This window comes from Citrobacter sp. Marseille-Q3906 (assembly GCF_916618775.1).
Taxonomy (GTDB): domain Bacteria; phylum Pseudomonadota; class Gammaproteobacteria; order Enterobacterales; family Enterobacteriaceae; genus Citrobacter; species Citrobacter murliniae.
This window is the reverse complement of the sequence record NZ_CAKAKA010000002.1, coordinates 692,060-1,614,805: the sequence shown is the minus strand read 5'-3', so window position 1 is coordinate 1,614,805 and position 922,746 is coordinate 692,060. Positions and strand designations below refer to the sequence as shown.

829 protein-coding genes, 8 tRNA genes, 1 other RNA gene, 22 pseudogenes and 1 other annotated feature (2 of these 861 only partly in view) are annotated in these 922,746 nt (G+C 50.2%); of the genes and pseudogenes, 355 read left to right on the top strand and 505 right to left on the bottom strand.

Features of this window, described 5'->3' with window-relative positions:
• Positions 1 to 2,128, bottom strand: the 5' portion of a protein-coding gene (locus LG384_RS11820; protein WP_225760942.1) for a virulence factor SrfB. The gene continues 854 nt to the left of window position 1, outside the view; only the first 2,128 of its 2,982 coding nucleotides appear in the window; its start codon is at positions 2,126 to 2,128; the stop codon falls past the left edge of the window.
• A gap of 4 nt (positions 2,129 to 2,132) precedes the next feature.
• A complete protein-coding gene (locus LG384_RS11815) occupies positions 2,133 to 3,452 on the bottom strand; it encodes an SrfA family protein (RefSeq protein ID WP_225760941.1) in 1,320 nt (439 codons plus the stop codon).
• Between the two features lie 282 nt (positions 3,453 to 3,734).
• Here LG384_RS11815 and LG384_RS11810 point away from each other — a divergent pair, with 282 nt between their 5' ends.
• Together LG384_RS11810 and LG384_RS11805 are read left to right on the top strand one after the other, a co-directional pair.
• The gene (locus tag LG384_RS11810) at positions 3,735 to 5,333 is read left to right on the top strand and encodes an ABC transporter substrate-binding protein (protein ID WP_200010847.1); all 1,599 of its coding nucleotides are present in this window, start codon (positions 3,735 to 3,737) and stop codon (positions 5,331 to 5,333) included.
• A gap of 17 nt (positions 5,334 to 5,350) precedes the next feature.
• Positions 5,351 to 5,584 (top strand): YdcY family protein, encoded by a 234-nt coding sequence (locus LG384_RS11805; protein WP_048221418.1) that lies wholly within the window; start codon positions 5,351 to 5,353, stop codon positions 5,582 to 5,584.
• A gap of 78 nt (positions 5,585 to 5,662) precedes the next feature.
• Here LG384_RS11805 and LG384_RS11800 read toward each other — a convergent pair whose 3' ends face one another.
• Entirely contained in the window at positions 5,663 to 6,112 is a 450-nt protein-coding gene (locus LG384_RS11800; protein WP_048221419.1) for a DMT family transporter, read from the bottom strand.
• Positions 6,109 to 6,627: an L-methionine sulfoximine/L-methionine sulfone acetyltransferase gene (mddA, locus tag LG384_RS11795; RefSeq protein ID WP_045443085.1), complete on the bottom strand. Its 519-nt coding sequence runs from the start codon at positions 6,625 to 6,627 to the stop codon at positions 6,109 to 6,111. The genes LG384_RS11800 and mddA overlap by 4 nt, the downstream gene beginning before the upstream one ends.
• 37 nt (positions 6,628 to 6,664) lie before the next feature.
• Here mddA and LG384_RS11790 point away from each other — a divergent pair, with 37 nt between their 5' ends.
• On the top strand, positions 6,665 to 7,240 hold the full coding sequence (locus LG384_RS11790; RefSeq protein ID WP_200010845.1) for an XRE family transcriptional regulator: 576 nt from the start codon (positions 6,665 to 6,667) through the stop codon (positions 7,238 to 7,240).
• Positions 7,241 to 7,309: 69 nt separating this feature from the next.
• Positions 7,310 to 8,344, top strand: a complete 1,035-nt coding sequence (locus LG384_RS11785) for an NADP-dependent oxidoreductase (protein ID WP_045443080.1) — start codon at positions 7,310 to 7,312, stop codon at positions 8,342 to 8,344.
• A 154-nt stretch (positions 8,345 to 8,498) separates the two neighbouring features.
• Here the strand turns inward: LG384_RS11785 and LG384_RS11780 are convergent, their stop codons facing one another.
• Entirely contained in the window at positions 8,499 to 9,401 is a 903-nt protein-coding gene (locus LG384_RS11780; protein ID WP_225760940.1) for a hypothetical protein, read from the bottom strand.
• Positions 9,402 to 9,463: 62 nt separating this feature from the next.
• A complete protein-coding gene (locus tag LG384_RS11775; protein ID WP_225760939.1) occupies positions 9,464 to 9,910 on the bottom strand; it encodes a hypothetical protein in 447 nt (148 codons plus the stop codon).
• Positions 9,911 to 10,756: 846 nt separating this feature from the next.
• Here LG384_RS11775 and LG384_RS11770 point away from each other — a divergent pair.
• Positions 10,757 to 11,818: a YncE family protein gene (locus LG384_RS11770; RefSeq protein ID WP_200010839.1), complete on the top strand. Its 1,062-nt coding sequence runs from the start codon at positions 10,757 to 10,759 to the stop codon at positions 11,816 to 11,818.
• Between the two features lie 136 nt (positions 11,819 to 11,954).
• Positions 11,955 to 12,176: a YgdI/YgdR family lipoprotein gene (locus LG384_RS11765; RefSeq protein WP_045443071.1), complete on the top strand. Its 222-nt coding sequence runs from the start codon at positions 11,955 to 11,957 to the stop codon at positions 12,174 to 12,176.
• Positions 12,177 to 12,223: 47 nt separating this feature from the next.
• On the opposite strand, the gene ansP is transcribed toward LG384_RS11765, so the two are convergent.
• Positions 12,224 to 13,666 carry an L-asparagine permease gene (gene ansP / locus LG384_RS11760; RefSeq protein WP_045443068.1) on the bottom strand — a complete coding sequence of 481 codons (1,443 nt, stop codon included), beginning with the start codon at positions 13,664 to 13,666 and terminating at the stop codon, positions 12,224 to 12,226.
• A 304-nt stretch (positions 13,667 to 13,970) separates the two neighbouring features.
• Entirely contained in the window at positions 13,971 to 15,512 is a 1,542-nt protein-coding gene (locus tag LG384_RS11755) for a PAS domain-containing methyl-accepting chemotaxis protein (protein ID WP_048221422.1), read from the bottom strand.
• A gap of 530 nt (positions 15,513 to 16,042) precedes the next feature.
• On the opposite strand from LG384_RS11755, the gene LG384_RS11750 reads away from it, so the two are divergent.
• From LG384_RS11750 to LG384_RS11725, 6 genes and pseudogenes are all read left to right on the top strand, one after another.
• Complete coding sequence (locus tag LG384_RS11750; protein WP_225760938.1) at positions 16,043 to 17,041, top strand: MsnO8 family LLM class oxidoreductase; 999 nt, start codon at positions 16,043 to 16,045, stop codon at positions 17,039 to 17,041.
• Positions 17,041 to 18,162: an amidohydrolase gene (locus LG384_RS11745; protein WP_225760937.1), complete on the top strand. Its 1,122-nt coding sequence runs from the start codon at positions 17,041 to 17,043 to the stop codon at positions 18,160 to 18,162. Before LG384_RS11750 ends, LG384_RS11745 begins: the two co-directional genes overlap by 1 nt.
• A 26-nt stretch (positions 18,163 to 18,188) precedes the next feature.
• A pseudogene (locus tag LG384_RS11740) lies at positions 18,189 to 20,461 on the top strand (NtaA/DmoA family FMN-dependent monooxygenase).
• Positions 20,462 to 20,471: 10 nt separating this feature from the next.
• On the top strand, positions 20,472 to 20,981 hold the full coding sequence (locus LG384_RS11735; RefSeq protein WP_045443040.1) for a GNAT family N-acetyltransferase: 510 nt from the start codon (positions 20,472 to 20,474) through the stop codon (positions 20,979 to 20,981).
• A gap of 9 nt (positions 20,982 to 20,990) precedes the next feature.
• A complete protein-coding gene (locus tag LG384_RS11730; protein ID WP_225760936.1) occupies positions 20,991 to 21,917 on the top strand; it encodes an amino acid ABC transporter permease in 927 nt (308 codons plus the stop codon).
• Positions 21,901 to 22,677 (top strand): amino acid ABC transporter ATP-binding protein, encoded by a 777-nt coding sequence (locus LG384_RS11725; RefSeq protein ID WP_045443034.1) that lies wholly within the window; start codon positions 21,901 to 21,903, stop codon positions 22,675 to 22,677. Before LG384_RS11730 ends, LG384_RS11725 begins: the two co-directional genes overlap by 17 nt.
• A 65-nt stretch (positions 22,678 to 22,742) precedes the next feature.
• On the opposite strand, the gene LG384_RS11720 is transcribed toward LG384_RS11725, so the two are convergent.
• Positions 22,743 to 24,053 carry an MFS transporter gene (locus tag LG384_RS11720; RefSeq protein ID WP_048221427.1) on the bottom strand — a complete coding sequence of 437 codons (1,311 nt, stop codon included), beginning with the start codon at positions 24,051 to 24,053 and terminating at the stop codon, positions 22,743 to 22,745.
• Between the two features lie 74 nt (positions 24,054 to 24,127).
• A complete protein-coding gene (locus LG384_RS11715; protein ID WP_225760935.1) occupies positions 24,128 to 25,324 on the bottom strand; it encodes a mandelate racemase/muconate lactonizing enzyme family protein in 1,197 nt (398 codons plus the stop codon).
• A 387-nt stretch (positions 25,325 to 25,711) separates the two neighbouring features.
• On the opposite strand from LG384_RS11715, the gene LG384_RS11710 reads away from it, so the two are divergent.
• Positions 25,712 to 26,647: a LacI family DNA-binding transcriptional regulator gene (locus tag LG384_RS11710; protein ID WP_370637148.1), complete on the top strand. Its 936-nt coding sequence runs from the start codon at positions 25,712 to 25,714 to the stop codon at positions 26,645 to 26,647.
• 36 nt (positions 26,648 to 26,683) lie between these two features.
• Positions 26,684 to 26,911 carry a tautomerase PptA gene (gene pptA, locus LG384_RS11705; RefSeq protein ID WP_045443023.1) on the top strand — a complete coding sequence of 76 codons (228 nt, stop codon included), beginning with the start codon at positions 26,684 to 26,686 and terminating at the stop codon, positions 26,909 to 26,911.
• A gap of 39 nt (positions 26,912 to 26,950) precedes the next feature.
• Here pptA and LG384_RS11700 read toward each other — a convergent pair whose 3' ends face one another.
• A complete protein-coding gene (locus LG384_RS11700) occupies positions 26,951 to 28,927 on the bottom strand; it encodes an alkyl/aryl-sulfatase (RefSeq protein ID WP_225760933.1) in 1,977 nt (658 codons plus the stop codon).
• Positions 28,928 to 29,130: 203 nt separating this feature from the next.
• A complete protein-coding gene (locus LG384_RS11695; protein WP_225760932.1) occupies positions 29,131 to 29,703 on the bottom strand; it encodes a flavin reductase family protein in 573 nt (190 codons plus the stop codon).
• Positions 29,704 to 29,849: 146 nt separating this feature from the next.
• Here LG384_RS11695 and nhoA point away from each other — a divergent pair, with 146 nt between their 5' ends.
• Positions 29,850 to 30,695: an N-hydroxyarylamine O-acetyltransferase gene (nhoA, locus tag LG384_RS11690; RefSeq protein ID WP_045443015.1), complete on the top strand. Its 846-nt coding sequence runs from the start codon at positions 29,850 to 29,852 to the stop codon at positions 30,693 to 30,695.
• A gap of 58 nt (positions 30,696 to 30,753) precedes the next feature.
• Here nhoA and LG384_RS11685 read toward each other — a convergent pair whose 3' ends face one another.
• From LG384_RS11685 to LG384_RS11655, 7 genes are all read right to left on the bottom strand, one after another.
• On the bottom strand, positions 30,754 to 31,647 hold the full coding sequence (locus tag LG384_RS11685) for a PhzF family isomerase (RefSeq protein WP_225760931.1): 894 nt from the start codon (positions 31,645 to 31,647) through the stop codon (positions 30,754 to 30,756).
• Positions 31,648 to 31,746: 99 nt separating this feature from the next.
• Positions 31,747 to 32,427 carry a respiratory nitrate reductase subunit gamma gene (gene narI / locus LG384_RS11680; protein WP_045443008.1) on the bottom strand — a complete coding sequence of 227 codons (681 nt, stop codon included), beginning with the start codon at positions 32,425 to 32,427 and terminating at the stop codon, positions 31,747 to 31,749.
• Entirely contained in the window at positions 32,424 to 33,119 is a 696-nt protein-coding gene (gene narW, locus LG384_RS11675; RefSeq protein ID WP_225760930.1) for a nitrate reductase molybdenum cofactor assembly chaperone, read from the bottom strand. The genes narI and narW overlap by 4 nt, the downstream gene beginning before the upstream one ends.
• Positions 33,119 to 34,663, bottom strand: coding sequence for a nitrate reductase subunit beta (gene narH, locus LG384_RS11670; protein ID WP_045443002.1), 1,545 nt, complete (start codon positions 34,661 to 34,663; stop codon positions 33,119 to 33,121). Before narH ends, narW begins: the two co-directional genes overlap by 1 nt.
• A complete protein-coding gene (locus tag LG384_RS11665) occupies positions 34,660 to 38,400 on the bottom strand; it encodes a nitrate reductase subunit alpha (RefSeq protein WP_048221432.1) in 3,741 nt (1,246 codons plus the stop codon). Before LG384_RS11665 ends, narH begins: the two co-directional genes overlap by 4 nt.
• Positions 38,401 to 38,546: 146 nt before the next feature.
• Positions 38,547 to 39,932, bottom strand: a complete 1,386-nt coding sequence (locus LG384_RS11660; protein WP_045442996.1) for a NarK family nitrate/nitrite MFS transporter — start codon at positions 39,930 to 39,932, stop codon at positions 38,547 to 38,549.
• Between the two features lie 216 nt (positions 39,933 to 40,148).
• A complete protein-coding gene (locus LG384_RS11655) occupies positions 40,149 to 40,727 on the bottom strand; it encodes a TetR family transcriptional regulator (RefSeq protein ID WP_225760929.1) in 579 nt (192 codons plus the stop codon).
• A 117-nt stretch (positions 40,728 to 40,844) separates the two neighbouring features.
• Between LG384_RS11655 and LG384_RS11650 the strand changes: the two genes are divergently transcribed.
• Positions 40,845 to 42,332, top strand: coding sequence for an MFS transporter (locus tag LG384_RS11650; RefSeq protein ID WP_045442990.1), 1,488 nt, complete (start codon positions 40,845 to 40,847; stop codon positions 42,330 to 42,332).
• Here LG384_RS11650 and LG384_RS11645 read toward each other — a convergent pair whose 3' ends face one another.
• From LG384_RS11645 to yddG, 3 genes are all read right to left on the bottom strand, one after another.
• The gene (locus tag LG384_RS11645) at positions 42,333 to 42,713 is read right to left on the bottom strand and encodes a GFA family protein (protein WP_136345515.1); all 381 of its coding nucleotides are present in this window, start codon (positions 42,711 to 42,713) and stop codon (positions 42,333 to 42,335) included.
• A gap of 142 nt (positions 42,714 to 42,855) precedes the next feature.
• Positions 42,856 to 43,938, bottom strand: a complete 1,083-nt coding sequence (gene ompC / locus LG384_RS11640; RefSeq protein WP_045442984.1) for a porin OmpC — start codon at positions 43,936 to 43,938, stop codon at positions 42,856 to 42,858.
• 449 nt (positions 43,939 to 44,387) lie between these two features.
• Positions 44,388 to 45,269, bottom strand: a complete 882-nt coding sequence (gene yddG / locus LG384_RS11635) for an aromatic amino acid efflux DMT transporter YddG (RefSeq protein ID WP_045442981.1) — start codon at positions 45,267 to 45,269, stop codon at positions 44,388 to 44,390.
• A 287-nt stretch (positions 45,270 to 45,556) separates the two neighbouring features.
• Here yddG and fdnG point away from each other — a divergent pair, with 287 nt between their 5' ends.
• From fdnG to LG384_RS11615, 4 genes are all read left to right on the top strand, one after another.
• On the top strand, positions 45,557 to 48,604 hold the full coding sequence (gene fdnG, locus LG384_RS11630) for a formate dehydrogenase-N subunit alpha (RefSeq protein WP_136345514.1): 3,048 nt from the start codon (positions 45,557 to 45,559) through the stop codon (positions 48,602 to 48,604).
• Between the two features lie 12 nt (positions 48,605 to 48,616).
• A complete protein-coding gene (fdnH, locus tag LG384_RS11625) occupies positions 48,617 to 49,501 on the top strand; it encodes a formate dehydrogenase N subunit beta (RefSeq protein WP_045442976.1) in 885 nt (294 codons plus the stop codon).
• The gene (gene fdnI, locus LG384_RS11620) at positions 49,494 to 50,150 is read left to right on the top strand and encodes a formate dehydrogenase-N subunit gamma (RefSeq protein ID WP_045442973.1); all 657 of its coding nucleotides are present in this window, start codon (positions 49,494 to 49,496) and stop codon (positions 50,148 to 50,150) included. The genes fdnH and fdnI overlap by 8 nt, the downstream gene beginning before the upstream one ends.
• A gap of 129 nt (positions 50,151 to 50,279) precedes the next feature.
• On the top strand, positions 50,280 to 50,882 hold the full coding sequence (locus LG384_RS11615; protein ID WP_045442970.1) for an inorganic diphosphatase: 603 nt from the start codon (positions 50,280 to 50,282) through the stop codon (positions 50,880 to 50,882).
• A 56-nt stretch (positions 50,883 to 50,938) separates the two neighbouring features.
• Here LG384_RS11615 and LG384_RS11610 read toward each other — a convergent pair whose 3' ends face one another.
• The 6 genes and pseudogenes from LG384_RS11610 to sra all read right to left on the bottom strand — a co-directional run bounded on the left by LG384_RS11610 (position 50,939) and on the right by sra (position 55,777).
• A complete protein-coding gene (locus LG384_RS11610; protein WP_045442967.1) occupies positions 50,939 to 51,223 on the bottom strand; it encodes a HigA family addiction module antitoxin in 285 nt (94 codons plus the stop codon).
• Positions 51,223 to 51,501 (bottom strand): type II toxin-antitoxin system RelE/ParE family toxin, encoded by a 279-nt coding sequence (locus LG384_RS11605; protein WP_048221433.1) that lies wholly within the window; start codon positions 51,499 to 51,501, stop codon positions 51,223 to 51,225. Before LG384_RS11605 ends, LG384_RS11610 begins: the two co-directional genes overlap by 1 nt.
• Positions 51,502 to 51,736: 235 nt before the next feature.
• On the bottom strand, positions 51,737 to 52,561 hold the full coding sequence (locus LG384_RS23395) for an ATP-binding cassette domain-containing protein (RefSeq protein WP_370637147.1): 825 nt from the start codon (positions 52,559 to 52,561) through the stop codon (positions 51,737 to 51,739).
• 495 nt (positions 52,562 to 53,056) lie between these two features.
• A pseudogene (locus LG384_RS23390) lies at positions 53,057 to 53,451 on the bottom strand (ATP-binding cassette domain-containing protein); the annotation flags it as partial.
• Positions 53,452 to 53,759: 308 nt separating this feature from the next.
• Positions 53,760 to 55,457, bottom strand: a complete 1,698-nt coding sequence (gene maeA, locus LG384_RS11595) for a malate dehydrogenase (RefSeq protein ID WP_048221435.1) — start codon at positions 55,455 to 55,457, stop codon at positions 53,760 to 53,762.
• 179 nt (positions 55,458 to 55,636) lie between these two features.
• The gene (gene sra, locus LG384_RS11590) at positions 55,637 to 55,777 is read right to left on the bottom strand and encodes a stationary-phase-induced ribosome-associated protein (protein WP_045442952.1); all 141 of its coding nucleotides are present in this window, start codon (positions 55,775 to 55,777) and stop codon (positions 55,637 to 55,639) included.
• A gap of 228 nt (positions 55,778 to 56,005) precedes the next feature.
• On the opposite strand from sra, the gene osmC reads away from it, so the two are divergent.
• Entirely contained in the window at positions 56,006 to 56,437 is a 432-nt protein-coding gene (osmC, locus tag LG384_RS11585) for a peroxiredoxin OsmC (RefSeq protein WP_048221436.1), read from the top strand.
• A gap of 42 nt (positions 56,438 to 56,479) precedes the next feature.
• On the opposite strand, the gene LG384_RS11580 is transcribed toward osmC, so the two are convergent.
• From LG384_RS11580 to LG384_RS11555, 6 genes are read right to left on the bottom strand one after another with little or no spacing between them, the layout of a single operon-like run.
• Positions 56,480 to 57,250, bottom strand: coding sequence for a 3-hydroxybutyrate dehydrogenase (locus LG384_RS11580; protein ID WP_136345509.1), 771 nt, complete (start codon positions 57,248 to 57,250; stop codon positions 56,480 to 56,482).
• 11 nt (positions 57,251 to 57,261) lie between these two features.
• The gene (locus tag LG384_RS11575; protein ID WP_225760928.1) at positions 57,262 to 58,656 is read right to left on the bottom strand and encodes a GntP family permease; all 1,395 of its coding nucleotides are present in this window, start codon (positions 58,654 to 58,656) and stop codon (positions 57,262 to 57,264) included.
• Positions 58,657 to 58,693: 37 nt separating this feature from the next.
• Entirely contained in the window at positions 58,694 to 59,617 is a 924-nt protein-coding gene (locus LG384_RS11570; RefSeq protein WP_225760927.1) for a 3-hydroxyacyl-CoA dehydrogenase family protein, read from the bottom strand.
• Positions 59,607 to 60,812 (bottom strand): acetyl-CoA C-acetyltransferase, encoded by a 1,206-nt coding sequence (locus LG384_RS11565; protein ID WP_225760926.1) that lies wholly within the window; start codon positions 60,810 to 60,812, stop codon positions 59,607 to 59,609. The genes LG384_RS11570 and LG384_RS11565 overlap by 11 nt, the downstream gene beginning before the upstream one ends.
• Before the next feature lie 10 nt (positions 60,813 to 60,822).
• On the bottom strand, positions 60,823 to 61,479 hold the full coding sequence (locus LG384_RS11560) for a CoA transferase subunit B (protein WP_045442935.1): 657 nt from the start codon (positions 61,477 to 61,479) through the stop codon (positions 60,823 to 60,825).
• 2 nt (positions 61,480 to 61,481) lie between these two features.
• Complete coding sequence (locus LG384_RS11555) at positions 61,482 to 62,189, bottom strand: CoA transferase subunit A (protein WP_048221441.1); 708 nt, start codon at positions 62,187 to 62,189, stop codon at positions 61,482 to 61,484.
• A gap of 142 nt (positions 62,190 to 62,331) precedes the next feature.
• On the opposite strand from LG384_RS11555, the gene LG384_RS11550 reads away from it, so the two are divergent.
• Positions 62,332 to 63,222, top strand: a complete 891-nt coding sequence (locus LG384_RS11550) for a LysR family transcriptional regulator (RefSeq protein WP_045442929.1) — start codon at positions 62,332 to 62,334, stop codon at positions 63,220 to 63,222.
• Positions 63,223 to 63,255: 33 nt separating this feature from the next.
• Here LG384_RS11550 and LG384_RS11545 read toward each other — a convergent pair whose 3' ends face one another.
• From LG384_RS11545 to LG384_RS11515, 7 genes are read right to left on the bottom strand one after another with little or no spacing between them, the layout of a single operon-like run.
• Positions 63,256 to 64,197 carry an ABC transporter ATP-binding protein gene (locus LG384_RS11545; protein WP_045442926.1) on the bottom strand — a complete coding sequence of 314 codons (942 nt, stop codon included), beginning with the start codon at positions 64,195 to 64,197 and terminating at the stop codon, positions 63,256 to 63,258.
• Entirely contained in the window at positions 64,190 to 65,176 is a 987-nt protein-coding gene (locus LG384_RS11540) for an ABC transporter ATP-binding protein (RefSeq protein ID WP_045442923.1), read from the bottom strand. The genes LG384_RS11545 and LG384_RS11540 overlap by 8 nt, the downstream gene beginning before the upstream one ends.
• On the bottom strand, positions 65,173 to 66,069 hold the full coding sequence (gene ddpC, locus LG384_RS11535; protein WP_045442920.1) for a D,D-dipeptide ABC transporter permease: 897 nt from the start codon (positions 66,067 to 66,069) through the stop codon (positions 65,173 to 65,175). The genes LG384_RS11540 and ddpC overlap by 4 nt, the downstream gene beginning before the upstream one ends.
• The gene (locus LG384_RS11530; RefSeq protein WP_045442917.1) at positions 66,066 to 67,088 is read right to left on the bottom strand and encodes an ABC transporter permease; all 1,023 of its coding nucleotides are present in this window, start codon (positions 67,086 to 67,088) and stop codon (positions 66,066 to 66,068) included. The genes ddpC and LG384_RS11530 overlap by 4 nt, the downstream gene beginning before the upstream one ends.
• A 44-nt stretch (positions 67,089 to 67,132) precedes the next feature.
• Complete coding sequence (locus tag LG384_RS11525; RefSeq protein ID WP_048221444.1) at positions 67,133 to 68,695, bottom strand: ABC transporter substrate-binding protein; 1,563 nt, start codon at positions 68,693 to 68,695, stop codon at positions 67,133 to 67,135.
• 15 nt (positions 68,696 to 68,710) lie between these two features.
• Positions 68,711 to 69,298: a D-alanyl-D-alanine dipeptidase gene (ddpX, locus tag LG384_RS11520; protein ID WP_045442911.1), complete on the bottom strand. Its 588-nt coding sequence runs from the start codon at positions 69,296 to 69,298 to the stop codon at positions 68,711 to 68,713.
• A gap of 14 nt (positions 69,299 to 69,312) precedes the next feature.
• On the bottom strand, positions 69,313 to 70,179 hold the full coding sequence (locus LG384_RS11515) for a MurR/RpiR family transcriptional regulator (RefSeq protein ID WP_225760925.1): 867 nt from the start codon (positions 70,177 to 70,179) through the stop codon (positions 69,313 to 69,315).
• A gap of 399 nt (positions 70,180 to 70,578) precedes the next feature.
• Between LG384_RS11515 and hdeB the strand changes: the two genes are divergently transcribed.
• From hdeB to LG384_RS11500, 3 genes and pseudogenes are all read left to right on the top strand, one after another.
• Complete coding sequence (hdeB, locus tag LG384_RS11510; protein ID WP_045442905.1) at positions 70,579 to 70,908, top strand: acid-activated periplasmic chaperone HdeB; 330 nt, start codon at positions 70,579 to 70,581, stop codon at positions 70,906 to 70,908.
• 155 nt (positions 70,909 to 71,063) lie between these two features.
• Positions 71,064 to 73,007 carry a methyl-accepting chemotaxis protein gene (locus LG384_RS11505; protein WP_200013278.1) on the top strand — a complete coding sequence of 648 codons (1,944 nt, stop codon included), beginning with the start codon at positions 71,064 to 71,066 and terminating at the stop codon, positions 73,005 to 73,007.
• A gap of 81 nt (positions 73,008 to 73,088) precedes the next feature.
• Positions 73,089 to 73,658, top strand: a pseudogene (locus LG384_RS11500) (type II toxin-antitoxin system HipA family toxin); the annotation flags it as partial.
• Positions 73,659 to 73,677: 19 nt separating this feature from the next.
• Here the strand turns inward: LG384_RS11500 and LG384_RS11495 are convergent.
• The 7 genes from LG384_RS11495 to ogt all read right to left on the bottom strand — a co-directional run bounded on the left by LG384_RS11495 (position 73,678) and on the right by ogt (position 85,988).
• Entirely contained in the window at positions 73,678 to 75,045 is a 1,368-nt protein-coding gene (locus tag LG384_RS11495; protein WP_200013277.1) for a glycoside hydrolase family 10 protein, read from the bottom strand.
• A gap of 12 nt (positions 75,046 to 75,057) precedes the next feature.
• Complete coding sequence (locus LG384_RS11490; RefSeq protein ID WP_045442897.1) at positions 75,058 to 75,345, bottom strand: VF530 family DNA-binding protein; 288 nt, start codon at positions 75,343 to 75,345, stop codon at positions 75,058 to 75,060.
• Positions 75,346 to 75,488: 143 nt separating this feature from the next.
• On the bottom strand, positions 75,489 to 76,823 hold the full coding sequence (locus tag LG384_RS11485) for an HlyD family type I secretion periplasmic adaptor subunit (RefSeq protein ID WP_052369278.1): 1,335 nt from the start codon (positions 76,821 to 76,823) through the stop codon (positions 75,489 to 75,491).
• A gap of 2 nt (positions 76,824 to 76,825) precedes the next feature.
• Positions 76,826 to 78,565 carry a type I secretion system permease/ATPase gene (locus LG384_RS11480; RefSeq protein ID WP_225760923.1) on the bottom strand — a complete coding sequence of 580 codons (1,740 nt, stop codon included), beginning with the start codon at positions 78,563 to 78,565 and terminating at the stop codon, positions 76,826 to 76,828.
• Positions 78,566 to 78,575: 10 nt separating this feature from the next.
• Positions 78,576 to 83,900, bottom strand: coding sequence for a peroxidase family protein (locus LG384_RS11475; RefSeq protein ID WP_225760922.1), 5,325 nt, complete (start codon positions 83,898 to 83,900; stop codon positions 78,576 to 78,578).
• A gap of 625 nt (positions 83,901 to 84,525) precedes the next feature.
• On the bottom strand, positions 84,526 to 85,278 hold the full coding sequence (gene fnr / locus LG384_RS11470; protein ID WP_003020397.1) for a fumarate/nitrate reduction transcriptional regulator Fnr: 753 nt from the start codon (positions 85,276 to 85,278) through the stop codon (positions 84,526 to 84,528).
• Positions 85,279 to 85,472: 194 nt separating this feature from the next.
• Entirely contained in the window at positions 85,473 to 85,988 is a 516-nt protein-coding gene (ogt, locus tag LG384_RS11465; RefSeq protein WP_045442884.1) for a methylated-DNA--[protein]-cysteine S-methyltransferase, read from the bottom strand.
• A 200-nt stretch (positions 85,989 to 86,188) separates the two neighbouring features.
• On the opposite strand from ogt, the gene smrA reads away from it, so the two are divergent.
• Positions 86,189 to 86,752, top strand: coding sequence for a DNA endonuclease SmrA (gene smrA / locus LG384_RS11460; protein ID WP_045442881.1), 564 nt, complete (start codon positions 86,189 to 86,191; stop codon positions 86,750 to 86,752).
• Positions 86,753 to 86,763: 11 nt separating this feature from the next.
• Here smrA and LG384_RS11455 read toward each other — a convergent pair whose 3' ends face one another.
• Positions 86,764 to 87,996, bottom strand: coding sequence for a sensor domain-containing diguanylate cyclase (locus tag LG384_RS11455; protein WP_048221451.1), 1,233 nt, complete (start codon positions 87,994 to 87,996; stop codon positions 86,764 to 86,766).
• A gap of 162 nt (positions 87,997 to 88,158) precedes the next feature.
• Positions 88,159 to 90,273 (bottom strand): bifunctional diguanylate cyclase/phosphodiesterase, encoded by a 2,115-nt coding sequence (locus LG384_RS11450; protein WP_225761303.1) that lies wholly within the window; start codon positions 90,271 to 90,273, stop codon positions 88,159 to 88,161.
• 406 nt (positions 90,274 to 90,679) lie between these two features.
• On the opposite strand from LG384_RS11450, the gene LG384_RS11445 reads away from it, so the two are divergent.
• The 4 genes from LG384_RS11445 (at position 90,680) to dbpA (ending at position 94,839) form a co-directional block, all read left to right on the top strand.
• Positions 90,680 to 91,846 carry a methyl-accepting chemotaxis protein gene (locus LG384_RS11445; RefSeq protein WP_225761302.1) on the top strand — a complete coding sequence of 389 codons (1,167 nt, stop codon included), beginning with the start codon at positions 90,680 to 90,682 and terminating at the stop codon, positions 91,844 to 91,846.
• A gap of 149 nt (positions 91,847 to 91,995) precedes the next feature.
• A complete protein-coding gene (zntB, locus tag LG384_RS11440) occupies positions 91,996 to 92,979 on the top strand; it encodes a zinc transporter ZntB (protein WP_045442872.1) in 984 nt (327 codons plus the stop codon).
• Between the two features lie 275 nt (positions 92,980 to 93,254).
• Positions 93,255 to 93,437 (top strand): hypothetical protein, encoded by a 183-nt coding sequence (locus tag LG384_RS23315; protein ID WP_071828929.1) that lies wholly within the window; start codon positions 93,255 to 93,257, stop codon positions 93,435 to 93,437.
• Between the two features lie 28 nt (positions 93,438 to 93,465).
• Entirely contained in the window at positions 93,466 to 94,839 is a 1,374-nt protein-coding gene (gene dbpA, locus LG384_RS11435; RefSeq protein WP_045442869.1) for an ATP-dependent RNA helicase DbpA, read from the top strand.
• An 87-nt stretch (positions 94,840 to 94,926) separates the two neighbouring features.
• Here the strand turns inward: dbpA and ttcA are convergent, their stop codons facing one another.
• The 5 genes from ttcA to nifJ all read right to left on the bottom strand — a co-directional run bounded on the left by ttcA (position 94,927) and on the right by nifJ (position 101,951).
• Positions 94,927 to 95,862 (bottom strand): tRNA 2-thiocytidine(32) synthetase TtcA, encoded by a 936-nt coding sequence (ttcA, locus tag LG384_RS11430; RefSeq protein ID WP_225760921.1) that lies wholly within the window; start codon positions 95,860 to 95,862, stop codon positions 94,927 to 94,929.
• A 199-nt stretch (positions 95,863 to 96,061) separates the two neighbouring features.
• The gene (gene uspF, locus LG384_RS11425; protein WP_045442862.1) at positions 96,062 to 96,496 is read right to left on the bottom strand and encodes a universal stress protein UspF; all 435 of its coding nucleotides are present in this window, start codon (positions 96,494 to 96,496) and stop codon (positions 96,062 to 96,064) included.
• A gap of 81 nt (positions 96,497 to 96,577) precedes the next feature.
• Entirely contained in the window at positions 96,578 to 96,790 is a 213-nt protein-coding gene (locus LG384_RS11420; RefSeq protein WP_071828928.1) for a KTSC domain-containing protein, read from the bottom strand.
• A gap of 144 nt (positions 96,791 to 96,934) precedes the next feature.
• Positions 96,935 to 98,062 (bottom strand): porin OmpC, encoded by a 1,128-nt coding sequence (gene ompC / locus LG384_RS11415; protein WP_045442858.1) that lies wholly within the window; start codon positions 98,060 to 98,062, stop codon positions 96,935 to 96,937.
• A gap of 364 nt (positions 98,063 to 98,426) precedes the next feature.
• Positions 98,427 to 101,951, bottom strand: a complete 3,525-nt coding sequence (gene nifJ / locus LG384_RS11410) for a pyruvate:ferredoxin (flavodoxin) oxidoreductase (protein ID WP_045442856.1) — start codon at positions 101,949 to 101,951, stop codon at positions 98,427 to 98,429.
• A gap of 273 nt (positions 101,952 to 102,224) precedes the next feature.
• Here nifJ and LG384_RS11405 point away from each other — a divergent pair, with 273 nt between their 5' ends.
• Positions 102,225 to 102,491, top strand: a complete 267-nt coding sequence (locus LG384_RS11405; RefSeq protein ID WP_045442854.1) for a DUF333 domain-containing protein — start codon at positions 102,225 to 102,227, stop codon at positions 102,489 to 102,491.
• A 13-nt stretch (positions 102,492 to 102,504) separates the two neighbouring features.
• Here LG384_RS11405 and hslJ read toward each other — a convergent pair whose 3' ends face one another.
• A complete protein-coding gene (hslJ, locus tag LG384_RS11400) occupies positions 102,505 to 102,924 on the bottom strand; it encodes a heat shock protein HslJ (protein ID WP_045442852.1) in 420 nt (139 codons plus the stop codon).
• A 112-nt stretch (positions 102,925 to 103,036) separates the two neighbouring features.
• Positions 103,037 to 104,026, bottom strand: coding sequence for a 2-hydroxyacid dehydrogenase (locus LG384_RS11395; protein WP_045442849.1), 990 nt, complete (start codon positions 104,024 to 104,026; stop codon positions 103,037 to 103,039).
• A 497-nt stretch (positions 104,027 to 104,523) separates the two neighbouring features.
• Between LG384_RS11395 and LG384_RS11390 the strand changes: the two genes are divergently transcribed.
• From LG384_RS11390 to LG384_RS11350, 9 genes are all read left to right on the top strand, one after another.
• A complete protein-coding gene (locus LG384_RS11390) occupies positions 104,524 to 107,163 on the top strand; it encodes a YdbH family protein (protein ID WP_200013272.1) in 2,640 nt (879 codons plus the stop codon).
• Positions 107,160 to 107,351: a YnbE family lipoprotein gene (locus LG384_RS11385; RefSeq protein WP_045442846.1), complete on the top strand. Its 192-nt coding sequence runs from the start codon at positions 107,160 to 107,162 to the stop codon at positions 107,349 to 107,351. Before LG384_RS11390 ends, LG384_RS11385 begins: the two co-directional genes overlap by 4 nt.
• Before the next feature lie 7 nt (positions 107,352 to 107,358).
• A complete protein-coding gene (locus LG384_RS11380) occupies positions 107,359 to 107,682 on the top strand; it encodes a YdbL family protein (RefSeq protein WP_045442844.1) in 324 nt (107 codons plus the stop codon).
• Positions 107,683 to 107,792: 110 nt separating this feature from the next.
• On the top strand, positions 107,793 to 108,398 hold the full coding sequence (locus tag LG384_RS11375; RefSeq protein ID WP_225761301.1) for a CDP-alcohol phosphatidyltransferase family protein: 606 nt from the start codon (positions 107,793 to 107,795) through the stop codon (positions 108,396 to 108,398).
• A complete protein-coding gene (locus LG384_RS11370) occupies positions 108,395 to 109,312 on the top strand; it encodes a phosphatidate cytidylyltransferase (protein WP_045442839.1) in 918 nt (305 codons plus the stop codon). The genes LG384_RS11375 and LG384_RS11370 overlap by 4 nt, the downstream gene beginning before the upstream one ends.
• A gap of 3 nt (positions 109,313 to 109,315) precedes the next feature.
• Positions 109,316 to 109,957, top strand: coding sequence for a 1-acyl-sn-glycerol-3-phosphate acyltransferase (locus tag LG384_RS11365; RefSeq protein ID WP_200013269.1), 642 nt, complete (start codon positions 109,316 to 109,318; stop codon positions 109,955 to 109,957).
• On the top strand, positions 109,950 to 111,710 hold the full coding sequence (locus LG384_RS11360) for a bifunctional alpha/beta hydrolase/class I SAM-dependent methyltransferase (RefSeq protein ID WP_225760920.1): 1,761 nt from the start codon (positions 109,950 to 109,952) through the stop codon (positions 111,708 to 111,710). The genes LG384_RS11365 and LG384_RS11360 overlap by 8 nt, the downstream gene beginning before the upstream one ends.
• The gene (locus tag LG384_RS11355) at positions 111,700 to 113,004 is read left to right on the top strand and encodes a phosphatase PAP2/dual specificity phosphatase family protein (protein ID WP_225760919.1); all 1,305 of its coding nucleotides are present in this window, start codon (positions 111,700 to 111,702) and stop codon (positions 113,002 to 113,004) included. The genes LG384_RS11360 and LG384_RS11355 overlap by 11 nt, the downstream gene beginning before the upstream one ends.
• Positions 112,980 to 113,381, top strand: a complete 402-nt coding sequence (locus tag LG384_RS11350; protein ID WP_225760918.1) for a hypothetical protein — start codon at positions 112,980 to 112,982, stop codon at positions 113,379 to 113,381. Before LG384_RS11355 ends, LG384_RS11350 begins: the two co-directional genes overlap by 25 nt.
• Positions 113,382 to 113,727: 346 nt before the next feature.
• On the opposite strand, the gene azoR is transcribed toward LG384_RS11350, so the two are convergent.
• The gene (gene azoR / locus LG384_RS11345) at positions 113,728 to 114,333 is read right to left on the bottom strand and encodes an FMN-dependent NADH-azoreductase (protein ID WP_045442827.1); all 606 of its coding nucleotides are present in this window, start codon (positions 114,331 to 114,333) and stop codon (positions 113,728 to 113,730) included.
• Between the two features lie 201 nt (positions 114,334 to 114,534).
• Here azoR and hrpA point away from each other — a divergent pair, with 201 nt between their 5' ends.
• From hrpA to aldA, 3 genes are all read left to right on the top strand, one after another.
• A complete protein-coding gene (gene hrpA / locus LG384_RS11340; RefSeq protein ID WP_225760917.1) occupies positions 114,535 to 118,437 on the top strand; it encodes an ATP-dependent RNA helicase HrpA in 3,903 nt (1,300 codons plus the stop codon).
• A 63-nt stretch (positions 118,438 to 118,500) separates the two neighbouring features.
• A complete protein-coding gene (locus tag LG384_RS11335) occupies positions 118,501 to 119,298 on the top strand; it encodes a YdcF family protein (protein WP_167493959.1) in 798 nt (265 codons plus the stop codon).
• 199 nt (positions 119,299 to 119,497) lie between these two features.
• Complete coding sequence (aldA, locus tag LG384_RS11330) at positions 119,498 to 120,937, top strand: aldehyde dehydrogenase (protein WP_048221466.1); 1,440 nt, start codon at positions 119,498 to 119,500, stop codon at positions 120,935 to 120,937.
• 47 nt (positions 120,938 to 120,984) lie between these two features.
• Here the strand turns inward: aldA and gap are convergent, their stop codons facing one another.
• Positions 120,985 to 121,986 carry a type I glyceraldehyde-3-phosphate dehydrogenase gene (gene gap, locus LG384_RS11325; protein ID WP_045442819.1) on the bottom strand — a complete coding sequence of 334 codons (1,002 nt, stop codon included), beginning with the start codon at positions 121,984 to 121,986 and terminating at the stop codon, positions 120,985 to 120,987.
• Positions 121,987 to 122,175: 189 nt separating this feature from the next.
• On the opposite strand from gap, the gene cybB reads away from it, so the two are divergent.
• The 11 genes and pseudogenes from cybB (at position 122,176) to LG384_RS11270 (ending at position 133,881) form a co-directional block, all read left to right on the top strand.
• Complete coding sequence (gene cybB / locus LG384_RS11320) at positions 122,176 to 122,706, top strand: cytochrome b561 (RefSeq protein WP_200013197.1); 531 nt, start codon at positions 122,176 to 122,178, stop codon at positions 122,704 to 122,706.
• A gap of 532 nt (positions 122,707 to 123,238) precedes the next feature.
• Positions 123,239 to 123,796: a fimbrial protein gene (locus tag LG384_RS11315; RefSeq protein WP_225760916.1), complete on the top strand. Its 558-nt coding sequence runs from the start codon at positions 123,239 to 123,241 to the stop codon at positions 123,794 to 123,796.
• Positions 123,797 to 123,846: 50 nt separating this feature from the next.
• A complete protein-coding gene (locus tag LG384_RS11310) occupies positions 123,847 to 124,524 on the top strand; it encodes a molecular chaperone (protein WP_225760915.1) in 678 nt (225 codons plus the stop codon).
• Complete coding sequence (locus tag LG384_RS11305; protein WP_225760914.1) at positions 124,511 to 126,991, top strand: fimbria/pilus outer membrane usher protein; 2,481 nt, start codon at positions 124,511 to 124,513, stop codon at positions 126,989 to 126,991. The genes LG384_RS11310 and LG384_RS11305 overlap by 14 nt, the downstream gene beginning before the upstream one ends.
• Positions 126,988 to 128,331 carry a fimbrial protein gene (locus LG384_RS11300; protein ID WP_136345505.1) on the top strand — a complete coding sequence of 448 codons (1,344 nt, stop codon included), beginning with the start codon at positions 126,988 to 126,990 and terminating at the stop codon, positions 128,329 to 128,331. Before LG384_RS11305 ends, LG384_RS11300 begins: the two co-directional genes overlap by 4 nt.
• The gene (locus LG384_RS11295; RefSeq protein ID WP_225760913.1) at positions 128,303 to 128,995 is read left to right on the top strand and encodes a molecular chaperone; all 693 of its coding nucleotides are present in this window, start codon (positions 128,303 to 128,305) and stop codon (positions 128,993 to 128,995) included. The genes LG384_RS11300 and LG384_RS11295 overlap by 29 nt, the downstream gene beginning before the upstream one ends.
• A gap of 41 nt (positions 128,996 to 129,036) precedes the next feature.
• Complete coding sequence (locus tag LG384_RS11290) at positions 129,037 to 129,801, top strand: winged helix-turn-helix domain-containing protein (protein WP_223306991.1); 765 nt, start codon at positions 129,037 to 129,039, stop codon at positions 129,799 to 129,801.
• Positions 129,788 to 130,258, top strand: coding sequence for a hypothetical protein (locus tag LG384_RS11285; RefSeq protein ID WP_225760912.1), 471 nt, complete (start codon positions 129,788 to 129,790; stop codon positions 130,256 to 130,258). The genes LG384_RS11290 and LG384_RS11285 overlap by 14 nt, the downstream gene beginning before the upstream one ends.
• Positions 130,259 to 130,404: 146 nt before the next feature.
• Positions 130,405 to 131,118, top strand: coding sequence for a YnfC family lipoprotein (locus LG384_RS11280; protein ID WP_225760911.1), 714 nt, complete (start codon positions 130,405 to 130,407; stop codon positions 131,116 to 131,118).
• Positions 131,119 to 131,645: 527 nt separating this feature from the next.
• Positions 131,646 to 131,988 (top strand): annotated as a pseudogene (locus LG384_RS11275) (ISNCY family transposase); the annotation flags it as partial.
• A gap of 1,041 nt (positions 131,989 to 133,029) precedes the next feature.
• Complete coding sequence (locus LG384_RS11270; protein WP_225760910.1) at positions 133,030 to 133,881, top strand: MarR family transcriptional regulator; 852 nt, start codon at positions 133,030 to 133,032, stop codon at positions 133,879 to 133,881.
• A 73-nt stretch (positions 133,882 to 133,954) separates the two neighbouring features.
• Here LG384_RS11270 and LG384_RS11265 read toward each other — a convergent pair whose 3' ends face one another.
• From LG384_RS11265 to LG384_RS11250, 4 genes are all read right to left on the bottom strand, one after another.
• Positions 133,955 to 135,130 carry an HlyD family efflux transporter periplasmic adaptor subunit gene (locus LG384_RS11265; RefSeq protein ID WP_200013202.1) on the bottom strand — a complete coding sequence of 392 codons (1,176 nt, stop codon included), beginning with the start codon at positions 135,128 to 135,130 and terminating at the stop codon, positions 133,955 to 133,957.
• A complete protein-coding gene (locus tag LG384_RS11260) occupies positions 135,127 to 137,319 on the bottom strand; it encodes a type I secretion system permease/ATPase (protein WP_225760909.1) in 2,193 nt (730 codons plus the stop codon). Before LG384_RS11260 ends, LG384_RS11265 begins: the two co-directional genes overlap by 4 nt.
• A 178-nt stretch (positions 137,320 to 137,497) precedes the next feature.
• The gene (locus tag LG384_RS11255) at positions 137,498 to 155,557 is read right to left on the bottom strand and encodes an Ig-like domain-containing protein (protein ID WP_225760908.1); all 18,060 of its coding nucleotides are present in this window, start codon (positions 155,555 to 155,557) and stop codon (positions 137,498 to 137,500) included.
• A 123-nt stretch (positions 155,558 to 155,680) separates the two neighbouring features.
• Complete coding sequence (locus tag LG384_RS11250; RefSeq protein ID WP_045449606.1) at positions 155,681 to 156,964, bottom strand: TolC family outer membrane protein; 1,284 nt, start codon at positions 156,962 to 156,964, stop codon at positions 155,681 to 155,683.
• Between the two features lie 851 nt (positions 156,965 to 157,815).
• Here LG384_RS11250 and LG384_RS11245 point away from each other — a divergent pair.
• The 6 genes from LG384_RS11245 to LG384_RS11220 all read left to right on the top strand — a co-directional run bounded on the left by LG384_RS11245 (position 157,816) and on the right by LG384_RS11220 (position 168,869).
• The gene (locus LG384_RS11245; protein WP_223306990.1) at positions 157,816 to 157,980 is read left to right on the top strand and encodes a YnfU family zinc-binding protein; all 165 of its coding nucleotides are present in this window, start codon (positions 157,816 to 157,818) and stop codon (positions 157,978 to 157,980) included.
• Between the two features lie 153 nt (positions 157,981 to 158,133).
• A complete protein-coding gene (locus tag LG384_RS11240; protein WP_225760907.1) occupies positions 158,134 to 166,722 on the top strand; it encodes a GH36-type glycosyl hydrolase domain-containing protein in 8,589 nt (2,862 codons plus the stop codon).
• Positions 166,723 to 166,940: 218 nt separating this feature from the next.
• Positions 166,941 to 167,117 carry a YnfU family zinc-binding protein gene (locus LG384_RS23385; protein ID WP_223306989.1) on the top strand — a complete coding sequence of 59 codons (177 nt, stop codon included), beginning with the start codon at positions 166,941 to 166,943 and terminating at the stop codon, positions 167,115 to 167,117.
• 36 nt (positions 167,118 to 167,153) lie between these two features.
• Positions 167,154 to 167,426: a hypothetical protein gene (locus LG384_RS11230; protein WP_045442764.1), complete on the top strand. Its 273-nt coding sequence runs from the start codon at positions 167,154 to 167,156 to the stop codon at positions 167,424 to 167,426.
• Positions 167,427 to 167,570: 144 nt separating this feature from the next.
• Positions 167,571 to 168,329 carry a trans-aconitate 2-methyltransferase gene (tam, locus tag LG384_RS11225; protein ID WP_048221472.1) on the top strand — a complete coding sequence of 253 codons (759 nt, stop codon included), beginning with the start codon at positions 167,571 to 167,573 and terminating at the stop codon, positions 168,327 to 168,329.
• Between the two features lie 162 nt (positions 168,330 to 168,491).
• Positions 168,492 to 168,869: a GFA family protein gene (locus LG384_RS11220; RefSeq protein WP_045442757.1), complete on the top strand. Its 378-nt coding sequence runs from the start codon at positions 168,492 to 168,494 to the stop codon at positions 168,867 to 168,869.
• An 8-nt stretch (positions 168,870 to 168,877) separates the two neighbouring features.
• On the opposite strand, the gene LG384_RS11215 is transcribed toward LG384_RS11220, so the two are convergent.
• The 7 genes from LG384_RS11215 to sad form a co-directional block, all read right to left on the bottom strand.
• On the bottom strand, positions 168,878 to 169,792 hold the full coding sequence (locus LG384_RS11215) for a bestrophin family protein (RefSeq protein ID WP_045442753.1): 915 nt from the start codon (positions 169,790 to 169,792) through the stop codon (positions 168,878 to 168,880).
• Positions 169,793 to 170,006: 214 nt separating this feature from the next.
• A complete protein-coding gene (locus LG384_RS11210) occupies positions 170,007 to 171,458 on the bottom strand; it encodes a tagaturonate reductase (protein WP_225760906.1) in 1,452 nt (483 codons plus the stop codon).
• Between the two features lie 106 nt (positions 171,459 to 171,564).
• Positions 171,565 to 172,092 (bottom strand): GNAT family N-acetyltransferase, encoded by a 528-nt coding sequence (locus tag LG384_RS11205; RefSeq protein WP_045442748.1) that lies wholly within the window; start codon positions 172,090 to 172,092, stop codon positions 171,565 to 171,567.
• A gap of 80 nt (positions 172,093 to 172,172) precedes the next feature.
• Positions 172,173 to 172,532: a DUF4186 domain-containing protein gene (locus LG384_RS11200; RefSeq protein ID WP_225760905.1), complete on the bottom strand. Its 360-nt coding sequence runs from the start codon at positions 172,530 to 172,532 to the stop codon at positions 172,173 to 172,175.
• Entirely contained in the window at positions 172,532 to 173,458 is a 927-nt protein-coding gene (glsB, locus tag LG384_RS11195) for a glutaminase B (protein WP_045442746.1), read from the bottom strand. Before glsB ends, LG384_RS11200 begins: the two co-directional genes overlap by 1 nt.
• A 62-nt stretch (positions 173,459 to 173,520) precedes the next feature.
• Positions 173,521 to 175,098 carry a methyl-accepting chemotaxis protein gene (locus LG384_RS11190; protein ID WP_225760904.1) on the bottom strand — a complete coding sequence of 526 codons (1,578 nt, stop codon included), beginning with the start codon at positions 175,096 to 175,098 and terminating at the stop codon, positions 173,521 to 173,523.
• A 102-nt stretch (positions 175,099 to 175,200) separates the two neighbouring features.
• Complete coding sequence (sad, locus tag LG384_RS11185; RefSeq protein ID WP_225760903.1) at positions 175,201 to 176,589, bottom strand: succinate-semialdehyde dehydrogenase; 1,389 nt, start codon at positions 176,587 to 176,589, stop codon at positions 175,201 to 175,203.
• A 105-nt stretch (positions 176,590 to 176,694) separates the two neighbouring features.
• Here sad and LG384_RS11180 point away from each other — a divergent pair, with 105 nt between their 5' ends.
• Both LG384_RS11180 and LG384_RS11175 read left to right on the top strand, forming a co-directional pair.
• Complete coding sequence (locus tag LG384_RS11180) at positions 176,695 to 177,570, top strand: LysR family transcriptional regulator (protein ID WP_200013210.1); 876 nt, start codon at positions 176,695 to 176,697, stop codon at positions 177,568 to 177,570.
• A gap of 292 nt (positions 177,571 to 177,862) precedes the next feature.
• Complete coding sequence (locus LG384_RS11175; protein ID WP_045442742.1) at positions 177,863 to 179,056, top strand: sugar transporter; 1,194 nt, start codon at positions 177,863 to 177,865, stop codon at positions 179,054 to 179,056.
• Positions 179,057 to 179,093: 37 nt separating this feature from the next.
• Here LG384_RS11175 and LG384_RS11170 read toward each other — a convergent pair whose 3' ends face one another.
• On the bottom strand, positions 179,094 to 179,759 hold the full coding sequence (locus LG384_RS11170; RefSeq protein ID WP_045442735.1) for a MarC family NAAT transporter: 666 nt from the start codon (positions 179,757 to 179,759) through the stop codon (positions 179,094 to 179,096).
• 257 nt (positions 179,760 to 180,016) lie between these two features.
• Here LG384_RS11170 and marR point away from each other — a divergent pair, with 257 nt between their 5' ends.
• Genes marR through marB form a run of 3 tightly spaced genes read left to right on the top strand, consistent with a single transcriptional unit; the run spans position 180,017 to position 181,103 of the window.
• A complete protein-coding gene (gene marR / locus LG384_RS11165) occupies positions 180,017 to 180,451 on the top strand; it encodes a multiple antibiotic resistance transcriptional regulator MarR (protein ID WP_045442733.1) in 435 nt (144 codons plus the stop codon).
• An 18-nt stretch (positions 180,452 to 180,469) separates the two neighbouring features.
• Positions 180,470 to 180,853: an MDR efflux pump AcrAB transcriptional activator MarA gene (gene marA / locus LG384_RS11160; RefSeq protein ID WP_138140554.1), complete on the top strand. Its 384-nt coding sequence runs from the start codon at positions 180,470 to 180,472 to the stop codon at positions 180,851 to 180,853.
• A 31-nt stretch (positions 180,854 to 180,884) separates the two neighbouring features.
• Entirely contained in the window at positions 180,885 to 181,103 is a 219-nt protein-coding gene (gene marB, locus LG384_RS11155; RefSeq protein WP_045442728.1) for a multiple antibiotic resistance protein MarB, read from the top strand.
• A 31-nt stretch (positions 181,104 to 181,134) separates the two neighbouring features.
• Here marB and eamA read toward each other — a convergent pair whose 3' ends face one another.
• Positions 181,135 to 182,034, bottom strand: a complete 900-nt coding sequence (eamA, locus tag LG384_RS11150; RefSeq protein WP_225760902.1) for an O-acetylserine/cysteine exporter — start codon at positions 182,032 to 182,034, stop codon at positions 181,135 to 181,137.
• A 198-nt stretch (positions 182,035 to 182,232) separates the two neighbouring features.
• Between eamA and ydeE the strand changes: the two genes are divergently transcribed.
• Entirely contained in the window at positions 182,233 to 183,420 is a 1,188-nt protein-coding gene (gene ydeE / locus LG384_RS11145) for an efflux MFS transporter YdeE (protein WP_045442723.1), read from the top strand.
• A 42-nt stretch (positions 183,421 to 183,462) separates the two neighbouring features.
• Here ydeE and urtE read toward each other — a convergent pair whose 3' ends face one another.
• The 5 genes from urtE to urtA are packed head-to-tail and all read right to left on the bottom strand — an operon-like array spanning position 183,463 to position 188,932.
• Positions 183,463 to 184,161: an urea ABC transporter ATP-binding subunit UrtE gene (gene urtE, locus LG384_RS11140; protein ID WP_045442720.1), complete on the bottom strand. Its 699-nt coding sequence runs from the start codon at positions 184,159 to 184,161 to the stop codon at positions 183,463 to 183,465.
• A gap of 9 nt (positions 184,162 to 184,170) precedes the next feature.
• Positions 184,171 to 184,968: an urea ABC transporter ATP-binding protein UrtD gene (gene urtD, locus LG384_RS11135; protein WP_225760901.1), complete on the bottom strand. Its 798-nt coding sequence runs from the start codon at positions 184,966 to 184,968 to the stop codon at positions 184,171 to 184,173.
• A complete protein-coding gene (gene urtC / locus LG384_RS11130; protein ID WP_225760900.1) occupies positions 184,968 to 186,041 on the bottom strand; it encodes an urea ABC transporter permease subunit UrtC in 1,074 nt (357 codons plus the stop codon). The genes urtD and urtC overlap by 1 nt, the downstream gene beginning before the upstream one ends.
• Positions 186,041 to 187,615 carry an urea ABC transporter permease subunit UrtB gene (urtB, locus tag LG384_RS11125; RefSeq protein ID WP_225761300.1) on the bottom strand — a complete coding sequence of 525 codons (1,575 nt, stop codon included), beginning with the start codon at positions 187,613 to 187,615 and terminating at the stop codon, positions 186,041 to 186,043. Before urtB ends, urtC begins: the two co-directional genes overlap by 1 nt.
• A gap of 45 nt (positions 187,616 to 187,660) precedes the next feature.
• A complete protein-coding gene (gene urtA, locus LG384_RS11120; RefSeq protein ID WP_225760899.1) occupies positions 187,661 to 188,932 on the bottom strand; it encodes an urea ABC transporter substrate-binding protein in 1,272 nt (423 codons plus the stop codon).
• 552 nt (positions 188,933 to 189,484) lie between these two features.
• Here urtA and mgtS point away from each other — a divergent pair.
• A complete protein-coding gene (mgtS, locus tag LG384_RS11115) occupies positions 189,485 to 189,580 on the top strand; it encodes a protein MgtS (RefSeq protein ID WP_000901362.1) in 96 nt (31 codons plus the stop codon).
• Positions 189,581 to 189,852: 272 nt separating this feature from the next.
• Here the strand turns inward: mgtS and LG384_RS11110 are convergent, their stop codons facing one another.
• Entirely contained in the window at positions 189,853 to 190,779 is a 927-nt protein-coding gene (locus LG384_RS11110; RefSeq protein ID WP_048221483.1) for a diguanylate cyclase, read from the bottom strand.
• A gap of 152 nt (positions 190,780 to 190,931) precedes the next feature.
• Entirely contained in the window at positions 190,932 to 191,564 is a 633-nt protein-coding gene (locus tag LG384_RS11105) for a CatB-related O-acetyltransferase (RefSeq protein ID WP_225760898.1), read from the bottom strand.
• Between the two features lie 236 nt (positions 191,565 to 191,800).
• Here LG384_RS11105 and LG384_RS11100 point away from each other — a divergent pair, with 236 nt between their 5' ends.
• Both LG384_RS11100 and LG384_RS11095 read left to right on the top strand, forming a co-directional pair.
• Positions 191,801 to 192,079: a hypothetical protein gene (locus tag LG384_RS11100; RefSeq protein WP_045442700.1), complete on the top strand. Its 279-nt coding sequence runs from the start codon at positions 191,801 to 191,803 to the stop codon at positions 192,077 to 192,079.
• 127 nt (positions 192,080 to 192,206) lie between these two features.
• Entirely contained in the window at positions 192,207 to 192,521 is a 315-nt protein-coding gene (locus tag LG384_RS11095; RefSeq protein ID WP_045442697.1) for a PTS sugar transporter subunit IIB, read from the top strand.
• A 177-nt stretch (positions 192,522 to 192,698) separates the two neighbouring features.
• Here LG384_RS11095 and LG384_RS11090 read toward each other — a convergent pair whose 3' ends face one another.
• Complete coding sequence (locus LG384_RS11090) at positions 192,699 to 195,854, bottom strand: autotransporter outer membrane beta-barrel domain-containing protein (RefSeq protein ID WP_225760897.1); 3,156 nt, start codon at positions 195,852 to 195,854, stop codon at positions 192,699 to 192,701.
• A 1,132-nt stretch (positions 195,855 to 196,986) separates the two neighbouring features.
• Here LG384_RS11090 and LG384_RS11085 point away from each other — a divergent pair.
• Positions 196,987 to 197,520 (top strand): LuxR C-terminal-related transcriptional regulator, encoded by a 534-nt coding sequence (locus LG384_RS11085; protein ID WP_045442694.1) that lies wholly within the window; start codon positions 196,987 to 196,989, stop codon positions 197,518 to 197,520.
• A 285-nt stretch (positions 197,521 to 197,805) separates the two neighbouring features.
• Here LG384_RS11085 and dcp read toward each other — a convergent pair whose 3' ends face one another.
• Positions 197,806 to 199,848 carry a peptidyl-dipeptidase Dcp gene (gene dcp / locus LG384_RS11080; protein WP_225761299.1) on the bottom strand — a complete coding sequence of 681 codons (2,043 nt, stop codon included), beginning with the start codon at positions 199,846 to 199,848 and terminating at the stop codon, positions 197,806 to 197,808.
• Between the two features lie 140 nt (positions 199,849 to 199,988).
• Between dcp and ydfG the strand changes: the two genes are divergently transcribed.
• The 3 genes from ydfG to ydfZ all read left to right on the top strand — a co-directional run bounded on the left by ydfG (position 199,989) and on the right by ydfZ (position 201,902).
• The gene (ydfG, locus tag LG384_RS11075; protein WP_045442692.1) at positions 199,989 to 200,735 is read left to right on the top strand and encodes a bifunctional NADP-dependent 3-hydroxy acid dehydrogenase/3-hydroxypropionate dehydrogenase YdfG; all 747 of its coding nucleotides are present in this window, start codon (positions 199,989 to 199,991) and stop codon (positions 200,733 to 200,735) included.
• A gap of 86 nt (positions 200,736 to 200,821) precedes the next feature.
• Positions 200,822 to 201,508: a DNA-binding transcriptional regulator rspR gene (rspR, locus tag LG384_RS11070; RefSeq protein WP_045442691.1), complete on the top strand. Its 687-nt coding sequence runs from the start codon at positions 200,822 to 200,824 to the stop codon at positions 201,506 to 201,508.
• 190 nt (positions 201,509 to 201,698) lie between these two features.
• Positions 201,699 to 201,902, top strand: coding sequence for a putative selenium delivery protein YdfZ (gene ydfZ / locus LG384_RS11065; protein WP_045442690.1), 204 nt, complete (start codon positions 201,699 to 201,701; stop codon positions 201,900 to 201,902).
• Between the two features lie 76 nt (positions 201,903 to 201,978).
• On the opposite strand, the gene LG384_RS11060 is transcribed toward ydfZ, so the two are convergent.
• The 5 genes from LG384_RS11060 to LG384_RS11040 form a co-directional block, all read right to left on the bottom strand.
• Positions 201,979 to 203,445 (bottom strand): mannitol dehydrogenase family protein, encoded by a 1,467-nt coding sequence (locus LG384_RS11060; protein ID WP_225760896.1) that lies wholly within the window; start codon positions 203,443 to 203,445, stop codon positions 201,979 to 201,981.
• A gap of 102 nt (positions 203,446 to 203,547) precedes the next feature.
• Positions 203,548 to 204,915, bottom strand: coding sequence for an MHS family MFS transporter (locus LG384_RS11055; RefSeq protein WP_071828925.1), 1,368 nt, complete (start codon positions 204,913 to 204,915; stop codon positions 203,548 to 203,550).
• A 57-nt stretch (positions 204,916 to 204,972) separates the two neighbouring features.
• The gene (locus tag LG384_RS11050) at positions 204,973 to 205,992 is read right to left on the bottom strand and encodes a Zn-dependent oxidoreductase (protein WP_225760895.1); all 1,020 of its coding nucleotides are present in this window, start codon (positions 205,990 to 205,992) and stop codon (positions 204,973 to 204,975) included.
• Between the two features lie 14 nt (positions 205,993 to 206,006).
• Positions 206,007 to 207,221 carry a starvation-sensing protein RspA gene (rspA, locus tag LG384_RS11045; RefSeq protein WP_048221489.1) on the bottom strand — a complete coding sequence of 405 codons (1,215 nt, stop codon included), beginning with the start codon at positions 207,219 to 207,221 and terminating at the stop codon, positions 206,007 to 206,009.
• 107 nt (positions 207,222 to 207,328) lie between these two features.
• Positions 207,329 to 207,655: a YnfA family protein gene (locus LG384_RS11040; protein WP_225760894.1), complete on the bottom strand. Its 327-nt coding sequence runs from the start codon at positions 207,653 to 207,655 to the stop codon at positions 207,329 to 207,331.
• 141 nt (positions 207,656 to 207,796) lie between these two features.
• Between LG384_RS11040 and LG384_RS11035 the strand changes: the two genes are divergently transcribed.
• Complete coding sequence (locus tag LG384_RS11035) at positions 207,797 to 208,138, top strand: DUF1283 family protein (protein ID WP_045442681.1); 342 nt, start codon at positions 207,797 to 207,799, stop codon at positions 208,136 to 208,138.
• A gap of 36 nt (positions 208,139 to 208,174) precedes the next feature.
• Positions 208,175 to 208,735 carry a spermidine N1-acetyltransferase gene (gene speG, locus LG384_RS11030; RefSeq protein ID WP_045442679.1) on the top strand — a complete coding sequence of 187 codons (561 nt, stop codon included), beginning with the start codon at positions 208,175 to 208,177 and terminating at the stop codon, positions 208,733 to 208,735.
• Between the two features lie 6 nt (positions 208,736 to 208,741).
• On the opposite strand, the gene LG384_RS11025 is transcribed toward speG, so the two are convergent.
• Complete coding sequence (locus LG384_RS11025) at positions 208,742 to 209,452, bottom strand: YnfC family lipoprotein (protein WP_081918235.1); 711 nt, start codon at positions 209,450 to 209,452, stop codon at positions 208,742 to 208,744.
• A gap of 106 nt (positions 209,453 to 209,558) precedes the next feature.
• On the opposite strand from LG384_RS11025, the gene LG384_RS11020 reads away from it, so the two are divergent.
• From LG384_RS11020 to clcB, 6 genes and pseudogenes are all read left to right on the top strand, one after another.
• Positions 209,559 to 209,864, top strand: a complete 306-nt coding sequence (locus LG384_RS11020) for a DUF1161 domain-containing protein (protein ID WP_045442674.1) — start codon at positions 209,559 to 209,561, stop codon at positions 209,862 to 209,864.
• Positions 209,865 to 210,013: 149 nt separating this feature from the next.
• A pseudogene (ynfE, locus tag LG384_RS11015) lies at positions 210,014 to 212,451 on the top strand (selenate/tellurate reductase subunit YnfE).
• 10 nt (positions 212,452 to 212,461) lie between these two features.
• Positions 212,462 to 213,079, top strand: a complete 618-nt coding sequence (locus LG384_RS11010; protein WP_045442670.1) for a DMSO/selenate family reductase complex B subunit — start codon at positions 212,462 to 212,464, stop codon at positions 213,077 to 213,079.
• A 1-nt stretch (position 213,080) separates the two neighbouring features.
• The gene (locus tag LG384_RS11005) at positions 213,081 to 213,935 is read left to right on the top strand and encodes a dimethyl sulfoxide reductase anchor subunit family protein (protein ID WP_048221492.1); all 855 of its coding nucleotides are present in this window, start codon (positions 213,081 to 213,083) and stop codon (positions 213,933 to 213,935) included.
• A gap of 42 nt (positions 213,936 to 213,977) precedes the next feature.
• Entirely contained in the window at positions 213,978 to 214,592 is a 615-nt protein-coding gene (gene dmsD, locus LG384_RS11000; protein ID WP_045442664.1) for a Tat proofreading chaperone DmsD, read from the top strand.
• Between the two features lie 119 nt (positions 214,593 to 214,711).
• A complete protein-coding gene (gene clcB, locus LG384_RS10995; RefSeq protein ID WP_225760893.1) occupies positions 214,712 to 216,001 on the top strand; it encodes a voltage-gated ClC-type chloride channel ClcB in 1,290 nt (429 codons plus the stop codon).
• Here clcB and bioD read toward each other — a convergent pair.
• The 3 genes from bioD to LG384_RS10980 form a co-directional block, all read right to left on the bottom strand.
• Entirely contained in the window at positions 215,957 to 216,652 is a 696-nt protein-coding gene (gene bioD / locus LG384_RS10990; RefSeq protein WP_045442660.1) for a dethiobiotin synthase, read from the bottom strand. The genes clcB and bioD overlap by 45 nt on opposite strands.
• A 124-nt stretch (positions 216,653 to 216,776) precedes the next feature.
• On the bottom strand, positions 216,777 to 217,997 hold the full coding sequence (gene mlc / locus LG384_RS10985) for a sugar metabolism global transcriptional regulator Mlc (protein ID WP_045442657.1): 1,221 nt from the start codon (positions 217,995 to 217,997) through the stop codon (positions 216,777 to 216,779).
• Between the two features lie 128 nt (positions 217,998 to 218,125).
• The gene (locus tag LG384_RS10980; protein ID WP_048221494.1) at positions 218,126 to 219,025 is read right to left on the bottom strand and encodes a LysR family transcriptional regulator; all 900 of its coding nucleotides are present in this window, start codon (positions 219,023 to 219,025) and stop codon (positions 218,126 to 218,128) included.
• Between the two features lie 106 nt (positions 219,026 to 219,131).
• Here LG384_RS10980 and LG384_RS10975 point away from each other — a divergent pair, with 106 nt between their 5' ends.
• Positions 219,132 to 220,385, top strand: coding sequence for an MFS transporter (locus tag LG384_RS10975; protein ID WP_045449601.1), 1,254 nt, complete (start codon positions 219,132 to 219,134; stop codon positions 220,383 to 220,385).
• Positions 220,386 to 220,432: 47 nt separating this feature from the next.
• Here the strand turns inward: LG384_RS10975 and LG384_RS10970 are convergent, their stop codons facing one another.
• The gene (locus LG384_RS10970; RefSeq protein WP_370637145.1) at positions 220,433 to 221,059 is read right to left on the bottom strand and encodes a lysostaphin resistance A-like protein; all 627 of its coding nucleotides are present in this window, start codon (positions 221,057 to 221,059) and stop codon (positions 220,433 to 220,435) included.
• Positions 221,060 to 221,298: 239 nt separating this feature from the next.
• Here LG384_RS10970 and LG384_RS10965 point away from each other — a divergent pair, with 239 nt between their 5' ends.
• From LG384_RS10965 to LG384_RS10955, 3 genes are all read left to right on the top strand, one after another.
• Positions 221,299 to 222,786 (top strand): carboxypeptidase M32, encoded by a 1,488-nt coding sequence (locus LG384_RS10965; protein WP_225760892.1) that lies wholly within the window; start codon positions 221,299 to 221,301, stop codon positions 222,784 to 222,786.
• A gap of 137 nt (positions 222,787 to 222,923) precedes the next feature.
• Complete coding sequence (gene asr / locus LG384_RS10960; protein WP_225761298.1) at positions 222,924 to 223,319, top strand: acid resistance repetitive basic protein Asr; 396 nt, start codon at positions 222,924 to 222,926, stop codon at positions 223,317 to 223,319.
• Positions 223,320 to 223,589: 270 nt separating this feature from the next.
• The gene (locus LG384_RS10955) at positions 223,590 to 224,411 is read left to right on the top strand and encodes a serine protease (RefSeq protein ID WP_225760891.1); all 822 of its coding nucleotides are present in this window, start codon (positions 223,590 to 223,592) and stop codon (positions 224,409 to 224,411) included.
• Between the two features lie 35 nt (positions 224,412 to 224,446).
• Here LG384_RS10955 and mdtI read toward each other — a convergent pair whose 3' ends face one another.
• Positions 224,447 to 224,776 (bottom strand): multidrug/spermidine efflux SMR transporter subunit MdtI, encoded by a 330-nt coding sequence (gene mdtI / locus LG384_RS10950; RefSeq protein ID WP_225760890.1) that lies wholly within the window; start codon positions 224,774 to 224,776, stop codon positions 224,447 to 224,449.
• A complete protein-coding gene (gene mdtJ / locus LG384_RS10945; protein ID WP_190284577.1) occupies positions 224,763 to 225,128 on the bottom strand; it encodes a multidrug/spermidine efflux SMR transporter subunit MdtJ in 366 nt (121 codons plus the stop codon). The genes mdtI and mdtJ overlap by 14 nt, the downstream gene beginning before the upstream one ends.
• Before the next feature lie 422 nt (positions 225,129 to 225,550).
• Between mdtJ and LG384_RS10940 the strand changes: the two genes are divergently transcribed.
• Entirely contained in the window at positions 225,551 to 226,585 is a 1,035-nt protein-coding gene (locus LG384_RS10940; RefSeq protein ID WP_225760889.1) for an AI-2E family transporter, read from the top strand.
• Positions 226,586 to 226,766: 181 nt separating this feature from the next.
• Here LG384_RS10940 and pntB read toward each other — a convergent pair whose 3' ends face one another.
• Together pntB and pntA are read right to left on the bottom strand one after the other, a co-directional pair.
• Positions 226,767 to 228,155 carry a Re/Si-specific NAD(P)(+) transhydrogenase subunit beta gene (gene pntB / locus LG384_RS10935; RefSeq protein ID WP_225760888.1) on the bottom strand — a complete coding sequence of 463 codons (1,389 nt, stop codon included), beginning with the start codon at positions 228,153 to 228,155 and terminating at the stop codon, positions 226,767 to 226,769.
• A gap of 10 nt (positions 228,156 to 228,165) precedes the next feature.
• Positions 228,166 to 229,695 (bottom strand): Re/Si-specific NAD(P)(+) transhydrogenase subunit alpha, encoded by a 1,530-nt coding sequence (pntA, locus tag LG384_RS10930; RefSeq protein ID WP_048222692.1) that lies wholly within the window; start codon positions 229,693 to 229,695, stop codon positions 228,166 to 228,168.
• A gap of 531 nt (positions 229,696 to 230,226) precedes the next feature.
• Here pntA and ydgH point away from each other — a divergent pair.
• The 3 genes from ydgH to folM all read left to right on the top strand — a co-directional run bounded on the left by ydgH (position 230,227) and on the right by folM (position 233,569).
• Entirely contained in the window at positions 230,227 to 231,171 is a 945-nt protein-coding gene (gene ydgH, locus LG384_RS10925) for a DUF1471 family protein YdgH (RefSeq protein ID WP_045442630.1), read from the top strand.
• 255 nt (positions 231,172 to 231,426) lie between these two features.
• Positions 231,427 to 232,809, top strand: coding sequence for an amino acid permease (locus LG384_RS10920; RefSeq protein ID WP_225760887.1), 1,383 nt, complete (start codon positions 231,427 to 231,429; stop codon positions 232,807 to 232,809).
• A gap of 37 nt (positions 232,810 to 232,846) precedes the next feature.
• Positions 232,847 to 233,569: a dihydromonapterin reductase gene (gene folM / locus LG384_RS10915; RefSeq protein ID WP_045442625.1), complete on the top strand. Its 723-nt coding sequence runs from the start codon at positions 232,847 to 232,849 to the stop codon at positions 233,567 to 233,569.
• On the opposite strand, the gene LG384_RS10910 is transcribed toward folM, so the two are convergent.
• The gene (locus LG384_RS10910) at positions 233,566 to 233,901 is read right to left on the bottom strand and encodes a GlpM family protein (RefSeq protein WP_045442622.1); all 336 of its coding nucleotides are present in this window, start codon (positions 233,899 to 233,901) and stop codon (positions 233,566 to 233,568) included. The genes folM and LG384_RS10910 overlap by 4 nt on opposite strands.
• A 126-nt stretch (positions 233,902 to 234,027) precedes the next feature.
• Here LG384_RS10910 and rstA point away from each other — a divergent pair, with 126 nt between their 5' ends.
• On the top strand, positions 234,028 to 234,762 hold the full coding sequence (gene rstA, locus LG384_RS10905) for a two-component system response regulator RstA (protein WP_167493968.1): 735 nt from the start codon (positions 234,028 to 234,030) through the stop codon (positions 234,760 to 234,762).
• Positions 234,763 to 235,051: 289 nt separating this feature from the next.
• Positions 235,052 to 236,392: an L-cystine transporter gene (locus LG384_RS10900; RefSeq protein WP_225760886.1), complete on the top strand. Its 1,341-nt coding sequence runs from the start codon at positions 235,052 to 235,054 to the stop codon at positions 236,390 to 236,392.
• 70 nt (positions 236,393 to 236,462) lie between these two features.
• On the opposite strand, the gene LG384_RS10895 is transcribed toward LG384_RS10900, so the two are convergent.
• Both LG384_RS10895 and LG384_RS10890 read right to left on the bottom strand, forming a co-directional pair.
• Positions 236,463 to 237,491 (bottom strand): HoxN/HupN/NixA family nickel/cobalt transporter, encoded by a 1,029-nt coding sequence (locus LG384_RS10895; protein ID WP_048221500.1) that lies wholly within the window; start codon positions 237,489 to 237,491, stop codon positions 236,463 to 236,465.
• A gap of 132 nt (positions 237,492 to 237,623) precedes the next feature.
• Positions 237,624 to 238,442, bottom strand: coding sequence for an aminoglycoside phosphotransferase family protein (locus LG384_RS10890; protein ID WP_225760885.1), 819 nt, complete (start codon positions 238,440 to 238,442; stop codon positions 237,624 to 237,626).
• A gap of 181 nt (positions 238,443 to 238,623) precedes the next feature.
• Between LG384_RS10890 and rstB the strand changes: the two genes are divergently transcribed.
• Together rstB and tus are read left to right on the top strand one after the other, a co-directional pair.
• Positions 238,624 to 239,925, top strand: a complete 1,302-nt coding sequence (gene rstB / locus LG384_RS10885) for a two-component system sensor histidine kinase RstB (RefSeq protein ID WP_045442610.1) — start codon at positions 238,624 to 238,626, stop codon at positions 239,923 to 239,925.
• A gap of 73 nt (positions 239,926 to 239,998) precedes the next feature.
• A complete protein-coding gene (tus, locus tag LG384_RS10880) occupies positions 239,999 to 240,928 on the top strand; it encodes a DNA replication terminus site-binding protein (protein WP_200013018.1) in 930 nt (309 codons plus the stop codon).
• On the opposite strand, the gene fumC is transcribed toward tus, so the two are convergent.
• Both fumC and fumB read right to left on the bottom strand, forming a co-directional pair.
• Positions 240,925 to 242,328, bottom strand: a complete 1,404-nt coding sequence (gene fumC, locus LG384_RS10875) for a class II fumarate hydratase (protein ID WP_048221503.1) — start codon at positions 242,326 to 242,328, stop codon at positions 240,925 to 240,927. The two genes, tus and fumC, sit on opposite strands and share 4 nt — an antisense overlap.
• A gap of 142 nt (positions 242,329 to 242,470) precedes the next feature.
• Positions 242,471 to 244,117: a class I fumarate hydratase gene (gene fumB, locus LG384_RS10870; RefSeq protein WP_225760884.1), complete on the bottom strand. Its 1,647-nt coding sequence runs from the start codon at positions 244,115 to 244,117 to the stop codon at positions 242,471 to 242,473.
• Between the two features lie 264 nt (positions 244,118 to 244,381).
• Between fumB and manA the strand changes: the two genes are divergently transcribed.
• Together manA and LG384_RS10860 are read left to right on the top strand one after the other, a co-directional pair.
• On the top strand, positions 244,382 to 245,557 hold the full coding sequence (gene manA / locus LG384_RS10865; RefSeq protein WP_045442602.1) for a mannose-6-phosphate isomerase: 1,176 nt from the start codon (positions 244,382 to 244,384) through the stop codon (positions 245,555 to 245,557).
• Between the two features lie 107 nt (positions 245,558 to 245,664).
• Positions 245,665 to 247,173: a YdgA family protein gene (locus tag LG384_RS10860; protein WP_225761297.1), complete on the top strand. Its 1,509-nt coding sequence runs from the start codon at positions 245,665 to 245,667 to the stop codon at positions 247,171 to 247,173.
• A 56-nt stretch (positions 247,174 to 247,229) separates the two neighbouring features.
• Here LG384_RS10860 and LG384_RS10855 read toward each other — a convergent pair whose 3' ends face one another.
• Entirely contained in the window at positions 247,230 to 248,255 is a 1,026-nt protein-coding gene (locus LG384_RS10855; RefSeq protein ID WP_045442599.1) for a Mal regulon transcriptional regulator MalI, read from the bottom strand.
• A gap of 170 nt (positions 248,256 to 248,425) precedes the next feature.
• Here LG384_RS10855 and malX point away from each other — a divergent pair, with 170 nt between their 5' ends.
• The 3 genes from malX (at position 248,426) to LG384_RS10840 (ending at position 251,536) form a co-directional block, all read left to right on the top strand.
• A complete protein-coding gene (malX, locus tag LG384_RS10850; protein ID WP_045442589.1) occupies positions 248,426 to 250,018 on the top strand; it encodes a maltose/glucose-specific PTS transporter subunit IIBC in 1,593 nt (530 codons plus the stop codon).
• Positions 250,019 to 250,028: 10 nt separating this feature from the next.
• Positions 250,029 to 251,201 carry a MalY/PatB family protein gene (locus LG384_RS10845; RefSeq protein WP_225760883.1) on the top strand — a complete coding sequence of 391 codons (1,173 nt, stop codon included), beginning with the start codon at positions 250,029 to 250,031 and terminating at the stop codon, positions 251,199 to 251,201.
• A 164-nt stretch (positions 251,202 to 251,365) separates the two neighbouring features.
• Positions 251,366 to 251,536, top strand: a complete 171-nt coding sequence (locus LG384_RS10840; RefSeq protein WP_223306988.1) for a YnfU family zinc-binding protein — start codon at positions 251,366 to 251,368, stop codon at positions 251,534 to 251,536.
• Positions 251,537 to 251,730: 194 nt separating this feature from the next.
• On the opposite strand, the gene cspG is transcribed toward LG384_RS10840, so the two are convergent.
• Complete coding sequence (gene cspG / locus LG384_RS10835) at positions 251,731 to 251,946, bottom strand: cold shock protein CspG (protein ID WP_045442583.1); 216 nt, start codon at positions 251,944 to 251,946, stop codon at positions 251,731 to 251,733.
• A 301-nt stretch (positions 251,947 to 252,247) separates the two neighbouring features.
• Here cspG and cspH point away from each other — a divergent pair, with 301 nt between their 5' ends.
• Positions 252,248 to 252,460 (top strand): cold shock-like protein CspH, encoded by a 213-nt coding sequence (gene cspH, locus LG384_RS10830; RefSeq protein ID WP_071828923.1) that lies wholly within the window; start codon positions 252,248 to 252,250, stop codon positions 252,458 to 252,460.
• Between the two features lie 137 nt (positions 252,461 to 252,597).
• Here cspH and LG384_RS10825 read toward each other — a convergent pair whose 3' ends face one another.
• On the bottom strand, positions 252,598 to 253,410 hold the full coding sequence (locus LG384_RS10825) for a bifunctional 2-polyprenyl-6-hydroxyphenol methylase/3-demethylubiquinol 3-O-methyltransferase UbiG (protein WP_225760882.1): 813 nt from the start codon (positions 253,408 to 253,410) through the stop codon (positions 252,598 to 252,600).
• A gap of 492 nt (positions 253,411 to 253,902) precedes the next feature.
• Between LG384_RS10825 and add the strand changes: the two genes are divergently transcribed.
• A complete protein-coding gene (add, locus tag LG384_RS10820) occupies positions 253,903 to 254,904 on the top strand; it encodes an adenosine deaminase (RefSeq protein ID WP_045442580.1) in 1,002 nt (333 codons plus the stop codon).
• Between the two features lie 81 nt (positions 254,905 to 254,985).
• Here the strand turns inward: add and LG384_RS10815 are convergent, their stop codons facing one another.
• Positions 254,986 to 256,026 carry an oxidoreductase gene (locus tag LG384_RS10815; protein ID WP_048221507.1) on the bottom strand — a complete coding sequence of 347 codons (1,041 nt, stop codon included), beginning with the start codon at positions 256,024 to 256,026 and terminating at the stop codon, positions 254,986 to 254,988.
• A 241-nt stretch (positions 256,027 to 256,267) separates the two neighbouring features.
• Between LG384_RS10815 and blr the strand changes: the two genes are divergently transcribed.
• The 12 genes from blr (at position 256,268) to gstA (ending at position 266,530) form a co-directional block, all read left to right on the top strand.
• Positions 256,268 to 256,396 (top strand): division septum protein Blr, encoded by a 129-nt coding sequence (blr, locus tag LG384_RS10810; protein WP_045442577.1) that lies wholly within the window; start codon positions 256,268 to 256,270, stop codon positions 256,394 to 256,396.
• A gap of 295 nt (positions 256,397 to 256,691) precedes the next feature.
• Positions 256,692 to 256,907, top strand: coding sequence for a transcription modulator YdgT (gene ydgT, locus LG384_RS10805; RefSeq protein ID WP_045442575.1), 216 nt, complete (start codon positions 256,692 to 256,694; stop codon positions 256,905 to 256,907).
• Between the two features lie 90 nt (positions 256,908 to 256,997).
• On the top strand, positions 256,998 to 257,438 hold the full coding sequence (locus LG384_RS10800; RefSeq protein ID WP_045442573.1) for a DUF2569 domain-containing protein: 441 nt from the start codon (positions 256,998 to 257,000) through the stop codon (positions 257,436 to 257,438).
• Positions 257,439 to 257,514: 76 nt separating this feature from the next.
• Complete coding sequence (rsxA, locus tag LG384_RS10795) at positions 257,515 to 258,096, top strand: electron transport complex subunit RsxA (RefSeq protein ID WP_005121199.1); 582 nt, start codon at positions 257,515 to 257,517, stop codon at positions 258,094 to 258,096.
• Complete coding sequence (rsxB, locus tag LG384_RS10790; protein ID WP_045442568.1) at positions 258,096 to 258,674, top strand: electron transport complex subunit RsxB; 579 nt, start codon at positions 258,096 to 258,098, stop codon at positions 258,672 to 258,674. The genes rsxA and rsxB overlap by 1 nt, the downstream gene beginning before the upstream one ends.
• Positions 258,667 to 260,688 carry an electron transport complex subunit RsxC gene (gene rsxC / locus LG384_RS10785; RefSeq protein ID WP_225760881.1) on the top strand — a complete coding sequence of 674 codons (2,022 nt, stop codon included), beginning with the start codon at positions 258,667 to 258,669 and terminating at the stop codon, positions 260,686 to 260,688. Before rsxB ends, rsxC begins: the two co-directional genes overlap by 8 nt.
• Entirely contained in the window at positions 260,689 to 261,741 is a 1,053-nt protein-coding gene (gene rsxD / locus LG384_RS10780) for an electron transport complex subunit RsxD (protein ID WP_045442563.1), read from the top strand.
• Between the two features lie 9 nt (positions 261,742 to 261,750).
• A complete protein-coding gene (gene rsxG, locus LG384_RS10775; RefSeq protein ID WP_225760880.1) occupies positions 261,751 to 262,371 on the top strand; it encodes an electron transport complex subunit RsxG in 621 nt (206 codons plus the stop codon).
• 3 nt (positions 262,372 to 262,374) lie between these two features.
• Positions 262,375 to 263,067: an electron transport complex subunit E gene (locus tag LG384_RS10770; RefSeq protein WP_225760879.1), complete on the top strand. Its 693-nt coding sequence runs from the start codon at positions 262,375 to 262,377 to the stop codon at positions 263,065 to 263,067.
• Complete coding sequence (gene nth, locus LG384_RS10765; protein ID WP_045442555.1) at positions 263,067 to 263,702, top strand: endonuclease III; 636 nt, start codon at positions 263,067 to 263,069, stop codon at positions 263,700 to 263,702. The genes LG384_RS10770 and nth overlap by 1 nt, the downstream gene beginning before the upstream one ends.
• A gap of 611 nt (positions 263,703 to 264,313) precedes the next feature.
• A complete protein-coding gene (dtpA, locus tag LG384_RS10760) occupies positions 264,314 to 265,819 on the top strand; it encodes a dipeptide/tripeptide permease DtpA (protein WP_048221511.1) in 1,506 nt (501 codons plus the stop codon).
• Positions 265,820 to 265,924: 105 nt separating this feature from the next.
• Positions 265,925 to 266,530 carry a glutathione transferase GstA gene (gstA, locus tag LG384_RS10755; RefSeq protein ID WP_045442550.1) on the top strand — a complete coding sequence of 202 codons (606 nt, stop codon included), beginning with the start codon at positions 265,925 to 265,927 and terminating at the stop codon, positions 266,528 to 266,530.
• A gap of 41 nt (positions 266,531 to 266,571) precedes the next feature.
• Here gstA and pdxY read toward each other — a convergent pair whose 3' ends face one another.
• The 5 genes from pdxY to anmK all read right to left on the bottom strand — a co-directional run bounded on the left by pdxY (position 266,572) and on the right by anmK (position 271,152).
• The gene (pdxY, locus tag LG384_RS10750) at positions 266,572 to 267,432 is read right to left on the bottom strand and encodes a pyridoxal kinase PdxY (protein ID WP_045442547.1); all 861 of its coding nucleotides are present in this window, start codon (positions 267,430 to 267,432) and stop codon (positions 266,572 to 266,574) included.
• Positions 267,433 to 267,496: 64 nt separating this feature from the next.
• Positions 267,497 to 268,771 carry a tyrosine--tRNA ligase gene (gene tyrS / locus LG384_RS10745; RefSeq protein WP_045442543.1) on the bottom strand — a complete coding sequence of 425 codons (1,275 nt, stop codon included), beginning with the start codon at positions 268,769 to 268,771 and terminating at the stop codon, positions 267,497 to 267,499.
• Between the two features lie 126 nt (positions 268,772 to 268,897).
• A complete protein-coding gene (gene pdxH, locus LG384_RS10740; protein ID WP_045442541.1) occupies positions 268,898 to 269,554 on the bottom strand; it encodes a pyridoxamine 5'-phosphate oxidase in 657 nt (218 codons plus the stop codon).
• Positions 269,555 to 269,613: 59 nt separating this feature from the next.
• A complete protein-coding gene (mliC, locus tag LG384_RS10735) occupies positions 269,614 to 269,943 on the bottom strand; it encodes a C-type lysozyme inhibitor (RefSeq protein WP_136345584.1) in 330 nt (109 codons plus the stop codon).
• An 87-nt stretch (positions 269,944 to 270,030) separates the two neighbouring features.
• Positions 270,031 to 271,152 carry an anhydro-N-acetylmuramic acid kinase gene (gene anmK, locus LG384_RS10730; protein ID WP_045442529.1) on the bottom strand — a complete coding sequence of 374 codons (1,122 nt, stop codon included), beginning with the start codon at positions 271,150 to 271,152 and terminating at the stop codon, positions 270,031 to 270,033.
• A gap of 275 nt (positions 271,153 to 271,427) precedes the next feature.
• On the opposite strand from anmK, the gene slyB reads away from it, so the two are divergent.
• Positions 271,428 to 271,895, top strand: coding sequence for an outer membrane lipoprotein SlyB (gene slyB, locus LG384_RS10725; RefSeq protein WP_045442526.1), 468 nt, complete (start codon positions 271,428 to 271,430; stop codon positions 271,893 to 271,895).
• A gap of 46 nt (positions 271,896 to 271,941) precedes the next feature.
• Here the strand turns inward: slyB and slyA are convergent, their stop codons facing one another.
• A complete protein-coding gene (slyA, locus tag LG384_RS10720; RefSeq protein WP_019076732.1) occupies positions 271,942 to 272,382 on the bottom strand; it encodes a transcriptional regulator SlyA in 441 nt (146 codons plus the stop codon).
• Positions 272,383 to 272,574: 192 nt separating this feature from the next.
• Between slyA and LG384_RS10715 the strand changes: the two genes are divergently transcribed.
• The 3 genes and pseudogenes from LG384_RS10715 to LG384_RS10705 all read left to right on the top strand — a co-directional run bounded on the left by LG384_RS10715 (position 272,575) and on the right by LG384_RS10705 (position 275,747).
• Entirely contained in the window at positions 272,575 to 272,811 is a 237-nt protein-coding gene (locus LG384_RS10715; RefSeq protein ID WP_045442519.1) for a DUF1656 domain-containing protein, read from the top strand.
• Between the two features lie 2 nt (positions 272,812 to 272,813).
• Positions 272,814 to 273,677, top strand: coding sequence for an HlyD family secretion protein (locus LG384_RS10710; protein ID WP_045442517.1), 864 nt, complete (start codon positions 272,814 to 272,816; stop codon positions 273,675 to 273,677).
• Positions 273,674 to 275,747: pseudogene (locus tag LG384_RS10705) on the top strand (FUSC family protein). Before LG384_RS10710 ends, LG384_RS10705 begins: the two are co-directional and overlap by 4 nt.
• Here the strand turns inward: LG384_RS10705 and sodC are convergent.
• The 3 genes from sodC to LG384_RS10690 all read right to left on the bottom strand — a co-directional run bounded on the left by sodC (position 275,690) and on the right by LG384_RS10690 (position 277,479).
• On the bottom strand, positions 275,690 to 276,211 hold the full coding sequence (sodC, locus tag LG384_RS10700) for a superoxide dismutase [Cu-Zn] SodC (RefSeq protein WP_045442513.1): 522 nt from the start codon (positions 276,209 to 276,211) through the stop codon (positions 275,690 to 275,692). The pseudogene LG384_RS10705 and the gene sodC overlap by 58 nt on opposite strands.
• A gap of 81 nt (positions 276,212 to 276,292) precedes the next feature.
• Positions 276,293 to 277,189 carry an aldo/keto reductase family oxidoreductase gene (locus LG384_RS10695; RefSeq protein ID WP_045442510.1) on the bottom strand — a complete coding sequence of 299 codons (897 nt, stop codon included), beginning with the start codon at positions 277,187 to 277,189 and terminating at the stop codon, positions 276,293 to 276,295.
• 50 nt (positions 277,190 to 277,239) lie between these two features.
• Complete coding sequence (locus LG384_RS10690) at positions 277,240 to 277,479, bottom strand: DUF1289 domain-containing protein (protein WP_045442508.1); 240 nt, start codon at positions 277,477 to 277,479, stop codon at positions 277,240 to 277,242.
• A 101-nt stretch (positions 277,480 to 277,580) separates the two neighbouring features.
• On the opposite strand from LG384_RS10690, the gene LG384_RS10685 reads away from it, so the two are divergent.
• The 4 genes from LG384_RS10685 to rnt all read left to right on the top strand — a co-directional run bounded on the left by LG384_RS10685 (position 277,581) and on the right by rnt (position 280,640).
• Positions 277,581 to 278,180 (top strand): TetR/AcrR family transcriptional regulator, encoded by a 600-nt coding sequence (locus LG384_RS10685; RefSeq protein ID WP_045442505.1) that lies wholly within the window; start codon positions 277,581 to 277,583, stop codon positions 278,178 to 278,180.
• Between the two features lie 58 nt (positions 278,181 to 278,238).
• On the top strand, positions 278,239 to 279,336 hold the full coding sequence (locus LG384_RS10680; RefSeq protein WP_045442502.1) for an alkene reductase: 1,098 nt from the start codon (positions 278,239 to 278,241) through the stop codon (positions 279,334 to 279,336).
• A gap of 154 nt (positions 279,337 to 279,490) precedes the next feature.
• Complete coding sequence (gloA, locus tag LG384_RS10675) at positions 279,491 to 279,898, top strand: lactoylglutathione lyase (protein WP_045442499.1); 408 nt, start codon at positions 279,491 to 279,493, stop codon at positions 279,896 to 279,898.
• 94 nt (positions 279,899 to 279,992) lie between these two features.
• Positions 279,993 to 280,640 (top strand): ribonuclease T, encoded by a 648-nt coding sequence (gene rnt / locus LG384_RS10670; protein WP_045442497.1) that lies wholly within the window; start codon positions 279,993 to 279,995, stop codon positions 280,638 to 280,640.
• A gap of 149 nt (positions 280,641 to 280,789) precedes the next feature.
• Here rnt and tyrR read toward each other — a convergent pair whose 3' ends face one another.
• The 4 genes from tyrR to pspE all read right to left on the bottom strand — a co-directional run bounded on the left by tyrR (position 280,790) and on the right by pspE (position 285,400).
• Positions 280,790 to 282,334 carry a transcriptional regulator TyrR gene (tyrR, locus tag LG384_RS10665; protein ID WP_225760878.1) on the bottom strand — a complete coding sequence of 515 codons (1,545 nt, stop codon included), beginning with the start codon at positions 282,332 to 282,334 and terminating at the stop codon, positions 280,790 to 280,792.
• 146 nt (positions 282,335 to 282,480) lie between these two features.
• Positions 282,481 to 283,542 carry a YcjF family protein gene (locus LG384_RS10660; RefSeq protein WP_048221519.1) on the bottom strand — a complete coding sequence of 354 codons (1,062 nt, stop codon included), beginning with the start codon at positions 283,540 to 283,542 and terminating at the stop codon, positions 282,481 to 282,483.
• On the bottom strand, positions 283,539 to 284,936 hold the full coding sequence (locus LG384_RS10655) for a YcjX family protein (RefSeq protein ID WP_200013047.1): 1,398 nt from the start codon (positions 284,934 to 284,936) through the stop codon (positions 283,539 to 283,541). The genes LG384_RS10660 and LG384_RS10655 overlap by 4 nt, the downstream gene beginning before the upstream one ends.
• Positions 284,937 to 285,082: 146 nt before the next feature.
• A complete protein-coding gene (pspE, locus tag LG384_RS10650) occupies positions 285,083 to 285,400 on the bottom strand; it encodes a thiosulfate sulfurtransferase PspE (protein ID WP_048221520.1) in 318 nt (105 codons plus the stop codon).
• Positions 285,401 to 285,749: 349 nt separating this feature from the next.
• Here pspE and uspE point away from each other — a divergent pair, with 349 nt between their 5' ends.
• Positions 285,750 to 286,700 (top strand): universal stress protein UspE, encoded by a 951-nt coding sequence (gene uspE / locus LG384_RS10645; RefSeq protein WP_005126626.1) that lies wholly within the window; start codon positions 285,750 to 285,752, stop codon positions 286,698 to 286,700.
• A 48-nt stretch (positions 286,701 to 286,748) separates the two neighbouring features.
• Here the strand turns inward: uspE and LG384_RS10640 are convergent, their stop codons facing one another.
• On the bottom strand, positions 286,749 to 287,009 hold the full coding sequence (locus LG384_RS10640) for a DUF2534 family protein (RefSeq protein ID WP_045442483.1): 261 nt from the start codon (positions 287,007 to 287,009) through the stop codon (positions 286,749 to 286,751).
• A gap of 249 nt (positions 287,010 to 287,258) precedes the next feature.
• Between LG384_RS10640 and LG384_RS10635 the strand changes: the two genes are divergently transcribed.
• Complete coding sequence (locus LG384_RS10635; protein WP_045442480.1) at positions 287,259 to 288,290, top strand: mechanosensitive ion channel family protein; 1,032 nt, start codon at positions 287,259 to 287,261, stop codon at positions 288,288 to 288,290.
• A gap of 160 nt (positions 288,291 to 288,450) precedes the next feature.
• Here the strand turns inward: LG384_RS10635 and LG384_RS10630 are convergent, their stop codons facing one another.
• On the bottom strand, positions 288,451 to 288,834 hold the full coding sequence (locus tag LG384_RS10630; RefSeq protein ID WP_225760877.1) for a VOC family protein: 384 nt from the start codon (positions 288,832 to 288,834) through the stop codon (positions 288,451 to 288,453).
• 122 nt (positions 288,835 to 288,956) lie between these two features.
• Between LG384_RS10630 and LG384_RS10625 the strand changes: the two genes are divergently transcribed.
• On the top strand, positions 288,957 to 289,727 hold the full coding sequence (locus tag LG384_RS10625) for a DeoR/GlpR family DNA-binding transcription regulator (protein WP_048221521.1): 771 nt from the start codon (positions 288,957 to 288,959) through the stop codon (positions 289,725 to 289,727).
• 121 nt (positions 289,728 to 289,848) lie between these two features.
• Here LG384_RS10625 and LG384_RS10620 read toward each other — a convergent pair whose 3' ends face one another.
• Positions 289,849 to 290,079 carry a glutaredoxin domain-containing protein gene (locus tag LG384_RS10620; protein WP_200013055.1) on the bottom strand — a complete coding sequence of 77 codons (231 nt, stop codon included), beginning with the start codon at positions 290,077 to 290,079 and terminating at the stop codon, positions 289,849 to 289,851.
• A 116-nt stretch (positions 290,080 to 290,195) separates the two neighbouring features.
• Here LG384_RS10620 and LG384_RS10615 point away from each other — a divergent pair, with 116 nt between their 5' ends.
• Complete coding sequence (locus tag LG384_RS10615; RefSeq protein ID WP_200013057.1) at positions 290,196 to 290,759, top strand: MarR family winged helix-turn-helix transcriptional regulator; 564 nt, start codon at positions 290,196 to 290,198, stop codon at positions 290,757 to 290,759.
• Between the two features lie 45 nt (positions 290,760 to 290,804).
• On the opposite strand, the pseudogene LG384_RS10610 reads toward LG384_RS10615, so the two are convergent.
• The 8 genes and pseudogenes from LG384_RS10610 to mppA form a co-directional block, all read right to left on the bottom strand.
• Positions 290,805 to 291,088: pseudogene (locus tag LG384_RS10610) on the bottom strand (terminase small subunit); the annotation flags it as partial.
• Positions 291,089 to 291,163: 75 nt separating this feature from the next.
• Entirely contained in the window at positions 291,164 to 291,412 is a 249-nt protein-coding gene (locus LG384_RS23380; protein ID WP_075261778.1) for an HP1 family phage holin, read from the bottom strand.
• Between the two features lie 676 nt (positions 291,413 to 292,088).
• Positions 292,089 to 292,622, bottom strand: coding sequence for a hypothetical protein (locus LG384_RS10600; protein WP_136345581.1), 534 nt, complete (start codon positions 292,620 to 292,622; stop codon positions 292,089 to 292,091).
• Between the two features lie 259 nt (positions 292,623 to 292,881).
• Positions 292,882 to 293,117 (bottom strand): annotated as a pseudogene (locus tag LG384_RS10595) (bacteriophage antitermination protein Q); the annotation flags it as partial.
• A 2-nt stretch (positions 293,118 to 293,119) separates the two neighbouring features.
• Positions 293,120 to 293,218 (bottom strand): annotated as a pseudogene (locus LG384_RS23375) (bacteriophage antitermination protein Q); the annotation flags it as partial.
• Positions 293,219 to 293,494: 276 nt separating this feature from the next.
• On the bottom strand, positions 293,495 to 295,723 hold the full coding sequence (locus tag LG384_RS23310; protein ID WP_304522404.1) for an autotransporter outer membrane beta-barrel domain-containing protein: 2,229 nt from the start codon (positions 295,721 to 295,723) through the stop codon (positions 293,495 to 293,497).
• Between the two features lie 401 nt (positions 295,724 to 296,124).
• Positions 296,125 to 296,199, bottom strand: a pseudogene (locus tag LG384_RS23370) (DUF4102 domain-containing protein); the annotation flags it as partial.
• A 225-nt stretch (positions 296,200 to 296,424) separates the two neighbouring features.
• Positions 296,425 to 298,038: a murein tripeptide ABC transporter substrate-binding protein MppA gene (gene mppA, locus LG384_RS10580; RefSeq protein ID WP_225760876.1), complete on the bottom strand. Its 1,614-nt coding sequence runs from the start codon at positions 298,036 to 298,038 to the stop codon at positions 296,425 to 296,427.
• A 184-nt stretch (positions 298,039 to 298,222) separates the two neighbouring features.
• On the opposite strand from mppA, the gene mpaA reads away from it, so the two are divergent.
• Complete coding sequence (gene mpaA, locus LG384_RS10575; protein ID WP_225760875.1) at positions 298,223 to 298,951, top strand: murein tripeptide amidase MpaA; 729 nt, start codon at positions 298,223 to 298,225, stop codon at positions 298,949 to 298,951.
• On the opposite strand, the gene ycjG is transcribed toward mpaA, so the two are convergent.
• Entirely contained in the window at positions 298,926 to 299,891 is a 966-nt protein-coding gene (ycjG, locus tag LG384_RS10570) for an L-Ala-D/L-Glu epimerase (protein ID WP_045442448.1), read from the bottom strand. The two genes, mpaA and ycjG, sit on opposite strands and share 26 nt — an antisense overlap.
• A 114-nt stretch (positions 299,892 to 300,005) precedes the next feature.
• On the opposite strand from ycjG, the gene tpx reads away from it, so the two are divergent.
• Entirely contained in the window at positions 300,006 to 300,512 is a 507-nt protein-coding gene (gene tpx, locus LG384_RS10565; RefSeq protein ID WP_045442444.1) for a thiol peroxidase, read from the top strand.
• Between the two features lie 210 nt (positions 300,513 to 300,722).
• Here tpx and grxD read toward each other — a convergent pair whose 3' ends face one another.
• Positions 300,723 to 301,070, bottom strand: a complete 348-nt coding sequence (gene grxD, locus LG384_RS10560) for a monothiol glutaredoxin 4 (protein WP_045442441.1) — start codon at positions 301,068 to 301,070, stop codon at positions 300,723 to 300,725.
• 333 nt (positions 301,071 to 301,403) lie between these two features.
• Here grxD and LG384_RS10555 point away from each other — a divergent pair, with 333 nt between their 5' ends.
• Positions 301,404 to 302,231: a C40 family peptidase gene (locus LG384_RS10555; protein ID WP_045442439.1), complete on the top strand. Its 828-nt coding sequence runs from the start codon at positions 301,404 to 301,406 to the stop codon at positions 302,229 to 302,231.
• A 127-nt stretch (positions 302,232 to 302,358) separates the two neighbouring features.
• The gene (sodB, locus tag LG384_RS10550) at positions 302,359 to 302,940 is read left to right on the top strand and encodes a superoxide dismutase [Fe] (RefSeq protein ID WP_005127188.1); all 582 of its coding nucleotides are present in this window, start codon (positions 302,359 to 302,361) and stop codon (positions 302,938 to 302,940) included.
• 40 nt (positions 302,941 to 302,980) lie between these two features.
• Here sodB and LG384_RS10545 read toward each other — a convergent pair whose 3' ends face one another.
• Both LG384_RS10545 and cydH read right to left on the bottom strand, forming a co-directional pair.
• On the bottom strand, positions 302,981 to 304,150 hold the full coding sequence (locus LG384_RS10545; RefSeq protein ID WP_200011777.1) for an MFS transporter: 1,170 nt from the start codon (positions 304,148 to 304,150) through the stop codon (positions 302,981 to 302,983).
• A gap of 177 nt (positions 304,151 to 304,327) precedes the next feature.
• The gene (cydH, locus tag LG384_RS10540; RefSeq protein WP_072036634.1) at positions 304,328 to 304,417 is read right to left on the bottom strand and encodes a cytochrome bd-I accessory subunit CydH; all 90 of its coding nucleotides are present in this window, start codon (positions 304,415 to 304,417) and stop codon (positions 304,328 to 304,330) included.
• Between the two features lie 297 nt (positions 304,418 to 304,714).
• Here cydH and purR point away from each other — a divergent pair, with 297 nt between their 5' ends.
• Positions 304,715 to 305,740: an HTH-type transcriptional repressor PurR gene (gene purR / locus LG384_RS10535; RefSeq protein ID WP_003832757.1), complete on the top strand. Its 1,026-nt coding sequence runs from the start codon at positions 304,715 to 304,717 to the stop codon at positions 305,738 to 305,740.
• Between the two features lie 5 nt (positions 305,741 to 305,745).
• Here the strand turns inward: purR and punR are convergent, their stop codons facing one another.
• Positions 305,746 to 306,669: a DNA-binding transcriptional activator PunR gene (gene punR / locus LG384_RS10530; RefSeq protein WP_045442431.1), complete on the bottom strand. Its 924-nt coding sequence runs from the start codon at positions 306,667 to 306,669 to the stop codon at positions 305,746 to 305,748.
• Positions 306,670 to 306,781: 112 nt separating this feature from the next.
• Here punR and punC point away from each other — a divergent pair, with 112 nt between their 5' ends.
• Entirely contained in the window at positions 306,782 to 307,987 is a 1,206-nt protein-coding gene (gene punC / locus LG384_RS10525) for a purine nucleoside transporter PunC (RefSeq protein ID WP_225761295.1), read from the top strand.
• 285 nt (positions 307,988 to 308,272) lie between these two features.
• A complete protein-coding gene (cfa, locus tag LG384_RS10520) occupies positions 308,273 to 309,421 on the top strand; it encodes a cyclopropane fatty acyl phospholipid synthase (RefSeq protein ID WP_225760874.1) in 1,149 nt (382 codons plus the stop codon).
• 42 nt (positions 309,422 to 309,463) lie between these two features.
• Here cfa and LG384_RS10515 read toward each other — a convergent pair whose 3' ends face one another.
• Positions 309,464 to 310,111, bottom strand: coding sequence for a riboflavin synthase subunit alpha (locus tag LG384_RS10515; protein ID WP_200011775.1), 648 nt, complete (start codon positions 310,109 to 310,111; stop codon positions 309,464 to 309,466).
• A gap of 335 nt (positions 310,112 to 310,446) precedes the next feature.
• Between LG384_RS10515 and mdtK the strand changes: the two genes are divergently transcribed.
• Complete coding sequence (gene mdtK, locus LG384_RS10510) at positions 310,447 to 311,820, top strand: MdtK family multidrug efflux MATE transporter (RefSeq protein WP_045442423.1); 1,374 nt, start codon at positions 310,447 to 310,449, stop codon at positions 311,818 to 311,820.
• 43 nt (positions 311,821 to 311,863) lie between these two features.
• Here mdtK and LG384_RS10505 read toward each other — a convergent pair whose 3' ends face one another.
• Positions 311,864 to 312,562 (bottom strand): RluA family pseudouridine synthase, encoded by a 699-nt coding sequence (locus LG384_RS10505; protein WP_045442422.1) that lies wholly within the window; start codon positions 312,560 to 312,562, stop codon positions 311,864 to 311,866.
• A gap of 295 nt (positions 312,563 to 312,857) precedes the next feature.
• Between LG384_RS10505 and LG384_RS10500 the strand changes: the two genes are divergently transcribed.
• The 5 genes from LG384_RS10500 to fos all read left to right on the top strand — a co-directional run bounded on the left by LG384_RS10500 (position 312,858) and on the right by fos (position 318,338).
• A complete protein-coding gene (locus tag LG384_RS10500) occupies positions 312,858 to 313,148 on the top strand; it encodes a Bor family protein (protein WP_048221530.1) in 291 nt (96 codons plus the stop codon).
• 509 nt (positions 313,149 to 313,657) lie between these two features.
• Complete coding sequence (locus tag LG384_RS10495) at positions 313,658 to 314,719, top strand: FUSC family protein (protein WP_370637143.1); 1,062 nt, start codon at positions 313,658 to 313,660, stop codon at positions 314,717 to 314,719.
• Between the two features lie 177 nt (positions 314,720 to 314,896).
• Entirely contained in the window at positions 314,897 to 316,006 is a 1,110-nt protein-coding gene (locus LG384_RS10490) for an AI-2E family transporter (protein ID WP_045442417.1), read from the top strand.
• Between the two features lie 117 nt (positions 316,007 to 316,123).
• On the top strand, positions 316,124 to 317,908 hold the full coding sequence (locus tag LG384_RS10485) for a diguanylate cyclase (protein WP_225760872.1): 1,785 nt from the start codon (positions 316,124 to 316,126) through the stop codon (positions 317,906 to 317,908).
• A gap of 31 nt (positions 317,909 to 317,939) precedes the next feature.
• Positions 317,940 to 318,338 (top strand): fosfomycin resistance glutathione transferase, encoded by a 399-nt coding sequence (gene fos, locus LG384_RS10480; RefSeq protein WP_045442412.1) that lies wholly within the window; start codon positions 317,940 to 317,942, stop codon positions 318,336 to 318,338.
• Between the two features lie 22 nt (positions 318,339 to 318,360).
• On the opposite strand, the gene LG384_RS10475 is transcribed toward fos, so the two are convergent.
• The gene (locus tag LG384_RS10475) at positions 318,361 to 319,401 is read right to left on the bottom strand and encodes a hypothetical protein (protein ID WP_045442410.1); all 1,041 of its coding nucleotides are present in this window, start codon (positions 319,399 to 319,401) and stop codon (positions 318,361 to 318,363) included.
• Positions 319,402 to 319,469: 68 nt separating this feature from the next.
• Positions 319,470 to 319,661 carry a hypothetical protein gene (locus LG384_RS10470; RefSeq protein ID WP_045442408.1) on the bottom strand — a complete coding sequence of 64 codons (192 nt, stop codon included), beginning with the start codon at positions 319,659 to 319,661 and terminating at the stop codon, positions 319,470 to 319,472.
• A gap of 223 nt (positions 319,662 to 319,884) precedes the next feature.
• On the opposite strand from LG384_RS10470, the gene LG384_RS10465 reads away from it, so the two are divergent.
• Positions 319,885 to 320,268: a cupin domain-containing protein gene (locus LG384_RS10465; RefSeq protein ID WP_048221534.1), complete on the top strand. Its 384-nt coding sequence runs from the start codon at positions 319,885 to 319,887 to the stop codon at positions 320,266 to 320,268.
• 731 nt (positions 320,269 to 320,999) lie between these two features.
• Here the strand turns inward: LG384_RS10465 and LG384_RS10460 are convergent.
• A complete protein-coding gene (locus LG384_RS10460) occupies positions 321,000 to 321,452 on the bottom strand; it encodes an SgcJ/EcaC family oxidoreductase (protein WP_045442394.1) in 453 nt (150 codons plus the stop codon).
• Positions 321,453 to 321,998: 546 nt separating this feature from the next.
• Between LG384_RS10460 and LG384_RS10455 the strand changes: the two genes are divergently transcribed.
• From LG384_RS10455 to LG384_RS10445, 3 genes and pseudogenes are all read left to right on the top strand, one after another.
• Positions 321,999 to 322,256, top strand: coding sequence for a YjhX family toxin (locus tag LG384_RS10455; RefSeq protein ID WP_045442392.1), 258 nt, complete (start codon positions 321,999 to 322,001; stop codon positions 322,254 to 322,256).
• Between the two features lie 7 nt (positions 322,257 to 322,263).
• Positions 322,264 to 323,903 (top strand): annotated as a pseudogene (locus tag LG384_RS10450) (methyltransferase domain-containing protein).
• A 362-nt stretch (positions 323,904 to 324,265) separates the two neighbouring features.
• Positions 324,266 to 324,841, top strand: coding sequence for a hypothetical protein (locus LG384_RS10445; protein WP_045442383.1), 576 nt, complete (start codon positions 324,266 to 324,268; stop codon positions 324,839 to 324,841).
• A gap of 186 nt (positions 324,842 to 325,027) precedes the next feature.
• Here LG384_RS10445 and LG384_RS10440 read toward each other — a convergent pair whose 3' ends face one another.
• Complete coding sequence (locus tag LG384_RS10440) at positions 325,028 to 325,327, bottom strand: hypothetical protein (protein ID WP_045442380.1); 300 nt, start codon at positions 325,325 to 325,327, stop codon at positions 325,028 to 325,030.
• Between the two features lie 164 nt (positions 325,328 to 325,491).
• Between LG384_RS10440 and LG384_RS10435 the strand changes: the two genes are divergently transcribed.
• The 7 genes from LG384_RS10435 to LG384_RS10405 all read left to right on the top strand — a co-directional run bounded on the left by LG384_RS10435 (position 325,492) and on the right by LG384_RS10405 (position 328,939).
• Entirely contained in the window at positions 325,492 to 325,836 is a 345-nt protein-coding gene (locus LG384_RS10435) for a DUF1294 domain-containing protein (RefSeq protein WP_045449584.1), read from the top strand.
• Positions 325,837 to 326,737: 901 nt separating this feature from the next.
• Entirely contained in the window at positions 326,738 to 327,145 is a 408-nt protein-coding gene (gene ndhC / locus LG384_RS10430; RefSeq protein WP_048221539.1) for an NADH-quinone oxidoreductase subunit A, read from the top strand.
• A gap of 132 nt (positions 327,146 to 327,277) precedes the next feature.
• Positions 327,278 to 327,478 carry a hypothetical protein gene (locus LG384_RS10425; RefSeq protein WP_225760871.1) on the top strand — a complete coding sequence of 67 codons (201 nt, stop codon included), beginning with the start codon at positions 327,278 to 327,280 and terminating at the stop codon, positions 327,476 to 327,478.
• Between the two features lie 148 nt (positions 327,479 to 327,626).
• Positions 327,627 to 327,944, top strand: coding sequence for a quaternary ammonium compound efflux SMR transporter SugE (gene sugE / locus LG384_RS10420; protein WP_045442376.1), 318 nt, complete (start codon positions 327,627 to 327,629; stop codon positions 327,942 to 327,944).
• 139 nt (positions 327,945 to 328,083) lie between these two features.
• Positions 328,084 to 328,596 (top strand): GNAT family N-acetyltransferase, encoded by a 513-nt coding sequence (locus LG384_RS10415; protein ID WP_048221542.1) that lies wholly within the window; start codon positions 328,084 to 328,086, stop codon positions 328,594 to 328,596.
• Positions 328,597 to 328,773: 177 nt separating this feature from the next.
• Positions 328,774 to 328,850, top strand: a tRNA-Val gene (locus LG384_RS10410).
• A gap of 12 nt (positions 328,851 to 328,862) precedes the next feature.
• Positions 328,863 to 328,939: transfer RNA gene (locus tag LG384_RS10405), tRNA-Val, on the top strand.
• A gap of 166 nt (positions 328,940 to 329,105) precedes the next feature.
• On the opposite strand, the gene arsC is transcribed toward LG384_RS10405, so the two are convergent.
• The 8 genes from arsC to dgcJ (LG384_RS10365) all read right to left on the bottom strand — a co-directional run bounded on the left by arsC (position 329,106) and on the right by dgcJ (LG384_RS10365) (position 346,418).
• Entirely contained in the window at positions 329,106 to 329,537 is a 432-nt protein-coding gene (arsC, locus tag LG384_RS10400) for a glutaredoxin-dependent arsenate reductase (RefSeq protein WP_225760870.1), read from the bottom strand.
• Between the two features lie 12 nt (positions 329,538 to 329,549).
• Positions 329,550 to 330,839 (bottom strand): arsenic transporter, encoded by a 1,290-nt coding sequence (locus LG384_RS10395; protein ID WP_225760869.1) that lies wholly within the window; start codon positions 330,837 to 330,839, stop codon positions 329,550 to 329,552.
• Positions 330,840 to 330,885: 46 nt separating this feature from the next.
• Positions 330,886 to 332,637 carry an arsenical pump-driving ATPase gene (gene arsA, locus LG384_RS10390; RefSeq protein ID WP_225760868.1) on the bottom strand — a complete coding sequence of 584 codons (1,752 nt, stop codon included), beginning with the start codon at positions 332,635 to 332,637 and terminating at the stop codon, positions 330,886 to 330,888.
• Between the two features lie 17 nt (positions 332,638 to 332,654).
• Positions 332,655 to 333,017, bottom strand: a complete 363-nt coding sequence (arsD, locus tag LG384_RS10385; RefSeq protein ID WP_200042171.1) for an arsenite efflux transporter metallochaperone ArsD — start codon at positions 333,015 to 333,017, stop codon at positions 332,655 to 332,657.
• Positions 333,018 to 333,064: 47 nt separating this feature from the next.
• The gene (gene arsR, locus LG384_RS10380; RefSeq protein WP_045449582.1) at positions 333,065 to 333,418 is read right to left on the bottom strand and encodes an As(III)-sensing metalloregulatory transcriptional repressor ArsR; all 354 of its coding nucleotides are present in this window, start codon (positions 333,416 to 333,418) and stop codon (positions 333,065 to 333,067) included.
• A 161-nt stretch (positions 333,419 to 333,579) separates the two neighbouring features.
• Positions 333,580 to 343,320 carry a retention module-containing protein gene (locus tag LG384_RS10375; RefSeq protein WP_225760867.1) on the bottom strand — a complete coding sequence of 3,247 codons (9,741 nt, stop codon included), beginning with the start codon at positions 343,318 to 343,320 and terminating at the stop codon, positions 333,580 to 333,582.
• Between the two features lie 421 nt (positions 343,321 to 343,741).
• The gene (locus tag LG384_RS10370; protein WP_225760866.1) at positions 343,742 to 344,764 is read right to left on the bottom strand and encodes a hypothetical protein; all 1,023 of its coding nucleotides are present in this window, start codon (positions 344,762 to 344,764) and stop codon (positions 343,742 to 343,744) included.
• A 136-nt stretch (positions 344,765 to 344,900) separates the two neighbouring features.
• A complete protein-coding gene (gene dgcJ / locus LG384_RS10365; RefSeq protein WP_223306986.1) occupies positions 344,901 to 346,418 on the bottom strand; it encodes a diguanylate cyclase DgcJ in 1,518 nt (505 codons plus the stop codon).
• Positions 346,419 to 346,687: 269 nt separating this feature from the next.
• Here dgcJ (LG384_RS10365) and LG384_RS10360 point away from each other — a divergent pair, with 269 nt between their 5' ends.
• From LG384_RS10360 to LG384_RS10350, 3 genes are all read left to right on the top strand, one after another.
• Entirely contained in the window at positions 346,688 to 348,211 is a 1,524-nt protein-coding gene (locus tag LG384_RS10360; protein ID WP_045442358.1) for a cyclic diguanylate phosphodiesterase, read from the top strand.
• A gap of 98 nt (positions 348,212 to 348,309) precedes the next feature.
• A complete protein-coding gene (locus LG384_RS10355) occupies positions 348,310 to 349,917 on the top strand; it encodes an FAD-NAD(P)-binding protein (protein WP_225761294.1) in 1,608 nt (535 codons plus the stop codon).
• Between the two features lie 100 nt (positions 349,918 to 350,017).
• Complete coding sequence (locus tag LG384_RS10350) at positions 350,018 to 350,758, top strand: substrate-binding domain-containing protein (protein ID WP_225760865.1); 741 nt, start codon at positions 350,018 to 350,020, stop codon at positions 350,756 to 350,758.
• Here the strand turns inward: LG384_RS10350 and LG384_RS10345 are convergent.
• The 4 genes from LG384_RS10345 to puuE form a co-directional block, all read right to left on the bottom strand.
• A complete protein-coding gene (locus tag LG384_RS10345; RefSeq protein ID WP_225760864.1) occupies positions 350,727 to 351,479 on the bottom strand; it encodes an ABC transporter ATP-binding protein in 753 nt (250 codons plus the stop codon). The two genes, LG384_RS10350 and LG384_RS10345, sit on opposite strands and share 32 nt — an antisense overlap.
• Positions 351,476 to 352,480, bottom strand: coding sequence for an iron ABC transporter permease (locus LG384_RS10340; protein WP_225760863.1), 1,005 nt, complete (start codon positions 352,478 to 352,480; stop codon positions 351,476 to 351,478). Before LG384_RS10340 ends, LG384_RS10345 begins: the two co-directional genes overlap by 4 nt.
• Positions 352,467 to 353,522 carry an ABC transporter substrate-binding protein gene (locus LG384_RS10335; RefSeq protein WP_045442346.1) on the bottom strand — a complete coding sequence of 352 codons (1,056 nt, stop codon included), beginning with the start codon at positions 353,520 to 353,522 and terminating at the stop codon, positions 352,467 to 352,469. The genes LG384_RS10340 and LG384_RS10335 overlap by 14 nt, the downstream gene beginning before the upstream one ends.
• A gap of 217 nt (positions 353,523 to 353,739) precedes the next feature.
• Entirely contained in the window at positions 353,740 to 355,005 is a 1,266-nt protein-coding gene (gene puuE / locus LG384_RS10330) for a 4-aminobutyrate transaminase (protein ID WP_045442343.1), read from the bottom strand.
• Between the two features lie 106 nt (positions 355,006 to 355,111).
• On the opposite strand from puuE, the gene LG384_RS10325 reads away from it, so the two are divergent.
• Positions 355,112 to 356,584: a PLP-dependent aminotransferase family protein gene (locus LG384_RS10325; protein WP_225760862.1), complete on the top strand. Its 1,473-nt coding sequence runs from the start codon at positions 355,112 to 355,114 to the stop codon at positions 356,582 to 356,584.
• A gap of 53 nt (positions 356,585 to 356,637) precedes the next feature.
• On the opposite strand, the gene LG384_RS10320 is transcribed toward LG384_RS10325, so the two are convergent.
• From LG384_RS10320 to LG384_RS10305, 4 genes are all read right to left on the bottom strand, one after another.
• Positions 356,638 to 357,825, bottom strand: a complete 1,188-nt coding sequence (locus LG384_RS10320) for a cytochrome c (protein WP_225760861.1) — start codon at positions 357,823 to 357,825, stop codon at positions 356,638 to 356,640.
• A 3-nt stretch (positions 357,826 to 357,828) separates the two neighbouring features.
• Complete coding sequence (locus LG384_RS10315) at positions 357,829 to 359,721, bottom strand: FAD/NAD(P)-binding protein (protein WP_225760860.1); 1,893 nt, start codon at positions 359,719 to 359,721, stop codon at positions 357,829 to 357,831.
• Positions 359,722 to 359,801: 80 nt separating this feature from the next.
• Complete coding sequence (locus LG384_RS10310) at positions 359,802 to 360,275, bottom strand: ester cyclase (RefSeq protein WP_082138877.1); 474 nt, start codon at positions 360,273 to 360,275, stop codon at positions 359,802 to 359,804.
• Between the two features lie 11 nt (positions 360,276 to 360,286).
• Complete coding sequence (locus tag LG384_RS10305; protein ID WP_200042167.1) at positions 360,287 to 361,714, bottom strand: gamma-aminobutyraldehyde dehydrogenase; 1,428 nt, start codon at positions 361,712 to 361,714, stop codon at positions 360,287 to 360,289.
• Positions 361,715 to 362,006: 292 nt separating this feature from the next.
• Here LG384_RS10305 and LG384_RS10300 point away from each other — a divergent pair, with 292 nt between their 5' ends.
• Both LG384_RS10300 and LG384_RS10295 read left to right on the top strand, forming a co-directional pair.
• Entirely contained in the window at positions 362,007 to 362,732 is a 726-nt protein-coding gene (locus LG384_RS10300; protein WP_200011713.1) for a FadR/GntR family transcriptional regulator, read from the top strand.
• A 24-nt stretch (positions 362,733 to 362,756) separates the two neighbouring features.
• Entirely contained in the window at positions 362,757 to 363,455 is a 699-nt protein-coding gene (locus LG384_RS10295; RefSeq protein WP_045442326.1) for a cache domain-containing protein, read from the top strand.
• Between the two features lie 20 nt (positions 363,456 to 363,475).
• Here the strand turns inward: LG384_RS10295 and LG384_RS10290 are convergent, their stop codons facing one another.
• Positions 363,476 to 364,957: an APC family permease gene (locus LG384_RS10290; protein ID WP_200011710.1), complete on the bottom strand. Its 1,482-nt coding sequence runs from the start codon at positions 364,955 to 364,957 to the stop codon at positions 363,476 to 363,478.
• Between the two features lie 247 nt (positions 364,958 to 365,204).
• Here LG384_RS10290 and LG384_RS10285 point away from each other — a divergent pair, with 247 nt between their 5' ends.
• Positions 365,205 to 365,345, top strand: coding sequence for a hypothetical protein (locus LG384_RS10285; RefSeq protein WP_003832695.1), 141 nt, complete (start codon positions 365,205 to 365,207; stop codon positions 365,343 to 365,345).
• Between the two features lie 180 nt (positions 365,346 to 365,525).
• Here the strand turns inward: LG384_RS10285 and LG384_RS10280 are convergent, their stop codons facing one another.
• Positions 365,526 to 365,705 carry a hypothetical protein gene (locus LG384_RS10280; protein WP_045442302.1) on the bottom strand — a complete coding sequence of 60 codons (180 nt, stop codon included), beginning with the start codon at positions 365,703 to 365,705 and terminating at the stop codon, positions 365,526 to 365,528.
• Between the two features lie 248 nt (positions 365,706 to 365,953).
• Here LG384_RS10280 and LG384_RS10275 point away from each other — a divergent pair, with 248 nt between their 5' ends.
• From LG384_RS10275 to LG384_RS10260, 4 genes are read left to right on the top strand one after another with little or no spacing between them, the layout of a single operon-like run.
• Entirely contained in the window at positions 365,954 to 366,787 is an 834-nt protein-coding gene (locus LG384_RS10275) for an ABC transporter substrate-binding protein (RefSeq protein ID WP_048221560.1), read from the top strand.
• A 1-nt stretch (position 366,788) separates the two neighbouring features.
• The gene (locus tag LG384_RS10270) at positions 366,789 to 367,607 is read left to right on the top strand and encodes an amino acid ABC transporter ATP-binding protein (RefSeq protein WP_045442296.1); all 819 of its coding nucleotides are present in this window, start codon (positions 366,789 to 366,791) and stop codon (positions 367,605 to 367,607) included.
• Positions 367,607 to 368,392 carry an amino acid ABC transporter permease gene (locus tag LG384_RS10265; RefSeq protein ID WP_045442293.1) on the top strand — a complete coding sequence of 262 codons (786 nt, stop codon included), beginning with the start codon at positions 367,607 to 367,609 and terminating at the stop codon, positions 368,390 to 368,392. The genes LG384_RS10270 and LG384_RS10265 overlap by 1 nt, the downstream gene beginning before the upstream one ends.
• Positions 368,382 to 369,059, top strand: a complete 678-nt coding sequence (locus LG384_RS10260) for an amino acid ABC transporter permease (protein WP_225760859.1) — start codon at positions 368,382 to 368,384, stop codon at positions 369,057 to 369,059. The genes LG384_RS10265 and LG384_RS10260 overlap by 11 nt, the downstream gene beginning before the upstream one ends.
• A 9-nt stretch (positions 369,060 to 369,068) precedes the next feature.
• Here LG384_RS10260 and ydhT read toward each other — a convergent pair whose 3' ends face one another.
• From ydhT to ttrS, 9 genes are all read right to left on the bottom strand, one after another.
• On the bottom strand, positions 369,069 to 369,881 hold the full coding sequence (gene ydhT / locus LG384_RS10255; RefSeq protein WP_045442287.1) for a protein YdhT: 813 nt from the start codon (positions 369,879 to 369,881) through the stop codon (positions 369,069 to 369,071).
• Positions 369,882 to 369,884: 3 nt separating this feature from the next.
• Positions 369,885 to 370,670: a thiosulfate reductase cytochrome B subunit gene (phsC, locus tag LG384_RS10250; protein WP_045442284.1), complete on the bottom strand. Its 786-nt coding sequence runs from the start codon at positions 370,668 to 370,670 to the stop codon at positions 369,885 to 369,887.
• Entirely contained in the window at positions 370,667 to 371,335 is a 669-nt protein-coding gene (locus LG384_RS10245; RefSeq protein ID WP_045442282.1) for a 4Fe-4S dicluster domain-containing protein, read from the bottom strand. Before LG384_RS10245 ends, phsC begins: the two co-directional genes overlap by 4 nt.
• 64 nt (positions 371,336 to 371,399) lie before the next feature.
• Positions 371,400 to 372,077: a YdhW family putative oxidoreductase system protein gene (locus LG384_RS10240; protein ID WP_225760858.1), complete on the bottom strand. Its 678-nt coding sequence runs from the start codon at positions 372,075 to 372,077 to the stop codon at positions 371,400 to 371,402.
• Positions 372,078 to 372,087: 10 nt separating this feature from the next.
• A complete protein-coding gene (locus tag LG384_RS10235) occupies positions 372,088 to 374,190 on the bottom strand; it encodes an aldehyde ferredoxin oxidoreductase (RefSeq protein ID WP_048221565.1) in 2,103 nt (700 codons plus the stop codon).
• A 120-nt stretch (positions 374,191 to 374,310) separates the two neighbouring features.
• Positions 374,311 to 374,937 carry a ferredoxin-like protein gene (locus tag LG384_RS10230; protein ID WP_003029338.1) on the bottom strand — a complete coding sequence of 209 codons (627 nt, stop codon included), beginning with the start codon at positions 374,935 to 374,937 and terminating at the stop codon, positions 374,311 to 374,313.
• Between the two features lie 481 nt (positions 374,938 to 375,418).
• Entirely contained in the window at positions 375,419 to 375,628 is a 210-nt protein-coding gene (gene fumD, locus LG384_RS10225; protein WP_045442274.1) for a fumarate hydratase FumD, read from the bottom strand.
• 92 nt (positions 375,629 to 375,720) lie between these two features.
• Positions 375,721 to 376,305, bottom strand: a complete 585-nt coding sequence (gene ttrR, locus LG384_RS10220; protein WP_045442269.1) for a tetrathionate respiration response regulator TtrR — start codon at positions 376,303 to 376,305, stop codon at positions 375,721 to 375,723.
• Positions 376,280 to 378,061 (bottom strand): tetrathionate respiration histidine kinase TtrS, encoded by a 1,782-nt coding sequence (ttrS, locus tag LG384_RS10215; protein ID WP_225760857.1) that lies wholly within the window; start codon positions 378,059 to 378,061, stop codon positions 376,280 to 376,282. The genes ttrR and ttrS overlap by 26 nt, the downstream gene beginning before the upstream one ends.
• 179 nt (positions 378,062 to 378,240) lie before the next feature.
• Here ttrS and ttrB point away from each other — a divergent pair, with 179 nt between their 5' ends.
• From ttrB to ttrA, 3 genes are read left to right on the top strand one after another with little or no spacing between them, the layout of a single operon-like run.
• Positions 378,241 to 378,975 carry a tetrathionate reductase subunit TtrB gene (gene ttrB / locus LG384_RS10210; protein WP_048221568.1) on the top strand — a complete coding sequence of 245 codons (735 nt, stop codon included), beginning with the start codon at positions 378,241 to 378,243 and terminating at the stop codon, positions 378,973 to 378,975.
• Positions 378,976 to 379,998, top strand: coding sequence for a tetrathionate reductase subunit TtrC (ttrC, locus tag LG384_RS10205; RefSeq protein WP_225760856.1), 1,023 nt, complete (start codon positions 378,976 to 378,978; stop codon positions 379,996 to 379,998).
• Positions 379,991 to 383,056, top strand: a complete 3,066-nt coding sequence (gene ttrA, locus LG384_RS10200; RefSeq protein ID WP_225760855.1) for a tetrathionate reductase subunit TtrA — start codon at positions 379,991 to 379,993, stop codon at positions 383,054 to 383,056. The genes ttrC and ttrA overlap by 8 nt, the downstream gene beginning before the upstream one ends.
• Before the next feature lie 43 nt (positions 383,057 to 383,099).
• On the opposite strand, the gene LG384_RS10195 is transcribed toward ttrA, so the two are convergent.
• The 4 genes from LG384_RS10195 to LG384_RS10180 all read right to left on the bottom strand — a co-directional run bounded on the left by LG384_RS10195 (position 383,100) and on the right by LG384_RS10180 (position 386,008).
• Positions 383,100 to 383,912, bottom strand: a complete 813-nt coding sequence (locus LG384_RS10195) for a MetQ/NlpA family ABC transporter substrate-binding protein (RefSeq protein ID WP_045442239.1) — start codon at positions 383,910 to 383,912, stop codon at positions 383,100 to 383,102.
• A gap of 21 nt (positions 383,913 to 383,933) precedes the next feature.
• The gene (locus tag LG384_RS10190) at positions 383,934 to 384,602 is read right to left on the bottom strand and encodes a methionine ABC transporter permease (protein ID WP_048221571.1); all 669 of its coding nucleotides are present in this window, start codon (positions 384,600 to 384,602) and stop codon (positions 383,934 to 383,936) included.
• On the bottom strand, positions 384,595 to 385,617 hold the full coding sequence (locus tag LG384_RS10185) for a methionine ABC transporter ATP-binding protein (RefSeq protein ID WP_225760854.1): 1,023 nt from the start codon (positions 385,615 to 385,617) through the stop codon (positions 384,595 to 384,597). The genes LG384_RS10190 and LG384_RS10185 overlap by 8 nt, the downstream gene beginning before the upstream one ends.
• A 154-nt stretch (positions 385,618 to 385,771) precedes the next feature.
• Entirely contained in the window at positions 385,772 to 386,008 is a 237-nt protein-coding gene (locus LG384_RS10180) for a hypothetical protein (protein ID WP_045442231.1), read from the bottom strand.
• A gap of 184 nt (positions 386,009 to 386,192) precedes the next feature.
• Between LG384_RS10180 and pykF the strand changes: the two genes are divergently transcribed.
• Positions 386,193 to 387,605, top strand: a complete 1,413-nt coding sequence (gene pykF / locus LG384_RS10175; protein ID WP_045442228.1) for a pyruvate kinase PykF — start codon at positions 386,193 to 386,195, stop codon at positions 387,603 to 387,605.
• A 309-nt stretch (positions 387,606 to 387,914) separates the two neighbouring features.
• Complete coding sequence (lpp, locus tag LG384_RS10170) at positions 387,915 to 388,151, top strand: murein lipoprotein Lpp (RefSeq protein ID WP_003029373.1); 237 nt, start codon at positions 387,915 to 387,917, stop codon at positions 388,149 to 388,151.
• 69 nt (positions 388,152 to 388,220) lie between these two features.
• On the opposite strand, the gene LG384_RS10165 is transcribed toward lpp, so the two are convergent.
• The 8 genes from LG384_RS10165 to LG384_RS10130 form a co-directional block, all read right to left on the bottom strand.
• Positions 388,221 to 389,225 carry a L,D-transpeptidase family protein gene (locus LG384_RS10165; protein WP_225761293.1) on the bottom strand — a complete coding sequence of 335 codons (1,005 nt, stop codon included), beginning with the start codon at positions 389,223 to 389,225 and terminating at the stop codon, positions 388,221 to 388,223.
• A 123-nt stretch (positions 389,226 to 389,348) separates the two neighbouring features.
• Complete coding sequence (gene sufE, locus LG384_RS10160) at positions 389,349 to 389,765, bottom strand: cysteine desulfuration protein SufE (RefSeq protein WP_045442222.1); 417 nt, start codon at positions 389,763 to 389,765, stop codon at positions 389,349 to 389,351.
• 12 nt (positions 389,766 to 389,777) lie between these two features.
• Positions 389,778 to 390,998 carry a cysteine desulfurase SufS gene (gene sufS / locus LG384_RS10155; RefSeq protein WP_225760853.1) on the bottom strand — a complete coding sequence of 407 codons (1,221 nt, stop codon included), beginning with the start codon at positions 390,996 to 390,998 and terminating at the stop codon, positions 389,778 to 389,780.
• Positions 390,995 to 392,266 carry a Fe-S cluster assembly protein SufD gene (gene sufD, locus LG384_RS10150; RefSeq protein ID WP_200011688.1) on the bottom strand — a complete coding sequence of 424 codons (1,272 nt, stop codon included), beginning with the start codon at positions 392,264 to 392,266 and terminating at the stop codon, positions 390,995 to 390,997. Before sufD ends, sufS begins: the two co-directional genes overlap by 4 nt.
• Complete coding sequence (gene sufC / locus LG384_RS10145; protein WP_045442214.1) at positions 392,241 to 392,987, bottom strand: Fe-S cluster assembly ATPase SufC; 747 nt, start codon at positions 392,985 to 392,987, stop codon at positions 392,241 to 392,243. The genes sufD and sufC overlap by 26 nt, the downstream gene beginning before the upstream one ends.
• Before the next feature lie 16 nt (positions 392,988 to 393,003).
• The gene (sufB, locus tag LG384_RS10140) at positions 393,004 to 394,491 is read right to left on the bottom strand and encodes a Fe-S cluster assembly protein SufB (protein WP_045442211.1); all 1,488 of its coding nucleotides are present in this window, start codon (positions 394,489 to 394,491) and stop codon (positions 393,004 to 393,006) included.
• Positions 394,492 to 394,499: 8 nt separating this feature from the next.
• On the bottom strand, positions 394,500 to 394,868 hold the full coding sequence (gene sufA / locus LG384_RS10135) for a Fe-S cluster assembly scaffold SufA (protein WP_048221575.1): 369 nt from the start codon (positions 394,866 to 394,868) through the stop codon (positions 394,500 to 394,502).
• Positions 394,869 to 395,343: 475 nt separating this feature from the next.
• The gene (locus tag LG384_RS10130) at positions 395,344 to 396,219 is read right to left on the bottom strand and encodes a LysR family transcriptional regulator (protein ID WP_048221576.1); all 876 of its coding nucleotides are present in this window, start codon (positions 396,217 to 396,219) and stop codon (positions 395,344 to 395,346) included.
• Positions 396,220 to 396,343: 124 nt separating this feature from the next.
• Here LG384_RS10130 and LG384_RS10125 point away from each other — a divergent pair, with 124 nt between their 5' ends.
• A complete protein-coding gene (locus tag LG384_RS10125) occupies positions 396,344 to 397,195 on the top strand; it encodes a Vmh family MBL fold metallo-hydrolase (RefSeq protein ID WP_225760852.1) in 852 nt (283 codons plus the stop codon).
• A gap of 67 nt (positions 397,196 to 397,262) precedes the next feature.
• Here the strand turns inward: LG384_RS10125 and LG384_RS10120 are convergent, their stop codons facing one another.
• The 3 genes from LG384_RS10120 to LG384_RS10110 all read right to left on the bottom strand — a co-directional run bounded on the left by LG384_RS10120 (position 397,263) and on the right by LG384_RS10110 (position 400,992).
• Complete coding sequence (locus LG384_RS10120) at positions 397,263 to 397,451, bottom strand: YdiH family protein (protein ID WP_045449579.1); 189 nt, start codon at positions 397,449 to 397,451, stop codon at positions 397,263 to 397,265.
• Between the two features lie 77 nt (positions 397,452 to 397,528).
• Positions 397,529 to 397,939 carry a 1,4-dihydroxy-2-naphthoyl-CoA hydrolase gene (menI, locus tag LG384_RS10115; protein WP_045442199.1) on the bottom strand — a complete coding sequence of 137 codons (411 nt, stop codon included), beginning with the start codon at positions 397,937 to 397,939 and terminating at the stop codon, positions 397,529 to 397,531.
• Positions 397,936 to 400,992, bottom strand: a complete 3,057-nt coding sequence (locus LG384_RS10110; RefSeq protein ID WP_225760851.1) for an FAD-binding and (Fe-S)-binding domain-containing protein — start codon at positions 400,990 to 400,992, stop codon at positions 397,936 to 397,938. Before LG384_RS10110 ends, menI begins: the two co-directional genes overlap by 4 nt.
• A 211-nt stretch (positions 400,993 to 401,203) precedes the next feature.
• On the opposite strand from LG384_RS10110, the gene ydiK reads away from it, so the two are divergent.
• The 9 genes from ydiK to LG384_RS10065 all read left to right on the top strand — a co-directional run bounded on the left by ydiK (position 401,204) and on the right by LG384_RS10065 (position 411,111).
• Positions 401,204 to 402,313, top strand: a complete 1,110-nt coding sequence (ydiK, locus tag LG384_RS10105) for an AI-2E family transporter YdiK (protein WP_045442195.1) — start codon at positions 401,204 to 401,206, stop codon at positions 402,311 to 402,313.
• Positions 402,314 to 402,497: 184 nt separating this feature from the next.
• Positions 402,498 to 402,605: antisense sRNA RprA (gene rprA, locus LG384_RS10100), an RNA gene on the top strand.
• 587 nt (positions 402,606 to 403,192) lie between these two features.
• The gene (locus LG384_RS10095; protein ID WP_045442192.1) at positions 403,193 to 403,549 is read left to right on the top strand and encodes a YdiL family protein; all 357 of its coding nucleotides are present in this window, start codon (positions 403,193 to 403,195) and stop codon (positions 403,547 to 403,549) included.
• Between the two features lie 143 nt (positions 403,550 to 403,692).
• Positions 403,693 to 404,913, top strand: coding sequence for an MFS transporter (locus tag LG384_RS10090; RefSeq protein WP_225760850.1), 1,221 nt, complete (start codon positions 403,693 to 403,695; stop codon positions 404,911 to 404,913).
• 241 nt (positions 404,914 to 405,154) lie between these two features.
• A complete protein-coding gene (locus tag LG384_RS10085) occupies positions 405,155 to 406,390 on the top strand; it encodes an MFS transporter (RefSeq protein WP_048221580.1) in 1,236 nt (411 codons plus the stop codon).
• Positions 406,391 to 406,411: 21 nt separating this feature from the next.
• A complete protein-coding gene (gene ydiB, locus LG384_RS10080; protein ID WP_225760849.1) occupies positions 406,412 to 407,278 on the top strand; it encodes a quinate/shikimate dehydrogenase in 867 nt (288 codons plus the stop codon).
• 35 nt (positions 407,279 to 407,313) lie between these two features.
• On the top strand, positions 407,314 to 408,072 hold the full coding sequence (gene aroD, locus LG384_RS10075) for a type I 3-dehydroquinate dehydratase (RefSeq protein WP_225760848.1): 759 nt from the start codon (positions 407,314 to 407,316) through the stop codon (positions 408,070 to 408,072).
• A gap of 278 nt (positions 408,073 to 408,350) precedes the next feature.
• Positions 408,351 to 409,946, top strand: a complete 1,596-nt coding sequence (locus tag LG384_RS10070; RefSeq protein ID WP_225760847.1) for an acyl CoA:acetate/3-ketoacid CoA transferase — start codon at positions 408,351 to 408,353, stop codon at positions 409,944 to 409,946.
• A 13-nt stretch (positions 409,947 to 409,959) separates the two neighbouring features.
• Positions 409,960 to 411,111 carry an acyl-CoA dehydrogenase gene (locus tag LG384_RS10065; RefSeq protein ID WP_045442178.1) on the top strand — a complete coding sequence of 384 codons (1,152 nt, stop codon included), beginning with the start codon at positions 409,960 to 409,962 and terminating at the stop codon, positions 411,109 to 411,111.
• 54 nt (positions 411,112 to 411,165) lie between these two features.
• Here LG384_RS10065 and LG384_RS10060 read toward each other — a convergent pair whose 3' ends face one another.
• The gene (locus tag LG384_RS10060; RefSeq protein WP_045442176.1) at positions 411,166 to 412,056 is read right to left on the bottom strand and encodes an AraC family transcriptional regulator; all 891 of its coding nucleotides are present in this window, start codon (positions 412,054 to 412,056) and stop codon (positions 411,166 to 411,168) included.
• A gap of 508 nt (positions 412,057 to 412,564) precedes the next feature.
• Between LG384_RS10060 and LG384_RS10055 the strand changes: the two genes are divergently transcribed.
• The 5 genes from LG384_RS10055 to fadK all read left to right on the top strand — a co-directional run bounded on the left by LG384_RS10055 (position 412,565) and on the right by fadK (position 417,641).
• A complete protein-coding gene (locus tag LG384_RS10055) occupies positions 412,565 to 413,329 on the top strand; it encodes an electron transfer flavoprotein (protein WP_045442173.1) in 765 nt (254 codons plus the stop codon).
• A 21-nt stretch (positions 413,330 to 413,350) separates the two neighbouring features.
• A complete protein-coding gene (locus tag LG384_RS10050) occupies positions 413,351 to 414,286 on the top strand; it encodes an electron transfer flavoprotein subunit alpha (RefSeq protein ID WP_225760846.1) in 936 nt (311 codons plus the stop codon).
• Positions 414,287 to 414,342: 56 nt separating this feature from the next.
• Positions 414,343 to 415,632 carry an FAD-dependent oxidoreductase gene (locus LG384_RS10045; RefSeq protein ID WP_045442169.1) on the top strand — a complete coding sequence of 430 codons (1,290 nt, stop codon included), beginning with the start codon at positions 414,343 to 414,345 and terminating at the stop codon, positions 415,630 to 415,632.
• On the top strand, positions 415,629 to 415,922 hold the full coding sequence (locus LG384_RS10040; protein WP_045442166.1) for a ferredoxin family protein: 294 nt from the start codon (positions 415,629 to 415,631) through the stop codon (positions 415,920 to 415,922). The genes LG384_RS10045 and LG384_RS10040 overlap by 4 nt, the downstream gene beginning before the upstream one ends.
• Before the next feature lie 81 nt (positions 415,923 to 416,003).
• Positions 416,004 to 417,641 carry a medium-chain fatty-acid--CoA ligase gene (gene fadK, locus LG384_RS10035; protein ID WP_225760845.1) on the top strand — a complete coding sequence of 546 codons (1,638 nt, stop codon included), beginning with the start codon at positions 416,004 to 416,006 and terminating at the stop codon, positions 417,639 to 417,641.
• A gap of 52 nt (positions 417,642 to 417,693) precedes the next feature.
• On the opposite strand, the gene ppsA is transcribed toward fadK, so the two are convergent.
• A complete protein-coding gene (ppsA, locus tag LG384_RS10030; protein ID WP_045442162.1) occupies positions 417,694 to 420,072 on the bottom strand; it encodes a phosphoenolpyruvate synthase in 2,379 nt (792 codons plus the stop codon).
• Between the two features lie 329 nt (positions 420,073 to 420,401).
• On the opposite strand from ppsA, the gene ppsR reads away from it, so the two are divergent.
• The 8 genes from ppsR to LG384_RS09990 all read left to right on the top strand — a co-directional run bounded on the left by ppsR (position 420,402) and on the right by LG384_RS09990 (position 428,487).
• The gene (gene ppsR, locus LG384_RS10025; RefSeq protein ID WP_045442159.1) at positions 420,402 to 421,235 is read left to right on the top strand and encodes a posphoenolpyruvate synthetase regulatory kinase/phosphorylase PpsR; all 834 of its coding nucleotides are present in this window, start codon (positions 420,402 to 420,404) and stop codon (positions 421,233 to 421,235) included.
• 126 nt (positions 421,236 to 421,361) lie between these two features.
• Complete coding sequence (gene aroH, locus LG384_RS10020; RefSeq protein ID WP_045442157.1) at positions 421,362 to 422,408, top strand: 3-deoxy-7-phosphoheptulonate synthase AroH; 1,047 nt, start codon at positions 421,362 to 421,364, stop codon at positions 422,406 to 422,408.
• A gap of 169 nt (positions 422,409 to 422,577) precedes the next feature.
• On the top strand, positions 422,578 to 422,766 hold the full coding sequence (gene hemP / locus LG384_RS10015; protein WP_071828921.1) for a hemin uptake protein HemP: 189 nt from the start codon (positions 422,578 to 422,580) through the stop codon (positions 422,764 to 422,766).
• Positions 422,767 to 422,840: 74 nt separating this feature from the next.
• Positions 422,841 to 424,826: a TonB-dependent hemoglobin/transferrin/lactoferrin family receptor gene (locus tag LG384_RS10010; protein ID WP_225760844.1), complete on the top strand. Its 1,986-nt coding sequence runs from the start codon at positions 422,841 to 422,843 to the stop codon at positions 424,824 to 424,826.
• Positions 424,827 to 424,873: 47 nt separating this feature from the next.
• A complete protein-coding gene (gene chuS, locus LG384_RS10005) occupies positions 424,874 to 425,905 on the top strand; it encodes a hemin-degrading factor (RefSeq protein WP_225760843.1) in 1,032 nt (343 codons plus the stop codon).
• Entirely contained in the window at positions 425,902 to 426,723 is an 822-nt protein-coding gene (locus LG384_RS10000; protein ID WP_225760842.1) for a hemin ABC transporter substrate-binding protein, read from the top strand. Before chuS ends, LG384_RS10000 begins: the two co-directional genes overlap by 4 nt.
• Positions 426,723 to 427,715 carry an iron ABC transporter permease gene (locus LG384_RS09995; RefSeq protein WP_045442149.1) on the top strand — a complete coding sequence of 331 codons (993 nt, stop codon included), beginning with the start codon at positions 426,723 to 426,725 and terminating at the stop codon, positions 427,713 to 427,715. The genes LG384_RS10000 and LG384_RS09995 overlap by 1 nt, the downstream gene beginning before the upstream one ends.
• Positions 427,708 to 428,487, top strand: a complete 780-nt coding sequence (locus LG384_RS09990) for a heme ABC transporter ATP-binding protein (RefSeq protein ID WP_225760841.1) — start codon at positions 427,708 to 427,710, stop codon at positions 428,485 to 428,487. Before LG384_RS09995 ends, LG384_RS09990 begins: the two co-directional genes overlap by 8 nt.
• Here the strand turns inward: LG384_RS09990 and selO are convergent.
• From selO to thrS, 14 genes are all read right to left on the bottom strand, one after another.
• Positions 428,484 to 429,926, bottom strand: a complete 1,443-nt coding sequence (gene selO / locus LG384_RS09985) for a protein adenylyltransferase SelO (protein ID WP_225760840.1) — start codon at positions 429,924 to 429,926, stop codon at positions 428,484 to 428,486. The genes LG384_RS09990 and selO overlap by 4 nt on opposite strands.
• Before the next feature lie 61 nt (positions 429,927 to 429,987).
• Entirely contained in the window at positions 429,988 to 430,701 is a 714-nt protein-coding gene (locus LG384_RS09980) for an EAL domain-containing protein (protein WP_225760839.1), read from the bottom strand.
• 316 nt (positions 430,702 to 431,017) lie between these two features.
• The gene (locus LG384_RS09975) at positions 431,018 to 431,482 is read right to left on the bottom strand and encodes a C40 family peptidase (RefSeq protein ID WP_045442137.1); all 465 of its coding nucleotides are present in this window, start codon (positions 431,480 to 431,482) and stop codon (positions 431,018 to 431,020) included.
• Positions 431,483 to 431,559: 77 nt separating this feature from the next.
• A complete protein-coding gene (gene btuD, locus LG384_RS09970) occupies positions 431,560 to 432,309 on the bottom strand; it encodes a vitamin B12 ABC transporter ATP-binding protein BtuD (RefSeq protein ID WP_225760838.1) in 750 nt (249 codons plus the stop codon).
• Positions 432,309 to 432,860, bottom strand: coding sequence for a glutathione peroxidase (locus LG384_RS09965; RefSeq protein WP_048221591.1), 552 nt, complete (start codon positions 432,858 to 432,860; stop codon positions 432,309 to 432,311). The genes btuD and LG384_RS09965 overlap by 1 nt, the downstream gene beginning before the upstream one ends.
• Before the next feature lie 74 nt (positions 432,861 to 432,934).
• Complete coding sequence (btuC, locus tag LG384_RS09960) at positions 432,935 to 433,915, bottom strand: vitamin B12 ABC transporter permease BtuC (protein WP_045442126.1); 981 nt, start codon at positions 433,913 to 433,915, stop codon at positions 432,935 to 432,937.
• Between the two features lie 222 nt (positions 433,916 to 434,137).
• On the bottom strand, positions 434,138 to 434,437 hold the full coding sequence (gene ihfA / locus LG384_RS09955; RefSeq protein ID WP_003030571.1) for an integration host factor subunit alpha: 300 nt from the start codon (positions 434,435 to 434,437) through the stop codon (positions 434,138 to 434,140).
• Between the two features lie 4 nt (positions 434,438 to 434,441).
• The gene (gene pheT, locus LG384_RS09950; RefSeq protein ID WP_200042161.1) at positions 434,442 to 436,829 is read right to left on the bottom strand and encodes a phenylalanine--tRNA ligase subunit beta; all 2,388 of its coding nucleotides are present in this window, start codon (positions 436,827 to 436,829) and stop codon (positions 434,442 to 434,444) included.
• A gap of 15 nt (positions 436,830 to 436,844) precedes the next feature.
• Complete coding sequence (pheS, locus tag LG384_RS09945) at positions 436,845 to 437,828, bottom strand: phenylalanine--tRNA ligase subunit alpha (RefSeq protein ID WP_045442121.1); 984 nt, start codon at positions 437,826 to 437,828, stop codon at positions 436,845 to 436,847.
• 165 nt (positions 437,829 to 437,993) lie between these two features.
• Positions 437,994 to 438,118 (bottom strand) — a sequence feature (Phe leader region).
• Positions 438,069 to 438,113 carry a pheST operon leader peptide PheM gene (gene pheM, locus LG384_RS09940; protein ID WP_001386830.1) on the bottom strand — a complete coding sequence of 15 codons (45 nt, stop codon included), beginning with the start codon at positions 438,111 to 438,113 and terminating at the stop codon, positions 438,069 to 438,071. It overlaps the preceding feature by 45 nt.
• Before the next feature lie 120 nt (positions 438,119 to 438,238).
• On the bottom strand, positions 438,239 to 438,595 hold the full coding sequence (rplT, locus tag LG384_RS09935) for a 50S ribosomal protein L20 (RefSeq protein ID WP_045442118.1): 357 nt from the start codon (positions 438,593 to 438,595) through the stop codon (positions 438,239 to 438,241).
• Between the two features lie 55 nt (positions 438,596 to 438,650).
• A complete protein-coding gene (gene rpmI, locus LG384_RS09930; RefSeq protein WP_003030583.1) occupies positions 438,651 to 438,848 on the bottom strand; it encodes a 50S ribosomal protein L35 in 198 nt (65 codons plus the stop codon).
• A gap of 96 nt (positions 438,849 to 438,944) precedes the next feature.
• Entirely contained in the window at positions 438,945 to 439,487 is a 543-nt protein-coding gene (infC, locus tag LG384_RS09925) for a translation initiation factor IF-3 (protein WP_071828920.1), read from the bottom strand.
• A gap of 3 nt (positions 439,488 to 439,490) precedes the next feature.
• Positions 439,491 to 441,419, bottom strand: coding sequence for a threonine--tRNA ligase (gene thrS / locus LG384_RS09920; RefSeq protein WP_045442112.1), 1,929 nt, complete (start codon positions 441,417 to 441,419; stop codon positions 439,491 to 439,493).
• Between the two features lie 305 nt (positions 441,420 to 441,724).
• Here thrS and yniD point away from each other — a divergent pair, with 305 nt between their 5' ends.
• Positions 441,725 to 441,832, top strand: coding sequence for a small membrane protein YniD (yniD, locus tag LG384_RS09915; protein ID WP_136345516.1), 108 nt, complete (start codon positions 441,725 to 441,727; stop codon positions 441,830 to 441,832).
• Positions 441,833 to 441,964: 132 nt separating this feature from the next.
• On the opposite strand, the gene LG384_RS09910 is transcribed toward yniD, so the two are convergent.
• Positions 441,965 to 442,723 carry a YdiY family protein gene (locus LG384_RS09910; RefSeq protein ID WP_225760837.1) on the bottom strand — a complete coding sequence of 253 codons (759 nt, stop codon included), beginning with the start codon at positions 442,721 to 442,723 and terminating at the stop codon, positions 441,965 to 441,967.
• Positions 442,724 to 443,010: 287 nt separating this feature from the next.
• Here LG384_RS09910 and pfkB point away from each other — a divergent pair, with 287 nt between their 5' ends.
• Complete coding sequence (gene pfkB / locus LG384_RS09905; protein WP_045442107.1) at positions 443,011 to 443,940, top strand: 6-phosphofructokinase II; 930 nt, start codon at positions 443,011 to 443,013, stop codon at positions 443,938 to 443,940.
• Positions 443,941 to 444,210: 270 nt separating this feature from the next.
• Positions 444,211 to 445,071, top strand: coding sequence for a fructosamine kinase family protein (locus LG384_RS09900; protein WP_225760836.1), 861 nt, complete (start codon positions 444,211 to 444,213; stop codon positions 445,069 to 445,071).
• 75 nt (positions 445,072 to 445,146) lie between these two features.
• Here LG384_RS09900 and LG384_RS09895 read toward each other — a convergent pair whose 3' ends face one another.
• Positions 445,147 to 445,683 (bottom strand): YniB family protein, encoded by a 537-nt coding sequence (locus LG384_RS09895; RefSeq protein ID WP_045442103.1) that lies wholly within the window; start codon positions 445,681 to 445,683, stop codon positions 445,147 to 445,149.
• Between the two features lie 169 nt (positions 445,684 to 445,852).
• On the opposite strand from LG384_RS09895, the gene hxpB reads away from it, so the two are divergent.
• From hxpB to tcyP, 3 genes are all read left to right on the top strand, one after another.
• Complete coding sequence (gene hxpB, locus LG384_RS09890) at positions 445,853 to 446,521, top strand: hexitol phosphatase HxpB (protein ID WP_045442101.1); 669 nt, start codon at positions 445,853 to 445,855, stop codon at positions 446,519 to 446,521.
• 145 nt (positions 446,522 to 446,666) lie between these two features.
• On the top strand, positions 446,667 to 447,266 hold the full coding sequence (locus tag LG384_RS09885) for a metal-dependent hydrolase (RefSeq protein WP_136345517.1): 600 nt from the start codon (positions 446,667 to 446,669) through the stop codon (positions 447,264 to 447,266).
• A 135-nt stretch (positions 447,267 to 447,401) separates the two neighbouring features.
• The gene (gene tcyP / locus LG384_RS09880) at positions 447,402 to 448,793 is read left to right on the top strand and encodes a cystine/sulfocysteine:cation symporter (RefSeq protein WP_045442098.1); all 1,392 of its coding nucleotides are present in this window, start codon (positions 447,402 to 447,404) and stop codon (positions 448,791 to 448,793) included.
• Between the two features lie 64 nt (positions 448,794 to 448,857).
• On the opposite strand, the gene cedA is transcribed toward tcyP, so the two are convergent.
• From cedA to osmE, 8 genes are all read right to left on the bottom strand, one after another.
• The gene (gene cedA / locus LG384_RS09875) at positions 448,858 to 449,121 is read right to left on the bottom strand and encodes a cell division activator CedA (RefSeq protein WP_225760835.1); all 264 of its coding nucleotides are present in this window, start codon (positions 449,119 to 449,121) and stop codon (positions 448,858 to 448,860) included.
• 166 nt (positions 449,122 to 449,287) lie between these two features.
• The gene (gene chbG / locus LG384_RS09870) at positions 449,288 to 450,046 is read right to left on the bottom strand and encodes a chitin disaccharide deacetylase (RefSeq protein ID WP_045442084.1); all 759 of its coding nucleotides are present in this window, start codon (positions 450,044 to 450,046) and stop codon (positions 449,288 to 449,290) included.
• A gap of 12 nt (positions 450,047 to 450,058) precedes the next feature.
• Positions 450,059 to 451,414: a 6-phospho-beta-glucosidase gene (locus LG384_RS09865; protein ID WP_045442082.1), complete on the bottom strand. Its 1,356-nt coding sequence runs from the start codon at positions 451,412 to 451,414 to the stop codon at positions 450,059 to 450,061.
• 122 nt (positions 451,415 to 451,536) lie between these two features.
• Positions 451,537 to 452,379 (bottom strand): transcriptional regulator ChbR, encoded by an 843-nt coding sequence (gene chbR, locus LG384_RS09860; protein WP_225760834.1) that lies wholly within the window; start codon positions 452,377 to 452,379, stop codon positions 451,537 to 451,539.
• Positions 452,380 to 452,389: 10 nt separating this feature from the next.
• Positions 452,390 to 452,737, bottom strand: a complete 348-nt coding sequence (gene chbA / locus LG384_RS09855) for a PTS N,N'-diacetylchitobiose transporter subunit IIA (protein ID WP_045442078.1) — start codon at positions 452,735 to 452,737, stop codon at positions 452,390 to 452,392.
• A 54-nt stretch (positions 452,738 to 452,791) separates the two neighbouring features.
• On the bottom strand, positions 452,792 to 454,150 hold the full coding sequence (chbC, locus tag LG384_RS09850; RefSeq protein ID WP_045442068.1) for a PTS N,N'-diacetylchitobiose transporter subunit IIC: 1,359 nt from the start codon (positions 454,148 to 454,150) through the stop codon (positions 452,792 to 452,794).
• An 86-nt stretch (positions 454,151 to 454,236) separates the two neighbouring features.
• Positions 454,237 to 454,557 (bottom strand): PTS N,N'-diacetylchitobiose transporter subunit IIB, encoded by a 321-nt coding sequence (gene chbB / locus LG384_RS09845; RefSeq protein ID WP_003832547.1) that lies wholly within the window; start codon positions 454,555 to 454,557, stop codon positions 454,237 to 454,239.
• Positions 454,558 to 454,855: 298 nt separating this feature from the next.
• The gene (osmE, locus tag LG384_RS09840) at positions 454,856 to 455,197 is read right to left on the bottom strand and encodes an osmotically-inducible lipoprotein OsmE (RefSeq protein WP_045442064.1); all 342 of its coding nucleotides are present in this window, start codon (positions 455,195 to 455,197) and stop codon (positions 454,856 to 454,858) included.
• 336 nt (positions 455,198 to 455,533) lie between these two features.
• On the opposite strand from osmE, the gene nadE reads away from it, so the two are divergent.
• Both nadE and cho read left to right on the top strand, forming a co-directional pair.
• The gene (gene nadE, locus LG384_RS09835; protein WP_048221600.1) at positions 455,534 to 456,364 is read left to right on the top strand and encodes an ammonia-dependent NAD(+) synthetase; all 831 of its coding nucleotides are present in this window, start codon (positions 455,534 to 455,536) and stop codon (positions 456,362 to 456,364) included.
• Between the two features lie 139 nt (positions 456,365 to 456,503).
• Positions 456,504 to 457,391 carry an excinuclease Cho gene (cho, locus tag LG384_RS09830; RefSeq protein WP_225760833.1) on the top strand — a complete coding sequence of 296 codons (888 nt, stop codon included), beginning with the start codon at positions 456,504 to 456,506 and terminating at the stop codon, positions 457,389 to 457,391.
• On the opposite strand, the gene ves is transcribed toward cho, so the two are convergent.
• The 7 genes from ves to LG384_RS09795 form a co-directional block, all read right to left on the bottom strand.
• Entirely contained in the window at positions 457,351 to 457,926 is a 576-nt protein-coding gene (gene ves, locus LG384_RS09825) for an environmental stress-induced protein Ves (RefSeq protein ID WP_045442055.1), read from the bottom strand. The genes cho and ves overlap by 41 nt on opposite strands.
• Before the next feature lie 342 nt (positions 457,927 to 458,268).
• Positions 458,269 to 458,754 (bottom strand): ATP-independent periplasmic protein-refolding chaperone Spy, encoded by a 486-nt coding sequence (spy, locus tag LG384_RS09820; protein ID WP_136345519.1) that lies wholly within the window; start codon positions 458,752 to 458,754, stop codon positions 458,269 to 458,271.
• 366 nt (positions 458,755 to 459,120) lie between these two features.
• Complete coding sequence (astE, locus tag LG384_RS09815; RefSeq protein WP_225760832.1) at positions 459,121 to 460,086, bottom strand: succinylglutamate desuccinylase; 966 nt, start codon at positions 460,084 to 460,086, stop codon at positions 459,121 to 459,123.
• 3 nt (positions 460,087 to 460,089) lie between these two features.
• Entirely contained in the window at positions 460,090 to 461,421 is a 1,332-nt protein-coding gene (gene astB, locus LG384_RS09810; protein WP_048221604.1) for an N-succinylarginine dihydrolase, read from the bottom strand.
• Positions 461,418 to 462,896 (bottom strand): succinylglutamate-semialdehyde dehydrogenase, encoded by a 1,479-nt coding sequence (gene astD / locus LG384_RS09805; protein WP_225760831.1) that lies wholly within the window; start codon positions 462,894 to 462,896, stop codon positions 461,418 to 461,420. Before astD ends, astB begins: the two co-directional genes overlap by 4 nt.
• Positions 462,893 to 463,927 (bottom strand): arginine N-succinyltransferase, encoded by a 1,035-nt coding sequence (astA, locus tag LG384_RS09800; protein ID WP_045442043.1) that lies wholly within the window; start codon positions 463,925 to 463,927, stop codon positions 462,893 to 462,895. Before astA ends, astD begins: the two co-directional genes overlap by 4 nt.
• Entirely contained in the window at positions 463,924 to 465,144 is a 1,221-nt protein-coding gene (locus LG384_RS09795) for an aspartate aminotransferase family protein (RefSeq protein WP_225760830.1), read from the bottom strand. The genes astA and LG384_RS09795 overlap by 4 nt, the downstream gene beginning before the upstream one ends.
• 444 nt (positions 465,145 to 465,588) lie before the next feature.
• On the opposite strand from LG384_RS09795, the gene xthA reads away from it, so the two are divergent.
• The 7 genes from xthA (at position 465,589) to LG384_RS09760 (ending at position 472,721) form a co-directional block, all read left to right on the top strand.
• A complete protein-coding gene (xthA, locus tag LG384_RS09790) occupies positions 465,589 to 466,395 on the top strand; it encodes an exodeoxyribonuclease III (protein ID WP_045442034.1) in 807 nt (268 codons plus the stop codon).
• A gap of 210 nt (positions 466,396 to 466,605) precedes the next feature.
• A complete protein-coding gene (locus LG384_RS09785) occupies positions 466,606 to 467,277 on the top strand; it encodes a TVP38/TMEM64 family protein (RefSeq protein WP_225761292.1) in 672 nt (223 codons plus the stop codon).
• Positions 467,277 to 467,984 carry a TVP38/TMEM64 family protein gene (locus LG384_RS09780; RefSeq protein ID WP_370637141.1) on the top strand — a complete coding sequence of 236 codons (708 nt, stop codon included), beginning with the start codon at positions 467,277 to 467,279 and terminating at the stop codon, positions 467,982 to 467,984. The genes LG384_RS09785 and LG384_RS09780 overlap by 1 nt, the downstream gene beginning before the upstream one ends.
• Positions 467,985 to 468,016: 32 nt before the next feature.
• A complete protein-coding gene (locus tag LG384_RS09775; RefSeq protein WP_225760828.1) occupies positions 468,017 to 469,186 on the top strand; it encodes an ABC transporter substrate-binding protein in 1,170 nt (389 codons plus the stop codon).
• Positions 469,159 to 470,694: a thiamine ABC transporter permease gene (locus tag LG384_RS09770; protein WP_225760827.1), complete on the top strand. Its 1,536-nt coding sequence runs from the start codon at positions 469,159 to 469,161 to the stop codon at positions 470,692 to 470,694. Before LG384_RS09775 ends, LG384_RS09770 begins: the two co-directional genes overlap by 28 nt.
• On the top strand, positions 470,694 to 471,326 hold the full coding sequence (locus LG384_RS09765) for an ATP-binding cassette domain-containing protein (RefSeq protein WP_045442020.1): 633 nt from the start codon (positions 470,694 to 470,696) through the stop codon (positions 471,324 to 471,326). Before LG384_RS09770 ends, LG384_RS09765 begins: the two co-directional genes overlap by 1 nt.
• 87 nt (positions 471,327 to 471,413) lie before the next feature.
• Positions 471,414 to 472,721: a sulfurtransferase gene (locus LG384_RS09760; RefSeq protein ID WP_048222712.1), complete on the top strand. Its 1,308-nt coding sequence runs from the start codon at positions 471,414 to 471,416 to the stop codon at positions 472,719 to 472,721.
• A 7-nt stretch (positions 472,722 to 472,728) separates the two neighbouring features.
• Here LG384_RS09760 and LG384_RS09755 read toward each other — a convergent pair whose 3' ends face one another.
• Both LG384_RS09755 and LG384_RS09750 read right to left on the bottom strand, forming a co-directional pair.
• Positions 472,729 to 473,352, bottom strand: a complete 624-nt coding sequence (locus LG384_RS09755) for a CDP-alcohol phosphatidyltransferase family protein (protein ID WP_045442017.1) — start codon at positions 473,350 to 473,352, stop codon at positions 472,729 to 472,731.
• Positions 473,345 to 473,914 carry a carboxymuconolactone decarboxylase family protein gene (locus LG384_RS09750; RefSeq protein ID WP_045442014.1) on the bottom strand — a complete coding sequence of 190 codons (570 nt, stop codon included), beginning with the start codon at positions 473,912 to 473,914 and terminating at the stop codon, positions 473,345 to 473,347. Before LG384_RS09750 ends, LG384_RS09755 begins: the two co-directional genes overlap by 8 nt.
• A 76-nt stretch (positions 473,915 to 473,990) precedes the next feature.
• Between LG384_RS09750 and LG384_RS09745 the strand changes: the two genes are divergently transcribed.
• Positions 473,991 to 474,407, top strand: coding sequence for a pyrimidine (deoxy)nucleoside triphosphate diphosphatase (locus tag LG384_RS09745; protein ID WP_136345532.1), 417 nt, complete (start codon positions 473,991 to 473,993; stop codon positions 474,405 to 474,407).
• On the opposite strand, the gene LG384_RS09740 is transcribed toward LG384_RS09745, so the two are convergent.
• Positions 474,367 to 474,642 (bottom strand): YnjH family protein, encoded by a 276-nt coding sequence (locus tag LG384_RS09740; protein WP_045442011.1) that lies wholly within the window; start codon positions 474,640 to 474,642, stop codon positions 474,367 to 474,369. The genes LG384_RS09745 and LG384_RS09740 overlap by 41 nt on opposite strands.
• A 237-nt stretch (positions 474,643 to 474,879) precedes the next feature.
• On the opposite strand from LG384_RS09740, the gene gdhA reads away from it, so the two are divergent.
• Complete coding sequence (gene gdhA, locus LG384_RS09735) at positions 474,880 to 476,223, top strand: NADP-specific glutamate dehydrogenase (RefSeq protein ID WP_225760826.1); 1,344 nt, start codon at positions 474,880 to 474,882, stop codon at positions 476,221 to 476,223.
• Between the two features lie 39 nt (positions 476,224 to 476,262).
• Here the strand turns inward: gdhA and topB are convergent, their stop codons facing one another.
• The 3 genes from topB to LG384_RS09720 form a co-directional block, all read right to left on the bottom strand.
• Positions 476,263 to 478,212 (bottom strand): DNA topoisomerase III, encoded by a 1,950-nt coding sequence (gene topB / locus LG384_RS09730; protein ID WP_045442006.1) that lies wholly within the window; start codon positions 478,210 to 478,212, stop codon positions 476,263 to 476,265.
• A gap of 4 nt (positions 478,213 to 478,216) precedes the next feature.
• On the bottom strand, positions 478,217 to 479,260 hold the full coding sequence (selD, locus tag LG384_RS09725) for a selenide, water dikinase SelD (RefSeq protein WP_045442004.1): 1,044 nt from the start codon (positions 479,258 to 479,260) through the stop codon (positions 478,217 to 478,219).
• 116 nt (positions 479,261 to 479,376) lie between these two features.
• A complete protein-coding gene (locus LG384_RS09720) occupies positions 479,377 to 479,928 on the bottom strand; it encodes an NAD(P)H nitroreductase (RefSeq protein WP_045442001.1) in 552 nt (183 codons plus the stop codon).
• Between the two features lie 175 nt (positions 479,929 to 480,103).
• On the opposite strand from LG384_RS09720, the gene sppA reads away from it, so the two are divergent.
• From sppA to yajD, 5 genes are all read left to right on the top strand, one after another.
• Positions 480,104 to 481,960 (top strand): signal peptide peptidase SppA, encoded by a 1,857-nt coding sequence (gene sppA, locus LG384_RS09715; RefSeq protein WP_045441999.1) that lies wholly within the window; start codon positions 480,104 to 480,106, stop codon positions 481,958 to 481,960.
• 57 nt (positions 481,961 to 482,017) lie between these two features.
• The gene (gene ansA / locus LG384_RS09710; RefSeq protein ID WP_048221612.1) at positions 482,018 to 483,034 is read left to right on the top strand and encodes an asparaginase; all 1,017 of its coding nucleotides are present in this window, start codon (positions 482,018 to 482,020) and stop codon (positions 483,032 to 483,034) included.
• 14 nt (positions 483,035 to 483,048) lie between these two features.
• Positions 483,049 to 483,687 carry a bifunctional nicotinamidase/pyrazinamidase gene (pncA, locus tag LG384_RS09705; protein WP_370637081.1) on the top strand — a complete coding sequence of 213 codons (639 nt, stop codon included), beginning with the start codon at positions 483,049 to 483,051 and terminating at the stop codon, positions 483,685 to 483,687.
• Between the two features lie 232 nt (positions 483,688 to 483,919).
• Positions 483,920 to 485,173 (top strand): glycoside hydrolase family 18 protein, encoded by a 1,254-nt coding sequence (locus LG384_RS09700; protein ID WP_225760825.1) that lies wholly within the window; start codon positions 483,920 to 483,922, stop codon positions 485,171 to 485,173.
• 97 nt (positions 485,174 to 485,270) lie between these two features.
• Positions 485,271 to 485,615, top strand: coding sequence for an HNH nuclease YajD (yajD, locus tag LG384_RS09695; protein ID WP_003832478.1), 345 nt, complete (start codon positions 485,271 to 485,273; stop codon positions 485,613 to 485,615).
• A gap of 43 nt (positions 485,616 to 485,658) precedes the next feature.
• On the opposite strand, the gene LG384_RS09690 is transcribed toward yajD, so the two are convergent.
• Together LG384_RS09690 and msrB are read right to left on the bottom strand one after the other, a co-directional pair.
• Positions 485,659 to 485,934, bottom strand: a complete 276-nt coding sequence (locus tag LG384_RS09690) for a YeaC family protein (RefSeq protein ID WP_045441989.1) — start codon at positions 485,932 to 485,934, stop codon at positions 485,659 to 485,661.
• Positions 485,935 to 485,975: 41 nt separating this feature from the next.
• The gene (msrB, locus tag LG384_RS09685) at positions 485,976 to 486,389 is read right to left on the bottom strand and encodes a peptide-methionine (R)-S-oxide reductase MsrB (RefSeq protein ID WP_045441986.1); all 414 of its coding nucleotides are present in this window, start codon (positions 486,387 to 486,389) and stop codon (positions 485,976 to 485,978) included.
• Positions 486,390 to 486,730: 341 nt separating this feature from the next.
• On the opposite strand from msrB, the gene gapA reads away from it, so the two are divergent.
• Together gapA and LG384_RS09675 are read left to right on the top strand one after the other, a co-directional pair.
• Positions 486,731 to 487,726, top strand: a complete 996-nt coding sequence (gene gapA / locus LG384_RS09680) for a glyceraldehyde-3-phosphate dehydrogenase (RefSeq protein ID WP_045441983.1) — start codon at positions 486,731 to 486,733, stop codon at positions 487,724 to 487,726.
• Positions 487,727 to 487,994: 268 nt separating this feature from the next.
• Complete coding sequence (locus LG384_RS09675) at positions 487,995 to 488,879, top strand: D-hexose-6-phosphate mutarotase (protein ID WP_200011581.1); 885 nt, start codon at positions 487,995 to 487,997, stop codon at positions 488,877 to 488,879.
• Positions 488,880 to 488,937: 58 nt separating this feature from the next.
• Here the strand turns inward: LG384_RS09675 and LG384_RS09670 are convergent, their stop codons facing one another.
• Positions 488,938 to 489,792, bottom strand: coding sequence for an aldo/keto reductase (locus LG384_RS09670; protein ID WP_048221616.1), 855 nt, complete (start codon positions 489,790 to 489,792; stop codon positions 488,938 to 488,940).
• Positions 489,793 to 490,083: 291 nt separating this feature from the next.
• Complete coding sequence (locus LG384_RS09665) at positions 490,084 to 490,827, bottom strand: MipA/OmpV family protein (protein WP_045441974.1); 744 nt, start codon at positions 490,825 to 490,827, stop codon at positions 490,084 to 490,086.
• A gap of 433 nt (positions 490,828 to 491,260) precedes the next feature.
• Between LG384_RS09665 and yeaG the strand changes: the two genes are divergently transcribed.
• Both yeaG and LG384_RS09655 read left to right on the top strand, forming a co-directional pair.
• Positions 491,261 to 493,195, top strand: coding sequence for a protein kinase YeaG (gene yeaG / locus LG384_RS09660; RefSeq protein WP_045441971.1), 1,935 nt, complete (start codon positions 491,261 to 491,263; stop codon positions 493,193 to 493,195).
• Between the two features lie 123 nt (positions 493,196 to 493,318).
• Entirely contained in the window at positions 493,319 to 494,602 is a 1,284-nt protein-coding gene (locus tag LG384_RS09655; protein ID WP_045441968.1) for a YeaH/YhbH family protein, read from the top strand.
• A 39-nt stretch (positions 494,603 to 494,641) separates the two neighbouring features.
• On the opposite strand, the gene LG384_RS09650 is transcribed toward LG384_RS09655, so the two are convergent.
• Positions 494,642 to 495,412 carry a class I SAM-dependent methyltransferase gene (locus LG384_RS09650; protein WP_045441965.1) on the bottom strand — a complete coding sequence of 257 codons (771 nt, stop codon included), beginning with the start codon at positions 495,410 to 495,412 and terminating at the stop codon, positions 494,642 to 494,644.
• Positions 495,413 to 495,587: 175 nt separating this feature from the next.
• Between LG384_RS09650 and dgcJ (LG384_RS09645) the strand changes: the two genes are divergently transcribed.
• The 3 genes from dgcJ (LG384_RS09645) to LG384_RS09635 all read left to right on the top strand — a co-directional run bounded on the left by dgcJ (LG384_RS09645) (position 495,588) and on the right by LG384_RS09635 (position 498,222).
• Positions 495,588 to 497,078, top strand: coding sequence for a diguanylate cyclase DgcJ (gene dgcJ / locus LG384_RS09645; RefSeq protein ID WP_045441963.1), 1,491 nt, complete (start codon positions 495,588 to 495,590; stop codon positions 497,076 to 497,078).
• Between the two features lie 45 nt (positions 497,079 to 497,123).
• Positions 497,124 to 497,627, top strand: a complete 504-nt coding sequence (locus LG384_RS09640) for a YbaK/prolyl-tRNA synthetase associated domain-containing protein (RefSeq protein ID WP_225760824.1) — start codon at positions 497,124 to 497,126, stop codon at positions 497,625 to 497,627.
• 148 nt (positions 497,628 to 497,775) lie between these two features.
• Positions 497,776 to 498,222: a DUF441 domain-containing protein gene (locus LG384_RS09635; RefSeq protein WP_045441958.1), complete on the top strand. Its 447-nt coding sequence runs from the start codon at positions 497,776 to 497,778 to the stop codon at positions 498,220 to 498,222.
• Here the strand turns inward: LG384_RS09635 and LG384_RS09630 are convergent.
• Positions 498,151 to 498,997: pseudogene (locus tag LG384_RS09630) on the bottom strand (helix-turn-helix transcriptional regulator). The gene LG384_RS09635 and the pseudogene LG384_RS09630 sit on opposite strands and share 72 nt — an antisense overlap.
• Before the next feature lie 99 nt (positions 498,998 to 499,096).
• On the opposite strand from LG384_RS09630, the gene LG384_RS09625 reads away from it, so the two are divergent.
• Complete coding sequence (locus tag LG384_RS09625; protein WP_225760823.1) at positions 499,097 to 500,284, top strand: CynX/NimT family MFS transporter; 1,188 nt, start codon at positions 499,097 to 499,099, stop codon at positions 500,282 to 500,284.
• 36 nt (positions 500,285 to 500,320) lie between these two features.
• Here LG384_RS09625 and LG384_RS09620 read toward each other — a convergent pair whose 3' ends face one another.
• Positions 500,321 to 501,028 carry a CTP synthase gene (locus LG384_RS09620; RefSeq protein WP_225760822.1) on the bottom strand — a complete coding sequence of 236 codons (708 nt, stop codon included), beginning with the start codon at positions 501,026 to 501,028 and terminating at the stop codon, positions 500,321 to 500,323.
• Positions 501,029 to 501,238: 210 nt separating this feature from the next.
• Here LG384_RS09620 and LG384_RS09615 point away from each other — a divergent pair, with 210 nt between their 5' ends.
• Positions 501,239 to 501,586, top strand: a complete 348-nt coding sequence (locus tag LG384_RS09615) for a DUF488 domain-containing protein (protein WP_225760821.1) — start codon at positions 501,239 to 501,241, stop codon at positions 501,584 to 501,586.
• Between the two features lie 7 nt (positions 501,587 to 501,593).
• Here LG384_RS09615 and LG384_RS09610 read toward each other — a convergent pair whose 3' ends face one another.
• Positions 501,594 to 501,842 carry a DUF333 domain-containing protein gene (locus LG384_RS09610; protein WP_045441944.1) on the bottom strand — a complete coding sequence of 83 codons (249 nt, stop codon included), beginning with the start codon at positions 501,840 to 501,842 and terminating at the stop codon, positions 501,594 to 501,596.
• 187 nt (positions 501,843 to 502,029) lie between these two features.
• Between LG384_RS09610 and LG384_RS09605 the strand changes: the two genes are divergently transcribed.
• From LG384_RS09605 to yoaJ, 3 genes are read left to right on the top strand one after another with little or no spacing between them, the layout of a single operon-like run.
• On the top strand, positions 502,030 to 503,055 hold the full coding sequence (locus LG384_RS09605; protein ID WP_225760820.1) for a sensor domain-containing diguanylate cyclase: 1,026 nt from the start codon (positions 502,030 to 502,032) through the stop codon (positions 503,053 to 503,055).
• A gap of 47 nt (positions 503,056 to 503,102) precedes the next feature.
• Positions 503,103 to 503,204: a YoaK family small membrane protein gene (locus tag LG384_RS09600; protein WP_144243066.1), complete on the top strand. Its 102-nt coding sequence runs from the start codon at positions 503,103 to 503,105 to the stop codon at positions 503,202 to 503,204.
• Positions 503,204 to 503,278 (top strand): protein YoaJ, encoded by a 75-nt coding sequence (gene yoaJ, locus LG384_RS09595; RefSeq protein ID WP_099530266.1) that lies wholly within the window; start codon positions 503,204 to 503,206, stop codon positions 503,276 to 503,278. The genes LG384_RS09600 and yoaJ overlap by 1 nt, the downstream gene beginning before the upstream one ends.
• 49 nt (positions 503,279 to 503,327) lie before the next feature.
• Here yoaJ and LG384_RS09590 read toward each other — a convergent pair whose 3' ends face one another.
• Positions 503,328 to 503,576: a GlsB/YeaQ/YmgE family stress response membrane protein gene (locus tag LG384_RS09590; RefSeq protein ID WP_045441938.1), complete on the bottom strand. Its 249-nt coding sequence runs from the start codon at positions 503,574 to 503,576 to the stop codon at positions 503,328 to 503,330.
• A gap of 360 nt (positions 503,577 to 503,936) precedes the next feature.
• Between LG384_RS09590 and fdhF the strand changes: the two genes are divergently transcribed.
• Entirely contained in the window at positions 503,937 to 506,084 is a 2,148-nt protein-coding gene (gene fdhF / locus LG384_RS09585) for a formate dehydrogenase subunit alpha (RefSeq protein ID WP_225760819.1), read from the top strand.
• A gap of 54 nt (positions 506,085 to 506,138) precedes the next feature.
• Here the strand turns inward: fdhF and LG384_RS09580 are convergent, their stop codons facing one another.
• From LG384_RS09580 to leuE, 4 genes are all read right to left on the bottom strand, one after another.
• Positions 506,139 to 506,783 carry a hypothetical protein gene (locus LG384_RS09580; protein ID WP_045441932.1) on the bottom strand — a complete coding sequence of 215 codons (645 nt, stop codon included), beginning with the start codon at positions 506,781 to 506,783 and terminating at the stop codon, positions 506,139 to 506,141.
• Positions 506,784 to 507,009: 226 nt separating this feature from the next.
• A complete protein-coding gene (locus tag LG384_RS09575; protein WP_045441929.1) occupies positions 507,010 to 507,192 on the bottom strand; it encodes a DUF1869 domain-containing protein in 183 nt (60 codons plus the stop codon).
• 3 nt (positions 507,193 to 507,195) lie between these two features.
• Entirely contained in the window at positions 507,196 to 507,558 is a 363-nt protein-coding gene (gene yeaR / locus LG384_RS09570) for a DUF1971 domain-containing protein YeaR (RefSeq protein ID WP_045441926.1), read from the bottom strand.
• Positions 507,559 to 507,733: 175 nt separating this feature from the next.
• Entirely contained in the window at positions 507,734 to 508,372 is a 639-nt protein-coding gene (leuE, locus tag LG384_RS09565; RefSeq protein ID WP_045441923.1) for a leucine efflux protein LeuE, read from the bottom strand.
• A 250-nt stretch (positions 508,373 to 508,622) separates the two neighbouring features.
• On the opposite strand from leuE, the gene ycaC reads away from it, so the two are divergent.
• The gene (gene ycaC / locus LG384_RS09560; RefSeq protein ID WP_045441920.1) at positions 508,623 to 509,249 is read left to right on the top strand and encodes an isochorismate family cysteine hydrolase YcaC; all 627 of its coding nucleotides are present in this window, start codon (positions 508,623 to 508,625) and stop codon (positions 509,247 to 509,249) included.
• Positions 509,250 to 509,319: 70 nt separating this feature from the next.
• On the opposite strand, the gene zinT is transcribed toward ycaC, so the two are convergent.
• From zinT to LG384_RS09525, 7 genes are all read right to left on the bottom strand, one after another.
• Complete coding sequence (zinT, locus tag LG384_RS09555) at positions 509,320 to 509,964, bottom strand: metal-binding protein ZinT (protein WP_370637140.1); 645 nt, start codon at positions 509,962 to 509,964, stop codon at positions 509,320 to 509,322.
• A gap of 83 nt (positions 509,965 to 510,047) precedes the next feature.
• Positions 510,048 to 510,557 carry a phospholipase D family protein gene (locus tag LG384_RS09550; RefSeq protein WP_225760817.1) on the bottom strand — a complete coding sequence of 170 codons (510 nt, stop codon included), beginning with the start codon at positions 510,555 to 510,557 and terminating at the stop codon, positions 510,048 to 510,050.
• Positions 510,558 to 510,616: 59 nt separating this feature from the next.
• Positions 510,617 to 511,222: an ATP-binding cassette domain-containing protein gene (locus tag LG384_RS09545; protein WP_045441915.1), complete on the bottom strand. Its 606-nt coding sequence runs from the start codon at positions 511,220 to 511,222 to the stop codon at positions 510,617 to 510,619.
• On the bottom strand, positions 511,206 to 512,000 hold the full coding sequence (locus LG384_RS09540; protein ID WP_045441912.1) for an ATP-binding cassette domain-containing protein: 795 nt from the start codon (positions 511,998 to 512,000) through the stop codon (positions 511,206 to 511,208). Before LG384_RS09540 ends, LG384_RS09545 begins: the two co-directional genes overlap by 17 nt.
• Positions 511,994 to 512,806 carry an ABC transporter permease gene (locus tag LG384_RS09535; RefSeq protein ID WP_200011542.1) on the bottom strand — a complete coding sequence of 271 codons (813 nt, stop codon included), beginning with the start codon at positions 512,804 to 512,806 and terminating at the stop codon, positions 511,994 to 511,996. Before LG384_RS09535 ends, LG384_RS09540 begins: the two co-directional genes overlap by 7 nt.
• Positions 512,796 to 513,770 carry an ABC transporter permease gene (locus LG384_RS09530; protein ID WP_225760816.1) on the bottom strand — a complete coding sequence of 325 codons (975 nt, stop codon included), beginning with the start codon at positions 513,768 to 513,770 and terminating at the stop codon, positions 512,796 to 512,798. The genes LG384_RS09535 and LG384_RS09530 overlap by 11 nt, the downstream gene beginning before the upstream one ends.
• Complete coding sequence (locus tag LG384_RS09525; RefSeq protein ID WP_225760815.1) at positions 513,770 to 515,356, bottom strand: ABC transporter substrate-binding protein; 1,587 nt, start codon at positions 515,354 to 515,356, stop codon at positions 513,770 to 513,772. Before LG384_RS09525 ends, LG384_RS09530 begins: the two co-directional genes overlap by 1 nt.
• A gap of 434 nt (positions 515,357 to 515,790) precedes the next feature.
• Here LG384_RS09525 and LG384_RS09520 point away from each other — a divergent pair, with 434 nt between their 5' ends.
• Complete coding sequence (locus tag LG384_RS09520; RefSeq protein WP_048221626.1) at positions 515,791 to 517,878, top strand: TonB-dependent receptor; 2,088 nt, start codon at positions 515,791 to 515,793, stop codon at positions 517,876 to 517,878.
• An 88-nt stretch (positions 517,879 to 517,966) separates the two neighbouring features.
• Here the strand turns inward: LG384_RS09520 and LG384_RS09515 are convergent, their stop codons facing one another.
• From LG384_RS09515 to LG384_RS09475, 10 genes and pseudogenes are all read right to left on the bottom strand, one after another.
• Entirely contained in the window at positions 517,967 to 518,269 is a 303-nt protein-coding gene (locus tag LG384_RS09515; RefSeq protein ID WP_225760814.1) for a putative quinol monooxygenase, read from the bottom strand.
• A gap of 178 nt (positions 518,270 to 518,447) precedes the next feature.
• Positions 518,448 to 518,621, bottom strand: coding sequence for a GnsA/GnsB family addiction module toxin (locus tag LG384_RS09510; RefSeq protein ID WP_045441900.1), 174 nt, complete (start codon positions 518,619 to 518,621; stop codon positions 518,448 to 518,450).
• A gap of 332 nt (positions 518,622 to 518,953) precedes the next feature.
• A complete protein-coding gene (locus LG384_RS09505) occupies positions 518,954 to 519,181 on the bottom strand; it encodes a hypothetical protein (RefSeq protein WP_045441897.1) in 228 nt (75 codons plus the stop codon).
• A 77-nt stretch (positions 519,182 to 519,258) separates the two neighbouring features.
• Positions 519,259 to 519,447: a cold-shock protein gene (locus LG384_RS09500; protein WP_071829076.1), complete on the bottom strand. Its 189-nt coding sequence runs from the start codon at positions 519,445 to 519,447 to the stop codon at positions 519,259 to 519,261.
• Positions 519,448 to 519,457: 10 nt separating this feature from the next.
• Positions 519,458 to 519,670 (bottom strand): cold shock domain-containing protein, encoded by a 213-nt coding sequence (locus tag LG384_RS09495; protein ID WP_045441895.1) that lies wholly within the window; start codon positions 519,668 to 519,670, stop codon positions 519,458 to 519,460.
• A 494-nt stretch (positions 519,671 to 520,164) separates the two neighbouring features.
• Positions 520,165 to 520,419 carry a membrane lipoprotein lipid attachment site-containing protein gene (locus LG384_RS09490; protein WP_045441892.1) on the bottom strand — a complete coding sequence of 85 codons (255 nt, stop codon included), beginning with the start codon at positions 520,417 to 520,419 and terminating at the stop codon, positions 520,165 to 520,167.
• Positions 520,420 to 520,443: 24 nt separating this feature from the next.
• Complete coding sequence (locus tag LG384_RS09485; protein WP_045441890.1) at positions 520,444 to 520,824, bottom strand: hypothetical protein; 381 nt, start codon at positions 520,822 to 520,824, stop codon at positions 520,444 to 520,446.
• A 728-nt stretch (positions 520,825 to 521,552) separates the two neighbouring features.
• Positions 521,553 to 521,666: pseudogene (locus LG384_RS23365) on the bottom strand (hypothetical protein); the annotation flags it as partial.
• 133 nt (positions 521,667 to 521,799) lie between these two features.
• On the bottom strand, positions 521,800 to 522,516 hold the full coding sequence (locus LG384_RS09480) for a YebC/PmpR family DNA-binding transcriptional regulator (RefSeq protein WP_045441888.1): 717 nt from the start codon (positions 522,514 to 522,516) through the stop codon (positions 521,800 to 521,802).
• Positions 522,517 to 522,828: 312 nt separating this feature from the next.
• On the bottom strand, positions 522,829 to 523,770 hold the full coding sequence (locus tag LG384_RS09475) for a LysR family transcriptional regulator (RefSeq protein WP_045441878.1): 942 nt from the start codon (positions 523,768 to 523,770) through the stop codon (positions 522,829 to 522,831).
• Positions 523,771 to 523,906: 136 nt separating this feature from the next.
• Here LG384_RS09475 and LG384_RS09470 point away from each other — a divergent pair, with 136 nt between their 5' ends.
• Entirely contained in the window at positions 523,907 to 525,337 is a 1,431-nt protein-coding gene (locus LG384_RS09470; RefSeq protein WP_225760813.1) for an aspartate ammonia-lyase, read from the top strand.
• Between the two features lie 107 nt (positions 525,338 to 525,444).
• A complete protein-coding gene (locus LG384_RS09465) occupies positions 525,445 to 526,743 on the top strand; it encodes an anaerobic C4-dicarboxylate transporter (protein WP_225760812.1) in 1,299 nt (432 codons plus the stop codon).
• Between the two features lie 332 nt (positions 526,744 to 527,075).
• Here LG384_RS09465 and LG384_RS23360 read toward each other — a convergent pair.
• Together LG384_RS23360 and LG384_RS09455 are read right to left on the bottom strand one after the other, a co-directional pair.
• Positions 527,076 to 527,231, bottom strand: a pseudogene (locus tag LG384_RS23360) (NADP-dependent isocitrate dehydrogenase); the annotation flags it as partial.
• Between the two features lie 403 nt (positions 527,232 to 527,634).
• Positions 527,635 to 528,615, bottom strand: a complete 981-nt coding sequence (locus LG384_RS09455) for a hypothetical protein (RefSeq protein WP_156184445.1) — start codon at positions 528,613 to 528,615, stop codon at positions 527,635 to 527,637.
• A gap of 98 nt (positions 528,616 to 528,713) precedes the next feature.
• On the opposite strand from LG384_RS09455, the gene LG384_RS09450 reads away from it, so the two are divergent.
• Positions 528,714 to 529,601: a LysR family transcriptional regulator gene (locus tag LG384_RS09450; RefSeq protein ID WP_045441863.1), complete on the top strand. Its 888-nt coding sequence runs from the start codon at positions 528,714 to 528,716 to the stop codon at positions 529,599 to 529,601.
• Positions 529,602 to 529,910: 309 nt separating this feature from the next.
• Here LG384_RS09450 and LG384_RS09445 read toward each other — a convergent pair.
• Positions 529,911 to 530,084 (bottom strand): annotated as a pseudogene (locus LG384_RS09445) (isocitrate/isopropylmalate family dehydrogenase); the annotation flags it as partial.
• Positions 530,085 to 530,183: 99 nt separating this feature from the next.
• Between LG384_RS09445 and LG384_RS09440 the strand changes: the two are divergent.
• A complete protein-coding gene (locus tag LG384_RS09440; protein ID WP_225760811.1) occupies positions 530,184 to 531,176 on the top strand; it encodes an alpha/beta fold hydrolase in 993 nt (330 codons plus the stop codon).
• A 293-nt stretch (positions 531,177 to 531,469) separates the two neighbouring features.
• Here the strand turns inward: LG384_RS09440 and LG384_RS09435 are convergent, their stop codons facing one another.
• Complete coding sequence (locus tag LG384_RS09435) at positions 531,470 to 532,264, bottom strand: helix-turn-helix transcriptional regulator (RefSeq protein ID WP_225760810.1); 795 nt, start codon at positions 532,262 to 532,264, stop codon at positions 531,470 to 531,472.
• 105 nt (positions 532,265 to 532,369) lie between these two features.
• Here LG384_RS09435 and LG384_RS09430 point away from each other — a divergent pair, with 105 nt between their 5' ends.
• Both LG384_RS09430 and LG384_RS09425 read left to right on the top strand, forming a co-directional pair.
• A complete protein-coding gene (locus LG384_RS09430; RefSeq protein WP_225760809.1) occupies positions 532,370 to 533,497 on the top strand; it encodes an MFS transporter in 1,128 nt (375 codons plus the stop codon).
• A 145-nt stretch (positions 533,498 to 533,642) separates the two neighbouring features.
• Positions 533,643 to 533,724 (top strand) — tRNA-Pro (locus LG384_RS09425).
• Positions 533,725 to 534,097: 373 nt separating this feature from the next.
• Here LG384_RS09425 and LG384_RS09420 read toward each other — a convergent pair.
• A pseudogene (locus LG384_RS09420) lies at positions 534,098 to 534,603 on the bottom strand (S24 family peptidase).
• Positions 534,604 to 534,633: 30 nt separating this feature from the next.
• Here LG384_RS09420 and LG384_RS23355 point away from each other — a divergent pair.
• Together LG384_RS23355 and yibB are read left to right on the top strand one after the other, a co-directional pair.
• Positions 534,634 to 535,049: pseudogene (locus LG384_RS23355) on the top strand (DinI family protein).
• 486 nt (positions 535,050 to 535,535) lie between these two features.
• Entirely contained in the window at positions 535,536 to 536,393 is an 858-nt protein-coding gene (gene yibB, locus LG384_RS09405; protein WP_225760808.1) for a protein YibB, read from the top strand.
• A 64-nt stretch (positions 536,394 to 536,457) separates the two neighbouring features.
• Here yibB and LG384_RS09400 read toward each other — a convergent pair whose 3' ends face one another.
• From LG384_RS09400 to LG384_RS09265, 28 genes and pseudogenes are all read right to left on the bottom strand, one after another.
• Complete coding sequence (locus tag LG384_RS09400) at positions 536,458 to 537,042, bottom strand: tail fiber assembly protein (RefSeq protein ID WP_225760807.1); 585 nt, start codon at positions 537,040 to 537,042, stop codon at positions 536,458 to 536,460.
• Positions 537,042 to 538,811 (bottom strand): phage tail protein, encoded by a 1,770-nt coding sequence (locus LG384_RS09395; RefSeq protein WP_225760806.1) that lies wholly within the window; start codon positions 538,809 to 538,811, stop codon positions 537,042 to 537,044. The genes LG384_RS09400 and LG384_RS09395 overlap by 1 nt, the downstream gene beginning before the upstream one ends.
• On the bottom strand, positions 538,804 to 539,367 hold the full coding sequence (locus tag LG384_RS09390) for a phage tail protein I (protein WP_057101676.1): 564 nt from the start codon (positions 539,365 to 539,367) through the stop codon (positions 538,804 to 538,806). The genes LG384_RS09395 and LG384_RS09390 overlap by 8 nt, the downstream gene beginning before the upstream one ends.
• Positions 539,357 to 540,277 (bottom strand): baseplate J/gp47 family protein, encoded by a 921-nt coding sequence (locus tag LG384_RS09385; RefSeq protein WP_225760805.1) that lies wholly within the window; start codon positions 540,275 to 540,277, stop codon positions 539,357 to 539,359. The genes LG384_RS09390 and LG384_RS09385 overlap by 11 nt, the downstream gene beginning before the upstream one ends.
• Positions 540,261 to 540,614, bottom strand: a complete 354-nt coding sequence (locus tag LG384_RS09380) for a GPW/gp25 family protein (protein ID WP_032943848.1) — start codon at positions 540,612 to 540,614, stop codon at positions 540,261 to 540,263. The genes LG384_RS09385 and LG384_RS09380 overlap by 17 nt, the downstream gene beginning before the upstream one ends.
• 39 nt (positions 540,615 to 540,653) lie before the next feature.
• A complete protein-coding gene (locus LG384_RS09375) occupies positions 540,654 to 541,772 on the bottom strand; it encodes a contractile injection system protein, VgrG/Pvc8 family (RefSeq protein WP_225760804.1) in 1,119 nt (372 codons plus the stop codon).
• Position 541,773: 1 nt separating this feature from the next.
• Positions 541,774 to 541,989 (bottom strand): tail protein X, encoded by a 216-nt coding sequence (locus tag LG384_RS09370; protein WP_016150410.1) that lies wholly within the window; start codon positions 541,987 to 541,989, stop codon positions 541,774 to 541,776.
• Entirely contained in the window at positions 541,964 to 542,434 is a 471-nt protein-coding gene (locus LG384_RS09365; RefSeq protein WP_079813807.1) for a phage tail protein, read from the bottom strand. Before LG384_RS09365 ends, LG384_RS09370 begins: the two co-directional genes overlap by 26 nt.
• Complete coding sequence (locus LG384_RS09360) at positions 542,431 to 544,356, bottom strand: hypothetical protein (protein ID WP_225760803.1); 1,926 nt, start codon at positions 544,354 to 544,356, stop codon at positions 542,431 to 542,433. The genes LG384_RS09365 and LG384_RS09360 overlap by 4 nt, the downstream gene beginning before the upstream one ends.
• 102 nt (positions 544,357 to 544,458) lie before the next feature.
• Complete coding sequence (locus LG384_RS09355; protein WP_032943852.1) at positions 544,459 to 544,758, bottom strand: phage tail assembly protein; 300 nt, start codon at positions 544,756 to 544,758, stop codon at positions 544,459 to 544,461.
• A 58-nt stretch (positions 544,759 to 544,816) separates the two neighbouring features.
• Entirely contained in the window at positions 544,817 to 545,323 is a 507-nt protein-coding gene (locus LG384_RS09350) for a phage major tail tube protein (RefSeq protein WP_016150414.1), read from the bottom strand.
• Positions 545,320 to 546,789 (bottom strand): phage tail sheath C-terminal domain-containing protein, encoded by a 1,470-nt coding sequence (locus LG384_RS09345; RefSeq protein ID WP_225760802.1) that lies wholly within the window; start codon positions 546,787 to 546,789, stop codon positions 545,320 to 545,322. Before LG384_RS09345 ends, LG384_RS09350 begins: the two co-directional genes overlap by 4 nt.
• 37 nt (positions 546,790 to 546,826) lie before the next feature.
• Positions 546,827 to 547,444, bottom strand: a complete 618-nt coding sequence (locus tag LG384_RS09340; RefSeq protein ID WP_225760801.1) for a phage baseplate assembly protein V — start codon at positions 547,442 to 547,444, stop codon at positions 546,827 to 546,829.
• Complete coding sequence (locus tag LG384_RS09335) at positions 547,437 to 547,991, bottom strand: hypothetical protein (protein WP_225760800.1); 555 nt, start codon at positions 547,989 to 547,991, stop codon at positions 547,437 to 547,439. The genes LG384_RS09340 and LG384_RS09335 overlap by 8 nt, the downstream gene beginning before the upstream one ends.
• Positions 547,992 to 548,002: 11 nt before the next feature.
• Positions 548,003 to 548,659, bottom strand: a complete 657-nt coding sequence (locus LG384_RS09330; protein WP_200013377.1) for a hypothetical protein — start codon at positions 548,657 to 548,659, stop codon at positions 548,003 to 548,005.
• Position 548,660: 1 nt separating this feature from the next.
• On the bottom strand, positions 548,661 to 549,017 hold the full coding sequence (locus LG384_RS09325) for a head-tail joining protein (RefSeq protein WP_101743205.1): 357 nt from the start codon (positions 549,015 to 549,017) through the stop codon (positions 548,661 to 548,663).
• The gene (locus tag LG384_RS09320) at positions 549,017 to 549,352 is read right to left on the bottom strand and encodes a capsid cement protein (RefSeq protein ID WP_040230734.1); all 336 of its coding nucleotides are present in this window, start codon (positions 549,350 to 549,352) and stop codon (positions 549,017 to 549,019) included. The genes LG384_RS09325 and LG384_RS09320 overlap by 1 nt, the downstream gene beginning before the upstream one ends.
• Before the next feature lie 72 nt (positions 549,353 to 549,424).
• Positions 549,425 to 551,527: a ClpP-like prohead protease/major capsid protein fusion protein gene (locus LG384_RS09315; protein WP_193134148.1), complete on the bottom strand. Its 2,103-nt coding sequence runs from the start codon at positions 551,525 to 551,527 to the stop codon at positions 549,425 to 549,427.
• Positions 551,484 to 552,230: pseudogene (locus LG384_RS09310) on the bottom strand (phage portal protein); the annotation flags it as partial. The gene LG384_RS09315 and the pseudogene LG384_RS09310, both read right to left, overlap by 44 nt.
• A gap of 144 nt (positions 552,231 to 552,374) precedes the next feature.
• On the bottom strand, positions 552,375 to 553,061 hold the full coding sequence (locus tag LG384_RS09305) for a hypothetical protein (protein WP_148373941.1): 687 nt from the start codon (positions 553,059 to 553,061) through the stop codon (positions 552,375 to 552,377).
• Between the two features lie 71 nt (positions 553,062 to 553,132).
• Positions 553,133 to 553,621: a DUF1441 family protein gene (locus tag LG384_RS09300; protein WP_148373940.1), complete on the bottom strand. Its 489-nt coding sequence runs from the start codon at positions 553,619 to 553,621 to the stop codon at positions 553,133 to 553,135.
• Between the two features lie 206 nt (positions 553,622 to 553,827).
• Entirely contained in the window at positions 553,828 to 555,648 is a 1,821-nt protein-coding gene (locus tag LG384_RS09295) for a ClpP-like prohead protease/major capsid protein fusion protein (RefSeq protein ID WP_200005811.1), read from the bottom strand.
• Between the two features lie 12 nt (positions 555,649 to 555,660).
• On the bottom strand, positions 555,661 to 555,864 hold the full coding sequence (locus LG384_RS09290) for a hypothetical protein (protein WP_148373938.1): 204 nt from the start codon (positions 555,862 to 555,864) through the stop codon (positions 555,661 to 555,663).
• Positions 555,865 to 556,112: 248 nt separating this feature from the next.
• On the bottom strand, positions 556,113 to 556,493 hold the full coding sequence (locus LG384_RS09285) for a hypothetical protein (protein ID WP_148373937.1): 381 nt from the start codon (positions 556,491 to 556,493) through the stop codon (positions 556,113 to 556,115).
• A 306-nt stretch (positions 556,494 to 556,799) separates the two neighbouring features.
• On the bottom strand, positions 556,800 to 558,599 hold the full coding sequence (locus LG384_RS09280) for a primase-like DNA-binding domain-containing protein (RefSeq protein ID WP_200005810.1): 1,800 nt from the start codon (positions 558,597 to 558,599) through the stop codon (positions 556,800 to 556,802).
• On the bottom strand, positions 558,596 to 558,919 hold the full coding sequence (locus LG384_RS09275) for a DUF4222 domain-containing protein (RefSeq protein WP_181688728.1): 324 nt from the start codon (positions 558,917 to 558,919) through the stop codon (positions 558,596 to 558,598). The genes LG384_RS09280 and LG384_RS09275 overlap by 4 nt, the downstream gene beginning before the upstream one ends.
• A 4-nt stretch (positions 558,920 to 558,923) precedes the next feature.
• Positions 558,924 to 559,124 (bottom strand): hypothetical protein, encoded by a 201-nt coding sequence (locus LG384_RS09270; RefSeq protein ID WP_096940677.1) that lies wholly within the window; start codon positions 559,122 to 559,124, stop codon positions 558,924 to 558,926.
• Complete coding sequence (locus tag LG384_RS09265) at positions 559,117 to 559,359, bottom strand: host cell division inhibitor Icd-like protein (protein ID WP_199969859.1); 243 nt, start codon at positions 559,357 to 559,359, stop codon at positions 559,117 to 559,119. Before LG384_RS09265 ends, LG384_RS09270 begins: the two co-directional genes overlap by 8 nt.
• A gap of 190 nt (positions 559,360 to 559,549) precedes the next feature.
• Here LG384_RS09265 and LG384_RS09260 point away from each other — a divergent pair, with 190 nt between their 5' ends.
• Together LG384_RS09260 and LG384_RS09255 are read left to right on the top strand one after the other, a co-directional pair.
• Positions 559,550 to 559,855, top strand: coding sequence for a YlcI/YnfO family protein (locus LG384_RS09260; protein WP_199969862.1), 306 nt, complete (start codon positions 559,550 to 559,552; stop codon positions 559,853 to 559,855).
• A 2-nt stretch (positions 559,856 to 559,857) separates the two neighbouring features.
• Positions 559,858 to 560,742 carry a restriction endonuclease gene (locus LG384_RS09255; RefSeq protein ID WP_160438531.1) on the top strand — a complete coding sequence of 295 codons (885 nt, stop codon included), beginning with the start codon at positions 559,858 to 559,860 and terminating at the stop codon, positions 560,740 to 560,742.
• Between the two features lie 51 nt (positions 560,743 to 560,793).
• Here the strand turns inward: LG384_RS09255 and LG384_RS09250 are convergent, their stop codons facing one another.
• From LG384_RS09250 to LG384_RS09215, 8 genes are all read right to left on the bottom strand, one after another.
• The gene (locus LG384_RS09250; protein WP_160438529.1) at positions 560,794 to 561,030 is read right to left on the bottom strand and encodes an AlpA family transcriptional regulator; all 237 of its coding nucleotides are present in this window, start codon (positions 561,028 to 561,030) and stop codon (positions 560,794 to 560,796) included.
• 1 nt (position 561,031) lies between these two features.
• Complete coding sequence (locus LG384_RS09245) at positions 561,032 to 562,267, bottom strand: site-specific integrase (RefSeq protein WP_199969864.1); 1,236 nt, start codon at positions 562,265 to 562,267, stop codon at positions 561,032 to 561,034.
• 104 nt (positions 562,268 to 562,371) lie between these two features.
• Positions 562,372 to 563,208: a phage portal protein gene (locus tag LG384_RS09240; protein ID WP_225760799.1), complete on the bottom strand. Its 837-nt coding sequence runs from the start codon at positions 563,206 to 563,208 to the stop codon at positions 562,372 to 562,374.
• Between the two features lie 8 nt (positions 563,209 to 563,216).
• On the bottom strand, positions 563,217 to 563,432 hold the full coding sequence (locus tag LG384_RS09235) for a hypothetical protein (RefSeq protein WP_225760798.1): 216 nt from the start codon (positions 563,430 to 563,432) through the stop codon (positions 563,217 to 563,219).
• Positions 563,429 to 565,546, bottom strand: coding sequence for a phage terminase large subunit family protein (locus tag LG384_RS09230; protein WP_225760797.1), 2,118 nt, complete (start codon positions 565,544 to 565,546; stop codon positions 563,429 to 563,431). Before LG384_RS09230 ends, LG384_RS09235 begins: the two co-directional genes overlap by 4 nt.
• Positions 565,547 to 565,549: 3 nt before the next feature.
• Positions 565,550 to 566,056, bottom strand: coding sequence for a DUF1441 family protein (locus tag LG384_RS09225; protein WP_016150425.1), 507 nt, complete (start codon positions 566,054 to 566,056; stop codon positions 565,550 to 565,552).
• 348 nt (positions 566,057 to 566,404) lie between these two features.
• Positions 566,405 to 566,572: a YnfU family zinc-binding protein gene (locus LG384_RS09220; protein ID WP_225760796.1), complete on the bottom strand. Its 168-nt coding sequence runs from the start codon at positions 566,570 to 566,572 to the stop codon at positions 566,405 to 566,407.
• Positions 566,573 to 566,771: 199 nt separating this feature from the next.
• Positions 566,772 to 566,918: a hypothetical protein gene (locus LG384_RS09215; RefSeq protein WP_225760795.1), complete on the bottom strand. Its 147-nt coding sequence runs from the start codon at positions 566,916 to 566,918 to the stop codon at positions 566,772 to 566,774.
• A gap of 243 nt (positions 566,919 to 567,161) precedes the next feature.
• Here LG384_RS09215 and LG384_RS09210 point away from each other — a divergent pair, with 243 nt between their 5' ends.
• Positions 567,162 to 567,410, top strand: coding sequence for a CsbD family protein (locus LG384_RS09210; protein WP_225760527.1), 249 nt, complete (start codon positions 567,162 to 567,164; stop codon positions 567,408 to 567,410).
• 168 nt (positions 567,411 to 567,578) lie between these two features.
• Here the strand turns inward: LG384_RS09210 and LG384_RS09205 are convergent, their stop codons facing one another.
• The 4 genes from LG384_RS09205 to LG384_RS09190 all read right to left on the bottom strand — a co-directional run bounded on the left by LG384_RS09205 (position 567,579) and on the right by LG384_RS09190 (position 569,396).
• Positions 567,579 to 567,716: a hypothetical protein gene (locus LG384_RS09205; RefSeq protein ID WP_181631352.1), complete on the bottom strand. Its 138-nt coding sequence runs from the start codon at positions 567,714 to 567,716 to the stop codon at positions 567,579 to 567,581.
• Positions 567,717 to 568,046: 330 nt separating this feature from the next.
• On the bottom strand, positions 568,047 to 568,574 hold the full coding sequence (locus LG384_RS09200; protein ID WP_225761290.1) for a hypothetical protein: 528 nt from the start codon (positions 568,572 to 568,574) through the stop codon (positions 568,047 to 568,049).
• A gap of 23 nt (positions 568,575 to 568,597) precedes the next feature.
• A complete protein-coding gene (locus LG384_RS09195; protein ID WP_225760794.1) occupies positions 568,598 to 569,146 on the bottom strand; it encodes a lysozyme in 549 nt (182 codons plus the stop codon).
• Positions 569,118 to 569,396 carry a phage holin gene (locus tag LG384_RS09190; RefSeq protein ID WP_225760793.1) on the bottom strand — a complete coding sequence of 93 codons (279 nt, stop codon included), beginning with the start codon at positions 569,394 to 569,396 and terminating at the stop codon, positions 569,118 to 569,120. Before LG384_RS09190 ends, LG384_RS09195 begins: the two co-directional genes overlap by 29 nt.
• Before the next feature lie 304 nt (positions 569,397 to 569,700).
• Here LG384_RS09190 and uspF (LG384_RS09185) point away from each other — a divergent pair, with 304 nt between their 5' ends.
• Complete coding sequence (uspF, locus tag LG384_RS09185) at positions 569,701 to 570,135, top strand: universal stress protein UspF (RefSeq protein ID WP_225760792.1); 435 nt, start codon at positions 569,701 to 569,703, stop codon at positions 570,133 to 570,135.
• 266 nt (positions 570,136 to 570,401) lie between these two features.
• Complete coding sequence (locus tag LG384_RS09180; RefSeq protein WP_225760791.1) at positions 570,402 to 570,614, top strand: KTSC domain-containing protein; 213 nt, start codon at positions 570,402 to 570,404, stop codon at positions 570,612 to 570,614.
• A gap of 24 nt (positions 570,615 to 570,638) precedes the next feature.
• Here LG384_RS09180 and LG384_RS09175 read toward each other — a convergent pair whose 3' ends face one another.
• The 3 genes from LG384_RS09175 to LG384_RS09165 form a co-directional block, all read right to left on the bottom strand.
• Complete coding sequence (locus LG384_RS09175) at positions 570,639 to 570,779, bottom strand: putative holin (protein WP_225760790.1); 141 nt, start codon at positions 570,777 to 570,779, stop codon at positions 570,639 to 570,641.
• 157 nt (positions 570,780 to 570,936) lie between these two features.
• Entirely contained in the window at positions 570,937 to 571,125 is a 189-nt protein-coding gene (locus tag LG384_RS09170) for a hypothetical protein (RefSeq protein WP_225760789.1), read from the bottom strand.
• A 286-nt stretch (positions 571,126 to 571,411) separates the two neighbouring features.
• Positions 571,412 to 572,464 (bottom strand): site-specific DNA-methyltransferase, encoded by a 1,053-nt coding sequence (locus LG384_RS09165; RefSeq protein ID WP_225760788.1) that lies wholly within the window; start codon positions 572,462 to 572,464, stop codon positions 571,412 to 571,414.
• Positions 572,465 to 572,806: 342 nt separating this feature from the next.
• Here LG384_RS09165 and LG384_RS09160 point away from each other — a divergent pair, with 342 nt between their 5' ends.
• A complete protein-coding gene (locus LG384_RS09160; protein WP_225760787.1) occupies positions 572,807 to 574,141 on the top strand; it encodes a P-loop NTPase fold protein in 1,335 nt (444 codons plus the stop codon).
• Positions 574,142 to 574,166: 25 nt separating this feature from the next.
• On the opposite strand, the gene LG384_RS09155 is transcribed toward LG384_RS09160, so the two are convergent.
• From LG384_RS09155 to LG384_RS09120, 8 genes are all read right to left on the bottom strand, one after another.
• Positions 574,167 to 574,532, bottom strand: a complete 366-nt coding sequence (locus LG384_RS09155; RefSeq protein ID WP_225760786.1) for an antiterminator Q family protein — start codon at positions 574,530 to 574,532, stop codon at positions 574,167 to 574,169.
• 17 nt (positions 574,533 to 574,549) lie between these two features.
• Positions 574,550 to 575,329, bottom strand: coding sequence for a DUF968 domain-containing protein (locus tag LG384_RS09150; protein ID WP_225760785.1), 780 nt, complete (start codon positions 575,327 to 575,329; stop codon positions 574,550 to 574,552).
• Positions 575,326 to 576,012 carry a phage antirepressor KilAC domain-containing protein gene (locus LG384_RS09145; protein WP_225760784.1) on the bottom strand — a complete coding sequence of 229 codons (687 nt, stop codon included), beginning with the start codon at positions 576,010 to 576,012 and terminating at the stop codon, positions 575,326 to 575,328. Before LG384_RS09145 ends, LG384_RS09150 begins: the two co-directional genes overlap by 4 nt.
• 13 nt (positions 576,013 to 576,025) lie before the next feature.
• Complete coding sequence (locus LG384_RS09140; RefSeq protein WP_003034741.1) at positions 576,026 to 576,412, bottom strand: RusA family crossover junction endodeoxyribonuclease; 387 nt, start codon at positions 576,410 to 576,412, stop codon at positions 576,026 to 576,028.
• A 76-nt stretch (positions 576,413 to 576,488) separates the two neighbouring features.
• Positions 576,489 to 577,346: a conserved phage C-terminal domain-containing protein gene (locus tag LG384_RS09135; RefSeq protein ID WP_225760783.1), complete on the bottom strand. Its 858-nt coding sequence runs from the start codon at positions 577,344 to 577,346 to the stop codon at positions 576,489 to 576,491.
• Positions 577,336 to 577,515 carry a DUF4222 domain-containing protein gene (locus LG384_RS09130; protein WP_225760782.1) on the bottom strand — a complete coding sequence of 60 codons (180 nt, stop codon included), beginning with the start codon at positions 577,513 to 577,515 and terminating at the stop codon, positions 577,336 to 577,338. Before LG384_RS09130 ends, LG384_RS09135 begins: the two co-directional genes overlap by 11 nt.
• Before the next feature lie 172 nt (positions 577,516 to 577,687).
• Positions 577,688 to 578,239: a YmfL family putative regulatory protein gene (locus LG384_RS09125; protein WP_225760781.1), complete on the bottom strand. Its 552-nt coding sequence runs from the start codon at positions 578,237 to 578,239 to the stop codon at positions 577,688 to 577,690.
• Between the two features lie 28 nt (positions 578,240 to 578,267).
• Positions 578,268 to 578,519 carry a DNA-binding protein gene (locus tag LG384_RS09120; protein ID WP_181517282.1) on the bottom strand — a complete coding sequence of 84 codons (252 nt, stop codon included), beginning with the start codon at positions 578,517 to 578,519 and terminating at the stop codon, positions 578,268 to 578,270.
• A 68-nt stretch (positions 578,520 to 578,587) separates the two neighbouring features.
• On the opposite strand from LG384_RS09120, the gene LG384_RS09115 reads away from it, so the two are divergent.
• Positions 578,588 to 579,310, top strand: coding sequence for a S24 family peptidase (locus LG384_RS09115; RefSeq protein WP_225760780.1), 723 nt, complete (start codon positions 578,588 to 578,590; stop codon positions 579,308 to 579,310).
• A gap of 435 nt (positions 579,311 to 579,745) precedes the next feature.
• On the opposite strand, the gene LG384_RS09110 is transcribed toward LG384_RS09115, so the two are convergent.
• Complete coding sequence (locus LG384_RS09110) at positions 579,746 to 580,000, bottom strand: hypothetical protein (RefSeq protein ID WP_225760779.1); 255 nt, start codon at positions 579,998 to 580,000, stop codon at positions 579,746 to 579,748.
• Between the two features lie 448 nt (positions 580,001 to 580,448).
• Here LG384_RS09110 and LG384_RS09105 point away from each other — a divergent pair, with 448 nt between their 5' ends.
• Genes LG384_RS09105 through LG384_RS09095 form a run of 3 tightly spaced genes read left to right on the top strand, consistent with a single transcriptional unit; the run spans position 580,449 to position 582,412 of the window.
• Positions 580,449 to 581,006 carry a hypothetical protein gene (locus LG384_RS09105; protein WP_225760778.1) on the top strand — a complete coding sequence of 186 codons (558 nt, stop codon included), beginning with the start codon at positions 580,449 to 580,451 and terminating at the stop codon, positions 581,004 to 581,006.
• A gap of 37 nt (positions 581,007 to 581,043) precedes the next feature.
• Positions 581,044 to 581,280 (top strand): excisionase, encoded by a 237-nt coding sequence (locus tag LG384_RS09100; protein ID WP_087878718.1) that lies wholly within the window; start codon positions 581,044 to 581,046, stop codon positions 581,278 to 581,280.
• On the top strand, positions 581,270 to 582,412 hold the full coding sequence (locus LG384_RS09095; protein ID WP_225760777.1) for a phage integrase Arm DNA-binding domain-containing protein: 1,143 nt from the start codon (positions 581,270 to 581,272) through the stop codon (positions 582,410 to 582,412). Before LG384_RS09100 ends, LG384_RS09095 begins: the two co-directional genes overlap by 11 nt.
• A 113-nt stretch (positions 582,413 to 582,525) precedes the next feature.
• Here LG384_RS09095 and icd read toward each other — a convergent pair whose 3' ends face one another.
• Positions 582,526 to 583,776 carry an NADP-dependent isocitrate dehydrogenase gene (gene icd, locus LG384_RS09090; protein ID WP_198904455.1) on the bottom strand — a complete coding sequence of 417 codons (1,251 nt, stop codon included), beginning with the start codon at positions 583,774 to 583,776 and terminating at the stop codon, positions 582,526 to 582,528.
• Between the two features lie 201 nt (positions 583,777 to 583,977).
• Between icd and rluE the strand changes: the two genes are divergently transcribed.
• The 9 genes from rluE to roxA all read left to right on the top strand — a co-directional run bounded on the left by rluE (position 583,978) and on the right by roxA (position 592,783).
• The gene (gene rluE, locus LG384_RS09085; protein ID WP_225760776.1) at positions 583,978 to 584,601 is read left to right on the top strand and encodes a 23S rRNA pseudouridine(2457) synthase RluE; all 624 of its coding nucleotides are present in this window, start codon (positions 583,978 to 583,980) and stop codon (positions 584,599 to 584,601) included.
• 43 nt (positions 584,602 to 584,644) lie between these two features.
• The gene (locus LG384_RS09080) at positions 584,645 to 585,574 is read left to right on the top strand and encodes a hypothetical protein (RefSeq protein WP_225760775.1); all 930 of its coding nucleotides are present in this window, start codon (positions 584,645 to 584,647) and stop codon (positions 585,572 to 585,574) included.
• A gap of 10 nt (positions 585,575 to 585,584) precedes the next feature.
• The gene (locus LG384_RS09075) at positions 585,585 to 586,046 is read left to right on the top strand and encodes an NUDIX hydrolase (RefSeq protein ID WP_225760774.1); all 462 of its coding nucleotides are present in this window, start codon (positions 585,585 to 585,587) and stop codon (positions 586,044 to 586,046) included.
• Between the two features lie 53 nt (positions 586,047 to 586,099).
• Complete coding sequence (mnmA, locus tag LG384_RS09070; protein WP_045441850.1) at positions 586,100 to 587,206, top strand: tRNA 2-thiouridine(34) synthase MnmA; 1,107 nt, start codon at positions 586,100 to 586,102, stop codon at positions 587,204 to 587,206.
• 35 nt (positions 587,207 to 587,241) lie between these two features.
• Positions 587,242 to 587,883, top strand: a complete 642-nt coding sequence (hflD, locus tag LG384_RS09065; RefSeq protein ID WP_045449571.1) for a high frequency lysogenization protein HflD — start codon at positions 587,242 to 587,244, stop codon at positions 587,881 to 587,883.
• A gap of 3 nt (positions 587,884 to 587,886) precedes the next feature.
• Positions 587,887 to 589,257, top strand: a complete 1,371-nt coding sequence (purB, locus tag LG384_RS09060; RefSeq protein ID WP_045441847.1) for an adenylosuccinate lyase — start codon at positions 587,887 to 587,889, stop codon at positions 589,255 to 589,257.
• A gap of 181 nt (positions 589,258 to 589,438) precedes the next feature.
• Positions 589,439 to 590,110: a two-component system response regulator PhoP gene (phoP, locus tag LG384_RS09055; protein ID WP_045449570.1), complete on the top strand. Its 672-nt coding sequence runs from the start codon at positions 589,439 to 589,441 to the stop codon at positions 590,108 to 590,110.
• A complete protein-coding gene (gene phoQ, locus LG384_RS09050; protein WP_045441845.1) occupies positions 590,110 to 591,573 on the top strand; it encodes a two-component system sensor histidine kinase PhoQ in 1,464 nt (487 codons plus the stop codon). Before phoP ends, phoQ begins: the two co-directional genes overlap by 1 nt.
• Before the next feature lie 88 nt (positions 591,574 to 591,661).
• Positions 591,662 to 592,783: a cupin domain-containing protein gene (gene roxA / locus LG384_RS09045; RefSeq protein ID WP_225760773.1), complete on the top strand. Its 1,122-nt coding sequence runs from the start codon at positions 591,662 to 591,664 to the stop codon at positions 592,781 to 592,783.
• A gap of 56 nt (positions 592,784 to 592,839) precedes the next feature.
• Here roxA and pepT read toward each other — a convergent pair whose 3' ends face one another.
• Complete coding sequence (gene pepT / locus LG384_RS09040) at positions 592,840 to 594,066, bottom strand: peptidase T (protein WP_225760772.1); 1,227 nt, start codon at positions 594,064 to 594,066, stop codon at positions 592,840 to 592,842.
• 249 nt (positions 594,067 to 594,315) lie between these two features.
• On the opposite strand from pepT, the gene potA reads away from it, so the two are divergent.
• The 5 genes from potA (at position 594,316) to LG384_RS09015 (ending at position 598,785) form a co-directional block, all read left to right on the top strand.
• Complete coding sequence (gene potA / locus LG384_RS09035; RefSeq protein ID WP_045441837.1) at positions 594,316 to 595,452, top strand: spermidine/putrescine ABC transporter ATP-binding protein PotA; 1,137 nt, start codon at positions 594,316 to 594,318, stop codon at positions 595,450 to 595,452.
• Complete coding sequence (gene potB, locus LG384_RS09030) at positions 595,436 to 596,293, top strand: spermidine/putrescine ABC transporter permease PotB (RefSeq protein WP_045441829.1); 858 nt, start codon at positions 595,436 to 595,438, stop codon at positions 596,291 to 596,293. Before potA ends, potB begins: the two co-directional genes overlap by 17 nt.
• A complete protein-coding gene (potC, locus tag LG384_RS09025; protein ID WP_003030794.1) occupies positions 596,290 to 597,069 on the top strand; it encodes a spermidine/putrescine ABC transporter permease PotC in 780 nt (259 codons plus the stop codon). Before potB ends, potC begins: the two co-directional genes overlap by 4 nt.
• A 23-nt stretch (positions 597,070 to 597,092) precedes the next feature.
• Complete coding sequence (gene potD / locus LG384_RS09020) at positions 597,093 to 598,139, top strand: spermidine/putrescine ABC transporter substrate-binding protein PotD (protein ID WP_045441827.1); 1,047 nt, start codon at positions 597,093 to 597,095, stop codon at positions 598,137 to 598,139.
• Between the two features lie 139 nt (positions 598,140 to 598,278).
• Positions 598,279 to 598,785, top strand: coding sequence for a methyltransferase (locus LG384_RS09015; protein WP_045441825.1), 507 nt, complete (start codon positions 598,279 to 598,281; stop codon positions 598,783 to 598,785).
• A 37-nt stretch (positions 598,786 to 598,822) separates the two neighbouring features.
• Here the strand turns inward: LG384_RS09015 and cobB are convergent, their stop codons facing one another.
• From cobB to lolC, 5 genes are read right to left on the bottom strand one after another with little or no spacing between them, the layout of a single operon-like run.
• The gene (gene cobB, locus LG384_RS09010) at positions 598,823 to 599,644 is read right to left on the bottom strand and encodes a Sir2 family NAD+-dependent deacetylase (protein ID WP_045441822.1); all 822 of its coding nucleotides are present in this window, start codon (positions 599,642 to 599,644) and stop codon (positions 598,823 to 598,825) included.
• A gap of 15 nt (positions 599,645 to 599,659) precedes the next feature.
• On the bottom strand, positions 599,660 to 600,571 hold the full coding sequence (gene nagK, locus LG384_RS09005; protein ID WP_045441811.1) for an N-acetylglucosamine kinase: 912 nt from the start codon (positions 600,569 to 600,571) through the stop codon (positions 599,660 to 599,662).
• 18 nt (positions 600,572 to 600,589) lie between these two features.
• On the bottom strand, positions 600,590 to 601,834 hold the full coding sequence (gene lolE, locus LG384_RS09000; protein WP_048221640.1) for a lipoprotein-releasing ABC transporter permease subunit LolE: 1,245 nt from the start codon (positions 601,832 to 601,834) through the stop codon (positions 600,590 to 600,592).
• Positions 601,834 to 602,535 (bottom strand): lipoprotein-releasing ABC transporter ATP-binding protein LolD, encoded by a 702-nt coding sequence (lolD, locus tag LG384_RS08995; protein WP_045441805.1) that lies wholly within the window; start codon positions 602,533 to 602,535, stop codon positions 601,834 to 601,836. The genes lolE and lolD overlap by 1 nt, the downstream gene beginning before the upstream one ends.
• Positions 602,528 to 603,727 (bottom strand): lipoprotein-releasing ABC transporter permease subunit LolC, encoded by a 1,200-nt coding sequence (lolC, locus tag LG384_RS08990; protein ID WP_200042088.1) that lies wholly within the window; start codon positions 603,725 to 603,727, stop codon positions 602,528 to 602,530. Before lolC ends, lolD begins: the two co-directional genes overlap by 8 nt.
• A gap of 260 nt (positions 603,728 to 603,987) precedes the next feature.
• Here lolC and LG384_RS08985 point away from each other — a divergent pair, with 260 nt between their 5' ends.
• The 3 genes from LG384_RS08985 (at position 603,988) to LG384_RS08975 (ending at position 609,729) form a co-directional block, all read left to right on the top strand.
• Positions 603,988 to 605,052 (top strand): acyltransferase family protein, encoded by a 1,065-nt coding sequence (locus LG384_RS08985; RefSeq protein WP_225760771.1) that lies wholly within the window; start codon positions 603,988 to 603,990, stop codon positions 605,050 to 605,052.
• 117 nt (positions 605,053 to 605,169) lie between these two features.
• Entirely contained in the window at positions 605,170 to 608,616 is a 3,447-nt protein-coding gene (gene mfd, locus LG384_RS08980; RefSeq protein ID WP_048221643.1) for a transcription-repair coupling factor, read from the top strand.
• 147 nt (positions 608,617 to 608,763) lie between these two features.
• The gene (locus tag LG384_RS08975; RefSeq protein WP_045441794.1) at positions 608,764 to 609,729 is read left to right on the top strand and encodes a L,D-transpeptidase family protein; all 966 of its coding nucleotides are present in this window, start codon (positions 608,764 to 608,766) and stop codon (positions 609,727 to 609,729) included.
• Between the two features lie 85 nt (positions 609,730 to 609,814).
• On the opposite strand, the gene bhsA is transcribed toward LG384_RS08975, so the two are convergent.
• Positions 609,815 to 610,072 (bottom strand): multiple stress resistance protein BhsA, encoded by a 258-nt coding sequence (gene bhsA / locus LG384_RS08970; protein WP_045449568.1) that lies wholly within the window; start codon positions 610,070 to 610,072, stop codon positions 609,815 to 609,817.
• 242 nt (positions 610,073 to 610,314) lie between these two features.
• Here bhsA and comR point away from each other — a divergent pair, with 242 nt between their 5' ends.
• The gene (gene comR, locus LG384_RS08965) at positions 610,315 to 610,950 is read left to right on the top strand and encodes a TetR family copper-responsive transcriptional repressor ComR (protein ID WP_045441792.1); all 636 of its coding nucleotides are present in this window, start codon (positions 610,315 to 610,317) and stop codon (positions 610,948 to 610,950) included.
• Positions 610,951 to 611,199: 249 nt separating this feature from the next.
• A complete protein-coding gene (locus LG384_RS08960; protein ID WP_225760770.1) occupies positions 611,200 to 613,386 on the top strand; it encodes a TonB-dependent siderophore receptor in 2,187 nt (728 codons plus the stop codon).
• 61 nt (positions 613,387 to 613,447) lie between these two features.
• Here LG384_RS08960 and LG384_RS08955 read toward each other — a convergent pair whose 3' ends face one another.
• The 10 genes from LG384_RS08955 to LG384_RS08910 all read right to left on the bottom strand — a co-directional run bounded on the left by LG384_RS08955 (position 613,448) and on the right by LG384_RS08910 (position 620,148).
• Positions 613,448 to 613,987, bottom strand: a complete 540-nt coding sequence (locus tag LG384_RS08955; protein ID WP_045441787.1) for a glycine zipper 2TM domain-containing protein — start codon at positions 613,985 to 613,987, stop codon at positions 613,448 to 613,450.
• 140 nt (positions 613,988 to 614,127) lie between these two features.
• Positions 614,128 to 614,283, bottom strand: a complete 156-nt coding sequence (locus LG384_RS08950) for a hypothetical protein (protein ID WP_190284556.1) — start codon at positions 614,281 to 614,283, stop codon at positions 614,128 to 614,130.
• A gap of 96 nt (positions 614,284 to 614,379) precedes the next feature.
• Positions 614,380 to 615,684, bottom strand: a complete 1,305-nt coding sequence (gene ndh, locus LG384_RS08945) for an NADH-quinone dehydrogenase (RefSeq protein WP_045441784.1) — start codon at positions 615,682 to 615,684, stop codon at positions 614,380 to 614,382.
• A gap of 237 nt (positions 615,685 to 615,921) precedes the next feature.
• Positions 615,922 to 616,464 (bottom strand): alpha/beta hydrolase YcfP, encoded by a 543-nt coding sequence (gene ycfP / locus LG384_RS08940; protein ID WP_003030817.1) that lies wholly within the window; start codon positions 616,462 to 616,464, stop codon positions 615,922 to 615,924.
• 21 nt (positions 616,465 to 616,485) lie between these two features.
• Positions 616,486 to 617,511 (bottom strand): beta-N-acetylhexosaminidase, encoded by a 1,026-nt coding sequence (gene nagZ / locus LG384_RS08935; protein WP_225760769.1) that lies wholly within the window; start codon positions 617,509 to 617,511, stop codon positions 616,486 to 616,488.
• A gap of 10 nt (positions 617,512 to 617,521) precedes the next feature.
• Entirely contained in the window at positions 617,522 to 618,346 is an 825-nt protein-coding gene (gene thiK, locus LG384_RS08930; RefSeq protein ID WP_225760768.1) for a thiamine kinase, read from the bottom strand.
• Positions 618,327 to 618,968, bottom strand: a complete 642-nt coding sequence (gene lpoB, locus LG384_RS08925) for a penicillin-binding protein activator LpoB (protein WP_045441778.1) — start codon at positions 618,966 to 618,968, stop codon at positions 618,327 to 618,329. Before lpoB ends, thiK begins: the two co-directional genes overlap by 20 nt.
• Positions 618,969 to 618,981: 13 nt before the next feature.
• Positions 618,982 to 619,356 carry a YcfL family protein gene (locus LG384_RS08920; RefSeq protein WP_045441772.1) on the bottom strand — a complete coding sequence of 125 codons (375 nt, stop codon included), beginning with the start codon at positions 619,354 to 619,356 and terminating at the stop codon, positions 618,982 to 618,984.
• A gap of 2 nt (positions 619,357 to 619,358) precedes the next feature.
• Entirely contained in the window at positions 619,359 to 619,718 is a 360-nt protein-coding gene (gene hinT, locus LG384_RS08915) for a purine nucleoside phosphoramidase (RefSeq protein ID WP_045449566.1), read from the bottom strand.
• Between the two features lie 354 nt (positions 619,719 to 620,072).
• Positions 620,073 to 620,148: transfer RNA gene (locus tag LG384_RS08910), tRNA-Asn, on the bottom strand.
• Between the two features lie 160 nt (positions 620,149 to 620,308).
• Here LG384_RS08910 and LG384_RS08905 point away from each other — a divergent pair.
• The 5 genes from LG384_RS08905 (at position 620,309) to LG384_RS08885 (ending at position 626,872) form a co-directional block, all read left to right on the top strand.
• Positions 620,309 to 621,796, top strand: a complete 1,488-nt coding sequence (locus tag LG384_RS08905; RefSeq protein ID WP_286493689.1) for an EmmdR/YeeO family multidrug/toxin efflux MATE transporter — start codon at positions 620,309 to 620,311, stop codon at positions 621,794 to 621,796.
• 99 nt (positions 621,797 to 621,895) lie between these two features.
• A tRNA-Asn gene (locus tag LG384_RS08900) sits at positions 621,896 to 621,971 on the top strand.
• A gap of 217 nt (positions 621,972 to 622,188) precedes the next feature.
• Positions 622,189 to 623,505, top strand: a complete 1,317-nt coding sequence (shiA, locus tag LG384_RS08895; protein WP_200011873.1) for a shikimate transporter — start codon at positions 622,189 to 622,191, stop codon at positions 623,503 to 623,505.
• Positions 623,506 to 623,623: 118 nt separating this feature from the next.
• Complete coding sequence (locus tag LG384_RS08890; RefSeq protein WP_045441737.1) at positions 623,624 to 625,078, top strand: AMP nucleosidase; 1,455 nt, start codon at positions 623,624 to 623,626, stop codon at positions 625,076 to 625,078.
• Between the two features lie 15 nt (positions 625,079 to 625,093).
• Entirely contained in the window at positions 625,094 to 626,872 is a 1,779-nt protein-coding gene (locus LG384_RS08885) for an aminopeptidase P family protein (protein ID WP_225760767.1), read from the top strand.
• Positions 626,873 to 626,924: 52 nt separating this feature from the next.
• Here LG384_RS08885 and ptsG read toward each other — a convergent pair whose 3' ends face one another.
• The 14 genes from ptsG to yceD form a co-directional block, all read right to left on the bottom strand.
• The gene (ptsG, locus tag LG384_RS08880; protein WP_225760766.1) at positions 626,925 to 628,358 is read right to left on the bottom strand and encodes a PTS glucose transporter subunit IIBC; all 1,434 of its coding nucleotides are present in this window, start codon (positions 628,356 to 628,358) and stop codon (positions 626,925 to 626,927) included.
• A gap of 293 nt (positions 628,359 to 628,651) precedes the next feature.
• Positions 628,652 to 629,449 (bottom strand): metal-dependent hydrolase, encoded by a 798-nt coding sequence (locus tag LG384_RS08875; protein ID WP_225760765.1) that lies wholly within the window; start codon positions 629,447 to 629,449, stop codon positions 628,652 to 628,654.
• Between the two features lie 10 nt (positions 629,450 to 629,459).
• Positions 629,460 to 630,464 carry a DNA polymerase III subunit delta' gene (holB, locus tag LG384_RS08870; RefSeq protein ID WP_045441728.1) on the bottom strand — a complete coding sequence of 335 codons (1,005 nt, stop codon included), beginning with the start codon at positions 630,462 to 630,464 and terminating at the stop codon, positions 629,460 to 629,462.
• Positions 630,461 to 631,102, bottom strand: a complete 642-nt coding sequence (gene tmk / locus LG384_RS08865) for a dTMP kinase (RefSeq protein WP_045441726.1) — start codon at positions 631,100 to 631,102, stop codon at positions 630,461 to 630,463. The genes holB and tmk overlap by 4 nt, the downstream gene beginning before the upstream one ends.
• Positions 631,092 to 632,114: a cell division protein YceG gene (gene yceG, locus LG384_RS08860; protein WP_048221652.1), complete on the bottom strand. Its 1,023-nt coding sequence runs from the start codon at positions 632,112 to 632,114 to the stop codon at positions 631,092 to 631,094. Before yceG ends, tmk begins: the two co-directional genes overlap by 11 nt.
• Positions 632,115 to 632,116: 2 nt before the next feature.
• On the bottom strand, positions 632,117 to 632,926 hold the full coding sequence (gene pabC, locus LG384_RS08855; RefSeq protein WP_225760764.1) for an aminodeoxychorismate lyase: 810 nt from the start codon (positions 632,924 to 632,926) through the stop codon (positions 632,117 to 632,119).
• 138 nt (positions 632,927 to 633,064) lie between these two features.
• Positions 633,065 to 634,306 carry a beta-ketoacyl-ACP synthase II gene (gene fabF / locus LG384_RS08850; RefSeq protein ID WP_045441718.1) on the bottom strand — a complete coding sequence of 414 codons (1,242 nt, stop codon included), beginning with the start codon at positions 634,304 to 634,306 and terminating at the stop codon, positions 633,065 to 633,067.
• Positions 634,307 to 634,392: 86 nt separating this feature from the next.
• Positions 634,393 to 634,629, bottom strand: coding sequence for an acyl carrier protein (gene acpP / locus LG384_RS08845; RefSeq protein ID WP_000103754.1), 237 nt, complete (start codon positions 634,627 to 634,629; stop codon positions 634,393 to 634,395).
• Between the two features lie 154 nt (positions 634,630 to 634,783).
• Positions 634,784 to 635,518 carry a 3-oxoacyl-ACP reductase FabG gene (fabG, locus tag LG384_RS08840; RefSeq protein ID WP_005129017.1) on the bottom strand — a complete coding sequence of 245 codons (735 nt, stop codon included), beginning with the start codon at positions 635,516 to 635,518 and terminating at the stop codon, positions 634,784 to 634,786.
• A gap of 12 nt (positions 635,519 to 635,530) precedes the next feature.
• Complete coding sequence (fabD, locus tag LG384_RS08835; RefSeq protein ID WP_225760763.1) at positions 635,531 to 636,460, bottom strand: ACP S-malonyltransferase; 930 nt, start codon at positions 636,458 to 636,460, stop codon at positions 635,531 to 635,533.
• Between the two features lie 15 nt (positions 636,461 to 636,475).
• The gene (gene fabH / locus LG384_RS08830) at positions 636,476 to 637,429 is read right to left on the bottom strand and encodes a beta-ketoacyl-ACP synthase III (RefSeq protein ID WP_045441710.1); all 954 of its coding nucleotides are present in this window, start codon (positions 637,427 to 637,429) and stop codon (positions 636,476 to 636,478) included.
• 77 nt (positions 637,430 to 637,506) lie between these two features.
• The gene (gene plsX, locus LG384_RS08825; protein WP_071828916.1) at positions 637,507 to 638,586 is read right to left on the bottom strand and encodes a phosphate acyltransferase PlsX; all 1,080 of its coding nucleotides are present in this window, start codon (positions 638,584 to 638,586) and stop codon (positions 637,507 to 637,509) included.
• Positions 638,587 to 638,709: 123 nt separating this feature from the next.
• Positions 638,710 to 638,883 (bottom strand): 50S ribosomal protein L32, encoded by a 174-nt coding sequence (gene rpmF / locus LG384_RS08820; RefSeq protein WP_003036242.1) that lies wholly within the window; start codon positions 638,881 to 638,883, stop codon positions 638,710 to 638,712.
• Positions 638,884 to 638,899: 16 nt separating this feature from the next.
• The gene (gene yceD, locus LG384_RS08815) at positions 638,900 to 639,421 is read right to left on the bottom strand and encodes a 23S rRNA accumulation protein YceD (protein ID WP_003036239.1); all 522 of its coding nucleotides are present in this window, start codon (positions 639,419 to 639,421) and stop codon (positions 638,900 to 638,902) included.
• 197 nt (positions 639,422 to 639,618) lie between these two features.
• Between yceD and LG384_RS08810 the strand changes: the two genes are divergently transcribed.
• On the top strand, positions 639,619 to 640,203 hold the full coding sequence (locus tag LG384_RS08810) for a nucleoside triphosphate pyrophosphatase (protein ID WP_045441703.1): 585 nt from the start codon (positions 639,619 to 639,621) through the stop codon (positions 640,201 to 640,203).
• A gap of 80 nt (positions 640,204 to 640,283) precedes the next feature.
• On the opposite strand, the gene rluC is transcribed toward LG384_RS08810, so the two are convergent.
• The gene (gene rluC, locus LG384_RS08805) at positions 640,284 to 641,237 is read right to left on the bottom strand and encodes a 23S rRNA pseudouridine(955/2504/2580) synthase RluC (protein WP_225760762.1); all 954 of its coding nucleotides are present in this window, start codon (positions 641,235 to 641,237) and stop codon (positions 640,284 to 640,286) included.
• Positions 641,238 to 641,809: 572 nt separating this feature from the next.
• Here rluC and rne point away from each other — a divergent pair.
• Positions 641,810 to 645,058 (top strand): ribonuclease E, encoded by a 3,249-nt coding sequence (gene rne / locus LG384_RS08800; protein WP_225760761.1) that lies wholly within the window; start codon positions 641,810 to 641,812, stop codon positions 645,056 to 645,058.
• A 40-nt stretch (positions 645,059 to 645,098) separates the two neighbouring features.
• Here the strand turns inward: rne and LG384_RS08795 are convergent, their stop codons facing one another.
• Positions 645,099 to 646,124: a LysR family transcriptional regulator gene (locus LG384_RS08795; protein WP_045441694.1), complete on the bottom strand. Its 1,026-nt coding sequence runs from the start codon at positions 646,122 to 646,124 to the stop codon at positions 645,099 to 645,101.
• A gap of 21 nt (positions 646,125 to 646,145) precedes the next feature.
• Here LG384_RS08795 and LG384_RS08790 point away from each other — a divergent pair, with 21 nt between their 5' ends.
• Positions 646,146 to 647,345: an MFS transporter gene (locus tag LG384_RS08790; RefSeq protein ID WP_225760760.1), complete on the top strand. Its 1,200-nt coding sequence runs from the start codon at positions 646,146 to 646,148 to the stop codon at positions 647,343 to 647,345.
• A gap of 78 nt (positions 647,346 to 647,423) precedes the next feature.
• On the opposite strand, the gene flgL is transcribed toward LG384_RS08790, so the two are convergent.
• The 11 genes from flgL to flgB all read right to left on the bottom strand — a co-directional run bounded on the left by flgL (position 647,424) and on the right by flgB (position 657,350).
• Positions 647,424 to 648,377: a flagellar hook-associated protein FlgL gene (gene flgL, locus LG384_RS08785; RefSeq protein ID WP_045441687.1), complete on the bottom strand. Its 954-nt coding sequence runs from the start codon at positions 648,375 to 648,377 to the stop codon at positions 647,424 to 647,426.
• A 14-nt stretch (positions 648,378 to 648,391) separates the two neighbouring features.
• Complete coding sequence (gene flgK, locus LG384_RS08780; protein WP_225760759.1) at positions 648,392 to 650,050, bottom strand: flagellar hook-associated protein FlgK; 1,659 nt, start codon at positions 650,048 to 650,050, stop codon at positions 648,392 to 648,394.
• A 64-nt stretch (positions 650,051 to 650,114) separates the two neighbouring features.
• A complete protein-coding gene (gene flgJ, locus LG384_RS08775; RefSeq protein ID WP_045441680.1) occupies positions 650,115 to 651,065 on the bottom strand; it encodes a flagellar assembly peptidoglycan hydrolase FlgJ in 951 nt (316 codons plus the stop codon).
• Positions 651,065 to 652,141 carry a flagellar basal body P-ring protein FlgI gene (locus LG384_RS08770; RefSeq protein ID WP_233617170.1) on the bottom strand — a complete coding sequence of 359 codons (1,077 nt, stop codon included), beginning with the start codon at positions 652,139 to 652,141 and terminating at the stop codon, positions 651,065 to 651,067. Before LG384_RS08770 ends, flgJ begins: the two co-directional genes overlap by 1 nt.
• 33 nt (positions 652,142 to 652,174) lie before the next feature.
• Positions 652,175 to 652,873: a flagellar basal body L-ring protein FlgH gene (flgH, locus tag LG384_RS08765; RefSeq protein WP_032939885.1), complete on the bottom strand. Its 699-nt coding sequence runs from the start codon at positions 652,871 to 652,873 to the stop codon at positions 652,175 to 652,177.
• Positions 652,874 to 652,930: 57 nt separating this feature from the next.
• Positions 652,931 to 653,713: a flagellar basal-body rod protein FlgG gene (gene flgG, locus LG384_RS08760; protein WP_045441663.1), complete on the bottom strand. Its 783-nt coding sequence runs from the start codon at positions 653,711 to 653,713 to the stop codon at positions 652,931 to 652,933.
• Between the two features lie 13 nt (positions 653,714 to 653,726).
• Complete coding sequence (locus LG384_RS08755; RefSeq protein WP_048211227.1) at positions 653,727 to 654,482, bottom strand: flagellar basal body rod protein FlgF; 756 nt, start codon at positions 654,480 to 654,482, stop codon at positions 653,727 to 653,729.
• 20 nt (positions 654,483 to 654,502) lie between these two features.
• Positions 654,503 to 655,789, bottom strand: coding sequence for a flagellar hook protein FlgE (gene flgE, locus LG384_RS08750; protein WP_045441659.1), 1,287 nt, complete (start codon positions 655,787 to 655,789; stop codon positions 654,503 to 654,505).
• Between the two features lie 26 nt (positions 655,790 to 655,815).
• Positions 655,816 to 656,514, bottom strand: a complete 699-nt coding sequence (flgD, locus tag LG384_RS08745; RefSeq protein WP_045441657.1) for a flagellar hook assembly protein FlgD — start codon at positions 656,512 to 656,514, stop codon at positions 655,816 to 655,818.
• 11 nt (positions 656,515 to 656,525) lie between these two features.
• Complete coding sequence (gene flgC, locus LG384_RS08740) at positions 656,526 to 656,930, bottom strand: flagellar basal body rod protein FlgC (RefSeq protein WP_045441655.1); 405 nt, start codon at positions 656,928 to 656,930, stop codon at positions 656,526 to 656,528.
• A 3-nt stretch (positions 656,931 to 656,933) separates the two neighbouring features.
• Positions 656,934 to 657,350 (bottom strand): flagellar basal body rod protein FlgB, encoded by a 417-nt coding sequence (gene flgB, locus LG384_RS08735; protein WP_048221659.1) that lies wholly within the window; start codon positions 657,348 to 657,350, stop codon positions 656,934 to 656,936.
• A gap of 157 nt (positions 657,351 to 657,507) precedes the next feature.
• Between flgB and flgA the strand changes: the two genes are divergently transcribed.
• The 3 genes from flgA to flgN all read left to right on the top strand — a co-directional run bounded on the left by flgA (position 657,508) and on the right by flgN (position 658,979).
• Positions 657,508 to 658,167: a flagellar basal body P-ring formation chaperone FlgA gene (flgA, locus tag LG384_RS08730; RefSeq protein ID WP_045449563.1), complete on the top strand. Its 660-nt coding sequence runs from the start codon at positions 657,508 to 657,510 to the stop codon at positions 658,165 to 658,167.
• 92 nt (positions 658,168 to 658,259) lie between these two features.
• The gene (gene flgM, locus LG384_RS08725) at positions 658,260 to 658,553 is read left to right on the top strand and encodes a flagellar biosynthesis anti-sigma factor FlgM (protein ID WP_045441651.1); all 294 of its coding nucleotides are present in this window, start codon (positions 658,260 to 658,262) and stop codon (positions 658,551 to 658,553) included.
• Between the two features lie 3 nt (positions 658,554 to 658,556).
• Positions 658,557 to 658,979, top strand: a complete 423-nt coding sequence (flgN, locus tag LG384_RS08720; RefSeq protein ID WP_045441649.1) for a flagella biosynthesis chaperone FlgN — start codon at positions 658,557 to 658,559, stop codon at positions 658,977 to 658,979.
• A gap of 44 nt (positions 658,980 to 659,023) precedes the next feature.
• Here the strand turns inward: flgN and murJ are convergent, their stop codons facing one another.
• The 4 genes from murJ to rimJ all read right to left on the bottom strand — a co-directional run bounded on the left by murJ (position 659,024) and on the right by rimJ (position 662,991).
• On the bottom strand, positions 659,024 to 660,559 hold the full coding sequence (gene murJ, locus LG384_RS08715; RefSeq protein WP_048221661.1) for a murein biosynthesis integral membrane protein MurJ: 1,536 nt from the start codon (positions 660,557 to 660,559) through the stop codon (positions 659,024 to 659,026).
• Between the two features lie 239 nt (positions 660,560 to 660,798).
• On the bottom strand, positions 660,799 to 661,722 hold the full coding sequence (locus LG384_RS08710) for a Gfo/Idh/MocA family protein (protein WP_048221662.1): 924 nt from the start codon (positions 661,720 to 661,722) through the stop codon (positions 660,799 to 660,801).
• Position 661,723: 1 nt separating this feature from the next.
• Entirely contained in the window at positions 661,724 to 662,371 is a 648-nt protein-coding gene (locus LG384_RS08705) for a YceH family protein (protein ID WP_200011897.1), read from the bottom strand.
• A gap of 35 nt (positions 662,372 to 662,406) precedes the next feature.
• Positions 662,407 to 662,991 (bottom strand): ribosomal protein S5-alanine N-acetyltransferase, encoded by a 585-nt coding sequence (gene rimJ / locus LG384_RS08700; protein WP_045441640.1) that lies wholly within the window; start codon positions 662,989 to 662,991, stop codon positions 662,407 to 662,409.
• Positions 662,992 to 663,250: 259 nt separating this feature from the next.
• On the opposite strand from rimJ, the gene mdtH reads away from it, so the two are divergent.
• From mdtH to LG384_RS08655, 9 genes are all read left to right on the top strand, one after another.
• The gene (gene mdtH, locus LG384_RS08695) at positions 663,251 to 664,459 is read left to right on the top strand and encodes a multidrug efflux MFS transporter MdtH (RefSeq protein WP_045441637.1); all 1,209 of its coding nucleotides are present in this window, start codon (positions 663,251 to 663,253) and stop codon (positions 664,457 to 664,459) included.
• A 115-nt stretch (positions 664,460 to 664,574) separates the two neighbouring features.
• Positions 664,575 to 665,135: a lipoprotein gene (locus LG384_RS08690; protein ID WP_045441634.1), complete on the top strand. Its 561-nt coding sequence runs from the start codon at positions 664,575 to 664,577 to the stop codon at positions 665,133 to 665,135.
• A 104-nt stretch (positions 665,136 to 665,239) separates the two neighbouring features.
• The gene (gene pyrC / locus LG384_RS08685) at positions 665,240 to 666,286 is read left to right on the top strand and encodes a dihydroorotase (RefSeq protein ID WP_200011899.1); all 1,047 of its coding nucleotides are present in this window, start codon (positions 665,240 to 665,242) and stop codon (positions 666,284 to 666,286) included.
• 75 nt (positions 666,287 to 666,361) lie between these two features.
• Positions 666,362 to 666,607: a DNA damage-inducible protein I gene (gene dinI / locus LG384_RS08680; RefSeq protein WP_045441628.1), complete on the top strand. Its 246-nt coding sequence runs from the start codon at positions 666,362 to 666,364 to the stop codon at positions 666,605 to 666,607.
• 340 nt (positions 666,608 to 666,947) lie between these two features.
• On the top strand, positions 666,948 to 667,202 hold the full coding sequence (gene bssS / locus LG384_RS08675) for a biofilm formation regulator BssS (RefSeq protein WP_003036154.1): 255 nt from the start codon (positions 666,948 to 666,950) through the stop codon (positions 667,200 to 667,202).
• Between the two features lie 114 nt (positions 667,203 to 667,316).
• The gene (gene solA / locus LG384_RS08670; RefSeq protein ID WP_045441622.1) at positions 667,317 to 668,435 is read left to right on the top strand and encodes an N-methyl-L-tryptophan oxidase; all 1,119 of its coding nucleotides are present in this window, start codon (positions 667,317 to 667,319) and stop codon (positions 668,433 to 668,435) included.
• Positions 668,436 to 668,485: 50 nt separating this feature from the next.
• Positions 668,486 to 668,599: a YceO family protein gene (locus tag LG384_RS08665; protein WP_003846814.1), complete on the top strand. Its 114-nt coding sequence runs from the start codon at positions 668,486 to 668,488 to the stop codon at positions 668,597 to 668,599.
• A gap of 262 nt (positions 668,600 to 668,861) precedes the next feature.
• Positions 668,862 to 669,428 carry a cytochrome b gene (locus tag LG384_RS08660; RefSeq protein WP_048221666.1) on the top strand — a complete coding sequence of 189 codons (567 nt, stop codon included), beginning with the start codon at positions 668,862 to 668,864 and terminating at the stop codon, positions 669,426 to 669,428.
• 1 nt (position 669,429) lies between these two features.
• On the top strand, positions 669,430 to 670,005 hold the full coding sequence (locus LG384_RS08655; RefSeq protein ID WP_045441607.1) for a YceI family protein: 576 nt from the start codon (positions 669,430 to 669,432) through the stop codon (positions 670,003 to 670,005).
• Positions 670,006 to 670,082: 77 nt separating this feature from the next.
• Here the strand turns inward: LG384_RS08655 and LG384_RS08650 are convergent, their stop codons facing one another.
• Entirely contained in the window at positions 670,083 to 671,135 is a 1,053-nt protein-coding gene (locus LG384_RS08650) for a rhodanese-related sulfurtransferase (protein ID WP_045441604.1), read from the bottom strand.
• A 220-nt stretch (positions 671,136 to 671,355) separates the two neighbouring features.
• On the opposite strand from LG384_RS08650, the gene LG384_RS08645 reads away from it, so the two are divergent.
• The 3 genes from LG384_RS08645 (at position 671,356) to LG384_RS08635 (ending at position 674,111) form a co-directional block, all read left to right on the top strand.
• Entirely contained in the window at positions 671,356 to 672,276 is a 921-nt protein-coding gene (locus tag LG384_RS08645) for a Kdo(2)-lipid IV(A) acyltransferase (protein WP_225760758.1), read from the top strand.
• Between the two features lie 155 nt (positions 672,277 to 672,431).
• Positions 672,432 to 673,652: a multidrug efflux MFS transporter MdtG gene (gene mdtG, locus LG384_RS08640; protein ID WP_045441598.1), complete on the top strand. Its 1,221-nt coding sequence runs from the start codon at positions 672,432 to 672,434 to the stop codon at positions 673,650 to 673,652.
• A gap of 81 nt (positions 673,653 to 673,733) precedes the next feature.
• Entirely contained in the window at positions 673,734 to 674,111 is a 378-nt protein-coding gene (locus LG384_RS08635; protein WP_225760757.1) for a MysB family protein, read from the top strand.
• On the opposite strand, the gene LG384_RS08630 is transcribed toward LG384_RS08635, so the two are convergent.
• From LG384_RS08630 to mdoG, 3 genes are all read right to left on the bottom strand, one after another.
• On the bottom strand, positions 674,112 to 674,339 hold the full coding sequence (locus LG384_RS08630) for a YceK/YidQ family lipoprotein (protein WP_045449561.1): 228 nt from the start codon (positions 674,337 to 674,339) through the stop codon (positions 674,112 to 674,114).
• A gap of 74 nt (positions 674,340 to 674,413) precedes the next feature.
• Positions 674,414 to 676,942 (bottom strand): glucans biosynthesis glucosyltransferase MdoH, encoded by a 2,529-nt coding sequence (gene mdoH, locus LG384_RS08625; RefSeq protein ID WP_045441593.1) that lies wholly within the window; start codon positions 676,940 to 676,942, stop codon positions 674,414 to 674,416.
• Positions 676,935 to 678,470, bottom strand: a complete 1,536-nt coding sequence (gene mdoG, locus LG384_RS08620) for a glucans biosynthesis protein MdoG (protein ID WP_136345533.1) — start codon at positions 678,468 to 678,470, stop codon at positions 676,935 to 676,937. Before mdoG ends, mdoH begins: the two co-directional genes overlap by 8 nt.
• A gap of 271 nt (positions 678,471 to 678,741) precedes the next feature.
• On the opposite strand from mdoG, the gene mdoC reads away from it, so the two are divergent.
• The gene (gene mdoC, locus LG384_RS08615; protein WP_200011903.1) at positions 678,742 to 679,902 is read left to right on the top strand and encodes a glucans biosynthesis protein MdoC; all 1,161 of its coding nucleotides are present in this window, start codon (positions 678,742 to 678,744) and stop codon (positions 679,900 to 679,902) included.
• A gap of 15 nt (positions 679,903 to 679,917) precedes the next feature.
• On the opposite strand, the gene LG384_RS08610 is transcribed toward mdoC, so the two are convergent.
• The 6 genes from LG384_RS08610 to csgB form a co-directional block, all read right to left on the bottom strand.
• Positions 679,918 to 681,408, bottom strand: a complete 1,491-nt coding sequence (locus LG384_RS08610; protein WP_136345534.1) for a phospholipase D family protein — start codon at positions 681,406 to 681,408, stop codon at positions 679,918 to 679,920.
• Positions 681,341 to 681,883 (bottom strand): O-acetyl-ADP-ribose deacetylase, encoded by a 543-nt coding sequence (gene ymdB / locus LG384_RS08605; protein WP_045441582.1) that lies wholly within the window; start codon positions 681,881 to 681,883, stop codon positions 681,341 to 681,343. Before ymdB ends, LG384_RS08610 begins: the two co-directional genes overlap by 68 nt.
• 100 nt (positions 681,884 to 681,983) lie before the next feature.
• Positions 681,984 to 682,304 (bottom strand): type 1 fimbrial protein, encoded by a 321-nt coding sequence (locus tag LG384_RS08600; RefSeq protein WP_045441579.1) that lies wholly within the window; start codon positions 682,302 to 682,304, stop codon positions 681,984 to 681,986.
• 150 nt (positions 682,305 to 682,454) lie between these two features.
• Entirely contained in the window at positions 682,455 to 682,787 is a 333-nt protein-coding gene (gene csgC, locus LG384_RS08595; protein ID WP_075261783.1) for a curli assembly chaperone CsgC, read from the bottom strand.
• A 60-nt stretch (positions 682,788 to 682,847) separates the two neighbouring features.
• Positions 682,848 to 683,300, bottom strand: coding sequence for a curli major subunit CsgA (csgA, locus tag LG384_RS08590; protein WP_045441577.1), 453 nt, complete (start codon positions 683,298 to 683,300; stop codon positions 682,848 to 682,850).
• A 40-nt stretch (positions 683,301 to 683,340) separates the two neighbouring features.
• Positions 683,341 to 683,796: a curli minor subunit CsgB gene (csgB, locus tag LG384_RS08585; RefSeq protein WP_045441574.1), complete on the bottom strand. Its 456-nt coding sequence runs from the start codon at positions 683,794 to 683,796 to the stop codon at positions 683,341 to 683,343.
• A gap of 761 nt (positions 683,797 to 684,557) precedes the next feature.
• On the opposite strand from csgB, the gene csgD reads away from it, so the two are divergent.
• Genes csgD through csgG form a run of 4 tightly spaced genes read left to right on the top strand, consistent with a single transcriptional unit; the run spans position 684,558 to position 686,903 of the window.
• Entirely contained in the window at positions 684,558 to 685,208 is a 651-nt protein-coding gene (gene csgD / locus LG384_RS08580; protein ID WP_045441572.1) for a biofilm master transcriptional regulator CsgD, read from the top strand.
• A gap of 4 nt (positions 685,209 to 685,212) precedes the next feature.
• Positions 685,213 to 685,605 (top strand): curli production assembly/transport protein CsgE, encoded by a 393-nt coding sequence (csgE, locus tag LG384_RS08575; protein WP_225760756.1) that lies wholly within the window; start codon positions 685,213 to 685,215, stop codon positions 685,603 to 685,605.
• Positions 685,606 to 685,630: 25 nt separating this feature from the next.
• Positions 685,631 to 686,044 carry a curli production assembly/transport protein CsgF gene (gene csgF / locus LG384_RS08570; RefSeq protein WP_048221671.1) on the top strand — a complete coding sequence of 138 codons (414 nt, stop codon included), beginning with the start codon at positions 685,631 to 685,633 and terminating at the stop codon, positions 686,042 to 686,044.
• Positions 686,045 to 686,069: 25 nt separating this feature from the next.
• Positions 686,070 to 686,903, top strand: coding sequence for a curli production assembly/transport protein CsgG (gene csgG / locus LG384_RS08565; protein WP_045441566.1), 834 nt, complete (start codon positions 686,070 to 686,072; stop codon positions 686,901 to 686,903).
• A gap of 45 nt (positions 686,904 to 686,948) precedes the next feature.
• Here the strand turns inward: csgG and LG384_RS08560 are convergent, their stop codons facing one another.
• From LG384_RS08560 to ghrA, 4 genes are all read right to left on the bottom strand, one after another.
• Positions 686,949 to 687,431, bottom strand: a complete 483-nt coding sequence (locus LG384_RS08560) for a DUF1097 domain-containing protein (RefSeq protein ID WP_045441564.1) — start codon at positions 687,429 to 687,431, stop codon at positions 686,949 to 686,951.
• Between the two features lie 101 nt (positions 687,432 to 687,532).
• On the bottom strand, positions 687,533 to 688,087 hold the full coding sequence (locus LG384_RS08555; RefSeq protein ID WP_045441562.1) for a molecular chaperone: 555 nt from the start codon (positions 688,085 to 688,087) through the stop codon (positions 687,533 to 687,535).
• A gap of 22 nt (positions 688,088 to 688,109) precedes the next feature.
• Entirely contained in the window at positions 688,110 to 688,847 is a 738-nt protein-coding gene (locus LG384_RS08550) for a phosphatase (protein WP_045441550.1), read from the bottom strand.
• A gap of 281 nt (positions 688,848 to 689,128) precedes the next feature.
• On the bottom strand, positions 689,129 to 690,067 hold the full coding sequence (ghrA, locus tag LG384_RS08545; protein WP_200011911.1) for a glyoxylate/hydroxypyruvate reductase GhrA: 939 nt from the start codon (positions 690,065 to 690,067) through the stop codon (positions 689,129 to 689,131).
• A gap of 236 nt (positions 690,068 to 690,303) precedes the next feature.
• Between ghrA and LG384_RS08540 the strand changes: the two genes are divergently transcribed.
• Positions 690,304 to 690,391: transfer RNA gene (locus LG384_RS08540), tRNA-Ser, on the top strand.
• 105 nt (positions 690,392 to 690,496) lie between these two features.
• On the opposite strand, the gene torD is transcribed toward LG384_RS08540, so the two are convergent.
• From torD to torC, 3 genes are read right to left on the bottom strand one after another with little or no spacing between them, the layout of a single operon-like run.
• On the bottom strand, positions 690,497 to 691,108 hold the full coding sequence (gene torD, locus LG384_RS08535; RefSeq protein WP_045441544.1) for a molecular chaperone TorD: 612 nt from the start codon (positions 691,106 to 691,108) through the stop codon (positions 690,497 to 690,499).
• Entirely contained in the window at positions 691,109 to 693,652 is a 2,544-nt protein-coding gene (gene torA, locus LG384_RS08530; protein ID WP_225760755.1) for a trimethylamine-N-oxide reductase TorA, read from the bottom strand. It abuts the gene before it with no gap.
• Positions 693,642 to 694,820: a pentaheme c-type cytochrome TorC gene (torC, locus tag LG384_RS08525; protein WP_225760754.1), complete on the bottom strand. Its 1,179-nt coding sequence runs from the start codon at positions 694,818 to 694,820 to the stop codon at positions 693,642 to 693,644. The genes torA and torC overlap by 11 nt, the downstream gene beginning before the upstream one ends.
• 129 nt (positions 694,821 to 694,949) lie before the next feature.
• Between torC and torR the strand changes: the two genes are divergently transcribed.
• Positions 694,950 to 695,642, top strand: a complete 693-nt coding sequence (gene torR, locus LG384_RS08520; RefSeq protein WP_045441535.1) for a two-component system response regulator TorR — start codon at positions 694,950 to 694,952, stop codon at positions 695,640 to 695,642.
• On the opposite strand, the gene torT is transcribed toward torR, so the two are convergent.
• Positions 695,615 to 696,628: a TMAO reductase system periplasmic protein TorT gene (torT, locus tag LG384_RS08515; protein ID WP_370637139.1), complete on the bottom strand. Its 1,014-nt coding sequence runs from the start codon at positions 696,626 to 696,628 to the stop codon at positions 695,615 to 695,617. The two genes, torR and torT, sit on opposite strands and share 28 nt — an antisense overlap.
• 105 nt (positions 696,629 to 696,733) lie before the next feature.
• Between torT and torS the strand changes: the two genes are divergently transcribed.
• Complete coding sequence (torS, locus tag LG384_RS08510; protein WP_200042081.1) at positions 696,734 to 699,490, top strand: TMAO reductase system sensor histidine kinase/response regulator TorS; 2,757 nt, start codon at positions 696,734 to 696,736, stop codon at positions 699,488 to 699,490.
• A 139-nt stretch (positions 699,491 to 699,629) separates the two neighbouring features.
• Positions 699,630 to 699,923: a YciI family protein gene (locus LG384_RS08505; RefSeq protein ID WP_045449557.1), complete on the top strand. Its 294-nt coding sequence runs from the start codon at positions 699,630 to 699,632 to the stop codon at positions 699,921 to 699,923.
• A 51-nt stretch (positions 699,924 to 699,974) separates the two neighbouring features.
• Here the strand turns inward: LG384_RS08505 and phoH are convergent, their stop codons facing one another.
• The 6 genes from phoH to putP form a co-directional block, all read right to left on the bottom strand.
• Positions 699,975 to 700,763: a phosphate starvation-inducible protein PhoH gene (gene phoH / locus LG384_RS08500; protein WP_045441531.1), complete on the bottom strand. Its 789-nt coding sequence runs from the start codon at positions 700,761 to 700,763 to the stop codon at positions 699,975 to 699,977.
• Between the two features lie 521 nt (positions 700,764 to 701,284).
• A complete protein-coding gene (efeB, locus tag LG384_RS08495) occupies positions 701,285 to 702,568 on the bottom strand; it encodes an iron uptake transporter deferrochelatase/peroxidase subunit (RefSeq protein WP_048221677.1) in 1,284 nt (427 codons plus the stop codon).
• Between the two features lie 5 nt (positions 702,569 to 702,573).
• Complete coding sequence (gene efeO / locus LG384_RS08490) at positions 702,574 to 703,701, bottom strand: iron uptake system protein EfeO (RefSeq protein WP_045441524.1); 1,128 nt, start codon at positions 703,699 to 703,701, stop codon at positions 702,574 to 702,576.
• A gap of 57 nt (positions 703,702 to 703,758) precedes the next feature.
• On the bottom strand, positions 703,759 to 704,592 hold the full coding sequence (efeU, locus tag LG384_RS08485; RefSeq protein WP_045441522.1) for an iron uptake transporter permease EfeU: 834 nt from the start codon (positions 704,590 to 704,592) through the stop codon (positions 703,759 to 703,761).
• A 418-nt stretch (positions 704,593 to 705,010) separates the two neighbouring features.
• On the bottom strand, positions 705,011 to 706,186 hold the full coding sequence (locus LG384_RS08480) for a DUF2920 family protein (RefSeq protein ID WP_225760753.1): 1,176 nt from the start codon (positions 706,184 to 706,186) through the stop codon (positions 705,011 to 705,013).
• A 342-nt stretch (positions 706,187 to 706,528) separates the two neighbouring features.
• Complete coding sequence (putP, locus tag LG384_RS08475; protein ID WP_225760752.1) at positions 706,529 to 708,037, bottom strand: sodium/proline symporter PutP; 1,509 nt, start codon at positions 708,035 to 708,037, stop codon at positions 706,529 to 706,531.
• A 422-nt stretch (positions 708,038 to 708,459) separates the two neighbouring features.
• Here putP and putA point away from each other — a divergent pair, with 422 nt between their 5' ends.
• Complete coding sequence (gene putA / locus LG384_RS08470; protein WP_045441515.1) at positions 708,460 to 712,422, top strand: trifunctional transcriptional regulator/proline dehydrogenase/L-glutamate gamma-semialdehyde dehydrogenase; 3,963 nt, start codon at positions 708,460 to 708,462, stop codon at positions 712,420 to 712,422.
• A 756-nt stretch (positions 712,423 to 713,178) separates the two neighbouring features.
• The gene (locus tag LG384_RS08465) at positions 713,179 to 713,574 is read left to right on the top strand and encodes a lysozyme inhibitor LprI family protein (RefSeq protein WP_225760751.1); all 396 of its coding nucleotides are present in this window, start codon (positions 713,179 to 713,181) and stop codon (positions 713,572 to 713,574) included.
• Here the strand turns inward: LG384_RS08465 and rutR are convergent.
• From rutR to LG384_RS08450, 3 genes are all read right to left on the bottom strand, one after another.
• Positions 713,571 to 714,209, bottom strand: a complete 639-nt coding sequence (rutR, locus tag LG384_RS08460) for an HTH-type transcriptional regulator RutR (protein WP_045441513.1) — start codon at positions 714,207 to 714,209, stop codon at positions 713,571 to 713,573. The two genes, LG384_RS08465 and rutR, sit on opposite strands and share 4 nt — an antisense overlap.
• A gap of 58 nt (positions 714,210 to 714,267) precedes the next feature.
• Positions 714,268 to 715,182 (bottom strand): DMT family transporter, encoded by a 915-nt coding sequence (locus LG384_RS08455; protein ID WP_045441512.1) that lies wholly within the window; start codon positions 715,180 to 715,182, stop codon positions 714,268 to 714,270.
• A 160-nt stretch (positions 715,183 to 715,342) separates the two neighbouring features.
• Positions 715,343 to 715,516, bottom strand: coding sequence for a general stress protein (locus LG384_RS08450; protein WP_045441510.1), 174 nt, complete (start codon positions 715,514 to 715,516; stop codon positions 715,343 to 715,345).
• Positions 715,517 to 715,901: 385 nt separating this feature from the next.
• Between LG384_RS08450 and wrbA the strand changes: the two genes are divergently transcribed.
• Positions 715,902 to 716,498, top strand: a complete 597-nt coding sequence (gene wrbA, locus LG384_RS08445) for an NAD(P)H:quinone oxidoreductase (protein ID WP_045441508.1) — start codon at positions 715,902 to 715,904, stop codon at positions 716,496 to 716,498.
• A gap of 20 nt (positions 716,499 to 716,518) precedes the next feature.
• Positions 716,519 to 716,746: a YccJ family protein gene (locus LG384_RS08440; protein WP_003036015.1), complete on the top strand. Its 228-nt coding sequence runs from the start codon at positions 716,519 to 716,521 to the stop codon at positions 716,744 to 716,746.
• A gap of 36 nt (positions 716,747 to 716,782) precedes the next feature.
• Here the strand turns inward: LG384_RS08440 and agp are convergent, their stop codons facing one another.
• The 16 genes from agp to LG384_RS08360 form a co-directional block, all read right to left on the bottom strand.
• Entirely contained in the window at positions 716,783 to 718,024 is a 1,242-nt protein-coding gene (gene agp / locus LG384_RS08435; protein WP_045441506.1) for a bifunctional glucose-1-phosphatase/inositol phosphatase, read from the bottom strand.
• 87 nt (positions 718,025 to 718,111) lie between these two features.
• Positions 718,112 to 718,819 carry a helix-turn-helix transcriptional regulator gene (locus LG384_RS08430; protein WP_045441504.1) on the bottom strand — a complete coding sequence of 236 codons (708 nt, stop codon included), beginning with the start codon at positions 718,817 to 718,819 and terminating at the stop codon, positions 718,112 to 718,114.
• Between the two features lie 68 nt (positions 718,820 to 718,887).
• Entirely contained in the window at positions 718,888 to 719,643 is a 756-nt protein-coding gene (locus tag LG384_RS08425; RefSeq protein WP_225760750.1) for a sulfite exporter TauE/SafE family protein, read from the bottom strand.
• An 86-nt stretch (positions 719,644 to 719,729) separates the two neighbouring features.
• Positions 719,730 to 720,218: a hypothetical protein gene (locus LG384_RS08420; RefSeq protein ID WP_045441500.1), complete on the bottom strand. Its 489-nt coding sequence runs from the start codon at positions 720,216 to 720,218 to the stop codon at positions 719,730 to 719,732.
• A 24-nt stretch (positions 720,219 to 720,242) separates the two neighbouring features.
• Positions 720,243 to 720,728 carry a TlpA disulfide reductase family protein gene (locus tag LG384_RS08415; protein ID WP_048221684.1) on the bottom strand — a complete coding sequence of 162 codons (486 nt, stop codon included), beginning with the start codon at positions 720,726 to 720,728 and terminating at the stop codon, positions 720,243 to 720,245.
• Positions 720,715 to 721,410, bottom strand: coding sequence for an ABC transporter ATP-binding protein (locus LG384_RS08410; RefSeq protein WP_045441496.1), 696 nt, complete (start codon positions 721,408 to 721,410; stop codon positions 720,715 to 720,717). Before LG384_RS08410 ends, LG384_RS08415 begins: the two co-directional genes overlap by 14 nt.
• Before the next feature lie 4 nt (positions 721,411 to 721,414).
• Complete coding sequence (locus LG384_RS08405; protein WP_225760749.1) at positions 721,415 to 722,545, bottom strand: ABC transporter permease; 1,131 nt, start codon at positions 722,543 to 722,545, stop codon at positions 721,415 to 721,417.
• Positions 722,535 to 723,818: an ABC transporter permease gene (locus tag LG384_RS08400; RefSeq protein ID WP_200011931.1), complete on the bottom strand. Its 1,284-nt coding sequence runs from the start codon at positions 723,816 to 723,818 to the stop codon at positions 722,535 to 722,537. Before LG384_RS08400 ends, LG384_RS08405 begins: the two co-directional genes overlap by 11 nt.
• A gap of 2 nt (positions 723,819 to 723,820) precedes the next feature.
• Entirely contained in the window at positions 723,821 to 725,200 is a 1,380-nt protein-coding gene (locus LG384_RS08395; RefSeq protein ID WP_225760748.1) for a Fe-S-containing protein, read from the bottom strand.
• Positions 725,201 to 725,401: 201 nt separating this feature from the next.
• Positions 725,402 to 725,929, bottom strand: a complete 528-nt coding sequence (locus tag LG384_RS08390; protein ID WP_045441492.1) for an iron transporter — start codon at positions 725,927 to 725,929, stop codon at positions 725,402 to 725,404.
• A gap of 29 nt (positions 725,930 to 725,958) precedes the next feature.
• Positions 725,959 to 727,908, bottom strand: coding sequence for an FTR1 family protein (locus LG384_RS08385; protein ID WP_370637075.1), 1,950 nt, complete (start codon positions 727,906 to 727,908; stop codon positions 725,959 to 725,961).
• A gap of 272 nt (positions 727,909 to 728,180) precedes the next feature.
• The gene (gene nqrC / locus LG384_RS08380; protein WP_045441490.1) at positions 728,181 to 728,933 is read right to left on the bottom strand and encodes an NADH:ubiquinone reductase (Na(+)-transporting) subunit C; all 753 of its coding nucleotides are present in this window, start codon (positions 728,931 to 728,933) and stop codon (positions 728,181 to 728,183) included.
• A 195-nt stretch (positions 728,934 to 729,128) separates the two neighbouring features.
• The gene (locus tag LG384_RS08375) at positions 729,129 to 729,635 is read right to left on the bottom strand and encodes a protein disulfide oxidoreductase (protein WP_045441489.1); all 507 of its coding nucleotides are present in this window, start codon (positions 729,633 to 729,635) and stop codon (positions 729,129 to 729,131) included.
• Positions 729,625 to 730,248 carry a DsbA family protein gene (locus LG384_RS08370; RefSeq protein ID WP_048221688.1) on the bottom strand — a complete coding sequence of 208 codons (624 nt, stop codon included), beginning with the start codon at positions 730,246 to 730,248 and terminating at the stop codon, positions 729,625 to 729,627. Before LG384_RS08370 ends, LG384_RS08375 begins: the two co-directional genes overlap by 11 nt.
• Entirely contained in the window at positions 730,245 to 732,125 is a 1,881-nt protein-coding gene (locus LG384_RS08365) for a protein-disulfide reductase DsbD (protein WP_225760746.1), read from the bottom strand. The genes LG384_RS08370 and LG384_RS08365 overlap by 4 nt, the downstream gene beginning before the upstream one ends.
• A 48-nt stretch (positions 732,126 to 732,173) precedes the next feature.
• Positions 732,174 to 732,536, bottom strand: a complete 363-nt coding sequence (locus tag LG384_RS08360; protein ID WP_045441486.1) for a hypothetical protein — start codon at positions 732,534 to 732,536, stop codon at positions 732,174 to 732,176.
• A gap of 412 nt (positions 732,537 to 732,948) precedes the next feature.
• Here LG384_RS08360 and dsbA point away from each other — a divergent pair, with 412 nt between their 5' ends.
• The 4 genes from dsbA to LG384_RS08340 all read left to right on the top strand — a co-directional run bounded on the left by dsbA (position 732,949) and on the right by LG384_RS08340 (position 735,844).
• Positions 732,949 to 733,572, top strand: coding sequence for a thiol:disulfide interchange protein DsbA (gene dsbA, locus LG384_RS08355; protein ID WP_225760745.1), 624 nt, complete (start codon positions 732,949 to 732,951; stop codon positions 733,570 to 733,572).
• A gap of 216 nt (positions 733,573 to 733,788) precedes the next feature.
• Complete coding sequence (cbpA, locus tag LG384_RS08350) at positions 733,789 to 734,709, top strand: curved DNA-binding protein (protein WP_048221691.1); 921 nt, start codon at positions 733,789 to 733,791, stop codon at positions 734,707 to 734,709.
• Positions 734,709 to 735,014, top strand: a complete 306-nt coding sequence (gene cbpM, locus LG384_RS08345; protein ID WP_045441483.1) for a chaperone modulator CbpM — start codon at positions 734,709 to 734,711, stop codon at positions 735,012 to 735,014. Before cbpA ends, cbpM begins: the two co-directional genes overlap by 1 nt.
• 143 nt (positions 735,015 to 735,157) lie before the next feature.
• Positions 735,158 to 735,844 carry a Crp/Fnr family transcriptional regulator gene (locus tag LG384_RS08340; protein ID WP_045441482.1) on the top strand — a complete coding sequence of 229 codons (687 nt, stop codon included), beginning with the start codon at positions 735,158 to 735,160 and terminating at the stop codon, positions 735,842 to 735,844.
• A 46-nt stretch (positions 735,845 to 735,890) separates the two neighbouring features.
• Here the strand turns inward: LG384_RS08340 and LG384_RS08335 are convergent, their stop codons facing one another.
• From LG384_RS08335 to LG384_RS08315, 5 genes are all read right to left on the bottom strand, one after another.
• Positions 735,891 to 736,727, bottom strand: coding sequence for an outer membrane protein OmpK (locus LG384_RS08335; protein WP_045441481.1), 837 nt, complete (start codon positions 736,725 to 736,727; stop codon positions 735,891 to 735,893).
• 95 nt (positions 736,728 to 736,822) lie between these two features.
• Positions 736,823 to 737,977 (bottom strand): MFS transporter TsgA, encoded by a 1,155-nt coding sequence (tsgA, locus tag LG384_RS08330; RefSeq protein ID WP_045441480.1) that lies wholly within the window; start codon positions 737,975 to 737,977, stop codon positions 736,823 to 736,825.
• Between the two features lie 38 nt (positions 737,978 to 738,015).
• Positions 738,016 to 738,723, bottom strand: coding sequence for a purine-nucleoside phosphorylase (gene deoD / locus LG384_RS08325; RefSeq protein ID WP_048221692.1), 708 nt, complete (start codon positions 738,721 to 738,723; stop codon positions 738,016 to 738,018).
• A 186-nt stretch (positions 738,724 to 738,909) separates the two neighbouring features.
• The gene (locus tag LG384_RS08320) at positions 738,910 to 739,266 is read right to left on the bottom strand and encodes a YcgJ family protein (protein WP_045441478.1); all 357 of its coding nucleotides are present in this window, start codon (positions 739,264 to 739,266) and stop codon (positions 738,910 to 738,912) included.
• Between the two features lie 78 nt (positions 739,267 to 739,344).
• A complete protein-coding gene (locus LG384_RS08315; protein WP_048221693.1) occupies positions 739,345 to 740,001 on the bottom strand; it encodes a FadR/GntR family transcriptional regulator in 657 nt (218 codons plus the stop codon).
• Positions 740,002 to 740,146: 145 nt separating this feature from the next.
• On the opposite strand from LG384_RS08315, the gene LG384_RS08310 reads away from it, so the two are divergent.
• Complete coding sequence (locus LG384_RS08310) at positions 740,147 to 741,463, top strand: anaerobic C4-dicarboxylate transporter family protein (protein ID WP_081918197.1); 1,317 nt, start codon at positions 740,147 to 740,149, stop codon at positions 741,461 to 741,463.
• Between the two features lie 89 nt (positions 741,464 to 741,552).
• Here the strand turns inward: LG384_RS08310 and LG384_RS08305 are convergent, their stop codons facing one another.
• From LG384_RS08305 to LG384_RS08135, 35 genes and pseudogenes are all read right to left on the bottom strand, one after another.
• Complete coding sequence (locus LG384_RS08305; protein WP_045441476.1) at positions 741,553 to 742,869, bottom strand: anaerobic C4-dicarboxylate transporter family protein; 1,317 nt, start codon at positions 742,867 to 742,869, stop codon at positions 741,553 to 741,555.
• Positions 742,870 to 742,931: 62 nt separating this feature from the next.
• Entirely contained in the window at positions 742,932 to 744,308 is a 1,377-nt protein-coding gene (gene argH, locus LG384_RS08300) for an argininosuccinate lyase (RefSeq protein WP_045441475.1), read from the bottom strand.
• Between the two features lie 674 nt (positions 744,309 to 744,982).
• Positions 744,983 to 746,230: a VasL domain-containing protein gene (locus LG384_RS08295; RefSeq protein WP_225760744.1), complete on the bottom strand. Its 1,248-nt coding sequence runs from the start codon at positions 746,228 to 746,230 to the stop codon at positions 744,983 to 744,985.
• 78 nt (positions 746,231 to 746,308) lie between these two features.
• Entirely contained in the window at positions 746,309 to 746,764 is a 456-nt protein-coding gene (tssE, locus tag LG384_RS08290; RefSeq protein WP_045441470.1) for a type VI secretion system baseplate subunit TssE, read from the bottom strand.
• Entirely contained in the window at positions 746,764 to 747,309 is a 546-nt protein-coding gene (gene tssJ / locus LG384_RS08285; RefSeq protein ID WP_045449551.1) for a type VI secretion system lipoprotein TssJ, read from the bottom strand. Before tssJ ends, tssE begins: the two co-directional genes overlap by 1 nt.
• Complete coding sequence (gene tssG / locus LG384_RS08280; protein WP_225760743.1) at positions 747,287 to 748,372, bottom strand: type VI secretion system baseplate subunit TssG; 1,086 nt, start codon at positions 748,370 to 748,372, stop codon at positions 747,287 to 747,289. Before tssG ends, tssJ begins: the two co-directional genes overlap by 23 nt.
• The gene (tssF, locus tag LG384_RS08275; RefSeq protein WP_048221696.1) at positions 748,336 to 750,090 is read right to left on the bottom strand and encodes a type VI secretion system baseplate subunit TssF; all 1,755 of its coding nucleotides are present in this window, start codon (positions 750,088 to 750,090) and stop codon (positions 748,336 to 748,338) included. The genes tssG and tssF overlap by 37 nt, the downstream gene beginning before the upstream one ends.
• A 26-nt stretch (positions 750,091 to 750,116) precedes the next feature.
• Complete coding sequence (gene tssA, locus LG384_RS08270) at positions 750,117 to 751,709, bottom strand: type VI secretion system protein TssA (protein WP_225760742.1); 1,593 nt, start codon at positions 751,707 to 751,709, stop codon at positions 750,117 to 750,119.
• Positions 751,709 to 751,972 (bottom strand): annotated as a pseudogene (locus tag LG384_RS08265) (hypothetical protein); the annotation flags it as partial. The pseudogene LG384_RS08265 and the gene tssA, both read right to left, overlap by 1 nt.
• A gap of 590 nt (positions 751,973 to 752,562) precedes the next feature.
• Positions 752,563 to 752,982 carry a DUF6708 domain-containing protein gene (locus LG384_RS08260; RefSeq protein WP_200011972.1) on the bottom strand — a complete coding sequence of 140 codons (420 nt, stop codon included), beginning with the start codon at positions 752,980 to 752,982 and terminating at the stop codon, positions 752,563 to 752,565.
• A gap of 323 nt (positions 752,983 to 753,305) precedes the next feature.
• Positions 753,306 to 754,352: a DUF6708 domain-containing protein gene (locus LG384_RS08255; protein ID WP_225760741.1), complete on the bottom strand. Its 1,047-nt coding sequence runs from the start codon at positions 754,350 to 754,352 to the stop codon at positions 753,306 to 753,308.
• The gene (locus tag LG384_RS08250) at positions 754,349 to 754,636 is read right to left on the bottom strand and encodes a hypothetical protein (protein ID WP_200011976.1); all 288 of its coding nucleotides are present in this window, start codon (positions 754,634 to 754,636) and stop codon (positions 754,349 to 754,351) included. The genes LG384_RS08255 and LG384_RS08250 overlap by 4 nt, the downstream gene beginning before the upstream one ends.
• Before the next feature lie 297 nt (positions 754,637 to 754,933).
• Positions 754,934 to 755,197 (bottom strand): annotated as a pseudogene (locus tag LG384_RS08245) (type VI secretion system tip protein VgrG); the annotation flags it as partial.
• A complete protein-coding gene (locus tag LG384_RS08240; protein WP_200012095.1) occupies positions 755,194 to 755,337 on the bottom strand; it encodes a hypothetical protein in 144 nt (47 codons plus the stop codon). The pseudogene LG384_RS08245 and the gene LG384_RS08240, both read right to left, overlap by 4 nt.
• Positions 755,334 to 758,744: an ImcF-related family protein gene (locus tag LG384_RS08235; RefSeq protein ID WP_225760740.1), complete on the bottom strand. Its 3,411-nt coding sequence runs from the start codon at positions 758,742 to 758,744 to the stop codon at positions 755,334 to 755,336. The genes LG384_RS08240 and LG384_RS08235 overlap by 4 nt, the downstream gene beginning before the upstream one ends.
• A complete protein-coding gene (locus LG384_RS08230; protein WP_225760739.1) occupies positions 758,741 to 759,865 on the bottom strand; it encodes a hypothetical protein in 1,125 nt (374 codons plus the stop codon). Before LG384_RS08230 ends, LG384_RS08235 begins: the two co-directional genes overlap by 4 nt.
• 140 nt (positions 759,866 to 760,005) lie before the next feature.
• Positions 760,006 to 760,356 carry a hypothetical protein gene (locus tag LG384_RS08225; protein ID WP_225760738.1) on the bottom strand — a complete coding sequence of 117 codons (351 nt, stop codon included), beginning with the start codon at positions 760,354 to 760,356 and terminating at the stop codon, positions 760,006 to 760,008.
• Entirely contained in the window at positions 760,341 to 761,120 is a 780-nt protein-coding gene (locus LG384_RS08220; protein ID WP_225760737.1) for a hypothetical protein, read from the bottom strand. The genes LG384_RS08225 and LG384_RS08220 overlap by 16 nt, the downstream gene beginning before the upstream one ends.
• A 3-nt stretch (positions 761,121 to 761,123) precedes the next feature.
• Positions 761,124 to 761,693: a PAAR domain-containing protein gene (locus LG384_RS08215; RefSeq protein WP_225760736.1), complete on the bottom strand. Its 570-nt coding sequence runs from the start codon at positions 761,691 to 761,693 to the stop codon at positions 761,124 to 761,126.
• Positions 761,694 to 761,757: 64 nt separating this feature from the next.
• Positions 761,758 to 762,849 carry a T6SS immunity protein Tli4 family protein gene (locus tag LG384_RS08210; protein ID WP_225760735.1) on the bottom strand — a complete coding sequence of 364 codons (1,092 nt, stop codon included), beginning with the start codon at positions 762,847 to 762,849 and terminating at the stop codon, positions 761,758 to 761,760.
• 79 nt (positions 762,850 to 762,928) lie between these two features.
• Entirely contained in the window at positions 762,929 to 764,017 is a 1,089-nt protein-coding gene (locus LG384_RS08205; protein WP_225760734.1) for a T6SS immunity protein Tli4 family protein, read from the bottom strand.
• 79 nt (positions 764,018 to 764,096) lie between these two features.
• Entirely contained in the window at positions 764,097 to 765,188 is a 1,092-nt protein-coding gene (locus LG384_RS08200) for a T6SS immunity protein Tli4 family protein (protein WP_225760733.1), read from the bottom strand.
• Positions 765,185 to 766,852 (bottom strand): GPI inositol-deacylase, encoded by a 1,668-nt coding sequence (locus LG384_RS08195; RefSeq protein ID WP_225760732.1) that lies wholly within the window; start codon positions 766,850 to 766,852, stop codon positions 765,185 to 765,187. The genes LG384_RS08200 and LG384_RS08195 overlap by 4 nt, the downstream gene beginning before the upstream one ends.
• Positions 766,853 to 766,956: 104 nt before the next feature.
• Complete coding sequence (locus tag LG384_RS08190; protein WP_225760731.1) at positions 766,957 to 769,458, bottom strand: type VI secretion system Vgr family protein; 2,502 nt, start codon at positions 769,456 to 769,458, stop codon at positions 766,957 to 766,959.
• A complete protein-coding gene (gene tssH / locus LG384_RS08185) occupies positions 769,455 to 772,109 on the bottom strand; it encodes a type VI secretion system ATPase TssH (protein ID WP_200012011.1) in 2,655 nt (884 codons plus the stop codon). The genes LG384_RS08190 and tssH overlap by 4 nt, the downstream gene beginning before the upstream one ends.
• A gap of 303 nt (positions 772,110 to 772,412) precedes the next feature.
• Positions 772,413 to 772,904: a type VI secretion system effector Hcp gene (gene hcp, locus LG384_RS08180; protein WP_045441440.1), complete on the bottom strand. Its 492-nt coding sequence runs from the start codon at positions 772,902 to 772,904 to the stop codon at positions 772,413 to 772,415.
• A 4-nt stretch (positions 772,905 to 772,908) separates the two neighbouring features.
• Positions 772,909 to 774,621 carry an OmpA family protein gene (locus tag LG384_RS08175; protein ID WP_225760730.1) on the bottom strand — a complete coding sequence of 571 codons (1,713 nt, stop codon included), beginning with the start codon at positions 774,619 to 774,621 and terminating at the stop codon, positions 772,909 to 772,911.
• Complete coding sequence (tssL, locus tag LG384_RS08170) at positions 774,618 to 775,307, bottom strand: type VI secretion system protein TssL, short form (RefSeq protein ID WP_200012021.1); 690 nt, start codon at positions 775,305 to 775,307, stop codon at positions 774,618 to 774,620. The genes LG384_RS08175 and tssL overlap by 4 nt, the downstream gene beginning before the upstream one ends.
• Positions 775,304 to 776,644, bottom strand: a complete 1,341-nt coding sequence (tssK, locus tag LG384_RS08165) for a type VI secretion system baseplate subunit TssK (protein WP_045441435.1) — start codon at positions 776,642 to 776,644, stop codon at positions 775,304 to 775,306. Before tssK ends, tssL begins: the two co-directional genes overlap by 4 nt.
• A gap of 17 nt (positions 776,645 to 776,661) precedes the next feature.
• Positions 776,662 to 778,209, bottom strand: coding sequence for a type VI secretion system contractile sheath large subunit (tssC, locus tag LG384_RS08160; RefSeq protein ID WP_045441434.1), 1,548 nt, complete (start codon positions 778,207 to 778,209; stop codon positions 776,662 to 776,664).
• Positions 778,210 to 778,241: 32 nt separating this feature from the next.
• The gene (gene tssB / locus LG384_RS08155; RefSeq protein WP_045441433.1) at positions 778,242 to 778,739 is read right to left on the bottom strand and encodes a type VI secretion system contractile sheath small subunit; all 498 of its coding nucleotides are present in this window, start codon (positions 778,737 to 778,739) and stop codon (positions 778,242 to 778,244) included.
• Between the two features lie 726 nt (positions 778,740 to 779,465).
• Positions 779,466 to 780,668, bottom strand: a complete 1,203-nt coding sequence (locus tag LG384_RS08150) for a MalY/PatB family protein (protein ID WP_045441431.1) — start codon at positions 780,666 to 780,668, stop codon at positions 779,466 to 779,468.
• Positions 780,669 to 780,680: 12 nt separating this feature from the next.
• Positions 780,681 to 782,132, bottom strand: a complete 1,452-nt coding sequence (gene nhaC, locus LG384_RS08145) for a Na+/H+ antiporter NhaC (RefSeq protein WP_045441430.1) — start codon at positions 782,130 to 782,132, stop codon at positions 780,681 to 780,683.
• A gap of 140 nt (positions 782,133 to 782,272) precedes the next feature.
• Positions 782,273 to 783,283 (bottom strand): LacI family DNA-binding transcriptional regulator, encoded by a 1,011-nt coding sequence (locus tag LG384_RS08140; RefSeq protein WP_048221711.1) that lies wholly within the window; start codon positions 783,281 to 783,283, stop codon positions 782,273 to 782,275.
• Between the two features lie 215 nt (positions 783,284 to 783,498).
• Positions 783,499 to 784,335 carry an alpha/beta fold hydrolase gene (locus LG384_RS08135; protein WP_045441428.1) on the bottom strand — a complete coding sequence of 279 codons (837 nt, stop codon included), beginning with the start codon at positions 784,333 to 784,335 and terminating at the stop codon, positions 783,499 to 783,501.
• Between the two features lie 1,545 nt (positions 784,336 to 785,880).
• On the opposite strand from LG384_RS08135, the gene iroB reads away from it, so the two are divergent.
• The 4 genes from iroB (at position 785,881) to LG384_RS08115 (ending at position 793,173) form a co-directional block, all read left to right on the top strand.
• A complete protein-coding gene (gene iroB / locus LG384_RS08130; protein WP_045441427.1) occupies positions 785,881 to 786,996 on the top strand; it encodes a salmochelin biosynthesis C-glycosyltransferase IroB in 1,116 nt (371 codons plus the stop codon).
• Between the two features lie 144 nt (positions 786,997 to 787,140).
• Positions 787,141 to 790,797, top strand: a complete 3,657-nt coding sequence (gene iroC / locus LG384_RS08125) for a salmochelin/enterobactin export ABC transporter IroC (protein WP_225760729.1) — start codon at positions 787,141 to 787,143, stop codon at positions 790,795 to 790,797.
• Positions 790,798 to 790,901: 104 nt separating this feature from the next.
• Entirely contained in the window at positions 790,902 to 792,143 is a 1,242-nt protein-coding gene (locus LG384_RS08120) for an esterase family protein (RefSeq protein WP_045441426.1), read from the top strand.
• 82 nt (positions 792,144 to 792,225) lie between these two features.
• Complete coding sequence (locus tag LG384_RS08115) at positions 792,226 to 793,173, top strand: alpha/beta hydrolase (RefSeq protein ID WP_225760728.1); 948 nt, start codon at positions 792,226 to 792,228, stop codon at positions 793,171 to 793,173.
• Positions 793,174 to 793,229: 56 nt separating this feature from the next.
• Here LG384_RS08115 and iroN read toward each other — a convergent pair whose 3' ends face one another.
• From iroN to LG384_RS08095, 3 genes are all read right to left on the bottom strand, one after another.
• Positions 793,230 to 795,404, bottom strand: coding sequence for a siderophore salmochelin receptor IroN (iroN, locus tag LG384_RS08110; protein ID WP_225760727.1), 2,175 nt, complete (start codon positions 795,402 to 795,404; stop codon positions 793,230 to 793,232).
• A gap of 546 nt (positions 795,405 to 795,950) precedes the next feature.
• Positions 795,951 to 796,038: transfer RNA gene (locus LG384_RS08100), tRNA-Ser, on the bottom strand.
• Between the two features lie 143 nt (positions 796,039 to 796,181).
• Entirely contained in the window at positions 796,182 to 797,810 is a 1,629-nt protein-coding gene (locus LG384_RS08095; RefSeq protein ID WP_225760726.1) for an ABC transporter substrate-binding protein, read from the bottom strand.
• A 270-nt stretch (positions 797,811 to 798,080) separates the two neighbouring features.
• On the opposite strand from LG384_RS08095, the gene yccA reads away from it, so the two are divergent.
• Complete coding sequence (yccA, locus tag LG384_RS08090; protein ID WP_043015806.1) at positions 798,081 to 798,740, top strand: FtsH protease modulator YccA; 660 nt, start codon at positions 798,081 to 798,083, stop codon at positions 798,738 to 798,740.
• Between the two features lie 88 nt (positions 798,741 to 798,828).
• Positions 798,829 to 799,158, top strand: coding sequence for a sulfurtransferase TusE (gene tusE, locus LG384_RS08085; protein ID WP_045441362.1), 330 nt, complete (start codon positions 798,829 to 798,831; stop codon positions 799,156 to 799,158).
• Here tusE and yccX read toward each other — a convergent pair.
• From yccX to LG384_RS08070, 3 genes are read right to left on the bottom strand one after another with little or no spacing between them, the layout of a single operon-like run.
• On the bottom strand, positions 799,155 to 799,436 hold the full coding sequence (gene yccX, locus LG384_RS08080; RefSeq protein ID WP_045441361.1) for an acylphosphatase: 282 nt from the start codon (positions 799,434 to 799,436) through the stop codon (positions 799,155 to 799,157). The two genes, tusE and yccX, sit on opposite strands and share 4 nt — an antisense overlap.
• Before the next feature lie 58 nt (positions 799,437 to 799,494).
• Positions 799,495 to 800,283, bottom strand: coding sequence for an AraC family transcriptional regulator (locus tag LG384_RS08075; protein ID WP_136345459.1), 789 nt, complete (start codon positions 800,281 to 800,283; stop codon positions 799,495 to 799,497).
• A 15-nt stretch (positions 800,284 to 800,298) separates the two neighbouring features.
• Complete coding sequence (locus tag LG384_RS08070) at positions 800,299 to 800,847, bottom strand: kinase inhibitor (RefSeq protein ID WP_200042401.1); 549 nt, start codon at positions 800,845 to 800,847, stop codon at positions 800,299 to 800,301.
• A 212-nt stretch (positions 800,848 to 801,059) separates the two neighbouring features.
• Here LG384_RS08070 and rlmI point away from each other — a divergent pair, with 212 nt between their 5' ends.
• Together rlmI and hspQ are read left to right on the top strand one after the other, a co-directional pair.
• Entirely contained in the window at positions 801,060 to 802,271 is a 1,212-nt protein-coding gene (rlmI, locus tag LG384_RS08065; protein ID WP_045441358.1) for a 23S rRNA (cytosine(1962)-C(5))-methyltransferase RlmI, read from the top strand.
• 57 nt (positions 802,272 to 802,328) lie between these two features.
• Entirely contained in the window at positions 802,329 to 802,646 is a 318-nt protein-coding gene (gene hspQ, locus LG384_RS08060; RefSeq protein ID WP_045441357.1) for a heat shock protein HspQ, read from the top strand.
• A 105-nt stretch (positions 802,647 to 802,751) separates the two neighbouring features.
• Here hspQ and LG384_RS08055 read toward each other — a convergent pair whose 3' ends face one another.
• Positions 802,752 to 803,165: a CoA-binding protein gene (locus LG384_RS08055; RefSeq protein ID WP_045441356.1), complete on the bottom strand. Its 414-nt coding sequence runs from the start codon at positions 803,163 to 803,165 to the stop codon at positions 802,752 to 802,754.
• A 172-nt stretch (positions 803,166 to 803,337) separates the two neighbouring features.
• On the opposite strand from LG384_RS08055, the gene LG384_RS08050 reads away from it, so the two are divergent.
• Both LG384_RS08050 and mgsA read left to right on the top strand, forming a co-directional pair.
• Positions 803,338 to 804,000 carry a DUF2057 family protein gene (locus LG384_RS08050; protein WP_045441355.1) on the top strand — a complete coding sequence of 221 codons (663 nt, stop codon included), beginning with the start codon at positions 803,338 to 803,340 and terminating at the stop codon, positions 803,998 to 804,000.
• A gap of 93 nt (positions 804,001 to 804,093) precedes the next feature.
• Positions 804,094 to 804,552, top strand: a complete 459-nt coding sequence (gene mgsA, locus LG384_RS08045) for a methylglyoxal synthase (protein WP_045441354.1) — start codon at positions 804,094 to 804,096, stop codon at positions 804,550 to 804,552.
• Positions 804,553 to 804,584: 32 nt separating this feature from the next.
• On the opposite strand, the gene helD is transcribed toward mgsA, so the two are convergent.
• A complete protein-coding gene (helD, locus tag LG384_RS08040; protein ID WP_225760725.1) occupies positions 804,585 to 806,639 on the bottom strand; it encodes a DNA helicase IV in 2,055 nt (684 codons plus the stop codon).
• Positions 806,640 to 806,764: 125 nt separating this feature from the next.
• Between helD and LG384_RS08035 the strand changes: the two genes are divergently transcribed.
• Both LG384_RS08035 and yccS read left to right on the top strand, forming a co-directional pair.
• Positions 806,765 to 807,211, top strand: a complete 447-nt coding sequence (locus LG384_RS08035) for a YccF domain-containing protein (protein ID WP_045449541.1) — start codon at positions 806,765 to 806,767, stop codon at positions 807,209 to 807,211.
• 18 nt (positions 807,212 to 807,229) lie between these two features.
• Positions 807,230 to 809,383, top strand: a complete 2,154-nt coding sequence (gene yccS / locus LG384_RS08030) for a YccS family putative transporter (protein WP_225760724.1) — start codon at positions 807,230 to 807,232, stop codon at positions 809,381 to 809,383.
• Here the strand turns inward: yccS and LG384_RS08025 are convergent.
• A complete protein-coding gene (locus LG384_RS08025) occupies positions 809,361 to 809,975 on the bottom strand; it encodes a TfoX/Sxy family DNA transformation protein (RefSeq protein WP_045441352.1) in 615 nt (204 codons plus the stop codon). The two genes, yccS and LG384_RS08025, sit on opposite strands and share 23 nt — an antisense overlap.
• A 216-nt stretch (positions 809,976 to 810,191) precedes the next feature.
• Between LG384_RS08025 and sulA the strand changes: the two genes are divergently transcribed.
• Entirely contained in the window at positions 810,192 to 810,701 is a 510-nt protein-coding gene (gene sulA / locus LG384_RS08020) for an SOS-induced cell division inhibitor SulA (protein ID WP_045441351.1), read from the top strand.
• A 355-nt stretch (positions 810,702 to 811,056) separates the two neighbouring features.
• Entirely contained in the window at positions 811,057 to 812,115 is a 1,059-nt protein-coding gene (gene ompA / locus LG384_RS08015; RefSeq protein WP_045441350.1) for a porin OmpA, read from the top strand.
• 86 nt (positions 812,116 to 812,201) lie between these two features.
• On the opposite strand, the gene matP is transcribed toward ompA, so the two are convergent.
• Positions 812,202 to 812,654, bottom strand: coding sequence for a macrodomain Ter protein MatP (gene matP, locus LG384_RS08010; protein ID WP_045441349.1), 453 nt, complete (start codon positions 812,652 to 812,654; stop codon positions 812,202 to 812,204).
• Between the two features lie 185 nt (positions 812,655 to 812,839).
• Between matP and LG384_RS08005 the strand changes: the two genes are divergently transcribed.
• Together LG384_RS08005 and fabA are read left to right on the top strand one after the other, a co-directional pair.
• On the top strand, positions 812,840 to 814,600 hold the full coding sequence (locus LG384_RS08005) for a Lon protease family protein (protein ID WP_225760723.1): 1,761 nt from the start codon (positions 812,840 to 812,842) through the stop codon (positions 814,598 to 814,600).
• A gap of 68 nt (positions 814,601 to 814,668) precedes the next feature.
• Positions 814,669 to 815,187: a bifunctional 3-hydroxydecanoyl-ACP dehydratase/trans-2-decenoyl-ACP isomerase gene (fabA, locus tag LG384_RS08000; RefSeq protein WP_010429339.1), complete on the top strand. Its 519-nt coding sequence runs from the start codon at positions 814,669 to 814,671 to the stop codon at positions 815,185 to 815,187.
• 107 nt (positions 815,188 to 815,294) lie between these two features.
• On the opposite strand, the gene rmf is transcribed toward fabA, so the two are convergent.
• The 6 genes from rmf to rlmKL form a co-directional block, all read right to left on the bottom strand.
• Positions 815,295 to 815,462: a ribosome modulation factor gene (gene rmf / locus LG384_RS07995; protein WP_003035871.1), complete on the bottom strand. Its 168-nt coding sequence runs from the start codon at positions 815,460 to 815,462 to the stop codon at positions 815,295 to 815,297.
• Between the two features lie 256 nt (positions 815,463 to 815,718).
• Positions 815,719 to 816,282, bottom strand: a complete 564-nt coding sequence (gene pqiC / locus LG384_RS07990; RefSeq protein ID WP_048221746.1) for a membrane integrity-associated transporter subunit PqiC — start codon at positions 816,280 to 816,282, stop codon at positions 815,719 to 815,721.
• On the bottom strand, positions 816,279 to 817,919 hold the full coding sequence (pqiB, locus tag LG384_RS07985; RefSeq protein ID WP_045441346.1) for an intermembrane transport protein PqiB: 1,641 nt from the start codon (positions 817,917 to 817,919) through the stop codon (positions 816,279 to 816,281). The genes pqiC and pqiB overlap by 4 nt, the downstream gene beginning before the upstream one ends.
• Before the next feature lie 4 nt (positions 817,920 to 817,923).
• The gene (pqiA, locus tag LG384_RS07980; protein WP_048221747.1) at positions 817,924 to 819,177 is read right to left on the bottom strand and encodes a membrane integrity-associated transporter subunit PqiA; all 1,254 of its coding nucleotides are present in this window, start codon (positions 819,175 to 819,177) and stop codon (positions 817,924 to 817,926) included.
• 14 nt (positions 819,178 to 819,191) lie between these two features.
• Positions 819,192 to 821,099 carry an ABC transporter ATP-binding protein gene (locus LG384_RS07975; protein ID WP_045441344.1) on the bottom strand — a complete coding sequence of 636 codons (1,908 nt, stop codon included), beginning with the start codon at positions 821,097 to 821,099 and terminating at the stop codon, positions 819,192 to 819,194.
• A 12-nt stretch (positions 821,100 to 821,111) separates the two neighbouring features.
• Positions 821,112 to 823,220, bottom strand: a complete 2,109-nt coding sequence (gene rlmKL / locus LG384_RS07970; RefSeq protein ID WP_225760722.1) for a bifunctional 23S rRNA (guanine(2069)-N(7))-methyltransferase RlmK/23S rRNA (guanine(2445)-N(2))-methyltransferase RlmL — start codon at positions 823,218 to 823,220, stop codon at positions 821,112 to 821,114.
• Between the two features lie 98 nt (positions 823,221 to 823,318).
• Here rlmKL and LG384_RS07965 point away from each other — a divergent pair, with 98 nt between their 5' ends.
• The gene (locus LG384_RS07965) at positions 823,319 to 824,428 is read left to right on the top strand and encodes a YcbX family protein (protein ID WP_045441342.1); all 1,110 of its coding nucleotides are present in this window, start codon (positions 823,319 to 823,321) and stop codon (positions 824,426 to 824,428) included.
• Here LG384_RS07965 and zapC read toward each other — a convergent pair.
• Both zapC and pyrD read right to left on the bottom strand, forming a co-directional pair.
• Complete coding sequence (gene zapC / locus LG384_RS07960; protein ID WP_045441341.1) at positions 824,425 to 824,967, bottom strand: cell division protein ZapC; 543 nt, start codon at positions 824,965 to 824,967, stop codon at positions 824,425 to 824,427. The genes LG384_RS07965 and zapC overlap by 4 nt on opposite strands.
• A 166-nt stretch (positions 824,968 to 825,133) precedes the next feature.
• A complete protein-coding gene (gene pyrD / locus LG384_RS07955) occupies positions 825,134 to 826,144 on the bottom strand; it encodes a quinone-dependent dihydroorotate dehydrogenase (RefSeq protein ID WP_045441340.1) in 1,011 nt (336 codons plus the stop codon).
• 244 nt (positions 826,145 to 826,388) lie between these two features.
• Between pyrD and ssuE the strand changes: the two genes are divergently transcribed.
• Genes ssuE through ssuB form a run of 5 tightly spaced genes read left to right on the top strand, consistent with a single transcriptional unit; the run spans position 826,389 to position 830,640 of the window.
• The gene (ssuE, locus tag LG384_RS07950) at positions 826,389 to 826,964 is read left to right on the top strand and encodes an NADPH-dependent FMN reductase (protein WP_045441339.1); all 576 of its coding nucleotides are present in this window, start codon (positions 826,389 to 826,391) and stop codon (positions 826,962 to 826,964) included.
• On the top strand, positions 826,957 to 827,931 hold the full coding sequence (locus LG384_RS07945) for a sulfonate ABC transporter substrate-binding protein (protein ID WP_225760721.1): 975 nt from the start codon (positions 826,957 to 826,959) through the stop codon (positions 827,929 to 827,931). Before ssuE ends, LG384_RS07945 begins: the two co-directional genes overlap by 8 nt.
• The gene (gene ssuD, locus LG384_RS07940) at positions 827,928 to 829,073 is read left to right on the top strand and encodes an FMNH2-dependent alkanesulfonate monooxygenase (protein ID WP_225760720.1); all 1,146 of its coding nucleotides are present in this window, start codon (positions 827,928 to 827,930) and stop codon (positions 829,071 to 829,073) included. The genes LG384_RS07945 and ssuD overlap by 4 nt, the downstream gene beginning before the upstream one ends.
• Before the next feature lie 11 nt (positions 829,074 to 829,084).
• Positions 829,085 to 829,876: an aliphatic sulfonate ABC transporter permease SsuC gene (gene ssuC, locus LG384_RS07935; RefSeq protein ID WP_225760719.1), complete on the top strand. Its 792-nt coding sequence runs from the start codon at positions 829,085 to 829,087 to the stop codon at positions 829,874 to 829,876.
• Positions 829,873 to 830,640 carry an aliphatic sulfonates ABC transporter ATP-binding protein gene (gene ssuB / locus LG384_RS07930; RefSeq protein WP_225760718.1) on the top strand — a complete coding sequence of 256 codons (768 nt, stop codon included), beginning with the start codon at positions 829,873 to 829,875 and terminating at the stop codon, positions 830,638 to 830,640. Before ssuC ends, ssuB begins: the two co-directional genes overlap by 4 nt.
• A gap of 37 nt (positions 830,641 to 830,677) precedes the next feature.
• Here the strand turns inward: ssuB and pepN are convergent, their stop codons facing one another.
• Positions 830,678 to 833,290 carry an aminopeptidase N gene (pepN, locus tag LG384_RS07925; RefSeq protein WP_225760717.1) on the bottom strand — a complete coding sequence of 871 codons (2,613 nt, stop codon included), beginning with the start codon at positions 833,288 to 833,290 and terminating at the stop codon, positions 830,678 to 830,680.
• 265 nt (positions 833,291 to 833,555) lie between these two features.
• On the opposite strand from pepN, the gene pncB reads away from it, so the two are divergent.
• The 4 genes from pncB (at position 833,556) to aspC (ending at position 839,361) form a co-directional block, all read left to right on the top strand.
• Positions 833,556 to 834,758, top strand: a complete 1,203-nt coding sequence (gene pncB, locus LG384_RS07920; RefSeq protein WP_200013115.1) for a nicotinate phosphoribosyltransferase — start codon at positions 833,556 to 833,558, stop codon at positions 834,756 to 834,758.
• A 166-nt stretch (positions 834,759 to 834,924) separates the two neighbouring features.
• Positions 834,925 to 836,325 (top strand): asparagine--tRNA ligase, encoded by a 1,401-nt coding sequence (gene asnS, locus LG384_RS07915; protein WP_225760716.1) that lies wholly within the window; start codon positions 834,925 to 834,927, stop codon positions 836,323 to 836,325.
• Between the two features lie 588 nt (positions 836,326 to 836,913).
• Entirely contained in the window at positions 836,914 to 837,987 is a 1,074-nt protein-coding gene (gene ompF, locus LG384_RS07910; RefSeq protein ID WP_045441278.1) for a porin OmpF, read from the top strand.
• Positions 837,988 to 838,170: 183 nt separating this feature from the next.
• On the top strand, positions 838,171 to 839,361 hold the full coding sequence (aspC, locus tag LG384_RS07905; protein WP_225760715.1) for an aspartate transaminase: 1,191 nt from the start codon (positions 838,171 to 838,173) through the stop codon (positions 839,359 to 839,361).
• Between the two features lie 55 nt (positions 839,362 to 839,416).
• On the opposite strand, the gene LG384_RS07900 is transcribed toward aspC, so the two are convergent.
• The 7 genes and pseudogenes from LG384_RS07900 to cmoM all read right to left on the bottom strand — a co-directional run bounded on the left by LG384_RS07900 (position 839,417) and on the right by cmoM (position 850,084).
• Positions 839,417 to 840,064 (bottom strand): MBL fold metallo-hydrolase, encoded by a 648-nt coding sequence (locus tag LG384_RS07900; RefSeq protein WP_225760714.1) that lies wholly within the window; start codon positions 840,062 to 840,064, stop codon positions 839,417 to 839,419.
• Positions 840,065 to 840,092: 28 nt separating this feature from the next.
• Complete coding sequence (locus LG384_RS07895) at positions 840,093 to 840,641, bottom strand: YcbK family protein (protein WP_016152461.1); 549 nt, start codon at positions 840,639 to 840,641, stop codon at positions 840,093 to 840,095.
• A 175-nt stretch (positions 840,642 to 840,816) separates the two neighbouring features.
• Positions 840,817 to 842,568 (bottom strand): L,D-transpeptidase, encoded by a 1,752-nt coding sequence (ldtD, locus tag LG384_RS07890; protein WP_225760713.1) that lies wholly within the window; start codon positions 842,566 to 842,568, stop codon positions 840,817 to 840,819.
• A 265-nt stretch (positions 842,569 to 842,833) separates the two neighbouring features.
• Positions 842,834 to 847,294: a chromosome partition protein MukB gene (mukB, locus tag LG384_RS07885; RefSeq protein ID WP_225760712.1), complete on the bottom strand. Its 4,461-nt coding sequence runs from the start codon at positions 847,292 to 847,294 to the stop codon at positions 842,834 to 842,836.
• The gene (gene mukE / locus LG384_RS07880; protein WP_045441273.1) at positions 847,294 to 847,998 is read right to left on the bottom strand and encodes a chromosome partition protein MukE; all 705 of its coding nucleotides are present in this window, start codon (positions 847,996 to 847,998) and stop codon (positions 847,294 to 847,296) included. The genes mukB and mukE overlap by 1 nt, the downstream gene beginning before the upstream one ends.
• Positions 847,979 to 849,301 carry a chromosome partition protein MukF gene (gene mukF, locus LG384_RS07875; RefSeq protein WP_045441272.1) on the bottom strand — a complete coding sequence of 441 codons (1,323 nt, stop codon included), beginning with the start codon at positions 849,299 to 849,301 and terminating at the stop codon, positions 847,979 to 847,981. Before mukF ends, mukE begins: the two co-directional genes overlap by 20 nt.
• A pseudogene (cmoM, locus tag LG384_RS07870) lies at positions 849,294 to 850,084 on the bottom strand (tRNA uridine 5-oxyacetic acid(34) methyltransferase CmoM). Before cmoM ends, mukF begins: the two are co-directional and overlap by 8 nt.
• A gap of 135 nt (positions 850,085 to 850,219) precedes the next feature.
• Here cmoM and elyC point away from each other — a divergent pair.
• On the top strand, positions 850,220 to 850,999 hold the full coding sequence (elyC, locus tag LG384_RS07865) for an envelope biogenesis factor ElyC (protein ID WP_045441270.1): 780 nt from the start codon (positions 850,220 to 850,222) through the stop codon (positions 850,997 to 850,999).
• On the opposite strand, the gene LG384_RS07860 is transcribed toward elyC, so the two are convergent.
• The 13 genes from LG384_RS07860 to LG384_RS07800 form a co-directional block, all read right to left on the bottom strand.
• Complete coding sequence (locus LG384_RS07860; RefSeq protein WP_045441269.1) at positions 850,976 to 851,869, bottom strand: YcbJ family phosphotransferase; 894 nt, start codon at positions 851,867 to 851,869, stop codon at positions 850,976 to 850,978. The two genes, elyC and LG384_RS07860, sit on opposite strands and share 24 nt — an antisense overlap.
• Positions 851,870 to 852,022: 153 nt before the next feature.
• On the bottom strand, positions 852,023 to 852,769 hold the full coding sequence (gene kdsB, locus LG384_RS07855; protein WP_045441268.1) for a 3-deoxy-manno-octulosonate cytidylyltransferase: 747 nt from the start codon (positions 852,767 to 852,769) through the stop codon (positions 852,023 to 852,025).
• Positions 852,766 to 852,948 carry a protein YcaR gene (gene ycaR / locus LG384_RS07850; RefSeq protein ID WP_045441267.1) on the bottom strand — a complete coding sequence of 61 codons (183 nt, stop codon included), beginning with the start codon at positions 852,946 to 852,948 and terminating at the stop codon, positions 852,766 to 852,768. The genes kdsB and ycaR overlap by 4 nt, the downstream gene beginning before the upstream one ends.
• A gap of 51 nt (positions 852,949 to 852,999) precedes the next feature.
• Positions 853,000 to 854,232 (bottom strand): winged helix-turn-helix domain-containing protein, encoded by a 1,233-nt coding sequence (locus LG384_RS07845; protein WP_225760711.1) that lies wholly within the window; start codon positions 854,230 to 854,232, stop codon positions 853,000 to 853,002.
• 41 nt (positions 854,233 to 854,273) lie between these two features.
• Positions 854,274 to 855,251, bottom strand: coding sequence for a tetraacyldisaccharide 4'-kinase (gene lpxK, locus LG384_RS07840; RefSeq protein ID WP_200010749.1), 978 nt, complete (start codon positions 855,249 to 855,251; stop codon positions 854,274 to 854,276).
• Positions 855,248 to 856,996 (bottom strand): lipid A ABC transporter ATP-binding protein/permease MsbA, encoded by a 1,749-nt coding sequence (gene msbA / locus LG384_RS07835; RefSeq protein WP_048221756.1) that lies wholly within the window; start codon positions 856,994 to 856,996, stop codon positions 855,248 to 855,250. Before msbA ends, lpxK begins: the two co-directional genes overlap by 4 nt.
• 36 nt (positions 856,997 to 857,032) lie before the next feature.
• The gene (locus tag LG384_RS07830) at positions 857,033 to 859,297 is read right to left on the bottom strand and encodes a ComEC family protein (RefSeq protein ID WP_225760710.1); all 2,265 of its coding nucleotides are present in this window, start codon (positions 859,295 to 859,297) and stop codon (positions 857,033 to 857,035) included.
• Between the two features lie 204 nt (positions 859,298 to 859,501).
• Positions 859,502 to 859,786: an integration host factor subunit beta gene (gene ihfB / locus LG384_RS07825; protein WP_003035780.1), complete on the bottom strand. Its 285-nt coding sequence runs from the start codon at positions 859,784 to 859,786 to the stop codon at positions 859,502 to 859,504.
• 161 nt (positions 859,787 to 859,947) lie between these two features.
• Positions 859,948 to 861,621, bottom strand: a complete 1,674-nt coding sequence (rpsA, locus tag LG384_RS07820; RefSeq protein ID WP_045441262.1) for a 30S ribosomal protein S1 — start codon at positions 861,619 to 861,621, stop codon at positions 859,948 to 859,950.
• Between the two features lie 113 nt (positions 861,622 to 861,734).
• Positions 861,735 to 862,418, bottom strand: coding sequence for a (d)CMP kinase (gene cmk / locus LG384_RS07815; RefSeq protein ID WP_045441261.1), 684 nt, complete (start codon positions 862,416 to 862,418; stop codon positions 861,735 to 861,737).
• Between the two features lie 182 nt (positions 862,419 to 862,600).
• A complete protein-coding gene (gene aroA, locus LG384_RS07810; RefSeq protein WP_225760709.1) occupies positions 862,601 to 863,884 on the bottom strand; it encodes a 3-phosphoshikimate 1-carboxyvinyltransferase in 1,284 nt (427 codons plus the stop codon).
• Between the two features lie 70 nt (positions 863,885 to 863,954).
• Entirely contained in the window at positions 863,955 to 865,043 is a 1,089-nt protein-coding gene (gene serC, locus LG384_RS07805; protein WP_200010745.1) for a 3-phosphoserine/phosphohydroxythreonine transaminase, read from the bottom strand.
• 213 nt (positions 865,044 to 865,256) lie between these two features.
• Positions 865,257 to 865,949 carry a DUF421 domain-containing protein gene (locus LG384_RS07800; protein WP_045441258.1) on the bottom strand — a complete coding sequence of 231 codons (693 nt, stop codon included), beginning with the start codon at positions 865,947 to 865,949 and terminating at the stop codon, positions 865,257 to 865,259.
• Positions 865,950 to 866,085: 136 nt separating this feature from the next.
• Here LG384_RS07800 and ycaO point away from each other — a divergent pair, with 136 nt between their 5' ends.
• The 6 genes from ycaO (at position 866,086) to LG384_RS07770 (ending at position 873,560) form a co-directional block, all read left to right on the top strand.
• The gene (gene ycaO, locus LG384_RS07795) at positions 866,086 to 867,846 is read left to right on the top strand and encodes a 30S ribosomal protein S12 methylthiotransferase accessory factor YcaO (protein WP_225760708.1); all 1,761 of its coding nucleotides are present in this window, start codon (positions 866,086 to 866,088) and stop codon (positions 867,844 to 867,846) included.
• Positions 867,847 to 868,250: 404 nt separating this feature from the next.
• Positions 868,251 to 869,108, top strand: coding sequence for a formate transporter FocA (gene focA, locus LG384_RS07790; RefSeq protein ID WP_003831909.1), 858 nt, complete (start codon positions 868,251 to 868,253; stop codon positions 869,106 to 869,108).
• A gap of 59 nt (positions 869,109 to 869,167) precedes the next feature.
• The gene (gene pflB / locus LG384_RS07785) at positions 869,168 to 871,450 is read left to right on the top strand and encodes a formate C-acetyltransferase (RefSeq protein ID WP_045441256.1); all 2,283 of its coding nucleotides are present in this window, start codon (positions 869,168 to 869,170) and stop codon (positions 871,448 to 871,450) included.
• A gap of 180 nt (positions 871,451 to 871,630) precedes the next feature.
• Positions 871,631 to 872,371, top strand: coding sequence for a pyruvate formate lyase 1-activating protein (gene pflA, locus LG384_RS07780; RefSeq protein WP_045441255.1), 741 nt, complete (start codon positions 871,631 to 871,633; stop codon positions 872,369 to 872,371).
• 88 nt (positions 872,372 to 872,459) lie between these two features.
• Positions 872,460 to 873,254, top strand: a complete 795-nt coding sequence (locus tag LG384_RS07775; RefSeq protein ID WP_225760707.1) for a hypothetical protein — start codon at positions 872,460 to 872,462, stop codon at positions 873,252 to 873,254.
• A gap of 96 nt (positions 873,255 to 873,350) precedes the next feature.
• Positions 873,351 to 873,560: a PTS sugar transporter subunit IIA gene (locus LG384_RS07770; RefSeq protein WP_081918189.1), complete on the top strand. Its 210-nt coding sequence runs from the start codon at positions 873,351 to 873,353 to the stop codon at positions 873,558 to 873,560.
• Here the strand turns inward: LG384_RS07770 and LG384_RS07765 are convergent.
• The 9 genes from LG384_RS07765 to lrp all read right to left on the bottom strand — a co-directional run bounded on the left by LG384_RS07765 (position 873,500) and on the right by lrp (position 887,230).
• Positions 873,500 to 874,651, bottom strand: coding sequence for an MFS transporter (locus LG384_RS07765; RefSeq protein WP_225760706.1), 1,152 nt, complete (start codon positions 874,649 to 874,651; stop codon positions 873,500 to 873,502). The two genes, LG384_RS07770 and LG384_RS07765, sit on opposite strands and share 61 nt — an antisense overlap.
• Before the next feature lie 309 nt (positions 874,652 to 874,960).
• Positions 874,961 to 875,824, bottom strand: a complete 864-nt coding sequence (locus tag LG384_RS07760) for a dimethyl sulfoxide reductase anchor subunit family protein (RefSeq protein ID WP_225760705.1) — start codon at positions 875,822 to 875,824, stop codon at positions 874,961 to 874,963.
• 1 nt (position 875,825) lies between these two features.
• Positions 875,826 to 876,443, bottom strand: a complete 618-nt coding sequence (gene dmsB, locus LG384_RS07755; protein ID WP_225760704.1) for a dimethylsulfoxide reductase iron-sulfur subunit DmsB — start codon at positions 876,441 to 876,443, stop codon at positions 875,826 to 875,828.
• A 10-nt stretch (positions 876,444 to 876,453) separates the two neighbouring features.
• Positions 876,454 to 878,898, bottom strand: coding sequence for a dimethylsulfoxide reductase subunit A (dmsA, locus tag LG384_RS07750; protein WP_200010735.1), 2,445 nt, complete (start codon positions 878,896 to 878,898; stop codon positions 876,454 to 876,456).
• Between the two features lie 236 nt (positions 878,899 to 879,134).
• On the bottom strand, positions 879,135 to 880,427 hold the full coding sequence (serS, locus tag LG384_RS07745; protein WP_045441250.1) for a serine--tRNA ligase: 1,293 nt from the start codon (positions 880,425 to 880,427) through the stop codon (positions 879,135 to 879,137).
• Positions 880,428 to 880,519: 92 nt separating this feature from the next.
• Entirely contained in the window at positions 880,520 to 881,863 is a 1,344-nt protein-coding gene (rarA, locus tag LG384_RS07740) for a replication-associated recombination protein RarA (RefSeq protein WP_225760703.1), read from the bottom strand.
• 10 nt (positions 881,864 to 881,873) lie between these two features.
• On the bottom strand, positions 881,874 to 882,485 hold the full coding sequence (gene lolA, locus LG384_RS07735) for an outer membrane lipoprotein chaperone LolA (protein ID WP_040233939.1): 612 nt from the start codon (positions 882,483 to 882,485) through the stop codon (positions 881,874 to 881,876).
• Between the two features lie 111 nt (positions 882,486 to 882,596).
• Entirely contained in the window at positions 882,597 to 886,601 is a 4,005-nt protein-coding gene (ftsK, locus tag LG384_RS07730; RefSeq protein ID WP_225760702.1) for a DNA translocase FtsK, read from the bottom strand.
• A 134-nt stretch (positions 886,602 to 886,735) separates the two neighbouring features.
• Positions 886,736 to 887,230 carry a leucine-responsive transcriptional regulator Lrp gene (gene lrp, locus LG384_RS07725; protein WP_002439523.1) on the bottom strand — a complete coding sequence of 165 codons (495 nt, stop codon included), beginning with the start codon at positions 887,228 to 887,230 and terminating at the stop codon, positions 886,736 to 886,738.
• Positions 887,231 to 887,777: 547 nt separating this feature from the next.
• Between lrp and trxB the strand changes: the two genes are divergently transcribed.
• The 6 genes and pseudogenes from trxB (at position 887,778) to infA (ending at position 893,602) form a co-directional block, all read left to right on the top strand.
• On the top strand, positions 887,778 to 888,746 hold the full coding sequence (trxB, locus tag LG384_RS07720) for a thioredoxin-disulfide reductase (protein ID WP_225760701.1): 969 nt from the start codon (positions 887,778 to 887,780) through the stop codon (positions 888,744 to 888,746).
• 114 nt (positions 888,747 to 888,860) lie between these two features.
• Entirely contained in the window at positions 888,861 to 890,627 is a 1,767-nt protein-coding gene (cydD, locus tag LG384_RS07715) for a cysteine/glutathione ABC transporter permease/ATP-binding protein CydD (protein ID WP_048221767.1), read from the top strand.
• Positions 890,628 to 892,349 (top strand): cysteine/glutathione ABC transporter ATP-binding protein/permease CydC, encoded by a 1,722-nt coding sequence (gene cydC, locus LG384_RS07710; RefSeq protein ID WP_225760700.1) that lies wholly within the window; start codon positions 890,628 to 890,630, stop codon positions 892,347 to 892,349.
• A 44-nt stretch (positions 892,350 to 892,393) separates the two neighbouring features.
• Positions 892,394 to 893,098, top strand: a complete 705-nt coding sequence (gene aat, locus LG384_RS07705) for a leucyl/phenylalanyl-tRNA--protein transferase (protein WP_225760699.1) — start codon at positions 892,394 to 892,396, stop codon at positions 893,096 to 893,098.
• A pseudogene (locus LG384_RS07700) lies at positions 893,099 to 893,456 on the top strand (hypothetical protein).
• Complete coding sequence (infA, locus tag LG384_RS07695) at positions 893,384 to 893,602, top strand: translation initiation factor IF-1 (RefSeq protein WP_002211347.1); 219 nt, start codon at positions 893,384 to 893,386, stop codon at positions 893,600 to 893,602. Before LG384_RS07700 ends, infA begins: the two are co-directional and overlap by 73 nt.
• Positions 893,603 to 893,680: 78 nt before the next feature.
• Here the strand turns inward: infA and LG384_RS07690 are convergent, their stop codons facing one another.
• On the bottom strand, positions 893,681 to 894,592 hold the full coding sequence (locus LG384_RS07690) for a LysR family transcriptional regulator (protein WP_045441243.1): 912 nt from the start codon (positions 894,590 to 894,592) through the stop codon (positions 893,681 to 893,683).
• A gap of 108 nt (positions 894,593 to 894,700) precedes the next feature.
• On the opposite strand from LG384_RS07690, the gene LG384_RS07685 reads away from it, so the two are divergent.
• From LG384_RS07685 to LG384_RS07675, 3 genes are all read left to right on the top strand, one after another.
• The gene (locus tag LG384_RS07685; RefSeq protein WP_045441242.1) at positions 894,701 to 895,561 is read left to right on the top strand and encodes a pirin family protein; all 861 of its coding nucleotides are present in this window, start codon (positions 894,701 to 894,703) and stop codon (positions 895,559 to 895,561) included.
• A gap of 16 nt (positions 895,562 to 895,577) precedes the next feature.
• Entirely contained in the window at positions 895,578 to 896,255 is a 678-nt protein-coding gene (locus tag LG384_RS07680) for an isochorismatase family protein (RefSeq protein ID WP_045441241.1), read from the top strand.
• A 148-nt stretch (positions 896,256 to 896,403) separates the two neighbouring features.
• Positions 896,404 to 896,491: transfer RNA gene (locus tag LG384_RS07675), tRNA-Ser, on the top strand.
• Between the two features lie 288 nt (positions 896,492 to 896,779).
• Here the strand turns inward: LG384_RS07675 and rlmC are convergent.
• From rlmC to LG384_RS07625, 10 genes are all read right to left on the bottom strand, one after another.
• Entirely contained in the window at positions 896,780 to 897,907 is a 1,128-nt protein-coding gene (gene rlmC, locus LG384_RS07670; RefSeq protein WP_045441240.1) for a 23S rRNA (uracil(747)-C(5))-methyltransferase RlmC, read from the bottom strand.
• 40 nt (positions 897,908 to 897,947) lie between these two features.
• Positions 897,948 to 898,475, bottom strand: a complete 528-nt coding sequence (locus tag LG384_RS07665) for a YbjO family protein (protein ID WP_225761289.1) — start codon at positions 898,473 to 898,475, stop codon at positions 897,948 to 897,950.
• A 20-nt stretch (positions 898,476 to 898,495) separates the two neighbouring features.
• Positions 898,496 to 899,341, bottom strand: a complete 846-nt coding sequence (gene potI / locus LG384_RS07660; RefSeq protein ID WP_045441238.1) for a putrescine ABC transporter permease PotI — start codon at positions 899,339 to 899,341, stop codon at positions 898,496 to 898,498.
• On the bottom strand, positions 899,338 to 900,291 hold the full coding sequence (potH, locus tag LG384_RS07655; protein WP_045441237.1) for a putrescine ABC transporter permease PotH: 954 nt from the start codon (positions 900,289 to 900,291) through the stop codon (positions 899,338 to 899,340). The genes potI and potH overlap by 4 nt, the downstream gene beginning before the upstream one ends.
• A gap of 9 nt (positions 900,292 to 900,300) precedes the next feature.
• Positions 900,301 to 901,434 (bottom strand): putrescine ABC transporter ATP-binding subunit PotG, encoded by a 1,134-nt coding sequence (gene potG, locus LG384_RS07650; RefSeq protein ID WP_048221773.1) that lies wholly within the window; start codon positions 901,432 to 901,434, stop codon positions 900,301 to 900,303.
• A gap of 140 nt (positions 901,435 to 901,574) precedes the next feature.
• Entirely contained in the window at positions 901,575 to 902,687 is a 1,113-nt protein-coding gene (gene potF / locus LG384_RS07645; protein ID WP_045441235.1) for a spermidine/putrescine ABC transporter substrate-binding protein PotF, read from the bottom strand.
• A 430-nt stretch (positions 902,688 to 903,117) separates the two neighbouring features.
• On the bottom strand, positions 903,118 to 903,594 hold the full coding sequence (locus LG384_RS07640; RefSeq protein WP_045441234.1) for a YbjN domain-containing protein: 477 nt from the start codon (positions 903,592 to 903,594) through the stop codon (positions 903,118 to 903,120).
• Between the two features lie 90 nt (positions 903,595 to 903,684).
• Positions 903,685 to 904,587: a 30S ribosomal protein S6--L-glutamate ligase gene (gene rimK / locus LG384_RS07635; protein ID WP_045441233.1), complete on the bottom strand. Its 903-nt coding sequence runs from the start codon at positions 904,585 to 904,587 to the stop codon at positions 903,685 to 903,687.
• Between the two features lie 59 nt (positions 904,588 to 904,646).
• The gene (nfsA, locus tag LG384_RS07630) at positions 904,647 to 905,369 is read right to left on the bottom strand and encodes a nitroreductase NfsA (protein ID WP_045441232.1); all 723 of its coding nucleotides are present in this window, start codon (positions 905,367 to 905,369) and stop codon (positions 904,647 to 904,649) included.
• The gene (locus LG384_RS07625) at positions 905,353 to 905,643 is read right to left on the bottom strand and encodes a DUF1418 family protein (RefSeq protein ID WP_048221774.1); all 291 of its coding nucleotides are present in this window, start codon (positions 905,641 to 905,643) and stop codon (positions 905,353 to 905,355) included. The genes nfsA and LG384_RS07625 overlap by 17 nt, the downstream gene beginning before the upstream one ends.
• A 263-nt stretch (positions 905,644 to 905,906) precedes the next feature.
• Between LG384_RS07625 and LG384_RS07620 the strand changes: the two genes are divergently transcribed.
• Positions 905,907 to 906,170 carry a GrxA family glutaredoxin gene (locus LG384_RS07620; protein WP_045441230.1) on the top strand — a complete coding sequence of 88 codons (264 nt, stop codon included), beginning with the start codon at positions 905,907 to 905,909 and terminating at the stop codon, positions 906,168 to 906,170.
• A 34-nt stretch (positions 906,171 to 906,204) separates the two neighbouring features.
• On the opposite strand, the gene LG384_RS07615 is transcribed toward LG384_RS07620, so the two are convergent.
• On the bottom strand, positions 906,205 to 906,585 hold the full coding sequence (locus LG384_RS07615; RefSeq protein ID WP_045441229.1) for an inner membrane protein YbjM: 381 nt from the start codon (positions 906,583 to 906,585) through the stop codon (positions 906,205 to 906,207).
• Between the two features lie 270 nt (positions 906,586 to 906,855).
• On the opposite strand from LG384_RS07615, the gene LG384_RS07610 reads away from it, so the two are divergent.
• A complete protein-coding gene (locus LG384_RS07610) occupies positions 906,856 to 908,541 on the top strand; it encodes an aspartate:alanine antiporter (RefSeq protein WP_045441228.1) in 1,686 nt (561 codons plus the stop codon).
• A gap of 288 nt (positions 908,542 to 908,829) precedes the next feature.
• Here the strand turns inward: LG384_RS07610 and LG384_RS07605 are convergent, their stop codons facing one another.
• Positions 908,830 to 909,000: an ogr/Delta-like zinc finger family protein gene (locus LG384_RS07605; RefSeq protein WP_225761288.1), complete on the bottom strand. Its 171-nt coding sequence runs from the start codon at positions 908,998 to 909,000 to the stop codon at positions 908,830 to 908,832.
• Between the two features lie 204 nt (positions 909,001 to 909,204).
• On the opposite strand from LG384_RS07605, the gene LG384_RS07600 reads away from it, so the two are divergent.
• Positions 909,205 to 910,992: an LTA synthase family protein gene (locus LG384_RS07600; protein WP_225760698.1), complete on the top strand. Its 1,788-nt coding sequence runs from the start codon at positions 909,205 to 909,207 to the stop codon at positions 910,990 to 910,992.
• 284 nt (positions 910,993 to 911,276) lie between these two features.
• Complete coding sequence (locus tag LG384_RS07595) at positions 911,277 to 912,074, top strand: SDR family NAD(P)-dependent oxidoreductase (RefSeq protein WP_225760697.1); 798 nt, start codon at positions 911,277 to 911,279, stop codon at positions 912,072 to 912,074.
• A 15-nt stretch (positions 912,075 to 912,089) separates the two neighbouring features.
• On the opposite strand, the gene LG384_RS07590 is transcribed toward LG384_RS07595, so the two are convergent.
• Positions 912,090 to 913,004: a DMT family transporter gene (locus LG384_RS07590; RefSeq protein WP_225760696.1), complete on the bottom strand. Its 915-nt coding sequence runs from the start codon at positions 913,002 to 913,004 to the stop codon at positions 912,090 to 912,092.
• Positions 913,005 to 913,106: 102 nt separating this feature from the next.
• Between LG384_RS07590 and LG384_RS07585 the strand changes: the two genes are divergently transcribed.
• On the top strand, positions 913,107 to 914,021 hold the full coding sequence (locus LG384_RS07585) for a LysR family transcriptional regulator (protein WP_045441225.1): 915 nt from the start codon (positions 913,107 to 913,109) through the stop codon (positions 914,019 to 914,021).
• A gap of 5 nt (positions 914,022 to 914,026) precedes the next feature.
• Here LG384_RS07585 and LG384_RS07580 read toward each other — a convergent pair whose 3' ends face one another.
• Positions 914,027 to 914,575: a TetR/AcrR family transcriptional regulator gene (locus LG384_RS07580; protein WP_045441224.1), complete on the bottom strand. Its 549-nt coding sequence runs from the start codon at positions 914,573 to 914,575 to the stop codon at positions 914,027 to 914,029.
• Between the two features lie 85 nt (positions 914,576 to 914,660).
• On the opposite strand from LG384_RS07580, the gene LG384_RS07575 reads away from it, so the two are divergent.
• The 3 genes from LG384_RS07575 (at position 914,661) to LG384_RS07565 (ending at position 917,073) form a co-directional block, all read left to right on the top strand.
• On the top strand, positions 914,661 to 915,869 hold the full coding sequence (locus tag LG384_RS07575) for an MFS transporter (RefSeq protein ID WP_045441223.1): 1,209 nt from the start codon (positions 914,661 to 914,663) through the stop codon (positions 915,867 to 915,869).
• A complete protein-coding gene (locus tag LG384_RS07570; protein WP_200041977.1) occupies positions 915,869 to 916,684 on the top strand; it encodes a Cof-type HAD-IIB family hydrolase in 816 nt (271 codons plus the stop codon). The genes LG384_RS07575 and LG384_RS07570 overlap by 1 nt, the downstream gene beginning before the upstream one ends.
• 107 nt (positions 916,685 to 916,791) lie before the next feature.
• Positions 916,792 to 917,073 (top strand): hypothetical protein, encoded by a 282-nt coding sequence (locus LG384_RS07565; RefSeq protein WP_045449517.1) that lies wholly within the window; start codon positions 916,792 to 916,794, stop codon positions 917,071 to 917,073.
• 44 nt (positions 917,074 to 917,117) lie between these two features.
• On the opposite strand, the gene LG384_RS07560 is transcribed toward LG384_RS07565, so the two are convergent.
• Positions 917,118 to 918,350: an MFS transporter gene (locus LG384_RS07560; RefSeq protein WP_048221778.1), complete on the bottom strand. Its 1,233-nt coding sequence runs from the start codon at positions 918,348 to 918,350 to the stop codon at positions 917,118 to 917,120.
• Between the two features lie 319 nt (positions 918,351 to 918,669).
• Between LG384_RS07560 and ybjG the strand changes: the two genes are divergently transcribed.
• Complete coding sequence (gene ybjG / locus LG384_RS07555; protein ID WP_200010699.1) at positions 918,670 to 919,278, top strand: undecaprenyl-diphosphate phosphatase; 609 nt, start codon at positions 918,670 to 918,672, stop codon at positions 919,276 to 919,278.
• Positions 919,279 to 919,344: 66 nt separating this feature from the next.
• Positions 919,345 to 920,103 carry a DNA-binding transcriptional repressor DeoR gene (deoR, locus tag LG384_RS07550; RefSeq protein WP_045441219.1) on the top strand — a complete coding sequence of 253 codons (759 nt, stop codon included), beginning with the start codon at positions 919,345 to 919,347 and terminating at the stop codon, positions 920,101 to 920,103.
• Between the two features lie 45 nt (positions 920,104 to 920,148).
• Here the strand turns inward: deoR and dacC are convergent, their stop codons facing one another.
• The gene (dacC, locus tag LG384_RS07545; RefSeq protein WP_048222747.1) at positions 920,149 to 921,351 is read right to left on the bottom strand and encodes a serine-type D-Ala-D-Ala carboxypeptidase; all 1,203 of its coding nucleotides are present in this window, start codon (positions 921,349 to 921,351) and stop codon (positions 920,149 to 920,151) included.
• Between the two features lie 319 nt (positions 921,352 to 921,670).
• Between dacC and LG384_RS07540 the strand changes: the two genes are divergently transcribed.
• Positions 921,671 to 922,297, top strand: a complete 627-nt coding sequence (locus tag LG384_RS07540) for a glutathione S-transferase family protein (RefSeq protein WP_048221779.1) — start codon at positions 921,671 to 921,673, stop codon at positions 922,295 to 922,297.
• 20 nt (positions 922,298 to 922,317) lie between these two features.
• Here the strand turns inward: LG384_RS07540 and LG384_RS07535 are convergent, their stop codons facing one another.
• Positions 922,318 to 922,746, bottom strand: the 3' end of a protein-coding gene (locus LG384_RS07535; protein WP_225760695.1) for a PQQ-dependent sugar dehydrogenase. The gene runs 681 nt beyond the window's last position; 429 of the gene's 1,110 nt are visible here — the last part of the coding sequence; the start codon falls outside the window, past its right edge — the gene reads right to left on this strand; its stop codon occupies positions 922,318 to 922,320.

Here is a 922,746-nt window from a genome sequence, read left to right as displayed (position 1 = left end):
CAATAGCCTGTTGAATGTAGTTCATCACATTGCGCGTTGGACGTTGAGACAGCAATTCGCCAAAAGTGGCATGCAGTCCTGCTACCGGATCGTTAATGTCGCTCTGCTCCCAGGCGGAGAGCACAGCATGACCGAGCGGCATAAAGAGCTGTAACGCCGTTTGCTGGCGTAAAATTGCCTGGGTGTCGATGCGCCCCGAATCGCCAAACAGCGTAGCCAGCAGTGCGGCGGCATCGGTGACGCCCGCCTGCTGTAACCGGGTTTGCAGAGCAGGTAACACACAGCGCTGAATCACATCCAGCAGCATGTCATCGCCGGCAACCTTGAATCCTTCACGAAACAGCAGGTGCGGCGTAATTTTGACATTCGCGCCAACGCCATCATCAAGCTGATAATGCACGACGGCCATATCCGTTGTGCCTCCGCCAATGTCGATTGATGCGACGCGCAGCGCGCGACCTTTGACTTCATCAGGCTCCGGCTGGCGATCCGGACGGGAGAGAGCGTTAAAGAATGATTCGGTGTGCCCGTCATAATGCGAAATGGCTTCGTTATACAACCACACCAGTTGTCCGCAGCTGGCTTCATCCCATTCCATCTGGATCTCCGGGACGGGAACCACGCTCTTTTCCTGCTGTTTGCGCGTGGTGAAATCTTCATCCTGCGGGTGCCAGCCCATCGCTTTCCAGACCAGGGCAATCGCTTCAAACATGCGCAGGCGGAAGATCTCGCGCTCCTGTTTTGGCATCGCAGAGGGCAGGGTGAGGATCAGCGTGCGCAACTGGCGTGGAGAGGCCGGGAATCCGAGGCGCAGACGTGTTGCCACGCTGTTAATTTGCCCCAGAGCCTGAGCCAGAATCTCGCACAGCATATGCGTCATCAGCGTACTGCGGCTGTACTGCGGGGAGAAAACTGGCAGCCGGTCATCCTGTGGCAGACTAAACAGCGGTTGTCCGTCATCGTTCATCAGATTCATTAACGGAAAGGCCGTGGCAAGCGGTTCGCGCTGGGTTTTGCCATTCATCTGACTAAAGCGCCAGTCATGTAAAACGGGCGTTTCATCCCATAAATAACGGCGTGGGCTGGAGATCCCGCTGCTGCCTTCCGTTCCCAAACGCTGCATTGCCAGTTTTCGGGCTTCATCGCCGACGCGCACGATAGACGGCCAGATAAAGGCGTCATCGCGGCCACTTTCAACGGAAAAGTGCTGCTTACCAAAGCGCGCTTCGGAAAACTCCAGTCGGCTGGTGAACAGCGGATCGTTAAGAAACTGAGGTTCGCTTAACGAACGGACCTGCAGTTCAGCAGTCTGGCGCAGACCGTCATTGGCATCCCCGTGATCTTCAATCAATACACCGCAGGTATGGGTATTGCCGATATCTAAAATGAGATCGACAGGAATAGCGGGGGTGCTGAGGGTATGCGTGACTAACTTCACTTCCGGGACAGATAACTGTTCACCTAACAGTGCCAGCAAATTCAGCCAGTGTGCCTGATATTCGAAGTTACGCAGCGCCAGTTGGATCTCCTGTTCTGAACGGCTCTCTTCCTGCGTGACATGATGCAGGAAGGACTCTCGCAACCAGCCGTCAATCCAGGTCTGGTCGAGGAAATCTGCAATTTCGTTATCCTGCCAGGCCAGCGCAAATCGCGTTCCGTTAAGCAGATCGTTTTCGTTTGGCGTCAATGCGGCTGGTGCGTGTTCGGCAAGCTGACTGTCCAGCGCGATAGTGACGCGGTGGGTGTTGCCTGCGCTGTCTGGCTGCGCCAGTTTTCGCACTTGTACGCGCGCCCAATTATCCGGGCCTTCGACAAACGTGCGGGGTGGGTTAAAACGCAGGAACGGCAGGGGTAACCAGACACCATCGAGTACGTCCAGCGAATAATGTAACGTCTGGGTACTTTCCGGCTTCACCACCTCAGGTTGTCCGCCGGTGTTACCTGGCAGGGTATAGCGTCCCGTTGTGAGATCGAAATCCAGCCTCAGCAGTGGGCCGTTTGCCGTTTTGCGAACGAAACGACCGTGGTGAGCGGATTCCTGCGGAGTCAGTCCGAAATCGAGAAACTGCACGCCGCTATTAGCGATGAGCGTTACGCTCTGTTTGTAATCACACAGATTGACCAACATAAAATCAGGCACCTATTTTTTTGATAGTCAGTGGGATCTCAGCGTGATCGTCATAACGCGCGGTACAGGCCGCAACATCGTTGGTTCCCGCTTTACAGGTGATTTCAGGCATCGGATAACGCGAGCCGTCAGTGCATCGTGCATTCCCGCGACTCTTAATCATTAATTCGCCCGACTGGTGCAGGCCAGAGAAAATCTCTGCACGACACACAATATTGTCGCCATGGACAACCCGTGCAGTGCCTTTATTAGTCTGGATCTGATAACGCAGTGATGGCGCTTTGCCGCTGACCGGATCTTTAACATCGACCATTACGCGCCAGTTTCCGTTGAGGAAACGTGTGGTACCCGCTTTCATCTGGTTGGCGTCCATGACCAACGCATCTTTTGGGATGGCGGCAATAACAACGGGACCGTCAACGGGCTTTTCTTTTTTGGCTGCTGGAGTGGCTTCCGCCCGATGCAACGGCAACACCGATCTCAGTTCTGGCAACGGTTTACTGTCAACTCTTGCGACCTCAACAGGTGTCTCAACAGCCGCTACAGCTGGTGCTGGAGCTTGTTGCTTCCACAACAGTGGAGCGGCTATGGCAGCGACAATCACCGCAGCAACGGGAAGGCTCCACAACGGCAGACGGCGTGTCGACTTACTCTGTATTTGTGCAGTTGGCGGTGTAACCTTGGGTTCGCTAATGATGACCGGAGCTTGCGGTTCTGGTTCGGCAGGTTCAGGCAATTCAACGACCGGCGTCAGCAACGGTGCATCGGCCTCGGCAAAGGTGATTTCCGGCGTGACATCTTCTTCAGCCTCTGGCTCCGGGGCAGGCACGACCGGGGGAACATCGCTGACTCGCAGGCAATCGAGCACATCATCACGGGTATTTTCGTTTAGATTGACGAAGCCCCAGAACGTAATGACAGGCTTACCATCAACCAGAAAAACGTGGTTCTCTCCCGGAAATTGAATCGCTTTTTCGAGCAGTGAACCAAACAGTTGCAGTGCGGTTTTACCCGATTGCAGGCTTTTGCGACTCAGGGCCGCCGCATTTTCCAGGGTGCTTCCCAGATAACGCATTGCCCGCAAACGTGTGTCTTCATCCGCGGCTTTCCACGCGACAGCTTTTCCCTCGATCGGGGAATACCAGTCAACCCGATCGCCGTTGTCGTTAATTTGTGGAATTGCCAGACAATCCGCCATCGCCTGCTGTTTACGCAAACGAAGCGTTTCACGAATTTGCAATGCTGAATCAAAAACGGCCTGACCGCCGCCGCCCACGGCCTGATAGTCATCCAAATTGCCGCTGCGCAAGAGAGTTTTTGCCACGTTGTTATCCCTTAGACTTCTTCACACATCTACTTTACGGGTTATGAAAACAAGCAAACGTCAGAAGAGAGGCAAAAAGGGGCGAATTTTCATGGCATAGAGTATTGGGAAAAATCTTGACGTCCTGAAAAAGACTTAACGGAAATTATTCCACCTGTGCTGTCGAATTTATCAGCGAAATACACCGGATTAGAATAACCTGATAGTGATTTGTTATTAGTCAGTTTTTGTCAGCTATGCTCTGATAATCGTGTTAATAATAAAATAAGAAGGCTTATAACCATGACTGCAAGGAAAACGTTGCTCGCGCTGGCACTCAGTGCAGTATTACCAACCGGCGCTGCATTCGCGGCCAGTACTGACACCATTATTTACTGCTCTGAAGCGTCGCCGGAATCATTTAACCCGCAAATCGCCAGTTCCGGTCCATCGTTTGTGGCCAGTTCGCAGGTGTTGTACAACCGGCTCATCAATTTTGATCCGGTAAAAAATACCCCTGTACCGTCGCTGGCAACCGACTGGACAATTTCACCGGACGGTAAAACGTACACCTTTACCCTGCGTCAGGGCGTAAAATTCAACAGCAATAAATTCTTTAAACCCACCCGCGATTTCAATGCTGATGATGTTGTTTTTTCTGTGTTACGTCAGAAAGATGCCGATCATCCGTACCACAAAGTATCGCAGGGCAACTATGAGTACTTCAACGATGTCGGGCTGGACAAGTTGATCAAAGAAGTGAAGAAGGTCGATGATTACCATGTCCAGTTTGTGCTGAATGAACCAAACGCGGCATTTCTGGCCGACTGGGGGATGGACTTCGCATCCATTCTTTCCGCTGAATATGCGGATGCAATGCTGAAAAAAGGCACCCCGGAAAACGTCGATAACTGGCCGATTGGTACCGGACCTTACGTGCTGCAACAGTACAAGCAGGATTCACAAATCCGCTATCTGGCTAACCCGAACTACTGGGATGGCGAGGTGCCGACGAAGCATCTGATCTTCTCGATTACGCCAAACGTACAGACGCGACTGGCAAAACTGCAAACCAACGAATGCCAGATTATCCCCGCGCCTGCGCCAGTGCAGTTTGAGGAAATTAAGAAAAATAGCGACCTGACACTGCATTCTGTCGATGCGCTGAACGTCGGTTATCTGGCGTTTAACACCGAGAAAAAACCGTTTGATAACGTGCTGGTTCGTCAGGCGCTGAACTACGCTACCGATAAAAAAGCGATTATCAATGCCGTCTTTTTAGGTTCTGGCACGGTGGCAAAATCACCAATCCCACCGAATATGATGGGCTTCAATAAAGATTTGAAAGATTATGATTACGACCCGCAGAAAGCGAAAGCGTTGCTGAAGCAGGCGGGGCTGGAGAGCGGTTTTGAGGCGACGCTGTGGTCAATGCCGGTTCAACGTCCGTACAACCCGAATTCCCGTCGTATCGCCGAGATGATCCAAAGCGACTGGGCGAAAGTCGGCGTAAAGGCGAAAATCGTTTCTTACGAGTGGGGAGAATACCTTTCTGGAATGCGCAAGGGTGAGCATGACACCGCGCTGTTTGGCTGGATGTCTGACAACGGGGATCCTGATAACTTTGCCGATGTACTGTTGGGTTGCAACAGTATTAAAACTGGATCAAACGCCGCGCGCTGGTGTGATAAAGAGTATAATTCCCTGGTTCAAAAGGCGAAACTGGTGAGCAAACCGGAAGATCGCGCCGCGCTTTACCAGCAATCGCAAGAGATATTCTACCAGCAGGCACCATGGATAGCGCTGGCAAACGGTAAGACGTTTTATGCTACGCGCAGCAATGTCAGCGGATACAGCGTGAGTCTGATGGGCAGTGATTTTTCAAAAGCAAAACTAAATTAATGTGTTAAGGAGAAAGTATGTCGCACCTGGATGAGGTCAGCGCACGTGTCGACGCCGCCATTGGAGAGAGCGTTATTACGCATATGAATGAACTGCTGATTGCGCTCAGCGATGATGCAGAGCTAAGCCGGGAAGAGCGTTACACCCAGCAGCAGCGTTTGCGAACGGCTATCGCGCACCATGGGCGTCAATATAAAGAGGATATGGAAGTTCGTCGTGAACAACTGACCAAAGGCGGTACTATCCTTTGATACCCTGACGAACAGAGTGGTTCCGGCCTGCATTTTCGTGTTATTTGTAGGCCGGAACGGCGTAGTGCCATTCGACAGTTAAAACGAACGTCTCGCCACTAACCAGGCGCCAACTACCAGCATCACCGCACCACAAACCGGCCCCACCAGCGCACGCAGCGGTACGCCGTGGCTGCGCAGTATATCCAGTACCAGACCGCCTATCAGCTGGCTGGCAACCAGTACCGCAATGGTGGTGGCTGCGCCCACGTTCTGGTATCCGCTAATACTGGCGAAGACAAAAAACGACCCCAGCAATCCGGGAATTAACGTCCACCAGCGCACACTGGAGGCCAGCTCGCCAAATCCGGCCACACCTTGTTTAAACCACAGAATGCTGACAAACAGCACGATCCCCACCAGCGAGTTGAGCAACATGGCGATAAGGATTGTCGATGAGGTCTGAGTTATACGCACCATTAAGGTGTTTTGCACCACCAGACCGATGCCTGCAGCAATCAGAAAGGAGAGTGTCAGCGTCTGGTTCATTCGCGCACATCCGGTTCGCTACGATCGTCCAGTTGTAGTTGCATAAAAGTCAAATCCAGCCAGCGACCAAATTTGGTTCCGACCTGCGGCATTTGCGCGGTCAGCTTAAAACCTAGCGTGCTGTGCAGGTGCAGAGATGCCTCGTTCTGTGACTCAATTCCCGCCACCATCACGTGTTTGCCACATGCGCGGGCTTCATCAATTAACCTGCTGAGTAGCGCCCGTCCCAGACCCTTTCCCTGATGATCCGGATGCACATACACCGAGTGTTCGACGGTATGGCGGAATCCGTCAAAATTACGCCAGTCGCCAAAGGAGGCATACCCCGTGACCACGCCATTCTCTTCACTCACCAGCACTGGATATCCCATCAACTGTCGGGCTTCGTACCATGAGATCCGGTTTTCGGCATCGACCGTCTGATCGTTCCAGATAGCTGCCGTATGGAGTACTGCGTGATTATAGATTTCTGCAATAGCCGTGCAGTCTTCTTTGCTGGCGAATCGAATTGACATGTTGAACCTCAGGCGTTGTTCACTATAGTATTACGATATGAATACTATTGAAGACAGTATAAATCAACGGATCAGTGCAAGAATTCGCGTTGAGCGGGAATCTCGCGGCTGGTCGCTGACCGAGCTTGCTGAGCGCGCAGGCGTGTCGCGGGCGATGATCCATAAAATTGAGCGTGGAGAAAGCAGTCCAACAGCAACGCTGCTGGGACGACTGTCCGGCGCTTTTGGCATCAGCATGTCTACGCTGATTGCACGTGCTGAAATGCAGGAGGGGAAACTACTGCGTTTCGCCGATCAGCCTGTCTGGCACGATCCGCAAAGCCACTATTTGCGCCGCCATGTCTCCCCGCGAAGCGATCTGCCCATTGATCTGGTGCAGATTGAATTGCCCGCCGGCAGTGATATCCCGATGCCAGCCTCTTCCTATGTGCAGGCCAGACAGCTTATCTGGTTGCAGCAGGGGGAGTTAGTGTTTGTGGAAGGAGACACGAGACATGAAATGAAAGCAGGTGATTGCCTGGAACTCGGTCCACCGAATGACTGCCGCTTTATCAATGAAACCTCGCAATCCTGCGTTTACCTGGTTGTGCGGTTAAACCATGCAGGCAATTAATGTGAAAGCATCTCCACCGGAGGGGAACTACTATTGATGGATTCATGCCAAAAGCTGAGGAGAACATCAATGGGTCAACAAATGCAACGCAATCGCCGCTGGGTACTGGCTTCACGTCCGCATGGTGCGCCAGTACCGGGTAATTTCCGGCTTGAAGAGGATACCGTAGCGACTCCTGGTGCAGGGCAGGTTTTACTGCGCAACGTTTTTCTGTCTCTTGATCCCTACATGCGTGGCCGCATGAGCGAGGAACCGTCGTACTCTCCTCCGGTTGAAATTGGTGCAGTCATGGTAGGAGGCACCGTAAGTCGGGTGGTCACATCGAATCATCCTGACTATAAAACGGGGGAATGGGTCCTGAGCTACAGCGGTTGGCAGGACTTCGATATTTCCGATGGCAGTGGACTGGTAAAATTAGGCGACAACCCTGAACATCCTTCATGGGCGCTGGGCCTGCTCGGCATGCCGGGATTTACGGCATATATGGGCCTGCTCGATATCGGACAGCCTAAAGCCGGAGAAACGCTGGTGGTTGCGGCGGCGACCGGACCTGTTGGCGCAACCGTTGGGCAAATCGGTAAGCTCAAAGGATGTCGGGTAGTGGGTGTCGCTGGCGGAGCGGAGAAATGTCGCCATGCGACAGAAGTCCTCGGGTTTGATATTTGTCTCGATCACCATGCGCAGGATTTCGCAAAACAGCTGGCGCAGGCTTGTCCGCAGGGGATCGACATTTATTATGAAAACGTGGGTGGCAAAGTTTTTGACGCAGTTCTGCCGTTACTCAATACCTCAGCGCGAATCCCTGTTTGTGGCCTGATCAGTGGGTATAACGCGACGGCGTTACCGACTGGTCCTGACAGGTTACCGCTGTTGATGGCAACAATATTGAAAAAACGTATTCGGATGCAGGGTTTTATCATTAGTCAGGATTACGGCCATCGTATTCATGAATTTCAGCAAGAGATGGGGCGGTGGGTTAAAGAAGGCAAGATCCAGTATCGTGAACAAATAACCGACGGTCTGGAAAATGCGCCGGAAACGTTTATTGGCCTGCTCACAGGGAAAAACTTTGGCAAAGTCGTAATTCGCCTTGCTGATGAATGATACTTAAGGTAGGTGATTGGGCGCCTACGGCATTGAAAATATTGCCTCTGCTGGAACGAGTTATAGGCGCCCTAAATCCAGCCTCTCGTGCTGGCTATATTGTCAGGTATAATGCCCCTGTTTCTGCGTACTTAACTAGGGGTATCCTGGATGTTTATAACTCTCTATTCGATAATACTCCTGCAGAATAGAGTTTTTCCCGAAATTTTATAGCTCCATTAATATTTAAATGATGGCCATCAGTAAACTCTGTGTAGTTAAAGTCTTTATCGGCAGAAAAATCAAAGATATGAAAATGTTTTGACTCTATGGAAGAGAAAAAACGTTTGCATTCATTTTTTATCTGTTCATCAAGATTTTCTATATAGGCTACTGATACGGGAGGTATTATCATGTAAACATGATTTTTATTATTTTCTGCTGCATTTTTAATATCCATGATTCTTTCACAGTTTAACTTGAAAGAGTCTGCATGTTTTTTGTATTTATTATGTTGTGCAACAATACCGAGTCCGTCAAGATAGTGTTTATCTGCATTTAGAAATTTTTCAGTGTTTATATCACGTTGCATTGTTGATAGTTTTTCTGCAATACTTTCTGTACTATGACAAGAACATTCACTAATGTTCCTTTGATTAATGTAGATACTCTCAATGAAAACATCTATAGATTCCGTGTTGAATTTATGCATTAATGTATCATTTGAGTCACTTATTTCTGTTTTTTTATTTGAGTTATAGTATCGATCATTGAATTTATTCATGCTTTCTTTTGCATATGTATAGACAATTGATTTCCCTTTACTAATCTCCTTGTAAAGATCATATAATCCAAAGCATAATATTGTTTTGTTTATAGGGTTGATGGTGTTTGTTTTAAAGTAAAGATCGTGTGCGTTTGTTATATCCAGACCTGGAATAGAAAGGCTTGTCGAATGTATTGAATTTATATCTGTTAATGCATGGAAGGCATATGATGAACCGAAAATGACAGTGTTAAATTTTTGATCTATAAATCTATTATATTGATGTGAAAGGAAATCATACCAGATGGACAACTCTCTTGGTTTTATTGCGTTTTCATGTAAATGACAGGAAAAAGGTTTTCCAATCCCGCCTTTTAAAAAAACAGTACTTCCTGAATAATCATATGCAAAAATTGATAACTTACTCTCTGATAATTCTTTTTGATAACATTCTTATCAAAAGAATATGTTTTTATATCATGGAATATAAAGTTTGCATTTTTTTTGCTTATCTTTTTCTTAAATTCAACGAAACTTTCTTGTTCACCTAAAAAGTAAATATCCATGATTGTATTGTCTAAAATAGAAACATATAAATCATAGCAAATGATGTAAAATGATTTTATATTTTCACGTTTAAAATCCTCACACAGATAGAATAGCGCATCAATAAATCTTATGGTTTCAGGTGTGCCAGTGAAATATTTTGAGTTAGTTAATACATATTCTTTTAAAATCATGACATCGAGGTCGGTTTTATTTTTATAGAGTTTTAATATTAAAGTTCGCAAACAAAGAAGGAAATTAACATGGTCGTTCATATTGTAGCCTTTTATGTTAAAATTTTTACATTAATGTTGTTATGGTAGTGTCGGATTTGTCGATGAATATATAATGCGGTAAAAAACAAAAATTCTTAAATTTTATAGTGATTTCAATTTTAGAACAGGTGTTCATCATGATAATGAGCTTCATTTCATGAGCTAATTGCTTACAGTAACAGCATTCCATATTCGTCTTACACATCTCATTAACTGTGATTGTATAAATTTTGTTTCACTTTCAACATTCGGCTTACAGATGCGGCGAAACTAAAGAAAATCAGTAAAGATGGCTGTATTTAATACATTGATTTTTCGACGAGATTTGCTGAGAACTCATCGTATTATCTGTGCAAGATAACAATATTAAAAATATCGAGATCGATTTTGCGCGCCCGTCAAAATCAGCGTGATACGCGCTTGAGAGCAAAAGCCGACAGGATTTAACACTGGGTCGTATGCGTCGTGTACAAAATTGCGCTATGCCAGAGATGAATCTCCATTGGTTAGGCCGCCACTGACGAATGAATTGCGCAACGATGATTTTCCGCGCCAGGAGCCAGAGTTGTAATGGAGGCGACAATGAGCCTCCATTACACGTAGAGAAGCAGTGGATATGAGGTGAACGTCATCATGTATCCTGGCAAATTGTTCTCTGTTTCATAAAAGCATAACCTGCAATCATTCATGGAGAAATTAAGAAGGTTGTAGCCAAAAAGTGAATTAACACTCCACTTTGAGATAAATAATGATTACTATTCTCATTCTTAAGAAGAGCAAGACCATGATTTTGCTCATTGAGGCTATGTGAAGCAGTAACATACGAATTTATCAAAGGGAGTCGTCATGTCTTTACGTCATCTGTTTTCACCGCGTCTGCGTGGTTCTTTACTGTTAGGTTCACTGCTCGTTGCATCGTCATTTAGCACGCAGGCTGCGGAAGAACTGCTGCGCAAAGCCGTGGGCAAAGGCGCCTACGAAATGGCGTACAGCCAGCAAGAAAATGCGCTGTGGGTTGCCACATCGCAGAGCCGCAAGCTGGATAAGGGCGGGGTGGTTTATCGTCTTGATCCGGTCACGCTTGAAGTGACCCAGGTTATTCATAACGATCTCAAACCGTTCGGTGCCACGATCAACAATGCCACTCAGACATTATGGTTTGGTAACACCGTCAACAGCGCGGTAACGGCGCTGGACGCCAAAACTGGCGACGTGAAAGGGCGTCTGGTTCTGGACGATCGTAAACGTTCTGAAGATGTCCGTCCGCTGCAGCCTCGTGAACTGGTCGCTGATGATGCTACCAACACGGTGTACATTAGCGGAATAGGCAAAGAGAGCGCTATCTGGGTTGTGGACGGTGAAACGATCAAACTGAAAACCACTATTCAGAACACTGGTAAAATGAGCACCGGTCTGGCTATCGACAGTAAGGCCAAACGCTTGTACACCACCAATGCCGATGGCGAGTTTATTACCATCGATACTGCAGATAACAAAATTCTCAGCCGTAAAAAGCTGCTTGATGACGGGAAAGAGCACTTCTTCATCAACCTGAGCCTGGATACGGCGGGTAACCGCGCGTTTATCACCGATTCTAAAGCGGCAGAAGTTTTGGTTATCGACACCCGTAACGGCAACGTGCTGGCTAAAGTTGCCGCGCCGGAATCTCTGGCCGTACTGTTCAACCCGGCGCGTAACGAAGCCTACGTGACGCACCGTCAGGCAGGTAAAGTTAGTGTGATTGACGCGAAAAGCTACAAAGTCGTCAAAACATTCGATACCCCAACCTTCCCGAACAGCCTGGCGCTTTCAGGTGATGGCAAAACCTTGTATGTCAGCGTGAAACAGAAATCTTCACGCGAGCAGGAAGCGACTCAGCCGGATGATGTTATTCGCATCGCGCTGTAATTGCCCGGAGGGGGAAACCCCTCCAGTCATTTATCCACACCCCACGATACGCCTCGTTACACCCCATCTCTGGCCTGACAAACATCAGGGACTTACACTACGTCCTCTACGGCTAACTGAATAACACGGGATTACCATGAAAAAGCCATTTATCTGCCTTTGTGCGGGTGTGATGTTGTTTACACTGGCGGGCTGTACCACTGATTACGTCATGACGACGAAAAGCGGACAAACCATTGTCACCCAGGGTAAACCGAAGCTGGATAAAGACACAGGGATGACCAGTTATACCGATCAGGATGGGAACGCGAGGGAAATTAACAGCAATGATGTTGCTCAGTTAATTGAAGCTAACTAAGCGCCAGAAAAAAGGGGAGGACGGATATCCGATCTCCCCCGCAAATGTTACGGTGCGGTGCGGTGGATTTCTGCCACGCGCTTACGCACGCCAAACCACCCGGCAACCAACAGAATGGCAATCAACGGTAATGACGCGATAGTCCAGGTACCGTTCGGATAATCAAATGCCATCAGCACCAGCACAGTCAGCAGGAACAAGAGCGTTAACCACGAAGTAAACGGCGCGCCTGGCAACTTGAAGCTGACGTCTGCCGCTTTGCCTTCTTTAATCGCCCGACGCAAACGCATCTGACATACTACGATGAATCCCCATGACGCAATGATGCCCAGCGAGGCGAAGTTAAGCACGATCTCGAAAACCTGCGAAGGCACCAGATAGTTAAGGAAAACCCCTACGACATACACGACCAGCGTGGCGAGGATCCCGGCCCAGGGCACCTGTTGGCGGCTCATTTTAGCCATAAATTTAGGTGCAGAACCGCCCATCGACATCGAACGTAAAATGCGTCCTGTGCAGTACAGTCCGGAATTAAGACTGGAGAGCGCCGCAGTGAGCACCACAATATTCATAATGCTGCCGATATACGGCACGCCGAGCTTTGAGAAGAAAGTGACAAACGGGCTTTGACCTGCCTGATAAGCATTCCAGGGCAACAGCAATACCAGCAGGACGACCGAACCAACATAGAACAGACCAATTCGCCAGATAACGCTATTAATCGCTTTTGGTACCATTGTTTGCGGATCTTTGCATTCGCCGGCGGCTGTACCCACCAGTTCAATGGAGGCAAAAGCAAAGACGACGCCCTGCACCAGCACCAGAGCAGGCAACAGACCATGCGGGAAGAAGCCGCCATTGTCGGTGATCAGATGAAAGCCGGTAGTGTTACCATCCAGAGGTTTTCCGGTACCTAAAAAAACCGTACCGACCACCAGAAAAATGACAATGGCCAATACTTTCACCAGCGCAAACCAGAACTCCATCTCCGCGAACCATTTTACGCCGATCATGTTCATGGTACCGACGATCGCCAGCGCGCCGAGGGCAAACACCCACTGTGGCACGTCGCCAAAAGCGCCCCAGTAGTGCATATACAGTGCCACCGCAGTAATATCGACGATCCCGGTCATTGCCCAGTTGATGAAGTACATCCAGCCTGCCACGTAGGCTGCTTTTTCGCCCAGAAATTCACGAGCGTAGGAGACAAAGCTACCGCTGGAAGGGCGATGCAATACCAGTTCACCGAGTGCGCGAAGGATAAAGAACGAAAAAATGCCGCATACCAGATAGACCAGCGCCAAAGCGGGACCGGCCATTTGCAAGCGTGCACCCGCCCCTAAAAATAACCCGGTTCCGATGGCGCCACCGATGGCGATCATTTGTACCTGCCGGTTGCCCATCGCTTTGTGATACCCCTCTTCGTGAGCATTCAACCAGCGTCGTTTTGCCGCATGTTGTTCCGCGGCTTGCGTGTTGTGTGTGTTCATTACTTTTCCTGTTGGCCTGGTAAATTCACAAAATCCTTTTTGCCGCACCTGCAGCGACCATACGAAAGTCAGCTCGCGGCGAAAACAGCGTTACCCTTCATTGTGTTACAGGGAGAAAACTGTCGGCCGAGCATCCTACATTCAATTGATAAGTGACGCAAAGCCTGACCAGCCAGAAAGCGCTTTTTTCTGCGGCCTGAGTTGACGGGCTGTGGTCTCGATTCAGCAAAATTAAGGGACGGGGACTGTGAGGGGATAAAAAATACGCTCATCGTGATTGTCACCATGATGAGCGTCATACCTTTTATGCGGATATGCCAAAGACCTGGACGGCCTGTTGTAAACGTGACGAACGCTGAGTTAAATCAGCGGTGGCGTCGGTCACGCGCTCCACCATTTCGGCATTATTATGGGTCATGATACCTACGCGCGATATTGAATCATTAATCAGATCCAGCGCCTGAGTTTGTTCCCGTGTCGCCAGGCTAATGTCTTTGATCATCATCGACATCTGTAACACATCGCCAATCATGCCTGTCAGATGCGTTTCCGTCTGTTCCACCATTTTCACGCCGGAGTTAACGTTCGCGACGTTTTTCTCGATAAGCAACTTGATCTCTTTGGCTGCAGACGCAGAATGCTGTGCCAGATTTCGTACTTCAGCCGCCACCACCGCAAAACCGCGTCCGGACTCTCCGGCGCGCGCAGCCTCGACGGCAGCATTAAGCGCAAGAATATTGGTCTGGAAGGCAATACTGTCGATAACGCCGATGATATCGACGATCTGGCTATTGTCGCGTGAAATGGCCTGCATCATGGCGATAGTTTGCTTCATGATATCGCCGCCTTCTGTCGCATTAACGCTGGTCTTATCGGCCATTGTCATGGTTTGAGCTGCGGTATCTGCGGTTTGCTGTACCGCACTGCCAATCTCTTCAATGGCGGCCGCTGTTTGCTGCAGATCCGCAGACGTTTCTTCGGAACGCGTATGCAGTGCAATGCCTTCTTTTGACACGCGCTGGCTAATAGAGCGAATACCGGCTATCTGCATACTGACGTCATCAACCAGGGAATTCAGATTCAGTCCGGACTGATTAACCAGTCGCATCAACATCCCGATTTCATCCACACGATTTAAATGGCAGTTATCGGGTTTACGTCCGGAGACCACTTTCTTCATTTGGCTGAGCAAAGTATTAACTGGCTGACAAATTTGATACTTAAGGTAAATACCAAATAACACAAACAATGTCAGCATTCCACCTGCCTGAATAAACGCGTTCACTGGGGTAAAGATTAATAATGCAGAGAGCAGGGCAACGAAAACTAGAGCATAATTGACGCGTTGACTAATACTCAACCATTTAAACATAGAGGCCCATGCCATTGCGCCACGGCGAATAACAATGCCTTTAAAAAGACGAAAGCCTTTAAATTTCTGGTTATTTATTTTTTCATATAGTTGTTCACTCGCCGTTATTTCTTCTCGCGAAGGAACTGTGCGCACTGAGATGTAGCCGGTTAATTTTTCATGGTGCCAGACGGGAGTGACGTTTGCACGGACCCAGTAATGATCGCCATTTTGTCGGCGGTTTTTCACCATGCCTGTCCAGCTATCCCCCTGCTGTAACGTGTACCACATGTCAGCGAAGGCCGCAGGGGGCATATCGGGATGGCGAATAATATTATGCGGCTCGCCCATTAGCTGGTTTTCGTTAAAGCCACTGGCATCGATAAAGGCGGAGTTGGCATAGGTAATATGGCTCTCTTTATCCGTCGTCGAAAGCAGCGTCGCTTTAGCGTTAAGTTCGTGCTCAATTTGTGTAACGGGCGTGTTACTTTTCATAAAAGCCCCATGATGTTATGTATAATTCATACAAAGATCCCCGCATTAATACCAGGGGATATTAAAAAGCCGTTTTAAACCATTTTAATAAGAAACGCTGCATTCTCTACTAATCATCAGTTCTGCGAAAGTATCTCAAATAAAAATTTTAATGCAGGTGATTAGTGTCCTGTCATAAATATGAAACAATAAATACAAATGCATAACCTGAAAAGTCACTTAAACTGACTTAAATTAAATTAGGCCCCGGCGAGTTCCGCAAAAATAAAATTGATAAGCAATGATGTCGCTGAATTTTCACCCTCAATAGAGACCCTATTATATTTTGTAGTCAGTAAAAACAAGACATTTTTTCTGAATCGTGCCATCGCCTGTGCAGGAATGACCAAACCATTCTGAAGCGATCTTACCCATGCCGGGAACAGGGGTGGTTATCTGTTTTTTAGCTGAGCAAATGTGAATTAAATGTTTCTATATGGTTATTTGATAATTTAATAATAAAGACATGTTAACAAATATGGGTCTGCAACATGTCATATCGCCTGAGCATTCTTGATAAAAGCCCCGTAGGGGAAGCTGAAACCGCCGCCATTGCCCTTGCCAGGACGCTTCATCTGGCGCAACTGGCAGAAGAGTGGGGATATCACCGCTTCTGGATAGCGGAACACCACAATACGCCGCAGCTCGCCAGTCCGTCGCCGGAACTGGTGATTGCGTGGATCCTCGGGCAAACACAGCGGATCCGCGTGGGGTCCGGTGGGGTCATGCTACAGCACTACAGTCCGTATAAAGTGGCAGAAAATTTCAATCTTCTGGCGTCACTGGCTCCGGGTCGCATTGACCTCGGTGTGGGGAAAGCGCCTGGAGGATTACCGCTGTCAACGCAGGCGTTACAGCAGGGCATCAACCAGACAGAAAAGGGAACGTTTGCTGATCAGCTGTCTCAGCTTAATGGCTGGCTGTCGCTGACCGGTAAGGAAACTGCGCAAACGGTGTTCCCGACACCGCTTCCACCCACACCCCCGGAAGGATTTGTTCTGGGAGCCAGCGTTCAAAGCGCGCAGTTGGCGGCAGACTCAGACTGGAACTTTATCTTCGCTGCACATCTTAATGGTGACAAAGCACTACTGCGAGATGTTCTGACGTACTGGCAAAACAACAGCTCGCGCCCAACGATTGTTGCGGTACAGGTGATAGTGGCAAACAGTGCCGGGATCGCCGCGCAACTGGCGGAAAACGTGCAGATCTGGGGCGTGGAGCTGGAAGATGGCCAACGCGTCACGGTTGCCAGCGAAGAACAGGCTCTGGCTTTTGCCGCACAAGCGGGAAGCGCGCCGCGAAAAATTGCCCGACGCGAGCAGGCGTTGTTGCACGGTACTGCGCAGGAAGTGATCGAAAAACTCACTGACCTGCATACGCACTACGGCATTGATGAGTTCATTATCGATACCCCGGTGGCGGAAGGTCATGCGCGTCTGACATCTTTGCGCTTATTAGCAAAAGCCCATGCAGCCGTGGAGGTCGCCTGATGTCGCTCGCCTCACAGCTTATTAACTGGCGTCGCGAACTGCACCAGCATCCGGAGCTTTCCCTCCAGGAGGTGGCGACGACGGCCCGTATTCGCGACTGGTTGCACAGTGCGGATGTCACTATTTTACCGTTTGAACTGAAAACGGGTCTGGTCGCAGAAATTGGTCAGGGAGAAGAGGTTATCGCCCTGCGAGCGGATATTGACGCATTGCCGATAGAAGAAAATGCCGATGTTCCGTTTCGCTCGCTGACACCTGGCGTGATGCATGCCTGCGGACATGACATCCACACCAGCGTCATGCTCGGTGCGGCAATATTGCTGAAGCAGCATGAATTCCATTTGCCGGGGCGAGTACGCATTTTGTTTCAACCCGCGGAAGAAAATTTTGGTGGTGCGAAAACGTTGATCCGTGCCGGAGCACTGCAAAACGTGGCGGCAATTTTTGGCATGCACAATGAACCCGGCTTGCCGGTAGGCGAGTTTGCCACTCGGGGCGGCGCTTTTTACGCCAACGTTGATCGCTTTGTGCTGCGTGTTACGGGTAAAGGCGCACATGCCGCACGTCCACACGAAGGTAAAGATGCCATTCTGCTCGCCAGCCAGTTGGTGACGGTATTGCAAAGCGTTGCCAGTCGGGAGGTTAATACGCTGGATTCAGTGGTACTGAGCGTGACCCGGATTCAGGGCGGAAATACGTGGAACGTCCTGCCAGAATTTGTCGAGCTGGAAGGGACGCTCAGGACACATCGCACTGAAGTTCAGCAGCAGGTCAAAAAGCGAGTGAGCGATATCGCCGCCGGATTTGCTCACGCTTTTGGCGCACAAATTGATGTTATCTGGCATGCCGGACCGAGTGCGTTGGTCAACGACACATACTGGGCCGATATTGCCACCAACGTGGCAAAAAAGTCCGGCTATAACACGCACAAAGCCGATCTCCATATGGGGGGCGAAGATTTTGCGGTCTATCTACAAAATACGCCTGGCGCATTTGTCAGTATCGGTAGCGCCAGTGAATATGGACTACACCATCCGGGATTTAATCCGGACGAACGATTAATTGAACCCGCCGCGAATTATTTTGCCCATTTAGCAAAAACGGCATTCGAACATCTTTAATTTTACCTGTTGGGTAAGGGGCTACTATGGCTAAAAATCGGCAACTACGGCTGGGCACTATTCTGCACGGTGCGTCAGGTAATATGTCCGCATGGCGTCATCCGGCTGCACAGGCCGATGCCAGTATTAATTTTGAATTCGTTAAAGAAACGGCGTTAATTGCTGAGCAAGGTAAGCTGGACTTTATTTTTGTCGCCGACGGGCTGTATATTAATGAAAAATCTATTCCGCATTTTTTAAATCGATTTGAACCGTTAACGGTATTATCTGCGCTGGCCAGTATTACCCGCAATCTTGGGTTGGTCGGGACGGTATCGACATCATACAGCGAGCCTTTTACCACCGCGCGCCAGTTTGCCAGCCTCGACCACCTCAGCCAGGGGCGGGCCGGATGGAACGTGGTGACATCGCCACTGGAAGGATCGGCAAAGAACTATTCCCGTGCACAGCATCCTGAACATGCCCAGCGTTACCGCATTGCTGACGAATATTTGCAGGTGGTGAAAGGTCTGTGGGACTCATGGGAAGACGACGCGTTTATCCGTAATAAAGCCAGTGGTGAATTTTTTAATCCGCAGAAACTGCACACGCTAAATCATCACGGCGATTATTTTCAGGTTGCCGGCCCGTTAAACATTGCCCGCACACCGCAGGGACGCCCAATTATATTTCAGGCTGGTGCTTCTGCAGATGGCAAAAAATTAGCAGCGCAGCATGCTGATGCTATTTTTACCCATCAGGATTCACTGGCCGAGGCCAAAGCATTTTATCAGGATGTAAAAAACCAATTAGAGTTCACCGGGCGTCATCCTGATGAGTTGCATATTTTTCAGGGCGTCAGCGTTATTGTTGGCGACAGTGAACAGGATGTTGAGCAGCAATATCAAACCACCGCCGCGTTGGTTTCTGTTACCGACGCACTGAATTACCTGGGTCGCTATTTTGAACATCACGATTTTGCGCAATATCCACTGGATGCGCCATTCCCGGATATCGGCGATCTGGGTCAAAACAGCTTTCGTAGCACCACCGATGAAATCAAGCGTAATGCGCGGGAACGCGGGCTAACGTTGCGGCAGGTTGCGCTGGAGGCTGCCAGCCCTCGTCCCCGTTTTAGCGGTACGCCAGAACAGGTAGCAGATGGCTTACAGCAGTGGTTCGACGAGAAAGCGGCAGACGGTTTTATCATCCAGGGCGGAACGCCGGATACCTTCCCACGCTTTGTTGAGCAGGTGATTCCGGTGCTCCAGGCGCGTGGCCTGTTCCGTTATGAATACCCTGGCACAACCCTGCGCGAAAGTCTGGGGTTAGCGGCACCGGCAAATCAATTCACACAATAAACTCACACAATAAGAGAAAAAACGCTATGCAGAAAAAATCATTACTTCTCGCGCTGTCACTGGCTTTCAGCGCCTCAGTCTGGGCAAATGACGTCACGATTAATGGTACTGGCGTCAGCCTGGAAGCCAATAAAACCCCTATCAATACGGCGAAAAACCCGCAGGCGATCGCGCAATTACCCGCCAACCTGCGCCTCGCTGTACCGGGCAAATTCACCGTGGCGATTGCCGGGCTGAGTCAGCCGCCGCTGACCGTTTTTGCGGATGACAATAAAACGCTAATCGGCAGTGAAGCCGATATTGCCCGCCTGGTTGCCGACAGTCTGGGACTGGAGTTGAACGTCGTGCCGACGTCGTGGGAAGACTGGCCGCTGGGCGTGACATCCGGCAAATATGATGCCGCAATCAGCAATATTACCGTGACCAAGGCGCGCAAAGAGAAGTTTGATTTTGCTACCTATCGCAAAGATTCCCTCGGTTTTTATGTCAAAACCGGCAGCCAGCTGACAAAAATTGAGAAAGCAGAAGATATTGCAGGTCTGCGCATTATTGTCGGTTCCGGCACAAATCAGGAAGCCATTTTGTTGGCGTGGAACGAAGAAAACCTGAAGAACGGATTAAAGCCGTTTACTCCGGTGTATACCAAAGATGATGCCGCCCAGACGCTGGCCCTGCAGTCAGGCCGTGCTGATGCCTATTTTGGTCCTAACGTCATCGGTGCCTGGAAAGCCGCTCTCAACGGTAAAACGCAACTGGTCGGCAGCGTGGATGGAGGATGGCCGAAGGCGGCGCATATCGCGGTAACGCTGAAAAAAGACAGCGGTTTAGTGCAGCCGGTACAAACCGCGCTTAACGGTGTGATTGGCAATGGTGACTATGACAAAGTGCTGAACCGCTGGGGAGAAGGGGTTGAACGTATCCCGCAATCCGAAATTAATCCGGCGGGTTTAGGCGATTAAGGAGACCTGTATGAGCGATGAATTCCGCGTGGTGTCGCCAGAAGCTGCGGAGCTGCAGCCGATCCTTAACGGTCTGTTTGGCGAATATGCCTCACGCTATGGTGACTATTTTTCCCGTGATGCCGAAGTGGAGTTAACCGAATGGTATCTGGCACCGCAGGGGATTTTTGTGGTGCTGGAACGCGACGGCGAAATTATCGCTACCGGCGCTTACAAACCCTACAACGCTGATACCGCAGAGATTAAGCGCATATGGACCAAAAGTACCCTGCGTAAGCAAGGGCTTGCGGGCCGAGTTGTGCAGGAGCTGGAACGCAGGGCATTGCTCGCGGGCTACAGCCGCATCTACCTGACGACGGGGTTTCGCCAGCCGGAAGCCGTTCAGCTCTATTTACGCCAGGGCTACGATCCGCAATTCGATATTGCGCGCGATCCTGAAGAGTACAGTCAACCGCCATTCGATGGACGACTGCGCTTTACCAAACTGTTGACCATCGCAGGTCAGGCAAAAATAGCCTGAGGAGAGAAAATGAAAACGACTGAAACCATCAAAGTCGTACCCGCGCGTTATCCGCTGCGCACCGCTGGCGCGATAGTGGCTCTGTTTGTGCTGGCGGTGATTATCCAGTCGGTGGCGTTTAATCCCCGTTGGGAATGGAGCGTATTTGCCCGCTGGTTTTTTGATCCGGTCATTTTGTCCGGCCTTGGGCAAACGTTATTGCTAACGCTTATCGGCACGTTGTTGAGCATTTTTTTTGGTGGTTTACTGGCACTGGCCAGACTTTCATCGTCCTGGCTATTGAACGGACTGGCATGGGGATATATCTGGTTGTTCCGATCGTTGCCGCTGATCGTGGTGCTGATTATCCTGTACAACTTCTCTTATCTGTACGACACGCTGACGATTGGGATTCCCTTCACCGCTGTTCAGTGGGGCAGTTTTGAAACCATCAATGTACTCGGTCAGTTTTCCACCGCGGTAGTTGGCCTGACGCTGGTGCAAAGTGCCTATACCGCCGAAATTATCCGTGGCGGTTTTCTCGGGGTTGATCACGGTCAGTATGAAGCTGCCGCCGCGCTGGGACTTCCAGCCTGGCGTCGGACACTGCGTATCATCCTGCCACAGGCATTGCGAACCATTTTACCCTCAGGATTCAATGAAATTATCAGTCTGGCAAAGGGGACTGCGATGGTTTATGTGCTGGCGATGCCGGAGCTGTTTTATACCATCCAGATGATCTACAACCGCACGCAGGAAGTGATCCCGCTGCTGATGGTCGGGGCCGTGTGGTATCTGGTCATTACCAGCGTCCTGTCGCTCATTCAACATCTGGTCGAGCGCGCACTGGCACGCAGCGAGCGACGTTCAGCAATAAATACCACTCGCGCGAGCCGTGCGGTTAAACGTAGTCGTCAAATCCCGTCGCAGGAGGCTGTCCATGTCCCACTCGCCTGATGGTCATATTTCAATTACCAGCGTCAGTAAATACTTCGGGCGCCATAAAGCGCTGGATAATGTTTCTCTTGAGATCCTTCCAGGTACGGTAACGGTTATTCTCGGACCTTCAGGGTCGGGAAAATCAACGCTATTGCGGGCAATTAACCATCTCGAACGCGTCGACGAGGGATTTATTCAGATTGATGGCGACTATATTGGCTACCGCCGACAGGGCGACAGGTTGTATGAACTTAAAGAGGCGGAGATCCTGCGCCAGCGCATCAACGTCGGCTATGTCTTCCAGAACTTTAATTTGTTCCCACACTTAACCGTACTGGAAAACCTGATTGAAGCGCCGATTGCGCACGGGCTGGCGTCGCGTAAAGCCGCCACTGAGAGGGCATTGACATTACTGGATGCGGTTGGGCTGCGTCATAAAGCCGATGCCTGGTCTCGGCACTTGTCTGGTGGGCAGCAGCAACGTATCGCTATTGCCCGCGCGCTGGCGTTAAATCCACGTGTAATGCTGTTTGACGAACCAACCTCTGCGCTTGATCCTGAGCTGGTAGGCGAAGTGCTTGATGTGATTAAAGCACTGGCGCAATCGGGAACCACACTGGTCGTTGTGACCCACGAAATTGGTTTTGCCCGGGAAGTGGCGGATCAGGTCGTGTTTATGGTCGATGGCAAAATCGTGGAGCAAGGGAGCAGCGAGCAGGTACTGAACCATCCTCGTCATACGCGAACACAGCAGTTCTTGTCGAAGGTGTTATCGTAAAAAAACGCTGTTCCGCAGGAGTGCAAATCCCGGAACAGCGGGCGAAATATCGCCATACGGTTAAATTAAGCGGCAGATGGTGCCAACGTTATGCGATCCAACGGCCCTACGATAAACAGATAAGAAATCAGGCCAATCAGTCCCATTGAACCAACGTACAGAATGGCGTAATCAAATGACTGGGTATTAGACAGAATAATGCCGATAACCAGCGGGGTAATAATACTGGCCATATTGCCACACATATTGAACACCCCTCCGGCAATGCCCAGCACCTCTTTTGGCGAGGTATCGCTGAGTACGCACCAGCCAAGATTGCCAAAGCCTTTGGCGAAAAAGGCCAGACTCATTGCAGCGATAACCACAAATTCTGAAGAGGTATAGTTGGCGATAACGATGACGCAGGAGAGTAACATGCCGCAGATGACCGGCAACTTACGGGCGACAGTCAGACTGTAGCCGCGTTTCAAGAGCCAGTCAGAGAAGACCCCGCCCAGCAATCCACCAATGAATCCGGCAATCGCGGGGATACTGGCGATAAATCCCACTTTGAGGATCGACATCCCTTTAGCCTGATACAGATAGGTCGGGAACCAGGTCAGGAAAAACCAGGTTATCGAGGTGACACAGAATTGACCAATATAAACGCCAATCATCATCCGGTTGACACAGACGCTTTTAATTTGCGCCAGGGTGATTTTTTGCGGTTCCTTTTTATTTCCCAACGATGGTTCGCCACCGCCAGCACGAATATAATCAATTTCCTGTTGGTTCACTTTAGGATGGTGCATAGGGTCTTTGACTTTAACCAACCAGAATATGCCAAGAATAACGCCAATCGCCCCGATGTAATAAAAGACAAAATGCCAGCTCAGATTATGCAAAATAATGGTCATCAGCGGCGTAATAATACCTAGCGAAATATATTGTGCGGCCTGGTAGACCGATGTGACAAAACCTCGCTCGCTATTGGGAAACCACTGCACGCTTAAACGACTGTTGGCCGGGAATGCAGGCGCTTCGATGGCTCCCATCATCAGACGCAGGATAATCAGTACAACAAGCGGACTTGCATAGAGATAGATAGTGCCCTGAAACATGGTCACCAGTGACCAGCCGATCAATGCACATCCATACACCACGCGGGAACCGTAACGGTCCAGTAACCAACCGCCGGGTAATTGCATAATAACGTAAGAAATACCAAAGGCTGAGAAGGCCAGCCCCATGGCTTCGGGATCAAACCCGAGTTCCTTACTCATAATTGGCGCGACGACGGATAACGTCGCACGGTCAGCGTAATTAAATACTGTGGCAAGAAATAGAAATATCAGGATGCTGTAACGCACTTTAGTGCGCTTTATTATTGTATTCATCACCCACTCCTGTCATTAGGTTTGAGAGCGTATATGTAGGGAAGAGGGCGGGTTTTTATTTCCCGCCAGATACGTTACGGGCGTTTGCCAAACTCGCAGGTTAATTGCGTCCAGCGTCGCGCCTGTTCGCTAATGCTGAAGCCCAGACCATGACGATCGGAAACCCACATACGGCCATCGCGCAGTTCAAGTTGTTCATTAAATAACGGATTCAGCCATTCGAAATGTTCCAGCCATGGCTCCAGCGGGTAGGCGGCAGACAGATGCAGGTGAACTTCCATTGCAAAGTGTGGGGCAAGCTTACGGCCATGCTTGGCGGCCAGATCCATAATTTTGAGGAAGGGTGAAATACCGCCTACGCGTGGCGCATCTGGCTGTACAAAGTCGCTGGCGTTACCGAGGATCAGCTGTTCATGCTCACGAAAACTGGTTAACATTTCACCGGTGGCAATAGGGGTATCAAGCGCGGCGGCAAGCTGTGCGTGACCTTCTACATCGTAGGCATCCAGCGGCTCTTCAATCCAGATCAGATTGAATTGTTCCATTTTACGACCCATGCGGATAGCCGTTTCGCGATCCCACTGCTGATTCGCGTCCACCATCAGCGGGAATTCATCGCCCAGTGCTTCACGCACTGCGGTTAAACGGCGAATATCCTCGGCACAGTTAGGTTGTCCGACTTTCAGCTTGATACCGCCAATACCGTTTTCACGAGAGATAACGACGTTTTTGAGCACCTGATCCAGCGGTGTATGCAGGAATCCACCAGAGGTGTTGTAACACTGGACGGAGTCGCGGTGTGCGCCCAACAGTTTTGCCAGCGGCAGGCCTGAGCGTTTGGCTTTCATATCCCACAGAGCAATATCGATAGGGGAGATGGCCTGTACCGCCATTCCACTACGACCTACGGAAGCGCCTGCCCACAGTAACTTGGTGTAGATCTTGTCAATATCGTTTGGATCTTCTCCCAGCAGGTTATCGGCAATTTCTTTCGCGTGGGCATAAATCCCCTGGCCACCCGCACGCTTGGAATAGCTGAATCCTACGCCCTCGAAACCATCACGACTGCGGATCTCCGCGATGATAATCGCCACTTCAGTTAACGGTTTCTGGCGACCCGTAAGCACTTTGGCATCGCTGACTGGCGTTGCCAGCGGAAGAAATGCCAGAGATAGCTTAACCCACTCAATACGATCGCCGGTTTCAGCAGCGGTTTTAGTATTCACCGTTTTGGCATAGGTTACGGCGTCGGAATTAGCACTTAAAGACATATTATTCTCTCCTGGTGATGAATAAATGATTGCGCTAACATTTTTAATGGTGGCGCAATCATTAAGCCAGCGAATTGCTTTTGATTTGAACAATTGATCACAAACCAAGAGATAAAAAGCCTTCCTATTGTAAGTAATGTCACATTCCAATACTTTGTGTGAAAATGCACAAATACAAATGATTGCGTTAACATTTTAAGTGATGAAGCTATGCTAAGCCGCTGTTTTCTCAGCGTAAAAAAGAAGGCCGCTGGCATTGGTCGATTTCATGATGAATAATGCACAACTTAATCGGCGATTTTTACAAGGGCATCGACAGTGAAAAACTCCAGACCTTCGCGCGCACCCACGCTGGAAGATGTTGCTCGTACCGCTGGGTTGTCTCCTATGACGGTGAGTCGGGCACTGAATACCCCGCAACTGGTACGGCCGAAAACGGTAGAAAAAGTGATGCTTGCCGTGCGCGCTACGGGCTATATTCCTAACGCTCTGGCAGGGGGGCTGGCGTCACGTCGAAGTAAACTTATTGCTGTGGTGGTGCCGCAAATAAACAACAACATGTTTGTTGATACTATCCAGTCGTTGAGTGATGAACTGGCTGAGCGTGGTTATCACATATTGTTGTGTGTGGCCGGATACACGCAGCAAACCGAAGCCGAACTGGTGGCTGCACTGTTATCACGTCGGCCTGATGGCATCGTACTCACCGGGATCCATCATACTGCTGAGCTGAAAAAAGTGATCCTGAATGCTGCCATTCCGGTGGTGGAAATCTGGGATTTAACGCCAACGCCTGTCGACATGCTGGTGGGGTTCTCTCACGAAAAAGTGGGGCAGGCAGTGGCGGAATACATCATTAAGAAAGGCTATCGTCGTCCCGGTTTACTGTGGACGGCCGATCGTCGGGCGGGTCAGCGTAAACAAGGGTTGTGCGATGTTCTGAGCCGACATGAGATTTCCTCTGTCCCACAAGTGGATGTCCCGCTTCCGGCCTCTTTGTACCTTGGCCGTAGTGGCCTGACCCAGCTTTTTACCGAGGGTGAGTTTGACATCATTGTCTGTAGTTCAGACACTCTCGCACAGGGGGCTATCATGGAGTCAGAAAGCCGTGGTTTGAAGGTCCCGCAAGATTTAGCGGTGATTGGTTTTGGCGATCTCGATTTTGCCGCCAGCAATCGGCCCTCGATTACCACAGTCAGCGTAGACCGACGCGCTATCGGACAACGTGCCGCCTCGCTGCTTGCCGACCGTATTGAAAATATTGCGCGTGATGACGATATTATTGATGTTGGCTTCCATCTGGTAGAACGAGAGTCCGCATAAGATACCTGCCCGAATACAGACAATAAGGAACCTGCTATGCCGCACGTGGATATTAAATGTTTTCCCCGCGACCTGAATGACGAACAAAAATCCGCGCTGGCTGCGGATATAACCGAGGTCATCATTCGCCATCTGCAAAGTAAAGAGAGCTCGGTGAGCGTGGCGCTCAATGAAATTGAGCCGGATGCATGGCAAATTGTGTGGGATGAGCAAATCGCGCCCCAGATGGCGACGCTGATAAAAAAACCGGGCTACAGTATGTGAGATTAAACGGGCGGGAAGGCCGCCCGTTTAATAATATATTTACGGTGTGACAATATTGAACCAGAATTCGAATTTATCCATATAGCCAAGCATAGCCTCGAGTTTGGCACTGTCGCCGGTTATCTTCACATCACCGCTTTCTTCAGCCTGCTTTAGGGTTATGTCCTTGAGGATGATTTTGTTCAACGTATCGCGGCTAAGAGTGATAGTCGTGTCAGCCTCTTTCGCTTCAGCATTGGCGGTATGATTCAGAACGCCATTTTCCAGCTCCAGCTTGTATTTTCCTCCGTCGTTACCGAGATCTATGTTGAATACGGATTTCGCATCACCAGCTTTCTGTCCATTAATATGTACCGCCAGGTAGTCGAAAAACATTTCTGGCGTCATCGCCCGTACGGTATCCGGGCTGGCGGTATTCGGGGTTGGTCCTTTAACCACGCCGTTACGTAACTCTTGCGCACCGGTGAGATAGAAGTTACGCCACGGGCCGGACTCTGCCTGATATCCTAATTGTTCAAGCGCGTCAGCTTCCAGATTGCGGGCCGCCTGATTGTTCGGATCGGCGAACACCACTTTGCTCACGACCTGTGCCACCCAACGATAGTTACCCTGGTCATAGTCGGTTTTTGCTTTCTGCAGTATGGCATCCGCACCGCCCATATAATCGACGTACTTTTTCGCGGCGTCTTCCGGCGGCAGTTCATCCAGCGTCGCCGGGTTACCGTCAAACCAGCCGAGATAAAGCACATAGGTAGCTTTCACATCATGGCTGACAGAACCGTAGTAACCGCGGTTAGCCCATGTATGCGCCAGTGAATCAGGCAGCTTGAAGTTAGCGGCTATTTCGTCGCGGGTCAGGCCTTCGTTCGCCATACGTAGCGTCTGGTCATTGATGTATCGATACAGATCACGCTGGCTCTTGAGCAGCTTCACCACGTTGTCATTACCCCAGGTTGGCCAGTGGTGTTGGGCCATCAGGATTTCCGCTTTGTCTCCCCAGCGAACGATGGCTTCATTGATGTATTTAGACCAGGGCAGTGGTTCACGTATTTTTGCGCCACGCAAAGAGTAGGTATTGTGCAGGGTATGCGTGACATCCTCGGCCGATTCAATAAGTTTTTTCTCTTCGATAAACCATAACATTTCTGATGGAGCTTCTGAGCCTGGCGCCAGCATAAAGTCATAGGTTAAACCGTCTATAACCTCTTTTTGCCCGTCTTTCTCGATGATATTAGTTGGTGCAATCAGGGTGACTGTACCCGCAGATGTTGTGGTACCCAGCCCGGCACCAACCTGGCCTTTGGTATCAGGTTTCAACAGGTTGCCATACATATAGCTGGCTCGACGGCTCATCACGTTCCCGGCCATTATATTTTCGGCAACTGCGGCTTCCATAAAGCCCGAAGGTGCATAGATCTTCACTTTTCCTGATTTTACATCCGCTTCGTCGACCACACCGCGTACGCCACCGTAGTGATCCACATGACTGTGAGTGTAAATGACGGCGACGACGGGCTTATTACCGCGATTTTTAAAATAAAGATCCATACCGACTTTAGCTGTTTCAGCTGAGACCAGTGGATCGACAACAGTTATGCCTTCTTTACCTTCGATAATCGTCATGTTTGAAAGATCGAGGTTACGGATCTGATACACACCCTCGGTTACTTCAAACAAGCCACTGATGTTGATTAACTGAGCCTGCCGCCACAGGCTGGGATTCACTGAGTCCGGGGCTTTGTCACCTTCTTTAATAAACGTGTACTGCTGCGGATCCCAGATCACGTTGCCTTGTTCGCCTTTAATCGTTTCCTGGGGGATAGGGGCGATAAAGCCTTTATGGGCATCGGTAAAGTCAGTGTTATCGTCAAAAGGAAGTTGGTTGTAGAGCGCATTGTTAGCTTGTTGCGTGGATGCAGTAGCGTCTTTTGGTGCTTCTGCGGCCATAAGAGGAACAGAGAAAGATGTTAATAACCCAGTAAGAATAAAACATTTCGCGATTCTATTAAGTTGCATCGTAAAACCTCTCTGATACTTCACGAAGTACAGTGTTAAGGGGGATGCTGCTTTTACGGATAGTGTTTTGAATAGATATTTGGGTTAGTGCAAGATTAACTATAACTGGCGTTAATGAATCGGCAAGGAAGGGTGGGATTATTAGGCTTTAGATTAAATAAGACCAGGATGGCAGTCGTTCACTGCCATCGGTAAATGCACTATTACTCGCCTGCAGTGATACGTTTCCCACTAATAATAAACGTGCCTGCACCCAGATGATGCAGGGTATTGAGTTTGTCATCATCAAACTGCCAGCGACCGTCGATGAATACGCGCTCGTCCGCTGCGGCTGAAACCACTTCGCCAAACAAGGTGTCGTATTTCTCCTGTGCAGATGTGGCTGGCAGCAGGCGACACTCCATCCAGGCCAGACATTTTGTCTCTATCACCGGTAAGCCAAGCACTGGACCATTTATCACCGGGATACCGTAGCAGTTGAATTTATCTTCCTCACGACCGGACACGCTTCCCACGGCGTAGGTCCAGTTGGTTGCCGTAACGCCCGGGATAACAATGCCAAACATGCCGCTGCGTTCAATGAGTTCGCGCGACCAGGCAGTCTTATCCACCACAATGGCTATGCGTGGTGGCTCAAACTCAACGGGCATTGACCATGCTGCTGCCATCACATTACGGCGTTCTGTCGTCGAGTCCCGACTGGTAATCAAAATGGTTGGGCCGTGATTCAACAGCCGACTGGCATGATGCAATTCAACTGGATGAAAATGACTCATGGCGACTCCTCTGAAAGATAAAAACAGCGTCATAATTAACGGTATTAGCGATTTTGTCATCCCACAACAAGACCCAGCGCACAAAATCGCCGGCGTAAAATTAAAAATGCGTTATAAGTACAACATTGAACAAACAGGAACGCTATATGACGCCTTTTTTAAAAGCCTATTTTTCCCGTATTGGCTGGTCAGGTACGCCAGCAGTCGACATTAACACTTTGAAGAGACTGCATTTACTGCACAACGCCGCTATTCCGTTTGAAAATCTGGATGTGTTGCTACCGCGAGAGATACAGCTCGACGATCTGGCTCTGGAAGAGAAGCTGGTGAACGCTCGTCGTGGCGGGTATTGCTTTGAACAAAACGGAGTACTTGAGCGAGCACTGCGGGAGACAGGTTTTACGGTGCGCAGTTTACTCGGACGTGTGGTGCTGGCGAATCCATCAACCCTGCCGCCACGTACTCATCGCCTGCTACTGGTTGAGTTGCAGGGAGAGCAGTGGATTGCCGACGTAGGATTTGGCGGACAAACGCTGACGGCGCCTATTCGGTTGCAGGCTAACCTGGAACAGCAGACACCGCACGGTGAGTATCGCCTGATTCAGGAGGGGGAGGACTGGATCCTGCAGTTCCGACACCATGAACACTGGCAATCAATGTACCACTTTGATCTCGTCATGCAGCACCAGAGCGATTATGTGATGGGCAATTTTTGGTCAGCACACTGGCCACAATCGCATTTTCGTCATCATCTGCTGATGTGCCGCCATCTGCCGGACGGGGGTAAGCTGACGTTAACCAATTTTCACTTTACCCATTACCAGGACGGTCATGCGGTCGAGCAGATGAATGTACCCGATGTCGCCAGCCTGTATATGCTATTGCAGGAACGCTTTGATCTGGGTGTTGACGATGCAAAACACGGATTTACTGAGGCAGAACTGGCCACGGTGATGGCTGCGTTTGATACCCATCCGGAGGCAGGAAAATAGCGCGAAGCGGAATATAGCCGGATGACAGGGTAACACCTTATCCGGCTTATCTGTTTCGTCAGAGATTAATCGCCCATTCGGCATGAAACAGGATCACCGCAGCACCAGAGATAGTCACTTTTTCTGGTTGGTTATCGCGGATGGTCACCGCAATATCGACGATGCCGTCGCGTCCCAGCGCGCGACCCTGATGCCCCTGGACGCGCAATAATTTTCCGTCATGCACCATCAGATTATGATGCACCAGCCATGCTCCCATCGGACCGTTGGCATTGCCCGTCACTGGATCTTCCACAATACCGATCGCGGGTGAAAACATGCGACCATCAGTTTCGTATTTCCCAGGGCGGATCTGGAACGGGAAGAAACCGTTGCAGCCAATTTGCTGGCTGAGTGCTGTTAATGCCGACAGGTTCGGGGACAAGGCATCGATATCGACCTCTGGCTTCAGTGCGATCATTACTTTTGAATGACCAGTGGAGGCCACCTGAACAGGTACCCCTGGCAGCATATCGCTTTCAGTCAGGTGCAGGGCGCTGATGATTGCCGCACGCGTTTCGCCTTCCAACGGAGGCTCGAAAACCGGCGCACCCTGTTCCAGAGTGATACGGTGATCGCCGCCTTCAGCGTGAATTTCAACCCGATGACGACCGGCCAGAGAAGTCTGCCAGACGGTGGTATCTCCCAGACCGAGCACTTTCGCCCGCACATAGTGAGCCGCGACGGTGGCGTGTCCGCAGATGGGTACTTCGATTGTGGGGGTAAAGTAGCGAATCCGGACATCACTGTCATCGCTGGAGAGCATGAATGCCGTTTCTGAATGACGCAACTCCCGCGCGATCAGCTGCATCTGCGTATCGCTCAGGCCATCAGCATGCAATACAACCCCCGCTGAATTGCCGCGAAAAGGTTCAGAGGTAAAGGCATCGACGTGATAAATCTGTGGTTTCATTGATGTTCTCCCTGGGATGGAGAAGCATCATAGCGTGCAAAAATTCGTATGGCTAACGTATGCCCGGTTAGTGCAAGCACCACCGGGCATCGCAGAGCATTAGCGGCGAGAACGAACGATCTGATAGCGACGGGTAAAATATTCAACCGGCGCGCTCCACACATGGACCAGACGGGTGAACGGGAACAGCAGGAAGATGGTCATGCCTAATACCAGATGTACACGGAAGATCAATGCGACACCATCCAGATGCGCAGACGCGCCCCCCTGGAAGGTCACCACTGACTGTGCCCAGCCTACCAGTTTCAGCATTTCACTGCCGTCAGGATGTTGAGCGGAGAACGGTATAGTGGTCAGGCCGAGAATACACTGAATCAGCAATACGCACAGGATCAGAATATCGGCTGTGGATGAGGTGGCGCGAATTCGCGAGTTTGTCAGACGACGAACCAGCAAACCAGCTCCACCAACCAGCGTCAGCACACCACAGAGGCCCCCTGCAATCATTGCCATTTGCTGTTTGACTGCAACAGGCAGGAACCAGGCGTACATCCAGTGCGGGGTTAGCATGCCGAACAGATGACCGAAGAAGATCCCCAGAATGCCGATATGGAACAGGTTCGACCAAAGCACCATGCCGCGCTTATCGAGCATCTGGCTGGAGGAGGCGCGCCATGTATATTGCCCGTAGTCGTAGCGTAGCCAACTGCCAAGGATAAACACCGTGCCGCACAGATACGGATAGATGTCGTAAAAAAAGACGTTCAGATACTGTATCATTTCGGGCCTCCCGCACTGACGTCGACATACTGGGGGGCGACGTCCTGGCTAAAGCGTCGTTGATAGTTTTGTAACGGTGAACTGTCACAGGCAGTGGCGTTATCCTCAATGAACTTCACCTGTTCTTCTTCCCAGACCGCATCCAGCGCCTGACGGGTATCATCCCGGGATTCCGCACCCACCTGCTTGGTGACACTGTCACTTGAAAGCGGACTTCCTGCTAAAGTCAGCAGGGCGTCAAACAGCTGATACCATGGTGCCTCTCGCTGCTTCAGGCGACCGCCAAGCAACGCCAGGATTGGCGCCACATTCTGTAATCCCTCTCTGGCTTCGGCTTCAGGCAAAACGCTTAAATACTCCAGATACAATGGCAGGTGATCCGGCAGTTCCCGACAGTCGAGTTGTAGCCCCACCTTTTCGTACTGAGCCAGCAGGTCAACCATCGCCTGGCCGCGATCGCGAGATTCAGCATGCACATGTTCAAACAGCAAAAGCGAGGTGGCGCGGCCCCGGTCAAACACCTCGCACCATTCAGCTTGTTTATCGAGTAACGGAGCGTTTAGCAGTTCCGTTGTAAACCTGGTAAGCACTGGCGCATCGCTGGCGATCAGTTGTAGAGCATCGTCTTTGCATTCCCATAGCAATTCGTCCGGATACTCCATCAGCAGTCCGATAATCTTAAGGATTTGCATTATTCACCCTCCGCTTTATCGCGCACTTCGGTGATATCGATAGCATCAATGCGGCTGCTGTTGAACAGGTTGAATTTGGTGTCGGAACCGTGACAGCCGTCGCCAAAGGTAAAGCCGCAGCCGTTTTTCTCCGGGAAGGCATCGCGAGCCATTTCACGGTGGCTGGTTGGGATCACGAAGCGGTCTTCATAGTTAGCAATAGCCAGATAGCGATACATCTCTTCGACCTGCTCAACGCTTAAACCCACTTCTTCAATAGCGCGGGTATCCGTTACGCCTTCTACTGTTTGCGAACGCATATAGTGACGCATTGCCATCATACGTTTCAGCGCGCGCAGTACCGGGCCGGTATCTCCGGCGCTGAGCATATTGGCAAGGTACTGCACCGGAATACGCAGCGACTCGACGGCCGGCAGAATATTGCCATTGTGCGGCAGGCCACCGGCGTCTGCGACTGACTGAATCGGTGACAACGGCGGCACATACCAGACCATCGGCAGGGTGCGGTATTCAGGGTGCAGCGGCAGTGCCAGCTTCCAGTCCATCGCCATTTTGTAGACCGGTGACCGCTGGGCCGCCTCGATGACGTTGTGTGGGATCCCCTGTTTCAGTGCTTCCTCAATTACCGCCGGATCGTTAGGGTTGAGGAACACATCGCACTGGCGTTCATAGAGATCGGTCTCATGTTCAGTGCTAGCCGCCTCTTCAATACGGTCTGCGTCGTACAGCAGTACGCCGAGATAGCGAATACGTCCGACGCAGGTTTCCGAACATACCGTTGGCTGACCGGATTCAATACGTGGGTAGCAGAAAATGCATTTTTCTGACTTGCCACTCTTCCAGTTAAAGTAGATTTTTTTGTATGGGCAGCCGCTGATACACAAGCGCCAGCCGCGACATTTATCCTGGTCGATCAGCACAATGCCATCTTCTTCACGCTTGTAAATCGCGCCGCTCGGGCAGGTTGCCACGCAACTGGGGTTCAGACAGTGTTCGCACAGGCGCGGCAGATACATCATGAAGGTGTTTTCAAACTGACCGTACATTTCTTTTTGTATCGCCTTGAAGTTACGGTCACGGGCGCGTTTTTCAAATTCCCCGCCAAGCAGTTCTTCCCAGTTTGGCCCCCAGATAATTTTGTCCATTCGTTTGCCATCAATTAGCGAACGCGGGCGGGCGGTGGGCTGGTTTTTGCTCTCTGGCGCGCTATGCAAATGCTGATAGTCGTAGGTGAACGGTTCGTAGTAATCATCGATTTGCGGAATGACAGGGTTGGCGAAGATTTTAGTGATGACGCCCATCTTACCGCCCAGACGCGGTCTTATCTTACCGTTAACGTCGCGAACCCAGCCGCCTTGCCACTCGTCCTGGTCTTCCCAGTTTTTCGGATAACCAATACCCGGTTTGGTTTCGACGTTGTTGAACCACGCATATTCCATACCTTCACGTCCGGTCCAGACGTTTTTACAGGTGACGGAGCAGGTGTGGCAGCCAATGCATTTATCCAGATTAAGAACCATGCCTACCTGTGAGCGTATTTTCATTTTTTCGCCTCCTGTACCTGATCGCGACCTTCATCATCCAGCCAGTTAATATTTTTCATTTTTCGAATCATGATGAACTCATCGCGGTTAGAGCCGACCGTGCCGTAATAGTTGAAGCCGTAAGCCAGTTGCGCATAGCCGCCGATCATGTGCGTGGGTTTCGGGCACACGCGGGTCACGGAGTTATGAATGCCGCCGCGCATTCCGGTAACTTCAGAGCCAGGAATATTCATGATCCGCTCCTGAGCGTGGTACATCATCGTCATCCCGGGCGGCACGCGCTGGCTAACCACCGCGCGGGCAGTCAGTGCACCGTTGGCGTTAAAGGCTTCAATCCAGTCGTTATCCTCAATACCCAGCTCTTTAGCATCGGTTTCACTGATCCAGACAATCGGACCACCGCGCGACAGCGTAAGCATCAACAGGTTTTCACTGTAGGTGGAGTGGATACCCCATTTCTGGTGTGGTGTCAGGAAGTTCAGCGCTTTTTCCGGGAAACCGTTTGGTGGAATTTCGCGCATTTCACTCACGCTGCGGGTGTCGATTGGCGGACGGTAGGCCACCAGACTCTCTCCGAAGGCGCGCATCCACGCGTGATCCTGATACAACTGCTGGCGGCCAGACAGCGTGCGCCACGGGATCAGCTCATGAACGTTGGTATAGCCGGCGTTATAAGAGACATGCTCGCTTTCAAGACCTGACCAGGTCGGGCTGGAGATAATTTTGCGCGGTTGCGCCTGAATGTCGCGAAAACGGATCTTTTCGTCTTCTTTGTTTAGCGCCAGATGCGTATGGTCACGCCCGGTCATTGCGCCCAGCGCTTGCCAGGCTTTCACCGCCACCTGACCATTCGTTTCCGGCGCAAGCGCCAGGATCACTTCGGAAGCATCCAGCGCGGTGTCAATCAGCGGGCGACCTTTTGCCGCGCCTTCACGCTTGGTGTAGTTGAGCTTGCCGAGGAAATCGACTTCCGTCTGGGTGTTCCAGGAGATACCTTTTCCGCCGTTACCCAGCTTGTCCATCAATGGCCCAAGCGATGTGAAGCGTTCGTAAGTGGCGGGGTAGTCCCGTTCCACGACGGCAATATTGGGTGCCGTTTTACCCGGAATAAGTTCGCATTCGCCTTTGCGCCAGTCCTGAATATCAAACGGTTGCGACAGTTCTGCCGGGGAGTCATGCAGCAGTGGTTGCAACACCACGTCGGTTTCTTGTCCCAGATGTCCAACACACACCTCTGAGAACACTTTGGCGATGTCCTTATAAATCTCCCAGTCGCTTTTTGATTCCCAGGCGGGATCAACCGCCGCCGACAGCGGGTGAATAAACGGATGCATATCCGAGGTGTTCATATCGTCTTTTTCATACCAGGTGGCGGTAGGCAACACGATGTCTGAAAACAGGCAGGTGCTCGACATCCGGAAATCCAGCGTCACCAACAGATCGAGCTTGCCTTCGATAGCCGCCGATTGCCACTCCACCTCTTCAGGTTTAATACCCTCGCTTGAGCCAAGCGCTTCACCCTGAATACCGCTTTCCGTACCAAGCAGATATTTGAGCATGTATTCATGCCCTTTACCTGAGGAGCCGAGCAGGTTTGAACGCCAGACGAAGAGGTTACGAGGATGGTTTTTACCGCTGTCTGGTTGCTCGCAGGCCATGCGGATATCCCCCGACTTCAGTGCCTGTGCGGTGTAATCCGCAGGTGACAAGCCTGCCTGTTCTGCCTTCGCTTTTACGGTTAACGGATTTAGGTTGAGCTGAGGCGCGGAGGGCAACCAGCCCATGCGCTCGGCGCGTACGTTGAAGTCAATCAGATGTCCGGTAAACTTCGACGCATCAGCCAGTGGGGAGAGCAGTTCCTGAGCAGTGACTTTTTCATAACGCCACTGGCTGGAGTGATTGTAGAAAAACGAGGTGCTGTTCATCTGACGCGGTGGACGGTTCCAGTCCAGTGCAAAAGCCAGGGGGAGCCAACCGGTTTGCGGACGTAGCTTTTCCTGACCAACGTAGTGCGCCCAGCCACCGCCGCTTTGACCGACACAGCCACAAAACACCAGAATGTTAATCATCCCACGGTAGTTCATGTCCATGTGATACCAGTGGTTGACGCCGGCACCGAGGATAATCATCGATCGACCGTGGGTTTTGTGTGCGGTATCCGCAAACTCCCGGGCGATTTGTTCGATATGGCGGGCTGGCACACCGGTAATTTGTTCGCCCCAGGCCGGGGTATAGGCTTTGATTTCGGTGTAATCATGAGCACTGTGAGCGTCATCCAGACCGCGATCGAGGCCGTAATTTGCCAGCACCAAATCGTAAACGCTGACTACCGGACAAAGTGTGCCATCGGCAAGCGTAAGGTGTTTAACCGGCAGCTTACGCACCAGTATCGGCTCCTGCTTGACGCTACGAAAGTGTGGGTTTTCATTACCGCCAAAATAGGGGAAGGCCACCCCGGCAACTTCGTCGTGCTGACCGAGCAACGACAAGGACAGTTCGGTTTCCGTGCCTGCAGCCAGCGCCTCGAGGTTCCACTTACCTTTTTCTCCCCAGCGAAAACCGATCGAACCGTTTGGCACCACCAGTTCACCGGCGCTGTTAAAGGCAACCGTTTTCCATTCCGGGTTATTGCTTTCACCCAGTCCATCGACGAGATCGGAGGCACGCATCATCCGGCCCGGGACATAGCTACCGTCTTCACGGGCATTCAACAGTACCAGCATCGGCATATCGGTATAACGACGGCAGTAATTCAGGAAATAGTCGCTGGGTTTGTCGAGGTGGAATTCTTTCAGGATCACGTGGCCCATCGCCATCGCCAGCGCGCTGTCGGTACCTTGCTTCGGAGCCAGCCACTGGTCGCACAGCTTGGCCACTTCCGAGTAGTCCGGCGTAATAGCAATTGTCTTGGTGCCTTTGTAGCGCACTTCCGTGAAGAAGTGTGCATCTGGCGTACGGGTCTGCGGGACGTTGGAACCCCAGGCGATAATGTAGCTGGAGTTATACCAGTCGGCGGATTCCGGTACATCGGTCTGCTCTCCCCAGGTCATCGGCGATGCGGGAGGCAAATCGCAATACCAGTCGTAGAAGCTCAGACAGGTCCCGCCGATAAGCGAGAGATAGCGCGTTCCGGCTGCGTAAGAAACCATCGACATAGCCGGAATTGGCGAAAACCCAACGACGCGATCCGGGCCGTAAGTTTTCACTGTCCAGACGTTGGCGGCAGCAATAAGCTGATTTAGCTCTTTCCAGTTTGACCGGATAAACCCACCGCGTCCACGTACCTGTTTGTAGCTCTGGCACTTTTGCGGGTCGTTCATAATGGATTCCCAGGCCAGCACAGGATCCGGCTGGCGGGAGAGGGCATCGCGCCACAGTTCAATCAGGCGTTTACGCACCAGTGGGTATTTCAGACGGTTAGCGCTATAGAGATACCAGGAATAACTTGCCCCACGAGGGCAGCCTCGTGGCTCATGGTTGGGCAGATCAGGACGGGTGCGCGGATAGTCGGTCTGCTGTGTTTCCCAGGTGACCAGTCCGTTTTTTACGTAGATTTTCCAGCTGCATGAGCCGGTGCAGTTGACGCCGTGGGTTGAGCGTACGATTTTATCGAACTGCCAGCGCTGGCGATAGCTGTCTTCCCAGTCCCGGTTGCTGTGCATCACTTGTCCGTGACCATCGGCAAACGTATCGCCCTTTTGTTTAAAGTAGCGAAAGCGATCCAACAGTTTACTCATGACATTTCTCCTGCTCCGATAATTTTGCCGACAGTGAACCGAGCTGCTGGCCTGATGAGTCGCGAGAGCGTTGCTATCAGGAAATTGTGGGCGGCTAAGGTCTTATCCGGCCGACAAAAGCATTCGATCCTGCGGTATGTACGTTGTTATTTTTTTTGTGATTTGCGGCCATAGACCAGCCAGGTCACCAGCACGCAGACGATGTAAAACACTAAAAATATTTTCATAGCGCCAACGGGAGATCCGGTCAGCGCCAGGGATGAGCCAAACGCTTTTGGGATGAAAAAACCGCCAACCGCGCCAATAGCGGAGATAAACCCAAGCGCGGCGGCGGTATCTGTTACCGCTTCACGCTGGGCCTGTTCTTCAGTGCCTCCGCGCAGTTTCACCCGGTAAATTGTGATTTTGCGAAAGATCACCGCAATCATCTGGAAGGTCGATCCGCTCCCCAGTCCTGCGGTCAGGAACAGTCCCATAAACACGAGGTAGAAGGCGGTGAAACTCCCCGATCCTGAACCGGGCAAGGTGAGAAACAGCAGGCCGCTAAACAACGCCATAAACATGAAGTTGATTAATGTCACCCGCACGCCGCCAAATTTGTCAGAAATAACGCCGCCTGCAGAACGCGCCAGAGCGCCGATAAACGGGCCGAAGAACGCCAGTTGCAGAATATTCACGTCGGGGAACTGGGTTTTTGCCAGCATGGCAAATCCTGCTGAAAAGCCGATAAATGACCCGAAGGTGGCGAGGTACAGCAGGCTTAACAGCCAAAGATGAAAGCGCTTGAGGACCGGTAACTGAGAGGCGATAGAAGCCTTTGAGCTGGCGATGTCATTCATCCCCATACCTGCCGCCAGCGTTGAGAGCAGCAGCAATGGAACCCAAATCCACGCTGCGTTAGCTAGCGACAGTAATGAGCCATCAGGCTGTGGTACGCCCTGTACGCCCAAAAAGGTAAAAATGGGCAGAAAAATAACCAGTGGCGCGATCAATTGCATTACGCTGACGCCCAGGTTACCGAGACCGCCGTTAACGCCTAACGCGCTGCCTTGTTTGGCTTTTGGGAAGAAAAAACTAATATTGCCCATGCTGGAGGCAAAGTTGGCGCCAGCAAATCCACACATCAGTGCAATAACAATAAATACGCCAAACGGAGTAGATGTGTTTTGCACGGCAAATCCGAGCCACAGACAAGGAATAACAAGAATTACAGTGCTGAAAATCGTCCAGCGGCGACCACCAAATATAGGCACCATAAAGGAGTAGGGGACGCGTAATATTGCACCAGAGAGGGAAGGTAATGCGGTTAATAAAAAGAGTTGATCGGTAGTGAAATTAAAGCCAATTTTATTTAAATTCACTGCCACGGCGCTAAATAACATCCAGACGCAGAAGGCAAGCAGCAGGCAACTTACTGATATCCAGAGGTTTCTCCGGGCTATATGTTTACCTTTATTATCCCAAAATGCGGGGTTTTCAGGTTTCCAGTCAGTTAAAAGATAACGATTATTTTTCTCATTTTGTAGTGCCATATTGTCCTCACATGCACACGTCGTTCATGAAAAAAAGAAATAGGCAGAGGAAGAGCCGCGCGAGCTCTTTTTAGAAACTATTGAAAAGTTTTAGGAATATTGACTGAAAGAATAGATAAAAAAGTGCAATAGCGCGGTGTGATGGGGAAATAACGCGTTGTTTAAGTGTTACTAATTGTAAACTTAAAAAGATGTATTGTTAACTCATCTATTAATTCAGCTAAATAGTTCCAGAGTTATCATACGATCCAGATGCCGCGTGAAGGCGGGATCGGCCATTTCCGCAATACCCAGCACATACATGCCATCAAGACCACAGACCAGACCGATTAAACGCCAGGCGACGTCAGCGGCATCCGGTGCGCAGGAAAATTCGCCGGCCTGCTGGCCGCGGATAATGATAGCCGTTGTCTCTTCGTGCCACATTCGCATCGTCAGTAGATAGGCGCTTTTGATTTCAGGATCTTTATCCGCCAGGATTTGCGCTTCGCGCCAGAGCTTGATGTAAGGCTCGAACCCACCTTCCTCGCTGCCGAGCATCGAATGCAGTCGTTCGCGAAAACTAGCGTCTTCACTCACCAGTTCAGCATCGAGCAGAGTACGAATCAGTCGAACAAAAGCCTGGGATTTGAGTTCACCAGCGGAGGTAAAGTGGTGGTGTAACTGACCAGTTGCCACGTTAGCCTCTGAGGCTATTCGTCGCACCGTCATGGCAGTAAAACCTTCTTCCAGCGCCACTCGCATGGCTGCCTGCAGGATCACTTCCCGGCGTTCATCTCGATTCAAATAGCTCATACACCCTCCAGTACCTGTGTTGTTCGCAGTCTAACAAAAAAAGTTGGACATGTGTTCAATTTTCCGTAGGATCGCCAAAGCTGGACATGTGTCCAGTTTCAGTTTGAAGGGATTTTTATGTTTCGTCAGTGGTTAACGTTAGTGATTATTGTGCTGGTCTACATCCCTGTTGCGATTGATGCAACGGTGCTGCACGTTGCCGCGCCCACGCTAAGTATGACGCTGGGTGCCAGTGGTAACGAGCTACTGTGGATCATCGATATTTATTCCCTGGTAATGGCAGGGATGGTCTTGCCGATGGGGGCTCTGGGCGATCGCATCGGTTTTAAACGCCTGCTGCTATTGGGTGGAGGGTTATTTGGTCTGGCGTCGCTGGCCGCAGCGTTTGCACCTACTGCCGGCTGGCTCATCGCCACCAGAGCGGTGCTGGCCATCGGTGCGGCGATGATCGTACCGGCGACGCTTGCCGGCATTCGTGCGACCTTTGCCGAGCAACGCCACCGCAATATGGCCCTCGGTGTCTGGGCGGCAGTGGGTTCCGGTGGTGCGGCATTTGGTCCGTTAGTCGGCGGCATGCTGCTGGAGCACTTCTACTGGGGATCTGTATTCTTAATAAATGTCCCGATTGTTCTGGTCGTGATGGCATTGACCGCGCGTTACGTTCCGCGCCAGGCAGGACGTCGCGATCAGTCGCTAAATTTCGGTCATGCGATAATGTTGATTGTCGCTATCTTGTTGCTGGTTTATAGCGCCAAAACTGCGTTAAAAGGACATATCGCGACCGGTGTGATTGTACTGACGTTGTTGGTTGGCGCCCTGTTGCTGATGCAGTTTGTTCGCATCCAGCTTGCTGCTTCGCGCCCAATGATTGATATGCGTCTATTTACGCATCGCATTATCCTTAGCGGCGTTGTGATGGCCATGACTGCGATGATAACGCTGGTAGGTTTTGAGCTGTTGATGGCTCAGGAGTTGCAGTTTGTTCACGGTTTAACACCGTATCAGGCGGGGCTGTTTATGTTGCCGGTGATGCTGGCGAGCGGATTCAGCGGACCGATCGCCGGAATGTTGGTATCACGTCTGGGATTACGCTGCGTAGCAACGGCAGGTATGGCGCTGAGCGCAGTCAGCTTTTACGGCCTGGCAATGACAGATTTCAGCTCCCAGCAGATACAAGCCTGGATTTTAATGGCCTTACTGGGTTTCAGTGCCGCCAGTGCGCTATTGGCTTCAACCGCAGCTATTATGGCGGCAGCCCCGGCTGAAAAAGCGGCAGCAGCAGGGGCGATCGAAACCATGGCCTATGAACTGGGTGCCGGACTGGGGATCGCTATTTTTGGTTTGTTGCTGAGTCGCAGTTTTTCCGCATCGATTCTGCCACCTGCCGGACTTAATCCGCAGGAACTGGAGCGCGCTTCATCATCAATGGGCGAGGCGGTGCAATTAGCGCATTCGCTTCCACCTTCCCTGAGTGACGCGTTGCTTGCAGCTGCCAGAGAAGCGTTTACCTGGTCTCACAGCGTGGCATTGAGCAGCGCTGGCAGCATGCTTATCGTGTTAGCGGTAGGGATGTGGTTCAGTCTGGCGAAGGTGAATAGTCAATAACTAGTGGGCTAGATGACAGGGGTAATCCATCTCTTCGACTTCTTTTCCACTCAGACGAGCATATTGCCCCGTCAGTCTCCAGAACGCAGGTTGTGTTTCAGTATAGATTTCTGCCGCTAAAATCAGGCGGCGGCGATCTACCTCGTTAAGTTCGAGTAACGTCCACGGAATAAAATAGCGATCGCTGTCGGTCAGCGTAAACCACAGTGGGCAGCCGCAACCTGAACAGAAAAAACGTTCTCCACGCGTTGAAGAGGGAAAGTGCGAAGGTTCGATTGACTCTGGCGACATCAGCGGATGACCACTGGCTTCCAGATACATGGCGATGCCTCCTGACCACTTCTGGCACAGCGTGCAGTGGCAGGCATAGACATCAAGCATTTCGACGTTAACGGTAAAATGACTTTGTCCGCAAAGACAACGACCTGTGAACGTCTGCACGGCATACTCCTTATGACCGAGTCTACTTCAAGAGAAAAGCCAGCCCGAAGTGGACTGGCTTTGCATTCAGACTACAACAAAATTAGAACTGGTAGTTCAGGCCAACAGCCACAACGTTGTCGGTGCTTACACCAGCAATACGAGTGAAGTTGTTGTCATCCAGCAGGTTGATTTTGTAATCAACGAAGGTGGACATGTTTTTGTTGAAGTAATAGGTAGCACCCAAGTCTACGTATTCAACCAGATCCTGGTCACCGAATACAGCGATGTCTTTACCTTTGGATTTCAGGTAAGCAACGGACGGACGCAGACCGAAGTCGAACTGGTACTGAGCAACAGCTTCAAAGTTCTGAGCTTTTTCAGCGATACCGTTAACATTGGAACCGTAGGTGGTCATGTTGCGGGTTTCAGAGTAGGTGGTTGCCAGGTAGATGTTGTTCGCATCATATTTCAGACCAGCAGCCCATACTTCAGCGTTTTCACCGTTAGCTTTGAAAATGCTGCTACGGTTGTTCTGAAGGTCGGTACGGTCAGATTTCGCATAGGTAGCACCTACGCCAAAACCTTCGTATTCGTAAGTAGTAGACAGACCAAAGCCGTCGCCGTTAGCTTCTTGTACGTTGCTACGGTCGTTTTTGCCCTGGTACTGAGCTGCGAAGTTCAGACCTTCAACCAGACCGAAGAAGTCGGTGTTACGGTAGGTTGCAACGCCGGTAGTACGGCTGGTCATGAATACGTCAGTCTGGGTCCAGGTATCACCACCGAACTCAGGCAGAACGTCGGTCCATGCGCCGATGTCGTACGCTACGCCGTAGTTACGGCCGTAGTCGAAAGAACCGTATTCAGCGAATTTCAGACCAGCGAATGCAAGACGGGTTTTATCGCTGTTAGAACCACCGGTGGATTCAGCACGGTTACCTTTGAATTCATATTCCCACTGACCAAAACCGACCAGCTGGTCATTGATCTGAGTTTCGCCTTTGAAGCCCAGACGCGCATAAGTTTTGTCACCATCGCTTCCGTTATCATCAGAGAAGTAATGCTGAGCGTGAACTTTACCGTACAGATCCAGTTTGTTTGCGTCTTTGTTATAAATCTCAGCTGCGTTTACCGCACCTGCTGCCAACAGGGAAGTCACTGCCACTGCAACTAATTTAAGTTTCATTCTAAATAATCCTTATAATTTTTTCTTGGTGTGATTCCTAAACCATTGCTAAACGAAGGTGTTCGTCAATGGCAAACCATTTTTAAATGACGTTGTGGTATGAGTTCAATAATAAGTTTCATAATATTACGGAATATTTGAATTTGTGTGATCCAGATCTACATAATACAACTGATTGTATTAGTCGATATATGTGACTTGTCTGGATATATATATTTACCTGGGGGACTATTGAGGAGCGTATGGTTTAATTAACGTTAGTTTCGGTTGTGTAATATATGCATGCGAAAGAATATTGTTCATATTGCAATACTTTCGGCTATTGATTAATAAATCACATATTTAACATTTAATTAAACAAATGCAAACATTAAATGCAAGCTAAATGAACGTTAATTATCCATAATTTGATTATAGTGTAGCCGGGTTCTGAAAGCCCAGCTTCTTTTTCAGGCGCGACGTGTTGCTAACCAGCAAAGCAAGGAACCAGCACAGACCATCAGTGCGCCTTGCCAGAACGAAAACGAAAGTGGGGCGCTGAGTAATACGGCCGCGAGTGCAGACGACAGTACCGGGGTGAAATATGAACCAACGGCCATCACCGTCACGTTGCCGTGTAAAATACCAATATTCCACGCTGCATAGGCAAATCCTAACGTTAATGCTGCGGTAAACAGCTTAATGGTCACTGGAGTGCTGAAAACCATTTCTGGTTGAGGAGTGATAAAATAATAAACCCACAAACTCGTTGCCGTAAGTAAAACGAACACGGTAATACCATTAAAACCCTTCGCATATTTATTGGTCACTGTGCAATATGTTGCCCAGATAAATGCACCGAGAAAAGCGAGGAAATAACTGAGTGGGCTGGTCGCAACATTGTTGATAATTTCACCAGGTTTGAGTCCATTATCACCACCTAATACCCAACAGACTCCGGTCAATGCGACAATTAATCCAGGGATTACCAACCAGGTTGTTTTTTGACCATTGAACAATATGGCAAACAATATTGTCAGGCTTGGCCAGAGATAATTGACCATTCCTACCTCGATAGCCTGGTGTCGGGTTGCGGCATATCCTAATGCCAGCGCCAGACATATTTCATAGCTGACAAAAAGTACGCTACCGGCGATTAAATAACGAACAGGGATTTTGCGGATATTTGGAAATCCGACAGTAAAAATAAGCAGGAGACCACTTAATGAGAAGATCATCGCGGCACCACCTGCAGGCCCGAGTCCTTCGCTAACCCCACGAATCAGTCCTACCATCGTGCTCCATAACACAATGGCAATGAGCCCAATTAACGTTGCTTTTTGTTTTGTCATGCTGAATGTCAGTCCACGGTACTGGCGAAAATGAAGCTGAAATTTATAGCACCATTACACTAAAGCACGCCAACTAATTACCTTTTGCCTAACCCCTTGGGGGTACGAAGGTTAAACAAACTGCACTATTTAGTAGCGGAACCGTTTCGTTATTGATTTGACGCAAAAAAATTATGGATATAGCTGATAGTTTCGTCGCGAAGTTGTACACGCCATCTTCCTGGTTGCCGCTTTCAGTGCAACTTGAGGATGTCAGTGTACGCATCCCTGCAAAAAAGAGGAAAGCAATGGACGTCAGCCGCAGACAATTCTTTAAAATCTGCGCGGGCGGTATGGCGGGAACAACAGTTGCTGCATTGGGTTTCGCACCCAAGATGGCACTGGCTCAGGCACGAAACTATAAACTGTTACGTGCGAAAGAGATCCGAAACACCTGCACATACTGTTCCGTAGGTTGCGGGCTATTAATGTATAGCCTGGGTGATGGAGCAAAAAACGCCAAAGAGTCGATTTACCATATCGAAGGGGATCCGGATCATCCGGTAAGCCGTGGGGCACTCTGTCCTAAGGGCGCAGGATTACTGGATTATGTGCACAGCGAGAATCGTCTGCGCTACCCGGAATATCGCGCTCCGGGCTCCGATAAATGGCAACGCATTAGCTGGGATGAAGCATTCTCCCGCATAGCAAAACTAATGAAAGCTGATCGCGACGCCAACTTTATTGAGAAGAATGAGCAGGGCGTAACGGTAAACCGCTGGCTTTCAACCGGGATGCTGTGTGCATCTGCGGCAAGTAATGAAACCGGCATGCTGACGCAAAAATTTGTGCGCTCACTCGGCATGCTGGCTGTAGACAACCAGGCGCGCGTCTGACACGGACCAACGGTAGCAAGTCTTGCTCCAACATTTGGTCGCGGTGCGATGACCAACCACTGGGTTGATATCAAAAACGCTAACGTCGTAATGGTGATGGGCGGTAATGCCGCTGAAGCACATCCGGTGGGATTCCGCTGGGCGATGGAAGCCAAAAACAACAATGATGCCACGCTGATTGTTGTCGATCCCCGTTTTACACGTACAGCCTCGGTTGCGGATATCTATGCGCCGATTCGTTCCGGTACGGACATTACGTTCCTTTCCGGCGTGTTGCTGTACCTGATTGAAAATAACAAAATCAACGCTGAATACGTTAAGCACTACACCAACGCCAGTCTGCTGGTGCGGGATGATTTTGCTTTTGAAGACGGTCTGTTCAGCGGTTACGACGCGAAAAAACGTCAATACGATAAATCGTCCTGGAACTACCAGTTCGATGAAAACGGCTACGCTAAACGTGATGAAACATTAAGCCATCCGCGCTGTGTGTGGAATCTGCTGAAACAGCACGTTTCCCGCTACACGCCTGATGTGGTGGAAAACATCTGCGGAACGCCGAAAGCCGACTTCCTGAAAGTGTGTGAAGTGCTGGCCTCCACCAGTGCAGCCGACCGTACCACGACCTTCCTGTACGCGCTGGGCTGGACGCAGCATACCGTAGGGGCGCAGAACATCCGCACCATGGCGATGATCCAGTTGCTGCTCGGTAACATGGGGATGGCCGGTGGTGGCGTAAACGCCTTACGTGGTCACTCCAATATTCAGGGGTTAACTGACTTAGGTCTGCTCTCTACCAGCCTGCCAGGCTATCTGACGCTGCCGTCAGAGAAGCAGGCGGATCTGCAAACCTATCTGGCGGCGAACACACCAAAAGCAACGCTGGCCGAACAGGTTAACTACTGGGGCAACTATCCGAAGTTCTTCGTCAGCCTGATGAAATCTTTCTACGGCAATGCAGCGCAGAAAGAGAACGACTGGGGCTTTGAGTGGCTGCCGAAGTGGGATCAGTCCTACGACGTCATCAAATACTTCAACATGATGGATAGCGGGAAAGTTACCGGCTATATCTGTCAGGGCTTTAACCCGGTTGCGTCCTTCCCGGACAAAAACAAAGTGGTTCAGTCGCTGAGCAAACTGAAATATCTGGTGATTATCGATCCGCTGGTAACTGAGACCTCAACGTTCTGGCAAAACCACGGCGATTCTAATGATGTCGATCCGGCATCGATCCAGACCGAAGTGTTCCGTCTGCCATCAACCTGCTTCGCAGAAGAAGACGGCTCAATTGCCAACTCCGGTCGCTGGCTGCAGTGGCACTGGAAAGGTCAGGACGCACCGGGCGAAGCCCGCAATGACGGAGAGATTCTGGCCGGTATTTATCATCGTCTGCGCGAGATGTATCGCACTGAAGGTGGTAAGGGCGTCGAGCCTGTGCTGAAAATGAGCTGGAACTATAAGCAACCGGACGAGCCGCATTCTGAAGAGGTGGCGAAAGAGAATAACGGCTATGCGCTGGAAGATCTTTATGATGCCAACGGCGTGCTGGTTGCGAAGAAAGGTCAGTTGCTCAACAGCTTTGCGCTCCTGCGTGATGATGGTACTACGGCATCTTCCTGCTGGATTTATACCGGTAGCTGGACTGAGCAGGGTAACCAGATGGCTAACCGCGATAATGCCGACCCGTCAGGGCTGGGTAATACGTTGGGTTGGGCATGGGCATGGCCTCTGAACCGTCGCGTACTGTATAACCGCGCCTCGGCGGATCCGCAGGGTAAACCGTGGGATCCAAAACGCATGTTGATCAAGTGGAACGGGACGAAGTGGACAGGCAACGACATCCCCGACTTCAACAACGCAGCACCGGGCAGTGGTACCAATCCGTTTATCATGCAACCGGAAGGGCTGGGTCGTCTGTTCGCCATCGATAAGCTGGCGGAAGGGCCGTTCCCGGAACACTACGAGCCGATGGAAACGCCGCTGGGAACTAACCCGCTGCACCCGAACGTTATCTCCAACCCGGCTGCGCGTCTGTACGAAGCGGATGCGTTGCGTATGGGGAATAAACAGGACTTCCCGTACGTCGGTACGACCTACCGTTTGACCGAACATTTCCACACCTGGACTAAGCATGCCTTGCTGAATGCGATTGCCCAACCAGAGCAGTTTGTGGAGATCAGCGAAACGCTGGCGGCAGCAAAAGGTATTGCCAACGGTGACTATGTGAAGGTCAGCAGCAAACGCGGATTTATTCGTGCAGTTGCGGTAGTCACGCGTCGCCTGCGCACCTTGCATGTTAATGGTCAGCAGGTCGAAACGGTGGGGATCCCAATTCACTGGGGCTTTGAAGGAGTCGCGCGTAAAGGCTTTATCGCCAACACCCTGACGCCGAATGTCGGTGATGCAAACTCGCAAACGCCGGAATACAAAGCGTTTTTAGTTAACATCGAGAAGGCGTAAGGGGGCGAACATATGTCTATGGAAACGCAGGACATCATTAAAAGGTCCGCAACAAACTCCATCACGCCGCCGCCTCAGGCACGTGATTACAAAGCAGAAGTCGCGAAACTGATCGACGTTTCCACCTGTATAGGCTGTAAAGCCTGTCAGGTGGCATGTTCAGAGTGGAACGATATCCGCGACGAAGTGGGTCATTGCGTCGGGGTGTATGACAACCCCGCCGATCTCAGCGCCAAGTCCTGGACGGTGATGCGGTTTACCGAAACTGAACAGAACGGCAAGCTGGAATGGCTGATTCGTAAAGACGGTTGCATGCACTGTGAAGATCCGGGCTGCCTGAAGGCATGCCCGTCTGCCGGAGCAATCATCCAGTACGCCAACGGGATTGTTGATTTCCAGTCAGAGCATTGTATCGGCTGCGGGTACTGTATTGCCGGGTGTCCATTTAATATTCCGCGCCTCAATAAAGAGGATAACCGCGTGTATAAATGTACGCTGTGCGTGGATCGCGTCAGCGTTGGGCAGGAACCTGCCTGCGTGAAGACCTGTCCGACCGGGGCGATACATTTCGGCACCAAGCAAGAGATGTTGGAAATGGCCGAGCAGCGTGTGGAAAAACTGAAAGCACGTGGTTTCGAACATGCTGGTGTCTACAACCCGCAGGGTGTGGGTGGAACACACGTTATGTACGTTCTGCATCACGCCAACCAGCCGGAGTTGTACCACGGTTTGCCGAAGGATCCGCAGATTGATACTTCTATCAACTTGTGGAAAGGTGCGCTGAAACCGCTGGCAGCCGCCGGATTTATCGCCACCTTCGCCGGACTGATTTACCACTACATTGGTATTGGCCCGAATAAGGAAGTGGACGACGACGAGGAGGATCATCATGAGTAAGTCGAAAATGATTGTGCGCACGAAATTTATCGACCGCGCCTGTCACTGGACGGTGGTGATCTGCTTCTTCCTGGTCGCACTGTCGGGGATTTCGTTTTTCTTCCCGACGTTGCAATGGCTGACGCAAACCTTCGGTACGCCGCAGATGGGGCGCATTTTGCACCCGTTCTTCGGTCTGCTGATCTTCGTCGCGTTGATGTTCATGTTCGTTCGTTTTGTTCACCACAACATCCCGGATAAGAAAGACATTCCGTGGCTGAAAAACATTGTGGAAGTGCTGAAGGGCAATGAACACAAAGTGGCGGACGTCGGTAAGTACAATGCCGGGCAGAAAATGATGTTCTGGTCAATCATGAGCATGATTTTTGTGCTGTTGATCACCGGTATTATTATCTGGCGTCCGTACTTCGCGCAGTTCTTCCCGATGCAGGTTGTGCGCTACAGCCTGCTGATCCACGCCGCGGCAGGCATTATTTTAATGCACGCCATCCTTATCCATATGTACATGGCATTTTGGGTGAAAGGATCGATTAAAGGCATGGTCGAAGGGAAGGTCAGCCGCCGTTGGGCGAAGAAGCATCACCCGCGCTGGTATCGCGAAGTTGAACGCGAAGAGGCGAAAAAAGAGAACGAGGAAGGGTTGAAATAGCCTATTAACGTTCTGCTGATAAAAATGGCGCTACCGATGTAGCGCCATTTTTTTGCCAAAAAAACGTCATGTTTGTGTCATCTGTGAAACGTAAGGTGTTGTCTTTCCAATAATAGAGAGTAAAAGACAATGCTTCTGGTAAAAAAATTACTCGCAGTTAGCCTGTTTCTTTGTGCGTCAGCTCAGGCGCAGAACATCCTTGAATTTCCTCAGCCGGAAAATAACCCGCAAGAGTTTTATGCCGTGACCGAAATCCCAGCAGGCGGGATCATTAAATATGAAACCGATGCCAAAACCGGCTTTATTGTTGCCGATCGATTCCAGTCAATGCCGGTTGCCTATCCGGCTAACTATGGCTCACTTACCCAGTCTCTGGCGGGTGACGGTGACCCACTGGATGTTATTTTCTATACCCGTGCGCCGCTGGCACCGGGAACATTGATTAAGCTGCGTGCCATTGGCGTGTTGAAGATGATCGACGGCGGTGAGAAGGACGACAAAATTGTCGCGGTACCGGCCAGTAAAATTGACCCGACTTATGACGACATCAACGAACTGAGCGATCTGCCAAAAATCGAAGTGCAACGGCTGGAGTCATTCTTCCGCGTGTACAAAGAACTGCCGGAAGGGCGCAAGAAGGTTGAGCTAAACGGTTTTAACGACGCCGCCGCGGCGAGGCAAGAAATCAAACAGGCCTGGGATGCCTGGAAAGAGAAAAAACCTCAGCAATAATGCCATGCCGGATAGCGCAAGCTTATCCGGTCTGCTGTTGCAGCATAAAGCGTGCATTATTGAACGGTAAGCTTGCGCAGACGTGAAATATCCACGCTTTTTTTTGCTTGTGCGAGGCTCCAGGTATTTTGCAGGTTGAGCCACATTTCCGGAGAACTGCCGATCACGACAGAAAGTTTGATCGCCATTTCAGGTGTTAACGTTGCTTTTCCGGTTAACAACCGGCTTGCAGTTGAAGGTGCAATCCCCATTGCTCTGGCAAACTCGCGCAGACTGACGTTCAGCTCGTCCAACGCTTCCTGAATAATATCTCCCGGACGGGGATGATTTGCCATTTTCATCAATGATAGTCCTCGTAGTTCAGTATGTACGCGTCGCCATTGACGAATTCAAACGTAATGCGCCAGTTGCCTGAAACAGAAATTGCCCATATTCCACCACGATCGCCCGTCAGGGGATGGAGTCTATAACCGGGCATATTGATGTCTGTAACCCTGCTTGCCGCATCAATAACAGCGAGCCGGTGCCGTAATCGCCGGACATGCTCTGCCATAACGCCTGATGTTCGCCCATGAAGAAACAAGTCGCGCAATCCTTTGTGCCTGAAGTTCACGATCATTCATGCCTTCCTTGTTCCTTCTGGAGGAACGCTATCATTAGTGTTCCATTAAACGCAACATTACGGGGCGCTATTTTGTAAAATAGTGCCGTTAACGGGTTAAAAGGAAAAGCAGGTCAGGGAATATCTGGAAAGCACTACGCAGGAATAACCGGATGGTGGCTTACTGCCTTATCCAGCCTACACGAGCATTTGCACATGTAAGCCGGATAAGTTTGCTTATCCGGCAATATGTTTACTCAAGTTGTGAATTCAGTCGTTCAATCTCCTTACGCCATTGCGCCTGAAGTTGCGGCTTCTGGTGTTTTGGCTTGCGCGCGAGATCGTCGGCCAGTCGTTGTTCCAGTTCCAGAAGCTGTTCCAGTACAGCATCGCTGTCAGGACTCATTTCTGGCACCACTTTTACCCGGGTTTTACTGGCGCTTATTTCATCAGCGGTTTCCTGAATGCGTGCGCTAATCGCTTCCAGATCGTGCCATTCGCTGAGTTCACCATCATCGATAAACCAAAACCGGTTACAGCTTTGGCTGATAAGGTGACGATCATGACTGACCAGCAACACGCCACCGCTAAAGCTCTGCAGCGTTTTTGCCAGCGCCTCTTTGCCTTCCATGTCCAGATGGTTGGTCGGCTCATCAAGCATCAACAGGCTATAGCGGGCGAGTGTCAGCCCGACAAACAGCAGTCGAGAACGCTCGCCACCGCTTAACGTGCTGACTAACTGCTGGTGACGGATCCACGGAAAGCCCGCACTAATCAACGCCATCTTGCGAACATCAGGCTGTGGGGCAAACGGCTCCAGCGCATCAAACAACGAATCGTCATCCGCGAGCTGATGCAGTGTCTGGTCGTAATACCCCAGCGTGACACGAGGGTGCAACACCAGTGAACGGGACGCCATCTGCGACTGGTATTGCTGCCAGATAAGTCGTAACAGCGATGATTTTCCACAACCGTTACGGCCAACAATCGCCACGCGGTCACCGCTTTTGATTCTGATACCTTCGATAGAAAACAGCGTTGCAGCATCTGGCGCCGGCGAGACCGACAGGTGAGTCATCTCCAGCAAACGGTCTGCACGCAAAGCATCCCCCTGTAATGTTAGTGTCCACTGACTTCCTGCAGTCACTTCCGTCTGACTGTCTTTCAGGCGCAGCACCTGTTTTTCCATCTGTTTGGCTTTGCGGGACAAATCTTCGTTGTCGTAAACCCGTCCCCATGTGGCCAGCCGTTTGGCGCTGGCGGCGACCCGGTCAATCTCTTTTTGCTCAGCTTTATAGCGTAGTGCATCGCTGACGTCCCGGTCGACAAGGGCCTGGCGCGCCGCGCTACAGGGCAGATCAAAAGCGTGCAGGGTGCGATCGCGCAGGATCCAGGTTCCATGGGTAACGGCATCCAGTAACTGCGGATCGTGAGATACCACCACAAAACTACCGGACCACTTCTGTAAGAACTGCTCCAGCCATAGCAATGTCGGTAAATCCAGATGGTTACCCGGTTCATCCAGCAACAAGAGATCAGGATTACGCATCAGCGCACGCGCTAACAGCAGCCGCGTGTGCTGCCCACCACTTAGAGTTCGCGTTGTAAGATGCAAATTGTCCGGTGTAAAGCCCATTTCAGCGAGAAGCGATTCAACCCGCCACTGCTGAGCTGCGCGCTCATGTTCGGGAAGCTGGGCAAGAACCGCCTCCTGTAGCGTTAGCGGGAGAATGTCGTCCGGCAAATGTTGTTCCACGCGGGCTAGATGGCAGTGGTTGGCCTGCGCAATTAATCCGCTGGTGGGCGTAATTGTGCCATCCAGCAGTTTTAATAACGTGATTTGCCACAGCCGTTATAGCCAATTAGCCCGATGCGGTCGCCTTTTTTAAGGGTAAAGGTGAGATCGTCGAAAAGCGCGCCGAATGCCGTATCAACGTGTAAGGATTGTGCGGTTAGTAATGTGCTCATTGTTGCTTACTCAAGAGTTACAGGCGTGAAAACGCCTCGTCAAACATCGCTGACGATAACCCGGTAAGCCCGAGAGAAGGGGATTTAGAAGTTAGCTTCGCTCAAGCAGAAGTTATCGCAGCACGATACCGATAACGCTTGAGCTCTGGCGATCGCCAAATGTATGTGAAGCGATGAAACGTTCACAGTACAGCATAATTACCTCCTTTTATTTTTCAGAATGTTAATCGATGATGAAAGTGTAATCGTAAGTTATGGATTCGCGCAAGCTTTGAACACCCGGCGGCAGGCGCCGCCGGGTAAAACCGTCAAATAGAAGTACGACGGTAGTCGCGATATTCTGCCTGCCAGAAATTCTCGTCAATCGCCTGTTGCAGCGCTTCGGCAGACGTTTTCACCGCCACACCTTGCTGCTGGGCCATTTTCCCGACGGCAAACGCAATAGCGCGAGAAACGGTCTGAATATCTTTCAGCTCCGGCAACACCAGACCTTCGCCGTTCAGTACCAGTGGTGAGTACTGCGCAAGCGTCTCACTGGCAGACATCAGCATTTCATCGGTAATACGCGATGCGCCGGAGGCAATGACGCCAAGACCGATACCCGGGAAGATATAGGCGTTATTACACTGGGCAATTGGGTAGGTCTTATCTTTCCAGACTACCGGAGCAAACGGACTACCGGTGGCGACCAGGGCATTACCTTCAGTCCAGGCAATAATATCCTGCGGCGTGGCTTCCACGCGCGACGTCGGGTTAGACAGCGGCATGACGATCGGGCGCGGACAATGCTTGTGCATCTCGCGGATAATCTCTTCGGTAAACAGACCCGTTTGCCCGGAAACACCGATCAGAATGTCCGGCTTAACGTTGCGAACCACGTCGAGCAGCGACAGCACATCTTCTTGCGTATCCCAATGCTGCAGATTCTCGCGTTTTTGCACCAGTTTGGTCTGGAAGGAAAGCAGGTTCGGCATTTTGTCAGTCAGCAGACCGAAACGGTCAACCATAAATACGCGCTGGCGGGCCGCTTCTTCGCTTAATCCTTCACGCTGGATTTGTGCGATGATCTGTTCGGCAATCCCGCACCCGGCAGAGCCTGCGCCGAGGAACACAATATTTTGTTCACTCAACTGGCTTCCTGCCGCACGGCTGGCGGCAATCAGCGTCCCTACGGTTACCGCAGCGGTACCCTGAATATCATCGTTGAACGAACAAATTTCATCGCGATAGCGGTTCAGCAACGGCATGGCGTTTTTCTGTGCGAAGTCTTCGAACTGCAGCAGCACGTCCGGCCAGCGGTGCTTCACGGCCTGGATGAACTCGTCGACAAATTCGTAGTATTCATCGTCAGTAATACGCGGATTGCGCCAGCCCATATACAGCGGATCGTTCAACAGTTGCTGGTTGTTGGTACCGACATCCAGCACTACCGGCAAAGTGTAGGCCGGGCTAATGCCGCCACAGGCGGTATACAGCGACAGTTTACCGATAGGAATGCCCATCCCGCCGATACCCTGATCGCCAAGACCCAGAATACGTTCCCCGTCAGTAACGACGATGACTTTAATATTGTGGTTTGGGACGTTTTGCAGGATATCGTCCATGTTGTGGCGGTTTTGGTAAGAGATAAATACACCGCGAGAACGGCGATAGATCTCAGAAAAACGCTCACAGGCAGCACCTACCGTTGGGGTGTAGATGACGGGCATCATCTCATCAAGATGGTTATTCACCAGCCGATAGAACAGGGTTTCGTTGGTGTCCTGGATATTGCGCAGGTAGATATGTTTGTCGATTTCCGTTTTGAATCCCTGATATTGGATCCAGGCACGATCGGCTTGTTCTTCAATCGTCTCGACGACTTCCGGCAGTAACCCCAGCAGGTTGAAGTTACGTCGTTCTTCCACACTGAAAGCACTCCCTTTGTTTAGCAGGGGAAACTCCAGCAGTACCGGGCCAGCGTAAGGGATATAAAGGGAACGCAGTTTTTTAGTTTCGTTTTCCATGTCACTCACTCTTTTTTGAATAACCGTCCCTGGCACTCTTTATGATCGTATGTGGCCTGTCTGCCAGGGAAACGGGCGAAGTATAAAGCATTGTGAATGGGTTAAGGGGTTTTATAAGCAAAAACACCACTGCGGTTGCAATGGTGTTTATCTCGTTAATCCGTATGTCGTGCAGGAAATTACTTGCTGTCAGCGCGGCGTTTTCTTCCGGTTGGAGCATTGACCACGCTGGATTTGTCGCCTTCGGTTACGACTTTACGTTGATTGGAGATTTTGTGGTCCAGTCCAAGAATATGACGGGCCTGACGGTTCGATTTCATTCTAACTCCTTAATCCTGTTACTGGTTTCAAGGGCGAGTCCGCGTAAGATCGGACGAAATACAACCTGATAGAAAGCCGATGTATAAAAAAACGGCTTTCTGGATGGTCGGTCATTTTCTCTGAAAGGTCAATGCTTAAGCAGGGAATGCAGAACATTCCAATCTGACACATGCTTTTGCCTCAGCGTCCTATACTTGTAACTCCGACGACAACACAGGAGAGCAGTAATGACTATCCATAAGAAAGGTCAGGCGCACTGGGAAGGCGACATTAAGCGTGGGAAAGGAACCGTGTCTACCGAAAGTGGGGTGCTGAACCAGCAACCCTATGGGTTTAATACGCGATTCGAAGGCGCGAAAGGCACCAACCCGGAAGAACTGATTGGCGCTGCACATGCTGCCTGCTTCTCAATGGCGCTTTCGTTAATGCTGGGCGAAGCGGGTTTTACGCCAGACGCTATTGATACCACTGCCGATGTTTCTCTGGATAAAGTGGATGCGGGTTTTGCGATAACCAAAGTGGCATTACACAGTGAGGTTGCCGTGCCAGGGATCGATGCAGCAACATTTGACGGCATCATCCAGAAGGCGAAAGCCGGATGTCCGGTGTCACAGGTTCTGAACGCAGAAATTACCCTGGATTATCAGTTGAAGTCCTGACGGATGCAGGCCGGATGCGACGCCGCATCCGGCATACATAACTTACTGTGCCACCCAACCGCCATCCATATTCCATGCCACACCGCGAACCTGCGCCGCAGCATCTGAACACAAGAACAGCGCGAGCTCACCCAGTTGTTCGGGCGTGACAAACTCACGTGAAGGCTGCTTCTCCGCGAGCAGCGCGTTACGTGCCGCTTCCGGATCTGCGCCTTCGGCAATGCGCTTGTCTATCTGCTGTTGTACCAGCGGGGTCAGGACCCAACCAGGGCACAGCGCATTACAGGTTACGCCAGTCTGCGCCGTTTCCAGTCCTATGGTTTTGGTTAGACCGACTACGCCGTGCTTCGCCGCGACGTAGGCCGATTTTTCTTTTGAGGCCACCAGCCCATGCACCGAGGCGATATTAATAATGCGTCCCCAGTTGCGTTCACGCATACCGGGAAGCGCCAGGCGCGTAGTGTGAAAAACGGAGGACAGGTTGATGGCAATGATTGCATTCCATTTGTCTACAGGGAATGTCTCGACCGGTGAGACATATTGGATCCCGGCGTTATTGACCAGAATATCCACGCCGCCAAACTCGCTTTCGGCGTAGTGCATCATCGCGGCAATTTGCGCTTCATCGCTGAGATCAGCACCATGATACCCTGGTGTTTTGCCATACTGCGCCACGGCGTCTTTTGCCGCCTCAACATCACCAAAGCCGTTGAGAATCAAAGTGGCCCCGGCTTTCGCCAGAACCTGCGCAATACCTAATCCAATACCGCTGGTCGATCCGGTAACCAGGGCTGTTTTTCCCGTTAAGTTCATGGTGATTCTCCTTAAACAATTCCGGTGGTGTAGAAGACGCCGATCACAAACAGCACGGCCAGACTTTTGATCACGGTGATGGCGAAGATCCCGCCATACGCCTGGCGATGGCTCAAGCCTGTGATGGCCAGCAGCGTAATTACCGCGCCGTTATGCGGCAGGGTATCCATGCCACCGCTGGCCATAGAGGCGACGCGGTGAAAGACTTCCAACGGAATGTTGGCAGCATGTGCGGCAGCGATAAAGGTGTCTGACATTGCCGCTAATGCAATGCTCATCCCGCCGGATGCCGAGCCGGTGATCCCGGCGAGGGTGGTGATACTGATGGCTTCATTGAGCAGTGGATCAGGAATGGCCGCCAGCGCTTTGGACAACACCAGAAAACCAGGCAGGGCGGCGATCACCGCGCCAAAACCGTATTCTGATGCGGTATTCATTGCCGCCAGAATCGCGCCGCCGACAGCCGTTCTGCTTCCTTCGGCGAGGCGGCCTTTGATGTTGCGATAACCAAAAATCACTACTAACAGGATCCCTGAAATCAGCGCGGCCTCTACTGCCCAGATAGCGGTAATTTTCCCGACTTCAGTCGTGATTGGCTTGGCCAGGCCAGGAAGCTCCAGCTGATGACTGGTGCCATACCAGACCGGGATCCAACGGGTAAACAGCAGGTTAAATACACCCACCAGAATCAGCGGGGAAATCGCAATGACTGGATTAGGCAGGTTAATGTTATCCGGTGTTTCCGGTTCGTTAAGCAGCTCGGTGCCATAGCCTTCGTTCTTTGCCTGTGCTTTGCGCCGCTGGCGCTCGAGATAGACCAGGCCGACAAAGATGATAAATAGCGAACCTATGAGCCCCAGCCAGGGTGCGGCCCAGGCGTTAGTACCAAAAAAGCTGGTCGGGATAATATTCTGGATCTGCGGCGTACCGGGCAAAGCATCCATAGTGAATGAGAATGCGCCCAGCGCGACGGTTGCCGGGATCAGACGCTTGGGAATATTGCTCTGACGGAACAACTCAGCCGCAAACGGATACACCGCAAAGGCCACTACGAACAGCGACACACCGCCGTAAGTCAGCAACGCACACACCAGTACAATCACCGGAATGGCGTGACGACGGCCCAGAATGTTGATCGCGGCGGCGACGATAGATCGGGAAAAACCAGATAACTCGATTAACTTGCCAAATACTGCTCCCAGTAAGAACACCGGGAAGTAAAGCTTCACAAAACCGACCATTTTTTCCATAAACAGGCCGGTAAAGGCGGGGCCGACGGCGCTCGGTTCGGTGAGCAGGACAGCGCCTAATGCCGCGATGGGGGCAAACAGGATGACACTGTATCCGCGATAGGCTGCCAGCATCAGCAGGCCCAATGCTGCCAGGGCGATTAATACACTCATCATGACTCCTTATTATTATAGTGGGGTACAGAAAGAGACGTTATGGCTTCAGCGCAAAGCGCAGCTGATGTTCCCGGCGTTTCTGGATGTACTCCTTGCGCGAATCATCCCAGCGATAGAATCCCTGACCGCTGCGCAAACCGGTATCACCGCGGGCAACCTTGTCAGCGACAAGTGACATCATGTCACTGCCGGTGGCCAGTTCCGGTAGCAGGTGACGACAAATGTCCTGCACGGTGGACAGCCCGGTCATATCTGCGGCTTCCAGCGGACCGACCATCGCATAGCGGCGTCCGAGTGAGGCTCGCATTACCTGATCCACTACCTCTGCGCTGGCAATGCCGCTCTTGACGATATGCAGCGCTTCACGCAGTAAGGCAAACTGCAGGCGGTTGCCGACAAAACCTGGCGCAGCACGATCGAGTACCACAGCCTCAAGCTGCATCGAGACCAGCAGTTGTTGTAATTCGCTGAGATATTCTGTCCTGGTTGCCGAGCCAGGAACGATTTCAACTAAGGGAATAAAGTGTGGTGGGTGCCAGAAATGGGCGATCAGCAATCGCTCCGGGTGATTAAGGTTCTCTGCCAGGGTATCGGGCGGCAGGCCACTGGTGTTACTGGCAATAATGGCATCTGGTGCTATTAGTGCTTCCAGTTGCGCATACAACGCATGCTTGAGTTCAATCCGTTCAGGGATAGCCTCAATCAGTAATCCCGATGCGGCGATATCCTGTAGAGAGGTAGTTCCGTGCAACCGGCTGAGAACCTGCTCTTTGTCATCGGCGGGAAACTGGTCGGTCGCAATCAACTCATCCAGTATGCCGTTGGCAACAGCGGTAATTTCATTAATCCTGCTGTTATCAGTATCGAAAAGCCAGACATCATGGGAAAAACGGGCGAAGTGGGTAGCGATGCCGACACCCATTAAACCGGCACCCAATACGCTGATGTGATTAGTCTGCATGCTGTGCTCCTGTCGGACGTTCAACCGTCAGCGCCACACCCTGACCACCGCCGACGCACAGCGTCGCCAGACCTTTGGTCGCATTGCGGCGAGTCATTTCGTGCAGAAGGGTTACCAGAATGCGGCACCCGGATGTGCCAATCGGGTGACCAAGCGCAATTGCGCCACCGTTGACGTTCACTTTGTTGCTATCCCAGTTCAGGGATTCGCCGACTGCCAACGCCTGCGCGGCAAATGCTTCGTTGGCTTCGATAAGATCCACGTCATCCAGCGTCCAGCCTGCGCGTTTCAAACACTGCAACGATGCCTCGACCGGACCAATACCCATGATTGACGGATCAACGCCCGAAACGGCATAGCCAGTAACCCTGGCAAGAATCGGAAGGTTCAGTTGCGCGGCTTTGGCTGCACTCATCAGCATCACCGCCGCCGCACCGTCGTTTAAGGATGACGCATTGCCTGCCGTCACCGTGCCATTACCGGGACGAAAAGCCGGTTTAAGCTGCGCCAGTTTGTCGGCCTGGGTATTCGGGCGAGGCTGCTCATCGCTATCTACCAGACGCGGTGTGTTTTTTCCTTGCGGGACGCTGACCGGGGTAATTTCTGCGGTGAAACGACCAGCCTCGATAGCCGCCGCTGCTTTCTGCTGGGAGAGCAGGGCAAAGGCATCTTGCTGCTCACGGCTGATGGCAAATTTATCGGCCAGGTTTTCAGCAGTAATCCCCATGTGATAGTCATTGAACGCATCCCACAGTCCGTCATGCACCACGCTGTCTTTCAGGCTGGCATGGCCGAGACGTAAACCTGCACGAGCGCCATCGAGAAAATAAGGGGCATTACTCATGCTTTCCTGGCCTCCGGCGATCACGATTTCCGCATCGCCACAGCGTATGGCCTGTACAGCCTGATGTACCGCTTTCAAACCTGAGCCGCACAGCAGATTAATGGTTATCGCGGGCGTGGTAACCGGCAATCCGGCGCGTAACGCAGTCTGCCTGGCCGGATTCTGACCGCAACCTGCGGTCAGTACCTGGCCGAGGATAACTTCGTCAATCTGATCTGGCGCTACGCCGGTTTTCTCCAGCAGGGCACGAATGACGACGGTCCCTAGATCAACGGCAGAAAGCGGAGCCAGCGCGCCATGAAAACTGCCAATCGGCGTACGTGTTGCTGCGACAATAACAACATCCTGCATGGTCAGTTCCTCAGTTAAATTGCATTTCAGGCACGTGATCGGGGACGACCAGTTTGCCTGCGGTTCTGGCGACAATGTCGTCCACGCTGACGCCAGGGGCACGCTCGCGCAGAATGAACGCGCCGTCAGCGATTTCCAGCAGAGCCAGGTCGGTCAGCACGCGTTTAATACAGGCAACGCCGGTCAGCGGCAGGGTACAGGCAGGAAGCAGCTTGGATTCGCCACTTTTGGAAGCATGCGTCATCACGACAATGATGTTTTCTGCGCCAGCCACCAGATCCATCGCGCCGCCCATGCCTTTCACCATTTTTCCGGGGATCATCCATGACGCAATATTGCCGTTGGTATCCACTTCAAATGCACCGAGCACCGTCAGGTCGACATGACCGCCGCGGATCATGGCGAAGGATTGCGCCGAGTCGAAAATCGCCGCGCCTTTACGCGCCGTAACAGTCTGTTTCCCGGCATTGATCATGTCGGCATCCAGTTCATCTTCGGTGGGAAACGGCCCCATCCCGAGCAGACCATTCTCCGATTGCAGCATCACGTCCATACCGTCGGGGATGTAATTCGCTACCAGGGTCGGAATACCAATACCCAGATTGACGTAATAGCCGTCGCGCAGCTCGCGGGCGACACGCATCGCCATTTGTTCACGCGTTAACATGGTCAGGCTCCTTTGTGCCGTAGGGTGCGTTGCTCAATGCGTTTTTCAAACTTGCCCTGAATAATGCGGTTAACAAAAATTCCGGGGGTGTGAATTGCCGCGGGATCCAGCTCTCCGGGAGGAACAATCTCTTCAACTTCGACGACCGTGATGCGCCCGGCAGCCGCCATCAACGGATTAAAATTCTGTGCGGTATGGCGGTATATAACGTTGCCGTACCAGTCGGCTTTCCAGCCTTTTACCAGCGCGAAATCTCCGGTTATCGCCTGTTCCATGATGTACGGACGTCCGGCAAACTCGCGAACTTCTTTACCTTCAGCCACGGGAGTGCCGTATCCGGTTGCGGTGAAGAAAGCCGGGATCCCCGCGCCGCCCGCGCGTAACTGCTCTGCCAGCGTACCCTGTGGCGTCAGAATCGCTTCCAGCTCACCGCTGAGTACCTGCTTCTCAAACAGCGCATTTTCACCAACGTAGGAAGCCACCACTTTGCGTACCTGGCGGGTTTCGAGCAGTACGCCGAGGCCAAAACCATCTACGCCACAGTTGTTAGAAACGACCGTGAGTCCCTGAACCTCCCGACGACGAACTTCAGCGATCAGATTCTCGGGAATACCACATAAGCCAAACCCGCCAGCCAGCAGCGTCATGTTATCGGTCAGTCCTTCCAGCGCCTCTTGCCAGGTGGCGACCCGTTTATCCAGTCCAGCCATACACTTGCCCCTCCAGTTGTCCTTGCCGACATCATTGGGGGTGAAAAATGATTTGTTAATTTTAAATTTGTGACTCACTCATTGGGTTTTTTTATCAATTTAATGTTAATTAAAGGTATTCAACAAGTTAAGGGAATGAGAAATGAGAATGAGCATCAAACAGTTACGCGCGTTTTTAGCGGTAGCTCACACTCTGAATTTTGCTCATGCCAGCGAACGGCTGAATATGTCACAGCCAGCCTTAAGTCTGGCGATTAAAGGACTGGAGGATTCGCTGGGAGGAGCTTTACTGCTGAGAACTACCCGTAAAGTGACCCTGACGCAGGAGGGAGAAACACTACTAACGATGGGGCGGCAACTGCTTGCAGACTGGGAAAATACGGAAGAAGCGATGCGTCAGCGCTTTACGCTGCAACGTGGCAAAATTTCTATTGCGGCAATGCCATCGTTTGCCACTAATGTGCTGCCACCGGTACTCAAAACCTTTCGTGACTGTTATGGCGGTATCAATGTGACGGTTCACGATGTTATTAACGAGCAGGTCATCGAAATGGTGAGTGAAGGGCGGGTGGAAATGGGGATCGCCTTCGAACCGGACTATTCAGGTCACCTCCATTTCACGCCGCTCGGTATGGACAGGTTTATCGCTATTGTGCCTCCGACGTGTCGGCTTGCAGGCCGGGAGCGAATTACATGGAAGGAACTGCTGACGCTGGATTTCATTACACTGCAACGACCTTCAGCCGTACGTCTGATGCTGGAAGAACAACTGGTACAAAGTGGTCATTCGCTGGAGGTTGCACTGGAGAGCCATCAACTGGTGACCATCGGACGACTGGTGGCGAACGGACTAGGCGGCAGCGCAGTACCCGCGCTCTGCCGCACGCAGATGACCGAACTTGGCGCAACCTGTATTGAGCTGGACAGCCCGGTTATACAACGACGCATCGGCATTCTTCGCTCTGCGCATCATAAATTGTCGACGGCTTCCGAGGTGTTAGTGGACTCGCTGAAAAAAGCGTACCGTGCCTGATATTGTTGTCAGGCATGATACGCGTGGTGGATCTTATGTGGCCCGCCAGCAGCGGACTTCACTTCCGCTTTCACTTTTGAGCAATGACTGCTTCTGTTCACACCCGCTGGTTGCAAGCGGGCACCGGTCGCGGAAATAACATCCCTGGGGTAAGGTACGATTTCCCGGCAGTTCGGTTTTACGTAATAGCAAATCTTCTGCCAGTGGCGCGCCCGTTTTAGGAACTGAATCCAGCAATAAACGGGTGTAAGGGTGGGCCGGATGCGTCAAAACCTGCTGCGCGTCGCCCAGTTCGACAATTTGCCCAAGGTACATTACCGCTACCCGGTCGCTCATATGCCGGATAACTGACACGTTATGTGATATCAGCACAAAGGTCAGCTTTCTGCGCGCCTGTAGGGATACCAGCAGGTTAAGAATTTGCGCTTGTACGGAGATATCCAGCGCCGAGGTGGGTTCATCGAGCACGATCACATCCGGCTTTGATGATAATGCCCTGGCAATGGCAATACGCTGACGCTGTCCACCGGAAAACGCGTGGGGCAGACGGTCCAGATATTCAGGACGGATGCCAACCTGCTGGGCTAAATCTTCGGCAAGCGCGCGACGTTCTCGTTCGGGACTACGTTTCTGGATCCATACCGGTTCAGTAATGATTCGCCAGACGGGCAGGCGAGGATCCAGCGACGAAAGCGGGTCCTGAAACACCATTTGCATACCGCTGCTTGCGCCAGTTTGTTGCTCCTCGCTGCGGATATATTGCCCCTGAGTCGGCTTGAGCATACCCATTAACAACTGCGCCAGAGTGCTTTTCCCACAGCCTGATTCGCCGACAATACCCAGCGTTTCACCCTGACGGATCTGTAAGTCCATACCGTTGAGCGCATGCACGCGTTCAGTCACCTTACCAAGCCAGTTTTTACGGGCGGGAAAGTTGACATGGACATCCTGTAGTGCCAGTAAAATGTCAGACATGCGTTGCCTCCAGTTGCGGATACCAGCAGGCGGATTGCTGATCTGATAGCCCCTGACTGCGTAACGCAGGGTTCTCATCACACCGTGATCCCGCAGCAAAACAGCGCTCACGGAATGCACATCCTGCGGGTAAACAGGTCAGGTTTGGTACCGTCCCCGGAATAGCGGGTAACAGGGTGCGTGGTTGGCCGTGTTCCGGCGCACATTTCAGCAGACCAATGGAGTAGGGATGTGTTGGATGCTGAATGACGGTTTGCGTCGGGCCGCTTTCGATGACACTTCCGGCGTACATGACGTACAACCTGTCGCACAGTTGCGATACCACCGCCATATCATGGCTGATAAACAGCACAGCCGTGCCGCTGGCCCGCGCTTTATGCCTGAGCAAACGCAGCACTTGCAGTTGTACCGTCACATCCAGCGCTGTCGTTGGTTCATCAGCGATAATCAGATCCGGTTCGCAGGAAAAGGCCAGCGCAATCATCACGCGCTGGCGCATTCCACCGGACAGCTCAAACGGGAAGCGCGACATCACTTCAGGGGCGTCCGGGATTTGCATTTCCTCCAGTAAAGCGATGGCTTTCTGGCGGGCATCACCACGACTGACTGATTGATGATGACGGATCACTTCCACCATTTGCTGGCCGATACGCCGGGTCGGATTCAGCGCCGTCATTGGCTCCTGGAAAATCATCGCCACGCGCTCACCACGCCATTTACGCATTTGCTTCTCAGTGGCGTTCAGAACATCTTCACCGAGCAGCGACACGCGTCCCTGATGAATTCGATAACTTCCCTCCGGCAGCAGGCGCATGGCGAGCATGGCTGTCACTGATTTACCAGAGCCGGACTCACCGACCACGCCGACAATCTCCCCGCGGTTGATATGTAGCGAGACATGGTTTAGTGCATGAACGTCTGCTTTATAACCGGGGAAGCTCAGGTGTAAATTCTCAATTTCCAGTACAGGCCGTGTCATGACTGTTTTCCTCCGGCTTTCGGGTCCAGCAGATCGCGGATACCGTCGCCAAAGAGATTAAAACCGACGGCAGTAATCAATATGGCGGCTCCGGGGAATGCGCAATACCACCATTGATCAAGTACATAGTTGCGACCTATCGCCACCATCGCCCCCCATTCTGCGCTGGGCTGTTGCGCCCCCAAACCGATAAACCCAAGCGTGGCAGCCATCAGGATCGCACTACCTATGTCCAGCGACGCCTGCACGATAAGGGGCGGCAGCGAATTGCGTAATATATGCCAGCTAATCAGATGCCAGCGTGATGCGCCGTAAGTGCGGGCGGCCTGCACATAAGTAAACTGGCGAACCACCAACGTTTGCCCACGGGCCAGTCGGACATAGAAAGGGATACGTACAATCGCAATCGCCAGCATCGCGTTAAACAGGCTGGGTCCCAGGGCGGCGGCCAGCGCCATCGTCAGCACCAGCGAAGGGATCGACAGCATGACATCCATGATGCGCATGATAATCGCATCAGCACGTCCACCCATCACACCCGACAGGCAGCCAACCAGCGAACCGACGCCTCCGGCAATACCCACCACGACCAGTCCGGCGACGATCGATTGCTGGCTTCCCACCAGTACGCGACTGAACAAATCACGGCCCACCTCATCGGTACCAAACCAGTGTGCTGCAGACGGGGGAAGCAGACGTGCAGTCAGGTCGATTGCATTGGGATCGTGAGGCGTGATCCACGGCGACAACACCATCATCAGCAGCATCAACACAATGATCGCGCCACCAATCAGCGTTAGCGGACTGCTTTTCATCATCCAGAACAGTTTTGCCCAGTCAACGCGCTGGCGCGCTGGCGGGGATGGGGCTGGTGTTTCTTGCGTAAGCATCATTCAGCGCCTCCTCGTCCGATTCGCGGATCAATCCACAAATACAGTAAATCCACCACCAGATTCACCAGTACGTAAGCCAAAGAAACCACAACGGCAAATCCCATTACCGCCGGGAAATCAAGCGCCTGAATAGAGGTCACCACCCAGGCCCCCATTCCCGGCCACGCAAAAACCGTTTCGGTTAGTACTGCGCCGTAGAGCAGATCGCCCAGCGCGAGGCCAAGAACGGTTATTGATGGAATAAGGGCATTGGGCAGTGCATAACACAAAATGATGTACCAGCCCGGTAAACCACTGGCGCGGGCGGTGCGAATATAATCTTCGCTAAGCTGTTCCAGCATGGCTGAGCGAATTTGACGGGCGACAATCCCCAGATGTACAAAAGCCAGCGTCAGAGACGGCAGGATCAGGTGCTGGAGAGCATTGAAAAAGACCTCGCCATTACCTTCGAGAAGTGCGTCTATCAGGTAGAACCCGGTAACGTGCGTGGGGGGATCCAGCCAGTCATCCAGTCGTCCGCCACCGGGCAAAATCTGCAGATGGCCGTAAAACAGTACGATGACGCCCAGACCCAACCAGAACGCGGGTGTTGATATGCCGGTGATAGCCATCAGGCGTACGATATGGTCGAGCCAGCGGTTACGCCAGACAGCCGATAAAATGCCCAGCGGGATGCCAATAATGAGCGCCAGCAGCAGAGAGCAGAAAGCCAGCTCAAGCGTGGCGGGGAAAAAGACGCGCAGTTCATCCATTACCGGACGCCCGGTACGGATAGATGTCCCTAAATCCCCCTGAAAAATATCGCTGACGTAGCGAAAAAATTGTACATACAGCGGCTGATTCAACCCTAATTGCTGGCGAATATTTTCGACAATTTCATCGCTGGCGCGATCGCCTGCCAGCAGCCGCGCGGGGTCACCTGGGATCAGGTGCGAAATAATAAAAGTGATCACACAAACACCGGTGACCACCAGGATAAGTCCCCAGCAGCGCTGGCGTAAAATGCTCCAGAAAGTCATTGGCTTCCCCTTGCGGAGCCAATTTGGCTCCGCATAAACGTGGCTTATTTACTCATGGTGGAGATATTGAAGACCTGTTCCAGCATGGGGTTGAATACAAATCCTTTGACGTCTTTGTTCATCGCCAGTTGGTAGTTTTTCTGGAATAAATAGACGTAGGCAGCTTCATCAATAACGATGTTTTGCGCCTGCTGATAATCCTTCGTTCTGGCGACCTGATCGGTGGTTGCCAGCGCGCTCTGGAGCAGCTTATCGACCTCGCTGTTTTCATAGAATGAACGGTTGCCCGGTAAACCTTTCTTATCTGACTCAAACCAGTAGTTCATGAACATGTACGGATCAGCGAAGTCCGGGCTCCAGTTGCCGATAGCAATGTCGTAATCTCCTTTGCCTACACGGTCACGCATGGTGGCATTCGCCAGCTTTTCGAGCTTCACTTTTATACCCAGCTTGCCGAGGCTGGCTTGTGTGGCGAGGGCAATTGGCTCCCAGTTAGGGTCATTATCAGAGTAGAGAAAACTCAGACTGTCGGGCTTCGTCGCAACTTTATCCCACTCGGCTTTTGCTTTGGCTTCGTCAAAATTGTACTGCATCGCCTTTTCATCAAAGCCCCACATGCCTTCGGGGATCGGGCCGCGCATCTGTTTACCGTTGCCGCTCAAAATGCCTTTCACCATGCCCTTATAATCAGTTGACCAGGAGATAGCACGGCGCAAGTCCACCTGATTGAGCGGCGCTTTACTGTTGTTCAGATACAGATAGGTGACACGCAGAGAAGGGTAATCCGCCACGTTGACCTTTCCTTCCTGTTTTAAGGCGGAAAGCTGGTCAACGGGCAACGCATCGGCAATGTCGATATCGCCGCGCGACAATTGCAACCGGCGGGAAGCGCTCTCACCGATGATTTTTACTGATACGCGTTTAAACGCTGGCTTGGGACCCGGATAGTGGGGATTCGGAACCAGTACCAGTTGCTGCCCTTTTTGCCAGCTCTTCAACATGAAGGGACCGGAACCCGCTGTGTTTTGCGCCAGGAACCCACGGGCATCATCAGCGGCGTGCTCTTTTAAGATAACCGGGTTGATAATCGACGCGCCGTCATTCGCCAGCGTATAGAGGAATGGCGCGAACGGCTGGCTGAGGATAAATTTCACCGTACTGGCATCAATGGCTTCAATCTTCAGATCTTTCGGGAATGCCTCAGCAGGTCCCTGACCAATTTTGAGTAAACGCTCAAAGGATTGCTTCACCGCCTCAGCCGTAACGGGAGTACCGTCGGCAAATTTAGCGTCGTTTTTCAGGGTAAACGTCCACTCTTTATGATCGTCAGATGCTTTCCAGTTGCTGGCCAAATCACCTTCAACCTCTGTGGAACCTTTGCCACCTGCTGTTTTGTACTGGACCAGACGCTGATAAGAGGGATAGGTGACCGTCCAGTCGTTGTTATCTATCGTCACGGCGGGATCCAGCGTTTGTGGGTCGGCTGCTTTACCAATGACCAGCATGTCCTTAGGTACGGCGGCCTGGGCGGCGGGCAAGGCCACCGACAGTGCGACGGCAATCAGAGCGGGGCGAAAAAACGATCTCAATGCAGGTGTAGTCTTCATAACCAGGCTCCAGAATCAAAGGGGATGTTGTGTTGTTATTTGTGGGGCAGTAAAACAGGAAAAATAATCATCAAGCAGCGGATAGCGTGCGGCATTGGGCAATTCAAAATGCCACCACTCGCTGCTTATCCCGACAAAACCGCCGCCAGACATAATGGCGTTGAGCAACAGTCGGTTACGCTGCGCTTTCGGGGGCACAGAAGGATGCCAGGCATGGGAACGATCGTGCATTTCATCAAAACCAGCTCCCATATCGAGGACATTGCCGCGTTCATCCATCAGCGTGACGTCGATGGCCGTTCCACGGCTATGATTGGAACCAATCGCCACGTCCACGACATATTGAGGATCGGGACAGGCATTCCACAGTAGCGCCTGAGCCTGCTGCGGGCGATACGCGTCGTATACCACCAGGGATAACCCCGCCAGTTGCGCAATGCTGATGCTTTTGGCCAGCCCAGCGACCGCATCGCTGTGTAACAGGCAACGCGCTTCCCGATAGATAGGCGCGCCGGTAATGTTATCGGTCGTGGCATATTTGAGATCTATATGCAGTGACGGGAATATCACTGACAGATCGACCAGTTCTGGGGTCTCTGACATAGCACGGTTCCTGTTTATTGTTCGAATTGACCAAATTGTTGTTGTAACTGACGATTGGCTTGCAGGCGCTCCGCCAGGGAGTCGCCCAGTTGCGCCACCACTGCGGAGAGTAATAAGTTGAACAGACAACTTACCGGGGCAAGGGAATCCCAGAAGTGTCCGGTGTCGGTTTTTACCTGTATTAAATCAATGGCATAGTCTCTGGCCCAGGGGCACCAGACATCGGTTATTAGTGCGATCGGGATGCCGCGTTCGCTGGCTACCCGGCAATATTGTCGCGACATTGCGGCGTAGGCACGCGTATCGGTTATCACCACATAAGGCCGTTTGAACCCTGAATTCAGCGACTCAACCCAACTTCCGGAAAGCCCTTCGGAGTAACTCACTTTTGGGCGCAGGTATTCCAGATGACTAAAAAAGGCATTGGCGATCCCTCTGGTGGACTGGATCCCGAGGATATACACGGCTTCTGCGTGGGCCAGTTGCTGTGCAATGCGTAAAAATGTTTCGCTTTGCGCCAACTGGTAAACATGGGTAATGGCGTCAATCTCAAGCAGCAGTGACTGATGTACGCGATCGGGAAGGCTTTGCTGTTGATGCCAGGAATCCAGGCGTTCATTCATTCCCCAGGGTTGATAGGGGATTAGTGGCAACTCTCGTAGACTGGTTTTGGCATCTTCCAGGTTGCGAAAACCCAGTTTGCGTAGATAGCGACCTACGGTGATGCCGCTGGTTCCTGTCGCTTTTGCGATACCATCAGCCGTCTCAAAAGGGATCTGTGCTGCGTGCGCTAACAGCCAGCCGGCAACGCGCTTTTCACTGGGCGTTAGCTGACTAAACGTCTTTTCAATACGGGCAAATAACTCAGGTTTTGATGTCATCACCGTCTCGCTGTTAGTTGTTTGTCAGATGCTGTTTCGTTGTTACTTGATTAACAATGCAGGATGCGTGCCATGTCAGCGACAACGGTACGCTGCGTTTTTTTGTTAAAAAACACTTATATTTATTAACCAATGATCAACATTTGTGCAGCGTAGTTCAGTTTTGGTGCAAAGGCAGGGGAAGTGGGGGATCAATCTGTTGATTTCGTCGGAACGATCACATTGTGCGCAACATTTTCCTCCAGACATCAGAATTAGTAATGTGAAATATAAATTTCAGCCATATCAATGATGACCATCTTTATTCTTCTAACGGTAGGGGTATTATTTTTTGCGAACTACATTAACGGTTTAAAGCGCAAGTGTAGATATTATCTATATTATAAATGGAGTACTACAATGAATAAATTCTCCCTTTCTACAGCAGGTGTTCTGGTCGCAGCGCTGTTAACCAGTGTAAGCGTCAATGCAGCAACTGATAACGCTAAAACTGAAGTGACTCCGAAAGGCATGAGCTGCCAGGAGTTTATTGATTTGAACCCGCAAACTATGGCTCCGGTTGCCTTCTGGGTACTGAATGAAGATGAAGACTTCAAAGGCGGTGACTTCGTCGACTATAACGAGACTATCACCACTGCGGTGCCTCTGACCGTTGAACTTTGCAAAAAACATCCGCAAAGTGAATTAAGCAAAATAAAAGAAGAAATCAAAAAAGAATTATCTAAATAAGATTAAGCATGTATTAAAGCCCAGCCAAAGTGCTGGGTTTTGCTATTCGTGACAACGTCACTAATTTGTTTTGTAATACTTAAGAAAACTTTATAAAGATATAAACTCCTGTGCCGATACTGGGTAAAAGTTAGCCTTTTACAGAAGGAGTTTGTATGGCCTGGTATCCTACTCGTATTTCAACGCGCTTAACCATTGGTGGCATTCTGCTGCTTGCAGTTACCACTCTGGTTATTGTTGCGATTATGCTCTGGCGCGGTCAGCCGCGCGTCGTTGAAATCAACACCGACCTGATCGAAGAAACGGGGCAAGGTTTAACCCGTCAATTGAGTACCGTTCTCTCTCGTATCGAGGGCGAAACCGTCAGCCTGTCACGGCTGGCTGAAGTTCTGCCCAACGATGAATCTTTGTATCAACGTGTCGTACCGCACCTGATTGGTGAAGATAACAATTCTATTATTACCGGCGGAGGGATTTGGCCAGAACCTGATGCGTTTACCGCTGGCGTGGAGAAGCGTAGCTTTTTCTGGGCGCGAAATGCTGAGGGTAAACTGGATTTTTCCAATGATTATAATGCAGAAGGATCTGCTGGTTATCACAATGAAAGCTGGTACCAACATGCGAAAGGTCATTCGCAAAACAGTTGCCTGTGGTCTGATGTTTATCAGGATTCAAGTTCTGGTGTAAATATGGTGACCTGTAGTATCCCGTACCAACTGTCAGGCAAGTTCGCCGGGGTGGCTACCACCGATATTCGTCTGGATAATGTCGCCACGTTTATGCAACAGCAGGGAAACAGCACTGGCGGTTATGCGTTCGTGGTGGATAAGCAAGGGCAGATCCTCTACTTCCCACAAGCTGATAATTCGAAATTTAAAACTTTCAGCGAGCTGGCGCGCAGTGCGGAATGGCTCGCGCCGGTGGAAAATGGTCTGAAGTCACTTCGCGCGGCTGACGGCGTGAAGACTATAACGCTTGAAAACGATAACGTGCTGAATACGCCATCACGGGTGATGCTGTTTCCAATGGCAGATACCGGCTGGGTTGTCGGCCTGGTGACGCCGGAATCACGTATTGTTGGTTTAGCCAAAGTGATGATGCAGGACGTGCTGGAGGTATTGATCCCTGTTATGACGATCCTGTTGGCAGGATCCTGGCTGGTGGTTCGCAGGCTGATCTCGCGTCTGGATGATACCCGCCGTGCGCTTGATGACATTGCACAAGGGGAAGGTGATCTGACCCGCCGACTGGATGTTCGCGGTAAAGATGAGATATCGGCTATCGCAGAGGCGTTTAATCTGTTTGTTGATAAAATTTCAGCCATCCTGATCACCGTCAGAAGCAGTAGCGTGGTGGTGGCAAATAATGCGGTCAGCCTCGCGGACAGCAATATGGAACTCTCTTCACGTGTGACGCAGCAGGCTGCGGCACTGGAAGAAAGCTCTGCCGCGATGGAACAACTTAATGCGACCGTTCATCAAAATGCAAGCAACACACAACTGGCAGATGAGTTATCTGATAGCACCGCGCAAACGGCTAACCGCTGCGGAGATGTCATGCAGGGAGTTATCTCTACTATGGATAATGTCAGCAACTCTTCAGGACGAATGGTGGAAATTGTCGCGGTCATCGACAGTATTGCATTCCAGACAAACATCCTTGCTTTGAATGCCGCAGTCGAGGCAGCCCGGGCAGGCGATGCGGGCAGAGGATTTGCCGTTGTTGCATCGGAAGTTCGCACGCTGGCGCAGCGCAGCGCGACAGCCGCCCAGGAGATTAAGGCGTTGATTGATGAGTCGGTTTCTCATGTTGGCAGCGGTAGTCAGCAAATCCATAATGCCGGTGAGCGTCTGGAAGAACTGGTCAATAATGTACGTCAGGTGCGGCAATTGATGGGTGAAATTCGTGTCGCAGGCGAAGAGCAGCGAAAAGGGGTTTCCGAAGTCACGCTCGCCGTTACCGAAATGGACAGCACCGTCCAGCAAAACGCATCGTTGATTGATGATGCTGCCGCACGAACTCAGGTACTGAAAGAAGAGGCGGAACAGCTGGCCACGCTGGTTTCTTCGTTCAGATTGCCCGAGCCGGTAATTGCCTGATAACGACAATAAGAACGCTCTTTCGAGGGCGTTTTTATTTTATGGCACGCCAGCATAGTTAAATCCTTTATAACGTTGCTTAATCTGCCGGATGGGCAGGCTGCTTTTGCGACCCGCCGGTTTGACCGTCAGCAGGAGATGCGTATTCCTATGCAAAGTCTGGCGGCACTTACCGGAGCCAATTACCAGATACCTGGTGCTCTCGATTACCGGAGTTTTTTACGTGCGACCCAAATTTGCACCAATGATGTCCGGGAGAAAGCAAAAGCCTTTGAACGGGGTGTCTTCAATGTGGCATTCAACAACCGGGACGATCATCCGAAAAACTTTGCTTATTTGATGTCGGCAGATGGCAACTGGACCCTGGCTCAGGCGTACGATGTTACATACTGTGAAGGACCAGGTGGCTATCATCAAATGGATATGATGGGAGAGGCGCTGGATATTGAAAGAAAACAACTCCAGAGACTTGGCGAAAAAGAAGCCGAACTATCTACCGAAAGAGTGAACGAGATTATCGACAGGGTCAGTGAGTATGCCGCGGCATGGAGTGACACAGCCAAAGACAAATTCCCTGAGCAGATCACACCGGCCACCCTGAAGACTATTCAGAAACAAATTAATGAAATTATCCGCCGCTTAACGGTGTAGCGCCAGCGACGGACAACACCTAACGCCCCCAGCGGTCGCGAATATAGGTGACCGCATCCTGGGTTTGCGGCTGGTTAAGGTAATCTTCTCTGAACAGGATCGTGCCGTTAATGTGCGGGTCAGACTCGTTTAAATCGAGCTGTTTCTTCAACTCCGGTACGCCACCTTTCACAGCCCAGTCTGGCTCTTTCGATGACCGTTCTCCGACTTTATACAGTGCTACCCCAATATACAGACGCGTATTGGTTGATTTCACGACATCAGCCCACCATTTTGCCAGCACATCATAACGCGCTGCATCGCGGGCGAAAGGCCAGTAAAGCTGTGGTGCGATGTAATCCAGCAATCCTTGTTGCACCCAACGGCGCGTATCGGCATAAGACTCATCATATGCTGCTGCACCCCGAGTGTCGGAACCTGCCGGATCGTGCGAACGGTTGCGCCATACACCTGCCGGACTGACGCCAAATTCCACTTCAGGTTTCAGTTTTTTGATAGTCTGCGAAACCTGCTCGATTAACCGTTGCGTGTTATACCGCCGCCAGTCGGCTTTAGAGTCAAATCCCTGGCCATACTTTCTGAAAGTCTGAGTGTCGTTAAGCGCAGAGCCAGGTGACTCGGTGTAGAAATAGTCATCGAACTGCACGCCATCGACGGGGTAGTTCTCAACGACTTCCGCCACGATACCGGTGATCCAGTCTCGTACTTCCGGAATGCCTGGGTCGAGTACAAAACGTTCGCCAGACGTGCGGATCCAGTCCCGGTGCAGGATATAGACGCTGGATGGATGTTGGGTCAACGTCCGGTTTAATTCTGCTACCGTTGCGGGTTTGGTGTTGACGGATACGCGATAGGGGTTAAACCAGGCATGCACTTTCATGCCGCGTTTATGCGCTTCGTCGAGCATAAACTGCAGCGGATCGTAACCAGGATCCTCACCAATATTCCCTGTCAGAGTGTCTGACCAGGGTAAGATTTTAGATTTCCAGAGCGCGGTGGCGTCCGGTTTTACCTGGAAAAAGACGGTATTGATCCCGAGGCGTTTCAGATTATCCAGCTTATCCGTCAGGGCTTTCTGCTGCTGACTAATGCGCACAGCAGGTGAACTAATGTTCACCGAGGATATCGGCGGCCAGTCCAGACGGGAAACGGTCGCCAGCCAGATGCCGCGCACGGGTTCCTGGCTGCGTTGCGGTGTTGTCACCGGAGGTTGCAGAGTGGTTTTCTTCCCGGGAGGTTCTGAAGAACAACTGCCGAGTAAAAGCATACTGCCAACGAGCGCAGCAAACCATTTTGCGTTGGATACCGGTAGCATATTGCGAGAACGGGCGATGAGTGTCGCCAGCTTTTTTTGATGATTACCTGAAAAAAAACCGGGTGCTGACATCTGATATGGCTCTTATTTCTTATTAATACGGCTGTTAGCCCAGGGATCAATAGCAGGCGCTGTGGTGTTTTTTGGGGCTACATCGTGTAAGGAATCAAGATACAGCGCTTCAACTTCAGCGCGGGCCCACGGCGTACGACGCAGGAATTTTAAACTGGATTTAACGCTCGGCTCGTTTTTAAAACAGTTGATATTAATAAGTTGGCTCAACTCAGCCCAACCAAAGCGCTCAACCAGCGCATTAACCTGCATTTCAAGCGTTACGCCATGTAAAGGGTCTTTAGATAGATGAGCATTCATATGAAGTCCAGTTCAGTAGTTCCAGATTGAGTGATTAGCGCAGCAGGCTTGCGAAGCGAAAGGTTACAAGAAAGCCGGGCAACCAGCAATGGCATAAACAGGCATGGTGCTTGCTAATGAACACCATGCCTCCTTACGCTTAATCAATACTCTTTAAATGCCAGTTCCAGGCGGGCGATCAGCGGTTTGAACAAATAGCTTAAAAATGTCCGCTCTCCGGTTTTTATCGTCACGCTGGCGGGCATCCCCGCTTTAATTTTGTAATCGCCCAACAATCGCGCACCTTCAGAAGAAACCTGCACTTCTGCAAGATAATAGGGCTGCTGAGTGGCTTCATCGATTAGTCGATCAGCCGAGATGGTCAGAACACGGGCAGGCACTGACGGCAAAAGTGCATGGTTAAGGGCAGGGAACAGAACATCCACTGTTAATCCCGGCGCCAGCTTATCAATGGCATGCACCGGTATTTTGGCATCGATTTGCATCGGTTGTCCGGCGGCGACAATATCCATCAGATGTTCGCCAGGCTGAATAACTCCTCCGACGGTACTGACTTTAACGTCCAGCACGATGCCGTTAATCGGGGAGCGAATTTCCGTGTTATCCAGCTCATGTCGGGTTGAAACCAGTTCATCTTCCAGCATGGCCACTTCTTTCTGATTCTCGGTAAGTTCAGACTCTACTTCCCGCAGATATTGATGACGCACCTGATAGGCTTTAATTTTCAATTCATTTTGTTGTGATTTGAGCCTGGCAATGTTCAGAATGTCTTCTGAGACACTACTGGATATTTCAGCGGCCTCGCGCTCAAGCACCAGCAATTGCGCTTTGGGATAATAATTTTTTTCACTCAGCGCACGAATAGCGCCTAATTCCCGGCTAATCAGATTGAACTGGCGATCGCGATAGCCTTTTATTTTATTTAAATTATCCGTTTGTCCCACCAGGCCATCGAGAGTTTCCTGAATCATCGATAATTCATCCTGGATTGTTTTACGTCGCGTATCAAAGAGTTTGGCTTGCAGGTTTCTGACATCAGCCAGACGTTTATTGCCGGAAAATTGTTGTGTCAGTGCCTCATTAAAAGCGATCGCCTCCAGACCATCTCTTTCCGCCAGTAACCGGTCTTCAATACTTTTTGCTGAAATATATTGGGCATTTAATGCGCTGAAGCGCATATCAAGCTGCATTTTATCCAGACGCACTAACACCTGGTTCTTTTTAACGACGTCACCTTCCTTAATAAAAATATCGGTTACCCGTCCGCCGCTCAGATGTTGAATTGTCTTCCTGTTGCTCGAGACCGTCACCGTGCCGTCCGCGACCACACCAGCATCAAGAGGAGCTTGTATCGCCCACAGTAAGAAGCCACCTACACCGAGGGCAATGACAATTATCCCGCGAATAATCGGCGTCCAGATATTAGTATCAACACCGGCAGCGTCAGTATGGTCAGCAATTTTGTCTTTATTTTTCATCTTCATGCCTCGCGTTTTTGTTCATTGTTGGATGAAGAAGACGTTGCAACCGGTTTTAATATATTGGCCTGCCGTAGATTGGCAAAAACCTGGTCGCGGGTACCAAATTCCTGGATGGCTCCGTCATTAAGAAGCAATACCTTATTGACCACGCCGAGTAGTGTGGGTCTGTGTGAAATAATGACGGTGGTTTGCCCTTGTGTACGCAAGGTATTAATAGCTTTGACGAGGGCGAATTCACCGGCGTCGTCAAGATTGGCATTCGGCTCATCAAGTACAATAAATGCAGGGTTATTGTAGACTGCGCGCGCCAGCCCAATGCGCTGGCGTTGACCGCCAGAGAGCTGGTGCCCGCCAGCACCCAGTAACGTGTCGTATCCCTGGGGCAGACGCAGGATCATCTCGTGTACACCTGCCAGTTGCGCCGCAGCGACAATCAGTTCGCTATCATTTTTCGTGAAGCGGGCGATATTTTGCGCAATAGAGCCATCAAACAGTTCAACATCCTGTGGAAGATAGCCAATCGAGGGGCCGAGCAATTCTTTGTCCCACTGGCAGATATCTGCGCCATCCAGCCTGACTTTTCCCGATAACGGTTTCCAGACGCCAACCAGAACTTTAGCCAGCGATGTTTTTCCTGATGCCGAGGGGCCAATAATCCCCAGCACTTCCCCTTGTTCGAGCTGAAATGAGATATTACGCAATAGCGGAGCATGCTGGCCTGGTGCCGCTGCGAATACGCTCTCAACGCTGATATTCCCTTTGGGTCGCGGCAGGGGCAGTACGTCTTTGGGCGCCGGGTATTCTTTAAGCAGGTTTGATAACTGGTGCCACGCACTGCGAAATTGCACAAACTGTTTCCAGCTTCCGATAACCTGTTCGACCGGGTTCAGGACTCGCCCAAGAATAATGGACGCGGCAATCATCAGGCCCGGAGTAATATGGCCGCCGATGACCAGTAAGGCACCGGCACCCAGCGCAATAGATTGCAGCAGTACCCGAACAAAACGACTCAGACTGCTTAATCCCGCCGTTTTATCTGCTATCTGTGTTTGCAGTACCAGTACTTTATTATGCTGCTCCTGCCAGTTGGATTTCAGGGTGGAGAGCATTCCCATAGCTTCGATAGCATCGGAGTTTTGCAACTGTTTATTCAGTTTACTGGCATTAGTGATAGTTAACGCATGGGCTTGCTGGATAGGGCGTTTGGTGGCAATTTCTGATACCAGCGTCAGAATAAATAACAGGGTTATTCCACCGAGTGAAAGATATCCCAACAGGGGATGGACAATAAAAGCGATAAATAGATAAACCGGCGTCCAGGGAATATCCAGTAACGCAAACAAGCTATTGCCGGAGAGAAATTGCCGGATCTGGTCAAGCTCCGCTAAAGACTGCGCGGGGTTGTTGTCACCGGTGGCAACTTTTCGTTTAAAGGCCGAATTAAAAATCAGTTGGCTCAATTTCACATCAAGCCTGTTACCCAATCTGACCATAACCTTTGAACGGGCAGATTCGATCATGGCAATGATGATGTATAAGCCGACAATCAATAAGGTTAACATTAACAATGTGGTGGTGTTTTTACTCACCAGAACACGGTCGTAAACCTGTAGCATATAAATTGCCGGCGCCAGCATAAGCATATTAATCACACAACTAAAAAATAACAGTACAAGAAAAGTGGGTTTCGTTCCTTTTAATGCATCATTCAGTTCTGTTGGCGTATGCTGGCGCGACATGGTCTTCTCCTTATACGATCAATGAACTATTGCCATTATTACTGGCAAGTGTGGTTGGGAGTTCCAGGTAAAAATCACCGATATTAACGGTGGTTGAATTCACGCCCACTAACGTAATGGTGTCAGCGCCGATGGTCACGATGGTGTTGCCATTGCTTCCGGTGATGGCAACGCTGCTGGCAAAATTACCCGCGTTGATACCAAGGAATACCAGATCAAGATAGTCCTGGCCGCCATTTGGGTTACTGTCAAAGCCGGTAATGCGGTCTTGCCCAAAGTTTGATCCGAAGGCAAAAATGTCATTTCCGGCACCGCCATCCAGATTGTCATTTCCTTCCTGGCCATTGAGAATATCGTCGCCGTTCCCACCGGAGAGCGTATCGGCACCAGCACCGCCAATCATGACGTCGTTACCGTTTCCACCCTGCAGGTTATCGGCGCCATCTCCACCATCAAGGAAGTCATTTCCGACGCCACCAAACAACTGGTCGTTGCCCCCCATACCAAACAGTTGGTCATTACCGGCCCCACCTGTGATGATGTTGGCAATCCCGTTCCCGGTACCGATAAAACTGCCGGTTCCGGTAAATACCAGTTCTTCAACGTTATCGCTCAGGTCATAACTGCTCAGACTGGTTCGGACAACATCCGTCCCGCCATTAACACCTTCGATAACTACGTCACCAAAATCATCGACGATATAGGTGTCATCTCCGGCTCCGCCCGTCATGCTGTCTGCACCCAGACCACCATCAAGCATGTCGTTTCCTGCATCACCTTGCAGCGTGTCTTGTCCTGCTTCACCAGAGAGCGTGTCGTTACCAGCCCCGCCAACTAACAGGTCATCACCCGCACGTCCAAGCAGGGTGTCATTACCGCCTTCACCGCGCAGAATGTCACTCCATGCAGTACCTGTCAGTGTGTTACCGGCGTTAGTCCCCACAATGAGGTCGCCAACAGGCTGAGTAGTTGTTGATGTCAGAACAACAGGGGGGTTACCTTCGTCATCAATGACGGTGACAACCACTTGTAATGTCCGTCCAACCATCGCCTGACCGGGTGTGTAGGTGGCCGATGTCGCGCCGATAATATTGACGAATCCGGTCGGGGAACTCATTCTCCATTGGTAGGTGAAATTGCCTCCGCTCAGGCCGTCGGCATCAGCGATGCCTGATACTACGGCGGTAAGCGTCAGGCTTTCAGTCGGCGTCAGGTCATTAATCACTGGCACGCCGGTTGTCGCCTGATTGCGTGGCATGATCGCCTGGGTTTGCGCTGATACTAAGGTTTCAGCATCGCCCATCCGATCGTTGAAACTGGCGACGACACGCAGCGGAGCACCCTGAATAGATCCCGGCACTCTGAACTCCACCCCGGTTGCCTGATCCCGCCACTGGCCGTTAACAAATGCCTGCCATGTCATCGTGATTGCCACATCCGCCGCGAGGCCGTTACCATCTAACAAGTTCGCCAGATTAACGCGCAGTAAGTCGCCCACAGAAGGTGCAGCATTATTGATTGCAAGGTCGCCAGTCGCTTTTTGCGCCGTTACCCATAACTGTTCGCCGTTACCAAACTCCAGTTTTTCGATGTTCAGTAAACGGTCAATACCATCATTAAGATTTAAGGCGGCATCTGGTGTTGCGTGGTCGACCCGGAGGCTTCCATCTGCCATACGGGTAAAGGCATAGTTGCTGCTAATGTCACGGTACACCGCAACATCCGTTTCTGTGCCATCACCGTCATGCAAGATTTCACGCACAATTGACAGTTGATTCGGTTTCAACGTTCCAGCCAGCATGTAAGATTTCAATTCGGCCATACTCTCGGCACTGGTGAGACCTGCCATACCGGTTACGGCAATGCGCACATTCAGCCAGGCATCGCCATCGATAATGTCATTACCAGCCTTACCGGTTATACGGTCGCTGCCGCCGCCACCGAGTAAAATGTCGCTACCATCATCAGGATTCAGCAGAACCGTATCAGGGTTAGCGGAACGCTCTACGCCCAGGATAGCCTGTAGACCGTCAATTCTGTCCGCACCTTCCTGAGTCAGGTTGTTGGAAAGAGGAACACCCTGAACCGGGGCCGTACCGATGGGCTGTTCAGTGCCGGTTAACACATCGTTATGTTTCCATCCTGATAGCCCTTCAACCAGGTCAAAACGGTCACGCAGAATAAATTCCTGCTGGTTCACGAAAATAGGGATCCCGAGGTCAGAGTTAGCGCCGTTCGGATCGCCTTTATGGATGGCCCAGTCAAAACCCGCCATACCATTATTTCGTTGAATGCCCGCGCCCTGAACCATTATGTCGTCACCGGCTTCACCATCGTAGTCAGTGTCGTTACCCTGACCGTTCAGGACATCATGACCAATAATAGTGCTGTTGAAGAACAACTCAGAGTTATCACCAGCGAGCGTGTCAAATCCGTCACCACCTTCCAGCCAGTCGTCGCCTTCATTACCCAGCAGGAAGTCGCCACCCGATCCTCCCAGCGCAAAGTCGTTATCCTGCCCAGAGAAGACTTCCTGTGCATCTTCGCCTACCACCACGAAGTCACTGCCAGTGCCGCCAAAGACCAGATCGTTACCGTTGCCGGAGAAAATAACATCGTGCCCAGCATCCCCATGCAGGAAGTCGGCATCGCCAACGGGCGTACCGGTGTCTGTAATGATGTCATTACCGTCACCGCCGTGGACCACATCCGCTTCATCGCCACCGTCAAGACGGTCATCACCGCCGTCACCCCACAGGCTGTCGATACCTTTACCACCGATTAACGTATCGTTTCCGGCGGTACCACCGAGCACGACGTGTCCGTCCCCGGTATATTTAAGGTAACCACCATCCGCAAAACCATCACCGTTCACATCGGCACCGGGATCACGACGTACCAGTAAAGGTGAAAGCAAATCTTTCAGTGGGTTACCCCATTTAGGATCTATTTCCGTTTGCAGTACACGGTTCACCTCGAAGATATGATCTGGCGTCTGGAAGAGGTTGGCGGGGAGATGAGAGGAACCGTTTTCACCCAGGTCGCTGTTACGCATCACCAGGGCGGAAAAAGAGTTCGCCTCCAGTTCATTGAGCAAGTTAAGCCCCTGAACGCGGCTCAAATAGTAGAAACGGTCGCCGTCCTGCAACATTTCCATTTGTGTTTCAAAAACAAAGTTGAAGGTCGAACCGAGCATCCCGCCAAATTCGTTTTTACGTTCCGCCAGACCACCGATCCAGAAGTCGACCATATTCAGGCCAGATTCTTTGGTGGCCCATGCACCGGTACTGTTGAAGAAGTCCATTGCGTCAGCTGGCGGGGAGTTGTTGGCATCACCAAACAACAAAAAGTTTACCGCCGCGCGTTTACCTTCAAGGGTGGTGGCGTTAAGAATCAACTCATGCTGGCCGTAGGCCGCCATAAAGTTGATGATTGAAGCGGGGTTTTTCAGGTACGTCGTAAAATCAGCCCAGCTGGTATATGGCCGTAGCTGAGAGTCTCCGCTTAATTCAAAGAACTGCTCGCGGGCCTGGTTTAATGTCGGCATTGCCGTATCCCGGCCACGGGCAATGTTAAGCGCACCTAAATCAAGTGGCAGCCCAATCAGGTTATTACGCAGGGCATCAGTAATAAACTCATCAATTTCGTTGCCAACCTGCCGCGTCATGCCACGCACAATTGCGCCGATCGCCTGATCGTCAGTAACGGTGACACCGTTAATTTCATTAAATGCAACCGGGTTTAGGAACGCGGCAATCAGGCCGATATCCCCGCTTTGCATATCGATGTCGGTACGGGCCACGGTTTCTGTGAGCATCGAATGTCCAAAACGGTAAACCACATGCGCAAACTCAGCAAAAATCAGTGGATTAATATCCGCCGTATTAGAGAAGACAAACGGATCGACAGCGGGTTGTACGGTACGCGCAAACTCCTCAAAAACGAGGTGCTGATACTGCATTTCCGTGGAGAAGCGCCCCGCCTGGAATAGATACTCACCATTCCATACCAGGGTACTGGTATCTGCCGGTAGCTCAGTAATTTGGTGTGACGGCATCAGCCACTGGTTAATAAGATCAATATCACCCGTTTCCAGCAGGGTAGTTTTATATTGTTCAACCAGGCGGTTATGTTCGCTGTGAAATACTGCGTGTACAGCGGTTAAACCAATGTTCTCGTTACCACGTCCGTCGCCGGTGATAAAGTGGCGGTCGAGCAGTTCGTTATCATAGGTGCCGGCAGGTTGTTCACCCCCAATGGCATTATCACTATCAGCCACAAGACCTGATTTTGGCGCGGCAGTATGTGCAATATCATCGAGAAAAGCATGCCCGGTTCGGAGCGTTCCATCCGGTAATAGACCACCGTTAGCTTCGACTAACCCGCCAGTGGTAACAATCTGTACTTTACCATTTTCACTTAAAATCAAATTACCGTAGCGGTCAGTCGCCAGAAGTGGAACATTAAAAACATCTTGATCGGTGAGTTTAATTCCCAGCAAACTTTCGGCCTGGTTTTTAACATCAGCCCAGGTTGCCAGTCCGCCATTAACTCCGCCTAATAAATTACCAGTAGGTTCCGGTTTACCGTCGATTAATACGTACTCACGGATAAAAATCTGATGCGAAGGGTGGGAGGTATAGGTTTGGTTTTGATCAATGAATGGAGTGGTGAGGTTTACAGTTTCATGGTTTTCATCAACTTGTGCCCGAGTTAATACCATGAAATTTGTCGACGATCCTTTTACGTATAAAGGATCGTCGGGTTGCAACGGAATGAAGACAATGCCATTTCCTCCTTTTGGTATTAAGTCCAGCCCATGGTCAAAAAACTGACCAAAAAAGGTCATCCAGCCATTAAAAGCAGGGGAGAGACCAATATCTGGAGACTGGTTTGGAATGGACAAACTGCCATTTTCCGAAGTGGTTCCTCCTCCGGGAGCATTTTTTAATGAGTTGTAAACTTCCAACGCAGCCGGGTTAGATGCCGTTTGGTCAGATATTAAGTTACTGATAACCCGAGGGTCAGCATCAATAACCGTCCCACCGATTTGGGTGTAACTGGTCATTTGATCTGCGTCCTGCCAGTTCAGTGCTGTTAACCGCGGCATAGTCTGATCGGCTGAACCGTATAGCTCCTGACCCGGCAGTAGGTTATTCCATGAACCATCAACAGTGCGTAGCCCATACGGTAACAATGGGCTGGAGACTAACTCACGAAGTTCATCACCATTGATGGTGCCGTCAGGGTTAGTTGCGGCTTCTGATATTTTGATCTGCTTGAGAATAAAAGCGAGATCGTGCAGTGTGACAGTAAAGTCATATTGTGAGGCCATAATAATTACCCCTATCTTTACCTTAATTTAGCTATCATCACTCAATTCTTCTGTTTACAAATTGACATGAGAATGAGTCGTATTTGATGCTTAATTGTTATTACGTCTTTTAAGTCCATTTATTTAATGACTAAAAATATTAACTACGTAATTAGAGGTATTCTCCTGAGCTTTATACCGGTCGCAATAATACATTCACCTCACTTATGAATTCAGTTTCAGCGAGTTGCAGGCAGCCCTGACCCATTGAATCTGCAGGCATATTCAAGGCACAGGGGGTGAAGAAGACGATGTCTTGCAATGTTTAAATTTGTTGGGGTTTTTATCTCACATTACATTTTTGTTATGATCATAACTATGGATTTTCCTGGACCGACTTCACTCATACTTTATTATGAATAAGATTAAATTTTCATTTCTTTACATTTCAATTAATGTCAAATTATTTTTACACTGAATCGGGCTTAAAAAGAAAATAAAAAATGAAACAGCAGGCTGTAATAAACGTCTGTACTGTTGAAGGCTTTTTTTAAAAGGGAAGGGATTATGTGAAAAAGGAGAGAACCTCCTGCCAAATCAATAAATCGGGAAATTTAACGATTTGACAGAAGGTTAACCTGAAAGATTAAGCAACGTTTCGTGTGTGACCGGCAAGGACCGCCAGCGCATCGCTGTTCTCGATAGTGATATATTTGCCTTTTACCGCCAACATGCCACTTTTCTGGAATCGACCCAACAGACGACTGATAGTTTCGACCGTCAATCCAAGGTAATTACCAATATCGCCACGAGTCATTGTCAGACGGAATTCGCGAGGTGAGAAGCCACGTTGTGCGAAACGACGGGACAGATTGTAGATAAAGGCCGCCAAGCGCTCTTCCGCATTTTTCTTTGACAACAACAGGATCATGTCCTGATCGCCTTTGATCTCGCCGCTCATCAGACGCATCATCTGCTGACGCAGGTTAGGCATCTTACCGGACAGATCGTCCAGAGTTTCGAACGGAATTTCGCATACCATTGAGGTTTCAAGCGCCTGGGCGAAACTTGGGTGATGGCCGCTGCCAATGGCATCGAAACCAACCAGGTCGCCAGCCAGATGAAAGCCGGTAATTTGCTCATCGCCCTGTTCGGTAATGGTGTAACTTTTTATCGTACCGGAGCGGATCGCATAGAGTGATTTAAGCTCATCACCTGCTTTAAAAAGCGTCTGTCCTTTTTGGATAGGCTTTTTGCGCTCGATGATGTTGTCGAGCTGGTCAAGCTCATGCTCGTTAAGTGTGAACGGGATGCAAAGCTGGCTGATGCTGCAATCCTGGCAATGGATAGCACAACCGCCAGACTGAATGCGCCGTATAATTCGCTTTTCCGGGATCATAGGTCTGCTCAAGCCGTAATTGATATTTGTCAATTTTAACATCTTTTTGGTGAGCACGTAAGCCTGAGCTACTCCCAATAGAGAATAATTCAGGCATAAGCTGGTTGAATGTTTGTATCTATCTGATTAACCGCATTTTATTTGAGGGTGTTATATGTGGAAGTGTGATGAATAAGGCATTTATTGCCTGGATCCTAGAGAAGCAAATAGCCTTCGTGGCGCAACAGCCACTCTTTTCGCTGCACACCACCAGCATATCCTGTCATTGTGCCGTTACGTCCAATAACTCGATGGCAGGGGACAACGATACTCACCGGATTAGAACCATTCGCGGCACCAACGGCTCTGGCTGCGCCAGGACGCCCCAACTTCTCTGCCAGTTGTCCATAATGCATCACCTGTCCGCACGGGATTGTGCGTAGTGCTTGCCATACTTCCCGCTGGAAAGGTGTTCCCGCGGTCGCGGTTTCAAGCGAGTCAATGATGCTAAGGTTTCCTGCAAAATAGTCTGACAGCTTGTCGCTCAACCCGCCGGGATTTTTGACGGCACTACGCCGATAACCCTCAGTACGATAATGAATATCCAGCAGTTGTTCCATGCGATCACGGTGCTGGTCCCATTCCACGGCGCGCAGGCGAAACTGCTCGTCACAAATAACCCACAGTGGCCCCAGTGGCGTTGCGATAGTGTCTTCAAGTAAATTCAGCATCCGTTTCTCTCATTACAGGCGCGGCAATTCAGCGGGATCACACAATATCACGCCATTGATATACACAGCTATACCCCCTTAGATCCACTATTGAACTCCTCGTTATCTATGCGAATTATTGGAAATTACCGTAAACCGTTGTCCGTGTAATACTGCGCGGTTATGATAATGGCCGTCGCAAAAACGCTGGAGGATGAAACATGAACCTTGATGATGCATCGCTGTTTCTTGAGGCAATGGGGGATGTTGAACCTCTGAAAGGCTGCGCTGATGTTCACTGGCAACCTGTACGTAACCTGCGCACTCCGGCACGTATCGATACACTGCAATTAGATAATTACCTCTCGACAGGCTTCCTCGATATCGTACCTCTAAGCGTACCACTGGAGTTTCGTCGCGAAGGTTTGCAGCATGGCGTTATCGACAAGTTGCGTACCGGAAAATATCCTCAGCAGGCGAGTCTCAACCTTCTGCGTCAGCCCGTCGAAAAATGCCGTCAGATGCTATTCAGCTTTATTCTTCAGGCACAACAGGATGGTTTGCGTAACGTACTGGTTATTCATGGCAAGGGACGTGACGATAATTCCCATGCCAATATTGTACGCAGTTACGTGGCGCGCTGGCTGACGGAGTTTAACGATGTGCAGGCCTATTGCACCGCACTGCCGCATCATGGTGGCAGTGGAGCGTGCTATGTTGCGTTACGTAAAACGGCGCAGGCAAAACAGGATAACTGGGAACGTCACGCGAAACGTAGCCGCTAACTGATTCAACCTCAGGCTGCCAGCACTCTGTTCCTGCCTTCATTCTTGGCTTTATATAGCGCGTCGTCCACGCGCTTGAATAACTCATCAATGCTTTCGTTAGCTTCGTGACGTGCCACGCCGATGCTCACGGTAAAGCGGGGCAGACCAGGAAGAGTGACCCTGGCTACCGTCGCGCGTATCACCTCAGCAAGATTAATGGCGACATCCAGAGACGTACGAGGCAGCAGCAAGACAAACTCTTCACCACCCCAGCGAAAAATCAAATCGTCTTTTCTCGCGCAAGATTCCAGCGTGCGAGCCAGAGCGCAAAGCACTTCATCTCCTTTTAAATGACCGAAGAGATCGTTAATGCTCTTAAACCGATCGGTGTCGATCAGCAGCAGGCTGTAATCCTGAGTTAATGATATAGCGTGTGTCTGTTCGGGCTCGGTAATTTGATAAAAATGTCTGCGGTTAAGTAACCCGGTCAATGCGTCATGAAGGGCTGCCCGTTCCAGCTCCTGTTCCAGGCGCTTTTGTTCAGTAATATCATGAATGATGCACAACATGAGTTTGTTGCCGTAAATCTCAATGGGACCGGCGTAGGTTTGTACGTGACGGGTGCTGCCATCAGCAAGTTTATGAACAAAATGTAAGGGCTTATGGCCACCAGGCAAATGCGCTATTTTGTGCATTACCGGTAGTATATGGCGGCCCAGCATATTTATTTCCCAGGTGTGTTTCTGGCACATCACGTCATGGCTGTAGCCATAGAAAGTTAGCGCGCTCAAATTCGCATCGACAATAAGCCCATCGCGTGAGGGGTCGATGAGCAACATCGGCGCTGAGTTTGTCAGAAAAAAACGCGCGTAAAACCCTTGTTTCTTACGCTGATAGGTAGCGGAACGACTGGCTTTCAGCCCCTGTGCGCTGGGGGTCTCAATACCTTCAAAAAGGATAACATCACCAACGTTGGCGAGAGTTCTTATAGACAGGCGGCAGGACAGTGCTATTTCCGCGCCATCCCTATAAACGGTGATAATTTCTACAATGTCGTGATGATTTCTCAAATCACCGAGATACATCGGCAAATCCGCCTGGGCATGGGTCGAGAATATTCCCCTCCTGAGTCGGGAAAAGTTCGGCTCAGGCATTATTTCCCGCGCAACGGCATTGGCGAACACCAACTCTTCGGTGTGGGGCAAAACGATCCAGACCGGAATGGTTAATAAATCCAGTGAATGCAGTTCAGTTGTGCTCATCGATAATCCCGTTATCTTTATATGCTGTGTTGCCGGTTTAAGGGCGAATAAGAGCCTGTCCCATTAGGTTATTTTATTTGCCATTTTGGCCCCGACAGAGTTCTAAATTGGCTGCAATAATGTACGCCTACTGGGCCAGGCTCTAATTCTTATTGTTCACGCTCACAATGTTATTGATTGACGGTGAGATAATGGCTGTAAGACTGGTTTAGTTTTAACGGTACTTTCTGTTTGCAGCAACTCATGGATTCTGTGCGCTGGCAGCGGCTTAGCAAACAGGAAACCTTGTAATACTCCGCACCCCATTTGGGTTAGCAACGCTTCCTGTTCCGGAGTCTCTATTCCCTCAGCAACAACGCACATATTCATGGATTGGGCTATGTCAATAATAGTAGACACGATTTTTGTGTTCTTGTTGTTTTCGCTAATATCTTTAACAAATATTCTGTCGATTTTTAATTCCCGGGCCGGGAGAGATTTCAACATCAATATATTTGAATAACCAGTGCCGAAATCATCAATAGAAACGATGATCCCAAGAGCAGAAAAGGCATTCAATACTTCCACACTGCGTTTGAGATTTTTAAGCGCGGTACTCTCAGTGAGTTCCAGTGTTAATTGCGCAGGTGAAAGTTGATATTGTGCCAGGGCGTTGCAGACAATATCGACGATATCATGTTGTTCAAACTGCGCGGGTGAGAGATTCACCGCGAGAGTCCACTCACCATGACCCTGAGATTTCCACTGATGCAACTGGAAGCAGGCCTGCTGGAGAACCCAGGTACCAACAGGAAGTATCAGACCTGTTTCCTCAAGTGCAGGCAGAAACTCAGCAGGCAACAGCACACCTCGCTCGGGGTGATGCCAACGCAGTAACGCTTCAAAACCGGCCAGCGAATGATTGCCTGCGGTATATTTCGGCTGATACCACAACTCAAATTGATTCCGCTCAAGCGCTTGCGACAGTTCCTGTAAAAAGGTGGGAGGCGTAGCGGCAATAGTCTCCATTTCCGGTGAATAAAGCGCCCAGCCGTTTCTGCCAGCCTGTTTGACATGGTACATCGCCATGTCTGCCTTCACTTTGAGCTCATGCAGCGTTGAACCGTGCTCAGGATAAATACTGCTTCCTGCACTTAATGAGACCCTGATAGTGCGTCCGAACAGTGTAAAAGGTTCTTTAATGACACTGGCAATTCGGGTAAGCAGGGCGGAGATAGCATCTTTGTTACTGTCGGGCACCAGAAGAATAAACTCATCGCCCCCCAGTCTTGCGAGTGTCATGGTGTCATCAAGGCATGTATAGATCCGTTGAGTACTGGCAATCAGTAGCTGATCGCCAATGTGATGCCCCCAGGTATCATTGACGACTTTGAACCGATCGAGGTCGATAAAGACCAGCGCAAAGCGTTGTTGATGGAGTTTGGAATGCCGCAGGCAGGCCTGCAAACAGGCGTCGAATTGCGCACGATTAGCCAGGCCGGTCAAAGAATCGAAGTGTACCTGATGCTCAAGCTGGCAGTTTAACTGATGCAGATTGTCAGCCAACCGGGATGTACGCAGTTGAGAGTCCACCATCGAGATAACCAGCATAATACCCAGAATTACCAGAGTAATGGCTGACACCCAGATGGACAATTCAAGCGTACCGATCCCGTCGTTCTGACCGTGCCCTGCGTGCGTGAAGGTCGCCGCCCCCATCCCGGTATAATGCATGGAGGCGATTGCCAGCGCCATAATCAGCGCGGCAATAAGTCGGTTAATCAATACGCGCCGGGTATTTTGTCGTAAATGAAAAGCAAGCCATAAACCGACTCCCGATGCGCCAACAGCAATGATCACCGAGAGCAGTATAAGCGAGTAATCCCATGTAATGGCGGCATGCTCGAGAATGGCAGCCATGCCGACGTAATGCATAGTCACCACGCCGGTGCTCAATACGCTTGTCGCGATGGCAAGCCGTTTTATCGATAACGTCTTGCCAGAGATCGCAATATTAATAGCGAGGGTTGCGCTGGCAAGCGCGATAAAGAAAGAAAAGGCGGTGAGGGGAACGTGATAGTTTATGGGCATGTTCATTTTCATGGCCAGCATGCCGATAAAGTGCATTGACCAGATCCCCATGCCCAACGTTGCTCCACCAGATAGTCGCCAGAAGGTAGATTCTCGTCGACTGGATATAGCAACTTTGCCCGCACTATCGAGAGCAATAAAAGAGGCGATAAAAGCGACAACAAAGGAAATCCCAATCAATACAGGGTCCCACGAAACGTGCAACATCATACTACCCATCGAAAAAAAGCCGTGATGATAAATTTAGCAGGTTTTGTCCAGTTAACCTGGTAAAACCAGGAGCGCTCTTATTTTTTTACCCGCAGTATTAGTTGAAGCATGCATAGCAAGCCAATACCCATAGTTTACTTATATAAGCATTAATTAAATTTATAGGTTTAGAAGGGAGGGCTTAACCCGGCTGGCATTACAAAACATCGACAGCCCGCCAGATTTTCATCGTTATCAGGATAAAATACCAAGCTAGCATAAACTGATGGCGTAATACTGTGACTTAAGTGAAAATGCGGCATGCTCTAATTGAATGTTCAGGTTTCGTTATGGAGTAATGGCAATCTACATCGCAGATGCTATAAAAATAATACCCGCATTATTCCTTGATAAGCAGGATCATATGTTAAATAACATCAGTGTCAGGACGTTTATTATTTTATTTCTGGTGTTCACTCTTGTTATCGTCAATGTCGTTGAATTCATATTATCTGCCAGACTGGATGTAATTATTTACGCTAATATTGTAAATGCTATTTCTATATTATGTCTGTGGTGGTACATGACAAAATACCTGGTGGTGCCGATCAATACCGTAAAAAGGAGTATCGAAGAGGTTACATCAGGGAATCTGGCAATCAGCATTCCAGAATTCGGAAATAACTGTGCAGGTCGGCTCATTCCCGGTATTAATAGCTTGTCGAACAATATTTCATCCTTAGTCAGTGAGATAAGAACGTCCTCAAGAACTGCGATGACGCTCTCAGAACAACTCGCCGAGCGCAGTGCTGAGCTGTCAGTTAAAACGGAACAGCAATCAGGGGCATTAATGCAAACAACCGCAAACATGGATGAAATCGCAGTCAGCACACGAAATAATGCGGATAACACGCAGATGGCCAGCGCTCAGGCTAATATCGCGACGCAATCCGCGCGTCAGGGCGGCGAATTAATGGTGCAGGTAGCGTCAAATATGCGCTCTATTACTGAATGTGCGGAACAGATGACGGAAATTATTACGCTGATAGATGGCATTGCATTTCAGACGAACATCCTGGCACTGAATGCCGCAGTGGAGGCAGCAAGGGCAGGTGAGCATGGTAAAGGATTTTCCGTGGTTGCAGGTGAAGTGAGAATACTTGCACATCGTAGCGCAGAGGCGGCAAAAAATATTAAACGGCTAATTGATGAGACACATTACAATGTTCAGCAGGGTGCAGCTGTTGTGCGCGAAGCAGAAAAAAATATGCAGGACATTGTCGATGGTGCCGGCCAATTAAACCAGTTGATGGGTGAAATACTGACGACAACGCAGGAGCAGGAAAAAGGGATCACGAAGATTACCCAAGCCCTGGCTGAACTGGAAAATGTGACCCAAAGCAATGCCATCATGGTCGATGAATTATCTGACTCTTCAGGTATTCTGAAAAGTCAGGTGAATGACCTCCAGTTCCGAACACATAAATTTCGCTTGAGTACTATCTCAGTGGCTGATCCACTCACACAATCCAGAGGCAGTTCTGTTGTAACAGGAATAAGTCGACGGGATAGATATGGTCATTCATTCTAATCCTGCTGTAAAAGCGCTGACATCGTCGGCGCTTTTTACTTTATCTGAACATTTTTCTGAATCATTTCAGCACAATGGGACAATGAGATATTGCTTAACATATTCTGAAGGCTAGACTAACGAAAAAGCTGAGTGTATGTGGAGGTGCTGTGGAAGCCATTAGGGGATCTGAAGTTAATGTGCCGGATGCCGTATTTGCCTGGCTGCTGGATGGCCAAGGTGGGGTGAAACCGCTTGATGATAACGATGTTATCGACAGTCAGCATCCCTGTTGGTTGCATCTTAATTATACCCATCCGGATAGCGCGCAATGGCTGGCGACAACGCCGTTACTTCCTAACAATGTGCGTGATGCGCTGGCAGGAGAAAGCATGCGCCCGCGCGTAAGCCGAATGGGCGAAGGCACGTTGATCACGTTGCGCTGTATTAATGGCAGCACCGATGAGCGTCCAGACCAGCTTGTCGCGATGCGTGTGTATATGGATGAGCGTCTGATTGTTTCTACACGCCAGCGTAAAGTTTTGGCGCTGGATGATGTGGTCAGCGAGCTGGAGGAAGGGACGGGACCGAATGATTGCGGAGGCTGGTTGGTCGATGTGTGCGATGCCTTGACCGATCATGCCAGCGAATTTATCGAGCAACTGCATGATAAAATCATCGACCTGGAAGACAATTTGCTTGATCAGCAAATCCCGCCACGAGGCTTTCTGGCATTACTGCGTAAGCAACTGATTGTCATGCGTCGTTACATGGCTCCTCAACGCGATGTTTACTCGCGTTTAGCGAGTGACCGTTTACCGTGGATGACCGACGACCAGCGCCGCCGGATGCAGGATATTTCCGACAGACTGGGAAGAGGTCTGGATGAGATAGACGCTTGTATCGCCCGAACCGGCATTATGGCGGATGAAATTGCGCAGGTTATGCAGGAATCGCTGGCTCGCAGAACCTATACCATGTCATTGATGGCAATGGTCTTTCTGCCCAGCACATTTTTAACCGGATTATTCGGCGTTAACCTCGGAGGCATTCCTGGTGGAGGCTGGCAATTTGGCTTCTCGTTGTTTTGTATTCTGTTAGTTGTCCTGATTGGTGGTGTTACTTTATGGTTGCATCGTAGTAAATGGTTGTAACAACAACGTTTTTTAGAGCCTTTCGCAGATGAAAACGCCCATTCTTTTGAGCGAAGTCAATAAACCATCTACCTATTCGGGGCAATATCTCTCTCGCAGGTGAATGCAACGTCAAGCGATGGGCGTTGCGCTCCATATTGTCTTACTTCCTTTTTTGAATTACTGCATAGCACAATTGATTCGTACGACGCCGACTTAGATTAGTCGGCTTTTTTTTGCCTGCAGGAAATCAGCGTCTACCCTAAAAGAGTCAGCCTGATTGACTGGAGGATAATATGACCTGCCTGATTGCATTACTGCAGCTACAAGTCCCAAACGCCGAGTCGTTACCTACCGACCCGGTCCCTGTACCCGATCCGATACCCCGTCCGCAACCGATGCCGGACCCACCACCGGATCAAGAACCGATTAAATTGTCGCATCACAGGCGGAGATCTGCGAGGATACGCGCCTGCTGAATGTGAGTTTTTACCGCGAGATAAAATTGTGACCGCTTTTTCTACCCTGAATGTTTTGCCTGCCGCCCAACTCGAGAATCTCAATGAGCTGGGTTATCTTGAAATGACGCCTGTTCAGGCCGCTGCGCTGCCGGCGATCCTGGCCGGAAAAGATGTTCGCGTGCAGGCAAAAACCGGCAGTGGCAAAACGGCCGCGTTTGGTCTTGGGCTTTTACAGCATATTGATGCCTCTCTTTTCCAGACGCAATCACTGGTCTTGTGCCCGACGCGGGAACTCGCTGACCAGGTGGCTGGTGAGCTTCGTCGTTTAGCGCGTTTTCTGCCTAATACCAAGATCTTAACTTTGTGCGGTGGACAACCCTTTGGTGCGCAGCGCGATTCACTTCAACATGCGCCGCACATCATTGTCGCTACGCCAGGCCGTTTACTTGACCACCTGCAAAAGGGAACAGTCTCTCTGGATGCCCTGAATACGCTGGTCATGGATGAAGCCGATCGTATGCTGGATATGGGCTTTAGCGACGCGATCGATGATGTGATCCGCTTTGCACCACCTTCACGTCAGACGCTGTTGTTTTCAGCAACCTGGCCGGAAGCGATTGCCGCTATCAGTGGTAGGGTGCAGCAAAATCCGTTAACGATCGAGATTGATACAGTTGATGCGTTACCCGCCATCGAACAGCAATTTTTTGAAACTTCTGCGCACGGCAAAATTGCGTTACTGCAAAAATTGCTTAGTCAGCATCAGCCGGCATCATGCGTTGTTTTTTGCAATACCAAAAAAGATTGTCAGTCAGTTTGCGATGCGCTGAACGCGGCAGGACAAAGTGCACTGTCGTTACATGGCGATCTTGAACAGCGCGATCGTGATCAAACTCTGGTTCGTTTTGCGAACGGAAGCGCTCGCGTACTGGTTGCAACCGATGTTGCTGCGCGAGGCCTCGATATTAAATCACTTGAGCTGGTAGTTAACTTCGAACTGGCATGGGATCCGGAAGTCCATGTACACCGTATCGGACGTACGGCGCGTGCCGGTAACAGCGGGCTGGCTATCAGTTTCTGTGCGCCGGAAGAGGCTCAACGTGCCAATATTCTTTCCGAAATGTTACAGCTGAAGCTGAACTGGTTGCCTGCACCCGGCAATAGCGCAATCGTGCCGCTTGAAGCCGAAATGGCAACGCTATGTATTGACGGTGGTAAAAAGGCAAAAATGCGTCCAGGAGATGTTTTAGGGGCACTGACCGGAGATATCGGTCTGGATGGCGCTGATATAGGCAAGATTGCCGTTCATCCGGCGCATGTTTATGTCGCCGTTCGCCAGGCCGTAGCGCATAAAGCATGGAAGCAATTGCAAGGCGGTAAAATCAAAGGCAAAACTTGCCGGGTTCGTCTACTGAAATAAATGTCGTGCCGGAGCGCCTGATGGCGCACAGCCTGAAGGCCTACAGACGCTCACGCGCTTTGTAGGCCTGATAAAACGAGTCGTAAATTACTTCACTTCCACAACGTTCAGTCGTAACTCATCCAGTTGATTGTCATCTTCTTCTGGCTGCCAGCCGGCGGGTTGCAGCGGGATATCTTGACGATCAAAAGCCAGGTCGCCACCGTCCACGACTTCTGAACCATGTTTAATGCCTTTGAAATCGAAAAGATTGATATCGCTAAGGTGTGAAGGCACAACGTTTTGCATCGCGCTAAACATGGTTTCAATACGCCCAGGGTAACGTTTGTCCCAGTCGCGCAGCATATCGGCGATCACCTGGCGCTGCAGGTTAGGCTGTGAACCGCAAAGGTTACACGGAATAATCGGGTAGCCCTTGGCTTCTGCGAAACGCTCGATGTCTTTTTCTCGGCAGTAGGCTAACGGGCGGATCACGATGTGCTTACCATCATCGCTCATCAGTTTCGGCGGCATGCCTTTCATTTTCCCGCCATAAAACATGTTCAAAAACAGCGTTTGCAGAATATCATCGCGATGGTGCCCCAACGCAATTTTCGTGGCGCCTAATTCTGTTGCAGTGCGGTACAGGATACCGCGGCGCAGGCGGGAGCAAAGAGAACAGGTGGTTTTACCTTCAGGAATTTTATCTTTGACGATACCGTAGGTATTCTCTTCGACGATTTTATATTCAACGCCAAGCTGTTCCAGATACTCCGGCAAAACATGCTCCGGGAATCCAGGCTGTTTCTGGTCAAGGTTAACAGCAACCAGAGAAAAACTGATTGGTGCGCTCTGCTGTAAGTTACGCAGAATTTCCAGCATGGTGTAGCTGTCTTTCCCACCGGAAAGGCAAACCATAATACGATCGCCATCTTCTATCATATTGAAGTCGGCAATAGCTTCGCCCACGTTACGGCGCAGACGCTTTTGTAATTTGTTCAGGTTGTATTGTTCTTTCTTGCTAAAATCTTGATTTTGCGACATTTAGTAGAGGCTCAATTCATAGTGTGGCATCAGAAGCGTATGCATCACGCCGGATAGTCCGGCAAAAAGAAGTCTGATATAAAAACTGTGGCGTGTATGGTACGGATAAGCGGGAAAAATGTCAGCACATTTAGGTCAGGAATCGTGGGGTAAAAGGGGGAGAAATGAAAAGCCCGCAGCGATGTGCGGGCCAAACAGCTTAGCGAACAACCAGAACCGAACACTCCGCATGACGTACCACGGCAGCGGCGTTAGAACCCAGCAGGTAAGTGGTGATGTCCGGGCGGTGAGAGGCAATAATCACCATATCTGCCGGTAATTTTTTTGCTATCTCCAGAATTTTGTCTTTTGGTGCACCTTCAGCAACATGCACCTGTACTCTGTCAGTCGGGATATTGAACTTCTTGATAATCTCTTCCAGTTGAGATTTTGCTTCGGCTTTCAGATCGTCCATGGCCGGTAGCTCTGCCGAGTAGGCCAGTCCCAGAGAAGCATAATAGGGCAATGACGGAATGACGGTCAAAAAATGAACCTGCGCATCGTCAATTTTTGCCTCAGCTTCAACATGGGCAATAACGCGTTGAGTTAATTCTGAGTCTGAAATATCGATGGGTACAAGAATCGTTCTGTTCATAAAACCTCCTGTTTAAGTATCCATCTAAAGCTTACCGCGTAATGGCACTTTATGTACAATGACAGAGGTCACATTTTGGCATCACTTTATTTTGATTTCAGGAAATTTGCCTTTTATTACTCCATCGTAAAACCGGCCTTTAGACACTACTTTCAGGAAATCGCGAAAAACACGGACTGGGACATGCTGATATTGCAGCGTACCCATCTGGTGAAACCTAATTTCAAGCGTGAAGGAGGATTCGTCATAACCGACGGATGCAATACGAGATGATTTGACGGGGTGATGATTCATTGCGGGCATCCTCTACGACAGCACTTAATGCAATATATCATCTATCAAAGAAACGTTTTAACGCAACAGATATAATGTTTTGATCCAGATAAAACAGAATTACCATAAAAAGAATGGCCCGCTGTTTCCAGCGGGCTGACAAACTTAGAACTGATAAACCAGACCCAGTGCTACAACGTCATCAGTGGTGATACCGTTGTTTGCATAGAAGCTGTCATCTTCGTCCAGCAGGTTGATTTTATAATCAACGTAGGTGGACATATTTTTATTGAAGTAGTAAGTCGCGCCAATGTCAGCGTATTTAACCAGATCTTTGTCACCGTCAGTTGCGTTCAGATCCTGACCTTTAGACATCAGAAAAGAAACTGCCGGACGCAGACCAAAGTCGAACTGGTACTGTGCAGTGACTTCAAAGTTCTGAGTTTTATTAGCGATGGTGTTGCTAGCGTCACCGTTACTGTCGCCGTACGGAGTCATGTTACGGGTTTCAGAGTACATGGTTGCCAGGTAGATGTTGTTGGCATCATATTTCAGACCAGCAGTCCATGCGTCAGCTTTATCGCCGCCGGCAGTAGAGTGGTTGACCTGGTCATTCGTGCGGTCAGAAGAGGTGTATGCCGCACCGAAGCTTACGCCCATACCCAGATCGTAGGTTGAGGAGATACCGAAGCCGTCACCGTTGGAGTTCTTCATGTTACGGTCGCCGCCATTACCCGTACCTTCCTGCTCCGGGGACTGGTTTTCGTTAGCGCCCTGGTACTGCAGTGCAAAGTTCAAGCCGTTTACCAGACCGAAGAAATCAGTGTTGCGGTAGGTTGCAACGCCATTCGCACGACCGGTCATGAAGTTATCAGCTTTGGTGTAAGAGTCGCCACCGAATTCTGGCAGCATATCGGTCCAGCCTTCTACGTCGTACAGTACGCCGTAGTTACGACCGTAGTCGAATGAACCGTAGTCGCCAAATTTCAGACCAGCAAATGCCAGACGAGTGAAGCTGTTGCCATGGTCGCTTTCAGTCGTGTTAGCGTTAACCTGATATTCCCACTGACCGAAACCAACCAGTTGGTCGTTGATCTGAGTTTCACCTTTGAAACCCAGACGCATATAAGTCTGATCGCCATCATTGTTAGCGTCATCAGAGAAATAGTGCAGACCATCTACTTTACCGTAGAGATCTAATTTATTGCCGTCTTTATTATAAACTTCAGCAGCGTGAGCAGCGCCAGCAGCTAACAGGGCAGGAATTACGAGAGCCAATACTTTTCTGTTCATTGAAATAATCCTTTAGTTTTTTTATTTACCTGTGACTACCCATATAGGGAGTAAAAGCATGCTAAAGGAGAAGTTCCGTAAAGAGATAAATATGAATTGTTACGCCTTAAGTAAAACCTTAAGCAAATAATACTACAGAAATGATGATAATTATCGTGAATGTATTGAAGTTAAATATATAAAATTAAAATTATACAAGTCAATTTTGTTGGGATATTCTGCGCAGGTTATATGCCTTTATTGTCACGTTTTATTTTTCGTTGGGGAATTAGTAGAAATATTGATTAGCCAGCGAATAAATTGACAAGCCCGAACAACTGTTCGGGCTTTTTTTTGACTTCAGGCTACTACTTACCTAAACGTTTTAATCGGTACTGCTCTTTTCTGCTTTTCCTGCCAGTTGCGCGAGGAAGTCATAGCGTTTTTGCAAATCAGCCGTAGCATCCTTCCACAGTTGTTCAGCAACCTCAGGCTGCTGAGCGTTAAGACGGCGGAAACGCTGCTCATTCATCAGCGTCTCAGCCAGTGCGTCTGACGGAGGACGAGAGTCAAGAGCCAGCGGCAGTTTCCCTTCGTCAGCACGACGCGGATCAAAGCGGTACAGTGGCCAGAATCCGGTCGCCGTGAGCTGACGCATTTGATCGTGGCTCAGGGCAAGATCGTAACCGTGCTCTTCACAAGGACTATACGCAATAATCAGCGACGGGCCCGGGTATGATTCAGCTTCCTGAATAGCTTTCACCGTTTGATTCAACTGCGCGCCTAAAGAGATCTGTGCGACATAAACATGACCGTACATCATCATACTTACACCGAGATCTTTACGGGCTTTACGCTTACCATGTTCGCCAAATTTGGTGACGGCACCAAGAGGCGTAGCTTTTGACGCTTGCCCACCCGTATTGGAGTAGCACTGGGTATCCAGCACCAGGATGTTAACGTTTTCGGTAAGGCTTAAGACGTGGTCCAGGCCGCCAAAGCCAATGTCATAGGCCCAGCCATCACCACCAATCAGCCAGATGGATTTCTCAACCAGTGCGTCGGCGTCGGTTAACAGTTGCTGTGCACCGTCAACACCTTGTAGATGCTGGCGCAACGCTGCAACCTGTTCACGACGAACCTCAGGTGTTGCTTCAGCGTGCAGGGCCTCATTCAGCTCCGCCGGGATTTTATCAGCAAACTGCTCCAGTAAACGCATTACACGCACACGATGCTGATCCACCGTTAAACGGAAACCCAGACCAAATTCGGCATTATCTTCAAACAGTGAGTTAGCCCACGCCGGTCCCCGACCATTGGCATCGGTGGTATATGGCGTTGAGGGCAGGTTACCGCCATAAATCGATGAACAACCGGTCGCGTTAGCGATCAGCATGCGATCGCCGTACAGCTGCGTAAGCAATTTAATATACGGTGTTTCACCGCAGCCAGAACAGGCTCCGGAATATTCAAACAGTGGGGTAATCAACTGAGAAGTACGAATATCGATACGTTCCAGTTTGCTGCGGTCAATCTCAGGAAGATTGAGGAAGAAGTCATAGTTCACTTTTTCTTCTTCAACATGCTCAAGGCGGGACATCATATTGATGGCCTTGATCTCCGGATTCTGGCGATCTTTTGCCGGGCACACTTCAACGCAAAGATTACAGCCGGTACAGTCTTCTGGCGCGACTTGCAGTACATACTTCTGACCGCGCATATCGCGTGATTTTACATCCAGTGAATGCAGACTGGCAGGGGCATTTTCCAGCGCTTCCGGCGAAACCACCTTGGCACGGATTGCCGAGTGCGGACAGGCGGCAACACAGTGGTTGCACTGGGTGCACAGTTCTTCTTTCCAGATAGGGATCTCTTCGGCGATATTGCGTTTTTCCCAGCGCGTGGTACCCATCGGCCAGGTGCCGTCCGGCGGAAGTGCTGATACGGGCAGGGCATCTCCCAGGCCGGCGAGCATAGCGGCGGTCACGGTTTTAACAAAGTCAGGGGCCGCATCAGAAACAACCGGAGGGCGATTGGCGCTGTGAGGGTCTACCGGCTGCAACGCCACTTCGGCGACGGATTCACGTGCCAGCGCCAGCGCCTGCCAGTTACGTTCAACCAGGTCCTGACCTTTGCTGCTGTAGCTTTTCGCGATCGCGCCCTGCAGTTCCGCCAGTGCGCTGTCGCCAGGTAAAATTTGCGTCAAATGGAAGAATGCCATTTGCATGACGGTGTTGATTCGCGCCGCCAGGCCACACTCGCGAGCGATTTTAGCCGCATTAATCACGTAAAAACGTGCTTTCTTCTGATTAAGTACTGCCTGAACTTCCTGCGGCAGGCGCGCCCAGACTTCATCGACACTGTATGGCGTATTGAGCAGGAAAATACCGCCAGGCTTCAGTCGCTCCGCCATTTGATACTTATCAATAAACTGCAGTTGATGGCAGCCAACGAAATCTGCCTGCGAAACCAGATAGGCTGAACGAATAGGTTGCTCGCTGACGCGTAAATGGGAAACTGTCAGACCACCCGCTTTTTTCGAGTCGTAGACGAAGTAACCCTGTGCATACCACGGCGTAGAGTTGCCGATAATTTTGATGTTATTTTTGGTGGCAGACACACTGCCGTCGCTGCCCAGTCCATAAAACAGGGCTTCGAGTTTAGCGGTACCGGGGAGGGTGTTTTCCGGCAGAGGGAGCGACAGATTCGTTACATCATCATAGATGCCGACCGTAAAGCGTGGTTTCGGTTTAGCGTTGTTCAACTCATTAAACACCGCCATTACACAATCCGGGCCAAACTCTTTCGAAGAAAGACCATAGCGACCACCAATAACGCGCGGCAACGTTTCCCGCTCACCGCAGTTAAACGCTTCGGCAAGCGCTGTCATGACATCCAGATACAACGGTTCAGCCTGTGCGCCAGGCTCTTTTGTGCGATCCAGTACAGCGACACTGCGTGCCGTTTCTGGGAGGGCCTGCAGTAAATGTCTGGCAGAGAATGGGCGGAACAGACGCACTTTGAGCACGCCGACTTTTTCGCCGCGAGTAAGTAACTCTTCCACGACTTCTTCGCAGGTTCCAATCGCAGAGCCCATCAAAATAATGACGCGTTCTGCCTGTGGATGACCAAAGTATTCAAACGGCTGGTATTGGCGGCCCGTCGCGGCGGCGAAATCGTTCATCGCCTGCTCGACGTGATCATAGACCGCGTTGTACCACGGGTTAGTGGCTTCACGAGACTGGAAATAGGTATCCGGGTTAGCCGATGTTCCGCGAATAACCGGATGTTCCGGATTAAGTGCACGGGAACGATGGGCATCAATCTCCGCCTGCGGCATAAGTCCGAGGATCGTGTCATCGGCCAGCGGTACAATCTTATTGATTTCATGCGATGTGCGGAAACCATCAAAGAAATGAATAAAAGGAACTCGGCTTTTCAGCGTAGCAATTTGCGAAATCAGCGCAAAATCCTGAGCTTCCTGTACGCTGCTGGCGCACAGCATGGCACAGCCCGTCTGCCGAACGGCCATTACGTCCGAATGGTCGCCAAAGATAGACAGTGCATGAGTGGCAATGGTGCGGGCAGCAACGTGCAGCACAAATGGCGTCAGCTGACCGGCCAGTTTGTACAACGTCGGGATCATCAGCAACAGACCTTGCGATGAGGTAAACGACGTAGAGAGCGCACCGGTCTGCAATGCACCGTGAACAGTTGCAATAGCACCGCCTTCAGACTGCATTTCCACTACGCGTGGGGTATCCCCCCAGACATTTTTAAGCCCGTTCCCGGCCCAGGCATCAGCCTGTTCTGCCATCGTCGAACTGGGCGTAATCGGGTAGATGGCGATAACCTCGCTGGTACGAAATGCGACCGAAGCAACCGCACCATTACCGTCAATTGTGATCATACTGACACCCTTACATTGCGCAAAAAGGGGACTCGCGAAACAGTTGCGAGTCCTGTAATTATCTTTCTATTTTAGCAAATGCCATCCGGACACATTTTCGCTTTTGTGTCCCAGGAATAAAGAGAATGAATGGTTTGATCAAAGGAGTAGCCAAAAAATTGGCAGGAAATGTAAATGATACGCATAAATGCGCATCTTGCCTCTCGACGTCAGTGTTTCTGCTGCCTATTATTTATGGCTGTGTCGTTTGGTTAATATTCAGAGGGGAGTGAAATGCGCGCAGCGTTTTGGGTAGGGTGTGCCGCGTTATTATTATCGGCTTGCAGCAGTGAACCCGTTCAGCAGGCAACGGCCGCACACGTCGCACCAGGTATGAGAGCAGCAATGTCCAGTTCCGGAGAAGCTAACTGCGCTATGATTGGTGGTTCACTTTCTGTTGCCCGTCAACTGGATGGTTCAGCCATCGGGATGTGTGCATTACCCAACGGCAAACGCTGTAGTGAGCAGTCGCTTGCCGCAGGAAGCTGTGGAAACTACTGAGTTTCCGTATTGACTACATTAAATCAGCCAGTTTATACGTCAGAGTTTGTTCGGCTGTCGCCAGTGTTAGCTGGTTAGCCGTCAAATCGACCTGTGCGCCTTGCTCAAACATCTTGCTGACAATGCCATCGAGCGCGTTCAGCTGTGGATCGGCGCACATCATGCGGGTCATTGCCAGGTTTTTCACCTTCAGTTCGCCGTCGGACAGTTTGCCCTGACCGGTAAATTGGTTACACATTTTGCCTGACACCGTCATGTTTTCGCCAAAACTTAATTCGGGCTGATTCTTTGCAACGGTTATCGGTTTGCCATTCACACTTTCCAGAACGAAACGGTGGTGCTGTAACTGTTCGCGATTGACGGAAACCTTTCCATTGCTCGCACAGCCAGCCATAAGCATGCTGAGCGCAATCAACGTGACAACTTTCTTCATTGAATTTCTCTACATTCGTGATGTGAATACAATCAGTATAATAATGATATCGCCGGATATATCATCAGGGGTTATCTGAAAATGCTCCCCTGATAGCAGGGGAGCAAAGCGGTCAGAAGAGGGCGTTCGGGCAGGTTTCGCCTTTGGAAATTTGTGCCAGGTTCTGTAACGTTGTTTCAGAGATACTGATCAACGCTTCGGCCGTCAGGAACGCCTGATGCCCGGTAAACAGGACGTTGTGGCAGGCAGACAAGCGGCGGAACACATCATCCTGAATGACATCGTTAGATTTATCTTCAAAGAAGAGATCGCGTTCATTTTCATACACATCCATACCCAAAGAACCAATTTTCTGGTTTTTCAGGGCATCAATAGCCGCCTGTGAGTCGATCAGCGCACCACGACTGGTGTTGACAATCATCACGCCATTCTTCATTTGTTCAAAGGCTTCGTGGTTGAGCAGATGATAATTTTCCGGCGTTAACGGGCAGTGCAGGGAAATGACATCCGATTCCGCAAACAGTGTTTTGAGATCGACATATTCAACGCCTAATTCCAGAGCTGCGGCACTTGGATACGGATCAAAGGCCAGCAGACGCATACCAAAGCCTTTCAGGATCCTCAGTGCGGCAATACCAATTTTACCGGTACCGATCACCCCAGCCGTTTTGCCGTACATAGTGAAGCCGGTCAGCCCTTCAAGAGAAAAGTTGGCATCACGGGTACGCTGATAAGCACGATGAATTCGGCGGTTTAATGTCATCATCATGCCGATCGCATGTTCTGCGACCGCTTCAGGTGAATACGCCGGCACACGCACAACCTGCAGGCCCAGCTCTTTGGCCGCATCCAGATCGACGTTGTTAAATCCGGCGCAGCGCAGGGCGATGTACTTCACACCATGGTTTTTCAACTCTTCCAGAACCGGGCGGCTGCCATCGTCGTTAACGAAGATACATACGGCTTCGCAGCCATGGGCTGTTTTGGCCGTCTTTTCCGTAAGCAGAAAGTCAAAGAATTCAAGTTCAAAACCAAAAGCCTCGTTAACCTGCTGCAGGTACTTCTTGTCGTACTGTTTTGTACTATAGATGGCGAGTTTCATAAGACTTTCTCCAGTGATTTTAAAATCACATTAATCCAATTCAAATTATTTTACAAAATCCAAAAAATAATTGATAGTCATAGATATAGTGAATAATTCCAGAGCATCTCTTGTTAGTGTGGGCATGTTAGTCAATTTCAACAACTGACTAATTTTTATCTTCCCAGTGCCTGACAATCTGCGCTCTGTTTACTTTGCTCGTCCACCGCTGCCTGGTTTTCTGTTAGATAGATAGCACAACACTTTTACCAATGAGCAATAGATACATTGAGCAGTGGAATAAGGGACAGGTGCAGATGGTACATGGTCATACTCGCCACGCGGTTTTTATGATTAAGCATATGATTAATCAATAATTCTTTGACTCATGCCAGTTCTATAAATATTACGTATATTTAAGGAGCATCTATTCTTAAGGTGGGCATATGTAGCTAAACATGCCACAATACTGGCCTAAACCGGCTTAAATTTTCGCGAAATCAGGACATTAACTACCCATGAAGGGTAAATATAAAGCCGCTCTGGCACTACTCTTATTATTGATCCTCATGCCGCTGACGTTGTTGATGACGCTTGGCCTGTGGGTTCCGACGCTGGCAGGCATTTGGTTGCCCGTCGGTACGCGCATCGCACTGGATGAGAGCCCACGGCTAACCCGGCATGGGCTACATATTCCACAACTCCGTTATCTGGTCGATGACTGCCCGCTGGCGAAAATTACGCAGGCGGATCTGTCACATCCCAGCCGCTGGTTGCTGAACGTCGGGGCTATTGAACTGGATTCAGCCTGTCTGGCCAAACTGCCGCAAACGGAACCTTCTCCCGCCGCACCTAAAACGCTGGCGGAGTGGCAATCCATGTTGCCCAATACCTGGATTAACATCGACAAACTCATCCTTTCTCCGTGGCAGGAGTGGCAGGGCAAGCTGTCACTGTCGTTGACGCCCACCAGCCAACAGCTTCGCTACCAGGGTGACAAAGTCAAATTTCAGGGGCGTCTCCACGGTCAAAATCTGACGGTCAATGAACTTGATGTTGCCGCATTTGAAGATCAGCCGCCGGTGAAACTGGTGGGTGAATTCACGATGCCACTGGTTCCTGACGGCCTGCCGATCAGCGGGCATGTGGTCGCCACTCTCAGCCTGCCGCAGGAACCCTCTCTGGTGGATGCGGAGCTGGAATGGCAGGAAAATCGTGGACAACTGATCGTAATGGGACGAGGCAATGCCGATCCTCTGCTCGATCTTCCGTGGGAAATCACCCGCCAGCAACTGACTATCAGCGACGGTCGCTGGAACTGGCCTTATCAGGGATTTCCGTTAAGCGGTCGGCTGGGTGTGAAAGTTGAAAACTGGCAGGCTGGCCTGGAAAACGCGGTGGTGAGCGGGCGATTAAATGTTCTGACACAAGGTGATGCAGGTAAAGGTAACGCTGTCCTGACCATCGGCCCTGGCAAACTCGCCATGGATAATAGCGAGATGCCATTACAGTTAACCGGCGAAGCAAAACAGGGCGATCTTATTTTTTATGCGGTGCTACCCGCACGGCTCAGTGGAAGCCTCAATGATCCGCAACTGATTTTTGAACCTGGGGCATTGCTGCGTTCCCGCGGACGCGTTATTGACTCTCTGGATATTGACGAAATTCGCTGGCCACTGGCGGGAGTGAAGGTCACTCAGCGCGGTGTTGATGGTCGATTGCAGGCCATTTTACGTGCCCATGAAAACAAGATGGGGGGATTTGAACTGCATCTTGATGGTCTGGCCAATGATTTCCTCCCTGACGCTGGCCGCTGGCAGTGGCGTTACTGGGGTACAGGGGGATTTACGCCGATGCACGCCCGCTGGGACGTGGCGGGTAAGGGTGAATGGCACGATAACACCCTCAAACTTTTTGACCTTTCTACCGGGTTCGACCAACTGCAATACGGCACGATGAAAGTGGAAACGCCACGTCTGATCATGGATCAACCGATTGTGTGGGTGCGGGACCCGGCAAAACCAACATTCAGCGGCGCGTTGTCACTGGATGCTGGAAAAACCACCTTTACGGGCGGAAGCGTTCTGCCACCATCAACCCTGAAATTCAGTGTTGATGGGACCGATCCGACGGTATTCCAGTTCAAAGGGCAGCTTCATGCAGGGGCAATTGGTCCTGTACAGTTAAACGGGCGCTGGGATGGTGTCCGCCTGCGTGGACAGGCCTGGTGGCCAAAACAATCACTCACTGTTTTCCAGCCGCTGGTTCCTCCTGACTGGAAAATGAACCTGCGCGAAGGGGAACTGTATGCGCAGGTTGCTTTCTCCGCCGCCCCGGAACAGGGCTTTGAGGCGGGCGGTCATGGGGTATTAAAAGGCGGTAGCGCCTGGATGCCCGATAACCAGATCAATGGTGTCGATTTTGTGCTGCCGTTTCGTTTTAGTGAAGGAGCGTGGCAACTGGGCACACGCGGACCGATTTCACTACGTATTGCGGAAGTCGTGAATCAGGTGACAGCGAAAAATATTACCGCCGACCTGCAGGGAGGATATCCCTGGAGCGAAGATAATCCTTTACTGCTCAGCAATGTCAGCGCCGAGTTGTTAGGAGGTAAAGTCATCATGCAGCAATTGCGTATGCCTCAGCACGATCCGGCCTTAGTCCGAGTGCAAAATATCTCTTCCAGCGAACTTATCAGCGCGGTTAATCCCAAACAGTTTGCCATGTCTGGACCGGTCAGCGGCGCGTTGCCTCTGTGGCTGAATAATGAAAAATGGATTATCAAAGACGGCTGGCTTACCAATCCTGGACCAATGACGTTGCGTATCGACAAAGATACTGCGGATGCCGTCGTTAAAGACAACATGGCGGCTGGAGCGGCGATTAACTGGCTGCGCTATATGGAAATAACCCATTCCTGGACGAAAATAAATCTGGATAACCTGGGTGTATTAACGATGCAGGCAACCGTCACTGGCAATAGTCGGGTGGATGGCAAAGTGGGAACGGTGAATTTGAATTACAACCACGAAGAAAACGTATTTACGTTATGGCGCAGTTTGCGTTTTGGCGACAATTTACAGGCATGGCTCGAGCAAAATGCAACGCTGCCAGAAACCCATTGCCCGGAAGGCAAGGAATGTGAGGAACAACCATGAAAACAATAGCTGCCATGCTGGGACTTCTGGCGTCATCTCTGCTGGCGGGGTGTACTCCGCGTATTGAAGTGGCGGCCCCCAAAGAACCCATCACCATCAATATGAACGTCAAAATCGAGCATGAAATCCATATCAAAGTCGATAAAGATGTCGAGAGTTTGCTGAAATCACGCAGTGACTTGTTCTGAGGTGAAGATGAAAAGATCACTTAACGCATTCATTCTTATTTTGAGTTTGCTGAGTGCCAACGCGTTTGCATTAACGCTGGGTGAAGCCCGAACTCAGGGGCGGGTTGGCGAAACGCTTAACGGCTATCTCGTGGCATTGAAAACCGATGCTGAAACCCAGACGCTGGTGAGTGAAGTGAATAAAGCGCGCAATGCCAGCTATCAGCAACTTGCTGAAAGTAACAACATCCCGGTTGATGAAGTGGCAAAGATGGCTGGACAGAAACTGGTTGCTCGTGCCAAACCGGGTGAATACGTGCAGGGCATTAATGGTAAATGGTTGAAAAAATAATCGCCCGTCTGTTCAGAGGATCCGGTTTTACTTTAACCAACAAGCGTATTTGACGGGCAATGATCCATTGCTCCACTATAATCAAACCGACAAATTATCAAGGAGTGATGATGACGCTTTATCAGATAAAGCCTGCCTTTCAGGCGCTTTTACGCCCGGTAATGTTCTGGCTATACAAAAAAAACGTTACTGCTAATCACGTCACACTTGCAGCGATGGCGCTTTCTTTTGTGACAGGAGCGGTACTGTTTCTTTTCCCTCAACCTGAATTATTTGTTCTCCTGCCGATCGTGCTGTTTGTGCGGATGGCGCTCAATGCGCTGGACGGGATGCTGGCACGTGAGTGCAATCAAAAGTCACGTCTGGGCGCCATTCTCAATGAGACCGGGGATGTTCTTTCCGACCTTGCGCTTTATCTACCCTTTATGTTGCTCCCGGCCAGCAATGCACTGTTGGTGATAATGATGCTGTTCTGCGCAGTGATGACGGAATTTTGCGGCGTGCTGGCACAAACTATCAATGGAGTGCGCAGCTATGCCGGGCCGCTGGGCAAAAGCGACAGAGCGCTGGTGTTCGGCGCATGGGGACTGGCGTTGACGCTATGGCCTCAACTTGTACAGTGGAATAACGCCGTCTGGGGTGTTGCAACGCTGTTGCTGTTATGGACGGTGATCAACCGCTGTAAGAGTGCATTACGCGATGAGGTGGTGGAATGATGCTGCTGGAAAAGTCGCTTGCAGTTATTTTTTCTCTGCTACTTATTGCGACACTGATCAACGGATTACTTGTATGGCTACGTCCAGGTAAAGACTGGCGGGAACTGACGCTGCGTATTCGCACCTGGTGGGTGATCATTATTCTGTTTTCGCTGGCTATCTTAAGCCCCCACTGGCTGGCGTTGACTTTTTTTGCGCTGGTAAGCTTTATGGCGTTAAAGGAATTTTTAACACTGGCACCATCGCGCCATACCGATCGCATGCCGCTGTTGTGGATGTTTATTGCTATCCCTGTTAACTACTGGCTGATAGGCATCAACTGGTACGGCATGTTTGTGGTGTTTATCCCGGTGTATGCTTTTTTATTCTTACCCGTACGGATGGTGATTGCTGGCGACACCCAGGGATTTCTGCGTTTTGCCTCACAGCATCACTGGTGCCTGATGACTACCGTGTTTGCATTCAGTCACGTTGCGTTCCTGCTGGTGCTGCCCGCTGACGGTATGCAAACAGGAGCACTGCTGGTGCTTTTCCTCGTGGGCTTAACGGAATTCAACGACATTGCGCAGTACCTGTGGGGAAAATCGATTGGCCGCATCAAAGTGATGCCTAAAGTCAGCCCTAATAAAACCCTGGCGGGACTGATCGGTGGTGTAGCAACCACTACGCTCGCGGCAGCACTACTGGGACCGTTAATGACGCCGCTAAGCGTACCTTTATCGCTGCTGGCGGGGTGCATTATCGGTGTCACTGGTTTTTGTGGGGACGTTGTGATGTCGGCTATTAAGCGGGATATCGGGGTGAAAGACAGCGGCACGCTGTTACCCGGTCACGGCGGTATCCTCGACAGGCTCGATTCCCTGATCTTCACCGCCCCCGTGTTTTTCCATTTCATTCGCTATTTTTGCTACTAACTTATGATGAGCTCATTTCTGCGAACGCTGTTTACATTGTGCATCGTCTGGCCGGTTATTTGGCTATGGCTTGGGCTGCGCGTCAGACACCGGGAGCGCTTGCCAACTCGTGGCCCGGCTATCGTGGTAGCAAATCACAACAGCCATATGGATGTTTTCGCGCTGCTTTCACTATTTCCGCTCCGCCGCCAGGCATCTGTTCATCCGGTGGCCGCCGCTGATTATTTTTTGCGTAATAAAGCGATGGCCTGGTTCGCTCTCAATATTCTCAACATTATTCCCATTTCACGTAAGGGCGGTGAAGCTAACCCACTGGCACAGTGCGAACAGGCATTACGTGAAGGTAAGATCCTGATCCTTTTTCCAGAAGGTACGCGTGGCGAACCAGGAAAGCTTTCACCGCTAAAATCAGGGTTGTGGCATCTGAGTCAGCGTGCGCCGGAAGTCCCAATTATTCCAGTCTGGCTGCGCGGTACGGAGCACGTCATGGCGAAGGGGAATCGCATTCCTCTGCCGCTATTTATTGACGTCAATATTGGTGAGACGTTGCGCTTTCAGAGCGACAAACGCGTCTTCATGGATGATCTCAAACAGCAGCTTTTGCAGCTACAGCAACAAACGACAGGAAAGCCTCCTCATGACTGACATGCGAGCGCCAGACGAACGATGGTTTTTGACCAGTGACAACACCGGGTTGTTTTATCGCCACTGGCCGGCATTATCGGCTGGCCCTGTTTCAAAAGTAATTGTTCTGTTTCACCGTGGACACGAACATTCCGGGCGTCTGCAGCACATCGTTGATGAGCTGGCGATGCCAGATACCGCATTCTATGCCTGGGACGCACGAGGTCACGGACACTCTCCGGGACAGCGTGGCTATAGCCCGTCGCTGGCACGTTCGGTGCAGGATGTCGAAGAGTTCGTGCGTTTTGCCGCTGCGGACAGTCAGGCCGCAATGGAAGATGTGGTGGTGGTAGCACAAAGCGTTGGCGCGGTATTAGCCGCAACCTGGGTTCATGATTATGCGCCAGACATTCGTGGACTGGTATTGGCGTCTCCGGCGTTTAAAGTCAAATTGTATGTGCCGTTTGCCCGCCCAGGGCTGGCGTTAATGCATCGCCTGCGTGGCCTGTTTTTTGTTAACTCCTACGTTAAAGGGAAGTATCTGACGCACGATCCCGAACGCGTGGCAAGCTTCAATCAGGATACGCAAATCACCCGGGCAATCGCGGTGAACATTCTGCTGGATCTCTACAGGACGGCAGAGCGAATAGTCAGCGATGCCGCCGCCATTACGTTACCGGTGCAGTTGCTTGTTTCAGGGGACGATTTTGTTGTGCATCGTCAGCCACAGATCGATTTTTACCAGCGTCTGCGGAACCCACTTAAGGAACTGCACGTGTTGCCGGGGTTTTATCACGATACGCTGGGGGAGAAAGACCGACATCTGGCGTTCGACAAAATGCGTAATTTTATTGATACGTTATACGCGAAACCACCCCAGCGTTTTGATTACAGCAATGAGGATCGCTGGAGTCCTGGGGCCGATAGCTGGCGGATGTTAAACGGGGGACCGGCTCCTTATTCTCTCGATGATATTGCCTATCGTGGTTTGCGCTACGGGATGAAACTACTGGGAACACAATCGACAGGTGTTCGCCTTGGATTTGAAACCGGTTTTGACTCGGGCAGTACGCTTGATTATGTCTATCGTAACCAGCCTCAGGGCAGCAGTGCGCTGGGGCGTTTAATTGATAAGAACTACCTGAATAGCGTCGGCTGGAAAGGGATACGTCAGCGTAAGATCCATTTGCAGATGCTGATTCGTCAGGCTGTTGCGCGGCTCGCAGAGCAGGGCACACCCGTTAATGTGGTCGATATCGCTGCCGGACACGGGCGCTATGTACTTGATGCGCTCGAAGGTGAAACGGCGGTGAACGCGATCTTATTGCGTGATTACAGCGATCTGAATGTGAACAAAGGAAGGGAAATGATCGCCAGCAGAGGCATGGCTGACATCGCTCATTTCGAGCAAGGCGATGCCTTCAATCGTCAACAGCTGGCATCTCTCGACCCCCGTCCTACGCTGGGGATCGTCTCTGGCCTGTACGAGCTTTTCCCCGAAAATTCGCTGGTACAGAATTCTCTGGCCGGACTGGCGGATGCAATAGCGCCGGGTGGGGTACTGATTTACACCGGACAGCCCTGGCATCCACAGCTAAAAACCATCGCATGGTCACTCACCAGCCATAAAGATGGCAAAGCGTGGGTGATGCGCGTGCGCACACAGGGTGAAATGGATGCGCTGGTGCGTGATGCGGGGTTTGATAAGTGCGCGCAGTTGATTGATGAGTGGGGAATTTTCACCGTTTCCATGGCGGTGCGCCGTGGTACCTGAACGTCGTAAGGTTATAGTCCAGGCGATAGGCTGGTTATTGCTACTGGCTCCATTTTTCTTCCTCACTTACGGTAAGGTCAATCAGTTTACCGCCTGGCAGGATGCTCAGTACCATAACGTCGGAAGTGTCGTGTTTAGCTGGGAGTCCGCTATTCCCTTTATTCCGTGGACAATTCTTCCTTACTGGAGCCTGGATCTGTTCTACGGGTTATCGTTGTTTGTCTGTACTACACGTTTCGAACAACGAAGGCTGGTACTGCGTCTGGTACTGGCATCGGTTATCGCCTGCGGCGGTTTTTTGCTGTTTCCGCTCCAGTTTAGCTTTACCCGCCCCGAGGTTAGCGGTGCAGCAGGGTGGTTATTTTCCCAGCTCGAACAGTTCGACTTGCCCTACAACCAGTCTCCATCGTTGCACATTATCCTCTGCTGGCTGCTGTGGCGGCATTTCAGTCGCTACCTTTCTGGTGGTTGGCGCAGGCTGTGCGACGGCTGGTTTTTGCTGATTGCCGTTTCCGTACTGACCACCTGGCAGCACCATTTTATCGATATCATTACCGGACTGGCGGCAGGAATGCTAATTGACTGGATGGTGCCGGAACAACACCGCTGGCGCTGGCAAAAGCCGGATACGGTGCGTTTGAAGCTGATGCGTCGTTATTTGTTGGGGACAGCCATATGTTTTATCGCCGGAGCGCTGATAACGCCCTGGCTACTGTGGCCAGCATTATCGTTGTTGATAGTCGGGTATGGCTATGGCGGATTTGGCACAGCAGCCGCAGGTAAAGATCAACTGGGACGGCTGTCGCCACCCGTGTACTGGCTGTTACTTCCTTGGCGCGTAGGGATGTGGCTGTCGATGCGCTGGTTTACCCGCCGCCTGCCAGCGGTGAGCTGTATTGCTGAGGGGGTCTATCTCGGCAGCTTTCCACGCCGGATCCCCGCGCAAAACGCAGTGCTGGACATGACCTTTGAGTTTCCGCGTGGACGCGCCACCGCGTCACGAGCCTATGCTTGTGTACCGATGTTGGATCTGGTTATTCCCAACAAAGCAGAACTGCAACAGGCTGTGGACCGACTGGAGATACTGCGTCAGGAGCAGGGGACTGTACTGGTTCACTGTGCATTGGGACTGTCGCGCAGTGCGATGACCGTCGCGGCGTGGCTTTTGCATTATGGCCATCAGGCGACAGTAGAGCAGGCGGTAGCACATATTCGTCAGCGTCGTCCACAGGTGGTACTGACAGATAAACATCTGGAGATGCTGGAACAATGGCAACAGAAAGTGACAACGTAACACAAAGCGAAGGTATTCAGCGTGATCTGCTGGGGCACACGCTGGCAGGCTGGCGTTTTATCCTGCTTTTTTCCCTCCCGCCGATGGTGTGGGTCATCTTCACGGCTCCATCAGGTATCTCTCGCGCCATCGTTGCGCTGTTGTGCGCTATCGTCTGGTTTGGTTGCTGGAGAGTGTGGCTTGATGGTCGCTATTTTTCGCTCATTAATGCGCAGAACAACGAGCTGGCCGGAGAGGTTCTTGGCGTTATATGGCGGCGTGAAAGGTTAAAGACGCTCACACTGGCCGAACGTCAGTCAGGTGCACTAAAACAGTGTCGCCAGACGTTTTACATGGTTGCCATTCTGTGGGCTTTCTGGCTGATGCTACTGATTTAGTTTTCACCGGAGCTATTCATCCACAGCGCAATAGTTGCCAAACGGAACTGTACAGATGCTGATATATTTCATCACCGGTTGCGTCCTGGAGTTAACTTATGTGGCTTTTCAAGTGGTATGTCTGGAATCGTTGGGTATTCAAACATTTAAGCAGGGATGTTGCGGAGCCGGAGCAGTTTTTACTCCATTGCTGGGAAGAGAATCTGGCAAAGTGCAGGGATTACTCACTCATCTGGCGTGACATCAATCGTATTCACGGAAAGCAGACAAAGAGATAGGAGTCTATCCCGTCAGGCTCTGAGTGCCGGTTAAAAACCCTCCCACCGGACGGTGAGAGGGGAAATTATCAGGCAGCAACCACGCTATCAATCGCCGCTTTTGCATCAGATTGTGCTTTCGATGCCACTTCCGGACCGTAGGCAATACCTTCAGCGAAGACAACGTTCACGTCGGTGATGCCGATAAAGCCCAGGAAAACATTCAGGTACGGAGTGATCAGATCGGTTGGTGTATCTTTATGGATACCGCCACGGCTACTCAGAACAATAGCACGTTTACCTGTTACCAGACCTTCAGGTCCTTTCTCGGTATAACGGAAAGTTACCCCGGCGCGGGCAATCAGGTCGAAGTAGTTTTTCAACTGCGTCGGGATGTTGAAGTTATACATTGGGGCGGCGATCACAATGACGTCATGCGCTTTCAGTTCAGCAATCAACTCATCAGACAGCGCCAGCGCTTCTTGTTGACGTGGAGTCAACGGCGCATCGCTCGGGCGCAGAGCACCCACCAGTTCGCCATCCAGTACCGGAACAGGATTTGCAGCCAGGTCACGAACCGTGATCTCGTCAGCAGGGTGTTTTTCACGCCACTGTTCAACAAAATAATCAGACAACTGACCAGACTGAGAGTACCCTGCCAGAATACTGGATTTAAGAACTAATACCTTGCTCATGGGTGATTCCTTATATGTGTTTGAAGGGGATGTGCCCCGTTGCTTATTGACACTTTATTCACAATCCTGCCGTAGTGATAGCGCAATATATCGAATCCTATGTTCGAAATTATTGAACAACACACGAAAAGCACCGATGTGGTACTCTATACCTATCATCTAAAAGAGATTTAACCCGGCAGAGCACTGCCCTCCAATGCTATGACAGAACAACAGAAATTAACCTTCAACATGTTGCAGCAACAGCTGGATCCACTGATGCTGCGTGACAAACAGCGTTTTTCCCGCCGTCTGCATGGTGTGAAGAAGGTTAAAAATCCTGATGCACAACAGGCCATTTACCAGGAGATGGCGAAAGAGATTGAGCTGGCAGCAGGTAAGGTTGTGCTGCGTGAAGCGGCACGGCCGGATATTACTTACCCGGAAAACCTGCCTGTCAGCCAGAAAAAACAGGATATCCTGGAAGCCATTCTCGACCATCAGGTGGTGATTGTTGCCGGGGAGACGGGTTCCGGTAAAACCACTCAGTTGCCGAAAATCTGTATGGAACTGGGACGCGGAATTAAAGGGTTGATCGGTCATACCCAACCGCGTCGTCTGGCGGCGCGTACCGTGGCTAACCGTATTGCAGAAGAACTGCAGACGGAGCCCGGTGGTTGTATCGGCTATAAAGTTCGTTTCAGCGATCATGTTAGTGATAACACCATGGTCAAGCTGATGACGGACGGTATTCTGCTGGCGGAAATCCAGCAGGACCGCATGCTGATGCAGTACGACACCATCATTATCGATGAAGCTCATGAACGCAGCCTGAATATAGACTTTCTGCTCGGTTATCTGAAAGAGTTGCTGCCACGTCGTCCGGATCTGAAAATTATCATCACTTCTGCGACTATCGATCCTGAACGCTTCTCACGCCATTTTAACAATGCGCCCATTATTGAAGTTTCGGGTCGTACATATCCGGTGGAAGTACGCTATCGCCCGATTGTGGAAGATGCGGATGACACCGAACGCGATCAACTGCAGGCGATTTTTGACGCCGTGGATGAACTGGGACGCGAAAGTCAGGGCGACATTTTGATCTTCATGAGCGGAGAGCGCGAAATTCGCGACACCGCTGATGCGCTGAATAAGCTGGGTTTACGCCATACTGAGGTGCTACCGCTTTATGCACGTTTGTCTAACAGTGAACAGAACCGTGTTTTTCAGTCGCACAGTGGACGTCGCATTGTGCTGGCAACCAACGTGGCAGAGACCTCGCTGACCGTTCCGGGGATTAAATATGTTATAGATCCCGGTACCGCACGTATCAGTCGCTATAGCTACCGTACTAAAGTCCAGCGTTTGCCGATTGAACCCGTGTCGCAGGCCTCTGCTAACCAGCGTAAAGGGCGCTGTGGTCGCGTATCAGAAGGGATCTGTATTCGTCTCTATTCCGAAGACGATTTCCTGTCGCGCCCGGAATTTACCGACCCGGAAATTCTGCGTACTAACCTGGCGTCCGTTATTCTGCAAATGACTGCGCTTGGGCTTGGTGATATTGCAGCATTCCCGTTTGTCGAAGCGCCGGATAAACGCAATATTCAGGACGGCGTGCGTCTGCTGGAAGAACTGGGGGCGATCACTACCGATGAACAGCAAACTGCTTACAAGTTAACGCCTTTAGGCCGTCAGTTATCACAACTACCGGTAGATCCGCGTCTGGCACGTATGGTGCTGGAAGCGCAGAAGCATGGTTGCGTGCGAGAAGCAATGATCATTACCTCGGCGCTGTCCATTCAGGATCCGCGAGAGCGTCCGATGGACAAACAGCAGGCATCTGACGAAAAACACCGTCGCTTTCACGATAAAGAGTCCGATTTCCTCGCTTTTGTGAATCTGTGGAATTATATCGGTGAGCAGCAAAAAGCGCTGTCATCAAATCAGTTCCGTCGCCAGTGTAAGGTTGATTTCCTTAACTATCTGCGAGTGCGCGAGTGGCAGGATATTTACACTCAATTGCGTCAGGTGGTGAAAGAACTGGGGATCCCTGTCAATAGTGAGCCAGCAGAATACCGTGAGATCCACGTTGCATTGTTGACTGGGTTACTGTCGCATATCGGGATGAAAGATGCCGATAAACAAGAGTTTACTGGCGCGCGTAACGCCCGTTTTTCAATTTTCCCTGGATCCGGTTTATTTAAAAAGCCGCCGAAGTGGACAATGGTGGCGGAGCTGGTGGAAACCAGCAGATTGTGGGGACGCATTGCCGCACGTATCGATCCGGAATGGGTGGAACCCGTTGCTCAACATCTGATCAAACGTTCGTACAGTGAACCACACTGGGAGCGCGCGCAGGGTGCGGTCATGGCGACAGAAAAAGTCACCGTTTACGGCCTACCAATTGTTGCTGCCCGTAAGGTGAACTACAGCCAGATCGATCCCGCGCTGTCGCGTGAACTGTTTATCCGTCACGCGCTGGTGGAAGGTGACTGGCAGACACGCCATGCGTTTTTTAGGGACAACCTGAAACTGCGTGCAGAAGTGGAAGAGTTAGAACACAAATCGCGCCGCCGCGATATCCTGGTCGATGACGAAACGCTGTTTGAATTTTATGACCAGCGTATCAGCCATGATGTGGTTTCTGCCCGTCATTTTGATAGCTGGTGGAAAAAGGTCAGCCGTGAAACGCCAGATCTGCTCAACTTTGAAAAGAGCATGCTCATCAAAGAGGGGGCGGAAAAAATCAGCAAGCTGGATTACCCGAATTTCTGGCATCAGGGTAATCTCAAACTGCGATTAAGCTATCAGTTCGAACCTGGAGCTGACGCCGACGGTGTGACCGTACATATCCCGCTACCGTTGCTGAACCAGGTGGATGAAAGCGGTTTTGAATGGCAAATCCCTGGGCTGCGCCGTGAATTAGTGATTGCACTGATTAAATCGTTGCCAAAACCAGTGCGCCGTAATTTTGTTCCTGCACCAAATTACGCTGAAGCTTTTTTAGGACGCGTCACGCCGCTCGAACTGCCACTGCTGGACTCACTGGAACGTGAACTGCGCCGGATGACCGGCGTCACCGTCGACCGTGACGACTGGCACTGGGATCAGGTCCCCGATCATCTGAAAATCACCTTCCGCGTGGTGGATGATAAAAACAAGAAACTGCAGGAAGGGCGCTCGCTTCAGGCGTTGAAAGATACGCTGAAAGGTAAAGTTCAGGAAACGCTGTCCGCAGTGGCAGATGATGGTATCGAACAGAGCGGGCTGCATATCTGGAGCTTCGGTCAACTCCCGGAAAGCTACGAGCAAAAACGCGGCAATTACAAAGTGAAAGCGTGGCCGGCGTTGGTGGACGAGCGGGACAGTGTTGCTATTAAGCTGTTTGATAATCCACTGGAACAACAGCAGGCGATGTGGTGCGGTTTACGCCGTCTGTTGCTGCTGAATATTCCATCGCCAATCAAATACCTGCACGAGAAGCTACCAAATAAAGCCAAACTGGGCCTGTATTTTAACCCGTACGGCAAAGTACTGGATTTGATAGATGACTGTATCTCCTGCGGTGTGGATAAACTGATAGATGCCAATGGCGGACCGGTGTGGACGGAAGAGGGCTTTACAGCACTGCATGAGAAAGTGCGGGCTGAACTGAACGATACCGTGGTGGAGATTGCCAAACAGGTCGAACAGATCCTGACGGCAGTCTTCAATATCAACAAACGTCTTAAAGGACGCGTGGATATGACCATGGCGTTGGGGCTTTCGGATATCAAAGCGCAAATGGGCGGACTGGTATATCGCGGATTTGTCACCGGTAATGGCTTCAAACGTCTTGGCGATACGCTGCGCTATTTACAAGCAATAGAGAAACGACTGGAAAAACTGGCCATCGATCCGCACCGCGATCGTGCGCAGATGCTGAAAGTGGACAGCGTGCAGCAGGCCTGGCAGCAGTGGTTCAATAAACTGCCACCTGCGCGCCGTGAAGATGATGATGTCAAAGAGATCCGCTGGATGATTGAAGAGTTGCGCGTCAGCTACTTTGCTCAGCAGCTTGGCACGCCGTACCCAATTTCAGATAAACGAATCCTGCAGGCCATGGATCAGATTACAGGCTAAAGCAGTGCCGGATGACGACGCTGACGCGTCTTCTCCGGCCTACAGGAACAAAGATCAGGAGCCATGAATATGAGACAGTTTCCGACACTTTCCGCTACCACCCTCAAGGCAATAAACACCGTTGGACAGTGGCTGGCGCAGAATGATTTCGGTGAAACAATCGCTGTTCAGTCGGATTGCGTAATTCTGGCGGGAAACGCGGTGATCCCAACCATCGACGCGGCTTGTCGTATAGCGAAAGAACAGCAGGTTCCCTTGCTGATCAGCGGTGGTATCGGACACTCCACGACTTTTTTGTATAACGCTATTATTCAACACCCACGCTACAACATCATTCGCACTACCGGACGCGCGGAAGCGGCAATTCTTGCCGATATCGCCCACCAGTTCTGGCAAATTCCGGGGGAAAAAATCTGGGTAGAAGACCAGTCCACAAACAGTGGTGAGAACGCCAGATTTAGCTGTGCGTTACTGCGTCAGGCCACAGAAACCGTTCGTTCTGTCATCGTAGTACAGGACCCCACCATGCAACGCCGCACAATGGCAACGTTTCATCGTGTAACGCGAGATGATCCACATGCGCCAAGCTGGTTAAGTTTTCCAGGTTTTGTGCCTGAATTGACTCAGCAGGAGAGTGGTGTGGGATTTGCTCAGGCCACTGATGGTCTCTGGTCGGTCGAACGCTATCTTTCACTGATTATCGGTGAACTTCCTCGTCTGCGCGATGATGAAACCGGCTATGGTCCCCGTGGTCGTGATTTTATTGAGCATGTTGAAATTCCGCAGAATATTGAGGACGCGTGGCAACATCTACAAAACGACGCCGCTATGATTGACTTACTGGAGAGTCGATCTCTGTGATATCTGCTGCCCGTTTGTGGGAACTTTTACGCAAACGGGCATAAATCCCGCCCGTATTTTCTCTTCGTGACCACTTTCCCTGACACTTTTATGAAGCGGTTCACAGAACCAATATTACAGCGGCAATGTGCCATGCATGATTGATATTAATTAACAATAGTTTTACTTGTTAAAAACAAATCAATCACAGGAGAAACGCATGTCAGTACCCGTACAACATCCTATGTATATCGATGGGCAGTTTGTGACCTGGCACGACGACGCCTGGATTGATGTTATCAATCCAGCAACCGAAGAGGTTATCTCCCGAATTCCCGATGGTCGTGCCGAAGATGCACGTAAAGCGATTGATGCCGCACATCGCGCTCAGCCGGAATGGGAAGCGCTACCTGCCATTGAACGCGCAAACTGGTTACGCAAAATTTCTGCCGGTATTCGGGAGCGTGCCAGCGAAATCAGTGCTTTGATTGTGGCTGAAGGCGGAAAAATCCAACAACTGGCTGATGTTGAGGTCTCTTTCACCGCAGACTATATCGATTACATGGCGGAGTGGGCGCGCCGTTATGAAGGTGAGATCCTGCAAAGTGACCGCCCGGGTGAAAACATCCTGCTGTTTAAGCGTGCGCTCGGCGTGACGACTGGCATCCTACCGTGGAACTTCCCATTTTTCCTTATTGCTCGCAAGCTGGCACCCGCATTGCTGACGGGTAATACCATTGTGATTAAACCGAGTGAGTTTACGCCAAATAATGCGATCGCATTCGCTAAAATCGTGGATGACATCGGCCTGCCACGCGGGGTATTTAACCTGGTACTTGGACGTGGCGAAACGGTAGGTCAGGAGCTTGCCGGAAACCCGAAAGTGGCAATGGTGAGCATGACCGGCAGTGTGGTTGCTGGTGAGAAAATCATGGCGGCGGCGGCGAAAAACATTACCAAAGTTTGTCTGGAGCTGGGCGGGAAGGCGCCGGCTATCGTAATGGATGATGCCGATCTCGAACTGGCGGTGAAAGCCATTGTTGACTCACGGGTAATTAACACCGGACAGGTGTGCAACTGCGCTGAACGTGTGTACGTGCAAAAAGGTGTTTATGACCAGTTTGTCAATCGTTTGGGTGAGGCGATGAAAGCGGTTCAGTACGGTAATCCTGCTGAGCGCAATGATATTGCCATGGGACCGCTGATTAACGCCGCGGCGCTGGCGCGTGTGGAACAAAAAGTTGCACACGCGGTTCAAGAAGGTGCACGCGTGGTGCTTGGTGGCAAAGCAGAGGCAGGAAAGGGATATTATTATCCGCCGACCTTACTGCTGGATGTGCGCCAGGAGATGGCAATTATGCACGAAGAGACATTTGGTCCGGTATTGCCTGTGGTGTCATTTAATTCGCTGGAAGAGGCGCTTACGATGGCCAACGACAGCGACTACGGACTGACCTCATCGATTTATACGCAAAATCTGAATACGGCAATGAAGGCAATTAAAGGCCTGAAATTTGGTGAGACGTATATTAATCGTGAAAACTTCGAGGCGATGCAGGGCTTCCATGCCGGCTGGCGCAAATCCGGAATTGGCGGGGCAGACGGCAAACACGGCCTGAACGAATATCTGCAAACTCAGGTTGTTTATCTGCAGTCCTGATATCGATGCCGGGTGAGCAGGGGTGTCACCCGGCATCTGCTAACGTATTAAAGCTTGATGAGTTTTTCCAGCGTGCGAACCAGTTGGGTCACAAAACCGTATTCGTTGTCGTACCAGGCGACGGTTTTGACCAGTTGCAGATCGCCAACTTCAGTAATCTCCGTTTGTGTGGCATCAAATACCGAACCGAAATGTGATCCAATGACATCTGATGAGACAATCTCTTCATCGGTGTAGCCGAACGACTCATTATTCAGCGTCGCCTTCTTCAGCGCATTATTGACATCTTCGGTGGTCACTTTTTTGCCCAACACCGAAACCAGCTCCGTAACAGAACCGGTCTTCACCGGAACGCGCTGGGCGTGTCCTTTCAATTTTCCGCTCAATGCTGGAATAACCAGACCAATCGCTTTCGCCGCACCGGTGGTATGCGGAATGATGTTCTCTGCCGCCGCCCGTGAAGCGCGTAAATCTTTGCCTCGCGGACCGTCAACCAGCGACTGTGTTCCCGTATACGCGTGGATGGTGGTCATAGTACCAAGCTGAATACCGAAGTTATCGTGCAATGCTTTCGCCATAGGCGCCAGACAGTTAGTGGTACAGGATGCGACCGAGATAATCTGATCGTTAGCATCCAGAGTGTCGTCATTGACGTTAAAGACAATAGTCTTCATGTCACCAGCAGGGGCGGAGATCAATACTTTCCTGGCACCTGCATCCAGGTGGGCGTTGGCTTTTTCCGTTGAAGTATAAAAACCAGTACACTCGATGACAATTTCCGCACCTGTGGTTTTCCACGGAATATTTTTGGCCTCTTTTTCTGCGTAAACGGCGATTTTTTTGCCATCTACAATAAGCGCATCTTCAGTAAAGTCGACGCTCCAGGGGAACGGACCGTAGTTTGAGTCGTGTTTTAGCAGGTAGGCGAGAATTTTCGGTGAGGTCAGATCGTTAATGGCAACGACGTCAACGCTGCTTTTGACTTCCAGTAGCCGACGCAATACCAGACGACCGATACGACCAAAACCGTTAATGCCAATTTTACTCATGGTTTTCTCCTGTCAGGGTGAAGCGGTACCACATATTTTCCCTACCAGGCATAGACCAGTCAGCCACCAGGGGCAATGCCTGTTTTTGCGGTTAAGCGTAACTGACTGAAAATGAGCGAACAAAAGTTAATGAATTTTTAACAAAAGCTGGTTATGTTGACGCATCATTGTTTTTACTCAGGAAGTGTTATGGGGAATAAGTATTCTGGCCTACAGATTGGTATCCACTGGCTGGTCTTTTTGTTGGTGATCGCGACCTACTGTGCGATGGAACTGCGTGGATTTGCGCCTCGCAGCTATCGTCCCTGGTTCAACATGGTGCATGTTTCCTGTGGTATCACGATTTTAGTGCTGATGGTGGCGCGTTTGTTGGTCAGGCTTAAGTACCCGGCACCGCCAATTGTGCCAAAGCCTAAACCGATGATGACCGGAATGGCGCATCTTGGACATTTGATTATCTATTTGCTGTTTATCGTATTGCCAGTTATTGGTCTGGTGATGATGTACAACCGGGGGAATCCGTGGATAGCGTTCGGCATTGTCATGCCGCATGCGGCAGAAGCCAACTTCGATATGGTCGATATGCTGAAGTCCTGGCACGTGACGCTGGCAAAGTTGGGTTATTTTGTTATAGGCCTGCATGCAGCAGCAGCCCTGATGCATCACTATTTCTGGAAGGATAACACGCTATTGCGGATGATGCCGCGTAAGCGCTCATAACGCATATTTCCTTCGTCCCGCATAATGCGGGACGTTTGCTTTCTACCAGCCAATATAAATACTTTTATTGTTCTCATTCTAAATATATCAATAAAATCATACACCACTCCAATTTGCTTCATATGCTCGTAGTGAAGTGGGGCCAGGCATTTTTTTAGAGTCACACTCTATCCGCGATAATCCATTTCATTATAAATCTATGACGATTACGCATTTAATATACTTATCACAACCTTAAGAAAAATTATATTTGAGATAGGGTTTCATGATTAAATAAACCAAATCAATACGTTACAATGAATTTTAAGATTACATATCTTATTTAAGATCGTTCTTCATGTTATTTGAGAAAATAAAGGTTTTATTTGCCAAGATAATTCTTAAACTACCAATTATCGTAGGGCTACTCCTATGGTGCCATAAGACCTTACTGACCTCTTTACTGCCGCAAATAAATATCCTGTTTTCAATTGCAGGGGATATTGCATGCATGGTCAGGATGTCAGTGTATTTTTATTTAAGGATAGACAATATGAAAATCAATACCTCCCATGCCAGCCATATATTTGTTGCCGGTAGCCTTGCATTGTTACTTGCTCAGACGGCGGCTCATGCTGATTCAGCTAATACCATCACTTTTAAAGGTGAAGTGACCGAGCAAACTTGCGAAGTCACCGTTAACGGTGTGAACGCACGCCCGGTGGTGTTACTGCCTACTGTAGCTAAAAGCGAGCTGACAAGCCTAGACTCTGTAGCGGGTCTGACAGCATTCACTCTGGGAGTGACCGGGTGTACCGCTGATACCAACGCACTGAATATCAAGACGGTATTCGTTGCCAATAATATGACCCAGCACGGTAACCTCGCCAATACCGGTACAGCGCAAGGTGTTGAGCTGCAATTGATGACCGACAGTTTGGGTACAGCGGTCATTGATCTGCGAAATTCAACACCCGTTGACGGGATCACCGTTGCAGCAGGTAATACTACCGGTGAACACGACTATGCCGTGCAGTATTACAGCCCAAATGGCAATACGAGCGCTGGTACGGTCATCGGTACCGTACAGTACGCAGTCTCTTACCTGTAAGAGAGCTCTGGGTGATGAAAGGATTGGCTATAGTTTTGGCCGGAATACTGATGTGCGCCAGCACACAGGCAAGCGTCGTCATGACAGGCAGTCGGATTATCTATCCGGTTGACAGCCGGGAAGCCAGCGTACAGCTGACCAACCGCGATGATTTCCCCAGCGTGGTACAGGTCTGGCTGGATGATGGTAACCCTCAATCAGTCCCACAAACCGCCAATGCTCCTTTTATCACCACGCCGCCAGTCTTCCGACTGGCGGCTCAGGCTGGGCAAACCGTGCGACTGCGATATGTTGGAAAACCGGTGGTACAGGACAGAGAGACGTTGTGGTGGTTTAACTTCATTCAGATCCCGCCAACGGAAAAGGGCGCTCAAGCAGACAATCAACTGATGGTACTGGTACGCAGCCGCGTAAAAGTGCTGATGAGACCAAAAGGGCTGGTGGGCTCACCGCTGGAGATGGCAATGACTAGCCGTGTCTGGCTACAGGACGGCAAACTGTTTTTGCGTAATAACAGTGGTTATTACCTTGCGCTTTCCTCGCTTGACGTCAACGGGGCGGGTAAAAAGCAGCGTATTCAGAGCGAAACGGTAGCCCCGTGGACGACCGTATCATGGCCTGCGAAAGTGTCGCTTTTGAGTGAGGCGCAGATGCGCTGGATTAACGATCAGGGCGCAACGTTAAGTGGACGTGTGACGGTGGAGAATCCGGATAATGTCCGCTATTAATCCACATTGGTGTTGGCTGCTTCTTTCCGGCGTCACGCCCGTTCTGGCGAACGTTTACACTTTCGACGAGGCACTACTGCTCGGAAGTGGTTACGAGAAAGGACTGGCACAGTTCAACGATCAGGATGCCGTTGCCGCCGGGCGTTACAGTGTGGATATCTGGCTGAACGGAAAGTACATAGGCCGGGATGATGTGCTGTTTCGCCCGAACACCGAAGGACGTATTGCGCCTTGTTTACCCGTTAAATTCTGGGATGAGCAGGGCGTTACGGCGTCGATGGAAGCATTGCCAGATGCTTGTCTTGAGCCGGAAACGCGTATTAGCGGCGGGCAGTGGAATTTCGACCAGGGCCTGCTGCGTTTGAATCTCAGCGTTCCACAGGCAGCTCTTAAACGAACACCGCTGGATTATGTACCTCCTTCGCAGTGGCAGAGTGGCGAAAGTGTGTTGTTCAGCAACTATAACCTGCACGTCTATCACAACAAAAGCGGCGGGCAGCAAAGTGATTACGGCTGGCTGGGACTGAGCAGTGGCTTCAATATTGGCAGCTGGCAGTTTCGCCAGCAGTCCTCCGCTAACTGGCGGCGCGATGACTATCGAGAAACTCAACGCTGGGATGCGCTGCAAACCTGGCTACAGCACCCGATCGCAAAACTGGAAAGCGTACTTACCGCAGGTGAAAGCTACACGTCAGGCAATTTACTTGGCAGCATGGCGTTTACCGGAATCAAACTGGAAACCGATCAACGGATGTGGCCTCAGTCGCGGCGCGGCTACGCGCCAGAAATCCGCGGTACGGCATCGACGCCTTCACGTGTAGCAGTCAAACAAAATGGTCGCACTCTTTATGAAACCAGCGTGCCGCAGGGACCTTTTGTGCTCGACGACTTGCCAAATACTGCCTGGGATGGAGATTTAGAAGTTGAAATCACCGGCGCAGACGGCAAAAAAAGTGGCTACACCGTACCGTACGCCAGCGTGCCTTTGTCGCTGCGGCCCGGAGTCTGGCGCTACGGTCTGGTAGCAGGCAAAACCCGAGATTACGGCACAGCCGACGCTCCGTTTGCCGATTTTACGTTGGAACGTGGAATGAGCAATTTACTGACTGCGAACGCTGCCTTGCGTATCGGTGATGATTATCAGGCGTTGGTGATGGGCGGTGTGGTGGCGACCACTATGGGCGCTTTTGGCGTCGATATTACTGGATCGCGGGCGCACATGGCATCTCAGTCCCTGAGCGGCTGGCGTCTGCAAACCAACTGGAGCAAAACATTTAGTCCGACGGGTACGCACGTAGCGCTGGCAGGTTATCGCTATTCCACGGAAGGCTATCGTGATTACGGGGATGTACTGGGCGAACGAAGCGTTACCGAAGGTGATACAGCATGGCGTTCGGACACACTACGCCAGCGTAACCAGTTTACCGCCACCATAAACCAGACGCTGGGTGGTTACGGAAATCTGTGGTGTTCCGGATCGATGATGGACTACTACGACGACCGAGGGAACAGCACTCAGTTGCAGGCCGGGTATAACACCACCCTCGGGCGCGTGGCGCTTGGCGTCTCCTTCAGTCGGCAAAACACCTGGTGGCGTAACGGAGACAGCACACAGGCGCAAAAAGAGAGTGTCGCAACGTTCACATTCTCGATGCCACTCAGCTTTGGAGAGCGCGAGCACACGGTGGCATTGTCCGCAAGTCAGGGTCAGCAGGCCGGGCGCAATGCGCAGGTGTCACTGTCCGGTGCACTCGATAGCGCGGAGACGGTCAATTACGCGCTGTCCACGGGCTGGCAGCAGGCTAAAGATGAGTCCAGCGCTGTGACCGACTGGAGCGGATCGCTACAAAAAAATACCGCATTCGGCACGCTGAATGGCAGTGTTTCACAGGCACAGAACTATCAGCAGTGGACTGCTGGCGTACGTGGTGCGGTAGTCGTGCATCGCCATGGCGTCGTCGCAGGGCCGTGGGTGGGCGACACCTTTGCTTTGGTGGAAGCGCCGGGAGCGGCAGGTGCCCGAGTCGGTGGAGGACAGGGAGCGATAGTCAATCGTGGCGGTTACGCACTGGTGCCGTCGTTAACACCTTACCGCTATAACAATGTGACTATCGACAGTAGCGAAATGGATAACCATGTTGAGCTACAGGAGAGCCAGCGTCGTATCGCTCCAATGGCCGGAGCGGCAGTAAAACTGCGTTTTGCGACGCTTTCTGGTTACCCACTACTCATTACTGTGAACGGCAAAGAGACACTCCCGGTGGGAGCATCCGTGACCGATGATCGGGGACGCATCGTGGGTATGGTGGCTCAGGGAAATCAGGTGTATGCCCGTGTGGAAGGTGAACAGGGACTACTGACAATCGAAGGCAGTGATTGCTCGCTGCCATGGATACTTAACGAGCAACAGCGCACCGAACCGCTGATTGCATTAACTCAGGCCTGCAAGGAAAAAGGACAGTTATGAAACTATTTATCCTGCTGTTAGCTCTGCTTTCCTCTGGAGTGCAGGCCGCATGCGAACCTATCATTTACCCTTACAAATCAGGAAGTAACAGTGCTCTTGGATCGTACCGCCTGAGTGCCGCGACGGATGGTATCGCCAATGACTGGCGATCTGGCGGCGGAAACGATGCCTGGAACGGCCTGCTACCGGGCCTGAGTAAGTCTGTTGATATCACCAGCAATTCAGGTTTTCAGCCTGCAGGTACGATCCTGACATCAAGCGGTGGTATCCCGTTTACGACCTATGCGCACAAGGGGGGAGGGTACGATCCGGAACAGGTCTTTTTCCGCTGTACCCCGGATACCGGCGGACAGCTGTATGAAGCCTGGTCAACTAACGGCGATGATTACTACGGCGGGTGGCATGAAGCGACGGATGTACCGGGTGCTTATTTAACATTGATGAAAAATGTGGCTCTGCGCCTGACCCATGACGCAACCGGCAGCATCTTTACCGACAGCTGGCAACAACGCCCACTGGAAAATTTGGATCTCGACACCAATGGTAATTTCCTGATTAAAGCTAAAAACTTCTCGACGATAAGCGCGGAGCTAATTAAAACTCTGGATATTCGTTACTTCTACAATCAGCAGCAATCCGCGACTTATGACAGCTATGTGAATCCCAACGCTTACGTGGTGTTTCGGGGGCCAGGAACAGCGTCCTGGGGTATTAAAATAGGGCAGCCTCACCGTAACAGCAACTGGGCGGGCTGGGCCTATGACTGGCCATCGGTTATAAGCCTTTATAATAACGGCATAACAATTAAACGTGCGGCAATGTGCCAGGTGACGGACTTTACTCCGGTGGTACATCTGCCGGTTATTTCCGTGGCCCAGCTCAAACGAGGGGAATATTCCTCTGCGCCATTCCAGATTGATTTTGCCTGTGAATCAACGGTGGTTTCGGGCATAGCAAAGGGAAAGAGTAATGTGGCGATGGGACTGCTCGCGCCGGAAAGCAGCGTCAATAGCGCCTGGAACTTTAATTTGATCACAGGCAAAACGGTAACCTGGTTGCTTGATACGCAATACGGTGCCGCCGGACGTGCCAGAGGTGTTGGTGTACGCGTTTACCGGGCAGGTAATCCGGTGAATTTTATGGCAGTGACAACTGCAGGCAGTGGCACCGAAGGTGGGTGGATGCCGGTTATTGGCAGTAATACACAGCAAAATGGAAGTCAGGATGGTGTGAATTACTACAGCGAAACCTTCGAAGCACGTCTTGCGAGTTTTGGTGCGGATACGTTAACGGCGGGGAGCTATCAGTCACATGTACAAGTTTTATTGCGTATTCAGTAGCATCTGGCTGTTTGTCCTTAGCGCGCAGGCCGCGGTTAATATCGGCACGACACGCGTGATTTTTAACCAGGGTGAAACGCAGCGCACGGTAATGCTGGTAAACGATGGTGATTATCCGGTGGTAGTGCAAAGTTGGGTGGATGACGGATCGCCCGAAAATGGTCCATCCCAAACGAACGCGCCTTTTGTTGTGCTTCCGCCGGTATTGAAAATTCAGCCAGGGGAACAGCGAGAACTGCGGATCATGACGACAGGTAGCGGGCTCGCAGGCGATCGCGAATCATTATTCTGGCTTAATGTTTATCAAATTCCGCCTGAGATGAAGGTCGCTCAGGCTGGTGAAAAAGTGCGATTAGCGCTTAGAAATCAGCTTAAAGTCCTATGGAGACCGAAAAATACAGGCGTGTTGACTGAAAAAACCATCAATCTTCTGAGCTTTCATTATGAAGCTGGGGAGATTTACGCTGTAAATGATAGTTCATGGAACATTACTCTGGTTAATGTATTATTAGGAGACTATTCCACAAGTGGAATAGTGGTTTCACCGCATTCCCGGCGCACGATTTTTAATTTAGCCACTGCGGAAATGAAGAATAATAAGATAAACTTTACGGTGATTAACGATGAAGGAAATCGTTGGGGATTTTCAGGTGTCGTGAATTAACACAGGATAAACTAATTTCAAATAAATAACATTCAGGGATCATGATGGCAAAAGTTTTTTTGCTCAACGGTACCGTCGTATTCTGGCCAGAGCGCAATCTATTACACGCAAAATCAGATGAGACGAAACGTTTAACGCTAAATACCCCGGCAGCTCGTTGTTTATCATTATTAATACAACGGCAGGGCCAGGTTATTGAACGCGATTATTTCTTTGAACATGTCTGGTTTATTAATGGTGCTCAGGTCACTAATAATACATTTTATCAGAACATCTCATTGCTACGTCGCGCTTTTAAAGAGCTTGGTCTGAATGAAGAACTGATCGTCACCGTACCGAGAGTAGGGATCCGTCTTGAGCCACAGTTGCAGGTGCTTGAGCAGGAGATGGACGATCTTCTCTGCGGCCCAATAATCTCGCCAGTCTCGACGCCAGAAGCAACACCAAAATCGCCACGCAAACATACGCTCTGGTGGGTTCTGGCAGGTGTGCTCATTTGCTTTTTAGCCTCATTCGCAACCTGGCAAACACAATTTGATTCCCGGCTTAGCCGTTATATACCGCTGAGTATAGGGAAGGGATGTCACTGGTACGCGAATCCGGATGTACTAAAGTTTGACCAGCATCATCAATTTATACACACCAGTGCGCTGGACTGTCAGAGTCATCCCTGGATTTATCTAACTATGTATCCTCATTTTCCGCGGGTCTCTGCATTAACCTGTCGACAACAATATAGCCATTGGCGGGATAATGACTGTATTACATATTATTATTTCACGGAGTCCCGAAATGTGGGAGCATAATTTAAAATGGAGTCTTTGCATCATCTTAGCGATGGTAATGACGATCGTCGCTACGTTAATGCTCCAGAACTGGCAGCGCTCAAATTTCGATTGTTCCGGGGAATTAATGATGGAGTATCCCGATATTCGTGGTGATATTTCTGTGAGATACGTTTTTAATGGCGCCCGTGGCGTTGCTATTTTACGCGGAAAAATCACCGATAATAACGGGGAGATATTGGCAGTGAATCAGAATGTCTGGTTCAACTTCATCCGCAGAGAGGACGATTATTTCCTTGAATCTGAAAATGTAGCATCAAGCACAGGCAGCACAACGATTCATCCATTGCTGGAAAGAACGCTACCTAATTTTTATCTCAAGCCAAAAGAACCCTTTTATTTCAGCATATTAAGACTCAATAACAGCACATGGCATTTTTATACCAGCCGCTCACCATCTGTTTTTTGTCGCAAGTGAGGTAATGATCTCGGGCTGGGTATGTATAACATTTGCTATACATACCCCTTGTTAATGAAGTTGAAAACTTCTACATTCATCATGGTTTTAAACCATCACAAACGCACGAGTGAACACACTTTCTTAAGCCTCCATAGCAGATAACAATGAAATTAAAATTTCTATTCCCTACGTTCTTTTGTCTGACGATAAATGCATATGCGGCATCGCCGGTGTTATTCAATCCCGCAGTGCTTAATGCCGCACTGTTATTCAGTCACGATCCGAGCAGCGGGAAGGTCAAGCACAGCCTGCAATGGATCAGAAACAGTGCAGGGGAGTTACAGGCCATGACCGATGTCTGGTATGACCGTAATGGTTGTTTCACTCGTGTAAATATGGTCGATAAGATAAGTGGAAATGAGTTTCATATCGAAAACAATAATGGCAACCTGACCTCACGCAATGGTCAGCAAATCACTGGCAAGGTCAACCAGGATTGTCAGATCACTGCGCTAGAGAATGACCGTGGCAAATTCTTGCTGAGTTACAATTCACGTGGATTACTGGAGACAATGACTAACCAGGAAACCGGCGATGTGAGTAAAAGGTTCGAATACCGTTATGGTCAGTTTCCGGTGCGCATTCGCGATTATCAAAAGCACACCGACAAAATTATCTCTTATCCAGCAGGAAATCCGCAGTTTCTCGATTTTGAATCATCGTTGAAGGTTAGGGGAACAACCGTCTGGCTAAAACAGAGTTGTAGCTACCAGCCCGATGGAAATGCCCGGCTTTGTTCAATCATCACCGCATATGATGATGCCTATAGAGACGGAGCCACGGTGATGTTTACGAACCATCAGACTGAATATTACTGATCCAGAGTTTATCTGACTTGCCCAAAAATAAGTTGTTCCGGGAGAGACAAGACAAGGAACTGGAGCAGGCACTAATACGTGCGGTCTGTGATATTACATTTAACATAATATACATTATGCGCACCAATGTCAGGTGGCGAGAATTGTAGCCAGACTGGTGCATAGTAATTCAGTTCAGTTAGCATAACAGTTGGATTGTCTTGCATCCTCTGGTTCAGACCGAGGAACGTTATGGCCAAACTCTCACTGCGCTCGAGAGTCCGTGCTGGCTTGTAGCTTCTTCATCTACCTGACCGACATCATCAGAACCTGTTTCATATTTTGGATTGTGCAAGCCTGTGCATTAGCTGGATGTGATTCTGGTTACTGCAAACTGGAACGCTTCTTCTTTTGTGCTTTAACTTTTGCCCACTTCGGCATTAGCTGTTTTTGAATGTAGGCCAGTTCCAAGCTGATACCGCCACACACACTTATCCAGACTATCTGCGCGAAAACAAGCTCTACCAAAGGCCGTGTAGAACGTGCCCAACTTCGATGTCCATAGCCGCTTGAAAATGATGATGATCTGGCAGCATTTTTCACGTGCCGGGAACCCCGTCGTGTTTCAAAATCCCTGACAGTGCAATATGACAAAGTACTGTATCTGACTGAAGACTCTGAGCTAAGCCGAAGGACCATCGGGAAATATATCGAAGTCTGGCACTATCCAGATGGGAGAAAAGAGCTCCGGCTCAACGCGACTGCTCTTCCCTACTCCACTTATGATCGCCTTTCAGATATCGACCAGGGCGCTATCGTCGACAACAAGCGACTCGGACGCGCACTAGAATTTATTAAACTGATTCAAATAAACGCGACAACGAGGAGAGTTTTCAGATGTATATGAGTATAATATTATTCCTTCAAAACTGAAGATTCAAATTCGACATATTCTAAATTAGACGTAATCGAGTTATGCTTTGCAGAGATAAATACAACTTTCAGAAAGGTTGTCACCAATGCAAATGAAAAAACAGATATCATAATATCTTAATTAAATCATAGAGTTAGAGAGAGAAAGTGACATTGACTATCAATTTGAAGGGAATGAAATATCGAGAGTTGACTCTCAAATAATGCACTCAACTGTGGTTAGACCAGTAATACGTTTGCTATATTCAAGTAATTATTACAAAGTCGCGAATAAGGAATTTTTATCTGCTCATGATTACTACAGACATAAAAGATATAAAGAATACTTAACGGATTGCTGTAAATAATTTGAAAGCATGTTTAAATCAATCCATGTAATAAATGGATGGTAATATTTAAAATTAGAATTAACTTCAAAGCTAATACAAAGGTTCTTCGAAAAAGAATTAATGCCAAAATAAATTCAGAGACAATTCCTGGTCTCAAAACAATACGACCTTCCAACTCTTTATCGCCCCAACTTAACTTTGTTTCTTAAGCGAATGCGTAAATGCTTTAATCATAAAATCCGCTATTTAGGTTGTGGTGAATATGGCTCGAAATTAGCCCGCCTTCATTATCAGTTCATATCCAATAATCTTAGGGAATTATGGCCACATGGCCATTCCATTGGCGCAGGATTTTCTTTCGAATCGGCTTCGTATACAGCTCGATATTGTGTTAAAAAAATTAACAAAGAAAAGGCTAGAGAACATTATCAAAATAGAGTGTCTGAGTCCTCCTGCATGTCATTTAAGCCAGGCTACGATATTCTTTGACTTCTGAACTTTGTGGTGAACTTATCAAATATCACCTTACGTTCATAATATGACTAGATATTAAAAGTAATATTATTATTTCCAATGTATAATAAATTGATGGCAAGCTATCTGAACACATCAACACATCAACACATCAACACATCAACATTATTTAAATAATTAAACATAGGTCTACCATATGAAAGCCAAAACTCCTTCAGAGGCATTGCTTCATCGAAAAAACATTATAAAAGACAATCCTAAATTTAGGGCTGCCATAAGAGAACATTATCAAATCAATGATAAACTTTATAAGAAGCAACCTTTGTTCTACAAAGTAATGCTTCAAGAATCAAGGTTAAACATTGCACTCTCAGTGTGCTGTTTTATTTTTGGCAACCAAGCATCATGCGTGTCAGATATTAAAGAACTTTGTTCCAGATATAAAATAGCCAGCCCTAATAGCGTCATCGCAATAATTGCCCTATTGAAAACGACGAACAGAATTAAAACATGGCGTAGCCCGGAAGACAGAAGAAAAGTCCTGATTATGCCAACACAAAAAGGAATTGATGAACTTAAAAGATATATGTCTGGCGCGTTTTTGCCGTTGAATTTGCTCTATCCCGAATATAATATCTCGGTAGATTTACTGGATGATGAAGTGCCCCGACAAGACTTTTTCAGACGAGCGGCTCAATACCTTTTTCGCGGAGTGACCTTCAAAGAAAATCTACCCGAAGTCGGAGTATTTATTGGAAAAGATGGAGGGCGAATGATTATGCTTTATCTTTACTTGCAAGCCATAGAAAACATGACCACTCGAGGGGCTATCATTAATTACTCATCGAATGCACTGGCCAAAGAATTTTTTGTGTCACGGATTCATGTCAGCAAAATTATAAAAATTGCCCAAGGCACGGGTTACCTGAAAGAAAGAGCAGATGGATTGATTGAAATTTACCCATCATTTATTCAACTCGTCGAAAACTATACAGGTCTATATTTTGCGTATGTCATGCATTATCTGAATTTACATCCTGAAAAATAGTTAAATTTTATGCCATCCCTTCGTGTTATCCTGTAATAAGTTACAAGCGTTCGATTTGCGTCGATCGCTTTTTTTATCTTTCTCGTAGCGCCTCTTTTGCTTTGTTCAATGGTTTTAACAAATAATCGAGTATCGATTTACTGCCCGTTTTTATATCAACAGTAGCAATCATGCCAGGAAATATTGGAAACTCTTTACCCTGTTTGTTTTCAAGGTGATTAGTGTTAGTTCTGATATAGACACGATAAAAATAGACATCGCGTTTTACATCATCCTGGATTGTATCCGGTGAAATCATCATTACTTCACCCTGAAGACCTCCATAAATGGAATAGTCATAAGCTGTAATTTTAACTAACGCCGCTTGTCCAGGGTGAATGAATGCAACATCTCTGGGCGAGATTTTCGCTTCAATAACCATCTGATCATCCAGTGGAACCAGAGTCATCAATTTGCCATTTGGCGGGATAACACCGCCGACTGTCGTTACATCAATATCTTTAACAATGCTTCTCACCGGTGCGTTGAAAGTCAGCCGGGTTAGAGAGTCTTCACGACCTTTCATTACGGAACGTTGCGCTTCAATTTCGGCATTCGCTTTGGCTAATTCTTCACGTGCGCGCACAAAGTATTGATTCTGCATTTCTGTCACTTTGTTTTCTAATTCGTTCTTTTGCCGTTGCAGGCGAAGAACTTCCACATTACTGGCAGCCCCCTGCTTTACCAAAGGTTGAGTAAGAGCCAACTCTCTTTGGACCAACGTCATTCCCTGACGTAATCCAGCAACCCCCTTTTCCAGGCTTTCGCGGCGTGAAGTAAAAAGTGCCGTCTCTTGTCTGACCAGGTCGATATAATCATCCAGCTCAGCCGGAAAAGTAAGTTCTGTACCATTCACTTCGGCAGTCAAACGTGAAGCAGTTGCCAGCGCCGCATTTAACCGGGATTCACTTTCCAGAACACTGGATTCTGTTTTTGTTCGATCCAGTTGTGCAACCTGCTGCCCGCGTTCAACGATATCGCCTTCTTGAACAAGCAATTTGTGGATGATTCCGCCTTCCAGCGACTGGATAACCTGCTCATGTGAAGAAGGCACTACTTTACCGCTTCCGGTTGTAACTTCATCAAGTTGAAACCAACCTGCCCACGCGATGAAAACAACAAGCATAGACACCACGCTCCATACCACCAGACTAGAGCGAGGAAGATGAGGCTCCTGAAGACGACTGTTAAAACGACTGAAATCGCTCATACGCCCTCCTCATTAATTACCGTTTTTTGAGAAGTCGCTTTTTTCATTGTTACCGTACGTTGGCCCGCTTTTTGTGGAGTCATACCATGTTCACGAAGAATGCTATCTCGTGGTCCATCCATAACAATTCGGCCGTTATCCAGCACAATGATGCGGTCAACCAGTTCAAGGATAGGTAAACGGTGTGTAGCGACAATGAGTGTGCGCGTTTTTCCCAACCAGCCTTTCAGACTGCCGATAAACTGTTTCTCACTCACCTCGTCAAGCCAGGCCGTCGGTTCATCAAGCAGCAAAATATTAGGTGATGTTAAGAGTGCGCGGGCGAGTAATAGCGCCTGTCGCTGACCGCCAGACAGACCAGCCCCGCCCTCATTTACAATGTAATTCAGACCCATTTTCTGTTTACGAACGAAATCCAATGCTCCTGTTATCACCAGCGACTGATGGATCTCCTCATCAGTCGCTAAGGGATTGCCCATTATAATATTGTCACGCACTGAGCCAAAGAACAGGCGAGCCTGCTGGCTTAGTAGCTGCATGTCCCGGCGTAAATCAGCAGGGTCAAGATGATTGAGTGAGATATCGTCAAGTAAGATGGAACCTTGCTGTGGTTCCTGCATACCCGCAAGAAGTTGCAGAAGCGTACTTTTCCCTGAGCCGTTACGTCCCAGCAGGGCAATACGTTCTCCGGCTTGAATATGGAGACGTGATATATTTAATACATCAAGTTTTTCTTCCTCATCATAATAGAAACTCACGTCTTCCATAACGTAATTTCCGCGCAGATGGGCTTTATGAACTTTCTTGCCGGATTGCGGATCGTCAATTGGCCGTTGCATCAGATCATCAAGCCCTTTACGCGCAACCTTCGCTGACTGCCAGCGAGAGAGCACGCCGGAAATTTGTGAAAGTGGAGCAATTGTGCGTGATGCAAGGATAGAGGTACCCACTAACGCGCCGGTGGTCATATCTCCACTAATCACCAGATAACAACCTATCAGCAGCACCACAGCATAAACGATGGATTGAACCTCCTGGGTCCAGGTCAGCAGTAACCCCGTTAGCCAACGCTGTTTCATTGCCACATTAGCGGCGACATCATTGGTGTTATTCCACTGATTTTGAAAACGCTGCTCAGCACGCATCAGCTTGATATCTTCAAGACCCTGTACCGCCTCTACCAACGTGGCGTTACGAATAGCCGACTCGCGCATCCCTTCGCTGGAGAGCCGTCCTAATGGACGTTGTACCAGCAGTCCAGGGATTAGCAGCAACGGAACGGCCAGCAATACCACCAGCACAAGCGGCCCGCCAATCATCCAGAGGATAAAAACGAACAACAGGAAAAAGGGGAGATCGGAAATTGCCGCGATAGTCGTGGAGGTAATCAACTCTCGCACCGATTCCAGCTCGCGGATTTGAGCGATGAAAGAGCCCGTGGATTTTGACCGCGCACCATTTTTAATTCTCAGAGCATGAGCAAATACGCGTTCTGAGATCCGCAGGTCTGCGCGTTTACCAATTACATCTGAAAGATGGACGCGTAGCATACGCATGATGAACTCAAAGGTAATAGCCACCATGACCCCTCCAAAGAGGACCCATAGCGTTGCTTCCGACTGTGACGGAACTACGCGATCGTACACCTGCATAGAAAACACCATGCCTGAAAGCGCCAGTACATTCGCGATCATCGCCACCAGCATGATATCGCCATAACGGCGCCAGTCTTTCAGCGCCAGTTGCCAGAACCAGTTTTTCTCATAAGGTTTGATATAATCATCAACGCGTGCGTCTGGCGTTGACTCAAGAGGGCGAAGCACGACCCCCCCTAGCAGGCGCGTTGCAAGCTCCTCTCGCGTTAATACTGTTTCAAGACCACTATCGCCGCTGAATTGAAGACTAACATTCCCCTCTTTATCCATCCGGTTGATAACTGCAATTTGACCGCCAGTAAACTCAGCAATTAACGGCAAACGCCAGGGGTCGAGTAATTCGGCATTCACCGAAACTCTCCTCAATCCTAATCCCAAATGGCGAGCCATATCTTCCAGGACTTGTTGACGCGGTGACTGGCTTTCGTGATTAATCACCACCCGGACATGTTCTAACGAAAAATCAAGCCGGTAATGTTTCGCAATAATAAGCATGGCTTGTAGCCATGGCTCATAAAGCGGATGAGTTTTCATAGTGCTACTTCCTATCCAACAACATTGTCACGCGTCGAAATTATGTCATTTAATTGATATATCAATACGAACAGAATCCTAATAAAAAAGAAAAAAATCTTTATTTTTCTGTTTGTTATCAATTTTTATGTAAAGAAATGAATAGCTGCGTGAGTTTATACCCTCGCAGCTCATTTGATTACGCTAATAACAATTGATGATTTGCCAGCAACGTGGCCAAATCGGTTTGCACACCATTAAGCGTCACGACGATGGTCGAGTCGAACTGGCTACCCGTTCCATCTCTGTCGATCTGAATCTGAGTGTTGCTCCCAATTTGTACCACCTGGATATAGTCAGTGAGATTGTTCACCCCACTGTCCAACGTCGCCACGCCATTCACATAGCTCGCCGATCCCGTGCCGGTATAGCCGCTATCAGAAAGCAGATCGCGCAGGTCAATACGGTCAGTATCTGCCGTCCCCTCCCAGGTACCGACAGTAAAGCCGTTTACCACATCGCTGCCGTTGCCACCCGTGGCATCCAAAGCGTTGATCAGCTTATAAAGCAACGTATCGTGACCGCCGCTGCCGATATTGAAGGTGTCATTACCGCCGCGCCCTTCGAACTGGTTATCACCGCTATTGCCAGTAATAACGTCGTTGTAGTTGGAACCATTAATCCCTTCAATATTAACCAACGTCGCGGTATCGAACCCGGTACTCTGAGCCGTAGAGCGCCCCAGATCGACGGTTACACCGGAAGCAGCATGGCGATAATCTACGACATCCACGCCGCCTGTACTGCTCCACGTGTCGTGTTCAGAGGTTGTCGTCCAACCACCAGAACCGTTGTAGGTATAATTCCCCGCCTCAGCTATAAAGGTATCGTTGTATCCGGTACCTGTCAGGGTTCCGTGGTGTCCGCCTGTGGCAGCATCAGCCGTCAGGGAATAACTCTCTTTACCGTCTCCTGCTGTCAGTCCATCCCAGGTTGCATTACTTGAAACACCGTTAATGGCACGAACCAGCACCGCACGGTAAGTTTCACTGGGGTCCAAACCGTAAAAACTGATGAGTGACGAGGAATCGTTTATGCCGATCCCTGACTGGGCATTGATGATTTCGCTGGCGACCAACTGATTTGCCGAGTTGTATAGCTGGACAGTGTTGCCAAAGAAGGCGTTAATTCCTTCGCTGTCGACAATCTTCAAATGCAATGCTGTTCCAGGCGCAACCGTATTGGTATTACGCTCCAGTAAAACAGTACCGTTTTGACGGAAAATCAGCAGATCCTGTGCACCATCCCAGTCGTAATCAAGCAGAGCAGCTCCGGATACCTGAGTTGACGTAGCGGTACTGAATTTTGAAGCTGTAAAACTTGCTGTACCCGCCAGTCCATCATTGGTGTAAAGATAAGACTGCCCGCTATTCGCCAGTTTGATGATGTCCATGTTACCGTCGAGGTTCCAGTCCACCGCCACGCTGACGTTACCCACAAACTTATCCGTGGTCGCTGTTCCAACCGCAGTGCCTGCAAGAAGGTTACCGCTACCATCGTTCAGCATTAACACGCCGCCCTGACTGGTTCCGCTGGAGGTACGGGACATGCTGATATACAGGTCCATGTAACCATCGCCATTAAAGTCGGCCCACGTCATACTTACCGCACTGGAAGCCGCGCCAGCGCTAATGCCGCTGTACATGGTATTGGTAAAGTTTTGCCCCCATGTAAAAGAACCATTGCCTTGGTTAAACATGGTCGACAGCGCATAGGAGTTATTCCCGTTGGTCGTATGCTGGGCAATATCCACTTTTCCGTCGTTATTCAAATCCACACCGGACGCCTCAATCAGGCTGTTGTACCTACCTACCGTCGAACCTGATACAAAGTTGGTGTATGTCCCGGACTTAGAACTACCGGTCAGCGTACCGTTGTTATTGAGCATGAAGGTGCTGGAATCAGGTCCCCCAGCATCACCAATGACGAAATCGGTGTAACCATCACCCTGAATATCAATGGCAACCACCGCGCCATACCACACCGCAGTATGTATGACAGAAGTATTAGTCAACACAGTAGTGGTATAAGTACCGTCACCATTATTGATTAACTGCGCCATGTAGTCCCAGCTTGTCCCTTCAGCAAGCACGTCTGCCAGCCCGTCGCGGTTGATATCCGCATAAGTACCCGTGGTGTAATTCCCCGTCATAGAAAAATTACCTGAAACGGTGTAAGAGTTACGGCTGCTGGCGTCCGCCGATGCGAATTGCTGATTTGCGATAATCGTCCACAGCCCATCCGAATCCAGCATATAGCTGGAAGAATAGGAATCATTCGCGGCGGTAAATGACCAGGCTGGTGTCAATGATGCTTCATTACCCACGACCAGGCTGCCGGTGGTCAAATCAACGGTATTACCGTTGCCGGCGCTACTTTTCACTACTGCTGTGACATCATAATTCTTCACGCTCAGCGCATCGCCGTCCGGGATCTGCAAATACCAAGTGTTATTATCCGGATCGACCACTACCGCACCGCCTGAATCAGAGGTGTAGGTTTTACCGTTCACGTTGATAACGAGATACTCACTGTTAGTCAGTTTCGCCGATAGCAAACCACTCAGAATGGGGGTAGTGTCTGTCGTAGTCTGGGCGGTAATGCTCACGGTGGTGGTAGGGATGCGAGTATCTACTTTCAGCACAAAATCATCTGAATCGGTGTGGTTACCCGCCAGATCGGTCACACGCAACATATAGGTGTGATTACCATCATTCAAACCACTATCCTGGAAATACCAACTGGCGGCATCGCTCATCGTTACCAATCCCAGCAGCACACTATCACGATACAACTGCACAATCTCGCCATTGTCCGGCGCACGGTTAAGTGTCCCGTTAATCACAGGGGAACTGTCATCTGTTGCCACCGATGCGCCAAAACTGCCCTGGCGTTCGCCTTCTCCGTCGGTGTAGCTGACGACCCTACCGACCGTGACTGGCGTCGTGGTATCGACCGTCACCACCTGCGAAGAGGTAGAGCCGACGTTACCTGCCTGGTCGACGATCCGCACCTGGTAGGTGTAATCACCGTCAGCCAGATCACGGGTATCAGTGTAGCTCCAGCGCTGGTTAGTCACGGCTGTGTCAATCCAAGCATTGCCGCCATCAAGGCTTATTTGCACGCGCTCATCGCTTTCCAGCCCGCTGCCCAGCGAGCCGTTAATGGTCAGCTTGGTGTCAATGGTGATGAAGTCGCTGCTGGACTGCCCGGTATCTTCGCTAATGCTGTCAATAGTGATGCCATTCTGCGGTGCCTGGGTATCGACAGTGACCACCTGAGAGGTCGTCGCCCCTACGTTACCGGCCTGATCTACCACGCGAACCTGATAGCGATGCTCGCCATCGGTGAGCGTGCGGGTATCGGTATAGCTCCAGCTCGTCCCATTCACCGTGGCGTAGGCCCATGTAGTCCCACCATCAACTCTCACTTGGACATACTCATTTGTGCCAGGTTTCACACCCAGCGTACCGTGCAGAGTGTACGACGTTGAGCTGGTCAGGAAATCATTATTATCGAACCCAGTATCAACAGTAATGTTATCCACTGTTACTGTGATAGCCGCGTCAGGAGCGACCGTATCAACGGTCACCTGTTGATGCGCGGAAGCACCGATGTTTCCGGCAACATCCACTACCCTCACATAATAATCGTAGGTGGTGTTTTGCAGCGTGCGCCCATCAACGTAGTGCCAACTGTTGTTGCCAGTCACAATTACGTTCTGCCAGGTATCGCCGCCGTCAATACTGATCTGAACGTATTCATCAGCGGCCAGTGTTGCTCCCAGCGAACCGTGCAGCGTCAGCGAGGTATCGTTGGTAATGAAGTCGCTGCTGCTCAGCCCGCTATCATCGCTGATGCTATCAATGGTGATGGTTTTTCTGGTGTCTGGTGCGACGGTATCAATAGTCACCACCTGGCTGGTGTTGGCGCTGACATTACCTGCGTTATCAATAATTCGCAGTTGATAGTTGCAATCACCATCGGCCAGCGTACGGCCATCGACATACGTCCAGCTCAGACCGCTGACGCTGACGTCAGTCCATGTGCGACCGCCATCCAGGCTAATCTGCGCGTGATCGCCATTGCCCAGCGCCGCCCCGAGCGTTCCTTTCAGGCTGATCTGGTTGTCGCTGGTAATAAAGTCGTTGCCAGACAGTCCGGTATCCTGGGTAACGGAATCCACAGTAATGGTCGTGGTCGCCGGTGCGGTCAGGTCAATCACCACGTCCCGGCTGTCCGTTGCGCCGACGTTACCCGCATTGTCGATCACACGAACCTGATATTGGTACGTTCCGTCTGTCAGGGCGCGGCCGTCGGTGTAGCGCCATTGCAAGCCAGTGACGGTCAGATCAATCCAAGTCCCACCTTCATCAAGACTGATCTGTGCTTTCTCGTTATTACCAAGTTGTGCGGTCAGTGAGCCGTTAACGATGACCTTACTGTCGTTAGTGATGAAATCACTCGCGCTCAGGCCGGTGTCATTTTGCAGCGAATCAATACCGATCACCATTGATGGTGCGGTCAAATCAACTGTCACGGTGTGGTCGGCGCTGGCGCTGTTACCAATGGTATTGCTCACCTGAGCGTTAATCACATATGAACCGCCGTCTGCCAGCGCGGTCACGTCCGCGCTGGCGACGGTGTAGGTCCAACTACCGTCATTCTGCACAGTTGCGGTGTAGGTTTTACCGTTGAGCGTAATGGTCACCGTCTGACCCGCAGGTGCGTCGGTGGCACCGCTGACGACCAGAGGCGTGCCGTGCTCCGCCGCGCTGACGATGTCATCTTCAGCAAAGGTGTTAATCGTAATCGTCGGTACGTCACCGCTCAACGTCACTTCGTGCGTGGCGCTGCCCGGGTTGCCCGCCTTATCGCTCACCGTCGCGGTGAGGGTGTAATCCCCATCGGTCAGGCCGAGGAAATTATGGCCCGGCACGAAGACCGACCACGAACCGTCCGCCGCCACGGTCGCCTGATAGCTGTGGCCGTTGAAGGAGACCGTCACCATCTGGCCCTGTTCCGCCGTGGTACTACCACTTATGGTCTGGCCCGCCAACTGCTCAGCGTTGTTGACGATATCGTCATCTGCCACAGTGCTGATGGTGACGGTTGGTGCCACGGTATCAGCCGTCAGGGTATGCGTGGCCTGGCCGTTGTTACCGACTTTGTCGTTCACTGACGCAGTGACTGTCAGGGTGCCTTCACTGAGAACTGCCAGGTCTGCCGCCGGAACATCCAGCGTCCATGTGCCATCACTCCTCACCACCGTAGTGTAAGTTTTACCACCCAGCGTCACGGTCACCGTCTGGCCCGCTTCTGCGCTGGTAGAACCGTGCACGGTCAGCGGCTGCTGCACCTCAGCCGCATTCAGAACATCATCACTGGAAATCGTGGCAATGCTGACAACTGGCGCAGTGGTTTCCACGCTGATGTTATGTGTCGCCGAAGCACTGTTGCCTGCGCTGTCCCGCGCCGAAACAGAGACTTGATAGCTCGCGCCATCGCCCAGTGCGCCCACGTCTACAGCCGGTACCGTTGTACTCCAGGAGCCGTCGTTCTGAATGATGGCCGTGTAGCTCTTCCCATTCAGGATCACAGTCACCTGCGTGCCGCTGGCAAACTGCGTGCTGGAACCGTTGATCGTCAGCGTATTGCCCGCTTCCGCCGCGTTGATCACGTCATCACCGCTGAGGGTGTTGACGGTCAGCGCCACGGGGGCGGTATTCACCACTACATTGTGCGTCTGGGTGTTGCTGTTACCCGCGCTGTCGGTGATAGTTGCGCTGATGGTTACGGTGCCGTCAGTCAGGGCAGAAATCACGCTGGCCGGTACGCCCACACTCCAGTTACCGCTGGCATCAACGGTGGTGGTGTACTGGTTTGAGCCAATGGTGATGACCAGCTTATCGCCGACGTTCGCGCCGGTTGCTGTCCCGCTGACAATTTGCGCCTGGGTATGCTCCAGACTGTTAATCACGTCATCACCAGCCACGATGTTAAAGCTGACGGTTGGCGGCGTAGTGTCGAGCGTAATCGTTTTATCCGCACTGCCGGTGTTACCCGCCGCATCGCTCACGCTCACTTGTACGGTGTAGCCGTTGTCCGCCATGGTTGTCAGGTCTGCCGCTGGCACGTTAACGCGCCAGACGCCGCCCTGCAGAACCTGCGCGGTGTAACTCTTACCGCCAAGCGTCACGGTCACCGTCTGCCCTACTTCTGCCGTGGTGGTGCCGGAGATCGCTACCCCCGCAGAGGCTTCCGCGCTGTTAATCACGTTGTCGCCTGCCACCGTATCAATTGACACGGTTGGCACCGTCGCATCCACGCTGTACTCGCGTCCCGCAGAGGCGCTGTTGCCATTCACGTTGGTGACGCTCACCTGCACACTGGCGTCGCCGTCTTTCAGTCCGGTGAGATCAGCGGAGGGCACGGTTGCAGTCCAGTTGCCGTCGGCATCGACTTTCACGGTGTAAGACTTGCCGCTAAAGGTGATGGTCACGGTCTGGTTTTCTTCCACATTGGACGTGCTGCCGGAAAGCACCAGATCGATACCTTTTTCAGCGGCATTGATCACGTCGTCGGTGGCGATGGTGTTGATGCTAACAGCTACGGCTGCCAGATCGACGGTGACATCATGGCTGATAGTCACCGGGTTGCCCGCGGTGCTCTGGCCTTCTACTGTGACGGTCACCGTGCCTGCTGCCAGAGCACCCACGTCTGCCGCCGGGATTGCCGCACTCCATGTACCGTCTGCCAGCACGGATGTTGCGTAGGTTTTGCCATTGATCGTTACGGTCAGCGCGGTGCCTGGGATCAGACCGTCGCTGGAGCCTGTCACGATCAGGTTCTGATTGTGTTCAATACTGTTGACCACATCATCGCCCGCAACGGTATCAACACGCAGACCCGGGAGGTTGGCGTCGATGGTAACATCACGCTCGCCGGAGCCGGTGTTACCGTGACCGTTGGTCACGGTTGCCGATATGCTCAAACTGCCGTTGCCCAGCGCCGTCAGCACATCATACGACACGTTCACTGACCAGCTCAGATCGCTCTGAACCGTTGAGATATAATCATTCCCGCCGATAGAAACCGTTACGATACTGCCCGCCTCTGCGTTGGCAACTTTACCGCTAATAGTCTGGCCTGCAGCCACTTCGGAGGCATTGATGACGTTGTCAACCGCGATGGTATTGATGGTGACGGTTGGCAGGCCAGTGTCCACCTGCAGGTTCGCGGTGTTGCTGACGCTGTTACCCACGGCGCTAGTCGCCGTCGCGCTCAGAGTGTAATTTGCTTCACCCAGAGCGGTCAGATCCGCCGCCGGAACCGTCAGGCTCCAGCTTCCGCTTGCAGCGGTTGTCGCCGTGTATTGTTTACCGTTCAGGGTCACTGTGACCAGGGTGCCTTCCGCCAGGTTGGCACTGGTGCCGCTCACGCTCAGATCCTGGCCTTTCTCCACCGCGTTCAGCACGTTATCGCCGCTGAGGGTGTCGAAGACAACTGACGGCAGCCCGGTATCAACGGTGACGGTATGGGTGCCAGAGCCGGTATTGCCCGCAGCATCGGTTACGCTGGCGTTGACCGTCACGGTACCGTTCTGCAGCGCGGAAATCACGCTCGCTGGAACGCCCACGCTCCAGTTACCCGCCGCGTCCAGCACGGTGGTGTAAGTCTGTCCGCCAATATTGACGGTGACTTTGTCGCCTGCCGCCGCGCCAGTGGCGGAGCCGCTGACGATCTGCGCCTGAGCGTGCTCAGTCACGTTAATCACATCATCACCCGCAATGGTGTTAATGCTCACAATCGGAACGGTCATATCCACCGTCAGATTGTGGTCTACGGATGCCGGGTTACCCGCTTTGTCGCTCACGCTAGCGGTCACGATGACGCTGCCGTCACCGAGTGTTACCAAATCCGCAGATGGGACGTTCAATGTCCAGCTACCATTGATGCCGACGGTCGTGGTGTAATCTTTGCCGTTCAGGCTCACTATCACCGTCTGCCCCGCTTCTGCGGTGCTGGTACCGGAAACCGTCAGGTCAGACTGCGCTTCCGTTGCATTCAGAATATCGTCAGCCGCAAGGGTATTGATAGTCACGGAAGGTGCGGTCGCATCCACGCTGTACTCTCGGCCCGCCGATGCGCTGTTACCGTTCACGTTGGTCACGCTCACTTGCACGCTGGCGTCGCCGTCTTTCAGTCCCACCAGGTCTGCCGATGGGATGGTCGCCGTCCAGGTGCCGTCGGCACCCACCTTCACAGTATAGATTTTGCCACCCATGCTAAGCGTGACGAGCTGGTTGGCTTCGACGTTGGTTGTCGCGCCGGAAAGCACCAGATCGACACCTTTTTCAGCGGCATTGATCACGTCGTCGGTGGCAATGGCGTCGATGCTAACAGCAACGGCTGCCAGATCGACGGTGACGTCATGGCTGATAGTCACCGGGTTGCCCGCCGTACTGTCGCCAGTAACGCTGATCTTCACGGTGCCTTCCGGCCATGCGCTCACGTCCGCCTGCGAAACAGCCGCGCTCCAGGTACCATCTGCCAGCACCGTTGCCGCATAATCTTTGCCGTTTACTCTAACCGTCAGCATCGTACCTGACGCTATTCCATCGCTGGAACCTGTCACGATCAGGTTCTGATTGTGTTCAATACTGTTGACCACATCATCGCCCGCAACGGTATCAACACGCAGACCCGGGAGGTTGGCGTCGATGGTAACATCACGCTCGCCGGAGCCGGTGTTACCGTGACCGTTGGTCACGGTTGCCGAAATGCTCAATCTACCGTTACCCAGCGCCGTCAGCACATCATACGACACGTTCACTGACCAGCTCAGATCGTTCTGCACCGTTGCGGTATACGTGTTGCCGCCGAGGGTTATAGTAACGGTGTTGCCCGCTTCCGCATGGGCCACGGTACCGCTCAGGGTTTGGCCTGCCGCGACTTCCGCCGCGTTAATGACGTTATCATCTGCAACCGTGTTGATGGTGACGGTTGGCAGCGCGGTATCGACCAGCAGGTTTGCAGTATTGCTCACACCGTTGCCCACGGCGTTGATCGCCGTTGCATTCAGGGTGTAGTTCGCTTCGCCCAGGTCCGCCAGATCGGCTGCCGGAACCGTCAGGCTCCAGCTGCCGTCTACCGCAGTGGCTGCTGTATACTGTTTGCCGTTAAGCGTGACGGTGACGGTGGTGCCTTCGGCCAGGTTAACGCTTGTACCGTTCACGCTCAAATCCTGGCCTTTTTCCAACGCATTCAGCACGTTGTCGTCGCTAATAGCGTTGAAATTGACCGACGGCAGGCCGCTATCAACGGTCACATTGTGCGTGCCGTTGCCGGTGTTGCCCGCCGCATCCGTCACGCTGACGTTTATGGTTACGCTGCCATCACTGAGGCCGGAAATCACGTTTGCCGGAACGCCCACGCTCCAGTTACCGGTTGCATCCAGTACGGTGGTCCAGGTCTGGCCGCCGATAGTGACGGTAACTTTATCTCCCGCAGCCGCGCCGGTCGCTGAGCCGCTGACAATCTGTGCCTGAGAATGCTCAGCCACGTTAATGATGTCATCGCCTGCTACGGTATTGATGGTCACCGTAGGAACGGTCACATCTATCGTCAGGTTGTGGTCGACGGACGCCGGATTACCCACTTTGTCGCTTACCGATGCGGTAATGGCCATGCTGCCGTCGGTTAATCCTGTCAGGTCAGCCGCCGGAACATCCAGAGTCCAGGTGCCGTTTGCGTTGACGGTCGCGGTGTAGTCTTTACCGTTCATACTCACGGTTACCGTTTGGCCTGCTTCAGCCGTACTGGTGCCGGAAATGGTGAGATCCGACTGGGCTTCCGTTGCATTCAGAATATCGTCAGCCGCAACAGTGCTGATGGTCACGGACGGCGCGGTGGCATCCACGCTGTACTCGCGTCCCGCAGTCGCGCTGTTGCCGTTGACGTTGGTGACGCTCACCTGCACGCTGGCGTCGCCATCTTTCATGCCAGCCAGGTCAGTAGATGACACAGTCGCCGCCCATTTTCCATCTGCATCCACGGTCGCGGTGTAGCTCTTACCGCCGAAGATGATGTTGACGGTCTGGTTCTCTTCCACGTTGGAGGTGGTCCCCGAAAGGACCAGATCCGCGCCCTTCTCGGCGGCGTTAATGACGTCGTCAGTCGCGATAGCATCAATGCTGATGGCAACGGTCGCCAGATCCACCATCACGTTGTGGTCGATAGAAACCGGGTTACCGGCGATGCTCTGGCCTTCAACGGTCACGGTGATAGTTCCCGCAGCTAAGGCACTCACGTCCGCTAACGGGATCGCCGCGCTCCAGGTGCCATCCGCCAGCACGGTTGCCGGGTAGGTTTTGCCGTTGACGGTCACGGTTAGCGCTGTACCTGCGCTCAGGCCATTGCTGGAGCCGGTGATAATCAGATTCTGTGCATGCTCGATGCTGTTGATCACGTCATCGCCTGCTACGGTGTCTACACGCAGCCCCGGCAGGTTCGCGTCGATGGTGATATCGCGCTCACCTGTACTGCTGTTGCCGACGCCGTTGGTCACGCTGGCGGTTACAGTCAGTTCACCGTTACCCAGCGCCGTCAATGCGGATTCCGGGACGTTAATGGACCAGCTCAGATCGTCCTGTACCGCCGTGGTATAGGTGTTGCCGCCAATCGTCACGGTCACAGTGTTGCCCGCTTCGGCATTCACCACTTTACCGCTGATGGTCTGGCCGTTCGCCAGTTCGGCGGCGTTGATCACATCGTCGCCCGCAACAGTGTCGATGGTCACGCCAGGTAATACGGACTCCACGTTCACAGTGTGTGACGTGCTGGTGCTGTTGCCTACGCTATCCGTTGCCGACGCGGTGACGGTGTATAAGGCTTCACCCAGCGCTCCCACCTGGTCCGCCGGAACAGTGGTAGTCCACTTTCCGTTGGTATCGACGGTGGCGATGTAGGCTATACCGTTGAGCGTCACGGTGACGACCGCACCTGCCGCTAGACCGGAAGCCGTGCCCGAGAGGGTCAGATCCTGCGTTTTTTCGGTGCTGTTGATGACATCGTCACCGGAAATTACGTCAATGGTCAGCACCGGGGCGGTTAGGTTCACTTCCACGTCGTGCGTGGCGCTGTTGCTGTTACCGGCTTTATCGGTCAGCGCCGCTCTGATGATGTAATCTCCGGCAGTCAACGCATTGACGTCTGCCGCAGGCACCCCCACGATCCAGTTGCCCGAAGTATCCAGGGTCGCGGTGTAATTTTTATTGTTGATGGTGACGGTCACCACATCGCCCGCTGCCGCGCCTGTCACGGAACCGGTGACAATCAGCGCCTGCGCATGTTCAGCGCTGTTGATCACGTCGTCGTCAGAAACGGTATTGATGGTCAGTTTCGGCACTGTGGTATCGACCAGCACATCGCGATCCGCCGAGGCCTGGTTGCCCGCTTTATCGGAAACCGCCGCGGTGATAGTGTAGTCGCCGTCAACAATCGTGCCGAGATCCGCAGAAGGTACGGTCACGCTCCAGCTACCGTTTGCCTGTACGGTGGTGGTGTAATTCTGGCCGTTCAGGATCACGGTCACGGCCTGCCCGGATTCGGCGTTGGTCACGCCGCTCACGACCAGATCGACCTGCGCTTCTGTCGCATTGATGATGTTGTTATCGCTAACGATCTCGATAGACACCGTCGGCGCGGTCGCATCCACACTGTACTCACGACCGGCGGAAGCGTTGTTGCCGTTCACGTTGGTCACGCTTACCTGCACGCTGGCATCACCGTCTTTCAGGCTGCCCAAATCTGCCGTCGGTACGGTTGCCGTCCAGTTACCGCTGGCATCTACACTTGCAGTGTAAGATTTGCCGCCAAAGGTGATATAGACGGTCTGGTTCTGCTCCACGTTGGTCGTTGAGCCAGACAGCACCAGCTCCGCACCTTTTTCCACTGCGTTAATCACGTCGTCCGTGGCAATGGCATCGATGCTGATGGCGACCGTCGCCAGATCGACCGTTACGTTGTGAGTGATGGATACAGGGTTACCCGCCGCGCTCTCGCCTTCAACAGTGACCGACACGGTACCCGCCGCCAGTGCGCTAACATCTGCCGCCGGAATTGCTGCACTCCAGGTGCCGTCAGCCAGCACCGTAGCGGCGTAGGTTTTGCCGTTCACGGTTACCGTCAGCGCGGAGCCTGCTGCAAGGCCCTCACTGGAGCCGGTGACGATTAGGTTCTGCGCATGTTCGATGCTGTTGATCACATCGTCGCCCGCCACGGTATCAACGCGCAGGCCAGGTAAATTGGCATCAATGGCGATGTCACGCTCGCCAGAGCCGGTATTGCCGTGGCCGTTAGTCACGCTTGCTGATACTGTCAGCAAGCCGTTACCGATAGCCGTTAAGACGCTCAATGGAACATTTACCAACCAGCTCAGGTCATCCTGAACCGTCGCCGTGTACGTATAACCACCAATGTTAATCGTGACAACATCACCGCTCGCCGCACCGCTGACTTTACCACTCAGAGCCTGCCCCGTGACCACTTCTGCCGCGTTGATCACGTCGTCGGTAGCGATAGCGTTGATGGTTACCACCGGGATCGCGCTGTCCACCAGTACGCCATGGCTGGTATTCGTGCTGTTACCTGCGGTATCGGTCACGCTGGCCGTGACGGAGTAGTTTGCTTCACCCAGCGCAGAGACGTTCGCTGCAGGAACGACAACGCTCCAGTTACCGCTGGCATCGGTGGTGGCGATATAGTTGATGCCATTCAGGGTCACAGTGATAGTGGTGCCATCCGGCTGATTACTGGTGCCGGAGAGCAGCAGATCTTCGCCCTTCTCGGTGGCGTTGATGACATCATCGCCCGCCAGGGTATTGATAGTAATAACTGGCGTGGTCAGAGAGACGTCAATATCATGCGTTGCAGTGGTGCTGTTACCGGCTTTATCCGTGATGGAAGCGCTCAGGGTGTAGTCACTGTTCACCAGCGCGCCAACGTCAGAGGCTGGCACACCAATGCTCCAGTTACCGGAATCACCGAGCATTGCAGAGTAATCTTTGCCGTTCAGGGTTACGGTGATGACGTCACCCGCCTGCGCACCGCTCACGTTTCCGGAGACGATCAGCGCCTGGCCGTGCTCGGCGATATTAATGATGTCGTCGCTCGCCACGATGTTGAAGCTGATATTTGGCACAGTGACATCGACCAGCACGGATGAACCCGCGCTCGCCGGGTTGCCCGCTTTATCGGAAACGGTCGCCGTTACCGCCGCATTGCCGTCGGTGATACCTGCTATGTCGGCTGCCGGAACGTTCAGCGTCCAGGTACCGTCTGCCTGAACCTGCGCGGTGTACTGATTGCCATTGAAGGTCACAGTGACCGTCTGACCGGCTTCGGCGCTTGAGGTACCACTCAGGGTCAGTTCCAGCGCCGCTTCAGTCGCATTTAGCATATTGTCGCTGCTAATGGTGTTGATGGTCACCGTCGGCGCGGTGGTATCGACGCTGTATTCCTGCGCGGAAGAGGCCGAATTGCCATTCACGTTGGTCACGCTGACCTGCACGCTGGCGTCGCCATCTTTCAGGCTATTTAAATTAGCCGCTGGAACGGTATAGCTCCAGTTACCATCGACGTCGACAGTTGTGGTGTAGCTCTTGCCGCCGAAAATGACCGTCACTTTCTGGCCCGCTTCGACGTTCGATGAGGTGCCGCTTAACACCAGATCCTGACCTTTTTCTGCGGCATTCAGCACGTTGTCATCGGTCATGCTGTTGATGCTGATGGCCACCGGGGCAAGATCCACATCCACAACGGTGCCGATGTTCACCGGGTTGCCGGAGGTATCTTGCGCACTGGCGCTGATGGTGAGCGAACCGTCCGCCCACAGGGACACGTCCGCCGCCGGAACCGCCGCCTGCCAGGTGCCATCTGCCAGTACCGTTGCCGAATAAACTTTACTGTTGATGGTCACGGTGACGGTGCTGCCCGCCGCCAAATCGGTGCTAGTACCGGACACAATCAGATTCTGCGCGTGTTCAATCACGTTGATCACGTCATCACCGGCGACGGTATCAATACGCAGACCCGGCAGTTGGGCGTCAATGGTGAAGTCCAGGGAAGAAGAACCGGTATTGCCGTGTGCGTTGGTTACGCTTGCCGATACGGTCAGCTCGCCGTTACCGAGCGCGCTTAACTGGCTCTCGGTTAACAGCATGCTCCAAGTGAGATCGTCCTGCACGGTAACGGTGTACGTCTGGCCGCCGAGGATAATCGTAACGGTATCGCCCGCCGCCGCATTGCTCACCTTACCAGTCAGGGTTTGCCCTGCCGTCACTTCCGAGGCGTTAACGATGTTATCGGCCGCGAGGGTGTTGATGGTCACTACCGGCAGCGAGCTGTCCACCAGCACGTTGTGGGTGGTAGAGGCACTGTTGCCGACGCTGTCGGTGACGCTGGCAGTCACGGTGTAGTTCACTTCGCCCAGCGCGCTCACCGCAGACGCAGGTACACTAACGCTCCAGTTACCGCTAGCGTCTGTGATGGCGGTATAGTTGATGCCGTTGAGATTAACAGTGAGGGGGGTGCCTTCCGGCTGGTTGCTGGTACCCGAGAGCAGCAGATCTTCGCCCTTCTCGGTGGCATTGATCACATCATCCGCCGCCAGGATATTGATGCCGATTTGCGGCGTCACGGTGTTAACGACAACGTCCAGCGAATTGCTGCCAGTGTTGCCGGACTGGTCAGTTACGGAGACGTTAATCGTCATAGTACCGTCGGCCAGCCCCTGAACAACTGACGCTGGCAGGCCGAGACTCCAGTTGCCCACAGCATCTACCACAGTCGTGTAGTCGACGTTATTGATGGTGATGGTGACCAAATCACCCACTGCCGCGCCGGTGACGGAGCCGCTGAGGATCTGCGCCTGAGAATGGGCGATTTGGTTCACGGTATTGGTATCGGTGACAAAATCGTTGATCGTCACCTGCGGTACGGTGGCATCCACCAGCCCCACGCGATCTGCGCTACTGCTGTTGCCCGCCACGTCGTTCACAGTAGCCCTTACCGTCACAGTGCCATCTACCAGCGCGCCTACGTCGGCAGCCGGTACGTTGAGGGTCCAGGTTCCGCCCGTCTGGACTGTGGTCTGGTAAGATTTACCGTTCAGCGTCACGGTGACAGTCTGCCCCGCCTGGGCATTACTGGTGCCGCTGACCACCAGATCCTGCTGCGCTTCCGCCGCATTGATGATGTTATCGGACGTCAGGTTGTCCAACGTGATAGTAGGTGGCAACGTATCGACGGTGACGATGCGCGAGGCTTCTGCGCTATTGCCGTTCACATTGGTGACACTGACGCTCACCTGCGCACGTCCGTCGATCAGGGGTTCCATTGCACTCGCTGGAACGGTCAGGCTCCAGGAACCATCCTGCTGCACCTGCGCGGTAAAGATTTGGTCGGCAAATTTAACCACCACGGTCTGACCGGCTTCCACGCCCTGCGTCTGACCTGACAGCGTGACTTCAGCCCTTTTTTCGGCCGTGTTCAGCATGTCATCGCTGCTAATGGTATCAATGGTCACCGCTACGGCGTTCAGATCCAGTTCGATAGGGTGCTCAGCAGAAACGGTATTGCCCCACGTGTCCTGCGCGCTGACGTTGACCGTAATATCCCCTGCCGTCCATGCCTGAAGGTCGGACGCAGGAACACCAATTTGCCAGCTACCGCTGGCGTTCACCACGGCGGTGTAGTCAACGTTGTTGATGGTGACGGTAATCTGCGTGCCTGCGGCCAGATGGCTACTGGAACCGATGACGGTCAGATCCTGCTGCTGTTCGATGGCGTTGATCACATCATCGCCAGAAATCATGTTCACGCGCAGACCAGGCAGCTCGGCGTTGACGTTGATATCACGTTCGCCGCTGCCGGTGTTGCCGTGCGCATTAGTGACCGAAGCGCTGAAGGTCAAATCGCCGTCGCCAAACGCCTTGAGATCCGCTGACGGGATCGTCACGCTCCAGGTCAGATTATTACCCACCGTGGCGGTATAACTCTTGCCGCCAACAGAGATGGAAACAGTATCGCCCGCCGCCGCGTCGGTGACGCGCCCACTTAGGGTTTGATCCACAGCCACTTCGGCGTTGTTGACAAGGTTGTCGCCCGCAAAGGTATTGATAATCACCTGTGGTAGCACCGTATCGACCAGCAGATTAGCGTCTGCAGAACCGCTATTACCCACGCTGTCCGTGCCGCTCACACTGACGGTGTAGAGGGTATTTGCCAGATTCAGCACGTCGGAAACCGGCACCAGGACACTCCAGATGCCGTTTTCAACGGTGGCCTGATAGTTGACGTTGTTCAGCGTCACGGTGATGGCGCCGCCGTTTGGCAGATTGCTGGTTCCGCTCAGGCTCAGCGGCTGCATTGCCTCCTGTGCATTCAGAACATTGTCCTGGCTGATGACATCAATGGTGAATTCTGGCGGATTGCCGCTCAGCGTCACGCCGTGCGTCGCGTTGCCGGTATTGCCCGAGGCATCGGTAACAGAGACAGAAATGCTGTGGCGCCCCTCACCCATTGCGCCGATGACGGAGGCAGGCACACCAACGCTCCAGCTGCCATCGGCCTGTACCACACCGGTAAAACTCTGGCCACCAAGGGTAACCGTGACCACGTCGCCCGCTGCCGCGCCGCTCGCCTTGCCGGAGATAATTTGCGCCTGGCCCTGCTCGCTGGTATTGAGAGTATCGTCACCCGCTACGGTATCGATCGTGACTACGGGTGCTGCGGTATCAACGGTGAAATCGACGGTGGTTGAAGAGCCGTTACCCGCCTTGTCACTGACGTTCACGGTCAACGAATGGTTGCCGTCAGCCAGCTCTTGTACTTCGCTGGCAGGAAGCGTAACGGACCAGGTGCCGTCACTGCCTACCGTGGCCGTGTGGTTTTTGCCGTTCAGCGTCACGGTTAAAATCTGGCCCGCTTCCGTGTTCGTTTTACCGGTCAGGGTCAGGGTCAGGTTGTGCTCTGCAGCATTGACGATGTTGTCCTGGGAAATCGCATCGATCGATAATGTCGGTGCCACGGTATCCACGCCAATCGTCTGGCTACCGCTTACGGTATTACCCGCCACATCTTTGCCGCTGACGTTGACCGTCCAGGTACCGTCACCCAGCGCCTGTGCGTCTGCAGCGGGCACCTTCACGCTCCATGCGCCGTTTTCGCCCACTTCTGCAGTATAGGTTTTATCGTTCAGCGTGACGGTGAGCACCGTTCCCTGCACGAGATTTTTGCTCGCACCGGAGAGGGTAAAGCCAGCGGACTGCTCGCTGGCGTTAATCACATTATCGTCTGCGGTGGTGGCGAGCGTAACGGTCGCGTCTGCCGTTGAGACGATCACGGTAATGCTGCCTGCAGCCGTGGTTTTACTGCCGTCGATCTGCACGACGGACCAGGTGTGTTCTCCGTCCGTCTGCGTCGGAAGTTTTACCGTCCAGGCCCCGTCTTTACCGACCATGGCGCTGGCAATGGTGCTGCCGCTGCTATCTTTGATCTGAATGGTCGCACCAGGTTGTCCGGTACCGCTGAAGGTTGGGGTATTATCATCAGTGACCTCTTTTGCACTCAGCACACCCTGCTTGTCACCCACTTTGTCCGTTACCAAAAAGGTCGGCGTTGCGCTCTCAACTTCTTTGGTGTTATCAATGATTTTGGTTTTGCCATCACCACCATGTGCCAGCAATGCGCCAATCGCGCCGCCGCCTAATGCTGCACCCGCAATCCAGCCCCACGGCGCATCGCTCAGGACACTACCTTGCTCGAGAAAAGGTTCGATACTGGATATTGTTGTCGCATGAGAAGTCAGTTCAGTGGTCGCAAGCCCAGACGCTTCTCCGGTCTCAGCAAACGATATATGGGTAAGTTGATCCTCATCGTTAAAGACCAACTCTGAATGGTTTTTACCTTCAGGATCGTCCATGAAATAATTGTTGCAGCGGATCACGCTACCATCTTTCATGTAAAGCAAGAGATCCTTACCCTGTCGCACGTAGCGTGCCACATCCTGTGCAGAACCATGGACCTCGATAACGCAGGGTGCAGAGACAGAAACAGAGAGGTTCCCTTCACCTGTCAGAACTGTTTTTTCAGCCGTCTTTCGGATAATGACATCAACAATTTTTACTGAACTCATATTTTTTCTCCTTGCAGGCGCCACCATCTTTTACTCATTGCCAATATTCAGATGTAGCAATCTCTGGGAATGACTCCCATTGTCTTCAGTTTTTTTAAGCAATTTTACAGCGTTTTATTTTCGTTAATAACTTAGATCAGGTAATTTCGCCGCAGCATTTTTTTCAACACCTATAGCAGGTAATAAATTATCCAGGGCTGTAGCATAATTAATTGCGGCACTCCAACTATCATATTCAGCCGTTATTTTTGATAGCGTTGCTTGCCAGACATCTTGTTCAACACTTAGTAAGTCATTAATACTTCTTTTGCTAAGAGTATATTCATTTTTATAAACCTCGCGAGCACGCAGAGCGCTCTGCAATTGTATATTTCCGGCATTTATTCTGCCGTGTGCTCCGGACCAGTCCGCCATAGCAACTGACGCTTTTTGTAGTACATCAAATCGCGCTTGATCGACTTGCGACATTGCCATTTTTCGTGCCCCTCCAGCCTGGAGAACTCTCGCTGAAACCGAGCCACCCTGATAAATAGGGGCATCAATATTTAGCTGAACATGATCGTCCCAATAGCTTCGGTTATCCGATTCATAACGCGTACGCCCACCTTTAAGGCTTAGAGTCGGCCAGTGCTGTGATTTTGCTTTTTCAACGGCATACTGAGCAGACCTTTCCATTGTCCTTGCGGCGAGTACAGATGGAATTAATGAATAATCAATATTATCAAGAGAATCCTCTTGAACGACTAATTCATCAGGTACTGGTTGCAACTGCTCTGCATCAATACCGCTTAACACAGCAAGTCTTGCCCGCGCGCTACTCAGCGCTGCATTGTATTGTTCAAACGTTGCCTGCATTCCCGCGACACGCGCTTGCGTCTGAAGCTCATCAGACGTAGAACTCAGACCAGCATCTGCGCGCAATCGTGCCATGTGCTGAACATTTTTAAGCGCAGTAATATTTTCTTTCGCTGCTTGTGTCAATTCGGTATAGCGTCTGACCTCAACGTAACTGAGAGACGTTTTCTCAGCGACACTAGATAATGTGGCCATAAGCTGGTACCGGTAACTATCTCGTTGTGCTTCAGACTGACTGATTGCGCTGTTCGTTTTGCCAAAATCATAGACAAGCTGTGTCAGACTTAGCCCCCATGTTGCTGAGTTTTGTAGTGAGCCGCTTGAGTCTGTTGTCTGGCTATGCCCTGTATTGCCATTAAGTGATATTTGCGGCATCCAACCACTTCGTGCTTCGTCAATTTGCGCCTGACCAATTCCCATTTGAGCGGCCTGCTGACTTATTGATGGGTCACGGTCAAAAGCGAAAAGAATACTTTCCTTCAGTGTCACATACGCAACTCGGGCTGTGTTCGGTGTACCGTTATAGGCTCTCGCAGTACCACATACGATCATGCCTGCAAATAAAAAATAAAATATGTTGTGCCTTAAGGGTACAAAAGCCCACACATAAGCCTCCTTATTTATCGACTCTCCTCCAGAATTCGTTTTTACTACGAATCAATTAAGGAATGAATTTTCTTTTTCCATAACGGATTGATTAATCAAGAAACTGTGAAATAGGAGCTTCGCCAATAAAATCAATTAATTTGGAGCATAACAAAAACTGTGATCCCTAACTACACCCACAATGTTAATACAGCGTTAACAAAATAGAGAATATTGTGCAATCTTTATAAAAAATCGAAAGGTTGTTTTTTACACCCCTAGAAAAAGCCTTTGTTATATATGAGATTCCTCTCTCATGACAGTTGCATATTTTTGCGTTAATTTCATTGTGAACTTACTCAAAGATTTTCAAAAAAAGTCAGTTTTAACCAAGACCTGTGGTATTTATTGACAAATATTTTTGAATGATTTTTATTCAGAATAGCAATCTCCATCAAATCACACCAGCAGACAAAAAAACCAACAGCACAATGAAACAAAATTAAGAATTTTCACCCCCAAAAAGGTCAATAATCCTTTATGAGGGTGTAGGACATTAACAAGGTGTTTTTTTGCTGATGCGCCACGAATAGCTTTTGTAACTGGATTGCATTGATCTGGAATTGATATGAACCCGCATCTACTGTGTTTCTAACCGCAACGCTATGCTCACAACGTATGGACGTTTTTATGGATGAAAAACTGGAGGTATTGTCGAACCATGATGACGCATGATGACGTGCATATGGGGAAATAAACAGATTAAATTTTAATCGGATGTGGTAGAGTGACACACATTCATTGAGAGGTTAATCATCATGTCCTTTATCGATTACGCAATGAAGTTCTTCAGTGGTGCATCGACGACCACTATCACCTGCCCTGTTTGCGGCTTAAAATCATCTCAGCCTGTCTCCAAAATCCGTCTAAAACAGGCAATGCTTTGTCCTGGATGTAAAGCTCTGTTTGTCCCCAAACGCTAGTTCCAGATACCGGGTAACACAAACCCGATGTTCTATACTTAGACATACACCAGCAGCTGTTAAATCCCTGATGCCTTACGCCCATCCTGAGAGAACGTTTCTGAACTGATTTCGCAACTGCTCTTGCGCGCTATGTCGCATCAGAGCAACGCTATGAAAATGAACCCCAGGGCGTGGTTTAGCCGCTCCCGAATCCTGACGAATACCTCCGGACATGTTTCGTTTCCGGCTAATGATCCTACCGCTGACAATAATAATAACCTGCGTTCAGAGCTGTTTTCGACGCCTCAGATGGAACGATACGGTCAAAAGCTTGCGCGCACACATAAATTATCACCGGACAAACTGCCTTACTATTTGCTCAAACGTCTTGGTGATAATGAAGCCGTGATCACGCAAAACTGCTATGAGCTTAATGCAGGGAAAAAAAACAGCATTATGCCCGCCGGAGAGTGGTTACTGGACAACTACTATCTGATTGAGGAACAAATCCGTATCGTTCGCCAGCACTTGCCGAAAAGCTTCGGCAAAGGCCTTCCTTCTCTGACATCTCCCCATAATTGCCCGCGCATATACGATGTAGCGTCAGAGGCGATTGCGCATGGCGACGGACGCTGGGATACCGCCAGCATGACCAGCTATATCTCAGCCTACCAACAGGTGACACCGCTAACATTAGGGGAAGTCTGGGCTTTACCGGGTATGTTGCGACTGGCCCTGATCGAAAACCTGCGTCGCGTCAGTATGGAAGTCGTTAAGGCGCAGCAAGAACGTAGCCTGGCAGATAGCTGGATAACACGGATTTTCGAGTGTGCGGAGAACGCCCCTGCAGATTTAATCCTGGTGATTGCCGATATGGCGCGCTCACGCCCACCGTTGAGTAGTGCATTTGTCGCAGAACTGGTCCGTCGTCTGCAGGGACATGGTAATGCACTGGCGTTACCTTTGACCTGGGTTGAGCAGCGCCTGGCTGAACAGGGTGTCACTACCGATGAGCTAATTCATAGCTTCAATCAACAGCTTGCTGCCAGTCAGCTTTCTGTCAGTAACAGCATCGCCGGTTTACGATTACTAAGTGAAACTAACTGGGCAGATTTTGTCGAGACGATAAGCGTGGTTGAACAGACCTTACGTCTTGACCCTGCTGCCATTTATTCCAGAATGCACTTTGATACACGGGATCATTACCGCCATGTTATTGAAATTCTGGCGCGAGACAGTCACTTCAGTGAGTTGGAAGTGGCCAACCGAGTGCTCTTGCTTTCTCAGGAAGCGGAGCCCGAAACGCCCGGTCATCATATTGGCTATTATCTGGCAGGTGAAGGACGCCAGAAACTGGAAATTCAACTGTCGGCTGACACACCTGGACTCATTCGCCTGCGGCACAGTTTCAATAAAATCCCCCTGCTGTCCTGGCTGGGTAGCCTGAGCCTGCTGACCACGGCAACAACAGCCGCTATATTGCACGATACGGCGCTGCAGGGAATGGGATGGTTGCTAATCGCTATGGCATTGCCGTTAATTGTGGCTGTCAGCCAGTTAGTGAGCGATCTGCTGAGCGAGGCGACGACACGTTTTCGAATCCCTCGCCCGCTGCCACGGATGGATTTTTCAGCCGGGATCCCCGATGATTGCGCCACAATGGTGGTTATTCCCTGTATGCTGACCCGCCATGAAAGTATCAGCAAACTGCTCACCAGTCTTGAAGTGTGCTGGCTCGGCAATCAGGATAAAAACCTCTGCTTTGCCCTTCTTACCGATTTTGCAGACTCCACACTTGAAAATACTGAAGGTAACAGCGACCTGTTAAACCTGGCAATCGCAGAGACGCAGGAGCTAAACCAGCGCTATCCTGCCAGCCGTCCGCGCTTTTATTTGCTGCACCGAAAACCTGAATGGAATCCCACTCAAGGTGTGTGGATGGGTTATGAACGTAAGCGCGGCAAACTGGCATCACTGAACTCCTGGTTACGCCATCCCACAACACAATTTTCCAGCGTGGCAGACATGCCCGCGCATTTGTTACCACGGCACATTAAATATGTCATCACCCTGGACAGCGATACCGTTCTGCCACGCGATACTGCACATAAGCTGATCGCGACGATGGCGCACCCGCTGAATCGACCAGAGTATGATCCGCAGCGTCAAAGAGTCGTTAAGGGATACGGAATTTTACAACCCGGACTGGCGGAAGAGATGCCACGAAATGGCCAGGGACGCTATGCCGCCATGCGCAGCAGCGTTCCGGGTAATAACCCCTATTCAATGATGTCTTCAGATATCTATCAGGATCTCTTTGGAGAAGGATCGTTCGTCGGCAAGGGCATTTATGATGTCGATACCTTTGTCCAGGCCACAACCAACACCTGCCCGGAAAATCTGGTCCTCAGCCATGATTTACTGGAAGGATGCTATGCCCGTTCCGGACTACTGAGTGAGGTTTTGCTCTATGAGCAGTATCCGAACAACTATCTGTCGGACGTTGCACGCCGCACCCGCTGGATCCGTGGCGACTGGCAACTGCTGAACTGGCTAAAACTTCGCGTCAGAAAGGCGGATGGAAGCCGGGGAAAAAACCCGTTATCCGCACTATCATACTGGAAACTATTCGATAATTTGCGTCGCAGCCTGGTAGCCCCCTCTATGCTGGCACTGCTGTTTTCCTCCGTGCTTTTGGTACCCAATCCGTTTTACTGGCTTGGCGTGCTGGCACTGGTATGGCTGCTGCCTGCAATGTTGAGCATCACTTACGATCTGCTGCATAAACCTCTTCGCCGTCCGTTAAGACAACATCTCTTGCTGGTCGCGGCCGGAGCACTAAAGCGCCTTTCCAGCATCGGGTTGAACTTTTTGTTATTACCGCATGAAGCCGGATATTCGCTGTACGCGATTGGCTTGACGCTCTGGCGCCTCGGTATCAGTCACCAAAATCTCAACCAGTGGACCAGCCACAGCCCGGATAATCAGCAATCCCATATCTCAGTTTTTCGTTTTTATCGGGCGATGTGGATGAATGTGGCAAGCGGTGTGACCTTTGCAGCTCTGACGGCACATTTTGCTCCACTGCTTCTGACCGTTGCGCTACCCGTCAGCGTAGCGTGGTGTCTGACTCCCCTGCTGTTAAGCTGGTTAAGCCGACAGCCTGTACGTAAAACATTCTCACCGAATCAGGAACAAAAACAGTTGTTACGCCAGACGAGCCGCGAAATATGGGCCTTCTTTGAAACGTTTGCTACAGAGCAGGAGAACTGGCTTCCACCTGATAATTACCAGGAAATACCGCAACCTACAATCGCGCATCGCACTTCTCCCACTAACATTGGCCTTTCTCTGCTGGCCAACCTGACGGCCTGGGATTTTGGTTATCTGCCTGGTGGCGAAGTCTTGCAACGTGTGACGCTCACTCTCGATACGCTGGATAAAATGGAGCACTTCCGCGGTCATTTGTACAACTGGTATGACACCCGAACGCTGGCGCCTCTCAGCCCACGTTATATCTCCAGCGTTGACAGCGGCAATATGGCAGGCCATTTACTGACTCTGCGCGAAGGTCTGAGCGCTATGCGTCATCAGCCGGTTTTAAACTGCGAGCAGATACTGACCGGGTTGAACGACACAATGGCTATTCTGGAGAAGCACTGGGGACAGAATACGCCAACCGGTATGCGACTGCTGCGCAAACATTGCCTCAGCGCGATGTCATTGCCTCCGGTACAGTTGTTCAGTGAACTTAAAAAAATGCGCGCCCAGTGTAATCATCTGACAGCTCAGTGCCAGCAAGAGAGTCATCTTGTGGTGCGCTGGGCAGAGCATCTGGAGCATCAACTGGTTCAGGTATGTCATGAATGGTCACATTTGCTCGGCTGGTTACCGCCATCGTATGACACCACTACGCTGCCGACACTGAGCTGGATTGCCCGTGCGAAGCATACCGGGGAAGGCACGCCTCCTGCTTCGGCTATCACCCTGGCACGCATGAGACTGGACATTATCACTGAACTGGAGCAACGACTGAACGACCATGCGCAAATGGATTTCACCTTCCTTTATAGTGAAACAACCAATCTGCTCAGCGTCGGCTACAACGGCGATACCAATACGCTGGATAAAAGTCACTATGACCTCCTGCCCTCTGAAATCCGTCTGACCAGTTTTCTCGCCATTGCGACTAACCAACTGCCGCTCAAAAGCTGGTATGCCCTGGGACGACTGTTTACTACCATCGACAATGAAACCGCATTGATGTCATGGAGCGGCTCGATGTTTGAATATCTTATGCCGAATCTGGTTATGCCTGCCTGGCCCGGCTGTCTGCTTGATGAGATGAGCCAGTCTGCGGTTAAGCGCCAGATAGACTGGGGTAAAGAGCGCGGTGTGCCATGGGGCGTGTCAGAGTCGGGTTATCATGCTTTTGATGTTCAGCATAATTATCAGTATCAGGCGTTTGGCGTACCTGGCCTGGGTCTGAGACGCGGGCTGGCTGACGATATGGTCGTTGCCCCCTATGCCACATTACTGGCTCTGATGATTGCGCCACAGAAAGCCTGTGAGAATCTGCTCGAACTGGAAAAAAACGGTGCGCGCGGCGAATACGGTTTCTATGAAGCGCTGGACTATACGCCATCACGCCTCGCCACCGGACAACTGTATGCCATCGTGCAGTCCTGGATGGCGCACCATCAGGGAATGGCATTCCAGGCACTGGCCCACGTGTTGCTTAATGCTCCAATGGCAGACCGGTTCATGTCGAGTACCGCTTTCCAGTCAGCAAGCCTGCTGTTACAGGAGCGCGTACCGGATGCAGTCGATCTCTATAGCCCGCGCCGTCATTTTGAATCTCATGAAGGAAGAGTTAAACCGGTTCGCTATGAACCGCGTGTTTTCACCGACGTGGACAGTCCGGTACCCGAGGTCCAGCTGTTGTCTAACAGCCATTACCATCTGATGTTAACCGCTGGCGGCGGAGGGTACAGTCGCTGGAACGATATTGCCCTCACCCGCTGGCGCAGCGATAGCACCCGGGATAACTGGGGGGCATTTTGCTATATCCGCGATCCGCAGACCGAAGAAGTATGGAGCAATACCTGGCAGCCAACTGTCAGTAATGGTGATAGCCGTGATGAAGTTATTTTTACTGATGCCGGCGCAGAATTCAGGCGTAATTTCGGTACAGTGAGCGTCAGAACACAGGTTGTGGTCTCTCCGGAGGATGATATTGAGCTTCGCAGACTGACGCTGGTACATCGTGGTCGCCAGCCAAGAACCTTCGAACTAACCACCTATGCCGAAGTGGTACTGGCACCTGAAGCAAGCGATCTGGCGCATCCTGCATTCAGTAATTTATTTATCCAGACCGAGCTTGATAATGACCGTGACGCCATCCTTTGTCACAGGCGTCCGCGCTCGCCGGACGAACAGAGTCCCTGCCTGTTTCACATGATGGTCGTGCGTGGCGATAACCATAAAGGCGCTTCGTTTGAAACCGACAGAGCGAAATTTCTTGGGCGCGGCAGAAATCTGGCCAATGCGTTTGCCACTGGCTTAAATGGACCACTCAGTAATACCTCAGGGTCAGTGCTGGATCCCATTCTGGCAATACGCCATACAATTACGTTACAACCTGGACAACCAGTGACGGTTGATATCGTCTATGGCATCAGCGCAAGTCGTCAGCAAAGCCTGGCCCTGCTGGAAAAATATCGCGATCGCCCCATCGCTGATCGCGTCTTCGAAGTCGCCTGGTCTCACAGCCTGGTGGTATTACGCCAGATGAACGCCAGTGAAGATGATGCTTCGCTATTTAATCGCCTCGCCAGTGCGGTGCTTTACCCCTGCCAGGAATTACGCGCCGACAGCCAGGTAATCAGCCGTAACCGTCGGGGTCAGTCTGGCCTGTGGGGTTGGGCGATTTCCGGCGACCTGCCGATTGTCCTGCTCAGTATCGTCAGCGAAGAGAGTATCGACGCGGTGACCACGCTTATTCAGGCGCATCGCTACTGGCGGCTGAAAGGTCTGGAAGTGGATCTGGTTATTATGAATAACAGCCCAGGAGGCTACCAACAGACACTGCAAAATAAGATCATGGATTTAATTTATGCCGGGTCAGAAGCAAATCTGGTAGATAAATCCGGCGGGATTTTTGTGCGTAATGGTGAGCATCTGAGCGCCGAGGATAAACAGCTTCTAATGAGTGTGGCCTGTTTGTACCTTGATGACCGCGCGGGTGGAATTAATGAACAGCTCAACCAGCGGATCCATACAACCAAAATTCTGGCCAGGCCACTGATTCCCCACACTACGGTTCGGAACAATCAACACAGTGACTGGACACCGGATACCAGTCAGTTACGCCACTTCAACGGTTACGGCGGGTTTTCTCAGGACGGTCGTGAGTATCAGATTGTACTCAGGGAAAATGCGCCCCCTCCAGCCCCCTGGTCCAACGTACTGGCAAACGCCCGTTTTGGTAGCGTAATCTCGGAAGCCGGACAAGCCTACAGCTGGTATGAGAATGCGCATGAATACCGGTTAACACCGTGGGAAAACGATCCGGTCAGCGACCGCAGTGGTGAAGCATTTTATCTGCGCGATGAAGAAAGCGGTGCCTGCTGGTCACCGACCACGTTACCGCTACGCGGTCAGGGTGATTATTTGACCCGTCACGGTTTCGGCTACAGCGTATTTTCTCATCGTGAAAGTGGTATAGACAGTGAGTTGACGATACTTGTCGCTGAACTGGAGCCCGTCAAACTGGCGATCCTGACGCTCAGCAACAATTCGGGGCGCACGCGTAAACTGTCCGTTACCGGCTATGTGGAATGGGCTTTGGGGGAATCGCGAACCCGATCGGCCCTGCATATTGTGACGCATTCTGCGAATATCCCGGATGGCTGCGGCGTGATGGCCAATAATTTTTACGGTGCCAACGGTAATGAACGTACCGCCTTTTTCGCCGTCAGCGGCCCTCATTGTTCACTGACAGGCGATCGCCGTGAGTTTATTGGCCGCAATGGTTCCCTGCATTACCCGGCAGCCATAAAATTACGCAGGCTCTCAGGAAAAACAGGTGCCGGGCTGGATCCATGTGGCGCGGTACAGTCTGCGACCACATTAATTGATGGTGACCAGCGAACCTTTATTTTTGTTCTTGGCGCAGAGGAAACCCAGGCTCAGGCCCAGGTGACAATCGCCCGTTATTTGGATGAAGAAGTCGCCCGCCAGGAGTTGAACAAGGTACACAGTTACTGGCACAGCGTGCTGGACAAAATCGAGGTTCACACACCTGATACCACCGTTAACTTGCTGGTAAATGGCTGGCTGCTATACCAGACAATCGCCTGTCGTCTGATGGCGCGTAGTGGTTATTATCAGTCCGGCGGCGCATTTGGTTTTCGCGACCAGTTGCAGGATACACTGGCTCTGAGCCATGCTGAACCAGAACGTCTGCGCGAACAAATTGTGCTTTGTGCCTCAAGACAGTTTGCTGAGGGAGATGTGCAACACTGGTGGCATCCACCTCACGGCAATGGCGTGCGTACACATTGTTCGGATGACTATCTCTGGCTCCCGCTCGCTGTTTGCCACTATGTAGAAGCGACGGGAGATATGAATGTGCTGGAACTGGCAATCCCGTATCTGGAAGGCCGCCCGATCCCTCCCCGGGAAGAGTCTGTCTACGATACCCCTGTCATCAGTGACACAAAAGAATCGCTGTGGTTACACTGCGTAAAAGCCATTCAGCATGGGCTACAGTTTGGGCCGCATGGCCTGCCGCTCATCGGGGCCGGGGACTGGAATGACGGGATGAACCGGGTCGGCATTGAAGGTAAAGGTGAAAGCGTCTGGCTTGGATTCTTCCTGTACGATATTTTGCAGCGCTTCGCAGAAGTGGCGGAACAACGTCAGGATACCACTGTCGCGTCGATGTGCCGTTCGCAGGCCTTGCTCCTGCAAAAAAATCTCGAGTCCTCAGCCTGGGATGGCGAATGGTACCGGCGAGGATATTTTGACGATGGGACTCCGCTGGGATCGAAAGCCTCTCAGGATTGCCGGATTGATGCGATTGCGCAAAGCTGGTCCGTATTGTCCGGGGCAGCCAGCCCGGACCACAGTGCGCGGGCCATGCTGGCACTGGATAAGCACCTGGTCGATAACGATGCCGGGTTGATTAAACTGTTAACCCCCCCTTTCGATGGTCACGGGCCTAATCCGGGTTACATTCAGGGTTATCTGCCCGGCGTGCGAGAAAACGGTGGACAGTATACACATGGTGCCATCTGGGCAGTGATGGCATTTGCCCGAATGGGCAATACATCGCGTGCGTGGCAGTTGTGGTCAATGATAAATCCAATAAACCACACGTTGAGTGCAAACGGAGTCGAAATCTATAAAGCCGAACCGTATGTCATGAGTGCGGATGTTTACAGCATCGCGCCCCATACCGGGCGTGCGGGATGGAGTTGGTATACCGGTTCTGCAGGTTGGGCATACCGCCTGCTAACAGAGGAACTGCTGGGGATAAAACGTTCCGGTACGGTTTTGACCATTCATTCTCAATTGCCGGATGGTTGGCCATCTTTAAGCATGACCTACCAGCATGGCAACAGTGAGTATTACATCACCGTTTCGCGCAGTGATAGTGAATACCAGGTCATACTGGATGGCGTTCTTCTATCTGATGACAGAATCTCGCTGTGGGATGATGGACAATCTCATACTGTTGATATCCTTCAAAACTGAAGCTCGTTAAATATGCGCATTAACGTCCGCCGTTAATGCGCTGACTATCTCTGAGAACATCAAACGCGGTCTGCATCGCGATTTATCCTCTCTTCTTTTTTTGCTTGCATTGAATTGTCAGAAGAAACTCAAGCACTGGATTAAATATACACAACATAAATCAAATATTATTAAACAAAGGCGTATAATTAATAATACATTCTACAGAGTATTAATTTATGTCTTACACAGATGGACTCAGACAATTCAAAGAAAGACCCGTACACGTAACCTGTCCGGTATGTGCCCACATAGCAGATCAAAAAGCCGGGAAAATGCGCAAGGATGCTGTTCTGGAGTGCCCTGCCTGCGGGCTGCTATTTCGCCCGTCAGAATGCTGGTGCATTGGTGGTTAACAGGCATCCCAATCCTTAAAGTTAAAGGTAAAGCTTATGAAAACCAGAAAAGCTGTTTTTATTGAAGGTGATATCATTGCCAACCGACTGTTAGGAGAAGCCAGCCAACCCTTTTGTATCCACAGAGTTATGTTTAATAATGGGAAATATGCAATCGTGCGGGCAGCATCCGGCATATGTTTCAAAACTGGGGACATTATTCAACGAAACGAGAATGAATGGTTTTATAACCATACCAAAATTCGTCTTCTCTCCTTTGAATATCTTGAAGAAGACGAATCTGGACGGCAATTGCTTGAATATTATTAATATATCCATTAGCACAAGAATAATTGATGCTCTACGAGAAATTTGCGGTTAATACACGTAATGATCGGCCATATGTCGTAATCTTAAAGAGCAGCAGCCTGCTCTGGATTCAGACCGACTCCATCCCATACAGGAGAATCAAACATGGCCGACTGGAACCCCTCCCTCTATCTGCAATACGCCAGCGAACGTACAAGACCTGCGGCAGAATTACTGAGCAGAGTGGCGTTAGAAAATGCACGTACAGTCGTCGATCTGGGCTGCGGTCCGGGAAACAGCACGACGTTGCTACATCAGCGCTGGCCATCGGCCAGAATCATCGGGGTGGATTCATCACCCAACATGCTTAATGAAGCGCGTAAAGCGCTGCCAGACTGCCACTTTGTTGAAGCCAATATCAGCAAGTTTCGGCCGGAACAGTCATTTGATCTGCTTTACGCGAATGCTTCCCTGCAGTGGGTTCCTGACCACTATGAATTGTTCCCACAACTGGTATCCCTGTTGAACTACAACGGAGTGCTTGCCGTACAAATGCCAGATAACTGGCAGGAACCGACACATGTCCTGATGCGTGAAGTAGCCTATGAGCAGGGTTATCCCGATCGGGGACGCACGCCGCTCCCCGGTGTGCATGCCTATTATGACATTTTGACTGAAGCGGGATGCGACGTGGATATCTGGCGCACAACCTATTACCACATTATGGAGTCACATCAGTCGATTATTGATTGGGTCAGCTCGACGGGGCTACGCCCATGGTTGCAGGAGCTGAGTGAAAGTGAACAGCGTAATTATCTGGCGCGCTACCATGAACTTCTACAGGAACAGTATCCACTTCAGGAAAACGGTAATATCCTGCTGGCATTTCCACGCCTGTTTATTGTTGCCCGACGCGATTTTTAACCTCATTGAATTCGATATTGGCCTCTTTATTACAGAGGCTAATACAGAGAAGGCCAGATCTCATTATTGATTATGCGCGCCTTCGCCTTTTTAAGATCAGAATCTAGTGGTAAAGCCTTTCATCTGCTAGTGTCTGAAAACGTTTAACTGGCGAGAGTTGTCATGTCAAAAATCTACACTGGCGGTTGTCTGTGCGGTTCAATTCGTTTTACTGCCACCAACCCCAATAATTCACATACCTGCTCCTGTGACATTTGCCGCAAGCATACGGGTGCGCCCACAGTAGTATGGATTGAGTTTAATGCCGGGAATGTGGAATGGACAGGCAAATCCGGTAAGCCAACGACGTGGCGTTCTTCGGATACGTCCAGCAGAGCTTTTTGTCAGCAGTGTGGAAGTTCAGTGGGCGCCATCGATGACGCCCCCGTCATTGCATTATTAGTCGGAGGTTTTGACGATCCGAATGATGCGGATCTTGCTCCGGAGTTCCACTCTTTTACAGACATGCAACCGACATGGTGGCAAAAAGAGGTTAACTGAAATCTCTTTTACGTCAGCTGATAATGCTTATCCGGCATGCGCTTAGCTGGAACAATCGCTTCATCGTTCATCTGCAGCAAATCTATTTCTATCGCATTACAAATAGCATCGAGCGGCAAATCATTATTCTCCGTGCCAAACGGATCTTCGAGTTCTTCAGCCAGCGTGTCGAGAGAGATAAAGGTATAGGAAATAAGCACTGAGATAAACGGCGTCATATAGTGCAGATCCACCACCAATGCGAATGGCAGCATGATACAAAACAGATAAACAGTACGATGCAGGATCAACGTGTAGGCAAACGGCACGGGGGTATTCGCAATTCGTTCGCACCCCGCCAGTACCGCTGACATATCATTTAACCTATTGTTTAAACTATGGAATAATATATCAGAGAGCTGACCGCTGCGCCTGCGAACAGCTAACCATTCCCCCATCAGCAACAGGATGCGGTTTGCCGGGGACTGCGAAGCAAACACGGTCTGCAAATCTGTCGCACTGAGGTATTTCACCAGCGGTTCCGACTGTGGCTGCCGGCGCAAAGTCATACGCAAACAGTGCGCAAACGCAATTTGCAAGTTAACGAATTGCCGCAATTCACCGTCGTCCGGTAAGGTAGTTTTCACTTCGCGCAACAGCGATCGGGAAGCAATCATCAACTGTCCCCACAAATGCCGGGCTTCAACGTAACGTGAATAGCAGGCGTTGTTGCGAAAACCTAAAAAGATAGCAATTGCGACGCCCAGGATGCTAAATGGCGCCAGCGTAAATTTGATACCCAGCATCGTATACCACGGCAGCATGATAATAACGGCGATGGAGAGCAGGAAATTCAGGAGCAGACGTGAAAAAATCTTGGATAAAACTGAACCGTGCCAGACAAAAATCAGGCGTAGCCAGTGTTGTTGAGGTCGAACGATCATGGTTATCTTCGAAAAATGTGAAAGCCGCGCCATTAAACGTGATCGTGATCAATGTTGCAAGCACATCCCGACAGTTAATTCCGCACTTCTACCACTGCAAGAAACAGTCAGCACAAGCGTCACAGACTGTATGATTTAAGAGAAACATCCGTATGTTGTAACTAATCAGGCAGTACGAAAAACCCGGCCAGGGCCGGGTTATTGGATCAGCAAATTAGCAAAGCGGTTTTACGGCTTCACGCATGCCTTTCACCAGAATCGTATCCAGATCGGCAGAAACCTGTTCCACCAGCCCGGGAACCTGCGTCAGGTCCTGTTCCCAGTGATCTTTTACAGCCAGAACGGATTTTACCAGCTCTGCGGTGCTGATCTGTCGGTCATGATGCTGAGCCCACAGCTGCTGAAAACGCTCAATCCAATGTGCATCATCCTGAACCGGGTAAGACTCACCGTTACGCTCCCCACGATAAAAAGCAATCAACGCCGCCAGAGCGAACGTCAGGCGCGCCGGCAGTTTGCCGCTGGCCTGCTGCCCTGCCAGCAACTGCGGTAGAATACGGGTGCGGAATTTGGTCATACCGTTCAGCGCAATAGACAGCAACTGATGCTTGATGTACGGATTACAGAAACGCCCCGTTACTGCACTGGCGAACGAAGCCAATTCATCACGTGGCAAATCCAGTACCGGAATAATCTCTTCATAGATAGCTTTTTCGACGAAAGCGCACACCTCGGCATCATTCATCGCTTCACCCACTGTATCCAGCCCAGCCTGGAAGGCCACCGGAACCAGAGCGGTGTGCGCACCGTTCAGAATTGCGACTTTACGCTCTTTATACGGCTTGATGTCATCCACAATCAGCACATTTAGCGGATATTTATCCAGACGCAGTTCAGACGCTAATGTCTTCGGCCCCTGAATAACAAACAGGTAAAAGTGTTCAGCAGTATCAAGGAAGGCATCGTGATAACCCAACTCCGCTTCAAGCTTCGCGACTTCATCACGCGGATAACCGGTCACAATACGGTCCACCAGCGTGGAACAAAATGCGTTTGCCTGATCCAGCCATTGCACAAACGTTTCTGGCAATTCCCATTCCTGAGCGTAACGCAGCACCAATTCACGCAGCGCATCGCCATTGTAATCAATCAGCTCACAAGGAATGATGATCCAGCCTTTATCCAGCGCCCCATCGAAATGGGTGTAGCGCTCGAAAAGCAGACGGGTCAGTTTTGCCGGGTAGCTCACCGCCGGTGCATCGTCGAATTTGTCACCCGCATGGTAACTAATACCGGCTTCAGTTGTGTTGGAGAAAACAAAGCGCATATCAGGATTATGCGCCAGCTTCAGGAACTCATCGTATTCGCTATAGACGCTGATCTCACGGTTAACTGAGCGAATTAAACGCGCCTCGCTAACGGCCTCTCCTTTTTCATTCAGACCGCGAATGATTGTGGTATAGAGACCATCCTGTGTGCTCAGTGAAGGCGGAAATGTACTTTCGATAGGACGAACAATGACCACACCGGAATTCAGATCGGTATGCTCATTCAGCAGATCAACTTGCCAGTCAACAAAGGCGCGCAGGAAGTTTCCTTCACCAAACTGAATAATACGTTCAGGATAGTGAGCACCGGGAAAATCGCGACGATTTAGTGTTTGCACAATGGGTTCCCTTTTTGATTAGTCATACAACCTGATTGAATTGGTCCAATAGGTTAGCAAACTTTAATACATTGAAACCCTGTTTTGATCAATCCCCGGCGACAAATTAGAGAGTTTTATAGAAAAGTGTGGTCCCGGTCAGCGCCCCATCAGGCATTTGTGCATAGTCAGGTATGACCCCTACTTTTTGCCAACCGCAATTGTGGTAGAACAACTCAGCGCCACTGCCCGTAGCTGTATCGAGTACCAGCAGCGATTTATGTTGTTGACGTGCGCAGTCCTCAAGCGCATTCATCAATTCCCTGGCAACACCGCTACGTCGCGCTGACGGATGTACCAGTAATTTGGCGACATCGGCACGATGAGGCTGGTTTTCAGGTTGATCGATAATGAGTTGAACTGTACCAACAAGGGTTCCCTGCGAATTTTCGCTAACAAGAACGATTCTTTCTCCACGGGTAACGCTTTGCGCAACGCTCGCCCAGAAAGGCAGCGATTTATCACGATTAAAGGGGTAAACAAAACTCACGGATGCGCCGTCATTCACGCACAGCTCAAGGATATCGCCAAGCTCATTGATTCTCTTCAGAATCTGATCCGCGCTCAGCACAAAACAGGGTTTACAGGTAACCATTTATGCTCCTTAGATAGACTCCTTCATACTGCGTTTAACATCTGCACAACACAAGGAGTCGTATCATAGGATTATGTTATCTATGGCTGGTTCATCTGGATCACTAACCAGTGATAAATTACCGTGACAACGTAACGTTTCTGCTCTGCGCTCAGCGGTTGTCCCTGGGGAATATCATGCCATTTTGCCAGACACCCGCGACAGCAAGTTGCCGTGGCATGTTGGGCGATAAACACCGGGTGTCCACGCATCGGTGTTTGCTTGCCATCATTAACGGGATATGCCGGTGCCAGTCGTTTAGCAATAAAGTCTGCAGCATGTTGTTCAATAACCGGCGCACCTTTATCTCTGCAGTACTGCCTTTCTTTCTCACCAAGGCGAAACCGTGAACGAAATGTCGACTTCGCCAGTCGGGAAAAAAGAGGATCAAGCGAAATCATCAGTAAACTGAACGCCCCAGTTGTTGGGTTAACTGTTCCAGTACTGCGATCCCTGCCAGTGAATTACCTGCGGGATCCAGTTCCGGACTCCAGACTGCAATCGCCATCTCATGTGGCACAATCGCTACAATTCCACCGCCGACGCCGGATTTCGCCGGAAGTCCGACCCGCCACGCAAATTCACCTGCGTTCTGATACATACCACTGGTTGCCATCAGTGCATTAATCTGCCGGGCCTGCAGTGGCGTGACCACCGGCTCATTAAGATGAAAGGCATGACCCTGATTGGCCAAAAACACGAAGGTACGCGCCAGCTCCACGCAACTCATCTTAAGCGCGCAGTAGTGGAAGTAATTTTGCAGAACAGTAGTGACATCATGGTGAAAATTACCAAAGGATTTCATGAGCCAGGCAATCGCTGCATTGCGGGCCGAATGCTCAAACTCCGAGCGGGCGACCGTCGCATCATAGGCAATATCCGAAACGCCACTAAGCGCCCGAACGACTTCAAGCATGCGCTGGCGCGGTGCGCTTAGACGGCCTTGCAGCATATCGCAGACCACCAGTGCTCCGGCGTTGATGAAGGGATTGCGTGGTATCCCCTGTTCCATTTCAAGCTGAACCAGAGAATTAAACGGATGTCCTGAGGGATCCTTGCCTACACGCTGCCAGATCTCCTCTTCCTGATAATGACGCATCGCCACGACAAGGCTGAGCACCTTCGAGATTGACTGAATAGAAAAACGCTCCTGCGCATCGCCCGCCTGATAGTGCTGACCATCAACGGTACAAATGGCAATGCCCAGTTTTGAACCATCGACGGAAGCTAATGCGGGGATGTAATCAGCGACTTTACCCTGACCAATCAGCGGGCGAACCTGCTGCACAATGGTCTCTAAAATTGAATTGTCCATGGCCCTGGCCACAACATGCTCCTTGCTCGCAGGTCTGAAAGGCCTGCGAGTATAACAGAGCTGAATACACAGCGTCAGACCGGAAGACGGAATCTGGCAACGGCCTGCATTAACTGATGGGAATCATTATGCAGTTGCAGGGACGATTCAGATGCAGCATTCACCAGTTCACTGGTTTGCATGGCAGCACGGTTAAGCGACTGCAACTGGTTGGTCAACTGATGAATACTGCTCCCCTGATTGAGGGTCGCACCTGAAATATCATTCAGTAAATCCCCCAGGTTTTCCACTAATGAGATAACCTGATGTAAATTCTCATCCAGCACGTTAACCGCATTGAACCCCTCTTCAATCCCCAGTAAGGAATGATGAATCAACGCCTGAATATTCTGCGTAGACTGGCTACTTTTTTGCGCCAACAATCCAACCTCTTTTGCAACTACCGCAAACCCACGCCCTTGCTCCCCGGCGTGCGCCGCTTCAATGGCCGCATTTAACGCCAGAATTTTCGTCTGAAAAGCGATAGTGTCGATAAGCGTTATAATTCCACGCATTTCTGATGACCGGCCCACAATAGCCTGCATTGACTGGTTTACCGTTGCCATCATGCGATCGCCACCAGCAGCGATATCCCGAGCCTGCACAGCACGCTGATTAGCCAGTTGGGCAAAACCACTGTTATCTTCCACATGCGTTTCCAGAAACGAAATATGCGAAGTGACGGAATTCAGTTCCTCACTTTGTTTTGCCGACTGCTGATACAACTGCTTATTACTTTGCGCAAGTTGGCTGATATTCCCCACCATTGATGTTGTGGCATCATTAACTTGCTGCACCAACACACGCAATCCCTGCTGCATTGCATCAATTCGTGAGCTTAGCTGTGAAACCTCACGATTAAACTGACTCACAACTGGCGTCGGCCGGGAAAGATCGCCCGCCGCCAGAATATCAATATGATCTATTAGCCGCCGCAAAGGAGTGATAACCCAGCGGGACATTCCCCACCAGACCTGAATCGCAATGACTACCAGCACGACAGGGATAAATAAAAAAAGATGCTGCAACCCTTCGAGACTGGTCAGAAGTTGCTGCCGCCCGGCTTCAACTCGCCGTCCGCCATCTTTCTGAAAGCGTGCATAGTTTTCGTTAAAATCCGTCTGAAACGCCTGAACAGGAACGGCAAAAAACGCATCAATAGAATTGGTTTGCATCAGTCCATCCGCCTGTTCCTGAATTCCGCTATAAAAGCGCTGATAACTCGTCATCAGTTCAGGATCCTGATGAGGGTTCAGGCTGATCCAGGAATCCCAGGCATTTTTTGACTGCGTCAGTGCGCGATACGCCTCCTCCATTAGCGGGCGCCAACTCCCCTCCGAACCAGTAGCGGCGTCCTGCATAAAATAGACCCCGGCACGGTTAAGCAAATCGCTGGCGGACAATAGCGCAACCCTCGCCTCATCGACCTTCGCCTGCTGCAAAAGCGCTAATTGATTACGTTGCTCATTATGTTGAGCATCAGTGACAGAATCGGAAAGCATTAACGAAGTCGCCACCTGCAAAACAGAGAACAGCGTAATAATGCAGAAAATACCGGTTAACAGACCAAACTGACGGGAAGCAAGGCGACGAAAAATTTGCATTAAGTTCATAATACTCTTCTGTATCAAAGCGTTAAACGCGAGTGTACGCAGAGTAAATGACAGAAACATGGCAGAAATAAGACAGGTGCCCCCTTAGAGGCACCAGTAAGATCAGATACGGTTTTTCCAGACGGTCTGCACATTACAAAACTCATGCAGACCAAAATGCGAAAGCTCGCGACCAAAGCCACTTTTCTTCACGCCACCAAAAGCGACGCGTGCATCACTCGCACTAAAGCCATTGATAAACACACCGCCACACTCCAGACGTGAGGCCATTTCCTGAGCCAGCGCCTCATCAGCGGTGAAAAGTGTTGCCGACAAACCAAAATCACTGTCATTGGCGAGCGCTAACGCATGCTCAGCATTTTTCGCCACGGTGATCGCCGCGACCGGACCAAACAGCTCCTGACGGAAAGCCGTCATTTCAGGGGTCACATCGCCCAGTACCGTCACAGCATAATAGTTACCCTTGCCGGCAATTTTTTCCCCACCCAGTAGCAATCGTGCCCCTTGCGCCAGCGAGGCTTCTACCTGCTGATGCAGTTCATCACGCAGATCAAAACGAGCCATCGGTCCGAGTTCATTCTCTTCATTCAACGGAGAACCCATCTTTAACGCACTGGCAGCCGCCACAAAACGTTCAGTAAATTCTGCTGCAATCCCTTCTTCAACGATAAAGCGCTTTGCCGCAGCACAAACCTGTCCGGTATTCTGATAACGCCCTGCTACAGCGGCCTTAACAGCCAGATCCAGATCGGCATCATTGAGGACAATAAACGGATCGGAACCGCCAAGCTCCAGCACGCATTTCTTGAGCGCCGCTCCGGCCTGAGCGCCTATCGCCGCGCCAGCACGCACACTGCCGGTCACCGTTACCGCCGCAATACGTGGGTCATTGATCATTTGGCTGACCCCGGCATTATCTGCATTAACCCAGTTATAGACGCCAACAGGTATTGCGGCATCAGCAAACACCTGCGCGATTATCTCCGCACATCCGGTCACGTTAGGCGCATGCTTTAACAAATAGCCATTCCCGGCCAGCAAAACTGGCACTGCACCACGCATGACCTGCCAGAGTGGGAAGTTCCACGGCATTACCGCCAGAATTGTGCCCAAAGGGCGATACTCAATCACCGCCTGCTGATTCTCAACCAGCGTTGGTTCCGGGTTAAGCATCGCCGGACCATGTTCTGCATACCAGTCGCATAAGGCGGCGGACTTCGCAACTTCAGCACGAGCCTGTCTGAGTGGCTTGCCCATTTCACGCGAAATGCACTGAGCCATTTCTTCTGCACGCAGGCGAAGTGCCTGTCCGACATTACGTAGCATCTGCGCCCGATACGCAACGGTCGTAAGTTTCCATTCATTGAATCCACGTGCTGCAAGGTCTAGTGCATGTGCAATCTCATCAGCACTGGCCCACGGCATCGCCGTTAATATTTCGCCATTGGAGGGATCGACGGAAATAGCATGTGTTGCTGCTGTGATGGTCATAGGTCTTACTCTCTTTATCGCAGGATATGGTTATATCATGAGCGTATTTACTCTTTATGAAAAATGAATAATATTAACCACACCATTCACGAATAGAGAAAAACAATGGATCTGACGCAACTGGAAATGTTCAATGCTGTTGCAGAGACCGGCAGCATTACGCAGGCGGCCGCAAAGGTACACCGTGTGCCATCCAATCTCACTACGCGTATTCGCCAGCTTGAAGCCGATCTGGGCGTCGATCTGTTTATTCGTGAAAACCAGCGTCTCAGGCTTTCCCCCTCCGGGCATAACTTTCTACGCTACAGCCAGCGGATCCTGGCATTAGTGCAAGAAGCGAGAATGGTTGTCGCCGGGGATGAACCGCAAGGACTGTTCTCTCTCGGATCGCTTGAAAGTACAGCGGCGGTCCGCATCCCTGCAACACTGGCGGAATATAATCAACGCTACCCCAAAATCCAGTTTGCGCTGGCAACAGGCCCCTCAGGCACCATGCTGGACGGTGTACTGGAAGGTACGCTGAATGCCGCATTTGTTGACGGTCCGATTACTCACCCAGGGCTTGAAGGAATGCCGGTATACCGTGAGGAGATGATGATTGTCACCCCCCACGGACACGCCCCGATCCATCGGGCCAGCGACGTCAATGGTTGCAGTATTTACGCCTTTCGCGCTAATTGCTCATACCGCCGCCATTTTGAAAGCTGGTTTCATGCCGATCGCGCAATGCCTGGCACAATCCATGAAATGGAGTCGTATCATGGCATGCTCGCCTGCGTCATCGCCGGAGCCGGAATTGCGCTAATACCGCGTTCAATGCTGGAAAGCATGCCGGGGCATCATCAGGTTAATGCCTGGCCGCTTAGTGAAAACTGGCGTTGGCTGAATACCTGGCTGGTCTGGCGTCGTGGGGGTATGACGCGGCAACTGGAGGCGTTCATTGAAGTACTGACCCCTCAACTCTCACAAAACTCAGATTAACCGACGTCAGTCAGATGGCGATGACAAGGAAGCGATTCTCACTCCACTTATCGTGTGAATCCGCCATAACTGTCGTCAGACTGGTCATATGTGCAACACCGAATAAGTGACAATGTCACTTATTATGGCTTTATGATTAGACCTCATCTCTTCTTCTGTTCGTATTACAACGTGACCAGCCTGTAACATACGGGCAAAAAACGAGATCTGAATCACGAAATGTTTGTATTTTAGCCAGTAAACGTTTTAAGATCATGGCCTCACCTTTTCGCAACTAACCCGACTAATTTATATGACAACAAACACTGTTTCCCGCAAGGTCGCGTGGCTACGGGTAGTTACGCTTGCAATTGCCGCTTTTATTTTTAATACCACTGAGTTCGTCCCCGTTGGTTTGCTGTCAGACATCGCGCAAAGTTTTGGTATGCAGACCGCTCAGGTCGGGATCATGTTGACAATCTATGCCTGGGTTGTCGCACTGATGTCGCTGCCTTTTATGCTGCTCACCAGCCAGGTCGAACGGCGCAAACTTCTTATTTGCCTTTTCATTCTGTTCATCGCCAGTCATGTGCTCTCTTTTCTGGCGTGGAATTTTACTGTGCTGGTTATTAGCCGTATTGGTATTGCTTTTGCGCACGCCATTTTCTGGTCAATTACCGCGTCGCTGGCCATCCGGCTGGCACCTGCCGGTAAACGTGCGCAGGCTTTGAGCCTGATTGCCACCGGGACCGCACTGGCGATGGTGTTAGGTCTGCCGATCGGGCGTATCGTCGGTCAGTATTTTGGCTGGCGCACCACCTTCTTCGCTATCGGTATGGGCGCACTTGTTACCCTGGTCTGTCTGGTTAAACTGCTACCAAAACTGCCCAGCGAACATTCCGGTTCTTTAAAAAGTCTTCCACTGTTGTTCCGTCGTCCGGCACTGATGAGCCTCTATCTGTTGACGGTTATTGTAGTCACCGCGCACTACACCGCTTACAGCTATATAGAGCCTTTCGTTCAGACCGTCGCCGGACTAAGCGCAAACTTCGCTACCGTGCTACTGCTGATTCTGGGCGGGGCTGGCATTATCGGCAGCATTATCTTTGGCAAACTGGGGAATCAATACTCCTCCGCGCTGATAGGTAGTGCCATCGCATTGTTGACGGTGTGCCTGGTACTGTTGCTTCCTGCCGCCGACAGCGAAATGCACCTTGCCATACTGAGTATTTTCTGGGGTATTGCCATTATGGTGATAGGTCTGGGGATGCAGGTGAAAGTGCTGGCGCTGGCACCGGATGCCACCGATGTTGCCATGGCGCTGTTCTCCGGTATTTTTAATATTGGTATTGGCGCAGGAGCGCTGGTGGGAAATCAGGTGAGCCTGCACTGGTCAATGTCTACGATTGGCTACGTAGGTGCCCTGCCTGCCGTTATTGCACTGATATGGGCGGTGATTATATTTCGCAAATGGCCAGTTACGCTGGAAGAACAACCTCAGCAGTAGTGAAAACCAGGCCCGACAGGAATATCGGGCCTGTTGTTTAATGGTAGGTTTGAATAATTTCCAACACACCGTTAATAATAAACTGCACGCCCATACACACCAGCAAAAAGCCCATCAGACGGGAAATGGCCTCAATACCACCTTTCCCAACAAGGCGCATGATGCCGCCAGAACTGCGCAGACACCCCCAGAGAATAATCCCGACAACCGCGAATATAATCGGCGGTGCAATCATGATCACCCAGTCAGGAAATTCAGAACCGTGACGCACGGCAGAGGCCGAACTGATGATCATTGCAATTGTACCCGGCCCGGCAGTGCTTGGCATCGCCAGCGGGACAAATGCAATGTTGGCAGTTGGTTCATCCTCCAGTTCTTCTGACTTACTTCTCGCTTCCGGGGAGTCATGCGCCTTCTGTTGCGGAAACAGCATTCTGAAGCCGATAAACGCAACGATTAACCCACCCGCAATACGTAATCCGGGAATCGAAATCCCGAAGGTATTCATTACCACCTGCCCGGCATAGTACGCCACCATCATGATGGCAAACACGTAGACAGACGCCATTAAAGACTGACGATTACGCTCCGCGCTGTTCATGTTGCCGGCAAGGCCAAGGAACAACGCCACGGTGGTTAACGGGTTTGCCAACGGTAACAGGACCACCAGCCCCAGTCCTATTGCTTTAAACAAGTCCATCATAAGATCATCTTTCCTGTGCGTTATTCGTCAACGGCAAGTATAAGGTGAAACACCAGGGATAAGCCATTTAAGCGATGTAAGGATTCATTTTGCGTCTTTACGCATAAGCCATAATTATCAGAATGTTAAAAATAAGCACACTGCAAGCGACACCCACGACTTTAGCAAAACGTGGCATTCGCTGATCCATTCATTTGACTTATATTTGCCTAAGCAATAATATCAGCCGTGACTAACTACTTGCCAGGGCAACCATTGTGAAAAACACCAGTGATCTGTTCAACGAAATCATCCCACTGGGTCGTTTGATCTACATGGTTAATCAGAAAAAAGATCGTTTGTTAAACGACTATCTGTCACCGCTGGATATCACTGCATCGCAGTTTAAGGTGCTCTGCTCCATCCGATGCGCGGTGTGCATTACCCCTGTCGAATTGAAAAAAGTGCTGTCTGTCGACCTTGGCGCCTTAACGCGGATGCTCGACAGGCTGGCCTGTAAGGGCTGGATCGAAAGGCTTCCAAATCCACATGACAAGCGAGGCGTGCTGGTGAAACTCACCGAGCATGGCGCGGCAATTTGCGAGCAGTGTCATCAATTAGTAGGGCAAGACCTGCACCAGGAACTAACAAAAAACTTAACGGCGGACGAAGTAACAACGCTTGAGCATTTGCTTAAGAAAATCCTGCCGTAAACAGAAAGAGGTATGACGATGTCCAGACGCAATACTGACACAATCACTATTCATAGCATTTTGGACTGGATCGAAAATAACCTTGAATCGCCGCTCTCGCTGGAAAAAGTGTCTGAGCGTTCGGGTTACTCCAAATGGCACCTGCAACGGATGTTTAAAAAAGAGACTGGCCATTCATTAGGTCAATACATTCGCAGCCGTAAAATGACTGAAATAGCGCAAAAATTAAAAGAAAGTAACGAACCGATCCTTTACCTGGCTGAGCGTTACGGCTTTGAGTCCCAACAAACGCTGACCCGGACATTTAAAAACTATTTTGATGTCCCGCCGCATAAATACCGAATGACCAATATGCACGGCGAATCCCGGTATTTGCATCCACTTAATCAATGTAATTGCTAATCGCCTGTAAAACGACGTAACCGAGGAAATCATGAAACTTCTGTCATCTGCAATGCTGGCCCTGCTGCTTGTTGTTTCGGGCCAGAGCATGGCGGAACAAACTGCGCAGCCTACGCTACAAAATAATCGTGACGCGATGATTATGCCCCCTGCGCAGGAACAGTCCCCATTCGATTTCAACCATATGGGGGCCGGAAGCGATAAGTCCGACGAATTGGGCGTGCCTTACTACAATATGCGCAGCCTGTAATTCGTTTTGCCCCGCCACCGCGGGGCTTTTTTTAGCCCCTCATCTGCACAATCTTGCGCAAACGAAAGCCGAACACGTTGATATACAGCCCCGCCATAATCAACAACGCGCCAATAAGCTGCAACCCGCTTAGCGTTTCATCAAGCAGCACAGCCGCGCTCGCCAGACCAACCACCGGAACCAGCAACGACAGCGGTGCGACACGCCAGGTCTCATAACGTCCCAGTAGCGATCCCCAAATCCCATAACCCACAATAGTCGCCACAAAGGCCAGATAGACCAGCGAGAGAATTGTCGTCATATCAATCGTGACGAGGCTGTGGACGATTTGATCAGCCCCATCAAGGAACAACGATGCCAGAAAGAACGGGATAACGGGAATCAACGCACTCCACACTACCAGCGACATCACGGCCGGACGCGAAGTATGCTGCATGATCTTCTTATTGAAAATATTACCGCAGGCCCAACTCAGCGCCGCCGCCAGCGTCAGCATAAAACCAAGCATTGCCACATGTTGTCCATTCAGGCTGGCTTCTATCAAAACCAGAACACCAAATACTGCCAGCGCGATCCCAACCAGTTGTTTACCCTGTAAACGCTCACCAAAGGCGAATGCCCCGAGCACAATAGTAAAAAAAGCCTGAGCCTGTAATACCAGCGACGCCAGTCCCGCGGGCATGCCAAATTTAATGGCGCTAAAGAGAAACGCAAACTGCCCAAAGCTGATGGTCAGGCCATAACCGAACAGCAATGAAAGTGGGATTTTGGGGCGCGACACAAAGAAAATAGCCGGAAACGCCACCAGCAAGAAACGCAGCCCAGCCAACATCAACGGCGGCATATTGTGCAGACCAACCTTGATGACGACAAAATTCAGTCCCCACACGACGACGACCAGTAACGCCAACAACCCGTCTTTACGCGACATTCTACCGCCCCTGGAATTATTAAATTTTTGTAAACAAGTTAAAGTAACGGAAATCTTTGTACCGTAACAGATCATTAATTCAGGTAGGCCATACAGCGCATTTTCAGACAACTTATTGAGTGTACATCACACTTTTGACATGCTATTTCTTTCCGATATCTAAAAAAAACATAACAACATGCACTGTCGGGCAGGAAAATGAATACCACCTTGAGAAGGTCCACCCTCGCTTTACTCGCCTCATCTTTATTACTAACCATTGGACGCGGCGCCACACTGCCGTTTATGACTATCTACCTCAACCGTCAATACGGACTGAGCGTCGATCTGATTGGCTACGCCATGACGGTCGCACTGACAATAGGTGTCATTTTCAGCCTGGGGTTCGGTATTCTGGCAGATAAGTTCGATAAAAAACGTTATATGCTGCTGGCAATTACCGGCTTTGCATCCGGCTTTATTGCGATTCCTCTGGTACATAACGTGGTGGTGGTAGTTCTGCTTTTTGCGCTGATCAACTGCGCTTACTCAGTCTTCGCCACGGTGCTGAAAGCCTGGTTTGCCGATAATCTCTCTGCCACCAATAAGACCAAAATTTTTTCGCTCAACTACACCGTACTTAACATTGGCTGGACGGTGGGTCCACCGCTCGGTACGTTGCTGGTGATGCAAAGTATTAATTTGCCCTTCTGGCTGGCGGCGCTTTGCTCGGCCTTTCCGCTGGTGTTTATCCAGACCTGGGTGAAGCGTTCAGAAACGACATCAGAAGGTGTGAATGCATCAGTATGGTCTCCGTCGGTTTTGCTGCGTGATAGAGCATTATGTTGGTTTACGCTGTCTGCTTTTCTGGCCTCATTTGTCGGCGGCGCATTTGCGTCCTGTATTTCTCAGTACGTTATGGTTGTCGCAGACGGTAATTTTGCCGAAAAAGTGGTCGCTGTCGTCCTACCCGTCAACGCAGCGATGGTAGTGACATTGCAATATGCCGTCGGGCGCCGACTCACTGCCGCCAATATTCGACCACTGATGGCCGGAGGGACACTCTTCTTCGTTTTGGGGCTGGTCGGATTTATTTTCTCAGGCAACAGCTTGCTACTTTGGGGGATATCCGCAGCATTCTTCACAATTGGCGAGATTATTTACGCTCCCGGTGAATACATGCTCATCGACAACATTGCACCGGCGGGTATGAAAGCGAGTTATTTCTCCGCCCAGTCACTGGGCTGGCTTGGCGCAGCGGTAAACCCGTTAGTCAGTGGCGTTATTTTGACGACGTTGCCATCCTGGTCACTGTTTGTGGTGCTTATTATCGCCATCGTCCTTGCCTGGGCACTGATGCTAAAAGGGATGCGCGCCAAGCCCTGGGGTCAGCCAGCGGTCTGCTGATCATGCAGCTACAGAGCCCGGGCGGCTCTGTAGCCTCACTACTCAGATAGCCACCAGCCCACGCACCCCCTCTGCTTGCATATTTTCTCCCAATCCACTTTGAATAATACTTCCGCGCGACATCAACAAATATCGGTCGGCAAGTTGTTCGGCAAAGTCATAAAATTGTTCCACCAGCAAAATCGCCATATCACCACGATGTGCCAGTTGAGAGATAACCTGGCCAATTTCTTTAATGACTGAAGGCTGGATCCCCTCGGTCGGCTCATCGAGTATCAATAGCTGTGGACGACTCGCCAGTGCCCGACCAATCGCTAACTGTTGCTGTTGCCCGCCAGACAGATCGCCGCCCCGGCGGTGTTTCATCTCTTTCAGGACCGGAAAGAGCGCATAGATTTCATCCGGAACAGACTTTGCCTGATGCGCAGGAAACCGGGACAATCCGAGCAGCAGGTTCTCTTCCACCGTCAGACGAGGAAATATTTCCCTCCCTTGCGGTACATATGCCACGCCAGCCTGAACGCGCTGGTGCGGCTTTCGCTGCGTGATATTCTTCTCCTGCCAGATTACACTTCCGGTGCGGGTCGGAATGAGCCCCATCAGGCACTTCAGCAGCGTCGTTTTTCCAACACCATTACGCCCCAGCAGACATGTTACCTCGCCGATATGCGCTTCAAAGCTCACGCCGCGTAGAATATGACTACCGCCATAATATTGATTCAGTTCGTTCACCTGTAGCATCAGAACCTCCTATCGCCCGAGATAGACTTCAATAACCTGCTCATTGGCCTGCACTTCACGCAGACTGCCCTCGGCCAGAACACGCCCCTGATGCAAAACAGTGACATGGTCAGCGATGGTTTCAACGAAACCCATATCATGCTCAACGACCATTAGAGAGTGTTTACCGGCAAGTGTCCGAAACAGCTCTGCGGTGTATTCCGTTTCTGCATCGGTCATCCCTGCTGCTGGCTCATCCAGCAACAACAAATGCGGCTCCTGCACCAGCAGCATGCCGATCTCCAGAAACTGTTTTTGTCCATGAGAAAGCAGTCCGGCGCGACGACTACGATCGTTAGCCAGCCGCAGTAGCCCTAACATGTCATGAATACGATCCCGCTGTTCCCCCGAAAGACAAGCCCGTAAGGAACCCCACACGGATTTATCATTTTTCATTGCCAGCTCAAGATTCTCTTCCACTGTCAGAGCTTCAAATACCGTAGGCTTCTGAAATTTACGCCCAATCCCCTGACGGGCAATAGCGACCGAATCAAGCGCGGTTAAATCTGTCGATTGGTCATAAATCGCACGTCCACTCTGCGGCCTTGTTTTGCCGGTAATGACATCCATCAATGTCGTTTTTCCTGCACCGTTAGGGCCAATAATGCAACGTAACTCCCCTACACCAATGTTGAGTGTTAAATCTGTTAGCGCCTGGAAACCATCAAAGTTAACGTTGATTTTTTCCAGTTGCAGTACCGGGTCAGTTTGATTACGAAAGCGGTCGCCGGGCATCTGACGAGTAAAAAGTCCTTCATCTGGCAGCATTATTTATCTCCCTTACGAAACAAGCCGATCACCCCACGAGGTAAAAACAGCGTTACGCCAATAAATATCAGGCCGAGAAACAGCTGCCAGTACTCCGGCATAATGACGGTAAACCAGCTTTTAGCACCGTTGACCAGCAGTGCGCCAAATACCGGACCAATTAGCGTGCCACGCCCACCCAACGCAACCCAAATGGCCGCTTCGATTGAGTTGGTTGGCGACATTTCACTGGGATTAATAATGCCTACCTGTGGGACATACAGTGCCCCTGCCAGCCCACATAGCACCGCAGAAAGTGTCCACACCAACAGCTTGAATCCTTTCGGGTCATAACCGCAAAACGTCAGACGGTTTTCAGCGTCACGTACAGCAGTCAAAATACGGCCAAACTTACTGCGGGCAAGCGCCAGTCCCAGCCACAGCGCCAGAACCAACAGCATTACGGTCGCTAAAAATAAGGCGACACGAGTTGAGGTTGCGGTAATGGGAAACCCCAGAATCGTCGTGAATCCGGTAAAACCATTGTTGCCGCCAAACCCGGTTTCATTGCGAAAAAACAACAGCATCCCGGCAAAAGTCAGCGCCTGGGTCATGATGGAAAAATAGACGCCTTTGATTTTTGACCGGAAAGCAAAATAGCCAAATACCAGCGCCAGCAGACCGGGAACCAGAACGACCAACAGCATTGCCCAGATAAAATGTTGCGTTCCCCACCAGAACCAGGGCAGTTCGCTCCATGACAGGAAAGACATAAATGCGGGCAATTCTTCGCCAGACGCCTGACGCATCAGATACATCCCCATTGCATAACCCCCCAGCGCGAAGAAAATCCCATGTCCGAGAGAAAGCATTCCGGCGTATCCCCATACCAGATCCAGCGCAACCGCAACAATGGCATAACAGAGGATTTTTCCAACCAGGGTCAACGTCCAGACGGATATTGCCAGCGGATGCTCTGCAGGCAGGAGCGCAAGAAACGGCAATATAATCAGCGCGAGCAACAAACTCAGCCCCAGTATCCGCATTGTACGCGGCGCTTTACGCGCCAGCGTTAATGTCATTGGCATCGTCATCAGTCAATAACCCTCCCTTTCAGCGCGAACAATCCCTGGGGGCGTTTCTGAATAAACAGAATGATTAGCACCAGGATCATAATTTTGCCGAGTACAGCGCCAACCTGCGGTTCAAGTATTTTATTGAAGATCCCAAGGCCAAACGCGGCAGCCACACTGCCTGCAAGTTGCCCAACGCCGCCGAGCACTACCACCAGAAACGAATCGATAATGTAACCCTGTCCCAGTTCAGGTCCGACGTTGCTTAGCTGCGACAACGCCACACCACCCAGTCCGGCAATTCCGGATCCCAGGCCAAAAGCCAGCATATCCACACGCCCGGTAGGCACACCGCAACAGGCCGCCATACTGCGATTTTGCGTTACCGCACGCACGTGCATTCCCAGACGAGTTTTATTCAGCAACAGCCAGGTAAAGAACAGAACCAGAATGGCAAAACCAAGTACCACGAGCCGGTTCCACGGCAAAATCAGGTTGGCATAGACCTGGATGCCACCCGATAGCCATACCGGGTTAGCAACCTCCAGGTTCTGTGCCCCAAAGGTCATGCGCACCAACTGGATAAGCATCAGACTGATCCCCCAGGTCGCCAACAGCGTTTCAAGAGGGCGTCCGTATAGATGACGAATAACGCCGCGTTCGAGAATCATCCCTATCCCCGCGGTAAGAAGAAAAGCAACCGGCAGTGCGACAATCGGGTAAAAGGACAACCACTGTGGAGTAAAGTGGATCATCAGTTGTTGCACCATCCAGGTACAGTAGGCCCCAAGCATCAGCATTTCACCATGTGCCATATTGATGACGCCGAGTAACCCGTAAGTAATTGCCAATCCCAGAGCTGCCAGCAGCAAAATTGACCCCAGTGATAACCCCATAAACGCCTGCCCAAGAAGATCGCTAATCATCATGCGATGGCCGATGGAATTCAGGCTCTCGCTTGCTGCCGCGCGTACGCTGGCATCAGGTTCATATTCAATCTGGGTAAAGGGTTGTAACCGCGCCTGAGTTTCAGGATCATTTGACTCAGCCAACAGTTTGATCGCCTGGCGTCTGACCTGCGGCAACGTGCTGTTGAGTTGCAGATTTGCCAGTGCAATGGAGAGCTGTGACTTCACGCCTGCATCAGTCTCCTGCGCCAGCCTTTGTTGCAGAAACGGCAACATGGCAGGAAGTGCTTCCCGTTGCAATGTCCTTGCAGCGGCAACTCTTTCAGTGACACTGTCACTCAGAAGTTGATGTATCGCCAACGTCCCGGCGACCAGATTACGTAGTCGGTTAGTCAGACGGATTTTTGTTAACTCCCCGGATGGACTGGTCACTGCGCCAAGCGGTTGCACCAGGGTGCCATTCATTGTAAACGCATTCTTTGCGCTGTCGGTCAGCAGACTTTCGCTCCCCAATGCATACAGCACAGGTAAACGTTGCGCCTCAGGGTTGAGCGACCATTGTTCCAGTAAGGCGGCCTGTTGAGTACGGCTGGCTGCGGTAAAGATATCGGCATCTGTTGCCTGTGCTATCCACGGCAAAAGCCACGTCAGCAGCAACACGCCACGAATTAAGCGCATGGCTTTCATGATAGCGTTCTCCAAAATTGCGCCCTCCCGCAGGAGGGCAAAAGATCAGTTGCTGGCAGTTTTGACGGGCTGTTCTGACTTTTTATCATTGCCGCTGATATACGGACTCCACGGCTGAGCGCGGACTGGGGCATCGGTCTGCCATACCACGTTGAACTGGCCGTTACTTTCAATTTCACCAATCATGACCGGTTTATGCAGGTGATGGTTGGTTGAATCCATCGTCAGGGTAAAACCTGAAGGTGCAGCGAAAGATTGCCCTGCCATCGCAGTACGTACTTTATCCACATCGGTGGTGCCGGCTTTTTCCACCGCCTGCGCCCACATATGCAGGCCGACGTAGGTCGCCTCCATCGGATCGTTTGTCACTACAGAATTCGCATTCGGCAGCTTATGCGCTTTGGCATAGGCCCGATAATCAGCAACAAACTTCTGATTAGTTGCATTATCAACGGACTCGAAGTAGTTCCAGGCCGCCAGATTTCCCACCAGTGGTTTGGTATCAATGCCACGTAATTCCTCTTCGCCAACTGAGAATGCCACCACCGGAACATCCGTTGCTTTCAGCCCCTGGTTAGCCAGTTCTTTATAAAACGGAACGTTGGAGTCACCATTAATGGTCGATACCACCGCTGTTTTGCCGCCAGCGGAGAATTTTTTAATACTGGCAACAATTGTCTGATAATCGCTGTGTCCAAACGGGGTATACACTTCTTCAATGTCTTTATCGGCGACGCCCTTCGAATGTAAAAAGGCGCGCAAAATTTTATTAGTTGTACGGGGATAGACATAATCCGTACCAAGCAGGAAGAAACGTCTGGCGCTGCCGCCGTCTTCGCTCATCAGGTACTCAACCGCCGGAATTGCCTGCTGGTTAGGTGCTGCTCCTGTATAAAAGACGTTAGGTGACATCTCCTCACCTTCGTACTGCACTGGATAGAACAGCAAACCGTTTAGCTCTTCGAACACCGGCAGAACCGATTTACGCGACACCGATGTCCAGCAGCCAAAGACCGCCGCCACCTTATCCTGACTCAACAACTGACGGGCCTTTTCGGCAAACAACGGCCAGTTTGAGGCCGGGTCAACCACTACCGGTTCCAGCTTCTTGCCCAACACACCACCACTGGCATTGATTTCATCGATGGTCATTAGAGCCACATCTTTAAGCGGTGTTTCAGAAATTGCCATCGTCCCTGACAATGAATGCATGATGCCAACTTTAATAGTGTCTGCGGCCTGGACGCTAAAACTTAGCCCCATTGCCACAGCAGAGGCCGAAAGAGCAAAAGCTTTTAGTAATGTACGACGCTGCATAATTTCACTCCTGAAAGATGATTTGCGAAAGCTCCGGTGCAGCCGGGCTGACAAAACGGTGCAAATTAAGGGTGTTCAGAAGTAATAAGGCAAAAACGATGCCAGATATTTTAAGCCCATTTAAAATCAATGAATTAGAAACAAATACAGGAATTCAACTGCAACACCTGGGCTCAAATGCCAGGTAAGTTGAACCACCATGAAACAGCGTTGCATTAGAAACGTGCAACACTTTGTATCGATTGCAGCATCACAAACGGGGGTAATGACAGTCGCTTTTTGAGTTCCTGCATTATTCCATCATTATTTTCGTCACTATTATTTATTTTCCTCGACGAAATAGCGTTAAAAACTTACCTTTCTGTCGAAATAATCACATAGTTCAGCCTTTGTTTAAGTTTGAATTGCTACTCTATATCTAAAATAATTTGAGTTGCTGGCAAGCGACAACTGAGCGAAGCCCCAGGTAGCTTGAAGTATGGAGGGTATGGTTATAAACGAGGTGAAATTAAGGTAAGAGAGGAAACTCAAAAAGCAAAGGAGTAATTTAATATGTTAGGTAATATGAATATTTTCATGGCAGTTCTGGGAATTATTTTATTTTCCGGTTTTCTGGCCGCCTATTTTAGTCACAAATGGGATGATTGATGAACGACGATAGTCCTGCACCGAACCGGCCCCTTGTAGCGTAACTGCACAAGGGGCCATTTTTTTACCCGCCACAGTCCAGTAAGAATTTTCCAGCGTAACAGGCAAAAAAAAACCGCCGGACAGACCAGCGGTAAATGCTTGCATGGATAGATTTGTGTTTTGCTTTATACGCTATCAGGCGATTCCCTGCTGAGATAACGGATAGTCGGCTATGCTATCATCGACAACCCCAATGAAAGTTAAACGAAACGAAACTCCCCAGACAAAACTCACTCTCTGACCCGTGGCATCAATCGATCGTTAGTCTCAACCAACCTGATTTGCTGATGTTGATCCATAAACATACAGCGATTCCTGCCAGTCTGCTTCCCTTCATACATCGCACTGTCCGCCCGCCCGAGAGCGATATCCAGCGTTTCCCCCTGGTGCACACGGGAGATACCTGCAGTCACAGTGATGCTCAGTTCGCCGTCAGGATATGAGATTTTTTTACCGCCAATTAAATGGCAAATACGTAATCCCGCCTGGCACGCTTGCTCATCAGTCTTCGTCCTGATAAGGATAATGAACTCTTCACCACCATAGCGATACGCGGTTTCATCATGACGTGTCCATACTTGTAGATTTGCAGCCAGACTACGCAACACCATGTCGCCAACCAGATGACCATAAGTATCATTAACATATTTAAAACGGTCGATATCCAGCAATACGATGTACAAATTAAGTGGCTCAGCATCGAGCAACTGGCGGTCAAAAGTCTCATCAAGCATCCTTCTGCCGGGCAACCCGGTTAACACATCGATATTGCTACGAATATTGAGTAAATATATTTTATAGTCCATTACCGCAGACGTAAACGACAATAGCGCGTCCTGAAAGCTATCAAAATGCCATGAATGACTACGCTCTGCGACTATCGCCAATAGTAACTCTTTACCTAACGAGTGCATTTTTTCATGCGCGGATGTAATCCCGGCAATATAACTACAATCTCCATTATTTTGCGGCGCAGAATTATTTAACCATTGACCAAATTTGCAGGCACAATGCGCGTGAGACCCTGTAATGTCCAACTGCGTGACGTCAGACGATACGACGCAGCGGAACATTTTCACCAACCATTTGTAGTGAGCATCAATTGAATGATTGAGTTCCAGCAAAATTGTATCTATTTCCGGTGTTCTTTTTATCATCTCGACTCCCTTCCCTGTGTGAGCACTTCAACAGAAACAGTTTAACGATAAAAAAGAAAACTTATGTAAACTTATTAATAGTAATTAATATACCACCGTTAAAATTAGCAGTGATACGGGCTGTTATTACGCAGACTGTATCACCCTCACGGCTATGCTTTTCTGAGGCTGGAGACTCTCAATTCCAGTTCTGAAATATCTCCAGATGATAATAGTGGTTGTAACTCTAGCAACCTTTCTTCTGGAATTTGATATAAATCAAGATCCCGTAATCGCTTAATATCATTTTCAGGAAATCGATATTTTATGATTTTTGCAGGATTGCCCCCAACGATTGCGTATGGAGGTACATCTTTGGTAACAACCGAACCAGCGGCCACTACGGCGCCTTCTCCAATGGTGACGCCAGGCATTATCATTGCTCGCATACCTAGCCAGCAACCATCCTGTAGTACGGTATCACCACGAAACTGGTAGGCATCCTTAATAGATTCCATAAAGGGATAAAGACTTATCCAGTCAAGCCGATGTGTACTGTTCCCCCCCATAAGAATAACGCTCTCCGCGCCAATACAGACAAAATTACCGATAATCAGCTTATCCAGATGGCCAAGAGGTTCCCAGCCTCTACTAACCTCATCACCGAACAGATATCGCACAACTGAATGTTCAAATCCTTTATCCCAACAGTCACTGTAATAGCTATGAGTCCCTTTGATACAAATATTTGGGTTAGTCACTGTCTGATGAAGATATTCCATTCTTGACCAATGCTTTCCTGACATTTCCGTCATCCTTTTATACAGCGTTTTTAAAAAACAACGCAATTATGAATGGCCTCATTATATCTGATTGTCATGAGAGAAATCAGATGAGTCATCTGGCGGCTGACGAACCTGAAGCTGGTGGTTATCTGGCACAGAATAAAGTTGGGGGTTCTACTCCAGGTTTATCCGTAACATCAACAATCGCTATGGATTCGTGATATCGTTTTTTGCATAAACTAACAACGGAGACATGTATGCGTGTCGACACAAAAGTAAGGATTTGTTCACTATGTTACCTGGTTTGTGCGTACGCTATCGCAGTTGTAGTCATGGCGTTGTTTGCTGATTTTGTTGTAGCGGGTGTAGCCATTGATCTGTGGAGAGGCGAACTTACTGTCACTGATTACTTTGAGTTACGAAAACTACTTTTGCTCAAACTTTCAGGGCTGGGTGCAATAATCGGCTTTGTGGTATGGTTTTTCTTCTACCGAAAGCAATCTCATCACGATCCGTTAGATAAATATTTCAAATAGACAAGGCTGCTGAAAAAACGCAGCTTTATCCTTCGCCTGTGATTATTGTCATGCAAACATGATCGAGAACGCATTTTCCGGTGATTACCGGGATTAGTGTGTGATCGGTTCCCTGAAGGACATAATCATGAAAAAGTTACTAATATGTTGCTTATTCGGAAATACAGCTAATTCTCTGGCAAAAAAAATGCAGAAAATAGCGAACGCACAAAACCACCAGATGATAATCAGCGCAGTTGGGCTGGATAATTTTGCCAGTGTGGCACCTGCATTCGACTGTTTTCTGGTTGCTCCCCACATCCAGTACAAACTCTCTGAGCTCAAAGCCGTTGTCGGTGACTTACGCCCCATTGCTGTTATAGAAAGTCTTCCGTATGCCTCGCTGGACGGAGAGAAAGTATTAAGCTTTGTACTCGCTCATATGCCTGAGATGATCGATTAAATTGTGCGGTCGACCATACACATCATGTATAGGTAATTTATCAACTTAAGCGCGGCACATTACCTTTATGTACGCCACTACGCCGGAAACACTCACCTCGCCCAGAACATACTGGACGAGGTTCGAGGGAGATTCCTGTAAATAAAAACCGGGGAGAATTCCCCGGTTAGCGCGGCATTAAAAGTTATACTTAATACCCACCATGGCATTGGTGTCACTGTATCCTTTATCGCCCATCTGAGCGCCGACATTGCCCCACAGATTGACCCGAGGGTTAATCTGTCCTTCAACACCCACTTTGACTTCGCCAATGTTGCGGGCGCCAGCCTGGCTGATGTGGACATTATCCATGTTCACGTTATAACTGCGCGTATTATGCAACCAGTTGGCTTCAATGAACGGCTCGAAAGTACGGTCTTTGTTGTCATCCATCGCATGATGGCTCTTCAGGTACGTACGAAGGCCCAGACGGGTTTGTACGTTACCGTCGCCACCGCTGCTAACGCGGGTTCCATTGGCTTCACGATGGTTGTCTGCTTTCACACCCATCCAGGTGGCCTGGGCTTGTGGCTGGATAAACCATTCATTAAGCGTCCCTTTACTGCCAGCAAACTCGCCCAGTTTCTGGGTGTAACCCGTCTCCAGCGAGGCCGTAAAGCCCTTCGATTTGTAAGATTCGCTGGCCAGTTGCTGCCCGTTAACCTGGTTGTTGAACCAGCTGTACTGGAGCCAGCTGTCCACATACAACCCTGCTTTATCCGCATCGCTGGCAAACCAGGTGCCGTAAGCGCCAACGCTGTAACCGTTTATCGAACCTTTTGAATCATAACCCGTGACGGAAGAGCGGGTAGAACTGTGGTTATTACCGTAACCCGCCATCAGACCCAGGTGGCCTCTGTTCAGGCCATCGGTTGACCACTGCGCAACATCGCCACCCAACTGTGCGACATAACTGTTGCTTTGTGTTTTCAACTGACCACTGCCATCACGCCAGTTATTATGGCTACCGACCTGGCGTAGCCACAGACTGGTAACTTTCTTCTCACCAGTCAGAGCATCAACGTACTGCGTTTCCCCCAGACGGTCGTGCAGACGGGTGTTGAATAACGTGTTCGCAGCCGCAATGTTTGCAAGATAGCTACCTGATTCAGGGCGGTTAACATGTGTTTCATCAGAGGGGTCAACCGGCGGTGTTACAGGATCAACGGGAGGGTCAACAGGGTCCACCGGCGGCTCTACGGGATCGACAGGTGGATCCACGGGGTCAACGGGAGGATCAACAGGGTCAACCGGTGGCATTGTGTTGGTTAAATACCAGTTGCTGCTATTGTCGCCGGTACCGCGGACCAGTGAATAGTCATAAGCCCCGGCCACAATACGGCCCTTCTGAGTAAAGATACCGTCAGATTTACCGCCTACGCTGATAATCTCGATGCCATTTAGCGTGTAGTCACCATTACCCCCGGCATTGGTGACGCTAACATCGGTATTACCCGAGGTATTGCCAGTAACCACTAACTTATCAGTTATTGAACTGTCATTGCCCAGCACGGTATTAAGCAGCAGGTGCCCGCCATTTCCCGTGTAGTTGCCATTCACAGTCAGCGTGGTGCCTGCCACCGGCTTATATGCGGCGTCACGGTAACCTATCGTCACCGTGCCGCTGTTGTTCATGGAGCCGGTATGATAGTCGGTGACAGCTGCATTAACGCCATCCTGGCCGAGTGTGATCCAACCACGGTTATCAACGTCGCCGCTGCCCAGGCCATCAGCAGATAACAACGTAATATTCCCGGAGTCATTGGTGGTGTTGGCGGTCATTCCCGCGCCACTACCGCTAATAATCACGCGGGCACCTTTAGTCAGTATCAGTTGCCCATCACCCGTCAAATCACCAGCAATGGTTCTGCCCCCCCAACCGTCTGTCATGGTCAGGGTGCCCTGGTTAAAGTCCAGTACACTGCCGGCTTCTGTCACTATGTTTCGCAAGGACTGAGCATGGCCGTTCATGTCGAACTTGCTGCCGCTGTGAACGGTCAGCAAGTGAGTATCCCCCAGTACATTATCGTTGCCCATTTTCAGGGTACCGGCGACCACATCAGTATTACCTGTGTAGCTGTTAGCATTGTTAGATAAGCTCACGTCGGTGTCGGTGTCGATACGCAAATCCCCGGTACCGGTGATTTTAGCACTGAGATCGGCGGCGTTGCCGGTGTTGCCTTCCGCATTCAGCGTCAGCGAATTGTCGCCCCTATTCACCAGTTCAAGCTCGACTAAGCCATAGTTAACATACAAGCCATCGCTATTATCGCCACTGGTCAGACGGTAATCGTAGATAGCTTCAGCCGCGATATATCCGTTTCTTACAACAGTTGTGGTCACCTTATTTGAGATGACTTTACCGTCCTGGTCGATAAGGGTGAGATTGCCGCCATTCCCGGTGACCTTCCCGTTAGCGCCGATCAGCTCAACCATTGTCCCTGTATTATCCTGCTGAAGCAGCGGTGCAACGGAGTTTGGCGTTTGCGGCTGGTTATCAAAGAATCCATCGTTGGTGATTTTGACCGTCCCACTACCGGTCAAATCGAGTTCATTATTGGTCTCAATAACACGATCGCTGGTGGTAGTACCCGGCGAAACATCGCCAAATACCAGAGTACCGCCTTCAAAAACTAGCCCGCCAATATTTTGTGTTCCGGTACCAACGGTGGTGATATTCCCACTTCCGATATGCAGCGTCGCATTGGTGAGCGCGGTGGTATTGGTACTTTCCAGGGCGAAGTGGTCGTTTTTGAGAGTCACATCCCCGGCAAATTGATCGCCCGCCGCTGCGGTAAAGTTGAAATTTCCATTGTTGTTGTCGGCGATAAGAGCACCATCACCAACCAGTTTGTTATCAAAATCAAATTTGCCTGTGGTTTGCGCGATCAGGGTGGCGCCGTTCGTAATATTGATTTCATCCGTACCGAAATCGTCGTGAGTTGACGATGCGTTTTTATCCGTCGTCACCGTACCGGTGATATTCCCGTTACTCCCCGCGTAAGGCTGGTTCGCACCCACGATGCGCACTTTACCGGAAACGATAGCGTGCTCATCGCCTGAAAGTGAATTTGAGAAAGACGAACCGTCGGTATAGACAATACCACTTACGTCATGGGCGCTTACCCCGCCAGCAATAATCAGTAACGCCGGGGCAATAATTAATGTACTTTTAATTCCGTTATAACTGGTTCCTTTAGAGGAAGAGCTTTTTACCTTCCCTTTTCCTAATTCTGAAACAACAGTCCACGCCATAAGTGAATGGTTCCAGACGATATTATAAATAGTATTCATAAATTTCAGCCATACCCTTCAGGTAGTTAAGATTTTGGTATGAGATTTTTCCCAAACCTATATAAGGTCAAGCTCCGTAGATGATTTCGCCTGCATATGTGCTTAGTTGCATAATGAAAAAGGTAGCGCAGCCACCTTATAGGTAATACTTTCATTTTTTACATTTACAGGAAGGGATACCTTCATAGGTCAGAATTAGAAGTGAATCAGTTAAGCATGCTCATTCCTGCATAGACAGCGGCACATGTTCAGAATGAATAGATTTTTAATCTCCACCTGTAATAATAACCAAGGGGTAGTAACTCAGGACTCTGATATATTTCACACAGAACATTCTTAAATGAAAGTCATTAAACTACAGATAACACTTTCACAACATACAAATGAATATCCTTACATTCTAATTCACGAAAAGTTAGCTAAACACAGGCACAAGTGCAGATTATGGCAAGCCATTTCTTGATTTATCGAATAATAACGCCGCTCCATAATTATTCAAAGTTTAATCGGGATGATAATGACAATTTAGGATCTTTCCATGCAAATGAAGCTTGACTCCTAAAATCACCATTAGCGCGTGGCGTTTTACAAATTAATAATATCCTACCTCTTGCACGCCAATTCAGACAGCGTTTTAACGGGCTATCAGTAATCAATACTTTTGAATCAATAGAATCAAACTATTAATAACTTTCGGATATTCAGCACAGCCAACCTTCAAATGAAACATTTAGTATTACTTTAGTTTTGATATTTGTTTTTTACATTAAAATCAAATAGATATCACAGTATGATTTGTGACACATTAATTTGTTCAAATTGCAATCAACACAATATAACTAATTAAAAATCATAAGGTTATGCAACACTGCTTTTGAAATTAAAACTATTCAATCGTTGTTTTTATGATATTAATTTGCATTATGTGTTTTTTTTGTTTTTTATATGCAGCGAAATTAACGAGAAGCGTGTCATTGTTACGCCCTGCTCAACACTTATTGTTTCATTAGTTATTGTTTGGTAGCAAACCATTTGCAAGAGATATGTGGTGAACTACTTAGCTCTTAAGGAACTCACAAAGTGATACTGTAATTTGGGGGGACTTAGGTAATTTACGACTGTGAGTGCTGTTATGCGCATCATTACTGAAAATTTATATCTTCATATAGGACTATCTTCGTTAGTTAAGAATGCATTCGATGAGAGCAAAACCAAGAGGCTTGTCTTTATAGATATCACATATCTGTCAGAGCTATCGGCTGCTGATTTTGACGGGTTTATTGTTTATATTACACCCAAAAAATATAACATTGGATGGAAGGAGTTGTTTTCAACTGAGGTTAAACAGGGAGAAACCATAGATATGACAATGTCAGTGAAAGACATCAGGAAAAAGATTAATGCCTTAACTTGTGGCAGTAATGATGTTATTAACAGCGTTCAACATCGATATAGGTTATCAGAAAAGGAAGTCGCCACCATTCATGCTCTTGCCTGCGGCATCACTCCCGACACCTGCAGTCTACTTACTGGCAATAGCATTAAAACCATTAGCTCCCATAAAAGGAGTGCAATGACAAAGCTTGGGCTAAAAACCCAACAGGATCTTATTAACACCTTAAATTTATTAATCAAATATATGAAAATCATCCATACGATTGAATAACCAGGCTTATCAGCACCAGGCAACGAACCTCAAATCCGCCCTGTTTATGCCTTCCCGTTCCTTTATCGCCTGATTTGTGCGGCAAACTCTGATGGCCATGTTTTCCTGATGGTCGATTTTGGCTGTTTTATATTCAGTCCCTGCCAGGGACTGAGTAATAAACTGGATGATGCGGCTCGCTAGTACTAATAACGACCGCTCTGTGAATCAGGTGAAGCTTTTGGGAACGAAATCCAGGACAAAACCGGGTTTTACACCCGGTTCTTCACTCTATTTGAACAAGCCTTACGCGCTTAACCCACGATGGGCCAGCATAGGCTCCATACGCGGATCACGACCACACCACTGACGATAAAGTTCAGCGAGATCAGAACTGTTACCACGCGATAAAATCGCCTCACGGAATTTTTGCCCATTCTCGCGGTTTAATCCCCCTTGCTCCACAAACCACTGATAACCATCGTCAGCCAGCATTTGCGTCCACAGATAGGCGTAATAGCCTGCGGCATAACCACCGCCGAAGATATGGGCAAAATAACTGCTGCGATAGCGTGGCGGAACAGCCTCGAGGTTTAACGCCTCCTCTTCCAGCGCCTGTTGCTCAAACTCGTCTACTGATGAAAATGATACGTTCCCGTCCAGACTGTGCCAGTGCATATCCAACAACGCTGCACTCAGCAGCTCAGTCATATCGTAACCCTTGTTAAACAGGCTGGCTCGTCGCATCTTGTCCTGCAACGTCTGGGGCATAGTTTCCCCCGTTTCAACATGGCGAGCAAAACGGGCAAAAACCTGTGGATGACTCGCCCAATGCTCATTAATCTGCGATGGAAACTCAACGAAATCGCGTGGAGTGTTGGTTCCTGACAGCGTTGCATATCGTTGTGTAGCGAACAATCCATGCAGGGTATGCCCAAACTCATGAAACAATGTGATGACATCATCCCACAATAGCAAAGCCGGCTGACCGTTCGCGGGTTTCTGATAGTTGCACACGTTGTAAATCACGGGTCTGGTTTCGTTAAGCACCGATTGCTCAACAAAATTCCCCATCCAGGCACCACCGCTTTTCGTTTCCCGTGCAAAGAAATCACCATAGAACAGTGCCAACCCCACACCGTCGTGATCGAAAATTTCCCACACTCGCACATCAGGGTGATAAACAGGAATGTCAAAACGCTCAATAAATTTAATGCCAAAGAGCTGATTTGCCGTCCAGAACACACCGTCACTGAGCACTGTCTCTAAAGCAAAATAGGGCTTGAGTTGAGCCTCATCAAGCGCATATTTTTCACGGCGTACCTGTTCGGCATAAAAGGCCCAGTCCCAAGCCTGGGCACTAAATCCAGCCTGTTCTTGATTAATCGCTTTCTGAATTTCGTTTTGTTCAGCTAACGCTCTCTGACGCGCTGCCGGAACGATAGCCCGCATAAAAGAAAGCGCCGCCTCCGGAGTTTTTGCCATCTGATCCGCAATTTTCCACGCAGCATAATTCGCGAAGCCAAGTAATTTGGCTTGCTGGGCGCGGATTTCCACAAGCCGACGAATAATTGCGCGGGTATCATTTGCATCGTTTTTTTCAGCTCGAGTCCTGCCGTTGGTAAACAGATTTTCGCGAGTCTGACGATCGCGTAACACAGCAAGCGCAGGTTGTTGGGTGGTATTCAGTAATGGAATAACCCAGTGGGCAGTTAGCCCTCTCTCCTTTGCTGCCTGAGCGGCAATATCCAGCTCATCCGCGCTTAAGCCATCCAGCAGTCGGACATCATCTACCACCAGACCGCCTGATTTATTCGCCGCGAGCAATCGCTGATTAAACTGGCTGGTTAAGGTGGCCGATTCTGTATTGAGTGCTTTCAGGCGAGTTTTATCGGCCTCATTAAGCTGCGCGCCTGCCAGAACAAAACGCTGGTGAACCACTTCCAACAAACGTAATGATTCGCTGTCCAGCTTCAGTGATCCACGTTGTTGCCAGACGGCATCTACACGCGCAAAAAGTGCGCTATCGAGATAAATATCATTCGCCAGCGCTGCAAGCTCGGCGGAAAATTCCTCATCAAGCCGCTGTAGTTCATCGTTCGTGTGCGCCGCGGTCATCGCAAAGAAAACACTGGTAACACGCGTTAACAATGCCCCGCTTTGTTCAAGCGCCAGCAGCGTATTCGCAAAATCAGGAACCTGTGGGTTTTGCGCAATTGCAGCGATTTCAGCTCGTTTTTGCCGCACACCTTCATCAAAAGCGGGACGATAATGACACTCTTTAATTTGATCAAATTGTGGGGCCTGATAAGGCAAGGTGCTGCATTGCAAAAAAGGGTTCGTTAACAACATCTTTCACTCCTGAAAACGATTTGTTTATTAGAGTATGCCTCGCGGGAATCGACCGCAATCTCGTTAAGCAGCAATAGCCCTGAACAGAAATGACGTGCTATGGTAATAGCACATAAAAAGCGTTGAGGAACAGTGAGATGATCGTTTTAGTAACCGGAGCAACCGCAGGTTTTGGTGAGTGCATTACGCGTCGTTTTATTGAGAATGGGCATAAAGTTATTGCCACCGGACGCCGTCAGGAGCGCCTGCAGGAGCTGAAAGATGAGTTGGGCGACAACATCTATACCGCACAACTTGATGTCCGTAATCGCGCGGCTATTGAAGAGATGCTGGCATCCCTCCCTGCACAATGGCGCAACATTGACATTCTGGTCAACAATGCGGGCCTGGCGTTGGGTCTCGAACCTGCCCACAAGGCCAACGTCGATGACTGGGAAACGATGATAGATACCAACAACAAAGGTCTGATTTATATGACCCGAGCCGTCCTGCCGGGCATGGTCGAACGCAATCGCGGTCATATTATCAATATCGGCTCTACCGCCGGTAGCTGGCCGTATGCTGGTGGTAACGTTTATGGCGCGACAAAGGCATTTGTTCGCCAGTTCAGTCTGAATTTACGTACGGACTTACATGGAACAGCGGTGCGCGTTACCGATATTGAGCCGGGCCTGGTTGGAGGGACGGAGTTCTCTAATGTGCGTTTCAAAGGTGATGATGATAAAGCCGGAAAAACCTACGAAAACACCACAGCACTGACACCGGAAGATGTTACCGAGGCAGTTTGGTGGGTTGCTTCGTTACCTGCCCATGTCAACATTAACACCCTTGAAATGATGCCAGTCACACAGTCTTTTGCAGGTCTTAGCGTCCATCGGCGTTAATTTTTATACCCGGCCTCGTGCCGGGTATAGATAGCATCAAATAAGTGATAAAGTAGACAGGTTAACTCTCTAAAAAGTAAGAATGAATGACCGTAGAAACGCAGCTCAACCCTACACAGCCAGTAAATCAGCAGATTTACCGTATTCTTCGTCGCGACATCGTGCATTGCCTGATTGCACCTGGCACACCGCTTTCAGAGAAAGAGGTTTCCGTACGCTTTAATGTGTCACGCCAACCCGTTCGCGAAGCATTCATTAAACTGGCGGAGAACGGTCTGATTCAGATCCGTCCGCAGCGCGGCAGTTACGTTAATAAAATCTCAATGACCCAAGTACGCAACGGCAGTTTTATCCGCCAGGCCATTGAGTGTGCTGTGGCGCGTCGGGCTGCATCGATGATCACTGAAAGCCAGTGCTACCAACTGGAGCAAAATCTTCATCAGCAACGCATTGCCATTGAGCGCAAGCAACTTGATGACTTTTTTGAGCTTGATGATAACTTCCATCAACTTCTTACCGAGATTGCCGACTGTCAGTTAGCGTGGGACACCATTGAAAACCTGAAAGCAACCGTTGACCGGGTGCGCTATATGAGTTTTGACCATGTTTCACCACCGGAAATGTTGTTGCGCCAGCATATGAATATTTTTTCTGCGCTACAAAAACACGATGGCGATGCAGTAGAACGCGCCATGACGTTGCATTTGCAAGAGATCAGCGAATCCGTGCAACAAATCCGCCAGGAAAATAGCGACTGGTTCAGCGAAGAATAACCCTTGTCTCACCTCGTACAGAGGTGAGCTTCCCCGTACTTTATCCCTGTCTGCATATCCACATAAAAAAAGCTGTGATTTTGATCGAAAACAAAAAAAATCCTTAACGATAAGCGTATTTATATTGCGCCCGTTACGTGGGAGTAAAAGCCCACGGGCTTTAACGGTAAGTTGGAAAGGAGAAAACACCATGAAAACATACGATCGTAACCGTAACGCAATTACTACTGGCAGCCGTGTCATGATTAGCGACACCGGAATCACTGGTCGAATCAAAACAATTGACACCGATGGTCTGACCGCTGAACAAATTCGTCGCGGTAAAACAGTGGAAATTGAAGGTTGTGAAGGCAAATATGCCCCCCTCGAACTGATTCGTCTGGGAATGAACTAATTGGTGTGAATGCCAGAAAATAACGCGCCATCTGGCTGTAGTAAAAGCCGGATGGCGACATATAAGTTTTACTGTGTTACTTCAATTTCGCGGCATACTTCGCAACCGTTGCCTTCGCTCCATCAGCCAGCAAAGCAAGATACGCTTCTGTGACTTTGGTTTTGAACCGTTCAACCTGAGGCAGTTCGCGGCCAAAAATCGCATCGATAGCCAGTAAAGCCTGCACACGATCTTCACCTTCATTACTGTTCTGCACCACATTCTGGATAATCGGTAATAGCGGATCGTTAACGTCAATCGCTTGTCCCTGTTCATCAACACCGCCGACATAGCGCATCCAGCCCGCTACGCCCAGTGCCAGCAGATCGAAACGACTGTCGTGCACAAGATGCCAACGCACGGAATCGAGCATACGCTGAGGCAGTTTTTGGCTACCGTCCATCGCAATTTGCCAGGTGCGGTGACGCAATGCCGGGTTACTGTAACGGGCGATCAGGCGATCGGCATATCCTTGTAAATCCACGCCCTGCACTTTCAGTGTCGGTGCCTGTTCCTGCAACATTAGCTCACGCGCTGCCCGGAGGTAATTTTCATCTTCCATACAGTCATTGATATGCTGATAACCAGCCAGATACCCCAGATATGCGAGGAATGAATGGCTGCCGTTCAACATACGCAGTTTCATCTCTTCATAAGGAAGCACATTGCTGACCAGTTCAGCACCCGCTTTTTCCCATTCCGGGCGTCCGGCGACAAAGCTATCTTCTATGACCCATTGACGGAACGGCTCACAGGCTACGCCAGCCGGATCGCGCACACCAGTAAGTTGTTCAATTTTATCAAGCGTGTCGGCCGTCACCGCCGGTACAATACGGTCAACCATGGTCGAAGGGAAAGTGACGTTTTCAACAATCCATTTCTCCAGCTCGACATCAATTGCATGAGCATAACAAGTGACAACGTCACGAATAACTTGACCGTTTTCTGGCATGTTATCGCAAGACATCACAGTAAACGCTGGTAAGCCTGCGGCTTTACGGCGTGCCAGTGCCTCAATGATAACCCCCACTGCTGTTTTGGGCTGATGAGGATTGTTCAGATCGGCGACAATCATTGGGTGTTCCAGCATTAACTGTCCGGTCGCTGGAGCGTGGAAATAGCCTTTTTCGGTGATGGTCAGGGAGACGATAGCGATTTGCGGTTCACACATGGCTGCCAGTACTGTTTCTAAACCATCCAATTCCACATGAAGTGCTTTTTTCACAATGCCAACTACACGAGCAGTCCATGCATTGGCAGACATTTCCGCGACGGTATAGAGATTATCTTGTTGCTTAAGATCGGCGATTTGCTGTTCACCACCAATCAGGTTCACCTCATAATAACCCCAGTCGCTGCTGTGCTCAGCGGCCAGGATATCAGCGTAAACACCCTGATGCGCGCGGTGAAATGCGCCAAAGCCTAAATGCACTATCCGAGGTACCAACTTATTACGATCATAGACAGGGAGCGTGGCCTTTGCTGAAAACAAATTATTTCCCATGACAATTCCTTTAATTTAAATATGGCAAGCTGACTGTTTTGTTTTATGAAAGATTATTTAACAGTAAAAAACCCTTCTCCAGTTAGAGAAGGGTTTCAGAATTTACACGCTTCTTGAAGGTTGTACTGCACTTACCGTGCGCGGTTGCTCTTCCGCAGCATCTTCCAGCGCACTTAAATCTCGGTCTTTCACTTCTGGCATTTTAAGCGCAGAGATTAAACCGATAACAGAGTAAGACATAATCATCACCGCAATCGGATACCAGGATTGAGTCATGGTACAGAAAATACCGGCCAGGATAGGACCAAAACCAGAAGCGATAAGACCGCCAATTTCTTTGGAAATTGCCATCCTGGTAAAACGATCTTTGCAACCGAACATCTCTGCCATGGTAATGTTTTCCAGAGCAAATAATCCCAGTACCGCACAGTTATGAATTACAATCAGGGCAATCATAATAGTGCTCGGGGCATAGGTTTTATCCACGATGATAGACAACATTGGCCATGCCAGCACAATGGCAGAAGTATTCATAATGATATAGGGAACACGACGACCAATTTTATCGGATAACCAACCGAGGAAAGGAATCGTCATAAAACCGATAATGGAACTGATCATCAATGCATCGGTTGGAATTGCTTTATTGAACAGCAGAGTTTGGACTAAATAACCGGCAAGGAAGGTTTGAATCAGACCTGAGTTTCCTGCCTGTCCAAAACGCAGACCCGTTGCCAGCCAGAAAGATTTACTCTGGAACATGCTGCCGGAAGAAACCGCTACTGGTGCGGATTGCTTGCTGTCATTCACCTTCTCAAAGACCGGGCTTTCTTTCAGGTTCAGACGCAACCAGATAGCGAAGACCATTACCACCACACTCGCCAGGAACGGAATACGCCATCCCCACGCCAGCAGTTGTTCTTTGTCGAGAATAAAGAACATAAAGGCCCAGATTGCTGTTGCACTTAAGGTCCCACAGTTCGTTCCCATCGCCACGAACGAGGAGATAATGCCGCGTTTACCTTTCGGCGCATATTCCGCCAGCATCGTACCCGCACCAGAAATTTCCGCGCCAGCACCCAGCCCCTGAATAATACGCAGAGTGACCAGTAAGATTGGAGCAAAAACACCAATCTGTGCATAGGTTGGCAACACACCAATTAAGGTGGTACAGATCCCCATCATGGTGATTGTAATAAAGAGTACTTTTTTACGCCCTATTCTGTCACCCATTTTCCCGAAGAAAAATGCGCCGACAATACGTGCGACATAGCCAGCACCGTAGGTTCCCATTGCCAGAATCAATGCCATCGCAGTTGATGATTCAGGAAAAAATATTTCATGAAACACCAATGCTGCACCAAGCGAATACAACTGAAAATCCATAAACTCAAGAGCAGTCCCTAGCCAGCCGGATATCGCGGCTTTCACTAAATCCTTTGTGCTTCTTTCATGTTTTTCTATTGTCATAATTGTTATCTCTGAAAAAGAGGTAAGATGCGTACTACTTACTCGCCGTTATTTATATTATTCAGAAAAAGTGAGTAAAACTTTGCAGCAGTGTTTCTGATCCTGTTCAAATAAACTAATAGCATCAGCAACATGCTGGTAATCAAATGTATGGGTAATTAATTTATCAGGATTAATTAACCCTGTACTTAACCAGTCAATAACCACTGGGAATTTATTCGCATTTAACCGGGAAGAGAATATAGAGAGCTCCTTACCGGTGATTCCTTGCTGAATGACTTCAGACGGCTCGCTGGAAAAGCCCATTAACACAATCCGTGCCGCCGGAGAAGCCAGCGTAACCGCTTCTTTCAAAATTGAAGGATGACAAGCCGCATCGATAATTAATGTAGGTTTGATGCCTTTTTCGGCAAAAATCTCGCTAAGTGGTGTTTGACTGTTATTAATCGCCCAGTTCGCTCCGCTCTCTTTAGCTTTTTCCAGTCGTTCATCAATGCGATCAGCAACAATCACGTTTTTGACGTTATAGACCCCTTTTAATACCTGAACGATGGTCAGGCCAATCGGGCCTGCGCCATACACCAGTACGATGTCGTCTTCGGTTGGTTTACCATGTCCGGTGACGTTCGCAGCAATAGTAAAAGGTTCGATCATTACTGCAAATTTATCTGCAACTCCATCGGGGATCTTCCAGGCATTTTTCGCCGGAACAACGGCATATTCACTGAAACCGCCATCAGCATGGACGCCGAGTACTGCTAACGTTGTGCAAACATTCGGCTTACCAATAGAGCACGGATAGCAATGTCCACAGCTCACTACCGGGTCTACCGCAACACGCTCACCGACCCTGGAGCTGTCCACTCCTTCGCCAACTGCATCAATCACGCCAAAAAACTCGTGACCAATAACACGCGGATATTTCGCAAAAGGATTATGTCCACGATATATATGGCTATCCGATCCACAAATCCCGGCAAGTTTTACTTTTACCCGCACTTCACCCGCTGCCGGGTTAGGAATTTCACGTTCGATAATTGCCAGTTGATTCGGTTTTTCAATTAAAATGCTTTTCATTATTGTATGACTCCTTACCAGTTCCACAATGTGCCATCTTCCAGGCGTGCGACGGGCAGATAAGCCGGATCGTACGGATATTTCGCCGCGAGTTTTTCGTCGAACTCGATACCCAGACCCGGCTTGTCGCCTGGGTGCATGTAGCCGTTATCGAATGTCCAGTTATGCGGGAAGACTTCCAGCATCTGCTCGGAGTACCCCATATATTCCTGAACACCGAAGTTCGGAACCCACAAATCAAAATGCAGTGCGGCGGCCATACATACCGGAGACAGATCTGAAGGACCGTGAGAGCCGGTACGGACCTGGTATAAAGAGGCAAAATCAGCGATGCGACGCATACCAGTGATGCCACCGGCATGGGTAATGGTGGTACGAATGTAGTCGATCAGCTGTTCTTCAATCAGCTGTTTGCAATCCCAGATGCTGTTAAAGACTTCCCCTACCGCAATGGGTGTGACCGTATGCTGGCGTATCAGACGGAAGCACTCCTGGTTTTCAGCAGGTGTCGGATCTTCCATCCAGAACAGGCGGTATTGTTCAATGCTTTTGCCAAAACGAGCGGCCTCAATCGGCGTCAGACGATGGTGCATGTCGTGCAGAAGATGTTCGTTAAAACCAAATTTGTTGCGTACGGCTTCAAACAGCTTAGGCGTGAAATCGAGGTATTTTTCCGTCGACCACAGTTGCTCTTCCGGCCACTGGCCTTTGGTAGCAGGTTCGTAGGCCAGACCTTTACCTTTAGACATCCCGTAGGTCGTTTTCATACCCGGTACGCCACACTGCACGCGAATCGCTTTGAAGCCCATCTCTTTATGACGGGCGTAATCTTCCAGCACGTCATCAACGGTATGGCCTGTTGTGTGGCAGTAAACCATCACGCCTTCGCGGGATGCGCCCCCGAGCAACTGATACAGCGGCATGTTCGCGGCCTTCGCTTTGATGTCCCACAGCGCCATATCGACAGCAGAAATTGCTGACATGGTTACCGGACCACGACGCCAGTAAGCGCCTTTGTAAAAGAATTGCCAGATGTCTTCAATGCGGTGCGCGTCACGCCCAATGAGCTGCGGACACACGTGATCTTTAAGGTAGGATGCAACGGATAACTCTCGTCCGTTCAGCGTGGCATCCCCCAGCCCGGTGATCCCGTCCTCCGTCGTGATTTTCAGTGTGACAAAATTACGTCCCGGACAGGTGACAAAAACTTCAGCCCCTACAATCTTCATTCTTTATTCCTTACATCTCTTCTTGTGATGCAGGAAATTTACTCAACTGAGCTACTACCATACAAGTATGATGATCAAAAAAACGCTAACCGGTCACAAAAAAGGCGCTATGCGCGCCCCCATCCCGCTACGATGATCAACATTCCGCATAGTGCGATCAGCGCACCAGACCAGTCATACAGACTGAGTTTTACGCCATCAACAATGCGAAGCCACAGAAGCGCAGTAACGACATAAACTCCACCATAAGCGGCATATACCCGCCCGCTCGCTGCCGGATGCAACGTCAGCAGCCAGACAAATGCGGCCAACGACACGCCAGCCGGGATCAGCAACCATGCTGTCGCACCGCGCTTTAGCCATAGCCAGGGCAAAAAACAGCCCATTATTTCGCACAACGCTGTCATGAAAAAAAGTAGTGTAGTCTTAAGCATTGAAGTTATTCAGTTACATTAGGTTTAAGCATGATACGACAGAATACTGATATCCGCCGACCGGGTATGCCCTACAGCCGGAATAGTGTAGAATTTAGCCCTGTTTTATCGTTTTTCTCGTTCTCATAAAAGGAATTCGCCATGAATAATACACTGAGCAAACGCCTGTGTCTGACGGCAATGCTGACGCTGGCGGCAGTTGTCTACACCTCTTCCTCATTTGCTGAAACCAGCAAACTGATCATTGAGTCCGGGGACAGTGCACAAAGCCGTCAACAAGCTGCAATGGAAAAGGAGCAATGGAACGATACGCGCAATTTGCGTCATAAGGTCAACACGCGTGTAGAGAAAGAGTGGGACAAAGCCGACGCGGCATTTGACAGCCGTGATAAGTGCGAACAGAGCGCTAATATCAATGCGTACTGGGAACCTAATACTCTGCGCTGCTTAGACCGCCGCACTGGCCGTACCGTTGCACCATAATAGTTGTACTCACCAAAGGAATTGTAAGGATACGATATGACAAGCGCCCTCAGTGTTAAGCTGCGCCCGCTGGAGCGTGAAGATTTGCGATTTGTTCATCAGCTTGATAATAACGCCAGCGTCATGCGTTACTGGTTCGAAGAACCATACGAAGCGTTCGTTGAGCTGTCAGATCTCTATGATAAGCACATCCACGACCAAAGCGAACGACGCTTTGTCGTCGAGTGTGACGGTGAAAAAGCAGGACTGGTGGAGCTGGTTGAAATAAACCATGTACACCGTCGGGCTGAATTTCAGATCATTATTTCCCCGGATTTCCAGGGCAAAGGCCTGGCCACGCGAGCAGCAAAACTGGCGATGGATTATGGCTTCACCGTACTTAATTTATACAAGCTGTATCTGATCGTTGATAAGGAAAACGAAAAGGCCATTCATATCTACCGCAAACTTGGATTTATGGTAGAAGGTGAATTGATCCATGAATTCTTTATCAATGGCCAATACCGTAACACCATCCGTATGTGTATCTTCCAGCATCAATATCTGGCGGAACACAAAGCACCAGGCTCCAACCTGTTACAACCTACTGCGCAGTAAGAGCGGTTAGTAGTAGTCAATGGTGTTTTTAATTGAGTAACGATGTTCAACTGCCGGCTTCACGCTCTCGTCTACAATCACAAGCTGGCAGTTGACCGGATTCGCATAATCATCATATTCACACGTCTGTTTGACGTTACCTACAGGGTGATCGTTCAGCAAACTCACAGCGGTATAATCCAGTTTTTTCAACGGATCGGCAGATGGACTGGCCTTCACCTGCAACGTGTTATCCTTGCTGATAGTTGTTTTTCCCAGCGGATACCCTTCAGCATCATACCGGTACTGTACTTTCATTTCTTTCCCGGTTGCGGAGACAACAAAGCCATTATCGTCTGTATCCCACACCACTCCCGCAGACGGCAATTCCGCCAACTGACATTTACCCTGTAGCCGGATCCTTTTTTCCATCGTTTCAGCATCACGGTAGTAGTTGGCGTCCAGCACTAACGCCATTCCGGTATTGTTTTCCACATCGTGCAGTTCCAGCGTGTCAAAACACCCTTCCTGTGAGAGCGCACCGTTAACACGTTTCGTAACTTCACCTTTATCATTAAGCAGCGTCTGACTGAAATCCTTCACCGGACCACGCAGCGGATCGAAATCGAATTCATTGGAGAAACTGGCCATCTCCGGCGTAAAGGAAACCAGTCCTTTGGCGTTGTCACAGCCTACCAGCACCACACACAGGAAACCTAACAGCGTCTGTTTCTTCACATTTTTCACCGGGATAAAGAGATAATTCTCAATCATATTAGCAAATACAGTTATTTACACCAGAAATGCTAATCTTAGTTAATGTCTGTCATGAAAGGAGTTGATGATGAAATTCACCACAGGAATTGCCGCGAGCTTGCTGATAATCGCTTCTCCGCAGGTTCTGGCTGCGCCAGCCTCATGCGAGAGAGTTAAAAGTGATATCGAGCAACGCATCATTAATAATGGTGTTGCGGAATCGAGCTTTACGCTGAATATCGTGCCCAACGACCAGGCCGATCAACCGGATTCCCAGGTTGTCGGGCACTGTGCGAACGATACACATAAGATCCTCTATATCCGTACCAACAGCGGAAATACCTCCACTAATAATAGCGCTGCCCAGGATGGGCACGCAGCCGAACCGCAATAAATCCCCCCCTCCGTTCGCGGAGGGTTACCCCTGGTTTGATATGCATTAATACGGCGTACCCATAAGTAGGTAAAATAACCCCATCATTAGCATGCTATTTATTTCGTTGTAAAATCAAATATATAGCGATAACTAAAATGGGGTGAATGATGTCTGAAGTAAAGCAATATGGAGGTATTAGTCGTAGAGAGTTAGTTAAATCCTCAGCGATAGGATCGCTAGCGCTTGCAGCTGGGGGTATCTCGCTCCCCTTTGGAATGCGTACCGCAGCCGCTGCGGTGCAACAGGCGATACAACCAGCTAAAGAAAAAGTGGTTTGGGGGCTTGTTCCGTCAACTGCGGCAGCCGGTGTGCTCTGCAACTCCACGTTAAAGATGACGAGGTGGTGTGGGTTGAATCTGATAACACAGGGGATGATATCTATGGTCATCACCAGGTTCGTGCCTGCCTGAGAGGCCGTTCGATTCGTCGGAGAATTAACCATCCGGACCGGCTTAATTACCCCATGAAACGCGTTGGCAAACGTGGCGAGGGTAAATTTGAGCGCATTAGCTGGCAGGAAGCACTAGATACCATCAGCACCAGCTTGAAAAATACAGTGCAGAAGTACGGTAACGAGGCGGTGTATATCAACTACACCTCAGGCATTGTGGGCGGCAATATTACACGCTCCTCCCCTTACGCCTCGCTGGTTGCTCGTATGATGAACTGCTATGGCGGTTTCCTTAGTCATTATGGTACTTACAGTACCGCGCAAATCGCTGCCGCAATGCCCTACACCTACGGCTCAAACTTAGGTAACAGCACCTCTGATATCGAAAACACAAAACTGGTGGTGATGTTCGGCAATAACCCCGCTGAAACGCGCATGAGCGGAGGCGGTATCACGTACTTCCTGGAACAAGCCCGGGAACGTTCAAATGCCCGAATGATTGTCATCGATCCGCGTTATACCGACACCGCAGCCGGTCGTGAAGACGAGTGGATCCCTATCCGCCCAGGCACAGACGCTGCACTGGTAGCGGGGATCGCATGGGTGCTCATTAATGAGGCGCTTGTCGATCAGGAATTTCTCGACAAATACTGCGTCGGTTATGACGAGAAAACGCTTCCGGCAGACGCGCCAGCCAACGGACACTACAAGGCCTATATCCTGGGCGACGGCCATGACGGTATCGCTAAAACACCACAGTGGGCATCTCATATCACCGGGATCCCAGCCGACCGTATTATTAAACTGGCGAGAGAAATCGGCAGTACAAAACCGGCTTACATTTGTCAGGGCTGGGGGCCACAGCGCCAGGCTAACGGGGAACTTGCCTCACGCGCTATTGCGATGCTGCCTATTCTTACCGGCAATGTCGGCATTAACGGCGGCAACAGTGGTGCACGTGAGTCAACCTACACCATTACGATTGAACGCATGCCGATACCGGAAAACCCGGTCAAAACGCAGATTTCCGTCTTTACCTGGACAGACGCTATCACCCGTGGCCCGGAAATGACCGCCCTCCGGGATGGTGTGCGTGGTAAAGATAAACTCGACGTACCGATTAAATTTATCTGGAACTACGCAGGTAACACCATCACTAACCAGCATTCAGATATCAATAAAACGCACGAGATCCTCCAGGATGACACGAAATGCGAAATGATCGTGGTCATTGAGAATTTTATGACGTCCTCGGCCAAATATGCCGATATCCTGCTACCTGATTTGATGACCGTCGAACAGGAAGACATCATTCCTAACGATTACGCTGGCAACATGGGATATCTCATTTTCATTCAACCGGCAACATCTCCAAAGTTTGAACGTAAGCCGATCTACTGGATTATGAGCGAAGTCGCGAAACGTCTTGGCGACGACGTATATCAAAAGTTTACTGAAGGACGCACTCAGGAGCAGTGGTTACAGTATTTGTACGCAAAAATGCTGGCAAAAGACCCTGCACTCCCTTCGTATGATGAACTGAAGAAAATGGGGATCTATAAACGAAAAGATCCTAACGGACACTTTGTCGCCTACAAAAAATTCCGTGAAGATCCTGAGGGAAATCCGCTTAAAACACCTTCGGGCAAGATTGAAATCTATTCCAGCCGGCTGGCAAAAATTGCCAGTACCTGGGAACTGCAAAAAGATGAAGTCATTAGCCCACTTCCTGTCTATGCGTCAACATTTGAAGGCTGGGACGATCCCAAACGCAACACATTCCCGCTCCAACTGTTTGGTTTTCATTACAAATCTCGTACGCACTCAAGCTACGGCAATATTGACGTCTTGCAGGCATCATGTCGCCAGGAAGTCTGGATAAACCCTGTGGATGCGCAGAAACGTGGGATTGCCAATGGCGATATGGTGCGGGTATTTAACGACCGTGGCGAGGTACGAATTCCCGCAAAAGTGACGCCACGCATTCTCCCAGGAGTCAGCGCAATGGGCCAGGGTGCCTGGCACGACGCCGATATGTCTGGCGACAAAATTGACCATGGCGCATGTGTGAACACACTAACGACCCAACGCCCGTCACCGTTAGCCAAAGGCAACCCACAGCATACAAACCTGGTCGAGATTGAGAAGGTTTAAGGATTAGCTTATGAATGCGCAATACGGATTTTTTATTGATTCCGCCCGTTGCACGGGTTGTAAGACCTGCGAACTGGCCTGTAAAGACTATAAAGATTTAACTCCGGATGTTAGTTTCCGCCGTATTTACGAATACGCAGGTGGCGACTGGCAGGAAGATAACGGTGTCTGGCATCAGAATGTCTTTGCTTATTACCTCTCCATCGCGTGTAACCACTGCGAAGATCCGGCCTGTACAAAGGTCTGCCCGAGCGGCGCAATGCACAAGCGCGAAGATGGCTTTGTTGTCGTAGATGAGGACGTGTGTATTGGCTGTCGCTATTGTCATATGGCCTGCCCTTACGGCGCGCCGCAGTACAATGCCGCCAAAGGGCATATGACCAAATGCGACGGCTGCCACGATCGTGTTGCCGAAGGGAAAAAACCAATCTGCGTTGAATCCTGCCCGCTACGTGCGCTGGATTTCGGCCCGATTGATGAACTGCGTAAAAAGCACGGAGAACTGGCTGCCGTTGCGCCACTGCCCGGTGCACACTTCACTAAACCGAATATCGTGATCAAACCTAACACCAATAGCCGTCCAACCGGGGATACCTCCGGTTATCTGGCAAACCCGAGGGAGGTGTAAAATGGGAAATGGATGGCATGAATGGCCGCTGGTACTGTTTACAGTTCTCGGTCAATGCGTGGCTGGCGCGCTTATTGTTAGCGGACTGTGTTGGTTTACTGCCAAAGACGATGCCGCAAGAAAACATATCGTTCGCAGCATGTTCTTTCTGTGGGTAGTAATGGGAGTCGGGTTTCTTGCCTCGGTAATGCACCTGGGTTCACCACTTCGTGCGCTTAACTCACTAAACAGAGTTGGCGCATCAGCGCTGAGTAATGAAATCGCCAGTGGATCGCTTTTTTTTGCGGTTGGTGGATTCTGGTGGCTGGTGGCTTTTCTCGATAAAATGCCGGCCACATTAGGTAAAATCTGGCTACTGGTGAGCATGATCCTCGGCGTAGTGTTTGTCTGGGCAATGACGAACGTTTATCAGATAGATACGGTGCCAACCTGGTATAATGGATATACCACCACGGCATTTTTCATGACCGTGCTGCTGACTGGCCCACTATTCGCCGCGCTCCTGTTGCGTGTCGTTGGCGTCTCATTTAACGCCGCCACATTCGCTACTATTAGTGTGCTGGGTTTGCTAATTTGCGTGGCCGTCATTGTTCTACAGGGCATGTCACTTGGCGCTATCCACAGTTCAGTACAACAGGCAAATTCACTGGTTCCTGACTATGGAATTCTGCAGGTTTGGCGCATCATGCTGCTGACCGCGGGTCTGGGTTGCTGGATTTGCCCTCTGATCCGTCGCAAAGACCCGCACATTGCAGGGCTGGCGTTGGGTTTAATTTTAGTGCTTGCCGGTGAACTCATCGGACGTGGCTTGTTTTATGGTTTGCATATGACAGTCGGTATGGCTGTTGCAGGTTAACTTTCGAGTGCGGGGAGACCCGCACTTTTCAGGATTGTTTGCATGACCCATTTTTCACAACGTGACAACTTTTCTACCGCGGCGCGCGTGCTGGGAGCGCTGTTTTACTTTGCGCCAGACAGCGATGAAGCGGCTCCGTTAGTCTCATCATTAACCGCCGATGGCTGGCAGGCCCAGTGGCCGCTGTCAGAGAATATCCTCTCCCCGCTGGTTGTACAGTTTCAGACCGAAGTCGATGAAACGCTCCCAGAGGCCTGGCAGCGTTTGTTTATCGGTCCTTATACGCTTCCCTCTCCGCCCTGGGGCTCAGTCTGGCTGGATCGTGAGAACGTTCTATTTGGCGACTCAACGCTGGCATTACGTCAGTGGATGCGTGACAACGGCATCCAGTTTGAAATGCAGCAGAATGAACCGGAAGATCACTTTGGCTCCCTGTTGTTACTGACTGCCTGGCTTGCCGAAAACGAACGTCACACCGAGTGCGAACAATTGCTGGCCTGGCATCTGTTACCGTGGTCCGCACGTTTCCTTGAGGTCTTTACCGAAAAAGCGGATCATCCGTTTTATCAGGCTCTGGGAGAACTGGCTCGCCTGACGCTGGCAGAATGGCAGTCGCAGTTATTGATCCCCGTAGCCATTAAGCCGCTATTTCGTTAATTTCTTCCGTGGCAGGGTTTTGCCCTGCCGTTTTGTCCGGCGTTTCGCACGCGGTGCTTTTGCTTCCGGCAACAATTCCCCGCAAAATAGATCGTCTGAATTTTCCTGTCTGGCAAACCATGCATCATTTACATGCTTATCCTGACCTGCGCACCATGTTTCGCCGCCTGCTGTTTGCCGCACTGACTGGCATTCTGGCCGCGTTAGCCGTCGCAGGGTTTCGCCACGCCATGCTACTCCTTGAATGGCTTTTCCTGAGCAACGATACGGGCAGTTTAGTTAATGCGGCCACGAACCTGTCACCACTGCGTCGGATGCTCACACCTGCGTTAGGTGGACTTGCTGCAGGGTTACTGCTCTGGGGCTGGCAAAAATTCAACCAGTTGCGTCCGCAAGCGCCCACAGATTATATGGAAGCTTTGCAAACTGACGGGCAGCTCGATGTTGGTGCAAGCCTGGTGAAATCGCTGGCGTCATTACTGGTTGTCGCCAGCGGGAGTGCCATTGGTCGGGAAGGTGCAATGATATTGCTGGCAGCGTTGGCAGCCTCATGTTTTGCCCAACGCTTTACACCGCGCACAGAATGGAAACTGTGGATTGCCTGCGGTGCTGCCGCTGGTATGGCCGCAGCCTATCATGCGCCACTGGCGGGCAGTTTGTTTATTGCCGAAGTTCTGTTTGGCACATTGATTCTGGCATCGTTGGGACCGGTGGTCGTATCTGCCGTCGTTGCACTGTTGACCACGGATGTGCTCAGCGACAGCAACGCCCTGCTATATACCGTGCACTTATCGCGGGAGCTGCATGCGCTTGAGTATGTGATGATTGTCTGCACCGGTCTGGTTGCTGGGGTTTGCGGACCACTCTTCATATGGCTTATGACCATCAGCCACAACGTATTTTTACGTCTGAAGCTTTCACCTCCGTGGCAACTGGCATTGGGAGGACTTATTGTTGGCCTGCTCTCGTTACTGACACCGACTGTCTGGGGAAATGGTTACAGCGTAGTGCAGTCGTTTTTACTCTCCCCACCGCTGTTGTCGATTGTCAGTGGGATTTTTATCTGCAAATTACTCGCTGTGCTCGCCAGCAGTGGGTCAGGCGCGCCTGGGGGCGTGTTTACGCCAACTCTGTTTGTCGGACTGTCAATTGGTATGCTGTTTGGTCGCGTGTGGGGACTCTGGCTTCCCGGTACGGATGAGATTGCAGTTCTGCTTGGATTAGCGGGGATGGCCACACTCTTAGCTGCAACAACGCATGCGCCGATCATGTCAACATTGATGGTTTGCGAGATGACCGGGGAGTATCGTCTGCTCCCCGGCTTGTTGATTGCTTGTGTCGTTGCTTCAGTGCTGTCCCGAACGTTACACCAGGACTCTGTCTACCGACAACACATTACCCAGCATTGACAGGCGGATGTACTGGGCCAACTCGCGCTGCTCAGCGCGAGGCAGGTAAGGCAATTCGCCAATCAGCGGTGCCGGTAACTTTTTGCTGAGCACATCAATGATTTCCGCATAATGCGCCAGCCCCGGATTGATTCGGTTCGCTACCCAGCCAATTAGCGGCAGTCCATCGCTGGCGATAGCCTGCGCCGTCAGAATGGCATGATTAATACAGCCTTCCTGAATACCCACCACCATCAACACGGGCAGTTGTTCCTGCACCACCCACTCCGATAAAGGACGCAGATCGTTCATCAGACTGCGCCAGCCACCGGTACCTTCGACGACAACGTGATCAACCTTCTCGCTCAGACTCGCAAGCCCGTTTGACAACAAGGTGTAATTGACAGGGCCGCTATGTGCCACGCTACTTTCGTCTTCGCTCAGAGCAATAGGGTTGATTGCCTCGTAAGGCAATTCAATTGAAGAAACACTTTGCAGCACCAGCGCATCTTTATTGCGCATACCTTCAGGTGTTTCTTTGCTTCCTTTGGCCACGGGTTTATAACCCGCAACACTTTTACCACCTGACGCTAACGCTTGTAGTAATGCGCGGGAAACCACTGTCTTCCCAACAGAAGTGTCTGTACCTGTAATAAAGAAACGCTTCAGCATCACTAACTCCACCGTTATGCTTCGAAATATAAGCCAGGAAAATAAAACAGTGGAGAAAGTCTAAGGTATGAGAGCCAGGACCAGCTTGAGATAGCGCAATTTTTCGTACGACAGTTAAAAAATGTTAACCCTGTAATAGACGAATCAACAAAGAACCGTTATACATCGCGTCCTTCACGAGCGCGGCCCCCGCCATTGTCCCTTGATTAGTAAATTGCGTACTCTCTACCACAATGTGTCGACTGTATGCCGGAAGCGCCTGTTGACGAATGCAGTCAGCAATAGTCGGGAACAATATATCTGCTGCTTTACTGAGCGGAGATCCAATAAGAATCTTTTGCGGATTGAACAAGTTCACCATAATGGCCAGAATTCGACCAACATGGGTGCCGACGCCGCTAATGATATCTTTCGCTAATAAATCGCCCTGCATGGCCGCCAGACACAGTGAGTCCACCGTCAGCGGTTGTCCGTGCAGTGAGGAACTCATCGACTGCTTAAGTCGTACCTGCGCCAGCTCAAGAACACTGTCAACACTGGCAATTGTTTCCAGACAACCATGGTTTCCGCAATAACACCGTTTCCCGTAAGGGTCGACCTGCGTATGGCCAATTTCGACCAGACTGCTACTCCCGGCATGCAGCAAATGACCGTCGGTGATCACCCCTGCACCCACATTGTGGTCAATCACCACCTGAATAACATCGCGGGCACCGCGCGAAGCGCCAAAAAGTGCCTCAGCCATGGTCCAGGCGCTGATATCGTGCTGAATGTACACTGGCACACCGGTGTGCTGCTCGAGGGCTTCGCCCAGCGGCATCTCTTTAACATCTTCGTAAAACGGCATGCGATGAACGATGCCATTTTCTGTATCGATGATTCCTGGTAAGGTGATAGCGATAGAGGTTAATCGCTCAAGCTTTTGCTGATGGCGGATAAAAAACTGATCGACCTGTGTAATAACACGAGTCAGCAGAGGAATCTCGGAGACAAGCGGCATTTCAAGGCAATCTTCAACCACCAGCTTGCTGCTGAGGTCGCGTAACGCAAGAAAAATCTCGCCACGACTGATACGAATCGATAAGTAGTGCCACGCTTCCGTTTCGACCACCAGACCAACGGCCGGACGCCCGCGACTCCCTGCTTCTTTTATTTCCAGTTCTTGCACCAGATGTGCTTCAAGCATTTCCCGAACAATTTTTGTAATACTGGCAGGCGCCAATTGTGCCAGGCGAGAGAGATCAATACGCGACACCGGTCCTAACTGATCAATCAGGCGATAAACTGCGCCCGCATTGGTCTGTTTAATTTGATCGATATGCCCAGGCTGACTATCAGCAACCACCACTTACTCCCTTTATTTTCGCGCTCCGAAATAATCTGTAGGCTATGGTGAAGCACTTCAATGGCTTCCGTCAACTTTTTACTTAGCCGTGTGATTTACTGCACATTTTCAACCATTTTTAAACTAAATTAACCGCACTGAACGGCCGCTAAAAGCTGCTGGCGAAAGCGTTGCGCAGCGTAACTCTGCTCACGGTGTTTGGGCCACACCAGCCACATTTCAGACACGGCATCTTCTTCCGCAATGGGGATCCAACACATTTCATACAACTGCACGCGTTTAAATGAGGCTGGCAGAATGGAAACCCCTAATCCTGCGGCCACCAGTCCGATAATGGTCATGGCTTCCCCAACCTCCTGAGCGATGGTCGGCGTGAGGCCATAGCGACGCATCAGGCCAAGAATATCATCATACAGGCCGGTCCCCACATGCGGGTCAAAAAAGACAAACGGTTCATTCGCCAGTTCAGCCAGTGTGACAACCGGCTTTTGCGCCAAAGGATGTACACGAGGGATCATTGCCATCAGTGGTTCATGCAGGATGACCTCCCAGCTTAGCGTGTCAGGGAGTTGCGTATTACGCAGGAGTCCCAGATCCAGCGTCCCCTCATTGAGCGGAGCAATTTGCTCACGCGTATTCATTTCACGGGTTTGCATATGCACCGCGGGGTAGCACTGGCGAAAGAGAGACAGCGTATCTGAAACTGCTTTAATAAATGGTGCTGACGAAGTAAAGCCAATTCGCAGTTCCCCTGCTTCTCCCAGATGCAAACGCTCCGCTCTTGCCGCCGCCTCATTCACTAACCCCAGGATCTGTCGGCTGTCTGCCAGAAACTGCTTGCCTGCGGCTGTCAGGGCCACGCTACGATTTGTACGCGCCAGAAGACGTGCCCCAACTTGCTGTTCGAGGATTTGGATCTGTTGACTCAACGGAGGTTGTGAAATATTCAGCCTTGCCGCCGCACGGCCAAAATGAAGTTCTTCTGCAACCGCCACAAAGTAGCGCAGGTGACGCAGTTCAATATTCATATTTTTAAAATATTATTTGAGATTATTAATATATTAGACAGAATATTGGGATTTTCATACCCTTAAGGCTGGTACTGTAGACGTAATGATTGAGCAAGGATTTCAAGTGAGTCGTACAACTATTGTCGATACCGCACCGGCAAGCGATATTGATAAACAAATTATCACCCCGCCGGATGGTTATATAAAACGCGGTACCTCCTCTTTTATGCGCGTCACACTGGCGCTCTTTTCTGCCGGACTGGCGACATTTGCTCTCCTCTATTGCGTGCAGCCCATACTGCCAGTGCTGTCGCATGAATTTGGGGTATCTCCAGCCAGTAGTAGTATTTCACTTTCTATCTCAACCGCGATGCTCGCTATTGGTTTACTGTTTACCGGTCCTCTTTCCGATGCAATTGGCCGCAAGCCGGTGATGGTGACCGCGCTGCTGTTAGCATCCTGCTGTACCCTGCTTTCGACAATGATGACCAGCTGGCACGGAATTTTAATCATGCGCGCGCTGATTGGTCTGTCACTAAGTGGCGTCGCAGCAGTAGGAATGACGTATCTCAGTGAGGAGATTCATCCCAGCTTTGTGGCCTTCTCGATGGGCTTATATATCAGTGGTAACTCGATTGGTGGCATGAGCGGTCGTTTGATCAGTGGCGTATTTACCGACTTTTTTAACTGGCGAATCGCGCTGGCAGCTATCGGTTGTTTTGCCCTGGCTTCCGCGCTGATGTTCTGGAAAATATTACCGGAATCCCGTCACTTCAGGCCCACATCGTTGCGACCTAAGACGCTGTTTATCAACTTCCGTTTGCACTGGCGTGACAGAGGTTTACCGCTGCTTTTCGCGGAAGGTTTCTTGTTGATGGGCTCATTCGTCACGCTGTTTAACTACATCGGCTATCGCCTGATGCTGTCTCCCTGGGAACTCAGCCAGGCGATTGTTGGGTTGCTGTCCGTCGCTTACCTGACCGGAACCTGGAGTTCGCCAAAAGCGGGTTCAATGACCACGCGTTATGGTCGTGGTCCGGTGATGTTGTTCTCAACAGGGGTGATGCTGTTTGGTCTGCTGATGACGTTATTCACGTCGCTATGGTTAATATTTGCCGGAATGTTGCTCTTTTCTGCGGGTTTCTTTGCGGCACATTCCGTGGCCAGCAGTTGGATCGGCCCACGGGCTAAACGTGCTAAAGGCCAGGCCTCTTCACTGTATCTGTTCTCTTATTACCTGGGGTCGAGCATTGCAGGTACGCTGGGGGGTGTGTTCTGGCATAACTACGGCTGGAACGGCGTGGGCGGATTTATTGCGCTGATGCTGATCCTCGCCCTGCTCGTTGGCTCCTGCTTGCACCACCGATTACATGCATAAAATATGTTGCCCTGGGATGCAAAACATTACCAGGGCAGCAATATGGACTACGATGATGCCAGCATCGCCTGGGCTCCAATTTGCAGGCCAATAACCGTTCCATTCATCAGAATATGCAGCACTATCGGCATCAGAATTCCGTTGCTTTTTATTCTGGCAATGATCAACACCAGCGAAACAATAAACAGCAGCAGTAGCGTTCTCATGTCCATATACTGCGTATGCATCAGCGCAAATATCGCCGAAACCACTAGCGACGTCAGCCATGTTTTATCATTGAACCAGTACTGAAAGGCGTTGAACAGGCAACCTCTGAACACCATTTCTTCATAAATCGGCGCAATAAATATCAGGGTCAGACTCGATAACCAGAGCGCGTAACTGCTCAGTGACACCTGAGTTGTAACCCATTCTTCATTCTGTCTGATACCCAGCACCCATGGCATGACGAACTGCACCACCAAAAGCGCCGTGAACAAAATAGCAAACCATCTTATGTTGAAGCTCCCTTTCCCTAAGCCTTTTCTTTGACGAAAGAAGAAATAATACAGTGGTACCAACACGACGAACTCCGCGATAAACAGCAGCGGAAAAAGTAAACCCTTCGCCTGTAATGTCTGGCTTTCAGAAAAGAATAGCGGGATGAACGTGATGCCAAACATCAACAAAAACATCGAAAAGCAGCCAGATACCGCCTTTGTCCTGGCAATATAATCGTTACTTACTTCCTGTCGCACACCCTCTCCTTGACAAAATGTTATGTCAGTCGTTCTAAAGATAATTTTTGTTTATGATAAAAAGTATCATTATCATTTACAACCTACCAAAATTACATCGCATCCGTGATGAATGGGTAAATGCCTAAAATCACGTTAGACTCTCAAGTCTGGTCCATCAGAACGAGAACTAAAAAATGAGTAACACTGCTAATTATCAACAGCTCACCCGCACCTTCCAGCGGCTCTCTCGCTTCTCCCATCTCTCGGCTATCGCCAGTTGGGATATGTTTACTATGATGCCTTCCGGCGGCAGCAAAGCCCGGGGTGAAGCTCTGGCAGAACTGAGCGTACTTGAGCATCAACTTTTAACCGATCCTAATGTGGCAAAATGGATTGCCGCCGCCGAGCAGGAGGATCTTAGCGATATAGAGCAGGCGAATCTGCGCGAGATGTCGCGGTTGCATCATCAGGCTGCGCTGCTGCCGGAATCGCTGGTAGAAGCAAAATCGCTGGCGGGTAGCCGCTGTGAACATGCCTGGCGCAGTCAACGTCCGGCAAATGACTGGGAAGGTTTTGCTGAGAATCTGAAAGACGTTGTTAAATATAGCCGTGAAGAAGCCAAACTGCGGGCCGAGGCCAAAGGATGTACGCCTTACGATGCGTTGCTGGATGTATTTGAACCAGAAATGACCAGCGCGCGGCTGGACGGACTTTTCACAGACCTAAAAAGCTGGCTTCCGGATCTGTTAAATAAGGTAGTGGCGAAACAGTCTCAACAGCCACTCATCGCGCCGGTTGGCCCCTTCCCAACAGCAATCCAGCGCGAGTTAGGCCTTGAAACGATGACTCGGCTGGGATTCGACTTTACCGCCGGTCGACTGGACATTAGTGCGCATCCATTCTGCGGCGGCGTACCGGAAGATGTTCGTATTACCACGCGTTATGATGAAAACGAATTGCTCAGCGCACTTTTTGGCGTCATCCATGAAACCGGTCACGCCCGATATGAACAAAATCTGCCGCGCAACTGGGCCGGACAACCTATCGCACTGGCTCGTTCAACCGCAATTCATGAATCCCAAAGTCTGTTCTTTGAAATGCAACTTGGCCGCAGTCAGGCATTTCTGAAGGGACTAATTCCAGCGGTTAAAAAGCATTTTGGCGATCAGCCTGCGTTTGAACAACAAAACTTCATCGCCTGGAACCAGCAAGTGAAGCCTGGCTTTATCCGCGTGGATGCTGATGAGGTCAGCTATCCCGCTCATGTTATTCTGCGCTATGAAATTGAGCGTGCGTTGATTAACGGCGACATTGAAGTTGATGATATCCCGGCGTTGTGGAATGAGAAAATGCAGGCATGGCTCGGACTTTCAACAATCGGCAATTATCGCAATGGTTGTATGCAGGATATCCACTGGACCGACGGTGGGTTTGGCTATTTCCCTTCTTATACGCTGGGCGCCATGTATGCAGCACAGTTGTTTAGTGCGGCAAACCGCGCATTGCCTGATTTAGAAAGTGCCATTGCGCAAGGTGAATTTGGCACCCTGTTTGACTGGCTGCATCAGAATGTCTGGCAACATGGCAGCCGTTATACCACCGAACAGCTTATTATCCAGGCCACCGGCGAACCTCTCAGCAGTCGCTATTTCCGCGCCCATCTGGAAGCCCGTTATCTGTAATCGCTTACCGTGAGTCATTGTACATATCGTTACATGCCGATACCAATGACTCACGGAAGCCTTGAGATTACAGCGATATAGTTATTTCAACGGCCCCGCAGTGGGGTTGAATGAAAAACCAAATCGAGGGTATGAGAATGAAAAAAGTATTAGCTCTGGTTGTTGCCGCTGCTATGAGTCTGTCTTCTGCTGCTTTTGCTGCTGAAACAACTGCTACCACCGCTCCGGCTGCTGCTGCGACCACAAAAGCAGCCCCGGCAAAAACAACGCATCATAAAAAACAGCATAAAGCCGCTGAACAGAAAGCTCAGGCCGCTAAAAAACACACTAAAAAATCTGCAACCAAACCTGCTGTAGAACAAAAAGCACCAGAGCAGAAAGCTCAGGCTGCGAAAAAACATACCAAAAAAGCGGCAACTAAACCTGCTGTAGAACAAAAAGCACCAGAGCAGAAAGCTCAGGCTGCGAAAAAACACAGCAAAAAAGCAGTAAAACACGAAGCCGCTAAACCTGCTGCTCAACCGGCCGCATAAGACATCAGTAATAACAATGGCGTCCCCCACGCCATCGCATACGGCGCTAAGTCTTCCTGATTTAGCGCCGCCTTTCGGAGGGTAAAATGGTGTCACATTACCGCTTTGAGTTCATTCTTATTACACTGATAATTTGCGCCCTAATTGCTACGCACTTTTATCTTTCCTGAGTGTAGTTATCTGATTTTACTCCCACTTTCCCACCGTCCCGTCTATAGTATTAACTGAGGGTTTGCTGTTAATAATCATAATTCCCCACCAGAGTGTGATATGCATAAAACCATTGCGGTATTACTGGGTTCAATTTGTTTTTTTCCTGTCGTTGCGCATGCGGATCAGTCCACAACGACCAGCAAAGATGCTGACGATATAAAAACGCTATTTTTTGGGCATGACGATCGCGTACAGATTACTGACCCGACACAGTTCCCCTGGGACGCTATAGGACAACTGGAAACCGCCAGCGGTAACCTGTGTACAGCAACGCTCATCTCACCTCATCTGGCCCTGACTGCCGGACATTGTTTATTGACCCCACCCAAAGGCAGACCAGATAAAGCTGTCGCGCTGCGCTTCGTATCGAAAAAAGGCGTCTGGCGCTATGAAATCCACGGTATTGAGGGTCGGGTTGATGCTTCACTTGGCAAGCGTTTAAAAGCGGATGGCGACGGCTGGATAGTGCCACCTTCCGCGGCTCCCTGGGATTTTGGTCTGGTGGTGTTGCGTTATCCTCCCAGCGGAATCACACCACTTCCCTTATTTGAAGGCGATAAAACTGAGTTAACTGCGGCGTTGAAAGCCGCCGATCGCAAAGTGACTCAGTCAGGCTACCCCGAAGATCACCTGGATGACCTGTATGCGCATCAGGACTGCGTTGTTACCGGCTGGGCGCAAAATACCGTGTTGTCACATCAATGCGATACGCTCCCGGGAGACAGCGGTTCTCCACTGATGTTGAAAACCGATTCCGGTTGGCAATTGATTGGCGTGCAAAGCTCTGCTCCGGCGGCAAAAGATCGCTGGCGGGCCGATAATCGTGCCATTTCCGTTACCGGATTTCGCGATAAGCTGAACGCTTTGATGAAGGATTAACATTGTGCTGCCCGCGTTTGCAGGCAGCACTAACATCAGGCAAGTTTTATCATAATCATTCCGGCCAGGAGTAATGCCAGGCCAATCCAGCCTTTATTATTCAGGCGCTGCCCAAAAAGCACCCATCCTGCAGCCAGCGTTGCGGCAATCCCAAATCCGCCCCACAAAGCGTAGGCAACTGAAAGATCGATGCCCTTTACCGCCTGAGAGAGTGCACTAAAGGCAGCCAATACGGCAACCAATGACAGTGCGCCATACGCCTTGCGACGAAAACCATCAGAAAATTTCAAAAATACGTTAGCGACGATTTCCAGAACAATGGCCATACCCAACCATGCACCGTGAACCCACTCAAACTGCTGCATGGGTCACCTCCCTCCTCGCTTTAGACGGCTTACGCGTACCCGACTTGATCAGGACAATGCCTAACACCAGCGAGACCAGACCGGCAACCTTCATCGTGGATAAGGTTTCATCAAATAACAGCACGCTAAACAACGTAATAAATAAAATACCAATGCCTTCCCACAAAGCATAGGCCACGCCGAGTGCTATTTTTTTAACGGCAAAACTGAGAAAAATATACGATAAGGCGATCATTACCAGCATTAAAATAAAGCCTGTATTGCCATGGCCTACGCTTGCCCATTTCATCGACAGCGTTCCGGTAATTTCAGCCGCAATGGCCAGACCTAATAAAATCCAGTAAAACATGATGCTTCTCCTGCTTGAGAATATAGTCCTTTGGGCCTACTGCATGCAGCAAACCAAAAAATAGAATCAGATAGCTCAGCGCATAACGCCAGCTCAGGCAGAAGAAGGGACTAAAGCGCGTTGCGCCAGTGTTGCTCACCCGCAAGCAGGAAAGTAGAGGAGGTACGAAGAAGTGTAGGTAAACGCAAAAAAAGCCTGAACATATTGTCCATAATATTACAATTATCCGCAGTGTTGCTTCTCGTCATCGCGGATGATAATTGTCCTCGGTAGTTAAACACAGATGATTTGTATCATAGGTTCATTACGAACTCAAAACCTTTTCACTTCTTTACCCGGTTCGTTTGCTTTTTGTTAGGACGACTCGACACAAGTCACATTATTATTTCAGGTACAGTTTCAAAAATAAAAAATCAGGAATAAACATGGCGAAACCGATCATCACCCTTAACGGTCTAAAATTAGTCATCATGCTGGGCATGTTGGTTATCATTCTTACCGGCATTCGCTTCGCCGCCGATATCATCGTGCCATTTATCCTGGCGTTATTTATCGCGGTGGTACTTAATCCGATGGTACGGCGCATGGTAAAACTTCGCATACCTCGAGTAGTAGCAGTGTCATTGCTGATTGTTATTATTGTCATGCTAATGGTGCTGCTTTTGGCTTATTTAGGTACATCCTTAAATGAACTGGCGCGCACGCTTCCACAATACCGTTCATCGTTGGTTATCCCGCTGAAAAATATCGAGCCGTGGCTACAGCGCGCTGGGATCGGCGTCTCCGTGGACGAGCTTGTCAAATATATCGATCCCAACGCTGCAATGACGCTGGTCACCAATTTACTGACACAACTTTCCAATGCTATGTCATCGATTTTTTTGCTGCTGTTGACGGTTGTTTTTATGCTGCTGGAAGTACCGCAACTGCCCTGTAAACTGCAACAGATGATGAGCCGACCACTTGAAGGAATGGCGGCAATTCAACGAGCGATCGACAGCGTCTCGCACTACCTGGTACTAAAAACGGCTATCAGTATCGTCACCGGACTGGTTGCCTGGGGCATGCTTGCAGCGCTGGATGTACGCTTCGCCTTTGTCTGGGGCTTACTGGCCTTCGCGCTCAACTATATTCCTAATATCGGTTCAGTACTGGCGGCCATTCCACCTATTGCTCAGGTGCTGGTATTTAGTGGTTTTTATGATGCGCTGGTGGTACTGACGGGTTATCTGGTGATTAATCTGGTATTCGGCAATATCCTCGAACCCCGCATTATGGGACGCGGGTTGGGACTCTCCACACTGGTAGTGTTTCTGTCGTTAATCTTTTGGGGTTGGTTGCTCGGACCGGTGGGTATGCTACTTTCCGTGCCACTGACCATCATCGTTAAAATTGCGCTTGAGCAAACTGAAGGCGGTCAAAGCATTGCCGTCCTGCTTAGCGACCTCAACAAAACGTAAATCGTAGTTGTGCTAAAGAGCGCTATAGAGATGCTCTGCACGGTTTTGACGTATACAAGATGGCCGGTACCAGAGTGTTTTTTCGCATCGGATTAGGCATCGGAAGAATGGCATACCCAATGCACGGGATCTTTATACAAAAACGGCCTCCGAAGAGGCCGTCGTATTTTTTGCTAATGTATTACAGCGCTTTCAGAATAGCGTCCACGCTGGCTTTGGCATCACCAAACAGCATATGGGTGTTATCTTTAAAGAACAGCGGGTTCTGCACACCAGCATAACCGGTATTCATTGAACGTTTGAACACGATAACGTTTTGCGCTTTCCACACTTCCAGCACCGGCATACCGGCAATTGGACTGCGCGGATCGTCCTGCGCCGCCGGGTTCACCGTGTCGTTCGCACCGATAACCAGCACGGTATCGGTATCGGCGAAATCATCATTGATCTCATCCATTTCCAGCACGATGTCATAAGGCACTTTGGCTTCCGCCAACAGAACGTTCATATGACCAGGCAGGCGCCCCGCTACCGGGTGAATACCAAAACGCACCTTAATGCCGCGCGCACGCAGTTTCTCGGTGATTTCAGCGACCGGATATTGAGCCTGAGCCACTGCCATACCGTAGCCTGGGGTAATGATCACCGAATGCGAGTTTTTCAGCATTTCCGCCGTATCTTCCGCATTAATTTCACGATGTTCACCTGCTTCCTCGGCATCACCAGCGGAAGAGCCATCGGTACCAAAACCACCGGCAATAACGCTGATGAACGAGCGGTTCATCGCCTTACACATAATGTAAGACAGGATCGCACCCGAAGAACCAACCAGCGCGCCGGTTACAATCAACAGGTCGTTGCTTAACATAAAGCCTGCTGCCGCTGCCGCCCATCCTGAATAGGAGTTCAGCATTGAAACCACAACCGGCATATCTGCCCCACCGATAGACGCCACCAGATGCCAGCCGAAAGCCAGCGCAATAATGGTCATCACCAGCAGAGCCAGAACCTGCAGCCCTACGCTTTCGGTACGAACAAATACCACCAACAGCAGGAACGAAACAACCAGCGCTGCAAGGTTCAGTTTATGACGGTTCGGCAGCATCAGCGGCTTAGAAGAGATCTTGCCGCGCAGTTTGCCAAATGCCACGATGGAACCTGTGAAGGTCACCGCACCGATGAAGATGCCAAGGAACACTTCGGTCAGGTGAATATTCACCAGAATCGGTTCCAGACCGGTATCGTGATACAGGTAGCTGTTAAAGCCTACCAGCACCGCGGCCAGGCCTACGAAACTGTGCAGAATCGCAACCAGCTCCGGCATCTCGGTCATCTCAACTTTCTTCGCCAGACGAATACCAATCGCGCCGCCGATGATCATCGCCACCAGGATCCATGCAACGTTGCCGGCATCCGGGCCAAAAATCGTCGCAATCAACGCAATCGCCATCCCGGCGATACCAAAGTTATTCCCCTGTTGGGATGTTTCGTGTTTTGAAAGTCCCGCCAGGCTGAAAATAAACAGGATCGCGGCAACAATGTATGCAGCTGTAACTAATCCTCCAGACATGTGTTACCCCTTAGTTTTTCCGGAACATTTTCAGCATGCGCTGAGTCACGGTGAAGCCACCGAAAATATTAATGCTGGCAATAAGCACCGCGATAAAGCTCAGGAAACTCACCCAGCCACCCTGGCCAATTTGCAATAATGCGCCCACAACGATGATCCCTGAAATGGCGTTAGTCACAGACATCAGCGGTGTATGCAGCGCATGCGACACATTCCACACCACGTAGTAACCAACCACGCAGGAAAGCGCAAACACCGTAAAGTGCCCCAGGAACTCTTTTGGCGCCACATCGGCAAGCCAGCCAAACAGAATAACTACCAGTGCCATCAATGCATACTTACGCCACGGCGATACCGGTTTCTTCTCTTCTACTGGTGCAGGCGCTGCTTTTGGCGCAGCCTGCGGCTGAGCGGAAACCTGGATTGGCGGTGCAGGCCACGTTATTTCACCCTCGCGAACTACCGTCACACCACGCACGACCACGTCATCGAAATCAACGGTGATATTGCCGTCTTTCTCTTTGCATAGCAGTTTAAGCAGGTTAACGAGGTTAGTACCGTACAACTGGGAGGACTGGGTTGGTAAACGGCCCGGAAGATCGGTATAACCAATGACCTTCACACCGTTCTCGGTAGTGGTCACCTGATTGGCAACGGTGTACTCACAGTTACCGCCGTTTTGCGCGGCCAGATCGACAATAACGCTGCCCGCTTTCATGGAATCAACCATTTCACGGGTGATCAGTTTCGGTGCCGGTTTGCCCGGGATCAGCGCGGTTGTTACGATAATGTCAACGTCTTTCGCCTGAGCGGCAAACAGCTCCATCTCGGCTTTAATAAACGCTTCGGACATTACTTTGGCATAACCATCGCCGCTGCCTGCTTCCTCTTTGAAATCCAGTTCGAGGAACTCAGCGCCCATACTCTGAACTTGTTCTTTAACTTCCGGACGTGTATCAAAAGCGCGAACAATCGCCCCCAGGCTATTTGCCGCACCAATGGCTGCAAGACCTGCAACACCGGCACCGATAACCATCACCTTCGCAGGAGGAACCTTACCTGCAGCGGTGATTTGCCCGGTAAAGAACCGACCGAATTCATGCGCAGCTTCAACAATGGCGCGATATCCGGCGATATTAGCCATTGAACTTAGGGCATCAAGCGACTGCGCGCGCGAAATTCGCGGCACGGAGTCCATTGCCATTACCGTTACATTCCGCTCAGCGAGCTTTTGCAATAACTCAGGATTTTGTGCAGGCCACAGAAAGCTGACCAGCGTAGTTCCCGGATTCAGCAACGGAATTTCGAATTCTTCCGGTGCATTGACCTTCAGGATAATCTCTGACAGCCAGACAGCATCCCCGTCAACAATTTCTGCGCCCGCTTGCACAAACGCCTTGTCGTCAAAACTAGCCAGTTGACCCGCGCCGCTTTCAACCGCGACGCTAAAACCCAGCTTCAGTAACTGCTCAACCGTCTTCGGCGTTGCTGCAACACGGGTTTCATTGGTTAACCGTTCTCTTGGTATGCCAATTCGCATAATGTTCCCTTCCATCTGTATTTTTGATGATGGTTTATCAATGTTCGCAAGAGGCATCTGCGCACTCACGTAAGAGGTAAGCGTTACCTCAACAAAATAAAACAGTAACAAACTCTGTATAACCTACTGAAATTAGCGCTTGTGATCTAGCGCCAAAAAACAGTATTTATTATGAAATTCGCAAAACAGGGATGAATTTCCCCTCAGACAGGGATAATGCCCTTGAAATAGCCCACAAAGGCCGATAATTCGCTCAAGCGAAGCGGCAAAACATGATTAAGCGCCACCATAAAACAATTGATTAACATTAAATTAACTTATGAAATTCAACTGCTTCATTAGTTTTAGCGCTCAAACGTCGAATTTTTGGACATATCACAAAATGTTATCGCCGTTGTTACTTTGCGTGGCACGATGAGTGAAAAATGACGCAGACACTGACACAATTTAAATGCAATAATCAGCCACGTTTCTAGTCAATAACAATACCAGTACCAGTACCTGGTTTGCGCAAGGCGAAGGATTATTTTTATGAAGCTTAAGAACACTCTCCTGGCGTCCGCACTCCTTTCTGCGACTGCTTTTTCTGTAAATGCAGCGACAGAATTGACGCCGGAGCAAGCGGCTGCCCTGAAACCCTATGACCGCATTGTGGTTACCGGCCGTTTTAATGCTATTGGCGATGCGGTTACCGCCGTGTCCCGCCGTGCAGATAAAGACGGTGCAGCCTCCTTTTACGTTGTTGATACCTCAGATTTTGGCAGTGGTGGTAACTGGCGCGTTGTAGCCGACGTCTATAAAGCTGACGCGGAAAAAGCGGAAGTCTCCAAAAATCGCGTGATCAATGGCGTTATAGAATTACCGAAAGATCAGGCCGTTCTGTTGGAACCTTTTGATACCGTTACGGTACAGGGTTTCTACCGCAGCCAACCTGAAGTAAACGACGCCATCACCAAAGCGGCGAAAGAAAAAGGAGCTTACTCTTTCTATATCGTTCGTCAGGTCGATGCCAACCAGGGCGGCAACCAGCGTATTACTGCGTTTATCTATAAAGCCGATGCTAAAAAACGTATTGTCCAAAGCCCTGATGCAATCCCTGCGGATTCTGATGCTGGTCGTGCAGCGTTAGCTGCAGGTGGCGAGGCAGCGAAGAAAGTTGAGATCCCAGGCGTAGCAACAACCGCTTCTCCGAGTGCTGAAGTGGGCCGCTTCTTCGAAACCCAGTCAACCAAAGGCGGACGTTACACTGTCACTCTGCCGGATGGAACCAAAGTCGAAGAACTGAACAAAGCAACCGCCGCAATGATGGTGCCATTCGACAGCATCAAGTTCACCGGTAACTACGGCAATATGACTGAAGTGTCGTATCAGGTCGCTAAACGTGCCGCGAAGAAAGGTGCTAAGTACTACCACATTACCCGCCAGTGGCAGGAACGTGGTAACAACATGACCATCAGCGCCGATCTGTATAAATAATGTCGATGACGTTATAAATGTCTTATCTGGCCTACAGCTCTGTAGGCCAGATTATTCACAGCCAGAATGCCATCAGGCCAGACTCAAACATCACGATTAAGTCGACTTTTCACACTATCAGTCACAAATCTCTCTAACCCCATTGCATGCGCTCTCTTCTCTCCGTAAAATCCCGCGCCTTAGTGGCTTTCACCATTTTTATGCGGTTTGCCAAAATAATTATTCTCTCACTCTCGTTTTTGTAACTGGATACAAATGGAAAAGAAATTGGGTCTGAGCGCACTGACAGCGCTGGTTTTAAGCTCAATGCTTGGCGCTGGTGTTTTCAGTCTGCCACAAAACATGGCGGCAGTAGCCAGCCCGGCGGCATTACTGATTGGTTGGGCGATCACCGGTGCGGGGATCCTCCTGCTCGCTTTCGCTATGCTAATTCTGACGCGTATTCGCCCGGACCTGGATGGCGGTATTTTTACCTATGCGCGTGAAGGCTTCGGTGAGCTGATTGGCTTCTGCTCTGCGTGGGGATACTGGCTGTGCGCCGTTATCGCTAACGTTTCCTATCTGGTTATCGTTTTTTCTGCGCTCAGCTTCTTCACTGATACTCCTGAATGGCGTCTGTTCGGCGACGGCAATACCTGGCAATCTATCGTTGGGGCATCGGTGCTGCTGTGGGTAGTCCATTTTCTGGTTCTGCGTGGAGTACAAACGGCAGCCAGCATCAATCTGGTTGCTACGCTGGCGAAATTACTGCCGCTGGGATTGTTTATCGTATTGGCATTTATGCTGTTTAAGCTCGATACCTTTACTCTTGATTTTACCGGCGTGAAGCTTGGTGTCCCCGTCTGGGAGCAGGTCAAAAATACCATGCTCATCACGCTATGGGTGTTCATTGGCGTGGAAGGTGCAGTGGTGGTTTCTGCGCGTGCGCGCAATAAACGCGATGTTGGTCGCGCTACGCTGCTGGCGGTCCTCGCCGCATTGGGTGTTTACCTGTTAGTTACCCTGCTATCTCTTGGCGTTGTTGCCCGTCCTGAACTGGCCGAGATCCGCAACCCGTCGATGGCCGGTTTGATGGTCAAAATGATGGGACCGTGGGGCGAAATTATCATTGCCGCCGGTCTGATTGTCTCCGTCTGCGGTGCTTATTTAAGCTGGACGATTATGGCTGCAGAAGTGCCTTTCCTGGCATCCACGCACAAAGCCTTCCCGCGTATATTTGCCCGACAAAATGCGCAGGGTGCACCATCAGCATCCCTGTGGCTGACCAACATCTGCGTACAGGTTTGTCTGGTTCTGATCTGGCTCACAGGTTCTGACTACAATACGCTGCTGACTATTGCCTCAGAGATGATTCTGGTGCCCTATTTCCTGGTCGGCGCATTCCTGCTGAAAATCGCCACCCGTCCGGTTCATCAGGCTGTCGGTATCGGTGCATGTATTTATGGCTTATGGTTATTGTATGCGTCAGGCCCAATGCACCTGTTGCTGTCTGTTGTGCTGTATGCGCCAGGGTTACTTGTTTTTCTTTACGCCCGCAAAACGCTCACGCACGATAACGTATTAAAACGCCAGGAAATAGCATTGATCGGTCTGCTACTCGTAGCCGCCGTTCCGGCAACCTGGATGTTGATGGGGTAAGCGTCAGTCCCATCGTTTGATGCAAATGGAGATTACGATGGGTAATAAGCCCCCTTTACCAATTCTTATCACCGGCGGAGGTCGTCGCATCGGCCTCGCTATCGCATGGCATTTTCTGAATCAAAAACAGCCAGTAATCGTCAGTTATCGAACGCATTATCCGGCCATTGATGGCCTACGTGACGCTGGCGCATTGTGTATCCAGGCTGATTTCTCAACCGATGCAGGTGTACTGACTTTCGCAGACGAGGTCAAAACACGCACAAATGGGTTACGCGCTATCGTGCATAACGCCAGCGCCTGGATAGCAGAAAAACCAGGCACCCCGCTGTCTGAAGTGTTGTCCAGCATGATGCAGATCCACGTCAATACCCCCTACCTGCTTAACCACGCGCTGGAAGGTTGCCTTCGCGGTCATGGACACGCAGCCAGCGACATTATCCACTTTACGGATTACGTCGTGGAGCGTGGCAGCGACAAGCATATCGCCTATGCAGCCAGTAAGGCTGCACTGGACAATATGACCCGTTCATTCGCCCGAAAACTGGCACCAGAGGTAAAAGTTAACGCTATCGCCCCCTCACTGATCCTGTTTAACGAGGGTGATGATGCCGAGTATCGCCAACAGGCGCTGAACAAATCGTTGATGAAAACAGCTCCAGGTGAAAAAGAGGTCATTGATTTAATAGACTATCTGTTGACCAGCTGTTTTGTCACGGGCCGTAGCTTTGCCGTTGATGGCGGTCGTCATCTGCGTTAGTGCAGTTTTATCCAACAGAAAATCAGTAACCACGCGCTCAGGCTCCAGCATACAACTGCCCCGCCGAGCGCAACGGGTAAGCGCATAAAACCGGTGAAGTACCAAAGCGAAATGAGATAGACAAAATAGGGAATAATCGACCACATGCTGAACACAATGGTGGTACGTAACGCTTCAATTCCACGCTCACTGGCCACAATATAATGAGCGATCAGCGCAAATGTCGGGAACAAAGGAATTAATCCCGCGATATAGTAATTCTTTGTTTTAGCCAGCAAACCAATCAACACCACGACCAGCGCACCCAGCGCCGCTTTTATAACGAGCCCCATCACTTAGCCTTAACACATTGACAACATCAGCCTCTAGCATAACGGAAGCGTTCTCGTTTAGAAAAGATTAATGGAAGGAAAAACGGGGGCGGTGTATGTTGGCGTTTTATATTCAAAATGAATGATATGAACACCATCGTATTTGTTGAAGATGATCCCGAGGTAGGCTCGCTGATTGCCGCCTATCTGGCCCGGCATGACATTGAGGTTATTGTTGAGCCTCGTGGTGATCTAGCCGAAGAGAAGATCCTGCACGTTCAACCCGATTTGGTGTTGTTAGATATTATGCTTCCGGGTAAAGACGGAATGACTATCTGCCGCGATTTACGCAGCCGTTGGCAAGGTCCAATAGTCCTTCTGACATCGCTGGACAGCGACATGAACCATATTCTTGCGCTTGAAATGGGCGCCTGCGACTACATACTGAAAACGACGCCTCCGGCAGTGCTACTGGCTCGCCTGCGTCTGCATTTACGTCAGAATGAACATTCAGCACAATCAAAAGGAATTCAGGCAGCCACGATTACGCCGCATACCACACTGCGCTTTGGCACACTAACTATCGACCCTACCAACCGTTCCGTACTGCTCGCCGGAGAACAAGTCGCCCTCTCGACCGCTGATTTCGAGTTACTCTGGGAACTGGCTACACACGCGGGACAAATTATGGATCGCGATGCGTTATTGAAGAATCTGCGCGGCGTGAGTTATGACGGACTTGACCGTAGTGTGGATGTGGCGATTTCCCGGCTGCGTAAAAAGCTGCTCGATAACGCCACGGAACCGTACCGTATCAAAACCATCCGCAATAAAGGTTACCTGTTCGCCCCGCATGCCTGGGATGACGAACAGCGCAAATAAACTGTTCTCGCCAGGCTGGTTGATTCAACCGGTCTGGTGAGTTCCCCCCTGCGTTCAGACATATTATTGTCTTTAATACAGCCCCTCAAAGTGACACTGTCACACAAATTGTATGCTGGATAAGCATAAGAACCACACCTGAGTCAGAACCACACTTTTTGTGTGGCCCCAGGCATTCTCTCTCCCTATAATCCGTCCCGGTCCTGAACCCTTAGGGTTCGTAGGTTTATTTCAGAAATCAAAACTCTTTCCGGCATTTCAGGTGCTGAATGAGGCAAGAGGCTAGAATATGTTCGTTACACTCGCGTATATCGCGTTTTTTTTGGTTTGTTCATGGGCAATATTCAGAATCAATCAAAAAAGTAATTCCCTGTCAAAAAGTGTTTTCATTGCCATTTTTTTGGGTGCCATTATCGGCTTGTCCCTTCATCTTATAACTCCTGACCGCAGTAAAACGGTTATCGACTGGTATAATATCATCGGCAACGGTTACGTAAATTTACTGAAACTGGTTGCGGTCCCTCTGATATTTATCTCTATTCTCTCTGCTATTAACAAGCTCGAAAACAGTGCTGGCATTGGCAAAATGTCGCTAACTATCGTCGGATGCATGTTATGTCTGGTGATGATTGCCGGGTTTATTGGGCTACTGACGGCGCATGTTTTAGGTCTGGATGCCAGTGCTTTCGGTCATATGCAGTCTACGCTGACGGATGCCGATGTGAGTAAAACAGCGGCCATTTCGCTGCCTAAACTGGTCACTTCTTTAATTCCCACCAATATTTTCCTCGACCTTACGGGGGCCAGAAGTGTTTCAGTTATTGGTATTGTTATCTTCACTCTCCTCGCCGGCGTGGCATTATTAAAAGTCAAACAGGACGCGCCAGAGGAAGGTGAAAAATTAAGCGCAGGGATCAATGCCATCCAGATTTGGGTCATGAAAATGGTGCGGATAGTTATTGCGCTGACCCCATATGGCGTGATGGCATTAATGGCCGGAGTCTTCTCCGCTTATCGCTTAGAGCAATTTGCCAGTCTGCTGGGATTTATTGGTGCCTGTTACATCGCGATACTGATGATGTTTTTCGTTCACGCACTGATACTGGTACTGAGTGGTAACAATCCCATTCGCTATTTTAAAACTGTCTGGCCGGTATTAACCTTTGCGTTTGTTTCGCGCAGCAGCGCGGCATCGATTCCGCTGGCTATTACAGCGCAGGAAAAGTTTGGCGTTCAAAATACCATTGCCAATATCGCTGCTTCATTTGGCTCCAGTATGGGGCAAAATGGCTGCGCCGGGATCTACCCCGCGATTATGGTAGCAATGATTGCCCCGACGATGGGCATCGATCCGCTTTCAATTCACTTTCTCCTTGCCATGCTACCGGCGATTGCGCTGGGATCGATTGGGGTTGCTGGTGTCGGTGGCGGTGGCACATTTGCCGCACTGATCGTCCTTTCAACACTCAATTTTCCGGTCGCACTGGTGGGTATTTTCATTGCCATTGAACCCATTGTCGATATGGCAAGGACGGCATTAAACGTTAATGGCTCGATGATGTCTGGGGTACTGGCAAACCGTATTTTGAATAAGGAGTCGCCTGCACAGCAACGGGTCAATGCGAATTAATCGTCCTCAATAAACCCGTTGATTGCTCTGCAGACAAAAGCCTTTCTGTCCACAGAAAGGCTTTAATATTTCAACTGAACGTCAACCCGTCGTATTTTTTCCAGCGATAATTCAATGCAGAGATAATCCAACAGGTAATAAATACGCCGATAATAACGAACCCAACATTCCCCATATGTTCACTCAGGCGGCCTACTGTGTCCCATAAACCGCCCTGCAGTGAAAATACCTCTGACAACAGACCCAGAGCTTCCAGCCCACCGATAAATACAGCAACAATTACTGATGTCCCGGTGATGGTCATATTGTAATAGAGTTTTCGTTGCGGCTTATTAAACGCCCAGCCATAGGCTTCGACCATCAACATACTGTCAAGGCAATCAATCAACGCCATTCCACAGGTGAAGAGCGCCGGAAATATCAGGATTGACCAGATGGACATACCACTCGAAGCGCTTGAAGCAGAAATACCTAACAGCGAAATTTCCGTAGCAGTATCAAAACCCAGACCAAATAAAAAACCGACAAAGTACATATGCCAGTCTTTGCCCACCAGTCTGAATGCCGGGCGGAAGATCCAGCTCAGCGGACCAGCAACGGTGACATCTTCAGTGGAACCAGCATAGATACCCGTCTTTTTCAGGTGACGAAATGCCTTCCATACCTGACAAAAAATGATGAGATTGATGGTAGCCAGAATAAGCAAAAATGCGGCAGAAACTGCGGTCCCTATAACTCCCCCGACATTTTGCAACCATAGCATATGCTGTTTAAAGGCACTGGTAGTCAGGGCGATACCAATGCTGGCCAGCACCACAATGGTGGAATGCCCCAATGAAAACCAAGCCCCGGTGGTCAGCGCGCGTTTTTTCTGCTGAATAAGTTTTCGTGTCGCACTGTCGATGGCGGCAATGTGATCGGCGTCAACAGCGTGGCGCAGCCCATAACACCATGCGATAAGACATAGCGCCAGTAGTGAAGTGTTATTGCTAAACGCAGTGAACGCCCAGAGCCAGGCCACAACATTTGCACCGACCAGAAGAGTCACCAGCAGAATAATGTGTGGGCGTTTTTTAAGTAAGGAAAACAACAAATTCACTATTTCCGCCAAATTAATTTTGTAGTCAAAGACACAACTGAACCGCTGTTCTCTGGTTGATTAATAAAACATTTACCAGCCTAATGATAACGTTTAAAAATTACCAACCAGTGCTGTAGATCAAAGTTGATGCTAGCCATGCTCAAGTTCAGCTATGGCTAACTCAGCCACCCGCAGGGTTATAGCCGCATTATCACCCTCTTCCAGAAACCATGCGGAAGACAGCCCGCACCATGCCGCTATCCACATCAGGAGTCGTTCACGTTCAAGTTCGGCAACCTCAGAGACAACGTCTACGCGTTGTACGAATGTTTCAGGTTCAATAGCAACTGACATTGTGGTATCCGCAAGATCGGGATTAGTGAAAATATTGGCATAATCAAACCCACGCTCACCGATTAATCCTTTGGGATCAATTGCCAGCCATCCTGAAACACCAAAATCAAGAACATTGTTGTGGTGCAAATCACCGTGAAGAACTACAACCTCGCGAGGACTGGAGAACAATGATTTTGCCAACTCTGCGCAACGCATCATGATACCGCCATGAATTTGTGCAGCAGGCGCAAGATCATGAAACCAGTGATGCAGTGGAATTAGCGTTGGCAAAGATGCATTTGGCGGTACATGGAGCTGCCTTGCCGTGTGGCAGATTATGCGACATGCTTGCTCATCCTGTCTTGTGATCGACAGGGTAGATAAAGAGCCAGCCCCTGTCGCCCGCTCTAAGAGTATTGCCCCATCCTCATGAGCCAGCACGTTCGCTGCTCCCCGCCCGTTCCACCAGGCCATTAGCTCGCAACCTCGACGCTCACTATCATCATTCGTGAGTTTTAGGATCGCTTTTTGGTGATCTTTACGCATCATTACCGGTAAAAGCTGCGACGTATGAGTTATGACAGGAACGCCATCAGGAATAAGTCCCCAGCGACTGAGATAGTTACTGAACATGTGTTATTTCCAACATTTTTGGTTGCCGGGTAAGAACGTTTAGCGAGTTTCTTTTGCAGCAGTATAACTGTACTCTGCCAGGATAAGTGCGCGTGATGGTAAACGGAGAGCAGTTCTGAACCGAAAAACGCCTCCATAGCTAAAACGCATCGCTACCATGTTAAGTATCCGGTGAATTTTTATGAAGAAGCTGTTTGTGCAGTTTTACCTCTTGCTGTTCGTCTGCTTTCTGGTCATGACCTTATTGGTCGGGCTGGTGTACAAATTTACCGCAGAGCGCGCTGGCAGACAGTCACTTGATGATTTGATGAAAAGCTCGTTGTATCTGATGCGCAGCGAATTACGTGAAATTCCCCCACGCGACTGGGGGAAAACGCTGAAGGAGATGGATTTGAACCTCTCGTTTGATCTCCGCGTTGAGCCACTGAATAAATACCATCTGGATGCTCCGACCATGCAGCGGCTGCGCGAAGGCGATATCGTTGCACTCGACGATCAGTACACGTTTATTCAGCGTATTCCCCGCAGCCATTACGTGCTGGCCGTAGGTCCGGTTCCCTATCTCTATTTTCTGCATCAAATGCGCCTGCTGGATGTCGCGCTAATGGCGTTTATTGCCATCTCCCTCGCCTTCCCGGTGCTAATCTGGATGCGCCCACACTGGCAGGAGATGCTTAGACTGGAAGCCGCCGCGCAGCGTTTTGGAGAAGGACATCTGAGTGAGCGACTGCACTTTGACAGCGGATCCAGTTTTGAACGGCTGGGCGTGGCGTTTAATCAGATGGCGGACAATATCAATGCGCTGATCGCCAGCAAAAAGCAGCTTATCGATGGTATTGCCCATGAACTTCGTACCCCCCTGGTGCGATTACGTTACCGATTGGAGATGAGTGATAACCTCACCGAGCAAGAGTCTCAGGCTCTGAACCGCGATATTGGCCAACTGGAAGCGCTAATTGAAGAATTACTCACTTACGCCAGACTGGATCGCCCGCAGAATGAGCTAAAGCTCAGTGTACCGGACCTGCCCGTTTGGCTGGTAACCCATCTGGAAGATGTACAAAGCGTCACCCCTGAGCGTTCGGTGCGTTTGCGTCATCTTATAACCGGTGATTACGGCGCACTGGATATGCGTCTGATGGAGCGCGTACTGGATAACTTGCTAAATAATGCCCTGCGCTATTGCCAGTCTACGGTACAAGCCAGCCTGCTGCTGCACGGAAATCAGGCAACACTGGTTGTCGAAGATGATGGTCCGGGTATCGAACCCAACGCCCGCGAGCAAATTTTTGAACCGTTTGTTCGCCTTGATCCCAGCCGCGACCGCGCCACCGGTGGCTGCGGGCTGGGTTTAGCTATCGTGCACTCCATCGCGCTGGCAATGGGCGGTACTGTAGTCTGTGACGAAAGCGAGCTGGGCGGAGCCAGATTCACTTTTAGCTGGCCCGTCTGGCATAACATTCCCGAATTTTCCGCTGCCTGACCTATACAGCTCGGTGGTCAGGTGCTAAACATTGTGCTATAAAAAAGTATGTTGTAACTAAAATGGTAACCCTATGACTCGTTACGATCTCGTCGAACGACTGAACGGCACCTTTCGCCAGATGGAACAGGAACTGGCGCAACTGACTGAAAATTTGCAGCAGCGAACGCTGCTGATTGCGCGCGTGTTTTCTCTGCCAGAAGTGGCAAAAGAGGCAGAACATGCCCCGCTGGAGAGCATTGATGTTAAGCAGCATTTAGGCAAAGAGGCTGAAATGCTGGCGCTACGCCACTTCCGCCACCTGTTTATTCAGCAGCAATCTGAGAACCGCAGCAGCAAAGCGGCCGTTCGCCTGCCTGGCGTGTTGTGCTACCAGGTCAATAACAGCGCACAGACCGCACTTGAAGAGCAAATACAACGCATTAACCAGTTGAAAACAACGTTTGAACGCATTGTGACAGTGGATTCCGGGCTGGCTCCGGCAGCACGTTTCGAATGGGTACATCGACACTTACCCGGCCTGATTACGCTAAACGCTTATCGCACGCTAACCGTTGTCAGGGAACCGGCTACCCTGCGATTTGGCTGGGCGAACAAACACATCATTAAAAACCTGAAACGTGATGAGGTGCTGGAACAACTGGAAAAGAGCCTAAACTCACCACGCAGCGTACATCCCTGGACGCGTGAAGAGTGGCAGGCCAGACTGGAGCGTGAATATCAGGATATCGCTGCACTGCCACAGCAGGCCAAACTGAAGATCAAAAGACCGGTAAAAGTCCAGCCCATTGCCCGCGTTTGGTACAAAGGACAGCAAAAACAGGTGCAATATGCTTGCCCGACTCCGCTGATTGCACTGATTAATAGCGACAATGGTATGAGTGTGCCTGATATCGGTGAACTGCTGAATTACGATGCTGAAAACGTGCAGCACCGCTTTAAACCTCAGGCACAGCCGTTAAGACTCATTATCCCCCGGCTGCACCTGTATGTTGCGGATTAACGTCCTGGTCGCATGCTACCGACCATCAGTTCCGGACGTACCCAACTGTCAAACTCGGCTTCGGTAAGATACCCCAGCGCCAGGGCGGACGCTTTTAAGGTCAGTCCTTCTTTGTGGGCCTTCTTGGCAATCTCTGCGGCTTTATCGTAACCAATATGAGTATTGAGCGCGGTAACCAGCATGAGCGATTCATTGAGTAACTGATCAATTCGCTCGCGATTCGGTTCAATCCCGGTAGCACAGTGCTCGTTGAAACTTTCCATACCATCTGCCAGCAGGCGAACTGATTGCAGGAAGTTATGAATAACCATCGGACGATAGACATTCAGCTCAAAATTACCTGACGCACCACCAATATTAACCGCGACATCATTACCCATTACCTGACAACACAGCATAGTCAGCGCTTCACACTGAGTCGGATTAACTTTACCCGGCATAATAGAACTACCCGGCTCATTTTCAGGAATTGATATCTCGCCAATACCACAGCGTGGGCCGGATGCCAGCCAGCGCACATCATTAGCGATTTTCATCAGCGACGCAGCCAGTCCTTTTAGCGCCCCATGAGCATGTACCAGCGCATCGCAAGTAGCTAACGCCTCGAATTTATTCGGCGCGGTAACAAACGGTGCGGAGGTTAGCGCCGCCAGTTCATCCGCGACACGCACGGCATATTCAGGATGGGTATTCAGCCCGGTGCCGACCGCAGTACCACCCAACGCCAGTTCAGCAACGTGCGGTAAGCTGTATTCGATATGCCTCAGGTTATGTTCTAACATCGCGACCCAGCCTGAGATCTCCTGGCCCAGCGTCAGCGGCGTGGCATCCTGCAGATGGGTTCGTCCGATTTTTACGATATCAGCAAAAGCATGCGATTTTTCTCGCAGCGTGGTGGTTAACACATTCAGTTGCGGGATAAGGTGCTCACGCAGAGCCAGCAGCGCGGCAACGTGCATCGCCGTGGGAAAGACGTCGTTAGAACTTTGGCTTTTATTCACGTCGTCATTTGGATGTATTTTACGCTCCATACCCCGTACGCCGCCCAGCAATTCACTGGCCCTATTTGCCAGCACTTCGTTCATGTTCATATTGCTTTGCGTACCGGAACCGGTCTGCCAGATAGCCAGCGGAAACTCATCACGATGCTTATCCGCTAACACCTCATCCGCCGCCTGCATGATGGCGTTCGCTTTGTCTGCCGCCAACAGTCCCAAATCCTGATTAACCTTCGCAGCGGCGCGTTTAGTCAGCGCCAGTGCATGGATCAGCGAGACCGGCATTTTCTCCGTTGAGATGCGAAAATGTTCCAGCGATCGTTGGGTTTGCGCCCCCCAGAGTTTATCAGCCGGAACATCTATCGCACCCATTGAATCATTTTCGCGGCGTACCGTTACCATTACCTGCTCCTTATATTATCTATTGATTAGGTTATGTTTCGACATTGCCTACTTGCCATTGGTCTTATGAGTATTAACGAGGATAAAGCTGTCGTTTAGTGGTTCGTGCGGTAAAAAAAACCGCCCCGAAGGGCGGCTGACGTTACTTAACGCAGCGTGCGCACTGCGACGTCTGAATCTGCTGGAAGAAATCATTACCTTTGTCATCCACAAGGATAAACGCCGGGAAATCCTCCACTTCAATTTTCCAGATGGCTTCCATCCCCAGTTCCGGATATTCCACACATTCCAGACTTTTGATACTGCCCTGTGCCAGCACCGCTGCGGGACCGCCAATACTGCCCAGGTAGAAGCCGCCATGTTTATGACAGGCATCTGTGACCTGCTGACTACGGTTTCCTTTTGCCAGCATAATCATACTCCCGCCTTCGGACTGAAGCTGGTCAACATATGAGTCCATACGACCAGCAGTGGTTGGACCCAGCGAGCCAGAAGCATAACCTTCCGGCGTTTTGGCCGGGCCAGCGTAATAGATAGGGTGATCTTTTACATACTGCGGCAAACTCTCGCCGTTATCCATACGTTCTTTCAGTTTTGCATGCGCAATATCACGCCCGACAATGATCGTACCATTGAGCGACAGACGGGTGGAAACAGGATACTGCGACAACTGGGCCAGGATCTCTTTCATCGGGCGGTTAAGGTCCACACGTACGGCTTCGCCCTCGCCTGCCTGACGCAGCTCTTCCGGGATGTATTTGCCTGGGTTGTTTTCCAGCTTCTCGATCCAGATACCTTCACGGTTGATCTTGGCTTTAATATTACGATCGGCCGAACAGGAGACGCCCATTCCAACCGGGCACGATGCACCGTGACGCGGCAGACGGATCACGCGGATATCATGGGCGAAATATTTCCCGCCAAACTGCGCGCCTAACCCCAGATTCTGCGCCTCAATCAGCAACTCTTTTTCCAGTTCAACGTCGCGGAAGGCCTGTCCATGCTCGTTACCTTCAGTAGGCAACTCGTCATAATATTTCGCAGAAGCCAGCTTGACGGTTTTCAAAGTGGCTTCTGCGGAAGTTCCGCCAATCACAAACGCAATGTGGTACGGTGGACATGCTGCGGTTCCCAGCGTACGCATCTTGTCCACCAGGTAATTTTTCAATTTCCCCGGCGTTAAAAGCGCTTTGGTTTCCTGATACAGATAGGTCTTATTCGCCGAGCCACCGCCTTTGGCAATGCACAGGAATTTATACTCATCACCATCCACACTATACAGATCGATTTGCGCAGGAAGGTTAGTCCCGGTATTCACCTCGTTGTACATATCCAGCGCAGCATTTTGTGAATAGCGCAGGTTGTCTTCGATATAGGTGTTATAGACACCTCGCGCCAGCGCAGCCTCATCGCCACCTCCGGTCCAGACACGCTGACCTTTTTTACAAACGATAATGGCCGTCCCGGTGTCCTGACAGGTCGGCAAAACACCTTTTGCCGCAATATCTGAGTTGCGCAGGAATTGCAGGGCAACATATTTGTCGTTTTCGCTGGCATCCGGGTCGCGCAGAATATCAGCGACTTGCTGCTGATGCGCAGGCCGCAGCATAAACGACGCATCATGAAATGCCTGACGCGCGAGGAGAGTTAACGCTTCAGGCGCAACTTTTACGATTTCCTGCCCTTCAAATTCGGCAACGGAAACATGGTCGCTGGTCAGCAGATAGTATTCGGTATCATCCTTGTTGAGGGGAAAAGGATGTTGATAATGAAAGGGTTTGTTTGACATTGTGCTCTCACTTACAGCTCGGTCTGGTTATTCTCTGGGCAGATGTTCCGTTGCCCTGCTTCCCTGTCGCAGCTCGGGTTGTAGAAGGCGTGGCTTTTCTGCAACCGGAATTGCTCAGGGTATTAAAAGCGAGTCACCATATCCTACACAATTTTTTAACAAAAACTGAGACAAAGACGACTTTTTACATGTGCAGGTTACTTCCCCCCGGTTTTCTTGGTTTAATGGACAGAGAAATTTCAACATTGAAACAGGGCATTGATAATGCAAAAACTCATCAACTCAGTGCAGAACTACGCCTGGGGAAGTAAAACGGCGTTAACCGAACTTTATGGCATTGCCAATCCGTCAAACCAGCCGATGGCTGAACTGTGGATGGGCGCCCATCCGAAAAGCAGCTCTCAGGTTCAGAGCGCTGAGGGTCAGTTAATTTCTCTGCGTGATGCTATCGAACACGATAAATCTGCTGTGTTAGGTGATGCCGTGGCGAAGCGCTTTGGTGAATTGCCCTTCCTGTTTAAAGTGCTCTGTGCCGCACAACCTCTTTCTATTCAGGTTCACCCTAACAAACGCAACTCTGAAATTGGATTTGCTAAAGAAAACGCCGCAGGGATCCCGATGGACGCCGCGGAGCGTAATTACAAAGATCCTAACCACAAGCCTGAGCTGGTTTTTGCCCTGACGCCCTTCCTGGCCATGAATGCGTTCCGCGAGTTCTCTGACATTGTGGCATTGTTACAACCTGTCGCTGGTGCGCATCCTGCCATTGCACATTTCCTGCAGGAACCAGGCGCAGAGCGTTTGAGCCATCTTTTCGCCAGCTTGCTGAATATGCAGGGCGAAGAGAAATCCCGCGCACTGGCAGTCCTGAAATCTGCGCTTAACAGCCAACAGGGTGAACCATGGCAAACTATTCGCCTAATCGCTGACTTCTACCCTGACGATAGCGGTCTCTTCTCTCCTCTGCTGCTCAACGTGGTTAAGCTGAATCCTGGCGAAGCTATGTTTCTGTTTGCTGAAACGCCCCATGCCTACCTGCAGGGTGTGGCACTCGAGGTGATGGCTAACTCCGATAACGTTCTGCGCGCCGGACTCACGCCAAAATATATTGATATTCCTGAACTGGTCGCCAACGTTAAATTTGAAGCTAAACCGGCAAACCAACTGCTAACGACCCCAAATAAAACAGGTGGAGAGCTGGACTTCCCGATCCCGGTTGATGACTTCGCTTTCTCCCTGCATGAACTGTCAGCCGGAGAAGCGGCAATTAGCCAACAAAGCGCCGCCATCCTGTTCTGTATCGAGGGAGAGGCCGTGCTACATAAAGGCGAGCAGCGACTGGTACTGAAACCGGGTGAATCGGCATTTATTAGTGCAAACGAATCACCGATTAATGTCAGCGGCGTCGGTCGTTTAGCTCGGGTTTACAACAAGCTCTAGCAAGATACTGATATTTTTAGCAACTCTTGCTAAGCTAATAGTGAGTCAAAGACATGTCACTCCTCCAGGCGCTTTCAAACGCCTGGATTTATTTTATGGATATCGAAATGAAAAAATCGCTGGTAGCTGCGGGTGTGGTAGTTGCGTTGGGTATCGTCTGGACAGGCGGCGCCTGGTACACCGGAAAGAAACTTGAAACGCATCTCGCCGAGATGGTGACGCAGGCAAATGATCAGATCAAACGCTACTCACCTGAGTCCGGTATTGAACTGAGTTATCAGAACTACCAGCGCGGCGTGTTTAACAGCCAGTTGCAACTGGTGGTGAAACCTATTGCCGGTCAGGAAAATGCCTGGCTGAAACCAGGGCAAACTATCGTTCTGAATGAATCTGTTGATCACGGCCCCTTCCCGCTGACGCAGCTTAAATCATTGAATCTTATGCCAGCCATGGCGGCAGTGAAAACAACGCTGGTGAATAACGATGTTACAAAGCCGCTATTTGACATCGCTAAAGGGGAATCTCCTTTCACCATTAATTCCCGTATTGGCTATAGCGGCGACACCCGTTCCGATCTTTCTCTCAAACCACTGAACTACGAAAAAGGCGACGAAAAAGTGGCCTTTAGCGGCGGAGAATTCCAGTTCACGGCAGACAAAGACGGGAACGCAGTCTCTGTGACAGGAGAAGCGCAGAGCGGTGTGGTGAATGCAGTCAATGAGTACAACCAGAAAGTACAAGTTACCTTTAATAACCTGACAACCGAAGGCTCCAGCAGCGTCGCCAGTTTTGGCGAACGCATTGGCGATCAAAAATTGTCTCTCGACAAGCTGTCGATTTCGGTCGAAGGTAAAGAGCTGGCCGTCCTTGAAGGCATGGGCATCGATGGTAAATCCGATCTGGTTAACGATGGTAAAACCGTCAACAGTCAGCTGGATTACACACTGAACAGCCTTAAATTGCAGGGTCAGGATTTAGGTAGCGGCAAGCTGACGCTGAAAGTGGCCCAGATTGATGGTGAGGCGTTACATCAGTTCAGTCAGCAGTATACCGCGCAAACCAAGGCGCTGATGGCGCAGATCGATGTGGTACAGAATCCTGAACTTTATCAACAAAAAGTGACAGAAGCGTTCTTTAGCGCCCTGCCAGTGCTGATGAAAGGCGAACCGGTTATCACCATTGCCCCACTAAGCTGGAAGAATGCCAAAGGTGAGACGGCCTTTAATCTGTCACTGTTCCTGAAAGATCCATCGACAAATCAGGACGAGCCGCAAACGCTGGCGCAGGAAGTTGATCGTTCAGTCAAATCACTGGACGCTAAGCTTGCTATCCCCGTAGATATGGCAACTGAGTTCATGACACAGATTGCCAAACTGGAAGGATACCAGCAGGAAGAAGCGGCAGGGCTTGCCAGGCAGCAAGTCAATGGTCTGGCGGCAATGGGTCAAATGTTCCGTGTAACTACGATGCAGGACAACACCATCGGCTCCAGTCTGCAGTATGCAAATGGTCAGGTAACTCTCAACGGCCAAAAAATGTCGCTGGATGAATTTGTTGGCATGTTTGGTATGCCGACGCTTTCAGAGCCGGATGCACCGGCGACCCCACAGCAGTAATCCTTATCTGCTATCAGCGTATGCCCGGTAACTTTGTTGATCGGGCTTTTTTATGCTTAGCACGTTACCAGTCGGGCGGAAAGCGTCATATTGCGCGAGTGACTTTCATCATGTCCAATTCGTTGCAGCACGCGTTCAGCAAGGGTGTAACCCATCTCACGCGCGGGCGTACAGGCCCAGGTAATAGGGAGATCGTCCAGCGCGTTTTCCGCCACATCGGCAAAAGCGGCCAGTGAGACCTGTTGCTCAAAGTAACGATCGACACCGATTTCGCCGCTCTGACGCCCTGCTTTCATCAGGCCAAACCATGCACCAGCCGCAATGGTTTCGTTGTAACAAACCACCGCGCTGATGGTCGGATTATGGCGTAAAAGCGCCGTAACGGTCTCAGCGGCCTGCTTCTGACTGGAAGAACACTCCAGAACCCAATCGCTATGAAATGGCAGACCAAATTTTAGCAGCGTTGCACAATACCCTCCCACGCGTTCAGCTCGGGTCAACGATGAGCTTTGTCCCCCCAACCAGGCTATCCGTTGATGCCCATGATGGATGAGATGTTCAACCAGCAGTTGTGCTGCCTGCATATTGTCAGGTCTGACGGTGTCTGCATCATCCAGGTAGCTGGCGCGGGAAGCAAATACAACGGGGATCCCTTTATCATTGGCCAGGTATCGAAGCGCATCGCTACTGCCTGCAGCACCGGCGATCACCACACCATCAACGCCTTGATTAAGTAACATTGCAAAGCGCTGCGCCAGTTGCTCACCATCCTTACCGCCATGCAATAAAAACACCATACGTCCCTGAGCTTCTAACGCTTCGGTCAACCCTGCGGTAAGTTCAGCATAAAAAGGGGTGGAGAGATCGCGAACAATCAAACCAATAACACCGCTCTGCCCACCGCGAAGTGCTGATGCTTGCCGGTTGCGTACAAAACCCAGTTGCTCTATGGCCGCATTTACCCGTTCGCCGGTTGCTGATGAGATACGCCCCTTTCCACTGAGTACCAATGAGACTGTACTGACCGAAACCCCCGCAGCCAGTGCAACATCATGGATGGTGATTTTTTTGGCTATAGCCATAAAAACGGAAAACCCCCTGATAACGTGACAGATAAAACGTTTTATCAATCGGTTATATTTATACGCCCTATTATCATTCGATAATGTGATTTATACCGCACTAAAATTAGGTAAAACGTTTTATCTTCTCGCCATCATTAGTCACCGAGCTTTACATGAGGAGTCGTTAGATGACGACGAGAACCACACCAAAAATAACGTTATGGGAATTTTTCCAACAGTTGGGCAAAACCTTTATGCTGCCCGTAGCTCTGCTCTCCTTTTGCGGGATCATGTTGGGGATCGGCAGCTCGTTAAGCAGTCATGATGTCTTAACGTTGATCCCGGCATTGGGTAATCCAGTACTACAGGCTATTTTTACCTGGATGAGTAAAGTCGGCTCTTTCGCTTTTAGCTTCCTGCCAGTGATGTTTTGTATCGCCATCCCCCTCGGTCTGGCTCGTGAAAATAAAGGCGTGGCCGCATTTGCGGGATTTGTCGGCTATGCGGTAATGAATCTCGCCGTCAACTTTTGGTTAACGGCCAAAGGGATTTTACCCACGACTGATGCGGCGATCCTGAAAGCCAACAACGTACAAAATATTCTTGGGATCCAGTCGATTGATACCGGGATCCTGGGGGCGGTAATTGCCGGGATCATCGTGTGGATGCTGCATGAACGCTTCCACAATATCCGTCTTCCTGATGCGCTGGCATTCTTTGGTGGCACCCGTTTTGTTCCTATCATCTCCTCGGTCGTGATGGGACTGGTTGGGTTGGTAATTCCACTGATATGGCCTGTTTTCGCCATGGGTATTACCGGGCTAGGCCACATCATCAATAGCGCGGGTGAATTTGGTCCGATGCTGTTTGGTACCGGTGAACGTCTGCTGTTGCCTTTTGGTCTGCATCATATTCTGGTGGCACTCATTCGTTTCACCGAAGCAGGTGGTACACAGGAAGTGTGTGGTCATAGCGTAAGCGGCGCGCTGACGATTTTCCAGGCGCAGCTGAGCTGCCCGACAACGCAGGGCTTCTCTGAAAGCGCAACTCGCTTCCTGTCGCAGGGTAAAATGCCGGCGTTCCTTGGTGGATTACCAGGAGCTGCATTAGCGATGTACCATTGCGCACGACCTGAAAATCGTCATAAAATTAAAGGGTTATTAATTTCCGGCCTCATCGCCTGCGTCATCGGTGGTACCACCGAACCTCTGGAGTTCCTGTTCCTGTTCGTAGCGCCAGTCCTGTATGTTATTCACGCTCTGTTGACCGGCCTTGGCTTCACCGTAATGGCAATTCTCGGCGTAACCATCGGCAATACTGACGGCAACCTGATTGACTTTGTGGTGTTCGGTATCCTGCACGGGCTGTCCACCAAATGGTATCTGGTCCCTGTTGTGGCGGCCATCTGGTTCGCGGTGTACTACATTATCTTCCGCTTTGCGATCACGCGATTTAATCTGAAAACACCGGGTCGTGACGTTGAAATTGCCAGCAATATCGAAAAAGTCATGGCGGGAACACCGGGTAAATCTGGCTACAACGTACCAGCTATTCTGGCAGCGCTGGGCGGTGCGGAAAATATCGTCAGTCTGGATAACTGTATTACGCGGTTGCGTTTATCAGTAAAAGATATGTCGCTTGTTAACGTCCAGGCACTGAAGGACAATCGTGCGATTGGCGTAGTACAACTTAATCAGCATAACCTTCAGGTCGTTATTGGTCCGCAGGTCCAGTCAGTCAAAGACGAAATCGCGGTTCTGATGAATACCGTACAGGCTTAAGGACAACGAAATGTTTGATTTTTCAAAGGTTGTGGACAGGCATGGCACATGGTGTACCCAGTGGGATTACGTCGCCGATCGTTTTGGCTCTGCGGATCTGCTGCCATTCACAATCTCTGACATGGATTTTACCACCGCCCCCTGCATCCTGGAGGCGCTGACAAAACGCCTTTCACACGGAGTGCTGGGCTACAGTCGCTGGAAAAATGATGAGTTTTTAGCGGCGATCAGCCACTGGTTTCTTACCCGCCACGATACCAGGATTGACCCTCAGTCTTTGGTTTACGGCCCCTCCGTCATCTATATGGTGTCAGAGCTGATCCGCCAGTGGTCGTCTGCCGGTGATGCCGTGGTTATTCATACTCCGGCTTACGATGCGTTTTATAAGGCGATTGAAGGAAACCAGCGTACGGTACTTCCTGTTGCGCTGGAGAAATGCGCAAATGGTTGGTATTGCGACATGGCAAAACTGGAGGCCGTCCTCGCGCGGGCTGAAAGCAAAATTCTTCTGCTCTGTAGTCCACAAAACCCAACGGGAAAAGTCTGGACCCGCGATGAACTGGAAACCATGGCAGAACTGTGCCAGCGCCACGGTGTAAAAGTTATTTCCGACGAGATTCATATGGATATGGTATGGGGAGAACAACCGCACATTCCATGGAGTAACGTGGCGCGAGGAAACTGGGCACTGCTCACCTCCGGCTCGAAGAGTTTTAATATTCCGGCATTAACCGGCGCTTATGGACTTATCGAGGACGCCCAAAGTCGCAATGAGTACCTCAGTACACTGAAAGGCCGTGACGGACTTTCTTCACCTGCAGTACTGGCGCTTACTGCACATATTGCCGCCTATCAGGACGGTGCAAGCTGGCTCGACGCACTGCGGGATTATCTTGCCTGTAACCTGCGCTACATCGCCCGGGAACTCAATGCCACCTTCCCTGAACTGAACTGGCAGATACCACAATCCACGTATCTGGCCTGGATTGACCTGCGCCCACTCAACATTGATGACCAGGCGTTGCAGAATGCACTTATCCAGCAGGAAAAAGTGGCGATCATGCCGGGATATACCTACGGAGAAGAAGGTCGCGGTTTTGTCCGCCTGAATGCCGGATGTCCACGTTCAAAACTTGAAAAAGGCGTTAAGGGGTTGATTAACGCAATCCGTTCAGTACGTTGATATGTTTGCGCAATGAGCCATTCATTGCGCAAACTCTTAATTTGGGCGCCGGTTTCCCGCTTTCAATTACTGTCTAATTTTTATCTATAGGGTTCTGTGAGTAAAAAGGGCTATTTATCATCTGATCGTGTATAGTGGCCCTCCACTCAAATCAGGAAGAGCCTATGTCAGATCGTAAAAATAATAAATCCCGCCGTAATTTTCTTGTCAAATGTCTTTGTCCAAACTGCACCGCACAATCAGAACACAGTCACTCTCGGGTACAAAAAGGTGCAATGTTAATTTGCCCCCATTGCAATAAATTATTCCAGTCCGACGCTAAACTCGTCGCGTAAATTGCTATTAAGGTAACTGCTGCTCAAAATTATAATGATGAAAAGCGGTTATCCATTCTATCTGCAATCCAAATAGCAAAAAACCCGCTATCAGCGGGTTTATAATTAAGTATGTATAATTCCAGTGCTTCTGCCAGTTTGTCTACTCAGGACAAAGCCGTCTTCGTTGTCGCAAAAGGCATAAGCAGGAATTATTACTCTGCCACTACGACATTAGCAGCAGCCGGGCCTTTAGCGCCATTCTCAACAGAGAACTCGACCTTCTGCCCTTCAAGCAAGGTACGGAAGTTATTCGACTGAATAGCAGAAAAATGTACGAAAACATCTTTAGAGCCATCAGCCGGAGAGATAAAACCGAAACCTTTATCAGCGTTAAACCATTTTACTAAACCAGTCATTTTATTAGACATATTAAATATTCCTTAACTTGAGCCTTTCGGCGAACAGGGGCTTTATTACAGAAACTACGTAGTGCTTAGTAGGGAGACTCAAGAAAGGGATTACTGAAAATACCTGGTGATGAGAACTGCTTTAGTAAACTACTTTGTATGCTGTCTGTCATTCAAACCGACGACGCTATTAACTCATGATGCTCTGGATTACGCAACTTTTATTTTAGCCGTCCAGATATCCTTAGTGCTAAAAAATAGTTCTGGCTTTATTTCTCCTGATACGTATAGTGCACCCCGTTATATCTATTAAGGAATTTATTTGTCTCGTAAAATGACAGGAATTGTCAAAACCTTTGACTGCAAGAGTGGCAAAGGACTCATCATCCCTTCAGATGGTCGTAAAGATGTTCAGGTTCACATTTCAGCGTTAAGCCCCCACGAATCAGAAGTACTCACTCCAGGCATACGTGTAGAGTTTTGCCGGATCAATGGTCTGAGAGGACCAACTGCCGCCAATGTCTATCTTTCATAGCACAGTATCTGATACATGCCCCTGTTCGACACATCTTTAAACGACGGATGAAGCCATATTGCTGAAACTCTCAGAAATGGCTGAGTACTGAGGGTCTCTGGGTTCCAGACTAATTTCGAATGGTAATTGCCTCGAAACTAAGGCTTCCTTGCAAGGTAAATAGCGGTAACAAAATTACGCTTCACCTTTCCTCCAAAATCCTTTTTCACTACCCTCTCTATCTCATTGAGGAATTGCGTGCGCTCCATTTCACTCAGTCGAGCAACCGGTGAAAATGTTGAAATCAATTGTCTGGTCTGTCGGGCATCCATTTCTGATTCCCATCTGAACTCATCACTAATAATCTCGGTAAACCCGGCTTTTGCCAGATCATCGAGCCTTTCTCTTTTTTGTAGTGGGTAAGGATGGCGGTGACCCGCCTTATGTGAAGGGCTGGCGCTAAGGGGGGCAAACAAGCGATATGTTCTTTGCATGAATGCATCCTCGTTATGCGGGTCGCCAAAAACAGTCCACCACATAGCAAACCATCCTCCGGAACGCAGAAGCTGGAATATCCTTTCGAGTCCGCTCACGGGTTCGATCCAGTGAAAAGAGGTGGCTGCAATCCCCAGGTCAAAGCAGCCGGGCTGTAGTAGTACGTCCTCAAAAGTGGAATTTATAATCGAGAATGAGTCCTGCGAATACCGACCCAGTCTTTCCTTTAACTTTATAGCCAGATTGTGGTCAGGTTCGATTGCACTTACCTGATATCCCATATCAAGCAGATGTTCCGTTGCTTGCCCGGTCCCAGGCCCAATCTCGAAGGCCCTCCGGCAGATTTCTGGTCCGCAATGCTCTTTAAGTAATGCAAATATATGTAACGGGTAATCAGGTCTGCCCTGCTGATATGCATTCGTATCTCTGCCAAATAAAGCCCGCCCTTCGTTAAGCGGAATGTGCTCTTGCATCATCTTTCTATCCTTCAAATTGTCTAACAATTTCGAGTGTCAGACACTCAGTCAGCAACGTTGTGCCGGATATTTTAACTCGTCGCATGTCCTTACCCAGAGCAGGGATAACCCTACCCCCAACATGAGTAAATAACTTCAACGAATAGAAAGGAATTATGAGTTTTCCACACAAAACTGAATCTGCGTTATTCGAAACGGTGATAAAACAAGCGGGTGACTACCGGAGCTGAGCAACTGTCTACCAGTGTAACTCCAGCATTCTCATATTCAGCCTGATGGATCTTCCCTATGGCAACATGCTTTACGGTGTTTCCTTGAGTCGGATGGCCAATAAGGATTGTGTGCAGATAGCCCTGCTCAACGAAAAACTGAAATGAATACCCAAATATGCTCCAATTACAAAGTGATAGTGCCATTTTTTCAAAGTTATTAGAGGATTATTATTCTGTTGTATAATACTGCGCACTTTAACTAAATGACGTGAGTGCGACCATGATTGATACTTCCCTACCCTTGACCGATGTCCATCGCCACCTTGATGGTAATATCCGCGCGCAGACAATTCTCGATCTTGGCCGTCAGTTTAATTTGACACTCCCGGCTCAGACGCTTGAAACACTGATTCCTCATGTACAGGTCACATCGACAGAACCGGACCTGGTCAGCTTTTTGTCGAAGCTTGACTGGGGTGTGAAAGTCCTGGCATCTCTGGATGCTTGTCGCCGCGTGGCATTTGAGAATATTGAAGACGCCGCGCGTAACGGTCTGCACTATGTTGAGTTGCGCTTTTCTCCGGGCTACATGGCAATGGCGCATCAACTTCCGGTAGCGGGTGTGGTTGAAGCGGTCATCGAAGGTGTACGCGAAGGCTGTAAGACTTTCGGCGTTGAAGCACGCTTAATTGGTATTATGAGTCGTACCTTCGGCGAGACTGCTTGCCTGCAGGAGCTGGAGGCATTACTGGCACATCGCGACCACATTACCGCACTGGATCTTGCCGGTGACGAACTCGGTTTTCCGGGTAGTTTATTCCTGTCACACTTCAACCGTGCGCGCGACGCGGGTTGGCACATTACTGTTCATGCAGGTGAAGCCGCTGGCCCGGAAAGCATTTGGCAAGCCATCAGAGAACTGGGTGCAGAGCGTATTGGTCACGGGGTCAAAGCGGTAGAAGATCGTGCATTAATGGATTTTCTCGCCGAGCAACGAATCGGTATTGAATCCTGCCTGACATCTAACATCCAGACCAGTACGGTCGCTTCACTGGCAGTACATCCGCTGAAAACGTTCCTTGAGCATGGTGTTCTGGCCAGTCTGAATACTGACGATCCGGCGGTTCAGGGCGTAGATATTATTCACGAATACACCATTGCGGCCCCGGCTGCTGGATTGACGCGCGAGCAAATCCGCCAGGCGCAAATCAATGGCCTGGAAATGGCATTCCTGAGTGATGAAGAAAAGCGGGCTCTGCGCCAGAAAGTGGCAACAGCGTAACCGTGTGATGCGTTAATGCATGATGGCATTAACGCATCAACCGCCTGCAATTAGATAATTGCAGGCGGTTGATAAACTCGATCAGGCAAGGCACAGCGTGGAGCGGTGTTTAGCCGACTCAATACCAAGCTCAATCAATTCCATAATTTGAATTGCCTGTCTGGCCGGAACCGGATTCTCACCGTTTCCATTTAGCGCATCTCGGATGCCCGCATAGTAAGCGGGATAATTACCCGGTATGGTAAGCAGGGTTTCTTCAACGCGTTCTTCGCCTTCAACCCGCGTCAGTACGCCATCTCGCATGTCGTAGCCCCAGTCTTCCTGCGGCAAACGTTCGCCATTTTTCAGACGTTCTTCCTGAGGATCAAGACCATACTTTACATAGCTCCCGCGCGATCCGTGAACGATGTAGCGTGCAGATTCAGCAGCAGCCAGCATTGTGCCGTGCAAAATCACCCGACGCTGCGGATAAGTCAAAATAGCATGGAAATAATCTGTCGATTGCGCGCCGGGACGAAGCTGAGCCAGATCAACCGTCAGACTGACAGGCAAGCCGAACAGGTTGATCGCCTGATCCAGAAGATGAGGTGCCAGATCGTACCAGATACCACTTCCAGGCCCCCCCTGTTCGCGCCAGCGGTCTCGGACCTGGGGACGGAAACGATCGAAGTGGGATTCAAAATAAGCCACTTCGCCCAAAACACCATCTGCCAGCAGAGCTTTCAGCGTCAGAAAATCACTGTCCCAACGACGATTATGGAACACAGAAAGCACTCGTCCCAGACTGCGCGCCAGCATATCCAGCTCACGAGCTTGTGACAGTGTCACGGTAAAAGGTTTATCAACAACCACATGTTTCCCGGCTTCCAGCGCGGCTTTTGCTAACGGGAAATGGGTGTCATTCGGCGTGGGGATAACAATTAAGTCAATGCTGGGATCATCAAACAAATGCCGTGGCTCAGACACAACCGCCACCGAAGGCCAATCCGCTTTAACTTTTGCTTCGTCACTACTGGACACCGCCGCCAGTTCAAGACCCGGTGTACCGACTATCAGGGGGGCATGGAAGGTTTTACTGGCATAACCGTAGCCGATTAGCCCAACGCGGATGTTGTCACTCATGTCATTGCCTCTCATTTCAGGTCCGATCTATTTCACACCATACATAGCAACGTCACAACCGTTTAATAACCTCTACACGATAATGGTTGTTACTTAACTTAAGTCAAACATATGTCACTTAGAGTAAATTTGCTGCGAAAAAGTCAGAGAAATCGTTCCCAATGCTCTTGCCGTATTATTTATTGATTAGTAACATTTGTGCCTTGTGTTTAAGGATAAATCAAAGCAAATGTCGTCAGTAATGAATCGTCTTATTGAATTAACTGGTTGGATTGTTCTCGCGGTCTCTGTCATCCTGCTGGGTGTTGCCAATCATATTGATAACTATCAGCCGCCGGAACCAACAGCAACCTCAGTGCAGAAAAAATAAGCCTCACCAATTCTTTATAGCCCAGCACTGTCCGCAGTGACTGCTGGGTTTAGCTGCAAAAGATGAAATTTTGTCAGAAAAAGCGAATTATGGCGCTTCCGCCCCTGGGCATATTGCCTGCGATTGCGAAGCGCGTTACCCTTTCCCCTGGTGCAGACAGCATCTGCTTTTCTACCGATATGAATAATCTTATTTTTGTATTTGCACACTGGTTCGCTTTTATCTGTGCAACATTGTTTATTTCTTAATATTCACTACTCCGTTGGTATTATTTTATTAATATGGATCTCCGTTTATGACTGTTCAGGACTACTTATTAAAATTCCGCAAAATCAGTTCACTCGAAAGTCTGGAAAAACTGTTCGATCATCTTAACTACACGCTGACCGACGATCGGGACATTATCAATATGTATCGTGCTGCAGACCACCGCCGCGCGGAGCTTATCTCCGGAGGACGCCTGTTTGATGTAGGCCAGGTGCCAAAGTCAGTCTGGCATTACGTGCAATAAACAAGAAGTAGCGCTCAACGTTAAAAGCTTTATAATAATTGCCCCAAAATGAACGGCACGTCTGTTCATACGCGTAAACCTGGAGAAGAGATGACTACGACACCGGCACAACGTATCGGAGGCTGGCTACTTGGGCCACTGGCCTGGCTGTTAGTTGCGTTGTTGAGCGCTTCGCTGGCGTTATTGCTTTATCTCACTGCGCTGGCAACGCCGCACACATTCAAAATGCTCGGTGAACAAAGCCCGATGAATCTGTTCTTGTGGGGTATTTCCTTTATTACAGCTATCGCCATGTGGTACTACACGCTGTGGCTGACCATCGCGTTTTTCAAACGCAGACAGTGCGTTCCTAAGCATTACATTATATGGCTGCTAATTTCCGTGTTGCTGGCGATTAAAGCGTTTGCGTTTTCACCAGTCCCGGACGCTTTTGCCGTACGCCAGCTATTGTTCCCTTTGTTAGCTGCTGCACTGCTGGTGCCCTATTTCAAACGCTCGCAACGCGTTAAGACAACGTTTGTGAACCCGTAATAACCCTACAGTTAACCTGTTGTCGCCTGTTGTAGATTGACAGATAATAGGCGGCTTTTTTATTTCAGGCCGAAAAATGACTGATTACCTGCTGCTGTTTGTCGGAACTGTACTGGTCAATAACTTTGTACTGGTCAAGTTTCTGGGGCTTTGCCCCTTTATGGGTGTTTCCAAAAAACTGGAAACCGCAATGGGTATGGGCCTCGCCACGACTTTTGTCATGACGCTGGCATCTATTTGCGCATGGTTGATTGACACCTGGATCCTCATCCCGCTCGATCTCATTTATTTGCGCACGCTGGCCTTTATCCTGGTCATCGCTGTGGTCGTGCAATTTACCGAAATGGTGGTGCGCAAAACCAGCCCTGCGCTGTACCGTCTGCTGGGGATCTTCTTACCGCTGATCACCACAAACTGTGCGGTACTGGGCGTCGCATTGCTGAACATCAATCTTGGTCATAATTTTTTACAGTCGGCGCTGTACGGATTTTCCGCTGCTGTCGGCTTCTCACTGGTGATGGTACTGTTTGCTGCGATTCGCGAACGCCTCGCCGTGGCAGACGTCCCTGCCCCTTTTCGCGGTAATGCGATTGCGCTAATTACCGCCGGTTTAATGTCATTGGCCTTTATGGGCTTTAGTGGTTTGGTGAAGTTGTAATGAATGCTATCTGGATTGCCGTTGCCGCAGTGAGTCTGCTGGGTCTGGCGTTCGGCGCTATTTTGGGTTACGCCTCTCGTCGTTTTGCCGTAGAGGACGATCCAGTCGTGGAGAAAATCGATGAAATTCTCCCGCAAAGCCAGTGTGGACAGTGCGGTTATCCGGGCTGCCGCCCTTATGCTGAAGCCATAGGCTGCCAGGGTGAAAAAATTAACCGCTGCGCGCCTGGCGGTGAAGCGGTGATGTTGAAAATTGCTACTCTGCTTAACGTCGATCCGCAACCTATTGATGGCGAAGAGCAGGACCTTACGCCCGTGCGCATGCTGGCAGTCATTGATGAAAATAATTGTATTGGCTGCACAAAGTGTATTCAGGCCTGTCCGGTCGATGCCATCGTGGGCGCGACGCGCGCCATGCACACGGTGATGAGCGATCTCTGCACGGGGTGTAATCTGTGTGTTGATCCGTGTCCGACCCAATGTATCGAATTACGTCCAGTCGCCGAAACACCTGATAGCTGGAAGTGGGATTTGAACACTATCCCCGTGCGCATCATTCCCGTGGAACAACATGTTTAATCTATTCTCTGCATTCAGAAAAAACAAAATTTGGGACTTCGATGGCGGCATACATCCACCGGAGATGAAAACCCAGTCAAATGGTACTCCGCTGCGACAGGTTCCGCTGGCGCCGCGTTTTATCATTCCGCTGAAGCAGCATATTGGTGCTGAAGGTGAGCTGTGCGTAAACGTGGGTGATCACGTTCTGCGCGGCCAGGCGCTGACCCGCGGGCGTGGCAGAATGCTGCCGGTTCATGCTCCGACCTCGGGCACGATTACCGCCATCGCCCCTCACTCCACTGCGCATCCTTCGGCATTAGCCGAGCTGAGTGTCATCATTGATGCGGATGGAGAAGATCGCTGGATTGAACGCGATTGTTGGGCAGATTATCGCTCCCACAGCCGGGAAGAGTTAATTGCACGTATTCACCAATACGGTGTAGCCGGATTAGGTGGTGCAGGTTTTCCAACCGGCGTCAAACTGCAGGGCGGCGGTGATAAAATTGAAACGCTAATCATCAATGCCGCTGAATGTGAACCTTACATTACGGCTGATGACCGTTTAATGCAGGATTGTGCGGCCCAGGTCGTCGAAGGCATCCGTATACTCGCGCATATTTTGCAGCCACGCGAAATATTACTCGGGATTGAGGATAACAAACCGCAGGCAATTTCAATGCTGCGTGCGGTGCTGGCAGACTCGCACGATATAAGCTTATGCGTCATTCCCACTAAATACCCTTCCGGCGGGGCCAAGCAATTGACCCAAATACTGACCGGGAAACAAGTTCCGCACGGTGGACGCTCCTCGGATATCGGTGTACTGATGCAAAACGTCGGTACTGCCTATGCGATTAAACGCGCCGTGATAGACGGAGAACCAATCACCGAGCGTGTTGTTACGTTGACAGGTGAAGCCGTCAGCCGTCCGGGTAACGTCTGGGCACGGTTAGGCACCCCTGTTCGTCATCTGCTGAATGACGCCGGTTTTTGCCCTTCTGCTGAACAGATGGTGATTATGGGTGGCCCACTGATGGGCTTCACCCTTCCCTGGCTTGATGTTCCCATCGTTAAGATCACTAACTGTCTTCTCGCGCCATCTGTCAGTGAAATGGGTGAACCGCAGGAAGAGAAAGGCTGCATTCGTTGTAGCGCCTGTGCCGATGCCTGCCCGGCGGATCTTCTGCCTCAGCAACTTTACTGGTTCAGTAAAGGACAACAGCACGATAAGGCAACCAGTCACAATATCGCTGACTGCATTGAATGCGGAGCCTGTGCCTGGGTTTGTCCAAGCAATATTCCGCTGGTGCAATATTTCCGCCAGGAAAAAGCTGAGCTTTATGCCATTAGTCAGGAAGAAAAACGCGCCGCTGAAGCAAAAGCACGCTTTGAAGCCAGACAAGCGCGACTGGAACGTGAAAAAGCGGCTCGTCTTGAACGCCACAAAAGCGCGGCGGTACAACCTGCCGCAAAAGATCATGATGCCATTGCCGCCGCACTTGCCCGCGTAAAAGAAAAGCAGGCGCAGGCAATGCAGCCGGTGGTGATCAAGGCTGGCGAAAAACCCGACAACAGCGCCGCCATTGCCGCCCGTGAGGCGCGCAAAGCACAGGCACGAGCTAAACAGGCGGAAAACTCACTGTCTGAAGAGAGCGGTACGGCGACTGATCCGCGCAAAGCTGCCGTCGAAGCCGCGATTGCCCGGGCTAAAGCACGCAAACTTGAACAGCAGACGGACGCTGAAACGGCCGAACCGGTAGATCCGCGCAAAGCTGCTGTCGAAGCCGCGATTGCCCGGGCTAAAGCACGCAAACTTGAACAGCAGACGGACGCTGAAACGGCCGAACCGGTAGATCAGCGCAAAGCCGCTGTCGAAGCCGCGATTGCCCGGGCTAAAGCACGCAAACTTGAGCAGCAGACCGTCGCTGAAACGGCCGAACCGGTAGATCCACGCAAAGCCGCTGTCGCGGCCGCTATTGCACGCGCGCAGGCTAAAAAAGCCGCACAGCAGCAGGTTGTTAACGAGGAATAAATGGTATTCAGAATAGCAAGCTCCCCTTATACCCATAATCAGCGCCAGACATCACGCATTATGCTGCTGGTGTTAATTGCCGCATTACCGGGTATTGCCGCTCAGTTATGGTTCTTTGGTTGGGGAACGTTATTGCAGATAGTTCTCGCCTCTGCCAGCGCTATCGCCGCCGAAGCCAGCGTGCTAAAACTGCGTAAACAGCCCGTCGTCGCAATCCTGAAAGACAACTCCGCGTTGCTGACAGGATTGCTGCTTGCCGTCAGTATTCCGCCGCTTGCTCCATGGTGGATGGTGGTATTAGGTACTGTATTCGCGGTCATCATTGCCAAACAATTGTATGGCGGTCTCGGGCAGAATCCATTTAACCCCGCAATGATAGGCTATGTCGTCCTGCTTATTTCATTCCCGGTGCAGATGACCAGCTGGTTGCCACCGCATGAAATTGCGGCTACGGTGCCGGGTTTCTTTGATGCCCTGAACGTAATCTTTACCGGACATACCGTGGGCGGCAGTGATATGAACGCTCTACGCATGGGGATCGATGGCATCAGTCAGGCCACACCGCTGGATACGTTCAAAACATCGTTACACGCAGGACACTCCGTTGAACAAGTCATGCAGTATCCTATTTACAGCGGAATGCTCGCAGGCGCTGGCTGGCAGTGGGTGAACCTGGCCTGGCTGGCTGGCGGTGTAGTGTTATTGTGGCAAAAAGCAATTCGCTGGCATATCCCGGTCAGTTTTCTGCTATCGCTCGCCATCTGTGCGACGTTAGGCTGGTTTTTCTCCCCGGATTCACTGGCTTCACCACAGTTGCACCTGCTCTCAGGTGCAACTATGCTCGGCGCATTCTTTATTCTTACCGATCCCGTTACGGCATCAACAACTAACCGTGGTCGCCTGATTTTTGGCGCGCTTGCAGGTCTGTTAGTGTGGCTGATTCGCAGTTTTGGTGGGTATCCGGATGGCGTGGCCTTTGCCGTATTGCTGGCAAATATCACTGTTCCCCTGATTGATTATTACACCCGCCCTCGCGTGTACGGACATCGCTAAGGACAACATATGCTGAAAACGATTCGTAAACACGGTATCACTCTGGCACTGTTTGCTGCGGGCTCTACGGGGTTAACGGCAGCCATTAATCAGTTAACCAAGTCCACCATTGATGAACAGGCCGCACTGCAGCAAAAGGCGCTGTTCGATCAGGTTTTGCCTGGCGATCGCTACAATAATAATCTGCCTGAAAGCTGCTATCTGGTTAATGCACCGGCGTTGGGTAAAGGATCACACCACGTTTATATTGCCCGTCAGGATGACCGTCCGGTAGCGGCAATTCTGGAAGCTACCGCACCTGATGGATACTCTGGCGCTATTCAGTTGCTGGTCGGCGTCGATTTCAATGGTACCGTACTGGGTTCGCGCGTAACGGAACATCATGAAACGCCGGGGCTGGGTGATAAAATAGAGCTGCGTCTGTCCGACTGGATAACCCATTTTAGTGGCAAAAAAATCAGCACTGAAAATGACCCACACTGGGCGGTTAAAAAAGACGGTGGTGACTTTGACCAGTTCACTGGCGCGACCATCACCCCGCGTGCGGTAGTTAATGCAGTTAAACGCGCTGGTCTGTACGCGCAAACGCTGCCTGCGCAGCTTCCTCAACTTACCGCCTGTGGAGAATAAACCATGAGCGAAATTAAAGACGTCATTGTTCAGGGGCTATGGAAAAATAACTCCGCCCTGGTGCAGTTACTCGGCATGTGCCCACTGTTAGCGGTGACCTCTACCGCCACCAACGCCCTGGGTCTGGGGCTTGCTACAACACTGGTACTGACGCTGACTAACCTGACTATCTCAGCCCTGCGTCGCTGGACACCGCCTGAAATTCGTATCCCGATTTATGTCATGATCATCGCCTCAGTGGTGAGTGCGGTGCAGATGCTTATCAACGCATATGCCTTTGGTTTGTATCAGTCCCTGGGGATCTTCATTCCCTTAATTGTGACCAACTGTATTGTGGTTGGCCGTGCAGAAGCGTTTGCCGCTAAAAAAGGCCCCGCTTTATCCGCGCTCGATGGTTTTTCCATCGGCATGGGAGCAACCGGCGCGATGTTTGTCCTCGGATCACTGCGTGAAATCATTGGTAACGGGACATTGTTTGATGGCGCAGACGGCCTGCTGGGTAGCTGGGCCAAAGCGCTGCGCGTCGAGATTTTCCATACGGATACGCCGTTCCTGTTGGCCATGCTACCGCCGGGAGCGTTCATTGGTCTGGGACTGATGCTGGCGGTTAAATATCTTATTGATGAAAGAATGAAAAAGCGTCGTGCTGAGGCTGCAGTGACGGACAGTCCGGCAGGCGAGACAGGGAATGTGTAATGAACAAAGCGAAACGGCTGGAAATACTCACACGTCTGCGTGACAACAACCCGCATCCAACAACCGAGCTCAATTTTACCTCGCCGTTTGAGTTGCTGATTTCCGTTTTACTGTCGGCGCAGGCCACCGATGTCAGCGTCAATAAAGCCACTGCAAAGCTCTATCCCGTCGCCAATACCCCTGCCGCGATGCTGGATCTCGGTGTCGAAGGGGTTAAGTCGTATATTAAAACGATAGGCTTGTTTAACAGCAAAGCAGAAAACGTAATTAAAACCTGCCGTATTCTGCTGGAACAACATCATGGCGAAGTACCTGAAGATCGGGCTGCACTGGAAGCACTGCCCGGTGTCGGGCGCAAGACAGCGAATGTGGTGCTAAACACCGCCTTTGGTTGGCCTACCATAGCCGTCGACACCCATATTTTTCGAGTGTGTAATCGAACGCAATTCGCACCGGGTAAAAACGTTGAGCAGGTAGAAGAAAAACTGCTGAAAGTTGTTCCCAGTGAATTTAAAGTCGATTGCCATCACTGGTTAATTCTTCATGGTCGCTACACCTGCATTGCCAGGAAACCACGTTGTGGCTCTTGTATCATCGAAGACCTCTGCGAATTCAAAGAGAAAGTCGATATCTGATAATTTTGTGGGCAAGGCCATTGCCCACTTCCATAACTATTAGTTATGCACTTCTTAATCTCTCATTTCCCGTCAATGATGCCATAGTCGCGGGCATATCTGATGTAATATTCTTGTGAATTAACACCTGAGCAGGTTAATCGTTTTTTTAGTAATAGAAATTTCTATCCATCCGTGATCAAGATCACCCTGATAACACAATGTAAAATATTTTTTATTTTGTAGTTAAAATGACAAGCAAATGACCTGACCCCGTCAATTCGATACAAAACATTACACTGGCTATTTTTAAGATAATGGCCTATATCACTGGATTCAACCTTGAATAGCAGAACATATCGCCACATTGCGGTTTCCGCCCCTATCTGACAGTGTAAAAATCTGCCATTTTTCAATTGAAGAAATTTAACGCTAGATAACATTTATTAGCCTGGATGATTTCACCAGTTCAGATATATGTAACAGATTATTACAAACCCCTTGTCTGAATGGTCAAGATAGTGAACATTACTTGCCGTTTCCCCTCCCACTATAACAATCGGACGGATGAACTTGACTCATCACGTACCTGAACACCCCCGTTGATATGGGATGTAAAAAAAGAGGTAAAAGTGTCTACTGCAAACAATAAACCAACTGAAAGCGTCAGTTTAAACGCCTTCAAACAACCAAAAGCGTTCTATCTCATTTTCTCGATTGAGCTGTGGGAACGTTTTGGCTATTACGGCCTGCAAGGAATTATGGCCGTCTACCTGGTGAAGCAACTGGGTATGTCAGAAGCGGATTCCATCACCCTTTTCTCATCCTTTAGCGCCCTGGTTTATGGTCTTGTTGCCATTGGCGGCTGGTTAGGTGACAAGGTTCTGGGAACGAAGCGTGTCATCATGCTGGGTGCTATTGTCCTGGCCATCGGTTATGCACTGGTTGCATGGTCTGGTCACGACGCGGGTATCGTTTATATGGGCATGGCGGCCATCGCGGTCGGTAACGGTCTGTTCAAAGCAAACCCATCATCCCTGCTGTCTACCTGCTATGCAAAAGATGACCCGCGTCTTGATGGTGCATTTACCATGTACTATATGTCCGTCAACATCGGTTCATTCTTCTCTATGCTGGCAACTCCGTGGCTGGCTGCACGTTACGGCTGGAGCACCGCGTTCGCACTGAGCGTCGTTGGTATGCTGATCACCGTCGTGAACTTCGCATTCTGCCAGCGTTGGGTCAAACAGTACGGTTCTAAACCTGACTTCGAGCCAATTAACTACCGTAACCTGCTGCTGACAATTGGTGGCGTTGTAGTTCTGATCGCTATCGCGACATGGCTGCTGCACAACCAGGGTATCGCACGTATGGTTCTGGGCGTTATCGCTATGGGCATCGTGGTTATCTTCGGTAAAGAAGCGTTCTCCATGCACGGTGCTGCACGTCGTAAAATGATCGTCGCTTTTATTCTGATGCTGGAAGCGATTATCTTCTTCGTGCTTTACAGCCAGATGCCTACGTCACTGAACTTCTTTGCGATTCGTAACGTTGAACACTCTATTCTGGGCATCGCTTTCGAACCTGAGCAGTACCAGGCACTGAACCCATTCTGGATCATCATTGGCAGCCCAATCCTTGCCGCCATCTATAACAAGATGGGTGACACCCTGCCGATGCCAACCAAGTTTGCTATTGGTATGGTGCTGTGTTCTGGCGCGTTCCTGATCCTGCCGCTGGGTGCGAAATTCGCAACTGATGCGGGCATCGTTTCCGTTAACTGGCTGATCATCTGCTACGGTCTGCAAAGTATCGGTGAACTGATGATCTCTGGTCTGGGTCTGGCGATGGTTGCACAGCTGGTTCCGCAGCGCCTGATGGGCTTTATCATGGGTAGCTGGTTCCTGACTACCGCAGGCGCCAACATTATTGGTGGCTACGTTGCTAACATGATGGCAGTTCCAGAAAACGTTACTGACCCGCTGATGTCTCTTGAAGTATACGGACGTGTGTTCCTGCAGATTGGTATTGCTACAGCGGTTATTGCTGTTCTGATGCTGCTGACAGCACCGAAACTGAACCGTATGACTCAGGACGACGATGTAAGCGAGAAAGCCTCTAAGGCCGCAACAGCGTAATTCTCAGGGAAACTTATCTTAAGGCCGCTAACTTTATGTTAGCGGCTTTTTTTTTGTCTGAGGTAGCACTACCATACGATATACCTCAGCCAAAAGGAGTTACCGATGAAACTGTTCTACAAACCGGGCGCTTGTTCTCTTGCTTCCCACATCACACTGCGTGAGAGTGGTAAAGATTTCACGCTGGATGGTGTTGATCTGATGAAGAAACGTCTGGAAAACGGCGACGATTTTTTCGCGGTAAACCCAAAAGGACAAGTTCCCGCGCTGCTGCTTGATGACGGAACGCTACTGACCGAAGGCGTTGCCATCATGCAGTACCTGGCCGACTCTGTACCAGACCGTCAGCTCCTTGCCCCCACCAGCAGCCTCTCCCGCTACAAAACAATCGAGTGGCTTAACTTTATTGCTACAGAGCTGCATAAAGGCTTTACCCCTCTGTTTCGCCCCGATACACCAGAAGAGTACAAACCAACCGTTCGTGCTCTGCTGGAGAAAAAAATGCAATATGTAAATGAGTCATTAAAAGACAATCCGTGGATCTGCGGTCAACGTTTCAGCATTGCGGATGCCTATCTGTTCACCGTGCTGCGCTGGGCATATGCAGTGAAATTGAATATGGAAGGATTCAGCCATATCGAAGCGTATATGGCGCGTATGGCGGAGCGTCCGGCAGTGACTGCGGCGCTAAAAGCTGAAGGGTTAAACTAACTGTTTAGTGCCGGATAGCGCTAACGCTTATCCGGCATTTATTACAACTGCGTTGCGCTAAAGTAGTGTTCCGGTTTAGCGATACGATCCTGAGCGGCAACAACCTGCAGCTCATACTCCTGCATCTCTTTGGTCGCGATCATAATTTCGTACACCGCCGCAGTCACATGTTCCAGCGCCTGTTGTAAAGACGCGCCCTGTAACAGCTTCACCAGCAGTAAACCGCTGGTAACATCACCAACGCCAACAGGCTGACGAGTACCAAAATCCACTAATGGCCGACTGATATGCCACGCTTGTTCAGCAGTCACCAGTAGCATCTCAAAACGATCCGTGCTGATACCCGCGCGAGCAAGGTGCTTAACCAACACAATTTCCGGACCCTGAGCAATCAGTTCACGAGCCGCTATCACTGCCTCATTCACATTGTTAACTGCGTGCTCACACAAGATTTCGAGTTCGACCAAATTGGGTGCGATAATATCGCTGGCCGGTAGCGCATGGCGTACATGAAATTCGGCAACACCCGGCGCAACAATACATCCTTTTTCTGGATGGCCCATTACCGGGTCGCAGAAATATTTCGCTTGTGGATTGGCTGCTTTAACTTTGCGCACAATGCCCAGAATATGCTCGCCCTGCTCTGCAGACCCCAGATATCCGCTTAGAACTGCGTCGCACTGCTGGAGTTTATCGATATCAGCAATACCCTGGACGATTTCAGTCAGGTGACTGGGCGGCATGACACAGCCTGTCCATTTACCGTACTGCGTGTGGTTGGAAAACTGAACGGTGTTAAGTGGCCAGACATTCGCGCCAAGACGACGCATCGGAAATTCTGCTGCACTATTGCCCGCATGGCCAAAAACAACGTGGGACTGGATGGCGAGGATATTCTTCATTTAACTTACCACAACCCTAGAATAATAAAGGGGCGTAGTTTCCCACGCCCCCGCTGACTTTTACTTACTTCCAGCAAATCAGGCAATAGTTCTTTTTGCCACGGCGCAGTAAGGTGTAGCGACCGAACAAAATATCACTCTCCTGGAAGAAATATTCCGGGTCAGATTGTTTCTCACCGTTGATAGTGACCGCGTTAGACGCAATAGTCTTACGCGCCTGGCCGCGAGAGGGTTGCAGTTCGGAATCAACCAGTGCCTGCATCAGATCGGCACCTTTTTCCATCTCAATCATCGGTACGCCATCCTGTGCCAGCTGTTCGAAATCAGCTTCGCTCAGGGAGCCCAGATCACCGTTGAACAGGCTTTCGGTAATGCGTTTTGCCGCCACCAGCCCTTCTTCACCATGAACCAGACGTGTCACTTGTTCAGCCAGAACATACTGAGCACGAGGCGCTTTGCCGCTGTTCTTATCTTCTTCTTCCAGAGCGTTGATCTCTTCAATGTCCATAAAGGTGAAGAATTTAAGGAAGCGATACACATCAGCATCAGCGGTGTTAATCCAGAACTGGTAGAACTTATACGGACTGGTTTTTTTCGGATCCAGCCATACTGCGCCACCTTCTGTTTTACCGAATTTGGTACCGTCTGCTTTGGTGATCAGCGGAACAGTCAGGCCAAACACCTGGTTCTGATGCAGGCGGCGAGTCAGGTCGATACCAGAGGTAATGTTACCCCACTGGTCAGAACCACCGATTTGCAACGCAACGCCGTGCAGTTTGTTCAGGCAAGCGAAGTCGTAACCCTGCAACAGGTTGTATGAAAACTCGGTAAAAGAGATCCCCTGATCGTCACGGTTAAGACGCTGCTTCACCGCTTCTTTGTTGATCATCTGGTTAACGGAGAAGTGTTTGCCGATATCACGCAGGAAAGTCAGTACGTTCATACCGCCAAACCAGTCGTAGTTGTTCGCAGCAATCGCAGAGTTGTCGCCACAGTCGAAATCGAGGAACGGCGCAACCTGTTTGCGGATCTTATCCACCCACTCCTGCACGGTGTCTTCGGTGTTCAGTTTACGCTCGGCGGCTTTAAAGCTCGGGTCACCAATCAGCCCCGTTGCACCACCTACCAGTGCGACAGGCTTATGGCCCGCCTGCTGGAAGCGTTTCAGGCATAACAATGGAACCAGATGCCCCAAATGCAAGCTGTCAGCGGTAGGATCGAAGCCGCAATAGAGCGCGATCGGGCCTTGCGCCAGTCGCTCTGCTAACGCTTCCTCGTCCGTCACCTGGGCCACCAGCCCCCGCTCTTGCAATTGTTTAATCAAGTTACTGCTTGCCATCAAAATCTCCATGTATAAAACGACTGCACCTTTGCCGGTACACGACTTTTCGCCTGATGCGAAAGAGACATAGAATAAAGCGCCGGATTCATCAGTACCAGCGCTTAAAACAAGAATTTTGCATCTTTACGGAGCGAGGCGATCAATTTTCCACGCGTTATCTTCACGTTGGTATAAAAAACGATCGTGTAGACGGTTTTCACCGCCCTGCCAGAACTCCATTTGTTCAATACTCACGCGAAAACCGCCCCAGAAGCTAGGTAACGGAACTTCTCCTTGCTGAAACTTCTGCTTCAGCTCAAGAAATTTACTTTCAAGAATACCGCGTGCGGAGATCCGACTTGACTGTTTAGAGACCCAGGCACCAATCTGGCTGTCGCGTGGGCGGCTATGGAAATACTTCACCACCTCAAGCGTGGAAAGACGTTCAGCCTTACCGATAACCATGACCTGCCGTTCCAGCGTATGCCAGGGGAATAAAAGGCTGATGCGGGGATTATTCTCAATCTGATGCGCCTTGCGGCTGCCCATGTTGGTATAAAAAACCAGCCCTTTGTCATCATAATGTTTGAGCAACACGATACGCTGGTAGGGTTGACCATTTTCATCGACGGTTGCGACAACCATCGCAGTAGGATCCGCCAGTTTGGCGTCACAGGCTTGCCCCAGCCAACGCTCAAAAAGCGCAAGGGGTTCGGCGGGAAGATCGCGGCGGCGAAGACCGCCTTTCGTGTATTCACGGCGCAGATGCGCGATTTGCTGCAATTCGTCGTTATCAGACATGATGTTGGGCTACGGATTGTCAGTGGGTGACGCTATTGTGCGCCGCCCAGGTGAAAATCTCAACGCTTCGGGTTCTGTAACTGACAGTTATTTAACACAACTCTGTCGCGTTTATAGACCGTTGCATTGTCTCCTTTAGACCAGAAGACGTAGATGCCGTCCGTGTAACGCGCACCGGATGCCGACACACCCTGTTTGAGTTTCACTAACTGATTATCGTAAACAAAGCTCGCAACTTGTTGAGTATTGTTCAACTTCACAGTAAGCGGTTTTTCATCACAGCGGTATTCGAGTGTATCCGTTTGCATGCGCTCGACAAATTGATTGTAAACACTACAACCGCTAAGCAGTACGGGCAGACAGACAATTAACAGTTTTTTCATAGCCATATCCTGAAGACTTTCCTGGTCCCGGAGGGCAATGACACCCTCCCTAACTTCCCTAGTTTACCGGCATACAGGCGAGGATAATTTCAGTTAACTCTGAGATCGTGGGTTTGCAGGGAAAATCGCCCCTAAAACACTGGACTCTGCCGCACCGGTCACCGAAGGCAAATTACCCGGTAATCCAGCCAAGGTACGCCACGCCAGCCAGGCAAAGGCTAACGCTTCCATATCATCACCGCTAATGCCTGCCTCATCCGTTGATGTTACTTCTGTACCCGGCAACAACGCCGCCAGACGCATCATCAGAAGCGGATTACGGCTTCCGCCGCCACAAACCATCAGTCGCTCACAACCACCGCTCAGCAAGACTTGCTCTGAAATGGTCACCGCCGTCAGTTCGGCAAGCGTCGCCTGCACATCGCGCGGGTTAATCCCCGGAAACTGCGCCAGGTGACGTTCTATCCAGCCATAATTGAAATACTCGCGACCAGTGCTTTTTGGCGCGGGTGCAGAAAAATAGGGGTCGCTAAGCATATTTTGCAGCAGAGGAATAATCACCGTTCCTTCGCTGGCCCACTGCGCATCTTTGTCGTAAGGTCGACCGCATTTGCGCCAGATCCAAGCATCCATCAGCATATTGCCCGGTCCGGTGTCATATCCTCTTACAGGTTTTTCAGGTATGAGCAGTGACAAATTGGCAATCCCACCGATATTCAGCACCATCCGGCGTTCCGTCGGATGCGCCAGCAAAGCCTGATGGAAAGCAGGAACCAGCGGCGCCCCCTGCCCACCCAGCGCAATATCACGCCGGCGAAAATCCCCGACCACAGTGATCCCCGTATGCGCCACAATTTGATTGTTATCACCAATTTGCAGCGTATGAGGCGCGGCGCCTGTAGGTTCATGCCATACAGTTTGTCCGTGACAACCAATAGCAACGATATCCTGCGGCTTTAATTTTTGCTGCGACAGGAGCGCATTCACCGCCTCAGCGAACAAACGTCCCAGTTGGGTGTCCAACTGACCAAACTGAGAAAGCGTGAGTTGTTGCCCCTGGCAAATGTCCAGAATGGCTTGTTTCAAATGGATGGGGATGGGCCAGGTAAGACTCGCCTGTTGCGCAACCATCGTTTCATCTATTGCCGCCAGCACAACATCAACACCATCAAGGCTGGTTCCAGACATAACACCGATAAAACGGCCCGATTTCATATGTCATCCTTTTAAGCATGTTAGCCTTGACACTCAACCATAAAGTGCCGCGTAATTCCATGCTTCATTGATGATTTTTTGCGGGTTACTGATGGCAACAGGTCATCATTTCAATCGATTTGATGAGTGGTTCGTTTATACTCGGTTAACCCGGACCCAATTATGATTTTCATATTGTTCCAGTAGAACATGTGACCTTAGGCTCACAAATGCCATATAATTTTATCATGAAGGGTGTTTTTTTCAGCGTTTCGTGGTGACAAGGAGATTTTTAAATGATTAAACGTGTGCTTATTATTTCATTAATGGGCGTATCTTTAGCCGGTTGCGTTAACAATGACAGCCTTTCAGGTGACGTGTATACCGCATCCGAAGCAAAACAGGTTCAGAACGTAACCTATGGCACGATTGTTCATGTTCGTCCGGTTCAAATTCAGGGTGGTGATGACGCAAACGTAATTGGCGCTATCGGTGGTGCGGTACTCGGCGGGTTCCTCGGTAACACCGTTGGCGGTGGTACTGGCCGCTCATTAGCAACTGCTGCAGGCGCTGTAGCTGGCGGCGTTGCTGGCCAGGGCGTGCAGGGTGCAATGAATAAAACCCAGGGTGTGGAACTGGAAATCCGTAAGGATGACGGTAATACCATCATGGTAGTGCAGAAACAAGGCGCAACCAAATTCGCCGCAGGCCAGCGTGTCGTAATGGCAAGCAACGGCAGAGAAGTTACCGTTTCCCCACGCTAATCGAATTAACGTGTGGTCAGGCTCTGGCCACACGTTAAATTTCACATCAGCCCTGAGACTGTAGCTCAATGATATTGTGTTCCAGCCTGGCAACCAGTTTAATCAGCAAATCAATCTCCTCGGCCGAGATCCCTTCCAGAATTTCTCCGCGCGTTTTATTGATTACCGCTTCCATATCTGCGATTAGCGGTTCCGCTTTCTCAGTGAGTTTTATTCTCTTTGCCCGACGATCGCTGGCGCAAGTCTGTCGCGAAATGAGTCCCTTTTCTTCCAGTTGGTCAAGCGTACGCACCAGTGAAGGCTGCTCAATACCTATCGCTTTAGCCAACTGAATCTGCGATTGATCCGGCGGCAACTGATGAATGTTGTGCAGCGTAACCCAATGTGTCTGCGTCAACTCCAGAGGCTTCAGGCGATGGTCAATCAGAGCACGCCAAATGCGCACCAACCGTGCCAGATCAGAACCTAGTGGCGATTCCAATTTCATCTCCTTATAATTAGCTTGCTAAGTTATTATACTGATTTTAGAATAGTGTGCAGCATTTGTATTCTCAAAACAAATGTATTGCCAAATTTGCTTACCGGATGACATTTTTTCAGACATTCTGTGTTAAAGAGACTCATTGTCCCTTTTTTGCTAAACCTATAGCAATGCTCTCTTCCGCCAAGGATTTTGCCCGTGAAGTTTATGTTTAATGCAACAGGATTGCCCTTACAAGATTTAATGATCGGCGCATCTGTCTATTTCCCCCCTATTTTCAAGGCGTTTGTCGCGGGGTTCATTCTCTGGCTGGTTGCTCATCGTCTACTACGCGACTGGATCTACTCCGGCGAAATATGGCATCCCCTGTTAATGGATCTGTCTCTCTTTACGCTTTGCGTATGCCTGGGCTTCTATCTGCTAATTGCGTGGTGATTATGTCGCTTAAAACCGTTAAATACTTCTCCACAATTATAGTCGCTGTTATTGCGGTCCTCGCGGGATGGTGGATGTGGAATTATTACATGCAGTCACCGTGGACGCGCGACGGCAAAGTCCGCGCTGAGCAGGTCAGCATTACGCCGCAGGTCTCCGGAAGTATCAGCAAACTCAACGTAAAGGATAACCAGTTCGTTGACGCCGGTGATGTGCTTTTGGTTATCGACAAGACACCGTTTCATATCGCCGAATTGAATGCACAGGCTCAGTTAGCCAAAGCACAGTCCGACCTGGCAAAAGCCAATAACGAAGCCAACCGTCGCCGTCATCTGTCGCAAAATTACATCTCCGCAGAGGATCTTGATACGGCGAACCTTAACGTTAAAGCGATGCAGGCCAGCGTCGAAGCCGCTCAGGCCATATTGCGCCAGGCGCAGTGGCAACTGACACAAACGGAAGTTAAAGCCCCTGTTGCGGGATGGGTGACCAATCTTTCGACCCGAACCGGAGACTACGCCTCCACGGGCAAGCCGCTGTTTGCCCTTGTCGACAGCCACTCTTTTTATGTGATGGGGTATTTTGAAGAAACCAAGCTACGCCACATTCGCGAAGGCGCACCGGCTCTTATTACACTGTACAGCGGCAACGTAAAGTTACAGGGTCACGTATCCAGTATTGGCCGTGCTATTTACGATCAGAGTGTTGAAAGTGATTCCGGCCTCATTCCCGATATCAAACCTAACGTGCCATGGGTTCGTCTGGCGCAACGGGTTCCTGTTCGCATCGAATTTAGCGCCCTCCCTCACGATGTCACTTTGGTTTCAGGAACGACCTGTAGCGTCTCCATTGGTCAGCATCAATGAAACGGTTTCATCTGACGCCAGGTAATTTGCCGTGGTTTAAAGCCACGGCCGGACAGTGGCGTTACGCTCTGCGTAATACCATTGCAATGTGTCTGGCATTAACGTTCGCCTATTATCTGAACCTGGATGAACCTTATTGGGCGATGACCTCTGCCGCCGTGGTTAGCTTCCCCACCGTCGGTGGTGTCATCAGTAAGAGTCTGGGGCGTGTTGCCGGCAGTTTACTCGGGGCAACGGCGGCGTTGATCATTGCGGGCCATACCCTCAATGAACCCTGGCTATTTCTGCTGAGCATGTCGGCGTGGATTGGCTTATGCACGTGGGCCTGCGCACATTTTACCAATAACGTGGCCTACGCTTTTCAACTGGCTGGCTACACGGCAGCCATCATCGCGTTTCCAATGGTGAATACCGTTGAGATAACTCAATTGTGGGATATCGCCCAGGCCCGTGTATGCGAAGTCCTCGTCGGGATACTCTGTGGTGGGATGATGATGATGATCCTGCCAAGCACATCCGATGGTACAACACTGCTGACCGCACTGAAAAACATGCACGCACGCTTGCTGGAACATGCCAGTTTACTCTGGCAACCAGAAACCACTGATGCGATTCGTTCGGCTCACGAGGGCGTAATCGGCCAAATTCTGACCATGAATCTGTTGCGGATCCAGGCGTTCTGGAGTCACTATCGCTTTCGCCGCCAGAATGCACTGCTCAATTCACTGTTACACCAGCAGCTTCGTATGACCAGCGTGATTTCCAGTCTGCGCAGGATGCTGCTGAACTGGCCCAATCCCCCTGCGAATACCCGGGATATCATCGAACAACTATTGAATGCGCTGGTGAAAGCAAACACCGACAGCTATACCGTGGCGCGTATTATTGCCCCCCTGCGCCCGCGGGACCAAAGCGACTATCGACATATCGCCTTCTGGCAGCGGCTGCGTTATTTCTGCCGTATCTACCTGCAAAGCAGTCACTACCTGCATTTGCTGGAAAATGGCGTAACCGTTGATCGCATTATCGTGAATCGAACGCCTGGACTTGCCCGTCATACTGACAATGCGGAAGCGGTATGGAGCGGATTACGTACTTTCTGCACGCTGATGGTAATCGGTGCATGGAGCATCGGCGCACAGTGGGAATCGGGTTCCGGAGCACTGACGCTTGCCGCCATCAGCTGTGTGCTGTATTCCGCCGTTGCCACCCCGTTCAAATCACTCTCATTGTTGATGCGAACGCTGGTCCTGCTGTCATTATTCAGCTTTGTGGTTAAATTTGGCTTGATGGTGCAAATCACCGACCTCTGGCAATTCATTCTGTTCCTCTTTCCACTGCTTGCCACCATGCAGTTATTAAAATTGCAGATGCCAGCGCTGGCGGGACTTTGGGGACAGTTGATCGTGTTCATGGGATCGTTCATCGCCGTGACCAATCCTCCCGTCTATGATTTTGCTGATTTTCTGAATGACAATATGGCAAAAATTACCGGCGTGGCATTGTCATGGCTGGCCTTTGCCATTCTGCGCCCTGGTTCAGACGCCAGGAAGAGTCGGCGCCACATTCGCGCTCTGCGCCGGGATTTTGTCGATCAGCTCAGCCGACATCCGTCGCTCAGCGAAAATGAATTTGAGTCGTTGACCTATCATCATGTCAGTCAGCTCAGCAACAGCCAGGATGCACTGGCACGGCGCTGGTTATTACGGTGGGGAGTGGTACTACTAAATTGCTCACATGTGGTATGGCAGTTGCGCGCCTGGGAGGCACGCTCAGATCCGTTATCTCGCGTCAGGGATGTGTGCATCTCATTACTTCGTGATGTAATGAGCGAGCGTGGCGTGCAGCAACGTCCGCTGAATGCCACGCTTAATGAACTACAACGTATATGCGATACCCTTGCCCATCATCATCAGTCTGCCGCACAAGAGCTGGCAGCTCTAATCTGGCGATTACACTGTTCGCTCTCTCAGCTTGAACAAGCACCACCGCCAGGTACGCTGACCCGCTGATTATTTGATAACACCACAGGCGTATCGCGCCCCGCCACCACCGAGTGGTTTGGGTTGATCGGACATATTATCTCCGCCCACATGTATCATCAGCGACTTGCCTTTGACATCATCCAGCGATTTCAGTCGCGGAGCGACGACAGCCGTAGTGGCATTCCCCTCATTATTAACCATCAGCAATGGGAGATCTCCCATGTGTCCACCACCCTCGGGGCCTTCATGCTTACCGGTTTTATGCGGGTCAAAATGTCCACCTGCCGCTTCGGCGGCCGAAGCTTTACCTTCTTTAATAGCTGGCTGACAACTGCCGTTAGCATGCACATGAAAGCCATGCTCTCCCGGCGGCAGAGCTTTCAAATCTGGCGTAAACTCCAGCCCTTTCGCCGTTTCAGAAATGGTCACTGAACCAATCGACTGCCCGACGCCTTGTGACGTCACCAGGTTCATCTCAACTTGCTCACTGGCTGCCTGTGCACCCGCACAGGCCAGTAAGGTAATCACGGCCAAACTCAAACGCTTCATACATCCTCCTTCGAACAGGTACTTGATTGATAAGTGTAAACCAGTGCCGAAAATTTGAACGACGAAGCGCAGAAAACACGATTAAGGCACGTCGTATCCCAGCGCCGCTTTACGAATTCGGAACCATTGTTGACGAGACATTGTCAGCGATTCAGCTGCAATGGCGGCACGAACGCGCTCAATTTTGCCAGAACCAATAATAGGCAGCGGTTGTGATGGCAGACGTAAAATCCACGCATACACCACCTGCTCAATAGACTGGGCATTCAGCTCTTCCGCTACCGCAGCAAGCTCATTACGCAGCGGCTGGAAAGCGTCATCATTGAACAGTCGACCACCGCCCAGACAGGACCAGGCCATCGGCCGGATGCGCAACTGTTGCAACTGATCCAGGGTGCCATCCAGCAAGAGCGGCTGATGTACCGGTGATATTTCGACCTGGTTAGTCGCCAGAGTAAATGGCAGACGCGATTGCAGCAGCGAAAACTGAGCGGGTGTAAAGTTTGATACCCCAAAGTGGCGCACTTTGCCGCTATGGTGCAGCTTTTTAAAGGCATCAGCCACGTCGTCTGCATCCATCAACGGATCGGGACGGTGGATCAGCAGCAGATCAAGATAATCGGTCGCCAGAAGCTTCAGAGACTGTTCTGCGCTGGCAATAATGTGAGCGCTATCGGTGATATAATGACCAAGTGTATTTTCCGCTCGCGCCGTGGTAGCTATACCGCATTTGGTCACAATCTGCATTTTTTCCCGCAGATGTGGAGCCAACTTCAGTGCCTCGCCAAACGCAGCTTCACACTGGTATCCGCCATAAATATCCGCGTGATCGACAGTAGTTACGCCCAGTTCCAGATGTTCCTCAATAAAGCTGACTAACTGGCGCGCGGACATATTCCAGTCCATCAGCCGCCAGTACCCCATGACAAAGCGAGAAAATTCCGGGCCTTGCGGCGCAATAGTGATACGCTGAACCATAGCAGCTTCCTTAATAAGTGAATGTGTATCGAGTATACGCAATTGCGATTTTAAAAGAGTGAGGGTTGTTGCGGTTCTTCCGGCGGGTTGGTTTTGTTTGCACGTAATTTACGCATAAGCCGCTGGCGACAAAGCCGCAGCACATCCTGTTTTTCGGCATCGCTCATTTTTTGCCAGTTAAAACGCTCATCCCGGCTGCGAAAACATCCGCGGCAAAAACCGCGTTCGTCAGACTGACAGATCCCACGGCATGGGCTCTGGACGGGGAAAAACTCCAGCTGTTCGGCCACATCCCCTCCTTAAATAAGTTCGATATACCTATTGAAGACGTTAACTGAATTTCTGGCAAGCGCTATTGCATTAGACCGACTGGTCTATTACACTCCTTCGCATGAACAAAGTAACTGAACACGACACGCGCGAACATCTTCTGGCGACCGGCGAGCAGCTTTGCATGCAACGCGGATTCACCGGTATGGGTTTAAGCGAATTGTTGAAAACCGCTGAGGTTCCCAAGGGTTCGTTTTATCACTATTTTCGCTCAAAAGAAGCATTTGGTGTGGCTATGCTGGAACGCCATTATGCGGCCTATCATCAGCGACTCGGCGCGCATTTTGATGCGGGTGCTGGTAATTACCGCGACCGGATCCTGGCCTACTATCAGGAGACCCTGAATCAGTTTAGCCAGCATGGCATTATTAGCGGATGCCTGACCGTCAAATTGTCCGCCGAAGTATGCGATCTCTCTGAAGACATGCGTACGGCGATGGATAAAGGCGCGCGACATATTATTACGCTGTTAGCGCAAGCGCTGGAAAAAGGACGGGACTGCCACTGTTTGTCGTTCATTGGCGAACCTTTACAGCAGGCGCAGGTGCTGTATGCGCTGTGGCTGGGAGCCAACCTGCAGGCTAAGATTTCTCGCAGTGCCACACCGCTGGAAAATGCGCTGGCACACGTTAAAACCGTCATTACAACGCCTGACGTTTAACAGGCGTTTTTATTTAAATTATCACTAGACGACCGGTCTATTCATATCTGGAGTTATTATGTCATCTGAAAAACTGTTCTCCCCGCTGAAAGTGGGTGCTATCACAGCCGCAAACCGCGTATTCATGGCTCCACTGACGCGTCTGCGCAGCATCGAACCTGGCGACATCCCGACTCCGCTCATGGCCGAATATTATCGCCAACGGGCCAGTGCAGGTCTGATCATCAGTGAAGCCACGCAGATCTCCGCTCAGGCAAAAGGCTATGCGGGTGCGCCAGGATTACACAGCGCAGAGCAAATTGCAGCGTGGAAAAAAATCACCCATGCCGTTCATGCTGAGCAGGGTCATATCGCCGTACAATTGTGGCATACCGGGCGAATCTCTCATTCAAGCCTGCAGCCAAATGGACAGCCACCGGTTGCACCTTCTGCCATCAGCGCAGGAACCCGCACTTCACTGCGCGATGAAAACGGACTGGCGACGCGAGTGGACACCTCTATGCCGCGCGCACTGGAAACCGAAGAAATTCCAGGTATCGTCAATGATTTCCGTCAGGCAATAGCTAACGCGCGTGAAGCGGGCTTTGACCTGGTAGAGTTGCACTCCGCCCATGGCTATTTACTGCATCAGTTCCTGTCCCCTACTTCTAACCACCGCACCGATCAATATGGTGGCAGCGTAGAGAATCGTGCGCGTCTCGTACTGGAAGTCGTCGATGCCGGGATCAAAGAATGGGGCGCAGACCGCATTGGTATTCGGGTTTCCCCTATTGGTTCTTTCCAGAACGTGGATAACGGTCCGAATGAAGAAGCCGATGCACTGTATCTGATTGAACAACTTGGCAAACGCGGGATCGCTTACCTGCATATGTCCGAACCGGACTGGGCCGGAGGTGAGCCTTATAGCGATGCGTTCCGCGAGAAAGTTCGTGCTCGATTCCATGGTCCAATTATTGGAGCGGGAGCCTACACGCCAGAGAAAGCTGAAGCGCTGATTGAAAAAGGCCTGATCGATGCGGTCGCCTTTGGCCGCGCCTATATTGCTAACCCGGATCTGGTCGCTCGTCTGCAGCATAAAGCTGAACTGAATCCACAGCGCGCTGAGAGTTTCTATGGCGGTGGCGCTGAAGGTTACACTGATTATCCGACTCTGTAACTGCCCTGACGATAGCACTGGGTTTTGAGTTGCCGCCAATAAAATGTGATCTCAAAGAGAGCGGTTATAATCCTGCATTGATAGCGGCGTCACAACGCCGCTATACTAAAACAACATTTTGAATGTATTAGCCATTTTTGAAGGGGAAGAAAAGATGCGTTTACTTCATACCATGCTGCGCGTGGGCGACCTGCAACGTTCCATCGATTTTTATACCAAAGTACTCGGCATGAAGCTGCTGCGTACCAGTGAAAACCCTGAATACAAATACTCTCTGGCGTTTGTCGGATACGGCCCTGAAACCAGCGAAGCCGTCATTGAGCTGACCTACAACTGGGGCGTCGACAAATACGACCTGGGTACTGCTTACGGTCACATTGCCCTGAGCGTAGACAATGCGGCAGAAGCCTGCGAGCGTATTCGTCAGAACGGCGGTAACGTGACGCGTGAAGCGGGTCCGGTTAAAGGCGGTACGACGGTTATCGCGTTTGTGGAAGATCCGGACGGCTATAAAATTGAACTGATCGAAGAAAAAGACGCAGGTCGCGGCCTGGGTGACTAATCTCCCGTCGGGCGCAGATCGTCTGTGCCCGTAGTTTTATACTCATCATTTTGCCATAATACGCGCTGCAATTTTCCCGTATTAAGAGACCCAGATGTCCGATAACGCTCAACTTTCCGGTCTGTGTGACCGTTTTCGTGGTTTTTATCCTGTCGTCATTGATGTAGAAACAGCAGGATTTAATGCCAAAACCGATGCGCTGCTCGAGATTGCAGCCATCACGCTGAAAATGGATGAACAAGGCTGGCTGATGCCGGACATGACGTTGCATTTCCACGTCGAACCCTTTGAAGGGGCAAATTTACAGCCGGAAGCACTCGCGTTCAACGGTATCGACCCGAGCAATCCGCTACGCGGAGCTGTCAGCGAATACGATGCTCTGCACGCAATCTTTAAAATGGTGCGTAAAGGCATCAAAGACAGTGGTTGTAATCGGGCGATCATGGTTGCGCATAACGCCACTTTCGACCACAGCTTTATGATGGCGGCAGCGGAGCGTGCCTCACTGAAACGCAATCCGTTCCACCCGTTCGTTACCTTTGATACAGCGGCGCTGAGCGGTCTGTCTCTGGGACAAACCGTGCTGTCAAAAGCGTGCCTTGCGGCTGGAATGGAATTTGATGGAACTCAGGCGCACTCTGCGCTGTATGACACTGAACGTACTGCAGTTCTGTTCTGCGAAATCGTTAACCGCTGGAAGCGCCTGGGCGGCTGGCCTCTTCCGGTGCCTGAAGGAGCGTAACTGGCTCACTTCTCAAATGCTGAGGGGGCGGAATTGATGCAAAATGCATATATCCGCCTCAAAATCTGTTCCGTAACATGCGCCTCCGATCGGTTAAGCGCGTCTTAACCGATCGGCATGACGCCAGACGAGCATTGTTATTTACTTCGTTACTCTTCGCTCTTCTTCTGCTGATTCAGACCGTATTCACGTAATTTATTGGCAATCGCGGTATGCGAGACGCCCAGCCGTTTGGCGAGTTTGCGTGTGCTGGGATAATTCAGATAGAGCTGCGTAAGCACTGAGCGCTCAAAGCGGCTGGTGATTTCATCCAGCGAGCCTTCCATAACCTCTTCTCCAACAGCAACCGTCGCCGCATCATAATCCGGCAATAAAATATCCTGCGGACGCAGTTCATATCCCTCAAGCTGGGTTAGCGCCCGATAGATAGCATTTTTCAACTGACGCACGTTACCCGGCCAACCATAGCGGGTTAACACTGTACTGAGATCGGCGGAAAGTTTCGGGCGCGGTACGCCCTGCTCGTCGGCAAACTTTGCGACAAACAGCTCAGTGAGCGGCATAATATCTTGCGGGCAATCGCGCAGTGGCGGCAGGTTTAACGTCAGTACGTTGAGACGATAGTAGAGATCTTCACGAAACAGGCCTTTCTGTACCAGTTCCACAAGATTTTTTTGCGTAGCACAAATCACGCGCACATCCACATGGACTTCATGATCTTCGCCGACGCGGCGGAACGTTCCGTCATTAAGAAAACGCAGCAATTTTGTTTGCATACGCGGCGACATTTCGCCAATTTCATCCAACAGAACCGAACCGCCATTAGCCTGTTCAAAGAAGCCTTTCTTGCCTTCCGGTGCATGGCCAAACAGCTCACTTTCAACCGCATCTTCAGGAATCGAAGCGCAGTTCAGCGCCAGGTATGGTTTCTCCGCACGTGGGCTCGCCAGATGGCAGGCTCGTGCAAAAAGATCTTTTCCCGTACCGGTATTCCCGGTAATCAGCAATGGCGCACTCAGCATAGCCAGCTTGCGCGCCTGCTCCACGACGTGTTTCATTTTGGTACTGACCGCGATAATCTGACTAAACGCGCTCAGATCCTGAGTGGTCATATTTTGCAGCTGACGCCCCATACGAATGGTGGAACGCAGCATCACCACAGCGCCGGTCAACATCAGTTCGTTATTTTCACCCTGTAAATGGACCGGTGTAATTTCCATCAGGAAATTTTGTCCATTAATCACGACATGTTCGCTGTGAGAATCCTGCGGATTGCTTTCCAGCCATCGCTGGAAGTTAAATCCATTGATTAACTGTGCGGCCGTGTGGTTGCGCATACGATCCTGAGTGTGCGCAAAAAGCTGGCAGCTCGCGGGGTTCGCCATTTCAACTTTGCTTTTCATGTCCAGAGAAAGGACCGGTTCCGGAAGCGCTTCAAGCAGCGCGCTAAGCGCCAGATGTTCACGTTCGGAAGGCATCCAGGGTACGGTGCGAACGTCCGTTACCCCTGAAATACGGCGGATTTCAGCCATCAAGCTGCTGAAGTTTGTGAACTCCAGCTCCGCAAAATTAAGGTAAATTCGCCCGATGGGGTCAATCTCGATACCGCGTAAATCAATGCTTCGAAGCACCAGTAAATCGAGTAATTCGCGAGTCAGACCAAGTCGGTCTTCACAAAAGACTTCCAGACGCATGGGAACCTTCACCTAAACAATGGATCATATGTAAGATGATAAGCCAGTATTCCGTTAGCAGGAAGGACTCTGTCAACAAATATTGACAGCACGCTGGAAAATTGGGCACCGAGGCGTAAAGTTATACGATCGGAGCCCTTTTAGTCTTAGCTTTCGTGGGGGGATTTGTTCTTCTGTAAGGTCTCCTTGACCTGTCCAATCAACTGACGCCGAAAATCACCAAGCCGCGGTTTGTCATCGTCTATCCATGGGAGTGGGCGGCACAGTTCCATCGCTTTAATCCCCAGACGCGCAGTTAACAATCCGGCGCCAATCCCCTGTGCAGCGCGCGTGGATAATCTGGCTGCCAGATCTTGCGACATCCAGTCCATACCGACTTCCCGCACCAGTTCACTGGCCCCGGCAAACGCAATATTCAATAACACCAGCCGGAATAAACGTAAGCGACTGTAATAACCCAGTTCAATGCCATACAGGGTCGCGATGCGGTTAATTAAACGCAGATTTCGCCAGGCGATAAATGCCATGTCCACCAGCGCCAGAGGACTGACGGCAATCATCAGCGTCGATTCAGCCGCTGAGCGGCTGATTTCGCGCCTGGCCTGCGCATCCAGCACCGGTTGCACCAGGTGGGCATACAAACTCACCACTTCCCGATCATTTTGTGTTTCGTGAATTGAAGCATACCAACGCTGCAGCGCCGGATGAGACTGATCAATCCCCGCTTGCTGTGCCAGTTTTTCACAAAATGCCCGCCCTTTCCCTGTACCATGGCTGTGCAGTAAATCCCGTGCCTCATCGCGCTCGTGGGCTCGCTGGCGCAGACGCCACAGGCGACGCCATTCGGTTGCGACAGAACCGATACCCGCACCGATAATCAGCGCCCCGGCGGCGCATCCGCCCATTGCGACCCAGTCCTGAGTCTGCCAGGCATTCATTGTCCACTGCACACCCTGAGCGACCACGCTGACACCAAACAATGCAAGCCCGCCCATAACCATTTTGCGCCACAGGCTACGTTTGGGACGTAAAGCTGCATCAATTACGGCTTCTGCCTGGCCTTCATCTTCCAACGGTACATCCAGCGTAGCCGGAGCAAACGTCTGCGCTTCCGTTTCGTTAAACATCTGCTGCGCTTTAAACGCCGGATTATTTTCCGTTTCCAGCGGACCTGAGAAATCGATACGCGGTTTTAACGGCTCGCTCATCGCAATTTATCTCCTATTAAAAACTCTAGCGCAGCATCAAGACGAATATGCGGTAAAGGCTTATCCACATCTAAAACCTGCGGGCGAAACGCTTCAAACTGAAAGCCCTGGCTATCCCAGAACGCCTGCCCTGGCAAACGCGCAGGCACTTCTCCCGGATAGACCGTCAGCGGCGCGCCATCGCTCAGGCGATTTCCACGCAGTGCCGGTATCTTCTCGCCCTTCACATCAATCAGCCCACTGGTGGTTGCCTGTACCGACGCCAGGCCCAGGCAATCCATGCTGATGCCTTCAAACGCCGCATTTTGCCACGCGTCCTGTATCAGTTGCTGAAGCAGTGACACCATATTGGCATGCTGATCGACCGTCACGTGATCTGCCTTAGTCGCGGCAAACAACAGCTTGTCGATAACCGGCGAGAACAACCGCCGAAACAGCGTACGCTGACCATAATGAAAGCTTTGCATTAGCTGAGTTAATGCCAGGCGCATATCGTTGAACGCTTGTGGTCCGCTGTTGAGCGGTTGCAGGCAATCAACCAACACGATCTGGCGATCGAAACGCAGGAAGTGATTCTTATAAAACCCCTTCACCACCTTCTCGCAATAGTAATTAAACCTGTCGCGTAGCATACCTGCGTTGGTATGTTTATCCGCTTGCGCCAGCCTGGACTCACCACAGGCATCCACATCCGGCCACGGGAAGAACTGCAGTGCCGGCGCGCCAGCCATATCACCCGGCAGGACAAAACGCCCAGGCTGAATGAAGTGCAGTCCCTGCTGCTTACACTGATGCAGATAATCCGTCCAGGCAGCCGCAATCTCCGCCAGACGATTCTCATCGGCGGGGGCTAATGGATCTAATCCCTGGCTCAACTGCCGCCACTTTGCCGACCATTCAGCCCGTTGCCCCTGTAGTAGCCCGGTCATTTGTCGTGACCAGCTCAGGTAGTCCTGGGCCAGCATCGGTAAATCAAGCAGCCACTCACCGGGGTAATCCACAATCTCCAGATACAACGTGGAGGTATCTTTAAAATGACGCAGTAAAGAGTCGTTGGACTTGTAGCGCAGCGCGAGGCGAATTTCGCTTACACCACGCGTCGGCGTAGGCCAGGTCGGCGGAGAACCATACAACTGGGCCAGCCCTTCATCATAGGTAAAGCGAGGAATGCCAAAATCGCGCTGTGGAACCCGTTTAACGCCGAGCAAGCGCTCTTCGCGCACTGCGCTGAGCAGCGGCAAACGCGCACCTGCGTGAATATTGAGTAGCTGGTTTACCATCGCGGTGATAAATGCTGTCTTACCGCTGCGGCTAAGCCCGGTGACAGCCAGACGCAGATGTCTGTCCACGCCGCGATTAACCAGCGAATTGAGTTCATTTTTAAGTCGCTTCATCGCCATCCCGTTATGCTGAAGGAGCCGTAGAAATTATAACAAACAGGAAGTAAAGATTGGGGGCAATTCTTATTTATCAACCACCTGAGAAATATCAGGCGACATCATTTATGTATGCCGCCTGTTACAGATGAAAACCGCGCGGATTATTTTTGCTCTACTTTTGGAAGGTCAATCTGCTTGATCCCCCCTTCGTTCGTCACCTGCGTATATCCCATATCAATCAGCATATCCTTCGCCTGCCCTGACTGCCGTCCTGAGTTGCAGTACAGTTTCACCGTGTCGGTCTTATCCGGAACAACGGAGGTGATTTGCGCTTTGAGATCTTTCAACGGAATGTTGATCGCTCCCTGAATATGCTCCTGCTGGTATTGGTCAGGCACGCGAACATCAATCCAATGTTCTGCGGCAAAAACCGGCATACCGATGAACAACGCTAAAGCTAGTACCCCTTTTTTCAACATATTATCATCCTGAATAGTGGCTTAATTGGAAGAAAGACTATATGCCAGATCTTAAGAAAATATTGCGATCACCCTATCATCATATAAGACACCCGAACACTTTGCTTCCGGTTCTAATCAGGAGATGGCAGTATCCGTTGAATGTACAAACGCGCAATAGGCCGCCCCTTTGCGTAGTCCTCAGGGCGCATACCTCGACAAAAGTTGTTTAAATTTAGCCGGATGTGGGCAAATAGAATATATTTTCCCAATTTATTGATCTGGCAGGAGGTTATCCCCTGTTTCAATCCACATTATTGGGTTACTCTTTTAATGACAAACTGCGGTGACAGTTGTAAGGAGACCCTGTATGGCTATGTATCAAAACATGCTGGTAGTCATCGATCCTAACCAGGACGATCAACCAGCATTACGGCGCGCTGTTTATTTGCATCAACGGATTGGTGGCAAAATTAAAGCCTTTTTGCCGATCTATGACTTTTCCTATGAGATGACCACCCTGCTGTCACCAGATGAGCGTACAGCAATGCGTCAGGGTGTCATCAGCCAGCGAACAGCATGGATACGTGAACAAGCAAAATACTATATCGAGGCAGGTATTCCTCTTGATATAAAAGTGGTCTGGCACAACCGTCCGTTTGAAGCCATCATCCAGGAAGTTATCAGTGCTAAGCATGACCTGGTCCTGAAAATGGCGCACCAACACGACCGTCTGGAAGCCGTGATTTTCACACCTACTGACTGGCATTTACTGCGTAAATGCCCAAGCCCGGTATGGATGGTTAAAGACCAACCGTGGCCGGAAGGTGGTAAAGCGCTGGTTGCAGTTAACCTGGCAAGTGAAGAGGCATATCACAACGCCCTCAACGAAAAACTCGTTAAGGAGACACTGCAACTCGCAGAGCAAGTTAACCATACCGAAGTGCATCTGGTTGGAGCCTATCCGGTCACACCTATCAACATCGCCATTGAGCTGCCTGAATTTGACCCCAGCGTCTATAACGACGCCATCCGTGGGCAGCACTTGTTGGCAATGAAAGCATTGCGCCAAAAGTTCAGTATCGACGAGAAAGTCACCCACGTTGAAAAAGGATTACCTGAAGAGGTTATCCCTGATTTAGCTGAACATTTACAGGCAGGTATCGTGGTATTAGGAACGGTTGGGCGTACCGGTATTTCAGCTGCGTTTCTCGGAAATACAGCGGAACAAGTCATCGACCATCTACGCTGTGACCTGCTGGTTATCAAACCCGATCAATATCAGACCCCGGTTGAACTGGACGACGAAGAAGACGATTAACCGCACAGAAAAATGCCGGATGGCGACGTCATCCGGCATTAAAAACACTTAGCGCTTATCTTCACCGCCAAGGAAATAGATCCCAAGCGGGATCGCCAGCAGAATAGTAAACACCATGCTGTAGACGCAAATCATTGCAGATTGAATGGCATACATTGAAGCGGTCCACTCTGAAAGCGGAATATTGTACTGCTCAATTACCCCACCGATTGTGGCTCGCGTAACCACCGATGCTGCGATGATGAACACCCCAAGCAGACACAACAGAAATTTCCTTCCCTTCGCTGTTTTCAGCTTAGCCATGACCATAGTATCGTCCTTTTCATTTGCAGATGAATACCTTGTTACTTTGCAATAACAATACCATGACATCAGCTCATTGTCTGCTACATAAGACTCGCTAAAAGGTTGCCTTCAGCATTATTCGCCTGAAAACAGCGCTGATTATCTTATTTCTCTCTCTTTATGCTTAATGATCTGACACCCTGAACTGGATAAAATATCTGGACTGGATATGTCAGATGATATTTAGCTAACACGGAGTAGCCTGGGAGAATCATGATCGCTGAACTGTTTATGAACAATGCATTTAATCTGACGGTAATTCTCAGTTGCTGTGCGGCATTAGTCCTGATGAGCGTCTGGTTTCATCGCTGCGAGAAACGCAAAAAAGGATTCATATTCCACGCGGCGCAATTTTTCGTCTATGCCATTATCATTGGAACATTCGGCAGCATCGCCAATAATGTGATTGAAAGCTACAGGCTGAAATTTATATCCCCGAGCGTTGTCGACTTCCTCTGTACCTCTTTGATTGCGCTCATTCTGACAATAAAACTCTTTCTGGTGATCAACCAGTTTGAAAAATCACAGATCAGCAAAGGCAGAGATATCACCAGTGCCCGGATCCTGTCGCGAATTATTAAGATAACTATCGTTGTCGTCATCATTCTGCTGTATGGCGAACATTTTGGAATGAGCTTATCCGGACTGCTAACCTTTGGTGGCATCGGCGGTATAGCTGTTGGTATGGCGGGGAAAGACATTCTGAGTAATTTCTTTTCCGGAATTATGCTCTATTTCGACAGACCGTTCAGTATCGGTGACTGGATCCGTTCTCCGGACAGAAATATCGAAGGTACAGTAACAGAAATTGGCTGGAGAATGACCAAAATAAACACCTTTGATCATCGTCCTCTGTATGTGCCGAACTCAATTTTCTCGTCAATTAGTGTAGAAAATCCAGGCAGAATGACTAACCGACGGATAAAAACGGTGATCGGGTTACGTTATGAAGATGCCGATAAAATAAGTACAATTGTCGAGTCAGTAAGACAGATGCTGCAAAACCATCCCGGTATAGACCAGAAGCAAACCTTGCTGGTTTATTTTAATGAGTTTGCGGATTCCTCTCTGAATATTATGGTCTATTGCTTTACAAAAACGACCGTATGGCAGGAGTGGCTCGCCGTTCAGCAGGATGTTTATTTAAAGATTATTACTATCGTCCAGGCAAACGGAGCCGATTTTGCCTTCCCAAGCCAGACGCTGTATATGGAAGATGCCACAGCACAAGCGTCTTCACACTAAAAGAATAAGACGCGAAATTTCGCGTCTTATTTACTCAGAGCAGCATGGTTCTGCCCCGAGAGCTAAAAACAGCCAAGTTATAGTGGCCTGAAATGCCGCAGATAGTGGGCAAACAGCACTTTTAACTTCCTGTCTTCGATTGTCACGGGCAGACTAAAAATCAGGCAACAATCTCGATTAAATTACCATCAGGATCGCGTATCACGGCTTCATAATATCCGTCACCAGTAGTGCGTGGGGCTGATACTAAAATCCCCTGTTCCTGGGCACGCATCGCCATTGCGTCAACACCCTCAACACTGCCGACGGAGATGGCCAGATGAACCCATCCAACCGTGTTGTTGTCGGGCGAACAGGATGTAAGTCCAGTCTTGGTCATCAACTCAATCGCAATGCCATCACCAATATTGACGAAATAGGACTCAAACCCCGGATTCGTTTTACTGCAGTATTTTTCGTTAATCTCTCCACCAAAAAAAGTGCCCCAGAAATGAGCTTGTCGCTCGAGATCCTGTGTCCACAATGCCATATGGGCAACCTTCATCGCGAACCTCCACTGGTTTTATTCATAATTATACATTCCGTACTAACGGGACATTGACAACGCTAATCATAATGCACGATCATGCTTAGTATTGCTCGATTTTTATTTATTCAGGAGTTTTTATGCTCGATTACGATGCATTCCCACAACAGCGACAGGCACTAATTCATCAGATCCTTCAGGAAAACGGTAGAGTGGTCTGCTCCGAACTCGCCGGACGATTAGGCGTTTCAGAACACACAATTCGCCGTGATTTACATGAACTTAGTAAAGAAGGTGTATGCAAGAAGGTATATGGCGGAGCCATTATTTCATTGCCGGAATCAGCGGAGATCGCCGTTCGTAAGAACATCAATGCGGAGAAAAAGAGCAACATCGCGCAAAGATGTGCCCGGCTGGTTAAATCCGGGAGCTGCATTTTCATCGATACGGGTAGCACTAACCTGGCGATGGCTGAAGCCCTGCCCGCCGAGCTTGCACTAACAGTAGTGACTAATGCGCCAGAAATTGCCGCCGTTCTGCTAAAGAAACCACTGTTTGAGGTCATTACTCTGGGTGGCCAGGTACAGAGATCGTCAGGTGGTTGTGTTGGAGCCACGGCGATATCTCAGTTGCAGGGCATTTTATTTGATCAGGGATTTATTGGCGGATGCGCAATGGCGCCCGAGTCAGGATTGACGGGGTTTGATTACGCAGATTGTGAGTTTAAAAAAGCGGTGATTAAACAGTGCAATGAAACTATCGTCGCACTGACGGCAGATAAAATCCCGGCAGTAGCCCGGTATGTTGTTACCGAAAGCAGCAACATTGATGTCATTGTTGTAGAGGAAAATATCAGCAAAGAGTACGCAACCGCCTTTCAGGCGCATGACATCCGGATTTATACGGTATAACGTCTGTACCTAAAAATTATCTCATATAATCAAATAAATATAACGATGATAAACGTAGCCCCCTCCTCCGTTTGAACGCTTGTTCGGGAAATAGCCGGAGCGACCTCCCGAACGCCAGACGTTATTTCAGTGCTTCAATTGGCGCACCAAAGTTGATGTGTAGCACATTGCCGTCGATCACCAATGCCGGAACAGACTTCACACCAGCCCGTTCAGCCTCAGCGACTCGATCAGGTTGTTCACCCAGGTGAATAATATCGACTTTCACATTTGGGGACAGATGCTGAAGCAGAGCCTCTTCCGCGGAAACGCAAACCGGGCAACCGGCATGATAATAGGTAGCCTTTGTCATGATATATCTCCTTTTGAATTATAGTATCGATTCGATACTATAATTCATACTACGCTGCTTTAATGCTTTGTCAATTTAGTTTTTAATCGATACTATATGTCAAGGAGGATTTCGTTATGCACGACATGTCACTTTTCGACGTACTGGACAGGCTTTCCAGCCTGACGCGGATGTGGTTTCGCCAGCATCCTTTACTGGCGGATATTCAACCGGTACAGCTCAGCGCGTTGATGTATCTCGCTCGCTGTAACCGCTATTCCAATACGCCGCTAGGCGTGACGGACTATCTTGGACTCACCAAAGGAACCGTTTCACAATCGCTAAAGTTGTTGGAAACAAAAGGACTGATTGTGCGAACCCAGGACGTTCGGGATAAACGCAGCGTCCATTTACAGGTCTCTGAGTCAGCGAAAACCTTACTCGATGCCCTACTTCCCCCCTCATTTTTGGTGGCGGGAGAGTCTGCGATGGGGAAACGTTCTGACTTGTTAAAAGAGTTGTTGTTCGAACTTTTGCGTGAAATCCAGAGAACCAACAATGTTCCTGGCTTCGGTCTTTGCCACAGCTGTCAGTTCCATCTAAAAAGTAATGGCCAGAGATTTTGCAATCTCACGAAAGAACCGCTGAGTGAGGATGATTCAAAACTGATTTGTCGGGAACATCAGCCCCCGGAAGAGTAATAACAGCAGAGGCTGGCACGCGTTTACGCACCAGCCTTTATATCAGTTCTGGATAGTCGTGCTGATATCCAGTCCAGTGAGTGTCGTCCGCCACGACCTGGGCCAAAGGCTAATCGCCTTTAGGCTGCCATCGTCATTGAGGATGTCCAGCACGTCCATCTGGTCGATTTCAACCAAGCGCCGGAGCACATAATCGGCATCAATGCCCACATCTTCGTTGCGCCTGGCTTTAAGTTCGGCAATCCTGTTTTGAATGACAGCTTTTGACAGCAATTTTGTAGCAGTACCGTAGCAGTTTTAGCGCTGTACCCCACACGAATCGCTGCCTGACACGCGCTGCTTGAGCTTGAGCATCTTTAACAACCTCATCTCGGGAATTGTTCGCCCCTGTTCAATCATACGGGCTACGGTCTTTGCATTCGCTTCCTGTGAAAATACCAGTTCACTGAACAGGTAATAACGGTGCATGCGATAACGACAATAATTGCCCGGTCACTCAGGCTTAATCCTGCAATTCTGTCGGCCAACATCCTGGGCAACTCTTTTGCTGTTTTAGGTGTTTCGGCATATGCCTTCGCTGATACACCGCAGCCGGTCAGCGTGGTGCCTGTTCCATATGAAAGTCTGCTGTAAATGGTGCTCATTCTGGTCATAGCCTCACCTCCGATTTTTCGGATGGCGCTGTGGGTGATTAAAGGGTCAGGCTTCACGGGATGGATTTATCAACAAAGCACGTAGCGGATGATTCCCATGAACCCTTAAATGAAAAAGGCCGCCAGATGGCAGCCTTAACTCGGTGAAAAGTGCTAATTAATATCGCTTAATTGTGTTAACCGGTGTTCTTTCTGACCAGTCAGGTCGTGCGCCAGTCATAATTGCCCTCTGCTGTGAAGGTGTAATTGACTGGGTAATTTCAGGCATCGACCTGTAGACAGGTTTAGCAGGTGATTTGATGACAACATCAGAACTACAGCCAAAGAGGAGAAAAACTGCAAACACACATAATTTAAAATCAATCACTTACAACCCTTCCGGTGGGATAAAACAGTAGAAAATAGTACAACAGTGTAAACGTCACTGTGATTCTGCATTCGTCTTCAGAGTAACGGTCAAAAGATTTTATAAAAATGTTTTACAAAATGATACCAACCATAATTTATTGGTTATAGCTGTGGAAATGATACTTTCATAGACACATTTACGATGGGATAAAAGAGTTCTATCTTCACGGACTGGATTTATCAACAAAGCACGCAGTGGTTGATTCCCGTGAGCCTGAAATGAAAAAGGACGCCATATGGCGACCTCTAAACTTTGAATAGGATTTTCTCAATGAACGGCTTCGTGATAAATAATCTGCCCGCCCATACCTGAAATCAGCTTATCTACTCGAATATAATCCGTATAGAAAAAAGATGGGGCATCATCCCAGTGACAGAGTGCGATTTCACGCTTCAGATATGTGTCATAGTAGATAACACGAGCCTTACATGGCCTGGTTTTTCCTCCAGATTGTGTGGGATATCTCATCTTGAATCGGTAATTGTCACTCACATGCTTATTAGCTGATGAGATCATTATTAACTCTGGAACATTCCAAAAAGTAAATGTCAGGCACATCATAACAGTAAGGCAAACGCCGAAAAGCCTCTTAACCATACCTGCTGCGACCTTATTACTTAGGTACACACGCCAAGCAATGAACATTCCTATCAGGAAGGAAGTCCCAACAATAACTGACTTATAAAGCACCCCATCAAAAAGGTATGTGTCGTGAGTTGTTTTGTCTGCCCATGCACACCAAATAACCCAAATGACTGCGAAGCAGAATGAAATCAACTCTACCTTTGTTGGCAACCTCATTATCATTAATCCATTTCTCATCTTCCTTGAAGTGAAATATATCAAATTGATAACTACCTTTGATACCTCGAAGTGGGCTTAGACTTGGCGCGCCTGGCAGGGATCTAACCAGCGAGCATTCAATTATGACTTGAGTGCTTTACAGCTTACCTACAGGCAAATAAAAAACCCAAGGCGTTAACCTCGGGCTCGAAAACTAATTTACTGCCAGTACATACAACAATGGCACAATATCAGATTCACACGAAATGCATGCTATTTAATTGACTTTTGTAATACCCTGCTGCGAAAAAGACGTCTTTTGTTGTGATCGGGTTCTCACCGTACAAAGCAGGGATTCGCTATCGAGCCCTTTGAAGATGCTGCACAAAACTCGCAGTAGTCCGCATAGTAGTGGCTCCAGTTGTCCGGTTTGACACCACGCATAGCGGCTAAGTCCTGTTGCTGAAAAACATCACGACCAGCCAGTTCCGCTTTCACATCCTGCGCCGCCAACCCTCAAGCCAGGTCATCAACTGACCTTTCGTCGCACCTCTTAAATCGGCGGTGGCAACCATCAGTTGCTGGCTCACGTATTCGAGAAATTGAGTGTTCATACAGCACAACTGTGCTCAGAGATGATCAATGTCTTAAGAGCACAAATTGTCAATTTCCTGTCAGGCGTAAAAAAGAAAAACCCGCCATAGCGGGTTCTCAGGTTTTAAGATTTTTATTGCTCAAGTTATGGGCAGTTAATCAGCTTAGGCGCGGTAAATTACATTTATCCTCAACACCACTGTTTCGGAAATAACTTCGTCCACAACATACTGGACAAGGTCCGTAGGAGATTTCTTCAGATAAAAACCGGGGATAATCCCCCGGTTAGCGCGGCATTAAAAGTTATACTTAATACCCACCATGGCATTGGTGTCACTGTATCCTTTATCCCCCATCTGGGCGCCGACATTGCCCCACAGATTGACCCGAGGGTTAATCTGTCCTTCAACACCCACTTTGACTTCGCCAATGTTGCGGGCGCCAGCCTGGCTGATGTGGACATTATCCATGTTCACGTTATAACTGCGCGTATTATGCAACCAGTTGGCTTCAATGAACGGTTCGAAAGTACGGTCTTTGTTGTCATCCATTGCATGATGGCTCTTCAGGTACGTACGAAGGCCCAGACGGGTTTGTACGTTACCGTCGCCACCGCTGCTAACGCGGGTTCCATTGGCTTCACGATGGTTGTCTGCTTTCACGCCCATCCAGGTGGCCTGGGCTTGTGGCTGGATAAACCATTCATTAAGCGTCCCTTTTCTGCCAGCAAACTCGCCCAGTTTCTGGGTGTAACCCGTCTCCAGCGAAGCCGTAAAGCCTTTAGACTTGTAGGATTCGCTGGCCAGTTGCTGCCCGTTAACATGGTTGTTGAACCAGCTGTACTGGAGCCAGCTGTCCACATACAGCCCTGCTTTATCCGTATCGCTGGCGAACCAGGTGCCGTAAGCGCCAACGCTGTAACCGTTTATGGAACCTTTTGAATCATAACCCGTGACGGAAGAGCGGGTAGAACTGTGGTTATTACCGTAACCCGCCATCAGACCCAGGTGGCCTCTGTTCAGACCATCGGTTGACCACTGCGCAACATCGCCACCCAACTGTGCGACATAACTGTTGCTTTGTGTTTTCAACTGACCACTGCCATCACGCCAGTTATTATGACTACCGACCTGGCGTAGCCACAGACTGGTAACTTTCTTCTCACCGGTCAGAGCATCAACGTACTGCGTTTCCCCCAGACGGTCGTGCAGACGGGTGTTGAATAACGTGTTCGCAGCCGCAATGTTTGCAAGATAGCTACCTGCTTCAGGGCGGTTAACATGTGTTTCATCAGAGGGGTCAACCGGCGGTGTTACAGGATCAACGGGAGGGTCGACAGGGTCCACCGGCGGCTCTACGGGATCAACCGGTGGGATAGTGCTGACTAAATACCAGTCATTACCGTTTTTTATTAAATTATAGTCATAGGCTCCTGCAACAATACGTCCATATTGCGTGAAAACACCATTTGAGTTTCCTTTGACCGTTATTATTTCAATTCCATTTAGTGTCTGGGAGCCGGTACCACCAAGGTTGTTAACAATAACATTAGTATCCCCCTCACTATCACCATTAATCACCAGTTTATCGGTAAGCGAGCTATCATCAGATAGTTTTGAGTTAAAAATGATTACGCCGCCATCACCTTTGTAATTATTGTTAATGGTTAGTATTGTACCGACAGTACTTGCGTTTGAAAGATTAACTACGCCGGAATTTATCAAGGAGTTTAAATCTGAGTCCCCGAAGACTTTCCACTCTGAAGACGAATCAATGTTAAGGCTGTTAACATTATTCATTGAACCATAAATATATGATTTATTGAACAATAAAACATCAATCGCTGCATTTCCTGCTGCGGTTATATTACCTGTAGCTACGCTTCCATTAAAGTCCATATCAACAACAGAATTATCACTGGTAGTGAGTAATATATCATTACCGCTGTCAACTTTAGAATTATATACATGTATATGTGCAATAGCGTCAGCACCTACCGCTATTGCGGGGCCATTTTCGGTCGCGATAGATGAATTGTTTAGTGTAACCTCATTATCGGCATAGATACCATCATAACCCTTAGTCAGATAGAGGCCGATAGTGTTATTTTTAGTATTAATGGAACTACCATTTTCAAGTTGAACAATTCCACCTTTTGTGACAATACCATAATTGCCAGAAGAGATGATTTTAGAGTTATCAAATTGGGTATAACCACCAACAAGATAAGCCCCATTTCCTTGGGAAGTTATAGTGCTGTTTTTAACTATTGTTTTGGTATCACCGGTGCTCTCTGTAGGGGAAGCATTCACTAATATCCCATGGGCCTGCGAACCATTTCCTGTAACTTCAACATTAATGGTTGTATTATCAATTAAATACAAACCGGCACCACCGGGATTAAAGACTCCCCATGTATCCTTGACAGATATATTATCATTAATAATCATTTGGGCTTGTGTGGTTGCAGGGCCAAATACAGCACTAGAAACAACCAGGGCAATTAACTTTTTTTTGCTGTTCAATTTTTCCTCACTTCACCATTACTATTGATAAACACTATTCCAATGGGATTAAACACATCACAATTACATGAAACATATTGGAAACAAATTTAATTATTATTCAACCCGGCCATTACTGTAGGGCAACCACATGAAATTATTGAGAATATTTTAACATGCAGTTAGCATGAAATTTGTATGATGAAATTAAGGTGATTCCGAAAAATATATAGCTAGTCAGCCTCAGTGCCGCTGCCCTGATTCCACTATTGCACAGATTATCTCGAGCTTCGCCCAGCCATTGCGGCAATATTCGCGTAGTACAACTCTATTGCTCCAATAAATAGTCCGCGGCAGGGTTTGATGAATAAAATCAGCCCTGGAATACAACCCATTTAACGCAACAAGCACGTCAAATGCCTGAGGCCATCACGGTCTGATTGCTTATACATTTTTTCTTTAGGTTTCAGGTTGTTGAGCTTTGTATCGGTAAGCATTGACGGTATCCAGTATCAATAAATACCGTCATGGGTGATAGGTTATGACGGTAAAAACTGGGTTTTACCGTAACGGTAATTCGTTTAATACGTCATTTATACCGTCAAAAAAATGAGGTTTCCTGATGCGGTTAACAAAGGTTCACGAGAGGTGCTGGCGCTGTAATCCGCGCCAGCTCTGGTTTTAGATGAGGTTAACGAAGGCTATCAGGAGCATGTATTCAACTAGTGCTTCACAATATACATTGTACGGCTATAGGCCACATCTTCAGGGTTGGTAATGGGATACCCTTTCAGCCATGGTTTAATTAAACGCCCGTTGGTGTACTGATAAATAGGCGCAATGGGAGCCTGTTCCATCAGGATTTTTTCTGCGGCGTTATAATCCGCATTACGTGCTTTTTCCGTGTTTTCCATCGTGGCCTGGGTCAACACTTTATCGTATGCAGGATTATTAAACCGGGAAATATTCCCGGAATGAGTCGATGTTAATAACGACAGGAACGTTGATGGTTCATTGTAATCACCTACCCAGGAGGCGCGGATCACATCGAAATTACCGGTATTACGGCTGTCGATATAGGTTTTCCATTCCTGGTTTTGCAACTTCACATCAACACCGAGATTTTTCTTCCACATAGAAGCAACGGCGATGGCAATCTTCTGATGGTTTTCCGAAGTATTGTACAGCAGCGTCAGTTTAAGCGGTTTCTGCGGCCCATAGCCCGCTGCACGTAACAACGTTTTCGCCTGAGCATTCAGCTCTTCCTGACTCATTTGCTCAAATGGAGAAGGCTCAGGTACAAAGCCTGCAGTAACATCCGGCGTGAAATGCCAGGCTGGTTTTTCCCCGGTACCTAAGACTTTTTCCGCCATCAGACGGCGATCGATAGTCATACTGAGCGCCAGGCGCACTCGCGAATCTGCCGTCGGCCCTTTCTGCGTATTAAACGCATAATAATAAGTACCGAGCTGAGGTGGGGTGTAAACCTGCCCCGGAATATCCTTCAACAGTTTCTGATACATATTTTTCGGAAAGGATTCCGTAATATCAATATCACCGGCGAGATAACGCTTTGTTGCCGCAGATTCCTGATTAATTGGCAGGAACGTCACTTTTTGCAATACGGTTTTGGCGTTGTCCCAATAGTGTGTATTCGGCACAACCACTAGTTTTTCGTTAACGACACGATTCTGCAATACATAGGCCCCGTTGCCGATCAAATTACCCGGTTTTGTCCACTCTTTACCGCTTTCAACATTGGTTTTTTGTACCGGGTAAAACGCAAAGTTCGCCGTCAGATTGGCAAACCAGGGCAGTGGTTTATCCAGTTGAACTTTTAATGTCCTGGCATCTACCGCGCTAACTCCCAGTTTATCGGGTGTGGCTTTGCCGTCGATAATCGCCTGTGCGTTATTGATACCAGCCAAAGCTGCAAACCATGCAAACGGGGAAAGTGTTTTTGGATCAACCAGTCGCTGCCAGCTATAGACAAAATCCTGTGCCGTTACCGGCGTACCATCGGCCCATTTCGCGTTATCGCGTAGCGTAAATGTCCAGATGCGGTTATCGTTACTCTTCCACTGCGTGGCTACACCGGGAATGATTTCCCCTTTATCATTCTGGTTGACCAACCCTTCAAATAAATCGCGGATAACCTGAATTTCAGGCAGTCCTACAGCTTTCGCCGGATCCAGCGACGCAGGCTCATCCTTTATATGACGCACCAGTTCTTGTTTTTCTGCCAGTACCGTTCCGCTGGGAACATCCGCAGCATGCGATAAAGAAATGCTGCTAACCAACAGCGCACAACAGGTTACTGAAACAGAATGCCTCATAAAATACCCTCAGATCCGGCCATTAAGTGAATGTGTAATTATTTGTATCGCCAGCAGGAAATGCAATTAACTTCCGACAAGAAAGTGATATTACACCTGAAAAGATAAGTGTGTGAAAACGATTTGATTATCCAGACATTTTGCACAACACTGCGAGTAACAATTCATGCTTTCAGAGAAGACTATGACCGTTACCCGTCCTCGTGCCGAGCGCGGCGCATTTCCACCGGGAACCGAACATTACGGACGTTCACTGCTGGGCGCACCGTTAATCTGGTTTCCCGCCCCCGCGGCCGATCGCGAGAGTGGTCTGATTCTGTCGGGAACTCACGGTGATGAAAACTCTTCAGTGGTTACCCTTTCCTGCGCGTTGCGTACGCTTAACCCTTCGCTGCGCCGCCATCATATTGTGCTGGCGGTTAACCCTGACGGTTGCCAGCTTGGATTGCGCGCGAATGCTAATGGTGTGGATCTCAATCGTAATTTTCCGGCGGCAAACTGGAAAGCGGGAGAAACAGTATATCGCTGGAACAGTAGTGCAGAAGAACGCGATGTGGTGTTGTTAACCGGTGAACATCCGGGGTCTGAACCAGAAACTCAGGCACTGTGTCAGCTTATTCACCGCATTCATCCCGCCTGGGTGGTTTCTTTTCACGATCCGCTGGCCTGTATTGAAGATCCCAGACACAGCGAATTAGGCGAGTGGCTGGCGCAGACGTTTGAATTACCCCTGGTCACCAGCGTAGGTTATGAAACGCCCGGCTCTTTTGGCAGTTGGTGCGCCGATCTGAACTTACACTGCATTACCGCTGAGTTTCCGCCCATCTCTTCAGATGAGGCCAGCGAAAAATATCTGCTGGCGATGTCGAATCTGCTGCGTTGGCATCCTAGAGATGGAGCAGCCCGGTCGTAAAATGCAGGGCTGGCTCTGCGTCATCGGCCAGCCAGGTTGGGCCATCCAGATCGGCAAAGCTGACCTGCGGTGTTAGCGGCAATGCGGCATTAATGGCCCGGGAAGTACACAGCATGCATCCCAGCATCAGAGCAAATCCTTGTTCGCGCGCTTCGGCCGCCAGCGCCAGCGCTTCCGTCAGGCCGCCCGTTTTGTCCAGTTTGATGTTCACCATTTCATAACGCCCGTGCAATGCTTTCAGGCTACTGCGGGTGTGACAGCTTTCATCTGCACAGATGGGCAACGGATGGATAAAATTCTCCAGAGCGGCATCATCCTGAGCAGGTAACGGCTGTTCCAGCATTGCGACGCCTAAATCTGCCAGCAATTGACAACGTGCTGCGAGCCCTTCGGCACGCCAGGATTCGTTGGCATCGACAATCAGCGTGGCGTCTGGAACTGCCGCACGGATAGCGACCATCCGCTCGCTGATTAGGCGGGCATCCAGTTTAACTTTCAGTAATTTCGCGCCATTCTCCCACAGAGCTGCTGCGCTTGCCGCCATCTGCTCTGGGGTACCGATCACCACGGTCTGGGCCGTCGTCACAACTGCATCCAGCTCAGTGCCAATAAATTCAGCCAGAGTTTGTCGCTGTTGCCGGGCACTCAAGTCCCATAAAGCACAGTCAATCGCATTACGCGCAGCCCCTGCAGGCAACAGTTTCTGTAAATCTTCGCGGGTCAGCCCGCTTTCCAGTTGCCGGGCAATACTCATAATTTGTGCCAGTACCGAAGCATCACTTTCGCCATAACGGGGATAAGGCGTACATTCCCCGATGCCTTTTACGCCATTTTCTTCCAGCTCAACCACCACGACGTGTGCTTCTGTTCTGCTGCCTCGGGCAATCACAAAGGGAGTGTGTAGCGGCCAGGCTTCCTCATATACCTTAACTGATCTCATTTATTTTCCTTATGTAATCCCGGAAGCGGATATCCGCAAATAGCGTTTGCCGTGTTAACTGTTGATGGCATAAACTAGCCACGACGTTAACTATATGTAAACAGGAAGATAACCATGTCACAAACCGTTCATTTCCAGGGCAACCCGGTTTCAGTCGCCGGCTCCATTCCTCAGGCTGGTAGCAAAGCTCAGGCTTTTACTCTTGTGGCTAAAGACCTGTCTGACGTTACGCTGGCCCAGTTCGCAGGCAAGCGCAAAGTGCTGAATATTTTCCCAAGCATCGATACCGGCGTTTGCGCGGCATCGGTACGTAAGTTTAACCAACTGGCGACAGAAATCGACAATACCGTCGTGCTGTGCATTTCAGCCGACCTGCCATTTGCCCACTCTCGTTTCTGCGGCGCGGAAGGCCTGAGCAACGTTATCACGCTGTCAACTCTGCGCAATGCTGAATTCCTGAAAAACTATGGTGTTGAAATCTCCGAAGGCCCGTTGAAAGGCCTGGCCGCACGTGCCGTGGTAGTTATTGATGAAAATGACAACATTATTTTCAGCCAACTGGTCAACGAAATTACCAACGAGCCAGACTACACTGCCGCACTGGACGTACTGAAAGCCTAAGTTCTTATGAAGACACAACGTCTTCGCTGGCATAAAACCAGTCAGTTGAAAAACTGGCTGGTTTTTTTGTTTATAGCCCCCAGATATTGCCGGAAGCTACAGACAAAAAAATCCGGAAACGAATGAACATTTCCGGATTCTTATACAACCATCTGTTCGGCCAACCGCCTGGCAGTCACCAACGATGATGTTGTTTTTTATATCTGCTGATTATTCAGCATCTGGTTCTTCGGTTTTGTACTTCGCCGCAGTCTCTTTGATAAGAGTCTGCAACTCACCGCGCTGGTACATCTCGATTAAAATGTCGCAACCGCCAACCAGTTCACCATCAACCCACAGCTGCGGGAAGGTTGGCCAGTTTGCGTATTTCGGCAACTCGGCGCGAATATCCGGATTTTGCAGAATATCGACATAAGCAAAGCGTTCACCACAGGCTGACAGCGCCTGCACGGCCTGTGCGGAGAAACCGCAGCTTGGCAGTTTTGGAGAACCTTTCATGTACAGGAGAATCGGGTTTTCAGCGATCTGGCGCTGGATTTTTTCGATAGTGGTGCTCATTATCTTGCTTCCTTAAACTTCTTTTACGGCAGTAGTCTGACATTGTAGCGGGTCAGGCTGGCAACGGAAAATAACATTTTCATTACGCCTTATTATTTTATCCCCTGTCGCTAAAAGTTGCATTCACAATCTCACTTATCCCCTTAAAGGGTGTGGATTTGATTATCTGTTCACCAGTTTTATCTTTATTTGCTGTTTTTTTTTGCGGTCGGTAACGAAACATAGTTTTAAACGAAAAAAGCTATTAAGTTTCCCGTTTCTATAGATTAGAATCATCAAGTTTTGTAAATCACACGCAGGCACGATAGACCTGCCTTACCAGAGGACTGCTCAGTGGCGCGGATAAACCGAATCTCGATCACGCTCTGTGCTTTACTTTTTACCACACTGCCTTTTACGCCCATGGCCCATGCTTCCAAGCAAGCCAGGACGACGCCTACTGTTTCGCACACCATCAAAACGGTAGATAAAAAGAAAAGCTCAACAGCCAGTCAAAAAACAACCAAAACCACTCAGAAGACGGCTAAAAAATCCACCAGCAAAACCAGCAGTAAAACCGCCTCAGTAAAAAAACGTACAACCACTCCAGCAAAATCGACTAAAACCGCAAACCGTCGGGGCAAAGCAGCCACAGCACAAACCGCCGCCGTCACCTGGACTGAAAAATGCACCCCGCGTAAAGGTCATAAACCGCGCTGTGTGAAAGTGAAGTCGACAACCCCTGTAACGCTTGCTGAGACACATAAAGTTAAAGTGCAAAAAGCGACCAAAACCGCCATGTCCACCCTGATGAACCAAATCGGTAAACCTTACCGTTGGGGTGGCACATCACCAAGGACCGGTTTTGATTGCAGCGGTCTGGTGTATTACGCGTATAAAGATTTGGTGAAGTTTCGCATTCCGCGCACCGCCAATGAAATGTACCACCTGCGGGACGCAGCACCTATCGAACGTGGCGAACTGAAAAACGGCGATCTGGTCTTCTTCCGGACACAGGGCCGGGGTACCGCCGATCACGTCGGTGTCTACGTTGGCAACGGCAAATTTATCCAGTCGCCTCGTAGCGGTCAGGAAATTCAAATCACCTCGCTGAGCGAAGATTACTGGCAGCGCCACTATGTCGGCGCTCGACGCGTAATGACGCCTAAAACAATTCGCTAAAAACTTACCCTACAGCGTGTGCTGTAGGGTAAGTTCTTCTTTTGCATAACCTTTCAATTTGCTACCCTATCCTTACGCACAATGAGGTTATTGTGTGTACTCAATATAAATAATAAGGAGAGAAGCAATGTCGTTTGAATTACCTGCATTACCGTATGCCAAAGATGCTCTGGCACCGCACATTTCTGCTGAAACGCTGGAATACCACTATGGCAAACACCATCAAACCTACGTGACCAATCTGAACAATCTGATTAAAGGCACAGCGTTTGAAGGCAAGTCACTGGAAGAGATCGTACGTAGCTCTGAAGGCGGTGTATTTAATAACGCAGCTCAGGTATGGAACCACACGTTCTACTGGAACTGCCTGGCACCAAACGCTGGTGGCGAACCGACCGGAAAACTGGCCGAAGCCATTACTGCATCCTTTGGCAGCTTCGCAGACTTCAAAGCGCAATTCACCGATGCCGCAATTAAGAACTTCGGTTCAGGCTGGACCTGGCTGGTAAAAGGGACGGATGGCAAACTGGCTATCGTTTCCACCTCTAACGCAGGTACACCACTGACCACCGATGCGACACCTCTGATGACCGTTGACGTCTGGGAACACGCCTACTACATCGACTATCGCAATGCACGTCCTGGCTACCTGGAGCATTTCTGGGCGCTGGTAAACTGGGAGTTTGTTGCGAAAAACTTCGCAGCATAAAAATGACAACGCAGAAGGGATCCCCTTCTGCGTTTTAGTGTCAATTTGCAGTCGGGCACGCTTCCTGAGGCTGTTTTTTCGCTGAGATGAAGACCAGCAGCAAAGCCAGCCCCGCCACAATCGCCCCCATCACCGGCACAAAGCTATAACCTAACCCACCGGATATCACTGCGCCACCAGCCGCAGCCCCGAGGGCATTGCCCAGATTAAATGCCCCAATATTAACCGATGAAGATAATCCTGGCGCTTCGCTGGCAACGCGCATCACGCGCATCTGCAAAGGCGGGACTACCGCAAACGTCGCCGCGCCCCAGACCACCATACTGATAGCCGCTCCCAGCTCATTACGCGCCAGAAATGGAATTGCCAGCATAATGACCATCAGCAGTAATAAAAAGCCTTTCAGCGTGCCGTTGACCGACTTGTCTGCCAGCCGACCACCAAGATAATTACCAATAGAGAAACCAACGCCAATTAACACCAACATCCCGGTGACAAATGCTGGTGTGGCATGGGTAATACTGTGCAGCACGGGTGAGATATAGGTATAAAGCGTAAACATCGCACCAGCCCCCAATACGGTGGTCAGTAGCGCCGAGACAACCTGCGGACGCATCAGCACCGCAAGTTCTTTACGCACTTCAGGACGCTCTCCTGCCCCGCCTTTAGGTAACGAGAAGAACAGACTGATCATCGCAATCACGCCCAGACCCGCAGTCGCCAAAAAGGACATTCGCCAGCCGATGGTCTCGCCCAGCCAGGTTGCCGCAGGGACACCGCCAATATTGGCGATCGTTAGGCCCATAAACATGGTAGCAACCGCGCTGGCCTGCTTGTGTTTTGGCACCACGCTCGCCGCCACAACAGAACCAAGCCCAAAAAAAGCGCCGTGATTAAGGCTGGTCAAAATACGTGACAGCATGAGAGTGGTGTAATCCGGTGCAATTGCCGAAAGCACATTACCCAGTGTGAATATCGCCATCAGAAAAATAAGCGCATTACGGCGCGCACGATGAGAAAGCAACAATGTCATCAACGGTGCACCCACCATCACGCCAACCGCATATGCGCTGATTAACATTCCGGCAGCAGGAATCGATACATCCACACCCCGGGCAATGACGGGTAATAATCCCATAGGAGAAAATTCGGTCGTGCCAATACCGAACGCACCAATCGCCAGTGCCAGTAACGGATAATTTATTTTCATACTTCGACTCCATAACGTCGAGCCGTGGCACGACACGTAATAAGAGTCAAAAGCATGACATTGATCGCAAAAATAATAAAGTTAACAAATTTGCAAAAGACTTTTGCAAATTCGCAAATAATAGAACGGGAAAAACGTGCTGAAGGGATGAGGGAGATTGCTCTCCCTCGGAGTAAATCAATGCAGTGCTGCGGTCAAACCACTTGCTACAATCAGGCCCAGAACAATAATGGTGGTGACTAACGAAAATTTCAGATCGGTGCTCATCAAGTTTTCTCCTTTTTATTCCCACACAAAAAGTGATATTGCGCATTTTTGCATACTTGAACGCAAAAATCTCTCACGATTTATATTGATAAATGCTTTTAACTCTTCCCCTTTTCGTTAAGATCAGACAAAATTCCACGCTTACTTGATTAGCGTACCGGCCATTGACCCCTTCCTGACGTTCCGTGTCGTTTTCCCGGCGTGCCGCAACCCTGACGTTGCGTTAAGGGTGTGTAAAGGCAAACGTTTACCTGGAGTATTCTCAGGAGCTTAGGATATGGTCTGGAGTGAGATGTAATGGCAACAATTAAAGATGTAGCGAAGCGAGCAAACGTTTCCACTACAACCGTATCACATGTAATTAACAAGACGCGCTTTGTCGCGGAAGAAACGCGTAATGCTGTCTGGGCAGCCATTAAAGAGTTGCACTACTCTCCCAGCGCAGTTGCGCGCAGCCTGAAGGTAAATCACACCAAGTCGATCGGCTTGTTGGCGACCAGCAGCGAAGCCGCCTATTTCGCGGAAATTATCGAAGCCGTTGAGAAAAATTGTTTCCAGAAAGGCTACACGCTGATTCTGGGTAACGCATGGAATAGCCTCGAAAAGCAGCAGGCATATCTCTCAATGATGGCGCAAAAGCGCGTCGATGGCTTACTGGTAATGTGTTCTGAGTATCCGGAATCACTGCTTTCCATGCTCGAAGAGTATCGCCATATTCCGATGGTCGTCATGGACTGGGGCGAAGCGAAAGCCGACTTTACCGACACGGTCATTGATAACGCTTTCGAAGGCGGTTATATGGCGGGTCGATATCTGGTAGAACGCGGCCACCGCGAGATTGGCGTGATCCCAGGCCCTATGGAGCGCAACACCGGCGCCGGACGCCTGGCAGGATTTATGAAAGCGATGGAAGAAGCGCTGATTAAAGTACCTGAAAACTGGATCGTACAGGGCGATTTTGAACCAGAATCCGGATATCGCGCCATGCAGCAAATCCTCTCCCAGTCGCATCGTCCGACTGCCGTCTTCTGCGGTGGCGATATTATGGCGATGGGTGCTCTTTGCGCCGCTGACGAGATGGGTTTGCGTGTACCGCAGGATGTGTCGTTGATCGGTTATGACAACGTGCGCAACGCCCGCTTCTTCACGCCAGCGTTGACCACGATTCACCAGCCGAAAGATTCGTTAGGTGAGACTGCCTTCAATATGCTGTTAGACCGTATCGTAAACAAGCGCGAAGAGTCGCAATCTATTGAGGTCCATCCTCGACTGGTGGAGCGTCGCTCCGTTGCCGACGGCCCATTCCGCGATTACCGTCGTTAAACCTGTTATACGGGAGCCTGTTCCGGCTCCCGTAGCCACTCTTTATTCAGCGTTTCGCTATCTCCCAGGTAGTCCAGCAACCAGAGCAGTGCTGGCGACGTATCATTTTGCTGCCAGGTCAGACAACATGCGGCATCAGGAAAAGGGTTTTCCAGCTGCAAAGCAACCCACTTACCGCTATCGATCCACGGTTTAGCAAAATGTGTTGGCACCATGCCCACACATAGCCCAGCCGATAAACAGGTAGCAGAGGATTCCCAGTCCGGTACCACGACACGTTTTTGGTTATCCAGCAGCCATGTGATTCGTTTCGGTAGCGTGCGCGAAGTATCTTCACGAACTAACGACGGCCAGTTGCGCAACGTGTCATCGCTTAATGGCCCGGGAATCGAAGCCAACGGGTGATGGCTCGCCACCACGCAACTCCAGCTCAGCATTCCCATATCACGAAACGTGTAACGTCCCCCCACCGGAATCGCCTGCGTTGCACCGATCGCCAGTTCGACGCGGCCATCCGATAGCGCATCCCAGACACCGTTAAACACTTCCTGAAAAACCAGCAGTTCCACATCATCGAAGTGACGATAGAAATCCACAATCATCTGCCGGGTGCGTTCCGGTCGCACAATATTATCGACTGCAATCGCGAGCTGCCCTCGCCAGCCGTTGGCGATTTGCTGACATTGCTGGCGAGTGATCTGCATTTTTTTGATAACAGACCGACCTTCTTTTAAAAACCACGCCCCTGCGGGTGTTAGTTCAACATCCCGATGACGTCGCTCGAAAAGCGGAACTGCAAGCCACTCCTCCAGTTGACGAACGGTGTAGCTTACCGCCGAAGGTACACGGTGCAACTCCTGCGCAGCCGAACTAAAGCTGCCGTTACGCGCAACCGCATCAACGACTTCAAGTGAATATTCCGACCACATAGTCTGCCTACAAAAATTTTGAAATCAGTAAACAAATATTAGCGTTTCACAGCGAGAATTTCACTCACTACACTCTGCGACACTGTTTTACTGCTTAAAAAGAGAAATGATGATGCAACCTGGAAAAGGGTTTTTAGTCTGGCTGGCCGGTCTTAGCGTGCTCGGCTTTCTGGCAACGGATATGTATTTGCCCGCCTTTGCTGCTATTCAGTCCGATCTGCAAACCCCTGCGTCTGCCGTCAGCGCCAGCCTTAGTTTGTTCTTAGCCGGTTTTGCCGTTGCGCAGCTTCTGTGGGGGCCGCTCTCCGACCGTTATGGTCGTAAGCCAATTTTATTGCTGGGATTATCCATCTTCGCCCTGGGTAGTTTGGGGATGCTATGGGTTGAAAACGCCACCGGCTTGCTGGTGCTGCGCTTCGTCCAGGCCGTCGGCGTTTGTGCCGCATCAGTAATCTGGCAGGCGCTGGTTACCGATTACTATCCCTCGCAAAAAGTTAACCGTATCTTTGCCACCATTATGCCGCTGGTCGGCTTATCACCTGCTCTCGCGCCCTTATTAGGTAGCTGGATCCTGGTACATTTTTCCTGGCAGGCCATTTTTGCCACCCTGTTTGCGATTACCTTGATCCTGATGTTGCCTGCCCTGCGGTTAAAACCGACAGCAAATGCGCATGACGATAGTCAGGACGCGTTGACGTTCGCGACGCTACTGCGTTCTAAAACATACCGTGGAAATGTACTGATTTATGCGGCATGTTCTGCGAGCTTTTTCGCATGGCTGACCGGCTCACCGTTTATCCTGAGCGAGATGGGCTATAGCCCGGCAGTAATTGGACTGAGCTATGTTCCACAAACTATCGCCTTCCTGATCGGCGGGTACGGTTGCCGCGCCGCACTGCAAAAATGGCAGGGTAGCCAGTTGCTGCCATGGCTACTGATCCTGTATGCAATCAGCGTTATTGCCACATGGGCAACCGGTTTTATTCACCACGTTGCACTGGCCGAAATCTTGATCCCATTCTGCGTCATGGCGATAGCGAACGGCGCGATCTATCCGATTGTCGTCGCTCAGGCACTACGTCCTTTCCCGCAGGCAACAGGACGCGCAGCGGCGATGCAGAACACGCTACAACTGGGTTTATGCTTCCTGGCAAGCCTTGTGGTGTCGTGGTTAATCAGTACTCCGTTGCTCACAACCACCAGCGTAATGCTGTCAACGGTGTTCCTGGCTGCGCTTGGATATAAAATGCAGTCGCAAAAAGAGAATGATTCCCTGGCGAATGAGGGCTCTCAGATTGCACATGGTGAGTCACATTAATAACCGTCATAACTTAATTAGCTGGCTAACAATTTTCGGTTGAATCACCAAATATTCAGGCCTATACTGATTTCCAGTTGTTAAAATTACGATAATTATTCTGTGTTAACGGGAACAAGGTTGTTCCCGTTTTTCCACGGATGGTCTTTTCGGCAAGGGGTTCTCCCTTCCTCTGTTCTACGTCGGATAATAGATTACGGATTAATTCCGTGAAATTTCTCACAAGACCAAAAAAGCGTCTACGCTGTTTTAAGGTTCTGATCACCGACCAGTGATGGAGAAGCTATGAGTTCATCGTGTATAGAAGACGTCAGCGTACCGGATGATAACTGGTACCGAATCACCAATGAATTACTAAGCCGTGCGGGCATTACGATTAATGGTTCTGCGCCGGCGGATATTCGCGTTAAAACCCCCGTTTTTTTCAAACGTGTCCTGCAGGAAGGGTCGCTGGGTTTAGGTGAAAGCTATATGGATGGTTGGTGGGAATGCGATCGTCTGGATATGTTTTTTACCAAAGTCTTACGCGCAGATCTGGAAAGCCAACTCCCCCGCCATTTCAAAGATACTCTCCGTATCGCAACGGCGCGTCTGTTTAATCTACAGACTAAAAAGCGCGCGTGGGTTGTCGGCAAAGAGCACTACGATCTTGGCAACGATCTCTTTACCCGCATGCTCGACCCCTATATGCAGTATTCCTGCGCCTACTGGAAAGATGCCGACACCCTGGAAGCTGCCCAGCAGGCGAAGCTCAGAATGATTAGTGAGAAACTGCAGTTGAAGCCAGGAATGCGCGTGCTCGATATTGGTTGCGGCTGGGGAGGCCTGTCCCAGTTTATGGCAGCACAATACGGCGTGAGTGTGGTGGGCGTGACGATTTCAGCGGAACAACAGAAACTGGCGCAGGCGCGCTGTGAAGGGTTGGACGTTACTATTTTACTCCAGGACTACCGCGACCTGAACGACCGCTTTGACCGCATTGTCTCCGTCGGTATGTTTGAGCATGTGGGGCCAAAAAACTACAACACCTACTTTGACGTGGTTGATCGCAATTTAAAGCCAGATGGTCTGTTTTTGCTGCACAGTATCGGTTCTAAGAAAACTGACAATAACGTTGACCCATGGATTAACAAATACATCTTCCCGAACGGTTGTTTACCATCGGTACGCCAGATTGCCAACGCCAGCGAGTCACATTTTGTGATGGAGGACTGGCACAATTTTGGTGCGGATTACGATACCACGTTGATGGCCTGGCATGAGCGTTTCATGGAGAGTTGGCCGGAGATTGCCGATAATTATACTGAGCGTTTTAAACGCATGTTCAGTTATTACCTCAACGCCTGTGCCGGTGCATTTCGCGCACGTGATATTCAGCTTTGGCAGGTGGTTTTCTCTCGCGGTGTGGAACACGGCCTGCGCGTTCCACGCTAGTTCTTTCGGCCCCCGTTCGCGACGGGGGCTTTTCATCATGACTCAGGCCCCAGCCTCACCGGTGATGTTGCTGATCGCGCCTTCGCGCGCGGCCAGTACGCGCTCAACGGTATCAACAACAGCCTGTGTTTGTGGGTCGATTTCAATGTTTACCCGCGCACCAAGCTTTTTCTTGCCAAGCGTAGTACGCTCCAGCGTTTCCGGGATCAGATGCACGCAGAAGCGCGTCGGCGTCACTTCGCCTACCGTCAGGCTGATGCCATCAATACCGATAAATCCTTTATACAGGATGTATTTCATCAGCGACGTATCCTGGACCTTGAACCATATCTGCCGATTATTCTCGGAGGTCAGAATTTTCGACACCTCCGCGGTGGTCATAATATGACCCGACATCAAATGTCCGCCGATCTCATCGCTGAATTTTGCTGCACGTTCTACGTTTACCAGGTCACCTACCCGCAGATCGCCAAGGTTGGTAATACGTAGTGTTTCTTTCATCAGGTCAAAGCTGATGCGGTTGCCATTAATTTCAGTCACTGTCAGACAGCAACCGTTATGTGCAACCGATGCGCCGGTCTCCAGCGCCTCCAGCATGTATTCAGGTAACTCCACTACATGCGTGCGAAAATTTGGTTTCTCATCAATAGACACCAGTTTTGCGGTGCCCTGCACAATACCCGTAAACATACCTGTAACTCCTGAACTCAATTAAGACATCTCTGCTGAGCACAATAGCAGGTGAAAAAACAGGTTGCCAGCAATGCACCGCCCCCACCTGTTTTTTCACTGGAGAATTATGCATTCCTCGCTACAATAGACTGCAATTTCCTCAGCATTTTCTCCTTGCTGCCATTTAAGGCGGCTTTTTTGTCTCTTAAATAACAACAATAGATACTCAAAATAATTCGAGTTGCAGGGAAACGGTGAGTAAGGTCCGGGACATAAACCACTGTGTGACCGGGGCAAACGAACGCAACCAACAAACCTGCAGCCTGGAGTATGAAGAGTAATAAGGTGTAAACGTGCAAAAGTATGTAATAGAAGCGCGTCAGTTATTAGCTCTGGCAATTCCGGTGATTCTTGCGCAAATCGCCCAAACCGCAATGGGATTCGTCGATACCGTCATGGCTGGAGGTTACAGCGCGACGGACATGGCGGCCGTTGCCATCGGGACCTCCATCTGGCTACCGGCCATTTTGTTTGGTCATGGACTGCTGCTGGCATTAACGCCAGTGATTGCGCAGCTCAATGGCTCTGGTCGCCGCGATCGCATTGCCCATCAGATACGCCAGGGATTCTGGCTTGCGGGCAGCGTATCCATTTTGATTATGGTGGTGCTGTGGAACGCGGGATACATTATCCGTTCCATGCATAACATCGATCCGGCGCTGGCAGATAAAGCAGTCGGTTACCTGCGTGCGCTGTTGTGGGGAGCACCGGGGTATCTGTTCTTCCAGGTTGCCCGTAACCAGTGCGAGGGGCTGGCCAAAACCAAACCGGCGATGGTAATGGGGTTTCTCGGCCTGCTGGTGAACATTCCGGTTAACTATGTTTTCATCTATGGACATTTGGGTATGCCGGAACTCGGCGGCGTTGGCTGCGGCGTAGCGACGGCGGCAGTGTACTGGGTGATGTTTATCGCCATGCTCTCTTATGTCAAACATGCACGATCAATGCGAGATATCCGTAATGTGCGTGGCTTCCAGAAACCAGACACCGCAGTAATGAAACGTCTGGTCCAGTTGGGTTTACCCATTGCGCTGGCGTTATTTTTTGAAGTCACACTGTTTGCCGTAGTCGCACTGTTGGTTTCCCCACTGGGAATTGTTGATGTCGCCGGACACCAAATCGCACTGAACTTTAGCTCGTTAATGTTCGTACTGCCGATGTCGCTGGCTGCCGCCGTTACGATCCGCGTCGGTTATCGTCTGGGCCAGGGCTCTACGCTGGATGCGCAAACCGCCGCCAGAACAGGCTTAGGGGTCGGCGTTTGCATGGCGATGATAACCGCAATCTTCACCGTCACATTGCGTGAGCAAATTGCCCTGCTTTACAACAATAACCCTGAAGTCGTGACGCTGGCCGCCCAGTTGATGTTACTGGCCGCCGTATATCAAATCTCAGACTCTATCCAGGTCATCGGCAGCGGGGTCTTACGTGGTTATAAAGATACACGTTCTATTTTCTTTATTACCCTGACGGCATACTGGCTGCTGGGTTTACCGAGTGGATATATTCTTGCGCTGACCGATCTGGTTGTCGATCGCATGGGGCCTGCAGGCTTCTGGATAGGCTTTATTATTGGCCTGACCTCCGCTGCAGTGTTGATGATGCTGCGGATGCGCTATCTGCAACGCCAGCCGTCATCCATTATTTTGCAACGCGCCGCCCGATAGTACGCAAATAGCCACCGCATGGTGGCTATTTTTTTTACCAGTTTCAGAATGGACTGGCATTACGGGCATTGATCAACTTTGCGCTAATGGGATGCACAAAATTCAATTCACTGGCATGTAGCATCAGCCGGGGCGTCCGTTCAGTACCGGGCAACAAGCGACCACCATACAGATCACAACCTAAAATAGGATGCCCCAACTGCTGGCAATGAATGCGCAACTGATGTGTGCGTCCGGTCTCCGGGCTGAGCTGCACCCGCGTCAATGGCAATAACGTCCCTTGCTCCACTTCGTGATAAAAGCGCTCGACAACCCGGTAATGCGAGCGCGCAGGCTTGCCGTTCACAGGGCAAATCGTCATCAGCGGAAACAGTGCTGGATCTTTGGCTATCGCCGCATCGATTACCCCTTCGTCATTATCCAGATGCCCGCAGAGTAAGGCGCTATACATTTTCGTCACCGTTCGCTGGCTGAATTGCTGACAAAGTGCGGCGTTGATAGCTTTATTCCGCGCAATGACCATTAGCCCGGATGTCCCGAAGTCAAGACGGTGGACCAGAGTGCAGCCGGGAAAAATCTGTACCAGCCGGTGATGCACTGAATCGAGATTTTGCGGATTTTTCCCGGAAAGGCTGAGTAACCCGGCGGGTTTGTTGATAAGCACCAGGTGTTCATCCTGATAGAGCGTCTCTATCTCATCATGGCACGGCGGGGCAATAAAGGTATCGAAAATAGTAGACATCAGGCTGCCCGGATGGAGTGTGGGCGCGGATCATAACGAATTTTCAGCCTGCTGGCGAATCCAGGTTAAAGTTAATGGTTAGCAAAATATTAATATAGACTTTAGCCGGAGACTAAACGCTATGGCTTACTATTCCACGCTGATGCGAAAAATTCAAAAATACACGCCACCCCCTATAAATAAACAATGACTAAACGAGTTTATTATAAACATAAAATTAGTAACTGGTCGGATATGAGTCCATTGCAATAAATAAGAATATGCGACTCCTTTCCCTTACGATGAAATGGTAAAAATGAAAAAGTTAATGACGGCAATGGTTGTCGCTACAGCATTATCAGGCTGCGCACAACAAACCTTTGAAATAAATCATGGAATTTCTGAGAAACCAACTCAAGAAACCAGACAAACCTTTTTTGTTAACGGTATTGGACAGTCGCAAACCATTAATGCAGCGCGGGTTTGTGGCGGTGCTGATAAAGTTATTCGTACCGAAGTACAGGAATCAGGTATGGATGTTTTCTTACGAATCATCACTATTGGTATCTATACCCCTAAAGAAGCCAGAGTCTATTGCTCCAAATGATCCCTGTCAGCAGGCATTCCTGGAATGCCTGCTGCACTTTTGCAGTTCGGTGCCGCTATAGCTTACTCCTTTTGTTAACCCGCGGTTTAATGCCAGATCTTCTGATAACAGAATTACAATGTTGACAAACTATTTTGTTCGTTACTCTCATTCAGTTCATAGTTGAAACATTATGTAATGATTTAGAATTTGAGTATCGCCATTTTATATTTGATGTTGACATTTAGTTCTGTCATTACTTAAGGACCAACTCAGAAGGAGGCTTTCAATGCAAAAATATTTCCATTATCACTCGCAATATTGGGTATTCCTCGCAATTGCACTGGTCATTTACATACTGGCATTTCGTTAATACATATTGTCAATTGATTGCCTGCATTATATAAAAATGAATGCAGTTCAAATCTGTATACAGTTCCCTGGTAAAAAAACCAGAACAAATATGAATACTCTTTAGCGTATGATCTTCGCTTATAAGCTCACATGAAATGACGAAATCATTCTTTTCAGTGCAACGAGACAGACCCATTAGTTCACTCGAGTTAAAGATTTACCGCAACTATCGTGTGGTTCATGGAATACGCATTGCTGTGGCATTTGTTTTGACTTTTTTACTTATAAGAATGATGAAGTTACCCGATCATTCGTGGCCCCTTATTACACTTATCGTCGTTATGGGGCCTGTCAGCTACATGGGCAACGTAATTCCCAGAGCGTTTGAACGCATGGCGGGTACCGTAACAGGAGCGATTCTGGGGATCATCGCACTACACATTGAAGTCTATTCTCTACCCTTAATGTTGTTGTGGTGCGGCTGCGCTGCTTTCTTTTGTGGTTTTTTGGCTATCAGCAAACGTCCATATGCAGCCTTACTGGTAGGGATAACGCTGGCAGTAGTTAGCAGTGCTCCTGCCGGAGATATGCAAACAGCACTATGGCGAAGTACCAATATCATTTTAGGCTGTATTCTGGCGATGCTGTTTACCAGCATACTTCCCCAAAGGGCATTCATTAACTGGCGTATTCAGTTGGCCGATTTTTTATCTGATTATTTAAAAATCAATACTGCGGGCGTCTCGCGTAACGTGCTTTATCCTCCCAGAATGACCAGTCTGCAAACCCGGGCATTGAATAAAGTCGTCAAAATGCGCAATCTGATCACGCCAGTAAATAATGAAACCCGGATACCGATAAAACTGCTTGAAGAAATTCAGTCAATAACCCGTGATATGGTTGCCGCACAAAAATTTCAGCTCAACGCTCACTGGGCCTCACGCAGAAGTCGCTTTTTGATTCTAAACTCCCATGCTCTTTCCGATATGCAGGAAATGACTCAACACACGCTCAGAGCACTGGCTCATGCCCTGCATAAAGGAAACCCCTCACCAATAGCCTCAAACAGTGAACGTCTGAATGAAATCTCTCAAGAATTACATGACCTTTTACTTTCTTGTGAAAGTGATGACGTCATGGAAAGCGCGGTTCACGGATACGTCTGGTTAAGTATACAACTCACTGTTCAGCTTGAGACATTGTCTTCTTTAATCAACAGAGCGCTTACAGAGAAATGACTGAATATATCAATAATGATGAATTTAGTTTCTTCACCGGGAAAATGACCGAGAAATAATATAGCTGTTGGCACACGTCCTATCCCCCCACAAATTAGCGGGTATTCGCAGTGAAAGTTGGTAAATTTGCTGAACGGTTCTATAGTCGAGGCTGCTTCTCAGTTACAGGATTCACTAATGCGATTTAACGGACTGACCAAAGGTTTCTTCATTTTCATTCTTGCCCTCGTCACATGGGCGTTCTTCGACGTGCTGTCCCCCTACTTTTCCGCGATTCTGTGGGCCGCAATATTAACCACAATCTTTAACCCGGTGAAAAATAAACTTCGCAGCGCACTGGGGGATCGCAACGGGCTGGCATCGCTGATTACCATCGGTATTATCTGTCTGATTGTCTTTATCCCTCTGATGGTGATCCTGTCATCGCTGGCGATTGAACTGAATGTGGTTTACACCAAGCTGCAACAGAACAATACGCAGTTCCCGGAAGTGGTTAGCTCGATCCTGTCGTACCTTCCGGATTGGGCCAGAACGTTCCTCGCGGAACACAATCTCGATAATGTCACGCAGATCCAGAAAAAACTCTCTGACATTGCGTTACAGGGCGGGCAGTACCTCGCTGGTAGCGCGTTCCTGATCGGTAAGGGGACCTTCGGCTTTGCCATCAGTTTTGGCATTATGCTGTATTTACTGTTTTTCTTGCTGAAGGATGGGCCGTATCTGGTTCGACAGATTCTGGATTCGTTACCACTCTCAGATTTTGCCAAACAGCATCTGTTCGCCAAATTCGTCGGCGTTACGCGGGCGACGGTAAAAGGCACTGCGGTGGTTGCCGTTGTTCAGGGTACGCTGGGGGGCATTGCTTTTGCGATAGTCGACATTGACGGTAGCATTCTGTGGGGCGCGCTGATGGCGTTTCTTTCACTGGTTCCCGCGGTTGGTTCAGCGATTGTCTGGGTACCAGCAGCCATTTTCCTCTTCGCCACACAGCAAATTTGGCAGGGGCTGTTTATCGTCGGATTTTTCGTGATTATTGTCGGTCTGGTGGACAATATCCTGCGCCCGCTACTGGTGGGTAAAGACACTAAAATGCCTGACTACCTGATTCTGATTTCCACACTCGGCGGGATGGAGATCTACGGAATCAACGGTTTTGTTATCGGCCCTCTGATTGCTGCGCTGTTCCTTGCCAGCTGGAACCTGTTCTCCGGTCGTGACCACGAAGGAAATGCCGAAGGAATCGACGAAGCGTTTATGGAAGAAGGAAAAAATCCTCCAGATTTGTAATGGTGTGACGATAACAAAAGGCGGCCAATGGTCGCCTTTTTATTTTCACGCAAAATCATACGTTTCCTATAATTTCAATCATGCTTATTCATTAATCGTCGCAAAAGGAACTCACAGGTGCGAATCGCCACAATAACTAACTGGGCCTATAGCGCGACGGTATGTCTGACCATTGTCTCCGGCGTCGTCATGCTGATGGCGTCCAACGCAGATAATACCGAACGCCAAGCGGTAGAGCAGCGGTATGTATTCGACAAACTGACCGGGGAGGTGGAAACCGACGCCTGGTCGCTGTCTGATTTGGCCCGTTTGTACGCTGTCACTAAAAACCCTGACACCCTGGACACCTATCGCCAGAAGGAAACGTCGCTAAAAGAGATTGAGCATCGGCTGGCGAACCTGAAAGACGCCGGGGCAACGGGCGAAGAATTGGCGCTATTGCATGAAGGGCTACAAATCGTTGATACATTGCAGGAAGAGCAAGCGATGGCGTTTTCCAGCGTGGCGCGCGGAGAAGATCAGCAAGCCATCGCCCTGCTCTTCAGTAAAGCCTATGAACAAGAACTGGAGCGAGCGCAGGATCGGATAGACCATTTTCGGCAGATACTCGACAATCGTGTTCGCGACACGATTCAGGAAGCTACTCAGGCATCCCGCACCCTGCGCACGCTGTCAGAAGTGATGGTTGGACTGACGGCGCTGTTATTTTTGTTTGTCCTCGGATTTATTCTAAAACGCCGCGTGCTACGCCCCGTCGTGCGCCTCAGTGACGTTGTTCACCGGCTGGCTTCACAGGATTACGCCGTTGAAACGCCCAATTTCAACCAGATTGATGAGATCGGAGATATGGCGCAGGCAATCCGAATTTTTCGCGAGAACGGTCTGGTGCGACAGCGACTGGAGAAAGAGCGTGATGCAGACTGGGCGATACGCGAATTATTGGCACGTATGACGCAGCGTTTACAAGGTTGCGAGAATTTTGCGGATGTGATCAACGTAGCGGAGCTTTTTGCACCAAACATTGCGCCCGGGATTGCTGGTCGACTCTACATCCTTGATCGGGATCCCTGGCAGATGCGCTGTGTCGCCGAATGGCTTTCACCTGAGGGCAAAGCGGATGCTTTCCACCCGGATGAATGCTGGGCAGTTCGTCGTGGGCAGAGCCATCCACCGGTACACGGTGAGCCGGATATCGCCTGCTACCATCTGCCGGAATCGTGCCAAAATCACTCGCTGTGTGTGCCGCTGATTGCCCAGGGCGAAGCGATTGGTCTGCTCTCATTCCTGAATCTAAGCGAGGAAAGCGCACCTTCCCGAGCCTATCTGGAACTGATGGCGGAGGCACTCGGCCTGGCCTTAGCCAACCAGCGTCTACGCGACGCATTGCTGGAAAAGGCGCTCTATGATCCCCTGACCGGTCTGCGCAACCGTCATCATCTGGAAGATACCCTGCGAACCCAGATGAGCCAGGCAATACGCAATCAGGAGCCACTCAGTTGCCTGATGATCGATATCGATCACTTCAAAAACATAAATGACCGTTTTGGTCACGAAGCGGGTGACGGCGTCATCAAAAGCGTCGCTGCCATTATTCAGCGCGTTGTACACGACAACGGAATGGCCTTTCGCTACGGCGGCGAAGAGTTCCTGGTCCTGCTGACCAGCATGGGTGAAGAGGCCGCGAACCGACTTGCGACGGATATTTACAACGGCGTACGCGAACTGTCACTGCGTTTTGGCGTGTCGGATATTGGCCATGTTGATGTCTCTATCGGCGTTGCCAGTTACCCGCAACACGCGCAAAGCGACAACCTGCTACGTGCCGCAGACGTGGCGCTCTATCGCGCAAAAGAGTTGGGTCGTTCGCGTATTGTGAGCTTTGGTATGCTGGAAGCAGGCTGAAATATTCTCCATCCTGAAATGAGGGTTTAACATGCTGACAGGACTTAACCATCTCACTCTTGCTGTTAGTGATGTAGCAAGAAGTTTTGATTTTTACGTGAACGAGCTTGGTTTTGTCCCTCAGGCCAGGTGGAGTCGCGGGGCCTATCTTTCGCTGGGAGAGCTATGGTTATGCCTTTCCGCCGATGTCGTTAAACCTCAGTTGGACTATACCCACTACGCATTCAGCATCCAATCCGATAAATTTGCCCCTTTCGTTGAGAAACTGCGGTCATCCGGCATTGTCGAATGGAAGTCGAACAAGAGCGAAGGCCAATCCATTTACTTTCTGGATCCGGATGGACACAAGCTGGAAGTACATATTGGTAGTTTAGAGAGTCGACTCAACGAGTGCAAAGCACATCCTTATGAAAAAATGGAGTTTTTCTGATGCAACTCGTGGGCCAATCCATCTATGCGTTTGTCCGTTTAAATATCTTTTCCCGGAAGGCTTCCAGGTGATATTTTTGCAAAAAGCCATCAACCTCCTGAGCCCATCGTATCCCCTCACCAAGAACGGCGCGGCTATGCGTTGATGTATAAAAATAACGTGTATCGTAGAGATTTATCAGCGTCTGATTTATCGCTGCAATTCGATGCTCAGGATTATTGAGCTGTTGCTTTTCCAGCGCCCGCATAATTCGTTGCTGGTGAACAGGATCTGAGGGGAACTCTCTTTCATTAAGTTCACTCAACACTAAGAAAGACGGCGCAATTTCCTCTTTAACTGCAGCCTGCAAACGGTAATGACCATCAAGGATCACAAACGCTCCCAGCCCGCCGATATACCAGACCAGCACTGGAGGCAATGTTCCCTCGCGAGATTTTTTACGCCACCATTTAACCCTTCCGGCATCCGGGCTTACGGGATAACGCCCAAGTAGCAGATGGTTTCCCCACCACCAGTCGACCAGTCTGACTTTTTCCGGCTGGACAAGATCGGGAAAATCTTCACCGTAAAGCGTCCAGCGACAGCCAAAATTACCGCTACTTTCAGGAGAGTCAAAACGCCAGTTTTTAACAGAAAGAGACTGTTGTAATGAGTATGGCGATGAACGTCGGGTCAACTCCATTGGACTGAGTAACCAACGGCGAGGTGACAGTAGTGGCGCTGGCGCATTCATTAATTGACGAGAAAAATAACGACACCATTCACTCGTCCATGCCCTTTTCCCTTTGCTTTTGATCCGTTCAATATCTTCAGACGTTACGCAAGGTAATAACGCCTGCGGGCCTGAATGTTCCGAATTAAACACCACCCAGACACCAGAATGATCTTCCAGCATTGAAGCCCAGAATAATGTCTCTCCAGAGATCTGCAACGCCATCCGACCGTAGCGGCCACTTAGCATATCCATCACCGGCCCGGCTTTATGACTCTTCTTGAGGGTAAACTCCAGGCCTTGCCAGTTATTATCGCGATCACAAAGATCCTGCCACCAATACTCCGTCATGGTCTTCTTCCCTGATAATTATGCGAATTATTTTAAGGCGTTCACCCTGCCGACGAGTTACCGGCGGCTCACCGGGCTGTCGTGCTTTGTATCGCTATCTTCCCGGATCTCAACAGCGCCATCTCTTGCTTGCAGAGCAGTACTACTGCCTGGCGACCTTTTACACGATGGGATGTGAGCGCTCTTTTCACTGTACGGCGAGACGCGCCAGATTCCAGCATCTGATAACACATCAGAGAGAGCGCATGTTTGTTTTTCATCGAGTTAACCTTGTTTAGTGAATCCGTGCAGTAGCACCACCAGGGCAATATTTTACTACTATCTGCGCTGGCATTACTAACACCACGGTCAAAACCAGCCCCCGACAGGAATCATTTACCATCCCGTCACCACGTTGTCCCCTCGAGAAATAGAACAAAAAACAACCAAAGCAGATATAATTTAAGTGCGACCATGCGCGTATTCAATCTAAGGAGGTGCGCAATGGACAAAGCAGAAGTGAAGTCATTCGGTATTCCAGACGAAATTCGCGAATTTCCACATGGACGACTGGAGCTTCTCAATATAGGAGGAGCGATCGTCGGCCGTGCAGTACTGGAACCAGGCTGGCGTTGGGCTACATCCGTTCAACCCATCGCAGGTACGAAGAGTTGTGAAGCCCCTCACTTTCAGTATCACGTTGCCGGGGTGCTACGGGTGAAGATGGATGATGGTAGTGAATTCGATTGTCTGCCCGGTAACTTGTCACGCATCCCCCCGGGTCACGATGCCTGGGTGGTTGGGGATGAATCTGTAGTCATCGTTGATTTCCAGGGAATGGTGGACTGGGCCAGGCATAAAGACATCGCCTGTAACGACTCGCCATAATGTAAAAGACACGGAGGAATTTTGTATCACCAGCGGGTGTTGAATGATGCAGCCTGTACTCAGCAATAGCCAGGCACGTTGTTTAACCCCCGGATGGTCCTTTCTGAGCCAGTGACAGCCGCGGTGTTATAGAGTTGATTATTTTCACCGCAGCACGGTTATTACCGCCATCCGCCATACTCGCAAAATACCGCACATATTGTTGATACGGGTTGCGAATTTTAGCGATTCATTTTTAGCCAGTACGACTCCTGGCATTTACTGCGAAAAGTTTTCTCCCGCGGTCTGATATCCCGACCCGCCGCATCAACAATCCCCCATTTGATACAGCATTCCGGGCATATGTCTGATAGCGGTTGAACCAACTCATTTTCGCAAATACAACTGATAACGACCCCTGAATCATGATGCCAGGTCATATGGGAGATCTCTACTTCCGCCAAATCATCTCGATTCCAGAGCTCTTCAATGCAAATGACATTTTTCCCATTTTTAATTGCATTTACATAGTCGGCCAGGTTGTCCATCGCTTAATTTTCCAATAGATTGATGAGCGAATGTAAGGTAATCGCTGATTAGTTTTTCTCGCAACTCTGAAACCGTAACAAATTTCTGCACGATCCCCAATACCTCTCATCACTCAATCCCTATAGCTCCCGGAAACCAGGTGCATCACCTGGATATCAGTTTCACTGCAGGGAACGGTCAATTCCCGTCCCCTGCTCCGTCTTTTACCCCTCAGGCATAGCCGAAGAATGGTGCGTAGAAATTTTCCACTCTTTACCATCCCAGGCATAGGTGAAAGTGTAACGCGCTGAAACTGTGGACTTATCCGCGAAGGTAAATGTATAAGTTCCGGTGTCTATCGCCTTATTACAGCCAAGACGAATAGTACGAGTGTCGATTTTCCCGGTCGGTTTCTTCGCAAGAAAATGTTCAAAATAATCAATGCGTTCAGCATCCGTTAAACGGGCTTTATTGGATACTGTAGGTAGCAATACCGCATCACTAAGATAGTTTTCAGAAACTGTCTTCGCGTCGCCCGTTTTCAGCGACTCGTTCCACTTATCAAACAGGGCTTCGATTTGAGCTTCATTCACCTTCACACAGTCGGGAGCTGGTGCAGCAAAAACGGGAGCTGTCAGAATAGTAAGTGAAACAGCAAGACCTGGTAATTTATTCATACTAATCATTCCATTAGCGGTTATACGACAATGAAAACGTCATTGATAACCAGGTTGAAAATCAAACTGCATGCCATTCCAGTGGAAATCATCAGCAGACACTGAGAGAGATAGATAACGTTCCCTTGAAGGAGAAAGGTATTTAATACAATGAAATATTTAGAGATTTCTGGTTAACATCGCTTGTATAGCGTGGTTTAACTACCTTCATTATTATAGTTCAGCAATTGCACGCTTTCTGAGCGCCCGCGCGTTTGAACATATTCAGCAGGTTCATACACTCCACTGGCTTGAATGAACTACAGGCTCCCTTCGGGATCACACTTTTCAGACCTGGTTATTCACTTACAAAAACCAGGTGTTATCATTCACGCCGTAAATACCTATCAACTCAATCCGAGGCTTTGATGCTGGAGAATGTAATCATCCGATAATCAGCTTCCCGACCTTTTCAGGCCGGACTGATTATCAATGCGCCGAAATTGTATGCGGACACCGCTGTGTGTTTGCACGTTTTGCACATGATGATTAAACAGGTTTTCCAGTATGAATTTATCCCGTCAGGAACAACGTACCTTACACGTTCTCGCCAAAGGTGGGCGTATTGCGCACGTCCGTGATTCGTCAGGCCGCGTTACCTCTGTTGAATGCTACAGTCGCGAAGGACTTTTGCTCGCAGACTGTACGCTCGCCGTCTTCAAAAAACTCAAAACAAAAAAACTGATTAAATCCGTCAATGGTCAGCCCTACCGCATTAATACCACCGGGCTGAACAATGTTCGCGCCCAGTCCGATAACCGTTAAGGAGAGGATGATGGATATCGATAGCATTATTTTTACCGCGGGTCACATACAGCTGTCACCGGATGAAGACAAAATCCCCTGGGACGAACCCGCTTTTAGCCAGCGTATGCTGGAAAATCATTTGTCGCAGGAACATGACTGGGCAAGCCGCAGACTGACCGTAATTGAACAACAGATAGCGTGGATTGCCCGCCAGTTACCTGATGGGGCACGCATTCTTGATCTCGGCTGCGGCCCTGGTTTTTATACCCGCCTGTTAGCGGAGCGCGGTTTTAGCTGCACAGGAGTGGACTTTTCACCGGCATCCATCCAATGGGCATGCCAGCAGGCGCAAATCTCCGGTCTGAATATTGAATACATCCAACAGGATATCCGAACATACAGCCCGGATGATCCGTTCGATTTCATCATGATGACCTTTGGGGAACTGAACGTATTCAGCGCATCAGACACTTGCTCCCTCATCAGCAACTGTGGGCGATGGCTGGTACCAGGCGGCAGGATGCTCATTGAGGTTCATACCTACGATGAGGTTAAACGTCAGGGTATGGCGCCTGCGAACTGGCAGCGTTGTCCACAGGGATTGTGCCTTGCTGTTCCTCATCTGTTGTTGACCGAAAACAGTTGGGATGAAGAGGCACAAATCAGTTCAACACGGTTCTGGGCAATAGAGGCGAATGGTCGAGCTACCCGGTTCGGCAGTCAAATGAAGGCCTGGCATGGTGATGAATATACCAGCCTGCTCGCTAACGCGGGCCTTAGCATAAAACAGTGCCCGGACAGTGCAGAGTGGCCGGTCAGCGAGACGTTTGCTGGCAAGCTATTTGCTCTGCTGGCTGAAAAAGCTAACCCCTGTGAACAGAACCCGCTGAATACGCCATCGATAAAAGGAATTAACTAATGGATATCCCACGTATTTTTACCATTAGCGAAAGTGAACACCGCATTCATAACCCGTTTACACCAGAAAAGTATGCCACGCTGGGCCACATGTTACGTATGAAGCCGGGTACGAGTATTCTCGATCTCGGCAGTGGTTCGGGTGAGATGCTCTGCACCTGGGCGCGCGATTATGGTATTACCGGCGTCGGCATTGACATGAGTCCCCTCTTCACCGCGCAGGCAAAACGACGTGCAGATGAACTCGGCGTCAGCGAACGAGTCCATTTTATTCATAACGACGCGGCCGGTTACGTTGTTGATACAAAATGTGACATAGCGGCCTGCATCGGTGCCACCTGGATTGCAGGTGGCGTCGTCGGGACGATTAAATTGCTGGCAAAGAGCCTCAGGCCTGGAGGAATTATTCTCATCGGGGAACCGTACTGGCGTCATGTCCCAGCCACGGAGGAGATCGCCGAAGCCTGTGGCGTCTCGTCCATGGCTGATTTTCTCCCTCTTCCCGAACTGGTATCGTCTTTTGATGAACAAGGCTATGACGTAGTAGAAATGGTGCTGGCGGACCAGGAGGGTTGGGACAGGTATGAAGCCGCGAAGTGGATGACCATGCGCCGGTGGCTGGAAGAAAACCCAGACGATGACTTTGCGAAAGTCGTTCGGGCAGAACTGACGATAGCCCCCATACGCCATGTTAGATGGACGAGAGAGTATTTGGGTTGGGGCGTTTTTGCATTAATGCCACGTTAATTTGAAGGAGGACACTGGTATAGCTGAAAAGCTATACCAGTTGACGCAGGCAAGTGAATCGCCCTGGTTTAGCAGACACCTCAGAGTCATTTAAGATGGCGTTGGTATGCTAACCCACAGTCAACACTAACATCTGCTATTTGCTCACTGCGGACCTTCAGCTCAGGTAACTTGTTCGCTTCGTACCAATAGCAGACTTTTAGTAGTTCTAGAAATCTCTCATGCCGAGGCCTAATTTTGGGCGACCACTACACTTGAACATACAGACATTAGGGTGACAATAAAGTACGCTCATTTTGTACCGGATCATCTCAACGAAAGCATACTTTTACCCCTCTTAACAACATGGATTAAATGATGTTATGGAAAATAAATACAAACATGACCTACACGAAATTCTTTGTTTGAAAACGGTTGGTGAAGCTTTCGAAGCTTATCGCGTCGATGATTACGACAAAATGATCATTGAGTGGGCAGAAAGAGAACTACTCTCAGGCAATAGTTCTGAATCATTGTTAATTTTAGCCTCCCTCAATTTAGATAAACATCCTGATTCAGATGAAATTGAGCGCTACCTTCATGCATATATGCTTGAAAAAAACATAGTTATACCCAGCATCAGCGCGAGTGCAATTACGTGGCTAAGGATCAAAGCCTGGTTTCTAATGAATGCCGGTACTTCCAAAGAAGTAGAGTTACGGCTGCATCAAATCCCAGCGTTTCACTTATCTCCGAGCTCCCGTATCTTTAGCAACATCTGCTGGAAGTTTTACAGCATATACGACGAACTCTATGATGATTGGGGACCTGAATATCCTTCTAAGGCCTCAGCGATGAGCGAAGCAGACATTCTTGAATTTGTAAAATGCCGCGTGAAGCCCTTCTATCGCATTCTCTGCAGTTCCGATTGGGCCTGGGTTCTGGCCCGCGCAGCATAAGCAATCTCATGGCAGCAAAATGTCAGGAGCGGACGTCGATAAAATCTATCGGGCATTACGCGGAGATAATCCAACAATGGCTGGGATGGAAGCTTATTCCACGCCCGCAGTATAAATTATTCGAGCTGACTTAATGAGTCTGCTAAAAAGCAGAAGATTGGCTCGTGAGAAGAGAATCAAGAGAAGCTACTCGTCCCGCCACACTGACTGAAACTCAATGGGAACTTGCTCTTTATCGAAACCTATAAACCAGTAAATATCACCGCCAGGACCTACCATCGGCACTTCTCCCCATCCCTGATGAAACAGTGCCCGGTGCCAGTCTGGCCTAATGAGACCACGCCGCTTGAGCCGCTCCCCATTGCATGTTGCAGCCCGCATGGAAGGGAAATGAATAAAAAAGCTAAATGGCAGTCCCTCATTTTTCGCACGTCGCAGTTGAATGGATAGCCAGCGCTGATTGCGCTGACGAAGCTTTCTTTTCAAAATGTATCCTTGCGCAAGAGGTTACCTACAGTGTCAGAGCATTAGTGTAAAAATGTATCGCCACGTTTACCAGCGCCTCGTGGGAAACAGCAGGAACTATCGGTATGGCGATGATTGCGTATAATGCGCTGCGATAAACTCTGATAATTGCCGTGGCTAATGATATGACTCTCAATCGCTGTTGTTATTTCCTACTGATCGTCGCGGCGATCGGAAGCTTTTTTACGTCGTCTCCTTTAGTCATGTGGTTCCTGCTCGCCAACATACTGACGCTGGTAATTTACGGCGTGGACAAAATAGCAGCACGTAAGGCCTGGCGCAGAGTGCCAGAATCCACTTTGCTGGTGTTTGGCGTTGTAGGTGGGTGGGCTGGCGCGATTATTGGGCAGCAACTCTTCCGCCATAAAACACAAAAACAGCCATTCAAAACATACTTCATCATCAGCGTGATATTGAGTGTCTCAGCAATGGCGGCGGTTTATCAGTTCTATCCGTTTTCACTTTCCTGAGCGTCAGCTATGTGCGCACTATCCGGTCAATTTCCATCACGGACTTTGTCGTTCTGATCATTCACATCTTATAGTTACAGGATGATGTCCGGGAGGGGGGCTATTTTTAGAATCAGATCTATTATCCACCCTGCCCTTAAATTAATTGGATTATAGATTAAGTGTTATACAGTGAAATTCCGTACCTTGCCCATAATGTGACTTTTTGTTAAAGTCAAAAAATCAACGTCAAATACTTTGCGTATTACATGGACGTTATTTATACAAATAATAAGATGATGGAGCTAAAATGAAGTATGTATTTGCCCTTATGTTAACTGTGGGATTATCCAGTTGTACCGCAAGTGATTGGGTTGATGCTGCAGGTGGCATAATGCAAGCTAAAGACCAACACGAAAAAGACACCAGAAGCAATCGCATAAAAGCCGCTAACAAGGCCGCTGGTTACTAATATTTAAACCAATAAAATAAATAATTACCGGCCTAATGGTCACGGTATTTAAGAAATAGCTATACTCGTCATACGTCAAGTTGCAGGTGTGTTGGCTTCCTGCAACTTGAATTATTTAATGTATATATCCATGTTTACCTACCATTTTGCGGTGAATAATGCGGTATTTATTGCGATAAATACTGGGCAGCAAAAAAAAGTGGTGCTATAGTGATTTGAAATTTGACATTATATCTACCTGAGGACGACCTCAGGTACGATCCATCAACCGGGACGGCCCATTCTTCTGTAGGAAGATTTTATGGACCGTTCATGTCTCTGCAGTTCAGTAACTCCATTACTTATATTACACGCCTCAGATGCTTTTGGTTCCTGCTCCCTGCCAGAATACCAGCCATATCAGGCCTGCCCGTCGGGATACCATTCAAATGACCCACTGAGGACATCTGAATGAGCCCGGATATCGCTAATCTCTCCCATCACTGGTCACTGGCGATATTTATAATCGGAGCGATCGGCCTTGGTGCATTACTACTTCTGCTAGCCCGTTTTATGGGCGGACGATCCAGCGGACATAGTAAACATGAACCTTTCGAATCCGGGGTATTGCCAGTAGGCAGTGCCCGTTTGAAACTGTCTGTAAAATTTTATTTGGTCGCACTCCTTTTTATTATTTTTGAAGCTGAAGCGTTGTTCCTGTTTGCTTATGCCATAGCGGTGAGGGAAGCAGGCTGGAGCGGTTTTATTGCGGCAAGCATATTTGTGTTGATCCTCCTCGTCGGGCTCATTTACGAATCACGGATGGGTGTTCTGAATGGCGGTCAGGGGCAGAAAAATAAGCGTCAGAAAGAGGTGTAAGCACTAAAAACCACTATATGCAAAATGAGAATGCAGGGCCGGTAACACGGTACCGGATATTTAGCGCCGGGACGACCCGTCGTGTTCAGTTAAATAAAGGGACGCCCCTTCACAGAACTATAAGGTGTTATTATGCGTAAACTCGTGTGGTTATTAACTTTGGCTGGTTTTCTTTCTGGATTTGTCATCAGCCAACTGCTTGCACAGATATCCGTCTTCCCCACCAGTGTGATGCCGTGGGTAAACGTAACGCTTTCCCTGGGAATGGGTTGTCTGGGATATCTCGCGGGCCATTTCTTCAAGTGGATCGTTTTAAAAACCGATATGAATTAACACATCCTGAAGGTATGTGCATCACGGAGCGGGAACGCAACTCACTTCGTGTATTGATAAATAGCGATGCCGGGCATTCCGGACTCTATGCAGGACGACCTGCCGCTTATTAATCTCAATGGGACGACCCGTATGTAAGGATATTACAATGGCCTGGTTATCTCTGTTTCTGGCAGGTATTTTTGAAGTGGTATGGGCATCAGCAATGAAAGAATCGCACGGGTTTACACGTCTCATACCCAGTGTTGTTACCCTGTTGTTTATGCTCCTCAGTTTTGGTCTCCTGGCCTATTCCATGAAATCCTTGCCTCTGGGAACGGCTTACACTATTTGGGTCGGCATCGGTGCAGTAGGTGCGTTTTTCGTCGGAATTACCCTATTTGGGGAAGCTGTTAACTTTACTCGTCTGCTCGCTGTCGGGCTCATCATTTCCGGTGTAGTGCTCCTCAAACTCGCCACCAAATAAACCCTGCGCCTGCCGGTCAGACAACAACGCCTTCAGGCAAAGTGATCAAGGCGAATACCGCATACCGGCAGGCCGGGAAGAGATATTTCTCTCATAATCAGATATCTTTAAACCTTTCCACTGAGACAGGTTCCGTTCCATGACATTACAAATACGCCAGGCCACGCTGGCCGATTCGGTGTTGCTCAATGAGATGGGGTTTCGCATCTATCGTGCTCACTTTCAGCATATGTGGGTGTCTGAAGCGGAGATGAACGATTTTTTAGTAAGTGAATACTCTCTGTCCACGCTTGAAAAGAGCCTGAGAGACCGTAGTGTCAGTTGGTATGTGGCCGAAACCGACCGCCCAATTGGTTTTGCGAAATTGACATGGCAAAGCACAATACCTGAGACGGAGCTTTCAGGCGTGCTGCTTAACAAGCTCTACCTTTGTCCTGCTGAGACAAGTAAACGCTACGGTCAGTTAATGTTCGAAAGAATTAAAGAGCTTGCCCGGAGTAATGGAAAAGATTTTTTATGGCTGGAAGTTCTTGAACAGAACGAACGCGCTCGCAAATTCTACGACAAACAGGGCATGCAGTTTATTAAAGCGATCGTTTTCGAAACAGCTTCGCAGCGGAGCATTCTTAAGATCATGGGAATATCTCTGTAGACTTGTGCCCTATTACCGGTTGGGATGAACGAAAAACACGCTGCAAAATCAACAAAATATAATCAACTTGCTTAATTACTCTGCAATCGCGTGAAAACATGAAGAAAAATAGCATTTCCCTCTTGCCTCATTCGGCCTCTGCCGCTAATATTCGTCCCCGTTGTCACCTACAACATTGCGTTCATAGCTCAGTTGGTTAGAGCACCACCTTGACATGGTGGGGGTCGTTGGTTCGAGTCCAATTGAACGCACCATTCCAAATTTGTGCGTCCGTAGCTCAGTTGGTTAGAGCACCACCTTGACATGGTGGGGGTCGATGGTTCGAGTCCATTCGGACGCACCACTCAGTTATATCCCTGGATTTCCTAATATTCCCAAACCAGAACACATATAAACTTGGTTATACGTTGTCCTGTTTTAAGCACAGGGAAATGTCCCCTACCCTGTATTGCCGGAAAAGATGAGAACGATGAAAGGGCTACAGGATCAGCCCTTCCATTGATTGAATTTTACTTGCTGTCGATGCGTCTTCCGCTGGCGTCAGTAACCTTCTCACCGTCTTCCTTGGTAAAAGCCCCCTTCTGTGGCTGTGGAAGAATATCCAGCACGACCTCCGACGGTCGGCACAGACGCGTTCCCAGCGGTGTCACCACAATTGGACGGTTAATCAGGATCGGATACTGCAACATAAACTCGATGAGCTGTTCATCAGTAAAACGATCTTCAGCAAGCCTCAACACTTCATACGGTTCAACGTTTCTACGCAGCAGTGCCCGTACCGCAATCCCCATCTCTGCAATGAGTTTGACCAGTTCGTCACGCGATGGCGGTGTTTCAAGGTAATGGATAACGGTCGGCTCAGTACCGCTATTACGGATCATCTCCAGGGTGTTGCGCGACGTACCGCATGCCGGATTGTGATAAATAGTAATATTGCTCATTTCAGTATCTCATTACAAAGTAAAAGAGAGGCGTAACGCCAGTGCAGCCAGCGTGACAAACAGCACAGGCAACGTCATGATAATCCCGGTGCGGAAGTAATATCCCCACGTGATTGTCATATTCTTCTGTGAGAGAACATGCAGCCAGAGCAGCGTTGCCAGGCTACCGATCGGTGTAATTTTCGGCCCCAGATCGCAACCAATAACGTTGGCATAAATCATCGCTTCTTTAATCACCCCTGTTGCGGTACTGCCATCAATAGACAGCGCGCCAACCAGCACAGTAGGCATATTGTTCATAATGGAAGACAGAAACGCTGTCAGGAAACCTGTACCCAAGGTAGCTGCCCAGAGCCCTCTGTCCGCCAGCACGTTCAGTAGCCCGGAGAGAGACTCCGTCAGCCCGGCATTACGCAAACCATAGACCACCAGATACATTCCCAGCGAGAAAATGACAATCTGCCAGGGTGCGCCGCGTAACACTTTACCCGTGTTAATGGCATGGCCCCGTTTAGCAACAGCAAACAAGATGGCTGCCCCAACTGCCGCGATTGCGCTAACCGGAATACCAAGCGGCTCAAGAATGAAAAAGCCAATCAGAAGAAGGATCAAAACTATCCAGCCCGTTCTGAATGTTGCCGGGTCCTTAATCGCCTTTGCAGGGACCTCCAGCCGGGCCAGATCGTAAGTGGGTGGAATATCCTTGCGGAAGAACAGATGCAGCATCAGCAGCGTGGCAACAATAGCAGCGATATCCACTGGCACCATGACCGACGCATATTCCGAGAATCCAAGCCCGAAGAAATCTGCCGAAACGATATTTACCAGGTTCGACACAATAAGCGGCAGACTGGCCGTATCAGCAATAAATCCGGCAGCCATAACGAATGCCAGTGTAGTGCTTTTACTGAACCCCAGAGCCAGCAGCATGGCGATTACAATAGGCGTTAAAATAAGCGCCGCGCCATCATTGGCAAACAGCGCTGCGACCGCCGCACCAAGCAGAACGATATACGTAAATAGCAAACGACCACGACCATGGCCCCAACGAGAAACGTGCAGTGCAGCCCATTCGAAAAAACCGGACTCATCGAGCAGCAGGCTGATAATAATAACAGCAATAAACGTCGCTGTTGCGTTCCAGACGATATCCCACACCACCGGAATATCACCGATGTGTACAACGCCAGAAATCAGTGCGAGTACAGCGCCGAATGTGGCGCTCCAGCCGATCCCTAATCCCTTCGGCTGCCAGATAACCAAAACAATGGTCAGGACAAAAATAGCGCCTGCCAGTAACATAAATCCTCCAGACAAGGCGACAGAGTTGCCCTGTAAATACTTTCAATTAACCCACCAGACCTCTGAGTTTTTCGATGCCGCCAGGTTCTGATGCAAGTAATGGAACCAGTGCTATATGCGTAGCATGTTGTTGCTTGACGGCCTCAATCTGCGGTATCTCCTGCCGGGCACGTTGACACAGCAGTGGCGAGCGCGTGTCTGCAACAGAGAGGCTGTTGTTGATAATCCATCCCCAGGGCTGAATCCCCGCCCGTACAAGGTCGGCCTGCAAATTTGCAGCCTCCAGCACCGGAGTCGTTTCAGGCAACGTGACCAGTAGCACTTTGGTTCGCTCCGGGTCCTGAAGCTGCATCATTGGCGTTGTAAAGTGTCTTTTATTCCCCATTTTCCGGGCAATCTCGCGGTGATAAGCCCCTGTAGCGTCCAGAAGTAAAAGCGTATGTCCTGTAGGAGCCGTATCCATGACAACAAACCGCTTTGCTGCTTCGCGGATCACACGGGAAAATGCCTGGAATACCGCAATCTCTTCAGTGCAGGGAGAACGTAAATCTTCTTCCAGCAGTCTCTTCCCGGCGTCATCCAGACTCCTGCCCTTTGTCTCAAGAACATGCTGGCGATAGCGTTCGGTTTCATCGTGCGGGTTGATCCTGCTGACCTGCAGATTATTGATGCTGCCGTTGAGGGTTGTGCTGAGATGTGCGGCAGGATCTGATGTCGTTAGATGCACATCAAATCCCATGTCCGCAAGCCTGACGGCTATAGCAGCCGCCAGAGTTGTTTTACCGACGCCACCTTTCCCCATAAGCATAACCAGACCGTGCTCACTGCGGGCGATATCATTGACCATCTCAGAGAGAGACAAATTCTCAGGCTGGTACTGATTAACCTGTTCAGGTATCGATGCAGCCTCAGCACGCATAGTGAAAAGATTTTTCAGCGCGGATACGCCAACCATGTTCACCGGCTGAAGAAATAAGGTGTCTGTCGGCAGGCCAGATAAACCGGCGGGAAGATTTACCAGAGCCTGCTGCTCCCGTTGCCATATAGCTGCGGCTAATGTGTCGCCTGCCGCTTCGGTTTCTGGCAATACGCCATTAATGACCAGATACTGGTTATTAAGACCAATCGCGGCGAGTTCCTCATGAGTACGTGAAACTTCACGTAATGTTGAACTTTGCAATCGTGCGACCAGTACCAGCCGGGTACGCTCGGGATCGGACAACGCCTCAACAGCATGAGCATATTGTTCGCGCTGTTTTTCCAGCCCGGCCATTGGCCCCAGGCAGGAAGCACCATCCGGATTACTTTCAATAAAGCTGCTCCAGGCGCCGGGAAGTTGCAGCAGGCGGATAGTATGGCCTGTCGGCGCGGTATCAAAAATAATGTGATCAAAGCGGGTCAGCAGATCCGCATCAGTCAGCAAGCCGGTGAACTCATCAAATGCCGCGATTTCCGTCGTGCATGCCCCCGAGAGCTGCTCACTGATGCTGTTAACAACATCATCAGGCAGAAGCCCTGTAATAGGATCGACGATCCTGGCCCGGTATTGCTGAGCGGCGGCCTGCGGATCGATCTCCAGAGCAGACAATCCCGGCACAGACTTCACGGGAAGAATGGTGTTGCCGATAGTCTGATCGAATACCTGACCAACATTCGAGGCGGGGTCCGTGCTAACCAGCAAAACTCGCTTGCCCTGCTCAACCAGACGGATAGCCGTCGCGCAGGAAATGGAGGTTTTACCCACTCCGCCCTTACCAGTAAAAAACAGATAAGGCGGGATATTCTGTAAGAAACGCATACGTCCTCCTCACATACTCAACAACAGGAACTCTTACCACCACAGCAGCTTGTCGGTGCTAATCCCACCTTCTCCAGTGGAATGCCAAACCAGCGAGCCAGTTCAGCACGTTTTGGATAACGTCCTGCCATCACCGTTTCTCCATCCAGTAATAGCAATGGAAGTCCTTCAGCACCTGAAACCTCAAGGAGTGTTTTTGCTTTCGCGTTCTGTACAAAACTCATGGGTTGTTGCGCGAGGTTGTAGCGCTCAACCTGAATCCCGCGTTGTTTCAGCCATTGCACATCGGCAGAGAAATCGACCAAAACCTGATCGACATCGCTTCCACAAACGCCGGTACTGCAACACATAGCCGGATCAAACACCGTTAACGTTTTCATCTTCAACACCTCACATTCGAAAAAACATATATGTTTAGGCAAATTTTTTAGATACAAACAGCTTTGCCGTTACCAGAGCAATTTGCCGATGCCAGCTTACGGGCGATAGCTTGTACGTCGTCCTGTTGGCTTAACCAGGCCTGCTCGATAACCTGCGCCGCCCACGAAGGAATATGCGGAGATAAGCGGTAATGAACCCACTTCCCCTGCTTGCGATCCAACAGTAATCCACTTTCTCGCAACATCGCCAGATGACGTGAAATCTTAGGCTGCGACTGATCCAATGCCGTACAGAGATCGCACACGCACAACTCCCCCATCTCCCGGAGTAATAGCACGATACCGAGACGGGTCTCGTCAGAAAGGTTTTTGAACAACTGTAGGGATGAAATTTGCGACATAATAACCTCCTGCCATGGGGTAAGTTTCTCTCTGCGTAGATGAAAAGTCAAAAACATATTCTTTTTATCGAATATGTTTTCAATATTCAAAGAAGCCCCTCTCTGAAAATTCATCTTGAAATGAAGCCCCCACCGCTTGTACCAGCAGCGGTGGGGATCCATTAGTGCGAGTAATTTTCAGGTTTGGCTATAAGATGATCCAGCGAATACGTAGAGGTAACATGCGAGTCACTTAACGGAATCTGTGAGGTATCACCGGCATGTCCTGGATTTGCAGGTGCTGCAGCAATTGTCCCATGATGAGTTTCGCCAACTTTCATCAACAGGGTAATGTCGGCGATTTCATGTAACTCATGCGCCAGATCGCTAAGATCCACTTTCCCATGCTCGCCGCTTTCTTTACCGGTAAAGATGCTATGACCTTTTTCATCGGGTTGACCTGCTTCACCATGATGAAAATTGAAAGCAAACGAATCATGATTATCATCAAACAGCTTGCCTAATCCACTGTCGTGCCGTGCTGCATGATGGTTTTTATCCGCAATATGAAACTCCTGCTTTCCATGATGAATGGGGGCGTCGACTATCACATCAACATGCTGTGATTGCCGTGTCACATTGCCATGGTCATCATGCGCCATCACCGAAACAATCACGTCGTTGTGTCCGCTAAGAAGACTGTCGGTCTGAACCGGAATGTCATAGCTCAGATGCCCATGAGTTTCATGCAATCTTGCATCGTATTGTTTACCGTTAATCGTCGCGCTAACGTGATCGCCTTTATGTACATCCCCATCTATAAAACCCGTAATGTGATTGAACGGGTTGCGTGCTTCATGCCAATCGATACGGTTATCACCCGTCACTTTATTCACAATGATCGTGGCATCAGCATGAGTATCCAACACCACGTTCTGATGCCAGGCCGGTGTGACTTTGTTGCCCGCATCATCTGTTGCCCGCACACTCACCGTGAAATCATTGTCTCCTTCATGCAACCACCCTTTCTTCACTTCAACGTCATAGCCCAGGTGATTGCCGACGGTGACCACTTTAGTTTGAACAGCGTGACCATTAACCAACAGCGTGACAATATCGCCATCCTTTGCATCACCATCAACCACGCCGCTGACAGAAATATGACCAGATTCTGCCGCATTGATGATGTTATCCGACGCGACGGGATCCATGCTGATGGAAGCATCAGCATGCGTATCCAGTGTGACAGTCTGAGTTGTGGTCGAGGTTGCCGTATTACCAGCAGCATCCTTACCGCTAACGGTAACCGTAACGCTATTTTCACCTTCGTTGAGGACATTACTATCAACGGGGATGTCATAGGTCAGTGAACTATGATGCTTGTCAGTATGTTCAACGATAATGCCAGTATAAGTATGACCATTAACGGCGAGCGTTACCGTATCACCAACATGAACATCACCCTGCACACTCCCCGTAATTGCCGTCTTCCCTGACATCAGTTCAGTGAAATTAACTTTGCCATCGCCCGCAATCGTATTAACGTGAATACTGTTTTCCGCATGTTGGTCAATAATCAGTTTATTGGCTTCGCACAGGGTTACCGTATTTCCAACAGCATCAACTCCTGTGACCGTATAGGTAATTTCCGGGTTCTGAAGCAGTTCAGAGGTATTAACCCGTACTTTAAAGGTTAATTCACCGCTCGGACCATGTTCAATTATTGCGTTCAGATCATTGCCGTTAACATGCACAATCACGTTATTACCCGCATGCACATCGCCAGTAACTGTGCCGCTGATCTCCGTCGTCGGTTTTTGGCTGTCATCCAGATTAAGCACATTGTCATCTGAGACTTTGTTGATATGCAGCTCCACATCAGCATGATCATCGATAGCCACCGCTCTGACGGCACGCTGGCTAAAGGAATTTCCTGCATCGTCTGTGCCGGAAACAGTCACTGTAATCGTTGGCGTGTCGGTTGGATGGGCTTTTAATTCAGCCGTCAGCTCTGCTTTTAAATCTGCCGTATCGACTTTCATCGTGTAGCCAGGCTGTCCGTTCATGCCAGGCAGTTCGATGACTTTGCCAACAGTCAGATGACCATTGAGCATGATTTTCACGTCATCACCGATCCGGGCGTCACCACCAACCACACCACTAATTTCAGTCTGCTGGGAACTGAGATCTTTCGCGCTGAGGATATTGTCACCTGAAACGGTATTAATGGTGATAGTTGCCGAGGCAGTCGTGTCCACACCTATAGTGCGGTCCGCGAATGCATCAATCGAGTTTTGCGCTGTATCATTCCCGGTCACTTTCGCATCAATACGGTGTTCGGCCAGCAGATCGACAGTCCGGATATCTGCTTTGTAAGTCATATCCGGCGCAATTTTGGCATGATACTTGTGGTTATTAACCGTCAGCGTGACATATTCGCCAGGATTCACATCGCCTGACACGGTACCGGTTATTTGTGTGACAGGACTCTTTGTTTCTGACAGGTTAAGGACGTTGTCATCCGTAACACTATTGATCGTTACCGTCGCCTTAACGTCGGTATCAACGGCAATCGTTTTACCATCCGTTACCGTCATTACGTTGCCATGATCGTCGTTGCCGGTCACGCTGGCGGCAATAACAGGGTCGTGACGTAAGTCGTCAATGCTTATCTCTTTGCTGAATCTCAGTACATGACTGGCATCTTCAAACACCTGCGTCGTAATTTGGTGGCCGTTAACGGTCAATGTTACGTTGCTTCCCGTATGTACATTGTCACCGGTTACGGTACCGCTAACGGTCGTCGTGCCAGACCGGGATTCCACACTATTAATAACATTGTCACCGGCTATATCATCGAGCTTAATTGTGGCGCTGACATCAGTATCAATAATCAGTGGTTTAGACACAGTAACAATCTGGCTGCCATGATCATTATGGGCCGTGACTGTCGCTGTAATATCCGGATGATTAATGAGATTTTGCGTATCAACGCTAATCTCATAACCGTACTCGCCCGGCAAGTTAGGACGTTCAGTAACATAGCCGGTATAGCTGTCTTTTCCGATATGTAAGGTCACCTCATCACCCAGATTCACATCGCCTGAGACTGTGCCGCGGATAACCGTGTGCGGTGACTGCGAATCCGACTGGTTAATAATGTCGTTACCTGCAACCGGATTTAAGGTGATAACGACATGTGGTTGGTCGTTATGAGGTTGCGTGGTGGTGTTGCCATTATTAACCGTGCCATTATTGCTGGTCGCTGGCCACGGAACATTAGCATGTATCTGAGCGCTTGCCGTTTCACTATTACCGTAAGGATCGGTGCTGGTTATCTCTACTCTGACATCGGCATTATTATCTAAATCGTGCGCGTTAATATAAACAGGGTTGCCGGTTGCAGCATCAATAAGGCGATCGCCGTTAAATCCAAGATGACCATCAGAATATTTCTGCACCGCCGTTTCATAGGTTTTCCCGTTGGCGAAGATTTTAACCACATCGCCTTCTTTTGCGTCACCACCAACCGTTCCCTCAATGACCCAAAAATCCCGGGAGCCGTTAAGTGTTAATGACCCCACTTTTATTTCCGCATCAGCCCGTGTATCAATATTTACAGTATGATCAGACTCAGCCAGAACGGTATTACCTGCTGCGTCGTAACCCATTACAGAGGCGTGGATCACGGGCTTACTATCATCTGAAATTAAATCTGCAGTACTGACATCAATGCTGTAGTGAAGACCACCACCTTGATCGCTAACGCAGCCAAAATAATGCTGTCCATTTACAATTAACTCAACCCGATCGCCACTATGGACATCGCCACTAACAAGACCAGTGACAGTCGTATATTCCTGATGCGCTTCGGTATTGTTAATGACGTTATCGTCAGTAACAGAGTCAATCGTAATGGTTGCATAAGCACGATCATCCCTTGATACATCGTGTGTCGCCCCGGCTGTTATGGTATTGCCTGCTGCATCGCTGGCATTAACCGTTGCAACAATATGCGGATCAGCAAGCAAATCTGCAGTACTGGCGGCAAAGGAATATCCCAGCTTGTTATCAAGATATGCCTGAGGCTTCACTTCAACATCGTACGTATGACCATTCACCGTAAGATGCACGAATTCTCCCGCGTTAATATTTCCGGTGACCAAACCATTAATGACAGTGGTCGGTGACGATTGATCCAGCTGATTAAGGACATCGTCGCCTGAAATAATATTGATAGTCACCGTAGCATCCGCGTGATCATCAATGCCAACAAGGTGTTCAGCCGCTACCACTGCACTATTTTGCGCTGCATCTGTCACGCCGATACTGGCGTATATTTTATGATCGCCAGAATGAATATCCGTGGTTTCCACCGCGATACGGTAGCCCATCTGGTTATTCCCCAGGTCTTCCACTGTCCCGTGATAAACATGGTTATTCACTGTCAATGTCAGCGGATCACCGACGTGCATTTCGCCGGTTACATTGCCGGTTACCAGGGTAAAGCGGTGATTAAGCTCCTCATCGTTTAGCGTGTTATCTGCTGTCACAGGATCCACCGTAATGGCGGCATCAACATGTGTATCGACAACAATATCCTGCTTAGCTTCAATGAGGGCCGTGTTATTGGCGTTATCAGTGACAGAAATCGAGGCTCTGAGGTGCGGATCACTCATCAAATCGTAGGTGCTGACAACAATACTGTAATGAAGGTTAGCGTCCACACGACCGGTTAAATCAAGGCCATTAACATGCAGAGTCACCAAATCGCCTTCTTTCGCGTCGCCACTTACCGTCCCGGTAATGGTTGTGAACTCATGTCCCGACTCTGCGGCGTTGATCATATTGTCATGATTAGCGGTCACCGGGTCGATGGTAATCGTCGCCTCCGCATTCAGATCGACCACTAATTCTTTCGACGCCTCCACGAGCTGCCTGTTACCAGCCGCATCCTGACCCGTAATATGCGCTGTTATCGTATGATGTGGATCGGCAAGCATGTCTCTTGTCAGCACATCGACATTGTAGCCCAGCGCCCCATTCTGATGTGCAAGAGACGCCACAACCGTCTCATAGTTTCGCCCGTTCACCGTGACGACAACTTTGTCGCCCGCATGGACATCTTCCCCACTCACAGTTCCGGATACTTTAGTGAAATGCTCTCTCGACTCTGAATGGTTGATGATGTCATCACCCGTCACTGGATCAACAGTGATACTCACATCCGCGTGGTTATCAATATGGACAATGTGTTCGGTGGTCTGGATGACTTCGTTTTGCACGTGATCAAACGAAGTTACCGTCGCGGTAACTTTAACGCCCGAATCGATATGTCCGCGATTATCGCTGAACGCGTAGGAATCAACCGCAATACTGTAGCCCAGTTGATGGTCAGGTAACTCCACGACATGCCCGGAATAGTGATATCCGTTAATCTTGAGCACGACATCATCACCCACCTTCGCATCGCCCCCCACAATGCCAGTGAGAGTTTGTTTGGGTGTCTCCAGTTCACTGTAGTTAAGTACGTTGTCATTCGTCACTGCACCAATGGAAATTGTGGCGTGGGCCTGTCTGTCAAGAGTGACCTGGTGATGCTCGACTGAACTCGCCATGTTTCCGGCATCATCATTACCCGTTACCGTCACCTGCACATCATTTTTACCTTCACGGAGGTAATGTGTTGGCACCGCAACCTCATAACGCAGATGTCCGTTATCGACCACCACTACGCCATTAACAGTATGGCCGTTGACGCTCACAACAACAGGATCGCCCGCATGTACATCGCCACTGACTTTGCCACTGATAATCATCGGCATACGGGACTCGCTGGCATTCACGATGTTATCCCCATCCACTGTATCAATGTTCAGCGCGTTGTAGGCATGGCTATCCAGAATGATAGTTTTATGCTCAACGGCAATAGCCGTGTTCCCGGCGTTATCGACGCCAGTAACCATCACCTGCACATCGTTTTTGCCTTCAACAAGCGCGCTATGCGGCACGGTGACATGATAGCCGAGATGGCCATTTACCTCTGAAACTAAGCCTGTATAACTGTTGCCATTTACGCTGATCACGACAGGATCGCCTGCTTGTGCATCACCACGAACAGTGCCGCTAATTTCCGCAGACTCATGGGCGTTGACGGTATCATCTCCCGCCACGATACCGATCGTCACCTCATTATGCGCATGACGATCAACGGTAATGACCCTATGCTCATAAGCAACCGCTTCGTTTCCCAGGTGGTCATGACTGGTCAACATGACCTTCACATTATTCTTGCCTTCGTGCAGCACACTGGTCGGTACAGGCACGCTGTAATACAGATGACCGGCAACACCCGCCACTTCACCAGCATAATCCCGGCCATTCACAGTAATAACGACCGGATCGCCTGCCTGAGCGTCACCACCGACATTGCCACTGATCAAGGTGGGCAGACGAGATTCATTCATATTAATGATGTTATCGCCCGCAACCGTGCCAATATGCACCTCGTTAGACGCGAAGTTATCAATATGAACCGTATGTTCGGTAATGACGGTGACTTCATTGTGAGCGGCGTCATGAGAGGTGACCGAGGCGGTGAATTTAATATCTCCGTCAATCATGGCGTGATTATCACCAAATACCGCAGGATCCACAGAGATTTTATATCCCAGCGTTCCATCACCGAGATCGACAACGTTATCGATGAATTTATGCCCGTTAATATCCAGAGTCACGACATCGCCGCGACGAGCATCCCCACCGACTGTTCCGCTAATTATCTGCTTTTGCGCGTTCATTTCTGCGTGGCTTAGTGTGTTATCTTTCGTCACGCGATCAACGCTGACGGAAGCATCCGCATGGGTGTCCAGCACGACGTTTTGATGCGCCAGCGCAATCGCTTCGTTGCCCACCTTGTCATGACTGATCACGTTGACCAGGACGTCGTTGTCACCTTCCTGAAGGAGACCCGACGAAATCGCGACTTTATAATGCAGTTGCCCGTGGCCATCTTCAACGACCCGACCGGCAAAGCTCTGCCCCTTTACCTGCACCACAATCCGATCACCCGCTCTGGCATCCTTCCCGCTCACTACGCCAGTAATAAAGGTGTCATGCTGTGATTCCGCCGCGTTCACTACGTTATCGCCCGAGACCGTTCTGATAACCACAGCATTTTCGGCATGGTTATCAAGATGGACCGTGTGCTCTGTCGTCTGAGTGACAACGTTACCGGCTTTATCATGGGCGGTGACGCTGACAGTGAACCTCAAATCGGCATTTACTTCACCGCCGTTATTACCCAATGCACCGGCATCCACCGGGATGCGGTAACCCAGCGAACCGTCGTTCAGGACGATAACGTCTCCGGTGAAATGCTGCCCACGGATATCAATATCAACCCGATCTCCCGGACGAGCATCCCCGCCTACGCTGCCATGAACCCATTGCTTCGCATCCAGCTCATCGTGGTTCAGTACATTATCTTTTGTCACTGCATCCACGCTTATCGTGGCATCGGCATGGGTGTCCAGCACCACATTATGGTGCGCTACTGCGATCGCTTCGTTGCCTGCTTTATCGTGACTGGTCACCGTAACCAGGACGTCGTTGTCACCGTCCAGAAGTACGCCCGGCGTTACTGCGATTTTATACTGTAACTGGCCTCCAGCATGGGCAAACGCTTCGCCCACGAAGTCCTTTCCGTTTACATGCACCACAACCCTGTCGCCCGCTCTGGCATCCTTCCCGCTCACTACACCGGTAACATAAGTGTCATGCTGCGATTCCGCCGCATTCACTACGTTATCGCCCGAGACCGTTCTGATATCCACGGCGTTAAAGGCGTAAGTATCCAGCGTCACATTTTTGTGCTCGACAGCTACCGCTTCGTTGCCCGCCATATCATGGCTCACCACCATGACCTGCACGTTATTGTGGCCCTCACCCAGCGCATGGCCTGGTAAAGGGACGGCATAACGTAGATGACCGTTGTCATCCACCACCTTGCCGTAAAACGTCATTCCGTTAACCGTGACTATCACACGGTCCCCTGACTGCGCATCACCAGCGACATCTCCGCTAATGACTGTCGGCATACGATTTTCGATGGCATTTACTGTGTTGTCGCCAGCCACGGTACCGATGGTCAGAGAATTATCAGCCTGCGTATCAAGCGTGATTGTCTTGTACGCTACTGAAATCGACGAGTTGCCAGATGAATCAACGCCGGAAACCATCACCTCTACATCATTACGACCTTCGTTTAACGTACCGTTCGGTACAGCGACGTTGTAACGCAGTGTGCCGTTTTCATCACTCACCGTACCGTAAAACGGCAATCCGTTAACACTGACCACCACAGGGTCTCCGGCCTGAGAATCTCCGGTCACAACACCACTGATAAACGTTGGCATACGGTTTTCCATCGCGTTTACCACATCATCGCCAGCAACGGTGTTAATACTTAGTTCGTTGTGGGCAAACCTGTCGAGGGTGACAATTTTGTGCTCAGTAGCAATAGCTTCATTACCAGCAGCATCATGACTGATAACCTGGACCTGGACATCGTTTTCACCTTCTCGAAGCCGGTTTGTCGGGACAACAACCTCGTAACGCAACTGACCGTTATCACTGACGACGACCCCATGGGTATCATGCCCCCCAACAGTCACCGTCACCTGATCCCCCGCTTTGGCATCGCCACCGACGAAACCAGTAATCATAACGGGCATGCGGGCTTCATTTGAATTGACGATGTTATCGTCAGCAACAGTACCAATCGTGACGGTGTTATGAATATCCAGATCGATATCAACATGATGGCGGGTTGAGGCTTGCGATGTATTACCTGCAGCATCCGTCGACGTCACAGTGGCTTGAACATGGGGATCGGAGAGCAATCCCTGAGTGGAGACGTTGATTTGATAACCCAGCTTACCATTACCCAAATCGATAACAGTGTTGGTATAGGTCTGCCCGTCTACCAATAAAATGACTTTATCGCCAATCTTTGCATCACCCGCAACAATACCGTGAATTAGCGTCTGCCGATTATGGGACTCCGCGATATTGATAACGTTATCTGGCGTAACACTGTCTATGGTGATGCTGTCATGCAAAGCGATGGTGTCAATAACTGCGACAGAGGTACTTTGCGCAGTACGGCCCGAAACGTCTGTAGCCGTTGCCTCTACGGTAATACGCCCTTCAACCATTTGGCTTAAATCAGGCCGTGCAGCCCAGTGACCGTCAGTCACAGCTACATCGATGATTAATGTGTTTTTCTGGCTATCAGTGAAAATGAGCGTGACATGATTTTGGTTGCTGGTACCGCTAACGCTGGCATGATTTATTTCATTTTTACTTACGTAGCCATCGTTACCCGCAAAATCATCAATGTGAACCACGGGAGGAAGAACATGGAGGGCACCAGCTGAATCGCTTGCTGCGACGCCGCTATCAGGTAATCTACGCTCCCATTCTGGCTCACCGATCCCCCGCGTTTTGAAACCAGCCGTCGGGTTCACTATCTGCCCGGTAAGCTCCAGTTGCACCAGAGTATGTCCACCGCCGCCACCTTCAATCTGTACTGGAGGTTCATTACCGGCGGCAGGCGCTTCAAATGATTTAGTCGGGTCTTCACCTGATGCAATCGCATTCTGTAACGATGCAACATCCTGATTGTTATGATCATCGGAGTTTACGGTGTGCAGGCCATTCTCGCCCCATTGACTGTTTCGTCCAAGATCCAGGATTCGGCCATCAGACAGCGCTACGCTAACCGCACCGCTGCTGCCGGTAATAACCTCTTCACCGCTGTAAATTCTGTCACCTTCTTTCAGGAGGCGCTGCGAGCCATCCGCTTCCATGACATAAACCTGGCCAACTATCGTTTTAATCACACCGAGTAAATTACTCACAGCTTTCTCTCCTGGAGAACATCATTATTTTTATAAAAAATAAATATATTAAATAGCCACACCCTAAATAACTTGAATTGCAGGAAGGCAGCCAACACCTAAGCGGTTTAAGTATGATGGGTATATACAAAAAATCATTCAAGTTGCATCAAGGCGGCAAGTGAGTGAATCCCGATGAGCTCACTTCGGTAAGTGATTCGGGCGAACGAACGTAGCCAACGCCGAGGCAGCTTGAAGGATGCCGTGCATAAAAATATTATACTTACCTGTGAAACAGATAGGGAGCGCGACAAATGTCCATTAATGGGCATTTGATTAATTGAAAGTTAAATTATAAACAAGTCAACATTAAAACATGCGCCGCAAAAAACACGACAATACTACAACAAATCAACCCCTGTAGGTTCTCCTGTAGTGACCGTTATATCTCGATGCTGGACTTATTTGTCATGTTATCCAGAACTGTTTTAATTACCTGTTGTTCAAAATGCTCTGCATGCAGATATCTTTTTTCTTTATAATTTTTACTTGTATCCCGATCGGGTTGATGTAAAAAACATTCTGGAGGCGTACACGAGATAATTGCGTTAATTATTCCAACTGGCTGCGGATATTCAAAAAACAGCGAGCCGGAGCAATAATTATGGGTGAGTTGCCACTCGGACAATTCGTTCAGGAAACAATCCGACTCTGGTTTTGGTATTGCGCTGGCTTTATCGTGACCTAAAACAATAAAAGCAAGATTGTACAACCCATGTGCATATGGCCAGAACATTTTATTGAGCTTAGTGACACCAAACTCCCTTACTTGTGGAACACTTTTACAATATAGATCGAGTAGTGTTCCCGCTTCGGCAACGTTTCCATCAAGAAGTGCAATCAGGTATCGAATAGCCAGGAGATCGTGAGTGGCCTGCTTAGTCGCAAGTACCCTTTTTGCCCCTTCCCTTGCATCTGTTTCAAAGTCAGTACGTTTGTACCATAAAGCCATAACTAAATTGGTAATCGCTATTGTAACAGGATGACCATTGTCACTCAGACCACACTTTTCAGGTAAAAGAAGTGACACACGATAAAACATGCCGGCGGCAAGAATATCCAGGGTCGTCCATATATTGATGCAGTGATCGCATCCGGAATCCACACCCAACGTCACGTGCCTGACCATGGCAGACTGACGCAGGGCTGAATGTAGAAGTTCCATGTCCTTTGACTGTATCGCGGTTTTGTACCCCAATAACTCTGGCTTACCTTTCATGCGAAGCATAAAAAGCCATGAACTTACCTGCTCATGAAGGGAATAACCTTCGTGGCACTCATCATGAATAGCCAGGCACTCAGCTAAATAGTCATTCATGCTCATCCAGACAAGGGCATTTTTTACAGCCTCTTTTTCGTATTCTCGCTGGTATGCACGTTGATATTTAGGGGAAATAATAGCCATAAAAAACCTGCAAATTAGTAGCGTTAGCACTACTTTACGATAAAAAAGAGAAGCGATTATGATGAGTTATCACGTCGAAATCAGTCGCTTCCTTGCCCTTTACACAGCCTGCGAAAACGGTATTTATCACCCATCACTATCGGCGTTCCGCATATTTGCTACGTTTGTGTTGATACAGTAATTCGTCCGCTTTCAACATTGCAACTTCAAGCGTATCGCCTGGCTGCATCTGGTGCGCTCCCCAGGAGAACGCCACCAGTTTATCGCGATCAATAGTGAGCAATTGTTCCTGCACGCGATCGATAACATCACGCGACTTATTCAGTGAATAATCGATAAGAACCAGGCAGAACTCATCTCCCCCCAGCCGTATGCCATAATCACTTTTACGAATAGTATTTCCCAGCGCCAAACCCAGTGCCTGTATCGCTTTATCGCCCATATGGTGGCCAAGCGTATCATTTATTTTTTTGAGTCCATCGCTGTCAATCGCGATGATCGTGACAGGGATGTTGCGATCAACGAGCGCGCGTATTTTTTGCTCAAGTTCAGGCGTAATAACTTTTCTGTTATACAGGCCAGTCATCACATCCGTCACGTTATCCCGCGAAAGCGATTCCTGTCTGATTAACTGCTTATGCGCATATCGACATAATGTCCAGGTCCCCAGAACATACAAAATAAATAACCACAGATTAGCGATGATGACGTAGATAGCATCCAGTTTGACATGGAGGGTGTAATACTGGGTGATTTTGTCCTGGTAACTGATCAAACCAAAAGATTTGAGATCCGGGTTATGAAAAATAATATTCGCACCAGTTGCATTATCCGTAACATACAGAGACAGAAATTTCCATAGCAACGGCCGGTCAACTGTTTCGAATGAAACGATAAGATCGTTAATATTGATATCTGTAATCAGAATGCCTTTCACTTTATCTCCCAGGAACACTGGAGTAAGCATGCTGATAATATTATTTTGAGTATAACCATCCTGGTAAATATGAGACACAATGCTTTCCCCTCGTATCAGGTCATCCAGAGCGTTCTCATCGATGGTAATAGTATGTGCGCTGCGCGCGATATTAATGCTGCGACCATTATTAACTAACCAGTTACTAAAGGTATAGTCACGGGTATTAACCAGTTTATTGATGTAAATATAGTTATGTGAAAGATCTATGTAGTATCTGATATTCCTGAAAGCATAGCCGGTATAGTTTGAAAAACTGTACTTTTGTGAGACCGTACTCCCTGGACTTTGAATTATGGACATCGCGCCAATATCACGCCCCCACTCTGTACACGTTTTATTCTGAGTCTGTAAGGTCCCTTCAAGGTTTTTCATAGTTTTAGACAGAAGGTTAAACCCGTAGATGTTGCCCTCGTTTTCTACATGTCGACAGATCTCTGCCAGTTCACTATCAGTAAGGTTATCGGAGGATGTTCTGGAATAGAATTCCCGCGAAAGCCGACTGGCGATATTCTGATTAATTGACTCTTCATGGAATAGTGCCGATTTGCCATTTTCAGCGACATATCCCATATAATTCTGTAAATTTCGCGCTTCATGCACGGCCAGCGCGATGAACACTAAGGTGGTACAAACCACAGTCAAGATAATCGCACTAATATATTTTTGTCTCGACAAAATGGCTAACTCCTTGTTGTACCTCCAAGAAATAAGCTCAAGTATAGCATCAATCCATCCCTCGTGGCCTGCGGATAGGTACAACACAGCGTGGCGCTGTCAATCCGGCACGATGGCCGCGTGATACATAACTCAAACGATAAGAAATAGAGTAGAAATGTCGATGGGGTTATGGATATTTTTTATTCTGTCTACCATGCTTTGCCTACTCGTCAGTTAAGCGAGCCACTCATCCCCAGAGATTACGTCTTTTGGCCGAGGACACGACAATGCGCAGCATACTGCTTCCTCTAACACTCGCAGCGTGTCTTTTTGTTTTCGGCGTTTCTGTCCTGAATATTCAGCTCTGGTATTCATCCAGGGCCGATAGCCTTGCTGGCGCTAAATATGCAGAAAACAACATAAACAATATACTCGATGAGGCTACTCTGGCGACCAAAACGGCTAAGGACATCGTCGTGAAGGGTTGCGATCTGGAAGAACAATATCAGCTCGGCACAGAAGCTGCTCTGAAGCCTCACCTGCGGACCATTCTTATCATCAAAAATGGGGCAGTATGGTGTTCATCGCTGCCGGGTAATCGCGTGTTATTGACCCACATTCCCGTTGTGCCTGAAACAAACTTACTGCTGGCACCCGCCAAAAACACCGTCAACGGCCTGCCGGTACTGCTCTACCAGACACTTTTTGCAACGAGCCGTATTCTGGTCACCATCAGCGATCAGCATATTCGCGGAGCGCTGAATGTTCCGTTGAAGAGGGTTGCGTATTCACTACTCGTGGGAAATAACACCATCGGCCTGTCGGGAGATGTGGCAACAATAGACGCAAATACGCCACTAACCGGGCGAATTGACTCGGCTAAATATCATTACAGTATAATTTACAATCAACCGCCGCTGTTCAGCTTAGCCAGACTGGTCACTAAAGGTTCAGGCATACTGATATTCATCCTGCTGATATCCGGTATCGCGGCTTACGCACTGGAAAAATATTTGAACAAGAATGCGACGCCTGAAGAGACGTTACGCAAGGCAATCAGCAACGGAGAGATCGTACCTTTTTATCAACCGATCGTTAACGGCAAAACGTTGACGCTGCGCGGTGTTGAAGTATTAGCCAGATGGAAACACCCGAGAGCCGGATATATCTCCCCGGCGTCATTCATTCCAGTTGCCGAAAAATCCGGTCTGATAATTCCCCTGACTCAAAGTCTGATGACACAGGTCGTGACGCAGATGAATGTCATTGCCAGTAAGTTGCCCGAGGGATTTCATGTCGGGATTAACTTTAGTGCATCCCATATCACCTCCCCCACATTTGTTGAGGAGTGTCTGAAATACAGGGACAGTTTCAGACGAAATGATTTACATCTGGTTATTGAAGTAACCGAACGTGAACCCTTACATGTGGATGAACACCTCGTTCAGCGACTTAATGTCCTGCACGAAAATGGTTTCGTAATTGCCCTGGATGATTTCGGCACCGGCTATTCAGGACTTTCTTATCTTCATGATCTGCATATTGATTATATTAAAATTGACCAGAGTTTCGTTGGTAGAGTAAATGCCGATCCGGATTCAACCCGCATTTTGGATTGTGTGCTGGATCTGGCTCGTAAACTGTCGTTAAGCATTGTCGCCGAAGGGGTCGAAACGAAAGAGCAACTCGACTACCTGAACCAAAATAACATTACCTTCCTGCAGGGCTACTATTTCTACAAACCGGTAACCTTCACCGGACTGGTCAAAATTCTGCTGTCAAAAGCCAGAGCTAAGGTGATTGTCGAGTAAACGTATAAGCGATTAACTGTAATTCTATGTCACTGATTCAACACAGGCATAGCAAACAGCATTATTCGAAAGGTTTAAATAAAAACAGGCGGAGAATGATGAAAAAGATAGCAATCGTTGGTGCGGGACCTACTGGTATTTATACGTTATTCGCGCTGCTTAAGCATCAAACACCGCTGTCAATTACCCTCTATGAACAAGCCAAAGAAGCCGGGGTTGGTATGCCCTACAGCGACGAAGAAAATTCAAGGATGATGCTGGCAAATATCGCCAGCATTGAAATTCCCCCCATTATCTCGCCCTATATCGACTGGTTACGCCAGCAAAGTGAAGCACATTTAGCGCGTTATGGCGTTGAACATGGCTCACTGCACGTCCGCCAGTTTCTGCCGCGCATTCTTCTTGGTGAATATTTCCGTGACCAGTTTTTACAACTTGTCAGCCTGGCGGAAAGACAGGGGTTTAATATCAAAGTGAATGAATCCTGCCTGGTAAACGACATCCAGGCAACAGCGGAGGGCATTGTTGTTTGCACTGAGCAGGCTGCACCTGAACTATTTGACCTCGCCGTCATAGCAACGGGGCACGTTTGGCCTGATGAGGAGGCGCTAACTCGCACCTTTTTTCCCAGCCCGTGGACCGGTCTGATGGATGCATTAATCCCGGCATGCCAGATAGGGATAATGGGCACGTCTTTGAGCGCTCTTGATGCGGCAATGGCTGTCGTGGCGCAGCATGGCAGATTTGTGTCCGATAACGGGCAGCATATTCGCTTCGAAAAAGATGACAAAAGTCGGGATCTGCACATTGTACTCATGTCCCGCTCCGGCATTTTACCGGAAGCCGATTTTTACTGCCCTATCCCCTATGAACCGCTGTGTTTTGTTACCGGGGAAGCACTGGAAAAACAGATAGCCGACGGCTCAGAAGGCCTGCTCGACCGGGTCTTTGCGCTGATAGTAAAAGAAATTGAACATACTGACCCTGTATGGAGCCAACAGATCGCTCTGTCATCGCTCAATGCGGACAGTTTTACGCAGGCCTGGTTTGCCGCACGCAAAAAACACGACCCTTTTCAGTGGGCCGAAACTAACCTTGAAGAAGTTGAGCGTAATAAGCGTGACCGACGAACTGTCGCCTGGCGCTACACTATTCTTCGCTTGCATGAGGCCGTGCAGGAGATTGTTCCCTCACTCAATGAGAAGGACAGAAAACGCTTCAACAACGGACTTGCGCGCGTCTTTATCGATAATTATGCCGCCATCCCCTCACAGTCAATTCGCAGATTACTGGCACTGCGTGAAGCCGGGATAGTGAGTATTCTCGCCCTCGGCCCGGATTACCAGCTGGAGCAACAAGGTGCAGCAACCGTGATATCCGCTAACGATAAGGCGTATAAATTTGACGTGTTTATCGACGCCAGAGGACAAAAACCACTAAAAACAAAAGATCTGCCATTTCCGACGTTACGAAAACAGCTTCAGTCCACAGGCGAGGAATTACCGGATGTCGGTGAAGACTACACCTTGCAGGCACCGGATATTGTTCGTGGTCGTATTGCACTTGCCGCCATTCCCTGGCTGATGCACGATCAACCGTTCGTACAAGGTCTTACTGCCTGCGCGGAAATAGGCGACTGTATTGCGAAAGCTATTGTGCAACCGACAGTCCGTTTTCGTCGACGTTTGCCGTTCTATGAGACATGACTAAAACACACTGCTATTACCATCAAAAGAAGCATTATCGCGAGGTGGTAAGCAGGTATAGTTGTCTCCACCATCTTCTTTATCGCAGAGATCTGATCTTATGTCCGCTTCTGTTCCCCTCTTTGCTGCTGGCAGTTTACGGCCGGCATTAACCCCGCTGATAAGCCATTTCACCCGCCTGAGCGGAATAGATTTCACTGTTGAATATGGCCCGGCAGGTTTATTGCGGGAGCGAATTGAGGCCGGTGAACCGTGCGCACTTTTTGCTTCGGCAAATCGAGCACATCCCCAACAGTTACTGTCCAGTCGTAAAGCCCTATCCGTACAGACGTTTAGCCGTAATCAACTGATTCTTACCACCGCTCGTCCCGGCGAATGGCTGGATTTGCTGCGTGACCCCACCCTGCGTATTGGTACATCAACCCCCGGATGCGATCCCTGTGGCGATTATACCTGGGCCTTTTTCGAGAAGCTGGATTTGCTTGAAGCGGGTCTTGGGCAACAACTGCGCGAACGCGCCACTGCGCTGGTTGGAGGTCGCGACAGTCTCAACGTGCCAAAAGGCGAACTGGCCAGCGCATGGGTTATTCGTCAGGGATTTGCCGATCTGTTCATTGGTTACGCGCACTATGCGAAAACGCTGTGTGGGCAGCCCGATGTCCGTTGTGTTGCAATCCCGCCAGAACACAACGTTCAGTGCGAATATCAGCTTGCCATTCTCGACGCGTCTAAGGAGGTCATTGCGTTGGTTGAATTTATTCTCACCAGCGGCGGTCAGGAATTTTTAACCGCCGCCGGATTTTTACCCCTCAGCGATGGATCGCAAACAGGGGCGCAATAAACGGCGTCGGATGATTTTCCAGGCTTAATTTTCGCAGCGGCAATCCATAAGCCCTGTACAGATTATCTTCCGTCACAACGCTGTCTGTAGGACCGGCAAGCCATTTCCCCTGCGGTAACAGCAACAGCGTATGGGTTGCTATTTGCAGTGCATGCAGCGGATCGTGAGTGGAAAAGAGAATACAGCATCCTTGTCGATGGGCCAGATCGCTGATGAGTTGCAACACTACCTGCTGATTGGCTAAATCCAGTGCAGAACAGGGTTCATCAAGCAACAACGTCTGGCAATCGGTTACCAGTGCCCTGGCGATCATCACCAGCTGTTGCTGCCCACCGGAGAGCGAGCTAAACGAACACGCAGCAAGATGCGCAATGTTTAACTGTTCCAGCGCCTCAGCCGCCCGTTGCTTGTCCTGATGACGGGGTTGGGCAAACAGCTTCACATGTTGTGCTCGCCCCATAAGCACGACATCACTCACCGTATAGGGAAATGGTAGATGGGAATGCTGAGCGACAATCCCGGTTCCACCTTCACTTTCTATACTTCCACCAAGCGCAGGCAACGTACCGGTTAACGTGTCCAGCAGAGTGCTTTTCCCCAACCCATTACGCCCCAGTACGGCCCATATATCACCTTTCTCACAACGAAATGTGAGTGGCTCAAATAACGGCGTTTGGTAACCATATGCCAGTTGATCAACATACAGAACCGCAGATTTCATCGTTTTCTCCGACGACTGGACTGAATTAACAAAAAGGCAAATAGCGGCGCACCGAGCAATGCGGTAATGATCCCCAGAGGTATTTCCGCCGACATCAAGGTACGCGCAATATCATCTACCGCAATCATAAAACCGCCCCCCAACCAGAAGGCGCAGGGAAGTAATCGACGATGATCGACACCCACCAGCAGTCGCGCCAGATGCGGAATAACCAGCCCAACCCAGGCAATGCTGCCGCTGACAGATACCTGTGCCGCGACTAAAAACGCGCAGCAGACCAGCACACTGCGTCGCAGAGGAATCACCGCCACGCCGAGCGCTTTAGCGTCTTTATCATTGAGTGATAACAGGTTTATCCGCCAGCGCAACTGGTACAAAATTGTCGCCGCGATACTGACCGGAACGGTCAGCATCAGCACTTTATGCCAGTTGGCCGTCGCAAAACTACCCAGTAGCCAGAACACAATATTAGGCAATGTTTCTTCGGTATCGGCCTGATATTGAATCAGACTCACCAGTGCCGCAAAAAAACCACTCAAAATGATACCTGACAGGATCAGAACAAGCGTATTCTCCAGTCCCTGGAGCGCGGCAATGGCGTACACCAGGATTAAGGCTGCCAGACCGAAGAAGAACGTTGAGCCCATCATCAGCCACGGATCCAGCCCGAGCAGAATAGCCAGCGTGCCGCCAAAAGCTGAACCGGAAGTTACCCCAATAATATGTGGGTCAACCAACGGGTTATGAAACACCCCTTGCAAGGTGGCGCCACACAGCCCAAGGGCTCCCCCCGCTAACAATGCCATCAGAATACGCGGAAGTCTGACAGTCCAGATGACCTGATTTGCAATGCCCTGAGTGTCGGAATAATGGCTAAGCTGATAAAACACATCGCCCAATGACAATGGATAATGTCCAAGACACAGCGAGCCCACTCCCAGCAACAGCACAGCCGTTATGAGGATCGGTTGCCAGGATAAAATGCGCTTACTTACCAGCATCAGGCTGCCAGTTCACACGATAAAAACGTTGGTAGTACTCCTGCGCCTGCGCATCAACATTCACGTTTTTATAGGCATCCGGGTAGAGTTTTTTTGCCATCCATAACTCACCAATCGCCAGTGCTTCCGGCATCGGATATCCCCAGGCTTTAGCGTATTCAGGCATCAGCCAGACACGATGGTTTTTCACCGCATCAATTCCCTGCCAGTTGGGATCGTTTTGGATCTCAGCCACCACCTGCGGATAGCGATCCTGAACAAAAACGACCTGCGGGTTCCACTGTAATACCTGCTCAAGCGAAACCTGCCGCGCCCCTTTAACACTCGCAGCCGCAACGTTTAGCCCGCCAGCGTGCTGCATCATCAGCCCGGTGTACTTCCCGGAACCATAGGTCATGAGATCGGGGTTAGCCATATAGATACGGACTTTTTGCGCTTCAGGAATATTAGCAACCGGTGCATTAAATTTTTCCCTCGCCGCAAAAACGTAGTTAATCAGCGATTCAGCCTGGGATTTGCGCCCAACCACATCAGCAATCAGCCGAATGCCCTGCTTTAACCCTTCGTTATAGACCTGTTCCTCGTCGGCCATTGTCGGGTTCATTTTGTTCTGTTGCCCGTCAATATCCTGGCGTAACGAGATAGCCACCACCGGAATACCGGCATTCTGGATCTGCTGGATCATCTCCGCTGGCGCATAGTTGGCAACGAACACCACCTGCGGATGAATCGCCAGCAAACTTTCAATATTCACGCTGGTGAGATCGCCAGGCGTTGGCAATGAGGTAATCGTTGGCATAAAGCGGGCAAACTCAGGGCCAAGCTGTTTTTTCCAGCTCGACATGACACCAACAATTGACTGTTGAGCATCCAACTGAACCAGAATATTCAGCGTCTGGTGTTGCAGCACAACCACCTTATCGACGTGGTCTGGTAGCGTGACCTGACGGCCTAGCTGATCGGTGACACTGCGGTCTGCCTGCGCGGAAAACGCAAACAACAGGCTGGCACAAACCAGCACAAAAGAACGAAGAGTTAACATAGATACCATCTGGAAAGGGAAAAACGATATGCATTAGATTATATAACGATGTGACTGGCAACCCATTATCTATAAATCGAGCCATTCAAAAGATGAAGATCAATTTATGACGTGAAACAGGCAGGATCGTGTTACGTCGCGCTGGACTTAACGGCGATAAAAGAAAAGCCGACGGCAATCACTACCGTCGGCCTGCGTGCGCACTGCGCGTCAGATATTACGATTTAATGGCCATTTTGATGATATCTAACGCTTTGGCGAACTGATCTTGCGGAATAGTCAGCGGATAGAGGAAGCGGATCACGTTGCCGTATTGACCGCAGGTTAACAGCAGTAACCCCTGCTCAAGCGCTTTCTTCTGCACACGTTGCGCGACGGCAGCGCTTGGCTCCTTCGTTGTTGCATCACAAAATTCAGCAGCAATCATTGAGCCTAATCCGCGTACTTCGGCCAACTCCGGACACCCTGCACGAGCATCGTTCAGGGCCGCACGCAGTTGCTCACCAAGTGCTTCTGCGCGCTGGCACAGTTGTTCATCATGAATAATATCAAGCACCGCGTGGGCCGCTGCCACAGCCAACGGGTTTCCGGCATAGGTGCCGCCCAAACCACCCGGCGCTGGTGCGTCCATAATCTCGGCCTTACCGACCACACCTGACAGCGGCATACCACCAGCAAGACTTTTCGCCATGGTCATCAGGTCAGCTTTATGATCGTAGTGATCCATAGCGAACAACTCACCCGTACGGGCAAAACCACTTTGCACCTCATCGGCAATCATCACAATGCCGTGCTCATCACAGATGCGGCGGATAGATGCGACAAATTCAGGCGGAGCTACAACAAATCCCCCTTCGCCCTGCACGGGTTCGAAAATAATCGCCGCCACCTGGCTGGGGTCAATGTCAGCTTTAAACAGCCGCTCAATTGCTTTCACCGAATCTGCGGTGGAAATACCCTGTAGTTCAGAAGGATAAGGCGCATGGTAAACAGATCCAGGGAACGGACCGAATCCTTTTTTATACGGCGCGACCTTGCCGGTAAGCGCCATGGTCATGTATGTGCGTCCGTGAAAACCGCCGCCAAAGGCGATAACACCCGGCCGACCTGTGTGTGCGCGGGCAATTTTAACCGCGTTTTCTACCGCCTCTGCTCCGGTAGTAAAGAATGTGGTTTTACGCGGCCCATCAACAGGCGCAACTGCATTGATTTTCTCAGCCAGAGAAACATAGCTCTCGTACGGGACTATCTGGTATGCCGTGTGAGTAAAAGCCTGAAGCTGAGCCTCGACTGCCTGCACCATACGAGGATGACGGTGTCCGGTATTCAGCACGGCAATTCCGGCAGCGAAATCAATATATTGATTGCCTTCGATATCGGTAATTGTGCTGTTTTCCGCTGACTGAGCGAAAAAATCACACATCACACCTACGCCACGCGGGGTGGCATCCAAACGACGTTGTTGCAGGTTTTTATTGTTCATTATCTACACCTTGTCCATAAACATATCCGGGTTGAATTACCCTTTAAATTTAGACGCCATCTGGTACTTTAATCGAGAGCCAAATCGTTTTATTTTAAGGATCCAAATGCGTTCACTTGCCGGAGATGTGATCAAGCAAGCATTTAGCCAGCAGACTGACGAAAAGCTTCATCGTCGTCTGTATGCCGCAATCTGCAGTTGTATTCTTGAAGGTAACCTGAAACCAGCAACCCGCATGCCCCCTTCGCGGGATCTGGCTAATGAGCTGGCGCTATCTCGCAACACCGTATTACGGGTATATGAGCAGTTACAGGCCGAGGGGTATATTTCTGCACGCACCAGCAGCGGGACGTTTGTTACTGACAGCGTACTGGATAATCTCAACCTGCGCACCGACAGGGAACCCACCTCACCCGCGCAAGAAGACCACACCAGCTTATCAGCCCGTTGTCTTGAACTGCTGGGTTACGCCAGCGCGAGCCCCCGACAGTGGGGACCTTTTATCCCAGGCGTACCTGACGTACAGTATTTTCCTCACCGCACGCTCAAAAAGATTCAGGACCGGCTGGCAAGACGGTTGCGCCCGGAGTTTCTTACCTACGATGCTACAGGCGGCGTAAGTGAGCTGAAAGAGGCGCTGGCCGATTACCTGCGTACCGCGCGCGGCGTCAGATGCTCTCCCGAACAGATACTGATCACCGAAGGCATTCATCAGGCGTTGGATCTGGTGACCCGCACTCTGTGTGACCCAGGTGATAACGTCTGGATTGAAGAACCTGGCTACTGGGGAATAAAAAACATTCTGCGTATCAACGCTGTTAACTTTTCGGCGATCCCCGTTGATGAACAAGGTATGGTTCCGCCAGGAGCATCAGAGGTTGCGCCGAAACTGATTTTTGTGACACCGTCACACCAATATCCCCTCGGTTCGGTAATGAGCCTCAGCCGGCGGCGGCAGCTCCTCTTTCGGGCGTGTGAAACACGAAGCTGGATAGTGGAAGATGATTACGACAGTGAGTTTCGCTTCTCGGGTCAGCCCATTCCGTCATTACAGGGACTGGAGGAAGAGAGTCCAGTCATTTACATCGGCACGTTCAGCAAAACACTTTATCCCGCACTCCGACTCGGTTATGTCGTCCTGCCCAGGGCACTCGCTACCCCACTGAAGAAAGTTCATACTGACCTCTACCGCGGTGGTCATCTTCTGATTCAGGCCGCGCTGGCTGAGTTTATTAAAGAGGGTTACTACGCGGCCCATATCCGCAAAATGCGTCAGCTCTACAGCCGCCGTCGCCATATGCTGGTTAAACTGATCACCAGGATGCTCGGTGAACATTATCTGGGCTCCTTCAACAGTAACGCCGGGCTGCATCTGATTTTACAGTTGCCAGCCGATAGCGATGACGTTGCCATTGCACGGTTGGCAAATGCCGAAGGTTTGTTGGTTCGGCCGCTGTCGCGGTATTACATCAGTGAAGAGAAACGCCGCGGTCTGTTGCTGGGATTTGCCAGCATTGAAGAACATGAGATGGCATCGGCGTTTTCCAGACTGGCCGGGATTATTAAAGCCCATAGTTGACGAACGTCGGATTTGTACGCCGGATGAGGTTTGCCCCCCCATCCGGCGTTCTGCTAGTGTGTGGCTTTTTTAAGTCCGGCCAGATCCTCCTGTGTTATCTCGCCATTACCTTCGCCCCAGCTTTTACGCACATAGTTGATAACGTCGCGCATTTCACCCTTAGTCATCATTCCCTCATACGCTGGCATTTTGAAGGAGACATTTCCCCGCGTCGTGGGTGTTTCCGCCCCCTGCGAAATCACTCTGTACAGCGGGGTCGGATCGTCAATCATGACCAGCGGGTTTTTGATCAAAGAAGGCACATTGTCATCCGTTCCTTTGCCTTCCAGGCCGTGACAGGTTGAGCAATAGCGGTTATAGACAACCTTGCCCGCTTCAGGCGAATTTGACCACGTAGCCGTCGGGCGCGCCGGGGCAGCCTTATCGCGCTTCAGACTCAGCAAATACTGCGCTATCGCCGCAGCGTCATCATCCGTCAGATACTGAGTACTCTGACTCACAACCTCGGCCATTGATCCTGAAACCGCGGCATGTTTGCTTTTTCCAGTCAGTAACAGCAACGTTAATTCCTGCTCTGACAAGGCGGTACCTCTGAGTGATGGTGCGTACCAGCCGTCGATCATCGCGCCGCTCAGGTATTCATCATCGCTACTGGTGTACGCTTTTTCCTGCATCGCTATCCCCCTTGGGGTATGACACGAACCGCAGTGACCAGGCCCTTCAACCAGATAAGCCCCCCGATTGACCAGCTCAGTATTTACATCCGCTTTTTTGCTCTCAGGTGCGTCGGTAAACAACCAGTTCCAGATATGCAGCGGCCATCGGGCCGAGAGGAGCCAGGGGATGGCGTTCTCTTTATTGGGTTCTGCAGATGAGGTGACATCATGCATAAAATAGGTGTACAGCGCCTGAACATCCTCATCGGAAAGCTTCGCATAAGACGGATAAGGCATCGCCGGATAAAGTGGATGACCGTCTTTGGCAATACCCTGGCGCACCGCTTTTTCAAACTCGTCGTAAGAGTAGTTGCCAATACCGTGGGTCTTGTCGGGGGTAATATTCGTCGAATAAATATCACCAACGGGCGTGGGAAACTTTTTGCCCCCTGCCATCGCCGCTCCGCCCTCAGCGGTGTGACATGCCACACAGTCAGAAATTCGCGCGATGTACTCACCGTTAGATTCAGCAGCAGAGACACCGACGCTAAATAAACAAGCGATAAGAAAGGTTACGTTACGCATAGATCACCCCATATCCTTGAGTTCGTTGACCGCACGCCATGCCTGATCGATCGCAGCATGCGCATAAGCACTCCAGTCAGAATCCGAGTTAGCAATGGCAATTCGACCGACTGGTTTACGCGCCCGGTCAATAATCTCGGGCATTTTGTCCATATCATCGAACAGCGACGTGGGGTAATACGCATAACCATGCGCCCAACGGTTAACCGTAATGGCTGAAATATCCCGTTGATTATCAAAACCCGTAGAACCAAACATCTCCTGCAACTGGGCGCGAATCATTTCTTCATGCGCCGCAAACGTGGTACCAAGTAACCATGCCCGCCCCAGGCGGAACTGTTCCCTGGCTGACAGATTACTGCCCGGATAAGTAGGCACATAGACCATATGAATAACCATTGGATCGTCCGGTGTCGCCGGATGCTGGTAACCTCCGATACTAACCGGATAGTCGAGCTTCACCCGACTGTAAGGCGCAGCGGGAGAGTAAAACTCATGCACACCAAGCTGCTTAAACGCATTCCAGTTCTTGACCACCACGTTGGTGTACACAAGCGGTGCTTTTACGTTCAGTTTGAGGTCTGCTTTTTGCTGTTCCGGCGTTTCAGGCACAATGTATGGGATCATCATGTTATAGCCCGCCATGATGGCATTCTTACCGCGAACGCGATGCATTTTGCCATCACGTAACCAGGTTACGGCAACGCCGTCCGGCACGTTCGCCGCGTTGATCACGGTACTGTTCAGGCGCAGACGAGTTGTATTTTCCGGCTGGTCCAGCTTTTCGTAATGCAGCCTTGCGAGGACTGAATCTTCCATTGAATTGCCTGGCAGCGCGTCGGGCAGCAGGTGTCTGACCAGTAGTCGTGCCAGACCGGCATTGCCGTCCGGGAAATGATAGACATATGGCTCTTCGAGATCGGCCAGCGACTCCCCGTCCAGTGGCGGTAACCCTAATGCCTCCATACCAGGTAGTGCGCAGGCTCTGGCATCACTGCAGGAAATTCCCTCGATACCAATAGCAAAGAAATCATTGGAACGCTGCTGAAAATAGAGCAGCGCCATTTTGCTCAATCCGACTTTTGTTGCAAGGAATTCACTGTAGCTGTGGGCATCCATCCAGTCGCTTTTTTCGTCCACCGTCATGCCCTGAAGATAATCGACCGGGCGCACATGCAGGTCGATGAGCGCCTTTCGGTCACTTTCACTTAATGGAAAGTCGTTGATAAACGCTTCAATATTTCGCCCATTAAGTCTGTCCGGTGGAATATCATCGGAGACGGCCCGCCCCGGATCGCCGCTGACTATTTTGGTCTCACCAAAATTCTTTTTGTCGAAAAATACGCCGCGACTAAGTTGCCAGTCAGGGTAGAAATTCACGTCAAAACTGTCTTTCAGACGCGTAGCACTAACGCCAACTGTCTCCATCAGTTTTTGGACCACGGGGCTAAAATTGTGCGCTGGTGACTGAAATGACTCGCTGCCGCCATAGCCAAGAAGTTTTTTGCCCGTGGAATTAAATTCGTTACGTTTGGCGTGCCCGCCAAAATCATCATGGTTGTCGAGGATAAGGATCCTGCTGCTCTGCCCGGCGAGTTCACGCCAGAAGCACGCGGCAGCCAGTCCGCTAATGCCGCCGCCGACGATAACCAGATCGTACTCCTCCTCGATGGGGAGAGCGTTTAAGTCAAAACGTTTATGCTCGCGGCCCAATGCATGAGCCATCTCGAACGAACCTGGATGATTACCCCGCAGGCCCATCAACGCAGGCGGATAATAACTTCCATTAATGAATTCGTTGCCATTTCCTGCCGCCCTGACCAGGTCCAGAGGAGTCAGTCCCGCAGCGATAGTGACCGCCACGCCGTTGAGAAAATCACGTCTGGTTATTGCCATTAACTTTGTCCTTTTGCCACTTGCACACTGCCCTAAAAAAATCAGAGTCTCCCCCTCTTTTTTGAGGGAGAGACAATCGACTACTTCACTGGCTTCAGTTCTTCATCCAGTTTTTTCGAATCATAATAATCACCCTGCCAGGTAATTTTTCCTGCTTTAACATGAATATAGCTGACACCTTCAAATTTGATCGGATTATTTGTTGCCGGACTTCCGGCCCATTCACCGCTGTTTTTGCCTGAAAATTCCCACCGGAAAGCGACGGTATCCTCGTCATAAACGGGCTTACCAATCATTTTCCAGGTTAAATCAGGAACCGCTTTTATAAATGCCCCGATGACCTCTTTCTCGGCGTTTTCTCTGCCGTTTACCGGCTCACCCGCCGCCGCATCGTAATAAACCACGTCATTTGCCAGGTACTGTGCAGCAAGTGGCGCATTGTGCGCATTCCATGCCGCCATATACTCTTTCACAGTACTCAGCGAGGTACTTGCCGCCATGCTCAGGCCCGAGAACATCACCAGTGAAAGCACAGCTATTTTCAATGTTTTCATCATATTACCTGCTATTCAGAAATATCGGTCATGATATGTTTCACACGGGTATATTCATCGAGAGAATAAGAAGAGAGATCTTTTCCGTAACCCGACTTTTTGAAGCCGCCGTGTGGCATTTCAGCACACAGCGGAATATGGCTGTTAATCCACACCGTGCCAAAATCAAGATCGATGCTGAAACGTTGCGCGCGACCATGGTTGCTGGTCCAGACGCTGGCAGCCAGGCCGTATTCAACATCATTAGCCTTGTCCAGCGCCTCTTCGTCAGTTGAGAACGGCTGAATGGCCATCACCGGGCCAAACACTTCGTGTTGGATGGCTTCATCATGCTGATGCAGGCCAGAGATGATGGTCGGTTCAAAGTAGAAACCCGGCCCTGCTCCTGCTCTTCCACCCGTTTCAACTTTTGCATGTGCTGGCAGACGTGCAATAAAGCCTTTTACCTGCTCAAGCTGATTTCGGCTGTTCAGCGCGCCATACAGAGCCTCCTGGTCTTCAGGAGGGCCAAATTTTATCTGCTTTGTTTTTTGGATCAGTTTTTCCAGAAACGCAGGGTAGATGGACTGCTCCACCAGAATACGCGTGGCGGCCGTGCAATCCTGACCGGCATTGAAAAAGCCCGCCGTGGTGATCGCGTCAATAGCCTTGTCTATGTTCGCATCGGCAAAAACGACGGCAGGTGCTTTTCCGCCAAGTTCCAGATGGGCTTTAGTCAGGTTTGCAGCCGCAGATGCCGCGACCTGCAAACCCGCACGGACGGAACCGGTAATAGAAACCAGTGAAGCCGTTGGGTTAGAAACCACCAGCGAACCAGTATTGGCTTTTCCCAATACCACGTTAAATGCTCCTTTCGGGAACAATGGTGCAGCCAGTTCCGCCAGCAACAACGTGCTGACCGGGGTGGTATCACTCGGTTTTAGTACTACTGTGTTACCCGCCGCCAGCGCTGGAGCAATCTTCCACACCGCCATCATAAACGGGTAATTCCACGGTGTGACTTGCCCGACAATACCCAGCGGTTCACGACGAATAGTAGAGGTAAAACCTGTGGAATATTCTCCGGCGGCCTTTCCCTCAAGACAGCGCGCTGCACCGGCGAAAAAGCGAATTGCATCGCATGAAGCGGCTATTTCCTCTTTCTCAATAAAATGCAGCAGTTGACCAGTTTCCTGGCTTTGCGCCCTCGCCAGACGTTCTACGTTTCGTTCTATTTCATCAGCCAGCGCCAGAAGCGCTTTTTGCCGCTGCGCGGGCGTCGATTTTTTCCAGATACTAAACGCTGCTGCCGCCGCCGAGTAAGCAAGATCCACCTCAACCGCACTGCCGTTGGGAGATAATGCGTACGTTTCACCATCAACCGGACTCACCAGTTCAAAGGTTTCATCTGTGCTACCCGCGACATATTGCCCGTTAATAAAGTGCTTCAGGGTTTTCATGCGTATCTCCTGCCATTTAATACATAAAGAATCTTATGTAATATATATATTGTAAAACTTTTTCAAATGCGCAACATTGACACTATGATAAGCCTCGCATTTTTAACTTATATTTTACATTTACAAGTGAGAGGCAATTCATCACCAGTTGACGCTATCGGAACACACATCCGTCTGTGCAATGGCATCACGCGCGGGCATGTAAAATAACGCGACCATTCTGACCTTCCTTGCCTGACGGGCTTGTGTTAGAAATGGTCGTTGTTTCAGGGAATTGAGTGCAGAAAAGATTATGATTACTCATGCGGTCATATTTGCGCCTATCGGGCAGGTCAGTCGTTCTGACCAGATAGTGCAGCGCCTTTCGAACGCCATTATTACGGGATTACTGGAGCCAAAAGAGCAGCTCCCAAACGAAACCGATCTGGCAAAGATGATGGGTGTCTCACATATCACAATCAGAGAAGCACTAAACACGCTTCGGGCTAATAATCTTATCCATACGATTCGTGGTCGCAATGGCGGGAGTTTTGTTTGCGAAAACATCGACGGCAAAAATAGCGCCCTGCATCCGTTCAAATCTATCAGTACAGATTACCTTTCCGATTTAGGGGAAATGCATTGCGCTATTATTAGCCACAGCGCAAGACTCGCTTCCAGGCGTATGACCGGTGCCGATATCTCTAAATTTCGCGAGTTTGTCGAGGTGTTAAGAAAAGCGGATTCGCCAGAATTAATGACACAGGCCGATATGCGTTGCCTGCTGGCAATAGCAGCCAGTTCCCATTCGGCGCGGCTGGCCAATCAGGAATTGCAGGTACAGGCTGAATGGGCCTCACTGGTTGCCATACTTTATCGCTCTGGCAATATTCATGCAGAAATTATTGCGCTCTATTCGGCGCTGGCCGACGCGCTGGCTGCCCATAACGAGGTGGAATCCGTACAGTTCGCCACGCAGATTATCGACACATTTACCTATTACCTTATAGAAAAAAAGCTGAAATATAATTCGAATTAACAATCAGTGAAGGCAGGACAGACAATGACCTCTTCGACATCCTTAAGCGCATTAATCCGTAAAATTGATGATATTACTGCTTCTACCGTAGATTCTACCGTTGCGCTGGCGAGGAGTATCCATGAGGCTATTGCCGGTGTGCAAAAAGGCTCAGCGGAGGTGGTCCTCGACCCTGCTGTAAGAGCAACCGTTCAGCAGCACATTAAACGTACACTCAATGACAATCACTATTGCTCCGGTGCCGGATTCGCCAGCCATATTGAGAGCACGCCGACAACGAGAGAGTACTGGCATCTGGAGTGGTGGTATAAAAAAGATAATGGTTTGAGTCAGGCAAATCTGGATTTGGATCAGGCCACACAGCAGCGGCTGGATTTCAGAACGTTCGAGTGGTTTAAACACTCCCCACCAGCCGGCGAAGCTTATATTCACGGCCCGTATGTCGATTATATTTGCAACATCTCTTACACACTGACGTCAGCTGTACCCGTCTACTTCAATGATCAGTTTCTTGGTGTCGCCGCCGTCGATCTGCTGGTCAGCCAGATTGAAGCCGAATTGCTTTCCTGCCCCCAGCCTGATTATGTGATTCTGACGAATCTGGAAAACAGAATTATTTTCTCCAGTTGGCCGCGTTATCGCGTAGGTGAATTGTTGTCGCCGACGAACACCACCCTTGTTTATCAGAGCGACTACTTTATCCTTTATCACTATCAAAACTAAGGGCCCGAAGGCCCTTGTTTTCAGTTGTCCTGCCCCATAGTTAGCTTGTTTGCGTAGGCAATAGCATCATTTTCAGGCGCAGCGGAGCGACCGAACGGACGGGTCAGGAACATATAGACCAGCCCTGAGCCCACGACAATCGCCAGACCAAACAACACCGTCCAGCGATCAATGAAGTCGCTGCTGTCGGCAGGCTGCGCCAGCAGCCAGATACCACACAGCCCATAGGCTAACGCCAGCACGTTGACGAGAGTCCCCCAACCACCTATGGTCCACTCACCCGCTGGTTTCCAGCCCTTCAGACGCTGACGCAACGCGGCCAGCACCACCATCTGGAACGAAATGTAAATACCGATTACGGCAAACGCGGTAATGCGCGACAGATTATCCGGCTGAAAATAAACCCAGATACAAATGATCACCGGCAGTAAGCAGCTAACAACCATGGCATTATCCGGTACGCCGTTTTTGGAAATTTTTGCCATCCACTCGCTTCCCGGTAGCATTTTGTCACGGGAGAAGGAAAAGATGAGGCGGCTCAGCGCAGCCTGAAGGGACAGAATGCACGACAACATGGCTATAATCGCCACGACAATAAAGATTGTTGCGCCCGTTTCCCCCAGAGCCTCATTAAGGATAGCCGGGATCGGATCGGCCGTTTTACCGTTAACAATGCTGACCAGGTTTGGTGAAGCAAGCAGATAGCCCATCACAGAGATGATGGCGGAGATCGCGCCAAACACGATGCTCAAAATCATAGCTACCGGGATTTTTTTGCTTGGGTTCTTCACCTCCTCCGCGACGTTACCGCATGCCTCGAAGCCAAAGAACATAAACAAGCCCATCAGCGCGGCTGACATAAATGCGGTGGAATAACTTCCGTCCTGAGCAAGTACGCCCATCGAATCAAAGATGACCGAGAACGGTTGTGAGCGATGAAAGATCAGCAGATATATTCCCAGCGCAATAACGCTGACAATTTCACACCAGAAACCAATTTTGGCGACGCGGGCAAGATTCTTCGTCCCTGACATATTCACCGCCATCATCAAAAACAGCAGCACGACAGATGTCAGCAGCATAGTGGCGGGCGTTTGACCATAGTGGAACAGAGACTCTACAAAAGTCGAAGTGTATTCAGCGATTGACGTTATGGTGACAACCAACGCCCAAAGGTAAATCCACGCCGCGATCCATGCATACTTTTTCCCCCATAACCTTCTGGCCCAGGGATACAGTCCACCGGTAATAGGATACTGGGATGCCACTTCACCAAATACCAATGCCACCAGAAGCTGTCCGCACGCGACGATCAAAATCCACCATACCGCGGGTGGCCCAGCCAGAGTCACTGCCAGAGCAAACAGAGAATAAACAGCAGTAAGTGGCGACAGGTAGGTAAAACCCAACGCAAAGTTAGAGATAAGTCCGATCGACCGGTTGAACTGTTCTTTGCCATCTTTATGAAAACTATCGTTTTTCTTATCAGGTGTCTGTTCCATATATCTTTCTCTTTTGTGGAATAGTCGCAGGGGTGAACGATTAATGTATAAAAGATATTAAGTTATATGTATAGTGATTTTGTCACATATTTGTTAAATAAAATCGTATGATTTCCACTAATGAGAGAAGACACAGCGCACCGTTAAACGGCATCTGAACTGAAAAAACGCAAGAATCGCTGCTGTTAAGCAACATATTTGCAATATAATAGGGAGATGTTTAACGCCGAACCTGAACAGGTGAATAATGGAAATTGATCTCGATAATCTGGTCTTTGATGGACTGGAAGAAGCGCAAGAGCGTAATGCTGAACGTCTGGAAGATGCTGACAAAAAAGCGCAGGAAATTATTGCTGATAATGACTGCGGCGACGCCTGCAAGATCTAATCTCTGAACCGGCGTAATGCCGGTTTTTTTATATTCGGTTCATCCTGCCCGCGCCAAATCAAATGGCACAATGTTTCAACCCGTTGCGCGAATACTGCAGTGTGCTGTTACGATCTGAATTGCCATCCGGCAGCGACGTTGCACACCTCATTCCAATACATCTCGCGCGTCAGGCGAAGTTCAGCGTGTTGTTTTATCACGGAACCACTCCGGATCAATATTGGCGATATCCACCCCATACAGGCTGGCGACAGGAAGAACAGACTCCACAACACGCTGAAGATTAGACTCTGCACCATATTGTGGGGTCAGTGGACGCCGTTTTATTACGTTCAGCCAAAGCTGTTTCAGCCCTTTCATCTTCTCCGCCTCCTCTGTATGTCGGATGCGTTTTATTCCAGCGCACTCTCGCCTAAAAATGAAATGCGAATTATTGCCAAGGTTTTGCACAATTTTGCATTTCACTCGCTCATTGCATTTACCCGTTATTAACACCCCCGTCACTAATATCTTTTTGTATATAGATAAGAATTTTTTCATATTTGGTGACAACCCTAAGTTATGGGAGCGTAAAAAGCACAAACCAATAACTACAGGGATTTCATAAAATGATGGCAACGAAAATTCACAGCGCTAAAAAAACTCTGCTGGCTCTCAGCGTACTGCTGGCATCGGGTGTTACCGCCACGCAGGCTCAGGCCGACCAGTTGGCAGATATTAAAGCCGCAGGTGTGGTAAAAGTCGCGACATTCGACGCTAACCCGCCGTTTGGCTCAGTCGATGCGAAAAGTCACAAAATTGTCGGATACGACGTTGATTTTGCCGAAGCGCTGGCCAAATCCCTCGGCGTTAAACTTGAACTGGTAGCGACCAATCCGGCAAACCGTATCCCGCTATTGCAATCCGGGAAGGCGGATTTAATCGTGGCGGATATCACGATTACCCCTGAACGGGCACAGGTTATCGATTTCTCCGTCCCCTACTTTGTCACCGGCCAGCAATTTCTCGTTCCGGCAAAGTCTCCGGACAAACTTGATGATTACAGTCGTGCCAGAATTGGTGCGGTGAAAGGCACCACGGGTGAGCAGGCGTTGCATCAGCGATTCCCGCAGTCGCGGGTGCTGGCCTATGACGATATTCCGCTGGCATTAACTGCACTGCGTAACGGTAATGTCCAGGCAATCACGCAGGACAGCACTATTCTGGCGGGTTTATTGAGCGGCGCGCCGGATAAAGCGGATTTCAAAATCCTGCCCGACCTGCTGAGCAAAGAAGAGATCGGCGTTGGGGTGAAAAAAGGCGAATCAGCGCTGTTAAAAGCGGTAAATGATGAGCTACTGAAGCTCGAATCTGAGGGTCAGGCAGCCAAAATCTATGACGTCTGGTTTGGCCCTGAAACCAAAAACCCACAGCCGCGCGCCTTTAAAATAGAAGCGAAGTAATATGCTCTCAGGTCTGTTTCCTCGTTCCGCAGCTCCCGCTGCGGATTTTACACATTTGCGCCAGGCTCGCGTTGAACTGCGCAATGTCGTTAAACAATATGACGCGCACACCGTTTTGAACGGTGTCAGTCTGTCCGTTGAGCCCGGTGAAGTGGTCACCATCCTTGGCCCCTCAGGATCAGGCAAATCCACGCTGATTCGCCTGATTAATCAGCTTGAGTCACTCAGCGGCGGCGATATCTACATTGATAGCAAACCGATTGGTCAGCTTCGCGGTGCGGCATTACGTCAGTTACGCAGTCGTATTGGTTTCGTGTTCCAGCAATTCAATCTGTATACCCATCTGACGGCACAGCAAAACATCACGCTGGCACTGGAATATGTTCACGGATGGAACAAAGCGGACGCAGAACACCGCGCGCTTGAACTGCTGGATCAGGTCGGGCTGAGAGAGAAAGCTGATGCGTATGCCGCCCAGCTTTCCGGCGGGCAGCAGCAACGTGTTGCTATCGCCCGCGCTCTGGCATCCTCACCACAAATTATCCTTTTTGATGAACCCACCTCTGCGCTGGATCCTGAGATGATCGGAGAAGTATTACAGGTGATGAAAAATCTAGCACACAGCGGTATCACCATGATCGTCGTTACTCATGAAATGCATTTCGCCAGAGAGATTGCTGACCGGGTGGTATTTATTGATGGCGGCGATATTCTGGAAGTGGCACCGCCAGAAGATTTTTTCACCCGTCCACAGCACCCCAGAACCCAGCGTTTCCTGAAAAAAGTGCTCGACCCGTTACACCAGGAGTCACCGTTATAATGCATGCAATGGACTGGCAGGGAGTGCTGAGCGGGCAACCTCTGCAATGGATAATTTCAGGTTTTCTGACCACCCTATGGGTCACAGTGGCAGGTATTGTCCTCGCCACACTGCTGGCTATTTTGTTGCTCAGCCTGCGTCTTACGGGCAACCGCTTTGGCATCGGTGTGGTTAACGTATGGGTTTCAGTTTTTCGCAATACACCGTTACTTGTGCAACTGATGTTCTGGTATTTCGCCGCATGGAATCTGCTACCCAGGGGGGTTATTACGTTCGTCAATGCAGAGCATGGCTGGTCCATTCTGCCAGGAGACGTCTGGTGGCTAACACCTGAATTTATCTGTTCTGCCTGGGGCCTGGGGGTCTTTACTTCTGCCTTTCTGGTTGAGGAAATCGCATCAGGTTTACAGGCCGTGTCTGATGGGCAGCGAGAGGCCGCCATTGCACAGGGCTTTTCATCATGGGCCACTTTGCGTCACATACTGCTTCCTCAGGGGCTGGTGAACGCCTGGCAACCGATCGTTGGGCAATATCTCAACCTGATGAAGCTCTCTTCGCTAGCCAGTGGTATCGGTTTTGCCGAGCTGACCTACCAGGTGCGACAAGTTGAAAGCTATAACGCGCACGCGCTGGAAGCATTTGCCGTCGGTACCGCGCTCTATCTGCTGACCGGCATTGCGTTGGGTATGTTGTTAACGCGTCTTGGCCCGGCCCCTGTGTCAGCCAGGGCATTTGCCAGAAAAACGCGCGTATTCAGTCTCAGGAGTCCACAGCATGATCGCTAATATTTCGGTCATTACCGACAATCTGGACTATCTCCTGTGGGGACGCATAGCGGACGGTCAACCGGGTGGCGTTCTGCTTACACTATTGATGGCAATTGGCGCGGCAATTCTGGCCCTTCCTGCGGGAATAATACTGGCCTGCTGTGCCTGGCGTTTTCCGGGAGTGGTTCGCAAAGGACTGTTTATCTGGGCGGAGTTCATTCGCGGTATTCCGTTGATCTTTGTGATCTTCTGGATGTGGTATCTGCTGCCAATGCTGAGCGGAAGCGATCTTCCTGGTGCTATTACCGTCACGCTGGCTCTGGCCTGGTTTACCGCAGCCTCAGTGATGCACTCAGTTTATGCCGGGATAAATGCACTCCCTGCAGGGCAATATGATGCAGCGGTGGTTCAGGGCTTTCGCCCGTTTCAGGCATTATGGCTCATCATGTTGCCGCAGGTGCTGCGGAACATTCTGCCTTCACTAACAGGGATATTTATTGGCTTGCTGAAGGATACGTCGCTGGCGTTTATCGTTAACGTTCCTGAACTGACAACGGTAGCCGGTCAGGTTAACAGTCGGGTGCAAATTTACCCGGCAGCGATTTTTATCTTCACCGGGCTGGTCTATTACCTGTTGTGTTTTGGGCTGGAGAAAATTACCCGGCGTCGGTTTGCCTTGAGATAATCCTACGGCTCAACAAGCTACAAACTGGTGATCTTCGTTGAGCCTGTATTTCACGCCCGCCCGGATATTGTTTTCCCCCTCAATGGCAACCGCAAAGCGCATTCTTTCGCCGTCATGATAGGCTAACGCCGCGCATCCGCCAGGGCCGAGAATGATCGAATCGACAACACCGGTGCTGGCAATAACAGCATTTTCGCCGCAGGCATTAATATGGATGTTGTCAGCGCAATTTACTATTTTCGACTCTGCGCCAAAACTGGCGATCTGCGTCAAATCGCCGCTACTGGCAATACGACTTCTGTCACCCAGAGAACTGATACGTACACGCATGCCGGTACTTGCGATGCGCGTGCCATCACCGACACTGCTGATACGTGAGGAATTTCCCGCGATTGCTACCCTGGCACGATCCCCGGAGCTACCGATGTGCGCGTTATATCCGACGCTGCCAATACGTGCGCTGTGTCCGGCACTGGCAATCTGCGCGGCATATCCGGCACTGGCGATTTTGACGTTATCGCCCGCACAGCTAAAGTTGGTGCTATCCACGGCACTCGCCAGTTGCCTGCCGTTTTCACCTGCTGTTTGCGCACCGGCAATACTCTCCATGGCGCAAATATCCTGCTGAACAAAACTCTCCTCACCGAGCCATTTTGACCAGGCGTACTCTACAAGGCTGTTTGCCCAATCAATATACCCCTCCCGCAGGAGAGCGCGATGCACATCTGCATAGCTCCCCCCCTCAGGAAAAGCGCGTAAAAACCAACGATACATTACGGACCCAACGCGCCAGGCCCGTAAGTCACTGCGAGTAATCATCATCTCTTAATGCCGGTGATAGCCATCGACCATACATTTGAAGGTTTCGCCCGGTGTGCGCCCCGTGGTACAGAGATAAAGATGTCCAAAAATAAAAAATAGACTGACAATCGCCAGGGCAAAGTGTGCCTGTAGCAACCAGTAACGCACGCCAGGGAATACATCGCCCACCACCTGTGGGTAGAGCGATAACAGACCCGATATCAGCAACAGCGGCAACAAGCCATACATCACGCCGACATAAGCAGCCTGTTGTAATGGATTGAATTTTGAACGCGTAGATGCAGGAAACGGGTGTGACTCACCTTGCATAATGCCAAACAGATAAAACCGCGTCTGTCTTAGCGCCCTTCCGACCCAGCCCTGACGTTTGATAATATAATGATGTCCGTTCCCCCCTATCAGGTTGATCAGCACAAAACCAATCCAGCACGCGAGCAGCAAAAAGCCGCAAACTTCATGTACGGTCAGTAAGCTTTTCATCACCGATGCGCTGACCGCAGAGAAATGGTTCACCAGACCGCTGACAAGCAGCAGCAGAAATAACAGCGCATTCGACCAGTGCCACAACCTGACGGCCTTCGAGTATAAATACACCTTTTCGCCATGCCCGGCTGATGCTTTATTGGCTGAACGGAAGCGCAGCATGGCGTGTAGCGCAAGTACCAGCCACATCCCCACCAGCATTAATCCCGCGATCACCAACCAGACAGGCCAGTAGTCCGGCGAAAACATGGGGACATACTGCGCTAGTTGTGCGTGAAACTGCTCAGCATTCTGCGACGCGTTCATACATTTTCCTTCTTAATCAAATGTTGACCGAACCGACGATACAGATGGGGTTTCCCGGCGCCTGAAAGTTGATATTCGTAATACTTGTTTTCCCGTAACCATGTCTGAATTTCCGGACTGTCTTCGCGACCAAAGATCAGCGCATGCTCCGGACAAGAGTTAACACAGATCGGTGGGAAACCTTTCGCCAGACGAGATTCGGCGCAGAAGTCGCATTTATCCGCCACTTTGGTCTGCGGGTTGAGATAACGCACCTGGTACGGACACGCACCAATACAATAGCTACATCCAATGCAGCGAGAAGCGTCTACGCGCACAATCCCATTCTCATCACGCCAGGAAGCCCCGGTCGGACATACCTCAATGCACGGCGCATCGTCACAGTGCTGACAGGACTGGCGGAAGTAGTGATACAGCGTTTCGTTGTCGTTATCCGATACCGGAATATGGGCTATCGATAAACGGCTCCCCTGAGCGGGAACATGATTCGTTTTCCTGCACGCACGAGCGCAAATATTACATCCGTTGCACAATGATTCATCATGGATCATAACGTAACGAACATCTTTGGTTGCCTTGGTACTCGCTAACAGGTTTTGACCTGGGCCGGTGAAAAAAATCACCGTCCCCATGCCAATGACAAATTTTCGTCGGGTGAAGGACATCGGGTTATCCTCTAATACTGTGACAGTGATCGTCCACACATTCCATGACATCAACCTGAAGAATTCAGGGGTTCTGATACTGCTCAACTTCAAGCCATTCGCACAAGCCGTACGCTTTGCCGTAACTCATAAAGCGTTCGCTGAACAGGTAAGGTTCCGCATTCGACGATTCCACAGTGCGTATGTCTGCGTAATCAGGATGCGTTTCCATTGCCGTGAGCGCTGCGGCGACCTGCTGAGGCTCGAAGTGATAAGGTGGCTGTTCCAGCATGGCGACCTTATAAGGGCGAGGATACGTTTTACAGTCAAAACGTACCGCTTCAGCGATCGCGCGGCAGATATCGTTTTCAACCACCTGCACACACATGCTGGCGTAGTTTTCTGCCATGGTTTGCGTCGAGTAGAAATACGTATCTTCAACCCCCTGCACACTGGCAATATCCGCCCCGGACTCATGCTGACACATCGTGTCCAGAAGCGCCGCCAGGTCGGTTTCTGGAACCGAGTAAGGCGGCAGCAAAAAGAGATTGCGAGCCACCAGTTGACCCGCTGCGGAGTGCTGGCGAATAAAATCCGCCACAATTGACTCCGGGGTAGCGGGCTCTTGGATCTGCGGCGCATTCCTGTGTTCTACAGGCTGATGTAACGCATGCAGCCATTGTCTCTTTTGGCTGTCGACCTCGTCAGGAAGCGCACCAGACGCTTCCTCAACAGGCACCAGAACGTTGCTCACGTTAGTCATCTCACGTTCCTTACGCCGGCAGCAGATCCTGCGCAGCCAGATCGGCTGCCACATCTTCAAGACCGAGTCGATTCAGGGTTTCGCGAGTTGGGCATCCCAGTTCCGGATCCCAGCCCATTTCCTGATAGAACATCGTAAGTGACTGGCGCATATCCTCTCTGTCCATCTTGTCCGTCCCTTCTGTGAAGACCGGAATCTTAGGATCTTTATCAAATACCCAGGAGCAGATGAGATCGTGTTCATTGCGCATATCTTTGGTTTGCATCAGTTTTACCGTATAAGCACGATGCAGGGTAAAGATACGCTCCGCAGCTAAATCCAGACTCGCCTGCGTCGTTTCATCACCAGTTACGGCCTGGAAGAACTTCGCCTCCAGATCCAGATCCCCACGATAGTTTCGACTTTTCAGAGGTGAAACCGTCATTGGCCAGACCCAGTTGCACAGCGTCACGGCGTTATGCAAGCAGACCTTAAGCAGCGTCCATTTGGCATATTTGATTTTGGCCGCATTGATGGGGGTGTAGTTTTTGGTTTCGTCGTAGGCATCTTGCGAACCGAACAGTTCGCCCGCCACTTCCCGTTGTAATTTCAGTGGCAAACCAGAACCAATGAAGTTGATATGGGTGTGCGCCATACAGTCGCGGTTAAACATACAGTTGGTAATCGCCCCCACCTGTGCCGAGGCTTCGTTGGCATGGTGAACAGGAAAGCCAAACGGCGACCACAGTTTGTTTTTGGCATATCCCCAGTACTCTTCACCCAAATTCCAGCGTTCAGCAATGGCGTAAGAGCCATCTGCGAGGTGGCTGAGTTCACCGACGCGATGCGCCAGGCGGTAGTAGAAATCTTTAATAAAGTTAGGATCGCCCGCTTCCAGCTGATCCCAGCGGATCTCCGCATACTCTTCAGCCGGGAGTACGCGCTTAAAGACGCCTTTGGAGTAGCAGTACGTAAAGTCGCGATGCAGTTGTCCGTAGTTACACCAAATGCCGTAATCATCAAACAGGTTCAGGCCAATCAGATTCCCCACCACACGTCCATCGTCTTTATCATCAAAGTCTTTAGGGCCGTTCGGGAAAATGGTGGTGTGCACAAAGTTCGCCACACAGGTGTTACCGCCGGTACTCGGTACGCCAAAGTCTTTAACTCGCGGGACATTGAGCTGAGACATACAACGAATTGGGCATGAATGGCACCCGCTCATTTTGACCGTGTATTTTTCAGCCGCAGGGCCGAGATCGAATACGGATTTATAGGTACGGAAGCCAACGGTATTCTGGTTGCCAGGGGGAATTTCACCCGTTTCGATAGGTCCACCTTCCGCTGCGCCCCAGAACAGTCCTTTACGCGCCGTCCAGCGTGAGTTTGGTGAGGAGTATTCTGCCCATGCCTGCGGGGTACTCGGCACAACGTGGTTATTGTTAGCACCGATAAGCTCGGTCATCATATAGTCATTCAGCCGCTTCATCTCTTTGCGATCGGCAATGTTGACCCCTTTTGTCCCTTCGACCGCAATAGCCTTCAGGTTCTTCGACCCCATCACTGCACCAGTTCCGGCACCACCACTATGGTTACGGCTGTTGATCATGCAGGAGAGCGGAACCAGGTTCTCACCCGCCTGGCCGATAGCGGTGACGCAGGTTTCCGGGCTGGTTACGCGACAGATTTCTTCGGTCGTTGCACGCGTGCCCTTGCCCCACAGAAAATCGGCTTTTTCGATGCTCACCTTGTCATCTTTAATATTGATCCAGACAGGTGATGGCGACTTTCCTTCAATAATAATGGCGTCATAGCCGGCAAATTTCATTTGCGCAGCGAAGAATCCGCCCATATGGGCATCAACCACTAAATTACCTTTTGTGAAGGTCGATAAGGAGGTGATATTGACGCGGGAACTACAAGGCGCACCAGAACCAGTTAGTGGTCCGGTGGCAAAAACCAGTTTATTACCTTCATCAAAAGGTTTGGTACCTGGCGGGACCTCGTCGTACATGATTTTATAACCAAAGCCCATCCCACCGACAAATTTTTTAAATTTACTGGAATCTTCAACGGTGATATTCCCCGTAGTGAGATTGACCCGTAAAATATTACCCGTCCAACCATTAGCCATCATATATTCCTTTGCAAGAAGGTTCGATAGATATACTCGTCACTTTGCAGGCAGCTTTTTCATTCAAAACTGCGATATTTCTGGCAATTAGTGACGCGTATCAGACATCCCTGCTATCAATCAAACAGTAATATCTTTCCACTCGATAATTTTTAATGCTCCAGTCGGACAAGCATTGGCGCATTCCCCACACAAAACGCATTTTGAGGATTTCTTCGTTTCGGTATTTACGGTTGCCATCATCCATGGGCAAGCCGTGGTACAGGCGCTACAACCAATACAGCGTTTATGATCTACCGCAATACAGCCATCTTCCTGTTTCCAGGTAATTGCGCCAATCGGGCAGACTTTCATACATTGCGGGTCTTTACACTGACGACAGGTGTCGGCGGTATAGTTTAAATCGCCATACAAGCCACCACCGGAGCCTACGCCATCGTCGCCAAAAAAGAAGTTTCGATGAATTTTAATGCGGGAAAAGAAGGTACCCACAGCGCCATCGTTATAATTTGTACAAGAAATTTCGCAGCGGTGGCATCCGGTGCAACGAGCTCGCTGAGTCACCAGCACCCCTTTTGGGGTGTTGATGAGCCCCACAGTGCCGCTATCCACATCTTCCTGTTTACAGCCAAAAAGCGATAGCAGCGCGGGTGCAATGGTTAATCCCGCCAGCCCCTTCCCGGATATGCGCAGAAATTCAAGCCGCGTTAAACCACAATCTAAAAATGGACGATCAACCTGGTTCATTTATTTCGCATCCTCTTCGCAAACGCTGTAGCAGCAACACTTCCAGGCTAATATTAATGAGCGCAGGTCAGGCCATTTCGGGCCACTCATGTTGCCAACAACACGTGATTATTTGCCCTAACCTGATCGCATAAATGACGGCGGTTAAACTGAATGAATCTAATCCTTTAGGGTTAGGCATATGAATAATGTGGTTATTCTCCCCCTATAACTTTGATCGTTATCAATTAAAAAACGGAAGAAAAATAATTAATGTGGAGTGATATTTATTATCATTAAGGAAATTTGAAATAGTATTTTATATGCGCAACAAATATTTGTGACTATGCTTCAAAATACAGTGCAATATACAATTCGATATGTAATTAAATATATAACGACATTGACAATATTAGTGACAAAGCTAAATTATATTAACTGGAAGATTATTGTGATTAAAATAAGAGGGCGGCAGATTATTTCCGCCGCCCTCTTTTCTGCATTAACCCGCCAGTGCTTTAATCACGGTCTCAATGGCCTGTCTCTCTAACTCACTGCGCTTTACACGCTGATTGGCGAGAGTCGTTCTCAGCACCCCAGCAATGACGATATGCTTAGGCTCTTGCCCCAGATCGCGCATTTCCAGCACTACTTTCCCGACTACTCTGCACATCTCACGGTACAGCTCGTCGTCTTTAGTCTGATTTCCCATATTTGCCTGCTCGTCATTGACTCAAACCAACAGCATATATCACTCTGCCCCGTTAGACAAAAATCAATGAAAATCAATGAAATGTCATAAATCTACAGCACCCGTTGCAGTCTGTTAACCAGCTCTGCAAGGCTCCCGGCCTGCATTTTTTCCATCACCCTTGCCCGGTGGACCTCAACCGTACGCACGGCGATGTTCATGGCGTCAGCGATTTCCCGGTTCATCAACCCTGTCGCCACCAGCGTCGCCAGTTCACGTTCCTTGGGAGTGAGCTGTTGATAGCAGTTGACGATCTCTTGTCGCGAGCAAGCCGCTGCGGATACCTCCAGTGCGCGCTCCAGCGCGGCCTGCAGCGGTTCGGCTGAAACCGGCTTTTGCAAAAAATCGACCGCTCCGCGCTTCATTTGCTCAACCGCCATTGGTACGTCTCCATGCCCGGTGAGAAACACAACTGCCAGCGTACTTCCGCGTCGCAGCATCTCCTCATGTACACCTTGCCCGTCCAGTACTGGCATACGCATATCCAGCAACAATACGCCAGGTTGATGCAGACAGGCCTGAGCCAGGAACGTTTCGCCTTGCTCCCAGCATCGAACGTCATATCCCAAACTTTCCAGTAAAAATGCGCAGGCCTGGGTGACGGCAACGTCGTCATCCAGCAGATGAATTATCGCCACAGCGCCCTCCTTCCTGTGTCTGCTTAAAATATAATGTCACCCTGACACCCGCCTGCCCGTCAGGGGCTGTCTGGTTTTTAATCGTAATCTCACCGCCTGCGTAACGAACCAGTCGCTGGCAAATTGCCAGTCCCAGCCCCATACCTTCCTTGCGGGTGGTCATGAAGGGCTGAAAAGCCTGATAGAGCTGGACTTCATCAATACCTCCGCCGTTATCCTGCACCATGATGCTGATCCCCATATCCTCATCCTGGGCCGTAAACCACACCGTTTTGGCCCCTGCCTGGGCCGCATTCAGCACCAGATTCGCCAACACCTGCTCGAGCAAAACGGACGGTAGTGTCACCATTAACGCATGACTGGCCTTCGTTTGTAGCGTCACTGCCGGGAACTGCTGCGCCATGCGTAATAATTGCCATACATGGTGAATGGCGTCACGCACGTTAATCGACTTCCAGTCATCAGCCATCACCGGGTTTCCCTGCGCCTGGCTGACCCACAAACGAAGATTATGCAATGTGTCTGCTCCCCGTTGCGCCTGGACATCAATCTGTTCAAGTGCGGGCAACAGTGGATGCTGTTGATCTTGTCCGCGCAGGCGAATCAGGCAGCCTTGCGCATAGTGGCGGATGGCCGAAAGCGGTTGATTGATTTCATGGGCAAATCCGGACGTCATCTCTCCAAGGACGCTCATTTGCCGGGCCGTTTCCAGTGCCTGTTCCTGCTTGCGCAACAGCACATTGTTGCGTTCCAGCTCTCGTCCGCGCCTGCGGACCAGCAGCATGACCCAGATATAATTGAGCGTGAGCAACAACAGCATGACAACCACAGCCCCCATTGCCAGCCGGTGTTGAATAAACCAACTTTTGACATCTAACCACAGATGCCGCTGCTGCGGATGCTGCCGAACGTCGCGTAACAATGCCTCAACTTCACGGGTAGACGCAGGCGCGCCCCAGCGAAAAGTAGCACTTTGCGGCGCGTTAAACAGTACCCGTGTGACGCGATCGGCAAGTTCATCACTCACCACCGGCAGTGCCGCAAATGACCAGTCAGGATAGAGCGGCGTGCTGGATAAGCAGGGAATGGAGGTGGGATAATTGAGCACTGCGATAAAATCCGCTTTATGGATCAACCCTTCTTCGTCCATTTTTTCCAGTAAACAGACGGGTACGATCGCCGCCTGAACGGCTTTTTCGCGTAATAAATACAATAAGGCATCTGCGGGAAATCCAGTGAATCTCAGACGCAGATCGCGCTCAGGGCGCAGGCCGACATCGCTGAGCGCCTTATACCCCAGTAAATAACCACCAAACGCCTGAGCATCAATCGCGCCGACTGTTTTACCTATCAGATCGTGTGGGGAAGTTATCCCGCTGTCACGTCTGACGAGGATCGCACTGCCTATCACATTACTCGTCGCTTTCCCGCCGCGTGTGGAACGTAAAGAGGCCAGCCAGCGTAGCGCAGAGCGGCTGTTTAGCTGCACGAATTGCGCCGGATTGGTCACCACAAATTGTACGTCTCCCCGATTGACTGCATCCTGCATTTGATGCAAATCCAGAGGTTGAATATGAAAGCGCTCACCGGGGATTTGCTGATTCAACAGGGTTTCAAGCGGTTGCCAGTGGTTTCGTGTAGATACTTCACCACGCATCGCCAAAATGCCAATGTTCCATGTATCTGCCCAGGTTACACTGCTAAATATCCATACGGATACCAACAACGCCAGGCGTCGTACGACTTTACATCCCACGCAATTATCCCTGTCAATTATGTTGTTTTAGATCAACAACAAGCCGGGTATGTGGTTAACCACAATAGTGCTTCCCCCGCCGCGATTTTTACACTGTAAATCATCAACATTCTTTATTCATCATACGCAAACCAACGGCGTGACCAATGTTTCGTTGTTGCATCGTGACGGGAGAAAATATGGACAGCAGTAAACGGCAGTTTCTCCAGCAACTGGGTGTCCTGACCGCTGGCGCATCACTGGTTCCCCTGGCTCAGGCACAATTCCCTTTCTCACCTGAACGGCATGAAGGCTCTCTTCAGCACCGCTACGGCATGCTGATTGACCTGCGGCGGTGTATCGGCTGTCAGGCCTGCACCGTCAGTTGTGCTATTGAAAACCAGACACCTCAGGGGGAGTTTCGTACCCACGTTAACCAGTATCAGGTGCAGCTTGAAGGCCAGCAAAGCGTAACCAACGTCCTGCTGCCGCGCCTGTGTAACCATTGTGATAATCCACCCTGCGTTCCCGTTTGTCCGGTGCAGGCCACCTTCCAACGTGAAGATGGCATTGTGGTGGTCGACAACACGCGCTGTGTAGGCTGCGCCTACTGCGTACAGGCGTGTCCTTACGATGCACGCTTTATAAACCATGAAACCCAAACCGCCGATAAGTGCACCTTTTGCGTTCACCGACTGGAAGCCGGATTGCTCCCTGCCTGCGTGGAGTCCTGCGTTGGTGGTGCGCGAATCATTGGCGATCTAAAAGATCCACACAGTCGGATTTCGCAGATGCTGCACGATCATCATGACGCCATCAAAGTCCTGAAACCCGAAAGCGGCACTTCGCCCCACGTGTTCTATCTCGGACTGGATGAAGCCTTTGTTACCCCGTTGATGGGACGTGCTCAACCCGCTCTCTGGCAGGAGGTTTAAATGACCCACTCATTGGTTATTGAAGAGGTTCTGGCGCATCCACAGGACGTAAGCTGGCTACCGTGGGCTGTACAATACTTCTTTTTTATCGGTATTGCCGCCTGCGCCGCGCTCTTCGCCTGCGTTCTCTACTGGCGAAAAAAAGAGCAGCCGGAGTTAGAAAACCTCACTCTGCTTATCGCATTGACCTGTGCGATCACCGCCCCACTGGCGCTTACAGCGGATTTACACCAAACCGCCCGCGTCTGGCATTTCTACGCTTACCCAACGCCGTGGTCATGGATGCCCTGGGGGGCGCTATTTTTACCACTGTTCACCGGGTTTCTTGGGCTATGGTTTCTGGCACAACACATCAAACAGTTTACGCTCAAAAGTTACAGTGTCACCAAATGGTTAACCATCGGCAGCGCGCTTTCTGCAATCGGGTTGTTGGTGTACACCGGTCGTGAAGTATCGGTGGTTCAGGCGCGCCCCATCTGGTTCAGTTATGCCTTCCCGGTCGCGATGTTCCTGAGTGCGCTACAGACCTTCTTAGCTCTGCTGATCGCCGCATCGAAAAGTGAAGGCACATTGCTGCGCAAGTTGGCATGGGGACAAATCGCGACGTTAATCGCGCTGTCGATGGTGATGGTTATCTGGGTAAGCAGCAATACGCTTTCAGGTTCGGCTATCCGCTACTGGCTGGATATTGCGTCTTCAGCACGCCATTACGCCATCAGCTGGGTGGTGCTGTGGGTTGTTTCTCTGTGCTTTTGTGGACTGGTGTTGCGTCATCCTTTGTCACTTCCGCTGCGCGTTTTGCTGGCTTTAAGTGCAATGGCGCTGTGCTGGCTGATGCGCTGGACACTCCTGATTCAGGTCCAAACCATACCCAAGTTTAACGCGCAGTTTAACCCATACGCCCTGCCTGCCGGCACGGATGGCTGGCTTGCCATACTCGGCACCTTTGGCCTGTGGATAGCACTTATCATTATTGTTCGTGAAGTCCTGAATGCGATCGCAAGGAGAATGCAACATGGCTAATTTAACCCGTCGTCAGTGGCTTAAAGTCGGTCTCACCGTTGGAGGGATGGTAACCTTTGGGCTGAGTTACCGGGACGTGGCAAAACGTGCAATTGACGGTTTACTTGATGGATCTTCAGGAAAAATCACCCGCGATCGAATCATTGGCAACGCATTAATCCCCGAAGCCAACGCCCGGTCACGCTGGCAGCAGAATCCGCAACAGGTGATCTCAATGACGCAATGCTTCGGTTGCTGGACTCAATGCGGTGTACGCGTTCGCGTCGACAGCGAAAAAGGGAAAGTGCTGCGTATTGCGGGCAACCCGTATCATCCGTTATCTCACGAACACCACATTGATTCTTCTGTACCCTTTGCCACCGCTATGGAACAACTGGCGGGTGAAAGCGGTCTTGACGCACGTTCAACCGCCTGCGCTCGTGGCGCAACTTTACTTGAAGGCCTGTACAGTCCACTTCGCATTCTGGAGCCGATGAAGCGCGTTGGTAAGCGTGGTGAGGGTAAATGGCAGCGCATTAGCTTCGAACAGTTGATCAAAGAGGTCGTGGAAGGTGGCGATCTGTTTGGTGAGGGCCATGTTGACGGTCTACGGGCAATACACGATCCCAATACACCAATTGATGCCAGTCATCCCGGCTTTGGTCCGAAATCAAATCAGTTACTGGTCACCAATACCAGCGATGAGGGGCGCGATACGTTTTTACGTCGCTTTGCCCTTAACAGTTTCGGCAGTAAAAACTTCGGCGCACACGGCGCTTACTGTGGGCTGGCATATCGGGCTGGATCTGGCGCGTTAATGGGCGATCTGGATAAGAATACCCACGTCAAACCTGACTGGGACAATGTCGAATTCGCGCTGTTTATGGGCACCTCTCCGGCACAGTCCGGCAACCCGTTTAAGCGCCAGGCCCGGCAGCTTGCCAGCGCCCGTTTACGCAACGATTTTCAGTATGTCGTGGTTGCGCCCGCCCTACCGTTAACCACGGTGTTGGCTGATGATCGTGGATACTGGCAACCCGTGCGTCCGGGAAGCGACTCCGCGCTGGCGATGGGGATGATCCGCTGGATAATCGACAACCAGCGCTACAACGCCGATTACCTCACCATTCCCGGTGTACAGGCGATGCAACAGGCCGGGGAAAAAAGCTGGACCAATGCCACGCATCTGGTGATCACCGATGAAATCCCAACGCTTGCCGGACAGCATTTAACCCTTGCGCATTTGCACGCAGGCGCGACCAGTGAACCGGTGGTTGTTAACGAGGCTGGAGAGAGTGTAGCCGCCAGCGACTGCCAACGCGCACAACTGTTTGTGACACGCCAGGTTACGCTGACTGATGGGCAAACGGTAACGGTAAAAAGCGGGTTCCAGTGTCTGAAAGAGTCCGCCGAAAAACTCTCGATGGCGCAATACAGCCAGCAGTGCGGCGTGGCGGAAGCGAAAATAAGCGTCCTGGCCGACGCATTCACCCGTCACGGGCGTAAAGCCGCAGTGATCACCCACGGCGGGATGATGGCAGGCAACGGATTTTATAATGCCTGGGCGGTGATGATGCTGAATGCGCTGATTGGCAACCTCAGCCTGGAAGGCGGCGTGTTTGTTGGTGGAGGCAAATTCAATGGTGCGACCGATGGTCCTCGCTACAATATGGACAGTTTCGCCGGAAAGGTGAAGCCAAAAGGGCTGAGCATCGCACGCAGTAAAACCGCCTATGAATCCTCTGAAGAGTACCGTAATAAAGTCGCCGCCGGGCAATCGCCCTTCCCGGCCAAAGCCCCATGGTATCCTTTTGTTGCAGGTCAGCTGACCGAATTACTCGCCTCGGCGCTCGAAGGTTACCCTTACCCGCTGAAAGCGTGGATCTCCAACATGACCAACCCGTTCTACGGTGTGGCAGGGTTGCGCGGCGTAGCGGAAGAAAAACTCAAAGATCCTGCTCGTCTGCCGCTGTTTATCGCAATTGACGCCTTCATGAACGAAACAACCGCACTGGCGGATTACATCGTACCGGATACGCACAACTTCGAAAGCTGGGGATTCAGCGCACCGTGGGCAGGCGTTGCCAGCAAAGCCACAACCGCGCGCTGGCCGGTAGTTGCACCAGCGACCAGTAAAACCGAGGACGGTCAACCAGCGTCGATGGAGTCTTTCTGCATTGCAGTAGCCAAACGCATCGGGCTGCCGGGCTTTGGTGACAACGCGATTACCGATCCGCAAGGTAACCACTACCCACTTAACCGTGCAGAAGATTACTACCTCAGGGTCGCCGCAAACATTGCGTTTATGGGAAAAGCGCCTGTCGCTGAAGCCACACCTGACGATATCTCGCTAACTGGCGTGACGCGGATCCTCCCTGTAATAACGCAAACGCTGAAAGCCGATGAAATAAGCCGTGTCGCGTTTGTCTATTCGCGCGGTGGTCGCTTTGCTCCGGACAAGAGCGGTCGGGTGGAAAACCGCATCGGTAATGCGTGGGAGAAACCACTGCAAATCTGGAATGCGGACGTTGCCGCGCACCGTCATGCGATTACCGGTGAACGCTATAGCGGATGTCCGGCCTGGTATCCTGCGCGCCTCAGTGACGGTCGTTCCATTGATGAATTATTCCCTGAACGGGAGTGGCCTCTGAAGCTGATTTCATTTAAATCCAATACCATGTCCAGCGCGTCGGCGGTGATCCCTCGCCTGCATCATCTTAAACCGGTGAATCTGGTAGCGCTAAATCCGGTAGATGGTCGGCGTTTTGGGGTGTCCCATGGCGATGTAGTTCGCATTACGACCCCTGGCGGTCAGGCACAGGCGCAGATCAGTCTGCTCAATGGCGTAATGCCTGGGGTGATCGCGATTGAGCATGGTTACGGACACAGAGAAATGGGCGCGGCGCAGCATACGCTTGATGGCGAGCTGATGGCATCTGACACCCAGATAAAATCAGGAATCAATATTAACGATCTCGGCTTTGCCGATCCGACACGTCAGGTCGCCAATACCTGGCTGGACTGGGTTTCTGGCGCCTCGGTACGTCAGGGGCTTCCGGCGAAAATCGACCGGGTGTGATCCGTGTGCCGGATGGTGGCTATACCATCCGGCGCAGTCTGGATTAGTTATTTACCGGGATCACCGCACCTTTATATTTGGTGCGGATCCAGTCCTGGATCTCTTTAGAATGCAGCGCATCAACCAGTGCCACGATATCCTTCTTCTTCTCATCGCCACGATGTACGGTAATAATGTTGGCATACGGGTTATTTTCACCGCTTTCAACGGCAATCGGATCTTTAACCGGATCCAGACCGGCGTCGATGGCGTAGTTAGCGTTAATAACGACCGCGTCGCCCTCGTCATTGTTATACATCTGCGGTAACAGTGCCGCTTCCACGTTAGGCAGGAACTTCAGCTTTTTCGGATTATCAACAATGTCGCTGATGCGTGCAGTGACTTTATCCACCCCGGGCTTAAGTTTAATCACGCCCTCTTTTTCGAAAATCGACAGAATACGACCTTCTTCAGAAACTGCGTCACGCATGATGACCTTGCCACCTTCCGGCAGGTCCTTGAGCGATTTCACCTTTTTGGAGTAAATACCGATTGGCTCAATGTGAATCGCTCCGGCGCTGACGAAATCATAAGTTTTATCGCCTGCATGATCCTTCAATACACTATTCAGATACGGAATATGCTGGAAGTAGTTAGCATCAATCTCACGGCCAGCAAGCGCGGTGTTCGGCAAAATGTAATCCTGGAACGGTTTAATCTCCAGTTCGATCCCCTGCTTCGCCAGAATAGGCTTCGCCTGCTCAAGAATTTCAGCATGCGGCACGTTAGACGCGCCAACGGTCAGGGTATCTGCCCACGAGGCAAAGCTCAGGGCGCTAAGGGTTGCTGCAGCGAGTAATGTCAGTGATTTTTTCATGATTATGGTTTCCGTATTTTATTAGCGTTTATCTAACAGAGAGGTGATCACATCGCCGCAAAGCTGGATAATGAAGACGATGACAAGTATGGTCACCGTCGCCACCAGCGTGACGTCGCTGTGGTTGCGCTGGAATCCTTCCAGATAAGCCAAATTCCCTAAACCACCTGCACCAATCACACCAGCCATCGCGCTGTAACTAACCAACGCAATCAGCGTCACGGTGATCCCGGATACCAGAGCCGGTGATGATTCAGGCAGTAAAACCCGAAAAATAAGCGTACTCAGACGCGCGCCCATCGAGCGGGTCGCTTCAATGACACCCTTGTCCACTTCACGTAAAGCGATTTCGACCAGGCGTGCATAAAACGGCGCAGCGCCAACAATTAGTGCAGGTAACGCGGCATTGGCCCCGAGAATGGTGCCAACCATCGCTTTGGTAAACGGGATCAACAGCACGATCAGAATGATGAACGGGATCGAGCGGAAGATGTTCACCACCAGTGAAATGGCGCTGTACAACGCACGGTTCGGGAATAGACCTCCGCGAGCCGTCAGAAATAGCGCCAGTCCAAGCGCAATCCCCAGCACAAATGTCGCCACGCCGGACAGCGCGGTCATGTAGAGCGTTTCCTGGGTCGCGGCAAACAGTTGGTCCCATTTCAGATGGGGAAAAAGATTTTCAACCATGTTGAATTACCTCCGCGTCGATGTCGCTGTGGCGCAGATCGGCCAGAATATTGCTGAGCTGTTCTTCGGTGGCCACAACGTGCACCCATAGCTGACCAAATGTGCCGTGGGCGGTTTGCGTCATCTTGCCGTGCAAAATGTTAAATGGCAGGCCGTAACGCAGAGTCAGTTCCCCAACAATAGGCCGGTGTGTGCGGTTTCCGGTAAAGGTTAATTTGATTACTACCCCGCCAAGTTCGCTTGCCAGCTGTGGGTTAAACTCGTCCTCCTCAGCATACTGACTTACCTGACGGACAAACTGGCGTGTAATCGGCTGCTGCGGATGGGTGAAGACGCTAAGTACATCGCCCTCTTCAACAACTCTGCCGTTCTCCATCACTGCCACGCGATCGCAGATTTTGCGCACCACATGCATTTCATGAGTAATCAGCACAATCGTTAATTTGAAGCGGCGGTTAATATCGAGCAGTAGATCTAAAATCTGATCGGTGGTTTGCGGATCCAGCGCCGATGTGGCTTCGTCACACAGCAGCACGTCCGGATTGTTCGCAAGCGCCCGTGCAATCCCAACGCGCTGCTTTTGACCGCCGCTGAGCTGCGACGGATAAGCATTTTCACGGCCACTCAGCCCAACCAGCGTAATCAGTTCGGCAACCCGTGCTTTAATTTTCGCTTTCGGAGCGCCGGCAATTTGCATCGAGAACGCAATGTTTTCGAAAACGGTTCGCGACCACAGTAAATTGAAATGCTGAAAAACCATGCTGATCTTCAGTCGCGCCTGACGCAGAGATTCTCCGCTTGCTGCTGAGATGTCATGACCATTAATAATCACACTGCCGGATGTCGGTTTTTCGAGTCCATTAAGCAGGCGTATCAGGGTGCTCTTACCGGCACCACTGTAGCCAATAATTCCGTAAATCTGTCCCTGTTCAACCGTCAGATTGACGTCATCGACAGCGGTAATGGAAAGCCTGCCTGGCGTAAACACTTTTGAAATATTTTTCAGGACAATCATGTCGTTTGGTATCCGCTGCTGCTTATCGTTATCCTGCTAGTGCCTTTAGCTGTTTAGCAGTATGGATGTCCAAACGAGTGTAATCAGTGAAGTTAGCTTTTAAAATGAATTAAAACGAATTTGATATAACTTTTAGAAATATGCAAAAATCACATTACCATGTACAGAAAACAGCCATTTCAGACGACAAATGTAGCTTGTTGCGCAACAAACCACGCCCGTGGGCAACCTCTTTATCCATACCGATGAACAAATGCGTGAATATTTTTTGTGAAACTGCACAGAACTCTTTTGAAACGCTGTTTCCATTTTCCTTTTTGATAATTTTCAGCGTATAATGCGCGCCAATTGTCTCTTGAATGGTTTCAGCACATTGACCTGTAATACTCAACGACTACAAAACTCACCTTCCCGTTGGGCTGAAACGCAAGCACACATTCCTCTGCACGCTTTATTGATGTCACCTATCCTTAGAGCGAGGCATCACAACTTTCGCAACTCAGGTTTAGCTTCCCGGCCGTGCGCGACGGAAGCCAGATTTCCATATCCTTCTCAACTTAAAGACTAAGACTGTCATGAAAAAGACGAAAATTGTTTGCACCATCGGTCCGAAAACCGAATCCGAAGAGATGTTAACCAAAATGCTGGACGCGGGCATGAACGTCATGCGTCTGAACTTCTCCCACGGTGACTACGAAGAACATGGTCAGCGCATCAAGAATTTGCGCAACGTGATGAGCAAAACTGGCAAAAAAGCAGCCATCCTGCTCGACACTAAAGGTCCGGAAATCCGTACCATTAAACTGGAAGGCGGCAATGACGTTTCTCTGAAAGCGGGCCAGACCTTCACTTTTACTACCGACAAATCTGTTGTTGGTAATAACGAAATCGTTGCTGTTACCTACGAAGGCTTCACCAAAGACCTGTCCGTAGGCAACACTGTGCTGGTTGACGACGGTCTGATCGGCATGGAAGTTACCGCTATCGAAGGTAACAAAGTTATTTGTAAAGTGCTGAACAACGGTGATCTGGGCGAAAACAAAGGCGTTAACCTGCCGGGCGTTTCCATCGCACTGCCAGCACTGGCTGAAAAAGATAAACAAGACCTGATCTTTGGTTGCGAGCAAGGCGTTGACTTCGTTGCAGCGTCCTTCATCCGTAAACGTTCTGACGTTATCGAAATCCGTGAGCACCTGAAAGCGCACGGCGGCGAAAACATCCAGATCATCTCCAAAATCGAAAACCAGGAAGGTCTGAACAACTTCGACGAAATCCTCGAAGCATCTGACGGTATCATGGTTGCTCGTGGCGACATGGGCGTTGAGATCCCTGTAGAAGAAGTTATCTTCGCACAGAAAATGATCATCGAAAAATGTATCCGCGCGCGCAAAGTGGTTATCACTGCGACCCAGATGCTGGACTCCATGATCAAAAACCCACGTCCGACCCGTGCTGAAGCTGGCGACGTAGCGAACGCCATCCTCGACGGTACCGATGCAGTAATGCTGTCCGGTGAATCCGCTAAAGGTAAGTACCCGCTGGAAGCTGTGACCATCATGGCTACCATCTGTGAACGTACCGACCGCGTAATGACCAGCCGTCTGGACTTCAACAACGACAGCCGCAAACTGCGCATTACTGAAGCCGTTTGCCGTGGCGCAGTTGAAACTGCTGAAAAACTGGACGCTCCGCTGATCGTAGTGGCTACCCAGGGCGGTAAATCTGCACGCGCAGTACGTAAATACTTCCCGGATGCCACCATCCTGGCGCTGACCACCAACGAAACTACTGCCCGTCAACTGGTGCTGAGCAAAGGCGTAGTTGCGCAGGTAGTGAAAGAAATCAGCTCTACCGATGATTTCTACCGTCTGGGTAAAGAAGTTGCACTGGAAAGCGGTCTGGCACAGAAAGGCGACGTTGTGGTGATGGTTTCCGGCGCGCTGGTACCAAGCGGCACGACCAATACTGCATCTGTTCACGTGCTGTAATAATTCCGACGTGAATTAATTTGCTAAAAAAAGCGCCCTGGTGGCGCTTTTTTTATTTTATCAATAGTCATGATTAATAAAAAATCAAATCGGATTTCACTATCTAATTAGAGATTATCTAAGATGAATCCGATGGAAGCTTTCTGTTTTCACACGGTTTTTTAGCCGTTTTTGCACAATTCGATGCTTCTTTGAGCGAACGATCAAAAATAAGTGCATTCCCATCAAAAAAATATTCTCAACATAAAAAACTTTGTGTAATACTTGTAACGCTACATGGAGATTAACTCAATCTAGAGGGTATTAATAATGAATCGTACTAAACTGGTACTGGGCGCGGTAATCCTGGGTTCTACTCTGCTGGCAGGTTGCTCCAGCAACGCTAAAATCGATCAGCTGTCTTCTGACGTTCAGACTCTGAACGCTAAAGTTGACCAGCTGAGCAACGACGTGAACGCAATGCGTTCCGACGTTCAGGCTGCTAAAGATGACGCAGCTCGCGCTAACCAGCGTCTGGACAACGCAGCTACTAAATACCGTAAGTAATAGTATCTGTGTAATAAAAATGGCGCACATTGTGCGCCATTTTTTTTGCCTTTAATTTACGCTTCCCTGTTACTGCGTTGTGCGCATTTCCTCTCCCGCGCCAGGCATTCCATTCTGCGCAGATTTAACTTCCACCCCATTGGTGGTCTCTTGCGTCTGTCCGGCCGTTACGGTGACCGGATATCCCGCACGTCGATAAAGCGCGCGTTCCACCAGACTATGATCTACTGTATTACTTTCCTTGAACTGAGTAAAACCAGCCGGCAGCACATACGGCATGGTCTGAACGTTCTGTTCTTCTTCCGGCGATAATGGACGATGCACTTCCACGTACCGCATACCGTTTGGTTCAACAGAATATTTTATCGGCTCATTAATCACTCTGACCGGTGTTCCCGTTCTGACCTGAGCAAACAGGGCTTTGATGTCCGGCGCATTCATGCGGATGCATCCGGAGCTCACGCGCAGGCCAACGCTGTCAGGTGCGCTGGTTCCGTGAATAAGGTATTCACCGTTTCCATGCGCCAGACGCAGTGCAAAGCGTCCTAGCGGGTTATTTGGCCCAGCGGGTACCACAGGAGGCAACGTAATACCACGCTCAAGAGAACGCTTACGAATGCCTGGTGTAGGTGTCCAGGTGGGATTAGGTATTTTTTGCCCGACCCGGGTTTCCATCACCGGAGTTTCCAGCCCCTGCAGACCGATGCCAATCGGGAAAACCTGAACAATATTTTCTCCCGGCGGGAAGTAATAGAGACGCAGTTCCGCCAGATTTACAATAATGCCTTCACGCGGGGCATCCGGTAACAGCAATTGCGAAGGAATAGTAATCAGGGTTCCGGGTTTCGGTACGGGAGCGATGGTGTTATTGGCTTCGAGGATCAGCATCGCCGCGGTGTCGAACCGACGGGCTATTGCCTGTAAGTTCTTATCGCTCTCCTGCACGGTATAGGTTTGATTCTGCCCAACAAGACGACTGTTTGCCTGGGGCAAAGGATAATCGACCGCCCAGGCGGCCTGTATAGCGCTGTAAGCGCCGATCAGCATTAGAGTAATAATAGACGCGCGTTTCATACTCACTCACCCCCCTGGCGTTATTGCCGGATACTGGTGAATACCTTATCCGGCCTACGAGTCACTGCGTTGCTCTGTACATAATCATCCGGGTCAACCTGAAGGATGATATGTTTTATCAGTTTAGCTAAGAGTTGCAGCTTTCGTACGAATAGCGCGAATCATCGCTTCAAGCCCCTGTGAACGAGACGGTGTGAGATGCTGTGCGAGCGCCATTTTTTCAAACCACGGACGCACGTCAAAATTCACAATATCCTGGGCTGTCATCCGGTTATACAAAATGAATACCACGGCGATTAGCCCTTTCACAATTGCCGCATCACTGTCGCCCTGTAATTCAATAATACCGTCAGCATTCTGACGCATTACTATCCATACCTGACTCTGGCATCCCTGAATGCTGTTTTCCGGACAGCGATCGTCGGTATTTAATTCCGGCAAACGCTGACCCAATTCAATAATATACAGGTACTTCTCTTCCCAATTAGCGCAACGCAGAAAATTACGCAACAATTTTTCTTTATCCGGTAGCGCAGCCATAACGCCTCTCTATTAACCCAGTAAGTGATGAATACGTTTCAGTCCCGTCACCAGACGGTCCACTTCTTCATGGGTGTTGTACATGGCAATCGAAGCCCGACACATTGCGGGAACGTTATAGTACGCCATCAACGGCATGGCGCAGTGATGTCCCGTCCGCACGGCAATCCCGTAGTTATCAAGAAAACTGCCGACGTCGTACGCGTGATGCTTACCAAGATTAAACGCAATGACGCCCAGTCGGTCTTTAGGTCCATAGAGGATCAGGTCCGGGACGCTCGCCAGTTGCTCAAGCGCATAGCTCATCATGAACTGCTCATACTCGCTGATTTCCTCGAGCCCTAACGCACTGACATACTCGATAGCGGCTCCCAGACCGATAATCCCCCCGGTGTTAGGTGTTCCAGCCTCAAAGCGCCAGGGGGCTTTAGCCCATGTCGTCCCCTGGGTCAGGCTAACTGTCGCTATCATCGATCCCCCGCCTTCCCACGGCGGCATCTCTTGCAGCAGAGATTCCCTGGCATACAGCACGCCGATGCCGGTTGGGCCGTAAAGTTTATGCCCGGAAAAGACATAAAAGTCGCAATCCAGCGCCTGTACATCCACTTTGTGGTGCATCACAGCCTGCGCGCCATCCACCAGCACTTTCGCGCCGTGCTCATGCGCCAGCGCAATCATCTCCGACAACGGGTTTTCTGTCCCCAGCACGTTTGATACATGGGTAATAGCCAGCAGTTTGCTGCGGTCATCGAACAGCGTCGGCAGCAGCTCCAGTTGCAACGTGCCATCAGTATTGAGAGGAATAATGCGCAGCTCTGCGCCTACACGGGCGCACAACATCTGCCACGGAACAATGTTGGCATGGTGCTCCATCTCGCTAATGATAATGTTATCACCTGCCCGCACATTGCTACTGCCCCAACTGTTGGCTACCAGGTTAATACCCTCCGTTGTACCACGCACAAACACCAGCTCTTCGGCTGAACGGGCGTTAATAAACAGAGAAGCCAGCTTACGCACATTCTCCATTTTCTCCGTGGCCTGGGCGCTGAGCGTATGAATACCCCGGTGGACGGCAGCATAACTATGGCGGTAAAACTCAGCCTCGGCATCAATCACCTGATTCGGCTTTTGTGCACTGGCGGCGCTATCCAGGTAGGCCAGCGGCAAACCGTTCACTTCACGCGTCAGGACAGGAAAGTCAGCCCGCACTTTTTCAATCGGAAATGTCATGCTACGCCTCCCGGCAGGCGTTGAGCGATCCGCGCCAGAACCTGTTGTTTCAGCGTTTCATCGCGCAGGGCTTCTGTTAGCTCAGCGGCAAACGCATAGAGAATCATCTGTTGAGCATCCTGCTGGCCGATCCCACGGGATCGGAGATAGAACATCTGTTCATCGTCGATCCGCCCTACCGTCGCACCATGACTACATTTCACGTCATCAGCGTATATTTCCAGTTGCGGCTTGGTGTCCACTTCCGCCAGTTTACCAAGCAGCAAATTATTGTTGGTCATTTGCCCGTCGGTTTTGATGGCATGCTGCGCCACATTGATCAGGCCATTGAACACTGCCCGACCTTTATCGCTGACGATCGTCTTATGTAGCTGACGACTATTGCAATAGCCCTTGTTATGCTCCAGCCACGTACGGGTATCGCAGACTTCATTTTTTACCGGCATCGCCAGACTGTTAATCCGCAGCGTGGTATTTTCGCCGTTCAGTTGAGTGCTGGTGTTGTGACGCAATACCGCATCGCCGAGCAAAAAGCTGTAGCTTATGGCCGTCGCATCCGCCCCTAACTGCATGTCGTTATGAGCAAAGTGATGACTGACCGGGTTTTCAAACGCCAGCTTGATGTGATGCAAATGGGCGTTTGCCGCCACGTTCATTGTTAAGCGTGCACCCGTAAAATGACGCGCATCGTTGAGGCTGACGTAATGTTCAACGACAGTGGCTTCCGCGCCTTCCGCCAGTTCAAGATGGTGACGATAATGCGCTGTATTGATCTCATCTCCCGCCAGTCCCTGGGTAATGTGCATGAGTAATAGCGGTTTCGTCGGGCGCTGATTACGCTTGACGTGAATGTGTGTCACGCTACGAGACAGGCTTTCAGTCAGATGCAGAAACACTTCAGGCTGAATCGGCGCCGGTAGACCCAGGCGTGTGTCGTCAATACTCACGTCGAAACCGCTACCGTCCACGCTGTCGCTGAGCGTCGGGCAAAACTGCCCATCGACAAAAACCAGACGGATGGCATCAATACCTGTCGACAACGCCTCGCACTGTGTCGAACTAATTTCTGAAAAACGACTTACAAACTGTCCGGTGGTTAATCCTTCCAGCGGGGTATATTTCCAGTCCTCATGTTTGCGCGTAGGCAGCCCCAGACGCAGCATCTGTTGCAGGTGCTGTTGCGCGTGTTGCGAACGATTTTCGCCCTGCGCCTCAAACAGATGGTGCCACTGTTGTAGCACATTACTGCTGTTCACTAAGCCAGCCATATCCTTGCTCCTCCAGCTGTTTGACCAGTGTGAAATCGCCGGACTTCACAATTCGCCCCTGGTAGAGAACGTGAACGTAATCGGGTTTGATATAGTCCAGGATGCGCTGATAGTGGGTGACGATAATGAACGACCGCTTGCCGTCGCGAAGCGAGTTCACGCCATCCGCGACAATCTTCAACGCGTCAATATCCAGCCCGGAGTCGGACTCATCGAGAATGCACAGCTCCGGCTCCAGTACCGCCATTTGCAGAATATCGTTACGCTTTTTCTCACCGCCAGAGAAGCCCACGTTCACCGAACGGGTGAGCAAATCTTCCGGCATCTTTAACAACTCAATTTTTTCTTCCATCAAATCCTGGAAGTCAAAGCGGTCCAGAACCTCTTCCCCGCGGTAGCTACGCACCGCATTAAGTGCCGTTTGCAGGAAAAACTGATTGCTGACGCCCGGGATTTCCACCGGATACTGAAATGCCATAAATATGCCTTCTCCGGCGCGGTCTTCAGGCGACAGTTCCAGCAAATCCTTTCCGTTGAATTCAACCGTACCACCGGTCACTTCATAATCTTCACGCCCGGCGAGCGTCGCAGACAGCGTACTTTTCCCTGAACCGTTTGGTCCCATAATGGCGTGCACTTCGCCGGGGCGAATCTCAAGGCTAAGCCCACGCAGAATCGCCTTATCTTCCACACTGACCTGTAAATCTTTAATACTTAACATGTGCTTTCCTTAAATTTTAGCCGACGCTGTGTTCAAGACTAATGGCGAGAAGTTTTTGCGCTTCCACAGCAAATTCCAGCGGCAGTTCAGAGAACACGTCTTTACAAAAACCGTTGACGATCATTGAGATGGCATCTTCTTCGCTGATACCGCGCTGCAGGCAATAGAACAGCTGATCTTCACCGATGCGTGAGGTTGTAGCTTCGTGTTCAAGCTGGGCGCTGTTGTTACGACACTCGACATACGGGAAGGTGTGCGCCCCGCAGTCCGCACCAATCAGCATGGAGTCACATTGGGTGTAGTTACGGGCGTTGGTGGCGGTCGGCATGATTTTCACCAGACCACGATAGCTGTTCTGGCTGTGCCCGGCGGAAATTCCCTTCGATATGATGGTTGATTTGGTGTTCTTGCCAATGTGTATCATTTTGGTGCCGGTATCAGCCTGCTGATACCCACTGGTCAGCGCGACGGAATAGAACTCACCGATAGAATTGTCCCCGCGCAAAATACAGCTCGGGTATTTCCAGGTGATAGCCGAGCCGGTTTCCGACTGCGTCCAGGACATCTTGCTGTTCTCACCTTCACACAGCGCACGTTTGGTGACGAAGTTCAGGATGCCGCCTGTATTTCCATCTCCGGGGAACCAGTTTTGTACCGTCGAGTACTTCACTTCAGCATCTTTATGGATGATAACTTCCACCACCGCCGCATGCAGTTGGTAGCTGTCACGCACTGGTGCCGAACAACCTTCGATATAGCTGACGTAACTGCCCTCATCCGCCACCAGAATCGTGCGTTCAAACTGCCCGGTTTTTTCCGCATTAATACGGAAATACGTGGAAAGCTCCATCGGACAGCGCACGCCTTTCGGCACATAAATGAACGTACCGTCTGAAGCTACCGCCGCATTTAACGCGGCAAAGAAATTGTCATTACCCGGAACGACAGTACCGAGATACTGCCTCACGAGATCCGGGTGATCGTGAATGGCCTCACCGAACGAACAGAAAATAATACCCTGCTCTGCCAGCTTGTCGCGGTAGGTCGTAGCAACCGATACCGAGTCAAAAATGGCATCTACCGCCACTTCTTTACCTTCGCGGACCGGCACGCCAAGCTGTTCAAACGCGTCCTCAACTTCTTTGCTTAAAAACGCATTCGCGCCCGTCTGTTGCACCGCTCCCGGCTCCGACGCGCAGGTTTCATCACAATTACCGCAAGAAGGTGCAGAGTAATAGCTGTAATCCTGATAATTCAGTTTTTCGTAATGCGCTTTTAGCCAGTGCGGCTCTTCCATCGTCAGCCACGCTCGGAACGCGTTAAGACGAAATTCGAGCATCCACTCAGGCTCGTTGCGCTTCGCGGAAATCGCGCGAACCACCTCTTCGTTGATTCCTTTCGCGAGTTCATCGGTTTTTAGTTGGGTGAAGAACCCCTCTTTGTAATTGAGGTGCCCGCCAGACCAGGTGTTGACATCGTCAGTTGCTTCAGTGTTACGAGACATAGTACCGCCTATACCCCAAAACTTTCGCCACAGCCGCATTCGTTCTGTGCTTTCGGGTTATGAAATTTAAATAACTGATTTAATCCTTCACGAACAAAATCGACTTCAGTTCCGTCGATAAACGGCATCGCCTGTAACGCTACGTAGAGTCTGGCGCCATCCGTTTCAAATAGCAGGTCGTCTTTATCCGGTTGACTGACAGTGCCCAGCACATAGCCGAATCCCGCACATCCCGTTTGCTTCACGCCTAACCGGACGCCCAACATATCGGGCTGTTTTGCCACCAGCTCGCGAATATGTGCCGCAGCGGCGGGCGTTAACGTCAATCCACGCCATGCAAAGTCGTCCGGATCAAATGTTCCTGAATGCAATTCCATAGGGTTACCTCGAGTAATTAGCCTTCAAGCTATAACATCATGTTAGTGATAATGATTATCACTTCAACCCCTCAACAGCAGGGGCATTCGGGTTAACCGCCCTTTTTGGCTACTTTTATTAAGCATAGACCCTGCGGCGAGGGTTCACAGAGATGGATTATTTTGTTCAATGCATTGATATATAATAGATTATGAAAACCAAATCGTTCAGGCAGGTCAAACACGAAAAGATGTATAGATAATGTCTATTTAAGGAATAGGAGAAGAATTGGATGCGGGTAAACACAGGTAATAAAAAACCCTTAAGGCTGCTGGTTAGCAGGCTTAAGGGTTCCGGCCCCATCCGGCGCTTATCTCCGGCACTCACGATGGCTTAGCTCTTGAAGGGGCGTTAGGAATAGTCTCATATCCCGGTGAGCCATTTTTAACACAAACTGCGATTCGCCTGTTTTATAATCTGGCTCACTTCACATTTTTAATTTTGTGTCTGATTGAGGGCATCCAGCAACAGACGCAGCCCTGCAGGCTGATGCTCACGCGAAAGGTATAATCCGTAAATCGGCAAGCGTCTCGGCTGCAACTGTGGCAGTAGTCGCACCAATTGTCCCTGCGCCAGGCCTTCTCTCGCCTCCTGCTCTGGTACCAGCGCGATCCCCATTCCCGCCAGCGCCGACTCGCATAAAAGCGAAGAGATACCCGCGCTCAAATTCCCTTTTATTGCCACAGAGACAACCTCGGCGTTCTCATTCTGAAAATGCCATGATTTTCCGGCAAATCCGCTGTAGTAGAGGCAATTATGTTGTGCGAGTTCTGCAACCGTGTGGGGAGTACCATGCAGACGAAGATAATCAGCAGAGGCACATAGCACCGACTCACAGTCTCCTAACCGACGGGCGATGCTTCCTGGCTCGGGATTGTCCGTGATACGGATCGCCACATCAATACGTTCCCCCACAAGGCTAACCGGTTGATTATTAATTTCAACCTCAATACGGAGTTCAGGATAACGCGCCAGAAAAGCGGGCAGCACCGGGGCAAGAATATGCATAGCGGTGAAATGTGCGCAGGCCACCCGTAACGTTCCGGAAGGAACTTCGGTCGCACTGGCGGCACCAATATCCAGCGACAATTGCGCCAGCGAGCGGGTTTTCACCAACGCCTCCTCACCGGCAGGCGTGATCGTTAACCGACGAGATGAACGGTGGATCAACCGTGCACCGGCCCATTTCTCCATCTCATCGAGATAGCGACTGACCATCGGTCTGGAAAGACCCAGCGCTCGCGCGGCGGCACTCAGACTGCCCAAATCACAAATATGATTAAATACTGTTGCCGCCATGACTCTGTCCATCGCATCCCATCCGATCGTTTTATGAAACTCAGCATGTCCTGATAGAGGAATTCTAACAGATCCGAATTTCCTTAAAATAAGAGACGTGCAAAAGACAATTTCATCTGCAAAAGGTTATTCCATTATGAAAGTTAAAAACCTGGCCCTGCTGTTGCCACTGTTCGCCTCCCCGGTATTTGCTGCCCCACTCCAGCTTGATGTTTACAACCCGCAGGAAAAATCTATTTTCCCTGTCTCCTCAACGCTGGTGTCTGGTCCGAAAGAGGCCATTTTGTTTGATGCGCAATTCAGCACCAAAGATGGCGAAAAGCTGGTGCAGATGATCCACGCCAGCGGAAAAAAACTCAAAGCTATCGTAATTACCTCCGGCGATCCGGATTTCTATTTTGGCCTTGAACCGATTGTAAAAGCGTTCCCTGACGTAAAAATACTGGCAACGCCTCACGTGGTGGATCATATTCGCGCCACTAAAGAGGCCAAACTGCAATTCTGGGGCCCCCAGATGAAAGACGGTGCGCCAGCGTCTCTCACCGTACCGCAAGCCACAACACAAACGCGTTTTACCGTTGATGGTGAAACCCTGGAACTCCGCCATCCTGATGATTATGCCGCTTACGTCTGGATCCCAGCCAATCGCGCAATCCTCGGTGGAACCGGTGTAGCTTCTGGTATTCATGTCTGGACGGCGGATACTCAGTCCTCTGAACAACGTGCGCAATGGCGTAATGTACTCAGTGAAATGCAGGCTTTGCAGCCAACTCAGGTCATTCCAGGCCATTACATTGGCGAACTGCCGGCGGGCGATAAAGCGATTCGCTTCACCCAGGATTACTTACAGTCGTTTGAACAGGCACTTGGAGCTAAAAAAGGCTCAGACTACGTGATTAAAACGATGACTGCCGCCTGGCCCGGCCTTGCGGATGCCAGCTCTCTGGAATTGAGTGCGAAAGTAAATACAGGTGAGATGAAGTGGTAAACAAGATTTAACGCAAAAAATAACCCCGAACAGGTGTCGGGGTTTCATCACGATTAGCATACTGGAATCAATGAACGCCCAGGCGCCAGGCAAAATAGATCTCTTCTTTCAGTTCAGTCGAAGAGAGCGTCAGTAAATCGGCAAACTCCAGCTCCAGTTGTTTCAGTCTTTTCAAATACTGAGCAGGTGAAAGATCGGTTTTATCACGACGTAAAAATTCTATTGCCAGTAGGGCCGGGTCTAATTGGGTAGACATATCATCCTCGCTTGTGTTCAAAACCTGCACAGTATAGCACCTTCCTCTGCACACATTATGACCAAAAGCAAAATGCGTCACAGTATCGCTGTCGTCAGACGCGAAGTGCAGCACAATCTCCCCTGTTCATCGAAGATTTCGATTTGCCAGACCTGGTGACGAGAACCGGTATGCAGAGCGCTACAAACGCCTCTGACGCGTCCTTCACGCGCAGAACGAATGTGGTTGGCGTTCACTTCCAGTCCCACCACTTTTTGATCACCCTGAGTGCAAAGATATCCGGCGACCGATCCAATACTCTCAGCCAGTACCACGGAGGCTCCTCCATGTAACAGGCCAAATGGTTGTTTCGTGCGATGATCCACCGGCATTGTCGCTTCCAGAGTATCGTCACCGATGTGCACAAAACGAATATCAAGCAACCCAACCATGTTCCCCTCACCCATGGCATTCAGGGCCTCGAGTGTGACTTCACGTTTCCAGATCATCCTATAATCTCCAGCAGTGCCTGTAATGGATGGCGAACGCCCGTGCCTTCAACGCGTTTAACCTGGCTGCGGCAAGAATATCCTGCGGCCAGACAGCGGTTACGCGGCAATCGCTGCATTGCCTGGTGCCATGATAGCTCATAGATCCCCAGTGAGTTCTGGTGATTCTTCACTTCGTGACCATACGTCCCCGCCATCCCACAACAACCTACGCTGACATTTTCCAGTTTTGCCCCAAATCGGGCAAAAATGGCCGCCCACTGTGCAGGTGAGCCGGGTAAAGCCGTCACTTCGGTGCAATGTCCAAAGAAGTACCACGATTCACCGCCGAGGGCAGTCGGTTGCTGCGATTCAAGAACAGTCGACAGCCATTCGTTAACCAACTGTACATGGAAATCACCCCGCTGCTCGCCCAGTGCCAGTTTGTACTCGTCGCGATAGCACAGCACCAACGCCGGATCGACGCCAACCATCGGGATTTTCAGCTTCGCCACACGATTAAGGAATTCGGATGTCTTTTTCGCAGTTTTAGCAAAACGGTTTAAAAAGCCCTTAATATGCTGCGCTTTGCCATTGGGCGAGAACGGCAGCAGTACCGGCTGTAACCCTAGTTTTTCCACCAGGCGGATGAAATCCGCCACCACCTGCGCATCGTAGTAGCTGGTAAACGGATCCTGCACCACCAGTACCGTGCGAGCCTTCTGTTCCGGACTCAATACCTCAAGCTGCTCCAGCGTCATGTTGGCGGAACGGTGTCCTACCAGTTGGCGTTGTAACGACGGAGCTGACAGCAATGGTAAATCCACCATACCGATATGCTTTTTAGCCAGATTGCGCACCAGCGGTTGGTTGATGAAAAAGTTAAATGTTTTCGGAGCGCGCGCCATTAACGGCGCATAGCTTTCGACGGTCGCCACCATATGATCGCGTAGCGGGCGCAGATAGCGCGTGTGGTACAACTGCAGGAAGCGCGAACGGAATTCCGGTACGTCAATTTTAATCGGACACTGCGTGGAACATGCCTTGCAGGCCAGACACCCGGACATCGCCTCTTTCACTTCATGTGAGAAATCATACTCGCCCTTGCGCGCATGCCAGCTGTTGCGGGTTCGGGCAATCAGGGTACGCAAACTGGCACGTTTCTCCGGTAACTCTTTTTCCAGCTTAACAGGATCGATCCCGCGATCGGCCAGCAGACGCAGCCATTCACGTACCAGCGTTGCCCGCCCTTTTGGCGAGTGAATACGGTTGAGGCTGATTTTCATCGACGGGCACATTGGGCTTTTCGCATCAAAGTTAAAACATAACCCGTTGCCATTACACTCCATTGCTCCACGCCATTCCTGCCTTACGGCCAGCGGGATCTGGCGGTCATAAGTGCCGCGTTTAACCGCATCCACTTTCATCATCGGGGCATCAACGCCCTCTGGTGGACAGATTTTGCCAGGATTCAGACGGTTTTGCGGGTCAAACACCGCCTTCACTTTGCGCAGTTCGCTATACAGTTCATCACCGAAAAACGCCGGGCTGTATTCTGCCCGGAACCCTTTTCCGTGCTCACCCCACAGCAGACCGCCGTATTTTGCCGTCAGTGCCACTACATCATCAGAGATGCGTTTCATCAGCACTTCCTGCTGCGGATCACACATATCCAGCGCCGGTCTGACGTGCAGTACACCCGCATCCACGTGACCAAACATGCCATAGCTCAGGCCATGGCTGTCGAGTAATGCGCGGAACTCGGCAATATAATCAGCCAAATGTTCTGGCGGTACGCAGGTATCCTCCGCAAACGGAATCGGTTTTGCGGAGCCTTTTGCATTACCCAGCAGACCAACCGCTTTTTTTCGCATCGCGTAAATACGCTCAACACCTGCCAGTTCGGTACACAACTGCCAGCCAATCACGCCGGCCTCCTGGCGGGCGATTAACCCGTCAAGGCGCTCGCAAAGGGCACTAACCTGCGTATCAATCAAAGCTTCGTCGTCACCCGCAAACTCCACGATGTTCAGACCCAGCATCTCTTTATTCGGTACATCGGTAATCAGTTCACTAACGGAGTGCCAGACAATGTCTTCACGCGCCAGATTAAGAACTTTGGAGTCGACGGTTTCCACCGATAACGCACGCGCTTCAACCATCACTGGTGCATTACGCAGCGCCGAATCAAAAGAGTCGTATTTGACGTTTACCAGGCGTCGAACTTTCGGCAACGGCGTGATATCCAGGCGGGCTTCGGTGATAAACGCCAGCGTGCCTTCAGAGCCGGTGAGGATGCGGGTTAAATCAAACTCGGTCATCTCGTCGTTAAAAACGTGCCGCAGATCGTAGCCGGTTAAAAAGCGATTGAGCTTAGGGAATTTATCGATGATCAACTGGCGCTTTTCGCGACAGCGCTGGTATACCGTCTTATAGATGCGACCAATGGAGGTATTCGTGTTGCCGAGCATTTCAGCAAGTTCAACCGGCATGGGTTGGGTATCAAGAATGTCGCCGCCCATTAGCACCGCACGTACACCCAGTACGTGATCGGAGGTCTTACCGTAAACCAGCGACCCTTGCCCGGACGCATCGGTGTTGATCATCCCGCCAAGCGTCGCCCGGTTACTGGTGGACAATTCTGGTGCGAAGAAATAGCCGTAGGGTTTCAGATACTGATTGAGCTGGTCTTTTATCACCCCGGCTTCCACCCGCACCCACCCCTCTTGCGGATTAATTTCAATAATGCGGCTCATATAGCGGGACATATCGACGATGATGCCCTGATTCAGAGCCTGACCGTTTGTTCCTGTCCCGCCGCCGCGAGGGGTAAAAATCAACGAGGAAAAAAGAGGTTCAGCCGCCAGGCGGGCGATAAGCGCCACATCTGCTGTCGAACGCGGAAAAACCACGGCATCTGGAAGAAGCTGATAGATACTGTTATCCGTCGACATTGTCAGACGATCGGCATAGCTCGTTGCCGTATCGCCCGTGAATCCTTGCTGCTCCAGCGCTTGCAAAAAATTGAGCACCAGTTGAACAACACCGGGTGCCTGAGAAATTTGTGGAATCATTATAGTGACCCTTTCCTGCGGTCTGTATTGTGAAGTTATCGTTTGCGTGTTGCGTTGTTTGTTGTATCACATTTTTTTCTAATACGCCCAACACAATTACAGGCAGAATCGGCCTGTTAAAAACCGCTGAAATTGCTCATCATTATAGGGTGTGATTTAAGTGTTCACGTCGCGTCAACGGTCTGACGCACAAAAAAGGTGAAAAGTATTTATGGTAAATTTTCGTCAGCCCAGCAATATCGCGCAAGTGATGCTATCGGTGCTGTTTTTGGCCATCATGATTGTGGCATGTCTGTGGATTGTGCAGCCCTTTATTCTCGGTTTTGCGTGGGCGGGAACAGTCGTTATTGCAACCTGGCCTATTTTACTACGTATACAGAAACTGTTGTGGGGACGCCGTTCGCTGGCCGTCCTGGTAATGACCCTGCTGTTGGTTCTTTTGTTTATCATCCCCATCGCGTTATTGGTGAATAGCATCGTTGATGGAAGTGGACCGTTAATCCATGCCGTGACAGCAGGAGATATGACACTGCCGGACCTTGCATGGCTGAACAGTATTCCGTTGGTTGGCGCAAAAATTTATGCCGCATGGCACAGCCTGCTTGATATGGGCGGTTCGGCCATTATGGCCAAAGTTCGTCCTTATATTGGCACCACCACCACCTGGTTTGTCGGTCAGGCCGCGCATATTGGTCGCTTTATGATGCATTGTGGCCTGATGTTGTTGTTCAGCGCCCTGCTTTACTGGCGAGGTGAGCAGGTTGCGTTAGGTATTCGCCATTTCGCGTGCCGTCTGGCATCTAAACGCGGCGATGCTGCCGTCCTGCTGGCTGCACAAGCAATCCGTGCGGTAGCGTTGGGCGTTGTTGTTACCGCTCTGGTACAGGCTGTCCTCGGCGGTATTGGTCTGGCGGTGACAGGTGTGCCATACGCGACGCTGTTGGCGGTACTGATGATCCTTTCCTGCCTGGTACAGTTGGGTCCCTTACCAGTACTGATCCCGGCCATTATCTGGCTTTACTGGTCGGGTGATTCAACCTGGGGCACAGTACTGCTGGTATGGAGCGGCGTGGTGGGTACACTGGATAACGTTATCCGTCCAATGCTGATTCGTATGGGGGCTGATTTACCGCTGATCCTCATTCTCTCCGGCGTTATCGGCGGGTTGATTGCCTTCGGCATGATTGGCTTGTTTATCGGCCCGGTTGTACTGGCTGTCTCCTGGCGTCTGTTCTCAGCCTGGGTGAACGAAGCCCCGGTACCCGGCAACGACCCGGACGAGATCCTCGAAGAGATCGCCGAAATAGAAGATAAAAAATAACCCCAGCTCAGGCGGCGCTGCCGCCTGATTGTTTAACATTGCTAATCAATTCCGTATTTCCTGTTATCTGAATTCAACATATTCCGTCTTCACAGACACATTTGCATCGCAAATTCTTCACGGCCTTTAAACTATTGAGATGAATCCGATCGACGTAAAAAACCAGCATGCCTACTATTAGCTCAAGGCTTTAGATCAACACATTGATTTATAAGCATGGAAATCCCCTGAGTGAAACAACGAATTGCTGTGTGTAGTCTTTGCCCATCTCCCACGATGGGCTTTTTTTTGCTTATCTTTCAATGGATTAACTATTAGAAAAAATAAGTCTAAAAATGTGTGCAACCACATAAATAGCACACACTGCACATATCGTTAAAAACAGATACAATTCAATCACTTAACGACATATTGTTAATTAAAATAACAATCAGAAACCTTTGCATCTCGTTTTATACAAAAACAATTCACATTATTTTTTCTATTGCATTACACAACTCCGCAAACAGGCTTCCTACATAGCTGTGTGCAAAGTGTGTGTAATTTGTGTGTTACACGCAAAGCCGCGCCAATTCTGGGGTTTGAGATAAATCACATAGAGATTAAAGAGATAAAACCTCATATTCTCCAGAAATGTGTACCACATTGTATTTTGCCCATCTCCCACGATGGGCTTTTTTTTATTCTTCAAACAACACCACCTGAAGTACAGCTCCTCCTTCAACCACCCGGCCCTTTTATACGCCATCCGCTTGGTTAAATGCGCCCATTCACTCATTATTAACAAATAATATTGCACAAGATACTGTGACTCTCTTCAAGCCGAAATATCCACAGTAATGCTATTACTATTCCACCGTCTTTTAAGGTGATGAAATTATGAACGCATTTGAATTGCAGGCATTCCGGCATGTTTTTGCTATGACGATTGAAGAAAGCGCAACTTATATCGCTGCTGATGGCAACGTTACCGCCTGGCAACAATGGGAAAACGGCGAACACGAAATCCCGGAGAACATCTCTCGTCAATGTTCAGAAATGTTAGCAAAACGAAAGTTAAGAATTAACGCGATCATTGAAAAAATAAACAACCGTATCGGTAATAACACCATGCGTTTTTTTCCTAACCTCGCCTCTTTTCAGGCGGTTTATAACAGTGAAAATTTTCTCGAATGGAAACTCTATCAATCGACTGCTGTTGAACTCTATGCGCACGATCTTGAGCGTTTGTGTTAGGAGAAAATCTGACCATTATAACTTTGTACTATTAGTAACTGACATAATGCCCACGCTGATGCGAATACGGCATATTGCTATGGCCTGTACACTCGACTCGAAATACAAAATTTCCATTTAGCCTCTTCGCTGAGTAACACATTATGAAAAACGCCTATTTCTCCACTGCGATAGGGCTGTACCTTAATTACCTTGTACACGGCATGGGGGTTATTCTGATAAGCCTCAACATGTCCTCGCTTGAACAACAGTGGCAAACCGATGCAGCAGGTGTGTCAATTGTCATCTCATCTCTCGGCATCGGTCGATTAAGCGTCTTATTACTGGCGGGCTTACTTTCCGATCGCTTTGGCCGTAGACCATTCGTCATTTTCGGCATGCTCTGCTATCTGCTCTTCTTTTTTGGCATTATCAATACTCACAGTATTTTCATAGCCTACGCATTTGGCTTTTTGGCGGGTATGTCTAACAGTTTTCTTGATGCCGGGACCTATCCCAGCCTGATGGAGGCGTTTCCCCGCACCCCTGGCACCGCCAATATTTTGATTAAAGCTTTTGTGTCCGGCGGGCAGTTTCTGTTACCGATGGTCATTAGTGTACTGGTGTGGGCTGAGCTTTGGTTTGGCTGGTCATTCCTGTTCGCTGCGGGGATTATGATTGTCAACGGCGTGTTTTTATTTCGCTGCCAATTCCCGGCACATCCCGGGCCTAAACCTTTCGTCAGGACATCACCTCCCGCACAGGAAGGCCCTCTACCTAAACATCGGTGTTCCATTATCGACCTGGTCAGCTACACCCTGTATGGCTACATTGCTATGGCGACATTTTACCTGATCAGCCAGTGGCTGGCTCAGTATGGTCAGTTCGTCGCCGGAATGCCGTACACCTCGGCGATTAAGCTGTTGAGTATCTACACCTGCGGTTCGCTACTGTGCGTGCTGATCACCGCGCCGCTTGCGAGGAAACCAGACCGCGCGACACCGCTGTTGATGCTTTACACGTTAATTTCATTTATTGCCCTGCTGACGGTTTGTCTGCACCCCACCCCTTACGTGGTGGTCGTATTTGCGTTTGTTATCGGGTTTTCTTCCGCCGGCGGCGTCGTACAAATTGGCTTAACGTTAATGGCGGCCCGTTTTCCGCATGCAAAAGGAAAAGCAACCGGCATTTATTACAGCGCGGGCAGCATTGCTACCTTCACGATCCCACTGATCACGGCAAAGCTTTCGCAAACCAGCATTGCCCACATCATGTGGTTTGATACCGGTATAGCCGCCATTGGTTTCGTGCTGGCGCTGTTTATTGGCTATCGCAGCCGTGTTGAGTCCAGATATCAGTTAAAAATGGCATCGCTGGTGGAATAGCACCACTGCAATATTGTTCATACTTGCTGCAAAATAATTGGGTTAATTTTTAAAACATCAGTAAAACAACGGCAGTAAGAATTGGGTTTCACAAATTAGCATGCAATATACCTGGTAACTAAAACGCCATGCTATGTGGGTGAAATGACACCCTCTCGGTATATTAATAACATGAACGCCGTCATTTAAATCATAGCGACGACAATATAATAATTTTAACATCCGCAAGGAGTTGTGAAAAATGTCTCAACACAAGGCCTTTAATACGCCATTTCTTCTGGCGATAACCTGTATTTATTTAAGCTACTTTTTACACGGCATTAGTGTCATTACGCTGGCGCAAAACATGACATCCCTGGCAGAAAAATTCTCAACAGATAATGCAGGAATTGCCTATTTAATTTCGGGAATTGGCCTTGGGCGACTGGTCAGTATTCTATTTTTTGGCGTTCTCTCAGATAAATTTGGTCGTCGGGCCATCATCCTGTTGGGCGCTATTCTGTATATGTTCTTCTTCTTCGGTATTCCTGCCAGCCCAAATTTAATGATTGCATTTATTCTGGCTGTTTGTGTCGGCGTGGCAAACTCAGCCCTCGATACAGGCGGCTATCCGGCGTTAATGGAGTGTTTTCCCAAAGCATCAGGTTCAGCCGTTATTCTGGTGAAAGCCATGGTGTCATTTGGACAGATGATCTACCCCATCATCGTCAGTACCCTGCTGCTTAATCATATCTGGTACGGCTATGCGGTTATTATCCCCGGCGTATTGTTCGTCCTGATTACCCTAATGCTATTAAAAAGCCGCTTCCCGAGTCAGATAGTGGATGCTGGCGTCGCGAAAGATTTGCCGCAAATGAACAGCAAGCCACTGGTCTGGCTGGAGGGAGTGGCATCCGTGATGTTTGGGGTTGCCGCATTTTCAACGTTTTATGTCATCGTGGTCTGGATGCCCAAATACGCCATGGCGTTTGCCGGTATGGCGGAAGCCGACGCGTTGAAAACTATCTCCTACTACAGTATGGGGTCGCTGGTCTGCGTCTTTATTTTTGCTGCGCTACTGAAGAAAATGGTTCGTCCTATCTGGGCCAACGTTTTTAACGCGGGTCTGGCAACCATTACGGCGGCGGTTATCTATCTGTACCCCTCACCGCTGGTGTGTAATGCAGGCTCATTTCTCATCGGATTCTCTGCGGCAGGCGGTATTTTACAGCTCGGTGTTTCCGTGATGTCAGAGTTTTTCCCCAAGAGCAAAGCCAAAGTCACCAGTGTTTATATGATGATGGGAGGTGTCGCCAACTTTATTATCCCACTAATCACCGGATACCTTTCTAACATTGGTCTGCAATACATTATTTTGCTGGACCTCGCATTTGCTCTGCTGGCATTTATCACTGCCATTATCGTCTTTGTCCGTTACTACCGCGTATTCAATATTCCCCAAAACGATGTGCGCCTGGGCGAACGTTATTTTCAATAAACAGTTTAATAGGAGTTTCAAATGGACGTAACTGCAAAATATGAACTGATCGGTCTGATGGCCTATCCTATCAGGCACAGTCTGTCGCCCGAAATGCAAAATAAAGCATTAGAAAAAGCAGGATTACCGTTTACCTACATGGCATTTGAAGTTGATAATTCAACGTTTGCCAATGCGATTGCCGGGTTGAAAGCATTAAAAATGCGCGGTACTGGGGTATCTATGCCCAACAAGCAGCTGGCATGTGAGTATGTTGATGAATTAACCCCCGCCGCCAAACTGGTGGGCGCAATCAATACCATCGTCAATGATGACGGCTACCTTCGTGGCTACAACACGGACGGTACCGGACATATTCGCGCAATTAAAGAAAGCGGCTTCGATATTAAAGGTAAAACCATGGTACTGTTGGGCGCAGGTGGCGCATCTACGGCTATCGGTGCGCAAGCGGCAATTGAAGGTATAAAAGAGATTAAGCTCTTTAACCGTAAAGATGAGTTTTTCGCAAAAGCGGTTGAGTTCGCCAAACGCGTGAATGAAAACACTGACTGCGTGGTGACCGTTATCGATCTCGCTGACCAGCAGGCGTTTGCAGAAGCGTTGGCCAGTGCGGATATTTTGACTAATGGCACTAAAGTCGGCATGAAGCCACTGGAAAATGAATCCATCGTCACCGACGTCTCTTTGCTACGTCCGGATCTGTTGGTAACCGAATGCGTCTATAACCCGCATATGACCAAATTGCTGCAACAGGCACAACTTGCAGGTTGCAAAACGATTGACGGTTACGGCATGTTGTTATGGCAAGGAGCTGAGCAGTTCAAGCTCTGGACAGGAAAAGATTTCCCGCTGGAGTACGTTAAACAGGTTATGGGGTTTGCAGCCTGACGGGCAAGTATCAGTAAATATTTAAAGGGTAATCAATGAAAACCGTAACCGTAAGAAACCTCGTTATTGGCGAGGGTGCGCCGAAGATCATTGTCTCGCTGATGGGTAAAGACATCTCAACGGTAAAAAGCGAAGCGCTGGCCTATCGTGAAGCAGACTTCGACATTCTGGAGTGGCGCGTTGACCATTTTGCGGATGTTTCATCAATTGACGCCGTACTGGAAGCCGCCCGCGCAATCCGCGATGTGATGATCGACAAACCGCTGTTATTTACCTTCCGCAGCGCGAAAGAAGGTGGCGAACAGGCGCTGTCTGTAGAAAAGTACCTTGCGCTTAACCGTGCGGCAGTAGACAGCGGTCTGGTTGATATGATCGATCTGGAACTTTTCACCGGCGATGAGCAGGTTAAAGCAACCGTCGAACACGCGCATGCGAAAAATGTCTTTGTGATTATGTCTAATCATGATTTCCATAAAACACCGGCGGCAGAAGAGATTATTCAGCGTCTGCGCAAAATGCAGGAACTTGGCGCAGATATTCCTAAAATTGCGCTGATGCCGCAAAGTAAAACGGATGTTCTGACGTTACTCAGCGCCACGCTGGAGATGCAGGAACGCTACGCCGATCGCCCGGTGATTACTATGTCAATGGCCAAAACTGGCGTTATTTCACGTCTGGCAGGTGAAGTCTTTGGCTCAGCTGCAACCTTTGGCGCAGTAAAAAAAGCTTCAGCCCCGGGGCAGATCTCCGTTACCGATCTGCGTACCGTACTGACAATATTACATCAGGCTTAATAACAAAATATTTCCACGATACACAAAATCATTCAAGTTGCATCAAGGCAGTAAATAAGCGAATCCCGATGAGCTTACTTAAGGTAAGTGATTCGGGTGGGAGCGTGCAGCCAACGCAGAAGCAGCTTGCAGGATCACGGGTATAAATATAAATAACTCGCTGGCTCAGATATCCGTTTAACAGCGTATATCTGGCAATCAGCTAAGCATTATTAAAGTGAATACTATTTTATCGAATATATCGATAGGTATTCGCACACATATAATCTGGAGTTTATATGAAACTTAAAAGACCTGAACGTATTCAAGGTCGGGTACCGGTATTATCGGCAGCGGACGCAGTGGATTATATTCCTGATGAAGCGACACTTTGCGTATTAGGTGCAGGTGGCGGTATTCTTGAAGCTACCAAATTAATTACTGCATTGGCTGATAAATATAAAAACAACCAGTCCCCGCGTAATTTATCACTGATCAGTCCGACAGGATTAGGAGATCGGGCAGACCGGGGGATTAGCCCGCTGGCGCAGGAAGGTTTAGTTAAATGGGCGCTTTGCGGGCATTGGGGACAATCACCACGGATCTCCGATTTAGCCGAACAGAACAAAATCGCTGCGTACAACTACCCACAGGGGGTATTAACTCAAACGTTACGCGCCTGCGCGGCCCACCAGCCAGGTATTTTAAGCGATATCGGCCTTGGCACATTTGTTGACCCTCGCCAACAGGGTGGCAAGCTGAATGAAGTGACCACTGAAGATTTAATTAAACTGGTGGAGATCGACAACAAAGAGTACCTCTACTATAAGGCCATCGCGCCAAATATCGCCTTTATTCGCGCGACTACCTGTGACAGCGAAGGCTACGCCACCTTTGAAGATGAAGTGATGTATCTCGATGCGCTGGTCATTGCCCAGGCCGTTCACAACAACGGTGGCATCGTCATGATGCAGGTGCAAAAGATGGTTAAGAAAGCCACCCTGCATCCTAAAGCGGTTCGTATTCCGGGCTATCTGGTGGACATTGTGGTGGTTGATCCCGATCAGACTCAGCTGTACGGCGGTGCGCCAGTTAACCGCTTTATTTCAGGTGATTTTGTCCTTGATGACAGCCACCAGACCGCCCTGCCACTCAACCAGCGTAAGCTTGTTGCCAGACGCGCTCTCTTCGAAATGCGCAAAGGCGCTGTCGGTAACGTTGGTGTAGGTATTGCCGATGGTATTGGCCTTGTCGCTCGCGAAGAAGGATGTGCCGACGACTTTATTCTAACGGTCGAAACCGGCCCTGTTGGTGGCATTACCTCTCAAGGCATTGCCTTTGGTGCTAACGTTAATACCCGTGCCATTATGGATATGACCTCCCAGTTTGATTTCTACCACGGTGGCGGACTGGATGTGTGCTATTTAAGTTTTGCTGAGGTGGATCGGCATGGCAACGTTGGCGTACATAAATTTAATGGCAAGATTATGGGCACTGGCGGTTTTATCGATATTAGCGCCACCTCGAAGAAAATTATTTTCTGCGGCACATTAACCGCCGGCAGTCTGAAAACAGAAGTGACCGATGGTAAATTAAATATCGTGCAGGAAGGTCGGGTGAAGAAATTCGTTAATGAATTACCCGAAATAACTTTCAGCGGAAAAATTGCCCTCGAACGCGGACTTGATGTGCGTTATATCACTGAACGCGCCGTGTTTACGTTAAAAGAAGACGGCCTCCATTTAGTTGAGATTGCACCAGGAGTCTCTCTGCAAGAAGATATTCTGGACAAAATGGATTTCACACCCGTTATTTCTCCGAACCTGAAACTGATGGACGAAAGATTATTTATTGATTCTTCGATGGGTTTTGTATTGCCCGACGCCGCCAATTAAAAGGAGTACCCAGATGGACTTTTCATTAACTGAAGAACAAGAGCTGCTGCTTGCCAGTATTCGGGATCTGATTACCAGTAATTTCCCGGAAGAGTATTTCCGTACCTGCGATCAGACCGCCACCTACCCCAGAGAATTTATGCGTGCCCTTGCGGATAACGGTATTTCGATGCTGGGTGTACCGGAAGAGTTTGGCGGTATACCGGCTGACTATGTCACACAGATGCTGGCTCTGATGGAAGTGTCAAAATGTGGAGCTCCCGCATTTTTAATTACCAACGGTCAGTGCATTCACAGCATGCGTCGTTTTGGTTCAGCCGAGCAACTACGTAAAACAGCAGAAAGCACAATGGAAACGGGCGATCCAGCGTATGCGTTGGCATTGACCGAACCTGGCGCCGGGTCCGACAACAACAGTGCCACGACCAGCTATACGCGTAAAAATGGCAAGGTGTACCTGAACGGACAAAAAACGTTCATTACCGGAGCCAAAGAGTATCCATACATGCTGGTACTGGCGCGTGATCCGGAGCCTAAAGATCCGAAGAAAGCCTTTACGCTGTGGTGGGTTGACTCCAGTAAACCCGGCATCAAGATTAACCCGTTACACAAAATCGGCTGGCACATGTTAAGTACCTGCGAAGTCTATCTCGACGATGTCGAAGTTGACGAAAGCGACATGGTCGGTGAAGAAGGCATGGGCTTCCTCAACGTGATGTATAACTTTGAAATGGAACGGTTGATCAACGCTGCGCGCAGCACCGGTTTTGCGGAGTGTGCCTTCGAAGACGCAGCACGTTACGCCAACCAGCGCATTGCATTCGGCAAGCCCATTGGGCATAACCAGATGATCCAGGAGAAACTGGCACTCATGGCGGTTAAAATCGAGAACATGCGCAATATGGTACTGAAAGTCGCCTGGCAGGCCGACCAGGAGCAATCGCTGCGTACCAGCGCAGCACTGGCAAAACTCTACTGTGCTCGCACTGCGATGGAAGTGATCGACGACGCAATTCAGATTATGGGTGGCCTGGGTTATACCGATGAAGCGCGCGTTTCCCGATTCTGGCGAGACGTACGTTGCGAACGTATTGGTGGCGGCACCGATGAGATCATGATTTACGTAGCTGGTCGTCAGATCCTGAAAGATTATCAAAACAAATAAGTGATGGTAGCAACCCGGATAGCGTATAAATGCTATCCGGGCTTATGCCAGGGATCAGACTTCCGGTAGCAGGCATTCCTGCTCAATCAGATTGTTTTTAAACTGCTTACGATAGTCGCTGGGTGAACACCCCACATGCCGTTGAAAGAGTTTGGCAAAATGATCGACATTTTCATATCCCACCCGCCACGAAATCTCACCTAACGAAGCCTCAGTATTTGTCAGGGAGAATTTCGCCTCTGTCATCCGTCGCTGAATAACATAGTTAATCGGTGAAATACGATACTCTTTGGTAAATTCATGGCAGATATAACTGACGCTGGCACGAAATTTTTTGGACAACTGATCCAGCGTTATTTTTTCGCGGAAATTGTTATTTAAATAAACCAGTACATCTTTAATTAAGATATCTTTTTTAATATACCCTTGCTCCGAACGATAAGCATTTTTAAAGTTTTCATAAAATAAAACGGTTAAGGCATAAGCGAAGGCATCATAAGCCGCGGAGGTCAGATTATTTTTGCTCTGCGGGAGCATGATGCTAAGTTCATTAAAGATACTTTTAATGACCTCCTTTCCTTGCCCGGCGCTGATGACCGGACATGAATGCCCTTGCAATAGCTGATTCTCCTGCCAGCCTTCAAAACGGAAGCCGTACAATGCACAGGTATAAGTGGTCGCAGGCGAGCTGCTGTCAGAGGCGACAGCATGGAGCCGCCCTTGTTCTATCACGACAATATCGCCGGCATGCGCGACATACAGTGAAGAATCAATAATTAATCTGGCGACCCCTTTTTTGACATAAATGAGCTCTGTTTCATTGTCATGAACATGGTGGCCAGACTCCCAGTTAGGATCATCACTAATGACGAAGCGTGAAAATCTGGGCGTTTTCCCCTGCTCAAAAAGGGTTTCCATCGCATTATCAAAACATCGTTGATACATGACAACCTCCACCTTAAGACAGTAATTTTAGGAACATTTAATAATGACAAATTAAAGCGATGAGCCATGTTATACAATGATAATCCATACTAGCGAAACAAAATTATTTGTGCCAACTGCAAGATGATACTCCCGGTTGGAGTGAATTATCCCCACTATTTATTTGCATTTTAAATTTATTGAAAAGGATAAATGTTATTTCTTTAGAGGCAATAATTTACATAACGGAAACAAATATCGCTCAATAGTGAATAAAAATATGATGCACTTCGCAAAGATCTCCTACAGTTTGCCTGGTCCAATTATTTCTTCCACAATCCGTTTTCCTTCCATTCTGATCAACGTTGCACTCTGAGCTCATTTTTTTTTGCAAGATTGTTAGGAATGAAAACAGATTGCCCCGTCGAAAACACATTACATCTACCGCACACTATTTTCAGTCAAATTTTACCTACTGCCGATGATGACGCACTCCGTCATCATCCGAACGTGACCCACTGGAGATACCATGAAAATAATAACCTGCTTTAAGTTGGTACCTGAAGAACAGGACATTGTTGTTACCCAGGAGCGCTCGCTTAACTTTGACCGAGCCGAAGCCAAAATCAGCCAGTTTGATTTGAACGCGATGGAAGCCGCTGCACAACTAACCGCTGAGGGTGATGAGATCGTCGCCTTAACGGTCGGAGGTTCATTGTTACAGAACTCTAAAGTGCGGAAAGACGTGTTGTCCCGCGGTCCGGATAGTCTGTTTCTGGTACAGGATGCGCAACTGGAACATTCACTGCCCAGAGACACTGCTCAGGCCCTGGCCTGCGCCGCGAAAAGTATTGGATTTGACCTGATGATATTTGGTGAAGGATCAGGCGATCTCTACGCGCAGCAGGTGGGCTTGCTGGTGGGAGAATTGCTACAACTTCCCATTATTAACGCAGTAAGCAGCATTCAACGTAACGGCGGCCATGTTCTGGTTGAGCGCGCGCTTGAAGATGAAATTGAAGTCATCGACCTCCCCCTTCCCGCCGTGCTTTGCGTCACGTCAGATATCAATACACCGCGTATTCCTTCGATGAAAGCCATTCTTGGCGCGGGTAAAAAACCCGTTACGCAGTGGCAGGCCAGTGATATTGGCTGGACACCAACGCCACCATTAGCAGAGCTGGTTGAGATCGTGGTTCCGCCGCAAGCCGAGCGCAAGCGCATCATTCTGGAAAACGACTCGCCAGAAGCCATTGCCGAACTGGCTGAGCATCTGAAAAAAGCCCTGAACTAAACCCAACGGAGAGAGATTATCATGAGTAAATTAGCCAACGTCTGGGTGTTCAGCGATAACGTAGAACGCTATGCAGAGTTAATGACCGGTGCTCGCCAATGGGGTGAGCAGGTGCACATCATTGTGCAAGGTAGCGAACAGGCAAGCAGGGCTAAGCGGCTGGGTGCCGATGAAATAATCGTCCTCGAACAAATCTCCCCCTTGCAGCGTATTGAAAACTATGCGGAGACCCTCGTCGCCCTGATAAAAGAACACTCTGGCCTGTTGCTGATGCCTGCCACCAAACGCGCCAAGGCCCTCGGTGCGCGTCTGAGTATTCAACTCAATGCAGCGATGGTGAACGATGCCACATCGGTAAGTCTTGATGCCGGGGCACTTTTCGCTGAGCACCGCATGTATGGCGGTCTCGCATTCGGCAAAGAAAAACTCAACAGTGCTCTGGCGATTATCACAATCGCCGCCGGAGTGCTGGAGCCGGTAGAAGAGAATCAGGAAAACAGCTGTCCGGTTACTTCCGCAACGTATATCACTCCGCACCATGAAGTTATCTGCCAGGAGCGTCGCACCAAACCACTTAGCAGTGTTGATCTCAGTAAAGCCAAACGCGTCGTGGGTGTTGGTCGTGGCCTGGTTGCACAGGACGACTTACAAATGGTGCATAACCTGGCTGCTGTACTGGGCGCTGAGGTGGGATGCTCACGACCGATTGCTGAAGGTGAAAACTGGATGGAGCGCGAACGCTATATTGGCGTTTCAGGCGTATTGCTGAAATCTGATCTTTACCTGACGCTGGGCATCTCAGGGCAAATTCAACATATGGTCGGCGGAAACGGTGCGAAAATTATCGTCGCCATCAACAAAGACAAAAAAGCCCCCATCTTTAATTACGCCGATTACGGTCTGGTGGGCGATATCTACAAAGTTGTTCCAGCCCTTATCGAACAGCTAAGCCGCTAACCCCCTATTTAACGCACAGATCCCGCCGCCCTCGCGGCGGGAAGGGAGCATAAAGCATGTCAGATGAAAAATTTGATGCCATTGTGGTCGGTGCTGGCGTGGCCGGTGCGGTAGCAGGCTATGTGATGGCAAGTGCAGGACTGGACGTGTTGGTTATTGAGCGTGGAAACAGCGCTGGCAGTAAAAATATGACCGGTGGCCGGCTCTACGCACATAGCCTTGAAAGCATCATGCCTGGATTCGCTCAGCAAGCGCCCATCGAACGTAAAGTGACCCGCGAAAAAATCTCATTCCTGACCGAAGAAAGTGCCGTGACCCTGGACTTTCACCGTGAAAAAACCGATGCCCCAGCGCAGGAGTCGTATACCGTTTTGCGCAACCGTCTTGATCCCTGGCTGATGGAAAAAGCCGAACAAGCAGGTGCGCAGTTCATTCCGGGCGTTCGCGTCGATGCGCTGATCCGCGAGGGCAATAAAGTTACCGGTGTACAGGCTGGTGACGATATCCTGGAAGCTAATATTGTCATCCTTGCCGACGGTGTTAATTCCATGCTGGGCCGCTCACTGGGCTTAGTCCCCGCCTCCTCAGCACATCATTATGCCGTCGGTGTAAAAGAACTGATCGGCTTGTCTCCCTCTGTTATTGCAGATCGTTTCAATCTCTCGGGCAATGAAGGTGCAGCCTGGCTGTTTGCCGGCTCGCCATCTAACGGACTCATGGGCGGTGGTTTTCTGTATACCAACCATGACTCTGTTTCTCTGGGGCTGGTGTGCGGCCTGGGGGACATAGACCACGCCACAAAAAGTATTCCGCAAATGCTGGAAGATTTTAAGCAGCATCCCACTATTCGCCCGCTGATTGAAGGAGGTGAATTGCGAGAATACTCGGCACATATGGTGCCTGAAGGTGGTCTGGCAATGGTGCCCAGACTGTTCGATGATGGCGTGATGATCGTCGGCGATGCCGCCGGTTTCTGTCTGAATTTGGGGTATACGGTACGCGGCATGGATTTAGCCATTGCTTCTGCGGAGGCGGCAGCTAAAACAGCGATTGCCGCGAAAGAACGGCAAGATTACTCCGCCAACAGCCTGATGGACTACAAGCACGCTCTCGAACAGAGTTGCGTAATGCGCGATTTACAGCATTTTCGCAAGATCCCGGCGCTGATGGAAAACCCGCGTCTGTTTACCCAATACCCACGCATGGTGGCAGATATCATGAGCGATATGTTCACCGTTGACGGACGTCCGAATCAACCGGTTCGCAAGATATTTATGTCCCATGCAAAACAGATTGGGTTAATGAACTTACTCAAAGACGGCATTAAGGGAGCAACAGCGCTATGAGTCAGGACAATACCGTTAACGTTGACGTCAAACTGGGCGTCAACAAATTCAATGTCGATGAAGGCCATCCGCATATTATTCTGACCGATCATCCTGACGTTAATGAATTTCGCAAATTACTGAAAGCCTGCCCCGCCGGACTGTATAAGCAGGACGAAAGCGGAAATATTCATTTTGATTCTGCAGGGTGTCTGGAGTGTGGGACTTGTCGGGTACTTTGCGGTGAAACAATCCTCGAACAATGGGAATACCCGGCAGGGACATTTGGTGTGGAGTTCCGCTACGGCTAACGGATTTTGCATTTTACAGGCCGGATCGGATGCTACTGCCGTCCGGCAAGAAGTATGCCGAAAATAATCCAGGGACAAACAATGAAAGTCACGCTAACGTTTAATGCCGAGCGTAGAAAAACATACCGACAGCAGGGATTTTGGGGGGATGCCTCACTCGGCGACTACTGGCACCAAACTGCTCAGGCCGTGCCGGACAAAATCGCTGTAGTCGATAATCAGGGCGATTCATATACCTATGCCGCACTCGACAGTGCAGCCAACAGCCTGGCATCCTGGTTTTTATCCTGCGGGATCCAACCTGGCGATCGTATTGCTTTTCAACTGCCGGGCTGGTGCGAATTTACTCTTATTTATCTGGCCTGTCTGAAAACGGGGGCCGTTTCCGTTCCCCTGTTACCCGCCTGGCGCGAGGCAGAACTGGTGTGGGTACTGAACAAATGTAAAGCGAAGATCTTTTTCGCGCCGACCCTGTTTAAGCAGACCCGACCGGTCGATCTGATCCTGCCCCTACAAAATCAGTTACCGCATCTGCAACAGATTGTCGCCGTGGATAAACTGGCTCCTGCAACGGCATCATTGGCGCTCAGTCAGCTACTTACGACCCCACCGTTAACCAAAGCGATTAGCGTTCATGCCGACGAACTGGCCGCAGTGCTTTTTACCTCCGGTACTGAAGGGATGCCGAAAGGCGTGATGCTGACCCATAACAACATCCTTGCCAGCGAGCGCGCCTACTGCGCCCGCCTCAACCTCAACTGGCAGGATGTGTTTTTAATGCCTGCTCCGCTTGGGCACGCCACCGGCTTTCTGCATGGCGTAACAGCGCCGTTTTTAATTGGTGCGCGCAGCGTGCTGCTGGATATTTTTACCCCAACAGCCTGCCTCGAACTGTTGCAGCAACAGCGTTGTACCTGCGTACTCGGCGCAACACCCTTCGTCTATGACATCCTGTGCTGTGTCGAAAAGCAACCTTACGATCTCTCATCACTGCGCTTCTTCTTATGCGGTGGCACAACTATTCCGAGAAAAATTGCCCGCGACTGTCAGCAGCTCGGCATCAAACTGTTAAGCGTCTATGGCTCGACGGAAAGTTCACCGCATGCAGTAGTAAACCTTGATGACTCACTTTCCCGCATGATGAATACCGACGGCTACGCCGCCGCTGGCGTCGAAATAAAAGTGGTCGATGAAGCGCGAAAAACGCTGCCACCAGGCACAGAAGGTGAAGAAGCTTCGCGCGGGCCCAACGTCTTTATGGGCTACCTTGATGAGCCAGAAATGACTGTCAGAGCGCTGGATAGCGACGGTTGGTACTACAGTGGTGATTTGTGCCGAATGGACGACGCGGGATACATAAAAATTACCGGACGTAAGAAAGATATTATCGTGCGAGGTGGCGAGAATATCAGTAGTCGTGAGGTTGAAGACATTCTATTGCAGCATCCGCGCATACATGATGCCTGTGTTGTTGCCATGCCAGACGATCGATTAGGGGAAAGGTCGTGCGCCTACGTAGTGCTCAAGTCCCCGCATCACTCGCTTTCGCTGGAATCTGTGGTAGCTTTTTTTAGTCGTAAACGGGTGGCAAAGTACAAATATCCGGAACATCTTGTGGTGATCGAAAAATTACCCAGAACGGCGTCCGGTAAAATTCAGAAGTTCTTGTTACGCCAGGATATTATTCAGCGCCTGCAGGCTGAATGTGTTGAGGTATAAGTGTGGCAGAGATGACAGGATGGCGGCGCGAACGCCGCCATCCTGGTTGATATTACTTTTTCAGTTCAGCCAGACTCAGCCATGTCTGTACAACGGTATCCGGGTTCAACGACAGGCTGTCGATCCCCTCTTCCATCAGCCAGGCAGCGAAGTCTTCGTGGTCAGATGGACCCTGACCGCAAATACCAACGTATTTACCCTGTTTCTTGGCTGCGCGAATCGCCATCGACAGCAGTGCTTTCACCGCGTCGTTACGCTCATCAAACAGCTCAGAAACAACGCCAGAGTCACGGTCCAGACCCAACGCCAGCTGCGTCATGTCGTTAGAGCCAATAGAGAAGCCGTCGAAGTGCTCAAGGAACTGCTCAGCCAGCAAGGCGTTGGATGGGATCTCACACATCATGATGATCTTCAGCCCGTTCTCGCCACGTTTCAGCCCCTGACGCGCCAGCTCATCCACCACCGCTTTTGCCTGGGCCACAGTTCGTACGAACGGTACCATCACTTCAACGTTCGTCAGTCCCATTTCGTTGCGCACGCGTTTCACCGCGTCACATTCGAGGGCAAAACAGTCGCGGAAGCTATCTGAAACATAACGACCCGCGCCACGGAAGCCCAACATCGGGTTCTCTTCATGCGGTTCATAACGCTCGCCGCCGACCAGGTTGGCGTATTCGTTGGACTTAAAGTCCGACATACGGACAATGACACGTTTTGGATAAAACGCCGCACCCAGCGTCGCGATCCCTTCGGTCAGACGACCAACATAGAATTCGCGAGGGGAGTCGAACCCTTTCATCATTGAGCGGATTTCTTTTTGCAGCTCAGGCGTCTGATCATCAAACTCCAGCAGTGCGCGAGGATGCACGCCAATCATGCGGTTGATGATAAATTCCAGACGCGCCAGTCCAACGCCTTCGTTCGGCAGACAGGCGAAATCGAAAGCCCGGTCCGGGTTGCCGACGTTCATCATCACCTTCAACGGCAGATCCGGCATGGTCTCCACGCTGGAACTTTTCACGCTGAAGTCGAGCATGTCAGCATACACATAGCCGGTATCGCCTTCGGCGCAGGAGACAGTCACCTTCTCGCCATCTTTCATGCGCTCGGTAGCATCACCACAACCTACGACAGCCGGGATCCCCAGCTCGCGTGCGATGATCGCCGCGTGACAGGTACGACCGCCGCGGTTGGTGACAATCGCTGCCGCTTTTTTCATGATCGGCTCCCAGTCTGGGTCGGTCATGTCGGTGACCAGTACGTCGCCTGGGTCAATGCGGTTCATTTCGCTGATGTCGTGAATCACCTTCACCGGACCCGCGCCAATGCGATGACCGATAGCACGGCCTTCAGCAATGATTTTACCCTGAGCATGCAGCGTATAACGCTCCATCACCTGGCCGCGAGAACGTACGGTTTCCGGACGAGCCTGCACAATGAACAGCTTGCCGGTGTGACCATCTTTAGCCCATTCGATGTCCATAGGACGACCGTAGTGCTTCTCGATCTGTACCGCCTGCTTCGCCAGTTCCTGCACTTCCTCGTTCGTCAGCGAGAAAATATCACGTTGATCTTGCGGAACATCTTCAATCGTAACCTGTTTACCGTGTTCCTGCGTCGGCGCGTAAATCATGCGGATTTTTTTCGAACCCATCGTGCGACGCACAATTGCCGGGCGGTTAGCGGCCAGCGTCGGTTTGTGCACGTAGAATTCATCAGGGTTGACAGCGCCCTGCACGACCATTTCTCCCAAGCCCCAGGCTGAGGTGATAAATACCACCTGGTCGAAACCGGATTCGGTGTCGATAGAGAACATCACGCCGGAAGACGCAAGGTCAGAGCGCACCATACGCTGGACACCCGCAGAGAGCGCCACCCCACGGTGGTCATAACCCTGGTGAACACGGTAGGAGATCGCCCGGTCGTTAAACAGCGAAGCAAATACGTGTTTTATTGCCACCAGCACCGCATCAAAACCCTGGACGTTGAGGAAAGTTTCCTGCTGACCGGCAAATGAAGCATCTGGCATATCTTCTGCGGTTGCAGAAGAACGCACGGCAAAAGAGGCATTAGCATCATCCGCGGAAAGCTGCGCGTAGGCATCGCGGACGGCATTTTCCAGCTCAGGCTGGAAAGGAGTGTCGATAATCCACTGGCGGATCTGCGCACCGGCTTTCGCAAGCGCGGTAACATCGTCAATATCCGTTTTATCCAGCAGCTCATAAATGCGCTGGTTTACACCGCTCTGGTCCAGAAACTGGTTAAACGCATCGGCGGTCGTTGCAAAACCATTCGGTACGGAAACACCCATACCGGAAAGGTTAGTAATCATTTCACCCAGGGAGGCATTTTTGCCCCCAACTCTGTCTACATCATTCATGCCGAGTTGGTTATACCAAAGCACCAGCGGTGACGAGCCATTGTTGGACATCGAACAATCCTTATATATGAACGAGGTTAGGAAACTCAATTTTGCGTAATTATCTTTGCATATTTACTTCAGCGAAAAAAACGGTGAATCGTTCAAGCAACTTTATTTTTTATTTTTTAAGATTGTTTACGCATTTGCGCAAACCCGCGAGCGGCACGGGATCACCACAAAAACTGTCGGTATAAACATTTGTTCCGAAAAATGAAATGTACTTTTCATTAAATATAAAAATACCGTTTCATTTTATAAAATAAGTATCGTTATATTCGCTTCTGGCGAATTTTAATTTATGCTTTCAGAGAATTATGTCAGCCCCCAGGATGAGCAAAATGGATAATGCTGTTGATCGTCATGTATTTTATATTTCTGATGGTACGGCCATCACCGCAGAGGTATTAGGCCACGCGGTAATGTCGCAGTTTCCAGTTACGATCAGCAGTATCACGCTGCCGTTTGTGGAAAATGAGAGTCGGGCCCGCGCGGTAAAAGACCAGATAGACGCCATTTATCAACAAACTGGCGTGCGCCCTCTGGTGTTTTACTCCATCGTGTTGCCGGAAATCCGCTCTATTATTTTGCAAAGTGAAGGGTTCTGCCAGGATATCGTGCAGGCACTGGTCGCTCCCCTGCAACATGAGATGAAGCTCGACCCCACGCCGATTGCCCATCGCACGCACGGTCTTAATCCGGGTAATCTCATCAAGTACGACGCACGCATCGCGGCGATTGATTATACGCTCGCTCATGACGACGGTATTTCGTTGCGCAACCTCGATCAGGCTCAGGTGATCCTGCTCGGCGTTTCCCGCTGCGGTAAAACCCCTACCAGCCTGTATCTGGCGATGCAGTTTGGGATCCGGGCGGCCAACTACCCCTTTATTGCCGATGATATGGATAATCTCGTGTTACCGGCATCACTGAAACCGTTACAGCATAAATTATTTGGCCTGACGATCGACCCTGAACGCCTGACGGCGATCCGTGAAGAGCGCCGGGAAAATAGCCGTTACGCATCACTGCGCCAGTGCCGGATGGAGGTGGCAGAAGTAGAAGCGCTATACCGGAAGAATCAGATCCCGTGGTTAAACAGTACTAATTATTCGGTAGAAGAAATTGCCACTAAGATCCTCGATATTATGGGGCTGAATCGCCGAATGTACTAGAACGCTAGTGCATTGGTTCAATTTTTTGTTATTATGCTCGCCAGTAGGCAGGATGAGTGTGTTATTGTGATGTACATCACTTCCCGGTAGTCCTGCCGTTGAAGCAACAAATTTCTGAGACAAGTAATGAACAGAACCGATGAACTCCGTACTGCGCGTATTGACAACCTGGTCACTCCAGCAGAGCTTGCGCAGCGGCATCCTGTTTCGTCCTCCGTCGCCCGTCATGTGACGGATTCCCGACGCCGGATAGAAAAAATATTGAATGGTGAAGATCCCCGTTTACTGGTGATCGTTGGGCCCTGCTCGATTCACGATCTTGACGCAGCTATGGAGTACGCCACTCGTTTACAGACGTTGCGTACCAGGCACCAGGCGCGTCTGGAAATCGTGATGCGTACCTATTTTGAAAAGCCGCGCACCGTTGTTGGCTGGAAAGGCTTAATTTCTGACCCGGATTTAAACGGCAGCTACCGCGTCAACCACGGTATTGAGCTGGCGCGTAAATTACTGCTGCAGGTTAACGAGCTTGGGGTGCCAACGGCAACGGAATTCCTCGATATGGTTACCGGCCAGTTTATTGCCGATTTAATCAGTTGGGGAGCCATTGGCGCGCGTACCACTGAAAGCCAGATCCACCGAGAGATGGCCTCTGCGCTCTCCTGTCCGGTAGGGTTTAAAAACGGGACGGATGGTAATACACGTATTGCCGTCGATGCTATTCGCGCTTCCCGAGCCAGTCATATGTTCCTCTCTCCGGATAAAACCGGGCAGATGACCATCTATCAGACCAGCGGTAACCCGTATGGACATATCATCATGCGCGGAGGTAAAAAGCCGAATTACTCTGCAGCTGATATCGCCGCCGCCTGCGATACCCTGCATGAGTTCTCCTTACCGGAGCATCTGGTAGTCGATTTTAGTCACGGCAATTGCCAGAAGCAGCACCGTCGTCAGTTAGAGGTTTGCGATGATGTTTGTCAGCAAATTCGCAATGGCTCGACGGCTATCGCCGGGATTATGGCGGAAAGTTTCTTGCGTGAAGGCACGCAAAAAATCGTCAGTGGTCAACCGCTGGTCTATGGTCAGTCGATCACCGACCCATGTCTGAACTGGGAAGATACTGAACTGCTGGTCGAAAAACTCGCCTCTGCCGTTGATAGTCGTTTCTGACCTTTTCACCGGGTGGAATAACTTCGCCCGGTGACAATCCCTTGTTTTTCCCTTCATTTTTGCTCAAAAAATATTCTCGTCACAATTTTTTCACAAAAAGGCTTGCCGCAAAATTTTAGTTTGTTGATAATGATTATCATTGTTACATTGATTGTTATTTTTAAACACTATGTCACGTATGGATAACACCACGGCAACACCCGTAAAAGACAATACACCACCTTCTCCCGTTCAAACTGAGCGTCGAATTGACAGCAAAAGTCTGCTCGGAAACGAGGGGCGGGTGATTATCGAGCATGACGGACAGCATTACCTGCTGAGACAAACGCATGCCGGAAAACTGATTCTGACTAAATAAACAACACATTTCGCCAGCCACCCAGGTGATCCCCAGGCAGCCAGCGCTTTTCGATTTCCTAATGGAGAGTTGCTATGCCATACCTGCACACCGCGGCTTTGCGCCCATCACTTTTGGCGCTGGCGATCATGAGTCATCTGTCCGCAACCGCTTATGCCGCAACTGATGATATTACCGTTACCGCCACCGGCAATGCCCGTAGCGCCTTTGAAGCGCCGATGATGGTCAGCGTCATCGACGCCAGCGCACCGGAAAACCAAACCGCCAGCTCGGCTGCCGATCTGTTACGTAAAGTACCTGGTCTGACTCTGGACGGTACGGGGCGCACTAATGGACAGGACGTTAATCTGCGCGGTTACGACCGACGCGGCGTTCTGGTCCTGGTTGATGGTGTACGTCAGGGTACCGATACCGGGCACCTGAATAGCACCTTCCTCGACCCTGCTCTCATCAAACGAATTGAAGTGGTTCGCGGCCCGTCTGCTCTGCTGTATGGCAGCGGTGCGCTGGGTGGCGTGATCGCGTACGAAACCGCAGATGCTAAAGATCTCCTGGAAGTCGGCAAAAACAGCGGCTACCGCGTATTTGGTACCGCAGCAACGGGCGATCACAGCCTCGGAATGGGAGCCAGCGCATATGGTCGCAGCGATACGCTGGACGGACTGCTCGCCTGGTCCAGCCGTGACCGTGGTGATTTGCGCCAGAGCAACGGTACCACCGCGCCGAACGACGAAACGATTAACAATATGTTGGCAAAAGGCAGTTGGAAACTTGACAGCGCCCAGACACTGGCAGGTTCGCTACGTTATTACAACAATGATGCGCAGGAACCTAAAAATCCACAGGCCAGTGATGCGGATAGCAGCAGCAATCCTATGACCGATCGTTCGACTATCCAGCGTGATGCCCAACTGACGTATACCCTCGCACCAGCGGATAATGACTGGCTGAATGCTGATGCTCGCATTTACTGGTCTGAAGCACGCATTAACGCGCAGAACCCCGATGCAACCAACGAGTTTCGCAAACAAACGACCAAAGGCGGGAAAATTGATAACCGCAGTCGCCTGTTTACCGATTCCCCTGGCTCTCATCTGTTGACCTATGGCGGTGAGTATTATCGCCAGGAGCAACGTCCAGGTGGCTCGACCACAGGTTTCCCGCAGGCAAAAATTGATTTCAGCTCCGGCTGGCTACAGGACGAGATCACCTTGCGAGACCTGCCGATAACGATACTGGGTGGCACTCGTTATGACTCTTACCGCGGCAGCAGTGAGGGTTATGCGGATGTTGATGCGGATAAATGGTCCTCTCGTGCGGGAATGACCGTTACTCCTGCTGACTGGTTGATGCTGTTTGGCTCCTGGGCGCAAGCCTTCCGCGCACCGACTATGGGTGAGATGTATAACGATGCGAAACACTTCTCCATCGGTCGGTTTTACACCAACTACTGGGTGCCAAACCCTAACCTGCGCCCGGAAACCAACGAAACCCAGGAGTATGGTTTTGGCCTGCGCTTTAATGATCTGATGCTGGCGAACGACGCCCTCGAATTTAAAGCCAGCTATTTTGATACCAAAGCAAAAGATTACATCTCCACCAGCGTCGATTTTGCCGCTGCGACAACGATGTCCTACAACGTACCCAACGCCAAAATTTGGGGCTGGGACGTCATGACGAAATACACCACCGACCTGTTCAGTCTGGATCTGGCCTATAACCGTACGCGCGGCAAAGATACTGACACCGGTGAATACATTTCCAGCATTAACCCGGACACGGTCACCAGCAAACTAAACATTCCTGTAGCACACAGCGGCTTCTCAGTCGGCTGGCTCGGTACCTTTGCCGATCGCTCCACTCATATCAGCAGTAGCTACACTAAACAACCAGGCTATGCGGTAAACGACTTCTATGTGAGCTATCAGGGCCAACAGGCACTGAAAGGCGTGACCACTACGCTGGTTCTGGGTAACGCCTTCGACAAAGAATACTGGTCTCCGCAGGGCATTCCGCAGGATGGTCGTAACGGCAAAATTTTCGTGACTTATCAGTGGTAATCACCCTGCCCCGGCTCGCCGGGGCAGCAATCTGGAAGGAAGAGGCAATGAATCATTACACACGCTGGCTGGAACTGAAAAAAGAAAATCCTGGAAAATATGCGCGTGACATCGCGGGTCTGATGAACATCAGTGAAGCTGAGCTGACCTTTGCACGCGTCGGTCATGACGCATGGCGTTTACGTGGCGAAGTACGCGAGATCCTGGGCGCACTGGAAGCCGTAGGGGAAACTAAATGTATCTGCCGTAACGAATACGCCGTTCATGAGCAAGTTGGCGCATTCACCAATCAGCACCTTAATGGACATGCCGGACTGGTGCTGAATCCCCGCGCCCTCGACCTGCGGTTGTTTCTGAACCAGTGGGCAAGTGCGTTTCATATCAGCGAAGCGACCGCCCGCGGAGAGCGCCAGAGCATTCAATTTTTTGATAATCAGGGTGATGCGCTGTTAAAAGTCTACACCACGGAGAATACCGACGTCGCGGAATGGGGCTCGCTGCTGACCCGCTTCATCTTCGCCGAAAACCCGCCGCTGGAGTTGCAATCCATTGAGAATGCTGCCCCTGCCGCGGTTACCGTAGACGCTGAAACCGTTGATAAAGAGTGGCGCACCATGACCGATGTGCATCAGTTCTTCGGCTTGTTGAAACGTCACAACCTTACGCGTCAACAGGCATTTAGCCTGGTGGGCGACGATCTGGCCTGTAAAGTCACCAATGGGGCACTGGCACAACTGCTGGAAACAGCACGTCAGGATGGTAACGAAATTATGGTATTTGTTGGCAACCGCGGCTGCGTGCAGATTTTTACCGGTGTTGTAGAAAAACTGGTGCCAATGAAAGGCTGGCTGAATATTTTCAATCCAACCTTTACCCTGCATCTGCTGGAAGAGACCATTGCAGAAACCTGGGTAACGCGCAAACCCACTGCGGATGGCCACGTGACCAGTCTGGAACTGTTTGCCGCAGACGGGACGCAAATCGCTCAGCTCTATGGTCAGCGTACAGAAGGCGAACCAGAGCAGAAGCAATGGCGTGCGCAAATTGACGCATTAACGCCAAAAGGGCTGGCCGCATGAAAAAACTGCTCGTCCTGATTGCACTCCTGCCTGCGGCGGCGCTGGCTACACCCGAGGAAAAAATAGTTTCTCTTGGCGGCGATGTCACTGAGATTGTGTATGCGCTGGGTGCACAGTCATCCCTCGTTGCACGAGACAGCACCAGCCAATGGCCTGAAGAAGCAACCGCATTACCTGATGTGGGTTATTTACGCCAACTCAACGCCGAAGGGATCCTTGCAACTCGCCCAACGCTGGTCCTTGCCAGCGCGCAGGCACAGCCGTCTCTGGTGCTTAAACAGGTCGGGCAAAGCAAAGTCCGTGTTGTCACGGTGCCTGCAAGTAACGAACTGAGCGTGATTGATGAGAAAGTTCAGGTAATTGCGCAGGCTACACATCGCGAGTCACAAGGCGAAGCGCTGCGTCAAACCTTGCGTCAGGAACTGGCGATGCTGCCATCATCGACACTCAATAAACGCGTACTGTTCATTCTCAATCACGGTGGGATGACCGCGATGGCCGCCGGGCAACAAACCGGAGCTGACACTGCCATCCGTGCCGCTGGTTTGCAAAACGCGATGCAGGGGTTCAACCGCTACCAGCCACTGTCGCAAGAAGGTGTAATCGCCAGCCAGCCAGATCTGGTGGTGATCTCGCAGGATGGCGTCAAGGCAATGGGCGGAGAAGCTAACCTGTGGTCGCTACCGGGACTTGCGCAAACACCGGCTGGTCGCAATAAACAGGTGTTACAGATTGACGATATGGCATTGCTGGGCTTCAGCGTCCGCACTCCGCAGGCAATCCAGCAACTTCGTACCAAAGCGGAGCAATTGCCCTGATGTCACGGCATATCACCTGCTCTCTGTGGATACTGGCTTTTACGCTGGCATTGACGACAGTTCTGGCTACCGGTTTTGGCGCGTTGCGTCTGCCGGTGAGTCTTTTCTGGCGCGATGGCGATGATGCCCTGCGTCAAATCTGGCTAACCATTCGACTTCCCCGCGTACTGCTGGCGCTAGTGATTGGCGGTTCGCTGGCTCTGGCGGGTTGTGTGATGCAGGGGCTATTTCGTAACCCACTTGCCGATCCAGGATTGCTGGGGATCAGCAGCGGTGCTGCCTGCGCCGTCGCATTGTGGGTGGTATTGCCGATCACGTTGCCCGCTCTGCTGATGCTGTATGCGCCAATGTTGGCGGCGTTTCTCGGTGCGCTCGCTGCAACGGTGGTGATTTTTATCCTCAGCCAACAACGTGACAGTTCGCTGTCGCGTCTGTTGCTGGTCGGTATTGCCATCAATGCACTTTGTGGATCCGCAGTGGGCGTTTTGTCGTGGGTCAGCAATGATGCCCAACTGCGCCAGCTATCGCTATGGGGAATGGGCAGCCTGGGCTCCGCGCAGTGGTCTACTCTGCTGGCGGTAGCATCGCTAATGCTGCCGACTGTACTGGTCATCTGGCGTTTGGCCCCGGCGCTGAACCTGCTGCAGTTGGGGGAAGAGGAAGCTCACTATCTCGGCGTCGATGTGCGCATGGTTCAGCGTATTTTGCTGCTCTGCAGCGCACTGTTAGTTGCCGCCGCAGTGGCGGTTAGCGGTGTGATTGGATTTATCGGACTGGTTATTCCGCATTTACTGCGTATGTGGCTCGGTCCGGATCATCGCGCCGTGATCCCCGGCTCTGTCCTGGCTGGCGCTTTTTTGCTGCTGATTGCTGATACCCTCGCCCGCACTGCCGTTGCGCCTGCTGAGATGCCGGTCGGTCTGTTAACCAGTATTCTCGGTGCGCCCTGGTTTCTGTGGCTTATTTTTCGTCAGAGAGGGCCGCATGGCTGAATATTTAACTGCCGAAGGGCTGAGCTATCACGTTGCTGGCCGAACGGTTATTCGCGACGTTTCGCTCAACCTCGCCAGGGGCGAACTGGTCGCGCTGATCGGGCCTAACGGCGCAGGAAAATCGACTTTGCTACGACTGTTGACCGGATTTCTTAAACCCGATGCCGGGCGTTGTTTACTGGACGGGAGAGTGCTTGGTGACTGGAGTACACAAGCGCTGTCGCGCCAGCGCGCGGTCATGCGTCAGCAAACACAGGTAGGATTCGACTGGCAGGTAGAAGCCGTTATTGCCATGGGGCGTGCCCCCTGGACCCAACAGCCCGAACCTGCACTTATCGCCCAGGTGATGGAAATGACCGGTTGTTTAACGCTGGCCGGTAGACACTACACCGCGCTATCTGGTGGTGAGCAGCAGCGCGTCCAGCTTGCGCGTGCACTGGCGCAGCTATGGCGTAACGGCGCGCCACGTGGCTGGTTATTCCTTGATGAACCCACTTCAGCATTGGATCTCTACCACCAACAGCATCTGCTGAGGCTGCTGAAGACACTGGCAATTCAGGGCGATCTGCATGTTTGTATCGTACTTCACGACCTCAACCTTGCAGCCCTGTGGGCTGACCGAATCGTGTTGCTCCATAACGGTAATATTGTTTCGCAGGGGGCACCAGACGCCGTATTGCAGGCCGATGATTTGATGCGCTGGTACGGCGCCCAAATTCATGTTGGCCAGCACCCGGCCAACGATTCTCCCCACGTTTTTCTCACACCTTAGCTTGAACAACTCACTTCCAGCCGTTTACCCCAGTCAGGTGGACGGCTGACATAATCATCATTACGATCGTCAAAGGGAGTACGTAGAGCAAGGTGTAATTGGTGCAACTCTGTGTAATCCCCCTTCTCTGCCAGGCTGATTGCCCTCTGCGCCAGCCAGTTACGTAAAACCAGTGCCGGGTTAGCCGCTTTCATCTGCGCCTGTCTGATATCGTCATCAACATTATCCTGTTGCAAACGCGACCGATAGCGTGCGAACCAGTCATCAAATGCGGCGCGATCGATAAACTCATCTCTCAGTAGAGATGATGCGCTGTGCTGCTCCGTCTGGCTTAGCATACGAAACGTTCGCGTATAGTCGCTTCCTTCACGCGCCATCAAACTAAACAGTTCGCTAAGCAGCTCGTTATCGTTTTTTTGCTCGCTAAAGAAGCCCAGTTTTTGCCGCATCCGTTGCCCGTAACGTGTGAGCAGCGCCAATTGATAGCTATCCAGCGCATCGTTTAGCGCATCGACCGGGATAAAAGGCGACAGGGTTTGTGCCAGACGCTGTAAATTCCACAGAGCTGCCGCCGGTTGATTGTCGAAACTGTATCGCCCCTGATGATCGGAGTGGTTACAGATGTAGTCAGGCACATAGTCATCCAGAAAACCAAACGGACCGTAATCCATCGTCAGCCCCAGAATCGACATGTTGTCGGTGTTCATCACCCCATGCGCGAATCCCACTGTTTGCCAGTCAGCGATCAACGTCGCGGTACGCGTGACGACGTCCTGAAACCACAGTTGATAACAGTCTGATTCATCCTGCCATTGCGACCAATAGTGGCGAATAGCAAAGTCTGCCAACTGGCGGACTTTTTCCGGTTCACGACGATAGTAAAAGTGTTCAAAATGACCAAAGCGCATATGGCTTTGTGCCACACGAATGAGCATCGCGCCCGCTTCCGTGGTTTCTCGCTGTACCGGCGTGTCACTGGTAACAATAGACAGCGCTCGTGTAGTCGGTATCCCAAGATAGTGCATCGCTTCGCTGGCCAGACTTTCCCGAATCGTAGAACGTAGCACTGCGCGTCCATCACCCATGCGGGAATATGGCGTCAACCCGGCGCCCTTGAGGTGCCAGTCAAGTATTGAACCATCTGCGAGCTGCTGTTCGCCGAGAAGGATCCCGCGTCCGTCGCCAAGTTGGCCGGCCCAAACACCAAACTGATGCCCGCTGTAAACCTGTGCTAAAGGCGACATGCCGGCAAAAAGCGACTCTCCCCCCCAAACGCCAGAGCCATCTGGAATATCAAACAAGTCTGCAGAAATGCCTAATTGTTCAGCCAGCACATCGTTATGCCAGATTACGCGCGCATTTCTCAAAGGGGTGGGTAAAAGTGCGGTATAGGTTGCTGGTAATTCATCACGCCAGCGGGTGGTAAAAGACAGGGTCATAGGGCCTCCTGTCACTAGTGTAGACTGTTAATGGTCTGTTAAACACCAGCAAAGAACAGGGTTATTCCTTCACCAGCGAGATTATCTTCGCGGGAGATACTGCAGGCCACAGTGCGCCCTGCATGGCGTTAAACCCGAGAGGCAATACTCGCGTCAGCATCTCCTGCGAATCAATCCCGCTAATAATGATTGATTCACAACTTGGGGATATTTGCGCCAGGATAGCTCGCATAAACGGCTCAAACGAAATATGCGCAATCCGTTGTTGCACAAAGTTTTTATCCAGCACAACTCGTTTAAAAAGACCATCAAAAATGGCCCGTGTTGATATGCCTCCGGCGCCAAAATTTGTCAGTATTAATGGAAAGCGCGTAGCTAATGCTGCCAGTGTTGGATTTTCTTTTCCGTTGTTTAACTCTGGATAACTTTCATTAATCGCCAGTTCAAGAAATGAAAATCGTTCAACACGTGATGCATATTCCGTATCTGATAATAAAGAATTAGCAACTGCCGGTGTTAAATTAATCCAGGCAGAAATTCCGCGCTGAATAAAAAAGTGTTGGCACGTTTCGATTAATTCAAGTTTTTCGGCAAATAAACGGCATTGTTCATCATCCGACAAACGAGGTAAGACCAGCTCAGTTGGCATGTGTACGACCCCATCCTGGCTGACAAAATTTGTGATGATATCGACGAACTCAAGGTCGCCATTTTCGCTTCTCGCAGGAAGAAAAGAGAACTCAGAATGATAAATATTATCCAGTGAAACAATCATTGTGCCAGCCCCGCAGCATGGGTGTTATCCGGCATCCTGTAGCAAAGGATGGAAAAATACGTCATTTCAGATGCAAATAGAGGCCCTTTCATTTTTCCCTTTTAGCCAGTAAATCGAATCCTTTTTTTTAGCTTATCCTGATTATAAACGAATATCCAGTTTTGTACTTTTTAATAACTCGCCATAAATCATATTTTTAGTAAAATACACTCTTGTTGCGCAAGGTTATTGCTGATTGGAAGTCATAAATGAAAGTTAGCTTTTAAATGATGATGGTGAGGCTACTCACTCGCCGGTAGCCTCATCATCCTTGAGATTAAATACGTCGTGCCTGCCAAAAGTTTTTACGCCAGTAGACATTATCAAGTGACGAACGCATCACCCCACGACTGGTTGACGCATGAATAAATTGATTATTGGTGTCATAAATACCGACATGCAGACCACTTTCTCCCGAGCCGGTTTTAAAGAAAACCAGATCGCCAGGCAGCAATTCATCTTTATCGATTTCCGTACCAATCTTCGATTGTGTGCGTGTATCGCGTGGCAGTTGTAAATCGAATTTGTCGCGCATCGTCATCAGTACAAATCCAGAGCAATCCACACCGCTGCGGCTCATGCCGCCATAACGATAGGGTGTTCCATGCCAGGTTTGTAGCTGGTCGTTAAGACCAGCGATGACGGCGATAGAATCCGACAATCGGGCATTTGGCGCAGGAGCGCGATGGCTGCTACACCCTGCTAAAAACAGTGCTGTGATGAAAATGAGCCAAAAACGCATTCAGGACGAATCCTCTGATTTTTATTTTTGTGCCAATTTAGCGTGGAAATTATGTGGTTTTCAAGAACCCATTTAACTTAAGTGGTTGATATGAGCATTCTGTGGCCTTCAATATCCAAACGACGGAAGTTTACGCCATAAGCCCGAGACAGGTTGGAAGGCGTCAGCACCACATCGCGAGAGCCGCTGGCCAGCAGCTTCCCTCGCTTGAGTAACCAGGCCTTATGCGCATGACGTAATGTATGATTAAGGTCATGGCTACTCATTACAATCGCTATCCCCTGCCGACAAAGCTGCCCCAATAGCCTGTCCAGCGCGTTTTGTTGCGCGACATCCAGGCTGTTCATCGGTTCATCTAACAGCAAAAGCTGACCATGCGGATTAGCCTGTGGGCAAATTTGCAGGATAACCGCTGCAAGACGCACGCGCTGCCATTCACCACCTGAAAGCTGGTTAACACCGCGTCCTAACTTATCTCCCAGTCCAAGCGCATCTGCTATCTCTTGTAACTGGTCAGTACGCGATTTGTCGGGCTGATGCAGCGTCAGAAAATGCCAGACCGGCATCGCAAACGGCGGGTTTTGTTGCTGCGCAAGATAAGCGCGGTATCGCGCCAGTTTTGCTGCGGGCCAGTCATCAAGCGCCATATCACCAAAGGTGATGGTTCCCTCTCCACTGGTTAAACCCGCCATACGCGCCAATAACGTGCTCTTACCTGCACCGTTTGGCCCCACTAAGTGCAGGATCTCCCCCGCTCTTACTTCACCGGATAGTGGGCCGAGCCGGGTCGATTCCGCCACATCCTGTAGCTGCATCAATAGAGACATTATTTTGCCAGCGCCGTCTTAATACTTTGCACAAGGACCGGATCATCAGGCTTCATATCCGGTGAAAAACGGTGCAGCACCTGTCCATCTCGCCCGACTAAAAACTTCTCAAAATTCCACAGGACATCGCCCGGGTGGAGCAGAGCGCGGCCTTTACTCACCATACGCGCCAAAAAACTGCTGTCAGCAGGTGCAGTAGCTGTCGGTATAGCGTCAATCAGCTTCTGATACAGCGGATGGCGCGCTTTGCCATTGACGTCGATCTTACTGAACATTGGGAAAGTAACGCCCCACGTGGTCGTGCACCAGGTCTTAATTTCTTCTTCGCTGCCAGGCTCCTGCCCAAGAAACTGATTGCAGGGAAAACCCAGTACGGTGAATCCCTGTTCATGCCAGGCTTTCTGGAGATTCTCCAGTTGCTCATACTGCGGCGTTAATCCACATTTCGAAGCAACATTGACAATTAATAACACTTTTCCGGCATACGCCTGCAATGTGATAACTTCCCCATCGATGGTCGTCACTTCTGTATTGAAAATAGTATTTTGCATAGCCTCTCCAGAACAACAGGTGGATAGTAAGCGTTCAATTTTCAGTTTTTAATCATAGACCGAACTGGGGCATTCTAGCGCCCGGACTTTAACAATAGCCAGATGAAAACAGGCGCCCCCATGGTGGCTGTCACTACGCCGATAGGCAGCTCGGCTGAAGCCAGCACCAAACGAGCAACAACATCCGCTAGCAGTAACGCTATCGCCCCTGCCAGCGCGCAGCCAGGCAGTAAAACACGGTGATCGGTCAGCCCACACAGTCGCAGAATATGAGGGATGACAAGCCCGATAAAACCAATCGCGCCGGCAAGCGCCACGCTGACACCCACCATCCAGCCTGTCGCGACCACCAGCAGGTTACGCCAGAACCATAAAGGCAGTCCCAGTTGTCGCGCAGAAGTCTCGCCCAGCGCCAGCATATTCATTGGCTGCGACTGACAGCAAATCCACAGCAAAACAGGGAGCAATGCAATCATCAGCCAGGTCTGTTGCCAGTCTACGCCGCCGAAGCCCCCCATCATCCAGTACATGAGCTGGCGCAGGTCAAAAGAGGTGGAAAAGTAGATAGCCCATGTCATCAGTGCACTACAGATAATACCCAGCGCCACGCCCGCAAGCAGCAGACGACTGGTGGACAGATGACGACGGGCAAAACGCAGAAGAATGAGCGTGATAATCAACGCCCCCGCAATCGCACATAAGCCCAATGCCCATCCAGGAAGCTGCCCCTGCCCCAGTAACACCGCAGCAATTAGCCCAACCCCTGCACCGTTAGACACACCCAGTAAGCCTGGCTCCGCGAGCGGGTTTTCAAATAGCGCCTGCATCACCGCGCCGGATAGCGCCAGCGCAGCACCTACCAGTAAAACAGCGAGCGTGCGAGGAAGTCGAATCTGCCAGACAAACAAATCGCCACGAGCGCTAAACCAATCGCCGGGAGCGATCCATTGTTCTCCTGCGCACAAGCTTAGAATTGTTGCCAGCAACATCAGTACTGACAGAGACAGTATCCAGCGCACATTTCGTCGCTGTTGTTGATGAGCGAAAGTCAGCATGTTTTCCATTCTGCTGAAAAAAGATGGGGATGATTCTACGGTGCCGATTCGGCAGTGGAAAGGAAAAAGGCCGCATAGCGGCCTTTTTAGTTATACGCGTCATCCTTTATGCCGCTTCTTTGGTAGCTACGTTCAGCCCCCCGATCACATAGCACGCTATGCTTCCGGGGTTTCCTCACCTGTCACCGCGATGCAGCACAAATAATCTAGCGTATAGTTAAATTACTCTTCTTTGGGCGTTGCGTTTTCGACCCGACTCTTTAACTTCTGCCCGGGTCTGAAGGTCACCACGCGCCGTGCTGTAATGGGAATATCTTCGCCCGTTTTCGGGTTACGGCCCGGACGTTGATTCTTATCACGCAGATCGAAGTTACCAAAACCAGAGAGTTTTACCTGCTCACCATTTTCCAGAGCACGACGGATCTCTTCGAAAAACAGCTCGACCAGTTCTTTGGCATCCCGCTTGCTAAGCCCAAGCTTATCAAACAGATATTCTGACATTTCAGCTTTTGTAAGCGCCATAGGTTCAATCCCTCAATGATGCCTGGAATCGCTCTTTTAATGCCTCTACACATTTGGCAACGGTAGCGGCAATCTCCTCTTCTTCAAGTGTACGGCTGGTATCCTGAAGGATCAGGCTGATAGCGAGGCTCTTATAACCCTCCGCAACACCCTTACCGCGGTACACGTCAAACAAGTTTACGCCAACTACCTGATTTACGCCAACTTTCTTACATTCGGATAAAATATCCGCAGCGGGAACGTTTTCTGCCACAACGACTGCGATGTCACGGCGGTTCGCCGGGAAGCGAGAAATTTCACGCGCTTGAGGCACCACGCGGTCTGCGAGCTTATTCCACTCCAGTTCAAACACCAGAGTGCGACCGTTCAGATCCAGTTTACGTTCCAGCTCAGGATGAACAACCCCAATGAAACCAATACGTTCACCTTTCAGATAAATCGCCGCAGACTGACCCGGATGCAGCGCTGGATTGGCTTCAGCTTTAAACTGAATGTCACCCAACTTGCCGGTCAGGTCGAGAACCGCTTCCAGATCACCTTTTAGATCATAGAAATCAACGGTCTCTTTTGCCAGGTTCCAGTGTTCATCATAGCGGTTACCGCAGATAACGCCTGCCAGCATCAGATCCTGACGGATCCCCAGGTTAGCTTGTGTATCGGGAACAAAACGTAAACCCGTTTCGAAAATACGTACGCGGTTCTGCTGGCGATTCTGGTTATAAACTACCGTTGACAGCAGCCCCGTCCACAGCGACAGACGCATTGCCGACATATCAATAGAGATTGGGCTTGGCAGCAGTAGTGCTTCTTCGCCTGGGTGCAGCAGTGACTGGATTTTCGGATCAACAAAGCTATAGGTGATAACTTCCTGGTAGCCTTTGTCATTCAACATGGTTTTAACACGTTTCAGGGATAAATCCGCTTCGCGGTGTGTACCCATGACCAGACCCGCCTGAATTGGCATATTCGGGATATTGTCATAACCGTATACGCGAGCAATTTCTTCGACCAGGTCTTCTTCGATTGAAATATCGAAACGCCAGCTCGGCGCTACCGCTTTCCACTCATCCTGACCCTCTGTCACTTCACAGCCCAGACGACGCAGAATATCGCTCACCTGCTCATCAGCAATATGGTGTCCGATCAGACGATCCAGTTTGCTACGACGCAGAGTAATGGTTGCACGCTCTGGCAGAGTGGATTCGTTTGTAACATCGATAACCGGACCAGCTTCCCCACCGCAAATATCAATCAGCAGGCGCGTAGCACGCTCCATCGCTTTGTACTGCAGTGCCGGATCAACACCACGCTCATAGCGGTGAGAGGCATCGGTGTGCAGACCGTGACGACGTGCTCGACCGGTAATTGACAGCGGGCTGAAAAACGCACATTCCAGCAGAACGTTTTGCGTTTCGTCATTCACGCCAGAGTGTTCACCACCAAAAATACCACCCATTGCCAGCGCTTTATTGTGGTCAGCGATGACCAGCGTATCCGCATTCAGTTTCGCTTCGGAGCCGTCCAGCAATACCAGGGTTTCCCCCTCTTTTGCCATACGCACAACAATTCCGCCCTCGATGCGATCTTTGTCGAATGCGTGCATCGGCTGACCCAGTTCAAGCAGCACATAGTTGGTTACATCAACCACGGCATCAATGGAACGGATCCCGCAACGGCGCAGTTTCTCTTTCATCCACAACGGCGTTGGCGCTTTAACGTTAATGCCTTTTACCACACGGCCAAGATAGCGTGGGCACGCTTCAACAGCTTCGACGGTAATTGGCAGTGTGTCGTTAATGGTTGCAGCAACCGGCGCGATTTCTGGCTCTACCAGAGGAGCTTTGTTCAGTACAGCGACATCACGCGCCACACCGATGATGCCTAAGCAGTCTGCACGGTTCGGCGTTACGCTAATTTCGATAGTGTTATCATCAAGCTTCAGGTATTCACGGATATCAGTACCAATCGGTGCATCCGCAGGCAGCTCGATAATACCGTTATGATCGTCAGAAATACCCAGCTCAGAGAAAGAGCACAACATCCCTTCTGACGGTTCACCACGCAGCTTCGCGGCTTTGATTTTGAAATCACCCGGCAAAACGGCGCCAATAGTAGCCACCGCGACTTTCAGCCCCTGGCGGCAGTTAGGTGCGCCACAGACGATATCAAGCAGACGCTCACCGCCTACATTCACCTTTGTGACGCGCAGTTTATCTGCGTTAGGGTGCTGACCGCACTCAACTACTTCACCAACGACAACGCCGTTAAATTCACCAGCGACGGCGTCAACGCCATCGACTTCCAGACCAGCCATAGTGATTTGGTTTGACAACGCATCGCTATCAATCGCCGGGTTAACCCATTCGCGTAACCACAGTTCACTGAATTTCATTGTTTTATCCTGCCTTTATTTAAACTGTTTGAGGAAACGCAGATCGTTTTCAAAGAAAGAACGCAGATCGGTTACGCCGTAACGCAGCATGGTCAGACGTTCCATACCCATGCCAAATGCAAAACCAGAGTAAATCTCCGGATCAATGCCCACATTACGCAGCACATTCGGGTGGACCATACCGCAACCCAGCACTTCCAGCCATTTGCCGTTTTTACCCATTACATCGACTTCCGCAGAAGGCTCCGTGAACGGGAAGTAGGACGGACGGAAACGAACCTGAAGATCCTCTTCAAAGAAGTTACGCAGGAAATCGTGCAGCGTACCTTTCAGGTTGGTGAAGTTAATATTGGTATCAACAATCAGCCCTTCCATCTGATGGAACATTGGCGTGTGCGTCTGATCGTAGTCGTTACGATACACTCGGCCCGGGGCGATAATACGGATTGGTGGCTGTTTTTCTTTCATGGTACGGATCTGCACGCCAGAGGTCTGGGTACGCAGCAGACGCGTGGCGTCAAACCAGAAAGTGTCGTGATCAGCGCGCGCCGGGTGATGGCCAGGAATATTCAGGGCATCGAAGTTATGATAGTCGTCTTCGATTTCCGGCCCCGTCGCCACGGTAAAGCCCAGCTCACCGAAGAAACTTTCAATACGATCAATAGTACGCGTTACCGGGTGCAGCCCGCCGTTTTCGATACGACGCCCTGGAAGGGAGATATCGATGGTTTCTTCAGCCAGACGTGCATTCAGCGCTGCATTTTCTAAATCAGCTTTACGCGCGTTTAGCGCCTGCTGTACTTGTTCTTTTGCTTCGTTGATAACCGCACCTGCTGCCGGACGCTCTTCTGGCGGCAGTTCGCGCAGGGTAGTCATTTGAAGGGTCAGATGCCCTTTCTTGCCCAAATATTCGACGCGGACATTGTCTAACGCGGCAACATCTGAAGCCTGGTTTATGGCGGCCGTTGCACTGGCAACCAGCTCTGCGAGATGTGACATGGTTTTCCTCGTTATGTGGCGATATTCATTAGTCGCACGTATATACACAAAATCATTCAACTTGCATCAAGGCTGCAAGAGAGCAAATCCTCAGAAGCGTACATAGGTACGTGACTGAGGTAAACGAATGCAGCCAACGCAAAGGCAGCATGAAGGATGACGTGTATAAAAAAAGCCTCCACCAGGGAGGCTTTTAGGCGCTGTTTTCCGTTTCTTCTTTCACGCGCTAGCCTCCTGGAATCAGGTGCTAAAGTAAAAAAAGAAGCGGAAAATAGCAGCATTCATGCTTGCGTTACCTTGTGTGGTAAAAACCGTACAACCTTTATTGAAAAGGCTTACGGGTAAATTGTCAACCAATTGATTGGATTACAAATAAAAGAGAGGGAGCCAGGCTCCCTCTTTTCACCGGCTTATGCCAGAGCTGCTTTCGCTTTTTCGACCAGAGCGGAGAACGCTACTTTGTCGAATACTGCGATGTCAGCCAGGATCTTACGGTCGATTTCAACAGAGGCTTTTTTCAGGCCGTTGATGAATTTGCTGTAAGAAATACCGTTCTGACGTGCTGCTGCGTTGATACGCGCAATCCACAGTTGACGGAACTGACGCTTTTTCTGACGACGGTCACGATAAGCGTACTGACCAGCTTTGATAACAGCCTGGAAGGCAACGCGGTATACGCGAGAACGCGCACCGTAGTAGCCTTTAGCTTGTTTCAAAATTTTCTTGTGACGTGCACGGGCAACTACACCACGTTTTACGCGAGCCATATGTGCTCTCCTGTATCTATATTCTTAGTAAAAAAATTAATTAAACGTTAACGGCTTATGCGTACGGCAGGCACGCGATAACCAGACCCAGATCGCCTTTAGAAACGAGGCCTTTTGGACGCAGGTGACGTTTACGCTTAGTAGATTTTTTGGTCAGAATATGACGCAGGTTTGCGTGCTTACGCTTAAATCCACCACCACCGGTTTTTTTGAAGCGCTTAGCAGCACCGCGTACGGTCTTAATTTTCGGCATTTTAATAACTTCCACTTCGCATTGTTAATAAACGAAACGTAGGCGAACAACGGCTGTGGAACCCGTAGGCTCCACAGACATTGCTACTTGAAGGCCTTACTGTTTCTTCTTAGGAGCGAGCACCATGATCATCTGGCGGCCTTCGATCTTCGTAGGGAAGGATTCGACTACTGCCAGTTCACTCAGATCGTCACGGACGCGCGTCAGCACTTCCATACCGATCTGTTGGTGGGCCATCTCACGACCGCGGAAACGCAGCGTGATCTTAGCCTTATCGCCATCTTCCAGAAAGCGTACCAGGCTGCGGAGTTTTACCTGGTAATCGCCATCGTCGGTGCCAGGACGGAATTTAATTTCCTTAACCTGGATAACTTTTTGCTTTTTCTTCTGTTCCTTAGAAGACTTACTCTTTTCATAAAGGAACTTGCCGTAGTCCATAATACGACAAACTGGCGGTTCGGCGTTAGGGCTGATTTCAACTAAATCTACTCCAGCTTCTTCAGCTTTTTCGATAGCTTCTCTCAGACTCACAATACCCAAAGCTTCGCCTTCCAGACCTGTTAAGCGAACTTCCAGGGCGCGAATCTCGCCATTGATACGATTCGGACGTGCCGTTTGAACTCGTTTTCCGCCTTTAATACCTTATTCCTCCAGTTGTTGAAGACTGCGGCTGCGAATCTCTTGTTGCAGCTTCTCGATAACTTCATTTACGTCCAGGCTGCCCAAGTCTTTGCCACGACGGGTACGCACGGCAACTTTGCCGGCTTCTACCTCTTTGTCGCCACAGACCAACATGTAAGGGACACGACGTAAAGTGTGCTCGCGGATTTTAAAGCCTATCTTCTCATTTCTCAAGTCTGCTTTTACACGAATACCCGCATTTTGTAGTTTCTGCGTTAATTCGTTAACGTATTCAGACTGCGAATCGGTAATGTTCATGACCACAACCTGAACTGGCGCAAGCCAGGTCGGGAAGAAGCCAGCGAACTCTTCAGTCAGGATACCGATAAAACGTTCCATCGACCCAAGAATTGCGCGGTGAATCATAACCGGCACCTGACGCTCGTTGTTTTCGCCAACATAAGAGGCGCTCAGACGGGACGGCAGGGAGAAGTCCAGCTGTACAGTACCGCACTGCCATGCACGATCGAGGCAGTCATACAGGGTAAATTCAATTTTCGGACCGTAGAATGCGCCCTCACCCAGTTGATATTCAAACGGGATGTTGTTTTCTTCCAGCGCAACGGCTAAGTCCGCTTCAGCACGGTCCCACATTTCATCGCTACCGATACGTTTTTCGGGGCGAGTGGACAGTTTGACGACGATTTTCTCGAAGCCAAAAGTGCTATACATATCGTAGACCATACGGATGCAGGCGTTAACTTCATCACGGATCTGCTCTTCAGTACAGAAGATGTGTGCATCATCCTGCGTGAAACCACGTACACGCATCAGACCGTGCAGCGCACCAGATGGTTCGTTACGGTGGCAGCTACCAAACTCAGCCATACGCAGCGGCAGGTCACGATAGGATTTCAGACCTTGATTGAAGATCTGTACATGACCTGGGCAGTTCATTGGCTTGATGCAGTATTCACGGTTCTCAGAAGAGGTAGTGAACATCGCATCTTTGTAGTTGTCCCAGTGTCCTGTTTTTTCCCACAGTACACGGTCCATCATAAACGGACCTTTAACTTCCTGATACTGGTATTCTTTCAGTTTCGAACGAACAAAGACTTCCAGTTCACGGAAAATAGTCCAACCATCGTTATGCCAGAACACCATACCCGGTGCTTCTTCCTGCATATGATACAGGTCAAGCTGCTTACCAATTTTACGGTGGTCGCGTTTGGCCGCTTCTTCCAGACGTTGCAGGTAGGCGCTCAGGGCTTTTTTATCTGCCCATGCAGTACCATAAATACGCTGCAGCATCTTGTTGTTGCTATCACCGCGCCAGTACGCCCCAGCGGTCTTCATCAGTTTAAAGTGATGGCAGAAACGCATATTTGGCACGTGCGGGCCACGGCACATATCGACATATTCTTCATGATGGTACAAGCCTGGCTTGTCATCATGGGCGATGTTTTCATCAAGAATAGAGACTTTGTAGGTCTCGCCACGCTTCACGAACGTTTCACGCGCTTCGTACCAGCTGACTTTCTTCTTAATGACATCGTAGTTCTTCTCAGCGAGCTCGTGCATCCGCTTTTCGAGCGCGTCGACGTCTTCCTGAGTTAACGTACGGTCAAGATCGATATCGTAGTAAAAACCGTTGTCAACAACCGGTCCGATCGCCATTTTGGTGTGCGGCCAGAGTTGTTTGATCGCGTGCCCTAACAGGTGCGCACAGGAGTGACGAATGATCTCCAGACCTTCTTCATCCTTAGCGGTGATGATAGAGAGCTTCGCATCATGTTCAATCAGATCGGAAGCATCAACCAGTTCACCATTTACACGGCCTGCGATGGTGGCTTTCGCCAGACCTGGACCGATGTCCAGCGCAACATCCATGGGGCTTACAGCGTGGTCGTAATGGCGTTGGCTGCCATCAGGAAGAGTAATAACAGGCATGTTATATCCTTATTTGCAGTGGTGACCCACACGTAAGATCACATACAAAGTTTCAATATTTAAAATTACCAAAAAGGTGTGGGCTGATTCCCGCTTCACTCTGCGAAATATGTCACGTATCACCGGACTGGCAACAACGTAACCTACACCCGCTTTTTGATAACACCGTCTGACAGTGTACACGGCATTGCGAGTCGTTCAAAGCAGCAATCAACGCGCCATCTATGATTTAAATCAATTCACTGACGACCTGCGGCCTTTGTTACACTGTGTAGTAATAGTCTGATCTGAGCAGGAAAAGAACCATGCCAACAAATCGCTCTGCAAAAAAACACTGGAAAATGGTTGTGGTATTGCTCGTAATTTGTGCGGCAATGTTGATGTTACGCTGGGCGGCAATAATTTGGGGCTAGTTTGAAAAACGTTACTGACATTCGCCAGGCGTTTTCATTTTTTTATAAGTTAAAGTAGAAAGTATATTTAAAGAGTCATTACGCTCAATAATAAAAAGAAAAGCCAGGTCATTTAATTGACCTGGCCTATTACTACATATGATAGCCGAGAGAAACAGTTGTACGACGATCGGTATGTTCCGGCGCTGTTGCCGGCGGTTCAGAGTTCCAGGTAACGTTATAAGCCACCTTCAACCCGAAGTGTTCATTGATAGCAACATTTAAGGCTGATTCAGAGTTGAGCGTTGTATCATCAGCACCAAACACCGATACACCCTGAGTAAACTTGGTGTTGTCCGTCATCTGCCACGCATAGGCGCCAGACGCATAACCCAACGGCTGAGTTTCAGTCTTACCATCAGTGTGCTCGTCATAGCGTACGCCAGGACCAAATTCAAAACGGAAGCTGTGCACCGGTCCACTGAGGAACTGACGACCATAACCTGCGGTCAGCACGTCACGCTCATGATAGCCGTTATAACGGTCTGTCAGCCAGCTCGCCTGCCCAAACAAGTAATCATAGTCGGTCATGTTGAAACGGCTACGACCGCCCGCGGCATATTTCTCCGAAGATCGCTCATCATTCGAGGAGGTATTGCTGGCATTTCCCCACAGAGACCACGCCGTGGTTTCACCGTACCAGGTCATGGTGGTATCTGCAGTTAAAGAAGAACTTTTTGTGTTGCCTGACTGGGCGAGGTATCCCGCGTTCAGGTTACCTTCAAAAGGTTTTTTCGCGCTGGAAGGGTCATCCATGACAGTAAAAACGGAATCATCGGCGGCGGCATGCATTGACGCAAACACGCACCCCGTCAGCACGAATGCTGCGGGTACTGTCTTCAAAAGCTTCATTTATAAAGAGTCCGTACAACAAAAAAAGAGACCATTACGGTCTCGGAAACTTTCATATGGATCAATGACAAAAGACCCAGGAAAGGTAACAAATTATAAAAAGACTCGAATAACATAGCAATATATTCTTATTTCATTTTTTGAATAAGAGCGTTCTTAAACCATAATTTTATTTATATATAAATAGAGGGATAATTTTAAATAAAGATGCGATAAATCATGTTGTTAATTGCTTCACTTTCGTGACGTTAAGTGCCAGACTGAGGTCAGCCTAACAGGAGGTAAAGATGGTACGTATCTATACGTTAACACTCGCGCCCTCTCTCGATAGCGCAACAATCACCCCACAAATCTACCCCGAAGGTAAACTTCGCTGCACCTCACCAGTTTTTGAACCTGGTGGTGGCGGCATCAATGTGGCTCGCGCCATCGCGCATCTTGGCGGTAGCGCAACAGCGATTTTCCCGGCAGGCGGCGCCACTGGTGAACACCTGGTGTCGTTACTCGCTGATGAAAATGTTCCAGTATCGACGATAGAAGCCAAAGACTGGACCCGACAAAATCTTCATGTCCATGTGGAGTCCAGCGGCGAACAATATCGTTTTGTTATGCCCGGCGCTGCGCTCACTGATGACGAATTTCACCAGCTTCAGGATCAGGTACTGGAAATTGAATCAGGTGCGCTACTGGTCATTAGCGGTAGCCTGCCCCCCGGTGTAAAACTTGAGAAATTAACCCGACTGGTCACCACGGCACAAAAGCAGGGTATCCGTTGCATCATTGATAGCTCCGGTGACGCACTAACAGCGGCGTTAGCTATTGGCAATATCGAACTGGTCAAACCCAATCTTAAAGAACTGAGCGCCCTGGTTAATCGTGAACTCACGCAGCCTGATGATGTCCGTAAAGCCGCACAGGAAATAGTGCAAAGTGGTAAAGCCCATCGCGTAGTGGTCTCTCTTGGCCCACAAGGGGCATTAGGCGTTGATCGTGAAACCTGCGTTCAGGTGGTTCCGCCTCCGGTGAAAAGTCAAAGTACCGTTGGCGCGGGCGACAGTATGGTCGGCGCCATGACGCTTAAACTGGCTGAAAACGCGCCATTTGAGGATATTGTTCGTTTTGGCGTAGCTGCAGGCAGCGCAGCGACGCTAAATCAGGGCACACGACTGTGCTCTTTAAACGATGCGCAAAAAATATATTCGTATCTTTCTCAATGATAGCCCTCTCCCCCTTATAGAAAATAAGGGGGATTTACCCACAAAGCTGTCAGCATACGTGTTATACGTCTATGATAAAAAATCACGTGATTACAAAGAAGTGAATCACGTGAAGCCGAAAGTCGCCCTATCTCAGGGAGGTGTGGAAGAACGACAAACATTAAGTGCCTTTCCAGTAATGACGCGTTCAGGGTGTGCGTCAGTTCGTGTTTTTTTTCCGCATTATTGCGCTAACCTTATGATCTGGCAGACAACATGGGGAGAGACATCATGTGGCAGGCAATCAGTCGTCTTTTAAGCGAGCAATTAGGTGAAGGCGAAATCGAGCTGCGTAATGAACTGCCTGGCGGAGAGATCCACGCCGCATGGCATTTACGCTATGCGGGGCGCGATTTTTTCGTCAAATGCGATGAAAGGGAGCTGTTATCCGGCTTTACGGCGGAAGCCGATCAACTGGAACTGCTCTCCCGGAGTAATACTGTTTCAGTTCCAAAAGTCTGGGCGGTAGGTGCAGACAGGGACTACAGTTTTCTGGTGATGGATTTCCTTCCTCCGCGCCCACTTGATGCTCACAACGCCTTTATTCTGGGACAACAGCTGGCACATCTGCATGAATGGAGCGATCAACCGCAGTTCGGTCTCGACTTCGATAATGCACTCTCCACCACTCCGCAACCCAATACCTGGCAACGTCGCTGGTCAACCTTTTTTGCAGAACAACGTATTGGCTGGCAACTGGAACTGGCCGCTGAAAAAGGCATTGCGTTTGGTAGCATTGACGCAATTGTAGAACATGTTCAACAGCGACTCTCCTCACATCAGCCGCAGCCCTCACTGCTACAGGGCGATCTTTGGTCAGGAACCTGTGCTCTCGGCCCCAACGGCCCTTACATTTTTGATCCCGCCTGTTATTGGGGGGACAGAGAATGCGATCTGGCGATGCTGCCGTTACATACCGATCAACCGCCGCAGATTTATGATGGCTATCAGTCTGTCTCGCCTTTGCCGCTGGATTTTCTGGATCGTCAGCCCATCTACCAGCTGTACACGCTGCTCAACCGGGCGATTTTGTTCGGTGGTCAGCATCTTGTAGTCGCGCAGAAAGCGATGGAACGGTTACTGGCTGCTTAAAACAATTGCCTGTTGGCACTCTGCTTATCAGGCCTACAGTCCCACGCCAGAACTGTAGGCCTGATAAGACATTACTTACAAAAAGCCCAGTAACGAAAAGAAGAAATAGCCGATTACGATGACAATCACCGGCAAAATATAGAGCGGGAAGATTTGTAGAAAGATCGTATGGTGCGGTACGACAATACGCGATTCAATTTGCTCACGTGACAGCCCCTCACTTCCTTTAGCCTGTTCCAGAATCAGTTGGTCTTCAACGCCTTCGCGCAGAAATCGCGCCTGGCGGCTCATCCTGGCACCAGAATCCTGCAACGCCAGACCGATAAAGATAAGAATAAAAATCAGCCAGAAAACGAGGTTCAGGCCGCTTTGAAAATCTGGCGTCGGCGAGTTATACCAAAACACATTAAGAAATGGTGTATTCACCCGCATCATGTCAATCATAACGTGAGCAAAATCGAGCATTACGGCGTTAATGCCTTCCTGTTTTTCACTGTGCGCATACATAAACTTCAGTACTGAAACCAGCGTTGAAATCAGCGCCGGGATAAAGATTATCCACCCCACCAGCCTTTTCAAGACAGCAATGCGTCCAGCTTGTTGATACGTCATGAGTTCCCCTTGATTAAGACGTGTCATTTTGGCCTAAGTTTACCCGTTGATAACTGTTTTCGCCTGATCTTTAAAGGCGATATAATAAAGGATTAGCCATAATGAACGCTTAGAGCGAGTTCAGTTACGCTCTTAATCCCGCTGTTTAATTCTCAAAGGAGAGGTTGTGATGTCAACCCCGCGTCAAATTCTTGCTGCAATTTTCGATATGGATGGATTACTGGTCGATTCAGAGCCACTCTGGGATCAGGCCGAACTGGATGTCATCGCAAGTTTAGGCGTAGATATCACTCGCCGCCATGAGCTTCCGGATACACTGGGATTGCGTATCGACATGGTTGTTGATCTCTGGTTTGCCCAGCAACCATGGAACGGCCCCTCACGCCAGGAAGTCACGGATCGTATCATCACCCGGGCTATTTCGCTGGTTGAAGAGACCCGGCCTCTGTTACCCGGCGTACGTGAAGCTGTCGCGCTGTGTAAATCCCAGGGGCTGCTGGTTGGGCTTGCGTCTGCCTCACCGCTGCACATGCTGGAAAAAGTGCTGGCAATGTTTGATCTCCGCGACAGCTTCGATGCGCTGGCCTCTGCTGAAAAACTGCCCTACAGCAAACCGCATCCCCAGGTTTACCTCGACTGCGCAGCCAAGCTGGGCGTTGATCCATTATCTTGTGTGGCACTGGAAGACTCCGTAAACGGCATGATCGCCTCCAGAGCGGCACGAATGCGCTCCATTGTCGTACCGGCGCATGAGAATCAGGACGATCCGCGATTTGTTCTTGCCGACGTCAAACTGACATCACTGACCGAACTTACCGCCGTGCATCTGCACGAGTAATCATCCAACGGGCAATGGCAGCATTGCCCGCAGATTGTCGATCGTGTTCCAGCGCACGCTGAGAGCATAATTGTGACAAAGGGTTACAACGTCACCTCTTCCGCCTACTGTATAAAACCCCTATACTGTATGAATTGACAGTTTATTGGGTTTTATCATGACGGCGGAAGGCCACCTTCTTTTTTCTATAGCCTGTGCGGTATTTGCCAAAAATGCCGAGCTGACGCCCGTTCTCGCTCAGGGTGACTGGTGGCATATTGTTCCTTCAGCAATTTTGACGTGCCTGCTGCCCGATATTGATCATCCTAAATCTCTGCTTGGTCAGCGTCTGAAATGGATATCAAAACCAATTGCTCGGGCGTTTGGCCACCGTGGATTTACACACAGCCTGCTGGCGGTCTTTGCCCTGTTGACAACATTTTACCTGAAAGTACCCGATACCTGGATAATCCCGGCTGATGCGTTACAAGGGATGGTACTTGGTTATCTCAGCCACATTGTGGCGGATATGTTGACGCCCGCCGGTGTTCCCCTGCTCTGGCCTTGCCGTTGGCGCTTTCGCTTGCCGATCCTCGTGCCGCAAAAAGGTAATCAACTGGAGCGTTTTTTATGCATGGCGCTGTTCGCATGGTCTATCTGGATGCCACAAACAATGCCAGAGAATAGTGCCGTACGTTGGTCATCGCAGATGATTAACACGCTGCAAATGCAATTTAATCGGTTTATAAAACACCAGGCTGATTAATAATTCAGCCAAAATGTCATTTCGGAATAAACAATTCCATTTGAATATAAGAGGCACATCACAGATTCTGCTAATCTTGCGCCAACAGAATCACTGTAGCACGGTGATATATATAAAAAGATCAGGAGAACGGGGATGAACTTTCCATTAATCGCGAACATTATCGTGTTCGCCATACTGCTGTTACTGCTGGCGCAAACCCGTCACAAACAGTGGAGTCTGGCCAAAAAAGTACTGGTTGGTCTTGTCATGGGCGTGGTTTTTGGCCTTGCCCTGCACACCATCTACGGCTCTGACAGCCAGGTGCTGAAAGATTCCGTACAATGGTTCAACATTGTCGGCAATGGCTATGTCCAACTACTGCAAATGATTGTTATGCCGCTGGTGTTTGCCTCTATCCTTAGCGCCGTTGCACGTCTGCATAACGCTTCCCAACTGGGTAAAATTAGCTTCCTGACTATCGGAACGTTATTGTTTACCACGCTGATAGCTGCTCTGGTAGGGGTGCTGGTCACCAACCTGTTCGGCCTGACGGCAGAAGGTCTGGTGCAGGGCGGTGCTGAAACCGCACGTCTGAACGCCATTGAAACCAATTATGCTGGCAAAGTCGCTGACCTCAGCGTTCCGCAACTGGTGCTGTCGTTCATCCCGAAAAACCCGTTTGCTGATCTGACCGGTGCTAACCCGACCTCGATTATCAGCGTGGTTATTTTCGCGGCATTCCTCGGTGTTGCAGCGCTTAAACTGCTGAAAGATGATGCCCCGAAAGGCGAACGTGTATTAACCGCTATCGATACCCTGCAAAGCTGGGTGATGAAACTGGTTCGTCTGGTTATGCAACTGACGCCGTACGGTGTGCTGGCGCTGATGACTAAAGTCGTTGCGGGTTCAAACCTGCAGGACATCATTAAGCTCGGTAGCTTTGTCGTGGCCTCTTATCTCGGCCTGGGTATTATGTTCGTGGTTCACGGTATCCTGCTGGGCATTAACGGTGTTAGCCCACTGAAATATTTCCGTAAAGTCTGGCCTGTACTGACTTTCGCATTCACCAGCCGTTCCAGCGCCGCGTCTATTCCGCTGAACGTTGAAGCACAAACTCGTCGTCTGGGTGTACCGGAGTCCATTGCCAGCTTTGCGGCTTCTTTTGGCGCAACGATTGGGCAAAACGGTTGTGCCGGCCTGTATCCTGCCATGCTGGCCGTGATGGTTGCACCGACTGTCGGTATTAATCCGCTGGATCCAATGTGGATTGCGACGCTGGTAGGTATCGTCACCGTCAGCTCCGCAGGTGTGGCTGGTGTGGGCGGTGGCGCAACCTTTGCCGCGCTGATAGTGCTGCCTGCGATGGGCCTGCCGGTGACACTGGTCGCTCTGCTGATCTCCGTTGAACCACTGATCGATATGGGCCGTACCGCGTTGAACGTCAGCGGTTCCATGACCGCCGGTACGCTCACCAGCCAATGGCTGAAGCAAACCGATAAAACGATTCTGGATAACGACGATAATGCCGAACTGGCACACCGCTAACCCTGATTCCTGAAATGTAAAAAACCGCCGGAGAGTAATGCTCCGGCGGTTTTTTTATGTCCGGTTAATCGATCAGTTCATTTTCCTGGCGAACCTGGTTCGCCCAGCGTTGTGCCGACTCCGGCACTGTAAACGCAGGCGACCGTTGAAACGCCTCCCCCATTAAGACAAAAGCGACATATTTCCCGCGCAGTATCCATACGTCACGAAACGCATCCATTTTGATCGCATGTTCAGGTGGTGCAGGCTCCACACGCGGAACATAGCTGATAACCGGACGATTTTGTTGGCGAAGAGGTTTCATAATCAGTTGCTTCACTAAAGACAAATTCTAAAAAACTGAAAAGCGCTATCTTAGCTGATTTTCTTATCGGGCGTTGTAAAAACAGTTTGCTCGCTAAAATAATGGCAAATCGAGGACTACGGGCAGGCTGCTGAGGCTGGAATGATAGACAAAAAAAGTGCGGCGCATCTCAGCGCCGCAAACTCAGGAATTACACGTTCAGAAAACTGCCAAGACGATAACCGCGCTCCGCAATAGCATATTTCAATGACGAAGACGTCAGCACATCGAGTTCAGTTAAACGGGGGTAACAATAGGCGCTTTGCCGAATAATATTATCGATAAAGGCCGGATGACACATCACTTCCAGCGAAGACTCCCCTCTTTCAGCAGATGCATCCAGAGCCTGTAAAAACAGCGCCTCAGAGATAGTTTCGCCATAAAACTCGCTGCTGAACCCCTGGGTGGTACGCAACGTTACCGGGATGTCAGACGCCTGAATCACCGTCTGGCGATCAATACGCAGCGCAATGCCCCGTTGCGCAGCGAAATTAGCTACGATTGGGAAGATCTGCGGGAACATATGCACATGGTGGTGACTATCCAGATGCGTCGGCTCCCGCCCAAACAGGTTAATAAAACGCTGATACTGAGCGGTCAGCTCTTGTGAAATTTCATCCAGCGGCAAAGTATCTTCCTCAGCCATCTGCCAGATCCATTTCCCCAAAAGCCCGTCACGAGTCAACCCCGGCATAAGCGTCAACGGTTTTCCCAGCGTCAGAACAAAGTGCATTCCCACAGCCAGTTCGGGTAAATCGCGGCTGAGCTGCTCCGCGTGGTTAATCGCTTCGCCATTGACCAGCGCCGTTGTCGAGGTCACAACACCATTGCGACAGGCTTCCACAATGCCGTAGTTTTGTCCTTTACTCAGGCCAAAATCATCAGCATTAACAATCAGTACGCGTTCCATAGCCAACCTCGATTAATGTTGTTCGCTTTTGAGTTTCTCGATACAACCGGCAAAGTTAGGCAGCCATTTCTCGTGTGCGAGAATTAATTCCCGAGCCAGAATCTCGGCATCATGGTCAGAATGTACTAATGGACTAAGGTTTAGCGCCAACAGCACATCATTAATCTCACCACTCAGCGCCGCCTGACTCGCCGCCACTTCAAAGCCTTTAATGGTATAGATAAGGCCGAGGACTTTCTCGTCAAAATGGGTAATTCTCGGGTGCGGTGTCGCACCGTTACGTCCCAACGTACAGGTCATTTCAACCGCCCAGTCTGCGGGAATATTATCGACATGGCCATGATGAGGGATGTTGACATAGTGCTCGGTCTGTTTGTCGTTGTAGATGGCGTTAATCACTTCGCAAGCCGCATCGGAGTAATAGGCCCCACCGCGCTGCTCAAGCTCCTTCGGCTTAACATTCAGCTCAGGGTTTTTGTAGAGTTCAAACAGCTGTTTCTCAACTTTCTGCACCACCTGAGCACGTGCACCGCCCTTATAGTATTCACCCATTTCAATCGCCAGCATCTCTTTTGGCTTGAAGTAATACAGCAAGTAAGAGCAAGGTAAGAGTTTCAGTGAGCGAATCAGTCCTTCGCTAAACGGCAAATCGAAAATGTTCTTCACCGAAGAGGCTTTAAGCTGACCAGAAGCCACGCCGTCCAGAAGTTCATCAAAACGCGACTCCCCATTCACCAGTACGTCTTTAATAAAGACCATATGATTCAGGCCAAACAGATCGATGGATAAATCATCGCTCTCTTTCAGCGCCAGCACATCGCTGATAAACATTTTCATGCCGATGGGAATATTACACACGCCAATAAATTTCTTGAAATTAGTGTGGCGATAAACCGCTTCAGTCACCATCCCGGCCGGGTTAGTAAAGTTAATCACCCATGCGTTCGGACACAGTTCCTCCACATCCTTCACGATGTCAAAAATGACCGGAATAGTACGTAAACCTTTAAACAGGCCGCCAGCACCGTTAGTTTCCTGTCCCAGATAACCATGACTTAACGGAATTCGCTCATCCTTTTCGCGCGCTTTCAACTGACCAACTCGCAGCTGTGTTGTGACAAAATCAGCGTCTTTCAGGGCTTCACGGCGATCCAGCGTTTTATACAGCTTCATCGGCACGCCAGCTTTGTCGATCATTCGCTGGCACAGATCAAAAATAATATCCAGCTTCTCTTTTCCACCATCGACATCCACCAGCCACAGTTCAGAAACCGGCAATTCATGATAACGCTTAATAAAGCCTTCAAGTAACTCAGGGGTGTAGCTACTTCCGCCACCAATAGTGACGACTTTTAATTTCTGATTCATAATTTCTCCCTTCAGTGTAAAAACACTGACGTGTATTACGCCCTGCCCGTTCGTCAGGAATAACGCGGCAGTCCCGGCATTATTTAGGGCAAGCGTTAAAATTAGTAATTGATGAATATTATTTACTGATTAAATTCAGTTAATTTCTTTCGATAGCTATTAGGTGTAAACGACGTCATTTTTTTAAACGTTTTAATAAACAGGCTAGGACTGCTGTAACCAGACTCATATGCAATATCGGTTACCGAGTAGTTAGTCATCTCCAGCTGTTTCTTAGCAAAGTTAATGCGGATTTCATTAATAATCTGCATAGGTGTTTTACTGTAAAAACGCTGGGTAGCGCGGGTCAGATACTCCTGAGACTTTGCGGACAGGCGAACCATGTTTTCCAGCGCGTTTTCACTAAACTGCCTTTTGTCATGCATAGTCTCCACGGTGGTTTTAAGCCATTGTGGAATATCATCCAGCACTTGCTCTTCACGATGATGCCGTAACCGATTAATAATATAGAAGGTGACCACTTCTACAAATTCATCCAGACCACTCTCGCGAAAATTCAACGATGCAATAACCGTTTCAATGTAGGTGAGAAATGAGTTATTAGCCCGATACACCTGTGAAGCAACAAAACAAAACGGTAATAAAGGATGATAATGCTGTTCGAAAAAACGTTTACTAATACCGACGTTAAGGATCCGTGTCGCGCCGAAATCATAGAAACTTTGGTGATGCGATCCCAGAGGGATAAAAACAAAATCTCCACGTTCGAGCAGTACGCGCTTCCCGTTGATTTCCTGATAATAACGCCCGGTTAATACCAGGGTAAATTCGTAGTAATCGTGCTGATGCAGTCCACTGATACTCTCAGTTTTGTTATAGATAAACACATGGAAATTTTTGCCATTAAAAAGCTGCTGCTCATAGACGGTCTTGATTTCCGGTGCGTTAATCTGTAGTTGCATCATGCACTCCTCACTATTTCAGCTTCTCGTGAAGCTCAATCAGTTCTGTAATCAGTTCGCGCGCCAGCATTGACGTCATCAGATGATCTTGCGCGTGAACCAGAACCAGGCTGACCTTCATTTTACCTTCACCCTGATCGCCTTCAATCAGTTTCGTTTGTACGAGATGCGCCTCGTTAAGCGCCATGCGAGACTGTTCCATCATCGTCTTCGCCGACTCAAAATCCCCCTGCTTGGCCATTTTGAGCGCACCATATGCCAGACTACGGGCCTGACCTGAATTGATGATAAGTCCCATTACCACTTCTTCCAGCTCTTCAGCCTCTGACGGCGTACCTACGATGTTTTCGATATCCAACATACTCTTTTCCTCTGGTTCAGTCCGGCATGCCCGGGTAGACATGCCGGATTAAATTTAGAATTTCAATGCGTTAGCAATATCTTCTTCGCTTTCTTCCTGGTCAATAACGTTCTGCGCTTTGTTGGCAACAACCACGAAAGGCAGATACACCAGCGTTGCAATCCCAAGGTTGAACAGTGCGACTAACAACGCGGCGACGCTGCCGTTAGTGTTGAAGAAAGCACCCAACCCGGTTGGCATGGTCCACGGTGCAATATTGGTAACCGGTGGAATAATGCCTGTGTAATAGGCGGCCAACATAATCGCTGCCAGAATTGGTTGAACCAGAATGAACGGGATAAACATCACCGGGTTCATGATAATTGGCAGGCCGAACAGGATAGGCTCGTTAATCTGGAAGATGCCTGACGGCAGTGCCAGTTTTGCCACCTGACGATAGTCCGGACGGCGGGATGCCAGGAAGATAGCAATAATCAGACCCAGCGTTGCTCCGCTACCCCCAAGGAAAATATAGGAGTCAAGCATTGGTTTTGCCCAGACATGGAACGTTTTACCGGCTTCCAGTGCAGCGTCGACAGAACCAAACTGCTGGTAAATCGCGATGTTTTCCAGCGCCCATGGCGTCATGATACCGCTATCCAACGCAGTCAGCGCCAGTGAACCGTGAATACCAAAGAACCACAGCAGCGGGACAAAAATCACGTAGGCCCAGCCCACCACGCTGCCCAGTGATGCCAGCGGAGTAGAAATTGAGTCCATGATGATCTGGTGGAAGTTCGTGCCGAAAGTCGTCAACGCCCAGGCAATAATCCCCATAACGGAGAGGATAAGAAAGCCCGGTATCAATGCAGAGAATGAGCGCGAAACGGATGTCGGCACGCTATCAGGTAATTTAATCACCCAATTACGACGGACAACAAAGGTAAACATTTCCGCGACAACCAAACCGATAATAATACCGGATATAATATTCGCACCACCCAACCAGTTTGCACCAACGGCATAGGCTTCGCCCACGCTATATGGAGTTACGGTCATAAATGCTGCAACAGATAACAATCCGGCCGCCAGTGAATCGACTTTGCGTTCTTCCGCTAGCGCCATACCTATAAAGAATGGCGCCATCAATGACATAATACCCAGCGTACCGTTATAGACGTTTCCACCAATGCCTTTTAAACTATTGAGACTCTCAATAGTAGAAGCATCAAGCCGAATGCCCATTGAATAAAAAAAGGACCCCTCCCCAAAGCTCAGGAAAACGTTATTTATTAATACAAACATGGCCCCTGCGAGGGTTAACGGCATTAAACGAATAAAACCGTTTTTGATTGCATTAACGTGTGGCTGCTTTCCAATTTTTACAGCAAAAGGAAGGAGTACCTTTTCAAGTGAAGCAATAGCGTTACTCATAGAAAAATACCCTTAAATACCGCAATAAAAAATTGCGGTGAATGTTAATGAAATAACTCTTTGACGGGAAAATTAAAATAAAATAATTAATTTGCTGCGGCTTTTTTAATTGCTGCAACAGCAGCTTTAAGCACGCCTAAACCATCGACTTTGCCATACAACAGCGAGTCAATCACTTCTACAGGCTTGTTTGGTAACAAACGCTGAATTTCGGGTAACATATAAGCAATTTGTGGGCCTAATAAAACGACATCGGCCACGGGACCTTTTTCTCCGGCCAGCGTTTCAGGAAACGCTTCAATAATAACCGGTACTTCGTATTTTTCAGCCTGCGCGCGCATTTTCGATACTAGCAAGGAAGTCGACATGCCCGCAGAACAAAACAGATAAATGTGTTTCTTTTCCATAAAAACGATCCTCATATGCGATTATCTGTCAACCAGACAGTCCGCAAGCCATAACCTGCATCCATGCTCTGGGTAACTTGCGTCAGCTAAATTACTTTTTTAGGTGGCTGAAATGAGTATACGGGATTGCACTGGAGGATGGTATTTCCTTGACCAACAAAATTGCTTCTCCTTGACCTGTCGTTATGACACCCCTCACATTTCGGGCAAATAATTCGCGACAATAATTAAGATCGCTAGAGACAAAAAAACCGGCGCGATGGCCGGTTCTCCAGAACGCACAGGCAATATACAGTTGTTACTTCTTCGCCGCCTGTGGGTCTGTGTCGTACTCTGCACATGTCTGATAGCCAGAATTAATCACGTGTCCAGTATCATCCAATGCAACAAAATAGGTCTCAGCTTTACCATCTCGTTGACCCAGGATGTAAGTCTGACAAGTTCCACGCGCATGAATCATGCTCACTTCAGATGAAGGCTTACCAGCAATCTGCGCAACCTGCGCCCGGCTCATCCCTTTCTTCACATCTTTCACCACGGGCTGGACAAATTGGTCTTTCGTACGGTCGTAGGCCGTACAACCTGCCAGCATAGTCATTACCGCCGCTGCACCCAGAATTCCTGTTAGATTCTTGTTCATTTTTTCTTCCTCTTGTTGGTACACAATATCATTCAAAATACATCGAAGCGGCAACTGAGCAAATCTTCAGGAGCTTACATCAGTAAGTGACTGAGGTGAGCAAAGGCAGCCAGCAAAGAGACGATTTGAATGATGCCGTATATTTCAGCGTGTTATATAAGCCTGGAGCACAACAACTCATTTTTCAAGCTGACAGTTGATACTTAAGCCCTTTCGGAAAATTCTATTAAAACAAAATGATGTTATATCCGGCCGCATCCCTTGTCGTTTGGGCGTCAACGCGTTAGCTTTAACACATCATTATTTTTGATCATTTTATTTTTCGGAGGGGGTTAAATGACTCTGCAGCAAGAGATAATCCAGGCGCTTGGCGCCAAACCGCACATTAATGCAGAAGAGGAAATTCGCCGCAGCGTGGATTTTCTGAAATCGTACCTGCAAACCTACCCCTTTCTGAAATCACTGGTGTTAGGGATTAGCGGTGGCCAGGACTCAACCCTGGCCGGAAAATTATGCCAAATGGCGATTTCTGAACTGCGTGAAGAAACCGGCAACGACGCACTGCAGTTTATTGCCGTTCGTCTGCCTTACGGCGTTCAGGCCGATGAACAGGACTGCCAGGATGCGATAGCATTCATCCAGCCGGATCGCGTGTTAACCGTTAATATAAAGGGCGCGGTACTTGCCAGTGAGCAAGCATTACGTGAAGCGGGTATCGAACTAAGTGATTTTGTGCGAGGTAATGAGAAAGCCCGTGAGCGTATGAAGGCACAGTACAGTATCGCCGGGATGACCAGCGGTGTTGTCGTTGGTACCGATCACGCGGCAGAAGCTATCACCGGATTCTTCACCAAATATGGCGATGGCGGCACCGACATTAACCCTATTTTCCGCCTCAATAAGCGTCAGGGGAAACAGCTTCTTGCCGCGCTGGGTTGCCCTGAGCATCTCTATCAGAAAGCACCAACCGCCGATCTCGAGGACGATCGTCCTTCTCTGCCTGATGAAGCCGCATTAGGCGTGACGTACGACAACATCGATGATTACCTGGAAGGGAAAACACTGGATGCCGCGGTGGCAAATAAAATCGAAGGCTGGTATGTGAAAACAGAGCATAAACGTCGCCCACCAATTACGGTGTTTGACGACTTCTGGAAAAAGCCGTAACTCACTTCTTCCAGCATGATGCCGGATAGCGACAATTTATGTCCTGTCCGGCACAAGAACTGGAAACATCATCCCAGCCTCTTTTTTGAGCGAAACACTTTTGTTACACTGGATGAATAACCAGCATCCGGAGTCAAAAGTGGTACGGCGTCAATCAGCACCTCGTCTTTCGTTTGAACCAGCAGCAATCTATGAATACCCCGAGCACTTGCGCCCGTTTCTGCGCGAGCTGCCAGCGGCACCTGGCGTTTATCTGTTTCACAGCGATAGCGATACGATGCCGCTTTATATCGGCAAAAGTGTGAATATTCGCAGCCGGGTGTTATCGCATCTGCGTACAGCAGACGAAGCGGCAATGTTGCGCCAGTCCCGATGTATTACCTGGATTTGTACAGCCGGGGAAATCGGCGCGCTCCTGCTGGAAGCCCGGCTGATCAAAGAGCAACAACCCCTGTTTAACAAACGACTGCGGCGTACGCGCCAGCTCTGTTCCCTGCAATTAACCGACCGAACTGTTCAAGTTGTCTATGCACGCGAAGTTGATTTCTCACAAACGCCCCATCTGTTCGGCCTGTTTGCTCATCGCCGCGCCGCGCTACAGGCGCTGCAAAGCCTCGCTGATGAACAGAAGCTTTGCTACGGTTTACTCGGGCTGGAACCGCTGAGTCGCGGACGAGCCTGCTTCCGTTCAGCGCTTAAACGCTGCGCCGGAGCATGTTGCGGAAAGGAGAGTCCCGAGGCGCATCAGTTGCGACTACAGGAAGCGCTGGAAAGACTACGCGTAATCTGCTGGCCGTGGAAAAGTGCAATTGCACTGAAAGAGAGCACGGCGGAACTGACGCAGTACCACATCATCAATAACTGGCTGTGGCTCGGCGCTGTGTCAACACTGGATGAGGCCACAACGCTGGCACGCATGCCTGCCGGCTTTGATCATGATGGTTATAAAATCCTCTGCCGGCCGGTCATGTCAGGGCAATATGAAATTATTGAACTGGATCCGGAGAATGCCCCGGCATCCAGTTAATCTCACTAAATAACAGCTTCCCTTCCGCTTTTAGTAGTCGCAACGTGTGCTTGCCATCGTGCCAGCATGCGCCCTGGTCAACTGTCAGCAATTTATCTCCCAGTTGCCAGGCTCCGCTAATCACAAACACCACGCCGCCACGCGAACCAAAGGTTGTAAAAGTACGATCAGCAACTCTGACTTTCGCCTGACAGACATCACGACGCGTCATGATATTGAAATCCATCGACATCTGTCCCTCTGTCAGCCTGGCTTTTACCACCCTGTCCCCCGCGAAGGTAAACGGTTGATGCTGCTTGAGCGTATGCGTGAAAGCATTCACGCCTTCCAGAGTGACTTCCCCCCCTTCCAGCAGCGTAATCACGCGTTCGACCCCAGGGAAAAGTGAAAATTCGCCGTTCGCGGCAATAGAGGCAATACTCGCCCGCCAGTGGAAATCACGTGTTGCAGGCGGAAAACAACAAATCTCACGCGTTTCTCCCGCACCATTACGCCAAAGATTGACCGGCATTTTGCGGATATCAAAGTATTCCATCATCTCTCCAGAAAGGCGCAGTACGCCAGTATGCCGCACACAGGCACCCTAATCATCGTAGTTATCATTCACCCTGCACATTGTTGTTATCGGCAGCAGAGTTGATTTGCCTTAGCGATGAACCTGGCGTTTTGCAAAAAAGATTAACGCGCTGATCCAGGTAGAATTTTCGCGGGCTTCAGGAGAATAGCGTGTCGGTTGCGAGGTGCAATAGGCAGTAAAGAAAAAACCGCCGATCCTGCCCACCTCGTTAAACGTGTTGTGGACAAGACCGGCGGTCTTGAGTTTTTATTCGCGCCGTATCAGACACAACGCGAATGATTTAGTGTAGACGCTGATCGATTACTCAGCAGCCTTTGGCATTTTACCTTTCTGCGCTTCACGTTCTGTCAGACGCTTCTCAAAATTGGCATTAAACTGTTTTTTCTGTTCCGGCGTCAGAATGTTGTAGATCTTGTTCTGGGTTTCCATGTGCGCCAGCATGTTGGCTTTACGCTGTTCTTCCATCTTCGCAATTTGCGCTTCAGCTTTCGCTTTATCGAAGCTATCGCTGGCGATGATATCGTGCATTGCACGGCGTTCTTCCAGCGGCGGACGTTTCATCTGATCGCGCTGACCTTTCATAATGTCGCGGATCTGTTGTTTCTGTGCATCGGTCAGATTGAGGTCTTTAAACATCATGTCGTGATGTGGGCCAAACTTACCGTTGTGGTGCATCATAGGTTTGGCAGTTGCCGGTGCAGCAGTTGTGGTATCAGCAGCATGTGCCAGGTTCGCGGCGCCCAGCGCCAGGGTAGAGGCAACAAACAAAGCAGTCAGTTTACGCATAATTTCTGTCCTTCCTTTCAGTTATTCTTACGACACTCATGCAATGTGATGTCGTGTTGACGAGACTAACTTTACCGGCTTTAGCGTCAATTAATCAGAGCAACGGTAAAACAATGAAAGTGTAAAAAACAAACTTTCATCAATTATGAAGAAAAAAAGAATAAATTGCGGAGAGTTGAAATAAAAAATTACAACAAGATGATTTTGAAAGGATTATGAAGAACTATACCTGAACTCTGATTATTAAGAAAGCAACTTACCAGGAATAATCTGTAATATATCCTTTATCTTCCAAATTATATTTTTGTAGCTGCTCTGGCTTACCCCAGTTACCTGATTATCTGGTTCCTGGGGCAAATATTTCAGTCACAACCTTTCCAGCATCAACCCGGCACGTAAGCCACAAGCCACATTGGGGTTTGGAAAGAGAACATATTCAACATCGTGGGTGACAATAAAACGCTCATCGCCATCCTGTGCCAGCAACGTCCCCTCCCTGAATGGCGTAAAGTTCAGCGTCTGGTTATCCATATGCAAAATAAAATCGTCGCTACGCCGTGTAATTTGCGACACCACGCGATAGCGCACCGGGAATGTGTCCTCTGCACCACTACATTCCCCCTTCAGCAAACAGGCCAGCGCATCTGCTGTCTGCGCAAATTGAGTCAGATCGTTTTGTCCAAACGGCAATGCTTTACCCAGTTCCAGCGTACAAGCCAGCGCACCAAAATGCTCTCCGCTAAAGTGAGTGAACGTTCCGCCCGGCGCCTGATGGAAAACCAGCGCCTCCAGCCCCGCATCCCCCAACCAGGACAGAAACCCTTCGTCCCACGGCACGTTGCGCTGCGGCAATACACCGAAGCGCAGATGATGTGAACCACGAATAGCGGTATGGAGATCCAGATGCCAACGCACCGTCTCTGTTGCACGTGAATAAAAATCCTCCAGACACAGCTCCAGCTCACGGGCTCGCAGCGTTTCACCACTTGCGGCAAATATCTGCCATCGACCGCCAAACATGCGATTCAGATCGCTATGACAATAGCGCTTACCCGCAGTCAGCGCCTGCGGATTACCCAGTATCACCAACATTCGCCAGGTTAAAGTCAGCTTGCCGCTAAACAATCCTGACAACAACACATCAAGCATTTCTACCGGTGCAGTTTCATTGCCATGTATACCACCGGAAAGCACCAGCGAACGTTCAACCGGAGCAAGAGGCGTAAGTTCCAGAATGCCATGTCCGCGCCACTGCCAGTTAAAACCATGTGCTTTACCCTGGATAGCATCCGGCGCAGTACCCGCGAGCGTCAGGGCAAGAAAATTTTCCATAGCTCACAGCTCCTGCTGGAAGGGGTAAACAGAACCGAGGTTCAGTAATTGTGTCAGCGAATCCAGCGCTTCGCGGCCTTCACGCAGCAGTTGCGGGTCGGCGAGATCAGCGGCGGTCAGACGATCCCGGTAGTAACGGTCGACCCAGTTATTCAGCGTATTGAATAACGTATCATTCATGATAACCGCCGGATTAACAGCTTGTAGCTCTTGTGGGGTTAATACTACCCGTAGACGCAGACAAGCAGGACCACCGCCGTTAGACATACTTTCCCGCAGATCAAATACCCGCAGATCGTTGATCGGGTTATCACCTTCCAGCACATGGTGCAGATAACGCCATACGCCAGCATGTTCCCGGCACTCCTGCGGTAAAATCAGCATCATCGAGCCATCATCACAACTCAACAACTGGCTGTTAAACAGGTATGTCGCTACCGCATCCTGCACTGAAACTTCCGCTGAGGGCACTTCCAGCGCAGTAAATCCAGCCACCTGTGTACGTAGCTGACTCAACAACGCTTGCTGTCTGGCAAACGCCAGCTCATGGCAAAACAACACCTGACGATTCGACACCGCAATAACATCGTTATGGAAGACTCCGAGATCGATGACATCCGGGTTTTGTTGGGCAAAAATTAGCTGATGCGGGTTAACCTGATTCAACCGCGCCACGGCTTCGCTGGCCTCGCGGGATTGCCGCGCCGGATAGCGCTTCGGTTGCGTTGCATTTCCCTCTTCGCGGCCATAAACAAACAGCTGTACACCAGGCCCGCCGTAGTCACCACCGAGACGGTTATGGTTCGCCGCCCCTTCATCGCCCAGCAACGCGACCTGCGGCAGCGCACCGTGAACCGAAAAGGTTTTCTCATCGCGGAAAATCGCCCGCAACAGCGACTCAGTGGTCGGTGCTTCCAGCGAACGGTGGAATTTATTATTCAGGTTGGCAACCGTCAGATGCACTTTCCCATCCAGCGAATCAGCAGAAGGACAAACCGTTGCCGCATTCGCCACCCACATTGGCGATGCTGAGCTGACGCTGGAGAGCCAGTGAGGCGCCTGGCGCGCCACCTTTTCCAGCACCTGCTCGTCGCTGCCGCTGAACCCAAGCTGGCGCAGCGCCGGAATAAACGGACGTTCATGGGGAGGGATCACCGCCTGAGGAAATCCCGCATCCGCCAGCGCTTTCATCTTTAACAGACCCTGCTTTGCCGCCAGACGGGGATTCGACACCTGAAAACGGTGTTGCGTCGAAGCCTCATTGCCAAATGACAACCCAGCATAGTGATGCGTCAGCCCTACCAGCCCGTCGAAATTGACCTCACGCGCTTTCATATTTTACCCTCGCGTGAAAAATCCAGTCCCGGACTAAGGGCTGCAGGCAGCGTTAATAGCGGTGACTCCAGACTTGCCATCGGCCAGGCGCAATAATCTGCGGCATACCAGGCACTGGCGCGATGGTTCCCGGATGCGCCTACCCCACCAAATGGCGCAGTGCTTGCCGCACCGGTCAAGGGTTTATTCCAGTTGACAATTCCAGCCCGCGCTTCCAGCAGGAGCTGATCAAACTGAACGCGATCCGGCGACACCAGCCCACACGACAGACCAAATCGGGTATTGTTGGCCAGATGAATGGCGTCGTCGAAGTTGTCGTAACGCCACACGCCGAGCAGCGGACCGAAGACTTCCTCATCCGGCACGTTTGCCACATCGGTCAGTTCGATTATCCCCGGTGCAAGCAGGGAGGTACCCACTTGCACTCGCCGTGGAGCCAGCAAAGTGCGACCGCCAAGGGCTTCAAGACGTTGCCAGGCATCATATACGTGCTGTGCCGCTTGTTGGGAAATAAGCCCGCCGATAAAGGGTTGCGGCTCGTCATCCCAGTCTCCCGGAACCAGACGCTGACTGACTTCAACCAGGCGCGCCAGAAATGCATCCCCCTGCGCCCCTTTTTTTACCAGCAGCCGACGAGCGCAGGTGCAACGTTGCCCGGCGGTGACAAACGCCGACTGAATAGTCAGATGCACTGCCGCATCAATATCTTCCGGATTTTCAATAATCAGCGGGTTGTTGCCCCCCATCTCCAGCGCGAGGATTTTTTCCGGCTGCCCGGATAACTGGCGATGCAACTGATAGCCCGTATTGGCGCTACCGGTAAACAGCAGGCCGTCAAGGTCTTCCAGCGCACTCAACGCCTGCCCCGTTTCGCGCCCGCCCTGCACCAGATTCAGCACGCCTGGCGGTAATCCTGCCTGCTCCCACAATTTTACTACTGCCTCACCGGTCCACGGGGTCAGTTCACTGGGTTTGAAAATCAGTGTATTACCCGCCAGCAGAGCCGGAACAATATGACCGTTGGGCAAATGACCGGGGAAGTTATACGGACCAAAAACCGCCAGCACGCCGTGGGGACGGTGACGCAACGTCGCAGCACCATCTGGCAACTCATTATGTTGCTCACCGGTACGTACATGATAGGCCTTTACGGAGATAGCGATTTTATTGATCATCGCCGTCAATTCTGTCGCGGCCTCCCAACGTGGTTTGCTGGTTTCCTGTGCAATAATCGCTGTGAGTTCTGTTTTATTGCTCTCCAGCAAGGCTGCGAATTTCTCTACCACCGCCTGACGTGCGGCAAAAGGCTGTTTTGCCCAACCAGGGAAAGCTGCACGCGCTGCATGACATGCCTGGGCCACCTGCGAGGCATCAGCATCATTTCCTTGCCACAGGGTATCGCCACTCACCGGATTGGCTTTCACCCGACGTTCACCCAGACCCGTTACCCAGTCGCCATTTATCCATAATGTCATGCTGTTTTCTCCTCTGCACAAAGACGAACTAAACGGACCTTGTCGCCCGCGTGGCACTTCAGGGCATCCAACTGCGCCGCCGTTAACACCAGGCGCTGAGTATGCGGATCGGCGCGAACCAGCATGACGCGGAAGTTGTGATAGTTTTCATTGGCAACCAGGCAGGCCGGATATTCGCCTGGTGCCGGTTGTCCTTCAACAACCTCCACCAACCTGCTTTTGCGAATAGCCCGAACCCGGTCGATATCGCATTCCAGCGTCGGCCCACCGTCGAAAATGTCAATATAGTTACGATAGCGAAACCCTTCCTTCTCCAGCACCGCGCGGGCAGGTGCGGTTTGCGGATGCACTTCGCCAATCACGCTTTGCGCTTCGTCCGACAAGAAATGGGTATAAATAGGATGCTTGGGCATCAATTCAGCAATAAATGCTTTTTGCCCTGTTCCACACAGAAAATCAGCCCTGCTGAACTCCATTGAGAAAAAGCGCTTCCCAAGGCTTTGCCAGAACGGGGAGTAACCGTGTTCATCGATCACTCCGCGCATTTCTGCCACTACTTTTTCGTTAAACCGGTCACGGAACGCGGCCATAAACATAAAACGCGATTTCGACAGTAAATAGCCGTTGCCTTCTTTTCGCCAGTCCGGATCGAGGAACAGGGTACACAGCTCACTGCTTCCCGTATGATCGTTACTGAGAAACAGCGTCGGCAGCGCGTTATAAACGTTCAGCTCTTTCGAGGCATGCACCAGGGTACCCACCCGATAGTTATACCAGGGATCATTAAGTCCAACCGCCACTTCGATTGCGCAAATTCCTGCTACCGTACCTGTGGCGCTGTCTTCGAGCACAAAAACATACCCCTGCTCGCTTTTCGGCAACTTGCCCTGCCAGGTTTGCAGCGAACGTTCAATTCTCGCCATAAGAGTGGCTTCATTCGCCGGAAGCGACGTCAATCCGCCGCCGGTCTTACTGGCAAGTTGCATTAACGCCGTAATATCTGCGCGTTCAATGGGACGGATCACCATCATGATGAACCTCCTGCTGTAATGCGTTCACAGGCCAGTGCAAAGCGATCCAGTCCGGTGGCAACTTCTTCTTCGCTGACGTTCAACGCTGGCGCAAAACGCACTACGTTCCCACCAGCAATCAGCACCATCACCCCTGCACTGGCGGCTTCTTGCGAGATCAGTTTGGCTTTCCCGGTAAACTCTTCATTCAGTACGCAGCCGATTAACAGGCCAAGTCCACGAATTTCACTAAATAATCCAAAACGTTCGTTAATGGCGTTGATACGCTCCACAAACCAGTCGTGACGCTGTTTGACGCCGTTCAATACTTCCTGTGTGTTAACAATTTCCAGCACTTTCCCGGCCACCGCAGAGGCCAGCGGATTTCCGCCGTAAGTGGTACCGTGTGTGCCCACCGTCATCACACTGGCGCATTGCTCAGTCGTCAATAACGCGCCAACAGGAAAACCACCGCCCAACGCTTTGGCCGTCGTCAGCAGATCCGGCGTCACGCCGTAATGCATATAGGCATACAGCTCGCCAGTACGACCGACTCCGGTCTGCACTTCATCGAAAATAAGCAGCGCATTGTGTCGATCGCATAATTCACGCAGCCCCTGTAAAAATGCTTTCGTTGCCGGTATCACGCCACCCTCGCCCTGGACTGGTTCCACGATAACCGCGCAGGTTGCGTCATTAATCAACTGGCTGGCAGAATCCAGATCGTTATACACGGCATGGCGGATATCCGGCGGCAACGGTGCAAAATCCTGCGAATAGGCTGGCTGCCCCCCGGCGCTTACGGTAAACAGCGTGCGACCGTGGAAAGCATTTTTAAAGGCCACGATGCCACTTTTCTGGCTACCGAAACGATCGTGAGCATATTTACGCGCCAGTTTTAGTGCGGCCTCGTTAGCTTCCGCACCAGAGTTACAAAAGAAAACGCGCTCGGCAAAAGTTGCATCAATCAGTTGTTTCGCCAACCGCAGTACCGGCTCGTTGGTATAGCCATTTCCGGTATGCCAGAATTTACTCGCCTGATCGTTTAATGCTTCACGTAACGCCGGATGTGCGTGCCCCAGCGCATTAACCGCAATGCCTCCCGCGAAATCGATATACTCTTTACCCTGCTGATCCCACAGACGCGAGCCTTCACCACGAACCGGAATAAAAGGCGCCGGAGCGTATACGGGCATCATCCATTCATCAAAATTTTCACGCGTAACTGACAGAGACATAGCGACCTCAACGGTAAATAAAAAGTTATTTATATGTTAAATAATATAGTGTTTGCGCTGTAAATGTAGATTGCAGGGTTCGTGCCAGCCAGCGAAAAAAATGCATAAACGGAGTGAGGGAACGGAATATCAATAGGTTATAACCCAGCGATATTCACTGTACGTGCATATAAAGTGAATATGTTTGCGCACTGGGCGACTAAACAGAGGAAAAAGCGAAATATTATTCAGTTACCAAATATAATTCTGGAATTGTGATCATATACGAAATTTATCGGAAATTATTGCTCTATTCTGACGCACTCCGCGCCAAAACAGTGCAGTTTTTGCCCCATCGTTAACACCTTTAGCAGTCATTGTTGGAATCAGGTGACAAGTGGCAGTCAGCCAGCAGAAATTCTGCTACCATCCTTGCACTATTCACCTTGCAAAGTGGCAGCGACTATGAAATTTGTCTCTTTTAATATCAACGGCCTGCGCGCCCGTCCTCATCAACTGGCAGCTATTGTCGAAAAACACCAACCCGATGTTATTGGCCTGCAGGAGACAAAAGTTCATGATGATATGTTCCCTCTCGAAGAGGTAGCAAAGCTGGGTTACAACGTTTTCTATCACGGTCAGAAAGGGCATTACGGCGTAGCGTTACTGACGAAAGAAACCCCGGTGTCTGTACGTCGTGGCTTCCCGAACGATGACGAAGAAGCCCAGCGCCGTATTATCATGGCGGAAATTCCTTCATCTCTGGGTAACATCACCGTCATCAACGGCTATTTCCCTCAGGGTGAAAGCCGTGACCATGAAACCAAATTCCCGGCCAAAGCAGCGTTCTATCAAAACCTGCAAAACTATCTGGATACCGAACTGAAGCGCGACAATCCAGTGCTGATCATGGGAGACATGAATATCAGCCCAACCGATCTTGATATCGGCATCGGTGAAGAGAACCGCAAGCGCTGGCTGCGTACCGGAAAATGCTCTTTCCTGCCGGAAGAGCGTGAATGGATGGAGCGCCTGCTGGGTTGGGGGTTGGTGGACACCTTCCGTCATGCTCATCCGGAAACAAACGACCAGTATTCGTGGTTTGATTACCGTTCAAAAGGCTTCGACGACAACCGTGGCCTGCGTATCGACCTGCTGCTGGCAAGCACTCCGCTGGCAGAGCGCTGCGAAGAAACCGGGATCGACTATGAGATCCGCAGCATGGAAAAACCATCCGACCACGCACCGGTGTGGGCAAAATTCCGCGTGTAATCCATACCATCGCGTTTTCTCCAGAGCATCGCCGCTCTGGAGAGCGGATATATCCTGAGCAAAATCAATAAAATAACGGTAATACATTGTTACGTCCGGGAATTTATTATATCTTCCGCCCACTTTTCGCTTGCGAAAACGCGTCATCGCACATGGTTTACAGGAGTGCCCCTATGAAAAAGAAGTTCGCATAAGGCAGAATACAGGCTACTGATTGTCGCCGCATTATTCTGCGTTCTGACGGGAGCTGTCCATTATTACGGTCTGACTGACCTGATAACTAATTTCCATCATCTACAAGACGCCATCCGTCAGAGCGGTATCTTTGGCTACACGTTATATATCCTGCTTTTTATCGTGGCGGCGCTATGTTTGATCCCCGGCAGTATTCTGGTGATCGTCGGCGGGATCCTCTTTGGCCCACTGGTTGGCACCCTTATTTCCCTGGTAGCGGCCACCGTAGCCTCGGCGTTGTCGTTTCTACTGGCCCGCTGGCTTGGCCGCGACCTGCTGCTGAAATATGCCGGTCATACCACCACCTTTCAGGCAATCGAAAAAGGCATTGCCCATAGTGGGATTGACTTTTTGATCCTCACCCGGCTCGTTCCGCTATTTCCATATAATATTCAAAATTATGCTTACGGGTTGACCGCAATCTCTTTCTGGTCGTTTACTTTTACTTCAGCAGTTACCACCTTGCCCGGTATCTTTATCTATACCCTGATGTCGCACGAGCTTGCCCAGGAAGGCATCACCCTGGCATTTATCATTAAACTCAGTGGGGCAGGCATTGCATTATTCGCCCTGGTACAGGCGGCAAAAGCCTGGGCCCGGTGTAAACGTGTCGATCCCTCTGCCCATCGTGAGCAAACAGGTAAATGATGAAGCGAAATAAAGCGTACCTCATAAAGTTTTGCCGGATCGGGCTGATTATACTGCTGCTGTTGGCGCTGATGGCGTGGGTATGGATACCTGCCGTAAGCGACTTTCTCCGACAAAGCCTGGCGGCATTTGCCACGGTTGATCAGCATGCGCTTGAGAATTTCATTCGTTCCTGGGGTACTCAGGCAGCAGTAGTTTCCTTCTTTTTGATGATCTTGCAGGCAATTATCGCCCCGCTTCCGGCCTTCCTGATCACATTTGCGAACGCATCACTGTTCGGCGCATTCTGGGGAGGCGTACTGTCCTGGACCAGTGCCATGGCGGGTGCGACGTTATGCTTTTTTATTGCCCGTATTTTAGGCCGTAGTGCGGTGGAAAAATTGACCGGAAAAACGGTGCTGAAAAATATGGATGCCTTTTTTGAGCGTTACGGCAAACATACTATTCTCGTGTGCCGCCTCCTGCCTTTCGTCCCTTTTGACCCGATAAGCTATGCCGCAGGCCTGACATCGATCCGCTTTCGCCACTTTTTCCTCGCCACTGGCATTGGTCAGTTGCCCGCTACCATCGTCTATTCATGGGCCGGGAGCCTGTTAACCGGAGGCGCATTTTGGTTTGTTACCGGGCTGTTTGTGCTTTTTGCGCTGACCGTGGTTATCCCGGTCGCGCGAAGCCTCTATCTTGAGCGGCAGAGGAAACAGTCCTGAAGCCTGCATTCACTCATTATCAAGGAAATATTATGCGTTACTGCTTATTGTGCCTTGGTTTACTGCTCTTCCCCCTGGCAACTTTTGCGCAGGATGCGAACTGGCAGCAGATCAAAAACGAAGCCCGAGGGCAAACGGTTTGGTTTAACGCCTGGGGAGGCGATAACGCGGTTAACCAGTATCTCGACTGGGTTAGCGGTGAGATGAAAACACATTACGCGATTAACCTGAAAATCGTACGTCTGGCAGATGCAGCCGATGCCGTTAAACGCATTCAAACGGAAGCCGCTTCAGGGCGTAAAACCGGCGGCTCAGTCGATTTGCTGTGGGTTAACGGCGAAAATTTCCGTACGCTAAAAGAGGCTAATCTGCTACAAACGCACTGGGCGCAAACGCTGCCCAACTGGCGCTACGTTGATACCCTGAAGCCTGTGAGCGAAGATTTCTCCATCCCGACTGACGGGGCTGAATCGCCGTGGGGCGGCGCGCAGTTAACCTTTATCGCCAATCGCGATGTTAGCAAACAACCACCACAAACACCGCAGGCATTACTGGAGTTTGCTAAAGCCTATCCCGGTACGGTGACCTATCCGCGTCCCCCTGATTTTACCGGTACAGCATTTCTCGAACAGTTGTTAATTATGCTCACCACTCAGCCACAAGCGCTGAAAATTGCGCCCGAACCTGCGACGTTTGCCGACGTTACCGCCCCATTGTGGCAGTATCTTGATACATTACATCCCATGTTATGGCGTGAAGGTAAAGACTTTCCTCCCACTCCTGCGCGCATGGATGCACTATTGAATAGCGGATCGCTGCGTTTGTCGTTGACCTTTAATCCCGCGCACGCCCAGCAAAAAGTGGCCAGCGGTGAATTGCCTCAAAACAGCTACAGTTTTGGCTTTTCACAAGGGATGATTGGCAATGTGCATTTTGTCACTATTCCGGCTAACACACGGGCCAGAGCCGGGGCGCAAGTCGTCGCTAATTTCCTGCTCTCTCCCGAAGCGCAACTGCGTAAGGCCGATCCCACTTACTGGGGCGATCCTTCGGTGCTTGACCCGCAAAAACTACCCGCTGAGCAGCGTGAAGCGCTACTGGCACGGATCCCAAAAGACCTGCCCGCTGTACTTCCTGAACCCCATGCAGCCTGGGTAAACGCACTGGAACAAGAATGGCTACGCCGTTACGGTACGCATTAATCCTGTTGATATGGGGCATCATGGCGGCAATCTATTCGCCGCTGGTGCCCGCTGCTTTCGATCTCATCACACCTGCGCTTACCAGCCTCAACTGGCTGGCGCTTTTTGCCGATCCACAGTTACCGCAGGCACTACTGGCGACGCTGGTTTCCGTTACCCTGGCAGCCACTGTTGCGCTGGTCATTGCACTGCTGGCGCTCCTCGCATTATGGCCCGGCGCGGGCTGGGCTCGTCTGTGTACCCGACTCCCCTGGTTGCTGGCCATTCCACACGTGGCATTTGCCACCAGCGTCCTGTTACTATTTGCTGAGGGCGGTATGTTCTATCGCGCACTGCCCTTTCTTACCCCGCAGACCGACCGCTACGGAATTGGCCTTGGCATTGCGCTGGCGGTTAAAGAGAGCGCCTTTGTATTATGGATCCTCTCCGCTCTGTTGAGCGAAAAACAGCTCTCGCAGCAGGTTATCGTCCTGGACTCACTGGGCTATAGCCGACTGCAATGCCTGAACTGGCTGGTATTACCTTCCATCGCCCCGGCATTAGGTAAAGTTATGCTGGCCGTAGTTGCCTGGTCGTTGTCCGTCGTTGATGTGGCGATAATCCTCGGACCTGGCAATCCGCCGACGCTTGCTGTATTGAGCTGGCAATGGCTCAGTCAGGGAGACAGCGACCAGCAGACGAAAGGTGCGCTTGCCAGTTTGCTACTGGTGCTGTTACTGGCCATTTTCGCACTGATCGGTTTTCTTTTCTGGCGATGCTGGCAACGAGCAATCCCGGCGATAAGCGGAGTACGTCAACGTTTGTCCTCCTGTTCATCCGGGCGCTCACTGGCACAACTACTACCCGTTAGCGGTGTGTTATGTGCAGGGATTCTGGTATGGGTTGCAGACTTCTCTTCGGTGGTTCCTGAGACACTATTGACCAGCCTGCAGATGGGATTAATCTCCAGTGTACTGGCATTAATAACACTTTTCTTATGGCTGGAATGGGGACCACAAAGTGGGAATAATTGGGTGTGGCTGCCGATTATCCTGCCTGCGCTACCCCTGGTCACCGGGCAATATACGCTGGCTCTACACGCGGAGCTGGATGGTCTGTTCCTGACGGTTATCTGGGGGCATCTGCTGTGGGTAACGCCATGGATGCTGTTTGTGCTCAAACCGGCGTGGCAGCGTATTGATCCACGACTGATTTTGATCGCCCAAACTCTTGGCTGGACGCAGGGCCGCATCTTCTTGCAGGTAAAATGCCCGCTGTTATTGCGCCCGGCGCTGATTGCCTTATCAGTAGGATTCTCCGTCAGCATCGCCCAGTACATGCCCACCCTGTGGTTAGGCGCCGGGCGTTTTCCCACGCTCACTACCGAAGCTGTGGCATTGAGCAGCGGCGGTAGCACCGCTATGCTTGCAACACAGGCGTTATGGCAGCTTCTGTTGCCTCTGTTGGTTTTCGCACTGGCGGCATTACTCTCTGCGTGGATTGGCCGCTTACGACAAGGACTCCGTTAATGCTTATCGTGAAAAACGTTTCACTATGTCAGGGTGCGAACGTGCTGCTAAAAGCAGTCAATTTCCAGGTTAAGAAAGGTGACATTGTCACTATTATGGGCCCATCGGGCAGCGGCAAGTCGTCGCTGTTTTCATGGATGGTTGGAGCCCTTTCGCCTCAACTTCAGGCGTCTGGCGAACTGTGGCTCAACGATAAACGCATTGATTCACTGCCCACAGCACAACGTCAGATTGGCATCCTGTTCCAGGATGCACTGCTGTTCGACCACTTCAGCGTTGGGCAAAATTTACTGCTGGCATTACCGGCTTCCCTGAAAGGCTCCGCCAGACGCGATGAAGTTGAACACGCTCTTAAACGTGCAGATTTGGCCGGTTTTTTTCACCGCGATCCGGCGTCATTGTCCGGGGGACAGCGCTCGCGTATCGCGCTGCTGCGCGCGCTGCTGGCACAGCCACAGGCGCTACTACTGGACGAACCGTTCAGTCGCCTGGATACGTCGCTTCGCGACACATTTCGTCAGTGGGTGTTTAACGAAGTTCATCAGCAGGGTATTCCCGTGGTACAGGTTACCCATGACGCGCAGGACGTGCCGCCTGGGGGTTCTGTTTTGCAGATGGTGCAGTGGACGTGAATGTGGCGATATGCTGCGTTAACGCAAGGATTTTACTTAACTGGCGGCACAGAATGTCGTCTTCTTTTTTCAACGTCGGGCTATTCGATGAAACGTGTTTCTCAAATGACCGCGCTGGCACTGGCTTTAGGGCTGGCTTGCGCTTCTTCCTGGGCTGCTGAAACCGCGCAGACGCTCACCTTCAACCAGTTACAGCAAAAACAAGGCGCGGCAATCGATACCCGTCAGAGCGCTTATTATAACGGCTGGCCGCAATCGCTTAATGGCCCTTCTGGACATGAACCTTCCGCCCTGAATCTGTCTGCCGCATGGCTCGACAAGATGAATGATGAGCAACTCTCCGCCTGGGTTCATCAACATCAGTTAAAAACCGATGCCCCGGTTGCACTCTATGGCAACGACACTGATATGCAGGCCGTCAAAAATCGCCTGCAAAAGGCCGGCTTTAGCCATATTTCAACGCTCAGCGATGCGCTGCAGGATCCAGCTCGCTTGCAACGCCTGCCGCACTTCGAACAACTGGTCTATCCGCAGTGGCTGCACGACCTTCAACAGGGTAAAGAGGTCACAGCTAAACCGGCTGGCGACTGGAAAGTGATCGAGGCCGCTTGGGGGGCGCCGAAACTCTATCTGCTCAGCCACATCCCGGGAGCCGGATACATTGATACTAACGAAGTCGAAAGCGAACCGCTGTGGAATAAAGTCTCGGACGCTCAGCTAAAAGCGATGCTGGCAAAACATGGAATTCGCCACGACACAACGGTCATTCTGTATGGCCGCGATGTTTACGCCGCAGCACGTGTCGCACAAATCATGCTGTACGCGGGTGTAAAAGACGTTCGCCTGCTCGACGGTGGCTGGCAAACCTGGTCCGATGCAGGATTACCGGTTGAACGCGGTACTGCGCCAACGGTGAAACCAGAACCGAATTTCGGCGTAACGATCCCTGCCCAACCGCAGCTAATGCTGGATATGGAACAGGCGCGTGGCCTGCTGCACCGCCAGGACGCGTCGCTGGTCAGCATCCGCTCGTGGCCAGAGTTTGTCGGCACCACCAGCGGATACAGCTACATTAAGCCAAAAGGTGAGATTGCAGGCGCTCGTTGGGGCCACGCAGGGAGCGACTCCACGCATATGGAAGATTTCCATAACCCGGACGGCACCATGCGTAGCGCGGATGACATCGCCGCAATGTGGAAGCAGTGGAATATCCTGCCGGATCAGCAGGTCTCTTTCTATTGCGGCACCGGCTGGCGCGCCTCTGAGACGTTTATGTATGCCCGCGCGATGGGCTGGAAAAACGTCTCCGTCTATGACGGCGGCTGGTACGAGTGGAGCAGCCATCCGAAAAACCCGGTTGCCAGCGGTGAACGCGGCCCGGAAAGCAGTCAGTAACCTCTCGCTAGCCCTGACGCTGAAGTGACTTCAGCGTCAGGTAGCCACTCCAGATCCGCGTAAAGGTTGTCATCCAGCACAGCGCGCCAAACACCCAGGCCATCACTGCAAAATATCCAGGGAAAAGGCAGCCCAGAACAAACAACATAATTGTCTCAGTGCCTTCGGTCAGTCCACCCAGATAATAAAATGATTTATGTGCATAGCCAGGGTTATCAATCTGGTGTTTCGCTGCCAGTGCCGCAAAGGCCAGGAAACTGCTGCCAGTGCCAATAAAAGCAAATAGCAACCAGCCACCCGCCAGCGCATTTTGCTCCGGTGCCGCCAGAATAAAGCCAAACGGTACTAAGGCGTAAAACAGGAAGTCGAGCGCAATGTCGAGGAATCCCCCCGCATCGGTTAATCCTCTGCGACGCGCCAGCGCCCCATCCAGACCATCAAACAGACGATTGAGCACAATGGCCACCAGCGCGGCCAGATACCAGCCTGATGCCAGAAATGGCAAAGCCAGCACGCCAATAGCGAAACCTACCAGCGTCAGGCCATCCGGCGTGATAGCGGGTGTATCAATAACCCGTACGCACTGGTGCAGAAGTGGTTTTAATCGCGGGTGAAGATGACGGTCAAGCATGCGGGTGTCCTTTCAAATTGTCGCATAATCCTTGTGAGGGTATATCCAGCGCGGCATTGAAGCGCGCCGAGAGATTTTGAAAGGCGATTAGCGCAGTCATTTCGGTAATCGTGTCGTCGGTAAAATACTGCTTCATTTGCGCCTTCAGTCCATCATCAATCTGTGGCGGCGTGGCGGTAACCGCATCCGCATAGGCCAGTGCCACACGCTCTTCTTCGCTGAACAGCGTTGACGCTTGCCAGTCTGCGACCTGCAACACTTTATCCAGGGCGCCACAACGTTCGGCGAGACGTAAACTGTTGGCATCAATGCAAAAAGCGCAGTGGCACGCCTGAGAAACCCGTGTCATCAATAGCGCCCGCATCACCGGCGTTAATCGCGAGCGTTTTCGCTCCAGAAATCCGACAAACAACGCTACCAACCAGAACAGAAACGGCACCCGCCCCCACCATCGCGTGGGATGTAATACATCGCCATAGTGTTTTTTCTGTGTGGCCACAAGCGGTTTTAAACTGGAAGGGATACGCGTTAACGGCTTTACCCACGACTGAGGATCGTTCAACGGTGACTCCTGAATACTTCAGATAAAACAAAGATAGCGATAGTATGTCATCTTCTGATGTTGAATCTTGATGAATATGATGAAAACCCTCGACGTTGTCGCCGCTATTATTGAACATGATGGCAATATTTTACTCGCTCAACGCCCGGAGCATGCCGACCAATCAGGAATGTGGGAGTTTGCCGGCGGTAAGGTTGAGCCAGGAGAAAGCCAACCGCAGGCGCTGATTCGTGAACTGCGGGAGGAGCTGGGTATCGAGGCAGTCATTGGGCAATACGTTGCCAGCCATCAGCGCCAAGTATCAGGCCGGTTGATACATCTGCATGCCTGGCATGTTCCGGCTTATCAGGGCGAACTGAAGGCTCATGAGCATCAGGATTTGGTCTGGTGTACGCCAGAGGACGCGCTGCGTTATCCGCTGGCGCCTGCTGACATTCCGTTGTTGGAGGCGTTTATCCTTTTACGCGACGCCAGACAAGCGGATTCGTGCTGATGGTTTTCTCGTCGCGCTGACACTGTAACAGTACACCATCGGCTTTTATCACCGCCCCTTCTGAGTAATTCTGATCCTGATAAATACAGCACTGATTACAGGGTTGTGCACGTTGTCCGCTGGAGCTAAACACCTCTGGCGGAACATTCACTTGCACATCCGGACGATATAACTGATTTGCCAGTGTCGCGCTGGATAACATCACCAGCACTCCAGCCATAATAAGACGGCGCATACTCTTTCCTTTTAAACTGACATCAATGCTCAGTATAACGGTAGATACCGGCAGAAACTTTAGTCCCTTCCATCATCGTTTTTGGTTATGACCCACGTCGCAATATTAATTTCCTTAGCGGGGTTAATTTTTTCTTGCGTTTCGTCACATGGCTGATGGTATAGTCAAAAACTGCAAAACACTTAACACAAATATCAAAAATATAACCATATCAATACATAAGAGGTTTTTATATCTATGGATCAGACACGTTCTCTGGAGTCATTTCTCAACCATGTACAAAAGCGCGACCCGAATCAAACGGAGTTCGCGCAAGCCGTTCGTGAAGTAATGACCACGCTGTGGCCATTTCTTGAACAAAACCCGCGCTATCGTCAAATGTCATTGCTGGAACGTCTGGTCGAGCCTGAGCGCGTGATTCAGTTCCGCGTAGTCTGGCTGGACGATCGGAATCAGGTACAGGTAAACCGTGCGTGGCGCGTGCAGTTTAGTTCTGCAATTGGTCCTTACAAAGGCGGCATGCGTTTCCATCCGTCGGTAAACCTGTCGATCCTGAAATTCCTCGGCTTCGAGCAGACCTTTAAAAACGCCCTCACCACGCTGCCGATGGGCGGTGGTAAAGGCGGGAGCGATTTCGATCCAAAAGGCAAAAGTGAAGGCGAAGTGATGCGTTTTTGCCAGGCACTGATGACCGAGCTGTTCCGCCACTTAGGGCCAGATACCGACGTGCCTGCGGGCGATATAGGCGTAGGCGGTCGTGAAGTTGGCTTTATGGCCGGGATGATGAAAAAACTGTCCAACAACAGCGCCTGCGTCTTTACCGGTAAAGGTCTCTCCTTTGGCGGCAGCCTGATCCGCCCGGAAGCGACCGGTTACGGTCTGGTGTACTTTACCGAAGCCATGCTTAAACGTCATGGCCTGGGTTTTGAAGGCATGCGTGACGCCGTCTCGGGTTCCGGTAACGTGGCGCAATTCGCCATTGAAAAAGCGATGGAGTTCGGGGCTCGAGTGGTTACTGCCTCTGACTCCAGCGGCACCGTGGTAGACGAAAGCGGCTTCACCAAAGAAAAACTGGCACGTCTGTGCGCGATCAAAGACAGTCGTGACGGACGCGTGGCGGATTACGCCCGTGAATTTGGTCTGACTTATCTGGAAGGCAAGCAGCCGTGGTCTGTGCCGGTAGATATCGCTCTGCCGTGCGCCACACAGAACGAACTTGATGTCGACGCCGCTCGCGTGCTGATCGCTAACGGTGTGAAAGCCGTCGCTGAAGGCGCAAATATGCCGACCACCATCGAAGCAACCGATCTGTTCCTCGAATCGGGCGTATTATTTGCACCGGGTAAAGCGGCCAACGCTGGCGGTGTGGCGACGTCAGGTCTGGAAATGGCGCAGAACGCTGCGCGTCTTGGCTGGAAAGCAGAGAAAGTTGATGCGCGCCTGCACCACATCATGCTGGATATTCACCATGCCTGCGTCGAGTACGGTGGCGAGAGCAAACAAACCAACTACGTGCGCGGTGCCAACATCGCGGGCTTTGTGAAAGTTGCCGACGCGATGTTGGGTCAGGGTGTTATCTGATCTTGCCCCTTCTGCCTGATGATGCTGAGCTCATCAGGCTTACGCAGTATCTCCGCCCGCCTCAACTGATGGCGGGCTTTTTTTCGCCGAGCGTTTGCGCGGCGCACTCTTTTTCTTCTCACCACCACCCGGAGCGGTAATCCCGCGGAACTGGCGCACCGGCGTACGTTTAGCCTGATCGATAAGCTGATACAACGTCCCTACCAGCGGCTGCATAAAATCCTGATAACGACACTGTTTTTCACTGATTTGTGTCAGAATCGACTCCCAGTGCGCGGTCATATCCGGGCGCGTCGCCATTTCAGGAAGCGAATGGAACAGCGCTTTTCCGGCGTCCGTTGAGTGTATATAACGGCCTTTTTTCACCAAAAATCCGCGCTTAAACAGCAGTTCGATAATCCCGGCGCGCGTGGCTTCCGTTCCTAAACCGTCGGTTGCACGAAGGATCTTTTTCAGATCTTTATCCTGCACAAACCGCGCAATCCCGGTCATCGCCGACAGCAACGTAGCATCGGTAAAGTGGCGCGGCGGCTGGGTTTGGCGTTCAACGACTTCGCCTTTTTCGCACAGCAACTCATCATCTTTTGCCACTACCGGCAGCGGCGTGCCATCGTTGTCTTCATCGCGTTCTTTGTTGCCGAGCAACGTACGCCATCCTGCTTCGGCGAGGAAACGCGCTTTGGCAACAAATTTCCCTTTCGCAATGTCCAGTTCAATGACGCATTTACGGAATACTGCATCTGCGCAGAACTGCATCAGATACTGACGCGCAATCAGGTTATACACCTTCGCTTCGTTGTCATTCAGATTGATGGATGAACTGCGCGCTGTGGGAATAATGGCGTGGTGCGCATCCACCTTTTTATCGTCCCAGCAGCGATTACGCGTATCGGGGTTAACCGCTGGCTGCGGTAACAAATCCGGCGCATGAACGCTGATAGCGTTCATTACCGCATGACGTCCGGCAAAGTGCTCTTCCGGCAGATAGCGGCTATCGGAACGTGGATAGGTAATCAGCTTGTGGGTTTCGTACAGTTTCTGGCAGATATCCAGCACATTTTGCGCACTTAAACCGAAGCGTTTAGCCGCTTCAATCTGCAACGCCGATAACGAAAACGGCAACGGTGCGGATTCTGATTCCCGTTTATCGTTATAGCTGGTGACAATTGCAGGCTGGCCGTTGATACGATTTACCACGTGTTCTGCCAGCGTGCGGTGAAGCAAACGTCCTTCTTCATCCTGATACGGCTCACACGCTTCGCTGGGTTGCCAGATAGCGGTGAACCGCTCATCGGCAGGCGTCACGATATGTGCTTTCACTTCAAAGAAATCTTTTGCGACGAAGTTTTCAATCTCTTCATCACGGCGAACCACCAGTCCGAGAACCGGTGTTTGTACGCGACCAACGGAGAGCACCCCCTGATAGCCCGCGTTACGCCCAAGAATGGTGTAGGCTCGCGTCATATTGATGCCATACAGCCAGTCCGCACGCGCACGCGCCAGCGCCGACACGCATAGCGGGATAAACTCACTGTTAGCGCGCAGGCGGGAAATCGCCCGCTCCACCGCCTGTGGGTTAAGATCGTTGATCAGGCAACGTTGTACCTGCTGACGTTTCTCTGGGGCGAGTTGCAGGTAATCAAGCACTTCATCCACCAGCAGTTGCCCTTCACGATCGGGGTCTCCCGCGTGAATAACTTCACTTGCTTCATGTAAAAAGCGCTTAATCACGTTGAGCTGTTTGGTCACCGAGGGACGCGGCTGTAGCTGCCACTTTTCCGGGACAATCGGCAAGTCGACCAGACTCCAGCGAGCATAGCGACTGTCATAGGCATCTGGCTGCGCCTGTTCAAGCAGATGACCGATGCACCAGGTCACCACTTGCCCATTTCCGCATTCAATAAAACCATCACCTTTGCGATGCGGTTTAGGTAGCACATCTGCAATAGCGCGAGCCAGACTCGGTTTTTCGGCAATAAACAACCGCATCAAGTTAACGGATCTCAACCATGGCGCGACCGCCACGAGCTTCCACCAGTTCACCAATCGCAGTGAGTTCAATACCGAACTGCGCAGCCGCCGCCTTGACTTCGGCTTCGGCCTCCGGCGTTACCGCCAGCAACAAACCACCCGAAGTTTGCGGATCGCACAACAGGTCACGTACCGACTTCGGCATTTCGCCCATCAGATGCCCATAGCTGGCATAATTACGTTGCGTACCACCCGGTACTGCGCCCTGCGCAATGTATTCTTCAACGCCAGGGAGCTTTGGAATGTCCTGATAAACGATCTGCGCCTGGATACCCGCGCCCTGACACATCTCACTCAGATGTCCCAGCAGACCAAAACCGGTCACGTCGGTCATGGCTTTCACGCCCTCAATATCCGCAAACGCTGCACCCGCGACGTTCATGCGACACATCACTTCCGTTGCCAGCCCAATATGTTCAGGCTTGAGCAGCGATTTTTTCTCTGCGGTAGTCAGCACACCAATTCCCAAAGGCTTGGTGAGGAACAGTTTGCATCCCGCCTCGGCGGTGCTGTTTTTCTTCACGCGTTCGGTAGGAACGACGCCTGTAACCGCAAGACCAAAAATCGGCTCCGGAGCATCAATAGAGTGACCGCCCGCCAGGGCAATACCCGCCTGACGACAGGCGAAGCGTCCGCCTTCGGTGACTTCACGGGCAATTTCCGGTGCCAGCTTATCGAGAGGCCAGCCCAGAATAGCGATTGCCATAATCGGTTTGCCGCCCATCGCGAAGATATCGCTGATAGCGTTGGTCGCAGCGATACGGCCAAAATCAAACGGATTATCGACAATCGGCATAAAGAAATCGGTGGTACTGATAACGCTGGTGCCATTTCCCAGATCGTACACTGCCGCATCATCGCGGGTTTCATTACCCACGAGTAAGTTTGGATCGACGAACTTCGCCTGCTCACTGTGCAGGATGGTTTCCAGCACTTTGGGGGAAATTTTACAACCGCAACCGGCTCCGTGGCTGTATTGCGTTAAACGAATAGCTTGCTCGCTCATGGACATCTCCTGTCATTGCAATCCGGATATGGTAGCGCTCATTCCATGATGTGGTAAGAGTGACTGTCTGAATTAGGGTGTCTTTGCTCATAATCCAGACAGTTTTGCCGTTGATATCAGAAATAACGGACGAATGAGGTCGGATCGGCAAGGCTAATCGAGGTGGAAGCTTTTAGCTGCGGTGTACCCAGATAGAGGAAACCAACAATTTTATCCTGTGGTCGACAGTCAAAAGCCTCACGCACTTCCGCGCTTTCCGTTAAGGCACCGCTACGCCAGATCCCGCCAAAGCCTTGTGCAATCGCCGCCATCTGCATAGCCATTACCGCACAACCGGCTGACATCTCCTGCTCCCAGAGAGGAACCTTGCCGTTTTCTTCGCATTTTGCCACTACTGCAATAATTAGCGGTGCACGAAACGGCGCGCTACGCGCTTTTTCTACCGCTTTTTCGTCGCCCTGTGCGGCAATCGCACCTTTTTCCAGCGCAGCGCTAAAACGCTCGCGACCATCGCCTTCTATCACAAAAAAGCGCCATGGCTGCAAAGATTTGTGGTCAGGTGCGCGCATCCCCGCCCGCAGAATGTTTTGTAACTGCTCCCCCGCCGGGGCCGGTTCGACAAGGCGAGAAGCGCTACGACGAGTCAAAAGTAATTCGAGTGCATCCATTTGCTTAACTCCAACAATGAAATCTGTTCACAAAATTAACACGTGAGTGGATTTTGTTACAGCACAGGCGGTGATTCCTGCTGACAAGTGCCTGTCGGGTCATTACGATAGCCACATCTTAACGCCTTTCTCCCGTCTAACGGGGAGGCGTGTTGTTAATCTGTAGGGAGAATACATGCGAACCCTGTGGCGATTTATTGCCGGATTTTTTAAATGGACGTGGCGATTACTGAATTTCGTCCGTGAATTTGTGCTTAACCTGTTCTTTATCTTTCTGGTGCTGGTTGGCGTCGGTATCTGGATGCAGGTCAGTAGCACTAATACCAGCGAACAGGCCGGACGTGGCGCATTGCTGCTCGATATCTCAGGGGTGATTGTCGACAAGCCCTCAAGTACCAGTCGCTTAAGCGTCATTGGTCGCCAGCTGTTTGGCGCCAGCTCGGATCGTCTACAGGAAAACTCTCTGTTCGACATCGTGAATACCATTCGCCAGGCGAAAGATGACCGCAACATTACCGGCATCGTAATGGATTTGAAAAACTTTGCCGGGGCCGATCAGCCTTCCATGCAGTACATCGGTAAAGCGCTGCGTGAATTCCGCGACAGCGGGAAACCCGTTTTTGCCATCGGCGATAACTTCAGCCAGGGTCAGTATTACCTCGCCAGTTTTGCCAACAAAATTTGGCTCTCCCCACAAGGTTCGGTTGACTTGCACGGCTTTGCTACCAATGGCCTGTATTACAAGTCACTGCTGGATAAGCTGAAAGTCTCCACCCACGTATTCCGTGTCGGGACCTATAAATCCGCCGTTGAGCCGTTTATTCGTGACGATATGTCCCCGGCCGCACGTGAAGCCGACAGCCGCTGGATTGGCGAGTTATGGCAAAACTATCTCGACACCGTTGCGGCCAATCGCCAGATCCCGGCCCAGCAGGTGTTCCCGGGCGCGCAGGCGATGCTGGACGGTCTGACGAAAGTGGATGGCGATACCGCTAAGTATGCCCTCGATAACAAACTTGTCGACGCCCTCGCCTCCAGCGCTGAAGTCGAAAAACTGCTGACTAAACAGTTTGGCTGGAGCAAAGCGGACAAAAATTACCGCGCCGTCAGCTATTACGATTACTCGCTGAAAACCCCGGCTGAGACCGGTGACAGCATAGGCGTGGTCTTCGCCAATGGCGCAATTATGGACGGGGAAGAAACACCAGGGAACGTAGGCGGTGACACCACTGCCGCACAGATCCGTGAAGCACGCCTCGATCCAAAAGTGAAAGCGATTGTTCTGCGCGTTAACAGTCCTGGCGGTAGCGTCAGCGCCTCTGAAGTGATTCGCTCTGAACTGGCTGCAGCTAAGGCTGCGGGTAAACCGGTGGTCGTTTCTATGGGCGGTATGGCGGCTTCAGGGGGTTACTGGATCTCCACACCGGCAAGCTACATTGTGGCAAACCCCAGTACTCTGACTGGTTCAATCGGTATTTTTGGCGTTATCAACACCGTTGAAAATAGCCTGGATTCCATTGGCATCCATACTGATGGCGTTTCAACCTCGCCGCTGGCTGATATTTCTATCACCAAAGCGTTACCGCCAGAAGTCCAGCAGATGATGCAACTGAGCATTGAGAATGGCTATAAGCGCTTTATCACGCTGGTTGCGGATGCACGTAAGACTACGCCAGAGCAGATTGATAAGATTGCTCAGGGCCACGTCTGGACCGGTCAGGATGCGAAAGCTAACGGTCTGGTGGACAGTCTGGGCGACTTTGACGATGCGGTGACAAAAGCGGCAGAGCTTGCCAAACTGAAACAATGGCACATTGAGTATTATCAGGACGAACCGACATTCGTCGATATGGTTATGGACAGTATGTCGGGTTCAGTTCGCGCCATGCTGCCACAAGCCATCCAGGCAATGCTTCCGGCACCGCTGGCCTCTGCTGCCAGTGCGGTAAAAGCCGAAGGCGATAAGCTGGCGGCGTTTAACGATCCGCAGAACCGTTATGCGTTTTGTCTGACCTGCGCCAACGTTCGCTAACTCTTGACCCCTCTTCGGGATGAAGAGGGGTTTTTCTTTGAGACAGAAGAAAAAGTCATGCAGAAGAAATCGATTTACGTTGCCTATACCGGCGGTACTATTGGTATGCAGCGCTCAGAACAAGGTTATATTCCGGTCTCCGGCCATCTTCAGCGCCAACTGGCATTGATGCCTGAATTCCACCGCCCCGAGATGCCTGATTTCACTATCCACGAATACGTCCCGCTGATGGATTCATCCGATATGACGCCAGAAGACTGGCAGCATATTGCTGAAGACATTAAAACGCACTACGACGATTACGATGGTTTTGTGATCCTTCATGGCACCGACACCATGGCGTTTACTGCCTCAGCGCTCTCTTTTATGCTGGAGAATCTGGGTAAACCGGTAATTGTGACAGGGTCACAAATACCGCTGGCAGAGCTTCGTTCTGACGGACAAATCAATTTGCTGAATGCGCTATACGTCGCAGCGAATTACCCCATCAACGAAGTTACCCTGTTTTTCAACAATCGACTGTTTCGCGGTAACCGTACAACCAAAGCCCATGCCGACGGTTTTGACGCCTTCGCCTCACCAAACCTTGCCCCGTTGCTGGAAGCCGGGATCCATATCCGCCGCCTGGGAACGCCACCAGCGCCACACGGGGCAGGCGAACTGATTGTTCACCCTATCACCCCGCAGCCGATTGGCGTCGTCACTATTTACCCTGGCATTTCCGCTGACGTGGTGCGCAATTTCCTGCGCCAGCCGGTAAAAGCATTAATTCTTCGCTCCTACGGTGTGGGCAATGCGCCGCAAAATAAAGAGTTCCTGAAAGAGCTTGAAGATGCGAGCTCGCGTGGCATTGTGGTGGTTAACCTCACCCAGTGTATGTCCGGCAAGGTGAACATGGGCGGTTACGCAACAGGGAATGCGCTGGCGCATGCCGGGGTTATTGGTGGCGCGGATATGACCGTTGAAGCAACGCTCACCAAGCTGCATTACTTGCTGAGCCAGGGGCTGGATACGCAGGCCATTCGCACGGCGATGACGCAAAACCTGCGTGGTGAGCTCACGCCGGACGAATAGAGGAGTAAACGATAATGGCCAGAGCATTACTGCTGGTTGACTTACAAAACGACTTTTGTGCAGGCGGTGCTCTCGCCGTCCCTGAGGGAGATAGCACCGTGGATGTCGCCAATCGTCTTATTGACTGGTGTACATCGCGTGGTGACGTGATAGTTGCCAGTCTGGACTGGCACCCGGCAAATCACGGTAGTTTTGCCAGCCAGCATCATGTCACGCCCTACAGTCAGGGACAACTTGACGGTCTGCCGCAGACATTCTGGCCGGATCACTGTGTTCAGAATACTGAGGGTGCAGCCCTGCATCCGTTGCTGAACCAACTCGCAATTAATAAGACCTTTTGTAAGGGCGAGAACCCGCTGGTCGACAGCTACAGCGCGTTTTTTGATAACGGCCGTCGACAGGCAACTGCGCTGAATGCGTGGCTACTGGAGAATCGTATTGCTGAACTCATCATCATGGGCCTGGCAACTGATTATTGCGTTAAATTTACTGTTCTTGATGCGCTGGATCTTGGCTATACCGTCAACGTCATTACTGATGGCTGTCGTGGTGTGAACATTCAGCCGCAAGATAGCGCGCATGCTTTTATGGAAATGGCGGCAGCGGGTGCAACGCTGTACACGCTGACAGACTGGGAAGAAACCCAGCGTTAAACCATGCCTGGTGGCGGAACTTATGTCGTCACCAGGTCCCCTGTTAACTTCCCCTCTCGGCCTTCTCTGGTATCCCCGCGAGACCCGACACATCGCTTTCGCCGCTTCGCCAGCATGGCGTGAACAGCTTCGCATTTTTCCTTTTTTTAAACTGTTAGTCTGCAAGAGCTGTTTTTTTCGCCACCCACTGGCGTGGCGTGTTTGCTTTTTTAAATGTCAAAGAGGAACACCGATGAAACTATTGTCTTTGTTGGCAGCATTACCCCTGCTTTGTGCAAGCGTTGTTTCCGCAAACTCCCTGATGTCTGTCGGCTACTTTAACGGCGGTGGCGATGTTACTGCCGGCCCTGGCGGTGATATCAATAAGCTGGATGTCCGCCAGATAACCCATCTCAACTATTCGTTTGGTCTTGTCTACAACAATGAAAAAGACGAAACCAATGACGCCCTGAAAGACGCCAGCAAGCTACACCAGATTTGGCTGTCAGAAAAAGTACAGGCTGATTTGCAAAAAATTCCGGTGCTACGCAAGCAAAACCCAAACCTTAAAGTTCTGCTTTCTGTTGGGGGTTGGGGGGCGCGCGGATTTTCTGGCGCGGCGGCTACGCAGGAATCCCGCACGGTGTTTATTCAGTCTGCACAGGCGATTGTTGAGAAATATGGCCTGGATGGCATCGATCTCGACTGGGAATATCCGGTCAACGGCGCATGGGGGCTGGTCGAAAGCCAACCGGCTGACCGCGATAACTTTACCGCGTTACTGAAAGAGCTACGCGCCACATTTGGCCATAATAAGCTGGTCACTATCGCCGTTGGAGCGAACGCTGAAAGTCCGAAAAGCTGGGTAGATGTGAAAGCGATTGCCCCGTTGCTCGATTATATCAACCTGATGACCTACGACATGGCTTACGGTACTCAGTACTTCAACTCAAACCTGTATGATTCGACCCAGTGGCCAACGGTGGCTGCAGCAGATAAATACAGCGCCGATTTTGTGGTCAATAACTATCTCGCCGCAGGATTAAAACCAGGTCAGATGAATCTCGGGATTGGCTTCTACGGCCGGGTACCAAAACGCGCCATCGAACCTGGTATTGACTGGAGCAAACCTGATGCCCAGAAAAATCCGGCAACCCAACCCTACTTCGAACCACAACACATTGAGTTGTTCAAATCGTTGGGGGTTGATCTGAGCAAAGATACCTATGTGAAGTACAACGATATCGTGGCTAAGTTAATCAACGATCCACAAAAGCGCTTTAGTCAGCATTGGGATGATGAGGCCAAAGTGCCGTGGTTGTCAGTACAGTCTGCCGACGGTAAAGCACTTTTCGCCCTCTCTTTTGAAAACCCGCGTTCGGTCACCATCAAAGCGGACTATATCAAGAGCAAGGGGTTGGGAGGGGCAATGTTCTGGGAGTACGGCGCAGATGATAAAAATCAGTTAGCGAAGCAGCTGGCCGAGTCGTTAGGGATTAAACACTGATCCCAACGCCTGGCACAATAGGTTATGATTATCACAATCCGCTGCACCAGGCTGCTCTGGTGCGGCTTTTTATTTTCTACAGGAGGCATGAAGCGTTATGGCTTTTATCCCTAAAAATTATGCCCGTCTGGAAGTCGGATACCGGGAAAAGGCACTTAAACTCTTCCCCTGGGTTTGCGGACGCTGTTCCCGTGAGTTTGTCTATTCCAACCTGCGTGAATTGACAGTGCACCATATCGATCACGATCACTCCAATAACCCGGAAGATGGTAGCAACTGGGAGATGTTGTGCCTGTATTGCCACGATCATGAGCATTCCAAATATACGGAAGCGGACCAGTATGGTTCAACGGTGGTTGCGGGTGAAGATGCGCAAAAAGCGGTTGGCGAGGCGAAATATAACCCGTTTGCCGATCTTAAAGCGATGATGAACAAGAAATAACAAATACAGCAGGCCCGGCGTGATGTGCTACCGGGCCTGTGACTCAGGATTTGAACGTCGCAATGGGCTCTGGCGTAATACCAAACTCAACTTTCAGCTGTTGCTTACTCTTCATTACCATCTCACCCTTCGTGTCGATAGTCATATGTTGCGCATCAACATTGTGACGTGCCTGCCATAGCATCACCAACTGCAAACTGTTCTCTTTTTGTTCTGCCGTCAGCGCGACGCCATCCGGCCATTTTCCCAGCTCAACGGCAGTAGATAAGCGCTGATACACTTCCGGCGTCATGCTGTTGATCATCTCATCAAGATTCATGTTAAATCCATTCCCGTAGAATAATTTGCTGAATCGTTTCCTCAGCCTTTGATTTGTTCACCATTTTCATCATCGGTGAAGTTCAAAGACGCCGAATTTACGCAGTAACGTTCCCCGGTAGGTTTTGGACCATCAGGGAAGACATGTCCGAGGTGTGCATCACAGTTTCCGCAGCGGATTTCGATGCGCTGCATACCGTGTGACGTATCTTTTATGTAACGAATGGCCTCTTCGCTAACAGGCTCGTAAAAACTGGGCCAGCCGCAGCCGGAATCGTATTTAGTATCTGAACGAAACAGCGGTTTGTCGCAGATCAGGCAATGGTAGACGCCATCACGCTTATTGTGCAGCAAACGCCCGGTAAATGGCGGTTCTGTCCCATGATTTTGCGTCACGTAGAACTGCATTTCGGACAAATTTTTTTTCAGTTCTTCTGGAGAAGGTTGATTAGCCATTTGCTCACATCTCACTTTATCTATACTCACATCGCGAGACAGATTCTAACAAAACATTAACACCGTAGTGCGAACTTTTGTTCTAAACTTGATACTTGCGAAATGGCAGCCTGTTAATCGTGATCACAATCACGTTTTTATCTTGATTGCCCTTTAAAATTCGGGCCGCCGCCCCCATGTGGTTTCAAGCCCAAAGGAAGAGTGAGGCGAGTCAGTTGCGCAAAGCTTAGGCAGCAGATTGATTTGTCGCAATGATTGACACGATTCCGCTTGACGCTGCGTAAGGTTTTTGTAATTTTACAGGCAACCTTTTATTCACTAACAAATAGCTGGTGGAATATATGACTATCAAAGTAGGTATCAACGGTTTTGGCCGTATCGGTCGCATTGTTTTCCGTGCTGCTCAAGAACGCTCTGACATCGAGATCGTTGCAATCAACGACCTGTTAGACGCTGACTACATGGCTTACATGCTGAAATATGACTCCACTCACGGCCGTTTCAACGGTTCCGTTGAAGTGAAAGACGGTCATCTGATCGTAAACGGTAAAAAAATCCGTGTTACCGCTGAACGTGATCCGGCTAACCTGAAATGGGACGAAGTTGGTGTTGACGTAGTAGCTGAAGCTACTGGCCTGTTCCTGACAGACGAAACCGCTCGTAAGCACATCACTGCTGGCGCGAAAAAAGTGGTTCTGACTGGTCCGTCCAAAGATAACACTCCGATGTTTGTTAAAGGCGCTAACTTTGACAAATACGAAGGTCAGGACATCGTTTCTAACGCATCCTGCACCACTAACTGCCTGGCTCCGCTGGCTAAAGTTATCAACGACAACTTCGGCATTATCGAAGGTCTGATGACTACCGTTCACGCAACCACCGCTACTCAGAAAACCGTTGATGGCCCGTCTCACAAAGACTGGCGCGGCGGCCGTGGCGCAGCTCAGAACATCATCCCGTCCTCTACCGGCGCTGCTAAAGCTGTAGGTAAAGTACTGCCAGAACTGAATGGCAAACTGACTGGTATGGCGTTCCGCGTTCCTACTCCGAACGTATCCGTTGTTGACCTGACTGTTCGTCTGGAAAAAGCTGCTTCTTACGAAGAAATTAAGAAAGCAATCAAAGCTGCTTCCGAAGGCCCGATGAAAGGCGTTCTGGGTTACACCGAAGACGACGTTGTTTCTACCGATTTCAACGGTGAAGTTTGCACTTCTGTGTTCGATGCTAAAGCTGGTATCGCACTGAACGACAACTTCGTGAAACTGGTATCCTGGTACGACAACGAAACCGGTTACTCCAACAAGGTTCTGGATCTGATTGCTCACATCTCCAAATAAGTTGAGATGAGACAGTAATCTGTAAGAGCGACTCAGGTCGCTCTTTTTTTTGCCTGAAGATATACCCGCCATACTTCAACTTGCAGGTGTGTTGGCTACGTTATCTCCCCCTGTTCGCTTACAACAGTAAGCTCATCGGGATGAATCAGGGGCATTCATGTCCTGGCCGAAGGTTGCCTTCGGTTGTTCAAATTCGTTCCTGACGAATTTGTCGTTCACTTGCCACTTCCTGTAATTCGAATTATTCAGGGTAAAAAAGGATTGCGTAATGATTAATAAAATTTTTGCACTTCCGGTAATCGAGCAAATTACCCCTGTCCTCTCTCGTCGCCAGCTTGATGATCTTGAAATCATTGTTGTCGATCACCCGCAGGTTAAAGCCTCTTTCGCGCTGCAGGGCGCTCATCTCCTCTCCTGGAAACCAAACGGCGAAGAAGAAGTCCTCTGGCTCAGCAACAACACACCGTTTAAGACGGGCGTCGCATTGCGTGGCGGTGTTCCAATTTGCTGGCCGTGGTTCGGTCCGGCTGCCCAGCAGGGTCTACCTTCTCACGGCTTTGCCCGTAACCTGCCCTGGACGCTGAAAGCGCACAATGAAGATGACAACGGCGCTGTTCTGACATTTGAATTGCAAAGCAATGCTGAAACGCATCAGCTTTGGCCGCATGAGTTTACGCTGTTAGCACGCTTCAAAGTGGGTAAAACCTGTGAGATCGAGCTGGAAGCCCATGGTGAGTTTGAAACCACTTCTGCACTCCACACCTACTTTAATGTAGGAGATATCGCAGCGGTGAAAGTAAGTGGCCTTGGCGACCGCCTGATCGATAAAGTTAACGATGCAAAAGAAGATGTACTGGCTGATGGTATCCAGACGTTCCCGGACCGTACCGATCGTGTGTATCTGAACCCGGAAGCATGCAGCGTCATTCACGATGATTCACTGAACCGCAATATCGACGTTGTGCATCACCACCATCTGAATGTAGTCGGCTGGAACCCAGGCCCGGCGCTGTCTGTCAGCATGGGAGATATGCCGGATGATGGTTACAAAACGTTTGTTTGCGTAGAAACTGCTTACGCCACCGAAACGCAGAAAACAACGGCAGAGAAACCTTCTCGTCTGGCACAAACTATTCGTGTTGCTAAACGATAAGCGATAATTAATACCGGATGATTGACCGAAAAAGTGTGCGGACAACCATCCGGTAAAATCAGGCCATATCCAACGCAGTTTTACCTTTCGGGGCAGGATATGCCTTATCCAGCAATTTCAGCTCGTCGGCGGATAGCGTAATCGCGAGCGCGGCTGCATTCTGCTCCACATGTGCCACGTTTGCCGCTTTTGGAATCGCCACTACCCCCTGATGACGAATAACCCACGCCAGCAAAATCTGAGCGGCGCTGACATTGCGAGCTCTCGCGATATCGTTAACCACGGTGTTCGTGAGCACATCACTGCGTAAACGCCCTGCCTGGGCCAGCGGGCTGTAGGCCATGACCGGCATCTGCTGTTGCTGACACCAGGGGAGTAAATCATATTCAATACCTCGCGATGCCACATGATACAGCACCTGATTAGTGGCACACTGTTGCCCACCCGTAACCTGCCATAACGCCTGCATGTCATCGTAATCTAGATTAGAGACTCCCCAGCGACGGATTTTCCCCTGCGCAATCAATGTTTCCATTGCACTCACGGTCTCTTCAAATGAGTAATCCCCCATCCAGTGCAATAAATAGAGATCCAGATAGTCAGTGTTCAGCCGACGCAGACTCCCTTCACAGGCCGCAATCATTTTTTGGCCGCCCGCATTCCATGGGTAAACTTTTGACACTAAAAACGCATGTTCGCGTCGCCCCGTCAATGCCTCGCCAACGATTTCTTCCGCTGCACCATCAGCGTACATTTCGGCCGTATCAATAAGCTGTAAACCAAGATCCAGCCCTGCCCGCAGCGCATTTACTTCATCACGACGGCGGCTGGCATTCTCGCCCATATACCATGTACCCTGCCCGATAGCTGGAAGCGCAATCTGCTGAGCAAAAATCACCTGCTTGTTTGTCATCACACCCTCCTGTGTTTATGCACCACAGTAAAGCAAAACAACGCGGGTGTGTCCTGTAATGGTGCACAAATTGCACCATCATAGTTTGGACTGATTTTTACGCGGATCATGAGTGACAAGATGTCTGCAGCCAGATACAGAATATGCGTTAATAGTGTTATTCACGCGCAGTGAATAAAAGACAACTTTCCTCGTTTAAAAATAAGTATCGGAGCTTACCCATGGTGATAAAACAAAAAGCCCGCATTTCTGCGGGCTTCCATGTAATCATCTGTTCTTCATTTAGTGAAATCAGAATTTATAAGTAATACCGGTTGAGATCAGACCCGTCCAGGATTTGTCCACCATCGGGCTGTCGGTAATTTCATCAGACAGACGGGTATAACGCGCAGTGGCGTACATGCTCCAGTCGCCAAGGAAATTGTAGTTTGCGCTTAATTCAAGGTACGGGTTCCAGCTGCTGTTAGGATCGTAGCTGCGCAAACCACTGCGGGAAGATTCGTGACGCGATACACCGTAGTAGTAATCGTTCTGGTTTTCGCTGTTCCACTCAACACCAATACCTGGTGTCAGCGTCAGACCACCGTTGGTGTAACGGTACAACCACGCCAGATCCCATACGATACCATTACTGTTGTCCAGCGTGTCTCCCGCCAGGCTGGTGCGCAGGAAACCATATTGCGTATTGTGAACGTAAGACAGACCAGCCATCATGGTGCTCTTACGCTTATCAAGGCTGCGCAGGCGGCTGTCATCGCTGTCGCCCGGCTTAAAGTACATTGGCGACCAGTACGCCATGACTGATAATTTATCTGTGTTGTCATTCCACAGGTAGTAGCCACCGCCCAGACCACGGAACCAGAAGTTCTCGCTTTCGTAGGTCACGACAGGAACGGGATAAACGTCAGTATCATAATCTTTGTAGGGGTGTTCAACCACACCAACGCCTGCGCCCAGCGTCAGGTTGCTTTCTGCTTGCGCAACAGAGGAAGTGGCGATAAGCACGCCAAGTGCCAGAAGTTTGAGTTTGGTCACAATCCATAATTCCTTATTCAAATGTATAGCAACAGAAGTGTAACCGTCATTACGTTACAGCCCAACTATTTTACGTATTAGCCACGTAATGTAACCCCCTAATTTCTCTGCGAGTGATGACATTTTGCTTGCAGAACGATGAATACCGCATGAATCCAACCCTATTTCTTTACATAAGATGTGCTTTTTTTGCTGATGAGTTATTGATATGCCATTGAAATTCGTTTGCGCACACAGGCAAGTTTTGCAAATGCCATCTACGCTTAATTTTAGAAGGTGTATCACCGAATACGTTGATCTCCTGACCACCAAAATGGCATGAGAGTTGCTTATTTCTTCAGCAGCGACGTCGTTCAGTTTACCTCTTCAGGGGCCTCTACTATTCATATGAACGGCTCTTAACATGTGCTAAAAAACGAAAGGACGGCATACCATGAATATATTCGATCACTATCGCCAGCGTTATGAAGCTGCCAAGGACGAAGAGTTCACGCTGCAGGAGTTTCTTACCACTTGTCGGCAAGATCGCAGTGCTTATGCCAACGCGGCAGAGCGGCTATTAATGGCTATTGGTGAGCCTGTCATGGTCGATACTGCCCATGAACCTCGACTTTCTCGACTCTTTTCTAACCGGGTGATCGCTCGTTATCCCGCGTTTGAAGAGTTTTACGGCATGGAAGACGCGATTGAACAGATTGTCTCTTATCTGAAACACGCGGCTCAGGGGCTGGAAGAGAAGAAACAGATTTTGTATCTGTTGGGGCCTGTTGGGGGTGGGAAATCGTCTCTTGCCGAGCGGCTGAAATCGCTGATGCAAAGAGTACCGATTTATGTCCTGAGTGCTAACGGCGAGCGGAGTCCGGTCAACGACCATCCGTTATGCCTGTTTAATCCACAGGAAGATGCCCAGATCCTGGAAAAAGAGTATGGGATCCCGCGTCGCTATCTCGGTACGATCATGTCGCCATGGGCGGCAAAACGTTTACATGATTTCGGCGGGGACATTACTAAATTCCGCGTCGTCAAAGTCTGGCCGTCTATTCTGGAGCAAATTGCTATCGCCAAAACAGAACCTGGCGACGAAAATAACCAGGATATCTCCGCCCTGGTCGGGAAAGTGGATATTCGTAAACTCGAACACCACGCCCAAAACGATCCTGATGCCTATGGTTACTCAGGCGCACTGTGCCGTTCTAACCAGGGGATCATGGAATTCGTTGAGATGTTTAAAGCACCGATTAAAGTGCTGCATCCTCTGTTGACCGCGACTCAGGAAGGAAACTACAACGGCACAGAAGGTATCTCTGCCCTGCCGTTTAACGGCATCATTCTTGCGCACTCGAACGAATCCGAATGGGTAACGTTCCGCAATAACAAGAATAACGAAGCCTTCCTCGACCGTGTTTACATTGTGAAGGTACCGTATTGCTTACGCATTTCCGAAGAGATCAAGATCTACGAGAAATTGCTTAACCACAGTGAGTTGACCCACGCTCCTTGCGCACCGGGTACGCTGGAAACGCTCTCTCGCTTTACTATTCTTTCGCGCCTGAAAGAACCGGAAAACTCGAGCATTTACTCGAAGATGCGCGTTTACGATGGCGAAAGTCTGAAAGATACCGATCCAAAAGCGAAATCCTACCAGGAATATCGGGATTACGCCGGGGTTGATGAGGGCATGAACGGCCTGTCCACGCGTTTTGCGTTTAAGATCCTCTCCCGCGTGTTTAACTTTGACCACGCCGAAGTGGCGGCCAACCCGGTACACCTGTTCTATGTTCTTGAACAGCAAATCGAGCGCGAACAGTTCCCGCAGGAGCAGTCAGAACGTTATCTGGAGTTCCTGAAAGGCTATCTGATCCCGAAATACGCCGAATTTATTGGCAAAGAGATCCAGACGGCTTATCTGGAATCCTATTCCGAATACGGGCAGAACATTTTTGACCGTTATGTCACCTATGCGGACTTCTGGATTCAGGATCAAGAGTATCGCGATCCGGATACTGGCCAACTGTTTGACCGAGAGTCGCTCAACTCAGAGCTGGAGAAAATTGAGAAGCCAGCAGGCATCAGTAACCCGAAAGATTTCCGTAACGAGATCGTCAACTTCGTTCTGCGCGCCAGAGCGAATAACAGCGGTCGCAATCCAAACTGGACCAGTTACGAAAAACTGCGCACGGTTATCGAGAAAAAAATGTTCTCGAATACCGAGGAACTGCTGCCGGTCATTTCCTTTAACGCTAAAACCTCGACTGACGAGCAGAAAAAGCACGACGATTTTGTCGACCGTATGATGGAAAAAGGCTACACGCGTAAACAGGTGCGTTTATTGTGCGAATGGTATTTGCGCGTGCGTAAATCATCGTGATGCAAATGCCCGGTGGTGCCTGCACTTACCGGGCCTACAAAAACATGCAGCGTAGGCCGGACGCGCGTAAGCGACTTCCGGCACTATGCACACTGCGAAAAGTTGGCAGCACGGGAGGAGCTTATGACCTGGTTTATTGACCGGCGTCTTAACGGCAAAAACAAGAGCACGGTTAACCGCCAGCGCTTCTTACGCCGTTATAAATCGCAAATTAAGCAGTCTATCTCCGAGGCCATTAACAAGCGTTCGGTGACTGATGTCGATAGTGGCGAATCTGTCTCTATCCCGACCGATGATATTAGCGAACCGATGTTTCATCAGGGGCGCGGGGGGCTGCGCCATCGTGTACATCCGGGTAACGACCATTTTGTCCAGAATGACCGTATTGAACGTCCTCAGGGCGGCGGCGGTGGTTCTGGCAGCGGACAAGGCCAGGCCAGCCAGGATGGAGAGGGCCAGGATGAGTTCGTGTTTCAGATTTCTAAAGATGAATATCTGGATCTGCTCTTTGAGGATTTGGCCCTCCCTAATCTGAAGCAAAATCAGCAGCGTCAGTTAACGGAGTACAAAACGCATCGTGCAGGTTTTACCTCTAATGGTGTGCCAGCCAACATCAGCGTGGTGCGATCCCTGCAAAACTCACTGGCGCGCCGTACGGCAATGACAGCGGGTAAACGTCGGGAGTTACACGCCCTTGAAGCCGATCTGGAGACCATCACCAAAAGTGAACCCGTTCAGCTGCTGGAAGAAGAACGATTACGTAAAGAGATTGCCGAACTACGGGCAAAAATCGAACGCGTACCGTTTATCGATACCTTTGATTTACGTTACAAGAATTATGAAAAACGCCCCGATCCCTCCAGCCAGGCGGTTATGTTCTGCCTGATGGATGTCTCCGGTTCAATGGACCAGTCGACAAAAGATATGGCAAAGCGTTTTTATATTCTGCTGTATCTTTTTTTAAGCCGGACTTACAAGAACGTAGAAGTGGTCTATATTCGCCACCACACTCAGGCGAAAGAGGTAGATGAGCACGAGTTCTTCTACTCTCAGGAAACCGGGGGGACGATTGTCTCCAGCGCCCTAAAATTGATGGATGAAGTGGTGAAAGACCGCTACGATCCTGCCCAATGGAATATCTACGCGGCGCAGGCATCGGATGGAGATAACTGGGCTGATGATTCGCCGCTGTGTCATGAGATTCTGGCGAAAAAACTGCTGCCGGTGGTGCGATATTATAGCTATATCGAAATCACCCGTCGTGCGCACCAAACCTTATGGCGTGAGTACGAACATTTGCAATCGACCTTTGAAAACTTTGCTATGCAGCATATTCGTGACCAGGATGATATTTACCCGGTATTCCGCGAGTTGTTCCATAAGCAGAGTACCACCAGCAATAATTAGATATCGCTAACAGGCCAGAACATACGTTCTGGCCTGTTTTTATTTTCCCTTCACCGAACAGCAAGCGATGTAATTTAATTGATGTCGCTGGGATTTAAAAAAGCGAAACATTTTAAGGAACCGACGCCGATTTTCATGCGTACGTAAGCCGTTAAATGCAATTTTGAGTGCGCCACCTAACCCCTCATCACGAATTAATCCGCGAGGCGACATTAACGACATTTCGCCATTTTTCTGCATAACATGCTCAAACCCGGCATTCAGGAAGAGTTCACTCCAGCCCTGCCGGGTCATCGGGCTTACGTTTGACTTCACCACCTGCATTAGCTGACTTTGATCGCCCTCACCCAGTTTTTGGCTGGTGAACATAATATCGTGAGTTAATAACCGTCCCCCGGGTTTCAGCACCCGATGGTATTCCGCAATCAGCTTCGCCTTGGCTTTGTCGGCATACATTGTCAACATGGCTTCGTTAATCACAACGTCAAAACTGTTATCAGCAAAAGGGAGAGTGCTCGCGTTAGCAGCCATTACATGGATGTGATTTTCCAGCCCATGAACAGCCACATTACTTCTCGCTCTGGCGAGCGCGTCCTTATCCATATCAATGGCATAAACCGTACAGCCAAAGCGCTGAACCAGCTCTATCGCCGTCGTCGCCATATTGCATGCCACCTCAAGTACCTGGCAATCAGGCGTCAGTTGTGACTGGTTGAACAACCAGTCAGTTGCTTCAATTCCGCCTGGGCGTAGACGGGTTTTACCCAGGCTGGCTAAAAATGTATGGCCCGCTTTTTCAGTCGTGCTCATTTGCCTGTCTCCTTTTTCATAAGTTGCATTATAAATACAACATTAAGATTCAAAGGTGAAGTGTGCGAATGATTTTTATTACAAAATAGACCTCTGCGACAATTCCCATACCGTTAGAGCGGACGTATAGCGTGTGATAGACTGAAGTATCTGACTTACAGGGCTGTAAATCATTATGAAATTGCAACATAAAGCGCTCAGGCACTTTATCTCCGTAAGCGTTATTGTTCTGACATCGACCTTTCTGGTTTACGAACTTGTTGCCAGCGATCGGGCAATGAGCGCGTATATGCGGTATATCATTGAGAAAGCAGATTCATCATTTCTCTATGATAAGTATACAAATCAGAGCATCGCAGCCCATCTTATGCGCCGTTTTTCATCCCCCAAAGAGAGTATTTCACCCGAGCAACGAAAAGCGCTGTGCAACGCTTTCGAGAGCGTTAACGGCACGCATGGACTCAACCTCACCAACCATAACTATCTTCCATTACGCGGTACATTGCAGACCCATTCCGGTAATTGCGTCGAACAACTTGATGACATATTCCTGCTGCCGGCCTTCGACCAGGCGGTAAATGTGAATCGTGAGCTGGTCGATTACGGTCAGGGGTTAGGAACGCTGGAATACAAGTTTCGTTATTACATTGACCTAAAAAATAATTACATCTATTTCTACAATCTCGTTAACTCACTCCAGTTCACCATGAACCATTGGTCCTTTTTGCAAAAAGGCACCCTGGGAATTAATCAGAATGATATTGACGATGTATTTACTGGCCGAACCGTCATTTCCAGTATTTACGAAGATGACCTTACGCAAGAAAAAGTCATGAGCTTTTTAACGCCAGTCTATTCAGACGGCAAACTAAAAGGCGTGGTCATGGTGGATGTGAACAAAGAGAATTTGAAACATATTTTTTATACCAACGACCGTCCTCTTGTATGGCGTTATCTTAACGTCACCCTGTCTGATATCAGCTCGGGAAAGGAGATTATCGTTAACCAAAGCGAGAGCAATCTGTTTCAGTATGTGCATTATATCAATGACATACCCGGTGGAATACGCATCACGTTATCGCTTGATTTCATGTACTTTATTGTCTCGTCATGGAAGATATTCGCCTTTTATCTCTTGGCAACGGTACTCCTTTTGAATATGGTCAGGATGCATTTCCGTTTGTATCACAACGTAACTCGCGAAAATATCAGTGACGCGATGACCGGTCTCTATAACCGCAAAATTTTAACCCCTACGCTTGAACAGCGGTTGCAGCAACTGGTCAATGCAGGAACACTGGTGACATTTATCGCTATTGATTGCGACAAACTGAAAACAATTAATGACACGTTGGGGCACCAGGAAGGCGATCGCGTTATCACCATTCTGGCAAAAGCTATTCAGTCATCTATTCGCAAAAGTGACTATGCGATTCGCCTCGGTGGGGACGAGTTCTGTATTATTCTCATCGATTACGCCACCGAACTTACACCTCGCCTGCTGGAACGCATTAGCCATAACTTACAAATTATTGCGCCGGATAAATCAGTCAGCTTTTCCGCAGGGATATATAATATGCAACCAAACGACACCATTAATGATGCCTATAAAGCATCTGATGCTCAACTCTATCTTAATAAACAGAAAAAACACCTTCGTTCGTGAAAATTTTTCTGCGCAGGATTTTTATCGTTGTACCAGGAGTAAGAAATGACGGAAGTGAATAAAGGTAATGAGACCCATCAACGTTTGATTTCATTGTTGTCAGAGCAAGGCGCCACGTACCGCGTAGTCAGCCACGAAGCAGTCGGCAAGTGCGAAGCCGTGTCAGAGATCCGCGGCACTGCGCTGGGTCAGGGGGCAAAAGCTCTGGTATGCAAAGTGAAAGGCAATGGCGTCAATCAGCATGTGCTGGCTATTCTGTCCGCTGACCAACAGGCCGACCTGAGTCAGCTAGCCAGCCATCTCGGCGGTTTAAGAGCTTCTCTTGCCAGCCCGGCAGAAGTGGATGAGCTAACAGGTTGTGTGTTTGGCGCCATCCCCCCCTTCAGTTTCCATCCTAATCTCAAGCTGGTCGCCGATCCGCTTTTATTCGAGCGTTTTAATGAGATTGCGTTTAATGCCGGGATGCTGGAAAAATCGGTCATCATGGATACTAAAGATTATTTGCGCATAGCCCGACCAGAATTAGTCCAGTTCCGCCGCGCACAATAGCCAGAAATAGTGACCGGTTTATCGGCATAAAAACGCGATCTTATGCGTTCGCCTAAAAATTGTCTTTATCAATAAAAAAAGCCTGTTCCGTCACGCGTTTGCGCGTACAGTAAGCAGGCTTATCTTTTTTTTTGGCAAGGAAACTACGATGTTTGATGTCACTCTGCTGATCCTGCTCGGACTGGCAGCTCTGGGCTTTGTCAGCCATAACACCACTGTCGCCGTTTCAATTCTGGTGCTGATTATAGTCCGTGTTACGCCTCTGAATACCTTCTTCCCGTGGATTGAAAAACAGGGCCTGACCGTCGGGATTATCATTCTGACCATCGGCGTGATGGCGCCAATCGCCAGCGGTACGCTCCCCCCTTCCACGCTCATCCATTCATTTGTGAACTGGAAGTCGCTGGTGGCCATTGCTATCGGCGTTTTTGTTTCCTGGCTTGGTGGGCGCGGTGTCACACTGATGGGTAATCAGCCGCAGCTGGTCGCCGGGCTGCTGGTGGGAACTGTGCTGGGCGTGGCTTTATTTCGCGGCGTACCGGTTGGACCACTCATTGCGGCGGGTCTGGTCTCGTTGATTGTTGGGAAGCAGTAGTCAACCCTGTCAGATAACGGCCTGGCGTCTGGCCCAGGCCTTTTTTGAACATGGTGATAAATGCGGTAGTCGAATCGTAACCCAGCATCTGAGCGACCTGCTGTACGTTTCGCCCCTCTATCAACGCCTGTAATGCCAGGATCAGCTGTAGCTGGTGACGCCAGCGACGAAAACTCAGCCCAGTCTCTTTGACCACCAGCCGGGCAAGATTACGTTCACTCATAGCAAATACACTGGCCCACTGGCCCAGGGTTTGCCATTGCGCTGGCTCCTGCGCCATCGTCGCCACCATCTTACGAATTTTTGGGTGGTCGGATACCGGCAACTGCATTTGCTCCTGCGGCTGCTGCGGTAGCTCATCAAATAATACCTGCGTAAGACGTTGTGTTGACGGATCCATCCGCTGAGCATCGGTTTTCGATGCCAGCGAGAGAATGAGTTCCCGACACAATGGCGCAATTTTCAGCGTGCAGCAGCGTTCCGGCATCACCACTGCATTCGGTTCAATAAACAGAAAGCATAAGCCGGCACCAACAGTAACGTGATTACTGTGTGGAATTTCACCAGGGATCCAAACCGCATACTGAGGAGGAACCATCCACATGGCATTTTCCACTTCACACGTAATCGCGCCGTGCAACGCCAGAATCAACTGACCCTTTCGGTGCTGATGCAGTGGGCTAAAGAGTTCGTCTTCCCGGGCCTGAATACAAAAAGCCACAGCGGCGTCGTGATACAGGTCGGGTTGATATCCATCCAGCCTCAGTCCCAACATAATAATGTCCGATTTTAGCGATAAACTGTCATTTTAGCTTGATTCATCCATCATGTAAAAACGGTAAGGTATCGCCTCGCCTGACGACATGAGAAAACAATGACACATTACTCTTCCCCCCACGGCAAACAGGGTGCTTTGCTTATCGCGGGTATCCTGATGATCGCAACCACGCTACGCGTGACCTTTACCGGCGTAGCCCCACTGCTGGATGCTATCCGGGCTGATTACGGGTTAACCACCGCCCAGACAGGACTCCTGACAACACTTCCCCTTCTCGCTTTTGCGCTGGTTTCGCCTCTGGCTGCGGCCGTTGCACGTCGATGGGGAATTGAACGCAGCTTATTTGCCGCCATGCTGCTGATTTGCGCAGGTATTGGTATACGATCTTTATCCTCACCACTGTTCCTTTTTGGCGGAACCACCCTCATTGGCTGCGGAATAGCATTAGGAAACGTTCTGCTACCAGGGCTAATCAAGCGCGATTTTTCGCAGCATGTAGCGAAACTCACCGGCGCATACTCACTGACGATGGGCGCAGCGGCAGCAATTGGTTCAGCAATCGTGGTACCACTGGCGCTTAACGGATTCGGCTGGCGTGGCGCGTTGTTGATGTTAATGGCCTTTCCTCTGCTGGCTCTGTTTATCTGGCTGCCGCAGTGGCGCCAGAAAGCCCATGCCACGATGAGTAACTCACGTGCGCTGCATTCCCGCGCTATCTGGCGCTCCCGTCTTGCCTGGCAGGTTACTCTGTTTCTGGGGATCAACTCACTTATCTATTACGTGGTAATTGGCTGGTTACCCGCCATTTTGATTAGCCATGGCTACAGTGAAGCTCAGGCCGGATCGCTGCACGGTTTACTGCAATTAGCCACCGCCGCGCCGGGAATACTGATCCCCCTGATCCTGTACAGATTTAAAGATCAGCGGGCCATCGCCGCCCTGGTCGCCCTAATGTGCGCTATCGGTTCTGCTGGTTTCTGGTTGATGCCCGACCGGGCGGTGCTATGGACCCTTTTGTTTGGCTTTGGGTCAGGGGCATCGATGATTCTGGGATTAACTTTCATCGGCCTGCGTGCAAGTTCAGCACATCAGGCTGCTGCCTTATCCGGCATGGCGCAATCTGTCGGGTATTTACTGGCCGCATGCGGACCGCCCCTGATGGGCAAAATTCACGACCTCAACGGTAACTGGCAAATACCGTTGATTGGCGTCGCCCTGTTAGCAACAGTGATGGCTGTGTTTGGATTTTGTGCCGGTAGCAATCGGGAGATAGCTACCTCATAACGCAGCGGGCAGGTTAATGGTAAACCTGCCCTCCTTTTACTCGCGAGCCGCGCGCAGCATCGCCTGGACAAGTGGAACCGGTTTTCCCACCAGCGCTCCGCGTTCATGCTGAAAAAGCGTGCCAACATAAAAAGGATGCGTCACTAACTCAATAGCACGAATATCACCGGCTTCATCCCAGCCCGTCACACGCAAATCACCACGTTCAAGCTCGACGGCAAATGCCTGAGATACGCCATAATTGCAGTGATATCCCTCAGAGATAATATCCTGTCCGTAGGCTTTTGCGATCAGCGTATTTGCCCGCAGTTCAATATTGTCGGTCTTTTCAACCAGTGAGCAAGCTAACGGTGCGATCACCATGCGACCTTCAGTATCGGTTTCTGCATGGGCGGCATCGCTCCAGCCCAAAACGTTACGGGCATACTCGATAATAGCATGCTGAAAACCGCCGCAGGTTCCAAGAAAAGGGATGCTGTTTTCACGAGCGTAGCGAATCGCAATCAACGCGCCTTCAGGGTGTTTGTACGGGCTACCGGGTACGACCCAGATAGCATCATAGCCGACCAGATCTTCGCTACTACTGATATCAGCGGTAGTTAACCAGTCATAATCAGCCATCAATTCGAGAACAGCGGCAGCATCATCGATTGCAAGGGGAATAGCCTGATGTGCCACAATTTCAGGACTGTAATCGCCCACCAGCGCAATACGAAGCGTATCTTTCACAGGAGACATTTCCATAAGAAATTCCTTATGTCAGAGCAATAAGGGACAACATAAGGAGCCTCAGCCTACTGATTTTTTGTTGTTATCACAATCCCTTAAATTGGGAGTGTGCATATTCAAAATGCTATAATGCTCACGTTTTAGTGATCTTATCTGACCGTAACAAACAGCCAGAAAATGACAAGCGCGGTTTCTTAACAGACTGTATTGCGTAGAGGGAAACAGATGAATATTCAGTGTAAACGCGTCTATGATCCGGCAGAAAAGAGTGATGGCTATCGAGTTCTGGTGGATAAATTGTGGCCGCGCGGGATAAAAAAAACCGATCTGGCCTTCAACGAGTGGAATAAACTTCTCACTCCATCATCAGACTTACGTAAAGCGTTCCACGCAGAGTTGATTGATTTTGAACACTTTTCCGAGCAATACCGCGCAGAACTCGCCCGGCAACAGCAGGAAGGCCAGCGACTCGCTGCGATTGCGCGTCAGCAACCCTTAACCCTGCTGTATGCAGCAAAAAACACGCAGCAAAACCACGCGCTCGTCCTTGCTGAGTGGCTACGTCAATGGTGACTGGCCATCACTGCCCGGCAGTCGGATGATCCCTGCGCCAGAGCGCCCATTCATCAATGACTTCCCCGCCGGGTAATTTACAGTCAGACCGTACTCCTTGCGGAGTCTGAACTGCAATCAGCGAGCCGCCTTTTTGTTCGCAGTACACAGAAGCAGGATTTGCCATGCCAATTTTCGGTGGGGTTGGCGCTTCAGGCTGCGTTTTACATCCAGCCAGTACCAGAATACCTGCCAATACGATAAACCCGGATTTCATGTTAACTCCTGTTCAGAATGTTATCCCGGCAGATTACCCCTACTTCCAGTCCATCTCCATGTTTTACTGAACTGTTTCAATCTGATGTTTACATTATGACCAGTGTGGCATGTTTCATCTTTCACAGTGATGTTTTATCATGCAGACCAATATCGCCCTTATCAGTACCCAGGAGTACTTAGATCTCATGTCGGACATGATCCTCGCCCGAGTCTCACAATCTTTAGCCACTGAGCAGTCTGTTGAGAGTCTGGTTCGGCAACTTCTGGAAATGCTGGAAGTGGTGACTGACATGGAATCGACCTATTTAACTAAAGTCGATTTAGATGCCCGCCTGCAGCATATTCTGTATGCGCGTAACAGCAAGCAGATGCAGATCCCCGAAGGGCTATCCGTGCCGTGGGATGAAACATTGTGCAAACGTGCTATAGAAGAAAACTGCCTGTACAGCGATAACGTGCCAGCGCGCTGGCCTGACTGTAGCGCAGCTCGGGCTCTGGAGATCACCACTTTTTTGAGCACCCCGGTTCATCTGCCGGATGGCACGTTCTACGGTACGCTTTGCGCCACCAGCCGACAACAGCAGACGCTAAGCCAACGTGGTGAACAAGTGCTGCATCTGTTTGCCGGTCTTATCGCCCAGTCTATTCAAAAAGAATCACTGGTTGCTCAGTTGCGTGAAGCAAACGCCGCGCTGATTGCGCACTCCTATACTGACGCATTAACCGGGTTACCTAATCGTCGGGCTATTTTTGAAAATATGGAAACCCTCTTTTCACTTGCCCGTCATCTGAAACACAAGGTTGTCGTTGCCTATATCGATTTAGATGATTTCAAACTCATCAATGACCGGTTTGGACATGAAGTTGGCGATCAGTTTCTGATCCAGATCGGTCGACGCTTGCGTCTTGGATGTTGTGAGAATGATATTCTCGGTCGGCTTGGCGGTGACGAGTTTTTGGTTGCCGGGATGTCACAAGAAGATGAAATAGAACAACGTGACCGTCTGCAGAAAGTGAAGGATCATTTACGACAGCAAATTTGCGGCGACTACCATTTGGGGAATATCCAGCTGTTCTATCCTGGTGCCAGCTTGGGCGTTGTGGAAATAGACCCACAGGAGACCGACGTGAACTGCGCGCTACACATTGCAGACGGCGCAATGTACCAGGATAAAAAGCGTCAGGATAAAACCACTTTTGTCACGCATTAAGCCCTGCTATTCTGGCTCATCTTTAAATAACTCTGGCAGATAAGAGCATGCGACTCGGTATTATATTCCCCATTATCATTTTCATTTCCGCGGTCGTTTTCTTATCCTGGTTTTTTATTGGCGGCTATGCTGCACCGGGAGCATCTTGATGAAAAAAACAACGCTCATTATGATTGGGGTAGCCATTATTGTGGTGCTGGGGACGGAACTGGGCTGGTGGTAACACAGAATAAAGGCCACCGATATGTGGCCTTTGTTGTCTGTTTCTTAACCTAGCTTTTGATTTTTCTGTAGATAAACAAAACAACGATCGCACCGATAACCGCAACGACAAAACTACCAAAGTTGAAGCCATCAACTTTACCAAAACCGAAGAGTGTACTGATCCACCCACCAACAACAGCACCGATAATCCCTAATATAATGGTCATAAAGAACCCGCCGCCATCTTTACCCGGCATAATCCATTTTGCCAAAATCCCAGCGATAAGACCGAAAATAATCCATGAAATAATACCCATTTGTTTTCCTCACTTATGTTTTTACGTGAACGATTTACTCGCCGTATAAAAGCATAGCATAGACCTGAAAAATTAAAATTTGTGATCTTAATCACTTTTGATTTTCATCTTTTTCTTATGTTTCACCGGTTTAAACAGTCAGATCCACTGTTTTTTATCTGACGTTTATCGTCATTAATGTCGAATCGACTGTCATTTTCATCCAGTTTTCGAAGCCAGCCCTTGCCGTAACTGCGTTTTCACTTATGGCACACTTTATGCTTATACAGCCCGTCGCTACGACAAATCGTAGTCCGCGATGCAATCGCGTGGCTTCGTCTACAATTCGCGCTATTTCAGCTTTTAACAGGTCTGTTATTGATGAAAAAAATCACCAGTGTTTGCCCATACTGTGGGGCCGGGTGCAAGCTCAAGCTTGTTGTTGAAAATAACAAAATCATCCGCGCCGAAGCCGCAGAGGGTGTAACAAATCAAAATCAGTTATGCCTGAAAGGCTACTATGGTTGGGATTTCCTTAACGACACTCGCCTTCTGACCCCCCGTCTGACTCGCCCGATGATCCGCTATGAAAAAGGTGGAAAATTCACGCCCGTTAGTTGGGATGAAGCCATTCGTTACACCGCCAAACGCTTATCCGAAATCAAAAACGCCTATGGTCCCCGCGCCATTATGACAACGGGCTCTTCCCGTGGTACCGGGAATGAAACCAATTATGTGATGCAAAAATTCGCCCGCGGCGTGCTCCATACCAACAATGTCGATTGCTGCGCCCGCGTCTGCCACGGCCCTTCCGTCGCCGGCCTGCAAGAAACGTTAGGCAATGGTGCAATGAGTAACTCCATCAGCGACATTGAAAACTCCAAATGCCTGCTCATCTTTGGTTATAACTGCGCAGATTCTCACCCGATTGTGGCCCGCAGGGTTATCAAAGCGCGTCAGAATGGCGCTAAAATTATTGTGTGCGACCCTCGCCGTATTGAAACAGCACGTATTGCAGACCAGCATCTTCAATTGAAAAACGGCTGTAATATGGCGCTGGTAAATGCCTTCGGCCATGTTCTCATTGAAGAGCAACTCTACGATCGTGAGTATGTGCAAAAACATGCTGAGGGTCTGGAAACTTACTGGGAAACCGTTAAGGATTATGCCCCGGAATCCGTTGAGCACTTAACTGGCGTTCCTGCACAACAGGTGCGTCAGGCGATGCGCACATTTGCATCAGCCCCTTCTGCCACCGTCATGTGGGGGATGGGAGTAACGCAATTTGGGCAGGCCGTTGACGTTGTACGTGGACTATCATCCCTGGCGCTACTGACCGGGAACCTGGGACGTCCTAATGTTGGCGTCGGTCCGGTACGTGGACAAAATAACGTCCAGGGCGCGTGTGACATGGGGGTTCTGCCTAACCAGTTCCCGGGTTACCAGGACGTGACCGATTTTGCAGTAAGGGAGAAATTTGCCAAAGCATGGGGTATTGACGTCAATCTGATGGATGACAAGGTCGGTACACGAATCACTGAAGTCCCACACCTGGCAATAGAAGGCAAAGTCAAAGCCTACTACATCATGGGGGAAGATCCGCTGCAGACCGAAGCCGATTTGGGTCTGGTTCGCGAAGGGTTCAACGCACTCGATTTTGTCGTTGTGCAGGATATCTTTATGACCAAGACGGCGGAAATGGCTGACGTTATTTTGCCTGCTACCTCATGGGGTGAACATGGTGGTGTTTTCACTTGTGCCGACCGTGGCTTCCAGCGTTTTGAAAAAGCCATAGAACCAGGCGGAGATGTGAAACGCGACTGGGAAATTATCAGTCTGCTGGCTAGCGAAATGGGCTATCCAATGCTCTATCAAAATAACCAGCAAATCTGGGATGAGATGCGCGAACTGTGCCCATTGTTCTACGGTGTTACCTACGAAAAAATGGGCGATATGGGACACGTCCAGTGGCCTTGCCCGGATCTCGATCATCCAGGCACCCCCTATCTGTACGAAAACAGCCAGTTTGATACCGCCAACGGCAAAGGCAAACTGTTTGCCGCACATTGGCGGGCGCCGGCAGAAGTCCCTGATGAAAAATATCCGATGGTGTTATGTACCGTGCGAGAAGTCGGGCATTATTCCTGTCGTTCTATGACAGGTAACTGCGCGGCACTTCAAGCGCTGGCAGATGAGCCTGGCTATGTACAGATCAATGCCAGTGACGCAGAAAAACACGGGATCCGTCATCGCGATCTGGTATGGGTCAGTTCTCGTCGCGGGAAAGTGATCAGCCGGGCGGATGTCTCAGAGCGCATCAATCGCGGAACGGTTTATATGACCTATCAATGGTGGATTGGCGCATGTAACGAGCTGACGCAGGATAACCTGGATCCTATCTCTAAAACGCCGGAAACCAAATATTGTGCGGTGAATATTGAACACATTGCCGATCAAAGTTGGGCGGAGAACTACGCAGCGCAATCGTACAGCGAAATGAAGTCACGTCTGTGCGAAGCCATTGAGTAAGCGGTAGTAAAACCAGCCTGAGTCTTACTTTCCGGACTCAGGCTGCATGTCCTGTCACTCGGCCAGTTGCGCTTTGCCTACGTGAACAGACGCATACTCTTCCTGCTTATCACGGTGCATAAAGCCGAAGTTAATAAAAAATAACCCCACCATAAACGGCATTTCATACAGTTCTTCAATAAGATCGCCATAATGCGCATTGTGCAGGAATAGCGGTGCCAGCAGACGATGGTGCTCCACGGTGTCGGAAATCAAAAACGCACATACCGTAATCACCAGCAACCAGATCGGCAGCGGTTCCTCACGAAAGCGTCGCGCGATTTCCTGACGTAAGCGTTTCGAGATCAGTACGGGTAGTATAATCATGGCGATTAGAACCACAGAGATGGCGCGGAATACAAGCTTTGGATATTCAGGAAAGTAATCACGTCCCCAGCTGGTACTTCTTCCCAGCAATACTAACCACCACACCGTCGCCCATAACCAAAATTGCTTCCCACCTTCAGGACGGGATAAGGGCCGAATGTACAGTGCGGTAAATACAGCACCAAACAGCAACCATAACGCTTGCCCGTTCTCAATGCTTCGGACAACAAGGCCGTTAAGCAGAGGCAGATTCCAGTTTGCGGTGAACGGGATCGCCACGACAATCAGTCCAAGAATGATTGAAGGTAATGTAAGTCGGGTATCAAATTTCATAAGCGCAGTGTTCTTTTCAGTGTCTGGCTTACGATCATAACCCTTGTGAATAATTGGCTATTAGCAATGAATGCGTATTTCTTAAGGTTTTCTTAATGTTGTTTCATAAATAACCAATGATGGAACTGGTTAATTTATAAAGACAAAAAGCCGCAACACGCTCTCATAACGCGTTGCGGCTTTACAGAAAGGACCACAAAATTAACCAGTAACAGTATGTGTAATGTTACCAGCCACAGACTTCATGCTCATTTTCGGTATCGTAAGAACGTACGGTATTCACCAGGTCTTTGACGACTTCAGCTGCCACATCTGGGATCAGCAACGTCATCGGTGTCTCAGTTTCATAATCAACAGAAACGCCATTGCTGTTGTTAGTGACGGTGACGGTATAGGTTGCTTTACCCATGATTTACTCCTTACCGGTACGCACGACTTTTCGTTGATTAGCACTCTCCATCAGGACTTCAGGCGCAACAAAAAAATCGATATTAAAATAGGTGTCGTCGGTCATTACTTCGATGTTGTGCCATTTTTCCGGCGGAAAAACGCCAAACTGACCGGCTTCAATAATCATCACTTCTTCTGGCTCCGGGCTGTGCTCATCCGCGAATCCGAGATATTTGACCGCCCCCTGCATAACCGAAAGTCGAGGATATACACCGGCACGGGTTCCCTTATCAAGGTGGCGTTCGAAAATTCCGGCAGGCGCGGTCTCTTTGTTCCAGAACGGAGTTGAACGTGTATGGATATGATTCTGTGGAATTTGAAGCATTTTTCTTCCCTTTTCCAGTCGACAACCAGCGACCTTTATTGAATCGCTGCTGTGAACAGGGTACGCCTCAATATATATATTTAAAATACCATTTATTGGTTACTGCGGGTTTTCACAATTAATAAGCAGGAGCGGGGAATTTTGAAAGCCCGCCGCCAACAGCGGGCCAGTGGCATTATGACTGAAGCGTAGCCAGACGCGCAGCAAAACCGACAAAAATCAAACCGATAAGAGAGTTGCCAATCTTAGCCAGTTTTTTCTTCGTGCGAATATATTGCGTCACAAACGCGCCAGAGAAAATAAGGAAGCTCAGATAGAAAAAGCTCACTATCTCAAGCGTGATGGCCAAAATAAAAAATGACAGCCCTGAGTGCGGCGCATTGACATCAATAAACTGCACGAAAAACGAAACATAAAACAATATCGCTTTAGGGTTTGTCAGGCTCAGAATTAATGCACGCTTGAAAATCGCGCCAAACGGAACTTCTTCCGCCGCCGCATTACCATTTTTCGATTTCAATGTTGCATAGAGGATCTTCGCGCCGAGATACAGCAGATAAAAAGCGCCGAGATAACGGACGATATTAAACAAAACAGGCGTTGTTTTGATCAGTGCAGCGACACCTGCATAAGCCAAAAACATCAACACAGCATCGCCGATAAACACACCGCTTGCTGCAAGATATCCCCCCTTTACTCCTCGTCCGACGCTGTTCTTCAGCACAAATATCGTATTGGGTCCCGGCACCAGCACGATAAAAATAGCACCGACCAGATACGTCCAGTAATTCAGAACTCCATACTCTGCGAACACGTTAACCTCTTCCTGAAAAAACACATGCACTTACTGCGAGACAATATGCTAACGAATGCGCCGTGCGATGGAAAGGAATGGTTGAGAATAATGCTCTCTGTTGCAGCTATATTGCAGCATTATTTTTCTCGTTCCAGATTTGCAACGATGAAACTCATTTTTGCGCCTACCCAATACCCAGCTCAGCCACTAATGTTTATCCATAACTCGAGCCTTCCGAGGCGCCCTCTCATCACCTGGAGAAAGAAAAATGACTATTGCTTATAAACGTCTTGATAAAGATCAGGCTGCCGTACTGCTGGTTGATCACCAAACGGGTTTGCTGTCTCTGGTTCGTGACATAGATCCAGACAAATTCAAAAACAACGTACTGGCTTTGGCCGATCTGGCGAAATACTTCAAGCTACCCACCATTCTGACCACCAGCTTTGAAACGGGCCCTAACGGGCCACTGGTACCCGAGCTGAAGGCGCTGTTCCCTGAAGCCCCTTACATCGCTCGTCCAGGACAGATTAACGCCTGGGATAATGAAGATTTTGTCAAAGCGATTAAAGCGACGGGCAAAAAGCAGTTGATCATTGCCGGGGTTGTAACGGAAGTGTGCGTTGCGTTTCCTGCACTGTCCGCAATTGAAGCGGGATTTGATGTATTTGTGGTTACCGACGCGTCTGGCACGTTTAATCCTTTGACCCGTGACTCCGCATGGAATCGTATGTCTTCAGCCGGCGTCCAGCTGATGACCTGGTTCGGTCTGGCCTGTGAACTACACCGCGACTGGCGTAATGATATTGAAGGGTTGGGAACACTGTTCTCCAACCATATTCCTGACTACCGCAACCTCATGACCAGCTATACCACCCTGACATCCGAAAAATAATTCACAAGTGACACTTTTTATACAAAACCCGCCATTGCTGGCGGGTTTAAATAAATGGTCATCGCGCAAATTAATGATGCAGCATCTCGTCAACGACCTCTGCCGCTTTTAGCTGATACGGATAATACGTCGGCCAGTTGTCCATCTCTTCAAGCAAAGCCGCCTGTGAGGTATTACCGGTAAATATGTGGAAATGGCTCGACTTGCGCGGTGCGATAATATGATCGCTGAACTGAACATACTTTGGTGCTTTACTGCCAGCATCTTTGCATTCAAACAGGTAGCGAACGCCTTTCTTACCTGACTGATAAGTCAATATTTTATATCCGGCATAATCATACTTGCACGATTCAACCTGATTACCGGTATGAAATTCCATCACCCCATCCTCAATGCCGATGGTGTCCACATTGGTTACATAACCTTTACGGTAATAGGCTTTAATCTCATCCGCCGTTTTGCTTTTGTCCTTCTCCGCTTTCTTTTTGAATACCGGATCAAGTTCACCGCTTACCAGATATGGGTATACAGACTGCCACATGCCATCCCAGTCGCTCAGCGACCTGTCTTTGACATTTTTATCATCGAAAACACCTTCTGACGCTTTTTGCTCTATTTCTGTCATCGGTGCACCGTGGGAATGGTGACCATGAGCTAGAACCTGACCACTGGCTAAAAGCATCCCCAGAACGACTGCCAGTTTTTCAAAACGAATAGCCAAAATTTCACCCTCAAAATGTTTGCGAGTGAATTGTTATAATATAACATCACAACACAATCAACACTGATGTTATAAATTCAACCTTGCTGGTGAGCGATTTTCCAGCGGCTGTCAAAATGGGCCTGATACTGTGCCACAACGGCAGGCTCTCCCCTGATAACCAGAACATTCTCAGAATTCTCAAACTCTGCGGATTTGGCAAAATTGAAAGATCCGGTCTCCAGCGTATCGCCATCAATAATCATCACTTTGTCGTGCTGTATGTGGTAATGACCGTCCAGTTGAACATCAATCCCATTGGCAGTGGCAAAAGTGATAGCTTTCTGACTGACCTTGCCCTGGTTGCGTTTTTTATCAACCACGGCCCGCACCACTACGCCTCGTTTTTCCGCATTCACCAGCGCCTTTACAATGTCTGCTGACTGGAATGAATAAGCCATCATATCGATGGTGTGTTCTGCATGGTTAATTGAATCCAGTACTAATGCCCGAGCAGAGCCTTCCGGAGAAAAACCCACCTGTATCGAGGCATTAGCCAGCGGGATCACTGACCAAAATAAAATGGCAGCAGCAACAATATGTTTCATATGCACTTTCATGTATTACTGGGAGAAGAAGAAACGCCGAAGCAAACCCGACGGCTAATTCAGATTAAGGTGGATGTCGGACAGAGTAACGCCTGGGGGCAAATCTGAGCAAGCAATGCCTGCTGATGGCTGATCACGAGCATACCTAATGGGCGGCGCTGGCATTCCTCAAGGAGCAACATCCATATATCTCTTTGAATGGAAGGATCGAGCTGGGCAGTGATTTCATCTGCGATCAGAAAACGCGTACGCGGATCGAGCGCACGGAGTATTGCAATACGGGCCAGTTCACCGCCTGAAAGCTGCCCGGGCCGGCGGGTTAGCCATTCAGGGTTGATATGCAGACGGGCAAGCATGTCAGCATCTGGCTGCCACGCATCTCGTACCGCATCACCGGTGCTTCGCCAGGGGTTAAAAGTTAGCTCAGGGTGTTGTGGGACAAGTTGCACCGGGCAATATTGATGAGTTGGCAACGGTGAATCATCCACCAGTACTTCGCCTGATGTCGGTTTTTGCCAGCCAGCGAGAACGCGTCCCAGCGTTGTTTTCCCAGTCCCGCTGGGCGCGCAAATTCCCATGCGTTCCCCGGCAACAAGCGAGAAGTTCAGGTTTTGCCACAGCACTTTCCCTCCCTGGCGAATCACAACATCACGACAGCACAGCATTCAGCTCTCCAAAAAGTTGATTTTGTTCAGGTAATGCTTGCCATTGTCGCTGCAAATGTTCACTAATATCCCCTCGCAGAAGCTGTTCCCGGCTCACGTTATCCGATACCCGCCCCTGATGCAGCGCGACAATCCGGTCGGCATGTCGCGCTGCCAGCGTAAGATCGTGTGTCACCCATAAAACGCCACGGCCTTGCTCGCAAAGACCACGCAACTGCTCAAGCAACTGATTCGCCAATGGGGCATCAAGCCAGGCGGTAATTTCGTCAGCAAGGATATAACGAGCCTGACTGAGCGACGCGTGACACGCCAGGACACGTTTCGCCATCCCGCCGGAAAGCTGGCGCGGAAATGCTTCCAGCACGCTTGACTCAAGTTCGCTACGCTGGAGCAAATGCTCTATTTCCTCCGTTTTCCATGCCTGACCGGAGAGCTGACTTACCCTTTTCAGATGTTTTTTAACAGTCAGCAGCGGATTAAGCGCCTGCACACCTTGTGGCACATAGCTGAAGGTATTACCGCGAAACGCCCGGATGTCATTGCGCTCCAGCTTCTTACCATCCAAAGTAATGGTCCCCTGAAAGCGCAAGTTTTCCGGCAAAAGATCAAGCAGGCATTGTAACAGCAGGCTCTTACCTTCTCCGCTTCCTCCGACTAACGCCACCATCTGACCTGGGGCAACATCAAAAGAGATATCTTGCAGCAGCGATGACCAATTTCTCGCGCCGTACCAGCGATAACGAGCCACCTCCAGCGAGGCCTGCTTCAAACTCAACATGCATTACCCCTTAGCCACAAACAATGCACTGCCCTGGCGAACTGGTCAAATAACATCACCAGGCTGAACAACATGAGCCCCGGAAACAACACCAACCACCAGTTACCATGACTGATAAACCGCAGGGCGTCCGCCAGCAACAAACCCAGTGAAGGTTCATGCGGTGCCAGCCCAAACCCAAGGAAGCTCAGCGCTGCGCTATGTAACACCGCATGAGGGAACATCAGCAGCGTGCCTGTCAGCCATTGAGGCAATAACGCCGGTAAATAGTGATGGCGCCAACAGTAAAAATGACCGTGTCCCAACCGCCAGGTCAGTGTCAGGTAGTCACTGTGTGCAACGCGTTCCGCTTCAGCACGCAGGATCAATGCCAGACGCGGCCAGTGGGTCAGCGCAACCGCCATAATCACCCCGCTTTTTCCACCGCTCAGCGTAAAACAAATCAGGATCAGCAACAGCAGATGCGGCATCGACAACATAGCATCGGTTATTAACCGCATAAGAACATCCAAACGCGGATGCAAACGCGAAACGGCAGCCATCAACAAGGCAATCAAACCGCTGCACAACGCTGCACCAATCCCAATTTGCAGGCTGGTTAACGCCCCCTGAAAACATCGAAGCCATAAATCACGCCCAAGATTATCCGTACCAAACCAGTGCAGCGCATCCGGAGGCAAGTGCCGGGCAAGAAGATTGACGTTTACTGGATTATCCAGCGAAACTGAGCCATACACGGCAATAAATAATAAACAGCCTACGGACAGCAAAAGACGAATTAACGTTGGTGTCGGGTTATAGAGCATCAGGACGCTCCAGAGCACGATTCAGAAAATGGACAAGCCAGGTTGAAACGGAGTTGCCGATGAACACCAGCACAGTACTAAACAAGACGATCCCCATTAGCAACGGCACATCACCACGTAATCCGGCATCAATCGTAGCCTGACCCAGTCCGGGATAAGCAAAGACTTTTTCAGCCAGCAATGCGCCGCCAAACAGTTCGCCGAGCGAAGCAAATTGCAGGCACAGCGCGGGCGTAATGGCATGACGCAGTACCTGGTGGCGTAAAAGCGACCATCCCCTGTCCCCCTGCGAACGGGCAAAACGGACAAACTCACTTTTCATCACGCTGGCGATACTTTCTCGCGTGTGGAGCGTAATCTGCCCCAGTCCCAGTAATCTGAGAGCACATACGGGAAGCACCAGATGACGAAGACGTTCAGCAAACGTCGCCATTTCACCATTATTGCCCGGCTCCCATGCGCAGCAGACGGGCAACACAGGCCAGTGCACCGCGAATACTGCCAGCAATAGCATGCCGATCCAAAAGGTCGGTAAGGAAGAAAGCAGATAACTGAGTCGGCAAATAGCTCGGTCTGGCCAGCGGTTCAGGAAACGTCCGGCGACAAATCCCATTGCTGTTCCCAGCAAACCTGACATCAACCATGCCCCGCCAAGCAGTGCAAAGGACGTCGTAAAACGCTCTTTGATCACGCTGGCTACCGGCGCATTAAACAACATGGAATAGCCGAGATCGCCCTGTAGCACGCGCAAAAACCAGTGTCCAAAGCGCTCCCACAGCGGCTGATCCAGCCCCCAGCGAGCGGCAATTCGCCCATATTGCTCGGGTGGAACGTGCAGGAGATCGTTGCCAATGTAGGCACGAATGGGATCGACCGGTGAAAAACTGAGTAAGATGAAGGTGCCAGCAGCTACCAGCACCAACAAAACGGCCAACCGAAGAACATACGCCAAAGCAAACTTCATTAACGGCAGGTCCAGGTCCATTCATCAAGATTATTGAGTAGTGACCAGCTACCGTGAATTTCCGGAGCACCAGAGCCTAAGTCAATGCACGGATTTGCCAGATAGGTGTGCTGAATATTTAGCAACCATGCCCATGCAGCATCGCCCTGTACGCCAGCGCCGTGTTTCCCATCCCACTCCACCTGTTGCCAGAAAGGTAACGCATGCTGCCAGTCCGGGGCATCAATGGCCTGTTTGAGATGTTGCTCCACTACAGGGTTACTGTAGTAACCGGGATTGTAATACTCCACACCCGCAGCCTGCCCGCTGTAATGATGGAAAAGCTCCATCGGATCCAGGCTCCCCCATCCAAATAGCGTCGGGTTAGCATGCATATTGCGCTCAACGGTTTCCCAACTTCCTGATTGCAGGGATACTGCAATACCGACAGGTTCCAGCATTGAACGAACGGCTTCAGCGAGATCCCGACGAGTACTGTCGCCACTCGTATACCATAAGGTCAGACGGGCTTCTTTGCCGTCTTTCACGCGCACACCATCTTTACCCACTTTCCAGCCGGACTCTTCCAGGATAGTCCGTGCTTTTTCACTGTCGCCATCTTTGAAAGTGACGGATTTGCTCTGCCATGGAAGCCCCTGAACCGCGCTAAAAGCAGGGATAGCGTGCCCTTCCATAACCTGATCAGCTAATTGCTGCCGATTGATGGCGTAGTTAATGGCCCGTCTGATAGCAACATCGGCCGTGATATCGTTACCGACAGGATAGCCATTGGCATCTTTTTTACCTGCCGGAACCATTGGGAACACAATTCCCCGGTTTTCTACACTGTTGCGAACCCAGAGTTTGAGATCCTTCTGCTGTGGTGCTACGGCCATCGATGGCGCTATACGTACCAGGCCCAGTTGACCACTACGCGCGGCTGCGTAAGCGTTGTCTTCATCTAGGAAAACAAATACCAGCCGATTAAAATCATTTTTCTTGCCAACATACCAGGGGTTAGCCTCCACGATCAGTTGCTGCCCCGGTTGAAAACTCACCAGCCGATACGGGCCTGCACCAATCGGATTTTTGGCGAATGTTTTTTCGTCATACAGTTTTGCCGGCACAATACCTAAAGAACCGAGTACGTTGACAAAGGTACTCTGCGGGCTACGAAGCGTAATTTCCACCGTGCGGCTGTCGAGAAGCCGGGCATGGGTGAAATTACCCATGTCAATTTTCCCACCGCTTTGAGCTGCTTTGTTATAGGTAAACACCACATCTTCAGCCGTTAGCGCTGAACCATCGGAGAATTTAAGATCAGGTTTTAGCGTTAACGTCCAGGTTTTACCATCGGCACTGGTCACCACTTTCTCTGCCAGCAGGTTACCCCAGCTCATATCTGCATTTTGTTTTAATAGTGGTGCATGCAGAAGAAGATAACTGCCGTGGCTCCAGCCCAGCATCGGGTCAAACCCTTCCGTTGGTTCGGATCCAATAGCCAGCTTTAATGTCTGACCGTCGACCGCCTTTTGCGCAGCGATAAGTGGTGAGGTAAATGCGAGAGTCAATGCGCACGTAAGCAGCGCCAGCTTGCCTTTAATCATTATCTTATCCAGATTTTGTGTTTTTTTATGCCACACAACAACCCGCTGTCGTTGGGCGACTTCCTGGGGAAAGGATTATGGCGGACAGTATCGACGAAAAAAATGATACAGCGCAGAAAAGTATGACGATTTTAAAAAAACATCATACGACTTTCTAATATTCAGCAAGCGACATGACATTCTTTGCTGAAAGCATGTTTTAACAACATCTGATTTATTCAATTCGATATTAAATGAATGTCAATAATTACAAAGATAACTACTGGCTGATTTTGTCGTCCTTTCTGACTCGAATTTATGACAATTTATGTATATTTATTCAAGAAAGACACCAGAAGTGACAATTTATGTAAATTAATAATGATAATTATTTGTATTATCATTACCATCATTTATCTTACTTCCTTCTAATTTTTAACAAAGGAAGTTTGACTATGCGTTTAAAGCCCGTTGCTTCTGTCGTTCTGTCCTGTATTGGATTCAGCTGTACTAATGCCTTCGCAGAAGACGTTATGGTCGTGACCGCTTCCGGTTACGAAAAAAAGATCACCAACGCTGCTGCCAGCGTTTCCGTTATTTCACAGCAAGAATTACAAACCAATAAATATAATGACTTAGGCGAAGCCCTGCGCTCAGTTGAAGGGGTAGATGTTGAAAGCAGTACCGGTAAAACCGGTGGTCTGGAGATTAGTATCCGTGGTATGCCCGCCAGCTATACCCTGATTTTGATAGACGGTATTCGTCAAAACGGAAGCAGCGACGTTACACCAAACGGCTTCTCTGCCATGAACACCAGCTTTATGCCGCCACTGGCGGCGATTGATCATATTGAAGTGATCCGCGGTCCCATGTCTACGCTTTACGGCTCTGACGCAATTGGTGGTGTTGTTAATATCATTACCAAAAAAAGCACCGATAAATGGAGTACTTCCATCAATACCGGCGTGAACCTGCAAGAAAGTAATAAATGGGGTAACAGCACTGTCGCCAACTTTTGGTCAAGCGGTCCTTTAATCGCAGGCGTCCTGGATATGCAGGTTCGCGGCAGTACGACTCAACGGCAAGGCTCAAGCATCACTTCCCTGAGCGATACATCTTCGACACGTGTGCCCTACCCAACTGAATCTGAAAACTACAATATCGGTACTCGACTGGACTGGAAAACCAGCGAAAACAATACACTCTGGATGGATCTCGACTCAGCCAGACAGCGTTACGATAACGTTGACGGACAGCTTGGTAGCCTGACCGGGGGTTATGACAAGACGCTGCGCTATGAGCGTAACAAAGTGACCCTCGGCCACGATACCGCATTAACATTCGGAACCTGGAAGTCATCCCTGGGCTGGAATGAAACCGAGAATAAAGGCCGACAACTGGTCTCTTCCGCGCTCACACCAGAAAATGCTGGCCGGGCCGGTGATGCCCGTGAACTGAAAAATACCAACGTCATTCTGGACTCTCTGCTGCTGACACCATTAGGTGATTCGCACCTCTTAACCCTCGGGGGAGAATACTGGGATGCGCGTATGAAAGACGGTGTTGTTTTGGCCAATACTGGCGAAACATTCCACCAGAAAACATGGGCTGCCTACGCTGAAGATGAGTGGCACATTCTCGACTCACTGGCATTAACCGCAGGGACACGCTACGAACATAACGATGTCTTTGGCGGTCATCTCAGCCCTCGCGCCTACCTGGTCTGGGATGTATCTGAAGAATGGACGTTGAAAGGCGGCGTCACGACAGGATATAAAGCCCCGTCACTCAGCCAATTACACAATGGTATCAGTGGTGTTACCGCCCAGGGAACCGTCAATACGGTCGGCAACCCGGACCTTAAGCCCGAAGAGAGCACCAGCTATGAAACCGGACTGTATTATGAAAACGATACGGGACTGAACGCCAACATTACCGGCTTCTATACCGAATATAAGAATAAAATTGTCTCGTACTCTATTGATGATTATACCAATAGCTACACCAACAGCGGCAAAGCAAGAACTGATGGTGTTGAATTCGCCAGCACCTTCCCTCTTTGGTCGGACGTGCTGAGTTTATCCCTCAACTACACCTACACTCAGAGCAAACAAAAAGATGGCGATAATAAAGGCGCGCCATTGAGCTATACACCTAAACATATGGCTAACGCACGTTTGAACTGGCAGGCTACGGAAGATATGAATGCCTGGCTGAGCGCACGTTATCGTGGTAAAGCCCCACGTTTTACCGAGAATTACGACAATCTCAGCGCGGTACAAAAGAAAGTATATGACGACAAAGGCGCTAATTTAAAAGCCTGGACCGTTCTGGACATGGGGCTGTCCTATAAACTGACCAAAGAACTGACGCTGAATACGGCAGTTAATAACGTACTGGATAAAGACTTTAGCGACGTCACACTGTATCAGGTAGGCCGCAATAGCACCTACGCGGGTGACTACTTCCAGACAGCGCAATCCACGACCGGCTATGTGATACCTGGCCGTAACTACTGGGTTTCATTGAACTATCAGTTCTAATTTTTCACAGTTTATCTTCCCGGGCTATTACTTATAGCCCGGACTCAACTGGAAAGTAATGTTAACTTAGCATAATACCGTATCAGATTTACGAGCCATCCGCGCTCACTAAGCAATTCATAAGAATATAACGAGCATCCTGCCGCTTATGTTGATCAATTAATGGCACAAGCCTTCTGAAATGTTCACTTGCACAGTGTTCGTCGAGTGCTGCATGGTCCGGCCATTCTTCGATAAAAATAAAGTGTCCCGGATCCTTTTCATCAATATACAAATCATAAGAAATGCAGAGAGTTTCTTTTTTCGTTGCCGATACCAGCTCACGATACAGAGGGATAACGATATCAACACACTCAACTTTTATGAAATCTTCGGCAATAACTTTTAACATTCGAACCTCCAGGCTAAATCTGACTACACACTATGTGTGAAAGAACCGTTTTAAACAAGATGGACTGACCTGGCGGTTGAACTGATAGGATAAAATTCACTGCAGTTTTTCATGGACAAAAAAGCATCACATCTTATGGATGATGATGCTTTTGATAATGTTGAATTGCTTTGGGGAACTAGATCAATTTAATCTTAATATCATAACTTTCAAGACCCGTCATTTTCTCACGAGCAATAAACTGAATGTCAGAAACTTCTTTTCCTGTCTTTTTTTTGAGCTCAGCTATTTTCTTTGTGATAAATTCAGATATATCTGTTTCAGTTTTACGTTTCAAATCTTCGACGTTCACTATGCACCTCTTCTGGTCTGTAACGGCATCAACGCGCCAGTAGGTATGATTCAGTATAACTATACTCTAAATAAATCGAGTTGCAGGAAGACAGCCAGCGAGACGATCTCGGGGACCTGACTCCGGTAAGTGATCCGGATGGACAAGCACAGCCAGCATATATGCAACCTGAAGTACGACGAGTATATGCAACCGTTGATATCTATAGACTATTCAGTAAGAAGATTCAATAACCACAGAGTTACTGTCTATTAGTTAGACAAAAATTGTTCATAGATGAAACAACAGCAGAAGAGTTTATACAACTTGGTAGTAAAAACGCCCGACAGCCATTACAACAACTTCGATGCAGCCTCAAGAATCTCATCAGAACTAACATCACGATCAGAGGCAACATAGACCACTTTATGATCTCCTGTTAGTGAAGGGAAGCCAGCTGACATCACGGTTAGGTGAGCTTTCTCACCATTTGGATACTCACGTAATATCGTGGTGATGCCTTCCATCAATGACACAGTAACCGCTGGTTCTGTGTTAAAAAAAACAATCACTTTTTTCATAACCGCACCATGATGCTCCTGACTGGAACACCTTTTAACAGGTTGAAAAAAAGGCCCCATAAAGGAGCCCAATAAAATTATTTCCTGAAATCCAATGGAGCCTGGCCGGAACGAATGTACAGTGCAATATTATCAAATGTAATCATTGTAGATTTGCAAAAAATACATTTTGCCCCGAAAGGATTTCTGTCAGTAACATCGAAAGTCGATGTTCTGTATTGAGAACCATGACAACATGGACACCGGAAGTGAATATGATTAGTAATAACAGTTACCTTAAAGTGTCACGACATTAACTGCCGATGGGCCTTTGGGTCCCTGTTCCACACCAAACTCGACTTCCTGATTTTCATTCAGAGTTTTAAAATCGGTTCCCTGAATGGCAGAAAAATGGACAAACACATCTTTACTACCGTCTTTAGGAGTAATGAATCCAAATCCTTTCTCAGGATTGAACCACTTAACTAAACCAGTCATTTTATTAGACATCACTATTACCTTTATGAGTAAGCCCTTAGGCAGAATGGTCCGAAAAAAATTTATCAGAAAAAACCAAAAGGATTCTTAAGAGGTGAAAGTGAAGAGAAATACTTCAATAACTACTTCAGATAATTTTGTATCAAACCGCACAACCATTAACGCATGGTTAACCAAACATCGCAAGCTTTAGTTTTATCCTGACTCATTACTTCTTCCAACACACAGAAGAACAAGTGAAGTTTCCCAATAAAAAGAAGATGAAATTTATTGTAAGCCACTGCAAATCATACAGTACATTTGGCTGATAATCTTATATCAAAATATTAAAGCCCTATTAGTGAAAGAAAGAAAATGCTGTCATCGATCAACGTCATTATCTGGGGGGATTTTGCGCCAAGGGTTCTCCGATGGCGCAGGAGGCTCAGGTTGTACAAACCGGAGATTGAAATCTTAAAGAATGATGAATCTGCGAGATAGCGGTTCTGAGTATAAAAATGGCTGTCTTACTTATACCAGCAGCGTCCACCATTATCTGCCTGACTCGCATCCGGCAGTTCCTCGCAATCAGGAAGAGTTACTCCGTGTCTCGTAACCATGCGATATCCATCGGAACTGGTGTAATCGTCGTTCTGATGTTCATGATGGTGATGTTCCTTACGCTCCTGGTCACGCTTTGCGTCAGCATAACGTTGTGCGAAGTCCGCAGAACAGCCAGACAATAAAGTTGTGAATACAATAAATGTGATTAACTTTTTCATGTGTTGTGTCTCTTTTATTATAAATTAGCGAACAACTACCGATGCAACAGCATCATCCTGTCCCCAAACCAGAGTCGCATAACGGTCATCCTTACGATATTTACTACCGTCCTGAGAGATACGTGTCCACCCATCAGACTCCATTACATCAACAGCTTCCCCACGAAAGGATCCCACAACCATCTGATTTAAATGCGCGCGGATTACATCCGGAGAATTATATCCTCCGTGACGACGAGCATTTCGCTCATTCTGCTCTGCAGTTTTGTGAATATTACAAGTGGTACCTGCATTCATTTCAGTACAACCGGAACGCTCAAGCTGAGCGCGGTATTGAGCATTAATAGCTAAAGCCGGTGATGTATGAATTACAGCAACAATAGCCACAGCAATTAACTTCTTCATAATATTACCTCTTAAATATTTTCAGCGGTATCAAAGCCCGCACGACATGCTTCAAGTTTTCTGTCAGCACAAACTATTTCATCTGATATTGGACGCCCTTTAATCCCGGCCCTTTCTCAATGGAAGCTCTTCATTCAGTAACCTGAAACACTCTGGCAATATAGACATTAACTCCGTAAAAAATAACAACTTCACAATGATAAACCGTATATTTTACTTTCATTCACAAGTCGAATTTAACATCTTAATAAATATAGACTTCTGACTCACGATGGAATCAATGTTGACATTTATTTGCATGACGGCAGATTACTAACGACAAAAACATGGCATTTAGTTTATCTTAAACATGCTATTAACACGCAAACCAAATGCATCTTTGCTGTATTAATAAATATCACCATGCATATCAGATATGCAAACAGTTTTTACAACCCACCCCTTAATGGGATTATTCTGACTGCGAGTATTGCGCATGAAATAATGTAGACATTCATTTGCAAAGCACCTGCTCTAAACATTGCCCGACACAGAACGTTGCAAAAATGTATAAGTTTATTAGTCAATATATAACAAAATATTGTAACCGAAGTTATTTCAATAATATTTCACATATAAAAGTTGGATGTTGATAAACTTATCATCGTGCAGGCCATAAACGATAAGGATAGACAGGCAAAAAAACGGGAACCGTTCGGTTCCCGTTCTCCCACAACCCAGAATCTGGATTACATGTTTTCGATGATCACGTCGCCAAACTCTGAACATTCCAGCGGGTTAGCACCGCCCATCAGACGTTCGAAATCATAACTTACGGTTTTGGCGTTGATTGCGTCTTCCATTAATGGAATTTCTTTTGGAAGATAGTAGTTTTTATCAATTTGTCATCATTAATATATCTGGCTAGATATGTTTTTCATACAAATTTATGAAATTAAAAAATCTGCCAGAATGACAGATTCCTTTAATTTATAATTAGAGATTTGCAACGTTATGGTATACTTTTTGTACATCATCGTCATCTTCAAGGGCATCAACAAGTCCTGCAAAGATTTCTAAATCTTCTGGTGAAAGCTCAACTTCTGATTGAGCAATCATTTCTAATTCTGTTGTTGAGAATTCAGTAATTCCAGCTGCTTTTAGAGCTGCAATTCCTTTGTGAAGATCTGTAGGTTCAGTATAAATAACGATGTTTCCTTCTTCTTCGGTTACATCACGAACATCAACTTCAGCATCAAGCAAAATTTCAAAAATATGGTCAGGGTCTGTGCCTTCAAATACAATCACGCCAGTATTGTCAAACATATAGCTGACAGCACCTGCCGCTCCGATATTCCCGCCTTTTTTATTGAAAATAGTGCGGACATTAGCAATCGTACGGTTAACATTTGATGTCAAGGTTTCAGCGATAATCATTGAACCATTTGGCCCAAAGCCTTCATAACGCCCTTGCACGAACGTTTCATCTCCGCCACCTTTGGCTTTATCAATTGCTTTATCAATAACATGTTTTGGAACTTGTGCTTGTTTTGCACGTTCAATAACGAATTTTAAAGATGAGTTTGATTCTGGATCTGGTTCGCCTTGTTTAGCAGCAGCATAGATTTCCACACCGAACTTTGCATATACTTTTGACGTTGCACCGTCTTTAGCCGTTTTTTTAGCAACAATATTGGCCCATTTACGTCCCACTGGAATGCTCTCCTCGACAATTTATTTACATTACTGGCAGGTTAATAACCTGCCAGTTTTTTCCGTCATATTATATCATAATATGTAAATACTCGTCTATGAGAAATAAAACATCCAAACTTTACGAAATGTTACTTTGATTTTATCAATAGCTAATATTGTAGATAAGCTACTTCCGAACTTCCTTCTGGTTCTTTTGTTTTTTCTTAATAATTGATCTGCAGCAATAATACATAAGGCAAGAGAAACAAAAGTGATAATCCAGACAAAAACACCTACTGTGTCGGAGAGATGCTATGTTCGTATACATATTTATGATGGCAAATTAGCATCCAAATCCACCTGGTTATAAAACTCCTGCTCCAGTTTCGTTTCCAGTATCGAACGAATCTCAAATGCCAGATTTTTATAAAAAACCGAAAACTCGTCATTTTTGCACAACAGAACAATTTTGCGACGCTCTTTACGTTTTTTGATCCGGATGATCTTTAGCGAGTCAGAAAAAGCTGGAATAGTAGTAATAAACAGCGGCGTAGTTAACGTCCACCCGTAACCACAGGCTATCAGTTTCAAAATCTCATCAGCATTGTCCATTTCAAACTGAATGGCAGGAGAAAAGTTTTGCCATTTTAGCCAGTTGAGTGTCTGGATTCCCGTTGGCGTATTTTGGGTATAAGCAATGTAGTTCCGCTGCTTACATAATTCTTCCAACTCTGTTTCCGGCCATGTTTTGGGACAAATACATAGAAACTCTTCCTCAATCAACGGGTACATTCTAACATTGGGCGGCATTTCAGTATGTAACATGGTTACAGCCAGATTAATATCCCCCTTATTAAGCGCCTGGAGCAATCCAGATGCTGTGCCTGTCACCTGAAAAATATGCTTCACCTGTGGTTGCAGAAACTTAAGGATATCCAGGCCAACGGTTTTACTAATTGAATCCACAAAACCAATTTTCAGATTCGAAATATGTCCGTCGCTTATTGCATTGATATGTTCTTGCAGGTGAACACCGTTATCAATAATTTTTTTTCCTAGCGGGTAGAGTGCTTGCCCGGCAATTGTCATCTGGATTGGTCGCTGTGAACGGTTGACCAGAGCAGTATTTAATCCTACCTCAAGGTTTGCAACCTGCTGCGAAATTGATGACTGAGTCACGTTGAGCTTCCTGGCTGCAGCTGTAAATGAGCCTGTGTCTATCACGGCTAAAAATGCCTGTAATTGCTTAAAATCGAAGTTAATATCCTTCATTCTCATCCCTTAGCATTACATTTTTTAATAGTATCTATCTAACTTTTAAATGGTATTTTTTCTTTGAGCTACTTCAAACTATCTGTCATATCACTAAATTAAGGTATAACCACCTTAATACACAAGAGAAACAGAAATGCGTGAAGAGAAGGATTTATTAGGAACTTTAATGGTGCCAGATGAAGCTTACTACGGTATTCAAACACAACGTGCGGTGCTGAATTTCTCAGTGTCGGGCAAAACAGCAGGAGAAATCCCACACTTTTTATGGTCTATCGCCGCAATCAAGCAAGCGGCAGCACAGGCGAACAGACAAATTGGTGCGCTGGATCAGCAGAAAGCGTCGGCCATCGTTACAGCATTGAAGGAGGTAATGGCCGGTGATTTTGATGCCCATTTCCCCATTGATGTTTTTCAGGGAGGCGGCGGTACTTCAACCAACATGAACATGAATGAAGTGGTCGCAAACCGTGCTAATGAGCTAATTACCGGCAAACGTGGATATGATGAGATTCACCCGAATACCCACGTTAATATGGGACAGTCAACGAATGACGTCATCCCTGCGGCGATGAAAATGACCAGCCGCATGAATATAGATCAGTTGTTAGTCCAATTGGAAAAACTGGAAGCAGTGTTAACAGAAAAAAGTTGCCTGTTTGCTGACAAGGTGAAGTTAGGGAGAACCTGCTTGCAAGATGCAGTGCCGATGACGTTTGGCCAGCAATTTGGCGCTTATCGCACGCAGGTAAGCAGACTTAAAGCAAAAATGGTGGAAGTCAGAGAAGAAGCATTATTTTTACCGTTGGGAGCGACAGCTATAGGTACGGGATTGTCCACTCACGAAGGATATATCCCGGCAGTTTATCAGTGGCTGGAAATTATTACTGGTGATAAATATACCCCGGAAGCAGATTTCTTTGATGGTCTCCAACACGGTGACTTTTATATTGAATTTTCCGCACAGCTTAAAAAAATAGCTGCGTTTCTCTCCAAAATGGCTACCGATTTTCGTATTCAGGGTTCAGGGCCAAGAGCTGGCTTTAATGAAATTATTGTCCCTGCGGTGCAACCGGGCTCTTCAATTATGCCAGGCAAAATTAATCCTGTAATGCCCGAACTGATAAATCAAATTGCGTATCAGGTGATTGGCAATGACCTAACTGTGACGATGGCTGTTGAGGGTGGTGAACTTGATCTGAACGTGTGGGAACCGGTGCTGTTGAAAGCGCTCTTTGAATCCTGCTCGTTATTGACTAAAGGGATACCTTTATTTATTGACAAGTGCCTGAAGGATATCGCGATCAATGAAGAAGTGAGCGCTCGTTATGCAGAGGAAAGTACAGCGCTTGCGACCATTATCGCAACACTGTTTGGCTATCAGGTTGGCTCTCGAATTGCCAAGGCTGCGTTTCAGCAACGGACCAGTGTAAAGCAGGTCGTGTTAGCAGAAAAGCTGCTGACGCCAGTACAGGCAGATTATTTGCTTGATCCAATGAATATGACCGATCCACAAAAAAGTACAGCAGTGATTAAACGCTATCAAAAAGAAATGAATATTTCGTAGTTTATCAATTAAATAAATAATCAGTTTTAACCGGGGGTAATGAATATTTATATTCATTACCTAACCATCCCTTTTGTAAGAATTATAAATAAAAACAGGTCAATTTTATGGTGATGTTACATATCGTGTTATTGCTGGGAACTATCATGCTTGCCGCCCGTTGGGGGGGAATTGGCGTAGGGTTTGCTGGCGGGATCGGATTAGCAATTTCAGTTTTTATTTTTGATGTTCCGGCTGGTGCTCCACCTGTCGACGTCATGCTCATTATTCTGTCTACTATTGTTGCGCTCTCTGCAATGCAACAGGCTGGTGGAATGGATTATTTAGTAACTCTGACAGAGAAATTATTACGCAATAACCCAGGTTACCTAAATATTCTCGCGCCAACAGTGACCTTTATCCTGACTGTACTTTCCGGTACGGGATATACCGCCATGTCGGTCATGAATGTGATTCAGGAAGTTGCAAAAGATAACGGCATTAGACCCAGCCAACCATTAAGCTCTGCCGTTGTAGCTTCACAGCTAGGTATTACAGCCTCACCAATCTCTGCAGCCACGGCAATTATGTATGGCACCGTGGAGATAATGGGAGTCAGTTTTGGTGATGCTATGTTGATTGTTTTTCCCACCGCTTTTTTTGCTATGTTGGTCGCAGCTTTCATCGCCAGCAGACAAGGTGAAAGTCTGGCTAACGATCCCGTTTGCCAAAAAACCATGCAGGAAAATAAAGTCGTTATAAATAAACACATCAGCTGTAAAATCCCCGCCAGTGCTAAATCCTCGGTAGTAATATTCCTGGTAGGTGTTGTATTTGTTGTTTGCATGTTGATGTTTAAATCGGTTATCGGACATACAATTAACTCCCGTGATTTAATAATTATTACCATGTTTATAGTTTCCACGCTAATTATTTTTATCTGTAAACTAGATATGAAAGAACTGAAGAACTCACCTATATTTAAATCTGGTGCTGAATCACTGGTTGTGGTGTTAGGTATTGTATGGTTAAGCAGCACACTTATTGGCGCCCATATCGACGAGATAAAAATACAAGCTAGTGATATGTTACGTATGTATCCAGGACTACTGGCGGTAGTTTTTTTCTGTACCAGCGCAATGTTGTTCAGCCAGGGCGCTACATGTGCTTTATTAATGCCCATTGCTGCTTCTATTGGCATTAGCGCTGACGCAATATTAGCTAGTTTCGTCGCTGTTAGTGCGCTTTATCTCACTAATATTTACCCAACAACTGCATTTGCAATTGCAACTGATGATACAGGCTCTTTTTTAAGTAATCGGTGGAATGGATCTAAGATAATTAATCATCCATTCTTTTTGCCAGGCTGCATTTCTATATTGACTGCAGTCCCAGTAGGTTTCGCTTTGGCAAAAGTTATTCTTTAATTTATAACATTACTAAGTAAGTATAGGAAATAGTAAGAAACAACCCAAAATATGTTGTCATTCACAGATAAATGACAATTCATTTCTTGCAAAACTATCAAAAACAACGTCCGCTCCAGGCAAGAATGGAGCTGAATATTAACGAACATCCACCAGTAATAACCGCAAAAAAAATTGAGGTATATCTAACTGAAACCTGACGGTATAACTACCATCTGACCATCCAACCTCCCCCAAACTACTGCGGGGGTTTGATAACTTATTTTGATAACCTTTGGCAGCCTAACCCAAAACAACGGGAGCGTTACGCTCCCGTTAGTAAATTTAACAAATTATCGCATTACATGTTTTTCGATGATCGCGTCACCAAACTCGAACATTTCAGCAGCTTAGCTGCCGTCCATCAGACATTCGAAATTATAGGTTATAGATTTCGCGTTAATCGCGCCTTCCATATCCTTAACGATCAGGTCAGCCACTTCTACCCATATGTCGGTGAAGTAGTTAGATTGTTCAATCACAACAATATGATATTAAAGTATAATTTAACCAATTTTCATATATCTCACTGACTATTGGGACTCTCATAACCCACTGATGATCAATATATGTTTTAGGGTTTTGATAACCGTTTTTGGGTAAATACAACCACCGACCATTCAAAATGGTAACCGCTAATGGCAACTCTCAATGCCTACCATGCTAAAGCCATACAGCCGTATAGATCCGCTATGAGCGAGAAGCATACGTTGAATAAAGTCCTATCGGGGGATATAAGTTACTTCTGGTAAGTACGACTTACTTGAAGTGTTTTTACTGGCATCAATCCCCGTAGGTATGAGTTTGTCTTTGTACGAATCAAAACTCATAAATGACGAGTACGAAAACTGGTTAGGCCGTAATCAATACGACACCTGCATCCTGCATCGCTGTGAGGGCCGCCTCTTGATCCATTATTTGCTCTGGCAACATAAAACCGGTCAATGGGCTTTTCAGTAGCGCTTCGATGACGATAGTAACGCCAAGGGCTGTGAAATGCGCCTGTCCTTGTGGGTCTGAAGCGATAATTCGTTTGGACTCTGAAGCGCCTGACACGTTAACACCCTGTATATCAACATACAGTTCTACCGACGCTTGAGTGGCATTTCTCTTACCCTCTGAAGTCCCCACGGCGACATCCAGCCTGATATTGTCAGCACGAGTCATTGCCGCAATAGCGCTGACATCCAGGATACCAAACGGCGTAGTCTCGACACATTCACCACTGATAAGGCAAATGTTACTCTGCTCAGCGGTATAACCCCAGATACCATCTTCCCGTACAAATGCAGGAGCTATCGCCTGATTAAGCTCTTTTTCAGTGACTTTACCTATAGGATCTTCTGGGTCGTGCACTGCGGTCAGCTGTACACGTTTAACAGAATTAAACTGGCTGGCAAGTTTATCAACCAGCGGTAAAAACATTCCCGCCTCATAGTAACCTAATGGTACGATCGGCGAAGTCGCATGATGGAGCAGCGCCATGTTCAGTAGAGGTGCATAGCCGTCGGCAGTCCCTACCGTAATATCAATAAAAGCAATATTGTTGCGAATAGCGTATTCACCTAGCGTATGTTTTGGATCGGGTACGGCGCTGATAATAAGCTGTGAAGTCGATACAAGCGGCGGAAGCTCCCCGCTCATCAAATCAAGACAAACAGTCATGGCGTTTCCCAACTGGGCCGCAAGTTTTTCGCCATTTTGCGGCGAGCGGCCTGCCAGGATTAATTTCGCATCCGGAAAACGCGTCCGCAGCTGGGTGGCCAGATTACTGCCTATCATCCCATATCCGCCGGCAATAAAAATCTGCTGTGTCAGTTTGAAATTCATCATATTTCCTCATTTAACGTTGCTGATGAGGTGACTTTAGAACACAAATAAACTTTAATTAAGCTCATTAATTTTTATGAGTTAGTGAGTTTAAATCAGCAATGAATGTTAAAATTTCCGATTTTGAACCCTTTATCGCAGTAGCAACTTTTCGTAGTTTCCGGTTGGCAGCAGAAGCCGCAGGCGTGACATCTTCGGCAATGAGTCATTCGATCCGCCAGCTCGAGGAACGATTAAAGGTACGATTATTTAATCGCACGACTCGCAGCGTATCTCTAACGGATGCCGGGCATAAATTATTTGAATCGCTTTCCCCACTTTTCAATCATGCGATGGATGCCATTGAAGCAATAAATGATTATCGTGCCACACCCATAGGCACGCTACGCATTAACGCGGTCAGGTTGGGGGGGCGTTACCGACTCGCCCCTTTGGTTGCTGGGTTTAACAAGGACTATCCCGACGTCAGAGTGGAAATAATTCAGGACGATAATCTGGTTGATATTGTGAGTAGTGAATACGACGCCGGAGTGAGGCTGAGTGATATCATCGAAAAAGACATGATTTCTATCCCACTTGGTCAGCCTGTTCGTTACGCCGTTGTGGCAAGCCCAGAATACCTCCAAACGCATACCAGCCCAAAGCAGCCTCAGGATCTTCTGAATCACTCCTGTATCCAGTTTCGCTATCCTGGTGGGCGCAGCTATCAGTGGCAATTTGGTCGAGATAACGAGCGCATTGAGATTAATGTGAAGGGAATGCTTGAGGTAAATGACCTCGATGTTGCACTAAGTCTCGCACTGAATGGCGCTGGTATCAGCTACGTGTTGTATGAAATGGCTGAACCCCATATACACAGTCGCAAACTCGTTTCATTACTTGAGGATTGGCTGACAGATCTTCCCGGCTTCTATCTTTATTATTCCAATCGAAAATATGCCTCCGCAGCATTTCAGGCTTTTGTTGAGTATATAAAAAATCATCACTAATACCTGCAACGTCAGGGGAATGCCCGTAATAAGTACTCCTCGTTTTATAGAACATATGAATGTCATTAACGTCCGCACCTGGCACAGAACGGACCTAAATATTAACAGGCGTCCACCAGAAATAATAAAAAGCTGAGGAATGCCTAATGGGAACCTGGCAGTAAAACCGCCATCTGACCGAGCAGCCTACCCCAAACTACCAGGGGGTTTTGATAACTTTTTTTGATAAAATTTTGATAACCGTTAGCAGCCTAACAAAAAACAACGGGAGCGTTACGCTCCCGTTAATGAATTTAACAAATTACCGCATTACATGTTTTCGATGATTGCGTCACCAAACTCTGAACATTTCAGCAGCTTAGCGCCGTCCATCAGACGTTCGAAGTCATAGGTCACGGTCTTGGCGTTAATCGCGCCTTCCATACCTTTAACGATCAGGTCGGCCGCTTCTACCCAACCCATGTGGCGCAGCATTACATTGCTAAAATCATAACAACCATTTGATAAAGTTGAAATTATCATGCTTTCTACTATCAAAAACAGACATTAACATCCTTTTACAACTCATTGATTATCAAAACTTTGATTTTAGTTTTGGGGAAGAGTTTTTCACCAAGAATTCAAGTTTTTCACGCCAGAGCATTCAACACGCTACCGCTTTTAGCAAACCTCGATGGTAAAGCTTTTACTACCGCTGAGGTCTGCTCTGAGCGAGAAACGGAAGTCATGCCATTATTCGTTGAAACAGCTTGTCTGGAAACGTGTATGCTTCCTGTCTACTCCAAAGTTAAAGGGGCGTATATGCCACTTACGTCAGGAATACCTCAGTTGTCATATGTTGCAGAAGGAAAAGGGCCACTGGTTATAATGCTTCACGGTCTGTTGATGGAGGGAAAATCATGGTTAGAAAATGGATTTAGTTCTTTTTTTAGCCCATTTTCCCACGTTGTTTGCCCAGACCTTTTAGGCCATGGTGAAAGCGAAAAATCACGGGTGGAGGAGTTATATACACAACAAAATCAGGCATTATCCATCGTAAAAATTATGGACGATTTGGGTTATGAAAAAGCGAACGTCATAGGTTATTCCTCTGGCGCATGGGTTGGATTAGGATTGCTGAATCATTATTCAGAACGGCTTAACTCAATTGTATTAGGTGGATGGGACTTCATGAATGGCCTTCCGGATACACCTGAAGGCAAACTTAGTTTTGATATGTTTATGTCTTATGCAAGAAGCACAGCACCAGAGCTTACCTCTAGGATTTCGCTGGAGGCTCAAGAAAGTGCGCGATGCTTTTTCAATGAACTAAGAAAATATCGCAGAAAAAAAGAAGGTTTATTTCCTTATAAAACACCAATACTGATTTGGGGTGGTGCCAGCGACCCTTATTACGCATCTATGGTTGAGACAGCACAACAACATGGTTTATCGATGATCACTGGAAAGGGAGATCATTTGAGTGAATTGAGCAATCCTGATAAATCATCAATACATGAAATTTTTAGATTTATTGAATCTCATGAGTCCTCAAAATCACCTGTCACTTGTTCATCAAAATGTAAATCACGGTAATACCGCCAAAGTCCGCTCCTGGCACGAAGCGGGCAAGCTAACTGAGTTGAAGGTCCGCTGTGAGCGAGAAGCGGACCTTCGCACACATGACACCACTGTCTGATAGAAATCAGAATCTCAATTAACCGCCTTCCTGATGAGTCTCAGAGAGAATGCATTCAGAACGTTATCATGCCCAAAAATATCCAGGACACCTTCTACGATCAACTCTCGACTCACCCTCTGCCAGCGCACATCGGCTAAATATGGAAGAACGCAATGACAGCTCGATTAAAATAGGTTCGTACTGGCTGTTAAACCGAAGATACGTCCTGATGTTCAGCAATTGAATTCCGGAGGTAGCGGGTCGGCGTTGTCCCCGTATATTGGCGGAAGAAGACAATAAAGGCACTGTCACTGACAAAATCAAGCTGCTGTGCAACCTGACTTAGCGACCAACCGGCACACAACATTTCCATCGCTTTCAGCAGCCTCCACTGTTGCCTCCAGCTCTGATAACTCATTCCCGTTTCCCGGATAAATATACGGCTTATCGTGCGTTCACATGCACCGACCTTCTGGACTAACTGGCCCAGCCGTGGGGGTAATTCGCCTTTGCGGACCGTGTCCAGCCAGGTATTAAGTCGACTATCTGAAGGAAACCATAACGTCCAGTTTTCACGTTGAGCATTTTTAATTTCTTCACAGAAAACAGTGATTAGACTGCTTTGTCGTTCTGCGGGCATTCCCCATTGCCAGAATGCCATCCGCTCGATCACCTCAAAGAACAGGGGATTAACTTCTACAATCTGCAGGGGAAATGCCGATAGCGGTAAGCTATTTGAAAAGTAAAGAGAACGATAGGCCATTGAACCATTCATAATGGCACGATGAACCGTGCCGGCAGGAATCCAGGCAGCACGCCGGGGTGGGAGCAGGCAAAGGGTATTATCCAGCTCAATTGTGATACTTCCCGCGGCCGAAAAAAGTAACTGATGACGAAGATGGCTATGCATCCCTGAATCATGTATCCCCATATCGGATGCGATTCCGATAACCGGTTCATCGTACTGATCCGGATCGAAAGAATCTTCAGGGCTTATCTTCATTTTTTATGTCCGATTTTAAATATATACAGTCCTTATAATGATAAGGTGACAAGAAAATTTCCACAATAATAGCCGCATGTTCTGCTTATTTAAGGGATTAATGTTATGAATACCAATAAGCAGCCACCGTTGTGGCTACTGACAATACTGATTATGTTTCCCCAACTGGTGGAAACCATATACAGCCCTGCATTGCCTGACATCGCCCGTGCTTTTCAGGTAGGCAGTGAACGTGCCGCGCAGACACTTTCAGTCTATTTTGTCGCGTTTGCCGTCGGCGTTGCACTCTGGGGCTGGCTAAGCGACCGTATTGGTCGGCGACCGGCGATGATGGCCGGACTTCTGTGCTACGGGACCGGTTCCGCACTGGCGCTTGTAACTCCAGACTTTAGTGTTTTACTCCTGGCTCGCATGGTGGCGGCCATGGGGGCAGCTGCCGGGTCCGTTGGCGTTCAGACCATGATACGGGATAGTTACGAATCAACGGCCTTACCCCGTGTCTTTTCCGTAACGGGAGCGGCGCTGGCCATAAGCCCGGCTTTCCGTCTGGTAAGTGGAGGTCGCCTGGTTATCCTGGACGGACGTCCAGGCGTGTTCGTTGCGCTGGTGACACTGGCCCTGGCGCTGCTGACACTGATCGCATTACTGCTGCCTGAAACGCGGTCGGAAAATACTTCCAGTGCCCGTTTTGGCGGGCTGGGTTACCGAATGGCGGGTGATGGAAGGCTGTGGAAAAATGCAATGCTTGTTGCGCTGCTCAATACGATGCTTTTCAGTTACTACAGCCTGGCACCGTTTCTTTTCGGGCAACTGGGCTGGAGTCCCCGTGCTTTCGGATGGACGGGGATTTTACTGGCTTTAGCTTCCCTGTCGGGCAGCCTCTGGAACCGGAAACTGTTGTCTATCGGTTTGTCACCAGAAAAACTGGTGAAGAATGCCTGCCTGCTGGCCCTGTTATCCGGTATCGCAGCATGGATATTACAGCATTCTGTCTGGATCCTTTTGCCGATGGCCGGGATTGTGGTTGCCTATGGCATCGCGATTCCAAACGTGCTCAGCCAGGCCCTGAGCCAATACCGTGAACAGGCCGGAGCGGCCGGAGCGTTGTTTGGATTAGTCTACTATATGTTGCTGGGAATGATGTTGGGACTTGCCGGTATCGTGCAACAACTGGGATTGGTTCTGACCGCTTGTGCAGTAATAGCCTGGTTTTGCAGCCTTTCACGCCACTAAGCCTGCTGGCTTTAATATTGACCCGGGAACCTGTTAGAGAATGGGTTCCCGGTGCAATACTGAATGGTTTACGCCAACTGCAGTCCGGTCAGCTAAGAACTACTTTTAGCAATTATTGCTTCCTTGAGCCAGTAATGTCCGCTTCTGGCACTTAACAGCCCTTAAGACGGTAACTGGCCGTCATGGGGTGTCGGGGGTCGGAGGTTCAAATCCTCTCGTGCCGACCAAAAACTCCTTTAAGAACCAGCCTTTACGGCTGGTTTTTTTATGCCTGTCTTTTGCACGGGGAAACTTTGGGGAATTACTGGGGAGAAACCCCGCCCAAATTAGAATTCACCTGGCAGGATAACAGCTGTGTGTAGTCGATGATGAAAAGACAGGGTCTGGTGACATCAACAGACCCCGTAATTACACAGCAATGCATATTGGATACGCTTTATCCCTAGCGAGTGGGTAACTTTATAGTCATTACAAAGATGGTTGTCATCAAATCTTTGTGATTGATATCTAATATTTTTAACTTAAATGCCAACAAAGTAATGAGTGGTTAAATAGCCACCAAACAAGCATAATTATCCTTCCCCATGGATATGTTTTTATCTACATCACCGGGCAGTCATCAAACTCCGCGCTCCTGGCATCATTAATGATGTACGTGATCACTCCGAATATAGCGGGTGCAGAACTGTAACCGTCATCATCTACTGGCAGTGCCTCCCTTCTCCCGTTATCCAGATTAACCAGGTGGGGCTGAGGATGAGTCCGATATCGCTTGATCCTGAATTCTCTGTCTATCGCGCATATCAGCAGCGAGCCATCACAGGGAGAAAGTGACGCATCAACAACCAGTAGCGCCCCCTGAATTATCCCTTCCCTGAAATGTGAACGCGATGCCCGCATGAAATAAGTCGCTGCGGGCTGGCTGATTAGCTGCTGATCAAGGGAGATCCTTGTTTCAACGTAATCTGCCGCAGGTGAAGGAAAGCCCATGGCTATAGTCCTCCGTTTGGATTGAACAGCTGAAAGGTACGGTTCTCGCCTTCCTGCGTTGATACATCGCGGAATGTTGTCACATACCACTCGATCCATTCATTGGCCTGCTTCATCGTCCAGTTCCAGTTAACCTTGCTCAGTTCCTGGACAAACCGCTGTGTGGTGACGGTCTTCCGGCCATTAGGTTCCTGCTGTATCGAAGCATGCCAGGCCATTTCAATATCGCTGCGTCGTGGCATCAATTAACCCCTCTTGAATACCGGATAAAAACACAGTATAAATACTGTATATTCATCCAGTAAAGAGGCTAAAAGCAATGTTCGTGGAACTCGTTTATGACAAAAGGAATTTTGATGGTTTGCCCGGAGCAAAAGATATCATTCTGGGAGAATTGACTAAGAGGGTTCACCGGATCTTCCCCGATGCTGATGTTCGGGTTAAACCGATGATGACACTACCGGCGATCAATACTGACGCCAGCAAGCATGAGAAGGAACAGATAAGCCGTACTGTTCAGGAAATGTTTGAAGAGGCTGATATGTGGCTGGTTTCAGATTAAACGCCTTGAACCGTCATATTGCTTAAGTACAATCCGCCGTGACTGGCAATCATTCAATACTCGCACTATCGAACGTTCGCCAGTCGGCCGCAATCATGCTCTTGCATACGGTGTGGTTGCGGCAACTCTCGTTACGGTTCACCATCAATTGGCCAGCTAGGTCATCTTTAATGATTTCCGTTATTACTCCAAATATCGGTAAAGGAATACTGCTTTATATGATTCAGCAACCTATGGTTATCATATATTTGAATAAAGCAATAGTTTCAAGAAAAATAATACCAATAAAAACCATTGGCCATTGAATAATTTTTTGCAACAACCAGTTATTTTGTATATCCGTTGCTTATCAGTTTAAATATCACATGATGCTTCCCGCCTCATGTTGATACTGATAGAATGTTCCCATGTGACTGATATCAAAAAAAATATGTATTCAACATTCTTGTAGTTATTGGATAGGTATAAAACACGGATTGCTTAAAAATGAACTCATCTATTACCATTGTTACAGCATTTTTCGATATAGGACGAGGAGACTGGACGAGTAATAAAGGTTTCTCTCCTCACTTAGAGAGAACAGCTGATACCTATATTCAGTACTTTGAAAATCTGTCTGAATTGGATAATGACATGGTCATTTTCACATCCAGTGAACTTAAACCCAAAATTGAAGAAATTAGAAATGGAAAAAACACTGTTGTAGTGGTTTTAGATATTAATAAAAAATTTCAACACATCAAAAAAAGAATTGCGCGGATTCAAAAAAATAACGAGTTCATAAGCAAACTTGAAACTCGCCAGTTGATAAACCCCGAATACTGGTCCCCTGACTATGCACTGGTTTGCAATCTGAAAACATATTTTGTAAACAGAGCTATAGAGTTAAATCTTGTGAATGATGATATGGTTGCATGGGTTGACTTTGGTTACTGTCGTAGTGCAGACGTAACCAGAGGGTTATCTCGATGGGACTATCCTTTTGACCGAAACAAAGTAAATTTCTTTACAGTTAAAAAAGGCTTGACCGTCAAAACTATCCATCAGGTTTTTGACCACATGATTAACAATCGCTCCTATATTATTGGTGGAGCTATTGTAGCAACACAAAAGAAATGGAAAGAGTTTTACAAACTGGTTTGTCAGTGCCAAATAAAAACACTCAGAAATAATATAGTTGATGACGATCAGGGTGTTTTTATAATGTGCTATCATTACAACCCTAATTTAATAAAACTAAATTACCTGGGTAAAAACCGCTGGTTTAATCTGTTTAAACTATTCGGAAGGAAAGATTTAATTACTTTATTAAGAAGATTAAAAGTCTCTCTTATAGGTAAATAATTTTTAATTGAGGTATGAACAATGCCGATTCTAATCAGCCCCGGCATTGTTTTGCTTAAGTCTGTTATATGGGCAATGGAGATTCAGGCCAGATGATGTTTTGAGCATCCTCGGGGTTAATTCGGTTAAGCATTACACGATACTTTTTCCATGCAATAAGTGCTTTCGATTCGTCTTCCGTCGCCATGTCCAGATCAACTGCATCCTGGAGAGGAGCAATAGCAGATGTTGCAATCATCAACAGGTTTGCTTTTTCCTGCGCAGCCTGTCCCTGAAAAAATGCTTTTTCCGCCTCTGCATCATGAACCCATTGTGTGCCGTCCCATTTAACATATCCCCCTTCGGGAGCCACTGATACAACATTATCAGGCAGGGACCCCAGCGTCTCAATAACAGTGGGTCTACCTGTGCTGATGTCATAAACGGTTTCTCCCCGGTGGTCTTCTACTTGCGACCATTTATTGGTCTGAATATCGAAAACAGCCACGAACCCCGCCTTCACTTTTGGCGGTGCTATATCGGTACTATATGCAGGTAAGCCCGTATTAGCCGGAATAAACCCATCCCCCTTACCAATAAACTCATTTGTTGCTGATGAAAGGTTGTAAATAGTAATAACGCGGTTGGTATCGGTCATTTTAAAAGCCATTATGCAAGCCTCACTAAATAATTAAATGCAGTATTTTTTACAGTGTTTTCAGCCTGACCAGATGGTGAAACCGTCACACCGTGGCTGTGCGCGCCAATGTAAACAGAGTGTGCATGCGCTCCAATACCCACCACGTGATCATGTGCGCCAATTCCTACGGCGTGAGCATGGTCGCCAACGCCACCAACAGCTCCCCAGTTTGTTCTGTCAGAGCCAGTATTGGACATTGCAACGACATCCCCTGCCTGACCGAACTGCGTTCTACCGGATATAGGGTGATTGTGAGCCCCCGCGCCGGTTGTTGATTTAGTACCGTAGTCAAAAACTGATACCGATTTGGTGCCATAATCAAACCCGGTTGTATCCCTGCTTCCGAGATCGGTACTTGCGATCGTTGCACCGTGATCGTGCCACTTAATACCATCCTGTTCTTGTGTTAATACCCCTCTACCTGTTGGGTTGCCTTTTATCGTCTGACCACGCATATCAGGAATAACCCCCGCAGGATATGCCACAGCAAGTAATGGATAGGCAGATTTATCAAACGATTGGCCCTGCATAAGCGCATGGTTAGCAGGCGGTATATCCGAAGGCCATGGAATGGGAGCTCCTACAGGGTAATACTCATAAGGAGGATTTGCCGTGTTAAAATCACGCCTCCAGATCGCTGGATAACCCTCACCATGATTAACATAAGTAAACTGAGCATTTACAACGCCAGTCGTTGAGGATGTCGGTGTGGTGACACGAATAGTCATCGCAAGCCGAACCCCCATGACCTCTACTACTGCCCCTGCTAACTGAATATTCCCACATCCCGTATCAGTGATAGTTCTGTTATCACCATAAGACCAGGAACCTTTGCACATCCAGTACGGATGATTAAATGCCCCCTGCGATTCAAGCCAGGCGATAAACTCCGCCGTCGTCCAGTCACCGCCCCCGCCAATGCTTACAGAGCCGCTAAATGCCCGCGCCCCACCAATATTACGAACGAACCAGTCAGGTTGAGGTATATCCCCGCCGTTCTGGTCTTTTTGAAGCGATCCCGCAGCGCGATTTATGGTTTCTACTAAACCAAGGTTTTGTAGAAATAATGCGACATTAGGAATATCACTGCCGTTCCGGTCTTTAGCCAGTCGCGCATTCGCATTATCCATTGCGATCTTAACTGCTGCCGGGGTGGAAGCCTGCGTTTCACTGGTGCTGTTCACAGTGCTGTTAAGTTGAACCAGCCCTCTTTGTTGTGTAGTGCCATCGAGGACACCAATCGACTCACGCGATGTTTTTTGTGCTTCCGCGCCACGCGCTTTTATCTCTTTCAGGTTCTGGTCAATGCGCAGGAATAAGCCATCACCTGTTGCAACATTCAGCGTGATATTTGAGGTGTCTGATACCGCCAGGCGAAACTGCATATTAACGCTGACACCGCCAACAGGCTTATCGATCGATGGGCAGTTTGCCACCGCGTAGAGCTCCCCGGCGTCAGTCATTAAACCGACTTCGCGAACGGTGAATCCGCCAATCCCGGTCGACAGGACGATTTTCGCCATTAACTGCGTGGACTGTTCCGGGGACACCACCAGCTCGGCAATATCGCCCCGGTACGTTTCATTGATCAACCGGATTTGTGCCGGATCTGGCTTGACCTGCTTGCCATTACTGTCACCCACCACAAAGTGAGTCAGTACAATCAGGCGACCACTGGCCAGCGCCTCCGCCTCCAGTTCTTTACCCCGGTTAGTGATAATTGAGTAGTAATCAGCCATGAGATTCCCCGGCAAAAATGTCCACATCGATATGCGCTGTTGTCGCACCCGAAATATAAAAAGCCCCGTCCATACCCACATTCGCCATCACATCAATTTTGCTCAGATAGCTGCGCAGGTTCTTGGCCCGATCGGTGAGCTGGCGGATCTGATGATAGAGAGCGTCGCTGACCCCCTCACTGCTCTGTACTTCGATCCGGAAGGTGTAAGGTTCAGCGCGCGGCGTGTCTTCCCACCACTCAACCACGGTCGTGGGCAGGTTCACAGACCCGAGAGAACGGCGTACCGCCCCGGCTGTTCCCCTGTGCTGATGCACATATGCGGCATCTTTTATCACCTGTCGCTTCTGCGCCTCCGTCCAGCCGTCATCCCAGAAATCAACGGCATGCTCCCAGGCCAGCCAGGGGAGAAGATGCGCCGGACAGGTGTCAGGATTTTTGGACTTGCGCACCATGTTGGTATCGAGAGTGGCGATTTGCTCAGCGCTGGCCTGCTCCTGCGCCCGCTCTTCATGAAATGCGCCAGGAGGAAGCAGAGATCGAAACTTAGCCGTCATTGCTGCTTACCTCCCTGCGGGTGACATTAATGGCGGTACACCACGGGGCTTTACCCGCTTCCGCTTCCAGATCTGCCACCGGAGAAATCAGCCTTACCCGGACCACGCCGGATTGCTGCAGCGCGGCATAAATAGCGGACAGCGGGACAACGGTTTTAATCCGATGAGAAAGCGTGGTGTATGATCGTAAAACATCGATGGCATTATTCAGCACCGTACTGGCGTCCGGTCCTTCCGGGATTTCCAGCTCCGCCGTAACGGCATAGTTTGCAATCGTGGCACTTTTTACCGTCACATAGTCAGTTAACGGGCGGATTTCATCTGCATTCAGTGTGCTGTTAACCTTATCAAGCAGGGGCTGTCCCGCTGTCCCATCCCCGGTACGTGACAGGACATAAACATCAACGTAGCCGGGCCGGTTATGGGTTTCCGGCCCATAGGCATCTGCATCCAGCACATCCGTATCGGCAGATTTCGCATGAAAACGGTATGCGTTACGCGCCCCTGCTGTATTCAGCTGCGCCCATGAAAGCTGGATACGTTCACGAAATGCCGCATCGTCTTCCAGTTCAGGCTCCACGGGCGGGATGGCAAGCGGATCACCGGGCTTAATCACCTGCCGTTTAACGTTGAATGCGGCACCTATCTGATCAAGGTCTGCCTCTTTTGCACTCGCGAGAAATACCGCCCGCACGGCATCATTAACCCGCTGAAAAGCCAGCGTCAGCTGGTAGGCATTCACCTCCCCCTGTTTAAACGTCGGATCGGATTCCACCAGCGCATCAAACTGCTTATCAAGTTCCCGCAGGCGCGCCAGCCACCGGGTGAAGATTTCAGTCGCATCTGGCACCACAATGGCATCCGGTACGTCCAGTTCGGACAGGTTGATCACGTCATAGCTGCTTGCCATAAATCGTTATGTCTCCCGTTCTGACAGGTAAATTGGTTTCCTTGTTGATCCCCTCGATATCCAGCACACAGCCGGACTCCCCTTCAGGAAAGGAAACAAGCACACGTGTTACCTTCAGCCGCGTCTCCCACCGGGCCAGTGCGGTCGCAGATGCGGCGATTATTTGTAGTCGGGTCAAATCATCCCGTGGGTTATCCACCAGCGAAAACAGATCACTGCCATAGTCACGGACAAGAACCCGGCTCCCGATGGGAGTGGTCAGAATGTCGCTGACGGACTGGCGCAAATGGGCGACGCCGGACAGGCGTTTCCCGGTCCGGTTGTTTACACCGTTCATGATTAAATTCCGTAGCTGAGTCGCCGGATGGCGGGAGGGTTAACCGAAGTAGGACGGGCCTTTTTTGTCCTGCTTTTCTGATTTTTTCGAAGCTGCTGCGGGTTTACGAATATCCACGACAAGGTTGTAGGTGTAGCTGAATCCTGCTGACGTCAGAGAAAAGACCAGAGACTCAACCACCCAGGCCCGATCCTCACGGGAGCCAAAACCGGAAGTCGACACACTTGCTTCTGCTGTCAGCGGAACATGTTTAGGGCGACATGGCCCCGTGAGCGTCATTTTCTGCTCGTTACGCTTCGCCTGTGTTTTCCTGGAGTTTGCCTGTTGCTCGGCGGTGATTTTCTCCGACTGGGTATAGGGATTGGTCATCGCCGGGCCATCATGTTCAACGGAGGAGGTCTTTGTCGTGCCGTCCTCCTCGTCGTAATAACGCACGCCGATTTTCTCTTTGGCTTTTCCTCCACTCCCTGTCGCTTTACCTGTCGAACTCCCCCGCTCACCTTCACTGTAGGACCAGTTTGATACTTCATCCGGTGTGATGGTGATCCCGCCAGTCTGTTTCCCTGAAGCCGTTGCCGTGGCCCCTTGCTGTAAAAAAAGCCAGTAGCCTCCTGATGGTTTGCTCACTGCGTTGTAGTCACGAGCAAGCCTTGCGAGCAGGTTGGCATCGGATTCCGCCACCTGATCGATGTGATTGATATGAGTATCTTTGAGTGCGTCGGCCACGCGGGGGATCAGCCCGTTATCGGTGGCCACTGTTTTGACAATATCGGCAAGGCGAAGGTTATCCCAGCTCCGGGTTTTCTGGCTTGTCACATCTCCGGGTTGTTTCTGGGCGTTCATCGGCGCGGCGGTCGCATAAAGCTCAATACGCCTTGGCGGGCCGCTGCTGGAGACACCACTGACAACAAACCAGCCTTTATCGATCAGCTGGTCATTGAATCCCAGAGCAACCCGAAGCCGGGCACCTTTAGTGGGAAGCGCCAGCGTTTCAGAGATGAGGCTGATTTTCAGTTCATCGGCTTTCGCTGTTGCCCCACCATAATCCGTCAGGGTCAGTTCACTCAGGCATTGTTGCAGCACCCGGGTTATATCTTTCCCTTCGGCCTGAATGCTGAAGGCCGGCGCATATTCCGGCATCGCTGTCTGATCTGCCATATCAATCCCATAAACTGAATGGCGATTCCGCTACGGGCGTCACCAGATCCGGCAGTGTGATATACAGGCCGGAAGGATACATAGCCCCCTGATCCGCCAGCCCCTGATTGGCTTCAAGAACCTGAGTCACTGAGTCTGAAAGATTTTCAGTACCGTAATGCACGGCACAAATTGCATCCAGTACATCTCCGTCACGGGTTTGATAGATCGTCGGCATAGTGTTTTAGCGTCATCGTCCAGTTTTTGTTTCGGTGACCGCCCCCCGGTAAAAACTTACTCGTCGTGTCTGAAAAGTCGGTCACCACCCACCACCCCAGTACATCGCCTTCTCCGCTGACAAGCTGCTGGGGTTTCGCCTGATCGGCAAGATCAAATAAATCATTCACCCCATCCACCCCTTTACGGAAAAAGGCGTGGGACTGCCCTTCAAGCCTGACGGTACGCCCGGGCTTTCCGGTGTACTGAAGAAGGTCCTGTTTGCCGATGCGTTCCTGTTCACTCCAGCGCCAGTTGGCCTCACGGGTAAGCTGATGATAAGCTGCTGTATCAATCGAAAAGGCGAAATTCCCCAGCATCATCATCACACGGGCTTCCTGCCCACCCCGTAATGCGCCTGCACCGCGCTGGCCGGAATCTTCAAATATCGGGATAATTTCACTCACCAGACAAGTCCCCCATCCAGAAGGCTGTTATCACCATTAAAGGCAGAATTGTTTTTCGTCACCGTGGTCACTTCATCGGCAATGGCTTTCTCATCCTGTCCCGGCGCGGCATTAATTTCGAAGTGGTACTCAAATTTGCGGTTATCGGTTATCTGCCGTGATGGCGGCTGCTTATCCAGTACATCCATTTTCTGAAGCAGACTTTCCCAGTAGCCGCCCGTGCTCTCGTCTTTCAGAATCACCGGCTCAGCAGGTGAACTGTCTGTTGCAGTAACATTCCTGTCCTGCTGCCCGGCGGGAAAAAGGGGAGCATTCGGATACTTTTCCCCTGCGCGGGCGCTTTCTCCTTCCCCCTGGCTGTACGTCAGCCCTGATGGTTCTCTTTCCCACTGGCTGGCAGATGTTACCGGCTCATGCGCGTAATTATCCCAGGCTCCGGCACTGCTTTCCGGTTCCTCTTTAACGGTTTGCGCGACATGGTCCTTATTTTGCTGTAGCGCCGCATTCCAGTTTAAAAGCGAATCGCCGCCTTCCGGTGACAGGTATTTATCAAGCGATTTGTTAAACGCCTCATCGTCGCTGTCAGGACCGAACCATCCACGGGTATCGTTCCATGACTCTTTTACTTTTTCTGGCAAGTCAGGATGAGTTGCCAGTTGCTGCGAAAACCATTCTCCCTGGCCTGTCTGCTCAGCTCTGAGGCGAGCCATATTCATTCCGTTACCAGCCAGCGTTTTCAATACATCGCGCTGGTCATTTCGTTCATCCGGAAGCAACCAGGACAGTTTTTTAGCCAGCGCGTAAATAATTTTGCCGACAAAAACCACCCCCTGCCCGAACGACAGAACGCCGGGATAAAGGCCATTTCGCAGGAAAGTCACAATGCGCTTGATCCCGCCACCTTTGAACCAGTCGGCAAGATCATTCGTCAGGTTACGGATATCTGGCGCCAGTTCATTTCCCAGTTGCCCGGAAATTTCTGCGACCGCAGAAGAGAAAACAGTGCGGAGATTATTGATAGCCTGATTACCCGCAACCGCCCCATCTGCTCCCTCTTTGGTCACAAGGTTGTAGCGCCGCTGTTCGTCCATCAGGTCGCGGTAGCTCCGGCCAGACTGCTTGATAAGCATCAGCAGTTTGCTCGCTTCCCCGCCAAAAAGAGAATCCAGTGCGAAGGAGGCTTTTGACTCGTCCTGAAGGCTGAGCGCCCGTTCAACAATTTTGTCAAACTGCGCCATATCGCTGAGCCCGGCAAAATCACCCGCTTTGAACCCGAGCGTTTCAAACGCATCCTGCAGCGAGCCCTGCTTACCGTTCTGTTTATACTCCCCGGATTTGTGCAGATACTCTTCAAAGAGATCGCCAATGTTTTCCGCATTCATGTCGTACTGCTTCGCCAGAGAATCCCAGGCATTAAACGTGGCCACGTCCACGCCGTAACTTTTTGCGACATTAGTGCGGGTTGCCGTTTCAGCATTGGTGGCGGCTGGCGCTATCAGTGTGCCAAGTGCTGAAGCCACTACACCGCCACCGCCAATAGCCAGCCCGGATCCAAACATCCCGCCCACCTGGCCAGCAATCCCCAGACCGCGCCGGAACAGACCTTTACCGGCACCCTTGAACGCCTGAATGCGCTGTGCTTTTTGCATCTGTACATTCAGTTTCTGCTGCTCCGCCTCCGTTTTGCGGATTTCCCTGGAAACATCGGTATAGCGGCGCTTCAAATCTCCCAGGCTTTCACCGGCCAGTTTGGCGCGTTTGATTTCTGCTGCCAGTCTGGTCTGGTCTTTTGTCAGTCGTTCAGACTGCTTTCCGACATCTTTCAGGCTTTTTTGCAGACCATCTGCAGATCGTTTCCATGAATTATCCAGGTTTCCGCCAAAGGTAATGACGGCCTTAAGGTTCTGGCTTATTCCGCCCATGGTTTATTGTCTCCAGTTCGTCTGTCAAAAAATCAGAGAAAGTGCTGAACGGCATATCGAGGTATTCCGCCATCGGAAAATGCAGTCGCCGCCCCAGAAATCTTATTGCCCGGAGGAGCCCGCCTTCGGTCGCTTCGCGGGCGGGAGCATAAAAACGTTAAAGGCATCCAGCAGCTGTGAGTAATCTGCCGCCGTCATCAGCCAGAGATCCTGTTCACTGAGATTGCACAGCAGCGCAATCATGCGGGCTTCTTTCTCTTCTTCGTTGCCGCGGTCTTTGGCATGAGTGATGCGATCGCGAACCAGCGGTTCACGCATGGTGACTTCATCGATCACGACCCCATTATCAAGTGATACGGGGGAATACAGTTTTATAACGCGGGTTTCACCAGGAAAGCTCATAGGATGCTCCATAAAAAAACGGCCCGCAGGCCGTTACAGTGGTGGGATAACAGTAAAATCAGAGACGCACTTTGGCAGCCAGGCCAGAAAGCACATCAACGCCATTCACCCGGCGGGCGAAACGCTCTGTGTCGATGGCGAACAGTTCGCGCCCGTCCAGTGACTGACGGTAGTAGCTGACAGCAATATCAACCGTCACGGCATTTTCGGAAAGCGTGTCCTTACTGCGCGCATCTGGCGTGACGGTCTGTACAAACCCCTCAATTTCCTCAACCGTACCGCGCGCAGTGCCGTTACCGAGATAGCCCTGATAAGCCGTAAAGCGTGAACGGCTGCCGCTGACAAAACCGAAGCTGGCCAGCATATCCGTATCTATCCCATAAAATTTAACCTGACAGGTCAGTGCTTCCATGCCGTCATCAACCGGGGTGGGCGCATCCTGTGCGCCGGTACGCAAATCCGTTTTAACAATAGCCAGAGACGGCGGCGTAAATTCATGCGCCCCCTGAATACGGATCCCCTGCCGGAAGAAGGTCCAGACGCGTAGTGTGTTTTTATCGCTCATGCTGCAAGCATCTCCTCAAGCGCATAGTTATTGTTCACCCGGACGCGCAGGCTGATAAGTTCAGTCGGCGATTTCGGACCAAAGTCATAGTTGATGTACAGGACACCCGACGCCATGGTTTCCGCGGTGTTCAGTTCTTCATCCAGCCAGGCCCGCCCACCGAATATGGCGCCAAGACCGACCAGTTGCCGCATATAGGCATTGATGGTGCCGATAATGTCATCCGCATTTTCCCGGTCCAGTGGGCGGTCAACATACTCCAGCATGGTTTCCTGAATGCTGTCCTCAATAACATCAGCAGTACGGCGGACAGATTCAAAACGCCACTGAGGATTGGTTGCACACAGACGGTTCCCCCAGTGTTTAAAACCCGCCCGGCGGATAATGGTGGACACGTTCTGCATGTTGAGCAGGTTTGCATCGCAGTTCTCATCCCCGAGGATAAATTCATCGATCTGCTCAACACCGAGGATGTTGTTGATGTCCTGGTTCGACTTGCTCCACCACCAGCCTTTTTCAAAGTCGATGCGGGCGCGTAACCCGGCAGCAAACGCAGAGTAAGGCCGATAAACAAGCTGGCCATCTGCATCGCTTGCCTGGACCCGCGGGCGCAACAGTTCAGTTCGTGCGCCATAGGACTGGCGACGCTGTACCACTTCCTGCAGCGTCGCACCGGAGGCGCAGTCAACATATGCAACGGCGCGCAATTTCCCGGCCACGGTTTCCAGCCCCTTACCAACCGCATCGTCCTCACTGAATCCCGGCGCTATCACAATACGCGGCTGGTACGTGGTAACAGATTTCGCTGAAGACAGGGTGCCGATCCCCTTCAGTACTACAGCGCGTCGTTTTGCCACATCGTTTTCATCTGCCACACGCACCACCACCGTCAGCGCATTACGCTGATCGTTAATGTCTGTCAGTGCCTGTTTCAGCGTCCCTTTTTCACCCAGGCGGGATAACAGCGTGGTGCCGACGACCGCCACCGGCGTATTGAGTGGAAAGGGTTCATCTTCACCCCCCGCTAATTGCAGGCTGAAGGGCTGGACAATCCCGTCACCGCGCCCGCTCGCACTGACTTTTGCGCCATCAACACCACCGACGGCCTCAGCAACGTCTCCGGGTTTAGCCGTGATAACACCGTGTTCATCACAACCCAGCGTGATTTTCAGTGTCAGCGATTCAGGATCCCAGCTTGCTGACGTCACAACCGCAGCAGGATTTTCGGCTGCCGGCTGTCCGGCCAGCGCAGCGACATTGATGACATTGCCTTCCCGCCCCTTAATGGTTGCAGTGAAGTCGATAACGTTATCGAGAATGGGTGTACCGGATGATCCCGATGCGGCTGTTCCCCCAGACGCATCAGGTGCCGTTCCCACCAGGCCGATAATGGCGGTCTGAATCGTGGTAACCGCCACCGTACCCGAGGTGAGTTCGATAGTTTCAACGCCATGTAACTGAGACATGTTTTTTCTCCAGGCATAAAAAACCTGCCGCAGCAGGTCACATTTTCTGATTAGGTTTATCGGTGAGCCCGCCGCTGTCGCCGCGGTGATCGTGGCTGTTAAAGACTTCACGTATCTTGCTCATGCTGCCGGATTTGTCCGTTATCTCCTTTGACGCCCCGATATTCCCTGCAACCGACGTGTCAGCATTAATCTGGGTTTTGCCCTGAACTGTCAGGGTATCGGTAATTTCAACCGGACCATCCAGCGTGCCTTTACCGACAATTTTGTAAGTTCCACCATCAGCCAGCGTAATCGTCAGGGCATGCGCGTTCCTGTCATAACGGATCTCGGTCCCGTCGCTGTAACGGGTAATGTGCTCGCTGTCACTTCCTTCCGGCACCGGCAGCTTTCCCGTGTTCCATCCGGGAAACACCCGCCCGTTGTTGAGATCTCCGGCTTCGGACAGGACCGTAACCGCATCCCCCACGGCATAAGGATTTGAATCAGCGCGGTTAGTTCCGGAAAACCCCTGGCACAACGGCAGCCAGGTCGTGATGATATCCCCCAAATCCACCCGGCATTTTGGGATGCGATCGTGCCTGACGGAGTGGATAACGCCGCGCCGGACAAGGTTCGCCAGCCTGCGCTGCAGGTCGCCTGCTATATCACCCATCGGGCTGAGCCTCCCAGATAAGCTGATAGTCATCCACATGATTACGGCCCGTATCAGGTGCAGCACCCAGCCAGGCCTGCTGCAGAGGCATGCCATTGTTTGCAAAGGGGTCAGTACCAAATGCAGCCGCCTGGGTGAAAGAAATACGCCAGACCAGATAATCATCCATTCGCGGATCAAACTCATCACGTTCAGCCGTGGTGAATACCGCAGGCTCAATATGGCCCAGACCAAACTGCTGTCCGTCAATCCATTGGGTAATATCGGCCGCAGCGGTTCTGACAAAAATCTCAGGCTGACTCACACCCGATCCGGCGGCATCCACCACCACGAAGAGATCACAGGTTAAATTAACGCTCAGTTGCCCCTCATTACCTCCGCCCTGTTCCCAGCTGTTAATCGAGAAATACACCGCGGGCGTGGTCAGCCCCGAAAAGCGGGGAACATTTCGTTCCGGATACGCACCGGCATCACGCACCCATCCGATTTTTTTTAATGCGTCAGTCACAGCATCGTGATACCGCCCCAGCAACAGTGGCTCGGCCATCGTTCGTTACCTCAGACAGAAATACGGGCTTTTACGCGCCCGCGAATGTCGGTTTCAAAGTGATGCATAAAAATCTCCATCGCTTCCGCAAATGCGTTGTCCTCGATGTAGTTCAGCATCGGTTCGTAGATATCCATTTCTGCTTCGCGTGTCCGGCGGGTCAGGGGATCGCGAATAACCACCGTCCGGCGATTATCCCGTTTTGAACGGGACACCTCCCCGTTTTCAAACGACCGTTCGCTCAACAGATTACCTTTCGGGGAAAATCCGGCGTTTTCTGCCTGGCGCCGCGCTTTAATAAAACGCCCCGTGTTGCGGTCACGCCGGGTATGGTGCGGTCGCATCCGCCCGTTGATTCGTCCTTTAAGGTCTTTCACCTTAATGGCATTCAGCCCGAACCAGAGCCGGAAGTTATCCAGTTGCGATCCCCTGTCCAGACGAAAAGACAGCAGACGGCGCCGGACCAGATCCATACTGCGTGGGGCCAGCCCGTCTTTCAGATCCGCCATCGCTTTCTTTCGCAGCGTGGCGGCAGTACGCCTGAGCGCGCGCGAGTATGCTGCACGGAACTGTTTTTGCGTCGCACCGATACTGTCCGCAATTCGCCAGATAACATCCACATCAATATCGACGGGTAAATCCCGCCGCAGTCGAGACTCCCGCGCCATATCAGCTCCATTTATCGATCTGAGGCTGTGTTTTGCCGGGTTCCCCATATGCCAGCATGACGCGGGTCCGCCCTTCTTCATCCGCGCCGATATGTGTCACCCGGTAAGGGATGGTATTGATCACGACACCGTCATGTTTTTCGAGACCGGAAATATCCGCAGTCATTGCACTGAACGCCGGGGAATGGTTCTGAATTTCCCCGCCGCCCGGTACACCCGACAGCGCATCCGGTGATTCAAAAATCACGGTCACCAGACGCGGGCCTTCACCCGTTTGCAGGCATGCAGGGACTTCTTCGGCAAACGCCCGGTTAATCCGGGCATCTGCTTTAGCCAAACGCTCCCGGAACCGGCTCATCAGAACCCCAGGCGGACGGCAACATCAGCATCATCCGCCTCAGCTGCTCCCCAGGCGGAACCAACAACCGGGTTTGGCGTTGCATCATCGCCTTTTGCCACCGTCAGCTTGCCGCCAGCCAGATACAGTTTCTGGCCAGCCGCAATTTCTTCTGCCGCTTTAGGCAGCACAAAAACACCGGCCATATGCAGTGTTCCCCACTCGCCAGCAGGAATATCGCTGTGTGCCACCCCGGCAATTCCGCCGACCGCCACCAGCGCACCGGATGAAACGGCATCAACACCCGCATTGTGATAATCCAGTGTGGTACCGTCCTGCTGATAGTTATTCGCCATGTTTTTTCTCCATAAAAGGAAAAGGCGACCAGCGCCGCCTTCAGGGATAAAAAAACCGCCAGGCGGCGGTCGTTATTTTTTGGTGACTTTAACCAGCCCGCGCCAGTCAAGCGGGGCCACACCCGCATCAATGCGCACCTTGAATGCGGCACCGTCCACAGTAAAGCCCTGCTGCTGTTCCAGATATGGCGTGTCGATACCGTCCAGATAGGCCACTTCAATGGTGTCGCGCCCCTGCGCAGCAGTCAGGTAAAAATCCGTCGGGCTGCTGTCATCCAGGCGGGCCTCAGAAGCCACTGTCACAAAGTTCTGGATCGGGTTAACGATCCCGCTGTTCGCGTCTGCGCCCGGTACGCTGGCGGACTTAATCAGCTGGTTTGCCCGTGACTCAATTGCCACTGGCGTCAGCATGTAGGCCGGACGAATATTCAGACGACGATCGCCGGATTTTTGCAGCAGCATTGCCTTACGTGCAGTATCCAGCCCTTCAATACTCAGATCGGCTGCAACAAGGTTGCCATGGTCGGCGTGGAACAACGGCTTACCGTCCGACATTTTCGGGTTGCTGGTCAGTACAGCCCAGACCAGATCGCCTACAGTAGCTCGCGCAGCAAGCCCCATTGCCTGCGGGATACGCGTCAGCATATCCAGGTCGTCGTTGATGATAGTCTGGCGGTCAATGCTGAAAAGCTCACCGTAGGTGGCCAGTGCAATCGGCTCACCGCGATCTTTAATGGTGACATATTTATATTCCGCCCCGGCGCGAACCTTACGCAGCGATGCCAGTGACTCCAGGCCAACGCGGTGTGCGGTTTTGAAATCGGTCAGTGTGCCTTTACGGGTCCACTGTTCGAATGTTTCGCTGGCCTCATCCCAGCCAAGCAATGCCGCCTTATGCGCCACATCCATCAGGATATTGCCGAAATCGCTGCTGCTGTGGGTGAACGCCAGCCCAACCATCGCCTGTGCGGTACCGACACCAGAAATACCGATACCACGATCCACCAGCGAGGCGCGGGCCAGTTCGCGCAGGGTATACCCGTTGTAGGCGTTATCTTTTTCCGCCTGCGCATAACCCGCACGGTTCATCACCGCCGCACGAATGGAATCACCAACAATATTCCCGTTACCCGCATGGATGTGAACTGCACCCGGACCGGCACTCGGGGTCGTCCCTGCCGCCAGCGCACTGAGCAATTTGGTGCGGGCCTGTTCCGCTGAGCAGGAAATATCCGTGATGCATTCTGCTTTCAGCGAGCCGAAAGCAGGAAACGCATCAAACACAGCGGAAACTGCGCTTACTCGTTCAGTATTCGCCGCCTGCATCTGCTGCTGGAGCTGGGCGGCCAGCGCGGTAATGTCGATATTTCCTGCCAGCGGTTGCTGAGTGGGTTGCTGTGCCGGTGGGTTATTTGCGGCCTGCGGCGCCGGATTTTGTGCGGGTTGCGGCTGACTGACAGGAGCTTCGGCACGCGGCCCAAAAAGGTTGTTAATCTGTTCTGGCATATTCTGGTAATCCTTCAGTTTATTTTGATTCACACAGGCCGCGGCCTGCAGTTCTGGTTCAAGCGTGTCAGCGAAACCTTTTTCCACCGCCTCCGCGCCATTAAGCCAGGTTTCAGCTTTCAGCATCGCCTCCAGTTCTTCCTGCCCCAGCCCGGTCTTGTTCATGTAGGCACTGAGCATCAGCGCTTCATTACGATCAAGCCAGGCAGCGTAATCACGCATATCATCGGAATCCCCGGCGATCCCGCCCCACGGCTTGTGTACCATCAGCCAGGCGTTTTCCGGCATATGCACCGTGGCACCGGGCAGGCAGACAATCATTGAAGCCATACTGGCAGCCACGCCGTCCACCCAGATATCCAGCTTCGCCTTCAGACGGGACAAGGTGTTAAAGATGGCAAATCCCTGCATCACATCGCCGCCCGGGCTGTGGATATGCAGATCGACGGCGCTGGCCTCAAACACCCCGGCCTCTTTACAGTCGGAGACGAACTGCTGAGCGGTAATCCCCCAGCCGCCGATCACGTCATAGAGAAATATTTCCACACGCCCTGCAGCCAGTGCGCGAATCTCATACCAGCACTGACCGTTTGCGGCATCGATACCAGCCACACTGGCGCGGGGGTTAATCATCGTCCCGTGACGGGGCGGGCTTATCATTTGCTGCATCAGGGAGCACTCCTTTATCGTTGGCGGCGTCTGAGTCGAACACCAGCCCGTTTTCTCGGTTGAATTCGGTTTCACGCATACGCTGGCGCTTCACCTCCTGGGGGGATTGCCCACGGGCGCGGATCCATTCCGCTTCAGTTCCCGCACCACCGCGCACAATTCCCCGCCAGGCCATTGCCTCTTTTACAGGGTCAATCCACGGCATAACCGGGCCAAGATAGGTCGCATTAAAGAGGGTTGTTCGATCCACATCCGGTGGGATATCTGTCGTTAACAGCGCCATCGCCAGCCAGGCGCGGTATACCGGGCGACTGTGCTGACCAACAAACCATTGCTGCAGTACGTTGTAGCCTTCATAGCTTTCCACCAGTTCCTGGCGCTGGGCGCTGTATGTGCCATTGTAGTCACGGGCAATACTGGAATAGCTTCCCCGGCTTCCGGCGGCAACAGCACGTAATTGCCCGTTGCGAAACTCATGAAGATGGACATTCGGACGATTGGATTCCACCATGCCCAGATCTTCGCCCGGTGCCAGATCGTCAAAAATCATCCCGGGTGCGATATCAAAATAGCGGTATTTATTTTCTGACGGCTTCCAGTCGTCTTCCTGAGGGAAAGTAGCGGCATCACCTCTCTTGATATAAAAGCCCAGCGCAGCAGCGATTCTTGCGGCGACGCGCTCACTCTCTTCATAATCCTTAATGAAACGAATTGAAATAACTCACTGATTTTTAGCTATGTTTCATAGCCAGAATATGCAGAGGAAGGAAGTTGCAATACACATTGCAATACACAGAGAAAGTTAATAAAAAAGGCCGCTAACGCGGCCTAGGGAAAACTGACGGATTCAAAGCCCAAGGCTTTTTTTAATTAACTCACCCACAATAGGCCACATAACAGGTTGCACTGATTCCCAAAGAGGGCCACAGACTTTGGTCAATATAGATTTTGCCTGCTTGCCATCACCTTCATTTGCAGCATCAACAGCTGATTGAATCCCTTCTTTTTCGACTTCAGAAATTGGCATGCCCTGCTGCGCTAAAATGGAAAGCAGCTGATTGACAATGTCGTTATCCGTTCCACTCGTGACTGTCATAGATTGCTCGGCATTTTCACCGGCAGCCAATTGGAGATTAGTAAAGGAACCACCGTGTATATTGACCGTATTAATAACCCTTTGTACTCTCTGCTGCGGGCGGTTAGGTGCTTTTCTCGACTCTTTGTAACCATTTTGGGTCAAATATGCGTACTCTCGTTGTTTAAATCCACCAATAAAAACAAGAGAACTAGAGACGCTACTATGATTTTCATATGGGCCGGTATCTACGAGTCTTGCTTTTTCGAGATCCGAGAAGGCAACCTCAAAATCAACTTGAGTAATATCCTCAGAAACACAAACAGCTGTTGCTAATGCAGCCAACGTCGGCCCTTCGTATCCCTCCTCAAGTTCTTTAAAGCCAAGCCCTCTCTCATTGAAATCGCCTAATAATGTCGCTAAGATCTGTTTCGCTGCTTCGTCTAATTGTCCGGCCATTTTATTTTTCTCAGTGAGTTAAGTCATTCATACTATTGGGGATTCATATTTTTAAATCAAGCCACCAAACTTTAATTATTAGATTTTTTCAAAGGCCATCCATCACTTGTGTCACATTCCTCAACTTTCCTCGCCATTCCATCTCTCAGATCGTCAATAATGACTTGAACACGTGTAACAGCTGTTGGTGTAAGAGCACAGTCGCGTTCCAGAATATCTGGCAGTGTTTCCAGCACCATAACGACCGCTTTCGCAAGTGAGGCGTATTCGCGGGCCACTTCCTCTACAGGAATCAATTCCCGTGAGGCTGCTTCAAATTTCAGTCTTTCATTTTCTGACTGATACCAGGCTTTTCGGTCCTGCGGTGACATCTCACCATTTTCTTTCATTGATGGTGTCAGTAATGCCTGAAGCGCTGCTCCCAGTTCGTACAACTTGAGATTTTCACCATTACCGCCAGCCAGCTCCATATCACGCAGACGCCGGGCAACAAGGTTTCGGTTCATGCCCACCAGCTCCGCCAGTTGCGTAACATTTACCTGCGTTTTACTCAATTTCATCCTTACCTCTGCTGCACGGTCGCTTTTGCAGCAAAAGCAACCTGAATCATTATTTTTCAGTTAGTTAACCTGTCGCTGCTGCACGCATAAAATGCGAAAAATCAGCCGTTTTCCGCGTGTCGCCGCCCCCTCGGTGTACATAATCGCCAGGAGGACCCGTAAAAAAGGCGGCCCGAAGACCGCCAACGGATTACCACCAGAATTCATTAAGCCCCTTCCGACTTCACCAGGCCGCGCCAGTCAAGTGGAGCAACTCCCGCATCGATACGTACCTTGAACGTTACGCCATCAACGGTGAAGCCCTGCTGTTGCTCCAGATATGGCGTTTCAATGCCATCCAGATAAGCCACCTCAATTGTGTCTTCCCCCTGTCCCGCCAGCATGTACCAGGCTTTAAGACTTTCAGCATCCAGCCGCGGTTCAGTAATTACAGTCAGCGCATCGTTATACGGGTTGAATACACCGCTGTTCTGCGCTTCAGGTAACGAGGTGGAACGAATCAGTTGATTAGCCTTATCCTCGAGTTCAACCGGAACCAGCAGGAAGCGCGGCGGGATATTCAGAACAGCACCAGCGCCGTTTTTCTGCATACGCATCGCTTTTCGCCCGGCACTCAGCCCCGGGATATCCAGTGCAATCTTCATCAGGTTGTTATGTGCTGCATCGAAAATCGCTTTGCCATCGCCCATTTTGGGATTGCCCAGCAACACGGCATAGACCAGATCCCCGACCGTACGGCTTGCGGCCGCGCCCATTTTTTGAGGAATGCTCGTTAAGGCACTCATATCATCGTTAATGATGGCCTGGCGATCGATACTGAACAGTTCGCCGTAAGTCGCGAGAGCAATTGGCTCGCTACGATCTGAGGTCGTGGCATATTTATATTCAGCCCCCGGGCGAACCTCTCGCAGCGACTTGAAGCCGTCCAGACCAGCCCGATGGGATACTTTGAAATCAGGAAGCGTCCCTTTTTTCGTCCACTGCTGGAATGTTTCAGGCGAGTTATCCCAGCCTTTCAACATAGATTTATTCGCAACGTCCGCCAGGATGCCACCAAAATCACTGCTGCTGTGTGTAAACGCCATTCCGACCATACCCAGCGGATTGCCCGGTATACCACTTACACCACGATCCACCAGCGAAGCTCGCGCCAGTTCCCGCAGCGTATAGCCGTTATAGCGGTTATCTTTTTCAGCTTTTTCCAGCCCTGTACGCGCCAGCAATGCCGCCTTAACTGAGTCCCCTACAATGTTCCCGTTTCCTGAGTACACGTTATATGCTCCTGGTCCGGCACACGGTGTCGTTCCCGCAGCCAGATTGGTTAGAATTTTTTGTCTGGCCTGCACCTCGGTGATGCAGCCGCTCACAAACTCAGCCCGGATACCGGCGGCCCACTCATGCCCCGCAAAAGCAGCAAAAAGAACGTCTGCTTTCTGCTCTGTGTTTTCTGGCTGGCTGGTGGTCTTCATCGCTTCACGCAGTTGTTCCGGCGTTCGGGTAAATTTTGCCACCAGCGAATCACAGCCCGGCGCCATCGCGAACATCTGCCCTTCTGCCGGGTAGATTTCATCCACAAAACCTTTTTCTTTTGCCTCCGCTGCCGTTAACCAGGTTTCAGCATCCATCATGGCCTTTACTTCTGACTCGGGAAGACCGGATTTAGCTACATAGGTGGCCAGCATTGTTTTACCGATTTTTTCCAGCACTTCCGCATGACGTTGCATATCCCCGGCCTCACCCGCCATCACTCCCCACGGATTGTGAACCATCCACCAGCCGTTATCGGCCATAGCGACGCGTTTAGCTCCAAGTGCAACGATGGTCGCCATTGATGCGGCAATACCATCAATGCGGGCTACCGTATGGCCTTTGTAACCGCGTAAGGCGTTAAAAATCGCCATTCCGTCAGTAACGTTTCCACCTCCGCTGTTAATAGCGACCGTCACCGGGCCTTTTGCCACCTGCAGAGCTTCACGAAAGCGTTTCGCCGTCATCCCCTCGATCGGTTCATACAGTGATATTTCCATTACAGACCAGCCTTACAGCGCACCGGGCGCGTCGTTTTTTGCAGGAACCATCCCCAATTTTTCACGCAGCAGGGAACGGGTAAGCCAGCCAATGGTGGGGGCATTACCGGGAATACCTTCACGCTCATAGCGCTGGCGAATTTCTTCACGCAGACGATTGAGCACTAAGGTGGTTTCATCATCGAGATAAACTGAAAGACCTTTGGGTTTTGTCACTGTTTGCTCTCCTCATCATAAAAACTGGATAGGCATCCAGTGTTGATCGAAATGCAATTAAGATCAACTTCATTGCAAAAAATGAAATGATGGTAATAAAAAAAGTCGGGTTTCCCCGACTGATAAACGAACACAATTTATGATGGTGAACCAGACTATAAACCCCGTGTTTCAACGAGCGTCTGGATATGGGCCAGCCTGTTCAGTGACAGTTTTCGCCATGCGTTCCAATCACGATGGAACAATCATCAGCTATCTTTTTTTTGTTTAACCCCTGTCAGCACACCAGAAAGTACGGGGTATACGTTTATGATTAACATCAATGTGATGGCCATTATGAGCATTGCTGCCCCCAATTCTCCGAGCGGCTTTTTAAACAAGTTTGCAATGGCAATTATATTGATTACATATATCCCCAAGAAAAGGATAGATATTCCCCATGCAACTGCTCTCACCGGTCTTTTTGACAGATGATTCTTACGTTGTACCTCCAGAGTTATCCAGGTCATATAAACCGCTATCACTGAGAAAAAAGCCCATGTCAGATAGGCCGATGAATCGCGAAAAGCATCTGCCATTTCACCAGACCAGGAAATTATAGGTTCAATTACATCCATATCACTTTTCATCCTTTCTTCTTCGTGGCTCTTTCGTACCAGCGAATTTATAAAAATTAAAAAATATACGTTTAAGTGTTCACCTGTTCACCTTCACGAATTTGTTAAGTAAATTCATGTGGTTATGTGGTGAATACTCTTCTTTCAGGTATTCACTAGTGTTCACCCTACCCTTCACCATTTAGAACAAAAAACAGTCAAAAGGTGAACGGGTGAATACCTGGTGAATACTTAATAAATAAGTGTTCACCCCTTAACCCGCTGTTATAGATAAACTTTTTAACACGGTGAATACTGGTGAACACTTTATCCGTAACTTTACTCTATCCCACCACTGTCAGAAACACTGTTACATGATGGCATCCAGTCGTCTGAATCATCGTGCAGAGTTACGTTGGAACGTATTCCATGCTTTGTTTTCCGCTTTTGGTACTCCTTACCATATTCAGCCATTGCGCCAGGCATATCGGTTCCGAACCGCATCAACGAAACGGGCCTGTTGAGGCCATTGGCTCGCATGTATGCGAGGTAGGCGTGATACAGATACTTTCGTGGGCTGAATGGCACTATCTCGGCATTACCGATAAACATCCCGTCGCATACAACCGACGCCATCAGGTAGCCGCAGAAGTCCACCAGCGAATCACCTTCACGTTTTATTGCCAGAGCCTCTTCTGATTTCTGCTGTTCATACAATAGGCGTCTGGCTTCGTCCTGGTCTGCAAAACGGGTAAGCAGATGGCGGATAACTACAGCCAGTTCCCCTTCTATTTTTTCTGCCAGCATCGAGTCTCGCTCGTTTTCCGGTACAACCTCCGAAAAGTTGAATATCACCCGTCGCCGCGAGATCCCCCCGCTGCGGTCGCTGAATGTCATAGCATTGTTGTTGACCGCCAGCACCACTGCCGGGATACGGGTTGAATATGGCGCTTTATGTTTCGGATCGATAGACACCTTGTCACCACCCGTTATGGCCTTAATACCTGCACCATCACCAGCGTACCGGGTCATATCAGGCATAATGATCAGCGAGTAGCCCACCACCAGCGCCCTGTCCCTTGCATCCTCCAGCGCCTTCATGCTGGCTGAGACCGTATTAGCCTTACCTGCCAGCATGGTGCAGACTTCTGCCATCACACTTTTACCGCTGCCACCTGGCCCCGTTACCTCCAGGAATAATTGCCAGTCGTACCTGTTCGCCAGCACCATAAACAACGCTGCCAGCACACGATCTGTTTTACGGTCATTACTGGCCACGGAGCGGCGGAGCCACTTCCAGAAGTTCGGCGCATGGCTGGCCAGCGTTTCTCCTTCTGCTGGTGGGCTGAACGGTAGTTCACTTGCGATCAGCAACCAGTCTGTTTTGCTGTGCTGTCTGAATTGTCCTGTTCGGGTATCAAATACCCCATTACTAAAGCCAATCAGATTTCGCTCTGTCACGCCCATAACCGGAAGGCTCAGTTTCATGGTTTCTACCGCCGATTTGACGGCGTTCTGCGAATAGGCCACCTCAGCATCAATGTAAATCTGCGCCATTTCGCGCTGCAGCTCTTTGTCCGGAAGCGGATTCCACACCACGCCGTTATAGTGGTGCACCGTGTCAGAGTCGGCGTGAATTGCCAGGTCGCCGTCATAATGCGCCAGTAAGACTTCACCGCGCTGGCTGGCCCCCATCTGATTCAATGCCGGTGCTACTCCGATATGGGCTGGTTCGCGTTTCGTGACCGGAAGATCGACAACGATACTATCCTTTCGGATCCTCTCCAGATAATCATGCCAGTCCTCTGGATGGCGATCCGGAATGCCCTTATACAATTTGGCGTCCTGCACTCCGGCCCGCGCCAGCTTCTCACCAATAGTGTTAATCAGTATCGGCTCAATATCTCCGGCAATATATACACGGGCGCTACGGCGACCTTTATCAACAATTTGAAGGTTATCCAGTTCCGCCAGTTGCTTTGGCCCCAGATAGATAGGAGGCGTTGTATCTTCGGCAATTTGTTTACCCAGCCCCTCTTCCCATCCCTTTGCATGAGCGTAAGCATCAGTCCCGGCAAAAATGACTGCCTCTGTAAATTTTTCCTTTGGCAGAAATTTTAAGTTCGGTGCTCGTTTCATTTCAGCCCCTTATCCCATCCGTCAGATCCAACACTCAGAGGCAACGCAGAACGCAACGCCGCAATTTTTTTACGCCCGTTTTCTCTGGCGACAAGCTGGCTTTTTTCTGTTTCTTCCTGCAAAAAAATAAAATCATTACGAAAGCGATACTCCGAACACACACACTCACGGGAATAACCATCACGCACATAAGTAATGCTGCTTTCAGTTGTACCGATGACAGTGATTTTTTCACCGTAAGAATCTTTCCAACGGCTGTGAGGTTCGATTTCAGAACGAGCAGAGCCACCAGCAGTTAAGCTGTTAATTTTCTTTTTCATGGCGTTAGTCCTTTTTGACTGGCGTTACGCGATAACCAGCGCGTTCAAGGATGTGATCAAAGAGTGATGGCGTGCCTATAATTTCATCCGGACGTAATACCGTATCTCCTTTAACTAAACCATTTTCAACATAAAGCAAAATACGACCGGAAAAATTAGGGGAGACATGCAGTGAGACATTCAGCATAGGGATTTGGTTATCCATGATGCCCACCCATCACATTCAGTTCGTAAACGCCGCTTGCATACTGGTACAGAGAGCACTCAGAGCGAATCTTCGCGGCAAAGGTTAGATCCCAGCGGGAATACCATTCGCGGGCTTCTTCTTCGGTGTCGGCGGCAATGCGGATAACTACAGGCGTGCAGGTCTGCCCCTTCGGTATACCGAGGAATAGCCATGTAAATTTGGGGTGAGTTTGGGTATGCTGTGTTCCAGCCATAGTCGTTACTCCAGTTAACGGTTTGGTTAGAGGCCCGGTTGGTGTTAGCGCACTGCCGGGCTTCGTTGTCTGTGTCGCATAAAACTGCGACGTGTGATTCACAATAACCACTACTGAATCACATATCAATACTTTCTGTGATTTAAATTTTGTGTATACTGAATCACACTAATAAAATGGACAAACACCTATGGCTAAGAACACTATTAACGAGAAATCAAAACAGATATCCATTCGCATTCCTCACGACGTCTTAGATAGCATGGAAGTCCTCAAACGGCAGGACGAAAGCAGCGCAGGATTTATTGTTACCGCTATGCGGGGCGAGATAGCCCGCCGTAAAACACAAGGAACGACAGAAGATGCGATTATTTCAGCATTAGAGAAAATGGTAGATATCCGTGAGCGCGCGGCAAAAGCAAATAAAGAACTTGATACTCTCATCAAGATAGCGGACTGTGAAATAAAGAATAGCAAAAATTATAATAAGGACTAATTATGCTAAATTTTAAAGAATTATCCACTGATGGCCAAGACCTAGAACTATTAATGCGGGAAGTATTATTTGGACTAGGCCATAAAGTTTATTGGAGTGGTAAAGGTCCAGACGCAGGTAAAGACTTAATCTTTGTCGAAGAATTTAAAAGTGATTTTTCTCCTGCATCTAGAAAATGGTTAGTTCAATGCAAGCACAAAGCAGTGAGTGGTAATTCGGTAGGGACCGCCGACTTAGATGATATTATTGCTAGCTGTTATCAGCATGAATGCAATGGTTACCTTTTAGTAACATCAACTTATCCATCATCAACCGTATCACAAAGATTAGAAAATATCACAAAAAACCCAAAAACCGATATAACTGCAACATATTGGGACTATGTTAAACTTGAGCAAGTACTTTCATCACCTGATTTATGGTCTATCGCACAAAGATTTTTCCCTGGCAGTACAGACAAATGGAAAATATATGCAACAACTAGCCCAAATAACTGGGTAGCCAACTATTCTGGTTATTACTTCCACATTAACAATCGAATTGGTTCTGAATATAGATTTTACCTCCCTGATATCGAAAACAAAATTGTAGAAATTAATCGGGCTAATAATTCCATATCGGATAATCATTTCTTCAGATTAAGAAGTGTTTACTATGATGATAAGCATGGAACTTTTACATGGTATATTGATTACTTATATCCGCATGGAGAAGAACCTATTACAAATGAAGTCTACCTCGAAATGTTTTTTGATGATGATTGGAATCAAAATTATGATTTTAAAACAATAAAATATTCTAGCTTTAGCGACCATTATGACCGTGATCATTACGATTTCTATGATCCCCACGTTGGCCAGTTTCTTCTAGGTATGAGAAGATATTAAATTCATAATTTATCATAAAAATCAAGGCCCCTATATGGGGCCATAATTTTCTCAAGAGTGGCTTACTAGCCATTCCCCACGCACCCATGCCTGCACTTCAGACAACAAGTATCCCGTAGCGTTACGCCCTAACTTGCGACGCTTGGGGAACTTGCCCTCCTTTTCAAGTCGCCATCGAGTCGTATTTGATAACGTAGTCAACTTGCGGCACACTGGTTCACGGATAATTTGGTCTACATCAGGCATAAATTCAAAATCACTTTCTTCCACAATTGCAATTGGTTTCATATTAAGCCACCTCTCTTTTTAATACTTTCACTTTGGCGTTTTGATTAATCAATCCATCTAGGTAAGTAAACCATAGTTCTAAAGCCTCTGACTTTTTATTCATATACTGACTTCGATTATAAATTCCAGCCACTCCTCTTATTGTGTGTCCAAGCAAACTTTCTACGGCAAAAAAGTCACAGCCAAAATCATTTAAGTATGTAGAAATCGTTCTTCTGAAATCATGTAGAGTCCATGATGATTTATGCCCTAACCTCTTCCAGATCTTACCTACATCTGTACTTATTTGTTTCTGGTCACGATATGAACCTAGCATGTAATCGCGATATTTAGTTTCAGCATGAAGATTTACCAGCCACTGTTTTATGCCTTGAGGTATAGGTCTGATAATTTCTTTTTTATTCTTGCTATGTTCAGCAGGAACGGTCCATACCCAATTTTCAAAATCCCACTCACTCCAGGTTGATAACCTTACCTCACTCAATCGGCAACCAAATATCAGACATATTGTCATAACGCGCCGATTATAAAGAGAAGCAAGCGCCCATAGTTTTTCTTTAAAGATATGGTTACATACATCTCTTAACTCATCCTCTGAGAGAAATCTTTCTTTACGCTTTGCAAACTCACCAACATCGGTCATACGCAAATCATTAAGCACATTTGACACTGCAAATTGTCTTATCCGGCAAAATTTTAGTGCCTGTCTGACATCCGCAAAAACATATGCAGCCATAACTGGAGCATTCTTTTTAATCCTGTCAAAACACGCCATCCAGTCAGATAAGCCGCATTGCTCCAGAGGAAAATCACCAATGTGCGGGTAAATATGTAATCTGAACCTGTAGATCGCATCCTGATGCTTCACGCGCTTAACTGAAGCGTAGTTTTCATACCAGTAGTCTAGTGTTTCCTGAACCGTTACTGGCTTCAGTGTTTTTTCTGCACAAAGTTTTAACTGAATTCGAGGATCGCGATTTTCAGCTAACCATGCCCGGCATTGGTCACGCTTTTCTCTGGCCTGCTTAAGGCTCATATCCGGGTATCTTCCAAGAGTGAGCCAGAGAGGCGAAGAGTCGCGATCTCCCAGGCGATAAAAGAAAACGAAGCTAATTCCGCCTTTTTTACTGACCCTTGCAGATAGCCCTTTGCCGTCCGCAATATGCTTTTGCGCCGGCTGCACCTTCCCCATCAAAGCACGTAACGCTTTGTCGCTAAGTTTGTTCTCTGCCCCCATCTTACCCCTCCATTTGCAATACACATTGCAATACACAGTTACTCGTAACACCCGAAAACCCAGGAATCACCACGAATGCCAATGAAAGGTTAATTCATTTATTATCAATTGCTTGTGGTAAGCCCTGAACAGAAACGGGAGTAATTGAATGTCAGAGGTGCATAATAATCCTTAATGTCGCCAAGGCGGCGGATCACGCCGTGTAACAGACTCACCCCGCGTAACTGATGAAGACGTTTTCGCTGCGCGAGATGCAGCATATTCTCAGCAGCAACAGTTTTCAGTTCTGCGCTAAAACGCGTCATGTTGGCCGGATGGAATTTATATACTCGGTAGCCTGTCGGACGTCCCCAGTTATTCACAATAATGCCCTGACGGATCTGCTGCCCCGAGGTGCTGTTCAGGTTCATCGGCACAAAGTCAGCCTCAAGCAACTCCAGAGAAAATGGCACACTGGTCGAGTGAGTCAGACCAGCAACCGGCCCTCTCACAAGCTGGGTAAAAATTTCACCATCACGCAATGCGGAACGCAGCGCCAGCCGTTCCGCTTCCGGGCGGGTAAACATCCCGGTCACTTCCGGGCGAACTGACCATTCGGACCAGAGCGCGGAAATCTTTGCCGCAAATTCTTCATGCAGTTTTCCGTCCAGCCCCAGTGGCTGCGGTTCAACCTGAATCCCCTGGGCACCAATCACCCGCTCCTCGAGCTTATCCAGCAGACCAATTACAATGTCATGGTCTTCATCCAGCGCCCGCGCCTGCTCGCGCAGTGATACACCTGCAACACCAACAGCAGTGTCAGCCGCGCGGCTCTCGCGCTTCGTTTTATTAAGCCGGGAAGGCCGTGCCGCATCGTATGCCTGCAACAGCATTTTGTTTCTGGCGCGCGCGACTGCCCACCCTGGCGCAATCGCACCAAGTGCTCTGTCGAAAATACCCATGGAAGACCTTAATTAAATCTGGCGAGTTTGAAAGATCCACCGCGACGGTTCGCGGCAACCCAGCGTTTTTCCCAGTATTCCAGTTCTCTGCGAAGCGCCACGGGATCATGGTTAGTTATGGCGCGACCATTTACGCCCGTAAAAGACACACTTTTCCCGTCCAGGGAATCACGGTATGCCTGGCGTACAGTTACCAGCATCTGCTGAATTTCTGATTTCGTCACAGCCAGCCTCCGTTATCACTGACACCCAGCCAGCCACCAGAAAGCGGGCTGGACGGTTCAGTTACTGAAACAGAAGACGAACGTACAGGTACCGCTTTTTTCACAGTAATCTCCCTGGGGCGCTCCCCGTCAATGATGTTTGAATTACACTCCTGAGCGGCTGCCCATGCCGGAGGCTGTTCCCAGTCCCGGATTTTTTCATAACCACGCAGGACAGCGACGGCGTGGGCATAACAGAAAAGGTCAAAGGCTTCGTTATTGCCTTTTCCGGGCTTGCGCCATTTTCCGTCCGTACCGCGTTCTTCGTAGGTCAGTTCTTCGTAGAACCACTCCCCCAGCCAGTCAGGAAAATGGATATACCCGGCACCGGGTGTTTCACGCTCAAGGTTGTTACTGAGCTGATCTTTTAGCAGGTCTGTCTGCAACAGATATACCGGAACCTCACCACGCGCATCCGCCCGGCGATCGCTTCGGCCTGTGTTGTCAGGGTGCGTTTTGGTAATGATTTTCTGGCGTCTTGTGCTGTCACCTTTTATCAGGTAAACCCGTTTACCCAGTCCGTCACGACGACACTGGCGCCAGAATTTATAGGCGTTATCCGTTACCCCGTCTTCCCCGCCGCTGTCGACAGCCATTGCAAGAATGGGCATCCGTCGCGAAGGGTCTGACTGCAGCGCATAGGTTTTTTCGAGAACATCCGTAATGAGCAGTTGCCAGTCTTCCGGATAGGATCCGGGATGCACCTGCTGCGCCTCACCATTTTCATCACAACGCAGGGACTGGCGGATGTTATAGCGGTCCACCAGCCAGCGTTCGCCGTTTTCACCGTACCCGATGATCTGGACGACAAAACGGCGCTTCTTCCCGCCCTGCACATCCACCGACGCCAGAAGAAAACGGACTTTCGGCGGCACAAGCCGTTTGCCATAGTCTTCTGCCCGCAGCATCAGCACGTCAGCACGTCGCTGCTCACTGGCTGCACGGGGAAGATAAGGCAGCCCCCAGTCAGTATTAATTACCGTCTTGAGCGTTTCTTCGCTGCCGGTGGCCTCATAGTCCTGTTCCGCCGTCAGTAATTTGTAAACCAGTTGCGCCCATGTCTGGTATGCCGCCGCAGGTCCTTCCATCCAGAACGAAGCAATGCGCGAGCGTCGGGCTTCTCCGCTAATGTTGCCTTCACGGTCGATAGTCTGTCCCTCTCGTAACCAGACACCCTTTCCGTTCAGCTCCCGCTTCCTGTCGGCGGTAATCATGCCGCTACAATGCGGACAATCAATATGCGCCGCTTCACTGGCTTTTACCGGGTCAGACGTTTCCCGGTAGCCTGTCATCGCCTCCATGGCCGGTTGAAAGTATTCCCCGCAATGTGGACATGGCCAGTACCAGCGACGACGATCGCCGCGGTTATATAAAGAGAGGATCCCTGTAGTAGGAGGGGCTTCGTGAGGTGACTTTCTCCGCCACTTCGTATTGGTGATTTCCCTGCCCGGTGAACTCTCCACCAGCGTCATCCCCGCCGACATAAAGGTGGTGGTACGTTTTGAAGCAAGCGAAAATCCGTCCCCTTCCCCGTCGATATCTTCCGGGAAGCGATCGTAATCCGTCAGCGCGACACACTTAAAATCTGAGGACGACATGATGTTGATAGACGGCCAGCCTATCTTCAGGTAGTTCCCGGCAAGGAAAGTCCGGTCATGCACGTTGTTATCGTTGCGTGAGGGACTCAGCCGGCATGCCACCTCCGGGCTGACACGAAATGTTCGGGCCAGACGTTTTTTGGAGTGTTCGCGCGCTTTCTCTTCCGTCATCTGAATGATGAGCATGTCAGACGGATCACAGATAACGTTGTACACCACCCAGCCATCAATCAGACCAATGGTTTTACCCGTTCGGGCAGGGCCAACAAAAATGACAGCATCATATTCGCGTGATGCCAGGCAGTTCATCGGCTCCACAACATAAGGGGCAAGATTAGGATCCCACTCAACGGAGTTACCCACACCGACCGGAACACGCATATATTTATGTACGGCTTCGGCTACAGGCATTCGACGCGGTGCTCTGATGATCCCGGCAGTGTTTTTTCTTAGCTCCGCCGCCGTGGCCTGTCGCATGGCTTACTCCTCTTCTGGCGAACTGTCCTCCTGTTCCGGCGTATCTGCCTGCTCAACCTTCAGGGCTATCTGATCCCGCAGGTCATCGATGACTTTTTGAACCCGAACGACAGCTGCAGGCGTCATCGCGCAATCACGTTCAAGAATATCCGGCAGCGTTTCCAGCACCTGAACGACGGCTTTTGCCATCGATGAAAATTCTCGGGTAACTGTCGATGCCGGGATTAACTCACCTGTTTCCTGCTGGAATTTAAGCCTCTCGCGTTCAGACTGAAACCACGCCTTACGATCTGGCGGTAACATCTTATCGATATCCACCAGCTCGGGTGCCGTGGTTCGGCCCAGCAGTTCCCGGAGAATATCCACGACAGAATAAAGCTTGAGACGAGAATTACTGCCAGGGGCAGGCTCAACGTTATTCAGCCTGCTTGCGATCGTCTGACGATGAAGATCGGTCACCGCTGCCAACTGATTGATGTTGAGGCGAAGGTTTTTCAGTTCGTTATCCATGATGATGAACAATATTTAACCATTTCGACATCGTGAATAATTTCACGACTGAAATATCAACAAGTTAAGGGAATGATGATGATGTCGATAAAATGCAAAAAACCAGCCGTTTTCCGCGTGTCCTCGCCCCCTCGGTGTTCAGAATCTCCAGGAGGACCCGCGCAAATGATAGTAATTATCAATTATATTCAGCATCATCCACAGGTTAACTGTTCAAGCGTTTGACAAGAATTCAACTCGAAAAGCATCCCAGCACACAGCTGATGAAAGATATCTCTTTGATGTACGCGCGCAATGTGCACAAAAAAGCCCCGCAATTGCGAGGCCTGGGTTTATTTCTCTCTCGAACTACTTGTTGTGAATGACAAATAACGATTTACATTTAGGACAAAGCAACGCCTGTTGCTGTCGTACTTTCGTGGTCGATTGTGTGGAATTATGCCCACATATCGGACACATAACAGTCATGTTGGCTACAAGGCCAACGCGACGCATTGCGTTATCAAAATATGACATGATGGTTAACCTTTAAATGAGTATGGTTTACCATATCATAACCAGTTCATTTATTAACCAACCATTCTCGTATATTTGACATTATATCGATTTATCATAGTCATGCATGCCTACAGCAATACCAGTGATACCCTAAATTAGGCCAAAGATTAGCTATTAAGATTATTTTCTAATTCACCGTAATTGTAACTGTACTTCATTAGGCGCTGGAATAATCATTGGGGTTCTTCACAACCCAGTCACCTTTCCTGTCCTTTACAACCTCAATAAATTCATCAGCATGAGAATATGAACCGCCTTCATCTTCCCACTCATTTAACGAATGTAACCATTCATCTTGTGTCACGATTTTTCCTGTTACAGTACTACGCAAAAAAACTGTCATAACTATTTAGCCAGTAATTTTAGGAGTCGATTCACTTTGATTATAGGTTAGATATCACACAGCATTTCATATAGTTCTTGAATCTATATTAGATGAAATTCATTAGAACATTTTAATATATGTCAAATCATTATCAGCGATTTCCATGCATATTTATTCTGACTGCTATACTTTATAGATGACTAATTTTTGGAGATTTAGTTTATGTTTGGTACAAAAAAAGATAAAAACCATGTTATTCATGGTGAACTAGAGGAAAGTTATGGTGAGGCTCTGGAGTCACCTGACCATAAATTTAATGATACAGCAAGAAAATACGCATCCAGAGCAGGGGATGCAGTGCGAACAAGTACAGATAACATCAAGAGTCAGGTTGAGTCAAATCCAATGACGTGCGTCGCCGTAGTTGCGACAACCGCGTTTATAATTGGTTTTTTGATTGGGCGGCGTTAAATAATAAATGGCTCACACCGAGCCATTTAAACCGTAGAACACTTAAGTAGCAAAAATAAACAACATTGCTTATTATTTTTTATTTTAACTTTCATTTATACGAAGTTCTAATCGAATTCTCAACACATAAAAAACCGCCTAGATTACGACGGTTTATTATGATGCGTATCATTTAGGAGAATCCCTTTCAATTTCGGGATCATCTGGCTCTGAGGGTTCTCCGTCATCTGGATAAATAGGTTTATCTTCTCCAGGGAAGGGTAAATCTTCAGGCATCGGATCAACTATATCAGGACGGTCTGTCATAAAACCACCTTTAAATTACTAAAAAACAACAAAACATTATGTTTACTTTTGTGTTTTTTTAGTTTTATTCTTTTCCTCATCATCATTTTTTCTATCCTTGTTCTTAGATTGATCAGGAGATATGTTCATTGAGTAAAAATTCATGGAAAACTCCAATTTATTCTCCAGCAAGTCGCTGTGGTTATAGTATAGTCAAAAAAAACATAAAAATTAACGAGGCGGTTATTATTTCGCGCAAACACATCCATGTCATTAATTAATGAGAAATTAAAAAACCATACTTACAATTAATTTACATAATCCTATAGGGCGAGATTATTTTTATGTTTTCTAATTACCCGCATCGCTTCCAACCTTCCTCTGCCTTTTTATCTCTTCAATTTCTCTAATCCCTGCAAGTTGGTTGTTTGCCTTCTCTATTGCTGCAAGAAGAGGTTTAATCCAGAGTACGGCCTGGCAGTACGTCAGCGCGCTGGAGGCAACGGGACTATCACCGGTTGCGTCAGCGTCCCCGGAATCGGAGTACATTGCGCTGGCACGTAAACGGTTCGCGTAGTTGAGCAGCCCACCAGCGACATCAGCAGGAACAGGCATATCACAGGTTTTTTCACGTCGGAGAATCTCCCGGTATTCGATCACTGTTTTCTCGGTGCTGGCATCTATCAGTGAGTTAAGGCGATTGGCGTTCTCGGCTACCTGGTTAAACCGGTTGAAGTTGAAAGCCTGCGTGGTTATTACCGTCGCCTGTAGTGCGTTGTCGCTGCGCAGTACCCGATTGTCACTTTCGGATGTGGCCAAAGCGGCATCGCTGCGGGACAGCAGCACGCAGAGCACCGCGATGAAGATGATAGCTGCCATCCCAACAACAACGAGGCTTTTGTTCACTGGTCTATCCCCCAGCACGTCAACGCGCTTTCCTGGTCCCGTCTTTCTACCTGACCATAGCAACCATTCTTCTGGCCTTTGGTCAGACGACAATCGCGGCCATCGTCTTTAATCCACCAGCGAATGGCTTCACATGCACCTTTACGGTCGCCTGTATTAATTCGCTTATAGAAAGTAGACGGGAAGCATTTTCCGGGACCGATGTTATATGGGCAGAAAGATGCGATCCCGGCTTTCTGTGGTTCGGTCAGTGGTACCTTGATATTTCGCTCAACCCACGCTACCGCCTTGTCGCGTTCTTTGGCGTTCACCTGGGCGCACTTCTCAGCAGACAGTTTCATGCCCTGAACTACTGGCTTACCATCAACCATCGTGGCGCCACGGCAAATCGTCCAGAGTCCTCCGCCGTCGCGATACGCCGTCAAACTATTACCCTCTTTCTCATCCAGAAACTGATCGAGAATAACGGGCGCGGATGCCCCGGCAAGAATCAGACCAACGACCGCTGCGCTCAGCTTATTCTTCAGCTTTGGTGACATTGCCATTAAGCCGGTCCTCCCTTTCCTTTTGCCTGTAATACCAGTTCACTGCACAGGTGATTACCGTGCATGCGATACCGACAATAATTGCCCAGTCGCTCAGGCTTAACCCTGCAATTCTGTCGGCCAACATCCAGGACACCTCTTTTGCTGTTTCAGCTGTTTCGGCATATGCCTTCGCTGATACACCGCAGCCGGTCAGCGTGGTTCCTGTTCCATATGAAAGTCTGCTGTATATGGTGCTCATTCTGGTCATAACCTCACCTCCGATAATTCGGATGGCTCTGTGTTTTTTAGATGGGTAGGTTTCACAGGCTGTGATTTATCAATAAAACACTTAGCGGATATTTCACACGTACTCGAAATAAAAAATGTTCACCACAAAAAATTGAGATTAGCTGGATTATTTACCTGCACAGGAAAATCCAGTCCTCTGAATTCATTAGAGCGATATGACAAATAGTATAAAAGTACCAATTCACAAAACTTGCCCGCCAAGACACATTTCTTTTCAACCATGAGACTAAAATCAAAGCCGAACAAAAAACAGGAGGACTAAAGTGTACAATTCAATTTTAGTACCAATTGATGTTTCTGAAGCCGATTTGACTCGTCGGATCATACCCTATGTTCAGGCGCATTCTGTATTGAATACAGCTAGGGTTCACTTGTTAACTGTAGTTCCCACACTACCCTATTACTCATCATTCGGTCTGGCATATACAGCCGAAATGCCAAAAATAAAAGAATTTCAACATGCTGCATTATTAAAGCTGGATGAAATTGTAAAGCAATTCAAAATTCCTCAGGGAAAAATACAAACACACGCAGTCTCGGGTTCCCCAAAAGACAAAATACTTGAGCTAGCTAGCGCTATAGACGCTGATTTAATTATTATCGCCTCACATCGACCGGATATCACAACCTATCTCTTAGGTTCTACTGCCGCCGCAGTTGTTCGACACGCAAATTGCCCTGTTCTGGTGGTTCGGTAGCAAACTTAAGCCCGTGCACCGCGGGCTTAACAGTTAGTGCACCTGAAACAACGTTTAAGCTCTCCGCTCCTAGATTAACCAATTAACTTACAACAATTAAACTTGATCAGATACTCTGCCCTCAGGGGAATTCACCATCCAGATAGCGAACCTTTCCAAGAGTCTCTGCGTCATTAAAAATGAAATGATATCGATGTAATTCCTCCTAAAACTGTTTACAAGGTGTACTATCAGAAGCGGATTACAGTAAAAGATAAGGAGGTAAAATGTTCCACCAGATAGTTAAATCTTCGAAAATAAAATCCATAGGTTACTTTCCTTCAGAGAAAATTCTGGAGATAGAGTTTATTGAGTATGGTACCTACCAGTACGTTAGTGTTTCAGCAAAAACTTACAACGCCTTTCTGAAGGCCAAATCCAAAGGGCGTTTCTTTGATGGCGTGATCAAGGATAAATATCTTTGCCGAAAAATTGGATGATTCAGTACTATGATTCTGCGTTAGTTATTTGCCACTGTCGCTACATAAAAACTGTACCAAAAATGAGCCAAACACCACGTCCCAATCAATACCATTTACGAGGTCAAACACCCCAGCGTCTATCAGGTCACCTGCAGCAGTCGTGCCGGAAACATTATCGGACATTAAGCCTCCCTCTTTGCTATAAGGTCTCTCAAAACGAAGGGGAAGTAGCTTCAGTCTTCATGAGCTTGATTTATCAACAAAGCTCGTAGCAGATGATTCCAATGAACCTCTAAATGAAAAGGCCACCATGTGGCAGCCTCGAAGTAGGTTAGATTATTTACATTGGTGGAGTCAGAGGACCTTCTAACACCTCTGCTTCACCGTTATGGCAAATGTCATCGCCCCTTGTCAGATACCAGACACCTGTTATTGTTTTACCCGTTTCCAGATCATCAACAGTGTCATTCGTGTAATACGCTACCTGAACAACGCCAACATGCTGAATCCAGTAATAACCCTCTTTCATATATGTACCCATCCCGCCCTAGTTACAAAGCAGTATATGCCTTCGATTTTGCGGTTGGCGTTAGAAATTCTACATGTTGAATTAAGCGGCAACCTTGTTGCGCCAGCTTTTAGAGCATTACGTTGAAAACTACAAAAGGAATTTTACTCACCTTATTGCTGTGAGTCTTCTCAGAAATGCGGGGATGTGGAATCAGGCAACCGGGCTCTTTTGTGCAAATAAAAGTAAGGATGATTCCCGGTGCCTGAAAATGGTAATCCCCACATCCACAGGGGCGTGATGATCGTTATGTTTTGTTCAGTTTTTCCACCTCTTCGGTGGTCTGAATAAATCTGTCAGCTTCCAGTTCTACCCCGATCGCCCGACGGCCAAGTTCTATTGCAGCTTTCACAGTTGAACCTGAGCCCATAAAGAAATCGGCAACGATATCCCCTGGTCTGCTGCTGGCGCTAATGATCTGCTTCAGCATGTCGGCAGGTTTTTCGCATGGATGTTTGCCCGGATAAAACTGAACAGGCTTATGCGTCCATACGTCGGTATACGGAACAAGAGCGGAAACAGAGAAGCAGCGCCGGAGGGTTTTGTATTCCTCCAGCAATTCTGAATACTTGCGGTTTAATGACTGATAGGTAGCTACCAGCTGGTGGTGAGGATGTTCAAGCTTCTGCTGAATGTGCTTATCGATAGCGATCCGCGTGAACAGTTCCTGCAATTTTCTGTAGTCCACTTCATTTGGTAGTTGCCATTGGCTTGCACCAAACCAGTGTGACGCCATGTTTTTCTTTCCGGTTGCCTCAGCTATTTCTTTCGAGCTGACACCCAGTGATTCACGGGCATAACGGAAGTAATCAATCAGCGGCGTCATAATGTGCTGCTTTAGCTCTGTACTTTTCCTTTCGTAAACATCCTCTTTACCTGTGTACGGCCCAAGATAGTGCTCAGCAAACAAAATCCGTTCCGTAGATGGAAAGTACGCGCGCAGGCTTTCTTTGTTACAACCATTCCAGCGGCCCGATGGTTTTGCCCAAATTATGTGATTCAAAACGTTGAACCGAGCACGCATCATAATCTCTATATCTGAGGCCAGTCGGTGACCACAAAACAGGTAAATGCTGCCAGCAGGTTTAAGAACGCGAGCATACTCAGCCAGACAGCTATCAAGCCAGCGTAAGTAGTCCTCGTCCCCCTTCCATTGGTTGTCCCAGCCGTCGGGCTTCACTTTGAAGTACGGCGGATCCGTAACTATCAGGTCAATTGAGTTATCCGAGAGAGTTGCGACGTAATGCAGGCTATCAGCATTGATTAACTCAACACTGTTTATTTTTACAGTATTTTTCATAGATCAGTAAGCGTAACTCTGATAGGCTCACGTTGCTTTTGCGCTAAAGCAGTGGGCCTTGTTTAGCTTGTGACCTGAAAGCATGAGCTGATGGCTGGCCGGGTGCGCTAACACCCACCAGCCGCCCATTTTCACAGCAGGAAGCCCCCTATCAGGGGCATAATATATGTCAGATTAAAATTCTTGCCTTCGGCATTTCAGCCGCCGACCAATTGCCTTGGATACCGCGTCGTAAACGGCATGCTTATCACATTACATTACATTTTGCGGCCCGCGTTAATGAATTTAAACGACAAGGCCTTTATGCTGAGATGGTTCATAACAATCATTAAAGGATTAAATATGCAGGAAAATCTTTCATTCTCAGATCGTGATGAGTTTCAGCGCAAAGTTATCGCTGAAAATATAATCAAACTGTTGAAACCGGAAGCGGACATCTCACCACTGGTTATAGACGGAGACTGGGGAACAGGTAAAACTGAGTTTAGCATCAAGTTAAAAAACCTCATCACAGCTCAAGAACCCGAATCAAAAGTTGTCTATATAGATGCTTTTAAGGGAGATCATGCCGAGTCACCACTACTTTTGATTACTTCAGCAATAGCAAGTATCTTACCGGAAGAAGAACAGAAAACCTTCATAAAAAAAGCCCTTCCTGCAATTCGATTTGGATTGAAGACAGGCTTGAAAGCAAGCGCGGGCTGGGTCCTACGCCAAAATGCAGATAACATGGCCACAGAACTTCAAGAAGCCATAAAGAAAGCAAGCAATGCTGCAATTGACGGAACTATTGAGAATATTCTTGAAGATCACATGGAAGCGGAGAAAAACATAAATTCGCTTAAGAATTGCATCCAAGGATTATCTTCTCAACAGAAAACTGTAATTATTATCGATGAGTTAGATAGATGCAAGCCTAGTTTTTCCACTGCAATATTAGAAACTATAAAACATATTTTCGACACTGAGAATGTATATTTTATTCTTGTCACAAACACCACTCAACTAAGAGCTTCTATAAATCATATTTATGGTTACAGTCTCGATTCTCAAAAGTATCTCGATAAATTTATAAAATACACAATCACACTACCTGATACTTTTTTGAAAAATGGATTTGATGAATATAAAACATCTGTCGAATACTGGTCTCAACTCACTAAAGAAAACCCCAGTCTGTTGCTAATACATCAAGCTGCTGGAGATGAAATTTGCAAATTAATCTCTGATACAAATTTATCACTAAGAGAAACCCAAACATTCGCACGTAACTTAAACATCTTCCAAAAAATCAACGATAATACATTCACACAAAACACTGACTACTTATTCAAATTAATAATTATTGGCTCTGTATACATTCATTGTTTTGGTGATAAGTTACTACTCAAGGGGGATTTAAGTTCAGATAAAATTGATAAGCTAGCAGATCTTTTTAAGATAAAAAAAATACCTTATGAATTTTTAAGATCTAATGAAGTATCAAGAATAACAATACTCTTTTATGGGATTATAAAAGAAAATATTAACGTAAACAAAAAATTCGCACCACCTAACGAAGAACTTTTAGAAAAGTTTGATTCGTTCTATAAAAGACTTGAAGATGACTATTTTTATAATACAACTGTAAAAGAACAAGTAATTAAATACCTAAACCAGATGTCTTTTATCAAATAAAAAATGCCCCTGTTGGGGCGTTTTTTTAAGCATCCATATCTAGCTTTACATTAAGCATTGACAAACACCCTTCAATAAAACCTTCCGCCATCATCAACTCAACTCTAATCGTTTTTTCATCTTTTTTATTCCTTTTAGCAAGCCTTCGCTTTGGTATTCTATATAGATAATGTGCAACTAATAAAGAATGTTCATATGGTTTTCGGCTTTTCAGTCGCACCAAGCAACCTTCAATGATAAGCGCATCATCGTCGGTACATGACGGCCGGACTCTACCAGTTTGCGGCAGCAACCCCTTAAATCCTGCTGCAATAGGAGAATAGTCCACACCAGAACTATCACTGGAAGCCCACGCACCCCATCTTTCGAGCAGCATTTGAATATCACGCATTACTTTTCTCCATACACTTAAGCTTTCGCAATTACGCCGATCGCCAGCGCCCGATCCATAAAACGAAGTAGCAGCTCAAGCTGCGTACCATGCTTCTGCTCGAATGCCGGTACATCGGCGTGTAACTCGTCGTGGCACTCTCTGCACAGAGGGATCACGAAGAGGTCATGGGCTTTTGTTGCTGTACCACCCATACCGTGCCCTACGATATGGTGCGGATCATCTGCTGGCCGTCGGCAACACTCACAAGGTTGTGTTTTAACCCAGCGGGTGTACGTCTCATTTACCCAGCGGCGACGTTTTGGCCTGAGCATGAAAGACTCTGGCGACTCGGGAAAACCAGAATCACGCCGAATGACTTCCAGAATCCAGGATACCAGGTTACCGGCTGCTATACCTGCAAGCTGTTCGGTATGCTGCCCGGACAAAGTGTGATCACAATGCCAGCACAGGCGAATGCTTCCTGGTGAGTGCCGCATTGTTGTGAAGTTCTTGTCGTGCCACGATGAATGTGGCCACTGGCATTCAAACCGAGAACTCAGCCACTGCTCAAGGGAAGGAAGCCCGCCGGCACGTTGAATAACCCGCTCATTCCCGAAGACCTGCCGCATTACCGGATCATCAGCCAGCGGCTGAATGGCGGCGGGAACAGCCCCTGTACTGAATGACGCCATTTCTTCTGGTTCAGGCTCGAGCAGAACGCGACCGCGCATGAAGAGGTGCATCAGTTCCGCACCGGGCCGAAACAACACAATCCCCATACGATGGGCTACTTCAGGAGTTAACAAAACCCTCACGCCGCCTGTCCCCCTGCATTATGTTCAGCCCACAAACCACCAATCCAGCGTACCCCCCTGGCAGTGAAACGCGTCTGGCTGAATGCGTGGTTAGAAGTACTCGATGTTCCCGTCTTAACTTCAAATCTTCCCGCGGAAATGTGCTGCGCCATGGGGGTAAGTGTGCCGCCGAGGCGATACAGGATATTGCGTTCAATAAGGAACAGGCGGAACTCAGTTTCTTTTGCGTTGAGCAATTTGGCTACCTGCCGGAATGACATGGAGCCTTTTGCAGAACAATAACGATCAACAAACTCCACTTTTGGCGCCGCGGCTGCCAGCTGGATGGTCAGTTGCTCTTTCTGCTCGGCTAAATCAGCAGCCAGGCGAAGCGCTTCCGGCAATGAGCGGGGAACACTGACACTCTGCCCTTCTTCCAGTTCCTGCCAACGATCGACAACCGCGGCGGTAAATTCAGGTGACAGTCTGGCAACAATCACCAGAGAGTCGCGTTTGTTAAAACGATACTCCTGGTAAACATTGCCGTTATGCTCAAAATCGAACTGCGCCAACGGCGCGGTTAAAATTCCCGCAGCAATAAGACGCTCAGCCGAGCGTTTCACGTCACTGTGTTTACTCTGAACCAGATCCGCAATATCACGGCTGGACATTGTTACAACACCATTCACGATTAACTGGCTCATACTTTTCTCCATATCAGGCGGCTGCACCCGCCGGTTCATATCTGCTGATCGTTATCTCTACCCGACCTTTCGGCACAACGGGTCCCCATTCCACCAGCATGCGCTTAATCTGGCTGTCGTCTTCCCAGACACCCGCATGCGTCAGCGCGTCAAACAGGGCTTTGTTGTAATTATCGATATCCCGGCGGCGCGCATCCGGCGGGTACAGAGTGATTTCTACCGCTGCAAGTTCAGTCGATGGCTTTGGAAGGCGTCGTAATTGCTCAATGATCGCCACGCAGGCAGCGCTCTGGTATTTACGGCCATCAGCGCTAATGAGGTGACGACCGGCCAGCGGCCCCTTGTTAGGGGCGCGCCAGTAAGTATTCACGCTCGGAGGGAACGGGAGCACAAGTTTCATGCCACCTCCTGCTGTTGCACTGCACACAGTTCCGGAAGATTTGCCACCACCAGCGTCTGGCAATATTTGTTTAACGTCATCCTCTGAACCCCTCTGGAATCGTTGTATCAACCGGACCAAAAGCCATCACATCGCGCTTTTTCGCACCCCAGTCAGCGCGTTTAGGCCGTCCCTTCTGATCCCAGCGGGTGGCGCTTTGCAGATAGCTCTCGAATTTCTTCGGGCCAAACAGCGTTTCCGGTCGCATGTACTGGTACTGCTCGTCGTTCTCGTGCCAGTGCTCATGCTTCAGGTCGATAACCAGTTGCAGGTCTGCAACGCTGTACCCCTCACGCAGTCGGGCACGGATATTCTCCAGGGATGTTTTTGATTTCTGATACCGGGATCCGCTGCTCTGGTTCAAATGGGTCAGAACCAAAATCGCCTGGTCAGTAATCACGACTTCAGGGTCTGGTTGCGCTGCAACCGGACAAGAGGGTTTTGAAGTTACTTGTGGATCTTGTTTTGATTTTACTGACGGATCCCCGCCAGATTCTGACGGGTCAAAACCGCCGTTTTTGCCAGATTTCGACGGGTCAGTTTTTGAGGCGTCAAATTTTGATGCGTCAGATTTTGACGTGTCAGAATCTGGCAGTTGAGAAAATGCAGCAGACTGAAGTTTCGCCACATTCAGGCGGTACACGTTTGAAGCATTACGGTTACCATTACGACGCTGTGTACGCGTGAGCCAGCCATCTTTTTCAAGCTTAGCGATTGCCGTTCTGATAGTGCTCGGCCCCGCGCCAAGCTGGCGAGCAATAGTTTCAATGGACGGCCAGCACACCCCCTCATCGCTGCTGAAATCAGCAAGGCGAGCCATGATCGCGACACTAGACAACTTCATGCCCGACGCCGCGCAACCATCCCATACGTAGCCGGTTAATTTAGTGCTCATGATCGTCCGTTATCTCCCTGAACTTTTGCATGAAATGCTCAAGTGGGCTGAAGCATTCGTGCGGGTAGCCATCACGCAGATAGATAACGCGCTGTGTTTCTGGCTCCCAGCGGATAACACGGACTGGCACTCCGCGGTGGTCTTTGAACCTTCGGTTAAGTTCGCGCACAGGCGTTTTGCCCTCCGGTTGTAGACCCCCACAATTGAAACCGCCCTACTGTGGTTACACGGAACCCAGCGGTTTGATAATCTGCGTTCATACCGAAACAACGGAGTACCCGAAACCGGGATCATCCTGAGTTGCGGTAGACGGTTAAAAGCCGTTAAACTGCTCATGCGGATTATTTCTCCATACTCGAAGAGTTGTTCGCCAAGGCGCCCGGAGCTGCACACTCGCGGGCGTCACTCTTTTCTGGAAGGCAATAAACTCGCGAAATCAGGTTCAGAAACGTCATAAGCGTTACCCGGAACTGGTAGGCAATTTCGTTCAGACTGTCCCACTCCCCTTTATCAACCACACCATCATCGATGTATCGACGATATGCGTTAACCAGGTCACCAAGCCTGCACACCAGATCAGCCAGCTTTAAGCCAATCTCTTCGTTCTCTGTTTCTGGTGCCGCGCCCGGGATATGGATCCCGTTGTCTGTTTGACGAGAAAACGCATCAGCTATGTAGCTAACACCGGCGGCTTTCTGTAAAACCATCGCCCATCCCATAGGGAAGATCTGATCCCCGTCGACACGAAGGCGGTTAAACAATGCGTTTTCTGTTACCCCCAACCATTCCGCCGCTTCGGCGTAGCCACCAGGCAGGTCGGTAATCGTCTTTTTTATCGCAGCCACCAGCCATGCTGGCTGACGTTCAACTTTCCAAATAGGTTCGTTACCCACGGTTAACCCCTTATTTCTGTGGTTTTCGTTAAGCAGCAGAATGGTTAATCTTTTGCGGACGGCTAATTTTTTTAATCAGCTCCGCTGAATATTTCCCGGAAGATGCGACAGCAATCTGCTCTGCGTAATGAGTTTCTCCAGTGAAATCAGTGCGCGGGAGACAGCCTTTTTCAATCCACTTATAGATCGCCCGTGGGCTGCATCCACATGCGGTTGATATAGACTGCACACCTATTGCTTTGATTACTTCAGAGAGGCTGGGTAGCTTTTCTGTTTGCATAAACACTCCATTAAAGTGAACTTAAAGTACATAATATGTCGGAACTGATAGTTCATGCAAGTACGTCTATGATTGAACCTATGGTTCAAGAAGAAGAAGCGCGTAAACAGTTCTCCAAAAGGCTTGCGCAAGCCTGTGAAAAAGCGGGGTTTCACTCTCATGGTCGTCAAGCTGAGATCGCGAAAAGAATGGGCCTCACACCAAAAGCCATAAGCAAATGGTTTAATGGAGAATCGATTCCCCGCAGGGGACGCTTGCAAGAGCTAGCTGCTCTTGTAGGGACTAGTTCCGCCTATTTACTTGGCGATACACAGGAAGACGGGATCCAAGGGGGGCGCTTGAAGACCCGTAACGACGTTTTTCGAATCGATGTTCTTGATATTTGTGTCAGCGCAGGGCCAGGTATTATTAACAGTGAATTTGTTGAGGTTTTGCGCTCAGTAGAGTACTCAGTGGAAGATGCACGCCGCATGTTTAATGGCAGAAATCCAGAGCAGATTAGAATTATCAACGTTCGAGGAGATAGCATGTCTGGAACGATTGAGCCTGGGGATCTTCTCTTCGTTGACATTAGTGTTCAACACTTCGATGGTGACGGAATCTATGCCTTCATTTACGACGATACCTCCCACGTTAAGCGCCTGCAAAAAATGAAAGATAAGCTGCTTGTCATCTCCGATAACAAGACTTACCGCCCTTGGGAACCGATCGAGAAAGATGAAATGAATAAAATATTTGTTTTCGGAAAGATCATCGGCAGCATGCCTCAGACCTATCGAAAACACGGATAACCCCCCTAGCCCCGTCAACTATCTCTCCAAACAGCCATTGGCTTGAACATAAACCCCAATGGCTAAAATTAAATTACCTTTAAGTTCATAACGTTGCTTCAGCGTGAACTTTTCACACGAAAATATTGAACCAAAAGTACTTTACTAAATTGAACTTATGGTACATATTAATCCCATCAACAGCGAACAGGCAGGACGCCCACGAAGTAGCCGCCGGTGGCATATGAATAACCGGATGATTCGCCAAAGTGTGGAGATAGTCAGTGGATAAGAATGCGAAAGCGCTTTTCGAGAAGATTGCAGGCTTAGAACAAGCTGCAAAAAGAGGGTTGCAGATTAACGAAGAGCTCCAACAGCCATTAGCTGAAGGACAGGTCATATCCGTTGATTACTGCAACGCAACGTTAAAAAGCTGTGCTCTGTTTCGTAAGTGGTTTAGCGAGTACGTCGGATCATAAGAATTGATTGCTGTTCAGACATGCCATAACCCTGAACGAAAACATCAATATCTTCATCCTCAGTCTCATTCAGAAATGTTTCGCCTCCGAGTCTATGGAGATCACCGGATATGACGTGCCCTTTCTCGACATCATATCCTCCGAGAAGCTCTGCAACCGTGAACTCCCCCTTAGGGTCACGGATAACGATATAACCGATACGGTGCTCATGATGAACGACGACTCCGCGCATGCTGTTTCCTTTTTGGCTGTGTGAGAACACCAAGATACCACCGCGCCTGATGTGGTTAAAAGCAGGCCAAAGCAATAACAAGTAACTTCCTGTTCTGGCGGCCCGGTGTTTTCCCGTGTATTTCCGGTAACCGCCAGCCTTTTTCAAGGCACAACATGAAAGCGCACTCCTTCACTTACCAGTTATGGGTGACAGGTGTGAAACAGGTGGAGTGTGCTTCCAGTTATGGCATTAACTCAGTTTGATAGAGCAACGGCCTTCTAAACCGTAGGTCGCAGGTTCGAATCCTGCATGCGCACCAGAATCACATTGTCAAAGTGATTCAAGGAAGTAAGAAGCTGCGTGGAGTCTTGGCGGTACCAGTAACAAACTTTGAAGTCCCTAATAGACAAGTTGCTGTCCATAACAACATAATATTGCCATTCGGAACATCAAAAAAGGAAATATAATGTTTAAACCACTTACCAGCTTTAACAGCTCACAAAAGATAGCCATTTTAACAGTAGTATTAACCTTAGTCACTTCTGCCTTCGGGCTATTTAGTAGCTTAAAAAATTCCCTTAGCATTATCACCCAAGATCCACGAGAGGAGATCATTACAATAAAAAAAGATTCTGATTTATATAAGTCTATTAGTATGATTGATCATTATAGAAGTGAAACCATTGAATTACAGAACACACTTAACAGCTTGAAAAACACATCCACACTTACACCTGACAATCTGAGAATTGAAGATCTTGAATCGAAGATTAAAACATTACAAATGAAGTTGGATAACATGAATTCTATCATTGTTTCATCCCCTGAAAAGGCGTTATCACTTCCTATGATGCGCAAAGATATAGATTCTCTAGATAAATCAATAAGTGTTCTTAGTAGTTTTACTGAGAATCAGTTCGAAAGATTTTACAATCTTTTTTTATGGATTTGCGGGACATTAGTTTTAAGTGTTGTTGGTCTAGGATTAAGTTTCTTCCTGTCGAATAAATCTAGCTCTAAATAAAACTTTCCGGGTGCAGCCGGGTTGTATGGAGAGAATAATGTCGCGAATGATCCCCTTACTTGACTGGGCAAAAGAGGAATTTGGAGAGCAAGCACCAAGTGAACGTATATTGAAAAAATATGCAAAGGGAAAAATGATGGTACCTCCAGCAATTAAAGTTGGTCGCTGCTGGATGGTTGATCGTAATGCACGATTTGTAGGGATGCTTGTAGAACCGAAAATTCCGACTTCAGCCAGCCCAAGATTACAACGGATAATTGCTGATGGCTGCTAGACCACGCACTCATAAAATCTCAATACCTAACCTGTATTGCAAGCTCGATAAGCGTACTGGGAAAGTGTATTGGCAATACAAGCATCCTGTTTCAGGGCGCTTTCACAGCCTTGGAACTGACGAAGTGGAAGCAAAGCAGGTCGCTACAGAAGCAAATACCATTATTGCTGAACAACGTACGCGGCAGATACTAAGCGTGAATGACCGATTAGCCCGCATGAAAGGGAAAAGAACTGATATCACCGTTACAGAGTGGATTGATAAATACATAGCAATTCAGGACGAGCGACTGAAGAATAATGAGCTTCGCCCAAACTCATATCTGCAGAAGAATAAACCCCTGAGATTATTCAGGGAGCACTGCGGAATGCAACACCTCAAGGATATTTCGACGCTGGACATTGCGGAGATAACTGATGCGATAAAGGCCGAAGGGCATAACAGAATGGCTCAGATCGTTCGTATGGTGTTGATCGATGTTTTCAAAGAAGCTCAACATTCAGGTCACGTTCCACCGGGATATAACCCAGCAATAGCCAGCAAGCAGCCAAGATATAAAGTTACCAGGCAGAGACTGTCATTTGATGAATGGACCAAAATCTACGAAGCAGCCGAAAATCAGCAACCTTATTTACAATGTGGGATGTTACTGGCATTAGTCACCGGCCAGAGACTGGGAGATATTTGCAAAATGAAATTTTCCGACGTCTGGGATGATATGCTGCATATAGAGCAAGAAAAGACAGGCTCCCGACTTGCATTACCACTGAGCCTAAAATGTGAAATTCTGGGATTAACTTTACGCGAGGTAATCTCAAAATGTCGTGACGCCGTAGTAAGCAAATATCTTGTTCACTACCGACATACTACCTCACAAGCAACCAGAGGTGATGGCGTTTCATCAAATAGCTTGACTACAACATTTAAGAAAGCCAGAGATAAATGCGGCATTGAATGGGAGGCAGGAACCGCCCCAACCTTTCATGAGCAACGATCGCTTTCAGAAAGAATATATAGAGAACAAGGAATTGATACACAGAAATTATTGGGACATAAATCAAGAAAAATGACAGACAAATATAACGACGACAGAGGTAAGGATTGGATAGTTGTAGAAGTAAAAACAGGGTGAGCATGCCTGGTTTTTGGGGAAACGTTTTGGGGAGAGTTTTGGGGAAAGAATTTTGAAGGAACAAAAAAACGGGAACCACTCGGCTCCCGTTCTCATACAACCCAAGATCTGGATTACATGTTTTCGATGATCGCGTCACCAAACTCTGAACATTTCAGCAGCTTAGCGCCGTCCATCAGACGTTCGAAGTCATAGGTCACGGTCTTGGCGTTGATTGCGCCTTCCATACCTTTAACAATCAGGTCAGCCGCTTCTACCCAACCCATGTGGCGCAGCATCATTTCAGCAGACAGGATGATTGAACCTGGGTTCACTTTATCCTGGCCTGCATACTTCGGAGCGGTACCATGGGTTGCTTCGAACAGTGCGCATTCGTCACCGATGTTTGCACCCGGAGCGATACCGATACCACCAACCTGTGCAGCCAGTGCATCGGAGATATAGTCACCATTCAGGTTCATACAGGCGATAACGTCATACTCAGCCGGACGCAGCAGGATCTGTTGCAGGAACGCATCTGCGATAACGTCCTTAACCACGATCTCTTTACCAGTTTTCGGGTTCTTAATTTTAACCCACGGGCCACCGTCGATCAGTTCACCACCGAACTCTTCACGCGCTAACTGGTAACCCCAGTCTTTGAACGCGCCTTCGGTGAACTTCATAATGTTACCTTTGTGTACCAGGGTAACAGAATCACGGTCGTTAGCGATGGCGTATTCAATCGCTGCACGAACCAGACGTTTGGTTCCTTCTTCAGAACACGGCTTGATACCAATGCCGCAATGTTCCGGGAAGCGAATTTTCTTCACGCCCATCTCTTCGCGCAGGAATTTAATCACTTTCTCAGCATCAGCCGAGTCAGCTTTCCACTCGATACCTGCGTAGATGTCTTCAGAGTTTTCACGGAAAATGACCATATCGGTCAGTTCAGGATGCTTAACCGGGCTTGGGGTGCCCTGGTAGTAACGTACCGGACGCAGACAAACGTACAGGTCAAGTTCCTGGCGCAGTGCTACGTTCAGAGAGCGAATACCGCCGCCAACTGGCGTAGTCAGTGGGCCTTTGATGGCAACACGGTAGTCACGAATCAGATCAAGGGTTTCAGCAGGCAGCCAGACATCCTGGCCGTAGACTTGGGTGGATTTCTCGCCGGTGTAGATTTCCATCCACGAGATTTTACGCTCGCCTTTATAGGCTTTCTCGACAGCAGCATCGACTACTTTAATCATCGGTGGGGTTACATCAACGCCGATACCGTCGCCTTCAATGAACGGGATAATCGGATTTTCAGGAACGTTGAGTTTGCCGTTTTGCAGGGTGATCTTCTTACCTTCCGCCGGAACAACTACTTTGCTTTCCATTCACCTCTCCTTCGAGCGCTTCTGGTTCTGCTCGTCTGTCATCACGCTGCATGTGCGTTTGCGTCCTGCTACACGGATGCGTTAGAGCAACTTTTGTTAATGATTTGTAATGAGCGTGTCAATACTACCCTATTGTTCGCCGCCATGAAAGACACTCGTTCTTAGGCTATAATGCGGCAATTGATATAATCTGAAAATACCATGCAAAAAACTTCTTTTAGAAATCACCGGGTTGAGCGATTCAGCTCACGACAAGTCACTAAACAGCGTAAAGAAAACCAGCCAAAACGCGTGGTTTTGTTCAATAAACCCTACGATGTTTTGCCGCAATTTACTGACGAAGCGGGCCGAAGAACGTTAAAAGATTTTATTCCTGTACAGGGTGTCTATGCCGCTGGCCGTTTAGATCGGGACAGCGAAGGACTTTTAGTGCTAACTAATGATGGAGCACTACAGACCCGTCTGACACAACCGGGCAAGCGCACCGGAAAAATCTATTACGTCCAGGTAGAAGGTGAACCAACACCGGAAGCCCTGGAGGCCCTGCGCAATGGTGTGACGCTCAACGATGGCCCAACGCTACCAGCGGGCATTGAGATTGTTGAAGAACCAGAGTGGTTGTGGCCAAGAAATCCGCCTATACGCGAACGGAAAAATATTCCCACCAGTTGGTTGAAAATCACTTTGTATGAAGGTCGTAACCGCCAGGTGAGGCGTATGACGGCGCACGTTGGTTTCCCTACGCTGCGTCTGATCCGTTATGCGATGGGCAACTACACCCTGGAAAGCCTTGCTAACGGTGAATGGCGGGAAGTGCAGCCATAGCATCGTCTCTTAATGCAACCATTAACAGGGAAGAAACAACATCATGGATAAACGGATCATTGCAACGTTGATGCTGTGCGGCATATCACCATTTTGCTATGCAAAGCAGGATTGTGAAGGAATAGCCGGAATCGCGGCAGGAGAGGCAAATTATCTTTACGCCTCTGCTAAAGTGGACACTGGGTCCAGGCTGCATTTCTACTCCGCTCCAGCCAGCAAATGCCAGCTTCCCGCTTTTTTGGTCAATAGCGACACAGTAGAGGTGCTGAGAAGTTCACAGCGTTATGAAAGCACAGGCATGCTTTCCAAAGACGAACCCTTTCGTTATGTCCGTTATCGGGACACAAACGGCACCTTCTCTACCGGTTGGGTCACAGTAGATGGGCTCGCACCGTTAACTAATCCGCTACCTGTGAGCCCAGCATGTGAGGCGTGGGCAAATAAAGCGATGTCACAGCGCGAAAAGATGCCCCCAGCCCCAAGTAACCTTTATCAGATAAACGGCAGCACGCGCGCAGGATTCTATTCGATGCCGGATGAGCAGTGTCGGAGCCGCTCCACCTTCCTGATTCCCGGCGACATCGTTTCTGCTCAGGAAGAGTCAAAAGATGATTTTATTGAAGTAGTCTACTACACCGCCGATCGCCATATCGTACGCGGCTGGTTAAAAAAATCACAGCTGCAACCTTTAAACAAGGGTGACCGCTATCGCGACGACATTAATCCATTATCTACGGATAAAGCGACACGAGTCGCTACCCTCGATTTGCGCCATGACTATCAATGTGTTTTTTATGAGAGCTGGAATGCTAAGAACGCAATTGAGATTATCGTTCGCGAAGACCATCAAACGGAGTTATGCCGAGGTGCAGCCGATCCACAAACATCCCCTCCGATGGCCTATATCAGTATCGATAAAGCCACTGGCGAAATTAGCTGGCCAGATGTAGCTGAAGGCTTTAAAGAAGAATGAGAGGTGAACCATGTTTAAACCGCACGTCACCGTAGCCTGTATTGTGCATGCAGAAGATAAGTTTTTAGTCGTTGAGGAGACCATCAACGGTAAAGCGTTGTGGAACCAACCAGCCGGACATCTGGAAGCGGATGAAACCCTGGTACAAGCTGCCGCGCGCGAGCTGTGGGAGGAAACCGGCATTCAGGCACAGCCGCAACACTTCATTCGTATGCATCAGTGGATCGCGCCTGACAAAACACCCTTTTTGCGTTTTCTGTTCGCTATTGAGCTTGCCAATATGTGCGCTACTGAACCTCATGACAGCGATATAGACTGCTGTCGCTGGGTGAGCGCGGAAGAGATCATCACTGCGCCAAACCTGCGGTCTCCGTTGGTTGCTGAGAGTATCCGCTGTTATCAGAGCGGACAACGGTACCCACTAACAATGATCGGTGAATTTAACTGGCCGTTTACAGAGGGTGTCAAGTAAAGGGCTGCGTGCTAGAATATGCCGCCTTGAAGTTCAATGTCGTGAGTATTCCTATGTCTGAAAGCCCAAAAAAAGTGATCGTCGGCATGTCCGGCGGTGTCGACTCCTCCGTTTCTGCCTGGCTGTTGCAACAACAGGGTTATCAGGTAGAAGGCCTGTTCATGAAGAACTGGGAAGAGGACGATGGTGAGGAATACTGTACAGCGGCCGCCGATCTTGCGGATGCACAGGCTGTCTGTGACAAACTCGGCATTGAGCTGCATACCGTAAACTTTGCTGCAGAATACTGGGACAACGTCTTTGAGTTGTTTCTTGAGGAGTACAAAGCGGGTCGTACACCGAATCCGGATATTCTGTGCAACAAAGAAATTAAGTTTAAAGCCTTCCTGGAATTTGCCGCTGAAGATTTAGGTGCTGACTACATCGCCACCGGTCACTACGTTCGCCGCGCGGATGTGGACGGCAAAAGCCGCCTGCTGCGTGGCCTCGACGGTAATAAAGACCAGAGCTATTTTCTCTACACTCTCGGTTATGAGCAAATTGCACAAAGCCTGTTCCCGGTTGGCGAACTGTCCAAGCCGCAGGTGCGTAAAATTGCCGAAGATCTCGGTTTGATTACCGCGAAGAAAAAAGACTCTACTGGTATCTGTTTTATTGGCGAACGTAAATTCCGCGAATTTCTCGGTCGTTACCTTCCTGCTCAGCCAGGAAAAATCATCACCGTTGATGGCGAAGAAATTGGCCAGCACCAGGGGCTGATGTACCACACCCTGGGTCAGCGTAAAGGTCTCGGCATCGGCGGTACGAAAGAAGGTACAGAAGATCCATGGTATGTGGTCGACAAAGACGTTGAGAACAATATCCTCATTGTCGCGCAGGGCCATGAACACCCACGTCTGATGTCCGTTGGCCTTATCGCACAGCAATTACACTGGGTCGACCGCGAACCGTTTACCGGCACAATGCGCTGTACGGTGAAAACCCGCTATCGCCAGACAGACATTCCGTGCACCGTTAAAGCACTGGATGACGAACGTATTGAAGTTATTTTTGATGAGCCGGTAGCAGCGGTAACCCCGGGTCAGTCAGCCGTCTTTTACAACGGTGAAGTGTGCCTCGGCGGCGGTATTATCGAGCAGCGCTTGCCTCTGCCGGTATAATTATTTTATTGGTTTAATACAAGGAAGCAGTGAACGTGGCAAAGAATTATTATGACATCACCCTCGCCCTGGCAGGCATTTGCCAGTCAGCACGCCTGGTGCAACAACTGGCACACCAGGGGCACTGTGATGCCGATGCCCTACACGTTTCACTGAACAGTGTTATCGATATGAACCCCAGCTCTACGCTGGGCGTATTTGGTGGTAGCGAAGCCAATTTACGTCTCGGACTGGAAACACTGCTTGGCGTACTTAATGCCAGCAGCCGTCAGGGGCTGAATGCGGAACTCACTCGCTACACACTAAGCCTGATGGTGCTGGAGCGTAAGCTGTCAGCAGCCAAAGGCGCAATGGACACGCTGGGAGACCGTATCAACGGCTTGCAACGCCAGTTAGACCATTTTGATTTGCAGTCAGAAACGTTAATGAGTGCAATGGCGGGTATCTACGTTGACGTCATCAGCCCACTCGGTCCGCGTATTCAGGTAACAGGTTCGCCAGCCATCCTCCAGAGCCCGCAGGTACAGGCAAAAGTACGCGCTTCGCTTCTGGCTGGCATTCGTGCCGCTGTGCTCTGGCATCAGGTTGGTGGAGGCCGTCTGCAACTCATGTTTTCTCGTAATCGCCTGACCACTCAGGCAAAACAAATTCTTGCTCATTTAACCCCGGAGTTGTGATCTATGGAATTATCCTCACTGACCGCCGTTTCCCCTGTCGATGGACGCTACGGCGATAAAGTCAGCGCGCTGCGCGGGATTTTCAGCGAATACGGTTTGCTGAAATTCCGTGTACAAGTTGAAGTACGCTGGCTGCAAAAACTGGCCGCGCACGCAGCGATCAAGGAAGTTCCTGCTTTTGCTGCCGACGCAATCGGTTTCCTTGATACGATCGTCGCTAACTTCAATGAAGAAGATGCCGCGCGTATCAAAACCATTGAGCGTACGACCAACCACGATGTGAAGGCAGTTGAGTATTTCCTGAAAGAAAAAGTGGCTGATATCCCGGAACTGCACGCAGTTGCCGAATTTATCCACTTCGCCTGTACTTCTGAAGACATCAATAACCTGTCTCATGCGCTGATGCTAAAAACCGCTCGCGACGAAGTGATCCTGCCTTACTGGCGCAAACTTATCGACGCAGTGAAAGATCTCGCAGTGCAGTATCGCGACATTCCCCTGCTCTCCCGTACCCACGGTCAGCCCGCCACACCATCTACGCTGGGCAAAGAAATGGCTAACGTGGCCTACCGTATGGAACGCCAGTATCGCCAGTTAAATCAGGTGGAAATTCTCGGTAAAATCAACGGTGCAGTCGGCAACTATAACGCCCACATCGCCGCCTACCCGGAAGTTGACTGGCATCAGTTCAGTGAAGAATTTGTCACCTCTCTGGGCATTCAGTGGAACCCGTATACCACACAGATTGAACCGCACGACTACATTGCCGAACTGTTCGATTGCGTGGCGCGTTTTAACACCATCCTGATCGATTTTGATCGTGACGTCTGGGGCTATGTCGCGCTGAACCACTTCAAACAGAAAACCATCGCTGGCGAAATTGGTTCATCCACCATGCCACACAAGGTTAACCCAATCGACTTCGAAAACTCCGAAGGAAATCTGGGCCTGTCTAATGCGGTGCTACAGCATCTGGCCAGCAAACTGCCGGTTTCCCGCTGGCAGCGTGACCTGACGGACTCAACCGTCCTGCGTAATCTGGGTGTGGGTATTGGCTATGCGCTCATCGCTTATCAGTCCACGCTGAAGGGTGTGAGTAAACTCGAAGTGAACCGTGACCATCTGCTGGACGAACTGGATCATAACTGGGAAGTACTGGCAGAGCCAATTCAGACCGTAATGCGCCGCTACGGTATTGAAAAACCATACGAAAAACTGAAAGAATTGACCCGAGGCAAGCGTGTTGACGCCGAAGGCATGAAACAGTTTATTGATGGTCTGGCACTGCCAGAAGAAGAGAAAACTCGTCTGAAAGCGATGACGCCTGCCAACTATATTGGTCGCGCTATCACCATGGTTGATGAGCTGAAATAATCTCTCCTGCGCCGGATGACGCTTATGTTTATCCGGCCTGTCTGCCTCCCCCGGATGCCGGATAAGCTTTCCCTGCCGCCATCCGGCGCTTCACATCCCTTCTGGTTTATTAAATGTTTATCCCCACAGCACCATAATCAGCGTTAAACTATTCATACCGTTAATTAATGGAGCAGCGATGATGCGCGTACTGGTTGTTGAGGATAATGCATTATTACGTCACCACCTGAAAGTTCAGTTACAGGATTTAGGCCACCAGGTTGATGACGCAGAGGATGCAAAGGAAGCAGACTATTATCTTAACGAACACCTGCCAGATATTGCGATCGTCGATTTAGGACTTCCTGATGAAGATGGCTTGTCGCTGATCCGCCGCTGGCGCAGCAGTGAAGTCTCCCTTCCCATTCTTGTATTAACCGCCCGGGAAGGCTGGCAGGACAAAGTGGAAGTGCTCAGCGCAGGCGCTGACGACTATGTGACCAAGCCATTTCACATTGAAGAGGTAATGGCGCGAATGCAGGCGTTGATGCGCCGCAACAGCGGTCTGGCGTCACAAATTATCTCCCTTCCGCCTTTTCAGGTTGATCTCTCACGTCGTGAATTGTCTGTCAATGACGAAGTCATTAAGCTCACGGCTTTCGAATACACCATTATGGAAACGCTGATCCGTAATAACGGCAAAGTGGTCAGTAAAGATTCGCTGATGTTGCAGCTTTATCCGGATGCCGAGCTGCGCGAGAGCCACACCATCGATGTTTTGATGGGACGTCTGCGCAAAAAAATTCAGGCTCAATATCCGAATGAAGTGATCACCACCGTACGTGGTCAGGGATACCTTTTCGAACTGCGCTAATGAATAAATTCTTGCGACATTTTTTCCCGCTATCGCTGCGTGTACGCTTTTTGCTGGCTACTGCAGGCGTGGTACTGGTGCTCTCTCTGGCCTATGGCATGGTCGCTTTAGTTGGTTACAGCCTGAGCTTTGATAAGACAACCTTCCGCCTGTTGCGCGGTGAAAGTAATCTGTTCTACACCCTTGCGAAATGGGAAAACGGTAAGATAAACGTCGAACTGCCTGAAAATCTCGATATGCAAAGCCCAACAATGTCGCTGATTTATAATGAAAATGGCAAGTTGCTATGGGCGCAACGCGATGTCCCCTGGCTGATACAAAGCATTCGTCCTGACTGGTTAAAAACCAATGGCTTCCATGAGATTGAAGCCAACGTCAATGCGACCAGCACGTTACTCAGCGAGGATCATTCAGCACAGCAGCAGCTTAAAGAAGTCCGGGAAGATGACGACGACGCCGAAATGACCCACTCCGTCGCAGTAAACGTTTATCCTGCCACGGCCAGAATGCCCCAGCTTACTATTGTCGTTGTCGATACCATCCCTATTGAGCTGAAGCGCTCGTATATGGTCTGGAGTTGGTTTATCTACGTACTGGTAGCCAACCTGTTATTAGTCATACCGCTATTATGGGTCGCCGCCTGGTGGAGCTTACGTCCCATTGAATCACTGGCGCGCGAGGTCCGTGAACTCGAAGAGCACCATCGTGAGATGCTTAACCCCGCAACCACGCGCGAGCTTACCAGTCTGGTACGCAACCTCAATCGGTTGCTGAAAAGCGAACGTGAACGTTACGATAAGTACCGCACTACCTTAACCGACCTCACGCATAGTCTGAAAACACCGCTGGCCGTATTGCAAAGTACATTGCGCTCTATGCGTAGTGAAAAGATGAGCATGAGTGATGCGGAACCCCTTATGCTGGAACAGATCAGCCGTATTTCTCAGCAAATTGGCTATTACCTGCATCGCGCCAGTATGCGAGGCAGTAGCGCTCTCCTCAGCCGCGAACTGCACCCTGTTGCCCCTTTACTGGATAAACTGACATCCGCCCTCAATAAGGTGTATCAGCGCAAAGGCGTCAATATCAGTCTCGATATCTCACCCGAAATCAGCTTTGTTGGCGAGCAGAATGATTTTGTCGAAGTGATGGGTAACGTCCTGGATAACGCCTGTAAATACTGCCTGGAGTTCGTCGAAATTTCAGCGCAACTGTCGGAAGACCGCCTGCATATTCTGGTTGAAGACGACGGTCCAGGAATACCACAAAGCAAGCGTGAAATCGTATTTGATCGTGGTCAGCGTGTTGATACGTTACGACCAGGTCAGGGCGTGGGGCTGGCGGTAGCCCGTGAAATTACCGAACAATATGACGGACAAATTATCGCCGGTGACAGCCTGTTAGGCGGTGCACGAATGGAAGTTATTTTTGGCCGTCAGCATCCGGGGCAAAACGACGAGTAAGCTGTTTGTAATATTTATGTGCAGACATCACTTATCTGGTTAAGCATCCGTTATAATCGGAGCAACTAACAGCCTGCGGATGCTCATTATGGAATACCAATTAAACCTCAACTGGCCCGATTTTCTTGAACGCCACTGGCAAAAGCGCCCTGTGGTCTTAAAGCGTGGTTTTAACAATTTTATTGATCCGCTCTCCCCTGACGAACTGGCTGGCCTGGCAATGGAAAGCGAAGTAGACAGTCGACTTGTCAGCCATCAGGACGGTAAATGGCAGGTTAGCCACGGTCCTTTTGAGAGCTATGACCACCTTGGCGAAAACAACTGGTCGCTACTGGTGCAGGCTGTCAATCACTGGCACGAACCCACCGCTGCGCTAATGCGCCCTTTCCGGGAGTTACCGGACTGGCGTATCGACGATCTGATGATCTCCTTTTCGGTACCTGGTGGCGGCGTGGGCCCGCACCTGGATCAGTATGATGTATTTATTATTCAGGGTACCGGTCGCCGTCGCTGGCGTGTGGGTGAAAAACTCCAGCTCAAGCAACATTGTCCGCACCCGGACCTGCTACAGGTCGACCCGTTTGAAGCCATTATTGATGAAGAGCTGGAGCCTGGCGATATTCTGTATATTCCACCAGGATTCCCGCACGAAGGTTATGCGCTGGAAAACGCGATGAATTATTCGGTAGGTTTTCGCGCGCCCAATACCCGGGAGCTTATCAGCGGATTTGCTGATTACGTTCTGCAACGCGAGCTGGGTAGCTCTTACTACAGCGACCCGGATCTGCCAGCCCGTGATCATCCGGCGGATGTTCTGCCGCAGGAAATGGACAAACTGCGCGAAATGATGCTTGGGCTGATTAACCAGCCTGAACATTTTAAACAGTGGTTTGGCGAGTTTATTTCCCAGTCTCGTCACGAGCTGGATATCGCCCCACCAGAGCCGCCTTATCAGCCAGACGAAATCTATGATGCCCTGAAACAGGGTGATGTGCTGGTGCGTCTCGGTGGATTGCGCGTATTACGTGTAGGTGATGATGTCTACGCTAACGGTGAAAAAATTGACTCTCCGCATCGACCTGCCCTTGAGGCGCTGGCCAACCATATTGTGCTGACAGCCGAAAACTTCGATGATGCGCTGGAAGATCCCTCTTTCCTTGCAATGCTTGCCGCACTGGTAAACAGCGGGTACTGGTTCTTCGAAGGATAATTGTTGTCGTTATGCCGGATGAGGCGTCAGCCGTCATCCGGCATCTACAGATAAACTTACTTCTGTTTTGCGGTCAATTCCGCAATACGCACGATCACCTGCACTGCTTTTTCCATTCCCTCCAGCGTCACAAACTCATGTTTACCATGATAGTTGTAGCCGCCAGTAAACAGATTCGGACATGGTAATCCCATAAACGACAGCTGCGCGCCGTCGGTGCCGCCACGAATGGGTTTCAACACCGGCTGAATATCACAATCACGCATCGCCTGCTGTGCAATATCCAGAACATGTGGATGTTCAACGACTTTTTCGCGCATATTGTAGTAACTGTCTTCTATCACCAGTTCAATATAGCAATCCGGGTGTAACCCCTTGCCGACTTTTTTGGCGATATCCATAATTTTACGTTTACGTGCTTCAAACTGTTTGCGGTCGAAATCACGGATGATGTAGTGCATATCCGCCCGATCAACCGTACCTTTCATGCTTGCCAGGTGATAAAAACCTTCATAACCCTCAGTGGTTTCCGGGCTTTCATCGGCTGGAACTTCAGCATGAATGCGGGCTGCCAGCGACAGCGCATTCACCATTACCCCTTTTGCCGTGCCAGGATGCACATTATTGCCGACGATCTTGATATTGACCGATGCCGCATTGAAGTTTTCAAACTCCAGCTCACCCACGCCACCACCGTCAACGGTATAAGCCCATTTCGCATCAAAGGCTGCAACATCAAAATGCTTTGCCCCTTTGCCAACCTCTTCGTCAGGCGTAAAGGCCACGCGAATATCACCATGCGGAATGTTTTTCTGTATCAGTACGGCCAGCGCGGTCATGATTTCTGCCACGCCCGCTTTGTCATCAGCTCCCAGTAACGTTTTGCCGTCTGTGGTAATCAACGTCTGCCCCAGAAGTTGATGCAGCACCGGGAACATCACCGGCGACAGAACCTCATCACCAATACCTAGCGCAATATCGCCGCCACGGTAGTTTTCAACGATTTGCGGATTGACGTTTTTGCCACTGAAATCCGGTGAGGTATCCACATGGGAAATGAAACCGATAGCGGGAATATTACCTGCCACGTTAGCGGGCAACGTTGCCATCAACGTTCCCTTGTCGCTCAATGCAACGTCAATCAGCCCCATCTCTTCAAGTTGCTGCTTAAGCAACTGCAATAACTTCCACTGTCCTTCGGTGCTGGGAACCTGCCGCACGCCCGATTTTGATTGGGTGTCCAGCGACACGTAGTGTAAAAAACGCTCAAGTAGTTTATCCATGCAGTCACCCTCACTTTTTGTGACAACATTATCAATAAGCAACAAAAGACAAATATTGCGTCAGGTCACTTTTATCCCCGCAAATGAGAATATTTCGCCATGACATCCTTCTGAATATAAAGCTAAGTCAGTAATTCGCAACAAGGATTGGCGATTACAATGGTTTGCCGTAGAATAACGGCCCTCATTAAGAGACATCAAGGTGGTCAACCACAAACCCCGCAATGGTCAGAAATCCGTTGCGTTTACATGGGACAGAGTAAAAAATTGAATAAACAACCGCGTTCGCTTTCTCCACTGGTGCAATTAGCGGGAATTCGCAAAAGTTTCGATGGTAAAGAGGTGATTTCTAACCTGGATTTGACCATCAACAATGGCGAATTCCTCACGCTGCTTGGCCCCTCTGGCTGCGGTAAAACGACCGTTCTTCGCCTGATTGCGGGTCTGGAAACGGTTGATTCCGGTCATATCATGCTAGACAACCAGGACATCACTCACGTTCCTGCGGAAAACCGCTACGTGAACACCGTATTCCAAAGCTATGCGTTATTCCCCCACATGACCGTTTTCGAAAATGTGGCTTTCGGTTTACGTATGCAGAAGACCCCCGCAGCTGACATTCCTCCTCGCGTCACCGAAGCCTTACGTATGGTGCAACTGGAAGAGTTTGCCCAGCGCAAACCACATCAACTCTCCGGTGGGCAGCAACAGCGTGTGGCGATTGCCCGTGCGGTAGTCAACAAACCTCGTTTGCTGTTGTTGGATGAATCACTCTCTGCGCTGGACTACAAACTGCGCAAGCAGATGCAGAACGAACTGAAAGCACTGCAACGTAAGCTCGGCATTACTTTTGTTTTTGTCACTCACGATCAGGAAGAGGCTCTGACGATGTCAGACCGCATCGTAGTGATGCGTGATGGCCGTATAGAACAGGACGGTACGCCGCGTGAAATCTACGAAGAGCCAAAAAATCTGTTCGTTGCCGGATTCATCGGTGAGATCAATATGTTTAATGCGACCGTTATTGAACGTCTGGACGAACAGCGCGTTCGCGCTAACGTTGAGGGTCGCGAGTGCAACATTTATGTGAATTTCGCGGTTGTTCCAGGACAGAAATTAAACGTCCTGCTGCGCCCGGAAGATTTGCGCGTTGATGAGATCAATGATGATAATCATATTGAAGGACTTATCGGCTACGTGCGCGAGCGCAACTACAAAGGCATGACGCTGGAGTCAGTTGTCGAACTGGAAAATGGCAAGATGGTGATGGTCAGTGAATTCTTCAACGAAGACGACCCTGACTTCGATCACTCTCTCGACCAGAAAATGGCCATTAACTGGGTAGAAAGCTGGGAGGTCGTACTGGCTGATGAAGAACACAAGTAAATTCCAGAGTGTGGTGATCGTCACCATTGTCGGTTGGCTTGTGTTATTTGTCTTTCTGCCCAACCTGATGATCATTGGCACCAGCTTTTTGACCCGCGACGATGCAAATTTCGTCAAAATGGTCTTTACGCTGGAAAACTACGCTCGTCTACTCGATCCGCTCTATTTTGAGGTACTGGTTCACTCCCTCAATATGGCGCTAATTGCCACACTTGCTTGTCTTGTGCTCGGCTATCCTTTCGCCTGGTTTTTAGTAAAGCTGCCAGAAAAAGTTCGGCCACTGCTACTGTTCCTGCTGATTGTTCCATTCTGGACCAACTCGTTAATTCGCATCTATGGACTCAAAATTTTTCTCAGCACCAAAGGCTATCTCAACGAGTTTCTTCTATGGCTCGGTGTGATTGACACGCCAATTCGCATCATGTTTACCCCCAGTGCAGTAATTATCGGTCTGGTTTACATCCTGCTGCCGTTTATGGTGATGCCGCTCTACTCCAGCATTGAGAAGCTGGACAAGCCACTACTGGAAGCGGCACGCGATCTGGGAGCAAGCAAATTTCAGACCTTTACCCGCATCATTATTCCGCTGACCATGCCGGGGATTATCGCTGGTTGTCTGCTGGTTATGCTGCCCGCGATGGGACTGTTTTACGTTTCCGATCTGATGGGCGGTGCGAAAAACCTGTTAATTGGTAACGTGATTAAAGTTCAGTTCCTGAATATCCGCGACTGGCCATTTGGTGCAGCTACCAGCATTACTCTGACCATCGTGATGGGGCTGATGCTATTGATATACTGGCGTGCTTCCCGCCTACTGAACAAGAAGGTGGAACTCGAATGATCGGTCGACTGCTTCGCGGCGGTTTTATGACCGCAATCTACGCGTATCTGTACATTCCAATCATTATTTTGATTGTGAACTCTTTCAACAGCTCGCGCTTTGGCATCAACTGGCAAGGTTTTACCACCAAATGGTATGGCCTGTTGATGAATAATGACAGCCTGTTGCAGGCAGCGCAGCATTCACTGACCATGGCCGTGTTATCTGCAACATTTGCGACCCTGATTGGTTCACTGACGGCAGTTGCACTTTATCGCTATCGTTTTCGCGGCAAACCGTTTGTCAGCGGCATGCTGTTTGTGGTGATGATGTCACCAGATATCGTAATGGCGATTTCGCTGCTGGTGCTGTTTATGCTGATCGGGATCCAACTCGGCTTCTGGTCACTGCTGTTCTCGCATATCACCTTCTGCCTGCCTTTTGTGGTAGTGACAGTTTACTCGCGCCTGAAAGGATTTGACGTGCGTATGCTTGAGGCAGCGAAGGATCTGGGGGCCAGTGAAGTGACTATTTTGCGCAAAATTATTCTACCACTGGCCATGCCTGCGGTAGCTGCAGGCTGGTTACTGAGCTTTACCCTGTCGATGGATGATGTCGTTGTCTCATCATTCGTTACCGGACCTGGCTATGAAATTCTGCCACTAAAAATCTACTCAATGGTTAAAGTAGGCGTTTCACCGGAAGTTAACGCGCTGGCTACCATTTTGTTGGTTCTGTCGCTGGTTATGGTTATCGCCAGCCAGCTTATTGCACGTGATAAAACCAAGGGCCGCTAAGGCCGATACTCAGGGGACGTTAAATGAAAAAATGGTCACGCCACCTGCTCGCGGCGGGTGCTCTGGCACTGGGCATGAACACTGCCACAGCTTCCGATAGCAATACACTCTATTTCTATAACTGGACCGAGTACGTTCCACCAGGACTGCTGGAACAGTTTACAAAAGAGACTGGTATTAAGGTTATTTATTCAACCTACGAGTCGAATGAAACCATGTATGCCAAGCTCAAAACCTATAAAGAAGGCGCCTACGACCTGGTGGTACCTTCCACCTATTACGTGGATAAGATGCGCAAAGAGGGCATGATCCAGAAAATTGACAAGTCGAAGTTAACCAACTTCAACAACCTCGATCCGGAAATGCTCAACAAGCCGTTTGACCCGAACAATGACTTCTCAATTCCGTACATCTGGGGGGCAACGGCGATTGGCGTCAATAGTGATGCCATTGATCCGAAAACCGTAACCAGCTGGGCAGACCTGTGGAAACCTGAATACAAAGGCAGTCTGCTGTTAACTGATGATGCCCGTGAAGTATTCCAGATGGCACTGCGTAAACTGGGCTATTCCGGCAATACCACCGATCCGAAAGAGATTGAAGCCGCCTATAACGAGTTGAAAAAGCTAATGCCCAACGTAGCCGCATTTAACTCCGATAACCCGGCGAACCCCTATATGGAAGGTGAAGTGAACCTGGGCATGGTGTGGAACGGATCCGCATTTGTCGCGCGTCAGGCTGGCACACCACTGGAAGTCGTGTGGCCGAAAGAAGGAGGTATTTTCTGGATGGACAGCTTGTCTATTCCGGCGAACGCCAAAAATAAAGAAGGTGCGCTGAAACTGATTAATTTCCTGCTTCGCCCGGACGTGGCGAAAGAAGTAGCAGAAACCATTGGTTATCCGACACCTAACCTGGCGGCGCGTAAGCTGCTAAGCCCGGCCGTGGCGAATGATAAAACGCTCTACCCTGACGCGGAAACTATCAGCAAAGGCGAATGGCAAAACGATGTCGGTTCAGCCAGCGCTATTTATGAAGAGTATTATCAGAAGCTGAAAGCAGGACGCTAATACTCTTGCAACCCGGCGAAACATGGCAACGCCGGGTTGCTAGCTGCAATCCCCGAAGTTGATTACGTCTTTCGACTGATTTATTTACCCCCGCCACCAGCTACGCTTACTCTATTCCGACTCTGCTGTGAGGCTCCCAATGGCAACGCTATGGATGCTACTTGAGCTGGTTAACCTCATTGTTTTCACTCTTTTTATTCTCCCTCGCCCTCAACCGGTAGGCGCTCGTCCTTTGCTGCCGATAGCAGCAACCCGACTATTGCGCCTGACCTTCTTACTGCCGATTCTGGCTTTTGGCTACAGTCTGTTTTTTGATCATCAGATTAATCCAGCGGACTGGGGGTACCTGGCGATAGCGATCATCGGTAACGCGCTGGTTATCAAGGGGAAATGGGATCTTGGCGGCAGCCACACCTGGACAGGATATTATTTACCCAACGCTAAACGAGTTACTCGCGGCATTTTTGCCTGGATTGCGCACCCTATGTACACCGGGATTATTTTAGTGATTATCTCGTGCAGCCTGGTTTATATTACCCGGCTGCCCATATGGCTGAGCGTGTTGGCACTGATCTGTTGTTTTTACATTACAGGATTTTTGATTCTGGCGGCCCTGCGCGAGAGTCGCCAGCTTGTACAGGCTTAAAGAACGTTGCCGGTAAGGGCTTTGGCACAAAAGACGCTTACAGTCCTTTCAGTAACTTCTCAACAAACTCAGGTACTACCTGACTTGCCGGACCGTAATACTTCTCTTCAAACTCGCTTCCCACCTGGCTCGGTTCAAGATTTAACTCCACCGTATGAGCCCCATGCAGTCGGGCTTCGTGCACAAAACCCGCAGCCGGATAGACATGGCCCGATGTGCCAATGGCAATGAAAACATCCGCCATTGCCAGCGCCATATAGATTTCATCCATACCCAGAGGCATTTCACCAAACCACACGACATGCGGGCGAAGCTGTGCCGGAAACTGGCAGCAATGACATTTATCTTCCGGAGTGACATCCTCCGTCCAGTCTAAAATCTGCCCGCTTTGCGAACAGCGTACCTTGAGCAGCTCGCCATGCATATGGATAACATTCCGGCTACCCGCACGTTCATGCAGATTATCGATGTTCTGCGTCACCAGCAAAAAACGGTCGCCAAGCTCTTCTTCGAGTTTCGCCAGCGCGATATGCGCAGCGTTTGGTTGGATCTCGGGCTGCTGAAGTTGTTGGCGGCGAGCGTTATAAAACGACTGAACAAGCCCTGGATTACGACTAAATCCTTCCGGGGTCGCAACATCCTCAACCCGATGTTCTTCCCAAAGGCCATCCGCAGCGCGGAAGGTACGAATACCTGACTCGGCAGAAATCCCCGCTCCCGTCAGGACTAATACTCTTGGTTTTTCCATCAATTCAGGCACCACTCCGTCTCTGAAAAAGATCCGTTGACGCAGGCGATCGCGCATATGGCGTTTATTTTTACGAAAACGGCTTAACCGATGACCCCGACGCGACAGCATAACAACCTCTTTGTATTAATCGGTAAGATGTAGGAAAGCGGCCCCGCGCATCCCACCCGCATCACCGTGTCGTGCCCGTTCAATACGTGGCACACGGGCAACCGGCAGCAGATGGCGTGGCAGTCGGTCTGCCAGTTGCGTTGTTATCGCGGTAAAATTCGACAAACCACCACCAATCACCACTAAATCAGGATCGACGATAGTCAGGATATTCCCCAGGCAAACCGCCAGCAAATCCAGATAGCGTTCGACGTGCGCGCGCGCATGCTCATCACCCTGCTCCCAGAGCGAGATAATTTCGCGGGCATCCAGCGATTGATGGTAGTAATGCTGATACAGCCACGCAAATCCGCCACCGGATAGATAGCTCTCGATACATCCCAGTTGACCACAACCACAGCGACGCAACGGGAAGTCAAACCCCATCAGCGTCAGCGCATCTACTGGTAAACGGATATGACCGAACTCACCGGTGATATAACTGCGTCCGGTGATGGATTTCCCATTAAGGATCAGGCCTCCACCAACGCCCGTGCCGAGGATTAATCCCATCACTAAGGGATACTGGGTGAACTCATCGTCCCAGGCTTCGGAGAGTGCAAAACAGTTGGCATCATTATCCAGGCGAACATCACGATCCAGCCGAGCACTGAGGTCGGCGCGGAGCGGTTTGCCGCTGGCGGCAGGAACGTTAGCCGCGTACAGCGTACCATCTTCAGTTTCCGGCATACCGGGGATACCAATACCCACCGAACCTTTGACACCAAATCGCTGATCGGCTTCCGTCACCAGATTACAAACTGCATCCAGGAAAGCCTCATAGCTGTCGCGTGGCGTAGGGACACGAATTTCCCACTGCAAACGACGTTGGTTATCAAACACGCCTAGCGCAATTTTAGTCCCGCCGATGTCAAATCCGTAATACATCACCGCTCCTTATTATTTTTACTGGCCGCTAAGTACTCTCGCAGGATCAATATTACTGGCGCGCCGCGCCGGATACCAACTCGCTAAAAGACTCAGCAATAATGCTGTAACCAGCACGTAAATAACATCCAGCCAGTGTAATTCGGATGGCAGGAAGTCAATAAAATAGATATCACCAGAGAGGAACTGATGACCGATAATTGCTTCAATCCCGTTAATAATCGGCGTCAGCTGCAGCGAGACAACAACCCCGATAACGACGCCTGTCAGGCTACCAAACAGACCCGCCAGCAATCCATACCAGACAAAAATGGCGCGAATCAATCCATCTTTAGCGCCCAGCGTTCTTAATACCGCAATATCGCCACTCTTGTCTTTTACCGCCATCACTAACGTCGAAACGATATTAAAACAGGCGACGCCTATCACCAGGACCATTGCCAGATACATAATGGCGCGGATCATCTGTATGTCGCGATACATATAGCCGTAGGTGCCAATCCAACTCTTAATGTAGACATAGTTATTGGTTACTTCACCGGCATCTCTGACCAGTTTATTGGCATTAAAGACATCGTTAACCTTGAGGGCGATCCCGGAAACGCTGGATCCCATATCCAGATACTGCTGCGCATCTTCCATTGGGATCATAGCGAAGCTGTGATCGAGCTGACCACTCAGTTGCAGAATGCCTGTGACATGTAATCGCACGCGCTTAGGTTGCTGTAACTTGTGATCGGCACTAGCGTTAGGGATCATAATCGACACCCAGTCACCCTGTTTCACCTTCAACGCATCGGCAATACCTTTGCCAATAATGACCTGTTGCTCACCGGCTTTGAAATTGTCCCAGGCGTGGTTTTGCACAAACGAAGGCAGCGCACTCAGACGCTGTTCCTGTTTGGGGTCAACACCTTTCACTTGTACGGCGCGTAAATTCGCCCCACTCTCCACCAGTCCGGTAAAGTTGATGTAGGGTGCTGCTGCCGCAATACCCGGCACTTTCTGCACGTTGTCCAGTGCTTCCCGCCAGTTGTTCCATGGCTGATTAACCGCTTCAATCTCACCGTGCGGAACAACCGCCAGAATGCGGTTATTCAGCTCGCGCTCAAAGCCGTTCATGGCGCTCAAACCAACGATCAATACCGCTACACCTAATGCGATACCAATGGTAGAAATAACGGAAATCAGCGAGACCATGCCACCGCGCCGCCGACCACGGCTAAAGCGCAGCCCAATCAATAACGATAAAGGCGAAGCCATTACTCTGCTCCCATCAGGCTCAGTTCAGCCGTCAGACGACCATCGCGCATTTCAAGCTGACGACTCATTCGCTTCGCCAGTTGCAGATCGTGCGTCACCACCAGAAATGCCGTGCCCTGAGAACGATTCAGTTCTCCCAGAAGCTCGAAAATACTGTCCGCGTTGCGCGCATCAAGGTTACCCGTCGGCTCATCCGCGAGGACCAGACGCGGGTTATTCACCAATGCGCGAGCAATAGCCACACGCTGGCGCTCGCCGCCCGAAAGTTCAGAAGGACGGTGGCTGGCACGGTGATCCAGCCCAACCGCTTTCAGCATATCGCGCGCACGCTCGGTAATTTCAGCCGGTTTTTTCTTACCGATTAACAAAGGCATCGCCACGTTTTCCAGCGCGGTAAAATCCGGTAACAGATGGTGGAACTGGTAAATAAAACCGAGCTTCTGATTACGTAACTCCGCTTTTGCCGCAGACGAAAGTTTGCTCATTGGCTGGCCGCTAAAAATCACATCGCCTGACGTCGGCGTATCCAAGCCACCCAGCAGATGCAGCAAGGTACTTTTGCCGGAGCCTGAGCTGCCGACAATCGCCATCATTTCACCCTCGCCGACGCAAAAACTGACATCGTGCAACACATCAGTTTGTACGGAGCCTTCCTGATAGCGTTTGCACAGGTTGTCGCATTGCAACAGGATCTTATTCATAACGTAAAGCCTCAGCGGGTTGAGTGGCGGCAGCGCGCCAGGAAGGATAAAGCGTAGACAGCAGCGCGATGGCCATTGCCACCAGCGCAATGACGATAACCTGTAGTGGTTCAATAGCGACCGGCAACGCTGCGCCATCCAGGAGCGTCCCGATAATTGGCATCAGGTTATTCAACTGGCTGGCAAGCAACGCTCCCAGCACAGCGCCCAGCAGCGCGCCAATAATACCTGCGCTGGCCCCCTGAACCATAAACACCATCATTATTTGTCGCGGCGTTAGCCCCTGGGTTTGTAAAATTGCCACTTCCCCTTGCTTCTCCATCACCATCAGGCCCAGCGAAGTAATAATATTGAACGCCGCGACAGCCACGATCAGGCTCAACAGCAGTCCCATCATGTTTTTTTCCATCCGCACAGCCTGGAACAGCTCGCCTTTGCGCTCACGCCAGTCCTGCCACTTAGTCCCCTGCGGCAGCGTTTGCTGACTCAGTGTATCGACCTTCAATGGTTCGTTCAGCCACAGACGCCAGCCTGTGATATTGCCCGCTGGATAGCGCATCAGACGTGATGCGTCCTGGATATTGGTCAGCATCTGGTAGCCATCGACTTCGCTGTTGGCGGCAAAAGTGCCAATCACATTGAACAAACGCTGACTTGGCAGACGTCCCATTGGCGTGAACTGGCTGGCTGACGGCACCATAACGCGGATTTGATCACCCCGGTTCACGCCCAACTGCCCGGCAAGCTGTTCACCGAGGATGACATTATACTTTCCCGGTGCGAGATCTGTTTGCTTCACATTGACCAGATACGGCGTCAGCGGATCTTTTTGCGCCGGGTCGATGCCCAGCATAACGCCAACAGCAACGCTGCGCGCACTTTGCAGGACGACATCTCCCGTCGTCAGCGGTGCAACACGATTGACGCCATTCAATACCACGGCTTTTTCAGGCAGCTGTTGCGGGTTAACGGAGCCCTGTTCAGAAGAGAGAATGGCCTGAGGCATCAGACCAAGAATGTTATTTTGCAGCTCGCGCTCGAAACCGTTCATTACCGACAATACCGTGACCAGTGCCATTACCCCGAGAGTAATGCCTATGGTTGAGAGCCAGGAAACGAAGCGACCGAAGCGATCAGCTGCACGCCCACGCATATAACGCAGGCCGATGAATAGAGCGACAGGTTGATACATGAAATCCGTCTGGTTGCTGTAGCAAAGCCACGAGTATATAAGCGAAAGCGGAATGGGTAAATGACTGAACCGTAAGTGTTCGTCAGCTTTAATCTGAAAAGCATAAACAAATCAATTCACTATAGTTATCTCTCCTCGCATCGTTCTTTGTCCCTGATCTTAATCTGAAAAAAATAAAAAGCAGACGGTTACGCATTACAGCGTTCCCCTGTATCCGCAGGATGACAGACTATCTCACTCAATATGGATACGCCGTCGCAATGAACCAAAAAGAATTATGGATTAATCAAATCAAAGGGTTATGTATATGTCTGGTGGTTATTTACCACTCAGTTATTACCTTTTACCCTCATCTCACCACTTTTCAGCATCCTCTTGCAGAAATGCTGGCCAAAAGCTGGATTTACCTCAACCTGTATCTGGCACCGTTTCGGATGCCAGTATTTTTCTTTATTTCGGGTTATCTCATTCGTCGTTATATCGACAGCGTCTCCTGGACCTCCTGTGTGGATAAGCGGATCTGGAATATTGTCTGGGTACTGGTACTGTGGGGAATAGTGCAATGGCTGGCATTAACGACGCTCAATGGCTGGCTGGCCCCGGAACGCGACCTGGCCCATGCTGCCAATGCCGCTTATGCCGATTCCGCGCGTGACTTTACGCGTGGCATGCTTACTGCCAGCACCAGCCTGTGGTATCTGTACGCACTGGTGGTCTACTTTATCCTGTGTAAAACTTTCAACCGCTGGGCATTTCCGCTGCTGCCGCTGTTGATGTTGCTCAGTATAGCGATAAACTTCTTCCCAACGCCGTGGTGGGGAATGAACAGCGTATTACGTAATCTGCCGTATTACAGCCTCGGTGCCTGGTCTGGCGCAACGCTGATGGCGTGGATTAAAGAAGTTCCCCTGGGCCGCCACGCTCTGATATTTACATTTACCGCCTTACTGTCCGTCATGGCCTGGCTGGCAAATGTTTCGCTGCTACTGTCACTGCTCTCCATTGTGCTTATTATGAAAATGTTTTATCAGTTCGAGCAGCGCTTTGGCATGCGGGCCAACAGTCTATTAAGTGTGATTGGCGCGAACACCATCGCTATCTACACCACGCACCGTATCCTGGTCGAGGCGTTCAGCTTAACGCTAATCCCCAAACTGAATCACGCCGCATGGCCTGCAAAAGTGGAACTGGCTGTGTTACTCATTTATCCGTTTGCCAGTTTATTATTGTGCACCCTCGCCGGACTTATAGTGCGAAAATTTTCGCAGAAAGCCGTGGCCGATCTGCTTTTTTCCCCGCCGACTTTGGCGAACGTCACCCGCTAACCTCACCGTTTTTTGCCCCCATTTGGGGGCGATTCAATTTGCTTATGAGAAACGATCACGGATAATAAAGAACATTGCTTATCAGACGTATATCTAAACGAGATCCTGACAACCGTTATGCCTGAACAACATCGTTATACGCTCCCAGCGAAAGCTGGCGATCAGCGCCAGTTAGGTGAACTTACCGGTGCCGCCTGCGCTACGCTGGTGGCAGAAATCGCCGAGCACCACGCTGGTCCGGTGGTGCTCATCGCGCCGGACATGCAAAATGCCCTGCGCCTGCATGATGAAATTCGTCAGTTCACCGACCAGATGGTGATGAACCTTGCAGACTGGGAAACACTCCCATACGACAGTTTTTCCCCTCATCAGGAAATCATCTCCTCACGGCTCTCTACATTGTATCAACTGCCTTCCATGCAGCGCGGTGTACTGATTGTGCCGGTAAACACTCTGATGCAGCGCGTGTGCCCACACAGCTATCTGCACGGCCATGCACTGGTGATGAAAAAAGGCCAACGCCTGTCGCGCGATGCCCTGCGTGAGCAACTGGACAGCGCCGGTTATCGCCACGTTGACCAGGTCATGGAACACGGCGAATATGCCACACGCGGCGCGTTACTGGACCTGTTTCCGATGGGCAGTGAACTGCCTTACCGCCTTGATTTCTTTGATGATGAAATTGACAGTTTGCGTCTGTTTGATACAGATACTCAACGCACACTGGAAGAAGTCGACGCTATTAACTTATTACCCGCACACGAATTCCCTACGGATAAAACGGCCATCGAGCTGTTCCGTAGCCAGTGGCGCGATACTTTTGAAGTTAAACGCGACGCAGAGCATATTTACCAGCAGGTCAGTAAAGGTACGCTGCCTGCCGGGATCGAATACTGGCAGCCGCTGTTTTTCAGCGAACCGCTGCCGCCGCTTTTCAGCTACTTCCCCGCAAATACTCTGCTGGTGAATACTGGCGATTTAGAGACCAGCGCAGAACGCTTTCAGGTCGATACGCTATCGCGCTTCGAAAACCGGGGCGTCGATCCGATGCGCCCTCTTCTACCGCCGGAATCATTGTGGTTACGCGTGGATGAGCTGTTCTCTGAGCTTAAACGCTGGCCACGCGTTCAGCTCAAAACTGAGAGCTTGCCGAAAAAAGCTGCAAATACCAACCTGGGATTCAAGAAGCTCCCGGACCTGGCGGTACAAGCGCAGCAAAAAGCACCACTGGATGCGTTACGTAAATTTCTCGAATCATTTGATGGCCCGGTGATTTTCTCGGTTGAAAGTGAAGGACGCCGTGAAGCGCTTGGCGACCTTCTCGCCCGCATCAAGATTGCTCCGAAACGTATTTTACGCCTCGATGAAGCGGTCGATGCCGGTCGCTATCTGATGATTGGCTCAGCGGAACACGGGTTCATCGACAGCAACCGGAATCTGGCGCTGATCTGCGAAAGCGATCTTCTCGGTGAGCGAGTGGCGCGTCGCCGTCAGGACTCGCGCCGCACCATCAACCCGGACACATTAATCCGTAACCTCGCTGAACTGCACCCAGGTCAGCCGGTGGTGCATCTTGAACACGGCGTGGGACGCTATGCCGGTATGACCACCCTGGAAGCCGGCGGTATCACTGGTGAGTATCTGATGCTCACCTACGCCAATGACGCCAAACTGTATGTACCGGTGTCGTCGTTACATCTGATTAGCCGCTATGCTGGTGGTGCGGAAGAGAATGCGCCACTGCATAAACTTGGCGGCGATGCCTGGTCGCGTGCCCGTCAGAAAGCCGCCGAGAAAGTTCGCGATGTCGCAGCAGAACTGCTGGATATCTACGCCCAACGCGCCGCAAAAGAAGGTTTTGCCTTTAAGCATGATCGTGAACAGTATCAGTTGTTCTGTGACAGCTTCCCGTTTGAGACCACACCGGATCAGGCCCAGGCCATTAACGCTGTACTCAGCGACATGTGTCAGCCACTGGCAATGGACAGACTGGTCTGTGGCGATGTGGGCTTTGGTAAAACCGAAGTGGCGATGCGTGCTGCATTCCTTGCTGTAGAGAACCACAAACAGGTCGCCGTGCTGGTACCGACCACCCTGCTCGCCCAGCAGCACTTTGACAACTTCCGCGATCGCTTTGCCAACTGGCCAGTACGCATTGAGATGCTATCCCGTTTCCGCAGTGCCAAAGAGCAGGCGCAAATTCTCGAACAGGTCGCTGAGGGGAAAATCGATATCCTGATTGGTACTCACAAACTGCTGCAAAGTGATGTGAAGCTAAAAGATTTGGGCCTGCTTATCGTCGATGAAGAGCACCGGTTCGGCGTACGACATAAAGAGCGCATTAAAGCGATGCGCGCTGACGTAGATATTCTGACGCTGACGGCAACACCCATCCCGCGAACCCTCAATATGGCAATGAGCGGCATGCGCGATCTGTCGATTATCGCTACACCTCCTGCCCGTCGCCTGGCGGTCAAAACCTTTGTTCGTGAGTACGACAATCTGGTGGTGCGTGAAGCAATCCTGCGTGAGGTTCTGCGCGGTGGTCAGGTCTATTATTTGTTCAACGATGTCGAGAATATCCAGAAAACTGCCGATCGGCTGGCGGAGCTGGTGCCTGAAGCGCGCATTGCCATTGGACACGGACAAATGCGCGAGCGGGAACTGGAACGCGTGATGAACGATTTCCACCACCAGCGCTTTAACGTGCTGGTGTGCACCACCATTATTGAAACCGGAATCGACATCCCAACCGCCAACACCATTATTATCGAGCGCGCAGACCATTTTGGGCTGGCACAGTTACACCAGTTACGCGGTCGCGTCGGGCGTTCGCACCACCAGGCTTACGCCTGGCTGTTGACACCGCATCCGAAAGCAATGACGACTGATGCTCAAAAACGCCTTGAAGCTATCGCCTCGCTGGAAGATCTGGGTGCCGGATTTGCGCTGGCAACTCACGACCTCGAAATTCGCGGTGCGGGTGAACTGCTGGGTGAAGACCAGAGTGGCTCAATGGAAACCATCGGCTTCTCGCTGTACATGGAACTACTGGAAAACGCTGTCGATGCTCTGAAAGAAGGCCGGGAACCGTCGCTGGAAGATCTCACCAGTCAGCAAACTGAAGTGGAATTACGGGTACCGTCGCTGCTACCGGATGACTACATTCCCGATGTTAATACACGACTGTCGTTCTATAAACGCATCGCCAGTGCGAAGAACGAAAATGAGCTGGAAGAGATCAAGGTCGAGCTGATCGACCGTTTCGGTCTGCTGCCCGATCCGGCCAGGACATTGCTGGATGTCGCCCGTTTACGCCAGCAGGCACAGAAACTGGGTATCAGAAAGCTCGAGGGAAATGAAAAAGGTGGCACGATTGAGTTTGCAGAGAAAAACCACGTCAACCCGGTCTGGTTGATTGGACTATTGCAAAAACAGCCGCAACATTTCCGTCTGGATGGCCCTACCCGTCTGAAATTCATGCAGGAACTGAGCGAGCGAAAAAAACGCATCGAATGGGTGCGTCAGTTTATGCGCCAGCTTGAAGAGAACGCGGTAGCGTAAACGGCGGGTCGGGTGAGTACAACGCTCACCCGACCCGGTATTTACAAACTCTTTGCACTTCCCTGCACTTCCCGACAGAGCAAACCGCCATAATTCCTGTTTACTTTTACATAACAATAACCACGTAAAAACAATGGATTTATGGTGATGTTAAACAATATATCTATCTCTCGCTGGTTCACATTTGTTACGCTCGCCGCAACCATGGTTTTGGCCCTTCCGGCTCAGGCAAATACCTGGCCGCTACCTCCTCCCGGAAGCAAGGTGGTTGGTAAAAACGCCGTTCACGTTGTCGAAAATAATGGCGGTTCACTGGAAGCTATTGCGAAAAAATACAACGTTGGTTTTTTAGCTCTGCTACAGGCGAATCCTGGCGTTGATCCTTTCGTACCTCGGGCGGGCAGTGTGCTGACTATTCCGTTGCAGACCTTGCTGCCCGATGCACCGCGCGAAGGCATTGTGATTAACCTCGCTGAGCTGCGTCTTTATTACTATCATCCGGGTAAAAATTCGGTGACCGTGTATCCCATTGGCATCGGTCAGTTGGGCGGAGACACACTGACACCAACAATGGTTACCACCATTTCAGATAAACGAGCCAACCCAACCTGGACGCCAACCGCTAATATTCGAGCACGTTATAAAGCGCAGGGGATCGACCTACCGGCTGTGGTACCTGCTGGCCCGGACAACCCCATGGGCCACCATGCCATTCGCTTAGCGGCATACGGTGGTGTTTATCTGCTGCATGGCACAAACGCTGATTTTGGTATCGGTATGCGCGTCAGCTCTGGTTGTATTCGCCTGCGCGATGGCGATATTGAGACCTTATTCCGCCAGGTAACTCCTGGAACAAAGGTCAATATCATTAACACGCCAATTAAAGCGTCTGTTGAACCAAACGGTATGCGTCTGGTTGAAGTGCACCAACCGCTGTCGAAAAATATAGATGACGACCCGCAGGTACTGCCGATCGTACTGAATACGTCAATGCAGAACTTTAAAAATGCAGTGCAAACGGACCAGACCGTCATGGAGCATGCGATGGAGCTACGCTCAGGGATGCCGGTCGACGTGACACGCCATCACGACGTTACTCAGCAGACACTGTAAAACACAACCCATGAAAAAACCCCGCTGGACGTTGTTCAGCGGGGTTTTTTATTTAAATCGCAGTGGCATTACGATGGGTTAAAACTTATTTATAAATAACCGCAGTCCCGTGGAGGGTGTTAGGACCGGTAACGGAAGTAATGCGGAACGACTTCGCGCCCATTTCATCCGCTTTCTGTGCCAGTTGATCTTCCAGAGAACCTAAGTTGGTACCTGCATTAGCAGAAATAGTCCCAACTTTCTGTTGGTCTGCAGGCGTTGCCTGAACCTCAACAGCAGCAAAGCTGGCGAATGAAAGTGAGCTCAGAACGGTAGCAAGAAGGAGTGTTTGTACGTTTTTCATATTTGTGACCTTTAGCAGATGAATGTGCGTCGCAAAGATTAACTTAACGATCGATAGGTAAATCATAGATGTGATCCAGGTCACACGTCAACAATTTTTTATAATGATCGTTATACAAATCATAAAGGCCTTATCTTTCATGCTAATAGCCATGAATTATTTTTATCGTGAATCTGCTGGAGAGTGTGGTCGAATATTTTTATAATGGTTATTCAACAAACCCAATCAGGTACGACGGCACCATGACAACTGAAACAACGAGTTGTACAAAGAAAAGCCGTGGCCGACCAAAAGTGTTCGACAGGGAAGCCGCGCTTGATAAGGCCATGACACTCTTCTGGCAGCACGGGTATGAAGCGACATCGCTCTCCGATCTCGTGGAAGCAACCGGTGCTAAAGCGCCCACGCTGTATGCGGAATTTACCAATAAAGAAGGATTATTTCGCGCCGTGCTGGACCGCTACATCAGCCGTTTTGCGGCAAAACATGAAGCTCAGCTTTTTTGCGAAGAAAAAAGTCTTGAGTCTGCACTGGAAGACTATTTCACCGCCATAGCCACCTGTTTCACCAGCAAGGACACACCTGCGGGATGTTTTATGATTAATACCTCCGCAACGCTTGCTGCCTCCTCCCGTGACATTGCACACACGGTTAAAACCCGCCACGCTATGCAGGAACAGACGCTTGCCCGGTTTCTTTGCCAACGCCAGGAACATGGTGAAATTCCTGCCCACTGCGATCCGCAGAAACTGGCCGAATTTCTGAACTGTATTTTACAAGGGATGTCGATCAGTGCCCGTGAAGGCGCAACGTTCGAAAAACTGATGCAGATAACCCATACAACCTTGCGGCTGTGGCCTGAATTACTCAAAGAGTAATGCTTTACCGTGACAACTTTTCATTTCTAAGATTATCGGGAGTTTATCTCGCTCCCGATCCCCTCTGAATCACCCTACTTTTATCATTGTTTTCATAACCTTAATGCTACATTTTTGTAAAAACAATTGATAATCACAATCAATATCAGCAATATTCGCATTTGTTTTAACATCTATTTCCCAATGTAACTATCGGTTTCTACGCCGCAATAAAAAAAACAGACCGACTCTTTTTTAAAAGGAATGCGAATGAATAAGCGTCTTTGGGTGCTCAATCCAATCTTATTATCTTTAACCCTGCCGGTACTGGCGGCACAGAATGAAGAAGAAAATCTCATCGTCAGCGCCAACCGTAGCCAGCGAACTGTGGCTGAAATGGCGCAAACCACCTGGGTCATTGAAGGCAGCGAGATTGAACAGCAGGTTCAGGGTGGTAAAGAGTTCAAAGATGTGCTGGCTCAGTTAATCCCTGGAATTGACGTCAGCAGTCAGGGACGGACGAACTACGGGATGAACATGCGTGGACGCGCCATCGTTGTGTTGATTGACGGTGTTCGCCTGAACTCCTCCCGTACCGACAGCCGCCAACTGGATTCCATTGACCCCTTTAATATTGCGCATATCGAGGTTATCTCTGGTGCAACATCGTTGTATGGCGGTGGAAGTACCGGTGGATTGATCAATATTGTCACCAAAAAAGGCCAGCCAGAACGCGAAGTTGAACTCGAACTGGGAAGCAAAAGCGGCTTCAACAACAGTAACGATCATGACGAACGTGTCGCCGCAGCTGTCAGCGGAGGAACCGATCACGCTTCCGGACGCATGTCCGTCGCTTATCAACGATTTGGCGGCTGGTATGACGGCAACAACGATGCCTTAATGCTGGATAACACTCAAACCGGCCTTCAGCATTCCGATCGTCTCGACATCATGGGCACCGGCACAATAGAGATTGATGACAACCGTCAACTACAACTGGTTACCCAGTACTATAAAAGCCAGGGGGATGATGATTACGGATTATATCTGGGCGAGAATATGTCGGCGGTGACGGGAACGGGGAAAGCCTACACCAGCAGCGGTCTGAGTTCCGATCGCATTCCCGGCACGGAGCGTCATCTTATCAGCCTGCAATATTCCGATGCTGACTTCTTCGGCCAGAATTTGGTCAGTCAGGTTTACTACCGTGATGAATCTCTGACATTCTACCCCTTCCCTACACTGAGCAAAGGCAAAGTCACCAGTTTCTCCGCATCACAGCAGGATACCGATCAATTTGGCGCAAAAATTACCCTTAATAGCCAACTGATGGAGAACTGGGAGCTGACATGGGGTATCGATGCGGACCATGAAACCTTCGACTCCAACCAGAAATTCTTTGATCTTGCCTGGTCCCTGCCCTCTGGCGGCATGGATAACCGCACCGCCTATACCACCGGGCGTTATCCTGGTTACAGCATTACCAACTTCGCGCCTTTCCTGCAAAACAGCTATGACATAAACGACATCTTCACGTTAAGTGCCGGCGTTCGCTATCAATGGACCGAAAACCGGGTTGATGATTTTGTCGGCTATGCGCAGCAACAAGGGATTGCTAATGGACTGGCACGCTCTGCAGATGTGATTCCTGGCGGGAAAACTGATTACGATAATTTCCTGTTTAATGCGGGCATTCTTGCACATCTGACTGACCGTCAGCAGACATGGTTTAATTTCTCTCAGGGTGTGGAGCTTCCCGATCCGGGGAAATACTACGGGAACGGTACTTACTCACTTGTCGGTGACCATTATCAACTCCAGCGTAGTGTCAATGTGGCAGATTCTCGGCTGGAAGGCATAAAGGTAAACTCTTTCGAACTGGGTTGGCGCTACACCGGTGATAGCCTGCGCACTCAACTGGCGGCCTACTACTCTACCTCGGATAAATCGATTGTCATTAACCGCAGCGATATGACCATTAACGTGCAACCAGACGATCGCCGGATATATGGCCTCGAAGGTGCCGTGGATTATTTCATTGCTGACACTGACTGGAGCCTGGGAAGTAACTTCAACATCATCAAATCGGAAGTCAAACAGAACGGTAAATGGCAGAAGTGGGACGTCACACTGGCCTCGCCATCAAAAGCAACCGCCTGGGTCGGCTGGGCGCCTGAACCGTGGTCGTTACGTATACAGAGTCAGCAGACATTTGACCTGAGCGACGCCAGCGGCAACAAGCTGGACGGGTATAACACCATGGATTTCATAGGCAGCTATCAGCTCCCGCTGGGTAAACTGACCTTCAGCGTTGAAAACCTGCTGAATGAAGAATACACCACACTTTGGGGACAACGTGCACCGTTACTTTACAGCCCAACCTACGGTAGCCCTTCACTCTATGAATACAAAGGCCGCGGTCGCACCTTTGGTCTGAACTATGCCTTAACCTTCTGATAAAAAAAGCCCCCCAGCCTGAGCGATTGGGGGGCTAATTGATGTGCAGAGTAAAGCTTTTTTACGCTTTGTTATTCAGAACCAACTGGCCATTGTTATCCAGTGGAATTTGCGAACCAGGATCTTTATCCATCCGGATTTTGCCCTGCTGATCGCCAATTTTGTACGTTACGTCGTAACCAAGCATTTTTTCCGACTTGTCATACACCGTTTTACAACGTTGCTGTGTGGTGGTGTATGTATCGTTTTCCTGCATTGAACCCTGGATCTGGTTACCTGCATAACCGCCACCTAAAGCACCAGCGACGGTCGCAATGTCTTTACCTCGTCCACCACCAAACTGATGACCGATAACACCACCCGCAACAGCGCCCAGTACCGAACCGGCAATACGATTCTCATCCTGCACAGGTTTACGATGGGTAACGGTAACGTTACGGCACTCCTGACGCGGCGTTTTTACCGTTTCTTTTATCGGCGTCGCCGAGACGACGTGTGCATATTGTGGGCCACGTTCAAAAACGTTCAGACTGGCTACCGCCGCCACGCCCAGCGCAGCCGCCACGCCAATCCCTATACCCGCCAACATTGATTTATTCACGGGACATCCTCCTTTTTTGCTATTAGCAACAACTTTGCAACAGGATGTAAGGAATGCCAATCAGAATGGGGATGAAAATAGCGAGGGTAAGCGCGAAAGCAGCGTGATTCAGACGGTTCTGAATCACGCAGAACAGGATGTCATATAATGCTGTTCGAATAAAAACCTGCAGCCACTACCATTCCGGTTGGTACATTGGTTAACCCGGTGATCGGTATCTGCCAGAATACAAACTGCATACTTAGCACTTCAGTGGAGAGACTCATCGACTCGCGCGGCTCATCGGTCAGGTTCACTATTGGATCTCAAGGAAGGCCAGGTTGCAATATAGTAGGAGGGCAGGAGCTGAAAAACGTCTACCGGGCCACTGTGTGGCCCGGTTATTTGATATTTTAATGCAATTTCAGACGCGGACGAATCACACGGTTAATACTGCCAACCAGCATCATCAGACCGGTTTTGAAGTAACCATGCAACGCAATCTGGTGCATACGGTACAGTGAGATATACACAAAGCGCGCAATACGCCCTTCCACCATCATCGAACCGCGCGTCAGGTTCCCCATCAGGCTACCCACGGTAGAGAAGTTGGAGAGGGAAACCAGAGAGCCGTGGTCTTTGTATTGATACGCTTTCAGCGGCTTGCCATTCATCTGCGCCAGAATATTGTTCATCGCGCAGGAAGCCATCTGATGAGCAGCCTGAGCGCGCGGTGGAACAAAGCCACCTTCCGGACGTGCGCAGGAAGCACAGTCACCAATAGCATAAACATCCGGATCGCGTGTGGTTTGCAGAGTAGGCTCCACCACCAGTTGGTTGATGCGGTTAGTTTCCAGACCACCAATGTCTTTCATAAAGTCTGGTGCTTTGATACCTGCCGCCCACACCATCAGATCGGCTTCAATGTACTCGCCATCTTTAGTATGTAACCCGCCCTCATCAGCGCTGGTCACCATCGTCTGAGTCAATACACGCACGCCCAGCTTGGTCAGTTCATTATGCGCAGCACTGGAAATCCGCGGCGGCAATGCTGGCAGAATTCTTTCACCGGCCTCCACCAGAGTCACATTCAGCGCTTCGTTGGTCAGCCCCTTGTACCCATAGCTATGCAGTTGTTTTACCGCATTGTGCAACTCGGCGGAGAGTTCTACACCTGTTGCACCACCTCCCACAATGGCGATATTCACTTTGCCATTCGCGCCCAGATTCGCGGAGTATTTCAGGAACAGATTCAACATTTCCTGGTGGAAACGACGCGCCTGATGCGGGTTATCGAGGAAGATGCAATTATCTTTGACACCTGGCGTGTTGAAATCGTTGGACGTACTGCCAAGCGCCATCACCAACGTGTCGTAAGGCACTTTACGCTCAGGAACCAGTAGATCACCCTTCTCATCGCGCAGCTCAGCAATAGTGATGGTCTTCGCTTCACGATCGATATCTACAACCGAGCCAAGCTGAAACTGGAAGCCGTGGTTACGCGCATGTGCCAGATAGCTCAGCGCATCAACGCCTTCATCCAGGGATCCCGTCGCCACTTCGTGCAGTAAGGGTTTCCACAAATGGCTGTGGTTTCTGTCTACCAGCGTGATTTTTGCCTTTTTCTTACGCCCCAGTTTTTTCCCCAGCTGAGTCGCCATTTCCAGTCCGCCAGCACCACCGCCGACAATAACGATTCTTTTTAATGGTGTAGTCAACGTGACCCCCTTAAATTTATTAACCAATTGTTAATTAAAAGTTATTAACATAGCCTTTAATTAACAACAAGTTACGATAATGAAAATCTTCTTCGAGACTGAGAATAACACGAACGGTGCATTGGTCATACCAAAATTGATATGTATCAAGTTTTGATGCTGAAAAGATAGACAACCCTAGCTTTAACAACAAAAAAACCAGCCCGAAGGCTGGCTTTGTTCAACGTAAATCGGCAACTAACCTAACGTCTTGAACGCTTTGATTCGCTGCAAATGAGGAGAGATATTTTTGAATTTATGGGTTTGTTCTTCATCCCATACAATTTCATAGAAGTGGTGCAGCTCCTCAGAGGAACGTTGACTGTTCAGTGCTTCGTCATGGCGTGAAAGGATAACCAGGCACCGATCGCGATTCTTTTCACGGAAATTAGTCACGCATTTTGTAGCGATGTCCGCATACTCTTCGGGCCTGTCGATTTTCCCTTCCATATTCTCATACGGAAACAAGTTGGGATTAAACACGACTTGCCGAATATCACACAGAAAACCAATTCGTTCAGCCCAGTAACCACCCAACCCCACGCCGCAAATCAACGGGCGATCGTCCACATTAAGCTGCAACATTTTGTCCACTTCTTTCAGCAGATGCTGCATATCATGCTTAGGATGCCGTGTACTGTAGCTGATCAGTCTGACATCCGGGTCAATGAACTGCAGCTGTAACACTTTCTCGTGGTTTCCCGGACTGTTAGAGTCAAAACCGTGTAAATAGATAATCATCGCATCCTCACCAAACGTGCGTTAATGACCTGCTTTTTCTTCCTGCCAGCGCTCATGAAGCTGGTTGAGCTGGGCGCTAATCGTTTTCCAGCGTGCCGAATCCATCAGTTCCAGACGCGAAAATGAACCTTTATGATACAAACGTGTAACACGTTCCGCATTGATCGGCGACAGATTATCTAACACACTGACCGCTCCCTTACGATTATTGCAGACCAGGATCATATCGCAACCTGCATCAAGCGATGCCTGCCCACGCTCTGCGTAGCTCCCCATGATAGCTGCGCCTTCCATCGACAGATCGTCGGAGAAGATCACCCCATCAAAACCAAGCTCCTGACGCAGCACCGTTTTTAACCAGTGGGGGGAACCACTCGCCGGACGCGGATCGACTTCACTATAGATCACGTGTGCCGGCATAATGGCATCAAGTTTATTTTCCGTAATTAACGTCTTAAACACCGACATGTCTTTGGCGCGAATTTCCGCTTCCGGTCGCGGATCGGTTGGTGTCTCTTTGTGCGAATCCGCCGTCACCGCCCCATGCCCGGGGAAATGTTTACCGGTGGTTTTCATGCCCGCGGCATGCATGCCATCAATAAAGCGGGTTGCCATTGCCAGCGCCTTTATTGGATCGGCATGGTAAGAACGCTCGCCAATCGCCGCGCTAATATGGCCCACATCCAGGACGGGGGCAAAGCTGATGTCGATGTCCATCGCAATCATTTCGCTGGCCATGAGCCATCCGGCATCCTGAGCCAGCTTGCCTCCCTCTTCCAGTCCGTGCAGTGCAGCAAAAGATTGTGCCGCCGGCAGGCGGGTAAACCCTTCACGAAAACGCTGTACACGCCCCCCTTCCTGATCCACTGCCACCACCAGATGATTACGTGATGCCTCACGGATTTGGCGAACAAGTTCACGCAACTGTTCCGGGTCGTGGTAATTTCGGGTAAAGAGGATCAACCCACCCACCAGCGGATGCGCCAGAATCTCACGCTCTTCAGCGTCCAGCTCATACCCTTCGACATCCAACATTACTGGACCCACACTGCTCTCCTTATCCTTTCATTGTTAGCTGCCGCCAGGTTTCATCGGCCAGCCTGATAAATTGTCGATCGCTGGTTTGCTGCCAGCGATACTCGAACCACCCCGCCTTCAGCACCATCACCCACGGTTGCCACTGTCTGACCTGCCGCCAGAGGGCATCCGGATCAATGTGCGCATGCTGAGCATAGGCGTTCACCAGTTGCCGGTGCTGAGATTCATCAACGGTCCACACCGCAGCCAGCTCCAGCGCAATATCACCGTCTCCGGCATATTCCCAGTCAATCAACCGCAGCCCCGACGCTGTGCGCACTATGTTGTCGCCGTGGACATCCATATGTAACGGCCCGAGACGTATCGGGCGAGGTTCGCGTTGTTTTCTTAAACGCTTTAGCACGCGCAACCAACCAGGCGTCCGGCGCGCCGGATCACAACACTGCCAGTACTGTTCAAGTAATGGCAGCACTCTGATTTGCCAGCCCAGACGGGGTTGTTGGTGAAGATGATACAGTAAGCCTGCAAGTTCGTCGGCTTCCGGTAATCTGGATTCTACCTTACCGTGAAAATAGTCTACTGCCATCCACCCTTGTGTATAAAAACAGGGTTTGGGAGCAAGACTTTCGGGCAGTTTTTTCAGCGCATGATAGTGCCGTAAAAAATGGGACTCGGGCGCGTGAGGATCATGATGGCAGCGCAGCACTAAACGATGGGGATGATTTTCGATGATACAGCTCCCGCCGCTCAAGCCGCTTTGGCTGCCCGCGACGGGATGATACTGCGGGAAATAGCGCGACAAAACCTCGTCGCGCGTCAGTCTGTTATTGTTGCTGAACAGCACCTTTACCTGACCAGATTATCTCGCCAGTTTGTACCAGCATTAATTGCATTTGCAGTGCCGGCGTATTGACGTTGCCGGAAGCGCTGGAATACAGCACATACTGCGCTCCTACATTACGGGCAATACCAATGGCTTTACTGCGCGTACCCAGGCTGTCGTGTGGTGATAAACCTAATTGTTGCTTCGCCAGCGACAATTGTTGTGCCGAGACCAGGGTAAATTTGCCGTTATTCGCCAGCGCATTACGCAATGTTTCGGTTGCGTCACCAGAGTTGAGAGAACCATTGGTGCGATTATTCACGCTGTCGACCAGCAAGACACCTCCAGCTTTGACGCCATCAGCCTGCAGCATTTTCGCCACCATCGGTTGCATTGCGCCATTCCAGTCATAATGACGTTCCCGGGGCGTCGGCTGCGCCGTTTGATCCTCATGTTCAATCGGACCAGGCTGCTGCGGTATGGTTGGCACCGTTGGGACAACCGGTACCGGCTGTTGCGGTTGCTCGGGCTGCTCCGGCACCGGTTTGACTTCATCTACCGGCGCTGGCTCTCGTTGCGCCACACAACCAGAGAGAAATATCGCCAGCGCGGCAATCAATGCGTAGCGATTCATTTTGATCATCAAGATTCACCCCTTACAAATAAAGATAAAGTCTAACCTTGTGCGCCCCCAGAAAATTGGCGCTGCCGTACAGAGTCACCGACGAACGTGCCGGGATAGTGACGCTGCGTGGCGCTTCCAGAGGGTGCATCTCCAGCCCTCTGGCGTCATACCAGTAAAACCGATAATGAACGGTAACGGGTTCTTGTCTTTCGTTATAGAGTCGTGAGGATGCAGAGGGCTGAATATCAGACGTGGTTAACGCAGGCTGTTCTGCTGTTATACCTGCAGCCAGTATCGTTGATTCCATCACCAGCGACTGTTCATCACTCACCGGAATTTCAGGATGTGAACGACAGCCTGCCAGTAACAGCACCCCCAGTGACAGCACTAAGCATCCTCTGGTCATTATTAAAGACCTTTATGCGCAAGCATTGGACCAAGAGTACGCCCACCCAGTAGATGCATATGAATGTGATACACCTCCTGACCCCCGTGGCGGTTGGTATTCATGATCAAACGATATCCATCTTCGGCAATGCCTTCCTGCTCAGCGATCTTCGCCGCGACCGTGATCATTCTCCCCAACGCCTGCTCATGTTCAGCCGTAACATCATTAACGGTTGGGATCAGGACATTTGGAATAATCAGGATATGCGTAGGCGCCTGAGGTGCAATATCGCGAAACGCTGTGACCAGTTCGTCCTGGTACACGATATCTGAGGGGATTTCACGACGAATAATTTTGCTGAATATAGTTTCTTCTGCCACGACGTTTTCCTTTTTCATTAAGAGCCCTTCGTTGTGCCATGCTACGCCGAGCTACTCTGCGAGTATAGAGTATGAGTGAGTTACTCACGCTCTTTCAACTTTAACCCTCGATTTTTTAAGCAAAAAGTTTTCCTTATGCTGCTCTTATAACCATTTCCCGTTGCTATTGCTCAGACATAGTACTGAAACAATATTTCATACTGGCAAAAATTCCACCTGCTCATCGGGTGGATTTTGCACTCATAGCCAAAATACGGGGGACTAAAGCTGACGTTAACGCTTACCCAGGCAGAGAAATGTAAACGCTAAAAAAACAAAAAGCCTGCTTAGTTTCCTAAGCAGGCTTCTTAAATATGGCTCCTCTGACTGGACTCGAACCAGTGACATACGGATTAACAGTCCGCCGTTCTACCGACTGAACTACAGAGGAATCGTTGTGGAGGCTTATCTTAGCGGCGAAAAATCTTTTGTCAAACCCCATTTCCTTCATTGAGTATCAATTGGTGCTTCTCTCGACAGTTTGTTGCATTTACAGACATTTTATATGGAAAAAACTTTGCAGCTTTTTTGATTCTCCCTCATCATTTGAAATGAGGTTTCAACTTTCTTCATTAAGGTCCACTTTGAACGTGTCCGCTGCCTTACGTCAGGTCGTTTCCCGTACGCCCTGGTATGCCAAACGCAAGAGTTACAAAGTACTCTTTTGGCGTGAAATCACTCCGTTAGCCATTCCCATTTTTCTGGAAAATACCTGCGTATTATTGATGGGAGTACTGAGTACTTTCCTTGTTAGCTGGTTGGGTAAGGAAGCAATGGCGGGTGTCGGACTCGCCGACAGTTTCAATATGGTTATCATGGCGTTTTTCGCCGCTATCGATCTTGGCACGACGGTGGTCGTTGCTTTTAGCCTTGGGAAACGCGATCGCCGACGGGCCAGAGCCGCCGCCAGACAGTCACTGGTAATCATGACGATTTTTGCCATCGTGCTGGCAGCGGTGATTCACTATTTTGGCGAGCAGATTATTAATGTTGTCGCCGGTGAAGCGACTCCCGAAGTAAAGGCACTGGCGCTGACCTATCTGGAATTAACGGTGCTCAGTTATCCGGCAGCAGCCATTGCATTGATCGGTAGCGGAGCACTGCGTGGGGCCGGGAATACCAAGATACCGCTGTTGATTAACGGCGGCATGAATATACTGAATATCATCATCAGTAGCATCCTGATCTACGGCATTTTTTCCTGGCAAGGGCTGGGATTTGTAGGCGCAGGTCTTGGGTTAACGATTTCCCGCTACATTGGTGCTATCGCCATTATCTGGGTGCTGATGATTGGTTTTAACCCAGCGCTGCGTATTTCACTGAAAAGTTATTTTAAGCCGTTAAATCTCGCCATTATCTGGGAGGTGATGGGGATAGGTATTCCTGCAAGTATCGAATCCGTTTTGTTTAACGGTGGCAAGCTATTAACTCAAATGTTTGTCTCGGGTATGGGTACCAGCGTTATTGCCGGTAACTTCATCGCATTTTCTATTGCGGCTCTGATTAACCTGCCGGGAAACGCATTAGGATCCGCATCCACCATCATTACCGGCAGACGCCTGGGTAATGGGCAGATTGCCCAGGCAGAAATTCAGTTGCGACACGTATTTTGGTTATCCACAATCGGTTTAACTGCCATCGCCTGGCTGACTGCACCGTTTGCCGGTGTCATGGCCTCGTTTTATACCCACGATCAGGACGTAAAAGAGGTCATAGTCATACTGATTTGGCTCAATGCGGCATTTATGCCGATATGGGCAGCATCCTGGGTCCTTCCCGCTGGTTTTAAGGGAGCGCGTGATGCACGTTTTGCTATGTGGGTTTCCATGCTGGGTATGTGGGGCTGCCGTGTTGTAGCAGGTTATACCCTAGGGATCGTATTAGGATGGGGAGTGGTCGGCGTCTGGATGGGGATGTTCTTCGACTGGGCGGTCCGCGCCGCGCTATTTTACTGGCGAATGGTCACCGGTCGATGGCTGTGGAAATATCCACGCCAGGAACGTGAAAAGTGTATAAAACAACCCGTTGCGTCTGAATAAACGGCGAAATGAAGAATATTTCAGCAAACGATCGCGTTTCTACATTCAGGCTTTGACAACGCTGACCGGCATCGCTAATATTCGCCCCGTTCACACGATTCCTCTGTAGTTCAGTCGGTAGAACGGCGGACTGTTAATCCGTATGTCACTGGTTCGAGTCCAGTCAGAGGAGCCATATTTAGAAAAGCCCGCTTAAGGAAACTTAAGCGGGCTTTTTGTTTTTCTGTTTTTCCTTTCGTCTTATTTTTCATCTTGCCCCGTTATAAGGGATAAAATCGTTTTCTCTTCCCGTCTGTCGCGGTAGTCTCATAACAGTCGTTAATATATCGACTGCAATGTGCGTAACCTTATTCCAATACTAATAATTAGAAATCAGTACAGACAGGATAACTATGGATTCCACCCTCATCTCCACGGGTCCCCAGGAGGACACATCTTCGCTTAGCCGCGCCCGACGCGCAGCACTCGGTAGCTTCGCTGGTGCCGTGGTCGACTGGTATGATTTTCTGCTTTATGGCATCACTGCCGCACTGGTCTTCAATCGCGAGTTTTTTCCACAGATAAGTCCCGCGATGGGTACGCTCGCCGCGTTCGCCACCTTTGGTGTCGGATTTCTGTTCCGCCCATTGGGTGGAATAATATTCGGGCACTTCGGCGATCGCCTTGGCCGTAAGCGCATGCTGATGCTCACCGTCTGGATGATGGGGATTGCCACTGCGTTGATTGGCATTATCCCCTCTTTTGACACCATCGGCTGGTGGGCCCCCATCTTACTGGTGACACTGCGCGCCGTTCAGGGATTCGCCGTCGGCGGTGAATGGGGCGGCGCGGCATTACTTTCCGTCGAAAGTGCCCCAAAAAATAAAAAAGCGTTCTACAGCAGCGGCGTTCAGGTGGGTTACGGTGTCGGCTTGCTGCTCTCTACAGGGTTAGTCTCGCTGATTAGCTCGCAAACGACTGATGAACAGTTCCTGAGCTGGGGCTGGCGTATTCCGTTCCTGTTCAGCATCGTATTAGTTCTGGGCGCATTGTGGATGCGTAACAGAATGGAAGAGTCCGCAGAGTTCGAACTGCAAAAACAAGAACCACCACAGGCGAAAAAACGACTGCCGGTCATCGAAGCGCTAACCCGCCACCCGGGGGCATTTTTAAAAATTATTGCCCTGCGCCTTTGTGAACTGCTGACGATGTATATAGTCACCGCTTTTGCACTCAACTACTCCACCCAAAATCTGGGACTACCACGCGAATTGTTTCTCAATATCGGGCTGCTGGTAGGTGGGCTAAGTTGTCTGACTATCCCCTGCTTTGCCTGGCTTGCCGACCGCTTTGGTCGTCGCCGGGTCTACATTACCGGGGCGCTGGTCGGCACACTCAGCGCATTCCCGTTCTTTATGGCCCTGGAAGCACAGTCAATCTTCTGGATCGTATTTTTCGCGATTATGCTGGCAAACATCGCCCACGACATGGTGGTCTGTGTCCAGCAACCCATGTTTACCGGCTTGTTTGGCGCAAGCTACCGCTACAGTGGCGCAGGAGTTGGCTATCAGGTCGCCAGCGTGGTTGGCGGCGGCTTTACCCCGTTTATTGCTGCAGCACTGGTCACGTTCTCCGGCGGAGACTGGCACAGTGTAGCCATTTACCTGATGGCGGGTTGTCTGATTTCTGCTGCCACAGCAATAATGATGAGAGATAAGCAGCACGGTTAAGTCTTTTCGCGAAGACCATCTGGTCTTCGCATTTTCTTCCTCAACGTCTGACTTTTGTTTCACATTCCTGTGACATACTATCGGGAGAGCAGCACATCTGTGGAACAAGGAGACAGACATGAACAATAAGGGCTCCAGCCTGACCCCGGCTCAGGCGCTGGATAAACTGGACGCATTGTATGAGCAATCAGTTAAGGCTCTGCGTAGCGCCATTGGCAAGTACATTGATACCGGGACACTTCCTGATGTAATCGCCCGAGATAAAGGTCTTTTTGTTTACCCTTCACTTTCTGTAACCTGGGATGGCAGCGCCACCAATCCACCAAAAACTCGCGCTTACGGACGTTTTACTCATGCTGGTTGCTATACCACGACCATTACCCGCCCGTCGCTCTTTCGCCCTTATCTTGAAGAACAGCTGACGCTGCTGTATCAAGATTATGATGCTCACATCTCCGTCGAGCCATCGCAGCACGAAATCCCCTATCCCTATGTGATTGACGGTTCTGAACTGACACTTGATCGATCTATGAGTGCCGGATTAACGCGTCATTTCCCTACCACCGAGCTGTCACAGATTGGCGATGAAACCGCAGACGGGACTTATCATCCGGCAGAATTCTCCCCACTGTCACATTTCGACGCCCGACGGGTAGATTTTTCACTGGCACGACTGCGTCACTACACGGGCACGCCGGTTGAACATTTCCAACCCTTTGTACTGTTCACCAATTACACCCGTTATGTTGATGAATTCGTACGCTGGGGATGCAGCCAGATCCTCGATCCTGACAGTCCATATATCGCGCTCTCCTGTGCGGGAGGGATTTGGATCACCGCTGAAACAGAAGCCCCGGAAGAGGCTATCTCCGACCTTGCCTGGAAAAAACACCAGATGCCTGCCTGGCATTTAATCACCGCCGACGGCCAGGGGATCACGCTGGTAAATATTGGCGTAGGCCCGTCTAACGCTAAAACCATTTGTGATCATCTGGCGGTCCTTCGCCCTGATGTCTGGTTGATGATTGGGCACTGTGGTGGTCTGCGCGAAAGCCAGGCAATTGGTGATTATGTTCTTGCCCACGCCTATCTGCGTGACGACCATGTGCTTGATGCCGTACTGCCTCCTGACATTCCTATTCCGAGCATAGCGGAAGTTCAGCGCGCACTGTATGACGCCACCAAAGAGGTCAGCGGTATGCCCGGTGAAGAGGTGAAGCAACGGTTGCGTACCGGCACTGTCGTTACGACCGACGATCGCAACTGGGAATTACGCTACTCCGCTTCTGCGCTGCGCTTTAACCTCAGCCGCGCCGTAGCTATCGATATGGAAAGCGCCACTATCGCTGCTCAGGGCTACAGATTCCGCGTCCCTTACGGCACTCTGCTTTGTGTTTCCGACAAACCGCTGCACGGTGAAATTAAGCTTCCTGGTCAGGCTAACCGATTTTATGAAGGTGCGATTTCTGAGCACCTGCAGATTGGCATCCGGGCTATCGACCGCCTTCGTGCTGAAGGTGACCGACTGCACTCCCGCAAATTACGTACGTTCAACGAACCGCCGTTCCGTTAAGGCCTGAAGGTAACTATGCACAACTCAACTCCCCTTTCCGCTCTGCGCAATCTACTGTTGGCCCTGGGGCTTGACGGTATGATTGTTCCACGCGCTGATGCGCACCAGAGCGAGGATTGCACGCCACACGACAATAAACTGGCCTGGCTCACAGGCTTTAGCGGCTCAGCAGGCCTGGCGTTAGTCCTTCGCGATCGCGCCTTAATGTTTGTCGATGGACGCTATCAGGTTCAGGTACGTAACGAAGTCTCCCTTGATGATTTTGAAATTCATCATCTGCACGATGAGCCGCTGGCGGACTATTTACAGGCACACGTCGCACCAGGCACTCGTATTGGCTTTGAACCCCTGTTGATGGTTAACAGCCAGTTTGAATCCCTGTCGGCCACCCATTGCGAACTGGTGGCTCTGGAAACCGATCCTTTCGACCAGGTATGGCTCGATCGTCCTGCGGCACCGTGCGGCATCATCCGGGAAATGCCTGTTGAAATCAGCGGTGAAAGCAGTACACAAAAACGTGCGCGGATCGTAGACCAACTTGCCCTGCATCAGGCTGATACTCTGGCTATTACCCTTCCTGATAATATTGCCTGGCTGCTCAATGTGCGTGGTTCAGATCTTGATATGGTCCCCGTCCCTTTTTCATTTGCCCTGCTGCACCGCACCGGCGAACTGGAGTGGTTTGTTGATACCAACAAAACAAAGCAGTTACCCGAAGCCCTGCTGAGCACGTTGACCCTTGCACCACAAGAGGGTTTTCTCTCTCGCTGCCAGCAACTGGCACAGGGAAAACGTTTTCTGGTTGATAAGGACTATGCCCCGGTTGCTTTGCGTTTTGCGATTGAACAGAACGGAGGTGAAGTTCTTTGGGCCCCGGATCCAATCACATTGATTAAAGCTCATAAGAATGACACTGAACTGGCAGGCTATCGTGAATGCCATGAACAGGATGGTGCTGCATGGGTTAACTTCCTCGCCTGGCTGGCGCATGAGGTACCACTACGTGAGGCGGCCGGTAATCCGGTAACCGAGCTGGAAGCACAAGCCAAACAGTTGGCGTTTCGCCAGCAACAACCCGGGTTTATTGAGCAAAGTTTTGGCACTATTTCAGCTTCAGCCAGTAATGCGGCGATGTGTCATTATCATTCCAGTGAAAAGACAGATACGCCGATTACCTCACAGGCCATGTATCTGAATGACTCCGGTGGTCAGTATCAAAACGGTACCACAGATACGACGCGTACCCTCGCCTTTGGCCCACAGGATCCGCAGCGCCGACTGCACTATACGGCAGTACTGAAAGGCTTTATATCGCTGATCACGCTACAATTCCCCAGCGGCACTCAGGGTCATCAACTGGATGCGTTTAGTCGTCGGGCTCTTTGGGAGCTGGGGCTGGATTACGATCATGGCACCGGACATGGCGTGGGCCACCAACTACTGATTCATGAGCAGCCCCACCGTATTGCCAAAAAAGTAAATCCCTGGCCTCTGGTCGCAGGCAATATTATTACTATCGAGCCGGGATATTATCTGGCAGGTCAATATGGGATCCGCATCGAGAATCAGGTAGAGATTATCGAGAGTCGTCCAGGCTTTTGCCGGTTCGCCTCACTGACGCAGGTCCCTATCGATTTGAACCTGGTTGAGTTACATCTGTTGAGCGAAACAGAAAAGCAGTGGATTGATGACTACCACCAGCAGGTAAGAGAAACACTGTCGCCACGCGTGGACAGTGACGCACGTCCATGGCTATTTGCAGCCACAGCACCGATTCGTGTTCAGGCCAATTAACGTAAAAAAGGCAGCCCTCAGGCTGCCTTAGTTCTCCCCAACGTCTTACTGCTTAGCTGTTACGGATGTATTCATCCATTTCAGTTTTCAGGTTATCGGACTTAGTCCCGAAGATAGCCTGAACACCGGAACCAGCAACCACGACGCCCGCAGCACCCAGTTTCTTCAGGCCAGCCTGATCAACTTTGGCAACGTCAGCAACGCTGACACGCAGACGAGTGATGCACGCATCCAGGTTAGTGATGTTTTCTTTACCACCAAACGCAGCAACCAGAGCCGGAGCCATTTCACCTGTCGCGCCAGCTTTGCTGTCTTCGGTGGCGTCTTCACGACCCGGAGTTTTCAGGTCCAGCGCTTTGATCAGTACACGGAAAATGGTGTAGTAGACGATTGCATAGCCGAGGCCGACAATCGGGAACAGCCACAGTTTGCTGCTGTTACCAGACAGTACGATAAAGTCGATCAGACCGTGGGAGAACGATGTACCGTCACGCATACCCAGCAGGATACAGATTGGGAATGCCAGACCTGCCAGAATCGCGTGGATGATGTACAGGATCGGCGCCACGAACATGAAGGAGAACTCGATCGGCTCGGTAATACCGGTCAGGAACGAGGTCAGCGCCGCGGAGATCATGATACCGCCCACTTTCGCGCGGTTTTCCGGTTTTGCAGAGTGCCAGATTGCAATAGCAGCAGCCGGCAGACCGTACATTTTAAACAGGAAGCCACCGGACAGTTTGCCCGCAGTCGGGTCACCTGCCATATAACGAGGAATATCACCGTGGAACACCTGGCCTGCAGCATTGGTGTACTCACCGATCTGCATCTGGAAAGGAACGTTCCAGATATGGTGCAGACCAAACGGTACCAGGCAGCGTTCAACGAAGCCGTAGATACCGAATGCCACTACCGGGTTCTGATACGCAGCCCACTGGGAGAACGTCTGAATAGCAGTACCGATTGGCGGCCAAATGAAGGACAGAACCACACCCGTGAAGATGGCAGCCAGACCAGAAATGATAGGAACAAAGCGCTTACCGGCAAAGAAGCCCAGATACTCAGGCAGTTTGATACGGTAGAAGCGGTTGAACATATACGCTGCGATCGCACCGGAGATAATCCCCCCGAGAACACCGGTATCAGCCAGGTGTTTAGCGGTGATTTCTTCTGCAGGTAAATGCAGAACCAGCGGCGCAACCACAGCCATGGTCTTAACCATGATGCCATAGGCGACGACTGAAGCCAGGGCGGATACACCGTCATTGTTGGTGAAGCCTAACGCAACACCGATGGCGAAAATCAGCGGCATGTTTGCAAAAACAGATCCGCCTGCTTCTGCCATTACATGCGATACAACGGCTGGCAGCCAGCTGAAGTTAGCGGAACCGACACCCAGCAGGATACCTGCAATAGGGAGTACGGATACCGGCAGCATCAGCGATTTACCGACCTTTTGCAGGTTAGCAAATGCATTCTTAAACATAATTAGGAGTGCTCCTGAGTATTTGTGCTTTTCTACGTTCTCACGCATTGGCGAGGGGGGAGAACCTCGCCGTGGACAGGGCATCTAAGTACCCTTTATTTATTACACAGAGTAAAATAATTCAGTTCGTTTTTGTTTGACGGCTATCACAATTCAGTTGTGGGTGGCCGCAAAATTCGCACATTCCGATAAAATGAGTATCTGAATGTTTCCAACTGGTTACTCACCGCCCATTCTGGGGCGGTGAACTTTACTCGCTTTACTTATTAATTACGAGCTTTAAAAAAACTCAGTTAACAGGCAGATTGCAGGCGAGATGCGTCGATGTGAAACAGGCGGGCAAAGTTATCGGTGGTGATCTGCGCCAGTTCTTCAACGGCAACACCTTTCAAGACAGCCATGTACTCTGCAACATCACGAACCATTGCCGGTTGGTTCTCTTTTCCACGATGCGGCACAGGCGCAAGGTAGGGAGAATCGGTCTCAACTAACAAACGGTCCAGAGGTACATAGCGTGCAGCATCGCGTAGTTGTTCGGCGTTACGGAACGTGACGATGCCAGAGAAGGAAATATAGAATCCGAGATCCAGCAATTTGCCCGCAGTTTCCCTGTCCTCTGTAAAACAGTGTAGTACGCCGCCACAATCCGTCACTTTTTCTTCGCGCAGAATCGACAGCGTATCCGCTCGCGCATCGCGGGTATGAACAATCACCGGTTTCTGTAACTCGCGACCAATCTGGATGTGGTGAATGAATGATTCCTGCTGGCGAACCTTCGTTTCTGGCGTATAAAAATAGTCCAGCCCGGTTTCGCCCATCGCCACCACGCCCTCCTCGGCGGCAAAACGACGCAGCTCTTCAACATCATATGGCTCATCCTGATTTAACGGATGCACGCCACAGGAGAAAACCACATTGTCACGCACACCAACCAGTTCACGCATGCTGCGGTATCCTGGTAACGTGGTCGCAACGGCAAGACAGAACTTCACATCACGCGCGGCCGCTTTCGCCAGCACGTCATCCACGTTCTTATGCAAAGATTGATAATCCAGGCCATCAAGATGGCAGTGTGAGTCGACTAAAAACATAATGTCTCTCTCAAATATGGGGAACAGGCAGCACAGTGCCTGGTTGCAGATAATGCTCTATGCGGAGGATAAGATCGGTTAATACCAGCTCACGGTTTACGCCCGTCACATTTAGCAACTGCTGACGGCAATGACAAACATCACCAAGTATTGCCTGTATCTGTGCGGCAGTGAAGCGTTCAGCGATTGATGATATCAATGCCAGAGCATCGGGATTAGTCAGATGGGAAACACCATATGGACGTTTAAGAGCATCCGTAAGCAGCGTCGCCAGCCAGTGTAAGCGGACAGCAGCCTGCTCATGATTTAGCACGGCCATCAGCATATACCAGTCGCCAGAGTGCAATGTATTGGCCAGTGCCGCACAGAAATCAGTACGGTGCGTCCAGCTTTCTGCCTGTAACAGCGCTAATGCCGCACCAGGCGAGCCTGCGCTCAAGCGTAATGCGCTAAGAAGTGCATCCTGTGAGGCCGTCACCTCACGGGCAAGCCAGGAAATTGCGTACGATTCTGCCGGGGGAGCAAGGTGATGCAAGCGACAACGGCTACGTAATGTAGCCAATAAACGTGCAGGTTCCGTACTGGCGAGGAAAAACCAGGTCTGTGCCGGTGGCTCTTCCAGAGTCTTCAACAGAGCGTTGGCAGCGGCATCGGTCAACTGGGCTGCATCAGGGATCCACACCACCTTCGCACCACTCAAACGAGAATGCTCATACAGTTTCTCACTGACTTCGCGAACCGCATCAACGCCCAGTGTACTTTTGCCTTTTTCCGGGAGCAGCGAATAGTAGTCAGGATGTGTTCCCGCCTGCATCAACTGGCATCCGCGACAGTGTCCACAGCTTTTATGACCTTCAGGTTGCTGGCACATCAGATAGCGGCTGAGGGCGTAAATCAGCGCGTCATCCCCCATGCCTGGTAACGCCTGAATCAGTAACGCATGGTGACCACGACCCGCCTGATAACTGGCTACCAGTTTTTCAAAATCCGGTCGTAACCATGGATACCATTTCATGCGCCCTGCTCCTGCACCCAGTGGGTGATGGTATTACGGATATCACTCATCACAGCCTCAAGGGGTTGCGTCGCATCAATAGTCCGAATACTGGAATCTTTAGCGGCCAGTTCAAGGTAGCGGGCACGCGTGCGATTGAAGAAATCAAACGATTCCTGTTCAATGCGATCCAGTTCGCCACGAGCGCGGGCACGTTTTAAACCTACCTCGGGTGTCACATCCAGATAAATTGTCAGGTCAGGGCGAAAATCCCCCAGTACCGCATCACGCAACGTTGCCAGCATAGTCTGGTCAATTCCGCGTCCGCCGCCCTGATAAGCTTGGGTCGACAGATCATGACGATCGCCAATCACCCAACTGCCTTTTGCCAGCGCAGGTTTAATAACGGTTTCCACCAGTTGTACGCGTGCGGCGTAAAACATCAGGACTTCCGCTTTATCGGTAATAATCTCATCACCGACCGATTTGATGTCCAGCACCAGACTTCTTAATTTCTCTGCGAGCTGGGTGCCGCCAGGCTCGCGGGTAAAAACCATGTCGCGAATACCGAGTTGCTCAAGTGTCTCCACTACCACATCGCGCGCAGTGGTTTTTCCGGCGCCTTCCAGGCCCTCAATGACGATGTAATTACTGCCCATTTTTTTCCTTAAGCACTTTCAGATAATCCTGTACCGACCGGTTGTGGCTGGCGAGATTAGTGTTAAACGTGTGACCACCTTTTCCATCAGCCACAAAATAGAGATACGGCGTTTTTGCCGGATGTGCAGCAGCCTGCAACGAGGCTTCTCCAGGCATGGCAATCGGACCCGGTGGCAGCCCCGTAATGGTATAGGTGTTATAGGCGGTCGGGGTTTCTAAATCCACACGCGACAATTTGCCATTATAACGTGTCCCCATCCCGTAAATCACGGTTGGATCGGTCTGCAGACGCATGCCAATACGTAACCGGTTTATAAATACCGAGGCTACCTGGTCGCGCTCACTGGCAACCGCCGTTTCTTTTTCAATGATAGAGGCCATCGTCACCAGTTGATTTTTATCTTTGTAAGGCAGACCTTCAGCACGACCTTCCCAGACGGTATCCACAGCCTTAACCATTTTTTGATACGCGCGTTTCAACAGCGCGACATCTGTGGTATTGGCGGTATACATCCAGGTATCAGGCCAGAACCAACCTTCCACCCACTCAGGGTTTTCCAGTTTCAACGCCTTAGCAACGGTCTCGTAGTTATCATCGCTGAGCGTATGTTTGATAAATGGCGCATCACGCAGTTGTTTGAGGTAATCGCTCAGGCGCATCCCCTCTACCAGACGTAGCGGGAACTGCGCTTCTTTACCGCTTTCCAGCAGTTTCAGCATATCCCGCACGGTCATGTCAGGTGTAAAGCGATAGGTTCCCGCTTTAAAATGCGAAAGATCCGGCTCAATACGCAACAACCACTGAAACACGCGCGGGCGATTGATAACCTTATCTGCATACAACTGTTCGCCTAACGCCAGTCGACCAGTGCCGGCTTTAAGCGTAAAAATCGTTTCTTCTTTGATCAATAATTTACTATCCGCCAGATGGCGAACTTTCCACATTCCCACTCCCGCGGCAATGCCCAGCACAACCAGCAATAAAACGACAACGAGTAACAATTTTTTCATGACTAATTTGGGTGCTCACAAAGTGGGGCTAAAAAATCGAATAATAAACGTGAAGACAACTGTATGTCGCCACATGCACGCACGGGAATAACAGGCATTAACGCATTGCAAATGATCATCTCATCAGCCTGCATAACCTCCTCCTTCCGGGCACTTACTTCGACAATCTTGAAAGGAGATTGTGCCAGCACTCGCATACAGAATTGTCGCATAATGCCATCTACACCTGCCTGATCCAGGCGGGGAGTGTAAACCACATTATCTTTACGCCAGAATAAATTAGCCGCACAGCATTCCGTAACCCATCCCTCGCTGTCAAGGACCAGAGCCTCATCGGCGTTTGTCTGCTCAAGATGAGACCTAATCAGCACCTGTTCCAGACGGTTTAGGTGCTTCAGTCCGGCAAGCATTGGATTGCGCCCCAGACGGACGGGGCTTAACGCGAGGGTGATTCCTTGCTCTCGCCAGCAATCATAATGTGCAGGCCAGGCAGAAACAGAGAGGATACGGCTGGCACTATGGCAGTTGGCGCCACTGTAGCCCCGACCTCCGCTGCCACGACTGATGATCACCTTCAGTACACCACGGGCATGGGCCACTGCTAACATTTCCATTTCCCGTTGCAGTTCGGGCCATTTCTCGAAGGAGATCAGCAATTTTTGGCAGGTGTCTTGTAAACGCTGGAGATGCGCCGCAAGGAGGCTAACTTTACCGTCGATAATTCGCGCCGTGGTGAAACAGCCATCACCAAACTGCGTCGCCCGATCGCTCGCAGCCAGCATATCCTGCTGACAGCCATTAATTAAGAACATGGTGGCTCCTTATTCGTGGTCCGCTAGTTTGGCAGGATGAGTAACCCAGGACAAGGGCAGAAAATCGAATAAAAAAAGGTCCGACAAGCGGACCTTTTTTTCATCTGGCAAGGACGCTAACGCATCACCTGCAGGCACTTAGATCTTTTTAAAGATCAAGGAACCGTTGGTACCACCGAAACCAAAGGAGTTACACAGCGCATATTCCATACCGCTAACCTGACGCGCTTCGTGCGGCACGAAGTCCAGGTCACAACCTTCATCCGGGTTATCCAGGTTGATGGTTGGTGGAACAACCTGATCGCGCAGCGCCAGAATAGAGAAAATTGACTCTACAGCACCCGCCGCACCTAACAGGTGTCCGGTCATGGATTTGGTCGAACTGACCATTACGCTACGTGCAGCATCGCCAAAGACAGATTTTACTGCCTGGGTTTCAGCTTTATCGCCTGCCGGTGTGGATGTGCCATGTGCGTTAACATAGGCAATCTGACCAGGTTCAATAGCCGCATCACGCAATGCGTTAACCATCGCCAGTGCAGCACCTGCACCGTTTTCCGGTGGTGACGTCATATGGTAAGCATCGCTGCTCATCCCAAAGCCGACCACTTCAGCATAAATTTTTGCGCCGCGCGCTTTTGCATGCTCGTACTCTTCGAGTACAACCATGCCCGCACCGTCACCCAGCACAAATCCGTCACGCTCTTTGTCCCACGGACGGCTCGCCGCTTGCGGGTTATCATTACGCGTAGACAGCGCACGTGCTGCGCCAAAACCACCGACACCCAGCGGCGTACTGGCTTTTTCTGCACCACCCGCGACCATCGCGTCTGCGTCGCCGTATGCAATGATACGTGCAGCATGACCGATGTTATGCACGCCTGAAGTACAGGCGGTCGCGATAGAGATGCTTGGTCCTTGCAGACCATACATGATGGTCAGATGACCAGCCACCATGTTAACAATCGTCGACGGAACGAAGAACGGGCTAATCTTACGCGGTCCACCGTTTACCAGTGAGGTATGGTTTTCTTCGATAAGACCGAGACCGCCAATACCGGAGCCGATAGCGGCGCCAATACGGTGAGCGTTCTCTTCCGTAATCTCGAGGCCAGAATCCTGCATGGCCTGAACGCCAGCGACAATTCCATATTGAATGAAGGCATCCATCTTGCGCTGTTCTTTACGCGAGATAATGTCATCACAGTTAAAATCCTTTACTAAGCCAGCAAATTTCGTTGCATAGGCGCTAGTATCGAAATGGTCGATCAGGCTGATGCCACTCTGACCGGCAAGGAGAGCTTTCCAGGTAGACTCTACGGTATTGCCGACAGGAGACAACATGCCCAGTCCGGTCACAACTACACGACGCTTAGACACGGTTGTCCTCCAGGGAGGGAAAAATGATTCAAGTGGGATAAAAAGATAAAACTCAGGCGGTCGAATGACCGCCTGGAGATGTTCACTTACGCCTGGTGGCCGTTGATGTAATCAATGGCAGCCTGAACGGTAGTGATTTTCTCAGCTTCTTCGTCCGGAATCTCAGTATCAAACTCTTCTTCCAGGGCCATTACCAGCTCAACGGTGTCAAGAGAATCCGCGCCCAGGTCTTCAACGAAGGAAGCATTGTTGGTAACTTCTTCCTGCTTAACGCCCAGCTGTTCGCCGATAATTTTCTTAACGCGTTCTTCGATAGTGCTCATACTCTTAAATTTCCTATCAAAACTCGCTTTCGCGATGGTTTTCGTAGTGTATAAAATGTTGAAAAATTTGCAACTAAATCCCGGCAGTTCTTACCACGATTTTACGTTATTTTGAGGCTAATCCCTAGAATAACGCAAATCTTTTTCATCGTGGTTAAACCATGTACATCCCGCCGTTGACGTGCAAAGTCTCACCAGTGATGTAACTTGCTTCGTCAGAAGCTAAAAATGCAACCGCACTGGCAATTTCCTGAGCGCCACCAAGGCGACCCGCAGGAACCTGTGCCAGAATACCCGCACGCTGATCATCAGACAGCGCACGCGTCATGTCCGTTTCAATAAAGCCCGGAGCAACAACGTTTACAGTAATACCACGGGACGCAACTTCACGCGCCAATGATTTACTGAAGCCGATCAGACCCGCTTTCGCCGCAGCGTAGTTAGCCTGACCCGCATTTCCCATGGTACCAACCACAGAACCGATAGTGATAATACGACCATGACGCTTTTTCATCATAGCGCGCATTACCGCTTTTGACAGACGGAAAACAGATGACAGGTTGGTTTCGATGATATCGTTCCACTCGTCATCTTTCATGCGCATTAACAGGTTATCACGAGTAATCCCGGCATTATTGACCAGAATATCGACTTCACCAAATTCTGCGCGGATATTTCCCAGAACAGATTCGATAGATGCAGGATCGGTCACATTCAACATCAGACCCTTACCGTTTGCACCTAAGTAATCGCTAATGGCCTGCGCACCACTTTCGCTGGTTGCAGTACCGATAACTTTCGCGCCACGGGCAACAAGTGTTTCAGCAATTGCGCGGCCAATGCCACGGCTTGCACCGGTTACCAGCGCGATTTTTCCTTCAAAACTCATGATATTCCTCTTTTATTGCGAAAGTGCCGCAGACAGCGCCGCCGGCTCATTCAGTGCCGAAGCCGTCAGGGTGTCAACAATACGTTTCGTCAGGCCGGTGAGGACTTTACCCGGGCCAACTTCATACAGGTGTTCTACGCCCTGGGATGCCATAAACTCAACAGTTTTGGTCCACTGAACTGGGCTATATAACTGACGAACAAGCGCGTCGCGGATGGCATCTGCTGTTGTTTCGCATTTCACGTCAACGTTGTTAACAACCGGTACAGTCGGTGTGTTGAAAGTGATTTTCTGCAGCTCAACGGCCAGTTTATCAGCCGCAGGCTTCATTAGCGCACAGTGAGATGGCACGCTAACCGGCAACGGCAGTGCACGCTTAGCGCCAGCAGCTTTACAGGCGGCACCTGCACGTTCAACAGCTTCTTTATGCCCGGCAATAACCACCTGACCCGGTGAGTTAAAGTTTACCGGAGAAACGACCTGACCGTCGGCTGACTCTTCACACGCTTTCGCAATGGATGCGTCATCCAGACCGATGATAGCAGACATGCCGCCAGTGCCTTCCGGTACAGCTTCCTGCATGAATTTACCACGCAGTTCAACCAGACGTACGGCATCAGCAAAATTGATGACACCCGCACACACCAGTGCAGAGTATTCACCCAGGCTATGCCCTGCCATCAGTGCAGGCGTTTTACCGCCCTGCTGCTGCCAAACGCGATACAGCGCGACAGAGGCGGTTAACAGTGCCGGCTGTGTCTGCCAGGTTTTATTCAGTTCTTCCGCCGGCCCCTGTTGAGTCAATGCCCATAAATCATAGCCCAGCGCTGCTGAAGCTTCAGCGAAAGTTTCTTCTACGCATGGGTAAGCTGCTGCCATTTCAGACAACATCCCAACGGTTTGAGAACCCTGTCCCGGGAACACAAATGCAAATTGCGTCATGATTAAATCCTTATACTAGAAACGAACCAGCGCGGAACCCCAGGTGAATCCACCACCAAAGGCCTCAAGCAATATCAGTTGCCCTGCTTTAATGCGCCCGTCACGGACAGCTTCGTCCAGTGCGCACGGTACGGAAGCAGCGGACGTATTGCCATGTCTGTCCAGCGTTACCACGACATTATCCATCGACATACCCAGCTTTTTCGCTGTTGCGCTGATAATGCGGAGGTTTGCCTGATGTGGTACCAGCCAGTCCAGCGCAGAACGGTCAAGATTATTTGCTTCCAGCGTTTCATCAACGATGTGAGCAAGCTCGGTAACTGCGACTTTAAATACTTCATTACCCGCCATCGTCAGATGAATCGAGTTTTCCGGGTTCACGCGATCGGCATTAGGCAGCGTCAGCAGTTCTCCGTAACGCCCATCAGCATGCAGATGTGTAGAGAGGATGCCTGGCTCTTCTGACGCGCTCAGTACCACTGCGCCCGCACCATCACCAAAAATGATGATCGTCCCACGATCGGTTGGATCGCAAGTACGCGCCAGCACATCAGAACCGACTACCAGAGCGTGTTTCACCGCGCCTGACTTAACATATTGATCGGCAACGCTCAGCGCGTAGGTAAAGCCAGCGCAAGCCGCAGCGACATCAAACGCCGGGCAGCCTTTAATTCCCAGCATACTTTGAATCTGGCACGCTGCACTTGGAAATGCGTGCGTTGATGACGTGGTAGCTACCACGATCAAACCAATTTGTTCTTTATCGATGCCGGCCATTTCAATAGCGCGGTTTGCGGCGGCAAAGCCCATCGTCGCAACTGTTTCGTTTGGCCCTGCAATATGGCGTTCACGGATACCTGTACGAGTGACGATCCACTCATCAGATGTCTCGACCATTTTTTCCAAATCGGCGTTAGTACGCACTTGTTCAGGCAGATAGCTGCCGGTACCAATAATCTTCGTATACATGTACGCTCAGTCACTTTTTGGTTATATACCGCCACGAGCAAATCACTGGTACGTTGACTTCATTCACGACCACACTGTTATCTGTGCACCCGCGAATTTGTGCTTTCGTCACCGTCCAGCAGTTCGAATCCAGCTGGGTATACCGATTCCAGGCGAGCGGCAATTCGCTGAGGAACTTGTCGCTGCACCGCCTGCACTGCCTGTTCTATCGCGACTTCAAATGCTCGCTGATTGGCCGCACCATGACTTTTAATCACCGTGCCGCGTAATCCTAACAGACAGGCGCCATTATACTGGTCGGGGTTGAGGTGACTGAATCGCCTCGTCAGGCTTTTTTGTAACCAACGTTTTAATAACAGCAGCCACCACGACCGTTTTTTGCCCTCACCCTGAGACTTCAGCAGTGAAAGGAACATTCTTACAACACCTTCCATCGTCTTTAATGTGACATTACCTGTAAAGCCGTCACAAACCAGCACATCAGTTTTGCCGGTCAGCAACTCATTGGCTTCAAGATAGCCGATATAGTTGATAGAAGGGATTGTTTTTAGCACAGCAGAAGCGTCCCGAATGCTATCGAGACCCTTGGTTTCTTCTTCGCCAATGTTGAGCAATGCGACCCGAGGATTGGCAATCCCAACCACCTCTTCTGCCAGCACGGAACCCATGACGGCAAATTGCACCAACATATTACTGTCGCAATCCACGTTGGCACCTAAATCCAGTACCACCGTTTTGCCCTTTTGTTGATGAGGTAATACCGTCACCAGCGCAGGACGCTCAATCCCCTCAAGGGGTTTGAGTAATAACTTCGCAAGTCCCATAAGTGCGCCCGTATTACCGGCGCTCACACAGGCTTGTGCTCGACCTTCTTTCACGAGCTCCAGGGCAACACGCATTGAGCTTCCACGACTGGCGCGGATAGCCTGCGAGGGCCGGGCATCACTGGCAATAACTGACTGAGCAGGAATCATCTGCAGACGTGAACGTTGTTCGAAGTCAGCTTTGGCAAGTAATGGCGTGATTGTATCGGGATCCCCGACTAAAAGAAGTGTGAGTTGCGAATTAGAATTCAGTGCCTGCAGTGCTGCAGGCACTGTCACGGTAGGGCCAAAATCTCCCCCCATGACATCTAACGCCAGGGTTAGACGTGTCAAGGTATCGTCGCTGCCCGGTTAGGTGTTTCCCCAGTTACCCGGGGAAAGCCTCACTAAGCTTCATCACGCTTGTACTCTTCATCTTTCTCACCGAAGTGCGAAGTCCGTCGAGCAATAGCGTGATTACTTAGCGATTACCTTACGGCCACGGTAGAAACCGTCGGCAGTGATGTGGTGACGCAGGTGTTGTTCACCAGAAGTTTTGTCTACAGACAGGCTGGTGACTGCGGTCAGAGCGTCATGAGAACGACGCATGCCACGTTTGGAACGGGTTGGTTTATTCTGTTGTACGGCCATGGACCTTACTCCTCAATTACTTACGCTTTAAGCTGGCTAATACGGCAAATGGGTTTGGTTTTTGCGCTTCATCAGGCAATTCGCCAAAGACCATGTCCGCCTCGGACACTTCACAGTGTTCAGAATCATGCACCGGAACTACCGGCAAGGAGAGGATAATCTCATCTTCAACCATTGCAAGCAGATCGATTTCACCGAATTCGTTAACCTCAATCGGCTCATACGCTTCCGGGAGTGCTTCAGCCTGCTCGTCTGAACGGACAGGACTAAAACAATATGTTGTGTGAACATGAAGTGGGAACGGTTTCCCGCAACGCTGACATTCGAGCGTAACCGATACCTTTGCATCGCCGGTTATAACCGCAAGGCGTTGGTTGTCGATCGCGAACGACATGGAGCATTCCACATCACTGTCCACACTGACTACAGAATCGGCGACGCGCTCAACCAGATCAGAAGTATAGATACCTTCATAATCGAGGCGTTTTTGAGCCGTACGAACCGGATCAAGAGTCAGGGGTAATTTTACCTTTTGCATAGGGCGCGCATATTAACTTTGTAACGTCATATAGTCAAAGAAAAAGGCAGCCTGAGGTTGCCTTTTGCCAATAATTCGCACACATTGCGGGTCATCGACTTAAAATCGATCAAGACAAGCCATCGCAGCCAGCTTGAAGGACGAAGTCCATAGTTTAAAATGGCTCTCATCATTACGCTATATGCGGGGGAAAAAATATGCCTCAACTGATTCTTGCGTCTACCTCTCCCTGGCGTCGCGCATTGCTCGAAAAACTGGCTATCCCATTCGAATGTGCAGCACCTGAGGTTGATGAAACACCGTTACCCGGCGAAACACCTCGACACCTGGTATTACGCCTGGCACAGGAGAAAGCGCAATCCCTTGCCCACCGTTTTTCTTCGCACCTGATTATTGGTTCAGATCAGATTTGTGTGCTTGATGGAGAAATAACCGGAAAGCCGTTAACAGAAGAAAAAGCGAGACTACAATTAGCTAAAGCCAGTGGCAATATTGTCACTTTTTATACCGGGCTGGCACTTTATAATTCCGCGAACGGACATTTACAAACCGAAGTCGAACCGTTTGATGTCCACTTTCGTCATTTAAGCGAAACAGAAATAGAAGATTATGTGCGCAAAGAGCGTCCGCTACATTGTGCCGGAAGTTTTAAAAGTGAAGGGCTAGGTATTGCTCTCTTCGAGCGTCTGGAAGGTCGCGACCCTAACACGCTGATTGGTCTGCCTCTGATAGCGCTGTGCCAGATGTTGCGCCGGGAAGAAATGAACCCACTGAAGGCCTAGTTGACGGGCCGGATGACGCTAAAGCGTCTTATCAGGCCCACAACGAAACACTCCCCACAGGCCTGATAAGCAAAGCTCTATCAGGCTTTATTACGTAACACCTCAAGGCAGCGTTTCAGCTGTTTATCCATCGGCGCTTCAATTCTCATAACTTCACCAGAGCCTGGATGGGTAAATTTCAATGCTGCAGCGTGCAGAAAGAGTCGGGACAACCCCGTACCAGCCAATTGTTTATCGAACTCACGGTCGCCATAGCGATCGTCAAACGCAATCGGATGCCCTGCATGCTGTGTATGTACACGAATCTGGTGCGTACGCCCGGTCACAGGGCTACAGCGTACAAGAGTGGCAAACGCATAGCGCTCCTCTACTTTAAAGCGCGTTTCCGATGGCTTGCCTTCCTGATTAACTCGCACAATACGCTCACCGCTTTGTAAAATATTCTTTAACAACGGTGCCTGCACGGCTTTGACATGCGACTGCCACTGACCTCTTACCAGCGCCAGGTAGTCTTTTTGCATCCCTTTTTCCCGCAGTTGCTCATGCAGCGAACGCAACGCTGAACGCTTTTTGGCAACTAACAGCACGCCTGAGGTATCACGGTCGAGGCGATGCACCAGCTCGAGGAAACGCGCTTCGGGACGTAGCGCACGTAAGCCTTCAATCACGCCAAAGCTTAACCCACTGCCGCCATGCACAGCAGTGCCTGAGGGCTTGTTGAGCACCAGAATATGGTCATCTTCATATAAAATGACATCAGTAAGCGCCGCAACTTTTTGCAGATGCGGTGAAATAGCTTCTTCTTCACGCTCAGCCACGCGCACAGGTGGTATACGCACAATATCCCCGTCTTCGAGCTTATATTCGGGTTTGATGCGTTTTTTGTTCACCCGCACTTCGCCTTTACGCAAAATACGATAAATCATACTTTTCGGCACACCTTTGAGCTGGGTGCGTAAAAAGTTGTCGATGCGTTGCCCTGCTTCATCGGCAGTAATGGCAACTATTTTTACGGCTGGAGTCTCTGTTTTCATGGGGGCCGATTTTAAATAGCCATCAAGATTCGCGCCACACATTTTTCTATGCTTATATTAACTGCTATACCCTATTACTTAAGTTTGACAGTTCCAATTTGATGGTTATTAAACCAATCACTCTGCGGAAGTGCAAAAACTGTGAGTAACCGGGTGATAAATGGCAAAAGTCATCTTGCTATAACAAGGTTAGCAGTGGAATAATGTGGTCGTCTCCGTGTTGAATCTTGTTAAAACAAGAACTTTTCCGGAATGACCCAATTTTGCCCGACCGATCATCAACGCAGCAATGGCGTAAGACGTATTGATCTTTCAGGCAGTTAGCGGGCTGCGGGTTGCAGTCCTTACCGGTAAAAGGAAGCTTCTCTGGAGAGTTTTCCCAGACTGTTCCCCTGATAATTGCGCTGTGTTTCCGTATGAAATACAGGCAACCGACACTCTGCGCCTCTTTGAGCTGACGATAACCGTGAGGTTGGCGACGCGAATAGACACGAGGCCATCGGTTCACACCCGGAAAGGCATTACTCTGCCCGCAGCTTAGTCGTCAATGTAAGAATAATGAGTAAGTTACGATGAAAAGAATGTTAATTAACGCAACTCAGCAGGAAGAGTTGCGTGTCGCCCTTGTAGATGGGCAGCGTCTGTACGATCTGGATATCGAAAGTCCTGGACACGAGCAGAAAAAAGCAAACATCTATAAAGGCAAAATTACCCGTATTGAACCGAGCCTGGAAGCTGCTTTTGTTGATTACGGCGCTGAACGTCACGGTTTCCTCCCGTTAAAAGAAATTGCCCGCGAATACTTTCCCGCAAACTACAACTCCCATGGTCGTCCAAACATTAAAGATGTGTTGCGCGAAGGCCAGGAAGTAATTGTTCAGATTGATAAAGAAGAACGCGGCAATAAAGGTGCTGCGCTGACCACTTTTATCAGTCTGGCTGGCAGCTATCTGGTTCTGATGCCGAATAACCCACGCGCGGGTGGTATCTCTCGTCGCATTGAAGGCGATGACCGTACCGAATTAAAAGAAGCGCTGGCAAGCCTGGAACTACCTGATGGTATGGGGCTTATCGTGCGTACCGCAGGCGTCGGCAAATCCGCCGAAGCGCTGCAGTGGGACCTGAGTTTCCGCCTGAAACACTGGGAAGCGATTCAAAAAGCAGCTGAAAGCCGCCCTGCTCCGTTCCTGATCCACCAGGAAAGCAACGTAATTGTTCGCGCATTCCGCGACTATTTACGTCAGGATATTGGTGAAATTCTCATCGATAACCCGAAAGTGATGGAGATGGCACGTCAGCATATCGCTGCGTTAGGTCGTCCGGATTTCAGCAGCAAGATTAAGCTCTACACCGGTGAAATTCCGCTGTTCAGCCATTATCAAATCGAGTCTCAGATTGAATCTGCATTCCAGCGTGAAGTCCGCCTGCCTTCCGGTGGTTCTATCGTTATTGATAGCACCGAAGCACTGACCGCCATCGACATCAACTCCGCACGCGCAACACGCGGTGGCGATATCGAAGAGACCGCATTTAACACCAACCTCGAAGCCGCCGATGAGATTGCTCGTCAGTTACGTCTGCGCGACCTGGGCGGTCTGATCGTCATCGACTTCATCGATATGACTCCGGTTCGTCACCAGCGTGCGGTAGAAAACCGTCTGCGTGAAGCCGTACGTCAGGATAGAGCTCGTATTCAGATCAGCCATATTTCCCGTTTCGGCCTGCTGGAGATGTCTCGCCAGCGTCTGAGTCCGTCACTGGGTGAATCCAGTCATCACGTATGCCCGCGCTGTAGCGGCACTGGCACCGTGCGTGATAACGAATCGCTGTCACTCTCTATTTTGCGTCTGATTGAAGAAGAAGCGCTGAAAGAGAATACTCAGGAAGTTCACGCAATTGTTCCTGTGCCAATTGCGTCTTACCTGCTCAACGAAAAACGTACTGCGGTCAATGCCATTGAAACCCGCCAGAACGGCGTGCGCTGTGTGATCGTGCCAAACGATCAGATGGAAACCCCGCACTATTCCGTACTGCGCGTGCGTAAAGGGGAAGAGACTCCAACCCTGAGTTACCTGCTGCCGAAACTGCACGAAGAAGCGATGGCATTGCCGACAGAAGAAGAATATGTCGAGCGTAAACAGCCTGAACAACCGGCACTTGCGACCTTCGCAATGCCAGATGTTCCGCCTGCGCCTGCTCTGCAGGAGCCGGCCGTTAAAGCGGCTACCGCACCAAAAGCCACGGCAACCGCAACTGAAGCCGCACAGCCTGGTTTGTTTAGCCGTTTCCTCGGCGCGCTGAAGTCTATCTTCGGTGGCAATGACGAAGTGAAACCTGTTGAGCAACCAGCTCCGAAAGCTGAAGAGAAATCCGAACGCCAGCAGGATCGTCGCAAACCACGTCAAAACAATCGTCGCGACCGTAACGATCGCCGTGATAATCGCGATAACCGTGGCGATCGTGATAACCGCAATGAGCGCGCTGAAAGCAGCGAGAACCGCGATGAAAATCGCCGTAACCGTCGCCAGGCGCAGCAGCAAAATGCTGAAACACGTGATAACCGCCAGCAGTCTAACGATGCCGCTGACAAAGCGAAATCAGGTGACGAGCAGCAGGCTCCGCGCCGTGAACGCAATCGCCGTCGTAACGATGATAAACGTCAGGCACAGCAGGAAGTTAAAGAACTGAATCTGGCTGAACAACCGGCACAGGATACGGAACAGGAAGAGCGTGTACGCCAGCCTCAGACCCGCCGTAAACAGCGTCAGTTAAACCAGAAAGTCCGTTTCACTGATAGTGCGCCGGTCGAAGCTGAAGTGGTTGCCGCAGCGATAGCTGCTGAAGCCCCAGTTGTTCAGCAGGTTGCGCCAGTTGTACCAGCCCAACGTACCGAACTGGCGAAAGTTGATTTGCCAGCTGTCGTTGCACCGGAGCAGGAAGACAACAGCGAAGCACGCGATTCCAACGGTATGCCGCGTCGTTCCCGCCGTTCTCCTCGCCATCTGCGTGTAAGCGGACAACGTCGCCGTCGTTATCGTGACGAGCGTTATCCGGTTCAGTCACCGATGCCGTTAACTGTTGCATGTGCTTCTCCGGAATTAGCGTCCGGTAAAGTGTGGATCAGCTACCCTGTCGCGCGTCCTCAGGATATGCATGTTGAAGAGCAGCGCGAGCAGGAAGTTACACCTGTCCAACCGGTTGTCGCTGAACAGCAAGCCATTGCTGCTGTCGTTGAAACCGTAGCTGAACCTGTGGTTGAAGCAGTAGCGGAAGCACCGGTTGTGACTGAAGCCATTGTTGCTGAACCTCAGGCTACCGTTGTTGAAACTACGCATCCTGAAGTTATTGCTGCGCCGGTCGAGGAACAACCGCAGATCATCGCTGAATCCGACGAACCTGTTGCTGAAAAAATTGCTTCAGAAGCCGAACCTGTTACAGAAGTCGCTGAAGTGGCTGAAACGCCAGTTGTCGAAGAGCCTGTTGAAGTCGCGGTCTCCCAGCCAGAAGTGGTTGAAGAGACTGTTGATGAAACACCGGTTGCTCAAGCACCAAAAGATGACGTTGACGTTATTGCCCCCGTCGTGGTGGCTGAAGAAACCACTAAAGCAAGCGCTCCTGCTACTGTGGAAATCCTGGCGGCCCACAGCCATGCAACCGCACCAATGACCCGCGCACCTGCGCCGGAATATGTGCCGGAAGCGCCGCGTCAAAGCGACTGGCAGCGCCCTACTTTCGCCTTTGATGGTAAAGGTGCAGCAGGCGGGCATAGCGCCACACATCAGGCCACAGCGCCAGCAACGCGCCCACAGCCTGTTGAGTAAGACATAATCGTCACAAAAGCCGACCTTCGGGTCGGCTTTTTTATATCTCGTCTACGCGCTTCATTCCCGCCAGTCGTGGCATTACATCCTTCATCAGCGCCAAAAATTTACGCAATCGGGTAGGATAATAGCGCGCCCAGGGGTATACCAAATGAACCGGCAGTGGCGCTGCATGCCAGTCTGGTAACAGCTCTACCAGGCGCCCATGAACAATATCCTCTTCTACCATCCAACTTGAAACAATCGCCACTCCCAGCCCTGCAAGGGCTGCATTTCTTGCAACATAAATACTGTCCGTGCTTAACCTGGGAGAAATATTTACCGTAAAGGGTTCATTGTTCTGTTGGTGAAGTAACGACACACTACGTTGATAAAATGTGCTTAGCGCGATCCAGGGCAGCGATGATAACTGCTCAGGATGCGTAATCTCGTGATACTGCATCAGCAGTTTCGGACTGATCACCATGCTACGGGGAACTTCAGCCAGTAATACCGAGACCGTTGCCGGATCGACCTCGGCCCCGACTCTGATGGCGCAATCTATATTATCGCTGAGAAAATCAACCGTTTTGTCATTGAGCATCCACTCCACCGAGAGCTGCGGGTAGCGTGAAAGAAACTGTAATAGCGGCTCAAGGAGCTGCTGCTGGCCGAACGCATGTGGTGCCCGTACCCGAAGCGTACCTACCGGGTCGTCTTCCTTAACATTGAGACCATCTTCCAGCGCCAGCCAGGCATCAATAATATGCCTGGCGTGATGATATCCACGCTCACCGTCATCAGTTAATTTCATCGCATGAGTGGTGCGTAAAATCAGTTTAACGCCCAGCAATGTTTCAAGAGACTGCAGCCTCCGGCTTATAGTTGCCTGGGTTGTACCCATCTGTTTTGCCGCCGAAGAGAGCGATCCCGCTTCAACGATACGTACAAACGTCCGCATCAGCTCAACCCTGTCTATACGTTCTGTTTTAATCATTCCCGCAGTCACCATACGCCAAACGTATAACTGTTTTACCACCACACTCGCTACCGAACCACCCACTGAAAGATAAAAATAGCCGTACATCTTGTGATTGAGGAATCATTCGTGAACACACATACCGCACTCTCCCGTTGGATCATTTTTGTTATGGCATTGGGCGCTGGGTTCAGCGTTGCTGCTATCTACTATGCCCAGCCTCTATTGCCATTGATGGGCCAGGATCTGGCCTTGAGTATCACCGGGATGGGACTGATTCCGACGCTGACCCAGGCGGGATATGCACTCGGCATTCTATTTTTATTACCACTGGGCGATCGCTATGACCGGCGGACATTAATCCTGCTGAAAAGTGTCTCTCTGGCCGTACTTCTTTTGGCATGCAGCTTTGCCGGACAGCTTCATTCGCTGCTACCGATCAGTCTGCTGATGGGGATGGCAGCCACAATGGCCCAGGATATTGTTCCCGCCGCGGCTATCCTTGCGTCTGAAGGAAAACAGGGCAAAACAGTGGGTACCGTTATGACCGGTCTTCTGTTGGGTATTCTGCTTTCGCGTACCGTCAGTGGCCTGGTGGGCGAGGCATTTGGCTGGAGAGAAATGTATCAACTTTCAGCCGTCAGTATTGCAGTAATTACCGCAATCATGTGGAGAATGCTGCCCCGCTTTACGGTGCATTCCACACTGAACTATCCATCATTAATGCTTTCAATGGCACAGCTCTGGCAACGTTACCCCGCACTGCGCCGTGCTGCGCTGGCACAAGGTTTCCTGTCGATAGCCTTCAGCGCTTTCTGGTCGACACTGGCGGTCATGTTATCCGAACATTACCAAATGGGCAGTGCAGTAGCAGGGGCTTTTGGCGTCGCTGGCGCCGCTGGTGCGCTTGCAGCACCAGTGGCCGGTCACCTCGCAGATAAAGTCGGCGCCGAAAAAGTCACTCAACTTGGTGCTTTGTTAGTTATGTTATCTTTTGCGCTTATGTTCTTTTTACCTGTCTTACCTGTGCCAGGTCAGTGGTTGCTGATTGCCTTTGCTGCGGTAGGCTTTGATCTCGGATTACAGTCAAGTCTGGTGGCCCATCAGAATCTGGTTTATAGCCTGGAACCACAGGCCCGGGGTCGCCTGAATGCTCTGCTCTTTACTATAGTGTTTATCGGTATGGCGCTGGGCTCAGTTCTCGGAAGTCAAGTCTACGCGCTGGCGAACTGGCAAGGCGTGGTGGGGCTAGCGACCCTCAGTAGCACTATTGCGCTGGTGATAAGAATGACTGGTAAAGCGCCGGTTAGTCGGACAGAAACAGCCTAAAAAAATGCCCGCTCCGGGGTGTGAATGGAGCGGGCAGACAAACATATCCAGTTTCATGATATGTTTCAAAAATGGTTGTTACCGATTTATCTGGAACAGCGACATGCCCTGCATATCAGTAAACGCTTTGTAAGAAGCCTGTAATGCCGCCTGCTGCATTACATAGGAAGAGATTGCCGCATTCCAGTCAACATCTACCAGATTACTCATCTGCTGGGTTTGCCCTAATGCACGATCTGCTCCCAGCGAATCCAGTGAACTCAGTTCACTGAGTTGGGTACCTAATTCTGCGCGAACGGACAGGACGTTATTGAGCGAGTTTTTCAGGCCACGGTTGGTTTTATCAATCGCTTCAGCAGCCTTTGCTTTGGCTACATCATCGCCTTCTATCGGCGTGTTCAACGCGGCGATAGCCGTATCCAGCATGACGAATAAATTCGTTTCCGGCTTGCTTCCATCAGGCTCCGGAACAGCGTTACTAGTCACAGAGTTAAATATTTTGTCCCCAGTGTGACCAATTACCATCGTTCGGGAAGCATCGACCTGTTGAGTGATGTTTTCCGTTCCACCAGTATAGGTGCCGTTAGTCTGAGTAAATGGTGCTGCTTCCGTTTTGTATCCACCGAAAATATAGCGACCATTGCCATCTGTGCTGTTTGCCAGGTTCATCAGCTGATCGCGAAGCCCCTGCAAATCTTTGGCGAGTGATGCCCGGTTATCGTCACTTAATGTGCCATTCCCGGCGTTAACAATTTTTTCCTGCGCAGCAGTAATCGCCGTCGTAGCCCGGCTTAACACGTTCTCTTCCAGCGATACTTTCTGCGTCGCGAAAGTACGCGCCAGCGTATACTGGCTGTTCTGCGCTTGTGCCTGAGACAACACGATAGCCTGTGACGCAGCAATTGGATCGTCAGACGGATTAATTACGCGTTTGCCTGTCGACATCTGCTCGCCGAACTTCATCCATTCGGCCTGAGAGTTAGTGATGCCACGCATGTTCTGCTGGTACATCATCTGGGTACTGATACGCATTGAATCCCTCTCCCTTAGCGAATATTCAGAAGTGCATCAAAGAGTGAGTTCGCAGTTTGCAGGACCTGGGCGTTAGCCAGATAATACTGCTGAAAGCGCTGCAAGTTACCGTACTCTTCGTCGAGGTTAACCCCGGAAATAGACTGCTGCTGATTAGAGAGCTGCGTAACCACATTGTTCTGTGTGGTGCTGCTGGTTTTAAGCGTGGCAGTTTTGTTGCCAACATCGCTCACCAGCGTAGCGTACGCGTCGTTAAAGGTTTTATTCCCAACGGTGGATTTAGTTTGCAGATCCAACAGTTTCTGACCGTTGCGGTTATCGCTTTTTCCCTTGTCCTTATCTGGATCCAGGTCATTTTTGGAGACTTCGGCCATGGCGATTTTCGACTCATCGGTCACCATAACTTTCATATCAACGATGGCATTGCTCACAGGTTTCAGAGTAAAGCTATCGTTCGCTTTCGCGCCAGCACCTACCGTTATCTCCATCCCGTCAAAGGACATTTTCCCGCCGGTAACAGTAGCTTTAAAGCTGGTATTGTCTGCCAGACGGGTGACCTGCCAGTCTGTACCATCAAAAACGATTTTATAATCAGTAGCCTGAACAGCGGAGCTGTCAGTAATTTTTGCCGTTAACGAGCCTGTACCGGTATTTTTGGCATTACTGAATGTAGACGGGCTGCCGATGGCAAAGAAATCTTTGCCCGCATCACCGTTGGCATCAAATCCCTCTTTGTGCTGCGTATTAAACGCATCTGCAAAGGCGAGTGCCAGTTGGCCCAGGGTATTACGCGTCTGGTCCAGCTCCTCAGAGCGAAACGTCATCAGTCCACCCAGCGAACCGGTATTCAATAGTTTCTCTGGAATTTCAATATTTCCGGCAACGCTGTCAACATACGCCACAGTGGTACGGGAAGGATCGGCGCTGGAAGGTACCGCCGCGAGCTGACGGGCATTGCTACCCTGCACCAGCGAATAACCATTCGCCATGTTCACGTTGTAAGTGCCACCGTCCTGAACGCTGACTTCCACACCCACAATCTTGTTCAACTCGCTCACGAGCTGATCACGCTGATCAAGCAGGTCGTTAGGTGATGCACCTGCGCCAACGCCGGTCAAACGGGAGATTTGATCGTTGAGACTGGCGATTTGCTTCGAATAGTTATTGATCTGGTCAACGCTGGCGTTGATAGCGATATTTACCTGTTTATCCTGATCGCGCAGGTACTGGTCAGTCGTTTTAAACTGATTGACTAAACCATCGGCTTTGCCAATCAGCGCCTGGCGTGCCGCCGGATCTTCTGCGTTACTGACCAGTGTTTGCAGGCTGGTGAAAAAACCCTGCATTGAAGTCGAAATTGAGCTGGTTTTACTGGAAAGCAGATTGTCAATTTTCGACATTTGTTCATAACGTGTCGTCAGACCGCTACTCTGATTCTGCGCTGCACGTAACTGATTAGTGATGAATGAATCATACTCACGCTGCACGCCAGAAACATAAACACCATTGCCAACCCAGCCCCCCGCCCCCAGCGTGCTGTTCAATTGCGCCATAATTGTCGTTTGCCGAGTGTAACCGGCGACGTTATAGCTGTTGATGTTATTACTGGTCGTGTTCAACGCGGCCTGCGCTGCGCTGAGTCCACTCATGGCGTTATTGATCAAGCTGGACATGGAGGTTCCTTGTAATCCTTCAATACTCGTTATTATCGGCAGCGGTTTTGTAGACTTGAGCTATTTAAAAGAGATTGTCGAGATTCGTACTGTAGGTTTTACTCACTTTCTCACTCATTGATTTCAACTGCTGGATCATACTGGTTAATTTACGCGCATAATTAGGGTCGGTGGCGTAACCTGCGTTCTGCAGCGCCTGTGCCCCCTGCTCTGCGGTTGCGGCAACGGTCACCGCCGCGTAGCGCGGATTACGCGAGATTAACCCGACATAATCCGACAACGCCTCAAGATAAGAGCTATAGACGCGGAATCTGGCTTTCACCTTTTTCGCCTCGCCGTTTTCATATTCGGTAGTGGTGATTTCGGTTGTCGGTCCTTTCCAGCTTCCCGAGGCCTTCACACCAAAAATGTTAAAGCTTGGCTCACCGTTCTCACGACGAATTTGTCGCTGTCCCCATCCGGATTCCAGCGCGGCCTGCGCCAGAATCAGATGATGGGGTACACCGCTCTGCTGACTTGCCAGTTTTGCCGGCAGCGAAAGCTGGGCCAGGAAGTCTTTGCTGTCGCCCGACAGCGGCTCATCGTTGCTTTCTGTCGTTCTGGGGATCGCTTTACGGACCAGTTGGGTCAGTGCCTGATTTTGATAGCTGGTCACCGTTTCCAGTGAGAACTTCATTGGCACCTGCGGCGCATCATCAGCAGGCTGCGCCTGACCCTCTGTCATTTGCTTAACCATCATTTCCGCCAGCCCCAGTCCTTTACCTGCAGTCATCTGCTGGGCAATTTGCTGGTCATACATGCTGGTGTACAAACGCGTGGAGTCGCTGCTAAACACACCGTCTTTCGGCAGCGCCTCACGCATACTTTTCAGCATCATCTGCACGAACATCCCTTCCACCTGGCGAGCAACCGGACGGATATTCGCCGCCGGATCCTGGCCCGCTTTCGCTTTCAGTTCGTTCAGCGACTGTGCATCCCAGGCAGCACTGGTGAGCAGTTTGCTATCGCCAATCATCAGATGATTTCCAGTTTGGCACGCAGGCAACCTGCGCTCTGCATTGACTGCAGAATGGACATCAGATCCATTGGCGTTGCGCCGAGGGCATTAAGCGCGCGTACAACGTTGTTCAGATTGGCGCTGGAACGCACACTTTGCAACGAACCACTGCTCTGGCGCAGATCAATCTGGGTTTGCGGCGTCACCACGGTTTGGCCACCGCCAAACGGCGTATCTGGCTGGCTGACGTTAGCCTGGCGATTAACTGTAATCGACAGATTACCCTGCGCAACAGCACAGCTGTCCAGCGTGACTTCGCGGTTCATCACCACGGACCCCGTACGCGAGTTAATAATCACTTTCGCATCCTGCGGCGTAACGTTTACCTCAATATTCTGAATGTCGGCCAGGAAGCGTACCTGTGAACTATTACCGCTGGGCACACGCACCTGAATCGTCCGCGCATCCAGCGCGGTGGCGCTACCAAAACCACGAGAGCGGTTGATGGTGTCGGTAATCTGTTGCGCCATAGTGAAATCTTCATTATTGAGCTGCAGATTAATGGTGTTGCCGCCACCAAACTGGCTGGGCAATTCACGTTCAATGATGGCCCCGTTGGTAATACGCCCACCATTAAGCTGGTTAACCTGTACGCTACTGCCTCCTGCTGAAGCCCCCGCGCCACCAACCAGAATATTCCCCTGCGCCAGCGCATAGACCTGACTATCGACTCCTTTCAAAGGGGTCATCAGCAGCGTGCCACCGCGCAGGCTTTTGGCGTTACCCATTGAAGAGACCACTACATCAATGGTTTGTCCCTGACGTCCAAATGCCGGGAATGATGCCGTAACCATCACCGCCGCCACGTTTTTCAATTGCATGTTAGTTCCGGTCGGAACGGTGATCCCCAATTGGGAGAGCATGTTATTGAGCGTTTGCGTGGTGAATGGCGTCTGAGTTGTCTGGTCACCCGTACCGTCCAGCCCCACCACCAACCCATAGCCAATCAGTGAGTTTTCACGTACACCCTGAACGCTGGTCAGATCACGTATACGATCGGCATGAGCAAACGTGGCTGACAGCACCAGTACCATTCCAACAAGAGCTTTAATCACTGGATACCCCGCTTACATCGGCGACAAATTAAGGAAGAAACGCTGCAACCAGCCCATATTCTGCGCTTCGTTGATATAGCCGTTACCGACATATTCAATACGCGCATCCGCAACCTGAGTTGACGGAACGGAGTTGCTGCCACTGATGGTGCGCGGGTTAACGACCCCGGAGAAACGGATAAATTCAGTGCCCTGATTGATGGCGATCTGTTTTTCACCCACAACGTGTAAATTGCCATTCACCAGAACCTGGTCAACGGTCACCGTCAATGTGCCGCTAAAGGTGTTACTGGCGTTCGCGCCACCTTTACCATTGAAGGTATTGCCGCCAGAAGCTTCCACGTCGGCACGCTCGTTGCCAAACAATCCCTGCAGATAACGTGGCACCGTGTCAAAGCCGAAGTTAGTCTTGCCATCACGGCTGGCGTTAGCGGAAGAGCTTTTGCTCGCGCTGACATTTTCCTGCAATACGATGGTCAGTGTATCGCCAATATTACGTGGACGGCGGTCTTCAAATAGCGGTTGATAGCCATAGTTAATCGGCTGTGCCGACTGGAATATAGAGCCGTTCGCGACCGGCGTCGGGCCAGGGATCGGTTGGGCAGACGTCGCGCCCTGCACGAGCGGAGTGGCCGGGATCCAGGCGCATCCTGTCAGCGAAACCACCAACAGGGCTAAAATCGGGTAAGGGTGAAGCGCGTATTTTCGCATTGCCTTCATCTTCAAAATCAGTGTGCCGGCGAGACACCCGCCCCGCCGGACAACACTTTAGAGTTGCGTCAGTTTCTGCAGCATCTGATCGGTGGTAGATACCGCTTTACTGTTGATTTCATAAGCGCGCTGAACCTGGATCATATTCACCAGCTCTTCCGCCACATTCACGTTAGAGGTTTCAACATAGCCCTGATAAAGTAGCCCCGCGCCGTTAAGCCCCGGCGTACTCTCATTCGGCGCGCCGGAGGATTGCGTTTCGGTGTACAGATTCTCACCAATGCTTTCCAGACCGGTATCGTTCATAAAAGTGGTCAGGTTGAGCTGTCCTACCTGAACAGGTGCAGCTTGCCCCTGCTGCGTAACGCTGACGATGCCGTCTCGCCCAATGGTAATGCTCAGCGAGTTTGCAGGGATGGTGATAGCAGGCTGAACCTGAAAACCACCCGCAGTCACCAGCTGACCATTCTGATCTACCTGGAAAGAACCATCACGGGTATAAGCTGAGGTACCATCCGGCAGCATGACCTGGAAAAATCCCTGACCTTTAATAGCAACGTCTTTGCTGTTGTTGGTCTGTGACAGGTTGCCCTGGCTGTGTAAACGCTCAGTCGCAACCGGACGCACACCGGTACCGATTTGCAGGCCTGAAGGCAGTACGGTCTGTTCCGAAGACTGCGCGCCAGGTTGACGAATCGTCTGGTACAGCAGATCTTCAAACACCGCACGTTGACGTTTAAAACCATTGGTACTGACGTTTGCCAGGTTGTTGGCAATCACATCCATGTTGGTTTGCTGCGCATCCAGGCCGGTTTTGGCGATCCATAATGAACTGATCATAAAATGTCCTGTATTAACTCATCGACAGCAGTTGGTTGGCACGACCCGCGTTATCATCCACGCTACTGATAATCTTCATCTGCATTTCGAAGCGGCGAGCGCTGGCGATCATGTCGCTCATCGCGGCAACCGGTTTGACGTTACTGCCTTCCAGCACACCCGACATTACGCGGATGCTTGGGTCAGCCTGCAACGTCGGTCCACGGGTCGCCTGTGCAGCCGCGCTCAGACGAAACATACCGTCATCACCACGTTGCACTTCACTCCCTGTTGCCTTCACCAGCTTCAAACGCCCCACTGGTGCTACCGTATTCGCCGGATCGCCTGGGTTGAGTGCGGAAATCGTCCCATCAGCAGCGATGGTCACTTCCGACCCTTCCGGAACCGCTATTGGCCCGGCTTCGCCAATCACCGGATGTCCCTGAATCGTCAGTTCACCGGTCGGGCTCACCTGAATTGCGCCATTGCGGGTATACCCTTCGCTACCGTCAGCGGTCTGCACCGCCAGCCAGCCATCCTGTTGCAACGCCACGTCCAGTGGACGAGAGGTGTAGTCCATCTGGCCAGGCGTCATATCGGCCCCCGGCGTTGAAGCCACCACCAGCGTACGCGTTGGCAAAGAGAGTCCTTCAACAGGTACCGCACGCAGCGCGTTAAGCTGCGCACGGAAACCCGGCGTGGAGGCATTTGCCAGGTTGCTGGCCGTCACCGCCTGCTGATTTAGCGTCTGACTGGCTGCGCCCATGGCGGTATATATTGCGTGATCCATTAAGCCATCCCGTCAGGCGCTTAGCGCAGGTTGACCAGCGTGTTGAGGATCTGATCCTGGGTTTTGATAGTCTGCGCATTCGACTGATAGTTGCGCTGCGCGACGATCATGTTCACCAGTTCTTTACTCAAATCTACGTTTGATGATTCCAGCGCACCGTTAGTCAGTTTGCCGAAGTTACCAGTACCTGCAGTACCGAGCAGTGCCACGCCAGAGGACTGTGTCGCGGCCCAGACGTTATCGCCCTGAGAAGCCAGACCTTCATTATTGGCAAAGTTAGCCAGCACGATCTGCCCCAGAACCTGTTTCTGTTCGTTGGAGTAGTTACCCACCACGGTACCGTCGTTGTTAATCTGATAGCTCACCAGATCGCCCGGTTTGTAACCATTCTGGTTGGTGGCAACGATGTTGTTGGCGCCCGTGTTTTGCTGCATGGAGTTCAGGAAGCTGAGAGAGAAACCAGCCGGAACCGCACCATTGATGGCACCGGTAGTGATCTGAATCTGCGGTTGAGCGTTAGCAGGACCTTCAACCAGGTGTTTAGGTCCAGTTGGATCTAGCGGGTCTACTGGTTCTTCAACATAGTTATTCACTGAGGCCAGCGTGCCGTTAGCACTAAAATTCATCACAGCATTTTTAGTGGCGACTGACCCGGCAACGCTGGCATCCTGGGTATAGACATCCCATTTGTTATCCGTAGTTTTGACATAAAAAATATTCATGTCATGGGCATTACCCTGGCTATCGAAAACGGTAACGGTGCCTTTTTTGTTGTACGAATCCGCATCACTCGGGTTGAATGGTGCTTTTGACGGGACCTTGTCAGTTGAGTTCAGGTTGATCTGCATTGACGCAGTGGTCGTGGCTTTTGCCGCCATCAGGGTATTCGGGATGGTGATCGGTGCCGGGTTAGCGCCCTGTTGAACCGTTGGCGGTGTCCCGGTGGCCGGATAACCTGTCAATTGCAACCCCTGCATGTTGACGATATTGCGGTTTTCATCGAGCTTGAACTGGCCGTTACGGCTGTAAAACACTGAACCGTTGCTGTCGACCATGCGGAAGAAACCGTTTTGGCTGATGGCAACATCCAGACCACGTCCGGTATTAGTCGTAGTGCCATCGGTAAAGTCCTGGGTTATACCCGCAACTTTAACACCCAGACCCACTTTAGAGCCGGCAAACATATCCGCAAATGAGGCCGTACCGGATTTAAAACCATAAGTGGCGGAGTTGGCGATGTTATTACCAATGACATCGAGGTTGGTCGCTGCAGCGTTCAGACCGCTGACCGCTTGAGAAAAGGCCATGACTTACTCCTGATAAGTGTGAAGGCTTAGATTATTTGCCGTACTTCGTCGAGGGTGGTGGTTCCATAGGTGCCCAGGTCCAGCGTATTACCGCCATTACTGCGAATAACCCCCTGCACCAGCGCAAACTGAAGAGGCTGCGCCACGAGTTGCGTACCACCATTGCTGGCGGAAATCGCGACGTTGTAAGAGCCGTTCGGCGCAGCCGTGCCATCTGTCATGGTGCCGTCCCAGCTAAAGGTATGCACACCCGCCTTCAACCCACCGATCTCAATGGTGCGAATGACCTTACCGTCCTTATCGGTAATGGTCGCGGTGACCTTATCTGCTGGCTGCTGCAGTTCAACGCCAAACGGCGTAGTGGTGGTCGTTGCTCCCTCTTCCGTTCCTTTGCCGGTAAGGATAGTGGTCCCCGGGATCATGACACCGTGGCCGATAAGGGTACTGGCCTGCAGCGACTGACTGTTGTCGATTTGTCCGGAGATCGAGCCCAGCGTGGTGTTCAGTTTCTCAATACCGCTCACGGTGCTAATCTGCGCCAGCTGGGTGGTCAGCTCATTGTTTTGCATAGGATTGGTCGGATCCTGGTTTTTCAGCTGTGCCACCAGGAGCGTCAGAAAGCTGCTTTGCAGATCGGCAGCATTGCTGCCTGTCAGCGAACTTTTGCTACTGGCAGCATTAACGCCCGTACTGCTCGGGTCATTCATTTTTACAGCAATTGACATGTGCGCCTCCTTTACTGGCCTAGCGTCAGCGTTTTAAGCATCAAGCTTTTCACTGTGTTGAGCACTTCAACGTTTGCCTGATAGCTACGCGAGGCTGACATGGTGTTGACCATCTCTCCGACCACGTCCACATTCGGCATTTTTACGTAACCATTTGCATCGGCCAGCGGATTGCCAGGTTCATAAACCAGCTTATCTGGCGCCTGACTTTCAATGACGTCAGCGACTTTTACGCCGCCGGTAGCCGCGCCTGGCGCAGCATCGACCTGAAAAACAACCTGCTTCGCGCGATACGGCTGACCATCGGGTCCTGTCACGCTGTCCGCATTCGCCATGTTGCTGGCCGCGACGTTCAGGCGCTGGGATTGCGCCGTCAGCGCGGAGCCTGCGATATCAAAAATATTTAACAGCGCCACGAATTAGTTCCCTCCTTGCAGCACGTTCATCATGCCTTTGATTTGTCCACCCAATGCGGTAAGCCCCATCTGATACTTGAGACTGTTGTCCGCAAACTGTGTGCGTTCCCGATCCATATCAACCGTGTTGCCATCCAGGGACGGTTGGTCTGGGATGCGATAGAGCAACTCCGTGGAGGGAGCCGAGGTGGTCTGGGCCGGAATATGTTGTGCAGAGGTCAGCGTCAACGAGACACCGCCGGTTTCTTCCCGTCCTCGCACCATGACTTTTTTTAACTCACTGGCGAAATCCAGGTCACGCGCCTGGTACCCTGGCGTGTCGGCATTGGCAATGTTGGCCGCTAATACTTCCTGGCGTTGGGCGCGCAGATTCAGCGCTTCTTGTTGAAAACGTAAGGCGGCGTCGAGCTTATCGAGCATATCTCCTCCGCAAATGACAAAATTCAGCCGACAGCTTAAATCCCATCACGCGCGCGTTATCGTCGGAATAAACGCAAAATGCGTCGCTATTTGTTGCGTTGATGACTGCGTCACACAGGTAAAATCCAGTCACTACCTGAAAAAGCATGAGGTTTTGATGCAAACGTTTAAACGAGGAATAGCCGTGGCAGCGCTGCTGTTCAGTCCCCTGACGCTGGCGCAAGACCTCAATTCGCAGTTAACGGCATGGTTTTCAGAACGGCTGTCGGGGTTCAGTGATGAAGTGGTTGTCACTGTTCGCACACCGCCTAACCTGCGACCTGGCTGTGAGCAGCCGACGTTGAGCGTAGCTGGAAGCGCGAAGTTATGGGGCAATGTGAACGTCCTGGCCAGGTGTCCCAATGAAAAACGCTACCTGCAGGTGAATGTACAAGCCACGGGCAACTACGTTGTCGCCGCCGCTCCCATTGCACGAGGCAGCGCGCTTAACGCATCCAGCGTGACCTTAAAACGCGGTCGGCTGGACCAACTTCCGCCACGAACCGTTCTGGATATTAATCAGGTCCAGGATGCCGTAAGCCTACGCGACCTGGTCTCTGGCCAGCCGCTACAGCTGACGATGTTGCGTCAGGCATGGCGGATAAAAGCCGGCCAGCGCGTTCTGGTTATCGCAAACGGCGAGGGCTTTCGCGTGAATGCAGAAGGTAAAGCGCTGAATAATGCGGCCGTCGCGCAAAACGCGAGAGTGCGGATGCTTTCAGGACAGGTGGTGAGCGGAGTCGTCGATTCTGATGGGAATATTCTTATTAACCTATAATAGGTTAAAGATTTTTTAGCGGATGCCGATAGATAATCAACCAATGATTAAAGCGGGTCGCTATAGCGTAACCCCTCGATGAGGATAAAAAAATGAGCATTGATCGTACCTCACCATTGAAGCCAGTAAGCACTGTCCAACCACGCGAAACCAGCGACACGCCGGTACAAAAAGCGCGGAAGGAAAAAACATCAGCGACCAACAGCACCAGTGTGATGTTAAGCGACGCTCAGGCCAAGCTGATGCAACCCGGTACCAACGACATCAATATGGAGCGTGTTGAAGCATTGAAAATCGCGATCCGAAACGGTGAGCTGAAAATGGACACTGGGAAAATTGCAGACTCGCTGATCCGCGAGGCACAGAGCTACCTACAGAGTAAATAAAGTATGACTCGCTTGTCAGAAATACTTGATCAGATGACGACCGTCCTCAATGACCTGAAAACAGTGATGGATGCTGAACAGCAGCAGCTTTCCGCGGGCCATATCAACGGTAGCCAGCTACAGCGTATTACAGAAGAAAAAAGCTCTTTACTGGCGACCCTGGATTATCTGGAACAGCAGCGACGTCTCGAGCACGACTCGACGCGCAGCGCCAACGATGAGATAGCCGAGCGCTGGCAGACCATCACGAACAAAACACAGCATTTACGCGATCTCAACCAACATAATGGTTGGCTCCTGGAAGGGCAGATCGAGCGTAATCAACAGGCGATCAAGGTGCTGAAACCGCACCAGGAACCGACTTTGTATGGCGCTAATGGCCAAACCTCTGCGACGCATCGCGGCGGGAAAAAAATCTCTATCTGATATTGCGATAAGGGGAGCCACCTGACGGCAACTCCCCCTTTCTGTTACGCCGTCCGGCGTACAAACTCTTTCACTTTAAAGCCCAGAACGGCCAGCGCAGCAAAGTAGGCTGTAATACCAACAACGACAACAGCCATCAGACGCAGCAGACGCCACAGCATCGTTCCCTGCGACCACTCCGGCATGATGTAAAGCATGCCTACCAGCGCCGCAGACATGACCAGTACAGAAATCACCAGACGCGCCAGGAACCAGCCCCAGCCAGGTTGAGGGGTGAAAATTTTCTGTTTACGCAGTTGCCAATACAGCAGTGAGGCGTTCAGACATGCCGCCAGACCAATCGAGAGCGACAGTCCGGCATGTTTTAACGGGCCGATAAACGCCAGGTTCATCACCTGAGTCATAATCAGCGTCACAATGGCGATTTTCACCGGAGTTTTAATGTCCTGACGCGAGTAAAACCCAGGCGCAAGCACTTTCACTACGATCAATCCAATGAGACCAACCGAGTACGCCACCAGAGCGCGCTGGGTCATCAAAGCATCAAATGCAGTAAATTTACCGTACTGGAACAGGGAAACCGTCAGCGGCTTTGCCAGGATCCCCAACGCCACAGCACTGGGTAGTGCCAACAGAAAGCACAGGCGCAGCCCCCAGTCCATCAGTCGGCAATATTCATCATGATTTCCGCTGGAAAAACTCTTGGACAGCGATGGCAGCAGAATGGTCCCCAGAGCAACGCCCAGGACGCCTGACGGGAACTCCATCAGGCGGTCAGCATAGTACATCCATGAAACCGATCCTGAAGCCAGGAATGAGGCGAAAATTGTGTTGATGATCAGGGAAATCTGGCTGACAGATACGCCCAGGATTGCCGGGCCCATCTGCTTTACGACGCGCATCGCACCGGCATCGTGAAAGTTCACGCGCGGCAGCACCAGCATACCAATTTTTTTCAAATGCGGGAGCTGGTAAACCAGTTGTAATACCCCACCTACGGTGACGGCCCAGGCCAGCGCCAGTACCGGCGGGTTAAAATAAGGTGCAGCAAACAGCGCGAAACCGATCATGCTGATGTTCAGAAACGTCGGTGCAAACGCCGGAATGGAGAAACGGTTCCAGGTGTTAAGAATAGCGCCCACCAGCGAGGCCAGCGAAATTAACAGAATATAGGGAAAGGTTATCCGCAGCAGTTGAGTGGTAAGCGCAAACTTGTCGGCCGTATCGGCAAAGCCAGGCGCGGTGACCATAATCACCCACGGCGCTGCGAGCATCCCGACAACCGTGACCACCGCCAACGCCAGCGTCAACAGCCCAGAAACGTAGGCGACGAACACACGGGTGGCATCTTCACCCTGCTTACTTTTGTACTCTGCAAGAATTGGCACGAACGCCTGAGAAAACGCGCCTTCAGCAAAAATTCGACGCAGCAGGTTAGGAAGTTTGAATGCCACAAAAAAGGCATCTGTCGCCATCCCTGCGCCAAAAATTCTGGCGACAATCGCATCACGCGCAAAACCCAGCACGCGTGAAAACATCGTCATCGAGCTGACGGCCGCCAGCGACTTTAATAAATTCATCTATTTTATATTCCAGACCCTGGAGCAAAACCCCGCATGGCGAAACCGTAGACCAGATAACGCATTTAAGCGGTCATCCGGCAACATCACCGCACCCGATGGAGACGCATAAACGTCTTATCAGGCAAACAGTTCACCCTACAGGTTGCCATCATTCACTGTTAGAAAGAGGAGTTATTTTGAGTGGGCATATAGTACCTGGATTACAATGAATTACTACCGCCAGATGTTACAGGGGGTTATTCAGCCATGGCATCCCGCCACAGCTTTTCGACCACGCGCTGAGCCAGAATCGCCTGTTCACCCGCCGTCTCAGGAACCGTCTGATTTTGCACGCATTCAATAAAGTGACGCGCGCATCCGGCAAAGCCACGTTGTTCCAGGGTTGTTTGCCAGCCTGGAACCGGCTTGTGTACTACGCCCTGTCCACGCTCCTCACGCCATTCCCGCATATCAGTAACGTCTATTAATCCTCCGTTCATCACCACCTGTACACTTTCTCGTTGGCTGCCCGCCCGACGATGCATACTGGTGGTTACTTGCACCTGACCCGCAGAAAAATGGTGTTCGGCATAAAGCATCGCCCCGGATTCGTTGGTCAACAGCGTACCGCTATTTATCAAAGCCTCTCCCCCGGACAGCCACAGCGCGGTGTCCACGACGTGCAGATAATCATCCAACAGCGTAAAACGCAGATCGTGCGGCCCAACACTATCCGTACGATGCTTGTCCATTCTGACAGAGGCAGCATCACCTAACTGCGCTTTTAAATCCCGGTAAAGCGGCGCAAACCGGCGATTGAAACCCACCATCAGCGTCAGTTTTTTCCGCGCCGCGAGTGCCACCAGTTGTTCAGCATCGCGCAAATTTTCCGCTAGGGGTTTATCCACGCAAACATGGATCCCGGCATTAAGCAATTCACTCACCACAGCATAATGTGTTGCGGTACTGGAATGGACAAAAACGGCATCGCAGGTTGCCGCCAGATTCGCCAGTGAATCAACGTATGGCATCCGCCAGGTTTCGCAAATACGCTCTGCTTTTTCCCGCGAAGGTGACCAGGCTCCCTGTAGTGTCCACTCCGGAGCCGCGCCAAGGACGGGTAACCAGGCTTTTTGCGCAATGCCGCCCAGCCCGACAACACCGATACGTAATTTTTTCACATTAGTCTCCCAGATGCGCCAGTAGCGAATCGAGCCGCTGTTTTAGCTCTGCCACTTCAGTTTCCAGCGCCTCGACGCGCGCCTGCAAACCACCAGAAGCAGCCGGAGATTCATCTGCCGTTGCGATCGGCTCATCAACTTCACCGCAAAACAGGTGCATATAACGGCTTTCGCGCTTACCGGGTTCACGTGCCAGACGGACAACATAAGGACCATCTTCACGGGTGGCCAGTGTCTCCAGAGTCGATTCAACTTCTGCCATGTCACTGAATTCATACATACGGGATGCTCGACTACGCAACTCTCCGGGCGTTTGTGCGCCGCGCAATAATAACGTCGTAATTAACGCCACTTCTCCTGCACTGAGCTTCAGGTTGCCAAACTCTGAGTTACAAAAGCGTTGCTCGTATTTGGTTACGCGATTACCAAACCCGCTTACGGTACGCAGAAAATGCCGTTTAACCAGGTTATCCAGTTGGTCCTGCACTTCCGATTCCGACAGGTTCATCACCGGTTCACGATTGGTTTTTTGATTGCAGGCGGTCACAACGCCATTCACGGAGAGCGGATACTGTTCTGGCGTTGTTACCTGCTTTTCCAGCAGACAGCCAATCACGCGGGCTTCGGTGGCGGTTAATTCGTATTTCATCGTCTTCTCCATTAATCAGCCAATACAGCTGAAACTTAGCGACCCGGGGTCCATTCTGATGTTGTCAACGCTGTTAGCACGTGATCGCGCCACTGCCCGTCAATCAGCAGGTAGTCTTTTGCATACCCTTCTTTTTCAAAACCAAGCCGCGCCAGCAAATCGCCGCTACGTTTATTATGTGGCATGTAATTCGCCATAATGCGGTGAATATGCTGTGAGCGCTGCATATAACGAATGGCCGCGGTTAAGGCTTCATACATCAGCCCCTGTCCCTGCCACTTCTGCGCAATGGAATAACCGAGATAACATGCATGAAAAGATCCACGCACGACGTTAGAGAAGTTCGCGACGCCGATGATCTCTTTCTCTTCTGGATCGAGCAACGCAAAATAATAAGCAGACCCTTGTTTATGAAATTCAGAGATCATACTCAGACGCGCCTGCCAGCCAGAAGGATAACAGTGGCTTTCATCGCGAACAGGTTCCCAGGGTTTTAAGAAATGACGATTTTCTGCGTAATAATCTGCCAGACGCCAGGCATCACGCTCATGCACTAAACGCACGACCAGGCGGTCCGTGGTTAAGCGCACTTTTGGCACGTTACTGCGATAGCCAAACATTCTATACCTACTCCTTCCCGTAACGTCTTCAATACGCTATTTGCGATACTATACCTGTGCAAATACACCCTGTGAAAAGAGCAAAACATCATTTTTTGAATTATTCACACATTTTGATGAAAACTCTCTATCAAGACTGGCTTTTGATAAAAAAATATTGTTTCCCCAGGGGTGGGAAAAGATCAGACGACACCGCAGAATAGGAGGTGCTTATCTTTTAAACTCTAATCAGAGTGACGAGTTTTTCCCTGGAGGGGAAATGTCGCAAGTTTCGCAGGCGAGGAACCTGGGTAAATATTTCCTGCTCATCGATAATATGTTGGTCGTACTGGGTTTCTTCGTCGTATTCCCGTTGATCTCTATTCGTTTCGTCGACCAAATGGGCTGGGCTGCCGTAATGGTTGGTATTGCACTTGGATTACGCCAATTTATTCAGCAAGGGCTGGGTATTTTTGGCGGAGCGATTGCAGACCGTTTTGGTGCAAAACCGATGATTGTCACCGGCATGCTGATGCGCGCCGCCGGATTCGCCACTATGGGGATTGCCCATGAACCCTGGCTGCTGTGGTTTTCCTGTTTTCTCTCCGGATTAGGCGGCACACTGTTCGATCCTCCCCGCTCCGCGCTGGTGGTCAAACTGATCCGCCCGGAAAAACGTGGGCGTTTCTTCTCTATCCTGATGATGCAGGATAGTGCCGGCGCGGTCGTTGGTGCGTTACTCGGAAGCTGGCTGCTACAGTACGACTTCCGACTGGTATGCGCCACGGGCGCGATTTTGTTTGTCCTGTGCGCAGCCTTTAATGCCTGGCTTCTCCCCGCGTGGAAACTGTCGACGGTGAAAATTCCGGTACGCGAAGGGATGAGTCACGTGATGCATGACAAGCGATTTGTCACCTATGTCCTGACATTAGCGGGTTATTACATGCTGGCGGTGCAGGTCATGCTGATGCTACCGATTATGGTTAACGATATTGCGGGTTCACCGTCCGCCGTGAAATGGATGTATGCCATTGAAGCATGCCTCTCCTTAACGCTGCTCTACCCGATTGCTCGCTGGAGTGAAAAGCGTTTTCGCCTGGAACACCGCCTGATGGCCGGTTTGTTGGTGATGTCTCTCAGTATGATGCCCATTGGTCTGGTCGGTAATTTACAGCAGCTTTTCACTCTGATCTGTACGTTCTATATCGGTTCCATTATTGCGGAACCAGCGCGGGAAACGCTCAGCGCATCGCTGGCGAATGCGCGGGCTCGGGGGAGTTACATGGGCTTTAGTCGGCTGGGATTAGCTATCGGCGGCGCAATAGGTTACATCGGCGGCGGCTGGTTGTTTGACATGGGCAAAGCGTTGTCGCAACCCGAACTGCCATGGATGATGCTCGGGGTTATCGGCCTTATCACTTTTCTGGCTCTGGGCTGGCAGTTCAGCCACAAACGCACATCACGCGGTATGCTGGAGCCAGGTGCCTGATATTTAGCCAGCCGCATGGACACATTTTCAGTTTTTTCTGCTGGTGTCCGGCGTGCTGGTACTAGATGCTGCTTTGTGTCACGATTACGCCACAAGCATCATGTTGAGGAACCCCATGAAAAAGTTTTTTTTTGCCGCTGCACTAATTGTCGGCGGCCTGTTGGTTGGTTGTAATCAACTCACGCAATACACGGTTAGCGAGCAAGAAATTAATCAGGCGCTGGCGAAACACAATAACTTTTCTAAAGACATTGGCTTGCCCGGTGTTGCTGAAGCACATATTGTTCTGAGCAATCTCGCCAGTCAGATCGGTCGCGAAGAGCCGAATAAAGTGACCCTGACCGGTGATGCCAATCTGGATATGAACTCCCTGTTTGGCAGTCAGAAAGCGACCATGAAGCTGAAGTTAAAAGCATTGCCGGTCTTCAACAAAGAAAAAGGCGCTATCTATCTGCAAGAGATGGAAGTTGTTGATGCAACCGTCACACCGGAAAAAATGCAATCGGTTCTGCAAACCCTGATGCCTTATTTAAACCAGTCGCTGCGGAATTATTTCAATCAGCAACCGGCTTATATTCTGCGAGAAGACAGCAGTAACGGCGAAGCGCTGGCGAAAAAGCTGGCCAAAGGTATTGAGGTGAAACCGGGAGAAATAATCATTCCGTTTACCGATTAATAAAAAAGAGGGTGCATCAGCACCCTTTTTTTCGTGCAAACGAAAACGTTTCCGCTTATCCTTTGTTTCCGGCAAAAATGACTATCCTCAGCCGGAGCATATTGATGACTGCACCATCCCAGGTTTTAAAGATCCGCCGCCCAGACGACTGGCATCTTCACTTTCGCGATGGCGACATGTTAAAAACTGTCGTGCCCTATACCAGTGAAATTTATGGGCGCGCGATTGTCATGCCCAACCTGGCACCGCCTGTCACTACGGTTGACGCCGCTATCGCGTACCGTCAGCGCATTCTTGACGCGGTGCCTGCCGGTCACGATTTCACCCCATTAATGACCTGCTACTTAACGGATACGCTGGATCCCAATGAGCTGGAGCGCGGATTCAAAGAGGGTGTATTCACTGCAGCCAAACTCTATCCGGCGAATGCCACCACCAACTCCACACACGGCGTGACATCTATTGATGCCATCATGCCAGTGCTGGAGCGGATGGAAAAACTCGGCATGCCATTGCTGGTACATGGCGAAGTGACCCATGCGGACATCGATATTTTTGATCGCGAAGCGCGCTTTATTGAAACTGTGATGGAGCCATTGCGTCAGCGCCTGACCACGCTGAAAGTCGTGTTTGAACATATCACCACCAAAGATGCAGCAGAGTACGTGCGTGACGGGAATGAATTCCTCGCAGCAACGATAACGCCACAGCATTTAATGTTTAACCGCAACCATATGCTGGTAGGCGGAATTCGCCCGCATCTGTATTGCTTACCGATCCTCAAGCGTAACATCCACCAGCAGGCGCTGCGTGAACTGGTCGCCAGCGGTTTTACCCGCGCATTCCTTGGCACTGACTCGGCACCACATGCACGTCATCGCAAAGAGTCCAGTTGCGGCTGCGCGGGTTGTTTTAATGCACCTACCGCGCTGGGCAGTTATGCCACCGTATTCGAAGAGATGAATGCTCTGGCCCATTTTGAAGCCTTCTGCTCGCTTAATGGCCCTCGATTCTACGGGCTGCCGGTTAACGAAACCTTTATTGAACTGGTTAGAATTGAACAGCAGGTACCGGAGAGCATCGCGCTTGAAGATGACACACTGGTCCCCTTCCTCGGCGGAGAAACGGTACGCTGGTCTGTAAAAAGCTAAAAAAAATATAGCCAACTGTTGTCAATTACTGAAGTTAACTGTATAAATAACCAGTATATTCAACAGGGGGCTATTATGCGTATTGAAGTCACTATTGCTAAAACTTCACCTTTGCCTGCCGGTGCGATTGACGCCCTGGCAGGTGAACTCTCCCGCCGTATTAACCATCATTTCCCGGATAACGAAGGTAATGTCACCGTTCGTTATGCCACCGCAAACAATCTGTCGGTCATTGGCGCGACCAAAGAGGACAAAGAACGCATCAGCGAGATCCTGCAGGAAACATGGGAAAGCGCAGATGACTGGTTCATCAATGAATAATAAATGATATGCAGTGATGTTTATTTGCCGGGTCGCCCCGGCTTTTTTACACACATTGCCTTTTAATCAATAGCGTAATCCTGCTACCAAAACGGGTAACGTTTATTTACGCAACTGATTATCTTTTAGCCTGAGCATCAAAATAACTGCATAACATGCCAAAAAAATATGAATAAGGTGCCGATTTATTGTTCGGATAACACTTAAAACATAAAATTTATGCGTCTCCCTCTTTAAATTTCCAGTGAATACCCATATTTATTGATATACTGAAGTTGCTTCAGAAAAAACGCATTGAACCTCGAAAACCGTTGTCTAGTAACACGAATTAGGGGGCATGATGGAAAAGAATAATGAAGTCATTCAGACTCATCCGCTTGTAGGATGGGACATCAGCACCGTTGATAGCTATGATGCGCTGATGCTGCGTTTGCACTACCAGACCCCGAATCGTCCGGACCCAGATGGGACTGAAGTTGGTCAAACGCTCTGGTTAACCACTGATGTTGCCAGGCAATTTATTTCGATATTAGAAGCAGGAATCGCCAAAATTGAATCAGGCGATTACCAGGTGAATGAGTATCAGCGTCATTAAATCTGATGCACCCAACCATCAAAAGGCACCTTAACGGTGCCTTTCTTATTTCCTGGTTGAATAATGCTGGTCAGTTATTTACCCTGCAACTATCGCGATTGCAGAGAGAAGCGGATGAAATACGACTTAATCATTATTGGCAGCGGTTCCGTGGGTGCCGCAGCTGGATACTATGCCACTCGCGCCGGTCTGAATGTTCTGATGATCGATGCACATATGCCACCACATCAACAGGGCAGCCACCACGGCGACACACGATTAATTCGTCATGCGTATGGCGAAGGCGAAAAATACGTTCCGCTGGTACTGCGTGCGCAGACATTGTGGGATGAACTCTCCACGCAAAATGAAGAACCCGTGTTTGTCCGTTCAGGTGTTATCAACCTCGGCCCGGCAGATTCAACCTTCTTATCTAACGTGGCGCAAAGCGCAAAACAGTGGCAGCTAAACGTTGAGCAACTGGACGCAGCCGCGATTATGGCGCGCTGGCCCGAAATCCGTGTACCTGAAAACTATATTGGCTTGTTTGAAGCAGAGTCAGGTTTTTTACGCAGTGAGCTAGCCATTAAAACCTGGATCCGTCTGGCTGAGGAAGCAGGCTGTGCACAGCTATTTAAATGTCCTGTCACCGCAATTCATCATCATGATGATGGCGTCACGGTTGAAACAGCGGACGGAGACTACCATGCTAAAAAAGCGCTGATTAGCACCGGAACCTGGGTTCAGGCACTGGTGCCTGAACTGCCAATACAACCGGTGCGCAAAGTGTTTGCATGGTACCAGGCAGACGGGCGCTACAGCATTAAAAACAAATTCCCGGCATTTACCGGTGAGTTGCCGAATGGCGATCAGTATTACGGTTTCCCGGCTGAAAATGACGAGCTGAAGATTGGTAAACATAACGGCGGGCAGATCATCCATTCCGCCGAAGAGCGTAAACCGTTTGCCGCAGTTGCCAGCGATGGTTCCGAAGCTTTCCCATTCCTGCGTACTATTCTGCCCGGTGTTGGATGTTGCCTGCATGGTGCGTCCTGCACTTACGATAACTCTCCGGACGAAGACTTTATTATCGATACGCTGCCAGAGCATGACAATACGCTAATCATTACCGGGTTGAGCGGTCATGGCTTCAAATTTGCCTCCGTGTTGGGGGAGATCGCTGCGGATTTCGCCCAGGACAAACCGTCAGCCTTTGACCTGTCCCCGTTCAAACTTACCCGTTTTAAACAATAATCACTAAATGGCCTCTCTGTGAGGCCATTTCTATTTAAGGAATACTTTTGATGCGTCGCATCTTTCATTACCTGGTTAATAATATTCGCGAGCATTTTATGCTCTACATTATTTTATGGTCACTGCTGGCCATTATGGACGTTATATATATTATGTTTTTCTGACCAAAGAATACTGACAGTAATTGACAAAAATTTAGAATTTCTTAATTTTCATTGCAATAAACTGAATAACAAACAAACCAACAAACATCCTTAAATTAAGCCATAATCTGCCCACTCACACTAATCCGCTGATGTTTACCTTGTAAATAAATCAAATTTATTGAATTAAAAATAAATATCATCACCATTGTTATTTATTAGTTGCATTAATGTCTTTTTCACGCCATTTTCATTCACTCCTGTAATATCTATCGGTGTGTTTATGCAATTCAATAATAGTCCACAGCGCTATGGCGTCGTATCTGCGACATTACACTGGGTGATTGCTATTGCCGTGTATGGCATGTTTGGTTTGGGTTTATGGATGGTAACACTCAGCTATTACGATGGCTGGTACCACCAGGCCCCGGAACTGCATAAAAGCATCGGTGTACTCCTCATGATGGGGTTGGTCATCCGCATTGCCTGGCGGATTTTCTCCCCTCCGCCCCCGGCGCTGAAAAGCTATTCCCGTTTAACTCGCCTCGCTGCGGCACTGGGCCACCTCGCGTTATATATCCTGCTGTTTTCTATTGTGATCAGCGGTTATCTGATTTCTACCGCTGACGGTAAAGCTATCAGTGTTTTTGGCTGGTTTGAAATTCCCGCCACGCTCGCTAACGCGGGAGCACAGGCCGATCTTGCCGGTAGTCTGCATCTTTGGCTGGCCTGGAGCGTAGTGGTTTTATCCCTTCTGCATGGCCTGATGGCCCTGAAACATCACTTTATCGATAACGACGATACCCTTAATCGCATGTTGGGAAGATCGTCATCTGACTCTGGAGCATAAAATGAAGAAAAGCCTGCTGGGGCTCGCCCTCACCTCTCTGTTATTCACCACCGGTTCTGCAATCGCGGCAGATTACAAAATCGACAAAGAGGGACAACATGCCTTTGTTAATTTCCGTATTCAGCATCTGGGATACAGCTGGCTGTACGGCACATTTAAAGACTTCGATGGCTCGTTTACCTTCGACGAGAAAAATCCTGCCGCCGATAAAGTAAATGTCACCATTAACACCAACAGCGTTGACACCAATCACGCTGAACGTGATAAACACCTGCGAAGCGCAGATTTCCTCAATGTCGCTAAATTTCCACAGGCGACCTTCACCTCTACCAGCGTGAAGAAAGAGGGTAACGAGCTTGATATCACCGGGAATCTGACCCTTAACGGCGTGACCAAACCGGTAACGCTGGATGCGAAGCTGATAGGACAAGGTGGCGATCCGTGGGGTGGTACGCGCGCAGGTTTTGAAGCTCAAGGAAAAATTAAGCTGAAAGATTTCAACATCACCACCGATCTCGGCCCTGCTTCGCAGGAAGTCGATTTAATCATTTCGGTGGAAGGCGTACAGCAGAAGTAATTGTTCGCGCGTCTTATCCGGCCTGCAAAGTGAGTTTTGCATGCCGGATAAGACTTTATGTCCCATGCGGCACAATGTTATGACGCTGGATCCGGAATACCCAGTTTCGTATTCAGGCGACCACGAGATTTATTGAAGATTTTATTGCCATTTTCGCGACCAGCACGACGGCGGCGTTGTTCTTCTTCTGGCAATTCACTTTCTTCACAGCACAGTTCGCTGCAGCAGCCTTTATACTTGCCTGCACATGCCGGGCACTGAATAAACAGCAAATGGCAGCCATCATTTTTACAATTAGTATGGCTGTCGCATGCCACACCACATTGATGACAATGCGCGATCACATCTTCAGAGATTCGCTCTCCCATACGTTCATCAAATACAAAATTTTTGCCGATAAAACGCACGGGTAGCCCCTGCTCACGCGCTTTACGCGCATATTCAATAATGCCACCCTCAATGTGCCATACTTTGCTGAATCCGTTGTGTTTCATCCAGGCACTGGCCTTCTCACAACGAATTCCACCTGTGCAGTACATCACTATTTTTTTATCTTTATGTTCCTGCATCATTTCGACGGCTTTCGGCAGTTGATCGCGGAAAGTGTCTGCAGGAATTTCCAGCGCATTATCGAAGTGGCCAACCTCGTATTCATAGTGGTTGCGCATATCAATAAATACCGCGTCTGGATCGTCGAGCATGGCGTTCACTTCTGCAGCTTTCAGGTAATCACCAACATTGCTGGCGTCAAAGCCAGGATCATCGATACCATCAGCCACAATTCGATCACGGACCTTCATGCGCAGTACCCAGAATGATTTTCCGTCATCATCCAGTGCAATATTCAGACGAAGTCCGGCAAATGCAGGGTCAAAAGCGTAAAGTTGATCGCGGAATCTCTCAACATTACTTTGCGGCACGCTGATTTGTGCGTTAATCCCTTCATGCGCAAGATAAACCCGTCCGAAGACATTTAACGCGGTGAACATCTGGTACAGCGCATCACGCGTGTGCTGAGGCTCGACGATGTTGAAGTATTTATAGAACGAGATTGTCGTTCGCGGCTCAGACTCTGCCAGCATCCTGGCTTTGAGCGCGTCATTCGAAATGCGGTTGTGTAACACTGGCATGGTGTACGTATCCTGCAGGAAGTAAAAATTGAAAATCGGCCGGCATCATAAAGCAAACATCGCCAATTTACATCCACACATTTTACGCTACATTTCATACTTCACGATAAAAACACAACAACAAATGATGATTTAATGACCGTTCCTGCGTCACAAATTTTTGATACGCGCGAAAAAATGCGACAATACAGGGAATTGGTCGTTTAAAGACAGGATAGACATGACGAATTTACCCAAGTTCTCGACTGCATTATTGCATCCACGTTATTGGTTAACCTGGGCAGGTATTGGTATCCTTTGGTTGATCGTGCAGTTACCCTATCCGCTCCTCTATAAGTTAGGCTGTGCATTAGGTCACCTGGCATTACGTGTAATGAAGCGTCGGGCAAAGATTGTTTCCCGGAATCTCGAGCTGTGCTTCCCGCAGATGAGTGAACAGGAACGCCAGCAGATGGTGGCAAAAAACTTCGAATCTGTAGGTATGGGCGTGATAGAAACCGGAATGGCCTGGTTTTGGTCCGATCGCCGAATTTCACGCTGGACTGAAGTTATCGGAATGGAACATATCCGTGACGTTCAGGCGCAGAAGCGAGGGATCCTGCTTGTCGGACTGCACTTTCTGACGCTTGAGCTAGGTGCTCGTCAGTTTGGCTTACAGGAACCCGGGATCGGCGTTTATCGCCCCAATGACAACCCGCTTCTCGACTGGCTACAAACCTGGGGGCGTATGCGCTCCAATAAATCAATGCTCGATCGCAAAGACCTGAAAGGGATGATCAAAGCGCTGAAAAAAGGTGAAGTGGTCTGGTATGCGCCGGATCATGACTACGGTCCGCGATCCAGCGTATTTGTTCCTCTGTTTGCCGTTGAACAAGCCGCAACGACCTCCGGGACCTGGATGCTTTCACGTCTGTCCAATGCATGTCTGGTACCGTTTGTTCCCCGCCGTAAACCCGACGGCAAAGGGTACCAACTGATTATGCTGCCTCCGGAATGTTCCCCACCTCTGGACGACGCAGAGACCACTGCTGCCTGGATGAATACAATTGTTGAGAAGTGCATCATGATGGCACCGGAGCAATATATGTGGCTACACCGTCGCTTTAAAACACGTCCTGAAGGTGCCCCTTCCCTTTACTGAAACGCCTTGCAGCCCGCCGGGCTGCAACACCTCAGATAACCTCTTTAGGTTTAACTGCTATCCGCATTGCAGCGCCTATAAACCAGGCGCATAATTAGCCTGCTTACTTAATATTCAAACAATAGCGCAAACAGCGCGCCACACTGCGGATCGCTATGTCACCCTCTGATGTCCCCATAAACTGGAAACGCAATCTCACTGTTGCCTGGCTGGGTTGTTTCCTGACCGGCGCGGCATTTAGCCTGGTCATGCCCTTCTTACCGCTCTATGTCGAAAATCTGGGCGTGACGGGTCATAGCGCCTTAAATATGTGGTCAGGCCTGGTCTTTAGCATCACTTTTCTCTTTTCTGCTATCGCCTCACCTTTCTGGGGGGGGCTTGCTGACAGAAAAGGCAGAAAAATAATGCTATTGCGTTCAGCGCTGGGCATGGCGATCGTGATGCTGTTAATGGGGCTGGCGCAAAATATCTGGCAGTTCCTTGTCCTGCGCGCCCTGCTCGGACTTCTGGGGGGATTCATTCCCAACGCCAATGCCCTGATCGCCACGCAGGTTCCGCGCAATAAAAGCGGCTGGGCGCTGGGTACACTTTCCACCGGGGGCGTCAGTGGCGCCCTGCTTGGCCCACTGGCTGGCGGGTTACTCGCCGACCATTTTGGGCTGCGTCCAGTTTTCTTCATTACCGCCAGCGTACTACTGCTTTGTTTTATTCTGACGTTATTTTTTATCCGTGAGAATTTCCGGCCGGTGAGTAAGAAAGAAATGCTGCATATGCGGGAGGTCGTCGCTTCATTAAAGAATCCTAAGCTGGTATTGAGCCTGTTTGTCACGACGTTGATCATTCAGGTAGCGACTGGCTCTATTGCACCTATTCTGACGTTGTATGTACGCGAACTTGCCGGTAACGTCAGCAACATCGCCTTTATCAGCGGGATGATTGCCTCAGTTCCTGGCGTGGCGGCCCTGCTTAGTGCACCCAGGCTCGGCAAGTTAGGCGACAGAATTGGCCCGGAGAAAATCCTGATTGTCGCATTGGTTATTTCAGTGCTGCTACTGATCCCAATGTCATTAGTACAGACGCCGTGGCAGCTTGGCGTTCTGCGCTTTTTACTCGGCGCTGCCGACGGTGCTCTGCTACCTGCCGTACAAACCCTGCTGGTCTATAACTCAACTAACCAGATAGCCGGGCGAATATTCAGCTATAACCAGTCATTTCGGGATATTGGCAACGTGACAGGGCCACTGATGGGGGCCGCTATATCGGCAAACTATGGTTTCCGTGCCGTTTTCTGTGTGACTGCGGGCATCGTATTATTCAACGCCATCTATTCGTGGAACAGTCTGCGCCGCCGCCGAGATGCTCAGGTCCCAGGATGATTTTTACGCATTAATACTTGCTATATCAGAGAATCAACTATTATTTTCCTGAATACCTCATTAAATCAAAGGGAGACTCTGATGACTATGTATGCCACGCTGGAAGAAGCCATTGATGCAGCCCGTGAAGAGTTTCTGGCTGATAACCCCGATCTTGAACCTGACGAAGCCAGTATTCAGCAACTGAACGTACAAAAATACGTACTACAGGATGGCGACATCATGTGGCAGGCCGAATTTTTCGCTGACGAAGATGACGAAGGTGGCGAATGTCTGCCAATGCTGAGCGGCGAAGCGGCGCAAAGCGTTTTTGATGGCGATTATGATGAGATTGAAATTCGCCAGGAATGGCAGGAAGAAAACACCCTCCACGAATGGGATGAGGGGGAATTCCAGCTTGAACCGCCCCTTGATACAGAAGAAGGTCAGACAGCAGCAGATGAATGGGATGAGCGATAATTACTCATAAGGCCCATGGTGGATATCGAGTGGCAGCAGCAGCGTATCAAACACCAGCGAAAATGGCAGGTCGAGGATGGTGACGTAACGCCACGCCGAGTCCCGGACATCCCACTGGACGCCAGGATAGTATTGATTGCCGTGCCCCTGCCCCGGGATCGTCCGGCTAATAATACTGCCACATCCGCTCAGGAGTAAGACCATTATTCCAACAACCAGTATTCGCACCTGATACCTCATGACCTTTTGTATTCAGTATAAAAAAATACCGGCCCGGGGCCGGTATTTTCACGTCAGAACGTTTATTTTTTCCTGAGCGCCAGCGGGTTCAGGGTGATCCCCTGGTAATAATTGACCCACGAAGAATACCTGTCCGGTGAGTTCCAGACACGATAATGCAAACGTGCCATGGTCACCGGATCGCTCAACAGCACAAGGCGGCGATCGCGATTCAGTTTCTCTGGCGTTTCGTTCAGCGCTTGCTCCACGTGACGGTCTCGTGCAATTTCAAGCACATTACTGGCACGATGGCGTGCGGTGGCCATCGCCGTTGCCAGCGCGTTAAATGACGGGTTAAACACTGCATGCATAAAGCCGTCATCCAGCGAACGATTACGATTCATCACCAGATAATTGTCAGTATCCACCAGCACTTTAGGCGGAGAATACTCTTCCGGGATCAGGAAAAGCTTCCAGCGTTTAGTTCGTAACCCCACCGTTGAACGGCTGGATATCACGGAAACAAACGGCGACAGGATCAGCGAAAAGACAATCGGTGCCAGCCAGAACAGGAAGCGCAGATCCAGCCACGCCATACCCACAGCCCATACCAGACCCAGCAACAATTGAGATCCGTGACGCATAAACGCTTCGCCCCACGGGGTGGAGTCGTCATCGCGCTGCGGTGAGTTCCAGACCACTTCCCAGCCAAGAAATGCGCTCACTACGAAGACCGTGTGGAACAGCATACGCACCGGCGCCAGCAGCACGGAGAACAGAACCTCCAGCAGCAATGACAGTGTTACACGGATAAATCCGCCGTACTCTTTCGTCCCTTTACACCAGATGAGTAAAATACTCAGCAGCTTCGGCAGGAATAACAGCACCATCGTTGAGGCAAACAGCGCGATCGCCAGCTCCGGACGCCACTGCGGCCAGACCGGGAACAGTTGGCGCGGTTGCAGGAAGTATTGTGGTTCCGTCAGCGCATGAACCACCTGCAGTGCAGTTGAGAGCGCGAGGAACATAAACCACAGCGGAGCCGACAGATAGGACATGACGCCGGTCAGGAATACCGCACGGTGAACCGGGTGCATCCCTTTAACCAGGAACAAACGGAAGTTCATCAGGTTACCGTGACACCAGCGACGGTCACGCTTGAGTTCATCCAGCAGGTTCGGTGGCAGCTCTTCATAAGAACCCGGCAGATCGTAAGCAATCCACACGCCCCACCCTGCACGACGCATCAATGCAGCTTCCACGAAGTCATGGGAGAGAATCGAGCCTGCAAACGAGCCTTCACCCGGTAACGGTGCAAGCGCACAGTGCTCGATAAACGGCTTCACGCGAATAATCGCGTTGTGACCCCAGTAGTGCGACTCACCCAACTGCCAGAAGTGAAGTCCGGCGGTAAACAGCGGGCCATACACGCGAGTAGCAAACTGTTGGCAGCGCGCATACAGCGTGTCCATCCCGGATGCTTTTGGTGAAGACTGGATAATCCCGGCGTTTGGATTCGCCTCCATCAGACGCACCAGGCCGGTCAGGCAGTCGCCACTCATCACCGAGTCCGCATCCAGCACCACCATGTAGCTGTACTGATTCCCCCAACGACGACAGAAGTCATCAATGTTACCGCTTTTACGCTTCACACGACGCCGACGACGGCGATAGAAAATCTGCCCTTCACCCTGCACTTCAGCAATCAACTCCATCCACGCTTTTTGTTCCGCTACGCAGATATCAGGGTTGTAGCTGTCACTCAGAATGTAAACATCGAAATGCTCGGCATTGCCCGTGGCTTTAACCGACTCCCACGTGGCACGCAGACCCGCAAATACACGGTCAACGTCCTCGTTACAGATAGGCATAATCAGCGCAGTACGATGCTCAGGATTAAGAGGTTCATCCCCTACCGTTGAGGCTGAAATACTGTACTTATCACGCCCAATCAACAGTTGCAGGAAGCCCATCAAAGCAGTCCAGAACCCCGCAGATACCCAGCAGAAAAGGACGGCAAACAGAATAAGTATCCCGCTCTGGAGCACATAGGGCAGCAACTGCATAAAGGAAACCCACAGGTTCTGCCCCATCATGTCTGCAGGATTAATGAACGCCCAGCCCTGATACGGAAGAATTGTCTTCATATACCAGGTCGCAACGACCGTTTGCGCCAATGTTAAGATCAGCAGAATGTAACGGCGGATCGTCCCAACGGTACGCCATTTCTGTTCATTCTCTTGTTCTTCTTTCGTCAGACGTGAAAGATAACGCGGTGTCACATCCCGTCCACGCAGACGATCCCAAAAACGGCCTACCGGGTTAGTACGCCAGGGGTCGGGAAACATCGAAGTGCGTGTTGCCTTTGGCATGGCCTGCAACTGGTCACGCCCTTCATCGTCCTTAATCAACTGCTCTTTGGCCAGAGAGTCCGGCCAGGCTTGCTCAAGGCGAGCTTTAACAGACCCCTGCGGTGAATCATCTTCGCGCGCGTAAGTACGGTGCTCGGCATCCAGAGCCTGATGAACGGCGCGGATGTCAGTTTTCGGCAGTGCCGCTTTCTCGGTATCCGAAAGCGGCATTGCGTCAATATACTCAGTTGTCTTATTCATTGGCAGGTAACTGGTAGCTCCAGGTTTCACTCAACGTCTGATCGGCATTGGCCAACGCAGCACGCATTTCAGTGGGTTTCTTCGCATCTTTCACTTTCACGCGCAGCATCAAACGCCAACCCTTAGTGACCGGGTTATAACGCACTGTGCTTTCAACGATCTCACCGTTGTCGCCAATGCTGGTTTGCGCGGTGACAGGGGTGTCCTGCGGCAGTTTTTTCATATCTGCACCGGCGAAATCCACCACAAATGCAATGGTGCCGTCAGGCTGGCGAATAAGATTTGACTGTTTGACATCACCTGTTGAGCGGCGAGTCTGCTGTACCCAGGCACTTTCCGGGGCATGAAGCTTATCTTCATCGCGAGTGAACGTCAGGGTGTACTTGAAGTTCATCTCTTTGCCTGCTTCAGGCAGTTGATCCGGCGTCCAGTAGGCAACGATGTTATCGTTCGTTTCATCGTTGGTTGGAATTTCAACTAACTCAATTTTACCCTTACCCCAGTCGCCTTTTGGTGTGATCCAGGCGCTCGGACGCAAGTCGTAGCGGTCGTCGATATCTTCAAAACGGGAGAACTGACGACCACGCTGCAGCAGACCGAATCCTTGCGGATTTTCCATCGCAAAGCTACTCACTGCGAGGTGTTTCGGGTTATTCAGCGGACGCCAAATCCACTCGCCATTGCCAGCATGGATAGACAAACCGTTAGAGTCATGCAGTTCCGGACGATAGTTAGTCGTCGGAGACGGCTGGTTCGGCCCGAACAGGAACATACTGGTTAGCGGTGCTACGCCCAGCTTGCCCACTTTATCGCGCAGGTAAACTTTGGACTGAACATCCACAACCGTGTCACGCCCAGGAATAATCACAAAGCGATACGCTCCGGTCGCACGCGGGGAGTCCAGCAAGGCATAAATGGTTAAACGTTTATCAGTTGGTTTTGGACGTTCGATCCAAAACTCACGAAAGCGGGGAAACTCTTCGCCCGAAGGCAGAGCGGTATCAATAGCGAGACCTCGCGCAGACAGGCCATAAACCTGACCTGCACCCAGGACGCGGAAATAGCTGGCACCGAGCATGCTGACGATTTCATCGTTTTTATCTTTGCTGTTGATCGGATACAGCACTTTGAACCCGGCGAAACCGAGATCTTTTACCGTGTCTTTATCATGCTGGACATCGCCAAAATTAAAATAATCCGGGCTGTATTTGATTTTTTTTACCGCTGTGGCGGTAACTTCATTGATTCTGACCGGCGTGTCGAAATACATACCCTGGTGGTAGAATTCGAGCTTAAATGGGGTCTTAAGGTTACTCCAGTAGGCTTTATCGCGATTAAACTGGATCTGCTGATAATCCGCATATTTCATATCGCGGAAAACGGAGGGCAAGTTACTTTTTGGCGCCTCATAGCCTTTATCGGCTAAGGATTGAGCTTGTTTAGCAACATCATCAATGCTGAATGCCCAGCTCGATGATGTATACAGCGTTAACATGACTGCTGCACCCAACCAACGCATTTTCATCATTTGTAGTTTATGTTTCATAATTAGTAAGCACTTCCCCCTTTGTGTGCTTATATTGATCCGATCCATTTTAATGGATAATCGGGTAATCCGACAACTGAATCCCTGTATTGTTCGCGCGCTGGCTCATGGTTTAATCAGGTTCGTATGCCTGTTTTCACTTTGCGTGCTTATCCTGGAGACAGGTTGTAAGACTTCGTGTAGGGTTGGCCTCGAATGTAACCATTATTCGCCTTAGGGATAAGACGAAAAGTCTGAGAATACGTAACTGTCTATGAGCTCTGTATCTCCACCGCGTGAATACTTTCTTGACTCCATCCGCGCCTGGCTGATGTTGTTGGGTATCCCCTTTCATATCTCATTGATCTACTCCACACATACCTGGCATGTGAACAGTGCAGAGCCATCGTGGTGGCTGACCCTTTTTAACGACTTCATCCATGCGTTTCGCATGCAGGTTTTCTTCGTTATTTCGGGTTATTTTTCATACATGCTTTTTTTGCGTTACCCATTAAAACGCTGGTGGAAAGTACGTGTTGAACGTGTGGGGATCCCTATGTTAACCGCGATTCCGTTGCTTACGCTGCCGCAATTTATCATGCTGCAATTTGTGAAGGGAAAAGCAGACAGCTGGCATACTCTCAGCGGGTACGATAAATACAACGCGCTTGCGTGGGAGCTTATTTCACATCTGTGGTTTTTACTGGTCCTTGTCGTTTTAACGACCGTAAGCATGTGGGTATTCAGCCAAATGAAAAAACGGCTGACAAGCGCAGATGACTCGAGCTCAGCACCTGCTTCAATGACTAAGCTAACACTAGTTTTTTTGTTGCTTGGCGTGGGATATGCCGTTATCAGACGGACAATTTTTATCCTCTATCCTTCTATTCTCAGTGACGGCATGTTTAATTTCATCATCATGCAAACGCTGTTTTATGTGCCTTTCTTTATGCTTGGCGCCCTGGCGTTTATCAATCCCAGGTTAAAGGCGCTGTTTACTACGCCATCGCGTGGCTGCACGTTAGCCGCAGGATCCGCGTTCGTCGCCTATCTGCTTAATCAGCGTTACGGAAACGGCGATGCCTGGATGTACGAAACCGAATATGTGATAACCATGGTCATGGGCCTGTGGATGGTTAACGTTGTCTTTTCACTCGGCTACCGCTTGTTGAATTTCCAGTCAGCCCGCGTCACCTATTTCGTAAACGCGTCGTTGTTTATCTACCTGGTACACCATCCGTTAACGCTGTTTTTCGGCGCCTATATCACGCCGCATATCTCATCGAATATTCTGGGCTTTTTGTGTGGGCTGCTATTTGTGGTCGGAATTGCGCTGATACTGTACGAAATCCATTTACGTATTCCGGTTCTGAAATTTCTCTTCTCGGGTAAACCGCCTGTTAAGCAGGATAAAAGCAAAGCCGTTGCCGGTTAGCTGACATTGCGTGGTTCAAAGTAACCACTCAATAGGTAGCAGTGACGCAAGTCTCACCAGAACCCGCTTCCAGAATCCTGTGGCGGGTTCTTTTTTTAGCACCACTTCCGTGTCGTGCTGGCGATCGACCCAGTTAATCCGGCCCCAGCGATCAAGGCGCAATTGCCAGGCGACATCACGCTGGCTTTGCATAAAACGCTTATGAATCAGTGCGGCCAGCACTTCGCTCTCAATGACAAACCCCATTTCGGTATTGAGTAACGTTGAACGTGGATCAAAATTTAGCGAGCCGATAAAGACTTTTCGACCATCAATACTGAAGGTTTTCGCATGCAGGCTTGAGCCTGAGTTACCAGTTAACCCGCGATCGTGTAACACAGTGGCCCGATCGCGGGTTGGTTTAAGTTCGTACAACTCCACACCATAGCGCAACAGTTTCTTTCGCCAGCGCGCATAACCAGCATGGACGACAGCAACATCATTCGCCGCCAGTGAATTCGTTAAAATAGCAATCCTGACCCCTTTCCTGACCAGACGCAGAAGCTGCGCCACGCCAGCCCGGGTCGGCACAAAATAGGCGGAAATAATATCAATGCGCTCAGTAGGCGATCCCATGACATCAAATAAACGCTGGGGCAACAACGAATGACGCGGCGCCTTCCCTTCACCTTTTACCGGGTCATCACTGAGCAGGCGCGTTTTTGCCCAAATCAGCGGCAAGGCCCCCTGGTCCAGACTGGTCATAAACTGGCTGGTTTCCAGCTTATGCAGGTAGCGACGAGTAATATCATCATTGTACCAGGATTCAGGCAATTCAATACGCTGGGTCGGCTCAGGTTCAGACAGCTCCAGTACTTTCTGTAACGTTGAAACAGAACGGCACTGCCAGTAACGCTCAAAATCATCCGCGACCTCTTTAACTACGGGGCCGATGGCCATCACGTCGAGATCGGAAAACAGCGGTTGTTCGCCTGCGCCAAAATAAGCATCACCAATATTGCGCCCCCCGACGAGAGTCACAACACCGTCAGCGGTATAGCTTTTATTGTGCATGCGGCGATTAAGTCGGGCAAAGTCGGTTAAATACCCCAGAGCGCGCAGTATCCGAAACGAAAAGGGATTAAACAGGCGAACTTCAATATTAGGATGGTTATCAAGCAGGCGCAGCGTATCATCCAGACCCGGCGTGTTGTTGTCATCCAGCAGCAAACGAACGCGCACACCTCTTTTCGCCGCAGCTAACAGAACCGAAAACAGCAATAGCCCGGACATGTCGTTTTCCCAGATGTAATACTGTACATCCAGTGAGCGTTCCGCCATTTCAGTTAACCGATAGCGAGCCGCGAAAGCATCCAGGCTATCATCCAGCGTAAGAATACCGCATCGTTCAGGATGGCTTGCACAAAGAGGGGTAATGGCACGCTCGAGTCGCGTCATATCAGGCCGTGTGATCATCGCCTTGTTGGGTGAGTAATCTGTTATAAAGCCGGGTGTTTTCATCGTCAAAGCAAACAAAGTAAATTTGCTCAGGTAACGCCCGACGAGTGATAAATTTCAGTACCGTATTCACCGCTATCTCCGCCGCTGCTGCGCGCGGATAACCATACGCTCCCGTGCTGATTGCCGGAAAAGCAATGGACTGATATCCATTGGCCAATGCCAGTTGCAGGGTATTTAAATAGGCCTCTTCAAGGCGTTCGGCTTCGTGATGACCGCCCCCTTGCCAGACAGGTCCCACTGTATGGATCACCGCCTTTGCGGGCAGAGATCCGGCCAGGGTAATCACTGCATGTCCGGTTGGACATTCTCCCTGTTGCTGTATTACTTGTTTGCAGGCTTCCAACAATGCAGGCCCGGCTGCGCGATGAATTGCCCCATCCACGCCTCCACCACCCAGCAGAGAAGAGTTGGCGGCATTGACGATCACATCAACAGCTATAGTCGTAATGTCGCCATGTAACACATGAACACGCGATTGCATAAGATTCCCCTGACAAAACACTCTCTACTAAGTGTACAGCAGGGTTTTCCATGAAATCTTACTTTTTAACGAAACGGCTGCATATCTACGCCAGAACGGTTCATTTATATTCAATGCTAAGAATAGCCAGGCTTTTCTGCGTATTGAGGTAATGCATTTTCACCGAGGCTAGTTGCTTAAAACTCTGAGGAGCCATCGTCACCTGCTGTCCGCTAAAGCGACTATTGTACATTTCGCCGTCACGTATGCATGACAATTCAATCTGCTGTTGATGGGTGTTTACCTCACAAGGCGGTTCAACTATTTCACCACGGAAGTGAATAACCCCGCCAGATGTGATTTGCTGGGCAATTGCGGAGACCGTATAAAGAGAAAAAACACACAAGCTGGTACCTAAAATACTTTTTGCTAATGTATGCATATGGGTTCCTCAATGATTAACCATCCTTGAGGTATCGGTGTGGTCCTTCACCGCTGCGGTTAACGGACAAATAAAAACGTATTAACGTTTCTATATTCATAGAACAGCAGCGCATTACCAGCCACACCCATTATGCAAATACATCAAAAATCATGAGTGACTGGTTGAGTCAGGCCACTGTTGCGAGAGATGCAGAGATTGTCCGTCCGAAACGGTAACAACGATTTTAACCGAATCCTCAGTTGATATATTTAAACTAAGTTTTGTTAAATCGATCGGTTGATTAGCGGGTATAGAAAGGGTTGTTTTCTGCTGAGTTTGACTTTGTCCACTTTTCCCTTCCCGTAAAGCGAGAACTTGTACCTGGCACACACACGGCTGCGATAGCGTTACCTGAGGAACGATGGTGTACATTTCGCCTTGCTGGGTTGTATTGAACGTAATTTGATTTGAGAGCGCGGCAATAAGTAATAGCGTATGCATAATATTCTCCCGAAAAAAAACAGGGCTTTCGCCCTGTTTATTCTCAGTCAGAAGACTGAATTAATGTTGGTTTGCGGTGGCGTTGTTGCCGTAACCAACCTGGCGAACCAGAACATTGGAGTCAGACGCTGTCTGATTAACCACTGCACCGTTGCGGCCACCGTATTGGGTCACGCTGATATCAGCATGCTTAGCATTCCACTGATTGATGTCAGCGCTGTTACTGAAGCCTGTTTGTTTCAGACTAATGGTACTGTCATCAGCACCTTGCCCAACGGTTGCCCCGTTACCACGACCATGCTGGGTGATGGTCACATCGGACTTACGTGCATCACTTTGCAGCGCATTCGCAATGTTGCCAGAACCATACTGGTAAATACTCATTGATGAGTCCGGACCATTGTTATTACCACCGTTATGATGACCACTACCGCCCCATTGCGGAACAACACCAGCCAGAGCACTACCAGAAACAACGATTGCTGCGAATGCTGCCACTTTTAAAAATTTCATGGTAAACCCCCATCGGATTGATTTAAACGTCGTTAATGGATTAGCGTTGAGTCACGCGAATGGCCATTTGCGACTGTCTCTGCACCACAACTGCTGTTTTTTGTGTACCGTACTGGGTAATATTTGCTTTATTACCAGAACCTTTCTGGATAATAACAGCCGTATTACCGTAAGAACCTTGTTTTATACTCGCATCATTAGAACTACCCGCCTGATCAATATAAGAAAGATTATATGATCCTGTCTGGTCTATTTTAGCCCGGTTACCTGAACCGTCTTGAGAAATGACCGACAATAACTTTGAGCCCCCCTGTCGAGTATTTGCACTGTTCGCAGTGCCAACTTGACCAATAATGGCTGCCTGATTAAATGAAGACTTGCTTAATTCATTTACCGCAAAGTTATATTCTGAATTAGCCAGATCATAACTTGTTGCGGATGCAATCCCAGGCACACCCAGCATTGTAAACATCATAAATAACAACTTGTTTTTCATGTTGTCACCCTGGACCTGGTCGTACATGAAGTTAAATTATTTACCACTCAATTTTGTTGTTAACATGACTTTGTTTTGTTAACGCCACGTTACGATGAAGAGTATGTCCGTTGAAACATTTTAAATAACTCACCCGCGAGTGGTATTTTTATATTTAGATTCACACCAAAGTACTAATTAAGAGCCAACAACGCTGTTATATGTATCGATTTTATTTTTGGACAATCGCTGGTTATGCATTTCTATGCAATGGTAGAAAAAAGCTGCATTCAACGATTTCAGGGCCTCGCAGCGCGGCCTCGCGATAGCTGCAGGTACAAGTCGTGACAAACATCATTTTTTTCTATCTAAAATTGTTCAACGTAAAGCGAGGCAAAATAATCGAAATTCATTAGAATGATAAAACTTACTAAGTATAAATTAAAACCATATAAATCAATCAATTAATATAATTTGTATGATTTTTTAAATCTGTGCAATAACAGTGAAATGTACAACTTTACTATCAAATCTAAACTCAATAAAAACCACAAAATCACATTTTAATATATAATTTTACATTCTGTAACAAGTTTAACACTTGCTTTAAGATTTGTAATAGCTAGATTGAAATCAGTTGAAGTCCATTTGTTTTAATATTTTCACCCCTGTGGGTCGATATTTTATTTCTACACAGCAGTGCAACATCTGTCAGTACTTCTGGTGCCTCTATTTTAGTAGAGACAGCTGTCGGGTGTGCGACTAAAAAGTGGAGTTTCATCATGTTTAATGAAGTCCATAGTATTCATGGTCATACATTATTGTTGATCACTAAACCCTCTCTGCAGGCAACTGCATTATTACAGCATTTAAAACAATCGTTGGCGTTATCTGGAAAACTACATAATATTCAACGTTCTCTGGATGATATATCCGCTAGCTGCATTGTTTTACTGGATATGATGGAGGCAGATAAAAAACTGATCCATTACTGGCAAGATAATTTAAGCCGTAAAAACAACAATATAAAGACGTTATTGTTGAATACACCCGATGATTATCCTTACCGGGATATCGAAAACTGGCCGCATATCAATGGTGTGTTTTACGCAGCAGAAGATGAACAGCGTGTCGTTAGCGGGTTGCAAGGTGTCTTGCGAGGCGAATGCTACTTTTCGCAGAAATTGGCCAGTTACTTAATCACTCATTCTGGAAACTACCGTTATAACAGCACGGAGTCGGCACTACTCACTCATCGTGAAAAAGAGATCCTTAATAAACTGCGTATCGGCGCCTCAAATATTGAGATCGCACGCTCACTGTTTATCAGTGAGAATACGGTAAAAACGCATCTTTATAATCTTTTCAAAAAGATAGCTGTCAAAAATCGTACGCAGGCGGTCTCATGGGCCAATGATAACCTCAGGCGATAAAGCCATGAAACGCTATTTGACCTGGATTGTGGCAGCAAATTTACTCCTGGCTGCCGGGAATCTACACGCGGCTGTAGAAGTGGAGGTACCCGGACTGTTAACTGACCACACTGTCTCCTCAATTGGGCATGATTTTTATCGTGCATTTAGTGACAAGTGGGAAAGCGAGTACACAGGAAATTTAACCATCAATGAAAGGCCCAGTGCACGTTGGGGAAGTTGGATCACAATAACGGTTAATCAGGACGTTATCTTCCAGACTTTTTTATTCCCAACGAAAAGAGACTTCGAAAAAACAGTGGTCTTCGCATTGGCACAAACTGAGGAAGCATTAAGTCGCCGGCAAATAGATCAGACCCTATTAAGCACGAGCGATTTAGCGCGCGATGAATTCTAAAACATGATTTTGTCCGGAGGCTTTCATGCGTGTCAAACATGCAGTCGTTTTGCTCATGCTGATTTCACCATTAAGTTGGGCCGGAAACATGACTTTCCAGTTCCGCAACCCGAACTTTGGTGGCAACCCTAACAACGGTGCTTTTTTATTGAATAGCGCCCAGGCACAAAACTCTTATAAAGATCCGAGTGGTGATGATTTTGGGTTTGAAACCCCTTCAGCACTGGATAACTTTACCCAGGCTATCCAGTCACAAATACTCGGCGGCTTGCTGACCAATATTAATACTGGTCAGCCGGGGAGGATGGTAACCAATGATTTTATCATCGATATCGCCAACCGGGATGGACAACTGCAATTGAATGTCACGGACAGAAAAACGGGGAAAACTTCGACTATCGAAGTGTCGGGTTTGCAAACACAGTCAACCGATTTCTAAGACTTAGCCACGAAAGGAAAAAATCATGCAGCGCTTACTTATTTTGGTTGCCATGTTTTTACTCAGCGGTTGCTTAACATCCCCACCCCAGGAAGCCGCTAAACCAACATTAATGCCTCGGGCCCAAAGCTATAAAGATTTAACGCATCTGCCAATGCCGACAGGTAAGATATTTGTCTCAGTTTACAATATTCAGGATGAGACGGGTCAGTTTAAACCTTACCCGGCAAGTAACTTCTCAACCGCCGTCCCGCAAAGCGCCACGGCAATGTTGGTTACTGCACTGAAAGATTCGCGCTGGTTTATTCCGCTGGAACGCCAGGGATTGCAGAACTTACTGAATGAACGGAAAATCATACGTGCGGCACAAGAGAATGGCACTGTTGCCATTAATAACCGCATTCCACTCCAGTCGCTGACCGCTGCGAATATTATGGTAGAAGGGTCAATTATCGGTTATGAAAGTAACGTTAAATCGGGTGGTGTAGGTGCGCGCTATTTCGGTATTGGTGCAGATACTCAGTATCAACTCGATCAGATAGCGGTAAACCTGCGTGTAGTTAACGTCAGTACTGGTGAGATCCTTTCTTCGGTCAATACCAGCAAAACTATTCTGTCTTATGAAGTTCAGGCTGGGGTATTCCGCTTTATTGACTACCAGCGTCTTCTGGAAGGAGAAATTGGTTATACCTCTAACGAACCGGTTATGCTTTGTCTGATGTCAGCCATTGAAACTGGTGTAATCTTCCTGATTAATGACGGGATTGATCGCGGGTTGTGGGATTTGCAGGATAAGAAACAAGTTGATAACGATATCCTGGTTAAATACCGCCATATGTCCGTACCGCCGGAATCCTGATTATCGATATAACACAGGAAGCGTGAGGGAAACCTCACGCTTCTATTATTTACTGGTCAGCGATTGTGATATCCGATTTTCACGACGTGACGCCAGCCACAGACCACTGTTTTTCATTGCATAACCGAATACAAGTCCTAACGCCAGAGAAGGCAAAACCAGTTGCCAGTTCCCCTGCCCTGCAAATGTTGCACATGCGCCGATAAAAGTACCTGGCACAAATGAAAGCAACCATTGTTTTGCCTGAATGCACATCAAAAACGCGACAATGCCGGTAATGACATAGCCGATGATGTCCATATGCGGAGCAAGCGCACTACCATTAATAATCACCAACGCCCACACCACACCACTTAGTAGCGTGCACGCTGAAATCCCCAGCCCTTTCAGCCCGCCCTGCGGACAGGCGAAATAGGCCGTGCAACCGAGGAAGCCAGCCCAACTGAGTAAACCAAGAGAAACGGCCACCCATCCCCAGATCCCGGAGAGAATGCCCGTCGTGATTGCAATAGAGATAAGTATATTCATGCCGCGCATCTTAGCAGAAAAACGGCATATTAATGAGATCGTGCACACAATTTATGCAAGATGATAAATCATGTTGCATTACATAGTGATACAAATCACATTTATTCTTCTGTATCTTCCTGCAACTCATCCCACATTGCGCCAATTGCATCGCGCGTCAGAGGTGCCATGGTACGCCAGAATGGCGAGCTCGCGTGTGCTTCAACCTTACCAAGGAAAGTGCCGCACCATGGAAGCAGATACTCAACAAACAGTGTTTCCAGCGCTTCACTTTCATCTTCAGCAGACTGGTCTTCCAGCCAGGAAGCAGCCAGCAACAGTGTGCCAATATGATCGGCTGGCGTATCGGCCAGCGGCATACCACGCGCAGATAGGAATGTGCGCACCTCAGATTCAGTTGCACCTTCTACCCAGGCGCTGCGATAAGGTGGTACCGCACACTCTTCACCAACAAACAACGCGTTATAATCTGCGGCCACTTGTGACATGTCGCAGCTTTTCTGTAGACGAGCCAGCAGCTCGTCTTGCTCCAGCGGCCAGTTTGCTGACAGTTTACCTTCACCGATCATGGTATACAGGGGAACCAGTAAAGGGTCCTGCGGTTGGCGGTAAAACAGCGAGCCCAGGACACGACACAGGATAGAAAACTCGTTCATCGATATATTCCAGTTAGTAACATTAAAGATCAGCAAATTCCGCGATTGGCTCCATGCCTCGCGATTCCAGAAACGCCAGTAAGCGTTTTGGCGATACGTTCAAGATTCGGTCTTCGGGGAAGTTTACGTCATCCAGAATCTTGCGACACTCGCCGAACTCCCCAAGGGTGAAAGCGGTGTGAGAATCCGAACCTAATGCAACCCAACCCCCGGCATCACGCACAGCCGCAGCAACCAAGCGACAATTGGCTTCACTGCCTTTACGCGAATGCAGAAATGAGGAGTTATTGATTTCCAGCGCAACATGGTACTTCGCTGCTGCCTGCGCAACTGCGGTAAAATCAATCGGGTATTTCGGGTTTCCGGGATGGCTGATCATGTGAACATGTCCGCTCGCCATCGCGGCAATCATGGCCTGAGTATTGGTGTCTTTATCATGCGGGGCAAAAACCGGCTCATGAAAACCAGCAATAATCAGATCCAGGGAGTCGAACATCGGACCGGAGCAGTCGATCTCCCCCTCAATATTCTTAATGTTCGCTTCAATACCGCGGAGAATTCCCACCCCGTCCACCATACGCGGCCAGATACGCATATTAATAAAGTGCCAGTGGTGTGGAGCATCTGCCATATCCGGCCCATGATCGGTGATTGCAAACAACTTAACGCCTTTGCGTTTGGCTTCAGCGATGTAGTCACTCAAGGTGCTGTAGGCGTGGGTACTGGCGACGGTATGCATATGCAGGTCAACGGGATACATAACTCTCTCCTGTAGTCATTTTTGGTCAAGGATAGCAGGAATCGACGCCATTAATACCCTAAATAATTCGAGTTGTAGGCAGGCGGCAAGGGTGTGACAAATTCGTCAGGAACGAATTTGGCCAGCCGGAGACTGGCCTACGGTAAGGGGCAGAGATGTCCCTCTTAATCCCAATAAACATACTGTGGTCAGTAATTCGGGCGAGCAACCGTAGCTAACGCACATCCAGCCTGGAGTATGACGGGTATTTAAATCGAAACCCGGCCAGCGCCGGGTTGTTATCAGTATCCCCGAACGCGATCGACCTGACCTGTTACGGCTTCACCGTTCTCCAGATTCAAAATCGTGCGGGAAATATAATCCACCGCTTCTGCCGGACGTGTTACCGCAGCAATATGCGGCGTCATCGCCACACGTGGATGTTTCCACAATGGGCTATTCTCCGGCAGTGGTTCGCGGCTATAGACATCAAGCATGGCGCCCTTGAGTTTTCCGCTATTCAGCGACGCCAGAAGATCGTCTTCATTAAGATGAACTCCGCGCGCCAGGTTCAGTACATACGCGCCATCCTGCAATTGATCCAGCAGCCCGGCGTTAATAATTCCCACCGTTTCAGCCGTATTAGGCAGTAGGTTAATCAGCACCCGCGTTTGACTTAAAAATGCGCCTAACTCTTCAGTGCCGGCGAAGCTTTCCACGCCAGGCCAGGATTTACGGGTACGACTCCAGCAACGCAGTGGGAACCCCCATGATTGCAGACTCTCAGCGACTTTCGCCCCTAGCACCCCTGCTCCCATAATCCCGATCGAAAACTCCTCACGGGTATATTCCTGCAACGGCTGCCATTTTGCCTGAGTTTTGAGAGCCTGATAATCATCAAAGCGGCGAAACCAGTGCAACACCTGGCTAACGGCGTATTCCTGCATTTGCAGCCCCATGCCGGTATCTTCCAGACGGAACAACGGGATCGACTCGTCCAGCATTTCCGGATGGGCTTTCAACTTGCTTAGAATGGAATCCACCCCCGCACCCAACGCAAATACGGCTTTTAACTTTCTTCCGGCTAACATTTCAACCGGTGGATGCCAGACAAGCGCATAGTCTGCATGCGCATGATCACCCGATTTCCACTCACGGACATTAGCGCCAGGGATAGCCTTAGCCAGCGCGTTCAGCCACCAGGCTGTATCAAATGTCGGGTGATAGAAAATTATTTCCATATTGCCTCCTGAATATTGTTGTGCGGAACTTTCTCGCACTTATTATCATCATTTCTTAAGGAAACATCAGAATAACAAATTTTAGTGTGCTGGCAAAAAAAGCAATTCCCGCTCACTTAAGCTTCATGTTGATTGAAGTTTGTGTAAATGAACGTTTTTTTCAAAAAGAAGATTGACGTCGGGGAGGCATTTCCCCTACATTAGCGCCCGTTCCGGTAACGCAGGAACAACAATATGGTGAGGTGTCCGAGTGGCTGAAGGAGCACGCCTGGAAAGTGTGTATACGGCAACGTATCCGGGGTTCGAATCCCCGCCTCACCGCCATATTTGAAGAAGAGCTCGTACGCAAGTACGGGCTTTTTTTTCGCCTGTGATCCGCCCTGAATAGCGTGGTATCGCTGCACCTTTGCAGCGATACCAACACACTCATCACCGGTTATCGAGTTGCACAAGCGCCAGCCCCAGTTGACTCAGAGCAGCGTAGAACCCAAAAGCGTCATATTTACAACAATTGGCTGAAAACTCTGGCAGCCATCGTAGTAACACTGATACGGTTTTTCTGCGTAATGCATTGATGCGCAGATGGTTAAGGTTCTCCTCCCCCAACGAAAAATGCAAATGACTCAGTAACTCGAGAAAAATAGCCAGATGATCGCCGGGTTCGTTAAAAGTCTCACTCGTCTGCATTCCCGCTTCAAACAACAGGTGTTTGATCTCGCTGTCACCCGACTCGCACTGCTCATAAACTGAGGCATATGGCAAAGCGGCCTGAGTATCCGACATAAGAAACAGGCCACAAAAGTCTGCGGCAAGTTCCAGTTGCCCCTCTTCACGTAGCTTAAGCGCGGCGATTTTTTCTTCCAGAATCGTCACCGGTTGATTCAACGACGGTTCGCGTTTTAACAGCGAATACCAGTCCTGCATGTCCGAGGCGTGAAGTTGCAGCAAACTTTCACTATCCAGTTCACGGGAGAACAGTCGCGCCAGCCACGCGTAAACGCAGGCAATTTGTTCCTCCGTCAGATGTTTTTGGCTATCCATTTATTTTACCTGCTGCGCTGGGACATACTCACATTGCGCCACCATTTCCAGTGGGCCATTGAATGCAGTCACGCGATCCACTTGACCATTGTATTTCTCGATCTCCACCAGCGTGGTATGCGCACTGGTTGCCTGAGCCAACTGAGAAGTACCGATATCCAGCGTTAAGACGTTAGGGTTACCGTATTTACACAGCGCATTGATCTCTCCACCTTTATCGGGATCGTACCAGGCGCCTTCATGGATACGGACCACGCCAGGCTTATAAAAATCAGAAACAACCGCACCGGCTAATACTTGTCCACGACCATTGAAGACCCTGACAATATCACCGTTTTGGATACCACGAGCTTGTGCATCCTGTGGGCTGATAAAAACAGGTTCTTTACCGCTAACAGCATAGTGCTGCCGCAACGTTTCCGATTCGCAGAGCTGCGAATGCAGGCGAAAATCCGGATGTACTGACTGTAAATGTAATGGCCAGCGCTGTGAGCCCGGCCCGCCATGTGAACGCTCGATTTTTTCGAACCACATCGGATAGCCCTGACAGTCGTCATAGTGCATTTCGGCAATCGTTTTAGAGTAAATTTCAATCAAACCACTCGGCGTTCCCAGCGGTTCAAGATCGGGATCTTCACGAAATGCCTGGTGACGTACAAACATTTGCGGATGCTCGAACTCGATATACTCCTGTTGATTCCAGAACACATCAAATGCTGGTAAGTGGACACCGCGTCCTTTCCCCTGCTGGCTGCCTTCCTGCCAGATGCGCTTCAACCAGCCCATTTCATCCAGACCTTCGGTGAAAGCTTCCTCACGGTTAAAACGACGGCAGAGATCGCGGAAAATATCAAAATCATTACGAGCTTCAAATTGCGGTGCTACCAGTTGTTTCATAGCAATAATTCCGCGATTGGAATGGTTGCCATATTGGTCAAGATCGTTACGTTCAAACTGGGTTGTCGCAGGCAAGACGATATCAGCAAAACGACATGTAGAAGTCCACTGGTTATCAATCGCAATGACTGTTTCCAGCTTGCGCCAGCCTTCCATGATCCGGTTGATCTGCTGATGGCGGTGGAACGGGTTGGTTCCCGCAAATACGCACATTTTTAGCGGCGGTAGTTTTACTGTTTTGCCGTTCCAGTTAATGGTTTTCCCTGGCTCCAGAATTGCGTCGATGAAACGCGCGATAGGGATAGTGCTGCTATATCCTTTGTAATCAGTGCTGTCATGCACTGGAGGCACCGTCGTCGAGCCGGAAAAACCGCTTAAAATAATACCTTTGCGACTGGGCGTTCCCGCACCATTATAGTGCCAGCCAAACCCAAAGCCTCCCCCTGGCAAACCAATTTGCCCCAGCATTGAGGCCAGTACCACTACCATCCACGCCCATTGCTCGCCATGCTGCATACGCTGTACGCACCACCCTGCAATAATCTGCGTTCTTCCTGAGGCCATTTGTCGTGCCAGAGCACGGATTGTTTCGGCATCAATACCACACAATTTCTCTGCCCACTGGGCATCTTTTGGCTGACCATCGCTCTCCCCCAGCAAATAAGGGAGAAACTGTTCAAAACCGACGCAATAGTTACTAATGAAATTTTTATCGTACAGATTTTCGGTATATAGCGTATGCGCCAACGCCAGCTGTAGCGGAACATCAGCCTGTGGATTGACGGCTATATGCTTAACCTTGTCGCGACCCAGGTAGTCATGCGTTGACGTCACTACCGGATCCACACTAATTACCGAGATCTCATCCCGTGCGACTTTCTCTTTCAGTTGCTCGTAATAACCATAAACATCATGATCCGGACACCACCAGTTGGCCTGCTGGTTTTTGATCAGATCGGCCCCCCACAACACGATGGTTTTGCTATTTTGCAGAACCAGCGGCCATGAAGTTTGCTGCTCGTAGACTTCCATGGATCCGACCACGCGCGGCAAAATCACCTGCGCCGCCCCGGTGGAGTAGTCTCCGCCGGTGCTGACGCTATTGCCATGCAGCGCAATGGCTCGGGCCAACATACCGGAGGCGTTATGGAACATACCCGTCGATTGCCAGCCGCTCGCCGTCAACAGTGCACTGGGGCCGTAGGTTTTCTGGATACGCTCCAGTTCCTGATAAAAAAAGTCCAGCGCTTCATCCCATGAGACACGAACAAAACGGTTATCTCCACGTTGCGTAGTATCGCTTTGGTGGCGTTTACGCATCCAGTCCACGCGTACCATTGGATAACGAATGCGCGATGCACCATGAACATGGTCCGGCAGACCTGCAATCATTTTCGATGGATATCTGTCACGTTCAAAAGGTTTAACCGCAATAAATCGTCCATCTACGACCGTGGCGCGGATTGCCCCCCAGTGGGAGCCAGTAAGGATCCCCTCTTTTACCACAGCGCCTTGTTCACCCATGGCGGCCGCACTTGCACTACGGGGAGTCAGTAACGAAGGCCCTAACATACCTGCAACGGTCATTCCCCCCAGTTGCAGAAGAAAGCGCCGACGTGATACCTGCAATGTGTCTTTACTTTTCATTGTTCTCTCCCTTATCACTATGGGGCTTATCCGTGGTGTCTGACGCGTTCAACTGGAGGTATTTCAACAAGGTACGTTCTTCTCGTTTATCCAGACTGGTAAAGCCAATCATGCCATTGAGCGTGCCAATCCAGCCGTTCGCATCAAAGTGCGATTTTTCCGGCGCGCCGTGGCACTGGTTACAGGTACCGTTATATAGCGAGTCGGCATAAGCCCAGATCGGCTTGATGTCATTCACCATGTCGCTCTTTTGCATCCACGCAGTGGCCTGCAACTTACTCCACTCAGTGTTAGTCGCAGTGACGGTGGTTTTTTCCAGCGTTTTCACATGTTGCTGAACATCGCCACGGATGGATGCCACAAAAATTCGCTTACCTGGAAGTTGAGTCAGAACGCGTTGACGTCCCTGGCTTTCCGTCCAGCCGGTAATTTGTACCTGCAGCCATTCACCGTCACGTTTCAACACCGTCACTTCTGAAGCTGGCAGTAACGAGCCTGCAGGTTCTTTATCACCTTTAGACGCATAAATAGGTTTGATATCAAGAGAGTACAGAGTATCGCCGTCGCTGTTAGCATTGGCGCGTAATTCATCAAATTGCTTGCGGAAACCGCTGCTCATATCAGGTAACTGGTGGGCAATACCTTTATGACAGTCAATACAGGATTGGTTGTCTTTGGCGGCAATTTTCATCTGACGTGCGGCTTCAGGATGTTGCTTAGCATGATCCATCGCGTCATAGTTATGGCAGGAGCGGCAGGTTGAGGAGTTATTTTCCTTCATCCTCGCCCACTCCCTTTCCGCCAGCTCAGCACGCTTGGCTTCGAATTTTTCAGGTGTGTCAATCGAGTGAGCGATAAACGTCTGGTAAATATCGTTGCTGGCTTCAAGTTTACGTTTCACCATCCCGGGAATATCCGATGGAATATGACAGTCGTGACATTCAGCGCGAACCCCGGAGGCATTCTGGAAATGCGCCGACTGCTTATATTCCTGATAGACCGGCTGCATACTGTGGCAACTGACACAAAACTCTGTCGAACTGGTTAACTTGATTCCAACGTGTGGGAGTACAATCAGTGCGATACCGATCAGTATCCCAACAATCACCAGCGCCAGTATTGACCAGCGCGCACTTGGCCTGAGTAACGCTCTCCATAGTCTCCGCATAATAGCCCCTGTAAATATATGGTTTAGTTACGGGAGATCTTATTCAGCAAATGTGAACAGCGACACTGGTCAGGATGAACGACTTACTGCAAAATATGAACGAATATGAACAGAGAGACAGAACACAGGATGTCACATCACATTGTCATTGTTGAAGATGAGCCAGTGACCCAGGCACGACTGCAGGCTTATTTTGAGCAGGAAGGTTATCAAGTCTCGGCTGTTGCTAGCGGCGCTGGTCTGCGCGACATTATGGACCAACAGTCTGTTGATCTTGTCCTGCTGGATATTAATCTTCCGGATGAAAATGGTTTGATGCTGACCCGATCGCTACGAGAGCGCTCAACGGTTGGGATCATTCTCGTAACGGGACGATGCGATCAAATTGACCGAATTGTCGGACTGGAGATGGGTGCCGATGATTATGTGACCAAACCGCTGGAATTGCGCGAACTCGTCGTGCGGGTGAAAAACCTGCTCTGGCGCATCGATCTTGCCCGCCAGGCACAACCTGCTGCGAAAGATAATTGCTACCAATTTGCGGGATACTGTCTGAATGTTTCTCGCCACACGCTGGAAAAAGAAGAGGAAACGATTAAGCTCACCCGCGCTGAGTACGAAATGCTGGTGGCATTTGTGACTAATCCGGGTGAAATCCTCAGCCGCGAAAGGCTACTCCGCATGCTTACGGCACGCAGAGTGGAAGACCCCGATCTGCGTACCGTCGATGTGTTGATCCGTCGTTTGCGCCATAAACTGAGTCCCGACCTGTTCGTTACCCAGCATGGCGAAGGCTATTTTTTAGCCTCCGACGTATGCTGATACAAATATACTGGCCGGAATCCCCCCGGAGATAGCGAGCTACGGCTATGTTTGCTGTCCGCATTTTCTGGGGTCAGTACTAAAATCGGCGGGCTGACGTTATCGGGAACGTTACGTCCCTGCAATACATTGATCGCTTGTTCGACCGCCAGTTGACCTTGCCAAACCATTTGGTCACTGGCAGCCATCAGTACCCGTCCACGCTTGAGACCGCGATAAACCTGATGTGACAGGTAAAATGAGACCACCGTGAGAGGGGTCGCCAGATTGCGTCTTTCCCCCATTGCCGCTTCCGCTGCAATGGCCGTCCCGGCAACCACATCAATATCCGGATGGCGTTCCAGCATCTCCTGCAACAGATTGCGCTGTACTTCTATATCATTGTCCCCAAGGGCGACATCCACAATTTGCACCTGGCTTCCGGCGATCGCATCGCGGAACCCGGCAACCATTTCCCTACTGCCTCCGGCATCATCAGGTCCTGGCATTAAGAGCAATTTCAGTGGTTTTCCCCCACTCCACTTCACCAGGTAACGACCCGGTTGATAGCCCATTTGAAACCAGGGGACCCCGACTCGCGTTCGGGTTGTCGCGTCATGGATGGCGTTCACCACCTCAATAACCGGCAACGTACCGACCTGTTTTTTGAGATCAGGAAACGATGTGGTGCTGCTGCCAAGTAAAATGGCATCTGCGCCCCACTCTTTACACTGGGCAATTTGCGTTTTCTGCGTCGAAAGCTGCCGATACCCTCCAGCTTCCTGCACTTTCAGGCTGACGCCGTAACGCCGTGCCGCTTGTTGCATGCCGTAGTTAACCGAGAGCCAATAGGAATCTTTGAGACTAGGGTAGAGCGCACAAAGTTTCCAGACCTGATGCGCTGTGACCGTTTCCTGCTGCTGAGGGGAAAAGTGTTGCTCGTCGTGCCAACGGATCAGAGACTCTCCTGCTCCGGCCGCCAGACCTTGTACAGAAAAGAAAGTCATCACCCAAAAAACGCATGCTCGCATGATAGCCTCATTATCAATAAGGCTTTATCCTAGTTGCTTTCCGCTTTTGGACTCAACCTTTTTAATCTGTGGCGACACTCCGTGAATTTATCTCTGACCAGAAGACTGTGGATGGGCTTCGCGCTGATGGCGGCACTGACCCTCATGAGTACACTTGTAGGTTGGTACAGTCTGCGTTTTGTCAGCCAGGTTGAGCAAGCCAATACACAAGAACTAATCCCGACAATGAACATGGCGCGTCAATTGAGCGAAGCCAGTGCCTGGGAGCTTTTTTCCGCGCAGAACCTGACCATCGCCGACAGTGAAAATATGTGGCTGGCACAGGGCCGAATGTTAACAGCACAAAGTCTCAAAATTACCGCATTGCTTAAAACGCTACGTCAGCAAGGTTTTGACACCACGGCGATAGAGCTGCAGGAGCAGGAAATCGCACAGTCGTTAAGTCAGCAGGGAGAGTTGGTTGGACAACGGCTGAGACTCCGCGATCAGCAGCAACAACTCAGTCAACGTATTGTCACCGCCGCAGGCGATATCGCTGAAATGGCTCACGGTCAGGCGAATAATGCGGCGACTTCCGCAGGTGCGACACAAGCAGGAATATATGATTTGATTGAAAATAATCAGCGTCGGGAGGCTGAACAGGCACTAGATCGTCTCATTGATACCGATCTGGAATACGTTAATCAGATGAACGAGGTGCGTCTGAGCGCACTACGCGTGCAACAAATGATTATGAATCTGAGTGCCGATCAGGCGCAATATAACGCCGCAGCGATGGATAACCGATTGAATGCCGCAGTCAGAATTCTGCATCGTCGACAAATACGCATTGAAGATCCAGTGGTGCGCGAACAGGTTGCGGAGTCAGTGAATACGGTAGGACGTTATGTCGAGCTGCTGGCGCTATACCAGCAGGATAATGACATCAGCACCCGGCTACAGATCCTGTCGCAGAATAACATTTATCAGTTTACCCGTTTCAGCAGTGAAGTCAGCCAGTTAGTCAACACTATCGAAGAACGTAACCGTGCAGGGTTAACTTCACTGAAACAAGCCAGCGAGCGCGGACAAACCTGGCTGCTGTTGCTCGGCGCTGTTTCGCTGATATCGCTGATCCTAATCCTCTGGCGCGTGGTTTACCGTTCAGTGACGCGCCCTCTGGCCCAGCAAACACAGGCATTGCAGCAACTGCTTGAAGGTAACATTGACTCCCCCTTTCCAGAAACCGCAGGCGTTCGGGAACTGGATACTATTGGACGTTTAATGGATGCGTTTCGTGCCAGCGTCCACGCCCTCAATAATCATCGGCAGCAGTTGGCTACGCAGGTAAAATCGCGTACCGCCGAGCTTCACGCGCTGGTCATTGAACACCGTCAGGCGCGGGCTGAAGCTGAAAAAGCAAATCAGGCAAAATCAGCATTTCTTGCGGCAATGAGCCATGAAATACGCACCCCACTTTACGGGATCCTCGGCACTGCGCAGTTGCTTTCAGAAAACCAGGCGCTGGCTCAACATCAGGAAAACCTGCGTGCAATCACCGATTCCGGCGAATCACTACTGACTATTCTCAACGATATTCTGGATTACTCAGCAATTGAGGCCGGTGGAAAGAATGTCTCTGTTAGTGATGAGCCCTTTGAGCCCAGACCTTTGCTGGAAAGTACACTCCAGTTGATGAACAGTCGCATCAACGGGCGGCCTGTTACACTTGTTGCGGACTTTTCCAGCGCTCTCCCCCTCGCACTACAGGGCGATCCTCGCCGTATTCGTCAGATAATCACTAATTTATTAAGCAATGCACTGCGATTTACCGATCGTGGTCTTATTACGCTACGCAGCTTCACTGAAGGTGAACAGTGGTGTATCGAGGTTGAGGATACGGGCAGTGGTATCGAAGCCTCTCGCCTGGCTGACATTTTTAAGCCCTTTGTTCAGGTAAGCGGCAAACGTGGCGGGACAGGACTGGGGTTAACGATCAGTAGCAGCCTTGCACAGGCTATGGGTGGTGAACTGACCGTGACCAGCACACCTGGTGTTGGGAGTTGCTTTCAGTTGCGACTTCCTTTACGTCCCGCTTCGCGCCCTACCCCTAAATGTCCCCATCGCCCGGTCAATTTACAGGGGATACGTTTACTGTTGATTGAGGACAATCCCCTCACCCAGCGTATTACCGTGGAGATGTTAACCACCAGCGGAGCCCTGGTGATGGTAGCAAGTTGTGCCGCCGACGCACTACATGTCCTGCAAGGTAATGAGCACTATGATGCCGTGCTGGTTGATTTTGATCTCCCGGATACCGACGGTATTACGCTCGCCCAACAACTGACACAGATTTATCCAACCCTGCCTCTGATTGGGTTCAGCGCTCACGTGATTGATGAGACCCTAAGCCGTCGTACCAGTACGTTGTTTCGCGGTATTATTCAAAAACCGGTGCCGCGAGACGCCCTGGGTCAACTCATCACACACTATATTTCAGGTACAGAATCCCCTTACGTCGCTGAACCACTTAGCGAGTGTCTTCTGGATACGCATCAATTATCAGAAGATGCTCGCATCATGGGACATAGCAAAATTGGTGAATGGCTGCGTTTATTTACCCAACATACACTGCCTTTACTCGACGAAATTGATACCGCTCGCTCGCAAAAAGACGTTGAGAAGATCAGACGTCTTGCACACCAGTTAAAAAGTAGCTGCGCCAGCATGGGGATGGTTACCGCCCGCCGCGCATGCGAGGCTGTTGAACAACATCCGGAAGATAACTGTGCCCTCAGAGAAGAGATATTAAAAGGCCTGCGTGCAGTTGCATCCTGGCTGGAGAACGAAATGAAATAATCAAAGTGGGCCAGAGGAAACGGCTTCCATCTGTACACAACCGTTAACAGAATATCTTTCAGCCGGGCCAACAAATCTATTCAGTCCTTAGTCAACCACATGCTAACGTAATCTCCCCTCCAGGATTATGGATAATAAAATGAGCGTTATTGGTGTTGTCGTTTTAACTTATATAAAACCGTTAAATGAAGTCGATAATTTACTTCCCGCGCATGTGGAATGGCTGAAAAAAGGGTACGCAAAGGGTTTATTCCTCGCCTCAGGACGCAAAATCCCGCGCTCAGGAGGCGTAATACTGGCAAAATGCGATGATGAAGAAGCGTTAAAAAGTTATCTCAGCCAGGATCCCTTTCAACAATCAGGGGTTGTAAAAGTCGAGCTGATCCCTTTTGAAGCAACAATGATGGCTGCTGAGCTAAAAGATATTCTGTAAGCGTAATAAAAACAAAGCCCGGTTTCCCGGGCCTTGAAGACGAAGAACATATCAGTTGTAAGCATTAAGCGTCCGCTGACAGAGCGCCGAACGAACGCAATCATCTTTATTGAAACGAACGATCCCAATCATCTCATCTTCTTCGAAGCGGGCCAGCGCATCGCTTAACCCGGATCGAACATGCGCCGGTAAGTCACACTGGGTAACATCCCCGTTCACAATTACCGTCACATTCTCTCCAAGGCGAGTTAAAAACATTTTCATTTGCGCAGCAGTCACATTCTGAGCCTCGTCGAGAATAACAACTGCATTTTCAAAGGTACGTCCGCGCATATAAGCGAACGGCGCGATTTCCACCTTACCAATCTCAGGTCGCAGGCAATATTGCATGAAGGAGGCTCCCAGTCGTTTTACCAGCACGTCGTACACGGGTCGAAAATAGGGAGCAAACTTCTCGGAAACATCTCCAGGTAAGAAGCCGAGATCTTCATCAGCTTGCAGAACTGGACGGGTTACAATGATCCGGTCCACATCTTTGTGGATCAGGGCCTCTGCTGCTTTTGCCGCGCTGATCCAGGTTTTACCACACCCGGCTTCACCCGTGGCGAAGATCAGCTGTTTACTCTCGATAGCATTCAGGTACTGCGCCTGAGCTTCATTTCGCGCCATGATAGGTGTGGCGTCGCGACTGTCACGCGCCATACCGATCGCTTCTACGCCGCCCATCTGCACAAGCGAGGTGACCGATTCATCTTCACGTTGCTTATGGCTACGCGAATCCCGTCTCAGCACACGTTTTGCTTCACGACGAGCTTTGATCACTGCTTTTTGTCTTCCCATGGATAGCACCTTGAGTTGTAGGTATACATCACACGCACCGCTTGCGGCACGATTATGCGCACGAACATCTGAGGTTTGGCTTCCTTGTAAGCCATTGCTTGCCTTCGAATAAGACACCACGCACGGCTACGCGCACCGTACAGGGCGTCGGTAACAAGGATAAGATATGGAAGGGAGAGGAATTTAGCGGTGACGAGATGGCTGGCGGAAGAGAAACGTCCGCATAACATGGTATTGCTGCTGTGAAAAGCGAGTCCATTACAGGACATTACCATTCGCGATCTCCATAGTGAATGACCATCACCGCCGGGAACTACCGCTGTTACCTATAATTACAACAGAATTTATTGTCAGCGCAACAATATTTTTACTTATTGTTAACTAAATTACATCCTGCCGCTGAGAACAGTCTCTTACAGAGAGATGACAAAATTATTTCAACGCTGCAGACATCACGAAAAATAATTGGTCCATTCATCAAGTTGTCAGGAAATACCCCGCGGGAGTGCGGGGCTCAGGTTTCAGGCCTCAAGAAGAGATTGCCCAAGATAACGTTCAGCGTCTTTGACACCAGGCAAGGCAAAGAAATATCCACCACCAATCGGCTTCACATACTCTTCCAGCGCTTCACCATTCAGGCGTTTCTGCACGGTCAAAAAACCTTTTTCCAGATCGTGCTGATAGCAAACAAACAGTAAACCCATATCCAGTTGACCAGAATTGGTGACGCCAAGCGAATAGCTGTAACCACGACGCATCATCAGGCTGGACTCCGACTCCCGAGTTCGCGGGTTTGCCAGACGGATATGGCTGTCGAGCGCAATCACCTCACCTTCAGGATCGCTGGCGTAGTCAGGTACATCGTGCTCGCGCTGCATACCTAATGGTGCACCAGTCTGTTTGTCTCGCCCGAAAATAGTCTGTTGCTCTTTAAGCGGTGTACGATCCCAGAACTCAACGCGAAACTGAATAAGCCTTACCGCCTGATAACTCCCGCCTTCCGCCCATTTCGGCTCGTCTTGATCGGACGTCACCCACACCACATTTTGCATCAGCTTTTTATCTGTGCCATCCGGGTTAGCGGTCCCGTCTTTAAAACCAAGCAGATTGACTGGTGTCTCTTTGCCTTTACTGCGTGCAGCATGATCAGAGATAAACCCTTCGCGCTTCCAGCGAACGCTGAGGAGATCCGGTGTGTGCTTAATGATATCGCGCAGCGCATGTATGACGGTGTCTTGCGTGTTGGCGCAAATCTGTAACAACAAATCGCCATGACACAACGCTGCATCCAGCGAATCATTCGGAAAGCGCGTCATTTTTTGCAGTTTTTTCGGCATGCTGGTGCTAAGACCATAGCGCTCGTCGAACAGCGAATGCCCCACCGACAGCGTCATCGTCAGGTTATCCGGCGCAATGTAGGCACCGAGAATGCCGGAATCCATTGGCGGTAAACGCGGGTTTGGCGTCTCGGGCGCGGGCCCGCCGGTCGTCAGGAACGCAAAACGACGGGTCAGTAACCGGAACAGACGCTCAAGGTCAGCTTTATCGCTGGCGAGAACATCAAACGCCACCAGCATCATGGATGCCTGCTGTGGCGTCAGGATCCCAGCCTGATGCGGGCCATAAAATGGCTGTGCTTCACCGCGAGCATCCGGCGATAGCGTTCCCGGCGCACTCTGCGGTTTTTGCGCATGCGCAACCGGGCAGCCGCCAGCCAGTGCCAGGGCGCCACCCAGCGCGCCCATCCCTTTCAGTAAACGTCGGCGCGACGGCTCGCTCACGCCGTTTTCATTATCATGCTGCATGATGCTTAATCCAGACCCAGTACACCGCGTAATTGAGACAAATCTTCCGCCAGCGTAGTAATTGGCCCTTTCAGCGCATTGCGGTCAGCATTGGTCAGTTTGTCATAGGTTTCAAAACCGTCTTTGGTACGATATTTCGCCAGGATAGCATCGACTTTTTTGAAGTTTGCATCCACTTTTGCCAGCAGTTCAGCATTGGATTTTTGCAACTGAGGACGCAGGAGATCGACAATTTTCTGTGCGCCATCAACGTTGGCCTGGAAGTCCCACAGGTCGGTGTGACTATAGCGATCTTCTTCACCACTAATTTTGCTGGCAGCAACTTCTTCAATCAGCCCGGCAGCTCCACCAACCACTTTTGATGGTGGGAACGCCAACTCGCTAATGCGCGTTTGCAGGTCAATAACGTCGCTGTTCAACTGCTCAGCATACTTATCCATGCCTTTGGTGGTATTGTCGCCAAACAGCGCTTTTTCCAGGCGATGGAAGCCGGTAAATTTCGGATCGGCGGCTTTTTGCTCGTAATCATCTTCACGCGCATCAATGCTGCCATCAAGGTCGGAGAACAGTTCCGCAATTGGCTCAATGCGCTCGTAGTGCTGACGTGTCGGTGCATACAGGGATTTGGCTTTCTCCAGATCGCCAGCTTTAATGGCATCAGTGAATGCTTTGGTACCCGCAACCAGCTGTGCGGTTTCTGCCGTCACATAGGCTTTATATTCGGTAATCGCGCCGCTCAGGCTCAGCAAGGCATCACTTTGCGCTGCATCCGCCGTAGCATTCCCCTTCACAATCAGCTTCCCTTTCGGGTTTGTCAGCAGACCGCAGGTCATATCATATTCACCTGGTTGCAGGTTGGCGGTCATTTTCTGGCTAAAGCCTGGCGCAATATTTTCACGCTCTTCCACCACCATGACACCTTTGAGGATCTCCCACTCCAGCGCTTTCTGGCTGTGGTTCTGGATGATGAACTGTGTTTTCCCGGCATTAACAGTGATCGTCATCGGTTCACACTGTTTGTCATTTACCGTGACTTTGACCTGTGGAATATCTGCAGCCTGTGCGGCAAATGCGGAAGTAAACAGCGCGGCAATACCCAGCTGCAGCGCACTACGGCGAAAATTAATCGTCATGACCCATCCCTACAAATAAGTATGTTGTAACTAAATGATATTCTGCATCGCGTTTTTTTAAGGTGCGGTACGAGATGCCGTAGTGCCTGAACGCGGCGGCAGTGCAAACAAAATCAGTGCCGGAATCAGGTAGATAAACCAGACTGCAACCTCACTGACGCTTGGCGCTTCCTGATACCCAAAGATCCCTTCCATTAACGTGCCGAACAGAGAGTGCGTTGAAAGAACGTTACTTATGTCAAACGCTACATCCTGGAAATGATTCCATAATCCGGCCTCGTGGAACGCACGAATGGCCCCTGCAGCAAGCCCTGCAGCCACCAGCAGAATAAACAGGCTGGTCCATTTGAAGAATGCACCGAGATTCAGTCGGATCCCACCCAGATAAATCAGGTATCCCAACACAACAGCCGTTGCCAGTCCCAGCATCGCACCTACCGGCGGCCAAATACCGACATCCTGCTGAAAAGCCGCCAGCAAGAAAAAGACCGATTCCAGCCCTTCACGGGCAACAGCAAAAAAGACCATCATCACCAGCGCCCAGCCGTGATGGTTGCTGCGCTGTAATGCGTTATCGACAGCCTGCTCCAGTTGAACTTTGACGTTACGTGAGACTTTACGCATCCAGAAGACCATCCAGGTAAGGATCACAACGGCAATGACCGCCACAATACCTTCAAATAACTCCTGTTCTTTTTGCGGAAATTCACCCGTGGTTTCATTGATGAAAATCCCCAACGCCAGACATAACGCCGCCGCCAGCAATACACCAATCCACATCACGCCAATCCAGCGGCCTCGCTGAGTTCGTTTCAGGTAACTGGCTATCAGGCTGACAATCAGCGCGGCCTCTAACCCTTCGCGCAACATAATTAGAAATGGAACGAACATGCGAAGTACCCTTAAACGTTATTCTCAGTCAACTGATGCAAAGAAAAGTAAATTGCAGTGATAGTGATTATCATTACAGCAACAAAAAACTCAAGCAGAATGTTTTGAGAATGATGACTGAATGTAAACAGTTAGGAGAGTAACGGTTACTGCCTCTTTGCAAGGACAGCAAATAAAACAGCCCGCACGCAGTTAACACCACAGGGTTAAGCAAAATGAGCGGTTGAACGATCCGACGGGTAGACGACAATGCCTCATCAATTTCCTGATGGTGCTTTTTTATGCTTTCTTCCTGGCCCGACAATACCCAGATCCAGGCCGAACCCGCTTCACTTTCCTGCTTCCAGCGGTCACTACATCTCGAATAAATTTTCCAGGTGATGAATCTTATAGTTTATGACGAAGGTTGTTCTAATAATTAAACACTCACCTTATTTGAGCGACTTTGTATGGTTACTGTTACCGGTAATGTTGAGTTATTAAATAAATATATTAAATCATCACACAAGTATTGTGTTTTTAATGTCCGATGTTGATTTTTGATTTGATCTTTTATTGATGGAAAATGTTTTTTGAATAATTCAACCATAGACATACCAAGTCCATGCTCAAGAGATTTAATCAATACGCCATCTATGTCATTTTTATTTTTTAATATTCTACATGTTATTTTGTCTTTATTGTGTTGTTGAAGTAGAAGAATCATTTCTAATTTATCTTTTGCCGGCGCAATATTATCATTTATATAATGATAAAAAACATATAAACATTGCCCTCCACCTTGATTAATCATCTGGGATAATTGATCAGGATCAAATGACCGTATTTGTATTCTACTTTTTGATAGAGTGTTTGGTAATCCTTTAGTCAGGGTCCATGGAGACTTAACATACAGGTCCATAATTATATTGCTGCTAAGTTGTTGTCGGAACTCAGTGTTGTTAAGCTCTCTACCTATTAAGTACTTCATGTTTGGAGAGCTCCATGATGAGTTGTCGATAATGGCATTAACTAAACCTGGTGCTATTTTTTCAACCATGTTTGCAATATAGCCACCATATGAAGATCCAATTAATATTATTTTGCTATTTTCCATTTCAAAATTTAATATAGCATCGTTAATTGCATTTATTATATCAAGCGCAGGTAGCAATCCGAAATTTTGATATTCATTATTTTTTGGCTCAATCATCGCAAAAATTTGAGATGTAGTGTTATTTTTTTTTGCGCTTTCATTTATTAGTGATATTTTTTTATTGATAGATTCAGATTCATCAATAAAAAAATGTCGTGCAAGGCTGTTTATGTGAGCTATATCAAATGCGGAAAATGATATTTTTCCACCGACATTTGGTCTTGAATGATAGCAAAAATACTCTACAGTCATTGTTGTTATATCATATGTTTCAGCTATTTTTTCGCATAATCCATGAGAGTAATTACCTAGATCCCCTCCGAACCCTGGTATATAAACAAGGATTAAGTTGTCTTTTTTAGGGTTACATATATGGTAAGAGCAAGTTCTGGTTCCTGTTTGTGAAGATAATTCTATATCAGCATTTGAAATGAATGTTTTATTTATGTTTTGCACCATCGCTTGTAAAATCTCCTTTGTTTGATTCCAACAACATAAGCGACTTTTTTTTTATAAACTTAAGAAAGGGGATGTGGGAGTGTTGCTTTTAATGGGGTCCGCTTGGAAAACGGTAGTTTCCCGCGTTAGGAGAATTGAGCTTAACGGGTGGTTTCATTCCAGTGAGCGGAAGCCCCTGGCTGTAAGAAATGATCAGGCTGTCCGCTAGTTTTTTGCTTACTTACACTTCTACTGCGTGGCGTACGTCATACGTCATACGTCAACACCCAGTATCCCGTTCACTCAAAGCATCTTAAGTGAACGGTGTTACGCACGCAGCGAGCTTTAGAGATGTTGGGCAGGTTATTCTACCTGTAAACGTGACGGCGGCGCTGAGTGATAGTGGGCATCCGCCTCGGCAAAACGTTTCTGCATTGCCGCAGATGGCGCTTTACCCAACAGGCTGAAGACGACGATCCCAATGCTGCCGAAAATGAAGCCAGGGATGATTTCATACAGACCCAACCACGCGAACTGCTTCCAGACGATAACCGTCACCGCACCGATGATCATCCCTGCCAACGCGCCGTTACGGGTCATACGCGACCACATGACGGAGAACAACACGACCGGGCCAAACGCCGCACCAAAACCAGCCCAGGCGTAGCTCACCAGACCAAGTACGCGGTTTTCCGGGTTTGCCGCCAGCGCAATAGAGATTAGCGCGACAACCAGCACCATGATGCGCCCAATCCACACCAGTTCTTTCTGGCTGGCATTTTTACGCAGGAACGCTTTGTATAAATCTTCAGTAATAGCGCTGGAACACACCAACAGCTGGCAGCTCAGCGTCGACATCACTGCCGCAAGGATGGCAGACAGCAGAATACCGGCAATCCATGGGTTAAACAGGATTTGCGCCAGTTCAATAAACACACGCTCGGCGTTCTGATTGACCTCCCCCGCCAGAGACGGGTTGTTATTGAAGTAAGCGATACCAAAGAAACCAACTGCGACCGCGCCCGCCAGACACAAGATCATCCAGGTCATACTGATGCGGCGTGCGTGAACAATACTATGGTGGGAATCGGCTGCCATAAAGCGCGCCAGAATGTGCGGCTGGCCGAAGTAGCCCAGACCCCAGCCCATCAGGGAAATGATGGCAACAAAGTTCAGTCCTTTGAGCATATCCACGTTCTCAATGCTCTTTTGTTTGATCACTTCCAGCGAGTCTTCAAATCCGCCCACGCCAATAATGACCATCACCGGCGTCAGGATCAGAGCAAAGATCATCAGGCTGGCCTGCACGGTATCGGTCCAGCTTACCGCGAGGAAACCACCAATAAAGGTATAAATGATTGTCGCTGCCGCACCGGCCCACAGAGCAGTTTCATAGCTCATGCCAAAGGTGCTCTCGAACAGACGCGCCCCTGCCACAATACCTGAAGCACAATAGATGGTGAAAAACAGCAGAATAACCAGCGCGGAGATAATACGCAGAATACGGCTTTTATCTTCGAAACGACCGGTAAAGTAATCCGGTAGCGTCAGGGCGTTGTTATTGTATTCAGTGTGAACACGTAGGCGACCCGCCACCAGCTTCCAGTTGATCCACGCGCCTAATGTCAGGCCGATAGCAATCCAGCTTTCTGAAATACCCGACAGGAAAATCGCGCCTGGCAGCCCCATCAGCAGCCAGCCGCTCATATCAGATGCCCCGGCGGATAACGCGGTTACAAATGGCCCCAGACTGCGCCCACCGAGAATATAGTCATCAAAGTTTTTGGTCGAACGCCATGCAATAAACCCTATCAATATCATGCCAAAAATATAGACACAGAATGTCACTAACATCGGTGTGCTAATAGCCATCAAAACTCTCCAAAATTATGTATCGGCAATGTCGTGACTTGCCGTTTTATTACCCTGCCGGAACGTGGCGAAGATATCTATGTTTACCAGGGCGACCGTATCCTGCCGGAAGCGATGGTCATTCACAATCGATTTAACACATCATTTACATCAAATTTGATCCAGATTGGATAGCATTTTTCTGGAGGTTGCACTCCCTCACATTTTTTTCGGTTGCACCTTTAAAAAGTGTTAACTACCGCAGAGAAAAAGATTTCGTTATTTTTACAACGCTCATCATAAGAACAATATTTATTAACATTTCATTCATTTTCAAGCTTGCAAACCAGGTCACATTTAACACGGTTGCACAAAGTTGCAACATGGTAGATATTTCTCGGTAACTATCAGACCCGTATTTCAGTACAACAGGAGTAAACGGCATGGGAACCACCACGATGGGGGTTAAGCTGGACGACGCCACACGCGAGCGTATTAAAACAGCAGCATCACGAATCGATCGCACACCGCACTGGCTGATTAAGCAAGCCATCTTTAATTATCTCGAAAGACTGGAAAATGACGATGCCCTTCCTGAGCTACCTGCCCTGCTGGCTGGTGCAGCGAACGAGAGCGATGAAACCACCGCGCATCAGAATGAAACACACCAGCCTTTCCTGGAGTTTGCCGAACAGATCCTGCCTCAGTCTGTCTCACGTGCGGCCATCACCGCCGCGTATCGCCGCGCTGAAACTGACGCAGTACCGATGCTGATGGAGCAGGCTCGTCTGCCGCAGCCGATCGCGGAACAGGCTCATAAGCTGGCGTATCAACTCGCTGACAAACTGCGTAACCAGAAAACCGCCAGCGGCCGTGCCGGCATGGTACAGGGATTATTGCAGGAGTTCTCTCTCTCTTCACAGGAGGGCGTTGCGTTGATGTGCCTGGCGGAAGCGCTGCTGCGTATTCCAGACAAAGCCACTCGTGATGCGTTAATTCGCGACAAAATCAGCAACGGCAACTGGCAGTCGCACATTGGCCGCAGCCCGTCCCTGTTCGTGAACGCCGCAACCTGGGGGCTTCTGTTTACCGGGCGCCTGGTCTCCACGCATAACGAAGCCAGCCTCTCACGCTCGCTAAACCGCATCATCGGCAAGAGCGGCGAACCGTTGGTGCGTAAAGGCGTCGATATGGCGATGCGCTTAATGGGCGAGCAGTTTGTCACCGGGGAAACCATCGCAGAAGCGCTGGCGAATGCGCGCAAGCTGGAAGATAAAGGCTTCCGCTACTCCTATGACATGCTGGGAGAAGCCGCGCTGACCGCCGCCGATGCGCAGGCCTATATGGTCTCTTATCAGCAGGCGATCCACGCCATTGGTAAAGCCTCTAACGGTCGTGGGATTTATGAAGGTCCGGGAATTTCGATCAAGCTGTCAGCGCTGCACCCGCGCTATAGCCGCGCACAGTACGATCGCGTGATGGATGAGCTGTATCCGCGCCTGAAGTCGCTAACCCTGCTGGCGCGCCAGTACGACATCGGCATCAATATTGATGCTGAAGAAGCGGATCGCCTGGAAATCTCCCTCGACCTGCTGGAAAAACTCTGCTTTGAACCTGAACTGGCAGGCTGGAACGGTATCGGTTTTGTTATCCAGGCCTATCAGAAGCGCTGCCCGTTTGTTATCGACTACCTGATTGATCTGGCAACACGCAGCCGCCGTCGCTTGATGATCCGTCTGGTTAAAGGTGCGTACTGGGACAGCGAAATCAAGCGTGCCCAGATGGATGGACTGGAAGGTTATCCGGTCTATACCCGCAAGGTTTACACCGACGTTTCCTATCTGGCCTGTGCGAAAAAACTGCTCGCCGTACCAAACCTGATCTACCCTCAGTTCGCGACCCATAACGCGCATACGCTGGCTGCGATTTATCAGCTGGCGGGTCAGAACTACTACCCTGGACAGTACGAATTCCAGTGCTTGCATGGTATGGGTGAGCCGTTGTACGAACAGGTCACAGGCAAAGTGGCGGACGGCAAACTAAACCGCCCATGTCGTATTTACGCACCGGTGGGGACCCATGAAACGCTGCTGGCGTACCTGGTGCGTCGTCTGCTGGAGAACGGGGCTAACACCTCGTTCGTTAACCGTATTGCAGACACCACCTTGCCACTGGATGAACTGGTTGCCGATCCGGTCGAAGCCGTTGAAAAAATGGCACAACAGGAAGGCCAGGCGGGTCTGCCACATCCGAAGATTGCGCTACCGCGCGACCTGTACGGCAAGGGGCGCGATAACTCAGCCGGACTGGATCTTGCGAACGAACATCGTCTGGCCTCGCTGTCCTCTGCTCTGCTCAATAGTGCCCTGCAAAAATGGCATGCCAAACCAATACTGGAGCATTCAGTAGCAGACGGAGAAATGATCCCCGTCATTAACCCGGCAGAACCCAAAGATATTGTGGGTTATGTACGCGAAGCCACCCATGCTGAAGTGGAGCTGGCGTTACAGAGCGCGGTAAATAATGCCCCGATCTGGTTCGCAACACCGCCACAGGAACGTGCCGCTATTCTGCAGCGTGCCGCCATTCTGATGGAAGGCCAGATGCAACAACTGATTGGTATTCTGGTGCGTGAAGCGGGTAAAACCTTTAGCAACGCCATTGCTGAGGTGCGCGAAGCCGTAGACTTCCTGCACTATTACGCAGGTCAGGTTCGTGATGATTTTGACAACGAAACGCATCGTCCGTTAGGCCCGGTCGTCTGCATCAGCCCATGGAACTTCCCGCTGGCAATTTTCACCGGACAGATTGCTGCCGCATTGGCGGCGGGTAACAGCGTGTTGGCAAAACCTGCGGAACAAACCCCGCTGATTGCCGCCCAGGGCATCGCCATCTTACTGGAGGCCGGTGTGCCGCCGGGCGTGGTGCAGTTGTTGCCTGGTCAGGGTGAAACCGTCGGGGCGCAACTCACATCCGATGAACGCGTACGCGGCGTGATGTTCACTGGCTCCACGGAAGTCGCCACGTTGTTACAACGCAATATCGCCACCCGTCTTGATGCTCAGGGTCGCCCGATCCCACTTATCGCTGAAACCGGTGGAATGAACGCGATGATCGTGGACTCCTCTGCGCTGACAGAACAGGTTGTTGTGGATGTGGTGGCCTCTGCCTTTGACAGCGCAGGACAGCGTTGCTCGGCGCTACGGGTACTGTGTCTGCAGGATGATATCGCCGATCACACGTTGAAAATGCTGCGCGGCGCAATGGCGGAATGCCGGATGGGCAATCCGGGTCGCCTGACGACCGATATTGGGCCGGTTATCGATGCTGAAGCCAAAGCGAATATTGAGCGCCATATTCAGGCGATGCGCGCCAAAGGTCGCCCGGTATTCCAGGCCGTGCGTGAAAACAGTGATGATGCGCGTGAATGGCAAACCGGAACCTTTGTTGCCCCCACGCTTATCGAACTGGAAAGCTTCGACGAGTTGCATAAAGAGGTGTTCGGTCCGGTACTGCACGTCGTGCGCTACACCCGTAACAATCTGGGCAGCCTGATTGAGCAGATTAATGCCTCCGGCTACGGTCTGACGCTGGGCGTGCATACCCGTATTGATGAAACCATCGCCCAGGTCACCGGTACGGCGCATGTAGGTAACCTCTACGTCAACCGCAATATGGTTGGCGCAGTAGTCGGCGTACAGCCATTTGGTGGTGAAGGTTTATCAGGAACCGGTCCAAAAGCGGGTGGCCCGCTCTATCTGTATCGCCTGCTGGCAAACCGCCCAGAAAATGCGCTGGGCGTAACGCTTGCCCGCCAGGATGCGGATTATCCTGTTGATGCTCAGCTCAAAGCGGCGCTTATTCAGCCTCTTGATGCGCTCACCGGGTGGGCAGCCGACCGCCCATCACTGCATGCGCTCTGTCAGCAATTTTCCGAACTGGCGCAGGCCGGGACTCAGCGTCTGCTGCCGGGTCCTACCGGGGAGCGCAACACCTGGACGCTGCTGCCACGTGAACGCGTACTGTGTATTGCGGATGACGAGCAGGATGCGCTGGTGCAGGTTGCCGCCGTGACATCTGTTGGCAGTTTGATCCTGTGGCCAGACGATGCTTTCCACCGTGAACTGGCAAAGCGTCTGCCTGCGGCTGTTTCCGGGCGCATTCAGTTTGCCAAAACCGATAACCTTACCGCGCAACCGTTCGATGCGGTTATCTTCCACGGCGATTCCGACCAGTTGCGTGCGCTGTGTGAAGCAGTCGCCGCGCGGGAAGGGGCGATTGTCTCGGTACAAGGGTTTGCCCGTGGCGAAAGCAACATTCTGCTGGAGAGGCTGTATATTGAACGCTCGCTGAGCGTCAATACCGCCGCCGCCGGGGGTAATGCCAGCCTGATGACAATCGGCTAAGGCGGTGGTTATGGGGTATACGCTTCAGAACTGTCAGTAAAGCGTCGCCAGATGACAATGAATATATTGCCTCTGGCGCCTTGTTACGTTCACCTTGAATGCTTCACCACTCTGAAGCCGTTATGCCTGTGAACGTGTAAAGGGCGTTCTCCGCCACGCCCTTTACAATCCCGGCTCCCGGCAGGAAAATTGTTGCTTCGCAATCCCCTCCGCTAATTCCTCCAGGCTACCGGGCCGGGCGCGAGGTAGCGTCCCTGCAAAACGCGCCCTGAGCCAGCATCCATGCTGGCTCTCCCGGCCTTTCGGAAACGCGTCGGCAATTTTCAGCCGGACCAGTCCACACCTGACCTCCTGCATTTTTTGTTTAAACAGCAAAAAGGAAATACCTGAAAGCCAGAGCGCTGAAGCGACCCCCTTAGTCCGGCTGAAAATCGATGAGGCGTTGACGGCTGACCGGGGCAGCCCGCAGGGAAGCGGGCTGAGGGGACGGCCTGCAGGGATGCAGGCTCGGCACCGACCCGACAGGCAGACGGAATAAGACGAATAAATCGCGCAGCGACGATTTTCCTTGCCGGGAGCCAGGGTTGCAAGGGAGGCGGCGGTGAGCCTCCCTTGCACGTTCACAGGGGCAGAGGCCTCAGAAAAGTCATGAACATAAAGTGAACGGAACCCTGTTCCAGAGTAAAATGTTCTTCTAATACTTAACAAACAAGCATTACTGGTAACGGAACCTTATTTATGCAGCCAGAGGGAAGCATGAAACGAATAATACTGACATGTGCGGCACTGTTGCTCAGCAGCCAGGCACTGGCTGATGACTGTGCCAACGCCAATAACCAAATTGAAATGAATACCTGTGCTGCCGCGCAGTTCAAAGCGGCTGACGCAAAACTAAATGATACTTATCAGAATGCACTTAAGCGCGCCGCGCCTGCTCAGCGTGATCTGCTAAAAAAAGCGCAAGTGGCGTGGATAACTCTGCGGGATGCTGACTGCGCGTTAATCTGTTCCGGTGCGGAAGGCGGCAGCGTACAGTCGATGATTTCCAGCCAGTGTCTGATGGATAAAACCAACGAACGCGAAGCATTTCTCGCCTCGCTCCTGCAGTGTGAAGAAGGTGATTTAAGCTGCCCGTTACCGCCCGCCGGTTAACGCACGCGGATCCCCTCGATTATCATCCGCTGTACACTTTCAACCGTTTGGTTAAAAAAAGCGTCATCACGCAGCGTTGCGCCGGTCACTGCCTCTACCTGTGGGGCAAAATCAGCGTAATGCTGTGTTGAAGCCCAAATCATAAAGATCAGATGATGCGGATCGACCGGAGCCAGCTTCCCACTCTTTACCCATCCGGCAATCAGTGCGGATTTCTCATCAATCAGCGTTTTAAGATCGCCCGTCAACTCAGTCATCAGCAGCGGCGCTCCCGCCAGCATCTCCATACAAAACAGTCGGGAAGCCTGAGGATAATCGCGGGAAACTTCCAGTTTGAGGCGGATATACTCTTTAATTGCCACCAGCGGCGCAAAGTCTTCACGAAAAGCCTTCAACGGTGCCAGCCAGATGTCGAGGATCTGCCGCAGAACGGCAATATACAGCACCTCTTTAGACGGGTAGTAATAGAGCAAATTGGTTTTTGACACGCCCGCCTGCTCTGCCACCTGCTCCAGACGCGTGCCATGGATCCCGTACTGGGAGAAGATATTTAATGCAGCGGTTAAAATGGCCTGACGTTTAGCACTGACGGCCTGCGAGCGTTTACCTGTTTTTTTCTCTGCGCGTTGAGCCATGCGCCCTCTCCTTGTTTTGAGGGCGTCAGCATAACAAATCACGCGGTGAATGGTTACATTAAAGCGACTCCGGCGGCGCGTCTTGCGGTATGGCTTTTTTCTTATTGAACTTCAGTTCACTGACCAGGACGCCAACAATAATAAAAGCAGCGCCTAACAAAGCCAGTAGCGGTAAGCGTTCACCGGCAAGGCGACCAAAGATCCCCGCCCACACAGGTTCTCCGGTATAGATAACCGTGGCGCGTGTCGGAGATACGCTGCGCTGTGCCCAGTTCATCGTTACCTGAATAATCGCGCTAAAAATACCCAGCCCCAGAGCAACGACCAGTAACCCTGTCGACGCTGGCGGTACGGACTCTCCCGCCGGAACCATAGCAATAAACGCCACCACTGAAGCGGTTGCCAGTTGCACCACCGTGACTCGCCGCACATCCACTTTCCCAGCCCATGCGCTGATCAGAATAATTTCTGCGGCTATCGCCACCGCGCTGGCGAGCGTGATCCACTCCCCTTCACCGAGAGCGAGTAAATTACCGCCAGGTCCGGCAAGGAATATCAGCCCAATAAATGCCAGTACAATCCCGACGCACGGCATCAGTCCCGGCATACGGCCCAGGCACAGCCACTGTAAAAGCGGCACCAGTGGTACATACATGGCGGTAATAAATGCAGACTTACTGCTGGGAATATACTGTAGCCCCCAGGTTTGCAGGCTGTAACCCAGCGCAATGGATACACCGATCGCCACACCCGCTTTTACTTCCAGCCATGTCAACCCACGTAATGTGCGTAACGACAGTAGTGCCACCGCAAGCGCCGCTGTAGCAAAGCGCACGCCAACAAAGAAGAAGGGACCACTCATCGTGACGGCATACTGCACCGCCAAAAACGTTCCACCCCAGAACATGGTGATCACAATGAGGATCGCTTCCTGGGGTTTAACGGAGAAGGAATAACGAGAAAGTAATGACATGAGACACCCAATTAACCGAATGTCATTAGTCTGCGTTGTGTTTTGTTACAGTTCAACCTTGCATACAAAAAAACCGCCGGAAGAACCGGCGGCGGTGGCGATGTAACGTCTGGCGATGAAAGCTCAGCCGTCACGATATATCTAACAGACAGCACGGCAATTACGGTTTCGTGTTGCCGTGGCTATTTTTGCCCCCTTTTTTGCCTGCCTCTGAAGCGCGTTGCGGGTCATTCTTGAAGTTGCCCCCGCTGTGCTGGCCACCTTTTCGACCTGCTTCTGATGCTCTTTCGCGGTCTTCCGCAAAATTACCGGAACCGCCTCGATGGTTTGCCATTACTGACCTCCGTCATTGATTAGACATCATATTGCATAGGTGCTGAGGAGTGATACCTCACGCAGCGTTTGGGCATTGCCCTGATTATCACTGCGTGGGATTAAGCATAGTGAAGCCTGACCAGACGACCTGCTAACGGTAATATTCTGCAACAGGATCGGTAGTAATACGAAGACAATCACAGAGCGAAATCAATAAGTCTTTCTTATGACAGCTAAAATCCACCAGCTTAAAAATGTATCATTTTGCAACAAAAACCCGTGTTATAAAAATTGTTATAAATCAAAGAAATGATTGTGAAATTTGCACTCCTGGCAGTACGTCATATCTTTAAAGGTAGGTAGCGAATCGCTACGGACACGGTTAAATCGAGGAGTAGTGTAAAATGGCAAAAGTTCTGGTGCTCTATTATTCCATGTATGGACACATTGAAACCATGGCCCATGCAGTCGCAGAAGGCGCAAACAAAGTGGATGGCGCAGAAGTTATTATTAAGCGTGTGCCAGAAACTATGCAGCCGGAAATCTTCGCTAAGGCGGGCGGTAAAACACAAAACGCACCAGTCGCAACCCCGCAGGAACTGGCTGATTACGACGCCATCATTTTCGGTACCCCCACACGCTTTGGCAACATGTCCGGTCAGATGCGTACCTTCCTGGATCAGACCGGTGGACTGTGGGCTTCTGGCGGGCTTTACGGCAAACTTGCCAGCGTATTCAGCTCGACAGGAACCGGCGGCGGTCAGGAACAAACCATTACATCGACCTGGACTACGCTTGCCCACCACGGAATGGTGATTGTTCCTATTGGATACGCCGCGCAAGAACTGTTTGATGTCTCACAAGTACGCGGCGGAACTCCGTACGGTGCCACCACGATTGCCGGAGCGGATGGCTCACGGCAGCCAAGCCAGGAAGAATTATCTATTGCCCGTTACCAGGGGGAATATGTCGCAGGCCTGGCAGTAAAACTCAACGGCTAATCTTCAACAGGAGGATTCGAATGCCAACTCAAGAAGCGAAAGCCCATCGCGTCGGCGAATGGGCAAGTCTGCGCAATACATCGCCGGAAATAGCCGAAGCCATTTTTGAAGTCGCCCACTATGACGAGAAACTGGCGGAAAAAATTTGGGAAGAAGGTAGCGACGAAGTGCTAATCAAAGCCTTTGAGAAAACTGACAAAGATTCACTCTTTTGGGGTGAACAGACTATCGAACGTAAAAACGTCTAGCGCTCTGACTCCCCCGCTTCCACGGGGGAGTTTTCTTTACTTAGCCGCCTCATTCAGCACGCTATCGAATTTATCGATGGGGCAAAATCCATTGGTATCAACCGGACAACCTTTCAGTTCCAGCGTCACGCGCTGTGCCGGGGATTTTAGCGTCAGAACTTCCGCATTACGCAACTGTTGCGAACTCTGATACACATACTCAATTTTCATCAGGTCACGGTTAGCATTGCTGTCGTGCCAGCGTTGAAAGACGATTTTCCCGCCGATCGGCGTACGTTCGTTCTGGTCGTGTAACTGGTAGGGTTTGAAATCCAGCGCCGTTAGCAGCGAGGCAATGTTTGAATCATGCCCCACCAGCACGGTAATTTTCGGCGCTTTCGTCCGTTCAGTCACCAGCGCATTGTCGATATATTTCACCAGCGGTTTAGCGACGTTCTGTGCAACTTCCGGCGAGGTGAACAGACTGTCCTGATAGCCGTTTTTCAGTTTCGACAGCACCTTCCACTGTTGGTCGGATTTAATCTCACCCCAGGCCACATCGTCCATCGGGAAGCCTTCGTAATATTGCAAAGTGAACGCATCCACCAGCGAATTACCCACCTTCAACGGTCCTGAAACACCGGGTTCCTGTTGATACTTCGCGCTGAACGTGTCTTTGGCGTCGATCAGGGAGCATTGCTGTTTTTCTTTACAGGACGGTGAGTCCTTATAGTTTGTCATTTGCTCAAGCAACTTGTAGCTGTCATTAAGCTGCATTTTGCTGCGCTCTTTTTCCATAGCCTGAACGGCCTGCTGACTAAAAGCGGCGGAATCATCAGTGATAACCGGATTAAAGGTTGGGTCCATGGTGCCCATTTTTTCCTGATGATGCACCGGAACATCACACCCAGGGAAAGCACCGGTTACGAAGAATTGTGCGGTCGCGACCGTACGCTGCAAGCTGTTAGCATAGGTATACACCGTATCAGGGGCCGGACATTCACCGGATTTCACCATCCCCTGCTCTGCCAGCCATTCACGCATGTAATGACCCATATAGATTTCCAGCACGCCGCCTTTGGTGGTGAGTTGGCCACCCGGAACCTCCCATTGTGGCCATTGCTTTGGCGTAGACTGCTCAAGAACGCTGCCATTATTGGCTAAAGGTGCACGTAAGTTATGTCGACTCATCATCAATACTTGCTGAAGCTGATAGCCTTCCGGCGTTGTCTGCGCCTGTGCGGCGGATGACAATAAGACAACGCCTGCCACGGCGGCGGCAATTAACGACTTTTTCATCCCTACGACCTCTTGTTGTTATCAATTCCTCAAGAGTGTGACAGAAATATGTCATTTTTCCGGGAACGCTTTCGCAAAACAGGAGATCTACCGCACAACTTTGATGCCAAATTCCGTCTGGAGTTTGCGGATCCCAAGCGGAGTGAACGTGACATGGCGACTGCCCGACTGCGTTTTAATCCACTTCTGTTCGGAAAACCAACGCAGAAGCGTTGCGCCGAGCACACCGCCTGGATGGTAGCGTCGCTCACTCCAGTCCAGACAGCCGCAGCTGAATTTTCGCCGGGATGAACCCACAGCCAGAACAATCCCCATCTCCGTCAGCATTTCCTGCCCAAGTTTGGTCAGCGTTTCGCCATCAGACGTTAGCCATTGCCGGGCAACCAGCGTATCAAAAAGCATTACCGCAACTTCACCGGCCAGATGGTCATAACAGGTTCGGGCATGCCGCAAACTCAGCGGCGTGGTAATTTTTCGTGGCGTTGATGTTGCCCATGCCACCCCCATCAAACGTTCCAGCAGTTCGGCGATCTCCGTTCCTGCGAGGCGAAAATAACGATGCCGGCCCTGAGCGAGCGCAACAACGAATCGCTGCTCGCACAGACGCGCCAGGTGCGCACTGGCGGTGGAAGCTGACACATCAGCCACAGCGCTAAGTTCGGTTGCGGTCCAGGCTCGGCCATCCATCAGGGCGCACAACATGCGCGAGCGCGATTTATCGGCCATCACTGCCGCAGTAAGCGCCATCCGCGACTCCAGCTCGCCCTCTTCATCATTGAGCATTACCGATGCCATTACTTCCCCCCACCGCCTGATCGTTGGAATTAACATGCCATGAAATCACCATAAAGTCATAGCTGGACTCACGCCGCGCGCAGCATCATTTCCACACCCAGCCCTACCAGGCAGAACAGAAAACAGCGTTTAAACACCACAGGAGAAATCAGCCGCCGTACACGGGTTCCTACCCACTGGCCCAGCAGCGCAGGAATAATGGCAAACGCCGATAAGCTCAGCGACTGAATGGGCAATGCATTGTGCCACCACAAACCCAACGCGAGAGCCAGCGTCGAAAAGGTAAAAGAGATCCCGAGCGCCTGCACCAGCTCATCTTTTTCAAACCCCAAAGACTGGATCCATGGCACAGCAGGCATAACAAAGACACCAGTGCCACCGGTCAATAAACCGGTCACAAATCCAATGACGAGGGAAAGCGGTTTTTCACGTTGCGGTTCCACGGCGATTTTCTTTCCCGCCAGCGTCCAGACGGCATAGACAACCAGCGCCACGCCAAGCGCAAACTGAGTTCGGGTCGTGTTGCCCGCGGTGATCCAGACACTGGCAAGCAGAGTGGATATGACGACCATCAACAACATTGGCCACAGCCGTTGCAGCAACCTGCCTGTATTACCCCCGCCGCCAAACTGAAACACATTGCTTATCAGAGAAGGCAACAGCAGCATTGCCGCAGCGGCAACCGGAGAGATGAGCGAGCCGAGGATCCCCATAGCCACCGTGGGCAACCCCATGCCGGTTACGCCTTTCACCATGCCCGCCAGCACAAACGTAGCAGCAACCATTATTACCAGGGAGGGGTCATTCGCATATACATTGGCCATTCTTCACTTTCCCGCAATAGAAGATAAGCCAGTTTGTACGCTAATAGTAATGCTTGCTTCGTCGGGCGACGAAATATGCCATCCGGTTATTCGGAAATAATCACTTCGCGACGGATATTACGCACACAATATAAGGTCCCGTCGGTAAGGTACAATTGATGAAAGCGCGTGTTATCTGGAATGTTGTGTAAAAGGGAACGCTCAGTATCAATGAACTCTTTTTGTATCCGATAATGAACTGCGTCATCAGTTTCAAAGGAGACATATTCCCGTGTGGTATACGGTTTACTTTTTAATTTTACATACACAATGTATTGCACCGTACTGAACGTCAGCCCGGTTTTTGCAGCAATCTCTTTCAGATTTAATGGTTCAGAAGACGCATAGAGAGCTTGTACCTGTTCAATGCGTTTTTGATTGTAAGCCGACACCCGCAGGCCGATTTTCAGTCGATACGCCATATTACGCACAACCGTAATATTGGTGCAAAGCATCTGCGCAATCTGCTCCGTTGTGAGAACTCCTGCGTTTTCACGCAGGACGGTCAGACTCTCTTCATTCCACCTAAATGCCATTTAGCGCTTCTCCCTGTATCGCGTTTATAGGGCTGCCAGACGCGCAAACGTAGCCTCTAACTCAGGCGGTTTCCGCATCCCCTGGTGTAATTCCAGCACGCGACCTTCCCGATCAATCAACACAGAGGTTGGCGTACCGATGACCTGATAACGCTCCTGGGAAATCTTAAGCTGATCGCGAAGTACCGGATAAGAAACCTGATGTTTCGCCAGTAAGCCATCAATCATCACCGTCGCTGGATCGGTATTCACCGCCACGACCACCACCTTATCGCCCCACTTTTTACTCAACGCTTCCAGCGCGTCCATTTCGGCAAGACAGCCGCCGCACCCCGCCGACCAAAAGTTAAGATAAACAGCCTTCCCACGCCAGTGTTCAAGCCCGGATTCTCTTCCCTGCATGTCGAACGTTGCCAGCGCCGGGGCTTGCTGCCCAACCGCCAGTTTCTCTTCTTTACATCCGCTCATCAGAACCAAAACGGCGAGAATTAATACGTTAGTCCAGCGCATGTTGATTAGCCTCCTCGCCCTGATATTTGCCATGTTGCAGGCGGATAATACGATCGGCAAACAACCCAAGCGCCGGATTATGTGTCACCATCACAATCGTGCGCCCCTGGCGATGCAGGTCGGTGAGCAGATCCAGTACCCGCTGTTCATTCTCCTCATCGAGGTTACCCGTGGGCTCATCGGCAAAAATCACCGGCGGCTCATTGACCAGCGCCCGGGCAATGCACACCCGTTGCTGCTCTCCTCCGGAAAGCTGACTCGGCAGGTGCGTCACGCGATGCCCAAGCCCCACCTGTTCCAGAACCTTTCTGGCCGCCGCTTCATCGACCACGCTGTGGTAGTGCTGTGCCAGCATGATATTCTCCAGCGCGGTTAAAAACGGGATCAGATGAAACTGCTGGAACACCAGCCCTATTTTTTCAGCACGAAAACGGCGCCGCCCCTCTTCATCCAGTGCTGCGGCATCAATCCCATCTAAAAACACCTGACCTTCTGTCGCGGTGTCCAGGCAGGTAAGAATATTCATCAATGTCGTTTTACCTGAACCAGACGCGCCCATAATAGCGACAAACTCGCCCTGCACTATTTGCAGGTTGATGTCATCTAAGGCGGTAACATCACCGAACCGTTTATATAAATGGCGGGTTTCAATCGCCATTGGTGGGGTCTGCATAACGGACATGGCGTTACTCTCCTTTCAACACTTTTGCGGGTTCGACACTGACCGCGCGCCGGACCGGAACAATCGCCGCCAGAATGGCGACCAGTAAAGATAACGTCAGGGTGACAGGCAGCACTGGCCAGCGTAGCGAAATTGCAGCATTGAATACGGTCAGCCCCAGCAATTGGGCCAACAGATACCCTAAGATCCACCCGCAAACCACCGCAGCCAGCGCGATAATGCAGGTTTCCAGGAGAATTTGCCGGACAATATCACCGTTGCTGGCACCCAACGCTTTTTGCAGAGCAAACTCACGGGCGCGTTCACCAACAATGGCCATCAGCGTGGTGTTCACACACAAAGAGGACAATGCAAGGATCACCACCGATACCAGCCCCATTAACCCTTTTATCTTATCCAGTACCTGTCCTTCTGAAGCAGAGACTTTCCGTATTGGACGGATCTCCAGATCCGGGTATTGAGCCTGCAAGCGGTTAGCATAGTTTTCCACCTGACCGACATCGTTGCTGACACTCATCAGCCCATGGCTGATTTTACCGGGCTGATGCAGCCACGCCTGCGCCACGTCAAGACTCACAATCAGCATGTTATCTGTCGCATCACCAGCTTCAACAATGCCTTTAATCTGTAGGTTTTTACGTTGATTGTGATCCACCAGGGTGATGCTATCGCCCGGCTGGACACTAAGACGTTCCGCCAGTTTGACGCCAATCATCGCATTGCGATCGTCAAAGCTGACACCAATCCAACTCCCCTGTACCTGCCAGTACGGCACCAGCCTTTGCAAGGATTCAAACCACACGCCGACAATGACCACCTTCTCCAGTTCAGTGCGCGCCATACCGTATAGCCATGGGCTGGCTCCGTGAACCAGACCTTGTGGTGCCTGATCCAGAATGGTCTGCAACTCTTGCTGTGTCATGCTGGAGCCGTGGCCTGGCCCGATGTAGAAATTCGCGCCAAAGGTACGCAATTCTTCACTCATTTTGGTATTGATATCGAACCACCCCGCAGATAGCGCGGTCACGATGGTCGCCCCCACCATCAATGCGGCAAATACCACGCTAACCCGCTGAAAGCGCAGACGCAGAGCCCGCCATACCAGTAGCCAGAGCATTGTGCGTTTAGCGGCCATACAGCACCTCCACAGGATACAGACGAGCAATGCGCCGAGCCGGGAACCACGTGCCAATCAGGGCAATTAGTACCGCAATCACCAATACACAGGGCACTACAATCCAGGCAAAATTCAATGGCGCATCAAATAGCATCAAGCCAATCGCTTTCGCCATTCCCCATCCGGCTACGCATCCCAATGCCCCTCCGGCCAGTCCACTGGAAGCCGCTTCAAGATAGAACAACAGCATGATTTGCCACTGATGTGCTCCAAGCGCCTTCATCAGGCCGATCTCTTTAGCGCGTTCCATAATGGTGCTGGTCATCAGTGACGCAATCCCCATTGCCGAAGCTGCCAGTGCTGCGACGGTTACAACCCCCATCAGCAACTGAATTTTATCGATAACGACACCTTCAGATGCGGCAACCTGCCACACAGGACGGACTTCTGCCCCGGAAATAGCCTCCTCCAGTTGATGCGCAATAGACGAGACATAGGCCGTGCAGTACCAAAGGTCGTACTCTTCAGCATTCAATGCGTCGAGATTTTCACGCGCCCGGCGCGAAAGCTCGTTTTCCGGCACCGTCAACGCCGAGACGCGAATGGCCTGCACTTTGCCTGGTAAACCGAGAAGCGTTTGCACCGTGCTCAACGGCATAACCAGTTGGTTATCTTCATCTCCACCGCTGGAGAGGATTCCGCTGACTGTCACGGTCAATGTTGTTTTACCGTTACGTATTACCAGTTGATCGCCCGGCTTCCAGCCCGTTTGTCGTGCCAGGGCATGTCCCACCAGAGTTTGAGGGGCATCGCCTGCAGGCTCCTGCGGCCAGTCGCCAGTAACCTGCCAGAACGGGCTCACTGTTTTCTGCCCCGTCTCAAACCCTTCTTCATCTGGAATATCCACCGGCTGGCTGAAGAAGGTGCCAAGAATACGTACCTCTTTGCCATCAACGTCGACTTCACCACCGAGCATAGGGGCAAAGCCGACAATGTTGTTACGCCAGAAGATATCCTTAATGTTTGGCAGTTCCGCTTCATCAAGGAAATCCTGCCCCGATAGTGGGTTACTGTTTTCACTGAAAAGCGCAGGCAACGCCGCCTGCCCGGCGGGTTCAATCAAAATATTGGCACCGTAAGACTTCAGCTCTCTGGACATTTTATCGCCAATATCAATCGACACCGCCAGCAGTGCAGAGATCAGGCTGGATGCGAGAAATACCGTCACAATAGCCAGTCCCTTGCGCCGGAGATTGCGCCCCCAGGATTGTCGTAACATTCGCCACAGCATTGTTACTCCTCCCTCAGTTCGTCAGGTACGAACTGTTCCGGAGTGTTACGGAAGCGGTCGTAGTTTGCTTCAGACGAGAAGAACCAGGTTTTGCCACCATAGCTGTATTTGTAGTCAGCCGAGGTATTCGTCAACCGGGAACCATCAACCGGATCGGTCACATTAATGGTCATGACCGTCGAGAAGTAATTCACGCCCGCTGCCAGCTCTTTACCCGGGATCACCAGCTCTTTCTCATCATTACGCCAGTTTTCAATCGGCACCGGGTTACAACCGCCAGGTTTACCAATCGAAGGAATGAAAATGTGTACCCCGCAGGCCACGCAGATAACCTGATTCCCTTCCATCACGTAGCCCTGATCGCCACAAAGCAGACAGGCGTCAAAAACCACGCCCAAACGCAATTTGTCGGGATAGCGGTTAATCACGAAAAAACGTACAGCTTTACCGTCGTCTGCCACCCAGACAAAGCGGTGCAACTTGCCATCACGGAGTTGTTCTATCGGCAGATGTACCATGCCATCGCTGGCAAGTTGTACCGGAACTGCTTCTGATAACTGCGGCGGCTGAGATGCGACTTTTTCCCACCACAGTTGTCCGGCGATCACAACCACCGCGCATCCCAGCGTCACCAGCCAGAGACGGAACGCATTTCGACGATGCGCCAGTGCCAGTCGATGAGCAATCGGCTCATCGGTTTCACGCGTCAGGCGGATAGCACGCAGCAGCGCCGGTACCCAGCACAGCGCCAGAACAAGCAATAGAGCAGCTCCCAACCAGTTATATAACGCCGCGTTGTTTGTCACTTTGGCCACGAAGCTCAATAGCGATTTTGCCAGCGGTAGCACCTGCAGCTTCATTAACAACAGCAGTAGATTGCCGCTTAATGGCAGCCAAATCATGACCATCAGGATCAGTGTTAACGGCCAGTAGAGCCCGCGAATACGCCGTAACAGCATGGCGCAAAGCACTCCCGCCAGGCAGAGGATCGCAAAAGCCAATAGCATTGCCGTCAGATTCAGCAGCAGGTCGGTATTTAGCACATGGGTACTGGTTAATCCGCCAAGATTAGGATCCAGCGCCCAGTGTCGAGCAGCGCCAAACACAAGGATACCCTGCCACAGGTAGCGAATGCGGTTTGATACCCACCAGAAGCTCAACACAAACAACAGCGTGATCATCACTTCGGTGCCGACCAGCAGCAATTGCACCGGCTGCGTGCCACGGAGTGTGAGTCCCGCCAGCACGCCAACGATCAAGCCTGTGAATAAGGTCCAGACGAGTGGGCGTAAAGAAGGAGGATCGTTGCGACTCCACAGAACCCCGGAGAGCAGCGCAATGCAGAAAAAAACCTGTAGCGTCGTGACAAAAAAATAACTCATAACATCGACTCTGTACGGCGGATTGAATGATGTAACTATCCAGGTACATCGATAATGTAGAGCCTGCCCATCAAACGTTCAGGCTTGCGGTCAGTTGGGAGATGAGCAGCGCAGAACAAACCGTGGGTACATGTCGTACTTAGGGATGTGAGCACTGCCCGGTCCAAAATGGCAAATAAAGCAGCCTGATGGGAAAAGCGCTTAGTTCAGGCCAACGTATTTAAATTCATAGCTCACATCAAATGGCTTCCACCAGCGACCAACACCCGTATCACTGTCTGTGTGACGGTGCATACCTGCTTTTGACGGTGGTTCGATGTGATAGGTCACTTTGTAGTTACCCACACCCATCATTTTGATGTTCGCGCCGTAATGAGGACCATCGCTGGCGACCATCGGCATGAAGGTACCTTCTTGTTTTTCACCTGTATCACTGTTAATTAAGGTGTAACTGATGGTCAGATAAGGGATCCATTCGCCTGCGCCAAAACCATTTTTACTGCCTTCCACTGCGTGAATATCCGCCTCAAGGTGAATATCGGCTTTTGCTGCCGGTAACCCCATGCCGCGCGGCTCCATATCGATCGGCTGCAGATAGACAGCAGCCAGTTCCATCTCATTCATGGTGACAGGCTCGCCTGCCGGATACTCCTTAAAGGCAAACGCAGCCGGAGCAGTGAAAATACTGGCCATCACTGCACTGGCAATCAGGGTTTTCTTCATGGTCATCAGACATATCCTCTCGTCTTAAATAACAGCTATAGATTATTTTTTATCGTTTCCCCAGGGACTGTGCTTTTCCGCCGCATCACCCACAGCGCCACCAGCGCTGCAAGCAGCAATACGGCCTGCGGTAATAACGTTTCCATGTAGGGATAAATTCCCAACCAGCTGATTTCAGGGAAGCCGTTAATCAACGTCGGCTGGAACAGTTTGCCTTCCACCAGTTCCAGAACCCCTTTGCCCGCAAACACAAAGGCCATCAGGTACATAAAACTGCCGGTAAACATAAAGAACGGCTTCAACGGCAGGCGTACTACCGAGTAGCGCATGAGCAGCCAGGCGGCCAGCAGAACAACACAGCCGATAACAAAGCCTGCAGCAATCGCCATATGCCCGGAAACATCATTCGCATCCCCGACCAGGGCGTAGTAAAACAGCACGGTTTCCGCCCCTTCGCGATAAACAGCCAGGAAGCTGGTTAGCCACAGTCCAACCAGTGAACCACGGGAAAGTGAGTGGGACAGCTTTCCTTCCAGCCAGGCTTTCCAGTGGCGTGCTTCGACCTTAGACAGTAACCAGTAGCTCATGAAGAACAGCATGACGACGGCAATCAGCATCGTTATGCCTTCGAGCAATTCACGACTGGCGCCAGAATTAGTGAACAGAAGCTGGAATATCACAGCGGTAATGACGCTGGCGATCAGCGCAACAATCACCGACTGACGAATAAGCGGTAACTTATCCTGGTGATTGTTTTTCACCATATAGGCCACGATAGCCGCCACAATAAGCAGTGCTTCCAGCCCTTCGCGAACAATGATCATCAGGCTATAGAGCAGCAGGCTCCACTGGGTCTCTTCGCCTTCTCCCAACATCGCCACCGCTTTTTGTAGATCCTGCTCCAGTGCGCTGGCTTCTGCGTTGAGCCTTTCCACTGGCTGACCCGCTTTCATCAGGCTAACCAGACGCGTGAAGTAAGCCTCCAGCGTGGTTTTAAACGCTGAGTCACGGGAGCCTATTTTGTTTTCCATACCGCTGGCTTCAAAGCGGTCAAAGTAACTGTCCTGCACATCCAGAATGGCATTCTTCGCATCGCCCCCTTGATAGCGGGCAATCGCTTCCTGAATACTTTGATTGATACCCATCGACACCGCAGTCCAGTCTGCGCGTGCTTTGTCATCCTCTGCCGCTGGAGCGTTACCCGTATTTTGCGACGCTGCAACCTGCTGTTCGTCACGGGTAGTGGGCAGACCGGGCAGAAGATCCTCAATATCCTGTAACAACGTTGTGACCTGATAAGAAACATCATTGAGGTGATCCGGCTGCGCGGTGAGCGCAATCAGCGCAGAAAATTGCTGATTAATCGCTGCTGCGTCTTTTGCCGATCGATTCTGTCTGATCGACATTTCCATCTCTGAGTTTTTAAAACCCTGATAGTGCGCCTGTTGAACGTGCTGGCTGGCAACGCTGAGATTCCCGGCCTGATAGTTATTTACTGCCTGGGCCAGCAAATCGTCGATAGTGCGGAAACTCTCTTGCCAGTGTACGGCGATATCGGTTCTGGAAAACGCATTGTGCTGCTCTTCGGCAACCAGGCGATGCCCGCCATCCAGCACAGGTTCAACTTCACGCAGCGATGCCTTCAGCCAGTCGATTTTAGCCTGCACGTCAGAGAGAGATTTTTTTTCGCCAATCATGCGACGGATCTCACCGAAAGCGCTTTCCATCTCATAACTCTTGCTGGCTGAAATGTTGATACGAATCGGACCTTCAAGGTTTTCGAATACCTCAAAGTAGGCCATTTGCACCGTGCGACGCGCTTCATCAGTTTGCTGTTGAGAGTAAAGTTCTGCCGTTTTATCAAGACGTTGCTCGATATCCTCAATAAAGGGGGCATAGTTTGTTGCAGCCCATACGTGAAGGCTTACAAGCAAGCCACACAAAGTGAACAGCAGGAAAGAGCAGAACTTACGCACGGTACGCATCCCGTAAAATACAAATGATAATTATTATCATTATCGATTTTTGACTGCGTTGTACATGACCTGGATCATAAAAATGTCAACGGGTGACAAGTTATGTAAATTTATTTCATAAAAATGTGATGGATACGAAGTTGAGGCTGGCAGGATTTATTAATGAAGCCGTTAATTCAGGAGTATTTATACACCGTGCAGAATAGCGTTCCCCCATACTCGCTGACACAAATGAAGCCGACAGCGGGCATGAGGGAAAACGTTATTTAAAACAAAAAGTGTCAGGGCATCATTATATCAGGATCACGAGTAATACGTTGTAGAAAACGACCATAACCCTGTTCGCCTGTCCAGTAGTTAATACTTTTCTCTACACCCGTCGATGTCAGAGTCGCACCAGAAATACCATCTACCGTATATTCATCGATATGCTCTGGTTTTTCCTGAATTATTCTCAGCGCCGGCTTCCCGTTATTATCAACCACTTTTTTACCCGGCCATTGTTTACGCCAGTTCTCATCTTCCACTCTGGCCCCCAAAAAAGGAGTTTCCCGCTGCTGGTAGTAATACAGGTTTTTAACTGTACGCCCGTCAAGGTCAAGAGCAAGGAAGGCGTGCATCATAGACTTCGCCCCTTTACCGAAAACAGGAATTATAATTTGTTGAATTTTATTGTTTTTATTTTTCACCAGATAAACATCTGCAATTACGCAGCGCTGGTGGATCCTGGCGGGATCATGCTCCGGAGCGAGCTTCTTACATCCTTGCGTTATGGCATCGTCAGCTACCCACTCCCCGGAATCCAGATTGACCTTTCGCGCTAAAATATAACGTTGAAATAAATTATTTATAGTTTTTTCATCCTGTGCATCTGATTTTAGCAAGCCCGCAGCATGCAGAATGGCGGCATTTTTCTCTTCACTGGTCGGTTCGGTGACTTCCCCCTGGAACACCATAAACCAGGCAATAGCGGCAATAAAAATAAGGACACAAAACACCATCATTGATGCAACAATAACTTTACCCTTGTGCATTCTTCTATAATCCCTGTAAGAAATAAGATATTTAAAACGCCTTCAGGTATGCCATTACCTTTGTAGATTTGCAACTACAGAAGCGATGAAAACTATATAATCATTACGATATAGCTTTGAGCTTTAATATCAGAACAACATGTTTTTACTGCCATTTTATCGTATAAAAAATGCCGGGTTTCCCCGGCACAAAAATCACCACGTTTTCGCCCACCACAGCCGTATCTTCATCCCCCAGTAGCTGGTCCAGCCACTGGTTGTCGATACCACACGACCTTGCGACATCACCACTAGCGTGGGAGTGACGCTAATATCCCAACTGCGGGATATTGTGCCCTCAGCATCGTTAATAACCGGAAATGCCACACCTTTGCGCGACAGCCAGTGAGCAACATCCGCTTCGCTACCGGAACGTAGCGCGATGGTCATAATGTTTTCCCCTTCTGATCGCAGCCTGGCGACTTCCGGCGTGGTGAAGCGACACACACCACACCAGCTTGCCCAGAAATAGATCAGCACCGGCTCCTCATTACTGAGTGCGGCGAGGGTGACGGTTTCGCCATCCAGCGTCTGCAAAGGCGTACTGTCAAACGATGCTGGCAGTTGAGGCGCGCGCCATACATCCATCAGCAGCATCGCCCCGGCTAACAACGCCAGTAAGATCAGCCCTTCGCGCAGCCAACGACGCAGTTTACCGCTCATTGGCAGCCGCCAGTTTTTCTTTGACCACTTCTTCAAGCGTTTCCCACGACACAGCGCCTGGTATAAGCTCATCACCAATTATCGTAGCCGGCGTTCCCCGCACACCCACCAGCCGCGCCAGTTGCAGGTTAGTGCTCAGTGTCTCTGAACTTTTATCATCCAGATTTACCGGAGTGGCTGCGGCTTTTTCCTGCGCCTGCTTAATACTGGCAGCCGTGTGGTAGCCCCTCTTCTGCATCAGTTTTTCATGCAGCGCCAGAAACTGCTGCGGATGCTCGCGCCACGTTGTCAGCGCAGTCCGCGCCGACAGTACGGAGCTTTCCCCTTTAAACGGCAGCGGTTTAATCACCACCGCCACGTCAGGATACTTTTGCACAATTTTTTCCAGCATAGGATCCAGTTGCTTGCAGTACGGACAGTTGTAATCGGTGAAGTTTATCAGCGTCAGTTTCGCCTGCTTTGTACCAATACGCGGGCTGTCAGGATCGTTAAACAGCGCTTCCTGAATGAGCGCTTCAATTTGCTTTTCCTGTTCCGGTGTAAACGGTGCAGGCTCTTTCGCTACGCTGACGGTTGAAAACAGGGCTAACAGCAAAACAATCAGGATCTTCATGGATTGACTCCTTTGGCATCTGCCAGTGTTTTTAACACCGCCTCGCGGGTTAACAATGTTGGCAACGCCTGACCTTCCGGCAGACCGGGGCCATAAATTTGGTTAAACGGCACAGCAACCTGGCCACGTTTTTTCAGAAATGCGGTGATGGCTTCAGAAGGCAGCGTCCAGTCGCCGCGTAACGCCACTACATCAGGCTGTTGCAGTGCGGCCTGGACGTCTTCTTTATGCAATACGTTGTATTTATTTACCTTACAGGTAATGCACCAGTCGGCGGTTACATCAACGACTACGCGCTTATGTTGGGCAAGCGCATCGTCGATGGCCTGCTCGCTAAGCGGTTGCCAGTTCACACTCTCTTTCACTGCACTTTGTGTGAAAACACCCAGATGCGGGAGCAGTAACGTTGCCAGCCAGATAGCAGAGCCGAGCATCATCCCCCCCAGAAGACGTCGCAGGATGTTCATCCAGCGCCCCGGACGTGGTAACCGCAATGCCAGACCCGGTCGGAGAGCCACCAACAGCCATGGCAAGCTCATGCCCAGCCCCAGTGCGAGAAAAAGTCCCCATAGCGTTGGAAGTGAAGCCGTAAGCGCCACCGCTACCGCGGTCCCGAGAAACGGTGCACTGCACGGCGTGGCGAGCAGCGTAGCAAAAGCGCCCTGCCAGAAATGCCCTGCCAGACCGTTGCCACCGCGAGTAGCCAGCGTGGTTGTCATTGTGGAAGGAAGCCGGAATTCAAACAATCCGAACAGACTGGCGCTAAACGCCAGCATTACCAGCACCATAACGCCAATAAACCACGGGCTCTGGAACTGGATCCCCCAGCCGAGTGCCTGATTGGTCATACGCAGCACCGTCATCAGCAATGCCAGGGCCATAAATGAGACCAGAATTCCGGCCACCGACGCCAGAAACTGACGGCGAACCTGACGACGACTTTTCTCTTCGACAAGCAAAATTGAACCCAGCTTCATGCCCAAAACCGGTAGCACACAGGGCATCAGGTTCAGGATCAGACCACCCAGCAGCGCCATCGCAACCACCTGCCACATCGCAGGTGCGGCGGTATCCGCAGCCGGAGCATCTCCTATAGCAAGTCGACTTTCCTGCGCAACGCCATTATCAGCCAGGACCAGCGTGACCCGCTTGCCGCGTAAATCCGGTGCGCCTTCTCCCCAACTGTCATGGACAGGTACTGTCGCCAGCAGCGTGTCTCCATCAATGCGGATTTGCGGCATACCGAAATCCACATCATCGACGGTATCCAGATAAAGTCCGGGCGTAGACCAGCCTCCCGCGCGGTGCGCTTCGACCACCAACTCTCCAGCCCGCGCCCCTGCGCTGAGCGTATCTGTCAGGCCGCTGGCAAGCGGGATCTGCCCCATTGCCTGGGCATAATCATGCGCAAATGTCGGATCCTGAACAGAAGGTGTTACGGAAAAAGGAAAATCCGTCAGCAGGCAGACATTGCTGCACGTTGATAGCGTCAATACGCCATTGATCGTGGCTGGCAGCGTGCCGTGTACCACCATCGGGAATGTCACCTTATCGTGATACCCCTGGGTAGTGATATTGGCGACCTCAAAGCGCGCAGGCGTTGGCCAGAACCAATCCACTGCGGGCATTTCACCTTTCCAGGTGACAGACGGCGCGACACCGCCCTCTCCCGGCGAACGCCAGTAGGTTTTCCAGCCATCTTCCAGCTTCACATCCAGCAGTAGACGGGCTTGCCCTTCAGCAGATGTATCGGCACGCAGCCGGACGCTGGCATGGTCGTTATCGGGTGAACGCAGCCAGCCGATGTCAGCCGCCCAGGATACGGGCAGCCATAGCAATAACAGGCAGAACAGCGCCTGCCTGAAAACAGTCATCATATTTTTTCTCCGTGAATGATTATCTAACAGTCAGCAACAACGGTTTGGTCATTCACGGAAGACACAGAATCTGAGATGAACCCTAAGCGTGGGCGGCGAGATGGCTCGCGGTGGGAAAAAAGGCAGACGAAAAGCCCGCACTGGCGCTAACAGCGACAGAAGCAGGCATAGCACCAGGATCGCCCCTTCAAACAGCACAGGCGGCGACGCCAGTAACGACTTCGCGCTCAATTCACAAGGGGTAACGGGTGAGGCGTCATCGGTATCCGTTTGCGCGCTCGCGACGACAGCAGTGGCGGCGGTATTCATCTGCAACGCATGCAGACCCGCCATGCGTTGCGCGGTGCAAACTATCACCACAACACATGCCAGGCAGAGGAACCACCATCCCATCCGTTGACGTTTCGCCATTATACCCTCACTGATTGACGCGAGTTATCTTAGCCACTGGTGAGGTTTTGGCAACCTTTACGCTGTAAAGTTATGTCGGTACCGGAGATTAACATCTGCTGTTCATTATCACACCCGGCCACGAAATAATAATCAATGCCAGCAATAATTTCAAAATCAAAAATGACACCTCTAATAAAACAACATGAAAATATCACCACAGGTATTATTCATTATTTTCGAGGCATCTCCGAGAAAACCCCGTGACAGATTATAAGAAAATATTAAAAATGTACTTTCGCGTATTGATGCGTAAATGAAAGTAAGGACTGGAGCATTTCCTCAATAAAAACAATATTATAATTAAACGGACTAATATCTTGTCCATTATAAAAACGCTTTGTTTGTTAAATGTTATTCAGAGTATATGGAAATGAAAAAATATTTATTACCCCTGATCGGCTTACTTTTTACCGTTAGCACTCAAGCCGCATCATTTACCGATGGCAAGCAGTTCATCTCACTGGAGAAACCCGTACCTGCAGCACCAGCAGCACTGAAGTTTTTCTCCTTCTATTGCCCCTCCTGCTATCAGTATGATGAAGTTTTCAAAGTGACTGATAACGTGAAAAAAGTCTTGCCCGCTGATGTCAAACTCACCGAGTATCATGTCGACTTTTTAGGTCCTCTGGGACCAGACATGACGCATGCCTGGTCAGTTGCCATGTTGTTAAACGTGGAAGATAAAGTCAAACCTTTACTGTTTGATGCCGTTCAGAAAAAACAAACCATTAAAACAGCGGACGATATTCGCAATATATTTATCAACGCCGGTGTGAGTGCCAGTGATTATGACGCAGCATGGAATAGTTTTGCCGTGAAATCATTGACAGCCAAACAACAAGAGCTGGCTAAAGCTGTAGATTTAAAAGGCGTACCCGCAATCTTTATCAAGGGTAAATATATGATTAATCCTAAAGGATTAAATTCAGATGACTTAAATTCTTTTGTACAGAGCTACGCTGACACTGTCCAGTATCTTATTTCCCGCCCCTGATGTTGAGTTAATACCATTATACGCACCACACAACAGGATCCAGCCCCTCTCTGGTGACTGTTGGTGGTGTAATGCCTGTTCCTTGTCATATCGTCTTCTCCTCCTTTCATGTCATGGTTGGCATTCACCCTTATGAGGATTACCCTAAACTTATTGGTAGATGCCTTTCCCCAGAGGTATCCTTCTTCTATGTGTTGATTTACACGAGAGAGCGCTATGGAATTAAAGGATTATTACGCCATCATGGGCGTGAAACCGACGGACGATCTCAAGACAATCAAGACCGCCTATCGTCGACTCGCCCGCAAATACCATCCCGATGTCAGTAAAGAATCCGATGCCGAAGCCCGTTTTAAAGAAGTTGCTGAAGCATGGGAAGTACTGAGCGATGAACAACGTAGAGCCGAGTACGATCAGTTGTGGCAGCACCGCAACGACCCGCAGTTCAACCGTCAGTTCCAGCAGGGCGATGGACAGAATTACAATGCTGAAGACTTCGACGACATTTTCTCCTCTATTTTTGGCAAGCATGCTCACCATTCACGGCAGCGTCATGCCAGTCGGGGTCACGATATCGAAATCGAAGTTGCCGTTTTTCTCGAAGAAACGCTTACTGAGCATAGCCGTACCATCAGTTACAGCCTGCCGGTATACAATGCTTTTGGTCTGGTAGAGCGCGAAATTCCGAAAACGCTGAACGTGAAAATTCCGGCCGGCGTGGGTAACGGCCAACGCATTCGTTTGAAAGGCCAGGGTACTCCCGGTGAGAACGGTGGACCGAACGGCGATTTATGGCTGGTCATTCATATTGCGCCTCATCCGCTGTTTGACATTGTTAATCAGGATCTAGAAATTGTCGTTCCCCTCGCCCCGTGGGAAGCCGCTTTGGGCGCGAAAGTTACCGTACCCACCCTCAAAGAGAGCATTCTGCTGACTATCCCACCTGGTAGCCAGGCCGGGCAGCGTTTACGAATTAAGGGCAAGGGGTTGGTAAGCAAAAAACATACCGGCGACCTGTATGCGGTGATCAAAATCGTGATGCCACCAAAACCTGACGACAACAGCGCCGCACTGTGGCAACAGCTGGCAGAGGCACAGAAGTCCTTTGATCCGCGCAAAGAGTGGGGGAAAGCATAATGGCTAACGTTACCGTCACCTTTACTATTACCGAGTTTTGTCTGCACACCGGCGTTTCTGCAGAGGAACTTAATGAGATTGTCGGTTTAGGGGTAATAGAACCCCGTGAAGACGAGACTGCCCACTGGCAGTTTGACGATCATGCCCTGGCCGTTGTGCAGCGCGCTTTGCGCCTGCGTCAGGAGCTGGAGCTTGACTGGCCAGGAATAGCCGTTGCGTTGACATTACTGGAAGAGAACGCACATTTACGACAGGAAAACCGCTTGCTGAGACAGCGTCTGTCCCGCTTTATCTCTCATCCATGACGCATTTATTGCCAGTCACCAGGGGGCAGCATCGCTCTGCCCCTTTTTTCTCCCGTCAGTCCCACCCCAGCGTTAATGACATTAACCGGCAGATAGCATACATTCTGAGGTAAGAATTATCCTAAAGCATAAGACGTTGAGCCATGCAGCTTAAACCACTCACAAAAGGCCGTTTTCATAACATCTGGCAGCAAGATGATGCCTTTATCGAGAAGACATTCCAGGAACTGCTATCAGAGACACAGCTCATTCATGAGGATGAGTATCTCTATCATCAGGGGCAGGTTGTCGACCGTCTGATTATGGTGCAATCAGGAAGAATCTCTCTGCGTTACAGCGCTGAGAATGGTCGCCGTTTTCAACTTGGCGCGATGGAGTGTGACGAACAACTTTTTGGTGAGATGGAGTTCTTTACGGGCTATCGCTGCCAGCTTGATATTGTGGCCGAAGAGCCGCTCACCGTTGCGGTATGTAGTTGCGATCGGCTGGAAGAAGCGTTAAATCAGCACCCCAGACTGGCAATCTTCTTCGCCAGCGCAATGGCTGTCGACTACCAGGATATGCTGGAAATTTTCCTGCACCGGATGCTCTATCCGATCGTGCATAACGTAGCTTACGATCTTTATCGACAGCATCAAAACAAGCAACCCATGGATGGTTTCAGTAAAAAATATCAGGAAGCTGAGCGATTCGGCACTACCGACCGGGTCTACCGGCGGGCGGTTAAAGCACTTACTGATGCAGGCCTGGTAACGCAAACAAAGCAAGGCCTGGAAATCAAAGATCTGGATGGGCTACGGCAATTTCTGGGAAACGACATCATCGACTGACACACCAACACCGGGTCCGGAATGTTGGCGTGTCCGTCAACAACAATTAGAACTTATAGGTAAGGCTGAAGTAATGGCCGATACCCGTTGTACGCCCTGCTCCGCCGTGATTTTCCATCAATGCCATATTACGGAAATACTTCAATCCGTAACCCACTGCGTAGTGCTCTGAATGCCAGTAAATGCCGTTATACCATTCAATCGCGTTGTTGCTGTACAACGCCTGATCAGCAATCTTATTGGCAGCAAACTGGTAGTCAAAGTACCCCTGATAGTTTAAATAGCTGCCATTGGCGAAATGATAAAACGGCGTCGACCAGTTTGTTGAAAACATGTAGCCATCCCACTTACCTTCGTTATCTGCACCATAGTTTTCACGAACGTAGTGAGCGTAGAGGTTCATCCCCACCATACCGAACCACGGTACCTTAACATCTGTTCCCAGGCCGATATAATGTTCGAATAATTCCCGGTCACCAATGTTGTTCACGGTTGAGATATAGAATTCGTTAAACGGGCCAACAGATAAATCTCTGTTAAAGATGGCATCAAGTGAAAAACGCGGTGATATTTTGGCAAAAAAGTTATCACCACCGTGACGATCGTCATGCTTGCTATCAAAAACATCAAAGAAATCAACGTAACCATAAAGATCGACAATACCAGAGCGAGCACCAAATTCCAGTTCAAGATACGTGTCGTTGCGAATGCCATAAGGAACCTTAGCATCAACGCTTTGCATTAAATTCATCTGCATCCAGTTGAAATCATTCTTCCGAATATTGCCATCAGTATAATCAGCAGCAACAGCATGGGCACACCCCATACTCATAACAGCACCAACTACCAGATTTTTAATCATTGATATATTTTTCCGCAACATATTCAATTCCTTTGAGAAAGATTGAACGGCGCCACACACAGAATAGTTGTGTGGCGATAGTTCTTAATTAGAGGAAGGTAAGTGTTTTGCAATAATTATTGACGTTTGAGCTTCAGTGTTCCCAGCAACATGATAAAAATAACCAAATACAATACTGGTATTGCGTACATAATTTTTTGCAATCCCATCGTTTTTTCCATTACCGCGCTGATTGCCGGGCTAAACATTGCTCCTGCACTACCGCTAATTAAAATGTAAGAAACGTTCTGGCTACTTGCACGCTTCACAAAAGAAACACCGTAAGCAATAAAGGAGTTATACAGTGCGGCGCACACAAAGCCATAACTGTAGGCCAGATAATCTAACCCTGAAATATCTTTCTTCGTTACAATGATCGTAGTGATAATACAAGCCAGCAAAATAATACTTAACAGGAAATAATGTATCTTCACGCGGGCAACAATCCCGGTTGACACTAACGCGCCGACCAGTGCGGCCCCCCAATACTGAGTAATAATATTTCCGGCTTCTTCAAATGGAATACCAAATTTATTCTTAACAAACAGAGGTGCCCATGTCAGGAAGGTATAAAGCGCCAACATACCTAAAAACAGACCAATCCCACCGCTGATAATCCCAGGATTCCACTCTGACTTCACCGCTTCTGTCTGGCCAGAAACATGTGTTGTTTCGCAAGCTGCAAAGCGAGTTAGTGCCACAATACCAAGGGTCAGTAAGGCCACCATACCAACGCTAAGGTAGCTGTAACTCCATGACATATTGTGGGTTAGCGCGAAGGTCGTAATCAACGGGAAAACCACCCCCGCAACGTTAAACGTAGCATCCTGCACCACCAGCATCGTACTCTGAATACGATCCTGCCAGACAGAAACCACGATCGTACCTGCCACGCATAGGCCAATACCGCCACAAAAACCGACGAGGGTCATAGCGACCATCACTGGCCATAAACCACTACTTAAATGCATTGTCAGTGCGCACAGGAAAACTATCGAATAGATAATTAACGTCATACGTTTTACACCGACTTTTTCAATCAGGAAAAAAGCGGCGATCGTGCCCGCTAATGCCCCTCCGTTCAGTAACGAAAAAATAGATGCGACAGCATTCACATCGGCATTGTAACGCATTGCAATCGGTTCAATCAGCATACCAAACTGACTGGCAAACCCTGCCATAATAAAATTTGCCAGAAAACTAATCAGCGTAAGTGCTATTTTATTCTTCATATAAAGACATCCCTGATTGGTTCAATAAAATTTCTTCGCTAAGCTGTAACTGCTGTATTCAGTGCCAGCTCAATCATATTATTAAAGGTTAATTGCCGTTCCTCCGCAGTCGTTTCTTCTCCCGTCAGGCAGTGATCGGACACGGTTAAAATCGCCAGCGCCTCAATCCCAAACTGATGTGCTAAGGCATACAATCCAGCCACTTCCATATCGACTCCCAGAACACCAAACTTCTCCAGTGCAGGAATTAAATTATCATCAGGATCGTAATAAAGATCGCCACTGAAAACATTTCCGACTTTGATATCAATGCCCGCTTTTTGCGCCAGAATCCATGCTTGTTGTAATAATGGGAAGTGTGCCGACGTTGCCATTGTATAGCCAGAACTACGTTTCAGATTCGTGACTGAGTCCGTGCCGGCTGCGACGGCAAGAATAATATCGCGCATTTTAATATGATGCTGTGTTGCCCCCAGACTACCCACCCGAATAATTCTCTGGACACCAAAATCATGTACCAGCTCATGTGCATATAACGTCATCGACGGTATTCCCATACCGTGACCCATTACTGAAACAGGTTGTCCGAAATAGTATCCGGTATAACCCAGCATATTGCGCACGTTGGTAACTTCCCGGTAATCTACCAGGTAATTTTCAGCAATAAACTTAGCGCGTAACGGATCACCAGGCATAATAACAGTTGAAGCAAAATCACCCGGTTTGGCATTAATATGTGCAGTCATAACAATTCCTGAATCATTTATATTGAAGATATGCAGGGATTGTAACCAGACGTATGCAGAGAATTGAGGACAAAAGTCCTGCTGAGAGGATCGGCCTCTCATTTTTGAGAGTTATTGTTGTTGCGTTGCCGTACGGGGAAAACGCCGCCACCCCGCGCGACAGTCACGGGGTGACATCATGTCATATCAGGGCTTATCAGCGTGACCAAACAGTAACGCGGTATAATGGGGGTTCACTTTTCCGCTACGCTTACCGTCCGGACCAAAATAGCGATCGTCCCGGCACAGACGCTCATTGGTGTCACAAAACAGACCGCCCCGGAATGTAAAAGCGGTTGTATCAAATTGCCCGGCCGCTGCCAGCTTTTCGCCCTGCTTCTTGCCGACATACCTGGTGGTCAGCGCCACCGATATACCGTGCTTATTGGCACAGATCGATTTATCACACAGCACGCCCGGGGCCGGACTGTATGGCTCAACTGTCGCTGCGTTCACTGGCAATGACAGAACACTCACTGCCAGCAGGCCCAACACTTTTATCATCTTTCTCTCCTTATATTCTTCGCCAGCCGCTTTTGCCTGCTTCTCTCATCCGAACGGAATGACACCCGGGCGTAATATTTACAGTCGCTTTTCCAGTAAATGCGCTCTCATCAACTCCGAGGCGGCCTGTGCATCACCCTTTTTAATATGCGCCAGGATCTCTCTTTGTTTCGTCGCTGTATCAATGAAATACTGGCGGTCGTTGGCGGGTAATGACTCTCTGGTTTTTTCAAAGTAGGTAATCAGAACGTCAGAAAAAACCTGCAGGACACGATTGCCACTCGCCTGTAGCAGGAGTAAATGAAAATCCCTGTCATGGCGGTCAGCTTCCTGCGGATTGTCAGCGTTTTCCTCAATAAGCCGGAGTTCGTTTTCAAGTTTTGACAGCATTGCTGGAAAAATTCTTCGCGTTGCCAGAGGAATGATAGCGCACTCGATTAAGATCCTTGCCTCAGTAAACTCTGAGATATCAAACCCGGACAGGTCAAACTGCATCAACAGTTGGTTATTTATGTTATGAGAACCCACATTTTTTAACACACTACCCCGTCGGGGAGCGCGCTCAAGCATTCCCATTTGCACAAGCGTCCCGAGCGCCTGGCGAACTTTATATCTTGATGTATTAAAACGAATTGCAAGTTCAGTTTCTGTTTCGATACGTCCATCAGCATCTCGGTTTGCATCATCAAGCAGATAATTTTTAATATTTTCAAATAGTTCGTTTTTCTTATCCATATACACTCTCAGATTAAGGTACCGAAACAATCGTAAGTATAAATAATACAATAAGTTGAGTTAATTATTTTATTGTTATGATAAGATTATAACCCCTTATTATTCAAATTATATTAAGCTATTTGTTAATAAAAAGGAATTAATTATGATGTTATTCGTAACTCAGTTTGCGATAGTTCTTACATGTATTGGTATAGGCGGGCGTTTTGGCGGGATTGGTTTGGGTGCTGCGGGTGGGTTAGGACTGGCAATCCTGACTTTTGGATTTGGACTCCCCCCCGATTCTCCTCCGATAACAGTCATCTCCATCATTCTGGCTGTTATCACGTGCATCACTATTCTTCAGGCAGCTGGCGGTCTTGATTTATTTGTTACTATGGCGGAGCGGATCCTAAGGAAATGGCCAGGTGCAATAACCTTTCTGGGCCCTGCTGTTGCTTACCTTTTTACCGCTATTTGCGGGACAGGATATGTCGCTTTTTCCGTTTATCCGGTGATTGCAGAAATTGCAGCCGATGCCAGGGTTCGGCCAGAGCGAGCAATGTCGATGTCAGTTATTGCCGCTAATTTCGGTCTCATTGCCAGCCCGGTAAGTGCAGTCGTTACCGGAACAATCGCCGTTCTTGCCGGATTACATGTATCGGCTTTGGATATCCTGTCTGTCACAGTCCCCGGCACATTTCTTGGCTGTCTTGTTGGCTGTTTGTTTGTCTTTAAACGAGGTCATGAACTCGAAGATGATCCTGAATTTCAGCGCAGGATTGCGGAAGGTGAGTTTGAGTCAATAAAGGCTGAAGAACGCACTGCCAGCATGGTGACAAAAGAGGCAAAGAGAGGGTTGCTGATTTTCCTTACCGGTATCATCCTGGTTGTCGTTATGGGGTCAATTCCTGAATTACGTCCGGTGTGGAATAACGGTACCGGGATGGAGCGTATGAGCATCCCGACAACGTTGCAGATAATTATGCTGACAACAGCATGTATTATTATGATGGTGTGCCGAATTTCGCCTTCAAAACTCGACTCAGGATCTGTATTTAAAGCAGGACTGGTGGGAGTGGTCGCCATATTTGGTCTGTCATGGATGATGAACTCCTTCTTTGAGGCATGGCACGAATTATTTAACACCGCTTTCCACGGTTTTCATAATCCGGTGCTGTTTGGCATTATTGTGTTCGGTCTTTCCGCTGTGATTTACAGTCCGGCAGCGACGGCTGTGGCATTACTGCCTGCGGGTGTGTTAATGGGATATCCGGCAGAAACATTAATTGCCTTGCTTCCGGTAACCTGCGGATCATTCATTATTCCGGGGGGAGCGCAGATTGGCTGTGTTGCTTTCGACCGTACAGGAACAACACGTATTGGTAAGTATGTAGTGAATCACAGCTATATGTTACCAGGTCTGGTTACCGTTCTCGCCTCAACCATTTTCTGCTTTCTCATTTCTAATTTACTGGCGTAGCGCCGAAGCGACTGGAGAAAGTCTGCAAGGCATCCCCTTCTGATGAAGCACAGAAGAGGATGCCTGTAATTAGATTTACTACGCAAACTTTAAAGGACAACCTGCGCAATCAGGTAGGCAAAAATAACCTGAGAAATGACCATAACAAAACCCGGGCGAATGTAGCTATGGTTGATAACAAACCGCCCTATTTTAGTCGTACCTGTCCTGTCAAACGCAACACAACCAATTTGGTTGGCACCTGGAATAATGAAGTCTCCACATGTACAGGCAAGTATTGCGATTAGAAACGGCGCGGGAATATTTAGCGTAACACCTAACGGCATAATAGCAGCAACCGTTGCAGCAGGGCTCATAATAACCAGGGAGAACAAGAAAACAACCACGCCAAAGAGCATCGGAGCACCACTAACAATCCCCCCAAACACTTTTATCAGTTCTGGTTGGTAGGCATCAAAAAAGGTCGCTGTCATCCATGAAACACCGAGGATTGCTACCACCCCCATTAGACCTGCGCGGAAGACAGACCCCGTATTGAACGTATTACTGGGGACTTTGCTGACAATCATAATAAACAGCGCGGCTGTCAGCATGATCATCTGAATAACCATTGGCGTTGATAGCCTTTTCCCATCCCATGAAGGCAGAAGTCCGGTAAAAGATCCCAGGATGAGCACCAACATCACGCCAACTGCAAATATCGCGACGCCTTTTTTGGCACCTGGCGTAGCAACATACTCTTTTTTCTGCTCATTATGCATGAACTCATATTCACCAGCAGCAACACGGCGCTGAAACTCTGGATCATCTTCCAGCTCTTTACCGCGTTTGTAGACAGAAAAACTGGTAACAATTGCCGCCATAAAAAATGAAGGGAGAGCAATTGTCAGTATCTGTCCAAGAGTAATGCCGGCATATTCATGCAAAATAGCAAGCATCCCTGCGGTAGCTGCGCTCATCGGGCTGGCTGCGACCGCAACACTGGCAGCAATAACAGTTGCAGATAACGCTCGTTCTGGGCGAACCTTCGCCTCCGCCGCAACTTCAGCAACAACAGGATACAATGAGAATGCAACGTACGTGGTACCGCAGAATAGTGTAAATATGGAAGTTAATATTGGCGCAACAAACGTAATAGCCTGAGGTTTTTTACGCAGTAATTTTTCAGCCACACGCACAAGATAATCAAGCCCACCTGCGGCCTGCAATATACTCACTGCCCCAATAACACAAATAATAATTAACATGGCCGTAATTGATGGTGCGGATGGTTTTAATCCAAAACCTAAAACTAATATTGTTACACCAAGCCCACCACCCGCACCGAGCCCCATTCCGCCATAGCGCCCACCGATACCAATACAGGCGAGCACAATAAATAATTGTATAAAGAATAAAGCGTCCATTTTTCACCTTAAAGCACCTCCCGAATATTGCACCCGGGAGGCATTGATTATTATGACAGGGATTACTTTAAATAAGACTTGGCATTTTCAATTTGTTTTTTAACTGCATCAGGTCCGGTTCCGCCATAAGACATTCTCGCTTTAATACAGGATTCTAAGGAGATGCTATCGTAAATATCGTTCTCAATTTTATCATCAAAAGAATGGAACTCTTCTAATGTGAGTTCTTCTAGCATCTTTTTATGTTTAATACAGTAATTCACTGCACTACCAACAATATGATGGGCTTCCCTGAATGGGATCCCTTTGCGGACAAGATAATCTGCCATATCAGTCGCATTAGAGAATCCTCTGGCAGCGGCACCGCGAGTATTCTCCGAAAGAACAGTCATTTTCTCGAGCATAGGAGCCATAATTTTCAGGCTGGTTTGCAGAGTATCCATAGAATCATAGACCTGCTCTTTATCCTCACTCATATCAGTATTATAGGCGAGAGGGATCCCTTTCATGATGGTCAGCATTGCCATCAGATTTCCGTACATACGGCCACCTTTACCCCGCATTTTCTCAGCAACATCAGGATTTTTTTTCTGTGGCATGATGCTGGAACCCGTACAAAAATCATCAGAAAGCTCAATAAATTTGAAGTCCTGGCTGGAGAATAAAACCAGTTCTTCTGAAAGACGGGTGAGATGCATAAAACATACAGCTGCGGCTGCGGTAAACTCGACCATATGATCGCGGTCACTTACGGAATCAATACTGTTTTCTGTTGGCTTATCAAAACCCAATTCATGAGCGGTAAACTCACGATCAATTGGGAAAGTGGTACCTGCGAGGGCCGCCGCACCTAACGGACACTCACCCATGCGTTGATAGAGATCTTCGAATCGCGTCCAGTCACGGCGTAACATCCAGTAATACGCCATAATCCAGTGTGAAAGAAGAATAGGCTGACCTGTTTGTAAGTGGGTATAACCAGGCATTATCGCATTAATATTATTTTCAGCTTTGGCGATGATAATTTTTTGAAGATTGACAATATCCTGCTGAATTTCCCGAATTGTTGCTCTCATATGCATTTTAGAGTCAACGGTGGTTTGGTCGTTACGACTGCGCCCGGTATGCAACTTCCCACCAACAGGACCAATAATTTCTGTCATTCGTCTCTCAATAGCCATATGAATATCTTCATCAGCCGTATCGAAAACAAATTGCCCATCTTCAATCTCTTTATCTACCTGCCTCAGGCCACCAATGATGGTATTTGCTTCACTCTCAGTAATAATTCCCTGACGGCCCAACATCGTGGCGTGCGCAATACTCCCTTTAATATCAAAAGGGCAAAGACGCTGCTCCAGCATAATGGTCGCGTTATATGATTCGACTAGTTTATTTGTCGGCATATCAAAACGCCCACCCCATAACTTCGTAGACATAAAAACCTCCAGTATAAGTGTTGCAGAATGGTTAAATTTGGATTTAATCAGTTTTAATTCGTCCTCAGATTACAAAAGCACCATCTTAATTGTCAACAAATGAAGGCATTAAATCAATTTATACAGATATTAAATATATTTATTAAGCTTTATTACTTTCGCATTTATGGCTATAAAAATAAGATGTAGATCACATTTAAATGCAACTTGATTCAAAGTTGCATTTATTAAAGGCGCAAAAATGGAATAGAGATTATTTTATTTGGCGACAATTGAAGGGGGTATGTTTATTTTGGAGGGGGCAGCAGAAACGAATTTGCCCATCAGCAGGCTGGCCTTCGGTGAGAGACATGGATGTCTCTCATTAATCCCGATGAGCTTACTCTGGTAAGTGACTCGGGTATGCGAACGTAGTCAACGCCGAGGAAGCGTGAAGGATGACGTGTATATCAACGTGGGATACCTGGATCATGAGTGATCTGGGTGGCAGGTAACGGATAAAAAACTCGGGCAAGAGAATCCCTTACAAAGAGAGGTCCAACTCCCTCTTTTATCTGGCGGCAGATGGTGCGCTACGCGATGGCGATTATTACTGATACTAAAGCAAAAAATCGCAAACCCGGCGACAAACAGCTCCCGCGCGCAGCGGTCGTTGGACACTCATAACCCTTCTTTTAGGGCTTTACTGTCTGTTGTTTTATCAGCATGTAACGGTTAATTAGCTGATGCAGATGCATATCCGTTTGCAGCATCAACGCTTCTGGCGATTGTGCTCCAGCATCCATCAGACTCAGTTGGTACAGTTGTTCTTCAACTGGCACCGCCCGACTAAAATTCTGTGTGATGGCAAAGACCATCGATTTCAGTTCTGAGCCGGTCAGGTATTTCCCTTTGCGCTCATCCAGTGCATTCAGGCGCTGAGTTAATACCTGCAGACCACCCATGCCCTCATGCCAGCCAGAAAGCGATGATGCAGGCAAAGCGTTACTGCTGATGTAACGCTGCCATTGCACTTTCAATTTTTCAGCTTCAGTTGGTTGAGCAGTAGCAGCAAGCACAAAGCCGTAGTTTTGCAGCCACAGTGGTGATAGCTGCGCCAGCTCTGTCAGGGCGGCCTCATTTGCCACTATGGGTAACGGGCTGCTGGCTGGCGGATTTATTTGCTGCCAGCCCCACAGCCCTGCTGAACCCAGCACCAGCGTGGTCAGCACTCCCCCCACAAAACTTTTCCACGAACATCCCGTTCCCGGCTCAGAAGATTCAGGCACAATGCGTGGTGTGGCGAGGTCCTCACGGACAATGTAAATCAGAGGTTCAGACGGAACAGCAGATACCGGACTCACTGAGCTAACAGATGACGCGGGTATGGTCACAGCTCCCGTGTCACCACTGCCTGCATCAATATTTTCGAGGCGTATCACCGCATTATGCATAAAGGCGCACAGCTCCCCTATCTGACTGGCGTTTTTTAACTCCAGACGCTGCAAATGCTTACACAAAGCATCAAGGTGCTCTTCCGCCCTGTAAACCTGTGGCAGGTCAACATAATTCAGATCCAGCGTCCGCAACACTGAGTGCAGGCGCTGGGTGAATCCAGCGAGGATCTCCATCCTTGCATGGACCGGTTGCGGCCAGAGCGTTCCCCATTGATGCATCAACAAGGCTTCCAGAACAGCCAGCCCTTCATTAAGCCCCACCAGCCCCGCCATCCGTGTGCGTGCCAGCGTATACCAGCACGCCGTTTGCAGTTCGACGCCGTTCTGGCGAAACAATGCCAGACTCAGTTGCTCAACACGTCCCCAGTCAACATCAGGCCGCGCCGGGTGTGAGAGTTTGGCAAGCTCATCACGCAGAGCAGCATAATCCGCCAGCAGGCGCGGATCGCCGCCAGTTTTAACTTTACGAGAGTGAATGTCATTCATGACCAGATATCCATTTAACCTGTATGCTTATTGCCCGATTTTTGTCACGCAGAACGATAGCGAAGAGATCAAAAGTGATTACGCGCGGGTAGTCGTGCCGAGGTACTGCTGTTGTTTGAGGTGTCTCAATAGTACCCGCCCTTCGGGTTTAAACTCCGTGCCATAGCGTACCAGGCCAATACCTTTGAGTTCAGCGTCAATGGCATAACGTAGTTCGCCAGGGATTTCCTGTTCCAGCAGCACAACCGCTATTGTTTTCAGGCGTGGTTCATATTTGAGTAATACGGCCGACAGAGTCCCCATCAGCTCATGCGCCGTACCGGGCATCCCTTGCAGGATTTTGGTCATGTCCGGAAGGCCGTAGTCTGGCAGATGTGCCAGCGTCCCTGCGCGGCAGTTAAGCACGCGCTGCATGTTGTCCAGTACGGACAGGATGACCTGATTTTCTTCACTGACCTGGTGAAGGTCGAGACCACCGGAGAAATTACCCGCGAGCATCTCATACAGCGAAGGGGATTTGTGAGTCTGAGGCATTATTTATCCTTTATCGGTAACAACGTCAGATGGTTATTCCCTGCCTCAATCACCCGCGCCTTGTCCGGATCGAGTTCTTCACGGTCTATCATCAGCTTCCATGTATTTTTCACCATATCGGGATGGCGGAACAATCCCACCACGGCGACGTATTTCGCCCCCTCTTCCATCGGCATATCGAGCAGTACATCTCCACCAGGTTTAACCACCACATCGCGGGTGGCCAAAAGATCAGCCCCGAGAGCCGTTTCACTGTCTTTCAGCAGTTGCTGGTACACGCTCTTGTCGAAGGTTTTATTATCTTTGAGCTGATAAATTCGCACCACGACCGACTCGGAGAGCGTGTTGTTCTCACGTGCATCGGTGTTCAGGGCTTCGCGAGCGGTAAAATCCAGGTGTAGTACCTTAATCTTCTTGTAAAAAATGGCATTGAAGGCCGATTTAGTGCCATCGGTGACGCCCTGCGTCACCCCACAGCCTGCCAGACTGAATGCCAGCAGCGGCAGTAGACAGCACGTGGTCTTAGTTAAATTTATACGTAACACGTCGGTTTCCTTGTTGTGGTTTCGCAGGCTTCAGCCCGGTGTAATAACCCAGTTCCGTCGTAAAGGTTTGCGGGATATCGTCCAGACATTCATCGTCTTCCACACCCAGCACACCATTCATCCCAAGCCAGAATGGCCCTTCACCTAACGGCGGTACAGCCAGCAGGCGGGTACGGGTAGTCAGGGTAATTTTTGCCTTGAATCGCCAGCCCAGATAAACCCGCAACATCACCAGAAAATCCTGATACAGCAGACCATCCGGCTTCCAGCCCTGCGCTTCCTGCTCATTATCCGTGGACAGGGCAATCAGCAACTGGCTGTTGGCATCCATCGCTTCGTCACCCAGGGGCGTATTACCGTCCAGTAGAAAATCCTCATTACCGTAAAAGCCCAGAGGCTGATTCACTTCCACCGGCCGAAGACAGTAGGGGCTGACCTGCACGGTGGTATCCGGTGCAAGCAGGCTAATCAGCGACTGCATCCCCTCCTGGGTTTTACCCGGCTGACGCAACACACCCAGTAATGCCAGAAAGCGTGACACCGGGGTGGCAATTTGGTTTGCCGTGCCTGGGATCCCCAGCCCCACCAGACCCAGCAGTGACTGTGAGATACTGTCGGTACCACCGGGTTCGAAGGCTGCCGGATAGGAGTATTTGCGCCAGATGCGGTAAAACTGGGTCAGGATGCGGTGGCTGAAGATATCCAGAAACCCCTGCAGCGCCTCATGCCCTTCCCGGCGCTGGGTAATGTCATCGAGATAGGCCGTCGGCAACGGGGAATCAACACCATACATCCCCATAAAGGTCGTGCGGATGAGCGGTGGCCTGCTGTCATCATCCTCGTCATATTCGACAGCCTTCAGTTCACTCGCCGGGAAACCCATCCCCGGATGCGGCGCAAAGCGCACCGGATCATCGGTTGGATGGCTGGTTGAGCCCATCAATGGCCTGTCGGGATTGAGTTTCTCCAGCAACTGGCATAAGCGGTAAAAGTTAATGCGGTGAAGGTCTGCCTCCAGCCGTGGTGTCAACCGGGAATACGGCGATTGTGTTTCTCTTCCCATTCCAGGCGTTCTCCGGTCGGTTGCAGAATGATAATCAGGCGGTTAAACAGGTAGATGTCTGTGTAGAGTGCAAAGAAGCGGCTCAGCATCTCGCCGAACAGACAGATATCGCCGCGTCCGGCAAAACCATGACTGTCCAGCGTCACTTCAATCTGCACGCCGCGTACCAGGTAGCCCTGTTCAAAGCGCTCGGTTTCGCTGTGCTTCACGTCGATAATGGCTTCCAGACGTCGGCGGTTCATCTCGCTGTCGGTCCACTCATACAGCGCCAGCGTGCCGCGCAGCACATCGGCGTTATCCATCATCGAGAGAAATCCGCTGCCGAGATGGCTGAGTACGCGCCAGTGAAAACGGTCCTGCGCAGGTGGATAACAGGGCAGCGTTGGCGCACAAAGGTTGCGTACCGCAATACTGGCCGACGTGGTTTTCATCACGGTGTCGAGCACGGTACTTTGCAATGCTCTGCGAGGTAGCTGGCCATTGGTTCCGGTAAGCGTCAGCGACAGGCTTTCATCTTCCGGCACCGTGTGGTTATCAAACGCTTCACCGCCGAGGATGAGCCAGGTGTTATGCAGTCCGGACGGGCCGCGGCGCACACGGGTGTGGTAGTAATATTCCGGCGCTTCATGGCGCATCATTCCACCTTTGTGGCGAAAGCTTGAGAACGGCACGTAAGTATGCTGGCTCGATGACATCACCGAATCCACGGCGTAAATCTCGGTATGGCCATCCTGTACGCGCATCGGGCGCAGCATGTACTCCGTCTGCAGTGAATTGAGCGTCAGCGGGTCAGATTCCAGCGGGAACAGATTAATTACCGGCACGCAGTTCAGACGCAGATGCTTTTCGCTAAAGCTGAAGTCATGCTCCCAGCGTTCCGCCAGTACCACGTCGATTTCAAACCAGGAAAGCTCCGTCGGAAAGGCCACGGTCTCCAGCCCACGCAGGCCCGTGAACATGAATTTCTCGCGGAAGGTAAAATATTCCAGCAGCAACTGGTAACCGCTGAAACTGCTGTTGCCCTTCGGCCAGAGGGTATCGTCATCACCAAACCCGAGTGCAGTGAAATGCCCGGCCAGCGGTCTTCTGTCCACATCACCAGGCATGCGCAGCCATATTCTGGCCACATTCATGGTGAACGCTTCATGCATGGCGCAGGCCAGTGGCGCATCAGCATTGAGATAGAAAGGAATATGGCTGAGATCGATACGGCTCCAGTCCGCGAGTTCGCTGCAGTTAAAGCGCAAAGTGACAACAGAGCGTCCATCAGGATCGGTCGACAGACGGGCATGTTCCAGCGACAACGGCTGAAGGCCGATCTCTTTGGTGGTGGTATACCGGCAGCGTGTGCCTTTTTCCCCAATTGGCCGGGAAAGGACTTCGAATCCTTTGACGATACGCATCTGCTCTTTCATTTCACGCCAGTCGGGGCTGAACTCCACCACGGACATAGACGGAATGGTGCGCAGGTAGTGCGGCCACAGCAGACTGACCAGCCCTTCGGTCAGTTCCGGCAGGTCATCGTCGAGCTTTTCACGTAAACGCCCCATCAGGAAGGCAAAGCCTTCAAACAGACGTTCCACGTACGGGTCACGCGCACCCGCTTTATCAAGATTGAGCATTGCCGCCTGCTCAGGATGAGCACGGGCAAATTCTTCGCCGGCTTCCAGCAGGTAGCGCATTTCAGCGTCGTAATAACGCAGGGTTAAATCTTCCATAGTTTTTATAATCTTTCATTGAATCATCAGGCGCAGAGAACGACTGCACGGGCGGGATCTAAAGCAACCAATCCGGAAAGCAGCGAATCCATTTCGACCTGCAGGCGCGTTTTATCCACGTCACTGCGACCGGCTTTAGCGCGCAGCAGCTTGAGTCTGCGGGCTTTGACTTCAAACATTAGTTCCGGCGTCCACTGTTCGAGGGTCAGTTGCTTTGCATCGCTATCAAGTTCGCGCAGCAGATGCAGCGCCATTTCGTTTTTACCGTACTGTTCGCTTACACGAGCCATCAGCAGTCGCATCAGCCACCGATCCCGGGAAGAGGTGTATCCCGGTTGGACGAGAAGCCAGTTAAGCGCAGCTTCTATGCCTTCGCTGTCCGCTTTCGCCAGCACTTCAGACTCCAGCGTCAGCACATCATCACTGCCAGCGGATACGGCTGATACCGGCTTATCATTCCATCCTGACATGTCATCAAGCACACTTTCGTTTATCCAGTTCGTGGTGACTTCATCAGCGAAAGGTGTGCCGTCACTGAAAGCGAGTGCTTCCAGCCCCGGCAGACGCGCCAGCAAACCTTTAATATCACGGCAGAGAATATCGGCACGCACGCTGTCATTATCCAGTTTCACCAGCGCCTGCCAGGCATACCACTGCACATCCAGCCACAAGTGATTGACGCCCTGAGCCAGCAACGTGTCCGTATGTTCCAGCAATTCAGACCAGCTTTTCTGCAGATACAGACGTTTGAGGTGCGCCTTGTTATCGGGTTTAGGCGGGACCAGACGAGTGCGCCCGGAGGCATCCAGCGGCGGAAGTTCAGTTAGCGTATCCCAGCGAACGCTTTTCAGTAAATGATGTCCGGCCAGCCACCCTCCCGGCAGGGAGCGCAGGTATTTCGCCAGCACCTTAGCCTGATCGAGTAAATCACGTCCCGACGTGACAGCATTCATCACTGGCGCAGAAGAGTCTGACACCGTTATTGCCCTCTCTTCCCGACTGGTCTGTGGCACCAGACTGTTGGCACCGCCGTTCTGTACCAGACGATTGTCCAGAGCCTGATACAACCCCCCAAGCTCCGGACGGGCATCTTCATCAAACAGTTGAAAAGACTGTTCCGCCAGAAGCAGCCCGCCTGTAATGCGCTGCATAACAGACATGTCCACTTCCGGGTATAAAGACAGGCTGTCAGTCACGCGACTGCTGCCAAGCCACTCCAGGGCAGTTTTACGGCTCCTTTCACGACGTGGATGCAGCCGGGAACCGAACTGCTCAAGCATTGCCGCCAGAAGTTCAATCCCCTGTGCAAAACCGGATTCACCATCCTGATGCAGGCGCGCCCAGACATAGAAGGTGATAACGCGCAGATCTTTGCAGGTACCGGTCAGCAACTTTTCCGTCAGCTCGCAAATCAGTCCCGTATCAATACCGGAAAGTTTGTTGACCTCTTCGCGAATGCGCTGAAAATCGTCGTCATAGCCCGGATCTTCGCCGGTTGGCTCATTGTCGCTAATCGGCTCCAGCCAGCGCGCCCACTGAGTGCTGTGTGACCGCGCACTTGTCAGCAAAGTCTGCTCATCAGCACCGCAGGCATAAAGTACGCTTTGTAATGTCGCCATTATTCCATTCCCTCCATGGCTGAATTCCCGGCTCTGTCCAGAGTCTGCGAGGTCGCAGAGGCATCCACACTGAATATCTGCTCCGGCAGACTGAAGTTACGCAACGTCAGCAGTGCCAGCGGTCCTTTACCGAGTTGTGAGCGCAGCACCCACTGCAGCGTTCTTCCGTCTGGCGCGGTAAAGCTCAGCATCCACTGGCTGCGATCAAGCTGCTGGCGTTTACCCTGCTCCAGCCAGCGAATAAAGCCCCAGGTGCCGCCGTAAATCAGAACAGTGCGGTTACCTTCAAGCCACTGCTGGCTTTGCAGGCCGGGGAGCAGTTGATCGATAGCGGTTTCGTCACCGGTGATTAAGAGGAGGCGAACTTTGCGGCGCCAGAAAAGGCCGTAGCGGCGGCGGAGATGGGAACAAAACTGACGGATCCCGTATTTATCAACACTGCCTGATTTTTTCTCGACACCCCGTGACACAGCGCTGTTTTTTGCCGATATCAGGGCTTTTGCCTTTAGATATTCCCGACCTCCGGCGATCCGGCTGGAAAAAAGAACAATCAGGAGCCATGTCAGGATCCCCACTGTGATCAGTATATCGGTGACCACCAATATATTTTGATGGGCAGAATCTGGTGTTATCCACATCCAATCAGGATGGAATTTTAGCACCAGATAAATGCCCGATCCCAGCATGAGAACCACCAGGCAAATGAGCCAGAACTGGAATTTGGTACTATTGAATAATTCTTTAATTCGCTTCACTGCGACTTACTCCTGGAAGGCGGGGTAACAACAAAATCAGACAAACGAAAAGTACTGTGGATTAAACTGGTCAGGATAAGAATTATTTGAAGATCGGATTAATAACGATAAACCACGGTCTGCGGACCTTCTTCCATATAACGACGCACAAACTCCCAGTGCGAATATAGCTGCTCTCTGCTGCTAGCGGATACCGCCAGTGTGAAGGTTTTCAGAACAGTTTTACGGTCTTCCGCTAATACGTGGCCCCGGATATCGTAATATTTCCGTTTAAATTTACACTGAACATAGCATCCTGTAGTAAAAAAAACCTCACTCCAGCGCACGCTATAAACCTCACCATCAACGCTGAATACATGCATTAGCTGATGTTTACGGTCAAAACGTACCGGGTAATGTGTCCAGCGAAAACACTCGACTCGCATCAATTTAAGCATTCCCCATGCAAGTAGAAATGAAATAATCACCATAATTACCCCAAAGCTCCAAAAGAATGTATCACGTGCTCTTCCGGTCATAAGATCCTGAAACATCGTCAGAGAATAGCCACATACCCCCTAGGAAAAAAACAAAAAAAACATCAGGGTTGGAACAGTAAGAAAACCCTTAACAGAATAATATTTATCGACAATTTCAGCATAATTATAACTTAGATGAACAACAGCAGCATCATCCATTACTCGCCGCCCCTAAAGGTCTATTTCTTCATTCTGAAGTAGTTGATGCTTCCGCTCATCATCTACGAGTTCAATATCAGGAAAACGATACTTAATATAATTTATCATTAATCCATCATAATCCATATCACACACCTACCTGTATTATTCAGGAAAACTTTATCCTATTTACTGTAGCGTAAATCCAGCTTTGCTTTTATACACTCATAGGCCATCTTTTGGCGGGCATAGCGTGCTTCATAGACATCCCGTTTTTCATTAGCCAGCACATAGCGCCACAGGTGTTTCGGGTTGTTCGCTGCGCTGACATCAATGGGGTCATCGTGCTCAGGCTGGCAGGCATCCAGCACCTCCTGAGGCCACTGCGGTATTTTACTGGTGCGCATGGCGATATAGCGAGAAAAGCTGGCGAGGAGATCCAGTGGAAACATCACCGGCAGAAAGATCCATTCCAGACGGGAGTTCATTTTCATCAGATACTGCAACCCGAAAATATACCCTTCCTTCTTTTTTTCTACCGGAGGGCATAGCGTGACAAGCTCTGAAAGCTCCTGTACGCAATCTTCTTCCATATAGCAACGGATAAACTCCCAGTACTCACCCAGCAACTTTTTGCCTGCCGTTAAAGAAACCGCCAGGCTAAAGGTGTCAATCACCGTTTCCCCATCTTCTGCAAGAATATGTCCGTCGATACCCCATTCGCTGGTTCTTCCCAGAGACTTAGCCGGGGTAAATAAAATATCCTTCCAGGGTACACTGAGTATTTCTCCGCTGACTTTATAGACATATACCATCTGATTTCTTCGGTTAAATCGAATCGGGTAATGAGTTTTCCTGAACCATTCCTTAATTAACAAACGGATTAAAAAAAATTCGATCGCAGCTGTGAATGCTAACGCAATAAAACCTCCTATCAATGGAAAATTCCTATTGCCATATACGGTTTCAATAGTTGCATATCCAAAACCATACGCGACCATAACAAAAATTGAAAATGACAAAACAAATATCAATGAGCTAGACACACCAGTCCCAGAATAATATTTACAGACGGTTTCCAGATTGGTTGAGTTCATCCTGATAACAGAGGCTTCGTCATTGATGGTATTGACTCTGCGTCGTTTTCCCTGATAAAAACGGCCATTTTTTTCTTGATCCGTTAAGGGGCGGTTCAATTTATGGGTTGTGTACAGCCCCGTATAATTCATCATGCTGCAGCACCTCCCTGTTGCATCAGTTTATTAAAGGAATCCATTTCTGCTGTCTCCGACATGATTTCTGGAATGTCTTTATCATCAACCGGGATTTGACGCCACCACATGGCCGCCAGCCACTTTTGTATCTCATCCTTCTCTTTTGATGCCAAGAAGATCGCCGCTCCAAAGACAAGAGCCAGGCACACAATTATCCCCAGAGGACCCAAAGTCAGCCATCCTATCGCCGTAACCCAGAGAATACCTCCTCCAATAGCAGAGACAAAATATGCCACACCCATACTGTAATTATGCTTTAAGAATAACTCATCGGCTGCATGGTATAGACCTCGACCTTTCGTGTAGGAGACGTTTTGTTGTTCATTTGATACTCCTTCCTACTGCTTTTTCGGTTCGAGTTTACGATCACATTGCATAACTTCCTGTGGTACCTGAGAAACGTCAAAAGAAAGCTCTGTGACGTGGTCGCCGTGAGCCGAGTCATACAGCACACCGGAAATGTACGGCCTGTCCGGGATACCGTCAAACCTGACGCCGAAGTCCTCGTCTCGCCGCGCATGGCTGTGCATCGCCGCCCCCCCCTGAATGACGCGCACCGGCTGCTGTATTTTAATACCGTAGCCCTGGTCAGCCGGCGCCTGCAGCGTCAGTGAACCGGCCTTCATCAGCATCATCTCTTTGCTGATGGCATGGTCTGCACTGGTGAATTCAATACGGTAGCGGAACGGCGTGCTCAGGGCTTCATCGCCTTCAAACGCCAGAACATCGGGCTCTGACTCACAGCCTTTTACTGACAGCAGATGGTGGTTATGGCTGAATCTTATCGGGAGATTACTGCTCATGCGCTCACTCCTTGTGTGCGGTCAAACTCCAGCCCAATCCCCTCTTCTTCACTCCAGGTAAGGCGTAATGACTGCGGTTTTTGTTTTGCGGCCATGTGGGTCAGCAACTGCCGGGGCTGTTGATTGTGCAGTATCGTCATTCTTCTTCATCCATATTATGGCTGTCCACACTGAATATCTGCTCTGGCAGACTGAAGTTACGCAACGTCAGCAGTGCCAGCGGTCCGTTTCCGAGTTGTGAGCGCAGCACCCACTGCAGCGTTCTTCCGTCTGGCGCGGTAAAGCTCAGCATCCACTGGCTGCGATCAAGCTGCTGGCGTTTACCCTGCTCCAGCCAGCGAATAAAGCCCCAGGTGCCGCCGTAATCCCCGAACAGCCGCGCACCGGCGCTGGTCGACGTCCAGGTCAGCATCGTTCCCGGCTTCCAGGTTTCGCCCGGCCAGCGGAAAGACTGCCAGTCGGCCATCTGGTTAAAGTAATGCAGCTTCTGTCCGTCAATCGTTAACTGGGTTTCCACCACCTGCGCTGCCGGGCGGGCCTGTAGCTCAAAACTTATCCCCTGGCTGCCGTCAGTAAACAGAATGTCCGACAGTTGACTCAGTTGATTCACCGCCCGCAGAAAAGCCGGATTAAAAATCAGCCCCTGGCTGTGTGCATTGTCCGGTACCCACTGACTCCCCTCTTTGTGCAGTACGCCATTGAGCTCGGTGGTCAGGAACCGGTCGATACGACCACTGTCTTTACGGATAAACTCGGCCAGCATCGGCAGAGAAGCGTCACTCTTGCTCGCCGCAAACGGGAAACGCCCCTCAAAGGCCGTGTGCCAGTTCGCCACCACCGAGCGGTTCCAGCGGTCATTCAGACTGGCGGCTGACGGTTGCAACACCGTCTCCCAGGCCTGAGTCAGCGGCTGAACAAACATCGTGTTGCCGAAACCACTCCACTCCTCCCCGAGGCTTGCCGCCACCAGGCTGCCGTACTGTTGCGTGTCGGTCAGGTCCACACTCTTGCCCTGGAAAACCGTCTGCGCAAGCGTCTGCATCATCTCCTGCGGATCGGAGGCACTCGCCACCTGCTGTAGACGCAAACGTACACGTGTAATACGGGTCAGATAAGTTTGCAGGCTCAGCGTGTTGTCAGCAGACATCACATTGCTGGCTTTGTTTTTTCCCATCAGTGTCAGTAAAGGTCCGAAGGTGTCATCCAGCGGTCCCTGCGGGCCTGTGGCCGACTGGTCAATCACCGGTTTATCCTTCCCGGCGACCAGGTCTTTCGCCGACTTAATAATGGAGTCAGAAAGGCCCTCCGTCTGTTGCCCGGCCTGTCCCTGCCAGGCGATGGTGTTCATCAGGGCAATCAGCGGCGACTGACGCACATCGCTCATCAGCGTCAGCTGGTCGGTCACATCGGCGATGTTGTGCGCCGGGTTAAGTCGCAGGCTGTTGAGGAAGTTGAGCCAGCTTCCGGCAAAATCAATGAAATAGCGCTGGGTCAGACGCGCTTTCAGCGCTTCCGGGGATAGCTCCGCAGACACTGCCTTGTGGTTGTCACTCAGCACCCAGTCTATTTCATCCCGGCGAGTGTTGGCCGCATTCTCAATGGCCTGCTCAATACCGCCTTCCCATGCCTGACGAGTGAACATCCCTGGAACCACCTCATCGGTGGTAAACAGACGTCGGGCATCGGTACCATTGGTCATGTCTTCCAGTGAGACATCCGCAAAGTTGCGCCGTACCGATTTGAGCATATTTTCATACAGCGTCCCTTCTGCATTGCGTCGGCCAATCTGCTGCAACAGCACCTGACGGCTCTGACTGACCAGAGAAGCATCCGGTGTGATTTTCCACTGTGGCTGATTGGGCAGTTCGGAAATGTAGAACGCCCACAGGTCTGGCGAAAGGCTCTGCCACAGGCCCGTTGAAATGCCCCTGTGCGTCGGCTGTACGGTTTTCATGGTCTGCGCGTAAAACTCGCCGTCGGCTTTATCAGGACGGGCCATCATCAGCCAGGCTTTAAGCTGGTCATAGCCCGGTTTCGCCAGTTGCGCACGCCTGTCACTGTTGGGGACGGAATTTGCCAGCACGGTGAGCGTCTGCATCAGGGAGATATTCGCCGGATCACGGATCAGGTGATTGTTCGCGACGCCATACCACGGGAGCATCGCATTAAGTAGCTGCTGATTATGGTCAAGACCAAAGCGCTGATACCAGGGGGCCCCCTCCTGAACATGGTGTTGCAGACGACCCGCGTCGTTTCGCAGTTCATGTAATGCCGTCAGCTGAAAATCAGAAACGGAAGGATGTTCCACCAGGTTGCGGGCTTTTCCCGCAACAGATGAAATCTGTCCATAGTTCATGGCAAAGGAGAGTATCAGCCCCACCATCCAGACACCGATGATGGTCATCAGCGTCCAGGCGAGCGTCTGCTCCCAGGGCAGCCCGACACGGCGGCCGCGCACGCGGGTACAGTCGCCAACGACGCCATCCCAGGTCACCGGCAGGGTCAGAGCATGACGCCGCGATCCAGGGATATTATTCTCAACATCAGCGTAAGCAACGACGTTTTCAGGCGATGGACTTCCCGTCAGGCTGAACATCAGGCCACGCAGCGGAATACGTTGCTGGGAGGCTGACAACCATGGCACCAGTTGCTGAGCCCAGCGGCTGATACCGCCCTCTTTCAGGTGCTGACCCAGACGTAACAGAAAGTCGTGACGGTTATTCTCAATGACCTGACTGACACCCTGCGCCCGCAACTCCGGCAGCATCCCCTCAAGCTGGCGGGTAATATCCTCTTCTTTGGCACGCAGCGGGAAGCTTGCCCCGACAGCCTGCTCAGGGCGCTTCGTCTGCGACCAGTCGCTGTCGCACAGTTTCCACAGCCAGACCGGTGCGCAATAGCGTAACAGTTCACTGATTTTTTCCAGCCCCCGCAGGTCGCTGTCGCTGATTTGCGGCGTAAGCGTCTGCCCTTCCGCAATGACCCGGACAATCCCATCCAGCGGGCGACCACGACGCAGTTTGCGCAGCGCAGCGTATTTTTCCTTAGCGGGCTCAGCAGTCAGACTGCCGCCGTAAATCAGAACAGTGCGGTTGCCTTCAAGCCACTGCTGGCTTTGCAGGCCGGGGAGCAGTTGTTCGATAGCGGTTTCGTCGCCGGTGATCAAGAGGAGGCGAACTTTACGGCGCCAGAAAAGGCTGTAGCGGGTTCGGAGATGATTTTTAAGACTGGATAAAAACTGACTCGCATCGCTGCCCTCAACTGGGCGCGGCCCGATCTTCTCCCCTGACACCTGCGGCTTATAGACCACCTGATTTCTTCTCTGTTTCCATCGCCACCACACAGGTGAACCAATCAGGCCAAAGAGCAAGACGGCAAACACAGCTCCCCAGATCGTCCAGATTTTTTGAGTTGAAATCCCGAGGTTGTTCAAACTCCCCTGATTGATAAAAAGCAGAAAAGCGCTTATCCCTGCCAGACCGACAATCAGAAGGAAGTATCCCCATGAGCCATAGCGTGCATTTGGAATCATTTTTTGTTCGGTCATGCGTAAAGCTCCCTCGTAATCAAGCAAAGTGTCCCTGTTTGCTGCGATGTCTGATTCACCAACAGCTGTTCCTTACCCGTTTTGCTGGCGGCTTCCGCCATCATGGCTAAGGAAAGTGGCAAGGCCATCTCTCCAGGAGGTCCAAAGGAGAGATCGATAGAATGCAGAGGCCTTTTTTCCGGCAGCGGCCACTGGTGGAGAGTTGCATATTGCATTATTTCTGGGGCAGTTTTTTCAGCAGCACCCATTAGCCAAACGTATTCCAGATGCTGCTTATCAGGCTGAACATATTCAAATAACATGTCTAACTCGTTAACAAGTTTCCCGGCCTCCATTGGCATCAAACGCGTTATGCCAGCGATGACAGGTAATGAATACTGACGAGCAAAAGTGGGCGAGGTGATAAGCTGAGCAGAAATAAACTCACTGGACGGCCCGGTGCTTCGAGGAGGCCAATCCTGAAGACAAAGCATTAATATCAGCCCATCAGAGATCTTTGCATCATAGAAAGAATCTACGATTTTCATGGAATGGATTGAATTGGGTATGAGATCCCATTGTTGAAAAATCAACTCATCGCGATCTTTATCAGCTCTGTCTGACGGCTGAAAAACATAAATAGAGTGGAGAAAATGACGATAGCCCGGATACTGCTGTTCCAGTTTTCGGTCTGTTTCTTTCATTAAAGTTGGAAAACTATGCGGGGAGTTGAATAATGGACGAGCTTTTTTAGGAAACGCCGGGACTTTGTCCAACTCACCCAATAGAGTCTCCATCCCTTTTTCTTCCGGAGAAAATAACACATTGCCAACCACGGCAAGCTGTTGCCGACTCCAGCTTCGCCATTCGGCTTTGGTTCGCTCTGTTTCGAAATCCCAGGCCTGGCTGGCTACGATAGACTGTTCATAACGATTAAGCATTACCCCATATAAACATAACCAAACCAGCAATGCGGGCATGGCTCCGTAGAATAAAACTTCAGCGTAAGTTGCCTTATTCTGGAACCACAAGCTGGAAATAGTTCCTGCTATTAACATCAGTACTAATACCATTATCCAGAACCAGTATTTTGGTGGTGGAAGAGATTTTTTATCAGGAATATCCGGTATAGGCCATGCCATAGTAAAACTCGATATTTGTGTGTTTTATTTAAGACTCAAGGGAGAAGTAAAAAGAATTATGTGCAACGCTCCAGATTAACTTAATACCACTCTATTCATTAAAAAACCAAATAAACTATTAAGCATGCATTATTCCAGGGCTAACGCTGTAGCATCTCATTTTTCAGAGTCAGCCATTCTTTCCTGTAAGTTATTTTGAGAATAGATACGAGCAACTTATGCTTGCATTTTGCGGCAAAGCCTTTTTTATTTCTATAGTCGCAAATATCAATCCATAAAGCTTTTTTATCAAACCCACTCCATACAGAAGGTGCCGGGGTCAGGAGATTGGTGTAACAAACAGGGGCAACCCATTCAAACAAGATTTCTTCAACTATAGCAACAGGAAATTTTTTTGCTATTGAGGAAATGTATTTAAAATCAACTTCGTTATCTACAAATATATCTGATAGTGCTCCACACAAATCGAAGTAAACTAGTTTATCTTCCACGTTGTAAACTCCTCAATTTCCTCATCCAGACTATCAGCGACTACCGAACCGACTATACCGCCTGCAGCACTGCCTAACAATACTAATGCAATTGCACAGACCGGAGCACCCGGGCCGCAAAGTGGCGCTACAGCGAGCCCTGCTAGCCACCCACCAGCGACACCACCACCAATTTGAACCCCCTGTTTTATCGATTCTTTCGGTTTGTTTTCCGCATTTAATATTTCATAGGTTGCCAGTGACGCGGTAATTAAAACACCAACCTTTCCCATGACTTTTAGTCTTTTGTTGGATGCTGTGAACTTTGGATTGTCTCGTGCGGATGATTCGATAATTTCGTAGTGAATAGAATTTTTCTGTTGCGCTGTTAACTCCCTGAAAGAGCTATTGAATTTTTTAAAAGCATACTTATCGTACAATTCATCTAATTTGGGAGGAGTTTTCTTATGTTTTTCTGCAAACGACAAGCCTGTTGATGAGGTGTATTTTCGATGTTCCTCCATAATTTTATTTCTCATCTCATAGCAAAATTCAGAAGCCTCTTTTACCGTTATTTTCCTGGCTTTAACCATTTCCTTAACTTCTGATGTAACTCTTTTGATATTTGATGTGTAACTGGCTCTGACATTGGCATCGTTGATAGCATCAGTAGAAAACTTAATAGCTGTTCCCTCAAGACCCGCAATTGCATTATCCAACACAGGCGATTCTAACTCATGCTCCTGCCCGGATTTATACAGACCTTTAATGATCATATAATCCATTAATCACCCCATTATGTTTTTTAATAGCTGACTGGTCATACTTTCACCAACGTTTTTATCATCATCAGGATTTTCAATTTCAACGGAAATGCAGGACCTGGCAGAAACAGAAGGGATGTATACTTTATTATTATCATCGAACATCCCTTTATGCACGCTGCCATCATCCATTGTTAAACGATAATTAAGGCCTGAATAATTCTCTGTTTTTGGCAAAGCAAAGCTAATCCATAAATTATCCATTACAGATTTAGCCTCTTTTACAGCGGAGATAACTTTTTCAAGGCCTCCTGCATCTCCCTTAGAGTAACTATCCGGAATACCGGGTATAAATTTTGCGTGACACGGGCAGGAACTAAAGCTGTCAAGTGACCCCGCCAGAACCTGACCTCCATCGAATGTATCTGCGGCGCCACCTAAGATTTTGAAAGTTCCCGGGTGCTTACCGCAGTTAACCATATCTCCTTCTCTGGCAGCAGAAATGCCGTACCATTGAAACGCTGGATCACCGGTAAGGATCTTCCCACCGCAGGTGGTACGATCACCAACTCTTAAAAAATAGCCGACGCTCATTATCTATCCTCTATTTTCAAATATTGCGGAAGTACAAGGAAAGCACTACTAATTTCACTAGCGGCTACTTATAGCGCAGGGAATTCACCAGCCGGTCCCAGATTTCAACCATCTGTGCTTCGTTGTAGCGCGTTTTTTTATACTCACTGCCGAACCCAATATTAAGATTCGGTTTATCAGGTGTGGCATCACGTTCATTAGCATAAAGCATAAAATTATAGAATGTGTTCTTTTCATCTTTCCCCGTCGCCGGATTTCTGATGTTTTGGGTACCGCCAAACAGCCATGACTCTGCCGGAATTCCGTTCGGTGATAGCGCAACTTTCTTAATGGTGTACTGATTTGATGTTTTAAGCGCTTCATTAATTTGCGCACTGCGGTTAAACAACGTGTCGTCTGAACCTTTGATTGTATTATCTATATCGACGCCAAAAACAAAATCATTATTTTCATACCGGAATGTGAGACTTTCTTTATGCTTTCCTCCATCATCCCGGATAAATCCATTCGGAATACACACGCCTTTAGCCGACGGAATATCCTCATCTCTCCTGCCACTAAGTCGTGATATGAGGGATTGCATGGCCGCCAGTTTGGCTGGCTTAGTATTTGCATCGGCCTCAGTAAACCCTCTGGCTAGATATTTTATTTTTTTTTCGCTGTGCTTCTTGTCTGAAAAATCACGAATGTCCGTAGTAATCACAAAGGCTGTCATGCCAGAATAAACATGAGCTTCCAGTTGTCTGTATATATCCGGAGTACCCGACTCATTATGATCGAAAATAGCACCTTTGCCGTCAGGAAGAAGAACCACCTCTTTTAAAAAAGGAGCATTTTCAGGTCTGTTACCCGGTTTATTAATGGCATCGCGCAACGCCTGCTCTCTTAACTGTACCCGTTGTTTAAATGCAGGTGGATAGAGCGGTTTGCTTTCTATTTTAAAGTCATCGATAAAAATCATATCGTGCAGCTGATTGTTGAACGACTCGGGAACGTCAATCACATAGCGCCCGATACACTGCGGTTTGGTTTGCGCAAACAAAGTATTTATCACTGGACTGTCCTTCTGCACTGGCGTGGATGCCGTAGCATGGGCAATAAAAAGCATCCCGGCAGCCACAAGCGCTAAGGCAAACAGTTCACGAAGGTATTGCATGGGGATAATTCCTTTTCAGTGCGTCTGGCTTGCTCCCCGGAAGTGACGAAGAGCAAAACCAGACCTCCATCTTTATCTGTCATTTATAGCGCAGGGAATTCACCAGCCGGTCCCAGATTTCAATCATCTCTGCTTCGTTGTAGCGCGTTTTTTTATACTCACTGGTGAGTCCAATACCAAACCTAGGCTTCTCTGCTGTAGCATCACGCTCATTGGCTTTAAAATCAAAATCATAAAATGTATTTTTTTCATCCTTCCCCGTCGTCGGATTCCTGATGATTTGGGTACCACCAAACAACCATGACTCTGCCGGAATGCCGTTCGGTGATAGAGCGACTTTCTTTATGGTGTACTGATTTGATGTTTTAAGCGCCTCATTAATTTGCGCACTGCGATTAAACAGAGTGTCTTCTGAGCCAGAATATTTATTATTTGTATACACACCCAGGATGAAATCATCATTTTCATAACTAAATGTAATTTTTTCAAGATGCTTTCCTCCATCATCCCGGATAAATCCATTCGGAATACACACGCCTTTAGCCGACGGTATATCTTCATCTTTCCTGCCGCTAAGCCGTGATATCAGCGACTGCAGAGCCGCCAGTTTGGCTGGTTTGGTATTTGTTTGATCTTCTGTTGTAGTTTTAAGATACTCAGCTTTCCTTTCTTTATATTTCGGGGCAGAAAAATCACGAATGTCTGTTGTTATAATAAAAGCGATACCATTTACGTATACATGCGCTTCGAGTCTTCGGTAGAGATCATCCGAGCCGGGTCGATTGCTATCAAAAATCACCCCTTTACCTTCAGTGAGAGTAATGATCTCTTTTATAAAAGGGGCATCTTTCGGATCGTTTTCTGGGTTATTGATAGCATCGCGCAGCGCCTGCTCTCTTAACTGTACCCGTTGTTTAAATGCAGGTGGATAGAGCGGTTTGCTTTCTATTTTAAAGTCATCGATAAAAATCATATCGTGCAGCTGATTGTTGAACGACTCGGGAACGTCAATCACATAGCGCCCGATACACTGCGGTTTGGTTTGCGCAAACAAAGTATTTATCACTGGACTGTCCTTCTGCACTGGCGTGGATGCCGTAGCATGGGCAATAAAAAGCATCCCGGCAGCCACAAGCGCTAAGGCAAACAGTTCACGAAGGTATTGCATGGGGATAATTCCTTTTCAGTGCGTCTGGCTTGCTCCCCGGAAGTGACGAAGAGCAAAACCAGACCTCCATCTTTATCTGTCATTTATAGCGCAGGGAATTCACCAGCCGGTCCCAGATTTCAACCATCTCTGCTTCGTTGTAGCGCGTTTTTTTATACTCACTGGTGAGTCCAATACCAAACCTAGGCTTCTCTGCTGTAGCATCACGCTCATTGGCTTTAAAATCAAAATCATAAAATGTATTTTTTTCATCCTTCCCCGTCGTCGGATTCCTGATGGTTTGGGTACCACCAAACAACCATGACTCTGCCGGAATGCCGTTCGGTGATAGAGCGACTTTCTTTATGGTGTACTGATTTGATGTTTTAAGCGCCTCATTAATTTGCGCACTGCGATTAAACAGAGTGTCTTCTGAGCCAGAATATTTATTATTTGTATACACACCCAGGATGAAATCATCATTTTCATAACTAAATGTAATTTTTTCAAGATGCTTTCCTCCATCATCCCGGATAAATCCATTCGGAATACACACGCCTTTAGCCGACGGTATATCTTCATCTTTCCTGCCGCTAAGCCGTGATATCAGCGACTGCATGGCCGCCAGTTTGGCTGGCTTAGTATTTGCATCGGCCTCAGTAAACCCTCTGGCTAGATATTTTATTTTTTTTTCGCTGTGCTTCTTGTCTGAAAAATCACGAATGTCCGTAGTAATCACAAAGGCTGTCATGCCAGAATAAACATGAGCTTCCAGTTGTCTGTATATATCCGGAGTACCCGACTCATTATGATCGAAAATAGCACCTTTGCCGTCAGGAAGAAGAACCACCTCTTTTAAAAAAGGAGCATTTTCAGGTCTGTTACCCGGTTTATTAATGGCATCGCGCAACGCCTGCTCTCTTAACTGTACCCGTTGTTTAAATGCAGGTGGATAGAGCGGTTTGCTTTCAATTTTAAAATCATCGATAAAAATCATATCGTAAAGCTGATTGTTAAACGACTCGGGAACGTCAATCACATAGCGCCCGATACACTGCGGTTTGGTTTGCGCAAACAAAGTATTTATCACTGGACTGTCCTTCTGCACTGGCGCGGATGCCGTAGTATGGGCAATAAAAAGCATGCTGCCCGCTATAAAAGATAACGCTGTAATCTGCCTAATAGTCTTCATGGGATCGGGATCTCCTGAACCATTGTCACAATGGCCCTGAGGGTAAATTGCAGGGCTGGTCTGTCTTTTATATCTTCCAGGTTACTGACGTCGTAGGCTCCCTGGTGATCCACGTCGGTTGCCAGAACGCTTTTGATTTCGCTGTTACGGCATATAGCGCTCAACGACTCTACCGGAACCGTGCCATCACCCGCCGTTTTTGACGAGGTGACAACATACATCTGAGAACGATTAAAAGGCAGGGGGATCTCCCGGTAGTTGTTGGGCAGCTTTCTGTCACTCTCATGCATATTTTTCGGGTAGGTAATGGCCGTTTTCCGCCACGCCAGGGTGCCGTCAGAGGCGATTTTATGACCATAAAAGGCATATGTGTTCGGATGATAAAGATTATCCAAACTTTCAATAAATGGTTGGACATTTTTATCGATGAGATCATTGTACTCAACCCAATTACTCTGACTAACCGCTTCATCCTTATCAATAATGTCGGACTCATACAGGCGATACCAGAGGGTTTTATTCAAGTAAATCTCACCGAAGGGATCCCGGGTCTGCGGCAGTTTTACATCGCAGCCGTCTTCACCAGCCCCTTCCACGGTTAGCCAGGGAGCCCCGGAAAGGTACTTCGACGACGGTAAGAGCTGAAGCGGTGCGGGAGCCCTGGCCAGGACCGGCATCAGCTCTTCTGCCGTATTACCCAGCACGGCGCCAGCCATGCCTTCCTGTTTTGCGCCAACCTTCATGCGGCGGTACGCTGCCGGAGAGCCAAGGTCTGGGATCACCCCGTGCACTATCCCCAGAATTTTATCTTTTGCTCCGCAGACCTGGGACGCGTAGCGCGCCACCAGCCCACCCATGGAATGGGTGACGATAATGACTTTTTCCTGCCCGGGGGGAAAGGGCATGCCGTGGCCGCAGTGATTTTTATAGAGCTTTATCGTCCTGTCGATAAAGGCGACAAGCCCTTCCGCCGAGGTTTTGTTATCCTGCAGCCAGTTATAGCCATAGACGTGAACCGGGAATAAAAAGTTCTGGAAATGGTTCAGCTCCTCCTGAGTCAGGACGGACTCGCCAGTAATTTCAGCATATTTCCCCTCAGACAGAGGTTGACCGACCAGCCGACTTAGCACGCCTTTTTTTTCCGGCGTTGGTTTACCGTAGTTATCAAGAGCCTGCTGCCAGTCATCCAACAACGCACCTTGTAAAACACTTAAAAATTTACCGTAACTGAAGGATAAAACCTCCCCCCAACCCCGCTCCCGTCGGGATGAAAATAATTTCTCGTCACTGGAAAACGGAGAATAGATGGTCTGGTCAATATCCCCACGGTTATCTACCTTCGTGGTGTCGGGATTAAGCAGCTCTCTTCGTTCAGTACCATCCCTTCGTGCCCATTTAAGAAATACGCCCCCCAAACTATCGCCTCGCCAGATATCATTTTCCTTTCCTTCGCCACTCCCCATCAAATTAGTTCCCATCACTCCCGGAAGAAAGATAACGGGTATCGCTTTAACAGGTGGCTGAAGCAAAACAGCTTTAGCATTCTCTGATTTTTTTTGATTCTGTATGCCGGGCCAGTAAACCTTTCCACTTTCGTCCCATTCTGGTTTTATGCAGGTCATAGAGGGACTGTTCTCATTACCTGTAGTATTTTCTTCCGCCATGAATTCCGTCCTTTTTCCGTTCAGGAAAATACTCTTCAGAAAGACCTTCGTGGCAATCAAACCGGTGCTTTCCCCGAAGATATGCGTCGAAATAACAAAACGCCTTATGTTTTATCCAGCAAAGAGGCGTTCAGAGAATCGACATTTACATTATTCTGCACCGTCGTGGCCCCTGAAGCAGAGGTCGCCAGACTTTGCTTTGTGCCGTCCCCGCCCGTTAAACCCAGTTTCAGACCGGCCACAGGTGCGTCATCCGATAACCGCTTCACTTCAGGCGTGATGGCAAAATCAGTGTTTTCCCAGCTCTGCATTGCCTGGCTCATACTCTTCCCACCAAACTTCTGCCACACCGCCGCCCGCTGGATAATTTTGTCCGGCGCCGCGCACTCCACAACGCCATCAGCAATGCGGATATAGCCGCCCCCGCTGGTGAGAATGATTTCCTGCTTCGCGCTGATGACCAGCTTCCCCTCGCTGCTGCTGATGCGGATATCCTTCAGCGCATCCAGCGTCATCTCATCACCCTGCGCCTGTATCTCCACCTTACCCTTGCTGGCAAAAATTTTGATACCCAGTTTCTGGGCAAACAGGCTTATTCTCTCCCCGGCCGCCACGGTGAATCTTTTCAGTGCACTGAAATCCGTGTGCTTACCGCTGGTACTAATGACATTCTCACCCGCTGACAGTTGCACACTTTTGGGCGTGCTCTGGGCGATCCCCTCCGGGGCGGAGAGTAACAACGCGGACTGTTGCAAATCGGTCAGCGTTTGCTGCAGTAGCGTCTTCTGAGTCTGAATATCGGCCAGCTCCGCTTTGGCTGTTTCAACTGCACTACTCAGAGCTTCGGCCTGGTTCAGTGCCTGCTGCAGCTGGCTCAGGGCATCCCCCATCTCCAGCACCTGACCCTGGGCCTTTGCCTGCCCGTCAGCGCTGATAAATATCCCTTTCTGCGCCCGTATCGCTCCCCAGCTGTCGGTTCTGAGCTCAAAACCTTCACCGCGCTGTTGTTTTTCGCTGTCGACAAGGTGCCCGAGATTGAGCTGGCTCTTGCCGCCGTACTCCGTGCTGACTTTGATATGCTCTTTGCCGCGCTCATCATCGAGGCGGATTTTGTTGTTCGCCGGCGTGCGCAGGACGTTACGTTTGTAGTTGCGGATGGTGACGTGGTCGCCGTGAGCCGAGTCGTGCAGCACGCCGGAAATGTACGGCCTGTCCGGGTTGCCGTCCTCAAAACCAATCGCCACTTCGGTGCCCGCCAGCAGCGGCAGGTGCAGACCGTAGGTGTCCCCGGCATACGGGCGGGACTGACGCACCCACAGGCTCTCGAACCCGGTCTCCCAGTTGTCGCGGTCAAACAGCATGTTGACGCGGTAGCGACCGTCTTTATCAATATGCCCGTAGGTGTCATTTTCGGTGGTACTGGTGACGCGGGCCGGTAAGGTCCCGGCCATCACCGGGCGTGAGCCAGGTTCAGGACGGAAGCCAAAATCAGTGCTGTCCGGAATACCGTCAAACCTGACGCCGAAGTCCTCGTCACGCCGCGCATGGCTGTGCATCGCCGTCACCACCACACCCTGACTGAACACCTCTGCCACTTCAAAACCGCCGGTGACTTTCAGTACCTGCCCCGGGGAAAGCGTCGGGCAGCTGGTGATGGCATGAGTCTGCGTCTGGGCATTCAGGTAACGCTCATGACGAATGCGGGCATAAAACGCCCCGGTCTCCGGGGACGGATTGCGGTCGTATGTGCTGCCCGGCGTCAGGTAGTTGTCAGCATAGTGATACGCATCACCGTAGGTGGTGGTGTCCCCGCGGGTCGCATCGACCTGCGTGTTCATGTCTTCTGTGGCCTGGCGGTAGTTGTAGTCGCGGGTACTGACCTGCTTTTGCACCACGTGGTGATGGCTCTCCATTCCCCACACCGAGTCCACGCCTTCTGAATGCTGGCCTGATGGCGGGACCGATGGCAGCGTCAGGCCTTTCTCGTACCCCTGCTGGCTGTCGTAAAACTCCACCACGTCGATGTTCAGGCGCGTGTCGGTGGTGAAGCGGAACCAGATGCCGACCTCACCCAGCAGGCGGGTGATAAAGTGCAGGTCGTCCTCACCGTACTGCATGACCTGTTCCCGGCGCGGGTACTCTCTGGTCAGTGTGAACAGGAAATCCTGGCCGCGCATGTTGTGGCGCTCGCGCAGAATTTTTTCCACAATTTGCGGGACAGACATATCCTGGTAAATGGCGTTCTGGCGAGAACGTTCGAGCAGCGCCAGGCGCGGCTGAAGCGTCAGGGCGTAATGGGTTTCATCTTTAGAGGTGCTGAGACGTTCAAAGCCGCTCACCACCCCCTGAATGACGCGCACCGGCTGCTGTATTTTAATACCGTAGCCCTGGTCAGCCGGCGCCTGCAGCGTCAGTGAACCGGCCTTCATCAGCATCATCTCTTTGCTGATGGCATGGTCTGCACTGGTGAATTCAATACGGTAGCGGAACGGCGTGCTCAGGGCTTCATCGCCTTCAAACGCCAGAACATCGGGCTCTGACTCACAGCCTTTTACTGACAGCAGATGGTGGTTATGGCTGAATCTTATCGGGAGATTACTGCTCATGCGCTCACTCCTTGTGTGCGGTCAAACTCCAGCCCAATCCCCTCTTCTTCACTCCAGGTAAGGCGTAATGACTGCGGTTTTTGTTTTGCGGCCATGTGGGTCAGCAACTGCTGGCTCAGCACCGGTAAAATCTGCTGGTTAAGCAGGCTGTCGACATTACGAGCCCCAGTATCCGGCAACAGGCAAGCAGCGGTCAACGCATCGTACAAATTCTCGTCGATATGCGTGTTCAAGCCATAGTGGCGCTTCAGACGCTGACTGACCTGGCCGAGTTTCATCTCGACAATGGTGCGCATCGCAATCTCACTCAGCGGTCGGTAAATCACTGTCTGGAAACGCGCCAACAAGGCAGGCTGGAAGTGGTCGCGCAGAACAGGACGCAGCAGTTCCTGTACATCGCTTTCAGTCGCACCCGGTAGCTCATCCAGCAACTGCATCAGAGGGTCACTGCCGAGGTTCGACGTCATCAGAATAACCGTGTTACGGAAGTCGATTTCACGCCCTTCGCCGTCGCGCATAAAACCGCGGTCGAAAACCTGATAGAACAGGTTCATCACATCACGGTGGGCTTTTTCCACCTCATCGAGCAACACCACGCTGTACGGGCGCTTACGCACCGCTTCGGTCAGAATACCGCCCTGCCCGTAGCCGACGTAACCCGGAGGCGAACCCTTCAGCTGGGAAACCGTGTGCGGCTCCTGGTATTCCGACAGGTTGATGGTAATAAGGGATTTTTCGCCGCCGTACAGCACATCTGCGAGCGCCAGTGCGGTCTCAGTTTTGCCGACGCCGCTCGGGCCGACCAGCAGGAATACACCCTGCGGGCCGTTCTCAGACGTCAGGCCGGTTTTGGCCGCACGCAGACGCTGAGCGATGGCAGTGAGGGAAAGATCCTGTCCTACGACGCGGCTGCCGATTTCATTTTCGAGCGTCAGCAGTTCAGCCTGTTCGTCTTTCATCAGGGAAGACAATGGCACGCCCGTCCAGTCCGCAATCACGTTGGCGACCGTGCGGGTGTCGACATCCACCTGCACCAGCACATCCCCCTGCTGTTCCTGCTCCAGTTGCTGTTGAAGCGCAAGCATTTCAGCCTGATTGCTGATGTCCTGACGACTGACTAATAACTGTTGCGCCAGCGTTTGTTCTTTGCTGAAGCGGCTTTCCTGCTCCTGAAGTCGGTTTTCCAGTTCCGTACGCTGCTGCTCTATAACACTCAGACGATCGCCATGCCGGTTGCAACCGGCCGCAATATCCTCCAGCAGCGCCTGCTCTTCAAATTCCAGCGCCGTCAGACGGGCTTTCAGGCGCACAATGGCTTCAGGGACTGTATCAAGGCTCATGCGCACGCGAGCGGCTGCTGTGTCCAGCAGGTCAACCGCTTTGTCCGGCAACTGACGTCCCGTCAGATAGCGACGCGACAGCGTGACGGCGGCTCGGACCGCGTCGTCGGTAATGTGTACGTTATGGTGTTCTGCATAGCGGGATTTCAGGCCACGCAGCATCAGACACGCAGTGTCGTCGTCCGGCTCATCGACTTTCACCATCTGGAAGCGGCGCTCCAGTGCCGCATCACGCTCAAAGTACTGCTTGTATTCGCTCCAGGTGGTGGCGGCAATAGTACGCAACTCACCACGCGCCAGAGCCGGTTTCAGCAGGTTGGCCGCATCAGCGCCACCGGCCTGATTACCGGCCCCGATGATGGTGTGCGCTTCGTCAATAAACAGCAGAATAGGCACCGGTGACTGCTGTACGGCATCGATGACGTTTTTAAGACGCTGTTCAAATTCCCCCTTCACGCCCGCCCCCGCCTGCAACAGACCAAGGTCGAGGGTCCGCAGGATAACCGGTTTGAGCGATGTCGGCACATTCCCTTCGGCAATGCGCAGCGCCAGGCCTTCCACCAGCGCGGTTTTACCGACACCCGGGTCACCGACCAGGATCGGGTTGTTCTTACGACGACGCGAGAGAATATCCACCATCTGGCGAATTTCCGTATCACGGCCAAACACCGGATCGATTTTGCCTTCCTTCGCTTTGGCGGTGACATCGAGGGTGAATTTGTCCAGCGCGTTCTGCAAGGCCGGATTGAGTTCGCCTTCTTTCAGATCTGCCCCAACCGGGCGACCAGCAAATTCCACCTCGCCGCCGTGACTCTGCGCCAGTTCGGCTTCAAGCTGCACGTCCGGACGTTCGTCTGATTGTGCATCCAGCAGCGGACGCAGACGTTCCATCTGGCTTTGCCCCAGCGTCAGCAGCGGCCACAGGCCATCACAACGAACCAGTTTGGGTTTATCAACCAGCGCCATCAACAAATGGATGCTGCGGATGTGTTCTTCCCCGGCCAGTGATGCCAGCAGCCAGGCTTCCTGCAGCAGTGTCTGGATACTTGCCGAGAGTTGCGGGCGGCTACGTACCGAACGGGGCTGTTTCTCCAGCCAGCCGAGCAAATCCTGCCATAGCGCATCCATATCCCATTCGTAACGGCGCGCCAGTACGGTGAGGTCGCCTTCGCCCTGCTCCAGCAGCTTCAGCAGCCAGTGCTCCGGCAGAATTTCTGCATGGGCGCGGATCTGACAGAGCGAAGCCGCCCCTTCCATCGCACGGGCACAGTAAGGGTTCAGACGTCGCAGCAGGATGGCTGGATTTTCCATGACTCTCTCTCTTTGTCGGTTCCTGGACACGCTACCGCCCCTCGCTGTTTCCCGTTAAGGGGACCAAAGCGCATACGGTCAGGCAGGCAGATTGTGGGTTTCTTTGCTGAAAGCCCGCTCGCTGCAGACATTCAGCAAAGAAGAAAAAGCGGGCAGAATGGGCTGCCCGTCAGGCTGTTACTGTAAATAGTTCGTGCCGTAGCAAGGCGGCAAGCGAGTGCAGCCCCGGGAGCTTACATAAGTAAGTGACCGGGGTGCATGAACGCCGCCAACGCCGCTACAGCGCGAAATATGACGAGTAACTTACGCGGTGGCGCGCTCATTCCATGAATCGGAATGAATGATGTTGCCGTCTTTGTAGGTCCAGGTGATTTTCTCGTAACGCAACTCAATGGCTTCGAGGTGGTTGTGCTTCTCGTAAGAAGGATCCTTGATGTCGTGCATCACCGGATTCACTTTCACCACTTTCACGTTTTCAAGTTTGGTGTTGAAGTACTCCACTTCCTGGCCCGCGTCGTTGATCTTGTACCACTTGAATTCCGCAGATTTCAGGGTCTGGCCAGTAGTCACCGCTTTGTACAGGTACGGGCTGGAGGAGTCGATTTCCTTGGTAAACAAGAACGGCGTGTGAATACGGGTGCCAGTCAGCTTGCCGGTATTGTTGTCGGTCGGGATATACAGGTTATGCTCCTGTGCCACCACTTCGATGCTGCCTTCACGATCCTGAACGTCCACAGACCCTTTGATGTCCGCGCCGCCGTCGTCCTTCAGCCAAAGATAAACAGGAATTGCCATGGAATTACTCTCCATTTAATTGTGATGCGCCATCATCCTGCGATGGCGCCGGGTGTTTGCCTGGTATCCGGCAGGCATTGGCCTGCGGGACCAGACTGATTTCGACACGGCGGTTGAGCGTGCGCCCTTCCGGCGTGTCATTAGTTGCGACAGGACGGCTTGCGCCATAACCCTGGACCGCAAAACAGCTTTCCGGCACGTCACCGGTGTCACGCATCCAGTCGCGTACCGCTTCGGCACGTTTCTGTGAAAGCGTCTGGTTCAGTTGTGGGTTGCCGGTATTGTCAGTGTGTCCGGCGACGACGATCAGCCAGCCCGGTTTGGCTTTGATGCCCACCAGGGAGTTAATCAGCATTTTGGTGGAGCCTGCCTTCAGTACGAACTTGCCGGAGTCGAACAGCGACATACTGTCGAGGCGCACAATTTTCGGTGCAGGTTTTGGCTTCGGCTGAGGTTTGGGCGGCGGCGGAGGCGGAACGTAAGAGCGGATAGCATCCAGCACCGTAAGGCGCAGGCGTTCACCCTGATACAACCCCAGCCCCATCCGGGCCGGTACACCATTACGAGTCCAGTCATCCAGTTGTGCGGCATCCTCACGCAGAACCGCGACGGCGTCGGCTTTCAGACCGTAATCATCCATCGGGATACGGTAATAACGAGCAATATCGAAGCTCACGCGGTGCAGCAATTGACGATTGTTCCAGCCGCTGCTGAGCAGCGCCGCAATAGCGGCCAGGGTAAAGATCCCGAGCGCACAGCGCCAGGTTCGCCCCCGCGGGGTTAAGCCCCGTCCTTCCGGCAACAAAGGCAGAACGAAATCCGGAAACGGCGCTATCACCGTACTGTCAGTTCCTACCGGTTGCCAGCCAGCCACATGCTGCATAGCGGTGTGACGGGACAACCACGCGGTCCACGCCGAAGACGCCAGGCTACCAGCAAGAATAGGTCCCATCCCCCACAGCACCGCCGTGGGCGCAATGGCTGGAACATCAGGATTCTCATCCATAAAAACCGCTTTGACATGCTGATGAAACCAGCTCATCAGGCTGTTCATCAGCACTTGCTGTTGCATCGCAGGTGCTCCGCCAGTGGTGACCCACGCGGCAATTGAACAGGGCGCGGTAGATTCACGCCAGACCCTCACGCCTTCGCCAGGGATCGCCGCTTGCCAGAGCATGTCACTTGTCATCGCACTGCCGACCTGACCATTCAGAACCAGTGGCACAGAATGCCCGGTCTCCTTACGCAACTGGCTTATTTGCCAACGCAGAGCCAGCAGACGACTGGTCAACGCTTCGCTGTCAGCGTGTTTCTGCGGACAGACACTGACCATCACCGACAACTGTCGGCCCCAGTCCGGTCGCAGCCAAAGCACCTGGCGGGCAACCTGCTCCAGATCCTGAAAATCCTCTACACGGATCCAGCAGCCCTGCGTGACAGTCAGCACCTGTGAAAGATGCGGCCAGGTCAGCGGCAGATCGCCACAGACCAGTACGACAGGCTGGTGGTATGTGGCTTCCGGGAGGTCATCCAGGCGCAGCGTAATATCGTGTTCAGCACGACGGCTCGCGACGTACCAGAGTGCGGCAATAAGCCCCAGAGCAGCCAGCAAAACGAGAACAGAAACCAGCCGGGAAACGGGCAGAAAGCTCAGGCTGACCACCGTACTTAGCAGAGCGGCCCACAACGCAAGTCCACGCTGTTGTGCAGGACTCATTTCACGGCTCCCGGCAACAGCGTCAGAAGCATCTGATCGAGCCAGTGACTCAGCCCCCACCACAAGGCCGCGACCACAATCACACTCAGGCCAATACGCACAGGCCACGACGACAGCCAGTCGCCTATCCCTGACCCGGAACGACTTTCCGCCAGAACAGGATGGTTTTGTGGATAGCTGAAGGGCCTGACATGCTCATTGAGTGCGCTGACGAGTTTCTGGCGCTCAGGATCATTTAATGAGCGGAAACTGCCGAGGAATCCCAGCATCATTATTCGCTGGAAGCAGGTCACAACGACATGCTCGGGTGCCGTTTCGCGCAGCACATCGCGCATCCGGTCACATAAAGTGTCACCGGCATCCATCGTGCCCAGAAAATGTCCCTGCAGGGGAATGTCATACCACTGCACACAGGCATCGTCGTCTACACCGCGACCTTTGACTGCTTCATCAAGCAGCGCACACTGCGCGGTGAGAATATGCTGGCAACTGATCTCATCGAGTTCGCTCGCTTTTAGCTCACGCTGCACTCGCTCGACATCGGCGATACAACGCTCCCACAGCTTACGCCCTTCCCCATCCTGGAATTTTGGGCCGTGACGCAGGCTGATCACCTGTAGCCAGGTGTCCTGTAACAGGGCATCAATATCAATGGACGCGGCGGTGCCGCGTTTACGCTCACTCATGTTCTCAGTACCGCAAAGAGTTCAAGTTCAGGCTCGCCGAGCATCCCCGGAACGTAAAACATACAGGTGCCGCTCTGGAGCATTTCTGTGGCCAGAGGATGAGAGACATCAAGGCTGAAATACTGGTTTTCCAGGCGCAACGGAATGGCAGCCGGGACATGTCGCAACGGCATCAGTGGAACCCCCACCCGGGAAGAGTTAACAATGCTCCGGACATGATCCGGGCTGCCCACTTTGCACTGGCGTGGGAACTGCTCCTGCAATTGCGCCACCGGCATCGGTGAGCGCACGGAGAGGTAGTAATCAGCCCCTTCGCGCAGACGTGGATCATGCAGACGGGCCTGCCAGAAGTGGAGACGTGCGTCATAGTCCAGCTCAAGCGAGACCACCCGCGATGGCAGACTGGCTTCAAGCAGATCGCCCAGTAAGTCAAACAGCGGCGGGAAAACGGTATTCAGTTGTTCATGCTGCCAGACTGGAATGGCACTCACCTGATGTTCCAGCGAGAACGTCAGCAAGCTACCCGCCAGACGAGCGAGTTCCGGATACAGACGTTCAGGCGGACTTTGCGGATTGCGCTGAAACTGTCCCAGCACAGGCTCTGCACTGTTCAGGGCATTGAGCAGCCAGAACAGGGACACATCGGCCACCGCAAAATCAGCCATCCGCTCGTTACTTTCACGACGCATGGCCATCAGGCGGCTCAGACGAGCACGCAGTTGCATCATCAGTTGTTCCAGTTGTGTCACCAGCCAGCGGCTGCCCTGAATGGTCAGCAGCGGAGGAAGAAACGTCTCATCAAGTTCCCAGGTCCCCTGAGAGTCCTGCTGCAGACGAGCGACCGGACAGGTCAGGTAATCGCTGTTGTTCTGATGCGCAAACCTCAGCGTCAGTTCCGGTTGCATTACGGCGATCTGTCGGGTGTCTTCCCCAAAAGTGTTGCGGATATCCCGCCAGCGCTGGCGAAAACGTACCGGGCGCTCAGCCACTTCATCGGGTTTCAGGCAATTGCCGCCGTTCGCCCGCAGCAGCGGGAGTGCCAACTCCACCACCACGTCATGCGATTCGCTCTCAAGCGACAGCGCCGGAGGCAGGGCGTCAGCATTGTCTGTATCGATAAGCGTTCCGTCCGGGAAACGGATGTGCAGATGACGTGCCTGCAGGCGACCCAGCTTCAGCGCATCCGGTTCAAAAGTGGCATTAATCATTCCCCAGGGATGAGCCAGGCCCAGGCGGGCGATGCATTCCACTGACCAGGCCGCATACGCGGCCTGTTGCTGGAAGTGTTGGGGAGAGACCATCTGGCCCCTGCCCCATAACGGTTGTTCCGTTTTCATCGGCTTCCTGCCTTAGGTTACGATTTCGCCTTCGGCATCTGGGAAACCAGTGACAGGTTGACGTCCATACCTTCCACCTGGAAGTGCGGGATGGCGTACAGCTTCACGCGGAAGAAGCCCGGGTTATCTTCGATATCCTCAACCACAACTTTGGCATCACGCAGTGGATGTGACGCCTGCAGTTCGTCACCCGGATCGGTCATCTCAGTGACCAGGCTACGTACCCAGGTGTTGAGTTCCAGCTCCAGCAGACGACGGTCCTTGGTGGTACCAATATTTTCTCGCTGGATCAACTTCAGGTAGTGGGCAATACGTGACAACAGGAAGATATAGGGCAGGCGCGCATTGATGCGGCTGTTTGCCGTCGCATCTGCGGTATCGTACAGCGCCGGTTTCTGAGTCGAGTTTGCGCTGAAGAAACACGCATAATCGCGGTTCTTGTAGTAGCTGAGAGGAATGAATCCCAGGTTGGCGAATTCAAATTCGCGGGTTTCCGGAATCATCACCTCACTCGGGATTTTCACCTGATTACCGGTACCGAGATCGTACAGATGGATTGGCAGATCCTGAACCGCACCACCGGCCTGCGGGCCACGGATCTGTACGCACCATCCGTTGTTGATGAAACTGCGCACCATATTGGCGGCAAAAGCAAAGGAGGCGTTGGTCCACAGGTATTTGTTGTGATCCGGGCCTTTAACTTCTTCCACGTAGTTGAAGCTACGTACCGGTACAGTATCCGGGCCATAAGGCAGACGTCCCAGTACACGCGGCATCACCAGTCCGATGTAACGTGAGTCATCAGTATCGCGGAAAGATTTCCATTTGATGTACTCAGCGCGGTCAAAGTAGTTGCCGATATCTTTAATCGCCGCGACTTCCTCCATCGAGTCTTTAAGGAAGAATTTCGGGCCAGCGGAGCCGATAAACGGCATATGCGCAGCAGCGGACACTTTTGAAATATTACGCAGTAATGCAATGTCCTGAGCGGATGCATCAAACTCATAGGCAGAAATCAGCGCTGCAATCGGTTCTCCGCCGGGAGTGTCATACTCATCGATGTAGGTATGTTTATACAGTCCACTCTGAATAATTTCCGGGCTGTCTTCAAAGTCCTGCCGCAGATCCTCTTTGGACATATCCAGCAACTCAATTTTCACGTTCCTGCGAAAATCGGTTTTATCCACCAGCGACTTTAATCCCCGCCAGGTACTTTCCGTTCGCTGAAACTCTTCATGGTGCATCACCGCATCCAGCTGGCGGCTAATCTGGTAATCCAGTTCTGCAATATGGTGGTCGATCAGATTCTTGTCTAATTTCTCGACTTTTGAACCTGATTTTGTCAGACACTCCAGAAATACCTGCATCCCGGCAGTCAGACGTTCATCAGCAGTGGCATCGGACATCGCCTGCGAATCTTGCCAGATATCCAACGCGCTCAATTCAGAGACCGGATTCAGATTTATTTTTTCAAACAGAGACGCATAAACCCCACCGGCTAAAGGGCGTTCCAGTACAACGCTTTCGCCACCAGCAGTCTTTTCATTTTGTACAGACATGAGCATTCCTTGGTTAATCCGTTATTTCTTTGTGATGGTTACGGCTGTTTTGGTGCCAGGGATGAGAGTTCGCTGCGCAGTTCTGCGCTTAACGCGGGGTCCAGCAGAATTTTTTCCAGCTCCTTTCGGAAGGTCTGGTTATCCAGCAGATTGGCTTTTAAATCACGAAGCAAATTACGCATAGAAAGCATTGCCTTCAGCTGTGGAATTTGTCTGGCAACCTGTTCCGGGGTGAAATCTTTCATACTCTGGAACGTCAGTTTAATATTGTCCTCGCTACCGTCATCGGCAAGCGTATTTTTAACGGTAAGATTCACTTTTGGGGAATATTCGGAAAGAATAGCGTCGAAATTATTTTTAGTAACATTCACTTTTTCGCGCTCGGATAACGGCGCAGACTCCTGACCATTACTGAAATCACCCGTAACCAGTAATTTCAACGGCAACTCAGTTTTCTTGCTCGCCCCACCGGTATGCAGATCAAGTTTTAAATTGATACGTGCCTTAGGCACCTCACTCTGAAAGCTGTCAGCCATAAGTTCATCCCTCTTTATATTGCTGTGTAGTATTTGTCGTACATGTCATTTTCATACGCATAATAGAGCAATATATGATCTTTGATCAAATTTACAGATCGAAGATCTATTTCCTAGTAAAAAATAAGAATTTTCTGCTGATTGTTAATAGATAATTACACTGCAAACCAGGATATTCTGCCTGCGGATTGCTTCAGCGCTGGTAACATATTCCGAGGGAGTGAAAAACAATGGAATTTTTACAATGAAGAGAATCAATAATGATGGAAATCAATGAAAATAAAACAATACGTATTTTTTATGAAAAAGATTTTCCACTAAACAACAGAAAGTGTAAGGGCAAACGTTAATAAACAATAAATGACGTGGCGTAAAACTCAGGCCATAAAAGCAATCAATACCACAACCGCCAACAATCAAAATTCGTAATGTTCTACCCGTCACTAACTCATAAAATGAAGCCACAATAGCAATCAGAAAATGCATCCGAGGTGCTGTAACTTCTGTTATTAAAACGGGTATCTATCGCCTAAGGGCGACGAAGTTCAACGGCTGAGGCTATTAAAGGGTGAAAATCAGTGGGTAATAAAAACGGGGCTTTATCGGCAAGGGAGATTATCTTCCCCCTTGCCGGTATATACAGACTCAATATCGAGAGTCCCCGCCAGGCCTTACGTTAAAGACTTCAACGGGTATGCAGAAGAATAAAAGCATTATCATTCTGGATTAACGGATGGGATGCCCTTTCTTTGAAGGCATGTATGCAATACGCTTCAACCCCTCTAGCGCTTTTTCGAGATATGCGCGTGGACACCCCAGGTTCAGGCGGATAAAACCGTTGCCGGCCGACCCAAAGCCATTGCCCATAGACGGTGCAATGCCTGCAACATCAACCATTACCCATTTGAGCTGTTCATCATCCAGTCCCAGTTCTTTGCAATCTATCCACAGCAGATAAGTACCCTGGGCGGGGACAATACGTGCCCATGGGAGATATTCATTAACCTGTGTAACAAACCATCGGCGATTTTCTGCCAGATAACCCAGTAACTCGTCCAGCCAGCGAGCACCATGTTGCCAGGCTGCAGTACTCGCCTCGATAGAAAGCGCATTGAAAACATCCAGTCCATGAGCATCCAGACGGCGTAAAAATTGTTCGCGTAATCCCTGGGCCGGGATGAGAAAGTTTGCTATGCGTAAAGTTGATAAACCAAACGTCTTACTGGCGGAAGTTGCAGATATCACTCGCGAATGCCAGCGTTCTCCCAGATGTAAAACCGAGGTGAATCGTTCCCCAGGAAGTAACAGATCGGCCCATATTTCATCCGAGAGTAACGTGACATTATAGGTCTCACACAACTGGAGTAGTTGCTCCAGTTCCTGGGCAGACCAACAACGCCCGGTAGGGTTATGAGGATTACACAAAATCATCAATGGAGGGCGTTCAGTACGGAATAACATTTCCAGGTGAATGAGATCCATTTTGTAACCCGTTTCCGCATCCTCATGTAACGGATTCTCCAGTAACCGCCTGCCATTTAGAGATATTATTTTGGAAAATGAACCATAATAAGGCCCCTGAACCACCACCCCTTCCCCAGGATGACTCAGCATTTGCACCAGTAAAGATAACCCAGGAACCACGCCTTCAATACTGCAGATCCATTCTTGCTGCAGCTTCAGTTGGTGCCGTGTCGAGAACCATGAAATGAGGGAATCATAGTACGTTTGCGGGCGTTCACTGTAACCGAAAATACCGTGTTCAATTCTTTGGGATAAAGCATGCTGAACAGCTTCCGGGCAGGTAAAGTCAAAATCAGAAACCCACATCGGCAACAGTTCATTTGTATCCTCGCCAAAATAGCGCGCAATAAAATCCCATTTCAGCGAGCCTGTATTGTGGCGATCGATAATCTTATTAAAATCCATTATTGTCCCTTCCTATTCTGCAGCCACAGTCGTCTTCTCTTTTCCAGGCATGGGGGATAGCCTGGCAATACCGATTCCAGTGAAGCCATAAATCAAAGCAAAAAAGATGGCTGAATAACACTGCACAGCCCAGGGCAGCAAATCCAGCGTACTGACACCTAATGTAGTGGCCATATATACCCCTGCAGATGTCCATGGCAACAGCGGCTCAATGACGGTTCCTGCGTCTTCAATTGTCCTTGAAAGGTTTTTGGTATCCAGCCCCATGCGCCGGTAGGCATCTTTGAACAGTTCAGCGGGAACCAGAAGCGCCAGTTTGCCGTCGCTGGTTGCCCCTGTAACCAGAATAGTGGTTGCTATGGTCGCGGCGATCAGTTGACCAACACTATGAATAATCGTCAGTAATCGGTTGATAATGATGTTGAGCGCCCCCGTCAGTGTTAAGGCACCGGCAAAAGAAAAGGCACAAAAGACAAGAAGGATAGTGCTCATCATTGAGAACATGCCACCACGATTCAGTAGGCGTGGGACATCAGCAATGATCCCTTCAGCTCCGGTCGGGAACATCTCGATTTTGAATCCATCAATAAAGGCATCCAGTCCTTGCTTGATGCTCAGTCCCTGCATCATCACACCCAGAATCAGAGCCAGCACGCATGCGCTCAGCATCAAAGGAATAACAGGTTTCTTGCGAATCGCCCCGTATAAAACAATGACAGGTGGCAAAATCAGAACGATATTAAAGTGATATAAAGTCTCAAGGGAGTTCACGATATCGGTGACGCGCTGTGGCGTAGCGACCTCACCGAGCATACTGCTATGGCCGGCAATCAGATAAACCACAGCGGCAAGCAGGAAACAAGGGATAGTTGTCCACAACAGATGCTGAATATGTTCGAACAGAGTCGTATCAGCGACAATCGCAGCAAAGTTAGTGGAATCAGACAGAGGCGATATTTTATCGCCAAAGTAAGCACCAGAAACAACAGCTCCTGCCGCTGCGGCAAGAGACACATCCAGTCCCGCAGCTACGCCCATGAGCGCAACCCCCACCGTTCCTGCTGAACCCCATGATGTTCCGGTACATACGGACACCACACTGGTCAAAAAGAATGCGGCGATCAGAATGTATTCAGGGCTTATTAATTTAAGTCCCCAGTACACCATATAGGGTATGGTTCCACTGAACATCCATGTTCCGATTAGCCCGCCAACGCAGATCAAAATCATGATGACCGGCATCGCTTTAGCGAGTTTATCAACCACCGAACTGATGATGTCTTCCCAGGTATAGCCCTGCCACCATGCAATACCTGCGGCTACAGCAGCAGAACAGAGCAGCAGGGGTTCAATGCGTAATCCCATGATGCCGTAACCAATGATCAGCAATAGCAGCATGGCTGCAATGGGTATCAGCGCTAAACCAAATGAGAGTGTTTTTTTCTGATTTTGAGAGGCATTCATAAATGGATCTCCTGTCTGTAAGGTCGCTCAAGAGTAGAGGAGCCCCCTTTTCCCTGATGTGATCGTCCATTCGCCTTCATGTAAGCGATTACATGAGATAACTAAATCTGAACCAGATCACAATTGAAATCCTTGACGGCTTAGTCATTGACCTGGAGAGGAAGAACAGAATCCCGGATCACCAGTTCTGCAGTGAACTTGTTGATGCTGGGCTGCTGAGTTGCGCCCTTGAAAAGTTGTATCGCCAGTTGCGAAGCACAGCGCGCCATGCGCTCAACCGGGTAGTGCATCGTTGTGAGTGCCGGATAGAGATAACGCGCCATTACCACATCATCGAACCCGACTATAGAAAGCTGACGTGGCAGATTAATCCCTTTCTGATGAAGGATGCGCATGATACCCGCTGCCATCACATCGTTAAACGTCACCGCTGCGGTGAAAGGTATATTGCAGTTAAGAAGCTGATGCGCTGCGCGCTCCCCCCCTTCTTCGTTAAAAGGTACGCTAATCACCCAGTTTTTTTCCGGGGTAATGCCATATTCAGCCATCGCCTGGCGATATCCTTCCAGACGCTCGCGGCGATCGATAATCGGCAAATCAGTTGTCACACAGGCAATACAACGATGCCCTTTTTCCAGTAAATGAAGTGTTGCTGTTTTAGCGGCATTACAATTTTCAAGCCATACACAACGATTGGCCATCCCGGCAATATAACGGTTCACGATCACCATCGCCGGGAAATGAGCCGCATAACGAAGGAGCTCTTTCTCGGACAATCTACTGGCATGCACCACAATAGCCTCACACCCCTGATTAATTAGAAAATCAAGCCCGGCTTTTTCCATTCCTTCATCATGACCACCGCTGCAAACCATCAGACGAAATTGCTGTTTGCGTGAAACTTCCTCCACACCACGCGCAAGGCGAGCGAAAAAGGGATCAGCAAGATTACCGGTTAATAATCCAAGCATGTCACCACTACGTTTGGCCAGTGCAATCGCTGCGGCATTACGGTGGTAATTGAGTTCACGCATGGCCTTTTCCACACGCTCACGCGTCACGGGTTCGACCCATGCGGTTTGATTGATAACACGTGAAACTGTTGCTGTTGAGACTTTCGCCAGCAATGCAACATCCTTTATTGTCGCCATTTCAGTTCCTTATATTTTCATATTACGTATTTGGCTGATAGCATTCTTATTTTCAGGATTTACTCGTATATCTGCCACGTAACATAGCAAAATCGATGACTAATTTCAGCACTAATTAGTGCATAACATGCATAGCTAAAAATTAAAGCGCAACATGAAAATACCATGCATATTCTGAAGCCGAGAAAAAAAATAACCCCAGCTTCAGAACATTTTCAGGACTGAATAAATTGCAGCAGATCTTTATTAATTACATCTGCATGAGAGGTATGCATACCATGTGGATAACCCGGATATATTTTCAGAATGCTATTAACGAGCAATTTATCCTGTAAAAGTGCGGCATTTTTATAAGGGACAACCTGGTCATCATCTCCCTGCATGACCAAAACAGGCACCGTAATGGATTTCAAATCATCAGTCTGATCGGTTTCAGAAAATGCTTTAATACCCTCATAGTGTGCTTTTGCGCTCCCCATCATGCCCTGTCGCCACCAGTTTTGGATGGTTCCATCTGAAGCCTCAACCCCCTCCCGGTTGAACCCATAAAAGGGCCCGGACGCCACGTCAAGATAGAACTGAGCGCGATTTGCGGCAAGAGCCTGACGGAACTCATCGAAAACGCTGACGGGCGTCCCACCAGGGTTATCTTCAGTTTTTACCATAAGTGGCGGCACAGCGCTTATCAGCACGGCTTTCGCGACACGCCCTTGCGGTTGTCCATATTGGGCAACATATCGAGCCACCTGACCGCCTCCAGTGGAGTGACCAACATGCACAGCGTTACGAAGATCCAGATGCTCCACAACGGCAGAAACGTCTGCAGCATAGTGGTCCATATCATGACCTTCGCTAACCTGGTCTGAGCGCCCATGGCCACGACGATCAATTGCAATAACACGATAGCCTTGATTCAGAAAGAATAACATCTGGTTATCCCAGTCATCCGCACTCAATGGCCAGCCATGATGAAATACTATCGGTTGAGCTTCTTTTGCTCCCCAGTCTTTATAAAAAATGTTTACACCATCTTTAGTTTTTACAAATGACATAGTTGTATTTCCCTCGTGAGGATATTCAGCCAAAAGTTTGATGGTAAATCAGTCAAACACTCAACGTCTTACTGGCATGTTACATATCAATGAATATGAACATCTGTAAGGCTTAGTGAGTATAGACGCAAAATTAAGTAACCTTTTATTATTGGTTTTTCGGATATATAGCGACTAAGATGAACAGAACAACGAATATAAATAATTATTAACTAACATCCACTTATCTGAATAACAACCTCCATTCTACGAGAGAACTATCAATGCAGAGGGTGAAACGCGCCCTGATTGAGTCATACATAACTTGCCGAAGCTTTGCCATAAAGTCGCTTATTCATCTACAGCAGAAACCCGTCATTAAAAAGCCCACTCAATGAGCAGGCTATGTGGTCACCGTTACTTTTTGCGGGACTTACCCGCCTTATCCATCGCGCTGTAGTCATTATTCGCTGCAAAACGGGCATTGAATAACTCTATTGCTTACTACTTCATGGGATTTTTTAAGTGCTGCCGCAGAGTCTTTGAACGACCCCAGCAGAGTGAAGTTATTTAGATCTTGTCTTAACAAGTACCAACAATCGGCACGATGTAACTCACGTGGCATAGTAGCTATCGACCAAGAGTGTATGTAGTAAAGAAACATTCAATCCCCCAACAGGAAAAAGTTGGAATGATACAGATGATTATCTTCCAACCAATGGCTGGTCGTTCACATGAGTAGTAATGGTTGCCACTATCAATTACGCAACAATTATCACAACAATTGTCTACATAAATACAAAAAACGATCAACGGTAAATCTTTAGCGATACCCTATGATGTTTTCTACCCAGATTATTATGCCGCTGCACCTGCATAACGGATGCCTCGAAAGGTCATGTCCTGAAACCAGCCATTGAGGTTACAGGTAACCGCTTCAGCCTCTTCTCAGGCCGCAGCGGGTCAGCGCTTCGTGCCAGTCTCCTCTCCTCAAACCCACCTACGATTTTTCCGATAAGCGTTTCCCATTTCATCAATAATCTAAATTATTGTTGCAATCTTCAAATGATATTAGTAATGATTATCATTAGCATTTGCGTTTGTAGTTTATCTGGCAAGGTATACAGAGGCTGTAAGGGAACAAACATCGCCTGAACAACGACGTTTTTTCCACTTACCGACCAACGAAGGCGACTCGGTCAGGATGATGCAAACCGTGTGTCTAAGGAATCAAGGACATCTCCAGATTTGTTGACCGGTCTCACACAGCACAAATGCGTCAGAACACTGCGTCGTGGCAGCACGGCGCTGTTTTGACTATTCAACAGGACAAAGGCGCTCAAGCGTTAATGGAAGTCGGGACACGGAGTTCCCGATTCTCCAGCGTACGTCACGGAATAGCCTGCTGCGAAATAGTCGTCGGCAGGGCCGTGCGTAACGCTGGAGAAACTCAAAAATGGCGCAGCATCTGGCAAAGCAGGTTTAACGAAAATTAACGACCTGCTGACTGGCACATGACTGCGTCGACTTCCTGATTTAATTCGTCAAGCGGAGAAGGATTTTCTCATGCGTATTCTGTTTGTAGGCCCGCCTCTCTATGGGCTGCTGTATCCGGTGCTGTCTCTGGCACAGGCTTTTCGCGTTAACGGCCACGAAGTGTTGATCGCCAGCGGAGGAAAATTCGCCCAGAAAGCGGCAGAGGCTGGGCTGGTGGTGTTTGACGCCGCTCCCGGTTTTGATTCTGAAGCCGACTATCGCCGCCGTGAAGCGCAGCGAAAGGAAAGTAACATCGGTACCAAAATGGGCAACTTCTCGTTCTTCAGCGAAGAGATGGCCGACCACCTGGTGGAGTTCGCCGGACACTGGCGACCCGATCTCATCGTCTACCCTCCACTTGGGGTCGTCGGGCCGCTGATTGCCGCCAAATACAACATACCGGTCGTGATGCAGACCGTCGGCTTCGGCCATACTCCCTGGCATATCAAAGGCGTGACGCGATCGCTCGCAGACGCCTATCGCCGACACGGGGTCGAGGCCGCGCCGCGTGATATGGCATGGATCGACGTAACGCCGCCGAGTATGAGCATTCTGCAAAACGACGGCGAGCCTGTTATTCCTATGCAATACGTCCCCTACAACGGCGGCGCGGTATGGGAAGAATGGTGGGAGAGAACGCCCGATCGTAAACGTCTGCTGGTCAGCCTCGGGACCGTCAAACCGATGGTTGACGGTCTTGACCTGATCTCCTGGGTGATGGATTCCGCCAGTGAAGTCGATGCCGAAATCATCCTGCATCTGTCGCCCAATGCGCGATCCGATCTGCGCTCGCTGCCGTCAAATGTTCGCCTGGTCGACTGGATCCCAATGGGTGTCTTCCTCAACGGCGCCGATGGATTTATTCATCATGGCGGCGCTGGTAACACTCTGACGGCGCTCCACACCGGGATTCCGCAAATCGTATTCGGCGAAGGCGCCGATCGCCCAGTGAATGCCCGCGCCGTAGTCGATCGCGGCTGCGGGATCATCCCCGGCGACGGCGGCCTGTCGAGCGCCATGATCAATGCCTTCCTTGAAAATCGTGCGCTTCGTGCCGCCTCTGAAGAGGTGGCGGCGGAAATGGCGGCGCAAGCCTGCCCGACTGAGGTGGCGAAAAGCCTGATCGCGATGGCGCAAAAAGGATAGCCACCACGCTGTCATGAAGATAATGCGCCAGCACAAATCCCGGCTCTACTCTCCCGTACCGATGCGAGACCGGAACGCGCTGGCGCTCTTTTTTTGCAGTTCGATCCGTTCCGGATCGTATTTTTTACAGACGGAGGAGGCTTAATGCCTGCGACTCACTCTCCCACCCCTGCGCGCTCCTGGATAGTTCGCCTTGGCCGCGTGTGTTGGGAACGTAAGAAACTTAGCACCATCGTGGTAGTGGCGTCGGTATCGACCATTTTGCTGGCTGCGCTGACGCCATTATTGACGCGGCAAGCAGTGAACGACGCGCTGGCAGGCAATCCTACCCGCCTGCCGTGGCTGGCCTGCGGGCTACTGCTGATCGCCTTTTTTGATTTCATCGGTAACTACGTGCGCCGCGGTTATGCCGGGGAGCTATCGCTCTGGGTACAGCACACCCTGCGGGGACGGGCCTTCGACAGTATTCAGAAACTGGATGGCGCGGGTCAGGACGCTCTGCGCACCGGACTGGTGATTTCACGGACCAACAGCGATCTGCAGCAGGTGCATACTCTGTTGCAGATGTGCCCGGTACCGCTGGCAGTATTCACCTATTACATCGCCGGAATTGCCGTAATGCTGTGGATGTCACCAGCAATGACGCTAATCGTCGTTTGCGTACTGGCATGCCTGGCCATCACCGCGCTACGCGCCCGCCGGCGAGTGTTCTCACAAACCGGTCTGGCCTCGGACCGGCTGGCGAATCTCACCGAACATATGCGCGAAGTGCTGGCACAGATCTCTGTGGTGAAATCCTGCGTGGCGGAGCTTCGTGAAACGCGCTGGCTGGACCGCCAGTCACGGCAGATAGTACGTGTTCGCATCGGCGCGGCCATCTCGCAAGCAATGCCAGGCGCCACCATGCTGGCGCTTCCAGTTCTTGGGCAAATCGTCCTGCTATGCTACGGCGGCTGGTCAGTCATGCACGGACGGATTGATCTCGGAACCTTCGTGGCGTTTGCCAGTTTCCTCGCGATGCTGACCGGGCCGACTCGTGTGCTGGCGTCGTTTCTGGTCATTGCCCAGCGAACCCAGGCTTCCGTGGAGCGGGTATTTGCCCTGATCGACACCCGTTCACAAATGGAGGACGGGACTGAGGCAGTCAACGGCCAGGTTGTCGGTCTGGAGCTGGAAAAAATGAGCTTCGATTACGGTAATGGCAGACGCATCCTTAGCGATGTCTCCTTTTCTCTGCATGCCGGTGAAACCGTGGCGGTGGTGGGAGCATCGGGTTCCGGAAAATCGACACTACTGATGCTGCTGGCGCGTTTTTACGATCCCAGCGCCGGAGAGATATGGCTTAACACCCGCTCAGGTCGGCAGAACCTTCGCGACCTCAAGCTGGAGGCACTTCGTCGCCGGGTGGGCGTCGTGTTTGAAGATGCCTTCCTGTTTGCCGGTACGGTGGCGGAAAATATCGCCTACGGTCACCCGCAGGCAACGATAGAAGATATTCGTCGCGCGGCGACGGCAGCGGGGGCCAGTAGTTTTATCAACGCCTTGCCAAAAGGCTTTGATACCCGGCTAACCGAACGCGGGACCAATCTTTCCGGCGGGCAGAGGCAGCGAATCGCACTGGCCCGGGCGTTAATAACTGCGCCAGAGGTGTTGGTCCTCGATGACACCACATCGGCAGTCGACGCCGGGACCGAAGCGGAGATCAATACCGCTCTGGGTCGCTATGCCGACGAGGAACATATGCTGCTGGTGATTGCCCGACGCCGCTCAACGCTTCAGTTAGCCAGCCGGATTGTGGTGCTGGATAAAGGCCGTGTGGTGGATATTGGAACCCAGGCGGAGCTTGAAGCGCGCTGTCCGGCCTTCCGCTCCCTTATAACCGGCGACGGCGATTTCCTCGCGCCTTCCCCTGGTGGGCACAGCGAATTATGGCCGACAATACCTGTAGAGCAAAACGATGCGCTGGAGGGGGATGGCAAAAGCTTTGTCGCCCGTATGACCCACGTACCGGAGAATGCAGTACAGCAAGCGTTAGCCGGTAAAGGCCGCAAAGTTACCTCACTGCTGAAGCCGGTGGCGTGGATGTTCGTCATCGCAGCCCTTCTGATCGCGATCGATTCCGCGGCAGGCGTCGGGGTACTGATACTGCTGCAGCGCGGCATTGATTTGGGCGTCGCCGCAGGTGACATGTCGACTATCGGCCTCTGCGTCCTGCTCGCCTTGTGTCTGGTAGTTGTGAGCTGGTGCTGTTATTCGTTGCAGACAGTCTTCGCCGCCAGGGCTGCGGAGTCGGTCCAGCATACGGTGCGCTTACGTAGCTTCGGTCATATGCTGCGTCTTGGCTTGCCCTGGCATGAAAAACATGTCGATTCGCGCCTGACCCGCATGACCGTTGATGTCGACTCTCTCGCCCGCTTTTTGCAAAACGGCCTTGCCGGTGCGGCCACCAGCCTGGTGACAATGTTTGCCATCGCCGCAGCTATGTTCTGGCTCGACCCGCTTCTGGCACTGACGGCATTAAGCGCAGTGCCGGTAGTCGCACTGGCGACCTGGCTCTATCGTCGCCTGAGCTCCCCCGCTTATGCACAGGCGCGGCTGGAAATAGGTAAAGTAAATAGCACCCTGCAGGAGAAAGTCTCCGGCTTGCGCGTCGTGCAATCGCACGGCCAGCAGGAGCAGGAGGCCGCCCGTCTGCGCGCGTTATCAGACCGCTTCCGCGCTACCCGCGTGCGTGCGCAAAAATACCTTGCCGTCTATTTCCCGTTCCTGACCTTCTGCACTGAGGCTTCCTATGCTGCCGTTCTGCTGGTTGGCGCGTCACGAGTCGCCGAAGGTGAGATGACTGCCGGGGTGCTGGCTGCCTTCTTCCTGCTATTGGGGCAATTCTATGGACCAGTGCAGCAGCTATCAGGAATAGTCGACGCCTGGCAACAAGCGACAGCCAGCAGTAAACATATTGATGAACTGCTGACGACCGAAGGCACAGAGAACGTCGAGCCCTCTTCCGCACAGCCAGCCACCGGCGCGCTGCACCTTGAAGAGGTAACGTTCAGCTATCCCGATACCCCTGAACCGGCGCTAAACTCGCTTACCCTGACTATCCCCGAGGGAACAGTCGTCGCGGTCGTCGGTCGCAGCGGTGCCGGTAAGTCGACGCTGATTAAGCTGATCGCCGGGTTATATTCCCCCACCAGCGGCAGGATCCGCATCGGCGAGAAGCTAATTGAGGATGCCTCGCTTGCCGATTACCGTCGCCAGGTTGGGCTGGTCGATCAGGATGTGGTGCTGTTTAGCGGAGATATCGCGGAAAATATTCGTTATTCGCGACCCTCCAGCACTAACGCCGAAGTTGAGATCGCTTCACGGTGTGTGGGACTGTTTGAGACCGTGCAAAATCTGCCGCAAGGATTCCGTACGCCGGTGAATAACGGCGGCGCGGATCTTTCCGCGGGTCAACGCCAGCAGATTGCACTGGCCCGTACCCAACTGGCAAATGCTCACATCCTGCTGCTCGACGAAGCCACGTCGCGTCTGGATCGTACGTCCGAAGAGCGATTAATGTCCTCGTTAACGGAGGTAGCACATACCGGGAAGCGCCTGGCGCTGATTGTGGCGCACCGTCTGACCACCGCGCAACGCTGCGACCTGATTGCCGTTGTCGATAAAGGCCAGTTGGTGGAATACGGCACCCACGAACAACTGTTAGCCGCGGGCGGCCTCTATACCCGCTTATGGCACGACAGCGTCGGCAGTAATAAACCACATCGCCAACGCGACATCACGGGGGATATCGTGGGATAGTTATTACACGCGTAAGACATTAATCAACACGCTCTCAAGCGGCTGTTCCGGGAATAGCCGCTTGAGTTTTCCATACTGGTATCCAAATTTTTTAACGAGATAGAATGCTGAACATGCCACAACATCCGTCTGCCTCTCCCTCTGCCATCGCCAGCCTGCGCAACCAGCTGGCCGCGGGCCGCATTACCAACCCTTCTCGTTTCTGGCGCGAAGCTGAGTCGCTGAATATACCGCTGGTTGTGCCGGCTGAAGGCGTGGAAGATGAGCGTGAAGTGACCTTCCTGTGGCACGCCCGACATCCACTGCAGGGAGTTTATCTGCGGTTGAATCGGGTGACGGATAAAGAGTACGTGGCAAAGGGGCTGATGACCGCCATTCCCGACACGGGTATCTGGACTCTGACGCTGCGTTTGCCGGCAAGCTACTGCGGCTCCTATTCGCTGGTAGAAATTCCCCCCGGTACGTCAAATGAGACGATTGCTCATTTGGGAGGTCGCTTTGCCGCCCTCGCCGGGCAGGCTGATCCACTAAACAAGACGCCAGGCATCAACGTACGGGGAAGTGCGCAGGAATCTGTTCTGGCGCTCGATAAGGCTCCCGCCCAGGCCGAATGGAGCGGTAGCGCCCACGCCGGGCAATTGCTTACCTCAGTACGAATTGTCGCCGGGCAATCCCGCCGGATTCGGCTCTATCTTCCTGATGTTGATAACACACAGCCTCTCGGCCTGGTAGTGCTGCCCGATGGCGAAACCTGGTTTGATCACCTTGGCGTATGCGCGGCAATTGATGCCGCCATCAATAACGGGCGTATCGTTCCCGTGGCCGTGCTGGGCATCGATAACATCGATGAGTGCGAACGGACTGCAATACTCGGCGGACGCAGCGAACTGATAAAAGATATCGCCAGACATCTGCTACCGGCGATCCGTGCTGAACAACCGCAGCGGCGTTGGGCAGATCGTTCACGCACCGTACTGGCCGGGCAGAGCCTCGGCGGGGTCAGCGCGCTGATGGCCGCGCGCCACGCGCCGGAAACCTTCGGTCTTGCGCTCAGCCACTCCCCGTCAATGTGGTGGACGCCAGATGGCGCCAGCCGGCCAAACCTATTTAGCGAAAGCGATATTTCATGGGTGAGCGAGCATCTGCTTTCTGCCCCGCCGCAGGGCGTGCGTATCCGCCTGTGCGTGGGCTCTCTGGAGGGTTCGACGGTGCCGCACGTTCAGCAACTCCATCAGCGGTTGCTTGACGCCGGCGTTGACAGCCATTGCGCAATTTATACCGGCGGCCACGATTATGCATGGTGGCGCGGCGCGCTGATTGACGGGCTCGGCTTACTGCAGGGTTAGCTTGACCCGCGAGCACTTTCAGGCAACTGTATGTGCTCATGAAAAAATAAAATGTCACCTGCGGAAAAGGAATAATTATCAGATGTATGCCCGCGAGTATCGTTCGACACGCCCACGCAAGGCGCTTTTTTCTCTTCTTTCTTGCCTCACTCTCATTTATAGCGCGCACACTTTTGCAAAGCCGGATATGCAACCGCTGGGGCCAAATATCGCCGATAAAGGCTCCGCGTTTTACCGCTTTAGCATCAACCAGTTCGACTCCGCCGATGGCACCCGCCATTATCGCGTATGGACGGCAGTACCGAATAAAACCGCGCCAGCGTCAGGCTACCCTGTTTTATATATGCTCGACGGCAACGCAGTGATGGATCGCCTGAATGACGAACTGCTCGAACAGCTGACAGACAAATCACCACCGGTGATAGTGGTCGTCGGATATCAGACCAACCTCCCCTTCGATCTCAATGGCAGGGCCTACGACTATACGCCGGCAGCGACAGAAAACGGCAAAACAAACGCCAGAAGTGGTCGCCAGGGTCGTAAGAGCGGCGGTAGCAATGACTTCCGTCAGTTACTTGAAACACGTATTGCGGCAAAAGCGGAGCAAGGATTAAATATCGATCGACAGCGTCGTGGCCTGTGGGGACACTCCTACGGCGGACTGTTCGTACTGGATTCCTGGCTGACATCCTCTTACTTCCAGGCATACTACAGCGCCAGCCCGTCATTGGGCAGAGGCAACGATTCTCTGCTGGACCGCATCACGGCGATCAAGCCCTCACAAAACTGCGCTAAGCACCTGACGATAATGGAAGGGTCAGCGGCGCCAGGCGATAACCAGGAAACGCATGCTGCCGGGGTGCTGACGAAAATTCATACCACTCTCGCCATACTGAAAGATAAAGGTGTCAATGCCACCTTTTGGGACTTCCCGGGGCAAGGGCACGGCCCAATGTTCAACGCCTCTTTCCGCAGCGCACTGTTGGATATCAGCGGTGAAAATGCGGATAACACCCCAAGCTGTCATTAATCCAGTCGCTAAATACTGCCCGCTAATACGCGGGCAGTATGACTGTAACAATGCGATCAGAATGACGCAGTAACACCGGCATAATAAGCCCGGCCAGGCTCGTTATAGGTATTCGCCCCTTCGGAAGAGCGGTAGATCTGTTTGTCGAAGATATTGCTAACCCCGACATTAAGACGCAGATTTTTATTAATATCGTAATTGAAGTTGGTACCTACCAGTGAATAAGCCCCCAGCTCTTTGCCTGACAGACCACCAGTATCTTCACTGCGCGATTCCGCATGGGTACGCGGTTTTTGTCTGCCGTATAATGTCCAGTTAACGCTGGCAGAGAACGCCTGAGTGATAGTCCAGTCTAAAGAGTTATTAATAGTATATTTCGGGATGACCGAAAGCGGGTTGCCGGTATCTTTTTGTTCCGACGTGATCATATAAGTGGCATTTGTATTCCAGCTCAGACGATCTTTCACCAGTGGGATCGCCATGCTGGCTTCGATACCGTCAACCAGCGCTTTCCCGCCATTCTGCCACTGGAGGATATATGCGCCGGATGAGGATTGCCCAATAATGTTATCCCCGGCCACGATCTTATTCTGGTAATCATTGCGGAAGTAGGTCACGCTGGCGTGGTAATCTTCCCAGGCGAACTCCAGACCGATTTCTTTGTTAATACTGATTTCCGGATCGAGATCTTTATTACCAATCAGATAACAACCGCCGGACGTAATATCTTTTGGGCAACCATTGCCTTTCGAGTAGAGCAGATAACCTTCGCTGGATTGATAAAGGTTTGGTGCTTTGAAGGTTCTCGCAATCCCCGCTTTGACTTTGAAGTAATCACCTAATTCCTGCGAGAGGTTCAGACTGGGACTGAAGTTACCGCCGGAATCGTTGAGATAATCAAAGCGCAGGCCGGGAATAATATTCGTGCCGGCAACAGGCTCAATATTATCTTCAATATATAGCGCGCTGATTTGGGAATGGTTTTTACTGCTGCGTTCCGCAGCCGAGCCAGAAATACCACCGATATTACTATCGCTCACCGTTAAGCCAGTAGAAGAAGGATCTTCGAGTCTATCGCGGCTCCACTCCGCACCAACGGTAACCGTCTGATCAACCAGCAAATTCAGCGGAATATTGAGTTCCCCGCTGGTTCGCCAGGAGTTGAGACGGTTGGTAGTGAACCTCTGATCCGCCGAAATGCGCCCTTCACCACCACCGGATAACCCTTCATCCATACGGGTATTATTGGTTTTTTCGTAATAGACACCAAAGCGGCTTTGTCCCCAGTCCCAAATACCGTTATGCGTAATGCCGTAATTCTGACGGTACAGGCGATTCGTCTCTTCCCCGGATTTGGCGAGGTTTTCGGTAACCGCATTAGAAGAGCTGTTTTGCGTATCGCCAGCATAAATATTTCCCTGCCGGCTATATCCAGCCTCAAAATCAAGGATTTGCTGCGGATTTAATTTCCACGATACCACACCGTTAATATCTTTATTACGTACCCCTTCGTGCCCGGCCGCATTTTTAGTTCCGGCTGCGGAGTTAATATCCCAACTGTCGGCATCGGTTTTATTCAGATTGCCATACAAGCGCATAGTCAGCACATCGCCGACCAGCGGCCCGCTGAGATTAAAGTTGGCACGACGCGTGGCACCTTCATCGCTGCTTTCCGGCTGATTGGTGTATAACGACAGGGAACCATGCCAGTCGTTGGTGGGACGTTTGGTAATGATGTTCACCACCCCACCCGCAGCACCCGAACCGTAGCGCGCCGCCGCAGGGCCGCGAATCACCTCAATGCGTTCGACTTGTTCCGGCGGTACCCAGTTGGTGTCACCGCGGGTATCGCGTTCCCCACGCCAGCTATAGCGCACAGAGTTGCGCGACGTCACTGGTACACCATCAATCAAAATTAAGGTGTTTTCCGGCCCCATGCCACGAATGTCAATTTGCCGGTTATTACCGCGTGTACCCGATGCACTATTACCGGTCAGATTTACCCCTGGCATCTTGCGAATAATATCGGAAAGGTCGTTGACCGGAGGGTTCTTTTTAATATCTTCGCTGGTAATAATCGATACGCCAGGTTGTTGTTTTAGTACCTGCTCAGCAGTAGCTTCTATCACCATGGTCTCGCCGCTATCATCGGTTGATTTGGCTGCTGATACTTGACTATTAAACCCTACAAGGATCGCGGTTAGCGGCCAGAGGATCTTGTTAATTCTCATACCCATTCCCTAATAAATGCCTAACTTTAAAGTGGTTGTTCGTTAAGCTCACACCCTTCCCAGGTATTCTTATTATTATAATTATTCGTCAATGATAATGATAATTAATATCATTTAATAAAAAGTAAGGCAACCTTTTGCGAATTTTGATTTGTGTACAAGGAGAAGTAAGAATCGTGCTGACAGGTACGATTATTGAGGAGAACAAAACCGACACGAAGCAGATTACAAGAATGGTCATCACGTCTGCGCTGCGCCATACAACTGGTGCACAGTGGATGTACATTTCACGATACTAAAGTCAAAAGAGTTTCGAATTACGAAAGCAGTAGCCGGGAGAAGTAACGTTTCTTAGGCGATAAAACAGAAAACCAGCTTCTGGCTTATGTTCGAAAGATAAAAACCACGCCAGTTTTGAACGAGCAAGGACAGGAAAATTCACACCCAAAAGCCCGGTAGTAGGCTTCATAATATTGAAAAGATACCAACAGTATACAACCGCCCAAAGCAAGAAGGGGTTACCTTTCGGTAACCCCTTCTTTTATTTGGCGGAAGCGTAGAGATTCGAACTCTAGAACCCTTTCGGGTCGCCGGTTTTCAAGACCGGTGCCTTCAACCGCTCGGCCACGCTTCCAATGAGGCGCACTATAAACATCCCGAACGGACCTGTAAAGCACCAAAGTGTTCGTTTGCCTGAAAAACAGCCAAATTAATGTTAATTGACTGAAATAACAACAAATTGACCATTTATTCAGCACGCATCTTGCTCTCTTTGGTTTAATGTTTTTTGATGAACATATCTTTGGTGTAGTAATTTCCACGGTTATCAGGAGCAAATCCCCCAACCCACGGCTTCACCAGATGCGTATGGACATAGTGATAAACAGGTATTGCCGGAACATCTTCGCCCAAAATGTCCTCAGCCTGCTGGTAGTATTTCCCTCGCTCGTCCAGCGAGCCTGCTCTCGCCGCATTGAGCATCGCTTCATCATAGGCAGGATTACTGTACTTAGTGGTGTTCTCACTATCACCGGTACGGAAAATATTGAGGAAGCTCGAGGCATCGTCATAATCGGCTATCCACGCATAGCGCACGACATCAAAATTGCCGGTGTGCATGGTGTCCAGCATGGTTTTCCATTCCTGATTCTGCAGCTTTACCTCGACGCCGAGGTTTTTCTTCCACATCGACGATGCGGCAATCGCAATACGTTGATGCGTTTCGAAAGTGTTGTAGAGCAAATTTAACGAGAGCGGATGCTCCGGACCGAAACCGGCTGCGGCTAACAGTTTTTTCGCTTCAGCAATGCGTTTATCGCGCGGCCACGCGGCATACTCCGGTACGTGCAGTTTGACACCGCCAATTTCAGGCTGGCTGATTACCCACGCTTCACGCTGCCCCTGCGCCATGACCTTTTGGGCAATGATCTCTTTATCCAGCGCCATATTCAGCGCCCGGCGCACACGCGGGTCATTAAACGGCGCGCGAGTCGTATTGAACTGGTAGTAATAGGTTGAAAGCAGAGGTGAAACGCGCAGCTCATCTCCCATCGTCTTTTTCAACTGCGCGAACTGGTTTACCGGCACGCTAAAGACAATATCAATTTCCCCGGCCTTGTAGCGGTTAACGTCAGCTGCTTCTGAGCTGATGGGCAGATAAGTGACTTTATCAATTACCGTATGCTGATCATCCCAGTAGTGCGTATTACGTACGGCAACAATCCGCTCATTGACCACCCACTGAGAAAGCTTGTATGCACCGCTACTGACAAAATGCTCTGGCCTGGTCCACTTATCACCAAAGCGGCTAATCAGCACTTTATCCAGTGGCACCAGCGACGGGTGAGCCAACATAGCCAGAAATGCAGCCGTTGGCTGCGTCAGGGTAATCTCCAGGGTGGTGTCATTGAGTGCTTTTACACCCAGTGTAGCGGGCTCCTTTTTCCCAAGGGCAATGTCGAGCGCATTCGCAACGTGCATATTGCCGAGATAAGAGGCATACGGCGAAGCAGTTTGTGGTGAAACAAGACGCTGCCAGCTCCAGACAACATCCTGTGCGGTAATGGCTGAACCATCTGACCAGGTAATACCTGGACGTAAATGAAAGGTCCAGACGGTATTGTCTTTATTCTCCCAGGATGACGCCAGGCGCGGCTCAATCTCCCCTTGCAGATTGACAGAAACCAGCCCATCGAACATATCACTGATTAAATTAAACTCAACGTTGCTTTCGACTTTATGTGGATCCAGCGATGCAGGCTCGCTGCCGTTATTTCTGACCAGTTCCTGTTGTTCTGCCAGCGGTGTTCCTGTAGGAACATTTGCTGCCCATGCCACACCGTTTATAGACATCAAACAGACAGCCAACAGCGTAAACGTCAATACCTTCGGTCTATGTTGAGCCATTCCCTTCACCTTATTGTTCTGTTATATGATGACACCGCTGTAACTCTTAAAGGATTCAGGTGATAACGCAATATTTTTCAGCCACCTATAAGATGTCGATCTGACATTTGCAGACAATAAGTGATAACATCTAATTCAGGAGCTTTTGCTGAAATAAAATGCTTAAGCCTGGCGGGTTAAAATGCGTAAAGATGGGTAAAACCGCTGTGTCATTTCCAGCGATTTAATTATCCTCCTTCATTAATTACATCTGTCATAAGAGAGTGACTCATGGATCGTATTATTAGTTCTTCGCGCGACCGTACATCGCTACTCAGCACGCATAAAGTGCTGCGCAATACCTATTTCCTGTTGAGCCTGACGCTGGCATTTTCAGCGATCACGGCGACCGCCAGTACGGTACTGATGCTGCCATCTCCAGGTCTTATCCTGACGCTGGTAGGTATGTACGGACTGATGTTCCTGACGTATAAAACGGCAGATAAACCGGTTGGCATTCTGTCAGCTTTCGCTTTCACCGGTTTCCTCGGCTACATTTTGGGGCCAATTCTGAACACCTACCTGTCGGCAGGCATGGGTGATGTTATCGCTATGGCCCTGGGCGGTACTGCTCTGGTCTTCTTCAGTTGCTCAGCGTATGTGCTGACCACCCGTAAAGACATGTCCTTCCTCGGCGGTATGCTGATGGCTGGTATTGTGGTGGTGCTGATCGGTATGGTTGCGAATATTTTCCTGCAACTGCCAGCTCTGCATCTGGCCATCAGTGCGGTGTTTATTCTGATTTCCTCAGGTGCAATCCTGTTCGAAACCAGCAACATCATCCGTGGTGGTGAAACCAACTACATCCGTGCGACAGTCAGCCTGTATGTATCGCTGTACAACATCTTCGTCAGCCTGCTGAGCATTCTGGGCTTCGCCAGCCGCGACTAAAACGTCAAAACGTATTACCCGGCCCCGCTTATGCGGGGCTTTCTTTTTTGGTAAACTGCCGCCAGTCTGACTAACGTAGTGAAGAAATATGTTGATCTTTGAAGGTAAAGAAATCAGTACCGATAGCGAAGGCTATTTAAAAGACACTACAGAATGGAGCGAACCGCTGGCAGTTGTCATTGCTGAGAATGAAGGCATCACCCTTTCGGCTGAACACTGGGAAGTGGTGCGTTTTGTGCGCGATTTCTATCTGGAGTTTAATACTTCTCCGGCAATCCGCATGCTGGTAAAAGCGATGGCTAATAAGTTTGGCGAAGAGAAAGGCAACAGTCGTTATCTCTATCGCCTGTTTCCCAAAGGTCCGGCAAAACAGGCGACAAAAATCGCAGGCCTGCCAAAACCGGTAAAATGTATTTAATAACGAATACTAAATCCCTTTAGTTCGTCGCCAGGGCGATGCGGTTCACTGAGAACCCGGTCTACCCTGGCACTGCGTGGCCCACCGGCTTTTAACCACTTCATCAGTTGTTCCACCTGCTGGCTTTCACCACAGGCGACAATCTCTACGCTGCCATCATCCATATTCTTCGCATACCCGGTTAATCCGAGTCGCTGCGCTTCATGCTGCGTCGTATAGCGAAATCCCACTCCCTGTACCCGACCGTGTACCCAGGCAATGATGCAGACTTTCGACATGGAGGTTCTCCTTCTTATTGTAAATGGGCATACTTTCACACTGTAAATGTGAATACCATTAACGTACCTGCTTCGGCAGACACCCGTAATGCTGGCGGAATCTTGCCGTAAATCTCGAACCAGACATATAGCCACAGCGTATTGCAATCTCACCAATCGGTAATTTCGTCGACTGCAACTGAGAAAGAGCGTATGACATACGTACTTCCTCGACAATTTGTCTATAGCTCTGTGATTCCTGCTGTAGCCTTCGACGTAATGTAGAGGTGCCCATCGCTAAACGACCGGCAATTTCATCTGCTGTCCATAGCTTAGCAGGCGACAACATAATGAGTTGCCTCACCTGTTCCGCCAGCTTAAAACTGCGCTCAATCAGAAGTGGCCCGGCAGCTCCTTCATGTAAGAGAGCCAGAAGTAATCCCATCGCCTGATGTTCCTGTAGTTTTACCGGCAGGCCCTGACGCACAGCATCCAGCAAACTCGCCCACATAAACGCCAGGCTATGGCTCATTGGTGTACATAACGATCTTAGCTTCGCGGGGGGATAATCCTGCACATACGAACTTTTAAATCGCGTAATGATCTCAGGCGAGAGTAGCAACAAATCTGAACGAAAAGCACCCTGTGCGGGTTGATTGATAATCTCAAGACAGGAATCTGCAGGGATAATAAGCAATTCGCCTGTGCCGGCAACCAGACGGTTATCATCCTGGATGATGACTTTACTACCGTGAGTGATGTGACATATCGCCGCAGAAAAAAGCTTAACACGATGCAAGCGGTGCAGTTGGCTGGAGTTTACCTCTGCCGCGGTAAGCACATTATGTTTGAAATATACGTCCTGCACCGTGTGTCCCTCAGTTTATCTTCCGTATGTGGCCGTTAATTCAGCTTTAGCGATGACATGGCTGTTAAGCATAAAACCCACCAGCGCACCGCTCGCATTACTATCGATGGGCAACATTTCCGTATTCAGCGCCCACACGGTGAACTGGTAACGATGAGGTTTATCGCCTGCTGGTGGACAGGCACCGCCAAATCCAGAATAACCGAAATCATTCCTCCCCTGAATAGCCCCTGCGGGTAACTTATCTTTTCCAACGCCAGATGGAAGAGTCTGAACGTGTGCTGGAATATTCACCACCGTCCAGTGCCACCAACCACTTCCTGTTGGGGCATCTGGATCAAATAACGTAATGGCATAACTTTTGGTCCCGGCTGGCGGGTTTTGCCAGCTCAGTTGTGGCGAGATATTCTCACCATTACAGCCAAAACCATTAAAAATCTGTTTCTGTGTTAATTGAAGGTTATCTGTAATATCCGTACTGCTAATACGGAACGCTGATGCCGCAGTTACATTAAAACTTATGGCCGTTATCGTGATGGCTAGCAGAGAAGAGACTGTTTTCATTGTGTTTCCTTAACTATATGAAGAAATATCAATGTAATGGTTATGCTTTAAGGAAACTGTGCTGCTGTGATTCCATTTTGTGCTGAAATGCTCGCAACCATACTCTGATGATTGCCCCCTTCATCTGTGCTACCCTACGCGCCATTTTGTTTTAACGGTATCAGGTTGGTTCTCATCCAGCCCGCATCGCTGTTTGTGAGAGGTTGCTCCGCATGACTGAATCTAAATTTCCGCAATATCCCCGCATGGTGTTAGCTAAAGGGCGCGAAAAATCATTACTTCGCCGCCATCCATGGGTATTCTCCGGTGCCGTCGCACGTATTGAAGGCAAAGCCAACCTTGGTGAGACCATCGATATTGTTGACCATCAGGGTAAATGGTTAGCACGCGGTGCATATTCTCCTGCATCACAGATCCGTGCGCGTGTCTGGACATTCGACAAATCTGAATCCATTGATACTGATTTCTTTGTCCGTCGTCTGCAACAAGCGCAGAAGTGGCGCGACTGGCTGGCGAAGAAAGACGGGCTGGACAGCTACCGTCTGATTGCCGGTGAATCTGATGGGCTGCCCGGTGTCACCATTGATCGCTTCGCTAACTTCCTGGTTCTGCAACTGCTCAGCGCAGGGGCCGAATATCAACGTGCCGCACTGATTAGCGCCCTGCAGATAGTTTTCCCTGAATGCGCCATTTATGACCGTAGCGACGTTGCCGTACGTAAGAAAGAAGGTATGGAGCTTACGCAGGGACCTGTTACCGGCGAACTGCCCCCTGCTCTGCTGCCAATCGAAGAACACGGTATGAAGCTGCTGGTTGATATTCAGCGCGGTCACAAAACAGGTTATTACCTGGATCAACGTGACAGCCGTCTGGCGACGCGTCGCTACGTCGAAAATCAGCGCGTTCTGAACTGTTTCTCTTATACCGGCGGTTTTGCCGTGTCGGCATTAATGGGGGGATGCAGCCAGGTCGTGAGCGTTGACACCTCCCAGGAAGCGCTCGACATCGCCAGACAAAACGTTGAACTGAATAAACTGGATCTGACTAAAGCCGAGTTTGTGCGTGATGATGTGTTCAAACTACTGCGAGCCTATCGCGATCGCGGAGAGAAATTTGATGTCATCGTGATGGATCCGCCGAAGTTTGTCGAAAACAAAAACCAGCTGATGGGCGCCTGTCGTGGCTATAAGGACATCAATATGCTGGCTATTCAGCTTCTGAATCCTGGCGGTGTGCTGCTGACATTCTCCTGCTCCGGCCTGATGACCACCGATTTATTTCAGAAAATCATCGCTGATGCCGCAATAGATGCTGGTCGTGATATACAATTTATAGAGCAGTTCCGTCAGGCCGCCGATCATCCGGTGATCGCTACCTACCCGGAAGGGCTGTATCTGAAAGGGTTTGCCTGTCGCATCATGTAACTTGAAAAGTGGAATATTACCCTTACATAAAGGGTATCTATTTCCCGGGAGGTGACTATGATTGCCAGCAAATTCGGTATCGGCCAGCAGGTCCGCCATTCCCTGTTAGGTTACCTCGGAGTGGTCGTGGATATCGACCCGGAATATTCGCTTGATGAACCGTCACCCGATGAGTTGGCGGTTAACGACGAACTTCGCGCCGCTCCCTGGTATCACGTGGTGATGGAAGATGATAATGGCCTGCCAGTACATACGTATCTGGCGGAAGCACAGTTGAGCAGTGAGCTACAGGAAGAGCATCCGGAGCAACCCTCAATGGATGAACTGGCGCGGACAATCCGCAAACAGCTTCAGGCTCCACGCCTGCGCAACTGATTTTAGCACTTGCCCGATGGCGCTTCGTTTATCGGGCTTACGCGTCTTATCCGGCCACGAACCGCAGGCCGGATAAGTAACGCGCCATTCGGCAATAACACAGGCTTACTTCGCCAGCCCGAGTCGAGGGATCTCAATTGCCGGACAACGATCCATCACCACCGCCATACCGGCATCACGTGCCAGCACAGCCGCCTGTTCATTGATCACCCCTAGCTGCATCCATAAAGTTTTCGCCCCAATGGCAATTGCCTCCTGCGCAACGCCCCAGGCTGCTTCTGAATTACGGAAGACATCCACCATATCCACTTTCTCAGGTACATCTGCAAGGGTCGCATAGCCCTGCTGTCCCAGCAGCGTTTTCCCGGCAACCTTGGGTGAAACGGGGATAACGTGATAGCCCTGATCGAGCAAATATTTCATCACCCGGTAGCTAGGGCGCTCGGGTTTATCACTCGCGCCCACCAGCGCAATCGTACGGGTGGATGTCAAAATGCCAGCAATATCGGTCTCTTTCATTATCTTCCTCCAGGCTGTTTTGCAAAGTGTACGACAAACCTGACGTTGCAACCATTCATCCCATACTGGCGCATGAGAGCTAAACTGACAAATATGTCTATATGTTAGTAAACATGATTACCGAAAAATTTTGATACATCTTACTCAGGCATTTTCTGGACAGGAGAAACCTATGAGAGCCGGCATTGTGACAGTCTTGATTGCCCTGTGTTTGCCGGTAACCGTTTTGGCCACCTCACTACGTTTGTCTAATGATATTGATCTACTGGTACTGGACGGAAAAAAGGTCTCAAGCTCATTACTGCGTGGTGCCGACAGTATTGAGCTTGAGAATGGCCCCCATCAGCTTGTTTTTCGCGTAGAGAAAACTATCCGCCTGTCCAGCCATGAAGAACGCCTCTATATTTCCCCACCACTGGTCATCAGCTTTAATACTCAAATGGTCAGTCAGGTTAATTTTCATCTTCCACGCCTGAGCAACGAGCGTGACGCAACACATTTTGATAGCGCCCCGCGCGTCGAATTGCTTGACGGGGACTCCATGCCCATTCCGGTGAAACTGGATATTATGGCGATCACTTCAAAGGCAAAAATCGTGGATTATGAAATTGAGACTGAGCGCTATAACAAAGCCGCCAGGCATGCCTCGTTACCGCAATTTGCCCCCATGATGGCAGATGACAGCTCATTGCTCTCCGGAGTTTCTGAACTGGACCGGGTTCCGCCTCAGTCGCAAACACTCACCGAGCAGCGTTTAAAATATTGGTTTCAGCAAGCCGACTCACAAACGCGGAGTAACTTTTTGCAATGGGCGCAAAAACAGCCACCTTCATGACATTTATGTTCATATACGCATTTTTTTTGTCTTTCTCTTGCAGCGTCAAGTGCTTCCAGTACTCTGTAACGAGGTTAACTTGGGAGCTGTACTATGGAATTGACGACTCGCACTTTGCCAGCGCGCAAGCATATTGCGCTGGTTGCACATGATCACTGTAAACAGATGTTGATGAGCTGGGTAGAACGCCACCAACCGTTGCTGGAAAAACACGTTCTCTACGCGACAGGAACGACAGGAAACTTAATTCAACGCGCTACTGGTATGGATGTAAATGCTATGCTGAGCGGCCCAATGGGCGGCGACCAGCAGGTGGGCGCGCTGATCTCTGAAGGGAAAATCGATGTGCTGATCTTCTTCTGGGATCCGCTCAATGCCGTCCCTCACGATCCTGATGTAAAAGCCCTATTGCGCCTGGCCACTGTCTGGAACATTCCGGTCGCGACCAACGTTTCTACCGCCGATTTTATCATCCAGTCGCCAAACTTCAGCGATGCGACAGAAATCCTGATCCCGGATTACGCCCGTTACCTGGCAGAGCGCCTCAAATAATCGTCAGGCAGGCGGTACATGCCGCCTGCTTATCAGGGTTTTCTGCTTACCGGTACATCCAGTTGTTTAAGTTCATCGACAAAACACGACGGCGTGTCTTTGTTAAACAGTAACCATACCCGATGCCGCGCACGTGTTAGCGCCACGTACAGTAACCTTCTCTCTTCTGCATCAGGGAAGTCTTCAACAACAGGAAGCAACGCCTCTTCCATAATTGACTCGCGGGCCGGCGCCGGAAAACCATCATTTCCTTCATGCAGTCCGACGACAATAACGTAATCTGCCTGCTGCCCTTTACTGGCATGGATAGTCATAAATTCAAGCTGTAGCCTGGGCCAGCGAGTAGCCGCTTTTTCCAGACTGGCGGGTTTTAGATGATGGTAACGCGCCAACACCAGAATTCGCTCTTCAGCTTTCGCAAATCCAGAAAGCTTATCCAGCAATAAATCCAGCTGACTTTCCTCCAACAGCGTCACCGCTTTTTTATCCCCTGACGTCAGGCTGTTGAGCGGTTTCGCAAGCTGATGTGGGTTTTTTTGGATAAACCGGTTTGCGACCTCGCCAATGCGGCTATTAAAACGGTATGTAGTATCCAGGTCACAGCGATCACCCTCGCCAAAGGTATGATGGAATGCGGTAGTCAACGAAAGCTGCGCGCCGCTAAAACGATAAATCGCCTGCCAGTCATCCCCCACCGCAAACAAAGTGGTCTGCGAGTTTTGCTTACGTAATGCAGCCACCAGAGCGGCACGCTGTGGGGAAATATCCTGAAATTCATCGACCAGAATATGTTTCCAGGGGCTGATAAAGCGCCCCTTTTCCAGAATGACAATTGCCTGATGGATCAACCCGGAAAAATCGACAGCATTTTCTTCCTTCAGAGCTCCCTTCCAGGCCTTAAGCAGCGGCGCCATCAGTTTAATGCGTTTACTGAACAGATCGCGAATTTCCTCCGGGGCATTGGCAATCATTTCAGCCTGCGCTCCGCCATGCATGCGCATAAGTCCAACCCAACGATCTAATCTTGTGGCCAAACGACGCTGCAACTTTTCGTCGTCCCAAAAATTGCCCTCAGGCACAGTCCACTGCATCTCCTCTTCTAACCACTGCCGCCAGCCTTTGGCCTGCGCCTTTTTCTCGCTGCACTGCTGACGCCAGGTGGTGATAAAGAGTTTATGCCGCGCGGCAGTATCGTTTTCAAGCTTACTTACCGTTGGAACTTTTTTACTGCCCTGCTGAATGATATGTAGCGCCAGCGAGTGAAACGTCCGTGCGCTGATCTCTTCTGTATGCAGTCGCTCGCGGATACGATCATCCATCTCCTGGGCTGCTTTGCGACCAAAGGCTAACAGCAGAATCTGTTCAGCAACGGCTTCCCCCTGCATCAACAGCCACCCAGCGCGAGCCACCAAAACAGAGGTCTTGCCGCTTCCGGCTCCCGCGAGCACTAACAGTGATTTCTCACCATTTACTACCGCTCGCGCCTGGGCCGCATTCAGCGGCGAGGATTCGATATGTGCAAAGAACTCAGCATGCTCCGCCAACATTGCGTCGGTATACGCCTGATTATGTTGTAAACGACACACTTCAATGTCCTTCAACCAGGACTGACATTGTCGTAATGCCTCACGACAATTATCAAATTCTTCTAATCGATTAACCGGTAGAGGCAACGCGGCAAAGGCGTAGCGGATCTGCTGTTGTAACCCTGAGGTTTGATCACGCGTCAGCCATTTATTCTCCCCGGTACGAACGGCAATCGCCTGCAGTTGCTCCTGTAAAACACCGGCTGCCACTTCGCTCATCTCCTGGCTCCACTGCTGCCAGAGCGTATTCAAATGGTGATGGAAACGCTGAGTTTCAGCCCACTCTGTACCGTGCAGGCGTACAACCTTATCTTCCGGAAGCACAAACTCCAACTCCCCCCAGACAAGGCCTCGTTTGCAATGTATAGCCAGTAACTGATTGAATGGAATAAGATACTCATGACGATCGCCGGAAACCTTTATCCCGGCATTGAGAATAACGGCTCGATCGTAAGGGTGTTGCGCCAGACGTTTTCCAAGAGAAGTTGCTTTCAGTTCCATAAGACTTACGCGGATCCACACGAAGAGGTTTACTTATCAGTGTAACCGCCAGAGAAAACGTGCTCCAGCCCAAAAAAACGTTACAATTGCCAAATTCACTGAAAACCAGAGTTAACCGAGAGTTTATGCGTACTGTTCTGAATATTTTAAATTTTGTGCTGGGCGGGTTCGCCACTACCTTAGCCTGGTTACTGGCTACGCTGGTCAGTATCGTGCTTATTTTCACCCTGCCCTTGACCCGTTCGTGCTGGGAGATAACTCGCCTCTCATTGTTCCCTTTTGGCAACGAAGCGATTCATGTTGATGAACTCAACCCAGCAGGTCAAAGTGTACTGATGAATACCGGCGGGACATTACTCAATATTTTTTGGCTGATTTTCTTCGGCTGGTGGTTGTGCCTGATGCATATTGTCTCCGGTATTGCCCAGTGCATTACGATTATTGGTATTCCTGTAGGCATTGCGAACTTTAAGATCGCCGCGATTGCACTCTGGCCCGTCGGACGTCGCGTGGTGTCAGTAGAAACTGCCCGCGCAGCTCGCGAAGCCAATGCGCGTCGCCGCTTTGAATAATCAGGACGCATGGTTTTTATGTTAAGTCCTCTGCTCAAACGCTATACCTGGAACAGCACCTGGCTGTATTACGTGCGGATATTCATCGCGCTTTGCGGCACAACGGCTCTGCCCTGGTGGTTGGGCGACGTAAAACTCACTATCCCACTCACACTGGGCATGGTTGCTGCTGCGCTTACCGATCTGGACGATCGTCTTACGGGACGACTTCGCAATTTGATCATTACGCTGATCTGCTTCTTTATTGCCTCTGCCTCCGTCGAACTGCTCTTCCCCTGGCCATGGCTTTTTGCCATTGGATTAACCATCTCCACCAGCGGATTTATTCTGCTGGGTGGATTAGGCCAGCGTTATGCGACAATCGCCTTTGGGGCATTGCTCATCGCGATTTATACCATGCTGGGGACTTCACTCTACGATCAGTGGTATCAGCAACCGATACTTCTGCTCGCTGGCGCCATCTGGTACAACCTGCTTACGCTGACCGGACATCTCTTGTTCCCGATTCGCCCCCTGCAGGATAATTTGGCTCGTAGCTACGAACAATTAGCGCACTATCTGGAGCTGAAATCGCGTCTTTTCGATCCTGATATCGAAGATGAAAGTCAGGCACCGCTCTATGACTTAGCGCTGGCCAATGGGCAACTAATGGCCACGCTAAACCAAACTAAAGTGTCATTACTGACCCGCTTGCGCGGTGACCGAGGGCAGCGGGGAACACGTCGTACACTGCATTATTATTTTGTGGCACAGGATATCCACGAGCGCGCAAGCTCCTCGCATATTCAATACCAAACGCTGCGCGACCATTTCCGTCACAGCGACGTGATGTTTCGCTTCCAGAGATTAATGTCAATGCAGGGACAAGCCTGCACACAGTTGTCGCGCTGCATTATCTTGCGCACCCCATACCAGCACGATCCACACTTTGAACGCGCCTTTACGCATATAGACGCCGCACTCGAGCGTATGCGCACTAACGGTGCCCCTTCAGATCTGCTCAATACACTGGGATTTTTGCTCTCAAACCTGCGTGCCATCGACGCACAGCTGGCTACCATTGAGTCCGAACAGGCTCAGGCAATCTCGCGTAATGAATCAGAAAATCAGCTTGCTGATGACAGCCCACATGGTTTCAGCGACATCTGGTTGCGTCTGAGCCGTAATTTCACACCTGAATCCGCCCTTTTTCGCCATGCTATCCGCATGTCACTGGTGCTCTGCATCGGTTACGCCATTATTCAGATCACTGGAATGAACCATGGGTACTGGATCCTGCTGACCAGTCTGTTTGTCTGTCAGCCTAACTACAACGCCACCCGCCATCGCCTGGCACTAAGGATTATCGGCACACTAGTGGGAATAGCCATCGGCTTGCCCATTTTGTGGTTCGTTCCCTCACTTGAAGGGCAACTGATACTATTAGTGATTACTGGCGTGCTCTTTTTTGCATTTCGCAACGTACAGTATGCTCATGCAACTATGTTTATCACTCTGTTGGTACTGCTGTGCTTTAACCTGCTTGGCGAAGGTTTCGAAGTCGCCCTGCCACGCGTAATTGATACGCTGATCGGCTGCGCAATCGCCTGGGCGGCCGTCAGTTTTATCTGGCCAGACTGGCGTTTTCGTAATCTGCCACGAGTAATTGAACGAGCAACTGACGCTAACTGTCGCTACCTCGACGCTATTCTCGAACAATATCATCAGGGTCGTGATAATCGGCTCGCATACCGTATTGCCCGACGTGATGCACATAATCGCGATGCTGAGCTTGCGTCCGTAGTGTCGAATATGTCGAGTGAACCTGACGTCACAGCGCAAACGCGGGAAACAGCATTCCGCTTGCTGTGCCTCAACCATACTTTTACCAGCTATATTTCGGCTCTGGGTGCACACCGGGAACAACTGACCAACCCGGACGTTCTGGCGTTACTGGATGATGCCGTCTGCTATGTAGATGATGCGCTTCATCATCAGCCAGCTGATGAGCAACGCGTATACCAGGCACTTGAAGGTCTGAAGCAACGGATTCAGCATCTTGAACCGCGCCCGGACAGTAAAGAACCGCTGGTCGTTCAGCAAGTTGGGTTATTGATTGCATTGCTACCGGAAATCAGGCGACTCCAGCAGCAAATTGCCGCCTTGCCGTCTAATACTCCAGTTCCGGAGTAAGTGAGCGTACCCACTCAACAAGCTCCTGGCGACGAATCGCCGGGAGCGCCGCCTCATGGACCCCGCCAATCGCCCCTTCGAGGGCATAGAGTATTTTCACTGTCAGAGCAGGATTAATCTGCCGTAATTTAAGCCAGCACATTTGAGCTCCCAGCATACGCAATGTACTTTCATCGTTAACACCCGCTTCGTTAAGCAGAGTCTCGAGATGAAATGTCATGTTCGGCAGCTCTCTCAGGCGGTGTTGCAAAAAGCGGCTCTGTTTTTCCTTCACTGCTGCATCCAGCGAAAACTTCGATAAAGACACCAACTGTTGTTGGTTTCGCCACAAAGCATCGTCCACCTTGTAGTAATTGAGAATAACCGGTCGTCCGCGCTTCATAAACGTCAGCCAGACTGGCGAATGTTTTACACAGTACTGTACGCTCTGCTCACAAGCTCGAAGGTACAACTCACCGCTGGCGACCATTGCAAAGACCGTATCCTCAACCGTTAGACTGTAGCTACCAAACAATGAGCGATAGCGAATCGTCCCCAAAGAGGCCAGGCATTCTTGTGATTTATAGATCTTGTCATAAGAGAGCTTTTTCATAAAAATCCTTTTAAATCATAATATAAGAGAATGATTTGCAGTAGCGGATCCGTTAATGACGAAAATAGGCAACTTATTCTCAGGGAGCAAGATGAATTTTGTTTTTGCTGTTATGACAGCGAAAAATTGCGAACCAGTTTCCGAAAATAAAGTTGATCTTTATGGATAGCAGGGTTACTGTATATCCATACAGTAACTCACAGGGCTGGATTGATTATGTACACTTCAGGCTACGCAAATCGTTCTTCGTCGTTCTCTTCCACATCAAGCAATATTGCGCGCGTTTCTTCAGAGAACGTTACCGCCGGGCTTATCAGTGAAGTGGTCTATCGCGAGGACCAGCCCATGATGACGCAATTACTGCTGCTCCCCCTGCTTCAGCAATTAGGGCAGCAATCGCGCTGGCAGCTTTGGCTTACACCTCAGCAAAAATTGAGCCGTGAATGGGTACAGTCTGCAGGGCTGCCTTTAACAAAAGTCATGCAAATTAGCCAACTCTCACCGTGCCATACGTTGGAGTCAATGGTTCGCGCTTTGCGAACAGGCAATTACAGTGTGGTAATCGGCTGGCTGACCGAAGAATTAACGGAAGATGAACATACTGAACTGGTAAAAGCTGCAGATGAGGGAAATGCGATGGGATTTATCATGCGTCCTGTTCGTGCGCAGTCTCTTGCCGGGAGACAGCATTCTGGGCTAAAAATTCACTCGAATTTGTATCATTGAGTAAAATTAGGAATTATCCTGGAATTTTTTTTCATGTCCAAATTCGACTTTGAGCTTTAACACTTTTTTTGTGAGAACGCCTGTGTGAAGCGGTTTCCGCGATGTTTGCAGTACAATTAATCATCCATAAATGTTAAATATTGTGTATACAAGCTTTTTTTTTTCATATGCCTGACGGAGTTCACACTTGTAAGTTTTCAACTACGTTGTAGACTTTACATCGCCAGGGGTGCTCGGCTTAAGCCGCAGATATCGGTAGAGTAACTATTGAACTGGTCCCCGGGTGAAGGATTTAACCGTGTTATCTCGTTGGAGATATTCATGGCAAATTTTGGATGATAACGAGGCGCATAAAATGAAAAAGACAGCTATCGCAATTGCAGTGGCACTGGCTGGTTTCGCTACCGTGGCGCAGGCCGCTCCGAAAGATAACACTTGGTACACCGGTGCTAAACTGGGCTGGTCTCAGTACCATGATATCGGCAACAACCAGATCAACAACGCTGGTCCTACCCATGAAAGCCAACTGGGTGCTGGTGCGTTCGGTGGTTATCAGGTTAACCCGTACGTTGGTTTTGAAATGGGTTACGATTGGTTAGGTCGTATGCCGTACAAAGGCTACACCGACTCTACTCATCAAAACGGCGCTTTCAAAGCTCAGGGCGTTCAGCTGACCGCTAAACTGGGTTACCCAATCACTGACGATCTGGACGTTTACACTCGTCTGGGTGGTATGGTTTGGCGTGCAGACGCTAAAAACAACGAAGGCTTCAAAGACCACGACACTGGTGTATCCCCAGTATTCGCTGGCGGCGTAGAGTATGCAATTACTCCTGAAATCGCTACCCGTCTGGAATACCAGTGGACCAACAACATCGGTGACGCGAACACCGTTGGTGGTCGTCCGGATAACGGCCTGCTGAGCGTTGGTGTTTCTTACCGCTTCGGCCAGGGTGAAGTAGCTCCAGTAGTTGCTCCGGCTCCGGCTCCGGCTCCAGAAGTACAGACCAAGCACTTCACCCTGAAGTCTGACGTTCTGTTCAACTTCAACAAAGCAACTCTGAAACCAGAAGGCCAGCAGGCTCTGGATCAGATGTACAGCCAGCTGAGCAACCTGGATCCGAAAGACGGTTCCGTAGTGGTTCTGGGCTTCACTGACCGCATCGGTTCTGACGCTTACAACCAGGGTCTGTCTGAGAAACGTGCTCAGTCCGTTGTTGATTACCTGATCTCTAAAGGTATTCCTTCTGACAAAATCTCCGCACGTGGTATGGGCGAATCCAACCCGGTTACCGGCAACACCTGTGACAACGTGAAAGCTCGCGCTGCACTGATCGACTGCCTGGCTCCGGATCGTCGCGTTGAGATCGAAGTTAAAGGCATCAAAGACGTTGTAACTCAGCCTCAGGCTTAAGTTTTCGTCTTATAAAAAAACCCCGCTATGCGGGGTTTTTTTTATCTGAAGAACACCATTGCTCAACACATTGAAAATATCATTGCCTACTCTTTTCCCAACAATGCCTGCAAATCCTGTTTCAACGTGGACATTTTGTTGGCGTACTTCTCTTTATGCTCTGCATCCTCAATCAGTTGCACGATCGTTTCTGAAAGCGTTTTGCCGCGCCGTTGCGCAAGTCCGGCTAATCGCTGCCAGACGATGAACTCCAGATCGATAGATTTCTTACGCGTATGCTGATGTTCAGCATTAAAATGCCGTTTACGCCGCGCCCGTATAGTCTGTTTCATACGATTTTGCAGCGCAGAGTTCATGTGTTCATCAATCCAGGCATTGACCCGAACCGGCTCATTCTCGAGGGTTAGCAACAAATCAACGGCTTCTTCGGCAGCGCTGGTTTCCACGTAACGGGTAATCAACTCCCCCTCACGATGCTTCTTCACCAGGTACTTCCATTTCCAGCCGCTTTCAAGGTTTTCAAGTTGTTGATATTTCATTGCGATCTCAATGTTACCGTGTAACTCTTATCAGAATATCAGCTTTTTGGGCATCTGAAGAAAAGAATATCCAGCCTGTGAACTGTCGCGCGTCATCGCATCTGTTTAGCCGTGCTTTCCGCGTGTGCAGTGCTGACGGTTACGGTATAATCTCGTTTTTTACAACAGACTAAAAAACATCAACTTTGACCATTACGAAACTTGCATGGCGTGATCTGGTTCCTGATACCGACAGTTATCAGGAAATATTTGCACAGCCGCACGTCACTGACGAAACCGACACCTTACTCAGTGATACTCAGCCACGTTTACAATTTGCGCTAGAGCAACTTCTTCAGCACTGGACGACGTCCTCCTTTATGCTGGTGAAAGCGCCGGAAGAGCTTGAGTATCTCAATCTTATTTCATCAGCTGCACGCACATTGCACATGGATGCCGGAAGCCTGACCGGGGGTCACTACGATATCTCTGGCCACACTATTCGTTACCGTGAAGCAGAAAATGCAGAAGACAATTTTGCGACCTTAACTCAGGTGGTAAATGCTGACTGGGTTGAAGCCGAACAACTGTTTGGCTGCCTGCGCCAGTTTAATGGCGAAATTACCCTGCAACCGGGTCTGGTACATAAGGCCAACGGCGGCATACTGGTTATCTCATTACGCACGCTTCTGGCTCAACCACTGCTGTGGATGCGCCTGAAAGCCATTGTCAGCCACGAGCGCTTTGACTGGGTGGCCTTTGATGAGTCTCGCCCGCTTCCTGTCTCCGTTCCTTCTATGCCGCTTAAAATGAAAGTGGTGTTAGTGGGAGAGCGCGAATCACTGGCAGACTTCCAGGAAATGGAGCCGGAACTGGCAGAGCAGGCAATTTATAGCGAGTTTGAAGATAATTTGCAGATAGTGGATGCCGAAACCATGACGCAATGGTGTCAATGGGTGACGCATACCGCCAGACGCAACGCTCTGCCTTACCCCGCCCCTGATGCCTGGCAGGTATTGATCCGTGAAGCTGTTCGCTACACCGGTGAGCAGGATACTTTGCCGCTTAACCCACTGTGGATCATCCGACAGCTTAAGGAAGTAGCTCCTTTATGTGATGGGGATACTTGCAACGCCGAACAATTCAGCCTGATGCTTGCACAGCGCGAATGGCGGGAAGGTTTTCTCGCCGAACGTATGCAGGATGAGATCCTGCAAGAGCAGATCCTTATCGAGACTGAAGGTGAGCGTATTGGTCAAATCAATGCGCTGTCAGTGATTGAATTTCCGGGTCATCCACGCGCATTTGGTGAACCTTCACGTATCAGTTGCGTCGTTCATATTGGCGATGGCGAATTTACTGATATCGAGCGTAAAGCCGAGCTTGGCGGAAATATTCATGCTAAAGGCATGATGATAATGCAGGCGTTCCTGATGTCGGAGCTGCAGCTTGAACAGCAGATCCCGTTTTCTGCCTCACTGACTTTCGAGCAATCGTACAGCGAAGTGGATGGCGACAGTGCATCAATGGCAGAACTGTGCGCGCTGATCAGCGCTCTCGCAGATGTGCCTGTAAATCAAAGCATTGCGATCACCGGCTCTGTTGATCAGTTTGGTCGCGCACAGCCTGTCGGTGGCCTGAATGAGAAAATTGAGGGCTTCTTTACTATCTGCCAGCAGCGTGAATTAACCGGTACTCAGGGTGTCATTATTCCTTCAGCCAACGTCAGGCACCTGAGTCTACAACCAGCTCTGCTACAGGCCGTTGAAGAAGAAAAATTCACTATTTGGGCGGTGGACGACGTGACCGATGCGCTGCCGCTTTTGTTAAATCTTGTGTGGGATGGTGAAGGCCAGACAACGCTGATGCAAACTATCCAGGAGCGCATTGCCACGGCAACGCAACAGGAAGGTCGTCATCGTTTCCCCTGGCCGCTACGTTGGCTGAATGCATTTATTCCGAACTGATCGGACTTGTTCAGCGTACACGTGTTAGCTATCCTGCGTGCTTCAATAAAATAAGGCTTACAGAGAACATGGTAGATAAACGCGAATCCTATACAAAAGAAGACCTTCTTGCCTCTGGTCGCGGTGAGCTGTTTGGCGCAAAAGGCCCACAACTGCCTGCACCAAGCATGCTGATGATGGACCGTGTCGTCAAGATGACCGAAACCGGTGGTAACTTCGACAAAGGTTATGTTGAAGCTGAACTGGATATCAACCCGGACCTGTGGTTCTTCGGATGCCACTTTATCGGCGATCCGGTGATGCCAGGCTGCCTGGGTCTGGACGCTATGTGGCAGTTGGTTGGATTCTATCTCGGCTGGTTGGGCGGCGAAGGTAAAGGCCGTGCACTGGGCGTAGGCGAAGTGAAGTTTACTGGCCAGGTTCTGCCGACCGCGAAAAAAGTTACTTACCGCATCCACTTCAAACGCATCGTTAACCGTCGTCTGATCATGGGCCTGGCTGATGGTGAAGTGCTGGTTGATGGCCGTCTGATCTACACGGCTAATGATCTGAAAGTAGGTCTTTTCCAGGATACTTCTGCGTTCTGATTCAGGACTACGTAGACTTTCTGATAGCGACGTTATTACGTTTTATCAGGCCTACAAAAAGGCGAAACCTCCGCGTGCGGAGGTTTCTTTTATCTAAAGAGACAGAATCAGGCCATTAACACCCTATCCCCCATGGCTTCTCGCCAGCCTCCCAGCCAGTATGACCTTTGATTCAGCGTCTGATAGGGACACATTTCTTTTGAGCGTCCGGCAATGCCGGCCTGATAACCACGTTGATGTGCCCGTTCCAGGCGATCTCGTTTTTGTCTCTTCATGCCTCGTTTCCCTCATTTTTAGGTCTGGTGGAAAAGAAAACAGTGATTACTAAGTATGCAATCACACTAAACGAATACCCCGAAACATCATGCCCGTCAATGCGCAAAATTCACGCCAGTGTCATATTTGTGAGCTAGCTGGTAAATCATTTGTACAAAAATTTGCTGTCAGAACAGCTATCTCAACCGCTAAAAAAATAAAAAAAACCGCCCCGGGCACTAAACCAGAGGCGGTAAAATTTACAATTATTTAAACTTAAGGGATCCTTTTCAGCTCCTGAGCGATAGCCGTCGCTTCCTGGCTCCAGGCAGCAGCCAGAACCTTCACCATCTCATCATAGCCATCCTGAGTCTGTACGGCTTCGATGTGGAACGGACGCTTGATCAGCTGTCCCTGATGGTTCAGCAGCCATTCGCCGCTCACTATCACCTTCCCGTCATAGCGGCCATGGAAGCCTGTCACCGTCACATTAAGCGTGTCCTGTGTGCTTCCCAGAGGCTGAGAAGCAACAACCCATCCCGGCAACTGCATACTGAGGTTGGCGACAAGCGTATTGCGCAATTGCTGATCTAACGGACTGGCCCAAAGATTACTGTTGGCAATGACGTACTTAACATCGCTGGTCTGGTACACAACCCCATTTCCCGCCAGATAATCCGGCACCGCTACCTGCTCAACCCACAGCAGACGGTTCCCCTGATTGGCCGTACTCTGCACACCGCCCTGCGCAATGGGAAGCTGGTAATAGCTTTTATTTTCTCCACTGGAGCTGCATGACGTCAGCCAGACCGCCATCATCACCACTAGCCACTTTTTCATTGTTTCGCCCTCTTCGGCTCTGGATCTTTTTTATCCTTCGCTTCAAATACCAGCGCATTGCTCTTATCGTTCAGCGTTTTCAGCACCGGCTGCAGTTCACGCAGAACCTGATCAAGACGTTGCATATCTGCCACCATCTTGTTGTAGGCCGCGGAACCAGGCTGGAAGCCTTGCATACTACGATTAAGCTCGCGCAGCGTGTTCTGCATATCCGCCGGAAGCTGCTGCATCGACTGGCTACCGGTTATCTTATTCATGTTATCCAGCGTGGTTTGCAAATGCTTCATCGTACGCTGGCTTTCCGTCAGTGTACTGGTCGCCTGCTCAATCATCGGGTTCAACGGCAGATTGTTTATCTTATCCAGCGCTTCCATTAAACGCTGTTGGATTTGCGCCAGGCCACCGCTAACAGTCGGGATAATTTGATAACCATTAAACTCACGCACACCCGTAATCGGCGGATCTTTCGGATAGAAGTCGAGATCGACATACAGAGCCCCCGTTACCAGGTTCCCTGTTTTCAACGATCCTCTTAATCCACGTTTGAGCAATTCAGCCAGATGGGCACCGACATCAGTATCTTCACCTAACTGCGCTTTCAGGCGTTCAGGCTCAATACGTACCAGCACCGGAATGCGGTAATCATCGTTGAAGACCTGGCGCATATTCGGTGCAAAGAAAGGCACTTTGCTTACTGTACCAAGGCGAATACCTCGGAACTCAAGCGGTGCTCCTGGTTGCAGCCCACGAATCGAATCCTTAAAGAACATCAGGTAATCGATATGGTCTGTGTACAGGGAATCCTGAATACTTTTTTGATCATCATAGAGAGTAAATGAGGCCTGCTGCGCAACCGGCTGGCCTTGCTCTAGTCCTTCCGGTACATCAAAACTGACTCCGCCGCCAAACAACGTGGTAAGAGAACCCATTTCCACACGCATGCCTGCCGAGGTGAGATCCACTGCAATTCCGCTGTCTTTCCAGAAGCGTACGTTGCTTGTCACCAGGCGATCGTTTGGTGCATTGATGAAAAGCTGATAGCTGATCGTACGTTTTTGCGCATCAAACATACTGGTCTCAACCGACCCCACGCGATATCCCCGGAACAGTACCGGATCGCCCGGGCTTAACTGGCCGGCTTTTTTACTGTCGAGGATTACACGGATCCCCTTCGCATCTGGTGGTGCCAGCGGAGGAGAGTCCAACAGTTGATAGTTTTCCAGTCTGCTACCTTTATTCCCGGGTTGCAGTTCAATATAAGCCCCGGATAACAACGTACCTAAACCGCTGATGCCTTCACGTCCCACCTGTGGCTTCACCACCCAAAAGACAGAATCTTTATGCAGCAGCTTCTCCATACCAGAATTGAGGCGGGCTTTAATCTCTACATGAGTTAAATCATCTGTCAGCGTCGCGCTCTCAACCACGCCGACGTCAACGCTGCGGCTTTTAATCGTTGTCTTACCACCTTCGATACCTTCAGCATTGGTCGTGATCAACGTGACTTCCGGCCCCTGATGACTGTAATGATAAAACAGCACCCATGCGCCGATGAGCGCAGTGACGATCGGAAATATCCATACGGGTGACCAGTTCTTCACCTTCTGCACTTTGGCTTCCCCACTTTTAGATTCCATGCTGTCAGGACTCCTCATGATCTGGTTCTGGTTCACGGTCCCACGACAGACGTGGATCGAACGTCATCGCAGAAAACATTGTCATAATGACGACTAAAGCAAACATCAAAGCACCCATTGCAGGATAAATGTTCATCAACCCTCCCATGCGCACCAGCGCAGAGAGTACCGCAATAACAAAGACATCAATCATTGACCAGCGGCCAACAAACTCTACGACCTCATAAATGAAATGCATCCGCTCACTGTCACGTTTACCATGCCCTTTCGCATCCCAACACAACCAGGCAATAGCGATCATTTTTAGCGTTGGCACCAGAATACTGGCGATAAATATTACCGCAGCCACCGGGTATGAACCTTCGCTCCAGATTAAAACAACACCCTCAATAATCGTTGACGGCAGCTTTGACCCTAACAAATCGGTGATCATGATCGGCAAAATATTGGCTGGAAGGTAAAGCATGATCGACGTGAACAATAACGCCAGCGTCCACTGTAGGCTGTTTTTACGTCGAACGTAGCCTTTTGTCTGACAGCGGGGGCAGACATGTTCATCAGCAGGAAGAATAGCCGTGCAGCAGGAACATGAACGTAACCCCTGTCGAATACCGGGAACGCCAGGCTTTAAAACTTGCTTAATAACCGGCATGGGTGCGATATCATCCCACAGCCAGCGACGATCGACACACTGAAATGCGCGTAGTTGCAAAATACAAAAGAAGCACCACGGAATGAAGCTGCTGCCCACGCCAATATCGCCATAGGCCATCAACTTAACAAAGCTGACTAACACCCCTGCAAGAAAGATTTCCGCCATTCCCCAGCTTTTTAACTGGAACAAGACACGTGCTAACCGGGCTTTAAGCCGGCCAGGCATCTGAACCCGATTCACCAGCAGCAAGATGGTCAGCAAGCAAAAAGCGGGAACCATTTGAACGAATAATAAAAAGAAAGTCCCGAGGCTGGCATAGTTCTCTGAAAAGAGAACGCTGGGGATCTCCAGCAGCGTCACTTCACTTCTCACCCCTGCTACGTTCATGTTTACAAAGGGAAAGAGGTTGGATAAAAGCAGCATAAAAAGCGCCGCTAAAACATAGGCAGTGGGACGCTGTCTTGGCGCGTCCCACTCAACGGTTAACGTAGTGCCACATCGTGGACATGCCGCTTTCTGACCATGCGTAAGGCTAGGTAACGCCACCAGCATGTCACACTGCGAGCATAATATATGCTTCGCGGCATGGTGATGTTCGCACATATGTGCTCCTTTAATTATGCGCCATTCTTCAAAGACTCAAGATACTCCCAGCGCTCAAAGGCTTGCTCAAGTTCTTGTTCCGCTTCGCTCAGGTTAGCGAGTACCTGTTGCGTTTGCTCATGCGGCTGGCTGAAAAAGTCAGCGTCAGCAACCTGAGCCTGTAACGTTTCCAGTTTAGCTTCCAGCTCTTCAAGCAATACGGGGAGCTGCTCCAGTTCGCGCTGTAGTTTATAGCTTAGTTTGCTAGTCGTGCGTTTTACAATTTCTGCTTTAGGGGCAGCAACTTCCTCTGTTTTTTTCGCTACAGGCTGTTTAAACGCCACATATTGTGTCTGCTGACCACGCGCATCATGGTAACCGCCCACATAACGACCAATTTTGCCGCCGCCTTCGAAGATCCAACACTCGGTAACCGTGTTATCGACAAACTGACGATCGTGACTCACCAGCAGAACGGTGCCCTGATAGCCGTCAATCAGTTCTTCAAGCAGTTCCAGAGTTTCGACGTCGAGATCGTTAGTTGGTTCATCGAGGATCAGAAGGTTACTGGGCTTCAAAAACAGACGCGCCAGCAGCAGACGATTTCGTTCTCCGCCGGAAAGAGCACGCACAGGTGTCATCGCACGTTTCGGATGGAACAGGAAGTCCTGAAGATAGCCCAGAACATGACGCGGCTTACCATTAACCATGACTTCTTGCTTACCTTCAGCAAGGTTATCCATTACGGTTTTATCGGGATCGAGTTCCGCACGATGTTGATCGAAATAAGCAACTTCCAGTTTTGTCCCGACATGAATACGACCGCTGTCTGCCTGAAGCTGACCTAACATCAGCTTGAGCAGCGTCGTTTTACCGCAGCCGTTAGGTCCAATTAAGGCAATCTTGTCGCTACGTTGCACCTGCGCGGAGAAGTCTTTCACCAGTTGTTTACCCTCAACCTGGTAATCAACATTCTCCATCTCGAAGACAATCTTGCCTGAGCGGCTCGCCTCTTCAACCTGCATCTTCGCCGTGCCCATCACTTCTCGGCGTTCGCCACGTTCCCTACGCATTGCCTTCAGCGCACGGACGCGACCTTCATTACGGGTACGACGCGCTTTAATACCCTGGCGGATCCAGACTTCTTCCTGTGCCAGTTTGCGATCAAACTCCGCGTTCTGTAACTCTTCTACTCGCAGCGCTTCTTCTTTATCCAGCAGATACTGATCGTAATCCCCCGGATATGACACCAGCTTGCCGCGATCGAGATCGACGATACGCGTTGCCATATTGCGAATAAACGAACGGTCGTGGGAAATGAAAATAATTGTTCCGTTGAAGGTTTTCAGGAACCCTTCCAGCCAGTCAATGGTTTCAATATCCAGGTGGTTCGTCGGTTCATCCAGCAACAATACGCGCGGATTGCTGACCAACGCCCGGCCCAGCGCCGCTTTACGCAGCCAGCCGCCAGAGAGCGATGCCAGCTCCATGTCTGGCTCCAACCCAAGCTGCTCCAGTACTTCATTAATGCGGTTTTCCAACTGCCACAGATTGTGATGATCCAGTAGTTCCTGAACCTTCGCCAGTTCCTGCAGGTTTTTATCGCTCGGATCGGTGATCACCAAATGCGAGATATCGTGGTAACGCTTGAGGTAAACCGCTTGTTCTGCAATCCCTTCAGCGACGAAATCGTAGACACTACCCTGCACGTTACGCGGCGGATCCTGTTGCAGACGCGCCACAACCAAATCCTGCTCATAAATGATACGTCCGTCGTCAAGACCCTGCTCACGGTTAAGGATCTTCATCAGCGTCGACTTGCCTGCGCCGTTACGGCCAACCAGGCAGACGCGTTCGTTATCCTCGATATGCAGTTCTGCATTATCAAGAAGCGGCGCATCGCTAAACGACAGCCATGCACCATGCATACTGATTAATGACATTTACTTTTCCTTTCAGGCTGAGGTGATCAGCCAGCAGTTGTGGATCTGACGGTTACGGGCAAAGTCCTGAGAAAGCGTTTTTTGGGTAATTTCTTGTGCTTTCAGTCCCAGCTCGGCCAGCCCATCAAGATCCATACGGAACCCACGTTTGTTGTTGGAGAACATGATCGTGCCGTCTTTACGCAGCAGACGTTTCAGATCTTTCATCAGCGCCAGATGATCGCGCTGCACGTCAAACGAGTCTTCCATACGTTTAGAGTTAGAGAACGTCGGTGGATCGATGAAGATTAGATCAAACTGTTCATTGGCTTCACGTAACCAGCCCAGGCAGTCGGCCTGAATTAAGCGGTGTGCACGACCACTCAGCCCGTTGAGTCGCAGGTTGCGTTCCGCCCACTCCAGATAGGTGCGTGACATATCTACCGTTGTGGTGCTACGTGCACCGCCTAATCCCGCATGTACGCTGGCGCTGCCGGTATAAGAGAACAGATTGAGGAAATCTTTACCCTTGCTCATCTGGCCCAGCATGCGGCGTGCAATACGGTGATCGAGGAACAGACCGGTATCAAGATAGTCGGTCAGGTTAACCCACAGGCGCGCGTTGTACTCGCTAACCTCAATGAATTCACCCTTTTCATTCATCTTCTGATACTGGTTTTTCCCTTTTTGCCGTTCACGGGTTTTCAGCACCAGTTTGTTTGGTGCGATCTCCAGCACCGACAGCGTGGCGGCAATGATGTCGAACAGACGCTGGCGCGCTTTCTGCGCATCAACCGTCTTCGGCGGCGCATATTCCTGAACCACTACCCAGTCACCGTAGCGATCTACCGCAACGTTGTATTCCGGCAGATCGGCGTCATACAAGCGATAGCACTCAATCCCCTCCTGGCGCGCCCACTTTTCCAGCTTCTTAATATTCTTACGCAGACGGTTAGCATAGTCTTCTGCCACCGTTGCAGGTTTGCTCTCCGCTGTCGTTTCCGCAACGTGATAGTTTTTCTGTACACAATCCAGCGGACCATTTTTCGCTTTGAACTGCTTATCAGCACGAAGCTGCAGGCTGCTGAGCAAATCCGGGGAGGCGCTGAACAACGACAGGTTCCAGCCGCCAAACTGGTTTTTCATCGTGCGTCCCAGCAGGCTGTGCAACGCGATCAGCGCCGGTTCGCTATCCAGACGTTCACCGTATGGCGGGTTGCTGATAACCGTACCATACGGCCCTTTCGGCAGCGGATTACTCAGTTTAGCCACATCTTTGACATCAAAAGTCATCAGCTCGCCAATACCGGCGCGACGGGCGTTACTGCGCGCTTTTTCAATGACGCGAGCATCGCTATCGGATCCATAGAAATGCGACGTATAGTCCGCTAGTCCTTTACGCGCACGAACCTGTGCTTCAGCTTTAACCTCTTGCCAGACAGCTTCATCATGTTGTGCCCAGCCGCTAAAACCCCAGTAGCCACGATGCAGGCCAGGTGCACGATCGGTTGCCCACATCGCCGCTTCAATCAGCAACGTACCGGAACCACACATTGGATCGAGTAACGGTGTCCCCGGCTGCCAGCCAGAACGCATAACAATCGCGGCAGCCAGCGTCTCTTTGATTGGTGCCTGCCCTGCACGCTCACGGTAGCCGCGCTGGTGCAGACCATCACCGCTCAGATCAAGCGCAATACTGGCGGTATCTTTATTCAACCAGACGTTGATACGTAGATCAGGAGATTCGCGATCCACATTCGGTCGCGGGAGATTTTTTCGGGTAAAGGCATCGACAATCGCATCTTTTACTTTCATCGCGCCGTACTGGCTGTTGCGAATGGTTTCGTTCAGGCCGCTAAAGTGAACTGCGAATGTAGCCCCCGGATTAAATATCTCTGTCCAGTCGATTGCCTGAACACCGAGGTACAGATCAAGATCGCTGTAAACCTTGCACTCTCCCATCGGCAGGATAATGCGCGAGGCCAGGCGGCTCCACATCAGGCTCTGGTAAACAAGCCGCGTGTCGCCCTTAAAATGGACCCCACCCTGAACTACCTGACACTCCACGGCGCCGAGGTTTTCCAGTTCAGTTTTTAACAGCTCTTCCAGCCCACGGGCCGTACTGGCAAACAGAGAATTCATAATGTCACTTTTACTCCAGGAAAATTGCTGCGCATTATAGCCAATCTCACGCGCATGTCATAAAGTTGAAGGCTTATTTTCGTTCGAGGGACTTTACAGTGGTAACGTTAACCCGACTTTTTATTCATCCGGTTAAATCAATGCGCGGCATTGGGCTTACACACGCCCTGGCAGACGTTAGCGGTCTGGCCTTTGATCGCATATTTATGATTACCGAACCTGACGGAACGTTCATCACCGCCCGACAGTTCCCACAGATGGTACGCTTCACCCCCTCACCTTTGCATGACGGGCTGCATCTCACAGCTCCAGACGGCAGTAGCGCACTGGTTCGTTTTGCCGACTTCGCCACGCAGGATGCACCAACGGAAGTCTGGGGAAACCATTTTACCGCGCGTATCGCACCGGCGGCGATCAACCAGTGGCTCAGCGGCTTTTTCTCCCGCGAAGTACAATTGCGTTGGGTTGGTCCGCATCTGACGCGTCGGGTAAAACGCCACGCTGGCGTGCCTTTATCTTTCGCCGATGGTTTTCCTTATCTCCTGACTAATGAAGCATCACTGCGTGACGTACAACAGCGCTGCCCGGCAAGCGTCAAGATGGAGCAGTTTCGCCCCAATCTCGTAGTCTCGGGAGCCGCGGCATGGGAAGAAGATACCTGGAAGGTTATACGCATTGGCGACGTTATCTTTGACGTCGTCAAACCCTGCAGCCGTTGTATTTTTACCACCGTCAGCCCAGAAAAAGGTCAGAAGCACCCGTCTGGTGAACCGCTGGCTACACTGCAAACTTTCCGTACTGCGCCAGATAACGGCGACGTCGATTTCGGTCAAAACCTCATTGCCCGTAACAGCGGCGTGATCCGTGTTGGCGATGAAGTCGAAATCCTGGCAACCGCCCCAGCTAAAGTCTATGGCGCGGCAGAATCTGACGATACCGTACCGGAAAAACAGTCTCCTGATGCAACACTACTTATTGACTGGCAGGGACAAACCTTTCGCGGAAACAATCAGCAGGTATTACTTGAGCAACTGGAAAACCAGGGGATCCGTGTACCCTATTCATGTCGGGCGGGGATTTGCGGATGCTGTCGAATTCGACTGGTAGAAGGTGAAGTCAGCCCGCTGAAAAAAACAGCAATTGGTGATGACGGGACGATTCTTTGCTGCAGTTGTGTGCCGAAAACAGCAATCAGGCTGGAGAGTTAAACCGCCTGCTCCAGGCTGAAACTGTCGGCAGGGATCTGCGGTTTCAGTCTGTCGTTCATAATTTTGATGGCGTCACCGAGTTGCATCGTGCGTCCGGCAATAACGACTCCAGGCTGTGCGAGCAGACAAAGCGCGGCATTTTCACCAGGTTCAACCACTAACAAATTCACCTGTTCTTCGGTATCACTTAACCAGACACAGGCAGCATCTCCCACGGTCGGAGACCAGTTAAGGGTATGCGCTACAAAGTGCCAGCTTTTTGGCATCTGCGGTTTGAGATAACGAATAGCCACCAGCGCATTAAGCACCAGTTCAGCTTTTTGTTCTTTGGCTAAATCCAGGTAACGGCATTTTTCTTCAAAAGAAAAATAAAGTGCGGCATCATCAACACAAAAACCGGACGGAGAAAATGCATCAGGGGTGAGCATTTTGCGAGCAAAACGCGAGCGAAATAACATGCCATTGGCTAAATCGAGCATCATACGATCGTGCTCTTCATCATAATACCAGCGCCAGTTATCGTCAGGTTTAATTCGCATCAGTTTCTCTCCTTTCCTTAATCATCGCCGTCGCGGTAGTATCCTTTTTCCGCTTCGTTAATTGCCCTAATAATAAAAGCCTAAAATGTTTAAATAAGCAACAGTAAAGGAATATAAAACAACCAGGACTAGAAATAAAGCCCTGGTTGTCTGATTAAGGCAAAGTTCAGATATTGGTGACGATTTCTTTAATCAACGGCGGACCTTTAAAAATAAAGCCGGAATAAATCTGAACCAGCGAAGCACCCGCTGCTATTTTCTCACGCGCAGCAATAACGGAGTCGATACCGCCCACACCGATAATTGGCAGTTGCCCTTTTAATTCACGAGACAACATGCGAATAATTTCCGTACTTTTTAATTGCAGCGGTCGACCACTCAACCCACCCATTTGATCGCAATTTTTCATTCCCTGAACCAGAGAACGATCGAGTGTTGTGTTAGTGGCAATAACGCCATCGATATTATGGCGAACTAAACTATCAGCCACCTGGATCAGTTCTTCCTCAGAAAGATCCGGCGCGATCTTTACCGCCACTGGAACATATTTATGATGGATCGCTTGCAGATCGTTTTGTTTATTTTTAATTGCCGTCAGCAAATCATCCAGCGCTTCGCCGTATTGCAGCGTGCGTAATCCTGGGGTATTTGGCGAGGAAATATTCACCGCAATATAACCAGCATAAGCATAGACTTTTTCCATACAAATCAGATAGTCATCTTTGCCATTCTCTACCGGGGTATCTTTATTCTTACCAATATTAATCCCCAGAATACCGTCAAAATGCGATTTCTTAACGTTCTCCACCAGGTTATCAACACCCAGATTATTAAACCCCATACGGTTGATCAGACCTTCTGCATCCACCAGACGGAAAAGGCGCGGCTTATCGTTACCCGGTTGAGGTCGTGGCGTCACGGTGCCTATCTCAATCGAGCCGAATCCCATTGCGCCAAGTGCATCAATGCACTCCCCGTCCTTATCCAACCCGGCTGCCAGGCCAAGCGGATTTTTAAACGTCAGCCCCATACAGGTAACCGGCTTTGCGGGTACTTTCTGACGGACAAGCGCTTCAAGCGGCGTGCCCGTAATGCGACGTAATTGCTGGAATGTAAATTCATGAGCGCGCTCAGGATCGAGCTGAAAAAGGGCTTTACGAACGAAGGGGTAGTACATGAACTCTCCTGGATTCCCGGTGTGCAAACCGGGGGCGTATTATGTGCGATCGCGAGCAAAAAGGGAATTGACCTGTGGCAATAAATAGCAAACGTTTCCCTCCCGAGGTTCGTTTTATGCATTTTTCAGCTTTTCTATTCCGTATAAATCATTTCGATAAACAAAATCTCTCTGCCAGACTGCACAAATTGTTATCAATGTTAAATAAAAGCGAACAATTAGTTATAAGGAGAGTTTATAAATTATGCGCGTTATCACCCTGGCGGGAAGCCCACGCTTTCCCTCTCGCTCCAGTGCCTTACTGGAATATGCACGAGAAAAACTGAACGGGCAGGATGTCGACGTTTACCACTGGAACCTTCACAATTTTGAGCCAGAAGATCTGATCTATGCACGCTTTGACAGCCCAGCCCTGAAGGCGTTTATCGAACAGTTAAAAGATGCTGACGGACTGATTGTTGCCACTCCTGTATATAAAGCCGCTTACTCTGGCGCTCTGAAAACGTTGCTCGACCTGCTTCCTGAACGCGCGCTGGAAGGAAAAGTTGTTCTGCCATTGGCGACCGGCGGCACAGTTGCACATCTGTTGGCTGTCGATTACGCGCTGAAACCGGTGCTGAGCGCACTCAAAGCCCAGGAGATCCTGCACGGCGTTTTTGCCGACGATTCGCAGATCATCGATTATCAACATAAGCCGCAGTTTACGCCAAACCTGCAATTGCGCCTGGACAGCGCGCTCGACACTTTCTGGCTGGCGTTGCATCGCCGCGATGTGCAACTTCCACCGTTGAACGCTCTGCGAGGTGCGGCCCATGTTTAATTTACTAAAGCGTCACACTTCGTGGCTGGCGCTGAGCGGACTGCTTTCTCTGTCAACACTGGCTCACGCCGCAGACGCGGCACCAGACGTACTGCGTATTGGCTATCAGAAAAGTAGCATCAGCATGGTGCTGGCAAAAAACCATCAGCTACTGGAAAAACGCTATCCGCAGACGAAAATCTCCTGGGTAGAATTTCCAGCCGGCCCGCAAATGCTGGAAGCATTGAATATCGGCAGCATCGATCTGGGCAGCACCGGTGATATTCCGCCGATCTTTGCCCAGGCTGCCGGAGCCGACCTGGTCTACGTGGGCGTCGAACCCGCCAAGCCGAAAGCCGAAGTCATTCTGGTGCCGAAAAATAGCCCAATTCAAACCGTTGCAGAACTGAAAGGACACAAAGTCGCCTTCCAGAAAGGCTCAAGTTCACACAATCTACTGCTCCGTGCCCTGCAACAGGCCGGGCTGAAATTTACCGACATTCAAGCTACTTATCTGACGCCCGCTGACGCCCGTGCCGCCTTCGAACAGGGAAACGTTGATGCCTGGGCTATCTGGGATCCGTACTACTCCGCAGCCTTGCTGCAAGGTGACGTTCGCGTGCTGAAAGACGGTACCGACCTCAAGCAGACCGGTTCTTTTTATCTCGCCGCACGTCCTTATGCCGAGAAAAATGGCGCTTTTATCCTCGGCGTCCTCGACACCTTTAGCCAGGCCGATACCTTAACGCTCAGCCAACGTCAGCAGAGCATCACGCTGCTGGCTAAAACCATTGGGCTGCCAGAACCGGTTATTGCCTCCTGGCTGGATCATCGCCCACCAACCACCATTACGCCCGTCAGTACCACAGTCGCCGCATTACAGCAGCAAACCGCCGATCTGTTTTATGACAACCGTCTGGTACCGAAAAAAATCGATATTCGCCAACGCATCTGGCAACCCACTCAGCAGGCAGGAGCAAAATTATGAGTCTGAATATGTTTTGGTTTTTACCTACACACGGTGATGGGCACTATCTGGGGACAGAAGAAGGTTCACGTCCGGTCGATCACAGTTATCTGCAACAAATCGCGCAAACTGCCGATCGTCTGGGTTTTACCGGCGTACTGATCCCAACTGGTCGCTCATGCGAAGATGCCTGGTTGGTCGCCGCCTCAATGATCCCGGTTACACAGCGGTTAAAATTTCTGGTCGCTCTGCGTCCAAGCGTGACGTCGCCAACGGTTGCCGCTCGCCAGGCCGCAACGCTTGACCGACTGTCTAATGGTCGGGCGCTGTTTAACCTGGTCACAGGTAGTGATCCGCAAGAGCTGGCGGGTGATGGTGTTTTTCTCGATCACACTGAGCGTTATGAAGCCTCTGCTGAGTTCACTCGGGTATGGCGACGTCTGTTGCAGGGCGAAACCGTGGATTTCAACGGCAAACATATTCACGTTCGCGGGGCGAAGCTCTTTTTTCCACCGATACAACAACCTCATCCTCCACTTTACTTTGGCGGTTCTTCCGATGTGGCACAGGATCTTGCCGCTGAACAGGTCGATCTCTACCTGACTTGGGGTGAACCGCCTGAACTGGTGAAGGAGAAAATTGAACAGGTCCGGAAAAAAGCAGCGGCACAGGGACGCAAGATCCGTTTCGGTATTCGCCTGCATGTGATTGTACGTGAAACCACTGAAGAGGCGTGGCAGGCGGCAGATCGTCTGATAGCCCATCTTGATGATGACACTATTGCAAAAGCTCAGGCTGCGTTCTTGAGAACGGACTCTGTCGGCCAGCATCGAATGGCGGCATTGCACAACGGTAAGCGCGACAAACTGGAAATTAGCCCAAATCTGTGGGCTGGCGTAGGTCTGGTGCGTGGAGGCGCAGGCACGGCGCTGGTTGGTGACGGTCCCACGGTTGCAGCACGTATTAACGAGTATGCCGCACTGGGTATCGACAGTTTTGTCTTATCCGGGTATCCGCACCTGGAGGAAGCCTGGAGAGTCGGTGAACTGCTGTTTCCGCATCTGGATGTTGCGATCCCGGAAATACCGCAACCCCAGCTCCTGCATCAACAAGGCGAAGCGGTAGCTAATGAATTTATCCCGCGTAAAGCCGCGCAAAGCTAAGGAGTATGCTGATGGCAACGCCGAAAAATACATGGCTGCTGCGTCTTGCCCCCTGGTTTTTACCAGTAAGTCTGGTGACGCTCTGGCAATTGGCATCCTCAATGGGCTGGCTGTCCACCCGTATTCTGCCCTCTCCAGAGGGTGTTATAGAGGCCTTCTGGACGCTCTCATCCAGCGGTGAACTTTGGCAGCATCTGGCGATCAGTTCCTGGCGGGCGCTGATCGGGTTTTCAATCGGTGGATCCATTGGACTGACGCTGGGGCTGATAAGTGGTTTATCCCGCTGGGGCGAACGCATGCTGGATACCTCCGTACAGATGCTGCGTAATGTGCCACACCTGGCGCTGATCCCACTGGTGATTTTGTGGTTCGGTATAGATGAATCCGCCAAGATCTTTCTCGTCGCGTTGGGTACCCTGTTCCCGATTTACATTAACACCTGGCACGGGATCCGCAATATCGATCGCGGGCTGGTGGAGATGGCTCGCAGCTATGGTTTATCCGGCGTTTCACTTTTTATTCATGTCATCTTACCCGGTGCCCTGCCCTCAATTATGGTCGGTGTGCGTTTTGCCCTCGGGCTGATGTGGCTAACGCTGATCGTGGCAGAAACAATTTCCGCTAATGCCGGAATTGGCTATCTGGCGATGAACGCCCGCGAATTTTTGCAAACGGATGTGGTGGTGGTGGCGATCATTCTTTACGCCCTGCTTGGCAAACTTGCCGACGTCAGCGCGCAATTGCTGGAGCGTATCTGGCTACGCTGGAACCCGGCTTACCACGTGAAGGAGGCTACAGTATGAATACTGCTCGTTTAAATCAGGGAACGCCGCTTTTGCTAAGCGCCGTGACGAAACGCTACGCCGGGAATACGGTACTGAATCAGTTAGATTTGCATATTCCCGCAGGGCAATTTGTTGCGGTAGTCGGTCGCAGCGGCGGTGGAAAAAGTACTTTATTGCGACTGCTTGCTGGGCTGGAATCGCCCACCGCAGGTGAGTTACTTGCCGGAACCACTCCACTGGCTGATATTCAGGATGACACCCGAATGATGTTTCAGGATGCCCGCCTGCTGCCGTGGAAATCCGTGATCGATAACGTGGGTCTGGGCCTCAAAGGTAACTGGCGAGATGCTGCCTGCAAGGCACTAACCGCAGTGGGGCTGGAAAACAGGGCGACAGAGTGGCCTGCCGCTCTTTCTGGTGGACAAAAACAGCGCGTCGCACTGGCGCGTGCATTAATACACCGGCCCGGTCTACTGCTGCTCGACGAACCGCTCGGTGCGCTGGATGCATTAACCCGTCTCGAAATGCAGGACCTGATTGTTTCGTTGTGGCAGGAACACGGATTTACCGTTTTGCTGGTGACGCATGATGTCAGCGAGGCTGTAGCAATGGCCGATCGCGTGTTGCTGATTGAAGACGGGAAAATCGGACTGGATCTGACTGTAGATATTCCGCGTCCGCGTCGGCTGGGGTCGGTACGATTAGCCGAGCTTGAAGCGGAGGTATTGAATCGGGTCATGCAACGCGGATATACGGAGCAGCCGGTTCGTCGACACGGCTGATAATGCCGGATGGTGATGCAACCATCCGGCAAAATTATCAGGCTAACGCTTTGGTGATCTTCTCGAACAGGTCGCCAGAGAGATTCTCCAGTCCTTTCAACTGTTCCAGTGCCGCTCGCATCTTCGCCTGTCGTTTTGCATCATAACGTTTTAAACGAATCAGCGGTTCAATCAGACGAGAGGCAACCTGTGGATTTCGGCTGTTCAGCTCGGTCAGCATGTCGACCAGGAACTGATAACCGCTGCCATCTTCTGCATGGAATGCCGCCGGGTTGCTGCCCGCGAAAGCGCCAATCAAAGAACGGATACGGTTTGGGTTGCTCATGCTAAAGGAGCGATGCTGCAACAGGCCACGTACCGTTCCCAGCACATTGTCCGCCGGGCTGGTGGATTGCAGGATAAACCATTTATCCATTACCAGGCCGTCATGATGCCACTTGTCGTCATACTCCTGCATCAATGCATCACGGCACGGCAACTGCGCTGCTACTGCTGCAGACAGAGCCGCCAGCGAATCAGTCATATTATTGGCTTCGCGGTACTGCTTACTAACCAGGATATCCGCCAGATGGGTTTCACCAAAAGCCAGGAAGCGCAGGCAGGCATTGCGCAGAGTGCGCTTACCAATATCGGCATGTTCAACACGGTATTCATCAAGATGATTGGCGTTATAAATTGCCAGGAATTCATCTGCCAGTTCGGCTGCCAGCGTACGGGTTAGCGCCTCACGTACTTCCGTAATCGCCACTGGATCGATAATCTCAAACAGCTCAGCAATTTCATTCACCGAAGGTAGCGTCAGGATCTCTGCCGCCAGAGCCGGATCGATTTTCTCATCCAGCAGAATCGCGCGGAATGCGTCGGCAACATGTACCGGCAGCGACAATGGCTGTCCCTGCTGATGACGGGCAACGTTCAGCTTAATGTACGTCGCCAGCAGGCTTTGCGCTGCGTCCCAACGAGAGAAATCGTTGCGTGCGTGACGCATCAGGAACGTCAACTGCTGATCGCTCCATTTATATTCCAGCTTCACCGGTGCGGAGAATTCGCACAGCAGTGCCGGAACTGGCTGGAAGTAGACATTATCAAAGACGAATGTTTGCTCAGCCTGCGTGACGTTGAGCACCGAATTCACCGGGTGCCCGCCTTTTTGCAATGGGATCACTATACCTTCGTTGTCGTACAACTCAATGGCAAAAGGAATGTGCAATGGCTGCTTTTCCGCCTGATCCGGCGTAGCTGGCGTACGTTGACTGATAGTCAGCGTGTACTGCTCTGTTGTTGGATTATAGTCATCACGCACTGTCACAATGGGCGTTCCGGACTGGCTGTACCAGCGGCGGAAATGTGAGAGATCGACATTTGAAGCATCTTCCATCGCCTGAACAAAATCGTCACAGGTCGCGGCGCTACCGTCATGGCGTTCGAAATAGAGCTGCATCCCTTTCTGGAAATTAGCCTCACCCAGCAAGGTGTGGATCATGCGAATCACTTCTGCACCCTTTTCGTACACGGTCAGGGTATAGAAGTTGTTCATTTCGATGACCATGTCCGGGCGGATAGGATGCGCCATCGGGCTGGCATCTTCGGCAAACTGCAAACCACGCATGGTACGCACGTTGCTGATGCGATTGACCGCACGGGAACCCAGATCGGAGCTGAACTCCTGATCGCGGAACACGGTTAAACCTTCTTTCAGGCTTAACTGGAACCAGTCGCGGCAGGTCACGCGATTGCCAGTCCAGTTGTGGAAATATTCATGGCCAATGACGCGCTCAATATCGAGGTAGTCTTTGTCGGTGGCGGTATCAGTACGCGCCAAAACATATTTGGAGTTAAAGATGTTCAGACCTTTATTCTCCATCGCGCCCATATTGAAGAAGTCCACTGCGACAATCATGTAGATGTCGAGGTCATACTCCAGGCCAAAACGCTCCTCATCCCATTTCATGGAGTTTTTCAGGGAGGTCATTGCCCACGGTGCGCGGTCCAGATTGCCGCGATCGACGTACAATTCCAGCGCCACGTCACGCCCGGAACGGGTCGTAAAGGTGTCGCTCAGCACGTCAAAATCACCGGCTACCAGCGCGAACAGATAACACGGTTTCGGGAACGGATCCTGCCACTGGACCCAGTGACGACCGTTATCCAGCTCACCCTGAGCAATACGGTTTCCGTTAGAAAGCAGGAAAGGATATTTGGTTTTATCAGCGATGATCTTAGTGGTAAACCGCGCCAGCACGTCCGGACGGTCAAGATACCAGGTAATGTGACGGAAACCTTCCGCTTCACACTGTGTACAAAGTGCATCGCCGGACTGATACAGCCCTTCCAGCGCGGTATTTGTCGCCGGGCTGATCTCATTTACGATACACAGGGTAAAACGTTCCGGCAGGTGACTAATGACCAGAGCACCCTCTTCTTCTTTATACTCTGTCCACGGCACATCGTTCACGTGGATTGACACCAGGGTCAAGTCTTCGCCATTCAGGCGAAGAGGAGCATCAGACGCACCATGGCGGACAGCCTGGCTCAGTGCTGTGACCACGGTTTTTTCAGCATCCAGGTCAAAGGTCAAGTCAATATCAGTAATCTGGTAATCCGGTGCACGATAGTCGTGACGGTATTTGGCTTGTGGCTGTTGTGTCATAAAAAACCTTTAGCATCTTTTGTAGAGTCTCGGCTTCAGTCTATTCCTGTTGCGTAAATCGCGCTACGCAGAATGTTCATCTTTTCAGGCACAAACACCCTTTTTGCTACATTTTAATAACACGAGGCACAAAATGCCCTCGACCAGAAAGAGCGCTTATGGTGTGATCGGGGTTCAATAAATCGCTAAACAGGGTATACTCCAGCGGTTTTCTTAGTTGTTTATTGTACTAAACGCTCCCGTGAGAGGATGCTACTGCGCACCTATGACACAATTCGCTTCTCCTGTTCTGCACTCGCTGCTGGATACAGACGCTTATAAGTTGCATATGCAGCAAGCCGTTTTTCACCACTACTATGATGTACAAGTAGCGGCTGAATTTCGTTGCCGTGGCGATGACCTGCTCGGTATTTATGCCGATACTATTCGAGAGCAGGTGAATGCTATGCAGCACCTGCGACTTCAGGAGGACGAGTACCAGTGGCTCTCCGGCCTGCCCTTCTTTAAAGCTGACTACCTTACCTGGTTACGCGATTTCCGCTACAACCCGGAACAAGTCTGCGTCACCAACGATAATGGTAAGTTGAATATCCGCTTAACCGGCCCGTGGCGTGAAGTGATCATGTGGGAAGTCCCTCTGCTCGCGGTCATCAGCGAACTGGTGCACCGTTACCGTTCGCCAGAATCTGGCGTACCGCAGGCACTGGATGAGCTGGAAGGCAAACTAGTCGAATTCTCTGCTTTAACGAAAGATATCGATATGTCCCGCTTCCATCTGATGGATTTCGGCACGCGTCGTCGTTTTTCTCGTGAAGTACAGCAGGCAATTGTTGAACGTCTCCAGCAGGAACCGTGGTTTGTTGGCACCAGTAACTACGATCTTGCCCGTCGTCTGTCATTAACGCCGATGGGAACCCAGGCGCATGAATGGTTCCAGGCGCATCAGCAAATCAGCCCCGAACTGGCTACCAGCCAGCGCGTTGCGCTTGCTGCATGGCTTAATGAATACCCCGACCAACTCGGCATCGCTCTGACCGACTGCATTACCATGGACGCGTTTTTACGCGACTTTGGCGTTGAGTTTGCTACCCGCTATCAGGGCTTACGCCATGACTCAGGCGATCCGGTGGAATGGGGTGAAAAAGCCATCGCGCATTACGAGAAACTGGGGATTGATCCGCTCAGCAAAACGCTGGTGTTCTCAGATAATCTCGACTTGAAGAAAGCGATTGAACTCTATCGTCACTTCTCTTCTCGCGTACAATTGAGTTTTGGCATCGGGACGCGCTTAACCTGCAACATCCCCCAGGTTAAGCCGCTGAATATTGTAATCAAGCTGGTTGAATGCAACGGTAAGCCGGTGGCAAAGTTATCTGACAGTCCGGGTAAAACAATCTGCCACGATAAAGCATTTGTCCGCGCATTGCGCAAAGCCTTTGACCTTCCACATATCAAAAAAGCCAGTTAATCCCTTCAGGGAGTCGTTTCGACTCCCTTTTAACGTTTATTTCTGAAATCTTTCACTCCAGCTACGAATTCTGCTTGTCTGATTGCAGATGCCAGGTAACATAGGTATCCCCCCCATTACGGGTGGACATGTGTTTATATATCCGACTATTAACAGAGAGAATATTATGAGCGTTGTGCCTGTAGCCGACGTACTCCAGGGCCGCGTAGCCGTTGACAGCGAAGTCACCGTGCGCGGATGGGTACGTACCCGCCGAGATTCAAAAGCTGGCATCTCCTTCCTCGCCGTTTATGACGGTTCCTGCTTTGATCCTGTACAGGCCGTCATCAATAATTCTCTGCCCAATTACAATCTGGACGTATTACGCCTGACGACGGGTTGTTCAGTTATCGTAACGGGTAAAGTCGTTGCGTCACCGGGACAGGGACAGAGCTTTGAAATTCAGGCCACTGAGGTTGAAGTAGCTGGCTGGGTTGAAGATCCTGATACCTATCCAATGGCAGCAAAGCGTCACAGCATTGAGTATCTGCGTGAAGTGGCTCACATGCGTCCTCGTACCAACATGATTGGTGCTGTCGCGCGTGTACGTCATACGCTGGCGCAAGCGCTGCATCGCTTTTTCCATGAGCAGGGTTTCTTTTGGGTCTCCACGCCGCTGATCACTGCCTCCGATACCGAAGGTGCTGGTGAAATGTTCCGCGTGTCTACGCTGGATCTGGAAAACCTGCCGCGTAACGATCAGGGCAAAGTCGATTTCGACAAAGATTTCTTTGGTAAAGAAGCTTTCCTGACTGTTTCCGGTCAGTTGAACGGCGAAACCTACGCCTGCGCCCTGTCCAAAATTTATACATTTGGACCAACTTTCCGTGCAGAAAACTCCAACACCAGCCGCCACCTGGCAGAGTTCTGGATGCTGGAGCCGGAAGTGGCTTTCGCCGATCTGAACGATGTAGCAGGACTGGCTGAAGCCATGCTGAAGTACGCGTTCAAGGCCGTACTGGAAGAACGTGCAGATGATATGAAATTCTTCGCAGAACGTGTCGACAAAGACGCGGTTTCACGTCTGGAGCGTTTCATTGAGGCAGATTTTGCGCAGGTTGATTACACCGATGCGGTGAGCATCCTCGAAAAATGCGGCAAAAAGTTCGAGAACCCGGTTTACTGGGGGGTGGACTTATCTTCCGAGCATGAACGTTACCTCGCCGAAGAGCACTTTAAAGCACCGGTGGTCGTTAAAAACTACCCGAAAGACATTAAAGCGTTTTACATGCGCCTTAACGAAGACGGTAAAACCGTTGCTGCGATGGACGTACTGGCACCAGGAATCGGTGAAATCATCGGTGGTTCTCAGCGTGAAGAGCGTCTGGACGTGCTTGATGCCCGTATGCTGGAGATGGGACTGAACAAAGAAGATTACTGGTGGTATCGCGATCTGCGTCGTTATGGCACCGTTCCGCATTCCGGTTTCGGTCTGGGCTTTGAGCGTCTAATCGCTTATGTCACTGGCGTACAAAACGTCCGTGATGTTATCCCGTTCCCGCGTACTCCGCGTAACGCCAGCTTCTAATCCAGAATTTTTAAACCTATAAGGCCAGCAATGCTGGCCTTTTTTATATTCAGACTCGCATTACTCCTTAAACACAATCCCAAAACTCTCCCATCCTGTTACTTAATATTTCCTTGCAACATATTTGCACAAAAAATAATCACTGATTTTATTGTGGATTAGCATTTTCTGATTATATAGCACATTTTTTAACCAACTACATGGCATTCTGGACGTCTATAAATAGTCAAGTGTAAAAATGGATCTTTCTCATATGACACAGGGAAAATGCCATTAGCAAAATTAAGTATAAGGAAATCATATAAATAGAAATAAACGGAGCAATTTTAAGCACAGAGACAGCCGAAATTTGAAGTCGTTCACAAAGTTGCACAAAAATAACATTTAGTTACATATTTTTTCTTTTTGAAACTAAATCTTTATATTTGTAGCACTTTGACGGTAGCGGAACGGTAGTTTGAATGGAAAGATGCCTGTCAGACACATAAAGACACCAAACTCTCATCAATAGTTCCGTAAATTTTTATTGACGGAATTTATTGGCGGCAGTGGCAGGTGTCATATAAAAACCGATGAGGGTAATAAATAATGATGAAGCGCAATATTCTGGCAGTGGTTATCCCTGCTCTGCTGGTAGCCGGGGCAGCTAACGCTGCAGAAATCTACAACAAAGATGGCAACAAAGTAGACCTGTATGGTAAAGCAGTAGGTCTGCACTATTTTTCCAAGCACAACGGTGACAATGCCTACGCCGCTAACGGCGACCAGACATATGCCCGTCTTGGTTTCAAAGGGGAAACTCAGATCAATTCCGATCTGACCGGTTACGGTCAGTGGGAATACAACTTTGCTGGTAACAACGCTGAAGGCTCAAATGCTCAGGACGGTAACAAAACCCGTCTGGCATTCGCTGGTCTGAAATTCGGAGATGCTGGCTCCTTCGACTACGGTCGTAACTATGGCGTCGTTTACGATGCACTGGGTTACACCGATATGCTGCCAGAATTCGGTGGTGATACTGCCGCTTCTGACCAGTTCTTCTCCCAGCGTAACGGTGGTCTCGCAACTTACCGTAACTCCAACTTCTTCGGTCTGGTTGAAGGCCTGAGCTTCGCTGTCCAGTACCTGGGCAAAAACGAGCGTGATGACGTTCGTCGCTCTAACGGTGACGGCGTTGGCGGTTCTGTAAGCTACGAATTCGATGGTTTCGGTATCGTGGGTGCTTACGGTGCAGCAGATCGTACTGATGCACAACAGAACCCGACTCTGCGTGGTCATGGCGATAAAGCTGAACAATGGGCGACCGGCTTGAAATACGATGCTAACAGCATCTACCTGGCGGCGAACTACAGCGAAACCCGCAACGCTACCCGTATTTCTAATGGCTATGCTAACAAAACTGAAGACGTGCTGTTAGTTGCTCAGTATCAGTTCGACTTCGGTCTGCGCCCGTCCATCGCCTATACCAAATCTAAAGGTAAGGATATCGAAGGCATCGGTGACGTAGATCTGGTGAACTACTTCGAAGTGGGTGCGACTTACTACTTCAACAAAAACATGTCCACCTATGTTGATTACATCATCAACCAGATCGATTCTGACAACAAACTGGGCGTAGGCTCTGACGACACCGTTGCAGTTGGTATCGTTTACCAGTTCTAATAGCAGACCTCTTTGTTAAATGCCTAAAAAACAGGACTTCGGTCCTGTTTTTTTATCTGTGCCAGCGGATTCTTGCGTCTTCAAAAAACCCCTCTGCTTTTTGTCAGTAACGGTTGGCATTTTGTAAATCTACCGTTAACCTGATAGCGGACTTCCCTTCTGTAATCACAATGGAACCTCGTCATGTTTGAGAACATTACCGCCGCTCCTGCCGACCCTATTTTAGGTCTGGCTGATTTGTTTCGTGCCGATGACCGCCCAGGAAAAATCAACCTTGGGATTGGTGTATATAAAGATGAGACAGGCAAAACGCCGGTGCTGACCAGCGTTAAAAAAGCCGAGCAGTATATACTGGAAAATGAAACCACCAAAAACTACCTTGGCATTGACGGTATTCCAGAGTTTGGTCGTTGCACTCAGGAATTGCTGTTTGGTAAAGGTAGCGTTCTGATTAACGACAAACGCGCACGTACAGCACAGACCCCTGGCGGTACCGGTGCATTGCGTGTGGCTGCTGATTTCCTGGCAAAAAACACCTCAACCAAACGCGTATGGGTGAGTAATCCAAGCTGGCCAAACCATAAGAGCGTATTTAACTCTGCTGGTCTGGAAGTACGTGAATACAACTATTACGATGCGGCAAACCATTCTTTAGACTTTGATGCGCTGCTGGCAAGCCTTAGTGAAGCGCAGGCAGGTGACGTGGTGTTATTCCACGGTTGCTGCCATAACCCAACCGGTATTGATCCTACACTGGAACAGTGGCAGACGCTGGCGCAACTGTCTGTCGAAAAAGGCTGGTTACCGCTGTTCGACTTCGCTTATCAGGGCTTTGCCCGTGGCCTGGAAGAAGATGCTGAAGGCCTGCGCGCATTCGCTGCGTTACATAAAGAGCTTATTGTCGCCAGCTCCTATTCCAAAAACTTTGGTCTGTACAATGAGCGCGTAGGCGCCTGTACGCTGGTTGCTGCCGATGCCGAAACCGTCGATCGCGCATTCAGCCAGATGAAGTCTGTCATTCGTGCCAACTATTCCAACCCACCAGCACACGGTGCGTCAGTTGTGGCAACTATCCTGAGCAATGATGCCCTGCGCGCTATCTGGGAGCAGGAACTGACCGATATGCGTCAACGCATTCAGCGCATGCGTCTGCTGTTTGTTAATACACTGCAGGAGAAAGGTGCAAACCGCGACTTCAGCTTTATCATTAAACAGAACGGCATGTTCTCATTCAGTGGCCTGACAAAAGAGCAGGTTCTGCGTCTGCGTGAAGAGTTCGGTGTTTATGCCGTAGCGTCCGGACGTGTAAACGTTGCAGGAATGACGCCAGATAACATGGCGCCACTGTGCGAAGCGATTGTTGCTGTGCTGTAAGCTATTGAGCACTAAAAAGGCCGCAATAGCGGCCTTTTTCATTTATCGGAGTAGATTACCAGACTGGCATTTCATCCTGCAGGAACGGATTATGTAGCCGTTCGTTGCCCAACGTCGAAAGTGGGCCGTGCCCCGGAATAAACGTCACATCATCACCCAGCGGCAATAATTTACGTTTAATCGAATCGATCAACTGGCTGTGATCCCCACGTGGAAAATCACTGCGTCCAACGCCACCTTTGAAAATCACATCACCTGAAATCAGTAACTGTGACTGTTCATCAAAGAAGACCACATGTCCCGGGGTATGACCCGGACAATGCAACACCTGTAGCATCACATTCCCAACGCTTACTCTATCGCCTTCGTTCAACCAGCGATCGGGCGTCAACGGCTCGCAGTCTCCCAGACCAAACATACGACTCTGAGCGGGAAGCCCCTGCAACCAGAACTCATCTTCTTTTTCCGGACCGATAACCGGTACGCCGTAGTGTTGCGCCAGTTCAGACGCTGCACCTACATGGTCAAGATGACCGTGCGTAAGCAGGATCTGCATTAGCGTCAGGCCGCTGGCATCCACTTCCTGTTTGATTTTCTCAGCATCGCCGCCGGGATCGACCAGCGCAGCCAGACGGGTTTGCTCACACCAGATCAGCGAGCAATTCTGGGCGAATGCAGTGACCGGAATAATACGATAGTTCATACGGCTCCTGTTTCATTAAGCTTATGGATCACCAGTGACGCGCCGGTCCGGTGTCAATATGCACAAAGTTACTGCGTGGGTAGTATCCTACACCACCTGCGCGCATAGATAACGCAGCTTTGCGAATATTACTTAATGCGATGCCTTCAATATGGAAATCCATGGCCTGCCCTTTCGTGTGGTAGCTTTTCTTTGCCACACCACGGCTGTGCGCACGTAATTCATTATTGGTATCAATAGAGCGGTAACCAGAAATAAGCTGTACGGGTTTACGCGTGCCCAGAAGGCCTTGCAGACGGAAGAGTTGATCGAACAATCCCGGGTCGATGGATTTCACTTTATTCGCGCGAAAATCACGGAAAAAGTGATTAAGTTTAGCTAATTCGTCCTGAATATAGCCCCTGCCATCAAAAAACTCTGCTTTAATTGACTCTCCGGTATGAAGGTTATTCAGAGTCAAAATGCGCGGACGTGGGGTAGAGAGTGTAGCAAACGCAGGCGTAGGCAGGATGGCAGCGCCGAGGGCAATGCCACCAAGCGCCAGCAATTTGCGGCGATTAGCGTCAAATTTGTCCATGGTATTAAGTCTACAGGTCAATGTTATCGTATGTATGCTTCAGCGCACGCGGGAAACCTTATCTGGCTAAGTAGTCCACGTCAAGGCTCCCAACCCCAGGAAACACGGGGCTCACAGCCATTTTGCCCCGTTTCCAGCATAACTTACGACAATCATTTTCCTCGAACTGCTTAATTTATCTGATTAATTGTTCAGCTTTTGACACAATTTGTGCACTGGATCGCGCCGTCAGATCGTAATTGTAAATATCTGTACGATATTGGGTACGACCATCAGCTCCAACAAATGCAGTCAGGTAGTAGAGATTGACTGGAATATTCTGGCGAATATTCACATACCGGGTATCCCCCTGCTTCAGAGCATCCGAGATCCGCGTATCATTCCAGCCCGCATCCTGCAGCAGCATATTCGCCAGTTCAGAAGCCTTATTGACGCGCACACAACCAGAGCTCAGCGCGCGAGTATCTTTCTGGAACAACGTATGATTCGGCGTATCGTGCAGATAGATAGCATCTGAACTTGGCATATTGAATTTATATCGTCCCAATGAGTTGCGCGCGCCCGGCGCTTGCTGGAAGCGGAACGGCAGATTTGAAGGCGTAATGGTTGCCCAATCGACCTGCCATGGATCTATCGCCTCTTTGCTGTTCCAGCCACGCATCACGGTATATCCGTGGCGCTCAAGATATCCCGGATCGTTCCATACCTTAGGCAGAATATCTTTACGTGCCAGCGTCGGTGGGACGTTCCATGGTGGGTTAACGACCACGTTATTCAGCGCACTGCTCATCATCGGCGTTTTACGGTCAGGTCGCCCGACGATAACGCGGGACGCCAGCACCTGATTACCATTCTGATAATAAACCAGTGAATAAGCGGGAATATTGACCATGATACCGGTCGATAAATCACCCGGCAGCAGGCGCAAACGCTGAATATTCAGGGCCAGCACGCCGGCACGCTGCGCTGGAGTCACGTTCAACCAGTCACGGGTGGCAGGTCCAATCGTACCGTCGGCCCCAAGACCTTGCCAGGCCTGAAAACGCTTCACCGCGTCGACAAGCTCACGATCGTAAGCGCTACGCCCTTCTTTTGCTGCCGTGCTGACTGACGCATCCAGCATCCCGGTACGCCGCAAAATTTCGCGCAGCGCCGGAATGTCTTTACTCCACTCACCCGGGCGCAGCGTAGTCGTGCTGGTTAATTGCGGCCAGGGGCGTGAATCCCCCACCAGCTTCAGCAATGACTCATGCATCACTGAATACTGCGGATGCTGAGGCGTCAGGCTGGCAATAAACGAAGTTAACTGACCATTATCGAGGGCCACCTGCCATTGGTTAATCACCGAGAGCGGCGGCGTCGCCAGCGCATAAGGCTTATCGCTGTAAAGCCAGCGGTTACCTTTAACGGGGATATTGGCAATGAAGTGAAGATAGCCCATCATCGCGTCAGAAAGAACAGCATCCCGCGCCAGCCCCGTTACGCCTGGATCGGTCAGTAACGCTACCCAGGTGTTAAACTGCGGCTGAAAACCGGCAATAGCCACCTCGGCTAACTGTTGCTGAAAAGCTTTTACCGCATCACGATTTTCCCACATCGGTTTCATTTCGCGTGCGGCGTACAGCAGTTCCAGTTGGCTCATATAAACTGGCGTATAGCCTGCCGGAAGTTGAGATTGTAATTCTGCGCGGGCTTTATCCACAGACACGCCATCCGGCAGAGGTTGAATCCCCGCCATAATGGCTGTCGCAAAAGATTGTGCCTGCGGTTGTGATAGCGCGGTTGGCTGTTCACTAACAACCGCAGAGCTGTCACCAGGAATCATTTCAGGCTCATCGGCCTGTGCATTGAACAGTGGAGCGAATGTTACGGCCAGGCACAAACTGATTGCCGACAGCCGACGACCACACATTTTATTAAGCAACATCCCTTGCCCCCTGTTTTCTTTATCATACTCTGAATAGCCAGGCCGCATGCTCATCTCCATTCATCATGGGCTGGACCTGAAAAACGCCAATACAATCTAAAGTATGACGAGCAAGCCTGGTTTACTCGTCAGGCTTACCTTCAGTATATAAACATCAAAAATTTTTTGCCTGACCTAATGTAAAGAAGTTTAAAGAAATTTCACCCAGCAAACCGGGTTTTCATAAAAGAATAAAGCGGCCTTTTGGCCGCTTTATTACTTATACTTAGCTTGCCTGCGAGGAGGCATCTTCGATTCCCGGCAGCGGCTCCGGTAACTGAGGTGCAAAGCCGCGCAGGCCAACCACATGAACGTGCTCGGTATTCTGGAAGACCTTACGCACCAGTTTATAGGTGGTGCCTTTCTCAGGACTGATGTTTTCCGGCGCAGCGATAATAAGCTGCATCTGCAGCCTCTCGCAAAGCTCAAACAGGGTCGCGATAGAGCGCGCATCCAGTCGGGCTGCTTCATCAAGGAACAGCAGGCGACATGGGGAAATATCTTTCCCGCGCAGCCTACGGCCTTCATCTTCCCAGCTTTGCACAACCATCACCAAAATCGACATCCCGGTTCCGATCGCTTCACCCGTTGACAGAGCACCGGATTCAGCACGCAACCAGCCGTCGGAACCACGGTTAACTTCGACTTCCATTTCCAGATAGTTACGGTAGTCCAGTAGTTCTTCACCGATGGTTTGCGGCGTGCGTTGTCCCATGTCTATCTGCGGATTAAGACGCTGATACAGCTTCGCCAGCGCTTCGGAGAAGGTCAGACGGTTGCTGTTAAACAGATCCTGATGCTGTTCATGTTGCTCAGAAAGTACATCCAGCAAGGTGGCATGCGTTTCACGCACATTCACGTTCAGACGAACGCTGTTCACCTGACCGAACGATACGCTTTGCAGCCCCTGGTTCAGCATACGAATACGGTTTTGCTCGCGCTGGATAGTCTTACGGATGATGTTCGCCACGCTGCGTGAGCTGATCGCCAGCTTCTGTTCGCGGGAGGTTAATTCTTCCGTCAGGCGGCTCAGCTCAATTTCCATCTGTTCGATGGCCTCAACCGGATCGTCGGTACGAATAATATCCTGACGGATACGTTCGCGCAGATGCTGATAAACCGCTACAAAGAACTGAATTTTACGTTCTGGCCGTTTTGGATCTTCAGACATGCGCAGCACGTCACGCAAATGTTCGTTATCTGCCACCGCCAGACGCAACGCCCCCAGCGCCTTATCCGACATCGAACGCAATTCATCACCGGAAAGATAAGCCAGTTCACGACGGTGCAGACGGCGTTCAACACCGTTATCTTTCACCATCCGCATCACCGCGCACCACCCGGCTTTCGCCGTGACTACCTGCTCACGCATTTCGTGATAATCCCGCTCCAGCTTACGCAACCTGCGGGTTAAGTTATCCATCTCTGCTTCGCAGAAGGTGAGCGCTTTTTCCAGCTGGTTTCGGCGCGCACGGTTGTTGCTCAACTGTGCATGCAGTTCATCACGACGAATACGCGCGCGTTCTTCCGCGCCGCTGTCAGCGCGAACACCGATATCCTGCAGTTCGCGTTGTAAATCGTTCAGCAGCTCTTTTTTGGTGTCGTAGGAGCTTTTCAGTGAGGCCATGACCTGGCTGTACTGGCTCAACTGTGCAGCATGGCTGCGCAGCGCTTCACGGGCGCGAGTACGCTCCGCTTCCGCATGTTCCAGACGTTCGCGTAGCTTCTCGTTCAGATCGCTATTGCCGTTAAGCATTTCAGCAGAGTCAGAATAGCTAAAGTGCGCCCGACGCTGTACGACTTCGGTCAGCGCGAAAGCCTGTTGACGTGCATCACGCTGTACCTGCTGGGAATACGCGTAGTCTTCTTTGAGTTGTTCAAACTGCTCGGGGTCATTTTGCAGAACCGAAACGATCGGTTCCAGTTTGGCCAGTTGATTGCCATGCTGCTGAACAAAGCGTGCCGCTTCCTCGGCTTCATCCAGGCGTTCGCGAATTTCGTCCACGCGATCGGCGAGCGTATCATCTGCCAGCAGATTCAATCGCGGCAACAGGCGGTTCAGGGCAGAGACGCCCTCTTTCGCCTGTTCAAACTGCATACGCTGCTGTTGGTTATCATTTTCATGATTGGTCAACGCACGTTCCAGTTCTACACGACGGCTGTTTAATTGACGAATTTCCGCTTCCGGGTCGGCTTCAAACGCAACCGACAGATGGCTACCGATAAAACGGCTAAACGCCTGATGCAAACGCTGAGTTTTCTGGACGTCAAAAGAGAGCGTGGCGAAACGTTCGGACAGCCCCTCACGTTCAGCATGCAGGGTTTCAATGCGGCTTTCCCGCGCGGCACGACCAAAAATTGGTACTGTCGGGAAGCGGGAATAACGCCACTGACGTTCAGCGGTTTTCACCACCACCGCTTTTTCCAGCTCATCCACGCTGAAGACGCTGTCATCGAACGACTGCGGATCCCCTTCGATGAAATAGAGATCTTCCGGGCAATCTGTCAGTCCTTCGAGTTGCCCGGTGATGAGTGAGAGATCCGGCACAACAATGGCATGGCGTGACGGACCATACAGCGCGGAAAAGTACGGTGCATCTTCAAGGCTAACGTCGTCATAGATTTCAGACAGCAGCACGCCGCCGAAGCGTTCCGCCAGCGCATTCAGACGTTGATCTTCCGCACCACCCGGCTGGCTTAAGCGCTCAATCTCTTCATCAACGGCGTTTTTACGCGCACCGACTTCATCACGCTCAACAATGGCTTCACGTTCGCGTTCCAGCAGTTGTTGCAGATATTCAGTAACCTCCTGGCTGGAGGTGAACTCTTCGCCGCACTGCTCGCTGAGCTGATTCAGGCTATTTTGCGCCGCCAGCCAGACAGGAGCACGTTGCATTAAATGCTGAATGCGGGATTGCAGTTGCTCCTGCTCCTGACGCAGCGTCATACGCTGTTCGCTGGCAGACGACACGCTATCAGACAAGGAAGCGATACGAGCTTCCAGCTCCTGATGCAGGGCTTCCAGCTCATCAATATCGAAATGTTTGCCCTGACGTTTACAGAACTCCGCCAGCAGACGTTCCGCTTCCTGTTGTTCGCGCAGGCGCTCTTCCAGCTCACCCAGGCGCATACGCAGCGGTTGAACCTGTTCCGCCAGATGACGCTGCTCAACGCCTTCACGCAACAATTCACGTGCAACGCTCCAGGCTTCCCCGCGCGCCAGTGGGCCGTTGATCGCCACTACCAACTGGTAAGCCTGTTCGAACTGACTGTGCGCGGTTTGCGCCACGCTCATTTTCTGTTCCAGCGTCAGCAGTTTTTCAGTAGCTTCTTGCTCTTTTGCCTGGAAGGTTTCCAGCCATTCCGCCGCGCTGTCCGCCGTCAGATCCGGTAAATGGCAGAGCTCTTTAGCCCGGCTCAACGCCTGAATCGCCTGGGTGTACTGAATGGCTCGTGTTTGCTGAACGTCCAGCGCTTGCTGGTAATCGGCAAGCTGGCTTTTCAGCTCATCCACTTCCAGTTCGGCGGCTTCCGCACGAGCCTCATTTTCATCCTGGCGGTCAGCGGCTTCCGCTACCACTTCATTTTGTTCTTCGAGGCGGATCTGCAACTCTTCGAGATCCGCTTCATAGCGTTCGATTTTTTCCTGCTGCCGGAGCGCGGTTTGCACCAGATTCAGGTGATCGCTGGCCGCCTGATAATCGGCTTCAAGGTCGCCTTCCGCACCGTTATGTTCGCCCAGCTCGCGCGCCATCTCGACATGCTTGTACTGTTCCGCCGCCAGCTGTTTGCGCGAGGTATACAACTCGCGACGATATTCCAACGCTTTATCCAGATGAATGCGACGCTCGTTGGCGTGGCGCATATAGTCCGCCGCCACATAGTTCGTTGCCTCGCTGATCAGGTGCTTAAACAAGTCGCGGTCAGACTGAGTTACGCGTATTGCTTCCAGCGTCATGCGGTTTTCCCGCAATGCGGCTTCCATATCCTGGAACGCTTTACGCACCCCGCCGTTTTCTGGCAACAGATAGTCGCGCAGTGAACGGGTAATGGCGCTGGAAATCCCGCCGTACAGTGAAGCTTCGATCAGGCGATAGAATTTACTACGGTCGGAAGCTGAGCGCAGACGACGGGCGATGATGCCCAAATCGAACATCAGTGAGTGGTAATCGGTTATTGAGTTGAACTGCTTAAACTGCACGCCTTCCATCTCATCGAGCTTCTCTTTCAGCTCAGGAAGAGACAGGACGCGAGCCTGGCGCTCGTTCAGCGTTTCCGTTACCAGCTCGGTTGGCTGTACCGACATCGGCAGCCCCTGAATGGCAAACGGCTTGATATCAACTTTACGGTCGCGCCCGGCCACCTGTTGCAGACGAACGCCGACGACTACGCGCTGATGACGCGAGTTGAGGACATCGAGCATGGAATAGCAGACACCCGCTTTTAGCTTACCGTGCAGGCCTTTATCACGTGAACCGCTGGTCGCACCGGCTTCCGTGGTGTTACGGAAATGCAGCAGGGTTAAGTCCGGGATTAACGCCGTAACAAACGCCGCCATGGTAGTGGATTTACCCGCACCGTTACCCCCCGACAAGGTGGTAACCAGTTCATCGAGATCAAACGTACGGGCAAAAAAACCATTCCAGTTAATCAGCGTAAGTGAGCGAAATTTACCGCGTTCAATCATTATTCTTCCTCTCCACTGTCCGGCTGATTCTCTTCTGGCTCATCATTGAGTTGCAGGCGGTTTTCGACCGACATCGCTTCACCATCACGAATTAAGCGACGCTGCGCTTCGCGCGGATCGTCGCCGCTGCGAACATCCGCGCCAAAGCGGAAAACAGATTCCGTAATACGGAATTTGCTGCTGTCATGGCCCATAAACCACACCATACCTAAGCGACGCAGGCGGTTGAGAGAAGAACGCACCTTTTCCTGCAGCTTCTGGCGGTCAACGTCCGAACCCGTAGAGCGGTTATTTACCAGTCTGAGCAATTTTGCTTCGTCAGCCAGCGTCAGCAGTTCGTCATACAGCTCCTGCTGGGTAAAAATCCCTTCATTCGCCAGGCGTTCCGGGCTGAGATAGAGATAACAAAGAATTTTACCCACCATCATATCCAGTTCAGACAAGACGGAACGCGGAATGAGCGTCGTCGAACGCGGACGAAGGTAGAAAAACCCCTCCGGAGCACGGATCAATTCCACGTTATAGCGGCTGTAAAACTCTTCAAAGTATTCCTGAAAATCCATCAGGAAGGCATGATTGTCCAGCTCATCCAGGCCAATGTGTCGACCCGAACGCAATGCGCTGTCCAGCGCCGGAAATAACGGATTCGCCAGCGCTTGCGCCAGCTTAACCGGCATCACTTTTTCAATATTTGTCAATGACATGCGCCTGTACCTTGGCTCCGTAATCATTAATCGGCTGCCATTTGGCTGGCAGTCCGGTGAAATCTGCTTGCGCTACGCCAAGGCGTACCGCCTGATCGATAACAATACGCGCTACGTCGAAGTGACGCGCACGTGGGTATTGCGCCAGATACTCGCGCACTACCAAACCGAGATCCAGTGGCGTTTGTCTGGATTTATAGATAGCCAACTGTTCTTCAATAATCGCCGCCAGTTGTTCGCGGATCTCGTTAAATTCTTCATATTCCAGGTCCGGCGGAAGCTCCCCGGTAACCTCTTCATCACGCAACACCATCTCTTCGTCACGCATGTCCAGCAATCGGTCGGCATTGGCATAAGTCAATGCCCACGGATCGTCAAAATATGTCTGCACAGACTGGCGCAAGCGCTGGGCAAAGACGCGGTTTTTATCCATATCAATCGCGGTGCGGATAAATTTATGTACGTGTCGATCGTAGCCAATCCACAAATCAATGGATTGCTGGCCCCAACTAATAATTCGGTCAAGTTTGCTTTGTAAGTCAAATACCAGACGGTCAACGAAATGCAGGTCGTCATGCGTCATCGTGGCATCCTGAATACGCAACAGATTAGCCTGTAGCTTATCACCCGCCGCTTCCAACGTGTCCTGCAACTCACGCAGCGTACCGGAAGTTTCAGACAGCAGCATTTCACAGCTGGAAATCGCAGCCCGCCAGTCTTTATTCAGCAATTGCGCAATGTCATCTTTAACCTGTTGCTGTTGCTCATCCATAATGCGCTGCGTCAGATCGATGCTGTCAAAAATTTCCGCCACCGAGTATTTCAGCGGAGCGTAAACGTTGCGGTGCCAGTGGAACTCATCGCCGCCTTCATCCGCCGCGTCTGCTGCACGCTTTAGCTCACCTGCCACAATCGACAACTGCATTGACAGCCGCAATGTGGAGAATTCTCGCTGGCGAATATAGTAATCGGTGATGCCAATCCCGAGCGGCGTCAAACGATAAATGGCGTTCCCTTCCGCCTGTTCGCTGGTAAAGCGGTTCAGCAGACGTTGACGTACCATATCGTTGATCGCGTTGTTGGCGCGAACGCCGATGGTTTCGCTGGTTTGCTCAAACGCATCACTCACATGGCGGAACGCATCCACCAGTTCACCTTCACTCATCTCGCCGTCCAGTCGTTCGCCGTTTAGCGTAGCCACAGCCAACAGGAACGAAAGTCTGTCTACCGGCAGAGAGATAGAGAAGTCATTTTTTCTGGCCCAGGCAACCAGTTCGGGGACTGTCTGGGAAAATTCACTCATAAGTTATCCTTGCATCTGCGGTTTGCGCGCGGTGACATGAATATAACGACCAAGGCTGATATACGGCTCCTGGCGGCAATAGCGCGTTTCTAACTCAAGTAACATTTCATAACCGTCACGCTGTTTATGCTTTTCTCGCAGATAATCATGAAACACGCGTACGCCAGTCTTACCGGTTATCTGCCAACCGATATCCTCCAGCCACTGGTAAACCTGCTGAGGATCACGCGGGTAGTCTGGTGAAAGCGTACGTTTTTTACGTTTTGGCATCCCAACCTGCACATAGTCAAAATTCCCTGCGACCATGTTATGCATCAACAGACCGTTAGCATTGTAGAACATTAACGACAGCGCGCCGCCGGGACGTAATACCGACCACAGAGTCTGCAGCATGCTGACCGGTTCAGCCACCCACTCCAGCACAGCATGAAACAATATCAGATCAACCGGGCTTTCCAAATGCGAAGCAACGTCCTGAGCGGCGCATTGTATAAAATGCATGTTTCCGCTCACACCTTTTGCCTCTGCCGCCTGTTGCGCACGGGCAATCATCTCGCCGGACAGATCGCATAATGTCACGAAATGCCCACATTCAGCCATTTTGATGGCCGTCTGTCCTTCACCACCGCCAGCGTCCAGAATGTGTAGTTTTTGCCCACCAAACGTCGTCAGTAAGCGATCCAGATCCTGCCAAAGAATAGCCTGTCTCAGTTGACCTTTGGTGGTACCGTAAATGTTACGGGAAAACTTCTCTGCAATGTCATCAAAATTGCGATCCCGCATCGGGCTCTCCGCATACTGGCTTTAGGGTGACTAAGTAAAACCGCTATTTTGTCACACCCACGCCGAGAATGAACCTTCCTGGTGTAATATCCCTGCAGATCCCCTGCTGTATGGTTAAAAAAGGAACCAAAAAGGATGCTTTTTACGCTGAAGAAAGTGATTGGCGGTATGATGCTGCCGCTTCCATTGATGCTAATTGTTATGGGCACAGGGCTAGCGCTGGTCTGGTTTAGTCGCTTTCAGAAAACAGGGAAAGTGTTCATCAGCCTGAGCTGGCTCGCGCTGTTACTGCTCAGCTTGCAACCGGTTGCTGATAGTCTGCTTAAACCTATTGAGGACAAATATCCCACCTGGCAAGATACGCAAAAAGTGGAATACATTGTGGTTCTGGGCGGGGGCTATACCTGGAACCCGCAGTGGGCACCGAGTTCTAATCTGATCAATAACAGTCTTCCACGGCTAAATGAGGGGATTCGTCTGTGGCAAGCCAATCCAGGATCAAAGCTGATCTTTACCGGCGCAGCAGCGAAGACCAACAACGTCAGTACCGCAGAAGCGGGGGCGCGCGTGGCCGAGTCGCTGGGCGTTCCTCGCAGTAACATTATTACGCTGGATACACCAAAAGATACCGAGGAAGAAGCTGCTGCGGTAAAACAGGCTATCGGCAACGCGCCTTTCCTGCTGGTGACTTCTGCGTCGCATTTACCGCGAGCGATGATTTTCTTCCAACAAGCCGGGCTGCATCCGCTGCCAGCACCAGCCAACCAGTTGGCAATAGACTCGCCGCTGAATCCGTGGGAACGTGCCATTCCGTCGCCCGTCTGGCTTATGCATAGCGATCGCGTCGGTTACGAAACACTGGGCAGGATCTGGCAGTGGCTGAAAGGCTCGTCAGGCGAGCCAGGGCAGCAGTGATTTGGTCGCTAGGTCAAAATTGGAACGGTTAAAACGACCGGTATTAACCAGTTGCGCAACCTCATCCCACAATACGTACAACCAGCGCCGCCAGATAAACGACTCTGCCACTGGCGCGCGTTGCAGATACTGCCAGAGCAGGCTTTCCGCCAGGGCATTATCCATTAGTCGAAACAGCTCATACTCTCTTGGCGCCCATAGCATCAAACCAGGCCCCACCATTGCCAGAAGCTGATCGCTACGGGCATCTTTGAGCATACTGCGTAAGCTGAAATTACCGTGGATCAGAACGCAGTTATCGTTAAAGCCTTCAAACAACGCTGGCAAACATTCACGGGTGCGAAACAGAATCCGTTTGTCCTGCATTGTAAGGCCGGTATTGTTGAACTGGTTTAACGTGCTCCACAGCACTTCAACTCGTTGGCGATACCAGGATGGCCATAAATTTTCCTGCGTGTTATCCACCGCGCCAACACAGCCTCGACTATCCTGACGATGCCATGACAGCAAACCTTCCACGATCTGATCTTTTAAATGTTCCCAGCGTTCTGGCGTTCGGGCGGGCGCTTCCACTGGCACGCCACGTAAGCGTTCAAGTAACAGAACATCAGGGCCGGGATGTTCTTCGTGGGTTAATACCCCATAAATGACCGGCATACGTACCGTACCACTGCGCGCCAGCATGGTAGTTTTCCATGCCAACTGCTGTGCCATGCCCGGGGTGGTGAAACTTCGGGCCATCAGCGGCATCGGATTTCCCTGGCTGTCGTACAGTGACCACAGCGCCGTATCTACTTTTTCGTTCACGCATTCTATACGACTGAGTTTTTCGCCCAGCAGATGGCTGAGTTCGGCACGCAACTGTTCCATTTCAGATTGCCCTCATAAATGCTACTGCTTTCATAATGAGCGTCGAATAGACAGATGTCACCCGGATGAGATCAATTGATGAAAAGAAAAGTGGCGGGAAAAGAGTAACGATACGACACCCCTCCCAAAAACGGGTGGAGTGCCGTGAAAAGATTAACGCATTTCGACGCGGACGCGCTCAAGATCTTCGGCCGTATCAACCCCTGTCCCCGGCACTTCTTTGGCGACGGCAACATGAATTTTTTCTCCATACCAAAGCACACGAAGCTGCTCCAGCATTTCAATCTGTTCAAGCGGGCTAGGTTGCCAGTTCACATAGCGACGAATAAAGCCCGCGCGATAACCGTAAATCCCCAGATGGCGCAGAAAAGTATTACCTACGGTTTCCAGGCTTTTTGCAAAACGGTCACGATCCCAGGGAATTGTCGCCCGGGAAAAGTAAAGCGCATACCCTTCAGCATCCAACACTACTTTCACCGCATTCGGATTAAACGCCTCTTCCGCGCTGTGAATGGGGACTGCAAGCGTCGCCATGCCGACCTGTCGTTGCGCCAGATTCTCGGCTACCTGACGAATAATAACCGCCGGGATCATCGGCTCATCACCCTGAACGTTCACAATGACGGTATCGTCGCTAAAACCACATTTTTCGACAACTTCAGCCAGGCGTTCCGTACCAGACTGGTGATCGGCGCGGGTCATGCACACCTCGCCACCAACGGCTTCTACAGCACGCGCAACATCTTCATGATCGGTAGCAACAATAATACGTTCAGCGCCAGATTCACGCGCACGCTCCAGCACATGTACTATCATCGGCTTACCGTTAATATCCAGCAGCGGCTTACCAGGCAGACGTGTGGACGCATAACGCGCAGGAATAATGACCACAAAACTCATGATTTACTCTCATCAGCAGTCAGGACACGAGCTTCCGTTTCCAGCAACACGGGAATTCCCTCTCGCAGTGGGAAAGCAAGGTTATCCAGTTTGCAAATCAGTTCTTGTTTTTCCTGGTTGTACCAGAGTTTGCCATTGCATACCGGGCAGGCAATGATTTCAAGCAGACGATGATCCATAGTTCCTCCAGATGGACCGGATTGTGAATACGTAAATATTAACATAATCGCTTACAGGGCTGGGTCTATTTCCCAGGCCTGACGCAAGTCAGTAAATAAACCGTCAGGACAGCTGCCTATCGTGACTCGCACAGCCTGCTGCCAGCGAGCGAAATCATCGATCGCCTGGAATAATCCTTTTTGCAAGGTAACCCCAGGTTTGGCCTCATCCTGCAGCCAAAGAGAAATGACCTCCAGCACGCCTGTTTTTCGGTGCATTTTGGCATCCATACGCCCAACCAACTGTCCCCGATGCAGTAGGGGCAAGACAAAATAGCCATACTGACGTTTGGGTGCTGGCGTGTAGCATCCCAGCCGGTAGCAAAAATCGAACAGCTTTTCAGCCCGTTTACGATCCCAAACCACCGGATCAAATGGCGATAAAACCGTAGTATGGGTCGCTGTTAACTTACCCGCCAGTGCCTGCTCAAGAAGTGGTTGCAGGTCGCTATGGAGCCACAGAGTTCCCAGGCCTTCAACATCTACAGGAATAATTCGTTGTTGCTCTGCCCGTACTTCACACCAGGTTTTTAACGCCGGACGCTGCAAGCGGTAATAGTCTGCCAGCCACTGCTCACGAAAAATACCGAGGCTGCGGGCGCTGTTATCAAGCATGACTATTTCCGCTTCAGCCTTTGAGAGAAGGTCACGATCATCATCCCAGTGCGGCATGACGCGATGCGTTAAATCATAGACTCGCTGGAAATTACGCCGCTCCACCACCATCACCTTCCCGGCGGTGAAAAGTCCTTCAAGATGACGCTTATGCGGTTTCCATTCCCACCAACCGCTGGTTCCCTTACGCGGGTGCTCAAAATCCGCGGATCTTACTGGTCCGTTATGCTGGATATGCTGTAACAGTTGTTCAATCTCATAGGCATGCTCTTTCATCCACTCTGCTTTGTACTTCCAGCCCATTTTCTCAGGAGCCAGCATGCGATGGCGTATCAGCATAAAGTCGCTACGCGGCAGGAAGCAGGCCTCATGTGCCCAGTATTCCATCAGCTCACCGCACAGTAATGATTCATCGAGCCATTGCGGCGAATAGTCACCCAAACGGCTAAACAGCACCAGGTAAGGGCTGCGAGCCACAATATTGATAGTATCGATTTGGAGTAAGGACATTTGCGAAATGGTCGCGAGAATGTCAGCAGAGGTTGCCCGGCGACGAGTTTTTTTCAGCAAACCTTGTGCAGCAAGGTGAAGATGACGGGCATCCTTCAAAGAAAGGTGCGGCAACGACATTTATGACCTCATAAATGATTCGCTGCCACGGCTTGAATCTGTTAGCGAGTCAGCGAGGTTAACTTATCGAGTAAGACACCAGGTTGTTCACCCGACAGATGAGCATCAACGGGTAAGTACCACCAGTTGTCATCGGCAAAAGCGCGACATTTAACTGCGTCTTTCTCCGTCATGACGAGAGTTTGGTCTTCACCTGACAACACGCTGACGTCACTGTAGGTCAGAGACTGGTGGTCTGCCAGCGCGATACACTTCTGCGGACGGGCGCCGCATGCCTCAAGTGTGGCAAAAAAACGGGGGGGATGACCAATACCCGCCATGGCAACAATATTGGGTAGCTGCGCTACATTACGCCGCTCACCTGTACGTAAATTAACGGCCAGGCCTGGCTCAAGGCACATGGGAATTTCCCCCGGCAATGGAGTGCCACCATTGACGATCGTCGCGTCAACTGATTTGAGGCGTCCGGCACGCTCGCGCATTGGACCAGCCGGAAGCCACCAGCCATTACCGAACCGACGTTCACCGTCAATCACTACAATTTCAACATCACGCGCCAGACGATAGTGCTGTAACCCATCATCGGTAACAATAATCTGCACGTCGTGCCGGGCAAGAATGGCTTTTACCGCATCCGCTCTTACCGGAGAGACAGCCACTGGCACACCGGTACGCTGGAAGATCAGCACAGGTTCATCCCCCGCTTCTGCCGTGGTCGTCTCTGTTGTCAGTAAAAGCGGATAAGCCTGTGCTTTCCCGCCATAGCCACGAGAAACAACGCCCACACGAATGCCGCGTTGCTGCAATTGTTCAACCAGCCAAATTACCACTGGCGTTTTACCATTGCCACCCGCAGTCAGGTTTCCGACAACAACAACCGGCACTGGTGCGCGCCATGCACGTTTAAGTCCCAACTTGTAGCATAAGCGGATACCTCCGCTCACCAGTCCGTAGAGCCAGGAGAGCGGAAGTAATAATCGCCACAGCGGCGATTCACCAGACCAGATGCGCGCAATCATTGGCCAAATTGCATTTTGTGCAGTTGTGCATACACACCGCGCTGTTCGAGCAGTTCGCTATGGGTGCCGCGCTCAACAATCAGCCCGTCTTCCACCACCACGATTTCATCCGCTTGTTCGATAGTTGAAAGGCGATGAGCAATGACCAGTGAAGTACGGTTTTTCTGTAACTCATCCAGTGCAGCCTGAATTGCGCGTTCGGACTCTGTATCCAGAGCTGACGTTGCCTCATCAAGGATCAAAATCGGGCTGTCGCGCAGCAAAGCACGGGCGATAGCGATACGCTGGCGTTGACCGCCGGACAGCAGGACGCCGTTCTCGCCAATCACCGTATCCAGACCATCATCCATTTTGTTGATGAAATCCATGGCATAAGCCATCTGCGCCGCTTTTTCAATCTGCTCCCGGCTGTACATATCTGTGCGCGCGTAGGCAATGTTGTTCGCAACCGTATCGTTAAACAGGTGTACGTTCTGCGAGACCAGAGCCACTTGATCGCGTAAGGATGCCAGGGTGTATTCACGCAGATCGTGTCCGTCCATCAGAATCTGCCCTTCATCAATGTCGTAGAAGCGCGTAATCAGACTCGCAATGGTGGATTTTCCTGAACCGGAACGGCCTACCAGCGCCACGGTTTTACCCGCCGGGATATTCAGATTAATGTTACGCAACGCTGGAACTTCACGACCCGGATAGGTAAAGGTCACATTACGGAATTCCAGATCGCCGGTAGCACGTTCAATCACACGTTTACCTTCGTCTTTTTCTTGTTCACTATCCAGAATAGTAAACAAGGTCTGGCATGCAGCCATACCACGCTGGAACTGCGCGTTGACGTTAGTCAGAGACTTCAGCGGACGCATCAGGGCGATCATAGAGGAGAAGACAACCGTAATTGTCCCCGCAGTCAGGTTTTCCATCACACTTGGGAAACTGGCTGCGTATAACACGAAGGCCAGAGCCAAGGAGGCAATCAACTGGATGATAGGATCGGAGATGGAAGATGCAGAAACCATCTTCATGCCTTGCAAGCGCATCTTATTGCTGACTTTATCAAAACGCTTGGTTTCAACTTCCTGACCACCGAATATCAGAACTTCTTTGTGGCCTTTCAGCATTTGCTCTGCACTGGTTGTAACCTGCCCCATCGTATTTTGCATGTTTTTACTGATGCTACGAAAGCGCTTGGAAACAACACGAATCGCAATTGATACAATAGGGGCCAGCACAATCAGGATTAATGACAGCTGCCAGCTGTAATAAAACATCATGATAAACAGGCCAATAATTGAGGCCCCTTCACGCACCACGGTGATCAACGCGCCGGAAGACGAAGACGCCACCTGCTCTGAATCATAGGTAATACGTGACAGTAACGTACCGGTAGACTGCTTATCAAAAAAGGCGACGGGCATGCCCATCATATGACCAAACAGGCGGCGGCGCATGGTCATAACCACTTTGCCTGACACCCATGAAATACAGTAGCTGGAGACGTAGCTGGTTAAGCCACGTACAATCATCAGCCCAATAACCACCAGCGGCATCCACAGCAGCACTGAGCGATCTGTTTTACCAAAACCATCATCCAGTAATGGCTTAAGGAGCGATAACATGAAGGTATCGCTGGCCGCGTTAAGGACTAACGCTATACCCGCCACGATCAGACCCGATTTAAAAGGCGCTATGGTTGGCCATAGTCGGCGAAATGTCTGCCACGTAGAGAGATCTTTATCGTTATGCATTCAAAAAACCAGCATTTGTTAGAATAGCCGCATATTCTACCCGTTATCCTCCGGCACGCCAAACCACTGATGATACCAACGGGGTAAAATCTGATCCCTTAAACTGCGTACTCGCCAACTTTTCTGATAAAAATCCAGTGTAACTTGTCCCTGATGAGGTGTATCCAGCCATTGATAACCCTGTTGCAGGTAACGCTGCTTCACCTTCCTGGATGGCAGGCGCCAGGCATTGTAGCGTGACGCTGAGGCTAAAGCGCCTTGTCCGCCAACCCGCTGAATCAGCGCTAATGATGAGGAGGTATTACTGCCATGATGCGGAACTTGAATAAAAGTAGACCGAAGATGCTGCCAGTAGTGACTTAGCATTTTTTGTTCAGCAGAAGATTCAATATCACCTGTCAGAAGGATGCTGTGATTTCCATCATCAACTTTTACCACGCAGGATTGATTATTTCCCTGCTCTTTATTTCTTCTGATTGGCCAGTGTGCGCTAAACGTTAAACCCTGCCATTGCCACCTCTCCCCGCGAAAACAAGGAAGATGCCCTTCCCAGCCCAACGGACTTCTTGTCCACAAAGATGGCCAGGTCTTTTGTAGTGAGCGTAATCCCCCCCGGTGATCCATATGCTCATGACTGAGAATAATCCCTTCCGGTTCCAGGTTGTGCCAGCGTAACCAGGGAATAATGAGCTGTTGCGCGCTGTCGCCTTCCGGCCAGGCCAGACCGGTATCATAAAGTATCGCCTTCCCATTACGGGTAATCACCATCGCCAGCCCCTGCCCGACATCCAGCATATGCACCTGCCATACGTCATTTCGCGGCGTTATCCAGAGCGGCACGCTCAGCAAAAACAGTCCAGAAATACAGACTATCGGCAGGGTACGCCAGATATTCAGCCGCCACGCGATAAGCATCAACCAGGGAGATAATGCTAGCCATTGCCAGCGTTCATCAATGTTAACCCACCCTTCAGGCAGCTTGTTGAGCGTCCAGAATAGAAGCGCCAGAGAACGGTCAGCCAAATACCATAGTCCCGATTCGAGCATCACCAGACCGGTTAAATGCACAATCATTGCGGCGAGTATCAGCGGGACGGAAACGAACGTAACCAGCGGGACGGCAAATAAATTAGCCAGAAAAGATGTCAGGCTGATGCCGTGAAAAAAAGCGATTTGCACAGGCATCAACAGAACGGTAATACCCAACTGAAGATGGATCAGCGCCAGGATTACATGTCCGACACGGGATAGCGGTCGATCCGACACCGGAACCCACTGATACCAGAATATCAGTGCCGCAACAGCAAAAGCCGATAACCAGAGGCTCTGAGAAAGAATGCTGACTGGATCCACCAGTACGATGGCGGCCAGGCAACATACCCAGACCGACCACCCACCCCCCCGCCTGCCACTTAATTGAAGCGCTCCCCACACAATCAGTGCAACCACCGTACGTAATGCAGGAGGTTGTAAACCCGTTAGCCATGCATAGAATGCCGCACTGGCTATTCCGCCAACCAGCGGTACCTGCCAGTGGAGCCATCGTGTCGGCATAAAAAATTGTCCGCCGCGTATCAACCCGCCGACCAGTAGTGCGGCAAAAGCAATGTGCAGCCCGGAAATGGCCATCAAATGCGCAGTGCCGGTATCACGCATTATGGTTTTCACCTCTTGCGAAACGGATAATCGTTCCCCCATTCCCAGGCCCAGTATGACCTGCTGCCAGGGATACGTGGCCAGAGCGGTATTGAGTGAAGAGAGGTAACGAGCACGCAAACTGCATTTTGGCATGATAACCGTGGCCTGCAGAAAACGCCCAGTCAGCACCTGATGCTGTGCTAGCGCATAACGCTGGCTATCAAATCCACCTTCATTCAACTGCCCATGTACCGCACGAACCTTGAGCGTCATATCCCATTGCTGGCCCGCACAAACATCGCCGGATAAATACTGTCCGTACAGCACGATCCCCACTGCTGGAAATATCCGACGTCCCTGAAGGTGCGTTATTTTCCCGTAGTGTGTCGTCTTATTGTCCGTACTGGTAATCTGGACGATGGCCTGCTGGGTCCTGGCAGGGAGCGTATTACTCGCCCAGATCGCTTCTTTCGCCGCCAGTATTCCCCAGAGAAAGAACAACAGGGTTAATCCGGTGTATTGCAGATATTTGCGAGGAATAAGACAGAGCATACATGCCAGACAAAACAGACCACTCAAATACAGCGCTCCAGGCAGCGCTGGCAATAGCGTAAGTGGCAGCATGCCGCACAACGCACACAAACTCACCGTTGTTATTTTCATCAGACACCTCCCTGTTGGCGGAAGTGTGCAGTACAGCTTAACGGTTGTCTGGTGAAAATTGTCCGTTAAACGCGGTGGGTTCCGCGGTTTTTACATGGGAAATGTAACGTGCAAATTAACTGCGAGGAGGCATTCAAATATGGGTGTCAAAATGAAAAAAGCACCCATTCAGGTGCTTTTTCGCGCTTAAGTTTCTTTTAAAACTTAACCGTAAATATTGGCGCGATCGCGCAGTTCTTTACCCGGTTTAAAGTGCGGAACATATTTCCCTTCCAGATCCACTTTATCGCCAGTCTTCGGATTACGTCCGGTGCGTGGTGCGCGGTAATGCAAAGAAAAACTGCCGAAACCGCGGATTTCAATACGCTCGCCCTGCGCAAGAGTCGAGGCCATATGTTCCAGCATCTCTTTTACTGCATCTTCAACCGCTTTCGCGGGAATATGAGGTTGCTGGGTTGCAAGTCTTTCAATCAATTCTGACTTGGTCATGATTCCTCCGGTTCCTTAAAGGCAAAATTAGCTGCTGCATTGATTAAGGGCGGCCGTAGCCGCCCTTTGTCATTGATTACAGGACGAATCCTGTCATCTGTCAAGCTACTCGTCACCCTTTGTGCTGTTGATAGCACAAAGGAATGAGAGAGTACTCGATATTACTCGCCTTTAGCTGCTTTGAAAGCTTCAGCCATTGCGTTGTTGGAGAAGTTTGCATCTTCCTGTTTGTTAACAGTTGCGATTGCATCTTTCTCATCAGCTTCGTCTTTAGCACGAACAGACAGGCTGATTGCACGGTTCTTACGATCAACGCCGGTGAATTTAGCTTCAACGTCGTCGCCTACGCTCAGAACCAGAGTTGCATCTTCAACGCGGTCACGTGAAGCTTCAGAAGCGCGCAGGTAACCTTCAACGCCGTCAGCCAGTTCTACGGTTGCGCCTTTAGCGTCAACTGCAGTCACTTTACCGTTTACGATTGCGCCTTTCTTGTTCAGTGCAACCCAGTTGTTGAACGGATCTTCTGCGAGCTGTTTAACGCCCAGAGAGATACGCTCACGTTCTGCATCAACCTGCAGAACAACTGCTGCGATTTCGTCGCCTTTTTTGTATTCACGAACTGCTTCTTCGCCTGCAACGTTCCAGGAGATGTCAGACAGGTGAACCAGGCCGTCGATGCCGCCGTCCAGGCCGATGAAGATACCGAAGTCAGTGATAGACTTGATTTTACCTTCAACACGGTCGCCCTTGTTGTGGGTTTCCGCGAACTGCTGCCATGGGTTGTTTTTGCACTGCTTCAGACCCAGGGAGATACGACGACGTTCTTCGTCGATATCCAGAACCATAACTTCCACTACGTCGCCAACGTTAACAACTTTGGACGGGTGGATGTTTTTGTTGGTCCAATCCATTTCGGAAACGTGAACCAGGCCTTCAACGCCTTCTTCGATTTCAACGAAGCAGCCGTAGTCGGTCAGGTTGGTCACGCGACCAGTCAGTTTGGTACCTTCCGGATAACGCTTAGCGATAGCTACCCATGGATCTTCGCCCAGCTGTTTCAGGCCCAGAGATACACGAGTACGCTCGCGGTCGAACTTCAGCACTTTAACAGTGATTTCGTCGCCAACGTTTACGATTTCGCTCGGATGCTTAACGCGTTTCCATGCCATGTCGGTGATGTGCAGCAGGCCGTCAACGCCACCCAGATCAACGAATGCACCGTAGTCAGTGAGGTTCTTAACGATACCTTTAACTTCCATGCCTTCCTGCAGGTTTTCCAGCAGCTGATCGCGTTCTGCGCTGTTTTCGGATTCGATAACGGCACGACGGGAAACAACAACGTTGTTACGCTTCTGATCCAGCTTGATTACTTTGAACTCAAGCTCTTTGCCTTCCAGGTGCAGCGTGTCGCGGACCGGACGAACGTCTACCAGGGAACCCGGCAGGAACGCGCGAATACCATTCAGCTCAACAGTGAAGCCACCCTTGACTTTGCCATTGATAACACCAGTAACGGTCGCAGCTTCTTCGTAAGCTTTTTCCAGCGTGATCCAAGCTTCGTGACGCTTAGCTTTTTCACGGGACAGCAGAGTTTCACCGAAGCCGTCTTCTACTGCATCCAGAGCAACATCAACTTCGTCACCAACCTGGATTTCCAGCTCGCCCTGGGCATTTTTGAACTGCTCTGCCGGAATGGCAGACTCAGATTTCAGACCGGCATCAACCAGTACGATATCTTTGTCGATAGCAACAACAACACCACGAACGATGGAACCCGGACGGGTTTCGATTTCTTTTAAGGATTCTTCAAACAGTTGAGCAAAAGATTCAGTCATGTTTAATCTTCAGGTTTCATATTTAACGTCCACCTGGCTCCATGCCGGATGGGGTTGTTTAACATACCCGCTGTCATTCCATTGCAACGGGGGTACTGCAAATTCGGTCGCACTTAAGCGAGTGCCAGTTTTTGGCGCGCGTATTGTAACGCTTTTTCAATCACTTGCTCAATGCTTAATCGGGTTGAGTCCAAAACTAAAGCATCGGCAGCAGGAACTAATGGCGCTACAGCACGATTACGATCGCGGTCGTCGCGTTCTTCGATCTCGGCCAAAAGGCGTTCAAAGTTAACACTAAAGCCCTTCTCCTGCAACTGTAGCATACGTCGATGCGCACGTTCTTGCGAGGACGCGTCCAGAAAAATTTTCACCGGTGCGTCAGGGAACACCACTGTCCCCATATCACGTCCGTCAGCGATCAATCCCGGCGCTTCGCGAAAGGCGCGTTGGCGACGTAAAAGTGCTTCACGAACACGAGGAAACGCAGCCACCTGAGATGCAGCATTAGCCACCTCCTGGGTGCGGATTTCACCGCTAACATCTTCACCTTCCAGAATAACTTCCAGATTGCCGTCTGTTGAGATAAAGCGCACATCCAGATGCGACGCAAGCGGGACCAGCGCATCTTCAGAAGCGACATCAACATGGTGATGTAACGCCGCGAGCGCCAGTACACGATAAATCGCGCCAGAATCTAACAGATGCCACTGCAATGCTTCCGCCATTGCCTTGCACAAGGTGCCTTTACCTGCACCGCTTGGGCCATCAATGGTAATAACCGGGGCAATTGCCGTCATCTTTTTCTCCTTAAACAGGCATACCGTTAACGTGAACGCCGCGCATTATACGCGCCAACGTCAACGATCGTTATCTTTGTGTGAAAAATACAGAGTCATTGAAGCTGAGTGTAGAATAAATGGACAATCGGGGATGTCAGAAAGCGTAAGAATGTGCCGCACCCGATGGTGCGGCGATCAAATCAGACAGGCGTACTAATACGCGCCAGCTGTTCAAAGTAATCCGGGAAGGTTTTTGCGGTACATTTAGGGTCAAGAATAGTAACTGGCGTATCAGATAACGCCACCAGAGAGAAACACATCGCCATACGGTGATCGTTATAGGTCGCGATGTCCGCGAATGTTAACGATGCTGGCGGTGTAATACGGATAAAATCATGCCCCTCTTCCACTTCAGCACCAACTTTACGTAACTCTGTCGCCATTGCGAACAGACGGTCGGTCTCTTTGACACGCCAGTTGTAGATATTACGTAAGGTCGTCGTACCTTTAGCAAAAAGCGCTGCGGTGGCAATGGTCATTGCCGCATCCGGGATGTGATTCATGTCCATATCAACAGCGTTTAATTCGCCGCGCGCACAGGCTATGAAGTCGTCCCCCCAGGTAATGGTCGCGCCCATTTTTTCCAGCACATCAGCGAAACGAATATCGCCCTGCATACTATTGCGGCCAATCCCAGTGACTTTTACTGTACCGCCTTTAATCGCTCCGGCAGCGAGGAAGTAAGAGGCTGATGACGCATCCCCTTCTACCAGGTAATGACCCGGAGACTGGTACTGCTGCCCCCCCTGCACCACAAAGCGCTGGTAATTCTGGTTCTCAATTTCAACACCAAACGTTTTCATCAAATTCAGTGTGATGTCGATGTAGGGTTTTGACACCAGTTCGCCTTTAATCGCGATCGTCGTATCCTGCGGTGCCAGCGGTGCGGTCATCAATAACGCCGTCAGGAACTGGCTGGAAACACTGCCGTCGACCTCTACCTGCCCGCCAACAAAACCACCGCGCAGACGTAAAGGCGGATAGTTTTCCTGCTCAAGGTATTCAATCTCTGCTCCGCCCTGGCGTAGTGCATCTACCAGATGACCAATCGGGCGCTCTTTCATGCGCGGTTCACCCGTCAGCACGATATCATTATTTCCCAGACACAGCGCAGCAGCTAAAGGGCGCATCGCGGTTCCGGCATTGCCAAGAAACAGTTCGACAGCGCCTTCGGCATGTAATGGGCCACCATTGCCAGTAATTTCACAGCGAGTGCGATCGGCTGAAAGGGTATAGCTAATCCCTAACGCGTTCAGAGCATTGAGCATATGGCGAACATCATCGCTGTCCAGCAGGTTTGTCAGGACAGTAGTACCATTCGCTAATGCAGCCAGCAGCAAAGCGCGGTTAGAAACACTTTTGGATCCAGGCAGATTGATGGTGCCATCCACCCGCGCAATGGGTTGTAACGTCAGGGATTCCATGAAACTTAACTCTCAAAAACAGACATAAAAACCCCACAGGCTGGCTGCGGGGATGAAAAGAAACAACAAATTAACCGCGGCGACGCTCGAAATCGATCATGAAATCGGTCAGCGCTTTCACACCTTCAAGCGGCATGGCATTGTAGATAGACGCTCGCATACCGCCGACAACCCGATGTCCTTTCAGCGCATGCAAACCCGCTGCGAACGACTCTTCCAGGAAGAGTTTATCCAGCGAGCTGTCAGCTAACTGGAACGGTACGTTCATACGTGAGCGGTTAGACTTCGCGACATCATTGCGGTAGAAGTCACTGTTATCAATCACGCTATACAGTAGCTCTGCTTTTTGCTGGTTAATTTTATCCATAGCATTAACACCACCCTGTTCTTTCAGCCATTTAAAGACCAGACCAGAAAGATACCAGGCAAAAGTCGGTGGTGTATTGAACATGGAGTCATTGTCGTTCAGTACGGTGTAGTCAAGGATCGACGGACAGGACACGTGGGCTTTACCCAGTAAATCTTCACGAACGATAACAATCGTCAGCCCTGCCGGACCGATATTCTTCTGTGCACCAGCATAGATAACGCCATAGCGGCTAACATCCAGCGGGCCGGAAAGAATGGTGGAGGATAGATCCGCCGTCACCACCACATTGCTGGCAAACTTCGGCGTTTCATCGATCGCAATGCCATCGATGGTTTCATTCGGACAAAAGTGCAAGTACGCCGCGTTATCAGAAAGCTGCCATTCGCTCATTGGCTTGACAGCACGCAGGCCGTCAACGGTAACTTTGGCATCAATAACATTCGGCGTGCAGTACTTTTTCGCTTCTTTAATAGCACTGGCTGCCCAGTAACCGGCATCAACGTAATCCGCCGTAGTTTTATTACCCAGAATATTTAATGGGATACCGGCAAACTGCCCACGACCACCACCATGGCAGAACAACACTTTATAGTTGGAGGGGATACTGAGAAGATCGCGAAAATCCTGCTCGGCTTCCTCTGCGACCTGAATAAACTCTTTACCCCGGTGGCTAATTTCCATTACCGACGTGCCAAGACCATTCCAGTCACAAAGATCCTGTTGAGCCAGTTTAAGTACTTCTGCCGGTAGCATTGCCGGACCTGAACTAAAATTGAAGACCTGAGCCATTTCCCCTCACCACGTTGTGTTGTTATCCGATCAACATCCTGTCGTTACGATAATTCCTGTGACAGACATTGGGTATAAGTTATTCCTGTGGATATCGGTTTTATCATTCAGTGACACGCGCCGCAATGGGTAAAAATGACCAGGGTAAAAATGAGCGATGCATCACACAACAGAATCTATCGGATTGACGGAAAAAAACCGAGATTTTCGCTGTCAGGTGACGCGTTTTGCCCGGCTGGCCTTCGACCATTCTGGATTTGCACAGCGCGGACATAATTGATGATCGCCCGCACTCATTTGGATCACTTCACTACAACGTACGCAGGCATAGTCTCCCGCTTCAGGTACAACCTTAAATCGTTGTGTGCAGTGTTTGGGAAGAATGCTTAGTCCGGGTTTGATCTGTTTATCCTCGAAAAAATAGACGCTAATCTGCCCGTTCGTTTCAAGAATCGCCAGCCTGACCTGCCCAAGTTGCTCGACACCATTGAGACGTAGCTCCATAAAGAATTCGAATTCCGTCATATTGGCGTTGTGAAGCTTTGACCATGCCAGTTCGCCATCCTCAACGATGACCACTGGCTTGCCTTCCAGCAAATCCTCCAGCTTTTCGCTATGTGCCATTAACCACATCACTAAACGATAAAGCAGCGCCAGGGTCATAAAAACCACCAGTACCGGAAGCATAGGGACATCGTCATAGAACGCCACATCACCCGCAGCTGAACCCAGCGTCAAAATAATCAGCACTTCAAAAAGTGACATCTGACGAACGCCACGCCGTCCTGTGAGCTTTAAGAAAAGGAAAACTAATATAAAGGTATAGAGGCTACGCAGAGCAACCTCGCCAAGAAAATCCATTGGCACCTTATCAAGAGCCATACGCTGCAAATCAAATGCTTTCATTCTTACGCTCTAAACGTTGTGGACTGTGTGAAAGCATAGCCAATACTTTTATTTACGCCGCAGTGGTAGCTGCGATAGCGCCATTCATTTAAAACCCGTATCATTGCGCGCTTTCCGTACGACAAAAGTGATTTTCATGACGCAAACATTTATCCCCGGCAAAGATGCCGCTCTGGAAGATTCCATCGCCCGCTTCCAGCAAAAATTGCTCGACCTCGGTTTCCATATTGAAGAAGCTTCATGGTTAAACCCCGTTCCTAACGTCTGGTCTGTACATATCCGCGATAAAGAGTGCGCACTGTGCTTCACCAACGGTAAGGGCGCGACGAAAAAAGCAGCGCTGGCTTCCGCGCTGGGTGAATATTTTGAGCGTCTGTCCACTAACTACTTCTTTGCTGATTTCTGGTTGGGTGAAACCATCGCTAACAGTCCGTTCGTGCATTATCCGAACGAAAAATGGTTCCCGTTGACCGAAGACGACAACGTTCCGGAAGGTCTGCTGGATCCGCGTCTGCGCGCATTCTACGATCCAGAAAATGAACTGACCGGAAGCATGCTTATCGATCTGCAGTCAGGCAATGAAGAACGCGGTGTCTGCGGCCTGCCGTTTACCCGCCAGTCTGATAACCAGACCGTCTATATTCCGATGAACATTATCGGCAACCTGTACGTATCTAACGGGATGTCCGCCGGTAACACGCCTAATGAAGCGCGCGTTCAGGGTTTGTCTGAGGTCTTTGAACGTTATGTGAAGAATCGTATTATCGCGGAAAGCATCAGCCTGCCGGAAATTCCTGCCGACGTGCTGGCGCGCTATCCGGCGGTTGTCGAGTCCATCGCCAAACTGGAAGCAGAAGGTTTCCCGATTTTCGCGTATGACGGCTCTCTCGGCGGCAAATACCCAGTAATCTGCGTGGTTTTGTTTAACCCTGCCAATGGCACCTGCTTTGCTTCATTCGGCGCACATCCTGATTTTGGCGTGGCACTGGAACGTACAGTCACCGAACTGTTACAAGGCCGTGGTCTGAAAGATCTCGATGTGTTCACTCCGCCGACCTTCGACGACGAAGAAGTCGCTGAACACACCAACCTCGAAACTCATTTCATCGATTCCAGCGGCTTGATCTCCTGGGATCTGTTCAAACAGGATGCTGATTATCCTTTCGTCGACTGGAATTTCTCCGGAACCACGGAACAGGAGCTCGCCACCCTGATGGCTATCTTCAACACTGAAGATAAAGAAGTTTATATCGCCGACTACGAACACCTGTGCGTGTACGCTTGCCGCATTATCGTTCCCGGTATGTCTGACATCTATCCGGCTGAAGATTTGTGGTTAGCGAACAACGGTATGGGCGCGCATTTGCGTGAGACAATCCTTTCTCTGCCGGGCAGTGAATGGGATAAAGAAGACTATCTCAATCTGCTCGAACAACTGGATGAAGAAGGTTTTGACGACTTTACTCGCGTGCGTGAACTGCTGGGCCTGGCGACTGGTCCGGACAACGGTTGGTCTACCCTGCGCATTGGCGAGTTAAAAGTCATGCTGGCTCTGGCTGGTGGCGACCTGGAGCAGGCATTGATTTGGACGGAATGGACGATGGAATTTAACGCCTCTGTCTTTAGCGCCGAACGTGCAAACTATTACCGTTGTCTGCAAACGCTGTTGCTGCTGTCGCAAGAAGAAGATCGGCAACCGCTGCAATATCTGAATGCCTTTGTTCGCATGTACGGTGCTGATGCCGTTGAAGCGGCAAGTGCGGCATTGAGCGGAGAAGCGCCTTTCTATGGCCTCCAGCCCGTTGACAACGATCTGCAAGCGTTTCCAGCACATCAGTCTTTGCTGAAAGCCTACGAAAAATTGCAGCGTGCTAAAGCAGCACACTGGTCAAAATAGTGGCAAACAGCCTACTCTGAGTAGGCTTCAACAATTGACTACGCTATATTACGGGGCGCTTTTAGTGCCCCATTTTTTTATTTTTGCGTAATCAAAAATAAATGTAAAAGCAAGGTTAAATATTAGTAGTTGATATTAAAAAAATTAACTTAGTAATGTTACCTTTTATTGCAATTACTCCATTTTAATTAACTGCTCAACAGGGGGCAAAAGGAAAAAATTCAACTCACTTTATAATTTTTAAAATTTATTTTTACTTGGATAATCAAAAAGTTACACCGTAATTGCATAAAAACCATGCGTCTTACGGGCCTATAAGCCAGGCGAGATATGATCTATATCAAATTCTCATCTATAATGCTTTGTTAGTATCTCGTCGCCGACTTAATAAAGAGAGAGTTAGTGTGAAAGCTGACAACCCTTTTGATCTTATTCTACCTGCTGCAATGGCCAAAGTTGCCGAAGAAGCAGGCGTCTATAAAGCAACGAAACATCCGCTTAAGACGTTCTATCTGGCAATTACTGCCGGTGTATTCATTTCAATTGCCTTTGTTTTCTATATCACCGCCACCACCGGCACCGGAACAATGCCTTTCGGTATGGCAAAATTGGTGGGTGGTATCTGCTTTTCCCTGGGGTTGATCCTGTGTGTTGTCTGCGGTGCAGACCTCTTCACCTCAACGGTACTGATTGTCGTCGCTAAGGCGAGTGGTCGTATTACCTGGGGCCAACTGGCAAAGAACTGGCTTAACGTATATGTCGGCAACCTGATTGGCGCCCTCATCTTCGTGTTACTGATGTGGCTTTCTGGCGAGTACATGACCGCCAATGGCGCATGGGGGCTTAACGTTCTACAAACAGCCGATCACAAAGTGCACCATACTTTTGTTGAGGCTGTTAGCCTTGGCATTCTGGCTAACCTGATGGTATGTCTGGCCGTATGGATGAGCTACTCAGGTCGCAGCCTGATGGACAAAGCGTTTATCATGGTATTACCGGTCGCAATGTTTGTTGCCAGCGGTTTTGAGCACAGTATCGCAAACATGTTTATGATCCCTATGGGTATCGTAATACGCGATTTCGCCACCCCGGAATTCTGGACCGCAGTCGGTTCCTCTCCGGAGAATTTTTCTCACCTGACCGTGATGAATTTCATCACCGATAACCTGATTCCGGTTACGATCGGTAACATTATCGGCGGCGGTTTGTTGGTCGGGTTGACATACTGGGTCATTTACCTGCGTGGTAACGATCATCATTAATTTGTTGATGTTCATTACACGCAGTAAATAAAAAATCCACTTAAGAAGGTAGGTGTTACATGTCCGAGCTTAATGAAAAGTTAGCCACAGCCTGGGAAGGTTTTACCAAAGGTGATTGGCAGAATGAAGTAAACGTCCGTGACTTCATTCAGAAAAACTACACTCCGTACGAGGGTGACGAGTCCTTCCTGGCTGGCGCGACTGAAGCGACCACCGCACTGTGGGACAGCGTGATGGAAGGCGTTAAACAGGAAAACCGCACTCACGCGCCTGTTGACTTTGACACCTCCGTTGCTTCTACCATCACTTCTCACGACGCTGGTTACATCAACAAAGCGCTCGAGAAAATTGTTGGTCTGCAGACTGAAGCTCCGCTGAAACGTGCAATTATCCCGTTTGGCGGCATCAAAATGGTTGAAGGTTCCTGCAAAGCGTACAATCGCGAACTGGACCCGATGCTGAAAAAAATCTTCACCGAATACCGCAAAACCCACAACCAGGGTGTATTCGATGTTTATACCAAAGACATTCTGAACTGCCGTAAATCCGGTGTTCTGACTGGTCTGCCAGATGCGTATGGCCGTGGTCGTATCATCGGTGACTACCGTCGCGTTGCGCTGTACGGTATCGACTACCTGATGAAAGACAAATACGCTCAGTTCGTTTCTCTGCAATCCGATCTGGAAAATGGCGTAAACCTGGAAGCGACTATCCGTCTGCGTGAAGAAATCGCTGAACAGCACCGCGCGCTGGGTCAGATCAAAGAAATGGCTGCTAAATATGGCTGCGATATCTCTGGTCCGGCTACCAACGCTCAGGAAGCTATCCAGTGGACCTACTTCGGCTACCTGGCCGCTGTTAAGTCTCAGAACGGTGCAGCAATGTCCTTCGGTCGTGTATCCACCTTCCTGGATGCTTACATCGAACGCGATATCAAAGCAGGCAAAATCACCGAGCAAGACGCTCAGGAAATGATTGACCACCTGGTCATGAAACTGCGTATGGTTCGCTTCCTGCGTACCCCTGAATATGATGAACTGTTCTCCGGTGACCCGATTTGGGCAACTGAATCTATCGGTGGTATGGGCGTTGACGGCCGTACTCTGGTTACCAAAAACAGCTTCCGCTTCCTGAACACCCTGTACACCATGGGTCCTTCTCCGGAGCCGAACATCACCGTTCTGTGGTCTGAAAAACTGCCTCTGAACTTCAAGAAATTCGCCGCTAAAGTGTCCATCGATACCTCTTCTCTGCAGTACGAGAACGATGACCTGATGCGTCCGGACTTCAACAACGACGATTACGCTATCGCTTGCTGCGTCAGCCCAATGGTTGTTGGTAAACAAATGCAGTTCTTCGGTGCGCGTGCAAACCTGGCGAAAACCATGCTGTACGCAATCAACGGCGGCGTTGATGAAAAACTGAAAATGCAGGTTGGTCCTAAGTCTGAGCCGATCAAAGGCGACGTCCTGAACTTCGACGAAGTTATGGAGCGCATGGATCACTTCATGGACTGGCTGGCAAAACAGTACGTCACCGCACTGAACGTTATCCACTACATGCACGACAAGTACAGCTACGAAGCCTCTCTGATGGCGCTGCACGACCGTGATGTTATCCGCACCATGGCGTGTGGTATCGCTGGTCTGTCCGTTGCTGCTGACTCCCTGTCTGCAATCAAATATGCGAAAGTTAAACCGATTCGTGACGAAGACGGCCTGGCTGTTGACTTCGAAATCGAAGGCGAATACCCGCAGTTTGGTAACAACGACTCTCGCGTTGATGACATGGCGGTTGACCTGGTAGAACGTTTCATGAAGAAAATTCAGAAACTGACTACCTACCGTAACGCTATCCCGACTCAGTCTGTTCTGACCATCACTTCTAACGTTGTGTATGGTAAGAAAACAGGTAACACCCCAGATGGTCGTCGTGCTGGCGCGCCGTTCGGACCTGGTGCTAACCCAATGCACGGTCGTGACCAGAAAGGTGCTGTTGCCTCTCTGACCTCTGTTGCAAAACTGCCGTTTGCTTACGCTAAAGATGGTATCTCTTACACCTTCTCTATCGTTCCGAACGCTCTGGGTAAAGACGACGAAGTTCGTAAGACCAACCTGGCTGGTCTGATGGATGGTTACTTCCACCATGAAGCGTCCATCGAAGGTGGTCAGCACCTGAACGTGAACGTCATGAACCGCGAAATGCTGCTGGATGCGATGGAACATCCGGAAAAATATCCGCAGCTGACCATCCGTGTTTCTGGCTACGCAGTACGTTTTAACTCCCTGACTAAAGAACAGCAGCAGGACGTTATCACTCGTACCTTCACTCAGACCATGTAATTCCCAGTCTGACTGAAAAAGCGTACAATAAAGGCTCCACGTAAGTGGGGCCTTTTTAACAACTAAGTCTCTTTCGCCAGCTATCTATACTTATGGATGACTGCCAAAACAGACTCGACACAGTGAACAACTGTGCACTAACACAGGCCCCGGATGGGCCACACCTGGAGAAACACCGCAATGTCAGTTATTGGTCGCATTCACTCCTTTGAATCCTGTGGCACCGTAGACGGCCCAGGCATCCGTTTTATCACTTTCTTCCAGGGCTGCCTGATGCGTTGCCTGTATTGCCACAACCGTGATACGTGGGATACGCACGGTGGCAAAGAAGTTACTGTCGAAGAGTTAATGAAAGAAGTGGTAACTTATCGCCACTTTATGAATGCTTCCGGTGGCGGCGTAACGGCATCCGGCGGTGAGGCCATCCTGCAGGCTGAATTTGTTCGTGACTGGTTTCGTGCCTGTAAGAAAGAAGGTATTCATACCTGTCTTGATACTAACGGTTTTGTTCGCCGCTACGATCCAGTTATTGATGAACTGCTGGAAGTGACTGACCTGGTAATGCTCGATCTTAAACAGATGAACGACGAAATCCATCAGAACCTTGTGGGTGTATCTAACCATCGTACACTGGAATTTGCTCGCTACCTGTCTAACAAAGATATTAAAGTGTGGATCCGCTACGTTGTCGTCCCCGGTTGGTCTGACGATGACGATTCCGCGCACCGTCTGGGTGAGTTTACCCGTGATATGGGCAACGTAGAAAAAATCGAACTACTGCCTTATCACGAGTTGGGTAAACACAAATGGGTGGCGATGGGCGAAGAGTACAAACTGGATGGTGTTAAGCCGCCGAAGAAAGAGACCATGGAGCGCGTGAAAGGTATCCTTGAGCAATATGGTCACAAAGTGATGTATTGATTTTTTGCCTCATCGAAACGGCTGCCATCAGGGCAGCCGTTTTGCTATCTAAAGCATCTGATATTCAGGTCATAACAAAGGAAAGGATGTGAAGCGCTTATTCATCTCAGGAGTTTTACTGCTGTCAGCCCAGTGCGTAAATGCCGCCAGCAGCTGCGATATCAATGCCATCGTCCAGCATGCGTGGCCAGATGCAACATCTACACCGCAGGGCATCATCACCAAAGATAACCAGGTTATCACCACCAGCGCCAATTCTCCCCAAAGCGCGATTTGCAAGGTCTGGCCGGCACAACCGGAGCTGACACTGGCAGCGGTTCCATTGATGTCTCAGCAGTATACCGATTACGATCACTCAGGCGATCTGGAACTTCTGGTGCTGGATTCCGCTACCCTCAACGTCAAACAGCGATTAAATCTTCCTGCGCGTATGGACGATGACGCTTTTCGTATTACAGGCATTACTCTTGATACAGCACGCTGGAAAGTTAAACCTAACCAGACTGCATTCGGCTTGCATATCATGCGCAACGGCAGCTCACGAGTGAACCCTATGAGTGAAGATGCACTGTCGCTGTTTGTCATTGAGGATAACCAGTTACGGACAATATTAAACGGTATTGTGCTTGAAAATAGCAGCGGCGAATGGGATGGAAACTGTGCAGGCACATTTAACGATGTTAAACGCACCCTGGCTCTGGAACCCGGCTCACAGAAGGGATACGCCAATATACGGGTAACCGAGAAAAACGTAGCATCCACCACACATACTGACGCCAATGGCGAGTGTGTATCAAAGGACAAACCAGGCAAAACGACAACATTGCTACGATATGATGGCAAGCACTATGTCGTACCCAAATCCCTTATGCCTCTGGAATAAGAGCACCATAACGTCTGAAAAGCAGCCATGAGACGCATTTGTCATTACTATGCCTTGACCACGCCAGTATGTTTTCCTGGCTAGCCTGAAGTACGGATAATTATTGTACTTGTCGCATCTGATGGCACTCAGCATATCAGGATTATTCAACAGCTGGTGTGCTGGCTGGATGAGGCTGAGCATCTGCAACAACTCGCCACTGTTAGCAGCCAACAGGAACTTCACGCTATTTTACTTAATACAACTCAGACATGCGCCACAGAGTTTGGTGTATGCCCTGCCTTACGAAGCAGCATCAGCAAATAAATAAACGACACACTGGCGATCATAATAAACAACACGCTGTCAGAATAATTCTGCATCAGCATGGCGGTAAATGACGGTCCAAGCAGGCTACCCACGGTATAGCTTAATAACAGTGCCTGATTCATGGCGACCAGTTGATGATGCTCAACTTTCTCGCAGGCCCAGGCCATTGCTACCGGATAGAGGGTAAAACCTGCCGCTCCCAGCATGAACAACGCGGGTGCCATCGCCGCCTGATTCAGCATAGCGATACTACCGAGGATCACCACGAACACCTGCACACGCAAAACCAACAGACGGCCTAATTTATCCGCCATACGACCAATCGGCCATTGCCCCAGAATCCCGGCGCTGACCAGAACGGCCATCCAGAAGCCAATGCTGGCATTGCTGACTCCCTGATGATTGAGATACAACGGCATCAAACCGTACAAAGAACCCAGCACAATTCCGGAAATAATACAGCCATTCACGCCCAGGCGAGCCTGTCGAAGCTTCAACATGGAGGCAATTGGGGTCGTCGAATGATGATCATCACTCTGTTGGTTCACAATGCGCGTAAAGAGCAACGGTAAGACCCCGGCCAGGATCGTGCCAGTAACCCATGGCAGAACGTTCATTAATTCTGTCGATACTTTACTGACCAACAGCTGTCCTAAAAACGTCCCCACGTAATAGACCATCATATATGCAGCAAGTAAGCGTCCGCGATTACGCGAAGTTCCGCTGCACATTAGCGCGCTTTCCACCACCACCCAAATCATGGCGCAACCTACGCCCGCAATAAAGCGCCAGGTCATCCAGCTCCAGAATCCCACCATAACGCCCAATCCCACACAACCCACTGCAAAAATAAACGATGCAATGTAATAGCTGCGATTAAAGCCAAGGTGTCTAATTAAATACCCGGTAAGTAATGTCCCAATCAGATTGCCGGTGAAATAAGACGAGCTGACCACTCCCACTTGCCAGGTTGGCAAATTTTCATGGGCGAGCCAAAGCGGGACGAGCGTGTTTAACACGGCGATCGCCAGGGTCAATAGAAGCAGCCCGCACAGCAGCAGCATGACGGGTCGGGTATAGGTGGACATGAATAAAAACCGTGAGGAAGTTCAAATTTCATGCGCATCATGCCACTGCCAAAAACATTGTCAATCGGCTGACTACGGCCTGTAGCACGATTTCAATGTGATCGATTTGAAATACTAATTCTCATCATCAATGATGATAATCTGCCTGACGCCATCTGATTGTTTAAATTGATCTAAAACAAAACTGCCCCGTTACGTTCAGTCGAAAAATTTCATGGTTCATTTTGTCTTTTTTTCTGTTATTACCAGTCAGATGTAAAAAAACCGGGGTATTAACCCCGGCTTTCATATCATGCCGACAAACAGACTTTAACTGGCAACTGCCATGCCGACTGTCATATGCAGACCATAAAACACGCCGCGACCGATCAATTCACCCACCAACAGCAGTATAAATGCGACTGAAAGCAGTGGTATTGCTGGTTGATAGCCCTTTACTTGCGGCACTATCCAGCAGCACAGCGCTAAAGCCAATGCCACAATACGCCATGCCATCAGCGAACCGTAATCCGGCACAAGGGTAGATGCCTGCTGAATTGAACTGTGGATAGTTGCCAGCTCAGCCCCCTGCATCACGGACATGATGGCGCTTACCACCAGTGCAAGTACTGAAATAGCCGGCAGCAGTCGCATTGCCCAACCATCAATTCCGGCAACGCGCAGCAGCAGATAACCCAGCAGTGGCCCCCCCATAAATAGCGTCAGGAAGAAGCCCAGCGGCGTCCAGATACTGAACCAGGTTGGTACCGTATCAATGGTGTTATACACACATACCATCATCCAGACAAAAGCTACGCCCAGTACCATGGTGGCAACCAGCCAAAGATTACGTAATGCTGGTGACATTTTTTTCAATACCGCCAACAACCAACCGATACCACCAACGGCGAAGAAGAGCGAGCCGCTGGCGATTTCATTACTCAGTGCAGAAGAACCTACACGGTTGAGTGAGTTAAAGGCTCGCACAGGTGACCCCAGGTGCAGCATGGAAGCAATAAAACCGATCCCCATTAACACCCACAGGCCAAACATACAGGCAATCACACGTTGTTGTGATTCAGGGCGTAAATCCCCTTTCATCAGCGCAAGTGCCAGAACAATAAAGCCACCAACCACACACTGTCCGAAAACAGTGAAGATCATCAGCGGCCACTCATGCCATCCACTTCCCATCTTACACCTCCTTCGGATTTGCCAGATAACCCGTGGTATCCCCTGTAGGGCGGCTATTGGCGTTAGGCTTGATCACAATACAAGGTTTGGTGAAGTGCGCACCCGGCAATGGCGCAACCGCAGCCAGTTCTCCGTGCTTTTTACGCAGTTCATCAATCGGGCCAAAATCTAGTGCACGTAACGGGCAGGACTCAACGCAGATTGGTTTTTTACCCTCTGCAATACGGTCATGACAGCCATCACACTTGGTCATATGCCCTTTAGCAGCATTGTATTGCGGAGCGCCATAAGGGCAGGCCATATGGCAATAACGACATCCGATGCACACGTCCTCATCAACGACCACAAAACCATCTTCACGTTTGTGCATAGCTCCGCTCGGACAAACCTTGGTGCAGGCCGGGTCTTCGCAGTGGTTACATGCGATGGAGAGATAATAGGCAAAAACGTTCTGATGCCAGACGCCGTTATCTTCCTGCCAGTCGCCGCCAGCGTATTCATAAATACGACGGAAGCTGACATCCGGAGTTAAATCTTTGTAGTCTTTACAGGCCAGTTCGCAGGTTTTGCAACCGGTGCAACGGCTGGAATCAATAAAAAATCCATACTGGGTTGTCATCGGTTACTCCTTACACCTTTTCAACCTGAACAAGGTTCGTATGTGACGGGTTCCCCTTGGCGAGAGGAGAAGGACGCTGGGTTGTCAGCACGTTAATACAACCGCCCTGATCCACACGTTTCACATCCGGGTCATACCATGCCCCCTCACCTAACGCCACAACGCCTGGCATCATACGTGGCGTTACTTTCGCCTCAATATGCACCTCGCCACGGTCATTAAAGATACGTACTTTGTCGCCGTTGTTAATACCACGTCTTTGCGCGTCCAGCGGGTTAATCCACATTTCCTGGCGGCAAGATGCTTTCAGAACATCAACGTTGCCATAGGTTGAGTGAACGCGAGACTTATAGTGAAATCCCGTCAACTGCAGGGGAAATTTATCCGCCAACGGATCGTTTAAGCTTTCAAATCCCGGGGCGTAGATTGGCAATGGATCAATCACGTCGTCTTCAGGCAGTTCCCAGGTTGCTGCGATATCCGCCAGTTCCTGGGAATAAATTTCGATCTTGCCCGATGGCGTGGTAAGTGGATTTGCTTTTGGATCCTCGCGGAATGCTTTGTAAGCTACGTGATGTCCTTCGGGATCGCGCTGTTTGAAGATCCCTTGCTTGCGGAACTCTTCAAACGTCGGCAATTCAGGTATCGCTTTGCGTGACTGCTCGTACAGATGACGCATCCACTCTTCCTGAGTACGACCCTCAGTAAACTGCTGCTCGACGCCCAGGCGTTTTGCCAGCTCGCTGGTCATTTGATAGATAGTCTTGCACTCAAAGCGTGGCTTGATGGCCTGGTCGGTGAATATCACATAGGACATATTCCCGCACGAAGCGTCGAGGGCGAAATCCATTTGTTCGGAAGCTGTGCAGTCTGGCAGCAAAATATCGGCGTATTTAGCCGAGGATGTCATATGGCAGTCAATGACAACAATCATTTCGCACTTCTTATCATCCTGAAGGATTTCGTGAGTGCGGTTGATATCGGAATGCTGGTTAATCAGACAGTTACCAGCATAGTTCCAGATCATTTTAATCGGAACGTCGAGTTTATCTTTTCCACGAACGCCGTCACGTAGCGCCGTCATTTCCGGGCCGCGTTCAATCGCGTCGGTCCACATAAACATCGAGATACTGGTTTCAACAGGGTTTTCCAGCGTAGGCATACGTTCAAACGGTAAACTGTAAGAGCCTTCACGCGCGCCGCTGTTACCGCCGTTAATACCGACGTTACCGGTCAGAATAGCCAGCATGGAAATAGCACGGGTAGCAATTTCACCGTTAGCATGACGCTGTGGTCCCCAGCCCTGGCTGATATAGGCGGGTTTGGCACTACCAATCTCACGTGCCAGCTTAACGATACGGTCAGCCGGAATACCTGTTATCTGCGCAGCCCATTCCGGAGTCTTCGCTATACCATCTTTACCCTGCCCGAGGATGTAAGCCTTGTAGTGGCCATTTTTTGGCGCACCTGCCGGAAGGGTTTTCTCATCGTATCCCACGCAGTATTTATCGAGAAACGGTTGATCAACCATATTTTCGCTGATCAATACGTACGCCAGACCATTGACCAGCGCCGCATCGGTGCCCGGTCTAATCGGGATCCATTCGTCCTCGCGCCCCGCACCAGTATCGGTATAACGAGGATCTATAATGATCATACGGGCATTTGACTTCTGCCTCGCCTGCTCAAGGTAATACGTTACCCCACCACCGCTCATGCGGGTTTCACCAGGGTTATTACCAAACAGAACAACAAGCTTGCTGTTTTCGATATCAGACGGGCTATTACCGTCCGCCCAGCCGCCATAGGTGTAGTTCAGACCAGCAGCAATCTGCGCAGAAGAGTAGTCACCGTAGTGGTTCAGATAGCCGCCACAACAGTTCATCAAGCGAGCAACCAGCGTTTTTCCCGGCGGCCATGAGCGCGTCATGGTGCCTCCCAGCGTACCGGTACCGTAGTTGAGGTAAATAGACTCGTTACCGTAGTCTTTGATCAGACGTTGCATATTGCTGGCGATAATATCGTAGGCTTCATCCCAACTTATACGCTCGAATTTGCCTTCACCGCGCTTACCGACACGCTTCATCGGATATTTCAGACGGTCCGGGTTATAGACGCGACGACGCATGGAGCGGCCGCGCAGACAGGCACGAATCTGGTGCAGGCCGTCATAATTGTCATCGCCGGTATTATCGGTTTCAACATACTTTATTTCACCATCCACCACATGCATACGCAACGGACAGCGGCTACCGCAGTTCACCGTACAGGCGCTCCAGATCACTTTCTCATTGATCTGCGCCGGATTAATGGCTTCTGCGGCATTTGCTATGCGGGTAAATGGCAGGGTAAATGCGCTACTGGCCATCGCCAGTCCGCCTATCGCCGTCGTTTTTACCAAACCGCGACGACTCACCTCAGCTGCCAGTACGGCATCGGGGATCTTAGTTTTCATAGTGACTCACTCTGCTGCTCACAATAAACAAAAAAGAAATACTCGTTGTATAGATATTTATATATCGATATTATCGTTATACAGACTGGTATATAGTGAATTTGCGTAAAGACAGAGATAAATACTGACCTTCATTCGAAGGTAGTATTACCACTAATGAGGTAAGGGTTATTGTCCGGTATCAAGCAGGCATAAAAAAAGCGCCCACAGGCGCTTTTTTAACAGAAAAAGATGGCTTAACCGATGTATTCCAGACCATTCATATATGGACGTAATACTTCCGGAACCTGAATGCGGCCATCAGCTTGCTGGTAGTTTTCCATCACAGCAACCAAGGTACGTCCCACAGCCAGACCAGAACCGTTCAGCGTATGCACTAAACGCGTCTTCTTGTCGGATTTGTTGCGGCAACGAGCCTGCATACGACGTGCCTGGAAATCCCACACGTTTGAGCAGGAGGAGATCTCGCGGTAAGTATTCTGCGCCGGGATCCACACTTCCAGATCATAGGTTTTGCATGCGCCAAAGCCCATGTCACCAGTGCATAGAATGATCTTACGGTACGGCAGTCCCAGCAGCTGAAGTACTTTCTCAGCATGGCCTGTCATCTCTTCCAGTGCGTCCATAGAATCTTCCGGACGAACAATCTGCACCATTTCAACTTTATCAAACTGGTGCATACGGATCAGACCACGAGTGTCACGACCGTAAGAGCCGGCTTCAGAACGGAAGCATGGCGTATGCGCGGTCATTTTGATCGGCAGTGCATCTTCGTCAATGATCTCATCGCGTACCAGGTTGGTCAGCGGGACTTCTGCCGTTGGGATCAGCGCATAGTTACTGCTATCGGCTTCTTCGTCCAGCGGACGCGTATGGAACAGATCACCGGCAAACTTCGGCAACTGACCTGTACCGTACAGCGTGTCATGGTTAACCAGATACGGAACGTAGTTTTCGCTGTAACCATGCTGTTCGGTATGTAGATCCAGCATGAACTGAGACAGCGCACGGTGCATACGTGCAATCTGCCCTTTCATTACCACGAAACGAGAACCCGTTAGCTTAACCGCAGCAGCGAAATCAAGACCGGTATGCATTTCACCCAGCGTGACGTGATCGCGCACTTCGAAATCAAATTCGCGAGGAGTACCCCAACGGCTGACTTCGATATTGTCATTTTCATCTTTACCCACCGGAACTTCGTCCGCTGGCAGGTTAGGAATGGTCAGTGCAATATCGCGGATCTCGGCCTGCAAGGCATCAAGTTCAGCTTTCGCGGTATCCAGCTCTTCGCCCAGTTTGTTCACTTCCAGACGTAAAGACTCGATATCTTCTCCGCGCGCTTTTGCCTGGCCGATGGATTTCGATCGAGAGTTACGCTCTGCCTGCAGGTTCTCTGTTTGTACCTGCAGAACTTTACGACGCTCTTCAAGAGCGCGCAGCTTATCTACATCCAGCTTAAAGCCCCGGCTTGCCAGTTTTTCAGCGACTGCGTCTGGCTCATTACGCAGCAGATTGGGATCGAGCATGCTTATCCTGTGCTTATCGAATTAAAATAGGAGAAAGTGACCACAGCCTGCGATCACAGGGATACATTGCCAACATTACCGCAACGATCGCGCTAACGGTAGCGTTTTATAGGGCTATTTTGATCCTGCCCGGCAAGCCAGGCGAGCTTTTCGCCAATCTTACCCTCAAGACCTCTGTTTGTGGGGTGATAATAGCGCGTTTGTGCCAGTTCCTGCGGAAAGTACTCTTCACCGGCAGCATACGCATTCGGCTCATCATGAGCGTAGCGATATTCCTGTCCGTAGCCCATTTCTTTCATCAGCTTCGTCGGGGCATTACGCAAATGCACAGGCACATCATAATCCGGACGCTCGCGGGCATCAGCCAACGCTGCTTTATAGGCGGTATAGACTGCATTACTTTTCGGCGCACAGGCCAGATAAACTATCGCCTGAGCTATCGCTCGTTCGCCTTCTGCAGGCCCTACGCGAGTGAAACAATCCCATGCTGAAATTGCCACTTGCATAGCCCGTGGGTCGGCATTTCCCACATCTTCGGAAGCAATTGCCAGACAACGGCGCGCGACGTATAACGGATCGCCACCGGCGGTAATGATCCGCGCATACCAGTAAAGCGCCGCATCCGGTGCGCTGCCGCGTACCGATTTGTGTAACGCCGAGATCAGATCGTAAAAGCGATCGCCTTTATTATCAAAGCGCGCGCTGCGCTCCCCGGCAATCTCAGTCAGTAATGCTGTCTGTAAAACACGTTTTCCGCAGTCATCGACTTCGGCCATATCAGCCATCATTTCCAGCGTGTTCAACGCCCTTCGCGCGTCACCATTCACCAGTTCCGCAATCGCCCGACGTGTTTCATTCGGCAGGACAATATCCTGTCCCCCGTAGCCACGTGCTTTATCTGTCATCGCCTGGTCCAGCACCTGCTCAATATCTTCGGTGGTTAACGATTTCAGTAGATAGACACGCGCACGCGACAGTAATGCCGAGTTAAGTTCAAAAGAGGGATTTTCAGTCGTGGCGCCAATAAATGTAATGGTGCCATCTTCGATATGCGGGAGAAACGCGTCCTGCTGGCTTTTATTAAAGCGGTGAACTTCATCCACGAACAAAATTGTACGCCGACCTGCATTGCGGTTCTGACGCGCACGCTCAATGGCCTCACGAATTTCTTTCACACCTGAGGTGACCGCCGAAATGCGTTCAACATCTGCATCAGCGTAGCGAGCAATCACTTCGGCGAGTGTTGTTTTACCCGTACCGGGTGGTCCCCACAAGATCATGGAGTGCAGGTGCCCTGCCTCAATGGCACGCGGCAAGGGCTTGCCTGCGGCCAGCAAATGCTGCTGGCCGATATACTGTGCTAAATTTTCTGGCCGCATGCGCGCGGCCAGTGGCTGAAAGGTATTATCAGAAAAATCGAGCGACAGATTGCCCACTCACGCGCCTCTACTTACGTTGATCGTCCACCGTCACACCTTGTGGCGGGGTAAAGGTGAATTTTGATGGTTCAATTGCACCATTCTGCTGAGACTTCAGCTGATAGCTACTGCGTTGATCGTCCTGCTCGACAGCACTGAACTGATGGATTGTTCCATCACGCCCGACATTAATGGTGAACTGCTTCAGATTACCGCTGCTGGTTTTCGGGGTCAGCACAAAGTCATCACCGTTTTGCTTGATATTGTATTGTTGCCAGTCGCTGGACTGGTTGCGCGCAATCAGCATAAACGGTGTATTCCCCGTGGCATCTTTCAGCCAGGTGGCCGTTGCTTGCTCAACAAACGGGTTAAAGAACCACAGCGTTTTGCCATCGGATACCAGAATGCTCTCGTCAGGCTGTGTCATATGCCAGTTAAACAGGTTCGGACGTTTAACCCATAAGTCACCCTGACCTTCCTGTACTGCCGCTCCGCTGCCATCCGTCACCTTCTGGGTGAAGCTGGCATGGAAACTACTGACTTTATCCAGACGGCTTTTCAGATCGCTGGCAGCATCAGCCCAGACGCTGCTAACCACAAAGCTCGACAGTAATGCACAGGTGATTGCGATTCTTTTCATCGTTATTCCTCAAAATACGTCACTCCCGACGGGGAGATCCCTCTGCTATCCATTCCAGGCCAAAAATCAGCATGAGGAAAGTAGAAAATACTGAATTACTTAACTTTGCAATCAATCGAAGGGAGGCGGCGCCAGCACTTCACGATTACCATTATGTCCCTGCTCACTGACAATTCCCTGCGCTTCCATCTGTTCAATGATGCGTGCCGCACGGTTGTAACCAATACGGAACTGACGCTGAACGCCGGAGATTGAGGCTTTACGTTTCTCCGTGACAAATTTGACGGCCTGGTCAAACAGCGGATCCAGCTCTTCCCCACCGTCAAAACCACCACCACCGCCTTCGCTTTCGCTGTCGGAGGTAATGCCATCGACGTATTGTGGACGCCCACGCGCTTTCCAGTCCTGAACAACTGCATGCACTTCCTGGTCGCGCACAAATGCGCCATGCACACGCACTGGCATAGTGGAGTTAGGCCCGGAATAAAGCATATCCCCCATGCCCAGCAGAGACTCTGCGCCACTCTGGTCGAGGATGGTGCGTGAATCAATCTTACTGGAAACGGTAAAGGCGATACGGGTTGGAATGTTGGCTTTAATCAAACCGGTAATAACATCAACCGACGGACGCTGAGTCGCCAGTACCAGGTGGATGCCCGCCGCACGTGCTTTTTGTGCCAGACGAGCGATGAGTTCTTCCACCTTTTTACCGACGGTCATCATCAGATCAGCGAATTCATCTACCAACACGACGATATACGGCAGTTTTTCCAGCACAGGATGCTGAACGTCCATGCTATCGCCAGGTTTCCAGTACGGGTCAGGAATCGGACGCCCCATACGGGCTGCTTCAGCGATTTTCTCGTTATAACCAGCAAGGTTACGTACGCCAAGCGCCGACATCAGCTTATAGCGACGCTCCATTTCATTGACGCTCCAGCGCAAAGCATTGGCCGCATCTTTCATATCTGTAACAACTTCAGTCAACAGATGCGGGATACCTTCGTAAACGGAAAGTTCCAGCATTTTCGGGTCAATCATGATAAAGCGGACATCTTCCGGTTGTGCCTTGTATAGCATGCTGAGGATCATGGCGTTTACCCCAACCGACTTACCGGAGCCGGTGGTTCCTGCAACCAGCAGATGAGGCATTTTTGCCAGGTCAGCAACGACCGGCTCGCCTGCAATATCTTTACCCAACACGACTGTCAGCGGAGATGGATTTTCGCGGAACTTCGCGTTGTCCAGAACTTCACGCAGATAGACGGTCTGACGTTTTTTATTCGGCAGTTCCAGTCCCACATACGGTTTACCTGGAATCACTTCTACCACACGCACCGCAACGGTCGACAACGAACGAGCCAGGTCGCGGGAGAGGTTAGAAATACGCGCAGCTTTCACACCAGGGGCCAGGTTCAGTTCAAAACGGGTAATAACCGGACCCGGTGAATAGTTCACGACATCAGCTTTAATGCGGAAATCCGCCAGTCGGGCTTCAACCAGACGCGCCATTTGCTCCAGCGCAAAGGTATCCACTGGTTCAACTTCACTCGGCGGTGGCGTCAACAGATCCAGCGAGGGCAGCGGTGTGGTTGGGCGTTGTACCGGGCGGCTGTCACCATTACGCATCAGTAATGGATGGATCAAGCTATCCTGCTGCTGTGGTGCAACAGGTTGTGGCGGCTGCTGATAATGCTGCTGCGGTGCAACAGGCTGTGGCGGCTGCTGATAATGCTGCTGCGATGCTACAGGCTGCGGCGGCTGCTGATAATGCTGCTGCGGTGCTACAGGCTGTGGCGGCTGCTGATAATGTTGCTGCGGCGCTACAGGCTGCGGCGGCTGTTGATAATGCTGCTGCGGTGCTACAGGTTGCGGCGGTTGTTGATATTGCGGCGCTGGTGCAGGCTCCTCCGGCATCACGCTCGGAGTAAACAGCGGCTCATGCGGGCCGTCATCGACCAGAGCTTTCATCGGTGAGAATGCAAAGTCATCCAGTGAGAACGGATTAGCGCCCGCTGGTTGTTCGCCGGAATAGCGCTGCTGTTGGGAAGATGCAAACTGACGGGCTAACTCCGCTTCTGCAGCAGAATCTTCATCCTCAGCTTGGTTTGTACCGTCCTGATACTCTTCCCCATAACGATGCTGTTGGGACTGCGCGAACTGACGTGCCAGCTCATCCTGATGCATTGCATCAATTTCATCGTCACTATATTGCGTATCCGAATCAAGTTGCTCTTCACGCGCTTTTTCTTCAGCAATTCGCTGCGACGGTAATTTTATGCCATACGAGGCCAGTTCACGACGCGTTGGCACGCGGACACGGTTCGGGCGTGGCAACTGCGGCCCAATACCTTCTTTCACCTGCGGACGTGGCGCACCACCAGCCAGACTAAACACAGGTGCGGCAGCAACGGCAGCCCCAGTAGCCAGAGCTGCATTTTTCGCCCCTGTGGCCATTGGTGCAGCGGCAACGACAGACTCAACTGGCGGTATGGCGGCAGTTGTCGGCATAGACGGTTTCACCCGTTCTGGCTCTGTCACAGGTTCCGGAATTGGCTGATACCATGCTGCGAGTTGTTCACGTTCGCGCGCACGTTTCTCTTCCACTTCTTCAAAATAGTAGAGCGGAGGACGAGCTGGTTTAGTCTCTTCAACAACCGGTTCCGGCTCAACAACAGGTGGCGGTTCAACAATGGATTGCTGATGAACAACTGGTTGCGATGGAATAGTCTCCTGCTGATAGACAGACTGTGGCTGGAGAGGAGCATTCTGCTGATAAACCGGTTCAGGTTGCCAGCTTTGTTCCGCTACCGGCTCTTGCGTCTGCCAGGGCATTTGCGATTCTGGCATCATCGGCTGCTCATAACCAACGTCAGCCACAGGAGGAACGGCATATTGCGGCTGGGGCTCAACAGGCGCCGGTTGTTGCCACGCTTCATAAGGTTGTACAGATGGCTGTGCGTACTGATTTGTCTGCGGATACCCTTCTGGTGCAGGCGCGATAGCCGGTTCACCAGTCTGTGGCCCCGGCGCAGATTGCCATGCAACTGCAGGAGCAGGCTGAACAGGAACTGTGCCCGATGCAGGCGGGGTTTGCATCAATGGATCAACGGGAGCGCTCCAGGCCTGCGTTGCTGCAGTGGCCGCAGCAGCAGCTGCCACTGGCTCTGCTACAGAGTGTCCATTGAGCAGCGGATCGAATTCATCATATTCTGGCAACGTCGCCCGATTTCCAGAGAACAGGACATCATTAGGATCGGCAACGACGCCACGGGCGCTGTATTCTATTTCATCTTCATCATCCATGCGTTTGCCGGAGAACAGCGCAGCATCGGTGTGACGCCCAAGCGGGTTGGTAAATTTTTCAGCCAGGCGCTTACGGCGCGCTAATGCGCCGCGAAGAATACGTGCCCGACGCGATTCATGCGGTTTTCCTTCGGCAGCGTCGACAAACTCGTCGTCTTCATATTCTTCATCATCGACCCAGGTATCATCACGACGAGTTCGGTTGCTGGCAAATGTCAGAATATTTAGCAGCCAGCCCCCTAATTTCTCCGCAATACTCACCCATGACCAGCCGGTAAACAGAGTTAACCCAGCAGCCCAGATACATAACAGTGTGAGCGTTCCCCCGCTGCTATGCAGCAGAGGTTGCAAAGTGGTACTTAGCAAACTGCCAATCACGCCACCGGAGGCGAAATACCAGATGTCGTCGGCATTGATTGCCGCCAGTCCGCAAGAAGTAAGAATCAGCGCCAGAACGCCGATAATGCGAAGCGACACGGCAAAATAATCAACGTATTCATCACTGGCCTGATGCCGCCAGGCAAACCAACAGCCGCCAACAATGATTACGGGAATGGTGTAGGCCATGACGCCGAAAATAAAGAACAGCGTGTCTGCCAGCCATGCGCCGGGTATTCCCCCCAGATTATGAATAGGCTCGTGCCACGCGGTTTGCGACCAGCTGGGGTCCGAAGGGTTAAAGCTGAGTAAGGCAGCCATCAACCAGACGGCAAAAAGGGCAATAAGGATGAGTAGCGCTTCCAGAAGTCGGCGCCCGCTGCTTAACTTCGTCAATGTGACGTCTTTGTCTTCAGTGTATTCCTGGCTCAAAAACGGCTCTCCAGGTTTCAGGCTTTTCCTGCCCGATGCTAAAACGGACAACAGCACCGGGTTACCCCGGCACTGTTGCTGTATGGATTAACAGGAGTGTAATCAAACTGAGTCGATTTTGCACCTGTTCCGTGTTAGCGCGTCTTAATAACCAGACGATTGCTCTGTTTTACTTCTTCCATAACCACGTAAGTACGTGTGTCATTCACGCCAGGCAGACGCAGCAGGGTTTCCCCTAACAGCTTACGGTAAGCTGACATATCCGGTACGCGTGTTTTCAGCAGGTAGTCGAAATCACCGGACACCAAATGACATTCTTGAATTTCTTCAAGTTTTTGTACTGCAGAGTTAAATTGCTCAAACACATCCGGGGCGCCACGATTCAGAGTAATCTCAACAAAAACCAGAAGTGATGCATCCAGATAATGCGGGTTCAACAGCGCTGTATAGCCCTGAATAAAACCCTGTCTTTCCAACCGACGCACACGCTCAAGGCAGGGCGTTGGTGAAAGTCCCACTCGTTTAGAAAGCTCGACGTTAGAAATACGCCCATCCTTTTGCAGCTCATTAAGAATGTTACGATCGATACGGTCGAGATCTTTGCCAGGGCGCTTCTTACTATCTACCATTATTATTGTCTCTCTGTATTCCTTCCCTACTCCTGCCTGACTCTACAAACATCACTGTTTAGAGCCGCTACCCATCATAATAACCCGAAACCCAGAGGGATTTACGGTGCGCAATGCCTGGGTTTACGGTGAGAAGACCGTTGCCTGTCGGCGGCTATCGACATCACGAATGGCATCTGTCCACGCCATGCGTAGATTTCGCTAACTCGGTAAACATGTTATCTACATGCATGATTATGCAGCATATACATGACACAGTTTTTTTCTTCCTTGAATGTTTTCGCAAAACAGCAGGGGATTGTCAAAGCAAAACATCGATTTTTAGTACAACATGCCAGTTATTCATTGGGAGTGATGGAAAATCGTCATTTTATCACCTTATAACTGACCGATTTTAAGTAGAAATCGTTATAATATTACCGTCGTTTTTAGCAATCATCGGTTTCTGCTATTACACATATTGTTAACAAAATCGCCATACTCTTTTTTTACGTTCGTAAATTCCCTACAATCCTGCTCATTGCCTGCCAACAACTATGGGGATCTCATGGGCACGACCAAACACAGTAAACTTCTTATTCTGGGCTCAGGCCCTGCGGGATACACCGCCGCGGTCTATGCTGCGCGTGCAAACCTGCAACCGGTGTTGATTACCGGTATGGAAAAAGGTGGTCAGTTGACCACAACGACAGAAGTGGAAAACTGGCCTGGCGATCCGCACGATCTCACTGGCCCGTTGCTGATGGAGCGTATGCATGAACACGCGACGAAATTTGAAACCGAAATCATTTTTGATCACATCAGTAAAGTTGATCTGCAAAATCGTCCGTTTCGCCTGACCGGTGACAGCGGCGAATATACTTGCGATGCACTGATTATCGCCACTGGCGCTTCAGCACGCTATCTTGGTTTACCTTCAGAAGAGGCATTTAAAGGCCGCGGCGTTTCCGCCTGTGCGACCTGTGATGGTTTCTTCTATCGTAACCAAAAGGTTGCGGTTATTGGCGGTGGTAATACCGCTGTAGAAGAAGCATTGTACCTGGCGAATATCGCTTCTGAGGTTCATTTGATCCACCGTCGCGACAGCTTCCGTGCTGAGAAAATCCTCATCAAACGTTTGATGGATAAAGTCGAGAACGGCAACATTGTGCTGCACACTCACCGCACTCTGGAAGAAGTTACCGGCGATCAAATGGGTGTGACCGGACTGCGTCTGCGTGATACCCAGAATACTGACAACGTTGAGTCTCTCGCCGTCGCAGGATTATTTGTCGCTATCGGCCACAGCCCGAACACCGCCATTTTCGACGGTCAGCTTGAACTGGAAAACGGCTACATCAAAGTCCAGTCCGGCATTCATGGCAATGCAACGCAAACCAGCATTCCTGGCGTATTCGCAGCCGGCGACGTAATGGATCATATCTATCGTCAGGCGATTACCTCGGCAGGTACGGGGTGTATGGCTGCCCTCGATGCTGAACGCTATCTTGATGGTCTGGCTGACGCCTGCAAATAGTTTTTACAAATCAGTAACAAAAGTAAAAAAGGCGACTATAAGTCGCCTTTATTTTTGCCTCGTTGTAACATTGTCCTGCCCAAAAATTCCAATAACTCACCTGCTAAGCGAGCAATGAATAAAACCCGTCAAAAAGAGCTAACCCACTGGTTAAAACAGCAAAGTGTCATTTCACAACGCTGGCTAAATATTTCACGTCTGCTGGGATTCGTGAGCGGGCTGTTAATTGTCGCTCAGGCCTGGCTCATGGCTCGTATTCTTGAGCATATGATCATGGACAACATTCCCCGAGAGGCCCTTCTCCTCCCCTTCATCGTGCTGGTATTGATATTTATCCTGCGTGCTTGGGTTGTCTGGTTACGTGAGCGAGTCGGTTTCCATGCGGGACAACACATTCGCTTTGAAATTCGCCGTCAAGTTCTGGACCGCCTGCAGCAGGCAGGTCCGGCATGGATACAAGGTAAACCCGCCGGGAGTTGGGCTACCTTGGTGCTGGAACAGATTGACGATATGCATGATTACTATGCGCGTTATCTGCCGCAAATGGCGCTTGCCGTCTGTGTACCTATATTGATTGTGGCAGCAATTTTCCCTTCAAACTGGGTAGCCGCCCTTATCCTGCTGGGCACCGCACCGCTGATCCCGCTCTTTATGGCAATGGTCGGTATGGGAGCAGCAGATGCTAACCGTCGTAATTTTCAGGCACTTGCCAGACTCAGTGGCCATTTCCTCGACCGCTTAAGGGGCATGGAGACGCTGAGAATATTTGGTCGCGGAGAAGCTGAAACAGAAAGCATTCGCGCCGCATCGCAAGATTTTCGTCAGCGCACCATGGAAGTCCTGCGTCTTGCGTTCCTTTCCTCGGGTGTACTGGAGTTTTTCACGTCACTGTCGATCGCCCTGGTGGCGGTTTATTTCGGTTTTTCTTACCTCGGCGAACTCAACTTCGGTCATTACGGAACTGGCGTAACGCTGGCTGCTGGTTTCCTGGCTCTGATCCTTGCCCCAGAATTTTTCCAGCCTTTGCGCGATCTGGGTACGTTTTACCACGCGAAAGCACAAGCGGTAGGTGCTGCAGATAGTCTGAAAACATTCATGGAAACGCCGCTTGCTCACCCTGAGCGTGGTGACATTGAGTTAGCAGCAAAAGAAGCCGTTTCGATTGAAGCGGAAGATCTGGTCATTACATCGCCGGAAGGCAAAGTTCTGGCTGGGCCACTCAATTTTTCTCTGCCAGCAGGTCAACGTGCGGTGCTGGTTGGTCGTAGTGGCTCAGGTAAAAGCTCCCTTCTGAACGTTCTGTCCGGTTTTCTCTCTTATCAGGGGTCATTGCGGATTAACGGCTTTGAGCTTCGCGATTTATCGCCTGACTCCTGGCGTAAACAGCTCTCATGGGTTGGTCAAAACCCGCAACTTCCCGCCGCGACGTTACGAGATAATGTGCTGCTGGCACGTCCTGATGCCAGTGAACAACAGCTTCAGGCCGCGCTCGACAGTGCCTGGGTAAGCGAGTTTTTACCTTTGCTTCCTCAGGGTGTAGATACGCCAGTAGGCGATCAGGCGGCTCGACTTTCTGTCGGACAAGCACAACGCGTTGCCGTTGCCCGCGCTCTGCTTAATCCGTGTCAGTTACTGCTGCTCGACGAACCCGCTGCCAGCCTTGATGCTCACAGTGAACAACGCGTAATGCAGGCATTGAATGCCGCATCACGCCGCCAGACCACGCTGATGGTGACGCACCAACTCGAAGATCTTGCCGACTGGGATGCTATCTGGGTCATGCAGGATGGACAAATCGTCGAGCAAGGCACTTATGCTCAACTTAGCGCAACCAACGGCGCTTTTGCGACATTGCTGGCTCACCGTCAGGAGGATATCTGAATGCGCGCCTTGCTACCCTATCTGACGCTGTATAAACGTCACAAATGGATGTTAACGCTAGGCATTGTTCTGGCGATAATCACGCTGCTGGCAAGTATCGGTTTGCTGACCCTGTCAGGCTGGTTCCTTTCCGCCTCCGCAGTTGTTGGCGTGACCGGGATTTACAGTTTTAACTACATGCTCCCGGCGGCAGGCGTTCGGGGAGCAGCAATCACCCGAACCGCAGGCCGTTATTTTGAGCGACTGGTCAGCCACGACGCGACATTCCGCGTGCTGCAGCACCTGCGTATTTATACCTTTAGTAAACTGCTGCCGCTTTCTCCTGCTGGTCTGGCCCGGTATGGCCAGGGGGAGTTGCTTAACCGTGTGGTTGCTGATGTCGACACGCTCGATCATCTCTATTTACGCGTGCTCTCCCCGCTAACAGGGGCATTTGTGGTCATCGTGGTAGTGACGCTGGGACTTAGCGTTCTCGATCTAACTCTGGCGATCACACTTGGCGGCATTATGCTGCTCACCTTGTTTATTTTGCCCCCAATCTTTTATCAGGCCGGAAAAAGCACCGGGCAAAGTCTGACGCATCTGCGCGGTCAATATCGTCAGCAGTTAACTTCATGGTTGCAGGGGCAGGCTGAACTCACCATTTTTGGTGCCAGCGAACGCTATCGTGCACAAATGGAAGCGACGGAAATGCAGTGGCATGAAGCTCAGCGTCGTCAGTCTGAATTAACCGCGCTGTCCCAGGCTGTCATGCTACTCGTTGGCGCTCTGGCCGTAATAATGATGTTATGGATGGCCTCTGGCGGTGTGGGCGGAAATACCCAACCGGGTGCACTGATTGCCCTGTTTGTCTTCTGCGCGCTGGCTGCTTTTGAAGCTCTGGCGCCTGTCACCGGGGCGTTTCAGCATCTTGGTCAGGTGATTGCTTCGGCTCTGCGTATCACTGAACTGAGCGAACAGCAGCCGGAAGTCACCTTCCCTGAGGCGGGCTCCTCGGTCACTGAACAAATAACGCTCACGCTGCGCGACGTTTCTTTCAGCTACCCTGGACAGGTGCAAAACGCGCTGGATACTCTTTCCTTGCAGGCTAAACCCGGTGAGCATATTGCGATTCTTGGTCGTACCGGCTGCGGAAAGTCAACGCTTCTGCAATTGCTGACGCGTGCCTGGGACCCACAAAGCGGCGAAATCCTGATCAACGATCAACCGATTTCGGCCTTAAGTGAATCCAGTCTGCGTCAAAGCATCAGCGTTGTGCCGCAACGCGTGCATCTGTTCAGCGCGACATTACGCGATAACCTGCTGCTGGCCGCACCACACGCCAGTGATGAGGTATTGTCCGGAATGCTCAGCCGGGTCGGTCTGGAAAAGCTGCTGGCGGATGATGGACTTAACGCCTGGTTAGGTGAAGGTGGTCGTCAACTTTCAGGTGGCGAACTCCGCCGTCTGGCCATCGCTCGTGCATTGTTGCACGATGCCCCATTGATGCTGCTGGATGAACCCACCGAAGGGCTGGATGCCACAACAGAAAGCCAAATGCTTGAATTAATTGGCGATGTGATGCGAGATAAAACCGTACTGATGGTTACGCATCGTCTGCGCGGGCTGTCACGTTTTGATCAAATAATAGTGATGGACAACGGACACATTATTGAGCAAGGTAATCACGCAGATCTGTTAGCCCGGCAGGGTCGTTATTACCAGTTTAAGCAACGTCTGTAAGCTATTATTGAACGATCCGACTCGCGTAGTGGAGTTTCGCTGTCATGCGCCTGGTGCAACTTTCTCGTAATTCTATCGCCTTCCCGTCGCCGGAAGGCGCTTTACGCGAACCTAACGGTTTGTTGGCGCTTGGCGGCGATCTCAGCCCTGCCCGCTTGCTCATGGCATACCAGCGCGGGATTTTCCCGTGGTTTTCACCTGGCGACCCGATCCTCTGGTGGTCACCCGATCCGCGAGCTATTTTGTGGCCTGAGACATTTCATATTAGCCGCAGCATGAAACGTTTTCATAAACATTCACCTTATCGCGTAACTCTCAATTATGCATTTGGCCAGGTTATTGAAGGCTGTGCAAATGACCGGGAAGAAGGCACCTGGATAACGCATGATGTGGTTGACGCATACCATCGACTCCATGAACTGGGCCATGCTCATTCTATTGAGGTATGGCGGCAAAACGAATTAGTGGGCGGTATGTACGGCGTATCACAAGGTACACTTTTCTGTGGCGAATCGATGTTCAGTCGTCAGGAAAATGCGTCCAAGACCGCACTGCTTGTATTTTGCGCTGAATTTATACGTCAGGGTGGAAAACTCATCGACTGCCAGGTGTTAAATAGCCATACAGCGTCGCTGGGCGCAGTTGAAATTCCCCGGCGGGAGTACCTTGAACACCTGAGCAGACTGCGCCAGCAGCGGCTACCCAGCCATTTTTGGGTGCCGAGAACGTTATTTTCACCTCAGGTGTGAATGTTTTCGGCACATTTTTTGTCGGGGTGTTATAATTGTGCCGCAGAGTTGGTTTAGCCCATTACCCCGCCGCCGTTAAGGAACAGTTCGCGTCAGGCAACGCCTATCGTTTATCTCATCGTTCCCTTACACGTTGCGCTTTTAGTGCGGCTTTGCCGTGTGTGGTTAGAGTAATGCGCCAAACCTGATTTGCTGTGTTTTAAACGCGCAAATCTTTACTTATTAAAAGAACTTCGGCATTATCTTGCCGGTTCAAATTACGGTAGTGATACCCCAGAGGATTAGATGGCCAAAGAAGACAATATTGAAATGCAGGGTACCGTTCTCGATACGTTACCTAATACCATGTTCCGCGTAGAGTTAGAAAACGGTCACGTGGTTACTGCACACATCTCCGGTAAAATGCGTAAAAACTATATCCGCATCCTGACGGGCGACAAAGTGACTGTTGAGCTGACCCCGTACGACCTGAGCAAAGGCCGCATTGTCTTCCGTAGTCGCTGATTGTTTTCACGCCAGACCGGCGTCCAGATAATAAAAGGTCGGTTTAGCCGACCTTTTTTGTGGATCGGGGTTAAGAATTTAATCCTCGATCATTCGCGCATATTCTTCCGTCAGGAAATCCACCAATGCGCGTACCGACGGCAATAATCCCCGGCGTGATGGAAAGACTGCGTGAATAATCTCTCGCTTAGGTTCCCACCCGTCCAGTAATGCCACCAGTTCACCCGCCGCTAATTGATCTTTTACCATCAGTTGCGGAAGTTGAACAACACCAACTCCCGCTATCGCCGCTTCGCGTAATGCCAGCATATCAGTAGTAATCATACGCGGCGTAAAATGAACCTCCGCACGCGCGCCCTGTGGTCCAAATAACTCCCAGCGATGAACATGTTTACCGGATGCCAGACTCAGGCCCGGCCAGCGAGTCAGGTCTGCTGGAGAGTGTAAAGCGCCCATTTGAGCTATTAATGTCGGGCTGGCATACAGCCGATGTCCCCTGTCCGCAAGCACCCGCATGACCAGATCGCTGTCCTCAAAAGGGCGTGGCCTGACGCGAATCGCAACATCCAGACCTTCCCCTACGACATCAACCCGTCGGTTCGTGGCCTCAAGCTGTACCGACACATCCGGATAACGCGCCATAAACCTGGCCAGCATGGGACCAATATGCACATGCAGCAAAGTGACCGGACAGGTCAGTTTTACAATTCCACGCGGCTCAACCTGCAACGCGGCAATAGCATCCTGTGCCGCCTGCGCTTCCACCAGCATCGCCTTACAATGCTCGTAAAATGTCTGTCCAACTTCAGTGACATTAAATTGCCGGGTAGTTCGTTGAATCAAACGGACGCCCAGTCTCTCCTCCAGTTGCGCAATTCGTCGGCTGAGTTTTGATTTAGGTTCATCCAGCGCTCGCCCGGCAGCAGCGAATCCCCCCTCTTCGACTACATGAACAAACCACGCGAAATCATTGAGATCCAGCTTCGCCATCGCATTGTCCTATTAATGAGACTGTGAAGACTATTTTAGCGACTACTCAGCTCGCTGTCATGAATATAAGCTTATTCACATCGAGCTAATGCCCATGAGGAGACAAATATGAAACAAGTAACAGGCGTCTACACAGCACCTCGCCCACACTGGGTTGGCGATGGATTCCCGGTTCGCTCAATGTTCTCTTACCAGTCTCATGGTGAGCAGTTAAGCCCTTTCCTGCTGCTGGATTATGCCGGTCCGCATACATTCACGCCGGGTAGCGAAAAGCGCGGCGTGGGAGAGCACCCTCATCGTGGCTTTGAAACGGTGACCATTGTTTACAGTGGTGAAGTTGAACATCGCGATTCAACGGGTCGCGGCGGCGTTATCGGCCCGGGTGACGTGCAGTGGATGACGGCGGGGGCCGGGATCTTACACGAAGAGTTCCATTCGCCTGAATTTACCCGTAAAGGCGGCGAGCTGGAAATGGTACAGCTGTGGGTGAATCTGCCAGCAAAAGACAAAATGACTGCGCCGGGTTACCAGGGTATCAGCAGCGACGTCATCCCTACGGTCACCCTGCCAGATGATGCTGGTACTGTTCGCGTTATTGCGGGTAGCTATCAGGACATAAAAGGTCCGGCACATACGTTCTCCCCGTTAAATGTCTGGGATATGCACCTGCAACGCAACCATCAGGTCATGTTGCCCCAGCCTGAAGGATGGAGCACCGCACTGGTCGTACTGAAAGGAAATATTAGTGTCAACGGCACCACGCCCGCGAGTGAAGCGCAGCTAGTGGTATTAAGCCAGCAAGGTAAAACAGTACACATTGAAGCCAGCAGCGATGCCAGCGTGCTGCTTCTATCTGGCGAACCGTTGAATGAGCCGATTGTAGGTTACGGCCCGTTTGTGATGAACACGAAACAAGAAATCGCTGAAGCCGTACGCGATTTTAACTCCGGCCGCTTTGGCCAAATCTGAATCGAAGGAGAATACGATGTCCAGTCCTGCAAATTTTAATGGTTCACGCCCGGTCATTGATGTGAATGATTCGATCATGCTGCTTATCGATCACCAGAGTGGACTCTTCCAGACCGTAGGCGATATGCCAATGCCGGAACTTCGCGCTCGTGCCGCCGCGCTGGCGAAAATGGCAACTCTGGCGAAGATGCCAGTGATTACAACCGCATCTGTCCCACAAGGCCCCAATGGTCCATTGATACCGGAGATCCACGCCAACGCGCCACATGCCCAATACGTGGCGCGTAAAGGTGAGATCAACGCCTGGGATAACGAAGACTTTGTTAATGCTGTAAAAGCGACGGGGCGTAAGACTCTGATTATCGCCGGTACCATTACCAGCGTATGCATGGCTTTCCCGGCCATCAGCGCGGTTGCGGAGGGTTATAAAGTCTTCGCCGTGATCGACGCATCGGGTACATACAGTAAAATGGCGCAGGAAATCACCCTCGCGCGTGTTGTTCAGGCTGGTGTCGTACCAATGGATACCGCAGCAGTCGCCTCCGAACTGCAGGGTACATGGAACCGTGAAGACGCCGCAGAATGGGCGGAAGTGTATACAAAAGTATTCCCGGCTTATCAGTTACTGATCGAAAGCTACAGCAAAGCCCAGGAGGTCGTGACAAACGGCGAAAAACTGGACTCTCAGCGCTAATAATATTCTCCGTGCTTGTCAGAGCGAAGAATATGTACATTGCGTGACCAAACGAGTATGAACGCGTAAATTCTGCTTGACCGTTTTAGCGCAACTCCCTATAGTAGCGCCCCGTTGCCCCCCAAGCGGTCAGGCAGCAATACAATATGGTGAGGTGTCCGAGTGGCTGAAGGAGCACGCCTGGAAAGTGTGTATACGGCAACGTATCCGGGGTTCGAATCCCCGCCTCACCGCCATATTTGAAGAAGAGCTCGTACGCAAGTACGGGCTTTTTTTTCGCCTGTTGCACCCAACCAGGGGGATGAGAATCCCCGGCCGGGGTTCGACAACTGGCGCAGCCAGTTGGACAGACCGCGAACGCAGAGTGTGGGCTGCCCCAGACGGGCGAGCGAAGCGCGTCAATCCCCGCCTCACCGCCATATTTGAAGAAGAGCTCGTACTCAAGTACGGGCTTTTTTTCGCCTGTTGCGCATGTCAGATACGATGCAAGCAGCGCATCCGGAATTCTCGTTGATGAAAATGAATTATCGTCTGCTGAGCAACGTTAACACTTCATAATGGGCGGTATGAGGGAACATATCGAATATCTGCACGCGTTCAATGTGGTATTCCGACAGCTCGCGAATATCTTTTGCCATCGTTTGCGGATTACAGCTGGAATACACAATAAAACGTGGCGCCATTCTGGAGAGAAAATCACACAGTGGTTTTCCAATTCCACGACGCGGCGGATTAACCAGCACCAGATCAGGCACTTCTTCCTGCGCCGTGGCAAATTGAGTCGAGTCCAGCGCCTGGAAATGCAGGTTCTGTAGCCCGAGTTCCTGGGCAGACTGTTTTGCACAGGTAATCGCCTCTGGCGCGATTTCAATACCCGTCAGTTTCATCTGTGGCGTAGCGCAATGCAGACCAAAGCCCCCGACACCGCAAAATAGATCCCACATATGGTTAACCGGAAGCTGACGGACCCAGTTACGGGCCGTGGCATATAAACAGCTGGCCACCTCCGGGTTGGTCTGAAAGAAGCTCTGCGGGCGTATCCACAGCGGAACATCGTTGAAGCGTTCTGCCAGCGCCTGCTGTTCTGTCAGGAAGATTTCCATCTCCCCTTCCATAATCGCCATATGCACCGGCTGAATATTGGCCGTAATCACCTTCAACTGTGGCAGTTGTTCCTGCAGCCACGGCAGCGCAGTGCGCAGCTGTGCCAGTTTAGCGTCTGAACGTAAGACAAAACGCAGCATCATGCCGCCATCGAACTGACTTTCGGTTAACAGAATATATTTGAGCTCTCCCCGCTTGCGTGCAACGTTGTAAGGAGTAAGCCCTGCGCGCGCAATGAAGGGCTTTAACACTGCAAATACCGGGGAAAATGAAGTGGGATAGAGCGGGCAATCGCACAAATCCTCTGGCGTGCCGTCGCGATGCAGCATACCCAACAGAGGTTTTTCCACGCTGCCGCTGACCACCATTTTAGCTTTATTACGAAAAGCGCTTTCCGCACCACTGACCGGTGCGCACCATTCCCCGACCGAAAAATCGACCAGCAAATTCTGGAGATCGGCTGTTTTAGTGGAGAGTTGATCGCCAACTGGCTGTGTTATCCACTGACAGGAACGACAGCGTCCGGCGTCATAAAGTGCGCACTGCATACGGAAACCTTCAAATTAACAGGGGCGAAGATTATACACGTTATTGCAAACGGAAGAACCGCCGACTGGACGCAGGAACAAAGAGAAGCAGCAACACCAGCATATCCGGCAATTTTTGCATCACCAGCGTGTGGAATATTTCGCGCTTAGACTCCCCTGCGATACTGAACAGTTCCGGATACCCGTAACCGAGTGACGCCGCCCACAGGTAACCTGAGGCAATCACCTGGGTAAGCAAGTAGAGCCAGCGTGCCCAGTTACGTCCTTTCCCCAGGGAGAATGCACAGTAAATTTCAATAAAAACCAGCACCAGGCTGCTCAAAAATACCAGCGTCAAATCCCAGGTCTGCACGCTGCGATGAATAAACTCGCTCGTCCCACGAACGCCAAGCGTATTAAAAATCATCAACAGATCGAGGCAACGGATCATGATAATAGCAAGCGCCGCCACCTGCACCAGAGCAGGTACGTTCAGGCGTGCATGTGATGTGGATGATTTCTTAAAAAATCCCAACGCGTCGTCTTCCGTGAAAACGGTGCAACGGGAAACGCTGCACCGTGTAGACAGGTTGGCAGATTTTAGTTTTTTCAGCTGCGTCTTGCACGCTGGATATCGCGTAACCGCTGTTTTTCTGTTCGCGCCATCAGATACCACGCGATAAATCCGATAATTCCTACCACACCAAGGATGAGCGTAGCCAACGCGTTAATCTCCGGATTGACCCCCATACGTACGCTGGAGAACACCAGCATTGGCAGGGTCGTCGCTCCCGGACCAGACACAAAACTGGCGATCACCAGATCATCCAACGACAGCGTGAAGGCCAACAACCAACCGGAAATTACCGCTGGCATAATCATCGGCAACGTGATGACAAAAAAGACCTTCACCGGCGTCGCACCAAGATCCATCGCCGCTTCTTCAATTGAGTGATCCAGTTCGCGCAAACGCGAAGAGATAACCACCGCAACATACGCCGTACAGAACGTGACGTGCGCCAGCCAGATGGTCAACATGCCACGATCCGCAGGCCAGCCAATCGCATGTGCCATTGCCACAAACAACAACAACAAAGATAAACCGGTAATGACATCCGGCATAACCAGTGGTGCGGTAATCATAAAGGCAAAACCATTAGATCCACGGAAACGACCAAAACGCACCATCACGACAGCGGCAATAGTACCGAGGATCGCCGCCATCGTCGCAGCACAAGCTGCAATCGTTAAGCTCATACCAACTGCACTTATCATCGCAGTATCGTGGAATAGCTCGCCGTACCAGCGCGTTGACCAACCAGCCCATACCGTCACCAGTTTGGAGCTGTTGAACGAATAGATAACCAACATCAACATCGGTGCGTACAGGAAGGTAAATCCCAACACCAGAATAAAAATACGCCACGGCGAGCGAACGACCGGTAAGTTATTCATCCGTGTTCCCCCACGCTTTTTTGCTGATATTTATGGAACCACATGATCGGCACAATCAGTAACAGCAGCATAATAATGGCGACAGCGGATGCCACCGGCCAGTCACGATTGTTGAAAAACTCCTGCCACAACACGCGACCAATCATAATGCTGTCCGGGCCACCAAGCAGCTCAGGGATCACGAACTCTCCCACCGCCGGAATAAACACCAGCATTGATCCGGCGATGATCCCTCCCTTGGTCAACGGCACAATCACGCTAAAGAAGGTTTTCAACGGTCTGGCTCCCAAATCCAGCGCAGCTTCCACCAGCGAATAATCAATGCGCGTTAATGCGGTGTATATTGGCAGCACCATAAATGGCAAATAGGCATAAACAATCCCAATATAAACTGCCAGATTGGTATGCAGGATCGTCAGTGGCTGATCGATAACGCCGAGCCACATCAGGAAATTATTCAATACCCCGTTATTTTTCAGGATCCCCATCCAGGCATACACGCGAATCAAAAAAGAGGTCCAGGACGGCAGGATCACCAGCAATAGCAAAATATTACGCGTTGACGGTTTACTGTGCGCCACGGCCCATGCCAATGGATAGCCCAGCAACAAGCAACAGATCGTCGAAATCCCCGCCACCTGCAAAGACTGCAGATAAGCATCAAAATAGAGCGGATCGTCCGTTAGCTGCAGGAAGTTGCCCAGATTGAGCGTAATGGATAATTGGTCATCAGCCCAGCCTACAAGGTCAGTATACGGGGGAATAGCCCGCGCCATCTCTGACAGGCTGATCTTAAAAACAATCAAAAACGGCAACAAAAACAGGAGCACCAGCCAAACATACGGCAGCGCAATCACCAGCTTGCGCCCGTGCTTCATCTGCATCCGCGACATAAACAGCGTGAAACGGCCCGCTTTGTCCACACGAGCCGGAGGTTCAAGTGTACTCATCTTCACTCCTTAAACCGTCAACACCACACAGCTGTCCGCATCCCAACACAAACGTACTTCATCGCCCCAGGTCGGTAGCCCCTTGCGATAGCGATGTTCGTTTTGTAACTGGGCGCTCAACATCTGGCCGCTTTTTAAACGTACGTGGTATACAGACAAATCACCGAGATAGGCAATGTGTACGACTTCGCCCACCGCAAAGTTATAGCCATCAGCCGGAGGGGCTTCACAGAGCATGATTTTTTCCGGGCGCAGCGCAACATACACTGGCACGTTATCAACAATGGAAACATCGGCATCCACTTTCAGCGGATGAACCAACCCAGGGGAGTCAATAACCAGACCATCTTCCTGACGATCTTTCAGTAGACCTTCAAAAACGTTTACTGAGCCGATAAATTCCGCGCTGTAACGCGTGGTCGGATGCTCATATATTTCTTCAGGCTCGCCGATTTGCACAAACTTGCCACGATTCATAATCGCAATGCGACCCGCCATCGTCATGGCTTCTTCCTGATCGTGTGTCACCATCACGCAGGTAACCCCTACACGCTCGAGGATATCAACCACTTCCAGTTGCATACGGTCACGTAGTTTCTTATCCAGCGCCCCCATCGGCTCATCCAGCAGCAACAGCTTCGGACGTTTTGCCAGGCTTCGCGCCAGCGCCACACGCTGACGCTGACCGCCGGAAAGCTGGTGCGGTTTGCGTTTGGCAAATTCCTGCATATGCACCAGGCCTAACATCTCGTTCACGCGACTGGTAATTTCAGCTTTCGGCAACTTGTCCTGCTTAAGGCCAAAGGCAATGTTCTGCTCCACCGTCATGTGCGGAAACAGCGCGTAGGACTGAAACATCATATTTATCGGGCGCAGATAAGGCGGGACATGCGCTAAATCAACACCATCCAGCATAATTTGCCCGGTAGTCGGCAGTTCAAACCCCGCCAGCATGCGTAGCAGAGTCGATTTGCCGCAGCCGGATGCGCCAAGCAGGGCAAATATTTCACCTTTATAGATTGTGAGGCTGACATCATCGACGGCGTGCTGGCCATCAAATGACTTGGTCAGGTTACGAATTTCAAGGAGCGGGGTCAGCGCTTTACGGGTCTTCGCCTGTGGGCGGGAGGTTGCATCATTCACTCAAGTGCTCTCCGGCATAAAACAAAAAAACGGTGCAAATAACGCACCACAATGGTGCGTATTGCCGGGTTATACGTGTTCGGGTATCAATGCAGCCCCGGCGGGCACAAGTACCGCCGGGTCATGTCCCAAACATCGGGTTATTTCCCGCTTTTCACCTTCGTCCAGGCACGGGTACGTACACGATCGATCTTCGGATCCTGCACTTTCAGCGTGAACATCTTGGCTCTTACATCCGCAGGTGGATAGATACCCGGATTGTCCCGAACCTCAGGGCTGACCAACGCCGTCGCTTCTTTGTTAGCATTCGCGTAGAACACGTGATCGGAAATATGGGCAATCACATCCGGACGCAGCAGGTAGTTGAGGAACTGATATGCTTCATCTTTGTTTTTAGCATCCGCAGGCATCGCAAAAACGTCGAAGAACGCCATCGCCCCTTCTTTTGGAATTGAGAAGGAAATATTGACACCATTTTTCGCTTCCTTAGCACGGTTAGCGGCCTGCCATACATCCCCTGCCCAGCCGATTGCTACGCAGGTATCGCCGTTAGCCAGATCGTTAATGTATTGAGAAGAGTGGAAGTAGCGAATGTTCGGACGCAGCTTCAACAGCAGGTCCGTCGCCGGCCCGGTGTAATCATCTGCTTTGGTACTGTTTGGATCTTTCCCCAAATAATTCAGCACAGTAGCAAATACTTCTTCGGGCGCATCCAGGAAAGAAACACCGCAGCTTTTAAGTTTTTCAAGATTTTCCGGTTTAAGGATCAGATCCCAACTATTAACCGGAGCATCAGCCCCCAGCACCGCTTTAACTTTATCCACGTTGTAACCAATACCGGTGGTTGCCCACATATACGGCATGGCAAACTTATTGTCAGGATCGTGTTTCGCTACCAGTTTCAGCAGTTCGGGATCGAGGTTCTTCCAGCCAGGAAGTTTACTTTTATCCAGCGGCTGAAATACTCCCGCAGTGAGTTGACGCTCAAGAAAGCTGGCTGAAGGTACCACCAGATCAAAACCGGTGCTGCCAGCCATCAGCTTACCTTCCAGCACCTCGTTGGAGTCGAATACGTCATAAACCACTTTAATCCCGGTCTCTTTTTCAAAATTCGCCACCGTATCCGGAGCGATATAATCAGACCAGTTATAAATATGCAGTGTTTTTTGTTCAGCAGCGAGCGTGCCGGCAGAGATAGCCATCAGAGCACCCGCAACCAGGCCTGATAACCATTTTTTATTTAAGGCGGTCATAATCTCTTTCCTTCTGAAAGTTCGTTAACAAACGAACAAAAAAGTCACACTCCACGATATGCAAGAAATGTGCATATTTTTTCATTGGGCACCGATGAGAAGAAGGGCTTCTCCCCATGCCGCTATGGCTCGCTGATCAACGCGAAATCATTCACTATGCATAGTGGCTATAAGTCAGCTCACAGGGGCAGATGAAGGATGACGTTTAAGAGCCTCGCAAGAATAACTTTAGCCAGGATTCAAGGATATAGCTCAGATTAAAAAACGTCTTTTATCAATTTTTTATGCAGGTTTTGTCTATGACATAAAGCGGAAGGCAAAGAATTGAAGTGAATAATTCTTTAATAAAAGGTTAAATGCAGAATAAAAAAATGCAATACGCAACCGCTATGGCAGCGGCTGCGTTAAATGTGTCACTGCTAAGAAAGAATTAATGGAGGAAATGGTTTTCGGTGCTGCTATTTTGCGCATCTTCTTCGGCGTTAAACAACAGCTGGTGTGCCCCGGCCTCAAGGATCACCATCGATATCTGCTCTTCACTCTGACGAACAAAACATTCAAACTGCTCGAAAGTCACGCCAGGCATAACGGATAAAGACTGGCAAACCACCAGCTTTGGCAGATTATCATCCTGCATATCTAAAAACGCTTTCACCGTCAGCGAACTGGCATTAATAGCAGACAGATCGGCCGCAAGCGGCAGCAGTGCAGAAGGTCTGACTTCCGCCATTGCAGAGAACAGAATGACGTTATCTACCAAATCAATTTTCGCATCAAAGATGCCGTCGAAGTTCTGCATGTGTGGTAAATGCAGCGCCTGACAGGTATCGCATTCAAAAAAACTCATGCCCAGGTCGTCGAGCCATTGACGCAACGTATCCAGAGTGGGAACGACCAGTGATGTCATAATAATGTGCGACCTCTTACGATGAAAAAATTACCGGCACAGCTTACGCAAAAAGACCGTGTCATACCACGATCGCAATCGATATTGCGCTTAACCGCCGATTTTAAGACAGAATTCAGGTGTTGCGTGACGTTCGATCCACTGGATCATCCGCGCAGCAATATCTATCCCTGTAGTTTTCTCCACGCCTTCCAATCCAGGAGAAGCGTTGACTTCCATGACCAGTGGCCCGCGATCTGCGCGCAGAATATCAACCCCCGCCACATCCAGCCCCATTGTCTGAGCGGCTTTGATGGCGATCTCCCTTTCGCGAGACGTGATATTTGCAATACTGGCAACTCCGCCACGATGGAGATTAGAACGAAAATCACCATCTTTCGCCCGACGCTCAATGGCGGCCACAACCTCGTCACCTACAACGAAACAGCGAATATCGCGGCCTTTCGCTTCTTTAATATATTCCTGAACCAGTATATGAGCGTTCAACCCACGAAACGCATCCACGACGCTCTCTGCAGCCTGACGCGTTTCGGCCAGCACTACACCGATGCCCTGTGTGCCTTCGACCAACTTCACCACCAACGGTGCCCCACCGACCATATCAATCATGTCGCTGGTATCATCCGGCGAGTGTGCAATCCCGGTGATGGGGAGATCTATCCCCTGGCGCGCCAGCAGTTGTAACGAACGCAGCTTATCGCGCGCACGGGTAATTGCTACCGATTCATTCAGCGGATAGCTGCCCAGTATCTCAAACTGACGTAACGCAGCAGTTCCATAAAAAGTAATGGCCGAGCCAATCCTTGGGATGACTGCGTCAAAATGGGGTAGCTGGCGGCCCTTATAATGAATAGAAGAAGCCGCCGGGCTAATGTTCATATAGCAAGAAAGGGGATCGATAATTTCTACCAGGTGGCCGCGATGCATCGCCGCTTCACGCAGGCGTTTACACGAATAGAGCGTTCCGTCCCGGGACAAAATGGCAATTTTCACCCTGCACCTCTCTGAAAGACCTGGTAAAAGCTGACGTATCATACACCGGGTTAGAATCTTTAGCGCGTCGCCCAACCTTGTTTATGCAAATATTCCAGGATAAAGGGGCGACTTTCTTTAATGATGGTACGGCGGATGTGATCGCTCCAGGTATCGCGACGCGTGTTACTGCCACGGGTCAGATAGTACTGCGCGAGCTGTTCATCATATTGCGCCAGAATGTCCTTATCGAGCGGTTGGTACTGATTTTCATGCACGACGATTGCAGCAGGCAATCGCGGTTTGATGTCCGGGTTATCGGCAGGCCAGCCGAGACAAAGACCAAACAACGGTAAGACGTGCTGCGGGAGTTTCAGGAGCTCGGAGACTGCCTCAATATTATTGCGCAGGCCACCAATATAGACGCCTCCGAGTCCCAACGATTCCGCGGCCGTTAGCGCATTTTGCGCCATCATAGCCGTATCAACCACGCCCAGCAGCAGTTGTTCCGCCAGCCCTAACTGAGCATCCGGGCAGATCTGTAAATGACGATTGAAATCAGCGCAAAACACCCAGAACTCAGCAGCCTGGGCGACATGTTTTTGCCCTCCAGACAAGGTAACCAGCGATTCGCGCAGAGTTTTATCGGTAATCCGAATTATCGTACTGCATTGTAAAAAGCTGGAACTTGAAGTTCCCTGGGCAGCAGCAATAATCGCATCTCGTTGTGCATCCGAAATCGACTCGTCGGTGAAATGGCGAATGGAGCGGTGACCGCGAATTAAATCAATGGTTGGAGTCATCTCTTTTATCTCTGATTGAATGGGAAGTCGCGTCGGATGAACGCGACATCAACTGCGGCGCAAGCAGTCGTGCAATGCGCCACATCAACACCACCGCCGCAGGAAGCATCAGCAATACACCCAAAAAGATCATCACGACGCAGGCTACTGAGCTGTTAAACGGCGCGGGTAAGGTGAGGTAATCGTTAAGCGACAGCAACGCCAGCGCTAACAATACCATACCAATCATTTCCAGAATCAATACGCTCCTGGGTAACACACCAATTGTGCGCATAAGTGGCCTCCCGGTGAAGTGGTGCTTAGTGTATACGCTATGAATTTCGGGTTGTACTGAAGCGGCAAGCCCGTGATCTCCAGCAGCATAGATAACTCTATGGCAGGTGTGAACGGATGCAGACCACAAAATGTAGCCTGAAAGACAAAGGGTATAGACTAAGGATATCAAAGCAACAGGCTCAACCTGCTTTCCATCTATCGTAAATCGCGGCATCATAACGGTAATTCGCCATCCGGCCTGATAAGTTCGAGGAGAAAGAGATGTTTGCTGTTATTTTTGGTCGCCCAGGGTGCCCGTATTGCGTGCGCGCAAAAGAATTAGCAGAAAAATTGAGCAATGAGCATGACGATTTTAACTACCGCTACATTGATATCCACGCTGAAGGTATTACCAAAGCGGATCTGGAAAAAACGGTAGGTAAGCCTGTTGAAACCGTACCGCAGATTTTTGTCGATCAAAAACACATCGGCGGCTGCACGGATTTTGAAGCGTGGGCAAAAGAAAATGCGAACCTGTTCGCCTGATTAGTGTTTCAACGCCCTCCGCTGGAGGGCGTCGTTAGTTTTTTTTACGTCGTTGATGTTGGTTAAATAAGCTACTGATAAATAAAAAACACAATGCGCCAAGCGCGCACCAAAACACCGCACTAAACAGCCATGCCAGTTCTTGCCACAGCGAACGCGTGGGCATAAAGACGAACCGCATCAGCAACAGGCAACATGGTGCCGCCAACATTGCACCAAGAAGGGGTCTGAGCACCTCCCGACGGTGGGAGAAAAAGCTTGCCGCTGCACCTGGCAATATAAAAAACAACAACCCGACTTCAGGATGTCCAGCCGCTTTAAATGCCCCTTTCACGTTTAGCGTTAATGAAAGACACACCACAATAAAAAGCACAAAGCAGCAGATCGCACCCGCCCAACCTTGCTTATGTTTCAACCGTTCCTCCTGACTTTTTCTCTATCGAACACTCTTTTCGCCCAAAGGCGTCCAGTCAGATAAAGTTACTCGGCATTCCATGCCAAAAACACACCCACACGATTCTTATAGCCGTTGATACGTAATGAGATTAAACTAGCCACATATATTGTTATGCTGCTTTTATTTGGGGCTGTATACGAAGCTGTCGCCCCTTAATTTCTGGCAAAAACATTAGCGTAAATTGCCATTTCTTTCAATAGCTTACTAGTAAACAAGAAGTTAGCCTCCGTGAATATAAACGTCGCAGATTTGTTAAATGGGAATTACATCCTGTTATTATTTGTGGTCCTGGCGCTGGGCCTGTGTCTGGGTAAATTACGTCTGGGCTCAGTCCAACTCGGTAATTCCATTGGCGTTTTGGTAGTCTCCCTATTATTAGGGCAGCAGCACTTTAGTATTAACACTGATGCATTAAATCTCGGCTTTATGCTGTTTATTTTTTGTGTCGGAGTGGAAGCGGGTCCCAACTTTTTTTCCATTTTTTTTCGCGATGGTAAAAATTACCTAATGCTTGCTCTGGTAATGGTCGGTAGTGCAATGCTGATCGCCCTGGGGCTGGGTCGGCTATTTGGCTGGGACATCGGCCTGACAGCCGGTATGCTGGCTGGCTCAATGACCTCCACACCTGTGCTGGTAGGCGCAGGCGACACATTGCGGCATTCAGGAATGGCAGGTACGCAGCTGTCAAGTGCCCTTGATAATCTGAGTCTGGGTTACGCCCTCACCTATCTTATTGGACTGGTCAGCCTGATCGTCGGCGCACGCTACCTGCCGAAACTGCAACATCAGGATCTGCAAACCAGCGCACAACAAATCGCACGTGAACGCGGTCTGGACACTGACGCTAACCGTAAGGTGTATCTGCCCGTGATTCGGGCCTATCGTGTCGGTCCGGAACTGGTCGCATGGGCTGACGGTAAAAATCTCCGTGAGCTGGGCATCTATCGCCAGACTGGTTGTTATATTGAACGCATCCGTCGCAACGGCATTTTGGCGAATCCTGATGGTGACGCAGTGCTACAAATGGGTGATGAGATTGCACTGGTGGGTTACCCGGATGCGCATGCCCGCCTCGACCCAAGTTTTCGTAATGGCAAAGAGGTGTTCGATCGCGATCTGCTCGATATGCGTATCGTCACCGAAGAGATTGTTGTCAAAAACCACAATGCCGTCGGTCGTCGTCTGGCGCAGTTGAAACTAACCGATCACGGCTGCTTCCTTAACCGCGTGATCCGCAGCCAAATTGAGATGCCAATCGATGACAACGTTGTACTCAATAAAGGCGACGTGTTGCAGGTCAGTGGTGATGCCCGTCGTGTCAAAACCATTGCTGATCGTATCGGCTTTATTTCAATCCATAGTCAGGTGACCGACCTCCTTGCCTTCTGCGCCTTCTTTATCATCGGTCTGATGATCGGGATGATCACCTTCCAGTTCAGTAATTTCAGCTTCGGCATTGGGAATGCAGCCGGATTACTGTTCGCCGGGATCATGCTTGGCTTCTTGCGCGCCAACCATCCTACGTTTGGCTATATTCCGCAGGGTGCGCTGAATATGGTGAAAGAGTTTGGCCTGATGGTATTTATGGCAGGCGTCGGTTTAAGCGCTGGCAGCGGTATTGGCAACGGCCTCGGTGCCGTGGGTGGTCAAATGCTGATTGCCGGTTTGATTGTCAGTCTGGTTCCGGTGGTTATCTGCTTCTTGTTTGGTGCTTACGTATTGCGTATGAACCGCGCCCTGTTGTTTGGGGCCATGATGGGAGCGCGTACCTGTGCTCCGGCAATGGAAATCATCAGCGACACGGCGCGCAGTAACATTCCGGCCTTAGGTTATGCGGGCACTTATGCAATTGCTAACGTCCTGCTGACGCTGGCAGGGACACTTATTGTCATTGTCTGGCCAGGCCTCGGTTAAGACTGATAATTATCCTTAAGTGAAAATTTTTTGCAGGTAAGCAGAACTTTTCTTCAAGGTGTCAGTCATAACTATTGCCACTGCTTTTCTTTGATGTCCCCAATTTGTGGAGCCCATCAACCCCGCCGTTTTGGTTCAAGGTTGATGGGTTTTTTGTTGCCTGAAATTCAGGGCCTTTCTAATCAGCTACTTATGAACCACCTTTGAGCTTGATGGCGACAAAGTGGCGACAGCGCTTTTGTTATGGCGGCACCAGACGTAAAAAAAACCGCCAGCGGCGGGTCAGTATCAGTAAGCAAATTGTTCCTGCATACCTTTTGGATGAGGCGGTGCTGCGCTGATTTTTTGAGGACGGCATACTGCGCGCACAAAAGTCTCATGCGTTACGAAGGTATGCCCACATTCGATGTTAGTGCACTGGTTGTATCGTTCTGGAAACCTAGAAGATACTGGATTTATGCTCGGTCATATATATAATCCCCCTAGACATATTATTTGTATAAAAAACAATCCATTAATGAATAATTACTATATCACTACCTTACTTGCCTGAATCACATGTCACATAACAGACTCCAGGTCAGATTTGGTTAAACGTTTCTTTGAAATTAGCAAATGCGTATGTTATATTTCTACGTCATACAATAACTTAGTTATACTATTATGTTTAAATTTTTTAATCATTTTATTCTTTGTAAAACAACAGAAGTAAAAATTAAAGCATATCTTTTTGATATTATATTTTTATTATTATTACTTTACTTATCAAGTAAAACTTTAATTCCTATTCAAGGTGACATTTCATTAGGAAATATAATACAAAGAGTCATAAATTTCACATGGTTATCGTCTCCGCTGTTGTTTCTCTATTTTTTATTAAGAGCATGTAGATTACCTGTATTGTTATGTTCTTATTTGTTATTTTCAATAATAATTATTATATCATTTATAAATGATACTAAAATAGCATTAACAAATGAACCACTATCTTTCAATGATATTATATCCGGTGTTAACCTAACCGTAGCGAGTAGATACCTGACTTTATGGCCTCTTTTAGCAGGTATATCTCTCACCTTAGGTGTTGTAATCTCGACATTCTTAAGTAAAAGAATAATCACAACGCGTACAAATTATATTTGTATTTTATTTTGTCTCATTGTAAGTTTTCCTTATTCATTTTCCCCTTATGCGGAAGTAATATTTGGAAAAGACAGTAATATTAGTCAAAGTATAACAAAGCAAGCCATAAAACATGATGTCGTATATTTTTCATGGGATCCACTTGGTAACGTTAAAACTCATGGATTACCAATGCATTTAATCCAAACGAGTGTTAGAAAGTCTATTCCAAAAACAACAGATACTGAGCGAGAATTATACTTAAGGGAAAAGGAAAGTCTAACGTCCTTAATTACGAAGCATAAAACCATAATTTATATTTTGTGCGAATCATGTTGGTACGATGAAAAGAACTTTAAAGACAACTTTATTCCTCTTTTTAATCAAGGCTATACAGGGTTTCGTGCGATATCACCCGTATATGGTGCAGGAACAGCAAATGCCGAGTTTGAAATGTTAACAGGCCTTCCAAGTAATTCAGATGTGCTATCCGGGATAATTTACCAAGAATATGCTGAAGCTATAAAACAAAATGCTGATTCGTTAGCAAGCGCATTAAGACTTAAAGGATTCGATACATTTGCCGCCCATAACAACAATAAGACTTTTTGGCGCAGAAATGTTATTTATGAGAAATTTGGTTTTGATAAATTTGAAAGTCTATCGGAAATGGGCGATTTACCACAAAAGTATGCTAGTACTAAACAACCATGGCAATGGCAAGCGGATGACTATTTGCTCTATAATGCAGCATTACAAGCGATAAAAAAATCCAATGCTAACGGGAACAACATTTTCTTGAATCTGATTACAATGTCAACACACGGTCCTTTCCAACATAATAATGATTCAGGCGAAGGTGTATATACTTACGAAGTACACGAAGCTATTGAAAGGCTTGCACAATTCTCTGCTAATGTGGAGGAAATTGATCCTGATGCTATCATTGTAGTTTATGGCGATCATAAACCAGCTCTTAATAAATTTTTTTATGATGCAGGTGTATTTTCACCAACACTTTTCACTAAGACAGGAGCGAAAGATGAAGACTTTGAGTTTAAACCAGGATTGACACCTAAAGATTACGGAGATGTACCCGTGCTGATAAAAGCAAAAGACAAGAACACCGTCCAAAAATTAATAACAGAAGCAAATAATCGACCTTTCTTTTGCGTATCGGCACTTATTGATAAAAACTTTATACAATCTGGCTTAGTTTCTTTTAATTATAATCTAGAAAACTACTGCAATAATAAAGATGACGTCGATTATAAAAAAGTCAACATGACTCCACCATGGATATACTCAATGGCGCTTTTTAATAATTGAGTTTCAATACTCAAGGAACTATCACATTCTGGCTTGATATATCTTCAAGCCAGAACTGGAGATAAATGTTATTGATTAGACAGGAAAACCCATTTTTTAAATGGAGTTTTTAATGCCATTTATTCACGTATCTTGCAAACATTGATCATTTTCTTCAAAAATAATCTGGAAATTCTGCAAAGTAGCGGCAAGAGTTGGCATTCCCCCCATAATCCGCGCAATTTGCAGCATGCCGTTTATGGCACATACTTTTGATTGATGCTTTCTGGTGATGGAGATTCATAATGTTGCTTTCAGGCAAAAACGTAGTGATCTTCGGCGGAAGTGGCGCGATCGGTAGTACGGTTGCACGCACTATGGCGCGTGAAGGGGCGAATGTGTTCCTTGGTGCACGTAGCAAGGGAAAGCTAGACTGCGCTGCCGACAGTATCCGCATGGCCGGTGGCACGGCTGAAATCTTCATCGTCGATGTACTTGACGAACAGTCCACAACTCAACATATTGCACAACTGGCTCAGCAAGCCGGTGGTATTGACGTGGTGGTAAACGCAACTGGCTTTATGCACGAACAGGGCAAAAGAATAGAAGCGTTATCTCTGGCTGAGTTTATGAGTGGCATCACCCCTTTTCTCTCCGCACAATTCAATATATCAAAGGTCGTCACTCCGTATATGGGCGGTGAACGTGCAGGCAGTATTATCACCGTCGTAGCTCCTGCGGCACCGATGGCAATGCCAGGACATCTGGGCCACATCGTTGGCTGCGCGGGAACCGAAGCCTTTATTAAAGCGCTCGCCAGTGAACTCGGCCCACAGAATATTCGAGTCCTCGGCGTGCGATCGCATGCAATTGTGGATGCGGTACAGGCCGGCTCTTACACAGAGGAAATATTCACCACAAAAGCTCAGTCAATGGGGTTAACCGTGGAACAATGGCTGGGTGGCGCCGCACAAAGCACTATGCTCAAACGTCTGCCCACTCTGTTACAAATCGCCGAAGTTATAACATTTCTGGCATCAGATCATGCCAGTGCAATGACTGCTACGGTGGTGAATGTAACAAGTGGCGCTACCGCCAGCTAATGTAGCTCTTCCCCCTCACACCGTATGTTGCTCCGTTATCCTGTGCACTGCCGGGCGTGAACAGAGCGCAATACCAAAGACGATAACCAGCGCACTGACCAGATGATACGAATGTAGCGTCACATGCAAAAATACCACGCTAAGTAATCCTCCACTCAAAGGGATCAGGTGTGAGTATATTTCTCCACGCGTGGCCCCGATGGCGCTAATGCCTTTGTTCCAGAGTAAATACGACAGCCAGGACGGAAAAATAATAAGGTACATGACCCCGGAAATAACTGCAGAATTCACATAACCACTCCAGTCCGGAACACCATCACGCATCAGTTCTATAGCTAGCACCGGAAGAAGAACAATTGCGCCTATCAGTGCACTCACAGCGACGAATGCATTTCCCTTAACCTCACGAGGTTTAATTCGCAGAAAAGCACAGTAGACGGCCCAACTAAGCGCTGAGCCCATAGTCCAGAAATCGCCCTGGTTCAGATGACTAAACACCTCCGGATGCATCAGATTACCCTGCAATATTAGCCAGATAACGCCAACAGTACTGAGTATCACACCAGCAATATTACGCAAAGAGATCCTCTCCTTGAAAAAGAGTTTATTGATTAGCAGGACTATTGCTGGTGTGGTCGACATATAAATCGCCGCATTCAGAGATGTCGTATATTGTAGGCCGATGTACAAGGTCAACGGAAAAAGGACCTGACCACATAACGCGAGGAAAACGATAGTACTCATGTTTTTTTTCATCGCCGGCCACTGCTCTGTAACCTGGCGAAAATAAAGCGTCATCAATAATAGTGCGGTAGCTATCCAGCGCACCGCAGATAAAACAACAGGATTAACGTCAGCGACCAGTATGTGGCCGATTACATAATTCCCGCCCCAAAAACAGGCTGCCAGACTGAGTAAAATATAGGGCATAAATAAGCCTTTTTGTTACATTCACGGTATAACAACAAGGCTACGGCGGTGTCCGAATGAATGCTAATATAACGTTTTCATCCATGTGCATAGATTAAAACTATGAAATTCACGCTAAGGCAACTTGAGTTTTACATCGCGCTCGCCGAAACATTACAAATTTCCAAAGCAGCAGCACGTTGTCATATCTCTCAGTCATCGATGACCATCGCCATGCGGAACCTGGAAGAAGCATTAGATGCACAATTATTTGTACGATATCCCAAAGGTGTGAAGCTAACCGCTGAGGGTGAGCGCTTTCTGGCTCATGCCTGTAACATCATCAACAGTAGCCGGGCCGCCGTTGACGCCCTGCATGACAGGAGTGATCTCCTCTGCGGTACGGTGCGTATTGGGGTTGCCGAAACGCTCTCCGCCTATCTTATCCCGGATATACTTGATGACATTGAACGCCGTTTTCCGCTACTGGAGATCATTTTTCATGAAGATACAGCGCCAGAGTTAGTTCAGGCGCTGCGACAAAAGAACGTTGATTTTTGCCTGCTACTGACTTCGAATATCAGCCACGACGCTGACCTGAAAATCGAAACCTTCATTCGCTCACAACGACGCCTGTGGAGCTCAATCGGGCACCCGTTGCAAAGCCAGCCAGCAATCCGTCTGAAAGATGTCGTGAAGCTACCGTTTTTACTGCTGGAAACCGACAAGTATCCCGACGTCATCACAGACTACTGGCAACAGCGTGGCTACGCGCCTGACATCTGTTTTCGCAGTAATTCTTTTGAGGCGATACGCAGCCTGGTCGCCAAAGGCAGAGGAATAACTATTTTGTCAGATCTGGTATATCGCCCCTGGTCGCTGGACGGATTACGCGTCATGCGCAGAACGATTGATGATTTTATTACGTATATGGATGTCGGGACCGTGACAAATGCGAATCAACCGCTGACAACAGAAACCCGGAGAGTCATCGACTTTTTACGTCAGGCGATTACCCGCCTCGACAGTTCGTTTTAAGAAAATCACGCCTGCGGCAGCCCTGCAATACGTTCAACCATAACCAGAATATCTTCTCGACGCAGTGGCGTTTTATCCGTCACAAAGTGCAGAGTCATCCCTTCAATAAACGCATCCAGAGCCCGAGCCGTGGCCGGATCGAACCACTGCTCTAACGTTTGCTGACTGCGTAGCATCCAGTTTTGCATCACCATTTTCAGTGCTGGTTTTCGGCTGGCAAAAGCATAAAGCTGGTACATTAGCTCCATATTGTCCGGCGTGGTGACCTGTGAACTGTAGATCATACTGGTAATGGCATGACAGGCCTGCGACGCATTTGAAACGTCATCAAAGAATGCCTGATATTGCTGCGACATGGTTTCAGTGAAACGACCAAATGCCGCCATTAAAAGCTCATCCATTCCCGAAAAGTAATAAGTCATAGAACCCAAGGGTACCTGAGCAATTATTGCGATTTTGCGGTGTGTAACCGCATGAATACCATGGGTTATTATCGCTTCCAGAGTAGCCTGAACTATTTTTTCCCGCCGTTGCGGATCGTTCGCGCGTCGCACTGTATTTCCTCTGAGTACATTTATGTACAAATGTACACAACCTTGCTAATGTTGTCTTCTTTCCTCTTCTCTTTGGCTCGAATTCATGACAGGCATCTCATCACGCAAAGCCCTAAGACGCCGTACCTGGGCGCTATTCACATTCTTCTTTTTACCAGGATTATTAATGGCTTCCTGGGCAACGCGTACCCCAGCCATCAGAGATATCCTCTCCATTTCCACTGCGGAAATGGGCGCAGTATTGTTTGGACTCTCTATTGGTTCGATGAGTGGCATTCTATGTTCGGCCTGGCTGGTGAAACGATTTGGCACACGAAAGGTGATTCGCACCACCATGTCTTGCGCAGTCACAGGAATGATGGTCCTCAGCCTGGCGCTATGGTTGCACTCACCATGGTTTTTTGCATTTGGTTTGGCCGTATTTGGTGCCAGCTTTGGTGCCGCAGAAGTTGCCATTAACGTTGAAGGCGCGGCAGTTGAGCGCGAAATGAACAAAACCGTTCTGCCGATGATGCATGGCTTTTACAGTCTGGGAACTCTTGCCGGTGCCGGCGTCGGGATGATTCTTACCGCCCTTAGCATACCGGCGACTGTACATATTCTGCTGGCGGCGGTAGTCACGATTACCCCAATATTCATCGCCATAAAAGCCATTCCTGACGGCACGGGCAAAAATGCCACCGACGGATCTCATTCGAGCGAAAAGGGGCTACCTTTTTACCGTGATATCCAGTTGTTGCTCATCGGCGTAGTGGTTCTGGCAATGGCTTTTGCCGAGGGTTCCGCCAACGACTGGCTTCCTCTATTGATGGTGGACGGACATGGCTTTAGCCCGACATCCGGTTCATTGATTTATGCCGGTTTTACGCTGGGAATGACCGTCGGACGGTTCACTGGCGGCTGGTTTATCGACCGTTACAGCCGCGTCGCTGTCGTACGTGCCAGCGCGCTAATGGGGGCGCTTGGGATTAGCCTGATTATTTTTGTTGATAGCTCGTGGTTAGCGGGCGTTTCCGTCATCCTGTGGGGACTTGGCGCATCGCTTGGCTTCCCACTGACTATTTCGGCGGCCAGTGATACCGGTCCCGATGCCCCAACCCGCGTGAGCGTGGTTGCGACTACCGGCTACCTGGCCTTCCTGGTTGGACCGCCGCTGTTGGGCTATCTGGGTGAACACTACGGATTACGCAGCGCAATGTTAGTCGTGCTGGCACTGGTGCTGGTAGCGGCTATCGTGGCGAAAGCTGTCGCCAAACCAGATTCAAAAACTCAAACTGCGATGGAGAACGGCTAATGGGTATCAAGTTAATTGCGGTAGATATGGACGGTACTTTTTTAAGTGACCAAAAGACCTACAACCGTGAGCGGTTCATGGCGCAGTATCATCAGATGAAAAAACAAGGGATCCGCTTTGTTGTCGCCAGCGGTAACCAGTATTACCAGTTAATCTCCTTTTTCCCCGAACTGGCTCACGAAATCTCATTTGTGGCGGAAAACGGCGGCTGGGTGGTCAGCGAAGAGGAAGATGTATTTAACGGTGAGCTGGCAAAGGATGATTTTGATGTCGTCGTGGAACATTTGTTGACGCGAACGGACATCGACATTATTGCCTGCGGGAAAAGCAGCGCCTACACACTGAAGCAATACAGTGATGAACTAAAATCGGTCGCGGCTATGTACTATCATCGTCTTGAATTTGTAGATAACTTTGACAACATCAACGACGTATTCTTCAAATTCGGGTTGAATATCTCAGACGATCGCATCCCCCAGGTTCAGGAGGACCTCCATAACGCAATTGGCGATATTATGGTTCCGGTTCATACGGGCTACGGCAGCATTGATTTAATTATTCCAGGAGTGCATAAGGCAAACGGTCTGCGTCTGCTACAAAAACGCTGGAATATTACCGACGATGAAGTCGTGGTATTTGGCGATGGTGGAAATGATATTGAGATGCTGCGCCAGGCGGGCTTTAGTTTTGCGATGGCAAACGCCAAAGACACGGTGGTCGCGGCGGCAAAATATCGCGCGGGTTCAAATAACGAAGAAGGCGTGCTGGATATTATCGATCGTGTGCTCAAAAACGAAGCGCCGTTTACACAATAATCTCTTAGCACGGACGGCAACAAAACGTTGGGATGATCTCTTCATAATCCGCATCAAATTAACCCGCTGGATAATTACCTCCAGTGAACATTTCAGGTGAACTGATGATGAAGAAAAGTGTACTGATGGCAGCATTGTTGCTGGGGGTTGCGGGAACGACAATGGCGCAGAGCGTAACCGTTGATGTGCCAGACGGGTATAAAGTGGTGGTGGTCCCTTCTTCCGTGAGTGTTCCACAGGCGGTAAGCGTCACGACCGCACCGCAAACGGTCTATGTTGCACCGGCCCCCGCACCTGCTCCCGTTTATCGTGCGCATCCTTATGCACGTCATGTTGCCAGCGTTGGCGAAGGGATGATTATCGAACATCAAATCGACGACCATCACTAACGCTTTCAATGCCTGATAGCGAACAACTATCAGGCATTGAATTCCTATCCTTCCCGGGAATCTCCGACCCGTTTATCCTTCAGGAAGATAAACATCAGGACCAGCCAAATTATACCGCTTGCCAGATTAAACAGGCTAAACAAGCCGTTTCCACCGATCAGATACGCATGTTTGCTCAACTCAATACCGACGGTAAAAATCAGCATCTGTAGCATGCCCATTGCGGCTGAAACAGTCCCTTTGCTCATTTCGCTGGCAAACAGTGTCAGGCGCACCAGACCTGCATTCGCCACACCTATACCAAAAGCATAAATACTCAAACCTGCCGTCATCCACAGATAAGCATGGGAAGAAACCACCGTGGCTGCCGCAGCGATAATCAACCCCACAGCAACTGGCCAACCGCCCAGAATAATCAGCGATCGTACTGTGCGCCGCGAAGTCAGACGAGCCAGCACCAGATTCCCGGCAATCAGCGCACCAAAAATCGGCACCTGTAACAGACCATATTCATAGCTGCTGAGATGTTCACCACTAATAATGATAATCGGGGACTGCGCAATCCAGGCCAGTAACGGCAGGCTGACAAAGCCCAGCGCCAGTGCTCCGGCGACAAAACGCACGTTTTTAAGCACCAGTTTGTAATCTTTGCCAAGCTCTTTAATGGATAGCTTTTCACCCAGACGGGTTGCCGTTTCAGGCATCGCGCGCTGTAAGCCAAAAAAGGCGATGGCCGCCAGTGCCGCAAACAGAACAAACATCCCTTCCCACGGAAGAACATGCACCCAGGCGGCTCCGACTAACGGCCCCAACAAAGGTGCAATCAGCGCCACATTCGCCATGAGTGCGGTAATTTTAATACAGACCGCCTCTTCAAAGGATTCCTGAATTGCGGCATAGCCCACCGCGCCAATAAAGCACAGGCTGATCCCTTGCAAAAAACGCAGGAAGGTAAATTGCTCAATATTCTGCGCAAACAGCGTCGCCAGGCAGGTAATAATGAACCAGACAACACCGGTTAACATCACCGGGCGACGGCCTATGCGATCCGACAGCGGCCCAAGCAGCCATTGCAAAAACATGCCACCAGCCAGATAAGCAGTCATGGAAGTTGGAACCCAATCTAATCCAGCCTGATATTGCTCCACTACTGCCAACATTCCGGGCTGGATCATATCGTTACCGATATAAGTAGAGAATTCGTAAAGCACCAGACAGAGAGGGAAAAGTAATGCCTGACGCCCCAAACGGGCGCCTGAAGATAAACGGTTCTGCATGCAGTCTCTTAACAAATGAAAAAACGCGCAAAGTGTAATAAATGCGCCGAACTGGTGATAGTGAATTATGTGAATTGAAAGCAAAATGCGCACATTTTTACACTCGTTTTCACAATATCCTCCCGCGTTAAGGTTAATTTAAGTTGAAGTCGTTATCATGGTGATTAAATCTCAATAGCTGTATTAAAACTCTTCATTTAACAGATAAATAAGACAAAACCACTTTTTCTCAGGTGGCCGCGATTTTATGATCTGTCTGATACGGATATGAGGCGCATTGCTCGCCCTTTTTTTAAACACTGTACTGAGTCTGGATGTTATGCTGGAAAATCTGAATAACTCGCTTTTTTACCTGATCAACGCCACGCCAGACTCTGCGCAGTGGGCGATCTCACTTGCCATTTTTATCGCCAAAGATCTGATCAATATCGTACCGATATTAGCCGTTGTACTCTGGCTTTGGGGCCCGCGTAGCCGTGTTATCATTCAGCGTCAGTTGGTTATAAAAATGGCGATCGCGCTGATCGTCGGTTTAACCATTTCGTGGCTGATGGGCCATCTGTTCCCACACGATCGTCCGTTCGTTAATCATATCGGTTACAACTTCCTGCACCATGCGCCAGATGACTCTTTCCCAAGCGATCACGGTACGGTCATTTTTACCTTTGCGCTGGCGTTTTTGTTCTGGCATCGCCTCTGGTCTGGCGCACTGTTGATGGTCATCGCTGTCGCAATTGCCTGGTCGCGGGTTTACCTCGGCGTACACTGGCCGCTGGATATGCTGGGCGGATTGCTGGCAGGCCTGATCGGCTGCCTGAGTGCACAGATGATCTGGCAACGATTTGGCGCCCCTCTGTATAACGGTTTGCAAGCGTGCTATCGCACCTGCTTCGCCCTGCCCATCCGTAAGGGCTGGGTGCGTGACTAACCCTTGGTAAAAAGAGTAGTATTAGGCGCGCGATACTGATCGCATACTCTATTCATCAGGGGAAATATGGAAACACGACGCGACGAGCGTATTGGTCAATTGCTGCAGGCACTGAAACGCAGCGATAAATTACACCTTAAAGAAGCCGCGACGCTGTTGGGCGTATCTGAGATGACCATCCGTCGCGATCTGAACAATAACAATGCCCCTGTGGTATTGCTTGGGGGTTATATTGTTCTGGAACCCCGCAGCGCCAGCCACTACCTAATCAGCGACCAAAAATCCCGCCTGGTGGATGAAAAACGGCGCGCCGCGCAGCAGGCTGCAAGCCTCGTTCAGGCGCATCAGACAATTTTTTTTGACTGCGGTACAACTACGCCGTGGATCATCGAAGCGATAGATAATGAACTGCCCTTCACAGCTATCTGTTACTCGCTGAATACGTTTCTGGCACTACAGGAAAAACCACAGTGTCGCGTCATCCTGTGTGGGGGTGAATTCCATGCCAGCAACGCGATTTTCAAACCACTCGATTTCCAGGAAACACTGAATAACCTGTGCCCGGATATTGCCTTTTACTCCGCCGCTGGCGTTCATATTGACAAGGGCGCGACCTGTTTTAACCTGGAAGAGTTACCGGTTAAACATTGGGCGATGTCGATGGCGCAATATCACGTTTTGGTGGTAGATCACAGTAAATTTGGCAAGGTGCGTCCCGCACGGATGGGAGAATTAAAACGCTTTAATACCATCATCAGTGATAACCGTCCTGACGATGAATTTGTTAATTACGCTAAAGCACAGCATATTAAGCTGATGTATTGATGGGATTTGCCGGACAGCGATAACGCCATCCGGCAATGACTGAAATTAAGAGAACCAGCCACCAAACCACTGGTGGAACTTCATCATCACAAAGTCCCACATCCGGCTAAAGAATCCGCCCTCTTCAACCGCTTCCATCACCATCAACGGACGCTGTTCAATAGATTTCCCGTTAAGCTGGAAGTCGATAGTTCCGACAACCTGGCCTTTCTTCAACGGAGCGGTTAATTGCGGTTCAGTCAGAGTAAAGCTGGCCTTCAGGTTTTTAAGCTGACCACGTGGGATAGTCACAGATCCGCCTTCTCCAGCCCCCAGATTGACTTCACTCTTATCACCAAACCAGACGCGCTGGGTCACGAAAGTTGCATCCGGCTTGATCGGTGTAACGGTTTCAAAGAAACGAAAGCCCCACGTGAGCAGTTTTTCTGACTCATTGAAACGAATACGATCGGTTTTCGCCCCTAACACCACGGAGATCAGGCGCATATCACCTTGCGTCGCAGAGGCCACCAGGTTATATCCCGCACCTGTAGTGGTACCCGTTTTCATACCATCAACATTCAGGTTGGTGCTCCACAACAGGCGGTTGCGGTTCGGTTGACGAATTTTATTGAAGGTAAACTCTTTCTCTTTATGGATGGCGTACTCTTCTGGCACATCGTGGATTAACGCTTTGCCCAGCAACGCCATATCACGCGCGGTACTGAACTGCCCTGGCGCATCCAGACCATGTACCGTCTGGAAAGTGGTGTTGGTCAGTCCCAGTTTTTGCGCGTAACCGTTCATCAAACCAATAAAGGATTCCTGACTACCGGCCACATAATCTGCCAGAGCGATACAGGCATCATTACCGGACTGGATGATAATGCCTTTATTCAGATCGGACACCGCTACCTGATCGCCAGGCTTCAGGAACATCACCGAAGATCCACGCAGGGCCGGGTTGCCCGTCGCCCAGGCATCTTTCCCCACGGTCACCATGTCAGTCAGGTTAATTTTCCCCGCCTTCAGCGCCTGACCAACCACATAGCTGGTCATAATTTTAGTCAGACTGGCTGGGTCCAGTTTCTCGTCAGCATTGCCTTCCGCCAGAACCTTGCCGCTGGCGTAATCCATTAAGATCCACGCCCGCGCATCCACGCTCGGCGGGGCCGTTGGTTGCTCCACCGCCTGTGCGGTTGGTGCAAAAAGGAATAAGAGTGCTGAACCTGCAGCCAGGCTGCGAAGGGAAGAGAAGTATTGCGTCATAAATGCCACCCGAGTATCCATTCCAAAAAACCACGTCATAACACACCGTGTTTACACAAACTGCATCGGCCCAACCAACGCAGAAGAGGCCTGATGGATGACGTGTAAAATAAGTGCGGTGAGTAATAACGCACTAACGAGCTTAAAGAAACCGTAAGTTGGTAAAGTTTTTAAAGTTTATGCAATAACATTGCGCTGCGCTGCCCCCATCACGATTTTTTTACACCTTGTTGCGTAAATATTAGGTTTACCCCACCATGTGAACCTGTCAGATGCCGAATGCAGACATAAAGCTGCTCAATTAATTTGCGGAGTTACTATGATTACACTGTGGGGTCGAAATAACTCGACCAACGTAAAGAAAGTGTTGTGGACGCTCGAAGAACTGGAACTACCGTATACCCAAATCCTGGCGGGCGGGCAGCATGGCATTAACCACGATGCGGACTATCTGGCAATGAATCCCAACGGCCTGGTTCCGCTACTGCGCGATGATGAAACCGACGTATTACTGTGGGAATCCAACACCATTGTCCGCTATCTGGCTGCCCAGTACGGGCAAAAGCGTTTGTGGATTGATGCTCCGGCAAAGCGCGCTGAAGGCGAAAAATGGATGGACTGGGCTAACCAGACGTTGAGTCCTGCACACCGGGTGATTTTATTCGGTCTGGTCAGAACACCGGCTGAACAACGTGACCAGGCAGCCATCGACGCAGGGGCGAAGGTTTGCGATAACCTGCTTAGCATTCTTGACGACGCGCTGGCAAACCAACCATGGTTCTCCGGGGCTGAATTTGGTACCGGCGATATTGCCGTCGCACCGTTCATCTATAACCTGTTTAACGTCGGCCTGAGCTGGACCCACCGACCTCATCTTGAACGCTGGTATCAGCAGCTCACCGAGCGTCCGGCATTCCAGAAAGTGGTCATGATCCCAGTCAGCTAATAGCGTCAATGATGCAATGTTCAGGGACTCACCTTAAGTAATTCCCCGTCGGACTCGTCGGTTAACACATATAAATAACCGTCTGGTCCGACACGCACATCACGGATCCGTTGCCCCCTTTCCCGCAAAATGCGTCCGTCCTCCGTCACGTTATTCCCGTTGACGCTTAACACGATCACGTCCTGTTCTTTCAACGCGCCAATAAACAGTTTCTGCTGCCACTGCGGGAAGGTATCGCGGTTATAAAAGGCCATTCCGCTGACTGCTGGAGATTTTTCCCAGTAAAAGACGGGTTGTTCAGTACCGTCGACTATTTCGCCCCGTGATTCCGGAATTTTAAAACCACTGTAGTTAACACCCCAGGTCGCTATCGGCCAGCCATAGTTTTTACCTTTTTCGGGGACATTAATTTCATCGCCTCCGCGTGGGCCATGCTCATTTAACCACAA

Bases quoted from the DNA above. Each gene is read 5' to 3' on its own strand.
- LG384_RS11810 (WP_200010847.1), top strand. From the start codon at position 3,735: ATGACTGCAAGGAAAACGTTGCTCGCGCTGGCACTCAGTGCAGTATTA.
- LG384_RS11805 (WP_048221418.1), top strand. From the start codon at position 5,351: ATGTCGCACCTGGATGAGGTCAGCGCACGTGTCGACGCCGCCATTGGA.
- LG384_RS11800 (WP_048221419.1), bottom strand. From the start codon at position 6,112: ATGAACCAGACGCTGACACTCTCCTTTCTGATTGCTGCAGGCATCGGT.
- mddA (WP_045443085.1), bottom strand. From the start codon at position 6,627: ATGTCAATTCGATTCGCCAGCAAAGAAGACTGCACGGCTATTGCAGAA.
- LG384_RS11790 (WP_200010845.1), top strand. From the start codon at position 6,665: ATGAATACTATTGAAGACAGTATAAATCAACGGATCAGTGCAAGAATT.
- LG384_RS11785 (WP_045443080.1), top strand. From the start codon at position 7,310: ATGGGTCAACAAATGCAACGCAATCGCCGCTGGGTACTGGCTTCACGT.
- LG384_RS11775 (WP_225760939.1), bottom strand. From the start codon at position 9,910: ATGAACGACCATGTTAATTTCCTTCTTTGTTTGCGAACTTTAATATTA.
- LG384_RS11770 (WP_200010839.1), top strand. From the start codon at position 10,757: ATGTCTTTACGTCATCTGTTTTCACCGCGTCTGCGTGGTTCTTTACTG.
- LG384_RS11765 (WP_045443071.1), top strand. From the start codon at position 11,955: ATGAAAAAGCCATTTATCTGCCTTTGTGCGGGTGTGATGTTGTTTACA.
- ansP (WP_045443068.1), bottom strand. From the start codon at position 13,666: ATGAACACACACAACACGCAAGCCGCGGAACAACATGCGGCAAAACGA.
- LG384_RS11755 (WP_048221422.1), bottom strand. From the start codon at position 15,512: ATGAAAAGTAACACGCCCGTTACACAAATTGAGCACGAACTTAACGCT.
- LG384_RS11750 (WP_225760938.1), top strand. From the start codon at position 16,043: ATGTCATATCGCCTGAGCATTCTTGATAAAAGCCCCGTAGGGGAAGCT.
- LG384_RS11745 (WP_225760937.1), top strand. From the start codon at position 17,041: ATGTCGCTCGCCTCACAGCTTATTAACTGGCGTCGCGAACTGCACCAG.
- LG384_RS11735 (WP_045443040.1), top strand. From the start codon at position 20,472: ATGAGCGATGAATTCCGCGTGGTGTCGCCAGAAGCTGCGGAGCTGCAG.
- LG384_RS11730 (WP_225760936.1), top strand. From the start codon at position 20,991: ATGAAAACGACTGAAACCATCAAAGTCGTACCCGCGCGTTATCCGCTG.
- LG384_RS11725 (WP_045443034.1), top strand. From the start codon at position 21,901: ATGTCCCACTCGCCTGATGGTCATATTTCAATTACCAGCGTCAGTAAA.
- LG384_RS11720 (WP_048221427.1), bottom strand. From the start codon at position 24,053: ATGAATACAATAATAAAGCGCACTAAAGTGCGTTACAGCATCCTGATA.
- LG384_RS11715 (WP_225760935.1), bottom strand. From the start codon at position 25,324: ATGTCTTTAAGTGCTAATTCCGACGCCGTAACCTATGCCAAAACGGTG.
- LG384_RS11710 (WP_370637148.1), top strand. From the start codon at position 25,712: ATGACGGTGAGTCGGGCACTGAATACCCCGCAACTGGTACGGCCGAAA.
- pptA (WP_045443023.1), top strand. From the start codon at position 26,684: ATGCCGCACGTGGATATTAAATGTTTTCCCCGCGACCTGAATGACGAA.
- LG384_RS11700 (WP_225760933.1), bottom strand. From the start codon at position 28,927: ATGCAACTTAATAGAATCGCGAAATGTTTTATTCTTACTGGGTTATTA.
- LG384_RS11695 (WP_225760932.1), bottom strand. From the start codon at position 29,703: ATGAGTCATTTTCATCCAGTTGAATTGCATCATGCCAGTCGGCTGTTG.
- nhoA (WP_045443015.1), top strand. From the start codon at position 29,850: ATGACGCCTTTTTTAAAAGCCTATTTTTCCCGTATTGGCTGGTCAGGT.
- LG384_RS11685 (WP_225760931.1), bottom strand. From the start codon at position 31,647: ATGAAACCACAGATTTATCACGTCGATGCCTTTACCTCTGAACCTTTT.
- narI (WP_045443008.1), bottom strand. From the start codon at position 32,427: ATGATACAGTATCTGAACGTCTTTTTTTACGACATCTATCCGTATCTG.
- narW (WP_225760930.1), bottom strand. From the start codon at position 33,119: ATGCAAATCCTTAAGATTATCGGACTGCTGATGGAGTATCCGGACGAA.
- narH (WP_045443002.1), bottom strand. From the start codon at position 34,663: ATGAAAATACGCTCACAGGTAGGCATGGTTCTTAATCTGGATAAATGC.
- LG384_RS11665 (WP_048221432.1), bottom strand. From the start codon at position 38,400: ATGAGTAAACTGTTGGATCGCTTTCGCTACTTTAAACAAAAGGGCGAT.
- LG384_RS11660 (WP_045442996.1), bottom strand. From the start codon at position 39,932: ATGGCACTACAAAATGAGAAAAATAATCGTTATCTTTTAACTGACTGG.
- LG384_RS11655 (WP_225760929.1), bottom strand. From the start codon at position 40,727: ATGAGCTATTTGAATCGAGATGAACGCCGGGAAGTGATCCTGCAGGCA.
- LG384_RS11650 (WP_045442990.1), top strand. From the start codon at position 40,845: ATGTTTCGTCAGTGGTTAACGTTAGTGATTATTGTGCTGGTCTACATC.
- LG384_RS11645 (WP_136345515.1), bottom strand. From the start codon at position 42,713: ATGCTTGATGTCTATGCCTGCCACTGCACGCTGTGCCAGAAGTGGTCA.
- ompC (WP_045442984.1), bottom strand. From the start codon at position 43,938: ATGAAACTTAAATTAGTTGCAGTGGCAGTGACTTCCCTGTTGGCAGCA.
- yddG (WP_045442981.1), bottom strand. From the start codon at position 45,269: ATGACAAAACAAAAAGCAACGTTAATTGGGCTCATTGCCATTGTGTTA.
- fdnH (WP_045442976.1), top strand. From the start codon at position 48,617: ATGTCTATGGAAACGCAGGACATCATTAAAAGGTCCGCAACAAACTCC.
- fdnI (WP_045442973.1), top strand. From the start codon at position 49,494: ATGAGTAAGTCGAAAATGATTGTGCGCACGAAATTTATCGACCGCGCC.
- LG384_RS11615 (WP_045442970.1), top strand. From the start codon at position 50,280: ATGCTTCTGGTAAAAAAATTACTCGCAGTTAGCCTGTTTCTTTGTGCG.
- LG384_RS11610 (WP_045442967.1), bottom strand. From the start codon at position 51,223: ATGAAAATGGCAAATCATCCCCGTCCGGGAGATATTATTCAGGAAGCG.
- LG384_RS11605 (WP_048221433.1), bottom strand. From the start codon at position 51,501: ATGATCGTGAACTTCAGGCACAAAGGATTGCGCGACTTGTTTCTTCAT.
- LG384_RS23395 (WP_370637147.1), bottom strand. From the start codon at position 52,561: ATGACTCACCTGTCGGTCTCGCCGGCGCCAGATGCTGCAACGCTGTTT.
- maeA (WP_048221435.1), bottom strand. From the start codon at position 55,457: ATGGAAAACGAAACTAAAAAACTGCGTTCCCTTTATATCCCTTACGCT.
- sra (WP_045442952.1), bottom strand. From the start codon at position 55,777: ATGAAATCGAACCGTCAGGCCCGTCATATTCTTGGACTGGACCACAAA.
- osmC (WP_048221436.1), top strand. From the start codon at position 56,006: ATGACTATCCATAAGAAAGGTCAGGCGCACTGGGAAGGCGACATTAAG.
- LG384_RS11580 (WP_136345509.1), bottom strand. From the start codon at position 57,250: ATGAACTTAACGGGAAAAACAGCCCTGGTTACCGGATCGACCAGCGGT.
- LG384_RS11575 (WP_225760928.1), bottom strand. From the start codon at position 58,656: ATGATGAGTGTATTAATCGCCCTGGCAGCATTGGGCCTGCTGATGCTG.
- LG384_RS11570 (WP_225760927.1), bottom strand. From the start codon at position 59,617: ATGCAGACTAATCACATCAGCGTATTGGGTGCCGGTTTAATGGGTGTC.
- LG384_RS11565 (WP_225760926.1), bottom strand. From the start codon at position 60,812: ATGCAGGATGTTGTTATTGTCGCAGCAACACGTACGCCGATTGGCAGT.
- LG384_RS11560 (WP_045442935.1), bottom strand. From the start codon at position 61,479: ATGTTAACGCGTGAACAAATGGCGATGCGTGTCGCCCGCGAGCTGCGC.
- LG384_RS11555 (WP_048221441.1), bottom strand. From the start codon at position 62,189: ATGGCTGGACTGGATAAACGGGTCGCCACCTGGCAAGAGGCGCTGGAA.
- LG384_RS11550 (WP_045442929.1), top strand. From the start codon at position 62,332: ATGAGAATGAGCATCAAACAGTTACGCGCGTTTTTAGCGGTAGCTCAC.
- LG384_RS11545 (WP_045442926.1), bottom strand. From the start codon at position 64,197: ATGTCTGACATTTTACTGGCACTACAGGATGTCCATGTCAACTTTCCC.
- LG384_RS11540 (WP_045442923.1), bottom strand. From the start codon at position 65,176: ATGACACGGCCTGTACTGGAAATTGAGAATTTACACCTGAGCTTCCCC.
- ddpC (WP_045442920.1), bottom strand. From the start codon at position 66,069: ATGATGCTTACGCAAGAAACACCAGCCCCATCCCCGCCAGCGCGCCAG.
- LG384_RS11530 (WP_045442917.1), bottom strand. From the start codon at position 67,088: ATGACTTTCTGGAGCATTTTACGCCAGCGCTGCTGGGGACTTATCCTG.
- LG384_RS11525 (WP_048221444.1), bottom strand. From the start codon at position 68,695: ATGAAGACTACACCTGCATTGAGATCGTTTTTTCGCCCCGCTCTGATT.
- ddpX (WP_045442911.1), bottom strand. From the start codon at position 69,298: ATGTCAGAGACCCCAGAACTGGTCGATCTGTCAGTGATATTCCCGTCA.
- LG384_RS11515 (WP_225760925.1), bottom strand. From the start codon at position 70,179: ATGACATCAAAACCTGAGTTATTTGCCCGTATTGAAAAGACGTTTAGT.
- hdeB (WP_045442905.1), top strand. From the start codon at position 70,579: ATGAATAAATTCTCCCTTTCTACAGCAGGTGTTCTGGTCGCAGCGCTG.
- LG384_RS11505 (WP_200013278.1), top strand. From the start codon at position 71,064: ATGGCCTGGTATCCTACTCGTATTTCAACGCGCTTAACCATTGGTGGC.
- LG384_RS11495 (WP_200013277.1), bottom strand. From the start codon at position 75,045: ATGTCAGCACCCGGTTTTTTTTCAGGTAATCATCAAAAAAAGCTGGCG.
- LG384_RS11490 (WP_045442897.1), bottom strand. From the start codon at position 75,345: ATGAATGCTCATCTATCTAAAGACCCTTTACATGGCGTAACGCTTGAA.
- LG384_RS11485 (WP_052369278.1), bottom strand. From the start codon at position 76,823: ATGAAAAATAAAGACAAAATTGCTGACCATACTGACGCTGCCGGTGTT.
- LG384_RS11480 (WP_225760923.1), bottom strand. From the start codon at position 78,565: ATGTCGCGCCAGCATACGCCAACAGAACTGAATGATGCATTAAAAGGA.
- LG384_RS11475 (WP_225760922.1), bottom strand. From the start codon at position 83,900: ATGGCCTCACAATATGACTTTACTGTCACACTGCACGATCTCGCTTTT.
- fnr (WP_003020397.1), bottom strand. From the start codon at position 85,278: ATGATCCCGGAAAAGCGAATTATACGGCGCATTCAGTCTGGCGGTTGT.
- ogt (WP_045442884.1), bottom strand. From the start codon at position 85,988: ATGCTGAATTTACTTGAAGACACTATCGCAACGCCACTGGGGCCACTG.
- smrA (WP_045442881.1), top strand. From the start codon at position 86,189: ATGAACCTTGATGATGCATCGCTGTTTCTTGAGGCAATGGGGGATGTT.
- LG384_RS11455 (WP_048221451.1), bottom strand. From the start codon at position 87,996: ATGAGCACAACTGAACTGCATTCACTGGATTTATTAACCATTCCGGTC.
- LG384_RS11450 (WP_225761303.1), bottom strand. From the start codon at position 90,273: ATGTTGCACGTTTCGTGGGACCCTGTATTGATTGGGATTTCCTTTGTT.
- LG384_RS11445 (WP_225761302.1), top strand. From the start codon at position 90,680: ATGTTAAATAACATCAGTGTCAGGACGTTTATTATTTTATTTCTGGTG.
- LG384_RS23315 (WP_071828929.1), top strand. From the start codon at position 93,255: ATGACCTGCCTGATTGCATTACTGCAGCTACAAGTCCCAAACGCCGAG.
- ttcA (WP_225760921.1), bottom strand. From the start codon at position 95,862: ATGTCGCAAAATCAAGATTTTAGCAAGAAAGAACAATACAACCTGAAC.
- uspF (WP_045442862.1), bottom strand. From the start codon at position 96,496: ATGAACAGAACGATTCTTGTACCCATCGATATTTCAGACTCAGAATTA.
- LG384_RS11420 (WP_071828928.1), bottom strand. From the start codon at position 96,790: ATGAATCATCACCCCGTCAAATCATCTCGTATTGCATCCGTCGGTTAT.
- ompC (WP_045442858.1), bottom strand. From the start codon at position 98,062: ATGAACAGAAAAGTATTGGCTCTCGTAATTCCTGCCCTGTTAGCTGCT.
- nifJ (WP_045442856.1), bottom strand. From the start codon at position 101,951: ATGATCACAATTGACGGTAATGGTGCGGTTGCTTCGGTCGCATTTCGT.
- LG384_RS11405 (WP_045442854.1), top strand. From the start codon at position 102,225: ATGCGCGCAGCGTTTTGGGTAGGGTGTGCCGCGTTATTATTATCGGCT.
- hslJ (WP_045442852.1), bottom strand. From the start codon at position 102,924: ATGAAGAAAGTTGTCACGTTGATTGCGCTCAGCATGCTTATGGCTGGC.
- LG384_RS11395 (WP_045442849.1), bottom strand. From the start codon at position 104,026: ATGAAACTCGCCATCTATAGTACAAAACAGTACGACAAGAAGTACCTG.
- LG384_RS11390 (WP_200013272.1), top strand. From the start codon at position 104,524: ATGAAGGGTAAATATAAAGCCGCTCTGGCACTACTCTTATTATTGATC.
- LG384_RS11385 (WP_045442846.1), top strand. From the start codon at position 107,160: ATGAAAACAATAGCTGCCATGCTGGGACTTCTGGCGTCATCTCTGCTG.
- LG384_RS11380 (WP_045442844.1), top strand. From the start codon at position 107,359: ATGAAAAGATCACTTAACGCATTCATTCTTATTTTGAGTTTGCTGAGT.
- LG384_RS11375 (WP_225761301.1), top strand. From the start codon at position 107,793: ATGACGCTTTATCAGATAAAGCCTGCCTTTCAGGCGCTTTTACGCCCG.
- LG384_RS11370 (WP_045442839.1), top strand. From the start codon at position 108,395: ATGATGCTGCTGGAAAAGTCGCTTGCAGTTATTTTTTCTCTGCTACTT.
- LG384_RS11365 (WP_200013269.1), top strand. From the start codon at position 109,316: ATGATGAGCTCATTTCTGCGAACGCTGTTTACATTGTGCATCGTCTGG.
- LG384_RS11360 (WP_225760920.1), top strand. From the start codon at position 109,950: ATGACTGACATGCGAGCGCCAGACGAACGATGGTTTTTGACCAGTGAC.
- LG384_RS11350 (WP_225760918.1), top strand. From the start codon at position 112,980: ATGGCAACAGAAAGTGACAACGTAACACAAAGCGAAGGTATTCAGCGT.
- azoR (WP_045442827.1), bottom strand. From the start codon at position 114,333: ATGAGCAAGGTATTAGTTCTTAAATCCAGTATTCTGGCAGGGTACTCT.
- hrpA (WP_225760917.1), top strand. From the start codon at position 114,535: ATGACAGAACAACAGAAATTAACCTTCAACATGTTGCAGCAACAGCTG.
- LG384_RS11335 (WP_167493959.1), top strand. From the start codon at position 118,501: ATGAATATGAGACAGTTTCCGACACTTTCCGCTACCACCCTCAAGGCA.
- aldA (WP_048221466.1), top strand. From the start codon at position 119,498: ATGTCAGTACCCGTACAACATCCTATGTATATCGATGGGCAGTTTGTG.
- gap (WP_045442819.1), bottom strand. From the start codon at position 121,986: ATGAGTAAAATTGGCATTAACGGTTTTGGTCGTATCGGTCGTCTGGTA.
- cybB (WP_200013197.1), top strand. From the start codon at position 122,176: ATGGGGAATAAGTATTCTGGCCTACAGATTGGTATCCACTGGCTGGTC.
- LG384_RS11315 (WP_225760916.1), top strand. From the start codon at position 123,239: ATGAAAATCAATACCTCCCATGCCAGCCATATATTTGTTGCCGGTAGC.
- LG384_RS11310 (WP_225760915.1), top strand. From the start codon at position 123,847: ATGTGCGCCAGCACACAGGCAAGCGTCGTCATGACAGGCAGTCGGATT.
- LG384_RS11305 (WP_225760914.1), top strand. From the start codon at position 124,511: ATGTCCGCTATTAATCCACATTGGTGTTGGCTGCTTCTTTCCGGCGTC.
- LG384_RS11300 (WP_136345505.1), top strand. From the start codon at position 126,988: ATGAAACTATTTATCCTGCTGTTAGCTCTGCTTTCCTCTGGAGTGCAG.
- LG384_RS11295 (WP_225760913.1), top strand. From the start codon at position 128,303: ATGTACAAGTTTTATTGCGTATTCAGTAGCATCTGGCTGTTTGTCCTT.
- LG384_RS11290 (WP_223306991.1), top strand. From the start codon at position 129,037: ATGATGGCAAAAGTTTTTTTGCTCAACGGTACCGTCGTATTCTGGCCA.
- LG384_RS11285 (WP_225760912.1), top strand. From the start codon at position 129,788: ATGTGGGAGCATAATTTAAAATGGAGTCTTTGCATCATCTTAGCGATG.
- LG384_RS11280 (WP_225760911.1), top strand. From the start codon at position 130,405: ATGAAATTAAAATTTCTATTCCCTACGTTCTTTTGTCTGACGATAAAT.
- LG384_RS11270 (WP_225760910.1), top strand. From the start codon at position 133,030: ATGAAAGCCAAAACTCCTTCAGAGGCATTGCTTCATCGAAAAAACATT.
- LG384_RS11265 (WP_200013202.1), bottom strand. From the start codon at position 135,130: ATGAGCGATTTCAGTCGTTTTAACAGTCGTCTTCAGGAGCCTCATCTT.
- LG384_RS11260 (WP_225760909.1), bottom strand. From the start codon at position 137,319: ATGAAAACTCATCCGCTTTATGAGCCATGGCTACAAGCCATGCTTATT.
- LG384_RS11255 (WP_225760908.1), bottom strand. From the start codon at position 155,557: ATGAGTTCAGTAAAAATTGTTGATGTCATTATCCGAAAGACGGCTGAA.
- LG384_RS11250 (WP_045449606.1), bottom strand. From the start codon at position 156,964: ATGATCGTATGTGGTACTGCGAGAGCCTATAACGGTACACCGAACACA.
- LG384_RS11245 (WP_223306990.1), top strand. From the start codon at position 157,816: ATGTCCTTTATCGATTACGCAATGAAGTTCTTCAGTGGTGCATCGACG.
- LG384_RS11240 (WP_225760907.1), top strand. From the start codon at position 158,134: ATGAAAATGAACCCCAGGGCGTGGTTTAGCCGCTCCCGAATCCTGACG.
- LG384_RS23385 (WP_223306989.1), top strand. From the start codon at position 166,941: ATGTCTTACACAGATGGACTCAGACAATTCAAAGAAAGACCCGTACAC.
- LG384_RS11230 (WP_045442764.1), top strand. From the start codon at position 167,154: ATGAAAACCAGAAAAGCTGTTTTTATTGAAGGTGATATCATTGCCAAC.
- tam (WP_048221472.1), top strand. From the start codon at position 167,571: ATGGCCGACTGGAACCCCTCCCTCTATCTGCAATACGCCAGCGAACGT.
- LG384_RS11220 (WP_045442757.1), top strand. From the start codon at position 168,492: ATGTCAAAAATCTACACTGGCGGTTGTCTGTGCGGTTCAATTCGTTTT.
- LG384_RS11215 (WP_045442753.1), bottom strand. From the start codon at position 169,792: ATGATCGTTCGACCTCAACAACACTGGCTACGCCTGATTTTTGTCTGG.
- LG384_RS11205 (WP_045442748.1), bottom strand. From the start codon at position 172,092: ATGGTTACCTGTAAACCCTGTTTTGTGCTGAGCGCGGATCAGATTCTG.
- LG384_RS11200 (WP_225760905.1), bottom strand. From the start codon at position 172,532: ATGATTTCGCTTGATCCTCTTTTTTCCCGACTGGCGAAGTCGACATTT.
- LG384_RS11190 (WP_225760904.1), bottom strand. From the start codon at position 175,098: ATGAACTTAATGCAAATTTTTCGTCGCCTTGCTTCCCGTCAGTTTGGT.
- sad (WP_225760903.1), bottom strand. From the start codon at position 176,589: ATGACCATCACAGCAGCAACACATGCTATTTCCGTCGATCCCTCCAAT.
- LG384_RS11180 (WP_200013210.1), top strand. From the start codon at position 176,695: ATGGATCTGACGCAACTGGAAATGTTCAATGCTGTTGCAGAGACCGGC.
- LG384_RS11175 (WP_045442742.1), top strand. From the start codon at position 177,863: ATGACAACAAACACTGTTTCCCGCAAGGTCGCGTGGCTACGGGTAGTT.
- LG384_RS11170 (WP_045442735.1), bottom strand. From the start codon at position 179,759: ATGATGGACTTGTTTAAAGCAATAGGACTGGGGCTGGTGGTCCTGTTA.
- marA (WP_138140554.1), top strand. From the start codon at position 180,470: ATGTCCAGACGCAATACTGACACAATCACTATTCATAGCATTTTGGAC.
- marB (WP_045442728.1), top strand. From the start codon at position 180,885: ATGAAACTTCTGTCATCTGCAATGCTGGCCCTGCTGCTTGTTGTTTCG.
- eamA (WP_225760902.1), bottom strand. From the start codon at position 182,034: ATGTCGCGTAAAGACGGGTTGTTGGCGTTACTGGTCGTCGTCGTGTGG.
- ydeE (WP_045442723.1), top strand. From the start codon at position 182,233: ATGAATACCACCTTGAGAAGGTCCACCCTCGCTTTACTCGCCTCATCT.
- urtE (WP_045442720.1), bottom strand. From the start codon at position 184,161: ATGCTACAGGTGAACGAACTGAATCAATATTATGGCGGTAGTCATATT.
- urtD (WP_225760901.1), bottom strand. From the start codon at position 184,968: ATGCTGCCAGATGAAGGACTTTTTACTCGTCAGATGCCCGGCGACCGC.
- urtC (WP_225760900.1), bottom strand. From the start codon at position 186,041: ATGACGATGCCAATGACATTAACGCTGGCGCGTAAAGCGCCGCGTACA.
- urtB (WP_225761300.1), bottom strand. From the start codon at position 187,615: ATGAAAGCCATGCGCTTAATTCGTGGCGTGTTGCTGCTGACGTGGCTT.
- urtA (WP_225760899.1), bottom strand. From the start codon at position 188,932: ATGCAGCGTCGTACATTACTAAAAGCTTTTGCTCTTTCGGCCTCTGCT.
- mgtS (WP_000901362.1), top strand. From the start codon at position 189,485: ATGTTAGGTAATATGAATATTTTCATGGCAGTTCTGGGAATTATTTTA.
- LG384_RS11110 (WP_048221483.1), bottom strand. From the start codon at position 190,779: ATGATAAAAAGAACACCGGAAATAGATACAATTTTGCTGGAACTCAAT.
- LG384_RS11105 (WP_225760898.1), bottom strand. From the start codon at position 191,564: ATGTCAGGAAAGCATTGGTCAAGAATGGAATATCTTCATCAGACAGTG.
- LG384_RS11100 (WP_045442700.1), top strand. From the start codon at position 191,801: ATGCGTGTCGACACAAAAGTAAGGATTTGTTCACTATGTTACCTGGTT.
- LG384_RS11095 (WP_045442697.1), top strand. From the start codon at position 192,207: ATGAAAAAGTTACTAATATGTTGCTTATTCGGAAATACAGCTAATTCT.
- LG384_RS11090 (WP_225760897.1), bottom strand. From the start codon at position 195,854: ATGAATACTATTTATAATATCGTCTGGAACCATTCACTTATGGCGTGG.
- LG384_RS11085 (WP_045442694.1), top strand. From the start codon at position 196,987: ATGCGCATCATTACTGAAAATTTATATCTTCATATAGGACTATCTTCG.
- ydfG (WP_045442692.1), top strand. From the start codon at position 199,989: ATGATCGTTTTAGTAACCGGAGCAACCGCAGGTTTTGGTGAGTGCATT.
- rspR (WP_045442691.1), top strand. From the start codon at position 200,822: ATGACCGTAGAAACGCAGCTCAACCCTACACAGCCAGTAAATCAGCAG.
- ydfZ (WP_045442690.1), top strand. From the start codon at position 201,699: ATGAAAACATACGATCGTAACCGTAACGCAATTACTACTGGCAGCCGT.
- LG384_RS11060 (WP_225760896.1), bottom strand. From the start codon at position 203,445: ATGGGAAATAATTTGTTTTCAGCAAAGGCCACGCTCCCTGTCTATGAT.
- LG384_RS11055 (WP_071828925.1), bottom strand. From the start codon at position 204,915: ATGACAATAGAAAAACATGAAAGAAGCACAAAGGATTTAGTGAAAGCC.
- LG384_RS11050 (WP_225760895.1), bottom strand. From the start codon at position 205,992: ATGAAAAGCATTTTAATTGAAAAACCGAATCAACTGGCAATTATCGAA.
- rspA (WP_048221489.1), bottom strand. From the start codon at position 207,221: ATGAAGATTGTAGGGGCTGAAGTTTTTGTCACCTGTCCGGGACGTAAT.
- LG384_RS11040 (WP_225760894.1), bottom strand. From the start codon at position 207,655: ATGCTTAAGACTACACTACTTTTTTTCATGACAGCGTTGTGCGAAATA.
- LG384_RS11035 (WP_045442681.1), top strand. From the start codon at position 207,797: ATGAATAATACACTGAGCAAACGCCTGTGTCTGACGGCAATGCTGACG.
- speG (WP_045442679.1), top strand. From the start codon at position 208,175: ATGACAAGCGCCCTCAGTGTTAAGCTGCGCCCGCTGGAGCGTGAAGAT.
- LG384_RS11020 (WP_045442674.1), top strand. From the start codon at position 209,559: ATGAAATTCACCACAGGAATTGCCGCGAGCTTGCTGATAATCGCTTCT.
- LG384_RS11010 (WP_045442670.1), top strand. From the start codon at position 212,462: ATGAATGCGCAATACGGATTTTTTATTGATTCCGCCCGTTGCACGGGT.
- LG384_RS11005 (WP_048221492.1), top strand. From the start codon at position 213,081: ATGGGAAATGGATGGCATGAATGGCCGCTGGTACTGTTTACAGTTCTC.
- dmsD (WP_045442664.1), top strand. From the start codon at position 213,978: ATGACCCATTTTTCACAACGTGACAACTTTTCTACCGCGGCGCGCGTG.
- clcB (WP_225760893.1), top strand. From the start codon at position 214,712: ATGCATCATTTACATGCTTATCCTGACCTGCGCACCATGTTTCGCCGC.
- bioD (WP_045442660.1), bottom strand. From the start codon at position 216,652: ATGCTGAAGCGTTTCTTTATTACAGGTACAGACACTTCTGTTGGGAAG.
- LG384_RS10980 (WP_048221494.1), bottom strand. From the start codon at position 219,025: ATGAATATTGAACTGCGTCACCTGCGCTACTTTGTGGCGGTTGCAGAA.
- LG384_RS10970 (WP_370637145.1), bottom strand. From the start codon at position 221,059: ATGTTTTTGTTGATGTTTGGCATCACGTTCATCCCGCTATTCTTTTCT.
- LG384_RS10965 (WP_225760892.1), top strand. From the start codon at position 221,299: ATGAGTAACACTGCTAATTATCAACAGCTCACCCGCACCTTCCAGCGG.
- asr (WP_225761298.1), top strand. From the start codon at position 222,924: ATGAAAAAAGTATTAGCTCTGGTTGTTGCCGCTGCTATGAGTCTGTCT.
- LG384_RS10955 (WP_225760891.1), top strand. From the start codon at position 223,590: ATGCATAAAACCATTGCGGTATTACTGGGTTCAATTTGTTTTTTTCCT.
- mdtI (WP_225760890.1), bottom strand. From the start codon at position 224,776: ATGCAGCAGTTTGAGTGGGTTCACGGTGCATGGTTGGGTATGGCCATT.
- LG384_RS10940 (WP_225760889.1), top strand. From the start codon at position 225,551: ATGGCGAAACCGATCATCACCCTTAACGGTCTAAAATTAGTCATCATG.
- pntB (WP_225760888.1), bottom strand. From the start codon at position 228,155: ATGTCTGGAGGATTAGTTACAGCTGCATACATTGTTGCCGCGATCCTG.
- pntA (WP_048222692.1), bottom strand. From the start codon at position 229,695: ATGCGAATTGGCATACCAAGAGAACGGTTAACCAATGAAACCCGTGTT.
- ydgH (WP_045442630.1), top strand. From the start codon at position 230,227: ATGAAGCTTAAGAACACTCTCCTGGCGTCCGCACTCCTTTCTGCGACT.
- LG384_RS10920 (WP_225760887.1), top strand. From the start codon at position 231,427: ATGGAAAAGAAATTGGGTCTGAGCGCACTGACAGCGCTGGTTTTAAGC.
- folM (WP_045442625.1), top strand. From the start codon at position 232,847: ATGGGTAATAAGCCCCCTTTACCAATTCTTATCACCGGCGGAGGTCGT.
- LG384_RS10910 (WP_045442622.1), bottom strand. From the start codon at position 233,901: ATGGGGCTCGTTATAAAAGCGGCGCTGGGTGCGCTGGTCGTGGTGTTG.
- rstA (WP_167493968.1), top strand. From the start codon at position 234,028: ATGAACACCATCGTATTTGTTGAAGATGATCCCGAGGTAGGCTCGCTG.
- LG384_RS10900 (WP_225760886.1), top strand. From the start codon at position 235,052: ATGTTCGTTACACTCGCGTATATCGCGTTTTTTTTGGTTTGTTCATGG.
- LG384_RS10890 (WP_225760885.1), bottom strand. From the start codon at position 238,442: ATGTTCAGTAACTATCTCAGTCGCTGGGGACTTATTCCTGATGGCGTT.
- rstB (WP_045442610.1), top strand. From the start codon at position 238,624: ATGAAGAAGCTGTTTGTGCAGTTTTACCTCTTGCTGTTCGTCTGCTTT.
- tus (WP_200013018.1), top strand. From the start codon at position 239,999: ATGACTCGTTACGATCTCGTCGAACGACTGAACGGCACCTTTCGCCAG.
- fumC (WP_048221503.1), bottom strand. From the start codon at position 242,328: ATGGTAACGGTACGCCGCGAAAATGATTCAATGGGTGCGATAGATGTT.
- fumB (WP_225760884.1), bottom strand. From the start codon at position 244,117: ATGTCAAACAAACCCTTTCATTATCAACATCCTTTTCCCCTCAACAAG.
- manA (WP_045442602.1), top strand. From the start codon at position 244,382: ATGCAAAAACTCATCAACTCAGTGCAGAACTACGCCTGGGGAAGTAAA.
- LG384_RS10860 (WP_225761297.1), top strand. From the start codon at position 245,665: ATGAAAAAATCGCTGGTAGCTGCGGGTGTGGTAGTTGCGTTGGGTATC.
- LG384_RS10855 (WP_045442599.1), bottom strand. From the start codon at position 248,255: ATGGCTATAGCCAAAAAAATCACCATCCATGATGTTGCACTGGCTGCG.
- malX (WP_045442589.1), top strand. From the start codon at position 248,426: ATGACGACGAGAACCACACCAAAAATAACGTTATGGGAATTTTTCCAA.
- LG384_RS10845 (WP_225760883.1), top strand. From the start codon at position 250,029: ATGTTTGATTTTTCAAAGGTTGTGGACAGGCATGGCACATGGTGTACC.
- LG384_RS10840 (WP_223306988.1), top strand. From the start codon at position 251,366: ATGTCAGATCGTAAAAATAATAAATCCCGCCGTAATTTTCTTGTCAAA.
- cspG (WP_045442583.1), bottom strand. From the start codon at position 251,946: ATGTCTAATAAAATGACTGGTTTAGTAAAATGGTTTAACGCTGATAAA.
- LG384_RS10825 (WP_225760882.1), bottom strand. From the start codon at position 253,410: ATGATGCAAGAGCACATTCCGCTTAACGAAGGGCGGGCTTTATTTGGC.
- add (WP_045442580.1), top strand. From the start codon at position 253,903: ATGATTGATACTTCCCTACCCTTGACCGATGTCCATCGCCACCTTGAT.
- LG384_RS10815 (WP_048221507.1), bottom strand. From the start codon at position 256,026: ATGAGTGACAACATCCGCGTTGGGCTAATCGGCTACGGTTATGCCAGT.
- blr (WP_045442577.1), top strand. From the start codon at position 256,268: ATGAATCGTCTTATTGAATTAACTGGTTGGATTGTTCTCGCGGTCTCT.
- ydgT (WP_045442575.1), top strand. From the start codon at position 256,692: ATGACTGTTCAGGACTACTTATTAAAATTCCGCAAAATCAGTTCACTC.
- LG384_RS10800 (WP_045442573.1), top strand. From the start codon at position 256,998: ATGACTACGACACCGGCACAACGTATCGGAGGCTGGCTACTTGGGCCA.
- rsxA (WP_005121199.1), top strand. From the start codon at position 257,515: ATGACTGATTACCTGCTGCTGTTTGTCGGAACTGTACTGGTCAATAAC.
- rsxB (WP_045442568.1), top strand. From the start codon at position 258,096: ATGAATGCTATCTGGATTGCCGTTGCCGCAGTGAGTCTGCTGGGTCTG.
- rsxC (WP_225760881.1), top strand. From the start codon at position 258,667: ATGTTTAATCTATTCTCTGCATTCAGAAAAAACAAAATTTGGGACTTC.
- rsxD (WP_045442563.1), top strand. From the start codon at position 260,689: ATGGTATTCAGAATAGCAAGCTCCCCTTATACCCATAATCAGCGCCAG.
- rsxG (WP_225760880.1), top strand. From the start codon at position 261,751: ATGCTGAAAACGATTCGTAAACACGGTATCACTCTGGCACTGTTTGCT.
- LG384_RS10770 (WP_225760879.1), top strand. From the start codon at position 262,375: ATGAGCGAAATTAAAGACGTCATTGTTCAGGGGCTATGGAAAAATAAC.
- nth (WP_045442555.1), top strand. From the start codon at position 263,067: ATGAACAAAGCGAAACGGCTGGAAATACTCACACGTCTGCGTGACAAC.
- gstA (WP_045442550.1), top strand. From the start codon at position 265,925: ATGAAACTGTTCTACAAACCGGGCGCTTGTTCTCTTGCTTCCCACATC.
- pdxY (WP_045442547.1), bottom strand. From the start codon at position 267,432: ATGAAGAATATCCTCGCCATCCAGTCCCACGTTGTTTTTGGCCATGCG.
- tyrS (WP_045442543.1), bottom strand. From the start codon at position 268,771: ATGGCAAGCAGTAACTTGATTAAACAATTGCAAGAGCGGGGGCTGGTG.
- pdxH (WP_045442541.1), bottom strand. From the start codon at position 269,554: ATGTCTGATAACGACGAATTGCAGCAAATCGCGCATCTGCGCCGTGAA.
- mliC (WP_136345584.1), bottom strand. From the start codon at position 269,943: ATGGCTATGAAAAAACTGTTAATTGTCTGTCTGCCCGTACTGCTTAGC.
- anmK (WP_045442529.1), bottom strand. From the start codon at position 271,152: ATGAAATCGGGCCGTTTTATCGGTGTTATGTCTGGAACCAGCCTTGAT.
- slyB (WP_045442526.1), top strand. From the start codon at position 271,428: ATGATTAAACGTGTGCTTATTATTTCATTAATGGGCGTATCTTTAGCC.
- slyA (WP_019076732.1), bottom strand. From the start codon at position 272,382: ATGAAATTGGAATCGCCACTAGGTTCTGATCTGGCACGGTTGGTGCGC.
- LG384_RS10710 (WP_045442517.1), top strand. From the start codon at position 272,814: ATGTCGCTTAAAACCGTTAAATACTTCTCCACAATTATAGTCGCTGTT.
- sodC (WP_045442513.1), bottom strand. From the start codon at position 276,211: ATGAAGCGTTTGAGTTTGGCCGTGATTACCTTACTGGCCTGTGCGGGT.
- LG384_RS10695 (WP_045442510.1), bottom strand. From the start codon at position 277,189: ATGGTTCAGCGTATCACTATTGCGCCGCAAGGCCCGGAATTTTCTCGC.
- LG384_RS10685 (WP_045442505.1), top strand. From the start codon at position 277,581: ATGAACAAAGTAACTGAACACGACACGCGCGAACATCTTCTGGCGACC.
- LG384_RS10680 (WP_045442502.1), top strand. From the start codon at position 278,239: ATGTCATCTGAAAAACTGTTCTCCCCGCTGAAAGTGGGTGCTATCACA.
- gloA (WP_045442499.1), top strand. From the start codon at position 279,491: ATGCGTTTACTTCATACCATGCTGCGCGTGGGCGACCTGCAACGTTCC.
- rnt (WP_045442497.1), top strand. From the start codon at position 279,993: ATGTCCGATAACGCTCAACTTTCCGGTCTGTGTGACCGTTTTCGTGGT.
- tyrR (WP_225760878.1), bottom strand. From the start codon at position 282,334: ATGCGTCTGGAAGTCTTTTGTGAAGACCGACTTGGTCTGACTCGCGAA.
- LG384_RS10660 (WP_048221519.1), bottom strand. From the start codon at position 283,542: ATGAGCGAGCCGTTAAAACCGCGTATCGATTTCTCAGGTCCGCTGGAA.
- LG384_RS10655 (WP_200013047.1), bottom strand. From the start codon at position 284,936: ATGAAGCGACTTAAAAATGAACTCAATTCGCTGGTTAATCGCGGCGTG.
- pspE (WP_048221520.1), bottom strand. From the start codon at position 285,400: ATGTTGAAAAAAGGGGTACTAGCTTTAGCGTTGTTCATCGGTATGCCG.
- uspE (WP_005126626.1), top strand. From the start codon at position 285,750: ATGGCTATGTATCAAAACATGCTGGTAGTCATCGATCCTAACCAGGAC.
- LG384_RS10640 (WP_045442483.1), bottom strand. From the start codon at position 287,009: ATGGTCATGGCTAAGCTGAAAACAGCGAAGGGAAGGAAATTTCTGTTG.
- LG384_RS10635 (WP_045442480.1), top strand. From the start codon at position 287,259: ATGATCGCTGAACTGTTTATGAACAATGCATTTAATCTGACGGTAATT.
- LG384_RS10630 (WP_225760877.1), bottom strand. From the start codon at position 288,834: ATGAAGGTTGCCCATATGGCATTGTGGACACAGGATCTCGAGCGACAA.
- LG384_RS10625 (WP_048221521.1), top strand. From the start codon at position 288,957: ATGCTCGATTACGATGCATTCCCACAACAGCGACAGGCACTAATTCAT.
- LG384_RS10620 (WP_200013055.1), bottom strand. From the start codon at position 290,079: ATGACAAAGGCTACCTATTATCATGCCGGTTGCCCGGTTTGCGTTTCC.
- LG384_RS10615 (WP_200013057.1), top strand. From the start codon at position 290,196: ATGCACGACATGTCACTTTTCGACGTACTGGACAGGCTTTCCAGCCTG.
- LG384_RS23380 (WP_075261778.1), bottom strand. From the start codon at position 291,412: ATGACCAGAATGAGCACCATTTACAGCAGACTTTCATATGGAACAGGC.
- LG384_RS10600 (WP_136345581.1), bottom strand. From the start codon at position 292,622: ATGAGGTTGCCAACAAAGGTAGAGTTGATTTCATTCTGCTTCGCAGTC.
- mppA (WP_225760876.1), bottom strand. From the start codon at position 298,038: ATGAGGCATTCTGTTTCAGTAACCTGTTGTGCGCTGTTGGTTAGCAGC.
- mpaA (WP_225760875.1), top strand. From the start codon at position 298,223: ATGACCGTTACCCGTCCTCGTGCCGAGCGCGGCGCATTTCCACCGGGA.
- ycjG (WP_045442448.1), bottom strand. From the start codon at position 299,891: ATGAGATCAGTTAAGGTATATGAGGAAGCCTGGCCGCTACACACTCCC.
- tpx (WP_045442444.1), top strand. From the start codon at position 300,006: ATGTCACAAACCGTTCATTTCCAGGGCAACCCGGTTTCAGTCGCCGGC.
- grxD (WP_045442441.1), bottom strand. From the start codon at position 301,070: ATGAGCACCACTATCGAAAAAATCCAGCGCCAGATCGCTGAAAACCCG.
- sodB (WP_005127188.1), top strand. From the start codon at position 302,359: ATGTCGTTTGAATTACCTGCATTACCGTATGCCAAAGATGCTCTGGCA.
- LG384_RS10545 (WP_200011777.1), bottom strand. From the start codon at position 304,150: ATGAAAATAAATTATCCGTTACTGGCACTGGCGATTGGTGCGTTCGGT.
- cydH (WP_072036634.1), bottom strand. From the start codon at position 304,417: ATGAGCACCGATCTGAAATTTTCGTTAGTCACCACCATTATTGTTCTG.
- purR (WP_003832757.1), top strand. From the start codon at position 304,715: ATGGCAACAATTAAAGATGTAGCGAAGCGAGCAAACGTTTCCACTACA.
- punR (WP_045442431.1), bottom strand. From the start codon at position 306,669: ATGTGGTCGGAATATTCACTTGAAGTCGTTGATGCGGTTGCGCGTAAC.
- punC (WP_225761295.1), top strand. From the start codon at position 306,782: ATGCAACCTGGAAAAGGGTTTTTAGTCTGGCTGGCCGGTCTTAGCGTG.
- cfa (WP_225760874.1), top strand. From the start codon at position 308,273: ATGAGTTCATCGTGTATAGAAGACGTCAGCGTACCGGATGATAACTGG.
- LG384_RS10515 (WP_200011775.1), bottom strand. From the start codon at position 310,111: ATGTTTACGGGTATTGTGCAGGGCACCGCAAAACTGGTGTCTATTGAT.
- LG384_RS10505 (WP_045442422.1), bottom strand. From the start codon at position 312,562: ATGTCTACTATTTTCGATACCTTTATTGCCCCGCCGTGCCATGATGAG.
- LG384_RS10500 (WP_048221530.1), top strand. From the start codon at position 312,858: ATGAAAAAGTTAATGACGGCAATGGTTGTCGCTACAGCATTATCAGGC.
- LG384_RS10490 (WP_045442417.1), top strand. From the start codon at position 314,897: ATGCGATTTAACGGACTGACCAAAGGTTTCTTCATTTTCATTCTTGCC.
- fos (WP_045442412.1), top strand. From the start codon at position 317,940: ATGCTGACAGGACTTAACCATCTCACTCTTGCTGTTAGTGATGTAGCA.
- LG384_RS10475 (WP_045442410.1), bottom strand. From the start codon at position 319,401: ATGACGGAGTATTGGTGGCAGGATCTTTGTGATCGCGATAATAACTGG.
- LG384_RS10470 (WP_045442408.1), bottom strand. From the start codon at position 319,661: ATGAAAAACAAACATGCGCTCTCTCTGATGTGTTATCAGATGCTGGAA.
- LG384_RS10465 (WP_048221534.1), top strand. From the start codon at position 319,885: ATGGACAAAGCAGAAGTGAAGTCATTCGGTATTCCAGACGAAATTCGC.
- LG384_RS10460 (WP_045442394.1), bottom strand. From the start codon at position 321,452: ATGAATAAATTACCAGGTCTTGCTGTTTCACTTACTATTCTGACAGCT.
- LG384_RS10455 (WP_045442392.1), top strand. From the start codon at position 321,999: ATGAATTTATCCCGTCAGGAACAACGTACCTTACACGTTCTCGCCAAA.
- LG384_RS10445 (WP_045442383.1), top strand. From the start codon at position 324,266: ATGGAAAATAAATACAAACATGACCTACACGAAATTCTTTGTTTGAAA.
- LG384_RS10435 (WP_045449584.1), top strand. From the start codon at position 325,492: ATGACTCTCAATCGCTGTTGTTATTTCCTACTGATCGTCGCGGCGATC.
- ndhC (WP_048221539.1), top strand. From the start codon at position 326,738: ATGAGCCCGGATATCGCTAATCTCTCCCATCACTGGTCACTGGCGATA.
- LG384_RS10425 (WP_225760871.1), top strand. From the start codon at position 327,278: ATGCGTAAACTCGTGTGGTTATTAACTTTGGCTGGTTTTCTTTCTGGA.
- sugE (WP_045442376.1), top strand. From the start codon at position 327,627: ATGGCCTGGTTATCTCTGTTTCTGGCAGGTATTTTTGAAGTGGTATGG.
- LG384_RS10415 (WP_048221542.1), top strand. From the start codon at position 328,084: ATGACATTACAAATACGCCAGGCCACGCTGGCCGATTCGGTGTTGCTC.
- arsC (WP_225760870.1), bottom strand. From the start codon at position 329,537: ATGAGCAATATTACTATTTATCACAATCCGGCATGCGGTACGTCGCGC.
- LG384_RS10395 (WP_225760869.1), bottom strand. From the start codon at position 330,839: ATGTTACTGGCAGGCGCTATTTTTGTCCTGACCATTGTTTTGGTTATC.
- arsA (WP_225760868.1), bottom strand. From the start codon at position 332,637: ATGCGTTTCTTACAGAATATCCCGCCTTATCTGTTTTTTACTGGTAAG.
- arsD (WP_200042171.1), bottom strand. From the start codon at position 333,017: ATGAAAACGTTAACGGTGTTTGATCCGGCTATGTGTTGCAGTACCGGC.
- arsR (WP_045449582.1), bottom strand. From the start codon at position 333,418: ATGTCGCAAATTTCATCCCTACAGTTGTTCAAAAACCTTTCTGACGAG.
- LG384_RS10370 (WP_225760866.1), bottom strand. From the start codon at position 344,764: ATGGCTATTATTTCCCCTAAATATCAACGTGCATACCAGCGAGAATAC.
- LG384_RS10360 (WP_045442358.1), top strand. From the start codon at position 346,688: ATGCGCAGCATACTGCTTCCTCTAACACTCGCAGCGTGTCTTTTTGTT.
- LG384_RS10355 (WP_225761294.1), top strand. From the start codon at position 348,310: ATGAAAAAGATAGCAATCGTTGGTGCGGGACCTACTGGTATTTATACG.
- LG384_RS10350 (WP_225760865.1), top strand. From the start codon at position 350,018: ATGTCCGCTTCTGTTCCCCTCTTTGCTGCTGGCAGTTTACGGCCGGCA.
- LG384_RS10345 (WP_225760864.1), bottom strand. From the start codon at position 351,479: ATGAAATCTGCGGTTCTGTATGTTGATCAACTGGCATATGGTTACCAA.
- LG384_RS10340 (WP_225760863.1), bottom strand. From the start codon at position 352,480: ATGCTGGTAAGTAAGCGCATTTTATCCTGGCAACCGATCCTCATAACG.
- LG384_RS10335 (WP_045442346.1), bottom strand. From the start codon at position 353,522: ATGTTAACTCTTCGTTCTTTTGTGCTGGTTTGTGCCAGCCTGTTGTTT.
- puuE (WP_045442343.1), bottom strand. From the start codon at position 355,005: ATGAACAATAAAAACCTGCAACAACGTCGTTTGGATGCCACCCCGCGT.
- LG384_RS10325 (WP_225760862.1), top strand. From the start codon at position 355,112: ATGCGTTCACTTGCCGGAGATGTGATCAAGCAAGCATTTAGCCAGCAG.
- LG384_RS10320 (WP_225760861.1), bottom strand. From the start codon at position 357,825: ATGCGTAACGTAACCTTTCTTATCGCTTGTTTATTTAGCGTCGGTGTC.
- LG384_RS10315 (WP_225760860.1), bottom strand. From the start codon at position 359,721: ATGGCAATAACCAGACGTGATTTTCTCAACGGCGTGGCGGTCACTATC.
- LG384_RS10310 (WP_082138877.1), bottom strand. From the start codon at position 360,275: ATGAAAACATTGAAAATAGCTGTGCTTTCACTGGTGATGTTCTCGGGC.
- LG384_RS10305 (WP_200042167.1), bottom strand. From the start codon at position 361,714: ATGAAAACCCTGAAGCACTTTATTAACGGGCAATATGTCGCGGGTAGC.
- LG384_RS10300 (WP_200011713.1), top strand. From the start codon at position 362,007: ATGATTACTCATGCGGTCATATTTGCGCCTATCGGGCAGGTCAGTCGT.
- LG384_RS10295 (WP_045442326.1), top strand. From the start codon at position 362,757: ATGACCTCTTCGACATCCTTAAGCGCATTAATCCGTAAAATTGATGAT.
- LG384_RS10290 (WP_200011710.1), bottom strand. From the start codon at position 364,957: ATGGAACAGACACCTGATAAGAAAAACGATAGTTTTCATAAAGATGGC.
- LG384_RS10285 (WP_003832695.1), top strand. From the start codon at position 365,205: ATGGAAATTGATCTCGATAATCTGGTCTTTGATGGACTGGAAGAAGCG.
- LG384_RS10280 (WP_045442302.1), bottom strand. From the start codon at position 365,705: ATGAAAGGGCTGAAACAGCTTTGGCTGAACGTAATAAAACGGCGTCCA.
- LG384_RS10275 (WP_048221560.1), top strand. From the start codon at position 365,954: ATGATGGCAACGAAAATTCACAGCGCTAAAAAAACTCTGCTGGCTCTC.
- LG384_RS10270 (WP_045442296.1), top strand. From the start codon at position 366,789: ATGCTCTCAGGTCTGTTTCCTCGTTCCGCAGCTCCCGCTGCGGATTTT.
- LG384_RS10265 (WP_045442293.1), top strand. From the start codon at position 367,607: ATGCATGCAATGGACTGGCAGGGAGTGCTGAGCGGGCAACCTCTGCAA.
- LG384_RS10260 (WP_225760859.1), top strand. From the start codon at position 368,382: ATGATCGCTAATATTTCGGTCATTACCGACAATCTGGACTATCTCCTG.
- ydhT (WP_045442287.1), bottom strand. From the start codon at position 369,881: ATGATGATTACTCGCAGTGACTTACGGGCCTGGCGCGTTGGGTCCGTA.
- phsC (WP_045442284.1), bottom strand. From the start codon at position 370,670: ATGAACGCGTCGCAGAATGCTGAGCAGTTTCACGCACAACTAGCGCAG.
- LG384_RS10245 (WP_045442282.1), bottom strand. From the start codon at position 371,335: ATGTCCTTCACCCGACGAAAATTTGTCATTGGCATGGGGACGGTGATT.
- LG384_RS10240 (WP_225760858.1), bottom strand. From the start codon at position 372,077: ATGACTAACGTGAGCAACGTTCTGGTGCCTGTTGAGGAAGCGTCTGGT.
- LG384_RS10235 (WP_048221565.1), bottom strand. From the start codon at position 374,190: ATGGCTAATGGTTGGACGGGTAATATTTTACGGGTCAATCTCACTACG.
- LG384_RS10230 (WP_003029338.1), bottom strand. From the start codon at position 374,937: ATGAACCAGGTTGATCGTCCATTTTTAGATTGTGGTTTAACGCGGCTT.
- fumD (WP_045442274.1), bottom strand. From the start codon at position 375,628: ATGGGAAATCAGACTAAAGACGACGAGCTGTACCGTGAGATGTGCAGA.
- ttrB (WP_048221568.1), top strand. From the start codon at position 378,241: ATGGACAGCAGTAAACGGCAGTTTCTCCAGCAACTGGGTGTCCTGACC.
- ttrC (WP_225760856.1), top strand. From the start codon at position 378,976: ATGACCCACTCATTGGTTATTGAAGAGGTTCTGGCGCATCCACAGGAC.
- ttrA (WP_225760855.1), top strand. From the start codon at position 379,991: ATGGCTAATTTAACCCGTCGTCAGTGGCTTAAAGTCGGTCTCACCGTT.
- LG384_RS10195 (WP_045442239.1), bottom strand. From the start codon at position 383,912: ATGAAAAAATCACTGACATTACTCGCTGCAGCAACCCTTAGCGCCCTG.
- LG384_RS10190 (WP_048221571.1), bottom strand. From the start codon at position 384,602: ATGGTTGAAAATCTTTTTCCCCATCTGAAATGGGACCAACTGTTTGCC.
- LG384_RS10185 (WP_225760854.1), bottom strand. From the start codon at position 385,617: ATGATTGTCCTGAAAAATATTTCAAAAGTGTTTACGCCAGGCAGGCTT.
- pykF (WP_045442228.1), top strand. From the start codon at position 386,193: ATGAAAAAGACGAAAATTGTTTGCACCATCGGTCCGAAAACCGAATCC.
- lpp (WP_003029373.1), top strand. From the start codon at position 387,915: ATGAATCGTACTAAACTGGTACTGGGCGCGGTAATCCTGGGTTCTACT.
- LG384_RS10165 (WP_225761293.1), bottom strand. From the start codon at position 389,225: ATGAAACGCGCGTCTATTATTACTCTAATGCTGATCGGCGCTTACAGC.
- sufE (WP_045442222.1), bottom strand. From the start codon at position 389,765: ATGGCTGCGCTACCGGATAAAGAAAAATTGTTGCGTAATTTTCTGCGT.
- sufS (WP_225760853.1), bottom strand. From the start codon at position 390,998: ATGACATTTCCGATTGAAAAAGTGCGGGCTGACTTTCCTGTCCTGACG.
- sufD (WP_200011688.1), bottom strand. From the start codon at position 392,266: ATGGCTGGCTTAGTGAACAGCAGTAATGTGCTACAACAGTGGCACCAT.
- sufC (WP_045442214.1), bottom strand. From the start codon at position 392,987: ATGTTAAGTATTAAAGATTTACAGGTCAGTGTGGAAGATAAGGCGATT.
- sufB (WP_045442211.1), bottom strand. From the start codon at position 394,491: ATGTCTCGTAACACTGAAGCAACTGACGATGTCAACACCTGGTCTGGC.
- sufA (WP_048221575.1), bottom strand. From the start codon at position 394,868: ATGGAATTGCATTCAGGAACATTTGATCCGGACGACTTTGCATGGCGT.
- LG384_RS10130 (WP_048221576.1), bottom strand. From the start codon at position 396,219: ATGGACAGAGTCATGGCGGCAACAGTATTTAATCATATTTGTGATTTG.
- LG384_RS10125 (WP_225760852.1), top strand. From the start codon at position 396,344: ATGAAAGTTAAAAACCTGGCCCTGCTGTTGCCACTGTTCGCCTCCCCG.
- LG384_RS10120 (WP_045449579.1), bottom strand. From the start codon at position 397,451: ATGTCTACCCAATTAGACCCGGCCCTACTGGCAATAGAATTTTTACGT.
- menI (WP_045442199.1), bottom strand. From the start codon at position 397,939: ATGATCTGGAAACGTGAAGTCACACTCGAGGCCCTGAATGCCATGGGT.
- LG384_RS10110 (WP_225760851.1), bottom strand. From the start codon at position 400,992: ATGATTCCACAAATTTCTCAGGCACCCGGTGTTGTTCAACTGGTGCTC.
- ydiK (WP_045442195.1), top strand. From the start codon at position 401,204: ATGGTAAATTTTCGTCAGCCCAGCAATATCGCGCAAGTGATGCTATCG.
- LG384_RS10095 (WP_045442192.1), top strand. From the start codon at position 403,193: ATGAACGCATTTGAATTGCAGGCATTCCGGCATGTTTTTGCTATGACG.
- LG384_RS10090 (WP_225760850.1), top strand. From the start codon at position 403,693: ATGAAAAACGCCTATTTCTCCACTGCGATAGGGCTGTACCTTAATTAC.
- LG384_RS10085 (WP_048221580.1), top strand. From the start codon at position 405,155: ATGTCTCAACACAAGGCCTTTAATACGCCATTTCTTCTGGCGATAACC.
- ydiB (WP_225760849.1), top strand. From the start codon at position 406,412: ATGGACGTAACTGCAAAATATGAACTGATCGGTCTGATGGCCTATCCT.
- aroD (WP_225760848.1), top strand. From the start codon at position 407,314: ATGAAAACCGTAACCGTAAGAAACCTCGTTATTGGCGAGGGTGCGCCG.
- LG384_RS10070 (WP_225760847.1), top strand. From the start codon at position 408,351: ATGAAACTTAAAAGACCTGAACGTATTCAAGGTCGGGTACCGGTATTA.
- LG384_RS10065 (WP_045442178.1), top strand. From the start codon at position 409,960: ATGGACTTTTCATTAACTGAAGAACAAGAGCTGCTGCTTGCCAGTATT.
- LG384_RS10060 (WP_045442176.1), bottom strand. From the start codon at position 412,056: ATGTATCAACGATGTTTTGATAATGCGATGGAAACCCTTTTTGAGCAG.
- LG384_RS10055 (WP_045442173.1), top strand. From the start codon at position 412,565: ATGAAAATAATAACCTGCTTTAAGTTGGTACCTGAAGAACAGGACATT.
- LG384_RS10050 (WP_225760846.1), top strand. From the start codon at position 413,351: ATGAGTAAATTAGCCAACGTCTGGGTGTTCAGCGATAACGTAGAACGC.
- LG384_RS10045 (WP_045442169.1), top strand. From the start codon at position 414,343: ATGTCAGATGAAAAATTTGATGCCATTGTGGTCGGTGCTGGCGTGGCC.
- LG384_RS10040 (WP_045442166.1), top strand. From the start codon at position 415,629: ATGAGTCAGGACAATACCGTTAACGTTGACGTCAAACTGGGCGTCAAC.
- fadK (WP_225760845.1), top strand. From the start codon at position 416,004: ATGAAAGTCACGCTAACGTTTAATGCCGAGCGTAGAAAAACATACCGA.
- ppsA (WP_045442162.1), bottom strand. From the start codon at position 420,072: ATGTCCAACAATGGCTCGTCACCGCTGGTGCTTTGGTATAACCAACTC.
- ppsR (WP_045442159.1), top strand. From the start codon at position 420,402: ATGGATAATGCTGTTGATCGTCATGTATTTTATATTTCTGATGGTACG.
- aroH (WP_045442157.1), top strand. From the start codon at position 421,362: ATGAACAGAACCGATGAACTCCGTACTGCGCGTATTGACAACCTGGTC.
- hemP (WP_071828921.1), top strand. From the start codon at position 422,578: ATGTCACGTATGGATAACACCACGGCAACACCCGTAAAAGACAATACA.
- LG384_RS10010 (WP_225760844.1), top strand. From the start codon at position 422,841: ATGCCATACCTGCACACCGCGGCTTTGCGCCCATCACTTTTGGCGCTG.
- chuS (WP_225760843.1), top strand. From the start codon at position 424,874: ATGAATCATTACACACGCTGGCTGGAACTGAAAAAAGAAAATCCTGGA.
- LG384_RS10000 (WP_225760842.1), top strand. From the start codon at position 425,902: ATGAAAAAACTGCTCGTCCTGATTGCACTCCTGCCTGCGGCGGCGCTG.
- LG384_RS09995 (WP_045442149.1), top strand. From the start codon at position 426,723: ATGTCACGGCATATCACCTGCTCTCTGTGGATACTGGCTTTTACGCTG.
- LG384_RS09990 (WP_225760841.1), top strand. From the start codon at position 427,708: ATGGCTGAATATTTAACTGCCGAAGGGCTGAGCTATCACGTTGCTGGC.
- selO (WP_225760840.1), bottom strand. From the start codon at position 429,926: ATGACCCTGTCTTTTACCACCCGCTGGCGTGATGAATTACCAGCAACC.
- LG384_RS09980 (WP_225760839.1), bottom strand. From the start codon at position 430,701: ATGATTGTTTCACTGGATAATATTTATCATTCTGAGTTCTCTTTTCTT.
- LG384_RS09975 (WP_045442137.1), bottom strand. From the start codon at position 431,482: ATGCGTTTTTGGCTCATTTTCATCACAGCACTGTTTTTAGCAGGGTGT.
- btuD (WP_225760838.1), bottom strand. From the start codon at position 432,309: ATGTCTCTATTGATGCAGCTACAGGATGTGGCGGAATCGACCCGGCTC.
- LG384_RS09965 (WP_048221591.1), bottom strand. From the start codon at position 432,860: ATGCAAAATACTATTTTCAATACAGAAGTGACGACCATCGATGGGGAA.
- btuC (WP_045442126.1), bottom strand. From the start codon at position 433,915: ATGCTGACTTTCGCTCATCAACAACAGCGACGAAATGTGCGCTGGATA.
- ihfA (WP_003030571.1), bottom strand. From the start codon at position 434,437: ATGGCGCTTACAAAAGCTGAAATGTCAGAATATCTGTTTGATAAGCTT.
- pheT (WP_200042161.1), bottom strand. From the start codon at position 436,829: ATGAAATTCAGTGAACTGTGGTTACGCGAATGGGTTAACCCGGCGATT.
- pheS (WP_045442121.1), bottom strand. From the start codon at position 437,828: ATGTCACATCTCGCAGAGCTGGTTGCCAGTGCAACGGCCGCCATAAAC.
- rplT (WP_045442118.1), bottom strand. From the start codon at position 438,595: ATGGCTCGCGTAAAACGTGGTGTAGTTGCCCGTGCACGTCACAAGAAA.
- rpmI (WP_003030583.1), bottom strand. From the start codon at position 438,848: ATGCCGAAAATTAAGACCGTACGCGGTGCTGCTAAGCGCTTCAAAAAA.
- thrS (WP_045442112.1), bottom strand. From the start codon at position 441,419: ATGCCTGTTATTACTCTTCCTGATGGCAGCCAACGCCATTACGACCAC.
- yniD (WP_136345516.1), top strand. From the start codon at position 441,725: ATGCCAACAAATCGCTCTGCAAAAAAACACTGGAAAATGGTTGTGGTA.
- LG384_RS09910 (WP_225760837.1), bottom strand. From the start codon at position 442,723: ATGAAGCTTTTGAAGACAGTACCCGCAGCATTCGTGCTGACGGGGTGC.
- pfkB (WP_045442107.1), top strand. From the start codon at position 443,011: ATGGTACGTATCTATACGTTAACACTCGCGCCCTCTCTCGATAGCGCA.
- LG384_RS09900 (WP_225760836.1), top strand. From the start codon at position 444,211: ATGTGGCAGGCAATCAGTCGTCTTTTAAGCGAGCAATTAGGTGAAGGC.
- LG384_RS09895 (WP_045442103.1), bottom strand. From the start codon at position 445,683: ATGACGTATCAACAAGCTGGACGCATTGCTGTCTTGAAAAGGCTGGTG.
- hxpB (WP_045442101.1), top strand. From the start codon at position 445,853: ATGTCAACCCCGCGTCAAATTCTTGCTGCAATTTTCGATATGGATGGA.
- tcyP (WP_045442098.1), top strand. From the start codon at position 447,402: ATGAACTTTCCATTAATCGCGAACATTATCGTGTTCGCCATACTGCTG.
- chbG (WP_045442084.1), bottom strand. From the start codon at position 450,046: ATGGAACGCGTACTGATTGTTAATGCTGATGATTTTGGCCTGAGTAAA.
- LG384_RS09865 (WP_045442082.1), bottom strand. From the start codon at position 451,414: ATGAATCAGAAATTAAAAGTCGTCACTATTGGTGGCGGAAGTAGCTAC.
- chbR (WP_225760834.1), bottom strand. From the start codon at position 452,379: ATGATGCAACTACAGATTAACGCACCGGAAATCAAGACCGTCTATGAG.
- chbA (WP_045442078.1), bottom strand. From the start codon at position 452,737: ATGTTGGATATCGAAAACATCGTAGGTACGCCGTCAGAGGCTGAAGAG.
- chbC (WP_045442068.1), bottom strand. From the start codon at position 454,150: ATGAGTAACGCTATTGCTTCACTTGAAAAGGTACTCCTTCCTTTTGCT.
- chbB (WP_003832547.1), bottom strand. From the start codon at position 454,557: ATGGAAAAGAAACACATTTATCTGTTTTGTTCTGCGGGCATGTCGACT.
- osmE (WP_045442064.1), bottom strand. From the start codon at position 455,197: ATGAACAAGAATCTAACAGGAATTCTGGGTGCAGCGGCGGTAATGACT.
- nadE (WP_048221600.1), top strand. From the start codon at position 455,534: ATGACTCTGCAGCAAGAGATAATCCAGGCGCTTGGCGCCAAACCGCAC.
- ves (WP_045442055.1), bottom strand. From the start codon at position 457,926: ATGGAATACTTTGATATCCGCAAAATGCCGGTCAATCTTTGGCGTAAT.
- spy (WP_136345519.1), bottom strand. From the start codon at position 458,754: ATGCGTAAACTGACTGCTTTGTTTGTTGCCTCTACCCTGGCGCTGGGC.
- astE (WP_225760832.1), bottom strand. From the start codon at position 460,086: ATGGAAAATTTTCTTGCCCTGACGCTCGCGGGTACTGCGCCGGATGCT.
- astB (WP_048221604.1), bottom strand. From the start codon at position 461,421: ATGAAAGCGCGTGAGGTCAATTTCGACGGGCTGGTAGGGCTGACGCAT.
- astD (WP_225760831.1), bottom strand. From the start codon at position 462,896: ATGACATTATGGATAAATGGCGACTGGGTAACGGGTCTGGGTGAACGT.
- astA (WP_045442043.1), bottom strand. From the start codon at position 463,927: ATGATGGTGATCCGTCCCATTGAACGCGCAGATATTACGGCGTTAATG.
- LG384_RS09795 (WP_225760830.1), bottom strand. From the start codon at position 465,144: ATGTCTCTGTCAGTTACGCGTGAAAATTTTGATGAATGGATGATGCCC.
- xthA (WP_045442034.1), top strand. From the start codon at position 465,589: ATGAAATTTGTCTCTTTTAATATCAACGGCCTGCGCGCCCGTCCTCAT.
- LG384_RS09780 (WP_370637141.1), top strand. From the start codon at position 467,277: ATGAAGCGAAATAAAGCGTACCTCATAAAGTTTTGCCGGATCGGGCTG.
- LG384_RS09775 (WP_225760828.1), top strand. From the start codon at position 468,017: ATGCGTTACTGCTTATTGTGCCTTGGTTTACTGCTCTTCCCCCTGGCA.
- LG384_RS09770 (WP_225760827.1), top strand. From the start codon at position 469,159: ATGGCTACGCCGTTACGGTACGCATTAATCCTGTTGATATGGGGCATC.
- LG384_RS09765 (WP_045442020.1), top strand. From the start codon at position 470,694: ATGCTTATCGTGAAAAACGTTTCACTATGTCAGGGTGCGAACGTGCTG.
- LG384_RS09760 (WP_048222712.1), top strand. From the start codon at position 471,414: ATGAAACGTGTTTCTCAAATGACCGCGCTGGCACTGGCTTTAGGGCTG.
- LG384_RS09755 (WP_045442017.1), bottom strand. From the start codon at position 473,352: ATGCTTGACCGTCATCTTCACCCGCGATTAAAACCACTTCTGCACCAG.
- LG384_RS09745 (WP_136345532.1), top strand. From the start codon at position 473,991: ATGATGAAAACCCTCGACGTTGTCGCCGCTATTATTGAACATGATGGC.
- LG384_RS09740 (WP_045442011.1), bottom strand. From the start codon at position 474,642: ATGCGCCGTCTTATTATGGCTGGAGTGCTGGTGATGTTATCCAGCGCG.
- gdhA (WP_225760826.1), top strand. From the start codon at position 474,880: ATGGATCAGACACGTTCTCTGGAGTCATTTCTCAACCATGTACAAAAG.
- topB (WP_045442006.1), bottom strand. From the start codon at position 478,212: ATGCGGTTGTTTATTGCCGAAAAACCGAGTCTGGCTCGCGCTATTGCA.
- selD (WP_045442004.1), bottom strand. From the start codon at position 479,260: ATGAGCGAGCAAGCTATTCGTTTAACGCAATACAGCCACGGAGCCGGT.
- LG384_RS09720 (WP_045442001.1), bottom strand. From the start codon at position 479,928: ATGGATGCACTCGAATTACTTTTGACTCGTCGTAGCGCTTCTCGCCTT.
- sppA (WP_045441999.1), top strand. From the start codon at position 480,104: ATGCGAACCCTGTGGCGATTTATTGCCGGATTTTTTAAATGGACGTGG.
- ansA (WP_048221612.1), top strand. From the start codon at position 482,018: ATGCAGAAGAAATCGATTTACGTTGCCTATACCGGCGGTACTATTGGT.
- pncA (WP_370637081.1), top strand. From the start codon at position 483,049: ATGGCCAGAGCATTACTGCTGGTTGACTTACAAAACGACTTTTGTGCA.
- LG384_RS09700 (WP_225760825.1), top strand. From the start codon at position 483,920: ATGAAACTATTGTCTTTGTTGGCAGCATTACCCCTGCTTTGTGCAAGC.
- yajD (WP_003832478.1), top strand. From the start codon at position 485,271: ATGGCTTTTATCCCTAAAAATTATGCCCGTCTGGAAGTCGGATACCGG.
- LG384_RS09690 (WP_045441989.1), bottom strand. From the start codon at position 485,934: ATGAATCTTGATGAGATGATCAACAGCATGACGCCGGAAGTGTATCAG.
- msrB (WP_045441986.1), bottom strand. From the start codon at position 486,389: ATGGCTAATCAACCTTCTCCAGAAGAACTGAAAAAAAATTTGTCCGAA.
- gapA (WP_045441983.1), top strand. From the start codon at position 486,731: ATGACTATCAAAGTAGGTATCAACGGTTTTGGCCGTATCGGTCGCATT.
- LG384_RS09675 (WP_200011581.1), top strand. From the start codon at position 487,995: ATGATTAATAAAATTTTTGCACTTCCGGTAATCGAGCAAATTACCCCT.
- LG384_RS09670 (WP_048221616.1), bottom strand. From the start codon at position 489,792: ATGACAAACAAGCAGGTGATTTTTGCTCAGCAGATTGCGCTTCCAGCT.
- yeaG (WP_045441971.1), top strand. From the start codon at position 491,261: ATGAATATATTCGATCACTATCGCCAGCGTTATGAAGCTGCCAAGGAC.
- LG384_RS09655 (WP_045441968.1), top strand. From the start codon at position 493,319: ATGACCTGGTTTATTGACCGGCGTCTTAACGGCAAAAACAAGAGCACG.
- LG384_RS09650 (WP_045441965.1), bottom strand. From the start codon at position 495,412: ATGAGCACGACTGAAAAAGCGGGCCATACATTTTTAGCCAGCCTGGGT.
- dgcJ (WP_045441963.1), top strand. From the start codon at position 495,588: ATGAAATTGCAACATAAAGCGCTCAGGCACTTTATCTCCGTAAGCGTT.
- LG384_RS09640 (WP_225760824.1), top strand. From the start codon at position 497,124: ATGACGGAAGTGAATAAAGGTAATGAGACCCATCAACGTTTGATTTCA.
- LG384_RS09635 (WP_045441958.1), top strand. From the start codon at position 497,776: ATGTTTGATGTCACTCTGCTGATCCTGCTCGGACTGGCAGCTCTGGGC.
- LG384_RS09625 (WP_225760823.1), top strand. From the start codon at position 499,097: ATGACACATTACTCTTCCCCCCACGGCAAACAGGGTGCTTTGCTTATC.
- LG384_RS09620 (WP_225760822.1), bottom strand. From the start codon at position 501,028: ATGGAAATGTCTCCTGTGAAAGATACGCTTCGTATTGCGCTGGTGGGC.
- LG384_RS09615 (WP_225760821.1), top strand. From the start codon at position 501,239: ATGAATATTCAGTGTAAACGCGTCTATGATCCGGCAGAAAAGAGTGAT.
- LG384_RS09610 (WP_045441944.1), bottom strand. From the start codon at position 501,842: ATGAAATCCGGGTTTATCGTATTGGCAGGTATTCTGGTACTGGCTGGA.
- LG384_RS09605 (WP_225760820.1), top strand. From the start codon at position 502,030: ATGTCGGACATGATCCTCGCCCGAGTCTCACAATCTTTAGCCACTGAG.
- LG384_RS09600 (WP_144243066.1), top strand. From the start codon at position 503,103: ATGCGACTCGGTATTATATTCCCCATTATCATTTTCATTTCCGCGGTC.
- LG384_RS09590 (WP_045441938.1), bottom strand. From the start codon at position 503,576: ATGGGTATTATTTCATGGATTATTTTCGGTCTTATCGCTGGGATTTTG.
- fdhF (WP_225760819.1), top strand. From the start codon at position 503,937: ATGAAAAAAATCACCAGTGTTTGCCCATACTGTGGGGCCGGGTGCAAG.
- LG384_RS09580 (WP_045441932.1), bottom strand. From the start codon at position 506,783: ATGAAATTTGATACCCGACTTACATTACCTTCAATCATTCTTGGACTG.
- LG384_RS09575 (WP_045441929.1), bottom strand. From the start codon at position 507,192: ATGGGTAAAGCAACCTATACCGTCACCGTCACTAACAACAGCAATGGC.
- yeaR (WP_045441926.1), bottom strand. From the start codon at position 507,558: ATGCTTCAAATTCCACAGAATCATATCCATACACGTTCAACTCCGTTC.
- ycaC (WP_045441920.1), top strand. From the start codon at position 508,623: ATGACTATTGCTTATAAACGTCTTGATAAAGATCAGGCTGCCGTACTG.
- LG384_RS09550 (WP_225760817.1), bottom strand. From the start codon at position 510,557: ATGAAACATATTGTTGCTGCTGCCATTTTATTTTGGTCAGTGATCCCG.
- LG384_RS09545 (WP_045441915.1), bottom strand. From the start codon at position 511,222: ATGCTGTGCTGTCGTGATGTTGTGATTCGCCAGGGAGGGAAAGTGCTG.
- LG384_RS09540 (WP_045441912.1), bottom strand. From the start codon at position 512,000: ATGTTGAGTTTGAAGCAGGCCTCGCTGGAGGTGGCTCGTTATCGCTGG.
- LG384_RS09535 (WP_200011542.1), bottom strand. From the start codon at position 512,806: ATGCTCTATAACCCGACACCAACGTTAATTCGTCTTTTGCTGTCCGTA.
- LG384_RS09530 (WP_225760816.1), bottom strand. From the start codon at position 513,770: ATGAAGTTTGCTTTGGCGTATGTTCTTCGGTTGGCCGTTTTGTTGGTG.
- LG384_RS09525 (WP_225760815.1), bottom strand. From the start codon at position 515,356: ATGATTAAAGGCAAGCTGGCGCTGCTTACGTGCGCATTGACTCTCGCA.
- LG384_RS09520 (WP_048221626.1), top strand. From the start codon at position 515,791: ATGCGTTTAAAGCCCGTTGCTTCTGTCGTTCTGTCCTGTATTGGATTC.
- LG384_RS09515 (WP_225760814.1), bottom strand. From the start codon at position 518,269: ATGTTAAAAGTTATTGCCGAAGATTTCATAAAAGTTGAGTGTGTTGAT.
- LG384_RS09505 (WP_045441897.1), bottom strand. From the start codon at position 519,181: ATGAAAAAAGTGATTGTTTTTTTTAACACAGAACCAGCGGTTACTGTG.
- LG384_RS09495 (WP_045441895.1), bottom strand. From the start codon at position 519,670: ATGTCTAATAAAATGACTGGTTTAGTTAAGTGGTTCAATCCTGAGAAA.
- LG384_RS09490 (WP_045441892.1), bottom strand. From the start codon at position 520,419: ATGAAAAAGTTAATCACATTTATTGTATTCACAACTTTATTGTCTGGC.
- LG384_RS09485 (WP_045441890.1), bottom strand. From the start codon at position 520,824: ATGAAGAAGTTAATTGCTGTGGCTATTGTTGCTGTAATTCATACATCA.
- LG384_RS09475 (WP_045441878.1), bottom strand. From the start codon at position 523,770: ATGAAGGATATTAACTTCGATTTTAAGCAATTACAGGCATTTTTAGCC.
- LG384_RS09470 (WP_225760813.1), top strand. From the start codon at position 523,907: ATGCGTGAAGAGAAGGATTTATTAGGAACTTTAATGGTGCCAGATGAA.
- LG384_RS09465 (WP_225760812.1), top strand. From the start codon at position 525,445: ATGGTGATGTTACATATCGTGTTATTGCTGGGAACTATCATGCTTGCC.
- LG384_RS09455 (WP_156184445.1), bottom strand. From the start codon at position 528,615: ATGATGAATTTCAAACTGACACAGCAGATTTTTATTGCCGGCGGATAT.
- LG384_RS09450 (WP_045441863.1), top strand. From the start codon at position 528,714: ATGAATGTTAAAATTTCCGATTTTGAACCCTTTATCGCAGTAGCAACT.
- LG384_RS09435 (WP_225760810.1), bottom strand. From the start codon at position 532,264: ATGAAGATAAGCCCTGAAGATTCTTTCGATCCGGATCAGTACGATGAA.
- LG384_RS09430 (WP_225760809.1), top strand. From the start codon at position 532,370: ATGAATACCAATAAGCAGCCACCGTTGTGGCTACTGACAATACTGATT.
- yibB (WP_225760808.1), top strand. From the start codon at position 535,536: ATGAACTCATCTATTACCATTGTTACAGCATTTTTCGATATAGGACGA.
- LG384_RS09400 (WP_225760807.1), bottom strand. From the start codon at position 537,042: ATGGCTTTTAAAATGACCGATACCAACCGCGTTATTACTATTTACAAC.
- LG384_RS09395 (WP_225760806.1), bottom strand. From the start codon at position 538,811: ATGGCTGATTACTACTCAATTATCACTAACCGGGGTAAAGAACTGGAG.
- LG384_RS09390 (WP_057101676.1), bottom strand. From the start codon at position 539,367: ATGACGGCTAAGTTTCGATCTCTGCTTCCTCCTGGCGCATTTCATGAA.
- LG384_RS09385 (WP_225760805.1), bottom strand. From the start codon at position 540,277: ATGGCAAGCAGCTATGACGTGATCAACCTGTCCGAACTGGACGTACCG.
- LG384_RS09380 (WP_032943848.1), bottom strand. From the start codon at position 540,614: ATGAACGGTGTAAACAACCGGACCGGGAAACGCCTGTCCGGCGTCGCC.
- LG384_RS09375 (WP_225760804.1), bottom strand. From the start codon at position 541,772: ATGGCAGATCAGACAGCGATGCCGGAATATGCGCCGGCCTTCAGCATT.
- LG384_RS09370 (WP_016150410.1), bottom strand. From the start codon at position 541,989: ATGCCGACGATCTATCAAACCCGTGACGGAGATGTACTGGATGCAATT.
- LG384_RS09360 (WP_225760803.1), bottom strand. From the start codon at position 544,356: ATGGGCGGAATAAGCCAGAACCTTAAGGCCGTCATTACCTTTGGCGGA.
- LG384_RS09355 (WP_032943852.1), bottom strand. From the start codon at position 544,758: ATGAGCTTTCCTGGTGAAACCCGCGTTATAAAACTGTATTCCCCCGTA.
- LG384_RS09350 (WP_016150414.1), bottom strand. From the start codon at position 545,323: ATGAGCGATAAAAACACACTACGCGTCTGGACCTTCTTCCGGCAGGGG.
- LG384_RS09345 (WP_225760802.1), bottom strand. From the start codon at position 546,789: ATGTCTCAGTTACATGGCGTTGAAACTATCGAACTCACCTCGGGTACG.
- LG384_RS09340 (WP_225760801.1), bottom strand. From the start codon at position 547,444: ATGGGTGATATAGCAGGCGACCTGCAGCGCAGGCTGGCGAACCTTGTC.
- LG384_RS09335 (WP_225760800.1), bottom strand. From the start codon at position 547,991: ATGGCCGAGCCACTGTTGCTGGGGCGGTATCACGATGCTGTGACTGAC.
- LG384_RS09330 (WP_200013377.1), bottom strand. From the start codon at position 548,659: ATGGCGCGGGAGTCTCGACTGCGGCGGGATTTACCCGTCGATATTGAT.
- LG384_RS09325 (WP_101743205.1), bottom strand. From the start codon at position 549,017: ATGAGCCGGTTCCGGGAGCGTTTGGCTAAAGCAGATGCCCGGATTAAC.
- LG384_RS09320 (WP_040230734.1), bottom strand. From the start codon at position 549,352: ATGGCGAATAACTATCAGCAGGACGGTACCACACTGGATTATCACAAT.
- LG384_RS09315 (WP_193134148.1), bottom strand. From the start codon at position 551,527: ATGCAGCAAATGATAAGCCCGCCCCGTCACGGGACGATGATTAACCCC.
- LG384_RS09305 (WP_148373941.1), bottom strand. From the start codon at position 553,061: ATGGCCGGACAATTAGACGAAGCAGCGAAACAGATCTTAGCGACATTA.
- LG384_RS09300 (WP_148373940.1), bottom strand. From the start codon at position 553,621: ATGAAATTGAGTAAAACGCAGGTAAATGTTACGCAACTGGCGGAGCTG.
- LG384_RS09295 (WP_200005811.1), bottom strand. From the start codon at position 555,648: ATGGAAATATCACTGTATGAACCGATCGAGGGGATGACGGCGAAACGC.
- LG384_RS09285 (WP_148373937.1), bottom strand. From the start codon at position 556,493: ATGAAAAGTGATATGGATGTAATTGAACCTATAATTTCCTGGTCTGGT.
- LG384_RS09280 (WP_200005810.1), bottom strand. From the start codon at position 558,599: ATGAAACGAGCACCGAACTTAAAATTTCTGCCAAAGGAAAAATTTACA.
- LG384_RS09275 (WP_181688728.1), bottom strand. From the start codon at position 558,919: ATGAAAAAGAAAATTAACAGCTTAACTGCTGGTGGCTCTGCTCGTTCT.
- LG384_RS09270 (WP_096940677.1), bottom strand. From the start codon at position 559,124: ATGGATAACCAAATCCCTATGCTGAATGTCTCACTGCATGTCTCCCCT.
- LG384_RS09265 (WP_199969859.1), bottom strand. From the start codon at position 559,359: ATGGCTGGAACACAGCATACCCAAACTCACCCCAAATTTACATGGCTA.
- LG384_RS09260 (WP_199969862.1), top strand. From the start codon at position 559,550: ATGGCTAAGAACACTATTAACGAGAAATCAAAACAGATATCCATTCGC.
- LG384_RS09255 (WP_160438531.1), top strand. From the start codon at position 559,858: ATGCTAAATTTTAAAGAATTATCCACTGATGGCCAAGACCTAGAACTA.
- LG384_RS09250 (WP_160438529.1), bottom strand. From the start codon at position 561,030: ATGAAACCAATTGCAATTGTGGAAGAAAGTGATTTTGAATTTATGCCT.
- LG384_RS09245 (WP_199969864.1), bottom strand. From the start codon at position 562,267: ATGGGGGCAGAGAACAAACTTAGCGACAAAGCGTTACGTGCTTTGATG.
- LG384_RS09240 (WP_225760799.1), bottom strand. From the start codon at position 563,208: ATGGGTATTTTCGACAGAGCACTTGGTGCGATTGCGCCAGGGTGGGCA.
- LG384_RS09230 (WP_225760797.1), bottom strand. From the start codon at position 565,546: ATGCGACAGGCCACGGCGGCGGAGCTAAGAAAAAACACTGCCGGGATC.
- LG384_RS09225 (WP_016150425.1), bottom strand. From the start codon at position 566,056: ATGGATAACGAACTGAAAAACCTTCGCCTCAACATCAATCAGTTGGCA.
- LG384_RS09220 (WP_225760796.1), bottom strand. From the start codon at position 566,572: ATGTCATATTTTGATAACGCAATGCGTCGCGTTGGCCTTGTAGCCAAC.
- LG384_RS09210 (WP_225760527.1), top strand. From the start codon at position 567,162: ATGTTTGGTACAAAAAAAGATAAAAACCATGTTATTCATGGTGAACTA.
- LG384_RS09205 (WP_181631352.1), bottom strand. From the start codon at position 567,716: ATGACAGACCGTCCTGATATAGTTGATCCGATGCCTGAAGATTTACCC.
- LG384_RS09200 (WP_225761290.1), bottom strand. From the start codon at position 568,574: ATGGCAGCTATCATCTTCATCGCGGTGCTCTGCGTGCTGCTGTCCCGC.
- LG384_RS09195 (WP_225760794.1), bottom strand. From the start codon at position 569,146: ATGGCAATGTCACCAAAGCTGAAGAATAAGCTGAGCGCAGCGGTCGTT.
- LG384_RS09190 (WP_225760793.1), bottom strand. From the start codon at position 569,396: ATGACCAGAATGAGCACCATATACAGCAGACTTTCATATGGAACAGGA.
- LG384_RS09180 (WP_225760791.1), top strand. From the start codon at position 570,402: ATGTTCCACCAGATAGTTAAATCTTCGAAAATAAAATCCATAGGTTAC.
- LG384_RS09175 (WP_225760790.1), bottom strand. From the start codon at position 570,779: ATGTCCGATAATGTTTCCGGCACGACTGCTGCAGGTGACCTGATAGAC.
- LG384_RS09170 (WP_225760789.1), bottom strand. From the start codon at position 571,125: ATGAAAGAGGGTTATTACTGGATTCAGCATGTTGGCGTTGTTCAGGTA.
- LG384_RS09165 (WP_225760788.1), bottom strand. From the start codon at position 572,464: ATGAAAAATACTGTAAAAATAAACAGTGTTGAGTTAATCAATGCTGAT.
- LG384_RS09160 (WP_225760787.1), top strand. From the start codon at position 572,807: ATGCAGGAAAATCTTTCATTCTCAGATCGTGATGAGTTTCAGCGCAAA.
- LG384_RS09155 (WP_225760786.1), bottom strand. From the start codon at position 574,532: ATGCGTGATATTCAAATGCTGCTCGAAAGATGGGGTGCGTGGGCTTCC.
- LG384_RS09145 (WP_225760784.1), bottom strand. From the start codon at position 576,012: ATGAGCCAGTTAATCGTGAATGGTGTTGTAACAATGTCCAGCCGTGAT.
- LG384_RS09140 (WP_003034741.1), bottom strand. From the start codon at position 576,412: ATGAAACTTGTGCTCCCGTTCCCTCCGAGCGTGAATACTTACTGGCGC.
- LG384_RS09135 (WP_225760783.1), bottom strand. From the start codon at position 577,346: ATGAGCACTAAATTAACCGGCTACGTATGGGATGGTTGCGCGGCGTCG.
- LG384_RS09120 (WP_181517282.1), bottom strand. From the start codon at position 578,519: ATGCAAACAGAAAAGCTACCCAGCCTCTCTGAAGTAATCAAAGCAATA.
- LG384_RS09115 (WP_225760780.1), top strand. From the start codon at position 578,588: ATGATTGAACCTATGGTTCAAGAAGAAGAAGCGCGTAAACAGTTCTCC.
- LG384_RS09110 (WP_225760779.1), bottom strand. From the start codon at position 580,000: ATGCGCGGAGTCGTCGTTCATCATGAGCACCGTATCGGTTATATCGTT.
- LG384_RS09105 (WP_225760778.1), top strand. From the start codon at position 580,449: ATGTTTAAACCACTTACCAGCTTTAACAGCTCACAAAAGATAGCCATT.
- LG384_RS09100 (WP_087878718.1), top strand. From the start codon at position 581,044: ATGTCGCGAATGATCCCCTTACTTGACTGGGCAAAAGAGGAATTTGGA.
- LG384_RS09095 (WP_225760777.1), top strand. From the start codon at position 581,270: ATGGCTGCTAGACCACGCACTCATAAAATCTCAATACCTAACCTGTAT.
- icd (WP_198904455.1), bottom strand. From the start codon at position 583,776: ATGGAAAGCAAAGTAGTTGTTCCGGCGGAAGGTAAGAAGATCACCCTG.
- rluE (WP_225760776.1), top strand. From the start codon at position 583,978: ATGCAAAAAACTTCTTTTAGAAATCACCGGGTTGAGCGATTCAGCTCA.
- LG384_RS09080 (WP_225760775.1), top strand. From the start codon at position 584,645: ATGGATAAACGGATCATTGCAACGTTGATGCTGTGCGGCATATCACCA.
- LG384_RS09075 (WP_225760774.1), top strand. From the start codon at position 585,585: ATGTTTAAACCGCACGTCACCGTAGCCTGTATTGTGCATGCAGAAGAT.
- mnmA (WP_045441850.1), top strand. From the start codon at position 586,100: ATGTCTGAAAGCCCAAAAAAAGTGATCGTCGGCATGTCCGGCGGTGTC.
- purB (WP_045441847.1), top strand. From the start codon at position 587,887: ATGGAATTATCCTCACTGACCGCCGTTTCCCCTGTCGATGGACGCTAC.
- phoP (WP_045449570.1), top strand. From the start codon at position 589,439: ATGCGCGTACTGGTTGTTGAGGATAATGCATTATTACGTCACCACCTG.
- phoQ (WP_045441845.1), top strand. From the start codon at position 590,110: ATGAATAAATTCTTGCGACATTTTTTCCCGCTATCGCTGCGTGTACGC.
- roxA (WP_225760773.1), top strand. From the start codon at position 591,662: ATGGAATACCAATTAAACCTCAACTGGCCCGATTTTCTTGAACGCCAC.
- pepT (WP_225760772.1), bottom strand. From the start codon at position 594,066: ATGGATAAACTACTTGAGCGTTTTTTACACTACGTGTCGCTGGACACC.
- potA (WP_045441837.1), top strand. From the start codon at position 594,316: ATGGGACAGAGTAAAAAATTGAATAAACAACCGCGTTCGCTTTCTCCA.
- potB (WP_045441829.1), top strand. From the start codon at position 595,436: ATGAAGAACACAAGTAAATTCCAGAGTGTGGTGATCGTCACCATTGTC.
- potC (WP_003030794.1), top strand. From the start codon at position 596,290: ATGATCGGTCGACTGCTTCGCGGCGGTTTTATGACCGCAATCTACGCG.
- potD (WP_045441827.1), top strand. From the start codon at position 597,093: ATGAAAAAATGGTCACGCCACCTGCTCGCGGCGGGTGCTCTGGCACTG.
- LG384_RS09015 (WP_045441825.1), top strand. From the start codon at position 598,279: ATGGCAACGCTATGGATGCTACTTGAGCTGGTTAACCTCATTGTTTTC.
- cobB (WP_045441822.1), bottom strand. From the start codon at position 599,644: ATGCTGTCGCGTCGGGGTCATCGGTTAAGCCGTTTTCGTAAAAATAAA.
- nagK (WP_045441811.1), bottom strand. From the start codon at position 600,571: ATGTATTACGGATTTGACATCGGCGGGACTAAAATTGCGCTAGGCGTG.
- lolE (WP_048221640.1), bottom strand. From the start codon at position 601,834: ATGGCTTCGCCTTTATCGTTATTGATTGGGCTGCGCTTTAGCCGTGGT.
- lolD (WP_045441805.1), bottom strand. From the start codon at position 602,535: ATGAATAAGATCCTGTTGCAATGCGACAACCTGTGCAAACGCTATCAG.
- lolC (WP_200042088.1), bottom strand. From the start codon at position 603,727: ATGTATCAACCTGTCGCTCTATTCATCGGCCTGCGTTATATGCGTGGG.
- LG384_RS08985 (WP_225760771.1), top strand. From the start codon at position 603,988: ATGAACCAAAAAGAATTATGGATTAATCAAATCAAAGGGTTATGTATA.
- mfd (WP_048221643.1), top strand. From the start codon at position 605,170: ATGCCTGAACAACATCGTTATACGCTCCCAGCGAAAGCTGGCGATCAG.
- LG384_RS08975 (WP_045441794.1), top strand. From the start codon at position 608,764: ATGTTAAACAATATATCTATCTCTCGCTGGTTCACATTTGTTACGCTC.
- bhsA (WP_045449568.1), bottom strand. From the start codon at position 610,072: ATGAAAAACGTACAAACACTCCTTCTTGCTACCGTTCTGAGCTCACTT.
- comR (WP_045441792.1), top strand. From the start codon at position 610,315: ATGACAACTGAAACAACGAGTTGTACAAAGAAAAGCCGTGGCCGACCA.
- LG384_RS08960 (WP_225760770.1), top strand. From the start codon at position 611,200: ATGAATAAGCGTCTTTGGGTGCTCAATCCAATCTTATTATCTTTAACC.
- ycfP (WP_003030817.1), bottom strand. From the start codon at position 616,464: ATGATTATCTATTTACACGGTTTTGACTCTAACAGTCCGGGAAACCAC.
- lpoB (WP_045441778.1), bottom strand. From the start codon at position 618,968: ATGATCAAAATGAATCGCTACGCATTGATTGCCGCGCTGGCGATATTT.
- LG384_RS08920 (WP_045441772.1), bottom strand. From the start codon at position 619,356: ATGACCAGAGGATGCTTAGTGCTGTCACTGGGGGTGCTGTTACTGGCA.
- LG384_RS08905 (WP_286493689.1), top strand. From the start codon at position 620,309: ATGAGGTTTCAACTTTCTTCATTAAGGTCCACTTTGAACGTGTCCGCT.
- shiA (WP_200011873.1), top strand. From the start codon at position 622,189: ATGGATTCCACCCTCATCTCCACGGGTCCCCAGGAGGACACATCTTCG.
- LG384_RS08890 (WP_045441737.1), top strand. From the start codon at position 623,624: ATGAACAATAAGGGCTCCAGCCTGACCCCGGCTCAGGCGCTGGATAAA.
- LG384_RS08885 (WP_225760767.1), top strand. From the start codon at position 625,094: ATGCACAACTCAACTCCCCTTTCCGCTCTGCGCAATCTACTGTTGGCC.
- ptsG (WP_225760766.1), bottom strand. From the start codon at position 628,358: ATGTTTAAGAATGCATTTGCTAACCTGCAAAAGGTCGGTAAATCGCTG.
- LG384_RS08875 (WP_225760765.1), bottom strand. From the start codon at position 629,449: ATGTTTTTAGTCGACTCACACTGCCATCTTGATGGCCTGGATTATCAA.
- holB (WP_045441728.1), bottom strand. From the start codon at position 630,464: ATGAAATGGTATCCATGGTTACGACCGGATTTTGAAAAACTGGTAGCC.
- tmk (WP_045441726.1), bottom strand. From the start codon at position 631,102: ATGGGCAGTAATTACATCGTCATTGAGGGCCTGGAAGGCGCCGGAAAA.
- yceG (WP_048221652.1), bottom strand. From the start codon at position 632,114: ATGAAAAAATTGTTACTCGTTGTCGTTTTATTGCTGGTTGTGCTGGGC.
- pabC (WP_225760764.1), bottom strand. From the start codon at position 632,926: ATGTTCTTAATTAATGGCTGTCAGCAGGATATGCTGGCTGCGAGCGAT.
- acpP (WP_000103754.1), bottom strand. From the start codon at position 634,629: ATGAGCACTATCGAAGAACGCGTTAAGAAAATTATCGGCGAACAGCTG.
- fabG (WP_005129017.1), bottom strand. From the start codon at position 635,518: ATGAGTTTTGAAGGAAAAATCGCGCTGGTAACCGGTGCAAGCCGTGGC.
- fabD (WP_225760763.1), bottom strand. From the start codon at position 636,460: ATGACGCAATTTGCATTTGTGTTCCCGGGACAGGGTTCTCAAACCGTT.
- fabH (WP_045441710.1), bottom strand. From the start codon at position 637,429: ATGTATACGAAGATTATTGGTACCGGCAGCTATCTGCCTGAACAAGTG.
- rpmF (WP_003036242.1), bottom strand. From the start codon at position 638,883: ATGGCCGTACAACAGAATAAACCAACCCGTTCCAAACGTGGCATGCGT.
- yceD (WP_003036239.1), bottom strand. From the start codon at position 639,421: ATGCAAAAGGTAAAATTACCCCTGACTCTTGATCCGGTTCGTACGGCT.
- LG384_RS08810 (WP_045441703.1), top strand. From the start codon at position 639,619: ATGCCTCAACTGATTCTTGCGTCTACCTCTCCCTGGCGTCGCGCATTG.
- rluC (WP_225760762.1), bottom strand. From the start codon at position 641,237: ATGAAAACAGAGACTCCAGCCGTAAAAATAGTTGCCATTACTGCCGAT.
- rne (WP_225760761.1), top strand. From the start codon at position 641,810: ATGAAAAGAATGTTAATTAACGCAACTCAGCAGGAAGAGTTGCGTGTC.
- LG384_RS08795 (WP_045441694.1), bottom strand. From the start codon at position 646,124: ATGTACGGCTATTTTTATCTTTCAGTGGGTGGTTCGGTAGCGAGTGTG.
- flgL (WP_045441687.1), bottom strand. From the start codon at position 648,377: ATGCGTATCAGTACCCAGATGATGTACCAGCAGAACATGCGTGGCATC.
- flgK (WP_225760759.1), bottom strand. From the start codon at position 650,050: ATGTCCAGCTTGATCAATAACGCCATGAGTGGACTCAGCGCAGCGCAG.
- flgJ (WP_045441680.1), bottom strand. From the start codon at position 651,065: ATGATTGGCGATAGCAAACTGCTCACCAGTGCTGCCTGGGATGCACAG.
- LG384_RS08770 (WP_233617170.1), bottom strand. From the start codon at position 652,141: ATGGTACTGGTGCTGTCAGCCACGTTTGCTCATGCCGATCGTATACGT.
- flgH (WP_032939885.1), bottom strand. From the start codon at position 652,873: ATGCGAAAATACGCGCTTCACCCTTACCCGATTTTAGCCCTGTTGGTG.
- flgG (WP_045441663.1), bottom strand. From the start codon at position 653,713: ATGATCAGTTCATTATGGATCGCCAAAACCGGCCTGGATGCGCAGCAA.
- LG384_RS08755 (WP_048211227.1), bottom strand. From the start codon at position 654,482: ATGGATCACGCAATATATACCGCCATGGGCGCAGCCAGTCAGACGCTA.
- flgE (WP_045441659.1), bottom strand. From the start codon at position 655,789: ATGGCCTTTTCTCAAGCGGTCAGCGGTCTGAACGCTGCAGCGACCAAC.
- flgD (WP_045441657.1), bottom strand. From the start codon at position 656,514: ATGTCAATTGCTGTAAAAATGAATGACCCGAGCAGTACGGGCGTTAAT.
- flgB (WP_048221659.1), bottom strand. From the start codon at position 657,350: ATGCTCGATAAGCTCGACGCCGCCTTACGTTTTCAACAAGAAGCGCTG.
- flgA (WP_045449563.1), top strand. From the start codon at position 657,508: ATGCAAACGTTTAAACGAGGAATAGCCGTGGCAGCGCTGCTGTTCAGT.
- flgM (WP_045441651.1), top strand. From the start codon at position 658,260: ATGAGCATTGATCGTACCTCACCATTGAAGCCAGTAAGCACTGTCCAA.
- flgN (WP_045441649.1), top strand. From the start codon at position 658,557: ATGACTCGCTTGTCAGAAATACTTGATCAGATGACGACCGTCCTCAAT.
- murJ (WP_048221661.1), bottom strand. From the start codon at position 660,559: ATGAATTTATTAAAGTCGCTGGCGGCCGTCAGCTCGATGACGATGTTT.
- LG384_RS08705 (WP_200011897.1), bottom strand. From the start codon at position 662,371: ATGAAATACGAATTAACCGCCACCGAAGCCCGCGTGATTGGCTGTCTG.
- rimJ (WP_045441640.1), bottom strand. From the start codon at position 662,991: ATGTTTGGCTATCGCAGTAACGTGCCAAAAGTGCGCTTAACCACGGAC.
- mdtH (WP_045441637.1), top strand. From the start codon at position 663,251: ATGTCGCAAGTTTCGCAGGCGAGGAACCTGGGTAAATATTTCCTGCTC.
- LG384_RS08690 (WP_045441634.1), top strand. From the start codon at position 664,575: ATGAAAAAGTTTTTTTTTGCCGCTGCACTAATTGTCGGCGGCCTGTTG.
- pyrC (WP_200011899.1), top strand. From the start codon at position 665,240: ATGACTGCACCATCCCAGGTTTTAAAGATCCGCCGCCCAGACGACTGG.
- dinI (WP_045441628.1), top strand. From the start codon at position 666,362: ATGCGTATTGAAGTCACTATTGCTAAAACTTCACCTTTGCCTGCCGGT.
- bssS (WP_003036154.1), top strand. From the start codon at position 666,948: ATGGAAAAGAATAATGAAGTCATTCAGACTCATCCGCTTGTAGGATGG.
- solA (WP_045441622.1), top strand. From the start codon at position 667,317: ATGAAATACGACTTAATCATTATTGGCAGCGGTTCCGTGGGTGCCGCA.
- LG384_RS08665 (WP_003846814.1), top strand. From the start codon at position 668,486: ATGCGTCGCATCTTTCATTACCTGGTTAATAATATTCGCGAGCATTTT.
- LG384_RS08660 (WP_048221666.1), top strand. From the start codon at position 668,862: ATGCAATTCAATAATAGTCCACAGCGCTATGGCGTCGTATCTGCGACA.
- LG384_RS08655 (WP_045441607.1), top strand. From the start codon at position 669,430: ATGAAGAAAAGCCTGCTGGGGCTCGCCCTCACCTCTCTGTTATTCACC.
- LG384_RS08650 (WP_045441604.1), bottom strand. From the start codon at position 671,135: ATGCCAGTGTTACACAACCGCATTTCGAATGACGCGCTCAAAGCCAGG.
- LG384_RS08645 (WP_225760758.1), top strand. From the start codon at position 671,356: ATGACGAATTTACCCAAGTTCTCGACTGCATTATTGCATCCACGTTAT.
- mdtG (WP_045441598.1), top strand. From the start codon at position 672,432: ATGTCACCCTCTGATGTCCCCATAAACTGGAAACGCAATCTCACTGTT.
- LG384_RS08635 (WP_225760757.1), top strand. From the start codon at position 673,734: ATGACTATGTATGCCACGCTGGAAGAAGCCATTGATGCAGCCCGTGAA.
- mdoH (WP_045441593.1), bottom strand. From the start codon at position 676,942: ATGAATAAGACAACTGAGTATATTGACGCAATGCCGCTTTCGGATACC.
- mdoG (WP_136345533.1), bottom strand. From the start codon at position 678,470: ATGATGAAAATGCGTTGGTTGGGTGCAGCAGTCATGTTAACGCTGTAT.
- mdoC (WP_200011903.1), top strand. From the start codon at position 678,742: ATGAGCTCTGTATCTCCACCGCGTGAATACTTTCTTGACTCCATCCGC.
- ymdB (WP_045441582.1), bottom strand. From the start codon at position 681,883: ATGCAATCGCGTGTTCATGTGTTACATGGCGACATTACGACTATAGCT.
- LG384_RS08600 (WP_045441579.1), bottom strand. From the start codon at position 682,304: ATGCATACATTAGCAAAAAGTATTTTAGGTACCAGCTTGTGTGTTTTT.
- csgC (WP_075261783.1), bottom strand. From the start codon at position 682,787: ATGCATACGCTATTACTTATTGCCGCGCTCTCAAATCAAATTACGTTC.
- csgA (WP_045441577.1), bottom strand. From the start codon at position 683,300: ATGAAATTTTTAAAAGTGGCAGCATTCGCAGCAATCGTTGTTTCTGGT.
- csgB (WP_045441574.1), bottom strand. From the start codon at position 683,796: ATGAAAAACAAGTTGTTATTTATGATGTTTACAATGCTGGGTGTGCCT.
- csgD (WP_045441572.1), top strand. From the start codon at position 684,558: ATGTTTAATGAAGTCCATAGTATTCATGGTCATACATTATTGTTGATC.
- csgE (WP_225760756.1), top strand. From the start codon at position 685,213: ATGAAACGCTATTTGACCTGGATTGTGGCAGCAAATTTACTCCTGGCT.
- csgF (WP_048221671.1), top strand. From the start codon at position 685,631: ATGCGTGTCAAACATGCAGTCGTTTTGCTCATGCTGATTTCACCATTA.
- csgG (WP_045441566.1), top strand. From the start codon at position 686,070: ATGCAGCGCTTACTTATTTTGGTTGCCATGTTTTTACTCAGCGGTTGC.
- LG384_RS08560 (WP_045441564.1), bottom strand. From the start codon at position 687,431: ATGAATATACTTATCTCTATTGCAATCACGACGGGCATTCTCTCCGGG.
- LG384_RS08555 (WP_045441562.1), bottom strand. From the start codon at position 688,087: ATGAACGAGTTTTCTATCCTGTGTCGTGTCCTGGGCTCGCTGTTTTAC.
- LG384_RS08550 (WP_045441550.1), bottom strand. From the start codon at position 688,847: ATGTATCCCGTTGACCTGCATATGCATACCGTCGCCAGTACCCACGCC.
- ghrA (WP_200011911.1), bottom strand. From the start codon at position 690,067: ATGGAAATAATTTTCTATCACCCGACATTTGATACAGCCTGGTGGCTG.
- torD (WP_045441544.1), bottom strand. From the start codon at position 691,108: ATGGATAGCCAAAAACATCTGACGGAGGAACAAATTGCCTGCGTTTAC.
- torA (WP_225760755.1), bottom strand. From the start codon at position 693,652: ATGAAAAGTAAAGACACATTGCAGGTATCACGTCGGCGCTTTCTTCTG.
- torC (WP_225760754.1), bottom strand. From the start codon at position 694,820: ATGCGGAGACTATGGAGAGCGTTACTCAGGCCAAGTGCGCGCTGGTCA.
- torR (WP_045441535.1), top strand. From the start codon at position 694,950: ATGTCACATCACATTGTCATTGTTGAAGATGAGCCAGTGACCCAGGCA.
- torT (WP_370637139.1), bottom strand. From the start codon at position 696,628: ATGACTTTCTTTTCTGTACAAGGTCTGGCGGCCGGAGCAGGAGAGTCT.
- LG384_RS08505 (WP_045449557.1), top strand. From the start codon at position 699,630: ATGAGCGTTATTGGTGTTGTCGTTTTAACTTATATAAAACCGTTAAAT.
- phoH (WP_045441531.1), bottom strand. From the start codon at position 700,763: ATGGGAAGACAAAAAGCAGTGATCAAAGCTCGTCGTGAAGCAAAACGT.
- efeB (WP_048221677.1), bottom strand. From the start codon at position 702,568: ATGCAGCATGATAATGAAAACGGCGTGAGCGAGCCGTCGCGCCGACGT.
- efeO (WP_045441524.1), bottom strand. From the start codon at position 703,701: ATGACGATTAATTTTCGCCGTAGTGCGCTGCAGCTGGGTATTGCCGCG.
- efeU (WP_045441522.1), bottom strand. From the start codon at position 704,592: ATGTTCGTTCCATTTCTAATTATGTTGCGCGAAGGGTTAGAGGCCGCG.
- LG384_RS08480 (WP_225760753.1), bottom strand. From the start codon at position 706,186: ATGGTGCAAAACATAAATAAAACATTCATTTCAAATGCTGATATAGAA.
- putP (WP_225760752.1), bottom strand. From the start codon at position 708,037: ATGGCTATTAGCACACCGATGTTAGTGACATTCTGTGTCTATATTTTT.
- putA (WP_045441515.1), top strand. From the start codon at position 708,460: ATGGGAACCACCACGATGGGGGTTAAGCTGGACGACGCCACACGCGAG.
- LG384_RS08465 (WP_225760751.1), top strand. From the start codon at position 713,179: ATGAAACGAATAATACTGACATGTGCGGCACTGTTGCTCAGCAGCCAG.
- rutR (WP_045441513.1), bottom strand. From the start codon at position 714,209: ATGGCTCAACGCGCAGAGAAAAAAACAGGTAAACGCTCGCAGGCCGTC.
- LG384_RS08455 (WP_045441512.1), bottom strand. From the start codon at position 715,182: ATGTCATTACTTTCTCGTTATTCCTTCTCCGTTAAACCCCAGGAAGCG.
- LG384_RS08450 (WP_045441510.1), bottom strand. From the start codon at position 715,516: ATGGCAAACCATCGAGGCGGTTCCGGTAATTTTGCGGAAGACCGCGAA.
- wrbA (WP_045441508.1), top strand. From the start codon at position 715,902: ATGGCAAAAGTTCTGGTGCTCTATTATTCCATGTATGGACACATTGAA.
- LG384_RS08440 (WP_003036015.1), top strand. From the start codon at position 716,519: ATGCCAACTCAAGAAGCGAAAGCCCATCGCGTCGGCGAATGGGCAAGT.
- agp (WP_045441506.1), bottom strand. From the start codon at position 718,024: ATGAAAAAGTCGTTAATTGCCGCCGCCGTGGCAGGCGTTGTCTTATTG.
- LG384_RS08430 (WP_045441504.1), bottom strand. From the start codon at position 718,819: ATGGCATCGGTAATGCTCAATGATGAAGAGGGCGAGCTGGAGTCGCGG.
- LG384_RS08425 (WP_225760750.1), bottom strand. From the start codon at position 719,643: ATGGCCAATGTATATGCGAATGACCCCTCCCTGGTAATAATGGTTGCT.
- LG384_RS08420 (WP_045441500.1), bottom strand. From the start codon at position 720,218: ATGGCATTTAGGTGGAATGAAGAGAGTCTGACCGTCCTGCGTGAAAAC.
- LG384_RS08415 (WP_048221684.1), bottom strand. From the start codon at position 720,728: ATGCGCTGGACTAACGTATTAATTCTCGCCGTTTTGGTTCTGATGAGC.
- LG384_RS08410 (WP_045441496.1), bottom strand. From the start codon at position 721,410: ATGTCCGTTATGCAGACCCCACCAATGGCGATTGAAACCCGCCATTTA.
- LG384_RS08405 (WP_225760749.1), bottom strand. From the start codon at position 722,545: ATGGCCGCTAAACGCACAATGCTCTGGCTACTGGTATGGCGGGCTCTG.
- LG384_RS08400 (WP_200011931.1), bottom strand. From the start codon at position 723,818: ATGCTGTGGCGAATGTTACGACAATCCTGGGGGCGCAATCTCCGGCGC.
- LG384_RS08395 (WP_225760748.1), bottom strand. From the start codon at position 725,200: ATGAGTTATTTTTTTGTCACGACGCTACAGGTTTTTTTCTGCATTGCG.
- LG384_RS08390 (WP_045441492.1), bottom strand. From the start codon at position 725,929: ATGACCATGAAGAAAACCCTGATTGCCAGTGCAGTGATGGCCAGTATT.
- LG384_RS08385 (WP_370637075.1), bottom strand. From the start codon at position 727,908: ATGCGTACCGTGCGTAAGTTCTGCTCTTTCCTGCTGTTCACTTTGTGT.
- nqrC (WP_045441490.1), bottom strand. From the start codon at position 728,933: ATGCACAAGGGTAAAGTTATTGTTGCATCAATGATGGTGTTTTGTGTC.
- LG384_RS08375 (WP_045441489.1), bottom strand. From the start codon at position 729,635: ATGAGCGGTAAACTGCGTCGTTGGCTGCGCGAAGGGCTGATCTTACTG.
- LG384_RS08370 (WP_048221688.1), bottom strand. From the start codon at position 730,248: ATGAAGATCCTGATTGTTTTGCTGTTAGCCCTGTTTTCAACCGTCAGC.
- LG384_RS08365 (WP_225760746.1), bottom strand. From the start codon at position 732,125: ATGATGACTGTTTTCAGGCAGGCGCTGTTCTGCCTGTTATTGCTATGG.
- LG384_RS08360 (WP_045441486.1), bottom strand. From the start codon at position 732,536: ATGGCGAAACGTCAACGGATGGGATGGTGGTTCCTCTGCCTGGCATGT.
- dsbA (WP_225760745.1), top strand. From the start codon at position 732,949: ATGAAAAAATATTTATTACCCCTGATCGGCTTACTTTTTACCGTTAGC.
- cbpA (WP_048221691.1), top strand. From the start codon at position 733,789: ATGGAATTAAAGGATTATTACGCCATCATGGGCGTGAAACCGACGGAC.
- cbpM (WP_045441483.1), top strand. From the start codon at position 734,709: ATGGCTAACGTTACCGTCACCTTTACTATTACCGAGTTTTGTCTGCAC.
- LG384_RS08340 (WP_045441482.1), top strand. From the start codon at position 735,158: ATGCAGCTTAAACCACTCACAAAAGGCCGTTTTCATAACATCTGGCAG.
- LG384_RS08335 (WP_045441481.1), bottom strand. From the start codon at position 736,727: ATGTTGCGGAAAAATATATCAATGATTAAAAATCTGGTAGTTGGTGCT.
- tsgA (WP_045441480.1), bottom strand. From the start codon at position 737,977: ATGAAGAATAAAATAGCACTTACGCTGATTAGTTTTCTGGCAAATTTT.
- deoD (WP_048221692.1), bottom strand. From the start codon at position 738,723: ATGACTGCACATATTAATGCCAAACCGGGTGATTTTGCTTCAACTGTT.
- LG384_RS08320 (WP_045441478.1), bottom strand. From the start codon at position 739,266: ATGATAAAAGTGTTGGGCCTGCTGGCAGTGAGTGTTCTGTCATTGCCA.
- LG384_RS08315 (WP_048221693.1), bottom strand. From the start codon at position 740,001: ATGGATAAGAAAAACGAACTATTTGAAAATATTAAAAATTATCTGCTT.
- LG384_RS08310 (WP_081918197.1), top strand. From the start codon at position 740,147: ATGATGTTATTCGTAACTCAGTTTGCGATAGTTCTTACATGTATTGGT.
- LG384_RS08305 (WP_045441476.1), bottom strand. From the start codon at position 742,869: ATGGACGCTTTATTCTTTATACAATTATTTATTGTGCTCGCCTGTATT.
- argH (WP_045441475.1), bottom strand. From the start codon at position 744,308: ATGTCTACGAAGTTATGGGGTGGGCGTTTTGATATGCCGACAAATAAA.
- LG384_RS08295 (WP_225760744.1), bottom strand. From the start codon at position 746,230: ATGAATGACATTCACTCTCGTAAAGTTAAAACTGGCGGCGATCCGCGC.
- tssE (WP_045441470.1), bottom strand. From the start codon at position 746,764: ATGCCTCAGACTCACAAATCCCCTTCGCTGTATGAGATGCTCGCGGGT.
- tssG (WP_225760743.1), bottom strand. From the start codon at position 748,372: ATGGGAAGAGAAACACAATCGCCGTATTCCCGGTTGACACCACGGCTG.
- tssF (WP_048221696.1), bottom strand. From the start codon at position 750,090: ATGGAAGATTTAACCCTGCGTTATTACGACGCTGAAATGCGCTACCTG.
- tssA (WP_225760742.1), bottom strand. From the start codon at position 751,709: ATGGCGACATTACAAAGCGTACTTTATGCCTGCGGTGCTGATGAGCAG.
- LG384_RS08260 (WP_200011972.1), bottom strand. From the start codon at position 752,982: ATGACCGGAAGAGCACGTGATACATTCTTTTGGAGCTTTGGGGTAATT.
- LG384_RS08255 (WP_225760741.1), bottom strand. From the start codon at position 754,352: ATGATGAATTATACGGGGCTGTACACAACCCATAAATTGAACCGCCCC.
- LG384_RS08250 (WP_200011976.1), bottom strand. From the start codon at position 754,636: ATGGGTGTGGCATATTTTGTCTCTGCTATTGGAGGAGGTATTCTCTGG.
- LG384_RS08240 (WP_200012095.1), bottom strand. From the start codon at position 755,337: ATGACGATACTGCACAATCAACAGCCCCGGCAGTTGCTGACCCACATG.
- LG384_RS08235 (WP_225760740.1), bottom strand. From the start codon at position 758,744: ATGACCGAACAAAAAATGATTCCAAATGCACGCTATGGCTCATGGGGA.
- LG384_RS08230 (WP_225760739.1), bottom strand. From the start codon at position 759,865: ATGGCATGGCCTATACCGGATATTCCTGATAAAAAATCTCTTCCACCA.
- LG384_RS08220 (WP_225760737.1), bottom strand. From the start codon at position 761,120: ATGGATTATATGATCATTAAAGGTCTGTATAAATCCGGGCAGGAGCAT.
- LG384_RS08215 (WP_225760736.1), bottom strand. From the start codon at position 761,693: ATGAGCGTCGGCTATTTTTTAAGAGTTGGTGATCGTACCACCTGCGGT.
- LG384_RS08210 (WP_225760735.1), bottom strand. From the start codon at position 762,849: ATGCAATACCTTCGTGAACTGTTTGCCTTAGCGCTTGTGGCTGCCGGG.
- LG384_RS08205 (WP_225760734.1), bottom strand. From the start codon at position 764,017: ATGCAATACCTTCGTGAACTGTTTGCCTTAGCGCTTGTGGCTGCCGGG.
- LG384_RS08200 (WP_225760733.1), bottom strand. From the start codon at position 765,188: ATGAAGACTATTAGGCAGATTACAGCGTTATCTTTTATAGCGGGCAGC.
- LG384_RS08195 (WP_225760732.1), bottom strand. From the start codon at position 766,852: ATGGCGGAAGAAAATACTACAGGTAATGAGAACAGTCCCTCTATGACC.
- LG384_RS08190 (WP_225760731.1), bottom strand. From the start codon at position 769,458: ATGAGCAGTAATCTCCCGATAAGATTCAGCCATAACCACCATCTGCTG.
- tssH (WP_200012011.1), bottom strand. From the start codon at position 772,109: ATGGAAAATCCAGCCATCCTGCTGCGACGTCTGAACCCTTACTGTGCC.
- hcp (WP_045441440.1), bottom strand. From the start codon at position 772,904: ATGGCAATTCCTGTTTATCTTTGGCTGAAGGACGACGGCGGCGCGGAC.
- LG384_RS08175 (WP_225760730.1), bottom strand. From the start codon at position 774,621: ATGAGTCCTGCACAACAGCGTGGACTTGCGTTGTGGGCCGCTCTGCTA.
- tssL (WP_200012021.1), bottom strand. From the start codon at position 775,307: ATGAGTGAGCGTAAACGCGGCACCGCCGCGTCCATTGATATTGATGCC.
- tssK (WP_045441435.1), bottom strand. From the start codon at position 776,644: ATGAAAACGGAACAACCGTTATGGGGCAGGGGCCAGATGGTCTCTCCC.
- tssC (WP_045441434.1), bottom strand. From the start codon at position 778,209: ATGCTCATGTCTGTACAAAATGAAAAGACTGCTGGTGGCGAAAGCGTT.
- tssB (WP_045441433.1), bottom strand. From the start codon at position 778,739: ATGGCTGACAGCTTTCAGAGTGAGGTGCCTAAGGCACGTATCAATTTA.
- LG384_RS08150 (WP_045441431.1), bottom strand. From the start codon at position 780,668: ATGGATTTTAATAAGATTATCGATCGCCACAATACAGGCTCGCTGAAA.
- nhaC (WP_045441430.1), bottom strand. From the start codon at position 782,132: ATGAATGCCTCTCAAAATCAGAAAAAAACACTCTCATTTGGTTTAGCG.
- LG384_RS08140 (WP_048221711.1), bottom strand. From the start codon at position 783,283: ATGGCGACAATAAAGGATGTTGCATTGCTGGCGAAAGTCTCAACAGCA.
- LG384_RS08135 (WP_045441428.1), bottom strand. From the start codon at position 784,335: ATGTCATTTGTAAAAACTAAAGATGGTGTAAACATTTTTTATAAAGAC.
- iroB (WP_045441427.1), top strand. From the start codon at position 785,881: ATGCGTATTCTGTTTGTAGGCCCGCCTCTCTATGGGCTGCTGTATCCG.
- iroC (WP_225760729.1), top strand. From the start codon at position 787,141: ATGCCTGCGACTCACTCTCCCACCCCTGCGCGCTCCTGGATAGTTCGC.
- LG384_RS08120 (WP_045441426.1), top strand. From the start codon at position 790,902: ATGCTGAACATGCCACAACATCCGTCTGCCTCTCCCTCTGCCATCGCC.
- LG384_RS08115 (WP_225760728.1), top strand. From the start codon at position 792,226: ATGTATGCCCGCGAGTATCGTTCGACACGCCCACGCAAGGCGCTTTTT.
- iroN (WP_225760727.1), bottom strand. From the start codon at position 795,404: ATGAGAATTAACAAGATCCTCTGGCCGCTAACCGCGATCCTTGTAGGG.
- LG384_RS08095 (WP_225760726.1), bottom strand. From the start codon at position 797,810: ATGGCTCAACATAGACCGAAGGTATTGACGTTTACGCTGTTGGCTGTC.
- yccA (WP_043015806.1), top strand. From the start codon at position 798,081: ATGGATCGTATTATTAGTTCTTCGCGCGACCGTACATCGCTACTCAGC.
- tusE (WP_045441362.1), top strand. From the start codon at position 798,829: ATGTTGATCTTTGAAGGTAAAGAAATCAGTACCGATAGCGAAGGCTAT.
- yccX (WP_045441361.1), bottom strand. From the start codon at position 799,436: ATGTCGAAAGTCTGCATCATTGCCTGGGTACACGGTCGGGTACAGGGA.
- LG384_RS08070 (WP_200042401.1), bottom strand. From the start codon at position 800,847: ATGAAAACAGTCTCTTCTCTGCTAGCCATCACGATAACGGCCATAAGT.
- rlmI (WP_045441358.1), top strand. From the start codon at position 801,060: ATGACTGAATCTAAATTTCCGCAATATCCCCGCATGGTGTTAGCTAAA.
- hspQ (WP_045441357.1), top strand. From the start codon at position 802,329: ATGATTGCCAGCAAATTCGGTATCGGCCAGCAGGTCCGCCATTCCCTG.
- LG384_RS08055 (WP_045441356.1), bottom strand. From the start codon at position 803,165: ATGAAAGAGACCGATATTGCTGGCATTTTGACATCCACCCGTACGATT.
- LG384_RS08050 (WP_045441355.1), top strand. From the start codon at position 803,338: ATGAGAGCCGGCATTGTGACAGTCTTGATTGCCCTGTGTTTGCCGGTA.
- mgsA (WP_045441354.1), top strand. From the start codon at position 804,094: ATGGAATTGACGACTCGCACTTTGCCAGCGCGCAAGCATATTGCGCTG.
- helD (WP_225760725.1), bottom strand. From the start codon at position 806,639: ATGGAACTGAAAGCAACTTCTCTTGGAAAACGTCTGGCGCAACACCCT.
- LG384_RS08035 (WP_045449541.1), top strand. From the start codon at position 806,765: ATGCGTACTGTTCTGAATATTTTAAATTTTGTGCTGGGCGGGTTCGCC.
- yccS (WP_225760724.1), top strand. From the start codon at position 807,230: ATGTTAAGTCCTCTGCTCAAACGCTATACCTGGAACAGCACCTGGCTG.
- LG384_RS08025 (WP_045441352.1), bottom strand. From the start codon at position 809,975: ATGAAAAAGCTCTCTTATGACAAGATCTATAAATCACAAGAATGCCTG.
- sulA (WP_045441351.1), top strand. From the start codon at position 810,192: ATGTACACTTCAGGCTACGCAAATCGTTCTTCGTCGTTCTCTTCCACA.
- ompA (WP_045441350.1), top strand. From the start codon at position 811,057: ATGAAAAAGACAGCTATCGCAATTGCAGTGGCACTGGCTGGTTTCGCT.
- matP (WP_045441349.1), bottom strand. From the start codon at position 812,654: ATGAAATATCAACAACTTGAAAACCTTGAAAGCGGCTGGAAATGGAAG.
- fabA (WP_010429339.1), top strand. From the start codon at position 814,669: ATGGTAGATAAACGCGAATCCTATACAAAAGAAGACCTTCTTGCCTCT.
- rmf (WP_003035871.1), bottom strand. From the start codon at position 815,462: ATGAAGAGACAAAAACGAGATCGCCTGGAACGGGCACATCAACGTGGT.
- pqiC (WP_048221746.1), bottom strand. From the start codon at position 816,282: ATGAAAAAGTGGCTAGTGGTGATGATGGCGGTCTGGCTGACGTCATGC.
- pqiB (WP_045441346.1), bottom strand. From the start codon at position 817,919: ATGGAATCTAAAAGTGGGGAAGCCAAAGTGCAGAAGGTGAAGAACTGG.
- pqiA (WP_048221747.1), bottom strand. From the start codon at position 819,177: ATGTGCGAACATCACCATGCCGCGAAGCATATATTATGCTCGCAGTGT.
- LG384_RS07975 (WP_045441344.1), bottom strand. From the start codon at position 821,099: ATGTCATTAATCAGTATGCATGGTGCATGGCTGTCGTTTAGCGATGCG.
- rlmKL (WP_225760722.1), bottom strand. From the start codon at position 823,220: ATGAATTCTCTGTTTGCCAGTACGGCCCGTGGGCTGGAAGAGCTGTTA.
- zapC (WP_045441341.1), bottom strand. From the start codon at position 824,967: ATGCGAATTAAACCTGACGATAACTGGCGCTGGTATTATGATGAAGAG.
- pyrD (WP_045441340.1), bottom strand. From the start codon at position 826,144: ATGTACTACCCCTTCGTTCGTAAAGCCCTTTTTCAGCTCGATCCTGAG.
- ssuE (WP_045441339.1), top strand. From the start codon at position 826,389: ATGCGCGTTATCACCCTGGCGGGAAGCCCACGCTTTCCCTCTCGCTCC.
- LG384_RS07945 (WP_225760721.1), top strand. From the start codon at position 826,957: ATGTTTAATTTACTAAAGCGTCACACTTCGTGGCTGGCGCTGAGCGGA.
- ssuD (WP_225760720.1), top strand. From the start codon at position 827,928: ATGAGTCTGAATATGTTTTGGTTTTTACCTACACACGGTGATGGGCAC.
- ssuC (WP_225760719.1), top strand. From the start codon at position 829,085: ATGGCAACGCCGAAAAATACATGGCTGCTGCGTCTTGCCCCCTGGTTT.
- ssuB (WP_225760718.1), top strand. From the start codon at position 829,873: ATGAATACTGCTCGTTTAAATCAGGGAACGCCGCTTTTGCTAAGCGCC.
- pepN (WP_225760717.1), bottom strand. From the start codon at position 833,290: ATGACACAACAGCCACAAGCCAAATACCGTCACGACTATCGTGCACCG.
- pncB (WP_200013115.1), top strand. From the start codon at position 833,556: ATGACACAATTCGCTTCTCCTGTTCTGCACTCGCTGCTGGATACAGAC.
- asnS (WP_225760716.1), top strand. From the start codon at position 834,925: ATGAGCGTTGTGCCTGTAGCCGACGTACTCCAGGGCCGCGTAGCCGTT.
- ompF (WP_045441278.1), top strand. From the start codon at position 836,914: ATGATGAAGCGCAATATTCTGGCAGTGGTTATCCCTGCTCTGCTGGTA.
- aspC (WP_225760715.1), top strand. From the start codon at position 838,171: ATGTTTGAGAACATTACCGCCGCTCCTGCCGACCCTATTTTAGGTCTG.
- LG384_RS07900 (WP_225760714.1), bottom strand. From the start codon at position 840,064: ATGAACTATCGTATTATTCCGGTCACTGCATTCGCCCAGAATTGCTCG.
- LG384_RS07895 (WP_016152461.1), bottom strand. From the start codon at position 840,641: ATGGACAAATTTGACGCTAATCGCCGCAAATTGCTGGCGCTTGGTGGC.
- ldtD (WP_225760713.1), bottom strand. From the start codon at position 842,568: ATGTTGCTTAATAAAATGTGTGGTCGTCGGCTGTCGGCAATCAGTTTG.
- mukB (WP_225760712.1), bottom strand. From the start codon at position 847,294: ATGATTGAACGCGGTAAATTTCGCTCACTTACGCTGATTAACTGGAAT.
- mukE (WP_045441273.1), bottom strand. From the start codon at position 847,998: ATGTCATTGACAAATATTGAAAAAGTGATGCCGGTTAAGCTGGCGCAA.
- mukF (WP_045441272.1), bottom strand. From the start codon at position 849,301: ATGAGTGAATTTTCCCAGACAGTCCCCGAACTGGTTGCCTGGGCCAGA.
- elyC (WP_045441270.1), top strand. From the start codon at position 850,220: ATGCTTTTTACGCTGAAGAAAGTGATTGGCGGTATGATGCTGCCGCTT.
- LG384_RS07860 (WP_045441269.1), bottom strand. From the start codon at position 851,869: ATGGAACAGTTGCGTGCCGAACTCAGCCATCTGCTGGGCGAAAAACTC.
- kdsB (WP_045441268.1), bottom strand. From the start codon at position 852,769: ATGAGTTTTGTGGTCATTATTCCTGCGCGTTATGCGTCCACACGTCTG.
- ycaR (WP_045441267.1), bottom strand. From the start codon at position 852,948: ATGGATCATCGTCTGCTTGAAATCATTGCCTGCCCGGTATGCAATGGC.
- LG384_RS07845 (WP_225760711.1), bottom strand. From the start codon at position 854,232: ATGTCGTTGCCGCACCTTTCTTTGAAGGATGCCCGTCATCTTCACCTT.
- lpxK (WP_200010749.1), bottom strand. From the start codon at position 855,251: ATGATTGCGCGCATCTGGTCTGGTGAATCGCCGCTGTGGCGATTATTA.
- msbA (WP_048221756.1), bottom strand. From the start codon at position 856,996: ATGCATAACGATAAAGATCTCTCTACGTGGCAGACATTTCGCCGACTA.
- LG384_RS07830 (WP_225760710.1), bottom strand. From the start codon at position 859,297: ATGAAAATAACAACGGTGAGTTTGTGTGCGTTGTGCGGCATGCTGCCA.
- ihfB (WP_003035780.1), bottom strand. From the start codon at position 859,786: ATGACCAAGTCAGAATTGATTGAAAGACTTGCAACCCAGCAACCTCAT.
- rpsA (WP_045441262.1), bottom strand. From the start codon at position 861,621: ATGACTGAATCTTTTGCTCAACTGTTTGAAGAATCCTTAAAAGAAATC.
- cmk (WP_045441261.1), bottom strand. From the start codon at position 862,418: ATGACGGCAATTGCCCCGGTTATTACCATTGATGGCCCAAGCGGTGCA.
- aroA (WP_225760709.1), bottom strand. From the start codon at position 863,884: ATGGAATCCCTGACGTTACAACCCATTGCGCGGGTGGATGGCACCATC.
- serC (WP_200010745.1), bottom strand. From the start codon at position 865,043: ATGGCTCAGGTCTTCAATTTTAGTTCAGGTCCGGCAATGCTACCGGCA.
- LG384_RS07800 (WP_045441258.1), bottom strand. From the start codon at position 865,949: ATGAAAGCATTTGATTTGCAGCGTATGGCTCTTGATAAGGTGCCAATG.
- ycaO (WP_225760708.1), top strand. From the start codon at position 866,086: ATGACGCAAACATTTATCCCCGGCAAAGATGCCGCTCTGGAAGATTCC.
- pflB (WP_045441256.1), top strand. From the start codon at position 869,168: ATGTCCGAGCTTAATGAAAAGTTAGCCACAGCCTGGGAAGGTTTTACC.
- pflA (WP_045441255.1), top strand. From the start codon at position 871,631: ATGTCAGTTATTGGTCGCATTCACTCCTTTGAATCCTGTGGCACCGTA.
- LG384_RS07765 (WP_225760706.1), bottom strand. From the start codon at position 874,651: ATGTCCACCTATACCCGACCCGTCATGCTGCTGCTGTGCGGGCTGCTT.
- LG384_RS07760 (WP_225760705.1), bottom strand. From the start codon at position 875,824: ATGGGAAGTGGATGGCATGAGTGGCCGCTGATGATCTTCACTGTTTTC.
- dmsB (WP_225760704.1), bottom strand. From the start codon at position 876,443: ATGACAACCCAGTATGGATTTTTTATTGATTCCAGCCGTTGCACCGGT.
- dmsA (WP_200010735.1), bottom strand. From the start codon at position 878,898: ATGAAAACTAAGATCCCCGATGCCGTACTGGCAGCTGAGGTGAGTCGT.
- serS (WP_045441250.1), bottom strand. From the start codon at position 880,427: ATGCTCGATCCCAATCTGCTGCGTAATGAGCCAGACGCAGTCGCTGAA.
- lolA (WP_040233939.1), bottom strand. From the start codon at position 882,485: ATGAAAAGAATCGCAATCACCTGTGCATTACTGTCGAGCTTTGTGGTT.
- lrp (WP_002439523.1), bottom strand. From the start codon at position 887,230: ATGGTAGATAGTAAGAAGCGCCCTGGCAAAGATCTCGACCGTATCGAT.
- trxB (WP_225760701.1), top strand. From the start codon at position 887,778: ATGGGCACGACCAAACACAGTAAACTTCTTATTCTGGGCTCAGGCCCT.
- cydD (WP_048221767.1), top strand. From the start codon at position 888,861: ATGAATAAAACCCGTCAAAAAGAGCTAACCCACTGGTTAAAACAGCAA.
- cydC (WP_225760700.1), top strand. From the start codon at position 890,628: ATGCGCGCCTTGCTACCCTATCTGACGCTGTATAAACGTCACAAATGG.
- aat (WP_225760699.1), top strand. From the start codon at position 892,394: ATGCGCCTGGTGCAACTTTCTCGTAATTCTATCGCCTTCCCGTCGCCG.
- infA (WP_002211347.1), top strand. From the start codon at position 893,384: ATGGCCAAAGAAGACAATATTGAAATGCAGGGTACCGTTCTCGATACG.
- LG384_RS07690 (WP_045441243.1), bottom strand. From the start codon at position 894,592: ATGGCGAAGCTGGATCTCAATGATTTCGCGTGGTTTGTTCATGTAGTC.
- LG384_RS07685 (WP_045441242.1), top strand. From the start codon at position 894,701: ATGAAACAAGTAACAGGCGTCTACACAGCACCTCGCCCACACTGGGTT.
- LG384_RS07680 (WP_045441241.1), top strand. From the start codon at position 895,578: ATGTCCAGTCCTGCAAATTTTAATGGTTCACGCCCGGTCATTGATGTG.
- rlmC (WP_045441240.1), bottom strand. From the start codon at position 897,907: ATGCAGTGCGCACTTTATGACGCCGGACGCTGTCGTTCCTGTCAGTGG.
- potI (WP_045441238.1), bottom strand. From the start codon at position 899,341: ATGAATAACTTACCGGTCGTTCGCTCGCCGTGGCGTATTTTTATTCTG.
- potH (WP_045441237.1), bottom strand. From the start codon at position 900,291: ATGAGTACACTTGAACCTCCGGCTCGTGTGGACAAAGCGGGCCGTTTC.
- potF (WP_045441235.1), bottom strand. From the start codon at position 902,687: ATGACCGCCTTAAATAAAAAATGGTTATCAGGCCTGGTTGCGGGTGCT.
- LG384_RS07640 (WP_045441234.1), bottom strand. From the start codon at position 903,594: ATGACATCACTGGTCGTTCCCACTCTGGATACGTTGCGTCAATGGCTC.
- nfsA (WP_045441232.1), bottom strand. From the start codon at position 905,369: ATGACTCCAACCATTGATTTAATTCGCGGTCACCGCTCCATTCGCCAT.
- LG384_RS07625 (WP_048221774.1), bottom strand. From the start codon at position 905,643: ATGCGCACAATTGGTGTGTTACCCAGGAGCGTATTGATTCTGGAAATG.
- LG384_RS07620 (WP_045441230.1), top strand. From the start codon at position 905,907: ATGTTTGCTGTTATTTTTGGTCGCCCAGGGTGCCCGTATTGCGTGCGC.
- LG384_RS07600 (WP_225760698.1), top strand. From the start codon at position 909,205: ATGTTTAAATTTTTTAATCATTTTATTCTTTGTAAAACAACAGAAGTA.
- LG384_RS07595 (WP_225760697.1), top strand. From the start codon at position 911,277: ATGTTGCTTTCAGGCAAAAACGTAGTGATCTTCGGCGGAAGTGGCGCG.
- LG384_RS07590 (WP_225760696.1), bottom strand. From the start codon at position 913,004: ATGCCCTATATTTTACTCAGTCTGGCAGCCTGTTTTTGGGGCGGGAAT.
- LG384_RS07585 (WP_045441225.1), top strand. From the start codon at position 913,107: ATGAAATTCACGCTAAGGCAACTTGAGTTTTACATCGCGCTCGCCGAA.
- LG384_RS07575 (WP_045441223.1), top strand. From the start codon at position 914,661: ATGACAGGCATCTCATCACGCAAAGCCCTAAGACGCCGTACCTGGGCG.
- LG384_RS07570 (WP_200041977.1), top strand. From the start codon at position 915,869: ATGGGTATCAAGTTAATTGCGGTAGATATGGACGGTACTTTTTTAAGT.
- LG384_RS07565 (WP_045449517.1), top strand. From the start codon at position 916,792: ATGAAGAAAAGTGTACTGATGGCAGCATTGTTGCTGGGGGTTGCGGGA.
- LG384_RS07560 (WP_048221778.1), bottom strand. From the start codon at position 918,350: ATGCAGAACCGTTTATCTTCAGGCGCCCGTTTGGGGCGTCAGGCATTA.
- ybjG (WP_200010699.1), top strand. From the start codon at position 918,670: ATGCTGGAAAATCTGAATAACTCGCTTTTTTACCTGATCAACGCCACG.
- deoR (WP_045441219.1), top strand. From the start codon at position 919,345: ATGGAAACACGACGCGACGAGCGTATTGGTCAATTGCTGCAGGCACTG.
- dacC (WP_048222747.1), bottom strand. From the start codon at position 921,351: ATGACGCAATACTTCTCTTCCCTTCGCAGCCTGGCTGCAGGTTCAGCA.
- LG384_RS07540 (WP_048221779.1), top strand. From the start codon at position 921,671: ATGATTACACTGTGGGGTCGAAATAACTCGACCAACGTAAAGAAAGTG.